Here is a 906009-nt window from a genome sequence, read left to right as displayed (position 1 = left end):
GGCTTCTGCATTGAGCTCGACGGTATGCGGCGAGAAGGTTAGCATCCGACGGGTTTCGCCGTATCTCAGGTCGATGATCGTCGCAAAGATGTCGAGTGCGCTGCCGCCACTTTCCCGGATCTTCTGGCCGGCCTCGAGTGCCTGCGCTATCGCGACTTCATTGCGATGGCCGATCGAGGCACGAAATGCCTCTTCCTTGTTGCTGAAATAGTAATAGAGCGCGCGCTGCGTGAAGCCGCACTCTCTCGCGAGACCGACCATCGACAGGCCGGCATAGCCGTGGTCGAGAAATGCCTTGTTGACCCGAAGCAGCAACTCGTGCCCGGGCGTAATCATCTTCTTTGCCATTGGTCGTCAGGTATCCAGTCGTAGCGGGCTTCGGGCGGGTGATTAAAACTGCCTGAAATCTTACAGTCTAAAAAATCCCATCCCCAGATCGCCAGCTACGGAGGAACGCAAAGTTCCTGAGGCGCGTTTCCTGACATTGGTTGCCTGTAGCAGGAGCCGGTTTTAGCAATTGCTCCCCGGATTGGCTCCGGACCTGATGAATTGTCACATAGCACATGTCGGGGCAATCATGTCGATGATTGGCCGCGTAACCCTTATCCACAGGACTTCGCGACATGTGGTACCTCATCACCCCTGATCGAGGGCGCACGCCGAGCCGTCCGGAAGTCGACTTATTCCGGCGCGCGTGAGAGGGATACCGCAGGCTGACTATTTGCCGTAAGTGCCCAGCTGCATCCCGAGATTCTGCATCACGAAAGCATTCATGCGCAGATGCACCTCGCTGCCGCTCTGTAGACGGGCATCGACCTCATACGTCGCCGGATCGACCTGGCGGATCCCGATGATCTGGTTGATATCCAGCACTTCCGGGGTGGTCTGTGCAGGCTTGGCGGCTACCGGGGCGCGCTTCGGTTTGGCGGCGGCAGCCGGCGGTTTCGCCGCGGTAGCGGGAGCCGCATCCTGCGCGAGTGCCATGGTGGGAAGCAACAGCGCGGCTGCGAGGACGAGTGATTTCACAACGATCTCCTGACTCTGATTGGGGCTCGGGCTAGCGGAGATTAAGGCGGAAAATGTGGCAGCGGGGCTGCAATCGGCGGGCAGATGATCGGCCTGAGCAGGCAGGACAAAATGGGTGGTAACGGCTAGACCCCGGTTTGAACCGGCCGCAGTTCTGCCTCGACCAAGGCAGACAATGACGCGGTCGAGCCACACGGATACATGTGCTGGCGGGGCGGGGATAGAACAATGCGACGGCTTTTGATTCTGCTGGCAGCGCTGGCAGCGGCGGTACTTTCGACAGCGCCGGCTTTTGCTGCAAAACGCGTGGCGCTGGTCATCGGCAATAACGACTATCGCAATGTGCCGAAACTGCAGAAGGCCGTGAATGACGCCCGCAGCATAGGGGACGCACTGAAGAATCTCGGCTTCAGTGTCATGGTGGCCGAGAACCAGACCCGGCAGGCCTTCAGTCAGTCGTTGCTCGCTTTCGATTCGACGATTGAAAAAGGCGACACGGCCTTTTTCTTTTTTGCAGGGCACGGCTTCGAGATCGCCGGCCAGAACTTCCTGCTGCCGACGGATGTCCCTGCCGCCACGGAAGGGCAGGAAGAGCTGGTGCGCGACTCAGCGATTCTCGCCGACCGGATTGTAACGCGGCTGCAGATGCGCGGCGCGCGGACGTCGATTCTGGTGTTCGACGCCTGTCGCAACAATCCGTTCGAGCGCGCTGGCACCCGCGCTGTGGCCGGCAGCGGTGGTCTCGCTCCGATGACGACGCTCCCGGAAGGCGTGTTTTCGATCTTCTCGGCCGGGCCGCGGCAGACCGCGCTGGATCGTTTGTCGAACAACGACACCGATCCGAATTCGGTTTTCACGCGCGCCTTCATCAAGGAGCTGCAGGAGCCATCGCTGAACCTCGTGCAGGTCGCGCAGCGCACCCGGCGGACCGTCAGCGAGATGGCAGAGACCGTGAAGCACCGTCAGGTGCCGGTGTATTTCGACCAGATGGTCGATGACGTCTTTCTCAATGGTGTGGCGCTCAAGCAGGCCGATGCGCGGCCGGCCGAACCGCTGCAGCAGGTCGCTGCGCTGCCGCCCGTCAACGTTCCGCAACTACCGCCGGCCAACGATGCGGTGAACGCACCGATCGCCAGCTTCTCGCGCCACAATGGCGGCTGGACCGTGATGTTCTCGATCGCCGATCCGACACTGGGTATCTCCTGGCGGATGGGCGAGGGAGGTAATTTCCGCGAGACCGGCTTCATGGACACGCTCGATCCGCGCACGCGCAAGCGAATGCCGAATCCGGCGATCCAGCTCGACGCCGATGCAGCGGCGACGACGATCTATCTGCGTTACGTCGACGCGAACGGCGAGATGCAGGGCCCGTTTCCGATCCGCTTCGATCCCGAGGCGGCGCTGGTTCGCGACCAGCGCAAGATCCTCGATATGACCGCTGGAAGCTGGCTTGCCTTCGGTGGCTACAACACGCCCCTGATGTATTATACGCATCTGATGTCGTATCGCTGTGCCATTCGCGAGGCCCGCGTCGGGATCGATAGCGCCGTGCCGGACAAGCTGCTGAAATTCCCGCCCTGCGACCTGCGCGACCCCATTGCGACGCCGTCGGATGCCGAGACCTACATCAAAATCCCGGCCTCGACGAAGTTCGTGTCGGTCGAATTGACGTTCCGGGACGGCAGCATCTCCGAAACCAAGAGCTTCCGACGTTCGGGAAATCGATGAGCATGATCGACACCGCCCTGCGAACCACGGCATTGCGACTATCGCAAGCTCGCATTCCTTGATCAAGAAATTCGACTCGCCGGAGGAGTAGCGAATGGCTGCAGGCGCGAACGAGAACTCGCTGACCGCGCGCTGCTGCATCGTTGGCGGTGGCCCTGCCGGAATGATGCTCGGCTATCTGCTCGGCCGCGCCGGCGTCGATACGATCGTTATCGAGAAACACGCCGACTTCTTCCGCGATTTTCGCGGCGACACCGTGCATCCATCGACGCTGCAGGTGATGGACGAGCTTGGCCTGATCGACGACTTCCTGAAGATCAAGCACGATCGTATCCAGAAGATGGATGGCTTCTTCGGAACGCATAAGCTGCGCATCGCGGATATCAGCCGCACCAGCGCGAAGTATCCGTTTATCGCCTTCATGCCGCAGTGGGATTTCCTCAATTTCCTGCGCGACAAAGCGCAGCGCTATCCGCATCTCAAGGTGATGATGAACACCGAGGCGACCGATCTCATCTGGTCGGGCGAGCAAGTAGTCGGCGTCAAGGCCATCACGCAGCAGGGGCCGGTCGAGATCCATGCCGATCTGACAGTGGCCTGCGATGGCCGGCATTCGATCGTGCGGCCGGCGGCGAAGCTGGAGGTCGAAGACATCGGAGCGCCCATGGACATCTTGTGGTTTCGCGTTGCCAAGGGCGCGGAGACCGAGAGCGTGTTCGCGCGGCTCGAGCCCGGCAAGATGATGGTGACCATCGATCGCGGGGACTACTGGCAATGCGCTTATGTGATCGCCAAGGGGCACTATGAGGAGATCAAGGTGCGCGGCCTTGAGGCTTTCCGTGCCGAAACGTCACGTCTGGCGCCGATCCTGAGCGCGCATATCGAAGAGCTGAAGAGCTGGGACGACCTCAAACTACTGACCGTCGCGATCAATCGGCTCAAGCGCTGGACTCGGCCGGGGCTGTTGTGCATCGGCGACGCCGCGCATGCGATGTCCCCGGTTGGCGGCGTCGGTGTGAATATCGCGGTGCAGGACGCCGTCGCGACCGCTAACCTGCTGGCGGCGAAGCTGACGAAGGGACCGGTGACCGAGGACGACCTCGGCGCGGTGCGTCGCCGCCGCGAATTCCCGATGCGCGCAACACAGGGCATGCAGGTCGTGATGCAAAACAACATCATCAGCCGTGCACTGGCCACGGGCGGCGAGCCGCTGACGCCGCCGCTGATCATGCGCCTGGTCAGCGCGTTTCCGCTGCTGCAGGGACTAACCGCGCGCTTCCTGGCCATTGGCGTACGACCGGAGCACGTGGAGTCGCCAGAAGCCTAAGACAGACTATCCCTGCACCGAGAAGCCGCCGTCGACGGGGATTGCCGTTCCGGTGACGAAGTCCGACGCGCGCGACGACAGGAACACGGCAATGCCCGCGAAATCTCCGGACGCGCCCCAGCGGCCGGCGGGCGTTCGTGCCAGTACTTTGTCATGCAGGCCGTCGATTTCACGGCGCGCATTCTGTGTCAGTTCGGTATCGATCCAACCCGGCAGAACGGCGTTGCATTGGATGTTGTGCGGCGCCCACGCGACCGCGCAGGAGCGGGTGAACTGCACGATGCCGCCTTTGCTGGCGGCATAGGCTGGCGCGAAAGACGCGCCGAAGATCGACAGCATCGACCCGATATTGATGATCTTGCCACCGCCCGCGGCCTTCATCGCCGGATGCGCCGCCTGCGAACATACAAAGGCGCTGGTGAGATTGGTCTTGATGACGCTGTCCCATTCGTCGAGTGCGATCTCGTGCGGCGGCTTGCGGATGTTGATCCCGGCATTGTTGATGAGGATATCGATGCGGCCGAGTTCTTTCAGCACGCGTGCGATCATTCCATCGACAGCGGTCTTGTCGGTCACATCGGCCGCAATGGCGACCGCCCTGGCGCCGCTCTCGGTCAATTCCGCGACAGCATCCTTGGATTTCGTCTGGTTGCGTCCCACCACGGCGATGGCGGCACCAGCCTGCGCCAGACCCCGCGCCATGCCGAGCCCGATGCCGCCATTGCCGCCGGTGACGATGGCCACTTTGCCGGAGAGATTGAACAGTCCTGCAGTCATGGTGTTGTCCTCATTGCATCAGCCTTGAATTGAAAAGCCACCATCGACCGTGAGCGCGGCACCGTTGACGAAGTTGGAAGCCCCGCTGGCCAAGAACACGGCCGCGCCCGCAAGATCATCAGGCCTGCCCCAGCGCTGCGCCGGTACACGCCCGAGAATGCGACCGTGCAGTTCGGGTCGGATTTCCTTGGCGCGCTTGGTCAGGTCGGTGTCGATCCAGCCGGGCAGAATGGCGTTGGACTGGATATTGTCCGCAGCCCAGGCAGTCGCCAGCGCGCGGGTGAATTGCAGGATGCCACCTTTGCTTGATGCGTAGTTCGCCGCGCCGCCGGCGCCGAGCGTGGCCAACACCGAGGCGATATTGATGATCTTGCCGCGGCCTGCGGCTTTCATCATTGGGTAGACAGCCTGTGCGCAGATGAAGGGCGCGGTCATGTTGACGTCGATGACCTTCTGCCAGTCGGCCAGCGCCATTTCTTCGATCGGCGCGGAGATGCTGATGCCGGCATTGTTGACGAGGATATCGATGCGGCCGAACGCACCCAATGTCGCGACGACCATCTGTGCGACAGACTTGGTGTCGGTGACGTCAGTCGTCAGCGCGAGTACGGAATGTCCGAACTTCTCGAGTTCGACTTTTGCCTGAGCGGCATTATCGCTGTTGCGATCGGCGATCGCGAGGGTGGCACCGGCATTCGCGAGCCCACGCGCCATGCCGAGGCCAATTCCGGTGTTGCCGCCGGTGACGATGGCGACCCTGCCGGTGAGGTCGAAGAGATTGCTGGTCAAAGATGTTCGTCCCGCATTGCGTTGTATCCGACGCGTTCTTGGCGCGTCTGGGACGGATCATCGCAAGACTGGCGGGAAGATGGAAGAGGGCGTCAGCGCCGCGCGAGCGCCAATCCCATCAGGCCGACGCCAAGCGCTGCGAGGGCAGCGCCATAATAGGCCCACTGCATCTGGCTGATCATGAAGCTGGACTTTGGCCAGTTCACGAGGCCGGTGCCCTGACCGATCCAGAGCGTACCGATCAGGAAAGCGAGAATGCCGAGAGTGAGCAATGGTGCGCGCATGGGATAGATACGATGAACGGAGCCAAGGGTTTCAAGCGCCAGCTATGGCGGTGACGAACCAACTGTTTGGTTCATCACCGCAGTTTCATTTCGGCAGGGCGATCAGAAGCGCTCGCCAACCATTTCCTCACTCTTGGCCCATAGCGCCTTGGCGCGTTCGGCATCGAGCGCGTAAGCGCGCACGCCTTCGCTGGCCGGATTGATCAGCCCGTCGACGATCTCCGAGACGTGACAGTTCTCGCAATAGCGGCCGCCGATCTCGTCCGCGCTGGCGACCACGCCGGCCCACACCGAAGTTGCAGCGCCTTGCGGTATGGTCTTCCATTGAAACAGCGGTTTACCCTCGGCAGCGAGCTCGGCATTGATGCCGTCGAGCATGGCATCGATCGTTGCTTCGCCGATATGGCGGCCGAGTTCTGTCTTGATGCCGCCGGGATGCAGCGCGGTGGCGCGCACGCCACGTGCCCGATGCCGCCGGTCGAACTCGACGGCGAACAGTATGTTGGCGGTCTTCGAGCGGCCATAGCCGATGACCGGCTCATAGGACCCCTTGGTGAAATTGGGATCTTCGAGATCCACGTCGGCGAAGCGATGGCCGGACGAGGCGACGTTGACCAGCCGCGCGGTAGGCGACAGCAGTGACGCGATACGGTTGACCAATACGAAGTGACCGAGATGGTTCGTGCCGAACTGGGTCTCGAAGCCGTCTACAGTGAGGCCGAACGGCGGCGCCATCACACCGGCATTGGCGATCACCAGGTCGAATGGGCGGCCCGCCGCGACCAGCGCATCGGCGCAGGCGCGGACACTGGCCAGCGAGCCGAGATCGAGTGCAATCAGTTCGAGGCCACCGCCGCCAGTGGCATCGGCGCGCACTTGCGCGGTCGCCGCTTCCGCCTTGGCGAGATCACGGGCGGCACCGACCACCTGCGCGCCCCGGGCGGCCAGGCTGCGCGCCGTCTCGACGCCGAGCCCGGCTGAGACGCCGGTGACCAGAATGCGCTTGCCGCGGAGGTCGACGCCAGCGAGCACGTCGTCGGTGGTGGAAGTGGCACTGAAAGGTCCTGCCATGATAGCTCCTTGTGTTTGGCACGACGCGCCTCCGAGCTGATCGAGCTTTGTCGAACGGCGCTTTGAGGGTATAAATGGAGGCCGTCTCCGTTTAAATACGGAGGCTCCCTCCGTTTATCAAGAGGTGACCCGTAAAATGGCACAGGAGGCCAAGCCGAAGGCCGTTCGCGGACCACGGATCGATGCGCAGCGCAATCGTCAGCGGCTGTTGGAAACGGCAAAGGCGACATTCGCCGAAAAGGGCGAGGCGGCCGGTCTTGAGGAGATCGCGCGGCTCGCGGGCGTCGGAATCGGGACGCTATATCGCCACTTCCCCACCCGCGACGCATTGGTCGAGGCGGTCTATCGCAACGAGACACAGCAGCTTGCCGAGGCCGCTGCGGAACTTGCGACCACACATGCCCCGGTGGAGGCCTTGCGCGCCTGGATGCGAATCTTCGTCGATCACATTGCGACGAAGCAACTGATGGCGGGTGTGCTGGGTTCGATTGTTGGCGACTGTTCGGACCTCTATGCCGATGCTGGCACGCAGATCAAAACTGCGATGGCAATGCTGGTCGACCGCGCCGTTGCCAATGGCGACATCCGCCTCGATCTCGATCCGCTCGACATGTTGCGCGCACTGGCCGGCGTGGCCAGTGTCAGCGCAGGTCCGAATTGGGAAGCCAGCGCCAAGCGGCTCGTCGATATCCTGATCGCCGGCGTTCGCACGCCGGGCGGCGAGGGGCAATGACTAAATAGGGAATAAAAGATTGCTCCCGGCACGCGCCCGATGATTTCTGAAGCGTGAGCGCGTCCGAGAAACGAGCTTTTAAACGTCCAGCAATTCCTCGTTGGCGAATTCCGCCTTGTCCGAGATGAACGCAAACCGCGCTTCGGCCTTGGTGCCCATCAGGCGCTCAACGGAGTCAGCAGTGCCGTCGCGGTCTTCCGGCAGTAGCTGCACGCGCAGCAAGGTGCGGCGCGCCGGGTCCATGGTGGTTTCCTTCAGCTGCGCCGGCATCATTTCGCCGAGGCCTTTGAAGCGACCGACATCGACCTTGGCATTGGCGTTGAATTCGCTCTTCAGCAACGCGTCCTTGTGCGCATCGTCGCGCGCATAGACCGTCTTGCTGCCATGGGTCAGGCGGTAGAGTGGGGGGACTGCGAGATAGAGATGCCCTTCATCGATCATCTTTGGCATCTGCCGGTAGAAGAAGGTGATCAGCAATGACGCGATGTGGGCGCCGTCGACATCGGCGTCGGTCATGATGATGATGCGTGAATAGCGCAGGTCTTCTTCGCGGTAATGCGCGCCGGTGCCGGCGCCGATCGCCTGCATGAGGTCTGATATCTGCGCGTTGGCCGTCAGCTTTTCCTTGGTCGCCGAGGCGACGTTGAGGATCTTGCCGCGCAGCGGCAGGATGGCCTGGGTCTTGCGATCGCGCGCCTGCTTGGCGCTGCCGCCTGCCGAATCGCCCTCGACGATGAACAGTTCGGAGCCTTCGGTCGCGGTATTGGTGCAGTCGGCCAGCTTGCCGGGCAGGCGCAGCTTCTTCACCGCGGTCTTGCGCGAAGTCTCCTTTTCGGCGCGGCGGCGCAGACGCTCGTCGGCGCGCTCGAGCACGAATTCGAGCAGCTTGTTGGCCTGGACGGGATTGCCGGACAGCCAGTGGTCGAACGGATCCTTGATGGCCTGTTCGACGATCTTCTGGGCTTCGGCGGTCGCGAGACGATCCTTGGTCTGGCCCTGGAATTCCGGCTCGCGCACGAATACCGAGAGCATCACGGCGGCGCCGACCATCACGTCTTCCGAAGTGATGGTGCCAGAGCGCTTGCCCTGGCCGACGCGTTCGGCGTGGTCCTTCAACCCGCGCAGCATGGCGCTGCGCATGCCGGCTTCATGGGTGCCGCCGTCTGGCGTCGGCACGGTGTTGGTATAGGACGACATGAAGCCGTCGGCATCCGCGGTCCAGGCGACAGCCCATTCGCAGGCGCCATGGGCGCCATTGCGGCCGGATTTGCCGGAGAATATCTCCGGATGCACCAGCGTATCGGCATGGATCGCCGCGGCGAGATAGTCCTTGAGGCCGCCGGGGAAGTGGAATTCGTCCTCGGCCGGAGTGTCCTCGAGGCCCTTGAGCAGTTCCGGATCGCACTTCCAGCGGATCTTCACGCCGCCAAACAGATAGGCCTTGGAGCGCGCCATCTTGAACAGACGCTGCGGCTTGAAGGCTGCCTTGGCGCCGAAGATGTCGGTATCCGGCTTGAAGCGCACGCGGGTGCCGCGGCGGTTATGAACCTTGCCGAGATCCTCAAGCTTGCCTTGGGGAATGCCGCGGGCGAACGTCATCTTGTAGAGCTGTTGGTTACGCGCGACCTCGACCTCGAGCAGCGAGGAGAGGGCGTTGACCACGGAGACACCGACACCGTGCAGACCGCCCGAAGTCTCGTAGACCTTGGAGTCGAATTTGCCGCCGGCATGCAGCGTGCACATGATGACTTCGAGGGCGGATTTCTTCGGATGTTTCGGATGCGGGTCGACCGGGATGCCGCGGCCGTTGTCCGACACCGACAGGAAGCCGTCGGCGGTGAGTTCCACCTCGATGAAGGTCGCATGGCCAGCCAGCGCCTCGTCCATCGAGTTGTCGATCACTTCGGCGAACAGGTGATGCAGCGCCTTTTCATCGGTGCCACCGATATACATGCCCGGGCGACGCCGGACCGGCTCGAGGCCTTCGAGGACCTCGATGTCCGCGGCCGTATAGCCGTCTTCGGCATTGGCGGAGCGGGTGGACGCCTTCGGTGCCGCAGCCGATTTTGGCGCGCTGGCGCCACCAAAAAGATCAGCTTTCGCGTTTGATTTCTGTGCCTTGGCCATATGTCTTAAAGTTTTGTCTCGGTTGGCGCCGCGCGAGGCGCGGCGAATCGTTGCTGTGACTATGCCACGTTCAGGTTGGCAATGTGGCTGTGACCTCGGGGCTCATGCGGCGGTGCCAGAGCGCTCGGTGCGTAGCACAATCACAACGAAGAGGGCCATGGCCGCGAGCATGATCAGTGAACCGATGATCGGAATGGCCATATAGGCGTGGTTGGCGAGCAGGGTGATGCCGATGCCGACAGGGAACATGATGCCGCCGACGATGTGCATCGTGCCCTGGACCTTGGCCAGTAGCGAGCGTCCGGCCAGGGGAATCAGGCGGTAATACAACCCGAACAGGAACAGCAGCACGCCGCCGACGAGGTTGAGATGCGCATGCGCGGGGCTCAGCAGGAAGTCCTGGCGTATGCCCATCACGATGCCGGCGACCATGCCGATCAGCAATACCAGCGCACTCACGCACATCATCAGCGATCCGATCATCTTCAGTCCTTTGTGTTCTTGATTTTTGACAGCCGGGCGGGAAGTCAGCCCAACGGCGGTACAGAGTTGCCATTGGGTAAGCCGGTCTCTGACCTTGGACGCAGAAGCCGGGAAAAGGTTCAAATTTACCGGTGGGCACCCGCACCGCGGCTATCGGCCCTCAGATGTTGTGACTTGATGTGATCGGTGCCGCCGGATTACCTGTCGCGGGCGTTTGAAGGTTAAAGCGGTTCGCGGCCAGTCAGGCCGGGCCAGAGCCGTAAAGGGACACTCTCCATATGGAAGGCTGGATGCACGGGCTGATCGAATTCGTGCGCCAGAACCAGGTCTGGGCGGCGCCGATCGTTCTGCTGCTGGCCTTCGGGGAATCGCTCGCTTTCATCTCCCTGCTGCTGCCGGCCTGGGGCGCGCTGGTGGCAATCGGCGCACTGGTCGGCGCGAGCGGGATCAGCTTTTGGCCGGTGTTGATTGCTGGCGCTCTCGGCGCGGCGCTCGGCGACTGGCTCTCCTATTGGTTCGGCTTCAGATACAAGGACCAGGTGGCGCAGATCTGGCCGCTGTCCAAATTTCCCGACCTGCTTCCGCGCGGCGAAGCCTTCGTCAAGAAATGGGGCGTGCCCAGCATTTACATCGGCCGCTTCTTCGGCCCATTGCGGGCCTCGGTGCCGCTGGCCGCCGGCATTTTCGAAATGCCCTATTGGCGCTTTCAGGTCGCCAACTTCACTTCGGCCTTTATCTGGGCGGGCGTGCTTCTGCTATTCGGCGACGGCCTGTCCGTCGCTGTCGAATGGCTCTGGAAGCTGAAGTAGTCCGGCGGGGAATAACCGCTGCGCCCGGGTGTTCAACGGGCTGACATGTCGCGGTGTCTGAATGCCGCGGCATCTCGCAGAAGTCATCGAACGCTGGTAGATAGTTCCGCCAGCCACCCCGGAGAACATCATGGACTTGTCACGCCGCCACGCCCTTGCCGGAGCCGCCGCGCTCGCCGCATCTCCATTGCTCACCGCAGGCTCTGCCAAGGCGTCTGCTCCACCCGCCGACAAGCAGGCGCCGAGCTTCTACCGCTACAAGGTCGGCGATGCGCAGGTGAATGCGATCTCCGACGGCGCCAACACTTTCCCGCTGGCCGACACCTTCGTGCTCAACGCCAAGAAGGATGAGGTCAACGCGGCGCTCGACAAGGCCTTCCTGCCGAAGGACAAGATGACCATCCACTTTGCGCCGCTGGTCATCAACACTGGCGGCAAGTTGGTGGTGATCGATACGGGCAACGGCCCCGGAGCCCTCGCGGCGACCAAGGGCAATGTCGGCCAGTTCGCCAACAACATGGCCGCCGCTGGTATCGACGCCAAGAACGTCGACATGGTCGTGATCTCGCATTTCCACGGCGATCACGTGAACGGGCTTCTGGCCGCCGATGGCACGCCGGCTTTTCCGAATGCCGAAGTCCTCGTCCCGGCCGCCGAGTGGAAGTACTGGAACGACGATGGCGAACTGGCCAAGGCCGCCAATGATCGCATGAAGGGTCTGTTCGCCAGCAACCGCAAGCTCTTCAACGACGGGTTGAAGAAGAAGGTTACGCCCTATGAGTGGGGCAAGGACGTCGCGCCGGGCCTGCTCGCCGTGGAGTCGGTCGGCCATACGCCTGGCCACACCTCGTTCGTGCTGTCGTCCGGCAGCGACAAGCTGTTCATTCAGTCCGACGTCACCAACCATCCGTCGCTGTTCGTCACCAATCCCGGCTGGCATCTGATGTTCGACCAGGATCCGGCACAGGCGGAAACGACGCGCCGCAAGGTCTATGACATGCTGGTGGCCGAGAAGATGCGGGTGCAGGGCTTCCACTATCCATTCCCGGCCAACGGTTTCGTCGAGAAGGATGGCAGTGGTTATCGGCTGGTGCCGGCCCCATGGAGCCCGGTGATCTAAACGAAGCCTGGCAAATTTCCCGGCCTGCGCTGCAGTGCAGGCCGGCTGGCCTCGCAAACACCCATCGCCTCCGTCGGTGCGTCGTGCCAGTCTCTGCGCCGGAGTCGCGCCAACAGCGACCATGCAAAGCAAGGGGAGAAGACTTCATGGATCTGTCACGACGACACGCACTGGCGGGTGCCGCCGCGCTCGCAGCGACGCCACTGCTTTCATCGGCTCCGGCAAAGGCATCCGCACCGCCGGCCGACAAGCAGGCGCCGAGTTTCTATCGCTACAAGGTCGGCGATATCCAGGTGAACGCCATTTCCGATGGTGCCGCGACGTTTCCGCTGGCCGATACCTATATCTCCAACGCCAAACGCGATGATATCAATGCCGTGCTCGCCAGGGCATTTCTGCCGAAAGATCAGATCACCAACTTCTATGCGCCACTGGTGATCAACACCGGTGGCAAGCTGGTGGTGATCGACACCGGCAACGGGCCGGGCGCCTATGCCAGTAGCAAGGGCAATGTCGGTCAGTTCATTACCAACATGACGGCGGCAGGGATCGATCCAAAGATGATCGACATGGTCGTGATCTCGCACTTCCATGGCGATCATGTGAACGGCCTGCTGACGGCGGACGGCGTGCTGGCGTTTCCCAATGCCGAAGTGCTGGTGCCGGCAGTAGAGTGGAAGTTCTGGATGGACGACGGCGAGATGAGCCGTGCCACCGGCGATCGCATGACCGGTCTGTTCAAGAACAATCGGCGGGTGTTCGAGGCCGGGTTGAAGAAGAAGGTTACGCCCTATGAATGGGGCAAGGACGTCGCGCCCGGGCTGCTGGCTGTCGCCTCGATCGGGCACACGCCGGGCCACACGTCCTATGTGCTGTCGTCCGGATCGGACAAGGTCTTCATCCAGTCGGACGTCACCAACCTTCCGGCGCTATTCGCCGCCAATCCCGGCTGGCACGTGAATTTCGACCAGGATCCGGTGCAGGCCGAAGCCACCCGCCGCAAGGTCTATGACATGCTGGTCGCCGACAGGATGCGGGTGCAAGGCTTCCACTATCCGTTCCCGGCCAACGGTTTCGTTGAGAAGGATGGCAACGGCTACCGCGTCGTGCCGGCGCCGTGGAGCCCAGTTCTCTGAGGTCTGCGCTCTGGTGATCTTGACGGATCGCGGGCGCGGCCCTATGACCGCGCCCATGATCAACCTTGCGACCAGCATCATCGCCCGCCGCCGCCGCATTCTCGCGGCAGGTGGAGATATGCGCGCATAAGCGTTTCGATCTCTCACTGCCGCCGGATATGGTCCGCGGCAGTCTTTCTCCCAAATAGCAGCGCGACCCATCCGGCGGCCTTCACTCAGGAAGGAGCCCGTCATGTATACGCCGCCCAAATTTCAGACCGACCGGACTGACGCACTTGCGTTTGCGGACGCGCGCGGCTTCGGCACGGTCTGCGCCTTCGATGGCAGGAAGCCGATCGCCTCCGCGGTGCCTTTCTGCCTCGACTACGGCAATGACGGCACGCCGCGTCTGGCCTTTCACCTTGCGCGACAAAATCCGCTGCTCAAGCTTGCAGACGGCGTGACGCCATGGGCCATGGCCATCCTGGGCGCTGATGCCTATGTGTCGGCCGACTGGTACGTATCGCCCGATCAGGTGCCGACCTGGCTCTATCAGGCGGTCCATCTCACCGGACCGGTGCGCATCCTGTCGGGTGGTGAACTGGGCCCGCATCTTGACGCGCTGAGCGCAAGGTTCGAAACACGGCTGGCGCCGAAGAAGCCTTGGACCTCCGATAAGATGGCGGCGGGGCGGCTTGAGGCGATGAAGAAGGCGATCGTCGGTGTGGTGATGACAGTGGACGAGGTGGAGGGTAGCTCCAAGCTCAACCAGCACACGTCAGATGCCGATCATCTGGCTGTCATGAGCGCACTGGCGCTGCGGCCGGAGCCTGCCGCGTTCGAGATTTCAAATGCGATGCGCAAATTGCGGCCGCATTTGTTTGCGGAAGAGACGACACAATTGACTGCTATGGCTGAGGCCGAAGGATTTATGGGATGAGCACGAAGAAGAAAATCGGCATTCTCGGTGCGTCCGGTTACACCGGAGCCGAACTAGTGCGGCTGCTGCTGCGCCATCCCAAGGTCGAGCTCGTGCTGCTGACGGCCGACCGGCGCGCCGGGCAGGCGATGGGCGATGTGTTCCCGCAATTCGCACCCTATGAACTGCCGACGCTCGTAAGCATCGACTCCGTCGACTGGACGACCATTGGCCTCGATCTGGTGTTCTGCGCGCTGCCGCATGCGACCACGCAGAAGGTGCTGCAGGATTTGCTGGCCAAGGCGCCGGAGACGAAGGTGGTGGATCTGTCGGCCGACTTCCGGCTCGAGGACGCAGCCGCCTATGCGAAGTGGTATGGCCACGAACATCATGCGCTGGAGCTGCAGAAGGAAGCCGTCTACGGCCTCGTCGAGCTCTATCGGCGCGACATCAAGAAGGCGCGGCTCATCGCCAATCCCGGCTGCTACACCTCATGCGCGATCCTGCCTTTGGTGCCGCTGTTGAAGGCGCGCGCCATCGAGACCGATGAGATCGTCATCGATGCCAAGTCCGGCATGACGGGCGCAGGGCGTTCGGCCAAGGAAGAGATGCTGTTCTCCGAAGTGTCCGAAGGCTTCAACGCCTATGGTGTCGGCCATCACCGGCACATGGCGGAGCTCGATCAGGAGTTCTCCAAGGCTGCCGGCAAGGAGGTTGTTGTTAGCTTCACGCCGCATCTCTTGCCGCAGAACCGCGGCATTCTCTCGACCATTTATGTGCGTGGCCGGCGGGGCAAGACGGCGCAGGATCTCCACGAGGTGCTGGTGAAGCAGTATGAGAAAGAGCCGTTCGTGCACATCCTGCCATTCGGCAAGACGCCGCATTCGCGGCATGTGCGCGGCTCCAACATGACCTTCATCGGCGTTGCCGCTGACCGTATCCCGGGCCGTGCGATCATCGTCTCGACCTTGGACAACCTCACCAAGGGCGCATCGGGGCAGGCGGTGCAGAACATGAATCTGGTGCTTGGCTTTGCCGAGACGCTGGGCATCGATCAGCCCGCGATGTTCCCGTAGAGAGCGCGCATACACCTTGGCCCGCATTGCAGGCCGGGTGACGACAGCGAGAGACAACAGAAAAGGCTCGAATTTGCGTTCGGGCCTTTTTTCTATGCTCTTGTCACTTCGCCGCTCCCGGCTTCGGTGCGCGCTCCTTGAACAGTTCACTCAGTGTCTGCGCCGCCTCAATGGCGCGCGGGAAACCGGCATGGACGGTCGTCAGATAGACGATCTCCTTCAGCTCTTCCTCTTTCACGCCGGCGTTGAGCGCGTAGTTCGCATGGATCTTCATGAACGGCCGATGCCCCAGCGCCGCGAAAGCGGCGACGGCTGCTAGCTGTCGCGTGCGCGCGTCGAGAACCGGCCGGGCCCAGACGTCGCCGAGTGCGTAGCCCGTGATCGCATCGGCGAGAAAGGGAAACTCGGCGCGCAGGCCTTCGAGGGTCGGCTGGCTGCTGCCGGCATTGAGCGATCGAACAACCTCGTCGCCGCGTCGCAGGCGTTCTTCCGTCGTCTCCGCGCGAAGACTTGCTGCAGATGCCAGCATGCAGAATGCCGCAACGAAAGCGGTCGTTCTATATGACATGATCGCTTCTCCCAGTTTTCTCGCCGCATCAACGTCGCGAATGTTGCGACAGCGGACAGGCATTGGGGCATGTCGCGCGCTCGGCGTTAGACCGATCCCGCCGATCTCTTGTCCAATCCTCTAAGGCGGTGAAAGGACGCAGGGGCGAAACAAAACGGCCCGAACTTGCGTTCGGGCCGTTCATATTTGATCTGAAGTCAGACGCTTACGCGGCAGCCGACTTGGCGGTCGGGACTTCCGAGATGGTCTTCAGGATCTGCGAAGCGATCTGGTAGGGGTCGCCCTGGGAGTTCGGACGACGGTCTTCCAGATAGCCCTTGTACTCATTCTTGACGAAGGAGTGCGGGACGCGGATCGAGGCGCCGCGGTCCGCGATGCCGTAGCTGAACTTGTTCCACGGAGCCGTTTCGTGCTTGCCGGTCAGACGCTTGTCGTTGTCCGGGCCGTAGACGTTGATGTGGTCCATCAGGTTCTTGTCGAACTGGGCCATCAAAGCTTCGAAGTAAGCCTTGCCGCCGACCGTACGCATATATTCGGTCGAGAAGTTGGCGTGCATGCCCGAGCCATTCCAGTCGGTATCGCCGAGCGGCTTGCAGTGGAATTCGATGTCGATGCCGTACTTCTCCGTCAGGCGGAGCAGCAGGTAACGCGCGATCCACATTTCGTCAGCGGCTTTCTTGGAGCCCTTGCCGAAGATCTGGAATTCCCACTGGCCCTTCGCCACTTCGGCGTTGATGCCTTCGTGGTTGATGCCGGCTTCGAGGCAGAGGTCGAGATGTTCTTCGACGATCTCGCGGGCAATTGAGCCGACATTCTTGAAGCCGACGCCGGTGTAGTAGGGGCCCTGCGGTGCGGGATAGCCATCCTCGGGGAAACCGAGCGGACGGCCGTTCTCGTAGAAGAAGTATTCCTGTTCGAAGCCGAACCAGGCGCCGGCATCGTCGAGAATGGTGGCGCGCTTGTTGGTCGAATGCGGGGTGACGCCATCCGGCATCATGACTTCGCACATCACCAGGGCGCCGTTCTCACGGGCCGCATCCGGATAGATCGCAACCGGCTTCAGCACACAATCGGAGCTGTGGCCTTCGGCCTGCATGGTCGACGAACCGTCGAAGCCCCACAGCGGGAGCTGTTCGAGGGTCGGGAAATCTTCGAATTCCTTGATCTGCGTCTTGCCACGCAGGTTCGGAACCGGCGTGTAACCGTCGAGCCAAATATACTCGAGCTTATACTTTGTCATGCGGGTCTCTCATGAGTTGGCGATGCGTAGGGCGTGAGCCCTGAGCTTGCCGGCGGGCGGACGCAAAATCCGCCCCCAGCGGCGCTGCATATAAAGCACGTAGTATGCCAACTTGCCGCGGTGCAACGTTTTTGTGACGAAAAGTGCGGGCGTCCCCAACGGGGCTGTCATTCGCTGTCGGAAGAGGGCATCGGAGGCCGGGAATTGGTCCAGATTCGCGAATTTTTCAGAGGAATTCGCCGCGCGCGAAAATACCGGCTGCCCAATTCCCTTGCAGGCTATTTTTGAGCGGAACTTTTCTGCCTTTCAGACGCTCAAATGAGAGGTCAGGCGCTGCGTAGGCGGCTTCAAAACCTGCGTGCCCAAAGCGCATGTCCATCGAGTGCGCATATTGTAGCCATTTGGATGCTTCTTACGAGGCAGTCGGCACAAAAGAAGGGCGCCTCTGTTACAATGATGATCCGAAAGGAAAAAACAGATCAGAGGAAGGAAGAGAAGCGATGCCGACGTCTCAAACGCATCACCCCCATACCGCTAAAATCTACCAATTCCCGGTTGGCGGCCGTGCATCGGTCGGCCCGCGGGGACGGCTCAGCAAGCCGCTGGACCTGCGTGCCTCGACCGTGAAAACCGTAGCCGACTATGACAGCTGGTACCACGAGGCTGCCATCCAGGAAGCCAACCGGACCTACGAACATTGATGGTGCCTGGCCGGACGCAAGGTTCACCGCCCCGGGCGCGGTTTATCGACGACGATCAAGGGCTGAAACAGCGATGTTTCAGCCCTTTTTCATGACCGGAAACCGGGGTGGCGTTAGACGCCGAAGATCGACCAGCCGAGCCGCTTCGTGAGCGCTTCGAGCGCAATGCGGCCGAGATGCGAATTGCCGTGCTTGTCGAGACCCGGCGCCCAGACTGCGATCGACGCCTTGCCGGGCGCGACCGCGATAATGCCGCCGCCGACACCGCTTTTGCCGGGCAGGCCGACGCGATAGGCGAACTCACCCGAACCGTCATAATGCCCGCACATCAGCATCAACGCGTTGATACGGCGCGCGCGCTCTGACGACACCACCGAGAGTCCGGTCGACGGATTGCGGCCGGAATAAGCGAGATAGCGCGTGGCCATTGCCAGTTGGCGGCACGACATCGCGATGGCGCAGTGATGGAAATAGACGCCGAGCGTGAAGTCGACGGGGTTTTCGACCACGCCGAACGACTTCATGTAATTGGCCAGCGCGGTGTTGCGAAAGCCGGTGCGTTTCTCGGACGCGGCGACCGTCTCATCGATCACGATGGAGCTGTCGCCGGACAGAAACTGCATGAAACGCAGGATTTCGCCGATCGCCTCGCGCGGCTGATGGCCGGACAGGATGACATCGGTGACGGCGATGGCGCCGGCATTGATGAAGGGGTTACGCGGCACGCCGCGCTCCCGTTCGAGCTGGACGATGGAGTTGAACGGGTTACCCGATGGCTCGCGGCCGACATGTTTCCAGAGCCGGTCGCCGACCATGCCGAGCGCCAGCGTCAGCGTGAAGACTTTCGAGATGCTCTGGATCGAGAACGGCACATCGGCGTCGCCGGCGGCTGCGACGTGGCCGTCGGCATCGATGACCACAAGACCGAACTGGTTGGGATCGACACCCGCCAGTTCCGGAATATAGCTCGCGACGTCGCCGCGGTCCGTTCGCTGCGCCATCTCGTCGGCAATTTCCTTGACGACGAGATCGAGGCTTGGGGCAGCGTGGTTCATTGCAGATCAATCTGGCGAGAAGAAGCGTTAGTACGGAATCCGCAGGATCGCGATGGCGAGGACCGCCTGGGCGATGAAGCCGACCACGAAGGCCAGCGTGCGGAAAATCGGCAGGCCGAGTGTGTAGACGATCAGATGCACTACGCGCGACCAAAAATAGACCGCGCAGGCCAGAACAGTAGTCGGGGTCGAAACGTCCGCAGCATTCAGGATCAGCACCAGCGGCGCGAAGATGATGAGATTCTCGACGGCATTGTCATGGGCGAACATCATCCGGTTGGCCCATTCGGCCTGCGGCCTGTCGGTGCGCGTCGGGTTGGCCATGACGCCGGTGACACCGCGGACCATGATGCGGTTCAGCATATAAGGCACCCAGAGCAGGCCTGTGAGAATCACGGTCAGCGTCAGCCAGAACAATTCGCGCGTCATCCGGGTATCCTTTCAGTCGAAATTCCCGCGGAAAACGCGGAGATGGTCATGCAAAACACACGCGCCGCAAGCGGATGCGACGCGTCCTTGCTGAAATCATAGACGTTTGCTGTGACGACGCCAAGCAAGCGCGGAGGAGGCGGGCCGTTACGCCCGCACCCGCACATAACTGCCCGGGGCGTCTTCCAGTGCGGGGAATGCGTCGGTGCCGACATGGCGGGCAGGAACTTCCTCACCATCGATGCCGGAGAGCCACTCCCGCCAGTTCGGCCACCACGAGCCAGCATGTTCCTGCGCGGTCTTCATCCAGTCGGCAAGATCGGTGGCGTGGGCGTTGTCGTTGGTCCAGTACTGGTACTTGCCGGAGGCTGGCGGATTGACCACGCCAGCGATATGGCCGGAGCCGGACAACACGTATTTCACCGGACCGCCGAAGAATTGCGAGCCGTACAGCACCGATTGCGCCGGCGCGATGTGGTCCTCGCGGGTGGCGAGATTGTAGACAGGCACCTTGACCTTGGAGAGATCAAGTCGGGTGTTGTCGAGGATCATGTTGCCGGTCGAGAGCTTGTTCTCGAGATAGCAGTTGCGCAGATAGAACGAGTGGTTTGCCGCCGGCATCCGCGTCGCATCCGAATTCCAGTGCAGCAGATCGAAGGCCGAAGGCGGCTTGCCCTTGAGGTAGTTGTTGACCACGTAGGACCAGATCAGGTCGTTCGAGCGCAGCATGTTGAAGGCCATGGCCATCTTGCTGCCTTCCAGCACGCCTGCCGCCTGCATGTCCTTTTCCAGCGCCGAGATCTGATCCTCGTCGACGAACACCATGAGGTCGCCGGCATGGGTGAAGTCGACTTGCGCGGCCAGGAATGTTGCCGATGCCACGCGAACGCGGCGCTTCTCGGCGAGCCAGGCCAGCGTCGAGGCGAGCAGGGTGCCGCCGACGCAATAGCCGATGGTATGCATAGTCATCTCGCCGGTGACCTGCTCGATGACGTCCATCGCGGTCAGCGGGCCTTCCTTCATATAGTCGTCGAAGGTCTTGGCGCCGAGGCGCTTGTCGGGGTTGACCCAGGAGATCACGAACACCGAGACGCCCTGATCGACAGCCCACTTGATGAAGGATTTCTCGGGCTTGAGATCGAGGATGTAGAACTTGTTGATCCAGGGCGGCACGATCAGGAGCGGCGTGCGCAGCACGTTCTCGGTTGCCGGCTGATACTGGATCAGCTGCATCACCTCGTTCTGGAAGATCACCTTGCCTGGCGTCGTCGCCATGTTGACGCCGACTTCGAGGTTTTTCGGATCGGATTGGCGGATGCGGATCGACCCGTGGCCGGCCTCGATATCTTCGGCCAGCATGGTCATGCCGCGCATCAGGTTGCTGCCGTTCGACATCACGGTCTCGCGCAGCACTTCCGGATTGGTCAGCACGAAATTCGACGGCGCCATCGCGTTGGTGATCTGCTGGACATAGAATTCCGCTTTCTTGCGGGTATGCGCATCCAGACCTTCGGCATTCTTGACGAGGTCGTGGGCCCATTGCGTGGTCAGCAGATAGGCCTGCATGACGAAGTCGAAGAACTGGTTCGATTTCCACTCGGGATCGCTGAAGCGCTTGTCGCGCGGCGCTGCCTCGATGGCGGGCGAGCCGGCTTCGCCGACCATCCGGCGCATCGCCGAGCCCCAGAGGTCGAGATAGGCCTTGCCGAGCTTCATCTGCAATTCGGCGGCGCGCTTGTCGTCGGACAGCCAGTAATTGGCGACGATGCTGAATGTCTTGATCAGCTCCGTCAGCTCGTTCGGCGGCTTGTCGACGGTCTCGCCGGTCTGGCGTGGCTGCAGATAGGCGGCCAGCGCCTTGCCGCCATTCTCCATCGCCTTGGCCATGTTGAGCGCAAAAGCTTCGGGATTGAACGGTTTGGCGGACGCGTCGCCCGAGATTTTATCGTTAGCAGCTTTGGCGTCGGCGGCAACTTCGGTCATGGCGCAACAACAGCTTCATTCCAGTCGGGCAACGGTACGTCGCCACGCAAATCGATGATGGCACAGTTCGCGGATTGCCGCAGGATTCGATGTGCTGCACCGCGTCATATAGTCGGCGTTGGGTCTTGCTTCCGTCATATTGAAGCTCCAAGCCTTTAGCGTCTTCTCCCGGCATTAATCGTTTGTGACCAGATTGGCTTGATGGTGCGCTGCGATAGGGATGAAATCGATTCTAATGCGATGTAGGGTTGTGGCGTGACGCGTAGAGGCACATTCAGGGCAATTGGTGGTCGCAGCGGGCGGGCGGCGACAGCGGCCGCCTTGCTGGTGCTGGGGCTTGGCTTGCCTCTGGGCGGCTGCGCCTCGACCATCGCCGACATGCCCATGGTGGGGACGCCGGCGGGCGCTCCGGCGCGTCCGGCCGAGGTGGGCACCTATCTGCCGGTTCATGATCTGCCGACCACCCGCGAAGGCACCGCCATGGCGCCGGCGGATCAGGCCAAGATGCAGGCCGAACTGACTGCCGCCCGCGATCGTCAGGCCGTCGTGCTGCCGGCCAAACCGGCGGCCAAATAGTCAAAACTGCCCGTCGTGACTGGTGTCACCGGGCTTCCGTGATAAAAAGAAGCGATTCAACCGCATGATGAAGCGGTTCTGGAGCCCGATCCCATGGAAGAATTCTACCGCATCCGCCGATTGCCGCCCTATGTGTTCGAACAGGTCAACCGGGCCAAGGCCGCCGCGCGAAACGCTGGCGCCGATATCATCGACCTCGGCATGGGCAATCCGGATCTTGCGACCCCGCCGCATGTGATCGAGAAGCTCAAGGAGACCCTGGGCAAGCCGCGCACCGATCGTTACTCGGCCTCGAAGGGCATTACCGGCCTGCGCAAGGCCCAGGCCGGCTATTACGAGCGCCGCTTTGGCGTGAAGCTCAATCCCGACACCCAGGTGGTGGCGACGCTGGGCTCCAAGGAAGGCTTCGCCAACGTCGCTCAGGCGATCACCGCGCCTGGCGATGTCGTGCTGTGCCCGAATCCGAGCTACCCGATCCATGCCTTCGGCTTCCTGATGGCTGGCGGCGTGATCCGTTCGGTGCCGTCCGAGCCGACGCCGGATTTCTTTGCGGCCGTCGAGCGCGCCATCATCCATTCGATCCCGAAGCCGATCGCGCTGATCGTCTGCTATCCGTCGAATCCGACGGCGCAGGTGGCGAGCCTCGACTTCTACAAGGACCTCGTGGCCTTCGCGAAGAAGCATGAGATCTACATTCTTTCGGACCTCGCTTATGCCGAGGTCTATTTCGACGACAAGAACCCGCCACCCTCGGTGCTGCAGGTACCGGGCGCGATGGACGTCACCGTCGAATTCACCTCGATGTCGAAGACATTCTCGATGGCCGGCTGGCGCATGGGCTTTGCGGTCGGCAACGAGCGCATCATTGCCGCGCTGACGCGGGTGAAATCCTATCTCGACTACGGCGCGTTTACGCCCGTGCAGGTCGCGGCGACTGCTGCGCTGAACGGCCCCGACGACTGCATCCGCGAGATGCGCGACACCTATCGCAAGCGCCGCGACGCTATGGTGGAGTCTTTCGGCCGGGCCGGCTGGGACATTCCGCCGCCATCGGCGTCGATGTTCGCCTGGGCGCCGTTGCCGGAGAAATTCCGCGAAGTCGGCAGCATGCAGTTTGCAACGCTTCTCGTTGAAAAGTCCGGCGTGGTTGTATCTCCCGGCGTCGCCTTCGGCGAGCATGGCGAAGGTTACGTCCGCATCGCGATGGTCGAGAATGAACAGCGCATTCGCCAAGCTGCCCGCGGCATTCGCCGCTTCCTTGAAAGCGGTCTCGAAACGTTGCACAACGTGGTTCCTCTCGCCAACCGGCGATAGGCGTGATCCCCGAAAACCGGCAACCGGTTTTCGGACCGGTCATCGCTCAACAAGAATTCCGACAGGTCTGAAGCTTAATGGTCGCACCCCTCAAAGTGGGTATCGCGGGACTCGGCACCGTTGGTGCCGAAGTTGTCCGTCTCATCGAACAGCAGAACTCGATTTTGGCCGCGCGCTGCGGTCGTGGCGTCAAGGTGATTGCTGTCACCGCGCGCTCCAAGACCAAGAAGCGCGGCGTCGATCTGCGCGGCATCGACTGGATGAAGGATCCGCTCGCGGTTGCGCAGCATCCCGATGTCGAGTGCTTTGTCGAATTGATGGGCGGTGTCGGCGATCCCGCGCTGTCGTCGATCGAGGCGGCGCTGCGCGCCGGCAAGTCGGTCGTGACCGCGAACAAGGCACTGATCGCCAAGCATGGTCTGAAGCTCGCCGCATCGGCTGAGAAGCATGGCGGCGCTCTGAACTACGAGGCCGCCGTCGCTGGCGCCATTCCGATCATCAAGACCATCCGAGAAGGTCTCGTCGGCACCGATATCAATCGCGTCTACGGTATTCTCAACGGCACCTGCAACTACATCCTGTCGCGGATGGAGCTGGAGGGCCTGTCCTTCGAGGAATGCCTTAAAGACGCGCAGCGGCTTGGCTACGCCGAGGCCGAGCCGTCCTTCGACGTCGATGGTCACGATACCGCGCAGAAGCTGGCTATTCTCGCCAGCCTCGCATTCGGCACCAAGGTCGCGCAGAGCGCAGTGTCAGTCGAGGGCATTTCGTCAATCGCGGCTGAAGATCTGCGTGCTGCTGCAGAGCTTGGCTATCGTGTGAAGCTGCTGGGCGTTGCCATGCGCACCGCAACTGGCATCGAACAACGCGTGCATCCGACCATGGTGCCGCTGTCGTCCTCCATTGCGCAGGTCATGGGCGTCACCAACGCCGTCACGGTTGATGGCGCAGGCATTGCGCCGATTACGCTGGTCGGTCCCGGCGCTGGCGGCGCCGCGACGGCGTCTGCGGTTCTTGCCGATATCGCCGATGTCGCACGCAATGTGCGCGCGCTGCCGTTTGGTCGGCCGGTTGAGAAGCTCAAGACCACCACCAAGGCGCCGATGGAACGACATGAAGGTGGTTATTACATCCGCCTGATGGCGCGCGATCTTGCCGGCACGGCGGCGCGCATCGCAACGCGTCTGGCCGAGCAGAAGATTTCGCTGGAGTCGATCGTGCAGCGCCATCCGAATGGCGGCATCGAGCCGGTCTGCAAGAGCACGAAATCGTCACCGGTGCCTGTTATCCTGATCACCTACGCCACCACCGAGGACGCGATGCGTCGCGCCCTGCAGGCCGTGCAAAGCGACAAGGTGATATCAGGCAAGCCGCAGGTTATTCGCATCGAGAAGAACTAAATCCACGCGTTGAGAGTTGTACGGGGACATTCGTCCCACCGTAGAAGGAGCCCGCCAATGTCGACCCATATTACCGTCCCGCCGCAGCAACTGCTCGAGCGCATTCTGACGCTGGAGATCGTTCGCGTGACCGAGCGCGCGGCAGTGTCGGCTGCGCGGCTGCGCGGTCATGGGCAGGAGAAGGCGGCGGATCAGGCAGCGGTCGATGCGATGCGCCGCGAGCTCAACAAGATGCCGATCGATGGCACCATCGTGATCGGCGAGGGCGAGCGCGACGAAGCGCCGATGCTCTATATCGGCGAAAAGGTCGGCATCAATGCCGGCCCGAAGGTCGATATTGCCGTCGATCCGCTCGAAGGCACAACACTGTGTGCCAAGGACATGCCGGGCTCGATCGCCACCATGGCGATGGCCGACGGCGGCACGCTGCTGCACGCGCCCGACGTCTATATGGACAAGATCGCGATTGGTCCGGGCTACGCCAAGAACGTGATCGACATCGACGCATCGCCGGAAGAGAACATCAGGCGCCTCGCCAAGGCCAAGGGTGTGCCGGTGTCGGCGATCACCGCCCTCGTGCTTGAGCGGCCGCGGCACGAAGCACTGATCGCAGCGATCCGCTCGACCGGGGCGGCGCTGCGTCTCATTCCGGACGGCGACGTCGCCGGCGTCATCCACACCACCGATCCCGCCAAATCTGGCATCGACATCTATCTTGGCATTGGCGGCGCACCGGAAGGCGTGCTGGCAGCTGCAGCACTGCGCTGCATCGGCGGCCAGATGCAGACCCGATTGATCCTCGATACCGACGAGAAGCGCGAGCGTGCGCTGAAGATGGGTGTCACCGATCCGAAGATGATCTATGGCATCGAGGACATGGCGAAGGGCGACTGCCTGTTTGCCGCCACCGGTGTTACCGACGGCGCATTGCTGTCGGGCGTTAAGTTCCGTGGCGACGTCATTGAGACCGAGACCATCGTGATGCGTTCGGTGACCGGCACCGTGCGCATCATCAAAGGCGAGCATCGCCAGCTCGAAAAATTCCACCTGGATTGAGTTCGGTCACATGGCGAAGGCGAATGTTGACATCTGCCCGGTCGGCCCCGATGAGCGGGCTGCCTGGGAGCCGCTGTGGCAGGGCTATCTGACGTTCTACAAGGCGACGCTGCCACAGGCCGCGACCGATACGGCGTGGAAGCGTTTCCACGACGCCAATGAGCAGATGTTCCTGCTCGGCGCCTATGTGGACGGCAAGCTCACCGGCATCGTGCAGTTCCTGTATCACCGCTCATCCTGGACGCCCGGCAACTACTGCTATCTGCAGGATCTGTTCGTCGACAACAACGCGCGTGGGCTCGGCGTCGGTCGCGCTCTGATCGAGGCGGTCTATGCGAAGGCCAAGGCCGATGGCTGCAGCCGCGTGCATTGGCTGACACAGAACGAGAATGCGCAGGCGCGCATTCTGTATGATCAGGTCGCGGACAATTCCGGATTTATGCAATATCGGAAGATACTCTAATTAAAAGGCAATCCGAGCGCGCCAATATGCGCTCGGATTAATCGAACTAAAAACCAAAAAACAAAATGGGGATGAGACCATGAGCGAGACCGATAACGTCAAGGCTCTGGTGTTCGACGTGTTCGGCACCGTGGTTGATTGGCGTTCCAGCCTGATTGCTGACTGTACCGCGTTCGGCAAAGCGCGCGGCATCACGGCTGACTGGACCGCGCTCGTCGATGCCTGGCGGCAGGCCTATATGCCGTCGATGGATGTCGTGCGCCATCATCCCGAGCGCGGCTTCGTCAAGCTCGACACGCTGCATCGGCAGTCACTCGATGTGTTGGTCGCCAAGTTCGGCATCAACGGGCTCTCGGACAACGATCTGCATCACATGACACTCGGCTGGCACCGGCTGCATCCGTGGGCGGATTCGGTGAGCGGTCTGACGCGCTTGAAGACCAAATACGTCATCAGCCCGTTGTCGAACGGCAATGTCGCGCTGCTGACCAACATGGCGAAATTCGCCGGCCTGCCATGGGACCTGATCATGAGCGCGGAACTGTTCGAACACTACAAGCCCGATCCGCAGGCCTATCTCGGCGCCGCCGCACTGCTCAATCTGAGGCCTGCGGAAGTCATGATGGTCGCCGCCCATAACAGCGATCTCGATGCCGCACACAAACTCGGCCTCAAGACCGCCTTCGTGCCGCGCGTCACTGAATATGGCCCGCACCAGAACCGCGATTTCAAGGCCGAGGGCCCGTGGGACGTGGTGGCCGACGACTTCAACGATCTGGCGAAGCGGATGGGTTGCTGACCGGCTTGGGATTTGCCGAAAGCGGCTGCGCGGCCTATTGCTGATGCCATGACGCCACCGACCATCATTCCCGTCGAATCCCAGCAGGCCTTCCTTGGCGTTACCGAATCCGCCACCGGGCGGATCTGGCGCGACCGGGTGGATCAGCGCGGCGCGGGGCGGGCGCTGGCCATGGTGCAGCGTTTCCAATTGCCGGAGATGCTGGCGCGGGTCATCGCCGGCCGCAATATCGAACTCGACGCGGTCGAAGACTTCCTCGATCCCACCATCCGCAAGCTGATGCCGGACCCGTTCACCATCACGCAGATGGAAGCAGCGGCGAAGCGCATCGCGGATGCCGCACAGCGCCGGGAGAAAGTGGCAATCTTCGGCGACTACGACGTCGACGGCGCGACGTCGTCGGCGCTGCTGGCTTGGCACCTCCGCCATTGCGGGCTCGATCCGCAGATCCACATTCCCGATCGCATCTTCGAGGGCTACGGCCCCAATGTGGATGCCATCAGGATGCTGGCCGGCAAGGGCGCGACGCTGCTCGTGACTGTCGATTGCGGCACGACCAGTTTTGAGCCGCTGGCTGAGGCCAAGAAGCTCGGCATGTCCGTGGTCGTCATCGATCACCATCAGACCGGCGAGGAACTACCTGACGTCGATGCCGTGGTGAATCCCAACCGGCTCGACGATATTTCCGGTCTCGGTCATCTCGCCGCCGTGGGCCTCGTGCTGATCACGCTGGTCGCCGTCAATCGCGAATTGCGCAAGCGCGGCTTCTGGACCGCCGAGATGCCGGAGCCGGATCTGCTCGGCATGCTGCATCACGTGGCCCTGGGTACCGTGGCCGATGTCGCCCCGCTGATCGGCCTGAACCGCGCTTTCGTCGCCAAGGGTCTCATCGCATTGCGCCGCCGCGATCACATCGGGCACACCGCGCTGATGGATGTGGCGCGTTTGAACGGTCCGCCGGAAGCATGGCATCTCGGCTTCATGCTGGGACCGCGCATCAATGCCGGCGGCCGGATCGGGCGCGCAGACCTGGGCGTGCGGCTGCTGCTCGAAGGCGATATTTCCGAGGCTGCGAAGATCGCTGCCGAACTTGATCGGCTGAACATCGAACGACGCGTGATCGAGCAGGCCGCGGAAGCGCAGGCCGAAGCGGAGGCGCTGGCGTCACTCGGGCTGGAAGACAAAGGCTCGGTGATCGTGACGGCCAGCGAAGGCTGGCATCCGGGCGTGGTCGGGCTCGTCGCATCCCGGCTCAAAGAGAAATTTGCGCGGCCTGCTTTTGCCATCGCGCTGGAGCCTGGCGGAATTGGCACGGGGTCTGGCCGCTCGATCTCCGGCGTCGATCTCGGTAAAGCCGTGCGGCAAGCTGTTGCCGATGGGCTTCTGATGAAAGGTGGCGGCCACGCCATGGCCGCGGGCATCACGCTACGCAAGGAACGGCTCGGCGAATTCCGCGCCTATATCGAAAGCGCGCTGGCTGCGGATGTCGGCAAGTCCCGCAACGAGAAAGAACTCTTCATCGATGGCGCTATCACTGCGCGCGGTGTGACGACGGATCTCGTGAATACGCTCAATCGCGCCGGGCCGTTCGGGCAGGCCAATCCCGAGCCGGTGATTGCGCTGCCGGCGCATCAGCTCGTTTATGTCGATGAAGTTGGGCAGGCGCATCTGCGGCTGCGCTTCAAGGCGTCGGACGGCGCTATGGTCAACGGTATCGCGTTTCGTTCAGTGGGGCAGAAACTTGGCAACGCGTTGCAGGAGCTGCGCGGTCAGCCCGTCCATGTGGCGGGCTCGCTGACCGTCGATCGCTGGCAGGGTGCCGAGCGCGTGCAGATGCGCGTGATCGATGTGGCGGCGCCGGATCCCGGGCCGAAGATGATCAGATAATATCAATCTCAGTCTGTCGGCTCCCGGCTTGACCGGCGCACTCATCCACTTATGTCTTGCCGGCGGAGCAGTCTGGTCGAGTATCGATAGCGGTCTGCCGGATGAATGCTGAGCGAGACCTCAGCCAGCTCGTTTGACGCGAACAGATACTGCCGCCGGATCGATAGCGCATGCGCGCCAGCCGTTGCCTTCAGTGGCTCCGCCATCGCGTCCGACACGCCAACCGCAGAAATGTCCTGCCGGATCTCGACAAAGCGTCGTCCCGAGATTTTCTCGACCAGCGTGCCGAAGATCTCATGATGCCCAGCCATTTTCGTGCGTACCTCGTCGGCGAAGGCGCCGTCGATATAGACATCGGTCCAGCAGATCGGCGTCTGTGTGACGTCGCCGGGAATTGTGCGCAGACTTGAGATGCACAGCCAGCGGCGACCCGGCCGGCATCCGATCTGGCTGGCCAACTCGCTGTCCGCGACAATGTCGGCGACACGCTGCACGTGGCGCTCCGTCTCGGTGCCGAACTGCTGCACCGCCTCGATCGTATTGAGTGCCTGCGTAAAGCCATCACCGCCCTTGGCCGGAGAGGTCGCCTCGACACGCGTCCCGGCATTGCGCTTCCGGCTGACCAAGCCGGACGCCTGCAGCTCCTGCATCGCCGCGCGCACGGTTGATCGGCTCACGGCGAACTGGTCCGCCAGCTCAAACTCTGTCGGCAGCACAGACCCGACCGGATGCCGTCCGTCTGCGATGGCCTCGGTCAGTGCTCGGGCCACGAACGCGTAACGCTTTTCCACCGTCGTCCCTCGACCCCTAAGTCCCTGATCGCAAGATGGAAGCCTGATTGGCGACCATCTCGTCAAGAAAGGAGATTGACACACGGTTTATGTTCGTACAATTTAATATGTACGAACATAATAAGAGGAAGCGGTATGGGCAGCACGGTTTTCGATTCGGTCCTGTTTCGGGACATGTTCGGCACCGCGGAAATGCGGGCGGTCTTCGCCGACGAAGCCCTGGTCGGCCGCTACATCGAGGCCGAAGTCGCGCTGGCCCGCGCCCAGGCCCGTCTCGGCGTTGTGCCGAAGGAAGCCGCGCAGGCCATCGAGGCTGCCGCCAAATCGATCCGGATCGATTTCGACAAGCTCCGTGCTGAAACCGAAATCGTCGGCTACCCGATCCTGCCGCTGGTCCATCAGCTATCCGAGGCCGCCGGAGAGGCGGGCCGCTACGTCCACTGGGGCGCGACCACCCAGGACATCATGGATACCGCCAACGTCTTGCAGATCCGCGCGGCCTTGCAGATCGTTGCGCGCGATCTGCGCGAGGTCCGCGACATCCTCGCTACCATGGCGAAAAAATATCGCGACACGCCGATGGCCGGGCGCACCCATCTGCAGCAGGCGTTGCCGGTGACCTTCGGCTACAAGGCCGCCGTCTGGCTGTCCTCCATCGATCGGCACATTGAGCGCGTCGATCAGGCATTGCCGCGCATCCTGCTCGGCGAGTTCTCCGGCGCCGCGGGGACGCTCGCGTCCGTGGGCGAGGGCGGCCTGGAGATGCAGAAGCTGTTCTGCGAGGAGCTCGGCCTGCATCAGCCCTCGATCACCTGGCATGTTGCCCGCGACGGCATCGCCGAAGCGGTCACACTGCTCGGTCTGATCACCGGCACGCTCGGCAAGATCGCCACCGACGTGATGCTGTTGTCATCGTCCGAATTCGGCGAAGTGTCTGAGCCTTTCGTGCCCGGTCGCGGCGCGTCATCGACGATGCCGCAAAAGCGTAACGCGATTTCAAGCGAGCTGATGCTCGCCGCTGCCAAGGCGGTGCGCCAGCATGTCGCGACCATGCTCGACGGCATGATCCATGACCTGGAACGTGCAACGGGGCCGTGGCACCTCGAATGGGTGTCGTTGCCGGAGAGTTTTTTGCTCACCGCTTCGTCGCTGGCCAATGCAAAGTTCATGCTGGCCGGCCTTGTCGTCCACGAGAAGCGCATGCTGGACAATCTCGATCTGACACGCGGCCTTATCGTCGCCGAAGCGGTGATGATGGCAGCGGCGCCAAAACTCGGCCGCCAGCACGCGCATGACGTCGTCTACGACGCTTGCCGCAAGGCCATCGAAGGCGGCGGCAAGCTCGCCGACATTCTAGCCGAGGTCCCGGAAATCACCGAAGCGCTTGGTGGCAAGGAGGCCATCCGTCGTCACTGCGACCCGGCTAACTATCTCGGCCTGTGCGGTCCAATGGTCGATCGTGTGCTGAGCATGAGCGGACACTGAAACAACACACACAACAGGGGAGGAATTTCGATGACGAAGAACATTTTGACGACTGCATTCGTGCTCGCCGGTGCACTGCTGTCTGGCCCAAGTCTGGCGCAGGATTATCCGACTCGTACCATCACCATGAACATGCCGTATTCGGCAGGTGGCCCCGGCGACACCATCGCGCGGCTGCTGGCGCAGGGCATGAGCGGTCCGCTGAAGCAGCAGGTGATCGTCGAGAACACGACGGGCGCCGGCGGCTCCATCGGCAGCGCCAAGGTCGCCGCCTCGGCGCCGGACGGCTACAATCTGCTGCTGATCCATATCAGCCACGCGACCAATCCCGCGCTGTATCCCAAGCTCAAATACCATCCGATCAAGGACTATGAGCCGATCGGCCTCGCTGTCGATCTGCCGTCGGTGTTCGTGGCACGCAAGGATCTCCCGGCCGCCAATCTCGCCGAGCTGATCGCCTGGATGAAGACGAATAAGGAGAAAGTGAACTACGCGCATGCCGGCATCGGATCGGCCTCGCATCTGTGCGGCCTGCTGCTCAATACAGCGACCGGTACGCAGCCGACCCAGATCGCCTATCGCGGCGCTGGTCCGGCGATGAACGACATGATGAGCGGGCAGGTCGACGTCATGTGCGACCAGATCGTCAACGTGGTCGGCAATGTCGATGGCGGCACGATCAAGGGCTACGCCGTCACCAGCACCGAGAAGGCGCCGGCGCTGCCAAAACTGCCCACGACAGCCGAAGCCGGTCTGCCGGGCTTCACCTACACGGTCTGGTACGGCCTGTTCGCGCCGAAGGGCACGCCCAAGCCGATCATCGACAAACTCGTTGCCGCACTGAACGTGGCGCTGAAGGACGAGACCGTGAAGAGCCGGCTTGCCGGGCTCGGCGTGCAGCCAGTGGCGCCGGAACGGGCGACGCCCGATGCGCTGGCCGCGCATCTGAAATCCGAGATCGACAAGTGGACGCCGATCATCAAGGCAGCGGGCGTTGTCGGCGCGCAGTGAGCGAGACTCGTGAGTGACGTTCGCACGGAACATGACGCCTTCGGTGCTATCGCGGTGCCGAAGGATCGCTATTGGGGCGCGCAGACCCAACGCGCGCTTGAGGTCTTCCAGGTTAGCGATGAGCGTTTCCCGGTCGCGCTGATCCGTGCATTCGCCCTGCAGAAGATCGCGGCCGTTCGCGCCAATCTGCAACTCGGGACGATCGCGCCGGAGATCGCAGCGCCGATCGAAGCAGCGGCACTCGAACTTCAGCAAGGCCGTTTCGACGATCATTTCCCGTTGCCGATCTGGCAGACTGGCTCCGGCACCCAGACCAACATGAACGCCAATGAGGTGATCGCAAACCGCGCCAATGAATTGCTGGGCCAGCCGCTTGGGACCAAATCACCCGTTCATCCCAACGATCACGTCAATTGCTCACAGTCATCGAACGACAGCTTTCCGACCGTGATGCATGTGGCAACGGCGCTGGAGTTGCGCGGGCGTTTGCTCCCGGCCTTAAAGACGCTACGCGATGATCTTCGCGCCAAGGCGGACGCGTTCTCCGACGTCGTGAAGATAGGGCGCACGCATCTGATGGATGCCGTGCCGATGACCATGGGGCAGGCATTCGATGCCTTCGCCCGCCAGATCGGCCATGCGATTGACCGCATCGAAGCAGTGTTTCCGCGTCTGCTGATGCTGCCCCAGGGCGGCACGGCCGTCGGCTCGGGGCTCAATGCGCCAAAGGGATTCGACAGCGCCTTTTGCGAGCACCTGAACGCACTGACCGGCGTTACGTTCGTCCCGAACCCGAGCAAGTTCGAAGGCATGGGCGCGCATGACGCGCTTGTCGAAGTGTCCGGCGCGCTCAATGGCCTTGCCGTCACGCTGCTGAAGATCGCGAACGACGTGCGCTTCCTCGGTTCGGGTCCGCGCTGCGGGCTTGGTGAGCTCGTCATCCCGCATGACGGGCTGACGTCGTCGATCATGCCAGGCAAACGCAATCCCACCATCGCTGAGATGCTTGCGCAGGTGTGTTTTCAGGTGACGGGTAACAACGCCGTCGTCACCTCAGCCAGCGCATCCGGCAATTTCGAGCTCAACGTTGCCAAGCCGGTGATCATCTACAACGTCTTGCAGTCGATCCGCATCCTCGCCGATGGCGTCGATGTCTTTACGTCCCGATTGATCCGCGATCTCGACGTCGATCGGCGACAGCTCGCCGCGAATGTCGCCAACGCGCCGCTGCTCGCGACAGCGCTCAATCCGGTGATCGGCTACGACAAGGTCGCGCTCATCACAGCCAAGGCGCTGGACGAGTCCATCACACCGCGCGAAGCAGCGATCACGCTAGGACTGCTCTCGGGTGAAGACTACGATCGTTACGTCGATCCGCAGCGGATGGCGGGCATTTGACAGAACGGCTCAGCCGCCTTGCCGCAACCGCGCGAGCACCTTCAGCCCGCCATAGCCATCCGCCGGCAGCAGACCCATCTTCGTTTGATAGTCCTTCACCGCTTTCATCGTGTCGTTGCCGACGCGGCCATCGGTGCCGCCGGTGTCGAAGCCGGCGCGGGTGAGGCGAGTTTGTACTTCCTGCACTTCGGCGAGTGTGAGCGCGCGTTCCGAGCCGGGGAACGGCTGGATGAAAGGCGGCGCGCCGAGAATGCGATCGCCGAGATGGCAGATCGCCAGCGCATAATTCATCGACGGGTTATAGCTGCGCACGGCGTAGAAGCCCTGGCCGAGCAGGAAGGCCGGACCGCCCTGCACAGGCACCCAGAGCTTGGCATTTGCAGTGGCCTGCGGGAACGGCTGTCCATCGGCGCGCGTAACGCCGGCTGCGGACCATGCTGCAAAACTGCGATTGCTATCCGATGAGCCGGCGCCATTGGCGCGGACTTCATAGCCCCAGTGTTCGCCGCGCGGATATTTGCCGCGATTGACGAGGAAGCGTGCGCTTGAGCCCAGCGCATCGTCAGGCTTGCCGAACGGCGAGACGCGGCCGTCGCGGTCATAGTCGATGCCGACATTGAGCCAGACTTCCGGCATCCATTGCGTGTGGCCCATTGCACCGGCCCAGGAGCCGCGCATCTCGTCGGGCGTGCCCCAGCCCTTATCGACGATCTTCAGCGCGTTGATGAGTTCGGTTTCCCAATAGGCGCGGCGGCGCGGCTCGTTCCATGCGAGCGCCGCGAGTGAGGGAAACACCGGGCGCATGTGGTTCTGCTGCACGATGGGATCGCCATAGGCGGACTCGACGCCCCACAGCGCCAGCAATGTGCCCCGCTCGACGCCGAAGTCGCGCTCGATACGGTCGAACACGCCGTCATACTTGCGCAGCGCTTCCTTGCCGGCGGCGATGCGCCAGTCGGAGGCGCGGCGGTTGATGTATTGCCAGAGCTGCTCGTGAAATTCCGGCTGCTTCTGCATCTTGGTGAACACGGACATGTCCGGCTCGATACGGCCCATCACGCGCGAATAGGTCGCGTCGGAGACGCCTTTGGCAATTGCCTTTGCACGAAAGCCGTCGCGCCACGCGTCGAAGCCCGGAGGCGCCGCAAAGGCGGTCCCGGGTAGGGCCAGCAGCGCGCCGGCACCCAGGCCGGAGCGGAGCAGGCTGCGTCGGTCGATCAGGGAATCGCGTGCGGTCATGCGCCACTGTAGCCGCATGATTTGCGCCATGGCAGGGGCAATGCGTCGCGGCGCGTCAACGCAATCAACGGATTGATATCATGTATAAAAAAGACCGCCGGAAGCCATTTTCGGGCGTCCGGCGGTCTTGCGAAAAACTTGCGGCAGTCTTGCGACAGCCGGGATCCTTTAGTCCTTGGCGCGCTCGATGTACGAGCCGTCCTCGATCAGCACCACGATGCGTGTGCCGGTGCCGACATGCGGCGGCACGTTGGTGCGGACGCCGTTGGACAGCATCGCAGGCTTGTAGGACGACGATGCGGTCTGGCCCTTGGTGACCGGTTCGGTATCGACGACTTCGAGGGTCGCGCGCTGCGGCATCTGGATCGCCACCGGAACCAGACCATGCAGCGACAGCTTTACGGTCATGTTCTCCTGCAGATAGGGCTCGGCATCGCCGATGACGTCCTTCTGCACCTGAACCTGGTCGTAATTGTCGTTGTTCATGAAATGGAAGCCGTCGGCATCCTTGTAGAGGTAATTGAAGTTTTGGTCTTCAATCGTCGCCTTTTCCACCTGGTCAGTGGTCTTGTAGCGCTCCGAGATCTTCACACCGTCGCTGATTCGGCGCATTTCGATCTGGCTGACCGGGGTTCCCTTGCCGGGGTGGATGTTCTCCGCGGACAGAACCACGTAGAGCTTGCCTTCCTGCTCGATGACGTTGCCCTTGCGAATAGAACTGGCGATGACTTTCACAGATATGTTTCCTAGATTTCAGGCCCGGGACCGATCCGGACGTGTGTGTCCTGTGGCCAGCGAAGCGGTTTCGGGGGGCAACATACTGATTTCACGCGGCGATGCCAGCGTTTTGCAACCCAAAAGGGCTGTTTGCCGATGACTGGAACCGACCGTCCGTCGCCCTGGTGGAGCCCGGCGCGACATCAGGACCGCCGGGGCTTCCTGCTGGCGCGGGGAGCGATCACGAAGGGTATCCGGACGTGGTTCGAGGCTCAGGGCTTCCTGGAGGTCGAGACTGGCGTCCTGCAGGTCTCACCGGGCAATGAGACCCACCTGCATGCGCCAAAGACGACATTGATCGACCGCGATGGCGAGCGGTTCTCGCGGTATTTACGAACATCGCCGGAATTCGCCTGCAAGAAGCTGCTGGCGGCGGGGGAGACGATGATCTTCGAATTCGCCCGGGTGTTTCGCGACCGTGAGCGCGGCGACAAGCACCTGCCTGAATTCACGATGCTCGAATGGTATCGTGCCGAGGAGAGCTACGAGGCTGTGATTGCCGATTGCGTGGCGATCATTGCACGCGCCGCGCAGGCGACGGGCATCAAGCAGTTCACGTTTCGCGGTCAGGTTGCCGATCCGTTCGCCGAGCCGGAGATGTTGACCGTGGCAGCGGCGTTCACGCGTTTTGCGGATATAGATTTGCTTGCGAGCATCGATGGCGCCGAGGGCGATCGCGCTAAGCTGGCGGCTGCTGCAACTGGCAAGGTACGGATCAGCGATGACGATACCTGGTCGGATATTTTCAGCAAGATTCTGGTCGAGTATGTCGAGCCGCATCTCGGGCAGGGACGGATGACTGTGCTGTTCGAATATCCGGCGCCGGAGGCCGCATTGGCGCGCACCAAAGAAGGCGACCGACGCGTGGCTGAGCGGTTTGAGGTCTATGCGTGCAGTGTAGAACTCGCCAACGGTTTCGGCGAGTTGACCGACGCTGACGAACAGCGCCGCCGCTTCACGGAAGCGATGGACGAAAAAGAGCGTCGCTATGGCGAGCGCTATCCGCTCGATGAGGAGTTTCTTGAGGCCGTCGCAACGATGCCGCCTGCATCCGGCGTTGCACTCGGCTTCGACCGGCTGGTGATGCTGGCCTCGGGCGCGACGCGGATCGATCAGGTGGTGTGGACGCCGCCGGCAGGTGTGTCATGAACCGTCACGTGAAAGTTGCGACGACCCTGCGGCAAGCCAGCGACCTCATCGAAAACGGTCTCGCGCCAGCCTCGACGCTGGCCGATCTGGAGAAAGTCGCCGCGCGTTATGCGGTCGCGGTGACGCCGGCCGTAGCCGCACTGATCGACAGCAGCGATCCTGACGATCCGATCGCGCGCCAGTACATTCCGAGTGTGGATGAACTGAACGCGCAGCCCGAAGAGAACGCTGATCCGATCGGTGATCACGCCCACGCGCCCATCGACGGCATCGTGCATCGTTATCCCGACCGTGTGCTGTTCAAGCTGGTACATGTCTGCGCGGTGTATTGCCGGTTCTGTTTCCGCCGCGAGATGGTGGGGCCGGGCAAGGAGACCGCGCTGTCGCGTGAGGCTTATGCAGCGGCGCTGGATTACATCCGCAGTCATGACGAGATCTGGGAGGTAATCCTCACCGGCGGCGATCCCCTGATGCTGTCGCCGCGGCGATTGAGCGAGATCATGGCGGATCTCGCTGATATCCCGCATGTAAAGATCATTCGATTGCATACGCGGGTCCCCGTGGCTGATCCCGGCCGCGTGAGTGCGGAAATGGTGGAGGCATTGAAAGTCACGGGTGCCAGCACATGGGTGGCGCTGCATGCCAATCATCCGCGCGAGCTGACGGATGCTGCACGTGCGGCCTGCGCGCTTATGGTGGATGCCGGCATTCCCATGGTGAGCCAGTCGGTATTGCTGCGCGGCGTCAATGACGATGCGGCGACGCTGACGGCACTGATGCGCGGTTTCGTCGAGTGCCGCATCAAGCCCTATTATCTGCATCACGGCGACCTCGCGCCTGGCACCGCACATTTGCGCACCAGCATCGCGGAGGGACAGGCCTTGATGCGCGCCATTCGAGGCAATGTTTCCGGATTGTGCCAGCCGGATTATGTGCTCGATATTCCCGGCGGTTATGGCAAGGCGCCGATCGGTCCCGAATATTTGTCCGAGAATTCTTCAGTCAACCTCAAGCCTGACGGTGAAGCTTCTGCGGAATCGGTCTATCGTGTGGTGGATTACTGCGGCGACGTTCATATCTATCCACCGAAGCCGTAGCGATCGGCTTACACGCGCCACCTGGTGTCGGAGACAAAAAATGAAAACATTGTTCGTGATGACGGCAGGCCTGTTCGTTCTCGGCCATTCGCTGGCTCTGGCGCAGGATTCGTCCCGCAACCTGCCACCCAAGGGCCTGCGCTCGCAGCCGACCACACAGACCAACAGCGGCGGTGCTCTGCCAGAGGCTCCCGTCGGCCATCGCCAGCCGCGCCCAGGCGATTTGCCGCCGGAGACCGGCAAGAACGATCCGTCCCGCATCGACGCGCAGGATCGCGAGCTTGATCGCATGATCAAGAATATCTGCAAGGGCTGCTGAGTCCCTGCAGACAGTTGGCGGGGTCAGGCCTTCTTGCGGGCGGCCATCGCCAAGCCGATCAGCGAAGCGCCGCCGATCACCAGATTTATGCCGACCATCAAGCCGATGGCCCAGGCTGCCGTGCCGGGCAGGCCCGAGATGATGATGAAGGCGATCACGATATCGATCAGACCGGAGAAGGCCATCCAGCTCCAGCGCTCGGACAGCTCCTTGCGATGCTGGAGCGCGTACATGATGGTCGCTACGCCCTCGGCGAGGAAATAGACGCCAACCACGAATGTCAGTGTCAGCGTGCTTTCGGCCGGGCGCGTAAGCAGAATGATGCCGGCGCCGATGCCGAGGATTGCTGAAATCAGCGACCAGATGAATCCTGGTGTCTGACGGGCCCAGAAGGTCATCAGCAGCGCTGCAACGCCCGAGATGAAGAACATCCAGCCCAGCATGACGGTGACGGCGATGCTGGCCACCTGCGGCACGATCATCGCGGCGAAGCCGAGGATCACCAGCACGATGCCCTCGATCAGAAATGCCTTCCAATGCGCGCGCACGGCGTCGCTCATCTTCGATTGCAGCTCGGCGAGGTTGGGCGGCATGGTCATGGCGGCATGTCCTGATCTGGCCGGCAGCATGCTGGCCGTACCTTGCATTTATCCGCTCACACGCGGAAGCGTGCAAGTTTGTTGATCGGGAATAGCTCGAATGTCGCGTGAGGTCTTGAACGTTACGACTGCGCGGTCATGGCCGGTGCGGCCGTGCGCATGCGGTTGCGCCCGAGAATATAGGCTGTCGTCGTCAGCACCAGCAGCACGGCGCCGATGGCGATCGATGCCAGACCGAGCGGGATCAGCACCATGGTGACGTTGCGCGCCGGGTTCGTAAACCAGTGATGAATCGAAGTCAGCAAAAAGGCCGTGCCGGCAAAGCCCGCACCGCCGCCGGCAACCAGCAGTGCCCACATGCCGCGCAACTGGCTGAGCCTCTCGCGTGACACCTCCGTATGCGGTGCATGATGCGCGCCGATCCGCCGGACCAGCCGCGCCGCCAGCGCAATGGTGCCGAAGCCGATCACCACGCCGGCAGCTTCCAGCACGCGGCGCATCACGCCGACGATTTCCGGATGACGCTGCAGCGTCAGCAAAGGAAGATCGAAACAGGCATGCAGCGTCACCGGCGCGAGAACAATGAGCATGGGCGTGCGAATAAAAGCCCAGCCGTCGCGGCGATGGGCGCCGAGCGCGCGGCCGGAACGGGTGATGGCGATGTAAGCGCCGGCGATGACGCCGAGCGCGCCGTGAAATGGCACGGTCAGCACGCTGCGCAGCACCGCGAGCGTCCGCCACATGTCGGGATATTGCAGGAGATAGACGAGATTCTCGTAGGCTGCGAAGCCGAGGCCGGCGGCGGCGCCGTAAACCACCGTGTCCATCGGATCGGCCGTCCGGGCGCGCTGGGTGGACACCGCGATGATGACGAAGATCTTCACGATCTCCTCCGGCGCGGCGACGCCAAACACGGCGTGGAGCACCATGGCCAGGGTCGGGTTGTCCGTAAGGCCCGGAATTGCCGCGAACAGCGCGCGGGCATAGCCGAGCAGGGAGATGCTGGCGGCCCCCAGCAGGAATGACGCCCAGACCAACCCGGGCGGTCCCGGCCGTTCATCGGCAGCAATCACCAGCCACAGCAACAGCAAAGCTGGTGCCACGGCGGCGATACCGATCACGGTGGGGAGCGATTCGAGCAGGTTCATGGAACTTAATTATAGACGGCCGGGCAGACCGGAAAGAGTGACTCTTGCGGGAGCCGCCTGCGACAAAAGAGAAGCGAGCGGGCCCGGGCCAGGGCCGGAACCAATCAGTGTTCGGTCGATTGGGCTGACACAGCTCATACTGCACGGGAAATGACCATGGCCGACGACGCAAAGACACCCCCCTACATCTACGAAGGCGTCGAGCCCGTGCCTGAGGCCAGGTCGACAATCACAGAAACGATCACGGATGTGAAAGAGGCGGTGACCGAGACCGCGCACCGCATCGGCGGTGCCATCGAGTCCGGCAAGAAGCCAGGGATGCCGTTGAGCATCCTGGCCAATGTGGCGCGGGAAGCGCCGCTGGGGTCGCTGCTGGTTGCTTTTCTGCTGGGCGTCGCCGTGGCGCGCCGGCGCTAGGCGTCAGCGAATCCGGGCCGGCACCAGATTGACCGGCTTCGAGGTCCGCAGCGATGCTGGCTGGTAGGCCGAAGCGGGTGCGAACACCGACTTGCAGCCGTCGCTAAGCTGAGACTTGTTGCGGATCATGCAAGCCGTGACGCGATCGACATCCGGGATCTCCGAACTACAGAGACGCATCGCATCGCCCGTGCAAAGCTGTTCCTGCTCGGCGCTGTAGGCGTGGCAGACGGTGGTCAGCATGCCGAATGCAAGAACGGTGGCGGCGGCGAGCTTCGCGGTGGTGAATGTCATCGTGTGTCCCTCGATCTTGTGTCCATCCGTGCGCCGATCGGCGCGTCGTTGGAGTGATGGGATAGAGGGCGTTCGCTTCAGGCGGTTTGCGCGGAGGCGAGGAAACGGTTTCTTCGACCGCGGTTTTGTTTCATTGCTGGTGATGGACGAAACACAGCCTGAACACAGCGTGCCGGTCGGAATCCCACCCTGATGGACATTATTCAGAAAATCTCGGCGCTGATCGCGGCGCAAGCCGATTTGGCTGGACCGCTCGGTTTCGTCATCGCCTTCTTCGGATGTCTAGTCGGCTCCAGTTTCGTCGTTCCGGCTGCGGCCATCGTGACGGCGACGGGGGTGCTGATCGGCGCCGGCGTGGTGTCCTGGACTTTCGTCCTTTGGGCCATCGGCGGCGCGGTGCTCGGCATGAGCGTGTCCTATGAGCTCGGCAAGCGGTGCGGGCCGCGACTGCTGGAGATGCGGATGCTCCAATCGCGTCAGCAACTGGTGGCGCGGGTACGCGGGCTATTCGAGCGCTACGGCATCGCGGCGATCATGGTCGGCTACCATATCGGGCCGGCGCGCGCACTGGTCACCAGCGTCGCGGGCATCGCCGGCATGCCGCGTCTGAAGTTCGAAACTGCCAGTATCGTGTCAGCAATGGTCTGGATCGTCGATCACGCCTTGATCGGCGTCATCCCCGGCACACTCATCGACGCCGACAGTCCATGGTTGCTCCCGGTGACATTCGGAGCACCGGTCGTCGTGATCGTGCTGACCGTGATGTTGCTGCGCAAGGCGTTGTAGCCCCAGCGCCAACGTCTCGCATCACGCGGCCTTCGAGATCTTCTTCTTGAGATGCCCGGTGTCGTGATCGCGGCGGAGCTGACTGAGCGACGTGTCGTTGAGCTTCGGCAGCACTTCGCTGAGTGTGAGCGTGTCGGGATGCCCGGCTGCGAAAAACTTGCCGTAGATCTTGCGGAGTGTTGCCAGTGTGGTGTTGCCGTATTTCTCGGTCATCGCGCTGTCGTGCGCGTGAAGGTGATCGCCGCCGTCATGCTTCATGTCTCGCTCCCTGCCGGTATCGCATGATCTCGCACCTTGAGCAGTGCAGATTGCGTTCGGCCAGACAGACTAGGCGCGGTGCTGTGGAGAGTACAAGCAGTTCAGGTGTGCTCGGAAGCAATCGCGCGGGATGGCTTAGCCGCGCGCCCCGGGGCGCTTGCGCTGCACAACGATCTTCATCTTCTGACGGCCCTTGCTTGCCGCGGCGCGGGAGCGTGAGCGGCGCGGCTGCTCTCGCGCGGCAGGCTTGTCGTCAGTCGCCGAGGTGCTGGCAAAAGACTGCCGGAGAGTGTCGAGCGTGGAGGTGAGGGCGCCAACCTGCTCGTTGAGCTTGCGCGCTTCGTTCTGCTGCGCTGTCATCAGACGCTGCATGGTCTGCAACTGATCCTGCACGACCTGAAGCTGATCGATCGACTGCTGCTGCGTGGCCTCGATGCCTTTGGTCTTTTCGATCAGCTGTTCGGACGCCTGCGCCACACGGGCCTGTTGCAGGCGCGATGCGGTGAGCCGCTCCGGCTCCGGCGTTGCGCCGCTGTAGCTGCGCCACGTGAAGATGCCGCCGATGCCGATCACGACCAGAAACAGGGCCGCAGCCGCAACCATGATCGGCTGTTGGCTAATGCGCCAGGTGTGACTGGGTTCGGACGCGTAACTGTGCTGGGAAGCGCTCGGCATGATTTCGACCATGAAGCTCGAAGTCCTATGGCGTGTGATCGTTCCAATCCGCGACAAAACCATCCAGAACGCGTGAATTTCGGGAGGTTCGCGGCCAAGTTCAACGAAAATAAGGCTCGGGTGGCAATAACGTGGCCTAACCCAGGGCAGTGCGCGAATGGCGCTCCCTAGCGGAATCGAACCGCTCTCTCCACCGTGAAAGGGTGGCGTCCTAACCGATAGACGAAGGGAGCAAAAAACCCCGGCCGATCCAGCGGCCCGAAATCAGGCCAAGGATACCGCGGTTCTGCACGGCTATTTCTAAAATCGCCGCAACATCAAAGCTTTAGGGCTGATCTATCGCGGGCGGCACCGACCGAAAGCAAATCAGTTTGGTGCCAGCGGCCGAACGTATAGTGACGTTTGTTCAGGTCGGCAAGTGGGCGGTGAGGGATCAGGTGGATGATCCCCATGCGCGGCGCACGGACCTTGTGCACAGGACATTTCGAACTCTTCTGCACCTCTCAACGGTTCTTAAAGCATGCGGGCTTAAGGCTCTCTCCCGGGGGCGTGGAGTGATGCGATGGCAGTGACGAAAAAACGCGACACACGCCGGTCCGTACACCAGGCCGCATGGATCACGCTGGACGGTGGATTCGCGGCCCGGCAATGCAATGTGCTGGATCTCTCGGCCTCCGGCGCGAAAGTCGTCGTCGACGATCCCACGTCGGTCCCCAACAAGATGAAGCTGGCCTTCTCGCGCGACGCACGCACCGGGCGTACGTGTGAAGTGGTCTGGCGCCGCGGCAAGACGCTGGGCGTTCGCTTCATCGCGTAGGGCTCCACCATCGTGCGCCCCGATATCGTCATTCCCGTATTGATGGGCTGCGCGCTGCTGTGGTGGATCGGCCGTGGCATGAACTGGACCATGCGCCTGGTCGTGGCCGGGATCACGCTGGTGTTGATCATGGGCATCCTGCTGCTCGAACGTTCGTTGAACTAACGTTCAAGCGAACGCCTGCGCTCAGGAGAGCGGCGGCGCGACATAGGTCTGGAAGCCAGGCCGTGCCGAGATCACCTGATACCAATGTTGCAGATGCGGAAGTGCAGGGCGCGTGACACCCTCGACGCCGAACCAGCGCCGCGCGTAGCAACCGATGGCGATATCGGCGAGGCTGAAATCGTCGCCTTCCATCCAGGTCTGACGGGAGAGCTGCCGGTCGACCATCTCCCACAGCGCCGCATTGGCGTCCGCGGCTTTCTGCAGCGCGGCCATGTCGCGGTCGGCGACGGGCGTCCGCACCAGTCCCCAGAACAACGGGCGCTCGGCCGGCTGCAATGTCGTCAGCGTCCAATCGAGCCAGCGCTCCATCCCGGCGCGCACCTTGGGGGCGGATGGATAGAGCGTTGATGTAGCGCCATAGGCCAGGGCGACATAGCGCATGATGGAATTGGATTCCCACAGCACGAAATCGCCTTGCACCAAGGTGGGCACGCGGCCGTTGGGATTCATCGCCAGATAGTCGACCTCGCTGTTGCGGCCAAATTGCATGCCGGCATCGATGCGCTCATAGGCGACGTCGAGTTCATGGCAGCACCACAGAACCTTTTGCACATTGACCGAATTGGCGCGGCCCCAGATCTGCAGGGATGGAGTGGGAGTCTGTGACACGATGAACCTCGCTGGCGAATAAGCGCCGCAGGTTTAGCCAGCAACGCGCCGCCATCGCAAGGCCGGTCTCGTGCTGACCTCTCACAAAGGAGCGAGCCCGCAAACGAAACAGGCCCCGCGTGAGCGAGGCCTGTTCATGGGTTCAGCTTGGGAGGCGTCAGCGACCGAAGAAGAGCCACAGCAGAATGATCACCGGAATCGGTACACCCAGCAGCCAGAGCAGAATTCCACGTCCCATTGTCTCAGCCTCCATGAAATCAGTATCGCATCAACAACGCGGCACTGCTCATGGCGTTCCACCGCTGCACCTGCAGCGATGCGTTTTGTGAGTTACCAATGTCCGGTGTTGGGCATTGACGACCATGGCTCCTGCGGCGGCAGTGCGTCGCCTTTCTGCAGAAGCTCGATGGAATGCAGATCGGGCGATCGCACGAAGGCCATCTGGCCATCGCGCGGCGGACGATTGATGGTGATGCCGAGCTTCATCAACCGGTCGCAGGTCGCATAGATGTCGTCGACCTCATAAGCGAGATGACCGAAATAGCGATCCTCGCCATATTTCTCTTCGTCCCAGTTGTAAGTGAGTTCGACCAGCGGCGCGCCTCGTCCCTTGGTCTTGGCAAGTAACGCCTCGTCTTCGGCGGCGCACAAGAACACCAGAGTGAATTTCGCCTTGTCGTTGTCGACCCGGCGGACTTCCTTGAGCTTGAGCGCATCGGCATAGAATTTCAGGGCCGCATCCAGATTGCGGACGCGCAGCATGGTGTGAAGGTAGCGCATTGGGATTGTCTCCATGGGATCGACACAAGCGTGCAACCACTAGGGCAGCGGCGCTTGCCATAGCAGCTAAACAAGACAAATGGCAGATGTCGTCTTGAGAAAGAGGGCGCACCATCTGAATTGTGAAGAGCGTTCCCTCAGGCGCTGACATCCACGATGGCGGGCGTATCGATTTCCCGCTTGTGCCAGACGGTCAAATCCTTGCGCGGCTTCTCCCACGCATATTCGTCACCGTTTTTTTGCAAATGCTGAATGGCCGCCACATGGGCGTCATCGGCGCTCTTGGCCTCCACGACGATCTCCACGGATTCCTCGACGGAGCGAACGACGACGACGCTAAAAAATTTCCTTGCCATGCGGGCATAACCGGCAGCGCAAGACTACGTTCCCGGCGACGATGTATTAAGCCGTGACCGCAGCATTTTATCGGCAACGCTGTCGTAAAGGGCAATCTCGAACCGTACGGGACTAGGTCGGGACGATGCTGAAATGATGGTCATCGATCTTCTCCCGCGTAATGTCGACGATGGCGCCGGGAAACCGAACCGCCTTGCCCGACGAATCGAGCGTGCACTTGCCGCGCGCATAGACCCAATGCGTGTCGCCGTGAGAGACGACGCGATATTCACGGGAGAACACCTGACCGGTCGTCAGTGAGCGATTGATAGCGGCGGCGACATCATCGATGTCGTCCGGATGAATGGCATCCAGCCAGTCTTGTAATGGCGTGCCCCGCGAGGCCAAATCCGCATTGACGCCGAACAGACGGGCGAATTTGCTGTCTGCATAGACGCGGTCATTGGCGATGTCCCAGTCCCACGTGCCGACCAATCGATCCTGGATACTGGAATCGCCTTCATGATGACGCACGCCGCTCTGGGCGGCTTCGAGCGAAGCCATCCGCAGGATCTGCGCGAGAACTGTCTGATGGCTCGCCTGCGCCGAGATGGCGAGCTCCCTGCAGATCTCCGAGATGGGCCGACCGACAATCATCACCGCTCCCGGAACTTATTGGCCAACTGATCGTAATATTGCGTATATTGATGGGCATTCAATTCAACGTACAGGGAAAGGTTCCGAAACCTTTCTGTACAACTTGGGAGTGTTACTCGTGTGGCGGTTTGGAAGGGCTTCGGACGAGGAGGCCTTAAAAATGGTTGTGACTTACCTCACCATTAACGAGCCGGAGCGCCGTCGCGAAATATTCGAACTCGCTGAGAAGTATGCGAAGGAGACCTGCGCTCCCCCGATCTCGCAGGACAACGTCGATAAGAAGTAACACGCCGAGGAAGTAACGAACCAGGCAGGAGCGCTTCACGATGCGGCCTGTAGTTTAGTTTGATCGCGGGAGCGCCGGAAATTAACAGTCCACAACGGCTTCGTTAAAATCCGATCGGCCAAGTAACCTTCATCGGTTAGGTTAAAACCAGAGTATGATTGCGCGGAAATAAGAGTGAGCTATTCATTTCCCATCGAGGGAGTGACCATGTCCGCTTCGTTTCACAATGCCGACAAGCCGACGCATCGACGGGTGATGCTGGTGGGATTTCTGTTCTGCACAGCCTTTGTCGCGGTGAGCTTCTTCGCCCGGCCGCAGCCGGCAACGGACCATGTCCTGCTGAAAGCCGACAAGCTCACTCGTACCGCCGGCCAGCCTGTGGCTGCCAACTAGCCAAGCAAGGCGTCAACGCTGGCTTGGCGTGGTGTTCGGGCTAAAGGGCATGATCACGCGCACCGGCTCTTGCGACACAGGTCGCTCATAGGCGACACGCTGGGTGTTTTTGCTTGCAACAGCGGGGGTCGGCTCGAGGACCCACGGTACGAAGGCGATCATTCCGCAGACAAGCGCGACCGCGCTGAGCAGCAATACACCATTATCTTCTTCTCTCGGTCCCATGCCATGGAAACACCGCACTGCGGCATTCGTTCCAATGAGCTATGCGACCGCATACAAGCGGCGAGGGAAGACCATGAGAATTATCGTTGTTGGACTGCTGATCGCTGTCATCCCGCTGCAGGCCTTCGCTGCGGCGTCGAAGAAGCCAGTGGCAACGAAGCAGAGCATGACGCCGGCACCACGAAAACCAGATCCGTGTAAGCAATACGGCGCGGGCTTCGTCCAGGTTGAGGGGACGTCGACCTGCATCAGGGTCGGCGGGAGCGTCGGCATTGGTGGGGGCGTTTCGCAATAGAGCGTGGATCGCCGGCGGGACTGGTGGCTAACCTCAGACCTTCTTGTCGAGCTCGACCGGCGCCTCCGGCGGCTCGTGATGGTCGTCATAGGCCCGTTTCGCCTGCAACTGGTCCCATGCCCCCTTGCGCAATGACAGCCGACCGTAAGGCGGCGGGTTCGGCCTCAGTTCGACGGTTTGAACGACAAGGGCTGTGGACATCATCTCCCATAATGCCGCGGGTGCGATTGGGTTCTCCGAGCTCTGGAAGTGCAGTTAAAGCCGGGTTGGCGGAATCTCCGGCATTTGAACGATTACTTGTGTGGCAGGTGAGCGGCGCCCGGAACAAGTCACAGTCGTGCATGTTTTGCACTCACCAAACGGCATATGGGACACCTTGCGTGGACGAAGATTTCAATGACGCCGGCGAGCAGCTCGCCATTTATATCAACCAGTTAATTGAAGAGGCCGACGACGATGGACGACCGGAAGAACAAGGGTCAGCCGGATCGCAGCAAGATCAACATGCACGAGGCGCATGAGGTGAAATACTGGACCCATCAGCTCGGTGTGTCCCGCGAGAAGCTGCAGGCGGCGGTGGAGAAAGTCGGCAATGCGGCTGCGGCAGTGCGCAAGGAACTGGCGCACTAGAGTGCCGATGCATCGGACTGGGTGAACAAACAAGAACGGCACCCGATCGGGTGCCGTTCTGCTGTGTGGTATATCCCGGGCGTCAGATGCCCATGGGAACGCCGTAGTAATCGTTCACCGCGCGGGCCCGCGATGTGTCAGCCCAATTCCAACTATTGTCGTTGCCGTATTTGGGAGCGTTCTCCAGCTGCTGCTGCGTTACGCCAGTGCGATAACCGCCCAGTGCGGTATCATATTTCAGCGACTGCCAGGGCAGGGGATAGTGATCGTCGCCGATGCCGAGAAAGCCGCCAAAGCTGAGCACAGCGTAGGAAACCCGGCCACTCTTCTTGTCGATCATCACGCGCTCGATTGAACCGATCTTCTGGTCGTCAGCGCCGAACACTGCGGTGCCTTCGACCTTGTCGCTGCCAATCAGGTTACCTTGTTCACTTGCTTCGATGGGCATGTAGAGCCTCCCTTTTGGTTGTGTCTGGCCAACAGGTAAAAGGGAGAAACGTTCCTACGTCGTTGCCCTGCAAATGTTTTGGGAAGCCCAGCGTCGTCAGCGACTGGCCACGAGACGCAGGCGCGGCTTCAACGTATTTTGCAAGTCGTCGGCAAGCTTGAGGACCCGCGGATCGCTGGAGCGGGCTGCGCAGGTTGAGAACTGATTGACGGAGCGGACAAGAGCCTCGCGTTCTTCGCGCGTGCGTGTGACATGCGGACTCGACAGGCGCAGCACCATCTGGCCGAGGCCGACGAGCAATTCGTCGAGCGCTTTGTCGATCTTTGCGATCTGTTCAATCATCGCCATTACTCCACTGCTCGCACGCGTGTCCGTGCGACACCGCGTACATTCATGGAGAGGAAAGCGTCGGCTTTGCGAGCCGTTCCGATAACCGCCCCCTCATGGTGAATGAAACGTGAAGGCGGTATGGGGCGCGTTAAGGCTTCACCCCGAGCTAATCGGCGCCTTGTCGCGGGGGAGCGCAGCCAAGCGACGCGTATAGGGTGACGGCTTCATTTTGCGATGCGTCACGGGAATCATCTTGTCGCGTCCGTTGTGTTCGTCGAAAGCGCGAAGCCGCTCTCGGATGAATTCGGGGTGCGCCGCGTGAAAGGCCTGAAGCTGGCGTGCGAGCTGCGCACGGCGATAGCGAATGGGCATCATGACGCACCTCCGGTCTGGAACCCGAGCGGTGAAATCTTACAGGCCCTGAAACCAACAAAAAAGCTTGGCGTTATTTGGCCGGTGGTGAACAGAAAGGGTATCACATGAAAAAGGCAGCATTGATCCTGGCCACTGTCGCAGCCATCGGCACGACCGCCATGACGGCGCCTGCTGAAGCGCGCGGATGGGGTAGAGGTTGGGGACCGGGTCCCGCAATCGGCTTTGGTATTGCCGCAGGTGCGCTGGCCGCGGGGGCCTATGGTGCGTACGGACCGTACGGATACGGATATGGCCCACGCTATTATGGCTACGGTCCCGGCTACGGCTATTACCGACCGCGCTATTACCGTCCGGCTTACTATGGCGGTTATTATGGTCCCGGCCCCTATGCCTATGGCCCGCGTTACTATCGCAGCTATGGTTATTGGTAGGGGCTGAACAACATCAAGGTCCGGAGCATTGCTTCGGGCCTATTGCGCTGCACGCGCGTGACGCGCATTCAATAAAAAGCCCGCCAGAAATGGCGGGCTTTTTATTGGTCGCTGCTGCGAGCAGATCGTAGCTAGTGCCGCACGCGGCGCTCCTGACGGGGTGTCACGAACTCGTTCCAGTCGGTGGCCCGTACCTTTTCGATCGTGGTCTCGTAATAGTCTTCACGTTCGCGCTGGAACTTCGCCTGTTTCTCGCGAAATTCTGCCACCCGGCGTTCCATGTCGGCGCGTGCCGCTGAAATTCTTTCTTCGTTCATTCTCTTCTCTTCGTTTCGCTCCCCAAGGAGAGCATCGATGCCGAATGCGGCATCAATCCGATCTTTGCAAGGCGACCGGTGGATAAGTCGCAGCGCGCGACGCTCACGCAAGCTGAGATCTCCCGCACCGAATCACCGGCAAAACAAAACCTCGCATCACCGCTGTGAAGCGAGGTTGGAGGTTCCAGCGCAGACGTAACGCCGCCGATGCCAAAGGGTTCCGTTATTCAGCACTCTCCAACGCAAGCGCCTGTTCGAAATCCCGCATCCGCGCATTGACCCAGTCTTCGTCCTGACAACTCAACAGCAGCATTTCTCGTTCTGCCTTGCGGCAGAATTCCGGATCCGGATCGATGCTTTTCCAAAGGTCGATACGTGCCTGCAAATCCATGTCAGTCTCCCTGTTTTCCAGCCGCGTATGCCCCGCCAACCCGGCGATTCCTGTGACGTCCCGATAAAACATTGGCGAATGATGTTCTCTATTTGTTCTACTTCAGGTCAGCCATTCTGTCCATCGGGATCTCGCTGCGGCACATTGGAATGCACGGAAATTCTGCAGGGAATGGTGCGATCCGGGGTCCCGATTTTGATCGCGATGGAGAGTGTCATCGTCATCGGCTATAAGGCCGCTCGCTCGGGGCCTTTTGCTTCGGCGTCTGTCAGGAGAGCTGCATGAGCAAGCAGGCAATGCGCGAAGAGGCCGAGCGTCTGATCCGCGAGACTATGGAGCGCAAGGCGCTGGTGGTGAAGCAGGGCGACACACGGATTATGACGACCTGCGGCAAGTGCGGCGCGGCGAACAAGGTCTCGGCGCCAAAGGGTGTCGCGCGGGTGTCTTTCACCTGCAAGGAGTGCGGTCACGAGCAGGTCACGCTCTGACCCTATGCTGAGACCGGAAATCGGCGCGAAAATTGCTTTGTGTTTCGCGGTGGTCCGGGGCAATAATTGCGGTAACGGCTCGGGCAGAGCTGACTGCAAAAATTGAAGGGCGTGAACGATTACCCTTGGACCGGTGCGTATTGCTGTGTTGGGGACGACCATGCGTTTTTGGGTTTTGGGGACTTTCGGAATTTCTCTGGTGGCGTTGGCCACACCTTCCGCCGCTCAGTCCATTCGGACAGCTGAACCGCTCATCCTGGCGCCTTATGAGAGCGCGCTGGTCCAGGACGGGTCATGTGCGGCCGGCAAGATCTTAAAGGTCACCGGCGCCATTCGCGGCCTGCGCCGCAAAAAGCTTTGCATCCCGCTCAATGAGATCCAGGCCTCGCTGGGCTCGGTGGTTCAGTAGCCGCTCGCGGCAAGGCTTGCTTTGGCTGGACGACTTTCCGAGATCGCATCAATCGCCTGTTAACGTTGGAGCGAGCGCTCGCTTGGGCTGTACGGGCGACGTGTTACCCTGCCGGCATGATCAGTCTCGTCCCAGTCGCTGTCGTCCTGGCGTCCGAACGCGGCGTCCGGCCGGCGCCGGTGATCGATTCCAGTGACGCTACCCAGCGCGACTATTGGGCCTATCGGCTAAGCGTCTCGCCGACCGAATTGAACGCCGCGATCGAAAAGGTCGGCTCTTCGGTTGCCGCCGTGCGGCGACACCTCGGCAAATAGCCAGGACCAACGGACCTCCCTTCGAGTTGAAGCTCCAGCAAGCCGAAGCCCGCAAGGCGAAAGCCCCGCCGGGGGAGGACGGGGCTTTCTGAAAACAGAGCATAGGGGAAACTGCTCCGGCTTTACAACCGGTCGCGCCCGGAATCGTTCCGCAGCGTTGTTCGGATACGCGTCTGCATGGCTTCGTAGTAGACGTCGCGCTCGTGGATCATCTGGGCCTGGCGAGCCTTGAACGAAGCAACGCGCTTGAGGATCTCGGCCCGCTCAGATGGGCCCGAATAAAGCGGATCTCTCTGGGCAGGAGATGGCACGTTGGTAGGAACTGCAACAGGAATGTCCTGCGAACTACGCTCCGAGGTTTCAATTGCCGCGTTCGCCGCATGTACAATCAGAGCAGGAGCCATCAAACGATCTGCGTCCACGGTGGCAGGCGAGGTGACGGTTTCCGTTGAATCGGACGCGTGCGACGGCGCGTGGCTCGGCGGTTGCCAGATGTTCAGTCGCTGGGCCGCGACCGGATGCGCGGCGGCGACCTCCTGTACGAATGCGAGCGTCTGCGCGACCAGTCGGTCACGCTCTTCTTTCCAAGATGCCATGACGCGTTTCCCCAATCCCGCATCCATTCTCTGCGAAGCGTGAGCTCGACGTCAATTGAATTGCATCCATCATGATGTCTTCGGTGGATGATCGTGCTGCCGCGCTTGCGGCGCATGGATGTTACCGCTAGTTCGGAACAAACGGAGATTTCCATGGCCAAGATCGATCTGGACTCACTGAGCATCGAGGAACTTGCGGCACTGCGCGATCATGCATCCGACAAGCTGGCGGAAAAAGTTGCTGCGCGTCAGTCTGAGCTCGAAGCCGAGTTGGATAAGCTCGCGCAGTACGGCAAGTCCGTGAAGAAGTCTCAGGCAACGCCGGTGGCAAAGCCGAAGAAGGACGATCTGCCGAAGAGCGAGCTCTCCGCCGATGTCTCGCGGGCTGCATAAAGATTTCGCAAATCGGTATTTGACTACTTAAGGGCGGAGCTCATTTCAGCTTCGCCCCGATATTTGATTTTGATGTGGTGTTTTGACACCGCCCGCATTTCATTTAATTGACGCACGCTGGCGCGTATTTTGCGCGCCTTGGGAAGGAGTGCGGACGCATTTGATCGGAGCTTGTTTATGCCGGCCCTTGATATCAAGTCTCTTTCGGTTCCCGAACTCCTCGCATTGCGGGAGGATATCGACAAGCAACTGCAAGCCCACCGTGCCGAATTGCAGGCGCAACTCGCACAGATCAGAAGCGTCGATGGCAAAACCAGCCGTGTCAAAGGCATCAAGGTTCCGGCGAAGTATCGCCATCCCAAGACGGGAGAGACTTGGACCGGGCGCGGCGGTGTAGCGGGCTGGCTCGCGAAGGAGATCGCCGCCGGTCGCAAGCGGGAAGACTTTTTGATCGACAAGCCCGCAAGGAATGGACGCGCCAAAGCGAAATAGATCCAGGAAACGTGGCGACGAAGCGAAACATGCGTTGATCCCGGCATGGCACCGGATCCCGGTCTGCGGCATTGTCGTCGGATCACTTCCTCTCGGACCTTCCAATGATTGCAACCGACCTTCGCACTGGCGTGGATCGTCTTGGCGAGATGATCGCCGAAGCCAGAACCATCGTGCCGTTCACCGGCGCGGGGATCTCGACCGAAACGGGCATTCCCGATTTCCGTTCGCCTGGTGGTTTGTGGACCCGTAACCGGCCAATTCCGTTCGACGAGTTCGTCGCCAGTCAGGATGCGCGCGATGAAGCCTGGCGCCGGCGCTTTGCGATGGAAGAGACATTCGCTGCCGCCAAGCCTGGTCGCGGGCATCGCGCGCTCGCCTCGCTCTACAAGGCCGGCAAGATTCCCGCTGTGATCACCCAAAACATCGACAACCTGCATCAAGCGTCCGGCTTCAAGGCTGATGCTGTGATCGAGCTGCACGGCAATACGACCTATGCGCGCTGCATCGGTTGCGCGAGGCGCTATGAGCTCGATTGGGTGAAGAGCAGATTCGATTCTGAAAGCCAGGCGCCAGACTGCACGGTATGCGGCGAGCCCGTGAAGGCTGCGACGATCTCATTCGGTCAGGCGATGCCTGAAGATGAGATGCGTCGCGCAGCTGAGCTATCGCAGCACTGCGATCTGTTCATTGCGATTGGATCGTCGCTCGTCGTGTGGCCCGCGGCGGGATTCCCGATGATGGCGAAACATGCCGGTGCACGCCTTGTTATCATCAACAATGAGGCGACCGAGCAGGACGATCACGCTGACCTTGTCATTCGCCATGATATCGGCGAAACGCTCGGACCATTCGTCGGAAATTGATGCGCATCTGATTCGTTTGAGCGCAAGCTGTTCATAGCTGTCACTGTGTTCGTTTTTTGTCTTTGCTGATCAGGCGACAGTGTTATCTTCGAATCGAAAGATTCGCACCGCGCCATCGTGAATTAGCTTCGATGGGGCATGTGAGATGGCGCTGACAGGGCTGACAGCGCAAATGATAGTGGGATCCGGGGCCATGGGGTCGGACGCATTTGAGTCCAAGCGGTTGGGGGGACTGATTCCCGGAGCGGGTGGTCCGCGACCAGGGAATGAGCTTTCAGGCAACGCAAGCCGCGACGCACTCGACCCCTTTGCGGGCGTCGGCGAAGGCAACGCCGTCGATCTCGTCGAGATCAGCGGTGTTATCAAGTGGTTCGATGCTTCCAAGGGTTATGGCTTCATCATTCCTGACAATGGCGCAGCCGACGTGCTCCTGCATGTGACCGTGCTTCGCCGCGACGGCTACCAGACGGCCTATGAAGGTGCCCGTGTGGTCGTTGAATGCACCCAGCGGTCCAAGGGCTATCAGGCTTTCCGCGTTGTCTCGATGGACGAGTCGACTGCCATCCATCCCGCGCAGATGTTGCCGCCGCGCACTCATGTCAGCGTGACGCCTACCAGTGGCCTCGAGCGGGCGCAGGTGAAGTGGTTCAACCGGCTGCGTGGCTTCGGCTTCCTCAGCTGCGGCGAAGGCACGCCGGATATCTTCGTCCACATGGAAACCCTGCGCCGCTTCGGCATGACCGAGCTGCGTCCCGGCCAGTATGTGCTGGTGCGCTTTGGGCCCGGCTCCAAGGGCATGATGGCTGCCGAGATCCAGCCCGAAGGCGGTACGCCGGGTCTTTCGTCGCACTAAGCCGTCTACGGTTTTCCAAGTTTCTTGCGGGTTTCCTGCCAGCCTTACCGTCCGAGGGCTATCACGCGGCTGTGCATCACGACCGTCTGGCGCTGGCACGCGTCGTCAGGCTAGGGTCGCGCCGCCCGGCGTCCTGACCGGGCTCTTTGCTTGGATTGCCCTTCATGAGTCTGTTTCGCTTCGCCGCCCGCTGCCGCCTCTCGATGCTGGCGGTGATCGCCGCTCTGGCCCTTGTCGGCCCTTATAAGCCAGCCGCAGCCGCCGAATTCCAGCCGCTCGAAATCGTCACCAAGTCAGGTGTGCGGATGTTCTCCGTCGAAATCGCCAAGACCGACGAGGAGCGGGCGACCGGTCTGATGTATCGCAAGGAGCTCGCGGATGGCCGCGGTATGCTGTTCGACTTCACGCCGGAGCAGCAGGTCTCCATGTGGATGAAGAACACCTTCGTTTCGCTCGACATGGTCTTCATCAGCGGCGACGGCCGGGTGCTCCGGATCGCGGAGAATACCGAGCCACAATCCCTCAAGATCATTTCATCGGGAGGCCCGGCACGGGCTGTTCTCGAAGTGGTCGCTGGTACCGCCAGAAAATATGGAATCGCGCCCGGGGACCAGGTGGTCCATCCGCTGTTCAAGAAGCGCTAAGTCATTGAATATAATGGGGGATGGTCGGGGCACTAGGATTCGAACCTAGGACCTGCGGTACCCAAAACCGCCGCGCTACCAGGCTGCGCTATACCCCGACGATGCGGTGTCGATACACGCTTAGGCCGGGGGCAGCAAGGCATCTGCCGGCGATTTCTCGCCTGTCCCGCACCATGTTCGACAACGGGTCTATTCTGCGGCTTTCGACGGCGATGCCTGCTGTTCTGACGTTGCGGGAGCTGCCGGCTTCGGCAACGGCTTGTCCTGCTTCTTCGACCACGAGATGTAATAGGCCACGCCGGTCATGATTCCGATGCCGGCGGCGCTGACGAATATTTGCGCCAGCAGCGAGCCCGACGACATCATCAGCTGGAAGTGGCCGACGAAGGACAGGAACACGCCGACGCAGAATACGGCGAGCGACTGCTGGCCGCATTTGATGAGCGGCTGAAACACCGGCCACTCCAGGCCTTTCCATTCCTTCGGCACGAAGCGGGTGACGAAGAAGGCGATGATCACGAAATGCAGCACGCGATAGGGCGCGAGGTTGGTCTTGTCGTTTGGATTGAACGCGTCGAACAACCAGTCCGGCATGATCATGTGGCCGGTGTCCGGGAAGCGACCGGCCATGGTCATGACAAGCGAGAACAAGAGATAGGCGATGCCAAAATACAGCAGCACCTTGGAGCGGATCACCGAGCGTGACTCGAGCGCGCCGCCGAGCGCGAACCAGGCGCCGAACACAAACAGTAATTGCCAGGTGAACGGGTTGAAGTACCAGACGCCGTAGGGATAGGCGGGCAGATTCCAGCCGAACTGGCGTGCCGCGAAATACAGCGCCAGCGACGCCAGCATCGTCAGATCCGGCTTGCGCAGCATCATCCACAGCACCGGCGGGAACAGGCCCATCAGCACAATATAGAGTGGCAGCACGTCGAGATTGAGCGGCTTGAACTTGAGCAGCAGACCTTGCGTCAGCGTCTGGATCGGATTGTCGACCAGACCGGCAACGTTGAACTCGTTGATGATGTCGGGGTCGTTATAGCGCTGCGCCACATAGCCGATGGCGGCGATGTAGATCACGAACAGGATAACGTGGGCGACATAGAGCTGCCAGACCCGCTTGGTGAGGCGCGTAGCGCCGACGATGAAGCCCCGCTCCAGCATCATCTTGGCGTAGACGAAGGACGCCGTGTAGCCGGAAATGAAGACGAACAGGTCGGCCGCGTCGGAGAAGCCATAGTTCCGGGTGGTGACCCAGTTCACCACATTGTCGGGGATGTGATCGAGGTAGATCGCCCAGTTGGCGATACCGCGGAACAGGTCCAGCCGAAGGTCTCGGCCTTTGGGGGGAAGGATGGCGTGAATATCCATGGGTGCCGCTTCAGGAGCCCTTCGTGATGCCGAATTGCGAGATCAGATAGACCGCTTCGTGCCCCGATTGTCACGACGCCGTGGAACGAATATACACAATAACGAAGCCGCCAAACGACGGAATCACGGATCAAATTCGTGACAATTGGATATACCAGCCCCGCCGTTTTCACCAATTTGTCGCAGTGTCGCAGCTGACCAAGGCCGATCCCGAGACGCTAATCCCGAGACGAAGGCCCATCCTTAAAAGGCTATCGCATTCCATGACCGCACGTATCTTCAAAGCCCCCAAGAACGCCATGCAGGCCGGCCTCGCCAAGACCAAGGACTGGCAGCTCGATTACGAGCCGGAGCAGGCGCGGGTGATCGAGCCCCTGATGGGCTGGACGTCGTCCGGTGACATGAAGCAGCAGCTGTCCATCCACTTCGACAGCAAGGAAGAGGCGGTCGCCTACTGCGAACGCGAAGGCATTGCCTATCAGGTGATCGAGCCCAAGGTGCGTGCGCCCCGGACCATCGCCTATGCCGACAATTTTGCGTTCCGCCGCTCGGAGCCATGGTCGCACTGACGACCGGTTTGCGGGCAAATCAGCCTCCGTAACGCTCCAAATCTCACCCTGACCAGCACCGAAAGTTAGGGTTGCGTCCCGCCACGACGGGGTGACACCATCATGGCAGGCCCGTTGCCGGGCCGCCGTGCAAACAAGAAACAGACCCTGCAGGAAACGGAAGCCGATGTCGCTTCGCTCCACGATCGATCCCACCTCGGCCGAGTTCAAACGCAATGTCGATGTGATGAAGGCGCAGGTTGCCGAGCTCAAGGACAAGCTCGGTGCGGTCGCCGGGGGCGGCGGCAAGGCGTCCCGCGCCAAGCACACCGCGCGGGGCAAGATGCTGGCCCGCGAGCGTGTCGATCTGATGATCGATCCCGGCACGGCCTTCCTCGAACTCTCGCCATTGGCCGCCAACGGCCTCTATGGCGGCGATGTCCATTCCGCCAGCGTCATCACTGGCGTCGGCCGGGTGTCGGGCAGGGAGTGCATGATCGTCGCCAATGATGCGACCATCAAGGGCGGCACTTACTATCCGATGACGGTGAAGAAGCATTTGCGGGCGCAGGACATCGCGCGGCAGAACAATCTACCTTGCATCTATATGGTGGACTCCGGCGGCGCGTTTCTGCCGCAGCAGGACGACATCTTTCCGGATGAGCGCCATTTCGGCCGCATCTTCTACAATCAGGCGCAGATGTCGGCGCAGGGCATTCCGCAGATTGCTGTCGTGATGGGCTCGTGCACTGCCGGCGGCGCCTATATGCCGGCGATGTCCGACGAGAGCATCATCGTGCGCAATCAGGGCACGATCTTCCTCGGCGGTCCGCCGCTGGTGAAGGCCGCAACCGGCGAGGTTGTCACCGCCGAAGAACTTGGCGGCGCGGATGTGCATTCGCGGCAGTCTGGCGTCACCGATCACTACGCACAGAACGATGGTCACGCCATCGGCATCGCGCGAAAAATCGTCGCGACGCTGAAACCACCACAGCGGGCCACACTGAACATGCAGGCGCCCCGCGATCCCGTATACGCGGCTGAAGAACTCTACGGTGTCATTCCTGCCGACGCGCGCAAGCCGTTCGACATGCACGACATCATCGCGCGCATTGTCGACGGCTCCGAATTCGACGAGTTCAAGAAGCTCTACGGCACGACACTGATCTGCGGCTTCGCGCATATCTGGGGTTTCCCGGTCGGCATCATCGCCAACAACGGAATCCTGTTCAGCGAGAGCTCGCTGAAGGGCGCGCATTTCATCGAGCTCTGCTGCCAGCGCAACATCCCGCTGGTGTTCCTGCAGAACATCACCGGCTTCATGGTCGGCAAGAAATACGAAGCCGGCGGCATTGCGCGCGATGGCGCCAAGCTGGTGACAGCTGTCGCCACGGCCAACGTCCCGAAATTCACAGTGGTGGTCGGCGGCTCCTACGGCGCCGGCAATTACGGCATGTGCGGCCGCGCCTACAGCCCGCGCTTTCTGTGGATGTGGCCCAATGCCCGTATCTCGGTGATGGGCGGTGAGCAGGCAGCGATGGTGCTGAGTCAGCTGCGCCGCGACAATATCGAAGCCAAGGGCGGCACCTGGTCGACCGAAGAGGAGGAAGCGTTTCGCAAGCCGACACGCGACCAATTCGAGACCCAGGGCAGCCCGTATTATGCGACGGCGCGCCTCTGGGATGACGGCGTGATTGATCCCGCAGATACGCGCCTGGTGCTCGGACTTGGTTTGTCAGCGTCGGCCAATGCGCCGATCGAGCCGACGCGCTTCGGCCTGTTCAGGATGTGATGATGGCCAAAGCCGAAATCTCAAAAGCTTTATATCGCCGCTTTCGCACGCTCCTGATCGCCAATCGCGGCGAGATAGCCTGCCGCGTCATCCGTACCGCGCGGGCCATGGGCTTGCGCACCGTCGCGGTCTATTCCGAGGCAGATGCCAATGCGCTGCATGTCGCGGAAGCCGACGAGGCCGTGTTGATCGGCCCGGCGCGTGCGCGCGACAGCTATCTCAATATCGAGCGCATTCTCGAAGCTGCAAAGAAGACCGGCGCCGAGGCGATCCATCCCGGCTACGGCTTTCTCTCCGAGAGCGCCGAGTTCGCGCAGGCTTGTGCCGATGCCGGCCTGATCTTCGTTGGACCTACTGCGGAGATGATCACTGCGATGGGCTCGAAGTCGGGCTCCAAGGCGCTGATGGAGAAGGCTGGCGTGCCGCTGGTGCCGGGCTTCCATGGCGAAGCGCAGGACGACGCGACATTGGCCAAGGCAGCCGACAAGATCGGCTTCCCGGTTCTGGTGAAGGCCTCAGCGGGCGGCGGCGGGCGTGGCATGCGCGTGGTGCGCTCGGCTGTTGAACTGGCTCCGGCCATCGTCAGCGCCAAGCGCGAAGCCAAAGCAGCGTTCGGCGACGACCGCATGCTGATCGAGAAGTATGTCGACAATCCCCGCCACATCGAGGTGCAGATCGTCGGCGACAGCCACGGCAATCTGGTCTCGCTGTTCGAGCGCGAATGTACGTTGCAGCGACGGCATCAGAAGGTGATCGAAGAGGCGCCGTCGCCAACGTTGAACGGCGCGCAGCGTGAGGCGGTTTGCGCGGCTGCACGCAAGGCCGCAGGCGCGGTGAACTATGTCGGCGCCGGCACTATCGAATTCGTCTCTGACGGAAAGGACGTGTTCTTCATTGAGATGAACACGCGCCTGCAGGTCGAGCATCCCGTCACTGAACTGATCACCGGCGTTGATCTGGTCGAATGGCAGCTCCGCGTGGCGTTCGGCGAAAAGCTGCCGCTGTCGCAGGACCAGATCAAAATCAACGGCCACGCCATCGAGGCGCGGGTGTACGCCGAGAACCCGCACAAGAATTTCATGCCGTCGGTGGGCAGGATCCGCACTTGGCGCACGCCCGCTGAGACGAACGGCTTGCGCATTGATGCTGGCTATCGCGAGGGCGATGCGGTGTCGCCGAACTACGACGCCATGCTCGCCAAGGTGATCGCCTGGGCGCCGACGCGCGATGCGGCGATCAACCGGCTCAATCGTGGGCTGGAAGAAACCGATATTCGCGGCATCGTCACCAACACGCCGTTCCTGTCGGCGCTTGTGACGCATCCGGATGTGCGTGCCAACACCATCGACACCGGCTTTATCGAGCGTGAATTAAAAGTGTTGACGCCGGACTCGGCGGCGCCTGGCGATCTCGAACTATGCGCGGCCGTCGCCGCCATCGTCTCGACCGAAGCGCAGGCAGCACGGGCCGCCGGTACCTCGCCCTGGCAGACGGCTGGTTGGATGCCGGTCGGGCGTCGCCAGCGGGTGTTCAAATTCAAGCATGGTTCGGACGAGCAGCGCGTGACGTTGAATTACGGCAGCGGTCCTGCGACGATTTCGATCGGCACTCGCGAGCTGGGGTTTGAGACGGCTGCGGCCGATGACGGGCATTTCGATCTGACACTGGACGGAGCACGCTCGCACATCGTTTCGGTGATCGAGGGCCACGAACTCTACCTGCGTACGCGTCACGGCCGTTTCGACATGCATTGGGTCGATCCGTTCGGCGGCGACGATGAAGAGCAAGTCGGCGAGGACAAGATCGTTGCGCCGTTGCCCGGCACCGTGGTGGCGCTGCTGGCCGAGGAGGGCGCGACCCTTGAGAAGGGCGCGGCCATCCTGACCTTGGAAGTCATGAAGATGGAGCAGACGTTGCGTGCGCCGTTTGCCGGCGTGCTCAAGCGCATCAAGTGCAAGGTTGGCGATATTGTTGGAGAAGGCGTCGAGCTTGCGGAAGTCGAGCCGAGCGCCTGATCTTCTGAAAGACACGTGAGATTGAAACAAGCATGAGTGATCAGGTTCGTATCGTCGAGGTCGGCCCGCGCGACGGTTTGCAGAATGAAAAGACGCCGGTGTCGGTCGAAGACCGCATCGCCTTCGTGAAGGCGTTGGTCGGGGCTGGCCTGCATACGGTCGAGGTCGGCTCGTTCGTGTCGCCCAAGGCGATCCCCAAAATGATGGGTTCGGATCAGGTATTTCTCGGCGTGCGCGATTTGCCCGGTGAATTCCATGTGCTGGTGCCGAACGAGAAGGGCTATGAGGGCGCGAAGGCGGTCGGCGCGAAAGTCGTCGCGGTGTTCGCCTCGGCATCGGAAGGCTTTTCGCGTGCGAACATCAATTGCTCGGTTGCCGAATCCATCGAGCGCTTCAAGCCGGTGATCGAGCGCGCCAGGGCTGACGGAATCCGCGTGCGCGGTTACGTATCCTGCGTTCTCGGTTGTCCCTATGATGGCGACGTCGCGCCGCAGGCGGTCGTCGATGTCTCAAAGACGCTGTTTGATCTCGGCTGCTACGAAGTCTCGCTTGGCGACACGATCGGTGTCGGGACGCCGTCGAAAGCACGCCAGATGCTGCGTGCCGTTGCTGGCTCGGTTCCCATGCCGAAGCTCGCGATGCACTTCCATGACACTTATGGTCAGGCGCTGGCCAATCTCTATGCCGGGATGGAAGAAGGCTGTCGCGTTGTCGACAGCGCTGCCGGCGGTCTCGGCGGCTGCCCCTATGCGCCCGGTGCGACCGGCAATGTCGGCACCGAAGATGTGGTCTACATGCTGGAAGGCATGGGGATTGCGACGGGCGTCGACATGAACAAGCTGCTCGCTGCAACCAACACCATCAGTGCTCTGATCGGCCGCTCGCCGGTCAGCCGTGTCGCTTCGGCACTCAACGCGAAGACGCGCTGAGTGCCAGCTGGCGGACGACAGGATAGGTCAGGCCGGGACGTCCAGCGCGAGCTTGAGGAGGTTCGCGGTGAGCGGCGTCTTGGCGACATAGTCCTTCCACGCCGTGTCGCGCGCGATATCGCGCCACTTGCCGACGGTCGCAGCGTCGAGCGCGCTGACCTTGGCACCGGCCTTCTCATAGACCCTGGACACTTCGACATCGTCCTGCTGCGCGCCGGCCTTGCCGAAGGCTTCCATCTCGGCGCCGACCGAGACCAGAATATCCTGGTGTGCTTTCGGCAACTTGTCGAACACAGCCTTGGACATCATCAGAGGCTCAAGCATGAACCAGTAGGACGCACCCGCGCCGGAGGTCAGATGCTTGGCGACTTCGCTCAGCTTGAATGAGATGAGGCTGGTCGATGACGTGATGCCGGCATCGCAGGCGCCGCTCTTCATTGCTGCGTAAATTTCGTTAGACGGCATTGAGAGCACGCGTGCGCCGGCAGTCTGCAGCATCATGTTCATCTCGCGCGAACCGCCGCGTACCGTGAGCCCCTTGGCGTCCTCAGGCACAACGAGCGGGCGTGAGCGGCTAGCCACGCCGCCGGCCTGCCAGACCCAGGTCAGCAGCATGATGCCCTTGTCGGCGAGAATGTCGCTCAGTGCCTTGCCGATCGGCAGGTTTTTCCAGCGAAGGCCCTGATCGTAGGTCGAGACCAGACCGGGCATCAGGCCGATATTCGCTTCCGGCAATTCATTGCCGGCATAAGGCAAGGGATAAAGGCTGAGATCGAGAGTCCCTTTGCGCATGGCGGAAAATTGCGCATCTGCCTTGATCAGCGACGAATCCGGATAAACCTCGGCAACGAGGTCGCCGCCACTCTGCTTGGCAATGGCGGCGGCGAAAGTCCGGACCAGACGGTCGCGGAAGTCGCCGTTGTCGATGGTGCCGCCGGGAAACTGGTGCGAGATCTTCAGTGTAGTCGCTGCCTGCGCCGTACCGACACCGCAACGGAGGATCGCAGGCACGGCGAGGGCCGATCCAAGGATGTGGCGGCGAGTCAGCATGCGTAACTCCTGAAAGTGTTCGTCTGGTGCCGGGCGGGACAAAATGCGCCCGCGTCCTGTTGCTCCGTCACCGCGCGTCCCTTCGTTTATACAATCCGAACCGGCGGGCAAGTGATGTTGCGTCGCACGCAATGGCTATCGGATGCATCATCAAGACTTTTTTGATGCGACGTAACAAACCGCGACCTCCGTACGTCTGGTTCATAGCGACAGACGTCGCGCTTCAGAAATGGATCCGAGGAAAAACATCATGACCATCTCCACCAGGTTCGCGCTCGGTGTGTCGACCGCTATCGTTTCGCTCAGCCTCGCGCTGGCACCTGCCGCCTTTGCTCAGGACAAGATGAGCAAGGATGACGGCATGAAGAAGGACACCATGTCGAAGGGCGATGGAATGAAGAAGGATGCCATGTCCCACGACGGTATGAAGAAGGACGATGGCATGAGAAAAGACGGCATGATGAAGAAGGAAGACGGAATGATGAAGAAGTAACGTCTTCATTTGCATCGTTGTGACGGGCCCGTCCGCGCGACGGGCTTGTCATGTTGCGCTGCTCGTTGCTGGACCTGAAAACTCGGCATAGCCTCCGCGCACAAGAAAACGCCTGGGGAGGCCATGATGAAAAAAGAACGACGCGTCGTCGTTGCGGCGACTTGTCTGATCGCAGCAACAGTGTTTCCAAGCGTGACGACATGGAGCGCCACCGATGAGATGGGCTTCGTGCGCATCAATCAGGGCGAGGAAGTCTGGAAGAATCCGTTCGGCGTTGGCGTCGAAGTCGCGACACTTTACGGAGATCCCTCAAAGCAAGGCATCTATGTTCTGCGGATCAAGTGGCCGCCCGGTATCATGAGCAAGCCGCACAAGCATCCGGAAGATCGTCACGTCGTTGTGCTGTCGGGCACCTGGTACACCGGCACGGGCGAAGCCTTCGTGCCCGAGAAATCGATCCCGATGAAGACCGGCGGCTACATGGTGCATCCCGCTGGCGCGGTGCATTGGGACGGCACACGGGAAGAGGGCGCGGTGATCCAGATCACCGGTTACGGCCCGAGCGGCAACAATTTCGTCAAACCCGACGAGCCGCAATTCGGCAAAACGAACTGACCTCGGACAATCAATTCAGGCAGCGTGCCATCGGATGATGGCACGCTGATCTCGTGCTTATTTACGCTTCTTGCGGGCGGCGTAGCGGGCGTCGCGGGCAGCTTTCTGCTGGGCTTCCAGCGCGGCCTGGGCAAGCGCGGCTTCTTCCTTCTCGCGCGCAGCCTGGACTAGAGCAGCGGCGGCTTCCTCGGCTTCGCGGGCCTTCTGGACGGCCTTCTCAGCGTCGCGGATGGCCTTGGCTTCCGCGCGTGCGACGGCAGCGGCTTCGCGCTCGGCGGCGCGCGCCTTCACGGCAGGATCATCGGGCCCCGGTGCTGCCTTGAATTTGTTCAGAATGTTCTTCTTGGCTTCGATCGCAGCCTTCTGGCGATCCGCGAAGCTGGGTTCCTTAAATGACATGAACGAGGCCTTGTCGCTTTCTTTGGTTTGGGGTGGGTCATTGTCGGGTGCGGCAGCCGGGCAAACACCCAGGCAATGGCCGAAACTCCGCTGCGGTTTACAGCCGACAGCGCGGCAACGCATCAACTATCTGCGATTTACGGCAATCTTACGCATGATTTGCCGGCAAGGAGGCCTGCGCGAGGCTGGGGCGGAGCTTGCGCCGGGGTGATCCGCGTATATCCGCAAATCCTGGGAATCGGGCATGTTTTGGTCATCCGGCGATTTGGAGCGCGCGGAGCAGGCCGCCTGCGCGGCGCGAGGACCTATATGGATGCCCAGAAGACAGCCGTCGATGCCGTGGTCATTCTGACCGGCTGTGATCGCGACATGGTGACCCACTTCATTCGCGGCCTGTATCTGGCGGGCGTTCGCGACCCCAAGCGACTGACTTTCAAAGGGCTGCAATTCGCAGCAGAAGCATGCGCTTAGCAACATTTGTAGCCAAAATGGCCATGTTGCGGCTTTGCAGCGGCCGTGGTGCTGCCTTGAACCTGCGGTGCCCTCCGGCTGACTGATCAGGAACTTTCCGCGAAATGCGGAGTTCCTGTCGCCATCGGGAGTTATCCATGCAAGCAGCCATCGATCGCGTCATCCGCTCGTTCAGCTTCAAACATCCGGCCTCGCTCGCAGAGCCGATGTCCGACAGTCGCTCGATCCAGGCAAGCGATGAGGCGACAGAGTTGGCGACCCGGTTGCTTGAAAATTACAAGGGTCAGCTGGCCCGACGCAGCTCCAAGCCTGACTGAGGACCGATTCAAGCATCCTCATTGACCGATCTTCATGGATCGCGGCTTCGGGATTCGGCATTGCCAGGACTTGCGTTGCGGTGCGATGACGGGGCATGACTGCGCCGCTCGCAGACCCAACCATCCAGGAGACATGATGCGAAACTCCCAGCGTGCCGTCAGAGCCACGGCCGTCGCGCTCAGTGCGGCCATGATCGTGGCCGTGTCCGACGTCTCCCTTTCTTCCGCCATGGCGCAAGCGCCTCAAAAACAAGCGCCGCAGAAAATGGCGCCAGCCGCAGGAAAAACCATGACCACAGCTTCAGGCCTCCAGATCGAAGACACCACCGTTGGCACCGGCGCCACGCCGGCCAAGGGACAGACCTGCGTGATGCATTACACCGGCTGGCTCTATGAGAACGGCGTCAAGGGCAAGAAATTCGACTCGTCGGTCGATCGCAACGAGCCGTTCGAATTCCCGATCGGTATGTCGCGGGTCATCAAGGGCTGGGACGAAGGCGTCGCCACCATGAAGGTGGGCGGCAAGCGCACGCTGATCATTCCGCCGGATCTCGGCTATGGCGCGCGTGGTGCTGGCGGCGTGATCCCGCCCAATGCGACGTTGATCTTCGACGTCGAACTGCTCGGCGTCAAATAAGCCCGATCAAACGACCTATGCCTGCGCGATCCTGCGCAGCAACGTCCGTGACGCTTCCTCGCCGGCATAGATGTCGGCGAGGGGCGCTGCCTTCGCGATGAAGGGGGCCTTGTCCGGCTTGACGAATGTCACGCCCATCGCCTCGACCTGCAGGCGCGTTTGCGTCTCGAATGCGGTCCACAGCTTGTTCATGTGATGATACGACAGGGCGGCGGCTTCCCGGATGATCTCCCGCTGTTTCGCCGTCATGCTGTTGAGCCGGCCGGCGCCTACCAGCAGTACATCCGGGATCATGGTGTGTTCGTCGAACGAGTAGTGCGTTGCGACTTCAGCATGTTTCCCGACGATCAGCGCCACCACGCTGTTCTCTGCACCATCGACCAATCCCGACTTCAGCGCGACATAGACATTGCTCCATGACAGTTCGATGCCTTCGGCACCGAACAGCTGCATCAGCTTGACCATCGTCTCAGACGGCTGGATGCGGATCTTCATGCCCTTGAGATCGTCGGGATGCAGAATCGGTTTTCGGCCATAGAAGCTGCGTGCGCCGGCATCGTAGAAGGTCAGGCCGGTGAGCCCCGCCGATGTGGTTGAGGCCAGAACGTCGCTGCCGATCTCGTTGCTCGTCACTTTCAGCCAATGGGAGCGATCGCGGAACGTGAAAGGCAGGTTGAGAACCTTGTAGGCCGGATGGACGCGTTCGAGCACGCTGGCGCTGACTTTCAGAAAATCCAGCTTGCCGGCCTGCACCTGCGACAGCAGGTCGACTTCCTGACCGAGCTGCCCGTCCGCAAACAGCGCGATGTCAAGTTCGCCCTGCGAACGCTCACGCGCCAGGTCGGCAAAGTGCTGCATGGCCGGGTGGACGGGATGGGTGGTCGGCAGGCTATGGGCGAGGCGCATCTTCAGCGGCTCGGCGCGCAGGACTGCAGGGCAGGCGATCGCCATTCCCGCAGTCAGCAAAAGTCGGCGCCGAGAAAGCATTGTCTGCCCCGTGTCCTGGCTGGAATCTGATGCAAGCGTCGGCGCGTCCCCTGCGCCGGACACCATGTTACGTCGGAACCGGAGAAGTTTAAAGTCTGCCGCCAGCTACTTTGGGGCGATTGGCCTGGAGCAGGGCGACATAGCGGTTCTTGGCATCGGGCGTGACCGCTCCGCGGCTGGCGAGATGATGCACGCAATTCAGCGCCAGATCGAACGAGGCGTAGCAATGATGCGCGATCAGTGCGAGGTGCTTGAGCTGCTCGCTATCCATCGCCTCGGCCTGGATGAAATCCCGGACATAGACGACATCGGCCTCGACGAGTTGATTGATGGCAGCAGCAGGGTTGGGGCCCATCATCGGCGCGATCATCTTCTTGTTGATGGCCGCGAACATGTGCGGAATGAAGCCGAGGCTGCGCAGTTCGAGATCGATTTCGCCGAACACCGGCTGCTTCTCATAGAGCGGCACGAAGGAGACTTCAGTCTGAATGGCGACGGCCTTTGCCAGTTTGCTGCGACCGTTCCTGAACACCGACAGTTCGCCACCCTGAATGTCGATCTTCAAGAGATCGATGTGCTCGATCTCCGTGATATCGTCAAGCCGCCGTGTATCGAGCGGGAGCCTGTCGACGACACGTCCGAGCTCTGTGAAGTTCGGAAAGTGCGTGAGTGTCTTCGGCTCAGGCTGCAGCAGGCTGGCAAAGCCGATGCCGCGGCAGATCTTCAGCGTATGGCTGCCGCCATCGCCGACGGCATAGGGCAGGTAGGTTTCCAGCGCGCTCTTGCGCTGCTGCAATTTCAGTAGTGCCTGCGGATGCGGATCGAAACCGGTAACGCGGCAAAGTCCGCTTTGCAGCATCGGCTTATAGGGCGGATCGCCATCGATGGGATTCGCGCCAATGTCGACGACATCGGTCATCCGTGCCGGCTGGAGCAGCGCGGATAAACCATCATCGTTGCGTCGAATCGCGCCGTGCATGCGTACCTTTCCTGCGAATGGTGCGACAATGCGTGCTTCGGCGGGCGCGATCTGTGTGTCAGAACGTCGCGCGACAATTCGGACAGGGCGCTTGCGCCGGAAATGGGGGACGGAATGAAGCACGAACAGAGAGACGACGCCGCGCGCCGCCCCATCCATCATTCGCCGCTGTTCTGGATCGGCGTGGTTCTGTGCCTGTCAGCCATCGTCATCTATGTGATGTCTTACGACCTGTCATGGCCGGTCGCTAAATAACGACGCTCACGCTTTCTTTGGCTTCTTCTTTGTCGAGGTGTTCAGCGCCACCGCAGCGCGAATGAGCGCCTTCAGCGCCTTTTCGTCCAGCTTATCGCCCTCGTGAATATCGATAGCCCGCCGGGTGTTGCCGTCGAGGCTGGAATTGAAAAGGCCTGACGGGTCATCGAGCGATGCGCCCTTCGCAAAGGTCATCTTCACGACCGCCTTGTAGGTCTCGCCGGTGCAGATGATGCCGGCATGTTCCCAGACCGGAACGCCGCGCCACTTCCATTCCTCGACCACCTCCGGGACAGCCTGCTTGATGACCTTTCGGACGCGAGCGAGCATCTCGCCGCGCCAGTCACCGAGCTCCCCGATCTTCGCGTCGATCAGTTCGGAGGGAGAGGTTGCTTCGCTGACCTTCGTCGATTTGACAGACGTCTTTTTTGACATGCGCTCCCTCTCGGTGGCCCGGAGCTATACAGCCCTGTTGATGGTGCTTATTTACGCGTCGTGAAAATAACCCCGGCCTGTTTCCGACGTCCAGCCTTCCACCACAGGCGGACGAGAAATCGCTGCGTATTGCGTATTCCGGATCGCGAACCAATTCCGGTGTCACGAAATTGCGTATAGCCTTGAGCCACCGGCGCTTTGCGTGATTCGTAGCGTTTTTCTTATCCAATTCAGTCGCGTTCGAGAGCATTCCGTCCGTCACGGCGAGTTTGCTTTCATCAACTATGTCGCGACCATTTCTGCCGAATGGAAAGGCAGATTTTTAAGATGTGCTGCGTTAGTCGTGACAGTAGCAATCGCCAAGATGACTCGGAGGAGTCCGGATATGACGTATCGCCACGCTGTCGCTCTTGCAGCTGTCCTGTTGGGGGGCGCCGCCCATGCCCAGACCCTGCCATCCTACATGGCGCCGATTTCCGGGCTCACCGCGACGACGCCTGCCGAGACCGCCACCAAGGACATGCTCGCGCTCAACACCGGCATGTTCGAGCTCTACGGCGACGCAGCCAAAGTCTTCCGCGCCAATATCCTCGCCAAACATCCCGTGATCCTCGGTCTGTTCTCCGGCGCCGGCGGCAAATTCACGCTGTACCAGCCTGGCAAACCGCCGCTCGACGCGCCCTCGGTGCCAATGGTCTATCAGCTGCTCAAGTCGGTCGGCCACAGCACCATGGCACTGGCCGAGGTGGTTGGCCCCTACGTCAACAATCCCGATAACAAATCCTGGCTCGGCTCGATGAAAGCCTATCGCAGCCGCATGCAGTCGGCGCTGGATGGCCTCGATCTCACGCCGATGCAGGCCGACTGGCGCGACAACAACCGTACCATCCTGCAGAACAACCTGGCTTTCATGGACGAGTGCATCGCCAAGGGCGTCATCCCCTTCGATGTGCTGGAGACATTTGGCAAGAAACAGGCGCCGTTCCTTGCGAAGAACGTGACTTGGGCCGCGCAAACCCAGGTCAATCACTGGATGACCGTGCTGGGCGACTGGAAGAAGATGCTGGGTCCCGATTGGGACAAGGCCTATGCCGCGAGCAACACGATTTACGTGGCACGGCAGAACAACGTGCTGTTCAGCGTGCTGGCACAGTTCTTCCCGCCGGAAGCCATCAATGATCGCCTGCTGCTGATCGAGACGGTGTCGTTCACCACCACGCAGGCCGATATGCTGGAGTCGCTGACGCGCATCATCGCGGATCGCTCCGTGGGGTCGCTGTTCTTCGGCAATTATCACCTGATGGATTATGAATTGATGGGGGGCGACGCCCGCGCTGCCATCATCGCCGAGAGCGCCAAGCGCGGCATGACGCCGTTCCTGCCGCCCGTGGTGCCGTTCGGCTCCAACCAGTGGCCGACACTGATCACCACTGGACCGGGGCCGGCCACCATCGCCGATCTCAAGTAATCGGCGCGGCGGCGGACGACTGTCGATCAGGGGTGGAAGCATGCGGACTTCGCGTCGCGAGTTTATGAAGTGGGTATCGGCTGGCGGTATTTCGCTCAGCCTGTCGCATCTAGCTGCGGCGGAGCCGGTGGCGTTCCCGGCACGCGAGACACTGCCGGGGCGGGGCAAGCTCAATCCCGCTATCGGCGGTGCCGGTCGCGTCGATGGCGTTGCCAAGGTCACCGGCTCGAAACTCTATGCGTCGGATTTCCGGGCGAATGACCTGCCGGGCTGGCCGGAAAAGACTTCGCACGCGATTTTGGTGCGCGCGCCTGATGCCACTCATGTCTATCTTGGCATGGACCTCGCGCGGCTGAGCGGGGCGCTGAAGCCTACGGTGATCGTCACCGCGGCGGATCTCGCCAGGATCAACGCCCGCGTTCCCGCCTACTATGAAGGCGATCTGTTCTGTCCCGTCGGCAAGACGCCGCTCTATATGGGCCAGCCCGTTGCGCTGCTGATCTTTGAGCAGTTCGACACCTATGACCGCGCGCGGATCGCCTTGCGCGACGGCACCTTCGTGCAGTTTGGCGAGGAGACCGGCCCGATCGTAATGCCGAATTATGCGGCGTATCGTTTCACCCGCGTTGCCGGCGCCACGCCCGATGCGCCAGATGTCTACTCGCCGGTCCTTGCCGGCTGGGTCACGCCCGGCCGTACCCAGGCGTCCGCGCTGCCGGTATGGTCCTCAACCGCGCACAAGAACGAGGCCGGTTACGAGAAGGCTGCGGTCTATGGCGACCAGATCCGTGCCGAGATCGCCGCCAGCGAGTCTTCGGCTCTGGTGCTGGACCGCACCTTCGATACCCAGTCTGTCGATCCGATGTTTATGGAGCCGGAATGCGGACTGGGCTGGTACAGCGCAAAAGACAAGGCGCTCGAACTGGTGCTGGGCGTGCAGTCGCCGTATGAAGCGGCGGAATCAATCGCGTTTCTGCTTGGCGAAACCAAGGCGCCGTTCAAGCCGAGTGCGATCAACGCGCAATTCGCCTATGTGGGGGGCGGTTTCGGCGGCCGCGACCATACGCCATTCATTTTCTATGTGACGCTGGCGGCGATATTCTTTCCGGACCGTCCGGTGCGGCTGGCGCACGATCGGTATCAGCAATTTCAGGCTGGCATCAAACGCCACGCCATCAAGATGCGCTCGCGCATGTCGGTCGATCGGGCCTCCGGCAAGATCACGGCCTTCGCCGCCGATCACGTGCTTGATGGCGGCGGTCTCGCCAATTTCTCGGCCAATGTCGCCACCTGCGCCGCAACGGCCGCGATTGGTATCTATGACGTGCCGAAGGTCGATGTGACGACCGTGGCAGAGCATACCCGCGGCGTGACCGCGGGCTCGATGCGCGGCTACGGTTCGCTGCAGACCATGACCGCGCTGGAAGTTCTGATCGACGAGGCGGCGCTTGCGCTGAAGCTCGATCCCATCGACTTCCGGCGACGCAATGCCCTGAAGCAGGATGGCCGCACCATGACCGGCAATCCCTATATCGTCTCGGTGCGGAGCTTAGAGGTTCTCGACAAGCTCGAGCAGCACGCGATCTGGAAGCAACGAGCTGCAGAGAAGGCGCGCGCGACCAGTGGCATACTGGTCGGCACCGGCGTCGCCTGTGTGACCAAGGACTACGGCACCGGCGGCGATAGTTCTAACGGTCGCGTTGAACTCAGCCCCGACGGCAGGATCGCGATTTTCTGCGACCATGTCGAGATGGGCAACGGCATCGGCACGGCGCTGGCCAATCGCGTGGCATTGCATCTCGGCAGCATCGCTGACGAGGTGGCTGTGTCGCAGGTCGGCGTGTTCGACGCGATGGAGCTGGTGACCTCCGGCGATTGCTACACCATGGATCAGAAGACTCAGGACAAGGCCGAGAAGGATCCGCGCTGGGTGCCGTCGATCAGTTCGGCCACGTCAGCCTCCATCGGCGCCCATGTCGGTACCCATGCCGCGGCGGAAGCTGCGCGGGTGATCTTCCGCTTCGGTGTGTGGCCGGCGGCGCTGGCGCTATGGAATATCGGCCCGCGCGATCCACGCGCCAAGGATTTCGCCAAGGCGCAGTGGAAGGACGGGCAGCTCACAATGGTGGGCTTGCCGTCGCTGCCGCTGGCGAAACTCGCCGCGACCGCCCATGCACGCAATCTGGTCACCGGCGCCGTGGCGCACGGGTTCTCGCGCTGGTCATGGGCACGCGCACGTTTCCCCATTAACGGCGAGCAGTATCGCGCCGAGATCGACGGGCTCGCGCTGCGTCGTGGCGCCGGCAAATTCACGCGCATCAACCGTGCCAGCGTGTTGTTCCCGCCAACCGATAACAACCGGATGGGCACGGCCTATACAGCGGCATGCGGTGCAACAGTCCGGGTCGAGATCGAGAAAGCGACCGGCATGCTGCGCATCGCCAAAGCCTATACCGCATTCGAATGCGGGCAGGCGCTGGTGCCGGAGGTCGTGATTGGCCAGGCACAAGGCGGCTTCGCCATGGGCGTCGGTTACGCACTTTTGGAAACGCTGCCGCCGTTTGAGGGCGGACCCGGCAACGGGCAATGGAACCTCGGTCAATATCTGGTGGCCAGGGGATCAGACCTGTCGCTGCGCGACGTCGAGATTGAGCTGATGCCGCCGCTGACACCGGACGAATTGCCGAAGGGCATGGCCGAGGTGGTGATGATTCCCATCGTACCGGCATTGCTCAACGCCATCCATGACGCCATCGGTCACCGCTTCGCGGCGCTGCCGGTGACACAGGCCATGCTCAAGGGAGCGCTCGCGTGACGACACTGGGCATCACCATCAACGGACAGGTCCACGCGCCCACGGAGGTCCGCGACGATCTCTCCATGAACGACTTCCTGCGCGAATATCTGGGCATGACCGGCACCAAGTTCGGCTGCGGCGCCGCGCAGTGCCTGAGCTGTGTCGTGATCGTCGACGAGCCCGACGGCACCTGCCACACCAATCCGACCTGCGTGACCTCGGCGGCAAGCTTCCACGGCAAGACCATCCGCACGGTCGAGGGCCACGCCAAGAACGGCGAGCTGTCGCCGTTGCAGAAGGCCTTCATCAGGCATTTCGCGTTCCAGTGCGGTTACTGTACCGCCGGTTTTCTCAATGAAGGGCAGGTGCTGCTCGAGCAACTGGCCAGGACGCCCGTGCCGCGCGCGGGCCTTGAAGAGAGGATCGCCGAGGCGCTTGAAGGGCATCTGTGTCGCTGCACCGGCTACTTCAAGTATCATGAGGCCGTGCTCGATGTGATCCTCAGCGACGCGAAGCGCTATCTCATTCAGGAGCCGCGCGGATGAGAGCCGAGACGCGCATCAAAATACTGGTTGTCGTCGCGACGCTTGGGATGAGCATGCTCACGGCCTATGCGGCCGGGCAGGGCGCATCGAAAGGGCTGGCGAGCCCGGAGAGTTTCAATGGCATCGCCGATACCAGTGCGCGCTCCGCGGCGATCTTTACCGAACTCGGCAAGGTGTTGACGCATCCGCGCTGCGTGAACTGCCATCCCGCCGGCGACATGCCGCGGCAGGGCGATGCGCGCCGTTTGCATCAGCCGCCGGTGACGCGTGGGTCCGATGGCCACGGCACCGCGGCGATGCGCTGCAACTCCTGTCACAAGGATGCCAATTTCGAACCCGGCCGCATCCCCGGTCATCACGAATGGCACCTCGCGCCGCGCGAGATGGCATGGGAAGGCAAGACCGTCGCCGAGATCTGCGCGCAGATCAAAGACCCCGCGCGTAATGGCGGCCGCAAGGTCGAGGATCTCATCGACCACATCGGCAAGGATACGCTGGTCGGCTGGGCCTGGGCGCCGGGGTACGGACGTGCGTCCGCGCCGGGCACACAGGCGGAGGCGGGCGCACTCGTGGAAGCCTGGGCGAAGACCGGCGCGGCGTGTCCGGGCTGAGACAATCGGGAGCTGCGTGTTCGCAAATGACGTCGCAATGATGATCATGCGCACTGCCATTTTGTCGCAGGCGTAAAATAGTTTTGATAGTTAGCATTATTCCAAATCTAAGTCGGTTTGTGGAATTTCTCCAATGCGAGAGCTGAAGCGTCTCGGCGTGTAGACGCGCGTTGTTCCGTGCTGCAGAGACGACGTGATCGCGATTACGCGTCTTGGAAAGATCATGGACCAGCAAGCAGACCTTCGCCACCAGCTCTTGGCGCCACCCCTCAACGTGTTCAGCCGCCTGCCATTGCTTGGCCGCATCATGATCGCGGTACGCGACGATGACGTGGTGCTCGAACGCATCGGTGTCGTGCAGAAACTCGAACGTGACGGCACCATGATGTTCTGCGTCGGTCCTGCACATGACAGCGAAATCAACCTGAACAACTTGTCGCAGGTCGTCGTCGACTATTCGAGCAAGATGAAGGACAAAGTCCTGCCGCGGATAGAATTTCAGGAACCGACCGGCAAGATCGTGTTCAGCGTAGTGGGCCTCGAAGGCGTCGAGCCGTTCGATACCGCACTCAAGGCTTTCGAAGGCGTTGCCATCGAACGGCTGGTGAAGCCGGCGCTGGAGTCTGCGCCTGCGACACTGGATGCGGATGATGTTGGCCTGCAACCGCTCAAGGCCGCGCGCGCGGCCGAAGCCGAGATCACGATCGAGATGCGTCGGCCGGGCGTGACGCAGCGCTGGCACGGGCTCGTTCCCGAGATCAATCCGGCCATGGGCTACGTCAACATCATCACATCGGACTTCCATCTCCATTTACGCGGCGGCGGCGTCACGGCGTGGAAGCGAAGTGATGTCGCCGCTGACGGTACTGTCGAACTCGTGGCGATCGGCCCCGGCGACAAATCGCTCGGCCTGTTCCTGCGGAGTCCCGCCACGGCATTCGGAGCTGCGTGATGCGCGATCACCCGCGCGCGACCTGGCTCGATCCGACCAGTGGCGAGCATCTCGACGAGCGCGCGCTGCTCGCCGAGATGGCAACGCGGCAGGTGGTGCTTCTCGGCGAGACTCACACGGTTGCAGAAATCCATCGCTGGCAACTGCACGTCGCCACGGTGCTGCGTTTTCTCCGCCCGAATATCGCCGTCGGCTTCGAGATGTTTCCGCGCCGCGTACAGGCCGTGCTCGACGAATGGGTCGATGGAGAGCTCGGCACGGACGCGTTTCTCGACAAGGTCGAGTGGGGCACCGTTTGGGGCTTTGACGCGCAGCTCTATCTGCCGCTGTTTCACTTCTGCCGGCAGCATCGCGTGAAGATGCTGGCGCTAAACTGTCATCGCCCGCTGGTGACGCGCGTCGGTAAGGAAGGGTGGGAAGCTATCCCCGAAAACGAGCGCGATGGCCTGACGCCATCGGCGGAAGCAACGCCTGCCTATCGGCAGTATCTCGCCAATCTCGGTCTCGGTCGTGGCCCCGTCGCCGACGGCGCTGCCGCGCCGCCATCGTCAGCAACGGATCGTTTCGTTCGCGCGCAGCAGACTTGGGACCGTGCCTTCGCCTGCAGCATTGCGCGGGCATTGCAGCAGCCGGAGCCGCCACTGGTGATCGGCATCATCGGGCGCGGCCATCTCGAATATGGCCACGGTACGCCATATCAGCTCGCTGATCTCGGTGTGACGTCGACGGGTGTGCTGTTGCCGACGACGTCCGCACAAATCGACGTCTCACATGCATCAGGAATTTCCGACGCAGTATTCCGGCTCGATGAACCGGATCCCGAAGCGCCGATGCCGGCGAAAATGCTGAAGGCCATTGAAGAGCACAAGGCCAGAGTAGCAGCAGAGGCGAAAGTAGAATTACAATAATTAAAAGTAATATCGATGTTCTTAAATGTATTCTTTCTTCAAGGAGGCAATTTTAGGGCTTTATTGAGGCGATATAATTGACTCGAATACATTAAGAAACGAAACGGTCCTCAGCGATTACATGAAAATGCTAGGGACACTATGACCGGGACTATCCGCCGAAGGGCGACCGCCGCGCGCAGCACGACCATGCTCGCACTTGCACTTCCCATCGTGCTCACGGGCGCAGCTCATGGCCAGACCGCCGACGAGAAAAAGCGTCTGGAAGCCGCGGATCGGATTGCTGCCAGCTACGGTGTGTCGCTCGATCCGATCAGCGTCTATGCCGATCGTAACGCACGGAACGTCTTGAACCTGGCTCAGAGCGTCACGGTGATCGGACGCAAGGAGCTCGACGATCGCATGGTCCGCGACGTGCAGGACCTGGTTCGTTACGAACCAGGCATTTCGGTCGCCAAAGTGACCTCATCAACCGATCCATTCGGCAATCTCGCCGGCTTCACGATACGTGGCGTCTCGAACAACCGCGTTCAAATGCTCGTTGACGGCACACGTGTCATCGAGAGCATCGTCGACGGTAACCGCGACTTCATCGATATGTCGAACTTGAAGGCCGTAGAAATCATGCGCGGTCCGGCCGGCGTGATGTGGGGCGCGGACGCGCTGGGCGGCGTGGTGGCCTTCGTCACCAAGGACCCCGAGGACTACCTGAAGGGCCGCAATTTTGGTGGTCAGCTCGATACGAATTACGATTCATACGACAAGAGCTGGGTGAAGACAGGCACGACCGCGTTTCGTTTCGGCGACTTCGCTGCCATGATCAGCGCCTCGCAGCGCAGCTATAGCGAGGGCACGCTCTCCAAGGCACGCGCCGATGGCGGCATCTATGGCTGCCCGCGTCCGGCGCAGGCTATTCGCTGTAATCAGCTGAACCCGCTGGATGGCGACGATGTGAGCGTGCTCAACAAACTGGTCTGGACACCCGACAATCAGAACGAAGTGAAGTTTACGGCAGATTTCCTCAGGAAGAGTGCCACCGTCGATCAACGGCTGGATCTCGGGCTGCAGTCGACCGGCATCGCCAATCTGAGTTACATCCGAAACCAGATCCAGAGCCGCGAGCGCTATACGCTCGCGCACAAGTACACCCCGAACGCAGGTTGGATCGACCAGATTAAATGGCAGGTCTCGCATTCGGATCAGGAGCGCGACTTCACTGGCGTTCGCCGGCGCCGTCTCGCCAACGGCCAGCTAGATCGGCTGGACTTCCTGTTGGACTACAAGGAGCAGTTCACCGAGGGCGATATCCAGTTCAATTCGTCCTTCAACACGCCATGGGCGCGTCACGCTTTCACTTATGGCGTCTATGCCAGCGTTGCCGAGACCGATTACCAACGACGTGACACGACAACGAACCTGACCACCAACATAACTACCGTTGCGAACGCCGGAGGCTTCAATTTCGCCGATGCGACCACGACCCGCGTCGATGGCTTCATCCAGGACGAAATATCGCTGCTCAACAATCGCTGGATCCTGACACCCGGCGTCCGTTACGCCACTTACGAGCTCGATCCGCGGCCAAATCCGTTCTATCGCGCGGTGGCGGGTAAGGAACCACGCGACGTCCAGAGTGAAAAGCTGGTGAAGCAGTTCGGCTCGGTGTTCAAGCTGGATGAGAACTTCTCGCTGGTCGGTCGCTATGCCGAGGGTTTCAAGATGCCGACGTCGCAGCAGTTGTATACGTCGCTGCCTGGTGGTGCCGGCACCAATATGGATCTGGTTCCGAATCCCGGTTTGCGTCCCGAGGAGGTCAAGAGTTACGAGATTGGTCTGCGCGGCCAGTTCACGCAGGGCTATTTCACGGCCACGGTGTTCAAGTCAGACTACACGGATTTCATCCAGAATTTCGTCAATACGCCGAGTACTAACTTCCCCGGCCTGTTCGATCTGACCTATGCCAACCTTTCGAAGGTGAATCTGCTGGGCTTCGAATTCGCGACCGAATATCACTTCACCGACTACTGGAGTGCGAACCTTTCGGTCGCCTATACCCAAGGCACACAGAAGGCGACTGCCACCAGCGCAGAAACTGCGTTCGATGGTACCACGCCGTTCTCCGGCGTGATGGGTTTGCGCTATAATGATCGGCCGAACGGCTTCGATGCACAGCTGATCTCGACCTGGTCCGCCGGTGCGTTGTCACGCAGCGATCCGACCTACTACCGGCCCGACAGCTACATCGTGTTCGATGCGATCATTGGTTACAAGCCGCAGATCGCACCAGGCCTGACGCTGCGCGCATCGGTGCTGAATATCGGCGACGCCCGTTATTTCCCTTCGCTTGCGGGAACGACCACTTATACCAACACGGCAACCGCTGCCGTGGCGATGGCCAATCCGATCGAACTGCGGACCGCACCGGGGCGGACTTTTAAAGTCGGCGCCAGCTACGCGTTCTGATCGCGTCGGGCACATGAAATCAGCCGGAGCCCGGCGCGAGTTCGGCTCCGGCTTCTGCTGTTGAACAGAGATAACGACAGGCCATCATCATGCGCGCAATCATCCATCAGATCTGGCGGTTCGTCTGGATCGCGGCGACCGGGCCGGGGAGTGGCTTCAGCCTGATGTTGCTGGTAGTCATCGTCGCCTGCCAGCTTGCGATCATTCAAGTCACGTTGCGGCAGGTGCAGTGGAGCGCCGACTTCTTCAATGCGCTGCAGAAGATAGATGCGCAGGCTGCGATCACCCAGATCGGTGTCTTCGCCGTTCTCGTCGGAATTTCTGCCAGCCTCTATCTCATCGCCAAATACTGCAAGCGGCGGCTGCAGTTTCGCTGGCGGCAAAGGCTGTCCGACACGCTGCTGGAGCGTTGGACGACCAACAAGGCGCATTGGTTTCTGCATCCGAGCCTCGGCGGTCATGCCAAGGTCGACAATCCGGATCAGCGCATTGCCGAAGATTGCAATATGTTCGCCGAGGCGATCCTCGGCAGCAAGGACGATATCCGTGCCGGTGTCCTGGATTTCATCATGAGCCTGATCGGGCTCGTGTCCTACGTCATGCTGCTCTGGCAGTTGTCGACCTTTGCGCTGCAGTTTTCGCTATGGGGCGTCGGAATCGAAATCCCGCGCTACATGGTCTGGGCCGCGCCGATCTACGTGGCACTGGCGACCACGTTGACCCATGTTCTCGGGCGGCAACTGCCTGGTTTGCTGATGAATGAGCAGCGGCGAGAGGCCGATTTTCGTTTTGCGCTCGTCCATATGCGCGAGAACGCATCGGCCATTGCACTCTCAGACGGCGAGACGGCGGAGCGACGCATGCTCGCCGACAGGTTCAACGACGTGGTGAGTGTCTGGCATCAGGTGATCCGTCGCGAGTTCATCTACGGCCTGTTTACGCGGCCTTATTTCCAGAGTGTGCTGCGGATTCCGACGTTTCTAGCGTTGCCGGCCTTTCTGGCTGGCAAGATCACGTTGGGAGGGCTGACCCAACTCGCTGCCGCCTTCACCAACGTCGTCACGACGCTGTCCTGGTTCATCTTCAGTTATAAGTTTATCTCCGACCTGGTGGCAACGACGCGGCGTCTACAGGGCTTCATGGATGCCATGGACGGCGTAGCGCCGGAGGCCCATGCGCTGCGCCGCGAGCAACCCGGCGATAGCAACTTGCAGATCCGCGGTCTCGGTATCCGCGCCCCGGACGGCCGTATGCTGGTTGAGCTGCCGAGCCTCTCGGTCGCGCGCGGGGAGACAGTCTGGCTCAGCGGTGCCTCAGGTCTTGGCAAGAGTACGCTGATCAAGGCGCTGGCCGGGCTGTGGCCGCATGCGGAAGGACAGGTGACGTTGCCGTCGGGCCAACTCGCCTTCATGCCGCAGCAGGTCTACATGCCGCTGTGTTCCCTGATGGATGCCGCGGTCTATCCCGCCGATCCTGGCAGCGTGCCGCGTGAGACCGTGGAGCGGCTGCTGCGCGGGGTAGGCCTCGGTCCGCGTCTCGACGCCGGGGACGACAGTGCCAGCGGCCTGTCGGTCGGGGAGCAACAGCGTCTGGCGCTGGTGCGCGTGATGGTCAGCAAGCCCGACTGGATCTTTGCCGACGAGGCGACGAGTGCGCTGGATGCGGAATCCGAACGCATCGTCATGGCGCTGCTGCGCAGTGAATTGCCGGACGCCACACTCGTGGTGGTGGCCCATCGTGAGCCGCACGGCTTTGCAAGCATCCGGCGCGTCGTGCTCGACACTCGTTCTGACGAGGGCGCTATGGGGCCGAATAGCGGTGCTTTGCGACTGGCTTGACCGTCACCCAGTCCCGTTTGTCTCTGTAGACCGGTCCGGCGCCAACAGATTGTATGTTCGTTACGCGGGAACTCTCTGAACAGAAATCCATTATCCGGTCTGAAAAAACCGGAGGTGTGTCATGAAGCAAGTGCCCGACGCTGAAGAAAACCGCCGGCTGGGGAAAATCCAGTCTGACAAGGCCGGCAAGCTCCCCGAGGGCGATGCCAAGCAGGCTCACTTGAAGAAAGCTCGAGACTACGAAGCGGATGCTCGTTCGAGGGCTTGGCGGGACTCCAATCTCAAGTCTCCGAAGTAATGATCGGGAACGATTGTACGCTAACTAACTTAGGAGGAGTGCCATGTTGGCTCTCGAGGTTTCCGAATGCCGACAGTGCTGGTTGTTGAGGATGAACCCCTCATTCGGGATTTGATCAGCGAAGAATTGGTCGAATCAGGCTTCGATGTTTTGCAGGTCGGCGACGCCAATCAGGCAATTGCCGTCCTAGAGGCCCGCCAGGATATCCACCTCGTATTCACGGATATCGATATGCCCGGCTCCATGGATGGCCTCAAGCTAGCTGCTGCTGTTCGTGACAGGTGGCCACCGATCCACATCATTATCACAACCGGGAAAGCGAGGCCCATGACGATTCCGGCCAACGCGCTTTTCATTCCGAAGCCCTACCTGACCACGGCGGTGATATCTGCCATGCGGACGTTCGAGAACATGCGCTAGGTGGTTGGCGTCGGCAATTTCGATTCCGGTACCGCAGCGTCTGCTGCGCTGGTGGAAGCCTCTGCCTAGATCATACGGATAACCTTCTCGGCATCCGTATAAGCCTCTTCTTCTGATGGGAAATCCTCAGACGTGACAACGCTTTTCAATGCAACGCCATTCATGGTCAGGACGGCTCCATCTTTGCGGGAAATAGCTGCACGCCAGAATCCTGGCCGTCGCTGGTAAGCGAGAATGGAGAACTGAGCTTTATTTGCCATTGCAATGTTCGGCGCCTCAAAGGCGGCCGTGTCAAGGCCGGCAAATTTGGCGAAGTCGCGCGCGCCGCAGCTGGGCTTGATGTGAGCTAAGTGAACTCTCCTAAGGGCATACGATCGTGCGGAAAAGCGACGCATCTGGCGCGTCGCCTCAGGCTCTTTATCAAGAAGGTACGCGCGGCCTCAGTTTCCGAGCGAGTTCGGAACTTGGCGTCATCGGGCCGGTTAAGGCAAAGGCCGGCATCCTCGCGAGGGCGTGGCTATGCCGGCTTACCCAAGGGAGAGGCAGATGAAAGTAACACGCCAAGTTGTACTAGTTTGTGCAGCCACGCTGGGTCGTGTCGGTCCAAGCGGGTCCATGCAACACCAGCAAAACGACTGAAATGCGCGACGCTGGTTCGGGCCCGACTCCAGGCAACACCGGCTCGACTGTCGGTGCAAATTCCAAAACTGATCAGCACCCGCCGACGAGCGCCATGAACCAGCAGTCCGGGAATATTCCTGCTTCATCTGAGGACGCCCAGAAGCAAATGCAAGGGAAGCCAACTGCGGCGCAGCAGGCCGACGGGGCGAAGGCTCAAGGGAGCGACTGCTGATCTTCATGACGAACCGGCCTTCAGCACGCGGGACATTCATCGCTTAGGCTGTCGAGGACGTTCTACTCTTGCCTAAGAACGTGCGGTGTTCCGCGAGCGACAGAGCGTAATCTACTGCATGGTGCTGTATCGCGGCCGCGTATAACCGGCTCGTCGCATGGCGCGATCGCTTGGGCTTCCATCAGTAAATCGGCGGCCGGCATTCCAGGCCATGGTCAGACCTTCTTAGCGCGCTTTGGCTTCGGAGCAAGCGCCGCAGGCGTTGATCGAAATATCACATCGCCGATGACGCGCCTGAAACTTATCCGCTCGAGGGCTCGTCGGGATCCCCTCCGTTCAAGTGCAGTCCAGCGCGTTCCTCAACCTGCCAAGCTTCTTCCTGGTATTTCGCCGCCAAAGCATTCAGCCGATCTGATACTGACCGAAATCCGACGAATTTGGCGAACTCTTTGCACCTTCGAGACATGGCCCTCAGTTGAACTGCTGTTGCGATCGCTTTTCGTTGGAGCTTTGTGGGAGCCATCGACGTCCTAGGTTTCACCGCGCGACAAACACTCCACCATTTCGCAAAACAGCGGGCGCGTTGAACCAACGACAAGAAGATGAGTGTAGTTCCACGAGACAAAGTATCGCAAGGCCGGCGAAGAGCGGGCCTATCGATATCGGGCCATCAGCTTTCGCGTGCTAGTTCGAAAGATGCGGCGCAGCTCGCATCGCGAATAAAAGTTCCAGCGTTGCCGAAATGAAAGACCTAGCGTGACGCGTGAATGTGAGAAGGTTCAGCAGCATCTGGCAGAGTTGGCTGGTTACAGTCAACGTGATGGTCGCTGATCAAATCAAGCGCCCGATGCTTCCACCTTTCGGCTTCGGCTAGAAATTTCCAACTTTCCTCGGGAAAAAACGAGGCGCGCTGTCGACACATGCTCTCCATTGCTCGTGCATGTAGAAGCTCTTTCATCGCTTCCTCCCCACTTCAGAACAGACCTCATTCTGCGCTCAACAAATCAGACGTAAAGAGCCTCGGAGAAATAAATCGCCCGAAATACCGTAGGGATCTGCATCGGGAGCGCTGCTTCCGTGCGGGTATGCGATCAATCTCAGTAATCGAATATCGTTCCGAGCCGAATCCGGCGCCAGAGGTCGCTCTGCGGCGCAACAAATTCGCGGTTGTGAAGGTGGTCACCTCCGAAACCGGTTTGGCACAGAAAGCGGTGCCAGAGCCGGCCCGACCGGCGCGCTTCAGGATGGATGGTCAGAGGATGCTGTCAAGCGACACTGCTGCGAGCGGTCTCTAATGCATTGCTGAGCTCGTGAAGCTCATAGGGTTTGCGCAATAGCAGAAACTCTGAACCTGATTTCCGGGAGGCGTCACTATAGCCCGTCGCAAGCACCACCGGCATGTGCGGGTGACTCCGTCTGAGATTGCGAGCGAGGCCGAGACCATCCAACTTTCCGGGCATCACAATATCACTAAATACAATGTCGATGCCGTCGCGTTCAATCTCGCGCATTGCGGATTCTGCGTCCGTTACCCATTTCACGCGATATCCCAGCTCTTCCAAAAGAACGGTGCTGGAGGTTGCGACATCTGGATTGTCTTCAACGAGAAGAACGGTGCCGGCACCTTCGGCCAGAACCTCTGCTTCATGCACGCCAGCATGGCCCTCTCCGCGCGGGAGCCGAATGACGATTTCCGTGCCTGCGCCGAGCTTGCTTTTGATTTCTACACTGCCGCCAGCCTGGTTGACAAAGCCATGGACTTGCGAGAGCCCCAATCCCGTTCCCTTGCCGACAGGCTTGGTCGTGAAAAAGGGATCGAACACCTTCGCAATGACATCCTCAGGAATACCAGCGCCGGTATCGATCACTTTGATATTCACATGCTCGCCTATATCTTCTCCGTCCGCGACACGATGATTTTCTGCTGTGATCGTCAACGTGCCCCCGTCGGGCATGGCATCACGAGAGTTGATGCCGAGATTGATGATTGCGGTCTCGAGCTCGGTTGGATCCGCGAAGACCGGCCAGACTCCGGCGGGTACGGAGATTTCGAGCTTTATCGCGCTGCCTAGGACTGTGGCCAAGACTTCGCGTACAGCTTGCACAGTCTCTCCAACGTCAAGCAGCACCGGGTCGACTTGTTGGCGCCGCGCAAAAGTCAGCAGTTGGCGTGTCAGTGCCGCCCCGCGGCGAACGCTTGCCTCAATCGCTTCTGCTGCCTTGACCACGCGAGGGTCAATGGCGTGGCGCTTGATAAGCCGAGCGTTACCGGTAACCGCCATAAGCAGGTTATTAAAGTCATGTGCCACTCCACCGGTCAGCTGACCGAGCGCATCCATCTTCTGTGATTCAGCCAGCTGCCTTTGCATATTTTCAAGTTGCTGCACCGCCAGGCGTCGTTCTGTGATGTCGCGCGTAATCTTGGCAAAGCCGATCAACTCGCCTGCATCATTGCGGACGGGATCGATGACCACACTCGCCCAGAAAAACGTGCCGTCTTTGCGAACGCGTAAGCCTTCCTCCTCGTAACGGCCGTTCTTACGGGCAGTCTCCAGAGCACGCGCCGGCTTTCCCGCTTCGCGATCACCAGGGGTGTAAAATCGCGAGAAGTGCTGTCCGATAATTTCTTCGGGCAGATAGCCCTTGATTCGCTGGCCACCCAAGTTCCAGCTGGTGATCCGACCTTCCGGATCAAGCATATACAAAGCGTAGTCGGTGACATTTCCCACCAGCAGGCGAAAATGGTTCTCGCTCTCGTTTAATGCGAAGCGCGCCTGCATCCGCTCGGTGATGTCCCGCGTGATTTTCGCGAAACCGACAAGCACACCATCTTCATAAATGGCATCAATGACGACGGAAGCGAAAAATCGCGAACCGTCCTTACGCATCCGCCAGCCCTCCGCTTCGAAGCGCTTGTCCCGCCGCGCGGCCTCTAGCGCAGCAGCGGGAAGTCCGGCTTCGCGATCCTCCGGGGGGTAGAAAACCGAAAAATGCTGACCCACGATTTCATCTGCGGAATATCCTTTGATCTTCTCGGCGCCTGTATTCCAATTTGATACAATGCCGTTCAGGTCCAGCAGATAGATCGCATAATCTGTGACGCCTTGAACGAGGAGCCGAAAGGCGCGCTCGCTTTCGAAAAGACCGCGTCCAGCGTTATTTGTCTCTGCCATCGTTCACTTCCCGCGAAACTACTAACGCGTGTCCAGTTTGGCGGTGCCCACAAGGCTGCACCGCTGTCGGCACGGCGACGGAGAGATCCGCAAGGTCTCCAGCGTAAGCCGTCATGCGCGGGACACAAGAAGACAGTTTTTGGCGGAGGCGGAACTAACGAAGTGCCAAGGAGTTAAGCGTTGTTTAGGCGAAGTCGACGCGGCGCCGAAGAAGGCCGCCGCAGCTTTGAAAAATTCGTCGCGATCTGTCCAATCCACGATCCGTATATGATCAGTGCGATCACAACCGCCAATCCTGCAAAGACCCACGACTGCGTCTCTGATTGAGGCACGTTGACCGTGAAAAAAGTTACCGCGTTATAATGTACGGCAAGTCATTGAAAGTATTGGAATCGGAAAATGACGTGGCGATCCCAGCAGGATTCGAACCTGCAACCCACGGAGTAGAAATCCGTTACTCTATCCAGTTGAGCTATGGGACCGGCGCGTCGTCATATCATCGTCGGTATGGCTTGGACAGACCGGGTAAATTGGCCGGATTCGGACACGGTTTTCAAGCGTTTGGGCGGTCGGTGAGCTGGCCTTTCTCTTGCTGATTGAGCGGTGAACCCGCGATTTCAGCCAGAAAGTGTGCCGACTTGATCCGCTTTTCGTCCCAAAACCGAACGTCCGTCTGTGCCTTTGACGTCGCTTCGATTCCTGTCCCGTTCGGGGATCGTCTCGCAGAGTCGGCGTCCGCAGACTGGCGGACCCTAAGGCTCCGACGGCGGGGGCCGCGATGGTGGCTTGCCGTCCTTGCCATTGTCACTGGAGATGCCGCGCTGGCCGGTCTCGCCTGGCTCGCCGTCGACGTCATCCTCAAATAGTTGCTCCGGGAAGCCGTATTGCCTGGTTACGAAACGGCCGGCAATATAGGAGATCTGACACGCGATCAGACATCCCGTCGTGACCGCGACGCCGCCCAGCGCCGAAAATCCCTGGCCCCATGTCACGGCGGCGGACAGGACAGCGACCAGCACGGTCGTCACGACAATGACCCATACGGGGCCGACGAGTCCGACCGCGAGGCCCGCCAGTGAACTTGTCGCCAACAGAAGTTCGATCATGATGCGATGCGCCCAGAACGACCGAACGGTCGGGCGATCGCCGTGATCGTCCGATGCCGCAAGGCGCACCCATCTGACCGCAGCTGGAAGACTTGGGTACCCGTGATCTCCGGTCGTCCCCAACAGGCTGCTTTTAGTCTTAACGTGTCGCGTTTGATTAAAACGCGTAGGGGGCGATCGCGGGCCGGGCCGGCCGTTCATGCGCGTATGACCCGTTGTAAAACTGTCACCAAAATCGTCGGCGCGTGCTCGAACCGTTTCCTACACAGGCGCGACCAATCGGCGGTGACGTGGCTTTGCTTTCGGCAGGGCCCGCCGCCATGATGCCCGCGGCTTGCGCGTGGGGCTGCGATTTGAGTTACCCGGGTTCGTCACATGATGTTGCCAGCAATCGTCGTGTCTCGCGTTGCGCCGGTCGAGAGACTCGCGAACAAGCTGGCCATGAGTCCGTCACCGTTTTTACGCACATTTGAATCCAGGCGGCATTCGTCCGTGCAGGGGAGTTGTCCATGATTGGTCTGGTTCGCGCCGTCACTGTCTGCGCCACACTGGCGTTCGGCCTCGTCTCGGCTCACGCGGCCGACAAGGCTTTCCGACGGGATGAGCTCGCGGATTCCGCGATCAAGCTCGAGGCGCAGATCAAGAACGAGGCGGGGCCAGTCGCCAAGAGCGCGGCAACTTTGCGCACCGACGCGGACGCGGCCTTCAAACGCTCCGATTTCCGGGCCGGTCTGCAGACGCTGGGCCAGATCGTGGCGATTGCGCCCGATGACAGCGCCAACTGGCTGCGGCTCGCCAAGACGATCTTCCAGATCCGCCCGGCAACCTCGTCCGAAACCACCTTCCTGCGCGAGCGCGCGGCGACCGCCGCCTATATCGCCTATCAGCGCGCCGGCAATGCCGGCGAGGAGGCCGAAGCGCTGGCCGTGCTCGGCCGGGCCATGGAAGAACGCAAGCTGTGGCGCCCGGCGCTGGACGCGCTGCGCCTGTCGCTCGAGATGCGCGAGGTCGCCGACGTCCGCGGTCAATACGAGAAGCTGCGCGACGATCACGGCTTCCGGCTGCTCGATTACACAGTGGACTCGGATTCCGCCTCGCCGCGCGCCTGTTTCCAGTTCTCGGAAGAACTCGCCAAGCGGGTCGATTTCGCGCCGTTCCTGGCGCTCGCCGGCAGTGACAAGCCGGCACTGACCTCCGAGGAGAAGCAGCTCTGCGTCGAGGGCCTCAAGCATGGCGAGCGCTACAATATCAACCTGCGCGCCGGTCTGCCATCGACGGTGAAGGAGAGCCTGCCGAAATCGGCCGAGTTCAACATCTATGTGCGCGACCGCAAGCCGTTCGTGCGTTTCACCGGCCGCGCCTATGTGCTGCCGCGCACCGGCCAGCAGGGCATCCCCGTGGTCTCGGTCAATACCCAGGCGGTCACCGTCAATGTGTTCCGGATCGGCGACCGCAATCTGATCAACACCGTCATCGGCAGCGACTTCCAGACGGCACTGAGCAAGTACCAGCTTGAGAGCCTCGGCGACGAGCGCGGCATGAAGGTCTGGACCGGCGAGCTGGCCACGGCGTCGACGCTCAATGCCGACGTCACCACGGCATTCCCTGTCGATCAGGCCATCGGCGAGTTGCAGCCAGGCGTCTATGTGATGACCGCGGCGGCCAAGGGGCCGGGCTCAGGCGGTGGCGATGACGACGGCTCGCTGGCGACCCAGTGGTTCATCGTGTCGGATCTTGGTCTCACGGCTTTCTCGGGCAATGACGGCATCCACGTCTTCGTCAATTCGCTCGCTTCGACCGATCCGATGGCCAAGGCCGATGTCCGGCTGGTCGCGCGCAACAACGAGATTCTTGCGACTAGGAAGACCGACGACTCCGGCCATGTACTGTTCGAGGCGGGGCTCGCCAAGGGCGAGGGCGGTCTGTCGCCAGCATTGCTGACGGTGACATCAGACAAGAACGACTATGCGTTCCTGAGTCTCAAATCGAACGCCTTCGATCTCAGCGATCGTGGCGTCTCGGGCCGTGCGGTTCCTGCCGGTGCCGATGCCTTCGTCTATGCCGAGCGCGGCGTCTATCGCTCCGGTGAGACGGTCTATCTCACCGCGCTGCTGCGCGACGGGCAGGGCAATGCCGTGACCTCCGGCCCGATGACCCTCGTCGTCGAACGCCCGGATGGCGTCGAGTTCCGTCGAATGGTGTTGCAGGACCAAGGCGCAGGCGGTCGCAGCCTGACGCTGCCGCTGAACTCTGCGGTCCCAACCGGCACCTGGCGTGTCCGCGCCTTCACCGATCCGAAGGCGCCATCGGTCGGTGAGACTACTTTCATGGTCGAGGATTACGTCCCGGACCGGATTGAATTCGATATATCTTCCAAGGATAAGCTGATCAAAGCTGATGCTCCTGTAGAACTTAAGGTGGATGGTCGCTTCCTCTATGGTGCGCCCGCGTCGGAGCTGCAGCTCGAAGGCGATCTGCTTGTCAGCCCTGCCGCGAATCGCCCAGGATTCGCCGGCTACCAGTTCGGCGTTGCCGACGAGGAAAGCGCCAGCAACGAACGCACGCCTATCGAGGGGCTGCCCGAAGCTGACGCTAATGGCGTCGCCACGTTCCCGGTCAGCCTTGCCAAGCCGCCGTCTTCGACCCGGCCGCAGGAAGCGCAGATCTTCATCCGTATGACGGAAGCCGGCGGTCGTGCCGTCGAGCGCAAGTTCGTACTGCCGGTTGCGCCCAACGCGCCGATGATCGGCGTGAAGCCGTTGTTCAAGGATAAGAACGTCGCCGAGGGAGATAACGCGGCTTTCGACGTCGTGGTCGTGTCGCCGGAAGGAACCTCGCTGGCCCGCAGCGGGCTGCGTTACGAATTGCTCAAGATGGAATCCCGCTATCAGTGGTACCGGCAGAATTCGTCCTGGGACTATGAACCGGTCAAATCGACGAAGCGCGTCGCCGATGGCGATCTCACCGTTGCCGCCAATGCTCCGGCCCGTATCTCGCTGCAGCCGCAGCCCGGCCGCTATCGGCTCGACGTGAAATCGAATGAAGCCGACGGTCCGATCACCTCGGTGCAGTTCGATGTCGGCTGGTATTCCGACGGCAGCGCCGACACGCCGGACCTGCTGGAGACATCGATCGACAAGCCGGAATATCTGTCGGGCGACATCATGATCGTTTCGGTCAATGCCCGCACAGCCGGCCTTCTGACAATCAATGTGCTCGGCGACCGCCTGCTGACGACCCAGAGCATTCAGGTCAAGGAAGGCCAGTCGCAGATCAAGATCCCGGTCGGCAAGGACTGGGGCACGGGTGCCTATGTGGTGGCCACGCTGCGCCGACCTCTCGATGCCGCCGCCAAGCGGATGCCCGGCCGCGCCATCGGGTTGAAGTGGTTCGGTATCGACAAAAAAGCACGCACGCTCGACGTTGCACTGTCGCCGCCCGCGCTGATCCGGCCCAGCACGACGCTGAAGCTGCCGGTGAAACTCGGCGGGCTCAATCCCGGTGAGGACGCCAAGATCGTCGTTGCCGCGGTCGATGTCGGTATTCTCAACCTGACCAATTACAAGCCACCGGCGCCGGATGACTATTATCTCGGCCAGCGCCGCATGACGTCGGAAATTCGCGACATCTATGGGCAGTTGATCGACGGCATGCAGGGTACCCGCGGCCAGTTGCGCACTGGCGGTGATAGTGCCGGCGCGCAGATCGAGGGCTCGCCGCCGACCCAGAAGCCGATGGCGCTCTATTCCGGCATCGTCACCGTGGTCGCCGACGGCACTGCGCAGATCGAGTTCGAGATTCCCGAATTCGCCGGCACTGCCCGCGTGATGGCCGTAGCCTGGACCGCGACCAAACTCGGCCGCGCCACCGTGGACGTCACGGTGCGCGATCCCGTGGTGCTCACTGCGACGCTGCCGCGGTTCCTGCTGTCCGGCGACAAGGGCACCATGAGCTTTGACCTCGACAATGTCGAAGGCACCCCCGGTGACTATACCATCGCTGTAAAGACCTCCGGCCCCGTCAAGGTGACCGGCAATCCGGCGACGACGATCAAGCTCGCGGCCAAACAGCGGACCTCGATGGCGCTGGCCATCGATGCATCCGGTGCGGGCACGGCCCAGTTCGATGTCGATATCAAGGGACCGAACGGGCTGACGCTGGCACGGCACTATGTGCTCGACGTCAAGGCAGCCACGCAGGTTCTGGCGCGTCGCTCGATCCGCACGCTGGCCAAGGGCGAAAGCCTGACGCTGACTTCGGACATGTTCTCCGACCTCGTCCAAGGCACCGGCGGCGTCTCGCTGTCGGTCAGCCTGTCCACGGCGCTCGATGCAGCGACCATCCTGAAGGCGCTGGATCGCTATCCCTATGGCTGCTCCGAGCAGATCACCAGCCGCGCGATGCCGCTCCTCTATGTGAACGATCTCGCGGCCGGCGCGCATCTGGCGATGGATACCGGTGTCGATCAGCGCATCAAGGACTCGATCGAAAGACTGCTTGCGCGTCAGGGCTCGAACGGCTCGTTCGGCCTGTGGTCGGCGGGCGGCGACGATGCCTGGCTCGACGCTTACGTGACGGACTTCCTGACCCGCGCCCGCGAAAAAGGTTTTGTGGTGCCGGACGTGCTGTTCCGTGCCGCGCTCGACCGCGTGCGCAATTCGGTCGTCAACGCTGACGAACCGGAGAAGGATGGCGGCCGCGATCTTGCTTACGGGCTTTACGTGCTGGCCAAGAACGGCACTGCGCCAATCGGCGATCTGCGCTATCTCGCCGACACCAAGCTGAAGAACCTGGCGACGCCCATCGCCAAGTCACAGCTGGCGGCGGCGCTGGCGCTGGTCGGTGACCGTGCCCGTGCAGAACGCGTCTACGCGGCAGCGGTTGAGAGCCTCGCGCCGAAGCCGATCATCGAGTTCGGCCGCGTCGACTACGGCTCCGCGCTGCGCGATGCTGCGGCGCTGGTCTCGCTTGCCAGCGAAGGCAATGCGCCGCGTGCAACGCTGACGCAGGCGGTCCAGCGTGTCGAGGCCGCGCGCGGCCTGACGCCCTTCACCTCGACGCAGGAGAATGCGTGGCTGGTGCTGGCGTCGCGTGCGCTGGCCAAGGAAGCCAACACGCTGGCGCTCGACGTCAACGGCTCGGCTGTGAAGACCGCGCTCTATCGCAGCTACAAGGCGGCGGAGATGTCCGGGCAGCCGATCAAGATCACAAACACCGGCGACACACCGGTGCAGGCGGTCGTCTCGGTGTCCGGTTCGCCGATCACGCCAGAGCCGGCGGCATCCAACGGCTTCAAGATCGAGCGCAATTACTTCACGCTCGACGGCAAGCCTGCCGACGTCACCAAGGCCAAGCAGAACGATCGCTTTGCCGTGGTGCTGAAGATCACCGAGGCCAAGCCGGAATACGGGCACATCATGGTGGCCGACTATCTGCCGGCTGGTTTCGAGATCGACAATCCGCATCTGGTGTCGTCGGGCGACAGCGGCACGCTGGACTGGATCGAGGATGGCGAAGAACCTGAGAACACCGAATTCCGCGATGACCGCTTCACAGCGGCGATCGACCGGAAGAGCGACGACAAGGCGGTGTTCACCGTCGCTTACATCGTCCGCGCAGTGTCGCCCGGAAAGTACGTGCTGCCGCAGGCCTATGTGGAGGACATGTATAACCCGTCGCGCTACGGGCGGACGGGGACGGGCAGTGTCGAGGTCGCGAAGGCGAAATGAACTTGGTGACGTCCACACCACACACTCCGTCATCCCCGGGCTTGTCCCGGGGATCCATGTATTCTTGTGTGGATCGTGGGCAAGACGTGGATGGCCGGGACAAGCCCGGCCACGACGTGAGGAGAGGCTGGTGGCTTATCCGAAAGGCTGTCGCCGCTGCCACCGTAGTTGTGGTCCTGACTGGTGCAGCGACCGCCGCGTGGGTGGCTTCCCTCGGCCCTTTGCCGCTCGACCAGGCCCGCAAAATCTCCACCACCGTTATCGATCGCAACGGCAAGCTCCTGCGCGCCTATGCCATGACCGACGGACGCTGGCGGCTGCCGGTCGACGCGAAGACATCCGTTGACCCCGGTTATCTCAACATACTGCTCGGCTATGAGGACAAACGCTTCTACAGCCATCATGGCGTCGATCCACTGGCGCTTGGCCGCGCCGCGCTTCAACTCGTGACGCGCGGCGAGATCGTGTCGGGTGGCTCGACCATCACCATGCAACTTGCACGGCTGATCGAGCCGCGGCAGCAACGCTCGATATCGGCGAAGATCAGACAGGCCGTCCGTGCGCTGCAGATCGAGCGGCAGATGAGCAAGGATCAGATCCTCGATCTCTATCTGGCGCTGGCGCCGTTCGGTGGCAATCTCGAAGGTCTTCGCGCCGCGTCGATCGCCTATTTCGGCAAGGAGCCCAAACGGCTGTCGCTGGCGGAATCTGCATTGCTCGTAGCGCTGCCGCAATCGCCGGAACACCGCCGGCTTGATCGCCATCCCGGCAATGCCCGCGTGGCGCGCGACCGCGTGCTCGAACGCATGGTCGGCGAGGGCAGGGTGTCGGCTGCCGATGCCATGCAGGCGAAATCCGTCAGCGTGCCAAAGCTGCGCAAGCCGATGCCGATCCTGGCGCCGCATTCGGCGGATCAGGCGATGTCACTGCACAAGGATCGCCCCATCATCAAGCTGGCGCTCGATGCCGGCATCCAGCGGGCGCTTGAAGGCCTCGCACGTGATCGCGCCGCGGCGCTGGGCAACAATATCTCCATCGGCCTGATCGCAGTCGACAACGAGAGCGGCGACGTGCTCGCCCATGTCGGTTCGCCCGACTATTTCGATGATCGCCGCGCCGGGCAGGTCGATATGACCCGCGCGGTGCGTTCTCCGGGCTCGACGCTGAAGCCATTCATCTATGGCCTCGCCTTTGAAGATGGCTTCGTGCATCCGGAAAGCCTGATCGAGGATCGGCCGGTGCGCTTCGGCAGCTACGCGCCGGAGAATTTCGACATGAGCTTTCAGGGCACCGTGCCGGTGCGCAAGGCGCTGCAGCTCTCACTGAATGTGCCGGCTATTGCGCTGCTGGATCGTGTTGGCGCGTCGCGGTTGTCGTCACGGCTCAAACAGGCGGGCGGCAATCTGGTGCTGCCGCCGGGTGAGGCGCCCGGTCTGGCCATGGGTCTCGGCGGCGTCGGCATTACGCTGCAGGACCTCGTCCAGCTTTATACGGGCGTGGCGCGGCTCGGCAGTTCGAAGCCGCTGCGGGAGATCATGCAGGCCAATGGCGGCGACGATCGCGAGCCCTTGCGGCTGATGGACCCGGTTGCAGCCTGGCAGGTCGGCAATGTTCTGATCGGCACACCGCCGCCGGAGAATGCCGCGCATAACCGGATCGCCTTCAAGACCGGCACCAGCTACGGCTATCGCGACGCCTGGTCGGTCGGTTTCGACGGACGGATGACCATCGGCGTCTGGGTCGGCCGGCCCGATGGCGCGCCGGTGCCCGGCCTGGTCGGTCGCACGGCCGCGGCTCCGATCCTGTTCGATGCCTTTGCCCGCACCGGCAAGTTGCCGGCTCCGTTGCCGAAGGCGCCCAAGGGCGTGCTGATCGCCAGTAATGCAAAATTGCCGCTGCCGCTGCGTCGGTTCCGCCCGGTCGGCGAGTTGATCCGTACTGGCAGCGATCAGGCCCTGCACATCCAGTTCCCGCTAAACGGTTCCCGGATCGATGCCAGTGGCGGCGAGGGGCAGCTTTCGGCAGTCCCGGTCAAGGTTGCCGGCGGGGTGCTGCCCATGACCGTCCTGGTCAATGGCATGGCCGCCGGGGAACTCGACAGCCGGCGCCAGCGGCTGGTCGATCCGCCTGGTCCGGGTTTCGTCCGGCTGACGGTCATGGACGCCATGGGCACCGCAGACACAGTTGTGGTCAGAATCCAATAAGCACGGGCTAACTGGTTGTCCGGTCGGCGGTTTCAGCGTATGCGACAGGCATGGCCGAGACCTATCCAAGACCCCGATTTGGCGCCCCGCGCGAGCCGAAAACCCGTGTCGATCCAGGCAGCAGACTGGTGCGCGTGCTCGATTTCGTCAGCTCCGGCCATGCCCGCGCAGTCGCGTTCCTGACGATTTGCGGGTTCCTGTTCTTCCTGCCGGGCTTCTTCACCATCCCGCCGATCGACCGCGACGAAGCGCGTTTTGCGCAGGCGACCAAGCAGATGGTCGAGACCGGCGATTTCGTCGACATCCGGTTCCAGGACGAGGTCCGCTACAAGAAGCCGGTCGGCATCTACTGGATGCAGGCGGCCGTGGTCGAGACCGCTGAGGCGCTGGGCTTGCAGAACGCCGAAGTCCGCATCTGGCTCTATCGGGTGCCATCGCTGATCGGCGCCATTGGTGCAGTGCTGCTGACCTATTGGACCGCGCTGGCCTTCCTGGCGCGGCGCGGCGCCGTGCTAGCTGCGTTGATCATGTGCAGTTCGGTCTTGCTCAACGTCGAGGCCCGGCTCGCCAAGACCGACGCCATGCTGCTGCTGACGGTCATTGCCGTGATGGGCGCGATGGCGCGAATTTACCTGGCGTGGCAGCGCGGCGAGGAGGCCGACAAGTCGCGCTGGCAGGAGCCGGCGGTGTTCTGGACGGCTATGGCGATCAGCATTCTGGTCAAGGGCCCGCTGATCCTGATGTTCGTCGGGCTGACGATCATTGCGCTAGCGATCATGGATCGCTCGGTCGCATGGCTGTGGCGATTACGGCCGCTGGTCGGCGTCATCTGGATGCTGTTCCTGGTGCTGCCGTGGTTCGTCGCGATCTTCCTGAAGTCGGGGCAAGCGTTCTTCTCCAATTCGCTCGGTGGCGACATGCTGAGCAAACTGGCTGCACAAGAATCCCACGGCGCGCCTCCGGGCATGTATTTCCTGCTGTTCTGGATTACCTTCTGGCCCGGGGCACCGCTGGCCGGTATGGCCACGCCGGCGATCTGGCGCGCGCGACGCGAGCCTGGCGCACAATATCTGCTGGCCTGGTTGATCCCATCCTGGATCGTGTTCGAAGTCGTGATGACCAAGCTGCCGCATTACGTGCTGCCGCTCTATCCGGCGATCGCCATCCTCGTCATCGGCGCGCTTGAACGCCAGGTGCTGGCGCGCAATTGGCTGGCGCGCGGCGCGGCTTGGTGGTTCGCGATCCCGGCGCTAACCGCTGTGGTCGCCGAGATCGGTGCCGTCGCGATCGTCCGCCACCCGGTGTTTCTGGCCTGGCCATTTGCCGCCGCAGCACTGGTGTTCGGCCTGTTTGCCTGGTGGCTGTATGATAACGCCCGCGCAGAACGCTCGTTGCTGAATGCGGTTGTGGCCTCATTGTTCATGAGCGCCGCCTTTTATGGCGTGCTGCTGCCGTCGCTCCGACCGCTGTTTCCGAGTGTGCAGATCGCACGTGCACTGCGTAACGTGGTTTGCGTCGGTCCCAAGGCTGCGGCAGCGGGATATCACGAGCCGAGCCTGGTGTTCATGACCGGCACATCCACACAACTCACTGATGGTGCCGGCGCGGCGGATTTCCTCGGGCAGGGCAGCTGTCGCTTCGCGCTTGTCGAATTGCGTTCAGAACGCCAGTTCGCGATGCGCGCCGAGGCCATCGGCTTGCGTTACAACATGGCAACCCGCATCGACGGCTATAACTTCTCGCAGGGTAAAGCGATTTCGGTGGCCATCTATCGCTCCGAAGGGACCGAGTAATGGCCGCCCCGGACAAGTCGCAGCCACAGACCTATCTGTCGCAACTCGTTGCGCTTGTCTGGCAGTCATTCGCACAGCTTGTTCGCGCACCGTCGCATTCGCGGCGTGCCGAAGCTGCTCGTTATTGGGCGCGCCGTTCGCTGGCACTTGGCGCCGTGACAGCCGTGATCATCATCGCGCTGATGTTCATCGTCGATGCCACCGAGATCGGACTGATGCCGGCGCGGGGCACGGTCGGCCTGTGGCCGCTGCGTATCTTCACTGACTTCGGCAAGGACGAATATGTCCTGCTGGCGTTGTTCGCGTTTATGATCGTTCTGGCCCTGCTGGCGCCGCTGCGGCACGGCACGTCGCGCGCCGTACTTGTCAGCTTCGGCACGCGCATTCAGTACATCTTCCTGTCGGTCGCGCTGTCGGTCTTCGTGGCTGAAATCATCAAAGGCATGCTCGGCCGTGGCCGACCTTTCGTCAGTGGCGCGGCAGACCCCTTTCACTTTTCGCATTTCGCCTGGACGCCAGCCTATGCCAGTTTCCCGTCGGGCCATGCGACCACGAGTTTCGCATTGGCCTTCGCGGTCGCCGCGCTTTGGCCGCGGCTGCGCACGGTGATGATCGTCTACGCCGTCGCCATCTGTGCCAGTCGGCTCGTCCTGCTGGCGCATCATGCCAGTGACGTGGTCGGCGGCGGGCTGGTCGGCTGGATTGGCGCCATGACGGTGCGATACTGGTTTGCGGCCCGGCATCTGGCTTTCACCATCCACCAGGACGGCACGATCGACCCGCTGCCAGGGCCGTCCGCAGGCCATCTCAAAAGGGTTGCCCGCGGGACCGCGGCCCCATAATAAGCGGTCTTCGCCGGGCCGGCTGCGACAAGTTCCCGCAGGACCGCCCTCCAACCATGAGCTCCGATTTGTCCGCTCCCGAAGCTGCCCCCGTCGACGTCTCCATTGTCGTGCCCGTGCGCAACGAGCAGGACAATGTCGCGCCTTTGATCGCCGAGATCACCGCCGCGCTCGACGGCCGCTGGCCCTATGAGATCATCTACGTCAATGACGGCTCCACCGACGCGACGCCAGCACGGCTCGCCGAGTTGATGCAAACGCGCGCCAACCTGCGTCGCATCGACCACGCTGCGTCATCGGGCCAGTCGGCCGCCGTGCGAACCGGCGTGCGCAACGCCCGCGGCGCCATCGTGGCCACGCTGGACGGCGATGGCCAGAACAATCCGGCATTCCTGCCCAACCTGATTTTGGCCATTCAGGATGGCGGCGGCCGCGTTGGTCTCGCCGCCGGGCAGCGCGTTGGTCGCAAGGATACCGGCTTCAAGAAAGCCCAATCGAAGATCGCCAATGCCGTACGCAATGCGATCCTCAAGGACGGTACCCGCGATACCGGCTGCGGTCTGAAGGCGTTCCGCCGTGATGTGTTCTTGTCGATGCCTTATTTCGATGGTCTGCATCGCTTCCTCCCGGCGCTGGTGCGTCGTGAGGGCTTCGACATCGCCTATGTCGATGTCACCGATCGGCCGCGCCATTCCGGTGTGTCCAATTATGGTTTTTTCGATCGGCTCTGGATCGGCATCATGGATCTCGCTGGCGTCTGGTGGCTGATCCGCCGCAAGCGTACGACGCCGGTCGCAACCGAGTTCAAATAAATGCTGATTCAATACGGTCAGGCGCTTGGCGACTATATCTACGACGTATTCGTCGCGAAGTTCGATTTCTGGCTCGCCTTTGGTTTGATCGCGCAACTGCTGTTTACCGCGCGCTTTCTCGTGCAGTGGATTTCCAGCGAACGCGCCGGACAGAGCGTGGTGCCGATGGCCTTCTGGTTCTTCTCCATGGCCGGCGGGTTCATGACGTTGATCTACGGCATCGCCAAGCGCGAGCCGGTGATCATCCTCGGCCAGGCTTTTGCCACCGTAATCTATGTCCGCAACATCATGCTGATCATCAAGAACCGCGGCAGCGGATCGAAGACGCTCGATAGCTGAGCGTCTTCGTCTGGCGTCCTCGCCGATCAAAGCGCCGCGTTGAACGCCGCCAGGCCGCGCTCCAGATCAGCCTTCAGATCATCCACGCTTTCCAGGCCGATATGAAACCGCAGCGCCGGACCGCCGGGCGCCCAGGTCGTCGCGCTGCGATAATCCGAGCAGTCGAACGGGATCACGAGGCTCTCGAAGCCGCCCCAGGAATAGCCCATGCCGAACAGCTTGACGGTGTCGAGCAGGGCATCGACGGCCTTTTGCGGCGACGGCTTCAGGATGATGCTGAACAGGCCGGATGCGCCTGTAAAGTCGCGCTTCCAGATGGCGTGGCCTGGATGGCTGGGCAAAGCGGGATGCAGCACCTTCAGCACTTCGGGGCGGGTCTCCAGCCACCGGGCCATCTCCAGCGCCGAGCGCTGATGATGCGCGAGGCGCACCGACATCGTGCGTAGTCCGCGCAGCGCGAGGAAGACGTCGTCCGGGCCTGCACATGTCCCGAGCAGCCTGATGCCTTCGCTGATCAGCGGCCACGCTGCGTCATTGGCGGAGATGGTGCCGAACATGATGTCCGAGTGGCCGCCGATATATTTGGTCGCCGCCTGGATACTGATATCGACGCCCTGTTCGAGCGAGCGATGATAGAGCGGCGTGGCCCAGGTGTTGTCGTCGAGCACCAGCGCGCCGCGCGCATGCGCAATGCCGGCAATGAGAGGCACATCCGGCATTTCGAAGGATTGTGAGCCCGGCGCTTCGACCAGGACGGCGCGGGTATTCGATTTGAACAGCGCTTCAATGCCGGCGCCGATCAGCGGATCGAAATAGGTGGTCTCGATGCCGTAGCGTGCCAGCATGCCGTTGCAGAAATTGCGTGTCGGCCGATAGGCGCTGTCGCTGACGAGGAGATGATCGCCGGCCTTGAGCACCGAGAGCAGGGCGGTCGAGATCGCGGCGAGGCCCGATGGCACGAGCCCCACGCCGGCACATTTCGGGCCTTCCAGCGCCATCAACGCTTCCTGCAATGCCTTGGTGGTCGGCGTGCCGTGGCGGCCATACTGAAACTCGCCGCGATGCGCGTGGAGGTCGTCGGCGGTCGGATACAACACCGTAGAGCCACGCACGACCGGCGGATTGACGAAGCCCCGCTGCGATTTGGTGTCGCGGCCGGCGGTGACGATCACGGTGTCCGTGTCGAGCGAGGTGGTGCCGTGATTATCGTTCGAAGCTGTCATAATGGGGCCGCCGGTCTGCAGGTGTTGCAAGGCCACTGGCATCTGGGTTGCCGAATGGCTGGTTCCGTCACTAAGAGGACACGGCGGATGGCCGTCAACCCCTTGACCCGGCTGGCTGATCGTTCTCTGTTGCGGACCTCGCGATCCCCCGCGGCACGTTGAGGGGCCTGCCGCGAAATCTGCGATTTCCTGCTGATTCGTGCGGTCTTTTTAGATCGTCTCTGCTGTCGTTCGCCTTTCCGGTCGGGCCATTCACGGCTATGGAACTGATCCGTAGGCTCGTCATTCAATTCTTTGCGTCGACCGAGCGTCCTGACGTCCCCAAAGAGGCCTTACATGAAACGCGCAACCTTGATGTTCTCTCTCGCTCTTGCCGCCAGTCTGACCGCGCAAGGCGCATCTGCGCAGACGCTCAAGACCGTGAAGGACCGCGGCATGCTGTCCTGCGGCGTCACCCAGGGCTTGCCTGGTTTCTCGGCGCCGGATGACAAGGGCAACTGGGTCGGCTTCGATGTCGACCTGTGCCGCGGCATCGCGGCCGCGATCTTCAACGATGCCACCAAGGTGAAATATGTGCCGCTCTCGGCGAAGGATCGCTTTACTGCCTTGCAGTCCGGCGAGATCGACGTGCTGTCGCGCAATACGACCTGGACCCTGTCGCGCGATACGTCGCTTGGCGTGAACTTCGCCGGTATCAACTACTATGACGGCCAGGGTTTTCTGGTTCGCAAGGCGCTCAAGGTGAACTCGGCACTCGAGCTCAACAGCGCCTCGATCTGCCTGCAAACCGGCACCACCAACGAGCAGAATGTTGCCGACTATTTCAAGGGCAACAACATGAAGTATGAAGTGATCGCGTTCTCGACCGCCGACGAGACTATCAAAGCCTATGAGTCCGGTCGCTGTGACGTCTTCACCGCTGATCTCTCGCAACTTTATGCGGAACGCCTGAAGCTTACCGTGCCTGCCGATCACGCAGTGTTACCTGAAGTGATCTCCAAGGAGCCGCTCGGCCCGCTGGTACGCCATGGCGATGATCAGTGGCTGGATGTGGTGCGCTGGACGCTGTTCGCCATGATCAATGCGGAGGAGCTCGGCATCACGCAGAAGAACGTCGATGATCAGGCAAAATCCGACAAGCCGGAGCTGAAGCGTATCTTTGGCACCGACGGCAATCTCGGTGAAACGCTGGGCCTCACCAAGGACTGGTTTGCGCGCATCATCAAGGCGACCGGCAATTACGGCGAGGTGTTCGACCGTAATGTCGGCGCAGGCTCGAAGCTAGGGATCTCGCGCGGACTGAACCAGCTCTGGAACAAGGGCGGCATCCAATACGCACCGCCGATCCGCTGAGCGCATCATCGCCCGTGGCGACATCGACCGAAGCCAGAAAACCGCCGCTGCAACTCGCTGCAAAACTGCGACGTGTGCTGGGCGGGCAGGCGGGCTGGAGCGGCTTTGTGCTCCAGGTCGTGTTTGTCGCGGCGCTGGTCTGGATCGGCTATGAGATCGTCGAGAATGCACGCTCCAATCTGGCCGCGCAGAAGATCGCATCCGGCTTCGGATTCCTGTCAAACACCGCGGGCTTTGCGGTCAGTCAGGCGCTGATCCCGTATTCGGAATCCGACACCTATCTGCAGGTGTTCTTTGTCGGCCTCGTGAACACGCTGGTCGTGTCGCTGATTGGCATATTCTTTGCGACCATCATCGGCTTCATCGTCGGGCTCGGCCGGATGTCGCCGAACTGGCTGCTGGCGCGGATCGCAGGCGGTTATGTCGAACTGATCCGTAACCTGCCGCTGCTGTTCCAGATCCTCTTCTGGTATCTCGCCGTGCTCGCGACACTGCCGCAGCCGCGGCAGAGCATCTCGTTGCTGGACAGTTTTTTTCTCAGCAATCGCGGCTTTGGATTGCCAAAGCCGATCGGGACGGAGGCTTTCACGGCGTTCGCGGTCGCTGTGATCGTTGCGATCATCGCCGCGCTGGTGTTGCGCGTTTATGCGCGACAGCAGCTCTTCGCCAAGGGGCGTGTAATAGCCGTCTGGTCGATGACCTTGGGCTTGCTGGTCGGCTTGCCATTGCTGACGGTGCTCGTACTCGGCAAACCTGTGACGTTTGAGTATCCGGTACTGAGAGGCTTCAATTTCTCAGGCGGCCTGCGCGTACTTCCCGAATTCGTCGCGCTGACACTGGCGCTCTCGACCTACACCGCCGCCTTCATCGCCGAGATCGTGCGCGCGGGAGTCCAGTCGGTGCATAAAGGACAGACCGAAGCGGGCGCATCGCTTGGACTTAGCCGGGGTGCAACGCTGCGGCTGATCGTGGTGCCGCAGGCGATGCGCGTGATCCTGCCGCCGCTGACCAACCAGTATCTTAACCTCACCAAGAATTCGTCGCTGGCTGTTGCCATCGGCTATCCCGATCTGGTCTCGGTCTTTGCCGGGACGACCATGAGCCAGACCGGGCAGGCCATCGAGATTATCGCCATCACAATGGCGGTCTATCTCGTGATTTCACTGGTCACTAGCGCCATCATGAGCGCCTATGGCTGGCGGATCTCGCGGAGCATGGGCGCATGAGCGACACCAGCTTCGTTGCAAAAGAACTGGTTACAGAGCGCGCCGCTCCAGTGCGGAGCACGGGTTTCGTCGGCTTTGTGCAGACACGGTTGCTGAATTCACCGACCAATATTCTGCTGACTGTCGTCAGCCTGTTGCTGCTGTGGTTCACCATTGCCCCCACGGTCAAATTCCTGCTGATCGACGCCGTCTGGCAGGGGCAAGACCGCACAGCGTGCCTACCGGAAAATACTGGCCACGCCGTCGGCGCCTGCTGGCCATTCGTACAGGCCAAATTCACGCAGTTTATCTACGGCTTTTATCCTGAGTCGGAACGCTGGCGCGTCAATCTCACTTTCCTGCTCGGCGCGCTATTGCTGTTGCCGCTGCTGATCCCGCGTCTGCCCGCGAAGAGCGTGAATGCCGGACTGTTCTTCCTTGCCTTCCCTGTCGTGGCGTTCTTCCTGCTGTATGGCGGTGGCATCAATGGCTTCGGAATCAGTTGGGCCGCGGATTTTCTGTCGACCGTCGCGGTCCACATCACGGATGTGGGTCGCCGGCTCAGGGGCATGGGCCTTCTGTCCGATATAGCTGTCATCGGTTATCCGCTGACGCTGATAGGCGACGGCGTCGTAGCATTCGGCGACGGCCTGCAACTCGTCGCGCTGCCGTTTGAGTGGTTACGCAACGAAGGCGTCAATCATGGCAAACCTGTCTGGTTCGAACTGACGACAACCGCCATCATTGTCTCGCTACTTATCTTCTTGTTGAACGGCCACTTCCGCAGCGGCTGGCGTGCGCTGGCCAATAGTATCTCCGTCTGCGCTGGCATCGCCGTCGTCATCGCATTGCTGAGGCTCGATCGCGGCGGATTGCCGATCGTCGATACGCGGCTCTGGGGCGGACTGCTGGTGACGCTGGTGGTGTCGATCACCGGCATCGTCACGTCGATGCCGGTTGGCATGGCGCTGGCGCTGGGGCGACGCTCGACCATACCGCTGATCCGTCTCTTCTCAATCGCCTTCATCGAGTCCTGGCGCGGAGTGCCGCTGATCACCGTATTGTTCTTTGCGACTTATATGCTGCCGCTGTTCCTGCCGGGCAATTTCACTGTCGATGGCCTGGTGCGTGCGCTGATCGGCATCGCGCTGTTTGCCGGTGCCTATAATGCCGAGGTGATCCGCGGCGGGTTGCAGGCGATCCCGCGCGGTCAGGCGGAGGCGGCGAGTGCGCTCGGCCTGTCTTGGTGGAAGACGACACGGCTGGTGGTGATGCCGCAGGCGCTGCGCCATGTCATTCCCGGCCTCGTCAACAGCTTCATCGCGCTGCTGAAGGATACGTCACTGGTGTCGATCGTGGCGCTGTTCGATTTGCTCGGCCAACTCCGCGCGGCGTTCGCAGATCCGAATTGGTCGACGCCGACGACCCTGTTCACCGGTTTTGCCTTTACCGGCATCATGTATTTCGTGATGTGCTTTGGCATCTCGCGCTATTCGTTGTTCGTCGAGCGTCGGCTGAGTGCGCATCGGCGGAGTTGAGGTGATATGTCCGTATCCGTAAATCCCATCGTCTCGATTGCCGGCCTCAACAAATGGTTCGGCGATTTCCACGTACTGCGCGACATTGATCTTGCGGTCGGCCGCGGCGAGCGCATCGTGATCTGCGGTCCGTCAGGGTCGGGCAAATCGACGCTGATCCGCTGCATCAATGCGCTGGAGGAGTTTCAGGAAGGTCGCATCGCGGTCGACGGCATCGAACTCGGCCCTAACCTGCGCCGCGTCGACGATATCAGATGCGATGTCGGGATGGTGTTCCAGAGCTTCAATCTGTTTCCGCATCTGACCGTGCTTGAGAACTGCACGTTGGCGCCGATCTGGGTACGGCATATGCCGAAGAGGGACGCCGATGCTGCGGCGATGAAGTATCTGGAGCGGGTGCGCATTCCAGACAAGGCCAATGCCTATCCCGGTCAGCTCTCCGGCGGCCAGCAGCAGCGTGTGGCGATCGCCCGGGCGCTGACGATGACGCCGAAGGTGATGCTGTTCGACGAGCCGACATCGGCGCTGGACCCGGAAATGGTCAAGGAAGTGCTCGACACCATGGTCGATCTTGCCGGCGAGGGCATGACCATGCTTGTGGTCACGCACGAGATGGGCTTTGCCAGGGAAGTCGCCAGCCGCGTCGTATTCATGGATGCCGGGCAAATCATCGAGGCGAATACACCGGACAAGTTCTTCGCCAATCCGCAGCATGCGCGGACGAAGCTGTTTCTGAGCCAGATTCTCCGCTGAGGCTTTGCCTCAGACTTTCTCGAACGGCACCGAGATATTGTTCTTCGTCTCCAGCCATGCCGGCACCGGCAGGTTCTTGCTGCGCATGAAGTCGGGATTGAACAGCTTCGACTGATAGCGGCCGCCGGAGTCGCAGAGAAGGGTGACGATGGTCTTGCCTGGGCCCAACTCCTTCGCGAGACGGATCGCGCCGGCGATGTTAATTCCGGTCGAGCCGCCGAGACAGAGGCCTTCGTGCTGGAGCAGGTCGTAGATGACGGCGACGGCTTCCTCGTCTGGGATCAAGAAGGCGGTATCGACCTTCGCGGTCTCGATGATCGGCGTCACGCGGCCAATCCCGATGCCTTCCGTGATGGAATCGCCGGGTGTGGACTTGGCTTCGCCATGCTTGAACCAGTTATACATCGCAAAGCCATTTGGATCGGCGCAGGCCGTAACAATGTTGTTGTTCTTTTCCTTCAGGTAGCGGGTCGTGCCGGCTAGCGTGCCGCCGGTACCGACTGCCGAAATGAAGCCGTCCACCTTGCCGGCAGTCTGCTCCCAGATCTCGGGGCCCGTCGATTCATAATGGGCTTTGGCATTGTCGAGATTGTTCCACTGGTCGGCAAACAGAACGCCGTTCGGTTCGGTCTTGCGCAGCTGATCTGCGAGCCGTCGTCCGACATGTTGATAGTTGTTCGGATTGGCGAACGGCAGCGCGGGGACTTCGATCAGCTCGGCGCCGTTGAGCCGCAGCATATCTTTCTTTTCCTGGCTCTGCGTCTCCGGGATCACGATCAGCGTGCGATAACCGCGCGCGCTCGCCACCACGGCGAGACCGATACCGGTATTGCCCGCAGTCGCCTCGACAATGAGACCGCCGGGCTTCAGATCGCCGCGCTTCTCGGCTTCAAGGATCATCCATTTGCCCGCGCGGTCCTTCACCGACTGGCCGGGATTCATGAATTCGGCCTTGCCGAGAATGGTGCAGCCGGTCAGTTCGGATGCGCGCTTCAGCTTGATCAGAGGCGTGTTGCCGATCGCCTCGACGACGTCTTTGTTGAAGGTCATGGTGCTGAAATTCTTCGCTCGGGTTGTCGATCTCGCGGCGACCCTAGTGGAGGCCGCCGGGCCAGACAAGGGAAGGGTCTGGCCTCAAGATCTGGTGCCGCAGTGCGGAAAGTCCAGAGCGCGGACTATGGGGCTTTTGCGAATACGACCTGGCGAACGTCGATATTCCCCGACAGGAAACCGGCCTCGCAATAGGCCAGGTAGTATTCCCAGAGCCGCCGGAACCGGTCGTCGAAACCGAGCGGCGTCAGGCTTGGCCAGGCCGCGCGGAAACTATCTCTCCAGGTCGCCAGCGTCTTGGCATAATCCAGTCCGAATATGCGTTCCTTGATGACAGGAACGCCGTATCTGGCCCCGAGGGATTTCAGGATTTCCGGCGACGGCAGCATGCCGCCGGGAAAGACGTAGCGCTGAATGAAGTCGACCTCGCGCCGATAGGTCTGGAAGAACTTGTCTTGGATCGTGATGGCCTGGATACCGATCAATCCGCCGGGCAGCAGCCGGTCGCGCAATTGTGAGAAATACTGCGGCCAGAACTGTTCGCCGACGGCCTCGATCATCTCGATCGAAGCGATGCGGTCATACTGTCCACGTTCGTCGCGATAGTCCTGAAACTTGATCTCGACCTTGTCGCCAAGGCCCGCGTCCTGCATCCGCTTACGTGCGAAATCGCGCTGCTCGGTCGAGATGGTGAGACCGGTGACATGCGCGCCGTAGTTCTTCGCGGCATATTCGGCAAAGCCACCCCAGCCGCAGCCGATCTCCAACACCTTCTGGCCGGGCTTGAGATCGATTGCTTCTGCAAGCCGGCGATATTTGTTGTTTTGCGCGGCGGTGAGATCCTGCGTACCGTCTTCGAAAATCGCGGACGAATAGGTCATGCTCGGATCGAGCCACGCAGAATAGAACGCGTTGCCGATGTCGTAGTGCGCGTAGATGTTCTTGCGAGCCTGCCGCTTGGTGTTGCGATTGAACCAGTGACGAACGATCTGCACGAAGCGCATCAGCGGATTGTTGCCGAGCATCACCTGAATGAGATCGTGATTGACGCAGAACAGATACAGGAATTGCGTGAGATCCGGCGTGTCCCATTCGCGGTGTAGATAGGCTTCCGCGATGCCGATATCGCCGCCATTCACAAGACGCGACGCGAAAGCGTAACTGCTGATCGTCATCTCTGCGGCGGGACCGGGCTCCATGCCGCCCAGCCGGACACGCCGGCCATCGGGAAGTGTCACGTCGAGCGTGCCGCGGCGCAGACGTGAGCCGAAGCCCAATGCCAGCCGGACGATGCGCGGCAGATCCGGCAGCGCCTTGTCGACATTTTCCGGAGTGAGAACGATCAGATCAGACATGTGCAGATCCAGGGGAGTTCGTGGTTCTGTGCCCGAATTCAAGTCGCATGGAAGGATGTGGCCGCCGCTCTTCTGTCGCACAGGATCATCTTTGTGCGCTGCGAAATCCGGTCAACGCGCAGACGATTTTGCAGGAGTATAAGCGCGGCCTTGTTTGCTCGCCAAGCGGGTATTTCTTGCATGGCTTGCTTCACGCGGCACGATTGACGCCGAACGGCGGTGGCATCCGGTCCGCATCGTCAAGCCGATCGATATCGATCAAGAGCTCGTCACGCGGCAGCTAAAGCGATGGCCCAAGGGCTTGAGCCGCGCACATGCATCACGTCCCGGCGGGGTTCAAAAATGGTGCCGACGGCACAGGGGAACGCAATCCGGGCGTCAGCAACAAATGAACACATGAAATCTTCGTAAGCCCAATCTGCCGGCGCCTCTGTCAGGGACCAAAAAGCCCCACAAAATCGGGGGAATCTGTGCAAATCCGCTCATTCGCCGGCGTCTATCATCCGTGCCGCTTGCACGTTGCGACACGTAAGAACACTGTCCGCAGGATGATTGGGCCGCTAGAATGCGGGCTCGCTTCATTGACCAGCATCACCCGGTGAACGTGTCTCAGGCTGCATACTCCAACGCCCCGAATCTCGGCGCAAAGCGCGCGCGGCGGAGCCTTGTCCGGATGTTCGTGCGGTGAATCTCGTGTTCGCGAAAAAGATCGGGCGTTCGGTCGTCGCCTTTGCCGTTGTTGCCAGTTCGGCAGGCTGCATTTTGACCAAGGATCTGCCTGATCCGGCCCTCGATATTCCCGAGGGCTATAAGGCGGCACGGCTGGCCAATCCGAACGGCGCCACGCCGACACTGGACTGGTGGCGGGGTTTTCGCTCCAAGGAACTGACGCAGCTGATGGAGGAGGCCCAGACGGTCAACCTCGATATCGCTGCGGCAACATCGCGAATCATGCAGGCCGATGCGCAGGCACGAATCACCGGCGCAGCGCTGCTGCCCAGCGTGAGCGGCGGCGGGCAGGAGACCTATTCGCGGACCTCGGGCTCCAGTTCCAGCGGTCTGACCAACGGCGGCCGCGAGGTGGTGACCTATTCGGCCTCGCTCTCGGCCAGCTACGAGATCGATTTCTGGGGCAAGAACCGCGACGCGGCGCTGGCTGCGGAAGAAACCTCGACGGCCAATCGTTTCGACCGCGACGTGGTGGCGCTGACCACCATGGCGGCGGTCGCCAATGCCTATTTCCAGGTGCTGACATCGCAGGACCGCATTCGCACGGCGGAGCGCAACATCGCCAGCGCGCAGCGTATCCTTGATGCGATCAAACAGCGCTTCAGTGCCGGCACCGGCACCGATCTCGATGTCGCGCAGCAGGAAAGCGTGCTGGCCAATCAGCGCGCTGCGGTGCCGCCGCTGCGGACCACGCTGGCGCAGAACGTCAATGCGCTCGCGACGCTAGTGTCCCGCCCCCCTGAAAGCGTGCGCGTGGCCGGCGGGTCGCTGAACAATATCGCAGCCCCGCGCGTCACGCCCGGCCTGCCGTCAGAGCTGTTAACCCAGCGGCCGGATATCCGCCGGCAGGAGGCGCAATTGGCCTCGGCCACGGCCAATGTCGGCAGCGCCCGGGCGCAGTTCTTTCCGAGTATCCAGTTGACCGGCTCGGGCGGTTATCAGAGCGCAGCGCTGGCCTCGCTGTTCCAACCCAACGCCGCCTTCTTCAGCCTCGTCGGCGGCCTGACACAGCCGATCTTCGATGGCGGGCGCATCCAGGGCAATTTCGAGCTGACCCAGGCGCGGCAGGACGAGCTCCTGCAGACCTATCGCAAGACGGTCGTGCAGTCCTTTGCCGACGTGGACAACGCGCTGGTCGCGATCCGCCAGACCACAGAGCGGCTGCGGCTGCAGCGCGAGGTGGTCCGGGCGTCCCGGCGGGCCTTCGAACTGTCCGAGCAGCAATTGCGGGCTGGAACCGCTGACATCGTAACTGTGCTAAACACCCAGCTGACGCTGTTCCAGGCGGAAGATGTCCTGTCGCAGGCGCAACTGGCGCGGCTGCAGGCTATCGTCAGCCTCTATCAGGCGCTGGGGGGCGGCTGGGAGCCGAAAATGGAAAGACCGGTCAATGCTCTTTAAGCCGGAGTTGAAAGAGGCCGCGAAAGCGACGGGCGATGGTGTCGCCAAGGTCGCCGGCAAGGCGCGCCGACGCACGGTGTCGATCGCCGTGACGCTGCTGATCCTCGGCGGGCTCGGCTATATCGGCTGGAACGCCTTCCAGCAGCGTCAGACCGCCAACCGCGGCGGTTTCCGACCGGACATGATGACGGTGCCGGTGCTTGCGGCGACGCCGAAGATCCAGGACGTGCCGGTCTATCTCGATGGCGTCGGCTCGGTGAAGGCCTTGAACAACGTCACCGTGCGCGCACAGGTCGACGGCAAACTGATCAAGGTCAATTTCAAGGAAGGCCAGGACGTCAAGGCGGGCGATGTGCTCGGCGAGATTGACCCGGTCCTCTACAAGGCGCTGTACGATCAGGCTGTTGCCAAAAAGGCGCAGGACGAAGCGACGCTGGCCAATGCGCGGCTCGACCTGATCCGTTACCAGCAGCTTGCAACGTCAAACGCCGGTTCCAAGCAGCAGGCCGACACCCAGAAGTCTCTCGTTGCCCAGCAGGAGGCGCTGGTGAATGCCGATCAGGCTGCCATCGACAATGCTGCCGCGACGCTGAGCTACACCAAGATCATCGCGCCGCTCGCTGGCCGTGCCGGCCTGCGTCAGGTCGATCAGGGCAACATCATCCACGCGTCCGATACCACGGGCCTCGTGGTGATCACGCAGCTGCAGCCCATCGCCGTGCTGTTCAGCCTGCCACAGCAGCAAATCGTTCGCGCCAATGCCGCTGCTGCCAAGGGCACGCTGATGGTCGATGTGTTCGGCAATGACGGCGTAACCGTCATCGACACCGGTACGCTTACCGGCATCGACAATCAGGTCGATACCACCACCGGCACGGTGAAGCTGAAGGCCGAATTCCCGAACCCGAATTATCAGCTCTGGCCCGGTCAGTTCGTCAATGTCCGGCTGAAAGTCGAGACCCTGAAGGATGCCATGGTGGTGCCGACCTCGGCTGTGCAGCGCGGTCCCGCCGGTACATTCAGTTATGTGATCGAGGAGGGCGACATCGTCAAGGCGGTGCCGGTCACCGTGACGCAGCAGAACGAGACCACGGCCGTCATCGCCAAGGGCCTGTCGGCGACCGAGCGTGTTGTCACCACGGGTTTTGCCAATCTCGCAGAAGGATCGAAGGTGTCTGTCGGCACCAACGATCAGGAACCGACCGCCGACTTGGCACCCCGCAAGCGTGGCGGGGGCAAGGGCAATGATGCCGGCGAACGTCGTGGCAAGCGTGGCCAGAATTCGGGTGGCGCGGGCGGCCAGGGCAATCCGCAGGCACCGATTGGCCAGACGCCGCCTCCGGCCAGCCCGAGCGCTGCGCCATCGGGAGCGAAGTAGCCATGATGTTCGCACGATCGATCGCCTGAGTTGATGACTTCTATACCAAAGAGCGCACAGTCATGAGCGTCTCGGAACCCTTCATCCGCCGGCCCATCGCGACGTCGTTGCTCGGCATCGCGTTGTTGATCGGTGGTGCGCTTGGCTACTTCGGGCTTCCGGTATCGGCGCTGCCGCAGGTCGATTTCCCGACCGTGCAGGTTTCGACGCAATTGCCGGGCGCGAGCCCCGAAGTGACAGCGTCGCTGATCACCGCGCCTCTGGAGCGCCAGCTCGGACAGATTCCGTCGCTGTCATCGATGACCTCGACGAGCTCGTTCGGCGTCAGCCAGATCTCGCTGCAATTCGATCTCAACCGCGATATCGATGGCGCGACCCAGGACGTGCAGGCGGCTATCAATGCTGCCGCCGGCGTGCTGCCGAAGAACCTGCCATACCCGCCGGTCTATGCGAAGGTCAATCCGGCCGACGCGCCGGTGATGACATTGGCGTTGACCTCGGACACCATCTCGCTGCGATCGATGAGCGACCTGTCCGACACATTGCTGGCGCAGCGGCTCAGCCAGATTTCGGGTGTCGGCAAGGTTGCCGTGCTTGGCGGCTTGAAGCCGGCGGTGCGTGTGCAGGCGGATCTGGCGCGGCTCGCTGCCTATGGCATCGCGATGGAAGACCTCCGTACGGCGATTGCCGGTGCCAATGTATCGGGGCCCAAGGGCTCGCTCGATGGCGCGCAGCAAGCTTACACCATTGCCGCGAACGACCAGATTGCGGCGGCGGATCAGTATCGGCCGATCATTATCGCTTATCGCAACGGATCCCCTGTCACCATCGGCGACATCGCCCAGATTGTCGACGGCCTGGAAAACGACCGCACGGGCGGTTGGTATCAAGGCACGCCCGCCGTCATTATCGAGATCCAGCGTCAGCCCGGTGCAAATGTCATCGAGGTCGTCCGTCAGATACGCGAGGAAATTCCGAAGGTGCAGCGCTCGATGCCGGCCGGTGTAAAGCTGACCATCGTGAGCGACCGCACCGTGACCATTCGCGCCTCGGTCCATGACGTGCAATTCACGCTGGTGCTGTCCGTCATCCTCGTGACGCTGGTGGTGCTGCTGTTCCTGCGGTCGCTGCGTGCAACGCTGATTGCCGGTGTGGCGCTGCCGCTGTCGCTGATCACGTCCTTCGGCGTGATGTATTTCGCCGGCTTCAGCCTCGACAATCTCAGCCTGATGGCGCTGACCATCGGCACCGGCTTCGTGGTCGACGACGCGATCGTGATGATCGAGAACATCGTCCGTCACATGGAAGAGGGCGAGAGCCCGATGCAGGCAGCTTTGGCTGGCGCCAGCGAAATCGGCTTTACGGTCATCTCGCTGACGGTGTCGCTGATCGCTGTCTTCATCCCGCTGCTGTTCATGTCCGGCCTCGTGGGCCGCATGTTCCGCGAGTTTGCGATGACGCTGACCATTGCCGTCGTGATGTCCGCCGTGGTCTCGCTGACGCTGACGCCGATGATGTGCTCGCGGCTTTTGAAGCACACCAAGGATGAATGGCAGGTGCCGGGTCTGGGCGCCGTGAGCCGCTTCATCGACCGGATGGTGGCGTTCTATCACCGCACGCTGCTGTGGGTGTTGCAGCATCAGCCAGCGACGCTGGTCGTCACGTTCCTGACCATCGTCGCAACACTGGGCCTCTATGTCATCGCCCCCAAAGGCTTCCTGCCGCTGCAGGACACCGCCTCGATCACGGCTGTGACGGAGGCTGGTGCCGATGTGTCCTTCGCAGAAATGCAGAGCCGACAGGGCGCGGCAGCCGCAGCGATCCAGGCCGATCCGGATGTGACGGGAATCATCTCGGTGATCGGCGGCGGCTCGGTCAATCCGACCACCAATGTCGGTCGGCTGGTGATGACCCTGAAGCCGCGCGGCGAGCGCAAGGACGACATGAACGCCGTGATCGCGCGGCTCAAGGATCGCGTCGCGGCGATCCCGGGCATGACCGTGTATTTCCAGCCCGTGCAGGATATCCAGATCAGCACGCAGGCAAGCCGTTCGCAGTATCAATATACGCTGACCGGGACTGATGCGGCGCAGGTGACCGAGTGGTCGCAGAAACTGGTCGCCGAATTACGCCGCGATCCGATGTTCCGCGATGTGTCCTCGGAAGCGCAGACGGGCGGATTGCGGGCCTCGCTTGATATCAACCGGCAGCGCGCCGGTCAGCTCGGCGTCAATTTACAGGGCGTCACCGACACGCTGAATGACGCCTTCGCGCAGCGCCAGATTTCGACCATCTACGGACAGGCCAATCAGTACCGCGTTGTGCTGGAGGCATTGCCGTCACAGCAGCGCGATCCCGATGTGCTGTCGAAACTGTATCTGCCGGGTGTGGCGGGCGCGCAGGTGCCGCTGTCTGCCGTAGCCACATTGACGCGTACCACGGCGCCACTGGCGATCTCGCATCAAGCGCAATTCCCCGCGATCTCGCTCAGCTTCAACCTCGGGCCTAACGAGGCGCTCGGCGATGCGGTCGACGAAGTGACGAAGATCGAGACCCGGATCGGCATGCCGACCAGCATTGTCGGGATGTTCTCCGGCGACGCCGCGGAATTCTCCAAGTCGCTGTCAGGGCAACCATGGCTGATCCTCGCGGCGCTGGTGACGATCTATATCGTGCTGGGTGTGCTCTATGAGAGCTACATCCATCCGATCACCATTCTCTCGACGCTGCCGTCTGCCGGTGTCGGTGCGATCCTGGCCCTGATGCTGACCGGGCAGGACCTATCGGTGATCGGCCTGATCGGCATCATCCTCTTGATGGGCATAGTCAAGAAGAACGCGATCATGATGATCGACTTCGCGCTGGATGCAGAGCGCAATCGCGGCATGGCACCGGAAGCGGCGATCGTCGAAGCCTGTCTACTGCGGTTCCGGCCCATCATGATGACGACGCTGGCGGCATTGTTTGGTGCGTTGCCGCTGGCGATCGAAAGTGGCACCGGCGCAGAGCTGCGCTTCCCGCTCGGTGTGTCGATCATCGGCGGTCTGCTGCTCAGCCAGATCCTGACGCTCTACACCACGCCGGTGATCTATCTGGCGCTGGATCGCATCAACCGCCGGTTCGAGAAGAGTGCGCCGCCCGTTGCGGGTGCAGCCGGAACGGCGGGAGCAGGGGGGCCGCCCTAGTGGCTTCCATCTCCATCTCAGCGCCATTCATCATGCGGCCGGTCGGCACTACGTTGCTGGCGATCGGACTGTTTCTTCTCGGCGTCGTCGCCTATCACTTCCTGCCGGTCGCTGCGACGCCCAATGTCGATTTCCCGATGATCCGCGTGCAGGCGTCGCGTCCCGGCGCTGATCCGTCGATCATGGCTGCGACCGTTGCTGCGCCGCTGGAACGACGTCTGGGCATCATTGCCGGCCTCGATCAGATCACATCGACGAGTTCGCTGGGCTCGACGAGCATTCAGCTGCAATTCGCCATCGGCCGCGACGTCGATCGCGCCGCGCGTGACGTCCAGGCTGCCATCAATGCGTCCATGGCGGATCTGCCGACCGATCTTCCGACGCTACCCACGTTCCGCAAGGCCAACCCGTCCGCCGCACCTGTCTTCATTCTCGCTTTGACGTCGCCAACGATGTCGGCGTCCGCGATCTACGACGTCGCCGACACCGTGATCGTACAGCGGCTGTCGCAGGTGCCGGGGGTCGGCGAAGTCACTGCCAGCGGCGCCGATCAGCCCGCTGTGCGCATCCAGCTCAATCCGGTCGCGCTGTCGAATGCCGGGATTGCCACCGACGACGTGCGCACTGCCATCGTCAATGCCAATCCGCTTGGTCCTGTCGGCATCTTCCAGGGATCGCGGCAGAGCGAGACGATCTCGATGAATCCGCAGATGCGCACGGCGGAAGAGTTTCGCGAGATCATCGTCAAGAGTTCAAACGGTAATTATCTGCGGCTGTCTGATGTCGCCGATGTTCAGGATGCGACGCGCAACAGTCGCTCGGTTGCCTGGTTCAACAAGCAGCCGGCGGTGCTCATCCAGATCACCAAACAGGGCGACGCCAATGTCATCGACACCGTCGATCGCGTGAAAGCGCTGATCCCCGATTTGAAACAATGGATTCCTGCCGGAATCGAGATTTCGGTTCTGACCGACCGCACCGGTACGATTCGCGCCTCGGTCGAGGACATGGAGTGGACGCTGTTTGCCACGGCCGTACTGGTGATGGCCGTGGTGTTCCTGTTCCTGCGTCGTGGCACCCCCACCATCGCAGCCGGCGTCTCGGTGCCGCTGGCGCTGGCCGGCACCTGCGTCGGCATGTGGCTGGCCGGCTTCTCGATCAACAACCTGTCGCTGATGGCGCTGGCGATCTCTGTCGGCTTCGTGGTCGACGACGCCATCGTCATGATCGAGAACATGTACCGCAATCTCGAAGAGGGCATGGCGCCGATGCAGGCGGCGCTCGCCGGCGCCAGACAGATCGGCTTCACGGTGCTGTCGATCAGCCTGTCGTTGATTGCTGCCTTCATCCCGCTGATCTTCATGGACGGTCTGGTCGGCCGATTGCTGCGCGAATTCTCGTTGACGCTGACATTCTCGATTGTCGTCTCGACGCTGGTGTCGCTGACGGTGACACCGATGATCTGCGCGCAATATATCAAGAGCGGTCTGTCGAGTACGGAGACCCGTTTTGACCGTATTGTTGAAGGCACGCTGTCACGCGTCGTGGCGTTTTATGAGCGCACGCTGCATGTGGTGCTGGGTTTTCCACTCCTGACGCTGCTGGTGTTCTTCGCCACCATCGCGCTGACGGTCACGCTCTACATCAAGACGCCGAAAGGTTTTTTCCCGAACGACGACAGTGGCTTCGTGATCGGTGCAACGCGCGCATCGGCCGATGTCTCGTTTCAGGCGATGCTCGGATTGCAGCAGCATATGGCTGATCTCGTGCTGAGCGATCCCGGCGTGGCCAGTATCGGTTCGTCGCTTGGCGGCACGGGCGGGCCGGGCGGCGGCGGCGCCAACCGGGGCACCATGTTTATCGCCTTGAAACCACCAGAGGAGCGCAACGGAGCGTCGACTGAAGACGTCATCAATCGGTTGCGTCCGAAGCTCAGCGCGGTTCCGGGTATCCGTCTCTTCATGTTTGCCGCGCAGGATCTGCGCGCCGGCGGACGCCAGAGTGACTCCAACTATCAATACACGCTGACCTCGACCAATCTCGATCTCCTACAGAAATGGGCACCGCTGGTCGGCAAACGGCTGGAGAGCGTCGAGGGCATCACTGACGTGTCGAGCGACCGCGATCCCGGCGGATTGCAATTGACGCTGACCATCGACCGCAAGATGGCATCGAGCCTCGGCGTCAAGGTGCAGGACATCGATAACGCGCTTAACAACGCCTTCTCGCAACGGCAGATTTCGACGATCTACACCCAGCGCAACCAGTACAAGGTGGTGCTGGAAATCGATCCGAAATTCCAGAATGATCCGTCCGATCTCGATCGTATCTATGTCGCGGGCCTGAATGGGTCGCAGGTGCCGCTGTCGGCGGTTGTGCGCATGTCGCGCACGTTGTCGGCGCTGGCGGTGTTCCACTCGCAGGGGTTCCCGTCGACCACGGTGTCGTTCAACACGCTACCCGGCGTGCAGCTCGATGCCGTGACAGGCAACATCCAGCGCGCGGTCGACGAACTGCATATGCCCGAAGGAATCCGGGGAGGATTCGACGGCAATGCCGGTGACTTCAGCAAGACGACGGGGCGGCAGCCACTACTGATCCTCGGCGCGCTGATCGCGATGTATATCGTGCTGGGCGTGCTCTATGAGAGCCTGGTGCACCCTCTGACCATCATCTCGACGCTGCCCTCGGCGGGACTCGGTGCGTTGTTGGCGTTGCAGATCACCAACACGCCGCTGACCGTGATCGCCTTCGTCGGGATCATTCTCCTCATCGGCATCGTCAAGAAGAACGGAATCATGATGGTCGATTTCGCCATCGAGGCGGAGCGGCATCGCGGACTGTCGCCCGCCGAGGCGATCTTCGAGGCCTGCACCGTGCGCTTCCGCCCGATCCTGATGACCTCGCTGGCGGCGGTATTCGCGGCGATCCCGCTGGTCGTCGCGACCGGGCCGGGCACCGAGCTGCGCCGCCCGCTGGGGATCACCATCATTGGCGGGCTATTCGTCTCGCAAGTGTTGACGCTCTACACCACGCCGGTGATCTATCTCCTGATCGACCGGCTGCGTAACCGCTTCCGCCCGGCGCCGCTGCCTGCGCCTGCCGAATAGCAAAAATCCGGGCGTCACGGCGGTTGAAGCCTCGGGCGGCGCGGCGTATAGCGGGCAATGTCCAAGAAATCAGATCTGCAAGCCGCTGAGATCGCTGAAGCGATCCCGGAATGTCCGCATTGCCACAAGCCGATGCCGCTGTGCATCTGCGATAGCATTACGCCCATCGACAACAAGATCGAGCTCCTGATCCTGCAGCATCCGCAGGAACAGGACAGGGCGCTGGGCACCGCCCGCGTCGCCGCGCTTCATTTCAAGAAGGCCACGGTCAAAATCGGCTTGTCCTGGCCGAGCCTCGCCAAGGCGCTGGGCAAGCCGGTCGCCGATCCCGCCCGCTGGGCGATCCTCTACCTTGGCTCGGCGAAGGTCACCGATTACGAGACAGATCGCGACATCCTGGCCATCGATCGCAAGGGTCAGGCTGAGGAAAACCAGCGCGCCTTGCTGAAGGACATCCAGGGCATAGTGCTGCTCGACGGCACCTGGAGCCAGGCCAAGGCGCTGTGGTGGCGCAATGCCTGGATGCTGAAATGCCAGCGCGTGATCCTCGGACCGGCGAAACCGTCGCTTTACGGCAAGCTGCGCCGCGAACCGCGCAAGGACGGCCTGTCGACCATCGAAGCCGCGGGGATGCTGCTGGCCAGCCTCGAACGGAAACCGGATATCGAAGCGACACTGAACGAGGCCTTCGAGCGGATGCTGGCGAAATATCGCGAAGCCCAGACCGTCATGCCGGAACTGGCGCCAAAGCCCAAACCCAAGCGCGACTGGCGGCGTAAGAAGCACGCCTGATCGCGTTCGGTTTTGATTGATCCCGGCCTATCGGCTGCTGGGCGGCGGACCGACGCCGGCTTCACGCTCGTCACTCGATGATGACGGTCTGACGAGCGACGAAAACGGATTGCGGAACAGTCCGCCGCGAGCTTCTTCCACGACGGGTGCGGGAGGCGGTGCCGGGGCTGCAGCCTGCGGCGGCACCACCGGAACCGGCAGCTTCTCGCACTTCAGGGAATAGACCAGCTGGCCGTCGGCGGTCCGGCCAATCGGCGCACAGGGATCGGTGCGAACCGGAACGGGCGGTTTGGCCTGGGCCCAGCCTGGCGAGGTCATCAGCAATGTGGCGATCAAGACCCGGATGTTCATCGTGCCCCCTGGGGTTGGCAGGATGCTACGATGAATACTCCAATCTTGCCAAGCGAAGTGTTGCAGCGCACCACTCATAGCAGTCGCGCCCCGATCGCGGGTCCGGCAGGCTAAGTTATTGATTGGATTGATGGAGGCCACGTCGGGAATCGAACCCGAATAAACGGTTTTGCAGACCGGCGCGTAACCATTCCGCCACATGGCCCCATAGCGGGTTAGTTACAGACCGTTCGCCATTTAGGCAATGCCCGGCTGAAATCTTTCATGGGGTCCGACATACCGACAAAAGATCAGCAGGAGGCCTGCCAGCCATCCGGAAACGGAATCAGCGGCCAGGGGCCGTCATTGTCGTTCGCAGCGGTCGGAATCGGGGCGAAGAACATTTCCTGGCTGCGCAGATCGTCCCGCACATCGGCCTCGATTTCGGCCCGGACTGTCTCCAGCAGATAATCAAATTCGGCTTCGCTCATCTTCTAGCTCCCTGTCTTGGGAGCAATCTGACGCAAAGCCTTTGTTGGGCTGTTGAATGGATCGTTCAAATTGTACCGATCCACACGCGAGGCCCGTCATGGTTACCGGGACGTTTACCTCACTGGATCAATGGCGTGGCTCGGGAACGCCGATCACGCATCGTCGACGGTAACATTAAACTGTCTGGGCTGTAACGGGTGTGTCTGTCTCCAGCAGTGTATCCAGCATCTTGCGGCCCCTGGTGCTGGCCTGCATCAGGGAATCCGCCTTGAAGGTCGACTTCAGGAAGCTCGACACCGCGCGGATGCGCGGCACGAATTGCAGATCGTTATGGACGTTGATCCACAGCTCGCGCGTGGTCGACAACTTGTCGTGCAGCACCGGGATCAGGTCGGGGCGACGCGCCGTTGCAAAACTTGGCAGCAGTACAAGCCCAATGCCGCCGGCCGCAGCGTTCATCTGCGCGCACATGCTGTTGGAATGGAACGAGACCGGCGGGCTCTTGATGATGTCATCGAGCCAGCGCACGGAGTCGAGCTGGATCTGGTCGTCGATATAGGTGACGAAGCTGTGCTTTGTGAGTTCGGATGGGCTCTTCGGCACGCCATGCGCGTCGAGATACTCTTGCGACGCATAGAGCCCGAGCTGAAAGCAGCCGATCCGCTCGGACACCATGCCCTGACCGGTCGGGCGGAAGAAGCTCAGAAACAGATCAGCCTCGCGCCGGTTCACCGAGACGCTCTGCGGTGACGTCAGCAGCTCGACGGTCAGGTCGGGATGCTGTTTGCGCAATTCGACGAAGCGGTAGGCGAGGTAGAGCGAGGCGATGCCTTCCATCGTGGCAAGACGGACCCGGCCAGCCATACGGCTGCCGCCGCATTGCACGTCTTCCCGCATGGCGATCACGGCGCTCTCGATCCGCTCGGCATGGCAGAGCAGGCGGTCGCCGGTCTCATTGACCTTCAGTCCGGACGGCAATCGCTCGAACAACGCCACGCCCAGGGTGCTCTCAAGATGCGCGATGCGGCGACTGATGGTGGATTGATCAACCCGGAGGCGCTTGGCCGCACTGCCAAGGCTGCCGCCGCGGGCTGCGTGAATGAAGACCTTGAGGTCATCCCAATCGAGCGATTTGAAATTGTCCATGCGGGAGTAACAGCAAGAGCTGTGCCAGCGCGCGTCGCTGGGACGCCATGTCGCGGTGGAAAAGCCAGTCTGCAAGGCCCTTTGCAGGATTGTCTATACCCCGTGCGATCCGAAGCAACCTAGCCTGACGGGAACAAAGAACGATCCGTTCTCTCTCACTTTGCGGACGCGACGCTGCCGGTATTTCGGGTTCAGCGAGTGACCATGAATGAGGCTCCTGCGATGATCTCGCAGGCACCGCGAGAGCCACGGCGGCATCCCGTTCAAGAAACTCAACTTCGCCGGGGCCAGCCCCCATCGCAGCTCACCGGCCAATGGCGGCGGTGATCGAACCAGAAGGGTGTGTCATGCAGTTTGACCGTCGACAGCTTTTGCTCGGAGGAGTCGGCACTGCCGCTGGCCTTATGCTTCCAGGCAGCGCGTTCGCACAATCGCCGGCCACTATCGGTACTTTCCCGGAAGGCGTCACGGCGGATTCTGTGTTCGTCGGTCTGACCATCCCGCTCACCGGCGTCTTTTCGGGTGACGGCGGCGACCTCAAGCTCGGCTATGAACTGGCCATCGCGCAAATCAATGCCGGCGGTGATATCGCGCAGAAGTGGGGCCTCAAGGGCAAGGGCGTGCTCGGACGGCAGATCAAGTACAAGGTCTCCGACACCGAAGGTAAACCCAACCTCGACGTGCAGAGCGCCACCCAGTTCATCCAGCGCGACAAGGCGATCATGGTGTCGGGCTCGGTGTCATCAGCCAGCGCCATTGCGCTCGAAGAACTCGGATCGCGCGAGAAGGTGCTGTACATGGTCGGCATCGCCGGCTCCAACGACATCACCGGCAAGAACTGCCAGCGCTACGGTTTCCGCTCGCAGCAGAACGCCTACATGGCCGCCAAGGCGATGGCGCCCGTCGTTGCCAAGGCACTCGGCAAGAACGTGAAGTCGGCCTTCCTGGTGCCCGACTACACCTATGGCCACACCGTCTATGATAGCTTCGCCAAGTTCTCGGCGGAGCAGGGCTGGAAGCAGGTCGCCAAGGAAGTCGTGCCGCTCGGGACCACCGATTATTCGTCGGCACTCCTGAACATCGCCAACAGCGGCGCGGACGTATTCGTCAACATCGCCTTCGGCGGCGATGCGGTCGCTTCGACCAAGCAGGCCGAACAGTTCGGCGTGCTGAAGCGCATGAAGCTCGTGGTGCCGAACCTGTCCTCGTTCCAGGACAAGGAGCTCGGCGCAGAACTGATGCAGGGCGTCTATGGCAGCTGCGATTTCTGGTGGGGCCTGCAGGACACCTATCCGCTCGCCAAGACCTTCGTCGAAAGCTTCGTGGCGCAGAACAAGTACTATCCGCGCTGGGGCGCGCATATCGGCTACATGCAGACCTATCTGTGGGCGATGTCGGTGGAGCGCGCCGGCACGTTCAATCCGGTCGATGTGATCAAGGCGATGGAGAGCTCCAAGGCGCAGCCTTACGAGACGACCATCGGCAAGGTCTATTTCCGTGCCGAAGATCATCAGATGGTGCGGCCGATCCCGATCCTGCGCGGCAAGAAGCCGTCCGAGATGAAGAACAAGGAAGACTTCTACGAGATCGTCGATATTGCGGATGGCGAGAGCGTGATGAACGCGCCGGACTTCTTCGGCTGCAAGCTCGGCCCCTACACCTAAGGATCACCATGCCAAGCTGGCCCGTCCTCATCTCGCAGGCCTTCAACGGCCTGGCCCTCGGCACATTGCTGGCCCTCGTCAGCAGTGGTCTGACGATCATCCTGGGCACGCTTGGGGTCCTCAATTTCGCTCACGGCGCGCTGTTCGCCGTGGGTGCCTATGCCGCTTTCGTGCTGCTGCAATATACCTCGTCCTTCGTGCTCGCGATCGTCGTTGGCTGCGGTTTCATGCTGGCACTCGGCTTCCTGCTCGAACGCATCATCATCCGTTATTTTTACGACCGGCCGCATGAAGACCAGATCCTCGTCACCTACGGTGTCGGGATCGTTCTCGTCGAATGCGTGCGTGCAGCCTTCGGAGGCAATGCGCAGCGTGTGCCGGTGCCGTCCTGGGGGCAGGGCGCGACCCAGATGGGCTTCCTGATCTATCCGACCTATCGCCTGCAATTGATCGCGATCATCGCGGGTCTGCTGCTCAGTCTCTATCTCGTTCTCTACCGCACCTCGATGGGCCTTGTGGTGCGTGCCGGCATCGAGAATCCCGGCATGGTCGGCATTCTCGGCATCAATGTGCGCCGCGCCTTCCTGCTGGTGTTTGCCATCGGCGTCGTCGCGGTCGGTCTTGCCGGCATGCTCTATGCGCCGGTCGTCGCGGTGACGCCGGATATGGGCGCCAACTTCATGGCGCAGTCCTTCGTGGTCATCGTGCTGGGCGGCCTTGGCTCGTTCCCGGGTGCCGTCATCGGCGGCCTGATCGCGGGCGAGATCATCAGCCTGACCAGTGCTTTTAACTCGTCTTATTCGGAAGTGATGCTCTACGCGCTGATGGCGGTGCTGCTGATCATGCGCCCGCAAGGCCTGTTCGGTTCGGAAGGCCGCGCATGATGCGTCATCGTTCCGGCGGCTTGCGGGGCTGGCTTCCCGAACTCGCGGTGCTGTGCACGCTGATCGTGGCGCCCATCATATTCCCGCATCTCGGTTTCTCGACAGATCTGCTGACACGTGTGTTGAACTGGGGCCTGATCGGCCTCGGCTTCGATATCCTGTTCGGCCTCACCGGCCTGCTGTCATTCGGGCAGGCGGCATTCTTCGGCGTCGGCGGTTTTGTCAGCGCCTATCTGCTGGTGTCCCACACCATCGACAGCGTCTGGCTGGCTCTGGCGATCGGTACGGTCGCAGCCGGCCTGTTCGGCCTCCTGGTCGGCTGGTTCGCCGTGCGCAGGGTCGGCATCTATTTCACGATGATCACGCTGGCCTTCGGCCAGATGGCCTATTTCATCGAGAATTCCCCGCTGTCGGACTACACCGGCGGCGAGAACGGCATCCCCGGTGTGCCGGTGCCGGTGCTCGGCTTCGGCGCCAGTGCGATCCGCATCAGTGCGGGCATGCCGATGTATGTCCTGTTCGCGGTGATCTTCTTCCTCGGCTATGTGCTGGCGCGCCGCATCGTCGGCTCGCCGGTCGGCGCGATCCTGCTGGCGATCAAGGAGAACACCGGCCGCGTCGCGATGCTTGGCCATAACGTGCCGGCCTACAAGCTGACGGCCTTTGTCATCGCCGCGCTCTATGCCGGTCTTGCCGGCGGTCTGCTCGGCTCGTTCCAGAGCTACATGCCGCCGGATGCGTTCTCGCTGGAGACGTCGGGACAACTCGTAGTTCAGACCATCGTCGGCGGCGCCGGCACGCTGATCGGTCCGCTGGTCGGCGCCGCCGTCTGGCTGTGGCTTCGCGACAATCTGCAGCTCATTCCGGGCTTTGCGATCCTGTGGAAGCTGGTGCTCGGCATCGCTTTCATCATTCTGGTGATCGGCCTGCGCCGCGGCATCTGCGGCGAGATCGCCCATTGGTGGAACGAACGCCGTAACCTAGCTGCCGCACGAGCCGCCGAGGCCCAAACCGAAGCCATCGAGGCGCACAACATCGATGCGGCAATCAACCCCGTCGCGCCGCTCATGGAGGTCAGGCTGACCCTTGCCGAGCCCATGACAGGTGATAGCGACATTGCACTCGAAGCCCGATCTCTGGCGCGGCATTATGGTGGCATCAAAGCCGTCGATGGCGTCTCCTTCAAGGTCCGCCGTGGCTCGATCCATGCGGTGATCGGCCCGAATGGCGCCGGCAAGAGCACGCTGTTCAAGATGCTGCTCGACGAAGTCAGCCCGTCTTCCGGCGAAGTCCTGCTGTTCGGCGAGAAGGTCACGGGTGTCGGCGTCAGCCGCGCGGCGCAGCTCGGTATCGCCAAAAGCAACCAGCTCAATCAGCTGTTTCCCAACCTGTCGGTGCGCAAGAACCTGCGGATCGCGGCGCTGGCGCGCCGTCGCGGCCCGATGCGCTTCGATCTGTTGCGCAGCGCCGGCAGCATTCCCGACGTCGAGGAGCAGATCGCCTCGATCCTCGGCCTGCTCAATCTCGTCGAACGCGCCGACACGCCGGCGCATATTCTGGCCTACGGCGAAAAGCGCCGGCTCGAAATCGGGATGGCGCTGGCGACCAGCCCGAACGTATTGCTGCTCGACGAACCCTTAGCCGGCATGAGCCCGGCAGAACGCATCGCGACCTGCGCCTTCATTCGCGACATCGGGCGCTCGCGAACCGTGGTCATCGTCGAGCACGATCTCGACGCCATCTTCGAACTCGCCGAGCGCATCACCGTGCTCTATGAGGGCCGGCTGCTGGCGGATGGCACCGCCGACGAGATCCGGCGCAATCCGGCTGTGCAAGACGCCTATCTGGGAGGGCTGCACGCGCATGAGCCTGCTTGAAGTCGACAAGATCAATACGCTGTATGGCGATTCCCACGTGCTGTTCGACCTGTCGATCCGGGTCGAGCAGGGCGAGGTGGTCGCGCTGCTCGGCCGTAACGGCGCCGGCAAGACCACGACGCTGCGCTCGATCATGGGCGTGCTGTCACCGCGCAGCGGCCATATCCGTCTCGACGGCAAATCCATCGAGGGCCTGCCGCCCTCGGCCATCGCCGGCATGGGCGTCCAACTGGTGCCGGAAGAGCGCGCCATCTTTGGCGGCCTGACGGTCGAGGAAAACCTGCGCATCGCGGCGCTGACCGCGCCGAATGCCTGGTCCTACGATCGAATCTACGACGTGTTTCCGCGCCTCAAGGAGCGCCGCAAATCCGCCGGGCGCACACTGTCCGGCGGCGAACAGCAGATGTTGGCCATCGCCCGCGCGCTGATCCGCGATGCCCGTATCATCCTGCTGGACGAGCCGTTCGAAGGCCTCGCGCCGCTGATCGTGCGCGATCTGGTCGAGGTCTCACGCAATCTCGCCGCCGAGGGCCGCACCATGATTGTGGTCGAACAGAACGTTGCGGCGGCATTGAGTTTCGCCAATCGCGTCTATGGGCTCAATAACGGCCACGTGGTGTTCGAAGGCACGCCGGCCGATCTCAACGACAGCCCCGACCTGATGCGGGACTTCCTCGGCGTCGGGATTTGATTCCCGGGACGTAATCCCGGAGACAATGGCCCCGGGCAACGTGATTCCCTAGATTTCGATCGGCACCGCGAGGCGCCCGATCAGAAGCGCCACCTCATCGAGGTGATCGCTGTCATGCGCCTCGACGGCTTCGGCGAGCCGGGTGACGCATTCGTCATCACTGATAAAGGGCAGGGAGTTGAGGTCGGTAGGAAGCGCGCGGTCGGTGTGCGTGGCTGGCATCGGTCACCTCGTTCGATTCGGAACTTGTTCAACGTCGCAACGGGCAGTCTTGCGGTGCAATAAGACTAAATAGCGACACGGTTGGAAAGATTATTCTTCGCCCGCATGCGACATGGGCCCGGCGAGAACGGGTCAAGCATCAAGAAAATCCCGTAACATAAGGCTTTTTCGGAGTTTTCCCCGATTGGCGGCCTCTATGGGAAGAGGTGCATTTCCTGCTTTCCAAGCGCGGATCGCTTTGTTATACGCTGCGGCCTGCGAACAAGCTTCGCACGTTCCCTGGTAGCTCAGCGGTAGAGCATTCGACTGTTAATCGAATGGTCGCTGGTTCGAATCCAGCCCGGGGAGCCAAACATCCTTCCGCAAAAATGGCTGCCAGAAACCGCGCTCGCGACCGCCTCGATAGCGCGTTGGCTGCTGTGTTTTTACGAACCTTGCATCCCGCTGTGCGCTGCCGTAATTCGTGCAAAAGGAACTTCCAGCCGTTTGCAAGGGATTGCTCATGTCCGACTTTTCGACCGCACGCCAGAAGATGGTTGATGGTCAGGTGCGTCCCAGCGACGTCACCGATTTGCGCATCATTGACGCCATGCTTGCGGTGCCGCGCGAGGAGTTCGTTCCTGCCAGCCAGCGCGCCATGGCCTATCTGGACCTCGACCTGGAAGTCGCCCCGAATCGCTTTCTGATCAAGCCGGTGGTGCTGGCGCGGATGCTGCAGGCCTCCGACGTAAAGGCGACCGACAAGGTTCTGGTGGTTGGTTGCCCCACGGGCTATGCGGCCGCCGTGATCGCCCAGTTTGCCGGGCAGGTCACCAGCGCGGCCGGCATGGCGGCTGATGGCGATGCCGCGAACGGCCCCTATGATCTGATCGTTCTGGCCGGCGCGACGGAAATCGTCCCGACGGGGCTCTACAAGCAGCTGGCCCCCGGCGGGCAACTCGTGGGCGTGTTCGCCCTGACCAAGCCCGCTCGCGCCGTGATCGTGACCCATTCCCACGAGGATTTTGGCTCCCGCCCCCTGTTCGATGCTACCGCACCGGTTCTGCCGGGCATGGAAAAACTCCCGGCATTCGTTTTCTAGGGCTGACTGTCCGCCTTATTGGGCATTGGGGCACCGCTAATATCGCCAGCGGTAATTACAAGTGTGGCTTGGATGTCCCATTCGCCAAGTTTTCACTGTCAAGTTTCCACGAGAGGTTCCGTCTCGCCGATGCGCGGAATATGGTGAGTGGAGACTCGCTAACGGACATCATCTGTTCGGTCGCCACAAGTGTGCGCCCGGATCAGTGAACGGCATGAATGGATTACCAAGAATGGGCGGCGTAAAAGCTCTCACCGGTGCTGCAGCTGCGGCCCTTTTGCTGGCATTTGCCGGAGCGTCACCCGTTCTGGCTGACACGATCGAAGCGGCGTTGGTTCGCGCTTATCAGAACAATCCTCAATTGAATGCCCAGCGCGCTTCGGTGCGCGTCACTGACGAGAACGTGCCGCAGGCTTTGTCGGGTTATCGACCCAGGGTCGCGATCACCGCGAGCGGCGGCTATCAGTACACGGACGCGGTCAACAGCATTGCAGGTACTGCGACCGCGATTCACGGCGTGCAGGTTCCCCGCGCCGTTGGCGCGACCATCACTCAGAATGTGTACAACGGCCAGCAGACTGCAAACCGTACCCGAGCTGCCGAAAGCCAGGTATCGTCCGCACGCGAAGGCCTGCGCGTGCTAGAACAGTCAGTGTTGCTTTCCGCCGCGACTATCTACATGGATTACCTGCGCGACGCGGCCACCGTCGAGGTTCAGCGCAGCAACGTGCGTGTGCTCGAGCAGACGCTGAAGCAGACCCGCGACCGGTTCAATGTCGGCGAAGTCACGCGCACCGACGTGGCGCAGTCCGAGGCGCAGCTCGCCGCCGGCCGTACGCAGTTGCTGAGCGCCGAATCGACGCTGACGACCACGCGCTCGAATTTCCGCCGCATTATCGGCAACGAGCCGGTGGCTTTGCAGGCAGGTTCGCCAGTCGACCGCTTTCTGCCCGCCACGCTACCTGCCGCTATCGAGCTCGGCCTCACTGAAAATCCGAGCGTGACCGCAGCAATGTTCGGGGTCGACATCAGTTTCCTGAACACCAAGGTCAACGAAGGCGCACTGTTTCCAACAGTGACGCTGACGGCCAACATCCAGCAGGGTTGGGAACAGTCGATCTCGCAGCCGCGCGGTCTGACGGCATCAGGCATCGCCCAGGTGTCGGTCCCGGTTTACCAGGGCGGCGGCGAATATTCGCTGATCCGTCAGTCCAAGGAAACGCTCGCGCAGCAACGCCTCGCTCTCGACCAGACGCGCGATCAGGCGCGCGCGAGCGTCGTGCAGGCTTGGGGGCAGTTGCTGGCGGGCAGGGCGCAGGTCTCGTCCGCACAGGCACAGGTGCAGGCTTCCGAAATTGCGCTGAACGGCGTTCGCGAAGAAGCCAAGGCCGGCCAGCGCACCACACTCGACGTGTTGAATGCCCAGCAGGCGCTGGTGAACGCGCGCGTCGCGCTTGTCACGGCGCAGCATGATCGTGTGGTGGCATCATACTCGGTGCTCAACGCAGTTGGCCGTCTGTCACCGATGGTGATGAAGCTGAACACCAATGTGTATGACCCCAGCGTGCACTATCATCAGGTGCGCGATAGCTGGGTCGGCGTGCGTACGCCCGACGGACGCTAACGCGCTCGGATATCACCTGATATCGTATCGAAAGGGCCGCTTGTGCGGCCCTTTGCTTGCAATCAATTTGTCCGATGACGTACCGTTTGCATTGCTGGCTTAGCGATTCGGAATGCCTCTCCTAGTTCCTTGGGCATTTCCCGCGCGACAGTTGGTGGTCAGGCGTCGCTTGATCTTGGGGACAAGTCAGGCTTGCGCGCTGAATCGAACGGTCGTCAAAACGACAACCCGCAAATTCAGCCTCGTCTGGTGTAAAATATTGACGAGAGCGTTGATGATGCGGAGTCGGACATGACGCAACCTGCAAAGGTCCAGGAGCCCTCGATGGAGGAGATTCTGGCGTCGATCCGACGTATCATCGCCGACGACGAAGCGAAGCCGGCCGTCGCCGAAGTTGCTCCTCCGCCGCCGCCCAAGCCGGCTCCTGCAGCCAAGCCTGCTGCGATGACAGACATCCCGCCGTCGGCGATTCCTGCCGCGCAGGCTGCTGCCGCCAAAGCACCGCCGCCAGCCCCGAAGCCCGCGCCACCGCCGCCGGAGCCTGCTGCCTCCAACAGCCAGGACGACATCGACGCGATGTTGGCCAGTCTGGAAGCCGCGACCACCGAGGAAGAGGTGCGCCCGGCGCAGCCCGACGGTGATGTGTTCGAACTGACCGACGAGATGGTGGTCGCCGACCCCGAGCCGGAACCCGCATTCCAGCATGTCGAGCCCGATGACGACCTCGAATTCGCCGAAGCTGTCGCCGCCAGTAGCCAACGACCCGCACCGCGCTTCGACCCGCCGTCCTATGATCCGCCCCCGGTCGCACCGCAGCAGCAGATTCTGTCACACAGCACCGTGTCGTCCGTGGAGTCGGCCTTCAATGCGCTGGCAAATACGGTCCTGAGCAACAACGCGCGGACCCTTGAGGATCTCGTCAAGGAGATGCTGCGTCCGATGCTGAAGTCCTGGCTGGACGACAACCTGCCGGGCCTCGTCGAGCGCATCGTCAAGGCTGAGATCGAGCGCGTCTCACGCGGCGGCGGCCGCTAGGCCCGCGAGACAAGCAACGACGGCCTTTCGGGGCCTTCGTTTGGCCCTCCGGGATGGCTAAACAGCCCTATATGTTGACTTGAGCCGCGCTGGCGGGTTTCTAGCGCCATCGGCTTCCTGCGTTCGCTCCAGGCCTCAAAACCGTGGCCAAAAACCCCTGATTTGATTGAATTGTCATGATCGAAAAGACCTATCAGCCCGCCGATATCGAGACCCGCATCGCCGCTGCCTGGGAAGCCGAACGCGCGTTCAAGGCGGGCCGCGCGGACCGGGTGGATGCCGAGCCCTATACGATCGTGATCCCGCCGCCGAACGTCACCGGTTCGCTGCATATGGGCCACGCCCTCAACAACACTTTGCAGGACGTGCTCTGTCGTTTCGAGCGCATGCGCGGCCGCGACGTGCTGTGGCAGCCCGGCACCGACCATGCGGGCATCGCGACCCAGATGGTGGTCGAGCGCCAGTTGATGGAGCGCCAGGAGCCCGGTCGCCGCGACATGGGACGCGAGGCATTTCTCGAACGCGTCTGGAAGTGGAAGGCCGAGAGCGGCGGCGTCATCGTCAATCAGTTGAAGCGCCTTGGCGCCTCCTGCGACTGGTCGCGCGAGCGCTTCACCATGGACGAGGGCCTGTCCGAGGCCGTCATCAAGGTGTTCGTGCAGCTGCACCGCGAGGGCCTGATCTACAAGGACAAGCGCCTTGTGAACTGGGATCCGAAGCTGCTGACGGCGATTTCCGATCTCGAAGTCCAGCAGGTCGAGGTCAAGGGTAACCTCTGGCATCTGCGCTATCCGCTCGAAGGCAAGAACTTCGATCCGGAAGATCCGACCTCGTTCATCACCGTTGCGACCACGCGTCCCGAGACGATGCTCGGCGACAGCGGCGTCGCCGTGAATCCGGATGACGAGCGCTACACGCATCTGATCGGCAAGAACGTGGTTCTGCCGCTGGTCGGCCGCCTGATCCCGATCGTCGCAGATGAATATTCGGACCCGGAGAAGGGCTCCGGCGCGGTGAAGATCACGCCGGCGCACGACTTCAACGACTTCGAAGTCGGCAACCGCCACGGCCTTGCACGCATCAGCATCCTCGATATCGAAGGCAAGCTCGCTCTCGCCGACAACGAGGACTATCTGCGCGGCCTGCCGGTCGCAGCGTCAGAGCTGGTCGAAGAATTGCATGGCATGGAGCGCTTCAAGGCGCGCAAGACCATCGTGCAGCGGCTGGAAGATTTCGGCTTCCTGGAGAAGATCGAGCCCAACACGCATATGGTGCCGCATGGCGATCGCTCCGGCGTCGTCATCGAGCCCTATCTGACCGACCAGTGGTACGTGGACGCCAAGACCATGGCGCAGCCGGCGATCGCCGCTGTGCGTACCGGCGCGACCGAGTTCGTGCCGAAGAACTGGGAAAAGACCTATTACGAATGGATGGAGAACATCCAGCCGTGGTGCATCTCGCGCCAGCTGTGGTGGGGCCATCAGATCCCGGCCTGGTACGGTCCGGACGGCAAGGTGTTCGTCGCCGAGACCGAGGAAGAAGCGGTCGGCAACGCGCTCGGCTATTATGTCGAGCAGGAAGTGATCACGGAAGAGCAGGGCCACGATATGGCGCTCGATCCGGCGAAGCGCGAGGGCTTCATCACGCGCGATGAAGACGTGCTCGACACCTGGTTCTCGTCGGCGCTGTGGCCGTTCTCGACTCTGGGCTGGCCGCAGAGCTCGGTTGATGTGGATCGCTACTATCCCACCAATGTGCTGGTCACCGGCTTCGACATCATCTTCTTCTGGGTCGCCCGGATGATGATGATGGGCATGCACTTCAAGAAGGACGTGCCGTTCCCGACCGTCTACATCCACGCCCTCGTCCGCGACGAGAAGGGCGCCAAGATGTCGAAGTCGAAGGGCAACGTCATCGATCCCCTGAACCTGATCGACCAGTACGGCGCCGATGCGCTGCGTTTCACGCTGGCTGCGATGGCCGCACAGGGCCGCGACATCAAGCTCGCAACCCAGCGCGTCGAGGGCTATCGCAATTTCGCGACCAAGCTCTGGAATGCCTGCCGCTTCGCCGAAATGAACGAGTGTGTGCTGCCGGCCGGCTTCGATCCGACCAAGGCCAAGGAAGTGCTCAACCGCTGGATCGCGCATGAGACCGTCAAGGCGACGCGCGAAGTCACCGAGGCCATCGAAGCCTATCGCTTCAACGATGCCGCGGGCGCGGCCTATCGCTTCGTCTGGAACGTGTATTGCGACTGGTATCTCGAACTCGCCAAGCCCTTCATGATGGGCGAGGACGGTCCGGCCAAGACCGAAACCCGCGCGATGGTCGCCTGGGCCCGCGACGAGATCCTGAAGCTGCTGCACCCGTTCATGCCGTTCATCACGGAAGAACTCTGGGCCGTCACGGCGCCGCGCGACGGTCTGCTGGCACTCGCGCCGTGGTCACGCAAGGCGAGCGGCCTGACGCGCGAGCAGGAAGCGCTGATCATCGCAACCGCCGCGAGCGATCCGATCGTCGCGCCGATCCTGATGGGAGATCCCGAACCGGTCGCCGATTTCAAGGATGACGCCGCCGAAGCCGAAATCGGCTGGGTCATCGACCTGGTGACGGAGGTTCGTTCGGTGCGTGCCGAGATGAACATCGTGCCGGCAACATTGACGCCACTGGTGCTGGCCGGCGCTTCTGCGGAAACTCAAGCCCGTGCCCAGCGCTGGAGCGATGTCGTCAAGCGCCTCGCTCGTCTCGGCGACATATCCTTCGCCGATGTCGCGCCGCAGGGCGCCGTGCAGCTCCTGATCCGCGGCGAGGTCGCAGCGCTGCCGTTGAAGGGCGTGATCGATCTCGGCGCCGAGAAGACGCGTCTCGACAAGGAACTGGTGAAAGCCGAAGCCGACATCAAGCGCGCCGACGCCAAACTCTCCAACGAGAAATTCGTTGCCAACGCCGCGGAAGAGATCGTCGAGGAAGAGCGCGAGAAGCGCGAGGCAGCCGAGGCCCGCAAGGCCAAGACGCTGGAAGCGCTGGAGCGGCTCAAGAACGCGGTATGAGTTTGATCGTAGGATGGGTTTCGCGAAGACGCTCTACCCAGCCTACCGCTCACACCTTCGGAAACGGTTTGCTGAGATAACGCGAGCCGCGCACCCCATAGCGCCACGGCAGCTCGACTGCCTTGGTAATGCCGATGCGGATGCCAGCGACGATGTCCGGTACTTCGGTGCGGGCATGAATCGCGATCGGCGGCTTATCCAAAGCCAGCCCGTTATGCGCGATACTGATGCCCAGCGCCTGGCAGACCTTGCCGGGTCCGGAGCACAGCATGCGCTCATCCTGCAGCCCGCGTCGCAGCTGCATCTCGCCAATCCCGAAGGTCGGTTGCAGTGCGCGGATCAGCACCGCGCTGGCCGAATCCTCGGCCTCGCAGACGAAGTTCACGCACCAGTGGATGCCGTAGGAGCGGTAGACATAGGCAAAGCCGGGCGGCCCGAACATGATCTGGTTGCGCGGCGTCTGCCCGTTGAAGGAATGGGCCGCGGGCTCGGTGTGATGATAGGCCTCGACCTCGACGATCTCGCCACCGACGCCATCCACCAGGAGCGTTGCACCGATCAGTTCGGGAGCCACATCGTGCACGCTGCGGGCGAAAAAGCTGCGTTTGAGTGCCTTGCCGAGCTTTTGGGGGATTTGGTGAGGTTTTGGAGCCATTCTGCCTGCTATGTTACGATGCAGGGCCTGGCAAGGCGAGGGCGGGTTGCAGGACAGGGCCCGGCGGATTACCTAAGGCTTCACTCAGAACGGACAGTTCATGGTCGTCGTCCTCGATACCGTATCCACCACGCAGCTCCGCCCACGTCACCCTGAAAAAGTGAATCGGCCGGATTCGTTCTCGCCGCCGAAGCCGGACTGGATCCGGGTCCGTGCGCCAACCAGCCGTGGCTATGGCGACACCCGCAAGATCGTCAAGGAAAACGGCCTTGTTACCGTGTGCGAGGAAGCTGGCTGCCCGAATATCGGCGAGTGCTGGCAGAAGAAGCACGCCACCTTCATGATCATGGGTGACACCTGCACCCGCGCCTGTGCGTTCTGCAACGTCAAGACGGGCATGCCCAACGCGCTCGACGGCATGGAGCCTGAGCATGTCGCCGAAGCCGTCCGCAAGCTCGGCCTGCATCATGTGGTCATCACCTCGGTGGACCGCGACGATCTCGCCGATGGCGGTGCCGAACATTTTGCGCAGACGATTCGTGCGATCCGCGTGGCATGTCCCACGACCACCATCGAAATCCTGACGCCTGACTTCCTGCGCAAGCCGGGCGCCCTCGAAGTCGTCGTCGCGGCGAAGCCCGACGTGTTCAATCACAATCTCGAAACCGTGCCGTCGCGCTATCTGACGGTGCGACCGGGCGCGCGTTATTTCCATTCGCTGCGCCTGCTGCAGAAGGTCAAGGAACTCGACCCGACCATCTTCACCAAGTCCGGCATCATGGTTGGCCTCGGCGAGGAGCGCCACGAGGTGCTGCAGGTGATGGACGACATGCGTTCCGCCGATATCGACTTCCTCACGATCGGCCAGTATCTGCAGCCGACGCGCAAGCATCACGTGGTGTCGCGCTATGTCACGCCGGATGAATTCGCAGGCTATGAGAAGGTCGCCTACACCAAGGGCTTCCTGATGGTGTCGGCGAGCCCGCTGACGCGCTCGTCGCATCATGCCGGCGAGGATTTCGCCAAGCTGCAGGCTGCGCGCGCCGCTCTCGCGCGCTGAGAACGCGACAATGCCGAGATTTGCCAACAAGCGTCGCGTGCGCCACAGCGCCTCCCAGATGTTCGATCTGGTTGCCGATGTCGAGCGCTATCCGGAATTCGTGCCGTTGTGCAAGTCGTTGAAGATTCGCCAGCGCACGCCGCAGGAGAATGGCATCGAGGTCATCGTTGCCGACATGACTGTGTCGTTCAAGCTGGTCCAGGAATCCTTCACCAGCCGCGTGACGCTGGATCGGCCGAACCTGAAGATCATGGTCGAATATCTGCGTGGTCCGTTCAGCAATCTCGAAAACCGCTGGACCTTTGAGCCGAAGGCTGAAGGTCAGGAATGCGACGTCGGCTTCTTCATTGCCTATGAGTTCAAGAGCCGCATGCTGGCGATGCTGATGGGCACGATGTTCGATGCTGCATTCCAGCGCTTTGCCGTAGCCTTCGAGAAGCGCGCGGACGAAGTTTATCGCAGCCCGCGCGTCTCGAGCGTTCCGTCTACTTCTTAGTCGTCGGCTTTTTTAGTGGCGCGGTCGGCCTGCGTCGTTTGACGGCGGTCCGTCGCGGCGAACGCGCCACGCGCGGGCGCGCCAGACTCGCTGCTTCGCGCTTCTTGGCCGGCGGCTGTGGCCCACGTGCCAATTCCATCAGCATCCGCAGAGCTTCAAGCACGGAGCGCTGACGCACCGCGCTGCGGCCGATGGCGCCGAAGCGGCATTCCTTGTTGACGATGCGGCCGTCACGCGACGCCACAGCAAAATGCACGAGGCCGACCGGCTTGCCCGGCGTTGCGCCTCCGGGGCCTGCGATCCCGGTGATCGAGACCGCGAGATCGACATCCGCTTCTTCGAGCGCACCGACCGCCATCTGGATCGCGGTCTCCTTGCTGACCGCACCAAAGCTGTCGAGCGTCGCCGTCTTGACGCCGAGCATCGCGTGTTTGGCCGCATTGGAATAGGTGACGAAGCCGCGATCGATCACGTCGGACGAGCCGGGAATTTCGGTCAGCGCGCCAGCGACGAGGCCGCCGGTGCAGGACTCAGCGGTCGCGATCGTCAGCTTGCGGCTGCGGCAGAGATCGAGCAGCGCGCGGGAGAGGGCTCGTGCGTCGCTCGCTGCCATGTCAGTCCATCCAGGGAAGGCGAATGGTAGCAGCCGCAGTCGCGGCGATACCTTCTTCACGGCCGGTGAAGCCGAGACGTTCGCTGGTGGTCGCCTTCACCGCGACGCGTGACAATGCCACACCGGAGATCTCGCTGATCTTCGCGCGCATCGCATCGCGCAGCGGACCGATTTTGGGTCGCTCGCAGATCAACGTCACTTCAAGATTGGCTATACGGCCGCCACGTGCGGTCACGCGCTCCACGGCGTATTTCAGGAACTTGTCCGACGCGGCGCCCTTCCATTTGTCATCACTCGGCGGGAAGTGCGAACCGATATCGCCATCGGCCAGCGCGCCCAGGATCGCATCGACCAGCGCATGTAGACCGACGTCGCCATCGGAATGCGCTAGAAAGCCCCGCGTATGCGGCACGCGCACGCCGCAGATCATCAGGTGATCGCCATCGCCGAAGGCGTGGACATCATAGCCCGTGCCCATGCGGATATCGCCGAGCGAGGCTGCGAGACGCGCTTCTTCGCGAATGAAATCTTCGGGAGTCGTGAGCTTCATATTTGCAAGATCGCCTTCAAAGGTTGCCACGGTCAATCCCGCCCATTCGGCGAGCGCGGCATCGTCGGTGAAATCATCGCGGCCTTCCTTTGCAGCACGACGATGCGCTTCAAGGATGACATCAAAACGAAATGCCTGTGGCGTTTGCGCGCTGCGCAAGCGTGCACGGTCCGGCGTCGCTTGCACGTGTCCGGCCTCGTTGACCTGTTTGATCGTATCGGTAACGGCGACGCCGGGCACCGCAGCGCCGGTGATCTGTGCCGCGGCGATCGCGCGCTCGATCAAAGCAGGGGTCACGAACGGGCGGGCTGCATCGTGAATCAGCACGATGTCCGGCGCGTGATCTGCCAGTGCTTCGAGTCCAGCATGCACCGACGCCTGACGCGTCGCACCGCCGTTGGCAGGAACATGATACCTCAAATCGCTGACCGCCTCGTTGAACACAGCGATATCGTCGGGATTGGTGATCGGCTGGACCGCAAAGACCTGGGGATGGTTGCAAAACGGCTCCATAGCCCGCGAAATAACGCTGCGGCCTCCGATCATGCGATATTGCTTCGGTCCACCGGCGCCGGCACGGAGGCCGCGGCCGGCGGCAACGATAATGGCGGCTGTCTTCAAACCGGCAGGATTAGGTGATTTTGTCATCAGGGTCAGGTGATTAAGGGGTAAGCGGTGATCGCACAGCCCTTAGCACGGCCGCACGCAAAAACAGTATGATTACATTCTCGTGGCTGCATAAGAGTGCATTGCTGCACTGCACTTGCAAAATGAGCGCATCTGTCTAATGTGTAGGCATGACGGTTGACTGCACAACAAATGTGCGCATTATGCGCCCTATGCCCGCAATGCAGCGGACGAGACAACGACGAGCAGGTCTGTGACCACCCCGGACTCAGTATACAGCAAGCCGTTACAAATCGGTGGCATCGAGATCGCCAACCGGGTCGTTCTGGCGCCGATGTCGGGTATCACCGATGCGCCGTTCCGGCGGCTCACCGCCGAACTCGGGGCCGGCCTCGTCGTGTCAGAAATGACCGCCAGCGACGATCTCGTCAATGGTCGTCCCATGTCGGTATTGCGCTGCGAAGCGACCGGGATCGGTCCGCATGTGGTCCAGCTGGCCGGCTGCGAGACCCACTGGATGGCCGAGGGGGCCCGTGTGGCCGAAGCCGCCGGCGCCGACATCATCGATATCAATATGGGCTGCCCGGCGCGGCATGTGACTGGTGGTCAGTCCGGCTCCGCGCTGATGCGCGACCTCGATCATGCGTTGAAGCTGATCGAGGCGACCATCGCTGCCGTGAAAGTGCCTGTGACTCTCAAGATGCGCCTGGGCTGGGACGATCGCATGCTGAACGCGCCTGAGCTTGCGCAGCGCGCAGAGCAGGCGGGCGTCCAGCTCATCACCGTGCATGGCCGCACGCGATGCCAATTCTACAAGGGCGAAGCCGACTGGAGCGCCGTGCGCCCGGTGAAGGACGCGGTGAGCATCCCAGTGATCGTCAATGGTGACATCACCTCCTACGACAAGGCGGTGAGTGCGCTGAAGATGTCCGGCGCCGATGCCGTGATGGTGGGGCGGGGCGCGCAGGGTATGCCGTGGCTGCCCGGCCAGATCGGCCGACGTCTTGAAACCGGCATCGCGGAAGCCGTGCCGTCGCTGCAGCAGCAACTCGCTTATATCTGCGCCCTCTACGACGACGTGGTCCGACACTACGGCCTGCGCATCGGTCTGCGCCACGCGCGCAAACATCTCGGCTGGGCGCTCGATGCGGCCGCGGCTACGAGCTGCGCGCCGACCGAGACCCTGAAGACCTGGCGACAGAAGATCCTTACATCCGAAGATCCCTCCGGTGTGCAGCGGTCTCTGAATGACGCTTTTGATGATTTCGCATGGAGTGCTGCCGCATGAACGCCGCAGAGCACCGTCGCCCTGTCCCGACCGACAGTGAGGCCATTCTCAACGCGCTACCTAATCCGGTGATCCTGATCGCGCCCGATGGCAAGATTGTCGACGCCAATATGGCTGCGGAATCCTTTTTCGAGATTTCTACGCAGTTCCTGCGCAGGCAGTCTCTGAAAGAACTGGTGCCATTCGGCAGTCCGCTGCTGGCGCTGATCGATCAGGTTCGCGCCGCCGGTTCGCCGGTTAACGAATACAAGGTGGATCTGGGCACACCGCGCATCGGCGGCGATCGTCAGGTCGATCTGCATGTCGCGCCGCTCACCGAGCGTCCGGGCCATATTGTGGTGATGCTCCAGGAGCGCACCATCGCCGACAAGATGGATCGACAGCTCACCCATCGCAGCGCGGCCCGATCCGTGATCGCGCTGGCGGCCATGCTGGCGCATGAAATCAAGAACCCGCTGTCGGGCATTCGCGGAGCCGCTCAGCTACTTGAGCAGTCGGCATCGTCGGAAGACCGCATGCTGACACGCCTGATCATGGACGAAGCCGATCGCATCGTGACGCTGGTCGATCGCATGGAAGTGTTCGGCGACGACCGCCCGGTGGCGCGTGGCCCGGTCAACATTCACTCCGTCCTCGATCACGTGAAGCGCCTCGCGCAGTCCGGCTTCGCCCGCAACATCCGCTTCATCGAGGATTACGACCCGTCGCTGCCGCCGGTGCTCGCCAATCAGGACCAGCTCATCCAGGTGTTCCTGAATCTGGTGAAGAACGCTGCCGAAGCCATCGTCGATCTCGGCTCCGATGGTGAAATCCAGCTCACCACCGCGTTCCGGCCGGGCGTCCGCCTGTCAGTGCCGGGCAAGAAATCGCGCGTCTCGCTGCCGCTGGAGTTTTGCGTCAAGGACAACGGCCCTGGCGTTCCCGAAGATCTTCTGCCCAACCTGTTCGATCCCTTCGTCACCACCAAGCCCACCGGAAGCGGCCTGGGTCTTGCATTGGTTGCGAAGATTGTCGGCGATCACGGTGGGATCATCGAATGTGAATCGCAGCCACGAAAGACGACTTTTCGCGTGCTGTTGCCGATGTTCAACCCCGCCAAGAAATTGGACGACAAGACCCTTGATCCGAGCAGCGCCGATGCCCCCGCGGCACCGACGCACACCTCACAGACGTAAGACGAGGACTAACGATGGCTGCAGGTAGCATTCTGGTTGCGGACGATGATACGGCGATCCGCACCGTCCTCAATCAGGCGCTATCGCGCGCCGGATATGAGGTTCGCCTGACCGGGAACGCAGCCACGTTGTGGCGCTGGGTCAGTCAGGGCGAGGGCGACCTTGTGATCACCGACGTGGTGATGCCTGACGAGAACGCGTTCGATCTGCTGCCGCGTATCAAGAAGATGCGGCCCAATCTGCCGGTTATCGTGATGAGCGCGCAGAACACCTTCATGACCGCGATCCGCGCCTCCGAGCGCGGTGCCTATGAATATCTGCCGAAGCCGTTCGATCTGAAGGAATTGATCGCCATCGTCGGTCGCGCGCTGTCCGAGCCGAAGGAGCGTGTCGCAAGCCACGCCGATGACGGCGAGTTCGACTCGATCCCGCTGGTCGGCCGTTCGCCGGCGATGCAGGAAATCTACCGCGTCCTCGCCCGCCTGATGCAGACCGATCTGACGGTGATGATCTCCGGCGAGTCCGGCACCGGCAAGGAACTGGTGGCCCGCGCGCTGCACGACTACGGCAAGCGCCGCAATGGCCCGTTCGTTGCGGTCAACATGGCGGCGATCCCGCGCGATCTCATCGAGTCCGAATTGTTCGGCCACGAGCGCGGTGCGTTCACCGGCGCCAATGCCCGCGCCACCGGCCGTTTCGAGCAGGCTGAAGGGGGCACGCTGTTCCTGGACGAAATCGGCGACATGCCGATGGAAGCCCAGACCCGTTTGCTGCGCGTGTTGCAGCAGGGCGAATACACGACGGTTGGCGGCCGCACGCCGATCAAGACCGACGTGCGTATCGTCGCCGCCTCCAACAAGGATCTGCGTATCCTGATCCAGCAGGGCCTGTTCCGCGAGGATCTGTTCTTCCGCCTCAACGTCGTGCCGCTGCGTCTGCCGCCGCTGCGTGAGCGCATCGAGGATCTGCCCGATCTGATCCGCCACTTCTTTGCACTCGCGGAGAAGGACGGCCTGCCACCGAAGAAGCTCGACGCCTTGGCGCTTGAGCGCATGAAGCAGCATCGCTGGCCAGGCAACGTTCGCGAACTGGAAAACCTCGCGCGCCGTCTGGCAGCCCTCTATCCGCAGGATGTCATTACCGGTTCGGTGATCGATGGCGAACTGGCGCCGCCCGCTGTGGCCTCGGGTGGTAGCGCGCCGACCGGCGTGGATAATCTCGGTGGTGCCGTCGAGGTCTATCTGTCCTCGCACTTCTCCGGCTTCCCGAACGGCGTGCCGCCGCCGGGCCTCTATCACCGCATTCTCCGCGAGATCGAGGTACCGCTGCTGACCGCAGCACTGGCCGCGACCCGAGGCAACCAGATCCGCGCTGCGGATCTGCTCGGCCTCAACCGCAACACCCTGCGGAAGAAGATTCGCGATCTCGACATTCAGGTCTATCGAACTGGCGGCTGATCTCGGCGGTGAGATCGAGCAATTCCAGGGTTTGAGACGCAAAAACAAACGAAAACGCAGGGTATGCGTTTTCGTTAGCTAGTCTGCGCCGTGGATTTGTCGTAATTGGGCAACATTGTTGTATGATTGCATCAGTGCGGTCCGGGCTGTCTCCGGCAGCCGCACGGCGTCCACGCTCACCACATTGTCGGAATGACCAGCGCAGACACGTCGGCTACAGCCTATGAACCGTCGATGGCGGAGCCGCGCAGGTGGACCCTGCGGCGGCTGTTTGTGCCATTGGCTGTCGGCCTGGCACTCCTGTCGTCATGCCTGACCTTCCTCGTCCTGAACGGCCTCACGCCGATCGCACCGACCCATCAGGTCGTTGTTACCTTCCTGCTGATCAATGCCGCCAGCGTCCTCCTGCTGGTCCTGATCATTGCGCGGGAGATCTGGAAGGTTGTCCAGGCGCGTCGCAGGGGCAGGGCGGCGGCCCGGCTACATGTGCAGATCGTCAGCCTGTTCTCGGTGATCGCCGTGCTTCCGGCGGTACTCGTTTCGATCGTCGCCAATGTGACCCTCGACCGCGGCCTCGATCGGCTGTTCTCCGGCCCAACCAAGGCGGTCATCAACAATTCGCTCGTGATTGCCAGCGCCTATCTGCACGAGCACGGCCAATTGATTGGCGGTGATATCCTCGGCATGGCCGACGATCTCGCGCGCATCCAGCCGCTTTTCTATCAGGACCGCGGTACGTTCCGTTCGTTGATGATGGCAAATGCAACCGCGCGCAATCTGCCGGGCGCCATGTTGATCGACAAGGATCGCAACGTCATCGAACCCGACCAACCCGGCATCAAACAGGAATTCTCACCGCCGCCGGCAGACTTCCTCGTCAATGTCAGCGCGTCCGAGCCGGCCATCGCCGTGATCCCCGAGGGAAATTACGTCGCCGCCGTGATCCGATTGCGAGCGTTCGACAACATGTTCCTCTATGTCGCCCGCAAGCTCGATCCGCGCGTGGTCGCGCAGATGAATCAGAGCCAGGCCGGCGCGGCCGAATATGCCGAACTGGAATCGCGCAGGCTCGGCATTCAGGTCGCCTTCGCGCTGATGTTCACCGTGATCGCACTGACTGTGCTGATGTCCGCTGTGCTGATCGGCCTGAATTTCGCCAACTGGCTGGTGGCGCCGATCCGCCGCCTGATGGGCGCTGCGAACATGGTCTCGACCGGTGATCTTCATGTCCAGGTGCCGGTGATCCAGTCGGAGGGCGATCTCGCCCATCTCGGCGAGACGTTCAACAAGATGACGCAGGAGCTGCGCACCCAGCGCGACGAACTGGTCAGCGCCAGCGACGTCATCGACAGTCGCCGCCGTTTCATCGAGGCCGTGTTGTCATCGGCCAGCGCCGGCATCATCGGCGTCGATGGCTCGAACATGATCGGCATTCTCAACCGCTCGGCCGAGAAGCTGGTCGGACATTCGGAGTCCGAGACGCTGGGCCACCCGCTGCACGAGATCATTCCCGAGCTCGATGAATTGATGCAGACCGCACGCGAGGGATCGCAGCGGCTGGTGCAGGGACAGGTGACGATCACCCGCGACGGGCAGGAGCGCAATCTGTCGGTGCGCGTCAGCGCCGAACAGACCAGCCAGTCGCGCGACAGCTACATCATCACCCTCGACGACATCACCGAACTCGTCTCGGCACAGCGCACCTCGGCCTGGGCCGACGTGGCGCGCCGCATCGCGCATGAGATCAAAAATCCGCTGACACCGATCCAGCTCTCCGCCGAGCGCATCAAGCGCAAGTTCGGCAAGGTGATCGTCGACGACAAGGCGATCTTCGAACAATGCACCGACACCATCGTCCGGCAGGTCGATGACATCAGGCGCATGGTCGACGAATTTTCGCGCTTTGCGCGCATGCCCAAACCCGTGATCGAAGGTGAGGACGTCGCCGACACTGTGCGTCAGGCCGTATTCCTGATGCGGGTCGGTCATCCCGACCTCGACATCTCCGCCGAGATCAAGGAAGAGCCGATGCGCGCGCGCTTCGACCGCCGGCTGATCTCGCAGGCACTCACCAATATCATCAAGAATGCGACAGAGGCGATCGAGGCCGTGCCGCCAGAAGAACTCGGCAAAGGTCGTATTGATGTCACAGCGTCGCGCGAGAACGACATGATCTTGATCGACGTGATCGACAACGGCATCGGTCTGCCGACCGTCAACAGGTCGCGTTTGCTCGAACCCTATGTCACGACTCGCGAGAAGGGCACTGGCCTCGGCCTCGCGATCGTCGGCAAGGTGCTCGAGGATCATGGTGGAGGCATCGAACTTGGCGACGCATCGAGTGTACGTCCAGGACAGCGCGGGGCCTGGATGCGGCTGCGGTTTTCTATCTCCGGTCAGAAGGCTGACGCGGACAAGAGTGAACCGGAAGCCCCGCCCGATGACGAACCGAAGATCAAGACTGCTACCGGCAACTGACAAGAATAAACGTGACCAGGATATTTTGACCCATGGCAAATGACATTCTGATCGTCGACGACGAAGCCGATATTCGCGATCTTGTTGCGGGCATTCTGGACGATGAGGGCTTCACCACCCGCACCGCACGAGACAGCGATTCCGCGCTCGCGGAAATCGCCAATCGCCGCCCCAACATGGTGTTTCTCGACATCTGGCTGCAGGGCAGCAAGCTCGACGGCCTGCAACTGCTCGAGCAGGTCAAACGCGACAATCCCGAATTGCCTGTGGTGATGATCTCAGGCCACGGCAATATCGAAACCGCCGTCGCGGCAATCAAGCGCGGCGCCTATGACTTCATCGAGAAGCCGTTCAAGGCTGACCGGCTGATCCTTGTCGCGACGCGCGCGCTCGAAACCTCGCGCCTGAAACGCGAAGTCAAGGAACTGAAGCAACTCGCGCCGGTCGCCAATTCGCTGACGGGGCGCTCGGCCGCAATGAACCAGCTGCGCCAGACCATCGATCGCGCCGCCAAGGCCAATAGCCGCATTCTGATCGTCGGCCCGTCGGGCGCCGGCAAGGAGCTCGCCGCGCGCACGCTGCACACGGCCTCTGCCCGCTCCACGGGGCCGTTCGTCGTCATCAACGCAGCAGCGATTACGCCGGAGCGCATGGAAGTCGAACTGTTCGGCATCGAACAGTCCAATGGCGAACAGGCGCGCAAGGCTGGCGCTCTGGAAGAAGCCCATGGCGGCACGCTGTTCATCGACGAGATCGGCGATCTGCCGCGCGAGACCCAGAACAAGATCCTGCGCGTGCTGGTCGACCAGACCTTCATGCGGGCAGGGGGCACCACCAAGGTCAATGTCGACGTCCGCATCATCTCGTCGACCGCGCGTAATCTCGAAGAGGAAATCGCCGAAGGTCGTTTCCGTGAGGATCTTTATCATCGCCTCTCGGTGGTGCCGATCCGCGTGCCGCCGCTGTCCGAGCATCGCGAGGATATTCCGGAGCTCATCGAATATTTCATGGAGCAGATCTCCATCGCGACGGGCCTGCCGAAGCGACAGATCGGCGAAGACGCCATGGCGGTCCTGCAGTCGCACGTCTGGCCAGGCAATATCCGCCAGCTTCGCAACAACGTCGAACGCGTCATGATCCTGGCCGGCGGCGGGCCGGAAGTGATCATCACCGCCGACATGCTACCACAGGACGTGGGCTCAATGGTGCCGTCGATGCCCACCAGCAACAATGGCGAGCACATCATGGGCCTGCCGCTGCGCGAAGCCCGCGAAGTGTTCGAACGCGATTATCTGATTGCGCAGATCAGCCGTTTTTCGGGTAATATCTCGCGCACCGCCGAATTCGTCGGCATGGAGCGCTCCGCCTTGCATCGCAAGCTCAAGGCGCTCGGCGTCGGCTAAATCACTCACCTCACCTCAAGCTTCAACTCAAGCCTCGGAACGAACATGTCGCGCATCGCCTATGTGAATGGTCAATACGTCAACCTGCGCGATGCCGCCGTGAACGTCGAGGACCGCGGCTATCAGTTCGCCGATGGCATTTACGAGGTCTGCGAGATCATCGGCGGCAAGATGGTCGACTTTCCTCGCCATATTGCGCGCATGCAGCGCTCGTTGCGGGAGCTGCGCATCGCCGAGGCCATGCCGCTGACATCGCTCAAGGTGGTGATGCAGGAAGTCATTCGCCGCAACCGCATCAATTACGGCATCGTCTATCTGCAGATCAGCCGCGGCGTCGCCCATCGCGATCACGGATTTCCGTCGCCGGACGTGAAACCCAGCGTGGTCGTGACGGCGAAATCGCTCAACTTCGCCAAGAACCAGGCGACTGCTGCCAAGGGCGTGAAGGTCATCACCACGGCGGAGAATCGCTGGCCGCGCGTCGACATCAAGACCGTCGGCCTGCTGCCCAATGTGCTGGCGCGACAGGAAGCCCGCGACAAGGGCGCCTATGAAGCCTGGTATGTCGACGCCGACGGTTTCGTCACGGAGGGCGCGTCGTGCAACGCCTGGATCGTCACCAAGGACGGCAAGGTGGTGACGCGCACGGCCGCGTCAGGCATTCTCGCAGGCATCACCCGGGCCGTACTGATCGAGGTTCTGGCTTCGATGCAGCTCAAGCTGGAAGAGCGGAACTTCACACCGGCAGAGGCTTATGACGCCGCAGAAGCCTTCGTCTCGTCGGCGAGTCAGATCGTGATGCCGGTCATCAATATCGATGGCAAACCGATCGGCGACGGCAAGCCTGGTGGTATCGCGACGCGCCTGAGGCAGGAATTCCATAAATTCGCAGCGATTTCATAAAATTTGCCGGGCTTTTAGGCACCAATTCCGCGTTCCGGCTTGCCTAAAAAGCGCGCCTGCCGTCTAATCAGGTCGTCGCGCTCCCGGAGGGGGATCTCAGGGGAAAGTGCGGCAGCTTGGTAAGGCCCCGGAGAGGGCTGCGCCGGGTTCAAAAAAAGCAACAAAACAGACTGCGGGATTAAAAAAAATGGCGGCAGACCGCGCACAGAATCTACAGGACACCTTCCTCAACCACGTACGCAAGACCAAGACTCCGCTCACGATCTTTCTGGTGAACGGCGTCAAATTGCAGGGCATTGTCACCTGGTTCGATAATTTCTGTCTTCTGCTCCGGCGCGACGGACACTCGCAGCTGGTGTATAAGCATGCGATCTCGACCATCATGCCGGGCGCACCGATTCAGCTTTTTGAGGGTGGCGAGGATCCGGCTTGAGCGAACTCCTGAGAGACGCTTGATTGGAATTTCGTAGCTTCGAAGGCAATGCTGCTGACCGGCCCTCGGCCAGCAGCGAATCGACCGGCCGCGTCCTCGTGGTCGGTCCTTACCTGCGCGAACGGCGGGGCGACGCCGACGCGCAAGCCTATTCTCATGTCCGCGATACGGAAGCCCGGCTCGAAGAGGCGGTCGGTCTCGCACGCGCCATCGACCTCACCGTGGTCGAGGCCGTCGCCGCGCCGCTGAGCCAGATCCGCCCGGCCACCTATCTCGGCAAGGGCAAGGTCGAGGAGATCGCCGGCCTGATCGCGGCGAACGAGATCGGGATCGTGGTGATGGACTGCGCGCTGTCGCCGATCCAGCAGCGCAATCTCGAAAAGGAATTGAAGGCCAAGGTGCTCGACCGTACCGGTCTCATCCTTGAAATCTTCGGCCGCCGTGCCAAGACCAAGGAAGGCACGCTGCAGGTCGAGCTCGCGCATCTCAATTATCAGCGCAGCCGTCTCGTCCGTTCATGGACCCATCTGGAACGCCAGCGCGGCGGTTTCGGCTTCATGGGCGGCCCCGGCGAAACCCAGATCGAGGCGGATCGCCGCATGATCGGCGACCGCATCGCGCGGCTCGAAGCCGATCTGAAGAAGGTCCAGGCGACGCGGCGCCTGCATCGCGCCGGCCGCCAGCGCGTGCCGTATCGCGTTGTTGCGCTGGTCGGTTACACCAATGCCGGCAAGTCGACGCTGTTCAATCGCCTGACGCGCGCCGACGTGCAGGCCGAGGACATGCTGTTCGCGACCCTCGATCCGACGCTGCGTGCGCTGACGCTGCCGCATGGCGGCAAGGCCATGCTGTCGGACACGGTGGGTTTCATCTCCAACCTGCCGACCCAGCTCGTAGCCGCGTTTCGCGCGACGCTGGAAGAGGTACTGGAAGCCGACATCATTCTCCATGTCCGCGACATCTCGCATGAGGATGCGGAAGCGCAGCAAAGCGACGTCGACAACGTGCTGCGCAAGCTCGGCATCGATACCGATGCAACAGCGCGCATTCTCGAAGTCTGGAACAAGATCGATCGTTTCCCTCCGGAGGAGCGCGAGAACCTCGCCAATATCGCGGCGCGGCGGCCGCTGGACAAGCCGTGCTTCATGGTCTCAGCCGAAACCGGCGAGGGCATCGACGATCTGCTCGCTGCCATCGAAACACGGCTCGCCGCCAGCCGCATCACGCTGGATCTGTCGATCGACGCTGCGGACGGTGCTGGCGTGAGCTGGCTGCATCGCAATGCGGAAGTACTGGTGAAAGAATTGCACGACGGCCATTTCGACATGGTGGTGCGTGTCGATGAGACCAAACGCGATATCGTCATGAGTCGGTTCAGTGCGGTGCTGCATCCGGTCGTGGATCTGAGTGCCTGACGAAACTCCGTTGTTGTTCAGGTTGCAGCTTTAAACGCCATGAACACTGCCATGCCGGCGATGACAGCGATGAGTGTCATCCGCAAAGCTCTCTGACTCATGCGATTCGCCAGCCGTGATCCAAGACCGCTACCGATCCACAGCCCAATGATCAGACTTGCAATCGTGAGCCACGGCAGCTCTGTGCCCTGCTGCACATAGAGCAGGGCGGCCGGTAAAGTGACGGGTAGTGCTGTGACGGCAAGGCTAAGGGCCTGGGATTGATGCTGGGACACCTTCAGCAGGCCCGTCATCAAGGCGGTGATCGCAAGCCCGCCGCCGATCCCCAGAAATCCCGACGACCAGCCCGCGACCGCGCCGATGGCGACGAGCGCTGACCCGCGTAACGGCACCTCTTTCGCTTCGTCTGCAGTGCCTTCGAGCTTGGGATGTGACGGCCGACGGATGACGATCACTTCGAGAACCAGCAGATAGCCGACAAAAGTCCATTGCAGCGCGCGAGCAGAAACGGTTGTTGCGAGCAAGGCGCCAACGCACCCGCCCACTGCAAATCCGATGGCCAGCCAGGCAAGCCAACGCGGTGGCACGTGATGGCCGCTGCGTTGATAGTTGCGGACGCCGGAAAGACTGGTGGGCACGACCTGCACGACGAGAGAGACGCCCTGGGCCACGTGCTGATCTTTGCTAAGCAGGAGCACCAGCAGCGGGACGAGGATTCCGCCACTGGTAATACCGAGCAAGCCGGACGCCATGCCGCCGACACCGCCCGCCAGAAGACCGCCGAGGACGTCAGTCAGTGTCATCGTCGGTTGTTCCCTAGCGGTTGCGAGTCATTCAATCCGCGATTTCGTTACCCTTCGCCTCATTCCACAGCGCATCCATCTCCTCGAGCGACGCCTCCTGCAGGCTCCGTCCCTTCGCCGCCAGCGCCTGTTCGATATAGCCAAAACGTCGCTGGAACTTCACGTTGGTGCCGCGTAGTGCGAGTTCGGGATCGGCGTCCACATGGCGCGCCAGATTGACCAGCGCGAACATCAGGTCGCCGGTCTCGGCCGCCACCTCGGCGCGGTCGCCGCGATCGAGTGCCGCTTCGATCTCGTCGGCTTCCTCGCGGATTTTCGCGAGCACCGCGCGCGGATCATTCCAGTCGAAGCCGACGCTGGAGGCTTTTGTCTGCAGCTCCATGGCCTGGCCCAATGCGGGTTGCCCGGCCTTGACGCTGGCAAGGAACGAGGAGGGCGGCGTGGCCTCAACGCCGCGCCGTGCGGCGCGTTCAGCCTTTTCCTCGGCCTTGATACGCCCCCACGTCCCCTTCACATCCGTCGGTGCGATCTTGCCATCCTTGCCGGGAAACACATGCGGATGCCGGCGGATCATCTTGCGGGTGATCGCCTCCACGACGTCGCCGAACGCGAATGCGTTCTGCTCTTCGGCCATCCGGGCGTGGAACACCACCTGCAGCAGGAGATCGCCGAGTTCGTCGCAGAGGTCGTGGAGATCGTGCCTAACGATGGCATCGGCGACCTCGTAGGCCTCCTCGATCGTATAGGGCGCGATACTCGCGAAATCCTGCTCCAGATCCCATGGGCACCCCGTCACGGGCGTGCGCAACTGGGCCATGATCTCGATCAGGCCGACGATATCGCGAGAAGGGGTCATGAGGCACCACGGTTCACAGCAGGAGCCTTTGCTATGCCGCAGGACGGCGGCGTGGCCCAGCGGAAATGCCCGGTTTTGCCTGTCTTTCACACAGGGCTGCAGAGTGCTATCTGCAGCCGATGAGCGACACTTTCCCAGATCAAACCGCGCTGGTGCTGTTCTCCGGCGGCCAGGATTCCGCGACCTGCCTGGCCTGGGCACTGGCGCGCTTCAAGCGCGTCGAGATGCTCGGCTTCGCTTACGGCCAGCGCCATGCCATCGAGCTCGATAGCCGCGACAAGCTGCTGGCGGGCGTGAAGGCCTTGAATACCGACTGGGCCGCCAAACTCGGCGACAGCCACACGCTGGATATCCCGACGCTATCAGCGATCTCCGACACCGCGCTGACGCGTGACGTCGCCATCGAGATGGGGGCCGACGGCCTGCCCAATACGTTTGTGCCCGGCCGCAATCTGGTGTTCCTGACATTCGCCGCAGCGCTGGCCTATCGACGCGGCATCACCCACATCATCGGCGGCATGTGCGAGACGGATTACTCCGGCTATCCCGATTGTCGCGACGACACCATCAAGGCGCTGCAGCAGGCGCTCAATCTCGGCATGGCCAGGAATTTCACGCTGCACACGCCGCTGATGTGGCGCGACAAGGCGGCGACCTGGGCGCTGGCGCATGAGCTCGGCGGGCAGGGCCTCGTCGACCTGATCCGCGAACACTCGCACACCTGCTATCTCGGTGAGCGCGGCGCGTTACACGACTGGGGCTATGGCTGCGGTAAGTGCCCGGCCTGCGAACTACGCGCCAAAGGCTGGCGCGCGTTCGCAGCCACAGCTGTCTAGACGGACAGCGACTCGCGGACCTTGGCCGCTTCAGTAGCGCTGAGGCCCGTCAGCGGCGGACGCACCCGCAGCCAATTGTCATTGTTGTCGCGCTTCGCCAGCAGCACCTTCAGCGAGGGAAGCTGCGCATAGCTGGACACCGCATTGCGCGCCGCGACGATACGCTCCTGCGCAGTCGCAACCTCGGCCGCCTTGGCCGGATCCTTGTAACCATTGAACACGGTAGCGAGCTCGCGGCTCACGAGGTTGGAGGTCGCCGTGATGCAGCCGGCGCCGCCCATCGGCAGCAGCTTCAGCATCAGGGGATCGGCGCCGACCAGCACCGAGAATCCCGGGAAGCGATCGACGATGGCGCTCATATTGGCGAACTCGCCCGCGGAATCCTTGATGCCGACCACGATCTCCGGGAAGCGCTTGCGCAACCGATCGATGACGTCGAGTGAGATCGGCACCGCCGACATCTGCGGGATGTGATAGAGCACGACGCGCAGGCGCGGATCGGCGACGCGCTCGATCACTGCCGTATAAGCATCGACGATGCCATCATCAGACACGCCCTTATAGTAGAACGGCGGCAGCATCACGACGGCACCGACGCCATTGGCGACCGCGTGCTTCGTGAGTTCAACCGTTTCCATGATCGACGCAACGCCGGTGCCCGGCAACAGCTTCGACGGCGCGATCCCGGATTTCACCACGGCTTCCAGCAGCGCCATGCGCTCGCGTGATGACAGCGAATTGGCTTCGCCTGTCGTGCCGAGCATGGCGATGCCGGTGCAGCCGTCATCGAGCAGGCGCTGGCAATGCGAGGTGAACAGGCCCTGATCCACCGACAGGTCGGCGTTGAAGGGGGTGGTCGCGGCGCAGTAGACGCCGGTCGGGAAGGGGGCTGTCATCGTTGTGCTCTTTCGGGTGCGTGTTGCAGGAGTTCTTCTAACGAAGCGCTTGTTTCTGACCTCTCCCCCTCTAGCGAAGCTTCGCGCGAGGGAGAGGTGAAAAGGTCACGGCATGATCTGGCCGCCATTCACCTCGATGACCTGGCCGGTAATGTAGCTGCTCATGGTTTCGTCGGCGAGGAACTGATAGGCGCCGACGCAATCCTCGGGCGTGCCGATCCGGCCCAGCGGGATGCCCTGGCGGGCGCCTTCAAGCTGCTCCGCGGTCGAATAGCGCTGGTGGAACGGCGTCATGATCACACCCGGTGCCACCGCATTGGCGCGCACGTTAAACGGAGCCAGTTCCTTTGCCAGCACACGCGTGATGGTCGAGACAAAACCCTTGGCCGAACCATAGAGGCCGGCACCGCCGCTGCCGCCATTGCGGGCCGCAACCGACGTCGTGTTGATGATCGAGCCTGAACGCTGCGCCTCCATGATCTTCGCGGCCTTGCGGCAGGCGAAGAACACCGAGCCGATGTTGAGATCGACCACGTCGTCATACTGTTCGTCGGTGGCATTGGCGATCGAGGTGCGGCCGAACATGGCGCCGGCATTGTTGATCAGCACGTCGATCCGGCCGAGCTTGGCATGGGCTTCATCGATCACACGCGCCGCTTCGGCGCGCTCCGACACGTCGCCGCGCACAAGGTCGGCGGTGCCACCACTCGCGCGGATATTCGCGACCACTTCCTCGGCGCCTTCCGGATTGCCGTTGTAGTGCACGATCAGCCTGGCACCGAGGGCGCCGAATTTCTTCGCCACGGCAGCGCCGATGCCGGAGCTTGCGCCGATGATCACGATAGCCTTGCCGTTCAGTCCGTTGGTCACGCCTGGTCCTTTCCGATTGAGCGAGCGTTCGACCACGATTTCAGCAGCCTGACAAGTTACCAGCATTTGTGCGATGCAGCACGGTATTTGATCGGATCAAGCGATTTAAATGTTATATATCAATGCTATACGACACTGGGAGCTCATCCGCACAGCATTGACATGTTGACAAGTTTGCCTCCGCCTCTCATGGTCGCCGAAATTTTTGGGCGAGGAAGTGTTTCCATGCGACGGCGCTCCCGGGCGATCGGACCGTCACACGAAACCTCCGCCGCCATCCCTGTGAGCCGCGGTTTGACTGATCATGAAGCCGATTGACCTCTCTGAATTGCCTGAAGCGCCGCGTCCGCGCGGTGCCGCTGGTTCGCTGGTCGACAAGGTTTATGGCGAACTCGCGCAGCGCATCGCCAATGGCGACTACGCGCCGGACCAGAAGCTACCCGGCGAGCACGAACTTTCCGATATGTTCGACGTCTCTCGCCCGGTGCTGCGCGAAGCGCTCGGCCGGTTGCGCGAAGACGGCCTGATCACGTCGCGACAGGGCGCAGGTAGTTTCGTCCAGATGCGTGCGCAGCCACAGCCACTCGGCTTCGCGCGGGTGGAGACCATCGCGGACATCCAGCGTTGCTTCGAATTCCGCATCACCATGGAAGCCGATGCCGCGCATTTTGCAGCGCTCCGACGCAGCGACGACAATCTCGGCAAGATGGAAGCCGCGCTCGGCCTGCTGCGCGAGGCGACCAAGAAGCGCAAGCATCGCGAAGACGCCGACTACGCCTTCCATCTCGCTGTCTCCGAGGCGACCAACAACCACTATTTCGCGACCTCGCTGAACGCCCTCAAGGACCATGTCGCTGTCGGCATGAAGCTGCACGGCCTGTCGCTGATGGGGCCGCGGCCCGGCCTCGAGCAGGTGTTCGAGGAACACAGCAGTATTTTTGAAGCGATCCGTGACCGCGATGCCGAGGCAGCGCGCACGGCCATGCGTCTCCATCTCGAAACGTCGCGCGACCGCCTGTTCGAAGGCCGTCTGCTCGACCTCGCGTTCCGGTGACGGGGAGAGTGAATTGACTGACCATACCGCATTTCTTGCAACGCTGGCCGGCATCGTCGGCGACCGACACCTGATCGGTCCCGGCGGCGATTTCGAACCCTATGTGGTCGACTGGCGCGGCCGCTATCACGGCAAGGCGCTGGCCGTGGTCAAGCCTGGCTCGACGCAGGAAGTCTCTGATGTCGTGAAGGCCTGTGCGGCTGCCGGCATCGCGATTGTCCCGCAGGGCGGCAACACCGGCATGTGTGGCGCTGCGACTCCGCTCGGCGAGCGCACCATGATCGTGCTGCGCCTCGATCGCCTGAACCGCATTCGCAGCGTCAGCCGTCTCGGCGACTCCATCGCCGTCGATGCCGGCTGCATCCTCGCCGACATCCAGAAGTCAGCGGATGATATCGACCGCCTGTTTCCGCTCAGCCTGGGAGCCGAAGGCTCCTGCCAGATCGGCGGCAATCTCTCCACCAATGCCGGTGGCACCGCGGTGCTGCGCTACGGCACCACGCGCGAGCTCACGCTCGGCCTCGAAGTCGTGCTGCCCGATGGCGAGATCCTCGACGACATGACGGCGCTGCGCAAGGACTCCACAGGCTTTGACACCAAGCAGCTCTTCATCGGCGCCGAAGGTACGCTCGGCATCATCACTGGTGCTGTACTGAAGCTGTTTCCGAAGCCAAGGGCGAGGGCAGTGTCCTTCGCCAAGTTGAACAGCATCGACGCGGTACTCGACCTGCTCGCGCAGGCACGTACCGAACTCGGTGACCGCATCGGCGCCTTCGAGGTGATGTCGCGCGGCCAGATCGAGGTGATCGCCGAGAACCTGCCGCTGGTGAACATCCCGTTCGAGCTGGATACGCCCTGGTACGTGCTGATCGAGCTCGTCGACACGCTGGTGTCGGTCGATCTGAATGCAGCGCTCGAAGCGTTGCTCAGTAACGCCTATGAGCGCGAGCTGGTCACCGATGCGCTGGTGGCCTCCAGCGAGACCCAGGCTGCGGCGTTCTGGAAGATCCGCCACAGCGTGTCGGAAGGCAGCAAGAAGGCCGGTTACGTCATCTCGCATGACAGCGCCGTGCCCTTGTCGCAGCAGGCGACCTTCGTCACGCAGGTGGAGAAGCGCATCGCTGCCTATCGGCCCGACGCACGCATCGTGATGCACGGCCATATCGGCGACGGCAACATCCACATCCTCGCGATCATTCCAGGCCTCGAGCAGAACCAGAAGGATCAGATCCAGGACACGATCCGCGGCATCAACAGCATCGTCGATGAAGAGACCGTCGCGCTCGGCGGCAGCATCAGTGCCGAGCACGGCATCGGCATCGTCAATCGCGAGCGGCTCGCGCGCGTCACCAAGCCGACCGAGCTGCGGCTGCTGCGTAGCGTCAAGCAGATGCTCGATCCGAACGACATCATGAATCCCGGAAAAGTGCTGCCTGCGCAATAGGCGAGGCGGCCGCAAGCATTCATCAGAACACTCATTCGAGAAGAGGAACACGCATGAAGATCAAATCCATCCTGATGGCGGCCTGTGTCGCCGTGGGCGCCGTCGGGCAGGCGAGTGCGCAGGACGCAAAATATCCGACCAAGCCGATCACCATCGTCGTGCCCTTCGCGGCCGGCGGCACCGTGGACATCATCGCGCGCATGGTGTCGGAGAACCTGCAGAAGAAGCTCGGCGCCACCGTGCTGGTCGAAAATATGGGCGGCGCCGGCGGCAATATCGGCGTCAACCGTGTCGCCAAGGCGCAGCCCGATGGCTACACGATCGGCCTCGCCAGCACCTCGCCGCTGGCGATTGCGCCCTCGCTCTACGGAAGCAAGCTTCAGTTCCAGCCGGATAAGGATCTGGTGGCCTTCGCGCAAGTGAGCATCGTGCCTAACGTGCTGGTGGTGAATCCCGATCGCATCAAGGCCCGCACGGTGCCGGAGTTGATCGAATACATGAAGGCCAATCCAGACAAGGTGACGTTCGGCTCGGCCGGACCGGGCACGTCGCAGCATCTTGCCGGCGAGCTGTTCCAGCAGATGACCGGCACCAAGATGGTTCACGTGCCCTACAAGGGTTCGAGCCAGATGGTCACCGACCTGATCTCGGGTCAGATCGACATCGCTTTCGACAATGTCCCGCTGCTGCTGCCGCATGTGGCCGGCGGCAAGCTGGCGATGCTCGCCACGGCAACGCCGAAGCGCGCCGAGTTCGATGCGAATGTCCCGGCCGTCGCCGAATTCCTGCCGGGCTTCGAGGCTGTAGCCTGGCACGGCTTCATCGCGCCGGCGGCAACGCCGAAGCCGATCGTCGACAAGCTGTCGGCGGAAATCCGCGACTTCATGAGCCTGCCGGAGACGAAGAAGAAGATGGCTGAACTCGGCGCAGTCGCCGTGGCGATCCCGCAGGATGAGTTCACCAAATACATCGCCAGCGAGACCTTGCGCTGGAAGGGTGTGATGGAGAAGGCCAACGTCACGATGAACTAGGCGACCGCGCAGGTGGTGACGACGTCATGTTCGTCACCACCTGCGATATCGAGCGTCCACCAAAGGACGCCGACGATCAAAATAGAAAAACACATGGAGGAATGTTCAATGAGACTTCGGTCAATCCTGATGGCTGCCTGCCTGACGCTCGGCACGCTCACGCAAGCGACGGCCCAGGACGCGAATTACCCGAGCCGCCCGATCACCAGCATCGTTCCGTTTGCCGCCGGCGGCACTGCCGATATCTTTGCGCGCATGGTGTCGGAGCATCTGCAGAAGAAGATGGGCGCGACGGTCATCATCGAGAACGTCGGCGGCGCCGGCAGCATCATCGGCGTCACCCGCGTCGCACGCGCTACGCCTGATGGCTACACGATCGGCCTTGCCAGCACCTCGGCGCTGTCGATCAATCCGACGCTGTATGGCGCAAAACTGTCCTACAATCCCGAAAAGGATCTCGTGCCGATCGCGCAGATCAGCATGGTGCCGAATGTCCTGGTGGTGAACCCGACCAGGATCGCGGCGCGCACGGTGCCGGACCTGATCGCCTATATCAAAGCCAATTCCGACAAGGTGACATTCGGTTCGGCCGGCGTCGGAACAACGCAGCATCTTGCCGGCGAACTGTTCCAGCAGATGACCGGCACCAAGATGGTCCACGTGCCCTATAAGGGCTCGAGCCAGATGGTTACGGACTTGCTGAGCGGCCAGATCGATATCGCCTTCGACAACGTACCACTGCTGCTGCCGCACGCCGCGGCCGGCAAACTCGCGATGCTGGCAACGGCCTCGCCGAAACGCGCCGAGTTCGATCCGAACCTGCCGGCGGTGTCGGAATTCCTTCCGGGTTTTGAGGCCGTCGCCTGGCACGGCTTCATGGCACCGGCCGGAACGCCGAAAGCCATCACCGACAGACTGTCGGTCTCGATCCGCGAATTCATGCAGCAGCCGGAGACAAAGAAGAAGATGTCCGAGCTCGGCGCCGTCGCCGTGGCGGTCCCGCCGGATGAGTTCGCCAAATACATCGCCAGCGAAACGCAGCGCTGGAAGGGCGTGATCGAGAAGGCCAACATCACGATGAACTGAGCTGTGCCGTAGGGTGGGTCAGCTTCGCTCATTCACCCTACGGCTGCGTCTCCTTCACCGATGCCAGATAGCGCGACAACCGATCCGCATCGGGCGTGTGGTGGCTATGGCGGTCGCGAAGTTCGGCCGGGGCGCTCCAGCCGGGCTCGATCCCGGACATGTCAGGCAATTCATGCGCGATGCCTTTGTGGCAATCGATACAGGTGCGCTCGCCGGTGACGAGGAACTTGGCATGGATCGCCGCCGCGCGGGGCGCCTGTTTGGTGAAATCCATTGCGATCGCCGAGTGGCAGTTGCGGCACTCCAGCGAGTCATTGGCCTTCAGGCGCGCCCATTCATGTTTGGCAAGCTCCAGACGCATGTCGAGGAACTTCTCGCGCGTCGAGATCGTGCCGAAAATCTTGCCCCACACTTCCTTCGACGCCTGCATCTTGCGCGCGATCTTGTCGGTCCAGTTATGCGGCACATGGCAATCCGGACAGGTGGCACGCACGCCGGATCGATTGGCGAAATGCGGCGTTCGCTGCAGCTCCTGATACACGTTGTCGCGCATCTCATGACAGCCGGTGCAGAATTTCTCGGTATTGGTGACTTCCAGCGCCGTATTGAAACCGCCCCAGAAGATCACGCCACCGAGGAAGCCGCCCAGCGCCAGCACGCCGAGACTGATATGCGTGGCCGGTCGGCTGGCGATGCGCCAGAACCACAGAAACTTGGATATCAACCATTTCATGGCGCTCACCTGCCGGATGCCTTCATGTCGGTGAAGGTGTTCGGCACCAGCGGACGCGCATCGGTTTGCGGCACGTGGCAGGCCGTGCAGAAATAGCGTCGCGGTGTCACATCGGCGAGCATCTGGCCATCGCGATCCATGAAATGCGTAATGCTGATCATCGGCGCACCCGAGCCTTCGGTATATTCGCGGCGATGGCATTCAAGACAGCGATTGGCCCGCAGCGTGAGCTGATAGTTTTCGATCGAATGCGGAATGACCGGCGGCTGCTCCGGATAGTTCCGCATCACGCGCTTGTCGTCGGTGACGGGCCGCGGGAAGGGCGGCGCAGGAACGTCGCCCATCGGCTGCGCTGCGCCGGTGACGCGCGGCACGATCCGTGGCGTTGTCTGGACAGACTGCGCATAGATCGCACCGGACACCAGCACCATGGTGCCGGCGATGATTGCCGCGATGACCGTCTTCATCGCACTTAAACGGAAACGATCTTGACCGCGCATTTCTTGAAGTCCGCCTGTTTGGAGATCGGGTCGGTTGCATCCAGCGTGACCTTGTTGATCAGCTGGCTGGCATCGAACCACGGCACGAACACCACGCCGCGGGGCATGCGGTTACGTCCGGTCGTGTCAACGCGCGTGCGGATCTCACCGCGCCGCGACATCAGCCGGATTTCGGCGCCCTGGTTCAAGCCGCGTGCGCGCGCGTCTTCGGCATGCATGAAGCAGCGCGCGCCGGGAAACGCCTTGTAGAGTTCAGGGACGCGCATGGTCATCGAACCGGAGTGCCAGTGCTCCAGCACACGGCCGGTCACCAGCCAGAGATCGAACTCAGCATCGGGCGACTCGGCCGGCGGCTCATAGGGCACCGCGATGATGCGCGCGCGTCCATCCGGGTTGCCGTAGAATTCGATCTTCTTGCCCGGTTTGACGTAGGGATCGAGACCTTCGCGGTAGCGCCACTTGGTCTCCTTGCCATTGACCACCGGCCAACGCAGTCCGCGCACATCATGATAGGTGTCCCAAGGGGCGAGGTCGTGGCCATGGCCGCGGCCGAACGTGGCATATTCCTCGAACAGCCCCTTCTGCACATAGAAACCGAAGTCCTTGGACTCGTGGTTTTCATAGTCAGCGGGGATTTCGCCGACGGGAAATTTGTCGACCTCGCCGTTGCGATACAGCACGTCGAACAACGTCTTGCCCTTGTAGTTCGGATTGGCGTCGAGGAGGGCGGCGGGCCACACTTCGTCCGTCGTGAACCGCTTCGAGAACTCCATCAGCTGCCAGAGATCCGAGCGCGCCTGGCCGGGCGCATCGACCAGCTGGCGCCAGACATGAGTGCGTCGTTCGGCATTGCCGTAGGCGCCTTCCTTCTCGACCCACATCGCCGCCGGCAGCACGCAATCGGCGGACATCGCCGTCACCGTCGGATAGGCATCCGACACGACGATAAAGTTGGCAGGGTTGCGGTAGCCCGGATAGGTCTCGCCCGAACTGTTGGGCGCCGCCTGCACATTGTTGTTCACTTGAACCCAATAGAAGTTCAGCTTGCCGTCATGCAACATGCGGTCCTGCTCGACGGCGTGATAACCGATCTTGTCGGGCAGGAGGCCATGCGGCACGCGCCAGATTTCTTCAGCGTGCTTGCGGTGCTCCGGATTGGTCACCACCATGTCGGCGGGGAGACGGTGCGCGAAGGTGCCGACCTCGCGCGCCGTGCCGCAGGCCGATGGTTGGCCCGTCAGCGAGAACGGCGAGTTGCCCGGCTCGGAGATTTTTCCGGTCAGCAGATGGATGTTGTAGACGAGCTGATTGGCCCAGACGCCGCGGACGTGCTGGTTGAAACCCATGGTCCAGAGCGACATCACCTTGCGCTTCGGATCGGCATAGAGCTCGGCGAGCTCCAGCAGAAAGCCGGGCTCGACACCGGTCAGCTTCGACACCTTCTCGAGCGAATAGTCCTTCACGAATTCGGCGTAGCCCGCGAAATCGATTGGCGTCGTCGCTGCGGCCGTGGCTGCGCCCTTGGCTTTCTTCTCCAGTGGATGTTCGGGACGCAACCCGTAGCCGATATCCGTCGTGCCCTTCACGAACGTCGTATGGTTGTTGACGAATTCGGTGTTCACGCGACCAGTCGAGATAATGTGGTTGGCGATGAAGTTGAGAATGGCAAGATCAGTGCCCGGCTTGAACACGATCGGGATGTCGGCAAGGTCAGAGCTGCGATGCGTGAAGGTCGAGAGCACCGCGACTTTCACATGCGGATGACCAAGGCGGCGATCGGTGAGGCGCGTCCACAGGATCGGATGCATCTCGGCCATGTTCGAGCCCCACAGCACGAAGGCATCGGCGGCCTCGAAGTCATCATAGCATCCCATCGGCTCGTCCATGCCGAAGGTGCGCATGAAAGCCACGGCCGCAGACGCCATGCAATGCCGTGCATTGGGATCGAGATTGTTGGAGCGGAAACCCGCGCGCATCAGCTTGGTCGCGGCATAACCTTCGAGGATTGTCCACTGGCCAGATCCGAACATACCGATCGCAGTCGGTCCTTTTTCTTTCAGCGTCGCTTTGGCGCGCTGCGCCATGGTGTCGAATGCTTCGTCCCAGCTCACCGGCGTGAGTTCGCCATTCTTGTCGAACACGCCGTTCTTCTTGCGGAGGAGGGGCGTGGTCAGGCGGTCGGCGCCGTACATGATCTTGGAGAGGAAGTAGCCCTTGATGCAGTTCAGGCCGCGGTTTACTTCCGCCAGCGTGTCGCCATGGGTGGCGACGACCTTGTTGTCCTTGACGCCGACCATGACGCCACAACCGGTGCCGCAGAACCGGCACGGCGCCTTCGACCATTTGATGGACAGCGACCCGACGCCGCCGGCAATCGACTGAGCCGCCGCCGGAACGTTGATGCCAGCCGCCGCTGCAGCGATGGCTGCTGCCTGAGCCTTGAGTAGATCACGCCGCGAAAGGGGCATTTCGTCGTTCTCCTAGTCGAGACGCTGTTCGAAGACCATGTTGGCCGAGAGCACGCCCGGCCATGATGAGATGTCTGCGAGCATCGCACCTAGTGCGCCGCTGCCTGGCCCTTCGAGGACCGCCACGAGTTTGGAGGCCGTGCGGTGATGTATCTCGACACCGGGAAGGCTCGACAACCGCGCAGATACCGCGTCGATATGGGCCGGAAGCACCGACACGACGGCGCTGGAGATGTGCTCATTGTCGTGCGCGGACGCGCCGGCGGTCGCGCCGGTCAACAGAGCGCGTCTGGTGAGTTTGTCTGTCATGTGAAAGTCCTAGTGAAGCAGAGGCGGGCCGGGCGGCCCGAAAATCATCTGGGTCATCCAGACCAGAAAGCCGTAACCGCCGACCACGCCCACCGCGACGACGGGCCAGATGAGAACGACGATCGTGAGAAAGACGAGCAACTCCGACATGCGGCTGTTGCGTCTTTGAGCCTCTGCGGGCTGAGCAATATTCTGGTCCGTCACCATACGCTCCCCCTTCGGTTTGCGGCCATATGCCTGGAGAAGAGGCGAGATTCGCCTAGAGCGAGGGCAATATGCCTGCTGCAGCGCCCACCTTCTTTGCGCTGGATCAAACAACAAACTCTGCGGAGGATTTATTTGATATCGTTGTTCTGATCGCGATGTCGTCGTGCGGAGCCGCTCGTATCAGAATCTTTGATGACAGTTTTATTTGATTGCGACAGCTGCTCGGCGAAATCGCTCGTTCCGGAAGGCGAGCAATGGATCGTGAGATGTGCAATTCGTTTGGTCAAACGCCGCTTTTTGCGGGCCTGGACGAGGGCGCACGCGGCATCGTCATCGAAGCTGGCAGAAAGCACGTTCTGGATTGCGGCTGTTCGCTCTGGCAACAGGGCGACGTACCGGCGATAATCGCTGTGGTCATCGATGGTCAGCTCAAGAAGACAATGATCGATGCGCATGGCGCGCAGAAAACGCTGCAATTCATGCGACGCGGCGATCTCGCCGGAGCCGCATCGATGTTCGGCAATTTTTCTCGCCCGACAACCCTGCGCGCGACAGTCGCGACCGAACTGCTGTGCTGGTCCGCCGATCGCTTCAGCGGACTGATGCATGTTGTCCCGCAGCTCGCGATCAATGTCCTCGGTATCGTCGGACGGCAAACCGATCATCTGCTGCGCCGTCTTCACGAGGCAACGAGTGAGAATGCCGATCGACGTATCGCACGGATCGTTCTGCGCCTGGTGCGGGAAGGAGATCCGGATGGTGAGTGCGTTCCGATCGAACTGAGGATCTCGCGCCAGGAACTGGCCGAACTCAGCGACACCACGCTGTTCACGGTCAGCCGCACCGTTTCGGCCTGGAACCGGATGCTGATCCTGAAAGCCGGTCGCGGCCGCTTGACGGTCATCGATCCCGCCAGACTCGCGGGCCTGGCGGGCGACGTGCGGGCGCACTGAGGCAATTACGCCGGGTCGAGATATGGCTCGAACGCCTCGACCGACACTTTCAGCGTCGGATCGCCATCGGGTCCCCACAGTTCGGCGCCGTCGAACACGACAGTGTAAAGCCACTGCGGATTTTCGCCCAGCTCATGCGCCGCCGTGTCGGGATAGACATGCGCGCCGTGTATCCGCTCGATCACGCCGACATGACCGCGGACATAGCGCGGCAGCCGCGTATGCGTTGTCGGATGGATGTTCTTCATCCGCACGCGATCGCCGATCGCGAATGCGGCAGGCGCCGAAGCAGGGCGCGTGAATGAACCGCGGGTCAGCACGCGCTCGACACTATCAACGGTGAAGTTGCCGCGCTTCAGCGGCTTCGGCGGCACGGATGCGTGGCCGGCCTTGACCTCGTCTGCGGCGATGAAGCCACGCTCGACCAGCATATCCTCAAGGCCGAGAAACCATTTCTTGTAGTAGCTGCTGGAGAGATAGACCTCCGGCGGCAGCGTCTCGCGATAGAAGCGCGAGGCGTCGATGTTGAAGGCGCCCGTCGCGCCCATGGCACGCACCATGGCCAGCACGCGGGATTCCCACTCCGCATGAAACATCGGCTCGTTCGGTTCCGGCTCGACCTTGCCGAAACCGTCCATGCCGCCCATGTCGTGGACGCCGTTCATGACGGCGCCCCCGGCGTTTGGACGAGACCAGTGCCAATCATCGAGTCGCGCGTGACGATTTCGGCCAATTGCGCCTCGCTCCAGCCCTCGGTGCCGGCAGGTCGCATCGGCAACACCAGGAAACGCGTTTCAGCTGTCGAGTCCCAGACGCGGATTTCGGTGTCATTCGGGATCGTGAAGCCGAAGTCTGCCAGCACGCCGCGCGGATCCTTGACGGCGCGGGAGCGATAGGGCGCCGCCTTGTACCAGACCGGGGGCAGGCCGAGCATTTCCCAGGGGTAACAGGAGCACAGCGTGCACACGACCATGTTGTGGCGCTCGGGCGTGTTCTCGACCACGACGAGATGATCGCCGGTGCGGCTGACATGGCCGAGGGTGCCGACCGCCGCAGACCCATCCGCCAGCAGCGCCGCCTTGAAGGCCGGATCGGTCCAGGCTTTCGCAACCACCAGGGCGCCGTTGTGCGGGCCGATCTTGGTCTCATAGGCCTGGATCATCGCGTCCAGCGCCGCTGGATCGATATAGCCTTTTTCGGTCAGGATGGTCTCAAGTGCACGGACGCGCAGCTCGGTCTCCGACAATTCGGAATGATCGTGATCGTGGTCATGATGGTGTTCGCTCATACCCTCAGGATAAGCGAGACGCGATTGTTCTGTCGAGGATTTCGGGACTCAGCTAGGTCTACAGCATGGCTGCTCCTCGTTATCGCGCGCTGACGCTGTTCGGCTTCGTTCTGGTCGCGCTGCTGATGGCTTCGGGCCATGCGGAGGCGGCCAATGGCGCCTATGCGGTCGATGCGGCGGATATTTCGGACCTCGGCTCCTGCAAGGTCGAGAGCTGGTATTCGATGGCCACCAATAGCGACTTTGCGGCGGTGGCCAATCCGTCCTGCGTGGTGGAGATCACGCGTCCGGTTGAACTCAGCGTGCTAACCAATCACAGCCGCTCCGATGGCGAGTTCAGCACCACACTGGCGCCGAAAGCGAAGATCAATCTCGAGCCGACCGGCATCGGAAAATTCGGCGTATCGGCGCTGGCCAGCGGCACATTCGACGCCATGACCGGCCAGAACACCGCCGTCTTCGCCGAGATTCCGGCGACCTATCGCTTCAACGAAACCATGCGCATCAATCTCAATGCCGGCTGGCTGTGGGATCGCACCGTCGATCGCCACTACTTCACCTATGGCGTCGGCTTCGACTGGAAATTCACCGACGTGCTGCAATACACAGTGGAACTGTACGGGCAGGCGGGCCGCGCCGAATTCGCCAGCGTGATCCAGCCGCGCGTCCAGACCGGCGTGCGCTATCGGCCCAACGACATTTTCTCGGTCGACGTGATCTATGGCCGCAACATCACCGGGGAGAATTCCAACTGGATCACTTTGGGCACCACGATCCGGTTTCCGCCGCCCGGAAGCGTGAGCAAACCCGACGCGCATTTGTGATTCACCTGGGGCCGGCAATCGCTGTAAAACCGCGATATCGGCAAATTGCGTGATTTTCCGACAAGCATCTGAAATATCTCGATGTTAACGTCCGGCCGTGTTCAAGCCGGCTTGCGGAAATCCAGTGTCAATCTTGCGACGATCTTGCGACTTCCTATCCGTCCTCACCATCGCCGCAGCGCTGGTCACGCCCGCATTGGCAGGCACCAGCCTGCTGACCGACAAGCCTGATCTCAGCAGCTTTTCCCAGGACGACCTGAACCGCGTCACCGAAATGCTCGACCGCGAAGTCGGCCAGGGCCATCTCGCCGGCGCGATCATGCTGATCCAGCACCGCGGCAAACCGGTCTATTACGAGGCCTTCGGCGTTCGCGATCCCGCGACCATGGCGCCGATGACGACGGATACGATCTTCCGGCTCTATTCGATGTCGAAGCCTGTGACATCGGTCGCGGCGATGATTTTGGTGGAGCAGGGTAAGCTCAGGCTCGACGATCCCATCGCCAAATTCATTCCGTCTTTCGCCCATCCGCAGGTCGCGACCGAACGCACGAATGCCGGCGGGAAATCCTATCTGGACTTTGCGCCGGCCGAGAAACCGATCACCGTGCTCGACCTGATGCGGCAGTCGTCCGGCATCAGTTCGGCTTTCACCAATCTCGGTCTGATTACGCAGCTTTATCTCGATGCCGGCCTGTTCGACGGCGATTTCGACAATGCCGATTTCGCAGCAAGACTTGCGAAACTGCCGCTGGCCTATCAGCCAGCCACAGTCTGGGACTACGGCCATTCGACCGATCTTCTCGGCCGCGTCATCGAGATCGCCTCGGGCCAGTCGCTGTACGATTTCCAGAGGCGATATCTGTTCGATCCGCTGGGCATGACCGACACCGGCTACTACGTGCTCGATCCCGCCAAGGCGCCGCGCATTGCGCAGCCAATGCCAACTGACCGCATCATCGGCAACGAGACCATCAGCGATCCCACGGTGAAGCGAAGATGGGAGTCAGGAGGAGGCGGCCTCGTCTCCACCACGGGCGAATACGCGCGCTTCCTGCAGATGCTGATCAATGGCGGCACGCTTGACGGCGTCCAAATCCTGAAGCCCGAGTCGGTCCAACTGATGCGCCAGAACCAGGTCGCGCCGGCCAGCGATGTGAAGCCCTGGGCCTATTACTATCCCGGCGCTGGTTTCGGTTACGGCCTCGGCTTCGGCGTCCGCACCGGACCCGGCGAAGACGGCGTACCGGGTTTCGTCGGCGAGATGGCCTGGGGCGGCGCCGCCGGGACTTACTTCTGGACCTATCCGGATCAGGACATGGTGATGATCCTGATGGTGCAGACGCCGACCCAGCGCGGCCGCATCCAGCCGATCCTGAAGACGCTGGTCTACGACGCGATCAGGAAATAGCGGGAGCGTGGCCTGGGTGCGGCTTTAAGAGAACTGAAACTGGGACCACACGCTAATATCTCGGATTCGCATAAGGTATATTATGGAATATATTATCTCACAGCGATCCCAGAGACTTAGCTCAAATTGTTGCGATATCCGGTTGATCGGGCTGTCATTCGAGCCGGTTTGTACTCCCGCATCATTGCATCTTCAGTTGCCGAAGTATCTGACGTGATCGAGGTCCGGGATCAATCCTGACTGGGTCGGTCGCCACCCCAACTGCTGTTGTGTCCAGTCGCTGGATGCCGGCGCATCCATCGAGGCGAAGCCTGCGAACCAGCCGAAGTGATCGGCGGCTTCAGCCGGCGACTTGGATACGACTGGCAGGTTCAGGTGCCGACCGATGACCTCGGCAATCTCACGGAATGCGACGCCTTGTTCGGCGCTGGCGTGATAGCGAATGTCGGCGGAACCGTGCTCGAGGATGAGCCTGTAGAGCCGGGCGACGTCCAGCCGATGTGCGGCGGGCCAGCGGTTGAGACCGTCGCCGAAGTAGGCCGAGGCGCCCTTCTCCCGCGCGATATTGATCAGCATCGGCACGAAGCCATGGTCGCCATCGCCATGGACCGATGGCGGCAGCCGGACCGACGAACTACGCACGCCGCGTGCCGCCAGACGTTCGGCGACCTGCTCCGATACGCGCGGGCTTGGCGACGCGCTTGACGGGCCCATGTCTTCGGTCGCCAGACGTCCGGGCGCGATGAAGGCCATACCGGAGGTCACGATCAAGGGCCGCTCGGAGCCTACCAGCACGTCGCCAAGCGTCTCGATGGCACGCGCGTCGATCGCGCAGTTTTCCTTGAATTTCGAGAAGTCGTGGATGAAGGCCGTATGGATCACGCCGTCTGAATTGGCAGCCCCGGACCGCAGGCTGTCCAGATCTTCCAGATCGCCGCGATGGATCTGCGCACCAGCGTCGGCCAGCGCCTTGGCAGATGCTTCCGAGCGCGCGAGACCGAGCACCTGATGACCGGCGCCGATCAATTCCTGAACCACCGCAGATCCGACAAAGCCCGAAGCACCGGTAACGAAGACACGCATGTGATATTCCTCTCGTGAATGCGTGGATGTATCGGTCCTGCGGTACAGTGCGTGAAGCCGTGACGTTATACGGGTATGGCGACTAACAGGCTGAGCATGACGGTCACCGAAACAACTTCCGGCGCTGGCTCCAATCCGCTGGGCGCTTATCTCAGGGATCGCCGCGCCAGGCTGGATCCCGTGGCATTCGGCTTCTCGTCGGAGCGCCGCCGCACGCCGGGCCTGCGGCGCGAGGAAGTCGCGCAGCGCGCCAATGTCAGCGCCACCTGGTACACTTGGTTGGAACAAGGCCGCGGCGGCGCGCCATCGGCCGATGTGCTGAACCGCATCTCACGCGCGCTGGAACTGTCGGCAGTCGAGCGCGAGCATCTGTTTTTGCTGGCGCAGCACCGGCTGCCGGAGGTTCGCTTCGAACCTTCGGATATCGTATCGCCAACACTGCAACGGGTGCTGGATGCGATGGAGTTCAGCGCTGCCGTCGTGAGAAATGCGACCTGGGATATAGTCGCCTGGAATCGTGCGGCACTGGCCGTGCTTGGCGACTATCCGAACATCGCGCCCGAAGACCGCAACGTCCTGCGAATCCTGTTCTGCCGGCCAAATGTCCGCGCCAAGATGCCGGACTGGGAGAATGATGCACGTTTCGCCGTGGCGGCATTTCGTGCGGATATCACACGCAGCGGCGCATCAGAACGCGCCCAGACATTGATCGATGAATTGTGCCGGATCAGCCCTGACTTCGCAGCCATGTGGCATGACAACGACGTCAGCAGCTACGGTGAAGGCAAGAAGCATGTGAACCATCCCGAGGTCGGGCCATTCACGATGAGCTATTCGACATTTTCGGTCGATGGTCAGCCGAATTTGGGCATGGTGGTCTATACGCCGGAGACGGCTGCAGATGCCGAGCGGATGAAGGCGCTGATAGCGGCGAAGGGCCCATAACTCGTCGTTCCGGGGCGCATGCGGCGACAGCCGCGGGCGAACCCGGAACCTCGAAGTGTGACTCACAATGAGATTCCGGGTTCGCGTGCGCGAAAGGGCGCCCACACCCCGGAATGACGAGTTTCTTGCTACGGATATTTCGGCAGCAGTCCATGCGCGGCGAAGCCGCCATCGACATTGAGAATGTGGCCGGTGACGAAGCTCGACTTGCTGTCATCCAGCAGGAACATCGCGGCACCAGCGACCTCCTCCGGTTCGGCATAACGCCGCTGCGGCACCACCTGCATCCAGCCTTCCCGCGTCGCCACCGTATGCATCTCCTGCACCATGGGCGTCTCGAACGGGCCCGGCGCAATGGCGTTGACGCGGATCTTCAATGGCGCCAGTTCGCAGGCCATCACCTGGGTCAGCGTGACGACGCCGCCTTTGGATGCGCCATAGGCCGAGCGCTCGATATTGCCGCGCAGCCCCGACACCGACGCCACATTCACGATGGCGCCGCCGCCATGCGCCTTCATCAGCCGCGCAGCTTCCTTGGCAACGGCAAAGGTGCCGACCAGATTGATGTCGAGGATCTCGCGAAACAGTTTCACCGAGGTCTCGAAGAACGGCACCTGACGGCCGATACCCGCAGAATTCACCAGACCGCGCACCGGGCCGAAACCGGCTTCGCAGTCCTTCAGGCCGGCAATCACGGCGTCTTCATTGGCCACATCCATGACAACGGTTTTGGTCACACCGGCTTTGATGGCGTCGACCTGGGCCTTGGCGGCATCCAGAGCAGGCTGGGTGAGATCGGCAAGCAGCACTTTCCAGCCCTCACCCACGGCCGCCTTGGCGATTGCCAAACCGATTCCCGATGCGCCGCCGGTGATGATCGCTACGCCGTGATCCCTATTCATATGCTGTCCTTGCGTTTCCTCCACCGGTCCTGGCTGCCGGCGGCTTCAGTCGCGCGATGCTTCCCACAAATTCGCGCGGCGCAAAAGCCGTGCGCGGGCGCCCTCTATTGGGCCTTGGCCTTTGGTCGCACGGCGAAAAGGCTTGACCGGGCAGCCCGGGCATGATGACCAGACGGCAAGGGCCCTTGGGCTCACAAAGGCAAACAAAGAAGTGGTTGGGAGAAACAAAATGACGATTTCACGCCGGACATTGTTGAAGGCATCGGCCGCCGCGACCGCATTTGGCGGCGTCAGCATGCCGTTCATCGCGCGCGCGCAGCAGGCGGAATACGTCTACAAATACGCGAATAACCTGCCCGATACGCATCCGATGAACATCCGCGCCCGCGAGATGTCGGCGGCGATCAAGACCGAGACCAACGGCAAGGTCGACCTGCAGGTATTCCCCAACAACCAGCTCGGCTCCGACACCGACATGTTGAGCCAGATCCGCTCCGGCGGCGTCGAGTTCTTCACGCTGTCCGGCCTGATCCTGGCCACTTTGGTGCCGGCCGCCTCGATCAACGGCATCGGCTTCGCTTTCCCGAATTACGACACGGTCTGGAAGGCCATGGACGGCGATCTCGGCGCCTATATCCGCAAGGAGATCACCAAGGCCAATCTCGTGGTCATGGACAAGATCTGGGACAACGGTTTTCGCGAAATCACCTCGTCCACGAAGCCGATCAAGAGCCCCGACGATCTGAAGGGTTTCAAGATCCGCGTGCCGGTGTCGCCGCTGTGGACCTCGATGTTCAAGGCGTTCGACAGTGCGCCCGCCTCGATCAATATCAGCGAAGTCTATTCGGCGATGCAGACCAAGGTCGTCGAAGGCCAGGAAAACCCGCTGGCGATCATCTCGACGGCGAAGTTCTACGAAGTGCAGAAGTTCTGCTCGCTGACCAACCACATGTGGGACGGCTACTGGTTCCTGGCCAACCGCCGCGCCTGGGAGAAGCTGCCGGCCGATCTGCGCGACATCGTCGCCAAGAACATCAATGCCGCCGGCATGAAGGAGCGCGAGGACGTCGCCAAACTCAACGCCAATCTGCGCGGCGAACTGGAATCAAAGGGCCTCGCCTTCAATGAGCTCGAGCCCGGCCCGTTCCGCGACAAGTTGAAGTCGGCCGGCTTCTACAAGGAATGGCAGGGCAAATATGGCGACGAAGCCTGGGCCATCCTTGAGAAGGCCGTCGGCAAGCTCGGCTGATCGGAACCATTATGGCCGTGCATGACATCTCCGCCCTTGAAAGCGGGGCGTCCAGCGTGGAGAGGGCGCCCCTCTCCCGCCGCGACGCCATCCTGACCTCCATCGACCGCGCGCTCGGCCATCTGGTCGAGATTCCCGCGGCGCTGCTGGTGGTGGCGGAGGTGATCATCCTGTTCATTGGCGTGGTCGCCCGTTACGGTTTCCACCGTCCGCTGATCTGGTCGGACGAACTGTCCTCGATCCTGTTCCTGTGGCTCGCCATGCTCGGTTCCGCCGTTGCGTTCCGGCGCGGCGAGCATATGCGGATGACCGCGCTTGTGGCGTCGGTCGGTCCCCGAATGTGGGCGTTTCTCGACGTCGTCGGGACCTGCGCCGCACTCGCCTTCCTCTTGATGATCGTCGCGCCGTCCTTCGAATACGCCTATGAGGAAAGCTACATCACCACGCCGGCGCTGCAGATCGCCAACAGCTTTCGCGCGGCGGCGCTGCCAGTCGGCATCTCGCTGATGATCGTCTTCGCGCTGCTGCGGCTGGTGCGCTACGGCCAGGTTCGCACCGTGCTGACGGCGCTCGGCACCGTCGTGGCGATCATCGGCCTGTTCTGGCTTGCCGAGCCCCTGCTGCGGACCCTCGGCAATCTCAACCTGATCATCTTCTTCGTCGGCGTCGTGGCGCTGTGCGTGTTCGCCGGCGTGCCCATTGCCTTCGGTTTTGGCCTCGCGATCTTCGGCTATATGGCACTGACCACGCGCACGCCGATGATGGTGCTGGTCGGCCGCATGGACGAGGGCATGAGCCATCTCATCCTGCTGTCGGTGCCGCTGTTCGTGTTCCTGGGCTTGCTGATCGAGATGACCGGCATGGCCCGCGCCATGGTGGCGTTCCTCGCCAGCCTGCTCGGCCATGTCCGCGGCGGCCTGCATTATGTCCTGATCGGCGCCATGTATCTCGTTTCCGGCATTTCCGGCTCCAAGGCCGCCGACATGGCGGCGGTAGCGCCGGTGCTGTTCCCTGAAATGAAGGCGCGCGGCGCCAAGCCGGGCGATCTCGTCGCCCTGCTCTCGGCGACCGGCGCGCAGACCGAAACCATTCCGCCAAGCCTCGTGCTGATCACCATCGGCTCGGTCACCGGCGTCTCGATCTCGGCGCTGTTCACCGGCGGCTTACTGCCGGGCGTCGTGCTGGCGATCACACTCGGCGCATTGGTGTGGTGGCGCTATCGCGGCGAGGACCTCAGCCACGTCAAACGCGCGTCCGGGCGCGACATCTTCAAGGCCTTCATTATCTCGGTGCCGGCCATCGCACTGCCCTTCGTGATCCGCACTGCCGTGGTCGAGGGTGTGGCGACCGCAACGGAAGTCTCCACCATCGGCATCGTCTATGCCGTGCTGGCGGGCCTTCTGATCTATCGCCAGTTCGACTGGAACCGGCTGAAGCCGATGCTGGTCGATACGGCCTGCCTCTCCGGTGCGATCCTGCTGATCATCGGAACCGCGACCGGCATGGCCTGGGGCCTGACCCAGTCCGGCTTCTCGCGCTCGCTGGCTGCCGCCATGACGGGCCTGCCCGGCGGCGGCGCCACCTTCATCGCGGTCTCCATCGTGGCCTTCGTGATCCTCGGCAGCGTGCTGGAGGGCATCCCCGCCATCGTGCTGTTCGGGCCGCTGCTATTCCCGATCGCGCGGCTGGTCGGCGTCCACGAGGTCCACTATGCGATGGTCGTGATCCTCGCCATGGGCATCGGATTGTTCGCGCCGCCCTTCGGCGTGGGCTACTATGCCGCCTGCGCTATCGGCCGTGTCGATCCCGCGGAAGGCATCCGGCCGATCCTTGGCTATCTTCTGGCGCTGCTGATTGGCCTGATCATCGTCGCGATCTTCCCGTGGATATCGATCGGATTCCTTTAAGATGCTTTATTTCAGTAGGTTATGATCATTACCTCGTGTAATTTTAGAAGATCATTTCTACGATAATCTGATAGATGAGATATCCGATATAACTCACTGAACTAAATATAGGAGTCTCAAAAATGATCCCAGATCAGGGCGCCTATAGCATCGGCCTCGACCAGACTCCGGCCAACTTCGTGCCGCTGTCGCCGCTGAGCTTTCTCAAACGCAGCGCGGCGGTTTATCCAGACCTCACCAGCACCGTCTATGAGGGACGTCGTTTCACCTGGGCGCAGACCTATGAACGGTGCCGGCGCTTCGCCTCGTTCCTGACGGGGCGCGGCATCGGACGGGGCGACACCGTCGCGGCGATGCTACCGAACCTGCCGGCAATGAACGAAGCACACTTCGCGGTGCCGATGGCCGGTGCCGTCCTCAACGCCCTGAATATCCGGCTCGACGCCGCGGCCATCGCGTTCCAGCTCGACCACGGCGGCGCCAGGCTGCTGCTGGTCGATCCGGAATTCTCCGGCGTGATCACCGAGGCCCTCGGCCTCATGACCGGGCCGAAGCCGACCGTGATCGATGTCGACGACGTCTCCTTCGCCGGCGGCCAGCGGATCGGCGAACTCGAATATGAAGCCGCCCTCGCCGAAGGCAGTCCCGATTTCTCCAGCGCCTTCCCGCTCGACGAATGGGACGCCATCGCGCTCGGCTACACCTCGGGGACCACGGGTAATCCGAAAGGCGTCGTGACCCATCACCGCGGCGCCTACCTCAACGCAGTCTCCAACATTCTCGCGGCCGGTCTCGGCCAGCATCCGGTCTATCTGTGGACCCTGCCGATGTTCCACTGCAACGGCTGGTGCTTCCCCTGGACCGTGGCGGCGAGCGCCGGCGTCAATGTCTGCCTGCGCAAGGTCGATCCCACCAAGATCTTCGCGCTGATGCGCGAGCACGGCGTCACTCATATGTCCGGCGCGCCGATCGTCTACAACACGCTGATCAATGCGCCCGATGCACCGGTCTATTCGGGCGGGCCTCTCGTGCAGGGCTCGATCGCAGGTGCACCGCCGCCGATGGCGGTCCTGTCGGGTGCCGAGAAAATCGGCATCAAGCTCACCCATGTCTACGGCCTGACCGAAGTCTATGGCCCCGCCTCGGTCTGCGCAGAACAGCCCGGTTGGGATGCCCTGCCCGCCGACGAGCGCGCCAACCTGAAGCGCCGCCAGGGCGTGCCCTATCACCTGCAGGAAGCCGTGACGGTGATCGATCCCGAAACGATGCTGGAAGTGCCGCGCGACGGCGAGACCATTGGCGAGGTCATGTTCCGGGGCAATATCGTGATGAAGGGCTATCTGAAGAACGAGAAGGCCACCAAGGAGGCCTTCGAAGGCGGCTGGTTCCACACCGGCGATCTCGGCGTGCTCGACGCTGCCGGCTACGTGACCATCAAGGACCGCTCCAAGGACATCATCATCTCCGGCGGCGAGAACATCTCCTCGGTGGAGGTCGAGGACGTGCTCTACAAACACCCGGCCGTCCTGTTCGCCGCCGTGGTTGCCAAGCCCGATGCCAAATGGGGCGAAGTGCCATGCGCCTTCGTCGAGCTGAAGGCAAATGCCGAGGCGACCGAAACCGACATCATCGCGTTCTGCCGCGGGCAGATGCCCGGCTTCAAGACGCCGAAGGCAGTGGTGTTCGGCGTGATCCCGAAAACGTCGACAGGCAAGATCCAGAAGTTCCTGCTGCGGGATCAGGTGAAGTCGACGGGGTCGTTCAGTAGCTGATTGCAGCAAACTCGTCATTCCGGGGCGGGGTCTCGGCGAAGCCGAGAGCACGAGCCCGGAATCCCGTTATGTTCAAAACACTTCTGGATTCCGGGTTCGCCCGCGCAAGATGCGCGAGCGCCCCGGAATGACGAGATTGGTGTAAGGGTCTCGTCGTCCCCTTGCCGACGCAGAGGTCCCACATATGACGCAGAACTTCGCCGCAATCATTCTCGGCGGGACCGGCCAAGTCGGCAGTGCAGCCGTCGCGGAGCTGCTGGCAATTCCCCAATGCCGGGAAGTGGTGATGATCACCAGGAAGCCCATTGCCGCGCGATCACGCGTGCGCAACGTCGTGCTCGATACCGGCGCTCCAGACTTTGCCAAGCACACGGCCGTGCTTGCTCGCGACGTCCTGAGCCAAGGGCCCGTCAGCGCTGTGAGCTGTGTGGGTGTCGGTTCCGGCTCGATGCGGTGGAGCGAAGAGGAACTGAAGCGCCTTGAACTCGGCGTTGTCGGCGCCTTCGCGCGTGGCTGCCGTGACGCCGGCATCGCCCAGTTCTGCCTGCTGTCTGCAGTAGGAAGCACAGCCCAAAGCCGGTTTCGCTATGTCCGCGTCATGGGTATGAAGGAAGACAATGTGCGCAACGTCGGTTTTACTCGCCTCGCGATCTTCCAGCCCGGCATTATTGTCGGCAACGCGCATACCCCGGCCTGGGTCGGTTGGCTGGGACGTCTCGTGCCTGGTCGGTTTGGCAATGTCGATCAGCGCGAGATCGGTCGCTCAATTGCTGTTGAGATAGCTTTGCATAGTCGAGAGGCCGGCGAAGTGACCTTTGAAAATGCAGCAATGAGAAAACTCGCTGCTCAAGTTACTCCACCGTCAGTCTGATCCCGTCATAGGCGGGGACCACACCCTCCGGCAGAATCGCCTTTACCGCCTCGTAATCCACATCCGCCGTCATATTGGTGATTACCGTCCGCTTCGGCTTGAAGCGGTCGCGCCAGCGCAGCGCATCACTGATGCTGAAATGGCTGGGATGCTGCGTATAGCGCAGCCCATCGACGATCCAGAGATCGAGCCCTGCGAGCGCCGGCCAGCTCTCTTCCGGGATGTCGTTGAGATCAGGCGTATAGGCGGTGTTGCCGATCCGGTAGCCCAGCGCCGGGATGTTGCCATGTTGGACCAGGAACGGCGTCAGCGTCAGATCACCGCCCTTCCCCGTGATGGTTCGGCTCTCGCCGGCCTCGATGCTGAGGCGATCGAGGATCGGCGGATAGTCGCTGCCGGCGGGCGACTGAAAGCAATAGCCGAAGCGCAGCATGATATCCGTCGCCGTCGAGGCGTTCATATGGACCGGGATACGCTTGCGGCGTTTCAGCACCACTGAGCGGAGGTCGTCCATGCCGTGGGTCTGGTCCGCATGCTCATGCGTCAGGAAGACCGCATCGATGTCATCGACATTAGCGTCGATCAATTGCTCGCGCAGGTCCGGCGAGGTGTCGATCACCACACGCGTGACGCCCTCGGGCCCGATCCGCTCCGCCATCATCGAACACCGACGGCGACGATTCCTGGGATTGGCGGGATCGCAGGCGCCCCAGCCAAGCGCCGGGCGCGGCACACCCGCCGAGGATCCGCAGCCGAGAATGGTGAGCACCAGCGTCATGCCGGCACGCCAGTGCCAGGCCCGCTCCCGGCGGACGCCTTGCTGAACAGGCGAAAGAAGTTCTCTGTGGTCTGCCGCGACAGTTCTTCGAGCGACACGCCTCGCGTTTCCGCGAGCACCTTCGCCGTCTCGACCACATAGGATGGCTCGTTGCGCTTGCCGCGCCATTTGCCGGGCGCCAGATACGGCGCGTCGGTTTCGACCATGATGCGGTCGGCGGGAAGCTCGGCCGCGAGATCGCGCAGCTCCTGTGACTTCTTGAAGGTGATGATGCCCGTGAAGGAGATCGATAGGCCCATGTCGATGGCCTTCATCGCCAGCTCCCGTCCGCCGGTGTAGCAATGCAGCACGGCCTTGAACGCGCCCTTCGCCATCTCGTCTGCGAGAATGGTACCGCACTGCTCGTCCGCTTCGCGCGTGTGGATCACCAGAGGCAATCCGGTCGCGCGGGCTGCAGCGATATGGGCGCGAAAACCGCGCTCCTGAGCGCCGGACGATTCATGCTCGTAGAAATTATCGAGCCCGGCTTCGCCGAGAGCAATGACCTTCGGATGTTTCGTCAGTTCGATCAGTTCTTCCGCGGTGATGCCGTCTTCCTCGTCCGCATTGTGCGGATGGGTGCCGACCGAGCAATAGACATTCGGAAAGCGCTCCGCGATCGCGAGCAGCGCCGGCAGGCGGCGCACCCGCGTCGAGATGGTCACGAGCTTGCCGACGCCTGCGGCTTCCGCACGCGCGACGATACCGTCGAGATCTTCGGCGAAATCGGGAAAATCGAGATGACAGTGACTATCGACAAGCATCACGTCAACTCAGCTCGCCGCCGGCGGCTCGACATAGCGCGGGAACACGCCGGTCGGCGTCGGCAGTTGCGTGCCAGCCTTGATGCGGGTCGCAATCGCCGTGAAGTCGCGCTCGCTTTCGGGGATGCCGAGCACGTCGAGCAGCTTGGCGCAGGACGCGGGCATCACCGGCTGCGCCAGGATGGCGACCTGCCGCACGACTTCGGCGGTCACGTAGAGCACGGTCGCCTGTTTCTTAGGATCAGTCTTGGCGAGCGCCCACGGCGCCTCGCCCGCGAAATAGCGGTTGGCTTCGGCAACCACGGCCCAGACCGCATTCAGCGCCTGATGGATCTGCTGCGTCGCCATGGCGGTGCGCGCGAGCTCCAGCATGCCGTCCGCCTGCGTCAGGATCGCCTTGTCGTTCTCGCTGTAATCACCGGGCTCCGGCAACACGCCGCCATATTGCTTGGCGATCATCGACAGCGAACGTTGCGCGAGATTGCCGAGATCGTTGGCGAGGTCCGCATTGGTCCGATTGACGATGGCTTCGTGATTGTAGCTGCCGTCCTGCCCGAACGAGACTTCGCGCATGAAGAAATATCGCATCTGATCGACGCCATATTGCTGGGCCATGCCGATCGGATCGACCACGTTGCCGACCGACTTCGACATCTTCTCACCACGGTTGAGCAGGAAGCCGTGACTGAAGACGCGATGCGGGACGTCGACGCCAGCAGCCATCAGGAATGCAGGCCAGTACACCGCGTGAAAGCGAACGATATCCTTGCCGATCACATGCAGATTGGCAGGCCAATAGCGTTTGAAGTCGTCGCCATCGACATCCGGATAGCCGGCTGCCGTGATGTAGTTGGTCAGCGCATCGATCCAGACATACATCACATGGCCGGGCGCACCCGGCACCTTGATGCCCCAATCAAACGTAGTCCGCGAAATCGACAGATCCTGCAGGCCGCCCTTGACGAAACTCGTCACTTCGTTGAGGCGCTCGCGCGGCAACACGAAGTCCGGAACACGCGCATACAGATCGAGCAGCTTGTCCTGGTAGGCGGACAGACGGAAGAAATAGGTTTCCTCTTCGGTCCACTCGACCGGCGAGCCCAGCGGCTCGCGCCGCACGCCATCGTCGCCGAGCGTCGTTTCCGCTTCGTCGAAATAGGCTTCCTGGCGCACCGAGTACCAGCCGGCATATTTGTCGAGATAGATGGCGCCGGCCTTCTCGAGCGCGACCCACAGCGCCTGAACGGAGCGCTCATGGCGCTTCTCGGTGGTGCGAATGTAGTCGTCATAGGAAATGTTGAGCGCGACATCCATCTCGCGAAAACGCGCCGAATTCCGGTCAGCCAGTTCGAGCGGTGTCAGGCCTTCCTTGACGGCGGTCTGCTGCATCTTGAGACCATGCTCATCTGTCCCGGTCAGGAAACGAACGTCGTAGCCGTCGAGCCTCTGGAAGCGGGCAATCGTGTCGGTCGCCATGACCGTATAGGCATGACCGATATGCGGCACGCCATTGGGATAGAAGATCGGCGTTGTCAGAAAATACGCCGGTCGGGTTGCATCGGTTGCAGATGTCATGGCTGACTTTACGGACCTTGAATAAGACGATCTTGGTGAAGCGCGGATCGGCTGAAACCAGTCTCGCAGCGATCAGCGCGTTGCTTCCGCGAGCAGTCCAAACACCGAGAAAACCAGCGGTTTTCGCTCGAGATTGTAGGATTCGGTCTCGCGCGCGGCTCGGTTGATCTTTTCCCATACCTCCGCCAGCCGCGCAAGGCGGGGCAGATTGGCGTTGGCATTGGCGTCGTCGGCCCGCATGCGCTCGCCGATCCAGCGGTCGACACTGTCGACAAAGGCGCCGAGCGCGACACGGTCGCTGGTCCCCAGCGCATCCCCCAGCGCATGCAACTCGCGCGGATCGACATGGGGCAGCGTGTTCAGGAGCGAGGCGGTGCGCTGGTGCAGTTTCAGCGCGCCGCCGCCCAGCAGATTCAGAGCGCGCGACACACTGCCTTCGGAGGCTTCAGCGACCTCTTTGAGCAAGGGATCGCTGGTTTCGATCTCGGCGGCCTGCGACGTGGCGCGGGTCACGTCGGCAACGGAAAGCGGACGCAGCGCCAGCTTGCGACAGCGCGACTGGATGGTCGGCAACACGCGTGCCTGCGCATGTGTCACCAGCAGGAATAGCGAACGCAACGGCGGCTCTTCAAGCACCTTCAGCAGCGCGTTGGCGGCGTTGGCGTTCAGCTCATCGACGGTGTCGACGATGCAGACGCGCCAGCCGTCGACAGCGGCGGTCGAGCCGAAGAAGGACACGGTCTGCCGGGTCTCATCGACGGTGATGACCGTGCGCATCACGCCCTTGTCGTTGAGCGAACGTTCCAGCGTCAGCAGCCCGCCATGGGATTCGGCGGCGACTTGGCGCACGATCGGATGCATCGGATCGAGACCGAGTGATGTTGCGGATTGCACTTGCGGTGATGCGGGATCGCGATGCGCCAGTACGAAACGCGCCATGCGATAGGCCAAAGTCGCCTTGCCGATGCCCTGCGGGCCGCCGATCAGCCAGGCATGCGGAATGCGGCCGCCGCGATAGGCGTTGAGCAGCGTGGCCTCGGCATCCTGATGACCGAACAGCGCGGTCGTCTCGCGCGGATGCGGAACCGAGATCGTTTGCTCGGACGACTTTGCGCTCATGCCGAAGTGACCTCGTGGTTCGACGGCGTTAGAAGGCGTCGGCGCAACACGCCCCAGATATTGTTCGATACGATCTTTGAATCTGCATTGGCGTCGATCAGTACGCAGCGTTGCGGTTCATCGGCTGCGATCTGCCGGAACGCGTCACGCAGCCCCTGATGAAAGGCGATGCCCTCGGCCTCAAACCTGTCGGGCACATCATTGCCGCGTCGCGCTGCTGCGCGCCGCATGCCGATCGAGACCGGGATATCGAGAATGACGGTAAGATCCGGTTTGAGCCGTCCGATGGTGACGCGCTCCATCGCATTGAGCAGTTCCGGCGAGACATGCCCGAGCCGGCCCTGATACGCCCGCGTCGAATCCGAGAAGCGATCACACAGCACCCAGATGCCCTGCTCCAGCGCCGGCGCAATCACCGCATGGACATGGTCGTCGCGCGCCGCGGCAAACAGCAGCGTCTCGGCTTCGGGGCCGAGCAGTTTGCCCATGCCCGACAGCACCACATGGCGGATGATCTCGGCACCGGGCGAACCGCCGGGTTCGCGGGTGACGATGACGCGCTTGCCTTCGGCCTCCAGCCGGTCGGCCAGAATCTTGATCTGGGTCGATTTGCCGGCGCCCTCGCCGCCCTCGAAACTGACGAAGCGACCGCGCGGCGGCGGTGTCGTGGGCGTGTCCGTCATGTCAGAGCTTCTCGGCGCCGGCGCGGAACAGTCCGATCACCAGCTCACCGGCGCCGTCGACGGCGCGCCGCATGGTCGATCCCGTGCCGACGGCGGCCGCCGTATAGAGCGGCGTCTCGATGGCGATATTGGCGCCGCGCCAGACCTTGATCACGCCGACCGGCTGACCGGGCTCGATGGGTGCACGCACGGGGCCTTTATAGACGACGCGAGCGATCAGCTTGTCGGTGCCGTTCTTCTGCACCATCACCTTCACTGGCTCCTTGGCCGAGAGCGCGACCGAGCGGCTCTCGCCCCCGAACACCTTGGCGAAGCCGACGGTCTGGTCGGCTGCGAACAGCGTGCGGGCCTCGAAATTCTTGAAGCCCCATTCCAGCAGCTTCTTCGCCTCGGTCGCACGATCGTCCGGATCGTCCAGACCGTTGATCACCACGATCAGCCGCATGCCGTCGCGGATGGCCGAGCCGACCATGCCGTAGCCGCCGTCCTTGGTGTAGCCGGTCTTGAAACCGTCAGCCCCGTCCAGCGTCGCCAGCAGCGGATTGCGGTTCTGCTGGCGGATCTTGTTCCAGGTGAATTCGCGCTCGCCGAACAGCTTGTAGAATTCCGGATAGGTGCGAACGATGTGGCGGGCGAGAACACCCAACTCGCGCACCGTCATCTTGTTGCCGGGGTCCGGCAAACCGTTGGAATTGGCGAAGGTGGATTTCGGCATGCCCAGCGCACGCGCGCGTGCCGTCATCTTCTCGGCAAAGGCCGCCTCGCCGCCTGCGATGCCCTCCGCCAGGATCATGCAGGAGTCGTTGCCGCTCTGGATGATGGCGCCGCGCAAGAGATCAGCGACCGGCACACGGCTGTTGATGGCAGCGAACATGGTCGATGCGCCGGCCGGCGCGCCGCCCTTGCGCCAGGAATTCTCGCTGACGCGATATTCATCTGTGAGCTTGATGTCGCCGCGGGTCAGCGCGTCGAACACCAGTTCGACGGTCATCAGCTTCATCATGCTGGAGGGCGCGCGGAGCTCATCCGCATTCTTCTCGAACAGCACGCTGCCGGAGCCGGCCTCGATCAGGATCGCGGTCGGCGCATCGGTGTCGTAACCGCCGTCCTCGACGACCTTCTTGGCGCCCTGCACGCTCTGGTTCGCAGCCTGCGCTGTTGGGCCGAGGACGACGCCAAACGTCACCAGGGCAGCCAGCAGCGTTCGCCAGCTCCGCGCGGCGAATTGCGGTCGTTTCAAGGGGATAGAGCCAGATGCCATGTGCCGTCCTGAGTGCTCAGGTCTTAACAGGATCGCCGATGGCAAACAACGCGGCAAGGTGCAACGCGGATCAGGGCGCTATGCTGCGCCCGTCTGGTGTCGGTCGTGAACGACGAACCGGCTTAGTAGAGACCGCGACCGGACAGGATCGCCTGGGCGCCGCGCGCATCGACCGTGCCGTCATCCGGCTCGGCAGGCGCAGCATAAGCGGCGTTGCTCTCATAGGACACCGCGCGGTGGTTCTCGGTCATGCGCGGCGCCGACGCCGTGCGCATGCGGCTCGATGCCGACATTTCCGACGTCGAACGGATTGAGGCCACATCGGCCGAAGTATTGCCGAGCGAATACGGGCGGCCCTCCGGCAGAGGAACATCGCGCGAGACAACACGACCGCCCTGCATGTCGGGCACGAAGGAGCGCGCCGAGGCGACACGCACCAGCGATGGCGACGGTGCCGGTTCACCGGTGCGCAGCGTGGCAACGAGCTGGCGATCGTCCGACCCTTCCAGCGGCGCGCGGCCGACATATTCGACGCGAACCTTGGCGGTGCCGTTACCCTTGAACTCGAGCAGTTCGGCGGCCTTGTTCGAGACGTCGATCAGGCGGTTGCCGTGATACGGGCCGCGATCGTTGACGCGAACGATCAGCGACTTGCCGTTATAGACGTTGGTGACGCGGGCATAGCTCGGGATCGGCAGCGTCGGATGGGCCGCGGTGAGCGAGGCCATGTCGAACACTTCGCCATTGGCTGTCAGACGGCCATGAAACGCGTCGCCATACCAGGAGGCGATGCCTTCAGCGCGGTAATTGATGTTTTCTTCCGGCACATAGAGCTTGCCGGCGACGGTGTAGGGCTTGCCGACACGGTAGGTGCCGCCGCCCTTGGGAACCGGCTCGCCCATCCCGACGACCCGAGGACTGCTCGAGACGCCATATTTCGGATCGAGGCGGCTGAAGCTGGTGGTGGAGGAGGAACAATTGGCCAGCGCCAGACAGGCGCTGATGGCCGCTGCTGCCTGAACAGCCTGGCCGAGTCGGTTTGACCCACGAATCCCCATACGCCCCAATACCATTCCAGCGGCCGCCTGCCCATCTCCGGCATCCCCACGGCCAAAATCCCGATGCAACCCACTTCCGCATCAAGTGGTGAATATATCGCAGCCGGATCGCGGCGGAAATGGGGAGAGCCCCGGTATGGTAAACAGAGGATGTGGGTTTTCAGCCCGCACGCCGGGTGTCGCTCGCACCGCACACGTCGCGCTAGAAGTTCCTCTTGCGATCGGTGAGATGGCACCGTGATTGTGTTCAACCACTTCAGAACACGCGCATTTTTTCCGGGATCGACGCTTACATATTTACCCCGGATTCAGACGAGCTTCGTAGCGTGCACCACTATGAAAAACCTCATCAAGCGATTTATCGCAGACGAAACCGGCGCCACGGCCATCGAATATGGACTGATTGCTGCCGGCATTGCCCTCGCCATCATTGCCGTCATCAACGGTATGGGCACCAAGCTCAATGGCAAGTTTACATCGATCAACTCGTCACTGAAGTGACGACCTGACGATCCATTATCACTCCCCGCGCCGCTACGGCGCGCGGAGTTCTCCCTCAAGTTACGTCTCGCACGATCAATCGTACCACTCGCGGCGGATATACGGGCCGTACAGCACGTCCTGACGCCAGCGATAGACCTGCACCAGCAGGCCGCCGACACCGGCAACGACACTCAGCAACAACAAGGTCTCGATCACCACAAAGCCCCCGGCATTCTCGTTGGGCCCAGCAATACATGATGATTTTTAAGATCCCCGCTGCGGTTTGTTTTGAATTTGCGGCCCGCCGCTAACGGAGATTAATTTCCGCAACTCGCTCCCCGTCCGTTTCAACTATTTGTTAGTTGAACGATCGCGCATGATTTGGATTTGATAGCGGAACGCGCTGACGCGATTCCTGGCGGGACTCTTGCGGCGGGATGTTGGGGATGGAGATGGACGTTTCAAGGACGGATTGCGGCGGAATAACCGGTGCGGGAGAGTACAGGTTTCGCGATGGCCACCTGATCGTGACGCTCTACCAAATCGCCATCTGGGCCGAACACCCAGAAGCGATCTTCACCGCCGTCACGTCGCGCTTCCAGAACAGCATGAAGCTCTATGTGCTCGGGTCGTGGCGCCTGCCGCATGCTGCAGCGTCGAGTGAGCAGCCACCTGCTCCCGCTAGTGCGGAAGGAATGTCGCTGCATTGATCACGGTGACGACCGCGAAAGCCATCACCCATAGCGGCCAGACGGACGCCTGCGCCCGCGGGCGGAACTGTCGGGGAACGCCGAAATTGCGTGCCATTGCCTACTCCATTGCATCGACCGAACGACACTGAATGTGAGCATGCATTCTGTTAAAATTGCGTCGTGGCTTCGGCTATAATTTGTGCGCCCACGGCAAGCATAGCCTCGGCGCGCGGCGCTTCGTAATGACGCGGAGTGAGCTGGCAGCAAAGCGGGGCACCATCGCATCGTGACGATGGATGCCTACCGACATCAGACGCACATGCTGCCGGTAAGGTTGATTGGTTAGGTTAAACCGGTAATTGCATTGACCGCACCTGCAGCCTTGCTCAATTGCCGGCATGATCGACGATGACGACAGCTATGAGTTGAATGACAAGGGCATCCGGGTGCTGATCGGGCTGACCGTGGAAGAGACTGCGGAATTCACCCGCCTTGACGGCACCATCGGTCACGGCCGCCCGCCTGGGATCTCGCTCGAACAATGGGCCCATGCCGAAGACCGGCGCTGGCTCGAACTCTATCAGAAACACGAAAATGCGCGGCAGCCGTTCTTGCAGACAGGCAAGACCAGGCACTGAGCGCACGGAAGCGCCATTCTCCGACACCGCAAACTAGAAGCCTAGGCAAATTAAAAGCCGCGCCAACCCGAAGGTTGACGCGGCCATGGCCGTTCTGTTGCAAGGTGGACCTACCCCGAACGGTTACGCCGCGAGGCGCACTTCGTTCATGCGAACGTTATCGTTTGCATTTAGGTTTTGACCCGATAACGGCGGTATCATGCCGAGCACAATTCACAACTTCTTCGCGGCCATCGATCCTGTTTCGCCCCCGCCTGAGCAGCCCGTGCATTTCACCATCCGGCGAAATCGACCTCACCTGGATGAGATCGCGAGCTGCTAAGGTGGAGGCGCCGGGTACTGCCCCCGGGTCTGCCCGCAGTCCATTGAGAGGTTCAGCGCCATCGTCTTGCGACGAACCAGATATAGGCGCGATCTCAGGCGAAATCTAGGCTCGGTCCGCCCTGCTTTCCGGGCGGAATGCCGCTGGCCGCTACCCCTTCTTGGCGGAACTCTTTTTTGTGGCCGTCTTTTTGGCAGCGCGCTTGGCCGCCTCTGCCTTGGCCGGCTTTTCTTTAGGTGCCTTGATCTTTGCGGGTTTGGCTTCGGCAATCGGAGCTTCGACCGGCGGCACGTCCGCAGCCTGAGGCCCTGAACCCTGCGTCTCGACCGCCAGAACCTCGACAGCCGGCTCCCCGGCAGGCTTCGCGGCAGCCACCTTCTTCGCCGCAGGCGCGGGCTTGCTCTCCGCGGGCGCGGCGGCTTTGCCGGCCTCCTTGATCAGCCGCTGCGCGGCTTCGAATTTGGCCTCGCGCATCGCACGCAAGGCGTCGGCGCGCGGTGTCGGGTTTGCCATGTTGGTCTCCGTCCTCAGAATCGTCAGGCTTTGCTTAGCACGCCCGGCGCCCGGCACCGACCGGCCCAAGGGAATCCCCGTGCCGATGATTTCAGCCCCGGACAGCCGCCCCGGCGCAATCCTCTCTTTCCCTCGGCAGGCCGCTTTGCTAAGCGCTGTCCCACGACGGAAAGGTGGCCGAGTGGTTTAAGGCAGCGGTCTTGAAAACCGCCGTGCCTGCAAGGGTACCGTGGGTTCGAATCCCACCCTTTCCGCCATTCTACGCCATGATGCGCAGAAACTCGCCAATGCGCTACGGCCTTCGCCATCAACGCCTGCCATTCGAGCGGCTAATTTGCATTAGCCGAAGCCATTAGCCGCCGGTCTGCATTTGGGCGGATCAACTGCCCGAGCGTCGCGGAATTGGTCTTATCGTTACTGGACCGGCGGCAAGGAGCGATGGCAGGGGTTCCCTATGTCGTACAAAGCCCGCATCCTGTCGTCGAATATCTTGCATGATGGAGACAATCCGCTCTCGATCGAGGCCACCACAATCGACAAGTCTTTTGCATCGTAGCCCAGCTTTTCGACCAGGATGGCGTCGTAGCCCAATCCCCGCGCTCTGCTGACGACGTCGGCCGCGCCGACAGCAAACGAATTGCTCAGCACTCTAAAGGCATCCTGCCGATCTGACAGGCCATAGCTCCACTTTGTCGGGCTATCAGCTCGATCGAACAAGAAGCCATAGCGCATTGGATAAAAATCATAGTCCGGCCGAAATGCAGCCTCTGGCCAGTTGGTGACTGGCAACTGCAATATGGCAGTCGACTCTGCGCGGTCCTTTGCAGCGAGCATATTCTTCACGCTGGCAATAAGCGCCTTAGTGTTCGGATCCGCCATCCATCCCTGCCTCGATGAGAGCGTGGAACGGACGTGCCAACTGCCGGCGAGCAGCCCTAGCACCAATAAAACTGCGGTGCCACGCGTCACCAGGAGATGTCTTTGCCAGAACCATTCAATGAGGCTGAGTGTCGCAAAGATCGCCATGAACATCAGCAGCGGCATGATGCGTGACTGGCCACGAAGAGAGGGCGATATGATTTGGTTGAACAAATATCCGAGGCCTCCGCGACTGGCGAATATCAGCCCGAAGCACATCAGCGCCGACGCGCAAACGATCCCCTTCCATCGGCGGTCACTGGGTGTATGGCCCGCAAAGGCCAGCACGACAATCGGGCTGACCAGCATCGAAACTGACAAGATGATACCCGGCCATTCGTGATGCCCCTCCCCCACCAGCGTCACGGGTCTTGTGATGTCGTACTTGCCTATATGCTCTCGCCCCCACGAGAACCAATCCAGCGTGTAGAGTGCATCGGAAATAGAAAGCCCATGCCAGAACTGCTCGACTGGGCCACGCTTAGGTGCTCCAGAAAGCGCGAGCGAAAAATTCGGACCGAGCGCTATGGCAAGCATCGCGGCTACGATGATCGCACACATCACCGCGAATGCTCCTAACGCCCGGAACTGGCATGTACGAACAGTTAGCCCGGTCAGGGCAACGCCGACCATCAACATCGAGAAGACCGCATAGTAGAAGCCGCCAGTGCAGGCGATGAGTATCCCAGCGATAAAGAATGGTTTGCGAACAAGCGCGAAGAACTCAGACTGCCGATCCATCATGGCAATGTGGATTGCGAGCGCGGCACCGAAGGCCGCCGACACGTAGATTGCCAGCATGTCATGGTTTGTCGCCCGTACTTGAAAGTAAGGCGACACAGCAAAGACGATCCCGCCAAGAGCAGCGAGCGGCGGGATGATTTTAAGGAAACGAAGACAAGCATAGGCGGAGGCGCCAAGCGCACCGATGCCGATTATGTAGAAGACCTTCGCTGCAGTGAAGACGTCGAACCCAAAACTGACGATCGCCAGCATGAGCAATCGGAGCAGCGGCTCGAACGTCGGAAAGTACGCGTTCACCTGACCGAACGGGAAGCCCGTCACGCTGCTCGACCAGAAACCCTGATGCATGATCAGTTGCTTCAGATCGGCGAGGAAGAAAGCATGGTCACCGGCCAACCAGATGATCGGCCCAGACCAAATTTTGAGCCCGCCCTGCAAAATCACGGGCGCGCCCGCTGCAACCGTGCCCCAGAATACGCCCAGCAGCTTCTTGCTTTTCATATTCTGAGGCCGCCGGTTACCGAGAATATCCGAACAGCCTAGGGTTGCACTGATGTGAAATCAACCAGGGCGGGTAGTGTGTGATTACCTCAACACCTTTTTGTTGACTGGAGCCTGCGCTCGCCCAATGCAGGCATTGCAGAGCCGTCAGGATAAGGCCCCGAGGGTCGGACAGTGCACACCCGACCGTACATCTCGGCACAGGAAAGGCCGCAAAGTCCCGGCATCCGCCGCTGGTGAAATCAAGTTAGCCGCTTCAGCACATCCCGGAGTTCGTCTTGGATTTCCGCTCTGCCTACGTAGTAGCCGAGGTGGAGCCCCGCAAAGGCACCAACTATCAAGCAAGCAAGGCACGCTGCTAATGTGATCCACATAATACAGCCCTCATGCGTTGTCAGTTCGTCCCAAGAAAATCTCTGCAGGCGGTTATTCTCCGACATCGCGCCCCTAATTCAGCAATCCAACCTCAACCTAGAGTCGAGAGCAAGGAAGATGTCACCGTTCCGGCCACCACACCGAGCGCGTGTGCCGCGCTGATCGTCGACCCGAAAAGTCGCTCGCGTGACCTGGTACCCATACCGGCAAAAGGGGACGGTCAGACGGACAGCCGCTAGGGCTTGGGCCTGCTGCAATGAAGCGCCCTACGGGGCGGTCAAGCATCCGACAGGTGATAGCGTTGGAAACGGAAAGGACTGCCGGCGGTGCCGGCAGTCCTTTCATAAGGGGATCGGGGAAAGCTTATTTGTTGCGGCCGAACATAACGGTCCGAGGCTTCAATATAAATCTTTGGAGCGACGTTTAGAGACCCTTCGCAATAGTTGAAGGTACGGGCACATGTCGAAGTTTTCTGCCGGCATGCGCATCATGCTTGCGTTACTATTCCTGCTCGTCAATGTGCGTCCATCCGTGGCCGCTCCCGACGAAGACATCCTGGGCAAGGCCAACGGCTACCAAGTCATTGTCGGTCTTCAAACGTGCTTAGCATAAAATATTTCTGTTTCGTGAGCGCGGCGTCGTCGTTGCCGCGATCGTCTTGCTATCCTGACGCATCGCCCTATGAACGGCGAGTTCGCGGGCTTAAAACCAGAAGGCTTATCGTTCCTCGCCGCAGCGTTTCTCAGATGCCCTCAGCCGACCCACCACAAATACCGTCCTCAGCCGCTTTCCAGCCGCCGCGCTGCGCGATGTGCCGGGCGCGAATGGCGTTGCTGCGAAGCGAGCCGGATCCCGGCGGCGGCGACAAGTGCACCTTCGCCTGCCCGAAATGCGAATTCGTGAAGGCCAAGATCGTCGGCGGCCCGCCCGATCTCAGCCGCCACAGGCCGCCCAAAAAAACACGACGGCCCCAGACGCGTTAGGCCGCCTGAGGGATTACCGCGGCGGCTGTGCTGCCGCCGGGAGCGGAGCGCCGCCGACCGAGATGGCACCGGCGGGACGATCGGCGGGTCGCTTGCGCGGCGCCGTGGGTGCCGGGCGCGCGGCCACTGGCGCAGCCGGAGCTGCGGCCATGGGCGCTGGCGCCGCAGCGGCTGGAGCCGGCGGGGCGAGAACGCCCCTGCCCTGCAGCGTATCGATCTTGGCGGTTAGTCCGACGACCTGGGTCGTGAGGCCCTGGATCTGATCGGACAGGCGCTTCAACTCTGTCTGCTGCGCCGTCAGCAGTTCGGTAGCAGCCTGGATCGAGCTTCCGGTCTGCTGCTGGAACGCCGCGAAATCAGTCGCGCTGACGCTGCCCTCTGCCGCGCTCGCCAACACCGGGGCGCTCTCTCTGGGACCAGTGCTTCCTGTCACTGCCTGTGCCATGTCGGTCAGTGCGTCATGGTAGTTCAGCCAGAGATATCCACCGCCGCCAGCGAGGATCAACAGCACGACGATAACTCCGAACGGGCCGAACGACCTGCGCTTGCGCAGCGGCACAGGGGGCGGCCCGACATTGATCTCGTTATTGAAAGTATCGGCCACTGGAGATCCTCACTTGCGACGTCCGATCCTGCGGCTCGGGGAGCGAGACAACCGGCGCGATTCCTTGAAGCGTATGTAAGCAAAAAATCCACTGAGGTGAACTGCTGCGACTCGGTCATCCCCCATGTCGCCTCATCATGCCCGCGCTGATACGCCTTCAGCGCCCGTTAACCCTGCGCCGGGCTGGCGTCGCCTCGCCGGCGCCGCATTGTCATCGCCGTTGCGCCGCGATCGCTCCTCGCAACCGCGTAAAATGTTGCAACGACGCATCACTGCAGCTCCGAATGAAAAGCGGACCGCGAATCTCTTTGACTGTGCGGCCCCCCGTGCCGTCTGTAGTTCGCGGGGGAATAAGGACCACCACGATGATTGAGACCGTCACTGCACTCTTCGGATTTCTCAGCGCCGGCATTCTGGCCGCTCACGCTTATGACGGTTACCGCGCCCGCTTCTAAGCGCGGGACGATTTCGCGACACCGCCGCTCAGTCATCTCGCAACTCAGCTAGTTGGTGCGCCTGCAGCCACTGCGCTGCCCTGATCGGGAGACCCGGCTTCGATGAAGCTGTCTCCGACGAAACAAGACTGAAACACGATTCTCCAGAACCGCTTTGAACGCGCCCGACGAGGGTAGCGACTGATGGGCAGGGACACAGCAAAGCGCTCGCGCGCCCACCCAATGGAGAAGATCTATGTTTCGCAAAGTAACCCTCGGACTGATCGCTGCAGCCTCGCTCGGTGCAGCCGCCCTCGCCCCCAGCGCTGCATCGGCCCATGGCTGGCATGTCGGTGGCTGGCACGGTGGATGGGGTGGCTACGGTCACCACGCCTTCTACGGCGGCCCGACCTTCTATGTCGGCGGCCTGACCGATGGCTGCCTGCAGCGCCGCGTGGTGGAAACCCGCCGTGGGCCGCGCGTCCGGACGGTCAACGTCTGCGCCTACTGATCCCACAAAGTTACGGAAAGCCCGGCCGCCCAACGGCCGGGCTTTTTGCTGCCGTACTCAGGTATTGTTCTGCTTCTGTTGCCCACCGGTGACAGCCAAGGTCAGCGTTTCCAGCTAAAGCTTGTGTCGAATTCGCTCAATATCTTCAGAGCGATGGAAGGTCCTGGATGCGAACGCTTTGGCTGGCCGCGATCATCGCAGCGTCGGGCGCGGTGAATGCCGCTGCCGCCGACCTGCAGTCGCGCGTCTGGACCAAGACGCCCGGGGCGACCGAGGCAGGTTATAGCTGGGGCGGCTGGTATGTCGGCGGCAACGCCGGCGGTTCCTGGGGCCAGAGCAACGTCTCCAATGCTTTCGTCAATGGCACCGCGCCGATCGCAAACCAGCAGGCGATTGCGGCTGCCTCGCCGCGGCTCAATCCCGATGGCTTCACTGGCGGCGGTCAGGTCGGCTACAATCATCAGGTGGACCGCTGGTTGTTTGGCGTCGAGGCCGACGCGAACTATTTCGGCCTGAAGCAGTCGCGCGGTTTCACCGCGCCCTTCCCGGCTGGCGGTTCGTTCACCACCACAAATTCCGTAACGAGTGATTGGCTGGTCACGCTGCGCCCGCGCGTCGGCTACACGGTCGATCGTACGCTTTTCTACGCAACTGGCGGCCTCGCGCTCACCGAGTTGAATTTCGCCTCCTCGCTAACCGACACGACTGGCCAGAACGAAACCGCGTCACTGTCAAAGACCGTGGCAGGTTGGACCATCGGCGCCGGCATCGAACACGCGTTCACCAAAAACTGGTCGGCGAAGGTCGAATATCTCCATACCGATTTCGGCAAGCAATCGGTCTCGGCTCCGACCTTCACGGGACCAGGCGCTGCAACCGGTATCATCGCCCATGATATCGACCTGAAGACCAATACGGTACGCGGCGGACTGAACTATCATTTCGGCGGCCCGTCGGTCGCGCGCTACTGATCGCTGCAGAGATCTCCAAACAAAAGGCCCTCGCTAGCGAGGGCCTTTTGTTTGGAGATGCATGCGCCGGTCAGCCGGTCATCGCCAAAACGCGGCTTTCGACCGGATACGGCTCCACAGTGATCGTCCAGCGCAGTGGCCAGCAGGTCAGATCCGGACGAACGGCGTGAACATAGCCGTTGACGAAAACGCTGTCGGCATCGTCGCTGAATCGCTCGTCGATCAACTCGCCATGGAGATGCGCCATCCGGCAACGGCGCATCTGCGCGTACTTCGTCGTTTCGTATTTGGCCAAATCGGGCCTCCCCAACGTCGCAATGTCCCCATCGGGAACTCTGGGCGACTCGCGGTTAACAAAGCCTCAAGCGGATCCGCGACGGTATCGGGCTGGAGTGCGCGTATTAAAAATGCGCAAAGCCCCCGACTTTCGTCGATTCGATTCACGGCTGCTTCAAGAATGCAGAACAGTGTGGCGCCAATATTATTGGAGCGTCCCATGTTCATGATCGCGAGCATTCTGACGGTCGCTGCCGGTGTCTTTTACGCAGCGAGTATCAACAACAGCGGATGGGCGATGCAGGTGTGCCGCTATGGCGACATATTCTGCATGAACCCGTCATGGCTTGTCATCGCCGCCGTCCTGTCCATCATCTGGGCATTCTTTTTGCGCGTCGATCGACTGTAGTCGTTCGATCAGCAGACGACCTGGTCCGCAACGAGTTCAGCGGGCTTGAGGTGTTGCCGGCGTGGCGCCAAACGCAGCGATTTCGACGCGGCACAATGTGGACAGCCAAAGGTGCGAATTTCACCGCCCTCGTCGTCCGTCTCGATCTTGATCAGATAAACTTGGGTCCTGCAGCCCGAACATTTCAGATGTTCGGTTCGAATGTTATCGTTCAGATGAACTCTGCGGGTGCCGGACATCTGCAGTCTCCGAAAACCGATGACAGCCTGCCCAGACTATCGCGTTTTCACGCATGCCGAGCGCCGAAATAGACAACCTGTAATTGCTTAAAAGAAGTTCTGCGCCCTTAAGGAATCGCCGCCGTATTGAGCTACCTTGTTCCGGCAGGATTATCCAGATTGCGGGTTCCACGCGATACGTCTTTTCACGCAGTTTAGAGTATATCTAAATTCTTCGATTGCGGTTCATCATCACACAACTATAGATGTTGATGGATCGATCTGCTCGACGACCCTGGAATGTCGCAATGCACAAGCGATATCAGCCGCTCAATATCCCCATCGAGATCGTTCGCACCGTGGTGGCGATCGCGGAAACCGGCAGCCTGACCAAGGCCGCCGAACGGCTGGGCCTGAGCCAACCCGCCGTCAGTTCCCAGATCAAGCGCATTCAGACCATGGTGGGAGGCAACCTCTTCACCAAAACGGTCAACGGCACGACGGCTACCCAGCTCGGCAAGCTGGTGCTGCATCAGGCCAGACGGATTCTGGAAGCCAACGACCAGATGTTACGGATTGGCGGCGTGGCCAATCTTCCGCAGCCTATCCGGTTTGGATTGAGCACACTGTTCGTGCAGGATTTCTTCAGCCATCAGACCTCCCAAAGCCTGGCCGATCTGGTCATTCACACTGACAACTCGGTGGGCATCACCAAAGGCCTGATCGACGGCTATATCGATATCGCGTACATTCTCGAAAATCCGGAAATGAGCAGCGAGATATCGCACCTGATCGTCAACGAAGCCGATGAGGAGTTCGTGTGGGTGCGCGCAAAGGACTTCGTCCTCAGTCCGGGCGCACCGATCCCGATTCTGACCTGGCCGGGCGACGATCTGATGATCCGGACGCTGACGCGCCACGGCCTGTCCTACAAGATCGTATTCAACAGTCCCGATTATCACGCCAAGCTGGCAGCTGTTGAAAGCGGCATCGGCTTCACCGCGATTCCGAAGCGGATGATCCCGCCTGCACTTGTCTGGGCGCAGGAATATTACCTGCCGCACCTGCCGCCCGTCAAAGCGTTGCTGTGTGCGCGCTCGAACCTGGAAACAATGCAGAGCACAGAATTGCTCAACGCGATCTCGTCACGCTTTTTCAAATCGCCGGCCATGTTGAACCTGTAGCTCAGCCATGATCTTGAGCCCGGCCGTAGTCCCCATCGGCAGTCAGCGTGGCACGAGATAATGTTCGTCCCATTCGCTACGCGGCACCTCGGTGCCAAGCTGATAGGCAAAGGATTTGACGTCGAGCCCGTCAGGCGTGGTCTCGCAGACATAGGACAGCCTGTACCACTTGCCCCCGCTGCGGATGGCACCGCCCGGTGCTTTGATCTGGTTGCCTCGAATGACCGGATCGGCAAATGCGTAGGCCACGAACTCGTCCGGCTTGTATCCCTTGTGCTCACGGCCCACGGAGCCCATTGCACGCGCATCGCAACGCTGCTCCAGACGGGTTTCCGGCGACAGCTTGAGCATCTGATCGGTCCGGGACGACGCTGCATGTAGGGGAGATTGGGCAGCGATGCCGATAAAGGCAACAACTGCGAACACTAGTTTTCTCATTGCCTTAGGCCAATTACCTTATTTGACTTGCGAGGATTTTGTGGCGCGAACCTACCATGTTCGCACATGCAAAAAACCCCGCTCGTGTTACCGGCGGGGTTTCAAATTCGGGACCGTCAGCCGATCCGTTTGAATGTCAGCAACTGATGAAATTCCGAGGGCGAGAACCGGCGGCCGCCGAGACCGGAGATACTGACCCGCCAACCCGCATCATTGAGCGTCCGGGCCTGCGCGACGGCGACGTCCGGAATGATCCGGTGCGTCACCATGCTCTGATCATTGCGCGTCGCGTGGATGGTGAAGATATCGCCCCGCCGTGAAGCCGCAGGGATATCGGCTGCTTCAAGATCACTGTCAGAGAACACGGTCGCCAACGCCAGCCTCCATCATCAGTCAAAGCCCGATGTGATTGTGCAGCGCACGTGGTTAACTAATTATTACAGCAACGCGCGCGCCGTCAGGATTTGAAGACACCCGTGATCTTGTTCCAGAGCGATGAGCCGTCGTCGTTATCGTGTTTCGACCGGTCCGGCTGCGTCACACTCACAGGATCCGAAGCCGGGAAACTGTCCTTCAGGCCGGTCTTGAGTTCCTCAGACGTTTTGCGATCAGCACGCGCTGCCTCCTTCACGCCAACAGCGTATTTGTCGTGGGGTGCGGGATCGAATTTCTCAGCCATGATCGTCTCCTTCATCTGATGAAGGAAAAACGTCCCCGTGGCCAAGAGGTTCCTCTCTGCGGCGATTAGTCGAGACCGCGCTCGCGGCTGAGGCCGACCATCTCCTGGATGAACAGCGCCTTCTGCTTGTCATCCAGCGTAGCGAATAGCGGCTCCGCGGCATCGGCAACGGCGCGCTGATCGACGGCCCGGTCGTTGAGGAACTGAGCCTCGTTGCGCATCTGCTCGATGATGTCATCCGGCGGATCGCGCTTGGCGCGGGCGATACGCAGTTTCAGACGCTCCGCGCCGTTATTGCCGAGCGTATGCATGGCGTTGCTAAAACCGGCCCAGTTCTTTTCCTGCTCCGGCGTCAGGTTGAGCGACGTCTTGATACGGCTAGTGTTGGCGTCGCTACTCGCGACGATCTGCTCGGCGGTGAGTTCCGGCTCCGCCGCGGGTTGAGCGCCCTTCTTGCCCTTCTTGGCGGCCTTGGTTTGTTTGGCGCTCGACTGCCCGCCCACGGGACCGCGAACATTGCTGTTCGAGGGCACGCCCAGTACGCCGCCGACAACGCCCACGACGCCGCCGATCGCTCCGCCGAGAACGCCCCCGATCGGCCCAGCCGCACGATTGCCGTCTCTTGCGCCCTGCTGCACGCCCTGCACCAGTCCCTGCGCGTGGACCGCTGCGGAATTTCCGAGCAGCATAACGGCGGCGACGCACAGCACATGGCGCAATGGTCGATGCGTGCGCTTGGGCAAATTCATTCTGGTCATCATCGTCTCCTCACCGCAATTTCGCGGCGCAGCAAATCACTTGTGATCATCAGCGACCATAGTGGCTTCAACACGGCCAAGTCCACACGCCACGTCTCCGCCAATGGTAGACCTCATCGAGCCAAGCCTGTTAGATAACGCCCGCGCGGCCATTGGCAGGTGCGCAACAACGTAGAATGCTTCAAGGGGTGGAAATGGCGACCAACAAGAAGAAACTTCTGATCACCGAGTCGATGTCGACCCAGGGAATGGACCTGTTCAATGCACGCGATGACATCGAAGTGGTCAAGTTCAGCAATCTGATTTCCGCTGCCGACTACATCAAGCTGATTGAGCAACACGCACCGGTGCACGGCACCGCGCTCGGCGCCACGCGGTTCGGCGAGTCCGAACTCGAAGCCTGCAAGGACATGAAGGTGGTGGCGCGCATCGGCGTCGGCTACGACGCGGTCGATGTGCCGGCGCTGTCCAAGCGCAAGGTGCCGCTGATGATTGCTGGCACAGCCAACTCGCCTTCGGTTGCGGAACAGGCGCTGTTCATGATGTTGACGCTCGCCAAGCGCGCAGTCGAGCTGCACGCCATGGTCAAGGAAGGCAAATGGGCGTCGCGCTTCGGAGCGCTACCATTCGACCTGTTCGGCAAGACTGTGCTGGTGGTCGGCTTCGGCCGCATCGGCACCCGCACCGCCAAGCGCTGCCAGGCGATGGAAATGAACGTGCTGGTCTATGACCCCTATGTCTCAGCCGATACAATCAAGGCTGCCGGCTGCGAGCCTATCAGCGATCTCGACGCGGCCCTGCCCCGTGCGGACTTTGTCAGCCTGCATTGCCCGAAGACTCCGGAGACGACTGGCCTGTTCAACGCTGCACGGATCGCCCGCATGAAGCCGTCGGCCTATCTCATCAACACCGCGCGTGGCGGCATCATCGTCGAGGCCGCGCTGCATGACGCGCTGGTCTCGGGCAAGCTCGCCGGTGCCGGCCTCGACGTGTTCGAGGCCGAACCGCCGCCGCTCGGTCATGCGCTGTTCGAACTGCCGAACGTGATCATCGCGCCGCATGTCGCCGGCGTGACGCGTGAAGCACTCGACCGCATGGGCGCGCAAACCGCGCGCAACATGCTCAGCGTGCTCGACGGCGAGCCGATCAAGCAAAATGCCGTCAACGCGGACGTGTTCGGCTGAACCGTCGATTGCTGGCGCGGATGATTGATCCGCGCTAGCACTGCCGCAGTCCTCACCAGAGTACCCCGCGATGGCATTCAAGGAATACGGCGATCACGACGCGCTCGGCCTTGCCGGGCTGGTGCGCAGCAAGCAGGTCAGCCCGCGCGAACTGCTCGATGAGGCGGTGGCGCGCACCGAGCGCGTCAATCCCCGGATCAACGCTGTCGTGGTGCGCCATGAGGACTATGCGCAGCGCCAGATCGACGAGGGGTTGCCCGACGGGCCGTTCACCGGCGTGCCATTCCTGCTGAAGGATCTCGAACTCCTCGACGGCACGCGCACGACCTTCGGGGCCAGCCTCTACAAGGACTTCGTCGCCGATCACACCGGCACCCTCGCCCAGCGCTTCCTCAAGGCCGGCCTGACGATATTCGGCAAGAGCGCGAGCCCCGAATTCGGGCTGATGCCGACGACCGAATGCCGGCTGCACGGGCCGACGCGCAATCCGTGGAATACCGATCATGCATCGGGCGGCTCGTCCGGGGGCGCAGCCGCTGCCGTCGCTGCGCGGATCCTGCCGGTCGCCCATGCCAGCGACGGCGGAGGTTCGATCCGTATTCCAGCCTCGGCCTGCGGCGTGTTCGGTCTGAAGCCGACCCGCGCTCGCAATCCGACGGGTCCTGACAAAGCCGAAGGCTGGGGTGGCTTTTCCTGCGGCCACGTCGTCAGCATCAGCGTGCGCGACAGCGCCGCGATGCTCGATGCTGTTCACGGACCCGAACTGACCAGCCCCTATATGGCGCCCGCACCGGAACGTCCCTTCCTCGATGAAGTCAGTCGTGGTCCCGGCAGGCTGCGCATCTTCTTCACCGACAAGTCGCCCTATGGCGATGCGATCGATCCAGAAGTCGCCGCTGCCGTCCGCGATGTCGCCAGATTACTCGAAGCACAGGGGCATCATGTCGAAGAACGCGCGCCGGTGTTGCCGCTGGACCCTGCGCAAGTGATTGCGGCGATCGTGTCGGCCAATACGGCGGTGACCGTGCAGTTCGCGGAGAAGAAGTTCGGCCGCCCGATGACCTCGGATGATTTCGAGAAACTCACACTCGGCAGCGCACACAATGCCCGCAAGGCAAGCGCAGTCGACTACGTGACAGCACTGCAGAACGCATTCCAGATCTCCCGCAGCGTCACCGAATTCTTTGTGGGCTGCGATATCTTCCTGTCGCCGACGCTCTGCACGCCGCCGATCAGGATCGGTGAGATCGACACGATGTCAGACGATCTCAGCCATGTCGCGCCTTTGCTGCGCCGCTACATGCCAGGCACCAGTATGGCCAACATGACCGGCCAGCCGTCCATGTCGGTGCCCCTGGCCTGGAGCAGCAAAGGCCTGCCGATCGGTATGATGTTCACGGCGCATTTCGGCGACGAGGCCATGCTGTTCCGTCTGGCCGGGCAACTCGAGCAGATCCGGCCCTGGAAAGACAGGCGTCCGCCGATCTCTGCCTAAAAACAGCCACAGCGATTACCAAAATGAAACCACAGCCGATTAGATTATCGGCGGTATGTGGACGTTGCGTAATTACGGGGAGGCGCATTTCAATGACCCAGAACGATCCGACCGATCACGCCCTCGCGGCCATTGCGAGCATTCTCGACCGCAAGGAAGCGGAATCGCAAGTGGCCGAACACGGCGACGCCGAGCCCGCTTCGATTACCGTCGTCACTGAAACCGTGGTCACCGAGACTGTATCTCTCATGGTCGCCGCCGAGCCCGAAGCGCCGCTCGTCGAACACGAGTCGCCCTCCACGGTTCCAGAGGCCCTCGAGGTCGATGGTTACTCTCGTCTCGGTCCGGGTCCGCTCGATGCCATCCGCTTTCGCTGGACCGCACGCCGCGACGACGACGGCCAGTATTTCGTCGATGAAACCATCGGCAGTTCACGGCCGATTTCGTCAGGCCCGATGCCGCGTGACGAAATCATCGATTTCATCGATGGGCGCGAGCGCGCCGCTCGCAGTCGTTTCGAGACGCTGAAGAGCCAAATGACCGTGGGCAGCAGCGCCTCGCGTTACAGCGACTACTGACGAAAGCCAGGCTTCAGGCGACGCCGCCGTCCAGTGGCGGCGTTAGCGCCTGTCACGCTGCCTCAAACAGCATATGTCCGGCGCATGATTGAACCACTTCTTCAGTCGGCGCCACACACCAAAGCAATTGCAATTCCCCATGAGTGACGCGGATCAAGCGTTCGGGCGCATCCGCGGCTCGGTTCAGGGTCAGGATTTCAACCGCTTTGGAGGACACATGAAGCCGCTCTTCGCCCTCGCCGCCATCCTGCTGACCAGCACCGCCGCTCAGGCTGGCGACAGCTACTCGTTCGACATCGGTGGCCGCACCATTACCATCGAAGCGCCAAGCGACTGCAATTCGACGGACTGCATCTCGGTTTCCATTCCCGGCGTCTACGAATATGGCACCAAGCGCAGCAAGCGCGAGCGTGACCGCGAGACGCGCGAGCAGGCCCCCAACACTCCGCGATCCGAACAGACGGCCAAGCCTGTGGAGACGCAGAAGCCCGTTGTCGCCCCAAAGGAGGCGGCAGCTCCGGCGACACCTGTCACGCCATCCGTCGCGGTGGTCCCGCAGCCTGCCCCGGCTCCCGCGCCTGCCGAGAAATCTGCGCCCCCTACGGTCATCGCCAACGCACCGCCCACAGATCCAGTCAACAAGCAGGATGCGCCCGCACCGGTTACGTCTGCCGCCGCGGCAACGCCGCTCGGCATCTGGATGACCGAGAAGAAGGAAGGCAAGGTTCGCATCGAACAATGCGGCGCCAATCTGTGCGGCTATTCGATGAATGCCAAGACCGAGGCCAATGGGGAGAAGGTGCTGATCAACATGAAGCCCGGCAACAACAAATGGGCGGGAAAGATCTTCGATCCGAACAGCGGCAGCACCTACGAATCGACCATCGCCCTGAAGGGCAGTGACACGCTGCGTGTTCAGGGCTGTGCCTTCGGTGGCATGTTCTGCGGCGGACAGACCTGGACGCGGGTGAACTGATCCCAGCAGACGCGCTCGTCGATTGAAAGGTCCGACATCCCCTGTAAGCTGATCGTAACGCGGTGCGCCCCTGAACGGTGAGCTCCGCGATACAAACGGGGGAGACGTCATGATCCGGATCATCGCCGCCTGGCTGGCGGCCTGTCTGCTGCTTGCCGCGCCCTTGCAGGCACAGACGCCGACCCCTGCGCCCTCACCGTCCCGCCTCGACGATATCATTGCCCGGGGGACGCTGCGTATTGGATTGACCGGCGACTACATGCCGTTCAGCGCGTTCGATCCTGTCACGACATCGTTCAAGGGCTTCGACGTCGAGATGGCGGAGGCGCTCGGAAAAGCACTCGGCGTCAAGGTCGACTATGTGAAGACCAGCTGGCCAAAACTGTCAGCGGACTTTGCGGCAGACCAGTTCGATGTGGTGATGGGCGGCGTGTCGATCACCCTGGACCGGCAGAAGAAGGGCATGTTCTCGATACCCATCATGCGCGAGGGCAAGACGCCGATCGCGCGCTGCGCCGATGCAGGGAAATTCGGCACGCTCGCGGAGATAGATCGGCCAGGTATCAAGGTGATCGTGAATCCAGGCGGCACCAATGAGCGCTTTGCACGGACGCATATCAAATCAGCCGAGATCACCGTCTTCAACGACAATACCCGCATCTTCGACGAGATCGCACAGGGCCGTGCTGACCTGATGATGACCGATGCGTCAGAGACCCGCTATCAGCAGAAGCTGCATCACGGTGTACTCTGCGCCGTGCATCCCGACACGCCGTTCGATTTCGCCGAGAAGGCCTATTGGCTGCAGCGCGATGTGGCGCTGAAGGCCTTCGTCGATCAGTGGCTGCACATCATGCAGGAAGACGGCAGTTTCCGTGCGACCGTCAACCGCTGGTTCGAGTGACCGGAGGCAATCGGCGCGCCGGACGCAAAGCCGGCGCACGCGATGTGACGGCACTATCCATTACGGAACGCGTAGCCATATCCATTCAGCGCCGGCGCGCCGCCGAGATGTGCATAGAGCACCTTGGATCCTTCAGGGAAGTACCCCTTCTGCACGAGGTCGATCATCCCCTGCATCGATTTCCCCTCATAGACAGGGTCGGTGATCATCCCCTCGAGGCGCGCGCAGAGACGGATGGCGTCCTTGGTTTCTTCCGATGGCACGCCATAGACGGGATAGGCGTAGTCCTCGATCAGCACCACATCATCCGCGACCAAGTCTTTGCCGAGCTTGACGAGCTTGGCCGTGTCCTGCGCGATCTGCAGAACCTGCGCCTTGGTCTGGACCGGCGTGAAAGAGGCGTCGATACCAATGACCCTGCGCTGGCGGTCGTCCTTCGCAAAGCCCACCAGCATGCCGGCATGGGTCGAGCCGGTCACGGTGCAGACGACAATGTAATCGAACGCAAAGCCGAGCTCCTTCTCCTGCGCCCGGACTTCTTCGGCAAAGCCGACATAGCCGAGACCGCCGAATTTGTGCACGGAGGCACCGGCCGGAATGGCGTAGGGTTTGCCGCCCTTGGCCTTCACATCTTCGATCGCCTCTTCCCAGCTATGGCGGATGCCGATGTCAAAGCCTTCGTCGACGAGCTGCACATCCGCGCCCATGATCCGGCTGAGCATGATATTGCCGACACGGTCGTAGACGGCGTCCTCATGCGGCACCCAGCTCTCCTGCACCAGCCGGCACTTCATGCCGATCTTGGCTGCAACGGCCGCAACCATGCGTGTATGATTGGACTGTACGCCGCCGATCGATACCAGCGTATCGGCGTTCGACGCGATGGCATCGGGGATAATGTATTCGAGCTTGCGCAGCTTGTTGCCGCCATAGGCTAGCCCGGAATTGCAGTCCTCGCGCTTGGCGTAGAGTTCGACCTTACCGCCGAGATGGGCCGAGAGCTTCTCCAGCTTCTCGATATAGGTGGGTCCAAAGGTGAGCGGATAGCGTTCGAAGCCTTCGAGCATGTGACACCTGTTGTCGTGAAAACTGGTGGTACAGCTAGCATTTCCGGTGCGGAAGGTGCTTTCAAAGATATGGCTGTGCTCTGTTATGTATCGTACCATATCAATCAAAACTGGAAGTAAAACGCATTAAGTTCCAAAAATTCGGAAGATTCTTTCATGGCAGAAAATCTGGATAAGATCGGACTTCGCATGCTGCATTTGCTGCAGAAAGACGGGCGTCTGAGCAATGCCGATCTGGCCGCGAAGGTAAATGTCAGTCCCGCCACCTGTCATCGCCGCACGCAGCAGCTGTTTGACGAAGGCTATATCAGGAACACACGTGCCATCATTGCGCCCGAGAAGGTCAACCGCGGCGCGCTGGTCATGGTCGGTGTCGTGCTCGATCGCTCGACGCCGGAAAGCTTTGCAGTGTTTGAAAAGGCGGTGGCCAAACTGAAATTCGTTCTCGATTGCCACCTGGTCGCCGGCGACTTCGACTACTTCCTGAAAATCCGCGTCGGCGACATGGCCGATTTCAATCGTATCCACGGCACGCAGCTCATCGCACTGCCGGGCGTCCGTCAGACCCGCACCTTCTTCGTCATGAAAGAGGTGGTGGACAATGCGCCGCTAGACTTTTGAACCCAGCGCTCGCCCCCGTACCCGGCAATGCCTGGCCGTCCTAGCCGACCGGCTTCGCATATTGTTCGTCGCTGACCTTTTCCATCCAATCCGCGGTCTTGCCGTCGAGCGCTTCCTGCATGGCGATATGGGTCATGCCGGTGGTCGGCGCCGCGCCGTGCCAGTGTTTCTCGCCCGGTGGAATCCAGACGGTGTCGCCCGGCTTGATCTCAACGACTGACTGACCTTCGGTCTGAAAGCGCCCGACGCCCGCGATGACATAGAGCGTCTGCCCGAACGGATGGGTGTGCCAGGCGGTGCGTGCGCCGGGCTCAAAGCTGACGCGGAATGTCACCAGCCGCGCCGGCGCTTCCGCGACAATGACCGGGTCCTGCCAGACCGTGCCCGTGAAGTATTCCTCTGGCGCCCTTTTGGTCGGGCGCGAACCTGCGGGGAAAAGCTTCATGGCACGGTCTCCAATCTCTGGCCCTCATGGTGAGGAGGCGCGCAGCGCCGTCTCGAACCATGAGGGATGAACACTCCCTCGCCCTTCGAGACGCGGCCAAGCGGCCGCTCCTCAGGATGAGGGTATTGAGTTGGTTGATTACTTCTTCGACGCGGCGTAACGCGCCTTGGTCTCGGCATTCATCGGATACAGGCCGGGCAGCGTGGCGCCGTTATTCACCTCGTTGACGATCCAGGCTTCCATGCGCTCCTGCTCTGCGCCTTCGGCGAGGATGAGATCGAGGAAGGCCTTCGGGATCACGACAGCGCCGTCCTGGTCGGCGACGATGACGTCGTCCGGGAAAATGGCAACGCCGCCGCAGCCGATCGGTTCACCCCAGCCGACAAAGGTCAGGCCGGCAACTGACGGCGGAGCGGCATAGCCGTCGCACCAGACCGGCAGATTGGTGCCGAGCACGCCTTCGATGTCACGCACCACGCCGTCGGTGATCAGTGCAGCGACGCCGCGCTTCTGCATACGGGCGCAGAGGATGTCGCCGAAGATGCCGGCATCGGTGATGCCCATGGCGTCGACCACGGCGATACAGCCTTCCGGCATCGCTTCGATGGCGGTGCGGGTCGAGATCGGCGACGACCACGATTCCGGGGTGGCGAGATCCTCGCGCGCCGGCACAAAACGGAGGGTAAAGGCCGGACCGACGAGACGGGGCTGACCGGGGCGCAGCGGCTTGGCGCCGCGCAGCCAGACATTGCGCAGGCCCTTCTTCAGGAGAACGGTGGTGATGGTCGCGGTGGTGACCTTCGACAGGGTGGCAATGGCTTCGGGTGTCAGGGACATACGCAGGGCTCTTCAGGTCAGAGGGTGCAGGACGTTGGACTTACGGCGGCGCATCTTGCGGTGGAATGCCAGCGCGTCAAGGGCTGCCGTCTCAAAGCGCCATGCAATGTGATAAAACCTCTGCGATCAGTACGGCTTATCGCCAACATGCGTATTAATTTATTGAAGATGCACGGCTATTTTCAGATTGCGAATTCCACTCGCTGGTAAAACGCGCTATGCATGATTGTCCAATACTGACGTTGTGAGGCCATGGTCGCAGCTCTCTCCCCGCCCCGCATCCTCGCCAGTGGCGATGCTGCCATCACCGTCGAATTCAGCCGCACCATCGACGAGGAAGCCAACCGCCGGGTGCTGGCGCTCGACAAACTCGTCGCGTCGGCCGGCCTTGCTGCCGTCACCGAAACGGTCCCGACCTATCGTTCGCTGCTGGTGCATTACGATCCCTTGCAGATCGGCTTCGATGCTTTGGGTGAGAAACTGACCGAATTGGCACTCCAGCCGCTCCCCGAAGCCAAGGCGGCCCGGCGCTGGAGCATCCCCGTCGCCTATGGTGGCGAGAATGGCATTGATCTCGAGGACGTCGCGAAGGCGCTCAACATCACGCCGGACGAAGTCGTCGCACGCCATGTGGGCGGCGACTACAAAGTGGCGATGATCGGCTTCACGCCGGGCTGGTCCTATCTCAGCGGGCTGCCGAGTTCGATGCAGATGTCGCGCCGGCAGAATCCCCGACTGCTGACACCGCCCGGCACGATTTCCATCGGCGGCATCCAGACCGGCGTGCAATGCCTTGCCGGCCCCAGCGGCTGGCATCTGCTCGGACGGACCGCCGTGCGCACCTATCAGCTCGGCCGCGATCCCATCTTCCTGCTTGAACCCGGCGACGCCATCACCTTCGCGGCTGTCGATGAGAAGACCTTTGCCGAACAGGACCGCGCGGCCGAAGCCGGTGCATTCGTCGCGGAGCTGATCGCATCATGAGCAAGCTCATCGTCACTTCCGTGAGCCCCGGCACGTCAGTGCAGGATGTCGGCCGCTTCGGCGCACAGCGCTATGGCCTGGTGCCATCGGGCGCCGTCGATCGACTGGCGATGGCCGCCGCCAATGCCCTGCTCGGCAACACGCTGTTCGCAGCGACCATTGAACTCGGCCCGCTCAATTCAGTCTTCACCGCCAAAGGCGGCGCCGTGCGTGTGTCGCTGACCGGCGCGACACGGCCGGCCGATATCGCGGGCACCCCCTTCAACGTCAATACATCCGTCACGCTGGCCGACGGCGAGAGCCTCAATCTCGGCGTCGCCCGCGCCGGCACCTTTGGCTATCTCGCCATCGAAGGCGGCGTACGCGGCGAGCCGATGTTCGGCAGCCTGGCCGTGAACGCCCGCGCCGGTCTCGGCAGTCCCTATCCGCGCCCGCTGCAGGCCGGTGACGAATTGCTGGTGGCGGCTGCAAGCAGCGCCAACGAGAAGCGCATCGATTTGCCTGCGCCAGCTGAAGGTCCGATCCGCGTGGTGCTTGGACCGCAGGACGATGAATTCGGTGACGCCAAAGAATTGTTCCTCAGCAGCGAGTGGAAGATCTCGGCGACCAGCGACCGCATGGGCTATCGCCTTGAAGGCCCCGTCATCAAACATCTGCACGGCCACAACATCGTTTCCGACGGCACCGTGAACGGCTCGATCCAGGTACCCGGCAACGGCCAGCCCATCGTGCTGATGCCCGACCGTGGCACATCAGGCGGCTATCCGAAAATCGCGACCGTGATCTCAACGGATCTCGGCCGGTTCGGCCAGACCCAGCCGGGCCGCGCTTTCCGCTTTAAAGCCATCACCATGGCCGAGGCGCAGGCGGAATATCGCGCCTTCGCCGAACTGTTGCAGAGCCTGCCCGGTCGTGTCCATGATTCCAACATCCTGATGTTGGACATCAAGGCGCTGCTGTCGTCCAATGTCGCTGGTGCCGCCGTCAGTGCAACCGATGACAATACGTGGCAGGCACCGCAGACGGCAGACGCGCAAGACTGATTTCGAATCCTACTCACGAAAGAGCACGACTATGGCGACCATCGATCTGAACTGCGACCTCGGCGAAAGCTTTGGCATGTGGGAGATGGGCAACGACGCCGCGATGATCGAACTCGCAAGTTCGGTGAACATCGCCTGCGGTTATCACGCGGGCGATGCCGACGTGATGCGCAAGACGGTGCAGCTTGCGAAGGCGCGCAATGTCAGGATCGGTGCCCATCCCGGCTATCGCGATCTGCACGGTTTCGGCCGCCGCCCCATCGTCGGTCTCACCGCACTCGAGATCGAGAACCTGATCGCGTACCAGATCGGCGCCTTGCAGGCGATCGCCGCTATGGAAGGCTACAAGGTCACCCATGTGAAAGCTCACGGCGCGATCTCCAACGTCGCTTGCGAGGACGACATGACCGCCCGCGCCATCGCCGCCGGCATCAAAGCCGTCGACCGCAATCTGACCTTCGTGGTGCTGGCGAATTCCAAACTTGTAACTGCCGGCGAAGCCGCCGGACTCCCGTTGGCACATGAAGTGTTCGCCGACCGCGCCTATGAGGACAACGGCAATCTCGTCTCGCGCGAGAAGCCCGGTGCGGTGCTGCATGATCCGGTGATGGTTGCTGATCGTGTGGTGAAGATGGCACAGACCGGGGAAGTCATCTCGATCACTGGCAAGGTGATCAAGATGAAGATGGACACCGTGTGTATTCACGGCGATACGCCCGGCGCGGTGGAGCTTGGACGTCACGTGCGCGATGGGTTGAAGGCGGCGGGGATCGATGTGGCGCCGTTCAAGACGGCGCTTTAGAACTCCATCGTCATTCCGGGGCGCGTGCGACTTCGCACGCGAACCCGGAATCTCGAGATGAGGCCGCCTCTCGGCCGCACGCTACATCGAGCCGATGAACATATCGAGATTCCGGGTTCGCATGCGCAAAGATGCGCACGCGCCCCGGAATGACAGTGAATTCATCACCGATCGTTCAACATCCCCTCATGCGGCAGTCCCTCGATCGGGCATTCCTCGACACCGACCGTCGTCCGCGTGAAGGCCTCGACATTCTCGCGCGCCTTGTCGGGATTGTTGACCCAGTTCGCATAGAAATCGAACGGGCACGCCGCGACGCCCTTGTTGCTTTCGCCGGAATTGATGGTGCCGGTGTAGCCGCGATGCAGCAGCTTGAAGAGATGGTTCTCCGACTGCCCGGTGCGTCGCGCGTCGCGGATCAGTGATTTCGACAGTGCCGCATATTGAATGCCGTAATCTTCCTCGCCGCATTCGCCGAGCGTGCGGCCATCGAAACCGATGATCGCCGAATGGCCGAAATACGAATAGACGCCGTCGAAGCCTGAGGCATTGGCAACGGCAACATAAGTATTGTTGGCCCAGGCCATCGCCTTGGCCATCAGCACCTGCTGGTCCTTGGCGGGATACATGTAGCCCTGGCAGCGCACGATCAGTTCGGCGCCCTTCATGGCGCAGTCGCGCCAGATTTCGGGATAGTTGCCGTCGTCGCAGATGATCAGCGAGATCTTCAGGCCCTTCGGCCCCTCGGAGACATAAGTGCAATTGCCGGGATACCAGCCTTCGATGGGCACCCATGGCATGATCTTGCGATATTTCTGAACGATCTCGCCCTTGTCGTTCATCAGGATCAGCGTGTTGTACGGCGCCTTGTGCGGATGCTGCTCGTGCCGCTCGCCGGTCAGCGAGAACACGCCCCAGACCTTGGCCTTGCGGCAGGCCTCCGCGAAAATCTCGGTTTCCTCGCCGGGTACGATCGAGGCGGTCTCGTACATTTCCTTGGAGTCGTACATGATGCCCTGGGTCGAATATTCCGGGAACACCACCAGATCCATGCCCGGCAGACCGATCTTCATGCCGACGATCATGTCGGCGATCTTCTGCGCATTGGCCAGCACCTCGGCCTTCGTGTGAAGCCGCGGCATCTTGTAATTCACGACGGCGACGCCGACCGCGTCCTTGCTGGATGAAATATCGCCGTGATGCATCTGCGCTGGTCTCCGTTGCCGGGCGATGGTGGGCCGACGGAGGGAGACCGGGAATACGTGGATTTACGGATGCGGGTGGTGCGGCAATCTCCGCCTGTCGTCCCCGCGAAGGCGGGGACCCATAGACACCACTGTCGCGATCGGAACACTGCGGAGAATGCCAGCTTAAGCTACGGACTCGGAGGCTATGGGTCCCCGCCTTCGCGGGGACGACGGTCAAGAGTGCAGAGGGATGCTACAGGCCCGCACCCTTCCCGATGGCATCGTTGAACGATCGATCCACGATCGCATTGGCATCGAGCTTCTGCTTGATCAGTCCGCTGCGCAGATAGAGATCGATCGTCTTCTGCTCATCCGCGGCGACGCCATCGTCGATCGGTGCAATGCGGATTTTTGCGCGTGTCAGCCAGTTCAGCGGCACCGACGGCGCCACGTTCATCAGCTTGCCCCAGGTCTGCGCATAGGCGTCCGCGTTGTTCAGCGCCCAGGCGCGAGCCGCAGTGAGGCGGCGGAGATAGTCCTCGAGCTCGGCATGCTTGTCGCGGATCGCATTCGGCGTCGCCACGACAAAGCTCAGCCCCGATGTCAGGCCCTCGGCATTGAGCAGGACGCGCGACTGGAACAGCACCTCTTCCTGACTCACATAAGGCTCCCAGGTCGACCACGCATCGACTGAGCCGCGGGTATAAGCGACCTTGGCGTCCGACGGAGCGAGGAACACGATCTGCACATCGCTCGCCGTCCAGCCCTTTTGTTCCAGCGCGGCGAGAATGAGCTGATGCCCGATCGAGCCGCGGCCGGTGGCGATCTTCTTGCCCTTCAAATCGTCGAAGCTCTTGATCGTCGAGTCCTTCGGCACCAGCACGGCGAGGCCGTCGCCGGTCTGCCGGATCGCACCGATTGCCTTGACCGGCACATTGGCCGCTGCGGCAAAGGTGAAGGGCGCATCGCCGACCAGCCCGCTATCGAGTGCGCCGGCACCGAGCGCTTCCAGCAGCGGCGCTGCCGCGGCGAATTCCTTCCACTCGATCTTGTAAGGCACGTCTTTCAGCACGCCGGATGCTTCCATCACGGCGCGCGCATTGCCTTTCTGGTCGCCGACGATCAGCGTCGTCGCGGCATGCGCCGAAGATGCGAAGGCCGCGAGGATCAGGCAGGCGGCGAGGATGAGCCGTTTCATGCTGCGACAACTCCCTTGGCGGCATCACGCGCCGCAATCAGTTCGCGGGTGCGCGGGATCAGTTCGCGGCCGTAATCGATGGCGTCGATCAGGGGATCGAAGCCGCGGATCAGGAAATGGCTGACGCCGAGATCGTAGTAGTCGGCGAACACTTCGGCGACCTGCTCGGGCGTGCCGACCAGCGCGGTGGTGTTGCTGTTGGCGCCGGTGAGCGCCGCCATCTCGGTCCACAACCGCTTGTCGATGCGGGTGCCCTCCTCGGCCAGAGCCAGCAGGCGCTTGGCGCCGGCAGTGGCGTGGCCATCGGCAGGCTTGCGATAGCCGGTCTTGTCCTGCAGCGCGGTGGCGCGGGCGAGAATGTCATCGGCCTTGGCCCAGGCTTTCTCCTCGGTCTCGGCAATGATCGGGCGCACCGACAGGCTGAAACGCGGCGCCGGACGGCCATACTTGGCAGCAGCGGCCCGCACGCGGCCGGTGACGTCGCGCACCTGCGCATAGGATTCACCCCACAGCGCGAACGTATCGGCATGTTTGCCCGACACGTCGATGGCCGCATCTGACGCGCCGCCGACGAAGACATGGATCGGCACGATCGGCTTCACCTGCGAGAAGCCGCCCTCGACCTGATAATACTTGCCGGCATAGTCGAATGGTTTCTCGCTCGTCCATTCCTGCTTGATGATGTCGAGCCATTCGCCGGTGCGCGCGTAACGCTCGTCCTTGTCGTCGAGCGTATTGCCGTCCTGCCGCAGCTCCTTGGCATTGCCGCCGGTGATGACGTGCAGCGAGACGCGGCCATGGTGGAAATTCTCGATGGTGGCGAGCTGGCGCGCCAGCACCGTCGGCGCGGTGAAACCCGGACGCTGCGCGATCATCACCTTCAGCTTTTCGGTGACGCCGAGCGCATGCTGGGCGACCTGCAGGCCGTCCGGCGAGGTCGAATGGAAGGCGAGCAGCGCGCGGTCGAACCCGGCGAGCTCGTGCGCCTTCGCTACGGTTTCGATATAGCTGGGATCGAGCACCGGGCCGGAGCGCACGCGGGTCTCAGATGCGTCATTGTTGGTGATGAAGCCGATGAATTCGACGGACATGGTTGTCTCCACTTCCTGCTGTTGTTCAGATGCCGAGCGCGATGCGTCCGGCGGAAATCCTGGTGCTGTCGTCCTGCGGCGTGTGCACGCGGCCACACAGCACGTCGCGATAATGCCGCTCCAGCGGATTGGCACGGGTCAGTCCGTGATTGCTGGTCAGCGACAGCGCGTCCTCGACAGCGGCCACGGCATTGTTGGTCACTGTGAGTTTGAGGATGTTCGCCTCGACCGACGTCAGTGCGACACCCTCATCGATGTCGCGTGCAAACGTATCGAGCAGCCGCGCATTCACCGCGAGCTTCACCTCGATACCGCCGACAATCTCCTGCGCCCGCGGCAGCGTCGCCAGCGGCGCGCCGAGGCTCGATGGCGTGCGGGTCTTGAGAAAGTCGATCAGCCAGTCGCGAGCAGCGCGTGCAACGCCGTCATAGACGGCGCCCACCAGCACAGCCTGGATGGTCGCCTGCGATACATCCGGCGCGCCCCACTCGCTGGGACGGCGCAGATCCACCTCGTTGTCGAGCGGAATGAGCACATCGTCGAACACGACGTCATGGCTGCCGCTGGCGCGCAGACCGAGATGATCCCAGGTCTCGACGATCTCGGTGCCTGGCAGACCCGCCGGCACCAGAAACACGCCGACCCGCACGTCGGGCTCGTCCGTCTTGGCCCAAACAGTGTACCATTTGAGGATCGGCGCACCGGTCGAATAGATCTTGCGGCCGGTCATGCGCCAGCCTTCGGCCGTGCGCTTCGCTGTGGTTTGAGGCAGACCGCCCCGCGATGGCGATCCCTGATCGGGCTCGACGCGCAACGCGTTGATCAGCGCAGGGCCATTCACGGCGTCGCGCGACACGCGCTGCGCCAGATGCGCAGGCCAGTTGCCGTTCCGCGTGATGACCAGATGGTGGATATAGTGCATCGCCAATACAAGCGCGGTCGCGGCATCGGCCTTGCCGACCGAGTTCACAACGCGCGCAGCCTCGCGCGCCCCGGCACCCGTACCGCCCAAGGCCTTTGGCACTGGCAGCGCCAGAAGGCCCGCCTCGGACAGTTCCTGAAAATTCTCGAATGGAAAACTTGCCGCGCGATCATGCGATGGCGCACGTTCCGCAAAGCCCGGAACGAGCAAATTGACTCTGTCGATAATGCTGGGAACTGCGTCCATATCGTGCTGCTTTCGGCTTCTCTAACCCTAGAGAATGCCGTTCGGCAGGCGTTACAAGCGGTACCCGGAAATAACGACAGCGGGACTGATGGGCCTCAGACCCGCAGGTGAAAATTCTCCCCGGTGACCTCAGGCGAGAATTTTATTCGCGCGATTTTGAAGCCTGATTCAGGAATCTGCCGCCTTGCCCCGACTGCCGGCGATATGACTGGTGAGCTTCTGTGTGACCTCACGCCGCAACGCATTGAATTCGGGCGATGCGACATCGCGCGGGCGCGGAAGGTCGACCTCGATTTCGCAATCGATCCGGCCAGGCCCGGCCGACATCACGATAACGCGATCCGCCAGCATCACGGCTTCCTCGACCGAATGCGTCACGAAAATCACCGTGAGACCGGTGGTGCGCCAGATCTCGACGAGTTCCTCCTGCAGCTTGCTGCGCGTCAGCGCATCTAGCGCGCCGAACGGTTCGTCCATCAGCAGCACATCGGTGTCGTTGCTCAGCACGCGCGCGATGGCGACGCGTTGCTTCATGCCGCCGGAAAGCTGGTGCGGATAGCGATCGGCAAAGGCCGTCAATCCCACCATGGCCATGAACTTGTCGGTGAGTTCGTCCACGACCTTGCTCGCGACACGGCGATGTTTGGGGCCGAAGCCGATATTGTCGCGCACGGTCAGCCACGGAAACAGCGCATAATCCTGAAACACCATGCCGCGATCCGGGCCCGGCTTGTCGACGGGAAAGCCGTACATGGTCACCGAGCCCTGAGAAGCTTTCTCGAAACCGGCGACGATGCGCAGCAAGGTGGACTTGCCGCAGCCCGACGCTCCGAGCAGACAGACGAACTCGCCCTTGCGGATGGTGAGGTTGACGCCGCGCAGTGCTTCGACCGGGCCGTTGGAAGCCTGGTAGAATTTCTGCACGTTGCTCACTTCGAGGATATCAGGCGCAATTGTGGTCGGTCGATCAAGCATGATGCTGTGGGCTCCAGCGAAGGAAGTAGTTGCTGAGCATCAGCAGGATGCGATCCGACACGAAGCCGGTCATGCCGATGATGATCATGCCGGTGATCACGAGATCGGTGCGCGACAGTGTGCGGCCATCCATGATGACGGCGCCGAGGCCTTCGGGCACGCCGGTCATCTCGCCGACCACGATCAGGATCCATGCGAAGCCTGCGCCGAGACGAAGCCCGTTGAAAATGCTCGGCAACGCTGCCGGTAAGACGACGGAGCGGAACTGCTGCGCGCCGCTGCAGCCGAGCATCTCCGCCGCTTCGAACAACCTGATATCGACGGAGCGCACGCCGAACACCGTATTGAGCAGGATCGGAAAGAACGCGCCGAGGAACACCAGGAAGATCGCCGCGCGCGGGCCGAGACCAAAGAAGATCATCGACAACGGCAGCCATGCCGTCACCGGGATCGGCCGTAGCAGCGACAGCGTCGGATCAAGCAATTTGCGCAGCAACGGCATGCGCCCGATCATCAGGCCAAGCGGAATGCCGATCGCCGCCGCACAGAGAAAGCCGCCATAGACGCGCTGCACGCTCTTCCAGAAATGGATCGGCAGGCTGGCGCTGTAGGCGTCGTCATAAATTCCGCCGAAAGCGAAATCCCACATCATCACGGCGACGCCATAGGGCGACGGCACCAGTCGCGTGCCGGTCCAGCGCACCATGACGTCCCAAATCACCATCAGGCAGACCGGCACGATCAGCGCGAGCGCAACTGTGCGCGCCCGCTGCACACCCTGCCCGCGCTTGCCGGCCGCAGGCACCGGGGTTTCCGCTGCCGGCGCAAGCTGTACCCTGTTGGACGTATCGTCCATCATGCTTTGCAGGCTCACGATGCGCTCACGTGGCCGCCAGCGCCTTCACGAAGCTCGCATCGATGAAGGTCTTGTAGTCCGGTAACTGCCGTATCTGCTTCTTGGACAGCATCTGGCCGCCGTAATATTCTGCCTGCTTCATGAACTGGTCGTCGATATTCCAGGTCAGCTCCACATTGGGCGCGGCCTTCTCGATCGACGGCTTCTGCTGGCCGAGCTTCTGCATGGCGATGGCGATGAAGGCCTCGCGGTCCTTCATGGCATATTCGCTGGCCAGGCGGTGGGTCTTGAGCAGCGCCTTGATCAGTTCCGGATCTTTCTCGATCAGTTCGCGGCGCGTGGCGAGCACCATGTTCAGCGAACCGGTCGGCGTGGTGTAGGGATATTCGACGATCTGGCCGACGCCATTGGCGAGGCTAATGCCTGGCCCGGGCTCGGCGCCCACATAGGCGTCGATGTCGCCGCGGGCGAGCGCCGGCGCCATGTCGCTGAACGACAGACGCACGGACTCGACGTCCTTCACCGTCATGCCTTCGGCGGAGAGGCGATCGAGGATCACGACTTCCTGGGTCGAGCCCGGCAGGATCGCGACTTTCTTGCCCTTGAGGTCCTTGATCGTATTGATCCCGGAATCCTTCTTGGCGACGACCGCCATGCCGCGATTGCAGGCAGATGCGATGACGACGACTGGCTCACCATTGGCGCCGCCGAGCGTCGCCGCGGCAAAACCGAAGATGCCGAAATCGACAGTGCCGGTCACGACGGCGTTCTTGCCGTCGGTCGGGGTTTCGAACGGGATCACCTCGAACTTGACGCCATCAGGCGCGAATTTCTCGTAGAAATACGGCGTGACGCCGTGAATGAGCTTCAGCGTTCCGATCTTGACCACGCGGTCGGCAGCGAAGGCCTTGATGCTGGTCGTGGACAGCGCCGCAGCAATGGCCGTCAGGCGGATGAAATCACGTCGGTTGGTGCTGTACATGTCATTCCCTTGGGCTGAACCGTGTGTCAGCCCAAAAGGAATGCAATAACCATGCCTCGTATACAGCTATCGGTGGAGCATGCCCTCGCCCGCAACGGACCATAGTCGGGAGGAGCTCACCACGTCGCGTCCAGCCCGAGCAGCCCCAGGATCTGTCGTCGCAGCTCGGCCAGATGTGGATCGCCACGGTGGCGCGGATAGGGCCGGTCCACCGTGATATCCGCCGTCACCCGCGCCGGACGATCGCTGAACACGATGACGCGATTGGCGAGGAACAGCGCCTCCTCCACGTCATGGGTCACCAGCAGTGCCGTGAAGCCGTTGCGCTGCCACAGCGACACCAGTTCGGCCTGCATGGTGATGCGTGTCAGCGAATCCAGTTTGCCGAGCGGCTCGTCGAGCACGAGGATGCGCGGATCGTTCACCAGCGCCCGCGCCAATGCCACGCGCTGTGCCATGCCGCCCGAGAGCTGATGCGGATAGGCCTTCCGGAAGGCTCCGAGGCCGACGAGATCGATCGCCGCATCGACGCGGTGACGCTGCGTCTTGAGTACGCCCTGCGCTTCCAGCCCGAGCGCAACATTGTCCCACACCGTCCGCCACGGAAACAGCGTCGGGTCCTGAAACACGACAACGCGGGACGGGTAAGGGCCGGTGATGGCGACGCCATCCTCATCCAGCGTGCCGGCACGCGGCGGCTCGAGACCCGCCACCAACCGCAGGAGGGTAGACTTGCCGCAGCCGGAGGGACCGAGCAGCGCAACGAATTCGCCGGGTGCGACGGATATGCTGACATCGTCGAGCACCGGCAACACGCTGCCATCGATATCGAAGGCGTGGCTGACGCCCTTGACCTCCAGCGACGCGCCGGTCGCCGCTGGCTTGAATGCTGTCGCGAGCGCTACCATTTGACGACACCCTTCTGCCAGACCAGCAGGCGGTCGCGCACCTTGAACAGCAGCGTGATGGCGCCCGAGCAGAGCAGCGACATCACGATCAGCGCCGCATACATGTTGTTGTAGGACGCCCAGCCCTGCGCCCATTGCAGATAGAAGCCAAGCCCGGCCTTCACACCGATCATCTCGGCCACGACCAGTACCGCGAAGGACGCGCCGAGCCCCATGAACAGGCCGACAAACACATGCGGCAGCGCCGCCGGGATCGCGACCTTGGTCACCAGAAACGACGGCTTGGCACCGAGCGTTCGTGCGACGTCGTAATAGGCGGTGCTGACGCTGGCTACGCCCGACCAGGTCAGCACCGTCACCGGAAAGGCGGTGGCAAGCGCGATAAGGAACGTGCTGGCGCTCCAGGCGGATGGGAACGTGAAGAACGCAATCGGCAACCAGGCCGTCGCCGGCAACGGTCCGATGAAGCGCAGGATCGGATGCACCCAGTAGCCCGCGAGCCGCGACCAGCCGATGGAGACGCCGGTGAGGAAGCCTACGACCGCGCCGATGAAGTAGCCGCCAAGCTGCAGCTTCACCGAGGCGAAGGCGCTATCGAGCAGCTTCGGCAGGTCGTCGGTATAGACCTCGACGATCGACTGCGGTGGCGGAAAGAACGGCAGCGGCAGCCAGCCGAATTTCGCCGTCGCAAGCTCCCACAGCGTCAGGAACGCTCCCAAGGCAAACAGCCAGGGCGCGCGTCGCTGCACGCCGTCGCCGAACTTGCCGAGCGCTGCCTGCGCCGTGGTCGCAATCGCGATGCCGCCAGCAATCGCGAATGCCGTATAGGCCACTGCTTCGGTGCGTGGCCAGTCGCCGATATCTGGCCATCGCAGGCACGACAGGCCGAAAGCCAGCCAGGCGAGCCCTGCCCCGATCCCCGTAATGCTAAAACGAAGCTTGCTGACGAATTGAAGTCCGCCATCGCCAGCAATGAGCGCGGTCTCGCGGTCACCGCCAAGCGGTGCGATCTCAGACGCGGAATACGTCGGCATAGATGCGCTCCGCGAATTTGGTGGTGTCGGTGCTCGGTTTGAACACCGAAACCGTCTTGAGATCGTCGGCGTAGGATTTCAGCTCGCGCTTCAGCGCATCGCCCACGGGGTGATGATGATGGGTGTGATACTTCACCATGCCCAGCAGATCTTCGACGGTGGCATTCTTCGGCGCATAGGGCTGGAACGACTTCGCGGCCTTCTCCGGATTTTGCGATGCGAACATCGCAGCATCGAGCAGTGCCTGCGTCAGGCCGCGCGCGACCAGAGGATCGTCACGCAGCAGGCTGCCGCGCACGCCGACGATGCAGCAGCTGATATCCTTGTAGAGGCCATCGAGATTGGAGCCGACTTCCTTCAGCTCGCCATCCTTGAGCCAGAGATAGGCCAGCGGATCGGATGCCAGCCCGATCTGCGCCTCGCCCTTCTCCACGGCGAGCCGCACGAGGTTGCCGGGATATTGCCGCCACTCGACGTCCTTGTCCGGGTTGAGGCCGGCCTTGGCGAGCTGGATCGAGAAAAAGTTCTTGTCGGGCCCGGCCATATCGCCGACGGCGATGGTCTTGCCCTTGAAATCCGCGACGCTCTTCACTTCCGATTTCGCCGGCGCCAGCGCGCGCAGGCAGCCGCCATGGGTCCCGGCGACGATCTTGACGTCGAAGCCCTGCTCCAGCGGCTTCAGCCAGCGCAGCGCCATACCCAGGCCCGCATCGGATTTCCCCGTGGCGATGGCTTCGAGAAGCTGGTCCGTCGAGCCGCTGTAATTGACCAGCTCGACATCGAGGTTCTGCTTCTGGAAGAAGCCATGATCGATGGCGACCGGCAGCGGCGCAAGGCAGACCGCGCCGGCATTCCAGGAAAGCTTCAATTTGCGCGGTGCACCGGTGAGCGCGGGCGCCTCCGATGCGGTCCTGCAGATCGGAAACTCGGAAAAATCGATGGGTGACGCCTGCCGGAACGGAAACGCCTGCGCGCCCCATACGCCGAGTGGTGCGGCCAATGCGGCTGCAGCGCCGCCGCGCAACAGCGACCGGCGATCCATCAGCGGCTTGCGGTTGTGATCATCGTTCGACATCTGGTCTCCTTGCGATCGGCACAGCGCTGCCCATGGCCACAACACATGGTGTTGCGGCTCGCGCTGATGCGATGGTCAATGTGTTAAGTGGAAGCTCAGCCGTGAGAGTCCGTCGACTCCCGCCCCTGTGATTTCGATGGTACGAGGATGCGCAGCGCGGCGGCTTCGGTCAATAAAATGGAATTTTGAATGTCGCGCAGGATGGAGAGATTATCTCCAATGAGAGCAGCGCCGGGAGAGAACGCAATTTATCGCTGAGGAAGCGTTCTACTGATGACGCAGTTGAAGCAAAACAGTTCTCTCGCAAACGCGCGCTCCCCTCATGGTGAGGAGGCGCGAAGCGCCGTCTCGAACCATGAGATGCCGGCGCTCCGAGTCTGCGGCCATCCTTCGAGACGCCCGCTAATGGCGGGCTCCTCAGGATGAGGGGTAGAGATATCAATATACGTCGAGCTGAAAACGTCCCTTCTTCTTCAGCTCGCTGACAAACATTACTGCCTCGTCGGTCGAACGCGCGCCATGCTGGGCGGCGATATCGACCAGAGCCCGCTCCACATCCTTCGCCATGCGCTTGGCATCGCCGCAGACATAGACATGGGCGCCTTCGGCGAGCCAAGTCCAGACGTCGCGGCCGACCTCGCGCATGCGATCCTGCACGTAGAACTTCTCGCCGGCGTCACGCGACCAGGCGAGCGACAACCGTGTGAGGAAGCCTTCGGTCTTCATGCCATTGAGTTCGTCGGCATAGAAGAAATCCGAGGCGCTGCGCTGATGGCCGAAGAACAGCCAGTTCTTGCCCGGCGCCCTGGTGGCCTTGCGGTCGTGCAGGAACGCCCTGAACGGCGCGATGCCGGTGCCCGGCCCGACCATGATGATCGGCGTCTCCGGATTTTCCGGCAGCGCAAAGCCATGCGCCTTCTGGACATAGACCTTGAGCTCGTCGCCGGGCTGGATGCGATCGGCGAGGAAGCTCGAGGCCAGACCATGGCGCTTACGCTTGCCGACCATATAGCGAACGATATCGACGGTGAGCGACAACCGGCCCGGCGTCGCATTGTGCGATGACGAGATCGAGTAGAGCCGCGGCTGCAGCGGTTCCAGCGCTTCGATGAAAGCTTCCGGATGCGGACGCACGCCGGAGAATTTCTGCAGCGCAGCCATCACGTCGAGCGTTGCCGCATCGCCATCGGGGTCTTCCCCCTGCGCCAATGCGCGTGCCTTGGCGCGCTGTGCCCCGCCGGTGAGATAGGACATCAGCTCGAACAGGCCGTCCGGTGCCGGGGCCAGCGAGACGTCGTCTTGTAGCACTTCACGCAGCGTCTTGCCACGCACTTCCGTCATATGCGACGCGCCGAGCAGAGCGATGATCTGGTCGACGTGACCGAGATCGTTCGATGCAAAGATGCCGAAACTGTCGCCGACGACGTAATCGAGCCCGCAGCCCGACAGATCGAAATCGATATGCCAGGTCTCCTTCTCGGAGCCTTTGCCGTTGAGCAGGCGGCGGCCGAGAAACACCGCGGGTGCGGGATTGTCGCGCGAGCGTCCGAGCGTCGACGGATCCGGCACAGCAACTTCGGCCGGCTCCGCAGCAGTCGTCGCTGCTGCCGCGGGCGCAGCACCGGCCGGTGCTTTGTCGAGCTCTTCATAGAGCGACTTCAGCATCCGCGCGGTTTCCTTGCCGCCCGGCACGCACAGGTTCAGCCGCGCCTCGGCTTTCGAGGCAATCGCGTCGGAATAGTCGTTGCAGTTATAGCCGCACTGGCCGCAGTCCTGCTGCGCCATCGCCGCCATCATCTTGCGACGAACCGGCTTGCCTTCGGCGAGCTTCATGCGATCGGCGATCGGCATGGTCTGGTCATGCCACGGCGCGCCGTCGTCTTCCTCCATGATCGCGGCGCCCTGCTCGGCAGAGAGCGGCGTCGCCGGCGCATCGGACAGCAGGCCGGCGAAGAAGCCGTTCAGCCAGGAGCGTTGCGCTTCCGAGAACGGCGCAGACGCAGGAATGATCTCGAGTTTGGGCGGCGGCGTCATCTGGTTCATGCGGACACCTGTTCATCAGCGAGCTTACGCAACGAAGCCGCGTCGTGACGGCGCGAGAAAGTGAGGAACGTCTCGTCCGGCGACGCGCGGTGGGCGAGATAGGCTTTCAGCAGCCGCTCGACGACGACAGGCGCGTCCTCGGACTTCACGTTCTGATAGACCTCCTGCCCGACATCGGCCTGCGGGCCGAAGCCGCCGCCGGTGAAGATATGGAAGCCATCCACGGTGTCGTCGCTATCGTCCAGCGCCACGCGCGCGCCGATCATGCCGATGTCGCTGATGTAATGCTGCGCGCAGGAATGATGGCAGCCGGTGAGATGGATGTTGATCGGCGTATCGACCTCGACGCGGGTATCACACCATTCGGCGATGTTTGTTGCCGTGCGTTTGGTATCCGCATTGCCGAACTTGCAACCGGCGCGACCGGTACAGGCGATCAGGCCGGCGCGGATCTCGGTGGTCTTGATGGCAAGGCCAAGGGCTTCGATGGCCGCAGTCGCCAGCGCAACATTCGCGTCTTTCACACCGGGGATCAGCAGATTCTGCCACACCGTGAGGCGGATATCGCCGTCGCCGAGATCGGCCGCAATCTTCGAAAGCCCTCGCATCTGATCGCAGGTCACTTTGCCAAGTGGCAACACGACGCCGATCCAGTTCAACCCGTCCTGCTTCTGCCTGTGCACGCCAATATGCGCCGTGCGGTCGAATTCCGGCCGCGGCATCAGCGCCTCTGCAGAAATGCGCGTGAATGGCTGGCCGAGCTTCTCTTCAACGAGGGTGAGGAACTTCTCCATGCCCATGCCGTCGATGACGTATTTCAGCCGCGCTTTAAGCCGGTTGGTGCGGTCGCCGAGATCGATGAAAACGCGCACGATAGCGTCGGAGACCTTGGTGGAGTCCTCCGGTCTCACGATGATGCCGGTATCGGTGGCGAAATCCTTGTGGCCAGTGATGCCGCCGATGCCGAGCTTGAACCAGACGCCGGGCGCGGCGCCGAAACCATCTTTCACTTCGACTGCCTGGAAGGCGATGTCGTTGGTGTCCTCCAGCACGGCGATCTTGCCGGCGCCGTCGAAGGCAACGTTGAACTTGCGCGGCAGGCCGGTGAGCGTGCGGTCATTGAGGATGTGATAGTGCCACTCGCGCGCATAGGGGCGCGTGTCCAGCAGTTCCTGCGGATCGATGCCCGCGGTCGGCGTGCCCGTGACGTTGCGGATGTTGTCGGCCCCGGAGCCGCGTGAGCACAGACCGAGATCCTGGATACCCTCGATCAGTTTCACCGCATTTTTCGGCGGAATCTCGCGCACCTGCAGATTGGCGCGCGTGGTCACATGCGAGAACGGACCGCACAACTCGTCACTAAGATCGGCAAGACCCGCAAGCTGCCAGTGCTTCATGATGCCGTTCGGGATCCGAAGCCGGCACATATAGGAGTCCTGCGTCGGACCCACATAGAAGATGCCGTAATAGCGCCACCGAAAATTGTCGGCCGGCGATGGCCGCGCATCGATCGCGGCCTGATCGCGCAGCCGCGGATAGGCGTCGAACGGATGTTCCTCGCGCTTCCATTTCTCCTGCTCAACCAGCTTCTTGCCCGATGCAATCGTGCGATCCTGCGCCTTGATATGCGGCGCATCCGGTCCGGTCGGCTCCGCATTGGCTTTGGCTGACGCGCCGCCGCCGAGACCCTTGCCGACACGGTTGATCTGCAGCCCCGTCGAGAAGCCTTCGAGGTAGCGCTTCTGTTCGTCAGTAAAGTCGATGGAGAGCGTTTCAATTTTCATGCGGGACGAAGCTCCTGCGGGCCACAGCGTGGCTTCAACGGGGATAAGGATCGCGGACCGCACAGGCTCAGGTCAGCGCGTCGCGCCGGCTTGAATTCTGGAAGCGATCCGATCAGCCTCGTTGCTGCGGAAATCCATCTGAACTGGCCGGCGGGCATCAGCGAACGCCGGTTGACTAGAGACATTCAAGTCTCGTGCCAGACCGTCATCGACGGAAAAACGTCAAGAAATCAGGGGATTGAGGTCGAGATCGGGCCGAACCCGGCCGTTCGGTGCCAGCGTTTGTGCACCGCACGCTCAATAATTAGACGGTGGGAACGTCAATGGCAGCTATCGTTGCGAAGGCCCCGCGCGACGAAGCGATCCAGCATGGGCTCGTGGCCATTCGGATTGCCGCCTCGGTAAGAGGAAAGCTGGCGAACCAGCTTTCCTTGACCTCATCATGAGGTGCAAAAGTGAGGGCGGGCCTAAGCCGTTAGACCGCCTCGAACGCCGCCGGATCAGCGGCTCCGTCGTCCAGCACTTGCGTCTGCCGCAGCATGTCCTCGATGCCATCTATCGCGCGACCCACATCGACCGTCGACGTGTCGATCCGCAGCTCGACCGTCTCCGGCGCCTGATAGTCGTTGGCGATACCGGTGAAGCCCGGCAGGTCGCCGGCGCGGGCCTTGGCGTAATGCCCCTTGGGATCGCGCTGCTCGCAGATCTCTGCCGGAGTCGCGACATAGATCTCGCGAAATGCAGTATCGACCGCGCTGCGGGCCTCGGCGCGGTCGCCGCGCGAGGGTGAGACAGCCGCGACGATGGCGATATGACCGTTGCGGGCGAGATGGCCGGCCATCTCCGCCAGCCGCCGGACATTCTCGCTGCGATCGGCGGCGGAGAAGCCGAGGTCGCGATTGAGTCCGGCGCGCAGCGTGTCGCCGTCGAGCAGGATCGGCGAACCGCCTTTGGCGAACAGACGGTGCTCTAGCGCCCGCGCCAGCGTCGACTTGCCCGATCCCGGCAATCCCGTGAACCACACAACCGCGCCTTGATGGCGGTAGCGCGCCGAACGTTCCTCAGGATGCAGTGCCGACTGCACCGGCACGATGTCCGACGACACCGCGCGTTGGGCAGTATCAAAGGAGAGCACGAGACCGCCACCGGCGATCCGGCCACCGACCTCGATCACGAGACGTCCGGTGCGCGGATTGTCGATGTAGCGATCAGCGGCGACCGGTTGTGCCAGTGCGATCTCGATTTCGCCGACGTGATTGCGGGCGATCTGTTTGGTCTCGACACTGGCCAGTTCGCCGGGATCGATCGCCTTCTCGATCGCGATCACACGGCCGCGCACTTCGCGCACGCCGAGCCGCACCAGGATCGACGATCCCGCTGTCAGCGGCTGATCGTGCAGCCAGAAGATCCGCGCCCGCAGCCGTCGTGTATCCGATGGCACCGCGCCAGCATGCGCGATCACGTCGCCGCGCTCGACGAACAGTTCGCGGTCGAGCGTGATACCGACGGATCGCCCTGCCCCGTGCTCGCCTTCCAGCGGCGTCGCCGACCAGCGCTCCACGCTCTTGATCTTCGCTCGCTTGCCGGCGGGCATGATCACCACGTCGTCGCCGACAGCCAGATGACCGGCCTCGATACGCCCGGCCACGATACGCCGGTCGTCAAACTTGTAGATCGCCTGTACCGGTAGCCGCAGCGGCAATTCATCAAGCGCGAGTGCCGGCTTCAACGCATCGAGCGCCCCTACGACCGTCGGCCCGCGATACCAGCCGATACGGTCGGTATGGGTGGCGACGCCATCGCCATCCCGCGCCGAAATCGGAATCACCGCGGCGGGCGTGACGCCGAGTTCAATGAGATGCGCCGAAATTTCGTCGCTGATCGCCTGAAAGCGCTCGGCGCTGAAATCGACGCGGTCCATCTTGTTGACGACGACGGCCACCTGCTTCACGCCCAGCAGATGCAGCAGATAGGCATGGCGCCGGGTCTGATCGCGAACGCCTTCCAGCGCATCGACGATCAGCACGGCGCCATCGGCCTGCGATGCACCGGTGATCATGTTACGCAGAAACTCGGCGTGGCCGGGCGCGTCGATCAGAATGACGTCGCGCAATTTGGTGCGGAAGCGGATCTGCGTGGTATCGATGGTGATGCCCTGGTCACGCTCGGTCTGCAGCGCATCGAGCAGGAACGACCATTCGAACGGCATGCCGCGCCGGGCGCTCACCGCTTTCAGCATCTCCAGCTTGCCATCCGGCAAGCCGCCGGTCTCGTGCAGCAGACGACCGACCAGCGTCGACTTGCCGTGATCCACATGGCCGACGATGACGATGCGCAGTTGCGGGCGCGTGGTGCCGTTGGGCATTCCGAGCGAGGTCGGATTGACGGGTTTGGTCATGGCATCACCTCTACAGATAGCCGGCGACGCGCAGTCGCTCGAAGGCATCTTCGGTTTCGTGATCGAGTGCGCGGCCGGCGCGCTCGGGAATCGTGGTGCCATCGAGCTCGACCAGGATTTCGGCAATCGTGCTGGCGGTGGATGCGACGGGATTGGTGATGTCGGCATCGCCCAGCGAGCGGTAGCGCTTGCCGTCCTTGGCCAGATAGAGCGGGATGATCGGGATATTTTCGCGCGCCGTGTAGGCCCAGATGTCCGCTTCGGTCCAATGCAGGATCGGATGAATGCGCAGATGCGCACCGGGCGGCGGCGAGGCGTTGAACTGATCCCAGAATTCCGGCGGCTGGTCGCGCACGTCCCATCCGCCCTCGACGCCGCGCGGCGAGAACACGCGCTCCTTGGCACGGGTCGCCTCTTCGTCCCGCCGAATGCCGGCGATCAATCCGTCGAAGCCGTGCTTCGCCAGCGCAAGCTTGAGACCTTCGGTCTTGCGCGCTGCGGAGCGCGCCGCCGGCGGCAGTGTCGGATCGACACTATCGATCGACGGGCAATATTCGACGGTGAGGTCGAGTCCCCACTCCTTCGAATAATGATCGCGAAAGGCGTACATCTCCGGAAACTTCTTGCCGGTATCGACATGCAGCGCGGGGAACGGCACGTGGCCGAAGAACGCCTTGCGCGCCAGCCAGATCATGACGTTGGAGTCCTTGCCGAGCGACCACAGCAAGGCCAGCTTCTTCAGCCGGGCGAAGCCCTCGCGCAGGATGTAGATGCTCTGCGCTTCCAGTTGATCGAGGTGGTCCATCGATACCACGTCCGATCGGACGCGTTCGAGATTGGTCGACGTCATACGCCTTCTCCAGGTCCTCAAAACCGCCGTGAGATTCGCCGTTGCTCACGAAGCGGATACGCTCGGAGAAAGTGCATCTCTGGAACTCGATTTATGGGGTCAAAAAATCTAAACTGCGCTTCCCAAATAGAAAGAATATTTTTCTATTAAATGGCGATAAGCAACTGATATATAGAATCTTATTCCAGTCAAGCTGGATGTGTTGAGGAGTTCGAGATGCTGTCGCCCGGAGCCGTCGCAAGTGCTGTCCAATACGATCAAGCGCTGCAATCCGCCTCGCCCGCCGAGGTGATCGCTGCGGCTCTCGATGTCGTGGGCCGCGATGGACTCGCGCTGGTATCGTCGTTTGGCACGGAGTCTGCGGCGTTGCTGAAGGTGATGGCCGATGTCGATCCCGCCATCCCCGTGCTGTTTCTCGACACCGGCTGGATGTTCGAGGAGACACTCGCCTATCGCGATCAACTGATCCTGACACTGGGCCTGCGCGACGTGCGAACGATCCGCCCGGCAGCGGATGCGCTTGCCGCTCACGACAGCGATGGGGATTTGTGGTCGTCCGATCCCGACACCTGCTGCCGGATCCGGAAGGTCGAGCCGCTGGCGCAGGCACTGACGCCGTTCAGCGCGTGGATCAACGGCCGCAAACGATTTCAGGGCGCATCGCGCGCCGTCATTCCCGTCGTCGAGGACGATGGTTCAAAATTGAAATTCAATCCATTCGCCAATGTCACGCCGGACGAGATCGGGCTGATCTACGCGTCGGCGAAGCTGCCGCCGCATCCGCTCGTGGCCTCAGGCTTTGCGTCGGTCGGCTGTATGCCCTGCACGTCCCGCACCGCGCCTGGCGAGGACCCCCGCGCCGGCCGCTGGCGCGGCCGCGCTAAAACGGAATGCGGCATCCACACATCGGCGAACTGACGCCGCCGCTACGACTTCATATGCGCGATCTCGAACGCAGCGAGATGGGCAGCGATGTTGCTCGGATCGAATGGCGGCCCAGCGAAGGCGCCAACCGCGTCGGGCACATCAGTCAAAGCGCTCCCGGTGATACCAAGCGCGGCATCGTAGAGGTCGGGGCGGAACACACCCTGTGCGATCTTCAGCGCCTCGGGGCTGATCGCGGCCTGTCCCCAGCGCACCATCTGGGCATAGAGCCAGGCGGCCTGAACGGGATCAGGACGCCCGGCTCCTTCGCGGCCGACCAGCAGATAGCGCCCGCTCTCGCGCATGGTGCCATCCGGTGAAATCTTCAGCCGGCCATCCAGCGTCCGCAGCAGGACCTCCGGCGAGACGCCGATATATTGGGGCTTGGCGAGAATCGCGGCAATCTCATTGCGGTTCTCCGGCGCCTCGATGAAGGCAGCCGCGCTCACATGCGCCCGCGTGAGCGCCGCCACGATGTCCGGGTTCTTCTCCGCCCAGCTCTGCCTCATCGCCAGCACCTTTTCGGCAGCGCGCAGCAGGATGTCGGAGACGAAATGCAGGATATGGCCGACGCCGAGATCGACCGCGACAGAATTCCAGGGCGCGCCGACACAGAACGCATCGACGTGACCGTTGGCGAGGCTGTCGACCATGTAAGGCGGCGGCAGCACCACGAGGCGGACGTCCTCATCGGGATCGACACCGCCGGCGGCCATCCAGAAACGGAGCTGGTAATTATGCGTCGAGAACGGAAACGTCATGCCGAAGGTCAAGGGATCGGCGCCGGCACGGGCACGGGCGACGACCACGCGGCGCAGCGCCTGCGCGGTGGCCATCGGATCGGTCGGGTCACCGTCGAGTTCCGACATCAGCGCTGCATGCAGCGCCGGCGAGACGGTGATGGCATTGCCGTTGATGCCCAGATTAAACGACGCCACGATCGGCACTTTCACGTGCCCGAGCCCGAGGCTGGACGCGATGGCAACGGGCGCCAGCAGATGCGCCGCTTCGAACAGGCCGATATTCAGCTTATCGCGGACATTCGACCACGACACTTCCCGGACCAATTCGACATTCAGCCCCTCGGCTTTCGTGAACCCCTTGTCGACCGCGACAATCAGGGCGGCGGCGTCGGCCAGCGGAATGAAGCCGATGCGAAGCGGGTGGTCGATCATTTCAGCAACTCCGCTGCGGTGATGATCGACTGCGCGATCTCGCCGATTTTCTTCTTTTCACGCATCGCCGTGGATCGCAGCAATACGTAAGCCTCTTCTTCATTGAGGCCCTTGAGCTTCATCACGATGCCCTTGGCGCGGTCGATGATCTTGCGCTCCTCCAGCGCCGACTTGGTGCGCTCGAGCTCGTCCTGCAGTTTGGAGAAGGCGTTGAAACGGGAGATGCAGAGATCGAGGATCGGCTTGATCCGCTCCTTCTTCAGCCCGTCCACGATGTAAGAGGATACCCCCGCCTCGACCGACGCCCGTGCCGACTCGGCGTCGCTCTGGTCGACGAACATGGCGACTGGCCGGCGCACCGCGCGGGACACCTGGAACATTTGTTCCAGCACGTCGCGGCTGGGGTTTTCGAGGTCGATGACGATGACGTCAGGGTCCAGGGCGTAGATCCGGGCCAGCAGGTTATGCATCTCCCGGATATGCTGGACGTCCACATAGCCAGCCTCCCGCAGCCCTTCCTCAAGGATCGCGGCCCGGATCGGGCTTTCGTCGACAATGACAATTTTGGGCGACTGGTCGGCAGGCATCGGGCACTCACATGGATGCAGCATACCCATAGCACGCCCGCGCACGGCTTAAAGCCTTGTAATTATGGGCAAATGGGACTACCTGCTGCCTCTCAATCAGGCAGATCGAACATGCAACAGGCCGCCGCGCCGAAAATCTCCTTTGTGTCACTGGGATGCCCCAAGGCCCTGGTGGATTCCGAGCGCATCATCACGCGCCTGCGGGCCGAAGGTTACGAACTCGCCCGCAAACACGACGGCGCCGACATCGTCATCGTCAACACCTGCGGTTTCCTCGACAGCGCCAAGGCGGAGTCGCTGGGCGCCATCGGCGAAGCTATGGCACAGAACGGCAAGGTCATCGTCACCGGCTGCATGGGCGCCGAGCCCGAGCAGATCGAAGCCGCCTATCCCAACCTGCTGTCGATCACCGGGCCACAGCAATACGAAAGCGTGCTCGACGCCGTGCATCGTGCGCTGCCGCCGGTGCACAATCCGCACATCGATCTGGTACCCCCGCAGGGCATCAAGCTGACGCCGCGGCACTACGCCTATCTGAAAATTTCCGAAGGCTGCAACAACCGCTGCACCTTCTGCATCATTCCAAAGCTGCGCGGCGATCTGGTCTCGCGTCCGGCCAACGAAGTGCTGCTCGAAGCCGAGAAGCTGGTGAAAGCCGGCGTTAAGGAATTGCTGGTCGTGTCGCAGGACACCTCGGCTTACGGCGTCGACATCAAATACGCTACCAGTCCATGGAAGGACCGTGAGGTCCGCGCCAAGTTCTACGATCTCGCCAAGGAGCTCGGCGAACTCGGCGCCTGGGTGCGGCTGCAATATGTTTACCCGTATCCGCATGTCGACGAAGTCATCGGCTTGATGAATGCCAACAAGAATGTGCTGCCCTATCTCGATATCCCGTTCCAGCATGCCGCTCCGGACGTGCTCAAGGCGATGAAGCGCCCGGCGGCGCAGGACAAGACGCTCGCCCGCATCAAGAAGTGGCGCGAGGAATGCCCCGATCTGACATTGCGCTCGACCTTCATCGTCGGCTTCCCCGGCGAGACCGAGAGCGATTTCCAGTATCTGCTCGACTGGCTGGAAGAGGCGCAGATCGACCGCGTCGGCGCGTTCAAATACGAGTCCGTAGCGGGCGCGACTTCGAACGCCATCGCCAATGCGGTGCCTGAAGAAATCAAGCAGCAGCGCTGGAATGCGTTGATGGAGCGCCAGCAGAAAATCTCGGCGCGCCGCTTGAAGCGCAAGGTCGGCACCCGGCAGCAGGTCATCATCGACGAGGTCGGCCCGACTGTGTCGAAGGGCCGCTCGAAGGCGGACGCGCCTGACATCGACGGATCGGTCTATATCACCGCACGCCGGCCGCTGAAGGTCGGCGAGATCGTCACGGCGAAGATCGAGCGCGCGGATGCGTATGATCTGCACGGGACGGTGGCGGGGTTTTAAGCGCAACCCTCACAATTTCTCCGTTCGATCGACGCATGTTTTGAACTGGCATGACTTCATACATTGAGAGATACGGTTGTTGAAACCGGGGTATCAAACACTTTAAATACCCCGCTTCAAATCTCCCACCGATGAGATATGATCGCGAGCGTCTTTGAAACGTTCCGTTGTATTCGCATGGGTCAGTCATGGAAGAGAAATCAAAGTCTAAGCCGACGCTTCGCGCTCGGGCGGACAAGATCAAAGACTTCAGGTGCAAAAACCTGATTGCCGTCATTGAGAATCCCACGGACGTAAGAAACATTGGCACAATTATTAGAAATGTTAACGCACTCGGCGTCGAGAAAGCTTACGTCATAACGGACCAGAATTCGTTGCCTGATGAATGGGAAGAGATGCGCGAAAAGCGGAAGCTGAGTGCAATTTCCGCATCTGCCATCAAATGGAGCTTTGTCAAGAAGTTCAAAGACACGGACAGCTGCATGGATCACTTGAACAAAAATGGCTTTGTTTCGGTTGTTACGTCGCCCCATGTGAAAGGACGCAAGAACGTTGTGCTTCACGAGCACGACTACACGTCATACAAAAAACTTGCTGTCTGGTTCGGAAATGAAGGAACGGGAATTAGCGAGACTGCTATCAAACGGAGCGATCTCTGCATCAACATTCCCATGTATGGGATTATTGAAAGCCTCAATTTGGGTACCTCGTCTGGCATTGTGTTGTATGAGGTCACCAAGCAAAGGCGCGCATTCCAATTCAACTTAAAAAAGAAGATCGATACAAAAAAGAGCGGCAAGCCTGTCCGACCGGACAGTTCATCAGATCTAAGCCCCGTCTAATTTTCTGCCCGCGACCCGTTGAAGGTCGGCGAGATCGTCACTGCGAAGATCGAGCGCGCGGATGCGTATGATCTGCACGGGACCGTGGCGGGATTTTAATAGAAACGCCGGCGGAAGTAGTTTCCCTCCCCCAAGCGTAACGCAGTGGGGAGGCTCGACCGAGCGAAGCGGGGGTCGGGGTGGGGTGTCTCCGCGAGAATACGGCCCCTGTGGCGCCACCCCCCCGTCTCGACCGCCCGCGCGAAGCAAAGCTTCGCTAGAGCGGTCGATCCACCCATGGCTGCCGACTTCGTCCGCCAGACACCGGTGCGCGGCTTCGCCGCTTGAGGGAGGGAGAAGAAAGAACCTCACACCTTCAAAATCACCGCGCCTGTGGTCTTGCGTGCTTCCAGGTCCACATGCGCCTTGGCCGCATCCTTCAGCGCATAAGCGTGATTGATCGGCACATGCAGCTTGCCGTCGATCACAGCCGAGAACAGCGTGTCGGCGCCCTCCAGCAATTCCGATCGCTTGGCGACATAGTCGTTCAGCTTCGGGCGCGTAGCGAACAGCGAGCCGTGATTGTTGAGTTCGGCGATGGCGAATGGCGGCACCGGGCCTGAAGCATTGCCGAACGACACCCACATGCCACGCGGCTTCAGGCATGACAGCGAGCCCGGATAGGTGGTCTTGCCAACGCCGTCATAGACGACATCGCAGAGTTCGTTACGGCTGATCTGCTTCACGCGATCGACGAAGTTCTCTTCGTTGTAATAGATGACGTGATCGCAGCCATTGGCCAGCGCCAACTCGCCCTTCTCTTTCGAACCGACGGTGCCGATCACATGCGCACCCATGGCCTTGGCCCACTGGCAGGCGAGCAGACCGATGCCGCCCGCTGCGGCGTGGATCAGCACGCGGTGATGCGGCTCGACCTTGAAAGTCTTGTGCAGCAGATACCAGACCGTGAGGCCCTTGAGCATCAGCACGGCACCCTGCTCGTGGGTGATGCGATCGGGCAGCTTCACCAGCCGGTCGGCGGCAAACACGCGCTCGGTGGCATAGCTGCCGAGGGCCGAATAATAGGCGACGCGGTCGCCGGGATGAAAGCCGGTGACGCCCGGACCGACCTCGATCACTTCGCCCGAGGCCTCATTACCGGCAATGAACGGCAGCTGCGGCGCCTTGTAGAGGCCGCTGCGGAAGTATGTATCGATAAAATTGACACCGATGGCATGCTGGCGGATGCGCACCTCGCCCGCAGCCGGTGCCGGGACCTGCACGTCTTCATAAGTGAGGACTTCGGGTCCACCGATCTCATGGACGCGGACGGCTTTGGTCATCGTTCAATCTCCCTGAGTGACTTTGGTCTCAAGCGATAACCGACAGCCGCGTGATGTCAACCTGTGCCCGGCTGGGCCCGCTTTCGGCGGTTGCGCTTCGCCAGCACGTTGAACAACTCGACCGCCGCCGAGAACAGGATGGCGAAATAGATGTAACCGCGCGGGATGTGGAATTTGAATCCATCCGCCATCAGCGAGACACCGATCAGCACCAGGAAGGCCAGCGCCAACATCTTGGTAGTCGGATATTGCGCCACGAAGCGTGCCACGGGTCCGGACGATACATACATCACCGCACAGGCGATGATGACGGCGGCAACCATGATCTCGATGTCCTGTGCCATGCCGATCGCAGTGATGATGGAGTCGAGCGAGAACACGAGATCAACGACGATAACCTGCAGGATCACCCAGGCAAAGGCGTTCGGTGCCGGCTTCTCGTTGCCGGGTCCCTCGCGCGCCTCGACCTCGGCATGAATCTCGTGCGTTGCCTTGGCGATCAGGAACAGACCGCCACCGATCAGGATCAGATCGCGCCAGGAGAATGCGAGGCCTCTCACCGTGATGACGGGTTCGGTCAGGCCGATCAGCCAGACGAGGACACTCAGCAGGATGATGCGGAACACCAGCGCCAGCGCGAGACCGATCTGGCGTGCGCGGGTGGCCTGCGGCTCCGGCAGCCGCGACACCAGCACTGACAGGAAAATCACATTGTCGATACCAAGTACGATTTCGAGCGCGGTCAGCGTCAAGAGCGCGGCCCAGGCTTCGGGGCTGGAAAACAGTTCGATCATGATTTGGAGGGCCTCATGAGGCGGATGACGGCGTCACCGCAGACAATGTAAAAAGCGATCGCGCAGAGCGCTACCGTAATAGGCAAAGCAACAGCGAAGTTCTGTATCAGCGTGATGACGGCCAGCACAGCCCATATCGCCATCAGCGACAGGTTCAACCGGCGCAGACGCGTCACGCGAACGGGATGCAGCACATGCACCGGCACAAAGGTCAGGACAATCAGCGCCAGCATCGCAAGGCTGGCTATGACGGGTGATGGTTGCAGCAGGAACAGATAGAACGCCGCCCCATTCCACAGTGCCGGAAAACCGCGAAAGTGGTTGTCGTCGGTCTTCATGCGCTTGTCGGCAAAATATAGTGCGCTGGTGATGACGATCCCGGCACCGAGCAACACCGCCGTCCACGGCACCAACAGACCGGAGGCCGCGATCGCATAGGCCGGCACGAACACGTAAGTGAGGAAGTCGACCACGAAATCGAGCGCATCGCCCGACCAATCCGGCAACACGCGGCCGACGTCGAAGTGTCGGGCGATCGGGCCATCGAGCCCGTCAATGATCAGCGCCAAACCGAGCCAGCCGAACATCACAGCCCATTCGCCGCGCACGGCGCTCATCATGGCAATGAGTGCCACGCCGGCACCGAGCGCAGTAAAGATGTGAACCGAGAACGCCGCCGCGCGCGCGGATCGTGATGACGACGGGAGTTGGTCCGGACTCGAAGCGGTCATGTGCCAGGAATTGCTAGCAGGAATCCGCCCGATTTGCACAGGCACCGATGCGGCACTCGGCCGCCCGATCACGCGGGAACGATTCCGCGGCGCGTAACGGCTTGAAAATACCGGGCCAAAGGCCGATGGTCCGGCCATGACCGAGACCCCTGTTTCCACCTCCATCTATGATGTCGCCGTTGTCGGCGGCGGTCCTGCCGGCCTTGCTGCAGCCCTCGCGCTGGCCGAGACCGGCGCCCGTACCGCCCTCGTCGCCCGCCGCGTCCCCTATGGCGACAACCGCACCACCGCGCTGCTGGGCGGCTCCGTCGCGTTTCTGGAAAGCCTCGATGTCTGGTGCCGCTGCGCCGACAAGGCCGCCGCGCTGACGACCATGCGGCTGGTGGACGACACGGGCCGGCTGATCCGTGCCCCCGAAGTCAAATTCGTCTGCAGCGAGATCGGCCTCGAGACCTTCGGCTACAATATCGAGAACCGCGAATTGATGATCGCGCTCGAAGCGCGCGCCGCGGAATTGACCAATCTCATTCGCATCGATGACGAAGCCGATACGGTCTCGCCGGACGAGATGCAGGTTCAGGTCCGCACGCGACAAGGCAAGGTCCTGGTGGCGCGGCTGATCGTCGGCGCCGATGGCCGCCAGTCCCTGTGCCGCGAGGCAGCGGGCATTTCAGTCAAGCGACGCGCGCTTGACCAGACCGCGCTGACCTTCAACATCACGCATAGCCGGCCGCACAAGAACATGTCGACGGAGTTTCACACCCCCGCCGGTCCCTGTGTGTTCGTGCCCCTGCCCGGCAATCGCTCCAGCGTCGTCTGGGTCAACAAGCCCCGGGATGCCGAGCGCCTGATGGCATTGAGCAACGAGGCATTGTCGGACGCCGCCGAGAAACAATCGCATTCGATCCTCGGCCGGGTTCAGGTCGAGCCGGGTCGACACACGTTCCCGCTGGCAATCGAGCAGCCCGCACAGCTAGCAAAGAACCGCATCGTACTGGTCGGCGAAGCCGCGCATGTGGTGCCGCCGATCGGTGCGCAGGGTCTCAATCTTGGCCTGCGCGATGCCGGCGATATCGCTGACGTCGTTCGCGATGCCGGCATGAATGGCGCGGATATCGGGGCAGCGCCGGTGCTGGCGCGTTTCGAGCAGATACGCCGCAGCGATATCTCCTCGCGTACCTTCGCTATCGATATGGCTAACCGCTCGCTGCTGAGCGATCTCCTACCGATGCAGGTGATCCGCGCGGCCGGCATGCATGCGATGGGGTCTATAGGCCCGTTGCGCCGCCTTGCGATGCGCGAGGGCCTGTCGCCATCGTGGCGCAAGAGTGCTTCCTAGAGATCTCGCGCGTCCTAAGGAAACGCGATCTGGCCGGTCTTCAGGAAATACATCACCGAGGTCAGCGTCAGCACGGACACGAAGGTGCCGAGCAGCACCGCGACCGATGCAGGCTCGATCCAGCTGTCATATTGCCGCGCGATCACGAACACGTTCAGCGCCGGCGGCAAGGAGGCGAGCAGCACGGCCGTCGCGGCCCATACCGGCGGGAACGGCCCGAGCAGCAACATCAGGCCGAACACGATTAGCGGATGGATGAGCAGCTTGATGAAGATCAGACCAGGCACCTCCCACGGCACGCGCCCCAGCGGCCGCAAGGCAACCGTCACACCGAGCGCGAATAGCGCAACGGGCGCAGCAGAATTCTGCAGGAACAGCAGCATGCCGTCGATGGCGACCGGCATCTGGATGTGAAACGCCGCGACGAAGGCGCCGAGATAGGCTGCGACGATCAGCGGATGCAGCACGATGTGCTTGATGACGATGCCGATGGTCGGCAGCAGCGGACGCTTATCGCCTGAGGTCAGCGCCATCATCAGCGGCGCGATCGAGAACAGGAAGATGCTGTCGAAACAGAACACCAAAGCGGTCGGCACCGCCGCTTTCGGCCCGAGCACCGCCAGCGCGAGCCCCGGTCCCATATAGCCGATATTGCCGTAGCCGCCGGCGAGCCCGGCCATCCCGGCCTCGCGCATGGTCAGCCGGCCCAGGAATTTACCGGTGCCGACCGACAGAAAGAACGCCGTCGCAGTCGCCAGCGTGGTCCCGATCACAAAGGGCAGATTGTTGAGTTCCTCGAACGGCGTCTTGGCCATGATCCGGAAGAACAGTGCCGGCAGCGACACATACAGAAGGAAAAAATTCATCCAGGCGAGGCCTGTTTCGGGCAGGTTCTTCACCTTGCCGCAGGCGAAGCCGATGAAGATCAGCCCGAAATACGGCAGTGCAAGATTGAGGACGTCCATCATGTCGAGCTTGTTTTTCTTGGTTCTTGACCCGGCGGGCGGGATAGCGGGGAGCGGCTTCCGGCTGTCTTAATTCCGTCGTTTGCCTCTAGCATCGGCCACAATCCTGGTCTATTCGACCAGAATGATTAAAGCGCGGACCGCCAAATTCCAGATTGGACAGATCGTCCGCCACCGGATCTTTTCGTTCCGGGGGGTGGTGTTCGACATCGATCCGGAATTCAACAACACCGAAGAATGGTGGCTGTCGATCCCCGAAGACGTTCGTCCGAACAAGGACCAGCCATTTTACCATCTGCTGGCCGAGAATTCTGAGTCGGAATACGTCGCTTATGTCTCCGAGCAGAACCTGCTTCCCGATGAATCCGGCGAGCCGATCCGGCACTCCCAGGTCGCCGAGATCTTCATCAAGGACAAGTCCGGCAGCTACCGGCCGCGCAATCCGTCGCTGAATTAGCCCGCTTAACGTTTCACGCCTCTCCCTCGTCCGTTATTGCGAGGAGCACTTGCGACGAAGCAATCCAGCTTTTGGCTTGCTGGATTGCTTCGCTGCGCTCGCAATGACGTGGATGGGTCAACACCTCAACCCAACAAAAAAGGCGCTCATTTCGGAGCGCCTTTTCGTTTGTCTGTTGAACCAGCTTACTTGGCGGCTGGATTGGCCGGAGCCGCCGGTGCTGCACCAGCTGCCGGCTGCTGGGCTTCGAGCTTGGCGCGGGCTTCCGCAGCGCGCTTCTGCAGCTCTTCCTGCAGCTTCTTCTGGGTTTCTTCGAACACCTTCGGATCGGTCGGCGGGCCGTCATAGGCCTTGGCGAATTCGGCCAGCGGCAGCGGCAGCGTCAGCGGTGCGCCGTTGGAGTTGATCGCCTGCACGATCAGGTTCTGGCCCTTCTTCAGATTGGCCAGGAGCTCCGGGGTGACTTCGTAATCGGACATGCAGCCGTTGGCGAAGCAGATCACATAGGGGCTCTGTGCCGGGGCATTGCTGTCCACGATCACGCGGGTGCCGTGCACGAGCTGCATGCCGAGCGGCAGCGTCACGCGCAGGATCTTCTTCGGTTCGCCTTCCGGCTCGATGATGACGGCGGCGATGACGGGCTGGCCCGACTCGATGCGGCCGTCCTTGCCGGTGAAGCAGACCTGCTTGGCATTAGCGTCCTGGCCCTTGAGGCAGAACTTGGTCCAGGGCGCATAAATCAGCTGAACCTGCTGATCGGCCGGGGGCGCGCCTGCGGCCGGCGCCTGGGCGGCGGGAGCGGCCGGAGCAGCAGCCTTCGGAGCGGCCTTCGGGGCAGCCTTAGGCGCAGCAGCCTTCGGCGCCGCGGCCGGCGGCGCAGCAGGCGCGGGAGCCTGCGCATGCGCAACCGGAGCGATCAACGTGGCGGTCAAGGCCGTCGCCGCCAGAAGCGCGAAGCCCCGCCCGCGCGGCAGAACCGACGCAGCCAAGAGACGGAAATTCATTTCGGAAAACCCTTTCTGAACGGAGGCGCTCATATCCCGGAGGCGGCGCTGACAGTCACCCGTTGGCGGGTGTCTCGGTGCCAATTAAGGCCGTTACGTGACAGGCCGCGCCGTCCTCGTCAATTGTCCGCTTTCAATACAGCGGCCGACGAAAAGATCAATGGCGCCAGCCCTATTTGATGCATGGCACAGGTTCGGGGCGGGCGGCCATGGTAAAGTTCCTCTGTGAAATCAACCGAATCAAATTGCACACATGCACAGGGTCTTTCGACCCTGTCCAAGGTGATCGCGGCGCTGGCCTGCTGGACGGCTCTGGCTGGCCCAGTGGTGGATTCCGCACAGGCCGATTCCAGCCACGCGATCGCCATGCACGGCGCCCCGGCCCTGCCACCCGATTTCAGGCAGATGCCCTATGCCAATCCCGACGCGCCGAAAGGCGGCCGCATGGTCCAGGGCGTTCTCGGCACCTTCGACAGCCTCAATCCCTTCATCGTCCGGGGCATCGCGGTGCCGCAGATGCGCGGCTATGTCATCGAAAGCCTGATGACCCGCGGCCAGGACGAAGCCTTTACGCTCTACGGCCTGCTCGCCGAGAGCGTCGAAACCGACGATACCAGAAGCTTCGTCACCTTCCGGATCAATGCCAGGGCCCAATTCTCCGACGGCAAGCCCGTCCTCGCTGCGGACGTGCTGTTCTCCTGGCAGTTGCTGCGCGACAAGGGCCGGCCCAATCACCGGCAGTATTATTCGAAAGTCGCCAAGGCCGAGGCGCTGAATGAGCGCACGGTGCGCTTCGACTTCGGCGGCCAGGCTGATCGCGAATTGCCGCTGATCCTCGGCCTGATGCCGGTGCTGCCGAAACACGCCGTCAATCCCGACACGTTCGAGGAAACCTCGATGGCGCCGCCGCTGGGCTCCGGGCCCTATACGGTGACAACCGTGAAACCCGGCGCGGCGGTGACCCTCACCCGCAATCCCGCTTATTGGGGCCACGATCTTGCGATCAATCGTGGGCTGTGGAACTTCGACGAGATCCGCCTCGACTACTATCGCGAGGCCAACACCCATTTCGAAGCTTTCAAGCGCGGCCTCTACGACTTCCGCGTCGAGAACGAACCGCTGCGCTGGCACGACGGCTACACATTCCCCGCCGCCACGTCCGGCGAGGTGATCCGCGACAGCATCAAGACCGGCCTGCCGAAACCGTCGGAATTTCTGGTGTTCAACACGCGGCGGCCGATGTTCGCCGATATCCGCGTACGACAGGCGTTGACGCTGCTGTTCGATTTCGAATGGATCAACCGCACCTATTTCTTCGGCCTCTATGCCCGTTCGGCCGGCTTCTTCGCGGGCTCGGATCTCTCCGCTTATATGCGCGCCGCGGATGATCGCGAACGGACACTGCTGCAGCCCTACGCCTCACATATAGCCGCTAACATTCTGGATGGCAGCTATCGCCTGCCGGTCAGCGACGGCTCGGGCCGTGATCGTCCCGCGCTGCGCACTGCGCTGGCGCTGCTCAAAGACGCGGGCTACGAACTTGTAAACAACGTGCTGCGGCGGCAGTCGGACAAAACGCCCCTCGCCTTCGAGATCCTCGTCACCACCCGCGATCAGGAACGCATCGCGCTGGCCTATGCGCGCGATCTCAAGCGCGCGGGCATATCAGCCACTATCCGTTCCATCGATGCCGTGCAGTTCGACCAGCGCCGCATCAATTTCGAATTCGACATGATCCAGAACCGCTGGGATCAGTCGCTGTCGCCGGGCAACGAGCAGTCGTTCTACTGGGGTTCGGAAGCCGCCGACAATCCCGGCACCCGCAACTATATGGGCGCGAAGAATCCCGCGGTCGACGCCATGATCTCCGCCATGCTGGAGGCCCGCGACCACGGCCCCTTCGTCGATGCCGTCCGCGCCATGGACCGCGCACTGATCGCAGGTTTCTACGCTATCCCGCTCTACTATGTCGGCGAGCAATGGATTGCGCGATGGAATCGGATAGAACGACCTTCGACCATCGCTCTCGCCGGCTATTTGCCGGAGACTTGGTGGGCCAGAACGCTGCCAGCTTCGCCGCCGAACCGGAAGTGACACCGTGACCTCACCCACGCCGAATGCCTCGCCCACCCTCGACGGCCTGTTTCGTCGCATCCTCAGCCGGCAGCCGCAGGCGCTGGCGCTGGTCGACCCCGCCGACAAGCTGCGCATCACCGCAACCGAGCCGCAGCGGCTGACCTTTGCGGACGCCGACCGGGCGATCTCGGCGCTGACGGCGCATTTCATGGAGGCCGGCCTCCCCGCCAATTCGGTCATCGCCGTCCAGCTGCCGAACACCGTTGAATTCGTGCTGACCGTGCTGGCTGCACATCGCGCCGGCCTCGTCGTCGCGCTGCTGCCGCAGCTCTGGCGCCAGGCCGACCTGACCATGGCCCTGAATCGCTGCAGCGCGCGTGCGCTGGTGACGTCGAGCAAGATCGACGGCGTCAGCCATGCCGACCTGATCATGAACGCTGCGGCTGAAGCCTTCTCGATCCGCTATGTCGGCGGCTTCGGCAGCGACCTGCCGGAAGGCATGACCCCGCTCGACGCCGTATTGACCGGCGAATTCGCCGAACCCACCCCGGTGACGCAGGACGCCCGCCGCGCGGCCATCGTCTCCTTCGATGTCACGTCCGATGGCTTCCGCGCGGTGCCGCGCACCCATCTCAACCTGATCTCGGGCGGCCTTGCCGTGTTCCTGGAAAGCGGCATGCCACAGGGCGCCACGATCATGTCGGCGATGGTGCCGTCGTCTTTCGCCAGTATCGCCTCGTCGCTGGTGACCTGGCTGCTCTCTGGCGGCGTGCTAGCCCTGCATCATCCGTTCGACAATGCGGTGCTGGAACGTAGCATCGCTGCCAATGCCTGCGACGTGCTGGTGGCGCCCGCGCCGCTGGCGCAGCGTCTCGCCGATAGTGGGTTGCTGGATCGCTCGCCGGTGCTGCGTTATGTGCTCGGCCTGTGGCGTGCGCCTGAACAGGTCGCCGCCTCGCCTGCGTGGCCGGGCTCGCAGGCATCGTTCACCGACGTCTATCTGTTCGGCGAAGCCGGCCTGTTCGGCGCCGTCCGCGGCGACGACGGCTTGCCCGTCGCCATTATGCCCGGCCCGCACGGCGCTCCGCGCGCCCAGCAAGGCTCCTCCATTGCCGGCGATATCATGCTGACGCCCAGGGGAACGCTGGGCCTCCGCGGCCCGATGGTACCGGTGCTGGCCTATACGGCCCAGGCCGACGCCAGCAACGCGCTGATCCCCGCCCAGCCGCTCGATTATGTCGATACCGGCTATATGGCCCGGCTCGACCGCGCGACGGGCGCGATCAATATCACCGCGCCGCCCTCGGGCATCATGGCCGTCGGCGGCTATCGCTTCCTGGCGCAGGACCTCAACGAATGGGCCAAGCGTCTCGGCGAGAATGCGATGCTGACGGCGCTACCAGATCGTCTCAGCGGCTACCGCCTTGCCGGCCGCGCCAGCAATAACGGCCGCGCCCGCGACGCCCTCACCGAACTCGGCCTCAATCCGCTGATGGTCGAAGCCTTCCGCGACCGTGCCGCAGCCGACTGAGCGAGCAAAAGCGATCCTGAAAATGCGAGCGATCTCATTGACTCTGCATTAAGGACGTCGGGCTAGCCTGCCGCGATCAGTTTCGCGTAGAGGTTCAGCTCAAGCATGTCCGACCAGGCCACGATCGTCGCCGTCTCCAACCAGCAGCCGGCCGCGTTTGCGACAGCCCTGGCGGAGAGCAACATCTTCCCGGTGGTCGATGCGACATGGGCCGAAGCGCTGGACGCCGTGGCGCGGGTGCAGCCGGCCGCCGTGGTCGTGTCTGCTTCCGCTGACGACATGCCGACCTTCCAGGCGCTGGCGAAGCGCCTTGGCGCCAAGCAACCTTACGTGCCGCTGATTGCGATCGATCCCGCCACGGACTTGCCGGGCCATGCCATCCCGCTCACGCAAACCGACGGCAATTTCGACCGGCTCAGCGCGCGGCTGCGCAACGCGCTGCGTGTGCGCACGCTGCACGCCACGGTCATGCGACGCCTGACCGCCGAAAACCTGCATCGCATGTCCCTGCAGTCGGACCCGCTCGACGATGCGACGGTGATGCTGATCGGCCGCGGCGGGGGTTATGCCGCGCTGTCGGTTGCGCTCGGCGAACGCGTCGGCGTGGTCGGCGCGCTCAGCATCGAGGCTGCCGCCAAGCATCTCAATGCGCGCGACCTCGACGGCATCGTCATCGGCGAGGGCTTCAGCACGCGCGTCGTTGATGCGTTTCTCACTGTCCTCACCGAGGACGCACGCTTCCGCAATCTGCCCGTTGTCGTCACCGTGCCCGGCCTGACGCCGAGCTACGATCTCGCCAATCTCGAAATGGTCGCCGGAGACGCCGACACCGTCGCGGCCACGGCGCTGCCGCTACTGCGCCAACACGCCTTCGAAGCGCGTCTCGGCCGCACCTTGAAGTCGATCGAATCCGACGGGCTGCTCGATCCCGCCACCGGCCTGCTGACGACTGCAGCCTTCGAACGCGACATCGCGACCGCCGTCTACCACACGCAAACCCGCGGCGGCGGATTGTCGATGGCCAGGTTCTCATTCGACAATATCCCGCTGCGCGCACAGCGCGACGCTGCGCGGATCATCAGCCGGCTGATGCGGCGGATGGACTTCGGCACGCTGCAGAACGACGGCTCCATCGTGGTCGCTTTCGCCGAAACCGACCAACGCAACGCCCATATGATCGCCAGGCGGCTCTCCAGCGTGATGAAGCACACCATGCACGGACCCAAGCGCGATGCGCGCAACGATCCCCATGTCACGGTGATCACGATGGAGCCAACGGATACCGCGAAGTCACTGCTGGCGCGCCTGCATGGCGAGGATGCGCAGCGCGCAGCGTCTTAGTTCCAGAAATAAAATCAGGAACGAAGTATCGATCGTCGCATTGTAGGTGCATCTGCAATGGAGACAACGATAATGAAAAAGCTTGCACTGATCACCGCTTCCCTCGCCCTTCTCGCCACGCCGGTTCTGGCGCAGTCGGCAGTCACGACAGGCGCTGCACCCGCCGAGGCAAAGTTCTCGACCGTCTCCAAGGAGGAGATGTTCTCGTCCAAGCTCAAGGGCCTGAACATCACCAACCAGAAGGATGAGACGATCGGCGAGATCAGCGATCTCGCAATCAAGAACAATCAGGTCGACGCGCTGATCCTGTCGGTCGGCGGCTTCCTGGGCATGGGCGAACACTACGTCGCAGTCTCGCCAGCTTCGGTGAAGGTGAGCCTGAACAAGGACAACAAGTGGGTGGCGTCGATGAACACCACCAAGGAGGCCCTGAAGGCCGCTCCGGAATTCAAGTATCCGAAGTAAGCGTCGCGTAGTTCAACGAACGGCCGTCGGCAGTAATGCCGGCGGCCGGTTGTCGTTAAGCCGCCTTCTTGCTCTCCGCGAGCCCCGCCAGCGCGCGCAGGATTTCTGTTGCGCCTTCGAGACGTTCTTCCGGTGTTCCCCAATCCTGCAGGAACACCACCTTCATGTCCGGGCGCACCTTCGCGGCCTGGCCATACTGCTTGATGAAGAATACCAGCCTGTCCGGCTGCGCGAACGAGTTGTCGCGGAACGAGATGACAACGCCCTTCGGACCGGCATCGACCTTCTCGACATTGGCGCGGCGGCAATAGGCCTTGATGGCCGCGATCTTGAACAGATAACGGACCTCGTCGGGCAGCACGCCGAAACGGTCGCGCAGTTCGGCCGCGAAGGCTGCAATCTCATCATCGGTTTCGAGATCGGCCAGCCGGCGATACAGCGACAGGCGGACCGCAAGATCGGCGACGAAATCGTCGGGGATCATCACCGGCATGCCGAGCGTGATGGTCGGCGACCACCTGTCGGCGATCGGCTCGGAGATGCCTGACTTGAGCGCGAGGATCGCCTCTTCCAGCATCGACTGATACAGCTCGAAACCGACTTCCTTGATGTGGCCGGACTGTTCTTCGCCGAGCAGATTGCCGGCGCCGCGGATATCCAGATCGTGCGAGGCGAGCTGGAAGCCGGCGCCGAGGTTCTCCAGCGACTGCAGCACTTTCAAACGGCGCTCCGCCTGCCCGGTGATCTTGTGGGTCGACGGCAGCGTGAACAGCGCATAGGCGCGCAGCTTCGAGCGACCAACGCGACCACGGAGCTGATAGAGCTGCGCGAGGCCGAACATGTCGGCACGGTGAATGATCAGCGTGTTGGCGTTGGGAATATCCAGACCAGATTCCACGATCGTGGTGGACAGCAGGATGTCGTATTTGCCGTCATAGAAGGCCGACATGATATCCTCGATGACCGTCGGCGCCATCTGGCCGTGGGCCACAGCGACCTTCATCTCCGGCACATGCTTGTCGAGGAAGTCCTTCACCTCGGCGAGATCGTCGATGCGCGGCACCACATAGAACGCCTGCCCGCCACGATAGCGCTCACGCAGCAGCGCTTCGCGGATCATCAAGGGATCATGCGGAGCCACGAAAGTGCGCACCGCCAGACGATCGACCGGCGCCGAGGCGATGATCGACAGGTCACGTACGCCGGTCAGCGCGAGCTGCAGCGTGCGCGGGATCGGCGTTGCCGACAGCGTCAGCACATGGACATTGGCGCGGAGCTGCTTCAGCCGCTCCTTATGCGTCACGCCGAAGTGCTGCTCCTCGTCGACCACGACGAGACCGAGGTCCTTGAACTTGATCGACTTGCCGAGCAGCGCATGGGTGCCGACGACGATGTCGATGGAGCCATCCGCAAGGCCCTTCTTCGTCGCCGTCAGCTCTTTCGGCGCGACCAGCCTTGAGGCCTGCGCGACATTCACCGGAAAGCCCTTGAAGCGCTCGGTGAAGTTCTTGGCGTGCTGGCGCGCCAGCAGCGTGGTCGGCACCACGATGGCGACCTGCTTGCCTTCCATGGCGACGGCGAAGGTGGCGCGCATGGCCACTTCCGTTTTGCCGAAGCCGACATCGCCGCAGATCAAGCGATCCATCGGCTTGCCATGTTCGAGATCATGCAGCGCGGCGTTGATCGCGGTCTGCTGGTCCTCGGTTTCCTCATAGGGGAAGCGCGCGCAGAATTCGTCATACTGCTCGCGCGGTACGACGATCCGCTCGGTCTCGCGCAGATGCCGCTCGGCAGCGATCTTGATGAGTTCGCCGGCAATTTCCTGGATGCGGTTCTTGAGCTTGGCCTTGCGGGCCTGCCAGCCGGAGCCGCCGAGCTTGTCGAGCTCGACATTGGTCGCGTCGGAGCCGTAGCGCGACAGCAGTTCGATATTCTCGACGGGGAGAAACAGCTTGGTCTCGTTGGCGTAGCGCAATTCGAGACAGTCATGCGGCGCGCCGCCGACCTGCAACGTCTGCAGCCCGACGAAACGGCCGATGCCGTGCTCCACATGAACGACGATGTCGCCGGCAGCGAGACTCGTGACCTCCGAGATGAAATTGTCGAGCTTGCGGCTCGCCTTGCGCGGCCGTACCAGGCGGTCGCCAAGGATGTCCTGTTCGCTGATGACAGCGATCTGGTCGGTCTCGAAACCGCTCTCCATGCCGACCACGGCCAGCATGGTCTCGTTGCGCGGCGTCGCCTGCACCGCGCGCCAGGAATTCACCATCTGCTGGTTCAGCAGCTTGTGGTCCTTCAGCATGCTGGCCATGCGGTCGCGCGAGCCCTCGCTCCACAGCGCGACGACGACCTTCTTGCGCTCCGCCTGCAGCGCCTGGATATGAGCCACCACGCGCTCGAACACATTCACATTGGCGTCGGCGCGCTCCGGCGCGAAATTGCGGCCTGCCCGTGCACCCGCGTCGACCACGCCCGGCGTGCCGTCCGGCACGGCGAACGGCGACAACCGCGCCATTGCGAGATCTTCCAACCGTTTGTGCCACTCGCTGTCGGTCAGATAGAGCCGGTCCGGCGGCAGCGGCTTATAGATCGCACCGCCGCCCGGCGTGCCCATGACCTCGCGGCGCGCCTCGTAATAATCGCCGATCTGCTTGAAGCGTTCGGTGGCGGCATCTTCGCCCTGCGGCTCGATGGCAACCGGCGTGCCCGGCAGATAATCGAACAGCGTCTCCATCCGGTCCTGGAACAGCGGCAGCCAGTGTTCCATGCCGGGATGACGGCGGCCTTCGCTGACCGCTTCATAAAGCTGGTCGTCGCGCTCCGGCGCGCCGAACTGCGCGACATAGCCCATGCGGAAGCGGCGGATAGTTTCGGTGATGAGCTGGAATTCAGACACCGGCACCAGATCCAGCGCGCGCATATCCATCAGCGTGCGTTGCGTCTCGGCATCGAAGGCCCGGATCGATTCCAGACTGTCGCCGAAGAAGTCGAACCGCACGGGCTGGTCGAGGCCCGCCGGAAACAGATCGAGGATGCCGCCGCGCACGGCATATTCGCCGGGCTCCCGCACCGTACCGGAGCGGGTGTAGCCGTTGTGTTCGAGCCAGGCGACGATGGAGTCCATCGGCACCACATGGCCGGGCGCGACCGACAGCGCCTGCGCCGCCACGATCTCGCGGGCCGGCACGCGCTGCACGACGGCGTTGACCGTGGTCAGCACGATCATCGGCTTGTCGCTGCCGGTGAGGCGCGACAGCCGCGCCAGCGTGGTCATGCGATGCGCGAGAATGCCGCCATGGGGCGAGACGCGGTCGTAAGGCTGGCAGTCCCAGGCCGGGAATTGCAGCACCGGCAAATCCGGCGCGAAGAATTCCAGCGCGCGCGCGAGCTGCTGCATCCGCGGCCCGTCACGGCAGATCACGGTGAGGCTCACCGCCGGCGGTTTCGGCTTGGCCGCAACTGCGCGTGCCAGATCGGCAACGATCAGGCCTTCGGCACCCTCGGCGACATTGGCAAAGGTCAGCGCACGGCCGGGCGCAAGCTGCGCGGCCGGCGAGGCAACGGGGGATTTCATAGAGGCTTGTCCAGATTCCGGAACAGCTTGATGCGCTCGAACAGCGGCGTGCGGTACTGCTCGTCCAATTGGGTATCACCGACAAAGGCCGGATAAAGCTCGGGGTCTTCGAGGCCGATCAGGTCTTCGAGCTGCTTGAGTTCGAGGTCCGCCAGAATGCCGATCTCGGCATCTGCAAAGCGGCCTAGAATGAGATCCATCTCGCGCGTGCCGCGGTGCCAGCAGCGGAACAGCAGCCGCTTGCGGCGGTCATCCAGGCCGTTGCTCGATCGTGTCGTTCCCGTCATCTGTCCATCCCGCCCAAAGCCCGCAAACGCAGAAAGCCCGGACGTGCCGGGCAGGCTCATATAGCCTCCGCTTCCGCCCCTGTCAGCACCTCATAACGCATTGCTTTCGCCTTGAAATGCATCCAAGTCTCGCAAATACCGTAGCTCTCTCGCCGTGCTGGCCACCTGAGTCGTCCTGATGCGCCCTGAAGTGCTCAATCCCCTGTTCGTCCCGGTCACCAGCATGTCGGGCATCGGGCCGAAGCAGGACAAGCTGCTGCGCTTCCTGCTGGACCGCGCCGAGACGCCGCGCATCGTCGATCTGCTGCTGCATCTGCCGGTGAGCGTGATCGACCGCCGCGACAGGCCGAAGATCAACGAGGCCGAGATCGGCGCCATGGTGACCCTCGAAGTCATTGTCGATCGCCATCGCGAGCCGCCGCCCGGCCGCTCCCGCGCGCCGCATCTGGTCTATGCCCACGACGACACCGGCACGGTGATCCTGACCTATTTTCGGACGTATCCGGGCCAGATCGAAAAGCTGCTGCCGGTCGGCGAGAAGCGCTACGTCTCCGGCACAACGCAGCTGTTCGACGGCATGCTGCAGATCACCCATCCCGACCGCGTGGTCGACGAGGAAGGCTTCGCCAAGCTCACGGGCATCGACGCGGTCTATCCGCTGACCCAGGGCCTCGCGATCACTTCGCTGCGCAAGGCCATCGCGCAGGCGCTGACCAAGCTGCCGGCGCTGCCGGAATGGATCAGCCCGGAAGTGATCCGGCGTTGCAAGTTCCCAACGCTGGCGGAGGCGTTGCAGCGCGTCCATGTGCCGGTCGAGATCACCGACGTCCTGCCGGAAGGGCCGTTCTGGTCGCGTCTCGCTTTCGATGAATTGCTCGCCGGCCAACTGGCACTAGCGCTGGTGCGCGCGCAGCTCCGTCGTCCCGCCGGCGATCGCAATGCTGGCGATGGCCACATCCGCCGCAAGATCATCGACGCCCTGCCCTATGCGCTGACGCAATCGCAGCAGCAGGCGACCGCGGCCATCGCCGATGATCTCACCAAGCCGCTGCGCATGCTGCGGCTGCTGCAGGGCGATGTCGGCTCGGGCAAGACCGTCGTGGCGCTGCTGGCGGCCGCGGCAGTTGCTGAAGTCGGCAAGCAGGCCGCATTGATGGCCCCCACCGAAATCCTCGCGCGCCAGCACATCAAGACCATCGCGCCGCTGGCCGAGCGCGCGGGCCTGCGCGTCGCCATCCTCACCGGCCGTGAGAAAGGCCGCGAACGCAAGGATATCCTCGCGCGGCTTGCCGCCGGCGAGATCGACTTCATCGTCGGCACGCATGCGCTCATTCAGGACGATGTGGAATTCAAGGCGCTCGCACTGGCTGTGGTCGACGAGCAGCACCGCTTCGGCGTCCGCGAACGTCTCACGCTGACCAACAAGGGGAGCGCGGTCGATGTGCTGGTGCTGTCGGCAACGCCGATCCCGCGCACGCTAGTGCTGACCTATTTCGGCGACATGGACATCTCGGAGCTGCGCGAAAAGCCCGCGGGCCGCCAGCCGATCGAGACCCGCACCATGTCGGCGAGCCGGCTGCAGGACGTCATCGACGGCATCGGTCGCGCGGTGGACAACGGCAAGCTGATCTACTGGATCGTGCCGCTGGTGGAAGAGTCCGAAATGGACGGCCCGAAACTCACCAATGCGGAAGAGCGCTTCGAGAGCCTGCAGCAGCGGTTCGGCGACAAAGTTGGAATCGTGCATGGCCGGATGAAAGGTGCCGAAAAAGATGCGGCGATGGCGCGCTTCGCTGCCGGCGAGACGCAGATACTGGTCGCCACGACCGTCGTCGAAGTCGGCGTCGACGTGCCTGCCGCGACCATCATGGTGATCGAGAATGCCGAGCGCTTCGGTCTTGCCCAGTTGCACCAGCTCCGCGGCCGTATCGGGCGCGGCTCGGAGGCGTCCACATGCCTCCTGCTCTATCGCGAACCGCTCGGCGAGATCGCCACCAAACGCCTGAAGGTGATCAAGGACTCCACTGACGGTTTTCGCATTGCCGAGGAAGACCTCAAGCTGCGCGGCGAAGGCGACGTATTGGGAACGCGTCAGAGCGGCATGCCCGGCTTCCGCATCGCGCGGTCGGAGGTTCACGCACAGCTGATCACGCAGGCGCGCGACGAAGCGCTGCGGATCCTGCAGGACAATCCGAAACTCACGGGCGAGCGCGGCGAGGCGCTGCGCTGCCTGCTGTATCTCTATGAGCGCGACGAAGCGATCCCGCTGATCGGTGCAGGATAGTCGCTCCGATCAGCTTCGTAACGTTGACGCAATGTTCCCCACCTAGGTTCGACGCTTGGCTTGAGGCGAAAGGGTAGTTGTGTGCGCGTGCTTCTCGTCGAGGATGAACCGGAAATGGCAGCGGCGCTCGCGGCCGCGCTCAAGGGCTACGATATGGTGGTCGACCGCGTGGCGACGATCGGCATGGCCGAGGAGGCTCTGCTCACCAACAGCTATGGAGCCATCCTGCTCGATCGCCAGTTGCCCGACGGCGACGGGCTCACGCTGATACCCAAATTAAGAGCGAGTGGCGTGCAGGCGCCCATCATCGTGTTGACGGCGCGGGGCGACCTCGCCGATCGCGTGGCCGGGTTGGATACCGGCGCCGACGACTATCTCGGCAAGCCATTTGCAATCGAGGAACTATTGGCGCGGCTGCGCGCCGTGCTGCGCCGGCCAAGCGATATGCCGGCCGAAGTCCTCCAACTCGGTCGCCTCGCCTACAGTGCCGAGCACCGCCAGGCGAGCGTCGCCGGTGTCGCCCTCACCTTGCCGCGTCGTGAGTTGCTGGTGCTCGAAACGCTGCTGCGGCGCTCCGGCCGAACCGTCCCGCGGTCCGCGCTCGAAGAAGCGGTCTACGGCTTCGACGACGAAATCCAGTCCAACGCCCTCGACACCCATGTCTCGCGCCTTCGCCGCAAACTGGCCGATGCCAGCGCGGATGTAGAAATTCACGCCATTCGTGGCATCGGCTACCTGATCAAGCGCACACCATGAACCGAATTCGCGGCAAGTCATTGCGATGGTTGTTGGTCAGCCGACTCGTCGGCCTGCAGGCGTTGATGCTGACCGGACTGGTGTTGACGATCGTGGGTGTGTTGTGGGGCGGCGGCTATATCGTCTCACTGGAGCCCGAAGACGAGACCATCAATGTGATCGAAAACGCCATCGCGCGTGACCAGGCCGGCGCCATGATCCTGCGCGACACGCCCGCGCTGGCGCGGCAGCGCGCCAGGATGCCCGAGCTGTGGTTTCTCGTCAGGGACAAGGACGGCCATCGTGTCTCGCAAGGCAATGTACCGCCCGAATTCGCGCGCATAGGCGATGCGCTCGATGACGTCGGCCAGGCCCGTCTCGGCTGGAATATCGGCGATGCCCCGCGCGCAACGGCACGCATGCGCTGGGTCGGCAGCGCCGCAGGCCGCGTTCAAATTCTCACCGGCTCCGGAGGCACCGTGCCCTGGCACCGCGTCGCCGCCGCCATCGCAACGCTGTTTCTCAGCGTGGTACTGCCGATTCTCGCCGTGATGGCCCTGACGACTCTCGTTGCCACGCCCATCGTGGTCAGACGCGCGCTGCTCGGTCTCGGCCACGCGGCAGCGCAGGCCAAACGGATCGACACCGACAAACGCGGCGCGCGCCTCACGCTGGACCAGGTGCCCAACGAGATCGTTCCGCTGGTCGTGGCCATCAACGATGCGCTGCGCCGCCTCGACGAAGGCTTCGATCGTCGCCAGCGCTTTCTGGTCGATGCCGCCCACGAATTGCGAACGCCGATTGCCATTCTGCAAACCCGGATCGAGTCGACCGAACCCGGACCGCATACGACGCGTTTGATCGAGGATGTCCGCCGTCTGTCGACGCTCGCCGACCAGCTGCTGGACACCGAACGGTTGAAGCAGACAGCCGCGCCGCAGTCGGATATCGACCTCGTCGAGGTCGCGCAGCATGTGACGTCGGATCTTGCGCCGCTCGCCATCGCGGCAGGATACGAGATCGCCTTCGAGAGCAGCGTGAAGCAGGCCCCCTTGTCAGGAGATCAGGGGGCACTGGAGCGCGCACTCGCGAACCTGATTCACAATGCGATCGAATACGGTGGACGTCGCGGAAAAATCGTTGTCAGCGTCACTGCGTCTTCGGTCTCGGTGACCGATGAAGGCCCCGGCATCCCGCTGAACGATCGCGAACGCGTCTTCGAGCCGTTCTACCGGCTCAATAGCGGCTCGCGCGGCGCCGGCCTCGGACTCAATCTGGTTCGCGAGATCGTTCGGCTCCATGACGGCATGATCGATATTCAGGACGGCCCGAACGGTGGCACGCGCGTCACCATGGCCTTCGGCAGGCGGCATGCCCAACGCTAGCAGCGATGCACGTTGAATATCGCCGCCGCTTTATTGCAGCGTCAAAGACATCACGTCATGTTCTCTCAATCTCCACTGCACATACCCATGACACTGCCGACGACCGTCGGTGTCGATGCATTTGCAATGGATAGTTCACATGACTGCAAACGGCCTCCTGCTCTTCTTCCGATCGCTCGCCTCAGCCCCCCGAACCGTCGGGGCAATTGCGCCGTCGGGGTCTGCCCTCGCCAACATGATCACCCGCGATATCAACGGCGCGACCGGCAAGGTGCTCGAACTCGGCCCCGGCACCGGCGTCTTTACGAAAGCACTGCTGAAGCAAGGTGTGAAGGAAGGCGATTTGACGCTCATCGAATATGGCTCCGACTTCATGCGGCTGTTGCAGCAGCGATTTCCGCGTGCGCGCGTGCTATGGATGGACGCTTCATGGATCGCGCCGCAAAAGGTGTTCGAACCCGCGACGTTCGGCGCCGTCGTCAGCGGACTTCCGTTGCTGAACATGGCACAAAACAAGGTCGACGCGATCCTGGCCGGTGTTTTCAACAGCCTCCGCTCCGACGGCGTAATGTATCAGTTCACCTACGGCGTCCGCTGTCCGATCAGTCATCTGCAACTCCAAAAATTCGGCCTCGAGGCGTCCTGTGTCGGTCGCGTTCTGATGAACGTTCCGCCAGCCTCGGTCTATCGCATCACGCGGCGCCAGTCCGCCGTCCAGGTGGCAGAATGAGCGTGATGGCCACAGAACTATCCGATCTTCTGATTAACTGCGTTCATGTCGGCCCAATCGGGATCATCGGGCTTGGCATCGCCGAGAAGCTGTTTCCGTTCGTGCCGTCTTACGTCGCGTTCGTGGTCATCGGCATCGTCGTCGCTGCAAAGCAGAGCGATCTCGCTTCAGCCATCCTGGCGCTCGCGATCGGCTCGACGGCCGGTTCGCTGTGCTGGTATGGCGCTGGCCTGATCCTGGGAGAACGACGCAGCGCGACATTCGTGAGACGCTTCGGTCCCTATATCGGACTGACCTCTGCGCGCTACCAGCGCGCAGCGGGTGCATTTCAACGAAACCTGTTCGTGATCCTCGCGGTCGGCCAGACGCTGCCCGTGATCCGAGTCTATATGGCGATCCCCGCCGGGGTGCTCGGCGTATCCCTCCCGCAATTTCTGCTGGGAACGTTTATCGGCAGTCTCGCATGGGCCGGGCCACTGCTCGCCCTCGGCTTCTGGATCGGGGACACCAGTTCGGACCCGGCATCTGCGGCGCTGATCGTCGTGGCGACATTGATCGGACTGGAAGCGCTGATCGTATGGGGCTGGCGCCGCTTCAACCGGCGCACATCACGACGCCGTCCGGCAGCCAGCTAGAACTATGTCATGGCCAAAACGGCCGTCCGAAGCGGGCTGGACTGAGCCCGGAATCTCGATCCAAGCTCGTCATTCCGGGGCGCGGCCGGCACTTGCCGGTCGCGAACCCGGAATCCCGGAGTGTCTGGCTCTACGGTGACTCCCATGTCGGGATTCCGGGTTCGGTCCCGTCGCCTTCGGCGCCGCTCCCGCCCCGGAATGACGAGCGTGGAGCTGGAAGACGTCAAACATTTTTTCCTATCTTCCGTTGACAACATCCCTATCAGGTTTATATTCCCCTTCGTCCTGCCCCACCGAGAGGGGCGATCGCGATCGTCACGTTCGCGGGGTGGGATGCGGTGGACGCCGGAGATGCGGCGTCACGCGGTTCATGGGGGAACGTCTGTCTTCGGGCAGGACGGATCTGCGCCAGCACTGCCACTGGCAAGGAGACGTTTGGCCTTGGGATGGAAAGACTCCGGGACAGTGTGACGGACGACCAAATCGAAACGCGTTCGGCCAAGTGCTTTGCGGCTACCCTGTCCCTCCGCCCTGGGACATTAATTTTGGTGACGGGACCGTTCGCCATGGCAGATGTGCAAGCAACCGAAAAAACACCGCATGCGGAACGCCGGGCAATCGCTCGGCGCCTCCGAAAGTCCTGATGCACACTAACCTGCGGAAGACCGCATTCGCATCAGGCCCAAGGGTGCAACGGGCACCCGGCGTTCCGCACGCCCTCTCACAGGGGGGCGGGAATGCAAGAGACGACGGCGCCCCCGCGCCGCAAACAATGGGGGCGATGACGCATGTCTCAAATGGAGTGGCTGTTTGACATTCGAAGAAGCTGAGACGCGCAGGCGGTCGCGATATCCCTCCCCCAAGCAGCGAAGCTGCGCAGTGGGGAGGGTCGGCCGATAGGCCGGGGTGGGGTCTCTCCCCATGCGAGGACAGCGTTCGTGGCACCACCCCACCCGTCTCGACCGCTCCGCGGTCGATCCACCCTCCCCACTGCGCGGCTTCGCCGCTTGAGGGAGGGAAAGAAAGCTCTACGACCTAATCCACCTGTGCTGGCCGCTTCGCTGGCGGAGCATTCGCGATACCCGCTGCCGTTGCCATCTGCGCCAATGCCGCGATCTTCTTCTGCGAATCGGAGCCCGGCTGGACGACGCCCGCTGACATGATCAGCGTGGCGGCATCCTCGGCGGACATGTCGATGTCGATGATCTTGCTCTTCGGCACATAGAAGAAGAATCCCGTCGTCGGATTCGGCGCGCAGGGCAGGAACACCGAGATGTGTTCCTCCTGCCCCGGCAGGCTCTTCGCCACTTCGGTGCTCGGCGGCTGCGAGATCAGCACGATCGACCACATGCCCGGCGACGGGAATTCGACGAGACCGACTTTACGGAAACTCGATCCCGAACCCGAGAACAGCGTCTCGAACACCTGCTTCAGCCCGCGATAGATCGCGCGCACCACCGGCATGCGGCCAAGCAGGTTCTCGCCGAGATCGACCAGCGAGCGGCCGATCAGGTTGGCGGTGAGGAAACCCAGCAGGGTCAGCGCCACGAAAACGACAATCAGGCCGGAGCCCGGAATACCGTAAGGCAGATACTGTTCGGGCCGATAGGCCTCCGGTACCAGCGGCCGCACGATTGCATCGACCCAGGTGACGAACCACCAGGTCAGGTAAAAGGTAATCGCGACCGGACCGGCGACGATCAGACCGGTGAGGAAATAGTTGCGGATCCGGGCCATGAAGCCGCGCGGCGCCTCGGGCGGCGGGTCGCCAACGGGCGGGGTCAACGGCAAATCGGGGCGTTCCATCAGCGTTTCAAATCCATCTGGCGCGGCGCGCGAAACCGCGCCGTCAGTCCTTATGGGTATCCTAGCAGGATTTCGCCAGTGCGGGGGAAGCCACTTGGCGGCGCCAGGCGGCCAAACCGGCCGCCTGCGACAATCTTGCCGCTTCGCCGGCCTATTCCACCGTGACCGACTTCGCCAGATTACGGGGCTGGTCGACGTCAGTGCCCATCACCACGGCTGTGTGATAGGCGAGCAACTGCACCGGCACGGCATAGACCAGCGGCGTGAATGCTGCGTCCATGTCCGGCATCACAATGGTCACCATGGAGTCCACGGTGGCCTCCTCGGCGCCCTTGGCATCGGTCATCAGAATGATGTTGCCGCCGCGCGCTGCGACCTCCTGCATGTTCGACACGGTCTTGTCGAACACCCGGTCATAAGGCGCGATCACGACCACCGGCATGGTCTCGTCGATCAGCGCGATCGGACCATGCTTGAGTTCGCCGGCCGCATAGCCCTCGGCGTGGATGTAGGAGATTTCCTTCAGCTTCAGCGCGCCCTCCAGCGCCAGCGGATAGCTGGTGCCGCGGCCGAGATAAAGCACGTCCTTCGACTTGGCGATGTCGCGCGCCAGCTTCTCGATCGCAGCTTCGTGCGTCAGCGCGTCGGTCATCAGACGGGGGACCTTGACAAGACCGTGAACCAGTTTGGCTTCGTCGGCGTCGGACAGCTCGCCGCGGGCCTTGCCGGCTGCGATCGCAAGCGTCGCCAGCGCCATCAGCTGGCAGGTGAAAGCCTTGGTCGAGGCCACGCCGATTTCCGGACCAGCCAGCGTCGGCATCACGGTCTCGCTCTCGCGCGCGATCGTCGAGGTCGTGACGTTGACGACAGCGAGCGTGTGCATGCCCTGCTCTTTGGCGTAACGCAGCGCTGCCAGCGTATCGGCCGTCTCGCCGGACTGTGAGATGAAGATCGCCAGATCGCCCTTGCGTACTGGGGCTTCGCGATAGCGGAATTCAGATGCCACATCGACTTCGACCGGCACGCGCGCAAAACGTTCGAACCAGTATTTAGCGATGAAACCCGCGTAGCTCGCAGTGCCGCAGGCGGTGATCGAAATGCGCTGGATATCCTTGAAGTCGAACGGCAGCGTCATCGGCAGCGCAACGCGCTCGTTCGCCAGATCGACATAACGCGCCAGCGTGTGACCAACGACTTCGGGTTGCTCGTGAATTTCCTTGGCCATGAAGTGGCGATAGTTGGCCTTATCGACCATGAAAGCCGACGCGCCGGATTTCAGCACGTCGCGCTTCACGACCTTGCCGGATTCATCGTGGATCTCGCAGCCCTTGCGGGTCAGCACCACCCAGTCGCCGTCTTCGAGATAGCTGATGTCGTCGGTGAACGGCGCCAGCGCAATCGCGTCGGAGCCAAGATACATCTCGCCGTCACCATAGCCGACTGCAAGCGGCGACCCCTTGCGGGCACCGATCATCAGGTTGTCGTGATCCTTGAACACGAAAGCCAATGCGAACGCGCCCTTGAGCCGTGGCAGCGCCTGCTTCACGGCATCGACCGGCGATGCACCCTTCTGCAGATAGGAACTGACGAGATGCGCGACGACTTCGGTGTCGGTCTCGCTGGCGAATTTGGCGCCGCTCTTTTCGAGCTCGAGACGCAATTCGCGGAAATTCTCGATGATGCCGTTGTGCACGACCGCGACGCCTTCGGCGGCGTGCGGATGCGCGTTGGCTTCGGTCGGCTTGCCATGCGTCGCCCAGCGCGTGTGACCGATGCCGATATGACCTGCCAGCGGCGACTTGCCGAGCTTGGCTTCGAGATTCTTCAGCTTGCCTTCGGCGCGGCGGCGATCGATATGCGCGCCTTCCAGCGTGGCAACGCCGGCAGAATCGTAGCCGCGATATTCGAGGCGCTTCAGCGAGTCCACGATCTGGTCAGCAACCGGACCACGTCCCAAAATTCCGACGATGCCGCACATGCGGGGTTATCTCTCCAAGTGGTATCAAATTGCCCAGAAATACTGGAACTCTCTTAGCGAGAATCGCAAATCGACTGTTACTCAATAATTATTGCCGATTGAGACAAGTTACCGCGGTTGTAGGGGCATTTTGCGCGACGCGTTTAACAAACCATCAACGTGTTTGCGAAAGCATCTACGCCTGACCGGAGTAGACGTCCATGTGGGAGGAGCGAGACCCGAGAGCCCCCCGATCGATCGCCGGATCACGGCTGCGACATGTCGAGATGTCGCAGAGCAAACTGGCGCATTGGCCGCCGCCGCAGCGCGATATTGCGGTCAAACCGCATGTCGCCGAGCCCCATACGCCGCAGGAAGAAATTGTCGCCAAGCGTCCGATCCGTCGTGGCTGGCATCTGAAGACCCCGGTGACCTGACGTCATCGCGAACACCGTGCGCGCTCACTTCGGCTTCTTGTTCGCCGCGTTCTTGTCGCGGAAGCGCTTGCCCCAACCTTCCTTCATCGACACCTCGTTGCGCTCTACCGCAAGCGCATCGTCCGGCACATCGCGGGTGATCACCGAACCCGAACCGATATAAGCGCCGGCCCCGATCTTCACCGGTGCGACCAGCGACGAATTCGAACCGACAAAGGCGCCGGCACCGATGATCGTCTTGCTCTTGTTGAAGCCATCGTAATTGCAGGTGATGGTGCCCGCGCCGATATTGGCGCCGGCACCGATATGCGTGTCGCCGACATAGGTCAGGTGGTTGACCTTCACGCCCGCTTCCAGAATGGCCGCCTTGGCTTCAACGAAGTTGCCGATGCGCGCGCCCTCGCCGACCGACGTTCCCGGCCGGATGCGTGCGTAAGGACCGATCGAGGCCTTCTTGCCGATGGCCGCCTGCACGATGTGCGAGAAGGCGTGAATGACAGCGCCGTCGGCGATACTGACGCCGGGCCCGATCACGACATACTGCTCGATGGTGACGTCGTTGCCGAACGTCGTATCGGCCGCAAGATGCACGGTCTCCGGCGCGACGATGGTCACGCCCGCGTCGAGCGCGGCCTTGCGCAGCCTTGCCTGCATGATCGCTTCGGCTTCCGCGAGCTGCGCCTTGGTGTTGATGCCGCGGACTTCATCCTCACTGGTCTCGATCACGCTCGCCCGCAAGCCCATGCTCCGCACGATCTCGACGGCATCGGTGAGATAGTATTCGCCCTTGCTGTTGGACGTGCCGATCTTCTCGATGATTGTGAGCGCGGTCTTGCCGGCGAAAGCCATCACTCCGGCATTGCAGAGATCGACCGCACGCTCGGCCGCTGTAGCATCCGCATGTTCACGGATCGCAACGAGCTGATCGCCTTCGACCAGAAGTCGGCCATAACCAGTCGGGTCGGCCGCACGAAAGCCGAGTACGGTCAGCGCGGCACCTGCCTTCAAGGGCGCACGCAAACGCTCGAACGTCTCGGCCGAAATCAGCGGCGTGTCGCCGAAGGCGATCAGCAGATCGTCCGCGCCTTTTGCAATAGCGTCCTTTGCCGCCAGCACGGCATGGGCGGTGCCGAGACGCTCGCGCTGAACGAATGTTGCGGCATCGGGCCGCACTCGCCTGGCTTCATCCGCCACGTCCTGACGATCGGGACCGACAACGACGGCCAGCGCAGAGCCTGCGCCATGAGGCGCCGCCGCGAGCACATGGCCCAGCAGCGACTGGCTGGCGACCTGATGCAGCACTTTCGGCGTCGAGGACCGCATCCGCGTTCCCTCGCCGGCCGCGAGCACGATGGTGAGGCTGGTTCTGCCCGTCATCCGAATCCCCGTTGTGGCGACGCTCATGCGCCGCGGCCGTCTTAAATGGTTTTGGGCCAATCTGGAAACCGGTTTGGTTCGCCGTGTGGCCCGACAACCTCAGGTTCCCGCCGGTTTCCTGATAATGTTGAACTGTGATTCGCAGGGGCGATGGGGCGACGCAGACGTCGAATGGCGGATAAGCACGACAAGTGGGCCGATACTCTCTCAGCCGAGCATAGCGGCTGGCTGACCGGATTTCTGGCTGAGGAAGACAAGGTCGACCGCCGCATGATGTGGCGGCTGGGCTCATGGGGCGTTGCCGCCGTGGGCGCGGTGGTGGTTGCCATTCTGGCCAGCCAGTCGCAGGTCCAGTTGCGCCGCGATCAGGTCGCCACATCCGATACCTTCGCGCGGCAGGCCCAGCAGATCCAGCTCGTCGCCAAAGAGACCCAGGCCGAGGCCCGGCGCCTGACGCTGGCCATCGAGACGCTCAACAGCGATCGCGACCGGCTGTATGCTCGCGTCACCTCGGTCGAGCAGGGCCTGGATTCAGTCACCGGATCGATCAAGCGCCAGACCATTCCGGCACCGACAGCCGCCACAATGACGCCGGCACCAGCACCGCAGGTCCTTGCCCCGCCGGCAGCCACCGAGCCAAAGCCGGTGGCAGAGCTTCCAAGCATTCCGTCGACGCCGGTCATCGGTCCCGTGGCTGCCATCGCGCCGCCTGCTGAAATGACACCCGCCAAACCGGCGCAAACAGCGGCTTCATCGATAATCAATCCACCAGCCTCTGCGCCGCTCGTTGCATTGAAATCGATGACGGCGCCGCCCGACGCTGCGGCCGCCAAATTGAGCGAACCGGCGCCGACCATCGAAGCTCCTCCGGCCGCTCCGGAGACAACGGCATCGGTCCAACCGGCCGCGACCGAGCCCACCCCCACAGCCGTCGAAGCCGTGGCGACGCCGGTCGCGCGCACGGAGTTCGGCGTTGATATCGGCGGCGCCAATTCGGTGGACGGCCTGCGCGCGATCTGGCGCGGCATGTCCAAGTCTCGCGCGCTGAACGGACTGCGCCCGATCATGATGGTGAAGGAACGCCCGACCGGACTTGGCATGCAACTGCGCCTGGTCGCCGGCCCGCTCACCGACGCGGCTGCCGCTGCGAAGATCTGCGCCGCACTGACCGAAAGCAGCCGGCCCTGCGAGACGTCGATCTTCGATGGTCAGCGCCTTGCTATGAAGGCCGAGACGGCGCCCGCGGAAGTTGCGCCTGCACCAGCCAGACCGGCGCCACGCAGGCGCGCCGCGCCGAAGCCACAGGAACGCACCGAACAAGCGCCGCCGCCCAAGCCTGTTGAAGAAGTTGCGCCGCCGAAGCCGCAATCGTCGCTGACCTCGTTCCTGGGCTTGCGTTAAGGATCAAAAGATCAGATTTTCAATCTCTTGGCGCCCTCGGCTAAAGTGTTATCTAGGTCCAATCTCTCACCGCGACCGCATGCCGGGTTGTTCCGCACCGCGTTTTGAACCATGGTTTCCGCATGAAAAAAGATCCGTTCAAGCTCACCGCCCGTCAGGTGCAATGGCTTCTCATCGTCGGCTTCCTGTCGGTCGGCTACGCCATCTATCTGCGTTATCTGGCCATCGAATTGTCGACGACGGCGCTCGCCTGCGACGCCGGCCTGCAGAGCACCCTGTGCAAGAGCCGGCTGGTGATGACCTATCTGTTCAAGAATTCGGTGTTCGGCATCGCCGCGGTCGTCATTGCGACGCTTAATCTGCTGCGGCCGTCGATCGTGCTGATCACCGTCGCACTGATCGCAGCCGGTTTCGGGATCGTGCTCTACAACGTTGCCCTGTCGGGCATCGCGATCGGCCTGCTTATTCTGGGCTTTGCACGGCCCGCGCCTGCCACAGCGTGATGCCGAACAGCAGATAGATCGCGCAGGTCCACAGCGACTGCCAGTTATCCGGCCCTTCGTTGAAGCCGATATACAGGGCCGACAGCACGAGCACTCCGGCAAACACCGACTCGGCGATCGGCCGCACACCTTCCTGCGGACGGTTGACAGCCATCAGTCCGGCGAACGGCACCACCGCCATGGTCAGCGCCGCGAACGGAAAGTCGCGGTAACGCGGATCGAACACGAAACCGAGCGCGGTCTCAGCGCCGATCAGCGCCGCCACAGCCAGGGTCATCCCGAGCAGGACGGTCGACCACGAACGGGCCAGGAACCGGCTCGGCCCGACCAGTTGGAGGAAGGTCGGTATCGAGCGGCCGGACATCGTCGCATAGGCGCACAGCAGCGGCGACGCGACACCGGCAGCCAGCAGCGCGCTCCACTGGATCCAGCGGCCGACGCCATAGCTTTCATAGATCAGCTTGTCTGCGGCAACGCCCAGCAGGATGCCGGCCACCGTGGCCGATACTGCAACGGTCAGCCAGGCCGACAGACGCGGCGACCATGGCCGTCGACGAAGCGTCAACATGCCGGTCACGAAAACCAGGAAGCTCAGGCCCATGCCGAGCCCCATCTGCAGCTTCCACGACGGATAATTGGTGATCGGAACGCCCGGTGGATACTTCAATTCGCGCGGCTCATCGTAGATCAGGCCCCAATAGCCGCCGACTGTACCTTCAAGGTCGCGCTTCCACGGCTGGTCATAGGCTTCGATCAGATTGACACGGAACCCCTCGCGCTTGGCCAGATCGAGGATTTCGGACACGACCCGTGCCTGGTTGGTGCGCGACGGCAACGCGCCATCACGCATCCGCCCGGCACTCGGCCAACCTGTTTCGCCGATCAGGATTTCCTTGGATGGAAACGCCACGGCGAGACGCTTGCGGATCGAGTCCACATGGGCGGCGGCGCTCTTCGCGCGAATCGGGAAGTCCTCCCAATAGGGCAGGATGTGGATCGTGACGAAATCGACCGCGTCATAGATCTCGCGATTCTTCAGCCAGAACTCCCAGACATCGGCATAGGTCACGGGGATCTTGCCGACCTGCGCCTTCACCGACCGGATGTTGCCGACGAGATCGGCCGCCGTCATTTCGCCGCGCAACAACACCTCGTTGCCGACGACCACGCTGCTGATCACGTTCGGAAAGCGCTTGGTGAGATCCACGACGCCGGCGATCTGCGCCAGGTTCTTGAGCCGGTTGCTGCCGAGCCAGACGCCCTGAATGACCTTCAGTCCGACCTTGCCGGCCAGTTCCGGCACCTGATCAAGGCCGTTATCGATCGAATAGGTCCGCACGCATTTGGTGATCTGCGCCAGCTGCGCCATGTCAGCGGCAATCTGGCTCGCCGGAATAATGGCGGTCGAGTTCAGCGGCGTCTGCTCACCACGGAACGGCGCATAGGAGACGCATTCCAGTTTGGCGGCGGGATCGATCGGCGCGCGCACCAGCGTGACCGGCGTGGCGAGCCACCACCAAACCGCTGCGATCGTACCAAGGGAAAGGATGAGAAGCGCCAGCGGCGTGCGGGTGGAAATCGGTTCCGTCCTCCAAAGTCGTCCGTCGATTAGCCGGTCATCACCAATCTGCCAAGTGCATCATGCCGGCAATCACGGACTTGTCGGCCCGACCCGCCACGAAAATCAGACAAACTTCCGGCGTTGCTGGACAAAATCAAAAATGTCCGTCATGGGATTCAGCCGTGGTCGCCGCCGTATTGGGGGCCCATTTGAACGGCATCTGGCGAGGGCGTCAGAACTGCCTGGCAGCCAACTTATCGGGGACTTTATGCGTCGACTGGTGTTCGGGTTCCAATCTGCGGTTCTGCGTTGTCTCGCCGTTCCAGGCCTTGCTCTGCTGCTGGGTGTTGGCTGCGCGTTGGCCCAGAGCGGCCCAGTTCGCGCACAGGATCAGAAGCCTGCGGCAAATGCGCCCGTGACGCCTGCCGACGTTGCCCGTGAGAGCCAGAAGAAATCCGACGAATTCGTCGAGGCGACCCAGGCGATCAATGGTCCTGCTGGCAATCCCGAATGCGTCTGGCTTGGCCGCCGCGTCGTGGTGCTGATGTGGCGCGACGATCTCGACACCGCGTTCCGTCACCTAGATCTCTACGACCGATTCGGTTGCCCCGGCGGCCATGTGCAGGCAACGTTCCGCTGCCTGGTCAAATTCGGCCCGCTCATTGATCCGAAAATTGCGGACAGTCTCAACAGCCGCGTCCATGGCTGCTGGATCAATCCGAATGCGCAGCCGCAGCCTGCCGCGCTGAGCCAGCCCGCAACGCCAGCGCCTGCCGGTGGGGGCGCAGCAGCGCCGGCGGCCGCTCCGCAGCCGGACGCCAAACCGCCTGCTGAAGCGCCGAAGTAATGTGGCGCGCCCTGTTCAGGTGGCATTCAGCTGGCGGCGCCTAATCGCATTTGAATAATGGTGCCGCCCTCAAAAGGCCACGGCAGCGTATGAGTTGTTAATTCGTGTGGCGGATATAGTCTCCGTTACCGTTGTACTGGTCGGACCTCGGGGACGGGTCCGCTTCCCGGCCACGCTCGCCCCGTTATGGTTCAGTTGCGATGCGCGCTGTCGTCGCCGTTTTATTGTTCGTGACCGCCGTTCATGCCGCCCTATGGGGCGTATTGCGCGAGAAGCAGGAAGCTCCCGATTTCAAGGGCATGATTCCCAGCCTCTCCTATGCGCCGTTCGAGGGTACAGCGCATCCCGACGTGGACAACATTCCGACCGTCGAGAAGATTCGCGCCGACCTCAAGAGGCTGTCGACCATCACCCGTGCCATCCGTCTGTATTCGTCGACCGGCGGCGTGGAAATGGTACCCGCCATCGCCAACGAGTTCGGCCTCAAGGTCACCGTCGGCGCCTGGATCGACAAGAACGCGGATCGCAACGAGCGTGAAATTGCCTCCGCCGTTGAGCTTGCGAAGAAGAACCCGAATGTCATCGGTATCGTCGTCGGCAACGAAACGCTGTATCGCGATGAACTCAAGCTCGAGGACCTCGTCGAATATATCCGCCGGGTAAAGCGCCAGGTCACGGTTCCCGTCACGACCGGTGAAATCTGGAACATCTGGCGCGACAATCCGCAGCTCGCCTCGTCGGTGGACTTCATCGCCGCGCACATCCTGCCCTATTGGGAAAACTTCACCGACACCCAGGCCGTCGACCAGGCCGTTCATCTCTACGGCGTGCTGCGCGAGACCTTTCCCGGCAAGCGTATCGTGATCGCGGAATTCGGCTGGCCGAGCGAAGGCTACAATCTGCGCAGGGCCGTGCCCGGCCCATTCAAGCAGGCCGTCGTGCTGCGCAACTTCGTGACCCGCGCCGAAGCGATCGGCATGGACTACAACATCGTCGAAGCCATCGATCAGCCCTGGAAATTCTTCGAAGGCGGCGTCGGCCCCTATTGGGGCGTTCTCAACGCCTCGCGGGAACCGAAATTCCCATGGACCGGTCCGGTCGTGGATCCGGACCACTGGAAGAACGCCAGTATTGCGCTTCTGGTTGGCATCCTGCTGTCGCTGCCGATCCTGCAGATCGTTGGCGCGACAGCGATGCAGGCTCTCGTGCTCTCGACCGCAGCCAATGCCGTTGGCGCCTGGGCGGCAACCATCTTCGCTTATCAGCAGACCCACTATTTCGTCTGGGGATCGGCCTTCGCCCTCACACTCGGCTGCATCCTGCTGATCCCGCTGCTCCTCATCGCACTGGCGCGCATTGAGGAGATTGCAGCCATCGCTTTCGGCAGGAAGCCATTGCGGCTGCTGACAGCCGAACGCAGCGAAAAGCTGCGTGCCGCTGCCGACGCCGAGCAGAAATACCCGAAGGTGTCGATCCACATTCCGGCCTATCGGGAACAGCCCGACATGCTGAAGCTGACATTGGACGCGGTCGCCCGGCTCGACTATCCGAATTTCGAATGCGTGGTGATCATCAACAACACGCCGGATCCGGCCTATTGGCAGCCGATCCAGGATCATTGCCGCATGCTCGGCGAGCGGTTCATCTTCATCAATGCGGAGAAGGTCGAAGGCTTCAAGGCCGGCGCGCTGCGCATCGCCATGGACCGCACCGCGGCGGATGCCGAGGTGATCGGCATCATCGACGCCGACTATGTGGTGGAGCCGAACTGGCTGAAGGATCTCGTCCCAGCCTTCAACGATCCGCGCGTCGGCCTCGTGCAGGCGCCGCAGGACCACCGCGACGGCGACCGTTCATTGATGCACTACATCATGAACGGCGAATATGCCGGGTTCTTCGACATCGGCATGGTCCAGCGCAATGAGGCCAATGCGATCATTGTCCATGGCACCATGTGTCTCATTCGTCGCTCCGCGATGGACATGGCGGGCGGCTGGGCTGGCGACACCATCTGCGAGGACTCGGATCTCGGCCTCGCCATCATGCAGCATGGCTGGCTGACGCATTACACGAAGGAACGTTACGGCTACGGCGTGCTGCCGGACACCTATGAGGCGTTCAAGAAACAGCGTCATCGCTGGGCCTATGGCGGCTTCCAGATCATCAAGAAGCACTGGCGCCGTTTCATGCCCGGCGCGAGCCGCATGACCCAGGATCAGAAGCGCGAATTCGGTATGGGTTGGCTGAACTGGCTCGGCGCCGAAAGCCTCGGCGTCGTGGTGGCGATCCTCAACATCATCTGGGTGCCGATCATCGCCTTCGCCGATATCGCCATCCCCGACAAGATCCTGACGCTGCCGATCATCGCGTCATTCGTGGTGTCGCTGGCGCACTTCATCGTCTTGTATCGGCTGCGCGTGAAGATCGGCCTGTGGCAGATGCTGGGCGCGATGATCGCCGCCATGTCGGTGCAGTGGACCGTGTCGCGCGCCGTCGCCGATGGCCTGATCAAGGATCACCTGCCCTTCACCGTGACCTCCAAGGGCGGCAAGTCGACCATGTCGATCGAATTCCAGGCCTTCTGGGAAGCTGTGATCGGAGTGCTTCTGCTGATCAGCTGCGGCGTGCTGGTGTTCTCCAACAACTCCAAGCAGGTCACCGAGATCTACATCTTCGCCGGCGTGCTGGTGCTGCAGAGCCTGCCGTTCCTGTCGGCGGTGATGATTGCCATCCTGGAGAATTCGCGCGCCAATGACTTCCAGTGGTGGCGCAACACGACGGTTCGCACGGCCGAGCTGATCGGCCTTCGCCCGGTGGCGATGCCGCCGATCGACGTGTCCCGTCCCGAGGCCCAGCGCGAAGCAAGCTGAACCGCGCCAATGGGGCGCGGTTCATGTCCATAACATCAAGCCCTGCCCTTGACCCCGGCGGACCCGCCTTTTACACAGCCGGTCACGCGATACGCTGCATTGCGGGCGCCATCGCGGCCGTGGCTGATCGGCCTCACCGCCCCCCCGCAAGGGTCGGTTTCCTCCGTTTAGCTTCGTCAATACGGCACTTTAGGGCGGGTAGCTCAGTGGTAGAGCATTCGACTTTTAATCGACTGGTCGAGGGTTCGATCCCCTCCCCGCCCACCATCACCGCGATGAGCCACGCCGGAACTTCCGGTTTTCAAACCATCCTCAGCCTCTGAACACCGGACAATCGAACATGCGGATTACCCTCGTCGGCTCCAAACACTTCGGCGTCACGACCCTCGATATGCTGAAGACTCACAACGTCGAGATCGCGTCCGTGGTGGTTGCAGATGCCGAGGACCGTCTCGCCGCAGCCGCCAAGGCTGTCGGCATCCCGGTAACAGTCCAGGCCAATCCGAAGCTCGTCGTGGCCTCCGAGATCGCCGAGGGCACCGAGCTGATTATCACGGCGCACAGCCACGCCCGCATCGGCAAGGATGCGCTCGCCGCAGCCAGCCTTGGCGGCATTGGCTACCATCCGTCACTGTTGCCCCGTCACCGTGGCATCGCTGCCGTGGAATGGACCATCAAGGAAGGCGATCCGATCGCCGGCGGCACCATCTATCACCTTGCCGATGTCATGGACGGTGGCGCCATCGCCGCGCAGGAATGGTGCTTCGTGAAAAAAGGCGAAACTGCTCGCGAACTTTGGGAGCGCGCGTTGGCGCCGCTGGGCCTCAAGCTGCTCGGCGAGGTCGTGGACTTCGCGACTGTCCACAAGCGTTTGCCCGCAACCTACCAGGACGAGCAATTCGCGACCAATGCGCCAAAACTGGCCTAGAAGCCTCCAAACTGGTTAAAAAGGCGCCGGAACCCGCCCGAATCAACCAAATCTGTCAATAAAGGGAACCAATTTGCCCGTCGCGGCTTGCATCCCGTGAGTTGTTTTGGGTCTATGCGGCAACGCAGCAAATTTTGGACACATTACCCCCCAATAAGGTGGCCATCACAACATCGAGGATTTGATTCAATGCGTTTTGACCGCATCCGTTCCGCCTTGTCCGTTTCGCTGATTGCCAGCGCAGCGTTGATTTCGGCTCCTTCGTTCGCAGCCGACAATGCCTATGACGGGCTCTGGAATGTGACCATCGTTACCAAGACCGGCAGCTGCGAGCCGACGGCTCGCTATCCGTTGACCGTCACCGAAGGCCGCATCACTGCGCCCGGCGCCGACGTCAACGGCAAGGTTGGCCGCGAAGGCACCGTACGCGTATCGATCGGACCTGCTTTCGCCAACGGCCAACTGTCCGGCAACACCGGATCGGGCAAGTGGAACGGCGCCTCGGGCGGCGTCCCCTGCAGCGGTCGGTGGGAAGCTTCGCGTCAGTAATCCCCAACCAGGAATGCTCCCCATGATGCCTACCTCGACCTCTCCGCGTTCGCTCGTTCGGACCGCGGTGCTCTGCGCGGCGCTCGGTCTGACGTCCGCGTCGGCATATGCCCAGTCAGCGCCGTTCGCCGGTATGGCCGGTGTATGGTCGGGTAACGGGACGATCTCGCTCGAGGACGGCTCCAAGGAGCGCATTCGCTGCAAGGCGACCTATGCCGTGAGCGGCGACGGCGCGGGACTGAACCAGTCCCTGCTCTGCGCCAGCGACAGCTACAAGTTCGAGCTGAAAAGCGACGTGAAGGCCAGAGGCGGCGAGCTGTCTGGCAGCTGGGCTGAGACGACCCGCGGCGTGACAGGGTCGCTTGAGGGCCGGGCAACCGCCGGCAAGTTCAATGTTGACGTTTCATCGCCAGCCTTCAGCGCGAAGCTGATCCTGACGACGACCGGCAACAAGCAGCAGGTCTCGATCACCTCCGAAGGCCAGTTCAGGGGCGCCAGCATTTCGCTCAGCCGCAGCTGATCGTTCCGCACGTTTGGAATTCGAACCCCGGTTGTTTCAAACAGCCGGGGTTTTGTTTTGCCTGTATATCCTCTGACTGAGAGCGTCCGGACGATCTGCCGCAACGCAGCCCCACCGGATTCGTCCGTTGCAAAGCCCGGCGATGTCGCCGATAGAGCCTGTCCGTAAAGCTACACCGCTGCGTGAATCATTGCAGCGCAAGAAACTGGTTCTCAGGGATTATGGATCGCCCCCCGTCGAAGGCCCGCGCCGCGCTGTGGATGTCCGGCTGGCTGCTTCTGATGCTGTTCGTCGCCATCGGCGGTCGCGAGACGCTGCGCGAACTCAATGTCTTCCAGGTGATGGAGATCCGATCCGTCTTCGGCTTCGTCATGCTGTTGCCGATCCTGTATTACAACGGCGGCTTTCGCGCCATGAAGACCACGCGGCCGCTGGCGCATGTGTCGCGCAACCTCGTGCATTACGGCGCGCAGCTCGGCTGGTTCTACGCACTTACGCTCATTCCCCTGAGCCAGCTCGTCTCGATCGAGTTCACCATGCCGATCTGGATCGCGATCATGGCGGCGTTCTTTCTCGGCGAGCGCATGACACTCTGGAAGATCGTCGCCATCGTGCTCGGCCTGATCGGCGTGATCGTCATCGTTCGCCCGACCACGGGCGTCGTCAATCCCGGTCAGCTGATTGCGCTAGCCGCCGCATTCGGCTTCGGCATCTCGATCACATTGATCAAGTCACTGACGCGCACGGACAGCGCGCTGAAGATCATCTTCTGGATGATCGTGGTGCAGTCGGTGGCCGGCGTTTTCCCCGCGCTATACTCCTGGCAGTGGCCATCGGCCTATGTCTGGGGCTGGCTTGTCGTGGTCGCCTTCTGCGGGACGTTTTCTCACTTCTGCATGGCGCGCGCGATGCTCTATGCCGATGCGACGGTGGTCGTGCCGATGGACTTTCTGCGCGTACCACTCAGTGCCACCATCGGATGGTTACTATACTCTGAACGGCTCGACATGTTCACACTGCTCGGCGCAGCTCTCATTCTCGCTGGCAACACGCTGAACCTGCTCAGTACCGATCGACCGCCTATCCGTGCGACTGCCTGACGCATCGGGTTCCCCTTTTTCGATTTTATTCTCCGAGTGCGTGTCTCGACATTTTGGCGCACGCCCGCAATTGGTACTTTTCCCAATGTGTCTAGGGTCGAATGACCGGATTCGTGGGGGAGATCGTATCGTGCGCCATTTCGCTTTTGCCCTGTCTGCGCTGTCCATCCTGTTCAGCGCGGATGTAGCGCTTGCCGACAAGCGCGTCGCTTTCGTCGTTGGCAATGGCAGCTACAAGAATGTCGATCCGTTGCCGAACCCGCCGATCGACGCGAAGGCCATGGCCAGCGCGCTGCGCAATGTCGGCTTCGACGTCATCGAAGGATCGAACCTGACGCGCGACGGCATGACCGAAAAGCTGCTCGACTTCGGCCGCAAGGCGCAGGGCGCCGATGTCGCCGTGTTCTTCTATGCCGGCCACGGTATCTCGGTGAACAACATCAACTACCTTTTGCCGATTGATGCCAATCTGAAGTCGGAGATGGACGTCAAGCTCGGCGCAGCGATCAATGTCGAGACCACCCTCGACCAGACCATGGGCGATGCCAAGGTGAAGCTGGTATTCCTCGATGCCTGCCGCGACAATCCGTTTGCCGCCAAGATCCGCTCCAGCGGATCTGCCACGCGCAGCGTCGCGGTGTCGTCCGGCCTTGCGGAGATGAAATCCGGCGAAGGCACGCTGATCGCATTCGCCACCAGCCCCGGCCAGACCGCCCTCGACGGCAAGAGTGGAAGCAACAGCCCGTTTACCCGCGCGCTGCTCAACAACATCACCACGCCCGGCGCCGAGATCCAGCAGGCGATGACGAAAGTGCGCGCGCAGGTGCAGGACGAAACCAACAAGGGCCAGTTGCCCTGGGGCCATACCAATCTGATCGGTGCGGTCTATCTCAATCCGGACGTGCAGGCGCAGGTCGCCGTCGCCGCGGCCAGCCCCACCGCCACCATGCCCGCGGCGGCCACCGCCGGCTCCGATGTCGAGCTTGAGTTCTGGCGCTCGATCAAGGACTCCAACCGGCCGGAGGAACTGAACGCCTACATCTCGATGTATCCGAACGGCCAGTTCAAGCCGCTCGCCCTCGCCCGTATCGCCGCGCTACAGGAAGCCGCCACCGCGCCGCGTACCGCTGCGCCGGGCGTCGACAAGGCGGTGTTTACCGAGGAAGCCAACCAGCTCACCGAGGACAAGATCGGTCTCGACAAGGTCAAGCGCCGCGACGTGCAGCGCCGCCTCAACGGCCTTGGCTTCGACACCCAGGCGACCGGCAGCTTCGATGCCGGGACCCGTGGCGTGATCACGCGGTGGCAGGCGGCACGCGGTTACCCGACGTCGGGCTATCTCAACAAGGTGCAGCATGCCGCACTGCTCACCGAGGTCGTCGCGCTGAAAGAGGAGCCGGCGCCCGCACCGAAGCCGGTGCGCCGCCAGGTGCAACAGCAGACCTATGAGGAAGCGCCCGTGGTCCGGCGCCAGGCTGCGCCCGCCCCCGCCCCGGCCATCGATCCCGCGGGTCCCGGCCGGTTCATCGGCGGCGTGGTTGGCGGCTTCCTCAACCGCTAGCCCGCTACCTGGAACGGCAGCCTACTTGCCGGCTGCCTTGCGCAGCGCGTCGTTCATGCGGTCCTGCCAGCCCGGCCCGTCCTGCTGAAAATATTGCAGCACGTCCTGATCGATCCGTAGCGACACCAGTTCGCGCACGCCGGGAACGGCGGCCTTGGCGACCGGTGCCTCAACCGGTTTGGTGGTCGTCTTCTTGAACGCCGCCTCCGCCTCGGTGCGGGCATCCTGGAGCGTGCGCGGGCGTCGCGGGGGCTGTGCCATCTCGGTCAGATTCCTTCCAACATTGCCGTCGAGAGATAGCGCCCGCTGAGCGGCTGCACAATCGCTTCCACGGTCTCGCCGAAGATGCGTCCACACAAAGGCGCGATGTGACAGCTACTCGCCTCTGCTGCACGACCGGCAATGTCAGCAAATTTTACAAATGTCATTCATCGTAACAGGCGCTTTCTTCGTGACGCACGTGGCATCGCACAAAGGTGACCGCGCTGCGGCGCAAACATGCGCTGACTTAAAAAACTTCAAAGCAACGCATTTGTGTTGCGACACGGTCAAACAAATCGGATTAGGATCGTGTCATGTCCGATGAGACGACGAAGGAGGTCACGATGTCAGCATCAGCTGAAGTCCGTACGACCAAAACGTCCCATCCCGCGCCGCGTGGCAGTGATCTTCCGACCTGCCCGGTTTGTGCGGACTCGATGATTGCTGCCGAGGCGTCAGCCTTTCTCACCGACGACGTCGTCAGCTATCTCTGGACCTGCGATACATGCGGCTATGGCTTTGTGACCAAGCATGCATTTCGCCGGACGGTCTGCAACTGTTGAGACCTGACTAGTGTGTCCATCCCGCAGGTTTTTTTGTCCGCGAAATCACATCTGGGATGTCCATTGGATCGCTAGCGCGCTGTTCTCCGGAAAACAGCGCGAAATTTCGTAGGCAGGCTGCGGAAAGTGAAACCCGCACATCGGCGGGTTTCAGGGTCCTAAGAGTTCATCGTGAACGCGGATGTTCGTCCGATTTCGGCGGCCCTGTCCCGGCACCGCCCCCTCCAATGTGCCGCCAGAACGTCGTTGGTGGGCGATAGCTGGTCGAGAATTCTTTCGGGGCAATAATCGACCATCGGCCCCTCGATCTCGGCCATGTCCTTGATGCGATACTGGTCCGAACCGGCTTCCAGATCGTGCTGCAACAGCAGGACGACGGCGTCCACAGCGCCCGTCTCCGCGTTCTCGACTGCGGCGTAACCGACGGCGGCAAAATTGTCTTCGTTGATGCCGCCCAGCTCGATATCGACGACTTTGCCGTATCGGCTATCGACCCATGCTTCCATCGCCTCGGTCAGCGAACCTTCAATCCTGATATCTTCGTAGCTCATGTTGTCCTCCCATTGCTGGGATCATGATTGCCGCCAGTCGAGCAAGTCACTACATTACGACGAACGCCTGAGCGATCCACCTCGAAATTGCAGAAACTGAGCGCTAAATTCTTGCGACATTTGAGGCAATTCCTCCCGTTCCGCGTGGCAGTCCATTGATCACAGCGGCGCCGGGCGAGGCCGCGACAGTGCAGAATTTGAGGCTTGGATGGCGACGCTCGACCTCAGCGAACTTGGCAGTAAGTCTGCGGGCGAGAACCTTGAAGGCCTCGTCCGACTGATCGGAGAGCCCAGCCACTAGCTCAAATGTGGAATCGTCTTTGCGGCGATTGTTTTCAACGACATCTTGTGAGCTGCTTGGTGCCTTTTGAGCGCTGCGCAGCATAATAAACGTGTATTCTGGTCTATCGAGTGCTGGGACACGGACACGACAGATGAACTTTTGACGGCAAAGTTAAGAGAGCTGGTCGAGCAGAAGGACAAGCTTAACTCCGACAGCCTCCAGATTCCTCCATGGGCCAGAAAGATGGCCGAGGAGCGTATTCGAAAGGGAGAAACCGATTTCGCGGTCGATAAAAAGCCCGGTTCACCGGCCATTGCACCGGCTCCGGCGCCGACCTCCCTCCCGGTTCCTCACGGCGAAGAACACTCCTAATTGTCGAACCTCATGTGCGGCGGCCGCATGACTGGACCCACACGATCTTTGGTACTCAGGATGAGGACATCGGCTGAGGGACCGTCTCCTTGGCTGTTGCAGCTCCCTTTCGCTGCCGCGATAGGAAAAGGAGGGCGAGAAGCGCGGCGATGCTGAGCCCGGATGAAACGATCAAAACACCCCCACCCATGATGCCGATCAACACGCCGAAGCCGAGTGGCGCCATCGCCTGACAAATTCGGGACGGTGCGCCTAGAAGACCGAGACGATATCCGTAATTCTCAGACCCGAAGACCGATAGGGGAAGAGTGCCGCGCGCGATTGTCAGGATGCCGTTCCCTGCTCCATGCAGCAGTGCGAATGCCGCGGCCGCGCCTCCCCCGAACAAGGCGATGACGCCCGCGCCGATAGGATGCGTGAGGCATGCCAGACTGGTTGAGAACAAGGGGTGGTAGCGGTTCAGTAGCCCTGCCTCGACGATACGCGCCGCCACTTGGGCCGGGCCGATCATCATGCCCGCGAAGACCGCTTGAGCGGGTGTTGCACCGAAACTCTCCACGATCCGCGGAAGATGAGCCGCCATCGCCGACGTTACGGTCCATGCTGCAGCGAACGCGAAAGACAGCAGCACCATCATCCTGTCCATCGGGATGTGCGGCTTTGCAACGGGGCCTTCGCTTCGGACGACAATCTCCGTCTTCGGAAGGAAGAACAGGTTGAGGGACAATCCAATAACGATATGCGCCGCCGCCCATGCATAGCATGTGCCGCGCCAACCGATCGTATCGACGCCCAGTGAACTCAGTGGCCATCCGATCGTGCTGGCGAAGCCCGCCAAAAGCGTGATGCCGGTGATTGGACGCCTTGCCTGATCGCCGAATATTCGGCCAAGGGCGCCGAATGCCGCGTCGTAAAGACCCAACCCCATGCCGATGCCGAGCAAAAGCCAAGCAAGACTCAGCATCCACAACGAAGACGTCAGCCCGAGCAGAGCAAGGCCGCCGGCGAACAGCAGGTTAGATGCACACAGAACCTGGCGACCGCCAACGCGGTCTATCTGACGGCCGACGCGCGGACCAAGCAGTCCGGAGATCACCAATGACGCCGAGAATGCGGCGAAGAACCAATTGGTCGAAATGCCGAGGTCTCGCGAAATCGGATCCGCGAGTATTGCCGGAAGATAGTAGCTGGAGGCCCATGCGAGCGTCTGCGTCGTTCCGAGAGCAAGAATGATGGGAAGTTGACGCTGTGTCATGCCTGCCTGCGCATTCAGATAGCGGCTTGATTTGAAGTTTTGGGTTGCGACCACATCAGGGCGAGTGGGCCGAGCACGATGCCTGCCGCTAGAACCCCGAAGGCGGGAAGCCAGGCGGAAGCTGCATACGGTCCACCGAAGGCGTCGAGTGTCGCGCCGACGCACCAGGCACCGAGAGCGCTGAAGCCGAATCCGACCGTCGAATGGATGGCCATTGTTGCACCACGGTTCTCGGGATTGGCCGACATCGCCATACCAGCAGTCAGCGCGCCGGAGTCGGCGGGGACGGTGATCGCATAGAGCAATATCAGCGGCAGCAGCAGCCAAGGAGAACCGTCCGCGCAAATACCTATCAGGAGCGCAACTGCGGCCGATGCGAACATGATGGTCGTGAGGGCGCGGCGACGACCGACGCGCAAGGCGACTTCGTTGCCCAAGACGCTGGACGGCATCGCCAATATCGAGAATGCGAAGCTGATGGCGATCGGGGTGAGCAGCGTACCGCCTCCCCCCTTGGCCGCAACGAACGTCCAGAAAGCAACGAGCCAGGTCCTGATGCCGTAGAGCTCGAAGCAATGGGCGCCGTAACCAAGTATGAAACCCATGGCAGACCTGTTCCGGAAGACGGGTCCGAAATTCAGTAAACGTCCTTTGCTGGGCGTCGGAGCCATCGGCTTCAGGAGCAGACAGACAAACATCATCGCCAACGGACCGGCCGCCGTAACGTAAAACGCCGCCCGCCAGCCGAAGCTTTCAGCCACAAGCTGGGAGACCAGAAAGGAAAGCCCAACGCCGAGCGAGAAGCTCGACGTGTAGAACGTCGCAGCGCGGGACGAGTCGCCCGGATCCAGTCTGTCGGTCAGCGCTTTGAGGCCCGGCATGTAGGCACCCGCAAAGCCGATGCCTGCCAACGCCCAAAGCGCGGCACCCGACCACAGCCCCTCCGCGAACAATCCGAACATCAGCGTCGCGAAGGCACTTAAAGCCGAACCGGCAATCAGAACGATGCGGGCATCGATCCTGTCCGTCAGCGTAGCCAGGAACGGGACCGCGAGCATGTAGCCCGCGGCGTAGCTGCCCGCCAACAATCCGGCGTTCGCCCCGGTCAATCGCCACTCGGGAATCAAGAACTGCGCAAGGATGGAAGGCACCACGACGTGCGGCAGCAAACTTCCGAGCTGCCCCAGGCACATTGCGATGATGGCGGGACGCCCCCGCAAGTTGCCGAGACGGATCACTCCCTGCGATCCACAAACAATGGGCGCGTCCCGCGCGGCAGGCCGTGAACGCGCCCGATAACGATCATGAACATCCGCACCCCGATTTGACGTCCTGTTTCGCGACGGCATCGGCGACGCAGCAAGCATTGTCTACGGCTGGTGCGGGCCCGCCGCAACACGTGGTCACGTCTGCCGACGAACGTGAACACACACCGGTTTCCGGAAGGACCAGTTCGACCCGTGCAGCGGCGTCATGGTCCCCCGCAATCTCCGCTGCGATCGAACGGACTTGTTCGTAGCCGGTGATCATCAAGAACGTCGGCGCGCGCCCGTAGCTTTTGATGCCGGCAAAGTAGAAGCCTGGCTCGTCCTGCGCCAACTCGCGTGCCCCATGAGGACGAACGGTGCCGCAACTATGTTCGTTCGGATCGATCAGTGGCGCCAGGGCGATCGGACATTCGATGGCGGGGTCGAGTTGGATGCGCAACTCGCCCACAAAAGCCAAGTCGGGACGGAAGCCTGTGGCCACGATGAGCTCGTCAGCGATAATCTTACGCCCGCAGCACGCCGATCCGGCTGCGATCCGGAGGCTCCCGTTGTCCAGGCTTATATGGGTCGTCTGGAAGGCTGGCTCGACTTTGATGTCGCCCGCCGCGACCAACGCCGCAAACGTGGCTCCCAATTCTCCACGGGCCGCGAGCTTATCATTGGCGCCGCCGCCGAAGGCCTTAGCGGGGTCGGTACCACGCAGGAGCCAAATGACTTCCGTCCCCGGTGCCTCAGCTTTCAGACGCGCGAGGTCCGTCAGGGTGCCGATCGCGGAGTGGCCCGCCCCCAGGACAGCGACCGTCTTGCCTGCATATCGGGCTCGTTCCGCCCCAAGCACGTCGGGCATCGCATACGCGATCTTGCTGACTGCTTCCTTTTCGCCGATGGCAGGGAGACCATTGGCGCCTGCCGGATTCGGCGAGGCCCACGTTCCGGAAGCGTCGATCACGGCGTCGGCCCGGGCGACCCGCTCTCCCAGCCCTTCCGGATATCCAGTGTTCTGATAGTGGATCTCGAATGGCGCCAGGTCGCGGCCCTTGGTCTTGAGCTTGTCGAAGCCCTGGCGGCTGATATCGGTGACTTTGCTCGACTTCAGAATATGCGACTTCAACGGTGTCTTTGTCGCCAAAGGCTCAAGGTACCGCTCAACCAGTTCGGATCCCGTTGGATATTGATCGGGAGCCGGCGAATTCCACCCGGTTGCCTCAAGCAGACGTCCTGCAGCGCGATCGACGTTGTACTCCCACGGCGAGAACAATTGCACGTGGCCCCATTGCCGGATCGCATGGCCCACCTCAGCGCCTGCTTCGAACACGATCGGCGTCATGCCTCGTTCCAGTACATGAGCGGCAGCGGCAAGCCCAACCGGACCTGCTCCGATGACCGCGACAGTCTTTGGTTCAGTCATTCATTCCTCCCATAATACCAGAATTATCGAATTAAAGGTCTTTGATAGATCAAGCGGCGTCTTTTGCATCCTTGCATTCGACGGCGTCGGCGCAGCACTCGGCAACGAGAAAATCCACCAAGCCGCGCATCACGTCGTAGTTTGCATGACAAACGAGCGTCGTCGCCTCCCGGACCTGGGTGATCAGCCCGGCAGCCACCAGCGTCTTGATGTGATGCGACAGCGTCGAAGGCGCTACCTTCAGCTTGTCTTGAAGGCGACCGACCGGCAAGCCGACCTCGCCCGCTCTAACCAGCGCGCGATAGATCTTTAACCGGGTGGGGTTGCCCAGCGCCTCAAGGCGATTTGTAGCATCATCAATTTTCATCTGACAAATGTCAGCCTTTTCCGAACCGCAGTCAACTGTTATTCTAGAATGATAGAAATTATAACGAAGTGCTTTTAACCGCCCGGGCCAGAATTCCGGCTTACGGCTCCTCGCGTCGAGATGCCGTAATGGACGCCGCGCCGTGGCTGTTTTATTGCCCGACGTCACTGTACTATCTTCCCATGGAAAAACATCTCACCAAAGAAGAGTTGTTCAGGCGACGGGCGATTTACCGGGAGCTCGCGGCTGAGTTTCCAGACGGCCCCACGGCAAAAAACATCAGAGAACTCATCGAAGAGATCGAGCAACAGCTTCGCAATTTGCCGAATGACGGGCTGAAGTCCGGATAGGGATTGCTGGCCTGGCTAAGCGACGCTGTGCCGATGGCACTTTCCTGTCGAGCAACGGGAACGCCGAGGCCACCACCCCGACGCATGCAGAATGCCGCGGCGCCGCCCCGCATGCTGCCGGTCCCGCCAACGCCCTCCCCGATGATACTGGCGCGATCCTGGAGGACCCCGAAGCCCGTACGGGACCGGGCGTCACGATCCAGAACCGCGCCCCGTGCTGCGGGTGTTGCGCCGCCGGTGCGATCCCATCGCCGCGATCGAGGCGGTAGACTCTACGGCGAGCTTGCGATCTGGAAGGACGTCGGAATGAAGCTCCTCGACAAAGGATGCCAGCAGCGTATCGGAAGTAATGAGGACGATGGCTGCTGACCAGCATTCGACGCTAGGCCCGTGGAGCGAACAGGATCACAGCCGCACCAACGAGACAGATCGCAGCGCCGGTCAGGTCCCAATGGTCGGGGCGCGGACCTTCGACCAGCCAGCGCCACAGCACCGATGCCACAATGTAGTCGCCGCAGTACGTCGCGGTGCGTCCAAACCAAATCTTCCTTCATGGTTCGCGCACACGAACGAGAGCAAATGTCCCCAGTCCCATGAACAGTGCAGCGGCACCAAAGCTCAGGACCGGTGAAAGAGCCGTCCACAGCACTCCTACGGCGGCGCTGGAGACGAACTTGGCCATGCCGTTGACCGTCCCGAGCGCACCGACGCACATCGCCAACCGATCCTCGCTGACCATTTCGGCGGTCACTGTGGACTCAAGGGCTTCCTGCACGGCGACGTACAGACCGGCGACAAGGAAAATGACGCCGAGCAGGATGACGCTGTCGATGGCGAACCAGAACGCCGCCCCCGTCAGCACCGCCGTGAGCGTGCCGAGCGCGTAGCCGGCGACAAGCACCGGCAAGTGTCCGACGCGGTCCGCGAGCACACCTATGGGATAGGAGGCCACGACCTGCACGACGTTGCGCCAGACGTACAGCAGGCCCGCCACCTGAGCGGCATGAACGACGCCCATCGACCCGGTGAGCAACTGCGTGGCCGCCAGGATCAACAGGCTATGCGAGAAGTCGCCGACGCCGAATAGGCCGACCGCTCCGAGGTAGCTTTTGAACCGGCTGGGAAGACCGCGCAGCGTGCTGAAGAACTTGAGCTTCGGATTGGGCGAATGCGCGGGGTCCTGCACCAGGGTCAGGAAGGCTACCACCGCCAGAACGCCGGGAATGACGGAGAGCCACAGGACCCACCGAAAGGACCCGGCGGCGTCGGCTCCTGGCAGCGACTGCGCCCATCCCAATAGGGCGACGCCCAGCAACGGACCGAGCACGGCACCGATGGTGTCGGCGGCGCGGTGAAAGCCGAAGGCCCGGCCACGGGTCTCCGGGCTGACCGCTTGGATCACGATGGCATCGCGCAGCGGGCCACGAAGGCCCTTTCCGAACCAGGACACGATGCGCCCGAGCAACAACATGGGCCAGCCCAGCGCCACGGCGAGCAAAATCTGTCCCAGCGGCGTCAGGGCGTAGCCCACCAGCACCAACAATTTGCGGTGCCCGAGTTTGTCGGCGACGTAGCCGGAGAACATCTTGGTGAAACTGGCGACCGCATCGGCAATGCCTTCGATGGTGCCCAGCACGGCCGCAGGCAGGCCGAGCACCGCCAGGAAGCCTGGCAGGATCACCGTGGTGGTTTCGTAGCAAAAATCGCCCAACGCGCTTGTCAGGCCCGCGCCCGCCACAGTCCGATTGAGCCATTGCTTTCGGCCGGGCTGAGGCTCCGCCACTGCGGTTTCTTGATCAAGCATTCGACTCACCCTCCAGCTCGTGCTCATCCCGCAGCAGGCCGGACGGCCCACATGCCGACGAACAAGCCGAGCAACGACAGTATAACGGAAGCGGCGACGTACGCCGCTGCGGTACCGGGGGGTCCTCGTCCTCAGCCTGTCTGGTCAGCGGCAAGTCCCTCCAACCCGTGAAGATGTTCTGCTGTTGCCTTCGCTCTGGCCGAACGGGGGAGCACCAGCAGTCGGGGACCGGCGGAGAATGACATCACGCGACCTCCTTCCTACTGGCGAGCTTCTGGTCCCGGCACTGCCGCATCCAGCCCAGAACGTCGGCCGGCTTCCCTCGCAGGACGCGGAGCGACTTGCTGCCGCGCTGCTCGGCCTTGGCGTCGCGGAACTGCCAGCGTTCACTGACGATGACGACATGCCAGCGCTGGCGGGCTTGTGCTTCAAAGCGCAGGTCCAGAACCTCGAACGAAAACGAGTAGGACTGGCCGTCAAAGCGGTGCCGGTCGCGCGAGCATTTCACGCCATGGGCCTGCCAAGCCGTGACATCGCTGCCCAGGCTCGGTGGCTCGATGACGTATTCGATATCCGCGATGGTCCGCGCGTTGCCGATGCGTGCCATCAGTCCGCCGCGTGCGACAGGTTCGGACGGGAGGCGACCCGGTCGAACGTCCTGTCCATGGCCGCCGTCCGGCTCGTCAGCCAGGGAAAGTGCCCGTAGCGGAAGGATAGCTGCTCAGATGCCTCCTGCGCGGGCCGCTTGGCCACCAGCAACTTGTACAGCGCCGACGCCACGCCGCTCCGGTCCGCGCCGGCCTCGCAGTGGATCAGGACCGGCCGCGGCGAATCCCGTAGCAGCCCCGTCAGTTGCGTCACCTGGTCGTCCGTAAGCTCCCGGCCGGCGGATAGCGGAAAATCGACATGATGCACACCGGCCGCCTTGCTGGCCTGCATCTCGGCGTCATACCAGGGCTGCCCCGTGTTATCGCCGCGCAGGTTGATGATGGTGCGGATTCCGTTTTCCTCGATGCGTTCCGAGAACTGGGGGCCGCTGAGTTGTCCGGAGCGGTAGATCACCCCCGGCTCAATCGGGTGGAAATTGCCGGTCAGGCGCAGATAACCCGCCCACCCGCCGGCGCCGGCGGCGATGATGCCAACCGTCAGTCCGAACCGTCTCAGCCAGAGCATGGCAATGCTTTTCACTTGGGATTTCCTTTGTCGTTACGCGCTCGCATCGTGGTCTCGGCGAATGCCGTCGCGACGCCCACGATGAGGATGGTGATGATCAGGTCGGCCTCGGCGCCAAGGCCGAACGCCAGAACGGCCGCCGCGAGCACGGCGGCGAGCAGGCAGATCGCGAAGGTGTCGCTCGCAATCGTCGCGGCCAGATCTCGCAACCATGTCGTAGCTTTCATGATGTCCCCCTAGGCCCGGTAGGCGACGAGCACGGCGCCGCAAGCGATCAGGATCACGCCGAGCCAGTTCGGCAGCGCGAGCTTTTCGCCCAGAAAGAGCGCCGCGAAGACGGCAACGAACACCACGCTGAGCTTGTCGATCGGGGCGACGCGGGCGGCGTCCCCCAACTTCAGCGCGCGGAAATAGCAGATCCAGGAAGCGCCGGTCGCAAGCCCGGACAGCAAAAGGAACAACCATGTTTTGCCGGAGACGCTGGACGGCTGCTGCCAGTTGCCTGTCGCATAGACGATCAGTCCTGCCGCCAGCAGGATGACGATGGTGCGGATGAAGGTGGCAAAGTCAGAATTGACGTTCTCGATGCCGATCTTCGCGAAGATCGCGGTCAGTGCCGCAAAGCCGGCGGAGAGCAGCGCCCAGAAGACCCAGGAGCCCAGCAGGTTCTTCATGCCCGCCCGACCACCTTGGGCTTCAGGGCGTCGTCTGCGGTAACCGCATCGCCGACCAGATCCCAATGCTCGATGTGCTTATAGATGATGACCTTGCGCTTCAGCAGATCGCCGTGCGTCCGGCAGAAGTCTTCAAGTTCTTCGCGCGGCGCAATCAGTTCGACGCACATCGTCAGGTCGGCGTTGGATAGCTCGAAGCCTTCGTCTTCCAGCTTCCCGCTGTTGCTGTAGCCGAAATGCGTGTGGTGGGCCGTCGCGTTTATGATTCCGGCAGCCTTCGCCTGCAGCACCAATTCGCGATAAAGCGGCTTGCCACCAAACAGGCGGTTGCCGGTGCCAACGGCCTTTTCTCGCGGCTTCATGTAGATCCTGACCATGCCGATTTCCTTGAGCGCAAGCGTATGACGGGCCATGAATTCAACTTTCTGTTTGGGAAGGGAGGAGTTGGCGGTGCGGAGACGGACCCGGCCGACGAAGTCGCCGAAGGCCTGGACGTTAAGATCGCGGACCTGCCGGACGGACATGTCCGGCGGAATATGGGCGGAAGCAGTCTTCGGGGTGCCGAGGCGCTGCGACATGTAGATGCTGGAGTGGCCGCTGCAGAGGTAGGCCAGGAAGCAGGCGACGGCGATGTAGACGGCGTGCAGCGAGCCGAACAACTCGATGCCCATGATCATGCAGGCCAGCGGCGTGTTGGTCGCGCCGGCGAACAACGCCACGAAGCCTAGGCCGGCGAACAGATCGGAAGGCGCGCCTAGCACATACGCCAGGGCGTTGCCGAGCGCCGCGCCGATGAAGAACAGCGGCGTGACCTCGCCGCCCTTGAAGCCGCTGCTGAGCGTGACGACCGTGAAGATCGTCTTCCACAGCCAACTCCACTGATCGACATGGCCGGGATGGAAAAAACCGGCAATGGTCGCGTCGGCGGGATTGGGCGACCAGACGCCGAGGCCGAGATATTCACGGGTGCCAAGCGCGTACACCAGCCCGATGAGGATGGCGCTGGCGATCACCGGGCGCAGAGGCGCGTACGGGCAGACCATCTTGAAGGCCGCGCTCACCAGGTGGGAGAACTCGCTGAAGAACCGTGCGGCCAGGCCGAAGGCGACGCCCGCGATGCCAACCTTCAGGAGCAGCAACGCGTTCAGGTGGAAGCCGGTGTTCTCACCGGCATTGGCCAGATAATTGATGGCGTAATGGGTGTGCTCGATGCCCCAGGCGTGGCAACTCCAGTCTCCCGCAATCGCCGCCATCAGGCACGGCAGCAGAGCTTCGTACTGCATGCGGCCGATGGTCAGCACTTCCAGCGCGAAGATGGCCCCGGCGATGGGGGTGCCGAACACCGCGCCAAATCCGGCCGCGATCCCCGCCATCAGCAGTATCCGCACGTCGACGGGTGAAAGGTTGAAGGTTCTGCCGAAGGCGCTGGCGATGCTCCCGCCGAGTTGCACGGCGGTGCCCTCGCGGCCGGCTGAGCCGCCGACCAGGTGGGTCAGCACTGTGGTGATCAGGATGAACGGCGCCATGCGCAGCGGCACGCCGCCGCCGGGTTCGTGGATCTGCTCGACGATGAGGTTGTTGCCACCCTCTGCCGAGCGTCCGAAATGCTGGTAGGCCAGCACCATTAGGAACCCGGCCACCGGCATGCCGTAGATCAGCCAGGGATATTCGAAGCGCGCCTGCGTTGCGCGGTCCAGGCCCCACAGGAACAGCGCGCAGAGCGAGCCCACGATGCAGGCCATCGGGACGACGATACCCACCCACTTGACGAGGCTACGGATCTGCCCAACGCGCAGACCGAGGAAACCGATGGGAGACATCATTCCGCGCTACCCGCAGAGAGGGCGGGTTGCAACACGGTGGATAGGGGCACGAAATAGGGATACGGCGGACGCACTACTCTACTCCTCCGCCCCGAAGGGCGAGTTGAGTAGGAGTCATCAGCTTCTCTCGGAAGCGGTTCGGCCACGATGGCCCGGCAGAATCCATTGCCTGTCGTGGTCTTACAGATAGGGCAGCGGCCCTGTCAATCTTTCAGGCTGAATTGGTGCGATAGGCTGCGGCTTTAATCGACAACTACCCCGCTCGACTGAATGCGTCGTACCGATCCTACGGTCCAAGCTCTTCCTCGATCTCCCGCGCCGTCTGGCGCGCTCCGCGCATTACTCCAATGAGGGTAGCCGAGGCGAAGCCGGTCCACTCCCCGTAGCCGACGAGCCACAGGCGCGGCTCGGAGATCGATCGCGTCCCCTTTACAGCAACCTTGCCGTCGCTTCCAACGATGTTCAGGGGACGGAGGTGTCCGAGCGCCGGCGCAAAGCCCGTGCACCAGATCACAGCATCGACGTGGCTTTCAGTACCGTCGTTCCAAACCACACCCGACGCGGTGAAGCGGACAAACGGTCTCACCGAGATCAAGACTCCCCTCGCCCTGGCCTTCTTCACAGCCGGGATCATAACGATGTCGCCGAGGCCGCCGGTCGGAGCCACGGTCGCCCCGTCGCCTTGCAATGCCGCCCATTTGGCGGTGGCCCGCTCGAAGAGAGCCCGTCCATCGACGTCGTCCGAAAGAAACGTCGGCTCTCGGAGAGTGACCCAGGTCGTCCTCGCCACCTGAGAGACCTCTGCGAGTAACTGGGCTCCGCTGTTGCCTCCGCCGACGATCAGGACGCTTTGACCGGCGAACTCCTCCGGTCCTTTGTAGTTAGCGGAATGGAGCTGAGACCCCTGGAATCGCGTCCGGTCGGGATAGTCCGGCACGACCGGTGCCCGCCAGGTACCCGTCGCGCTGACCACGGCTCGCGCCGTCCATTCCCCGCGGTCGGTGACTGCGGTCAGGTGGTCTGGCGCAGAAAGCACGGCCTTCACCCGGACTGGGCGCTCGACGGGCAACTTGTAGCGCTCTTCGTATTGCGAGAGGTACCGAACTACTTCGCCCCGCCCGGGATAGGTCTGATCCCCCACGGGCATCGGCCAGCCGGGCAGCGAACTCCACTGCGCCGGAGAGAACAGCGTCAGCGATGGCCAGGCATGCGTCCACGCTCCACCAGGCTCGGTCTCGCCGTCGAGGATCGAAAACGACAGGCCGCTGCGCCGGAGGAAGTATCCCACCGCGAGACCCGACTGGCCGCCGCCGATGATGAGTACGTCCCGCATCTGGCCTTCCAGCCCTTGGGTCTCCAACCCGGAACTCCCGTCTGGTCTCGGATTATATTGCAGCAAGACCGAACATTGCTGCTAGATTTAGAACCACAATAAAGAAGAAAAACGGGGAGGTTCATGGATCAACATCCGGAACGTCGTTTTGGCAGGCGAGAAATGCTTCTTGCCTCCGCCGGCATGCTCTTGGGAGCCGTGACGAGCTCCGCCGCCGAAAGCCGATCGCGGGCATCTATCCGATTCGGCCTCACCCCGGTCTTCCTCACCTCGGACCTCGAGTTGTTGGGACGCCTCCAGTCTTATCTGCAGCAGGCGACCGGTTACCCCGTCGACTTGGTCATGCGGCGGACCTATCAGGAAATAACAGCGCTGCTGACGTCGGGGCAACTCGACGCCGCGTGGATCTGCGGCTTCCCCTTCGTCATGCATCGCAGCGAACTTCAACTGGTCGCGGTGCCGCTCTGGCAGGAGAAGCCGCTCTATCAATCGTACCTGATAGTCGACCGCGACCGGCAGGCCGAGGGCCTGTCAGACCTTCGCGGGGACGTACACGCATTTTCCGATCCAGACTCCAATTCCGGGTTTCTGGTGACGCGCGCGGCGCTCGCAGAGCAACGCGTTCGGCCTGAGGCGTTCTTCTCGAAGGCCATGTTCACCTACGGGCACCGCGACGTTATCCGCGCCGTTGCTTCCGGTCTGGCCGGTTCGGGATCGGTCGATGGCTATGTCTACGATGTAGTCGCTCAGATGGAGCCGGAGCTCACCGCGGGAACGCGTGTTTTGAAGGCTTCAGAGTGGCTGGGCTTTCCGCCGATTGCGGCGCCCAGACTCCCCATCGACGCCGACCGCCTTAAAGAACTGACGCGGGCCCTGCATCGCATGCGTCAGGACCCCGAGGGCCGGGCCGTGCTTGGACTGCTGAAACTCGATGGCTTCGAAGCCCAAGAAGCCAAACTCTATGACCCGATCGCCGCCAAGGCAGCCTTGATAGCGGAGGCAGGTTAGCCATGCTGAGGCTGCGGCCCTCCTTGCCGATCACGTTGAAAGTGCCGCTTGCGGTAGCAGCACTGATGATGCTGGTCGGTGCGGTCATCTCCGAGCAAGTTCTTTCCAGGCTCGCGGAGACACAGGAACGCCATCTGGCCGAGCTCTCGCAGAGCTATCTCGACGGACTGTCTTCTGCGATTGCTCCCTCCATTCTGCGCGAAGACAATTGGGAAGTGTTCGACGCCATCGAACGTACCCAGGCGGTCAACAAAAGCTTGCACCCCAAAGAGACGATCGTCACCAACGCCGATGGGGCGGTGATCGCTGCTTCGAACCCGAAGGTTCATCCCATCGGCACAGTTATCCCAGTGTGGCGCGCACGGGATGCGAGCAACGAAAGCTTCAGCTTCAGGGCGGGCGCCGACGACGCCAAAGCCGTCCGGACCCTTTCCTACCCTGGACGGGTCGCCGGTATCATCTACGCGACATTCGACACACGCCACCTCGCCTCCGAACGGCGAGACGTCGTGCTAGCGCTTTTGCTGACAAACGGGATTCTGACATCGCTACTGGCTGCGGCCGGCTGGCTTCTCGTCACGCGGATGATGCGGCCTGTTCGTGTGTTGTCCGAACACCTGGGCGTCGCGCATGCGACGTCCGCGTTGCCTATTTCGGAGGAGATCGTCGCCAAAACGCGAGGCGAATTCGGCCACCTCTTCCACGCATACAACTCACTTGTGCGCTCCATGAAGGAGAAAGAAGAACTGGCCAAGCGGCTCTCCGAGGAAAAACGCCTCAACAGCCTGGGACGGCTTGCGTCGGCGGTGGCGCATGAGATCAACAATCCTCTTGGCGGGATGTTCAACGCGCTGTCCACGCTGAAAGCCCATGGCCACCTGAAGAATGTCCGCGACGTCAGCCTGGGACTCCTGAACCGCGGCCTTGTGGGAATTCGCGACGTCGTCCGGACCACGCTCACCGTCTACCGCTCCGACGGCGCGACCCGCGACCTCCAACCTGCGGACATCGACGACCTCGGCCTGCTCATCGGTCCGGAAGCGCGACGAAAGTCCGTCGAGATCGTCATCGCAAATTCGTTGAACGGCGGAATGCCGCTGCCCAGCACGCCAATACGGCAGATCGTGCTCAATCTCGTTCTGAATGCTGTCGCTGCTGCGCCCGCAGGGTCGGGCGTGAATGTGGCCGCGGCGGCCGATGACACGGGCCTGTCGATCGTCGTGACGGACCGCGGCCCCGGGATGCCTCGGGAAGCCGCCGATATCCTTCTGAGCAGTTCAGGGTCACCGCCGCCTTACGACGGTGGCGGGCTGGGTCTGTGGACGATCAGCAGGCTGATCGCGGATCTGGGGGGGACCGCCGTCGTGCAGAATCCAGCGATCGGCGGCACTATGGTTTCCGTGAACATCCCGACGGCAACGGCGGAGTTATCCAATGTCGCTTGAAACACGCATGGTCGGGCTGGTCGAGGACGATCAGATCATGGGCGAGAGCATCGTCCAGCGGCTTTCCCTCGAAGGCGTGACCGTAAAATGGTGGCAGCGCGGCAAGGACGCGGTGCGGGAGATGCCCGACAGCAAGCTGGAAGCCGTGATCTGCGACATCAGGCTGCCGGATCTGAATGGTGAGGACGTCTTCCGCGCGGCTGCCCGGTCGTCACACGTGCCGCCATTCCTGTTCATCACGGGCTATGGCGACATCGATCAGGCGGTCAGGTTGATGCGCGCAGGCGCCGCGGACTATTTCATGAAGCCCTTCGAAATGGATGACTTCCTCGTCCGGATCGGGGAATTGATGGGTCCGAGCGAAGTTGCGGGCGCGAACGTTCTGGGCGTGTCCCCCAAGATGAAGGATCTCGAACGACTGTTAGCCCGCGTCGCCAAACTCAGGTCGACGGTACTGATCTCAGGGGAAACCGGGAGCGGCAAGGAAATCTCCGCCAGATTCCTCCACGCGATGTCTGGAGTTGAAGGCCTACCTTTCATGGCGGTGAACTGTGCGGCCATTCCTGCGGACCTTCTCGAAAGCGAATTGCTCGGTCACGAAAAGGGCGCGTTCACCGGCGCCTCGCAGCGGCACCTCGGATACGCCGAACGCGCCGCCGAAGGCGTATTATTTCTCGACGAAATCGGAGAACTGCGACCGGAGTTGCAGGCAAAACTGCTGCGGCTGATCGAACAGAAAACTTTCTTCCGCGTCGGAGGCGAGAAGCCCGTCCCGTTTTCCGGCCGCCTCATCGTCGCGACGAACGCAGACCTGTCGAAAATGGTGAAGGATGGTCGGTTTCGCGAGGACCTCTATTACAGGATCAACGTGGTGTCGGTGAAGATTCCGTCGCTGCGGGAGCGGCCCGAGGACATACCGTGGTTGATGGATCTCTTTTTCTCGGAATTTGCGAACCGGATGGAAACGCCCCTGAAGGGCATTAGCAGTTTGGCAGAAGAAGCGGCGCTCTCCTATGACTGGCCGGGCAACGTTCGAGAACTGCGCAACCGGATGGAGCGCGCGGTCGGCCTCGCACTCGGGCAATGGGTCATGCCAGGAGACATGTTTCCGGAGCACGGCATCGACTTTGCAGGCGAAGAAAGGCAGATGGGATCTCTGGAAGACATCCGGTCCAACGCCGAAAAGCGCCATATCATTCGCGCGCTGTCGGCCACCGGTGGCGAGGTTGGCGCGGCTTCGCGGCTCCTCGGCATCGGCCGCACGACGCTTTGGGAAAAGATGCGGCGACTTGGTTTGAATGGCAACAATCTCGACGTCACCTTGTGACAAAGGACGCGATGGGAGTGAATCTTCACGCAACGTCGAATTTCATATACGGTGTGTGACAGACCGTGGGAGTTGAACATGCAAGATCGTGCCCAAGTCTCAATGACTCCGCGCGAGCGTTTCATGCGAATGGCTCAGGATGAAATGTTGGCGTTCGAGAAGCGCGAAGGCGCGCTTCGTAAAAAGGACCGCGAAGAACGCGCGGCCCAACTGAAACTCCCTCTCGACGTAGACGATTTGCATTAGGCGTCAGAGGCCTCCTCAGTGGGCGGTTTTCGTGTTTTGAAAGGTCCACCGAGACAGTACCGACAATTACGCTGAACGGGTGTTGCGCAGTGTCACGGTGCCACGCTCAGCCTGATAGCCAGTGCCGCAAGCGTCACCAGCAAGACGGGAAGCGTCAGCAACACTCCTACCTTGAAATAGTAACCCCATCCGATCTTGATGCCCTTCTTCGCAAGGACGTGAAGCCATAGCAGCGTCGCAAGCGAACCTATCGGCGTGATCTTGGGTCCGAGATCGCTTCCTATCACGTTGGCATAGATCATCGCCTCCTTCACCATGCCAGTCGCTTTCGACGCATCGATCGAAAGAGCCCCGACGAGCACGGTCGGCATGTTGTTCATGACCGAGGAAAGCAAGGCTGTCAGGATGCCTGTGCCGAACGCGGCGCCCCATACACCTCCGTCCGCAAACCGATCCAGGATGCCAGCGATGTACGCCGTCAATCCGGCGTTGCGGAGTCCGTAGACGACGAGATACATGCCGAGCGAAAAGATAACGACCTGCCACGGAGCATCGCGGAGGACCTTTTTCGTGCTGATGACGTGGCCACGGGCGGCGATCGCCAGGAGCAAGATTGCACCGGCCGCCGCCACCGCGCTCACGGGTACCCCTAGCGGCTCAAGTCCGAAGAAACCCAATAGCAGAAGTGCGAGCACGACCCAGCCCGCCCGGAAGGTCGCTCGGTCGCGGACCGCGTCCGCGGGCTTTCTAAGTTGAGCGACATCGTAACCGGCAGGGATGTCTCGCCCGAAGAACAATAGCAGCACAGCCAAGGTGGCAGCGATGGACGCGATATCGACCGGCACCATCACCGCTGCATAGCGGCCAAAACCGACCTTGAAGAAGTCGGCCGAGACGATGTTGACCAGATTGGAAACCACCAATGGAAGGCTCGCAGTATCGGCGATAAATCCGGCCGCCATCACGAAGGCCAAGGTGGCTTTGTCACTATACCCGAGAGCAAGCAGCATCGCGATCACGATCGGGGTCAGGATCAACGCTGCCCCGTCGTTCGCGAACAGAGCGGACACGGCAGCACCGAGCAGCACGAAGAGGATGAAGAGCTTGCGGCCGCGTCCGCCGCCCCACCGCGCGACATGAAGGGCAGCCCACTCGAAGAACCCGGCCTCATCCAGAAGGAGACTGATGATGATGATCGCGACAAAGGCCGCAGTCGCGTTCCAGACGATGTGCCAGACCACAGGAATATCGCCTAAGGATACGACGCCGGTCAGCAACGCGACCGCCGCTCCGGCCGCCGCGCTCCAGCCGATGCCTAATCCTCTGGGCTGCCAGATCACCAGAGCGATGGTCGCGAGGAAGATGAGAAGAGCAGCGATCATCGGGTAGCCGCGACGTTAGGAACCCGGAGCACGCCGAGGAAGTGTCGCAATGGCCCCAAGGCGGCGACATTGAGCGAATAGCACACCCTGGGCCGCTCGATCTCACCGACGATGATGCCCGCGGCCTTGAGGATTCTCAGGTGTTCAGACGTGGTTGACTGCGCCAGCCCAATTTCTTCGACGATATCGCAGCCGACGCAGGTGTCGCGTCGGGCCAGCAATTGCAGAATAGCGATGCGTGCAGGATGAGAAAGTGCCTTCGCCACGGCGGCGATCACTGCGTTTTCATCAGTTTCCGGTTCGCTCCGGGCCCGCGCGGCGGTCATCATGTGGTCGCTCCAATCGTCAATCGTCGATCAACGATATAAATCAGGTTTCTGTATTTGCAAGCGCGATAGCGCCCTCGCCTCGCCGTCGGAATCGCGAACGGACGGCGCCGCACCATGTTCGGATTTCGGAACGTCTAACAGCGCTGTTTCACGTCGTGCGTCGGCGGGGCCGTTGAAATGATGCACGTTTCGCCACTGGCCCGTGGCGTGCAGTAGCGAGGATGTCCGACCGGATAAAAGATCATCGGGAGAAAACAAATGAAAAGGTGCGACAACCTTGTGGATGCGGGCCGCCGCCGGTTCTTGAGCGGCGCCGGCGCTGCGACAGCCACGGTGGCGGTGACGTCGCTGGTCGCCTCCAAGGCTGAGGCCGACACTCCTTCGGCTCTCGTCAAATATCCAGCCAACCGCTTGGCGAACGTCAAAGATCTCAAGCTCAACGAACCGCTCGACGTCGCTTACCCCGACGAAAATGCGCCAGGCGTTTTGCTGAAGATCGGCCAGCGCGTCCAGGGCGGTGTCGGCCCCGACGGCGACATCGTCGGCTTCACGACGCTCTGTCCCCACAAGGGCTACCCGCTCACATTCAACGGCGCCGACAAGACGTTGAACTGTCCCGGCCACTACTCGCGCTTCGACTGTGAAAAGGGAGGCCAGCAAGTCTGGGGACACGCGACCCAAAACCTGCCGCAGTACGCACTCCGCGTCGACGAAAAAGGCGACGTCTACGCCGAAGGCGTGGACGAACTGATCTATGGCCGACTTTCGAACACCCTCTGAAGGAGAGCAGACATGAGCTACAAGCGCCAGATCGGCCGCCTGCCCATCGTTCCCGCCGACGCCAAGGAACACAACGTCGTCTGCCACTACTGCATCGTGGGGTGCGGCTATAAGGCCTATTCCTGGGACGCCCGGTACGAAGGCGGGAGCAAACCCGACCAGAACAAATTCGGCGTCGATCTCTCGAAGCAGCAGGAGGCCGACACGCCAGCGTGGTATTCGCCGTCGATGTACAACGTCGTCAAGCAGGACGGCCGGGACGTGCATATCGTCATCAAGCCCGACAAGGAGTGCGTCGTAAATTCCGGACTCGGCTCGGCGCGTGGCTCCCGGATCGCCGAGATGAGCCATTCCCGCCAACGCAATACCCAGCTCCAACGACTGACGGATCCGCTTGTCTGGCGCTACGGTCAAATGCAGCCCACCAGTTGGGATGATGCGCTTGATCTGGTCGCGCGCGTCACCGCCGCGGTGATCGCCGATCAAGGCGAGGACGGCCTGATCGTTTCGGCGTTCGATCATGGCGGCGCCGGCGGCGGCTATGAAAACACTTGGGGGACCGGCAAGCTCTACTTCGGCGCGATGAAGGTCAAGAACATCCGCATCCACAACCGGCCTGCGTACAATTCGGAGGTTCACGGCTCCCGTGACATGGGTGTCGGCGAACTCAACAATTGCTACGAAGACGCCGAACTCGCCGACACCATTCTCGCGGTCGGAACGAACGCTCTCGAAACCCAGACGAACTACTTCCTGAATCACTGGGTGCCCAACCTGCGCGGCACCTCTATCGACAAGAAGAAAGCTGAGTTCGGAACGGAGCCCGTGGACAAGGCACGTATCGTGATTGTCGATCCGCGGCGGACCGTGACCGTCAACGCGTGCGAGGTCGAGGCTGGCAAGGACAACGTGCTGCATCTGGCGATCAACTCCGGCACGGACCTCATCCTGTTCAACGCCTGGCTTACCTACGCCGTCGACAAGGGCTGGATCGACAAGCCTTTCATCGCCGCGTCCACGAAGGACTTCGACAAAGCCATTGCAGCCAACAAGGTCTCGGTGGCCGATGCCGCCAAAACCACCGGCCTCAGCGAGGCAGAGATCATCAAGGCGATCACATGGATGGCGGAACCAAAGGCTGGGGGCGCCCGACGCCGTACCATGTTTGCCTATGAGAAGGGGCTGATCTGGGGCAACGACAATTACCGGACCAACCAGTCGCTGGTGAACCTCGCGCTGGCGACCGGCAATATCGGCCGCCCCGGCGGCGGCTGTGTCCGGATGGGCGGCCACCAAGAGGGCTATTCCAGACCCTCGGACGCCCATGTGGGCAAGCCCGCCGCGTATGTCGATCAGTTGCTGATCAACGGCAAGGGAGGTGTCCATCACATCTGGGGGTGCGACCACTACAAGACGACCCTGAACGCGATGGAATTCAAGCGGGTCTACAAAAAACGCACCGACATCGTGAAGGATGCGATGAATGCCGTTCCTTACGGAGACCGCCCGGCCATGGTGAAGGCGATTGCCGATGCCATCAAAAACGGCGGTTTGTTCGCGGTCGATGTCGATATCGTCCCGACGAAGATCGGCGAGGCATGTCATGTGATGCTGCCCGCCGCGACGTCAGGCGAAATGAACCTGACCTCGATGAATGGTGAGCGCCGTATGAGGCTCACGGAGCGCTACATGGACCCGCCGGGCAACGCCGTGCCGGACTGCCTGATCGCGGCGCGCATCGCCAACAACATGGAGCGCGTGTGGCGCGAATTGGGTAAGAGCTACATCGCCGACAAGTTCAAGGGCTTCGACTGGAAGACAGAAGAAGACGCCTTCATGGACGGCTATGCCAAGAACGAAAAGGGCGGCGAGTTTGTAACCTACGCGCGACTGCGGGCCATGGGCACTAACGGCTTCCAGGAACCCGCCGTGCGCGTGGATTCAAGCGACGGGAAAGAAAAGATCGTCGGAACAAAGCGCCTTTTTGCAGATGGCAAGTTCAACTCGAAGGACGGGAAAGCCACGTTCGCTTCGGCTCAGTGGCGCGGACTTCAGGCTTCCGGAAAGCAGGCCGAGAAGGACAAGTTCGCCTTCCTGATCAACAACGGACGCGCGAACCTTATCTGGCAGAGCGCCTATCTGGACAAGGAAAATGAATTCGTGATGGACCGCTGGCCATATCCATTCATCGAGATGAACCCTCAAGACATGTCGGATCTCAAGCTCAAGAACGGAGACCTGGTGGAAGTGTTCAACGACAACGGCTCGACCCAGGCAATGGCCTATCCGACCCCAACTGCCAAGCGGAAGCAGGCCTTCATGCTGTTCGGATTTCCGACCGGCGTCCAAGGTAACGTGGTGTCGAAGGGCGTGAACGAACTCGTTATTCCAAACTACAAGCAGACCTGGGGCAACATCCGGAAGATCTCGGATGCTCCGGAAGGAGTCCGGCATCTGACATTCAAGTCGAAGGAGTATTCGGTCTGACAGCAAGGCGGGGTCTCCGGACCCCGCCTTGCCTTTGGACTCCAATCCATGATTGCTCAAATTCACAATACATCCCGCCGCGCTTCAGAAGATTGTCTCGCCGAACTGAGCGCCCTGCTCTCGCCGTCGGAAGCATTGGAGAACATTCTCGCTGGCTTGCGTCCGATACACGGTGACGAAATCGTCCTAACGTCGCAGGCGACGGGTAGGATTGTCGCTGTCGATGTCGTCTCCGACATCGCGCTACCTCGTTTCGACAATTCCGCGGTCGATGGCTTCGGTGTCCATGCTGCAGATCTCGACCGTGACGGAGGCCTATCGTTACGGCTGGATGGAGCGGTTCATGCAGGCCGCACTGGACCTGCTGTTCTCGTTCCGGGAAGAACCATCCGGGTCCTGACGGGAGCCGAGGTGCCGCCAGGTGTCGCCGCCATCGCCATGGAAGAGCACACCCACCACCACGGAACCGCGATCGCGTTCGATGCCGCTCCAGAGATCGGCAGCAATATCCGCCGTGCGGGCGAGGACGTAGCGGCGGGCACGATCGTGCTGCGCCGCGGATCGATCGTCGATTCTCGGCATCTGGCCATGCTCGCCGCCTGCGGCGTGCGGCAGGTTCGCGTGCTTCGCCGCTTGCGAGTCGGCGTCATGTCTACCGGAAACGAACTCGTCGAACCCGGACCTGGAATTGCCCCAGGTCTGATCACCGACAGCAATCGCCCGATGTTGCTCTCCCTGCTTTCCAGCCCCGCCATGGACGTCGCCGATCTCGGCATCGCGGCCGACGATCCCGACCGTTTATCGGGCGAACTAACCCGAGCAAGCGCCCGTTTCGATCTGCTCATCTCAACTGGCGGTGTGTCCGGCAGCGAGGCCGATTACATGCATCCCGCCCTCCTCTCTGCTGGTGGGCGCTGCAGGGCCATGCGCCTTGCGTTGCGGCCGGGAAAACCGATCTCGGCAGGATCCTTGGGAGCGATGCGCGTGATCTGCCTGCCCGGAAATCCAGTGGCTGCGCTTGTCGGCTATCTTCTCTTCGTACGCCCTCTCGTTCGCAGACTAATCGGAGCGCCACCTGGAGCCCCGTCGCCGCCGGCGCGAACGGCAGAGACGTTCTTTCACAAGGTGGGGCGCACGGAATTCGTGCCGGTTTCCGTGGTCGGATACGCTGACGACGGAATGCCCCTCTTGCGAAAGCTAGGACGCGGAGGATCCGCTCGTTTACTTCCGATCGTTCAGTCAGACGGATTCGCCCAGATAGCCGCCGACGTCGGTCACGTTCCGGAAGGCGGACTGGTGATCTACCATCGCTTCGACTCCATCCTTCAACTCTGAGAAATCAACATGATAAGGAGCGTTGCGATGGCGACCGTCAGGCACCAAAGTCGCTCTTCAGATACTTTCCGATCCTGTCGATGAGACTTGCTGGAAGCGGCACGTAGTTCAGAGCCGCGGCTTCGGCACCACCGTTCTCAAGAGACCACCTGAAGAAGTCGATCGCTACCTTGGATCTGACATGCTCCTTCGGCTGCTTCGGCAACAGGATGAAGGATGTCGCCGTGATCGGATAGGCATTGTCGCCGGGTGCGTCGGTCATGATCTGATAGAAGTCCTTTGCACTTCCCCAATCCGCGCTGTCCGCAGCGGCTTGGAACGACTGAGCATCCGGCTGCACGAAACGTCCGGCACGATTCTGGACGAGACCGTAGGCGAGCTTGTTCCGTACGGCGTACGCATACTCGACGTAGCTGATGGTGTTCTTGGACAGGCCGACGTAAGCCGCAACCCCCTCGTTTCCCTTGCCACCGACTCCTACGGGCCAATCGAGAGCGACACCTTGGCCTACGGTGGCCTTCCATTCCGGACTTACCTTGGAGAGGTAGTTAGCGAAATTGAAGGTCGTGCCGGATCCATCGGTTCTGTGGACCACCGTGATCGCCGAGGTCGGTAGTTGCAGATTAGGATTGAGGGCCTTCAACGCCGGATCGTTCCAGTTCTTGATCTTGCCCATGAAGATGTCGGCCAGAACGCTTCCCGTGAAATGCATCGCGCCCGGCGCAACGCCTTCGAGATTCACGACCGGGACCACCGCACCTATCACCAGCGGAAATTGGCCAAGGCCAGCCTTCGCCAGTTCATCTGGCTGCAGCGGCATGTCGGAGGCTCCGAAATCCACCGTACCGGCCTTTACCTGCTGCAATCCCGCGCCCGAACCGTTGGAGACGTAGTTGATCTTGTTGCCGGTCTTCGCCTGATACTCCGAGGCCCACTTTGCGAGGATCGGATACACGAACGTCGATCCGGATCCGTTGCTTTCCGCCGCGAGGGCAGCACTTCCCGAGTGGACAAGGACTGCGCCGACAGCCATGGCCCGAAACAGCTTGATCATGAGACGATCCTCCCTTATATGTCGATATGTCTCGACATATATACACATCATGACAACCCTTTGACAATCGGAGTCTGAACGGTGGCGATACTGGAGCCCGATCCAAGCGAAGTCGCCGTGGAACGCTTCGCGTCGATCGCTCAGCCGACTAGGTTGCAGGCGCTCCGGCTGCTGCTTTCGGTTTATCCGGAAAGCCTCGGCGCGGGCGAAGTCGCCAGGCGTTGCGAGGTGCCGCACAATACGATGTCGACCCATCTTGCGACGCTGATGCGCGCCGGAATGATCGAGGCGGCCAAGGACGGCCGGGCGATGAACTATCGCGCCGACCTGACCGGCTATCGCGGCCTCATCGATTATCTCACCCGAGACTGCTGCGGCGGACATCCAGAACTTTGCGCCCCGACGGCACCGCCGTTCGAAGAAACCCCTACACCTGACGTCCTTACGCCTGCCTTCAACGTCCTTTTTCTCTGCACCCATAACTCCGCGCGGTCGATCATCGCTGAAGCGGTCCTCGAACGTATGGGCAAGGGCAAATTCAGGGCCTATTCCGCGGGATCGGACCCCGGAAAGGCGCCTCTTCCGGAAGTGATCGAACGGCTTCGCCAGTTAGGCCACGATGTTGGCGGGCTCCACTGCAAATCGCTCGACGATTTCTCGGGCCCGGATGCGCCGAGGATGGATTTCGTCATCGCCCTCTGCGACACGCCGGAGGGTCAGTTCTGTCCGGACATCGACAGCCGGTTCGTGACGGGCGCATGGCCCCTTCCGGACCCCGCGCGCTTCGACGGCTCTCCCGTCGAGAAGACCACCCTCCTCAACGAACTGTACGCGATGATCCGCCGTCGCATCGAAATCTTCGTGAGCCTTCCGTTCGCCGCCCTCGACCGCATGGCGCTCAAGGCGCGCTTGGACGAGATCGGCGATAGCACACGCATATCAATCTAGAAGGCATCGAAATGAAAATCGGCATCAACGGAATGGGCCGGATCGGCCGCCTTGCTCTGCGGGCGGGGCTTGGCGGCATGTATCGCCCCGATGGCGATCCACACCGTTCCAACCGGCTGGACGTCGTTCACGTCAATGAACTCAAGGGTGGCATCGAGGCGACAGCCCATCTACTGGAATTCGACAGCGTCCATGGCAGGTGGCATGGCGAGATTGGCGTACACGGCGGCCGGTCGATCGGCGTGGCCGACAGGCGTATCAGCTTCTCCGAAGCGGCTGCTCCGGGCGATGTGCCTTGGGGCGACCTCGGATGCGACGTCGTACTCGAATGCACCGGCAAATTCCTGAAGCCGGACCAGTTGCAGGGGTACTTCGATCGTGGCGTCAAACGCGTCATCGTTGCAGCACCGGTCAAGGATGACGCGGCTTTGAACGTCGTGGTCGGCGTAAATCACAAGACCTACGACCCGGCACGTCATCGGCTCCTCACCGCCGCATCCTGCACAACCAACTGTCTCGCCCCGGTCGTCAAGGTCATCCACGAAGCCATCGGTATACGTCACGGGCAGATTACGACGATCCATAACCCCACCAATACCAACGTCGTCGTCGACGCGCCCCACAAGGACCTTCGCCGGGCCAGGTCGTCAATGCTGTCGATGCAGCCGACCACGACGGGTAGTGCAACCGCGATATCGCTCATCTACCCCGACCTAAAGGGCAAGTTGAACGGTCACGCCGTCCGCGTTCCTGTCCTCAACGCCAGCCTAACCGATTGCGTGTTCGAAATGGCGCGGGAGACAACGTCCGTTGAAGTCAATACGCTCTTCGAGGGGGCCGCGAAGACCGTACTCGCAGGCATCTTAGGCATCGAACACCGCCCTCTTGTCTCCGCAGACTACACAAACGATACGCGCAGTTCGATCGTCGATGCCCAGAGCACGCTGGTCACCGACGGGACCCTGCTGAAGATCTACGCCTGGTATGACAACGAGGTCGGCTACGCCTGCCGCATGGTCGATCTCGCCAACATCTTGCGGAAGGCAGGATTCTGATCATGGTGCGCAACTACATCATAGTCACCGCTTCGTATTGGGGATTTACCCTCGTCGATGGCGCGTTGCGCATGCTCGTCCTGTTTCATTTCTTCAGGCTTGGATATACGCCATTTACCCTCGCGTTCCTGTTCCTGCTCTATGAAGCCGCCGGCATAGCCGCCAATCTTGCTGGCGGCTATTTTGCTTCCCGCTTCGGCATTCCGCGCATGCTGGCAATCGGACAAGGACTGCAGATCGCCGGGCTCCTCATGTTGTCGGCTCTTGATCCCGGTTGGGGCGCAGTCGCGTCCGTCGCGTGGGTCGTCGTCGCACAGGGCATCGCCGGCGTCGCAAAGGACCTGACGAAGACCGCCTCGAAGTCCGCCATCAAGGCCACTTCCGCTGAAGGTAGCGGCCAGCTTTTCAGATGGGTGGCCTGGTTCACGGGTTCGAAGAACGCGATGAAGGGCATCGGCTTCTTCGTCGGCGGCCTGCTGCTCGATCTTGTCGGCTTTTCGCATTCGCTGTGGTTGATGGCCGGTCTTCTCGCCATCATCTTCGTTGCAGGCCTGCTTCTGCTGCCTTCCGAACTCGGCAAAGCCAAGTCATCCAAGACAATCCGTGAGCTCTTCGGCAAGTCCAGGGGCGTCAACCTCCTGGCTGCTGCACGAATCTTCATGTTCGGCGCGAGAGACGTGTGGTTCGTGGTCGGACTACCCGTTTTCCTTTACGCTAACGGATGGAAATTTCTGCAGGTCGGCGGCTTTCTCGCGGCCTGGACCGTCGCTTACGGCTTCGTGCAGGCCGTCGCGCCATCACTGGTGACCCGGAGTTCCGACGGCCTGAGCCGCGAAGTGCCGTCCGCGCGATTGTGGTCCGCGATTCTTGCGGCCGTCCCCATCGTGCTTGCGGTCATCATGAACTCGACCGACATCGCGAGGCCGGATCTCATTCTTGTAGTCGGACTCGCGCTGTTCGGGATTCCGTTTGCGGTCAACTCGTCGCTTCATTCCTACCTCATCCTGGCCTATGCCGGATCGGAGAAGGCGGCGGAAGATGTCGGCTTCTACTACGCCGCGAACGCGGCTGGCCGCCTGCTCGGCATCACGCTGTCAGGCGTCCTCTATCAGGCTGGCGGCATTACTGGATGCCTCGTCGGATCGGCGATCATGCTGCTGCTTTGTTGCTTCATCACCTTCCTCATCCCGCTGAATCCAGTTCCTCTCGCCGAGCGCGCCGCGGCGACGAAGGACGGTGGACTGCCCACATCTTCAGCTTCATAACGACGGTCCCGTCATCTGCTCGTCACCAAAGTTGTCGATAATTCTAGACAACTTGAACAGGAGCAGAAAATGAACATGCGTCTCGCTTTGTCTGCAGTCAGCATCGGTGTTTGCCTGGCGACCTTTCCTGCGATGGCCGCGTCGTGGAAGGACAAGTACCCGGAGATCGTGCTGGCCATGGTGCCGAATGAGAATGCCACCGGCAAGAATGACCGGGTCACGGCGTTCGCGGACTATCTCTCGAAAGAACTCGGCGTAAAAGTCGTGCTGCGCATCGCCAACGATTACACGGCCGTGATCGAAGGCCAGAAGAACAGGCAGATCCACATCGGGCTTTACGGCCCCGGCTCCTATGCCCGTGCCAACACGGTCTCCGGCGGCAACGTGGTTCCGTTCGTCACCACCCGAAACGCGGATCAATCCATCGGCTACTATTCGGTGATGTACGTGCGCGCGGACTCGCCCTACAAAACGGTGGAAGACCTCAAGGGTAAGGTCCTTGGCACCGTAGACGTAGAATCCACCTCCGGCTTCAAGGCTCCGAACTACTTCCTGACCGAACAAGGCTTTCCGATCGACAAGCACTTCAAGCTCGCACAGACCACAGGCAGTCACGAAAACGCGGTTCTGGCGCTTGCGTCGGGTACGGTCGATGCAGCCGTCAATTGGTGGAATTCCGACGACGACTCCAATCTGACGCGCATGCTCAACAAGGGCATGGTCAAGAAGCTGGACGGCTCCCCCATGAAGAAGGAGGACTTCCGCTTGCTCTGGAAGTCTCCGCTGCTCCCCGGCCCGCCCTACGCATATCTGGCTGACATGCCCGACGACATGAAGAAGGCGATCGCGAAGGCCTTCCTGGATGCCCCGACCAAGGACAAGGAAGCATTCTCCAAGCTTTCGGACGGTAAGGACATCGAGTTCGTGCCGGTGACCACCAAGGACTACGAAGAGTCGGTGAAGATGAACCTTTGGCTCGACGCTCAGCGGAAAAAGAAGACCTGATCTCGATCCACTCGTCGAACGAGGCCATTCGGTGACCGTAGACACCGCAGACGTCACGCGGCAGCGAGCCATCTTGCTGCTGCGTGACTACAAGGCTGCCGTCCGTAGCAAGCGCATCCGCGCGGCGCTGCTCGCCGCCGCTGTGCTGATCTGCGCTGTGGCTGCCGCCTGGTCTGGAGAAGTCGACGTAAAGAAATTCGTCGAAGGTCTCCCCCGCTTCGGGTCCTATTTCCGCGACATCATGCCGACCTTGCGTCCAGCGACCTTCTGGTCGGACGTCGCCGAATGGTATTGGAATTTTTCGACCTGGATCGAGCTCCTGCTGGAAACCTTGCTGGTTGCGTACGTCGGCACGTTGACAGGCGCGACCGTCGGCTTTGCTTTGTGTTTCCTGACCAGCGCGAACATCTTCAGGAACCACGCCGTTTCCTTCGTCGTGAAGCGCACCCTGGAATTCTGCCGCACGGTTCCGGATATCGTCTTCGCGCTGCTGTTCGTTTACGCGATCGGGTTGGGACCCGTTCCAGGGGTCCTGGCAATCGCCATTCACACTGTCGGCGCCTTGGGCAAACAATTCGCCGAAGTCGTCGAGAATATCGATCTCAAGCCAGTCGAGGGGCTCCGCTCCACAGGCGCGAATTGGGTTGAACAAATACGGTTTGCAGTTCTGCCCCAGGTCATGTCGAACTTCGTCAGCTACGTCCTGTTGCGGTTCGAGATCAACGTCCGGGGCGCGACGGTGATGGGCTTCGTCGGCGCCGGAGGGATCGGCAAGGAACTCCTGAGCTCGATTCGACAATTCTACTATTCGGACGTGAGCGCGATCCTCCTGATGGTCATCGCGACGGTCTTTGTGATCGACCTGCTGACCGAACGCCTGCGGCATCGGCTTCTCGGACTGACGGGACACTGAGCGGATGCGCTTGCAGAACATCGATGGTCTGGAGCGCGAACGCATCCTGGCATCCTACCCGGAGGTGTTCGCCCCCGACTACGGGCGGCGGGCGGCGACGATTCTCACTACGGCAGGCATCGTCGGCCTTTTCGTCTTCGGGCTCGTTTGGCTCGGGTTTTCGCCTGGCGCGCTGCTCCGCGGCGTCTCGAGGCTCGGCATCATCCTGCAAGCGATGTTTCCGCCGACGGCAGGGCAGCAGTTGCCGGTCTATATCACTGCGCTCGGCCAGACCCTTTCGATCGCATTCCTGGGGACGATGCTGGCGGCGGCGTTGGCGTTCCCCCTGGCCTTCTTCGCTGCCAAAAACGTAGCTGGCATGTGGGTCGTCCGTTTCCTGACCAAGCGCAGCTTCGACGTCATGCGCGGCATCGACACGCTGATCTGGGCGCTGATCTTCATCAACGTGGTGGGCCTTGGTCCGTTTTCCGGCATCCTGGCGGTCGCCATGTCGGACCTGGGATCTTTCGGAAAATTGTTCTCGGAGGCCATCGAGACCGCGAGCCGGAAGCAAGTGGAGGGCGTCCTATCGACCGGCGCATCCAAAGTGCAAGAAGTCCGCTTCGCCATCATTCCCCAGGTCCTTCCGATTTTTCTCAGTCAGGTCCTGTACTATTTCGAATCCAACGTGCGGTCGGCGACCGTGATCGGCATCGTCGGCGCTGGCGGCATCGGGCTCTATCTCTCCAACGAGATCAGTCAGCAAAGCTGGGATCACGTGTCGTTTATCATCCTGATGATCCTGGGAACGGTCGCCGCCATCGATTTCGTGTCGGCACGGGTTCGGCGGTCCATCATTGGCACGCCGGTCCGGGCCTGAACTACCAAACGACGGGAATGCTGAAGTCGCGACACGGACTTGACAGCCGTCGAAGAAATCCATAATTCCGGATGTATGGAATATGATGGTGCACTTCTCGCTTTTGCCGCCTTGTCGCAGGGGACGCGCCTCGACACGTTCCGGCTGCTTGTGAGCAATGAGCCCGACGGTATCGCTGCGGGAGACCTCGCGCGAAAGGTCGGTGTTCCCCAGAATACGATGTCATCGCATCTGGCGATACTTTCTCGCGCCGGACTGATCGTAGGCGAACGACAGAGCCGTTCGATCGTCTACCGCGCGAATCTTGGAACCTTCCAGGCGTTGACCATCTTCATGGTCCAGGACTGCTGCGGCGGACGGCGCGAATTCTGCGAGCCGCTTCTTGAGAGCCTCACGCACCGTCCTGCCAAGTCCCGAAAGAGCAAGACACGTGCCTGACCGCAATTGCATTTCAACATCCCCCGCCTTGGAGTTCCGCCCGTGACCGTCACCATCTATCACAACCCCGACTGCGGCACCTCCCGGAACACGCTCGCCATGATCCGCCAGAGCGGCGTCGAGCCCGAGGTGATCGAGTATCTCAAGAACCCGCCGTCCCGCGGCAAGCTCGTCGAATTGATCGCCGCCATGGGTATCTCTGTGCGCGACGTCCTGCGCGAGAAGGGCACCCCGTATCAGGATCTCGGCTTGGCCGATCCGAAATGGACCGAAGACGAGCTGATCGATTTCATGCTGGCCCATCCGATCCTGATCAACCGGCCGATCGTGGTGACCGACAAGGGCGTGAAACTCTGCCGTCCATCGGAGGCTGTTCTCGATATTCTGCCGAACCCGCATATTGGCCGATACGTGAAAGAAGACGGTGAGGTTATCGATGCTGGCTGATCTCCCGAACATCGACCCTGCCGCCTTCCAGCTTCCGGATGCGACCCTCCTGCAGCATGGCCCGCTCGTCGGTCACCGGCCCCGTATCCTGCTGCTATACGGCTCATTGCGCGAACGTTCGTTCAGCCGCTTCGCTGTCGAAGAAACGGGGCGATTGCTGACGGCGTTCGGCGCGGAGCCACGCATATTCGATCCAACCGGACTGCCACTTCCGGACGCTGCGCCAGCGACGCACCCCAAGGTCGAGGAATTGCGCGAACTATCAGCCTGGTCCGAAGGACAGGTCTGGTGCAGCCCGGAGCGTCATGGTGCCATGACCGGTATCATGAAGGCGCAAATAGACTGGATCCCACTGTCTCTGGGTGCCGTCCGGCCGACGCAGGGCAAGACGCTGGCAGTCATGCAGGTGAGCGGCGGGTCGCAGTCCTTCAATGCCGTGAACCAGCTTCGCGTGTTGGGACGTTGGATGAGGATGATCACGATCCCCAATCAGTCCTCCGTCGCCAAAGCGTACGAGCAGTTTGACGAGGCCGGGCGGATGAAACCCTCGCCGTATTATGATCGCATCGTGGATGTCGCGGAGGAGTTGGTAAAGTTCACACTGCTCACTCGGGGTATCTCGGCGCATCTGACCGACCGCTACAGCGAAAGGAAGGAAGCCGCGATCGAGGTCTCAAGTCGGCTGAACCTGGAGAAAGCGGTCTGATGCTCGCCATGTTCAACCAGCGGGATTTACATGGAGAGAAATGGAACGGGGTGTTGCGAGATATAACGAGAGCGAGCGCTTTCTTGGCACGACTGATACCGACAAAGAACACACGTCGCTTGTATAGGCTGTTCGAAAACGATTGCTCGTCGCATAGCATCATCAGCGCATGGTGACATTCCAGCCCTTTGAAATTTGTGGACTTTACTGAGGCTTCGTGTTGCCGGTTTCCGATGTGTGAACGAGCGGCTGCGCGAGACCTCTGCAAACCCCTCGTCTGCATTTAAAAAGCGCCCTATCTGGATTGCTTCGCGGATTTCGCTCTTGAGATCCAGCGCGACATCCGCGAAGCCCTCTTCCTTCGCCCGAACGAGCTCGGTCAGTTTAAGGAGGACCTTCGCTAGGCACGAACAGAACTGCGAGATTACTTGAGTCCGGCACCATTTAGCATCGAGACGGGGGCGCATCGGACATGCACTATCATCTTTTCTTCAATACGTTCCTCGCGAGCGTGAGGCACTCCTCGAATGTGGCCTTCGCCGTCCTCACCCGAGATTGCGGAGACCATTCGACATCGACCAACCCTTGTCAGTTCGCAATCGATTTGAACCCATCCAGCTTCCGGTTCCAGCCTAGACTCAGTCGGGCTGCGCCCCTAAAACGGTATCCCATTAAGGGAAAACCGCGGAATGTCATTACATGTTCGCGCAACCGATTGAAATTACAGAGAAAATACTGGCGTCCTATGAGCTTCAAAAACAATCCGACGACAAGCGAAAAAGCCTTGAACCCACTACGGGTTTCCCGTAGTTTTAACTCCATGCAGACGGTCATCCGGACACCAACATTTCTATCGGACGCCAAAGCTGCGGGACTTTCCGAGGACGAACAGTGTGAAATCGTCTCGGAAATTTCGAAGAATCCCACCGCTGGCGCCAGGATGGAGGGCACCGGCGGTTGTTTCAAGCTTCGCTTTGCCGGTAGAGGCAAAGGCAAGAGCGGCGGGTATCGCACTGTACACTATTTTGCTGGTGATGACGTTCCGGTCTTACTGTTGGCGCTGATCGACAAAGGCGAAGACGAAAATCTGACCCAGGCAGAACGGAATGAGTTGCGTGTGGAGTTGGCGGGTTACGCCGAGGACTATCGGAGAGGCGTTCTTGAAAAGATCGCCTCTTTGAACAGATAGAAGAGGAGAGCAAAATGAGCAGCTTGGGAAAACGACTGATCCAGTCCGCGAAGGAAGGTCGCGCTATTGCCCGTGGTGAAGCTGACGCCACGACATACAAGATCTTCGTACCAGCAACTATCGATGTTAAAGCCATTCGCGGACGCCGTGGGCTGACGCAGGAAGAGTTCTGCATCAAATATGCTCTCAGCGTAGCGAGCTTGCGAGACTGGGAGCAAGGTCGCTTCTCTCCAGATCCCACCGCTCGTGCGTATCTGACGATCATCGATCGAGACCCAGAGGCTGTCGAAAAGGCTCTACAACAGCGCGTGGCAGCTTGATTACTGCATGACCCTAGGCGAGGAACAGTACAGCGTCGCTAAAGGATACGTGCAGTCAATATACCTGATGATGGCAAATTCTCATCGGAAACAGGTGTCCGATGACAGGTCATTTTAACTGGCTTTTTGTTTGCTCGCCCGCTTTGCCGTCGAGTTCTACTTCAATGCGTTTCTAACCCACAAAGGCCATAGCGGAGCTAGCCTGCAGAATGCTGTCGTTGGGGACAAGACGTCAGTGAACCCGCTCCGCATCTCGCGTACCCATCGTCCGAGACGTTGTTCACACGGGCGGGGCGAAGCTCGCCAACCAGTCCGTAAAATAGTCGGAGAATCCGACCTGAGCGTCCTTGAGATAGGAACAGGTTGCCGCTATTCACGAGTACAATCTTAACGCAGGTCGCAGAGCTATCTTCGACGCAATCCCGGAGAGACGCCTTGCCCGCGATGACCGATCCCACGCATTCCTTGAATGGCTTCCAGAAAGCCCTCGACGAGGGTGAACTGCGTCTCCAATGCGGAGAGCTCGACACCGAACTCTCCGTCCTATCGGATAGACCGCAAGGCGCAATGAGGATGACCTACGCACGCATCCAGGATCAAACGGTGACCGCAATAGCCGTATTCGTTTTGACGGAGCCGATCGAGGGGCTTCCGTGCTTCCAACTCGGGATCGCAGTTCCAGAGCCCCATCGCCGCCAGGGGCGCGCCAAGTCTATCGTGGAGGCGGCGATCGCCGAGATGGAAAACGGCTTCTCCAGAAACAAAATTCCTGCGTTCTACGTCGAAGCGATCGTCGGTGCCGACAATGTCGCATCCCAGCGTGTCGCCGCTGCGACGCTGTCTGACGCTCCCAAGGCGGTGACGGACCAGTTCTCAGGAATACCTGCGCTGCAATACCTACGCAAGGTTGGTTAGAGACCGTTCCAAGAATGGATGCGGCACAAGCTAGAATACAAGATCTTCCTTCGCTTCTCCCGTTGCGACCTCCACCGGGCCGTCTTCAACTCTGACCATCCTCATGTGTTCGTCTCGCGCCGCCAAGCGCCTCATCCGCAAGAGGCGCATCCAGCAAGGCTGGAACACCCTTCGTCGCGCCCTCTATGCCTCGGCCGAGCAGGATTGGTACCACCACGATGTGCATGTGATCGACGAGCCCGGCGGCAAGAAGCGCGATTAACACCACGACGGCCGTGGCGATATCCGCTGACCTCAGCGCCGCCGTGCGAACAGCATGCCACCGATGAAGGCCACTGCCAGCATGCCAAGCGGTGCCGCCTTGGTCATGTCCTTCAGCATCTCGACGTAGGTCTGCGGCCGCTTGGCCGCCTCGACCTTGTCCTTGAGATGCTGCCCCACCTTATCGACCTGCTCCGCCGCGGCATTCACTGCGTCCTTCGCTGCATCCAAGCCTCTCTCACCGAGAGATCCAATGCCGTCATTCTCGCTATCGTTCATATCGAGCGGCTCCTGCGTTTGAGACTATGCGGCCAAGCCCAGCGGCACCATTCCGTTCCAACAGGGCCGGTCCCAATCCGCCCGCTGTCTACAGTCGGCCCGCGTCACCGTGCCTTCCGACGCGCTCGAGGCGCAGCGGCGGTGCAGTTCGGCCTTTAACCTTCAAGCTGTCCCGTTCGATTCGATCCTCCGATGGTTCAGCTTGATCTCCGTCCGCAAAAGCGATGGTTCCGCAGAGGTCATGAGTACGAACTTGCGCTACCCACCGTAATAATGCCGAGCGCACGTGAATCCATGAATTGCAAAGCAGCACTTGAGGCCGGTTGGTCCCCATGGAAGGTCGTAACCTTCACGACGTCGATCACCGCGTCGAACCGTTATCTCGCTCTGTCCCGACAGCCTCGCTCCGAGCGTCGGCACCGCGGCCTTCGGTGATCTTCTTAGATGCTATCGTTCACATGCTCACCGCTTTCCATCACTCCCGGCCAGGTGGCTGATCGTCCAGATTACCGGGCCGCGGTGATCGCTCGCCAGCGGAAAAGCTTTGGAACCGCCGTCTTGGCGATTCCACCTTTGAGCTCTTGTCTGGATTGCATGGGCCTTCTTAGCTGCACTTGGGGCTTAGATCGATGGCACGCCGTAGTAGTCGTTCACGGACCGAGTGCGATTTGCGTCGCCCCAACTCCAATCGTCATCCGACGCATATTTGGGTGCGCCCTTTAGTTGGTCTTCCGTAACGCCGGTACGATAGCCACCAAGGTTGGTATCATACTTCAGCGACTGCCACGGCAGGGGATAATGCTCATGGCCGAGACCCAGAAAGCCGCCAAAAGCCAACACGGCGTAGGACACCCTCCCGCTCGTCTTATCAATCATCACCCGCTCGATGGAGCCAATCTTCTCGTCGTTTGCACCGTAGACCGCAGTGCCCTCGACTTTGTCGCTGCCGATGAGGTTACCCTGTTCTTTATTTTCCATGATCATTCCTCCAGGTGGGTATGAAAAACGATATGGAGGCCGGTGTGTTCCACCGAATATGATCAGCCAAATGACTACCGTGGACCGGCTTTGGTTGCTGCTTTATGTTTGCCGACGACCCGCTGATAATATCGCATGGAACGGCAAATTGACGCTGGCGCTCGGGTTGGGAAGATTGATCCGGAACGGTTGGTGCCGTCCTCTCGGACTCTGAGACGGCGCTGATAGCCTGGCGAAGCCATGTCGTTCAGGACCGTCGAGACGTCGCGGGAAATGGCTGGAGATCGCGACAACGGCGGCTGAACGCGAGAACTGGATGCGAGGCAAAACACGCTTCTGGCCTGAAGGGCTGTCCGTCAAGTATCCAGAGACACCGCCGACGCCGATCCCGCCGGCTTCACAACCGCCGTCCTGAGCGGTGAGAAGCACAGGATGCCCTGCTCCGCTTCGTCGGCGAGAAGTCGCAGAATGCGGGCCTTTTCCGGAGCGTGCTCCGCAAGCGCTAGACGGCGATAACGAACAACGCGGGAGTCGGTCATGCCGTCCTCGCTTTCAAATGTTCCGGGCCTGCTAGGTTGAAACTCCCAGGCAACTGGCAGCGGATTCAAGACGGAAGCGACCGGTTCGTTCCGCGGATCTCTACGCTGCCGCGCGGGGGGCCGGTCTGGGTTGAGGCCATCGTCCGAAGGCTCCCCAACCGATCCCGGTCGTCGAATCCGCTAAATCGATCGGAGAAGAAGCAGACACATGTCGGAGCCTGCGCGCCGCCCATCCGTGGGCGTATCAGCGGGCGCAGATCCTACCGAGGCAATCTGTCCGCAACCCGCTCGGCACCCAGTCTGGCCGAGTTCCTGAACCGGTGCAGCGGGCATCTGCCGGTGCTGCGGCATTCCGATGAAGATCGGTTATTAGCCGGTCGCGTCATCCTTGCCGACCGCTTTCGCGCGCTGCTCGAATTCCGCCGCGGCCGCCAGAAGACGCTGGCGGGTGATGTCGTCGCTGACGCCATCGGCCAGACGGCGCACGCGTGCAGCGAGCGCGCGGAGCTTTTCAGGGTCATCTTCCATTGTCTCTTCAATGGTAGACGCTGGAAGTCGTTCCGATCGCCCGTTACAAGATACCATCCTGTCCGCCGTTTTCGAGGATGAAAACCAAGGCGTAAATCAGCCGTAGCTACATCATGGGACCCGTTCATCCAACGCGGAGTTCCGTCCTGCGGTCCGGTATCGTCTCAACAAAAAACCGGGACCGCTTGGAATACGGAGTGGACGTCATGACCCTGTACGAATTCGACATCGAGGACGGCGTCGTGGTCAATGGAGCCAGTTGCGAGTGCGCTAGCATGGCTGAAGCCCACGCGCTCGCACTTCGCCTTGCGTTTCAATTGGCGCGCGAAGAACCTGAAATGATCGGCCGAGGGTGCGCGATTTCGGTCAAATCTGAAGACGGCCTCGAGCGTCGGCGCGTCGAGATCGACGATATCAACCGCCGCTATCTCGCGCATTAAATCCTGCGGGATCAGTTATCAGATCTGAAGTACGCACACATGACCCATTCAAGAGCCAACATCGGAGGCTTCTTTGGTCTGGCCGTCGATGCCCGACCGCTCCAACATCAAACGCCCGGTCATCGCGGCATTTCGAAGTCGACCGGCCCTCTTCAGGGCCTCGGTCCTCTGCAGTCCGGGCGGCATGGCACGGGCTGCGTCAAGCGCCCGGTCGGCGTCCTGCTGGGCTTCAAAATCATGGGATCGCCGCGCTTTCCAGGGCGTCATGTCTCCCCCTCTAGGTCGGCGCGCGGAGGTCGCTGGAAAGCCAACCTCTGGCTTCGGGCGTCATCGGATCGACCTGCACCTGCGCTTCATGGATGTGGCCGCAGCTGGTGCATCTCAGCGTCCAGTATTCATAGCCCTTCCGTCCGGCGGTCGATCGCTGGACACGCGCCACGGCCTGGCACTGCGGACAGCGGGGTCGCGCGATCATGCGGGGAGCAAGTTCTGATGTTTCGATTTCGGTCATGGCCGTAACCTGTGGATCAGGCGGGAGTACGACACTCTCTGTCACCGGTGGAAGCCGAGAAGCTGACGGTGATAAAGCAACTAAACGCCACTTAAATCCGTGAGTCGACTCATGAATCGTAGCCTTTCATAGCGACCTTTCCTGATCACGATGAGGGACGGTTCGCCTTCCTTCACGCTGGCGTCAATCCCGAAAGACCCATTGACAATCAAGAGCGCTCTGACTGCCTTTCAATCCGGAAACCATTTCTCGAATACTCGGAGCACTTGTCCCATATCGTCGTACATGGACACACCATCACGGACACGCGACGTTGTTCTGCACCGTGCGCCTTCATGCCGAATTCTAGAGCCGGGCCTCCTTGCACCTTCAACGGTATCTTCAAGCCCCCGGACAGCAACCTTACACGTTGCAGGACGTTGGAGAAGCCCAAGCATCAGGAGGCTCAAAAATGGTCGATCATTCGGAAATCAAGGAACACATGGACGTCATCTCGTCCGACAAGAAGGTCGTCGGAAAGGTGGATCATCTGGAAGGCACAGACAAGATCAAGCTGACGAAACAGAGCTCACCCGACGGACAGCATCATCATTTCATCCCCATCGAGTGGGTGGATCACGTCGATGAGCACGTCCACCTCACCAAATCGGGTGACGACGTCACGGCGCATTGGCAGCACGGGCAGAGTTAGATTCCTGGACGAAATGCGCGCTGCGGCGAGGGCTCCGGGCCTTCGTCGCAGCGTCGCAGTGCGGGCTTACGCTGGCGTCCGCAATTGACTCCTCGTTTTCTACCAGTTGGATCCTGGAAAGGGCTTGCTGGACGCGGCGAAGGGCGTCCTTATCCGCGCCCTTGGGACGGCAGCGCATCGCCGTCAGACATGCAGGATGGGCTCCGCATTCCTGAGCGTCTCGTCTTCGACCTGAATCGTGACGTGATCGATCCCGAAATTGTCCTTCATGACGCGGCGGGCCTCCTGGAGAGCTTTCCTGCCGTTCGAGAGGTCCTCCACCACCAAGTGACAGCTCATCGCGTCGAAGCCGGACGTCACGGTCCATACGTGGAGGTCATGCACCGCTGTCACGCCTGGGATGGCCTTCAATTTTACTTCCAGCGTTCCCAAATCGACGTTCGCCGGAGTGCCTTCCATCAGTATGTGCGTCACCTGCCTGAGCAGACCGAGGGTCCGGGGCACGATGAACAGCCCGATGCCCGCGCCGATGATAGGATCGGCGAGGACCCACCCCTTCCACATCATGAGGAGGGCGGCGACGATGACGCCGATGGATCCGAGCATGTCGCCCAGCACTTCGAGGTAGGCGCCCCTTACGTTCAGGCTCTCGGACGATCCGCCGGTCAGGAGCTTCATGCTGATGAGATTCACGATCAGACCGATCGTCGCCACGATCAGCATGGGGCCGCCGAGGACCTCGGGCGGTGCCAGAAACCTCTGATAAGCTTCGTACAAGATGTACGCCGTCAAGAGGAGCAGGACAACGGCGTTGGCCAGCGCGGACAGCACCTCCATCCGCAAGTAGCCGTATGTCCGCTGCGGGGTCGCCTCCTTCGCGGCGAAACGGATGGCAAGCAGCGCGAGCGCAAGCCCGCCGACGTCCGTCAACATGTGCGCAGCGTCAGCCAGCAAAGCGAGACTTCCGGTAACGAGCCCGCCGACGACCTCGGCGACCATGTAGGCGGTCGTCAAACCCAGAGCCCAAGCGAGCCGGTCGGCGTGTTGAGCCGCCGCCGTTCCTGTCGATCCGCCGCCGTGCATGTTCAAGCCTCCGAATGTGAGTGGGATAGCGGCGAAACGACCTCATCGAGGGACCTCCGCAGATGGGCTTCGAGTTCGTCCAAAAGGAAAAAGCTGACGTCGTCAAGCGAGCCGTGCCCCTTTGCGAAGGGTTGCTCGAGCAGCCTTATGAGATAGAGGGCATAGACGAACATGTAGGAGATGAAACCGAACATGATCGCCGATGCAGGATCGCCTTCGGTCTTTAGAAACAGCATCATGAGGACGATCGCGAGGACAAGCGTCTGAACGAGGACATGAACCGAGGGCACGAATTCCACGCGCTGTATCTGGTATATCCTCAGCATGCACCTGCGCAGCAAGTCCTGGGTCGCCCTGAGCCTGACGACGAAGTTAGCCGCCATACCCATGCTCTCGAGACGACCCAGGATCGGAGTGAGCTTCGCTATTTCGGCCAGCACCGGCGGAATGTTCTTGTGCTCGTTCGCGTGGCTGAGACCGGAGCGAAGCTTGTCAAGAATCGAAATCAGTATCCGGCGGGAGGCGGCCAGATCGAATTCCGGATTGACGGCCGAGAAGGATTCCAGGTCGCCGTCGATCGCCTCGATGGACATGCGCAGATCCGCAGGGATTCGTTCCGCCTCCTTGTAGTCGGCGAGGATGCTCGACAGCAGGAAGCCGATGATGAAGATCGCGCCGCCGATTCCGCTGGTCAGTAAAGCGTTCAGTTCGAGGAATTCCATGCCGAAATAATGCACGGCCGTCTTGACGCATCCGAGCAGAAGCACAACGGCGGCGACGGCAAAAAACAGCCGAAATTTCTTGCGGTAGCTTAGGTTTGCGCCTCCGACGTGAAGATGCTGCAGTATCGAAGAGGGCATTTTCAGTATCCGTTTCTCGTTTTCACCGGCACGAAACCTCGTCCATCCCAACGCAGATTGTACCGCTTCCCGCCGTGCGAGACCTCGAGGCCTACGACGCCTCCCTCGTTGGTCATCTTGACGTCGTTCACGTAGTTGCTGAAAACAACCCGGTGCCGACCGCCTGACTCGGCGAAGATTTCATGGAGACAGGCGTCCCCGCGGCATACCTGAGCGCGGTTGGCGCATGAAAAGTTCTCGAAATGCAGCGATATGAACCGCTGCCCGTGCCCCTCGATCGAAACCGCGAAGTAGTGTCCGGCGAGCGCGTTGCTTCCGCAGACGCGCTCGCGCCGCGTTACCTGGCGGCGGATGTCCGGAGGCAGTTTGTCGATGTGTTCTGCCGCCCACGGATTTTCCGTCGCGAAGCTCGCCGCGGCCCCGGCCGGAACCATGATACCAAGGGTCGCTGCGACGAGACACACGGCGCCGACGTTGCCGATAAGCTGTAGCTTCATGCCATCCTCCTCCGCGCAGCGGCACCCCTAATCCACGCTCTTCTCCGCCTTCTCTCCGAGCTCCACGATGTCGCCTTTCTTGAACAGGATGCCTTGGAGCTCCTTCCTCCAGTCGTCCTTCTTGCGCAGCAGAAACTCGAGATTCATGCCGAAATGCTTGAACTCCTCCTTCTGGGCGTTCGCCATGATCGCTTTCGCGTCCTTGTCTTGCTCGACGGACATCCGCTGTTCGTACCAACTGATGGCTTCCGCCTCCTCGATCAGAGACGTGATCATGCGCGCGAACGTGCGCGTCTCCTGTGAGAGTTCGTCCGGCGGCTCATGATACTGATCGAAACCCATGTCTTTCTCCTCCTTGAAACGATTTCATCCTGTGCGGGCTAGGTCCTGGACGGCTTTAGCAATCGAAGAGCATTCATCGTCACCAGGACGGTCGCCCCGGTGTCTGCGAGGATGGCAGGCCACAACCCGGTCAGGCCGATCACTGTGGTGACGAGAAAGACGGCCTTGAGGCCGAGCGCGACAGTGATGTTCTGCTTGATGTTGAGCATCGTGCGTTTCGACAGATCGACCATGGCCGCGACGTCGGCGACACGGCCATGGAGCACCGCCGCGTCCGCGGTCTCGAGCGCGACGTCTGTGCCGCCGCCCATCGCGATACCAACGTCGGCCGCTGCGAGCGCGGGCGCGTCGTTGATGCCGTCGCCGATCTTGGCAACCGAGTAGCCCTGCGCCTGGTATTCGCCGACGATCCGCTGCTTGTCCTGAGGCAACAGCCCCGCTTGGACCTCGATCCCGAGCGATCTGCCGATGGCCTTGGCGGTGCGGCGATTGTCTCCCGTCAGCATGACCGTCCGGATACCGGCGTCGGTGAGGAGTTTCAGTCCCTGGGCCGCGTCCGGACGCGGTTCGTCGCGCATGGCGATGGCACCTGCCGCCGTTCCCTCGATCACCAGGACCGAGACCGTCTTGCCCTCGTCGTTGAGGGCAGAGATGCGACCTTGATGTTCGAGGTGGAGTACGGCCAATTCCATGGCGGCCTGGGGCGACCCGAGAAAGACGCGCTGGCCGTCGACGGTCGCGCTGACGCCCTTTCCTCCAATCGCCTGCGACCCCGAGGTGGGCGGCACAGAGATGCCGCGCTTTGATGCCTCGGCGAGGATCGCAATGGCCAGCGGGTGGCTCGACCCGGTCTCTAGCGCGGCTGCGAGGCGCAAGACGTCCTCTTCCAGAGATCCGAACGACAGGACATCGGTCACCACCGGCTTCCCGGCCGTCAGCGTGCCGGTCTTGTCGAAACACGCGACGGTGATCTTCCCGATCTGCTCCAGGACGGCCCCACCCTTGAGCAGAAGTCCCCGCCGTGCACCCGCCGACAGACTCGCCGCGATGGCCGCCGGCGTGGAGATCACAAGAGCGCAAGGACACCCGATCAGGAGGATGGCCAGCCCCTTGTAGACCCACTCGCTCCAAACGCCGCCGAACAGCAACGGCGGAATGATGGCTACGACAGTGGCGACAACGACGACGCCGGGCGTGTAATAGCGGGAGAAGCGGTCGATGAAGCGCTCCGTGGGGGCCTTGGACTCCTGCGCCTCTTCAACCAGGCGCACGACACGCGCGATGGTGTTGTCCGCAGCGGCGGCGGTCACGCGCACGCTGAGCAGGCCGTCGCCGTTGATCGTGCCCGCAAACAGATTCTGCTCGGGCCCTTTCCGGACGGGCGTGCTTTCGCCGGTCACGGGGGCCTCGTCGATCGAACTCTCACCGGCCACGATCGTGCCGTCCGCAGGAATTCGATCGCCTGGGCGGACCTGGATCATGGACCCCACCACCAGCGTGTCCGCCTGGACCTCGCTGACTTGGCCGTTCTCCTCAAGCCGCGCGGTCTTCGGGACCAGCTTGGTCAGGTCCTGAATGCTCGCCCGTGCCCGGCTGGCGGCGACGCCTTCGAGCAGTTCGCCAATAAGGAAAAGGAAGACGACAGTAGCCGCTTCCTCCGACGCGCCGATGAACACGGCGCCGACCGCGGCGATCGTCATCAGCATCTCTATCGAGAACGGAGTGCCCGAAAGCGCTGCGGCGAATGCACGCCGCCCGATCGGTATCAATCCGACCATCATGGCGACGAGAAACGCCCACTTCTCCGTCGCCGGAACGAGCTTCCCGATCAGAAATGCCGCACCCAACGCTGTTCCGGAAGCGATCGTCAAAATCCCTTTGGACGTTCGCCACCAGGACCCGTCGGTGGGACCATGGTCGTGGCCGTGCGAATCCCCGGGGTCATGGTCGTGGGACGCGCCGCCTTGCCCTTGAGCTGCCCGGATACCCTTCTCGTCGGCTGGCGTGACCTTGTAGCCCAGTCCGGTGATCCGGGCGCCCAATGCGTCAATATCCGCCCCGTCATGTCTGACGGTCACCGTTCCGGCCGCTACCGAGACATTGACTTCCGTCACCTGCGGGACGCGGAGCAACGCGTTCTCGATCTTGGCGGCACAGGATGCGCAATCCATGCCGCCGACGCGCATCCGGGTCTCGCTGGCGCTCTTTAGCTCGGTCATCGTCGTCTCCAGAAGTTTGTTCAATCCGTTACCTGTCGCCGGGCGCACAGATGCCCATCCGGATGCTCCCGATGCCGTTCGAACGGCTTCGACTGGTCAGCGCCCTCGTTCAGGAAGCCGCAAATCAACCCGGCCTCGCTGTGGAAGAGTCCCGTCAGCGCGCCGGACTCGCACCTCGCGAAATCATACGCCATGTGATCCCAGACTCCCCATCCGTTCGCCGTGCGACGCGTTTCGAACCTCGCACGCCGTTTTTTGTCCTGGCGCTTCATAGCCTCATCCTGCCCGCAACGGCCGCGACTGGCTTTCCCTTGCCCAACTCGTGAAGTAGGCCACTGCGACCATCGCCGCGATCCCGGCCACGCTGACGAATATCTGGGACGTGATAGAACCATCGATCAGGTCGAGCGCGAAATAGCCTACGGCCGCCAGGAAAGTGCCGGTGCAGAATACTTCGAGCGAGCGTTGACCGCAGACAATCAACGGCTGCCAGACGGGCCAGTTCAACGCCGGGGCATCCCTCGGAACGAGACGCGCCACGATGATCGCCAATGCGAGGAAGTGGGCGATGCGATACGGGGCCAGGTTCGTCTTGTCGTTCAGCGAGAAGATCAGCCGCAGCGTTTCGGGCAGCAGCCAGTCGTTTCCGGTGCGCAGCGCGACCATGACGACCGCCGAGAATGCAACGATCCCGATGGCCAACGGCATGATGATGCCCGACCGAAGAATATTCTGAAGGGTGATCCGATCGACGATGGCGGTCCAGGCGCCGATCACGAACAGAAGCTGCCAGGCGAACGGGTTGAAGTACCAGGAGCCCGAGGGATAGCCCGGAAGATTCCAGCCGAGCCATCTGGCGGCGATATAGAGGATCAAAGATCCGGCCAAAGTAGCACTAGGCGCCTTCGTCAGCAGCCAGAGTACAGGGGGAAAGGGAGCCATAAGTACGATGTAGAGCGGCAGGACGTCGAGATTCAGGGGCCGATACTCGAGCAACAGGCCGTGCTTCAGGAACTCGACCGGCTCCGCGACGAGCCTGCGGATGTTGTACTCGTCAAGGAGGTGGGCATGGCCATAACGCTGCGCCACGTAGCCGACGGCGACCACGTAGAATACGAACAGAAGCACATATGCGACGTAGATTTGCCAGACCCGGCCCAAGATGCCTGCGGTCGCGGCGAGTAGACCCTTGACGCGCATCATCCGCGCATAGACGAACGCAACCGTGAATCCGGACACATAGACGAAAAGCTCCGCCGCGTCGCTGAACCCGTAGTTCCGCATCGTCAGCCATGCGACGACGTTGTTCGGGATGTGATCGAGAAAGATCGCCCAATTGGCCATGCCTCGAAAGAGGTCGAGCCTCAGATCGCGTCCCCTCCCGCTGGATTTCGTTTCTTCACTCATGATGTCCATTCGGGAACGCCGCGATGCGGCGCTCCAGAGAGTTTCGTTTCGATTTAGGCTCAATTCTTGAATTTGGCCTGGCCGGACTTGCCGTCGGCGGCCTTCAGAGTGACGGTGACCGCGGATCCGGGCGCGATGTCCTTCTTCGCGTCGGCCTTGAGTGCATTGCCTTCCGCCACGAGCGTGAGCACTTCGCGGTCGCTTCCGGCTGTCAACAGGGCGGTCCCCGAGAATCCCGCGGTCGATACGGGCTTCTTGGCTTCGTCGAAAACGTTGAACGTGATCGTCTTGCCCTTGGCGATCATCTCGACGTCGACGCCGGCGACATCCTCCATCGGGCCGCCGTTCGGGCCCTTTTCATGTGCGTGCTGCGCCAGTGCGGGAACGGTAAACAGCAGCGCGGACGCGACGAGCAGTATCTTTTTCATTAATGGTCTCCGTTGGTGGCGTGGACAGGCATCGCCTCAACTTGGGCAGGCGACGATTCCCGGCGGAACAAGATGTAGAGCGCCGGAAGAACGAGAAGCGTCAGGATGGTGGAAGAGATGATTCCGCCGATGACGACGGTCGCCAGCGGCCGCTGCACCTCGGCTCCGGCGCCGGTGGCGATCGCCATCGGAACGAAACCGAGAGAAGCGACCAGCGCCGTCATCAGGACCGGTCGCAAGCGGGTCAGCGCTCCTTCGTGGACGGCCTCCATGATCGTCTTGCCCTCATGGCGCAGCCGCTCGATGAAGGTGATGATCACCAGACCGTTCAACACAGCGACCCCCGAAAGGGCGATGAAACCGATGCCCGCGCTGATCGAAAGGGGAATTCCCCTCAGCACCAAGGCGAAGATGCCACCTGTCAACGCCAGCGGCACGCCGCTGAAGACGAGCACCGCGTCGGCGACGGATCCCAGACTGATGAACAGCAGCAACAGGATAAGAAACAGCGCGATCGGGACCACGATCATCAGGCGCTGCGTCGCTGAAACGAGCTGCTCGAACTGCCCGCCCCACCCGATCCAGTAACCCGCAGGCAACTTCACCTTCTGAGCGATTTGGCTCTGGGCGTCGGTCACGAACGAGCCGAGATCCCGGCCGCGGACGTTGGCGGAGACGACGATGCGCCGTTTGCCGTCCTCGCGGCTGATCTGGTTCGGACCAGGTGCCACGGAGATCTCGGCAAGCTCCGACAGAGGCGCGTAACGCATCTGGTTCAGCGGCGAAGCGCCCAAAACAGCCGGCTGGGCCTTGGCCTGGCCGTCGAGGGGCGGCAGTGGGATCGGCAGCGACTTCATCGCTTCGATGTCCGACCGCCTATCCTCCGGCAACCGCACGACTAGATCGAACCGACGGTCGCCTTCGAAGACGAGACCGGCACTCTTTCCGCCGACCGCGATCTCGACCAGATTCTGTACGTCGGCGACGCTGATGCCGAGACGGGACAGGACCTTGCGGTCGAGCTTGACGGTCAGCACCGGCAGACCGGCGATCTGCTCGGTCTTCACGTCCGCGGCCCCCGGCACGGCCTGGAGCACGGTCTGCACCTGGCCAGCGACCTGCGCCAGCACCTCCAGATCGTCCCCGAAGATTTTCACGCCGACGTCGCTCCGAACGCCGGAGATCAGCTCGTTGAAGCGCAACTGGATCGGCTGGGACAATTCGTAGCTGCTGCCCGCGACCTCCTCGGACGCCTCCTCGATTGCCTTCACGACTTCAGACTTTGGTTTCTTGGGGTCTGGCCACTGGTCACGCGGTTTAAGCATCACGTAACCGTCAGAGATCGACGGAGGCATGGGATCGGTGGCGACCTCTGCGGTACCGGTGCGCGCGAAGGTCTCCTTCACCTCCGGAATCGTCAGCAGGCGCTTCTCCAAAGCCTGCTGCATCTCTAGCGACTGGGTCAGGCTCGTCCCGGGTATGCGGATCGCCTGGATGGCGACGTCGCCTTCGTCCAGGCTCGGAATGAACTCGCCGCCCATTTGCGACGCTACGTAGCCGCTGACGACCATCAGGACGATGGCTGTCATCGCAACCACTCCGCGGAAGCGGATGGCGAGGTCCAACGCTGGCACGTAGGACCTATGGGCCAGCCGCATGAACCAGTTCTCCTTCTCCGATACTCTTCCGGTCACGAAGATGGCGACGGCGGCGGGAACGAACGTCATCGAGAGGATGCTCGCCCCCAGAAGCGCGATCAGCACGGTCAGCGCCATCGGCGTGAACATCTTGCCCTCGACACCTGTCAGCGTCAGGACCGGCAGATAGACGACGGCGATAATCAGGGTACCGAACAGGCTCGGTTTGATCACCTCCCGCGAGCCAGCGATGATCGTCTCGAAGCGCTCCTCGCGCGTCAGTATCCGCCCGCGTTTCGCCTGTTCATGGGCGAGCAGACGCAGGCAGTTCTCGACGATGATGACGGCGCCGTCGATGATTATGCCGAAGTCGATCGCGCCGAGGCTCATCAGGTTGGCGCTGACTTTGTTCTCGAACATACCGGTGATCGTGAACAGCATGGCCAACGGAATAACCAAGGCCGTTGCGATCGCTGCTTTGAAGTTGCCTAGGATGAGAAAGAGGATGACGATAACCAGCAGAGCGCCTTCGACGAGGTTCTTCTCGACGGTCGCGATGGTCGCATCGACCAGATGCGTCCGGTCGTAGATCGCCCGGACGGTCACGCCGTCGGGAAGCGACTTGCCGATCTGCTCCAGCTTGGCGGCCACGCGCTGCGCGACCGTCCGGCTATTCTCGCCGATCAGAAGCATCGCGGTTCCCATGACCATTTCGTTGCCGTTGAGCGTGGCCGCGCCGGTGCGGAGGTCCTTTCCCTCCTTCACTTCGGCAACGTCGAAGATCCTCACGGGAACGCCGCTACGGGACCCGATCACGATCTGCCTGATTTCTTCGAGGTTCGCGACCTGGCCGGGCGTACGGACGAGGTACTGCTCGCCGTTCTTCTCGATGTAGCCCGCGCCCACGTTCGCGTTGTTCGCCGCAAGCGCGGTCATCACGTCGCGGAAGCTGAGGCGGTACGCCATTAGCTTGCGGGGGTCCGGAAGCACGTGAAATTGTTTTTCGAAGCCGCCGATCGTGTTGACCTCGTTCACGCCGGTGACGTTCCGAAGCTGCGGTTTGATGATCCAGTCCTGAACCGTCCGCAGGTCCGTTGGGCTGAACGGCTGGCCCTCGGCGTTCTTCGTGCCCGGCTTCGCCTCTACCGTGTAGAGATAGATCTCGCCGAGGCCGGTCGAAACCGGACCCATCGCGGTCTCGATGCCGGTCGGGAGCGTGTCCTTCACCCGCTGTACGCGCTCATTGACGAGCTGCCGCGCGAAATAGATGTCGATTCCATCCTTGAAGACGATCGTGACCTGGCTAAGACCATAGCGAGACAGCGAACGGGTGTTGACCAAGTTCGGCAAGCCGCCCATCGCGGTCTCGATAGGAAATGTGATGCGCTGCTCTACTTCGAGCGGCGAGTAACCCGGCGCGTTCGTGTTGATCTGCACCTGCACGTTCGTGATGTCGGGAACAGCGTCGATTGGGAGCCTGCTGAAATTCCAGGCGCCGAATGCGGCCATGAGCAGGACGCCGATCATCACCAGCCAACGCTGGCGGACCGAAAAGGCGAGGACGGCGTCGATCATAGCGAAGCTCCGAAAACGAAGTCGTGCGGTCGGTCCCCGGGAGCGGAGAGCGAACGGTGCTGGAATGCGAGGTCGCGTGCCGACGAAGCGCGAGGGCGGTGGTTAGTGCTCATGACCAGCACTGCCCTTCCCGAGTTCCGCTTTCACGATGAAGCTGTTCTTGCCCGCGTACTTGTCGCCCTCGACAAGACCGAACACGATCTCCACGTTCTCCGGATCGCGCGCGCCGATTTCGACGTCGCGCATTTCGAATTTCGTGCCGTTCCGGACGAAGACGACGTTCCGGTTTTCCACGGACTGGATCGCGACGGCCTTCACAGCCACCGGCACCTTCTTCGCGGACAGGATCAGACGCGCCGACACGAACAGGCCCGTGCGCAGGCGCAGGCCCTCGTTCCGGACGACAGCGCGCACCAGAGCGCTCTGCGTGTCGCTGCTGCCGACCGGCGAGACGTAGGAGATCTTCGCCTCGATCGGCTTGCCCCCGTCGCCGACGTCGATGCTGAGGCCGTCACCGACCTTCACCCGCGGCAGGTCGCGCCGGTAGACCGACAGATCGACCCAGACGGTTGATAAATCGGCGACGATGAAGGCGGGTTTCTGCTCCGAAGCATATTCGCCGAGCGAGATCTGCCGGTCGATTACGGTTCCGGAGATCGGCGCGCGCATTTCATACGTGGTGAGGCTCTGGTTGCTCTCGACCTTCGCGAGGAGCTCGCCCTGCACGACCGGATCGCCGATACGCTTCTTGATTTCGCGGACGACTCCGGGAAAACGTGGCGTAACCTGCACCAACGCCTCCTGGTTCGGCTGGATGATGCCGTTCAGAACCAGCGAGTCGTGCAGCGTCTCTTCCGCAGCCTGAACGATCTCGATCCCGGATGAGGCGACCTTGGCATCGCTCATCTCGACGACGCCCTCTTCCTCACGGCCTTTTTCCTCCTGCTTGGCTTCCTTCGCAGGCGGCTCGGACGATTTGCTCGGCGCGGCGGCGTACACGCCGGCGCCGATTGCGAAAACGGCGAGTGCGCCGATCATGACGACGATAGGCTTCTTCATCGTGCGCTCCCCCGAGCCAGTGCAAACGGATTGCCGACAAGCCCCTCGATGGTGGCGACGGCGACGTGGAAATTCTGCTGGGCTTCCTGTTCGCGGAGACGCGCCTGGGCGACGCTCGCCTGCGCGTCGAGCACTTCCAGGAGCGAATAGCGTCCCTGCCCGTAGCCCTCGAAGATCGCATCGACGGCGTCCTTCGATTTCGGGATCGCGGTCTCACGGAGGATCGCGAGCTCGCGCAGTGATCCCTGCAGCGTGTCGTAGGCGCGCCCCGCCACGACGATCAGCGTATTTCGGTTGGCCTTTCGCTCGGCTGCCGTCTTTGCGAGGCTCTCCTGCGCCGAGAAGATGTTGCCCTGGTTCTGATCGAACACCGGTATCGGAACCGAGACGGCTAGACGTATCGCGCTGTCGCCGGTGTCGTTATAGCGCCGCCATCCCGCCGAAACCGTCACATCGGGATAGGGCTTCAGGCGAGCGAGTATCAGTTGAGCGTTCCGCTGCGCGTAGACCGCAGTCCAGCGCACCAGTTGCGGATTGGCGTCGATGGCCGCGACCACGGCCTGGAACGCCGGCGGGCGTCCGGTCGCGTCGAGGCGTCCGGAGACGACTCCGAATTTCGGCGTGATGTCTCCCATGAGAACCGCAAGCTCACGCCGCGCCGTCGCGAGCGAAGATTTCGTGCGCTCGCGGTCGGCCTTGACGAGAGCGGACGCCACTTCCGCGCGCCCCGTCTCGGCCACGGAGGACGCACCGGCCTCGACGCGGCGCTGCAGCAGCGGCGTGATCTTGTCGATGGATTCGACCTGCTCATCGAGTATCTGGATCCTGCGCTGCAGACCGAGCACGTTGAGGAACGCGATCGCGGTCTCGCCCAGCACTTCGAGCCGCACGGCCTGCCGTTCTATCGACGCCTGATCGAGACCCGCCTGCCCGGCCGCGATGCGCGCGTCGCGCTTGCCCCATAGCTCGAACATCTGGCTGATCTGCAGCGTCGATTCCGCCGATCGGGTTCCGCGATAGGCACCCGAGCCGAAGGAATTATCCTGTTCGTACGATATCTCCGGATTGATCAGCGCGCCGGACTGGATTCGCTGACCGGTGGCGATGCCGATGTCGCGCTCGGCGGCGGTTAGACGTGGATTGGTCGCGAGCGCACGCTGAAGCGCGGCCCCCATGGAGAGGGTCTGCGAATGCGCGGCGCCTGCCAGCAACGGACCGGCGAGCAACGCAGTCGCGCACGCAAGACGCGTGGCGTATTTCGAGATCATGATGGAACCTGACGAACGACGGATTCAGGGCGCGATGCGCCCGGCGATTACGTTCAGGTCAGGAATTTTGGTGGGGGCGAGTCGAGCCATGCGTGGTCGGCCGCGGAGAACGAAGCCACCAAGATGGTCGTCGAAGCAGGAAGACCGCACGGAGCAGCTTCCATCACGGGCGCCGGCATCACGGCAGGTGCGCATGTGGGGCAATGATCGCAGAGCGCAAGTTCCGACGGCGAGCCGCCATCGTACGGGACGTCCGCAACTTTTTCGATACCGAAGGTGGAGGCAACGGCCTGATCGAAGCAGGAAATCTGATGGGCGACGCCTACGAAAAGGTAAACGAAAGCAAGGACCATCAGCAGCCCGCGACGGAATCCGCGCGCTTGCTTTTTCGATGGGTCGATCTGGATCCGATGTTCCATTGGGTCCGAATAGCAAATCCGCCGGGCGAACACTATCACATTTCGGCAACCGCTTGCGAAATTCGGGCCAGCCTCCGCGTCGGATTGCCTCACAAAAGTGACCGCGTTCAAAAAATATCCGTTCGAGGCGGGGCACGCATGCGGAATGCGGATCGAATGAGAAATTGTGTCACGTCGATGACTGACCTCAACCCCGAGCTATTCCGCGATTCGCAGGGTCTGCCCCTCGCGCGTTCCTGTCATGGCCGTTTCGACGGTATGGCGTCGATTTCGAGAGCCAGATGAACGACGTCTACGCTATATGCGGGACTCCCCTCTTCCGCCTCGAGAGCGAAGCTGTGTTTTGATACCTGATGGTCGGCCGTCCCTATTTTGCGAGAGTACGTGCGCCCCTCGCCCACGGCGGACGCAACTTTCTCGGCAATCTCTTTGCTCCAGGTTTCAGCATCACTATCGACGACATACGCTACCATACCGCCGAAAGGAGAAACGGTGTACGGATTTTTGCCATCCTCGAACCTGAGCATTCCGTCCGCTCCGACGTATTTCCTCAGGTCGGCCTTCGAGACGATCGTCTTCGCCTCAATCCGCAGATCGAGCTCCCCGTCCTTGAACATCGATATCGCAATGTCAGTGGGCTTTGCCTCATCGCTGATCCCCGGATCGAACGGACGTGGAAGCTCGCACTCGATCGAGATGTGGCGCAGATCGAGCACGTGGGCGCCCGACCCCGAAATCGCCTGCTTTGCCCTGATCTCCTTGAACTGATCCGCCAACGCGCGGGTCACGGAATTCTCGCGTGGAATGCCCGTCTTCTTGCTGCGAAACCAATCGGTCTTCTTCTCGTACTTGGCGCGCTTCTTCCTCAATTCCTCAGACGCGATCCGGAGGCCGCCGATCGCGTTCGCCAGAAACGTGGTCCATTCATCCTCCTCCGGAGAAACGGTGGTCGCGGGCACGTCCTGCTTCATGCTTGGTTGCCTCTCATCTCGCGCCCAAGCGCAGCCGCATCGGCCACCGCCTGGTCGATGGTCCATGCGCTTCTCGACGGCGTCTTCACGATCACCGAGGTCTCCCTCTTGCGATCGAAGGTGACGATCGAATTTCCAAGGAACTGCCCTTCGAGGCCGCGAAGATCAATCTCCTCTCCATCGTGCGCGCCGATCGCCACGATCACGTAGGCACGATCGTCGCCGATGTGTGACGCGGTCGCACGAACTTTGCGTTTTCGGTCGAACGATGACTGGAGTTCGGCGACGAGCCTGGAAACGTAGGCCTTCACCGCCTCGGCAGACGGCCGCAGCAAGCTGTCTTTCGGGGTCTGCGCGTTGGCGAAATGACGTCGGAACGTCGCGAACTCCTTGAACGCCTTTCTGAAGTCTCCGCCCGCCTCCATCGCGTCCAGGATCGCCCCATCGATATCCTCAGCCTTGCCCAGCTTTAGAAGGGCCCGGTCCTTCGGACCCTCGAACGGACACGGCATGGAGCGCAGGTCATTTTTCTCCAATCTGGCCTGGTCCATGAAAAAGCTCGCCCCGAACAGCGAGGCGAAGTACTTCATCACCGTCGAGTTCAGATAGGCCAGTAGTCCTTCCACGAACCTTGGGTCGAACTTCTCCGCCTGCGCTTTCCGCCGCGTCGATTTCTTCAGTTGTTCGTACTGGCTCACGGGGATGAGCCCATTGAACGTCGACGGATAAGCGACCGGATCAGCCCAGTAGGTCGCATCGTTCATGCTGCGCGGAATGAGAATGACGTTCCCGGCGAAGAAGCCTCGATACTCGGCGGATACCTTGGCAAGTTCGGAGACCGTCAACGGGTGCAATTGCGCGGTGCCGTTGGCCCGTTCAGGTCGTGCGACGCCGGTTTCGGCCGGACTTCCGCCCTTGCTGAGCAAGAGCCCGGACCGATCCACGAAATCGCCGAACGTTCTTTCGTCCGCGGTCGCCCAGGTGGAGAGCGCATCGCGCATGCGGCGGTCGAACTGGCTCAACATTGTCTGGGTGAACCATCCGTTCGGACCTCTCTGAAGATCTTGCGAACGCTGGATTTGGATGTCCGCCTGCGACGCCAGAAGACTCCAGATCTCCCTTTTGCGGCCTGTCGGAAGCGAAGACAGCAATGGACGATAGACTGCGACGCGGTCCGCACCAGTCGGCACCTTGTTGATGGCCACGAAGACGAACGCGGAAGCTTCCACTCCGACGAACAGTTTGCGCCGCAGATGCGAGAGGTTTCCAGTCCACCGCACCGTGGCATGGGTCGCCAAGCAATGCGAAAAGTTGTTCGCATGACGGCCGATGACGGATTTCGCGTTGATCACGAACGCTACGGCACCCCCACGTTCTACGAGCCTGAGCAGCGCCAGCCAGGTGAACAAATCGCAAAGCCGATCGTGCGCGAAGGAGATCTTTCGCTCCTTGAGCTCGGCCTTGAAGGCTTCGATGGCCGGGGTCGTTTCCTTCTTTCCCCTGCTCCGATTGGATCGGTCTTTCTGGCCTCCGGACATGGACCAGGGCGGATTCCCGACGACATGCGTGAACATGCCGCCTCCCGCCTGCGTGGCGAACGCGTCCGCGGATATGATATTCCTCGACAGATCAGGAAGAAACTTCTCGGAGCCGGCAGCCTCGACAAGTTCGTCGATGGTCGCGCGACCCACATACTCCAGGAGCGTCAGGTAGAGACTAAAACGACAGACATTCGCCGCCTGCGGATGCTTCTCCATTCCATGGATGGAGTTCAGGAGAAGACGCTTCGCCACGTCGATGTGGCCCGGCGTCCAACCACCCTGGGGTACATAAGACTCCATCAGACGCCGATAGGCTCCGACGAGAAAGATGCCCGAGCCCGCCGCAGGATCCACGATCCGGGATGTTGGGGTGATGGGACTGACCGATTCCAACCGATCAAGAACATGGTCGGCGAGATGGGGTGGCGTGTAGAACACGCCGTCATCCTTCTTCTTCGCCGCGTCTTCGATGCTCACGAAACGTTCGTAGATCGCCGAGATGGTTTCGGTCCGAAGTACGTCGAAGGACACGTTAAAGAAACCGGGTTGGCTCGAGTCCGCGTGCAGCATCTCGCCACCGCGCACGACACGGTGGATGAGATGGCAAAGCCCGTCGGGAATGCGCGCCTTCTGTTCGTCCGAGAGCAGGAATACCGAACCGTTGATCGCATCGTCGACGACGTCGAAGGCGGCCAATGCCGAGGTCGCCGTCCACGTCAACGACTGCGCATGAACCGCATCCCCGAAGACGGCGTCGATGAACTGCTGACCTGAACGAAGCGCAGCGCCCGTCAGCTTGCGGGATAGCCAGGTCGGCGTCAGGATCGACCGATCGATCAGGACGTAGATGTAGATGAACTTCCCGATCAGTGCATTAATCAGGTCCCTGTCGTTCTCGAACTCGGGAAAGTCGGAGCGTGCGCGATGGTTCAACGCCTCGATCGCATTGACGAGAACATTGTCGACGCTCGAGTCCCTGTGGAGCTCGAAATTGCCCCAGGTTACGCTCGACGAGATGCGGCGGCTCGAAAAGTCCGTGAGCTCCCCCGGAAGGTCGTCCGACGCCGGATCGAAGACGACCTTGGTGCTGGCCACGCTGGGCGGCTCAAACCCATTGCAAATCTCCACGGTGTCCGCCGTCACGATGATCAGGAATGGGGCGACGCCCTGACTCCAGACACTCCTGCGGATTTCGAGACACTCTTGCGCATCTGCTGCAGTCGCCAGATAGACGACCGGCTTCAGGCTCGACGGCAAAAAACCGTCTTCGAGCGAGAGGACGCCGTAAATGCTCATCGTCGTCAGCGCCTGTCTGATGACGTGACCGACCCGCGTCTTTCCGATCGATTCCGCCGTAACAAAGGTCGTGCACCCGGCATAGCCGAGGCGTGCTGCTAGCGCAGCTACGCGGCGACCAAGCGGTCCATCCTTCTTGCTATCGCGGCGACGGCGTCCCAAGATATTCCTCCCGCCGCACCATACATTCCGGCCCGGCATCGAACAACAATAACCTTCTGATTCCATTAAGAGAATCGAAGTTTTGAAAAGCTCAGCGCCGTCAAACAGTTAACTGATACCCGCCCGATTCCAAGTCCACTCAGTACATGAGTCGAACGTCGAAACGTGTGGCCGCCCCTTGGCTCGACCAAGCCGCTGTCGATGAGTGAGGTCAGTGGGTAACGGTGCGGCTGAGGATCGGTCAGGCGTTGGACCCAACGAGGCTTCACTTCGCTTACCGACGACGTGCATGAAAGCCTACGCCCCCTCATCTAAATCAGTACCTCGACTTCGACAGTAAGGCTCACAAAAAAACGGACGGGGTCATCGACAACGTAGGCCGAAGAGCATTGATTGAAAAATGACTCCCATGCGATCGTCAAGCCGGACTTTTGTTCGGTTCTGAAGCCAGTGACAAACTGCCCGAGACCCGGTCCTCGCGACTTTTGAGATTCCGCTATGAGCGATTTTTCTGATGCCAAGCAGGGCACGCCGCATTCAGATGCATCCTCGACGAGCGTCGAGAGACAGAGCTGGCTGAACCGCACCGTTGTCGGCGCGGGTCTCACCAGCGCTCTCGGTGATTTTTGTTACGAGACCACAACTGTCATTCTTCCAGGCTTTCTGGCGGTGCTCGGCATTCCGGCCGCAGTGCTTGGTATCATCGAAGGCGTAGCCGACGCAGTCGCGAGCTTTACAAAGATGGTGGCCGGTTACATTGCCGATAAATTTGGCCATCGCAAAATGCTCGTATTGTTCGGCTACGGTTTGACACCGATCGGTCAGGCGCTCATCGCAATCGCCCTTGGTTGGCCAATGATCCTGCTGGGCCGTATCGTGTCCTGGTTTGGAAAAGGTCTGCGTGGCCCCTTGCGCGACGCCATCCTCGTTCAAGCCATCACACCTGAAACGCGTGGCCGCGCCTTCGGCTTTCACCGCGCCATGGATTCTATCGGCGCCGTTGTCGGTCCTCTGCTCGGCGTCGCATTGCTTGGATGGGCACAAAATCTCTCATGGGGGACAACGGCCGGGCCGTTCCGGATGGTGTTCTGGCTCACCCTGGTGCCTGGGCTCTTAGCGGTCGTGGCCTTTCTCACGATGGTGAAGGACCCGGAACACTCGCCGAATCCGGCATTGAAGTTTTTCTCTACGCTGCGCGGCCTTCCAGCCAGCTTCAAACGTTACCTTGGGGCTGTTGGCATTTTCGGCATTGGCGATTTCTCACATAGCCTTCTGATCCTGGCAGCAACGCAACTGCTCACGCCGTCAATGGGCGTCCTGCAGGCAGCCCAAATCGCAGGGCTGCTCTATGTGTGGCGAAACGTCGTACAGGTCGTCTTCTCTTACCCCATCGGCATCTTGGCGGACCGGTTCGGTTCGCTGCCGGTTCTGCGCTTCGGGTATGCGCTCGGCGCCTTGACCGCCGTTCTGACCGGCCTCGCCTTCTGGCTCAAAATCGACAGCATCGCGGCGCTCGCGGGAATCTTCTTCACTGGAGGACTCTATGTCGCGGCACAAGACTCGCTCGAATCCACCGTCACCGCAGATATGGTGAACCCAGAAACCCTAGCCATCAGTTACGGCGCACTCGGTACTGTGAACGGCCTTGCGAAATTTGTATCCAGCGCGAGTGTCGGCGTGTTGTGGACTGTGGTTTCACCAATATTCAGTTTCGGACTGGCGGCTATGTTTATGGCCACCGGAACGTGGGCGCTATGCCGAACGTCAGGACGGTGAACGAGGCCAAGCCCCAGGCTACCGCCGCGTTCTTAATGAAACGCAATGCCGAGCGAGAAGGTGAACAGCGCCGTGAAACCGATTGTCCCATCGTGTCGAGCATCAAGGCGTCTGTGAAAGCCCCTCTGGATTGATCGGCCGTTCGCGTTCCTCGCGCACGCGCATGTGCACGGCTAGCCCTAAAGAACGATCGATCGGGCGGCCTTCCCGTTCAGCGTTGATCGGCGGCGCCGGATCGCCTGTCAGCGAGCGGCAGCGTCACGCGGACCGTGAGGCCCCTCCCCGCGTTGCCGTCCACGCTATGGAGATCGATGGTGCCGTCGTAACGATCGACGATGCGCCGGACGATCGACAGACCCAATCCGGTTCCGTCACCGCGGGGCCGGACTCCGCGGAAGAACGGCTCGAAGATGCGTTCCATGTCCTGCCCCGGAATACCGGGCCCGCTGTCTTGGATCTGAAGCACCGCCGCGCCATCCCTGTTGTGCAGGCTCACGTCGATGGTGCCGCCCTCCGGCGTGTACCTGATGGCATTGTCGATGAGATTGCGCGCCAGCAGGGCAAGCGCGAGCGGTTCGGCCCGCAGCGCCGCGGCATCGACGTGGGCGAATCCGAGGTCGATCCCGGAATGCCGTGCTTCCGGAAGCAGATCCGCGACCACCTCCTTGACGATGCGGTCAAAGGCCTCTTCCGCCAGCGCGGCGGACGGCGCCTGGTCGTATCTGGCGAACGCGAGGAGTTGTTCCAGCAGGTGCGCGGTCCGGCGGATCCCGGTTCGGAGCGAATCCATCCGTTGCCGGGCGTCGTCCGACAGCGCAAACCGGTCGAGGTTGTCGGCCTGCAGCGACAAAGCGGTGATCGGACTGCGCAGTTCATGGGCCGCGTCGGCGACGAACCGTCTTTGTCGGTCAAACATGGTCGCGATGCGGTCGAGCAGGCGGTTGATGGAGTCGACGAAGGGAAGCAGCTCCTTCGGAATTCCTTCGGTCGGCAGCCGTTCGAGATGATCGGTCTGTTTGGCATCGAGTGCCTCCGCCAGGCGCGATAACGGGCGCAGGCTCCGATCCACGACGATGCCGATCAGCAGCATCAGTCCGGGCGTCAGAAGACCCAGGGGCACGATCGTCCGAAGCGCGCTGTCCTGGGCGACTTCGTCGCGGCTGGCCGTGGGTTGGCCGACGGCAACGCGGGTGCCGTCGCTCCGCGTCCGGACGAAGACGCGCCACTGCTCTCCCGCCCGCGTGACGGTCTGAAGGCCGTCGGATAGGTCAGGCCGCAGTGGACGCCTCGCGCTCGACACCGCACCGTCGGCACGGGACGTCAATTCCTCGACAACAAGCCTCGCCTCTTCGTCGATGCCCGGGTCGACGGGCTGATCGGTCAAGCGGCTCTTCGCCGCCAGCGACGCGACCTGCAGCAGCACTGAATCCTGAAGCTCGATCGCTTCGTTGAACGCCCATCGGAAGGCGAGATAGCCCGCCGCCAGGCCGGTTCCTACAATGAAGACTGTCAGTCCCGCAAAGAGGCGGCCACGCAGCGAAGACATCAACATGGCCGGTCCACCATCCATCCAACGCCGCGAACGTTCCTGATGGCCGCCGCTCCGATCTTCTTGCGTATGGCATGGATCAGGAATTCGACGGCATTGCTCTCGACCTCTTCGTTCCAACCGTAGATATGCCGCTCGAGGTCGATGCGCGACAGGATGGTGCCCGGACGCAGCAGGAGGGCTTGCAGCAACGCGAATTCCCGTGCAGTTAGCCGCGATATCTCGCCCGCGTGCGCCACTTCGTGGGTCGCGGGATCCAGGCTGATCGCACCGTTGCTCAAGACTGCGGATCCGCCGCTTCCCTGCCGTCTCAGGATCGCCCGCATGCGCGCGAGCAACTCTCGCATCTCGAACGGCTTGACGATGTAGTCGTCCGCCCCGAGGTCCAGCCCCTGGATCCGGTCGTCGATCGCGTCGCGCGCCGTCACGATGATCACGGGCAACCGATGTCCCGTCTTTCGGAACTGCCTCAATACCTCGGTCCCGTCCGGTGTCGGCAGCCCCAGGTCCAACAGCGCGAGGTCGTAGGTCTCGGCGCTCGCAGCTTCGATGCCGCTCCCGCCGTCCGTAACCCAGTCGACGGCGTATGAGGCGTCTCTGAGCGCCTGGACGACGGCCGCGCCGATCATCCGGTCGTCCTCGATCAAAAGAATTCGCATGTCCGGCCTTCGAGGCGACCGACGGCGGATACCGCCGCCGGTCTCGGTTGCAAACTAACGGCGTTCAATCTGCCTTGTCACCTTCGTCGTCGGAATCCGCCGCATCCTTCGTCGATGCGATCACCGAGCCCGCGTCCGCATCGATCTTCACGTCGAACACGTCGGCGCCGCCGGCGATTTCGACATCGTAGGTCCACCGCCCGTCCTTGCCCTTTTCGTATTCCGCCCGGACCGCCTTTCCGCCCGCATGTTTTTCGGCGGCCGCGACCGCGGCTCCCATCGATGTCCTGGCTTGTGCCACGTTACCCACCTCGTGGGACGCCGTCTTGGCGTCGTCAGCAAGAGCGGCCGCGGAAGTCATGACGGCAGCGGCGCAAACGATGATCTTCAGCTTTTTCATTTCATCTACTCCAAAAAGCCCCTCGCTCCGTCTGACCCAAGTCACTTAGCGGCATCTTAGCCCTTTTCGGCCTGACGAGCGCGCACGACCGTTCACAGGCAGATCTCCTTCTAAGTCGTCGCTAAGTCGGCAGTCCTAACGACGAGGAAGGGCGCACGAACATCGACGGCGCCGCAAAGGGGAACGAGCCGCAAAGGGGAACGACATGAATGTCGCCGAACAACAAACTGCCCGGTTTCGAAACAAGGTTCCGCAGGTAACGCTCGTTTTCTGGGCGATCAAGATCATGTCCACGACGGTCGGCGAGACCGGCGCCGACTATCTGGCGGTACACGCCGGTTTGGGCACTGCCGTGACGGACGGCATCACGCTGACGTTGTTGGTCGCTGCATTGACGCTTCAGATGCGAATGTCGCGCTACGTCCCCTGGATCTACTGGCTGACCGTGGTGCTGGTCAGCGTCGTCGGCACTCAGATCACCGACGCGCTCACCGACGAGATGGGCGTGAGTCTTTACGTCAGCACGCCGATATTCGCGGCGGCGTTGGCCGCGACGTTCGCGCTCTGGTTCGCCGCGGAGCGCACGCTCTCGATCCACACGATCGTCACGTCACGGCGCGAACTCTTCTACTGGACCGCCATCCTTTTTACGTTCGCCCTGGGTACGGCGGCGGGCGATCTTGCGACCGAGGCCGTGGGTCTCGGTTTCAATCTGGGCGTCGTCGTCTTCGGCGCGATGATCGCCGTCGTCACGGCGGCGTATTACCTCGGCGCGAACGCCGTGTCGTGCTTCTGGGTCGGCTACATCCTGACAAGACCTCTCGGAGCTTCGCTCGGCGACCTGCTTTCTCAATCGCGCGAATATGGCGGGCTTGGTCTCGGCTCGGTCTACACCAGCCTCGGCTTTCTCACCGTCATCATCGCGCTTGTCGCGTTCCTCACTCTGCACCGTTCGATGACCATGAACGAGCGAGCATGAGCCTATCAAAACAAACCCATCGAAAATGGAGATCGAACATGTCTATTCGAAAGACCTGTCTTAGGATTGTCGTGTCGTTGCTGCTTGGTGCGAGTCCGCTGTCCGGCGCGCTTCTTTCGGCGCCGTTCGTCGTCGGGGCCGCCCAGGCGGAGGCGCCGAAATTGGGAAACCTCGCATCGTTCCGGACCATCGTGGCGGACAGCAAGGCTTTGCTGGACAAGAACGATCTCTCCGGCGCGAAGGCGCGCCTAAAGGATCTCGAGACGGCTTGGGACGAGGCGGAAGCCGGATTGAAGCCGCGCGCTGCCGCGGATTGGCACACACTCGACAAGGCGATCGACCGCGCACTCACCGCGGTCAGGGCCGCGTCGCCGGATCTCGTTGCGTGCAGGTCCGCGGTCGACGACGTCGTCGCCACGATCGATCGGTTCGCAGGCAAACCCTAACCAAAGCCGCTTCTCAGACGCTTCATCGAAACAGGAAGACACTCCATGCAATACCGTTCGAAGGACAGCACGAACAAGCTACCCGCCGTTACCCTGGGCTTCTGGGTCATCAAGATCGCAGCGACCACGCTGGGAGAAACCGGAGGCGATGCCGTCACGATGTCGATGCATCTGGGTTATCTCGTCGGAACGGCGATCTTCGCGACGCTCTTCATCGTCGCCGTAGCCGCCCAGATCAGCGTCCGGAGATTCCATCCATTCCTCTACTGGGCGGTCATCGTGGCGACGACGACGGCGGGCACGACGCTCGCCGACTTTGTGGACCGGTCTCTCGGCATAGGATATCTCGGCGGTAGTTCGCTGCTTCTCGTTCTCCTGCTGCTGTCGCTCGCGATCTGGTACCGCGCGCTAGGTACCGTGTCGGTGAGAAGCGTCGTCACGCCGAAGGCGGAAGTGTTCTACTGGACGACAATCATGTTCTCGCAGACCCTGGGTACCGCACTCGGCGACTGGATGGCTGATTCCACGGGACTGGGCTACGGCGGCGGGGCACTGGTCTTCGGAGCGGCATTGGCCGTCGTCGTAGCGGCCTACTACTGGACGGATGTCTCCCGCACGGTTCTGTTCTGGGCAGCCTTCATCCTCACACGTCCGCTGGGCGCCACGGTCGGCGACTTCCTGGACAAGCCCCTCGCCGACGGCGGCCTCGCCCTGAGTCGATACGCCGCCACCGCGGTGCTCGCTGCATTCATCGTCGCCTGCATCGCCTTGATTCAGCAGCGGGCGGGACGGCATCCGGCTTGAACGTCCGACGTGCTGCCGCTCGGCCCGTACGATGCATCTGCCCCCGGGACGCCAGCTTTGGCGAGGCATTTCGCCTGCCGTAGGCCTCCCTGCGAGGGTGTCCGCCACATCGGTTCAGTTCGTGAACCCGTCGGACAAAAAGAACGACGGCGCCGTCGCGCGCTGGGCCATCGACGTACAGGGGCGCCTTGCGGAGAAATTGCAGTCCCGCTTCGGGATGGTTGCGATCACCTCGAAGGTCCATGCGGCGCTACCGACGACGACGAGAATCCATGCACATGCAAAGCCGTTCAGCAGCATCCTGTGAGCGTAGTCGTCTTCGCCAGCCTGTACCGGCTTGCGGGGAAACGGAATGACGTTGTTCGGTTGGTGCATGGCTTATCGATCCGCTCCGGCAAGGATATCCTTCGGAATGCGTTCGCGGCAACCGGAATCCGGGATTGGAAGCGGTGTCTCGAGTTTTTTTGTCGTTCGTTCCGCCCCGACGGATAACCATCTTGGATGGCGCGGAAAGGCGTCCTTCACCGCAGGAGACGATTTCTCATCCCCAGAGCCCCATTCCGCAGCCACCAACGCTCCGGAGCATCAAGCCGCCACCGTGCGCGCGAATTGAGCTCGGCAATCCTGGCATTCGAACCGCTGCACTTCGAAGTGGGTATACTTCGGATGGGGCCCTGTCCTGTAAAGGACCATCTCGCCACCGCAACGCTTGCAAGCCCGGTGGTCGTTGCCGTCCGCCGCCGCTTTCTTTCGCGGGCTCGACGCATCTTTCTCCACCTTCCTCATTGTCCCGCCGGGGTCCGCAGCCCATGCCATGCATCGCGCACCTGCTGGTAATGCACCTCCGGCAGATAGTCCGGTGTCTTCAATCCCAGCGTCTGCCCGTCCAGTTTTCCCACCGTGCGCAGGAGGGAATACGACGCGATCACGCGGTCGCGCTGCGCGCCGATCAGGCGCGCTTTTGCGTTGACGAGGTCCTGCTGTGCATTCAACAGATCGACGGTGGTACGCTGGCCGCCTGCGGCCTCGCGTTGCACGCCCTGACTCACCGCTTCGCTCCTCCGAGTTTGCTGTACAGCGCCGGCAGAAGGACGAGCGTCAGAAGCGTCGCCGTGATGAGTCCGCCGATGACCACGGTCGCGAGCGGCCGCTGCACTTCGGCACCAGTGCCGGTGGCCAGTGCCATCGGCACGAAGCCGAGCGAAGCGACAAGCGCAGTCATCACGACCGGCCTGAACCGGGTCATCGCTCCATTCCTCACGGCTTCGAAGACGGGCACGCCCTCGCCGATCAATTGTCTGATCTGCGTCAGCATCACCAGACCGTTCAGAACGGCGACGCCCGACAGCGCGATGAATCCGACGGCGGCGGATATCGAGAATGGCATCCCGCGCAGCCATAATGCCGCGATGCCGCCCGTCAGCGCCAACGGCACCGCGCTGAAGACGAGCAAGGCGTCCCTGAACGAGCCAAGCGCGCCGAACAGAAGAAGATAGATCAAGGCGAAGCAGCCGGGCACGACGAGCGCCAGACGCTGCCGCGCAACGGAGAAATTCTCGAACTGACCGCCCCAGACCAGATAGCTTCCCGGCGGCAACTTGACCTGCTCCTCGACCTTGGCCTGCACCTCTGCGACCAGCGAACCGATGTCGCGACCGCGCACCTCGGCGGTCGCCACGACGCGCCGTTTGCCGTTCTCGCGGCTGATCTGGTTGACGCCGTCCGTCTGTTCCAGCGTCGCGATCGCGCTCAGGGGCACCGAGGCCGTCGACGCGTTGTCGCCGATGCGGGGCAACGGCACCGGCAGGTTCCGGATGGCTTCGACATCGTTGCGCAGCGTATCGTTCAGACGCACGACGATCTGAAAACGCCGATCTCCCTCGAAGACCAGGCCGGCAGTCCGGCCACCGACGGCGGTCTCGATGAGGTCCTGGACATCCTTCAAATTCAACCCGCGCCGTGCGATTTCGCTTTTGTCGATTCTGATCTCGAGGAACGGCAGACCCGCGGTCTCCTCGACCTTCACGCTTTCCGCGCCGTCGATCTTTCGAAGCACGTCGGAAATCTGGGATGCGGCCGTCTGCATCGCGTCGAAATCGTCGCCGAACACCTTGACCCCGAGATCCTCCCGGACGCCCGCGATGAGCTCGTTGAACCGCATCTGGATGGGCTGCGAGAAGCCGAGCTTGTTTCCAGGCAGCTTGCTTGCTTCGGCCTCGATCTTTCCGATCAGATCCTGCTTCGTCATCGAAGGATCGGGCCACTCGTCCTGCGGTTTCACGATGATGTAGGTGTCGGACGCGTTGGGCGGCATGGGATCGGCCGCGAGATCCGGTGTGCCCGTCCGTGAGAACGTGAAGGCCACTTCGGGAATCTTGCTGATCATCTTCTCGATCTGGAGTTGCATCGCCTGGGACTGGGTAATCGACGAACTCGGCACGCGCTTCACTTCCATGACGATGTTCTTCTCGTCGAGCGTCGGCGTGAATTCCTGGCCAAGCGTCGAGAAGAGGACGAGCGAGCCGACGAACAGGAGGGTCGCCACGACCGTGACCGGTACCGGTCGGACCATGACCCGCGACAGCAGCGGGACATAGGCCGATTTCAGGCCGTGAACGATGAAGTTCTCCTTCTCGCGCACCGACTTCGTGATTGTAATCGCGATGGCAGCCGGAACGAACGTCAAGGAAACCACAAATGCCACGGCGAGCGCGATCATCACGGTCAACGCCATCGGCTCGAAGGTCTTTCCTTCGACCCCCGTGAAGGCGAGCAGCGGAGCATAGACGAGGATGATGATGGCCTGCCCGTAGACTGTCGGGCGGATCATCTCGATCGTCGATGCGGAGACGGTCTTCAACTGCTCCTCGCGGTTCAACGGCCGACCGAGCTCGATTTGGCGCTCCGCGAAATGCCGCAGGCTGTTCTCGGCGATGATTACCGCCCCATCGACGATGAGGCCGAAGTCCAGGGCACCGAGGCTCATGAGGTTGGCGCTGATCCGCCCGCCGAGCATGCCCGTGGCCGTGATCATCATGGTGATCGGGATGACGCATGCCGTGACCAAGGCGGCGCGGAAGTTGCCTAGCATCAGGAACAGCACGGCGACGACGAGCAGAGCGCCTTCGGCGAGATTGGTCGCGACCGTCCGAATCGTCGCATCGACCAGTTCGGTGCGGTTCAGTACAGTACGCGCGTAGATGCCGGGCGGTAGAGTTTTGTTGATCTCGTTGATCTTCGTGTTCGCCGCTGCCGCCACCGTCCGGCTGTTTTCCCCGACGAGCATCAGCGCCGTTCCGAGGACGACCTCGCGTCCGTTCGAGCTGGCGCTGCCTGTCCGCAATTCCTTGCCGATAAGAACCTCGGCGACATCCTTGACGCGCACCGGAACGCCGCCGCGCGTACTGACGACGATCTGGGCGATGTCGTCCGCATTCTCGACGCGTCCCGCGGCACGCACCACAAGGCCCTCGCCGTTCTGCTCGATGTAGTTGGCGCCGCGGCTCGCGTTGTTCTTTTCGATCGCAGTGATGATCTGGTCGAGCGTGACGCCGAGTCCGATCAGCTTCTGGGGATTCGGCTGGACCTGGAACTGCTTGACGAATCCACCGATGGCGTCGGCGCCGGCGACGCCGCGCACGCTCCTCATCTGCGGCCGGATGATCCAGTCCTGCACGGTGCGAAGGTAGACCGTCCGATTGAAGTCGTCGGTGAGCCGCTCTCCCTCGGGCGTGAGATAGCTGCCGTCGCTCTGCCAGCCCGGCGCGCCATCCCGGATTGGCGCCGTCGCACCCGGCTTCTCATATTCCACGGCCCACCAGTAGATCTCACCAAGGCCGGTCGAAACCGGTCCCAGGCGGACATCGACATTGGGTGGCAGAAGAGACTTGGCATCGTTTATGCGCTCGGTCACCATTTGCCGTGCGAAATAGATGTTGGTGCGATCCGCGAAGACCACGGTGATCTGCGCGAAGCCGTTGCGCGAGAACGATCGCGTCGCTTCCATGCCGGGAATTCCGGCCAGCGCCGTCTCCAGCGCGACCGTGACCTGCTTTTCGATCTCGAGCGGCGTCAGTGCGGGCGCCACGGCGTTCACCTGGACCTGGACGTTGGTGACGTCCGGCACGGCATCGATAGGCAGCCGGGTCAGAGACCACATCCCCGACAGCGTGGCCGCGAGTACCAAGAAAAGGACCAGCCAACGGCGGCGGACCGAGAACTCTACAATGCGTTCAATCAGCATCAGTCCTCGTCCGTCGGCTTGGAAAGCTCAGCCTTGAGCGAAAATGTGTTGGAGCTCGCGATACGCTCGCCCGCTTTCAAGCCGGACGTGGCCTCGATCGACGTACCGTCGCGCTGACCGAGAACGACGTCGCGCTTCCGGAAGCCGTCCGCTGTCCGGACGAAGACCGCCTTGCGGCCCGCGACGGTCTGTATGGCGGTGATCGGGATCACCACCGGCACTTCCCGCTCGTCGACGGCGATTGCCGCCGTGACGAAAGCGCCCGGCCGCCAGGTGCGGTCGGCATTGTCGAGTTCTGCCACGACCCGTGCGGACCGGGTTTCCTTGTCCAACACCGGATTCACGAACCTGACCTTCGCCGTCCCGACGGCGGCGTCGCCGGCGACGGAGATGCGGACGCTTTGCCCTTCACGAACGTTCGCGAGGTCGTTCGAGCTCACAGTCATTTCGACCCAGACCTTGCTGAGATCGACCAGGACGAACAATTCGGGCGACTGGCTGTCGCGTCCGACGGCTGTACCGATCTCGACCTTGCGCTCGACCACGCGACCCGAAATCGGCGCACGGACGGCCTGAAGCCGCAACGTGCCCTCCGGCGCGTTCGGGGTCGCTCCAACCTCGGCTTCCTCCAGTCCGAGAGCGAGAAGCTTCTGGCGCGCAATGTCGAAACGCATGTGGCTTTGCGCCGCCGCGCTGCGCGATTTGATGTATTGCTGTTCGGGGATGGCGCGGCCTTCGGATAGCCCCTTGTCGCGGCCCGTGAGCTCCTGCTGAAGCTCGTCCGATAGTTTCGACGCGAGATATTCGCTCCTGGCCTCTGCGACCTCCCGGCTTTCGATGATGCCAAGAAGGTCGCCGCGCTTGACCTCGTCGCCGATGTTCTTGCGCAACTCCGAGACCGTGCCGGCCAATTTGACCGTCACGCGTGCGACACGGTCGGAATCCGGAATGAGTATGCCGGGCACGACCAACCTTTTCGCTACGGTGCCCGGACCCGTCTCGCTCAATCCGATCTCGGCGGCCTGAATCCGTTCGTCGTCCATCGGAATGTCCGTCTTACTGGAAGACGGCGCCAGCTTGGTCTCGGTCTTCGCGGCGACGGAGCCTGCCGATTTTCCCGCGCCTCCTTGCCCGCGCTGCGCCAGCGTCGCGACCGCGACCCCGGCAGCGAACACCAAGGCGAAAATGCCGAACCTGTAGAGCTTGCTTGTCATCGAAATTTCCCCGGATCCCGCTTCAGAGGTAGCGCGAGATCGATTTGAACTCTGCGAGTGTCGCCTTCGTCGGCGCGCCGCCGCCGTTCGTCGCAGCGTCCAGGCAATGGTCGATGTGATCGTGGATCAGCGTCCGCTTTGCCTCGCTGATCGCCTTTTCGACCGCGTGAAGCTGCTGAGCGAGATCGACGCAGGGGCGCCCCTCGTCGAACATTTCGATAACGCGACGCAGATGTCCCTCCGCGCGTTTCAGCCGCTTGACGATGTTCGGATGACTTTCGTGCAGATGCTTCTCGCTCATTTCCAAACATTCCTCCGATCCGGAGGGCTCCTGTGCGGCAAAAATCAAATCACCGAGAATGATGCGTACGGGTTTGACCCCTATAAGGGGACCCCCTATATTAAGGTTTGTGTCGCACGGCCGATCTAACGAGTCAAAGATCATTGGGCACACTCGTCGATGATCGGGACAACGTGTCGCGGTGGGGCGAACTCTCGAGAGGAATGTGAGTTCGAACCAGACAACCAGGTCGATTGGGGCCGCCGAAAGTACGGGCGGTGCTCGATCGTATTCAAAGCCTACGGAGGTAAATGCCTCCGCATGGCACCGTGTGCCGATGCCCGATCGACCGCTCGAAATTCGGTAATGGATGAACACCATGCTGCGCGTACTTGCGAACCGGACCTATCGCCACCTCTTCGCCGCCCAAGTGATCGCCCTGATCGGCACCGGGCTTGCCACCGTTGCGCTCGGACTGCTGGCCTATGATCTCGCCGGCGCCAACGCCGGTGCAGTGCTCGGGACTGCGCTTGCCATCAAGATGATCGCGTATGTCGGCGTCTCGCCAATCGCCGCCGCTTTCGCCGAACGGTTTCCGCGTCGGACGATGCTCGTCGCGCTCGATCTCGTCAGGGCGGTTGTCGCCTTGGCGCTGCCCTTCGTCGATCAGATCTGGCAGGTCTACGTGCTGATCTTCGTCCTGCAATCGGCATCCGCCTCGTTCACGCCGACGTTCCAGGCCACGATTCCCGATGTCCTTCCGGACGAACGCGACTATACCCGCGCCCTTTCGCTTTCCCGCCTCGCTTATGATCTCGAGAGCGTCGTCAGCCCGATGCTGGCCGCTGCGCTGCTGACCATCATCGGCTTCCACACGCTGTTCGCGGGCACCGTCGTCGGCTTCCTCGCCTCGGCAGCGCTGGTCGTCTCCGTGGTGCTTCCCAGCCCGAAACCCACCGAGCGTCGCGGCATCTACGACCGGACCACGCGCGGGCTGCGCATCTACCTGGCCACGCCGCGGCTCCGGGGTCTGCTCGCGCTCAACCTCGCCGCTGCCGCTGCCAGCTCCATGGTGATCGTCAACACAGTGGTTCTCGTCCAGTCCGGCTTCGGCATGACGCAGCGCGCCACCGCGCTGGCTCTGGCCGCCTTCGGCGGCGGGTCGATGGTCGCGGCATTCGTCTTGCCGCGTCTTCTGGACAGCATATCGGACCGCCGCGCCATGACGGTCGGCGCCGGCGCGCTGGTTCTTTGTCTTCTCGCCGGAAGCTTGCTGCCCAGCTACGCGTTGCTTCTTCCGCTCTGGTTCGTGCTCGGCCTCAGCTATTCGTTGACCCAGACACCGTCCGGCCGGCTCCTGCGCCGGTCCTCGCAACCGGAAGACCGCCCCGCGCTGTTCGCCGCCCAGTTCGCTCTCTCCCACGCATGCTGGTTGATTACCTATCCCGTCGCCGGCTGGGTCGGAGCGAAGGCCGGCATGCCGGTCGCCTTTCTGGTTCTGACAGCCATCGCGGCCGCTGCCGTGGTCGTGGCGGCGGCCGTCTGGCCTGCTGGGGATCCGGACGAGGTGGAGCACGTCCACGACGGGTTGGCCGACGACCATCCCCATCTGGCGAATGCCCAGCCCATCGCCGGTGGCTATCGGCATGCGCATGCGTTCGTCATCGACAACTACCACCCAGAATGGCCGCGCCCGGCCTGATCGATCGCAGGACCTTCCGTGCGGGGGCATCTTCAACTTCCGGCGCGAGATCTATCTCGCGATCTCGCAGCAGCTCGACCAATCTGTCGCAGCCAAGGGATCATCCACATGGGTTCCGACACCGATCAACCCTGTGGTCTGATGCCTAACTGACTGGCATGATGTCGCAGAAAAAATCGCATGAAAGCGAAGCATACCTCTCCAACCGTCCCCCCCAGAATACACCGGCCGCCACCGTGCGGCCCTCGCCGTCAACAGCGAAATGATCCTGCTGTACTGGCGGGATTGGACGAGAAATTATCGAGCGGCAGGTTGCTCATGGGTGGGGTGCCCTAGTCATTGACCGACTTGCCGCGGATCTCCATTCGAGGTTCCCGGACGTCAGAGGTTTTTCGTCTAGAAAACTGAAATTTATGGGAAATTCGCCGCAACGTTGCCGGAGAAGCAAATTGTGCAAGGCATCCTTGCACAATTGCCCTGGTATCAGAACCTGGCCCTCCTGGATAAAGTTCGGGTCTGCAAGCGACTTGGGAGCAATGACGCCAGTTTAGTGGTCTTTGCTACCTAAAGCCGGTTCGTACCACAGGCCATGCAGTCTCGCATTTTTCCGGACCGGGCCCACGCTCATGACCGTTCCATCGCCTTCATCTTCCGATCGATTGCCTTCGCTTCGCGACGTCTGCGGTCGGACAGGATCGACCGGCGCTTGTGATCCGTCATTTTTTTCCACTGTCGGATCTCTTCGGTCGTCCGGAAGCAGCCGACGCACATGTCGGCTTTCCGGTCGTACGTGCAAGCATCGAGACAGGGCGATGGAACGGTCATGTACGAACGGTCTCTCGATCGGTGCCCGCAGTCCCGGCCGCGATCGTCTTCTCGGGCGGCGGTAGCAATCTGGCCGAGTTGAGAATGAAGGCGAGCTCGGAGACGACGTGGATTCCGGCCGCGAGGAGCGGGTTCAGGAAGCCCATGGCGGCGAGCGCGATGCCGAACGTATCGACGCCGATGGTGCCGGCGAAATTCTGGAAGATGATCCACCGGGTACGGCGCGCCACGGCCAGCGTTTCCACGAAACGGGCGAGGTCGTTGCCGAGCAGGACGATGTCCGCGCTCTCCTGAGCGACGTCGGTACCCGACCCCATAGCGACGCCGACATTGGCTTCGGCGAGAGCCGGGGCATCGTTGACGCCGTCGCCGACCATGGCAACCGTATGCCCGGCCGAGACGAGCGCCCTGACCAGAGCCAGTTTCTGTTCGGGAAGCACCTGCGCCTTGACGTCGGTGATGCCGAGCGCGGTCGCCACGCCCTCGGCGACGCGCAGCGCGTCTCCCGTCAGCAACACTGTCCGGATTCCCATGCCTTGCAGCGCTTGTATGGCCCCCTTCGCTTCCGGACGGATCGTATCGGCGACGGCGATCGTGCCGAGGAAACGGCCCTCCCGCGCGACGAATACCTCGGACGACATACCGTCGTCCGGGCCGACCTCCGGTACCGCGACGCCGTTCTCGACCATCCACGCCCTGTTGCCGACCAGCGATCTGCCGTCGGCCGCCTCGGTGGCGACGCCGCGCCCGGGGGTGTAGGCGAAGGTGGTCGGCTCGGCAACCGCACGGCCCATCTTGCGGGCGTAGTCGACGACGGCCTTGCCGAGCGGGTGCTCCGACCGCGATTCGGCGGCAGCCGCCGCGTCGAGAAGTTCGTCGGAGGTCGTGCCGGGCGCAGGATGGAGCCGCTGCACTTCGGGGCGGCCGAAGGTCAGCGTTCCGGTCTTGTCGAGCACGACCGTGTCGACGCGTCCCAGCGTCTCCAGATGGACGCCGCCCTTGACGATCGCCCCCAGCCGCGCCGAACGACCGATGCCGCCCAGGATGGCCAACGGCGTACCCGCGGCGATGCCGCAGGCGCCGGCGACAATGATCACCGAGATCGTCGCATAGATGTCCCGCGTGATTACATAGGTGAGGATGGCCGCCCCGAGAGCGAAGTAGACCAGGTATCCCGCGAGACGATCCGCGAGCCGCTGCACGGGTGCCCGCGACTTCTCGGCCCGCTCCACCGCCTCGATGATCTTGCCGTAGCTGGTGTCGCGCCCAATCCGCTCGGCCGCGACTTCCAGCGCTCCCGACTGATTGATCGTGCCCGCGAAGACGCGGTTGCCTGACGTCTTCTCGACCGGCATGGACTCGCCCGTGATGCGGGATTCATCGACGAACGAATGTCCGGATAGCACCGACCCGTCGACCGGAATCCGGCCGCCCGGTGCGACGAGAATGGCGTCGCCGACGGCCAATGCCTCCGCCGGCACCGTCTGGACACCCCCGACCCGGCGGACCGAGACCTCGCGCGGCAGGAATTCGAGGAGGTCGCGGATCGCCTTGCGACCCCGCCCGACCGTGAGGCCTTCCAGAACCTCGGCCACCAGCACGAACAACGTGATGATCAAGGCAGTCACGAACTCGCCGATGGCCGCCGCCGCGACGATGGCGATCGTCATCGATAATTCCATCGTCATCCGGCGCTCAAGGATGTTCTCGAACGCTTCCTTGAGGATCGGCCATCCGCCGATGAGCAGTCCTACGACGCCGATCACGCTGACCGCGGACAACGGCTCCCAGATCCGAAGCCAGACCGCCGCCGCAGCAACCGCGACGGCGCCGATCCGCGCCATCTCCGTCCAATCAAAGGCATGGTCGTGATCGCGGTCGTGGTGATCGTCGTCATGGTCGTGGTCATGGTGGCCTCGCGTCCCGCCAGGCGCCGCCGCGGGCGCGGTGGTCCGCTCTTCGGCGGCGTCCGCGAGCGTCGTGGAGCGTGACTGTTCGATGGCTGACATGGTCGATCTCCGTCGAACCCTCGCCCAACTGCAGACGAGCTTCGTTGACCGGACTTGTAATATAACCCCCTACCCTATATCAAGCAGAAAACGCCCGCCGAGGCGAGACATGCTACAATTGATTGTAGGGTACGGACCTACCTTAACGGAGTTTGACGGCATCCATGCATACGATTAAGGACAAAAACAAACTCATCGCGCGGTTACGCCGGATCAAGGGCCAGGCCGAGGCGGTCGAACGGGCGCTTGAGGCCGAACTGGGCTGTGCGGATATCCTGATGCTCGTCGCCTCTATGAGGGGCGCGGTCAACGGCCTCACCGCAGAGGTCATGGAGGATCATATCCGCCACCACATCGTCGATCCCGACACCGAACCCAACTCCAAGAGAGGCAAAGGCGCGGGCGAGCTGATCGAAGTACTGCGCACTTACATCAAATGACCACAAAAAATAATACTGAAATCACGTCAGTGCGGGGATCATCCAATGATAGTCCGTGTCATGTTGTTGGTCGCTATCGCGCTGCTTTGGAGCGAGCTTCCAGCCACTTCGAGGGGCGCTGGTGTTAGGGACGAGCCATGGAACCCTCACCACTTAGACAATCTGCCGAGCGAAATCCGCCAATACATTTCTAAGATTTGTCGTGGACCAGCCCGGGCTCAGCACGATTTCGCGACATTCTCCCCGCGCGAAAGTCGCTGGCGAATAAATCTCGAATATCTTCAGTGTGATGGATTGTTCGAATTTCGGCGAGATCACAAGTGTTTGGACGTTGACTTCGTTTCCGTCGACTCGCGATTTCGCTTGGCACGGAAACACTATGCGGATTGTGGCTACTGACTGTCTACGATGCCACCACTGACTGTCTACGATGCCACCACTGGCGTGTTCGGACATGCGCCTTCAGCAGCCGATAGACCGAAGCCTCTGAGAGACAAAATACTTCTGCTCGTCGGTGAACCGCACGGCCAACTCCCGCGGTGATAGCTCGGGAGCCTGCAGCGCCAGATCGATGATCTGGCTTCGGATATTGTCCGGAATGCGATTCCAGGCGCGATCCGGCCAGGAGCGATGGTCGGCCAGCGCCTCGATCCCGCCTTCACGTTAGCGATCATACCAGCGGTAGACCGTGGCCCGCGGGATGCCGAGCTGGTCCAGTGTGCGCTTGACTGGCAGATGCGACAGCTCGACCAGCTCAATAATTTCAGCCTTCTCGGACGCGGGATATCTCATGCCTCGTCCTCCCCATCCCCATTCAAACTTTTTTTGAGTTGGCGATTTCCTGTGTGAGGTCGGCGACCACCTCCTTCAGTCCGATGCTTCACGACGTAGGTCCTTTACTTCGCCGGAGGTCACTGCGCGCGCCGTATCGCCGGCCAGCCGACGCTTGCCGGGCCTCCAGGAACTCCTTGGACCAGCCGCAATACATCAAGGCGGCGATGCCCTCGCGGCAGCAAAGCTCGGAGATACTCTCCTCGCCGCCCAGTCCTTCCAGGACGATGCGGAACTTCTCGTCCGCCGACTACTGGCGGAGCGTCTGATGCCGAAGGTCCTTGAGTACTTGTTCTGCCGGCGCTTTGTCCGGCCCGGATTTCTGTTTCATCTTCGCTCCTTGCGACTACGATGAACCGGAAATCCTCCGTTCGGAAAGTCCCTCAATTTGTCTCAAGGGGGCTGACGAAAACAATGGTTTCGAATTTCGGATTAGAGTGGCCATTCTCCAACACGGAGACTTGCCTGGGCGCAAGTCCGACGAGGCTCCCGAAATCTACTTGGCTCATCCCCAGCGACTTGCGGATTTCGGCGCTTCGGGAAAGAACAGCTTCCCATTTCGCGCCTTCTCGCCAACCGCTCTGACGCGTTCGGCCAACTGCTCGGGGCTAAGGATCTTCATTCTTGGCATGTCGGGTTTCTACGAAGTAGATCTCAAGGATTCGATAATCGGCTTGGTTCATTTTGACGACATCGCGCGGCATGGCCATTACGCACTTCGATCTGAACGCAGACAAGCTTGCGCGATGCAAGGATCGGCGGAGATCATCCTCTTCAAGGCCTCGAGGATGAGCACTATGGACACTATAGATCTGCAACTTCCGGCATCACGCCGCAAATCTACCAACTGGAATCAGCAGCCGATCTATTTCAAAGGATTTATGGGATTTACTGGTTCGCGTGAGGTTGGATTCAACTTGCTTGTCTGGGACCTCCCGGCGCCGCGTGTGAAGCGGGTCGAATTGTGTCGCCTCACCGAAGAGACCACAGTTACGCTTTTGTTGGAGGATGAATGCTCTCGAGCTTATCTCGGACAGCAAGCATGTCAGATTTTTAAAGGTCTCAAACGGCTTCGTCTTGCTACGATCCGGATTTATCTCGGACGCAAAGTTGTTGAAGAATATTGCGTGGAAGCGAAGTTAGCCAAATATTGATTTTCGTTCCATACGTGTGCGCCATGGAGGGCAGCCATGGCCAAAGGAATGAAAATGTATCGAGCCCGCGGCGCGTCGGGACAAACCTTTTCGATCTCAAAGGAGATGGCGAGAAAAGACTTGTTCTGCGACGGCTGTGGACCTCATCGCCTTTTCGTCCGTCAAGAGAGTTGATTGAAAACAAGGTCCAACACACCATGTTGCTCCACATTTCGAAGAAGCGAAGAGAGTCTTGGAAAGAAGCTGGAAGAGCTGAAACTATCTTTTTCCTTGGAGCCGTTCAATGACCCGCGTAGCGCCAGCGCAGAGATCATGACCAGAACCGATGCAATTGCGAGTGCTTCTCATAGAAGAGAAAACGCCTCCGGCCGGGCATGGCCGAAGGCGCCTTGGAGGTCCACAAAGGCTTGACGAGAGCCCGGTGAACATCTCACCCGCGCGGGAACTTCAGGCGCGGGAGAGAATCTCTTGGCGATTAGAACGAGCGCAGGATCTGCACCGATCCATCGAACAGGTTCTGATCGCGCGTCGCGAACGACGAGCCAGCGGCGACTGCCACGCATCGCCCCTTGCAACGCGATCTCATCGCGCCGGCGTGACTTGCACTTCGTTCGTCGCATTCGAGTCCTTTTGATTTGTGAACTGTGCTGAAGCTTCGGGAGCTGGTTGGGGCCGTCAACGAGCGACGACGTGAAACCTCTGCGCAAGTCCACGCGGCAAGCGCCCTGTCGAATCTATCGTTCTACCGTCGCGAAGGATGCGCTGAAATTCGATCTCCGACGCCGGATCAGCGCGGCCCCTTCTCCGGGTTGAACATCAACGGCCTTTCGGGCCACCCTGATAGCGCCAGGATGATGGGGCGCGGTCCGCTGTTGGCTCTCGCTGCGAACTGGATCGTGCGCCGTCATACGCGAACGCGGAACCAAGATCGCGCTGCGTGGCGACCATCCGGGATTGAGCGCTCTGGTGTGCTTCATTCGGCCAATAGCTCTTGTCCGTGATCGTCGAGCCTGCGTAAGCCGCCGCGGACATCGCGGCGAGCGGCAGCACGAGTGAAATCGTGAGGATGCTTTTCTTCAACATTGTCCAACTCCGTCATATGATCGAAGCACTTCGAATGCGCTTCTGATGATGAGTTCGGAGATGATCCTCGGCCGGTTACAGCTTCACGCTGACGTGAAGAAATGATGCATCACCAACGCAACAGCCGCGGTCCCAATGCTGCGCCTGCGAGAGTGCATAGAGCAATCGTGCCGCCGTACCACACCGCGACGAATGGTAATGAATCGTCCGTGCAATGAAGAGCGTAAGCCATCGCGCTCACCCCGCCTGCAACGAGGCCCGCGACGGCCCCCGTTCGTGCGAGATCTGTCGGCGCGCCTCTTCGCACCGCCCAGATGGATATCGCGAAAGGAACGATCGCAATGATCGGAATGGAGAGAAGGCATTCCAGCCACTCGTCGCCTAGTATCATCGCGTCCCAATGCGACCGGGGCGCAAGTCCGAGGCTGACCGCGGCAAGGGCGATGATCGCCAGGAACGGTAACGCGACCATGAAGGACTGTATCCTTCGTTCGCCGCCCGGACGCGCGAGCTTCGTCAGATAGACCAAAGCCAGACCGACGATTCCGACCGTGAAAGCGAGCTTCACGAAGAGAAAACTTAACGCACGTGTCTCCATCAAGTCGGCGCGCACGCCGAACACCAGGCATGCGATGACCAGCGCTGCGATCCCGCTTGCCGCACCGGCCAAGCTCAGCGTGCGAACGAGCGTGGCGCGTTCGACCGGCTTTGCGCTGATGCTCAGCATCTCCACCAATTCGTCGGTCTTCATGCTCTCGTTTCCTTGGCGATCAGGGCCGCCAGCGTTTTAAGTCCACGGTGAATGTTCACCTTTACCCCGGACTCTGAGATGCCGCACCGTTCCGCGGCCTCGGCAACGCTCTGTCCGTCCAGTTTCACAGCCACGATGGAACATCGCATCTTCTCGGGCAGCCGTTGCATGAGCCGTTTGAGATCAAAGCTGCTTTCGGCGCTCAGAGTATCGTCGTGTGCCATGACGTCGTCCGCTTCATCGATCGGAACGTCGGTCAGCGAAGTGCGTGTCCTTCGCAGGAAGTCGATCAACTTGTAGCGGGCGATCGCATGCACCCAGGGCGTCAGCGGCTCGACGGGGTCATAGGTGTGCCTCTTGAAGTGGATCGCCAATACCGCCTCCTGGACGAGATCCTCCGCCTCCGCAGCACCCCTCCCTATTCTGGCGAGCTTGCCCTTGTAGTACCCGCGCAGATGGCGACTCAACCGGTCGAGCAGCACGCGATGCGCGGCCGCGTCGCCGTTCAGGCCAGCCAGCATAAGGACTTTGAGCTCGATTTCAGGGCTCGTCATGAGCGCGCCTTCATCATGAGTTCGCAGCGCCGACGACGCCGGTTACAGGCGACGGCGTAGAAACCGAAAAAATTGTACCGGAGCGAATCCGAGTTCGGCCGGGGTGGTTTCCCGTTCATTCTGCTGCCTGCGGGCGGTGCAATTCGTCCGCTCGGGTACCATCATGCAGGGCTTCCGGAACCTCGGCGCCCGGGCCACGGGGCAGCCTGAATCCCTTGATCAAGGCATAGACGGCCGGGATCACGATGAGCGTCAGGATGGTCGACGAGATCATGCCGCCGATCATCGGCACCGCGATGCGCTGCATGACCTCCGACCCGGTGCCGGTGCTCCACAAGATCGGGATCAGGCCTGCCATGATGGCGACGACGGTCATCATTTTCGGGCGGACCCGTTCGACCGCACCCAGCATGATCGCTGCATTCAGGTCGGAACGCGTGAACGGTTTGCTTTCCGCGGCCCGCGCAGCCTGAATCTCCTTCATCGCATGATCGAGATAGATCAGCATGATGACGCCGGTCTCTGCCGCAACACCGGCCAGCGCGATAAAGCCGACGGCGACGGCGACGGAGAAATTGAAGCCGAGCCACCACATCAGCCAGAGGCCGCCGACGAGCGCGAACGGCAGTGACAGCATCACGATCAGCGTCTCGGTCAGGCGGCGGAAGTTCAGGTAGAGCAGCAGGAAAATGATCAGCAGCGTCACGGGCACCACGATCTTCAGCCGCGCCGTCGCGCGCTCCAGATACTCAAACTGGCCGCTCCAGACGACGTAATTTCCGGGCGGAAACTGCACGCTGGCGGCCACGGCCGCCTTGGCGTCGGCCACGTAACCTCCGAGATCGCGGTCGCGGATATCGACGAAGATGTAGACCGCGAGCTGACCATTCTCGGTCCGGATCGATGTGGGTCCACGCATCAGCTTGATCGCGGCGACTTCGCCCAGGGGAACGGTCCCCCCACCCGGCATCGCCACTAATACGTCGCGGGCGATCGATTGCGGATCGCTGCGCAGATCGCGTGGATATCGCAGATTGACGCCATAACGCTCGCGGCCTTCCACGGTGGTGGTGATGGTTTCGCCGCCCAAGGCGGACGACACCGTGTCCTGCACATCACTGATCATGAGTCCGTAGCGTGCGAGCGCTTCACGATCAGGAACGACGTCAAGGTAATAGCCACCGATCACCCGTTCGGCGTAGGCGCTCGACGTACCCGGAACGGTTTTCACGACAGTTTCGATCTGCCGCGCGAGCTTTTCCATTTCAACGAGATCGGTGCCGAGAACTTTGATTCCGACCGGCGTGCGAATCCCGGTCGCGAGCATGTCGGTGCGGGCCTTGATCGGCATGGTCCAGGCATTGGAGACGCCGGGAAACTGCAAAGCCTTGTCCAGTTCGGCAACGAGGCCATCGACGGTCAGACCAGGACGCCATTGTTCCTTCGGCTTGAGATTGACGATCGTCTCGAACATCTCAGTCGGAGCCGGATCTGTCGCGGTCTCGGCCCGGCCTGCCTTGCCATAGACCGAAGCCACTTCCGGAAACGTCTTAATGATCTTGTTCTGGGTCTGCAGGATTTCCGCCGCCTTGGTCACCGAGAGACCCGGCAACGTCGTCGGCATGTACATCAGCGTGCCCTCGTTCAGGCTCGGCATGAATTCAGTCCCGAGCTGCCGCGCTGGCCAGAGGCTCACCGCCAGGGTGACAAGCGCCAGAACGATCGTCAGAGTCTTGGCCTTCAGCACGCCGCGGATCAGCGGACGGTACACCCAGATCAGGAAACGATTGATCGGGTTCTTGTGTTCCGGAATGATCTTGCCGCGCACGAACAGCACCATGAGGGCCGGCACCAAGGTGATCGACAGGATCGCAGCCGCCGCCATCGAGAAGGTCTTTGTGAACGCCAGCGGGCTGAACAGACGCCCCTCCTGAGATTCCATGGTGAAGATCGGCAGGAACGACACCGTGATGATCAGCAGGCTGAAAAATAAGGCGGGCCCGACTTCGCTCGCCGCCTCGATCAGGACCTCCAGGCGCGGCTTATCGGGTGGGGCCCGTTCGAGATGCTTGTGGGCATTCTCGATCATGACGATGGCGCCATCGATCATGGCGCCGATCGCAATCGCAATTCCCCCGAGGCTCATGATGTTCGAGCCGATGCCGAGCACCTTCATGGCACCGAACGCCATCAGGATCCCGACCGGCAGCATGACGATGGCGACGAGCGCGCTGCGCACGTGCAGCAGGAAGACGATGCAGACCAGCGCCACGACGATGCTTTCCTCCGTGAGGGTCCGCTTCAGCGTCTCAATCGCGCTGTGGATGAGGTTGGAGCGATCATAGACCGGTATGATCTCGACGCCCTTCGGCAGCGCCGACGCCATCTCGGCCAGGCGCGCTTTCACGTTGTCGATAACGTCCAGTGCGTTCTGCCCAAAGCGTTGCAGGGCGATTCCGCTGGCGACCTCTCCCTCGCCGTTGAGTTCGGTGATGCCGCGGCGCTCGTCCGGACCAAGCTCGATCCGCGCCACGTCTTTCAGCAGCACCGGCGTGCCCTTTTCGACCTTCAGCACGATGTTGGATAGGTCGGCGAGGCTTTTGACGTAGCCCCTGCCCCGCACGACGAATTCGAACTCCGACAGCTCAACGGTGCGTCCGCCCACGTCCATGTTGCTGCCGCGGACCGCATCGCGCACCTTCGCGAGCGGGATGCCGAGCGACCTTAGCCGGTTCGGATCGACGATGATGTTGTATTGCTTGACGAAGCCGCCGACGCTGGCGACCTCCGCGACGCCCTCGGCCTTGGAAATGCCATAGCGGATGGTCCAGTCCTGGATGGACCGCAGGTCGGCCAGCGACTTGTCCTTAGACTGCAATGCGTACTGATAGACCCACCCGACACCTGTGGCGTCGGGTCCCAACGTCGGCGTCACGCCAGCGGGCAGCTTGCGCGCCGCGGCGTTGAGGTATTCGAGGACACGCGAGCGCGCCCAGTAGATGTCCGTTCCGTCTTCAAAAATGATGTAGACGAAGGAAACACCGAAGAACGAAAATCCACGGACCACCTTCGATTTCGGCACCGTCAGCATCGCCGTCGTCAACGGATAGGTGACCTGGTCTTCGATGACCTGCGGTGCCTGACCTTTGTACTCGGTGTAGACGATCACTTGAGTGTCGGAGAGGTCGGGGATCGCATCGAGTGCCGAGTGCTGCAGGGCGTAGATGCCGCCTGCCACGGCGAAGACTGTACCGATCAGGATCAGCATCAGGTTGCGGGCCGACCAGTCGATGAGGCGCGCGATCATTGCGGTTTCTCCCCGGCATCGAGGCCCTTGAGCGCGGCCTTAAGATTGCTTTCGGCATCGATCAGGAAGTTCGCGGAGACGACCACCTTGTCGTTTTCGGCGAGCCCTTCCTTGATCTCCACCCGCCCGTCCCCGCGACGACCGAGCTTCACGGTGCGCGGTTCAAATCGGCCATCGCCCTTGTCGAGAAGGACGAGCTGTCGCTCGCCGCTGTCGATGACGGCGCTGCTGGACACGGTCACGACAGGAGTTTCCGACCCCGTGGCAATTTCGACGTCCGCGTACATGTCCGGCCGCAACACCTCGTCCGGATTAAGAAGTTCAATTCGGATCCGCGCGGTACGCGTCTCCGCCTTGAGACGCGGATAGATCACGGTGACCTTGCCGATGAAGGGGCGATCTGGATATGCGCGCGGACGCACGATGACCTTTTGTCCGACCTTGATGAGAGCCAGATCACGTTCGGCGACATCGGCCATCACCCAGACGACGTTATGATCGGCAATCCGGAACAGAACCTCGCCCGGTGCGGCTCGCATGCCGTTAACCGCAGTGCGCTCCACGATCTCGCCGTCTTGCGGTGCAGGCCAGCTCACATAGACGGGCACTTCGCGCGTACGCTCTATGTCAGCAATAAAGGTTTCCGGCGCACCGAGATTCTCAAGACGACGACGCGCACCCTTGAGTGCCTGGATTGGAAGTGCACCGGTCGCCCGCCCATCGAGCGCTGACAAATATTCGGCGGCGGCGCTTGACAGGTTGGGACCATAAATCCGCATCAATGGCTGGCCCTTGTGAACGTGAGTGCCAGTGGTGACGTTCTCGACGGTGTCGATAAAACCCTCGAATCGCAGCGACACCACCGATTTGCGGCGCTCGTCTTCTTCGACCGTGCCAGGTGCCCGGACCATCGTGTTCAAGGTGCGGCGTTCCGCGACCTCGGTCTGGACGCCTGCCTTCTGCAGCTTGCCTGCACTGACCTTGACCGACGAGTCATCATCCTGCTCGCCCTCGTAGACAGGCAGGTAATCCATCCCCATAGAATCTTTCTTCGGGATCGGCGACGTATCCGGAAGGCCCATCGGATTGCGGTAGAAACGGATGCGTCCTGGTTCGCCGCCTTTCGCGGTCGTCTCCTCCGGAGCCTTCTCCTCGAAGCTCACCTCTTCGCTGCTGCGGACAGGAGAATAGTCTTTGCCGGAAGACGTTTTCTTCGGCACTGGCGAATAATCCGGCAAGCCGTCCGGATCGCGGTAGTAGATGATCGGTCCTGTCGCCTCCATGTGCACGGGACTTGATCTGGCCGCGAGGGGCAGCATTCCGGATAGCCACGAAGGAAGCGGACGATTCGACCGCCCGACGACAACCCCGGCTACTCCGGCTGCCAGCACCGCCGATACGATCAAGAAGGCACTTACTGGGCGTCTCATTCCGGACTCGCGGATCACGGCGTGGCCTTGAGGACGAGCTTGCTTTCGACCGTCCCGGTCTCGCCCTGCACCTTGGCGCCCAAGGACAGTTGCCACCCGCCTTCCATCGTCACGGCGGCCTTGAACTTGTAAACGCCGGGCTCGGTGCTCGGCATTGCGTCGATCGTGGTCTTCATCGACTCCATGCCGTCCGGCGCCATGTCCAGCCGCTTGGCGAAGATCACGGCGTTAGAGACCGGCTTGCCGTCCGACTTATGGACGAGCCGCACCGAAATGACCGCCTCGCCTTTTTTGACCGTCTTGTCGATGAGCTGGAATTCATAGTCTTTGATATCGGCGCGAGCGGCCGTTGCCGAAGCGGTTATGGCGACGCCGATCAACGCGGCCCGGAAGGCGCGCGCGCAAGTGCATCTCTTCATTTTGAAATCCTCGATATCCTGATGTACCGCGAAGGCGGCATGCATGTTTATCCGCGCGGCTTAAGGCCGACGCGGCAGCAGGCGGCGTGGTGACGCCGAGTCAGATCGAGATTCGAGGGGGATGGTCTGGAGGGTCGCCGATGAGTCCGTCAGCCGCGACATCATCGAGTGCGAACGTCAGCCGCCGCGCCTGAAAAGAGATCCCGGCACCCTGGAACGCGGCGGGCTCGGCTTGGGCGACCGTCAGCATGCACATCGCGAGCAAGGGGCAGTCCTTGCAGCCATCGGTCTTCTGTTCATCCGGACAGCAAGGCATATCTGCCGACATGGCCGACATACCGGTCATCTCTGCCGAGGCCAAGCGTTTCGCCGCCGCCGGAGTGACCAACGGCGCAAACGCCAGCCCAGCGATCACGAAGACCGCGAGGAATCGACCGATGATGCGGCGAAGCTTCATGTCGAGACCATCACACGGACGCCGGAGCCAAGGAAGCGCCTTCTATTCACATGTTCGCCAGTCAGCGGGAAAAGCCCGGCTCTGGTTAACCGTACCGGCCTCAGCCCACGATCCGCGTGCCCAAGAAGCGCATGAACGGCCGCTGACCGTCCGTTGCGAAGAGCGTCACGTCGTACAGCTTCGGGGTACCGCCCTCCATGCCTGGCGATCCGGCAGGCATCCCGGGAACGGCAAGTCCCAGCGCCGCGGGGCGCGTCTCGAGAAGTCGCAGGATGGCCACCGCCGGTACATGACCTTCGATGACGTAGCCGGAGACCTCCGCCGTATGGCAGGAGGACAACGATTGCGGAACGCGGAGGCGCGCACGGATAGGCCGCAGATCGGCTGCTTCCTCGACGGTCACCACGAAACCGGCTCCCTGCAGATGTTTCACCCAGCCCGTGCAGCAGCCGCAGTCGGGATCCTTGTGGACGAGCACGGTGGTCGTCTCGGCCCGTGCGTCACGCAGCGGCATAGCCAAGCCCGCCGCAAGCATCGCCAGCGCGTTTCGGCGCGTCATGTGTGAGTTTTGCAGCATCTGTATCCTCCGAGAAGTTGGATTGGAACGTTGTTTGTCGTCGCGTTCGAAGGCGCGGCATCCGCTGATTTCCTCCGCTGTTCGCTTGCTTTGTGAAGGGAAGGCCCACAAGGGCCTCCCCTTCATCTCAGGCCGCCATCGCGCGGCAGCTCTCGGCGCAGGCCTTGCAGGCCTTCACGCAGTCCTCCATGCCACCGACGCGTTCGCAGTCCGTGGCGCATTCGGTGCAGATCTCGGAGCATTCTCGGCACACGTGCTTGTGGTGCGGCGAGTTCATCAACATAAAATGCGCCGAAGTCCGGCAGATCTCGGAGCACGCCGTCATCAGCCTGAAGTGCGCGGGCTCGACGTGCTTCCCTCCGCTCTCAAGGCAATGCGTCATCGCCATGCCGAAGCATGTCTGATAGCAGCGCAAGCAGTCGTCGATGCATTTCTGCATGTGTGCGTCCATCTTCATGGCATTCCTCCTGTCTAGCCGTCCGCCGGAATGGCGGCCGTTATCGCCGGTCATTGTCCGATCGCCGGCCGGATCGTTCCCAGGACGCCCACGCACAGCAGCACCAGGAGACCCAGCCCCTGTTCACTGAGGACGTGGGTCCGCAATTTGCTCCGCCAGACGTCGATGCCGCCGGAGCCGCCGCGCCCGGCGGCTTCCAACGCCGGCACCAGCCAGAAGCGGTTGGCGGCGGCGAGAGCCAGCATCCCCGCGAAGAACGCCAGCTTCGCGACCAGGATCTGCCCGTACGTGCTGTTCAGCAGGCTGGACACTGATCCGACGAGAAGCCAGCTATTGACCAGGCCGGTGCCAACCAGCGTCGCCACAGCGGCGTAGCCCATTCCGGAAAAGCGCATCAGGACTCCGTCCACGTCGACGCCGTCGCGGCCCGTCCTTCCGGCATAGCCGAGCAGGATGAAGCCGAGCGGAGCCAATCCTCCGAGCCAAGCTCCCGCGGCGAGCAGATGCGCCGCGTCCGCAGACACGTGCATCACGCCCGCCCAGCCTTCCTCGATCTGCGCATGTCCGGCGCCGGCGAGCGAGGCCAGCAGTGCCGCCGCGAGGAACGACATTAGCAGGTCCTGTCCCACCGTCGAACGGGACGAGTGCAGAAGCGCGGCGGCGACGACCGCGACGACCGCGAGGATCATCCGCGCCGTCCAGACGACGCCGAAGCCGGTATCGCGCAGCACCGACGCGAGGACTTCCGGATCCGCGACGTCGGCGAGCGCGCCGCTCATGTTGGCCACGGAGAAGACGAACCAGGCCAGACCGCTGATCAGGGCGAGGACCGCCGACCACAGCATGAGCCTGCTTCGCCAGCGCGCGAGCGCCCCGGGCTCGTCGCCGGCATGAGCGTACAGGGGGAAGAACGCCACGCCAGCCAGCGTGGTGGACGCCGCGTAGTGCAGGAAGCGTGCGACGACGAGCCCGAGATCGATCATCAGCGCGTCACGCCGAAGGAGTACGTGCCCTTCACCTTGTGCGTATCGTCGGACACCGCGTGCCATTCGACCTTGTAGTCGCCCGGCGCCAACTGGTCCTTGAGCGGAACGATCATGAGCTTCTTGTTGGTCGGATCGGTCGTCGCCTTGCCGGTCGCCACTGTCTTGCCGGACTGATCCTTCAGCTCGATTCCGGAGAATTGGGGAATGACGCTCTCGTTGAACAGGATGCGGATCTGCTTGGGGGCCGCCGACGACTTTCCGGCCGGAGGTTCGGCCGACTGGAATTCCGGATGAGCGAGCGCGGCTCCGGAGGCGAGCATCGCCGCGACGAGAGCGATGGTTGGCGAGGTTTTCTTGAACATGGTCTTTCCTTTGGTGATGCGGATCTTCGTGTGGTTTCAGTGGACGTCCAGAACGAGCATGAGGCCTCCGCCGCCCTTTTCTTCGACGTTGTTGTTGGCCGTGTGGTGGGGGATGTGGCAGTGGACGAGCCACTTTCCGGGCTTCCGCGCGGTCCAGACGACGTCGTAGCGTTGACCCGGACCGACGTTGACGGTGTCCGCCTGGTATTTCGCGCTTTCGTTCAGCGTCACCCCGTCCACGGCCACGACCTGAAACGGGCCGCCGTGGACGTGCATCGGATGCACAAAGTTGTTGTTGGTGCCGATGAAGCGGATCTTGATCGTCTGGCCGACGTTCATCGGCACGGTGTCGGTCGAGGGATACGCCTTGCCGTTGATGGTGAAGTAGTTCGGGAGCGCGCCTTCCATCAGCATGGCGGGATATGTCCGCCACTCCCGCTTCAGCCATTCCTGGAGCTGGATCGTGTAGTCGATGTCGGCCTTCGCCTCCATCGACGGGTCCTTGGGCGCGATCAGCAGGGCTCCGTAGAGCCCAAGCGCCTGCTGGCGGTCGGGATGGTCGTGACTGTGATAGAAGTACGTGCCGCTCTGGGCGACGTCGAATTCGTAGACGTAGATGCCGCCCGGCGGCACCGGGTCCTGGGTGACCTTCGCCGGGCCGTCCATCTCGTTGGGCACGACGAGCCCGTGCCAATGCACCGTCGTGCTTTCCGGAAGAGCGTTGCGGAAGTTGATCCGGACATGGTCGCCCTCCGTCAGCTCAAGCCGCGGCCCGGGCACCTGGCGGTTGTATGCATAGGCTTCGACCGCGACGTCCGGAAGGATATTCCAGCGGATGATCGAAGCTTCGATGTCGAACACCTTGATGCCGTTCTCCATCCGGGGCTGCAGCACCTGGTCGCCCTTCGCGTCCGCCGGCGCGCTGTACGTGACCTGTCGCGGTTTCACCGCCGCCATGTCTTTCATCGCCTCGCCCGGCAGGTCGAACGTGTTGATCATACCCGGAGGCATGATGGCGCCGTCGACGTCGCGGGCGCTGAGGCCGAGGTTCACCGAGAAGCCCGGAATGACCATCCCGGATATCAGCAGGAAGCCGGTCACGCCGGCGAGCGCGGCGAGTTGCGGACGCGTCGCGTCGCCGCCCATCCGATGACCGCCGCCGTGTGCCATTCCGCCGTGATCCATCTTCGCCGAAGCGGAGCGGGAATCCGGCTTGTCCGCCTCCTGGACGCCGTGATCCGAATGGGCCGACGCATCGCCGCCGCGCATGGTCATCAGACCGTGCTTGATCTTCTTCTTCACCATCCAGACGTTGAACGGATACGCCGTCGCAAATCCGACCATCACGCCGAGCGACATCACGCCCCAGAACGCGAACTCGAGCGGGTCCATCGCCCGCATGTCGCGTCCCATCATCAGCAGGCTCATGGTCGGCGCCATGCCGGCCATCATCGCATTCATGCTGATGAACTCCGGCATGAAGCTCTTGCGCACGTTCTCCCAATAGGTTCCGCCCATCATCTTCTTCATGAACAGCGACTGGAAGATGAAGAGGCCGAACGAAAATCCGGCGACGTATTCGACGATCAGGTCGATCCACATCGGAAGCCCGAGAGAAGCGGTCACCACCGCCGCGAGGATGATTCCCGTGGCGTCGCCGGCGACGCAGTGGATCGTGCTCCCGACGCCCTGCTTCCACAGCGGCGACGTGAACTCTTCATGTTCGCCCGGCCGGGGCTCCTTGTCGGCGAGGACGTACAGCAGCAACCCGAAAGGACCCATGTAGAGCGTGACGAGGATGAAGCCCCACTTCATCACCGTCGGCTCGGGGTTGCCGTTGAACTGGTCGTAGGCGACGTACGCCGTCGATCCGGCTGCGAGGACGAACCATGCGATCAGATAGTAGTCGTAGGGGAGTGCGATCATGGCGTCCTCGCGGGTTGCGGCGGCAGTCGGCTTCGGATCAGTGCTTGCTGATCCACTCCTCGAGCATCTTCTGCTCTTCGGTCTGCTCCTTGATGCCCTTCTCGGCCATCTGACGGATCATCGGATCCTTGGTCTCCTTCAGGACGATCTTCGACATGTCGATCGCGCCCTGATGGTGCGCGACCATCATTTTCGCCCAGGCCTTCGTCGGGTCCGTATCCATTCCCTTCATCATCGCGGCATTCATCTTCTCCATGGACGCCTTGTATTCCTTGTCGGCGCCCTCGGCCCGAACGATACCGGGCGCGGCCAGAACGAAGAGAAGGATGGCGGCAGAAGCGCAGGTACGAAGTGTAGTTCGTGCAGTTCTCATCATGACATTTCTCCATTGTTGCAAACGACGCCTGCCGAAACGGCAGCGGGAGATGGTTGTTCCGCGTCGTGTCCGACAAACTCTCCCGTCCATTCTCCTGCGTTTGAAACAAATGGGTCCGTCGCGCGGTGCGGCGCGCGTGCTTGCGGATGGACGGAAAACGTAGACCCGTGGGCTTTCAGTATCTCCAATGATCGGAAGCGGATTCGACGACAGAACGGGGTGGACGCACCGCCCGGATCGCGGCGCGCAGGTCCTTTCTGACACGCGACACGCGTCGCGGCGGGGCAAGGTTTCGCTTCGACCCGTTCACGACCGCCCTCCCCTGATGCGTTCGAGTTTCTCCCCCCAAAGGGGGCTCGCGGTGGCGAAGACGTTGTAGCCCACCCACGCGTACCGCTTGATGCGATCTAGAACGGACAGATTCCGCACGCGGACGAAGCCCGATGCCGCGGCGTCGAAGACGTAGAGGCGAAGCGACATCGCGTCCATCAGATACCGCGACACCGAATGTTTACGATCGGCGCCGTGCTCCTCGCATATGAAGATCGCGTCGCGCGCTAGAAGGCTCTCGCCCCCCTGCAGCGCCTCGATCTCGACGCCCTCCACGTCGAGCTTCACGACGATCGGACGACTTACGTCGATCCCGCCTTCCGCCATCAGACCGTCGAGCGAGACCGTTCGGACGGCGCAGTGCTCGTCGGCGCCTGCGCGCGCCGTGCCGAAGACTTCGTGACGATCGCCCGTGATGCGGACGTAGCCGCCGGAAGCGCCGCCGATCGCCGCGTGGATACAGCGGAATCGATTACCGTTGAGCCGGGAGTTGAGTTCGAGACGCGACATGTTCAGTGCGGATGCCTCGATCGCGAGCGCATCGTGCGCGCCGAAGGGCTTGCTTGACGCGAGCACGGACCAGTATCCGAAGTTGGCGCCGCCATCGACGAAGACGTAGTCGACGTCGGACGCCACTTGCAGGAAGGCCTCGATCTCCTCTTCGTAGTCGTATCGCCTGTTGAGCAGCCTGCTCCAGTATCCATCCGCAAACGGTACGGAAAACACGGCGTCGGTATTGAGCCGGACGACGATTTCACCGGGAGCGAATGCCGACGACACGACCTTGCAGCCGAGACGATACCCACGATGTCCGAACGGCGCCGTGGCGGTCGATCCCGCCTGCAGCGCGAGCACGGCCAGTCTCCGCACGAGGCCCGCGCCGCTCAGCCGTCCGGTTCCGCGATCGTACGCGAGCGTCCGTCCTGCGGAGGCGGGTCCTTCGTGGCCCAGAGATGCGTCCATGCCGTTTCCTTTGCGGGCGTCGACCATGACTTCCGCCGCCGGCCGGTTCGCCGGGCAGCGGAAGTCGTCCTTCGGGCCTACTTGCCCTTCTGGATCTTGGTGATGGCGATGCCGTCGTCGCCGCGCTCGGCCGTGAACTGGACCTTGTCGCCGACCTTCACCTGCTTGAGCATCGCGGGGTCTTTGACCTTGAAGACCATCGTCATGCCGTCGTCGTCCATGCCGAGGTTCTTGATCGGCCCATGCTTGAGAGTGATCTTCTTGGCGGTCTCATCGACTTTCTTCACTTCGCCGTTGACCATCGCGTCCTGGGCAGAGGCGACGGACGAGGCGAGTAGTGAGACTGCGAGGGCGGCTGCTGCGAGTTTGGAGTTGGTCATTTTCTTTCCTTTCGGGGTTTGGACTACTTGACGACGACGGTGCCGATCATTCCCGCTTCGCGGTGACCGGGTATCAGGCAGGAGTATTCGAACTCCCCCGCCTTGCTGAACTTCCAGACGATCTCACCCGTCTTCTTCGGGGCCAGCATCCTGCCGTTGGGATCGTCGTGCTCCATGTCGGGGTTCTTCCTCATGGAATCTGCGTGCTTGAGATTCTCCTCGGTCGTGGCGAGGACGAATTCGTGGTCGAGCTCGCCGCTGTTGCGCAGCACGAACCTGACCTGCTCGTCCTTGCGGACCTCGACTTTGGCCGGCGTGAACAGCATCTTGCCGCCCGCTTCCATCATGGTGACCTGGACGACCCGGGCGGGCTTCTTAGTGTCGCCCGGTTCGCCCGCCGAGAAGGTCTCGTCGTGGCCGTGGCTACCGTGAGCGGGCTCCGCCAGCACGGGCGTGGACGCGAGCAGCGCCGCAAGCGCCGCGGCTTGCGCGATCGGTGTCTTCTTCATCGTGATCTCCTTCATATTTTGTCCGCCTGTTCGCCGTTCGCGAGCGCCTACATTCCCTTCATTCCCTTCATCCCCTTCATGTTCATTCCCTTCATGGGTTGGGGGTCCGCCGCCTTGGTTTTCGTCTTTTCATTGACCTGCCGAGGCGCGTCCTTCTGCGGCGCCTCGACTTCGTAGGCAACCGTTCCGGGAGGATGCTTGTACGGACCCGGATCCTTGTAGTCGTCGCGCGCGAGGCCTTCGCGGATCTTCATGACGGTGAACATGCCGCCCATCTCGATCGGTCCGAACTGCCCGGTGCCGGTCATCATCGGCAGCGTGTTGTCCGGCATCGGCATCTCCATCTCGCCCATGGCGCCGCCGGTCGATCCCATCACCATCGCATCCGGCGCCAGCTTGCCGACGGCCTTCGCGAGGTCCTTCTTGTTCACCCCGATCAGCGTGCGCATGTCGTGACCCATGGCGTTCATCGTGTGATGCGACTTGTGGCAGTGGAACGCCCAGTCGCCCGGATTGTCGGCGGTGAAGTCGAACGCACGTATCGCACCCACCGGTATGTCCGCGGTCACCTCCGGCCACTGGGCGCTCTCGGGCACCCAGCCGCCGTCGGTGCAACTGACGGCGAAATTGTGCCCATGCAGGTGGATCGGATGGTTGGTCATGGTGAGATTACCGACGCGGACGCGGACGCGGTCGCCCAGTCGGACGGGCATGGGATCGATGCCGGGAAACACGCGGCTGTTGAACGCCCACAGATTGAAGTCGGTCATCTCGGTGACCTTCGGCAGGTAGGTGCCGGGGTCGATGAGATAGCTGCTCATGATGAAAACGAAATCGCGGTCAACCGGACGGAAGGCCCTGTCGCGCGGATGGACGACGATCATCCCCATCATGCCCATCGCCATCTGCACCATCTCGTCCGAATGCGGGTGGTACATGAAGGTCCCGCTATGCTTCATCTCGAATTCGTAGACGAAGGTCTTGCCGGGCGGGATGTGGGGCTGACTGAGCCCGCCGACGCCGTCCATGCCCGCCGGCAGGATCACGCCGTGCCAATGCACCGTGGTGTGCTCGGGCAGCTTGTTGGTGACGAAGATGCGGACCTTGTCGCCCTCCACGGTCTCGATGGTCGGACCCGGCGACTGGCCGTTGTAGCCCCACAGATGCGCCTTCATGCCCTCGGCGAACTCGCGTTCGACCGGCTCGGCGACGAGATGGAATTCCTTCCAGTCGCCGTTCATGCGCCACGGCAAAGTCCAGCCATTCAGGGTGACGACGGGATTGTAGTCAGGACCGCTGGTCGGATGCAGCGGCGGCTGCATCGTGACCTTTTTCATGGTCGGGGCTTCCGGAATGGTCGCCGCCTGGGCGCGACCGGTGATGGCGGCCGCGCTCGCGAGCGCCGTTGCGGTGCCGAGGAAGTTTCTTCGCGACAGCATGGGTCTCTCCATCTCAATGTCCTCCGCCGCCGGACGCCTGGGCGGTCGTCGTCGTCGATTTCGTTCCGGAAGCTGCGTCTCCGCCGCCTCCTCCGTTGACCGCCGTCTGCAGTTCGGATTGTGCGAGCCAGAAGTCGCGCTTCGCCTCGATGGCGGCCCGCAGCGCGGCGATGCGCTGCCGGGCTTCGGTCAGGAGCGCGAACACATCGACCTGCATGCTCGAGAAGCGCAGTTGCATCTCTTCCGAGATGATCTTGCGCAGCGGCAGAACTTCGCGCTGGTAGTGGCCCGCGATGTCGTAGGTCGAGCGGTAGACGCGGAAGGCATCGCGCGCTTCCGAGCGGACGTTCACGGCCCTCTCGGTCAGCAGGTTGAACGACTGGTTGTAGGTCTCGGCGGCCTGCCGAACCCGGATCTCGCCGCCGTCGTAGATCGGAATCTGGAACTGGATGTCAAAACCGCGTTCGCGGAATGGCGGCCCCTCCGGATCGCGGGTCTTGCGGTCGATGCCGGCGACGTCGAGCATCGTCACGAACCGGCTGGCCTGGGTGAGGTTCAACGACTTCTCAAGCGCGGCCAACTCGATGCGGGCGATCTGCAGGTCGATACGATGTGTCACGGCATCAACCTCGATGCGCGGAAGCGAAAGCGGCCGACGCGGCAGGACGGGCAGCCGCTGCGGCAACTTGATGCCGACGTCTCCGTCCCAGAGGCCGAGCAGCCGGATCAGACGCTCGCGCGAGCTCGTCGCGTCCTGGCGCAGCGTTGCGAGATCGGCGGTCGTCTCCGCGTAGAACACCTGCTCGCGGGCCTGGTCGAGCTTGTTGAGCGACCCGGTCTCGCCGAGCTTCTGCGCAAGCTGGGCGGTGGACTCGGCCGTCGACTTGGCATCGGTCAGGAGCATAACCAGTTCGTTGGCGGCGACCGCCCTGTAGTAGGAACGGCGCACGTCGGCGGCGAGCCGCAGCGTCTCCTCGGCAGCGCGCAACTGGGCCTTCTGGAAACGCTGACGGGCGATCTCCGAGCGGAACGGGAGGGTCGCGAGCGCCAGGATGTCGCCGACGATCTGACGCTCGATCTCCACCGCCCCGCTTCCGGATATACGGGATACAGAGAAGGTCGGGTTGGGCGGAAGGCTGTCCGCGACGAGGTCGGTTTCGGCGAGCGCCAGTTCGTTGTAGGCGGCCTGGAGGCCCCGATTGCTTAGCAGCGCTACCTGCACCGCGCTGTCCACGGTGAGCGTCCGGCGAAGGATCTCCTTCACGGCGCCGTCGGCCCGCAGCGCGTCGGCCTGCGTCTTGATCGAGATGACGTCCTTCTTGATCGTCTCGCCAGCGACGCCGGCGACCACCCCCATGCCGGCATCGGGGGAGAAGGTCGCGCATCCGGACAGGAAGAGCGACGAAAGCAGGACTGCGGCCGCTGCCGGCCGGGTGCCCCGGCGGTCGGTTGGACGACGGGAGATGTGATGCGAATTGGACATGTCCGCTCCTACCGGCCGGATTTCGGAGCGGGAGCGGCGCGGTCGTTCTGCTCCCTCCATGAGGACGGAGCGACCGGACGGAGACCGGTATAGGGGGCGACGGTCGAGCGGTAGCCGACAGCCGCCACTCTCGACGCGGGATCGGCCGGATCGGCCCCGGCCAAGGGTGCCGTCGCCGCCAGGCAGCCCCCTAGTGTGAGGGCGACTACGGATGCCGCGGCGAGTGCCGCGTTTCGTCGATCAAATAGTGTCGCGGCCACCGAACGAACGGCGGCGAACTTCGCCCCAAACTGCGCAAACATGTTCTCTTCCTGAAATGACAATGGACCACAGGCGCACGCATCCCTTCCGGGCACGGCACCGCGTCTAGCAAGTCAGATCAGGCGATGGGGGGACGGTAGTGCTCGGGGGGCGCGTTGTCGGCAGCGACGCGATAGCTTGCCGCAATGCGGACGACGCTCGGTACCGCCGGTGCCGAAACCTCGAACAGAGGAGCCGGCATCATAGAGACGCACATCAGCGCGCAGCACTGCCCGCTGGTCGTGTGCGGGCCTTTCTTCGCAGGCACGTCAACGTCGTCCATGGCGCCCGACATCGACATCCGATCGTCTTGATCGGACATCGCCATCGGCTGCGCCGAAGAATGCTCGTGTGCGGCACCGTCGAGGTAAGCATGAACGGGCTGGAGAACCTCATCGTGCATGTGCATCGAGCCGGACATCACGCCTTCCATGGTCATGCATGGGACGACGGCGTGCTCTCCGGGCATGGCGTAGGACAGCGGTGGTGCCAGAATACACAGCAGATAGACCAAGGTGACGATCCACCCTGCCTTCATCCGCTGTTTCCTGGCGAGCCTAACGAGCATGTACTACTCAGATGCCTACGATTGTTCGAGTCGATCTGCGGACCTTAGCCGCGATAGTTCTAAGCGCCAAGCCTGAAAGCGCACCGCCGGTCATCGTTTGGCCCGACGACCGCCTTCAGCTCGGCGATCTTCCGGCGCTGGGCGACCTTGTCGCCGCTCGCACTGGCGTGCTCGACGCAGTGCGAGACGTGGTCCTTCAGCACTTCCTCCTCGACGCGGCGGAGGGCGGCGCGGACGGCGGAGATCTGCGTGACGACGTCGATGCAGCACCGGTCCTCCACGACCGTCTGCGAGAGTCCGCGCACCTGCCCCTCGATCCTGCCGAGCCGTTTCTTCACGGATGTCTTGATTACTCAGAATTTTTCGCTGGCGGGTCGCAGATCGATTTCGTGCGTCCAGGCGCTACGCTCCTGCCGATGAAGCTGGTAGAAAGCTTCGGCGATTGCGGTTGGCGCCAGATGTGTCTCCGATGCCGCCTCGCCTTCCTGGTCTATCATGCCATCGATAAGGACGTGGGCGACGTGGACCCCCTTTGGACCCAGTTCGCGGGCCATGCTCTGAGCCAGTGCGCGGAGGCCGAATTTGGGGACTGCGAAGGCCGCAAACCCGGCGCCGCCGCGGATCGAACCGGTCGCGCCCGTGAATATGATGGTGCCTCGGCCTTGCGGCAACATAGCAGCCGCCGCGGCTCGGCCGACGAGAAATCCACCGAAGCAGCCGGTGCGCCAGGCCTGCTCGAACAGCTCGTCCGAGATCTCTAGAATGCCCGCGCGATCCCAGGTTCCGACATTGAACACCACCAGATCGGGCGGGCCGAGCTCTTTTTCTACCCGCTCGAACATCGCTTTTACCTGGTCACCCATCGTGGCATCGCAGGCGTAGCCACGGACAAGATCGCGGTGCTCATCCGCCTCGGGTGCGCGTTCCTTCCGGGAGACCGCGGCCACGCTCATGCCTGCCGCGGCGAAACGCCGGACCAACGCATTTCCAAGGCCTGCGCCAGCGCCGACTACAACGGCGACTTTCTTTTCGGTCATCAATCCATTCCTCTTGGCCGCAAGAGCCTGATCGTTTGCGAGATGTGATATAGCGAACTAATCCGGCGACACGACATCGTCAGCGATAAGCCATGCTGCTGCGCCGCTGAACCATAACTGTCTTGGGAGTCCGCCAGTCGCGCTTGCATGCCTGCGACAATGGGAGCGTCGCCGTCAACGCGGGTATCAATCATTGCTGAGAGTTCGACAATCCCTCGATGATTGGGCAGTCGGGGCGACTATCGCCACGGCAACTGCGGACAAGGCGGCGTAAGGTGTCTCGAAGCTCATTGAGCTCGATTAGCTTCTTGTCGATTTCCTTGAGCTTCGTATTTGCTAAGGCTTTGACATCCGCGCTCTGGCGTTCCTTGTCGTTGTAAAGCGAAAGCAGTTGTCGGCATTCCTCAACCGAAAAGCCCAGGCTGCGCGAGCGTTGGATGAAGCGCATGCGATGCACGTCAGCTATCGAATAATCGCGATAGCCGTTGCTGGCGCGGTCAGCCGTCAGCAGGCCGATATCCTCGTAATAGCGAATGGTCTTGGCCGGTAGTCTCGATTTTTCTGATGCGGCGCCAATATTCATCTGGCTCTCCCTGGAGTGAGTGGGACATCATATAATGCTTCCAGTTACTGGAAGCTCAAGTGCCTTCGTTCGCCAGGACAAACCGAAAAGATGGCCGGTTCCTTGCCTCTGCGACGGCCAGATCGCAGGTCGGAGTGGAATAGATTTCAATGCGATGTTCGCTCGACATGGCGATCCTCAAAACAAAAGTGGGATTGAGAGAGGGGCGGCCCGCCTCAATGGCGGGCCGGATGCGTTCACTCGGCTGGAACGAATGAAACCGCAGCGCTGTCGCCAGTTTCCCGGACAGGTGCCTGGAAGCGCTTCAGGCGCATCGCGTTGCCGAGCACGAAAACACTCGATAGTGCCATCGCGCCGGCCGCCAGCATCGGCGACAACAGCGTGCCGCTGACGGGATAAAGTGCTCCAGCCGCGACCGGGATAAGGGCCGCGTTGTAGGCGAAGGCCCAGAACAGGTTCTGATGGATGTTGCGGATGGTCGCCTTCGACAAAGCGATCGCGTTGGTGACACCGAGCAGATCGCCTGACATCAACACCACATCGGCGCTTTCGATCGCAACGTCCGTGCCGGTGCCGATCGCCATGCCGACATCAGCCTCGGCCAGTGCGGGCGCATCGTTGATGCCGTCGCCGACGAAAGTTACGGTGCGGCCGCCGGCCCGCAGGCGCTTGATCGCGTCGACCTTGCCGTCGGGCAACACTTCGGCAACGACCTCATCAATGCCGAGTTGGGATGCGATCGCTTCTGCGGTGCGACGATTGTCGCCGGTGATCATCGCGACCTTCAAACCCATGGCCTGCAGGGCGCGAATGGCTTGCGGGGTCGAACGCTTGATCGGATCGGAAACCGCGATCACGGCAGCGAGCTTGCCGTCGACAGCCGCATAGAGCGGCGTCTTGGCCTGCTTGCCCATGCGGCGTGCGGTGTCGGCGAAGGTGTCCACCGCAATGCCGAGCTTGGTCATATAGCGGTCGGCGCCAACAGCAACCTGGTGCTGACCCACCTTTGCGCTGACACCGAAGCCGGGCACCGCTTCGAAAGCGTTGACCTCCCCCAATGAAGAGCCTTCATCCTTAGCGGCAGCCACGATGGCGGCGGCAACGGGGTGTTCGGACTGAGCCTCAACCGAAGCAATGAGTGCCAGAACCTTCGCACGCTCGAAACCGCTGGTGACGACGAGATCGGTCATCACCGGCTTGCCGGCGGTAAGCGTACCGGTCTTGTCGAGGGCCACGACCTGCGTCGACTTCAGAGATTGCAGTGCCTCTCCATTCCGGAACAGCACGCCTAGTTCGGCCGCGCGGCCCGTGCCGACCATGATCGAGGTCGGGGTGGCGAGACCCATGGCGCAGGGGCAAGCGATGATCAGCACCGCGACCGCATTGACCAGCGCGAAGCTGACGGCCGGTTCCGGGCCGAAGAACAGCCAGACCAGGAAGGTGAGCGCGGCGGCCGCCATAACGGCAGGTACGAACCAGGCCGTCACCTTGTCGACGACGGCCTGGATCGGCAGCTTTGACCCCTGCGCGGATTCGACCATGCGGATGATCTGGGCGAGCAGCGTATCGGCGCCGACCTTGGTTGCGTGATAGGTGAAGCTGCCGGTCTTGTTGATCGTGCCGCCAACGACCTCTGCGCCTTCTCCCTTGCTGACCGGGATCGGCTCGCCGGAGATCATCGACTCGTCCACGAACGACGAACCCGACAACACGACACCATCGACCGGCAGCTTGTCGCCCGGACGCACCTGGACGACATCGCCTGCGATCACCTCATCGAGCGGGGTCTCGACGAACTCGCCGTTGCGCTCGACGCGCGCCGACTTCGCCTGCAGGCCCATCAGCCGCTTGATCGCTTCGCTGGTGCGGCCCTTGGCCTTAGCTTCAAGCACGCGGCCAAGCAGGATCAGCGTGACGATGACCGCCGAGGCCTCGAAATAGACATTGGCCGTGCCGTCCGGCAGCACGCCCGGCGCGAAGGTCGCAACGACGGAATAGGCCCAGGCTGCGGTCGAGCCGACGACGACCAGGGAGTTCATGTCCGGGGCGACGCGCATAAGCGCCGGCACGCCCTTCCTGTAGAAGCGCAGGCCAGGGCCGAACTGGACGATGGTCGCGAGAACAAAGAAGGCGATGTAGCGCGGCTGATCACCGACATTCGCCATCAGCCAATGGTGCAGCAACGGGAACACGTGGGAGCCCATTTCGAGCACGAAGATCGGCAGTGTCAGCACAGCGGCGATACCGAAGTCGCGCTTGAGGTCGGAGAACTCGCGGTTGCGGGCATCCTCGCGGCTGTCGCCCTCGGTCTCCGCCTTTTCGCTGCGGCGCGGCTCGTAGCCGGCCTTGCGGATGGCGGCGTCGATCGCGGCGCGTGGCGTGGAACCCGCAAGCAGCTCGACGGTCGCGCGTTCGGTGGCGAGATTGACCGAGGCGGATTTTACGCCTGGAACCGCGGCAATCGCCTTTTCGACACGGTTCACACAGGACGCGCAGGTCATGCCCTCGATGTCGACTTCAATTTTCTCGACGGGCACGTCGTAGCCGGCACCGCGGATCGCGGCGATGATCCCGTCGGAATCGATGGCGCCACTGAAGGCGACGTCGGCGCTTTCCGTGGCGAGATTGACGGCAGCCGCGGTCACGCCCGGTACCTTGGTGATCGCGACTTCGACGCGGCGCACACAGGATGCGCAGGTCATGCCCTCGATCGGGAAGTTTTGTCTGGCAATTGCGGATAGAATTTGCGGCGAGGCATTCATCATTCCTGTCCTCTGTTCGAATGAGTTGAACAAAGGCTAATTCTTCCAGTGACAGGAAGGTCAACACGCATTTCTGAGCGACGCAAACTTCAAAGCTACAAGAGAACCTGCTTGACGTTCCACTGGCGGGAACCCGCAGCTTCAGGAAACGGCGCTTGTGCCGGTGCTAATTTAGGAGTCTCCAATGCTGAAGTTGAACGTACCCGATATGACCTGCGGCCGTTGCGCTGGGGTCGTCACCAAGGCAATTCAGAGCGTCGACGCAGGCGCCAAAGTCGGTGTCGATCTCAAGACCCGGATCGTAACCATCGACGCCAACTCTGACGGCGCCGCTTTCACACAAGCACTTGAGGTGGCGGGCTATCCCGCCACTGTCAGCGCCGCGCAGTAACGACTTACTACCGGGGCGGAGCTTCATCTCCGTCCCCCAAGCAGCGCATACCTCTGGAGCTCTCCCAGAGATGCTCTTGCTCGACTACCGCGCTGAAATGAGCCCTGAGCAGGCATAAGGGCATCGAACTCAGAAGAGCACGGATGCCCTCTTAAGGCACCAACATTGGCTCAGGGCCGCCGACGTAAATGTCCTCGTCGTCGATCGGTCTCTTAAAGTGACGTTGAAACTTATATCGGAGTGTCTCGGAGTCTTCGATGAATGAATCGGCCGACGAGATGTATCCTTGAGCATCCGTTCCATTCGTGGCCTCGGAAGCCAATCGAAGGAATTCTCTCCACGTCCGCTTCATCTCTGCATATTGGTTACGTGCTTCGTCTTCATCCATCGGCAGATCTTTCCTCGACTCAGAGCCTGCTGACTAGAAGAAATTCATCAAGGATTCGCTAATCGAACCACTATCTTATTCTGAGCCAAGATTTCTTTGTTGAAGTCGACGACGAAACGCACCAATGCGTTGTAGGCATCGAGCCGCCTCGCTCGTCGTGCGTCAGGCGAAAATGTCCCAGGCGCAGCGCAAAATGGCTCTATGAACTCGCGCGATCCGATGCGGGCTGTCGTTACAGCAGCGTGGCCTAAACATTCGCGGGCAAATTCTGTTTTCACAAAGTCCGATGCGATTGGAAGCCAAGCGCGTTCCTCCCGCCCGTGTGACAAAAAGGCGTCGAGACATACCAGTACGCCGTCCTTGACCTCCGATAATGAGTTTTGACCTCCCTCGCCAGACAACGTCTGTTCCTTGAGATCCATCCATGCCTCGATCGAGGTGCGAAGTTCGCGCCCAAATGGCTTCAATTCTTCCAAAAATGAAGAACGCTCGTCAGCAACTACACATCTTTCGGCGGGGTTCATAAAACGACGCTGAGCAACTTCAAAGTTCATGCAAGACACCCGCGATCCGAGTTTCGGTATATTCTCTCAATGATGTGGCGATCCTTTGAACGGTGCAACCACCATGTCTCGCCGAAAACCAAATCGGCCGAGCCTCGCCACCTCGGTACGTTGAGGAATGGGAACGCCTCGTCGATCCGAGGACAGGCGAGCGCGTGACCCGCTTCGGCGTCACGAATAAAATCGTCCTGAACCGATCCTACGATGGCATTCCAAATCGGAAGCATTTCCCGAGCAACCTGAGTGCTCGAATCTGAAGCGCTGGGGACTCGGGACGTTCCATGGCTTCCGGGAGAAGCACCTCGACGCGTATCTCCATGAATTCGAGTTTCGTTGGAACCGCCGACGCCGTTTCCGGTCGACGCTTGATACGCTGCTCGGCATCGGACAATCGCTGCCGCGGACGACCTATCGCGACATCGTAGACGACACCAGCGAGTGGCGGCAGGCCCACAAGAAGCGGATTCTGGCGATGGTCTTTCCGGAGCGGCGCGAAGCCGCCCAGCATCTCGCCAAGGCGAAGAAGATCGACATTCTCGATGCGCTCGATCTTGTCGGTCCCGCCCGGTCGGCGCGACCGTAAGTGAAGCGCCCGCCGGAACGCTCGGTGTTGGCCCCGCGCAGGACCGGCGAGGAACGGTTCACCGCACGCTACCGACATCCGCCGCGGCCGCCGATGATCGAGACGGTGCATTCTAACGAGCGCACGCCTGAGCCTCTCCCAAATTCCTCTATTGTATCCTGCCTGCGATTGTAATACGGTGTATTACAAAATGGAGAGCGTTGATGAGTAAGACCCCATTGTCCGAGCCTTTGACGCTTCGACTTCCCCTCGACGTCCAGGAGGACATCGAGAAAATTGCGGTCGCGTCTGATCGCAATAGGAGTTGGGTAATCGTGCGGGCGCTGAAAGCTTATCTCGCGGGCGAAGGTGCCGACATTCTCGCGATTATCAAAGGACGCGAACAGATCGCAACCGGCGATGTTCACGACATGGACGATGTGATCCGTGAAATCGAAGCTATCGTGAAATCGAAGGCAGCTTGATGAAGGTCAGGCTTTCTGGAGCGGCTCGCACGTACCTTCTGCACGAAGCCAACTATCTCACCGAAAGAAGCCCTGTAGCAGGTGCCGCCTTTCTGAGGGATATCCGTTCGGCTCAACAGCGCATTGGCAACTATCCTGAAATCGGCTTCAAGCCTTTCCTGGTAAGGGAGAGCCGACGTCTCGTCGTGGGTGACTATTTGATCGACTACGAACCTGGGCCAGAGGGTATCGAAATCACCTCGATCCGCCACAGTCGTCAGTCTGATGTCGCGCTCAATCTCGACGACGATTTTGACTACGAAGTCGATGACGACGAAACCAACGATCCCAAGCCATAATCGCCAGCAGTTTCCGTCACTGCCCTGAACGGCGGCCTATGTCCCAAAGCCGATCCGTTGCGGTCGCATTTCGTTGTGCATAAGCCAATCCATCCCTCGCCGCGGCAGGACGCGCCTTCACGAAGCTTACAAGCTACGCCCCCTTGGGGAGGGGATGGCATCGTCAAGCACTATGTGTGGTGTGCCCCTGAGTAAACGGTTCACCGCACGCTATCGACATCCGCCTCGGCCGCCGATCATCGAGATCGCGCACGCCTAGCGCACGCGCGCTTCGGCGCATTCCTCCGATCATTGTGCACAGGGGCGCGCGTTTCGCCGTCACCGACTACGTGATCGAATTCGTCGTCGGGCGCGCGCATGATATCCAACTGGCGGCTATGTAACGGGACGGGTGATATCGATCACCTCTCCTCCCGGGCCCCTAGTCAATTACGTAATCGACCATGAGCCAAAAAGGGGCTTCCCCAGATCGCAAGAATCGAAATTTAGAGAGCACTGATGCCCTTGCCGACCATGCCGACGAATTCAAAGCGGATACCTGCAGCCTCAAATGTTCGCTGAAGAGCGACAAGCGTGTCCGTATAAGGCACCGACTTGCCCAGTTCATAACGGGCGATCGAGCGCTTCGATATTCCTGCTCGTGCCGAGAGATCATCTTGGCTCCATCCGAGCCAAGCGCGGGCAGCCCTTATCTGAGCAGGCGTTACCATCGCGGCCGCATTAACCATAACGGAACCCTATCGATGACAACTTCATCGCCCCGTGGTATAGTTAAGACACGATTAACCAGCACTTGTGCGCGCAGCACGGGATCGCTCCGTTCAGCAACGCCGACAGATCGTACCGCTAAAACCTTGCCAAGGATTTAGTGGCGGACGAATCCTGTCCGCCGGGCTCAAAAAGCCGGATTCGCAAACGTGAATCCTAACCATCGTTTTCGCATCGCCTGAAATCCGTTCAATCCTACCGAACATCTCGTGAGGGACAACGCATGCTGTCGATCAAGCTGAAGACCGCCTCCATAGGAAGCATTCACTGGCAACCGGGCGGATCGGAGGGAAGACCACCGATTACTTCACTGCCGCACGCAGCCGCGAATTCGCCTGTCAGGTGGTGGCGCACACGCGAGCCGCTTTCATTCTCGCGCAAGGATCTTGCTCCGCTAAGAAGATGCCTGATCAGAACGACGATTATCGCCGAACCAGAATGGATCGAGGCAGCCACGGGCGACGCGGTCTCCGCAATCGCCGTTGGCATTAGGCTGCTCAATAGCCACGTCATCGGCGCCGCAGAAATCGATCTCGCGCTTTCTGCCGTACTTGCGTGCGCTATAGAGGGCGACGCCACCTCACCTGTAGTGATTTCGTCGGCCTTACGGCGGCGATCAAAAATCGATCCGGCATGTCGTTGCCTCAGCGAGCTTTGGCTGGATGCAAGGTTCTGACGACTACCGCGTCCGATAGTTGCGCTGCTGATACCGATTAAAGGCCGACTGAAAATCGGTTGGGCGGATTTCACAGCGCGTTTTCAAGTTTGACCTCCACTCATTTTAATCGTTCCCGGTGCAGCGGCATTTGTGCCCGCGGCTCGCTCTACCAAAATCCACAGATTGTCCCTGGTTCCGGAATGATGCGGGACCGCAAGTGGCGGAGCTATGTCATGGCTAGTCTCATTAAAGATCGTTCTCCTGGCCCCCAACTTGATCGCGAGATCAATCTCCTGCGCGAATTACTGCGCGATCTTGAGCGCGTTCGGGTTGGGCAACACCCAGGTCGGCGAATACTCGACGACGCACCCGTCCTGGAGAACTGGGAGGTGACGGTACGCACGGAACCATGTCTCAAGGGCATCGTCCACGGCCATCCGCGGATCCAGGACCGACGAATGACCATCACTTCACAGCTTTGGCTGCTGGCGCCAGCGCTTGGATATGCGCGAACGCTGTCCCGGGTTTATGCCTTGGGCGAGCCTGCCGTCGGGCCAGAGGACCGTCACTGACCGTCGCCCCATTTAATCGTTTGTCCGATGCTCCGGAGTTGTCCATGAACAGGCAGAAGTTCGCAGAACGGTCGCGGCGTCATGTCAGAATTCGCCCCCAGAACGCCGCCGCACTGATCGCACGCAACCTCATCGTTCGCGCGCTGCGTCAGCATGATCTTCATCATGTCTTGCGCGGAAGGCCAGCGTTCGTCGGTTTCGTCGTCCATCGCGCGGAAGATATCGAAGTATTCGCCAACGAAAGCCTATTACTTTTGCGCGAAACTACGGAGAAGAAAGCGATCTATGACGTAATGGCGTGGCTCAAGGAGAATGCACGAAAGGTCACGAATGCAACCGATACAATTCAAACGCTATCGGACAAGCGCATCGTGTTCGGATTTGCTTCGGACCGAATGGACATGCCAGACGCATTCAGGAGCCTCGCGGACGGGATCGTCATACTCGACCCGGTCGATGAACGCGCACTGGCCGCAACATTTCAAACGCTCTTCCATCGCACACCGTCCACCAGCATCCTCTCCGCGGCAGCCACCATCCCGATCGATGTACTGAACATCTGCTTGCAGCGAGGGCTTACTTTGCGGCAAGCCGCTGGTCGGATCCAGAGATACCTGTCTGCCTCCAGGGAGCCGCAGATCGCCGTCGCGTCCAACCACCCTCGCCTCGAGAATCTGGCCGGACTCGGAGAAGTGGCGGATTGGGGAAAGTCGCTGGCAAGAGACATTCTGGACTATCGCGAGCGTCGCATCCCGTGGACCGACGTCGATCGCGGAGTCCTGGTCAGCGGTGCTTCCGGAACCGGGAAAACGATGTTTGTAAGGTCTTTAGGCACCACTTGCGGCGTTCCCGTGCATGTCCATTCCCTTGCGAGGTGGCAAGCCCGAGGGCATCTCGGCGACCTGCTGAAAGCGATGCGCAGCGCCTTCGATGAAGCCATTAAATCAGCACCAAGCATCCTGTTCATCGATGAGATCGACGCCGTGGGCAATCGCCGAGATCTCCGCGGGCCAAATGAGAAATACTCTCGGGAAGTCGTGAACGCCCTATTGGAATGTCTTGACGGCGCGGAAGCGCGGCAAGGCGTCGTCGTGGTTGCGGCGACAAACTACCCTGAAAAGATTGATCCGGCGCTTCTCAGACCAGGACGCCTCGACAGGCACCTCCGGATTCCTCTACCGGATTGCCAGGCGCGTCTCACTATTCTGCGCTATCACCTAGGTCATGATCTGCCGGCTGTCGATCTAGCCGATATCGCAACCCACCTTGATGGCGCGACCGGCGCAATCATCGAACAGGTGGTCCGTGACGCACGCAGGCGCGCGCGACATGCACGCCGGCCGATGACGACCGCCGATCTCGAGCATGGCCTTCCTTCTCGCATCCGTCTGTCGGAGGCCGCCCTTCGACGCCTGTGTGTTCACGAAGCCGGGCATGCCTTTGTCGGCAGCCTGTTGAGCGCTGAATCCGGAAGCACCCTAATCGACGTTCGGGTGATGCAAGAGATCACGCAACAGAACACGGGAGGACAGACGACGTTTCGCCGAACACCTGGCTTTGATCGCTCGAGAACAAGCTATCTCGCCGAGATCACCACCCTGCTCGCCGGTCTCGCTGCGGAAGACGTCGTTCTGGGTGGCCACGCAGACGGTGGCGGAGGAGAGGAAAACTCAGACATTCACCTCGCCACAATCCTGGCGGCACGGATGGACGCATCGCTTGGACTGGGCGGAAGTCTTGTCTACCTGACTTCGGACGACCCCGCGGAAATCCTCGCACAAGTGCGTCGCGATAGTCACCTCCGTCGTCAGGTGCACGCTAGGCTGAAGGCGTGCGCGCATCGCGCCCGAACGATCATTAGTCAGAACACAGGGGCACTTGAACTGCTCGAGACCTCTCTTGCGCATCGGAGACACCTGACTGCTGCGGATATTTCCGCCCTGCTCCGCGAAATTAATCCGGATAAGTTTTCATCGAATTGCGATCTCCCAAATAGTGAGAAAGTAACCCAAACCCCAGTGGATTGAACATCGGCCTCCCGAGATCTTGTGCGGAATACCGTTGCCGTCGTATTGGAACGCCACCGACGAACTTGTTCTTGTGCAAACACTTACTCGCGCAAGCAAGAGAACCGCAGCCGATCACCAATTTCAGTGATCATGACCAGAGGAGGCACAATATGTTCAACGCATTCATTCGCGCCTCCATCTGTGGCTCGTTCCACGTCAAATCGGCGTTCCTCAACATATCGGCCTGACGGTCTGGCGGCTTGCCGCCAGCATTGTCGAATGAAGGCTATCCGGCGCTCCCTGCGGCCGGACGAGGAGATATCGCCGTGATCAACAGCATCCATCTTTTTGACGACCTCATAGCCCGCTGACGTCGCGGCCAAACTCCGCGACGTCACGGCGTCTTCGATCAACTCACCAAAATCGAAATCAGCACTCATGTCGGGCGGGAATGGATTCCCGGAACGCTTGAGGTCCGTCTGGAGGTCACTGTGAACTACGATAACCCGCCCGCCCGTTCCCTCGCATCTCGCTTCCCTGCACTGAAGTCGCGCGAGACCTGTCGCGGCTTCGCCATCTTCCAGAACCGCATCGTCCACTTCGAGAGCCATCTCGAACTGATCGTCCTGTTCATGCTGGCGCTGCGTCCGGAGACCGCAAAGATCATCGAGCAGCCCACGGCTATCACCTATCGTGATGGCGACGTCCTGCGCCGTCACACGTTCGACTTCCTCGTGATCACCCGCGACGGACGCCACGTCTATGTGGCGGTGAAGCCTGCCGCACGCGTCGAGCGTTCCCGGATCAAGCGCACGCTCGGCCTCATCGTCGCGCAGTTGCCGCCCAACTCGAACGTTTCGGTTCACTTGGTGACGGATGCCGATTTCACCTACGCGGATCGCTACAACGCAACCCAGGCTTTCGACTTCTGCCGCTTCCCGACCAAGGAACACGACGAAAAGATGGCGACGATCGTTGCAGAGATCGTAGGTTCTGCACGCATCGCGGATCTGGTGGCGTTCAGCGGCCTCGGCGCTATGGGCTTCCGTTCGATCGTTCGCCTCATCGTGAACGGTCAGTTGGCAGCAGTGCATCCCCGTGAGCGCATTACTTACGCTTCGCTCGTTCGTTCGGCGCCTGCAGTGGCGCCCTCCGAAAGCTAACTACCCTCAAGCTCGTCCGATCACCAACAACATGCGTCTGCCCATCGGCTGACGCATCGGCCCCCTGTGTCATTTTTTTTGGAGACGACCGTCATGAAGATCATCATCAACCCCCACGACCGCATCATCCTGAAGAACAGCGAGCGCCGCGTCGTTGAGCAGAACCCGCTCGGCTACATTCTTGTTCGTGCTCACGAGAAGGCAGAGCTGCGCGAGGAGCTCACGCACAAGCAGATCAAGGAGCTGATCGATGCCGGAGAGATGAGCATCGACAGGAACTGGTACGAGTCCGGCCGCGCGAACGCGCGTCTTCTCGCGGGCGTTAACACCCTGTCTGACCTTCCCGCCGCGGAAGTCTTCGAGATGCGCCGCCGCGAATACTTCGTCACGAACTTCCTCAAGCGCGAGGCCGCCGACAAGGCCGTCAAGCGCACGGACGAGTGCATCAAGGATGCGATCGCGAAGATCGAGGAAGCCCGACCCAAGCTGGAGGCCCATTGCAATCGTCCCAATCCGGATGAATGGCCGAAGCGGCCTTCCGCGCGCTCGCTCCGTCGCTGGCTGAAGCAGTACGAAAACCACGGTGCGAGTACCCTTGCGCTGCGCAACAAGTATCGCTTCTGCGGCAACCGAATCTCCAACATGGACCCGGAGATGCTCCGTGTGCTGATCAAGCACGCCGTCTCGTATTGCAGCCTGGAGCGGCCGGGCGTCAACCTTATCTACAAGACGATGCAGGCGGAGATCGCGGCACTCAATGTCGAGCGTGAGGCAAACGGCCTGCCCCGCTACGCGTGCCCCGGAAAGGAAACTCTTTCCCGGAAGATCAAGAGCCTCAACGCGTTCGAGGTTTACGCCAGCCGCAACGGGATTGCGGACGCCCGGACCAAGTTCGCCATGGTCAGCGGCGGCCTCGACGTCACCCGGCCCCTCCAGCACGTGCAGATCGACGAATGGACGATCCAACTGCACACGATCGCGAGCGCCCTTGGGCTCGATGAGCTCCTGACGGAAGAAGACCGCAAGTACCTGCAGACCCAGCGCCTGAAGGTGTGCCTCATTCTCGACGTCGCAACGCGCTGTGTTCTCGGCTTTCGCATTTCTTCCCGCTCGGACCACCAGACCGCCATCGCCACGTTGGCCATGGCCGTCACCGATAAAAATTCGATCGCAGCGGCGGCCGGTTGCAAGTCCGATTGGCCGATGCAGGGACCGCCGAGCCTTGCCTCGCCCGACGCCGGTTCGATGTTCTTGCATGAGGCATTCCACAACGTGCTCGCAACCTGCGGCATCGTCTATGAAAACGCGCCCGCCGGACTTTCCCACCTCCGCGGGCATGTGGAGCGGGTGTTCGGTACCATGCACACCAGCCTGATGCCGCACTTCACCGGACGCTCGTTCAGCAACGTCGTTGATAAGGGCGAGTACAAGGCCGAAGAACGGGCGTCCATCTTTTCCGCACAACTGCCCCAGATTTTCACCCGCTGGGTGGTCGATGTCTATCATCACACTCCCCACTCGGGACTGGAAGGCAAAACGCCTTACAACGCCTGGAAGGATCTCGTCGAAGAATTCGGTGTGAACGCCTGCCCGACCCCGCACCAGCGCCGCAACATCTTCGGCGTCGAACTGGACCGTGTCCTCGACCAGAGCGGCGTCGTCATGGCTGGCAACCAGTACCATTCCAAGGAGCTCCACGCTTGGTACGAGCAGGTCGGCTCCTGCGAACTTAAAGTCCGCTTCGACGCATCGGACATCGGCCATGTCTCGGTCTGGTTCGGAAACGGCTGGAATGCAGTTCCGTCCGTGCGCGAGGGGCTTCGTGGCATGGACCTGCACACGTGGACGGAGATCGTCACGGATCTCAAGCGTCGTCACCAGGCAGGTGCTCGCGTGAACGAACATATCGTCCACGCCGCAATCCGCGACATTGCCAAGATGGCCAAGCATGCCATGCACGTCACTGCAATCTCCGCGGATCGCCCGACCAAGGAAGAGCTGAACCACGTCGAGGCCACCCTGGCTCTCGGGTTCAAGATCGTCAGCGATCAGGCATCCTCCACGAAGCCCGCGGGCGACATTCTCGGATCCGCCTTCCCCGCGGCGCACGACGACGATCAGCCTAACACTTCCGCCGTTGTCACTGCCGACGCGACCGCTCCGACTCCGCTGCCTTCTATCACTCCCCCTGGCGCCGATGACCCGGCGGACGAGGCTTGGGGCGATCTCGAAGACTAACCAACCTTTTCTCGCCGACCCGCCGTGCAACCGCGCGGCGGGACCCAACCAAGGACTGGATGACCATGACCACCCACGTTTCGCCGCCCGCCCGCACCGATTCCGTCGCGCTTCTCTACGCCGATGCCGCAAGCACCCAGAACTTCACCGTCATGGAGACTATCCGTGCGAAGTTCCTGAAGACCGCCCGTGACGCCCATCTGGCAACTGCCATGGGGACGCTGATTGCCAACGCCGTGCAGCGGGAGAACACCAATCTCCCGCCCTCTTTCGAGAATCGCGGCCGCGGCAGCGGTCTCGTACTCGTCGGCCCGACCGGTGTCGGTAAGTCCAAGTCGCTCGAGCGCTATTTCAACACGCATCCGGTGCTGGCCGGTTACGCCGATCCCGCTTCCGCCTCGCCGCTGGTGAGTGTTTCCGTCCCCAGCCCGTGTACCTCGATGCAGCTCGCTCGCGCGCTCCTGAGGGCGACCGGATACGCGCTCGAGCGTGACATGGCTGCCCATCGCCTGTGGGAAAAGGCGTTTGATCGACTGCAGGCCATGCGCAAGTTCATCGTCCATTTCGACGAGATCCAGCACGTCGTCCACAACATGCCGGAGAAGGACCTCCAGCAGATGGCCGACACGCTCAAGAACGCGATGTACAATCGTCGGATCACTTTGATCCTGTCCGGCGTCGCTACTCTCGTGCCGTTCGTCCAGCACGATGCGCAGCTCTTTCGCCGCTTGGCGATCCTGCCTTTCGAGGGCATTACCCCCGAAAAACACGACGACATCCGCCGGATGGTCGGCACCTATGTGAACGCCGCCGGTCTCGCGGACTTCCGCAAATCCGAAATCGACAGCGCCGACTTCATCGCCCGCCTTTCCCACGCGGCGTTGAACGCCTACGGCTACTCGATCGTGCTGACCCAGTTGGCAATCGAGAATGCCCTCGAAAACGGCTCCAATCGTCTCACCAACGAGAACTTCGCAACCGTGTTGGCTAAGAAGACGTCGTTCAGCGCAGATCGCAACCCTTTCCTTGCGATGAACTGGCACACGATCGACTGCGCCAAGATGTTCGAGAAGGTCGTCGACGCTCCCCCGCCCGGCCCGGTCACCCGCAAGCGGAAGGCGAAGTCGCAATGACTCTCCCTCTCGCTTTGACGGTTCCTCTCATGGACGATGAGCCGACGATCTACTTTGCCTCGCGTCTGGCTGCGCGCAACTTCCAAGATGGCCGCAAGCTTGGCTCCGACATGGCTTTTCGGTTCATCGCCTTGGAGCGCGGGTGTCACAAGGCGATCGCCCAACTCGCCGAAGTCAGCGGAGCCGATTTCGATCGGCTCCTCCGGAATTCACCGAAACCGATGGGCGGGAATCTCGATCTCGGCGGACAGGAATTGGGCGTAAAGTCCCGGCATCTGTCTCGTCTCTTCATTTGTCCGGCATGTCTGCAGGCAGATGTTGATCGCGGAGACCTGGACCCCACGGTCGCCATCCGCAGTCGTATTCAATGGACGTTGCGAGCCATCGGGACCTGTATTGACCACGGAATCGCGCTGATCCCAGTGGCGGAAGAAAAGAACCAGCATATCCGCCACGATTGGACGAAGCTCGTTGCTCCGATCCTGAAGGATCTACCTGCGCTCACGGACCGCGCGATCCGTCGGCCTGCATCGAAGCTTGAGCTTTACCTTGTCGACCGTTTGAAAAACGGCACTGCTGGTTCTTGGCTCGACCGCCTTCCCTTCTTTGCCGCTGAACAGACCGCTCATTTGTTCGGATGCGCGGCGCTTTTTGGAAACGCCGCAGTTCGCGACCTCAACGATGAACAGAAGTACGCCGCCGGCGACGCCGGTTTCGAAATCGTCCGAAACGGCTCGGTCGGAATTGAAGATTTCCTTTCCAAGCTGCACGCCAAGTTTGTTCCGAATAACAAAAACTTCTCCCCTTATCGTGCGTATGGTCGTGTTTACACACGCTTGTCTCTTCTTGCGGACGATCCGGCCTTTCGAGAAGTCCGTGACATCGTCGTGGAACATGCGCCGTCCAAGTTTCCTCTCGGGCCGGGTGACGAGATTATGGGAGTGGGCATCAACGCACGACAATTTCATTCAGTGTGGTCGCTCGCCAAACAGTTCCGATGCTCGTTGAAGCGCATCGAGCACATCATGATTGCGGCTGGCTATTCCGTGAACCGGCAACCCAACGGCCAGGAAGCTATGTTTGAGGCGAGCCAAGCCGAAGGTACGGTCGAGCGCGCAATGCAATCCGTCTCGTTGCTGGAAGCGCAAGAGCGACTGGGCGCATCTGAAAGCATCATGAAGGTTGTCCTCGATAATGGCTTCCTGGAGCGTCATCGGGTCGACAAAGGATATCATGGACTGCGGTTTCAAAGTGATGATCTCGACAAATTTCTGAGAAGTGTAACGGAGCATGCAGAACCTGTGATTCATCCAACTCCAGAGATGATCAACCTCAGGTCCGCCACAGCTCGAACGCGCTGTAAGATCGCCAAGATCATCCAGATGATCATCGACAGAAAGCTCCCCTGGGTCGGCCGGAACGTAGGTCTCGCGGGATTGGCCTCTATCTTGGTCTATCCTGCGGATGTGATGTCGGCACTTCGACCGCAAAGGACGCCGCCAGAAGACTTGTCGGCATCCGATGCAAGTCGAAAATTGCAGATCCCTGTGAGCACATTCCGAGCGTTGGCTAGTCGCAAAATTGTCATCGGGCGGGAATTCCGCGAACCATTGAGCGGTCTCATCCGGCTACGATTTTCTATCGCCGAACTGGATCGCTTCGACTTCAACTTTGTGTCTCTTTACAATCTGAGCAAAGACCTTCGCCGAAAGACCACTCGAGTGCGGCGCGAGTTGGGATCTCATGGCATCTTGCCGATCCCGGGAATGGACGTTCGGCACACCGCTTTTTACCGTCGGGCTGACGTCGAATTCTATCGCTGACTTCCATCTTCTCCAATCCAAGCTCCCGTTCCGGGAGCCTTTTTTTTTGTGCCCTTCCCTTTGGATGGTCGCACTTGTCTAGGACTGGTGGACAAACTCCTGGGTCATCGAGAAATGCCGCTGTTGAGAAATCAATGACTTACGAGCGTTTTGATGGACACACTAGGCTGGCGCGCACAGCAACTAGCGCTGTTCGCGTGGACCCGCGTGAACCGATCTTGGATTGCTCCGCGATCCGAGGGAGACGCCGATTGTGATTATCACATTCTCCGTGCCTCTGCTTGCCCGCCGAGGGCTGCTTTCCACGCGGATGGCACAACCAAAACGCCTAGTAAGGCGAACGCTGCCAGCATCGCCCATGCGTCATTGACGCTCCAAACAAAAGCAACCGCTCGCGCCGAGGCTCAGCATATCGTCACGACCGGCGTCTACGTCGGCGCAGCATCGGCACGCGTCAAGGTCAGCGATCTGCGCAAACGATTTGCACCGTCACGCGTGTACCAGGTAATGACCACGCCGCAGTCACACCTTCGCCATTTCTGATGTTCCCAAGCCGTGCTAACCAGCTGTCGGGTCTACAGCGGAGAAGCCGTCTCTCGGGTCGAGGGGATACCCGCACTGGAGTCGGTCATGACCGGTCAAATTCCCTTCTTCGTGCCTAAGCGCACGATCACTGCAAGTGAGGTCGCGGGCATCGCGGGCTTACTTTTTGTTACAAAAGATTTCCTCATTTCGGCTGGTGCAGCGCTAGAGACAGCGCGGCGCGGCGAGCTGAGCTATATGGACAATCACAAGTATCTTGAGGCCTTGAGGCAGACGAATGCAGGCGCTTGTCTTGTCTCCCCGCGCTTCAGCGCGTCCGTTCCAAAGGAGACCTACTCTTTTGTGACACCTCAGCCGTATTTGATTTACTCAAGGATCCTCGCGTTGCTCTATCCAGGAGCGGCTATCCCGGGGTCACTTTTCGAGACCGACGGCATTTCTCCAAACGCCACGATTCATGCTTCGGCCATCATCGATTGCGGGGCTACCATCGATCCCGGCGCAGTAATCGGTCCCCGGGCCAGGATCGGTGAACACACTTATATCGGGTCAAACGTCGTGATCGGCCCGGACGTCACCATCGGGAGCCATAGCTCAGTCGGCGCCGGCGCTATCATTGCGCACGCAACTGTCGGCAATCACGTCATTGTCCATCCAGGCGTATCGATCGGTCAGGACGGCTTCGGATTCGTGCCCGACAAAGGCGGACATATAAAAATTCTCCAGGTCGGAGGCGTCATTATTGAGGACTGCGTCGAAATAGGCGCAAACACGACCATCGATCGCGGGTCGACCCGTAACACGTTTATCGGCGAAGGGACGAAGCTCGATAACCTCGTACAAGTCGCCCACAACGTGACGATTGGCAGGCACTGCCTCATCGCCGCGCAAGTGGGAATTGCCGGGTCCGCAACTCTCGGGAGTTTTGTTGCAATAGGCGGCCAGACTGGAATTGCTCCTCATCTGACGATCGGCGACGGCGCACAGATAGCCGGTGCAAGCGGCGTCACGCGCGACGTCCCCGCAGGAGAGCGATGGGCAGGATTCCCAGCTCGCCCGAGCCGCAGGTTTTTCCGGCAATACAAGGCCATGGAAATACTTGCGGCCGGTGACCGCGAGACAAACGATTGATGAACCTGCAAACCGCCGGATCTGGTTTTTAGCCGAACAGGTGATCAACCGCATCACGCGCAGTTACCGCGGCGGAATGTCGCCGCGCGCCCAGCCCTCGCGCGTATGCGCCCGAAACTCTTCAAACGTTCCAGCCTCGATGGCCGCGCGGATGCCCTGCATCAGGCTCTGGTAATAGGCGATGTTGATTTCAGACAGCAGCATCGCGCCGAGGGTTTCGCCGGAGCGCACGAGATGATGCAGATAGGCGCGCGAGTAATCGCGTGCGGCCGGCCAGGTGCTCTCTTCATCCAGCGGACGCGGATCGTCCTGATGCCGCGCATTGCGCATGTTGATCTGGCCGTGGCGCGTGAAGGCCATGCCGTGGCGGCCATTACGGGTCGGCATCACGCAGTCGAACATGTCGACGCCGCGCGCCACCGCTTCCAGCATATCATCCGGCGTGCCGACGCCCATCAGATAGCGCGGCCGCTCCGAGGGGAGGATCGGAACCACCTCCTCGATCATCGCCAGCATCACGGCCTGCGGCTCGCCGACAGCGAGGCCGCCGATCGCGTATCCATGAAAGCCGATATCGATCAGCCCCTGCGCACTGGCCCGGCGCAATTCCGGCACGTCGCCGCCCTGCGCGATGCCGAACAGCATGTAACCGTCAGGCGCCGTCTCGAAGGCGCGCTTGCAGCGTTCGGCCCAGCGCAACGACAGCTGCATCGCGCGGTCGATATCGGCATGTTCGGCAGGCAGCCGCACGCATTCGTCGAGCTGCATCGCGATGTCCGAATTCAGCAGCCGCTGGATCTCGATGGCGCGCTCCGGGGTCAGTTCGAACTTCGCACCGTCGATATGTGAGCGGAACGTGACGCCCTGCTCCGTCACCTTGCGCAGCTGCGCCAGCGACATCACCTGGAAGCCGCCGGAGTCGGTCAGCATCGGACCGTTCCAGGTGGTGAATTTCTGCAGGCCGCCGAACGAGGCGACGCGTTCTGCGCCGGGGCGCAGCATCAAATGGTAGGTATTGCCGAGCACGATATCCGCACCGGCATCGCGCACGTCGCGCCAGTGCAAGCTCTTCATCGCACCGAGGGTACCGACCGGCATGAAGGCCGGTGTGCGCACCACGCCATGCGGCGTTGTCAGCTGGCCCCTGCGTGCCGTGCCGTCAGTGCGCAGCAGTTCAAAATGATTGGCGACGGTCATTGATTGCGTGTGTCCCGAAACAGCAGACTGGCGTCGCCGTATGAATAGAAACGATAGCCGGTCGCGATGGCATGGGCATAGGCCTGCTTCATCGTATCCATGCCGGCGAAGGCTGAGACCAGCATGAACAGCGTCGAACGCGGCAGATGGAAATTCGTGAGCATGATATCGACGGCGCGGAAGCGATAGCCGGGCGTGATGAAGATCGCAGTCTCGTCGGCGAACGGATGAATAACGCCATCCTCAGACGTCGCGCTTTCCAGCAAACGCATCGAGGTCGTGCCGACGGCAACAACGCGTCCGCCGGCCGCATGCGCTGCGTTCAGCGCATCCGCCGTTGCGCGCGAGATCGTACCCCATTCGGAATGCATCTTGTGCTCGGCGGTGTCGTCGACCTTCACCGGCAGGAAGGTCCCGGCTCCGACATGCAGCGTGATGCGATGCAGGCCGACGCCGCGCGCTTTCAGAGCGGCTTCCAGTGCCGGCGTGAAATGCAGTCCCGCCGTCGGTGCGGCGACGGCGCCGTCATTGGCGGCGAACATGGTTTGATAATCGGCCGTGTCACGCTCGTCCGGAGCGCGTTTTCCGGCGATGTAAGGCGGCAGCGGCGGCGCGCCGAGTTCAGCGATCGCCTGATCCAGCGCCGGGCCGTGAAACGAGAAAGAGAAGATGATTTCGCCGGCATCACCCTTGTGCTCGACTTGAGCGTCGAGATGTCCGAGCAGGCAGACGCGGCCTTCATTGCCGAAGCGCACCGTATCGCCTTCGACGAGCTTCTTTGCAGGCCGTACCAGCGCCTGCCAGCGCGAATTGTCGAGGCGCTTGATCAGCGTCGCATCGATCTTCGGTTCGGTCTCGCGGCCAATACGACGGCCGGTGAGTTGCGCCGAGATAACCCTGGTGTCGTTGACGACCAGCTGATCGCCGGGCTTCAGCCAGGTCGGCAGATCCGATACGACATGATCCTGCACGCCGATACCCGGCTGAACGACAAGTAGCCGCGCGGCGTCGCGCGGGCTGGCAGGCCGCAGCGCGATGTTCTCGGCGGGAAGTTCGAAATCGAAGATATCGGTACGCATGGGTTTGTAGTTATTCCCACTCCGTCATGGCCGGGCTTGTCCCGGCCATCCACGTCTTGGTGTTGATGCCTATAAAACGTGGATGCCCGGGACAACTAGCGAAGTTCGCTTCGCGCTGCCCGGGCATGACGAACGTGAGGGAGGAGCTTAACTTAGGCAGCCGCGTCGGCGGCCATATGTGCCTTGACGATCTTGTCCGGGTTCTGCACCGGCTCGCCGCGCTTGATCTTGTCGACGTTCTCCATGCCTTCGGTGACCTTGCCCCAGACAGTGTACTGCTTGTTGAGGAACGACGCGTCGTCGAAGCAGATGAAGAACTGGCTGTCGCCGGAATCCGGGCTGGCCGCGCGGGCCATCGACAGCGTGCCACGCACATGCGGCTCGTTATTGAATTCGGCCTTCAGCTTCTTGCCCGAACCGCCGGTGCCGGTGCCCTGCGGACAGCCGGTCTGCGCCATGAAGCCGTCAATGACACGGTGGAAGACGATACCGTCGTAGAAGCCTTCGCGCACGAGCTCCTTGATACGGGCGACATGGCCCGGTGCCAGATCCGGGCGCATCTCGATGGTGACGGGACCCTGGGTGGTTTCAAGGATCAAAGTATTCTCGGTAACAGCCATGCTCGTCTCTCTACTGGTTTGGGTTGGTTTCGGCGGTCGTCAAACCGCACTCGGAAGGGGCGTCCAGCGACCGCGTCGCCCAGGCCCCCGGTAAATGGCATCGGCGTGCAATGTTGCAATGTCTCCATCACAGCCGTTCGGTAAGCGACGCTGTCGGCCTCGGAGGCATCCGGCGTCTCGAAGGTAATTCGCGGCCTTCCGAGAAGTTCACCGGATCGTTTGAAGCTGAACAGCACCGTGATCTCCATGCCCGGATGGCCGCGCGGCAAGGCAGGCGGATGCCAGCACGCTTTCAGCCTTCCGAACATGCCCTCCAGCGTGCTCACGGCTTCAGACTGAGCCAATGCCGGATGCGCCTGAAGGACGCCAGACAGTAATAATGCCGCGAGCAGAGCAATCACCCTGCATCGCGGCATTATGATGCTCACTTGATGTCGGCAGCGACCTGCACCTTGACCATCTTGTCAGGGTCGGTCACGGCACCACTGGCCGAGCCGGGAGGCGCCTTCTTGAGCTTGTCCACCACGTCCATGCCGGCGACGACATCACCAACCACGGTGTACTTGCCGTTCAGCGACGAGCCCTCGGCGAACATGATGAAGAACTGCGAATTGGCCGAATCCGGATCGCCGGCACGTGCCATGCCAACAACGCCGCGCTTGTACGGCACCTGCGAGAATTCGGCCTTCAGGTTCGGATACTTCGATCCGCCGGTGCCGTTGAAGTTCTTGCCGTCGCCGGTCTGCGCCATGAAGCCGTCCATCACGCGGTGGAACGGTACGTTGTTGTAGTAGCCTTCGCGGGCGAGCAGCTTGATGCGCTCGGCGTGCTGTGGGGCGATATCGGTGCGCAGCTTGATGATGATCCGGCCCTTGGTTGTATCGATCACGACCGAATTGGCCTTGTCGAGGCCAGCCGGAAGGGCTGCCGGAGCCTGCGCGAAAGCGGGAGCCGCGAACATCAACGCGGCAGCAAGTGCGACTATACGGATCATGGAAACTCCGGATCAGAGAAAGCCGGTCAGCCGGCGTTTGATTAAGCGGCGAATTTGGACTTGAGGCTCTTGGCGACCGCGTCCGGGACGAAAGCCGAAACGTCGCCGCCCATGGCGGCGATTTGCCGGACCAGTGTGGCGGTGATCGGGCGGACGCTCACCGAGGCCGGAAGAAATACCGTCTGCACATCCGGCGCCATGGTCTCGTTCATGCCGACGATCTGCATCTCGTAATCGAGATCGGTGCCGTCGCGCAGCCCGCGGATCATGATGGTCGCACCGATCTGCTGCGCCAGTGTGGTCGTGAGATTGTCATAGGTCGTGCAGTCGAATTCGCAGCCGGCGGCCGAGGCCAGCGGTCCGAACACCTGCTTCACCATCTCCAGCCGCTCGTCCGTCGAGAACAACGGCTTCTTGCCGGGATGCACGCCGATCGCGACCACGAGCTTGTCGCACAGGCCAACGGCATGGCGGACCACATCGAGATGGCCATTGGTGACGGGATCGAATGAACCGGGATAAAGCGCGATACGGGGCATTCCCCCTCCTACCCCGCCCCCGTTCGAGCCGCAAGCCGACTTGGTTCCGCCCGCTGGGGCCGAATGGCCGATGTTTATTTTCGGACAGGGCTCGAACCGGATGCCGGGTCAGCGCGTCTACTGGGTACGCAGCAACGATATTGAAAACATTGGGCTTTCGAGCCTTATGTGTCGTCATGCGCGTACGCACGAAACACAAACCGGGCCGGATGAAACCACTTTGCCCGGACACGACAACTTCCTGAAACCGGGCCTGATTAATCAGGCAAGCACAGGAAGCGACAAACAAACCGGGCCAAAACGGCCCGAATGACAGGGGACCGTCATGATCAAGACTCTCTCAGCAGTTGCCGTCGCAGCTTTCATCGCAGCCGCCCTCACCGTTCTGCCGGGCTTTGCCCCGAAGGTCGAGGCGTCGGTGCCGGTAGCCCTCGCCAAGGCCGACCGTCTGGACATCCACACGGTAGGTCGCAACTGCTCCGAGCAGGCCTGGCCGAACTTCGAGGCCTCCTGCCTGCGTAACGCAGCCAGCAAGACGATCACTGTCCGCGAAGTCCGCCTCGTGACCACCGAGCGTCGCTAGGCGGCAAAGGATACCGCACCCCGGTCAGAGCCGGGGTGTACTGATACTTAATCCGGGCAATCGAACTACACTCCCCCAACGCGCGCGATGCATAGTTCAGTGAAATTCTCGCGACACCTGCTTCAACTAATTTCATAGCAATTCGCGACGCAACGTCGCAGACTGCTGGTTAAGCGCGATCGTGAAAGCGCGAGTCCCGTGAGGGCTGCCAGTGACCGCCATCCCAGCCGCATCGCCAGGCCACTCTGGCGGACTTCCTCTCACGGCAACGATCGGCGCGCTCGGCGTCGTCTATGGCGATATCGGCACCAGCCCCCTTTACGCATTGAAGGAAGCCGTGAAGGCAGCGGCCCATGGCGGGCCCCTCACGTCCGAAGCAACGCTCGGCGTAGTGTCGCTGATCCTCTGGGCGTTGATCCTCATTATCTCCCTGAAATACGCACTTCTAATTCTGCGCGCCGACAATCGCGGCGAAGGCGGTATCGTCGCCCTGCTGGCACTGCTCCACGCGCGTAACGCAGAACCGGGTACATGGCGCATACATCTGCTGGTCGTCGGCCTCGTTGGTGCCGCCCTGCTCTATGGCGATGGCGCCATCACGCCGGCGATCTCGGTACTATCAGCCATTGAAGGCCTCAAGGTCGATGCACCGTCGCTGGCGCCAGCCGTGGTGCCGCTCACCGTCATCATTCTGATCGGGCTGTTTCTGATGCAGAGCAAGGGCACCGGTTTCATCGGCGGCATCTTCGGGCCAGTGATGCTGGGCTGGTTTGCCGTGCTCGCGCTGCTCGGCATCCATGGCATCGTGCAATCGCCCGGCGTGCTCGCTGCCGTCAGTCCGCTCTATGCCTTCGAATTCCTGATCCATCAGGACTTCCACATCAGCTTTGCCATTCTCGGCGCTGCCTTCCTTGCGGTGACCGGCGGCGAAGCGATGTATGCCGATATGGGCCATTTCGGACGGATGCCGATCCGGCTCGCCTGGTTTGCCATCGCCCTGCCGGCGCTGGTGCTGAACTATTTCGGCCAGGCGGGACTGCTGATCGCCGACCCCACCGCCGTCAACAACCCGTTCTATCAACTGGCGCCGGACTGGCTGCACTACCCGCTGGTGGCCTTTGCCACTGTCGCGACGGTGATCGCCTCGCAGGCCATCATCTCCGGTGTGTTCTCGCTGACGCAGCAATCGATCCAGCTCGGCTTCCTGCCGCGGATGCAGATCCGGCACACCACCAGCCACGCCATGGGCCAGATCTATGTGCCGCTGGTGAACTGGCTGCTGGCGGCGGCGACGTTGGCCGCCGTGCTCAGCTTCGGCACATCGGACGCGCTGGCAGGCGCCTATGGCATCGCCGTATCGCTGTTGATGGCGATCACCACGCTGCTCGCGGCATTGGTCGCGCTGCAATGGGGCTATCCGCCGCTTCTCGTCGTGTCGGTGAATGGCTTCTTCTTCATCATCGATTGCATCTTCTTCGCCGCCAATTCCACGAAGCTGTTCGAAGGCGGCTGGTTTCCGCTGTTCTTGGCGGCTGCTGTGGCGTTCCTGATGCTGACATGGCGCAGCGGCGTCAAACTCGTCGAAAGCGCCCGCGCCAAACTGCGTCAACCCGAAGAGGACCTGATCGAGACGGCCGTCAGTCGCTGCCATGCGCGCCTCAATGGCACCGCGGTGTTCCTGGCATCCATGCCGAATGGCGTGCCGCTGGCACTGACGCAATTCGTCAAGCACAACCACGTCCTACATGAGCGCGTCATTCTGGTGACTGTGCTGATCTCCGAAGTGCCGCGCGTCCCGGATGCCGATCGCGCCGAGATTATCGAAGTCATTGAAGGGATCACGCGCGTCATCCTGCATTACGGCTTTATGCAGTATCCAACGATTTCGGACGGGCTCGGCCTGGCTTCCGAACAGGGCAAGCTGCCCGGCATCGACCTTGCCGAGATCACCTATTACATCGGCCGGGAGACCATCATTCCCAGCGACAAGGTCGCGGGCATGGCGGTGTGGCGCGAAACCGTATTCGCGTTCCTGCAACGTAACGCCGAACGCTCCGCAGCGTTCTTCGGCGTGCCGACCAAGCAGGTCGTCGAGTTCGGCACCGAAATCGAGATTTAAGCCTCGCGCGACTTAAGCCTCGCCCGGTCCCTGCGCACCATCCGTTTGGTTCGTGCGTTAGTGACCGACACCCGCAGGGCGCGGGGCCTTTTCAAAACACGCGATCAGCATTTCGGTAAGAACCCGCACTTTCCGTGCAGGATGCTGACTTGGCGGGCGGACCACATAAACGCCTGCCTGTGGCGGCGGATAACGTGTCATGACCGGAACTAGCGCGCCAGAGGCGACATCGTCATGGGTGATGCCATCGGGGAGCCAGGCGATGCCGAGTCCTGCCAATGCGGCGGCGCGGAGCGCCGTGCCGTTGTCAGCTTTAAAGCGCCCTTGCGGATGCACCCTGATCGTCTTGTCGCCATCCATGAATTGCCAGGCTTCGGTGCCCTGCATGAGAGCCTGATGCGCTACGAGTTCGTCCGGCGTCTCGGGGGAACCATGCGCTTCGATGTAGTCCGGGCTCGCGACCAATTTTGCATAAATAGGCCCGACGTGTCGCGCGATCAGGTTGGAGTCCGGAAGATAGCCAACCCGGATCGCGCAATCGAAACCTTCGGCGATGAGATCGACGAAGCGATCACTGTAGACGGTATGGACGTGGAGCTGCGGGTGCCGTCGCGCCATGTCCGCAAGCACGGGAGCCAAGTGCGTTGGGCCGAAAGTAAGCGGCACGGCAATACGCAGTCGCCCGCAAAGCTCACCGTCAGGCTGGATCAATTCCCGGGCTGCGTCGATCTCGCCGCAGGCGCGCGCCGCATGATCGCGAAACGTGATGCCGGCTTCCGTGAGCGCGGCGCCGCGCGTGGTGCGCGCCAGAAGCTGAACGCCGAGTTCCGCTTCGAGGCGGGCGAGCTGCCGACTGACAATGGACTTGGAGACGCCGAGCCGGCGCGCGGCGGATGACACGCCCCCGGCGTCGGCGACTTCCACGAACGTCCTGAGATCTTCGATATCCAATTCGGCGTTCCCCGTTCTGCGACACAGCTTGGCACGAGCGGTCACTATCGCATTACCGACAAGAACGGCAATACGCCCTCAGACAACGTCGCCGTTGGCGCATGTCTCCCGATCCGTCTCACTTAACAACGGCAGCAGAGGATATATTCATGACCTTTCGTAATGGCCTTGCGTCGCTTCTTCGTCCCGAAGACTCGGTTCTCGTTCTGATCGACCACCAGCCGTTCCAGATGGCCAACCTGAACAGCCACGAAACGCAGATGGTGATCAACAACACGGTGGGTCTGGCCAAGGCCGCCAAGGTGTTCGGCGTCCCCACGATTCTGACGAGCGTGCTCGTTGACCGTGGCGGTATCCTGTTTCCGCAGATCACCGATGTCTTCCCCGGACAGGAGGTGATCGACCGGACCTGGGTCAACACCTGGCAAGATCCAAAGGTGGTGGACGCGGTGAAGGCGACGGGCCGCAAGCAACTGATCATCGCTGGCCTGTGGACCGAAGTCTGCGTCGCGATGCCCACGATCCAGGCGCTCGGCGAAGGCTGGGACGTCACGGTCGTCACCGACGCATCCGGCGGCATATCGGTCGAGGCCCACGAGGTCGCGATCCAGCGCATGATCCGGGCCGGCGCCAACATGATGACCTGGTTCGCGGTGGCCGCTGAATGGCAGCGCGACTGGGCCCGGCTGGACACGGTGCCCGGATTGACGGAGCTCATGATACAGCACGCCGGCGGCACCGGCATCGCCTATGTGTGGGAGCAGCAGCTGCTCAATACGCCGGTGCCGAAGAGCTAACTGAGACAAGGGACGGCGCAACCGTGCCAGCATCGATCGCTCGTCGCGGTCTCGCCGTCCCCCCTCAGCGCAAAGCAACGGCGCACGCTTGGCGCGGAACGAGCTGTCCTGCCCACAGATCCGACTGCTCTGGTCGATGAAAACGCCTGATGATCAAATTGAGCTTCGTTCTTGCGGCGACGGTCGCCATGACGACAGTCGTGCAGGCACAAGTCGGCACCGACGTCGAGCGCGCGCCGACGCTGACGAACGAGCGATATCGCGAAGACTGGTCCTATCTCGCCAATCCATCGAAGCGGACCGGGCACTGGACTGAGCCGTTCAAATACATCCCATTGCGCGAGGATGGATCGGTTTACCTCACAACAGGCATGGAGGCCCGCTCGCGCTATGAGGGCTACACTAACGTCAATTGGGGAGCAGCGCCAAATGACAGTTACATCTGGCACCGGTTCATGCCCTATGCCGACCTTCACGCAGGCAAGGTGCGGTTTTTCACCCAACCCATCTTTTCGGCGATCACCGGCACCAGCCGTCCCGAGCGTCCGGTCGATACGACCGGCGCCGATATGCTTCAGGCATTCGGCGAGACCGAAATGGATGTCGGAGACCGCAGCACGCTGCGCACGTCTGCCGGGCGCAAGCTGATGTCATTGGGCGCGGGCCGTTTCATCGACACACGCTACGGTCCTAATATCCCGCAGGCCTTTGACGGTCTCGATGCAGTCGTGACGAGTGCTGATCGGCAAGTGACGCTGCTATACGCGCGTCCCGTCGACAACCTTCCCGGCGATTTCGATGATCGCACATCCCGCCAAAAGTCCGTCTGGGGCGCCTATGCAACACAGTGGCTGCGAGAAAACCGGTCGATCGGTGTCGATGTCTACTATCTCGGTCTCTTGGACCGCGATGCGGTTTTCGACCAGGGCCGCGGCAGGGAACTCGCGCATACGTTCGGCACGAGACTCTTCGGCGACACGGGCGCGTGGTTCTGGAATTTCGAAGGTGCCCTGCAGCGCGGGACTTTCGGAACGCAACGCGTGGAAGCATGGGGTATTGGTGGTGAATTCGGCTATCGCTTCCTCCAGACGCCACTTCAACCCGAACTCCGGTTCATGTCCGATGTCATTTCGGGAGACGGCAACCCGGACGATTCAAAGCTCGGGACGTTCAATCCTCTATTTCCGAGGGGCAAATATTTCGGTGCTCTGTCTCCGGTCGGCCCGCGCAACCTCATTCAGGTCCGGCCGTCGATCACCGTCTATCCGCGCAAAGATGTCGCAGTCTCGCTCACCGGAGCGACCTATTGGCGACAGAGCACGGCCGACGGGATCTACGGGGTCCCCGGAAATCTCGTGAGAAGCGGCAAAGGCAGCGATGCGCGCTACATCGGGCATCAGGTCGAGCTGTCCGTAGCATGGCAGGCTACGGCCGAGCTCAATCTGTCTGCATCGTTGAGTGCCTTCGAAGCCGGGCGTTTCATATCGGACACCGGACCCGCACAGACCATCACCCTGATCAGCGTGATGGCGAACTTCCGGTTCTAGCTGTGACACGACCTGATCGACGAATTGAACAAGGAGTTCTCATGGAAATCGGCATCGACAGTTTTGCAGCCATCCTTCCCGATCCAGCGACGGGCAAGCTGCCTTCAGCGACCGATCGCATGGCGGACCTCCTTGATGAGGTCGAGGTCGCCGACCGGGTTGGGCTCGATGTCTTCGGCATCGGTGAGCATCACCGCGCCGAATTCCTCGATTCCGCGCCCGCGATCATCCTGGCCGCGGCAGCAGCGCGCACCGGCCAGATTCGTTTGACCAGCGCCGTAACAGTGCTGAGCGCCGCTGATCCCGTGCGCGTGTTTCAGGAATTCGCGACTCTCGATCTCATCTCGAAAGGCCGTGCGGAACTCGTCGTTGGTCGAGGCTCGTTTGGCGAAGCCTATCCGCTGTTTGGCATGGACCCGCAGGACTATGACGAACTCTTTGCCGAGAAGCTCGCGCTGTTCTTGAAGCTTGGCGAGACCAAACATCCGATCTGGAAAGGTCGCTTTCGTTCGGCGCTCGAGGGCCAGGGTGTCTATCCGCGTCCGCATCAAGCCCGGCTGCCGGTCTGGATCGGCGTCGGCGGCACGCCGGAATCCTTCGCGCGCGCCGGCACGCTGGGCCTGCCCCTGATGGTCGCGATCATCGGCGGCACATTCGAACGTTTTCGTCCGCTCGTCGATCTCTATCGCGACGCCGGCAGCCGCGCCGGGCACAGTCCCGACAAACTCAAAGTGGGTGTGCACGCGATGGGTTTTGTCGGCGAGACCACCGCAGCCGCCAAAGACGCCTTCTTCCCCGGCTGGGCGCATCTGACGGCTAGAATCGGCCGCGAACGTGGCTGGTCACCACCGTCGCGCCAGCAATTTGACGCCATGGCCGGCCCGGAAGGCGCGTTCCTTGTCGGCGATCCCGCAACGGTCGCAGCGAAGATGCGCCATGCCGATGAGGCTCTCGGCGGCGTCTCGCGCATCACCTTCCAGATGAGCACGGCTTCCCTCGAAACCGCCGCGATGAAGCGTTCGATCGAGCTTCTCGGCACTGACGTCGCGCCGATCATCCGGGCGGCGCAAGCACGGACATGAGAAGCACTGCATGTCTCTCATGCAGCGTATGACGGTTCTCTTCACGACGTGAACCTGACGCGCTGAATTGCCGCACGCGTGGCGGCATCGGACAAAGCCGCCAAAGTCATCTACTCTGCTCGCGACGCACTGTGCGAACATATAAGGCACGCCGGATTGAGACATCCGGCAGATCAACGAAAGAGGTGAAATGGCGGACGCTTCCGGTTTTAGTTTGGGACACGCAATTGTCCTGCTGGGTGCGGCCACCGTTGCAGTGCCACTGTTCAAGCGATTGGGCCTCGGCTCCGTCCTCGGTTATCTCATCGCCGGCTTGGCCGTCGGGCCGTTCGGCCTTGGCCTGTTCAACGATCCCGAGACGCTGCTGCATACGGCCGAGCTCGGCGTCGTCATGTTTCTGTTCATCATCGGGCTGGAAATGCGCCCGTCAAAGCTGTGGAAGCTGCGCCGGCAGATCTTTGGCCTTGGCGCAGCGCAGGTCATCACCTGCGGCTTCCTGCTCACGCTGGTCGGGATGGCCGCGGGCCTCAGCTTTCCCGTCGCCATGATCGGCGCCATGGGCTTTGTGCTGTCCTCCACCGCCGTCATCATGCAGCTGCTGGAGGAACAGGACGAGACCACATCGCCAGAAGGCCAGCGCGCCATCGCGATCCTGTTGCTGGAGGATCTTGCCATCGTTCCGCTGCTGGCGCTGGTCGCTATCTGGGGCGCCGCCGATGCGCCGGCCGCCGCGAACGCAAAACCGATGTGGCAGAGCGCCGCCATCGCCCTCGCCGGCCTCGCCGCGCTGCTAGCGGCGGGCCGCTGGCTGCTCGACCCGTTCTTCCGCATCATTGCTCGGGCCGGCGCGCGCGAAGTGTTGACCGCCGCAGCGCTGCTCGTCGTGCTCGGCTCCGCCGTGTTCATGCAGAGCGTCGGCCTGTCGATGGCGATGGGCGCCTTCCTCGCCGGCGTGCTGCTCTCGGAATCGAACTTCCGGCATCAGCTCGAGGCCGACATCGAACCGTTCCGCGGCATCCTGCTCGGCCTGTTCTTCCTCAGCGTCGGCATGTCGCTGAATCTGCGCATCGTCGCCAGTGAATGGATCATGGTGCTGGGCGGCGTCGTGGCCTTCATGATCGTCAAGGCGATCGGCATCTATGTGATCGCGCGCCTCGCAAAGTCTGATCACGCCGCCGCCACCCACCGCGCCGCGCTGTTCGCGCAAGGCGGCGAATTCGCCTTCGTCCTCTATGCGGCTGCCGGCACCGCTGGCATCTTCGACACCCGCGTCTCCGCGGTCATGAGCGCGATCGTCATCCTGTCGATGGCACTGACGCCCATCGTGCTGCTGATCCACGCGCAGATGCGGCAGAGCACGCCGGTCTCCATGGACGGCATCGACAAAGCCGACGGCCTGCGCGGGAAAGTGCTGTTCATCGGCTTCGGCCGCTTCGCGCAGGTGGCGAGCCAGGCCCTGCTGGCGCGCAACATCGAACTTTCGCTGATCGAAACCGATGTGGACATGATCCGCGCCGCCGGCAATTTCGGCTTCAAGATCCACTATGGCGACGGCACCCGCCTTGACGTGCTGCACGCTTCCGGCGCTGGCACCGCTGAAGCGATCCTGATCTGTGTCGACAAACCGGAGGCAGCAGATCACATCGTCGAACTGTGCCGCTCGGAATTCCCGCTGGCCAAACTCTATGTCCGCTCCTACGACCGCGGCCATTCGCTGCGCCTCATTCATGCCGGCGTCGATTTCCAGATCCGCGAAACCTTCGAATCCGCACTGCTGTTCAGCGAAGCCGTCCTGACCGGCCTCGGCCTCGACGAAGACGAGGCCCGCGAAGCCATCGCCGATGTCCGCGACCGCGACGCGCAACGCGTCGAGCTGGAAGTCATCGGCGGCCTGGAAGCCGGCCGCAAGCTGCTCCGCGGCAATGCCGAAACGCCGGAGCCGAGCCCGTTCTTCAAGACACGGCCAGCGAGTGCGGAGTAGGGGTTCCACGAACGATGTCGAAAATTGGGATGTGAGGTCCGAGACCCGCCGACGACGCCGACGATTGTCTCTGCAAGCAAAAAGCCCGCGGCATAACCGCGGGCTTTTTTGATCGACTTGTCGAAGGCGGATGCGGAGAGCCTCAGCCCTCCGCCACCGGCGCACCGTTGCCATTCTCGCCCTCTTCGCCCTCGCCCGCCTCGCCGATATGCTCGACCGACACGACGTGCTCGTCGTCAGCCGTGTTGAACACGATGACGCCCTGGGTCGAACGGCCGGCAATGCGGATACCTTCCACCGGGCAGCGGATGAGCTGGCCCTTGTCGGTGACAAGCATGATCTGGTCGCTGTCCTCGACCGGGAACGAAGCGATCAGCTTGCCATTACGGTTGTTGACCGACATGGCGACGATGCCCTTACCGCCGCGGCCGGTGGTGCGGTACTCGAACGACGAGGTCCGCTTGCCGTAGCCGTTCTCGCTGATGGTCAGCACGAACTGCTCGGATGCCGACATCTCGACATAGCGCTGCTCGCCGAGTTCGATGGCTCCCGTCGCCTCTTCGGTCTCCACGGCAGCCGCCGCTTCGTCCGCAACATCGGCACGCTCCTCGGCGCCGCCGCGACGTACCGCATTGGCACGACGCAGATAGGCCGCACGTTCGTCGGAATTGGCCTCGAGGTGGCGCAGGATGGTGAGCGAGATGAGCTTGTCGCCGTCCGCCAGAGAGATACCGCGAACGCCCATGGAGCTGCGGCCCTGGAACACACGGACGTCAGTCACCGGGAAACGGATGCACTGGCCGCCGGCAGCGGTCAGCAGCACGTCGTCATGTTCGGTGGCGATCTGCACATCGACGATCGCTTCGCCCTCATCGAGCTTCATGGCGATGATGCCCGAACGCCTGACATCGACGAAGTCCGACAACTTGTTGCGGCGAACATTGCCGCCGGTGGTCGCGAACATCACGTCGAGGGTTTCCCACGTCGCCTCGTCCTCGGGCAGCGGCATGATCGTGGTGATGCGCTCACCCTGCTCAAGCGGCAGGATGTTGATCATCGCCTTGCCGCGGCCATTTGGCGGCGCGATCGGCAGACGCCAGACCTTTTCCTTATAGACCTGGCCACGCGACGAGAAGAACAGCACCGGCGTATGGGTTGAGGCCACGAACAGACGCGAGACGAAATCCTCGTCGCGCGTCGCCATGCCGGAGCGGCCCTTGCCGCCGCGGCGCTGCGCCCGATAGGTCGAGAGCGGCACGCGCTTGACGTAGCCATGATGCGACACCGTCACCACCATGTCTTCGCGCTGGATGAGGTCTTCGTCTTCGACCTCACCCTCTTGCTCCATGATGACGGTCTTGCGCGGCGTCGCGAATTCCAACTTCACCGCGCCGAGCTCGTCCTTGATGATGCCCTGGACGCGCGCGCGCGAACGCAGGATCTCCAGATAGTCGGCGATTTCGACGGCGAGCTTGTCCAGCTCGTCGGAAATTTCCTCGCGGCCCAGAGCTGTTAAACGTGCGAGGCGCAGATCGAGAATGGCCTTGGCCTGTTCGAAGGACAGCCGCGCGGTGCCATCTTCCTCGAGGCGATGACGCGGATCGTCGATCAGCATCATCATCGTCGCCACGTCCTGCGCGGGCCAATGACGCTCCATCAGGATGTCACGTGCGGTGGCCGGATCCGGCGAGGTACGAATGACACGAATGACCTCGTCGATATTCGCCACTGCAATCGCGAGGCCGACGAGGATATGCGCGCGATCGCGCGCCTTGTTGAGCAGGAACTTGGTACGGCGCGTGACGACCTGTTCGCGGAACGCGACGAAGATCGTCAGCAGATCCTTCAGGTTCATCAGCAACGGACGGCCGGTGTCGAGCGCCACCATGTTGGCGCCGAAATTGGTCTGCAGCGGCGTGAACTTGTAAAGCTGGTTGAGCACCACCTCCGGCACCGCGTCTCGCTTCAACTCGACGACGACGCGAAAACCGTCGCGGTCGGATTCGTCGCGCAGATCGGAGATGCCTTCGATCTTCTTGTCGCGCACCAGTTCGGCGATGCGCTCCACCATGGTGGCCTTGTTCACCTGGTAGGGAATTTCCGAGACGATGATCGCTTCGCGGTCCTTGCGCGTCGGCTCGATCGAGACTTTGCCGCGCATCACGATGGAGCCGCGGCCGGTGTGATAGGCCGTACGAATCCCCGCGCGGCCGAGGATGATGCCACCCGTCGGGAAATCCGGACCGGGGATGATCTTGTTCAGATCGTCAATGGTGAGTGACGGATCATCGATCAGCGCGACGCAGGCGTCGATGACTTCGCCCAGATTGTGCGGCGGGATGTTGGTGGCCATGCCCACGGCGATACCGCCGCCGCCATTGACCAGCAGATTGGGAAACTTGGCCGGCAGCACGCGTGGCTCACGGAAAGAGCCATCATAGTTGTCCTGATAGTCGACCGTGTCCTTGTCGAGATCGTCGAGCAGCGACTGCGCGATCTTGGTCAGGCGCGATTCAGTGTATCGCATCGCGGCGGCCTGATCGCCATCCACCGACCCGAAATTGCCCTGACCGTCGATCAACGGCACGCGCATCGAGAAGTCCTGCGCCATGCGGACCATGGCGTCATAGACCGACTGATCGCCATGCGGATGATATTTACCGATGACGTCGCCGACGGTTCGCGCCGACTTGCGATATGGCTTGTTCCATTCGAAGCCGTTCTCATACATCGCGTAGAGAATGCGCCGATGCACAGGCTTCAAGCCGTCGCGCGCATCCGGCAACGCACGCGCCACGATCACGCTCATGGCGTAATCGAGATACGAACGCTTCATCTCATCGAGGATGGATACGGGACGAATATCCGAGGGGGCCGGTGGCTCCCCAGGCTTCTGGTCTTCAGTGTCGGACAAGGATGATTTCCGGTCAGGTTTTGCTGGGAATCATATAGCGCATCGCGCGGCTTCAAGCCACCCCGCAGACAACGCCCGCGGCTCTATTTTCCTGCTGATTTTTCAAATGCTTACGGGAGCTGTACAGGGCTTGTGAAGTGGCCCCGAATAAGCCAGCCCGAACCCGCCGAATCTTGCGAAAATCATGCGGCCGTCTTGCAGCAATCTAGCGACCGAAGACTACGGTGTGCATGACCCGGCCGGGCACGAGCGTGAACACGCCGGCGATCACCAGGGCGCCGGCGAAGATCGAAATCATGGTGATGGCATGCGCCCTGACGCGGTGCCGGCGTGCGGCGACCACTCCGACCACCAGCATCACCGGCGCGATGATCGACAGCAGGTGGATCGGGCTCCAGTCTCGCCAGAGCCGGTAGCTATGGCCGTGGATCCCAAACGAACTGATCGCAACGGTGGCGAGCAACGCCACCCAGATCCAGCCGAGCGTCTTGTGTGGCAGCGTGCCCTTGGGCGCGATCAATTGAACGACACCGAGCACGAATGCGGCCATGGCCGCAAAAGCATGCAGCGGGATCGGGGCAACGGCATCAAGCAACGGCTGCAGCGACATGGTGGCCCTCGCATTCAGCAGGCAGAGTCAGCTCACCATCGCAGAAATCTTTCCATTGTAAAGATCATATTGCCGCCACGTTGCCGCAGCTAACCGTCCCCTCAAAAAAGCAAAACGCGCTGCGAGCAATCAGCTCACAGCGCGCGATGCAGAAGTTCAGGACGTCCTGACAGCAGATCAGAAGGGTTATATGTGGTTATGGACGTGATGCGTGAGGCGGTCGAGGAGCGCGCCGGTGACCGAGGCTGGATTCCGGGATATCTCCAGGTCGCGCCTGGCGGACGGCTGCACCTTGTTTCGTGCGCGCCTCACGGGCTGATCGTGGCTGAATGGTTGGTTTCGGACGCAAGGCTCTCCGAGACAGGGGACCGCACTAGTCGAGGCGACCCAAAGTATCCATGCCTCGCTCCGGGCGGACCGGGGCTCGACCACGCAATGATTCAAATCGTGAGCGAGCGTCAGATGCTGCCACCAGGCCCCCGTGCGAAATGTTGAGATCCATCAAGTTCACAGTTGCCAGCTAATCCAGTGGTTTGGCTTTTATCGCCTTGGTCACCCAGGACGGTCTCATTGATATGCTCTCCCAGGACTCGCGTGATGACCTTATCGAAATTGAGGGGGTCGGCACCGTTGACTTGTATCAAGGACCATCCGTCCCGGCGCAAGCACTCGCCGATCTCCCTTGAGATATTGGCCTGCTTCAAGCCCCTGTCCACGCCGAGTTCGAACAGGAGGACTTCGATGAGCGGCTGGTGCGCATGCCGATCCGTAAGACGGCGGCGCAACGTTTCCTGCGGCGCATCGAGCTGGACAAGCAGGTCCGGTCGCGGCAGGAACGCTAGGCAGTCACGAACCACGTCAATGCTTGGAGTTCGCGCCAGCAAAACTAGCGCACACAATGCCTGGATCAGGCCTTCTTCAAAAATGAAGTAACCTTCCGATTCCTGCGCTTTACGCCAAGATTCGCACAGTAGAGCGATGTCGACCTTCATGCGCCATGACCATGTGCGGCTTCGTAGCGGGATTGATGCTAGAAGCCGCGCCGCGACACCGTCCTTCGGCAGGGTCGATAGCAAGACAGGACCGGAGGTGGCAATCTTTCTGCCAATACGCCCAATGCCATGGCGCGTCTCCGGGCCGTCATCCTGGGCCGACGCATATTCAATCAGGCGATAACCGTTCACTGTCTTCAGGTTGATGCCTTCTTGCGCCAGCCCCCGGCAGAGGCCGCGAAGAAGTGTGGTCTTGCCTGCACCAGGCGGCCCAAATAACTCGATGATCATGGTGGAATGCCCAGCGCCTCGGAACAAGCTGTCATTTACCTGCAGGTCAGAGCTTAGCCGGATTACAAACCACACCAACGTTCATTTGAATGACTGTTCGGATCCGCGGACTGCCGCCCGTCGACTAGTCGGATCACGCCTGCCGCTCCGTTCCGGCATCGTGCGAATGCATGAAGACGTCGTCCCGACATCGAGGTTAGCGTCGGCGGACTCGAGGGACATATCCTTATGCTCAACGGAGACACGTTCAGCTATCGCGCGAGCCACCAGTCGGTTGATGTCGTTGCCGACTACGTCAGCACCTTCGAGGTGGGCCATTGCGCGGCATTGTGGCGGGACGTCGAACAGCCCTTGCTCGAAAGCATTCTGCGCCGGCTCGGAGGGCCACAGCGAACAAGCCTCGACTTCGCCTGCGGAACCGGACGCATTGCGAAGGTCGCCGCTCGGTTGTTCGGCTCGGTTGTCGGGGTCGATGTGTCAGAAGCGATGCTTTCGGCAGCTTCGGTGCCAGACAACGTGACGCTGCTATGCGTCGACGTCACCAAGGTTCCTCTCGAACAGACATTTGACGTTGCCACCGCATTTCGGTTCTTCTTGAATGCAGAAGACACGCTTAGGCGCGACGCATTGCGGGCGATCTATCGGCATCTTCGCAACGACGGCGTATTGGTGTGCAATATCCAGCTCAATGCAACGTCACCCATCGGGTCGTTCAGTCGTGTCCTGAACTGGGCATATCCGAGCAGACCTCGACACACCCTGACTTTGTATCAATTTTCAAGCCTGCTGTCGGATGAGGGATTTGAGGTCGTGGAGAGCACGTATTACGGCTATCTCCCGCGACCGGGCCGGTTGTTTCCACATCTCTGCGAGGCGCTGATCGAGCCATTCGAAAAGGCGTGCCGGAGGCTCAAGGTGCCGGGATTATTGGCGGAGAGTTTTATTGTCGCGGCGCGAAAGCGGGAACGCCTGTTTCCTCAGGTGCAGGACCCTCGGCGAATCGTGCAGGCACCAAAAACCTCTTGAGGTTCGGGAGCATGATCATCGAGTTCTTTGGCCCGGCAGCCGCAGGAAAGACCACCTTCGCCCACGCGCTGTGCAAGCGGCTCAACGAGCGCGGCCATCATGCGAATGTTGTGCTCAGCTAGCCCAAGGGTCCGGCAGCCCGCTCTCCCTGTCCAAGAGAAGCCCAAACCTCTCGCCGCCCTCCATTACAACGGGCTTTACGCGAAATCGGCTGGCAATGCGTTGATTTATCAAACGAAAGCCCCCCTTGTTTACACAAGCGGGCCCCACAGAATCTGATTCGAGTCTCGTCGGCAATCCGGAAGCTGAAAAACGCTAAGTCATTGAAGAAGCGACGAAAGCGTTTTTTAGTTTACACACAGCTCCAACCAACAGTCAGAACGGGATGTCGTCATCCATGTCGCTGCCGCGGCCACCACCGCCGGCCGGTGCGGCCACGCGGCGCTGCGGCGGAGCGCTCGACTGGCCGCCGCCGAAGCTGTCGCCCATGTCATCGCCGCCGTAACCGCCGCCACCACCCGCGCCGCCGCCCTTGCCGTCGAGCATGGTCAGCGTCGAGTTGAAGCCCTGCAGCACGATCTCGGTGGAGTATTTCTCGACCCCCTGCGGATCAGTCCATTTGCGGGTCTGCAGCGCGCCTTCGATATAAACCTTGGCGCCCTTCTTCAGATACTGCTCGGCGACCTTGGCGAGACCTTCGCTGAAAATCACGACGCGGTGCCACTCGGTCTTTTCCTTGCGCTCGCCGGTGCCCTTGTCGCGCCAGGTATCCGAGGTCGCGACGGTCAGGTTGACGACCGGGTTGCCGTTCTGCATCCGGCGGACTTCTGGATCCTTGCCGAGATTGCCGACCAAAATCACCTTGTTGACGCTACCCGCCATGCCACTCTCCTACTCTCGAATCTGAATTGCTGATTGGGCGCCGGCGCAGGCCCTGGCCCGCGCGCAAACGCCGCTGATGATGGGACCCTATACGGTCCGCGCTCCCGCGCAGGCCCCCGTGACCGGGTTATCCACGATCTCTTATATGATCGTCCTCCCATATAGCATGTTCCATTTTTGTTCTCAAGGACACCCCTTGGCGAATTGTTGGGCGATGACGAAGTGCCGAGTCGTCGCTGTCGCGTCTGAGTCGAGCAATAGTGGAACCCGAAGGGAACCGCGCCCGGCCAAAATTCATATACCTTTCATTAACTTAGAAACGGCCAAACATCGAAGACGAGTGTGCTATTTGGGTGACGGACTTTTTGGCAGACTTGCGTATATTTCGATCACTGAATTGCATTTGGCGCTTGCGCCGGGACACGAGGCTTCGCCGACGCGAAGCAATTTTGGGGAGAATTCACATGAAGAAGTTTCTGTTGGGCACGGTTGCTCTGATCGCTCTGGGCGCTTCGGTTCCGGCAATGGCCGCTGACCTGGCCGCTCGTCCCTACACCAAGGCTCCGGCCTATGTTCCGGCCCCGATCTACAACTGGACCGGTTTTTACATCGGCGGTCACGTCGGCGGCGCCTTCAACGGCTCGAACGGCTTCGGCGGCACTTCCGACAATTCGGACGGCCGTTTCCTCGGCGGCGTGCAGATCGGCTATGACTACCAGTTCGCTCCGAACTGGGTGTTCGGCATCGAAGGTCAGTACAGCTGGGTTGGTTCGAACAACACCAATGTCGCTTTCGTTCCGGCTGGCGTCACCTACAATCTGAACCAGAAGGGCCTCGCCTCGGTCACCGGTCGCATCGGTTACACCTGGGGTCCGGCACTGCTCTACGTGAAGGGCGGCTACGCTTACTCCGACTACAGCGAATCGCTGGTCACGACCGTTGGCGCCGTTCCGGTGGCCTTCGCAGCTGGCACCAAGCATGACGGTTACACCGTCGGCGCTGGCCTCGAATACCTGTTCACCCAGAACTGGTCGGGCAAGGTTGAGTACCAGTACTACGACTTCGGCAAGACCACTTTCGCTGCTCCGTCGCCGGTTGGCATCGTCGGCCTGTCGTCCCGCAACGACGAGCACACCGTCAAGGCTGGCCTGAACTACCGCTTCAACTGGGGTGGCCCGGTTGTCGCCAAGTACTGAGCTTTAAAAGTACTGAGCTTCGCGCCTGATTTCAGGCTCGTGACTACGGAAAGGCCGGCGGAAACGCCGGCCTTTTTCGTTTGGCTGGAAGCCCGGATTCCGGAGAGATTGAGAGCTAACCCATCGCCTGCGGTCGAATACTACCCACGACTGTAGCGCGCGAATTTTCACGCAACTATTGCGTTTGTTTTTCTCCGTTGCAAGGAAGGCACAGCCTGATCGCCTGAATCGCGCTAGAGTTGAAACACTCACAAGGGGAGCATGCCATGAAGAAAATTCTGCTCGCATCCGCCGCCCTCGCTGTTCTCGGCTCGGCAACGTCCGCTTCTGCGGCCGATCTCGCGGCACGGCCCTACACCAAGGCGCCTCCGATGATCGCCGTCGTCTATGACTGGACCGGTTTCTATATCGGCGGCAACGGCGGTTGGGGAACGAGCCGCAAATGCTGGGACACGACCCAGGTTCTCGGTGCCGCACTGGCCTTCAGCGAGGGATGCCATGACGCAAGCGGCGGCACGGCTGGCGGTCAGATCGGCTATCGCTGGCAGAGCGCTGCTTGGGTGTTCGGTCTGGAAGCACAGGGCAACTGGGCAGACTTCAAGGGCTCGAATGTCAGCCAGCTCGTACTCGGTACGACCGGTAACCGGTCCAAGATCGAAGCCTTCGGCCTGTTCACCGGCCAGATCGGTTACGCCTGGAACAACACCCTTCTTTACGTGAAGGGCGGCGCTGCCGTGACGAGCGACAAGTATCAGGGCTACACCGTGGGAACCAATGTCGTATTCGACAACGCCAAGGAAACCCGCTGGGGCGGTACGGTTGGCGTTGGCCTGGAATATGGCTTCACGCCAAACTGGTCCTTCGCGGTCGAATACGACCATCTGTTCATGGAGACCAGCAGCAACAGCTTCACCGCTGTGACACTTCCTGTGACCTCGCGTATCGATCGCATCAGCCAGGACGTCGACGTCATCACCGCCCGCATCAACTACAAGTGGGGCGGCCCTGTCATCGCCAAGTACTGAGAACTGCGACCGCCTTCCCTCATTCCGACAAACTTAGCCCGGCCTCGCGCCGGGCTTTTTGCTGGCACCGGCACCTCGCTCAGACCTGACGCGCTCCCGATTGGCAGTCCGCTGGCATGAGCCCGATACCGGAAGACGTGCCCTGCGCAGGCCGTCGATTTGCAGCCTTGCCTCGCAACCCCTCCGCCAACAAACCGTTGATCGTTGCTGCGGAGCACTGGAAATCCGTCCTCGTTCTTCCTATGTTCCGATGACAATCAATCGGCGTTGATCCCGGCCCGGCCGGCGGTGCGCGCCCGGATGAGCGCGCCTCGCGCGCTGGGGAATTGCCTGTTATGGACGAGATCATCAAGGCGAAGCGGCAGCAGGCCGCCGCGAACATGCGCAGCATCACCATCCGCGGCGCCCGCGAGCACAATCTCAAGAATGTCGACCTGACGATCCCGCGCGACAAGCTGGTGGTGTTCACCGGCCTGTCCGGCTCCGGCAAGTCGTCCCTCGCCTTCGATACGATCTATGCCGAAGGCCAGCGCCGCTACGTGGAGTCGCTGTCGGCTTACGCCCGGCAATTCCTCGAGATGATGCAGAAGCCGGATGTCGACCAGATCGACGGCCTGTCGCCGGCCATCTCCATCGAGCAGAAGACCACCTCGAAGAACCCACGCTCGACCGTCGGCACCGTCACCGAGATCTACGATTACATGCGCTTGCTGTGGGCGCGCGTCGGCATTCCCTATTCGCCGGCGACCGGCCTGCCGATCGAAAGCCAGACCGTGTCGATGATGGTCGACCGCGTGCTGGCGCTGCCGGAAGGCACGCGGTTGTATCTGCTGGCGCCGGTGGTGCGCGGCCGCAAGGGCGAGTATCGCAAGGAACTGGCCGAATATCTCAAGAAGGGTTTTCAGCGCGTCAAGATCGACGGCACCTTCCATGAACTCGCCGAAGCGCCCGTACTCGACAAGAAGTTTCCGCATGACATCGACGTCGTCGTCGATCGCATCGTTGTCAGGCCGGATATCGGCCAGCGCCTCGCGGAAAGTTTCGAGACCGCACTGAAGCTCGCCGAAGGTCTTGCGGTCATCGAATATGCCGACGCGCCTGCCGCTCCCGCGGACGACAAGAAATCCGACAAGAAGGTCGCGAAGATTCACGACAAGACAGGTGCCGAGCGCATCCTGTTTTCCGAGAAGTTCGCCTGCCCGGTCTCCGGCTTCACTATCCCCGAGATCGAACCGCGCCTGTTCTCTTTCAACAACCCCTATGGCGCCTGTCCGAAATGCGGTGGCCTCGGTGTCGAGCAGACCATCGATGCTGATCTGGTCATTCCCGACAAGGAGCTGACACTGCGCAAGGGCGCCATCGCGCCCTGGGCTAAGTCGTCGTCTCCCTATTACGTGCAGACGCTGACGGCACTCGGCAAGTTCTACAAGTTCACGCTCGACACCAAATGGAAGGACCTGCCGAAGAAGACGCAGAACGCCATCCTGCACGGCTCCGGCGATGACGAGATCAAGTTCTCCTATGAAGACGGCGTGCGCTCCTACGACACCAAAAAGCCGTTCGAGGGCGTCGTCACCAATATCGACCGCCGCTTCCGCGAGACCGAAAGCGAATGGGCGCGCGAAGAACTCGGCAAGTATTTTTCCGACGTGCCCTGCGATGCCTGCGAGGGTTATCGGCTGAAGCCCGAAGCGCTCAGTGTGAAGATCGGCGGCAAGCATATCGGCAACATCTCGGAAATGTCGGTGCGCAAGGCCGGCGACTGGTTTGAGACCGTGCCGGATCTGCTCAACAAGCAGCAGAACGAGATCGCCGTCCGCATCCTCAAGGAGATCCGCGAGCGCCTCTCCTTCCTGCTCGATGTCGGTCTCAACTATCTCACGCTGGCGCGCTCATCCGGCACGCTGTCGGGCGGCGAGAGCCAGCGTATTCGCCTGGCGTCCCAGATCGGCTCGGGCCTGACCGGCGTGCTCTATGTGCTCGACGAGCCCTCGATCGGTCTGCATCAGCGCGACAATGCGCGGCTGCTCGACACGCTGCGGCGGCTGCGCGATCTCGGCAATACCGTGATCGTGGTCGAGCATGACGAGGACGCGGTGATCGCCGCCGATTACGTGGTCGATGTCGGCCCCGGCGCCGGCACCCATGGCGGCAATATCGTCGCCCAGGGCACGCCCCAGGAGGTGATGAAGAATCCGAAGTCGCTGACCGGCAAATATCTCACCGGCGAAATGTCGGTGCCGGTGCCGGAGCGTCGTACGCCGAACCATCGCCGCACCATCAAGGTGATCAATGCGCGTGGCAACAATCTCAAGAATGTCTCGGCGGAAGTCCCGCTCGGGCTGTTCACCGCAGTCACCGGCGTCTCCGGCGGCGGCAAGTCGACGCTGCTGATCGACACGCTCTACAAGGCCATCGCGCGCAAGCTCAACGGCGCCAGCGAAGGCGCCGCGCCGCATGACCGCATCGAGGGCCTGGAGCATATCGACAAGATCATCGAGATCGACCAGTCGCCGATCGGCCGCACCCCGCGTTCCAATCCGGCGACCTATACCGGCGCCTTCACGCCGATCCGCGAATGGTTTGCCGGCCTGCCGGAATCCAAGGCGCGCGGCTACGAGGCCGGCCGCTTCTCGTTCAACGTCAAGGGCGGCCGCTGCGAGGCCTGCCAGGGCGACGGCGTCATCAAGATCGAGATGCACTTCCTGCCCGACGTCTATGTCACCTGCGATACCTGCAAGGGCAAGCGCTACAACCGCGAGACGCTGGAAGTCCTGTTCAAGGGCAAGTCGATCGCCGACGTACTCGACATGACCGTGGAAGAAGCCGCCGACTTCTTCAAGGCGGTGCCGCGCGTGCGCGAGACTTTTAAAACCCTGCACCGCGTTGGATTGGATTACATCCATGTCGGCCAGCAGGCGACGACGCTATCCGGCGGCGAAGCGCAGCGCGTGAAGCTCGCCAAGGAGCTGAGCAAGCGCGCGACCGGTCGCACACTTTACATTCTCGACGAGCCGACCACGGGACTCCACTTCCACGACGTCGCCAAACTGCTGGAAGTGCTGCATGAGCTGGTGGCGCAGGGCAACACGGTGGTGGTGATCGAGCACAATCTCGAAGTCATCAAGACCGCCGACTGGGTCATCGACCTCGGCCCCGAAGGCGGCGACGGCGGCGGCGAGATTGTCGCCTGGGGCCCGCCGGAAGATATCGTCAAGGCACCGCGCAGCTATACGGGGAAGTTTTTGAAACCGGTGCTGGAGAAGGCGGGGAAGCCGAAGAAGCGGAAGCAGGCGAGCGAGGCGGCGGAGTAGAAGAGTGCGTTTACGCGCGTCCGCAGGACGTGAATGGCCGGGACACGCCCGGCCATGACGTAATGTAAGTCATCTGCTTTAAAGTGTAGAGCATTCCATCATGGATGCCTCAGACCGGCTCGATGCTGCACTGAAGAGGATTGGTGTCCGGGTTGAGGCTGTACGTAAAGTATGTATTGCCGGGATAGATGCCGAGCCTGTGGTCCGGCATATCCATGGGGACTAGAAGACCATCGTCCTTCAACTGCCATCTAACAGCTGATGCCCGATACCTGGCTTGAACGGGGAGCCCAGACGGCAATGCTCCTCCGCCCCTGACCCAAGACAACCATGACCACGCGGCCCAATCGCCGAACCATGTTTTGAGATAGCCGTTCTTCTGATTGGGGTCCCAATCATGTAACTGCCATTGGGTCGCCTGGGATTTGTCCTGTACGAGCGGCATGCCGCCTCCGGACGGCCATTGCGAGCCACCATAAAAATGGACGAAGCCAGAGCCACCCGACCAACTGGCCTTAATGAGAACGGCGTCATCAACGATAGGGCTTGGACTCAATGTCGGTGCCACGGTCGCGCTGGCGAATGATCCGGGCAAGGCTAGACCTGCTGGAATGTCGTCCATACTGTACTCCCCAAATTGCTGGATGGAAACGAGCCGTCCGAGACCGTTTCACAATCACAACTACAAGGCGAGTCTTTGTTGATGATCAAAGACGCACTGTGCTCAAACGCAGCAAGCGTAGGTCGCGCGAACGAGTAGATTTTTTTGCGTTTCAATCACACTTTCACAAGATGTGGCTACGCGTGACAGACGCTTCGCGAATACAAACATGAACGCACAAGAAATGAGGATCGATTGGCATTCACCGCAGATCAGTCATTTCCAGGACCCTAATGTATCATTGCAATAGAGGTAGCGCTGCTCCTCACCTCAGCCCCGTCCCGTGACACCTCTGGCACTTCACCACCTTCTCGCCCTTCTTCAGCAGGCCCTTGCCTTCGCAATTCTTGCACTTCTGCTTCTTCTTGGTGTTGGGGCCTTTCTGGTTCGGTCTATCGTCTGCCATGAGGGCCTCCTGCGGGTGATATGAAACGGCAATGACGGACTTAGCACGCTTGCGTGCGGCTCGTGCATCGTTTCGCCGCGCGGATGCGGGTTGAAAACCGGGTCTGATGGGATCATCCTTGCGACGGGTCGCATATCGGCCACGACTCAGACGAGAACCAGCCCGTGACCGCCACTGCCAAACATCCAGCCGAGACCGAGACCCCGGCCACCTCCCCGCCTGCCAGCCATGCCCTATAAGCTCGCCATCTTCGATTTCGACGGGACCCTGTCCGACAGCTTTTCGTGGTTCCTCAGCGTCATCAATTCCGTCGCCGACAAGCACAAGTTTCAGCGCGTCGAACGCGACCGCATCGACGAGTTGCGGAGCGTCGGCGCCGGTGAGCTGATCCGGCTGCTCGGTGTCGCCAAATGGCGGATCCCGTTGATTGCGCGCGACATGCGCAAGCGCAAGGCGCAGCAGATCGACCGCATTTCGCTGTTCCCCGGCGTCGACCGCATGTTCTGTGAATTGAAGGCGCGTGGCATGACGATTGCGATCGTCAGCTCCGACAGCGAGGACAATGTCCGACACGTGCTCGGCGATCTCGATCAGCACGTCGCCTATTTCGCCTGCGGCGCCGGCCTGTTCGGCAAGACGGCGAAATTCCAGCGCATCCTTGAGCTCACCGGCATCTCTGTCGATGACACGATCAGCATCGGCGACGAGATCCGCGATATCGACGCTGCACGCGAGGCCGGAATCGATTTCGGTGCGGTGACGTGGGGCTATACCAGCGGAGCGGCCCTGAAAGCGCGCACGCCGAATTATGTGTTTTCCCGGATCGACGAAGTCATCGCGACGCTGGCTGTGCCAGGACGCTAACGGCCGGCCACAGACAGACGAAACCCGCCGGCCTCACGACAAGACCGGCGGGCCTGATCGCTTGTTGTCACTGCCCGTGCTGGGCCATTTCCCCATCGCTCAAATCCCAGTCTTGCCACAACTGCAGTGCTGCCAGCAGCACCACGAGACCGCCGAGGCAGGTATGGATGAATCTGAGCATGCCGTCGCCGGAATAACCAAAGAAAAGTGGCGAGGCGATCAGCCACAGACCGAGAATGATCGCGGCCACCTCCTCCCAGCGTTGCAGCGCGACATACTCAAGCTGTGCAAGGCCAAATACCAGGACGCCAACTGCCACCGTGTTAATGATTATGGCGCTGGGGGTCCCCCCGGTATATTGATGACCGTTCTGCGTAGGAAACCAGGGCGAGAGCGCAATCAGAACGCCAAGCGCCATGCCAAACCAGTCTTCCCACGTGCGATGCGTACCGAGAAACCGAGAGTCTGACATCGTGACCTCCTCCAAAAGAGGCATACGTCAGCGGCCGTTGGCATGACACTCCAACTGTCAAACGACCGATCCGGCCGCTTCGGGGCGTATGTCTACAATTGACGTAGGAACCCGCTTTGCCTTTGCAAGGCCACGCCAAAGCCATTTTTCACAGCGCGCAGAACGGCAAAGAGCCCCGCGCGACGACACGGATTTCCCCTATCAGATGAAGCATGCGGCGGCTGCATTGCACCCGTTTAGAAATGACTGTTACCTTCTCCCGGACACCTGTGGATGGAATGAGAATGAGCAACGCGGTTTATAACAATACTTCGCTTCACCGTTTCGAACTTGCCGTCGACGGCCATATCGCTTTTTCCGAATATACCCGGACGTCCGATACCATCACCTTCGTCCACACCGTCGTGCCGCAGGAATTGGGCGGCAGAGGTATCGGCTCACAGCTTGCCCGCGGCGCGCTCGATGCCGTCCGCGCACAGGGATTGAAGGTCGTGGCGCAGTGCCCCTTCATCGCGGCATATATCGCGAAGCATGCGGACTATCAGGATTTGCTGAAAGACGCGGCATGACCGGCGTTCGCAACAACAAGGCGCTCAATCGCTTCGAGCTGGATGTCGGCGACTCCGTCGCCTTTGCGAATTATCGCCGTGCCGGCGATCGCGTCATCATCACGCATACCGAGACGCCGCCTGCCCTGCGCGGCCGCGGCATCGCGTCAGAACTGGTCAAGGGCGCGCTCGGATTGATCCGTGCGGATGGGCTGAAGGTCGTGGCGGGTTGTTCGTTCGTGGTGGATTATCTGCGCCAGCATCCGGACTATGCGGACCTGGTCGGCTAGCCGCACACACGTCTTTCCGGGGCGCGAGCGCGACTTGGCGATCGCGAACCCGGAATCTGGAAATGTTTTGAGTTCTCATTGCATCGGGATTCCGGGTCTGCGCTTTAGTCGGCTCTGCCGACTTGCGCGCATCCCGGAATGACAAGTGTGTGGCAAAACCTCAAACGACCTTGATCGACATGTCCGGCAAGCCCTGGATCTTGCAAAGCAGCACGTCGCCTTTCACGACCGGGCCAACATTCTCCGGTGTGCCGGAATAGATGATGTCGCCGGCCTTCAGCTCGAAGGCGTCCGAGAGTTTCGATATCTGCTCGGCGACACTCCAGATCATCTTGTCGAGGTCGGAGGTCTGTTTCACGGTGCCATTGACCGCGAGCGAGATCGGACCCTTCGTCATGTGTCCGGTCTTGGCGACCGGATGGATCGGGCCGATGACTGCGGCGTGGTCAAAACTCTTGCCGATCTCCCATGGCTTCTTCTCGTCGCCCATGGCGCGCTGCAGATCGCGGCGCGTCATGTCGAGTCCGACAGCATAGCCATAGACATGGTCGAGCGCCTTATCGACGGGGATATTGGTGCCGCCGGATTTCAGCGCGGCGACGAGTTCGACCTCGTAATGATAGTTCTTGGTGAGCGACGGATACGGGTGATCGGCGACCTCGCCGATCTTGACGTTCTGGATCGCATCGGTCGGCTTCTGGAAGAAGAACGGCGGCTCGCGCGTCGGGTCCGATCCCATCTCGCGGGAATGCGCCGCGTAGTTGCGACCGATACAATAGATGCGGCGCACCGGAAACACGTCGGTCTCACCGACGATGGGGATCGTCACCGTCGCGACCGAGAATATGCCCTTGGGACCGGCCTGCGCCTGCGCGGCCTCGCCCGCCAATGCGCTGCCAGCCAGGGCAACGGCACCGGTGGTCAGAATCGTTCTGCGGTTGATGGGGTCCATGGCGTTTCTCCTCGTATGTTTTGTTGTTTTCTGGTCTTGTATTTATGCGTGCTGGTATACCACAGCAAAAAGGCCCGCGCGAGCGCGGGCCTTCAGCTCCGTCACAAACGGAAAGCTTAGTGCTTGATGTCGGCCGGCAGCTTGCCGCCATTGGCAGCGAGCTTGGTCATCATCTGCTTGTGCAGCCAGATGTTCATGCTGGCGGAATCGCTGGTGTCGCCGGTGTAACCGAGCTCCTTGGCGAGATCCTTGCGAGCCGACAGGCTGGAGTCGATGTCGAGCGCCTTCATCAGGTCGACGATCGAGGTCTTCCATTCCAGCTTTTCGCCCTTGGCCGCCACGGCCTTGTCGAGGATCGCGGCAACGTCAACACTGTCCATCGGCGCGGCGCCTGCGGGAGCCGAACCGCCGGCGGCCGGCGCGGCATCAGGGGATGCTGCACTGGCGCTGGTGCCGAAAATCGCGCCCATGATCTTTCCGAAAATGCTCATATGTCGCTCCCAATAGCTTTCGTGACAGATTGAAGAATTCGTGCCGTGTTTGGTTCCGGCAGCACCAGCCGGTTCATACTTGTATCCGCCCACCACTCGCTTGCCAATGCGACGCGATAGACTGCGGGGAAGAGTCGTTCCAAGCCAACTGCCCAAACCAACCGTCCAAGCCAGTTGGCAAAGTCATCGACAGACAGTTTGACGTCGGTAGCAAGGTCCGACTGAATTGAGGCGAAAGCCCGGCCGCTGCATTGCAGCGCTGTGAATGTCGGACGACATTTTCACCGAAGCGTGAGCCACGGCGTCAGGTGCTGACCACGCCGCAAGGCTGGCAGCTCATCATCTTCAATGGCGCAGCGACGAGTAATGTGGACCCGATAGTCTGATCTCGCCCAATGACGGCCTCTCGCAGAATTGCGCGAGAGGCCGTCATGCCGTTCTGATATCACTGCGCAAGCCTTGTTTTGGCCGTGGTTCACCGGAAGGCTCATCGCGCAATATCGTCGCGACATTATTCACGATCGAATGAGAGCCTTGAGACCATGCGCGCCCTGCTTTGTACGTTCCTGCTTGGTACAGTCCTGATCTCGCCGCTAGCGCCGGCCGTTGCTGCGCCCTCCTGCGGCACAGGCAGTTTCGATGGTTGGCTCGCCGCCTTCAAGACGGAAGCCGTCGGTAAGGGCATTTCGCAGAAGACCGTCGATGCAGCATTGACCGGCGTCACCCTCGACAACAGCGTATTATCGCGCGATCGCGGCCAGCAGGTCTTCAAACAAAGCTTCGAGGAATTCTCCGGACGCATGGTGCCGCCAAGGCTGCGTCGTGGCAGCGACATGCTGAAGCGTTACGGCTCGGTGCTCGGACGCATCGAACAGCAATATGGCGTGCCCGGTCCGGTGCTGGTGGCGATCTGGGGGTTAGAGACCGACTATGGCGTAAACGTCGGCAAATTCCCGACCATCCGCGCCATCGCGTCGCTCGCATATGATTGTCGACGCGCCGAGATGTTTCGCGGTGAATTGCTCGATGCCCTGCGCATCGTCGACCGCGGCGATCTCGCGCCTGCCGAGATGCATGGCGCCTGGGCCGGCGAAATCGGCCAGACGCAATTCATGCCATCGTCCTACCTGAAATTCGCTGTCGACTTCGACGGCAATGGCCATCGCGACCTGCTGCGCAGCGCGCCCGATGTACTGGCCTCAACGGCAAACTACCTCGCCAGCTATGGCTGGAAACGCGATCAGGATTTTGCGCCCGGCACCGCAAACTTCGCGGTCATTCAGCAGTGGAACAAGAGCGAGGTCTATTCAAAGACCATCGCCACTTTCGCCAGTCAGCTCGCTAAGGAGCCATAAGCCTGCAGACAATAATGGAAGGGCCGTCCGCTCCTCAGCAAGCGGCCCCTCCCGTGATCTCTTACTTCGTCATGCCGACATGCATGGCCCTGGTCAGATGGACAGCACACACGCCCATCTTGTTGTCGAGCAACGCGGTCTGCGCATCCGTCATTTCCTTGAACGCAACCCACTTCGCATCGCCGTCCGGCATCGCTTCGACGGCGGTTTCGGTTTTCAGCAGGTTGCTGCCGCTGCAGCCTTCCATACGTGCAGCCGAAGCCGGCACCGTAGCGAACACAACAGCAGCCATGGCGGCCGCTCCCAGTAATCTTGTGATCATCTTGTTTGTCCTTCGCAACAGAACCGACGCCATTGCCGGATTCTGTAGAAGGAATTGATACGTCCCGCTGCGATCCAGGAAATAACAGCCGCAGTGAATTGAATGTGAGCCGGTTGTGATCGCCACCAAGAACACTCAGCTTTTTGGCGATTCAGACATCACGAGCAACAAACTTACACAAATGTAATTCGCGCGATTTCACTGACGTCGCAGCATCGGCCTTTTGATTTGCTTCCGGAGGCCAGCAGCAACCGCGTTTCGCGCAGGACCTCGAGTTGTATATGTATTTGCCTTCACGCATGCAGTTTAGAGAAAAGTCGCCTCGCAAGCCTCACGTAAGGATGATTTACTGTTCACTCCTAATGCTCGTATGCGAATCGCGCATAGCGCCACCGGACAGGAACTTACCAGGAACCGCCGAGCACGCTGGCTGATTGAGGCCAGAAAGGTCTTATGGGGACGGTTCTGCTTCCGGCATCCATTTGAGCCCTGGAACATCTTCAAACGCATGATTTAACTGACTAATTAATGCCTAGAGCCCCGACTAAAGGTGCCTCAATACGCACTGTGCCCGCAAAATCACCTCCGAGCGCCGAGAGGTTAATCATTCCTTGCGCGAGCTATGCAGTTCTTGATTAGCTGCATCGCAACATCTCGACTGCTGCACTGCGATATTGTCACCTATATTCACTTCAACAGCGAAGCACCTCGCAAGAGATGAATCGCTTAACGAAGGAGAACTCAAATGCTGCTTTCATTCATCCGCATGATCCAGGCGTTCCGCGACTATCAGCGCAACGTTGCCGAACTCTCCCAGCTCAGCGATCGCGAGCTTTCCGACATCGGTCTCGACCGTTCGGACATTCCGCGCGTTGCTTCTGGCGCCTATAACGGTTGATCCGTCAGGACGTTCTATCTGTCCTGCCTGACGTTTCACGGATTGCGCCCGCCTCGCGCGGGCGCAATCGTGGTTCCCTGAAGACACCGTCTTCGGAGCCAGACGCGTTCGAACCAAAGCGTCTTCAAAGCTTTGGCTAACCGGCCGAATTTCCGCGAAGCGAATTCCACTTCGCGCCGAAACGCGCTACATGCGGGGCCATGACAACAGCCCCAAACCCAGACGACTGCGTCCATGTGATCGGCGCGGGCCTCGCCGGCTCGGAAGCCGCCTGGCAGGTCGCCAATGCCGGCATCCCCGTGATCTTGCACGAGATGCGGCCGCACCAGATGACCGATGCCCATCGCACCGATGGCCTCGCCGAACTGGTCTGCTCCAATTCCTTCCGTTCTGACGACGCGCTCAATAACGCGGTCGGCCTGCTCCACGCCGAGATGCGCAAGCTGGGCTCGCTGATCATGCGCTGCGCCGACGCCAACCAGGTGCCCGCCGGTGGCGCACTGGCCGTCGACCGCGACGGCTTCTCCGATGCCGTGACCAACGCGCTGAACGACCACCCGCTCATCACCATCGACCGCGCCGAAGTCGCCGGCCTGCCGCCTTCCAACTGGCGCAATGTCATCGTCGCGACAGGGCCGCTGACCTCCGCAGCGCTCGCGGACGGCATTCGTGGGCTGACCGACGAGAACGCGCTGGCCTTCTTCGATGCCATCGCACCGATCGTTCATAAAGATTCGATCGACATGGAGATCGCCTGGTTCCAGTCGCGCTACGACAAGGTGGGACCCGGCGGCACCGGCGCCGACTACATCAACTGCCCGATGACCCACGAGCAGTATGACGCCTTCATCGACGCACTGTTGGCGGGCGAAAAGACCGACTTCAAGGAATGGGAAACCAACACGCCCTATTTCGACGGCTGCCTGCCCATCGAAGTGATGGCCGAGCGCGGCCGCGAAACGCTGCGTCACGGCCCGATGAAGCCTGTGGGTCTGACCAACCCACGCGATCCCCTCGTGAAGCCCTATGCCATCGTGCAGCTGCGCCAGGACAACAAGCTCGGCACGCTCTACAACATTGTCGGCTTCCAGACGAAGCTGAAATACGGCCCGCAGCAGCAGGCGCTGCGCATGATCCCCGGCCTGCAGAATGCCGAATTCGCACGGCTTGGCGGCCTGCATCGCAACACCTTCCTGAATTCGCCAAAGCTGCTCGACGAGCAACTCCGCCTGAAGGCGCAACCGCGCCTGCGTTTCGCCGGCCAGATGACCGGCTGCGAAGGCTATGTGGAGTCCGCCAGCGTCGGCCTGATCGCCGGCCTCTATGCCGCGGCCGATGCCAAGCGCCAGTCGCTGGCGCCCCCGCCCGTGACGACGGCGCTGGGCTCGTTGCTCGGCCATATCACCGGCGGCCACATCGAAACCGTCGATGCAGGCCCGCGCTCGTTCCAGCCGATGAATATCAATTTCGGCCTGTTCCCGCCGCTGGCTCAGGCGCCGACCAAAAAGCCCGACGGCTCGCGGCTGCGCGGCAATGAGAAGACCGTTGCCAAGAAGCAGGCGATGAGCGTGCGGGCGCTGGCCGACATGGATGACTGGATTGCCGCCAGCCTGCCCGTTGCAGCCGCGGCATGACGCCGGCGATTTGAATTTCAGGATTGTTCGATGAGTTTGCCGCCACAGGACGCCGCTGCGCTGTCCAAGACCTGGACCGAAGGCGTGTTGCTGAAACGCGACGTGTTCTCGACCGTCGAGCGCGGCCGCTATCGCACGTCATCGGGCGAAGTCGATGCGGTGCTGCGCCGGCTCGATCAAGTGCCGTGGTGGTCATATCTGCTGGCGCTGCATCTGTTCACGCGGGAACGCCGCGCACTGACGCTGGCGCGCGATCTGCGCGTCGGGCCTGAATTGCTGTGGGCCGGCGACCGCGCGCTGGTGCGGGGCTTCATCGACGGCGTCGCACTGCATCTCGCCAAGCCGCATCACGATGCGCGCTATTTCAAATCCGCGAAGCTGGCGCTGCGCAAGCTGCATCGCATGGGCGTGTGCCATAACGATCTCGCCAAGGAGCAGAACTGGCTGCGCGGCAGCGATGGCCTTGCCTACGTCACCGACTTCCAGCTCGCGGTCTGTTTCAAGTCCCGCAGCCAGCTGTTTCGCATCGCCGCCTATGAAGATCTGCGTCATCTCCTGAAGCACAAGCGTACTTACGCGCCAGAACTGCTGACGCCGAAGGAAAAGGCGATCCTGGCGAAGAAGTCGCTGCCGGCGCGGATCTGGCTGATGACCGGCAAGAAGGTCTATCGCGCCATCACACGCGGCATCTTCAACTTCACGGACCGCGAGGGCGGCGGCAAGCGTCTGGTCAACGACGCGCCCCCTCTGCTCAAGATCATCAAGCAGAACCTGGCGGTGCGCGACGCGTCGATCGTCGCCTTTGCCGACCGGCGCACCGGCGTCGGCCTCTATGCATTCGTGGAAGCCGATGATGTCGCGCTGGAAGCGAAGCTGCAGGGTGAACTGGCTGCCGCAAAGGCTGCGAAGCCGCCGGAGCATCTGCAGGTCGTCGCAGCCCTGCCCCGCGACGCCTCAGGCCGCATTCGCACCGAGGTACTGCAGCTCGTCGCGATGAACCAAGTCGATCTGCTGGAGCCGCTGATGACCAGCGACGCCGACCGCGCATTCCTGAAGGGCATTCTGGAGTCGCGGAAGAACCTGCGCGACCGTTTCAACTTCGAGACGACAGACCAGAAGCTGACGTCACACTGAGCGCGAGGCGCGCCAGAGCGTCCACAGGGTCCGCAGCCGCGATCTGACATGGAGCTCGAACGGATCGTGATCCGCTCGGGCCATTTGCGCCAGATCGTGCTTCACCAGCGCCATGGGCAGGAACGCCGCGCGCGCCGCCGGCGACACATCGGCGAGCATTCCCTGCGCTGTCGCGAGCTGCTCCTGCGCGCCTGATATCAGCCGATCCAGCGTTGTACGGATGCCCGGTGTCATCTTGCCGGCAAAGATCTGATCGGCGCTGCTGCCGTTCTGCAGGAGCATGTCCTGCGGAATGAACAACTGCCGCCGCATCGTGTCATAGGGCAGACGCGTAATGATCCACGCGACGCCTTGGGCCAGCCCGGCATGCTCGGCGACATGAGCACTGGCCTCAGACCCGTCGCCAAGGATCTTGGCCGATGAGAACAACAGTGTCCCGAGCGTGTCGCGAAAGTGGCTCTCGAGCAGCGCGAGATCCGGCATCGGGTCGTTGTAGAGATCGAAGATGTGCACATCGATCAGCTTGGACAGCCTGTCGACGGAAAGATCGTGCGCGCGGATCGCCAGAAGTAATTCGGCAGCAACGGGGTTCTGTTCGACATCGCCATGACCTGCGCCGGCCAGCATATCGGTCCACCATTGCAACCGGATCTCGCCAGGCAATGGCTGTTTCACGAGCTCGCGGACGCGGGTAATTTCCGTATTGAACGCATAGAGCGCAAGCAGCGAACGGCGCTTGTCGGCAGGCACGAATAAGGTCGCCGCGTAGCGGTCAAAGTCGTGGCTGCGCACCAACTCCGCGCAGAAAGCCGCGGAGCTCTGATCAGCACCACTCATGGCACCGCGATCAGCGCAGCGGCAACGCGGCGGCGCTCGCCCAACATGACATTATAGGTGCGGATCGCCGGGCCGGTTTGCATCGCGTCGATCACCACGTGAAGATTGCGCAAGGCGTTGCGAAGATCGTTCGGGACGATCCAGACCTCGTTGCCGGTGCCGATGATCAGCGTGTCGATGCCTGCCGCGCCTTCGAACACGCGCCGCAGCGAATGGCGGTCAATGTCACTGGCCTTGGTGACCGACCACGCCCACACCGCATCGGGCAGGCACAGCAGCGAGCCCTGATGCGACATGGTGTCAAAGTGGAAGCCGCCCTTGCCGTAAGCTTCGATGGCGGCCGAGCGCGGAAGGTGCGGCGCTTCGGGATCGACCGGCATCTCAGGGCTTCGGCTTCGCGGCTGGCTTGTCGGCGTCTTCGCGGTGTTCGCCGACGCCGAGATAGATCAGCAGCGGCGCCGCGATGAAGATCGAGGTGTAGGTGCCGACCAGCACGACGCCGAAGATCATGACCGCCGTGAAGGAGTGGATCGCCTGGCCGCCAAACGCGTAGAGCGCCAGCAGCGCCAGCGTCACGGTGACGTGGGTGATGATCGAACGCGACAGCGTCGAATTGATCGACTCGTTCAGCAGCTCCGGCATCGGCATCTTCTTGTAGCGACGCAGAATCTCGCGAATACGATCGTAGATGACCACGGTGTCATTCAGCGAATAACCGAGAATGGTCAGCAGCGCCGCAATACTGGTGAGATCGAAGTCGACCTGCGTGATCGACATGAAGCCGATCGTCAGCACGATATCGTGGACGTTGGCGATCATGGCGCCCAAGGCGAACTGCCATTCGAAGCGGAACCAGAGATAGATCAGGATGCCCATGATCGCGACGATCAGGCCGAGCATGCCGTAAGCCAGCAATTCGCCGGAGACGCGCGGACCCACCACTTCGACGCGGCGATATTCGACGCTGTCACCGAGGGCTGCACGAACCTTCTGAACGGCGGCCTGCTGCGCGGCATCGCCACCCGGCTGTTCGGCGAGACGGATCAGCACGTCGGCCGCGCCGCCGAACTGCTGCAGCTGCACGTCGCCGAGTTGCAGGGCGGCGAGCGTCGAGCGCATCGCGCTGATATCGGCCGTACCGGATTTGGCCTGGACTTCGAGCAGCGTGCCACCCTTGAAGTCGATGCCGAAATTCAGTCCGTGCGTGAAGAACAGCACGATGGCGAGGATCGACAGCAGCGCCGAGATCGGGAACGAGATGCGGCGGAAGCGCGTGAAATCGAACTTCGTATCGTCGGGGACGATGCGGAGCGACGGCAACAGATCGAAGATCGCCACGATCGACAGAATGACGATCAGCGCGCCCAGACCTGCCAGAACCATTTGTGTCGTTGTCAAAATCTGCTCCGTAAACTCAAATCGGCACGCTGGTCGGCCGCTTCCACCTGACCCAGCCGGCGACGATCAGACGGGTCACGGTGAAGGCCGTGAAAACCGTTGTGATGATGCCAATGCCAAAGGTCACGGCGAAGCCGCGGACCGGTCCGGTGCCGATGTAAAACAGCACCGCAGCGGCGATGAAGGTCGTAATGTTGGAATCCAGAATGGTCGCCAGCGCGCGCTTGAAGCCGGCATCGATCGCCGAAATGGCGGTGCGGCCGGCGCGCAACTCCTCGCGGATGCGCTCATAGATCAGCACGTTCGAGTCCACGGCGATGCCGACCGTTAGCACGATGCCAGCGATGCCGGGCAGCGTCAGCGTGGCGTTGAGCAGCGACAGGATACCGAAAATCATCAGAACGTTGATGGTCACCGCGATATTGGCGAACAGGCCGAACAGGCGGTAGGTCAGCAGCATGAAGACGATGACGAGGATCGACCCGACATAGGCCGCAAGCTCGCCTTTGGCGATCGAGTCGGCGCCGAGGCCGGGGCCAACGGTACGCTCCTCGATGATGCTGAGCGGCGCAGGCAGCGCGCCGGCACGCAGCAGGATCGCGAGATCATTGGCGCCCTGCACCGTGAAGCTGCCGGAGATCTGGCCGGAGCCGCCGGTGATCGGCTCGCGAATGACCGGGGCGGAGACCACTTCGTTATCGAGCACAATGGCGAAGGGCAGATTGACGTTCTTCACCGTGGCATCGGCGAATTTGCGGGCGCCGGACGTGTTGAAGCGGAACGAGACGATCGGCTCGTTGGTGCGCTGATCGAAGCCCGGCTGCGCATCGGTCAGGTCAGCGCCCGAGACCAGCACTTCCTTCTTCACGAGATACGGCGTCTTCGGAGACTGCGAGCTCATCAAGAGTTCGGAGTCCGGCGGCACCCTGCCTTGTGCCTGCTCGGCCGGGAGCGAGGTGTCGACCATGCGGAAGTCGAGCTTCGCGGTCTTGCCCAGCAATTCCTTGAGGCGGGTCGGGTCCTGTAGGCCCGGCACCTGCACCAGGATGCGATCGAGGCCCTGACGCTGGATCAGCGGTTCGACGGTGCCGAGTTCGTTGACGCGGCGCTCGACGATCTGGATCGATTGCTCGACCGACTGGCGGATGCGGTCATTGATCGCTGCCGGCGGCACCGAAAGACGGATCAGGCCGTTGCCTGCGTCCGAGACTTCCAGGCTGCGCTGGCCGCTTTGCCCCATCAAGCCGCCGAGCGGCTGTGACAGTTCACGCAGCTTGCTGAGTGCGGTCTGATACTCGGTGTCCTTGGTGATACGGACTTCGACATTGTCGCCGCGAACGCCAAGGCCGGTATAGACGATCTTGGCATCACGCAGTGTGCGGCGGACGTCGTCGCGCACCTGATCAAGCTTGTCCTTCTTGACGGAATTGGCATCGACTTCGAGCAGGATGTGCGAGCCGCCCTGCAAGTCGAGGCCCAGCACCAGATGGCGCTGCGCCCATTTCGGCCAGGTTTTCACGGTGGCTTCGGGGAAGAAATTCGGAACCGCGCACAGGCAGACCACGAGCGCCGTCAGAATGACCGCCAGCGCCTTCCACCGCGTGAAATACAACATCGAGATGATCCGTCAGATTCTTGAAATGGCGACGCGCAAACGCATCAGCTCGCGGCCGCGTCGTCCTTGGCATCAGCCTTGTCCGCCTTCTCCTTGGCGGGCTCACCCTTGGTGCGCACGCCCGAGATCATCGTGCGGAGCTGACGTACGCGAACGCCTTCGGCGAGTTCGAACTCAACCTGCTCGTCATCGACCACCTTGGTGACCTTGCCGACGAGACCGCCCGACGTGACGATGGTGTCGCCACGACGGATGTTCTTCACCATCTCGGCGTGGTCCTTCACCTTCTTCTGCTGCGGACGCAGGATCAGGAAATACATGATCACGAAGATCAGCGCGAAAGGCAGCAGCGACATCAGCATGCTGTTGGTATCGCCGCCGGCTGCAGCCTGGGCAAACGCAGGGGTAATGAACATCGGGAAGTCCTCGTAAACGCTGGGGAATAAACCGGCGACGCGTCGGCGTTCGGCCGGTTTGGGTAAATTCGCGCGGACTATAGCGGCCGGCGTCCCAATTGCAACGCCGGTAAACCCTCTGATTTGTCTGCGATTTGTACCGCTTGCGGATGTGTTCCGGGCTCGATATGGGTGCGCGCCGAGGAAAGTCAAAAATGTCAAAAAAGCCCAATAAAACAAGCCGCCGCCCTACCAAAAAGGCTCCCGCGACCCGCTCGTCAAAGACCGTCCGCACGACCGCGGCAAAACGTCCGCGACCAGCCGCCGCCCCCCTGATCGACGAACGGATCGCACTCGCCCTTGAGGCCATTGCCGCCGGCATGGCCGCCGCGGCGCCGAAGCGCTCCAATGCCGATTCTCTGGCCCAGGCCGACGCCTTCATCTGGCATCCCGACGGCCGTCTGGCCCCAGTCCCCAAAGTCAGCCGGGTCGATATTGGCCTGCTGCAGGGCATCAATCAGCAGGTCGACACCCTGATCGAGAACACCCGGCGCTTCGCCAACGGCCTGCCGGCCAACAACGCGCTGCTCTGGGGCGCGCGCGGCATGGGCAAGTCATCGCTGGTCAAGGCCGCGCATGCCTCGGTCAATGCCAGCAAGTCCGTCGCCGGCCGCCTCAAGCTGGTCGAGATCCATCGCGAGGATATTGAAAGTCTGCCCGCCCTGATGGAACAGATCCGCGCCTCGGATTTCTATTTCATCGTGTTCTGCGATGATCTTTCTTTCGACGGCAACGATGCGTCCTACAAATCGCTGAAAGCCGTATTGGAAGGCGGCATCGAAGGCCGGCCGGACAACGTGATCCTCTATGCGACCTCGAACCGCCGCCATCTGCTGGCGCGCGAGATGATCGAGAACGAACGCTCGACCGCGATCAATCCCGGCGAAGCGGTCGAAGAGAAGGTGTCGCTGTCGGATCGTTTCGGCCTCTGGCTCGGCTTCCACAAATGCAGCCAGGACGAATATCTCGACATGGTGCGCGGCTATTGCAGCCACTACGGCCTCAAGACCGACGCCGAGCTCGAGCGAGACGCATTGGAATGGTCGACCACCCGTGGCTCCCGCTCAGGTCGCGTGGCCTGGCAGTTCGTGCAGGAGCTCGCAGGACGCCTGGGCGTGAAGCTGGCCCCAAAGTAAAGACAAGTGCCGCCCCGTCATGACAACGGGACGGCATTCGACTCGCCCTAGGCGAGGCTTCGCAACTCACGTGCCGCCGCGACCATATTCACGAGCGCAGGCCGCACCTCCTCCCATTTGCGGGTCTTCAGCCCGCAATCGGGATTGATCCAGAGCTGGGAGTCCGCCAGCCGCTGCCGTGCAAGCTTGAGCAGATCGACCATATCGCGCGTTTCAGGCACCCGCGGCGAGTGGATGTCGTAAACGCCCGGACCTATCTCGTTCGGGTACTTGTAGGTCCTGAATGCATCGAGCAGTTCCATCTTCGACCGTGACGTTTCGATGGAGATCACGTCGGCGTCCATGGCACCGATCGCATCGATGATGTCGTTGAACTCCGAATAGCACATGTGCGTATGGATCTGTGTGTCATCCCGCACGCCTGACGAACAGATGCGGAAGCTCTCCACGGCCCAATCGAGATAGGACTTCCATTCCGATTTGCGCAGCGGAAGCCCTTCACGGAGTGCCGCTTCGTCGATCTGGATCATACCGGCGCCAGCCTTTTCCAGATCGAGCACCTCATCGCGTATCGCGAGCGCGATCTGGCGACACGCGACTTCGCGGGGAATGTCGTCACGCACGAATGACCAGTTCAGAATCGTGACGGGCCCTGTCAGCATCGCCTTCATCGGCCGCTCGGTGAGCGACTGCGAGTACTGCCACCATTCGACTGTCATCGGATGCGGCCGGGACACGTCGCCGAACAGCACAGGTGGCCGCACGCAGCGGGAACCGTAGGACTGCACCCAGCCGTATTTGGTGAAGGCGAAGCCGGCGAGCTGTTCGCCAAAATACTGCACCATGTCGTTGCGCTCGAACTCGCCATGCACCAGCACGTCGAGACCGATGTTCTCCTGCCAGCGCACTGCCCTCGCCGTTTGGTTCTGCAGGAACGTCTTGTAGGCGGCATCGCTGAGCGTGCCCCTAACATGGGCCCCGCGAGCGTTTCTCACTTCCGCGGTCTGCGGAAACGAGCCGATGGTCGTGGTCGGAAATGCCGGCAGCTTGAAGCGCCGATGCTGCTCGCTCGTGCGCGTGGCAAAATCGCTGCTGCGACGACGCATAGTCGCATCAACAGAAGCGACGCGTTTGGTGACAGCAAGATCGTGGATCTTCGACGATGCGACCCGCGCGGCTGCCGCCGCATCCGACGCAGCGAGCTTTGCGGCGACATCCGCGCGACTGCCAGCCAAGGCGGATCCGAGCGCCGCCAGTTCCTCCATTTTCTGGACTGAAAAGGCCAGCCAGCTTTTGACGTCCGGATCGAGATCAGTCTCAAGGCTGAGATCGATCGGCACATGTAGCAGCGAGCAGGACGGCGCGAGCTCAACGCGATCCCTCCCCAGGAGATCGACCATGGGCTCCAACCCATCGAGCAGACTGGACAAATCGGACCGCCAGATATTGCGGCCATCGATCACGCCCAGCGAGAGGATCATGTCCTTCCGCGCCTTCGCAGCGACTTCATCGAACTGGTCCTGCGCGCGGACCAGATCGAGATGAAGCCCGGCGACGGGAAGCGACAGGGCCAGATCGAGGTTGTCGCCCAGCTCACCAAAATACGTGTTCAGCATGATCCTGAGTTGCGGAACCGCTTCGGCAAAAGCCGCATAAGTCTTTTGCAGCGCCTGCCGGGCGGGCGCGTCGAGATCGAGCACCAGACACGGCTCATCCAGTTGCACCCATTCGGCGCCGCTGTCGGCTAATTCCCCGAGCACCTCGACATAGACGGGCAGCAATCGATCGAGCAGCGTCACCGGGTCGAATGACGCATCCGCGCTCTTGGCCAGTTTGAGATAGGTCACGGGCCCAACCAGCACAGGTCGTGTCTGATAACCCAGCGATCTCGCCTCCTCGTACTCCTTGATCGGCTTGCGCGATGCGAGACTGAAGGTCTGATCCTGCGCCAGTTCAGGCACCATGAAATGGTAGTTGGTATCAAACCATTTGGTCATCTCCTGTGCTGGTACGCCTTGCGACGTATCATGCGTATGAGAGCCGTGCGTGCAGGCCTCGTCATGCGCATCGCCTTGTGATCCACGCGCCATGGCAAAGTAGGTCGCGAAGGAAACGTCTCCTCCCTTCCAGCCATAGACCTTCGGAATGGCGCCTACCATGACGCTGGTATCGAGTACCTGATCGTAGAATGAGAAGTCGTTCGACGGCATAACCGTGATCCCGAGCGACTTCTGACGTGCCCAGTTTGCGGCACGCAGCCCGACGCCGACATCGATCAGCGCATTCTCGTCGATTGCACCGGACCAATAGCTTTCCAGCGCCATCTTGAGCTCACGCCGCGGACCGATCCGTGGCGTTCCCAACGTAGCAACAGGAAGCGAGGACGTAGATTTGGCAGAAGACTTGGAAGAAGTAGACTTTGACACAGTAGACATGGCTTAACCCCAATGATTGGGGGCAAAAGGCCAAAGTGACACGTCTGGATTCCACGACGGCAGTCGCGGAATCGCAACCGCACCACCGGGACACCCCGCCCGAGGACGTTTATGTTGTCGAGGCAGGTCTCCTGGCTTGCGGGTCAATGCTGCCGTCCGGCCTTCCCAAAACCTTTGCGGGTCTCAGTGACTTTAATGGACAGCGGCTCACCGCTTACAGTTGCGGGGGCAGCTCCGGCCTTGGCTTAACGCCTCACCGGCTTCCCTCTTAGCTTCGGGCAAACCTTCCCGAAGAACCACGACATGTCCACATATGGGCAACATCGCGCGGCAGTCAACCGAGCTTGCGCGCGCAAGCTGCCCACTCGCAGCAGCGCGTTGAAGACTCCGGAGCTGGAGTGGGCCGTAGCCCCGAGATCAAACGCATCAAGCCCGGCACGAGGCCGGGCTTGCTTAAATGCGAACTACACTTCGTGGATTGCGCTTACGCCCCGTTGAGGAACTGCAGCGGATCGACCGGCGACGAGCCCTTGCGGATCTCGAAGTGAAGCTGCGGCGAAGTAACCTCACCGGACTGGCCGGACTTGCCGATCACCTGACCGCGCTTGATGGTCTCGCCACGCTTCACCATCAGCTCACTCGCATGGGCATATGCGGTGACGTAGCCGTTGGAGTGACGAACGAGGACCAGATTGCCGTAACCCTTCAGCTCGTTGCCGGAATAGGCAACGACGCCATCTTCGGCAGCCTTGATCGGCGTGCCTTCCGGCACGGCGACGTTGATGCCGTCGTTGGACTTGCCATTGGTCTTGGCGCCGTAGCCTGTGACCACGCGGCCGCGCACCGGCCAACGGAACGTCGGCAAAGCGCCGGTTGCGTCAGCGGCTTTAGTCGGCGATTCCGGCGCGGTTTCTTCAGGCGTCGTCGTGGCACTTGCCAGGCGGGCCTTCTGTGCGGGTTCGGCAGACGCAACACGGGCCACGGCAGCGGACGTGACCGCGCCAGCCGGAGCGGCCGTCACGGCTGCGACGGGCGCAGCGAGCGGCGCGGCTACAGGAGCTGCGTTGGCCGTACGCGCACCGGGTACCGTGATCTTGGAGCCGAGCTTCAATTGGGCAGTCGGCGCCAGACCATTGGCGCGCGCGAGTTCGGCGACCGACACGTTGTTCCGACGCGAGATGCTCATCAGCGTATCGCCGCGATTGACGAAATGCGTGGTCGATGTGCCGACGGCAGGTTTGCTCGGAGCAGCAGCAACGGCCGGAGTTGCCGCGGCGCCCTGACGCGGAATGATCAGCGACTGGCCGGGCGACAGCGCGCGCGGCCCCTTGTAGCCATTGGCCTGCAGGATCGCAGCCGACGAGACGTTGTAGCGTTTCGCCAGACCATCGAGCGTATCGCTGGTGCCGACGATGATCGAGGTGCCGCCATCACGGGCAAGGCCGTTGGTCGCTGCAACCGAGCGCGGTGCCGTGGAGCCGGTGGTTTCGATCGGCGCACGTGCGGGCGGCGGCGTATACATACCGTTGCCGCCCCCGCTGACGGGAGCAGCCGATGCAACCGGACGGGCTGTCGGATAGGACTGCGGCGCCGAGATCGGCGGCGGCAAAGGCTGGGATTGATACTGCGGCTGCGGATTATAGGCCGGGCGCTGATACTGCGGCAGCTCCTGGCGCTCGACCGGCGCGCGCGGTGCTCGCTGCGGCACCGAGCCGGTGGTTTCGCCTTGCCAGCCAAAGCCACGGGACTGACCTGAGTCAAAATTTGGATTCTGAGATAGCCGTGTCTGCATGTCGGCGCTGCAGCCGGCAAAACCGATAGACATCAGCGCCAGCACCGCGACCTGCGGAGCGCGGCGCGAGTAAAGCAACTCGACAACGCTGGACATTGGTTACTCACTCATACGCAACAAACAACTGAATTGAGTAAACACCGTCTCCGTTACCAAGCCTTTAACCTTGCGACCAACACGTGACAGCCGTTCACGAACTTTTTTCAGAGTTCGCGCGCGATGCCCGGAAGTGCAGGCACGAAACGTACATCCACGAGCTCCTTTCGCTCCAATCCATCCCCGGTTTTGCGAATCCGGACCAGGGTCTGGACGCCATTATGAGGACCAACCGGCGCAAGCAGAATACCCCCCTCCTCAAGCCGATCGGTTAGCGCCACTGGCACCTCCTCCACTGCCGCGGTCACGACGATCCGGTCGAACGATCCCAAATTGGCAGCCGGATTGAGGCCATCGCCGAGCATGACCTCGATATTGTGGAGGCCGAGTGCCTCCAACCGGGTCCGGGCGGCATCTGCCAGCGTGCGGTAACGCTCGATGCTGAGCACGTCGCGGACGAGCTTTGACAGGATCGCGGCCTGGTAGCCCGATCCCGTGCCGACCTCGAGCACACGGTGACCGGCATTCAATTGTAGCTGTTCGGTCATATAGGCCACCACGAAGGGCTGGCTGATGGTCTGACCGCAGGCTATGGCCAAGGCCGTATCCCGCCAGGCATGGGCGCGATCGTTCGGCTCGACGAAGCAATCACGCGGAATATCCTCCATTGCGCGCAGCACCAGCCGATCGCTGATCCCACGGCGCCGCAGACCAAGCTGAAAGGTCATCTGTTCAGGCGGCTGTCCGACGGTAATCATGGAAATGCCTCACGCAGCACAGGTTAGAAACACTCTCGATCTAGCAAAGATAGATTGATGTATTTCTGCGATCGGAACCGGGATAGCCTAACGACAACTTTTATTGTTCCGCGCGCGGAACCAGCAACATACCAGCCTGTTATGGGCGGGGCGCTGAAATCCTGATCTTGCTCTATCTGGTACCGAACACGCGACATGCGTCTTTGGGTCACGAAAATGGCAATGCGTCGAGATTGCGTTCAACCCGGGAATTTGCGATTTTGTTCAGAGGATTGGGGCAAGGAAACCGGCCATGACTGCAACGAACCCGCCGGGCGGCTCCGTCTTCCTGGTCGAAGACGAGGTCATGATCCGCATGATGGTCGCCGATATGCTCGAGGAACTCGGCTATAGCGTAGCCGCCGAAGCCGGTGACATCAACGAAGCGATCAAGCTGGCTGGGTCTGCCAAGTTCGACATTGCGATCCTCGACGTCAACGTCAACGGCAAGGTGATTTCGCCGGTCGCGGAAGTGATCGCATCGCGCAACCGCCCGTTCATCTTCGCGACTGGCTACGGCGCGCAAGGCCTGCCGGAAGAATTTCGTGACCGCCCCACGCTGCAGAAGCCGTTCCAGATGGAAACGCTGGCGCAGGTGCTGTCAACGACGCTCAAGGGCGTCGCGGTCTAGGCGAGCCCACTCGCCTATTTCGAACTCTCAGCCAAGCGCCTTGGTCAGCGCTTCGGAGAATACATCATCCGTGCGATCGAGACGCAGCGGCGTGACCGAGACATAGCGCGCAGCAAGCGCTGCGAGATCGGTACCCTCCAGCGGGGCTTCCGCGGCGACGATGCGCTCGAAACCGATCCAGAAATACGGATTGTTGCGGCCATCGCGCCGCTCATCGACGCGCAGAAAGCCCTGATTGCGCTTGCCCTGCCGGGTGACAACGACACCTTTCACCTCGTCGGCCGCGCAGGCCGGGAAGTTGACGTTGATGACCGTGTTCTTCGGCACGCTCGCCTTGATGACCTTGCGCAGCACGTCCGGCCCATATTTCAACGCGGTCTCCCATTGCGGGTTGTGACGCGTTTCCATCGAGAATTCCTGGCTCAACGCCACCGACGGAATGCCGAGAATGGTGCCCTCGAGCGCACCGGCGATGGTACCGGAATAGACCACGTCCTCGGCGACGTTGCGGCCCTTGTTGACGCCGGACAATACGAGATCCGGCTGCTTGTCCTTCAGGATATGACGCGCGCCCATGATGACACAGTCGGTCGGCGTGCCACGCACGGCATAGTGCCGGGGGCCGACTTCGCGCAGCCGCAACGGATCGTTCAGCGACAATGAATGCGACACACCGGACTGATCGAGTTCGGGCGCCACCACCCAGACATCATCGGACAATTCCTTGGCGATCTGCTCGATGATCTTCAGGCCAGGGGCGTGAATGCCGTCGTCATTGGTGCAGAGAATGCGCATTCGTGAGGTGCCTTTTCGATCGGGAGGGCCGCGGCCAGCACCGGTTTTTGCCAGCATGTGCCCGCTTTTGCCACCCCCATTTTGGGCGCTGCTCGTGCGCTGCTGAGGCTGTCTCGAAGGCGATTTTTCCCGCAAGCCGGAACATTTCGGCGTCGCCGCGATTTCTTATCTAGGTAGGTGAGTGCCAGTTGCGTCTGAAGCATGCGCGCTCGACCCGGATGGCCTTGGTCGCAGCGCCCCACAGGGCGACGGAGATGGCGAAACAGCTCGAACGGGTGTTGATCATCGGATTGCCGGCGATCGTGGTTGTCGCCCTGACGGGATGGCTGCTGCTTCCCAGATTGGCCGAGACCAAGCCCGATCTCACCCTCAATACGGCAGTAGTGGCAACTATGCCCGACGAGTTGAGTGAGGAGGACTTTGCCAAACCCACTCCTTCGCAACTCGTCAGCGTCCCCGACGCCGCGGAGCTCACCCGTCTCAGCCTCTCCCGCCAATCGTTTCGCCGCGGCGGCCTCGGTTCCAGGGCGCTGATGACGTTCACCGTGCGCAACGCCAACGACTATCCGGTCAAGGACCTCGAAATCGCCTGTGCCTTCCGCAGCCGGGATGGGCGTTATGTGACGGAGCGTCGCCGCGTCATCGCGGAGACCGTCAGCACGAAAAGCCGCAAGGCGTTTCCGATGACGCATATGGGCTTTGTCAACATAAAAGCCGAGAAAGCCAAATGTGCGCTGGTGACGGCCAGCCGCGCGTGAGCGGCTGGCGCGCGACGACGCCTAGCCGGCCTGGACGACTTTAAGCCCGCCCATATAAGGCTGCAGCACATCCGGCACGGCAATCGAGCCATCTTCCTGCTGATAGTTTTCCATCACGGCGATCAGCGCGCGACCGACGGCGGTGCCCGAACCATTCAGAGTGTGCACGAAGCGCGGTTTGCCATCCGGCCCGCGCGAGCGCGCATCCATGCGACGCGCCTGGAAATCGCCGCAGACCGAACAGGACGAAATCTCGCGGTAAGCACCGCCGTCGCCCTGGCCCGGCATCCAGACCTCGATGTCGTAGGTCTTCTGCGCAGCAAAACCCATGTCGCCAGTACACAGCGTCATCACGCGGTAATGCAGGCCAAGCCGGCGCAGCACTTCCTCGGCGCAGGACAGCATGCGCTCATGCTCGTTCTTGCTTTCCTCAGGCGTGGTGATCGAAACCAGTTCGACCTTGGTGAACTGGTGCTGGCGGATCATGCCACGCGTATCGCGGCCGGCAGCACCAGCCTCGGCGCGGAAGCACGGCGTCAGCGCCGTCATCCGCAGCGGCAGCTCCTTTTCGTCGACGATGGATTCGCGCACGAGATTGGTGAGCGGGACTTCGGCGGTGGGGATGAGCCAATAGCCCTGTCCCTCATTGCCGATCGCACCGGCGGCGAATTGATCATCGCGAAACTTCGGAAGCTGCGCAGTGCCAAACATCGCATCGTCGCGAACCAAGAGCGGTGGGTTCACTTCCGTGTAGCCATGCTCATTCGCATGCAGATCGAGCATGAACTGCCCGATGGCACGCTCCAGCCGTGCAAGGCCTTTCTTAAGCACGACGAAGCGTGCGCCCGAGAGTTTGGCCGCGGCCTCGAAATCCATGAAGCCCAAGGCTTCGCCGATATCGTAATGAGCTTTCGGCGTGAACGCGTAGTTGCGCCTAGCGCCGAAGTGATGACGCTCGACATTGCCGTGTTCGTCGAAACCCTCAGGCACGTCGTCGAGCGGCAGGTTCGGGATTTCGGCAAGCGCGACCTTGAGCTTATCCTCGGCGTTCTTCACCGCGGCTTCCATCGCCGGCATCGTGGTCTTGAGCTCGGTGACCTCAGCCATCAGCGCATTGGCGCGCGCCTCGTCCTTGGTCTTCTTGGCTTCGCCGATTTCCTTCGAGGCTGCGTTGCGCCGGGCTTGCGCCTGCTCGGACGCCAGGATCGCCGTGCGGCGGCTCTCATCGATCGCCAGCAGCGATGCCGACAGTGGCGCCAGCCCCCGCCGCTTCAGCGCAGCGTCGAAAGCTTCGGGATTGTCGCGGATCGATTTAATGTCGTGCATGACGGGATTCCTGAGCGAAAGCGGCTCTGAGTACCCCGAATAGCTGACATTTGGAACATGAAATGGACCAGCGGCCCGTTAATGCATGCGCTGGAGAGCCGCCAATATACCGATGCCAACCGCGACGATGCCGCCAAGACATAACGTCATCTGCAGTGAAGATTTCTCGATAGCGGCCTGCAAATCATTCCGTGTGGCAAGCAATCTAGACTCCAGGTCCAACTTCACTCCAAGCAAGTCAGATTTCGTCACGAGCTCGGTCATGATGAAAATCCCGTGCCGCTTCGGCGTGTGCCTCGGCCTGCTTATCCGCGATCCCCGCTTCGCGGAGACGCTTCGAATAGCCGAGTGTATCAAATGCAAAGGCCACAATCACCTCCCCAGCACAAGACCAAACACAGCCCAAAGTAGATTGCTGAGGTTGTGATTGCAAGGAGGCGACGCCCCTACTCCGCCGGCGTCACGTCCGTGCCGGTCCCTGCCGCAGCCTTGGCAGCAGCGGCCTTGGCGGCGTTCTTCTCGACCATGCTGACCGCGATGATCGAACCTTCGTAGAGGATCAGCAGCGGGATCGCCAGGGAGGCCTGGCTGATCACATCGGGCGGCGTCAGCACGGCCGCGATAACGAAAGCGATGACGATGAAGTAGCGGCGCTTTTCGCGCAGCTGCTTCGACGTGAGGATGCCGATGCGGCCAAGCAGTGTCAGGATGACGGGGAGCTGGAAGGCGATTCCGAAGGCGAAGATCAGCGACATCATCAGTGAGAGATATTCGCCTACCTTGGGCAGCAGCGCGATCTGCGCGGTATCGGAGCTTCCGGTCTGCTGCATGCCCAGCGAGAACCGGATCAGCATCGGCAGCACGAGGAAATAGACCAGCAGCGAGCCCAGCGCGAAGAAGAACGGCGTCGCAATCAGGTAAGGCAGAAACGCGCCCTTCTCGTGCTTGTAGAGGCCGGGCGCCACGAACATGTAGATTTGCGCGGCAATTACCGGAAACGAGATGAATCCGGCGCCAAACATCGCGAGTTTGAGCTGGGTCAGGAAGTATTCCAGCAGCGCCGTGTAAATGAATTTCGAATTTTCGGGGCCGGCGACCCAGACGAACGGCCAGACCAGCACGTTGTAGATCTGCTTGGCGAAGAAGAAGCAGAAGATAAAGGCGACAGCGAATGCGAGGAGCGCCTTGATCAGCCGCGACCGCAGCTCGATCAGGTGGTCCATCAAGGGAGCCTTGGAGGCTTCGATATCTTCGGCACTCATGACGCTTTGGCGTCCTTCAGAACGTCGGGATTGGCCGCGTCGGGGGCTGCCGCGCCATCATTAGCAGGAGCGTGGGTTTCGACCGGCGACGGCTGCACTTCCCGGGTAATGGCCAGCGGCTCGTTTATGGCAGCAGTTTCCTGCGCATGCGTCTCGGCCTCAACGAAGGTCTCCGGTGTCGGCGGCTCGGGCGTGGTGGGCACGGCCGGAGGCGTATCGAGATTGTCGGCCTTGTCGATGGCCATGGCGTCGCTGACGTCCTTAGTCAGCGAGGTCATGATATTATTGGTGGTGAAGCCGGAGGCGACATCCTTCACGTCGTCGAAGGCCTTCTTGACGTCGGCCATTTCGGCCTCACGCATCGCCTCGTTGAACTGGCCCTGGAATTCCGAGGCCATCTTGCGGGCCTTGCCCATCCACTGCCCGACCATGCGCAGCACGCCGGGCAATTCCTTCGGGCCGATGGCAATCAGCGCGACGACCGCGATGACGACCAGTTCACTCCACCCGATATCGAACATGAAAAAATCCGCTCACGCGGGGCTGGATGTGCCCGCGTCTCCTTCAATGGCCGCCGCGATCCCCAAGGACAATCCCTTCGGAACCTCAGACAACCTTGCTGCCGACGTCCGTACGGTTGGCGGTCGGCGCCGGCGGGGTCTGGTCGATGGTGCGAACCGGCTCGGTCGGCTTGTCTGCCGGCTTGTCTGCCGGCTTGTCGTCGTCCGCCATGCCCTTCTTGAACGCCTTGATACCCTGCGCAACGTCGCCCATCAGGTCGGAAATCTTGCCGCGCCCGAACAACAGCAGGACCACTCCGATCACGACGATCCAGTGCCAAATGCTGAGTGAACCCATCCTGCTAACCCTCCAAACACGCGGCCAGTCGCCCGGCCTGATCTGACCGGAACGTAGGCTGCGGGGGTGTCAAAAACAAGGACTTAACCCTCGTGGAATCGCGGATGTCGCGGCGCAATGCCGCGAGCGTTAATGCCGCGATCAGTGCTTGCGGTCGTTGTCCCGGTCGGTTGCGTCCGGCTCAGCGTCATCCGGCCCATCTTCGTCCTGATCGTCCTCGTCAAGCTCGTCGTCTTCCGCGTCGTCGGAATCGTCTTCATCGTCGTCGAGTTCGGCCGTTTCGGGCTCAGCGGTCTCGTCTTCATCCGACTCGGGCTCTGCGACTTCAGCCGCTTCGGCCTCGCCTTGCTCGGGCTCGATCACGTCGAGATCACGCGCTTCAAGTTCCGCGACCTCGGCCGCTTCGCTCTCTGGCTCCACGACATCTGCCGTTTCAGTGAATTCGGCCTTGGCCTCGGCAAATGCCTGGGCCTCACCAGCGTATCCGACAGTCCCGGCTTCGGGTTCCTTGAGCTGCAGTTCGGGGAATTCCGGATCGGGTGCCGACAGCGCCAGTTCCAGTTCGCCGCCCTCCAGCGGATCCTCGTCCTCGCGGAGCGTTGGATCGTCGGACGGATTGGGCACGCTGAAGCCGGACGGCAGCCGCGAATCCAAGAGACCAGTGCCCTTGAGTTCCTCAAGACCCGGCAGATCGCCGAGTGCCTCCAGGCTGAACTGCGACAAGAAGCTCTCGGTGGTGCCGAAAGTCAGCGGCCGGCCCGGCGTCTTGCGACGGCCACGCGGCTTGATCCAGCCGGTTTCCAGCAGCACGTCGAGCGTGCCCTTGGAGGTGATGACGCCGCGAATGTCTTCGATTTCGGCGCGGGTCACCGGCTGGTGATAGGCAACGATGGCGAGCACTTCGATCGCCGCACGCGACAGCTTGCGGGTTTCGGTGGTCTCGCGCGTCATCAGCCAGGACAGGTCACCGGCGGTGCGGAATGTCCACTTGTTGGCGACGCGAACCAGATTGACGCCGCGCATGGCGTAATCGGCCTGCAACTGGGCCAGCGCCGCCTTGATATCGACGCCATCCGGCATGCGCTTGGCCAGCGCGGACTGATCGAGCGGCTCGGTGGACGCGAACAGCAGCGCTTCGAGCAGGCGCAATTCTTCGGGGCGCGCCTCCGACTGGACCTCGGATTGTCCCTCGGTGTGCACGATCTGATCCTCGACATCGTCGATGCGTTTCTCGGCGAGGCTTGCCATGTCTGGATCTCCTTCTTCCACTTACTCGGCCGGAACTTCCGGCTCCACCTGCACAGGCTGGGCGATGTGCTTGCGGAAATACAAAGGCGCGAATGCTTCTTTCTGGCTGAGGTCGAGCGTGCCCTCACGGACCAGTTCAAGCGCAGCTGCAAAACTCGAGGCCATCACCGTCGCGCGCTGCGCGGGGTCGGCGACATAGGCCAGCAGATATTCATCGAGACGGCTCCAGTCCTCTGCCATGCCGACCAACCGTTCCAGCGAGGCGCGCGCTTCGCTCAGCGACCAGACGGTGCGCTTCGCGAGATGGACGCGCGTCAGCACGCGAGCCTGGCGCTGGGTCGCGTAGGCCGACAGCAGGTCGTAAAGCGTCGCCGTGAAGCGCGGATGCTTCACTTCGGCGATCGACTCGGGAACGCCGCGCGGAAAGATGTCGCGGTTGAGCTGCGGCCGGGTCATCAGCCTGTTCGAGGCTTCGCGGATGGCCTCGAGGCGGCGCAGCCGGTTGGCCAGCGCGGTCGCCATATCCTCGGCGCTCGGGCCTTCGCCCGGCACGGTCGTATCCGGTAGCAGCAGGCGCGACTTCAGGAATGCCAGCCACGCCGCCATCACCAGATAGTCGGCCGCCAGTTCCAGACGGATCTTCCGCGCGGCTTCGATGAACAGCAGATACTGGTCAGCCAGCGCGAGGATCGAAATCTTGTGCAGGTCGACCTTTTGTTGCCGCGCAAGCGCGAGCAGCAGGTCGAGCGGGCCTTCGTAACCTTCGACGTCGACGACCAGCGCCGGCTCGTCGTCGGGAACGACCTCGGCCGGCAGTCCGGTTTCAAACGACAAAATCTCAGCGCTCATGCACTTGCTCCTGCTCCTGCTCGAGCGATCAAGGCGTCCAGTTCCGCGCGTCCGGCGGCGCGGTCGAACGGCTGCGGCTGACGGCGGGCGGCGACCGCCGCCCTGGCGCGCTCAAGCGCCTTCCCGGCCAGAACCGGGGTCTCGCTGACGACGTCGCGCATCTCGTCCAGCTTGCCGTTGCAATGCAGGACCATGTCGCATCCGGCACTGACGATCGCGCGCGTTCGTTCCGCGATTGATCCCGCCAGAGCATTCATGGACACGTCATCACTCATCAACAAACCCTGGAACCCGATACTGCCGCGAATCACCTGTTCGATGATTGTCGCAGAAGTCGTGGCCGGTTGGATGGCGTCTAGCGCGCTAAACACAACATGTGCAGTCATCGCCATCGGCAGATCTGCCAGCGGACGAAATGCTTCGAAATCAGAAGCTTCGAGCTCACTCTTCGTGTTGTCTACGATCGGCAATTTGAAATGGGTGTCGGCCGTGGCCCGACCATGGCCGGGAATGTGTTTGAGGACCGGTAGAATGCCACCTTGCGACAGGCCTTCGGTGACGGCGCGGGCAATAATCGCGACCTTGCCGGGCTCGGTACCGTAGGCGCGATTGCCGATCACGGCATCAGCGCCTTCCACCGGGACGTCTGCCAGCGGCAGGCAGTCCACGGTGATACCGAGGTCCACAAGGTCACTCGCTATGAGCCGTGAGCTGAGCCAAGCCGCCCTGAGACCTGCTTCCGGGTCGGCATCGTAGAGAACACTGAACACGGCGCCGGGCGGATAGACCGGCCAATGCGGTGGCCCCAGGCGCTGGACCCGACCGCCTTCCTGATCGATCAGGACCGGCGCATCGAGATCACCGGTCGTGTTGCGCAATTCTTCTACAAGTCGAGCAACTTGGGCAGGACTATCGATATTACGCTTGAAGAGAATGAAGCCCCACGGCCGTTCCGCGCGCAGAAATGCGCGCTCTTCAGCGGTCAGCTCCAGCCCAGATACACCGGTGATGAATGCGCGTGTGCTCATGGGGCCGATTAGCCCCCATCAACGCCCAGGGTCAAGGAAACGGCCGTTAATTCCTTTGGACGACGCACTGTCCGCCGGCAGATTTCAGGTTCCCGCAGACCTGTGAGGCTTCTTCCTGCGAGCCGAACGGTCCGACCATGGCCCGATAATAGGTCCCCTTGTCGCCAAGGTCAGCCTTCTTGATCAACGGCGCACGCGATCCCAGCACCGAGGGGAACTTGGTCTGAAGGGCACGGAACGACGCCTGCGCATCGCCCTCCGACCGCTGGGACGATACTTGGACCACATAGCCGCCGCCAGACGCTGCCGGGGCCGCCTGCTGGATCGGGTTGGTCGAAGCCATACGTGAGGGCGCCGGAGGAGCGGCTGCAGCCGGAGGCGTGGCCTGCGGCGACAGCGACATCGGGGCATTGGCCGATGCGTTGGCATTGGCATTGGTCGCGCGCGGTGCCGCAGCGGGCGCGGCTGCAGGAACCGCGGCCGGTGCGGCGATGCGGGCCGGCGCCTGACGCGCGGCCGGTGTGGCCCCGGCGTCGGACTGGTCACCCTTGACGGCAAAAGTACGGATCTTGCGAGGCTCATCGCCCTGCATCGCGCCATTGCCCACCATCGGCTTGTTGGATGGCGAGACGCTGGCTGTCGATGGCGGGTTGGCGTTCTGGTTCAGCGGCGGGAATACCACGCGCGGACCCGCCTTGGTGGCGTCCTGCACGTTGACGGGCTGCTCTTCGCGCGACACCAGCCGCTCGGGGGCTGTGCCGCCGAGACGATCCTGGATCGGCTTGCCGTCGGCCGCGGCTGTCGCCGACGGCGGGACGATCTTGTTCGGACCGGGCTCAGCCTTGATCACCGGCGGTTCGCCGGTGCGCGCCGACCCCATAAATGTACGATAGGCGAAGGCAGCACCGGTACCCACTACGGCCAGCGCCAGCACGATGGCGACGGTCGCCATGCCACCGCGACGCTTCGGCGCCTCTTCCTGCTCGGCATAGCCGTCCTGATAGGCGTAAGGATCGTCCTGGTACTGATCGTCGTGCGGATGCTGGGCCTGTGTGCCATCGGCGTGGCCATACAGCGCATCGTCATAACGATTGGGATCATGCGGCGCGTGAGCCTGGTCGTACTGGCCCTGATAATCCTGCGCCTGATGATCCGTATGCGCGGCAAATGCCGGCGCCTGATGATAATCGGCCTCCGGTTGCAGGTGCTGCGGCTCCTGATGCTGAGCGCCGTAACGCTGCACCGGATGAAGATTCTCGAATTCCTGCTGCTGCGGCTCATGGGCTGCCGCACGCTGCATCCATGGCGGCGGGCCGGGCTGCGCGGGTTCTTCCTCATATTCCGGCTCGTCCTGATAGGCCGGTTCAGCCTGGCGCGGCGCGGGCGCCGGGCGGCTGTTGCTCGCGAACGGGTCGGTTTGCCCGATCAGCCGCGCGAGTTCGGCGAGCGGATCGCCCTCGCCCTTCGTCCGCAACTGAGCGTCGCGGCCGTAATCGTCATCCGCTGGGAAAGGTCGGTTCTGGTATCGATTAGCCATTGTGATGTCGCATCCCCTTCGGGAAAGCCGCCAACCCGCTTTTCAAACGAAACAGCTGCTATCAAGAACCACCCACAGATCCCCATGTGAGCGGCCGTCCCCTGTCTACCGCATCTCGTCCGGTGCGGTGACGCCGAGAACGGCGAGGCCCGAAGCCAGGACTGAGACGACGCTCTGGACGAGTGCCAATCGCGCTTTGGTAAGTTCTGCATCATTAGTGATAATGAAGCGTAAATGAGGCATATCGCGTCCGCGCGTCCAGAGCGCATGAAATTCGCTGGCGAGATCATACAGATAGAAAGCGATGCGGTGCGGCTCGTGCGCCGTGGCCGCAGATTCTATCATCCGTGGGTACAATGCTAACTGCCGCATCAGGCCCAGCTCGGCGATATCGTCGAGCCGCTCCATCACCGCGTCTTTTAGATAGGCAATGCGCGCCTCGGTTTCCAGAGGCAGGTCGGCCAGCATCTCCCGCGCATTGCGGAAGATCGAATGGCCGCGGGCATGCCCGTACTGGACATAGAAAACCGGATTGTCCTTGGACTGCTCGATCACCTTAGCGAGGTCAAAATCCAGCACCGCGTCGTTCTTCCGGAACAGCATCATGAAGCGCACGGCGTCGGAGCCGACCTCGTCGACCACTTCGCGCAGGGTGACGAAATCGCCGGAGCGCTTCGACATCTTCACCGGCTCGCCATTGCGCAACAGCTTCACAAGCTGCACGATCTTGACGTCGAGTTCGGCCTTCCCTGCCGTTACCGCCTTGATCGCCGCCTGCACACGCTTGATGTAGCCGCCGTGATCGGCGCCCCAGACGTCGACCATGTTGAGGAAGCCGCGGTCGAACTTGGTCTTGTGATAGGCGATATCGGACGCAAAATACGTGTAGCCGCCGTCCGACTTCAGAAGCGGGCGATCGACGTCGTCACCATAGGCGGTGGCGCGGAACAGGGTCTGCTCGCGGTCTTCGTAGTCGTCGATCGGTTTCCCCTTCGGCGGCGGCAGCCGGCCGATATAGACGTCACCCTTGCCGCGCAGGAATTCGATCGTTGCGCCGACCATGTCGGTACCGCCATCGATCAGCGAACGCTCGGAGAAGAACACTTCGTGGGAGATGTTCAGTGCGGCGAGATCGCCCTTGATCATCTCCATCATCATGGAAATGGCCTTGGCGCGCGTGATCGGCAGCCACTTGTCCTCGGGCATCTGGTTCAGCGCAGCGCCGTACTCAGCCACGAGCGCCTGCCCCACCGGCACCAGATAGTCGCCGGGATACAAGCCTTCCGGAATATCGCCGATGGCTTCGCCGAGCGCCTCGCGGTAACGCAAATGCGCGGAGCGCGCGAGTACGTCGACCTGCGCACCGGCGTCGTTGATGTAGTATTCGCGGGTAACGTCATAACCGGCGCAATCGAGCAGACTCGCCAGCGCATCGCCGAATACGGCGCCGCGGCAATGGCCAACATGCATCGGTCCCGTCGGATTGGCCGACACGTATTCGACATTGACCTTCTCACCGGCTCCGACGGCACTCCGGCCATACGAGGCACCGTCGCGCAGCACCGCGCGCAGCGCATCGGCCCAGGCCGACGACTTCAGCGTGAGATTGATGAAGCCGGGTCCGGCGACATCCACCGACGTCACCAGATCGTCATCGCGCAGCTTCGCAGCGATAGCGTCAGCCAGATCACGCGGCTTGGCTTTCGCCTCTTTCGCCAGCACCATCGCGGCATTGCTCGCCATGTCGCCATGGGATGCATCCTTGGTCGGCTCGACGACGACGCGCGACAGATCGATGCCTGCGGGCAGCACGCCTTCGCCGACGAGGGCGTTGCAGATCGCATGAACACGCGCGAGCACGTTGGCGAACAGATGCGGGGTCGGAACAGTCGAGGCCATGGCGATACGGGAACCAGCTTGCGCCGGAGGATTCCGGCAGGATTGCATCAGGATGGAATAGCGGTTTAGGGGGCGTTCCGCCAATTCTTTGACGGCCGATCCGCCAAGTGGGCAAAGATCGAAATCTGCAGCCCCGAAAGGCACTTAGAGGCTTTCGCCTAACGCAATTCGGGGGTCGAGTCAAAGAGCCGGATATGTTCGGTGATGGCAAAACGGTCGGTCATCCCGGCAATGAAATTGCCGATCCGGCGCGCCTGTTCGCCCTCCGATTCCGGCTCGGCGCCTTCAGGGGGCTGCCATTCGGGCGGTAGATCCTCGGGCGCGCGCTGATAGCGTGCGAACAGGTCGGTAACCAGACATTCCGCCTCGACCATCACCCGCATGACACGCTCATGGCGATACATGTGCTGCCAGAGGAAGGCCTTGATCCCAGCCTCGGCTTCTGCCGCGTCAGCACGAAACGCGACGAGCTTGCGCCCGCAGCGGCGAATGTCCTCCGCGGACTTCGGCAGCACCGCGCCGAGTCGTTGCTCCGTCTCACCGACGACTGCGCCAATCAGATAGGAAATCAACTCGCGCACCAGTTCGGCGCCGCGGCGGCTCTCGTCGAGACCGGGATAGCGCCCATCGATCTCTGTGATCATGCCTTGCGTCAGCGGAATCGCTTTGAGGTCATCGACGGTGAACAGCCCTGCGCGCAGTCCGTCATCGATGTCATGAGCGTTGTAAGCGATATCATCGGCAATCGCCGCGACCTGAGCTTCCAGCGAAGCGAAGCTCGACAGCTCCAGATCAAAGGTGCGGTCATATTCGCTGATCCCGAACGGCACGCCATGGGTGGCATAACGTCCCACAGGGGCGCCTAACGCGTCCGTCAGCGGCCCGTTGTGCTTAACGATGCCTTCGAGGGTTTCCCAGGTCAGATTGAGGCCATCGAACTCGGGATACCGATGTTCCAGTGACGTGACGAGGCGCAGAGTCTGAGCGTTATGATCGAAGCCGCCGTGGGCCTCGAGACAGGCGTCCAGCGCCCGCTCGCCGGCATGACCGAATGGCGGATGGCCGATGTCATGGGCCAGCGCCAGTGTCTCGGTCAGGTCCTCGTCGAGGCCCAGTTGCCGGGCCACGGCGCGGGCAATCTGCGCCACTTCCAACGTGTGGGTGAGTCGGGTGCGGTAATGATCGCCCTCATGGAACACAAAGACCTGGGTCTTGTGCTTGAGGCGGCGAAACGCGGTCGAATGGATGACCCGGTCGCAATCCCGGCGAAACGCGCTGCGGGTCCGGCTCGGAGCCTCAGAAAACAGCCGTCCGCGGCTGCGATCAGGGTCGCAGGCATAGGGTGCGCGGGGAGCAGCCATTCCGACCGACACGGCGTGTTTATCCTTGATCCAATTGATTCCTGAGCCTGCCGCACTTAACTATGGGGAGCGGCAGATTCAAATGGTTCGAATCCTGCCCGGAGAGCCAGATATGACCGACACTGCAATCACCGAGGCCCCCCTCACCGTCAGCGCGCGTGCTGCGCGCCGGATCGGCGAGATCCTCAAGACCGAAGGCAACGGCGCCATGCTCCGCGTGTCGGTCGAAGGCGGCGGCTGCTCCGGCTTCCAGTACAAGTTCGACGTCGAGCGCGCCAAGGCGGACGACGACATCCTGATCGAACGTGACAGCGCCGTGGTGCTGGTCGACCCCTCCTCAGCACCGTTCCTGGCCGGCTCCGAACTCGACTTCGTCGATGACCTGATCGGCGCCTCGTTCCGCGTCGTCAATCCGAACGCGACGGCGTCCTGCGGCTGCGGGACCAGCTTCTCGATCTGACCTCTATTCGGCTCTTTTAGATCGGTCTATTTCTCGGCGAACAGCGCCCGCGCATTGCCGTGCGCGATCTGTTTAGCGACCGCCGGCGGCAGTTGCGCCAGCCATGCGCGATAGCCATCCATGATATCGCCATAGCTCGCCCAGCGTTCCGGCACCCAGGTGTCGGAGCCCAGCAGGAAGCGATCGGGGTAGCGCTCGAACAGCACGCGCCATTGCGGCGTCAGTTTGCCTGATCCGTCCACGATGCCGCTGCGGTAAGACAATTCACCCCACAGTTTCGGGTATTTTATCAGCATAGCTGCGACACGGTCCGGCGCGAGGCTGAAGCCGGTATGCGCCCAGATAATCTGCGCACGCGGATTGTGCCGCATCAGAATCTCGACCGCTTCGTCGTCGGCATGGGCGTGCAAATAGAGATTGTTGGCGACGGCAAAGTCGACGGTCTTCTTGACCATCTCGGTATCGGCCGCCTTGCCGGTCAGATGGAATTCTCCGACACCGCGATAGTAGCCGCGCTTGAACTCCTCCTGCACGAGATCGAAGATCACAGGATCGTTGAACCAGCTGCCGATATCGGCGCGCACGCGATACGGCCGAATGAACGGCACGACCTGCAGATCACCCGCCTTGCCCTTCGCCTTGTCGCCCATCAGCACATGCGTGCCGGTGTTCGGGCGGCTGGTGGCGAGAATGCCGGTGACGCGATTCTTCCTGAAAACCTCTAGCACTTCGTCGGGCTGGTAATACGGCTTCGGCTCCCAGTTGTAATGCAAATGGGCGTCGAAGATTTCGATCCGATCGTCGGCACGAACCGGCGCGACAACGAGTGCGGCCAGCAAGGCGGCCGCAGTGAGTGTTGTCACCGGCATTGAAGACATCCCTATTCCGCAGCCACGACGCGCGGACGATCGTCGTGGTCTTCTTCCTCGAGCTGCGGCTGCAGCTTGCGCTTCAGCTTGCGGTCGATGCGGTCGAGATAGATGTAGATGACCGGCGTGATGAACAGCGTCAGCAATTGCGAGACACACAGACCGCCGACCACGGCAACACCAAGCGGCTGACGCAGTTCGGCGCCGGCACCGGCACCGAGCGCGATCGGCAGCGTGCCGAAGATGGCCGCGAAAGTGGTCATCATGATCGGGCGGAAACGCAGCAGCGCGGCTTCGCGGATCGCGTGTTCGGCCGACAGGCCGACGCGGCGACGCTCGAGTGCGAAGTCGACCATCATGATGGCGTTCTTCTTGACGATGCCGACCAGCATGACGATGCCGATCATGGCAATGACCGACATCTCCATCTTGAACAGCATCAGCGTCAGGATCGCGCCGATACCCGCGGATGGCAGACCGGAGATGATTGTGATCGGGTGGATGAAGCTCTCATAGAGGATGCCGAGGATCACGAAGGCCGCGAACACGGCAGCCAGGATCAGCACGCCCTGCCCGCGCAACGAATCCTGGAACACCTGCGCCGTGCCTGAGAAGCCGGTGGCGATGGTCACCGGCAGTTTGGAATCCGCCTCGATTTGCGTGATCTGGTCTACCGCATAGCCCAGCGAATAGCCGGGCACCAAGTTGAACGAGATCGTCACCGCCGGCTGCTGACCCTGATGGTTGATCTGCAGCGGCCCGACCGTTGGCACCAGACGCGCGACCGCGCTCAGCGGAATGGTCTGATTGTTCGACGTCTTCATATAGAGCTTGGAGAGGTCGCTCGGATCGATCCGGAACTGCGGCTGCGCTTCCAGGATGATCTGATAATCGTTGGTCGGCATGTAGATGGTGCCGACCTGACGCGAGCCGAACGCATTATAGAGCTGGTTACGAACCTGATCGACGGTGACGCCGTAAACCGCCGCCTTTTCGCGGTCGATATCGACCGTCATCTGCGGGTTCTTGATGTAGAGGTCGGTGGTCACATCGAGCAGGCCCGGCACCTTGGCGATGCGGTCGCGCATCTCCGGCGATACGCGATACAGCGTGTCGGTGTCGCTGCCCTGAAGCACGTATTGATACTGGCTCTTCGACGGTCGGCCGCCGATGTTCAGATTCTGGATGCTCTGGAAGAAGGCCTGCAAGCCAGGAACGGCCAACGACTTCTGGCGCAGCCGCGTCATCACCACCTGTGCGGGATCACGATCCTGGCGCGGTTTCAGCGCAACGAACAGACGACCGTAATTCGCCGTCGCATTCGGGCCGCCGGAGCCCACGGTGCTGTTGATGTATTCGACGGCAGGATCGGATTTCAGCAGATCAGCAAGCGCCTGCTGCCGCGCACTCATCGCTTCGAAGGACGTATCGGTTGCGGCTTCGGTCGTACCGGTCAGGAACCCGGTATCCTCCTGCGGGAAGAAGCCCTTTGGTACGATGTTGTAGAGATAAACGGTGCCGCCGAGGGTCGCGAGCGTCACCACCAGCATGATGCCCTTGTGTGCGAGCACGCGATCGAGCGCCCATTCGTAACCGCGCAGCCAGGCCGCAAATATGCGCTCGAAACCGCGCAGAATGAAATTTTCCTTGTGCTCGGGATTGTGCGCCTTGAGCACACGCGCGCAGAGCATGGGCGTTAGCGTCAGCGACACGAAGCCGGAGACGATGATAGCCACCGCGATCGTCACCGCGAATTCACGGAACACGCGGCCGACAATTCCGCCCATCAGCAGCACGGGAATGAACACCGCGATCAGCGAGAAGGTGATCGAGACGATGGTGAAACCGATTTCGCGTGCGCCCTTCAGCGCCGCGTCGAACGGCTTCATGCCGAGCTCGATGTGTCGGACGATATTCTCCAGCATGACGATGGCGTCGTCGACAACGAAGCCGACGGACAGTGTCAACGCCAGCAGCGTCATGTTGTTGATGGAGTAGTCCAGCATGTACATCGCGGCGCATGTGCCGAAGATCGAGATCGGCACCGCCAGCGCGGGAATCAAGGTCGCTGAGGCTGAGCGCAGGAACAGGAAGATCACGAAGATCACCAGCACCACGGCGATCAGCAATGTCTCCTCGACGTCGGCGACGGCTTCGCGGACCGAGATCGAGCGGTCCATCATCATATTGACTTCGACCGATGGCGGCAATTGCGCGCGCAGCGACGGCAGCTTGGCGCGGACGCCGTCGACCACAGCGACCGTGTTGGCGTCGGGCTGCTTCTGGATCGCCAGCACGATGGCGCGCTCGCCATTCAACCAGGTCGCGACCTTGTCGTTTTCGACAGCGTCATAGATCTTGGCGACTTCGTTCAGCTTGACCGGCGAGCCGTTGCGCCAGGCGACAACGACCTGGCCATAGTCGGCGGCCTTGGACATCTGTCCGGATGCCTGCAGCGAGATGTCCTGCTTCGGTCCGTTCAGAGTTCCGACCGGCGTCGAGGAGTTCGCGCGCGACACCGCCGTACGGATATCTTCAAGCGACAACCCGCGAGCCGCCGCAGCTTCGGGATCGGCCTGGACGCGAATGGCGAATTTCTGCGTGCCATAGATCAGCACCTGCGCCACGCCGGGGATCTGCGACAGCGCCTGTCCGATGGTGATATCGCCGAATTCATTAACGGCCGAGAGCGGCAGCGTCGATGAACTCAGCGCAATGAACAGCACCGGGAAATCGCCGGGGTTCACCTTGCGGAAACTCGGCGGGATCGTCATTTCGATCGGCAACCGGCGCTGTGCGATCGTCAGCGCAGTCTGCACGTCCAGCGCCGCCGCATCGATATTGCGGTTAAGATCGAACTGAATGATGATCTGGGTCGTTCCCTGCGACGAGCTCGACGACATCGAAGAGATACCAGCGATGGTCGAGAGCTGACGCTCGATGATGCCGGCGACCGAGGCCGCCATCGTATCGGCGCTGGCGCCCGGCAGCGTCGCCGTCACCGCGATGGTCGGAAAGTCCACTTTCGGAAGCGCCGACACCGGCAGCAGCCGGAAACCGAAAATGCCAAACGCGATGATCGTCGCCGTGATGAGCGTGGTCATCACAGGGCGACGGATGCAGAGCTCCGAGAGGGTCATGTTTTATGCCCCGGCCTTGCGGGCCCGGGCTTCGACCCGTGTGCCTTGTGTCAGCAAGAGCTGGCCGTCGACGACGACGTCCTCATCCCCTCTTAAACCCGACGAGATCACCGAAATCCCCTGGAAGGTGCGATCGACTTCGACAGGTTGAACACGGGCGACGCCGTCCTTCACCATGAAGACGAAGTTCCCAGTCTGGCTGCGCTGCACGGCCACGGTGGGCACAACAACGCCGTCCTCGGTGCGCACGATCAACTTGGTCTGTACCAAAATGCCCGGCCACAGGGTTTCGTTCGGATTGCTCATGATGCCGCGCACAGTGACCATGCCGGTGGTGGAATCCACAGTGTTTTCCACCATCGCCACCTTGCCGGTTTCAGAACGGCCGCTGTTCGGGATGGTCGCAATGACCGAGGTCGATCCCGCCGCCATCGCTTCGCGCAGATCGCCAAGCACACGCTGCGGAATGGCGAAGGACACATAGACCGGAGCCATCTGATTGATGGTGGCGAGCGGCGCCGTATCGGCCGGGCGCACGAAATTGCCGACCTTCACATTGGCTGCACTGATCCGGCCGGAGAACGGCGCGCGGATGATGGTGTAGCTCTTCTGGACCTTGAGATTGTCGAGCGCCGACTGATCGGCCCGGATGGTTCCGGCCAGGATGTCGGATTGGGTCTTGGCATTGTCGACGCTGACCTGCGTAGTCGCGCCCTTGCCGATCAGATCCGTAAAGCGCCGCACGTCGCGTTCCGCACCGGCCAGTTGGGCCTGATCGCGGGCCAGCGTGCCTTCGGCCTGCTCGATCTGGGCATCAATCTGCCGCGAATCGAGGGTGAACAGCAGATCGCCTTCCTTGACCTTGGCGCCGTCTTCAAAATGCACCGAGGTGATGGTGGTTTCCACCCGCGACTTGAGCGCGACACTCGAAATCGGCGTTACTGTACCGATCGAATCGACATCGACCGGAACCGGTTTGCGTTCCGCCTTGGCAATCTCGACCGCAACGATCCGCGCGCGCTGCGGGGCCTGTGCATTGGTGTTGCCACCGGTCCACGAGGAGCGCGTCGTGTAGGCCGCAACCGCGGCAGCGCCGACGAGAACGAGTAGAGCGATCGATGTGCGTTTCTTCATATGGTCCATGTCACCTGGTACAGAAGATCGGGTCGCCCCCGTTTCCCGCCCATGGCAGCTTTAAAGACAGCGTCTGTGCGCTTTAGGCTTAAAGCTTATCATGTTGGCAGGGATGATGGTATGCCACGTTGACGTATTTTTGCCATTGTTGTTACCGGAATCCCGTCAGATGAGAATTGCCACCTGGAATGTGAATTCTGTCCGCCAGCGACTGGACCATCTGGTGACGTGGCTGCGCGACTGCTCACCGGACATCGTCTGCCTGCAGGAGATCAAATGCCTCGATGAGGCGTTTCCGCGCGAGCCCATCGAGGCGCTCGGCTACAATGTAGTCACCCACGGCCAGAAGACCTTCAACGGCGTCGCCCTGCTCTCGAAATATCCGCTGGAGGAAGCCACGCCCCGGCTGGCGGGCGATGACGAGGATCTTCATGCCCGCTTCATCGAAGGCGTCGTGTCGCTGAAATCCGGGGTGGTCAGGGTGGCCTGCCTGTATCTGCCGAACGGCAATCCAGTCGACACCGAGAAGTATCCCTACAAACTGAAATGGATGTCCCGGCTACAGGAGTTCACCCGACTACGGCTGAAGACCGAGGAGCCGTTGATTCTCGCCGGCGACTTCAACGTCATCCCGGCGGCGGCCGACGCCTATAATCCGGCGGCCTGGATCAACGACGCGCTGTTCAAGCCGGAAACCCGTGCCAGCTTCCAGACCCTGCTCGGCTTGGGCATGACCGACGCCCTGCGCGCCGTCACCGACGAGCCCGGCCAGTACACGTTCTGGGACTATCAGGCCGGCGCCTGGCAGAAGAACTGGGGCATCCGCATCGACCATCTGCTTCTGTCACCACAGGCCAGCGACAAGCTCATCGACGTCGGGATCGACAAGTATGTGCGCGCCTGGGAGAAGCCGAGCGATCACGTGCCGGTGTGGGTCGATCTGGATCTTGAAGCGGCGTAAAGGCCGGTCGCCAAGCGCTCCCCAAACACAAATTGTCATCGCCCAGCTTGACCGGGCGATCCAGCAAACGCCCGGGGCAACGTTCCGAGACGGCGCCTGACGCGAGCACTCGTTGATAATAATGAAGGCTGGCGATTACTGGGTCACCCGGTCAAGCTGGGTGACGACTGTCGAGTGTGAGGTAATCGCGCTCGGAAACGGTCGCTTAGTCCGGGACAACCCTCAGTCCCGTTTGCCGGACACCCAGTGCTCGAGCATCTGCAGCGCCATGGCGCGGTCGTCTTCGGAGGCCTTGGCGATGGCCTTGTTGTAGCTGTCGCGAATCCAGGTGTCGTCCGGGCCGGCATTGTCGCGGGCCAGCGTCAGCCACATCAGGCCGCGCGCCATCTGCCGTGGCAGCGATTCACCGTTGAACAGCATCTGGCCAAGCAACGCCTGCGCCTGGTGCTGGCCCTTCTGCGCAGCAAGGCCCAGCCAGCGGGCGCCATATTTGGTGTCGCGCGGGGTACCGATGCCCTTCAGATACAGCCGGGCCAGATCGTATTGTGCGTCGGCATTGCCGAAATAGGACGCAGCGTAGGAGAACATCTCGCGCGCGCGTTCGGTGTCGGCCTTGATCTTCGAATTCGGAATGCCGTCGAGGTAATAGCGACCGAGCGCCACGAAGGCGTTGGCGACGATGGTGGCCTGCGGCGCGGACGGCGAGTCCTCGGCGTGGGCATTGGCGATACGGCTGAAATATTCGAAGGCGCGCAGGTCGTCCTGTGCCACACCGTTACCGTCGGCATACATCCGGCCGAGCTTCCACTGGGCGATCGGATGACCGCCTTCGGCGGCATATTGGAGCGCGGTCAGCGAGGTATCGGGCTTGGCGGACTTCTTCAAGACCGGCGCAGCACCGGGAATGGTCGTTACAACCGGCAGGGCTGCGTCGCTGCTGCCAACGGGCGCACCATCAAAGGCAAACGCCGGCGCGGCCACTGACGCGGCACCCAAAGCAAACGCTACAAAAATGGTACGCTCAACTATCCGCATAACAGTATTTCTCGTGGGCCCGGCCGGTTTGGGTCACGGCGCAACCAATGGCCGATCCAACCTGCTGGGCATATGTCCACAGCGTCCCTGACATATGGTTAGTCGCGCGACGCTTCCGTTTGGTCGGGTGCGCGGCCAATTCTTTGTCGGTCAATTTTACGTTAAGGCAGCCCTCACCGGTTTCGCGCCCGATGGTGCTACCGCCCATCGATTCGAAGGTGTCAGGAGCCAGAGTCCCCTTCGATCCAACAAGGTCACCAATAACGGCGATCAGCTTGTCGGCAGAACAAATGACGTCCTGATGGGAATTCCGCGTCACGGGCTTCATTTTCTCCGCGATCACCTGCCCGGTCGCAGTGAGGCACGCTCCCTGCGACCGGCTGTGATCGAGCAATGTCGTCTTCAGCAACAGTATGTCGGCAACTTCCAATATGTCTTTGGCGACATAACGGCTCACCCGCTTCAAATCGGTGCCATATGGTGTCTTTTTGAAGATTTCGACGGTGCGAGATTCTTGCGCGCGCAGCACTTGGCCGGCGATGAACCGTTCGCGCCGCAGCGTCGCCAGACTCATCGCGCAGGGGAGCGCGCCACGCGACGCCTGCTCCCGGCCCTCCGTCATAAGACGGCTAGGCAAACGCGACTTGATGTTCGTCTTGGCGTCCATCGCGAACCTGGTTTCTCAGGCCGCTTCGGCGATCCGGGACAATCCCACTGACATCCCGCCGATCAACAAAGCGCTCCAGCCTTCTGGCTGGTGAGAAATGATTTCACGAAGGCGTGTGGCCAAATAGCGGCGGTTACAATACCCACAGCACGACAGGGTTAAATCTTGGGGGACTGTGGCAACCAAGCAACATTTGTGGCGCACCGGCAACCCTTTTTAGCGAGGCTAAAATCGCTGCCGCGTTACCGGAAAGTCGGCGCAAGGCCGACCTTTCCATTCGTTGCCGATCTCAACGTCCGGCGGGCGCGGAGGTGGCACCACCGTAGACCAGCCCGGGATAAACACCGCGGACGAGCACGGGATCACGGCCCCAGCCCGGGTAATAGGCAAAGGCATCGCGTGAGTCGCCATCGGTTGTGACGGCCTGCGGTTGAGCATGCCGGTGTGCAGAGCGCTGCTCTGACGCAGTGGCGACACCGGACACTATCAGAGCAATGAGGGCCGAAGCCGCGGCAGTGGTGATCGTTGTTTTCATGAAAAGCTCCCTGAATTTAGCGTCACTCGGAAATGACAGCACTTTCGCCTTGGACGCATTCGCGTCTGACCTTGACGGCAGATAACGTCGGGAGACCGTAACGTAAGCCCGCCGCAACTTCACGATGCGGCGATCAAAATTATCGATCGGAAATGCTTCCGACTACGTATTCAGCACGCGCCCATAGGCGTCGAGCACGGCTTCCTTCATCGTCTCCGAGATGGTCGGATGCGGGAAGATGGTGTGGAAGAGTTCCTCTTCCGTGGTCTCCAGATTCATAGCGACCACAAAGCCCTGGATCATCTCGACGACCTCAGCGCCGACCATATGGGCGCCGAGCAGCTGGCCAGTCTTCTTGTCGAAGATCACCTTCACCATGCCCTGGTCCTCGCCCTGGGCGATCGCCTTGCCATTGGCGACGAAGGGGAAGCGGCCGACGCGGATGTCCTTGCCGGCTTCCTTGGCTTTGGCTTCGGTGAGACCGACCGAGGCCACCTGCGGGTGACAATAGGTACAGCCCGGGATCAGCGACTTGTCCATTGCATGCGGGTTCATCCCCTTGATCGCCTCGACGCAGATCACGCCCTCATGCTCGGCCTTGTGGGCCAGCATCGGCGGACCGGCGACGTCGCCGATGGCATAGATGCCGGGCACGTTGGTCTTGCCGTATTTGTCGATCACGATACAGCCGCGCTCGGTCTTCACGCCGAGCTTCTCGAGGCCAAAGCCTTCGATATTGCCGACCACGCCGACCGCCGAGATGACGCGGTCGACGGTGAGTTGCTGGGTAGCCCCCTTGCCATCTTCGATGGTCACGGTGACCGAATCCGACTTCTTGTCGAGTTTGGTCACCTTCGCGCCGGACATGATCTTGATGCCCTGCTTCTCGAACTGTTTGCGGGCGAAACCGGCGATCTCGGCGTCTTCGACCGGCAGGATCTGCGGCAGCACCTCGACCACAGTCACGTCGGCGCCCATGGTCTTGTAGAACGACGCGAATTCGATGCCGATGGCGCCGGAGCCGACCACCAGCAGCGACTTCGGCATCTTGTCGGGGTTCATGGCCTCGAAATAGGTCCAGACCAGCTTCTTGTCGGGCTCGAGACCCGGCAGCACGCGCGGCCGGGCGCCGGTGGCGACGATGATATGCTTGGCAGTATAGCTGCCTGCCCCGAGCGCGCCCTTGGGTGCTGCGGCTTCCGTCTTCTTGACAGTGAACTTGCCCGGCGCATCCAGGGTCGCTTCACCCCAGATGATCGAGATCTTGTTCTTGTTCATCAGATATTCGACGCCGCCGCTGAGGCGCTTCACGACGCCACGCGAGCGCGCGATCACGGCCTTGATGTCGAACGTCACATTGTCCGCCGACAGGCCATAATCCTTGGCATGCTGCATGTAGTGATAGATTTCCGCCGAGCGCAGCAGCGCCTTGGTCGGGATACAGCCCCAGTTATTGCAGATGCCGCCGAGATAGGCCTTCTCGACGATCGCCGTCTTGAAGCCGAGCTGTGCGGCCCGAATGGCCGTCACATAGCCGCCGGGACCGGAGCCGATGACGACGACGTCGAAGGAATTATCAGCCATGGGTCACTCCACTCGCCAATCGGCGCTGTCTTGAAATCAGAAATTTTCGGATGCCGAATTCGATCAATCCCAGCGCCGCAAGGATGCCCAGCACGCAATAGACCAAAAACTGTCCCAGGCTGCGCGCCAGTTGTTCACCTGAATGAAACGCGTTGTCGATGATCCCATATCCAACCGGATTCAGCGCAGCGACGGCGGCGGTCAATAGCGAGATCCAGGGCCATGATGTTTTGACTTTCATGAGCCACCGGACCTGAGCCTTACACCACCATCATCACGGGATTTTCGATCAGCTTCTTGAATGCCGTGATCAGTTCGGCGCCGAGCGCGCCATCGATGGCGCGGTGATCGCAGGAAAGTGTCACGCTCATGATGGTTGCAGCGACGATCTGGCCATTGCGCACCACGGCCCGTTCCTCGCCCGTGCCAACCGCAAGGATCGACGACTGCGGCGGATTGATCACCGCCGTGAAGTCCTTGATGCCGAACATGCCGAGGTTGGACACGGATGACGCGCCGCCCTGGTATTCGTTGGGCTTGAGCTTCTTGGCCTTGGCGCGCGCGGCAAGTTCCTTCATCTCGTTGGAGATTGCCGAAATGGACTTGATCTCGGCCTGGCGGATGATCGGCGTGATCAGGCCGAACGGCAGCGCCACCGCTACGCCGATGTCGGAATGCTTATGACGGAGCATCGCTGCTTCCGTCCACGACACGTTCGCTTCCGGAATCTTCTGCAGCGCGATGGCCATCGCCTTGATGACGAAATCGTTGACCGAGAGCTTGTAGAGCGGCTTGCCGTCCTTGTCCTTGCCGGCCGCAGCGTTGATCTCCTCGCGCGCGGAGGAGAGCTTGCCGAGATCGCAATCGACCGTGAGATAGAAGGTCGGCATCGAGTTGGTCGCGGCGGTGAGACGCTGCGCAATCGTGCGGCGCATCGAGTCATGCGGCACGCTCTCGTAAGCGCCCTGCTCGTACAGCCCGAGAATCTGCTGATCGGACATTGCAGGCGCACCGATCGCTCCAGTCGCACCTGCGGGAGCGCCGGCAGCCGCGGCTGCTGGTTTGAGGCCCTGACCGGACTTCGCCTTTTCGACATCCGCGGCGACCACACGGCCATGTGGACCCGATCCGTTGATACGACCGAGTTCGATGCCGGCGTCCTTGGCGAGACGACGCGCCAGCGGTGATGAGAATACGCGCGCGCCATTGCTCTGTGCGGCGGCCGGCTGCGGAGCTGGCGCAGCGGCCGGTGCCGGTGCCTTCGCTGCGGAAGCAGCAGCCGGCGCAGGTGCAGCAGCTGCAGGCTTCGGCGCGGGAGCTTCGGCAGCAGGCGCGGGCTTCGGCTTGTCAGCCCCTGCCCCCGAACTCGCGGCCTTCACGTCCTCGCCGTCGGCGGCGAGCACCGCGATCACGGCGTTCACAGCAACATCCTGCGTACCTTCCGCCACCAGGATCTTAGCGATGGTGCCTTCGTCGACGGCTTCGACTTCCATCGTCGCCTTGTCGGTCTCGATCTCCGCGATCACGTCGCCGGACTTGACCTTGTCGCCCTCTTTCTTGAGCCACTTGGCAAGGTTGCCCTTTTCCATGGTGGGCGACAGCGCAGGCATCAGAATGTTGATTGGCATTGTCAGTGACCTTGTTGCGACCGCGGCGTGGTGTTGCCCATGTCAGTCGGACGCGCGATTTCAGCTTCGAACATTTCGACGATGCGGTTCAGCGCCTCGTCTTCGGAATAGTTGGCCTCACGCGCATAGGCGCGTGCGGCATGGCGCGCGATGTCGACCAGCAGGAGCCCCCACATGTCGGGCTCCTCGAAGGCGCGCATGAAGGCGATGGACAGCCCGCCGTCGAGCACGAACGCGCGCAACACCTCGGTGGCGTCCTCGCGATCCATGACATCCGGCGGCAGTGGCTGTTCCTTCGGACCTGCCATGGTTCACCGATAGCAAACGGCTTTGGCCGCAGCCACGACGTCGGCCACCGACGGCAGCGCCAGCTTTTCAAGATTGGCGGCGTAAGGCATCGGCACGTCCTTGCCCGACACGCGCGCGACCGGCGCATCGAGATAGTCGAACGCGTGCTCCATGATCCGTGCGGCGATTTCGGCGCCCACACCCGACTGTTGCCAGCCTTCTTCCACCGTCACGGCGCGCGAGGTTTTCTTCACGGACTCGATGATGGTGTCGGTGTCGAGCGGACGCAGCGTGCGCAGGTCGATGACCTCCGCCTGGATGCCTTCCTTGGCGAGTTCTTCGGCGGCCTTCAGCGCATAGGTCATGCCGTTCGACCACGAGATCAGCGTCACATCCTTGCCGGCACGGGCGACCTTGGCCTTGCCGATCGGCACGATGTAGTCGTCGAGCTTCGGCACCTCGCCGGAATGCCCGTAGAGCATTTCGTTTTCGAGGAAGATCACCGGGTTCGGATCGCGGATCGCGGATTTGAGCAGGCCCTTATAGTCGGCGGCGCTATAGGGCGCGACGACCTTGAGGCCCGGGATCTGCGAGTACCAGGCCGAATAGTCCTGGCTGTGCTGGGCGCCGACGCGCGCCGCAGCGCCGTTCGGACCGCGAAATACGATCTGACAGGTCATCTGGCCGCCGGACATGTAGAGCGTCTTGGCAGCGGAGTTGATGATCTGGTCGATCGCCTGCATGGCGAAGTTGAAGGTCATGAATTCGACGATCGGCTTCAGGCCGGACATCGCCGCGCCGACGCCGACACCCGCAAAGCCGTGTTCGGTGATCGGCGTATCGATCACCCGGCGGGCGCCGAATTCCTGCAGCAGGTTCTGGGTCACTTTGTAGGCGCCCTGATATTCGGCGACTTCCTCACCCATAATGAAGACGTCTTCATCCCTGCGCATTTCCTCTGCCATCGCGTCACGCAGCGCTTCGCGGATGGTGATGGTCACCATCTCGGTGCCTTCAGGAATTTCAGGATCGGGCTGGATCGAAGCCGTCGGAGCTGCTGGTGCTGTAGCCTCTTCCTTCGGAGCCGGAGCGGATTTCGCTTCCGCGGCAGGCGGCGCGGATTCTGCGGCCTTCTCCTGCTTCGCCGGGGCCGGTGCGCTCGCCGCAGCAGATGCGTCTTCGCCGTCAGCGAGGATGGTTGCTATCGGCGTGTTGACCGCGACATCGTTGGTCCCTTCCGGGATCAGGATCTTGCCGAGCGTCCCTTCATCGGTCGCTTCGACTTCCATCGTCGCTTTGTCGGTTTCGATTTCGGCGATCACATCGCCGGACTTGATCGTGTCGCCTTCCTTCTTGAGCCATTTGGAGAGGTTGCCTTTCTCCATGGTCGGGGACAGCGCGGGCATCAGAACTTGAATGGCCATTATAACTCCAGATCGGTCTTTAAGCCGCGCGCTTAGCGGTACACATCGGTGTAAAGTTCGGATGCATCGGGCTCAGGGTCCTGCTGCGCGAAATCCGCCGATGCGTTGACGATGTCACGCACCTCGGCATCGATCGCCTTGAGGTCCTGCTCGGTCACGTCAGCGGCCAGCAGACGGTTGCGCACCTGCTCGATCGGGTCCTGATCGTGGCGGACCTTGTCCACCTCCTCGCGGGTCCGGTACTTGGCCGGATCCGACATCGAGTGGCCGCGATAGCGATAGGTCTGCATTTCCAGAATGAACGGACCCTTGCCGGCGCGGCACCAAGCGACCGCACGGTCACCGGCGGCCTTCACGGCGCGGACGTCCATACCGTCGACCTGCTCGCCCGGAATGTTGAAGGAGATGCCGCGCTTGGAGAAGTCGGTCTGCGCCGAAGAGCGCGTCACCGAGGTACCCATGGCATAGCGGTTGTTCTCGATGATGTAGATCACCGGGAGCTTCCACAGCTCCGCCATGTTGAAGCTCTCATAGACCTGCCCCTGGTTCGACGCGCCATCGCCGAAGTAAGCGAGGCTGACCAGATCATTGCCGCGATAACGGTTGGCGAAAGCGAGACCTGTTCCGAGCGACACCTGCGCGCCGACGATGCCATGACCGCCGTAGAAGTTCTTCTCGCGGCTGAACATGTGCATGGAGCCACCCTTGCCCTTGGAGTAGCCGCCCTTGCGCCCCGTCAGCTCAGCCATGACGCCCTTGGCGTCCATGCCACAGGCCAGCATGTGACCGTGGTCGCGATAGCCGGTGATGACCTGATCGCCGTCCTTCAATGCCATCTGCATGCCGACGACGATGGCTTCCTGGCCGATATAGAGATGGCAGAAACCGCCAATCGCGCCCATGCCATAGAGCTGGCCAGCCTTCTCCTCGAAACGCCGGATCAGAAGCATGTCGCGAAGCGCGTGCATCTCCTGATCGCGGGTGAAATCTGGCGGCGATGACGGGGTTGCGCCATTGCTCGTTGCCTGCCCTGCGGGAGCGACGCTTTTCTTCGGTGCGGCCATGAAAATTCCGGATGCGAGAGTGAATGGCCCTTCCTACTCCAAGTGCTTGCGGCTTGAAAGGGATTGCGTCGCGCGGAATGCCACACGGTTGTTTCGCACTGCAGCGAAGGCGCGAAACTTTCGAAATCGAATTGGATCGGTTTTGTAATTTGAGGAATGAAAGCGCTTGTCGTGGTCACGTTGCCGTCACGATGAGCAGGCGCGAGCGATCCATAGCTTTGATGCAAAGCTGTGTTGCTTCATGCGAGGACGACTCGCCGCCGAAGAGAGAATCTTAGTTTGGCTTGATGACCTTCACGAGGTCGCGCGGATACGCGTAGTCGAGCTGGTAGCGCGCGCGCTCGTCGAGCATGTCGGGATCGAGTCCACCAGATCGCAGGAGCGCCACGCGCTGCTCGGCCTTGGTGCGTTCCTTCTTCAATTGCACCAGTTCGGAGGTCAGCGCGACGATCTCCTGGTCGAGCTCCTGACGTGCGTTGAGGCCGTATTTACCGGTATAGGCATTGACCCCGAAATAGCTGATCATCATCGCCGCCAGTGCATAGAGCACGAGCCCGGTGAGGATCGATTTGAGGCGGGTATGCTTGACCATTCCCGAAAATGCGACGGCCCGGTTAAGGCGAACCTAACAACCGGGCCGCAACCTGAATTTGCGCGGCTTATTTCTTCAGCTTGTCGACCCAGGCGGCGAAGGCGTCGATATAAGCCTGCAGCACCGGCCGGATCGATTCCTTGACGATCTCGCCCTGTTCGCTGAACGCGTCGCCGACGGCATTCAGATAGATTTCAGGCTGTTGCATGATGGGACCGACAATCCCCGGCAGGGTTTGGCGCAAGCTAAGGGCAGCACCCAGGCCACCGATCGGACCGGGCGAGCTAACCACGATGCCGGTGGGCTTGCCGAGGAACGAGCTCTTGCCATAGGGCCGCGAACCGACGTCGATGGCGTTTTTCAGAACACCCGAAACTGAGCGGTTATATTCCGGAGAGACGAACAGTACCGCATCCGAGGCCTGGATCGCTTCGCGGAACTTGACCCAGTCGGCCGGCGGCGCGGCTTCCAGGTCCTGATTGAAGAATGACAGCTCGTTCAGCGTGATGACGTTCAGCTTCAGCGACGGCGGCGCCAGCTGGGCGAGTGCATTCGCAACCTTGAGCGAGAATGACTGTTTGCGGAGGCTGCCGACAATGACGGCAACGCTGTAGGTGGCCATGAGATATCCCCTGAATAACTGCTTCCAAAAAGCGCGGAGCGCATCTGGAACCTGTCACCTATCCCGGCAAAAGATGCAAGTGCATGGATTGTATTTGACTGCCGCAATCGGGCCTAACCGGCACGTCCGCCTCGCCCGCCCAAACACATCTTCGTTATGCTGATATCGCTCAAATGGATGACGCCCGGAGCGCCGCTGTGATCGAACCTTCGGAGAGTGCTGCGCGACAAACCACGTAAGACAAACCACGCACGCCAGTCCCGACTGATCTGCGACGTCTGGCCAGGCTGCTCGAATTCGACCGTCGCAATTTGCGGGGCTTCCGATGCGCAACCTTGGTCTTGTGGCTTCCGTCGTCTTCGCCTTGAGCTTGCTCAGTCAGTCGGCCTTCGCCGACAAACGCGTCGCGCTGGTGATCGGCAACTCGGCCTACCAGAACGTCGTCAAGCTCGCCAATCCGGCCAACGACGCCGCGGCGATGACCGAGACCTTGAAGACCGCTAATTTCGACATTGTCGAAGCCCGACGGGATCTAAAGGCGACCGAGATGCGCCGGGCCTTGCGCGATTTCGCGGACAAGGCGCGCGATGCGGACGTTGCTCTGGTCTATTTCGCCGGCCACGGCATCGAGGTCGATGGCACCAACTACCTGATTCCGACCGACGCACTGCTGGAACGCGACACCGACGTCTATGACGAGGCGTTCTCGCTGGAGCGCATCCTCGTGACCATCGAGCCGGCCAGGAAGCTGCGGCTGGTGATCCTCGATGCCTGCCGCGACAACCCCTTCGTCAAGAACATGAAGCGCACCACGGCATCCCGGGCGATCACCCGCGGCCTCGCCAAGGTGGAGCCGGCCAGCCCCAACACACTGATCGCCTATTCGGCCAAGGCCGGCTCGACGGCGCTGGATGGCGACAGCAAGAACAGCCCCTTCACGGCCGCGCTGGTCCGCCATATCGCGACGCCCGGCCTCGACCTGCGCAAGGCCTTTGGCTTCGTCCGCGATGACGTCATGAAGACCACCAGCAACCGCCAGGAACCGTATGTCTACGGTTCGCTCGGCGGCGACGACGTGCCTCTGGTCCCGGTGGCTGCCGTCGCCACGTCGCCCGCCGTCAGTGTCCAGGCCGAAACCCGCCGCGACTACGAGCTGGCTTTGCAGTTGGCGACCAGAGACGGCTGGAACGCGTTCCTGACCCAGCACCCCGACGGCTTCTATGCGTCGCTGGCCAAATCCCAACTAGCGAAGCTCGCAGCCGAGGACGCCCATACCGCTGCTGCGGAGAAAGCCCGCCTCGCCGTTGAAGAGAAAGCCCGTCTGGCTGCCGAAGGCGCCAGGAAGGCCGAACAGACCAAGGCAGCGGCCGATGCCAAGACCGCCGAGGATGCCCGGATTGCTGCCGAGAAACTCAAGACCGCCGAGCAGGAACGCGCCGCCGCCGGCGAGCGCGCCCGCGCGGCAGCGGAAGCCAGGGTCGATGCCGGCAAGCCGGACACGCCTGCCGCCGGACCGCAGCTGGCGACACTCCCTGCCCCCACGGCCGATGTGTCCCGAACACCCGCGCCAGCCGATCTACCCCGTCAGGTCCAGGTCGAGCTTCAGCGGGTGGGCTGCCTGCAGGGATCAGTCGACAACTCATGGACTGTGGCTTCCCGCAAGTCGCTTGAGCGCTTCAATCGCTACGCCTCGACCAAGTTCGATGCCAAGGCGGCCAGCACCGATGCGCTCGAGGCGATCAAGGCCAAGTCTGCACGGGTCTGCCCGCTGGTCTGTGCGCATGGTTCAGAGGCGGACGGCGACCGCTGCGTGAAAATCGTATGCCGCGCCGGCACCTTCCTGAACGATGACAACGAATGCGAGAAGAAGCGCAGCCGCACAGAGGCCAAACGAAACGTGCCGCGCCGGGAGCGCGATGAGCTTGATCGCCCGCAGGTTCAGGCCCGCACGCCGCGTGCGCAACCGTCCGGCCAGATCGTCTGTGACAATGCCGGCTGCCGTCCAGTGCGTCCCGGCTGCCGCTTGGTGTCGCGCGACATGCGGATCGGCCTCACCAATGTCGAGGTGTGCAACTGACGACGTGCTTGCCTGACAGGATCGCAAGCGACATTCTGACGATCCAAGTTTGCAAGCCGGAGCCATCATCGTGACCATCGAATTTCTCATCACCTCGCTGATCGTGGTGGCGTCGCCGGGCACCGGCGCCCTTTACACACTGGCAACTGGTTTCTCGCGCGGAGGCCGCAGCAGCGTCGTCGCCGCGTTCGGTTGCATGCTCGGCATCGTGCCGCATATGGCCGCTGCTATCCTCGGCCTCGCCGCGCTCTTACACACCAGCGCGCTGGCGTTTCAGGTGTTCAAATATGTCGGCGTCGCCTACCTGCTCTATATGGCCTGGAAGACGCTGCAGGAGCATGGCGCGCTGAAGGTGGAAGCCGACAACAGCGCGCAGTCCACGCTGCAGGTGATAACCACAGCGATCCTGATCAACATCCTCAATCCGAAACTGTCGATCTTCTTCCTCGCCTTCCTGCCCCAGTTCATCAGTGCTGACGAAGCGCATCCGCTGTCGCAGATGCTGCTGCTTGGCGCGGTATTTATGCTGATGACCTTCGTGGTGTTCGCGCTCTACGGCCTGTTCGCCGCGTCGATCCGCAACCACGTCATCACACGGCCACGGGTGCTGACCTGGATGCGACGCACCTTTGCCGGCGCGTTTGCCGCGCTCGGTGCCAAGCTGGCCTTCGCCGAGCGCTGACGCGCCTATTCCAGCCGCTCCACATTGCGCAGCGTCGGAAACAGCCGCATCCACAGCAACGCGATGGCAACGGTCCCGAGGCCGCCGATCAGTGCGGCAGGGACAGTGCCGAACAGCGCCGCGGTGACGCCGCTCTCGAACTGGCCGAGCTGGTTCGAGGTGTTGATGAAGAGGTAGTTCACTGCGCCGACCCGGCCGCGCATGTCGTCCGGGGTCGCGAGCTGCACCAGCGAGAAACGGATCACCACGCTGACTGTATCGGCCGCGCCGAGTACCGCGAGCGCGGCGACCGACAACCACAGCCATTGCGACACCGCGAACACTGCTGTCGCAAGGCCGAAGATAATGACGGCCTGGAACATCCGCATGCCCACCCGGCGGTTGATCGAGTAGCGCGTGAGCACCACAGTCGTCAGCAGCGCGCCGACTGCCGGCGCCGCGCGCATGAGGCCGAGGCCCCACGGGCCGGTCTGCAGGATGTCGCGCGCGTAGATCGGCAGCAGCGCGGTGGCGCCGCCGAGCAGCACCGCGAACAGATCGAGCGAAATGGTGCCGAGGATCGCCGGATTGCTGCGCACGAAGCCCACGCCGGCAAACAAAGTCCGCAGCGACGGCGGATCTTTCACCGCCACCTCGCGCGCCAATTTGATGGCGCTGTTGAGCGCGCCGCCGATTAGCCAGAATGCCGCCATCAGCACATAGGGCGTCGACGGAGATAGCGCATAGGCAATACCGCCGAGCGCCGGGCCGCAGATCATCGCAACCTGAAACACGCCGGTGGAAAGTGCCGTCGCTTTTTGCAGGCGCCCCTCCGGTACGACGCCGGGCAGCAGTGCCGAGCCGGCCGGCGCCTCGAAGGCCGTGGCAGCGCCGATCACCACCAACGCCACGAATATCAGCGGCACGGTGATCCAGCCGGCATAAGTGCCCCAGGCGAGCAGGATCGCCGTCAGCCCCTGCAGCATCTGGCAGATCTGCACCACGCGGCGGCGGTCGTAGCGGTCGGCGATATGGCCGGCGATGAAGACCAGCGCCAGCATCGGCACGAATTGCGCGAGGCCGACCATGCCGAGCTGGAACGCGCTGCCGGTCAGATCATAGATCTGCCAACCGACCGCGACAGCGGCAATCTGCGACGCGAAGCGCGAGAAGCTGCGCGACACCATATAGTACAGATACGGCGGATGGCGCAGCAAAAGCCGCGCCCCATCCGTAACCACGCCGGCAGACTGATCGGCGAGTGTCATCCCGGCATGTTCGGATTGATCAGATACTTCTCGCCGGTGGCGCGCTTCGCATAGGCCCGGAGATTGTCGAGCTGCAAGACGCCTTCGAGCGAAATCACCTTGGTGTAGTGACTGGCGAAGGTGGTCTTGAGTTCGGCGACCACGCGGGCACGGAGCTTCGCGGCATCAGCCGCGCCGATCTTCTGCAGGAACGGAAACAGCAGCCAGCCGCCCATGCCCCAGGCCATGCCTGCCGGGACGAATTCGATCGGGCGCAGATCCAGCCGACCATAGACGTAGACCTGCTTGTGGGTCGTCGAACCATAGCGGCTGTAGACCTTCATCGCCTTGACGGCGGCGACTTCCATCGCCTGCAGTATCTGGCCCTGCAGCTTGCCGCCACCGGTGGCATCGAAGGCTAGCGTGGCATTGGTGGCAATCAAAGCGGCTGTCAGATCTTCCATGAAGGTCGGCGACGTCGAGTTGCAGACATATTTCGCGCCGATGCCGCGCAGCAGTTTCTCCTGCTCCTCGCTGCGAACGATGTTGACGAGATCGATGCCGTCCTTCTGGCAGATCTTGTTGAGCATCTGGCCGAGATTGGACGCGGCGGCCGTATGCACCAGCGCCGTGTGCCCTTCCCGCTTCATGGTCTCGACCATGCCGAGCGAGGTCAGCGGATTGACGAAGCAGGATGCGCCCTCGGTGGCCGTCGTGCCCTCGGGCAGCGGCAGGCATTCCTTGGCCTTGATGACGCGATACTGCGCATACATCGCGCCGCCGATCAGCGCGACGGTCTTGCCGAGCAGCGCCTGCGCGGCCTCAGACGATCCGGCCTTCACCACCGTGCCGGCGCCTTCATTGCCGACCGCCATCGACTCGTCGAGACGGCCGCCCATCGCCTTCATGTTGGCCTGCGGGACGGTCGCGGTAACCACCGAGGACGCGCCAGAGCCTGAAATTTTCGCACTCGCCGGATCGGCGGCGCCGAGCAGGAGACCGAGATCCGACGGGTTGATCGGCGCGGCCTCGATGCGCACGACGACCTCGTCGGGGCCCGGCGCCGGGATTGCCACCTGCTGCAGCGAGATTTCCAGTTCTCCGCTGCTTTTGATGAGCGAGCGCAGTTCAAGTCCGGATGTGATGTCAGTCATGGTCGGTCCCCCTCAATCTGTCCGGCGGTCTGGTGCCGCGTCAGTAGATGCCCGGAATGATACGCTTGGTTTCACGCATATAGGCCCGGTAGTCGTCGCCGAATGCCTCGATCAGCATCCGCTCTTCATAGTCGATGCGGGTGAAGAACAGGATCGCGATCGCGACCAGCCCGCCCAGCGCGGCCATGGCATTCGGCAGCAGGAATGCCTGCGCCAGTGCCCACAACCAGAACGAGGCATACATCGGATGGCGTATGCTGCGATAGACGCCGGCACGCACGATCTGGTGAGCCTCGCGGATTTCCAGACTGGCCGACCACTGCCGGCCGAGATCCTTGTGTGAGCGGCGAAACAGCCAGAGCGACAGCACATAGAGTGCGCCGCCGATCACGACCGCCACATAATTCAGCTGATAGTTCAGCGCGGCCGGCCAGCCGGTCACCAGCCAGATCAGCGGTACCACGAATAGGCCGATGGTGGCGATCGCCAGCAGGATGCGTTCACGGCTCCAGCCGACCGCACGCAGCGTCGCCGTGCGGCGGGCCTTGCGCGCATAAGGATAGCGAATGATGAACCAGGCGATCAGACCGATCGCCCAGACATATGTTCCAAGAAGTGACGCGGTCATTGTCGTCCGATCAGGCCATCATGCGGCATTCACGGATGCCCCGGCTTGCGATTGAGAGGATGTGATCTTGGACAGCGGCATGTCCAGCAGCGCGCCATCCGCACCGAAGCGTTTGAGGCCGCCTTCGCCCGCGGTGATCTCGTCAAACGGCAGAGGACCGCAGATCACCATGCAATAGTCGTAGGGCGCGCGGCACTGGTTGCCCATCACCATCTGATAGTGAATGCGCATGAAGTTGAAGCGATAGCGCTTGAACTGTTCCATGCCCATCATGGCATGCATCTGGACGCGCCGGATGTTCGGCCTGCCCTCGTCGCGATCGCGACTGCGGCGTTTCAAGGTCACCGGATCGAAGCGGTAGAAACTGATGACGTCGTCGCGGGCGTGATATTCGGTCCAGCGGATCGCCGGCGTGTCGGCGACGAGACGCGTTGCTGCGCGTACGCTCTTTCCGGCCGGATGCAACGCGAATTTCGGGATGGTCGCGCTCACCGTCATCACGCAGATGGTCGGGCCATGTTTCGTCAGATCCGGGTCGAGCGCGAGTGCGCGGGCCACCGCCTCCATCACCAATGCCGCACCAAGGCAATGCCCGACGATGACGATCTCGTCGACATCGGCCTTCTGCGCGCGGGCCACGATCACCCCCGCGAATTCATCGACGCGCGCCGTCATCTTCGGGCGCTGGCCATGAACATATTGCCGCGAGAAAATCCAATCGTCGAACACATGATTGATCGGCTTCCGCCAGCCGTAATGATGCAACAGCGCCGTGAAGACAGCAGCAGCGACAATCGCGCCGGCGCTCCATGCGGCGGCGCCATTCATGCCAAGCAGCCAGGTCAGCCCATAGCCCACCGCTGCGCCAGATGCAGCAAAGCCCGCGATCCACAAATAGGAGAACAGGAAGAAGCCGGCATATTTCCAGCTCGCATAGAAGAAGCGGAACAGGGTTCCCGTCACCAGCCAGTCGCCCAGCGTAACAAAGGCGGCACCCAATCGCGACAGCATGCTTCGGGTGTGATCCTGCAGGATCAGGTCATCCCAGCGCAGCATCTCGTAGGTGGTTTCTGTCTTCCAGTTCGGCCCGGAGGTCTCGGCCCGCCAGGAGGCGCTCACTTCCGTAGCGTCAAGCAGCCCAGAGGCTTTCGCAGACACGCTCCACGTCTTCTCGAAACTCGACAGCGAACGGCGGAACCGCTCAAGCTGCGTGTCCGGCAGAATCGGGTCGTAGCCGCCAATGTGAAAGACATGTCGCCGCGCGATCATCGTCCGTTCGCTCCCGAGTGCATCACGCACCGTTCTGATCCGGTGCATAGCAAATTCGCCCGCGCCGACAAACCTGCCCCATGCCCAAAACGGAAGCGTCCGGCAGGATTTTGTCGCCCTCAGGTCACACAGCCGCTCTTTCGCAACCCCCTTCATCACAATTCCGGGAATCGAGGCAGGACTGTGATTGACGGCAGGGCCTTATGTCTGAACATGTCGCGGGTTTTTTCGAAGAAAGAAAGCACTATGTCGATTGCTCTCAAGGGCTTCAAACGGCCGTCGTGGACCTCTCCGGCGGCCGTTTTGCTGATTCTGTCGTCGCTCTTTGTGGCCTCACTCGCGAGTTCCGGGGATGCCGATGCGGCGCCCGGCCGTCGCCCCGGCCATGTCTATCTCTATCGTGGCCTCATGAACGTGTTCTCGCTCGGCATGGATCAGATCGCCTACAAGCTCGAAGCCGCCGGCGTCGCCTCCTCGGTCAGCAATCACACGCTGTGGAGCGGCCAGGCAGACGACATGATCGCCCGGTACAAGGCCGGTAACCGCGAACCGATCATCCTGATGGGCCACTCGGCCGGTGCCGACGTGACCATCTCGATTGCCCGCAAGCTCGCGCAGTACAACATCCCGGTGGCGCTGATCGTGAACTTCGATCCGGTGGCGCCCGATGCCGTCCCTAACAATGTGAAGCAGATCGTGAACTATTACGTACCCGCCGGTTGGGGGCGCGCGGTGTCTGCGGATCCTCGCTTCAAGGGCAAGCTTGCGAACGTCAACGAGAACGCCACCACCAACCACTTCTCGATCGACAAGGACGACAGCCTGCAGCGTCAGGCCATTGCCCGTGTCATGGCCGTGACCGGCGGCGGTATTCGCCGCAAGCCGGCGGCGCCGAAGCCTGCACAGGTCTCGGCTGCTCCGCAATAACACGCAGCCAATATCGAAACGAATTCAGCCGAGGTGATCATCACCTCGGCTGAATTGTTTTGGCCATCCGAAATCCTCAGACGATCAGCACGTCATGATGCGATGGAGGCGTCGCCGGCACGAGCGCGGCATCATGAGCGCCGAGCGCGTCGTCCAGCGCCGGCGCGGCCACGACGGAATGGCTGGACGCCGTCAGGACCTGAGCAAGAGCGACTTCCGCAGCGCCCTCCCCCTGCGCACTATTCTGCACCTCCGTGTGGGCGGACGTCGTGTGGCCGGACGTCAGACTGAAAGCAAAGTTCTCGCTGCCAGTGCTGCTTGCAAATGCTTGGCCGAGCGTATCGACGGCAATACTGGCATTTGCGAATTTCAGAAATTCCGTATTGGTGAGATAGTCAGTGCCGTCGCGGCCAGCGACGCTGTCAGTGACGATCGTCTGAACGCCACTGCGAGTGATGCTGTAGTCGGCCACATTGCCGGAGAATACCGCGGTGTCGGTGCCATTGCCGCCATTGATGATGTCGTTGCCGATCCCGCCAGCAATGTAGTCATCGCCATCTCCACCGCGGACGACATCGTTGTCACTTGAGGCACCGAAGAACCAGTCCTGATGCTTGGCCGTGTCGAATTGGATGCTGCGGACATAGAGATCGAACGAGCCGGGTGAACTGGCATTGGTGCCGTCGGCCGGCACCAGATCGACGCCATTGATGGCAATGTCCTTGAAATGCAGCGCGCGCCCGGGCTCGGAATTTGCGAGATTGATCGCGACACTGGAGATGCTGGCGGGATTGTCGAAAGTGACCGTGTAGGTCTGGTAGCCCGACGGATCGCTCGCGGGCGTGAATTCAAGCACGCCCGAAACCGGCTGGCCATTGACCAGAACCTGCGCCTGCGCGCCGATTCCGTTCACGACGGAGCCATAACCCGTCAGCGTGATGGTGGTCGTGGCGAGCTTGCCCGCTACGCTTGGGCCGGCGACAATCGTATCGTTCCCGGCACCGCCATAGATCTCGTCATGACCGAGCCCGCCAAAGATGACGTCGTTGCCGCCTCCGAGATCAATCGTGTCGCCGATCGACGAGCCCGTAACGGTGATACCCGGCGTCGCCCCGTTTCCCTGGAAATACTGCGCCACCACATCCTGCGCCGGCTTGTCCATAACGGAATAGCCGGTCTCCGAATAGAAGTTGTTGAGGTCCCACTGCCAGAACTCGGCGCCTTTCAGCCAGCTGCCGCCATGCGCGCTCCAGACCTGAAAGAACGCATTATAGGCATCGGCCTGCTCGGCAAGATCCGCGGGCGCCTTGGATGATCCGCCGCCCGGATTGATCGCCGTGCCGTCGATACTGCGATAGCCGACCTCGGTCATCAGCACCGGCTTGCCGTAATCCATCGACAGCGAATGAAAGAAATCGACGGGCGACTGATAGCCGAATGCTTTCGCGTAATACGGATTGTACGGCACCTCATTCCAGGCGTGTACGAGATCGTCCACCGTCGGCGTGGTGCTAGCCGTCAAGGGTGGATAGGCGTTGATGCCGATCGTATCGACCTGGTCCCAGAAGCTGACCTTGGATGCTTCGTCGGTTGCCGCCGCGTAAGTGACTTCGCCATGATAGACGCCGCGCACGGCCGAGATGATATCGACCCAGTAGCTTCGATAGGCATCGCCCGAAAGGCTGCTCATCTCATTGCCGATGGCGAAACTGGCGACATCGCCCTGCTCTGCAATTTCAGCCAGGTGAACGATCTCGGCCTTGTAGGACGCGAAGAAGGCATCGACGTCCGACGGCGCCAGACTATGCGAGATCGTGCCGTCGAGACCTGTAATGCCCGGCTTGAAGACAACATCCAGCCCGGCGGCATGGGCCTTCTGAAAACCGGCCAGCAGGCTTGCGTCGCTTTCGGTCTTGGCCGGCACGGCGAGCACGTCATTGCCCGTACGGCTATCGGTCCATATCCGCGTCGTCAGCGCGATCGAATTCGATCCGAGGGACGCCATGGCCTGAAACGCCTGATCGGCCGACGCACTGGAGAACTGTCCATTCCACTCCGACAGTGCACCGAAACCTTGGACCTTAAAGATGTTGGGCATTCGCGCTCTCCATCGGCATTGTCTGGAGAAGGCTGAACCCGCAACGTGATACCTTCGCGACCGCAATGGGGTATCATGATGACGTCTACAAATTGAACCTCGTTGTAGGCTTACGCGGTCAGGGTCATTCAATGAAAAACGCCGCCCGCTATTTCAGCGAACGGCGTTGATCGCGTAGTTTCTTGCTCGGCCGAAGGCCGCGCTTGCGCTTTACGCGAGAGCTTTCAGTGCGGCCTTGCCGGCATATTTCGCCTGGGTGCCGAGCTGCTGCTCGATGCGCAGCAACTGATTGTACTTGGCGGTACGATCCGCGCGTGCCAGCGAGCCGGTCTTGATCTGTCCGCAATTGGTGGCGACGGCGAGATCCGCGATCGTGGAATCTTCAGTCTCACCCGAACGGTGCGACATCACCGCGGTATAACCCGCCTTGTAGGCCATCTCGACAGCGCTCAGCGTTTCGGTCAGCGAGCCGATCTGGTTGACCTTGATCAGGATCGAATTGGCGCGGCCGTTCTTGATGCCATCGGCAAGACGCGTGACGTTAGTAACGAACAGATCGTCGCCGACCAGCTGGCACTTCGAACCGATCAGGTCGGTGAGCTGCTTCCAGCCGTCCATATCGTCTTCCGACATGCCGTCCTCGATGGAGACGATCGGATAGTTGGCGACGAGCTGGGCGAGATACTTGGCCTGTTCGGAGATGTTGCGGGTCTTGTTCTCGCCGCCATAGACGTAAGCGCCGTCCTTGAAGAATTCGGTGGCGGCGCAATCCATCGCCAGCATCACGTCCTTGCCGGCGCTGTAGCCAGCCTTGGTGATGGCGGCCATCACAAAGTCCAGCGCCGCTTCGGCCGAACCGATATTGGGTGCGAAGCCGCCTTCGTCGCCCACATTGGTATTGTGGCCGGCCTTCTTCAGCTCGCCCTTCAGCGTGTGGAAGATCTCGGCGCCGCAGCGCAGGCCTTCGGCGAAGGAGGAGGCGCCGACCGGCATGATCATGAATTCCTGGAAGTCGATCGGATTGTCGGCATGCATGCCGCCATTGATGATGTTCATCATCGGCACCGGCAGCGTGCGGGCCGAGGTCCCGCCGACATAGCGATACAGCGGCATATCGAAGGATTCCGCAGCCGCCTTGGCGGCGGCCAGCGAGACGCCGAGGATCGCATTGGCGCCGAGGCGCGACTTGTTCGGGGTGCCGTCGAGCTCGATCATGATCTCGTCGAGCTGGACCTGGTTCTCCACGTCCATGCCGCCGATGGCGTCGAAGATCTCGCCATTGATGGCATCGACCGCCTTCTGCACGCCCTTGCCGAGATAGCGGGACTTGTCGCCGTCGCGCAGCTCGACCGCCTCATGGGCGCCGGTGGAGGCACCCGACGGAACCGCGGCGCGGCCCATCGACCCGTCTTCGAGGACGACGTCGACTTCAACCGTGGGATTGCCGCGGCTATCGAGAATTTCGCGGCCGATGATGTCGACGATGGCGGTCATGAATGCCCTCTTTGTGCTGGGGGTGGGTCGTTGGCGCCGCTTCTACAGCAAGCCTCCCGGCGGGAAAACCCCGCCTGACGTGACGACTGGCCCGGGATTGGCTATGAACCGCCATAACGGAGATATTTATGTCAAAAACACCCCGCAAATCCCCGAAATTGCCTGACGACTTGCAGCTCGGCCGCGCCGTGGAATGGCCGACCTCCCCGGAGCAGGCCAAACTCGACCGGGTGCCGAACCCGCAGAAGGACACCAATTACGTGGTGCGCTTCACGGCGCCGGAATTCACCTCGCTGTGCCCGATCACCGGCCAGCCGGATTTCGCCCATCTGATGATCGACTATGTGCCCGGCCAGTGGCTGGTCGAGTCGAAGTCGCTCAAGCTGTATCTCGCCTCGTTCCGCAATCACGGTGCCTTCCACGAGGATTGCACCGTGGAGATCGGCAAGCGCGTCGCCTCCACCATCAAGCCGAAATGGCTGCGCATCGGCGGTTACTGGTATCCGCGCGGCGGCATCCCCATCGACGTGTTCTGGCAGACCGGAACACTGCCCAAGGGCGTCTGGGTGCCCGAGCAAGGTGTCGCGCCGTATCGTGGGCGGGGCTAGGCCTTCGCGTCCGTGGGCTTCATCGGCCTCAGCAGTTTTGCGGCGGCGAAACCGAGCGCAAAGACAATCGCGGCGCTGATCAGCAGCGTCGGCATCTTGCCCGCGTGCGCCAGACCGAAACCATAGGCGATCGGGCCGACCGACTGGCCCATGAAGAAGCAGAAGGCGTGCAGCGACATGGCGCTGGCGCGGGCTTCCTGTGACAGCTCAGTGGAGAATATCTGCAACGAGCCGTGCAGCATGTAGAAGCCCCAGCCCATCAGCAGCAGGCTCAGCGCCTGGATCTGCCAGTTCGGGCTGAAGGCGGTCGCGGCGAGCTGGATCGCGATCACGATGCCGCCATAGATCATCATGCCGTTGATGCCGAGCCGCGCCAGCATGCGCGACACGGTCGCTGTGTAGAACAGGCCGCCGACGGCAAAGCAGGCGATCACGAGGCCGGCGATCGAGAGGCTTGTGACGCCGCGGTCGAACAGGAATGACGAGATATAGGGAAACAGGCCGAGGATGCAGCAGCCTTCGATGAACACCGCGCTGTAGACGATCAGCGTGTTCGGGTTGCGGAAAATGACCTTGTAGCCTTGGGCAAGCTTGCCGAAGTCGGCTTTCACAGTCGGCTTGATGATCGCGGCGCCCTTGAAGCCGTACGCCACAGCGACGGAAGCGACGATCGCAAGACCGCCGAGGATGACCAGCACGCCGCGCCAGCCGAAGAAATCACCGATCACGCCGGACGCCGTCGAGCCTAGCAGATTGCCGGTCATGGCGCCGGCCATCACGCGGCTCAGCGCGACCTGACGCAGCTTCGGCCCGACCAGATCGCTGGTCAGGCTGAGCGTCACCGGAAACACCCCGCCTGCCCCGATGCCGGCCAGCACGCGCGTCGCCAGCAGCAGCGGATAGTCGGTGGTGATCGCGCCGAGAATATTGGCGATGCCGAGCAGAACCAGACAGACGATCATCAGGCGCGGCTTGCCGAACAGGTCGGCGGCAGCACCGAGCGCCGGCTGCACAATGGCGAAGGTAAAGGCCAGTGCGGATGCCAGACCGGCGGCAATTGCCACCGTGATGGACAAATCGTCGGCGACATGCGGCAGCACCGGGTCCAGCGCGCGCATGGACAGCGCGGCGGCGAAGGACGCCAGTGCGATGATGTTGAGGACCGGAGGCATCAGTACGCTGCCAGCGCCGCGAACCGGGATTGCATGTTACGCTTTCGCCGCCGTCTCTTTGGCCAGCGCATCGAACGCCATCAGGTTCTTCACCAGCGCTTCGAAGTCACGCAACGGCACCATGTTCGGTCCGTCGGACGGCGCGTTGTCCGGATCGGGATGGGTCTCGATAAAGACACCGGCCACACCGACCGCAACAGCCGCACGCGCCAGCACCGGCACGAATTCGCGCTCGCCACCCGACGACGTGCCCTTGCCGCCCGGCTGCTGCACCGAATGGGTGGCGTCGAAGATCACCGGCGCGCCGGTGGTCCGCGCCAGGATCGGCAGCGCCCGCATGTCGGACACCAGCGTGTTGTAACCGAAGGACGCACCGCGCTCGGTGACGAGGACCTTGTCATTGCCCGACGATGTCAGCTTGCTGACGACATTGGCCATGTCCCAGGGCGCGAGAAACTGGCCCTTCTTCACATTGACCACCTTGCCGGTCGCGGCCGCGGCCAGCAGCAAATCGGTCTGCCGGCACAGAAAGGCCGGGATCTGCAGCACGTCCACCGCCTCGGCGGCACGGGCACATTGATCGTTCTCGTGTACGTCTGTCAGCACCGGCAGGCCGAGCGTCTCGCGGATCTCGGCAAAGATCGGCAGAGCATCATCGAGGCCGATGCCGCGCGCGGCGGAGGCGCTGGTGCGGTTGGCCTTGTCGAACGAGGTCTTGAAGACGAGGCCGATCTTGAGCCGGGTCGCGATCTCCTTCAGCGCCGATGCCACTTCGAGCGCATGCGCCCGGCTTTCGAGCTGGCATGGCCCGGCGATCACCGAGATCGGCAGAGCATTGCCGAAGCGGACGGTGCCGAGTGCTACGACGGGCGCGGCTGTGGACGATGCGGTCAAAATGGTCTCCTTTTCGCGCGAGACCATGACCGCAGGACCGGGCGGGATGCAAGCCGGATCAGGCCCATCCCGCCGGTCGGAATATCAGGGTTGCGGCGGGAGCCGCCTCCAACCCGACCAAGACGGCCTCAGCACCGGGCGAACCGGCCTGCCCCCGGGACCAGGCTTACTTCAGCGCCGAGAAGGCAGTCGGCGCCAGCAGCTGGCTGACGATATTGCCGACGATCTGGCCATCCTCTTCGGACTTGGCGCGCGCCGACATCCATTCCGGGTCGGACATGAAGGCGGTCCACACCTTCTCGCGCTCGGCGAGCGATTCCCATTTGAGGATGTAGGTCAGTTCCTGATTGGATTCGCCGATCACCGTGGTGAAGAAACCTGACTGCCGGATGCCGTGCTTCTCCCAGAGCTTCAATGTGACAGATTCAAATCGCTTGATCAGCGCCGGCAAACGTCCCGGCAAACAGCGATAGACGCGTAATTCATAGATCATCGGCTTTGGTTCCTTCCCTTTTTGTCAGCCTTGAAAGACTCTAACGCATGGCTTGTTGCGGCATCGTCCCTTGCCTGCGCAACGTCAGGCTTACATCATGCCGCCTGTGACGCAACCGACTTGGATCCACGATGCAAAAGCCCCTTCTGTCGCTAGTCGCCCTGATGACACTGACCGTGTCTGCCACCGCTCAACAGCCCGGCAAGATCACGTCGGGCGCCACCGGCGTGATGGTCGATGGCAAGCCGGCGGCACGCGTTGGTGACACCACCACCGACGGTAAGATCATCGAGGGTGCGAAGGGTGTCTACATTAACGGCAAGCCTGCGGCCGTCGTCGGCGGCAGCACCGAGTGCGGCGGCAAGACCATCTCGGGCAGCACTGGCGTGTTCATCAACGGCAAGCCGATGGCCCGTGCCGGCGACAGCACATCGGGCTGCAAGTAAGACCGGCCGGACATGTCCTTGTCATCCCGGGCGCAATGGGCCGCCGGCGTTGCCGCTCGGCTTGCTATCGCCATCGCCAGTGGCCTCATCCTATTGCCGGCTTTCACCCCCGTCGCCCAAGCGCAGAACAGCCGCGCACCCAGCGAGCGCGAGCTCACAGCCAAGATTCAGGATGCGTTAAATGCGTTACGCGCCAGCAATGATGGCAGCGGCCGCGATCGACTGAAGAACGCACTGCGCGAGGTTACGCAGAGCAACTATCACCGGCTTACGATTTCGGCCTATCTGAATGCCGCAGGCTCGTTCGAGCGGCGCCGCGACAACGGCACGGCATCCGAGTTTTTTGCTGATGCAGCCAAGACCCGTGCCGCGCGCGACGGTGGCAACGATGCGGTCACGTTCTGGTTCGAATATGCACGCTTCCTCGAACGCAGCAATCAATACGATCTCGGCATCCCCGTCGCCACCGAAGCGCGCAAGCGCATGCGCGCGGCCTACGGGCCGAATTCGGCGCAGGACATCGCCGGTGGCGACATCCTCGCAACATTGCTGACCAATAACGGTGCCGTCGCATCCGGCCTCAACCTCTCCGAAGAAACCTATCTGAATGCGCGAAAGGCGCTCGGCGACCGCGAACCGCTGACCTGGCGCACCGAGAATAACTATGCCGAGGCGCTGCGCATGGTCGGGCATCCCGATGTCGCCGCCGCGATCGACGAACCGCTGCTCCGCAAGCGCATCGCGCATTACGGTTATGGCAGCATCCAGGCGCTGGTGAGCGCCAGCAATCTCGCGCTCAACCATCTGGCCATGGGCAACGAAGCCGAAACGCTCCGCACGCTCGACTTGCAAAAGCGCTGCGCGACCGAACTCGCCGATCCCCGCTCCGAACATGTCCAGCAGGCCAATGTCTGGATCGCCTATACAAAAGCCTATTTCCATCCCGACCAGCAGATGAGCCGCCCTGATCTGGAAGCCATGGCCAAGGTCAAGGACTGGAACGGCGCACCGGATCTCCTGCGCATCAAGGCGGCACAACTCGCTGCCGATCAGTATGAGACACGTGGCGAGACCGACCGCGCGCTGGCGCTGCGGATCGACGCCTATCACCGTTCGCAGACGACCATTGCGCGTCAGCATCCGATCACGTTCGATGCCTTGCTCGGTGTCGCGATGACTCGAATGAAGCGCGGCGACAGGGACACGCTGGCGACCTTCAAGGATGTCGAGCAGCAGGCGTTCCGCTGGATGCTGCGCGAGGTCGGCACCGCCGGTAACCGCTACGTCGCCGAGACCATGCGCAAGCTGGCCGATGATATCCTGTATGAGTTCGGCCGCTACGCACTGGTCGAACCAGCCGCGGCCATCGCCTATGCCGACGCGGTGTCGCGCTGGAAGACGATGGAAGACGGCGAGCGCACATTGCTGCGCCTGACGGCCGACCGGCTGCCTGACGACGCCACCAAGGCACTGGCACAGACCGTGCTGCGACTGTCCGGCCAGCAGCAGGAGTTGCTGTCGTCGGGCAAGATCGATGACGACGCACGCGACGTGCTCAGGCAGTTGCAGGACGCGCGGCAGGCGCTTGCGGCAAAGATGGGTGGCAAGGCGCCAACCGATCTCCAGCTCCCATCCATCGAGGAAAGGCTCGAACGATCAGACGCGCTGGTCGACTTCTTCGTCAGCGGCCGCCGTAACCGCGTCAATCCGATCGCGTCAAAACCGGAGATGCGGCTGCAGGCCGTGATCCGCCGCCACGACACCGCGCCAGCACTGGTCGATCTCGGCCCGCTCGACAGCTTCCTCGCAGTCGATGCGACGTCGCCGGATCATGCACAGCTCTTCCGTCGCCTCCATGACGCGCTGCTCGGACCGCTGAAGCCGCAGCTCGCCGACGTGAAACGACTGTTTCTTGTCCCCGATGCCGAACTCTACAGCCTGCCCTTCGCGATGCTGCAGGATGCGGGCGGCCGCTATCTCGACGAGATTTACGACACCCGGATCATGACGCGCGCCGACGCGCTGTTCTTTGCGAACAACGACAACAGGCTTGCATCGGGCGACAAGGCGCTGTTGGTCGGCGGGCTCGACTATGCCGGCGCCGCCAATGAGCTACCCTCGACGAAGACTGAAGTTGATACGGTCAGCGCCGATCTGAAGAAGCGCAACCTTGTCGTTACCATCCTCTCGGGCAGCGACAGCGGCGAAGCGACGATCCGCGCCGACGCCAAAGGCGCGTCCCTGATCCATCTCGCCACCCACGGCTTCTACAAGACCGCCTCCAACCGCACCGACGCGCTCTGGCGCAGCGGCCTCGTTGCCTCGCGCCCCAATCTCAGCCGCCCGCCGCAGCGCGACGACAATGACGGCGTACTTTATGCGCACGAGTTGATGAACTGGGATTTGTCGTCGGCCAACCTTGTCGTGTTGTCCGCCTGCCAGACCGCGCTCGGCGATCCCAGCCGGATTGGCAGCGTGCGCGGCTTGCCCACCGCCCTTGCCATCGCCGGCGCTCGGCGTTCGCTGCTGACATTGTGGGAGGTCGCAGACGAAGGCACCGCCAACTTCATGGCGCGGTTCTATCAGGTGCTGGCCGACGAGAAACTCGATTACGCCAGCGCCCTCCGGAAGGTCCGCATCGAAGCGATCCAGGGCAAGATCACGGCCGCCAAAGACCCGTCGGTCTGGGCGGCGTTTGTATTCTTCGAGAGCTGAAACCTGTGGCTGAGCCGTAGGATGAAGCGTAATCCGCCCTACGCGATCCCATCCGAACTACGCTTGCCTGAAGCCAGTCAGGAAGGAATCGAGGCAGTCCTGGATTGCATCGATGCCGTATCCGCCCTCCTGAACGATGAGCGTCGGCAGACCCAGCGATTGCATCTTGGTGCCGACGCTCCCGAAGTCCTTGGCGTCAAGCTTCAGGATGCCGATCGGATCATCGCGATGGGCATCAAAGCCGAGCGCCACGACAAGGGCATCGGCGCCAAATGCGCGAACGCGTTCGATCGCCGTGTCGAGCGCTGCATTCATCTCAGCGCCACCGGCACCGGGCGGTAAGGGTAGATTGAGATCGAAGCCCTCGCCGGCACCATGGCCGGTCTCGCTTGCATAGCCCGTATAGAACGGCACGAAATTCGTGGGGTCGCCGTGGATCGAGATCGTCAGCACATCTGGACGATTATAGAAAATCTGCTGCGTGCCATCGCCGTGATGAACATCGACATCGATGATCGCCACCTTTCCAAAGCGACTGCGCAATCGCTGCGCGGCAATCGCGCTGTTATTCAGGTAGCAGAAGCCGGTGCCGCGATCGGCGCGTGCGTGATGGCCCGACGGCCGGCACAGCGCATAGGCAGCGCGGTCCCCGCCGACGATAGCGTCTGCGCCAGTGACCGCTGTTTCCGACGAGCGCAGGATGGAACGCCAGCTATCGGGGCCCATCGGCACCGACAGATCGCCGAGATACCAGCCCACCTGAGCGATAAATCCGGTTGCCGGGCAATCCCGCCGTGCAGCCTCTTCCGGGCGTCCGCTCCAATACGGGAAATATTGCGGCCACACTTCCGGTCCGTGGTCAGGCAGTTGCGCCCAATTATCCCACGCGGTTTCCAAGAAGCGTACGTAAGCCGGCGTATGCACCGTCAGCGCGGGCGCAGTGCCGTACTCCGCCGGCTTTTCAGGCGTGATCTCGTGCCGCGCCAAAGCGCCGATCAGTCGTTCGGTGCGAACCGGCGAATCCTTGATGGGCACGAAGCGGCCGTAACGCATGAATTGCTGCGGCGAATGAATTGCCTGATCCGGGTGATAGAAAGCGCGCATGGATCATCCCTTTGTCCGTTCGGCCGATCAGAAGACCGACGCCTCAGGGATCATTCGCATGATTGGTTTCTGCCGATCAATCGGCAGTCTGCGCAGCCCTTATGAGCGCAGCGACATGGGCAACTCGGTCGTAGGGCGGATTGATGAAGCGTGATCCGCCATCCTTCCGTCCCACACACGCCGACGGCGGATTACAGATTCGCCAAATCCGCTCCTCCGGTCTCACACCAGCCGGCTCTGCGCCGCCGCAGCCTTGATGAAGGACGCAAACAGCGGGTGCGGTTCGAACGGGCGCGACTTCAGCTCGGGATGATACTGCACGCCGATGAACCACGGATGGTTCTCGTATTCGACGATCTCCGGCAGCACGCCATCCGGCGACAGGCCGGAGAACTTCAACCCATGCTTTTCGAGACGGTCTTTGTAGGCCGTGTTGACCTCGTAGCGATGGCGATGGCGCTCGGAGATTTCGGTGGCGCCGCCATAGACGTCCGAGACCTTGCTGCCCTTGGTCAGCGTCGCCGGATAGGCGCCGAGCCGCATGGTGCCACCGAGATCGCCGGCATTGTGGCGCTTCTCGAGTTCGTTGCCGCGCAGCCATTCGGTCATCAGACCGACCACCGGCTCCTTGGTCTCACCGAACTCCGTGGAGTTGGCGTCCTTGATGCCGCCAAGGTTTCGCGCGGCTTCGATGACCGCCATTTGCATGCCGAAGCAAATTCCGAAGTAAGGCACGTTACGCTCGCGCGCGAACTGCGCCGCGCGGATCTTGCCTTCGGCGCCGCGCTGGCCGAAGCCGCCGGGCACGAGAATGCCGTTGACGTGTTCGAGGAACGGCGCCGGATCTTCGTTCTCGAAGACTTCGCTTTCGATCCAGTCGAGATTGACCTTCACCTTGTTGGCGATACCGCCATGGGACAGCGCTTCGGTCAGCGACTTATAGGCGTCCTTCATGCCGGTATATTTGCCGACGATCGCGATGGTCACCGCGCCTTCCGGATGGCGGATACGCTCGTTGATGGTGTTCCAGGTCTTCAGCTCGGGCAGCGCCTTCGGCGTCATGCCGAAGGCCGCCAGCACTTCGTCGTCGAGGCCGGCGACGTGATAGGCTTCCGGCACCGCATAAATGTTGTCGACGTCACGGGCTTCGATCACGGCGCTTTCGCGGACGTTACAGAACAGCCCCAGTTTACGGCGCTCTTCCTTGGGAATATCTCGATCGCAGCGGCACAGCAGAATGTCGGGCTGGATACCGATCGAGCGCAGCTCCTTGACGGAGTGCTGGGTCGGCTTGGTCTTCAGCTCGCCGGCGCTCGGGATGTAAGGAAGCAACGTCAGATGCACGAACACGGTGTCGCCGCGCGGCAGATCATTGCGCAACTGGCGGATCGCTTCGAAGAACGGCAGGCCCTCGATGTCGCCGACAGTGCCGCCGATCTCGACCAGCACGAAGTCGTAGCCGTCATTGTCCGACAGGACGAAGTCCTTGATGGCGTTGGTAACGTGCGGGATCACCTGGATCGTGGCGCCGAGATAGTCGCCGCGACGTTCCTTGGTGAGGATGTCCTGGTAGATTCGCCCGGTGGTGATGTTGTCCTGCTTGGTGGCAGGCCGTCCGGTGAAACGCTCGTAATGGCCGAGATCGAGATCGGTCTCGGCGCCATCATCGGTCACGAACACTTCACCGTGCTGATACGGCGACATCGTCCCGGGATCGAGGTTGAGATAGGGGTCGAGCTTGCGAAGCCGGACCTTGTAGCCACGCGCCTGCAACAGCGCGCCTAACGCCGCTGAAGCCAGACCTTTACCGAGCGAGGAAACCACGCCGCCGGTGATGAAAATGTACCGCGCCATGGGACTTAACCTTTAAGGCTCCGAAACCGATTCGCCAAAACGAATCGCAGCCGTCAGCCGAGAATCGGTGAGGCTGTGGGTGACTTGAAAAACGAAATGATTGCAGCCCCTTGATGGGATCTGCTGATGCAGGACGGTAGTCCCCGTCCTGCATGGCGCCTCTGCTTTATTGCGAGCGTGGCGGTGCCGGGGCTGCAGGAGCCTGCTGCTCGTCGGATTTCTTCAGCGTATCCAGGAGACCGCCCGAGGTCGGCGGAGCCAGCGGCGAGCCCGGCTGCGAGACCGGCGCGGTGTTGCCCGGCAGGATCGAGGTCGGCTTGCGCTCATAGGTCGCGAGCCACGACAGGAACAGGCTGGTCAGGAAGAAGCCCACCGCAAGAACGCCGGTGGTGCGTGTCAGAAGGTTCGCCGTGCCGCGGCTGGACATGAAGCCGCCACCGCCGCCGCCACCGACGCCCAAGCCGCCGCCTTCGGATTTCTGCAGCAGCACCGTCCCGATCAGGGCCGCGACGATCATGAGGTGGATAACGATAATGACGCTTTGCATCGTGTCCTTCCATCGCAAGCACGCAGCGCCGATCGCCGGCTGCAGTCATGGCTTGCGGGGTTTGAATCCAGCGGTGTCTACACGATCGACCGGGGGATTGTCACCCCCGCGCCGACCGGTCTGGACCGCAAATTCCAGCATTCCGTGAGAGTTAGGGACAGCCCGCCGCGATCGCAAGGAAATCGGCCGCCTTCAGGCTGGCGCCGCCCACCAGCGCACCGTTCACATGAGGAACCGCCATCAACTCCCTGGCGTTGGATGGCTTGACCGAACCGCCATAGAGAATCCGGATCGAGGCCCCCTCGTTCTTAAAGCGTTCAGTCAAACGATCCCGGATAAACTTATGAACTTGCTCAACATCCTGGGCTGTCGGCGTCAATCCTGTGCCGATCGCCCAGACCGGTTCATAGGCCACGATCAGGTTGCCCGAGGTGGCATCATCCGGCAGCGAGCCTTTCAGCTGGATGCCGCAGACGTCGAGGGTCTTGCCGGCATCACGTTCGGCCTGGGTCTCGCCGATACAGACGATCGCCGTGAGCCCGGCGCGCCAGACGGCCAGCGCCTTTTCGCGAACCACGGCATCGGTCTCGCCATGATCGGCGCGACGTTCGGAATGTCCAATAATAACAGCGGTCGCGCCGGCATCAGCCAGCATTTCGGGCGCGATATCGCCGGTATGCGCGCCTGAGACGTTCTTGTGACAATCCTGCGCCCCGACTGAGACGACGTGGCGGCCCTCCTGCCCGAAGCTCGATGCCTTCGACGCGAAACTCGCCAGCAGCGTGACCGGGGGACAGACCAGCAGGTCGACCTTGTCCAGCACATCCGGCGCGCCGCGCAGCATCGCTTCAAACTCGGTCATCGACGCCTTGAGGCCGTTCATTTTCCAGTTGCCGGCGATCAGCGGCCGAACGGCATCAGTCATGAGGATATCCTGTCATTTGAAAGAGGTTATCTGAGCTAACAGAGGCGATCCGTCAGCTCAAGCCGACGTGGTGCCGCGCAGCCCACGTTCGCGCTTGATCTCTTCGGCAGTAAGGTCGGGTGCCGAGGGATCGAACTTGCTCCAGCCCGAGGACGCGAGGTCGCTGCGGCGCTTGGCGATATCGACCGAGGATGGGTGCAGCAACGCCTCGAGGCGGTCCTTGTCGGCCGCCTCGACCTTGGCACTGACGAGGCTACCGCCGCGGCGGATACTCTCGGCATAGACCTCGGCATCGTTCACGGCGACTCCGGCTTCGGCCAGCATCCCGATCACGCCACCAGCGGCGCCCGCGGCCACGGCGCCCGCTGCGGCCGCTGCCAGCCATCCGGCAGCCACGACCGGTCCGAGTCCGGGAATCGCCAGCAGGCCGAGGCCAGCCAATAATCCGCCGACCCCGCCAAAACCGGCACCGATCGCGGCGCCCTTGCCGGCGCCCGCGGCATAGTCGGGCGCGTACCATTTGTCGGCATTGTTGGCGATGATGCTGATGTCGTCCTCGGCCACGCCGGCCTCACGAAGGTTGATAACGGCCTTCTGCGCGTCGGCGTAATCGTCGAACAACCGGGAGATCGTCACCTTGCTCATCGCGCTATCCCCACGGTCATTCCGGATTCGCCGAGACGTTGCCCTTGTAGTCGACGCTGACATGGACCTTCTTGGATCCGCTCATCGCAGTGCCGCGCCAGATCCCCTGGCTGTCGTTCACCAGCGGCGACACGTCGACATAACCTTGTGACTCCAACGACTTGCGAGCCTGACCTTCGGTGAAACTATTGGCGCCGGGAAGTGGCGGCGTTTCTGTTTTCGGCTGCGAATTCGTCGACTTCGTCACCGTGGGATTCTGCATCGCCGGATTTGGCTGCGCGCCTGCCGGCGTCAGCGCCATCCAGATGCCGCAGGCGGCAACTCCCGATCGCCAACCGATGCGCATGATGTCTCCCGGCAGGCCTGAACGCCCGCTCAACAAAGCAGCAGCGGGCCGGAAAGTTCCATAGGCCGCTAATGCCTCGCGGTAGCGCCGGAAACCGCTTCAATCCGCCCCGCCCCAGCCGGTTGCGACCGGGCTTTTGCCACTTTATGATGCGCCTCCTATTTGGCGACGCCCTCCGGCCCCATGGGCTGCTGGTGCGAGCCGATTCCCCTCCTGACAGATAAGAAGACCCTATGCTTCGAGGAATGCGCAAAGCCTCATCCAACTGGATTGGCAAGACGATTATGGCCGTCGTGATGGGCGTGCTGATTGTCAGCTTCGGCATCTGGGGTATCGCCGACGCGTTCAAGGGCTATGGGCAATCCAAGCTCGCCACCATCGGCTCGACCGAGATCACGACCGAGCAGTTCCGCCAGCTCTATAACGACAAGCTGCAGCAGATTGGCCGCCAGTTCGGCCGCCCGCTGACCTCGGATCAGGCCCGTGCTTTCGGGCTCGACCGCCAGGTTCTGCAGCAGGTCGTCGCCGAAGCCGCCCTCGACGAGGACGCGCGTCGCAAGGGCCTCGGTGTCGGCGACGCCGAGGTGATGCGGCAGATCATTGCGGATCCGAACTTCCAGAGCCCGACCGGCGGCTTCGATGCGCCGCGCTTCCAGCAGTTGATCCGATCGCTGGGCTTCACCGAACAGCGCTACATCGCCGAACAGCGCAAGGTCTCTCTGCGCCGCCAGATCGCCGGCACGGTCACGTCAGGCGTCGAGCCGCCGAAAACGATGATCGAGGCACTGAGCCGCTATCAGAACGAGACCCGCACCATCGACTACGTGAAGCTCGATGCTGCGCAGGCCGGGACCATTGAGGCGCCCTCGCCCGAAGCCCTCGCCGCCTATTTCGACGAGCGCAAGACCCAGTTCCGCGCCCCCGAATATCGCAAGATTGCCTTCCTCGCCTTGACGCCCGACGAGATGGCGAAGTGGTCGACGGTGTCGGACGACGACGCCAGGAAAGTGTTCGAGGAGCGCAAGGACAAGCTCTCCACGCCGGAGCAGCGCCAGATCTCGCAGATCGTCTTCCCGAACGCGGCGGACGCTGAAGCCGGCCGCGCCAAGCTGAACGATACGTTCAAGTTCGAGGACCTCGCCAAGGAACGCGGCCTGTCCGCCTCCGACATCGATCTCGGCATGGTTGCCAAAGCGGGCATCATCGATCCCTCCGTCGCCAATGCCGCCTTCTCGCTGGCACCCGACGGTATCAGCCAGCCGATCACCGGACGGTTCGGCGTAACGCTGGTTAAGGTCGGCAAGGTTCAGGCCGGCACGACGCCGAGCTATGACAGCGTTGCCGCCAACCTGAAGCGCGATATCGCCATCGAGCGCGCCCGCGCCGTCGTGTCCGACATGCATAACAAGATCGAAGACGAACGCGGTGGCGGAGCCAATGTCGTCGATACCGCCAAAAAGCTCGGCCTCACCGCCGTCACCATCGAGGCCGTCGATCGCTCCGGCCGTACGCCGGACGGCCAGCCCGTTGCCGGCCTACCCACGGGTGTGGACGTCGTGACCCAGGCCTTCAACAGCGATGTCGGTGTCGACAACGACGCATTGCAGGCCGGCGGCGGTTACATCTGGTACGACGTGCTCGGCGTCACGCCGGCGCGCGACCGTACGCTCGACGAAGTGAAGCCGCAGGTCGAGGCACGCTGGCGCGAAGAGCAGATCACCACCCGCCTGCGCGACAAGGCTGTCGACATGGCGAAGAAGCTCGAAAGCGGCGCCAAGCTCGCCGACGAAGCCGCCGCAGCCGGACTCAAGGTCGTGACCTCCGCGCCATTCAAGCGCGACGCGAGCGACCCTGCCCTGTCGGCCGGCGTGATCCAGTCCGTATTCCGCGGCGTCAAGGATTCGGCCGGACAGGCGCAGGGTGCCACGCCGTCGGAATGGATCGTCTACCGGATCACCGATGTCACCGCGCCTGCGGTTGATATGGCCTCCGAAGACGCCAAGAAGCTCAAGGAGACGCTGCAGCGCGGGCTGACCGACGAACAGGTCGCGCAGTATGTCACCAGGCTCGAGACGCAGATCGGCACCAAGATCAACGCGGAAGCCGTTGCAATCGCCACTGGTGCCGCGAACAGCAACACCAATTAGGAAACCCACGTCGTCATTGCGGGCGCAGCGAAGCCATCCAGAAGCAACAAGCAAAGGCTGGATGGCTTCGTCGCAGATGTCGCCTGCAATGACATGTGCATCACTCTGAAAGCATCCGATGGACAATCTCAGGGCAATCATTGCCAAGGTCGCGACCGGCGCCTCCCTCTCGCGTGAGGAAGCCTCGGCGGCCTTCGACAGCATGATGTCGGGCGAAGCCACGCCTTCGCAAATGGGCGGCCTGTTGATGGCGCTGCGCGTGCGCGGCGAGACCGTGGACGAGATCACCGGCGCGGTTGAGGTGATGCGCGCCAAGATGCTGCGGGTCGACGCACCGGCCGGCGCTGTCGACGTGGTCGGTACCGGCGGCGATGGCTCCGGCTCCGTGAATGTCTCGACCTGCGCCTCGTTCATCGTCGCCGGCTGCGGTGTGCCGGTGGCCAAGCACGGCAATCGTGCGCTGTCGTCGCGCTCCGGCGCGGCCGACGTGCTGGCGGCCCTCGGCGTCAGGATCGATCTCACGCCCGACGACGTCAGCCGCTGCCTTAGAGAGACAGGCATCGGCTTCATGTTCGCGCCGGCGCATCATCCGGCCATGAAGAATGTCGGCCCGACCCGCGTCGAACTTGCCACCCGCACGATTTTCAATCTGCTGGGACCGCTTTCCAATCCGGCGGGAGTCACCCGGCAGATGGTCGGCGTGTTCTCGCGGCAATGGGTGCTGCCGCTGGCACAGGTGCTGAAGAATCTCGGCTCCGAATCCGCCTGGGTGGTGCACGGCTCCGACGGCCTCGATGAGATCACCCTCACCGGCCCGACCTTTGTGGCAGCGCTGGAGAACGGCAATATCCGCAGCTTCGAGATTTCGCCCGAGGACGCGGGCCTGCCGCGCACCGGTCCGGATTCCCTGAAGGGCGGCGACGCCCAGGAGAACGCCGCCTCACTGCAGGCCGTGCTCGATGGCAAGCCGAGCGCCTTCCGTGACGTCGCGCTGCTCAATGCAGCCGCGGCCCTGATCGTGGCCGGCAAGGTCAAGGACGTGAAGGAAGGCGTGGCACTCGGTCAGAAGTCGCTCGACAGCGGCGCGGCGCTGGAGAAGCTGAAGCGACTGGTCGCCGTCTCCAACGCCAACCTGTGAGACGACCATGTCCGACATCCTGACCAAGATCGAAGCTTACAAGCGCGAGGAAATCGCGGCGGCGAAACGCGCCCATCCGCTCGCATCCATCGAAGCGCTGGCCAAGGCTGCGCCCGCACCGCGCGGCTTCATGACCGCGATCCACAGGAAGCTCGACAAGAACGAGTTTGCGCTGATTGCCGAAATCAAGAAGGCGTCGCCGTCCAAGGGACTCATTCGCGAGGACTTCGACCCGCCGACGCTGGCCAGAGCCTATGAGGCCGGCGGCGCCGCGTGTCTCTCGGTCCTGACCGATACGCCGTCCTTTGAAGGGCATCTCGACTTCATGGTCGCGGCGCGCGCCGCGACCAAACTGCCGGTGCTGCGCAAGGACTTCATGTTCGACACCTATCAGGTGGTCGAGGCCCGCGCCCATGGCGCCGATTGCATCCTGATCATCATGGCTGCACTCGACGATGCGCAGGCGCGTGACATCGAAGACGCCGCCATCGACCAGGGCATGGATGTGCTGATCGAAATCCACGACCAGCCGGAGCTGGAACGCGCGCTGAACCTGCGCTCGCCGATGATCGGCATCAACAACCGCAACCTGCGCACCTTCGAGACCACGCTGACCGCCAGCGAAACGCTGGCGCCGATGATCCCCAAGGATCGTCTCAAGGTCGGCGAAAGCGGCATCTTCACGCCAGACGACCTCGCACGCCTCGAGTGCGTCGGCATCTCCACCTTCCTGGTCGGCGAAAGCCTGATGCGGCAGGCGGACGTGACGGCTGCAACGCAGACGCTACTCAAGCGCGCGAACGGAACGCATTGATCATGGCCGGCAAGACGAAAAAATCGAAGCAGGCCCCGGCCCTCACCCACATCGATTCCTCGGGCGAAGCCCGCATGGTCGATGTGTCGGAGAAACCGGCGACCGAACGCATCGCGGTGGCCGAAGGTCTGGTGGTCATGAGCAAGGCGACGCTCGACATGATCGTCTCCGGCAATGCCAAAAAGGGCGACGTGCTCGGCACGGCGCGTATCGCCGGCATCATGGCGGCAAAGCGCACATCGGATCTGATCCCGCTGTGCCATCCGCTGGCGCTATGCAAAGTCACGCTGGACATCACGCCCGACAAGAAACTGCCGGGCTGCCGCGTACGTGCGTCGGTCAAGGTCACGGGCCCCACGGGCGTCGAGATGGAAGCGCTGACGGCCGTCTCCGTCGCATGCCTGACAATCTACGACATGATCAAGGCCGTCGAGCGCGGTGTCCGCATCGAGGGCATCCACCTCGTCGAGAAAAAGGGTGGCAAGTCCGGGCACTATCTGGTCACGGACAACGCCGCGAATTGAATACTCCGCGGTCGCCCGGCGTCAGCCGCAGACATACACGCGCCGCCATCGCCAACCGTGATAAGTCCGCACCCGTATAACGTCATAGCAGTTGTCGTAATACGGATAGCCCGCATAGGCGTAGGACGAACCGAATCCGATCACAAACGGGGCGAAATTCCGGAAGTGGCGATTATGGTGGCCGAAGTGATGGAAGCCTCGATTGGACATTCCGGCGAAGCGTGCTCCGCCGGGCATGGCGGCGAAACGAGTTGCACCGAACCCGCCGCCGCGCAGGCCGCCCATGGCCATACCGCCGCCGCGGAAGCCACCTCCGTGGAAGGCACCTCCGTGAAAACCGCCACCACCGTGGAAACCACCCCCGTGCCCGCCACCACCGCCGTGGCCGCCCCCGCCGCGCGCCGAAGCATCCATCGGCACGGACGTCATGCCGATGGCCGCAATTGTGGCAAGTCCGATCAACATTTTCCTGAGCATGGCACACTCCCGTCGCAGGTGTGGGCCCCCATCCTCAGAACACCGGTTGCCGCAAATAATTCCCGATGATCGCCAGCGACATCGAACAAGTGGCCGTCACTTGATCATCGGACAACCGCCCTCGGCCATCGACCGCAATGCTGCGACAGCACGCTTCGACGAAATCGCGAACTGTTCGAGATCGCGCAGGCGCTCATCGAGCTGCTGTCGCCGCGCAACCATCTTTGCGGCCAGCACGACGCGCAATTTCTCATGAAGGTCCCAGAGCGCGTCATCACTGCGAAATCGCGATCCTGCGCCGTCATCGATCTTGTTTACGAACAATAACCGGGACCGCGCGCGACATGGGGGGTGTTTGGCGGCGGTCCCGGGCCAGATCAAGCGACCAACCGGACGGATGAGACATCCAGGCTGGTGCTCGTGGCGGGATCAGCACTACCAAGCAGGACAAGGCCAAGTGTGAATGCGCACTACTTAGTTACGCGCGCGCGTTGTAAGTTTTGCGGTAACCTGAATAGGGGCGGATTTCAGCGATCGCTGTCATCACGGTGCTCGCGCACGAGACGCTGCCGGCTGCGCTGCGGCTTCATCTCACTGACGATCCACGGCCCGATCTGCGCATCGAGATGACGCTCATATCGTTTGACCAGCAACCACGCAGCAGGTGGCAGCAGCAAGGCCATCAATCCAACCATAATCGACATTCCAAATCCTTTAAATCAAAGGGTTTCGATGTCATTAGGTACGTGGAATAGCCTTTTAGGTTTGAAATTGCCCGCATGTATTTTCTGCGGAGCAGCAAGTTACCTACCGATCCGCCAATTCCCGCAACTGGCCCCACATCGATACCGGGAACGACTGATGTTGCCGGTATCGATGCGCGACAGGCTACTTGATCATCGGACAACCACCCTCGGCCATCGGCCGGAACGCCTTTTCGGCAGGGATGGTCGAGAGCAGCTTGTAATAGTCATACGGCCCCTTCGACTCTGCCGGCTTCTTGATCTCGAACAGGTAGATCGGGTGAATGACACGGCCATCGGCGCGGATTGTGACCTCACCGAACAGCTTGTCCTTGCCCTTGAAGGTCTTCATCTGCGGTACGACGACACTGGCATCGTCGCTGCCCTTGGCGGCCACGGCATTGAGATAGGCCAGCGTGGAGGCATAGACACCCGCCTGATTGGCGCTCGGCATCTTGCCGTTCATGCCCGGCCGCGCCGCAAAGCGTTTGCCAAAGGCGCGGGTGTCGTCATCCATGTCCCAGTAGAAGGATTCCGTCAGCAACAGGCCCTGCGCGGTCTTCAGGCCCATGCCGTGAACGTCGTTGATGAAGATCAGGAATGCGACCAGCTTCTGCGGGCCATCCTGCATGCCAAACTCACCAGCTTGCTTGACCGCATTGATAGCATCCGCGCCGGCATTAGCCAGGCCGATCACCTTGGCCTTGGAGCTCTGCGCCTGCAGCAATAGCGAGGCGAAATCGGAGGTGCCGAGCGGGTGCTTCGATGACCCCAGCACCTTGCCGCCGTTCTTCGTGATGTAATTGGTGGCTTCGGCCTCGATGCCCTGCCCCAGCGCGTAATTCACCGTGAGAAAGTACCAGTCGTCACCGCCCCGCTGCATCATCGCCGCTGCGGTGGTGTTGCCGGTGGCCCATGCGTCATTGACCCACTGGATGGTGTTCGGCGAACAGTCCTTGCCGGTCAGGTCCGAGGTCGCTGTCGACGAGGCCAGGAACGTCATCCTGGTGTTGCGGGCGATATTGTTGATGGCGAGACCCACCGATGAATTCGGCACGTCGACGATGGCATCGACCTTCTCGACATCAAGCCATTTGCGCGCGATGGCGGAGCCGACATCCGCCTTGTTCTGATGGTCGGCATAGACGATCTCGACCTTGATGTTCTTGCCGCCGCCGTTGAAATCCTCGGCCGCCATCCGCGCGGCTTCCACCGAGCCCATGCCGTTGGTATCCTGAAACACGCCGGAAATATCGTTGAGCACGCCGACCCGCACCACATCGTCGGACACCTGCGCCTGCACTGCCGTCGCCATCACGCAGGATGCCGCAGCAGCCAAAACTGTCTTGAAGCCCTTCATTGTCGTCTCTCCCCTCTACCTTGATTGCGCGGGTCCGGACGTTGCCGGTCGCGGTCTTGCTTGCGAGTTATACCTGTCGCTCCGGCAGCCGGAGCACGAGGCCATCGAGCGCCTCGGTGATCTTGATCTGGCACGACAGCCGGCTGTTCGGCAGCCGCTCGCTGGCGACACCTTCCAGCAACTCATCCTCGTCGGCACCGACTGCGCCAACTTTGCCCAGCCAGTTGTCGTCGACATAGACGTGGCAGGTGGCGCAGACCGCGCCGCCGCCGCATTCGCCCGTAATGCCGTCGATGCCATGCAGCAGCGCCGTATACATGGCGCTATCGCCATCATTGGCGCGGACTGTCTCGGCACGGGTGTCGTGATGAATGAACGTAATGCTCGGCATAGGATCCTCAGGCAGGCGTGAAGGTAACCGGCAGGCTCTCCAGCCCGCGCAGCGTGTTGTTGTAGCGGCGCTTGACCTCGCCGGTGATCTCGATCGATGCGACCTTGCGCGCCAATGCGGACAGCATCACCTCACCCTCCAAACGTGCCACGAGCTGGCCGACGCACATGTGGATGCCGGAGCCGAATCCGACATGGCCGGACGTCTTGCGGGTGATGTCGTAGCGTTCGGGATCGGCCCACCGGCGCGGATCGCGGTTGGCGGCGGCCAGGAACATCAGCACCTTCTCGCCCTCACCGACACGACAACCACTGATCTCGACGTCGCGCGTCGTGGTGCGGAAGAAGGTCTGCACGGGGCTTTCGTAACGCACGGCCTCCTCGAAAGCATTGCGCGCCAGCGACAGGTCGTTGCGCAGCCGCGCGAATTCTTGCGGGTAGCGCGCCAGGCAATAAACGGCAGCGCCGATACCGTTCACCGTCGTGTCCAGCCCTGCTGACAGCAATGAGCGCACCAGCAGCGGCGCCTCGTCGGCGGTGATATCGCCGGTGTCGACCCGCGCATGGATGCAGGCGCCGAAACCGCCGGGCGCGAGATTGTCGCGCTGGCATTGCGCGGCGACATAGGCCTGATGCGGCGCCGAGCGTTCGATCGCGTCCTGGCGCAGCTGGTTCGGCGGACCGAAGGCATTGAAGACAAGACCGGCATAAGGCAGCAGGTTTTCGCGGCCCTCCTTCTGCAGTCCCATCGCATCGGGGAACACCGAGAGTGGATAGGCTTCGGCAAGATCCGCGACCGCGTCGAAACTGCGCCGCTCCAGCAGTTCGTCGACCTTGGCATCGGCGGCCGCGGCAAAGCCATCGCGCAGTTGCTTCATTACCGCGGGCGACAGGACCTTGTTGAGTACCGCGCGCGTGCGCGTATGCGCCGGCGGGTCGGCTTCGAGGATGAGGCTCTGCGGGCGCCACGGCTTCTCCCTGGCAAAGTCGCTGAGGCCCACGCCGCGGCTCGAGCAGAACGTCGCGGGATCGTTCAGGACTGCATGAACTTCGGCATAGCGCGCGACCGCGTAGACGTTCCATTTGTCGAGATACACCACGGGCCCGGCTTCACGCAGCACCTCGTGGGTGGGGTGAGGATCGGCGAAGAAGTCCATGGCGAAGGGATCGACGTCGAGGTGGACGACGGGCTGAGACGATGCGTCGTTCGGCAGGGCTCCGCCAAAGGACAGCACCGGCGGGGTGTGGGGCGATGCCGTCGTGACCGTGGCAACCATGTGAATCTCCCATATTTTCTTGTTGGCAATTGCGGCTGCGTGTCTCTATTCCTCAGGACCACGTGATCTCGTCGATTTCGACGACGTCATGCTGGCAGGCAGGATCGTGGTGCATGAGCAAGAATGGATCGGGGAAAACGGTTCGAAAGCCCGCCAAGGCGAAAGCGACAAAGGTCAATGTCAGGACTGTCGCCGCGAGAGCGCCCGCTTCCAAAGGCGGGCAGTTGCTCGATCTCGAGCGCTATGTGCCGGCCTTCATCACCTTCATTGCGAACAAGCTGTCGCGCAACGCGACCGCGCTCTATCAGAAGCGCTTTGGCGTGAATGTCACCGAGTGGCGCATCATGTCGCTGCTGGCCATCGAGCCCGGCATTCCCGCCTCGCGCATCTGCCACGTCATCGGCTTCGACAAGGGACCGGTCAGCCGCACGCTTGCCATGCTGGAAGAGCGCGGCCTGGTCGCCATCAACGCCGACCCGGACGACGCACGCACCCATTCGATTACGCTGACCACGAAGGGTCGCACGACCCATGACGCCGTCATCGTGACCGCGCTGGAACGCGAGCGAAAGCTGCTGTCCTGTCTGGATGAAAGCGAACGCGAAGTGCTGATCGACTTGCTGCGACGCATTCACGGCAATCTCGGCGCGGTAACCGGCTAGACCACCACGCGTTACTCGCGCGTCATCAATCGCCGTCCCGCACAAGCGGTCCACCATCGTTTCTCTCCCTGCAGGGCCCGGCAGTTGACTGCTCTAAGTAGCGCCCTCTTTGGAAAGGCTCTCACGAATTAGTTGCCTAGGCAACAGAAATATCGGGGCGGTTTGTCACGCGGAGGCAAGGATTTTCTGCCACCATCCGCTAACCTGCGCCGCACATGTTCAATCGTTGAGCCAAAAGATACAGATGACGATGTCGCTTACGCCAAATTCCGCAGACGCCCTGCTGTTTGATCTCGGCCGCGTCGTGCTGGATATCGATTTCACGCGCGTGCTGAAGGTCTGGTCGGACTACGCGCAGTGTACACCGGACGACATCGTGAGCCGGTTTGCGCGCGGCGACGTCTATATGCGACACGAGCGCGGCGAGATTTCCGACGACGCATTCTTTGCGCATCTGCACGACACGCTCGGTATCGATCTGACGCCGGCACAATTTCTCGAAGGCTGGAATGCGATCTTCGTCGGGGAGATGCCGGGCATCGCCGAACTCCTCGCGCATGCCTCGAAGCGCTGGCCGCTCTACGCGTTCTCAAACACCAATGTCGCGCATGTCACGCATTTCTCGGAACACCATGCCGATCTGCTCAGTCACTTCCGCACGGTGTTTCTGTCGTCCTCGATCGGGCTTCGCAAGCCCGATGCAAAATCCTATGAGCACGTCATCGCGGAAATCGGCATCCCCGCCGACCGCATCGTGTTCTTCGACGATCTTGCCGATAATATCGAAGCCGCTCGCGCTTGCGGATTGCAGGCCGTCCACGTCACCTCGCCGACATCGGTCGCCGAGGCGCTCAAGGCACTCGGGCTTTAGGTCCGCGAGATGCGCTGGAAGGCGATGCTGGTGAGGACGCCGAGCAGTGCCCAGAACAGCAGGCTGGTCAGGACCGCTGCAACGACGAAACTGTGCGACAGCGTTTCGGGGACATCCGTATGGCCAGCCGGCGCCAGCGGTGCGCCGATCAGGTGCGGCAGGACGATCAGGCCAAGGCCGAGAATGGCGGCCCATGACGCCTTGCGGAAGACCAGCAGGGCGAGCCCCGCCGCAGTGGCGCAGGCAGTGCCGATCCACCAGGTCTGGCGCAGTGTGAGGTCGGCGACAGGCATTCCAGGCAGCTCCGGCGGCAGGCCGAGGCCGGGCGCCGCCGTGAAGACGACGAAACCGCCGAGACCCCAGAACAGCCCTTCCCGCCAGCTCACGGCCCGGCCACGCAGCGCGAAGATGCCGGCCAGTAGCAACGCGAAGCCGATGGCCGTCAGGATATTGGCGCCGGTGGTGAAGGCATTGCGTTGCAAGCCCTCGGTGGGCTCCCATTCGGCCTCATGGCTATGGGCGGCGGCGCCATGGTCGTGCGTATGGGCGGGCTGCGCGGCAGCCGTCGGCGCAACAGCAGCCGGAGCTTCCGCCTTGCGCTCATAAACTTCGCTTTTCTGGATCAGGGGAATGGTCCCGACCATCTGGGCGCCGGTGATGGCAGCGCCAGTGATCACGCCAGCCAGCGCTGCCGAGAAAACGATCGACCTGAAGACGGACATGTCTCAGTGGCAGGGGAATGCGTTGGCGTGGCGCGTGTCGTGGGCCGCATTATGGACCGCGCTGATATGCGAGAAACCGACCACCCCGACGATAAACAGACCGAGCGCCATGGCCAGAACGGCCTGCACGACGACATTAACGTCAGTGGTGACGGCGGAGATCTGGGCGGTCTGGGTCTGTTGCATCGGAATCCTCGCGAAATAGAGGGCCAATTTAGCCGAGTTGCTCCGGCGGCGCGACCGTTAATTTTACATCGCGCGGGCGAGATCGCGGCTGGTCAGATGAAAGTTCGCATCTGCCGCTACCGACGCACGCACGAGCTTGGCGCTAGCCGCCGCCTGGAACACCGCTCTGTGGTCTTGAAAATAGGCCGCGCAGTCCTCCGGCGACGGGTAGCGCCGGAGCAGCGTCCGGAACGCATGACGGTGCACCATGCATAGCCCGCGATGGCCGGACGGCCGGAACGCCAGCGCATCGACATCTGCCCGCCAGACAGGCGCTTCATCGGCGGTTGCGGCGTGGTTGTCGGTCATGATCGCCGATGTCTACCGTGTTTCCCTGCCCTGCCAAAGCGCCAGTGGTTTTGCGTCCGCTCCCGCTCTCCGCTATGACGGGCGCCCACACTGCCGGAGATCCCCGCGATGGCCCTGATGCCGGTTACCGATGCCATGGCCGCGATTCTCGCAGGCGCCGATGCGCTGCCTGAGGAGATGGTGCCGCTGGAAGACGCGTTCCACCGCGTGCTCGCCCGCGACATCGCTTCGCTGCGCACGCAGCCACCGGAGCCCATGTCAGCGATGGACGGCTATGCCGTGCGCGCCGCCGATGCGACACTGGGCGCCAAGCTCCGCGTCATCGGCGAGATCGCCGCAGGCAAGCCGTTCGACCGCCCGCTGCAGACCGGCGAAGCCCTGCGAATCTTCACCGGCGGCGTGCTGCCCGCTGGCGCCGACGCCGTGGTGATCCAGGAAGACACAACGCGCGAAGGTGACGTCGTCGGGATCAACGAAGCTGCGATTTCCGGCAAGCATATCCGCCCGGCCGGCGTCGATTTCAATGAAGGCGATGTGCTGCTGCGCGCCGGCACCCGCCTCACCGACCGCGATCTGGCGCTTGCCGCCGGGATGAACCATCCGTCACTGCCCGTGCGGCGACGGCCGGTCGTTGCCGTGCTCGCCACCGGCGACGAACTGGTCATGCCCGGTGCGGTCCCCGGCCCCGGCCAGATCGTGCTCTCCAATGGCTTCGCGCTGCGTGCGCTGGCCCGCGCTGAAGGCGCCGAGGTGGTCGATCTCGGCATCGCCGTCGACACGTTGGAGGCGACCACATCGGCCATTCAGCGCGCGATCGATCTGAAGGCCGACGTGCTGATCACCACCGGCGGCGCGTCGGTCGGCGACCACGACCTCGTGCAGCAATCCCTGATCAATGCCGGCGTCGAGATGGCGTTCTGGCGCATCGCCATGCGGCCCGGCAAGCCGATGATGCACGGACGCCGCCAGGGCATGCGCGTGATCGGCCTGCCCGGCAATCCCGTCTCGTCCTATGTCTGCGGCTTCCTGTTCATGGTGCCGCTGCTGCGCGCGCTGTCCGGCCGAAACGAGGTCGCTCACGCGCTCGAACCCGCGGTGCTCGGCCGCGACCTCGCCGCCAACGACCAGCGCGAGGACTATCTGCGCACGCGTGTGGAAACCCGCGCCGACGGCACCGTGGTGGCGACGCCGGTGATGAAACAGGACTCGTCGCTGCTAGGAAATCTGGCTGTTGCCGAAGGACTTCTGATCCGCAAGCCATTCGCTCTCGCCGCCGCCGCTGGTGATTCCTGCGCGATCATGCGACTGCCTGTTTAAAGGCCGAGATGCGCGATGGGATGCCGGGCCACCGGAACTTCCGCCGCGCGGCATGTTCTCTGAGCTTTTTTCTGACTGAGATACCTTAACGCGGCTTCAGTCACTGAATTGTCACGTAACGCAGCGAGACATCGCTGCGAAACAAGATCGGTGCACAAATGGACTATTTCAAACGCTTCAATTTCCTGTTTGCGATGCCAACATTCGACGCCGACGATCTCGAGGGCATTCGGCTCAATCAGATCGTCGATGAGATCGAGCGTTCCGGCTTCGAGGTCGTCAAGGCACGCAAGCTCGAAGACGCCACGATCGCAGTCCAGACCGACGCGGCCATCGGCTGCATGGTGGTCGACTGGGGCAAGAAGGGCCTCGAAGGCAAGACCGCGGCGCTGATCAACCTGATGCGCAAACGGGGCCTCGACTTTCCGATCATCCTGCTGATCCGCCGCAAGCGGTTTGAAGACGTCCCGGTCGAGGTGCTCGATTTCATCGACGGCTATGTCTTCCTGTCCGAGGAAACCCCGCCGTTCATCGCCAAGAACCTGATCAGCCGGTTGAAGCAATATGCCGAGACACTGAAGACGCCGTTCTTCGGCGCTTTGGTCGACTATGCCGAGGAAGGCAACCAGCTCTGGACCTGCCCGGGCCACAATGGCGGCGTGTTCTACAGCCGCAGCCCGATCGGCCGCGTGTTCATGGAACATCTCGGCGAAGCCGTGTTTCGCGACGACCTCGACAATTCGGTGCTCGATCTCGGCGATCTGCTGACCCATGAGGGCCCTGCTTTGCAGGCGCAGAAGGAAGCCGCGCAGATCTTCGGGGCGGAGAAAACCTATTTCGTGCTCAACGGCACCTCGACCTCCAACAAGGTCGCGCTATCGGCTCTGGTCACCGATGGTGACCTCGTGCTGTTCGACCGCAACAACCACAAGGCGGCCTTGCACGGCGCATTGATGATTTCAGGCGGTGTGCCGATCTATGTGCCAACGACGCGCAATCCCTGGGGCCTGATCGGCCCGATGAACTGGGACGCGCTCGACGAGGACGCGCTGCGCGAGCGCATCCGTATCAATCCGTTGGTCACGGATCCCGAGGCCTGGAAGCGTCCACGCCCGTTCCGCGTCGCCGTGGTCGAACAGTGCACCTATGACGGCACCATCTACAGCGCCGAGATGATCATCGCGCGCATCGGCCATCTCTGCGATTACATCCTGTTCGACGAAGCCTGGGCGGGCTTCATGAAATTCCACCCGCTCTATGCCGGTCGCTTCGCCATGGGGCTCAAGGAGCTTGGTCCGGATTCCCCGGGTATCATCGCGACGCAGTCGACCCATAAGCAGCTCGCGAGCTTCTCGCAGGCGTCGCAGATCCACATGAAGGATCGCCACATCCGCGGGCAGAAGCGCCGCGTCGAGCACCGGCGCTTCAACGAAAGCTTCATGCAGCACGCCTCGACCTCGCCATTCTATCCACTGTTCGCATCATTGGATGTCGGCGCGCAGATGATGAAGGGCCGCTCGGGCGAAGTGTTGTGGGACGATACGATCCGCCTCGGCATCGAACTGCGCAAGAAGATGCGCGCGGTGCGCCGCGAATTCGAGGAGAAGGAAACCCGCACCGAGCGCCGCTGGTTCTTCGAACCCTTCGTGCCCGAGCGCGTCGCGATTCCCGACGCAGCCAGCGAAGGCGCTGTTCACAATGTGCCCTGGGAAAGCATCGGCACTGACCAGCTGGCCACCAATCCGGCTTATTGGCAGCTCGCGCCTGACGCCGCTTGGCATGGCTTCCCCGGCATGGAAGCCGGTTTCACCATGACCGATCCCAACAAGCTGACGGTACTGACACCCGGCTTCGACCGCACCACCGGCGGCTATGCGGAACACGGCATCCCCGCGCCCGTGGTCGCGCAGTTCCTGCGCGAAAATCGCATCGTGCCGGAGAAGAACGATCTCAACTCGCTGCTCTTCCTGCTGACGCCCGGCGTGGAGGCCAGCAAGGCCGGCACGCTGATATCTGGCCTTGTCGCCTTCAAGAAGTTTCATGACGACAACGCCCTGCTCGAAGACGTCATCCCGGAATTCGCCAGGCGCAGGCCGGCGCGTTATGCGGGCATACGCCTGCGGGATCTGTGCGGCGACATGCACCGGTTCTTTCGCGAGGCCAATGTGAGCGAGCTCCAGACCAGGCAATTCTCCGCCGACCATCTGCCGGAGATTGCCATGTCACCCCATGATGCCGCGCGCTGTCTGGTGCGCAACGACGTCGATTACCTCCCGATCGACGAGATCTTCGGGCGCGTCGCGACGACGCCGTTCGTGGTCTACCCGCCCGGCATCGCCACGATCGTACCCGGAGAACGGCTCACCGAACGGTCAAAGCCGATGATCGATTATCTCAGGATGTTCGAGACCTGCTTCAACACGTTCCCGGGCTTCGACGTCGAGATCCAGGGCATCTACCGCAAGGTCGACGCCAATGGCCGGATCCGGCTTTACACTTACGTGGTCTCCGAATAGGGAGCACGTAAGGAGCCAGATTTGCCAACGGAACTCGAACAGCCGGTCGTCATCCGACCATCACGCGACACCGACGTCGATGCCATGCTGGCGATCTATCGCCGGCACATCCGGCAAGGCGTCGAGGAAGGCGTCAGCGACGCCGACACGCCGCAGCCCGATGATCTCAGAGACCGGCGCAAGAACCTGCGCAGCAAGCGGTTCCCCCACCTCGTCGCCACGCAAGGCGGCGAGGTCGTCGGCTATGCCTATGTGGTGCTGTTCCGCAAGCGACCGGCCTATCGCTACACGGTCAAGCATTCGATCTATATCCACCACGGACATGTCGGCCGGGGCATCGGCCGCCTGTTGATGCGCGAACTGATCGACGTGTGCGCGGCGGCCGGCTTTCGGCAGATCATCGGCTATATCGATGCCGACAACACGGCCTCCCTCGGCCTTCATGAAAGCTTCGGCTTCGCCCGCGTCGGCTTGCTGCCCGGCGTCGCTTATCGCTCCGGCCGCTGGGCCGACACGATCATGGTTCAGCGCTCGCTGGCCACCGGCTCCACGACTCCGCCGCCGCCCATTGGGCGCATGACGTCCGCGTAGCCCAGGCGACCGCGGAAGCATTTTCCATCTCCGCCGCGGTCGACGGCAGGTGAGGAACAGCCTCCTCAAACCTCGCTCAACGTGCATTCTGTTGACGGCAAATTAAGCATTGCAGAACACATATGGAACATATAGTGTTCGTTCATGATTTGTTTCGAGATTCTGTGGCTTTGAGTAGTTTGAGAGTGCCCGAACTCGCGCAACCGATCTTCGAACGATCGTCTCTGGATTGAGGCTCACCGTTCGAAGGCCCTTTGAAACGCACGCGGCGGCCGACACCGTCAACTGAGGATGGCTTCAGATGCTCACGCGCAAACAATACGAACTCCTGCGATTCATCGATCAACGGTTGAAGGAAGCCGGCGTCCCGCCCTCCTTCGACGAGATGAAGGATGCGCTCGACCTGCGCTCGAAGTCCGGCATCCATCGTCTGATCACCGCGCTGGAAGAACGCGGCTTCATACGCCGTCTGCCCAATCGCGCCCGTGCCATCGAAGTCATCAAGCTGCCAGAGCTCGGCGCGCCGGTCACCGGCGGTACCGGCCGCCGCGGCTTCACGCCCAGCGTCATCGAAGGCACGCTTGGCAAGGTGCGTTCGGCCGCCAGCATCGCCAGCAACAGCGGCGATGATGACAATGGCCGCACAGTTGCCATCCCGGTGATGGGCCGGATCGCGGCAGGTACGCCGATCGAGGCGCTGCAGACCCGCAGCCACACCATCAGCATGCCCGCAGACATGCTCGGTTCCGGCGAACATTACGCGCTCGAAGTGCGCGGCGATTCCATGCAGGACGCCGGCATTCTCGACGGAGACACCGTGCTGATCCAGCGCAACGAGAGCGCCGACACCGGCGACATCGTGGTGGCCCTGATCGACGACGAGGAAGCCACGTTGAAGCGCTTCCGCCGCCGCGGCGCGTCGATCGCGCTGGAGCCTGCGAATGACGCCTACGAGGTCCGTATCCTGCCACCCAACCGGGTGCGCATTCAGGGCAAGCTGATCGGCCTGTATCGCCGCTACTGAGATTTGCGCCTCGGCGGATTACTGATCTTCGGGTTGAAGATCGGTTTCCGCCGGCGTCGCATCCACCGGCCGGTTTTGCGGTGGACGACTGTTCTGGATCAGATCTTGCTGGGGCTCATCGGGAATTGCGCGCGACCACGGACGGTCCAGGCCACGCGGTCGCACGGCATCCATCGTAAAGCCATTCGCGGTTCGGTGCAGGCCCACCGCACCATTTCGTTGCAGGCGATCCTGATCGATCACCAGCGCCCTGCAATCTCTCGGCGATTGTCGCGCCGTGACGATGAGCGCCGCTTTCTCGCAATCATCTGTGAAGGCATCCGGCTGTAAAACCAGCGCCACCAAAGCGCCATCGGCCAGTGCCGTGATGCACCCGTCGCGGTCGCAGGACACACCGTGGCTGAGGGAGGCATCCGTTGGCAGCCGTGCGTCGGCATCACCGGCAAGCCACTCCTTCGCGAGAAACGCATCCTTGGCGCTGCGCATCATATGCAGGCGCCCCTCCCTGCCCCGTACCGCAACGCTGTGACCGTCACCCGAAATCAGGACATCCGGCTGCTTGACCAGCAACGCCCAGACAATCGAGAGCGCAAGCACACCAAGCCCTGCGAGGCGCAACGGCGTGCGCAGCAATCCCAGCACGATGATGCCGATACTGGCTGATATCAGCGGTCCCGTCCCGAAGGCCGGCATCCGGCCGATGGCGCCGGGCAAGGCTGCCACCCATTGCGTGACGACAATCATCCACTGGATGCCGACATCCATCAGCCGCCAGAACACACCGTCAAAGCCAAACGGCATGGCCACCAAACCGAGAATGCCCGCCGGCATAACCAGTGCCGAGACCACCGGCATCGCCAGGAGATTGGCGACGACGCCATAAGGCGTGACGCGATGGAAATGAAACGCGGCATAGGGCGTGGTGGCGAGGCCCGCGACCAGCGAGGCCAGCACGAGCATCGCGATCTCGCGTCCGCCCCATAGCGCCACGCGCGCCGTCGCGGAATGATCGGGCGAGGCAAACAGCGCGGGCATGCCGATCTGCACCAATGCGACCAGCCCCAGCGTCGCCGCGAATGACATCTGAAAACTCGGATGCACCAACGCTTCCGGCGCCACGATCAGCACAACCATTGCTGCCACCGCCAGCGTACGGAACGTCACCGCCCGGCGATCGACCATGACTGCAATCAGCACAACGGCCGTCATGAAAAAGGATCTCTGTGTCGCGACTTCGGCACCTGACAGCAGCAAATAGAACAGTGCTGCGAATAACGCCGCAGCCGCTGCGACTTTCTTGATCGGGAATGTCACGGTCAGGACAGGGATCAGTGCCAGCAGTGCGCGTATCGCAAAGAACACCACGCCGGCGACAACGGCCATGTGATAGCCAGAAATCGACAACACATGACCGAGGCCGGAGATGAACATCGCATCATTGACGTCAGCCGAAATCGCATCGCGGCGGCCCGTGAGCAGCGCCGTAGCAATGGCGCGGCTATCGCCCGAGAGCACTGTGCGGATCCGCGCGTCGATGGCGTCGCGTAGCCCCTGCATGGTCGCCGAATAGCGTAGCGCCACACTCGGCTGTATCGGCGGATCGACTGCCTTGATGCCGCCCATCACGAAGCCGGATGCGCCGATCCCTTGAAAATACAGATCGCGTCCGAAGTCGTAGCTGCCCGGCCGGAGCGGCGACAGCGGCGGCTGCAGCCTTGCCTTCAATTCGACGAAGCTGCCGACGGCAGGCGCCGTGCCCTTCTTCACCGACAGCCGCACACGAGTGAGCTTCGGTGCGGCGCGCGGGCTGTCCATCGTGGCAACGCGCAGCACGAAGCGATCCGTGCGCTCCCGTTCCTCGTGCGTTTCGACGAAGCCGGTAATCGCGACGGAATAGAGCGGCTTCGCCAGAACCTCATGAGCCACACGCGCGGTTTTCATGGCAGCCATCGCGAAGCCCGCCGCGATGGCCGCAATGAGCAAGATCAAGGGAAACCATCGCTGCCGCCGCAGCAAAAACGCAGCCACGCAAAGAAGGCCTGCCGTCGCAGCGGCAATCCAGGCCACCGGCTCATGCTCAGCGGCAAAATACAGCGCGATGCCGGTGCCGAAAGCGATCGGCACCCAAGGCAGCAAGCGACCGGGACCAGCTTCGGCCCGCACCCACGTCGAGAGCATCCCGAAGCGCGACGTTGACGACGTCGCTGACGGGACAGCGACGCCTGCCGTGGCCGGCGGCGGCCATGTGGTCGCTGTACCGGATCGGCCCCGCCGCTGTTGCTGATCCCCGCCCCGCGCCATCCAACGCCCGCACGCCACGCTTGCCCTTTCGAATGCTATCGGAAGGGCAAGCGGCGACTAGCGGAACGGATGCAGAATACGAAAACTAATCCCTGAGGTTGCTCAGGCGAGCTTGGCGTAGCTATCGCGCAGACCGACGGTGCGGTTGAAGACCAGCTTGCCGGGCGCTGAGTCCTTGTCGCGACAGAAATAGCCCTGACGCTCGAACTGCACGACATCGCTTGTGTTATCGCTCGCCAGCGCCGGCTCCAGCATGGCGCCGGTCAGCGTCTCCAGCGAGTCCGGATTGAGCTGCGATGCGAACTCGGTCGCATTGGGCTGCGGATCGGCGAACAGCTGATTGTAGACGCGTACTTCCGCCTGCACGGCATCTGCGGCGCTCACCCAATGGATCGTCGCCTTGACCTTGCGGCCGTCCGGCGCATTGCCGCCCCGGGTTTCCGGATCATAGGTGCAGCGCAGTTCGACCACCTCGCCAGCGGCATTCTTGATGACGTCCTTGCAGGTGATGAAGTAGCCATAACGCAAGCGGACCTCGCGGCCTGGCGCCATGCGGAAGAACTTCTTCGGCGGCTCTTCCATGAAGTCGTCATGCTCGATGTAAAGCTCGCGGCCGAATGAAATCTGCCGGTTGCCGAGCGACGCATCATCGGGATGGTTGATGGCTTCGAGCTGCTCGGTCTGTCCTTCCGGGTAGTTCTCGATCACCACCTTCAGCGGCTTCAGCACCGCCATGCGGCGCTGCGCCGTGCGATTCAGTGTCTCGCGCACGGCGAAATCGAACATCGAGATATCGACGGTCGAGTTGGCCTTGGCGACGCCGATGCGCTTGACGAATTCGCGCAGTGCTTCGGCGGGAATGCCGCGGCGCTGCAGGCCTGCGAGCGTCGGCATCCGTGGATCGTCCCAGCCGGTGACATGGCTGCCGCGGACCAGTTCGGTCAGCACGCGCTTCGACAGCAGCGTGTAGGTCATGTTGAGGCGCGCGAATTCATACTGATGCGGCCGCGACGGCACCGGCAGGTTTTCCAGGCACCAGTCGTACAGCGGCCGGTGATCCTCGAATTCGAGCGTGCAGATCGAATGCGTCACGTGTTCGATGGCATCCGACTGACCGTGCGCGAAGTCGTAGCTCGGATAGATGCTCCAGGCGGTGCCCGTGCGCGGATGATGCGCATGCAGGATGCGATAGATCACGGGATCGCGCAGGTTGATGTTGCCCGACGACATGTCGATCTTGGCGCGCAGCACGCGGGCGCCGTTCGGGAATTCGCCGGCGCGCATCCGCGCGAACAGATCGAGGTTCTCATCGACCGAACGGTCGCGGAACGGGCTGTTCTGGCCGGGCTCCGTCAGGGTGCCACGCTTAAAGCGGATTTCTTCCTGCGACTGGTCATCGACATAGGCCTTGCCGGCGCGGATCAGGTGTACCGCCCAGTCATAGAGCTGCTCGAAATAGTCCGAGGCGTAATGCAGGTTGCCCTCGCCCCAGTCGAAGCCGAGCCAGCGGACGTCGCGCTGGATGGCGTCGATATATTCCTGCTCTTCCTTGGTCGGATTGGTGTCGTCGAAACGCAGGTTGCAGTGGCCGCCGAATTCCTCGGCGACGCCGAAATTCAGGCAGATCGACTTGGCATGGCCGAGATGCAGGTAGCCGTTGGGCTCCGGCGGAAAGCGCGTCACCACGCTCTTGTGTTTGCCGGATTGCAGGTCCGCCGCAACGATGTCGCGGATGAAGTCACGGCCTGCGTCGGATACCGATTCGTCTGTCATTTGCTGCCTTTCAAGCTGCGCCCTATGTGCCAAATCCGGAAGGCCGCGCCAAGGCCGGATCAGGGGCCGGGTCCCGCGAAAGGGCCTTTTCCGATGCGGTTCCGACCCCAAATCCGCGTTTATTCGCCGTGAGACAGCGCCCTGTCGTTGTGATAAACGCCCGCCAACACTCACACCGAAATCGATCGAACCCGCTGATATGACCGCTCCCGTCGTTACCCGTTTCGCCCCCTCGCCGACCGGCTTCCTCCATATCGGCGGTGGACGCACCGCGCTGTTCAACTGGCTCTATGCCAAGAAGACCGGCGGCAAGATGCTGCTGCGGATCGAGGATACGGATCGCGAGCGTTCAACGGGTGCCGCGATCGACGCCATTATCGACGGGTTGAAGTGGCTGGGCATCGAGTGGGACGGCGACACCGTCTTCCAGTTTGCCCGTGCCGGCCGGCACCGCGAAGTCGCCGAACAGCTGCTGGCCGAGGGCAAGGCGTACTACTGCTATGCCAGCGCCGAGGAGCTGCAGCAGATGCGCGAGGCAGCCCGCGCCGAGGGCAAGTCCAAGCTCTATAACGGGTTGTGGCGCGACCGTGATCCGTCGGATCCGCGCCCCGACGTCAAACCGACGATCCGCCTGAAGGCGCCGCTCACCGGCGAGACCGTGATCGAGGATCAGGTGCAGGGCCGTGTGGTCTGGCAGAACGAGAACCTCGACGACCTCGTGCTGCTGCGCGGCGACGGCAATCCGACCTACATGCTGGCCGTGGTGGTGGACGACCATGATATGGGCGTGACGCATGTGATCCGCGGCGACGACCATCTGATCAACGCTGCCCGCCAGAAGCAGATCTACGACGCGCTCGGCTGGACCGTGCCCAGCATGTCGCATATTCCGCTGATCCACGGACCCGATGGCTCGAAACTCTCGAAGCGCCACGGCGCGCTCGGCGTCGAAGCCTATCGCGCGCTGGGCTATGTGCCGGCCGCTCTACGGAATTACCTGGTGCGGCTCGGCTGGAGCCATGGCGATCAGGAAATCTTCTCGACCCAGGAGATGATCGACGCCTTCGACCTGTCGGGAATCGGCCGTTCCGCCGCGCGCTTCGATTTCGCCAAGCTCGAAAATCTCAACGGTCACTACATCCGCCACACCGACGATCAATCCCTCGTGACCATGTTCGAGGACGTGCTGAATTACGTGCCCGGCGGTGCCGAACTGAAGGCGAAGCTCAACGACACCACGCGCGCCCAGCTGTTGCGCGCCATGCCCGGCCTGAAGGAACGCGCCAAGACGCTGATCGAGCTGATCGACGGCGCCAACTTCATCTTTGCCGATCGCCCACTGGCGATGGAGCCGAAGGCGCAGGCCGCGCTGACGCCGGAAACCCGTGTGCTGATCGGCAAGTTGCGCACGGCACTGGAAGCCGTCACCGACTGGACCGCAGCAAATGCCGAAGCCGCTACCCGCGCCTTTGCCGAGGAAGCTGGCATCAAGCTTGGCGGGGTTGCGCAACCGCTTCGCGTGGCGCTGACCGGCAAGACCACATCGCCCGGCATTTTCGATGTTCTGGCGGTATTGGGACGGCAGGAATGCCTGGACCGGCTCGCCGATCAGGCATCTATTTAGCATAGCTGTAGGCTGCTTTTGCCCGCCTTGCAGCGCACACAGCAATACGCTACGCATTCTGGCGAATGCTCTGGAATTCCCGGCTAGCCTCCCCATTTCTCCTGAAATGTCGGTGGCTTGCCGGCCCCTCAACGATCTCATCGGGGACCACGCGATGGACGCAAAAACCAATACCAAATCCGCAACGCTGACAGTCGACGGCAAGAGCTTCGAACTGCCGATCCACAGCGGGACCGTCGGCCCTGATGTCATCGACATCGGCAAGCTCTACGCCCAGTCCGGGATGTTCACCTACGATCCCGGCTTCACCTCGACGGGCAGCTGCCAGTCCAAGATCACCTATATCGATGGCGATGCCGGTATCCTCGAATACCGCGGCTATCCCATCGAGCAGCTCGCCGAGAAGGGGGACTTCCTCGAGACCTGCTATCTGCTGCTGTACGGGGAACTCCCGACCAAGGCGCAGAAGGCAAAGTTCGACGCATTGGTCACGAACCACACCATGGTTCACGACCAGATGAGCCGCTTTTTCCAGGGCTTCCGCCGCGACGCGCATCCGATGGCCGTGATGGTCGCGTCGGTTGGCGCCCTCGCCGCTTTCTACCACGACTCAACTGATATCAACGATCCGAAGCAGCGCGACATCGCGTCGATCCGCATGATCGCCAAGATCCCGACGCTCGCGGCGATGGCCTACAAGTACACGATCGGCCAGCCCTTCGTGTATCCGACCAACTCGCTCGATTTCGCGGCGAACTTCATGAAGATGTGCTTTGCCGTGCCGTGCGAGGAGTACAAGGTCAATCCGGTGCTCGCCAAGGCGCTGGACAAGATCTTCACGCTGCACGCCGACCACGAGCAGAACGCATCGACCTCAACGGTCCGCATCGCCGGCTCGTCGGGCGCCAATCCGTTCGCCTGCATCGCCGCCGGCATCGCCTGCCTGTGGGGACCGGCGCATGGCGGTGCCAACGAAGCTGCATTGCAGATGCTCGCCGAGATCGGCACTGTCGACAAGATTCCGGAATTCATCGCCAAGGTGAAGGACAAGAATTCCAGCGTCCGCCTGATGGGCTTCGGTCATCGCGTCTACAAGAACTACGATCCGCGTGCCAAGCTGATGCAGCAGGCCTGCCACGAAGTTCTCAAGGAAACCGGTCACGGTGGCGACGAGATGCTCGCCGTTGCCATGGAGCTCGAGAAGATCGCGCTGTCGGACCAGTACTTCATCGACCGCAAGCTGTATCCGAATGTCGATTTCTATTCGGGCATCACGCTGAAGGCGATGGGCTTCCCGACCTCGATGTTCACTGTGCTGTTCGCGGTCGCCCGCACCGTTGGCTGGATCAGCCAGTGGAGCGAGATGATCGGCGATCCGCAGCAGAAGATCGGCCGTCCGCGGCAGCTCTATACGGGTGCTGCCCGCCGCGACTACGTGGATATCGCCAAGCGCGCCTAAGACCTCGTTTCGCAGAGTGCGAAAATGAAAACGGCGGATCGCAAGATCCGCCGTTTTTTTTTTTGTTACGCTGCAATCTCTTGAATGAAGGCCTTCAACTCTTCCGCATCGTGGCCAGCACGACATTGGCCGCACCGACGCTCGGCGACGCTTCGCCGGTCGCCATGATCCCGTCGAGCCGCGCCAGGGCTTCAATCTGACGGCGCCGCATCGGTGTGTCTGCCATCACCTCTTGCAACGACGCCGCGAGCTTCTCCGGCGTGCAGTCTTCCTGGATGAACTCCGGAATGACGTTCTCGCCGATCACCAGATTGGCGAGGATCACCGACGATGATGTGATGCGGCGGCGGATGATCCAGGCCTCGACACTGCCGGCCTTGTAGGCTGTGACCATCGGCACGCCTGACAATGCAAGCTCCAGCGTCACCGTCCCCGATTTGGCAAAGGCCGCATGCGCGATGCGGAACGCGGCGCGCTTCTCGGTTTCGCCCACAACGATCCGTGGCTGCACCGGCCACGCCTTGAGCGCTTCGGCGATAACCTCGACGAGATGTGGCATAGTTGGCAGGATCAGTTCGAATTGCGTGCCCTGCTTTTGCAGCAGATCGAGCGTCGCGCCGAACGTTGCCATGTGATGACGGATCTCGCTGCGACGGCTACCCGGCAGCACCAGCAATACCGGCGGCTTCGTTTCGCGACGCGCCTGCTCGTCCGCATTGGGACGCAGCGCATCGATCTGCTCGATCAGGGGATGACCGACATAGGTACATGGCGGTCCGCCGAGCCGCCGATGCGCCTCCGGCTCGAACGGCAGCAGCGCCAGCACATGGTCGACATAAGCGCGCATCGCCTTCGCGCGCCCCGGTCGCCACGCCCACACCGTTGGCGACACATAGTTGACGACGGGAATGGAGGGATCGCGCTGGCGCACACGCTTGGCGACGCGATGGGTGAAGTCCGGGCTATCGATGATCACCAGCACATCAGGCCTGGCGCGCAGGACATCCTCGGTCGCGCGCGTGATAAGTCTCAGGATCGACGGCAGCTTCCGGACGACGGCAGCTAGGCCGATAATGGAAAGCTCCTCGATGGGAAACAGCGACTGCAGACCTTCGCGCGCCATCGACGAACCGCCGACGCCTTCGAAGCGCACATCATCGCCCAGTCGCTGGCGCAGCACCTTCATCAGCGCGGAGCCGAGACGGTCGCCGGATTCTTCGGTGGCGATGAGATAGATCGTCTTCGTCACGTAGGAAGTCCCGTCACGAAAAGACCTGCGGCATCGGCGGCGACAATCATCTGCTGCGGTTCGGCGACGATCGTATTGCCTGCGACAATGGCGATGCCGGCGAGCTTCGCGGCCGCAGCGCGCTCGATGGTCCGCGGCCCCAATGTCGGCAGATCGAAACGCAGATCCTGACCGCTCTTCGGCGCCTTCACCAGTACACCCCGCCCTGCCTTGGCGCGAATACGTCCCTGTTCACGCAGAAGCGCCACGCGGGCCAGCAATCCATCGGTGCCTTCGATATCCTCGATCCCCACCACATGGCCGTCGATCACCACGGTCGCCTGGCCGATATCGAACGGGCTCAAGGCGCGCAGGACTTCACGCCCACGCGCGATATCGGCTTCAGCGTCTTGATCCGGTACGGCACGTGTCACGCTGCCTGCTGGCATCAGCACATCCGGTGCGACGTCCTTGATCCCCAGCAGACGAAAACCTTCATGCTCGAACAGGCGGCTGATACTTGTCAGCAAATGATCGTCACCACCGCGAAACGCGCGAAACACTTTCGGCATCACGCGAAGCGTTGCCCAGTCTAGCCTGATCTCGGAGATTGCCGGCCGTACCAGCGTGCCAATGAAGGTGAGATCCCGGCAATTTTCGCTGCGCATCAGCTTCAGTAAACGGCCGAACTGACCGATAGGAATCCAGTGGTGCTGAAATCGCGCCACCAGCGCCGGATCGCAGAACCCCTTCAGCGCGAACACGACAGGCTTGATGCCGCGCGCCTGCAGCGAGTCCGCGACGGCGAAGGGCAGCGAGCCGCCGCCGGCGATAATCCCGAACGGCGAGCCTATCGGAGGATATGCTTGCGGGTGCTGTATTTGAGCCTGGTCAGTCATGCTTCGCCCCGCGATACCCGAATTCAGGAACTGCTCTTGCTATCCTCGGGCAGGCACAGCGCGCGATGTTTGGCGCCGGCGATGAATGTCAGGATTTCTGCAATCGCCGGATCGTCCTTCGCCAAAGGCTGCACGCGCTCGAGCCGCTCGGCAAAGACGCCGGGGCCATGGAACAGCTTTTGATAGAACGAGCGCACGGCGGCGACGCGCTCCTTGGTGAATTTGCGGCGCTTCATGCCGATGATGTTGAGGCCTTCCAGCGCCGCATACTGACCATTCACAAGCCCGAACGGGATGATGTCGCCGCGCACACCGCAGATGCCGCCGACCATGACCTGCGAGCCGATGCGGGTGAACTGGTGTACGGCCGACAGCCCGCCCATGAAAACGAAATCGCCGATCTCGCAATGACCGCCCAAGGTTGCCGAGGTTGCGAAGATCACGTCGTTGCCGACATGGCAGTCATGGCCGACATGGGCGCAATTCATGAAGTAGCCGCGATCGCCCACCGACGTGATGCCGCCGCCGGCGACAGTACCCGCATTCATGGTCACGGACTCGCGGATGGTACAGCCATTGCCGATGGTCAGCCGGGTCAGTTCGCCCTTGTAGCTGAGCGACTGCGGGGGCGTGCCCAATGAGGCGAACGGATAGATTGTGCAGTTCTCGCCGATAGTCGTCTGCGCCGTCACGTTGACATGCGACAGCAGCTTCGTGCCTGCACCGATCGTGACATGCGGTCCGATAATGCAGAAGGGTCCGATTTCGGCGCCCTCGCCAATGACAGCACCATCCTCGATCCGCGCCGTCGGGTCGATCTTGCTCATCGAAACAGTCCAATCCCAGCCATCAAGCTGCCTACAAATATCTAGGTTTTTCCGTTGGTTAACGTGGGTTCCCGAGCCTGTCCAGTGACGTCTGATTGCGATCTGTTACGACACGTCTCATACCATGACTTACAAACGCATGATGCCATCGAGGTCTTCGATGGCATCATGCGCGTTCAGGTAGGTGCGCCTCAGTCTGTCAGCATTGCACCGACATCGGCCTCGGCGACGACCTTGCCATTAACCTTGGCGTCGCCATGGAACCACCACATCGCCTTTTTCCGGCCGATCAGGTGCAGATGATATTCGATCGTATCGCCAGGCATCACCGGCTTACGAAACTTGCACTTGTCGATGGTGAGGAAATACACCGCACGCGGCTTCTCGGTGCCTTCGACGGACGAGATGCCGATCACGCCCGCTGTCTGAGCCATGCCTTCGATCATCAACACGCCGGGATAGACCGGGCGATCAGGGAAATGCCCGAGGAATGCCGGCTCGTTGATCGTGACGTTCTTGATACCAATGCCGCTGAAGTCCTTGCGGATGTTGACGACACGATCGATCAGAAGAAACGGATAGCGATGCGGAAGGGTCTTGAGGATGGTGTTGATGTCGACCGTCTCGATGATGATCGGCGATGCGCCATCGCTTGGTAAATCCTGGCTCATTCCCGCCCCTCGTCTTTCGTATCCTGCGTCGTCGCATCCGTTCCCGGCATGCTCTCGCGGGCGAGTTTCTCAACCGCGAGGATCTCGCGGAACCATTGCTTGGTCGGCCGGGCAAAGATGCCACCCCACCGCGCGCGCGGCGGAATGCTGTCTTTCACTCCGGCCATTGCCGCGACCTGCGCGCCATCGCCAATCGTAATGTGATTGTTGAGGCCCACCATGGCGCCCAGCGCGACGTTGTCGCCGATGGTCAGGCTGCCCGCAAGGCCACATTTCGCAGCGATCACACAGTGCCGTCCAATTGTCACATTGTGGCCGATCTGGACCTGATTGTCGATTTTGGTCCCCTCGCCAATCACGGTATCGCGCAGGCTGCCGCGGTCGATGGTGGTGCCGGCGCCGATCTCGACGTCGTTCTGGATCAGGACACGGCCGGTCTGCGGCACCTTGATGTGCTTGTCCCGGCCGAACACGAAGCCGAAGCCGTCCTGGCCGAACTTGCAGCCGGGATGAACGAGTACGTTGTTGCCTATCAGTGTGAACTGCAGCGTGCTGCCAGCGCCGATATTGCAGTCGCGGCCGATCTTGACCCCGGCGGCGATCACCGCGCCAGAGCCGATGATGGTGCCGGAACCGATCTCCACATCCGGGCCGATCACGGCCAGCGGATCCACCGTAACATCATCCTCGAGCTGAGCAGAGGGATGGATGACGGCGGATGCGGCGATGCCGGTAATGTCAAAGCCGGAGACCGGACGCAGCGTATCCGCGTGCAGCTCGCGCGCCAATTCCACGAAGGCCGCAAATGGCCGCTTGGCGCGCAGCACCGTTACGTGAGCCGGAATATCGCCCTTGAAGCTCTCGCTCACCAGGCAGGCTCCGGCCTTGGTGTGGGTGAGCTGGTCGATATAGCGGAGATTTTCGAAGAAAGTCAGGTGATGGGGACCGGCCTCGTCGAGCGAGGCTACGCCAGTCACGACCTGGTCGGCCCGCGTCGGGTCGACCAGTCGCGCCTTCGTTGACGCGGCTATTTCAGCCAGCGTCAACGACGGCGATTGCTTGAAGAACGTCGGCAGAACCATTCCACCCGTCGCGGTCCGGCCGGAGATCAAACTCAGAACGAAGTTCCGCCGCCGAACTTGAACTGCTGCACGCGATCATAGGCGCCCTTGGTGATCGGCACTGCGTAATCGAAGCGCAGCGGACCAAACGGCGACTGCCAGATCAGGCCCACACCGACCGACGACCGAACAACATTGCCGTCGTCATAGGTCATGCCGGCGCAGTTACCGACCGAAGTCCGGCTCGCAGGCACACAGCCGGCGGCATTGATTTCGCCAGTCTGAGCCCAGCTGGTCGGTCCCTTATAATCCCAGAGACCGCCGGCATCGGCATAAACCGCGCCCTTGATGCCAACTTCCTTCGGCAGGAACCAGAATGGCATCTGCAATTCGGCCGAAGCGCCCCAATACTTGGTGCCGCCGAGCGCGTCACCGTAGGATCCCAGCGCAACGTAGCTGATGTCACGCGGACCGATACCGTTCTGTGCGAAACCACGCACCAGGTTCGGACCCATCTGGAAGTGATCCAGCATGCGGATGTCTTCGCCGACCTTGTTCAGCATACCACCCTGGACACGCAGCAAACCAACGATGTCGGCCACCAGCGGGGTGTAGTACTTCGCATCGATCGTGGTCTTGAGGTAGGTCACGTCGCCACCGACGCCGGCGTAGTCCTGCTTGAACTCCAGGAACAGACCATCGGTCGGGTTCTTGTTATTGTCGAGCGTGTTGTAGTTCAGCGTGTAGCCGAGCGCCGAGGTCAGCGTCTTGCCGCTGGCCAGTTCGCGGCGAACTGGCAGAGACGACTCGCCATCGGCGTAACAGCCCCATGTGTTGGCGTCGGCGGGATTAACCGAGCCGGGGAACAGCGAATTCAAATAACCGGGAGTGTTGGTCGCAGTTGGGCTACCTGGCAGGTTGTTACAGTTGCTCAACGTCGCCGGGAGCGAAATCTGCTGCTGATAGACGGAATAGCGCAGCTGCAGCGCGAGATCTTCACGCAGCTGGAAACCGAGGCGCGGGCTGAAGCCGAGCGTCTTGGTGTTGTACGAGATGTAGCTGTTGGACAGCTGCTCGCGCTGATAGAAATCGAGGCCGAGCGCCACGCGGTAGTCGAGCAGGTAAGGCTCAACGAAGGACAGCGAGTAGCCACGGGCATACTGGCCGTACTGAACCGACGCCTTCGCAAACAGACCGCGACCGAGGAAGTTACGTTCCGAGACGCTGACTTCGCCGAGCGCACCGTCGGTGGTCGAGTAGCCGCCCGAGACCGAGAAGTCGCCGGTGGATTTTTCTTCCAGATCGACCACCAGGATCACGCGATCGCTGGACGAGCCGGGCTCGGTCGTCACCTTCACGCTCTTGAAGAAGTCGAGGTTCTTCAGGCGGCGTTCGGCACGATCAACCAGCGCGCGGTTGTAAGCGTCGCCTTCGGCGAGATCGAATTCGCGGCGAATGACATAGTCACGGGTACGCGTGTTGCCGCGCACATTGATACGCTCGATGTAGACGCGCGGGCCCTCTTCCACCGTAAAACCGATGGTGACGGTGTGAGATTCGAAATTGCGATCACCACGCGGACGCACAACGGCAAAGGCGTAGCCGCGGCGGGACATTTCGATCTGCATTTCCTCGACGGACTTCTCCAGCGCTTCCGCATTGTAGAGCGAGCCGACGCCAACGCGCGAGAAGCTGCGCAGCGAGTTCGGATCGAACTGCGGAATGGTGGACGAGAAGTCGACCGACGACACGCGGTACTGCTGGCCTTCTTCGATCTTGAAGGTGACCAGGAAGCCTTTCTGGTTCGGATCGTATTCGGTGAGCGCGGCGACGACCTGAACGTCGGCGAAGCCGTTCTTCAGGTAATAGCGGCGGATCAGGTCGCGATCGGCTTCGATGCGGTCCGGATCATAGATATCGCCCGAAGCCAGGAAGCTCAGGAGATTCGATTCACGGGTCTTGATGACGTCCTTGAGGCGGTAGGACGAGTAATAGTTGTTGCCGATGAACTGAATCGACTTCACGCCGGTCTTCGCGCCTTCGTTGATCGTGAAGATGAGGTCGACGCGGTTGTTCGGCTGCTCGATGAATTCCGGAACGACGCTGACGTCATAACGGCCAGAGCGACGATAGATTTCGGAGATGCGCTGCGCGTCTGCCTGCACCATCGGGCGCGACAGCGTCCCGCGCGGCTTCGACTGCACTTCGGCGTTCAGCTGGTCGTCCTTGACCTTCTTGTTACCTTCGAAGGCGATACGGCCAATGACCGGGTTTTCGACGACGCTGACGACCAGACGGCCACCGGCCTGATTGATCTTCACGTCCTGGAACAGGCCGGTCTCGATGAGCGACTTGAGGCCGTCATCAATGGTGCCCTGATCCAGCCGGCCACTCGGGCCGGGACGGAAATAGGAGCGGATGGTCTCCACATCCACGCGACGATTGCCTTCAACAACAATCGAAGCGGCGGTCTGAGCCACGGCAGTCGAAGAAACGAGCGCAGCAGTCGCTGTAACGGCGACCGGCATGGCGACCAAGATCGAAGCAGCAAGAAGGCCGCCCCGGAAACCCCGCAAACCAAAAATCATGCGCAAAGCGCCCTTATCATTCCATCGCCAGCCCGCACCCCTACGGTCTGACAGAATCCCTTTAGTGGCCCAGCTTGTAGCCAATTTTACCTGACTGGCAAACGACCTTTCGCGCTGCAATTCTAATTTCATTCCAAGACGTTGCCCATCGGCCACGTTACCCCCAGCCTCGATCATGACGAAGCCAGGTGAAGAATGTCGTTATAGGTCGCAAATACCATCAACATCAGCACTAAACCGAGGCCAATGCGGAAGCCCATCTCCTGCGCGCGCTCCGACAGCGGGCGCCCACGAACGGCTTCGACGGCATAGAACAAAAGATGACCGCCATCGAGAAGCGGCACCGGAAACAGGTTGAGAAGGCCGATCGAGATCGACAGTACCGCCGCCAGGTGAATCAGGGCGGTCAGGCCTATTGTCGCCACCTGCCCCGAGATCTGGGCGATTCGCATCGGACCGCCGATCTGGTCGGCCGCCTCGCGTCCGGTGAATACACCGCCGATATAGGCGATGGTACGGTCCACGACGAACCAGGTTTCCTTGACGCCCAGCACGAAAGCGGTCGCCGGATTGACCCGCTCGGTGGTCGCTTCGCCAACCGCTGTCGCGCGGGTAATGCCGAGGACGCCGAGACGATGGACGTTACCGAAGCTGTCTTTGACTTCGCGAAGTTCTGGCGTGCCCTTCAGCTCAACTGTGGCTTCGCCGCGCTTGACGCTGAAGGCCAGCTGCTCGCCGGCCTTGGTGCCGACGATGCGCTGCATGTCGGAGAAACTGCCAATGACCTTACCGTCGATGGCCTTGATGATGTCGCCCGACTGGAACCCGGCCTTCTCGGCCGCGCTGCCAGCCTGAATGCTGTCGACTTTGGCGGTCGTGCTCGGCTTGCCAAAGAACGTGAACAGGCAGGTGAAAATGACGATCGCGAGGATGAAATTGGCGATCGGACCAGCAGCCACGATGGCCGCACGCTGGCCAACCCGCTTGTGATGGAAGCTGCCCTTGCGCTCATCCGCCGTCATGCCTTCCAGCGCGGCGCTTGAGGGGGTCGAGGCTTCGCTCTCGTCACCGAAGAACTTCACGTAGCCGCCAAGCGGAATCGCGGAAATCTTCCAGCGCGTGCCATGGCGATCGTTGAAGCCGGCGAGTTCAGGACCGAAGCCGAGCGAGAACGTCAGGACCTTAACGCCGTTCCAGCGGGCGACCAGGAAGTGGCCGAGTTCGTGGAAGAACACCACGATCGTCAGGACAAACAGAAAGGGGATGATATAGCCGATAAAGCCGTGGCTTAACGTATTGAAACTATGTTGGAAAAACTCAAGCATCCCGATCCCCTAACGCGAGGCCAAAGGCCCCGTCCCCAATGCTCTAGGATGCCTTTGCGGCAATTTGAGGCAAGAGGGTGGCAGCCATTTTTCTCGCTTTATGGTCAACAGCGATGGCGTCATCCGCCGATGACAACGGCGCCAAATTCCCTGCCCGCACCCATTCATTCATGGTGGCTTCGACCAGCCGTGCAATGGCGCCAAAGCGGATCTTCTGGGCGGTGAAGGCAGCCACGGCGATCTCGTTGGCCGCGTTGTAGACGGTGGTCGCGCCGCTGCCGGTGCGCAGCGCGTCATAGGCCAGCTTCAGGCCAGGAAACCGCGCGTAATCCGGTGCCTCGAAGGTCAGCGACCCGATCTTGGCAAGGTCGAGCGGCGCCGCCCGGCCCGGGATGCGGTCCGGCCAACCCAGGCAATGCGCGATCGGCGTGCGCATGTCGGGCGAACCGAGCTGCGCCATGACAGAATAATCGCGGAACTCGACCATGCCGTGGATGATCGACTGCGGATGTACCAATACGTCGATCTCGTCCGGCGCCAGTGCGAACAGATAGGACGCCTCGATCACTTCGAGACCCTTGTTCATCATCGATGCGGAGTCGATGGTAATCTTCTGCCCCATCGACCAGTTCGGATGTTTCAGTGCTTGCGCCAGCGTCGCCTGCTCGATATCGGCGGCAGCCCAGGTACGGAACGGTCCGCCCGAGGCGGTGATGATGACGCGGGTCAGTTCCTCGCGGCTGCCGGAGGCCAGCGCCTGGAACAGCGCATTGTGCTCGCTGTCCGCCGGCAGGATGCAGGCGCCCCCCTTGGCGGCGCGATCCATGAAGAAATCGCCGGCGCAAACGAGGCATTCCTTGTTGGCCAGTGCAACGGTGGCGCCGCGGTCGACGGCGGCGAGCGCAGGCTTCAAGCCGGCGGCGCCTGATACGGCGGCCATCAGCCAGTCGGCCGGACGCTCTGCAGCCTCGACGATGGCGCTATCCCCTGCCCCGCTGGCGATGCCGGTGCCGGCGAGTGCCGCGCGGAGTTCGTCCAGCTTGGATTCATCAGCGACGGCCACAAAGCGCGCGTTGAATTCCTTGGCCAGCTTGACCACGCCCTCAACGTTCCCGTTGGCCGTGAGTGCCTCCACCTGGTACCGCTCGGGCGAGGCTCGCAGCAGATCCATGGTGCTATCGCCGATCGAACCGGTTGCACCGAGGACAGTGATGCTGCGCAGACTGGACGCGGCGGGCTTGTTATTTCGCAGGGGAACAGCGCTCATCAAATCACCAAACCATAAGACCGCGGCCGACGCCATCTGCGCCGCCGCGTAAAAGACCGATCACCGCGGCAGCAACCACCGCGAACACGTAGCCGTCGAGGCGATCCAGCAGACCGCCATGACCAGGAATGATCTGGCCGGAATCCTTGACGCCGAATTTGCGCTTCACTGCGGACTCGAAGAGATCACCGAGTTGCGACAGCACCGTCAGCACGGTTGCGACCATGAGCAGCGGCAGCAGCCTGCCCAAACCATTCATGGCAAAACCGGCAGCGACAGCGAGGCTGAGAACAAAACCGCCGATAGCACCGGCCCATGTCTTCTTCGGACTGACGCGCGGCCACAGTTTCGGGCCGCCGATGCCGCGCCCGGCGAAATAGCCGCCGATATCGGTCATCCAGACCACCAACAGAATGAACATCAGGGCCGAGAAGCCCCAGACGGGATCGAGGCGCACGACAATGGACGCCGCAAACGCAGCCAAGGCATAGACGACGCCGAGCCCGATCCAGCCGACATGATTGCCGACAATGGCCCGCCATTCCAGGAAGAGACCAACCGACACCAGCATCACGAGGCCGAACCACAGCCAGCCACCGGTATAAGCGGCGAGAATCGCGACGGGGATCAGTACCAGCGCGGCCAGAACACGCATCAGCAGATTGCGCAGCCCCCGGTCATCCGCCTGCTTCGGCGTACTGTCGTTCTGGGTCACGCCGGTCACGAACCGGTTTTCGCGGCGAGACCACCGAAGCGCCGCTCGCGGCGGGCATATTCGGCAATGGCGCTTTCCAGCGCGGCCTTGTCGAAATCCGGCCAGTGGATCGGCACGAATACGAACTCGCTATAGGCAGCCTGCCACATCAGGAAGTTCGATAGACGTTGTTCACCCGACGTGCGGATGATCAGGTCCGGGTCCGGAATATCAGGCGCGTCGAGATACTGGCCGAGCGTATCGACATTGATGCTTTCGGGCGTCCGCTTGCCCTCGGCAACCTCGCGCGCAAGGCGCTGCGCTGCCGTGGCGATCTCGTGCCGCGAGCCGTAGTTGAAGGCGACCACGAGATTGAGCTGGGTGTTGCCCCGCGTCAGGTCCTCGGCCTCTTTCAGCAATGACGCGATATCGGAATCGAGGCCCTGGCGCTCTCCGATCACGCGTACGCGCACGCCGTCACGATGCAGCGTGGCAAGATCGTTGCGGATGAAGCGACGCAGCAGGCCGAACAGATCGCTGATCTCGGATGCGGGCCGCGACCAGTTCTCGGAGCTGAACGAGAAGATCGTCAAATATTGGATGCCGAGTTCGTTGGATGCCCGCACCACACGGCGAAGTGCCTCGACGCCGCGGCGATGGCCCTCGGCGCGCGGAAGCCCCCGCGCTGCAGCCCAGCGCCCATTGCCGTCCATGATGATCGCGACATGCAAAGGCGTGGATCGGTCCGATCCATCATTTGCGGGCGCGGCGGCATTCGACATCGATTAAAATCCCCAGCCTATGGTCCGGCACATATGTGACCAATTTGCGGACCATACGCTTTTCAACAGCTTAAAAGCGGCTTCTGACGCTTAAACCGTCATGATTTCCTTTTCCTTAGCCGCCAGCAACTGATCGATTTCAGCGATTATGCTGTCCGTGACCTTCTGCACTTCGGTATCGTGGCGCTTCTGGTCGTCCTCGGAAATCTCGTGAGCCTTCTCGAGCTTCTTGATGATGTCGAGACCGTCGCGGCGGACGTGGCGCACGGCGACCTTGGCTGCCTCGGCATATTTATGCGCGACCTTCACGAGTTCCTTGCGGCGCTCGGTGTTCAATTCGGGAATGCGTAGCCGCAAAATCTGGCCTTCGGTTGCCGGGCTGAGGCCGAGATTGGAATCGACGATCGCCTTTTCCACCGCCTTGACCATCGACTTGTCCCAAACCTGCACCGACAGCAGGCGCGGCTCGGGAACGCTGACGGTCGCAACCTGATTCAGCGGCATGTGGCTGCCATAGGCTTCCACCTGGACCGGCTCCAGCATCGAGGCTGCCGCACGTCCGGTGCGCAAGCCGCCAAGCTCATGCTTCAGCGACTGGGTCGAGCCCTGCATACGGCGCTTGAGGTCGTTGATGTCGAATGGGGCCATGGTGGCCATGCAGCTCTCCCTTGTATCCTGCTGGTGCGAAGCGGATATGGCGCTCCGAACCCGTCTAAAATCAGCCCGCGACGATGGTGCCGCGGCCAGTACCAGTCAAAATGGCGCCGATCGAACCCGGTTCGGCGATCGAGAACACGATGATAGGCAGCGAGGTCTCGCGGGCAAGCGCGAAAGCCGTCGCATCCATGACTTTGTAGTTCCCCTCCACGGCCTGCGAATGGCTGAGACGCTCGAAGCGCGTCGCGTTCGGATCCTTCTTTGGATCGGCGCTGTAGACGCCGTCCACATTGGTCGCCTTCAGCACGGCCGATGCGCCGATCTCGGCAGCGCGCAACACTGCGGTCGTGTCGGTGGTGAAGAACGGATTGCCGGTACCGCCGGCCAGCAGCACGATCCGGCCCTCGGACAGGTACTTGTGTGCGGCAGCACGTGTGAAGAGTTCACAGACCTGCGGCATCACCATCGCCGACAGCGTGCGGGCCGGCACGGCGTGGCGCTCGATCGCAGCTTCCAGTGCCAGGCAGTTCATAACGGTAGCGAGCATGCCCATGCTATCGCCGGTCGGGCGCGACACACCACGCGAGGAGACTTCGACGCCGCGAAAGATATTGCCGCCGCCGACGACGACTGCGACTTCGACACCAAGTTTCTGGGCTGCAATGAGATCGACGGCGATGCGGTCGATGGTCGGCTGATCGATACCGAATGACTGGCCTCCGGCGAAAGACTCACCCGAGACCTTGATCACGACGCGACGATAGAGCGGCTCACCCATGATGCGATCGCTTCCTTTCGAGGCGGCAGCTCCCGGCGTAGATCGCCGGGAGGTCTTCCAATTCGTCTTACTTCTGGCCGCTGGCGGCGGCAACTTCGGCAGCGAAGTCCGAAGTCTGCTTCTCGATGCCTTCGCCGAGCGCGTAGCGCACAAAGCCAGCGAGCTTGATCGGCGCGCCAACCTTGCCTTCGGCTTCCTTGACGGCCTGCGCCACCGACTTACCGGTGTCGTGGATGAAGGCCTGATCCAGCAGGCAGACTTCCTTGTAATAGGTCTTCAGGCCGTTCTCGACGATCTTCTCAATCATCGCATCCGGCTTGCCCTGCTGGCGATACTTGTCCGCCATCACTTCCTTCTCGCGAGCAACGACGGCCGGATCGAGGCCGGCGGAGTCCAGCGCCTGCGGATTGGCAGCAGCGACATGCATCGCGATCTGTTTGCCGAGGGTGGCGAGCTCGTCAGCCTTGCCGGTGGATTCCAGCGCGACGATGATGCCCATCTTGCCGAGACCTTCGATCACGGCGTTATGCACGTAGCTCGACACGACGCCGGCCGAGACTTCCAGCGTCGCGGCGCGGCGCAGGGTCATGTTTTCGCCGATGGTGGCGATGGCCTCGGTGATCGCGGTCTCGACAGTGACGTCGCCAACCTTGTGCGCCTTGATGGCCTCAACATCGGAGCCGACCTTGAGCGCGACCTGGGCGATCATCTTGACCAGGCCCTGGAACTGATCGTTGCGCGCGACGAAGTCGGTCTCGGAATTGACTTCGACCACGACGCCCTTGTTGCCGGCAGTGAGAACGCCGATCAGGCCTTCGGCCGCGACGCGGTCAGCCTTCTTGGCGGCCTTGGACAGGCCCTTCGCGCGCAGCCAGTCGATTGACGCCTGCATGTCGCCGTCATTGGCAGCCAGTGCGTTCTTGCAATCCATCATGCCGACGCCGGTGGTTTCGCGGAGGTCCTTGACCATCGCTGCAGTAATCGTTGCCATCGTTGAACCCTTTGCCTGTCAGGGCGCCTGCGAGCCAGCCGGTGCTGGTCAATCGCGTTACGCCGCAGGAACTATCATCGAGAGAAGTGTAGAGATGGAAAGTGCGGCCGGGATGACGGCCGCACAATAGTTTCTTGGCTGTCGCATCGGCATGATTTTGTCCGGAACCGGGACACCGGTTCCGGGATCACGCCTGCGCGTTACTCGGCTTCCGCCGTCAGACCCTTGGCCTGGGCGACCCAGCCGTCGGCACGGGCCGGAAGACCAACTTCTTCGCCAATCTTGTGGGCGGTGTCGTGATCGAGTTCGGCCAGCTGCCAGTAGTGGAAGATGCCGAGGTCGTTGAACTTCTTCTCGATCGCACCGGATACGCCGGTGAGCTTCTTGAGATCGTCGGCGGTGCCGCGCGGACCGGCCAGGCCCTGGAAGCCTGCTTCCGGAGCCGGAATGGCTTCAGCCACCGGAGCAGCCGATGCGCCGATATCGAAGCCCGAGTCGCCCTGGGCACGCGAGATGCCGTCGATGACAGCGCGTGCGATCAGGTCGCAATACAGCGACAGCGCACGGCCGGCGTCGTCGTTGCCCGGGACCACATAGGTGATGCCCTTCGGATCCGAGTTGGTGTCGACGATCGCCGCGACAGGGATACCCAGACGCTGAGCTTCCTGAATCGCGATGTCTTCCTTGTTGGTGTCGATCACGAAGATCAGGTCGGGCAGACCGCCCATGTCCTTGATGCCGCCCAGCGAGCGATCGAGCTTGTCGCGCTCGCGCTGCAGCGTCAGACGCTCCTTCTTGGTGTAGGCCGACGCGTCGCCGGAGTTCAGCACTTCGTCGAGGTGACGCAGACGCTTGATCGAACCGGAGATGGTCTTCCAGTTGGTCAGGGTGCCACCGAGCCAGCGCGAATTGACGAAGTACATCGCCGAGCGCTTCGCAGCTTCGGCAACGACGTCCTGCGCCTGGCGCTTGGTGCCGACGAACAGGATGCGGCCGCCCTTGGCGACGGTGTCGCTCACAGCCTTCAGCGCGGTGTGCAGCAACGGCACGGTCTGCGCGAGGTCGATGATGTGGATGTTGTTGCGTGCGCCGAAGATGTAATTCGCCATCTTCGGATTCCAGCGATGCGACTGGTGGCCAAAGTGGACGCCAGCTTCGAGCAGTTGACGCATAGAAAATTCGGGTAGTGCCATAGTATCAATTCTCCGGTTGTTTCCTCCGGAAGCGTGTGAGCAAACGAGCGTTCGGGCAGAGGATTCTGCCGTGCAGCCCGGATGCCACCGGACGGCGATTAAGCCATGCTTCCGTGTGAGATGGGCCGGCTTATAGCCGGATTCCCGGGATAAGCAAGGAAATCCGGTGGCTTCGGCCGGTTTACCGCGCGGGTTGCCAGCTCAAAGCGTTTCGACCATTTCCACCCCGGAAACCGCCTTGATGGCTCCGGCGATCTGCGGGGACACCTGGAACCGGCCTTCGAGCTTGAATTCGACCTCGGTTTGCAGGTCGAGGCGCAGGATCAGCGAGACGTCGCCTCCACCGGCGGCATTGCTCGGCTGCGGTTGGAGGCGTTTTACCAGCGAATCCAGTGCCTTGGTGTCCTTCATGGTCACCCTGAGCCCCTTCTGGGTCTTGGCAGCGGCGGCATCCAGAGGCTCCGCGTGGAGAACCCGGGCCCGAACGTCCTCGCCCTGGAGTTCGGCACCGAGTTGCAGCAGCACCGCGGTACCCGGTTCCAGCACGTCGCGGTATTGGGCAAGCCCTTCGGAGAACAGCACCGCCTCGAAATGGCCGGTCGGGTCGGATAGACCCATGATGCCCATCTTGTTGCCGGTCTTGGTCCTCCGCTCCATGCGGGACACGACGGTAGCCGCCACCCTGCCCGCCGTAGCGCCGGTTTTGACCGCGCGGCAGAACTCGGCCCAGCTCTGCACCCGCAGTCGCTTCAGGGCGGTCGCATAGTCATCGAGCGGATGGCCGGACAGGAAGAAGCCAATAGCGTCGTATTCCTTGCGCAGCTTCTCCGCCGCCAGCCAGTTGTCGATCTGCGGCAACATGATGGTCGGCGCATCGGCCGCGCCGCCAAACATGTTTCCCTGACCGATTGTCGTATCCACGTGGGCGCTCTGGCAGGCGGCCAAAATAGCATCCGCGCCGCCATGCACGCGGGCACGATGTGGATCGAGCGTATCGAAGGCGCCGGCCGCAGCGAGTGTTTCGATGATGCGTTTGTTGACGGCGCGTGGGCTCACGCGCGACGCAAAGTCGGCAAGCGACGTGAACAAACCATTCTTGTTGCGCTCGGCGACGATCAGCTCGACGGCGCCAGCGCCGACGCCTTTCAACGCGGCCAGCGCATAATAGATCGTGTTGTCGCTGACCTCGAAGGTGACGCCCGAACGATTGATGTTCGGCGCCTCGACCTTGATACCGAGCCGCTGCGCCTCGGCGCGAAATTCCGACAGTTTGTCGGTGTTGCCCATGTCGAGCGTCATCGACGCCGCAATGAACTCCACCGGATAATGCGCCTTCATATAGGCGGTGTGATACGACACCAGCGCATAGGCCGCCGCGTGACTCTTGTTGAAACCGTAGTCGGCGAATTTTGCGAGCAGATCGAAGATCGTATCGGCCTGCCCCTTCGGCACGCCGTTCTTGACGGAGCCCGCGACGAAGATCTCGCGCTGTTTTTCCATTTCGGCGCGGATCTTCTTGCCCATCGCGCGGCGCAGCAGGTCGGCGTCACCGAGCGAATAGCCGGCCATGACCTGCGCGATCTGCATCACCTGTTCCTGATAGATGATGACGCCGAAGGTTTCCTTCAGGATCGGCTCGATGATCGGATGCAGATATTCCGGCTCTTCATCGCCATGCTTGCGCGCGCAATAGGTCGGGATGTTCGCCATCGGGCCCGGACGATACAACGCGACCAGCGCGATGATGTCCTCGAAACGGTCGGGGCGCATGTCCACGAGCGCGCGCCGCATGCCCTGGCTTTCCACCTGGAACACGCCGACCACTTCACCGCGCGCCAGCATCTCGTAGCTCTTGGCGTCGGTAATCGGCGTGGTCGCAAGATTGACGTCAATATTGCGCTGTTTGAGCAGCTTCACGGCGACATCGAGCACCGTCAGCGTCTTCAGGCCGAGGAAGTCGAACTTCACGAGACCTGCTGGCTCAACCCATTTCATGTTGAACTGGGTGACCGGCATGTCCGATTTCGGATCGCGATACATCGGCACGAGCTGCGACAGCGGCCGGTCACCAATCACGATGCCTGCGGCGTGGGTCGAAGCGTGGCGTGTCAGGCCCTCGAGGCGCTGCGCGATATCGAAGGCTTTGGCGACGATCGGATCCTCGTCGCGGAGCGCCTGGAGTTTCGGCTCGCCCTCGATCGCGGCTGCAAGTGTCACCGGTGCGGCCGGATTTTGCGGCACCAGCTTGGTCAGCTTGTCGACTTGGCCATAGGGCATCTGCAGCACACGGCCGACGTCGCGCAACACGCCGCGCGCCTGCAGCGTGCCGAAGGTGATGATCTGCGCGACCTGATCGCGGCCGTAGCGCTGCTGCACATAGGAGATCACCTCACCGCGGCGATCCTGGCAGAAGTCGATATCGAAGTCGGGCATCGAGACGCGTTCCGGATTGAGGAAGCGCTCGAACAGCAGGTTGAACTGCAGGGGATCGAGGTCGGTGATGGTCAAGACCCAGGCGACCAGCGAGCCCGCGCCCGAACCGCGACCCGGCCCCACCGGAATGCCCTGTGCCTTCGCCCATTTGATGAAGTCGGACACGATCAGGAAGTAACCCGCATAGTTCATGCGGGAGATGACGTTAAGTTCGAAGTCGAGCCGAGCGTGGTATTCCTCCTCACTCTTGCCCTGTGACACGCCGTGGATCTCGAGACGTTTGCGCAGGCCCTCCTCGGCCTGACGGCGCAACTCGTCGGATTCCTCCTGGGCCGCACCTTCGGCGTTACTGCCGGCGCCCACCGTGAAGCGCGGCAGGATCGGCTTGCGCGTCTTTGGCCGGAACGAGCAGCGCTCGGCGATTTCGACGGTTGATGCCAATGCCTCGGGAATGTCGGCAAACAGAACCGCCATTTCGGCGCGTGTCTTGAAACGATGATCGGTGGTGAGCTGCTCGCGGTCCGTTTCGGCAATGATCCTGCCGCCGGCAATGCACAGCAGTGCGTCATGGGCCTCGTAGTCATCCGCGGCGGCAAAATACGGCTCATTCGTTGCCACCAACGGCAGCCCCTTGGCGTAAGCCAAGTCTATCAAACCGGCTTCGGCGCGGCGCTCCTTCTCGGCGCCATGACGCTGCAGTTCGATATAGAGCCGATCGCCGAATAGCGACGCGAGCCGGTCGCAACGCGCAGCGGCAAGCGCGGATTGATCGGCGAGCAGCGCCTGATTGATCGGACCGTCAGGACCGCCACTCAACGCGATCAGGTCTTCTGTTTCCTCCAGCAGCCATTCCAGCTTGATGTGGGGCGCATGATTGACCGGGGTTTCCAGAAACGCGCGCGAGTTGAGTTTCATCAGGCTCTGATAGCCGCGCTCCTTGGCGGCCAGCAGCACAATGCGCGGCATCACGGCGTTCAGCGCGTTACGGGCGTTGGGATCTTGGTCGCCGAAATCGATCGCGACCTCGCAGCCGGTGATCGGCTGGATGCCGTAGCCCACCAGCTTCTCGGAGAATTCCAGCGCGCCAAACATGTTGTCGCTGTCGGTCAGCGCCAGCGCCGGCTGGTGGTCGGCCTTCGCCAGTTCCGCCAGTTTCTGGATCTTGATCGAGCCCTTCAGCAGCGAATAGGCCGAATGCACGTGCAGATGGACAAATCCGGCATTCGACGCGGCGGCGGGCTTCTGACTCATGGCGTGGGGCGTTCCGGACTTTGCAGCGCCCGATCTGGGCAGTCATCGACACTGGGGATCGCGGCAGCCTGTTCAGACCGACTCGCTGCCCCATGGTGATGCCTGCCCCCGGCCAAGTCCATGTGAAACCCGCTCGGCCCCGGAAGCGTCCCCGCATTCCCTAGGGAATGCCTGTCATTCCCTAGGGAATGCTTGTCATTCCCCGGGAGCGTTCCCGTATCCGCTGGAGAGTGCTTCCCCGGTGTTCCGGCGCCAGCTTCGCAGCCAGCGTCCGGGAGCAGGATCACAGCTGGGGGATCAGTTGCGCCCAAACCGCAATCATGCCGACGAACAGGACGATCGATGCCAGTGCAGCGGCTTCTTCAACAAAGGTCTTCAACATGGTGGCCTCCGTGATCTCTGGAACATATGAAGAACATTGTTCTCATTCTGTTCCTGAGTCAAGCAGCCGATCCGGGCGCGTCGCGCCTCATATTCGGGATGGTTAAAATGGCAGGCCGGCACGCTTTACGCCCAGCCAGCCAAGGCCATCCCTCGCCGGCGATCACCTACGCCGTATTGCGTCGCCTGTGCCGAACAAGCCCTGTTACGGCATGTTTCCGGCGCCAGATGCGGAGCGGAATCCGGCTTTGTGAGTTGACGAATACCTCTCTGACCGGCTTTGTGCCGATCAGAGATCACACGCAGCCGGCCATCTGAGTCGGCAGGAGAATTCGATGCGCGCAGCCCTGCTTGCTCTGGTCGCCTTCGGCGCCCTCTCGGCCCTCACCGTCACGCCCGCCGCAGCACAGCGCACCGATCCCGGCCCGTTCTCGTTCAACACGCCGAGCGGTTATCCGTTCTGCATGCGCTCGCTCTATGACGACGACGACTGCAGCTACCGCACCTATGCGCAGTGCGCCGCGACGGCATCGGGCATCGGCCTGACCTGCTTCGCCAATCCGGCGCTGGCCTATGCGCAGACCTACGCGCCGCAGCAGCCGCGCGTGAAGCGCAAGCGTAAGAGCAGCTACTGAGCGACGGCGCCGTCCGCGGCGCCTCACTTTTTCTCTCTCAAATGAAACGAGTGGCGGGGTCAGTCGAGTTCGACGACCTTGCCGTTTTCCAGCGACACCCGCCGATCCATGCGGCCAGCCAGTTCCATGTTGTGGGTCGCGATCAGCATCGCCACCTTGGTCGCCTTCACCAGCTGCATCAGCGCCCTGAAGACATGATCCGCGGTGTGCGGATCGAGATTGCCCGTCGGCTCATCGGCAAACAACACGCGCGGTGCATTGGCTACCGCGCGGGCAATAGCAACGCGCTGCTGCTCGCCGCCCGACAACTCCGCCGGGCGATGGGTGATGCGTTCGGCCAGACCCAGATAGGCCAGGATTTCCTTGGCGCGGGCAACCGTCTCGGAGCGCTTCAGGCCGCGGATCATCTGCGGCAGCATGACGTTCTCTAGCGCGGTGAATTCCGGCAGCAGCCGATGTGACTGGTAGACGAAGCCGATATCGGTGCGGCGGATCTGGGTGCGCTCGGTGTCCGACAGGCCCGAGGTCGCGGTGCCGCCGACATAGACCTCGCCGTCATCCGGGCTCTCGAGCAGGCCGGCAATATGCAGCAGCGTCGACTTGCCCGAGCCGGACGGCGCCACCAGCGCGACCGACTGCCCCGCCCACAATGCCAGTTTGGCATTGTCGAGAATGGTCAGAACGCTTTCGCCCTGGGTGTATTGCCGCTTGATGTCGTGGAGATAGACCACCGGTACATCATCTGCCCCTTGCGCCATATCAGTCACTCACTCGTATCTTAGCGCATCGACGGGATCGAGGCGCGCGGCGCGCCACGACGGGTAGAGGGTCGCCAGGAACGACAGCGTCAGCGCCATGATCACGACCGCGCTGGTCTCGCCGACGTCGACCTCGGCCGGCAGCTTGGACAGGAAATACAGTTCCGGCGAGAACAGCTCCGTGGATGTCATCCACGAGATGAATTGCCGGATCGTCTCGATGTTGAAGCAGACCAGTAGTCCAACGAAGAATCCGACCAGCGTGCCGACCACGCCGATCGCAGCACCCGTGATCAGGAACACCCGCATGATCGAGCCTTGAGAGGCGCCCATGGTGCGCAGGATCGCGATGTCGCTGCCCTTGTCCTTCACCAGCATGATCAGGCCGGAGACGATGTTCAGCGCCGCCACCAGCACGATCAGCGTCAGGATCAGGAACATGACGTTGCGCTCGACCTGCAGCGCATTGAAGAAGGTCGAGTTGCGCTGCCGCCAATCGACGATGAAGATCGGCCGCCCGGCCGCCTCGGTCACGAGCTTGCGATACTCGTCGATCCTGTCGGGATTGTTGGTGTAGACCTCGATGGAGGTTACGTCAGAGGGGCGATTGAAGTAAGTCTGCGCCTCGGCCAATGGCATGAACACGAAGGTCGAGTCATATTCCGACATGCCGATCTCGAAGACGGCAGCAACCTTGTAGGGCTTGATGCGCGGCGTCGTGCCCATCGGGGTCACCGCCCCCTTCGGCGAGATCAACGTGATCATGTCGCCGGCGTGGATCGAGAGTTGATCTGCCAGCCGCCGACCGATCGCCACACCCTGCCCATCATCGAAGCCTTCGAGCGTGCCCTGCTTGATGTTCTTGGCGATCGACGTGAGGTTATTGAGATCGCCAGAGCGGATACCGCGGATAAAGATGCCGGCAGCACCGAACGCGGATGATCCCAGCCCCTGGCCATCCACGACCGGCGCCGCGAGACGAATGCCATTCACGCCGCTGATGCGGTCGGCGACATCCTTCCAGTCGGTCAGCGGGCTTTCCAGCGGCTGCACCAGCAGATGCCCGTTGAGGCCGAGGATCTTGTCGAGCAGTTCCTTGCGGAAGCCGTTCATCACGGCCATCACGATGATCAGCGTGGCAACGCCGAGCATGATGCCGAGGAACGAGAAACCGGCAATGACGGAGATGAATCCCTCTTTGCGGCGCGCACGGAGATAGCGTCCGGACAGCAGCCATTCGAAGGCGGCGAAGGGTGGGGTTCGAACTGGCTCGCTCATGGCATCATCCATCGCCCGACTCCCATACGAATCGGGCTTATTCTAGCCGCATCGTGAGTGATGCGGCGACCACACAGTGGATAAGTCGTCAGGACGTCAGCTTTGCGACGACCTCAGCGGCACTGATATTCTCACGCGAACCGTCATCGCGCCGCTTCAGCTCGACCTTGCCTTCGGCGAGCCCCTTCGGGCCGACGAGTATCTGCCAGGGCACACCGATCAGGTCAGCGGTGGCAAACTTGCCGCCGGCGCGCTGGTCGGTGTCGTCATAGAGCACATCGACGCCCTTGGCCGAGAGCTCCTTGTAGAGCGCCTCGCAGGCCGCATCCGTATCGGGCGAGCCCTGCTTCAGGTTGAGGATCGCAGCACGGAACGGCGCCACTTCCTCGGGCCACTTGATGCCGTTCTCGTCGTGGCAGGCCTCGATGATCGCGCCCAGCAGCCGCGACACGCCGACGCCATAGGAGCCGCCATGGATCGGCGTCTCCGCGCCATCGGCGCCCGCAACGGTTGCCTTCATCGCGTCGGAATATTTGGTGCCGAAATAGAAGATCTGGCCGACTTCGATACCGCGGGTGTTGAGCCGCCGCTCGGCCGGCACTTCGCTCTCGAACCGCGCGGCGTCGTGGACGTCTTCGGTTGCCGCATAGATCGAGGTCCACTGATTGATGATGCCCGTGAGATCACCGCTATAGTCGACATCGGCCGGCGGGATCGGCAGATCGAGCACGTTCTTGTCGCAGAATACGCCGGACTCGCCGGTTTCGGCGAGCACGATGAATTCGTGGGAGTGATCGCCGCCGATCGGTCCGGTCTCGGCGCGCATCGGGATCGCCTTGAGGCCCATGCGCGCGAAGGTGCGCAGATAAGCGACGAACATCTGATTGTAGGAATGTTTCGCCGCGGCTTCGTCGATGTCGAACGAATAGCCATCCTTCATCAGGAATTCGCGGCCGCGCATCACGCCGAAACGCGGACGCTGCTCGTCGCGGAACTTCCACTGGATGTGGTACAGGTTCAGCGGCAGGCTCTTGTAGGACTTCACATAGCCGCGGAAGATCTCGGTGATCATTTCCTCGTTGGTCGGCCCGTAGAGAAGCTCCCGCTTGTGGCGGTCGACGATGCGCAGCATCTCCGGCCCATAGGCGTCGTAGCGCCCACTTTCGCGCCAGAGATCGGCGAGCTGCAATGTCGGCATCAGGAGCTCGATGGCGCCCGCCCGGTTCTGCTCCTCGCGGACGATCGCCTCGATCTTCTTCAGCACCCGCAGGCCCAGCGGCAACCAGGCATAGATGCCGGCGGCCTCCTGCCGGATCATGCCCGCGCGCAGCATCAGCCGGTGCGAGACGATCTCGGCTTCCTTCGGCGTTTCCTTGAGAATGGGCAGAAAATAGCGCGACAATCGCATGGTTAGGCCTGGGAATCGGAGGGACACGGGAGAACGCGAGTGAAACCGGATCGGCCGCCAAAATACAAGGGCGACGGGTCGGACGCCGGGCAGTCTAGGACATGGAGCTGGCAATCGGGGCTTAATTCCGTTCGCCTGGCGAATTGCTTCGCAGGCTGTCAAATATCTCCATTTCCGATGTCGGCCACAGCGACCCCAGCGTGACCGGAAATCGCGTAAAAGGTCGCGATTCTACCCTTGGCCTAAATTTTGAACACACATTGCCGAAATTGGTGACAAACAAAAAAAGTTAAGCTACGACTCACAGCTCAGGCGGTTCGTAAGGACAGAGTCTGGTGGTCCAAGTCTCGGGAGGAGCCCTGACGCGCTCAAGCAGCGTCAACCCGCTAAGCAAGGATAAAATCCAAAGTTTGGGGTAATAGGGTCGACACAATTTTCCGAGCAGGGCTGCGGCCCTGCTCTTTTTTTTCGGCAGATTCCCGACAACGATAGCGACGCTTCATATCGTCCGAGACGCAAAAAAGGCCGGCATCCATGCCGGCCTTTTTTCGGAGATGCAAAGCGCCGCGTATTACAGCGCACCACCCTTCGGCTTGATGCCCGACAGCCACGAACAGACCAGGCCCTGTACCGCGCCGACGATCCCGAATGTAAGAATCTGACGCAGCGGAATCGACACCGACGTCCAGATCAACATCATCCCGATACTCACGACATAGCCAGTAAGCGCCGAGGTCAGCACCTTCGGCCACAGCTGCATCTTGTCTTCAAGGAACCAGTCCTCAAGCCACATCACCAGCGACGGGATCAGCCCGAACCAGTAGGCAAAGGGCAATCCCATAATGAAGCCGGGAAAGCCGCCGATGATCCTGCCGCTGGCAATTTCGCGCAGCTCGAAAACCGCGAAACCGACAGCCGGCCCAAGCAACAGAAAAAGCAGAAAGCGCTTCATGCGTCAGCTCCGTATCGACACCTGAAAGGACAGACTCCGCAGGTTAAAGATCGCTCTCAGATCGGCACGCCCATCAACTTCGAGAGCCTCTCGATGTTGAAGTAGCCCATGCGATACGCATACATGCCGGCCGCGAACAGCACCGCGGAAATCACCGTGGTCCAGATCAGCTTGCGCCCCATCCGGGCCAGCACAGGCGCACCGGGATCGGTGCCGTCGGTGCCCTTGCCATCCTCATGCTGGCTGCGGACGCCGAACGGCAGCGTCAGGAACAGCGTGATCCACCAGATGACGAAATAGACCGCGAGCGACGTCGAGATCGTATAGGCCATCGCGTCCTCAGGACTGTTCGATTTCGGAAGCTTGTTCGATCTCTACCAGCGCGCCCGAGAAATCCTTGGGATGCAGGAACAGCACAGGCTTGCCGTGGGCGCCGATCTTCGGCTGGCCGTCGCCAAGCACGCGCGCGCCTTCCTTGATCAGGTTGTCGCGTGCCGCGATGATATCCGGCACTTCGTAACAGATGTGATGAATGCCGCCGTCAGGATTACGCTCGACGAATTTGGCGATCGGCGAGTCCGCGCCGAGCGGCTGGATGAATTCGATCTTGGTATTCGGCAGCGTCGCGAACACCGTGATCACGCCATGCTCCGGGAGCGGCACGGTCGCGGAAATCTCGGCACCGAAGGCGGTGCCGTAGATCTTCGCAGCTTTCTCCGCATCGGCGACGGCAATCGCCACATGATTGAGCCGGCCCAGCATGGTGTCCTCCGTAGTCTTTGTTTCTTTGCTTTTAGTCTTCGACCTGCAGGATGTGAACGTAGCACATCGTCTTCTTGCCCCATTGATCGGCGAGTGACGAGCGGACAGCGCGTCGCACCGACTCCGCCATCGCATCCGGATCGCGCTTGCGCGCCTTGGGCAGGTTCTCGACGATGTTGACGACGATGTCGAACACGACATCCTCCATCACCTCGCCCTTGAGGTTCTTTTCGGGAATGCCGATCAGGTCGACCGCAGGGTCGTCGACCAGTTCGCCCTTCATTGTCACGGCCAGTGCCACAAAAGCGCAGCCGGCAAAGGACAGCCGGCGTCGCTCGCTTACGGCGCGGGACTTGGAATCCTCGAGAATGAGACCGTCCTTGAACATGCGGCCCGACGGCAATTCGTCGATGACGGCAGCATCGCCGGGCGCCAGGCGCACGAGGTCGCCGTTCTTGACGATCATGGTCCGAGGCACGCCGCAGGCGCGCGCGAGCTTGGCATGCTCATGCAGATGCAGCGCCTCGCCATGGACGGGGATCAGCAATTGCGGACGAACCCAGGAAATCATGTCGCGCAATTCGTCGCGGCGCGGATGGCCCGACACATGCACCAGCGCATCGCGATCGGTGATCACCTCGATGCCCTGCGTGACAAGACCGTTGATGATGGTGCCGACCGCCTTCTCGTTGCCCGGAATGGTCCGCGACGAGAAGATCACCGTATCACCCTTGTTGAGGGTCACCATCGGATGATCGTCGCTGGCGATACGCGCCAGCGCCGCGCGCGCTTCACCCTGACTGCCCGTGCACAGCGCCACCACCTTGTCCGGCGGGAAATGGCCGTAATAGTCGGCGTTACGGAACGCCGGCAGTCCATCGAGATAGCCGCATTCGCGGGCCACCTGCACGACGCGCTCCATAGCGCGGCCGACCAGCACCACTTCGCGGCCCGCGGCCTGCGCCGCTTCGGCAACGGCCCGCAACCGGGCCACGTTCGATGCGAAGGTCGTAACGGCGACGCGGCCCTTGGCAGCCTTCACCAGTTTGGTGAGCGTGGCGGCAACCTCCGTTTCGGACGGTGAGCGGCCATCGCGCACCGCATTCGTGGAGTCGCCGATGATGGCCAGTACGCCGGCGTCACCGAGTTCGCGCAGCCGCTTTTCGTCGGTTGGCAGGCCGATGATCGGCGTCGGATCGATCTTCCAGTCACCGGTATGCAGCACGGTGCCGAGCGGCGTGTGCAGCGCGATCGCATGGGATTCCGGAATCGAATGCGCAACCGGAATGAACTCGATATCGAACGGGCCGAGATTGATGCGGCCGCCCGATGGCACCACGGTGACGGGGATCTTCGGCGGATTGCGCTCGCTGGCGCATTTGGCTTCGAACAATGCGGCGCTGAACTGTGTCGCATAGATCGGGCATTTCAGCTTGGGCCACAGGTCGATGATGGCGCCGAAATGGTCCTCATGGGCGTGGGTGAGCACGAGACCAACGAGATTCTTCTTTTCCTTTTCCAGGAAGCGCACGTCGGGCATCACCAGATCGATGCCTGGCAGATGTTCCTCGTCGCCGAAGTAGACGCCGAGGTCGATCGCCAGCCACTTCCCGGCCAGGCCATAGATCGACAGGTTCATGCCAATCTGGCCGACGCCTCCCAGCGGTGCGAAGGTCAATTCGTTGGGTCGCGTCATTTGCGTGCTGTCCTTGTCGACGCGGCCGATCCGAAATGAACGTCGCCGGCGGTAATAGGGATTCGCCGGCGATCCGCTGTCGCGACAATCATACAACCGGCCTCATCAATGGTGTCGAAAATTCCCGAAATCGTCTGTACCCCGTTGTCCACGGACACCGGCTGACCGATCCCTGCTGCACGCTCCAGCCACTGTCGCCGGATCTCGGCAAACCCGCGGCCGGAATCCCAGATGCCGCGCATCTCCTGCCAGGTGTCCGAAAGCGCCGCAAACAGGTCTTCGGCGCTGGCGCTGACGCCCATCGCATGCAGGCAAGCAACCGGATAAGGCATATTGTCGGGGGCCGCCACCACATTGGTGCCGATGCCGACGACAACAGCAAGCTGGCCGTTCGGCGCTGCCTCCGCCTCCAGATTCATTCCGACAAGCTTGTGCCCGCCCGCCAGAACGTCGTTCGGCCATTTCAGCCGATAGTCATTCGCGGCCGACTGCGGCGCCCGCATCGCGGCTTCGACGCTGATCTGTCGGAGCGCCTTCTCAACGGCAACGCCGGCGGCGAAGCCCAGTGTCGCCGCAACTGAGGGCGTCACATCAAGAACTTCGAGAACCGAACTGGCGAGGTTCCCGCGGGGAGCGACCCACGGCCGATGCCGTCGCCCACGTCCCGCGGTCTGTTCCGTTGTGACAAACCACATCGGACCGCGCTCGCCTGCGCGCGCGCGGTCCATGGCTTCCGTATTGGTCGAACCGGCTGTGTCGAATGCGGCGAGCTTCGTGCCCGCCGCGAGGGCTCGGGGACCGAGCGAAAATACCATCTAGAACAGCGACTTCGCTGCGAATGCCGCCGCGCTGACCAGAGGCGCCGGATAGACGAAGAACAACACGTTGAAGAGACCCGCCACAGCCAGCACCGTGCGCAGTTCAACGCGCATCGGATCGAGCTTCCCGACCGGCTCGTCGAAATACATGAGCTTCACGATGGACAGGTAGTAGAACGCGCCCACCACGCTGGCCAACACACCGACCACGGCCAGTACGAACAGGCCCGACTTGATGGCAGCCATGAAGACGTAGAACTTGCCGAAGAAGCCGGCCAGCGGCGGCACGCCTGCCAGCGAGAACAGGAACATCGCGAAGAAGAAGGCGATGATCGGATTGGTGCGCGACAGGCCGGCGAAATCCTTGATCGTCTCAACGGGCTGGCCATTGCGCTTCATGGTCAGGATGATGGCGAAGGTACCGAGGGTCATCGCGACATAGATCGCGATATAGACCAGCACGCCCTGCGCGCCCTCCTGCGTGCCGGCGGCAAGACCGACCAGCGCGAAGCCCATGTGGCCGATCGACGAATAGGCCATCAGGCGCTTGATGTTGGTCTGGCCGATGGCGGCGAACGAGCCCAGTACCATCGAGGCCAGCGACACGAACACCACGACCTGCTGCCATTGCACGACAATGCCCGGGAACGCCGTCAGCGTGACGCGGGTGAACACGGCGAGTGCTGCAACCTTCGGGGCCGAGGCGAAGAAGGCGGTGACGGGCGTCGGTGCGCCTTCGTAGACATCGGGCGTCCACATGTGGAACGGCACGGCCGAAACCTTGAAACAGAGGCCGGCGAGCAGAAACACCAGCCCGAACACCAGGCCGATATTGCCGGTCTTGGCTTCGGCGGCGATGCCGGCGAAGGACACCGTGCCGGTAAAGCCGTAGATCATAGAAGCGCCGTAGAGCAGCATGCCGGACGACAGCGCACCCAGCACGAAATACTTGAGGCCGGCTTCGGTCGACTTTGCATTATCGCGGTTAGAGGCTGCGACGACATAGAGCGCAAGGCTCATCAATTCGAGGCCGAGATACAGCATGATCAAGTCGCCGGCCGAGATCAGCACCATCATGCCGAGCGTCGAGAGCAGCACCAGGATGGCGTATTCGAAAATACGACGGGACTGGTCCGCGAGGAATTCACGCGACAGGATCAGCGTCACGGCCGACGCGATAATCGCCAGCACCTTCAGGAAGCGCGCATAATCGTCGACGATGAAGCTGCCGCCGAAGGTGACATGCTTGCCCGCAGGCAGCATGATTTCAGCCGCGCCGACCACCACCAGCAGACAGACGGCGAGCGTGGTGACCATGCCCGTGACCTTCGGTCCGTTGAAGGCACCGATCATCAGCAGCACCATGGCGCCAACCGCGAGCATCAGCTCCGGCAGTACGGGCAGCAGGGAATATCCGGCGGTCGTAATCGTCATTGCGCGTTATCCTGATCTGCTGCGGTCATTGCAGCAGCGCGGCTGCCTTCACGGCAGACGTTGCAGCAGCGTAATTGTTAACGAGGAGCTGGATCGAAGCCGCCGACATGTCGAGCACCGGCTTCGGATAGACTCCGAACAGAATGGTGAGAATGACCAGCGGCACCAGCACCAGGCCTTCCCGGAACGTGATGTCCTTGATGCCCTGCAACGCAGGCTTGGTCAGTTCACCGAACACGACCTTGCGGTACAGCCACAGTGCATAGGCCGCCGACAGGATCACGCCGATGCTGGCGAATGTCGCCGTCGGGATCGAGACCTTGAAGGTGCCGATGAGCGTCAGGAATTCACCGACGAAGCCGGAGGTGCCGGGCAGACCGACATTGGCCATGGTGAAGACCATGAACAGCGCCGCATAGATCGGCATCCGGTTGACGAGGCCACCATAGGCCGCGATCTCGCGGGTATGCAGCCGGTCGTAGACGACGCCGACGCAGAGGAACAGCGCGCCCGACACGATGCCATGCGACACCATCTGGAACACCGCGCCGGAGACGCCCTGCGTCGTGCCGGCGAAGATACCCATAGTGACGTAGCCCATATGCGCGACCGACGAGTAGGCGATCAGCTTCTTGATGTCTTCCTGCATCAGCGCGACCAGCGACGTGTAGACGATCGCGATCACGGAGAGCGTCCAGACCATCGGCGCGAAATAGAGAGAGGCATCCGGGAACATCGGCAGCGAGAAGCGCAGGAAGCCGTAACCGCCCATCTTCAGCATGATCGCGGCCAGCACGACCGAACCTGCCGTCGGCGCTTCCACGTGTGCGTCAGGCAGCCAGGTGTGTACCGGCCACATCGGCATCTTGACCGCGAAGGATGCGAAGAATGCCAACCACGCCCATGTCTGCAGGCTGCGCGGCACGGCCGTGTGCATCAGCGTCGGAATGTCGGTCGTGCCCGCATTCCAGTACAGCGCCATGATGGCCAGCAGCATCAGTACCGAGCCGAGGAACGTGTAGAGGAAGAACTTGAACGAGGCGTAGACGCGGCGCGGGCCGCCCCAGATGCCGATGATCAGAAACATCGGGATCAGGCCGCCTTCGAAGAACAGATAGAACAGCACCAGATCCAGCGCCGAGAAGGTGCCGATCATCAGCGTTTCCAGGAACAGGAACGCGATCATGTATTCGCGAACGCGCTTGGTGACCGACTTCCAGCTGCACAGGATGCAGAACGGCATCAGGGCTGTTGTCAAGATCACGAAGGGCAGCGAAATGCCGTCCACGCCCATGTGGTAGTTGATGGTCGCGGCCAGCCACGGCGCCTTTTCGACGAACTGAAAGTCGCCGTTCGACGGGTCGAAGCGCATCACCAGGATCAGCGAGACCGCAAAAGTGATCAGCGTGGTCCAGAGCGCGATCCAGCGCGCATTGCCCTGCGCAGCCTCGTCGTCGCCGCGGCTGAGGTAAATCAGGATCGCGCCGACGATCGGCAGGAAGGTGACGACCGAAAGAACCGGCCATGTCATGACGGACGCCATTGTTACTGGCCCCCCAGGCCGAAGATGAACCAGGTGATCAACCCGGCGACGCCGATCAGCATCGCGAAGGCATAGTGATAGAGGTAGCCGGTCTGCAGCTTGACCACGCCGCGCGTGATATTGAGCACGCGGGCCGAGACACCATCAGGCCCGAGGCCGTCGATGATCATGCCGTCGCCCTTCTTCCACAGGAAGTGGCCGATCCACTTGGCCGGACGAACGAAGATGATCTCGTAGAGCTCGTCGAAGTACCACTTGTTGAGCAGGAACTTGTAGAGCAGCGGATGCTGGTTCGCGAGTTCGACAGGCAAATACGGCTTGCGAACATAGAACAGGTACGAAATCAGGAAACCGAGCACCATCATCACGGTCGGCACATAGGGCACCCAGCCCGGGATGTGATGCATCTCCTCGATGATGTGCGGGTTCATCTTCAGCGATTCCCGGAAGAACTCGCCGACGTGATGACCGGCAAAGAGCTCCTTGAACGGGAAGCCTGCGGCGAACGATCCGATGCCCAGCACGGCCAGCGGGACCAGCATCCACAGCGGCGCTTCATGCGCTGCATCGTAATGCTTCTTGTCGTGCGGCTCGCCGTGGAACGTCTTGAACACCAGACGCCACGAATAGAACGAAGTCAGCAAGGCAGCGACCACGGTCATCAGGAAGCCGTAGAAGGCGAACTGGGTGTGCGAGGCGTAAGCCGCTTCGATGATCGCGTCCTTCGAGAAGTAGCCGGCCGTGAACGGGAAGCCGGTCAGCGCCAGCGTACCGATGGTCATCATCGCGTAAGTGAACGGGATCTTGTTCCACAGGCCACCCATCTTCCGGATGTCCTGTTCGTGATGCATCGCGTAGATCACCGAGCCCGAGCCCAGGAACAGCAGCGCCTTGAAGAAGGCGTGCGTGAACAGGTGGAACATGGCGACCGAGTAAGCCCCCGTCCCCAGCGCCACGAACATGTAACCGAGCTGCGAACAGGTCGAGTAAGCGACAATGCGCTTGATGTCGTTCTGCACCAGACCGATGGTCGCAGCGAAGAATGCAGTGGTCGCGCCAACCAGCATCACGACGGCCTGTGCATTCGGTGCGAGTTCGAACAGCGGCGACATGCGCGCCACCATGAACACACCCGCGGTGACCATGGTCGCCGCATGGATCAGCGCCGACACAGGCGTCGGGCCTTCCATCGCGTCCGGCAACCAGGTGTGCAGCAGAAACTGGGCTGACTTGCCCATCGCGCCGACGAACAGCAGCAGACAGGTCAGTGTCAGCGCATCGGCGTGCCAGCCGAAGAAGTTGATCGTCTTGCCGGTCAGTCCGGGCGCGCTGGCGAAGATGGTGTCGAGATCGGTCGAGCCGACCAGCATGAACAGCGCGAAGATGCCGAGCAGGAAGCCGAAGTCGCCGACGCGGTTGACCACGAAGGCCTTGATCGCCGCCGCATTGGCCGAGGGCTTCTTGAACCAGAAACCGATCAGCAGGTAGCTGGCCAGACCCACGCCTTCCCAGCCGAAGAACAGCTGCAGCAGGTTATCCGCCGTCACCAGCATCAGCATCATGAAAGTGAACAGCGACAGATACGCCATGAAGCGCGGCCGGTTCGGATCATCTTCCATATAGCCGAGCGAATAGATGTGCACGAGCGACGACACCGTGGTGACGACGACCAGCATCACGGCGGTCAGCGTATCGACGCGCAGCGTCCAGGACAGCTGCAGATCGCCTGAATTGATCCAGTTCAGCAGCACGACGCGGGCATCGTGATGCATGAAGGCGACATCGACGAAGGTCATCCAGGACAGCACCGCCGACACCACCAGAAGACCGGCGGTGATCAGCTCGGCTGCACGCGAGCCGAGCGCGGCCGGCTCGGCAACGTGGTGATGGTCGTCGTGATCATCGTGACCATGATCGTCATGCCCATGCGCAGCATGTGCATGCGCGCTGGCATCGCCGTGACCGTGGTCGTCATGCGCATGGTCCATCTCGTCGCCGCTCGGGTTACGCCCATGCGCACCCAGAATGGCGATGAAGCCTGCGATCAGCGCGCCGATCAGCGGCAGGAATACAAGAGCCTGGATCATAACTGGCTCAGCCCTTCATCAGATTGACGTCTTCAACCGCGATCGAGCCGCGGTTGCGGAAATAGACCACCAGCACGGCGAGACCGATCGCTGCTTCCGCAGCGGCCACGGTCAGCACAAGCAGCGCGAACACCTGCCCGACGATGTCGCCGAGGAAAGTCGAGAACGCCACCATGTTGATGTTGACGGCGAGCAGGATCAGCTCGATCGACATCAGGATGACGATGATGTTCTTGCGGTTCAGGAAGATGCCGAGAATGCCCAGCGTGAACAGGATCGCTGCGACCGCCAGATAGTGTCCGAGACCGATCGTCATTTGACCCAGCTCCCCGCGTCAGCGTCCTGCAGGCCCTGCCCGGTCGCGACCTTGCGCACTTCCATCGCCAGTTCCGGATTGCGCGCGTTCTGAACATTGATGTCCTGGCGCCGCACTTTGACCTTGTGACGCAGCGTCAGCACGATCGCGCCGATCATCGCCACCAGCAGCACCATGCCGGCCAGCTGGAAGTAATGGATGTACTTCGTATAGAGCACGAGGCCGAGCGCCTCGGTATTGCTCACATTCGTCGGGATGGCCGCCGTGATCGACTTGGTGACGTTCGGGTTCATTACCCAACCACCTGCGACCAGCAGCAATTCGGCGAGGAAGATCGCGCCGATCACGAGACCAAACGGCAGATACTGAATGAAGCCTTCACGCAGCTGCGTGAAGTCCACGTCGAGCATCATGATGACGAACAGGAACAGCACCGCGACGGCGCCGACATAGACGACGATCAGCAGCATTGCCAGGAATTCGGCGCCCATCAGCACGAACAGGCCCGAGGCGTTGACGAAGGCCAGGATCAGGAACAGCACGGAATGCACGGGATTGCGCGAGGCAATCACCATGACCGCGGAAGCCACGCAGATGCTGGCGAACAGATAGAAGAACAGTGCGGGAAGGATCATCTGGTCACCTTACCGGTACGGCGCGTCGAGTTCGATTGACTTCGCAATCTCGCGCTCCCAGCGGTCGCCGTTGGCGAGCAATTTCGCCTTGTCATAATAGAGTTCCTCACGCGTCTCGGTGGCGAACTCGAAGTTCGGTCCCTCGACGATCGCATCCACCGGACAGGCCTCCTGGCACAGTCCGCAATAGATGCATTTCACCATGTCGATGTCGTAGCGCACGGTGCGGCGCGTCCCATCGTTGCGGCGCGGACCGGCTTCGATGGTGATCGCCTGTGCCGGACACACCGCTTCACAGAGCTTGCAGGCGATACAGCGCTCTTCGCCGTTCGGATAGCGGCGCAGCGCATGCTCACCGCGGAAACGCGGCGAGATCGGCCCCTTCTCGAACGGATAATTCAGCGTCGGCTTCGGCTTGAAGAAATACCGCATGGCGAGGACGAACGCCGAAACGAACTCCGCCAGCAGAAGCGAGTGAGCTGTTGCCCTGATATTCATAGTGACCTCATTTCGGAGCAAGGCCCCCGAATTGCAGCACGGCAGCGACGATGATGACGTACGCCAACGACAGCGGCAGAAAGACCTTCCAGCCCAGACGCATCAGCTGGTCGTAGCGGTAGCGCGGCACGATCGCCTTCGCCATCGCAATCAGGAAGAACATGAACATCACCTTGATGGCGAACCAGATGATGCCTGGCACCCAGGTGAACGGCGCGAACGGGATCGGCGACAGCCAACCGCCGAGAAACAGGATCGTTGCCAGTGCGCACATGGTGACGATGGCGACGTATTCGCCGAGCATGAACAGCAGATACGGGGTCGAGCCGTATTCGGTCATGAAGCCCGCGACCAGTTCCGATTCCGCTTCGACGAGGTCGAAGGGCGGACGGTTGGTTTCAGCCAGCGCCGAGACGTAAAAGATCACGAACATCGGGAACAGCGGGATCCAGTACCAGCCGAGAATGCCCCACTTCGAATCCTGCGCGGCGACGATGGCCGTCAGGTTCAGCGAGCCGACGCAGAGCAAGACGGTGATGATGACGAAGCCGATCGAAACTTCGTAGGACACCATCTGCGCCGCGGCGCGCAGCGCCGACAGGAACGGATATTTCGAATTCGACGACCAGCCGGCCATGATGATGCCGTAGACCGACAGCGACGAAATCGCGAAGATATAGAGCACGCCGACATTGATGTCGGAAATAACCCAGCCGAGATCCATCGGGATCACCGCCCAGGCCGCCAGCGCGAGCACGCAGGACACCAGCGGCGCCAGCAGGAACACGCCCTTGTTGGAGCTGGAAGGAACCACCGGCTCCTTCAACACGAATTTCAGCAAGTCCGCGAAGGATTGCAGCAGGCCGAATGGCCCGACCACGTTGGGGCCACGGCGGATCTGTACCGCCGCCCAGATCTTGCGGTCAGCCAGCAGGATGTAGGCAATCGCAATCAAGAGCACCACGAGCACAAGGAGGCTCTGCGCGACCATGATGATCAGCGGCCACAGGGTGCTAGTCCAGAATTCAGCCATCGGTTTACTCCGCCGCCGTCAGCATCTGGCCGGAGGCCAGGCGGGAGCATTCCGCCATGATGGCTGACGCACGCGCGATCGGGTTGGTCAGGTAGAAGTCCTCAACTGAGGCCTTGAACGGTGTCTTGTCGACGGTGCCGCCCTTGCCCGCAAGGGTCTTGATCGCACCGGCATCGCCGGCCTCGATCTGATCGATGCGCATCAGGTGCGGGGCAGCTTTGAAGATCGCTTGCCGCAAGGCAGCCAGCGAGTCGTAAGGCAGCTTGTGGCCGAGCACGTCGGACAATGCGCGGATCACCGCCCAGTCCTCGCGGGCATCGCCCGGCGGGAAACCGGCGCGTTCCGCCATCTGCACGCGGCCTTCGGTGTTGACGAAGATGCCGGACTTTTCGGTATAGGCCGCACCCGGCAGGATCACGTCGGCGCGATGCGCACCGCGGTCACCATGGGTGCCGATGTAGACGACGAAAGTGCCGTCAGCGACTTTCACGTCGTCGGCGCCGAGCGAGAACAGCACGTCGAGCGAACCGGCCGACGTCATCTGCGCGAGGCTCAGGCTGCCCGAGGTCGGCGCGAAGCCGATATCGAGCGCGCCGACCGTCGAGGCCGCCGTCTGCAGCACCGCAAAACCGTTCCAGCCGTCCTTGATAACACCGAAGTCCGAAGCGAGTTTGGCAGCCGCCGCCAGTACCGCAGCGCCATCGGCACGTGCGGCCACGCCGGCGCCAACCAGCACGATCGGGTGCTTGGCGTTCTTCAGCACATCGGCGAAAGCGTTCTTGCCGGCGGCGAGTTCGGCCAGCGAGTCCGTGCCGGCGCCGAGATAGTCGTAGCGATAGGTCAGATCGGCCTTCTCGCCGATCACGCCGACCTTCAATGCACCGGTGCGCCATGCCTTGCGGATGCGCGCGTTGAGAACGGCGGCTTCCTTGCGCGGATTGGCGCCCACGATCAGCAGCGCGTCGGCCTGCTCGATGCCGGCGATGGTCGGGTTGAAAATGTAGGACGCGCGGCCAGTGGCCGCATCGAAAGCGCCCGCGCTCTGGGTCGCCAGATTGGCCGACCCCATGCTTGCGAGCAGTTGCTTCAGTGCGAACATTTCCTCGACGGCGGCGAGATCGCCAGCGATGGCGCCGATCTTCTTGGTGCCGGCAACCTTCGCAGCGATGGCACTGAACGCTTCAGCCCAGGTCGCAGCGCGCAGCTTGCCGTTGTCGCGGATATAAGGACGATCGAGGCGCTGCGTGCGCAGGCCGTCGACGATGTGGCGCGTCTTGTCGGAAATCCATTCCTCGTTCACCGCCTCGTTGACCCGCGGCAAGATGCGCATCACTTCGCGGCCACGGGTATCGACGCGGATCGCCGAACCGACGGCATCCATGACATCGATGGACTGGGTCTTGCCGAGCTCCCAAGGACGCGCGGCGAAAGCGTAAGGCTTCGAGGTCAGCGCACCGACCGGGCAGATATCGACCAGGTTGCCCTGCAGTTCCGAGGTCAGCGCCGTTTCGAGGAACGAGGTGATTTCCATGTCCTCGCCGCGACCCGTGGCGCCCATTTCCGGCACGCCGCAGATCTCGGCGGCAAATCGGACGCAGCGCGTGCACTGGATGCAGCGGTTCATCGAGGTCTTGACCAGTGCGCCGAGATACTTGTCCTCGACGGCGCGCTTGTTTTCGGCAAAGCGCGACGTGTCGACGCCATAGCCCATCGCCTGATCCTGCAGATCGCACTCGCCGCCCTGATCGCAGATCGGGCAATCCAGCGGGTGGTTGATCAGCAGGAATTCCATCACGCCTTCGCGTGCCTTCTTGACCATCGGCGAACGGGTCGAGATCTCCGGCGGTTCTCCCTTGGGACCAGGCCGGCAATCGCGCACGCCCCAGGCGCAGCTCGCGACCGGCTTCGGTCCGCCCTTCACTTCCACCAGACACATGCGGCAGTTACCGGCGATCGACAGGCGCTCGTGGTAGCAGAAGCGCGGGATTTCGGCGCCGGCGGCTTCACACGCCTGCAGCAGCGTGTATTCCGCGAGGACCTCGATCTCTTTGCCGTCGATGATCAGTTTCGTCATAGCCATGCGCCCTACTCCGCCGCGACCAGATGCGCGGGATCGAGGATGCCCTGATCGTCGAGCGTCGCCTTGCGGCTGAACTCTTCGATGCGGCGTTCGATCTCCGGGCGGAAGGCGCGGATCAGGCCCTGCACCGGCCACGCGGCGGCATCGCCGAGTGCGCAGATGGTGTGGCCTTCAACCTGCTTGGTGACTTCGAGCAGCATGTCGATCTCGCGCTTGTGAGCGCGGCCTTCGACCATGCGACTCAGCACGCGCCACATCCAGCCGGTGCCTTCACGGCACGGCGTGCACTGGCCGCAGCTCTCATGCTTGAAGAAGTAGCTGATGCGGGCAATCGCTGCGACGACATCGGTGGACTTGTCCATGACGATGACGCCGGCGGTGCCGAATGACGACTTCACCGCGCGTGTGCCGTCGAAATCCATGATGAGTTCTTCGCAATCCGCAGCCGGGATCAACGGGCACGATGCACCGCCCGGAATGATCGCAAGCAGATTGTCCCAACCGCCGCGAATGCCGCCGCCGTGTTTCTCGATCAGTTCACGGAACGGAATGCTCATCGCGTCCTCGACGACGCAGGGCGTGTTGACGTGGCCGGAGATGCCGTAAAGCTTGGTGCCGACATTGTTCGGACGGCCGATCGAGGCGAACCATGCCGCGCCGCGGCGCAGGATGTCCGGCGCAACAGCGATCGACTCGACGTTGTTCACCGTGGTCGGGCAGCCGTAGAGACCGACGTTGGCCGGGAATGGCGGCTTCAGGCGCGGCTGGCCCTTCTTGCCTTCAAGGCTTTCGAGCAGTGCAGTCTCTTCGCCGCAGATATAGGCGCCGGCACCGTGCGCGACATAGAGGTCGAACGGGAAGCCGTGGATGTTGTTCTTGCCGATCAAATTGGCCTCATAGGCCTGATCGATCGCCGCCTGCAGGTGCTCGCGCTCGCGGATGAATTCACCGCGCACATAGATGTAACCGACATGGGCGCCCATCGCGCAGCCGGCGATCAGGCAGCCTTCGACCAGCGTATGCGGATCGTGCCGCATGATCTCGCGATCCTTGCAGGTGCCGGGCTCGGACTCGTCGGCATTGACGACGAGATAGCTCGGGCGGCCGTCAGCATTGTCCTTCGGCATAAAGGACCACTTCATGCCCGTCGGGAAACCTGCACCGCCACGGCCACGGAGGCCCGACGCCTTCATCTCGTTGACGATCCAGTCGCGGCCCTTGTCGATGATGGCCTTCGTGCCATCCCAGCCGCCGCGACGGCGTGCGCCGGCGAGGCCCCAGTCGTCGAGGCCGTAGAGATTGCGGAAGATGCGGTCGTTGTCGTCGAGCATGGCTTCCTCGATCAGCGATTGGATTGCTTGTAGGCGAGCATCGCGGCGCAACCGCCGAACACAACGGCCCACAACAGACTGGATTCAAGCGTGGCGTTCAAAAAGAAGCGCTGCAGCGAGAAAATGAACGCAGCTGCGACCATCGTATGCAGTGCGATGTAGAGCCACTTGTTCATTGCCGCGTCCCCCGACAGCGTTGCAAATTTCATCGACAGCACGCGCGTCATTTCTTCGGCTCCTTGGGAGTCTTCGGCTCCTTAGAAGCGCCACCCTTCGGCGGATTGGTCTTGGTCGCGTCGGCCGCCGGCGGCTTCGGCGCCGGGCGCTCCTGCACATTGGCCGACTCGGTCTGCTTCTTCGGCTCGGCATCGGCGAGCGCGGGTTCCTTCGGCATATCCAGAACCTTCGTGTAAGTGGCGGCGCCACCGCTCGTCATCACGCGCGCGCCGCCTTCGGGCGCAGCAAACTGACGGCCGATCTGCGAACCCGGCTTCGGCGGCGTGCCGGCAGCGAAACCGTCGATCAGCTTGTTCATGCTCTCTTTGGTGAGGTCTTCGTAAGTGTCGCTCCAGATCATCGCCATCGGGGCGTTGACGCAGGCGCCGAGGCACTCGACCTCCTCCCAGCTGAAGTCGCCATCTGCGGACAGATGGAACGGGTCGTGATGGATGCGATGCTGACAGACGTCGATCAGATCGCCGGCGCCGCGCAGCATGCAAGGCGTGGTACCGCAGACCTGAATGTGAGCCTTCTTGCCGACCGGCTGCAACTGGAACTGGGTATAGAAGGTCGCGACTTCGAGCACGCGGATATAGGGCATTTCCAGCATGTCGGCGACGACGCGGATAGCTGCTTCCGACACCCAGCCGGCCTGCTGCTCCTGTGCGCGCCACAGGATCGCGATCACGGCCGATGCCTGACGGCCGGGCGGATAATGCGTGATCTGCTCTTTCGCCCACGCCAGATTCTCGGGCGTGAATTCAAACGAAGCGGGCTGAACTTCTTTCGGAGCCAAACGGCGGACGGACATGTCTAGTCTCTCAATGAGTGCGGCGCGCCGCGCTCGCATTCAGGCTGTTGATGCGGTCGAGCCAGAACGCACTCGATGTGCCAAACACGTTGTAGCCAACATGTGTGGACACCTTGATGCGATCGAGGATCGACAACTCGGTCACGGTTTCGAAACGGTTGGTGGCGGGATCATGCACGATCAGCTTGAGCGGCGTTTGATCCAGGATAAAGCGTGAGACGGTGTGATGCGGGTCATTGCCGTGCTCTTCGCACATGATGACCGAGTCGCCCTGCAGCAATCGTGCGCCGCCCTTGATGGCCTCGATCTCGACGCCTTCGACGTCGAGCTTGATCAGATATTTACCCGACATCGACACCTTGCCGTCGTCGAGCAGATTGTCGAGCGCGATCACCGGCACTTCCTCGCCGCCGGCATTGGGATCGCCGGCGATGCTGAAAGCTTCGTGCTTGGTGCCCGACAGATGTGCCGTGCCACGCTGCGAGCCGATCGCGCATTTGATGACGTCGAACCGGTCGCCATTGATCCTGGCGTTATTGGCGAGCTTGGCGAAATTGTCGAACGACGGCTCGATGGCGATCGCCTTGTGCGAGCCGAACGGTCCGCTCGACACCAGCACCGACCAGTATCCGTAATTCGCGCCGCAATCGAGCAGCGTGTAATCGACATCGATCGAGTTCCGGAACAACACCTCAAGCTCGTCTTCATAGGAGAAGGTGCGGTTGAGCAACTTGCTCCAGTAGCCGTCGCCGAACGGGAACGCGAACAGCGCATCCGCATTCAGCTTCACCACGAGATCGCGCGCCGGCAGCACAGTCCTGCGCATCAGATTGGCGCACATGTTGTAGCCGCGATGCGAGAACGACGACGAGATCTTCGAGCCAACCACCAGCGCACAGGCCATCGCACGTTCCCAGAGATTCACGCTCTGGAGAACGCCGGACGCCCGGTCAAACTGTATGGGAGGCGTCAGCGTCACCGATCGACCTCTCCGAACACGATGTCGAGCGAACCGAGAATGGCGGAGACGTCGGCGAGCAGATGGCCGCGGCACATGAAATCCATGGCCTGCAGATGAGCAAAGCCCGGCGCGCGGATCTTGCACTTGTACGGCTTGTTGCTGCCGTCGGAGACGAGATAGACGCCGAACTCGCCCTTCGGCGCTTCGACGGCAGCGTAGACTTCGCCTTCCGGCACGCGGAAGCCCTCAGTGTAGAGCTTGAAGTGATGGATCAGCGATTCCATCGAGCGCTTCATCTCGCCGCGACGCGGCGGGAAAATCTTGTTGTCTTCGACCGCAACGGCGCCCTGCCCGTCCGGCGCGCGCATCTTGGCGATGCACTGCTTCATGATCTTGGTCGACTGCCGCATCTCTTCGACGCGGATACAGTAACGATCGTAGCAGTCACCGTTCTTGCCGATCGGAACGTCGAAGTCCATTTCGGCGTAGCATTCATAAGGCTGCGACTTGCGCAAATCCCATGCAGCGCCCGAGCCGCGCACCATCACGCCGGAGAAGCCCCACTTCCAGGCGTCTTCCAGCGACACCACGCCGATATCGACGTTACGCTGTTTGAAAATACGATTGCCGGTGAGCAGCGTTTCGAGATCGTCGAGCACCTGCGGGAAGGCATCGCACCAGGCATCGATATCGTTGATCAGCTTGGGCGGCAGGTCCTGATGTACGCCGCCAATGCGGAAGAACGCGGCATGCATGCGCGAGCCCGAGGCGCGCTCATAGAACACCATCAGTTTTTCGCGCTCTTCGAAGCCCCACAGCGGCGGGGTCAGCGCGCCGACGTCCATCGCCTGCGTGGTGATGTTGAGAAGATGCGACAGGATGCGGCCGATTTCGGAATACAGCACGCGGATCAACTGGCCGCGGCGCGGCACGGTGACGCCGAGCAGCTTTTCGGCGGCCAGACAGAATGCGTGTTCCTGGTTCATCGGCGCGACGTAATCGAGCCGGTCGAAATACGGGATCGCCTGCAGATAGGTCTTCTGCTCGATCAGCTTCTCGGTGCCGCGGTGAAGCAGGCCGATATGCGGATCGACGCGCTCGACGACTTCACCGTCGAGCTCCAGCACCAGGCGGAGCACGCCGTGCGCGGCCGGATGCTGCGGTCCGAAATTGATCGTGAAATTGCGAACGTTGGGTTGTTCGGTCATGGCTTGACCTCTGCCTTCTCGTCACCGGGCAACACGGGATAATCCGCGCCTTCCCAGGGCGAGAGGAAATCGAATTTGCGGAATTCCTGGTTGAGCCGAACCGGCTCGTAAACCACCCGCTTCTCCTGGTCGTCGTAACGAACCTCGACGAAGCCTGTGAGCGGGAAGTCCTTGCGCAGCGGATGGCCGTCGAACCCGTAATCGGTCAGCAGACGGCGCATGTCGGGATGGCCGACAAAGATCACGCCATAGAGGTCATAGGCTTCGCGCTCGAACCAGTCTGCGCCGGGAAACACCGAAATGATCGACGGCACCTGCGTCGTCTCGGAGGCCAGAGCCTTGAGGCGAATGCGGGTGTTCAATGTCGGCGACATCAGATGATAGACGACATCGAAGCGCTTCTCGCGCCCCGGGTAATCGACAGCCGTCGCATCGGTGAAATTGACGAAGCGGCAGCGCGGATCGTCACGCAGGAACTGCGCGACCTCGACGATCTTCGATGTTTCCACCGCAATCGTCAGCTGGCCGAACGCCACCTCATGCGCGAGTGCGGCACCCGGCAGGGCGCCGACAATCGTCTGACCCAGTGTGTCGAGCCTCACATCGTCCATGACAAAGCCTTAAGCGTTCGCGAGTCTTAGCGTTCAATCGTGCCGGTGCGGCGGATCTTCTTCTGCAGCAGCAGCACGCCGTAGAGAAGCGCTTCTGCGGTGGGCGGGCAGCCCGGGACATAGATGTCGATCGGCACGATACGGTCGCAGCCCCGAACCACCGAATACGAGTAGTGATAGTAGCCGCCGCCATTGGCGCAGGAGCCCATCGAGATGACGTAACGCGGCTCCGGCATCTGGTCATAGACCTTGCGCAGCGCCGGGGCCATCTTGTTGGTCAGCGTGCCGGCGACGATCATCACGTCGGACTGACGCGGCGAGGCGCGCGGCGCGAAGCCGAAGCGTTCGACGTCGTAACGCGGCATCGACACCTGCATCATCTCGACCGCGCAGCAGGCGAGACCGAAGGTCATCCACATCAGCGAGCCGGTGCGCGCCCAGGTGATCAGATCGTCGGTCGCGGCGACGAAGAAGCCCTTGTCGGACAGCTCGGCATTGACCTCGAGAAAATACGGATCGTTCGCGCCGACCGGCTTGCCGGTGGACGGATCGATGATGCCTTTCGGCGCCTGCGCGATCGCGGGAGCCGAGGCTATGACTGGGCTCAATCCCATTCGAGCGCGCCTTTCTTCCATTCGTAGGCGAAACCGATGGTGAGCACGCCAAGAAACACGATCATCGACCAGAAGCCGGTTGCGCCAAGCTTGCCGAAGGCCACTGCCCACGGAAACAGAAAGGCGACTTCCAGATCGAAGATGATGAAGAGAATCGCCACCAGATAGAACCGCACATCGAACTTCATGCGCGCATCGTCAAAAGCGTTGAATCCGCATTCATAGGCGGACAGCTTTTCCGGATCTGGCTGCTGGTAGGCGACGAGAAATGGCGCGATCAGCAAGGCCAGACCGATGACGGATGCGATGCCGATAAAGACCACAAGTGGGAGATAATTATGCAAGATGCCGTTCATCGGCGAGCCTTACTCCTGCGGCCCTGACTTTGCCACAGATTCGAACATTGGAATGGTTCTGAGGCTTAGCGCAGCGCAACAAGCCATGCAAGACAAGGGATGTTGACAGTTTCATGCTCTGCCATGCGCGGCGCGACGATTGAAACGCAACCTTGCCGATGCATCGCCGGCTGCGACAAACTTCCACAGATTCTCAAACATCCGGCATGACTTCTCAACCGCCGGGACCGTCAAACCTCGCCCGTCGGCGGGTCGGACCTGACGTTCCTTCCCTGCCACAACATGCCATCCAGTTCGGCGCGTTTCCGTACCAACAGCAACTCCGCGGCGGCGTTGTCCATGCCCGCCTGTCGCAACAGGCGGATCGCCGCGCCGAGCTCGGCGATCTGCGCCCGCAATGTGATGATCCTGAGTTGCGGCGGTTCGCTCACGCCAGACATGCCAGCGCCTCACGCTCCGCAATGAGCACCAGCAGGTCGGCCTGCATCCGCCGCAGGCGCGTGGAGGCATTGGCACAGTCCAGCCCGGCATTGGTCAGCAGCCGGATATCCGACTGCCCCCCTTTCATCTGGTAGCGCAGCCGGGCGATTCTGAAATTCAGGTTGGCGAGCTTGGTCATTTGCGCTATAGAACAAAAAGAGAACAAATTGACAAGCCATTGTTTCGACCCAGATCGGATTTTTGGAGGTTCCCATGACCCTTGCTTTGAAGGCCCTGGCTTTGAAGACCCCGGCTTTGAACACCCGCGGTGAGATCGTCGTCCCCGCGGGTGCCCCATCGGTATCGTCGTATGAGAGCCTGCCGGATCGCCTCTCCGGCCCGATGACCCGCGGCCAGGCGCTGACGCTGAAATCGCTGGCGATCGAGGCCTATCAGCCCAAACAATTCGAAAAGGACCTGACGCGCGCTGAAGCCGCGCGGCGAATCGAGGCGCTGAAGCAGGAAATCGCGCTCGCAGATTCGTTCTGAGCGCCGGCACGTCAAATGCCGCGCGAGACGTCTGCAACTCTATAGTTCTCTTGAGGAAACTTGTGGGGACGACCGCGGATGGACCTGAATCCCGCCATTCCCGATGGAATGGCGCGAGAGACGGGACTCGAACCCGCGACCTCTGCCGTGACAGGGCAGCGCTCTAACCAACTGAGCTACTCCCGCGTGGATCGTCTGCAATCCCGCAGTGGGGCTGGACATAAAGGGACGTCCTTTTGAAGTCAAGGACGTTGCAGAACCATTCCCGGGGACATCACAAGAAGGCGTCACTGCAGGCTTTGCGAGAAGGCCGTTTTAAGGCCGGAAATGCAAATAAGCCCCTGTTTGCAGGCAAAACAGCGGGGCGGCATCGCTCCGAATCGTTTAAGCCCTGCTGCGTCACAGGTTTAAGACAGACCACCAACGAGAAGGGCCAGATTCATGGCAAAAGCTGCAACCACCACCGCCGCGAAAGCGGCCACTCCTCCCACCATCACGCTGAAGCATCTCGCCGCGGCCCTGGCTGAAGATCACGAGCTGTCGAAGAAGAAGGCCGAAGAAATCCTCGGTGACATGGTGGAGCGCATCACCAACCATCTCAAGAATGGCGAGCGTATCCGCATCGTCGGCCTTGGCATCCTTCAGGTCCGCAAGCGCGCCGCCCGCATGGGTCGCAACCCGGCGACCGGCGAGCAGATCGAGATCGCGGCCAGCAAGAAGGTCGCGTTCCGGCCGGCCAAGGAACTCAAGGAAGCCGTCTGATCGACCGCTTGAACTTCTCATTCCGGGCCGCGTCCTCGTGACGGCCCGGAATGAAACTTCTAAGCTGTGAGGACTTCTGCAATCAGATGGTGCCCTTTGACAGCAACTCCCCCCTTCGATTTCGCCCATGATGTGACTGCGTGCTTCCTGCGCTATGTGGTGATCGACACCCAGTCCGACCCCGCCTCCCCCACCTGCCCATCGACCGAAAAGCAGAAGGATCTCGGCCGCGTACTCGCGCAGGAGCTGCGGGACCTGGGGCTCAGGGACGCGCATCTCGACGAGCATGGCTATGTCTATGCGACGATCCCCGCGACATCGGACAAGAAAGTGCCGGTGATATGCTTCTGCTCGCATATGGACACTTCGCCCGACTGCAGTGGCAAGGACGTCAAACCACAGATCGTCAAGAACTATCGGGGCGGCGATATCGTGCTGCCGGTGGACACAACGCAGGTCATCCGCGTCGCCGACAATCCGGCGCTGAAGGACCAGATCGGCCATGACATCATCACCACCGACGGCACCACTTTGCTGGGCGCCGACAACAAGGCCGGCCTTGCCGAGATCATGGATGCGGCACGTTTCCTGGTTGCCAATCCACAGATCAGGCACGGCACCATCAAGATCCTCTTCACGCCCGATGAAGAGATCGGCCGCGGCGTCGACAAGGTCGACCTGACAAAGCTGGGCGCCGACTTCGCCTACACCATGGATGGCGAGACCGCCGGCTATGTCGAAGACGAGACTTTCTCGGCCGACGGTGCCGTCATCACCATCGAAGGCGTCAGCGCGCATCCCGGCTTTGCCAAGGGCAAGATGGAGCACGCCATCAAGATCGCCGCCGCAATCGTCGAGCGACTGCCGAAAGACACCTGTTCGCCTGAGACCACCGACGGCAAGCAAGGCTTCCTGCATCCGATCGGCATTTCTGGCGCGCTTGAAAAAGCGACGCTCAGTCTGATCGTGCGCGACTTCACAGATGACGGCCTTGCCGAGAAGGAAGCGCTGCTGCAATCCATCGTCGACGACGTGATGACGGCCTATCCGCATTCGACGGCAACGCTCGAGATCAAGCAGCAATACCGCAACATGAAGCAGGTGATCGACCGCTATCCGCAGATGGTCGAATACGCCGTGGAAGCGATCCAGCGCGCCGGGCTCAAACCCGTCCGCAGCAGCATCCGCGGCGGCACCGACGGATCGCGGCTGTCCTTCATGGGCCTGCCCTGCCCCAATATCTTCGCCGGCGAACACGCCTTCCATGGCCGTACCGAATGGGTCAGCGTTCAGGACATGGAAAAAGCCGTGCAGACCATCGTGCATCTCGCGATAATCTGGGAAGAAAAAGCGTGATGATGGCGCGTCTCTGTCCCGCCAGTTCGTCGTCACTGATCGTGCGCTAAACCATGCGCGCTCCGCTCGACGTCGCGATCATCGGTGCGGGCGTCGCGGGACTTGCGGCCGCGACGCTGCTGACGCGTGCCGGTCATCGCGTGGTCGTTCATGAGCGCTTCGAGACGTCGCGGCCGCTCGGTTCGGGCCTGATGCTGCAGCCAACCGGTCTGGCGGCTCTGGACCGGCTCGGACTTCGCGGTTCGATCGAGGCGCTAGGCGCGCGCATCGGGCGCCTACACGGCATCACCGAACGCGGTGGCACGATCTTCGATCTGCTCTATGCCGACCTTGCGCCGGAATTCTACGCAATCGGCATTCACCGTGCCGCGCTGCACGGTGAATTGTGGGCTGCCTTCGCGCGATCGGGCGCGGCGCTGGAAACCGGCAGGCTTATCGTCGATATCGAGGCGCGCGCCGACGGGCGCTCGTCGCTACAAGACGAAGATGGCCGCAGCGGACCAGGCTTCGATCTTGTCATCGACGCATCAGGGGCGCGGTCGCGTTTCCGTCCGCTGGTGTCGCAAGCGGCCGCGCAGGATTTCAGCTACGGCGCTGTATGGGCTGCAGTCCCCGATATCGGCATCGCCGACGGCCAACTGGCGCAGCGTTACGTCGCTGCACGGATCATGATCGGCTATCTGCCGGTCGGCCGCGCGTTGCCCGGTGGGCCGCCGCTGGCGGCATTGTTCTGGAGCCTAAAACTCGGAGATTATCCGCAATGGCGCGATGGTTTCGAACCATGGCGCGAACAGATCGTAAAATTGTGGCCTGCGCTTGCGCCGGTCGTTGCCGGCTTAACCAGTCCAGATGACCTCACGCTGGCGACTTATGTGCACTACACGGCACGAAAGCCGTTCAAGGGCGCGCTGGCCCTGATCGGCGATTCAGCGCACGCCACGTCGCCGCAACTCGGCCAGGGCGCCAACAACGCATTGCTCGACGCACTGGCGCTGGCCGATGCGCTTGCGTCTTGCACCGATGTGCCATCGGCACTCGCGCGTTACGCACAGGTTCGACGCGCTCATGTCCGTTTCTATCAGCTGGCGAGCCGAGTGATGACACCGTTCTTTCAATCGGATTCCGGCACGCTGGCTTTGGTGCGTGACCTCACCTTTGATCGCGCCGCGAAGTCGCCTTATCTACGCCGACACATGCTGCACACACTTGCGGGTCTCAAGACCGGTATTTTAACGCACCGCTTACCCAGTGATCTGGCCGGCGATTCCGCTGTCGGCTTCGACCAGGCTGCCAATGCAGCCATTTGAACGCAGCGTGTTGCTGGTCGGAGCCACAGGCGCTTTCGGCGAGCGGCTTGCGGCAGGTCTCATCCGGTCCGGCATCGCCGTGATCGCGGTCGCGCGCAACACCGCGCGGTTGGAAAAACTCGCTCAGCAGCTCGGCACGCAAATATCAATCGAGGCCTGCGAGCGCAGCCGCATCGACACGCCGTTCTTGAATGCCCTCCGTAGCCGCTATCCCGGTGTCTATGCCGTCGCAGACTCGTCCGGCCCGTTTCAGGCCAGCGACGATCGCTTGCCTCGCGCGGCCATCGGTGCCGGCCTTCACTATGTCGACCTTGCTGATGCCCGCGATTTCGTAGGCCATATCGGCAACCTCGACCAGGATGCCCGCTCGGCGGGGGTTGCCGTATTGTCAGGCGCAAGTTCGACGCCCGCACTGTCGCATGCGGCCCTCGACAGGTTGTTGGCCGACGCGCGCGCGGTCATCTCGATCGACGTCAGCATTGCGCCGGGCAACCGGGCTCCACGCGGGCTGAGCGTGGTCAAGGCCATCCTCTCCACGGTAGGCCAACCGGTCCGCGTGTTTCGCAGCGGTCGCTGGAGTGAATATGCCGGCTGGAGCCTTGGCAAAAAGGTGACGTTGCCTGGCATTGGCAGTCGTCCTGTCGCATTATGCGAAACGCCTGATCTCGATCTCCTCGTCTCGCGCTATCATCCCAAGGCAGATGCCATCTTTCGCGCCGGTCTTGAACTCGGTCTATTGCACTACGGCGTTGCCGCTCTCGGACTGTTCGTCCGTCTCGGCCTTATCAAGACGCTCACCCCATTGGCACGACCGCTGCGCGCTATCGCCGATCTTCTAAAGCCCTTCGGCTCCGACCGCGGCGGCATGCGGATCGATGCACTCCTCATCAACGACAAAGGCGATCTTGCACGTCGGGTCTGGACGCTATCGGCAAATGCAGGCGTCGGCCCCTATATCCCGACGTTACCGGCGCTCGCGGCGCTGAAGATGCTCGCTGATAACAGTCTATCGTGGCGCGGCGCTGCGGCATGTGCCGGCATCATTCCGTACGACGTCATTGCTGCTGAGTTTGCCCATCACGGCATCACGGCAGAGCAATCCGAGACGGCGGCGCCACCGCCTCTAATGAAACGACTGCTCGGCGCCGACTATGACACTTTGCCTGCCGCCATCCGCGATAGCCACGACGTGAGTGGCGTTCTCGTGCTCGAAGGCCGTGCCGATGCGACCAGTCCTGATGGGATCATCACTGCTATGTTTTCACGTGTATTTCGCTTTCCGCGCGGCGGCACGAACATGCCGCTGCGCGTAGAAATGCGCAGCGAGAACGACGGGTCGGAAACCTGGACCCGGATCTATCCCGATGTGACGATGCGCTCGAACTTGCGCAACGTCGATCCGTTCACGCATTGTCTGGACGAGGTGTTCGGGCCAGTCGCCATCAGACTGGAATGGAAAGCGACGGATTCGAATCTGACGCTGCACATCGTCGGTGCACGGCTTCTCGGACTTCCCTTGCCGTCCATCCTGCAACCCCGCTCCAGCGCCCGCGAAAGCGTGGACAACAACGGCCGTTTCCATTTCGATGTGGATATCGCGATGCCATTGGTTGGCTCGATCGTCAGATACAAAGGGTATTTGACCCCCCGCTGCGCTAAGCTAGGTAGCCTTTCCGGTAACTGGGAACCACTAAACATAACTATCATGAGGCCGCCCAAGCCGCATCATTCGTGACGGAACGGTGTATAGTTGTGGTGTCAATCGAATGGCGAATTGCGCGCCGTGACGGCGACGATATCCTCCCCAGTACATATTATAAATTATAACAAGAATAATTTCCCAAAAACATAGCTCCATTTCAGCTGATATGCAGGCGCGCCATGGGGTCATTCAAAGGCAAGCATTTTCAGACCGCTTTATCGGCCATCGAAAGCATTGCCAATGCCGCCTCCATGTCTGCGGTTGGCGATGTCGTGGCCGCTACGGCCAAATCGTTCGGCTACAACCACATCTGCTTTCTGGCCTCGACCGGCGTCAACCAACCGTTCGAAGATCGCGTGTTGCTGAAAGTATGGCCCAAGCCATGGGCCGAACAATATAGCGCGTCCAATTTCTATGCCTCGGATCCCGTTGCGCCGCGGATCCGCCGGCAACCCGAGCTGTTCACCTGGTCCGACATCCGGCTCGATGAGGTCAGCCCGACATCACGGACCATCATGGAGATCGCGTCTGTCGATTACGGATTGAAGTTCGGCCTCTGCGCACCGGTGCACGGCATGAACGGCTATCAGGCCGGCCTCTCGCTGGCAGGCTACGAAGTCGAAAATACCGAGGACGCGCACGGCGCCATCGAGCTCGTCACGATGTATGCGTTCAACCGCTTTGCAACGCTTCGCTCTCATCAGCGTGCGAAGTTGATCGCCCTCACCTTGCGGGAGCGCGAGGTCGTCAGCTGGGTCGCTGCCGGAAAGACCGCCTGGGATACGAGCGTCATTCTCGGTATCTCCGAGGATACGGTGAACAAGACTGTCACCGCTGCCATGCACAAGTTGAATGCGCATACGCGCGCGCAGGCCGTGGCCGAGGCGATCACACAAGGACTGATCGCTTTCTGAATTGTCAATCCCCTGCCCACGGAATATCGCGACCAAACTCATCATGAGAACCCTCCACGCAGACGAGCGTGGAGAGCTTTTTATGATCGAGGTCATTCACAGCGGTAATGCTGGGCAGTTCGGCGATCTCCTGGACAAGCAATTTCGGTTACGGCACGAGGTCTTTGTCGGAGAGCGCGGCTGGACCGCCTTCGATGTCGATGGCGAGCACGAGAAAGACCAGTATGACGATGATGCAGCCGTCTATCTGGTCGCGGCCGACGACGCAGGCACTGTCGCAGGCGGCTTCCGGCTCTATCCAACCGTCTTGCCTCACATGCTCAGCGAGAATTTTGCGCAGCTTGTCGATGGCGCGCTGATCCAGCGCCGCGATGTGTTCGAGCTGACACGCTTTGCCATGCGCAAATCCGAACGCCGCAGCCATCACTATTTCGAACTGCTGCTCGCGATTCAGGAATATGGCCTGATGGAAGGCCTGTCCGGTTTCACCTCGGTCATCAATCCCTTGCGCATCCCGATTCTTCAGGGCTTCGGACTGGAGATCGAGCCGCTGGGATTGCCAGCCATGATCGATGGCGAGGCCACCATCGCCGTGCTGTTTCATGTCAGCGAAAAGTGTCTCGCCCGCGTCAGCAAGAGTGTCGCCATCAAAGACAGCGTCTTTGCACTGCCTCAGACATCCCGGCGGATCGCCTGATGCCGATGTCCCCCAATCAGTTCCAGGTCATTCAGGGCGGCAAGGACAGCGACGAACTGATCGTCACGATGCTGCAAGCTTTGCGGCTGGCAAACGCATGCGGGTCCGAGACGACCTATGATCTGCTGCGCATGGCGCTGTTGAACGAAGGCGTTCAACTCGCCAAGGTGCTGGCGGCGCGCTAGGCGAAACACCTGAGGGCGAGATCGGAATATCCGCGCGGGAACGCCTTGCCGCGACGGAGTGCTGGCGTTAAAGAGAGGCCGTGAGGGTGATTGCCCGAGGGCGGCTAGCTCAGCTGGTTAGAGCATCTCGTTTACACCGAGAGGGTCGGGAGTTCGAATCTCTCGCCGCCTACCACCACCTCCCTGGGCCGCTATGGATCGTTCGATCCCTTCGGCCGCGCTGGCAGTTCCGCAAGATCATGAATCCAGGGCGCGGCTGACCGGCACCAGATCTGACGTCGTGGCGGCAGCTCGGCGCGCTGGCGGATACTACCCCAGCGAATACCCCACTCGTTATCCTCAGCCGCCTCGCCACTGGCGAATATCGGCGAGCCGCAGTCTCCGCAAAAGTGCTGGAGACGGTTGAGACCGTTGTCGCCGCGTTTGACGTAGACCTTCGGTGCACCGCCCGTCATCTCGATCGTGTCGGCCGGCGTCAGCACCGTGACGCGATAGGCCGAGCCGGTCATGGTCTGGCAATCCGTGCAATGGCAGATCGACACCCGCTGCGGATCGATTGTCGCGCGATAGCTGATGAAGCCGCAGTGGCACTGGCCGTCGATCTGCATCACGCCGTCTCCCGAACGATCTCCGAGCAACTGCGATCTTGCCATAAAAAAACGGCGCCCCGAAGGGCGCCGCTGATTGTTATCGAGGATGTCGACCTTAGTGGGCTGTCAGGCCGCTGCCAGCCTCTTCCGCGCCGTCGGCTTTCACCGGCAGCTTGGTGTCCTCTTCCCAGACGATCGCCTTGGGCGCCCGCACCAGGGCGTTGGCGATCACCTCGTCCATCCGGGCGACCGGGATGATATTCAGCCCGCCCTTGATGGCGTCGGAAATCTCGGTGAGATCCTTGGCATTGTCCTCGGGGATCAGCACCGTCTTGATGCCGCCGCGGGCCGCTGCCAACAACTTCTCCTTCAGACCACCGATCGGCAGGATCCTGCCGCGCAGCGTGATCTCGCCGGTCATGGCGACATCGTGCCGGATCGGAATGCCCGTGAGCACGGACACGATCGTCGTCGCCATCGCCACGCCTGCGGACGGACCGTCCTTCGGCGTTGCACCCTCGGGCACGTGGACGTGGATGTCGCGCCGCTCGAACAACGGCGGCTCGATCCCGAAGTTGATCGCACGCGAGCGGACGTAGGATGCCGCCGCCGAGATCGATTCCTTCATCACGTCGCGCAGGTTGCCGGTGACGGTCATGCGGCCCTTGCCGGGCATCATGACGCCTTCAATGGTGAGCAGCTCACCACCGACATCCGTCCAGGCCAGACCGGTGACGACACCGACCTGATCGTCGCTCTCGATCTCGCCGTAGCGATACTTCGCAACGCCCAGGAACTCTTCGAGATTCTTCTCGGTGACCTTCACCACCTTCTTCTTCGAGAGCATCAGCTCCTTCACAGCCTTGCGGGCCAGTGTGGAGAGCTCGCGCTCCAGATTACGCACGCCCGCTTCGCGGGTGTAGCGGCGGATCATCAAGAGCAAGGCGTCGTCGTCGATCGACCATTCCTTCGCATCCAGACCGTGCTTCGAGAGCGCGATCGGAATGAGATGCTTGCGGGCGATCTCGACCTTCTCGTTCTCCGTGTAGCCGGCGATCCGGATGATCTCCATACGATCCATCAGCGGGCCCGGAATATTCAGGGTGTTCGCCGTGGTGATGAACATCACGTTCGACAGATCGTAGTCGACCTCCAGATAGTGATCGGCGAAGGTGCCGTTCTGCTCGGGGTCGAGGACCTCAAGCAGAGCCGACGACGGATCGCCGCGGAAGTCAGCGCCCATCTTGTCGATCTCGTCCAGTAGGAACAGCGGATTCGTCGTCTTGGCCTTGCGCATCGACTGGATGATCTTGCCGGGCATCGAACCGATATAGGTCCGGCGATGTCCGCGGATCTCCGCCTCGTCACGCACGCCGCCGAGCGACACGCGCACGAACTCACGTCCGGTCGCCTTGGCGATCGACTTGCCGAGCGAGGTCTTCCCGACGCCGGGAGGACCGACGAGGCACAGGATCGGCCCGCTCAGCTTGTTGGCGCGCGTCTGCACCGCGAGATACTCGACGATGCGGTCCTTGACCTTCTCGAGCCCGTAGTGATCGTCATCCAGCACGGCCTGCGCCGCCGCGAGGTCCTTCTTGACCTTGGACTTCTTGCCCCACGGAATCGACAGCAGCCAGTCGAGATAGTTGCGCACGACGGTCGCTTCCGCGGACATCGGCGACATCTGGCGCAGCTTCTTCAGCTCATGCTGCGCCTTCTCGCGGGCTTCCTTCGACAGCTTGGTCTTGGCGATCTTCTCTTCGATGTCGGCCAGCTCGTCACGACCTTCGTCGTCGCCGAGCTCCTTCTGGATCGCCTTCATCTGCTCGTTGAGATAGTACTCGCGCTGGGTCTTCTCCATCTGGCGCTTGACGCGCGAGCGGATGCGCTTCTCGACCTGCAGCACCGAGATCTCGCTCTCCATCAGGCCGAGCACCTTCTCCAGGCGCGCTGTGACGGACAGCGTTTCCAGGATGCCCTGGCGATCCGCGATCTTGACGGCGAGATGCGACGCAACGGTGTCGCCGAGCTTGGCGAAATCAGTGATCGCCTGCACGACGCCGACGACTTCGGCGGAGATCTTCTTGTTGAGCTTCACATAGCTCTCGAAGTCCGAGACCACCGAACGCGACAGAGCTTCCGCCTCGACGCTCTTCGCATCGGTATCGGCCAGCGCGACTGCGGTCGCTTCGTAATATTCGGTGCGATCGGAATACTTCTCGACCTTGGCGCGCTCGAGCCCTTCCACCAGCACCTTCACGGTGCCGTCGGGAAGCTTCAAAAGCTGCAGCACGCTGGCGAGCGTACCGATCTCGTAAATCGAGTCCGGCGATGGATCATCGTCCGACGCATTCTTCTGCGTGGCGAGCATGATGAGCGCATCATTCTTCATCACCTCTTCGAGCGCGCGGATCGATTTCTCGCGGCCAACGAAGAGAGGCACGATCATGTGCGGGAAGACGACAATGTCGCGCAGCGGCAACACCGGATAGGAGTGGCTTTCGCCGTGAACAATGGTTGGCCGGGGTTTGGAGGCAGTCATGGCCCATTCCTTTTGCTGTGCCCCCTTGCAAGCAGTCCGCCCGATGGCGCAACCGCACAAGGTGCCGATTTTCCGTCTTTGCTCGGCCGTCTCAGGCTCTACGTGTCCGGATCGTTATGGCGAATCTTGAGGGAGATTTTGTGTTCGCCGAGAGCATTAGGTGGCTATGGGCCGGGGGGGTGTCAAGTCGCGGAAATACCCATGAACAAGGGCGGTATACAGAGCGTAGCTGCAACAAAATAGGCGGCTGCCGATCACCGGCAACCGCCTATTGAACTTAAGTCGATGGGCCCGAAAGCCGCGTGGATCAGGCGCTTGCGCTGCTCTCCGCGGTCCGGTCCGAACGGTCGGCATAGATGTAGAGCGGGCGAGCCGTCCCATCCACAACCTCCTTGGAGATGACGACTTCCTCGACACCTTCCAGACCGGGCAGATCGAACATGGTTTCGAGCAGAATGCTCTCCAGGATCGACCGCAGACCACGTGCACCGGTCTTGCGTTCGATAGCCCGGCGGGCCACCGCACCCAGCGCCTCGTCGGCGAAGGTCAGCTCGATGTTCTCCATCTCGAACAGGCGCTGGTACTGCTTGACCAGCGCGTTCTTCGGCTCGATCAGAATCTTCTTCAGCGAGGTCTCGTCGAGATCCTCGAGTGTCGCGACCACTGGCAGACGGCCGACGAATTCGGGGATCAGGCCGTACTTCAGCAGATCTTCCGGCTCGACATGGCGGAAGATTTCACCGGTGCGGCGATCTTCCGGCGCGAGAACCTGAGCGGCGAAGCCGATCGACGTGGTCCGTCCGCGCGACGAGATGATCTTCTCGAGGCCCGAGAACGCACCGCCGCAGATGAACAGGATGTTCGTCGTATCCACCTGCAGGAATTCCTGCTGCGGATGCTTGCGGCCGCCCTGCGGAGGCACGGAGGCAACGGTGCCTTCCATGATCTTCAACAGTGCCTGCTGCACGCCCTCACCCGACACGTCACGGGTGATCGACGGATTGTCCGACTTGCGCGAGATCTTGTCGATTTCGTCGATATAGACGATGCCGCGCTGCGCACGCTCGACATTGTAATCGGCCGCCTGCAGCAGCTTGAGGATGATGTTCTCGACATCCTCACCAACATAACCGGCTTCGGTCAGCGTCGTCGCATCGGCCATCGTGAACGGCACATCCAGAATGCGTGCAAGCGTCTGCGCGAGCAGCGTCTTGCCCGAACCGGTCGGACCGATCAGCAGGATATTCGACTTCGCGAGTTCGACGTCGTTGTGCTTGGTCTGGTGGTTGAGGCGCTTGTAGTGGTTATGCACCGCGACCGAGAGAACCTTCTTCGCATGGAACTGACCGATGACATAGTCATCGAGCACCTTGCAGATTTCCTTCGGCGTCGGAATGCCGTCGCGCGACTTGACCAGCGAAGACTTGTTCTCCTCGCGGATGATGTCCATGCAGAGTTCAACGCATTCGTCGCAGATGAAGACGGTAGGACCCGCGATCAGTTTGCGAACTTCGTGCTGGCTCTTGCCGCAGAACGAACAATACAGCGTGTTCTTGGAGTCGCTGGTACCGACCTTACTCATTCCTATCTCCGTCCGCCGTTCGATCTTTGTCTGCCGGTCGCCCAGTTACGGGACATATCCCGTAGATAGAGCAAAATCCGTACCAAAAAAGACCTCGTTCCAGAATGCCGCTCGAATCACGGCTCACTCGAATCCCCGCGATACTAACCGATCCGCATCAGCGAACCATGCTGACAGCCGATGATCAAGAATTCGCTAATCGGCTCCATCGCCTGGAGCGTGACAATAGCGTGATTTGCGGCATTTGCGCGGGAGAACCCCGAAAATTGGGGAACGTTGCGTGAATGACACCACCCGACCAGCACGAAAGCGGAACTCTCGCGTCTGCTGGCGTCGGCACATAGTACCAATTCGGGAATAACTTGATCGATATGGCTGGCTTGGGACAGGCGGCACGCGGGCGCCGTCTGTCTCTGTCTCGATATGTTCGCCGAAACGGCGTCGTTTAGGCCGGCTTCGCCGGGGTCGATTCTTCAGCGCGCTTGTCGATGACCTTGTCGATCAGCCCGAAATCCTTCGCCTGATCCGCCGTCATGAAGTTATCGCGCTCGAGCGCGTTGTGAATGTCCTCGTAAGCACGTCCCGTGTGCTTCACATAGATCTCGTTGAGCCGGCGCTTCAGGCTCTCGACTTCCTTGGCATGGATCAGGATGTCGGTGGCCTGGCCCTGGAAGCCGCCTGACGGCTGATGAACCATGATGCGGGCGTTCGGCAGCGCAAAGCGCATGTCCTTTGCGCCAGCCGTCAGCAACAGCGAACCCATCGACGCGGCCTGACCGACGCACAGCGTCGACACCGGCGGACGGATGAACTGCATCGTGTCGTAGATCGCCAGACCCGACGTCACCACGCCACCGGGCGAGTTGATGTACATCGAGATTTCCTTCTTCGGATTCTCAGCTTCGAGAAACAGAAGCTGGGCAACGGTCAGCGTCGACATGCCATCCTCGACCGGACCGGTCACGAAGATGATGCGCTCCTTCAGAAGGCGCGAAAAGATATCGTAAGCCCGTTCACCGCGGTTGGTCTGTTCGACCACCATCGGGACGAGGTTCATGTAGGTTTCTACCGGATCGCGCATTGATCACCCGAAAGGTTGGAGGAGACACACGTCCATCGGCAAGACTGGAACCGGTTACGGTTTGCCGGGAGAGGACGAACGTCCCGTGATGCAGGAACAATAAACAGAGCCCACAGATATGGACCAATCGAGCGGCAACAAGACCACCGATCCACATGCCGCCCTGAACCTCAGTTCAAGCCGATTCGGACGGCCACCGCAAAGCGCTGGAGCCCTTTTGGAACCTGTTTCGAGCGGTATCCTTAACGTCAAAACGCCGGCTGGAGGACCCGGCCGGCGTTTCTTTTAACGTCTTCTAAGAAGCTGCGGCTCAGGCCGCAGTCTTCTCGTCCTCGTCCTTGTAGAGGTCGTCCTTGGACACCTTCTTCTCGGTCACATTGGCCAGTTCGAGGATGAAGTCGACGACCTTGTCCTCGTAGATCGGTGCACGAAGCTGGGCCAGCGCGTTGGGATTGCTGCGGTAAAAGTCCCACACTTCCTTCTCGCGGCCCGGCATCGAGCGGGCGCGCTCGATCACGGCACGGCTGACCTCGTCATCGCTGACGGTGATCTTGTTCTTCTCGCCGATCTCCGAGAGCACGAGACCGAGGCGCACGCGGCGGTCGGCGATCTTGCGGTACTCTTCCTGAGCGGCTTCTTCGGTGGTGTCCTCGTCGGCGAAGGTCTTGCCCGACGATGCCATCTCCTGCTGGATCGAATTCCACATCAGCTTGAACTCTTCGTCGACCAGCGACGGAGGCGCATCGAATTTGTGGGTCTCGTCGAGACGGTCGAGCAGCAGGCGCTTGACGCGCTGGCGGGTCGCACCGGCGAATTCGGCAACCAGACGCTCGCGTGCAGCTTCCTTGAGCTTGTCGAGGGACTCGAGGCCGAGGGTCTTGGCGAACTCGTCGTCGATCACGGTGTCGACCGGCGATTCCACCTTGGCCGCAGTGGTCTCGAACTCGGCAGCCTTACCGGCCAGCGTCTCGCTCGCATAGTTGACCGGGAACGACACCTTGAGGGTGCGGGTCTCGCCGGCGGCGATGCCGATCAGCTGATCCTCGAAGCCCGGGATGAAGGTGTTGGAGCCGATCGCAACCGGGATCTCCTCGCCGGTGCCGCCCTCGAAGGCGACGCCGTCGATGGTGCCCTTGAAATTGACCGTAACGCGGTCGCCTGACTCGGCCTTGCCGGTCTTCTCGGTGAACGAACGGTTCTGGTCGGCGACGCGCTTGATCGCTTCATCGACGTCCGCATCGGTCACTTCGGCCACCGGCTTCTCGACGGTGAAGCTCTTGAAGTCGGCGAGCGCGATCGGCGGCACGACTTCGATGGCGACGGTGTAATTAAGGTCCGACTTGCCCGACAGGATGTCTTCGACTTCCTTCTGCTCGGTCGGCATCGTGATCTTCGGCTCGGAAGCGAGCTTGAAGCCACGCTCGGTGAAGATCTGCGTGTTGGTGTCGCGGATCAATTCATCGACGGTCTCGGCGGCAACCGAGCGACCATAGAGACGCTTCAGGTGACCGACGGGAACCTTGCCCGGGCGGAAGCCGTTGAGCTTGACTTTGCCCTTCATGTCATCGAGGCGCGCATCGACCTTGGCTTCGATGTCGGCAGCCGGCACGTTGACCGAGAACTCGCGCTTCAATCCCTCGGAGAGGGTTTCATTCACCTGCATGGCGTCAATCTTCTTCCCGCTTGGTCCGGCCCAATGGCCCGGACATTGTAAATCTGTGCGGCATCAGGCCAGAGCCTGCGCCGGTGGTGCGAACTGTCTCTGCAAGGCCAACCTTGCGGAAACACGTCCGAAAATCGTCATGGTCAAACGCTATGTGCGCTTGGTGCGGGCGGAGGGACTCGAACCCCCACAACTTTCGTCACTGGAACCTAAATCCAGCGCGTCTACCAATTCCGCCACGCCCGCGAAAAACATCATGTCCGGCCGCGATGTCGCGAGCGGCGGGCTTATAACATGGGGACCGTGGTTCGCAGCAAAAAAATGGTCACATAGCGGCTTACTTGCCGCAGCCCCGGCAACTGGACTTTGGCGCGGCAAAATGGTCGGGATTTGGGCATGACGAACCGCTTTCTCCCCCTTACGCGCCGGACCCTGCTTGCAGGCGCCGGGAGCGCGTTGATCGCCCCGATTCTGTCCCGGGTCAGCCTCGCGCAAGCCGTCGCCGCGCTGGAGCTACAGGCCAAGGCTGATCCCTTCCCGGTGAAGCCCGGCGCCTCCGCTGAGGCCTGGACCCTCCATTCGCCCCAGAAGGGTCCGCTGCGCTTCAACCGCGGCGACGAGATCACAGTTCAACTCGCCAATCAGCTGCCTATCTCTATCGTCTTGAACTGCCGAGGCATTAACGGCTCGTCCGGGATCGGGCCGCTGCTCGACCGCAAGCCGGTCGCGGCCGGGGCCAAGGACGCGTTCAAGCTTCAGATGCGCAGCGCCGGAACGTCGTATCTGGACATGCGCCTGCTCGGCGACGGTCAGGCGCTGCCGTCCCAGGTTCGCAGCCTGGTCGTCCAGGAGAGCGATCCGGTCGAGGTGGACCGCGACGAGGTGCTGCTGATCGAGGACTTCCGCCTCAGGCCGGACGGCAGTCTACTCGCCCCCGCCAGTGATCCGAAAGACGCCGCCGCGCTGTTCCTGATCAACCGGAAATCCACGCTGGAGCTGTCGGCCCGGGTCAACGAACGGCTCAGACTCCGTCTTATCAATGGCTGCCAACGCAATGTGGTTGCTCTGAAATTCGACGATCACGAGGTCCGTGTGATGGCCATCGACGGTCAGCCCTCGGAGCCATTCCCTGCCCGTAATAATCAGGTGGTGCTGGCGCCCGGAACGCGGGTTGACGTCTTCCTCGACGCCGTCAGGCCGGCGGGATCGACCTCGGCGATCCTGCTCCATGACGGCAAGACAGCCCGGCCGATCGGCCAGATCCAAATGTCCAACGATCCACCGCTACGGGCCACGCCCCTGCCGGCCGCCGCGCCGCTGCCCTCCAACGGTTTGCCAGCTCAGCTCGATCTCAAGGGCGCGCTGCGCGTCGATATGGCCCTGAGCGCCGTCAGTCCCGAATGGGTGAAGCCGGTCGATTTGTCCGCCAGCACACCGCCGGCATTCCGAACCAAGCCCGGCCGCACCGTGGTACTTGCGCTGACCAACCGGGCCACCACCCCGATGGTGTTCCAGATCCACGGCCATCACGTCCGCCTGCTCGACAGGCTCGATGACGGCTGGAAGCCGTTCTGGCTCGACACCCTGGCGCTGGACGTCGGCCAGACCCAGCGCATCGCCTTTGCCGCCAACAATGTCGGGCGCTGGCTAATGGAGGCCTTCGTCGCTGACTGGGCCGCCCCGCGGCAGGTCCGCTGGTACGGCGTCGACTGAGAGGTCGTCAGTACTGGATACCGAGCTGGTCGTAGAGCCGACGGAACACCGCCGGCAGCACCTCGGTCAGATCCTCGGCGATCAGCCCGGGGCCGGCCTCGCTGCCCGCCTCGCCATGCATCCAGACGCCGATACAGGCGGCCTCATAGGCCGGAACGCCTTGCGCCAGCAGCGCGCCGATGATGCCGGCCAGCACATCGCCGGAACCGGCAGTCGCCAGCCATGGCGGCGCGTTGGCAACGATGGCGGCTCGGCCATCAGGCGATGCCACGACCGTATCCGGTCCCTTCAACAGCACGATAGCGCCTGACTCCTGCGCCGCCAGACGAACCCGCTCCAGTTTAGATAACGCTGGATGTTCCCCGTCCAATTTACTGAATATGCGCGAAAATTCACCTTCGTGAGGCGTCAACACGACACCGGATTCCGGGCTGGCCTTGATTAGACCGAACAGCCGTTCGGGCGCCTCCGCGAAGCTGGTCAGCGCATCCGCGTCGAGCACCGTATGCCGCTTCGTGGCCAGGATGGCCTCCACGAACATGCGTGTCCGTTCGCCAACACCGGCCCCCGGCCCGATCACGCAGGCTGACACCTTGCCGCCGATCAGCGCGGCGAACTCCGCCGACGTATCCACCGGCCGCACCATCACCGCGGTCAGCGCGGCTGCATTGACCGCCAGCGCATCGCGCGGCGACGCTACCGTCACCAGCCCGGCCCCACCTCGCAAGGCGGCGCGGGCGGACAGCCGGGCAGCGCCCGTGGCGGCGATGTCGCCGGAGACAACCACGGCATGGCCGCGCGAGAATTTGTGGCTGTTGATTTTCGGCACCGGAAACGCGTCGGCCCACAGGTCCGGATTGTTCTCGAAGGTCTGCGGGCGGATTTCCGCCAGCACATCCTCGTCGATGCCGATGTCGATCACCCGCAGCCGGCCACAATGCACCCGGCCCGGCACCAGCAGATGGCCCGGCTTGGGCCTGAAGAACGTCACGGTCTCGGTCGCCCTGATAGCGCCGCCCATCACGGCTCCTGAATCGCCGTTGATACCGCTCGGCAGATCGACAGCCAGCACGGGCACGCCGGCCGCATTGATGGCGTCGATCATGATCAGCGGATCGCCCTTGACCGGACGATTGAGCCCGGCGCCGAACAACGCATCGATGATCAAAGCCGGCTGCCCGATCAGCGAGGGATCACAGGGCAGCACCTCACCCTTCCATCCCTTGGCAGCCAGCGCCGCATCGCCCTTCAGCGTTGCCCGGTCGCAGAGCAGGATCACCGAAACGTCACGCCCCTGCGCCGCGAGCTCGGCCGCCGCGACGAAGCCATCGCCGCCATTGTTGCCACGACCGGCAACGACCAGGATCACCCCCTCCTCGGCCAGTTCGCCCGCCACATCCGCGACCGCCCGTCCGGCGGCGCGCATGAGTTTGAAGCCTGGCGTGCCCGCCGCAATCGTGAGTTGATCGGCGCGCGCCATCTCGTCGGTCGTTAGAATATCCATTTCGCTTCTCACTACGCCTTTTTGGAAGGCACTCGCGTCACACGCGAACGCAGCAGAGTAAAATTGCACATCACACGATCACTTTGATCGCTATGTAGGCAAAAGTAATCGAATACTCTTGATGCGAACCTCGTCAGGTGCGATGTAATAACCTGATAATGCTTCAAAAATAGCCGAGGAGTGAACTTGGCACGGACCCTGCTTTTAGGGAAGCCAGCTTCGGGTCCGTCGCGCTCACCGGCAAATGTTGAAAGACACCTGTTTAAGAGACAGGGGTGGCCGACCGTCTACCGCATCGGGCGAGATTTCGTCTGTGCGGCGTGGCGGCAGCGTAATAACGCCCGAAATTGGGTATCGAACAGTGTGCGCAAAACGCGCAATGGTCAAAGCTACTTGAGGCAAATAACTTGCGGCCTGATTGGAAGTGCCGGGGAGACGTTCAGTGAAAAAGATCGAAGCCATCATCAAGCCCTTCAAGCTGGACGAGGTGAAAGAGGCTCTTCAGGAAGTCGGGTTGCAAGGCATTACCGTCACGGAAGCCAAGGGCTTCGGCCGTCAGAAGGGCCACGCCGAACTTTATCGCGGCGCTGAATACATCGTCGACTTTCTACCCAAGGTGAAGATCGAGATCGTGATTGGCGACGACCTCGTCGAAAAGGCGATCGATGCCATCCGTCGCGCCGCACAAACCGGCCGCATTGGTGACGGCAAGATCTTTGTGTCGAACATCGAGGAAGCCGTGCGCATCCGTACCGGCGAGTCTGGACTCGACGCGATCTGACGGACTGGACGCTCTCCAAGCCGGGTGCTATCCGACATTCAACGCTTCAAGGCGTCACCAAAAAGGCTGCTTCGGCAGCCTTCTGTTGTTGACGGTTTGTCTTGTTGAAAACATGCCGTTGTGACCTGATCGTCACGACAGATTGTTACGTCCCGGAAATCGGCCCGCAAATAAAGGTAGGGAGCCCCATGACGACCGCCAAAGAAGTCCTGCAGTCCATCAAGGACAATGACGTCAAATACGTCGACCTGCGTTTCACCGATCCCCGCGGCAAGTGGCAGCACGTGACCTTCGACGTCTCGATGGTCGATGAAGAGATGTTTGCCGAAGGCACCATGTTCGACGGTTCCTCGATCGCCGGCTGGAAGGCGATCAACGAGTCCGACATGATGCTGATGCTGGATCCGGCAACGGCGACGATCGATCCGTTCTTCGCAGAGACCACCATGGTCATCACCTGCGACATTCTCGAGCCCTCCACCGGCGAGCCCTATAACCGCGACCCGCGCGGCATCGCCAAGAAGGCCGAAGCCATGGTCAAGTCCATGGGCATCGGCGACACCGTGTTCGTCGGTCCGGAAGCCGAATTCTTCGTGTTCGACGACGTCCGCTTTTCGAGCGACCCCTACAACACCGGCTTCAAGCTCGACTCGTCCGAATTGCCGACCAACTCCGGCACCGAATATGAAGGCGGCAATCTCGGCCACCGCATCCGCACCAAGGGCGGTTACTTCCCCGTTCCGCCGCAGGACTCGGTGCAGGACATGCGCTCGGAAATGCTCGGCGCCATGGCGCGCATGGGCGTCAAGGTCGAGAAGCATCACCACGAAGTGGCGTCCGCCCAGCACGAACTCGGTATGAAGTTCGACACGCTGACCTACATGGCCGACCAGATGCAGATCTATAAGTATTGCATCCATCAGGTCGCGCACATCTACGGCAAGACCGCCACCTTCATGCCGAAGCCCGTCTTCGGCGACAACGGCTCGGGCATGCATGTGCACCAGTCGATCTGGAAGGACGGCAAGCCGACCTTCGCCGGCAACAAATATGCCGACCTCTCCGAAACCTGCCTCCACTACATCGGCGGCATCATCAAGCACGCCAAGGCTATCAACGCCTTCACCAATCCGTCGACCAACTCCTACAAGCGTCTGGTCCCCGGCTACGAAGCCCCGGTGCTGCTCGCCTACTCCGCGCGCAACCGTTCGGCCTCCTGCCGCATCCCCTACACCACCAACCCGAAGGCCAAGCGCGTCGAAGTCCGCTTCCCGGATCCGATGGCCAATCCGTATCTCGCTTTCGCCGCGATGCTGATGGCCGGTCTCGACGGCATCAAGAACAAGATCGATCCGGGTCCGGCCATGGACAAGGACCTCTACGATCTGCCGAAGGAAGAGCTGAAGTCGATCCCGACGGTGTGCGGTTCGCTCCGCGAAGCCCTCGAGAACCTCGACAAGGATCGCGGCTTCCTCAAGAACGGCGGCGTGTTCGATGACGACTTCATCGACTCCTATATCGAACTGAAGATGACCGAAGTGATGCGTTACGAAATGACGCCGCACCCGGTCGAATTCGACATGTACTACTCGCTGTAATTCCCTTCCGGGATTACATCGAAACGATCGAGGCGCTCCGGAAACGGGGCGCCTTTTTCGTTGCGCCTCTCCTGGCGCTATTTCCGGGCGAGAGCCATCGCCGGTTCAGGCGTGTTCGGGAAGCCTATCGCCGCAAGCGCCCTAGCTGCCTCCGCTTCGCTGGCCGCCCACGGCAGTCTCGTGGTGAGGCCGCGCGTAACGGGCTCGCCGAGACTCCCGCCGAAATCGAACGGCCACAGACCATTCGGCACCGCCTCCACCGTGACGCCGCGCAGACGCGTGCCAACACCGAGGGGCGACAGATCATCCGGCTGCAGTCGTCGCGCCGTCGATGCATCCCGGGGGTCTGTGAAACTGGCCAGCACCGGCATTAATTCGCCGGTGACCGGAACGGCGCCGGTCTGGCTGCTGACGTCGCGAAAGGCGATCTTGCGCCCGGCCGCCTGATAGGCGCGCATCGCCACGAAATTGGCGCCGTCGAAATCCGCGCTGCCCTTGTCGTCATGCAACATCAGCGCGGCAAGGTTCCTGCCGCCGCCGAGATCGAGCACCACCGCATCGCCCCGTGACGTTACCTTGCCGGCAGGTTGGTAGCCCCGATAGGGATGCACGGAGACGACATTCGAGGCCGACTTCACGCCATCTGGCGTCTCGACCTCCATGGTCAGCCGATATTTATGTGCGGGCCGGTTGATCCGGATCTGGTCCCCGATCACCAGGGCTGCGAGCAGTCCGAGCGGACCGATCCATTTCAGCATGTTCATTATTATTGGCCTCCCCCATCGGCCATGCACGATCGCGACGGAGACGTCAAAGCGGCGATATGTCTTGATCCCCGATGCAATTGACGGAACAGTGAAAGTCCAATCAATGCGAAGGATCCACCGTGCCCGCAGAAGCCAATGTCCAGACGCGTAGTGACCTTGCCTGGGCGATCACGGCGGGCGGCATCGCTACGGTGTCCTTCGCGATCCTCATAGGCTTCGCCTGGTACTTCTCGGGAACGCTATTCCTGATCTTCGCAGGCATCCTGCTCGGCGTGGCGCTCAATGCGCTGACGGAATTATCCGGGCGCTTCATGGGCGGCCCGCATCCAATGCGGCTCGTCATGATCTGCATTGTGCTCGCCGCGATGCTGGTGGGCGTGATGTATCTGGGCGGGTCGACCATCGCCAATCAGGCCAAGACGCTGTCCGGCACCCTCAAGTCACAGGTCGTCAACGTAAAGACCTATCTTGAGCAGCACGGCGTCGACACCAGCTATTTCGATTTCAACAGCATCACGTCGGATACGCCCGCCGAGCCCGGCACGTCGCCCGCCACCTCAACGCCGAAGTCGGGTAGTGGCCTGCCGAGCGCCGGCACCATCGCATCATCAGGCGGCGCCATTGTCAGCCAGACACTGAAGATCCTGCTCGGCACCGTCGGCGCGGTCGGCAACTTCTTCATCGTGCTGTTTCTGGGCCTGTCCTTTGCCGCACAGCCCAGCGTCTATCGCAAAGGGCTGTTGCATCTCACGCCGGCGAAGCATCGCGCGCCGATGACGGTCATCGTCGATCGCATCAGCGACACGCTGCAGCGCTGGCTGATCGCGCAGATGCTCACCATGGTGGTGGTCGGCGCCATTACCTGGATCGGGCTGAAGCTGATCGGGATTCCCAGCGCCTTCATTCTCGGCGTTCAGGCCGGCCTGCTCGCCTTCATTCCCACCGTTGGCGCCCTGCTCGGCGGGTTGATCGTCGTGCTCGCCAGCCTCGCCTCGGGCTGGGTCGCCGCCGCGTCAGCCTTCGCGCTGTTCATGGGCGTGCATGCGTTGGAGAGCTACATCCTGACCCCGATCCTGCAGCGGCAGGCGCTGGACATTCCGCCCGCCACGCTGTTCGCGTTCCAGATCCTGCTCGGCGTGGTGTTCGGCGTCTGGGGCCTCGCACTGGCGCTGCCGGTGCTGGCGATCGTCAAGGTCGTCATCGACTTCATGCGCGAAGAGGACGAAGCCTCTGCGCAGGATAAGGCGATGGCGGCGTAACCTGATCCCTCATCCTGAGGAGCGCGCCGAAGGCGCGCGTCTCGAAGGATGGCCACAGGCTTCGAGCCAAGTCAGCTCATGGTTCGAGACGGCGCTGAAGAAGCGCCTCCTCACCATGAGGGACTGAGTTTGGGTTACCCCTACGTGGCCAGCACAGTCTCGGTGTGCTCGACATAAGGCGGCGTTTCGAAATACGGGCCGACCAGCGCGCGCCATTCGGCGAAATCGGGCGAACCACGGAAATCGACGGTGTGGTTTTCGAGGGTTTCCCACTTGGCGACGAGACGGTAGCGCGAGGGCATCTCGACCGACTTGTGCAGCTCAAAACCCTTGCCACCCTTGGCGCGGAGGAACAGCGGCTTCGCCTTGGCGACGGCCGCCTCGAAATCCTTCTCGGTGCCCGGCTTGACGTCGATCTGTGCGATTTCAGTGATCATGGTTTCCCGACCCTTTGTTTTGCGGTCGGTGTCTTTACCGCAAAGTCGGGGTTCGGTGAAGGCGGCGCGGAAACGCGATCAGGCGAACAGCAGAACCGTGCCGACGACCATGACGCAGCAGCCGATGAAAGCGATGACCGGCAGTTTGCCTTGCTGCGCGCCGTAGCGCCCCTGCGCACGACGTTCGGTAATCAACGCGGTCTCGTATTCGTCGGAGCTCGAGAACATGCAGGCAAAGCCGGCACGGGCCGAAGCGGCAGCCGCTTCAAGCGACATCAAAGCAGTATTGGAGGTCGAGTCAGGCGAGGTCATCATGCGATGACCATAGGGATCGAATGGTAAACGGATCCTTTATCGCACGCCGCTTGCCGTCATCGTGACCGCAGCCCGCACGACGCTCGGCTTCGCCGCTTGCCCGATCGCCGCAGCGCGGCGCCCCTGCTCCAGCGACAGCGGTTCTTCTTCCGCCGCCTGCACGCGGTTACGTCCGCTGCGCTTGGCCTGGTAGAGCGCGGTGTCCGCAGCAGCCAGCAGGACATCGAGTTCAGTGCCGGCCGGTCCGCCGGCCACGCCGATACTCACGGTGGTCGCGACCGGCGCCTCGTCGACCTGGATGCCGCAGGTCGCAAACGCCTCGCGCACGCGCTCGGCCGCCTGCATCGCCTCGTCCAGGCTGCACGGCAGCATCGCCGCAAATTCCTCGCCGCCGATGCGGCCCGACAGATCGGTGATCCGCAGCGTATGCGTGATGACCGTGGCGAACAGTTTCAGCACCTCGTCACCGGCGGGATGGCCGAAGCGATCATTGATCGACTTGAAGTGATCGATGTCGAAGATCATGACTGTGACCGGGCGGCCGGCTTTCGCCTCGCGCTCGATCATCCGCGCCGTAGCCTCGGAGAAGCCGCGGCGGTTAAACAGGCCGGTGAGCGGATCGCAGGATGCCGCGACCTTGTGCGCGGTGACCGCGCGCTCGGACACCAGCATGAAGATCAGGAACACCGTGCCGACCGCATAGAGCACGAGCTCGATGGCAAAGGCCGTGACCCAGATGCTGCTGCCGAAATTGCTATGATCGCCATGCAGCAGGTCGCCGAGCAGGATCGGCAGCATCAGCACGAAACCATGCAGCATCGGCACCAAAATGGTCGGCCAGCGCCGTTGCACCGCCTTGCGGCGCTCGTTCCACAATTCATGGGCCGTCAACATCGCATAAAGCGCGACGATGCCGGCGCCGATGGTCATGCGCAGCGACGCGGCCTCAGCCGGCAGGGCGAAGATGACCGCGATCCAGGCGATGGCGCCGAGAAACAGGCCAGCCCAGCTCGGGCTACGGCCATGGAACACGCGCGCAGCGTTCCACACCATGCCGCAGGCCACGAAGCCCACGGCATTGAATGCCAAAGACAGCACGTCACCCAGGAGCGATGCGGCAAGTGTCCACAATGCGACCGATACGGCGCCGAGCAGGTAAGCCAGCCCCCACCAGTTGAGGGCCGCGATCTTTTCCTGTCGTCCGAAGAACAGCAGCATCCCGCCCAACATCGCCGCAACCAGGGTTGCCACCAAATAGAGCGTGGAAGAATCGAGCGACATATTTGAGCACCGGCAATTGTTGCGAGATTTCCAAACCATCATGATTCGGACTGGCCTCTTCGCCATCATCGAACATACGAGTGTACCGATTGGAAATCCGTTTGCGCGCCTGCACAAGTTTTCACGAAAAACTGCATCAATCTGTCGGTATCTGGAATATCCCGGAACGCAAAAAGGGCGCCCGAAGGCGCCCTTTTCAAAATTGTATTCACCGCATTTGCAGCAAATTTTATCGAAGCAGAAATTAGCGCTTCGAGAACTGGAAGGACTTGCGGGCTTTCGCCTTGCCGTACTTCTTGCGCTCGACGACACGCGAGTCACGGGTCAGGAAGCCGCCCTTCTTGAGGACGCCGCGCAGATCCGGCTCGAAGCAGGTGAGAGCCTTGGAGATACCGTGGCGCACGGCACCAGCCTGGCCCGACAGACCGCCACCGGCAACGGTGCAGATCACGTCGTACTGGCCAGCGCGGGCTGCAGCGACCAGCGGCTGCTGGATGAGCATGCGCAGCACCGGACGAGCGAAGTACACTTCGACTTCACGGGTGTTGACGACAACCTTGCCGGCGCCCGGCTTGATCCAGACACGAGCGACAGCGTCCTTACGCTTGCCAGTTGCATAGGCGCGGCCCTGCTTGTCGACCTTCTTGACGTACTTCGGGGCATCCGGAGCGGACACCTTCAGCGACGCCAGCTGATCGAGAGACTGCATGGTATCCGACATTATGCGGCCCTCTTGTTCTTGCGGTTCAAAGCGCCGACATCGAATGCTTCCGGCTGCTGGGCCTCGTGCGGGTGCTCTGCACCGGCATAAACACGCAGATTGCCGAACTGGACGCGACCGAGCGGGCCGCGCGGTATCATGCGCTCAACAGCCTTCTCGACAACGCGCTCCGGGAAACGACCTTCGAGGATCGACTTTGCAGTGCGCTCCTTGATGCCGCCGATGAAGCCGGTGTGGTGATAGTAGACCTTGTCGTCACGCTTGCGGCCGGTGAAAACAACCTTGTCCGCGTTGACGATGATGACATGGTCGCCGCAATCAACATGCGGGGTGTAGGTCGGGAGGTGCTTGCCGCGCAGCCGCATTGCGACCAGCGTGGCCAGCCGGCCCACCACGAGACCAGTGGCGTCGATGACGATCCACTTCTTCGTGATCTCGGCGGGCTTTGCCGAAAACGTCTTCATTGTGAATATCCATGAAAAGGGGATATCGGCGGTGATCCGCCGAACTGAGCGCGTTTCTAGATAGACAACCGGATTCCGTCAATGCCAAATATGGCAGAATTCGCCAGTTAAATCATTACGTTATAATTATGGTTCTATAATACCTTATAAATTACCCAACGTTCGGAATGGAATAGGTCGACGTCACATGGGCGATCGGATCTGCCGAAGTGCCTGATAACAGGGTCACTTCGCCCACGGCGAGGCGTTTTCCGAGCTTCAGCAGCTTGGCGGCAGCCAGCACATCCTGCCCCGGCAGGCCCTTGCGCAGGAAATTGATGTTCAGGCTGGTGGTCACTGCGAGGCCCACAGGGCCGATCGCCGACAACAGCACGACGTACATGGCAAAATCGGCCAGGGCCATCAGTGTCGGACCCGATACCGTGCCGCCCGGCCGCAGCATGCGTTCGCCATAGGTCTGGCGCAGCAGGCAAGTGGTACCATCAGCGCTTTCAATCGCGATATCGCCGGCGCCAAAGGCCTGCGGGAACTCGCGCTTCAGAAACGCCTCGAGTTCAGCCACGCTCATTTTCGCAGTCGTCATGTCTCCACCCTGCTCTCGCTTGTGCCGTCCTGTTACAATATGGTGACGGTCCTGCCCAGCGATGGAATCTCAAGTCATGGTTCAACCAGCACGCGCGGAAACAGCGCGGCCATCCATTCTTCTGCGTGAAACGGTCGGCAGCATCGGCGTGTTGACGCTGAATCGTCCGGCTGCCCGCAACAGCCTCTCCGAAGGACTGATCGGCGAATTGCACGCCGTCCTCGATGACATGGCCAGCGACAAGACCGTGCGCGCCGTGGTGATCGCCGCCAACGGCTCGGTCTTCTCCGCCGGACACGACCTGAAAGAACTTACCGCGCGACGTACAGACACCGATCGCGGCCGCGCCTATTTCGCGCATATGATGACGATCTGCAGCGCCATGATGCAGGCCATCGTGCGTCTGCCGAAGCCGGTGATCGCAGCGGTGCACGGCGTCGCCACTGCCGCGGGCTGTCAGTTGGTCGCGAGCTGCGATCTCGCTATCGCCTCCGAACACGCAAAATTTGCGACGCCCGGCATCGATATCGGCCTGTTCTGTTCGACGCCCATGGTGGCGCTGTCGCGCAACGTACCGCGCAAGCAGGCGATGGAAATGCTGCTGACCGGCGAGCCCATCTCCGCCGACCGCGCGCGCGAGATCGGCCTGGTCAACCGCGTGGTGCCCGCCGGCACCGAACGCGATGCGGCGATCGCGCTGGCAGAACAAGTGGCGCACAAGTCGGCGCATACGGTGAAGATCGGCAAGGAAGCTTTCTATCGCCAGGCCGAGATGAATCTCGAGGATGCCTATCGCTTCGCCGCTGAAGTGATGACCGAGAATATGATGGCCCGCGATGCCGAGGAAGGCATCGGCGCGTTCATCGCAAAGCGCGAGCCGAAGTGGGAAGACCGGTAATTGAAATGAACCACGACAGCTATAACGACGCCTATATCCGCGAGATCCTCAACACCGTCAAAACCGTCGCGATGGTCGGCGCCTCCCCGCAAAACGTGCGGCCGAGCTATTTCGTGTTCAAGTATCTCGCCGAACGCGGCTACGACATGATCCCGATCAATCCCGGCCAGGTCGGCAAGAGCCTGCTGGGCAAGCCGTTCGTCGCCTCGCTGCAGGAGATCGGTCGCCCCATCGACATGATCGACATCTTCCGGAGCGCCGAGCATGTCATGCCGATCGTCGAACTCGCACTGACGCTCGATCCGCTGCCCAAGGTGGTGTGGATGCAGCTTGGCGTGCGCCATGATGAGGCCGCCGCCAAGCTTGAAGCCGCAGGCATCAAGGTGGTGATGAACCGCTGCCCCAAGATCGAATATGGCCGGCTGTCGTCGGAGATCCAGTGGATGGGTGTCAATTCGCGCACACTCAGCTCCAAGCGCGCACCGATCCCGACCCAGGGCATGCGGCTGTCGCTGAATCGCAGCAGCCTTGGCGGTGGCAGCACCGCTGCGGCCGATCGCGTTGCGCAGCAAAATAACAAGGACAAGAACGACACCGCCTGACGGTGCGTTTCGCGATTTTATTTCCTTTGAAATGACACAGCGCAGCACGACTGTTGCGAAGTCAGGGCAAAATGCCGCCTCGCCTTGACGGCAGCGCTGCGCCCGATCAGGTTGGCGCCAACAAACCACTATTCGACAGGGAGTGATGATGAACGATCGTATTCCAGGCTTCGGCACCCTCGCCGTCCATGCCGGCGCGCAGCCCGACCCGACCACCGGCGCGCGCGCGACGCCGATCTATCAGACCACTTCGTTCGTCTTCAACGACGCGGATCACGCCGCCTCGTTGTTCGGCCTGCAATCCTTCGGCAACATCTATACGCGCATCACCAATCCGACCACGGCTGTCCTCGAGGAACGCGTCGCTGCACTGGAAGGCGGCACGGCCGCCCTCGCCGTCGCGTCCGGCCACGCCGCGCAGCTCGTGGTGTTTCAGCAGCTGCTGCAGCCCGGCGACGAATTCATCGCCTCGCGCAAACTCTATGGCGGTTCGATCAACCAGTTCAGCCACGCTTTCAAGAGCTTTGGCTGGAACGTGGTGTGGGCCGATCCCGATGACGTCCCCTCGTTCGAGCGCGCGGTGACCGACAAGACCAAGGCGATCTTCATCGAGTCCATCGCCAATCCTGCCGGCTCGATCACCGATATCGAGGCGGTCGCGGCCGTGGCCCGCAAGGCCGGCGTTCCGTTGATCGTCGACAACACGCTGGCGACGCCCTATTTGATCAAGCCGATCGACCACGGCGCCGACATTGTCGTGCATTCGCTGACCAAGTTTCTCGGCGGCCACGGCAATTCGCTCGGCGGCATCATCGTGGATGCGGGCACCTTCGACTGGTCGAAAGGCAACAAATATCCGGTGCTGTCAGAACCGCGTCCGGAATATCATGGCATCAAGCTGCAGGAGACCTTCGGCAACTTCGCTTTCGCCATCGCTTGCCGCGTGCTCGGCCTGCGCGATCTCGGCCCGGCGCTGTCGCCATTCAACGCGTTCCTGATCCAGACCGGCATCGAAACGCTGCCGCTGCGCATGCAGCGCCACAGCGACAATGCTAAGGCGGTCGCCGAATGGCTGTCGGCACATCCGAAAGTGGCGGCGGTGAATTATTCGGGATTGTCGGATAACCGCTATCACACCCTCGCACGCAAATATGCACCGAAGGGCGCGGGCGCCGTGTTCACCTTCAGCCTGAAGGGCGGCTATGACGCCGGCGTGAGTCTCGTGTCGAACCTGAAACTGTTCTCGCATCTGGCCAATGTCGGCGACACCCGCTCGCTGGTGATCCACCCGGCGTCGACCACCCACAGCCAGCTCGACGACGAAGCCAAGACGCGCTCCGGCGCCGGACCCGACGTTGTCAGGCTGTCTGTCGGCATCGAAGACAAGGAAGATCTGATCGCGGATCTCGAACAGGCGCTGAACGCTTAAGTTCTTTCCTCGCCCCGCCAGGCGAAGCAAAGCTTCGCTGGGCGGGGAGAGGGTGGCGCGGACGCAGTCCCCCTCACCCGGATTACTCGCTTCGCTCCTAATCCGACCTCTCCCCGCAAGCGGGGCGAGGTTAAGAAGCGCTAGGCCTGACCGCGCATCGCCTTGTCTTCCCGCACCAGCCGCGCATTGCGCTGGAACACCGAATAGGTCGCCAGCGCAAACAGCACCACCAGCAACTGGATCGACAGTGCTTCCAGCGTCGGATTGAAACCGATCGCCGTGAGGAACGCCGAGCCCGGCGCGTCGGTCACCCCGATCATCGCCTGTTCCTGGAATTCCTGGATTGCTTCGCCGATGAACTTGATGCCCATCACGAACAGGAAGGCCGAGGTGATGATGAACAGCGGCCGCAGCGGGATGCGCTGGGCGATCATGTTGATGAAGTAAAACAGCACGACGAGACCGGCCGTCGCGGCTGCCAGACCGCCGAACAGTCCGACGCTCCAGCCGCCTTCGGTGGTCGCGAGCGTGTTGATGAACAACACCGTCTCGGCGCCCTCACGAAACACCGCGAGAAATGCCAGCATCGCGACGGCCAGACCCGTATCCTGCGCGAGCGCCTGATCCGCTTTCGCCGCCAGATAATCCTGCCAGCCGCGCGGATCCTGCTTCACCATCAGCCAGCCGCTGACATAGAGCATCAGGCCCGCCGCAAACAGGATGACGATGGCCTCGAAGACATCGCTGTGATCGCCGGAATTGAACACTGCGAACGCCCATGCTGCGACCAGGCTGGCGAGGATTGCCGCCAGCGCGCCCAGATAGAGCGCGGTCACGCGATGGCTGCCGCCGGATTTCCTGAGATAGCCGGCCAACGCCGCGATCACGAGCATGGCCTCGAGACCCTCGCGCAGCAGAATGACGGCAGCCTGAATGAATGCGGAGGACATGACCCAATCCCGTGTGGTGGTGCGTCGTATCTATTGCGCACTGCGCGTGAGCGAAAGCCGCACAGCCACACGACTGCGTCAACTCCGTTACAATCGTTCTAGTCGGTAACGCGCAACAGCTAGGCGGCCTTGCCAACCGCGAGGTCGAGCTGACGGTCCGTCAACGCCGCCCCGCGCGGCTTCATCCGCTCCACCTGCAGGATCGCCAGCGACAAAACCACGATCGCGACCGCCTGATGGGTCAGCGCCAGATCGATCGGCACCTGATGCAGCAGCGTGAGAATGCCAAGCGCAGCCTGCACCGCGATCGATGCCGCCAGCCACAGCGCGCCATTGACAACCGGTGCCCCTGCCCGCGCGCGGATCGCATCGATCACATGCCAGATCGCAAGTGCGAACAACACATAGGCGGTCATGCGATGCTGGAACTGAACCGTCAGCGTGTTGTCGAACATGTTGCGCCACCACGGTTCCTCGAAGAACAGCCGCGACGCCGACGGGATCAGCGCGCCGTCTATCTCCGGCCAGGTGTTGAAGACGCGACCGGCGCGCAGACCCGCGACCAGCGCACCGAAATAGATCTGCAGGAAGGTCAGCCCCAGCAACACCCAGCTCGTCACGCGCAAGCGACTTGCCGCCAGCAACGGCGCATGATCGTTCAACCGCCGCAGCGTCCAGACGATGGCAGCGAAGATGATCAGTGCCAGCATCAGATGCACCGCCAGCCGATATTGCGAGACTTCCACGCGCTTGGTCAGGCCCGATGCCACCATCCACCAGCCCACCGCGCCCTGCAGACCGCCGAGGCCGAAGATCACCCACAGCCGCTTCTTCAATTCGGACGTCAGCACGCCGCGCCACAGGAACCAGAGGAATGGCAGCAGGAACACCACGCCGATGACACGGCCGAGCAGACGATGGCTCCATTCCCACCAGAAGATGGTCTTGAACTCATGGAGCGTCATGCCGGCATTCAGTTCGCGATATTGCGGGATCTGCTTGTAGGCCTCGAAGGCGGCGATCCAGTGCGATTCATCGAGCGGCGGAATGGCGCCGGTCACCGGCTTCCATTCGACAATCGACAGGCCGGATTCGGTGAGCCGCGTCGCGCCGCCGACCAGCACCATCGCCACGATCATCGCGGCGACGGCAATCAGCCACCAGCGCACCGGGCGTAATTCCTTGTGGCGGGTTTGGGACAAAGCGGTCATCGCAGGGGTCTCGGGAACAGCCGCAAAATCAGCGACAAAATCAGCGCCAAAAACCCAGCGCCTTGAATGAAATTTCGAGCCCCTTATAGTCCGCCCGCGAAGGCCTGCAAAGTTGGGCACTTTGCCTACCCCGATCTCAGGCCGACTTTGGACCGCACATTTCTGTCATGACCATCCGCACCCGCAAATTCTTCGGAACCATCTTTCTGCTGATCCTCGTGGTGGTGTGGTCGCTGCTCGGCATGACCATCGCGCAGACCCCCTGGCTGGCCAATAACGGCTGGCTGCAGGCAGCCTTCTATGTCATCGCCGGCCTCGGCTGGGTGCTCCCGGCGATGCCGATCATCAGCTGGATGGGCAAGGCCGATCCTGTGGATCCCGAGGTCGGCTAGCGCTGCGCGCCCGCACCAAGCATCACGCCGGATACCATCACCCGCAAGGCACGCAACGATTGCCGCCGGCCGTCCCAGGCCAGCCGCGGCAGCGCATGTAGATCCGATCCACCATTGGCCTCGATGACACCGGGGAGCGATGTCACGGCACTGGCAAACCCGGCCTGCGTCACCATCGCGACGTGACGCCTGTCGAATGAGGCCTTATCGCCGAACGGATAGGCGAAATGTCGCGGCTCATAGGGCAGCGCGGCTTGCGCCACGGCCCGCCCCATGGCGATCTCGCGCGACGCCGCGCTATCACCGAGATTGGCGAGCGCCGGATAGTTGACCGTGCTGCTGCCGATGGTCGCCCGCGGATTCCCCGCAAACGTGGCCACATCGTCCCAATGCGTCGCAGCATGATGTGACAGGGTCGCACTATCGACCGAATAGCGTTTGCAGAGATCGTCCGCCGCAACGGCCAGTTCGTGCGGCGGCAACGTCCGCAGCCAGCTATCGAGATAGTAATAGGCGCGATATTTGTCGGCGGTCGTGGCGGTTTCGAAATGCCGCTGCCGGTGATCGATGATCAGGCTGATGCGGTCATGCGTTGCAATCGCCTGCTCCAGCGCCAGCCACCACATGGCACCGAGCCCGTCGGCAAAGGCGCTCGGCAGATAGAGCGTGAACGGCACCTCATGCGCCGCCAGTAGCGGATAGGCGAAATCGACGAAGTCGCGGGTGCCGCCATCGAAGGTCAGCGCAACGAAGCGCCGTCCCGCACGCGGCGCGCTGGCGCGGCGACACACCTCGTCCATGCCGACGATATCGACGGGCCAGCGCTTCAGCGCGCGGATCGTGCGATCGAGAAACCACGGTGTGATCTCGTGGGCTTTCAGCGGCTGGAATGCATCCTGCCGGGGCGGTCGCACGCGTTCGAATTTGAGGATGATACCGGCACCACCCCGGCTGCGTTCCAGCAGACGGTGCATGCCGCTGAGATAAGTCAGCTCGAAGCCGAGCGCCAACAGCCAACCGGTCTTGTATGACACCGCAGATTCCCCCAAGCGGCGTCATGCCTCTCGCCAGTCGGCTATTGTCATTACTGTTTGTTGACATTTCTTTGCAAAGGTCGCCCCAAACCTAAAAATCTAAACAAAATCTGAAACAGGCTCGCGATGACCATGGCTGCTGTGATGGAAACACCTGTGGCGATGGCAACTGCGAGCCGCATCGCGCGCGTCGATGTGATCAGCGATTTCAGCGCCGCCGAAGCCGTCTGGCGCAGCCTTGAGACGTCCGAACAGCTTTCCACGCCCTATCAGCGCTTCGACTTCCAGTCGGCCTGGCAGACCCATATCGGCGTCCAGGAAGGCTTGAAGCCCTTCATCATCATCGCCTATGACGCCGCACATCAGCCGCTGATGTTGTTGCCGCTCGCCGTGAGCCGCGAAAACGGCATGCGCGTCGCCGGCTATCTCGGCGGCAAGCACGTCACCTTCAACATGCCGCTGTTCCGGCGCGACTTCGCGGCGCAGGCGACAAAGGCCGATATCAACGCGCTGCTGCACGGCATCCAGCAGCACAGCGAAACCGTCGACGTCCTCGCACTGGTCCGTCAGCCCAAAAGCTGGATCGGCATCGACAATCCGCTCGCGCTGCTGCCGAGCCAGGCCTCGACCAATGATTGTCCGGTGCTGAAGATGGTGCCCGGCGAAGCCGCGACAGATCGGATCAGCAATTCGTTCCGCAAGCGCCTCAAGACCAAGGAAGGCAAGTACCGAAATCTTGCCGGCTATCGCTACATGCACGCGAGGACGGAGGCCGAGGTCACACGCGTGCTCGATGCCTTCTTCGCCATCAAGCCGCTGCGCATGGCCGAGCAGAACCTGCCCAATGTGTTCGCCGAACCTGGCGTCGAGGCCTTCATCCGCCAGGCCTGCGCGACGCCGCGGGCGGATGGCTACACCATCGATATCCACGCGCTCGCATGCGACGACGAAATGATCGCGATGTTCGCAGGCGTTGCCGACGACAACCGCTTCTCGATGATGTTCAACACCTACACCATGTCGGAGAATGCCAAATACAGCCCCGGCCTGATCCTGATGCGCACCATCATCGACGCCTATGCCGAGCGCGGCGTGACCTCGCTGGATCTCGGCATCGGCGGCGACGACTACAAGCGGATGTTCTGCAAGGATGACGAGCCAATCTTCGACAGTTTCGTGCCGCTCACCACGCGCGGCAGGCTCGGTGCCATGGGCCTGTCATCCTTCGCCCATGCCAAGCGGATCGTGAAGCAGACACCTGCCCTGCTGCAGATGGCGCAAATGCTGCGCCACGCGTTTCAGCGGTAACGAATGCCTTCAATTGGCAATTGAAACGACGTCAAGCCCGGGCCATGACGAGGGTTCGTCGACTACGCCGCAAACACGCGGCCGCCCGGTCCGACCGGGTCGTTGGCCGGCGGCGCTGAGCGCAACATTTTCACATCGGCGAAGCCCACGGCCTTGAGCTGTTCGGCCATCAGCTGGCGCGCATCCATGCTCATGGTCACTTCCGGCACCACCACGGCACGGGCCTGATCGGTCAGAAGTCCCGCCGGGAGATCGGCCGCGGTGCCGGCGTCCAGCAGCACGTGATCATAGACGCGCAGCAGCGCATCGAGCGCCATGGTCAGGCGCGGCGACTGCAGCAGCGAGCGATCGGCACCGGCGCGGCCGGCCGCCACCATATGCAGGCCCGACATCCGGTCCTTGGTGATGACCTGGCCGAATGTCGCCTCGCCCAGCATCAGCTCCGCCAGTCCGGGCGCACGCGGATCGTTCGACACAGCTTCCAGCGTCGGCGACGACGAGGCCAGATCGACCAGAACGACTTTCGCGTCACGCGACAGGATGCGCGACAGCGTCAGCGCGGTGAGCGCGATGTTGTCGTTGTGGCCGGTGCCGAGGATCGTGATCTTCCGCGCCGATTTCCCGGCGGCGCGAAACTCCTGCGCAAGCTGTTCGATTTCGCTGACGCCGGCGGCCAGTTCGGGATGGGTATCGCGCACCACGGGTTGCGGCGCGGCAACGGGAGCCGGCTCGGGCACGATGCCCGGCGCAACGACAGTTTCCGGCTCACGCACGGCAACAGGCACCTGATCCACGAACGGCTTGAACGCCGTCTCGGTGACGCGGGCCTGCGCGACCGGCACCATCGGCGCAGCGCCGCGCGGCGCGGTCATGCGCAGCAGCTCGCTGGTCACGATGCCACCGGCGGTCAGCATCAGCGTCGCCAGTGTTGCGATCAGCACGATCGGCAGCTTCTTCGGATAGGCCGGCGTATTGGACACGATGGCCCGAGAGATGATGCGACCATCGGTCGGTGCCGCCTCGATATTCTCACGCGTGGACGCCTCGCGGTATTTCGCCAGATAGGATTCGAGCAGATCGCGCTGCGCCCTCGCCTCACGCTCCAGCGCCCGCAACTGCACATCCTGGCCGTTGCTGGATGTCGCCTGACGCTTCAGCTGTTCGAGATTGTTGGTGAGGCCATCGACGCGGCCGCTGGCGATGCGCGCATCGTTTTCGAAGATGCGCGACAGTTTCGCGGCTTCGTCGCGCAATTGCTTGTCGAGATCGCCAAGCTGGGCCCGCAGCTCCTTGATGCGCGGATGCGCGTCGAGCAGCGTCGAGGACTGTTCGGCGAGCTGCGCACGCAGCGTCACGCGCTGCTCGGACAGGCGGCGGATCAGGTCGGAATTCAGCACTTCCGAGAATTCGATCGGCTTGCCGGTCTGCAGCATGTCCTTGATGAGCCGCGCCTTCGATTCGGCGTCGGACTTCAGCGAGCGCGCATTGTTGAGCTGGCTGTTGATCTCGCCGAGCTGCTGGTTGGAGAGCGACGTATTGTTGGTGCCGATGAACAGGCTGGACTTGGAGCGGAATTCCTCCGCGCGCGCTTCCGCCTCGACGACCTTCTTGCGCAGGTCATCGATCTCGCCGGACAGCCATTGCCCGGCCGATCGCGCCTGGTTCTGCCGCGCGTTCTGCTGCATCACTAGGTAGCCGTCGGCAATCGAATTGGCGACGCGCGCGGCGAGTTCAGGATCGCGCGACTGGAATTCGACGACCATGACGCGCGACTTGTCGACCGCATAGGCCGTCAGGCGCTCGTAATACGCATCGAGCACGCGCTCTTCGGGCGTCATCGAGAACGGATCGCGGCCAATGCCCATCAGGCCGAGCAACGACCGCCATGGCTGCGCGCCCTGCAGCACCGGATCGAATTCCGGGCGCTCCGCGAGCTTGTTCTTCTTGATGATCTCCCGGGCAAGATCGCGCGACAGCAACAGCTGCACCTGGCTGGTCACGGCTTCTGCGTCGAGAGAGGTACGCTCTTCGTTGCGCTCGCCGCTGGGTCGCAGGAAAACGTTTTCACGCCCGTCGATCAGAATGCGTGCTTCCGACTTGAAGCGCGGCGTGATCATGTTGACGATGACGAGCGAGCCGACAAGTGCCAGCAGCGTCGGAACGAGGATCCACATCTTGCGGCGGATGAGCGCCTGCCACAGCGCGCGCAGATCGAGGTCGCCGAGATCGGGCGCCGGCGCAGCGATCACGCGCTCTGCTTTCTTCTCCGGATTTTTGCGAGAAACCGGGTTTGGCATGGTTGGCGCCTTGATGGCCCGTTCGACCGACGCATCGCCCTTGCCTGCACGCCAGAATGCCAAACGCATCGCCTACCCCACCCAAACGCCACTGCGTCTACTCAACGGAATCGATTAAAGACGATTAAGGTTGCCGCGCGGTTAATTGGCAGGCTGATACCGGGACGTTGCAGCGGAAGCCTGAATCCACACGGTTTTTTAACGACGAAGGCTCTTATTGGATTCAATTGCTTCAGGGATTTTTCCGATGTGCGTCCCAGCTCCCGGCGACGCCCTCCTCGTCAGTGAATGCCGATTCTGATCATGAGCGCACCTTCGGACACGCCGCTTCGCATCCTGCACGCTGTCCGCGCGCCGGTCGGCGGCATCTTTCGCCACATCATCGATGTCGCCAACGGCCAGGCCGATCGCGGCCATGAAGTCGGCATCGTCGCCGACAGTCTGACCGGCGGCGACCGCGCCCGCGATGCACTGGCCGAGATCGCCCCACGCCTGAAACTGGGCACCTATCGCCTGCCGATCCACCGCGAGCCACATCCGGGCGACGTTCTGGTCTGGATGCAGTTCATGCGCCTCGTCAGCCGGCTGAAACCAGACGTGCTGCATGGCCACGGCGCCAAGGCCGGCGCCTTCGTGCGCCTGAAGGCAAAGTCGAACAGCGTCATCCGCATCTACACGCCGCATGGCGGTTCGCTGCATTATCCGCAAAATACGGCGAAAGGCGCCTTCTACAGCCGCCTCGAACGCGCGCTGATGAACCGCACCGAACTGTTCCTGTTCGAGAGCGCATTCGCCCGCGACACCTATCAGCGCATGATCGGCACACCGTCAGGCCTCGTGAAATGCGTGTTCAACGGCGTAACATCTGGCGAATTCGACCCCGTCGAGCCCGCCGATGACGCCACCGATATCTGCTATGTCGGCGAGTTCCGCCGCATCAAGGGCGCGGATCTGCTGGTCGATGCCGTCGCGCGCCTGCGTGCCGACGGCCAGCCCGTCACCTTGACGCTGGGCGGCGACGGCGAAGAGACCAACGCATTGAAGGCTCAGATAACGCGCCTCGGTCTCACCGACGCCGTCCACTTCATCGGCCATGTCAAACCGCGTTACGGCTTTTCGAAAGGACGCCTGCTGGTGGTTCCATCGCGCGGCGACTCGATGCCCTATGTCGTGATCGAGGCCGCCGCTGCGGGCATTCCGATGATCGCCGCCAATGTGGGCGGCATTCCGGAAATCTTCGGATCGCACACCTCCGCTCTGTTCCAGTCGAACAATGTCGACGCCATGGCCGCGGCGATCAAAACTGCTCTCGATGACATCGCCGCTGCGCGCGCCCGTGCACAATTGCTCCGTGAGCGCATCGCGGAACATTTCTCGCAGGACGCAATGGTCGAGGGTGTCATCGAAGGCTATCGCAGCGCATTTGCGAAACGTTAACTCTCCTTAACCTGTAACCAAATCTTCCGATTTGTCCGGTAATTCTCACGAAAAGCGGTAGGCTTGACGTGCGACATCGCATGCCAGCGCAACAACGGACATTTCACCTTGGACCCGATCAACGCACGTTCAATGATCGACGCGGCCGCGACGGACGCGCCCGGCGAACGCCGGTTCGAACGTCGTCGCAGACTGACGCCCGCGGCTCTCGCCGTCGCCGATCAGAAGGTGCGCGCCGCCTACTCGCCCGTCGTCATCACCGGCGTCGTACGCGTGGTCGATTTCCTGATGCTCAGCATCATCGGCATTGCGCTCAACCTGCTCTATGTCGCGCCAGAAGCTGGCTTCAGATGGGAATACTTCGCTGCGATCGTCGCGATGGCGGCTGCTGCTGTGGTGTGTTTCCAGTCTGCCGATATCTATCAGGTGCAGGTGTTCCGCGGCCACATCAAGCAGCTCACGCGCATGATGTCGGCATGGGCCTTCGTGTTCCTGCTGTTCATCGGCGTCTCGTTCTTCGCCAAGGTCGGCGGCGCGGTGTCGCGTGTCTGGCTCTCCTCGTTCTTCTTCGTTGGTCTCGTCGCCCTGATCGCGGAACGTGCCGTCGTGCGTGCGCTGATCAAGCGCTGGGCGCATCAGGGCCGTCTCGACCGCCGTACCATCATCGTCGGCGCCGATTCCAATGGCGAGACGCTGATCAGAGACCTCAATGCACAAGAAGATTCCGACATCCAGATCCTTGGCGTGTTCGACGACCGCAACGACAAGCGCTCGATGGACACGATCTCCGGCGCGCCGAAGCTCGGCAAGGTCGATGACATCATCGAATTCGCGCGGCGCACCCGCGTCGATCTCGTGCTGTTCGCGCTGCCGATCTCGGCCGAGACGCGCATTCTGGAAATGCTGAAAAAGCTGTGGGTGCTGCCGGTGGATATCCGCCTGTCCGCGCATACCAACAAGCTGCGCTTCCGCCCGCGCTCCTACTCCTATCTCGGCAAGGTACCGACCCTCGACGTGTTCGAGGCGCCGATCACCGACTGGGATCTGGTGATGAAATGGCTGTTCGACCATATCGTCGGCGGGTTGATCCTGATCGCCGCACTGCCCTTCATGGCGCTGGTGGCGATCGCCATCAAGCTCGACAGCCCTGGCCCGGTGCTGTTCCGGCAGAAGCGTTTCGGCTTCAACAACGAGCGCATCGACGTGTTCAAGTTCCGCTCGCTCTATCACGACCAGGCCGACCCGCTGGCCAAGACCGTCGTGACAAAGGGCGACAAGCGCGTCACGCGCGTCGGCCGCTTCATCCGCAAATCCTCCATCGACGAATTGCCGCAGCTGTTCAATGTGGTGTTCAAGAACAACCTGTCGCTGGTCGGCCCCCGCCCCCACGCCGTTCAGCAGAGGGTGCAGAGCCAGCTGCTGGACGAGGCCGTCGACGGCTATTTCGCTCGCCACCGCGTCAAGCCCGGCATCACCGGCTGGGCGCAGGTCAATGGCTGGCGCGGCGAAGTCGACAGCGAGGAGAAACTGCAGAAGCGCGTCGAGTTCGATCTCTACTACATCGAGAACTGGTCAGTGCTGTTCGACGTCTACATCATGCTGAAAACGCCGGTTTCAATGCTGACGAAGAACGAGAACGCGTATTGAGGCAGGCCTCAGCCTCTGCCTTACACCACTCGTCAACCCTGCCTGCGTAGAGTGATGCCGCCATGAGCACTCACGCGACTGCCGATCACTACATCGCCTCGCCCGCGGCGCCTCCCGCCGTGGTGACGCTGCAGCGCGCACTGCTGTGGGCGATGGGCTTTGGCGGCGCCATCGTCTTCATCGAGCCGAGCCCCTTCGAGATTGCCACGCTCACGGCGATGGTGGTGTTCTTCGCGTCGGGCCTGCGCATGCGGCTGGTGTTCATGCCGCTGCTGCTCATGCTGTTCCTGGTCAATCTCGGCTACACGATCTGCGCGGCCTATCTGCTCGACAAGGCGCCAATCGTGAACTGGATCCTGACCTCCTGGTACATGGCCATCATGGCGATCTTCGTCGCGCTTGTGATGTCCGAGGACACGCTGACGCGCATCGATCTGTTGCGCCGCGGCCTGATCGTCGGCGCACTGGTGGCATCGCTGGCCGGCATCCTGGGCTATCTGCATCTGATCCCCGGCGCGGAGATGTTCACGCTCTACGGCCGCGCCGCCGGCACCTTCAAGGATCCCAACGTGCTGGGTGCGTTTCTGGTCCTGCCGGCGCTGTTCTGCCTGCAGAGCGTCGTCAGCGACGGTTTCAGCCGCTCGCTTCGCAGCGCCATTGCACTCGGAATCATTGCGCTCGCCGTCCTGCTCGCCTTCTCCCGCGCCGCCTGGGGCCTGCTGGCGATCACCTCGGCCTTCATGCTGATGCTGATGGTGCTGACCAGCCAGTCCAACAAACAGCGCTCGCGCATCGTCATCATGGCGCTGGCGGCCGTCGCCGTCGTGGCGCTGGTGATCGTGATCCTGCTGCAGTTCGACTTCATCGCCGACATGTTCAAGCAGCGCGCCTCGTTCGATCAGAAATATGACGAAGGCCGCTTCGGGCGTTTCGGCCGGCATGTGCTCGGCGCGCAAATGGCGCTCGATCTGCCATTCGGCATCGGCCCGCTGCAATTCACGCGCTTCTTTCCGGAAGACACCCACAACTCTTATCTCAACGCCTTCATGTCCGGCGGCTGGATCTCCGGCGTGTGCTATCCCGCGCTGGTGTTCATCACCGCTTTGCTCGGCTTTCGCTACATCTTCGTGCGCGTGCCATGGCAGCGCGCCTATCTCGCGGTGTTCGCAGCCTATCTCGGCACGGTCGGCGAGGCCTTCATCATCGACACCGACCACTGGCGCCACTTCTGGATGATGCTCGGCATCATGTGGGGCATGTTCGTCGCCACGCAGCAATACATGGCCACGGCGCAATTGCGTACGGCATCCGGACAGCCAGGCAGCGTCTGACAAGCTCACAAACGAAAACAGCCCCGCTTGCGCGAGGCTGCCTCGTTAAGACGACCGATTGCTGTTAGCGAACGATCACAGTCTTGGTGCGCGAACCGCGGCGATCCCAGCCATGATGGCGGTGACCGTAGTCGCGGCGCACATAGGCGCGGCTCTGGCGATAGCCATGGCCGCGATGATAGCCACGATCCTGATGGTGATAACCACCGCCGCCGATCTGCACATTGATGCCCTGCGCAGACGCGGGGCCTGCAGGTGCTGCGACATAGAGAACGGCCGCAGCCGCCAGCAAAGCCAGTTTCTTGATCATGACAATTTATTCCTTCCTTTAAAAGTATCGCGGGACAAGCCATTACCGCCCGGAAGGTTCCGCACGAAATGAAGCACATCGACAAAGGACCCGCGCATGTTCGAGCCGTGCCCGATTCTCTTGTGATTTGCGATGGACATCCATCATCAAAGGGAACATGCGAGGAACTGAGCTGTTCTCTTCGCATGACACAGCAAGCAAAGAACCGCGCCATCGACAAACAGCCGAAGCCCGATCAGAAAATTCCGCCGGCCGGCCCGCATGACAAGCCGGAACTGACCGACGAGACCAAGACGCCGGGCAGCGGCATCTTGCCTGACAAGGATCACAAGGAAGTCGAAGGCCCGACGGGATGAGCGCGATCGGTCATCATGTCGTCACGCATCACCGTTAGACATTTATTAACCTTCTCGACTCACTGTGGAGTCAAGGAAGCGCAGACCGGATGTACGTCTGCGTTTGATGGCTCGGAGTTCGCTCCGGGCCATTATCTTTTCTGGACCGTGATCTTTTCTGGATCATGAGCTGCGAGATGATCGACGCTGCACGCGCATCTCGCTTTCGGTTGCAACGCGTAACGCGCAACACCGCTCGCTGATCACGCGATATTATTCGTTCCCCCGTCGCGGCAAAATTTGTGGTCGATATGCCATGAATTGGAACTGAACCTTCAAAACACCGACACGTTGACTTCTCGATACGAAGGAGAAGCAGCATGAAGAAGACAGCACTTATTCTTGCCACCGTCGCTGCCGTCGGCGCGGCGTCGATCGCATCGAAACCGGCAGAGGCCCGTGGCGGCCGCGGCGCCGCGATCGGACTCGGCATTGCAGCCGGCGCATTGGCGGCCGGTGCCTATGGCGCTTACGGCCCCGGTTACGGATATGGCTATGGTCCGCGCCATTACGGCCCGCGTTATGCCTATGGTCCGCGCTACGGTTACGGCGACGGCTACTATGGCGGTCCCCGCTACTATCGCAGCTACGGCTACTACTAACCGCGGCTGATTGAATTGACGAAGGCCCGGAGCAAATGCTCCGGGCCTTTTTTCGTCACCATTATCCAGCGCTTACGCGCATCGCTGCTGCGTTGTCGCAAGAGCTTCAGTTACGCGTGGCCTAGATACCAAACAGCCAAACAGCCGTGATGGTCGCAACCACCGCTAACCCGCTGATGGTCCAGCCACCGTAGTAGCCGATATCATCGTCATGCCGGATCTCCGACGGGCCATCTGCGGTATGCCAGTGACTTGCCATGCGAGCCTCCTGTTTTCAGGATAATCGGCCCGATGACCAAGAGTTCCATTGGCGCAAAAAAGACATGTCGGCGCCACCCGCCTGGCCGCCCTTAGGCGACATCGGATTCGTGGTCACCGGCATCTGTGGCCAAAGGGTCACGACGGCAAGGATTCATTAAGGAGTGCGGCCGGGGCAATTGACGGAACCCGGAGCCGGGAGAAGTCTAATGTTTTCAGCGTAGAGTAGATATTATGTTAGAGATTATTGTCCTCGGCTTCCTTATTTGTGCAGCGGCCTATGTCGGGCTTCTCTGGTTCGCCGGACGGAAAGACGACGTGATTCACGGTGATTTCGTCGAACCGAAATCGTAAGGCTGGCGTCGCGGGCGCTTGATCGAGGCCACCCTATTCAGGCGGCACCGCTCGCGTGCGAGACTACTAATGTCTTGAAATGATTTGGAAAAATGGTCGGAGCGAGAGGATTCGAACCTCCGACCCCTAGTCTCCCAGACTAGTGCGCTAACCGGGCTGCGCTACGCTCCGATGGGGCATCGTGTAGCTTCGATCCGTCCGAGGCGCAAGAAGGCTGAGCGGATTGAACCGGATTGGTTGTGGGACGGTGGCTAGCCGTCCTTCATCGCCGTATCGAGCGCCCGGCGCGCCGCCAGCAGCTCCTCGAGCACGGCTTCGAGCCGTTCGCGCTCGAGCCGGCGCTGCGGGTTCGGCCTTGGGCTCGGGACCGCAGCCGGTCTTGCGCTCTGCGTCGGAGCCGGCATCACCGGTTCGGGTCGCGCCGCAACAGGATTTGCCAATACGGGATTTGCCCGCGACGGCGGCCGCTGCAGCTGTGGATCCACGCGCGGCGACGTCGATGTCATAGGAGGTTCGCGGCGGGCGGCGACGGGAGCGGCAGCAGCTTCCTCCTCGTCTTCTTCCTCAGCCTCTTCGTCCTCACCCTCTTCGCCGTCGTCTTCGTCGCCCTCTTCTTCCTCGTCCTCGGTGCCTTCGGCGTCAGCTTCGTCTTCGGCTTCTTCCTCGATCTCCTCGTCGCGTTCAGCCTCGTCCTCGGCCTCTTCTTCCTCGTGATCCTCTTCGATCACGGGACGCTTCGCCTGGACGCGCGGCGCGATGGCGGCAGAGGTCGGCGCAAAGCTCGGCGCAGCGTGGCCGTCGACCAGCCCCTGCACCGACTTGATGCCGTTCTCTTTCAGAATTCGTTGCACACCGCGGATGGTATAACCTTCGCCGTAGAGCAACCGGCGGATGCCGCGCAGCAGATCGACATCGTCCGGACGATAATATCGCCGGCCGCCGGATCGCTTCATCGGTTTGATTTGAGTGAACCGCGTTTCCCAGAACCGCAGAACATGCTGCGGTATATCGAGATCGTCAGCGACCTCGCTTATGGTTCGAAACGCATCCGGCGCTTTGTCCAAGTGCAGGATCCCTGTGGTTCGCCAAGTCTTTATTTAAGCGTGTGTCTCTAGCTACTCGTCGTGATCTTTACCGTTGCCAACTGCGGTACTGTCGCCATTGATCCGCTGTTTCAGGATCGCCGACGGCTTGAATACCATCACCCGCCGCGGCGAGATCGGTACTTCTGTGCCGGTCTTCGGATTGCGGCCGATGCGCTCGCCTTTTTTGCGCACCATGAAGGAGCCGAACGACGACAGCTTCACTGTCTCGCCCTTCTCCAGACAATCCGTAATTTCTTTCAAAACCAGTTCAACAAACGCGGACGACTCCGTGCGCGAGAGACCTACCTTTTGGTAGACCGCTTCGCACAGATCAACGCGTGTGACTGTTTTTCCCGTGCCCGTCATCGCCTGCCCCAACTACTCTCGGCGAACCAAATTCGCGTCAGAAATTAGGAGGTTAACGCGCTCCGGTCAACAGTCACCATCGATGCAAAGGCATGGAAAATCATGACAATTTGAGATGTTGTCGATCTGCATCATCACCAGCGCATCACCAGCGAATGAGTGCAGACCCCCAGGTGAAGCCGCCGCCCATGGCTTCGAGCAAGACGAGGTCGCCCTTCTTGATGCGGCCGTCGTTGACCGCCACCGATAATGCGAGCGGAATCGACGCCGCCGACGTGTTGCCGTGAAGATCCACGGTCAGCACGACCTTTTGCGGTGCAATATGCAGTTTATGCGCCGACGCATCGATAATGCGCTTGTTGGCCTGATGCGGCACGAACCAGTCGATGGTTTCGGCGCTGGCGCCGGTAGCTTTGAATGCATCGACGATCACGTCGGTGATCATACCCACCGCATGTTTGAAAACCTCGCGGCCTTCCATGCGCAGGTAACCCACTGTCTGCGTCGAGGACGGGCCGCCATCGACGAACAGCTTTTCCTTGTGCCGGCCATCCGAGCGCAGATGCGTGGTCAGCACGCCGCGATCGCTGGCTGCGCCGGGCTGGGTCTGTGCTTCCAGCACCACCGCACCGGCACCATCACCGAACAGCACGCAGGTTCCGCGATCGGTCCAGTCGAGAATGCGCGAGAACGTCTCCGCGCCGATCACCAGCGCACGCTTGCCGGCGCCGGTGCGCAGCAGGCTGTCGGCGGTCGTCAGCCCAAAGATGAAGCCGGAACACACCGCCTGCAGGTCGAAGGCCGCGCCATGGGTAATGCCGAGCGCGTTCTGCACCGCAACGGCTGTCGCCGGGAACGTATTGTCCGGAGTCGAGGTTGCCAGCACGATCAGGTCGATGGACTGCGCGTCGACGCCGGCATTGGCCAGCGCCGCCTGCGCGGCCTTGATCGCCAGATGCGAGGTGAACTCGCCGTCAGCAGCGATGTGGCGCTGCTTGATACCGGTGCGCTGGACGATCCACTCGTCCGATGTGTCAACCTTGGATGCCAGTTCGGCATTGGTCAGGATCCGCTCCGGCAGGTAAGAGCCGCAGCCGAGCACGACCGAACGTATCGCAGTCACGAGACAGCCTCCTGCGCAGCCGGGCTCGCAGGGAGCGCTTGGCCGTCGCGGTTGAGCATTTGATTGATCTTGGTGAGAAGGTCGTAGCGGACCATGTCGTAACCGACATCCACCGCGTAGGCGAAACCGTCGGCATTGGTGCCACCGTGGCTCTTCACCACGATGCCGCGCAGGCCGAGAAACACCGCGCCGTTGGACTTGTTCGGATCGACCTTGTCGCGCACCGCCTTGAAGGCGTTCTTGGCGAACAGGTAGCCAATGCGCGAGCGCCAGGTACGCGCCATGGCATTGCGCAGATATTCGGCGAACTGGCGCGCGGTGCCCTCGGCCGCCTTGAGCGCGATATTGCCGCTGAAACCTTCGGTGACGATCACGTCGGCATCGCCGCGGCCGATGCCGTCGCCCTCGACGAAACCGATGAATTCGAGCTGCGGCAGATTGGCGGTGCGCAGCAGTTCGGCGGCATCGCGGATTTCGTCGCCGCCCTTGATTTCCTCGACGCCGATATTGAGCAGGCCGACCGTCGGCCGGGCCAGATCGAACAGCGCGCTGGCCATGGCGCTGCCCATGACAGCGAGAGTCTTCAGGTGGTTGGCGTCGCCGCCGATGGTGGCGCCGAGATCGAGCACGACGGAATCGCCCCGCGTGGTCGGCCAGATCGCGGCCAGGCCGGGACGCTCGATACCGTCGAGCATGCGCAGGCAAAAGCGCGCCATCGCCATCAGCGCGCCAGTATTGCCGGCGGAGATCGCGACATCGGCCTCGCCCTTCTTCACCGCCTCGATCGCCAGCCACATCGACGAGACCTTGCGGCCACGGCGCAGCGCCTGGCTCGGCTTGTCATGCATGCTGACGGCAACGTCGGTATGGATCACCTTAGATACGGCCTTCAGTGCCGGATGATTGGCGAGTTCTTTCTCGATCAGCGCGCTGTCACCGAACAGCAGGAACTCGCTGTCGGGATGCCGGGTCAACGAAATCGCGGCGCCGGGAATGACCACCGATGCGCCGATGTCGCCACCCATGGCGTCTAGCGCGATGCGAACCTTTTTCGGCATGGACGTTCCGGAAACCTGTCTCTTGCGGCCTGTGACGCTCGTGGCCGCGGACGAAGTCTGCCGCATTTGGCAGCAGACGGCGAAGTTATGGCATTAACCCGATTTCGGCCGGGGACAATAGCGTTTCCGTGACCCGATACAACATCTTGACCGGGCGCTTTTGTCCCGCCAGCCGCACGGGGCTTGGAATCGGACCCCGGTCTCAGCCCTTCCCGGGCTTTTTGGATTTGGGCGTCTCAGGGGCGGTTTTCAGCGCTTTCAAGGCCGCAAACGGGTGCTCTTCCGGGTCCGGAACCTCGACCACCGGCTCGAACACGGCATCCGGCTTACGGGGATACGGGTCCAGCCCCAGAAACAGCGCGTCGGTCGCCAGTTTGCCGAGATCGATGAAGCCGTTTTCGATCGGCTCCGGCGGATCCGGGGTCTCCTCGTCGCTCTCGACGTCCTCGTCCACCGATTCGGCGAGTTCGCGAATCTGCGATGGCGGCGCGAAAATCACGTCGATCTCTTCCTCGAAATCGGCAGCCAGCGGGTCCAGCGTCACCACGCAGGTCTGCTCGACCTTGCCCCAGATACGACCGGTCACATGCACCGTACCGCCCTTCACGGGGCTCAGCAGGAGTTCGCCTTTCACGGCGCCCACGCTGACGAGGCCGCCGAGTTCGGCGATCCGCTTGCGCTCCTCGGGCGTGGCCTCGATGTCGCGCGCCAGCCCCGTTTCCGGGATCTGGATCACGGCGATGGGCACGCTCCAGGGCGGCGTGAGATCCACGGTGCGGTCGGGTTTGTTCATGTCGTTACCAAGGTCTCCGCAGGCGACGGGAAATGCCACGCGCCTGATGTCAGTGTCGTTGCATCCAGCGTGCCCAGACGGGCATTCGCCGCTTCGACATAAACAGCGAGACGCCGGGCGTTCTCGATGTCCATGCCATAATAGATATTCTTCGACAGCGCCGCCGCCAGAGGCTCCCTGCCCGCGCCAAGCGCTGCGTCATAGGCGCCTGTCCGGCCGTAAAACGCATCGCCGAACTCCCGCATTTTCTTCGGCACCTTCATGTCGCTGGTGCCGAGTTCGCGCAGGTTATCGTCCATATCGCCGCAGAACCTGTCGAAAAGTCCCTGCGACAACTCATCCTTGGGACTCATCCGGCGCAGCACCAGCCACATGTGAAGCAGCAACATATCGAAACGCCCGTTTACCGTATCCGGTGCTCCCAAGTCCCGATAAAACAAGGGTTCTCGCGCCTGCGCCACGATCATGCCATAGATGGCTTCAATGGTGCCGCGCAACGGCGCCGGGGGCTTTCTGAAGTGACTGAACGGCCAGACCATCTTGGGTTCCTCAGGCGGGCCCCTCGGGCACGCGCATGTTGCATTCAGAGGTTCTGCCCGGTACGTCAACGCCTTCCGGGATGCAAGTCTTTCGGAAGCAAGGCCTTCCCGAGAATCAAGAGGATGGGACCCCCTCCGCTATGACAATTTCGACCTCCATCAGCGCGAAGGCGCGGCTGACACGTGGCTGGCGCGGCATGCGCGCCGTACTCGCGGTCGCGGCCCTCTGCGTCACGCTGGGCGCCTGCGCCGAGCAATTCCAGAAGGGCTACATCCTGCCCCCCGGTGCGCTGGAGCAGATCCCGATCGGCGCCAGCCAGGATCAGGTCCTGATCGTGATGGGCACGCCCTCCACCGTCGCCACGCTATCGGGCGAAGTGTTCTATTACATCTCGCAGCGCGCCGAACGCGCCGTGGCGTTCATGCCGCAGAAGGTCACCGACCAGCGCGTCATCGCGATCTATTTCGACAAGAACCGCAAAGTGATCCGGCTCGCCAATTACGGCCTGCAGGACGGCAAGATCTTCGACTTCATCAGCCGCACCACGCCGACCTCCGGCCAGGAGATGAGCTATCTCACGCCGCTGTTCAAGCTGATCAGCTTCCGCTAGGCGGAACTATCAAATCGCTGAATTGCAAAAGCCCCGCAGCACACGCTGCGGGGCTTTTCTTTACGCTGTGGCCAAGGTCGGCTTGCCCGCCACCATCTGCCTCACTACGATTTCAGCAAGATCAAAAACCAAAACGACACCATCGAGGGAAGAAGCTATGACCAATCTGGTTACCCGTCGCCGTGTACTCACCGGCGCCGCCGCGATCACCAGCGCCGCGATCCTGCCGCGCGCGAGTCTCGGCGCCGGCGAATGGAAGCCCACCGAAACCGTCCGCGTCATCGTGCCCGCCGCAGCCGGCGGCTCCACCGACGTGATGGGCCGTATGCTCGCTGCGCATCTGCAGCCGGTCTGGGGCCAGTCGGTGGTGGTGGAAAATCGCTCGGGCGGCGGCGGCACCATCGGCACCGCCGAAGTCGCACGCCTCAAGGGCGATGGCCACACCATCCTGGTCGGCAATCCCGGCCCCAACGCCATCGCCTACAGCATCTTCAAGAACCTGACCTACAAGAGCGATCAGTTGCAGGCGGTCTCCAACATGATCAAGATTCCGAACATCGTCTGCGCGCATCCGAGCGTGCCGATCAAGACGATCCCGGAGCTGATCGCCTATATCAAGGCCAATCCGGACAAGCTGAACTATGGCTCGTCGGGCGTCGGCCAGAGCCCGCATCTCACCGGCGCATGGTGGCTGCAGCTCACCGGATTGAAGATGCAGCACGTGCCGTTCCGCGGTGCGGGCCCTGCGCTGCAGGCGGCCCTCGCCGGCGACATCCAGATCCTGTTCGACAATCTCTATCCGTCACTGCCGCAGGTGCTCGATGGCAAGCTCACCGGCCTTGCCGTCACCACGCAGCAGCGCAACGCGCAGGCGCCGAACGTCCCGGCGATGCGCGAGACCGCGCCCGAGCTGGAGAAGTTCGACGTCGCGTCATGGTTCGGCGTGTTCTATCCGAAGAGCACACCGACCGAAGCCGTGACCTCGCTCAATGAGCAGATCAAGGTTCTGCTCGGCACCGACGCGACCAAGAAGACCATCGCAGCCATGGGCGCCGTGTCGGACTACGGCACACCTCAGCAATTCCAGACCTTCGTCGAGGCCGAGACGGCCAAGTTCAAGACCATCATCGACAAGGAAGGCCTGCAGATGGAGGTGAAGTGAATTCAGCTCGCTTCGTCTCCACAAACACCTTCTACAAATTCCGTCATGCCCGGGCTTGTCCCGGGCATCCACGTCTTGGTAGCGAGTGAGAAGGCGTGGATGCCCGGGACAAGCCCGGGCACGACGAGTTTTAGCTGCTAGCGCCGTTACTTCTCTTCTTCCATGGCAAAGGCGACGTCGCCATTAGCCGAGAGCCGCACCTTGTCGCCCTCAACCTCGGCGACCAGACCGCCATCGATAAAGTGATGATGACCCTTGTGGCTGCCCTCGCCGCTGTCCTTCTTGGTCAGCTTGATGCGGTTGCCCTCGACCTTGTCGACCGTGCCGACATGAACGCCGTCGGCGCCGATGACTTCCATATGTTCCTTGATCTTGCTGAGCGCGCTCATGTCGTATCCTCTTATGTGGGGAATACTGAACGTGCGGCTGGGCAATAGGTTCAATTCGGGCCGCGGCCGGCCGATAGATAAGCAACAGACACGTCATCGACCGTCGTTTCGTTCCGAAAAACCCGATCGGTCTTCGGAAGATCGACTTCGAGCGCTCTTTCTCCGATCCACCGGATCGCCAGCGCGTGCTGTCCGCCGATAGACAGAAACGACGGATAACGCCTCGGCGAGAAACTCTGCCCTTTAGGCACCAGACTGACCTGCGTGTTGAACGGCGTTGTTGCACCGCATTCGCGCTCGAAAATCACGGCAGTCCTAGTCGCTTCCGGGGACGGCACCGCGCGCTTGATCGTCGTGGCGCAAGCAATTCCGGAATATTCAAGAATGTCATCACGAAAGAAAGCTCCGCCGACAACCAGCGCTGCAATGACGGCGACGGGAGCGATCCACTTTCTCACTGTTGTGCGGCTCGCCCGATCCTACCCGCCCTTGTTCATCTTCTTGATCTTGGCGTCCTGCGCCTCGATCGCCAGTGTCAATTCCATGATCGCCTTGGACAAAAGCTCGGTGGCCTCCTTCTGGTCCTGCGACTTGGCGGCACGCAGCGCGTAGTTCTTGGCGGATGACAGCGACATTTGACGTTCCTCGTGATGATCCCGGGGGCGAATTAGCCGAAGGCGTCATTCGCTGCAATCGGGTCGAAATGGAGAGATTACGCAGCAGTCAACGGCGCTCCGCATTTGCGCTGATAACCGCGAATATCTCGTCGGCGGATGCCGGCGGCGTGACGCCAAAGGTCTCGTCGAGAACCTGCTGCAACTCCGCAGCGCTGCCGAGCACGCGTTCAGACACCGGTTCGCCGTCACGTCCCTCGGTCGTCAGGTGGCGATTGACCAGTTTATGACGCCGGCCGTTGCTGACGCGCTCCATCACCAGCGTCGAGGTGAAGGGCACGAAGGGACTGGTCGATGTGTACCAGTTGCCGAGCTCGTAATCCGACGGCAGTTGCGGTGTGAGATCGAACACGTACATCGTCCGCCAGCCGTCCGCCCGCTTCGCGCTCAGCGACAACAGGCCATCGGCCTCGGTCAGCCGATAGGTCCCCATCGCCGTTTGCTGATCGATACCCGCGAGGAGCCGCAGGGGTGCATCGAGTACGCAGGCGCCAAAGCCGGTATCGGCGAGATAGGGTCCATCCGGAAGATCGACCTTCAGGAGCATATGCGTTCTGGGGCCAAGTGGACTGTCCGGCGGCGCATTCCAGCGCACGCGGGCGCCGAGGCCAGTGACCTTGAAGCCGATCGTCTCGAGCGCGGCCCGCAGCATCGCGTTCAGCTCATAGCAATAGCCACCGCGTCGGCCATCGATGAGTTTCTGCTGCAATGACGCCATGTCCAGTTTGACCGGCAGATGAAGAAACGGATTGAGACCCTCGAAAGGCAGCGCATTGATGTGAGCGACATGAATGGTTGTCAGTGTCGCCAGATCCGGCGCAACCGATCCGTCAAAGCCGATCCGCGCGAGATAGCGATCCAGCCGAAAAACATCCGTCATCATGGTTGCCTCTTCATCATCTCGCTCTGACATAGCCCATCCGACAGCAGCGGGCGACAACGTACCGCCCAAGCTGTCATTCCGGGGCAGGACGGACCGCGCAGCGGGCCGGACTGAGCCCGGAATCTCGAAGTGTTTTGCGCTGTCGGAGACTCCCATGTCGAGATGCCGGGTTCGCGTGCGCGAAGGTGCGCCCGCGCCCTCAGGCAAACCAATCGGTTTGCCGGGGAATGACAGTGTGGGGCGGGAAGACAGCGCCAAGACATTTTTTCCTATCTCCCGTTGACAACATCCCTATCAGGTTTATATTCCCCTTCGTCCTGCCCCATCGAGAGGGGCGATCGCGATCGTCACGTTCGCGGGGTGGGATGCGGTGGACGCCGGAGATGCGGCGTCACGCGGTTCATGGGTGACGTCTGTCTTCGGGCAGGACGGATTTGCGCCAGCACTGCCACTGGCAAGGACACGGCCGACCTTGAGATGGACAGAGCCCTGGACAGTGTGACGGACGACCAAATCGAAACGCGTTCGGCCAAGTGCTTTGCGGCTACCCTGTCCCTCCGCCCTGGGACATTAATTTTGGTGATGGGACCGTTCGCCATGGCAGATGTGCAGGCAACCGAAAAAACACCGCAGGCGGAACGCCGGGCAATCGCTCGGCGCCTCCGAAAGTCCTGATGCACTCTAAATTGCGGAAGACCGCATTCGCATCAGGCCCAAGGGTGCAACGGGCACCCGGCGTTCCGCACGCCCTCTCACAAGAGGGCGGGAATGCAAGAGACGACGGCGCCCCCGCGCCGCAAACAATGGGGGCGATGACGCATGTCTGAAGAGCAGTGGCTGTTTGACAGTTGAATCTGCGATGGCGCTCTGGCCGCCAAAGAATCCCTCCCCCTTGCGGGGAGGGTCGGCCGATAGGCCGGGGTGGGGTCTCTCCCCACGTGAGAGCGGCGCCTGTTGCGCGACCCCACCCGTCACGTTTGTTCGCTCCGCTCTTAAACGCGCCACCCTCCCCGCTCGCTACGCTCGGGGAGGGAAAAGGAAGAGCGCCGCTGCTCTACAACATCATGCCGCCACGACCTCACGCGGCTGAGTGATCGCGATATGCTGGCAATGCGCCACGGGTGTCGTGCCATTGGCCACGATAATCGCATCGAGTTCGACGAACCGATGCCCCTTCTTCTCGTAATTGGCGGTCACCTTCGCCCGCGCGATCAGTTCATCATCGGTATTCGCGGTCGCCAACAACTGCATCCTGCTGCCAACGTGAATCCACGGCCCGAGCAGCACATTGTCCACCAGCACCTTGTTCATGATCCGCTGCAGCACGCCGGGATGCACGATGCCCTCGCGCAAATACCGATCGTCGGCCTCGCGCACCTCACCCAGATATTCGGCAAGTCCATCCTCCGGCCAGACCCGCGGCGCGGTCCCGAGCCACTTGTCCAACGCGTAGGAATTGGCATCCACCGGCAGCCGCTTCGACACAGCCGCCGTATCCGGGAATTCATCCAGCGATGGCACCACCGGGAAGGCCGTCAGCGATGCGGTCCCGGCCGCACGAATCTCGCCGCCGCCCTCAACGCTCAGCGCGAGCCCCTCGCCGGCTTCCTCGGCGATTACCTCGACTGTCTCGCCGTCATAGACCGGCTTGGTGAAACGGGCCTCGATCAGGCCACGCTCCAGAAAATCCCGTCCCCAGTGCTGCACCGGCGGATGGATCATATAGGCCAGCACGTCGACGCCAGGCACCAACCCGCCGCTGAAACCGAATTTCCGGGCGACAGAATCGTCATGCATCTTGTTTTCGGACTGTTTGGCGGTGTTAAACGCCTCAACACGGTACGGTTCGAGCCGTTTGGTCATGATTCCTCCCGAAAACTGCGCGAAATTGAGTGTTCGCCTTGGCAGGAGATGATACCCGTCACCATGTTCGAGGCAAGGCGACGGGCGGGGAACTGTCCCGCGTCAGCGCCACATCGCCCACCCGCAAATGACTGCCTTTTCGTGGAACTTGTGCTCCCTTGACCACACGCATCTATATCGACGCCGACGCCTGCCCGGTCAAAGACGAGATTTACCGCGTCGCCGCCCGCTTCAGCCTGCCCGTCAGCGTGGTCGCCGGAAACTTCATCCGAGTGCCTGACGATCCCCTGATCGAGCGGATTGCCGCAGGTTCGGGCATGGATGCGGCCGATGACTGGATTGCGGAACGCGCCCAGAAGGGCGATATCGTGATCACGGCAGACGTTCCGCTGGCCAGCCGCTGCGTCAAGGCGGGCGCCGCGGTAATTGCCCCTAACGGCAAGCCGTTCACAGAACAATCCATCGGGATGACGCTCGCAGTACGCAACCTGATGACCGATTTGCGGTCGTCAGGCGAAATCACCGGTGGTCCCAAATCATTCGCGCCGCGCGATCGCTCGGCGTTCCTGTCGGCCTTGGATCAAACCATCCGCCGCATCCAGCGCGACCCGGCCTTTGCGCCCGCGCCGAAACAAAGTTGACCTGACCTTATGGCTCCTCCGCTTATCCAGCTGAAAGACATCTTCCTGACCTTCGGCGGCACGCCGCTGCTCAACGGCGTCGAACTGTCGGTGTCGCAGGGCGAGCGCGTCTGCCTGATCGGCCGCAACGGCTCCGGCAAGTCGACGCTCCTCAAGATCGTGGCGGGGATCGTTGAAAACGACAAAGGCAGCCGCTTCGTGCAGCCCGGTGCCACCGTCCAGTATCTGCCGCAGGAGCCGGACTTCTCCGGCTATGCGACGACGCTCGCTTATGTCGAGGCCGGCATGGGCGACGGCCACAACATCTATCAGGCGCAGTATCTGCTCGAACAGCTCGGCCTCACCGGCCACGAGGATCCAAACAACCTCTCCGGCGGCGAAGCGCGCCGCACGGCGCTGGCCCGCGTGCTGGCGCCCGAGCCGGATATCCTGCTGCTCGACGAGCCCACCAACCATCTCGATCTCACGACGATCGAATGGCTCGAAGGCGAACTGGCCAGCCGGCGCTGCGCGCTGGTGCTGATCAGCCATGACCGCCGCTTTCTCACCAATCTGTCGCGCGCCACCGCCTGGCTCGATCGCGGCCAGATCCGCCAGATCGATCGCGGCTTCTCGGCCTTCGAACAGTGGCGTGATGACGTGCTCGCGGAAGAAGAGCGCGACCAGCACAAGCTCGACCGCAAGATCGTCAATGAAGAACATTGGCTGCGTCATGGCGTCTCCGGCCGCCGCAAGCGCAACGTCAAGCGCCTCGCCGGCCTGCATGAACTGCGCGCGCAGCGCCAGGACTATCGCGGCGCCGCGGGCAACGCGACGCTCGCTGCTGCCGAGGCGGAAAAGTCCGGCAAGCTGATCTTCGAAGCGAAGAACATCTGCCGCACCTATGGTGACCGCAAGATCGTCGACGATTTCTCGATCCGCGTGCAGCGTGGCGATCGCATTGGTGTGGTCGGTCCGAACGGTGCGGGCAAGACCACGATGATCAATATGCTGACCGGCACCGAGCCGCCGGATTCAGGCACCATCCGGTTCGGCGCCAATATCGAAATGGCGACGCTGGACCAGCATCGCGAAAGCCTCAACCCGAAGACCACGCTGGCGGAAGCCCTCACCGGCGGCCGCGGCGACCACGTGATGGTCAACGGCCAGCCCAAGCATGTGGTCAGCTACATGAAGGACTTCCTGTTCTCGCAGGAGCAGATGCGCACGCCCCTCGAAGTGCTCTCCGGCGGTGAACGCGGCCGGCTGATGCTGGCCCGCGCATTGGCCAAACCATCCAACGTGCTGGTGCTGGACGAACCGACCAACGACCTCGATCTCGAAACCCTCGACGTGCTCGAGGAAATGCTCGGTGATTACGAAGGCACCGTCATCCTGATCAGCCATGACCGCGACTTCCTCGATCGCGTCGTCACCTCGGTGATCGTGCCGGAAGGCAACGGCAAGTGGATGGAATATGCCGGCGGCTATACCGACATGCTGGCGCAGCGCGGCGCCGACCTGAAGCGCGAGGCCAAGACCGAAGCCGTGGCGGCCAAGAGCAACGGCAGCAAGTCGGACTCGTCCAAGCCTGCTGCGAAGCGCAAGCTGAACTTCAAGGACAAGCACGCGCTGGAAACCCTGCCGAAGGCGATGGACAACCTGCGCTCCGAAATCGCCAAGCAGCAGCGCCATCTCGACGATCCCAACCTCTACAAGAAGGATCGCAAGAAGTTCGACACCGCGACCGCTGCGCTCTCAAAGGCGCAGAAGGAATTGCAGGATTCGGAAGAGCAATGGCTGGAGCTGGAAATGCTCCGCGAAGAAATCGAGAACGCGTAATTGTCAGTCGTCATTGCGAGCGAAGCGAAGCAATCCAGAGGCAACAAGCGAAGACTGGATTGCGTCGTCGCTTCGCTCCTCGCAATGACGGTGGAAATGCCGGAGACGACACAATGACCACCACACTCGCCGCCAAAATCTCCCGCGACTACGGCACACCTGCCCTCGTCATCGACATGGATCGCGTCGAGCGCAATATCGCGCGCATCCAGAAGGTTTGCGATGATGCCGGCATCGCCAACCGGCCGCATATCAAGACGCACAAGAGTCCGGTCATCGCGAAGATGCAGATCGAAGCCGGTGCCAAGGGCATCACCTGCCAGAAGCTCGGCGAAGCCGAGATCATGGCCGATGCCGGGATCGACGACATCCTGATCAGCTACAACCTGCTCGGCGACGAGAAGATGGCACGGCTTGGCGCGCTGCAGGCCAAGGCAAACGTCACCGTGGCCGCCGACAATTCGGTCGTCATCGGCGACCTGCCGAAAGCCGCCGCGATTTCGGGTCGCAACCTCAACGTCGTCGTCGAATGCGACACCGGCCGCAAGCGCGCCGGCGTCGAGACGCCCGCGGAGGCGATTGCACTCGCCAAGGAGATCGCCGCCTCGAAGGGTCTGACCTTCGCCGGCTTCATGCTGTACCCAACCGAGACCGGCTGGCCCGACGCACAGAAATTCTACGACGAAGCGCTGGCCGGCGTTCGCGCACTCGGTCTGGAGCCCACGATCGTCTCGACCGGCGGCACGCCAAACCTGACGAATGTCGGCAAGCTCAAGGGCGCCACCGAACATCGCTTCGGCACCTATATCTACAACGACCGCATGCAGGTCGCGGCTGGTTCGGCCACCTGGGACGATTGCGCGCTGAATGTCTATTCGACCGTGGTCAGCCGCGCCGGCCCGGAACGCGGCATCCTCGATGCCGGGTCCAAGACGCTGACGCCCGACACCGGCGGTCTCGACGGCTACGGCCTGATCCTCGAACATCCCGAAGCCAAGATCGCCCGCTTCGCCGAGGAACACGGCTTCCTCGATCTCGGCCGCAGCAACACCCGTCCCAATGTCGGCGACGTCGTCCGCATCGTGCCGAACCACGTCTGTGTTGTCGTCAACATGTTCGATGAAGTGGTGATGGTGCGCGGTGACGAGATTATCGGCACGCTGCCGGTGGCCGCGCGTGGGAAGCTGCGCTGACGCGACAGCGCTTACACTCGGGACCTCATCCTAAGGAGGCGCCGCTTGGCGCCGTCTCGAAGGATGGACACACATTCATGGTTCGAGACGCGCGCAAGAGCGCGCTCCTCACCATGAGGTCGGCGTTCTATCGGGGCGAAAAAGCCAGCCACCTCAAAACGCCCTCGCCCGCTGCAGCGCCTGTCGCAAACGACGCCTGCAGCAGGTAACCGCCGGTCGGCGCTTCCCAATCGAGCATCTCGCCGGCGACGAATGTGCCCGGCATACGCTTCAGCATGAAGGCGTCATCGATCTCATCGAACGAGACGCCACCCGCCGTCGAAATAGCACGCGCGATCGGCGCGACGCCATTGAGCGTCACCGGCACGGCGTTGATCAAGGCAGCCAACTTCTCCGGCGGCAATGACGCCAGTTGAATGCCCTCTGGGACAGCGATTTCCTGCAGCAGCCCAATGGCCACCGGCGACAGATGGATCGCCTTGCGCAGGAAATTGGAGAACGACTGCTTGCCACGCGATGCTGCCAGCTTCGTGGTCAGCTCCTTCGCATCGAGGTCCGGTCTAAGAGCAACGCGCAGCGTCGCCTTGCCGTCCGCGATGACCGCTTCGCGCAACAGAGACGACAGCGCATAAATGCCACCGCCTTCGATACCGCCACGCGTGACCATCGCCTCGCCGCGCACGCTGTGTGCACCGAACGACAGCGCAACACCCTTCAGCGGCTGACCTTCGAAACGGTCCTTGAAGATCTCCGACCACGCGACCGTAAAACCGGAATTAGCCGGGCGCAGCGGTGCGATACTCACGCCCTTCGCAGCCAGCACACCGGCCCATGCGCCGTCCGAGCCAAGCCGAGGCCAGCTTGCACCGCCGAGCGCAAGAACCGCGCTCTTGCAGGCGATCGCCCTCGAGCCGTCCGGCGTTTGGAATATCAAACGCCCATCGCCGTCCCATCCTGTCCAGCGGTGACGAAAGGCAAACCGCACGCCGCTCTCGTCCAGCCGCCGCAGCCACGCGCGCAGCAATGGCGATGCCTTGAAGGCCTGCGGAAACACCCGGCCGCTGGAGCCGACAAAGGTCGGCTGCCCCAGCGCCTCGCTCCAGTCGCGTAGCGCGGTCGGCGTGAAAGCCGAGATCGACGGCGCAAGCTGCGCCTCCGCCGCGCCATAGCGTTTGAGGAATTCCGGCAGCGGCTCACTATGAGTGAGATTGAGTCCGCCGCGTCCGGCCATCAGAAACTTGCGACCAGCCGATGGCATCGCGTCATAGACCGTGACGGCAGCGCCGCCACGACTCAGAACCTCGGCCGCCATCAGCCCGGCAGGGCCGGCACCGATCACCGCAACTTGGTTCTTCACAGGCTCAGTCAAGGTCACACGATCCGGCGAAGCCGCCGATCAGGCTTTTACGCCCAAGCGAATGGCGGCCTGCTCGACATACTTCTGGGTCTGATGGAAAGCGCCTTCCAGCGCCTTGGCCTTGGACATATCACTAATGTCCGCGAAATGCGCGGCAATCGTATCCGGGCTCCAGTCAGCTTCGGCGAAATTGACACCTTCGCTTTCCAGAATCTTGATCACCGCGAAAGAGCCTGCTCCAGCACCCATGATGGTCTTGGTCGGCGCATTCTCGCTCAGCAGATATTCAACTGCCGGCGTGATCGCTTCCGGCTTCATCAGTTGCAGCGCCTGCGCGGGCAGCAGTTCCTCGGTCATCCGCGTGGCGGCCGTCGGTGACACGATGTTGACGCGGATGTCCGTCTTGCGGCCTTCCTCGGCGAGCACATTCATCAGGCCGACCATGCCAGTCTTGGCAGCACCGTAATTGGCCTGACCGAAATTGCCATACAGACCAGACGACGAGGTGGTGAGCACAATGCGCCCGTAGTTGCGCGCGCGCATACCTTCCCACACCGCCTTGCAGCAATAGAAGGTGCCTGTGAGATGCACGTCCAGCACCTTGGCGAAGTCGGCGAGCTCCATCTTGGCGAAGGATTTGTCGCGGAGGATACCCGCATTGGCGCACATCAGGTCGACGCTGCCCCAGTCCTTGGTGGCCTTGTCGACCATCGCGCTGACCTGCTCGAAGTTGGAGACATCAGCGCCATCGGGCATCGCCGTGCCACCGGCTGCGCGGATTTCCTCGACCACGGTTTCCGCCGCCGTCAGCGAACCGCCGGTACCGTCGCGCGCGCCGCCGAAATCGTTGACCACGACCTTGGCGCCGAGCTTCGCAAGGCCCAGCGCATGGGCGCGGCCCAATCCATTGCCGGCGCCGGTGACGATGGCGACGCGGCCGTCAAATCGAATGGTCATTTGGAACTCTCCTCAATTGAAATAGACAAGGCCGAGCCAGTCGGCGACCAGCGCCGGCTTGTCCTCGCCTTCGATTTCGACACTCACGCTGGTGCGCGTGAACAATTCCTTCGGCTTGCGCAACGTCGCCTCGGTCAGCGTGAAGCGGCCGCGGATGCGCGATCCTGCTTTGACCGGCGACACGAAGCGCACTTTGTCGGTACCGTAATTGACGCCCATGGCGACATCGGCGAGTTGCGGCAGCGCCTCATAGGAAAACACCGAGAGCATCGACATGGTCAGGAAGCCATGAGCGATCGTCGTGCCGAACGGCGTTTCGCGCGCACGCGCGGGATCGACATGGATGAACTGAAAATCCTCCGTCGCCGCGGCGAACGCATCGATGCGCTTCTGGTCCATGACATGCCAGGGCGACACGCCGACTTCCTTGCCTACCATGGCGATATAGGCATCACGTTCAATCATCGCGCTCATTCAGTCTCAGTCCTCAAAATCCAGTTGCGTTGCGGGCGCAGATTCCACAGCGCACACCCTGACGCCAAGCGAAATTGTGCGCTGCAGCCATGCAAAGCGCGACAAATTACCGCTCGCCCTCTTGCGATCCTGCCGCGCGGAGTGCCTGCAATTCGGGGAAATCCTCTTCGCGAAACTCGACGCCGCGGAGAGGGTCGCTGCGATCGTCGGCGTGTTCGAGCCGACGCAGATGCACCCTGCGAATCTTGCCCGAAATCGTCTTCGGCAGCTCGGTCACGAACTCGATCCGACGTATACGTTTGAACGGCGCCAGACGCACATGCAGATGCTGATAGATCGACAGCGCCGTTGCCTTGGACGGCGCGGTATCGCCGATCAGCAATACATAGGCCTTGGGGATGGCGAGTCGGATCGGATCGGGGCTCGGTACAATGGCGGCCTCAGCCACGGCATCGTGTTCGAGCAGGATACTCTCCAGTTCGAACGGACTAATGCGATAGTCCGAGGATTTGAACACATCGTCGGAGCGACCGACGAAAGTGAGATAGCCATCGTCATCGGAAAATACGACGTCGCCGCTGCGATAGATCTCACCGCTCGCACCGCTGACACTACCGTCTTCGGCTTGATAGCCCTGCATCAATCCTGCCGGGCGATCGACGCCAAGCACGAGACTGACCTCGCCCTCCTTCGCCGGATTGCCGTCGGCATCGACAACGCGAACCTTCCAGCCCGGCAGCGGACGGCCCATGGAGCCCACCTTGACGGTCTGGCCCGGCGAATTGCCGGCCAGCGCGGTGGTCTCGGTCTGGCCGTAGCCGTCGCGAATGGTGAGGCCCCAGGCCGCCTTGACCTGATCGATCACTTCCGGATTGAGCGGCTCACCGGCGCCACAGACTTCGCGCAGCGCGACCTTGAAGGTGGCAAGCTTCTCCTGAATGAACAGCCGCCACACGGTGGGCGGTGCGCAGAGCGTCGTCACGCCGCAGCGGCCGATGGTGGCGAGCAGGCCCTTGGCATCGAAGCGCGGCTGGTTGACCACGAACACGGTCGCGCCGGCATTCCATGGCGCGAAGAAGCAGCTCCAGGCATGCTTGGCCCAGCCCGGTGAAGAAATGTTGAGATGCACGTCGCCCGGCTGCAGGCCGATCCAAAACATCGTCGAGAGTCCGCCGACGGGATAGCTGCGCTGGCTGTGCCGCACGAGCTTCGGCTTCGCCGTGGTGCCCGAGGTGAAATAGAGCAGCATCGGGTCGTCCGCTCTGGTCGGGCCATCCGGCGTGAATGTGTCGGGGAATTCAGCTGAGGTCTCAAAAGCCAGCCAGCCGTCGTGAGGCGACGTGGCGTTGACGACGATCTGACCAATGCCCGCGGTCTTCAGGCTGCCGAACTTGGCCACCTGGTCCTCTGCCGCCACCACAAGCTTGGCACGTCCGCGGTCGAGCCGGTCCTGCAATTCATCCGGGGTCAGCAGCGTGGTTGCAGGAATGATGACGACGCCGAGCTTGATCGCCGCCAGCATGGTCTCCCACAGCGGCACCACATTGCCGAGCAGCAGCAACAGATGATCGCCGCGCTTCAGCCCCTGCGCGCGCAGGAAATTGGCAACCTGATTTGAGCGCCGCGACAGCACCTCGAACGACAACTTCGTCTCGCGGCTGGCGGCCGCATCGACGATCCAGAGCGCCGTCCGGTCCTTGCTGACGGGATCATGGGCGAGTTCGGCATCGAACCAGTCGAGCGCCCAGTTGAAGTCGACCGGATCGGGCCAGCGAAAGCCGGCAACGGCGGTGGCGTAGTCGGTGCGGTGTTCGAGGAGGAAGGCGCGGGCCTGCTTGAACGTGGTCATGCCGACGCGCTCCGCTATTTCGGCATCAAATGCCTAAGGTGATGAATGATCCCCGAGAAGTCATCACCGCCGTGACCTTCCTTCTCATAGGTCTCATAGATGCTCTCGGCATGAGCGCCGAGCGGCGTCCTGGCGCCGGCGGCCTTGGCGGCCTCCTGCGACAGCCTGAGATCCTTGAGCATCAGTGCTGCGGCAAAACCCGGCTTGTATTCATTGTTGGCCGGCGATGTCGGCACCGGTCCCGGCACCGGGCAATAGGTGGTCAGCGACCAGCACTGGCCCGACGAGGTCGAGGCCACATCGAACAGCGCCTGATGCGACAGGCCGAGTTTCTCGGCGAGCACGAAGGCTTCGCTGACGCCGATCATGGAAATGCCGAGGATCATGTTGTTGCAGATCTTGGCCGCCTGCCCCGCACCGGCATCGCCGCAATGGACAATCTTCTTGCCCATCGCTTCGAGGACCGGCTTGGCCGACGCGAACGCCTTGGCATCGCCGCCAGCCATGAAGGTCAGCGTCGCGCCCTTGGCGCCGCCAGTGCCACCGGAGACCGGCGCATCGACCGACGGCAGCTTCTGCGCAGCCGCCAGTTCATGCGCCTTGCGTGCGCTTTCCACGTCGATGGTCGAGCAATCGATCATCAGCGCCCCCTTGGCGGCAACGGGAATGACCTCGCTCCAGACCGACACCACGTGTTTGCCGGCCGGCAGCATGGTGATGATGACCTCGGCGCCCTTCACGGCATCGACCGCCTTGTCAGCAATGGTCACGCCATCCGCCCTCGCCTGCGCGCGGGACGCCTCGACGAGATCGAAGCCCGTCACCTTGTGGCCCGCCTTGACCAGGTTGGCGGCCATCGGGCCACCCATATTGCCGAGACCGATGAATGCAATGCTGGTCATGTCCTGCCCTCGTGATCGTTTGTTTGTTTTTAAAGCCTGATGAAAACGGCGAAATCCAACTTTCGTTCAGAACGCTCGACCTTCAGAAGGTCAGCTCAACATCGCGTTTGGCCAGATAGCGCGCGACAATCTCCGGTGTCACGCCCTCGAGATCCGGTGGCTGCCATTTCGGATTGCGATCCTTGTCGATGATGGCCGCACGCACGCCCTCAACGAAATCTGCGCTATCAAACACCTCCAGCGCCGCGAGATATTCGCGCGACAGACATTCCTCGAGCGAATTCGACGCGCGCGCTAGCCGCAACAGCTTCAGGGTAACCTTGAGCCCCCGCGGTGATTTGTCGGACATGGCCTTGATCGTCACCAGCGCGAAATCTGAACCGTCCTGCTCAAGCGCAGCCACGATCTCCTCGACGCTGTCATGGGCGAAAGCGCGATCGATCAGCGCACGCTGCGCCGTGACTGGACCGGTTTGTTCCGGGGCTGCAAACTTCTTGAGTGTCGTCATCACCAACGCTGCATCGGCACCTGACGACAGCTTTGTCAGCGCTTCGCGCAATGCCGGCCAATTGACGGTGTCGATCAGGACGTCCGCCATATGTGCAGCAAGCGCATCGGCACCATTTGCCGTCAGTCCGGTCAGACCGAAATACGTCCCGAGTTCGCCCGGCGCACGCGACAACAGCCAGGTGCCGCCAACATCGGGGAAGAAGCCAAGGCCGACTTCCGGCATCGCCATCCTGGTCTTCTCGGTGACGATGCGATGGCTGGCATGGCCGGCCAGACCGACGCCGCCGCCCATCACGAAGCCATCCATGTAAGCGACATAGGGCTTTAGAAACTTCGCGATACGCGCGTTGACAATGTACTCCTCGCGCCAAAAGATCTTGCCGAGATCGCCTTTGACCTTGGCGCTCTCATAGAGACCGCGAATGTCGCCACCAGCGCACAGCCCGCGCTCGCCTGCTCCTTCGAGAATGATGAGCGCAACCTTCGGATCGGCCTCAAACATATCGAGCGCCGTCGCGATCTCGCGGGTCATCTCCAGCGTCAGGGCATTCAACGCCTTCGGCCTGTTGAGGCGGATCACACCAGCCGCGCCTTCGCGCGCGACGATCAGTTCGCCGGCCTCGGTCGCTACGTCCGAACTCATCGCGCGCCCTCGATCAATTTGCGCGACACAATCAGCCGCATGATTTCATTGGTGCCTTCGAGGATCTGGTGCACGCGCAAATCGCGCACGATCTTCTCGATCCCGTATTCGGCGAGATAGCCATAGCCGCCATGCAGCTGCAGCGCATCGTTGGCGACCTCGAAACCGATATCAGTGCCGAAGCGCTTGGCCATCGCGCAGAGCATGCCGGCATCGGCATCCTTGCGGTCCAGCGCCGCCGCCGCCCGCCACAGAAACGTGCGCGCGGCTTCCAATTCGGTCGCCATATCGGCGACGCGGAACTGGAGTGCCTGGAATTCGTCGAGTCGCTTGCCGAACGCCTTCCGCTCTTTCATGTAGCTCAACGACTTGTCGAGCGCCGACTGCGCGCCACCAAGCGAACACGCGGCGATGTTGAGACGACCACCGTCGAGGCCGGCCATGGCGATCTTGAAGCCGATGCCCTCGTCACCGAGCCGGTTGGCGATCGGCACGCGGCAATTTTCGAAGATCACGGCGCGTGTCGATTGCGCGTTCCAGCCCATCTTGCGTTCGTTGTTGCCGAACGACAGACCGGGCGTACCGGCCTCCACCACGATGGTCGAGACGCCGCTGGCGCCCTCGCCGCCCGTACGGACCATCACGACATAGACGTCGGTATCGCCGGCCCCGGAGATGAATTGCTTCTGGCCGTTGAGCACATAGTGGTCGCCGTCGACGACGGCGCGGGTGCGCAGCGCCGCTGCATCCGATCCCGAGCCGGGCTCAGTCAGGCAGTAGCTCGCCAGCAGCTCCATAGTGCAAAGTCGCGGCAGCCACTTCTGGCGCTGCGCTTCGCTGCCATAGGAATCAATCATCCACGACGCCATGTTGTGGATCGAAATGAAGGCCGAGGTGGTCGGACAGCCGGTCGCCAGCGCCTCGAAAATCAGCGCGGCGTCGAAACGCGTCAGTGCGGAGCCGCCGACATCATCACGAATGTAGATGCCGCCCATACCGAGCAGCGCCGCCTCGCGCATCACCTCTTTGGGGAAATGCTTGTCCTCGTCCCATTGGAGCGCAAAGGGAGCGATCTTTTCCGCAGCAAATTCGCGCGCCATGTCGCGAACGGCGGTCTGTTCCTCATCGAGAGCGAATTGCATCACGCCCTTCTTGTTGATTGTTGATCAGCCGGGAAAATGAAACGGCCCGGTGCACCACCTTTGGGAGCGCCGGGCCGCTTGCGTGTTCTTACTTCATCAACGGGATCGAGAACTCGGCGCCTTCCTTGACACCCGATGGCCAGCGCGCGGTGACCGTCTTGGTCTTGGTGTAGAAGCGGATCGAATCCGGACCATGCTGGTTGAGATCGCCGAAGCCGGACTTCTTCCAGCCACCGAAGGTGTAATAGGCGATCGGCACCGGGATCGGCACGTTGATGCCAACCATGCCGACATTGACCTTGGCGGCGAAGTCGCGCGCAGCATCACCGTCACGGGTGAAGATCGCAACGCCGTTGCCGTAGTCATGATCCGACGGCAGCGCGAGAGCTTCTTCGTAATCGTGGGCACGCACCACCGACAGCACGGGCCCGAAGATCTCTTCCTTGTAGATGCGCATGTCCTTGGTGACGTTGTCGAACAGACAGCCACCCATATAGAAGCCGTTCTCGTAGCCCTGCATCTTGAAGCCACGGCCATCGACGGCGAGCGTGGCGCCTTCCTTGATGCCGATATCGACATAGTTCTTGACGCGGTCGACGGCTTCCTTGGTCACCAGCGGACCGAAGTCGGCGGACGGATCCACGGAGGTGCCGATCTTCAGACTCTCGACGCGCGGGATGAGCTTTTCCATCAGACGGTCGGCCGTGGTCTTGCCAACAGGCACGGCCACCGAGATCGCCATGCAGCGCTCGCCAGCGGAGCCGTAGCCGGCGCCGATCAACGCATCGACGGTCTGGTCCATATCCGCATCGGGCATGATGATGGCGTGGTTCTTCGCGCCGCCGAAGCACTGGGCGCGCTTGCCGGTCGCCGCAGCGCGCTCGTAAATATACTGGGCGATCGGCGACGAGCCGACGAAGCCGACAGCCTTGATGTCTTCGTCGTCGAGAATGGCGTCGACGGCTTCCTTGTCGCCATTGACGACGTTCAGAATGCCCGGCGGCAGACCAGCTTCGATCATCAATGCGGCGAGCATCATCGGCACGCCGGGATCGCGCTCGGACGGCTTGAGAATGAACGCGTTGCCGCAAGCGATTGCCGGGCCGAATTTCCACATCGGGATCATCGCCGGGAAGTTGAACGGCGTGATGCCGGCGACGACGCCGAGCGCCTGGCGCATCGAATAGATGTCGATGCCGGGACCAGCGCCTTCGGTATATTCGCCCTTCATGAGATGCGGAATGCCGCAGGCGAATTCGATCACTTCCAGGCCGCGCTGGATATCGCCCTTGGCGTCCGGCACGGTCTTGCCATGCTCACGCGCCAGGCAATCGGCCAGCTTGTCGTAATCGCGGTTGGCGAGTTCGAGGAACTTCATCAGCACGCGGGCGCGGCGCTGCGGATTGGTGTTGCCCCAAGCGACCTGCGCCTCGGCGGCATTGAGAACCGCGGCGCGCATTTCGGCCTTGGAGGCCAGCGCAACCTTGGCCTGAACTTCGCCAGTCATCGGCTCGAAAACGTCGGCGAAACGCCCCGACTTGCCCTCGACCTCACGGCCGCCGATGAAATGTCCAATCGTGCGCATGCGTTTCCTCCTGGGAGCCAAATTTGGCCCGATGTTGATCAGGCTTTATGGCGTTTGGAAAGGCCCTGCACGCGCGGCGGATTTGCGAAATTGCAGGCTCGCTGCAGTTTGGCCCTGTCAGAATGTCACCGCCGCGACAATGTCGCAGGCAGTGCGCCGATTATCAATTCTTGGCGGCAGATACGGCCTTGGTTGCCGCCTTCTTTGCAGTCGGCTTTCTAGCCCCGCTCTTGGGAGCCTCAGCCTTGGACGCTGTCGGCTTCGGCGCTGCAGCACGGCCCAGCACGGCCTCGCGGCCAGCACTCAAAAGCTCCTCGGACAACTCGCCATTGCCGGCGGCGCGGGCGAGCACGATGGTGCCCATCATGGTGGCAAGCGCCGCCATCGCCTGTCTGCGCGCCGATTTGCTCGGTCCGCCATGAAACTGCTCGGACATCATCTCGATCATCTGATCGAGCTTGGCGGCAAACACCTTGCGCGTCTTGGGGCTTTCGCGCGCGATCTCAGCGCCCAGCGCCGGGACGGCGCAACCATGGCCCGGATTGTCGCGGTGCTGCGGCGACAGGTAAGAATCCACGATCGTGGCCAGGCGCTGATCCGGCGCCGCCTGCCCAGCCAACTGACGCCAGCGATCGGTCGATCGGTCCATTGCATAGGCAAAGGCTTCAATCACCAGCGCCTCGCGCGAATCGAAATGCGCGTAGAAGCCGCCATGGGTGAGACCCGCATCCTTCATGAGGTCGGCCACGCCGATGCCATGCGCGCCCTTTTCGCGCAGACGCACGGAAGCCTTCTTCACGATCCGCGCGTGAGTTTCGAGCTTATGTTCCTTCGAATAGCGCATCGGCGGTCCATTCAAGACAAATAGATGATGTCAATCATATTACCCGTACCGCCTCGCGCACGCAACGCGCTCCTGGCCGCAGGCCTTGACAACAACGCAGTTTGACGCGGAATTGATAGGACAAGACCGGCGATCCGCGCCGGCCCAAGGGAATGCCAAGGGACGAGACGATTTCATGCATATGCTCAATCCCCACTGCGGTGTCGAACGCGACCCGCGAGGTATAGTTCGGCTGACGATCTGCAATGCCGGCTCACTCAATATTCTGAATTCAGCCGCAATCAAGGGCGTTCGCGAGGGCATCGAGGTATTGGCCACGGAACGCGCCATTCGCGCGCTTGTTATCGCCGGCCAGAGCGAAAAGAGCATGATCGGTGGCGCCGACATCAAGGAAATGGCGACGCTGGATCAGGCCTCCGCCGAGAAGTTCATTTCCGGCTTGCGCGATCTCTGCGAGGCTGCGCGCGCATTTCCTGCGCCCGTAATTGCCCGCATCCCGGGCTGGTGCCTTGGCGGCGGCCTCGAATTTGCTGCCGCCTGCGATTTCCGTATCGCTTCGCACGATTCCAAATACGCCATGCCTGAGGTCAGGGTCGGTATCCCCTCGGTGATTCACGCTGCCCTCTTGCCGCGCCTGATCGGTTGGGGCCGTGCACGCTGGCTGATCATGACTGCCGCCACTATCGATGCACCGACCGCGCTGAATTGGGGTCTGATCGACGTGGTTGCGGCCGAAGGCGCGCTGGATGCCGAAGTTGAAAAGACGATCGAAGCCATACTCGAGTGTGGACCCGAAGCCATGCGCTCGCAAAAAGCCCTGCTGAAACAGTGGGAAGAGCTGCCGCTGAAAGAATCCGTCAATCTCAGCGTCGGCGTGTTCGGCGAGGCCTATCTGACCGGCGAACCACAGCGGCTGATGCAGGGTTTCATAAACCGCAAACGCTAGCGGCTCGACCTCACGAGAATTTTGCCAAGATAAATTTAGGCTTCCCGGCATTGCGTATCCTGCAGCGCATCATATGATGAGTGTCATCCAAATGACCCGCGCTTGCGCGAAGGAGCCTCCATCATGTCCGCAGCCTCAGATCCGGTCGTCATCGTCTCAGCCACCCGCACACCCCTCGGCCGCTTCCAGGGCGAACTGTCGCCCTTCTCCGGGCACAAGCTCGGCAGCCACGTCATCGGTGCCGCCGTGGCACGCGCGAAACTGACACCCGAGCGCATCGACGAAGTCTTCATGGGCTGCGTGCTTCCTGCAGGCCAGGGTCAAGCACCCGCCCGCCAGGCCGCCCGAGGCGCCAAGCTGCCAGACGCCACCGGGGCCACGACGATCAACAAGGTCTGCGGTTCCGGCATGAAGGCGACCATGCTTGCCCACGACATCATCCATGCAGGCTCGGCGGAGATCGTCGTCTCCGGCGGTATGGAGAGCATGACCAATGCGCCCTATTTGCTGCAGAAGGCACGCGGCGGTTACCGCGTCGGCCATGATCGCATCATCGATCACATGTTGATGGATGGGCTTGAGGATGCCTATGAGGTCGGTCGCTCGATGGGTGACTTCGGCGAAGCCACCGCTGAGGCCTATCAGTTCACGCGTGGAGATCAGGACGCCTATGCGATCGAGACGCTGACCCGCGCGCGCAAGGCGGTGGAGAGCGGCGCCTTCAAGGCGGAGATCACGCCACTGACCGTCGTCGAGAAGTCCGGAGCTCGCGAGATCGCCAATGACGAACATCCGCTGAAGGTCGATCCCGCCAAGATCCCGAACCTCAAACCAGCCTTCCGCAGCAACGGCACTATCACGCCCGCTGCTTCGTCCGCCAATGCCGATGGCGCTGCTGCCCTGGTGCTCGCCAAGCGTTCCCTCGTGGATCGTGAGGGCCTGCCCGCGCTGGCCGTGATCCATGGCCACGCCACGCACAGCCAGGAACCGCAATGGTTCACGACTGCGCCCATTCCGGCAATCCGCAAACTGCTCGACAAGGTCGGCTGGAGCGTCGGCGATGTTGATCTGTTCGAGATCAATGAGGCCTTCGCCGTGGTGCCAATGGCCGCGCAACGCGACCTTGGCATCCCTCGCGAGAAGCTCAACGTCAACGGCGGCGCCTGCGCGCTGGGCCATCCCATCGGCGCCACCGGCGCGCGGCTGATCGTGACGCTGCTGCACGCGCTGGAAGCCAGAGGCCTGAAACGCGGCGTCGCGGCACTGTGCATCGGCGGCGGCGAAGCCACCGCGATTGCCATCGAACGCATCGTTCGCTGAACCGCCTTTCCCAGATATGATCGTCGCGGTGGTCGTCGTCGCGACGCCACTTCTCATTGATTGCAGGAAACCCGATGATTTCCGGATGGCTCTCCACTGCCCTCGCCCGCCGCAACATTCACTATGGATGGGCGATGATCGCCGTGACCTTCGTGACGGCGCTGGTCAGCGCTGCAGCGGTTGGCGCGCCCGGCGTCTTCATCGTGCCGCTGCAGAAGGAGTTCGGCTGGAGCACCGCCGAGATTTCCTCCGCCATGTCGATCCGCTTCGTGTTGTTCGGCCTGATGGCGCCGTTCGCCGCGGCGCTGATGAACCGTTATGGGTTGCGCAACGTCACGCTGATCGCCCTGCTCGTCGTTGCTGCAAGCCTCATCTTGTCGCTCGGAATGACGCAGGTCTGGCAGCTCATGGCGCTCTGGGGCGTCGCCGTTGGTATTGGCACTGGGATGACGGCGCTGGTGCTCGGCGCCACCGTCGCAGCGCGCTGGTTCAGCGCACGCCGTGGTCTCGTCGTGGGTATCCTCACCGCGAGCGCGGCCACCGGCCAGTTGATCTTCCTGCCGATCCTCGCCAGCATCACCGAGCACAGCAACTGGCGCTGGGCACTGGCGCTGATGTGCGTGATGCTGGCCATAGCCGCGCTCGGGGTGCTGCTGGTGATGCGGGACCGTCCCAGCGACATCGGCATTCGCCCCTATGGCGACACCAGCACCGAACCGCTGGCCGCGCCGCCACCGAACACCTCGCCGATCATGGCGGCAGCGCTCGGTGCCCTGCGTGATGCTGCCCAGACCAAGGTGTTCTGGATCCTGTTCGCCACGTTCTTCATCTGCGGCGCCAGCACCAACGGGCTCGTGCAGGTGCACCTGATCCCGATGTGCCTCGACTTCGGCATCCCGCAGATTCAGGCGGCCGGACTGCTTGCGGCAATGGGCGTGTTCGATTTCGTCGGTACCATCGCGTCAGGCTGGCTGTCCGATCGCTACGACAACCGCTACCTGCTGTTCTGGTATTACGGCCTGCGTGGCCTCTCGCTGCTGGCGTTGCCGTTCACCGACTTCTCGTTCTACGGTCTGTCGCTGTTCGCGCTGTTCTATGGCCTAGACTGGATCGCCACCGTGCCGCCCACCGTGCGGCTTACAGCGTCGAAGTTTGGACCTGAACGCGCGGGTCTGGTGTTCGGCTGGATCTTCGCCGGCCATCAGTTAGGTGCAGCAACGGCGGCATTCGGCGCTGGTCTGTCGCGCACGGTACTGCTCAGCTATCTGCCTGCCTTTTTCGCGGCAGGTGCGCTATGTATTATTGCAGCGCTGATCGTGCTGGCGATTTCAAAAGACAAGAAGGTCGCGACCGCCTGATCCCCCTAGGATTCAGGCTGCTCGCCACTCATATCAGAACGGGAATACATCATGCGCCGCGTTGTAATTACGGGGATGGGAGCGGTGTCGCCGCTCGGTTGCGGCGTCGAGATCAACTGGTCCCGGTTGCTCGCCGGTCAATCCGGTATTCGTCTATTGCCGGAAGCCATGACCACTGATCTCGCCGCCAAGGTCGGCGGCCAGGTGCCCGACATCGCGAACGATCCGGAAGGCGGTTTCGATCCTGACAAGGCGGCGGCGCGCAAGGACCAGAAGAAGATGGATCGCTTCATCCTGTTTGCGCTGATGGCTGCCGATGAAGCCATCGCGCAAGCCGGCTGGCAGCCGAAGGATGCGCGAGACCGCCAGCGCACGGCGACGATCATCGCCTCCGGAATCGGCGGCTTTCCGGCAATTGCCGACGCGGTCCGCACGACAGATACCAAGGGCATCCGCCGGCTGTCGCCGTTCACCGTGCCATCGTTCCTGGTCAATCTCGCCGCTGGCCACATCTCGATCCGTTACGGCTTCGAGGGCGCGCTCGGCGCACCCGTGACAGCCTGCGCTGCCGGCGTGCAGGCGATCGGCGACGCTACACGTCTCATTCGCTCCGGCGAAGCGGATGTCGCCATCGCCGGGGGGGCCGAAGCCTGTATCGACCGCGTCAGCCTCGGCGGCTTCGCCGCCGCTCGCGCGCTCTCCACCGACTTCGTCGCCAATCCGGAGCGCGCCTCGCGCCCGTTCGATCGCGACCGCGACGGCTTTGTCATGGGCGAAGGCGCCGGCGTCGTGGTGCTTGAGGAACTGGATCATGCCTTGGCGCGTGGCGCGAAGCCGATCGCCGAACTGATCGGCTACGGCACGACGTCCGATGCGTTCCATATGACAGCCGGTCGTGAGGACGGCGACGGCGCCAGGCGCGCGATGGATATCGCTCTGGCACAGGCCAACATCACGCCTGCCGATGTCCAGCATCTGAACGCCCATGCCACATCGACGCCGGTCGGCGATCACGGCGAGCTCGAAGCGATCAAGTCGATCTTCGGGACAAACGGCAGCGTCGCTGTGAGTTCAACCAAATCCGCGACGGGCCACCTGCTCGGTGCAGCCGGAGGGCTTGAGGCGGTCTACGCAATCCTCGCGCTGCGTGATCAGATCGCTCCGGCCACGCTCAATCTCGAAAATCCCGATCCGTCTGCCGATGGCATCGATCTGATCCGCGGCAAGGCGCGGCCGATGGCCATTGAGCACGTGCTCTCGAATGGCTTCGGCTTCGGCGGCGTCAATGCCAGCGTGCTACTGCGGCGAGTATAGCTTACGGCCGCATCGCGAGCCGTGACGGGCCTGCCGTGCGGAGCGGTTCGGCAAGACGTGCAAACTCACACAGCAGCGAGCGCGTCTTCGTGGGGTTGATGACTTCCTCGACCCAGAACTTCTCGGCCGAACGGAATGGCGAGCGCAGCTTGTTGAGGCGCTCCTCGATTTCCTGCTGCTTGAGCTTTGGATCGTCCGCCGCGTCGATCTCGGCGCGATAGGCCGCCTCGATGCCGCCTTCCAGCGGCAGCGAGCCCCAATAGGCCGAAGGCCATGCGTAACGCATCGAGAACCGGTTGGCCGGCTGATGCACCACGCCAGCGACGCCGAACGCATTGCGGATGATGATCGTGCACCACGGCACCGTGGTCTGATTGACCGCGGCCATGGCGCGCACGCCGTGACGGATAGTCGCTGCCTTCTCCGCATCGAGCCCGATCATGAAACCCGGGCAATCCATGAGATAGACGACCGGCAGATGGAACGTCTCAGCGAGGTCGACGAAGCGCACGACCTTCTGGCAGGCTTCCGCGGTCCACGAGCCGCCATAGTGGAACGGATCGCTGGCAAGCAGCAGTACCGCACGGCCTTCGAGACGCGCAAAACCGGTGATGATCGGCCGGCCGAAATTCGCCGCCATCTCGAAAAACGAGCCTTTGTCGACGACGGCGTCGATGATTGGGCGCATCTTGTAGACCTGCCGACGATTGCGCGGCACGGCCTTCAGCAGAGATTCTTCCGCACGTTCGGGATCGTCATTGCAGGCGATCGTGGGCGACAGGTCATAGACGGACGATGGCAGATAGGACAGGAAGCGCCGCGCGCAGGCGAAGGCCTCCTCTTCTGTTTCCACGGCATGATCGACGCCGCCAGCGCGCGTCTGGATATCGGCGCCGCCGAGTTCCTTCTTCTCAAGCGACTGGCCGAGGCGCGCGACAACGGGAGGCCCGGCGACGAACATCGCGGAATTCTTCGTCATCACCGAATAATGGCTGGCTGCGAGCCGCGCAGCGCCGAGGCCGGCGACTGAACCAAGGCCAAGGCCAACGACCGGCACCTGCGCCAGATTGGACGTCGTGTACCAGTACCAGCGCGTGCCGCCGACACCGCCCGGCAGATTGGCCGCGCCCCTGGTCTCGATGGTCTTGACCGAACCGCCGCCGCCAGAACCTTCGATCACGCGAATGATCGGCAGCCGGAAGTCGTGCGCCATTTCCTCGGCCATCAGCGGCTTGGCCGAGATCGACGCATCAGCCGAACCGCCGCGCACGGTGAAGTCATCGCCAACAACGACGACAGGCCGGCCGTCGATCTTGCCACGACCGAACACGCAATTCGCCGGCGTCAGATGCTTCAGCTCGCCAGACGCATCGTATTCACCGATGCCGGAGACTGCCCCGACTTCGTGAAAGCTTTTTGCATCTATCAGTCTGTCGATACGTTCACGAACTGTGAGCCGGCCTTGGTCATGCTGCCGCTTGACCTTGTCAGCGCCCCCCATCTCCCGCGCGAAGGCTTCGCGCCGGGCGAGGTCGTCGAGTTCCGGCTTCCAGTTCATTCATTCCCTCCGGGAGTATTTTTTTCTGAGCTGTTGGCGCGGGAGGCGCATCTGGAACGGGCGCACTGGTCAGGCCGCTATCTGCATTCTGAACCATCATGCTGATCGTGCCGCTGAGCTGACGCAGGATCGGAGCGATCTCGTCCTGCAGGCGCTGCTCGTCATACATGGCGGCAAGTAGACCGATGGTGACGACCACATAGGTTTGATACTGCGGCGACCAGATCGGCGTCGCAATGCCGGTGATATGCGGTGACCAAAGGCCACCTGCGAGAACGTAGCCGTTGTCACGCAGACATTCGCGGTTCCCAGCGATCTTGCCGCGCAGAATCTTGGCGTCCTCGGGCATTTCGCGCGCAATATCGTTGATCAGGGCATTACCGACGTCTTCGTCGAGCGCTGCGGTGTAGGCGTGGCCGGCTGCAGTCCGGCCCATGGCAATGCGGCTGCCGGTGGTCGAATGCAATCCGAGCGCGTGATCGGCGCGGGCATATTCGAGATAGACCATGTGGAAACGATCGGGGATCGTGAAGCCGATCGTGCCAGGTACCTGCTCCGCCACTTCCTGCAAACGCAGGCGGATCAGGTTGCGCACCTGAAGTCCCCGCATCATCGAAGCACTCATCGCGACCGCACTCGATCCGATGCGGTACTTCTGATCTGCAGGCAGATAGGCGAGCTGGCCCATGCGCGTCAGCGTATGCGTCAGGCGCGATACGGTGGAGCGTGGCAGGCCGCAGCGATTGGAGATTTCGAGATTACCAAGCCGGGCATCATGGCCCTCGAAGCAGCGAAGAATATCAAAGGCGCGCGAGACCACCTGGATCACATCGCCGTCGCCTGCCAGATCGCTGGCGAGCATGCCTTGTTTGCTGAGCCGTTCCGAACGTCGTCCCATGATGCGTTTCCCTTAAAACGACGCATCTCGCGGGGAGCCAATCCGTTGGATTGCCCCGATGTGCGCCGCCGTCCCGTTCCACTGTGCGGAATTATATTCCACTTGCGGGCTACGCTACCTCAGGCAATCTGCGGCGACAACACCAAGCTGCTCGTTTCTTCTCATTCTTAGGAATTGTCCGGTCGCGTCGGCGCTACACCTATAGCGAGCAGCCGCCCGCGTGATCGCGGAGAACACCATGCCCGAGATCAAGATCCTCAGCGAAGTCGCCGGCCGCATCTGCTCACTGCCGCTCGCAACCGGCGATTCCGTGAATGAAGGAGACGAAGTGGCATTTGTCGAAGCCATGAAGATGGAAATTCCGGTCGCCTCTCCTGCCGCAGGTAAAATCAAATCGATGATCGTCGCGGTCGACGACGTGGTCGCGGAAGGACAGTTGCTCGGCACAGTCGAGACGTGAGCAGACATGCAGTGGCGGCCTCGACTGCCGTACCAATGTGCTGCGGCATTCTGTCTGAGATGGTGACCGCTCCCATCATGCAGCGAACGGCCTCAGGACATTGCCAGCGCCTGACGGCGATGACATGATCGCCGAACAATAAAAAGCAATTCGCAAAGCGAATGCATCTGGAGGGGAAAATGCTTCACCGGCTCATCGCGCTGGCGTCCGTTGCCGTGCTCAGTACGACCGGCGCTGTATGCGCACAGGATATCAAGCTTCCACCGACCATGGCGGTCACCGCCTATGACACCGGCACTGCCGGCTTCAACATCGCCGTCGCCGTCGGCAAGATGATGAAGGACAAATATTCCACCGATGTGCGTGTGCTGCCTGCCGGCAATGATGTCGCGCGGCTGGCGCCATTGCGCGCCGGTCGCGCAACGATCGCCTGGATGGGCTCGGGCATCTACTTCGCACAGGAAGGCGTGTTCGAATTCGGCGTCAAGGAATGGGGTCCACAGCCAGCGCAGGTCACGCTGTCGACCATCGACTGTAATGGCGCCTCGCTCGGCGTCGCTCGTGATATCGGCGTGAAGGAGATCAAGGATCTACGCGGCAAACGCGTCGGCTTCGTCGTCGGCTCACCTGCCCTGAACCAAAACTCGCTTGCGATCATGGCGTTCGGCGGTCTCACCAAGGCAGACATCAAGCCGATCGAGTTCGCAAGCTACGGTGCAATGTGGAAAGGCATGGTGAACAACGACGTCGATGCAGCCTTTGCTACCACCATCACTGGCCCGGCCAAGGAAGTCGAGACATCGCCGCGCGGCATCATCTGGCCGCCCCTCCCCGCGGAAGACAAAGCCGGCTGGGAGCGCGTCAAGCGTGTGGCACCGTTTTTCAATCCACATGTCGCGACCTGCGGCGCGGGCATCACGGCATCAGCGCCCGTCAACATGAGCACCTACCCCTACCCCGTCGCGACCGTCTACGGCTTGCAGGCGGAAGATCAGATCTACGCGATCACCAAGGCGATGATCGTCAACTTTGACGCCTACAAGGACAACGCACCAGGCGCGTTAGGCCTCGCCGTAAAAGCGCAGTCCATGAAATGGGTCGTTCCGTTTCATCCCGGTGCCGTAAAAGCCCTCAAGGAAGCCGGCAACTGGACGCCAGAAGACCAGACACACAATGACGGACTGCTGAAGCGGCAGGACGTCTTGAAGGCCGCATGGAGCGAATACGCCAAGGCCAGTGCATCAGCCGGTGAAAAGGAGTTTCTCGACGGCTGGATGACGGCCCGCGCGGCGGCGCTGAAGAAGGCCGGCATGCCGAACGGCTTCGAATAACGTCGTTATTTTTAGCTGTAACCGCGAACAATAATCGGGGCCATTATGTCAATTTCGTCACCCGATCATGCGCGGCCCGCATCCGACATACCCGTAAAAATGGAACTCGACGATCCCCATGGAGTCGCCGACCTCCAGGAGTCCGAGGTCTCGCGCGTTCGCGCCTTGCACGGCGTGTGGCGCTGGGCGCTGATACTGGCCACCCTCGCAACCATCCTGCTCTGCATCAACCAGCAATTTTCGCTGCGCTTCTTTGTCGATGTCACGCAACTCAACACCGAATATTTCTATCTGCTGATCGCGTTGATGCTGCCGTTCACGTTCCTGATCTTTCCGGGAACGTCAAAGGCCGATCTCGACCGAGTGCCGTGGTACGACGTCGTGCTGTTCATCGCGACCTTCGCGGCCGCGATCTTCCTGATGATGAACATCCGCAAGGCCGCGCAATTTGGCTGGGAATTCGACGGCGCACCTAAACCCGTGATCGCCGCAGGTCTCGTGATGTGGTTCGTGCTGATGGAGGCGCTGCGCCGCACCGGCGGCTGGAGCCTGTTGCTCAGCGTCTTCCCCTTCACGCTGTATCCACTGTTTGCCGACGCCAAATGGCTCGGACCGTTCCGCGGCACCCAGTCGACGCTGGAGCAAACCACGGCCTATCACGTGCTGTCGGGCGAAAGCCTGCTCGGCATTCCGATCCAGGCATTTGCCGACACCGTGATCGGCTTCCTGGTGTTCGGCACGGCGCTGATGATGACAGGTGCCGGCAAGTTCTTCATCAACATTGCCTTCGCGATGTGCGGTACCTTCCGTGGTGGCGCGGCAAAGGTGTGCATCTTTGCATCCGGCCTGCTCGGCACCGTAGGCGGCAGCATCGTGTCCAATGTGCTCACCGCTGGAACGATGACGATCCCCGCGATGAAGAAAACCGGCTTCACGCCGTCCTATTCAGGAGCGATCGAAGCCTGCGCATCCACCGGCGCCGTGCTGGCGCCACCGGTGCTGGGCGCGACGGCCTTCGTCATGGCGCAATTCATGAACACGAGCTATGCCGACGTCGCACTCGCTGCCACGATTCCATCGATCCTGTATTACTTCGGCCTGTTCGCGCAGGTCGATAGCTACGCCGCGCGCCACAAGCTCGAAGGCATCCCGCGCGAGGAACTGCCCCGCTTCATGGATGCGCTCAAGGAGGGCTGGTACTATCTCTTTGTCATCGCGATCCTTGTCGTGATGCTGCTGTACTTCAAACGCGAGAGCCATGCGCCGTTCTACGCCACCGCTTTGCTGGTCATCCTGCATCAATGGTCAGGCCCGGCACCGTGGAAGAAGGGCAACACCGCCGTCCTGACGCTCTCGATTGTGCTGACCGGATTGATGGTCTGGCTCGATCTGCAGAACGCCTATCTATGGGGGATGTGCATCCTCGCAGCGCTCAATGAATTCCTCCCCGGCAAGAACTGGGGCGGCGCACGATGGATCCACTTCCTCGAACTCAACGGCAAGACCTTCGTCGAACTGATCGCGATCCTCGCCGGCTGCGGGTTGCTGATCGGCGCGTTCTCGCTCACCGGCGTAATCTCGAGCCTGGCCAACGACCTTCTGGCGATCGCCGGCGGCAACGTCTTCCTGCTGCTGATCATGTGTGCCTTCACCAGCCTGATCCTCGGCCTCGGCCTGACGACGACGTCCTGCTACATCTTCCTCGCTATCCTTGTCGCACCGGCACTGGAGAAGCTCGGCCTCAACAAGATGGCCGTGCACATGTTCATCTTCTATTGGGGCATGCTGTCGTCGATCACGCCACCGGTCGCCATCGCATCCTTTGCCGCCGCCGGCATCGCCGGCGCGCCGGCGATGAAGACCGGCTGGGAGTCGATGTGGGTCGGCAGCATCATCTATTTCATCCCGTTCTTCTTCGTGCTGAATCCAACGCTGCTATTGCAGGGCGACAGCCCCTACCTCGAAGCGTTCGGCCTCACCGGCCTTGCCTGTCTCGGCATTGTCTTCATCTGCGGCGGCATTCAGGGCTATCAAGCCTATGTCGGCGATCTCCGCCGTGCGGGCGCGATGGAATGGCCACTACGTGTGCTGCTGGTGATCGGTGGCTTCGTGATGGCGACACCCGGCGGCGGCATCAATCCGCTGTCGCAGTGGCAGATCGTCGCCCTCGCCGCCTGCATTCTCGCGCCGACGGTGCTGATCGCGCTGGCGCTGATCAGGCGCGGCGATGCCCGGCTCGCGGTGTCATGACCGCGAAGGCATTCAGGTCGATTGAAGATTGAAAGCTAGAAAAACTCTTCCGGGCAGGGATCGACGATCTTCCAGAGATCCATGCCGTTCTTGATCTTTTTCATTTCCGGCGTGAGACCGCCGTTGCGCGCTAGCCAGTCTTTCACCGGCGGCGGATAATAGGCCATCAGGTCCGAGGTGCCCTCGTAGCTGATCACCTTCATGCCGAAGGTGAAAGCCTTGTCGTAATAGGCCTGATGGAAGCCCAAGCTGGCGCGCGGAGTCACGCAGACCTTGTTCATCGGCACGATGCCGAACACCAGGGTGCAGGCCGAATTGCAGATGCCGTCGATGATCACCCGCTCCTTGCGGTCGCGGATGCGCTCATACTTAGCCTTGTATTCCTCGACATAGCCGCCGTGGTCGCGGGTGATGCGCAAATCTGCCTTGGCCGGAGCCACGGACAGCACCAGCAGGGACATCAGGACAGGCAGCAGCGAAACGCGCATCGCGTGATGAAACCGGTAAGGGACCCCAAGCCAACGCCCTTTTCCGGCATCAGCACACCGCCCGACTCTGGCCGGACAGTGCTAGTATTCCGTTAAGCATCGCCTTTGAGCGAAAAAAAGGCAGAAATCGGCCCTGCCTCACTCTCTGCCCACCCGGCCTAGCCGTTCAGGAACATCCGGTAGACCGGATTTTGCGTTTCGTCCTCATAGGGATAGCCGAGCGAGGTCAGCCGCTGCGTCAGGGTCGGCCGGTCGGCCTGCGGGACTTCAATCCCAACCAGTACCCGGCCGTAATCCGCACCGTGGTTACGGTAGTGGAACAGCGTGATGTTCCAGTCCGCGCCCATCTGGTCGAGGAATTTCAGCAAGGCGCCTGGACGCTCCGGGAACTCGAAGCGCAGGATAACCTCGTCCTGCAAAGCCGGCGGTGCTCGCCCGCCAACCATATAGCGGATGTGCAGCTTGGCGGTTTCGTCCGCGCTGATGTCCAGCACCTTGTAGCCGAGCGCCTGCAACTGCCCGATCAGCTCGCCCTTGTCGTTCTTGGCGCCACTCAGCTTCAGGCCGACAAAGACATTGGCTTCCTTGGCATCGGCATAGCGATAGTTGAACTCGGTGATGTTGTGATTGCCGATGGTCTGAATAAAGCGGCGATAGCTGCCGGGCTGCTCCGGAATGGTCACGCCCAGCAGGATCTCACGCGCTTCACCGACCTCGGCACGCTCTGCGACGTGCCGCAGGCGATCGAAGTTCATGTTGGCGCCGCTGTTGATGGCAACCAGCGCGCCGGTGCGCGTGGGATTGTTCGCGGCATAGCTCTTCAATCCTGCCAGCGCCAAGGCGCCTGCCGGCTCCGCGATCACGCGCATATCCTCGAAAATATCCTTGATGGCAGCGCACATCTCGTCGGTGTCGGCCGTGATCACATCATCGAGCAATTCGCGGCAGAGACGGAATGTTTCGACGCCGGCCTGGCGCACGGCCACGCCGTCGGCAAACAGACCGACGCGATTGAGGACTACGCGCTCGCCAGCATCTATCGCGGCTTTCATCGATGCGGCATCGACGGGCTCGACACCGATGACCTTGGTCTCCGGGCGCAGGAATTTGATGAAGGAGGCAACACCAGCCGCAAGGCCGCCGCCGCCGATCGGCACGAACACCGCCTCGATGGGATCGGGATGCTGCTGCAGGATTTCCATGCCGATGGTGCCCTGCCCCGCGATCACGTCGGGATCGTCATAGGGATGCACGAAGGTCAGCTTCTGCTCGGCCTCGAGCTTGCGCGCATGCGCCGCTGCTTCGTCGAACGTGTCGCCGAACAGCACGGCATTGCCGCCCCAATATCTGACAGCATCGATCTTGATCGGCGGCGTGGTCACCGGCATCACGATGGTTGCCTTGATCCCGAGCCGCTGCGCCGACAGCGCCACGCCCTGCGCATGATTGCCAGCCGACGCGCAAATCACGCCGGCCGCGCGCTGCTCCGCAGACAGCCCCGCAATACGGTTGTACGCGCCACGAATCTTAAACGAGAACACCGGCTGCAAATCCTCGCGCTTGAGCAGCACGGGGCTCCCCATGCGCGCGGTCAGCCGAACCATCGGGTCCAGCGGCGTCTGGATTGCGACGTCGTAGACGCGGCTGTCCAGGATTTTGCGAACGTAGTCAGTCACAGGTAGTCCTCGAACATGTGGCAGAGACCGAACTGGCCACAGAACGGCTTGCCGACAGCTTGTCGGCGCAGATGGGCACCGAAATGGCCGATAAATCAAGCCTGTTTTCCAGAAAAGCACCTATGAACGCCCGACCGCCATTTCATGGATCGGCGTTAACGATGGTGTACGGCTCTCGGCGTATGTTGTCTTGCTGATCCAGATATTCAGAACCAGCGATGTCCTACGATGCAACTATCGCCAGCCGAAGATGCAGAAGCACCAAGATCTCAGACCGATCGCACGCGTCAGGTCTGGATTGATTTTGCACGCGGTATAGGCGTCATTCTCGTGGTCTATGGCCACGTACTCGGCGGTCTGATACCGCCACATCTGTTTCCTGACGGACCGGTCGCGCAGTGGATGAGCTATACGCTCTACACGTTCCACATGCCGCTGTTCTTCTTTCTCGCGGGCCTGAACGTACAGCACAGCCTCACACGCGGCGTTCGGCCGTTCCTCGCCAGCAAGGCATGGACGATCGCCTATCCCTATGTGCTTTGGTCGCTGATCCAGGGCAGCGTGATCATGCTGATATCAAGCAATGCGAATATTCCGATCACCACCAGCGACCTCGCGGCGATCTGGTATCGGCCGATGGCGCAATTCTGGTTTCTATATGCGCTGATGATCTGCCACGTACTGGCCGTGCTCATTCCCAATCGCATCATCATGATTGCCGTCGCGCTCGCTGGCCTGATCGTATTCATGCTGTTGCCGATCCGCCCCGATCTTGCGCTCACCATGCATCACCTGCCGTTCTACGTCGCAGGTCTCTATGCAACCCGCATCGTGATGGCGTGGCAGCCTCGTGGGAGAACGGGCTGGACCATGTTGACCGTGATCGCCACCGCTTTCACTGCGGCGGTTGCCGTTGGAGGACAGCTCTCCGGCTTCGACGCAAATGGCATAGCATCGCTTCCGGCATGTATCCTCGGCATCACCAGCGTGGTGCTGCTTTGCAAATTACTCGACGAAACAAGGCACCGCTGGCTGGCGCTGGTCGGCGTGATGTCCATGACGATCTATGTGCTGCACATCATGGCGGGATCCGGAACACGGATCATCATGCAGATGCTGCACGTACCGCCAATGCCGTGGATCTATCTCCTCGCAGGCACCGCTGCCGGCGTGATCTTGCCCATGATAGCCCATGTCGTGCTGCAGCGGCTGAACCTGCTGGCACCACTCGGGCTGGCGTCACTGCCGAGGCGCAAACCTGCACCCGCTCCGCTTGTCAGCCAGGCGGCCCGATCGGACTAAACTCTGCCGGTCCGCGCCTGCTCCAGGGGCATCGCAGCATCCTCGGCAGATCTGACAGTCTGGTCGTGCGGACAGGCCATCGCGAAGATCATCCAGAACAGAGCGGATATCTCACCTGACGAGATACTGGTCAGGGGCAAGTGAATCAGAATGCCGCCGAGCGACAGAGCACCGAGCACCACGCCTTCTTTGGTCGGCATCCGCCATGCCGCAGACGTGCTCCAGACCCCGACCCAGATATAGGCTGCCAGACAGAGCAGTCCGACGGGAATGCCAAGCGTGAGCCAGCTCGCAATGATCTGGCCATCGACCGGCATGGTGCCCGCAACACCGATATCGGTGAAGCTGAAGCCAGATCCCACCACCATGCTGTCAGGCGTATTCCACAGCGTCACGAATTCTTCGAGACGCTCGTTGCCGCTGCCATCCTCGGAACCGCTGCCGAGCGACTGCAGCCGCTCGGTGATCACATCGCCGAAGGGCGTGAACAGGACCGCCGCCATGGCTGCGCCGACGATGCCAAGTCCGGTCGCAAGCGCCCGCCGCCGTGTGGATTGAAACACCATGCAGAACACCACGGCCAGCGCGAGCGCGATCCAGCCGGTCCGATACAGCGACAGCAACAGGCCCAGTGCCGCGGGCGCCAGGGCAATCAGAGACTGCCAGCCGGGTCTCAGAAAGCCCAGCAACAGCAGTCCCGTTGCGGTGAAGGTCGCGTAAGTGGCGGGCCCGTTCATCGTGCTGAAGACGCGCACCATATAGGGCAGCGGATACCCTGCCGACAGAATCGAGGCGTAGTTCATCCAGAACCGATCCCAACTCGGCGGATCGACATATTGCCAGATGCCGTAGAGACCCGTCAGCGGCAGCACCACCAGAAAGATACGCGCCATGGCATTGACGAGTTCGCCATCGGACTTTGCGCGCTGCTGCAGAGCGATGCCGTAAAGCACGGGCGCCGCCCACTTCAACGCACCTGTCGCAGCGCTCATCCAGTCATTCTGAAAAACCGACAGCATGGCACCGTAAGCGATGCAGGCCAGCACGATAGCCGGCGCGATCAGCCAGGGATCGCGCAACTGCTCGCGGGACGACAGCAGCGTCCACAGGCTCGGTAACGGCGTCAGGATGAACAACAGCGGCCCGATCAGCATAATGCTGGCCGCGTCGTAGCCGACCGACACATCGACCACGCGCCGCACGAATGGTGCGAAGGCAAACAGCAGGATGGCCGACTGGATATGGGCCGCGGTGCTGCGTTGCCAGGCCAGCCAGCCAGCAGCGGCGCAGCCGACCACGAAGAGCGGACGCGACAATCCGCCCAGCGCGGGACCGACCACTAAGGTCACGATCAGAAGCAGCGCAGTCGGTAGCCACCCGGACAGGACGAAATCCACCGGACCGGATTTGAGTCGGCCTTGATTCATGAAGGCAGACTATAGCGAGCAGCCTCCCCGACGTTAGGCAAAACCGCTGCGCTCCCCATCGCGGGGCTAGCTTTTGCGACTTTCGCCGCTATGGTGCCGCCGTCGCACTCGTAGCTCAGCTGGATAGAGCATCGGATTTCGATTCCGAGGGTCGGGCGTTCGAATCGCTCCGAGTGCACCATCACAGGTGCCCTTAAACGCCTGTGTCCATTCGGCTTTTCCAGAGACTAGGCGCTCGCTTCGCGCTCGATCGTCCGCAGCCGCACGAATGCCGCCCAAGCTTGGGGGAACTCGGCACTCTTGGCATCGATGGCCATCAAAGCCCGGAGGACTTCCCGAATTTCGTCCGGCGAAGGTCGCTGAGATGAGGTTCCCGCTTTGGACTTCGCCCAGAGATCTTCAACCGATTTTGCCAGCACCAACGCCTCGGCATTCGTCCGTTTCTGCACAGGCTTTGCCAACACGTGGTCCGGCGGAAAGACTGGCCACGCGGTCGGCGGCTTGTCGGCACGCCAGTTGGATTCGGGGCCGGGCGTGGTTTTGAATGTCTGATTTCCCGATTGCTGCCCACCCGAGCCGGGTTGGCCTGCCAGACGTCCGAGTTGCTGCTCGGTCGTCCCGGCCGGTCCACTGCCCGCAGGTGATAGTTGCGACGCCATATCCGTAAGCACTGACGGATCGGCTGTCGGCAGCGTCTTTTGAACCAGCTTGATCGCCTGGAGCGCACTGGGTGATATGCCGATCTTCTGTTGAGCCAGCTTCTCTTCTTCTTCAGAGACCGGGCAGGCCTTGTACGCATCGTGCCGTTGCGCGATCTCTCCATCGTCGTCGATACGCGCAAAGTCGATAGCGACCGTGTAAACGAAAGCTCGATGCCCGGTGTAAGCTCCCGATTTGTCCTTGGCGTTCACGCTGCCGCAAACATATTTCCTGTTATCGACCTGGACCGACCGCAAGCCATCGAATTGCGCAGATGACGGATTGAGCAAGAGTCGCGTGACTGCAGCACGCGCCTTCGAGTTATTGGTTGTCAGGATGGCATCCAGCGCATAGTCGGGCCGAATGAAGGACGGCTGATAATAGAACACGGATGCGGCCGCAAAAAACGCTGCACCCACGCCGGCAGATATCAGGGCAGCTGGCGTGTTCATGCAGTAACGTGCTCCGCCGAGGCCCTTCAACAAGCCATGGATTCCACTTTACATTGCACCAGCTTGTAACCATTCCGTTAACGCGCACCTCCACAACCACCGCGTCTGAAACCCGTCGTTGCGGTTGCGCGATTCAACCGAATAAGGCTGTGCGCCGCGGCGCTCATTCAAAACAGCATCTCGATGGCGTGCTGAACCGCAAAGCCTGCCGTCAGCGGCATTTACCAGCCGTTACCACCATCCAATTTAAAATCCCCGGCGCCAAGGAAGCGTCGATGACCCCTGAAAAACCAAATGCTGGCCGCGTCGCGTTCGAGCGCGGTTTCCCTGTCTGGCTCATGGCCATTGACGGCACATGGCGCCGCAGTTGCCGCATCATGGACGTGTCCGAGACGGGCGCACGCCTTATCGTCGAGAGTTCGATTGAGGGCATCAATCTCAAGGAATTCTTCCTGCTGCTGTCGTCCACAGGACTGGCGTTCCGTCGCTGCGAGCTAGCCTGGGTCAATGGCGAGGAAATCGGCGCGACATTTCTGCGACAGGGCGCCAAGAAGAAAGCCGCTCGGCCGGCTGACACCGAATCCTGACATCCCTGCGACCGTTTCCGGAACCTGGCACCCGACACGCAGCGCTGACGCCCCTCCACGGATCTGCCCAACTTTGCGGCAGGAACATTCGCGCGCCCGAACTCTTGTTGTCCCGTGAACAGTTGGGTGCGTTTATCCGTTTGAACCCGGGAGCCACCGTGAAGAATTTTTCCCATGCCGCGTTTCCGCCAGACACAATCTCAGTGATGAAACAAGCGCTGGACGGGGCTGTTTCAACGCTGCCGCATCCCGTCAACTCCGCTCACGTGCAATCCATCGCCGAAAGCATCCTGCGCACCACAAGCGAGGGTGAACGCGATCCCACGATGCTCCAGACCATGGCGCTGCTGGAATTGCGGATTACCCAGCGGGACTGACGGCCGACCGATCATCACGACCTCGTGGGCAACGAAAGTGGGGCTTGCTGCAGCGCAACCAGATGCCATATTCCGCGTTATCGCCTCATCACGGAGGTTGCCGCATGCCCTACGCGCTGTTTTCAAATTCGGTCAAAGTCAGTAAGGCCTTCCCCAACAAATCCGATGTCTGGCGGCACGCCGTCGAGAGTGGCTTGGTGACGGAGGTCGGCCTGGGCGAGGAAGATCCGCCGCGTCGTCTTCTCGATATCGGCTATGCGATCCACGCATGTGCTGCCGATCCAGTCGAGAAATCGGCCGCTACAGGCAAGAGCGAGCACGACATCAGCCAGATGATTGCCGCCTGTCAGCTCAATCAGCGGTCCGCAGCCGCCGCATCGTAAATTCAATGTCGCCGTCTGGCAGCTCGCGCCAGCGCTCAACTTCGCTCATGTAGGCTTGCTTCGGGAACCGATCCAGAAACGCCCGCGCCGTCTTGCGGGCGTTTTCGCGTGGCTGTGTGAAGCTCTCGCGCACATAGCCGTCATCAAGGGCACGCCGCTGCTGGCGCGCGGCCATTCTCTCCGCCAGATCGCGCGGTGTTCCCGGCATTGCTGCTACTCCGGACACAAGCAACGTCTAATAGATTGTCACGGATGACCAGCAGATCAAGCGTCATGTTTCACGGCGCGACAGGTTTGCGCTCAGAAGAAAGGGCGCACCGATCACTCGGCGCGCCCCTTCCCTGTTCTCGCTGAACCAGGCGCCGAGACGCCCTTCCGAAGCTCAAAGAGTGAGCTTAGCGGGCGGCCTCAGCGAGGTGACAGCGCTTGGAATTAGACACTGGACCACCTCCTTTCATTGTTCGTGACAGCCTGAGTATAGGAAAGATTCGCGCCGTGTTAAGGGGCGCGATCCAGACGAGCCATGCAATCTCGCACAGGGCGCGCGAGCCAGCCGCCGTTGTGAAGGCTTGGCCATGCATGCATCATCTTTCTCTGCTGTTGCTCCGCGCATCACCTGAGCAAGCATTGGACAGCGGTAAAATCAATCAAGGACGGAAGCGACCATTGGGCTTGCCCCACCTTGTCCATTAGGTCTCTTCCCCGATGTCCAGCAATCTCGACGCCCGGCCGAAAGGCGTGATGACGCGTCGCGCTGCCATTATTTTTCAGATCGCAACGCTCGGCACTGTCGCCATGTTCGCCAGCGCACCGACACCACTCTACCGGATCTATCAGGACCACTGGCACCTCTCGCCGGTCATGGTTACGACGGTGTTCTCCGCCTATGCGCTCAGTCTGCTGGTGGCACTGCTGACGGTCGGGGGATTGTCGGATTATATCGGCCGCCGGCCCGTGATGTTCTCGGCGCTGATCCTGAATGTCGTGGCACTCCTGGTTTTCATTACCGCAGATTCCGTCGTGGCACTGATCACTGCCCGCACCATTCAGGGATTTGCGACCGGCATTGCCTTCGGCACCATCGGTGCTGCCATGCTCGATCTGAATCGTGCGCACGGATCGTTGATGAACAGCCTGACGCCCGTAACGGGCACAGGGATCGGCGCGTTGCTATCCGGTGTGCTCGTCAGCTACGCGCCAATGCCGACCCAACTGGTCTATCTGCTGCTCCTCGCAGTAACGCTCATACAAGCCATTCTGCTGTGGTGGATGCCGGAAACGGTCGCCCGTCGATCCGGTGCATGGGCATCACTCCGACCGATCGTGACCGTACCGCCTCACGTGCGACAACCCTTGACCCTGGTCTCGCCGGGCAACATTGCCGTCTGGGCGTTGGGCGGGTTCTATCTATCGCTGATGCCCTCGCTGCTCCGGCTCATCACGGGATCGAATTCGCCTCTCCTTGGTGGACTCGCCGTGACGGCGCTGACCTTGAGCGGTGCCGCCTCGATGCTGGTGGCGCGCAAATGGCCTGGCACCACCATTCTGATCCGCAGCATGGCGTGTCTCATTCTCGGCGTGCTGATCACGCTGGACGGGGTCTACACACAAAGCGTCCCACAACTATTGGTCGGCACGGTCATCGCCGGCTTTGGCTTCGGCGCCGGATTCTTCGGTAGCATCCGGACCGTTGTGCCGCTTGTCCCCGCGCATGAACGCGCTGGATTGCTCTCCGTAATTTTCATTATCTGCTATCTCGCCTTCAGCCTGCCGACTATCGTCGCAGGCTTGGCGATCCCGACGCTCGGCCTGCCGCTCACGCTCGATATCTATGGCGCCGCGGTCATTGTCCTCGCGGCGATCTCGCTGATCGCCGCGCTCGCATCGGTCCGCCGGGCGTTGTGACCAGCTACGTCATACTTCCTGGCATGAAACAACGGATCACTGTGCCGGACGAACCCTGTATCGGCCACACCATGGTGCGACCCACGCGGTTCGGCACCGTGATGACAGCCTCATCGGGCACGTCGAGCCATGCCCCGTCGATCCGCACCTTGTAGTGCCCGCTGTTGGATTCCCAATCCACATCGCTGACCGCACTGCCATCGGCATCGGAACAACACGGCCCCTTGCCGCTGCGCAGACTATCGAACCACGCCTTCAGATCGGGGCTGGTGTTGGCGAATTGTCCGCGATCGCGCGCAGCGACCGATTGCATCAGCGGCACTGATAACAGAGCCGCAACACACAAGGTCGGCGCTCCCAGCTTCAGCCAGCCTGCACGACGCCGGACGCGTCGATCGTGAGAGATAGTAGTTGGCGAACACGGCGCGTCGGCGCCGGAAGTCATCCAGTCGCTCATTTGCTTGCTCCAGCCCCCGGCCGGCACAATGATGTTCAGGTTTGTCGCGGGCAAAGTACCCGCCTCTTCCGTAGTCACTCACGCAAAGCGCATCATACGACTATCGAAGAACGGCTGCGCTTCAACTTCGCGACAGACGCCCAATCAAACGATAGGCGATTCTCCATTAGCACCGGCAGGCTCTCTTCGCACTGCAGCGAATTTGTGGTGATAACTTCAATGGCAGAGGTATTTAAGAACGCCCTCGTCGCGAAGTGCCAAGGCGGCAAGCGAGCGCACCTGCGTCACTCGGTCTTTCGCTCGTGCACCAACAGCGCCCGCGAATGCGTTGACGTTGGTATACGGTCTTTGCAATACTTCTGATTGCGCAACCAAGGGACGGGTTTGCGCCATCGGGCTATTATGAAGAATGGACTCTACTCGATCCATGTCGAGCTTCTCGACGGGCGTTCAGGCAAGGGCAGCGGTGTTGTAACCTTTCGCGAAGGCGAACTGCTCGGCGGCGACGCGTACCTGTTCTACGTCGGCACCTATGTTCTCAACAAGGAAGCCGGCACCTTCAAGGGCGAAGTTTCCGTCATGCAGCACACGCCCAGCCCTGACATGAGTCCACTGTTCGGTGGCCAGAGCCAACCGGTCGGCATCGGTCTGTCGGGTACTTTCACGGATACGTCGGCGACGATGAACGGCACAGCGCTCGTCGGCAAGCACAGCCAGATATTCCGCGCGACACTGCGCAAGCTTGCGGAATTTCAGCAGTAGCAGCGTCCGCTATTCCGCAGCCATCTCCAGCGGCGCGACGCGCGGCAGGATGATCTGGATGCGCGTTCCCTGCCCCGGATCGGACTGCAGATGCAGACGACCACCGAGGCGGCTGGTGACGATGCTGTAGACGATGTGCAGGCCCAGGCCTGTGCCACCCTGATCCCGGCGCGTCGTGAAGAACGGGTCGAAAGCACGCCGCCGGACCTCAGGGCTCATGCCGACGCCGTTATCCGCGAAAAGAATTTCCACATGATCGTTGCCGGCTTCCTGCACCTTGATCTCGACCGAGCCACCATTGCCATCGGGAAATGCATGAGCGACGGAATTGAGGAACAGATTGGTCAGCACCTGACCATACGGACCCGGATAGCTGTTCATCGTCAATCCCGGCTTGCAGTCGACCGAAAGCGCCAGCTTCTGTTTCCGTAATCCTGGCTTCAAACTCATCACCACCTGCTCGGTGAGATCGGCGAGATCAAAGACGCGCTGGTCCGAGTAATTGCGGTCAGCGGAAACCTGCTTGAACGACTGGATCAACTCAGCCGCGCGATTGAGATTGGCGACCAATTGTGCCGCCGCGTCGCGGTTGGACTCGATGAATTCAGTCAGGGTCGAGCGGCGCAGCTCGCCGCGCGCAACCTCCTCGCCGAACAGCGCGATCTTGCGTTCCAGCGATGACGCCACGGTCAGGCTGATGCCCACTGGATTGTTGACCTCATGGGCCACGCCGGCAACCAGCCGCCCAAGCGCCGCGAGCTTCTCCGCCTCGATCAGCGAATTCTGCGTCTCACGCAGATTGCGTAGCGCCGTTTCGGCGGCGTCCTTGGCCTTGAGCATCTCCTGCTCGCTGCGCTTGCGCTGGCCGATATCGAGCGCCACGGTCACGATGTTCTGGATATCACCATCGGTCGTCAGCAAAGGCAGCTTGTTGACCAGCCACTGCCGCATCACACCGACAGCGTCCTTGTACTCTTCCTCGTAGAAACCAAGGCCCTTCCTGGTCGCCAGCACCATCTTGTCAGGCGAGTCGGTCTTCGACGCGCCAAAGCGCAGCATCAACTCGCCAGTGGTTTTCCCAATCGCCTCACCGGGCTCGATGCCGAAAATCCCCGCCATATACCGGTTCATCAAGACGTATCGCAGATCGGTGTCTTTTACGTTGATGACGGCAGGAACGGTATCGATGACCTGCTGCAGCAACCTGCGACCTTCCCTGATCGCGGCTTCGGCATGTTTCTGGTTGGTGATGTCGCGAACTGTTCCCTCATAGCGCACAACCTCGCCATTCTCGTCGCGGACCGCCGTGGCGCTGTCGGACAGCCAGAGGACCGTGTCGTGCCGTTGACGGACCTGATACTCGAATTCGCGCACCATTCCGTCGCTTGCCATGCGCTGCTGATACTCGGCGCGCGCCGCGGGATCGACATAGATGTTGCGCGAGATATCCAGCGTGGCGCGGATCAGGTCTTCCGGTGAATCATACCCCATCATCCGCGCCAGTGCCGGATTGGCATTGAGCAGCGCACCTGCCGGCGTCGTCACATAGATGCCGTCGACGGATCCTTCAAACAGCTTGCGATAACTCTCTTCCGCCAGCCTCTGCTCGGCCAACGCATGCAAGGCCGCCTCGCGCGCGGCATCGGCATCGACCAGCGTCTTGCGGAACACCTCCGCGGCGCGCGCGATGTCACCGATTTCATTCTCCAGATCCATGGCTGGGATCGGCGTGTGCTTGGCGCCACCAGCTAGCGCACGGATCGACTTGGCAATCGCCTTCAGCGGCTTCACGATCCGCCGCACGACGAACAGTGCCGCGAGCAGCCCAACCAGAACGCCCGCCGTGCCAAGGATGATGCTTTGCCATCTTGCCTCAGTCAGCGTGCGCGCGAACTCACGCGACAGCACCCGGCCACGGCGGGCGCTAAGCTCGCGCAACAATTCGGTCACCCGCCCGATTAATCGGCCTTCGGCGCCAAGCACATCCCTGTCGAGATCGGCGATCTCGCTCTCGGTTTCCGAGATCGAAATGATTGCATCGGTGTAGGCATCGGCGGCCGCACGAAGCGCGGGCGTGCTGATCGGCAGCGCACGCATGCGCTGGGCGGCCTGCTCGGCTCCGATCGGATCGCGCGCCAGCAAAGCCGCCGCGATCTCGTTCTGCGCCCGGAACATGGCTTTGGCGGCATTTGAATTCGTCACATCCGGAACGGCGTTCTCGAATTGCTCGCGGAGCGGCGGGAGCGTCGCCAGCATAGCGGAGCGACGTGCGATCAGCGATGAGACGCGCTCAATCCCTTCGCGGTACTTGGTCAACCGCGCGTCGACACCGTCGATCATGTCGCGCTGCTCGGGCGCAAGCTCGATCCGGGTCTTCTTCAGGAGATCGCCGAGCGCCGTGGCAGCCTGCGAGACCTTTTCCGGCTGTGCGTCGGGATCGGTGACGAAATCGCGTGCTGCCAGCCGCAGGCTGATCAGGCGGCGGTCGATGTTTTCGGCCAGATCGCCGACGCTCTGCAGCCGCTCAAGCTCGGCGAAGGTATTGTCAATATGACGGATCGCAACCACGCTGGCGATGCTGGTGATCAGGATCACCGTCAACACCAGCAGGAACCCGCTGAAAGTCAGCTGGCCGATCGAGAGCGAGGACGATCGGACCCGCTGAAAGAATGCCGCAATGGCAGAGGACATGGTTGTGGGACCGGACTTCAGAGCGTCCCAATATATCCCGACTTCAGCCGCCGGGGGAACATGCTGGACGGCCCGATCGGGCCGAACCGTCCAGCATGGTGTTTATTTCGGCCTAATCGCGTCGGCCGTGCCCTGGATGAAGGCCTGGATCTTGACCACATCCGCTTCGGTGAGCTTGCCGGTAAAATCAGGCATGCCCTTGTCCTTGAATGGCCCGTTGAACACGATGTCCTTCAGGTTGGTGATGGTCTCGGTAGGGACATAGCCCAGGTTGGGCACATTGCCGCCCTTATCCACGCCGGGCACGCCGTGGCAGGTCGCACAGGCATTAACGTAGATCGAAGTCCCCTCCGGCACGTGAGCGGGATCGTATTTGACCCCGGTCAGCAGATTGCCGATCTGGTACTTGGTAAAGGCTGGCAACGGCGCCTTGCCGCCAATGGCAAAGGTGTAGACCGTGCCGGGCGCCTCACGATCCGTCGCGCGCTGGGTGATCCCGAATACGCCGCCCCATCCAACCGCCACCGAGACGTATTGCACGCCATCGACCATATAGGTCGCAGGTGCAGCCACCACGCCGGTGCCAACCGGCGTTTCCCAGAGCTTCTCGCCGGTCTTGGCATTGTAGGCGATGAACCGGCCGTCCGCGGTCCCTTGGAACACGAGATTGCCGGCCGTCGTGAGCGTACCGCCATTCCAGGGCGCGATGTATTCAGCGCGCCATACTTCTTTCTGCTTCACCGGATCCCACGCGATCAGGCGACCGAATGGCGGGTTCTTCGGCGGCTCGGCATTGAGCGAGAAACCGACATTCCAGCCCGTGGTGCCGCCAAACTTGTTCGAGCCCTGCGCATTCTGCACCAGTGTCTTCTCGCCCGTGAGGTTCAAAGGCACGCCCTGCGCCGGCAGATAGACCAGACCGGTTTGTGGATTGAACGACATCGGATGCCAGTTATGGGCACCGAACGGTCCGGGAATGCTGTCGAAGGATTTGTCCGGCGAGCGGGCTTCCGGCACCTCGATCGGTCTTCCGCTGGCGTCGTAGCCGGTGGCCCAGTTTACATCGACAAAGTTCTTGGCAGAGATGAACTTGCCGTTGGTGCGATCGATGACGAAGAAGAAGCCATTCTTCGGCGCGTGCAGCACCACCTTGCGCGGTGCGCCGTCGATGGTGAGATCGGCCAGGATCATCGGCTGCGTCGAGGTATAGTCCCAGTTATCGCCGGGCGTTTCCTGATAGTGCCAGAGATATTTCCCGGTATCGGCATTCAGCGCGACGATGGAGCCGAGATAGAGATTATCGCCGCCTCCCGGACTGCGCAGATTACGATTCCAGGGCGAGCCGTTGCCGGTGCCGATATAGACCATGTTCAGGTCGGGATCGAAGGTGATCGTATCCCAGGCCGATCCACCGCCGCCATTGACCCAGTATTTGCCGGCAGGATCCCAGGTCTTCGCCGCGGCAGCCATCGAGTCGTCCTCGAATGGTTTGGCCGGATCGCCGGGCACCGTAAACCAGCGCCATGCCTGATTGCCGGTTTCAGCGTCATAGGCCGTGACATAGCCGCGCACGCCATATTCGGCGCCCCCATTGCCGATCACGACCTTGCCGTTGAACACGCGCGGCGCGCCGGTGATCGTATAGGACATCTTGCGGTCGATGACCGTGTCCTTCTCCCAGACCTTCGTGCCGGTCGCGGCATCCAGTGCGACCAGCCGGCCGTCATAAGCCCCCACGAACACCTTGCCCTTGTAGAGCGCGACGCCGCGATTCACGACATCGCAGCAGCCACGATAGCCCTTCTCGCGATCTACGCCGGGATCGAAGGTCCATAGCCGCTTGCCGGTCCGGGTATCGACGGCATGCACCACGCTCCATGGCGCCGACACATACATGATGCCGTCCACCACAAGCGGCGTCGCTTCGACGCCGCGGATGGATTCCAGATTGTAGGTCCACATCAGGCCGATATCTTTGACGTTCTCGGCCGTGATCTGATTGAGCTTGCTGAAGCGCGTCTCGGCATAATCGAGGCCGTAAGTCGGCCAATCCTTGGACGTCGCCGTATTGGCCGTGATCGATGCACTATCGATTGCCGATGTAACCGCTTTGATATGATCCGGTGTGCCCTTCGTCTGTGCGTTGGCGGCACCGCCTAACAACGTCGCGCCAAGCGCTGCTGCGATGGATGTTCGGAGCCAACGGTGCAGTATTGTATGTGAGTTGAGTGTCCCGTTGAAAAATGGACGCGAAGACGCGCCCCGACGAGCAAGCTGTCTCATGCATTTCACTCCCAATGGCCTCTGGCGGGCCTGTCGCGATGTTACGCGCAGGAGTTGAATCGTCAACAGATGAGAACAGTTCCAGATTTTTCTCTGACGTGTTTTGCATCGCAAAGATCGCGGAGATCCTTTGAACCATCTGGTGAGATATAAGCGATCAACCGCGCTTGCCCGCCCCTCACCTATCGTTATGATCGCACGACAGAGATGCGCACAGCATCCGCAGTATCGAGGGGAAACGCCATGAACATCACGCAGGGCTTGCGCCGTGCGCTGCAAACCAGCCCGCAGACAATAGCTACTGTCGACGGCGATCGCCGCCGGACATGGCGCGAGGTTGGAGACCGCGTCGCGCGGCTCGCCGGTGCGCTGCAAAAGCTTGGCGTCAAGCATGGCGACCGCGTGGCGGTGCTGATGCTGAACTCCGACCGCTATCTCGAACTCTATCTGGGTATCGCTTGGGCCGGCGCTGTGATCGTGCCGACCAATGTGCGCTGGAGCCAGGCCGAAATTCTCGACTCCCTGCTCGACTGCCGTGCCACGGCGCTTGTCGTCGACAGCGTCTTCGCCGCCATGGGCGTCGAACTCGCCAAGGCCATGCCGCTCACGCTGGTCTATGCGGACGACGAAAAAGGTCCCGCGGAAGCGCACAACTACGATGAGCTGGTCCAATCGACAGAGCCCGTGCTGGATGCGATGCGGACACGCGAGGATCTCGCGGGTATCTTTTACACTGGCGGCACCACAGGCCGTTCCAAAGGCGTGATGCTGAGCCACGGCAATATCATGAGCAACTCGCTGCACATGATGAGCGAAGGCCTGCTGCCTTACGGCTCGGTCTATCTCAACGCCGCACCGATGTTTCACGTCGCCAATGGCGGCGTGATGTTCACCTCGCTGGCCTCTGGCGGCACCAATGTCATCGTCCGGATGTTCAATCCGGAGTTGGTGATGCAGACCATCGCCCGCGAGAAAGTATCGGCGACGTTGATCGTCCCGACCATGATCCAGATGCTGGTCGATCACCCCGCATTCCAGACTGCCGATCTTTCATCTCTGAAGCTCATGATGTATGGCGCCTCGCCCATCAACGATGCGCTCCTGAAGCGCGCGATGGCCGGCATGCCCGGGACCGAATTCCATCAGCTCTATGGCATGACCGAACTGTCACCGCTGGCGACGCACCTGCCGTGGGATCAACATTTCGGCGAGGAAGCTGCGGCGAAAAACCGTCAACGCGCCTGCGGCCGCGCTGCCATCGGCTGCGAGGCGCGCATCGTCGACGCCAATCGCAATCCTGTGCCGAATGGCGAGGTCGGCGAAGTCGCCGTCCGCGGTCAGAACGTCATGATGGGCTATTGGGAACGCCCCGAAGAAACCGCGAAGGCCGTGATCGATGGCTGGATGCACACAGGCGACGGCGGCTACATGGACGACGAAGGCTATATTTATCTGGTCGACCGGATGAAGGACATGATCATCTCCGGCGGCGAGAACGTCTACTCCACCGAGGTCGAGAACGTCGTCGCACAACATCCGGCCGTGGCGCAATGCGCCGTGATCGGCATTCCCGACCCGCAATGGGGCGAGACCGTGCATGCCTTCGTCATTCCGAAACCCGGTGCGGGTGTCAATGCCGCCGAGATCATCGCCTTCTGCAAGGAGAAGATCGCCGGCTACAAGTGCCCGCGCAGCGTGGACGTGCGCAGCGAACCGTTCCCGCTGTCGGGTGCGGGTAAGGTGCTGAAACGCGAGTTGCGGCGGCCATTCTGGGAGAATCCCGCAGCGGCGCCGCAAGCCAAAGCGGGATAGACCAGCGCGCTATGGCGCGCCGGTGAGTTCGAACACCTCGCCGTCGTAGCCCGCCTCAAGCGGGATTCGCAGCTGGCGCTTGTCACCATCCTTGGTGACGATTGGCGTCACGCTGACGATGGTGCTGCGGTTGGCATCGTCGAGTGCCCCCGCGACGCTGGGTTGCTTGCCGAGCTTGATCAGATTGCGCGTGGTCGGGAACGGCAAGGTGAAACGGCCGGACGCCCCGCCCTCCAATGCTTCGCGCGGCGACAGCCAGATCGAGTCCGTGGACTCCTTGCCGTCATGCATGCCGACCTGTTCAGGCGGCGCCTCGGCGAGGAAGAACCAGGTGTCGAACCGCTTCTTCATGCCCTCCGGCGTGATCCAGTGCGCATAGGGCACGAGCAGATCGAGCGCGAGTTCGAGATCGTTCTCGGCGATGATATCGGCGAATTTGACCTTGCCCTCGTTCAGCGCGTCGCGATGCTGATCGGCGATGGCGCTCGCCTTCATCGCGGCGATCAGGTCGTTAGAGCCGCGCGGTCGCGCCAGCAGGATGCGGCTTTCCTCGAAAGTCTCGCGGATCGCGGCGATCTTGAAAGCCAGCGCATCGGGATCGAGGCCGTCACCGCCGCTATAGAGTTCGGGCCGTGTGCCGATCTCGCGATCTCCGGCATCGACGCTGCCGCCTGGAAACACCAGCGCACCAGATGCGAATTCGATCTGATAGTGCCGCACCATCATGAAGACGTCGATGGCGTCGGTTGCACCCTTGCGCAGCAGGAGGATGGTGGAAGCAGGACGCACAACGCCGGGCTCGCTTGGCATTCAGTTTCTCCCTGATCGGCATTCTGTGATGCCTGTTGTGCCGGCGATCGCCGACCTCTCGTTTGTCATGCCCGGACTTGATCCGGGCATCCATCTTTTACTTGGCAACCCTGAAGATGGATGGCCGGGTCAAGCCCGGCCATGACACCTCTGGGGAGTTATTAACCCGCAGCGCTCGACTGCGGTGCGATGTTCGCGCGCTTATCATAGCGAGCCACGCGCGACAGGAGATAATCGACCTCCGCCTTCGCCTGCGCCGTGATCGCTACACCCGGCTTGCGCTGCGCGCTTGATGCAATAACGCCGCGCTTCTGCAGCACGTATTTCCGGACCGCGAGGCCGATGCCGAGCTGCTGCTCGTAGCGGATCAGTGGCAGATGCGCGTCGAACAAGTCATGCGCCTTGTCGCGTTCACCCTTCTTCGAGAGGTTGACCACGTCGATCAGCAGTTCAGGGAAGGCATAACCGGTCATCGCGCCATCGGCGCCGCGTTCCATTTCGAAATCAAGGAACACGCCGCCATTGCCGGTGAGAATCGAGGTTTCGCGCAAGCTGCCGTCCTTCTGGAAGTTGCGCAGCGCGGTGATCTTCTCCAGGCCCGGCCAGTCCTCGTGCTTCAGCATCACGCAGGACTTGGAGTCCATGATGATCTTGCGGATCACGGCGGGGGTCATCACCACGGTCAATGTCAGCGGATAATCCTGCAGCACCCACGGAACGTCGTCGCCGATGGCCTCGACAGCGCCCTTGAAATAGTTGGTGATCTGATCGTCGGTGCGCAGATGCGGCGGCGGGGCGATCATAACGCCGGCAGCGCCGGCATCCATCGACTTCAGCGCCAGCGAGCGCATGGCGGCAAAGCCCGGCGCGGAAACGCCGACGATGATCTGCATCTTGTCGCCAGCACGCTTGATGAAGCGGGTTGCCACGGCCTCGGACTCGGCCCCCTCCAGCTTCGGCGCCTCGCCCATGATGCCGAGCACGGTCACACCGTTGCAGCCGACCTCCGCATAGAAATCCGTCAGGCCGTCGATCGATTTGTCGTCGATGCGGCCGTCGTCGAGGAACGGGGTCGGTGCGATGGCGAAGGTGCCTGCGGCTTTGGACGTCAGTTTCATCATGGGCCTCTGTGAATGGATGCCGGCATTCTACCGGGAAATATCCGGTCTGTCCGCCCGAACCGGGCCCAACTGCCCCTCAAAAACGCCGTGCCCCGTGCTGGCTCGCCTCCTCCGAGAAGAAGATCTCGCCGGCATGGGTCACCACGTCCTGCGCAGACCAGCCGTCATGGGGTGGCTTCCAGCCTTCCATTTCCATCATCTTCATCTCGCGGACGCCGCGCGGGCCGGACACGCCGAGCACCTTGCCGGTCTGGCTGCCGGAGAGATCGCTGACCATATAGAGCACCGCCGGCGCGATGCCGCCCGGTCCCAGCGCCGCGCCGGGATTTTCGATATAGCGCGGCAAGTCGGCGGTCATGCGGGTTAGCGCGCCCGGCGCCAGCGTCCAGACGCGGATATTGTATTTGCGGCCCTCGATGGCCAGCACATTGGACAGGCCCCAGATGCCGCCTTTGGCCGCGCCGTAATTGCTTTGGCCGAAGTTGCCGATCAGGCCGGAAGTCGAGGACGTGTTGACGATGACGCCGCCGCCGTTCTCCTTCATCCATTTGAAGACCGGCTGGGTGACGCAGAACGTGCCTTTGAGATGCACCTTCATGACCTTGTCCCACGCCGCCTCGGATGCCTTGGCGAAGGTCTGGTCGAGCAGGATGCCGGCATTGTTGACGAGGATGTCGACCTTGCCGAAGGCCTTGATGGCGGCGTCGAACACCGACTGGCCGCCGGCCATGGTCGAAATGTCGGCGCCATTGGCGACGGCCTTGCCGCCTTCCTTCTTGATGGCGTCGACGACCTGCTGCGCCATGGAGAGATCGGAGCCGGAGCCGTCGCGCGGGCCGCCAAGGTCGTTGACCACGACGGATGCGCCTTCGCGTGCGAACAGTTTAGCGTAGGCTTCACCGAGGCCGCCGCCGGCGCCTGTGATGATGGCAACCTTGCCGTCGAGAAGACCCATGACGTTCTCCCTGTATTTTTATGATTTTGTTTTTTGTTTTGCTCCGTCATGGCCGGGCTTGACCCGGCCATCCACGTCTTACGTCTTGAGGATTGAGTTCTAAGCCAGCACCGTCTTGCCGCTCTTGATCACGGTGACGCCGCGTTCCTTCACCTTGGCTTCAAAACTCACGACGTTGCCGTCCTTCCACAAATCCATGCTGACGGTCTCGCCGGGAAACACCGGCGACGAGAACCGCACCGCATGCTGCTTGAAGGCCGATGGATCGTAGTCGGCATAGGTCTGCAACACGCCGCGGCAGGTGATGCCGTAGGTGCACATGCCATGCAGGATCGGACGCGGGAAGCCGGCGCGCTTGGCGAATTCGGGGTCCGAATGCAGCGGGTTGCGGTCGCCGCAGAGGCGATAGATCAGCGCCTGATCGGGCCGCGTGGTGATATCGACGGTTTTGTCCGGCGCGCGCTTCGGCATCGCATGCGGCTCGGGCTGGCCCTCGGACTTGCCGCCGAAGCCGCCATCGCCGCGGGCGAAACGTGAGGCTACCAAAGTCGCCAGCGCTTCACCGGCTTCATCGCGCAGGATTGTCTGATGCAGGATCACGGCGCCCTTGTCGGCGCCCTTGTCGAACACGCCGAGCACACTGCTATCGGCGGTGATCTTGGCCGCGACCGGCAGCGGCTTGTGGAAGGTGATGTCGCGCTCACCATCGACAACGAGCAGCTTGTTGAGACCCATCTCGCCCGGGCCCGAGCCCCATGCGGCAACCGATGCATAGGTCGGAACGACTTTCAGCGGACGCGGCGTATAGGTGCCTTCATTGACGAAAGCGAGTTCACGCTCGTCCATCGGATCGGCGCCCATGCCGATGCCATAGGCGTAGAGCATCACTTCGCGATCGGTCCAGGCATACTTCTGGCCGATGTTCTTCATCGCCATCAGGGCTTCGTAGTTGATAGGCATTGGTGGATGACTCCCTTGTTCTTGTTGTTTCGGGCGCTAGTCGCAGCGCCCTCTCCCCTTGTGGGAGAGGGCTGCACAACAGCCCGCTCCAAACTCGTTTGGGAGAGGGGTAGCGGCAAGCACCGCCCTCTCCCGCGGCGCACAGCTTCGCTGCGCTGGGGGAGAGGGGAAGAAAGCGAGCGCTACGCCGGCGTGAAGAACGGCAGCGGCGCGCCGTCGGTGGGCTTCCACACCAGTTTCACCTTCTGGCCGATCTTCAGCTTGTCCGGCTCACAGTCGACGATGTTGGTCTGCACCGAGGGGCCTTCCTTCAACGTCACATAGGCGATGACGTAGGGACCGGTCGCCGATTTGCGCATGTGGCTGTAGGTGTAGATCTCGCCCTCGCCCGAGCTCTGTTCCCACTCGGTCTTGTCGGAGAAGCAGAACGGGCAGATCGCACGCGGGAAGAAATGCGCTTCGCCGCAGGTCGTACAGCGCTTGATCATGAACTTGCCATCCTTGGCCGCATCCCAGAACGGCTGCGATTCAGGATTGCCGGCGGGCATCGGATACTTCTTGGCTTCAGTCATTACACGCGCTCCAGAATAGCGGTCGATGCGGCGTGACGCACGCCGAGCAGGCCTCCGGTGCCATGCGCGATCGCCAGATCGCAATTCGGCACCTGCACCTTGGGATGGGCTTCGCCGCGCAGCTGGCGCACGGCCTCTAAGATCTTGGTCATGCCGCCGCGATTGACGGGATGATTGCTGCAGAGGCCGCCGCCATCGGTGTTGAACGGCAGTTTGCCGACGCCCGAGATCAGGTTGCCGTCGGACACGAACTTGCCGCCGTCGCCCTTCTTGCAGAAGCCCAAGTCTTCGAGCTGCATCAGCACGGTGATGGTGAAGCTATCGTAGATCGACGCATACTTCATGTCCTGCGGCGTCACGCCCGCTTCCTCGAAAGCACGCGGACCGGACCACACACCGGCCGAGTAAGTGAGGTCGAGATCCTTGCCGCCGCGCGGACCCTTCATCGCCTCGCCATGGCCGATCAGCCGCACCAGCGGCTTCTTCAGGCTCTTCGCAATCTCGGGCGTGGTCACGATCATCGCGCCACCGCCGTCCGAGACGACACAGCAATCCATGCGATGCAGCGGATCGGAGATCATCGGCGAGTTCAGCACGTCCTCGACGGTGACGACGTCCTTGAGCATCGCATGCGGGTTGTACTGCGCGTGATGCGAGGCTGCGACCTTGATCCAGGCGAGTTGTTCGCTGGTCGTCCCGTAGTCGTGCATATGACGCATGGCACACATGCCATAGGCATTGTGCGTGGTCGCGCCGTAAGCGGTCTCGAAATCGGCTTCGGCGCCCTGCAGACGCGGCGGCATCACACCGGTGCGCGGTTTGCCGGCCAGTGTGACGAGTGCGATCGAGCACTTGCCTGCAGCAATCGCCTGCGCGGCATGGCCGAGATGGATGATGTAGGAGCAGCCGCCGGTCTCGGTGGAGTCGACGTGACGCGGCTTGAGGCCGAGATAGTCGACCATCGGCCACAGGCCCCCCTGTGCATCGCCCGCGCAGAAATAGCCGTCGACGTCCTTGTGTGTCAGGCCCGCATCCTCGAGCGCGCCCTTGGCGACTTCGGCATGCAACTGCGCGATGGATTTATCCGGCGCATGCCGGGTCGGGTGTTCGTAGATGCCGGCGATATATGCCTTGCCCTTGATGCTCAAACGTCTCTCCGATTGGTGTTTCGTCCCAGTTCAGTTTTTTGTGACCTTTCACGGCAGCCTTGGCAAGCGACAACATTTCACGCTGCGGACGTGAATTTCACAAAGCGGAATGGATGCAACGCAGCCGGGAGCTTTTTCGCCAGTGATTAAGCTGTTTACCAATCTGGTCAGCGAGCTCTCACAAAAGCGGAGGTCAGGATTTCCGGAAGTGGTGGGCTGGACGGTGCCGACGACAGCGCGCGTTACGCGCAGGCCGCGACGTTCGATGCGGATTCAACTGTCGAACAGCCACTGCTCTTCAGACATGCGTCATCACCCCCATTGTTTGCGGCGCGGGGGCGCCGTCGTGGTTTGCATTCCCGCCCCCTTTGTGAGAGGGCGTGCGGAACGCCGGGTGCCCGTTGCACCCTTGGGCCTGATGCGATGCGGTCTTCCGCAATTGAGAGTGCATCAGGACTTTCGGAGGCGCCGAGCAAGTGCCCGGCGTTCCGCCTGCGGTGTTTTTTCGGTTGCTTGCACATCTGCCATGGCGAACGGTCCCATCACCAAAATTAATGTCCCAGGGCGGAGGGACAGGGTAGCCGCAAAGCACTTGGTCGAACGCGTTTCGATTTGGTCGTCCGTCACACTGTCCAGGGTCTGTCCATCCCAAGGTCGGCCGTGTCCTTGCCAGTGGCAGTGCTGGCGCAGATCCGTCCTGCCCGAAGACAGACGTCACCCGTGAACCGCGTGACGCCGCATCTCCGGCGTCCACCGCATCCCACCCCGCGAACGTGACGATCGCGATCGCCCCTCTCGGTGGGGCAGGACAAAGGGGAATATAAACCTGATGGGGATGCTGTCAACGGGAGATAGGAAAAAATGTTCGGAGCGCCCCAAACTGTCATTCCGGGGCGGGACCGGCGCCGCAGGCGACGGGACCGAGCCCGGAATCTCGGCATGTTCAGCGGAAAACACACCGGGATTCCGGGTTCGCGCTCTGCCGGCTGCGCCGGCGACGCACGCCCCGGAATGACGAGTATGGGCGGAATGACGAGCGAGCCCTGCCCTACAGCAGCCCCAGTTCCCGCAGCTCGCGCCGCATCGGCTCCGGCATTGCCTCGATACTCGCGGCAGCCTTGCCGAGATCCGGCGGGGCGTCCTTGTCGGTGAGGTAGCGCCAGCCCTGGAATGGGCGCAGCGGGCGCGGCGCGACCGTGACCGGCTTTGGCTGCATCACCAGCCGACAGCGATTGATGCCGTCGCTGTCGCGGAACGGTTCGATCGCAAGAATCTTTTCGCGCAGCGCGATCTCGCCCTTGATCACCCAGTAGAGCGAACCGCCGTCGAGCAGTTCGGCATCGCGTTTCGGCACCATGCGGGTGATGTGGATGTGATGCTGAGGTGCGCCGCGCGCTTTTGCTGCGCGCATCCGTTCAGAGAGATAGCTCTTGAAATCCGCGATGGATTCGCAGCCGACGGCGAGCTTGATGAGATGCAGGGGCATGGGTCAGAAATCGGCAGTGCGACGCGGTTTTACAAGGCGTTATCCACCGCTCAGTTATCGGCCGGCGGAGCTTCCGGCGCAAGCTGCACGGGCGCTGGGGCGGCAGGCGCCTGTGGACGAGTGGCGGTCTTCGGTGCGGGTTGCTTCTTCGCAGCAGCAGGTGGCGGCGTTGTCGACGCGGCGCGCGGCGGAGGCGCCTGCGCATTGGCGGCCGCCGGTGGCTTCACGGGCGTTTCGGTCATGATCGAGATCGGCGGAATCGAGGACGAGGACGGGAAATCGGCCGTGGTCGGCTTGCCGGTCGGAACCGACGCCGGCAATCCGGCCAGCGCGCCCGTCGCAGCGGCTGCAGCCGCAGGCGGTGCGTTCCAGCCGGGCGCATAGCGCGTCACGAGACCCTCATAGGTCCGCTCTTCCATATTCGCGGCAATCCGCTTGTGATCGGTCAGCGCGGCATAGGCCGCGCAGCTCTCCGGCATGCAGCGATCGCGCGATTGCAGCACATAGGCAATCAGGCCGTAGCGATCGCGCTCGATCGCGCGGCGCAGCCCCGCCAGTTCAGGCGTCATGGATTTATTCGCTGCGGCGACATCGCCATACGACGTCAAACGATTGATCTGCGCAGCCGAGGCCGATACGGCAGCCGCCACCGAATCCGCCGAGCCGAACAGCACCTTCTCGCAGCCCGCGAGCACCATATCGCCGGCGAGATCGTCGAGGCAGGACAGCGCCGGCAACGAGGCATTCACCTGAGGCACTGCAACGACGGCGTGCGAGACGTCCTGCCCTGCGGTTTCGGATTTGCGCAGCGTCGCCGCAGCAGCAACGCCGATCGCCAGCAGCGTGATCACGGTCAGCGCACCATTGGCGACAGACTTCTCGGCGCGCAGCAGCGTTGCCAGCACGATCAGGGCGAAGAAGATGGAGGCAGCCAGCGCGAGCCACATCGGAAGCGTCGGCGCGCGCCAGATTTGATCGAGCGAATTCGCCCATACCCCGTTCATCGAGTCGTCCCCGCATGTGTGGAAGCCATTTTTCCAAAGAAAGCCCTGCTTCCGAAGAAAATGCTTCCAAAGAAAGTCCGGCTGCCATGAACCCGCAATATGCGGTTGTTATGGCACGGCCCCGGTCATGACGAAATCGTGGCGGCGCGGGCCTGGATTCTGATGAAATCAGAACCTTGGCCCGATCTTTTATTTTGACGCGTTTTCTGGACGCGAACCGGGGTCCACTTCGCTCGAAAACGCTTTAGTCATCCTCGAAGCGCGGAATGACGATGGTCTCGGCGAGGCCCTCGTCGGTCCATTGCCGAAACGCCGGCAGCGCCTGCATCACATCCATATACGCACGGGCTTCCGGCGTGACATCGATGTCGTAGGTCAGGAACCGGTGCACCACCGGCGCATACATGGCATCCGCGCCGCTGAAGGCGCCGAACAGATACGGTCCATACTTGCCGTAACGCGCGCGGCAATCGGCCCAGATCTGCTGGATGCGCCGGATATTGGCCTTGGCATCGTCGGACAGCGCCTTCGCCCGGACCGGCCGGTGCAGATTCATGCCGCATTCGTTGCGCAGCGGCATGAAGCCGGAATGCATCTCGGCGGACACCGAACGCGCATGGGCGCGCGCGGCCCGGTCTTCCGGCCACAGCTTTGCATCCGGAAAACGCTCCGCGGCATATTCGATGATCGCCAGCGAATCCCACACCGTGATCTCGCCATCGACGAGCGCCGGCACCTTACCTGACGGGGTCACATCGAGAATGCGCTGCTTGTCGGCGGCATCCGTGTACAGCGGGACAAACACCTCCGCGAAGGGGATGCCGCAGGCCTTCAGCGCAACCCATGGCCGCATCGACCACGACGAATAATTCTTGTTTCCGATCACCAGCGACAGCGACATCAACCACTCCTTGCGACACCGGTAAATTGCCACGCATACGCCTCTGCAAGCAAGCCGCGTACACAGGCTTGTTGCTGCATCACGGCATGCGTGGCAGAAGTGCCAACTGATACAATAGGTGCTTCATGATCAACTATTCCTGGGTCGACGTCTTCGCGCTGGGCTTCTTCATCCTGGAGTGGACGACCTATGCGATCACGCTGGAGCACACCAAATACGGCCGCGACAGCCTGTCGGCACGCATGCACGCCTATCGTGAGGTCTGGATGCGCCGTCTGCTGGAACGCGAGGCGCGCATCGTCGATACCCATATCATGACATCGCTGCAGAACGGCACCGCGTGGTTCGCCTCGACCACGCTGATCGCCATCGGCGGCTCGCTGGCGCTGCTACGCGCCACCAACGAAGTAATGCCGATGATGCAGAACCTGCCGCTCGGCTTCAACACCACGCCCGGCATGTGGGAGATCAAGTGCTTCGGGCTGATTCTGATTTTCGTCTACGCGTTCTTCAAATTCGCCTGGTCGTACCGGCTGTTCAACTACGTCGCGATCCTGATCGGTGCGATGCCGCTGGCCTCGAAGCGCGACACGCCGGAGGCCGAAGCGCATGTGGTGCGCACAACCAGGATGTTTGGCGCAGCGGCCCGGCACTTCAACCGTGGGCAGCGCGCCTTCTTCTTCGCGCTCGGCTATCTCGGCTGGTTCGTCAGCCCCTGGGTGTTTCTGGTCTCGACGGCAGCCGTGGTGATCGTGACCTGGCGCCGGCAGTTCGCCTCCAATGCCTGGCAGGCCATGGCACCAGATGCCGAAATAAGGGTTACCCCGCGAAATCCTGCGGCGTAAAATCGAGATCGAGCACTTTCCACTCGTCGTATTTGTCGGCTGGCAGCATCGCATAAGGCTGGCAGGCTTCCAGCGCCTGTTTGGCCGCCTGCATCAGCAGCGCGGCTTTGGCCGGCCGCCGCACCTCGATCACCGTGGGCTCGGCGACCAGCCGGCCATCCGGCGAGAACACGGCGCGCAGCTTGACCTTGGCGTCATCGCCGCGCGCGACGGTGGTGGGCAATTTCGAACAGGTTTTGAGATGCCGCCGAAAAGCGGCGATATCGAGCTTGGACAGGTCCGCCTGCTCCGATGCGCCGCCGCCGAAGCCTTCAGGCAAGCCTAGCATGACGCCGTATTTCACCGTGATATCGGCCTCGGGCTGCGGCGGCACCTGCTGTGGGCCCGGTTGCGGCGCCGGCGGCTGAGCCTGCAGCGCAGCCTGCTGCTGCAACGGCGGCTGCGTAGCGGAAGGCGCTGACGGAGGCGGCGTTGCGGGAGTGGCCTGCGGCTGTTGCTGGGCTTGCTGCTGAGGTGGCGGCGGTTGCTGGGCGGCCTGCTGCTGCGGTGACGGCGCGGGTTGCTGCGGCGACGTCTTCTGCGGTTGTGGCGGGGTGTTCTGCGCCGATGACTGCGGTTTGGCGGCGACGGCCTGGGTCTTCTGCTCTTCCAGGGTCGGCTTGTTGGTCAAATCAGGCAGCCGAAATTCCGGCTCCGGCTTCTTCTCTGGCTTTTTCTCGGGCTCCGGCGGCGTCTCCTCGGCCTTCTTTTCGGCCTCTGCGAGCTGCTGCGGCGTCACCAGATCGACGGCAACGCTCTCCTCGTGCTGCTCCATCGGACGTGCATCGGCGAAATAGACCCCGGCCGCCAAAGCAACGTGGCCGACCACCGAGACGGCGATCGCTGCGCGGATGAGGTGCCTTGGTTCCATGGGGCTATTGAGACTTCTGTACGCCGACTAGCCCGATCATAGCGTCGTGCCCTCCCCCGCGCCATGTCCGCCAAGCCACAGCTTGCGTCGTGCTGCCTGATCGGTCATGGCAGTGCATGGCCAAATCCCCTCCGAAGACCCCGAAGCCGTCAGCCGCCAAGCTGGCCCCGAAACCGAAGCCCTTGCCGCTCGACGAGGCGATCCTTGACGCGCTCACCCGCAACGGCGCGGGCACGCTGAGCCCTCCTGAGATTGCGCATGTGATCGAGCCCGAGGGCGATTGGCACGCGCTCTTGATGCCGATCCGCCGCGCCGCCGTGACGCTAGCGCTCGCCGACCGCCTGGTGATCTATCGCAAGGGCAAGCCGGTCGAAGATCCCAACGACTTCCGCGGCGTGTATCGGCTGGGGTTGCCGAAGGCGGAGTGACGCATCACCGCTTCTTCGGCCCCGGCAGCAATTCGCTGCTGCGGCCGGCGAGCCAATAGGTGATCAGCCCGACCCATTCGTGAACCGCGATATCGCTCCGGCCAAGGCCAGCGCTAGCGGAATCGAAGGTCTCGGTAGCGTCGATCCAGCCGCGCGTGCGCCAGTCCACCGGATAGGCGTCGACATCGAATCCGACCCTGCGGAACGCGCCGATCGCGCGCGGCATATGCCAAGCGGACGTCACCAGCAGCCAGCGCTCGCCGGGCTTCGGCGACACCAGGCCTGCGGTGAAGGCGGCATTTTCGTCGGTGGTGCGGGAAGCGGTTTCCAGCGTGACGCGTTCGGGGGCCACGCCGAAACGCTGCAGCAGCTCGCCGGCAACGGGCGCTTCGGACAGCGACTTTTCAATCAGGCTACCGGCGCCGCCGGTGAAGACGATGCGCGCCTGCGGATAGCGGCGCGCCAGCTCCAGCATCGCCGTTATCCGCTCGCCGGCCGAATTGATCTCCAGCGAGCCGCGGGCCGCGGACGAATCCGAATCGATGGCGCCGCCGAGCACGATGATGCCGTCGGGTGCACGGCCATCGTCCTGCCATTTCGGAAAACGCTCGGTCAGCGACAGCATGAGCACATTGCCAACAGGCGAATAGCCGAACAGCAGCAGCAACAGGATGCCAAAGGTGACCAGCAATGTGCCGACACGCTGGCGCTGCAGCAGCACCAGCACAATGCCGATCACGCAGATGATGGCGATCGCATTAGACGGCTCCGTGAAGAAGCCGAGCATCTTGGAGAACGTGAAAAACATGAGGCCCTTGGCTTGCCGGACGGTGTCACTGCATGAGCCATCCCGTCCACAAGATCAATGCGGCAAATGCCGGCTGGCCTGATGGATCAATCCCATTTCGGTGCGAAGCCGTAGTCAGTCAGCCGCCCCTTCGGATGCGCCAGATGCGAAATCCGGGACATCTCGGTTTCGGACAGCATGAAATCGAACACGTCGATATTCTCCGACAGACGCTCGACCTTGGAGGTGCGCGGGATCGCCACCGCGCCCTGCTGGACCAGCCAGCGCAGGCACACCTGTGCTGCGCTCTTGCCATGCGCCTTGCCGATCTCGGCAAGCGTTTCATCGCCGCGGACATTGCCCTGGGCGATGGGGCTGTAGGCGACCATGGCCAGACCATTCTGCCGGCAGGCGCCCTGCACCTTTACCTGGTCAAGATAGGGATGATACTCGACCTGATCGCAGACCAGCGGCGCGGGACATGCGGCCACAGCCTGTTCGATCAGCGCCACGGTGAAATTCGACAGGCCTATATGTCTGGTCAGGCCCATCTGCTTGGCATGCGCCAGCGCGCCGAGCGTTTCCTCCAGCGGCACCTGCGGGTTCGGCCAGTGCAGCAACAGCAGATCGACCTCGGTCATGCGCAGCCGCGTCAGGCTTTCCTTCACGGAGCGTTCGAGATTGTGAGGCGCGAAATGTGTGGTCCAGACCTTGGTCGTCACGAACATCTCGTCACGGCGAATATGCGACGCGTGGATGCCCTCGCCGACATCGCGCTCGTTCTCATAGACCTGTGCGGTGTCGATGTGGCGATAGCCGAGCCGGATCGCCTGCTCGACGACGCGTGCACAAATGCGACCGCGCAACTCCCATGTCCCGAGGCCAATGGCCGGGATGCGGGCGCCGTTTGCTTCCACGAACTGCATCATCTTCTCCTCGGACGGAGCAACGATACGAACGCCGACAAGCTTTTCCAGGACATGGCCGGCGCGTCAGCGCAGGCGATGATCCACAGTGATCGTTCAGGCGTCCGCGGCAACCGGCGCGAGCGCCGCGAACACCGTGTCCGGTGCATGTGCGATCACCGCCAGCAAGGCACGGGCCGGACCGCGCGGCATGCGCTTGCCCTGCTCCCAATTGCGGATCGTCTCGACGGGAACGCCAAGACGCGCGGCAAATTCCATCTGGGTCAGCTGCGCACGGCGGCGCAGATCGCGCACTTCGACTTCGCCGGATCGCACCGCGACCGGCTCCGGCACGACAGGCATATCGGGAACCAGCGGCACCTCGTGCCCGTCCCGCAATTCGACGATCCGTCCGTCAGCCTTCAACCGCAAGCGCATGTTCGACCTCATTGCGCGTGATGGTCGTCGATTACCGTTAAGGAGCCGTGAAGACAAGTGAGCCGGCGATCCCGGTGTTGGCGATCGTCGGCCCCAAGAGATGCGGGATGGCCGGGCACCCTTGTTGCTGAAACCGCGTGAAACATGCTTCGGCGAGCGAGGCCGCTTTGAACCATGAGCCGCCATCCGGGCATCGATAGGCATTCGGCTCGGGTATGTGATGCAGGTCATGCGGGAGCGGGCATGGCTCGCTCCCATCCGTCGCAAAGCGCGAACGCTGCTCGCAGCCACTTCAATTCGTTGTGGTCTTGCCGCCGCGCATGGACACAAGCTTGTTTTCACGAAATCGGAGAATGAGCCAAGCGGTCTCATCGAAACCGTCTGCGAGCTTTCCCTCGTGCGAATACACGATCTGAGCAGCTTCCGACTTCGACGGCGGTCCCAACGCCGTGATTACCTCCTGACGCGACATACCTAAATGCAGCTCGCCGTCGAAGATGACGGGCGAGAATTTTTCCGGGATAATGCCGCAATCGGTCGAAGCCCCGGCGTCTTTCTCGGTGAGCTCTTCAACGATTTCCGTGACGAGATGATCCGGGCCGCCTATCTCCCCGCCGGACACGACCCACAATCGATGCTGCGCGCGCCGATAACACAGCCAATAGATACTATCTCCAGCGTCGCCTCGGTGTTGGATGGTCCCTTCGCCCAGGGCTTCGCGAACCGCGTCGAGCCGCGTCTCCTCGAAGCGGCCCGCAAATGAGCCTAGCGAAAAGCGGGTCGCCAACCTCGTTACGACTGTCGGCGGCACGCGCTCGAACGCACGAGCGTTGATTGGGGGCGGCGGTGTCTGCGCGGAGCAGTCATCCGAGGGGATCGCAAATAAAAGCAGGAGCAAGAAGAGCGACTTTCGACCATCAACTCCGTATTGGCTTACATTAGAAATTGAGCGCATCTGCAATAGCATCTCTCGTTTAACAAAGATGGTCGAACCAAATAAAATTGTGACGAAAGAGGAATACTTCAGGTTTTGTTCGAAGGGCTGTCACGTCGTTTGCAAAAACAGCGGAAAGCTCTCGCGCTCTGCCCCCACATCGACGATACGCCCATGCGGGAGACAATCGAGAGTGGGACCAAGAGGTCTCAGTGCTCGTTGACCGCAGCGCCGAGCTTGATCAAGCTCAGCGCGCGGTTCGCGGTCTCGCGCAGGCGGCAGTAGTTCGCGTCGCCCCGGTACATGCCGGGCTCGACTTTGTCGAAGACCACGCAGAAGCGATCACGCGACGCGACGAAGGTTGTCTGCGCGTCCTTGACCGCCTTGATCTTGTCGGCGAACCCGCCGGCCTCAACCTTCTTTAGCGCCTCATTGGTTTTCTGCGTCCAAATGGCGAGTTCGCGCGCCGCGCAGGCTTTCCATTTGGCGACATCGTCATTCACGCCCTCCGCCTTTTTGATGCAGGGGTCGGCGACGAGCCCGACACACGCGCCGCCGAAACCGCCGGTTTCCTCCGCGGTCTTCAGGCAAGCATTGATCACTGCAACGTCGGCGGGCGCGGTGCCCTGGGCGAAAGCTATCGATGAGAGCGGGAGGCTTGCGGCGAGCAGCGCGGCGGAAAATTTGAGCTTCATTTGAGATCTCCGTTCGGCGCATCGAAAATATGGAACGCAATGCCACTGTGAGCAAATGAAGCCCCGCGAGCCGGTACACCGGCGGGTGGGGCGGAAGGGCCGGACGTCGAGTGGGAAAGCGAAACGAGCGGGTACGCGGCTTTCGCTACGCTCTCTTCAATCAATGCCTTTGAATATGCCTTGACCTGGCTCACGAGATTTTCAGACAATAAGTGACGCATGCAACTTTGGTCATCGAAGGCCCAGCATTGGTTCATCTGAATGTGGAATAGGAGCGCCGACGTGGCGACTCTGAAGATCGCAATTCAAGTTGTATGGACGATATCTGTAGTTGGAGCGGCCACATTTTTCAGTGCTCCTTATGGCTGGCAGCAGCACGGATTTGTTGGCGCTCTCGCCCTAGGCTCTGTCGGCTTCGCTTTGAGTGCCGTTGTCGCCGCAAGCCCGGCCTTGGTGCTGCAATTGTTGCGTTGAGCACGCTGCTACGTTGACGGATAACGACGGCAGGACCGGTTTGGGGCACCCACCGGCTACGCCGCTGGCAACACTATGAGACTTCAAAATTGAACAAGATCGCCACGAAGACTGACGAAGGTGGCATGAAACGCTTTCTGATTTTCCCGGCTCTCTTTCCGCCTCTTGCGTTGGTCGTATTCACGGCGCCTGATGGGTTTAAGAATCTTCTCGATTGGATGGTTGAGTCCTACGCAATCGCGGTTATCCCGGCCTTGCTGCTGGCTTGGGTCGATTGGATGCTTTCTGCAAAGCCACTCCGAGTTATGGGAACGGCGGTGACGGCAGCACTCCCTGCAGTCTTGATCATGCTTTTCATGTGGGGAGGATCAAACGACTTATGGCCAATCTTGATGGTTGGGCTCGTCGGAGGACTACCAGCCGCGGTGTGTTCGTGGCTATCCGATGGCCGAACGTTAAGCATGAACGCGCGAGCGAACAGCTAAAGTTTAATTGGCTCTCCGACCGACTTGCGGTCGGTCGGAGATGAGAGCGAATACAGGTGTGACGCCATCGATCGCCTGCCCCGACCGGCCTAGACGATGCCCTTCGTCCTCAGCGCGGCGATCCGTTCGCCGTCGTAGCCGATGGTGGACAGGATTTCGTCCGTGTTGGAGCCGAGAAGTGGCGGCGCGTGATATTCGGTGATCGGCGTGCCCGAAAACATCAGCGGATTTCGTACGAGCGAAAGCGCCGGCTCGAAGGGATGGTTTGAGCTCACGCGCATACCGCGGGACTTCACATGAGGGTCCGCGAAAACCTGATCGAAGTCGTTGATCGGGCCGGACGGTACGCCGACCGCCTCCAGACGCTCCAGCCAGTAGGCGACGGGCTGCTTCAGGAAAAGACCGGCGAAGATGGCCATGATCTCCTTCCCATGAACGACACGGTCGTTGTTCTTCAGGAAGCGCGGATCCTTGGCCAGGTCCGGCTCTCCGAGCACTTCGCAGGTCCGCTGGAACTGGCCGTCATTGCCATTCACGAGCATCAACTCGCCATCGGTGCAACGGAAGACACCGGCAGGCATGCCGCCATTGCCCCAGGTTCCGCGCCGCGGCGGGACTTTTCCGCTGATGAGATAGGGTTGGAGCCAATGTGAAAGGGAGGCGATCACCGTATCGAACAGACAAGCATCGATTTGCTGTCCCTCGCCGCCGCCGGCATCGCGATGATAGAGCGCCGACATCACGCCGATGGTGGCATTCAAGCCGGTCATATAGTCCACGATCGAGGGACCGACCTTCATGGGGCCCTCGCCCGGCTCGCCATCGAGATGGCCCGTCACGCTCATGAGACCACCCATCGCCTGCAGGATCGCATCATAGCCGGCGCGTGTGGCGTAGGGACCGGTTTGTCCGAAGCCCGTCACCGAGCAGTAAACGATGCGTGGGTTGATGGCTTTGATCGCGTCGTAGTCGAGGCCATAACGCTTGAGGTCGCCGACCTTGTAGTTTTCCAACAACACGTCGGCGGTCTTGACGAGTTCGCGAATGATCTCCTGGCCTTCAGGCTTGGCCACATTGACCGTGACCGATTTCTTGTTGCGATTGGCGCAAAGATAGAAGGAGTTGTCTCGCCTGCTGCCGTCCGGGTCGTTCAGATAGGGAGGGCCGAATGCGCGGGAATCGTCGCCGGTTCCAGGGCGTTCGATCTTGATGACTTCGGCGCCGAAATCGCCAAGCATCTGACCCGCGATCGGGCCGGCAAGCACCCGCGTCATATCGATAACCTTGATGCCCGAGAGCGGCAGAGCCGGCATGTATTCCTCCTGTATGTTGGTTCGTCACGTCGGCCACGGAGAACGTGTGAAGCGAGCGCTTACAGGAAAATCACGCCGAGTGCACCGCTTTGTGAGCATGAGGGCTATCCCATTCAAGAGGGCACAGCTCGTGAAGCAGATAGAGGCTTATCTGGACATCGGGCTTGCGCAGCCCGATGGCACGGCAGTCTCAAAGGGCAATTGAGCATAAGAGGGATCAAGACGGCTGAAACGTCGCGAATGATCCCTACTTCAGACCGAACCACAGCGTCGCGATCCCCAAGAAAGCGAAGAAGCCAACCACGTCGGTCACGGTGGTCACGAATGTACCGGAGGCCACGGCCGGATCGGCCTTGACGCGTTCGAGCACCATCGGGATCAGGATGCCGCCGAGTGCGCCGGCGATCAGATTGCAGATCATTGCAAGGCCGATGACGATGCCGAGACCGGGCGTCCTGAACCAGGCATAGGCGGCGATGCCGGTGATCACGGCAAAGGCCAGACCATTGATCAGGCCGACAAGGCCTTCGCGGATCACGATCCGCATGGCGTTGTTGGGGTTGAGCTGCCGCGTCGCCAATGCGCGCACCGCGACCGTCATGGTCTGGGTTGCGGCATTGCCGCCCTGACTAGCGACAATGGGCGCCAGCACAGCTAGCGCCACCATCTGCTGCAGCTGGTCCTCGAACAGGCCCAGCACCGACGACGCGATGAAAGCGGTGGCGAGATTGATCAGCAGCCAGGTAAAGCGGCCCTTGGCGATGGTCCAGAAATTGTCCGACAGTTCTTCGTCCGACGTGACGCCGCCGAGCGCCTTGAGGTCCTCGTCGGCCTCCTCCTCGATGACGTCGACGACGTCGTCGATGGTGATGACGCCGACCAGCCGGTCATCGGTATCGACCACAGGCGCCGCGACAAGATTGTACTTGCCGAACATCCGCGCCACTTCCTCCTGATCGTCCAACACCGAGACGCGGCGGCGGTCCTCATCGATCAGATCAGCCAGCAGCACCGGACGGCGCGCGCGCAGCAGCGCGTCCAGCGACACTGCGCCCTGCCAGCGCTGATCGGCGCCGACGGAATAGATCTCGTAAAACCGGTCCGGCAGGTCCGGCGTTTCGCGCATATAGTCGATGACCTGACCGACATTCCAGTCCGGCGGGACCGCAATGAACTCGGTCTGCATCCGCCGGCCGGCGGAGTTTTCCGGGTAAGTGAGGCTGCGCTCCAGCGCCACGCGCTCGGACAGCGGCAACTTCTCGAGGATCTCGTCCTGGACCTCCTCGTCGACGCCTTCGAGCAGTTCGACGGCATCGTCGGAATCGAGTTCGCGAACGCCCTCGGCCACGGTCTCGGGCTCGAGTTCCTCGAGCAGTTCCTCGCGGACGGCGTCGTCGACTTCGTTGAGCGCCGAGAAGTCGAAATCGGCGCCGGTCAGTTCGATCAGGGGCGCGCGCTCGTCGGCATCGAGGGCTTCGATCAGGTCACCGAGATCGGCCTCGTGCAGCTCGCCGACGATCTCCTTGAGGAATGCGGTATCGGCAACCTGAACCGCGTGCGAGATCGCCTCGACAAATTCGGGGCGGATGTCGCCTTCGGCATCGCGCATCGGCATCTTGTCGAGCGCCGACAATTCCTCGGGAGCGACCGATTGGGCGAGATCGACGTCATCGGCCATGCCGCACCTCGCCTGCTTGTTTGGGGGGGACGGAGTTAGCGCTATCCTGTCGGAAATGCGCTAATCCATCTGTGAACGGAAGCTCGCATCAGGCATTACCCAATGCGCAATGCCTGATGCAATCGGAAAAATGCGGTGCGCGAAATCAGCGGCCGGGAAAGTGTCGTGATCGTGTTGAAGGCCGCCATTCTTGCCTTGATTGCATCGACCGTTGTCGCCCATGCCGAAGACTGCCCGCGCAAGGATACGCTCGGTACCGCACGCATTCTCACCGTGGATCCCAAGACCTATCCACGCGTCGGCACCCAGAGCTTTCCGGATACGCTGCCGCTGGAAGATCGCGAGGTTGTGCTGACCTTCGACGATGGCCCGCATGCGCCGACCACGACGAAAATTCTCACGGCGCTGTCGCGCGAATGTGTTCGCGCGACCTTCTTCCTGATCGGCAACAGCGCGACGGCCAATGCGGCGCTGGTGAAGCGCATGGCAGCCGAGGGCCATACCATCGGCCATCACACCCTCGCCCACGCCGACCTCAAGAAGATCAGCAATGCGGCTGCCGTCGAACAGATCGACCGGGGCATCAGCGCCGACGAAATGGCGCTGAACGGCGGCAAGGCCACCACCGTGCCGACCACGCCGTTCTTTCGCTTCCCCTATTTCGAATCGACACCGGCCCTGCTGGACATGCTGCAATCCCGCCGGATAGCGGTGTTCGGCGCGGATTTCTGGGCCAGCGACTGGAATCCCATGACCCCGCAGCAGCAACTGGAGCTGATTACCGGCAGGCTGAAGGCCGCCGGGCGGGGAATCATCCTGTTTCACGACACCAAGGCGCAGACTGCCGCGATGCTGCCCGATTTCCTGCGCTATCTCCGGGAGAACCGCTACCGGGTCGTGCATATCGTGCCGCCGGCCGCAGGGTCCTCTGCCCGCTCCAGTTCCCAGTAGAACGCGCGATCATCAGGATGCGGAAAATACCGTCGGCGGGCCGACATGATTAACATTGCGTTCACAGCCGCCCCGGTAACTTCACAGCCGACATCAAAGCGAGTGACGGATCGACCAATGAACAAGGCGACGACTGACCGGGCACGACGCCTTCTGTGCCTGAGCCTGCTCACCGGCCTGACCCTGTTCACCGCCGCCGCAGCCTCCACCACCAGCGCTCTGTCGGCCGAGGCGTGCCCGGGCAATCCCGGCGCGCTCGGCACCTCGCGCACCATCGTGGTCGATCCCCGCGAGCACCCCAAGATCGGCACCATGCAATATGCAGAGACGCTGCCGCTCCAAGACAAGGAGGTCGTGCTGACCTTCGACGACGGTCCGATCCCGAAACACTCGAACGCGATCCTCGATATCCTCGCCTCCGAATGCGTGAAGGCGACGTTCTTCATCATCGGCCGGATGGCGAAGGAACATCCCGAAGGCGTGCGCAAGCTGATCGCGCTCGGCCACACCGTCGGCACCCACAGCCAGAACCATCCGCTCAGCATGAACCGCATGCCGATCGAGAAGGCGCAGCAGGAGATCGAGGACGGCATCGCCAACACCACGGCGGCGCTCGGTGATCCCGCGCTGCTGTCGCCGTTCTTCCGGATTCCCGGCCTGCTGCGCGCCAGCGTCGTCGAGGACTATCTGGCCTCGCGGGGAATCCAGACCTGGAGCGCCGATTTCCCCGCCGACGACTGGCGCCATGTGTCCCCGCAGAAGGTCCATGACCTCGCGATCTCGCGCATCGCCGCCAAGGGCAAGGGCATCCTGTTGCTGCATGATATCCAGCCGCGCACCGTCGCCGCCCTGCCCGGCATCCTGCGCGACCTCAAGGCCGGCGGCTATCGCATCGTCCATGTCGAGGCGGCGACGCCCGACAAGCCCAAGACGCCCACGGAGCCGCAGCAGTGGCAGTTGCATCCGGTGTCGGAGACCGTGGCCGTCACGCGCTGGCACAAGGTGCCCACATTCGCCTTTGCCCATGACGACATGCTGCCCGCGCCGGCGATCTCGGCATCCGACCAGATGCTGTCGCTGAGCAGGAGTTTCGATCGGCGGCGAGGCGCCGTGCCATTGCCGGAACAGGCTCCGTGGCCGCGCGCCGCGGCGCTGCATGCGATGACCAGCAGTGCCTCGCTGCCGGTACCGGCACAGGACCTGTTCGAGCTCGCCGAACGTCACGGCAAGCCGATCAAGGCACTCGTGCAGCTACCACATCACGCTCAACAGACAGCGCCTGCCCGCGGCAGCGATTCAGATGCGATTGCGAAACTGATCTCGCTCGATGCCAGCGCTGCCAAACGCACCATCCCCGGCGCCATTCCGCCGGGCCTGCATCCGACGGCAGTTGCCGCCCCGCGCTGAGCGCGACGATATGGTTTCACGTTCCGATTACGATGCGGTGATCGGCCAATCGATATATCCCTTCGCACCGCCACCATAATATGCGTCTCGCGGCGCTTGAGCGAGCGCCGCATCATATTGCAGCCGCGCAACCAGATCGGGATTGGCGATGAAGGGACGGCCGAAGGCGACTGCGTCGACCTTGCCCGCCCTGCGGCGATCGATCGCGAGATCGAGATCGTAGCCGTTGTTACCGATATACGGCCCTTCGAACTGAGCCCGCAACGCATCGAGATCAATGCCCGCCGGAATTTCGCGCGTACCGCCGGTCGCGCCTTCGACGAAGTGAAGATAAACGAGATTGAAGCGATTGAGCGAGCGGATCAAATGGCCGTAGGTCGCCATCACATCGCTATCCATCGGCGTGTTGCCGGCGTCTGGTGTGGTCGGTGACAGGCGTATCCCGACGCGGCCCGCGCCCCATGCGGGCAGCACGGCCTCCACCACCTCCTGTGTCAGGCGTGTCCGGTTCTCGATCGAGCCGCCATAGCGATCGGTCCGCTTGTTGGTGCTGTCGCGGATAAACTGATCCAGTAGATAGCTGTTGGCCGAATGGACTTCGATCCCGTCGAATCCGGCGCGCTTGGCGTTATCTGCAGCACGAACATAGTCGGCGATCAGGCCGGGGATCTCGTCAGTCTCCAGCGCGCGCGGCATCGACACATCGACCATGCCGTCATTCGTGTAGGTCTGCCCCTCCGCCTTCACCGCGGAAGGCGCGACAGGCGCCTGTCCGTCCGGCTGGAGATCGACATGGCTGAAGCGGCCGACATGCCAGAGCTGCGAGACGATCTTGCCGCCGGCAGCATGGACGGCTTCGGTCACCTTCTTCCAGCCCGCGACCTGTTCGTCGCTCCAGATGCCGGGCGTCAGTGCATAGCCGCGCCCCTGCGGCGAGATGTTCGTCGCCTCGGCGATGATGAGGCCGGCGGTGGCGCGTTGCGCATAATAGGTGGCGTGCAGTTCGGTCGGTACGCCATCGTCACCCGCGCGGCTGCGGGTCAGCGGCGCCATGACGATGCGATTGGCAAGGTTGATGTCGCCCAGACTGACGGGCGAAAAAAGGTCGGTGCAGATCGAATTGTCGGTCATCGGTTTCATTTTCAAAATCTGGTTCAAGGCGGGTCAGGACATCAGTCAGCGTATGCGGCCACCGGCCGCGAATGATCTCAAGCTGTTCAGATCAATCGTGGCCGAGCCGGACGTCGAACGTGCAGTTCAGCGCATCAAGCTTCGCGGCGTGCCGGTGATCGGCACGAGGCTCACGGTGGGGTGACAATCGTCAATCGGCAGCGACGCCGCATCGATGATCAGCCCTCGTACTGGTGATAGACCTTCGCGACGATCTTCCAGCCGCCTGCATCCTTCAGCAGTGTATGGAAGTCGGTATAGTCGGCGCCAATCGCGTCCTTCTCCATGTCGACCCGGACGACCGCCGTAGTGGGCGTGATCGCCAGCACGTCGATCCGCGTCTTGATGTCTGGTGCTTTGCCGCTCTTGTCCACGAACTCGTAGAGATTGCGGATCGTGCCGGCCATCGGCGAACCATTGGTGAAGCCGTACATCACGGCATCTTCGTGAAACGCGCCACCGACATCCTTGGCGCTGCCGACGCGAAGACCGTCCACATAACTTTGCGCGACCGCAACAACGGCGTCGAAGTCGGCGGTTGGGACGGTCTTGATATTCCTGGTCATGACTGATCTCCTTTGAAAGCATTGATCTGCCGCGTAAAAATCACGTGACACTTACGGCAGACATATTGTAGTGATCGATACAAAACATATATGTAGCGATCGCTACGGAAAGTCAATCCGGATTCCGAAAAGATGCCTGCTTCCGATCCAGCTCCGAAAATCTCGCCGCACCGTACCAAGGGACGGCCGCGCAGCTTCGATCGCGAAGCCGCGCTGGAACAAGCGTTGAAAGTGTTCTGGGAAAAGGGTTTCGCACCAGCGTCGATCGCTGAGCTTTGTACGGCAATGGGGATCAACCCTCCCAGTCTGTACGCCGCTTTCGGTAACAAGGCCCAGCTCTTCCTGGAAGCTGTCGGCCATTACGAGCGGGTGTTCTGGGACGAGACGTGGGACGCGATGGACGGCGAACCCGACGTACGCCGGGCGATTACCACCTTCTTCGCAGAGGCCACCGCCATTCTAACCAAACCCGAGGCGCCGTGTGGCTGTATCGTGGTGCTGGGTGCAATCAACGTGCCGGCCGAGGCGCGTGACGTGGCCGACGCACTTAAGGCATTGCGGGATGAAGGGCGCCGGCTGTTCCTCGAGCGCCTGCGCCGCGGCGTCGTTGATGGTCAGTTGCCGGCAGACACCAACGTCGAAGCGGTTGCCAACACGCTCAACACGCTGTTGCAGGGCATGTCGATCGAGGCCAGCGACGGTGCTTCACGCGCGCAGCTCGATCAGGTAGCGGACTGCGCTACGGCCCTGCTGGCGAAGCGTTAGGTCGCCGTCACGGAAAAAGATCGCGTTAGTTCGCCACGATCTTGGCGATGCACAGCACCACGATGATGCCGAGGAACAGCAGGTCGATATAGGACTTCATCTCGCCGGCCTGGCGCTGCTCGACCACGTCCTTCACGACAGCCTTGCGCGACGACACGGCAGAAGGGCCTTCACCGGCCAATCCACCAAGCCGGCGTGCTTCGAGTTCGAGCTTCTCGATCGCCTTGAAGAAGACGAAGGAGCGCAGCGCCGAGATCGCCCGCATGCCGGCATAGGCCAGCACCAGCGCCGCCACGATGGCGCGCTGCTGATAGGCGCCGACGAAGTTCAGGCTGAAATAGACCAGCGCCAGAAAGGCAAAGTTGGAGATGAAACGGTAGGCATAGCTCAGATATTTCATGTCCGCTCCGGAAGATCGACGCTACCGGCCATGTCTAGCTGCCGGACGGCGGCGTTGCTACTGGCAAGTCGTTACCCGAGCGCTAAAGGATGATGACAACTGCAATGCATCTGGAGATTTACCCGCAACGCGCCAACGGACTTTTGTCAAACGACGGCGCGTGTCAATCAGCGCGGTACGGCCGGCCGAGGAGCGACTGGCATGCTCGGCCCGGCGCGATGATGTCTGCGGCGGCTTCGATAGCAAGATCACAGCGTCCCGCTCGGACACGGTGCGATAGCGCGACCGTGCGGCAGCGCTTCCCGCACTATACAACCTTGACAGAGGAACCTGCTTCGCCGTAACCAGCCGCTTGCAGGGTATCTCCCAGCCGTAAGCGTTAACGTCACTCAACGTGCTCAGCTCCGGACAGCCCCAATGTGGCTGGCCGCCTCGAAAGCACGTCGACATGAATCAGAACGCTCCCCCAAAATTCAAAACCGCGTCCAAACCTGCGCCGCTCAACCGCGACGACCGCAAGAGCCTGATCAAGCAGGTGCTGATCGTCTTTTTCGGCTTCCTCTCGGTCGGCTTGCCGCTGCCGCCGATCTCGCTCTACATCCATGACCAGCTCGGTTTCTCAGCCGGCGTGATCGGCTTCGCCATCGGCATCCAGTCGGTGGTGACCGTGCTCACCCGCCACCGCGCCGGCACGCTCAGCGACCATCACGGCGCGCGCTACGCGATCCGGCTCGGCCTGCCGCTATCGGCGCTGGCCGGCCTGTTCTATCTGCTTGCTGCCGCCCTGCCGCTGCCGAGCGAAGGCAAGCTCACGCTGCTGCTGATCGGCCGCGTCGCGCTCGGCTTCGGCGAAAGCCTGTTCATCACCGGCGCCATGAGCTGGTGCATCGGACGGCTCGGCCCGCACCGCACCGGTCTGGTGATGTCATGGCAGGGCATCGCCATGTATTCGGCGATTGGATTGGGCGCACCGATCGGCCTCGCGGTCTATGCATCGATCGGCTTTGCCGGCGTCGGCGTGCTGGCGGCGATCTCGCCACTGATCGCACTGGGGATCGCCTACGCCATCCCCGACGTGCCTGTGTCGGGCAGCACCGAACGCACGCCGTTCTACAAGGTGATCGGACTGATCTGGCGTTCCGGCACGGTCTTGTTTCTGGCCACCATCCCCTTCGCGGGGATCACCGGCTTTCTGGCGCTGACCTATGTCGAACGCGGCTGGTCCGGCGCCGGCATCGCCCTCGCCGCCTTCTCGACCGGATTCATCTTCGTGCGCCTGGTCGGCAGCCACCTGCCCGACCAGTTCGGCGGCGCGCGCGTCGCGATGACATCGCTGGCCATCGAGGCGCTGGGCCAGGCGCTGATCTGGCTGTCCACGAATCCGATGCTGGCGCTGCTCGGCGCGCTGGTCACCGGCATCGGATTCTCGCTGATCTTCCCGTCGATGGGTGTCGAGGCCACGCGCCGCGTGCCCATCGAACAGCGCGGCCGCGCGGTGGCGAATTTTATCGCCTTCTTCGATCTGGCGATCGGTCTCACCGCCCCCGCGGTCGGCTATGCGGCGGGCGTGTTCGGTTATGGCGCGACATTCGTGATCGGCGCTGTCGCAGCGATCTGCGCGCTGGTGCTGGCAGCGAGCGGCTGATCCAGCCGCTCCTCTGCCTCGCTTGAATGATGCCTGCGCCGCTGCACGGTTCATCGGAACATGATCCAGCGGCCGGCCATTGCCCAGATCGATTCAGGCGCCATCAACTCGATCAAATTGAAGTTAATTTTCTCGCTCATTTGAAACCCTGAGGGGCAAAAGGCGAACCCCGCCGCGCAAAATAATACCACCTATAAGCGAGCGGCTGTTACTTCGAATGTTCAGTTGTTGCTGAATGTTTCGGAGGCGGATGCGGTGAACGCACGCGGTGCTCATAACCTTAACTCGTCGCTTCGCTTCCTCGTCACCATCACCGCTCACGTCGCGCTTCTGGCGCGAGGCGGAGCAACAGCCAGCCGCCTCATGAAGCTGGCATGGTCCGTCATCATCGGTCTGGCGATCGTCGATCTGGTATGGATAGCCATGACGGACCTTCGGTTGGCTCCGTCCAGCTGGATAGCAATCGTGCGGGTGATCTCGTTCAGCCTGTTTGCTGCACTCCTGTGCGAACTGATCTCCCAAAGACTCCAAGGCAAAAACGATCCGATCGGGCGACTGCTCAAGCTTGTCGCAGATTACTTGGGGACGGTCACCGTCGCGATGGTCGCCTTCGCACTATTGGCCGCCGTCGTCATCATCTTTTGCTGCCTCGCAGCTGGCGCTGCGTTACCGTTGCAGGATCTGCGGCTTGCCGCACTGGATGCAAGTCTCGGCCTTGATTGGAAGTCATTCGTCGCTTTGGCCAACAGCAACGACTTGATCAGTCGCATCCTTCTCGTCGCCTATCAAAATACAGGCGGTGTCGTGTTCGCCACTATGCTTTGGCTGTGCCTTTCAAAGCGCCTGGAAAGACTCGCTGAATTCCTGACCATGCTGTGCCTGACGGCTATCGGCACCGCTGCGGGAATGTTGATCTTGCCGGCCGCGGGTGCCTACTCCCTGCACCAACCGGCACTGGACGCATTTGGCAATTTCGGCACCGATGCTGGCATGTGGCATCATAAGCTGCTCATGCAATTCCGATCCGCGCATCCGCCTCTGATCGATTTCGACACCCCCAACATCAACTGCCTGGTGACCTTTCCTTCCGGTCACACGATTCTCGGCCTGGTCACGACTTACGCCTTGCGAGATCGACTCTATACTTTCTTGCCTGCCCTGCTGATCAACGGCGTCATGATCATTTCGACATTACCGGTGGGAGGACACTATTTAGTAGACCTGATCGCAAGCGGTGCCGTGACCGCCTCGTCGATCACGTTCATCCGTTCGATGAAGAGAGTTCGTTCCAGGACGTCTCGATCTGACGACAATGTGCTGGCTGGTGCGACCTAGCGTCTGTCGGGCGGGTTTCGCCGTCATCAGCCGAGACCGGCTTCGCCCTTGTGCGGTTAGTCGACAGTCACCTGCCCGACCGATTTGGCGGCGCCCGCGTGGCGATGGCATCCGCGAGATGCGCGACGACGATGCGCGCGATCAGGACGGTCCGAAAATGACCCACAACACGAGCGTGATGAAGCCAGAGAGCGCTACCGCAACAATGGCCGCCAGCAACTCATTGTCGAACGCTTTCTGATTCCACTTTGGCATGCGCATGCGCCAACCCGAGGCCGGAATGATCGTTCCAGATGCCGTCATTTACGAGGACCAATATTCTCTAGCCTCTGTTCTTCGTGCGCACCGCAATGACAGAGAGGACATCCCAGTGAAGAAGATTTTGATCGCAGCCGCAGTCGTCGGTCTCACCGCAACCTCCGCCATTGCGCAGTCGGGCGCAAACCCGAGCGCGCCGCAGCCAGGTTCGACAGGAGCAGGCGTGAACCAGCCGGGAACGACCAGCACCGGCACCGCCGTCGATCGTCCCGACTCCATGAAGAAGGAGGGCATGTCGGGCACCAGCGGCATGAGCACCAACAAGATGAAGAAGGACAACATGGCCAAGGATGGAATGGCCAAGGACGGTATGAAGAAATAGGCCGCCAAGAACCGAAGCGCCGCGCTGCTGTCAGCGGCACGGCGCTTTTCTATTCTCAATCGTGCTAGGTCGGCGTCAGGGCGGACACGCACTCGTTCGATAATCCGGGCCCTGTAACCTGCCGGTATTTTGTCATTGTCGACAGCTCACGAGTCGGCTGCCGCCAACCGCCCCGCCGGTCCCTCCATGCACGGACGAGTGCCGTATCGTTGCGTGCCCATGGCTCGTCGCACCAGAGATACGACAGCGTATTGCAGTGAATAATCCAACAATTTCAATGATGAGGTGTGGTGCGCTCGGAGGGACTCGAACCCCCACCCTGTTACGGACTGCCACCTCAAGGCAGCGCGTCTACCAATTCCGCCACGAGCGCTAAAGAAATCCGGCGAGGGCAAATCGCCCGGCCGGATCAACCGGCGCCGATGTAACAAACCAATGATGGGGAGACAAGGCCTCTTGGCCTCTCCGGGTCACCTATCTGTGGTCAGGCGACCGGGGCAGCATCTGCTTGACCTCAACCGCAATTCGGTTGCGATCGACCATCACCACGCCTGACGCGACAGGCAGGTTGTTGGCAAGGATTTTGACCTCGTCCTGCTCTGTGGCATCCAGTTCGATGATAGCGCCGCGGCTCAGCCGCATCACCTGGTGAACGGGCATGGACGTGGTGCCGAGGACCACCATGATATCGACGGTAATTTTATCGAGGGTTGGCACGTCGGCCTCAAATTCCCAGATGCAGGATCGCACAGATGCAAGATTGCGGTGCCTGTGAGATCAACATGTTATGGTTAGCCAATGGTTAATGACCGCCAAACCCTCGATTTGACACCGTTTTCGCGAGGCCTCGCTGGCCGGCCGGTGGAATGGCGGGTATCCGATGCCCCGATTCCCTATCCGGACGCCGTGGCCGAGATGGAAGCCCGGGCGGCGGCCATTGCCGACGGCACCGCGCCGGAACTGGTCTGGCTGCTGGAACACCCCCCGCTCTATACGTCCGGCACGTCAGGCAAGTCGGACGACCTGCTCGATGCCCGATATCCGGTATTCGAGACCGGCCGCGGCGGCCAGGTGACCTATCACGGCCCCGGCCAGCGGGTGGCCTATGTGATGCTCGACCTCAAGGCGCGCCGGCCCGACGTTCGGGCCTATGTGGCGGCGCTGGAAGACCTGATCATCCGGACGCTGGACGCCTTCAACGTGAAGGGCGAGCGGCGCGAGGACCGCGTCGGCGTCTGGGTCGCCCGCCCCGACAAGGGCGCAGGATATGAGGACAAGATCGCGGCCATCGGCGTGCGGCTGCGGCGCTGGGTCTCGTTCCATGGCATCGCCATCAATGTGGAACCGGACCTCGCGCATTTCGACGCCATCGTGCCTTGCGGCGTGGTCGATCCGCGCTATGGCGTCACCAGCCTGGTCGATCTCGGCCTGCCCGTAGCGATGACCGATGTGGACGTGGCGCTGCGGCAGGCGTTCGGAGAGGTGTTCGGCGAGAGCGAGCAGTTCGCGGCGGAAACGACGGTCTGAGCGACACGATCCGAATTACAGCGTCGGCAATTGCGAGAAAACCTCGTTGTTAACGCGCAGGGCAAGCATGTCGGGCGTGGCTTCGCTCACCACGACGCTATCGACGCGCGCGGCCGTTGGACCACGGCGGCACGCCTCGATCATGTCAGTGACAAGATCGGCGGGTCCCGCAAACACAGCTTCCACGCTGTTATCGCGGCGGTTGCGCACCCAGCCTTCGAGGCCGAGCAACGAGGCTTGTTGGCCGGCCCAGTAGCGATAGCCAACGCCCTGCACGCGGCCGAAGATCATCACGTGACGGATCACGTCACTCATCTATTTCTTGAGCCCGAGAAAATCGATGCCGCGCTGTTTCACGACGGCACCGCGGGTGACGCTGTCCATCAACTCGCTTGAGGCAAGATTCTTCAGATCCTTCGGCCCCGGACCTTCGCGTACCGCTTTAAGAGTCGCATGGACGGCAGCGGTCGCTGCGGAGATCGGCGCATGGCCCTGAATGGCGATGCGGACGCGCTGGGCGCTGAGGAAATCCCAATCCATGTCGTCGGTGGGACTGCCGAGCACGATCGGTAGCGTCGTCGCAGCAGCTGCCGCCTGCAGTTCGGCGCGGCTCTTGAGGCCGGTGAACATCACTGCATCGACGCCGGCGGCTTCATAGGATTTGGCACGCGCAATCGCGTCATCCACGGAGGTGATGGACGCAGCGCCAGTACGCCCCACAATCACCAGCGCCGGATCCTGTCGCGCATTCAGTGCAGCCTTGACCTTGCCGAGCCCCTCTTCCGGAGAGATCAGCTGCGCCTTCGCTTCGCCAAAGGCGGCGGGCAGCAGCGTGTCCTCGATGGTCAGGCCGGCGGCGCCGGCGGCTTCCAGCTCTTCCACCGTACGGCGGACATTGAGCGCATTGCCATAGCCGTGATCGGCATCGACCAGCACCGGCAGCGAGCCGGCGCGCGACATCCGCCGCATCTGCTCGGTGAGTTCGGACAGCGTGATCAGCGCGATGTCAGGATCGCCGAGAATGGCGAGCGACGCCGCCGAGCCGCCGAACATGCCGACCTCGAAACCGAGGTCTTCGGCGATGCGCACCGATATCGCGTCGTAGACCGATCCCGGACGCATGCAGCGATCGCCGGACAGAAGCGCCCGGAGTCCGTAACGGCGTTGCCGGAAGGTCGTCACGCGAATTCAAGAATGAGCGCATCCACCGCCAGCGTTGCGCCAGCAGCGGCATGGATTTTCTTGACGGTGCCGTCGCGTTCGGCGCGGAGCACGTTCTGCATCTTCATCGCCTCCACAACGGCGAGGGTCTCGCCGGCCTTGACGTCCTGACCTTCGGTCACGGCAATCGAGACGACGAGGCCCGGCATCGGGCACAGCAGCTTCTTGCCGGTGTCGGCCTTGACGCCCACCGGCATCAGGCGCGCAGCGGTAGCCTCCGCCTCGGTGAAGACATTGACCGCGACTTCATAACCCTGATGCGCGATGCGGATGCCCGACGTCTGAGGGCGCACCTGCATGGCGACGTTATGGCCATCGATGGTGCCTTCCCAGACCGGCACGCCCGGCTTCCAGGACGACGAGAGCTTATGCGGCGCACCCGTCTTGCCGTCAGCACCGACGAAGGCCACCGTCACGACATCGCCGTCACGGGCCACGTCGAGTGCGATCTCCTCGCGCTCCAGCCACACGGCGCGGCGACCCGCACGGATCACCGGACGGCCGATCAACTGGCCGGAAATCTGCCGCTTGCGTTCGCCGTAGATGGAGTCGACGGCCGCGGCCACCGCGGCGATACGGCGGGCGACTTCGCCCTCCGGCGCCCTGGCGGCGAAGCCCTTCGGGAATTCCTCGGCGATGAAGCCGGTGGAGAGATTGCCCTCGCGCCAGCGCGGATGGCTCATCAGCGCCGACAGGAACGGAATGTTGTGGCGGATACCGTCGATATAGAAGGCGTCGAGCGCATGAGACTGCGCCTCGATGGCGGCGGCGCGCGACGGGGCGTGGGTGACAAGCTTGGCGATCATCGGATCGTAATAGATCGAGATCTCGCCGCCCTCCTGCACACCGGTGTCGTTGCGCACGGTGATGTTGTCGGACTTGCTCTCGGCCGGCGGACGATACTTCACGAGACGACCGATGGACGGCAGAAAGTTGCGGAACGGGTCTTCCGCATAGACGCGGGACTCCACAGCCCAGCCGGTCAGGGTGACGTCCTTCTGCGCAAGCTGCAGCTTCTCGCCGGCGGCAACGCGGATCATCTGCTCGACGAGGTCGACGCCGGTGACGAGTTCGGTCACGGGATGCTCGACCTGCAGACGGGTGTTCATTTCGAGGAAGTAGAAGCTCTTGTCCTGGCCCGCAACGAATTCCACCGTACCGGCAGAGTCGTAATTCACGGCCTTGGCGAGAGCCACGGCCTGCTCGCCCATCTTGCGACGGGTGGTCTCGTCGAGCAGCGGCGACGGCGCCTCCTCGATGACCTTCTGGTTGCGGCGCTGGATCGAACATTCGCGCTCGCCGAGATAGATCACGTTGCCGTGCTTGTCGCCGAGCACCTGGATTTCGATGTGGCGGGGATCGACGATGAACTTCTCGATAAAGACCCGGTCGTCGCCGAACGACGACTTCGCCTCGGCCTTGGCGAGGTTGAAACCCTCGACCACTTCCGAAGTCGAATGCGCGATGCGCATGCCCTTGCCGCCGCCGCCAGCGGACGCCTTGATCATCACGGGATAGCCGATCTCGTCGGCGATCTTCACGGCGTGCTTGTCGTCCTCGATGACGCCGAGATAGCCCGGCACTGTGGAGACGTTGGCCTTGGCTGCCGCCTTCTTGGATTCGATCTTGTCGCCCATGGCGGCGATGGCGCCGGGATTGGGGCCGATGAACACGATACCGGCGGCCTCCAGCGCGCGCGGGAAGGCCTCGCGCTCGGACAGGAAGCCGTAGCCGGGATGTACCGCTTCGGCGCCGGTCTTCTTGCAGGCCTCGACGATTTTCTCGATCAGGAGATAGCTCTCGGCCGCGGCCGGAGGTCCGATGAACACGGCCTCGTCGGCCATCTCGACATGTAGCGCATCGCGATCGGCTTCGGAATAGACGGCGACGGTCTTGATACCCATCTTGCGGGCGGACTTGATGACCCGGCAGGCGATCTCGCCGCGATTGGCGATCAGAATTTTTTTGAACATGAGCTGTCTTACTTGCAACCTTGAGGCGGGATCGGAAAGATGGGGTCGGCGGTACAATGTGGCATGGCGCCGCAGTCGTAACAATTCTGTCGCGGACAAAAACTAGAGAAGACGTCTGGACCGGATCGGCCGAGTTCTTTCGAAGCGAGGTTTTTCATGCGCTGCGCCACCATCCTCTCCCTCAGTCTTACTTTTATATCCGCAACAACGGCTTTCGCCCAAAACAGCCCTCCCCGCAACCTCATTTTGTTCGTACCTGATGGGCTCCGGGCGCTGAAAGTGACGCCGGAAGCGGCGCCTGCGATGTCCACAGTGCGGGATAAAGGCGTCAATTTCCGGAACTCGCATTCGCTGTTTCCGACTTTCACCATGGCCAATGCATCGGGCATGGCGTCCGGCCATTATCTCGGCGATACCGGCGTGTTCTCGAACTCGATCTATACCGGCCATCCGACCCCGGTGCAGAACAACAGCCCGATCCCCTTCATCGAACACGACCAGGTGCTCGGCGATCTCGACGAGCAGTTCAACGGCGACTACCTCAATGAGGAGACGCTGCTGAAGGCCGCGCGCAAGGCCGGCTATTCCACCGCCGCAATCGGCAAGGTCGGCCCGACGCTGATGTTCGATCACACCGAACGCACCGGCAAGGAGACGATCACCATCGACGACCAGACCGGCGGCATCGACAAAGCAGGCAAGCTGCTCGGCATTCCCCTGTCTGACGAGATGAAGGACGCTTTGGCCAAGGCAGGCCTGGCGGTGGAAACACCCGGCCGCGGCGACAACGGCAAGGCGGGCGACGCCAAGACGCCTGGCACCACGGAAGCCAATATCAAGCAGCAGGCCTATATGGCCGATGTCGCGAGCAAAGTGGTGCTGCCGATGTTCAAGGCACGCAACAAGCCGTTCGTGCTCATCTTCTGGTCGCGCGATCCCGACGGCACCCAGCACAATCAGGGTGACAGTCTCAACAAAGTGACGCCCGGCATCAACGGCCCCTCGTCACTCGCCTCGATCAAGAATGCCGACGATAATCTCGCGCAGCTGCGCAAGACCCTCGACGATCTCGGCCTCGCCGCCAATACCAACATCATGATCTCGGCGGATCACGGCTTCTCAACGATCTCCAAGGAGAGCAAGACCTCGGCGACCATCAAGGGCACCTATGCGGATACGCCGGAAGGCTTCCTGCCGCTGGGCTTCCTGGCCATCGATCTCGCCAAGTCGCTCGACCTGCCGCTGTTCGATCCCAACGACAAATTCGCCGCCGTTGCCGACAATGCGTATCCGAAGGCCGGCAACGCCTATATCGGCAAGGACAAGGACAAGCCCGAGCTGATCATCGCCACCAATGGCGGCTCTGACCTGATCTATCTGCCGACCGGCGACAAGGACCTCGCCGACCGCACCGTAAAGGCGCTGCTGAAACAGGATTACATCAGCGGCATCTTCGTTGAGGACTCGCTGGGCTCCTTCCCCGGCGCGCTGCCGCTGTCGTCGATCAATCTGTCCGGCAAAGCCGTCACGCCGCATCCCGCGATCGTCGTCTCGTTCCGCTCTTATTCGGAGGGCTGCGAAGAGCCGGCGGCGTGCCAGGTCGAGATCGCCGACACCGTGCTGCGTCAGGGACAGGGCATGCATGGTTCGTTCGGGCGCGGCGATACCCACAACTTCATGGCGGCGATCGGCCCGGACTTCAAAGCCGGCTTCGTCGATCCCCTGCCGGTCAGCAATGCCGATACCGGCATGACTGCCGCGCATCTGCTCGGCCTGAAGCGCGACGCCAAAGGCAGCCTGATCGGCCGCGTGATGAGTGAAGCGACGGTGACTGGCGAGACGCCGGCAGCAACGACCGACGTGATGCGTTCGGCGCCCGACGATCAGGGTCTGGTCACGGTGCTGCAATTGCAGAAGGTCGGCGAGCACAAGTATTTCGATGTCGCCGGTTTCCCGGGCCGAACTGTCGGTCTCGACGCGAAGTAAGCGACAGCCCCAACAAAAAACGGCGGAGCCACGCTCCGCCGTTTTCGTATTCTGACGATCCTCGACCGGCTTACATGCCGATGTCGAACACGTTCGGCAGTTGCAGCGTCGCGGCGCCGACCACGGTCGTGACCAGCGTCATGACGGCGGCATTGCTGACGCGCTTGGCGCGCATCTGCGACGCGATCCATTCGAGCACTTCGATATTCACGCCAACGGCCTTGGTCGGTGCCCAGGTCTCGATGGCAACATCGGGCGACAGCGCCACCGCACGCGGCGGCACCGGCAGGCCCGACGCGGACGCCGCGTGATGCACGACAGCCTTGGCGAACAGGTCGTCGAAACGTCCGTCATCGCTGCGCTCGGCCGCCGCTTCGTTGATCGCAAACAGTGCCTCGGCCTCGTCGCGGCTGACCGGCTGGCTGGCCAGTGCCGACGCACCCAGGATGCGCTCGCACCAGGCGGCGTCATCGGCATCGAGCGCACGGGAGAAATGGATACGGCCACGGGTGGTCGGGCCTTCGCCGGTGATGACGCCGTCGCGCACGATGGCGAGGGCCTGCGCCGCAGCGCGATGATCGTTGATGGAGGACGTTTCGATGGCGCCGAATACGTCGGCAGCGGCAGCGGATGACATTTCAAGCTCTTCTGTTTGCAGCATATTTCTCAACATAGCCCAGCAATTCCATGGGCGACTTAACGCTCGGTTAAGAGATCGACAGGAGTTCTTCTTATCCCTAACCGTTGCAGTTCAGTCGCGCCGAGACGCTGCTGGGTTCGATCAGATGTGGCGATGCGGTCAGGCGGGATTGCGCCGCGCGGGAGGCAACATCACGGCATCCGATAACATCATGTTGCGTGGGTATTTTGCCGCAGCCGCCTTGCGTGAAACTGAATGCCAGTGCGCGCCGAATTTGAAGAAAGTTCTTGTCCTTTTTGCCGGACAGTTCCATTTACCAGCGTGCGCCTTTATAATGGCCCACGAAATTCATCTGTAATCAGAATGACATGAGGTCCATCATGACGCTCCAGATCAACGCCGTCGCCCCCGATTTCGAGGCCGAAACCACGGCTGGCCGCATCAAGTTCCACGACTGGATCGGCGATAGCTGGGCTCTTTTGTTCTCGCATCCGAAGGACTTCACCCCGGTCTGCACCACCGAGCTCGGCGCGCTTGCCAAGCTGCAGCCGGAATTCGACAAGCGCGGCGTCAAGCTGATCGGCCTCAGCGTCGACCCCGTGCACAAGCACGCGCTGTGGGTCGACGATATTAACGAAACCCAGGGCGCCCGCCCGACCTTCCCGATGATCGGCGACACCGACCTCAAGGTCTCGAAGCTCTACAACATGCTTCCGGCCGACGTGGCGGGCGATGCCGACAGCCGCACCGCCGCGGACAACGCCACCGTGCGCAACGTCTTCATCATCGGGCCGGACAAGAAGATCAAACTGGTGCTGGTCTATCCGATGACCACCGGCCGCAACTTCCAGGAAATCCTGCGCGTCATCGATTCACTGCAGATGACCGCCAAGCATCGCGTCGCCACGCCGGCAGACTGGAAGCATGGCGAGGACGTCATCATCGCCGGCTCCGTCACCAACGACGAAGCCAAGACGATCTATCCGAATGGCTGGAAAGAACCGAAGCCTTATATCCGCATTGTGCCGCAGCCGAAGTAACGCTGCGACTGATTTGCAAGAACGAAAGAGGCGCCGCGAGAGATCGCGGCGCTTTTTTTGCGCGTCGTACCGATACGCCGACGCGTAGGATGGGTAGAGCGCAGCGAAACCCATCATGCTGAGCACGGCGGGTGATGGGTTTCGCTCCGGCGCGGTACGCCTCCGCTCTACCCATCCTACACTCAGCGCCAGCTGCGCGGCGTCAGCCAGTTGGCAATCACGAGACCCGGCGTTGATGCCGTCGCTGTGACGAAGATACCCCAGGCGATATCGACGACCACCACCGGCCAGGTCCAGTGCTTGAGCAGCGACAGCGAGGTCAGCTCGAAGGTCGCGTAGCGGAAGAAGCCGAACAGCGCGCTATAGAGCAAGGTCGAGCGCCAGCAGATCCAGCGGCAGCATGGCGGCGAACGTCGTCGCGTAGCGAATCGCTTCAAACCGCTTCCAGTACCAATTCGGTAATAAATATCCTGATACTAGGCGCCCATGAGCGCAGGGTTGCAGAGACTCTCGCGGTATTCGCGGCCGGATCAATCACCCGACATCCGCGTTGGATGAGTGATGACCGATCAATCTTCGACCTCAACACCGACGCAGGCACCTATCGTCGTCTGGTTTCGCGACGACCTTCGTCTGTCCGATCACCCTGCCCTTCATGCCGCAGCCAGGCGCAATGTGCCGGTGATCTGTCTCTACATCCTCGATGAACAGAGTAAGGCATTGAAGCCACCGCAGGCGCGGCCGATGGGCGGCGCGACGAGATGGTGGCTGGCGCAGTCGCTGCGCGCACTCAGCGCGAGCCTCGACGCCATCGGCGGCACGCTGGTGCTGCGCAAGGGCGCTGCGGCCGATGTCATCGTCGATGTGGCGCGCGCAGTCGATGCCAGCCACGTCTTCTGGAACGAGATCGCACAGGCGCCGCATCTCGCGGTCGCCGATGGCGTTACCGAAGCGCTCGCCGATCTCGATATCGGCACGCAGAGCTTTCCGGGTGACCTGCTGGCGCATCCTGCGACAATCCGCGCCAGGGAGACCAGCACCAAGGAGAGCCGCGGCCTGCGCGTGTTCACACCGTTCTGGCGGCGCGTTCAGGCGATGGGCGAACCGGCGAAGCCGCTTCCGGCGCCGAAGAAACTAATACCCGCACCGAAAGTGAAGAGCGACAAGCTAGCCGACTGGGCGCTAGAGCCATCGAAGCCCGACTGGGCCGGCGGTCTGCGCGAGAGGTGGACGCCGGGCGAAGCCGCCGCGCAGAAACATCTCAAGCGTTTCCTCAGGGAGATCGCGGGCTATAGCAGCGATCGCGATCGGCCTGACCGCGAGATCACGTCGCGCCTGTCGCCGCATCTACGCTTCGGCGAGATCACTCCGCGACAGATCTGGACTGCCACGCATTTCGCAGCTGCAGAACATCCGAAGCACAGCAGCGACATCGCAAAGTTCATGAGCGAAGTCGGCTGGCGCGAGTTCTGCCGCCATCTGCTGTTCGATGTTCCTGATTTGGCCACGCGCAATCTGCAATCATCCTTCGATGAGTTCCCATGGAAGACCGATCGCAAGGCGCTGCGCGCGTGGCAACGCGGTCTGACCGGCTATCCGATCGTCGATGCGGGCATGCGCGAGCTCTGGCACACCGGTGTGATGCACAATCGCGTACGCATGGTGGTCGCATCTTTCCTCGTCAAACATCTGCTCATCGACTGGCGCGAGGGCGAGAAGTGGTTCTGGGATACGCTTGTCGACGCGGATGCGGGCAGCAATCCCGCCAACTGGCAGTGGGTCGCAGGCTCCGGCGCGGATGCAGCACCCTACTTCCGCGTCTTCAATCCGATCCTGCAGGGTGAGAAGTTCGATCCCGGTGGTGTCTATGTCAGGCGCTGGATACCCGAACTGACAGAACTATCCACAAAACATATTCATCAGCCTTGGACAGCTTCACCGCTCGAACTCAAAAACGCGGGAATCACTTTAGGCAAAGACTATCCGTCGCCGATCGTCGATCACAAAATCGGTCGCGAGCGCGCATTAAAGGCGTACACAACGATACGAAATAGTTGACTGTCGATAACACACTCTTCAACACGCGCCCGAATCGGACTAACGTGAAAAAGTCGACAATGTTGGGGGATGCTATGAACGACGACACTCCAGTCCTGGAGCAAGTGACGGACGCGCTTAGCAGCGCAGCCGACGCGACTAAGGAAGTCGCCACCTCGGTGGCGAAGAAGGTCAAGAAGGCCGCAAAGAAAGTCGCAAAGAAAGTGACCCCGGCTAAGAAGACGAAGAAGTCCACCAAGAAAACTTCTGCGAAGAAATCTTCAAAGAAGAAAACCCAGAAAGCGAGACCAATGGCTAAGAAAGCAGTGAAGAAGACCGTCAAGAAGGCCGCCAAGAAGACCGTGAAGAAGGCTGCCAAGAAGACCGTGAAGAAGGCCGCCAAGAAGGCCGCTCCGAAGAAGGCCAAGAAGGCCAAGAAGGCTGCCAAGAAGAAGTAAGCTTCTTCGCAGATGTGAAAGCCTCCGGGTCCAAGCCCGGAGGCTTTTTCATGTCCGGGGTCTGGATTGACGCAGGATGGCGTCAGGCCCTGGCGCGATTGACCAGCAATACCGCAGCGCCGCAGGCAATCATGCCGATGATGGCAACGGCATCGAGCTTTTCACCAAACAGAACGAACGCCATCAGCGCCGTCACGGCCGGCACCAGATAGAACAGACTCGCCACCTGGCTCGAGGCCTGGCGCCGCAGCAGCCAGTAGAGCAGCCCGACGGTGCCGATCGACAGCACCACCGCGAGCCACACCACCGACAGCACGAACTCCGCCGACCAGTGGATCACATTGGTCTCAAGGGCCCACGCGCCGATGCCGAGCATGACCATTGCTGCGAGTTGCTGAATGAAGCTGCCCGTGCGCCAGTCGATGCCGCCGCAATAGCGCTTCTGATAGAGCGTGCCGACGGTGATCGTGATCAGCGAAATGGCGGACGCGAACCAGCCCCAGCCCGCCTCGCCCGTCATCGGCCGACCATGCAGGATCAGCAACACGCCGGCGAGACCGAGCGCCACCCCGCCCCATTGCAGCGGCGTGACGCGCTCACCGAGAAACCGACTGGCGAGGATCGAGGTGAGGATCGGCTGCAGACCCGGGATCAGCGCCGACAGACCGACCGGGACCTCGTGCGCGACCGCAAACACGGTACCGGCGAGATAAAGCCCCTGCACCAGCAGCCCGGCGACGATGCTGTGGCCGATGCCCGCGCGATCCGGCCACGCCGGTCGCACCCATGCGACGATCACCGCCATGATCGCGACCACCAGCATCATGCGCACGGTCAGATAGGTCAGAGGTTCAGCGCCGTTCAGCACATACTTGGTGCCGATGAAGCCGGTGCTCCACAGCAGCACGAAGACGATAGGTGCGGCGCGTCCGATCAGGATTTCAAGATCGCTTTTCTGAACCTGTTTCATGGGCTGCTCAGTGCCCCATCATGTGCTAAGCGGCAATGGCTGTTTGCGCGGACCTGCCGCCTGACATCACGACACCGAGACCATTATCGAAGGAATTTGCCATGGACGTTCGCGCCGCCGTTGCCATCAGTGCCGGAAAGCCGCTGGAGATCACCACCGTTCAGCTCGAAGGTCCGCGCGACGGCGAAGTGCTGATCGAGATCAAGGCCACCGGCATCTGCCACACCGACGAGTTCACTTTGTCGGGCGCCGATCCCGAAGGTCTGTTTCCGGCGATCCTCGGCCATGAAGGCGCCGGCGTCGTCGTCGATGTCGGCCGCGGCGTCACGTCGGTGAAGAAGGGTGATCATGTCATCCCGCTCTACACGCCAGAATGTCGCCAGTGCCCGTCATGTCTGTCGCGCAAGACCAATCTCTGCACGTCGATCCGCGCGACGCAGGGTCAGGGCCTGATGCCTGATGGCACCTCGCGCTTCTCGCTCGAGGGCAAGCCTGTTCACCACTATATGGGTACCTCGACCTTCGCCAATTACACCGTGCTGCCGGAGATCGCGGTGGCGAAAATCCGCGAGGACGCGCCGTTCGACAAGGTCTGCTATATCGGCTGCGGCGTCACCACCGGCATCGGCGCGGTGTTCAACACCGCCAAGGTCGAGCAAGGCGCCAAGGCCATCGTGTTCGGTCTCGGCGGCATCGGCCTCAACGTGCTGCAGGGTCTTCGTCTCGCCGGCGCTGACATGATCATCGGCGTCGACATCAATAATGACCGCAAGGCGTGGGGCGAGCGCTTCGGCATGACCCACTTCGTCAACCCGAAAGAGCTGGGCAAGGATCTGGTCCCGCATCTCATCGACATGACCAAACGCGGTGCAGACCAGATCGGCGGCGCCGATTACACCTTCGACTGCACCGGCAATGTCACTGTCATGCGTCAGGCGCTGGAAGCCTGCCACCGCGGCTGGGGCGAATCCATCGTGATCGGCGTGGCGCCTGCCGGCGCGGAGATTTCGACGCGTCCGTTCCAGCTGGTGACCGGCCGCGTCTGGCGCGGCTCGGCTTTCGGCGGCGCCCGCGGCCGTACCGATGTGCCGAAGATCGTCGACTGGTACATGCAGGGCAAGATCCAGATCGACCCGATGATCACCCACGTGATGCCGCTGAGCGACATCAACAAGGGGTTTGATCTGATGAAGCGCGGGGAGAGTATCCGCGGCGTAGTGACGTTTTAAGCGCGTCCGCCGCTCTGAATAAAGACGGCGCGCGAAGCCAACGAGCTTCGCGCGCCGTCATCAACCCAGCGAGCGACGCCTCACGTCGGCAGCATCGCGGCTTCGCCTTCGATACCCTGCTCAGCCCGGCGCCCCGCATAGCGCCGCGCAAGGATCGCACAGACGAACAATTGAGCCTGGTGAAACAGCATGATCGGCAGCACGATCAGGCCGAGGGCGTGACCCGGAAACAGGATCGCAGCCATCGGAATGCCACTGGCCATGCTCTTCTTTGATCCGCAGAAGACAATGGCGATCTCGTCCTCGGTCGAGAAGCCCATCCAGCGGCTAGCCAGCACGGTCGAGACGATGACGACTGCCAGCACCGCCAGATCGATGGCGAGAACCGCTGCGAGAGTGCCGACCGAGAGCTGGCCCCAGATTCCCTCGACCATGCCGGCGCTGAAGGCAGCGTAGACGATGAGCAGCACGGAGCCGCGATCGACCGCGGAGGTGAGACGCGAATGGGAGAGCAACCACGCACCGACCCAGGGGCGGATCAACTGCCCGACCACGAAGGGCGCGACGATCTGCGCGGCAATCTCCTCAAACGCCACGATAGAGAATCCGCTGCCTGCCGAAGACAGCAACAGCGCAACCAGGATCGGCGTGAGCACGACGCCGAGAAGATTGGAGACCGATGCGCTGCACAGCGCCGCCGGGACATTCCCGCGCGCGATCGCGGTGAAGGCGATAGATGATTGTACAGTGGACGGCAGCAGACACATGAAGAGAAGACCGGTGGCGAGGTCGGCCGGCAAATACGGACGCAGCGCGAGACTCGCCGCAACGCCGACGAGCGGAAACAGAAGATAGGTGCTGGAGAACACCATCGACTGCAGCCGCCAATGCAGCAGGCCCTCCTTCACCGCGGTCGGCGACAAGCGCGCACCATAGAGCAGGAAGAGGAGCGCCACAGCAGCGGTGACGGTGTGATCGACATAGACAGCGGCATCGCCGCGCGCGGGCAGGACAGCAGCCAGCGCGACTGTTGCTGTCAGCCACAACAGGAATTGATCGATCGGTAATTTGATATGGCGGCGTGCTGGAATGATCATAGCCATGAGCCTCTGTTTGATGGCCCAGATCTAATTTCTTCCGCCTTGATGCAAAATCCCCATAACAACGATATCAGTCATCATGTATTGTGATGACCATGGATTACGTGCCCGTCGATCTGCTGCAAACCTTCGTGGCGGTTACCGATGCCGGAAGCTTCACCGGTGCGGCCCGTTTGCTGGGCCTGCAGCAATCGACCGTCAGCCAGCACATTCGCCGTCTTGAAGAGCAGACCGGCCGCCGCCTGTTCGACCGCAGCACCCACCGGGTGGGCCTCACTCCGGATGGCGATGTTCTGCTCGATCATGCGCGCTCGATCCTGGAACGCTATGCCCATCTGCAGCAGTACCTGTCGGCTGCGCCGCTGCGCGGCCGGTTGCGGTTCGGCGCATCGGAAGATTTCGTGTTGTCGGCGTTGCCGAACGTGCTAGCCGCTTTCGCGCGCCGGCATCCAGAGCTTGATATCGAACTGCATTCGGGACTGAGCGAGGATCTGCGCACGTCATTCGATGCGGGTCGACTGGATCTCGCACTGGTGAAGCGGCGAGACGGCGACAGCCGGGGCAGGATTGCCTGGAAAGAGCCGATCGAATGGATGGCGCATCCCGAATTCCGGCTCGATCCCGACAGTCCCTTGCCGCTCATCCTCTACCCGCCGCCCAGCATCACGCGCGTCGGCGTGCTGGAAACTCTCGAAGCGGCGGGGCGACGATGGCGCATCGCATTCACGAGCGCCAACGTCTCCGGCCTGAGCGCTGCGGCGCGTGCCGGCATCGGCCTGTTGCCGCATTCAGTCCGGTTAATGCCGCCCGGTTTGACGATCCTGCCGTCTCGCGAAGGCCTTCCGAAACTGCCCGACATTCAGTTCGCGGTGATCTTACCGGACCACCCGCCACCTGCCGTCGAAGCGCTCGCTGCGACCATCATGAACTGGGCCGGTCCGCGCGATCGGCAGAGCTAACGGGACGGCCAAGACGTGGATGGCCGGGACAAGCCCGGCCATGACGGCGCTCTTGTTACTCCCCCTTGAACACCACCGCGTCCACCACGACACAGCCATCAGTATTCAGCACCACCGGATTGAGGTCGATGCTCATCACCTTGGCGGACGTATCCGCCATCAACTCTCCGATCTTCACCATCGCATCGACCAGCGCATCCACATCCATCGGCGGCTCACCGCGGACGCCTTCGAACAGTGGCGCGATGCGCAGCTTCGCCAGCGCGCGCTTGGCATCGTCCCTGGTGAAAGGCGGAAGCAACAGCGTGGTGTCCTTGAACACCTCGACATATTTGCCGCCGTCGCCCACCATGACCACCGGGCCGAAGACGGGATCGCGATGCGCGCCGATCACAATCTCGCGGCGGCCGCCGGCCATGGCGGCGATGATCACGCCGTCGAAGCGCGAGCCGTGCTTGCGGATGATCTCTTCCATCTCGGCATAGACCTCACCAACCGCCTCGCGCGAGGCGACGCCGAGCTTGACCAGTCCAAGTTCCGACTTGTGGGTGATGTCGGCCGAGCAGCCCTTCACCACCACTTTGCCGCCGATGGCATCGAATGCCGCCTCGGCTTCAGCGCGGGAATGCACGAGCCGATATGGCACCACCGGGATGCCGCGCGATGCCAGCAGAGCAAGGCTGTCGGCTTCATTCAGCATCACGGTCTTGTCAGCCGAGATCAACGCCGACGACGGACCACGCTTGCGCGCCTTCACGCGCGCCATCAGCTCATGATGCGACACATATTGATTGAGCGCGGTGACCGCCTCGACCTCGGTCGGGAATACCGAGACGCCCTGCGCCTGGAACTCCCTGGCGACGCTGGGCTGCGTTGCGGCGACCACCAGCGGCTTGCCGGTCTGCTCAGCGAAAGCGGCACTGTCGCGCGCGAAGGCCGGCACGTCGTAGCCCGGGCCGGCGACCGGCACGCCAATGACAAAAGCATCGGCCGCAGGATCTTCGGCGATCACCGGCAGGATGTCGCCGAACAGCCGGCTGTTCGACAGCAGCGCCGCGGTGAGATCGATCGGGTTCGTGGTGGTGGCGAAGCTCGGCAGGATGCCCTTCAGCTTCTTGTCGGTCTCGGGTGCCAGCTTGGCCATCGGCATGCCGACGGTCGAAGCAGCATCCGCGATCATCACGCAGACCGCGCCGGAATTACTGATCGCGACCAGGCGACGGCCCTGCGGCTTCCAGCCCTTGAGATAAAGCTCCGTGGCCTCGACGAGGCCGCGCATATCCGGCGCGCGCCAGATGCCGTGATGTTCGAGGAAGGCGTCGACGACGCGGTCTTCATTGGCGAGCGCGCCGGTATGTGACTGCGCCGCCGCCTTGCCGGCATCGGTGCGGCCGGATTTCAACGCGATGATCGGCAGGTTGCGATGGAGCGCGACTTCGGAGAGTTCCTCCAGATACTTCTTCTCCGGAATGCTCTCGAGATAGAGCAGCATCAGCTTCACTTCCGGATCCTCGGCCACCGCGATGGCGAGTTCGCCGACAGTGATGTCGCTATCATTGCCGGTGGCATGGCTGTGGCGCACGCCGACGCCCCGCGGATTGAGGAAGCCCACCGGCACGGTGGACAGCGCGCCGCTCTGGCTGAGCATGGCGACATGGCCTTCAACGCGCTCGAATTCCATGAACATGGTGGAGAACGACGCGATGGCGCCGGTGCCGAAGTTGGCGAGGCCCTGTGTATTCGGGCCAACGATGCGCATGCCGTGCTTATGCGCGATCTCGACCATGCGGCGCTCTTTCGCCTTGCCGGCGATCGCGTCGACTTCGCCAAAGCCCGAGGCCATCACCAGTGCGATCTTGACGCCGGCCTTGGCGCAATCCTCGACGGCGCCAATGGCATTGTCGCCGGCGATCGCGACAATCACCATTTCCGGCGCTTCCGGCAGATCGGCGAGGCTCTTGTAGCACTTCTCGCCCTGGATCTCCGTGCGCGACGGATTGATCGGGTAGATCTTGCCCTTGAAGCCGAACTTCTGGAGATAGTGGACCGGACGGCCGCCGACCTTGTTGGGATTTTCCGAGGCGCCGATGATGGCCACGGATTTCGGATCGAGGGCGAAGCGCAGACGGCTCATTGAGGAGTCTTTTCGAAGAACGGTACGAGGCGGCCGGTGAATCGCCGATAGCCGGCTTTTACCTTGTCGCCGATGACGAGATCGTTGGCGCCGTGGGCCATCATGCGGAAGCCTTCGGCGGTGTCGATGAGCAGAATATTGTAGGGCACATGCTCGCGCGCTTCCGGCGTGCCGGCGCGCAGCACGAGGGACGTCGCATAGACGGTGCCCTCGCCGCTCGCGATTTTGTCGTCGAGATCGGGCGACCCGCAGGCCGCGCAAAAGCTGCGGCGGAAATACTGGATCGATTTGCAGGCACGGCACGACTGATAGCCGATCGCTTCAGTGCCGGTGGTCCAGTCGGCAGCAGGCTTGAGCTCGCTCATGATACGCGCTCCAGGAACATGCTGACATGGGACGACAGCACACCGCCGTCACCGTGCAGCAGCGCGACGGAAGCATCCCTGACCTGACGGTTCTCGGCCCTGCCTGTCATCTGCAGATGTGTTTCGACGAGATGCGCCATGGCGCCACCGACGCCGCAATGACCGTAGCTCAGAAGACCGCCGTGGGTGTTGAGCGGCATCGCACCGTGCTGGCCGAAATGGCCGGCACGTACTTGCGCCGCTGCCTCGCCGCGGCCGGCGAGACCGAGATCTTCCAGCAGCATCGCCAGTGTGATGGTGAAGCTGTCATAGACCGCGGCATAACGGACGTCAGAGATTTCGATGCCCGTCGCCCTCTTCGCGCGCGCGATGGCGATCTCGGCGCCGAGTTCGGACAGCGCTGGCGCGGCGGTGATGTGCTGGTGGGTATGCGCCTGCGCAGCGCCGCGCACGCGGATTTTCGTTGGGCTGGTCGGCTCATAGCTGACAACGAAGGCCGCGCCGCCATCGGACACCGGGCAGCAGTCGAGCAGCTTCAGCGGCGTCGCGATGGTCTTCGAGGCCATCACGTCGGCAACGTTGATCGGGTCGTGAAACTGCGCACCGGGATGAGTCAGCGCATGCTGGCGCATCAGTACGGCGAATTCGGCAAGGTCTTCCTGCGTCACGCCGTATTCATGCATGTAGCGGTTGGCGACGAGGCCGTAATAGGCCGGGATGGTCGGGCCGAGCGGAACTTCGTAGATGGGGTGCCCCACCTGCGCCAGCGCCTGAATCGAAGCGTCACGGCTCTGGCCGGTCAGCCGGTTCTCGCCCCCGACCACCAGCACATGTTTGGCAACGCCGCCCTCGACCAGCTGATGCGCCAGCATCGCCATCGCCATCCCGGTGGCGCCGCCGACCTGGATCGCATGGGCATAGGATGGCGTGATGCCGAAGTGCTCGGCGAACACGGTCGCCAGCATGATATGCGGCATGGTGGTGGAATAGCCGCACAGGAAGCCGTCGATGTCGCCGCGCTTGAGGCCGGCGTCAGTGAGCGCCAGCTCGGCGGCGCGGGACATCAGGTCGATGGTCGATGAGCCCTCGTGCTTGCCGTAAGGGAGGAGACCGACGCCGGTGATGTAGCTCATGCGTCGCTCCAAACTCGATTGTCGTCCCCGCCTAGTGCGCCTTCGGCGCACGCGGGGCCGGGACCCATAGCCTCGGGAGACGAAATTAGAACACGGCCGCTGCCACAGTGCTTCACCATGAACTCGGAGGTTATGGGTCCCCGCCCCGCGCACGCCTTCGGCGTGCTAGGCGAGGACGACATGCTGAGTGTGTTGGCGCGATCACGCATCAATACGACTTCGGCAAACCGAGCGCCTTTTCGGCGATGAAGCTCAGGATCAGCTCGCGGCTGATCGGGGCGATGCGCGGGATCAGCGACTCCCTGAGATAACGCTCGACATGATATTCCTTGGCGTAACCAAAGCCACCATGGGTCATCACCGCCTGCTCGCAGGCGTGATAGCCAGCTTCGCCCGCGAGATACTTCGCCGAATTCGCGGCGGGGCCACAGGGCAGTCCCTGGTCATATTGCCAGCCGGCCGACAGCACCATCAGCCAGGCGGCTTCGAGCTCCATCCAGTTCTTCGCGAGGGGATGCTGGATCGCCTGGTTCTGGCCGATCGGGCGGTTGAATACGTTGCGCACCTTGGCGTAGTCGGCCGCCTTCCTCAGTGCAGCCTTGCCGAGACCGACGGCTTCCGCCGCGATCAGGATGCGCTCGGGGTTCATGCCGTGCAGGATATATTCGAAGCCGTGGCCCTCTTCGCCGATGCGATCCTCGACCGGAATTTCAAAATCGGCAATGAACAGCTCGTTGGAGTCGACGGCCTTGCGGCCGAGCTTTTCGATCTCGTGCACGGCGATCTTGGAGCGGTCGAGATCCGTGTAGAACAGGCTGAGGCCGTGGGTCGGGCTCTTGACGTCTTCCAGCGGCGTGGTGCGCGCCAGCAACAGGATTTTTTCGGCGACCTGCGCGGTGGAGATCCAGACCTTCTGGCCGTTGACGATGTAGCGATCGCCCTTGCGCACGGCGCGGGTCTTGAGCTGCGTGGTGTTGAGACCGGTATTGGGCTCGGTCACCGCGAAGCAGGATTTCTCGGTGCCGTCCACGATCGGCGGCAGCATGCGCGCGCACTGTTCGGGCGTGCCAAACACCACCACCGGATTGAGGCCGAACACATTCATATGCACGGCTGACGCACCCGACATGCCGGCGCCGGATTCCGAAATCGCCCGCATCATGATCGCTGCCTCGGTGATCCCCAATCCCGAGCCGCCATATTCCTCGGGTATACAGATGCCGAGCCAGCCGGCGTCAGCCATCGCCTTGTGGAAGTCGATGGGGAAACCACCCTCCTTGTCCTTCTTCAGCCAGTAGGCATCGTCGAAGCGCGCGCAGATCTTCTCGATAGCGTCGCGGATGGATTCCTGATTGGCGTCGAGGGCGAAATCCATGCGTTACAGCTCCGACGTATCTGGGATAGCGGCCTGTCGGAGCACGCCATCCTTGTGCATTTTCTCGATCTGCTCGGCCGTATAGCCGACCTCGGCCAGCACCTCGGCATTCTGTTCGCCGAGATGCGAGGCAAGGCGCGTCGGATTGACCGGGGTCTTCGACCAGGTCGCCGACACCTTCATGCTGCGGATCGCGCCTTCGGTCGGATGCTCGACCTGCTGGAAGAAGTCGGTCGCCAGCATATGCGGATCCTGCATCATGCTTTCGAGCGTGTGCATCGGGGTTGACGGCACGTCGGCGTCATCGAGCAGCTTCGCCCATTCCGCCGTCGTCCTGGTCTTGAAGATGCGCGACAGTTCGGCATTCACCGTATCGATATGCTGGATGCGCTGCGGGAAGGTCGCGAAGCGCGGATCGTCAAACAGCTCCTCGCGGCCGACATGCTTGAGGAAGCTCTTCCACTGCTTGTCGTTATAGACCATCGCGCAGATATAGCCGTCCGAAGTCTGGTACGGCCGGCGGTCCGGCGACAGGTGACGGCCGTAGCCGCCCTTGTCGAGCGGCGGATCGTAAGTGAGGCCGCCCATGTGGTCGCCCATCATGAAGCTCGCCATGGTCTCGAACATCGGGATGTCGACGCGCTGGCCCTCGCCGGTCTTGTCGCGATGTACGACACTGGCGAGAATGGCGCCCAGTGCAGTGAGACCGACGATGCGATCGACCAGCGCATTGGGCACATAGCGCGGCACACCGTCGCTGCTGATACGCGCATTCAGCGCCGGCAATGCAGTGGCACCCTGGATCAGGTCGTCATAAGCGGGCTTGGCGGCATAGGGGCCGGCCTGGCTGAAGCCGAATACGCCCGCGTAAATCAGCCGCGGATTGATCTTGGCCATGACGTCATAGCCGAGATTGAGCCGCGCCATCGCCGCCGGGCGGACATTGTAGACCAGCACATCGGCGGTCTCGACCAGTTTCAGGAGTGCCGCGCGCCCCTCTTCCTTCTTGAGGTCGATGCAGACGCAGCGCTTGCTGCGATTGGTATTCAGGAAAATCGGCCCCATGCCGGGATTGCGCATCGGTCCGATCGAGCGGACCACGTCGCCATCGGGGGCCTCCACCTTGATCACATCGGCGCCGTAGTCACCCAGCGTCTGGGTGCAATAAGGCCCCATCATCACCGAGGTCATGTCGATGATTTTGATCCCGTGAAGTGGTCCCGTCAAAGTCGTTTGCTCCCGAAAGCGTGTGGTCAGGCGCCAGTGCGCCCTGTTGCCTTCGTCTTAGCGGGAGGCGTTCGGCGGGCGCAAGGGCGCCAGACGCGGGGCCGTATGCGTGGGATGCCGGTACGCGTCAAAGTGGTAACGACTAGCCGGCCCCCGCTGACGCCGAAGCGCGCATCATCTCCCGCAGCTCGGTCTTCAGCACCTTGCCGTAATTGTTCTTCGGCAGCGCATCCAGATAGACGTAGCGCTTGGGCCGCTTGAAACGGGCGATATTGGCGAGACAATGCGCGTCGAGCGCAGCATCGTCGGCGGATGTGCCTGGCTCCAGCACCACACAGGCCACCACGACCTCGCCCCAGTCCGGCTCCGGCACGCCGATCGCCGACACTTCCCGCACGGCGGGATGCGTCAGCAGCGCCTCCTCCACCTCGCGCGGATAGATATTGGTACCGCCGGAGATGATGACGTCCTTGGAACGGTCGGACAGCGTGAGAAAGCCGTCTTCGTCGAGCCGGCCGACATCGCCGGTGCGGAGCCAGCCGTCCTTCAATGTCTCGGCATTGGCCTTGTCGTTGTTCCAGTAGCCGAGCATCACCGCCGGGCCCTTGGCCTCGACCTCGCCGGTCTCGCCGATGGAAAGCGGCTGACCGTCGGTATCGGTGATCCGCACCGACATCACGCTCTGCGCCAGACCGACAGAAGCCAGCCGTTCGAGATAGCGCGGGTGTTCGGTATCGGCATGGAAGGCGCGCGGCAGCGAGGTGATCGTCATCGGCGATTCACCCTGGCCATAGATCTGCACGAAGCGCTGCCCCATGGTGGCGATGGCGTCGCGGATGTCGGCAAGATACATCGGACCGCCGCCATAGACGATGGTGCGGATACCCTCGCCGCTCTCGCCGCGCTTCTTCGCCGCATCGACCAGCCGCCGCACCATGGTGGGTGCGGCAAACATCGCGACATCGCAAAGTTGCTTGCCGAGATCGAGCACTTCGTCCGGCTCGAAGCCCTGACTCTCCGGCACGACGTGGCGCGCGGCCATGCGGATATGGATAAAATTGTACAGGCCGGCGCCATGCGAGATCGGCGCGGCATAGAGGATCGCGTCTTCCTGATGGACCTGATCCACATCGGCGAGATAGCACATGGACATGGCCACCAGATTGCCGTGGCTGAGCATCACACCTTTGGGCCGGCCGGTGGTGCCGGAGGTGTAGAACAGCCAGGCAAGATCGTTGTCTTCGCGGGACAGCGGCACCGCGGAGACCGGCTCGCCATGCTGCAATTCGTGAAACGTTGCGCTGTCGATGGACAGCATCTGCATCCCGGTCAGCAGGTCTTCCTCGACCTGAACGAGCGCGCCACGGCTGTCGTCGTCGACAAAGGCCAGCCTCGCGCCAGCATTGTCGCAGATCCATGCCGCTTCGCGGCCATGCAGCTTGGCATTGATCGGGATCACCACCGCGCCGATCCACCACACCGCGTACATGCATTCGAGATATTCGGTGCAGTTCGACATGAACAGCGCGACGCGGTCGCCAGGCTGAATGCCGTAATCGCGTACGAGGCCAGCACCGATAGCCGCGGCGCGGCGCGCAAAGGTTTTGTAGTCAGCCTGAACCGTGATGCCGGTCAGCAGCGCCGGCGCCTGCGGATGCAAACGCGCCGACGATGCCAGCCATTGTGCGACATTCATGGTGTCGCCCTCGCTTGCGCGTTACTTCGCGGGCTCGAGGATCGAAACGTAGTTCGCCACCGCGGCGCCGCCCATATTGAAGATACCGGCCAGTTTGGCGTTCTTGATCTGCATGCCCTCTGGCGCCTGACCCAGCAATTGCATCGCGCTCAACACATGCATCGACACGCCGGTGGCGCCGATGGGGTGACCCTTGGCCTTGAGACCACCGGACGGATTGATCGGCAGCTTGCCGTCCTTCTGGGTCCAGCCTTCCTTGATGGCGCGCGCACCCTGCCCGCGCGGCGTCAGGCCCATGGCTTCGTATTCGATCAGCTCGGCGACGGTGAAGCAGTCATGGGTTTCGACGAAAGAGAGATCGCCGATCTCGACGCCGGCGGTCTTCAGCGCCTTCTGCCAAGCCACGGTGCAGCCCTCGAATTGAAGGATGTCGCGCTTCGACATCGGCAGGAAATCCTGCGCATGGCCGGTGGCCTTGATGTTGACCGCCTTGCCCATGGTCTTGGCGGTCTCGGAATCCGTCAGCACCAAGGCCGCGGCGCCGTCGGACACCAGCGAGCAGTCTGTGCGCTTCAAGGGGCCGGCGACGAACGGGTTCTTGTCGCTTTCGGAGCGACAGAATTCGAAGCCGACATCCTTGCGCATCTGCGCATAGGGATTGTGGACGCCATTGGCGTGGTTCTTGGCGGCGATCATCGCCAGCGCATCGGACTGGTCGCCGTATTTCTGGAAGTATTTTTGCGCGATCCCGCCGAACACGCCGGCGAAGCCTGCGGGCGTCTCGCCGTCTTCCGGCAAGTAAGAAGCACGCAGCAGGTTCTTGCCGATTTCAGGTCCGGGCGTGCGGGTCATCTGTTCGACACCGACCACGAGAACAATTTTAGCAGCGCCGGCGGCGATCGACTTGATGCCCTGATGCACAGCGGCCGAACCGGTGGCGCAGGCATTCTCGACGCGCGTGGCGGGCTTGAAGCGCAGTGCGGGATCGGCCTGCAACACCAGCGACGCGGTAAAATCCTGCGGCGAGAAGCCGGCGTTGAAATGACCGAGCACAATTTCATCGACGTCAGATGCGGAGATTCCGGCATCGGCCATGGCTTCGGTCGCAACGCGGACCACCATGCTCTCGACAGTCTCGGCGTCGAATTTTCCGAAAGGCATATGCGCCCAACCAACGATGCTGGCAGTCATGGTCGTCTCCCTGATCGATTTCAAATATTGCGCCCGTTATAGCCCGGCTTCATGGCGCTTGCAGGCTTTTCATGGTCCGCGCGCACATGGCCGTTATGCCTGCCCAATCGCCAGAACGTATCATTGACGACGGACAGATCCAGGACCCGCCCACCGCCAGAACCATCGGCTCGCTGAGCCAGCTCGCCGCATTGGCCTCGCCGATTCCGCCCGTAGGGCAAAACCTGACATCCGGAAACGGTCCCGCCCAAGCGCGCAGCATCGCGATGCCACCCGCCTGTTCTGCGGGGAAGAATTTCAGAGTTTCAAAGCCGCGCTCGCGCGCCTGCATCAGTTCCGATGCCGTCGCGACGCCCGGCAGGAACGGCAGATCGCTGGACGCTGCGATGTCCAGCAATTCGCGCGTCGCGCCGGGACTGACCGTGAAGCGCGCCCCGATGGCATAGGCCTTCTGGAAATCCGCCGGCGTGAGCACCGTGCCGATGCCGACGATGGCCTCCGGCACTTCGGCGATGACGGCCTTCGCCGCCTCCACCGCGGCATCGGTGCGCAAGGTGATCTCCAGCGTGCGGATACCGCCGGCGACCAGTGCCCGCGCCAGCGGTACGGCGTCGGCAACACGTTCGATCGTGAGCACGGGAACGACGAATGCTGCCTTCAGCAGCTTTCGCAGATGGTCCTGACGTTGACCGATATCGAGAGGCTTGTTCATGCGGATGGTCCTCTCATGAGGGTGTGTCGAACGCGATCATATCGGGCATCGCCTCGCGCGGGATGATCGCGCCGGGATGGCAGACGACCGTGCCGGCGAGATAGTGACCTGCCTGTGCTGCGGCGACAGGCTGAACGCCGCTCAGACGTGCATGCAGATAGGCAGCAGCGAAACTGTCGCCGGCCGCGGTGGTATCGACCACCGCGCCACTGACAGGGCTGGCCTCGACACGCTGCGGCTGGCCGTGATCCCGTATGATGCTCGCGGGGGTATCGAGCTTGAGCACCACTTCATCTGCTCCAACGCGCGACAGTAGCCTTTCCTCGATCTCGCCGGGATAGAGCGGCAACAAGTCCTCGACCGAGGCCAGCACGATGTCGGAGACCGCAAAAGCATCCTGAAACGCGGCGTGCGCCAGATCGAGATCGGGCCACCCCCTCGCGCGGAAATTGGTATCGAAGGCGACGCGGACGCCTGTGCCGCGCGCATGTTGAAGCGCCGCAATCAGGCGGTCACGGCCGGCGATGTCGAACAGCGACAGCGTGATGGCCGAGAGATAGATCAGATCATAGTCCGCAAGTGCTGCCAGAAGCGCATCGGTTTCCGGCAGGCTCATCAAGCCTCGCACAGCCGAGGCATCGCGCCAGTGATAGAAGCGGCGCTCGCCGGCCTCATTGGTCTCGATCATATACAAACCGGGCAGCTTGCCCTTGAGGCGCATCACCCGCTCAGTGCCGATGCCCTCGGCCTGCCAGCCAGCAATCATCTCGTCGCTGAGCGGATCGTCACCGAGCGCGGTGACGTAATCGACCTCCGCGCCAAGCCGGGCGAGGTAGACCGCAGTGTTCAGCGTATCGCCGCCAAAGGACCGCGTCAGGTGCCCACCCGGCATCTGACGCAGCTCGATCATGCATTCGCCGATGCTGGCGATCCGCATGGTGGCCTCAATCGACGAACTTGCCGCCGAGTTCATCCTCGATATGGATGCGGATGATGTCGTCGAAGGTTTTCTCGGCCGTGGTGAAGCCGAGCTTCAGCGCGCGTGCGGTGTCGAAATCACGCGGCCAGCCAGAGACGATGCCGGTGATGACCGGATCGGTTTCGCGCCTGATACGGGCGACGACGTTCTTGCCGGCAACGCGATCCAGTGCGGCGATCTGCTCGCCGACGGTGACCGACATGCCGGGCATGCTGAGATTACGCCGCGGGCCCATCGCCTGAAGATCCATGGTGCCAGCGTGGACAAGGAAGCCCACGGCGGAGCGCGGCGACGCGTGCCAGTGGCGGACATCCTCGGACACCGGCAGGATGGCTTCCTTGCCGGCCAGCGGTTCGCGGATGATGTTGGAGAAGAAACCGGAGGCGGCCTTGTTTGGTGCGCCCGGACGGACGCAGATGGTCGGCAGGCGGATGCCGATGCCGTCCAGGAAGCCCTTGCGGGTGTAGTCAGCGATCAGCATTTCGCAGATCGACTTCTGGGTGCCATAGGAGGTCAGCGGCGTGTGAATGAACTCATCACCGATCTTGTCGGGGAACGGCGCGCCGAACACGGCGATGGACGAGGTGAAGACCAGCCGCGGTTTGTAACCGCCGCCGATGGCGCGGATAGCGTCGATCAGGTAGCGGGTGCCGTCGAGATTGATGCGATACCCCTTGTCGAAATTGGCCTCCGCCTCCCCTGACACGATGGCAGCGAGATGGAAGATCACCTCCGGCTTGTGGGCGACCAGCGGCGCAGCCGTCTTTGGGTCGGCGAAGTCCGACGTCACCAGTTCGATCGGAATCGACGCACCCGCAGGCTTTGCCGGCGCCACCACGTCCTGCAGGGTCATGCGGGTAATGTCGCGATTGCCGAGACGGCCGTCGCGAACCAGTTTCTCTGTGAGCTTGCGGCCAACCATGCCGGCGGCGCCGAGGATGAGGATGTGCAAGGGAAAACTCCTTCTTCTTGTTCTTGGGTTCAACTCTGGCCCTCATGGTGAGGAGGCGCCTCTTTGGCGCCGTCTCGAACCATGAATGAGACTACGGCCATCCTTCGAGACGCGGTCGAAGACGACCGCTCCTCAGCATGAGGGCGGTACATTGGGTAAGCCGCCTACTCCTTCACCGCGCCCGTCATCGCCGACACATAGTGCTCGACGAAGAAAGCATACAGGATCACCAGCGGCAGCGAGCCAACCAGCGCGCCGGCCATCAGCGAGCCCCATTTGTAGATGTCGCCGTCGACGAATTCGTTGACGATGGCCACAGGCACGGTCTTGTTCTGGGTCGATTGCAGGAAGGTCAGCGCATAGATGAACTCGTTCCAGCACAAAGTGAACGAGAAGATGAAGGCCGAGATCAGGCCGGGCACCGCAAGCGGGATGATGATCTTGACCAGGATCTGCCAGCGCGAGGCGCCGTCGATGAGGGCGCATTCCTCGAGCTCAAACGGGATGGTCTTGAAATAGCCCATCAGGAGCCAGGTCGAGAACGGGATCAGCAGCGTCGGATAGACCAGGATCAGCGACAGCGGCGAGTCGAACAGGCCATAGGCCTGGATGACCGAGGCCAGCGGGATGAACAGGATCGACGGCGGCACCAGATAGGCCATGAAGATCAGCGCCCCGACCGTCTCGGCACCACGGAAGCGCAGCCGCACGATGGCATAGGCGGCGAGCACACTGGCAACGATCGACAAAAATGTCGAAGCCGCTGCCACATACATCGTATTCCACAGCCACTGCGGATAGTTGGTTTCGAACAGCAGCTTTTGAATGTGCTTGAAGGTCGGCTTGATCACCCAGAACGGATTGAACCGCTCCATGTCGATCAGTTGCTCGTCGGGTTTGATCGAGGTCAGCGCCATCCAGTAGAACGGGAACAGCAGGATCACCACGATGATGAACAACGGAATGTAGAGCGTGACGATGCGCCTCGGCAGCGACTCCAGATAGGCCATGCCCTCACTGTGATCGTCTTTCTCGACGGTCGGCGCGACGGCAGTACGGTGATCGACGGCGTGATCAGTCATTGTCAGTGCCTTGCTGCCACTTGCGGCGTTGCATGCCGAACCAGGAAATGGCGATGGCTGCCAGGAGGAACGGGATCATGGCGGTGGCGATGGCTGCGCCCTCGCCGAGCCGGCCCGAAAGAATGCCGCGCTGATAGCTCAGCGTCGCCATCAGATGCGTCGCATTCACCGGACCGCCGCGGGTCAGCGCCCAGATCAGCTGGAAGTCGGTAAACGTAAACAGCACCGAGAAGGTCATGACGACTGCGATGATCGGCGTCAGCAGCGGATAGGTGATAAAGCGGAAGCGCTGCCACGACGTGGCACCATCCAGCGTCGCCGCTTCATAGAGCGACGGTGACACCGTCTGCAGGCCCGCCAGCAGCGTAATCGCGACGAACGGCACGCCGCGCCAGATATTGGCGAAGATCACGCTCCCTCGTGCCCAGTTGCTGTCGCCCAGAAAGTTGATGTTGTGGTCGATCAGGCCCATTTTGATCAGCGACCACGAGATGATCGAGAACTGCGAGTCGTAGATCCACCAGAACGCGATGGCCGAGAGCACCGTCGGCACGATGAACGGGATCAGCACCGCGGCGCGGATCAGCGCCTTGAACGGCATGTGGCGGTTGAGCAGCAGCGCCAGATAGAGGCCGACGGCGAATTTGATGGCGCTGGCGACGATCGTATAGAGCAGCGTGTTGAACACCGAGAGCCAGAAGATGCTGTCGTCCTTCAGCCACTCGTAGTTCTCTAGTCCGACAAACACGCCGCCGCGACCGATGCGATCGTCGGTGAAGCTCATCCAGACGCCAAGGAACAGCGGGTAAGCGAGAAACAGCAGCAGGAATGCCGCGGCCGGCAACATGAACCACAATGCGAGCCAGTTGCGGTTGATCCGCAGCCGGTCCCAGGCCGAGGATCTGGGGATCACTTTCCCTGCCCCCGGCATCGATGTCTGGATCGTGGTCATTGCAAGATAGCTCCAGTCGGATGTCGGCTTCGGTCTGATGTCGTGCAGTCAGTCATGCGTCATGATCCGGTTACGGCAGGATCGCTTCGCCCTCGATCTCGACACGTGCGTGCGGATCGATCAGAGCGGAAACCTGAACCAGTGTCATTGCTGGAAAATGCTTACCGAGCGTCGCGCCCCAGGCTTCGCCAATGGCGGCGCCGGACGTCTTGAATGCGTTGATGTCGGTAACATAAGCGCGCAGCATCACGATTTGCTTGGGTTCGCCGCCCGCTGCCTTCAGCACGGTGACGAGATTCTCCATCGCGTAGCGCCACTGCGTCCCGAAGTCGGATCCCGCGGCGACTTCGCCCTGCCCGTTCTGCTTGCCGAGCTGACCGGAGATCCGGACGCTCCGCGTACCGCCGGCCACCACCGCATGCGCAAAACCGCGCGGCCGCGTCCAGCCTTCCGGGAGAACTGTCTTGTAGTCGGTCTCTGGCATTCCCATTCCCATCGTTCAGGCAGCCTTTTGTGAAACGAGATTCACGGCTGCTCCGGAGAGTTGCCGGCGCGGGTCGCTCCGCGCCGGCAAGGTCGTCCTCAGGCGCGGAAGATGCGCTTCGCCGCGCGCTCGGCAGACGACATCGCGGTCTTCACGTCCTCGCGGCCCGTGCAGTAATTGGCGTACATGTCGACGACCACGAAGTCGGCGATCGCCGCCGCCGCATTCTCGCTCATCTGCGCTTCGCCCGCCGGGGTCGTTGCCGTCGAAGCCACGTCGCGATATGGCGTGTTCTTCGGATCGGCGGTCCAGATCGGGTTCTTCTCGAAAGCAAGCTGGAACGGCGACAGATAGCCCTGGGCTGACTCGACCCACGGATTGAACTGCTCGGGCTCCATCATGAAGGCGGTGAACGCCTTGCAGGCCTGCGGGAACTTGGTGAAGGAGAAGATCAGGATCGGGAAACCGAGATGAAGCTCACGCCGCTTGCCGTCCAGACCGACGGGCAAATGCGCGTGGTTCATGTCTTCGGCAATCGCCGGGGCTTCCTTCTTTGCGGTCACATAGACCGAGATGCCGTTGGTCGTCAGATGCAGCTGGCCGGCCAGGAATGCCTTGTTGTTCGACGAGTCGTTCCAGGATGCGGTGCCGGGAATGAAGTTATCGTAGAGCGACTTGACGTATTCCAGGGACTTCGCGGTCTCCGGAGAATTGATCGTGACCTTGTTGTCCTTGTCGATCAGCTTGCCGCCATGGGCCCACAGCGCCCAGTGCACCCAGCCATTGGCATCGCCCGAAGCGTGGCCCAGCGCCATGCCGCCGGGGGTGCCGTTCTTGTTCATGCCCTTGAACAGATCCTGGAAGCCACCGAGATCGTTCGGGAACGTCTTGTGGCCGGCCTTTTCAGCGGCGGCGACGCGATAATTCACCAGACCGCCGGTCGCAGCGACCGGAACGCCGATCCACTTGCCGTTATGCATGCCGTACTGCTTGCCGGACTCGGCCCAGCCGCCGTTCTTCTTGCCGAGATAGTCGGCGACGTCGGAGACGTCCATGCACTTGGTCGGGAACAGGAACGGCAGGGAGTACAGGCCCCAGACCATGTCGAGGCCCTGCCCGGTATTCGCCGCGACCGAAGCCTTTGGCTGAATGTCGTCATAGGATTCGTTGGAGACGGTGATGGTGACGCCGGTCGCCTTCTGGAAGGCGTCGACGATCTTCATGAAGGCCACGTCTTCGGCTTCGACGAAGCGCTTCCAGCGCAGCAGGTTGATCTTGGCGCCAGCTTCCGGCTTCCACTGTGAGGCCTGCGCCCAGGCTTTTGCGTAGCCTAGCAATTGATCCGCGGACATGGTCGCCGCAGCAGCAAGCGTGATCGCGCCGCCCTTGAGCAGAGATCGGCGATCCGGTGTAAATCCAGTCATCTTTCGTCTTCTCCCTGTAATATTGGTTCGTTGATCGACCAATGTTTTGAAATTGATTTGGCGGAAAAGCGCGTCAGTTGACGCGCTTGCCGGTCTCCTTGTCGAACAGATGCGCCGAATTCGCGCGCGGCCTGAGATGGATCTTGTCGCCCGGCGCGACCGGACGACGATCGCGGAAGATCGCGATGATGTCCTGGGTGCCGATGCGCGCAACGACCTGGGTTTCCGACCCCATCGGCTCGACCACCACGACCTCGGCCTCGATGCCGTCATCGGCGAATTCGAGATGCTCGGGACGAATGCCGTAAGTGACAGCCTTGTCGTTCCCTGCCGCAGGCGCTGCCGTGATCGGCAGCTTCGCACCGTTTGCGGTCTCCACCCATGGCTGGCCGCCATTCACCTTCAGCGTGCCTTCGAGAAAATTCATCGCAGGCGACCCGATGAAGCCGGCAACGAACTTGTTCTCGGGGCGATCGTAGAGTTCCAATGGTGCGCCCATCTGCTCGACGATGCCGTCCTGCATCACCACGATCTTGTCGGCCATGGTCATGGCTTCGATCTGGTCATGGGTCACATAAACCGTCGTCGTCTTCAGGCGCTGATGCAGTTCCTTGATCTCGGCGCGCATGGCGACGCGCAGCTTGGCATCGAGATTCGACAGTGGCTCGTCGAACAAAAACACCTGCGGGTCACGCACAATGGCGCGGCCCATGGCCACGCGCTGGCGCTGACCGCCCGACAACTGCCGGGGAAAACGCTCGAGCAATCGCCTCAAATCGAGAATATCGGCGGCGCGATTGACCTTCTGATCGATCTCGCTTTTGTCGGCGCCGCGCAGCTTGAGCGAGAAGCCCATATTCTGGGCAACGGTCATATGCGGATACAGCGCGTAATTCTGGAACACCATGGCGATGTCGCGCTCTTTCGGCTGGACATCATTGACCACGCGGTCGCCGATCGAGATCGTGCCGGAGGTGATCTTCTCCAGGCCCGCCAACATGCGCAGCAATGTGGATTTTCCGCAGCCGGATGGCCCAACCAGAACCACGAACTGGCCATCCTCAATAGGGACCGACACGCCGTGGAGAACCTCAAAACCGCCAAAAGACTTACGAACGTCGTGAATCTGCACGGACGCCATACATTTCCCTCCCAAATGTCCCATTTTAGAGACTGCGTCCTCCGATTGCCGGAGCCGCCTGTTCTTACTTGTCTGACATCCTACCAGATTTTCTGGCGGCGTGTCGTTGGATCATAGTCGTAGAAAAACTTCGCAGATGCAAACGTTGCGAAGCAGCCAGTGGCGTGCAAACATTCGTGACCAATCAAAAGAGACGACGCACCAGAATATAAAGTGTGCGCTGCGGGAGAAATGATGACCAAGTCGACTTCGTCCACGCCGACTGCGGGGACCTCGCCTGCAAAGGCAACCAAGCGCAAACTTCGTTCGAGCGAATGGTTCAACGATCCCCACAATCCCGGAATGACTGCACTCTATCTTGAGCGCTATCTGAACTACGGCCTGACGCGTCACGAATTGCAGTCCGGCAAGCCGATCATCGGCATTGCGCAGACTGGCAACGACCTGTCGCCCTGCAATCGCCATCATCTCGAACTCGCCAAGCGCGTGCGCGAAGGCATTACCGCCGCCGGCGGTCTTGTGATGGAATTCCCGGTACATCCGATTCAGGAGACCGGTAAGCGGCCGACTGCGGCGCTTGATCGCAACCTTGCTTATCTCGGCCTTGTGGAAATCCTGTTCGGTTATCCGCTCGATGGCGTCGTGCTGACAACCGGCTGCGACAAAACCACGCCGGCCTGTTTGATGGCAGCAGCGACAGTCAATCTCCCCGCAATCGTGTTGTCCGGCGGTCCGATGTTGAACGGCTGGCACGAAGGCCAGCGTACCGGCTCCGGCACCGTGGTGTGGAAATCACGTGAACGCCTTGCCGCCGGCGAGATCGGCTACGAAGAATTCATGACGCTGGTCGCGTCCTCGGCGCCGTCGGTCGGCCATTGCAACACCATGGGCACCGCGTCGACGATGAACTCGCTGGCCGAAGCTTTGGGCATGTCACTGCCCGGCTGCGCTGCCATCCCCGCTCCCTATCGCGAGCGCGGCCAGATTGCCTATGAGACGGGCAGCCGTATCGTCGACATGGTGTGGGAGGACCTCAAGCCGTCCGACATCCTGACGCGCAAGGCGTTCGAGAACTGCATCGTGGTCAATTCCGCCATTGGGGGTTCGACCAACGCGCCCATTCATATCAACGCGCTGGCGCGTCATATCGGTGTCGAACTCGATATCGACGACTGGCAGAAATTCGGCCATGACGTACCGCTGCTGGTCAACATGCAGCCGGCCGGTTTCTATCTCGGCGAGGAATATCATCGCGCCGGTGGTGTGCCCTCGGTGGTCCGCGAGCTGATGAAGCACAAGCGCATCCATGAGGATGTGATCACGGTGAACGGCAAGACCATGGGGGAAAATTGCGCCGCCTCGCCCAAACCGGACAACGACGTCATCTGGTCCTATGACAAGCCGCTGGTGGCTGATGCCGGCTTCCTCGTGTTGCGCGGCAATCTGTTTGATTCCGCGATCATGAAGACCTCGGTGATCTCCAAGGAATTCCGCGATCGCTATCTGATCAATCCGAAGGATCCGAACGCATTTGAAGGCCGCGCCATCGTGTTCGAGGGGCCGGAGGATTATCACCATCGCATCGACGATGCCTCGCTCGATATTGACGAGCATTGCATCCTGTTCGTGCGCGGCACCGGCCCGATCGGCTATCCCGGCGGCGCGGAAGTCGTGAACATGCAGCCGCCGGCAGCGCTGATCAAACGCGGCATTCTATCGCTGCCCTGCATCGGCGATGGCCGGCAGTCGGGCACATCCGGCTCGCCGTCGATCCTCAACGCGACGCCTGAAGCGGCAGCCAATGGCGGCCTCGCAATCCTGAAAACGGGCGACAAGGTGCGCATCGATCTCAACAAGGGCTCGGCGAATATCCTGATCTCCGACGAGGAGCTGAAGCGGCGTCGCGCCGAACTGATGGCCAATGGCGGATTCAAATATCCGGCCAACCAGACGCCGTGGCAGGAGCTCTATCGCAACACCGTCGGCCAGCAGGCCACCGGCGCCTGTCTCGAACTGGCGACGCGATATCGCGATATCGCCGGCACGGTCGGGACGGCGCGGCATAATCACTAATCCCTCGGTCGTCATTGCGAGCGCAGCGAAGCAATCCAGTCTTTCTTCTTGGCTTCTGGATTGCTTCGTCGCTTCGCTCCTCGCAATGACGGCGGAGAGTGAATGAAAAATTTCAGGGAGATTTCACATGTCTGACCGCTTGAAAGGCAAACGCGCCTTCGTCACCGCGGGCGCTGTCGGTATCGGCCGCGCCTGTGCACTGGCCTTTGCGCGCGAAGGCGCAACGGTGTTCGCCACCGATATCGACGACAAGGGCGTGGCGCTGCTGACCAAGGATGGTATCGCCGAGACTGCACGGCTCGACGTGCGCGACACGGCTGCCGTCGAAGCGATGGCGAAGAAGGTCGGCGATATCGACATCCTGCTCAACGCCGCCGGCTTCGTGCATCACGGCGCAGCACTGGAATGCTCCGATTCCGACTGGGACTTCTCGTTCGACCTGAACGTCAAATCGATGCACCGGACCATCCGTGCGTTCCTGCCCGGCATGCTCGCGCGCGGCAATGGTGCGATCGTCAACATTTCCTCCGCCGCCGGTGTCTTCAAGGCAGCGCCTAACCGCTACGTCTATGGCGCAACCAAAGCCGCCGTCGCCGCCCTCACCCGTGCTGTGGCCGTCGACTACATCACCAAAGGCATTCGCTGCAATGCGATCTGCCCCGGCACGATCGAAACGCCGTCGATGCTCGACCGCGCCGCAGCCGCAGGCCCGAATGGCCGCGAGCTGTTCGTGAGCCGGCAGCCGATGGGCCGCCTCGGGACCGCCGAGGAAATCGCATCCCTCGCCGTCTATCTCGCCAGCGACGAGAGCGCCTTCACCACCGGCGTCGCACACATCATCGACGGCGGCTGGACGCTGTAACCGAGGACATCGCATCATGAACAAGATCGATCTGAACGGCCGCTACGCCGTGGTCACGGGCGGCGCCCAGGGCTTTGGCCGCGCGATCACCGAACGCTTCGTGGCTTCCGGCGCCAAGGTGGCGATCTGGGATCAGGATATTGACCTGGCCGTAAAAACGGCGAGCGAAATCGGCGACGACGTGATTGCCCTCAAAGTCGACGTCACGGACGTGGCTTCAATTGATGAAGCTCGCGCTGCGACGCTTCAAGAGTTCGGCAAGATCGATATCCTGGTCAACAATGCCGGCATCACTGGATTCAACAAGCCGGTGTGGGAGATCGATTACGACGACTGGCGCAAGGTGATGCGCATCAATCTCGACGGCCCGTTCCTGTGCTGCAAGGCCGTTGTACCGGTGATGCTGAAGCAGAATTACGGCCGTATCGTCAACATCGCCTCGATCGCCGGCAAGGAAGGCAATCCGAATGCCTCGCACTATTCGGCGTCGAAGGCCGGCCTGATCGCGCTGACCAAATCGCTCGGCAAGGAACTCGCCGGCCACGAGATCAACGTCAACGCCATCACGCCTGCTGCCGCGAAGACGGCGATCTTCGACCAGATGACGGAACAGCACATCAACTTCATGCTGTCGAAGATTCCGAAAGGACGTTTCGTACTGGTGCAGGAACTGGCCGCAATGGCTGCGTGGCTGGCCTCGGAAGACTGCGCCTTCTCGACCGGCGCGGTGTTCGATATTTCGGGCGGACGGGCGACCTACTAAGTCGCCCTTCTCCTCAGCCCTTGCCCTTGACGCGGAAGATCACCGGCACGGTGAAGCTCAGGCCGTCGTCGGCGATCAACGGCGGCGGCGCCGGCAGCGGGTCTGAGCGGCGCACCATGGCAACCGCGGCCTCGTCGAATGCGGCGTCGCCAGAGCCCTTCACCACCCGCACAGCCAGGACCTTGCCGACGCGGTCGATCTCGAAATTCACCGTCACTTCGGCGGTCTTCTGCTGGCGCTCCTGCGGATAGCGCTTGTTCTTTTCGAGATAGGCGCTGAGCTGTTTGGACCAGATTGTGGACAGGCGCTTCTTGTCGGTGCCGATGCCGCCCTGCTGCGCCTGTGCTTTCTCGCCAGCCTTGGAGTCATCGAGCTTCTGCTGTGCGGCGGCTTCCGACGCGACGGATTCCTGCGACGCCTGCTGCTGTTTTTGCGCCTTTTCGGGTGTCTCTTCTTCCGGCTTGGTCGCCTTGCTCTCGGTCACGACCTGATCGGGTTCTTCGCTCTCGTGCGGCGTCTCCTTGGGGAGATCGCTCTGCTTCTCGACGGCCTTCTGCTCCTGAACGGCCGGAGATGCGGTCGAGGCCTCCGAATCCGGACCCTGCGGAAGATCGGTTGGCTCGACGTCGGGCGACACCATTTCCATCCCGACTTCGATGGCATTGGCGCCGAGGCCGTCGTCGTCCTCTTCCTGCTGCATCTCGAACACAGCCGCAGCAATGCCGCCGACATGCAGCAGCACGGCGACAAGCGCCGCGATCAGCCACAGTCGCCAGGACGACTTTCTATCGAGCTCGGACATAGCGCTTCCGTAACGTCAGGGCTTCGGCGCGTCAGGTGCAGCGATCGGTGCCGGCGATGCCGCAGCGGCATCCGGAACACCTTCCAGTGCAACAAGCTTGGTCTTCTGATAGCCACCGGCACGCAGCCGTTCCATCACATCGAAGAATTCGCCATAGGGCACCGCGCGATCGACGCGCAGGAAGATGGGACGATCCTTGTTGCCGTCGCCCATCGCATCGAGCTGACGCACCAGATCGACGCGCTTGACCATGTTCTCGCCTATCGCGACAGCGAGATCCGGCTTGATGCTCACATAAGTCGGCTTGTCCGGCTTCTTCTGCGGCGTCACCGTGGAAGACGGGAGATTGATCGGCAGGTCCACCGTCGACAGCGGCGCGGCCACCATGAAGATGATCAGCAGAACCAGAATGACGTCGATGAAGGGCGTGACGTTGATTTCGTGATTCTCACCGAAATCATCATCGTCGTCTGCACCTTCGGAAAGCGACATACCCATGATTATTCAGCCGCTGCGCGTGCGTGTGAACTCGAATGCGTGCGATCAAGATCGCGTGACAGCAGACGACCGGCGGCGCCCTGCGCACGGCCGACGATTTCCATGTAGGCCTTCGTCACGCGCGAGAAGTGATTGTAGATGATGACCGCCGGGATCGCCGCGACGAGGCCGATGGCGGTGGCCAGCAGCGCTTCGGCGATACCGGGCGCGACGACGGCGAGATTCGTGGTCTGCGACTTCGAGATGCCGATGAAGCTGTTCATGATGCCCCACACGGTGCCGAATAGTCCGACAAACGGCGACGTTGCGCCGATGGTCGCGAGGATGCCCATACCGGTGCGCACCTTGCGGCCTTCCGCGCGAACGATTTCGCCGAAGCTCGACGCGGCGCGCTCCTTGATGCCTTCATCGCTCGAAATGCCAGCGGACATCCGCCCTTCCCGCATCGCCGCCGCCAACAGGCGCGACAGGATCGTGCCGCGCTCGCCGAGTGCCATCTGCGCCTCGGACAGCGAACGCGATTCACCGATCTTGCGGAGCGCGGCCTTCAGGCGGCGCATGGCCCAGGTCAGTTCCATCATCTTGAAGATGCCGACCGTCCAGGTGACGACCGATGCGAAAGCCAGACCCACCATCACCGCCTTGACGATGATGTCGGCGCCCATGAACATTTTCCAGGGCGACAGATCGTGCTCACCGGTCGCGACCATCGGCCTGGGCGCGGCCTCCACCACCGGGCTAGCAAGAGCTGTCGAAGCGGTCGGGCTCGCCGCTGGGCTGCTCGGCTGAGCAGTTACCGGGGCCGGCGCCGCAGCGGGAGCTGCCTGAGTAACCACCGGCGCCACGGGCTTTGCAGCCTGCTGCGCAATGATTGGCGAAGCAAACGCGACCATTGCCAGCACAGCCAGCGACTTAAGAACAGTTCTAAACAAGCTTATACCTCGGCCCAGTAGCGGATGAGATTATGATAGATGCCCGTTAATTTGACCGTTTCTGGGTCGTCTCTTCCGAGACGTTCAACTAGGCTCTGAATCGCGCTGTCGAGATCGAAGATCATGCTGCGCGCATGAGCATCACGTATCATGCTCTGTAGCCAGAAAAAAGACGCTACGCGCATACCTGCCCTTAGAGGCGTTACAAGGTGCAAGCTGGAAGCAGGATAAAGTACGAGATGGCCGGCCGGCAGCTTCACCTCGTGTGAGCCGTAATTGTCTTCAATAACAAGCTCACCGCCCTCATATTCTTCGGGCTCGGAGAGGAACAGCGTCACTGACAGGTCGGTGCGGATACGCATGCCCGTGAGATGATCGCCGCGCACTGCATTGTCGACGTGCACGCCGAAGTGATGTCCGTCCGACGAGACGTAACGATTGAACAACGGCGGGAATATCTGCAGCGGGATCGCCGCAGACAGAAACCGCGGGTTCGACGTCAGCGCCGAGATGATGCGATTGCCGAGCGCGCGGGCCACATCGCTGTCCGGCGGCAGTTGCTGATTTCGTTTGACCAGAGCCGATTGCGCACCGGCAGTCGAGCGACCGTCCTCCCAACCGGCCGCATCCATGATGCGGCGGAACTCCGCCACATCACTTTTGCTCAAGACGTCAGGGATGCAGATCAGCATCCCCTAGAACTTCCCACTGAGAACAAGTGTTCCCGACCGCCCTGGCGCCACGAGCACGAATGGTGCCGCACTGTTGTAGAAGCCGTCATAGTAGAGCTTGTTGGTCAGGTTGTTGACGAACAGCTTGAGGGTGATGTTCTGGTCGATCTTCTTCTCGACGAACATGTCGAAGCGCCAGAATTCCGGCAGGACCGTCGTGGTCGTCGTGTAAAGGATGCCACCGGTACGCTGCGACTGATAGGTCGCCTGCCCGCCCAGCTCCCAGCCATAGTCGAATTTGTACTTGGTCATCAGGTTGAACGACTGATGCGCGATGTTGGCGAGATCGCGCCCGATGAAAGCTGGCGTTGCCGAGTTCAGCACCTTTGATTCCATCAGAACCAGACCGCCGAACACGCTCCAGCGATCGGTAATCTTGCCGGCAACGCCGAGATCGATGCCGCGGATTCTGTATGACGCGCCAGCCACGACCTGCGTGGCACCGGCAACGGTCAGCTGCTCACGCGCATTGCTCTTGGTTGTCTCGAACAGAGCGCCGGTCAGCAACAGATGGCGATCGAACAGTTCCCACTTGGTACCGACTTCCGCCGACTTGTTCTTCTCTGGCGCGAATACCTGATTATAGGCGCCCGTGAGATTGAAACCGCCATAGCGTGCGTCGGTCCCGTCCAATTCGGCACCGACCGGATTGGTCGACGTCGCATAGGCCGCATAGACGCTGCCATAGGGTAGCGGCTTCAACGTCAGGCCGACATTCCAGTTTACATTGCCGCTATCGGCCTTCTGCGGGAACGTGGTGGTGGTCGCAAACGGCTTGCCTGCGCTGACGCTGTAGTCGTCATAGCGGATGCCGGTGTTCAGATAGACGAGGTCATTGTAGTTCGCCGTGTTGATGGCGTAGCCCGCATTGGTGTCGACCTTGATGACCGTTGGATTGTTGGCACGCGTGGGCTGCGCGAAAGCCGAATAGGTCAGATTCGGATTGTTGATCGGAACGATCACGGAGCCGATGCTCGTGCTGCCACCCGGCAGCGACTCTGTCGTCAGGCCCGTAAAGGTGTCGATATCGACCTTTTCGCGCGAGATTTCGGCGCCGACGATGGTCGTGTGCCTGATCGGACCGGTGTCGAACTTGAACTTGAAGTCCGACTGGTTGGCGATCGTGTCCGTGGTCTGATAGCGGCTGACGGCGTTGAGCTGCACCAGGCCGAAGCCGCCGGCAGCGTCGGAGACGTAGCCGGGAATGCCGACGCGGGGCGCTTCCGGCAAGGTGCCGACATAGGCCAGAGTCGAGCGTTCCAGCCGCATCTTGTTCGAGAAAGTGACGTCGGGCGTCAGTGCGACTTCGGTGTTCAGCGAGCCGATATCCTGACGGGCATGCTGGAAGTCGCGATTGGCGAAACCATAGTAGTTGTTGCGGTTGGCGATGCCGGTTTCCGTTGATGGCTTGTTGGCCGCGCGGTCCCATGGAATACCGAAATCCGGGATCGAATTGAGGTCGGTGTGAATGTAGTTCGCCGTCACCTTCACGGCATCGACCGGCGTCCACTTGATGGCCGCGAAGCCTCCCCAGCGATCGTCAGTCGTGGTGTTGCGGCCAGCAACATTGGCGTCCTGGAACAGGCCGCCGGCGCGCACCGACACCGTCGGGCTCAGCACCTGATTGGCGTCGATGGTTACGCGCTTGGTGGCATCGGTGCCGAAGATGGTGTCGACATTGGTGAAGTTCTTGTCGCCGGCCTGTTTGGTGACAATGTTGATCGCACCGCCCGCGGTGCCGCGTCCGGCGAATGACGATGCCGGACCGCGCAGGATCTCGACCTGTTCGGTGAAGAAGTTTTCACGAATGCTGACGGCCGGATCGCGGATACCGTCGACGAACACGTCATTGCGGGCATCGAAGCCGCGGATGAAGAAGCGATCGCCGAAAGCGTTGCCGCCCTCACCGGTTCCAAGCGTCACGCCGGCTGTCGAACGGACAGCATCGCGCAGCGACGTCGCGTTCTTGTCCTCGAGAACTTCCCTGGTGAGCACCGTGACGGTGCGCGGCGTATCCAGCAGCTTCTCGGTGAATTTTCCGCCCGCAAGCCGATCACCTTTATAGGGCGCGGCGGGATCAGCAAAAGGATCAGCGGCTAGTCCGCCGGCATTCGGAAACGGCACCGGCGCGACCGGCACCGGTTGAGCCCGGCGGGCGGCGCGGCGGAGCGCGGTGCGCGCGCGAATCTGGTCCGGAGTTGGCTTCGACGCCGCCGGCCGGGGCCGGGCAACCGGGGCATCCACTGTGACCGGCGGAAGGGTGGATTGCTGCGCTTCGGCACCGCTGAACGACGCAACCGCGATAAGACCCGCAACCGCCGTTACTTTTCGGCCAGAATGGGGATCGGCGCCCTCGCCGACACGAACCTCAGAAACAGCACGCAAAGATCGCGGCATTTTCGCCGTACCCATCGAATTCCCCCAAAACTGCGACGCTAGGACGCATCAAGTGCGATAATTTGTCCCATGGACGTAGTCGGCAGGAGAACGGGTGGTCAACGCAATTGGGCGAGAATGCAGGGTTCTTATGTTTGAATATGTCTAGATTGGTCGCGGCAGCTACCTAGAGGTAATATGAAACGGTCACCCTATTCACTGCTGGGCGGCTTCATCAGCGAGAACATCTCGTCGACGGTCTGAAGCGCCGACTGCCTCACCCGATCCGTATTCTCCATGCCGGCGATGTTGATGCCACGCACGACGGCTTTGATCTCGTCCCGATAGTCGGTCAGGAAGCGCAGCGGATCCGGCGAGTCATTGGCGACCCGCGCGATCAATCCGGTAATCAAAATCTGACAGGCGATCATTCGCCCATTCAACTCGTCCATGTCCCGCTCCGGATCGATTACATTTACAAGCCGCAATGTCGGCTTCGACGAGGCTATGGCGGATACGACGCGCAGTTACAACACTAGGCGCTTCTCACTGCGCCGATGGATTGTCCAAGACGCCGCATAAAACGAGGCGCAGTGTCCTGTTGGAACGATGCGAGAAATCACGCGTAAATCATAGTGAACATGAAGATTTGGCAATGAAGCACGCGTTCAAGCGGTCGTGTGTTTACAGCATTTGAGTCGCCACCTAGCTGATCAGGAGCCGCCCAAGCGGGCGCGCATTGGACGCGCATGTCTGCGTCAGTGGCTGCCAAGAGATTGATGAGATCACCATGACAACGCTTACCCGTTTTCGATGGACTGGGCTGATTGTTCTGGCGCTGCTTGCGGCCGGCGGAACTATCGCATGGCAGCATTACGGAGCTACCGGAGCACAGCAGGCGAATGCCGACAAACCGCGCGGCCCTGCCCCCGTCCCGGTGAAAATTGCATCTGTCGAAAAAGCTGATTTCCCCGTTTATCTCGGCGGTCTGGGCACCGTGCAGGGTTTTAATACCGTGGTCGTGCGGACCCGTGTCGATGGTCAGATCGACACGATCGCTTTCACCGAAGGACAGATCGTCAAGGAGGGTGACCTGCTCGCACAGATCGATCCGCGCCCGTTCCAGGCAGCGCTCGATCAGGCCAAGGCCAAGAAAGCGCAGGACGAAGCCAATCTCGCCAATGCCAATCTGGATTTGCAGCGCTTCACCAAACTCGGCGAATTCGCGACACGGCAACAGACAGACACACAACGCTCCACCGTGCAGCAATTGAGCGCGCAGATCGCTGCCGACGATGCCGCGATCTCGAATGCACAGACCCAACTCGCTTACACCACGATCAAGGCGCCGATCTCCGGCCGCGTCGGCTTTCGTCAGGTCGACCAAGGCAACATCGTCAATGCTGCGACCCAGACAGGCATCGTCACCATTGCGCAGATCGAGCCGATCGCCGTGATCTTCACCGCGCCTGAACAGAACCTGATCGACATCAGCCAGTCGCTCGCGGAACATCCGCTCAAGGTGATCGCGCTAACCACCGACGGAAAGCGGACGCTCTCGGAAGGCACGCTCGCGGTCATCAATAATCAGGTGGATACGACCAGCGGCACGATCAGGCTCAAGGCGGTATTCGATAACAAGGACCACGTGCTGTGGCCCGGCCTGTCGGTCTCGACGCGGCTGCTGGTGACCACGTTGAAGGATGCGACCGTCATTCCCGACGATGCCGTTCAGCATGGGGCCGACGGGCTCTATGCCTTTGCGGTCGGGGCAGACAACAAAGCCGAGCTGAAGAAAATCAAGGTCGGCCGTTCCATCGATGGCCGCACCGTGGTCGAGGACGGGCTGAGCGCCGGCGAGCGCGTTATCGTCGCCGGGCAATATAAAGTGCAGCCGGGCGCGCTGGTGGCGACGTCGGTCGCAACATCCGCAGCCACTCCGGCGAAAGGCGAATAGCCATGAACGGAGGAATTTCAGCACCGTTCATTCGCTATCCGATCGCAACATCATTGCTGATGGCCGGCATCCTGTTTGTCGGCCTGGTCTCCTATCCCCAGCTTCCCGTCGCGCCTTTGCCGCAGGTCGACTTCCCGACCATCCAGGTCGCCGCCACCCTGCCCGGCGCCAGCCCCGAGACCATGGCGTCCTCGGTGGCGCAGCCGCTGGAGCGACAGCTCGCGCAGATCCCCGGCGTGGCGCAGATGACCTCGACGAGTTCGCTCGGCACATCTGCAGTCACGATCCAGTTCGATCTCAACCGCTCGATCGACGGCGCCGCCAATGACGTGCAAGCTGCGATCAATGCCGCTGGCGGACAGTTGCCGAAGACGCTTCCGAGCCCGCCCACCTATCGCAAGGTCAACCCGGCCGACTCGCCGATCATGCTGCTGTCGGCGACATCGGACACGCTGCCCATTACGACGGTCAGCGACAGTGTCGATGCGCAACTGGCGCAGCAGATCAGCCAGATCTCCGGTGTCGCCCAGGTTACGATCGGCGGCCAGCAAAAGCCGGCGATCCGCATCCAGATTGATCCTGCCAAGCTGGTGGCCAAGGGGCTGCAGCTCGAAGACATCCGCAGCCAGATCGCGATCACCACTGTCGACAGCCCGAAAGGCAATATCGACGGCGCGACCCGCAGTTACACGATCTACGCCAACGACCAGTTGCCGGAGTCGAAAGACTGGAACGACGTCATCATCGCCTATCGCAATGGTGGTCCGCTGCGGGTCAGGGATATCGGCACGGCGGTGACAGGCCCGGAAGACGCCAAGCAGGCGGCTTGGGCCAATGGCAAGCGCGGCGTGTTTCTGGTGATCTTCAAGCAGCCCGGCGCCAACGTCATCGACACTGTCGACAAGATCAAGGCCGAGCTGCCGCGTCTGGTGGCCGCGATCCCGCCGACCGTGAAGATCGAGGTCCTCAGCGATCGGACGCAGACCATCCGCGCCGCCGTGCAGGATGTCCAGTTCACCCTGCTGCTGACCATCGCGCTCGTCGTAATGGTGATCTTCGTCTTCCTGCGCAGCGTCTGGGCCACCGTCATTCCCAGCGTGACCGTACCGCTCGCATTGCTCGGTGCCTGCGCGCTGATGTGGGTGTTCGGCTATACGCTCGACAACCTATCGCTGATGGCGCTGACCATCTCGGTCGGCTTCGTGGTCGACGACGCCATCGTGATGCTGGAGAACATCACTAGATATATCGAGGAAGGCGAAACACCGATGGCTGCCGCGCTGAAAGGCGCTGGTGAAATCGGCTTCACCATCGTCTCGATATCAGTCTCGCTGGTCGCGGTGCTGATCCCGCTGCTGCTGATGGGTGGCATTATCGGCCGCCTGTTCCGCGAATTCGCAGTCACATTGACCATGACAATCTTCGTCTCGCTGGTGGTGTCGCTGACGCTGACGCCCATGATGGCGTCGCGCTTCCTGCGCGAAGAGAAACACGCCAAGCATGGCCGGCTCTATCAGCTCAGCGAGAACGCCTTCGACGCTCTGCTGCGCGCCTATGAGCGCGGCCTCGACCTCGTGCTGCGCTGGCGCCTGACGACGCTGATGGTGTTCTTCGCCACGCTCGTCCTGTCGGTCTATCTGTTCATGATTATCCCGAAGGGCTTCTTCCCGCAGCAGGACACCGGCCTGATCACCGCTTCCTCCGAAGCGTCGCAGGATATTTCCTTTGCGGACATGAAGATCCACCAGGAAGAACTCGGCAAGATCGTGCAGGCCGATCCCGACGTCGCCAGCGTCGCCATGTCGATCGGCGGCAGCGGCGGCGCGCTCAATACCGGGCGCATGTTCATTACCTTGAAACCGCGGGACGAACGTTCCGCCAATGCGCAACAGATCATCACACGGCTGCGACCGAAGCTGGAGAAGGTTCAGGGCGCACGCCTGTTCATGCAGGCGGCACAGGATATCCGGCTCGGTGGCCGGGCTACCCGCACCCAGTTCGAATACACGCTGCAGGACGCCAATCTGGCCGAACTGAACGAGTGGGCGCCGAAGATTCTGGCCAAGATGCAGACGCTGCCGGGTCTACGCGACGTCGCCACCGACCAGCAGACCAAGGGCACGACGCTGACGCTGACCATCGATCGCGACAACGCTTCGCGCTACGGCATCCAGCCGCAACTGATCGACGACACGCTGTATGACGCGTTCGGCCAGCGTCAGGTCGCCCAGTATTTCACGCAGTTGAACAGCTATCACGTCATTCTCGAGATATTGCCCGAGATGCAGGGCAAGCTCGACTCACTCGACAAGATCTATATCAAGTCGCCGACGACAAGCGACATGGTGCCACTGTCGGCCTTTGCGAAATGGACGACGGTGCCGGTGCGGCCGCTTTCGATCAGCCATCAGGGCCAATTCCCGGCGATCACCATCAGCTTCAATCTGGCGCAGGGCGTTGCCCTCGGACAGGCGACCGATGCCGTACAGGCTGCCATGCAGGATATAGGCGCGCCTTCGACCTTGCGCGGCACCTTCCAGGGCACGGCGCAGGCGTTCCAGCAATCGCTATCGACGGTGCCACTGCTGATCCTCGCAGCACTGGTTGTGGTCTATCTGATCCTCGGCATTCTCTATGAGAGCTACATCCACCCCCTGACAATCCTGTCCACCCTGCCCTCGGCGGGCGTCGGTGCGCTGGCGATTCTGATGGCGTTCGGTTTCGATTTCAGTCTGATCGCGCTGATCGGCATCGTGCTGTTGATCGGCATCGTCAAGAAGAACGGCATCATGCTGGTGGACTTCGCAATTGCTGCCGAGCGCGACGAACATCTTGAACCGGAAGAAGCCATCCGCAAGGCCGCTATCCTGCGTTTCCGCCCGATCATGATGACGACCATGGCGGCGCTGCTTGGCGGCGTGCCGTTGATGCTCGGCACCGGCACCGGTTCGGAAATCCGCCAGCCACTCGGCTACGCGATGGTCGGCGGCCTCATCGTCAGCCAGGCGCTGACGCTGTTCACGACACCAGTGGTCTATGTCTATCTCGACAAGCTTTCCAATATCATGTCGAGCTGGGGACGATCGAAGCGCGACGACGATAACCGGTCGGACAAGCAGATGCTGGCGAAACAGGCCGCCGAATAGCGCAACGGCGCGCTATACAGCTTCTTCGATCCTGGTGCCGACATAGACGGTGTTGGACACTTCCTCGTCTGCGTTCAGATTGTCGAAGGCCACGACATGCGCGGTGACGGCGCCAAAGACACTCTCCATCACGGCCGTGAATGCAGCTTCTGGTGGGTCGTTCGACCACAGCGCAAACACGCCGCCGGGCTTGAGATGCTCCGACAGACGCTGCAGCCCGGCCGCCGTATAGAGCACGGCATGGCTCGGATGCAGCAGGTTGTCCGGCGCATGGTCGATATCGACCAGTATCGCATCGAAGCGATGACCGGGTTCGTCGGGATCGAGATGACCACCCGTCGAGGTCGCCATCTTGAAGAAATCGCCATGGACGAGACGGCAGCGCCCGTCCGCCGACAATTCGCGGCCGATCGGGATCAGGCCGGCCTGATGCCATTCGATCACTTCGGGCAGTGCATCAATGACGACCAGCGAACCGACCTTCTCATGCGCGAGAACGGCCTGCGCAGTGTAGCCCAGACCGAGACCGCCAACGACGACATCCAGCCCGCTGCCGGTTAGTGACGCCAGACCGATATCCGCCAGCGCGATCTCGGCAGCCGTGAATGCGCTCGACATCAGAAATTCGTCGCCGAGCTTGATCTCAAAGATATCGATGTCCGTGCCCGGCTTCCGCCGACGTCGCAGGGTCAGGACACCCATCGGCGTCGGGCGATAATCCAGTTCTTCGAACATCACGCTCATATCCAACCATGTACATGGCGCGTGCAACCCGGCAACAACGAAATGCCCCAAGTGTGCAAATCTGGACAGACACCTCCGGCGAAATGACTAAACACTTGGCGTCGTCGGCGATTCGTCGCGTCACGGTTGCGTGTTGCGTGGAGGGTGACTGCAGGCTCACTCCAGCGCGCGGGGGCGCCGCCGTGAAACGCATTCTGGTCGTCGACGACGACCCACTCGTGTCCATGTCCATTCGGCTGACGCTGGAACGCGAGGGCTTCGAAACCGCCTCGGCCGATGGTGGCGAGATCGGTCTATTCGTGTTGGAAGATACAAGCTTCGATGTGATGATCATCGATATCTTGATGCCGCATGATCAGGCGTCAGCCATATCGCCGTGATCGCTCTTTGCCGGCGATTTCTTCTTGCTACCTTTGGTGTTCAGGAAGCGAATATCGATCTGCGCACCGTTCACCTTGACCAGCTCGCAGCGGCGATAGGCAAGTCCGGTCGATGACAGCAGCAGGAAGAACTCTTTCAGATTGAGGCCCTCGATGGAGGTCTCGAGTATCAACTCGGCGTCGTGACTCGACACAGCCTTCAACACACAACTGCGCCGCCATGTGCCGTCGATGGCCATGATCCAGACATTGTAGCCACGCCCGAAAATGACGCGCCCGTTGGTTGCAACTTCTTCTGCCATGACCGCTCCTACGCTCGCATACTGGCGGGAGACGTCTTCAGTCCGGCACCCATGTCGGGCATGATCGATGGCGACGCCTGCGCGCTCACCGGCAGATACACACCGCGACGATTGGGGCAAACCCGATAGCGGTCGGTGAGACCGACCACGGTCTCGGCTGCGCCCAGAAACAGATAGCCGTCAGCCTCGCTGGCTTTTGCAAGCCTGCCGAAGATGTCGGTCTTGGCGGCCTGATCGAAATAGATCAGCACGTTGCGGCAGAAGATGACGTCGAACTTGCCAAGATGCGCGTAGTCCTGCAGCAGGTTGAACTGCTTGAACTGAACCATCGCGCGGATGTCGGCATTGAGCTGCCACGTCGTGCCGGTCTGCTTGAAGTGTTTCACCAGCAACTGGATCGGCAGGCCGCGCTGCACCTCGAACTGGGTGTAGACGCCAGTGCGTGATTTTTCGAGCACTTCGGGCGAGAGATCCGTGGCCACGATCTCGACGCGCCACCCCGTCAGCGCGGCGCCGAGTTCCTTCATGATCATGGCGAGCGAATATGGTTCCTGCCCGGTCGAGCCAGCCGCGCACCAGATCCGCAGACTGCGCTTGCCAGCGCGCGCCTTGATCAGGTCGGGAATGACCGTGTTCTGAAAATGCTCGAACGGTGTCTTGTCGCGAAAGAAGAAGGTCTCGTTGGTGGTCATGGCTTCGACCACATCCGAGATCATCGGCTCGGAACCGGCTTTCATCTTCTGAACGAGTTCGCTGATCCCGGCGACACCGGCCTTGCGCGCCAGCGGCATCAATCTGCTTTCGAGCAGGTACTTCTTGTCGGCCGATAGCACCAATCCGGAACGATCTTTCAGAATCTTCTGCAAATACTCATAATCGATAGGGGTCATGGTCTCTTTCTAAGACGCAACGCCGGTCCAAATAACTTGCAGCGACGACGGTATGCCGCTGCGTGCAAAAAGCGCGTAGTACACGATTGCAGCAAATGACTAAGAGATCGCCAAGACGCCGCAGGACGTTGCGCAGCGCCGGGCACAAAGTTGAGAAGCGCGACCACATAACCGTTGCACGCGGTAGCCCATAACCTGCGCAAACAGAACAGCGCACCAAGCGAATGGGTGGAAGCGGCATCAATTGACAATGAAAAGCCGGCGCTTTCGCGCCGGCTTCAATGTCTCGATATCTCGTAGCGTCAGGCTGCGCGTACGGCGTTCAGGAACTTGCTGACCTCGACCTTCAGACGCGTGCTGTCCGAGGACAGCGACTGCGCTGCAGAGAGCACCTGCGAGGATGCCGAGCCGGTCTCGCTGGCGCCACGCTGAACGTCGGTGATGTTCGACGAGACTTGCATGGTACCCTGCGCTGCCTGCTGGACGTTGCGGGAGATTTCCTGGGTCGCAGCGCCCTGCTCTTCCACCGCCGAGGCGATCGTCGAAGCGATCTCGGACATCCGGCCGATGGTGTCCCCGATCTCCTTGATCGCACCAACCGATTCCTGCGTCGCCGCCTGGATGCCGGAGATCTGCGTCGAGATCTCGCCGGTGGCTTTCGCCGTCTGCTCGGCCAGCGCCTTCACTTCCGATGCCACCACCGCGAAGCCACGACCGGCCTCGCCGGCACGCGCTGCTTCGATAGTTGCGTTGAGCGCCAGAAGATTGGTCTGGCCGGCGATGTTGTTGATCAGCTCGACGACGTCACCGATGCGAGCGGCCGCACTGGCAAGCGCGCTGACGCGATCGTTGGTCAGGCGGGCCTGATCGACGGCCTGATTGGCGATGCTGGCCGATTCCTGCACCTGACGGCTGATTTCGTTCACCGACGAGGCCATCTCCTCGGTCGCCGAAGCAACCGACTGCACATTGGTCGAGGCTTCCTCCGAAGCGGCTGCCACGGTCGTTGTCAGCTCCTGAGAACGTTCGGCGGTCGCGGTCAGCGTGCTGGCAGAGGCTTCCAGTTCGGTCGAAGCCGACGACACCGTCTCGACGATCTCGCCGATCATCGTTTCGAATTCGCGGGTGATGCTATCGACGCGGCGACCGCGCTCGATCTTGGCTTCCGCATCGGCTGCTGCTGCTTCGTCCGCCGCACGCTTGTCGATCAGCGCCTGCTTGAAGATCTGCAGCGCGTCTCCCATCGTGCCGATCTCAGTCTTCATGCCCTGATGCGGCACGACCGCGGTCAGATCGCCCTGGCCCAATGCCTGCATCGGCTTGACGATCGATGCGATACCGCTGGAGACGTCCCGCACGAGATAGATGCCAATGCCGATGCCGAGCAACGCCGACACGACGAGGATCGCGACAACCATCATGAAGGCTGCGTCGTAATTGGCCAGGGCGTCTGCACCGGCAGTGTCGGAGCCCTTGAGATTGAGCTCGATGTCCTTGTTCAGGATTTCGTCAGCTTTCAGGCCGATCGGATTCACAGTCTTCGTGTTCAACGCATTGGCTTCCTGCGGCATCTTGCCGGCGCTCTTGCGCGACAGATCCATCACATCGAGCGTGCCCTTCTTGTAGCTGTCCCAGAGCTTGCTCCATTCCTCGTAGAGCGCGCGCTCTTCCGGCGAGGTGATCAGCTTCTCATACTTCGCGCGGATGCCGTTGTTGCTCGTGACCACCGTCTCCAGGGTCTTCTCATTGGCCAGCTTTTCTTCCAGCGTCTCGGACAGCATGTGCTGACGGATCACGTTGCGATAGGTGATCGTGCCCGAGCGCAAATCACCGAGCAGACGAACGCTCGGCAGCCAGCTGGTCTGGATATCCACCGCATTGGCGTTGATCGCCTGCATCTTGCGAACCGCGATCAGGCCGAGACCCGTCATCGCAAGCAGCAAAAATGAAAGAACAATGGTGATCTTGGCGCGAATAGACAGGCTGGCGAGCATGACGAAGGGTCCCTCGGTTTTCGACCGTTGGTCCGCAATGTGCGGGGTGTCGTGGAAATGAAGCAGTCAGCAGAAGTGCAATGGCAGAGCGACGAACACGGGGTTCGATGACTTTCTTGTTATCAAGTCCCGTTCCTGCAATTTGTAGGTATTATGTAAACCGTTGGTAAAGGTGCGACATTCTGGCTGAACAAAATGAACCGCAGCTCTCTTTTTCGATGGCCTGCAATATCAGCCAGTTAGTAACAAGCATCTGAGGTTGATAACCACAAGTTCACTACTTGTGGACGCGCGCCGGCGTAGTGTGGCGACGACGTATGGTCTCCGAGCAAAGCAGCGAATCAAAATCGCAACTTTTGGTTCCAGCCGCCGACATACCGACCTGAAGTTTATCCGTCGCTCGACGCGGAGACGACGTGGCGTGTGCGAGCACGACTGAGCCTGCTGGCTAGAGAAGCAGGAGCAATCTGGTCCGGATATTTTCCAGTCAGACCCGCCCAACTGCATCTCAATCCGAAGATAGTAGCTGCGCCCCGTGCCGGTTGATTTGGTAGGTCTGGGACGACATGCAGCTGGGACACCGGAACGTCCTCCGATCGCCGGGCAGACTGGCTCTAGGCTGCGCCACAATCTTGATAAGAGTGCGTGCCCCCCCGCAACGGCGGCACAGCAACAGATCGACTGCTGGTAGTTTCGTTGCTCTCACATCGATACCTCCGCGGAGTGAAGTCATCGACTCAAGTCCGGTTGTCTTATTCCGTTCCACAACTTTTACTATGCGGTACTCCGTTGCAGCGCTCCTGATGATCGCCCGGCAGCTTTCAGAGAGTTCCTTCGCCTCAGCTTGGAGCGGGCCGGTCATGGTGAAGGTGCGGCCCTCAAGCACCTTTCTGAACATGTTCCGGACGACATACTGCACCCAGTCGTCATCACAGCGCTGGGCATTCATATCGAGCTGGTGTTCAGCGCAGCGCCTGGCCTGCTACTTTCCAGCAACACGGAACCAAGCCGCCTCGATCATCGCGTGCTCGTGAGAATGAGCAGCAATCCCGCCGTGCCCAAAGATGATCGCGGAAATCAATGAAGCTCAGCGGCAGCGCCGCCGCGACATAATGGCACACCGTTGTCCCATCTGTCGGCGACGTCCTTCAAACGCAGGATGTCGAAATTTCCATGCCCGGCGATAACAAGCTTTAGGCTCGGCAGGTGACCTATGGCTCGGACTTATCTCCAACCAGAAGTGGTGGAACGACCGGCCGACCCGTTCGTCAACCAGAGGCTGCGGCCCTCATGGGCGCAGGGACGCGAGCCGACGATCTATCAAATCGTGCGGGACGCCCAGTCCACGAGTTTCAACACTCCCAACATGCCTGGAACCTCGGAGGAAGCCGACGATTTATCAAGGCTGCAGCGGTGCATTCAGGAGATAGAGAGCGCCACCGGGCTGGAGCTCTCGGTCGCACACTTCGCGCTCGATATGACAGCCGCGGAGATGGTCACGGCGATTGTGTCCGGGAAGGCAACCGCCAAAGCCGTGGGCGTGCAAGCCGATCTGCGTCCCATCCTGTTCCTGTTGCCGGGGTCCCTCGGTTACGGTCCGAGCATGGCCGCTTTTGCAGCGGGGCTCGGCAAGATCGCCCGGGTCGTCCCGATCAAATACCCCGACCTGGGGAGCATCCTCGCCGGAAACAACACGGTCGCCTCTATGGCAGATGCCGCGGTGGAGCAAATCCGCCGGAGCCAACCCGTCGGACATGTTCGCCTTCTCGGCCATTCCCTTGGTGGTGTGGTGGCATTCGAAGTTGCGGCGCGGCTGCTGGAAGCACGGCGGTCCATCAAGTTCCTGGGGATTCTCGATACAGCGATTATCAACGAGGGCCGCGATTACCGGGAGACGCTCGCCCGAACGTTGCGGCGGCTCCGCGCCAATCGTGTGAACATTTCGCGGATAGCCTGCCGAGCACTCGCAAAGGTTACGGCAGCAATCGGTGGCGAGGCCCCCCTTACCTGGATGCTTCATCGCTATGCGCGAGGGAAGTTCAACGCCACCTGCTTCCGAATTAGGCTTGAGCTGCAAGAGGTGTTGCGGTCGCGAGCTTTCTACCAATGGCTGGCGTCGCCCAGGCCGTCTTTGCCAATCGGAGCTACACTGTTTCGCTGCAACCGAGATGGAGCGCCGCAATCGCTCGGCTGGGATTGCTCACTCGCAAGCCTGGACGTGATCCCCGTCGCAGGCACGCATATCGAGCTCGTCGTCGATCCCTACCTCGCCACCAACCTCCCCTTGGTCGAGAGTGCGGTCGTGCAAACCTACACGCCGGCCGAATTTTGCAAGCGGAAAGCGCTGTCATGACCCTTGCTGCGCACATTCCGGCTGCGCGGGAGTTTGGCAACAACGTATTGGCGCTCGATCCCGCTGCCGAAGTCGAGAAGATTGTCCAGACGCTACGCCAACAGGTCTTGAGTGTGTTGGGGCGCCGCGGCGCTGTCGTTGGTCTTTCCGGCGGCATCGACAGCTCCGTCGTCGCGGCGTTGTGCGTGCGTGCATTCGGCAACGACAAGGTCTTGGGTATCTTCATGCCCGAGCACCATTCTTCGGACGATTCGCTGAGGCTCGGCCGCAGTTGGGCGGCGCAGCTTGGCATCGATACTGTGTTGGAAGACATATCGCCCGCCCTCGAGGGGCTCGGCGCCTATCGCCGGCAGATCGAGGCAATCCGGACTGTCGTTCCCGAATATGACGACGGCTGGAAATGCAAGCTGGTGCTACCGTCGGTTTTCGCGAGCAACGGATTGAATATCACCCGTCTCACGGTTCAGAGCCGCGACGGCAGCACCCGCACCGTTCGTCTTTCGTCAAACGCCTATCTCCAGATCGTCGCCGCGACCAATTTCAAGCAGCGTGTCCGCAAGATGACGGAGTACTACCACGCCGACCGCCTCCGATACGCGGTCGCCGGCACACCGAACCGTCTCGAGCACGACCTGGGCTTTTTCGTCAAGCAGGGCGACGGAATTGCGGACGTGATGCCGATCGCTCATCTCTACAAGACACAGGTCTATCAGCTCGCGGAATATCTCGAGGTCGAGGAGGAGATCCAGCGCAGGCCACCGACCACGGATACGTTCTCGATGCCGCAGAGCCAGGAGGAGTTCTATTTTGCGCTACCTTATCACCAGATGGATCTGTGCCTTTACGCGGTGAATCACGGGATTCCGTCAGACGAAGTCGCAGAGGCTATCGGACTGACAGCAGCCCAGGTCGATTTGGTATTCAGGGATATTGACGCCAAGCGTCGTGTCACGCGCTACCTCCACGCACGACCCCTGCTCGTCACTCAAGTGTTCGAGGACTAACCTGCATGTGCGGTGTCGCGGGCATAGTGTCAGTAACCGCCGCCGCAGGGCCCCCCTCCCGCGAAGCCTTGATGCGCATGCTCGGCGCGCTCGCCCATCGCGGCCCGGACGAGCGCGGCCTATACCGGGACGAACGCGCGGGATTGGCACATGCCCGCTTGTCCATCATCGACATTTCGAGCGGTCAACAGCCTCTCGCGGACGCGAGCGGCACGACGTGGATCGTGTTCAACGGCGAAATCTTCAACTACGTTGAGTTGCGTGAGAAGCTGATCCTGCTTGGTTACAGGTTCCGGACCCGCAGCGACACGGAGGTTATCGTCAACGCCTATCGAGCCTGGGGCGAGGACGCCTTTGAGCGGATGACCGGACAGTGGGCGCTCGCGATCTGGGACTCGGTAGCCCGTCGTCTGGTGTTGGCGCGCGATCGCACCGGCATTTGCCCTTTGCATTTCTGCGAGCGCGAAGGTCGACTGTATTTCGCCAGCGAAGTGAAGGCCATCTTCGCGGCGGATGCAGCGATTCCCCGCACCTTCGATCCAGCCGGCATCGATCAGACATTCACTCTCTGGACCGTTGTGGCGCCGCAGAGCGTGTTTCAAGGGATCAAGGAGCTCGTCCCGGGACATTTCCGCATTTATGAAAACGGCAACGTTCGCGAGAAAGCGTTCTGGAAGCCGCGATATCCCCAATTGTCCAGTTCGCCCGACGGCCAGTTTGCCGGTTCACTCGACGATGCCGTGAAGCAGGTGCGCAGCGCTTTGGAATCCGCGACGTCGCTTCGAATGGTGCGCTCCGACGTAAGCGTCGGCAGCTATTTGTCCGGCGGGCTCGACAGTTCGCTTATTGCGGCAATGGGATGCCACTTTGCCGGCGAACGCTTCCAAACTTTCTCACTGCGTTTCGCTGACGCCGAATATGATGAGACCGACTTCCAGCGACTGGTTGCCCGTGTCACCGGGAGTGAGCACCATGAAGTGGTGGTCTCGCGCAGCGACATCGCCGAGATTTTTCCGCAGGTCATCTATCACACCGAGCGTCCGATCTTGAGAACGGCGCCGGCGCCGTTGTTCCTGCTGTCGCGCCTGGTGCGCGCCTGCGGCGTCAAGGTTGTGCTGTCCGGCGAAGGCGCCGACGAAATGTTTGCCGGCTACGATCTCTTTCGCGAAGGCAAGGTCCGCCGGTTCTGGGGTCGGCAACCTGCGTCGACACGCCGCGCGCGACTGCTTGAGCGTCTCTACCCTTATCTCACACGCTCGCCGGTACGGCAGCAGGCGATGGCCCGGCAGTTTTTCGGGCGCAATCTGTCGGAGCACGCCGCGCCGGGCTTCGCGCATGACACCCGCTGGCGAACGACCAGCGGCATCAAACGACTGTTCTCCAGCGACATGAGCGCGGAGTCGGCGAGGCACGATGCGGTTTCCGAGTTGATCGCCGGTCTACCTCCGGAATTCACGCAATGGAGCTCCCTTGCGCAGGATGAATATCTTGAAATCCAAACACTGCTGTCGGGATATCTCCTGTCCTCTCAGGGCGATCGAATGCTCATGGCTCATTCGGTTGAAGGTCGCTTTCCTTTCCTTGACGAGGACGTGGTCGCGCTGGCGAATTCGCTGCCGCCCACCTACAAGCTCCGCGTCCTTGACGAGAAGCACGTTCTGAAGCGCGTCGCAGAGCCGATCGTGCCGTCGGAGATCATCGCCCGCAAGAAGCAGCCATTCCGCGCGCCCGACGCTCTATGTTTCGTTGGCCGCGATACGCCCGCCTATATCGACGACGCGCTTTCGGAGGCGGCTATTCGCGAAGCAAATGTCTTCGATCCCGACGCGGTCGCGCGCCTGCGGACCAAGTGCCGGACACAGGCCGCAATCGGCAACGGCGATCTCTCGAACTCCGACAACATGGCGCTGGTCGGCGTGCTATCGACCCAGCTCCTGCACCAACAATTCATCGCAAGTCGTCCTGGTGGGCGCCACGCTCTGGAGCTGACCGTCGATATCGATCGCGAGCACCGGGTTGAGGGAGCCCTTTCCTGATGCATGGTCCTGTACCGCTCCTGCACGATTACCTCATCCACTCCGCCCGTCATCTCGGTGGAAAGGTGGCGCTGGTGTGCGGCAAGCATCGCGTCAGCTATGGTGAGATCGAGGCACGCTCCAACGCAATCGCGAATTATCTGGTCGCAAGCGGAGTCGAACGTGGCGATCGGGTGATTATCTTCGCCGACAACACTGTCGAGACCGTTGTCAGTTTCTGGGCCGTGCTGAAGGCGAATGCCGTGGTGTGCATCGTCAATCCACTCACCAAGCGCGACAAGCTTGGCTACCTGCTCAATGATTGCCAGCCGACGGCGCTTATCACCGACAAACATCTCTTGCCGATATTCAAGGAGCCCGCGCAGGCATGCCCGTCATTGCGCCGGGTGATCGTTTCCGGGGCGATCGACGATGCGGAACTGACGGAGCTGCCCCATGCGGTACGCTGGAGCGCGGCAGGCGCCGCCAGCCACGACATAGCTCCCGCGCGGAGCTGCATCGATATCGATCTCGCGGCCATCGTGTATACCTCCGGATCGTCAGGCGATCCCAAGGGCGTGATGCTGACGCACCGGAACATGCTGACCGCATGCACGTCGATCGCCTCATATCTCGCGCTATGCGAAGACGAGGTCATTTTGAATGTCCTGCCGCTCGCCTTCGATTACGGCCTGTATCAGATGATCATGGCGTTTCGCACGGGCGCGCGGCTGGTCCTCGAACGGTCGTTCGCTTTTCCGGCACAGATTCTCGGGCTCATCGCCGAGGAGCGGGTGACCGGCCTGCCCGGCGTGCCGACGATCTTCTCGACGCTTTCGGGGCTCAAGTCGATCAAGGAGCACGATCTCTCGAGTATCCGCTATGTCACGAACACCGGAGCTGCACTGCCGATGAAGCACATTCGTCTGCTGCAGGATCTATTCCCGGATGCCCGCATTTATTCCATGTACGGCCTCACTGAATGCAAGCGCTGCACCTTTCTGCCCCCGGAGGATATCGATCGAAAGCCGCTGAGCGTCGGGATCGCCATCCCGAATACCGAGATGTGGATTGTCGACGAGCGCGACAGACGCGTGGGCCCCGACGTGGTCGGCCAGCTTGTCATTCGCGGCGCGACGGTGATGCGAGGCTATTGGGGCAAGCCAGAGGCCACGGCCAGGAAACTCAAGGCCGGTCCGCTGCCAGGTGAGCAGGTTCTGTACACCGGTGACTACTGCCGGATGGACGCGGAAGGCTACCTCTACTTCGTTGGCCGCAGCGACGAGATCATAAAGTCACGAGGCGAGAAGATCGCCCCCAAGGAAGTGGAGAACGTGCTGATGGATATTCCGGGCGTAAGAGAAGCTGCGGTCATTGGCGTTCCCGACGAGCTCCTCGGGCAGGCGGTTAAAGCGTTTGTCGTTATCGAACAGGGAATAACACTGAGCGAGAAGCAGATTCAGAAAGAGTGCCAGCGACGCCTCGAAAGCTTCATGGTGCCGAAGTGTATTGTGATCGTGCCCAGCCTGCCGCGAACGAATACAGCAAAACTCAACAAGAGAGCACTGCAGGAGTCGATTTCCGAATGATCCGATCGTGACTTTTCTTTACGCATTGGAGTTGAAAAATGTTGCTAGTCAGGGAACCACTCGAGACCTATCGAAGGCAAGTTCGCGATTTCTTGCTGTCGAACTTCTACATTGCTGAAGCGAACTCGCTTGAGGTCGATACATCGCTGCTCGACCAGGGCATCATCGACTCGACCGGAGTGCTCGAGGTCATCGGATTCATCGAGGAGACCTTCGGCATCACGGTCGAAGACAGCGAGCTCTTGCCTGAGAACCTCGATTCCATCGAGGGAATTGCACGCTTCGTCATGAGCAAGATGAGCTGATGCTTGTCTGCAGCGTCCAGACCGCGTCACGAACGCCACCGTAGCGGTTCAGGTTGTTGCGCCTTTGCGGTATCCCATAACGACGCGGCCTTCGCCCGTTTCGTTCGTTACCACGCTGATGCTCTCGTAGCTCTTGTTGCGCTCAAGAAGGGTTGTCACCTGCCGCTCCTGACCGGAGCCGACCTCGAACAAGAGGATGCCGCCCGGCCGTAAATATCGGACTGCGTCCTTCGTAACCCGCATATGGATGCTAAGTCCGTAAGGACCGGCTGCGAATGCCTCACGCGGTTCGAGTTCGAGCAAGGGGGCCCGGTCGCCTCTGAGCCGCGTTTCCGAAATATAGGGTGGGTTGCAGACGATCAGGTCGATGGTCCCATCCAGCGACAGACCTGAAAAAGCGTCGAACAGATCGCCCTGAAACACCGACATGCGTTGCGTAAGTCCGTGATAGGCGACATTGCGACGCGCGACAGTGACACATCCATCGGTTAGATCGCTCGCCCAAACGCTCGCGTCGGGGATCTTGAGAGCGATGGCGCATGCCAGATTGCCTGCGCCGCAGCACATGTCGATCACCCGCGGCTCCGCCACGTCTAACTGACGCAGAGCATCGACAGCGCTCGCGCAAAGTAATTCGGTTTCCGGCCGGGGGACGAGCGCACCGGGTGCGACCAGCAGCTCTATTCCCATAAATAGAGTGCGTCCCTCATCGTAAGCTTTGGCGACGTTGATCACTTCGCTCATTGCGGTCACCCTGCCTGGACGTTGCGCGACAACTGTTGCATGCGGCGTGATCATGCACCGGACAGAACCATGCCCTGTCCATGTGGCAATGGCGGTAGTCACAATGAGGTAGATGGGCCGATAGCGGCAATGCAGTTGTTTTCGGCAGCGCACCGGCTGCATCGTCATCCGACGACGCAGACCTCGCTCTAACTTCGGCTACTTCGAGATTGAGTGGTATTTACCTGTTCCGCTTTTCGACTTCTCATGAACGGGGCCGCGGCGATCCGGCACCCTGTCCGGCGAGCTAACGATTCGTAGCGATGGCTTCGTTGGCCGTTTGCTGCTATGGCGCTCTTGGTATCAACGGGGCTGAGGCCTTAAATTGTTTTTCGTATTGTCCAAGACTCTTGGCAACGCGCTCGCGCCGGTCAATTTCCTGATCGGCCTCGGTGTGCTCGGCGCGGTCCTTTCGGCAACACGACTTTCTTCGCTTGGCCGCGGGCTTATGATCACGGCCGCCGTGCTGCTTGCGGTGGCCGCGTTTTCGCCGGCTGGAAGATTGCTGCTCTATCCGCTTGAATCGCGCTTCCCGCCCTGGGATCCGGGGCAGCGTGCGCCTGACGGCATCATCGTGCTCGGCGGCTCGATCGACGCCGATGTTTCACTTGCGCGCGACACGCCGGTCGTCCGTCGCTCGCCCGACCGCATCATCGCAGCCGCAGCGCTGGCGCGACAGTATCCGAATGCACGCGTGGTGTTCACCGGCGGCAGTCCGAGACTGGTGTCGGATGCCAGAGAGGCCGATTACGCCGCCGCAATCTTCGAAAGCCTTGGAGTCGATAGATCGCGATTGATCATGGAGCGGCAATCGCGCAACACGCATGAGAACGCCGAATTCACCAAAGCGCTCGTGGCGCCGAAGCCGGGCGAGCGCTGGGTTCTGGTGACATCAGCGTTCCATATGCCGCGATCGATTGGCTTATTTCGCAAAGCCGGATTTCCTGTCGAGGCTTATCCGGTCGACTGGCGGGTCGGCGGTCGGCGCGACGCACTTTCCTTCGCCACCCTCGCCCTTGACGGGCTGTCGCGGACCGACATTGCGGTGCGCGAATGGTTCGGGCTCATTGCCTATCGAGTCACGGGGCGGATCGATGACTTGCTGCCGGGGCCCGATGCACATTGATTCTCCAGGCCCGAGATAAGGCAAGCGCCGCAGGCCGTCGGAAGCCAAAAGCCATCTATGGCCACGCCGTCGCAGGTAACGCCCGGACGCCATTCGAGCCCGGTGTGGACCATTGTTGTGGACCACCGGATTTTCTCGAAAAGGCTGCGGGTTAGAAGTCTTTGATCTACGAAGGGAAATTCGAGTGTGGCTGGGGAACTAGGATTCGAACCTAGACAAACAGAGTCAGAGTCTGTTGTGCTACCGTTACACCATTCCCCAAACGATTCAGAGACTTACAGAAAAATCCAGTCTGGAATCGGTCGGAACAGAGATGCGCATCTCGTTCGGGCGCGTTCTAGCCCGTCCGCCGGACAAAGCGCAAGGCCTCTGGACGGAAATGACGGCTCATTGACATCACTGGCAATGGACAGGCCACGCCGAGCGCGGCCTGCCCGGTCGCCTCGCCCTATTCGCCCGGCCCACCGACCGGGATGGCCATCGGCTCCGGCGCCAGGCGCCTGCTGAGTGCCAGATAGACACCGCCGCCCACGACGATGCCCGCCAGCCAGCTCAGATCCGCGCCGCCGAGAAGGTTGATCGAGATCGGCCCCTGCAACGCGGGCACCAGGCCATCCTGGAACAGCCAGGTGGCGATCAGGCCGGCGAAGAACGCGATCATGCCGCTCCAGTTGATATCGCCATAGATGCTGGTCTCCGGCGACTTGTAGAGTTCGGCGATGTCGATCTGGCTCTTCCGCCTGACGAAGAAGTCGGCCAACACCACGCCGGCATAGGGGCTCATCCACATCAGCAGGCTGATCAGCCAGTTGTCGAAGGCCTTGGCAAAAGACGGCGCGAAGATGAAATACACCGTCACCGCATAGCCCGCGATGCCAACGATCAGCGCCAGCGCCGTGCGCGAGAAGCGGACACCCATGCTGAGCGCCGCCAGCGCCGACGAATAGACGTTGAGGATGTTGGTGGCGATCGGCCCGTGCAGCACCAGCAGCAGCACGAGAATACTGGCGATGCCACCGAACACGGCCGAGACCATCTTGGCCGGATCGGTATCGAGCGTCACCGACGCAATGGTGGCGCCGAGAATGGCCAGCCACACCGACGGCACGAACATGCCGACATAGCTGTACCAGAACACGGCTTTCGACGAGGTCGAGCGCGGCACGAAGCGCGAATAGTCCGACGCCCAGGTCACCCAGGAAATGCCCCAGCCAACGCCGACGGCAGTCATCAGCAGCGACAGCATCGCCAGATGCGACCCCGGCGGCAGCGACGTCGTGTGATTCCAGTTGACGACGCCGGGCTGGCTCCAGGCCAGCACGCTCATCAGCACCATGATCACCACCGTGACTGGCACGGTGTATTTCTCGAAGGTGCGGATCGCATAGAAACCGTAAGTGCCGATCACTACCTGCGTCACCATCACGATGGTGATCACCACGAGATTGGCGAACCAGCTATCCGCGATGCCGAACTGGCCGAGAATGGCCATCGAGATTTTGACCGGGAAATAGGTGTTCACGCCGATCCAGCCGAGCGTCATCAGGAACATCAGCAGGCTCGGCAGATAGGCGCCGCGGCGCCCGAAGGCCGAGCGCGCGAGTACCATCTGGTTGACGCCGGTCTTGTGGCCCATGACCGTGAAGGCCGCGAAGATCGCGGATCCCGCCGCATTGCCGATGACGATGACGGCGATGGTTTCCCACAAGCCCAGCTTGAGAATGATACCAAGCGCGCCGAGCGCCCAGTTCACCGGCGCGATATTGGCGCCGGCCCAGATCCACATCTGCTGCGGCCCGGTGGAATCCCGGTCGGCATCGGGGATCGGTTCGATACTGTGGATGTCTGCCCGCAACTCAGAGTTAGTCATGCTCGCCCCCACGTCAGAAACAACCTGAGGTCAACAAAGCAAGACGCGTACCAATCCCGGCAGCGCGGCTTGCTACTTGTGGGGCACCGGCGGCGTGCCGTGGGTGTGGAATGACTCGATGGTCTTGAGGCCCCAGGCCTGCCCCTTCTTGCGCTCCTCCTCGGTCCAGACGATGGGCTTCCAGTCCGGCGCCAGGATCAGCCGTGCGCCGGCATTCGCGACTTCGACGCGGTTGCCGCCGGGCTCATAGACATAGAGGAAGAAGGTCTGCTGGATCGCATGTTTGTGCGGTCCGGTCTCGATGAACACGCCATTTTCCAGGAAGATATCGGCCGCGCGCAGAATGTCTTCGCGGCTGTCCAGCGCGTAAGTGACGTGGTGGAAGCGCCCCTTGGTGCCGGAGTGATCGCGCGAATAGGCGAAGTCGTAGCTCTTGTTCGACATGGTCATCCACATCGCGGCTTCCGTGCCGTCATTGAGCACGATCTGCTCGGTCAGCCGGAGCCCCATATAGTGCTCGAAAAACTCGCGGTTGGCCTTGATATCGACAGCAAGGCAATTGAGGTGATCGAGCCGCCGCACGTTGATGCCCCGCGCCGGATAGCGCTGCGCCTGATTTTTAAGCGCCGGCTTGAGTTCCGGCGGCGCCTCGTACCATTCGGTCTCGTAATAGAGCTCGACGATATGCCCGTCGGGATCGCGGCAGCGAAATGCCGGCCCGTGGCCGAGGTCACCGTCGGTCCAGCCGATATCGTAGCCGGAGCCCTTCAGCGCTGCGGCGCGGCGCTCCAGCGCCTGCGGGCTACGCGCCCGCAGCGCCATGTGTTCCATACCTGACGTCTTCGACGCCGTCAGCTTCAGCGAATAGCGCTCATAGTCGTCCCAGCCGCGCAGATAGACCGACTCGCCTTGCCGGCCCGACACGGTCATGCCCATCACGTCGACGAAGAATTTCAGGCTCTCGTCCGGCTTCGGCGTCAGCAGTTCGAGATGGCCGAGATGGGCGAGATCGAAGATGGGTTCGGGAGTCATTGGTCGTTTCCTCCAGTATTCTAGTCGAGCTTACGCGATCCCCTCATGGTGAGGAGCGCGTCTTCGCGCGTCTCGAACCATGAGGAATTGGGCGCTCATCCTTCGAGACGCGGTCGAAGACGACCGCTCCTCAGGATGAGCGCGACGGCGCGCTATCGCAACGCGCGCGTCACGTCGTCGAACAGCTCATCAACGCTGAACCTGCGCGGGATCAGCCCCTGCTGCGCAGAATAGTCTGTAATGAGAGCCAGCGAACGATTCATGGCATCCGCATCGAAAGACAGGCTCTTGCCGGCTGCCGCCGCCATGCTCGCCTCCAGCATACGGTGGACTTCGCGCACCACATCGGGGCGCGTATCGGACAATTGCTTGCTGACCACCACCATGTGGTTGATCGGCACCACGCCATGCCTGGCAAGCCAGGCTTTCTCTGCAGCGGCCACGTCTGGGAACAACTGCGCCACCCGTGGATCGTCGCTCTTCTCGCCGAGCACGGCGTCCAGTTCGCCGTCGAACAACATCTGCATGATCGCCTTGCCGGCAGGCGCCTTGGTGGTGCTGTCGACATATTCGGCGACATGCGGCTCCTCGAAGGTGATCCATTCGATCGCATCGAGATTGACGCCGTAGTCATTGGCGAGCATGCCGCGCAGCCATGCGCCGGTCGTCGTCGTAAACGAACGAATACCGACGCGCTTGCCTTCCAGATCCCGCGGCTTGGCAATGCCGGCCGCCGGGCTCGTGACCGCAAAACCAAATTGATGCCGCGCCATCATCACATCAGGCAGCAGCACCATCGGCTTGTCGTAACTCCTAGCCATCAGATAGGTGACGATGGCCATTTCGGCGACGTCGAAAGCGCCGTCGCGCACCATGGGCTTGAAGCCCTTGTTGGTCGGCGTGTACACGGCAAAGTCCAGTTCGACGAGATCAGACGTGATCGCGCCGGATTTCAACGCAGCCGTATGCGGATGATCGCCGAGCAGAATACGGAGCCGCATGCCAGCCTCCTCGCCGCTCACGCCTGATCGGGATCGTCGACGTAAACCAGGCCCGCTTTGGCGAGCGGCTCCCGCATATTGTACATGTCGAGGCCGAGAATACCGGAAGCCAGCTTCTGCCGCTTGGCGTCTTCTTCGGCAAAACGCTTCTCGCCCTTCACCGCAACCTCCGCAGCATGTTTGCGCGGAATCACCACAACGCCGTCTTCGTCGGCGACGATGACGTCACCCGGCATCACCTGCGCGCCGGCGCAGACCACCGGGACATTCACCGCACCGAGCGTCGCCTTGACCGTCCCCTTCGCAGAAATCGCGCGTGACCACACCGGAAAGCCCATCTCGCGCAGCGTCTTGATATCGCGGCAGCCGGCATCGATGATCAGACCGACACCGCCGCGCGCCTTCAGCGACGTCGCGAGCAGATCGCCGAACATGCCGTCGGTATTGTCCGTCGTGCAGGCCACCACCAGCATGTCGCCGGGTTTGCACCGCTCGATGGCCACATGCAGCATCCAGTTGTCGCCGGGCTGCGCCAGCACCGTCACGGCGGTACCGGCCGCCTCTGCGCCGGACCACACCGGCCGCATATAGGTCTTCATCAGACCGAAGCGGTCATAGGCCTCGTGCACCGTGGATACGCCGAGCGCGCCGAGCCGCTGCACGACGTCGGCATCCGCGCGTTGAATATTCCTGACGACGACGGGTTTCATGCCAGTGTCTCCACGGTCATCGGGAACAGGCGCTGATAGGCCTCGCCATAGGTCATAGCCGCGCCGGTGTTGCGGCCACCCTGCATGCCGCGCTGCAAAGCGACGCGCTCGTAATAGGCCCAGAGGTGCTTTTGCGCAGCGAGAATTTCGAAGGTCTTGCGCTTGATGTCCCAGACCTCATCGATGTTGAGGATCACCTGCGGCTTGAAATTGCACATCTCCGGCTGATGCGGCTCGAACAGGAACACCGGCGGCGCAGAATAGCTGTATTCCGCTTCAGGCTTGTGCCCCATCGCCTGCGCGATGATGCGGGCCTCCTGTGCGGCGGCGGTCGCCGCGGGATGATCGACATTGTAGGGATCTTCGAGCGAATGCGTCAGCACGAAGCTTGGATTGAGCTCCCGATAGATATCGATCAGCCGCTCCTTGTGCGCTTCGGTCAGATGCAACGGATAGTCGCCGGCATCGAAAAATTCGATCTCGGCGCCGAGCGACGCCGCCGCGCGCTCGGCTTCGTCCTTGCGGCCAGCCTTGACCTTGTCGAGCGTCATACCCGCCTGCTTCCAGGCGAATTGCGACTCGCCGCGTTCGCCATATGCGAGACAGACGATCTTGACGCGATAGCCCTTCTTGGCATGCAGCGCGATGGCGCCGCCGGCGCGCCAGACGAAATCGCCGGGATGGGCTGAGACCACGAGGCCGGTCTTGGCTTTGGACATCGGATGTTCCTTCGGATTTTCGCGTCGCTTAGGTGTCGAATTCAAACAATCGCGCGGGATTGTCGACGAGGATCTTCTGCTGGATCACCGGATCCGGCGCGAAGAGCGGGATCAGATCGACCAGATCGCCATCATTGGGCATCGCCTTGACGTTGGGATGCGGCCAGTCGGTGCCCCAGATCACACGATCCGGCGCGGTCTCGCAGATCTTCTTGGCAAACGGCACGGCATCGGTGAAAGGCGGACCTATGGAGGTCACGCGCTCGCAGCCAGAGACCTTCACCCAGCATTTCTCGTCGCGCTTCATCAGGTCGATCAGGGTGCGGAACGGCTGCTGCTCCAGGCCATCAGCAGCCTTGACGCGGCCCATATGATCGATGGTGTAGATCACCGGCAGCTTCGCCAGCAGGTCGGCATAATCAGGCAGATCGACCGCATCGAAATGCAGATCGACGTGCCAATTCATCGGCGCGATCATGTCGATGATGCGGTGAAACACCTTCATGTCCGGCGTGCCGCCAAGATGCCGCACGAAGTTGAAGCGGCAACCACGGAAGCCACCTTCATGCAGTTCGCGCAGCCCCTTCTCCGTGATCGTGCCATCGATATTGGCCACCGCGCGGTAACGCCCGCCGCTCACCGCAATGGCATCGAGCGCCACGCGGTTGTCCGTGCCATGCACGCTGGCATTGACGATGACGGCGCGGCCGATGCCGAGCTTCTTGTGCAGCGCCTGGAAGTCCTCCAGCGGCGCGTCCGGCGGAATGTAGGAGCCGACATATGGGTACTTAGCGCCGGGGCCGAAGATATGCGTATGCGCGTCGCAGGCCAGCGGCGGCAGCTTGAACTTCGGCGTTTTAGTATGCGGATCGGGACCGGGAACGGTTGGCTTCGTCATTGTTTCGGAATTCCTGCCTTATCGATGACGGCGGTCCATTTCGCGATGTCGTCGACCAGCCGAGCCTTCAATTCCTCCGGCGAGCTGTCTTTCGCCTCGATGCCGAGATCGAGCAACTTTTGCTTCACATCGGGCATCGCCAATACTTCGCGCAGGCCCGCATTCAACCGCGCAATCGCTTCGGGCGGCGTACCTGACGGTGCGAATAGCGCATTCCATGACACGACGTCATAACCCTTCACGCCGCCCTCGATCATCGTCGGCACGTCCTTCAGGATCACCGAACGGGATTCGCCCGTGGTCCCGACGGGACGCATCTTGCCATCCTGTAGCGCGGATTTCATCCCGACATAATTGTCGATCATCACATCGATGTCTTCGCGCAGCAGCCCGACAATGACTTCTGGCGTTCCGCGATAGGGCACGATCTGGAAGTTGATCCCGGCGGTGGATTTGAGCAATTCGGCCGACAGGTTCTGGGTGCTGCCGACGCTGATGGTGCCGACATTCAATTTGCCCGGATTGTCGCGCGCGAACTTGATGACGTCGGCCAGCGTCTTGTGTTGCGAATTCGTATTGGTACCGACGATGAAATCGAAGAAGCCGATGCTGGAGATCGGCGCAAAGTTCTTCACGGGATCGAATGGCAGATTCTTGAACAGCGGCACGCTGACGGCGGTGCCGTTGCTGAGCAGCGCCAGCGTATAGCCATCCGGCTGCGACGACAGCACTGCGCGCGCCGCAACGACGCCGCCAGCGCCCGGCATGTTCTCGATCACGAGACGCTGGCCGAGATTGTCGCCGAGTTTTTCGGCCACGATCCGGATGGTGATGTCAGCGACACCGCCGGCCGCGAACGGCACGATCACGCGAATGGGCTTGGTCGGATAGCCGGACTGGGCCTGCGCCACAGGTACCGCGCTCGTGAGGAATATCGCACCGAACGCCAAATGCGCGGCGCTCAGCAGATGCTTGAGCCTGGTCGGGAAGCGGAGCGTCATGATGGATTGAAGACGCCTGATGCGTCCACCCTTGCCGTTTTTATGTCGGTACCCATGGCCGTCACGTCATCGCGACAAGGCTATGGACCGTTCTGCTCCCGCAGTAGCCAATTCTGATATATGAAACAAATGAGAAATCTGGGATAATCGTGCAGTTTCCTGCATATATCCTGCCGAGCGGATTATCCCGCAGCCTGGAAGTATTTCCGGGTCAGATCGATCAGCGCCTGCGCCGGCTTGCTTACGGGCTGTCCGCGCTTGACGATGATGCCGACCGTCCTGCTGACACTTGGATTGCGCAGCGGCACAGCGACCAGTCCAGCAGTTCCCTGCGTCGCCACCGCGATGCTGGGCACCACGGCGATGCCGAGCTTCTCGAACACCATGCCCACCGCCGTCTGCAGATGCTGCACCTCATAGCGCCAGTTCAGCTTATCGCGGCGATGGCCAAGCGCGTCGTCGATCAGGGCCCTATTGCCGGCCTGCGGGCTGATACGGATCAGCGGCATATCCTCAAGATGCGACCAGGCCACGAACTTGCGCTGCGCAAAGGCATGGTCCTTGGTGCACAGCAAGACAAAGCGCTCCTTGATCAGCGGGGTCACAGCCAGATCCCATATATTGGTCGCCGTGATCGTGATGCCGAACTCTGCCTGCCCGGACTGCACCAAAGTGGCAATCTCGCTGGCCGAATTGTCGTGGATCTTGATCGAAATCCCCGGATGCACCGCATTGAACTGCTTCAGCACCCGCGGCAGGTGATAGGCGGCGATGGTCGGCAGGCAGCCGAGCGCGATGTGCTCCTGCCGCTTGCGGCCCCGTGCCCGCAGCAGATCGATGGAATCGGACAACTCCCCGATCATCCGCCGCGCGGTCGGCAGCAGTTCCAGCCCGGCCGGGGTCAGTGCCACCTGTCGTGTGGTGCGGGCCAGCAGCTGAAAGCCGAGATCCTCTTCCAGTTTCTTGATCCGGTGGCTCAGCGCCGTCTGCGACAGATTGAGGTGCGCGGCCGCGCGCGAAAAGCTGCCCCGCTCCGCGATGCTCAGAAACGCCTGCAGGCCGGGAAAATCGATGCGCATGAGAGGTCCGTGCACGGCCGAAGGCGACCGCGCTGAGATAACGCGGCGACGAGGACCCATGCAAGGTCAGGACGCCAGCCTATGCCGACCTCGCGGGCTGGTTAAAACCGCGTAAAGCCAGATCGCCAGCCACAAGCGACAAGGTATCCAGTGCCGGAGTTTCCGCGTTCCAGTGCGGAGCTAATTCCGCAATGCAAGTTTGACGAGCAGAGCCCACCGATAGCCCGCGGACGCGCCTTAACAATTTGTCCAGTCCCTGACCTGCATAGTCGGCCCAACCGGGGCGTGAGACGCGAATTCATCAATGACCAGTTTAAACGCAGCGGCGTCGTTCGGGCGCATTATCTCAGTTCGCGGCTCGCTGGCCCGGGTCGGCTTGCTCGCCGTGAACCCGATGACACCCGCGGAGATGCGCGGCACCGTCGGCCGCTTCGTCAGCATCCGTTGCGCCTCCTCGACCATCATTGCCATGATCACGGAAGTGTCCGCCGAGAACATGCATGCATCTGACATGTATATCGCGAGTGCCTCGGTCGATCTGCTCGGCGAGATCATGGGGCACGGAGACAAGGCCAAATTCCAGCGCGGCGTCACCAACTATCCCACCATCGACGACATCGTTGATCTGATCAGCAATCACGATCTGCGCACGGTCTATGCGCCGTCCGGCTCCGAGCAGATCAACGTGGGCACGCTGCAGCAGGACAAGTCGGTCGCCGCTTATGTCGACGTCGAGGAAATGCTGAGCAAGCACTTCGCGGTGCTCGGCTCCACCGGTGTCGGTAAATCCACCGGCGTGTCGCTGCTGCTCAATGAAATCCTGAAGTCGCGCCCACATCTGCGCATCTTCCTGCTCGATGTGCATAACGAATATGGCCGCTGCTTCGGCGATAAGTCGCTGGTGCTGAACCCGCGTAATCTGAAACTGCCGTTCTGGCTGTTCAATTTCGAGGAAATCGTCGACGTGCTGTTCGCCGGTCGCCCCGGCGTGCCCGAAGAGCTCGAAATCCTCTCGGAAGTCATCCCGATCGCCAAGGGCGTCTACACGCAATACCAGAACGCCGACCGCATTGGCCTCAAGCGCATCGATCCCAAGACCATCGGCTACACCGTCGATACGCCGGTGCCTTATCGCCTGGTCGATCTAATCTCGCTGATTGACGAGCGCATGGGCAAGCTCGAGAACCGCTCGTCGCGCATCCAGTATCACAAGCTAATCTCGCGCATCGAAGCGGTGAAGAACGATCCGCGCTACGCCTTCATGTTCGACAACGCCAATGTCGGCGGCGACACCATGGCGGAAGTGATCAGCCATCTGTTCCGCCTGCCCGCCAATGGCAAACCGATGACCATCATGCAGCTCGCCGGCTTCCCCGCGGAAGTCGTTGATAGCGTGGTGTCGGTGCTGTGCCGGATGGCATTCGATTTCGGCTTGTGGAGCGACGGCGCCTCGCCGCTGCTGTTCGTCTGCGAGGAAGCGCATCGCTACGCCTCCGCCGACCGCAATATCGGCTTTGGCCCGACCCGCAAGGCAGTGTCGCGCATCGCCAAGGAAGGCCGCAAATATGGCGTCTATCTCGGCCTCGTGACGCAGCGTCCTGCAGAACTCGACGCCACCATCATTTCCCAGTGCAACACACTGTTCGCCATGCGCCTCGCCAACGAGCGCGACCAGGCGCTGCTGCGCTCCGCGGTGTCGGATGCTGCCGCCAACCTGCTCTCCTTCGTGCCGTCACTCGGCACGCGCGAAGTGCTCGCCTTCGGTGAAGGCGTCGCATTGCCGACCCGCCTGCGTTTCAAGGAAGTGCCGCCGCACCAGCTGCCGCGCTCGGAAGCCACCATCGCGACAGTGCCCTCGGTCGCCGCCGGTCACGACATGCAGTTCGTCAGCGCGGTGCTGGAACGCTGGCGCGGCGCCACATCGCATCGCGAGGTACCGAACGATCCCGGCTTCATCGAGCGGCCCCTGGCGACGCCGAGCCGCAGCGTCGAAGCCCCAATGCTGCAACCTTCGCTCGGCCTCGATCCGGATCGCTTCTCGCTGCTCAAGAAGCCGCTGCGCTAATCGCATCAGCATGCATTGCCGCAAGCGCTTTGCGGTGACGGCGTGATCGCCTATGGTCTCGTGAAACAGAAACGTTCACGGGAATGCCAGATGACCCAGCCGATTGCGCAACGCTTTCCGACACCCGCCCTCGACAAGCTGCCCGAGGACATCCGCACGCGCATTATGGGCGTGCAGGAAAAGTCCGGCTTCGTGCCAAACGTGTTCCTGTCGCTGGCCTATCGCCCCGACGAATTCCGCGCGTTCTTCGCCTATCACGACGCCCTGATGGAAAAGGACAGCGGGCTGACCAAGGCCGAGCGTGAGATGATCGTGGTCGCGACGTCAGCCGCCAACCAGTGCCATTATTGCGTCATCGCGCATGGTGCGATCCTGCGCATTCGCGCCAAGAACCCGACCATCGCCGACCAGATCGCCGTCAACTACCGCAAGGCCGACATCACGCCGAAGCAGCGTGCGATGCTGGATTTCGCCATGAAAGTGAGCCGGTCCGCCGAGACCATCGGCGAGCAGGATTTCGCCGAGGTCTCCGGCCACGGCTTCAGTGACGACGATATCTGGGACATCACCGCGATCTCGGCCTTCTTCGCGCTGTCGAACCGGATGGCCAATGTCACCAACATGAAGCCGAATGACGAATTCTATATGATGGGCCGGCTGCCGAAATAGTGGCACGGGTTTAGAAGGATCTCGCATTGCTCGACTGGACGGACATCATCCTACGTCTCGGCATCGCCGCCCTCGTCGGCGGCGCCATCGGCCTCAACCGCGATCTGCACGGCAAGCCCGTGGGCGTGCGCACGCTGGGGCTCGTCAGCCTGGCCACGGCCATGATCGTGGTGCTGGCCGATCCGCTCGGCAAAGGCGGCTTCACGGATGCCGGGAGCCGAGTCATTCAGGGCATACTCACAGGCGTTGGCTTCCTCGGTGCCGGCGTGATCTTTCATGCCGAGCGGCATTTCCGTGTCCGCGGCCTGACCAGCGCCGCCTGCGTCTGGCTGACCGCCTGTGTCGGCATCATGTGCGGCGCCGGCCATTGGCGCATCGTCACCGTCTCGGTGGTGATCGCCTTCCTCGTGCTGCTGCTCGGCGGAAGGATCGAACGCGCCCTGCATCGCGTGCTCGGCGGCAAAGGCGATCCCGCGTCGGTTCCGATGGATGCGCCTCAGTCGTCGGACGCCGGTCCGCACCAGCCCGGCAAATAGATCGCATCCTTGCTTTTGGCGATCGCCAGCGCTTTCTCCAATGCCTTGGCGAAATCGGCATCGATCTCCTTGGTGGAGAGCCGGCTGCGAAACAGGTCCGCCCACAGGAATTCGCTGAACGGCGTGGTGTCCTTGGCATAGCCGCCGGCGCGGCGAATTTCGCCGGCCAGGCTGCGGAACGGATCGTCCTTCAGGCCCGTCACCGATTTCGGAATGTCCTTGAAGTGTCGTCGCTCGCCCTTGGCGTCATAGGGATAGGCCCAGCGGCGGTGATCGAGCACACCCCAGAATGCTTTCATATCGACCATCGTGAGATCGGCGATCACGGTGACGAGCACATCCTTCACGCCTTCGTCATGCAACGCACGTGCGAGATGATGGTGGTCGACCACGTAGTGGCTCTGATCCGGCCCGAGCACCACGGGGATCATGTGCTGGCCGAGCAGTTCGGCCTGTTTGCGCTTGGACTTATGGGCGCGCCAGCGTTTGCGCTTCTCCTTCACCTCGCGCATGCCCACCGTCATCTGCGTTGGCCGCAGCGACAGGATCGGGACCGGATGCAGCAACGGTTCGCGTGTGTTCGGCATGTGGCCTCCCATATCTAACGTCTGTTCAGAACAAACTATGGCATGGCGGTCGCGCCGATGCCGATCAGTTCCACGTCATCTCTGCCGATCGCCGCATCCGTGCCATGCGGACTTTATCTGCGCGAAGCGGCCGCCTCGTGTTAGACTGCGACATTGCATGCGCAGACCCACGACGATGAAGACCCAGCAGCCGATTATCAGAGAGGATGACGAGCACCGCGTGCTTCGCTTCGTGCCGCGCACCTCCGACACGCTGCCACACCATCCCACCGCTCCCGCCGACCACCCCCGCCGCCGCCAAACCACCGGCGCCAGCGACCTGTCCCGCTATCAACAGGCACAGGACGACCCCGACGACTTCCGCCACCGGATGCTGGCCAATAGCGCAGCCTTCGGCTTCACGGTGATCCTCGTGGGTGTCGGGATCTGGCTCGCGGTCAGCATTGCCGATCTCCGCAAAACCCAGGATTGCGTGTTGATGGGCCGCCGGGACTGCGCCCATATTGTTGCGCCGCACGGCTGAGGCGCGCCAAACCCTCTTTCCACAGCCCACAGCGGCTGGTGAGCGGGCGCTCAACTGCATTGAACTGCCGCCCCCGCTCCGATATACGGGCAATCGACTCTATACGGCGGACTGGGACTGCCCCGGGGCGAAGCCCTGTCTTTGCGCGCGCCGATCGAACATTATCTTCAATATATCAAAGGCTTAGTAATGTCCTCCACATTCGATCAGGTCGCCACAATCATCGCCGAGACTTGCGACATTCCCCGCGACACGATCACGCCGGAAAGCCACGCCATCGACGATCTGGGGATCGACAGCCTCGACTTCCTGGATATCGCTTTTGCGATCGACAAGGCGTTCGGGATCAAGCTGCCGCTCGAAAAATGGACCCAGGAGGTCAATGACGGCAAGGCGACCACCGAGCAGTATTTCGTCCTGAAGAACCTCAGCGCGCGCATCGACGAATTGGTCGCGGCCAAGGGCGCGTAACGCCCCGCCATGAACCTCGAATATTTTCACCTGATCGACCGCATCACCGACCTCAATGTCGGCGAACGGACGATTACGGTCGAAGCCAACGTACCCGAGACCAGCACCATCTTTGAGGGCCACTTCCCGGGTTATCCGCTGATGCCCGGCGTGCTGCTGATCGAGTCGATGGCGCAGACTTCGGGCTGGCTGCTGATCGCGCTGATGAAGTTCAAGCGTATGCCCTTCCTCGCCGCGGTGAAGGAAGCCAAGATGCGCACCTTCATCACGCCCGGCACGAAGCTGGACATCAACGCCAGCGTGCTGCACGAAGGCGACGGCTTCTACATGACCACTGTCAAGATCAAGGTCGACGGCAAGCTGACCTGCAACGCGCAGCTCACCTTCAAGACCGTCCCGTTCCCCCATCCGGATCTGCGCGGTCACATGGACATCGTGGCCGAGCGCATCGGATTTCCCCTACAGGCGATCACCAATGGCTGAAACCCGACCGATGACATCCGAGCCGGTGGAAGCGTGGATCACCGGCATTGGCCTCGCCACGTCATTGGGCGAAGGCCCTGACGCACACTGGGATGCGCTCAACAACAAGCGCATCAATGTCGATGAAACCGGCTTCGCTCCGAACATCGTCCACCCCCTCGCGCCGGTCTCTTACGACGCGCAGATCCCCAAGAAGGGCGATCAGCGTCAGATGGAAGCCTGGCAGCGGATCGGCACCTACGCCGCCGGCCTCGCGCTGGATTCGGCTGGCGTCAAAGGCAACAAGGACATCCTGTCGAGGATGGACATGATCGTTGCCGCCGGTGGCGGTGAGCGCGACCTGGCCGTCGATTCGGGTATCCTGAATTCGGACGGCTACGGCGCTGCGACACCGGGCCTGCTCAACGAAAAACTGCTCAACGACCTCAGGCCGACTCTGTTTCTGGCGCAGCTCTCCAACCTGCTCGCCGGCAATATCGCCATCGTGCACGGCGTCACCGGTTCGTCCCGCACCTTCATGGGCGAGGAAGCGGCTGGCGTGGACGCCGCGCGCATCGCACTGGCCCGCATCGCTGACGGCCAGAGCGACATCGCACTGATCGGCGCCGCACATAATGGTGAGCGCAAGGACCTGCTGCTGCTGTACGAATTCGACGACTTCAACCTGAAGAACAAGTTCGAGACCGTCTGGGCGCGCGAGAAGAATTCCGGCTTTGCGCTCGGCTCGGCCGGCGCATTCCTCGTCATCGAATCCAGAGCGCATGCAGAAGCGCGCGGTGCCAAGCCTCTCGCACGTCTCAAGAGCGTGGTCGCCGATCATGCCCGTCGCAAGACTCCCGGCGAAGTCACCGCTTCGCTGCAGGGGTTGTGGTCGAAGCTCGCCGCGAAGAGCGACGCTGCGATCATCACCGGCGCGACCGGCGCGGAACCCGTGACATCGGAAGAGCGCGCCTTCCTGAAGGATCATGCGGATGTCGCCATCCGCGGCACCGGCACTCTCTTCGGTCATACGCTCGAAACCCAATTCCCGCTTGGCCTCGGCCTTGCGGCGTTGGCGATCTCGCGCGGCGCAATGTTTCCGCCGAACGATTCAACCGGCCTCGAGATTGAAAAGTCCGGCAAGCCCACCCAGATTGTGGTGATCGGCGCCGGCCACTGGCGCGGCGAAGGCATGGCGCTGGTTGAAGCCGTCTAGAACCCATCTGGGCTCTAGATTTTTCTTATGTTTGAGCAAGATCTTATCCGAAAACCGGCATCCACTTTTCGGGATCATGCTCAAGTTAAGCGGTCGACGCGGCCGACGGAGAGAGCATGACTGCAACGCGCGATAAATTCGGCCGACCGATCGTTGTCGTTACTGGCATGGGTGTTGCGACATCGCTCGGCGCCGGCAAAGAGGACAACTGGGCCAAGCTCACCGCTGGCGAGTCCGGCATTCGCACCATCACGCGTTTTCCCACCGACGGCATGAAGACGACGATGGCAGGCACGATCGATTTCGTGCCGGTCGAGCCGTTTTCCTCCACCGACCTCTCAGAGAAGCTCGGCGAGCTCGTCACCGAGGAAGCCATCGCGCAGGCCAATATCGGCAGCAAGGGCGACTTCCCAGGCCCGCTGTTCCTCGCGGTTGCGCCTGTCGAAGTCGAGTGGCCGCAGCGCCAGGTGCTGGCCAAGGCCGCCGGCGCCAATAGCGATATCAATTACGACACACTGCTGCGCGTCGCCGGCGGCGGCAAGTTCGTCCAGTATCACCGCCGCTTCCTGTTCGGCTCGGTCGCCGACCATCTCGCGGACACGTTCGGCACAAAAGGCTCGCCAATCTCGCTGTCGACCGCTTGTGCCTCCGGCGCTACTGCGATCCAGCTCGGCGTCGAGGCGATCCGCCGCGGCGAAGCCGATGCGGCGCTGTGCGTGGCCACGGACGGCTCGGTGAACCCGGAAGCGCTGATCCGCTTCTCGCTGCTATCGGCACTCTCGACCCATAACGACCCGCCGCAGAAAGCTGTCCGTCCCTTCGCCAAGAACCGCGATGGTTTCGTGATGGCCGAAGGCGCCGGTGCGCTGGTCCTGGAAAGCCTGGAAGCCGCCACGGCGCGCGGCGCCAAGATCCTCGGCATTGTCGCCGGTTGCGGCGAGCTCGCGGACTCCTTCCACCGCACCCGCTCCAGCCCGGACGGCAAGCCGATCATCGGCTGCGTGAATAACGCACTGGTCGATGCCGGCCTTACGTCGGACCAGATCGACTACATCAACGCCCACGGCACCGGCACGCCGGAAAACGACAAGATGGAGTATCTCGGCATTTCCAGCGTGTTCGGTGAGCGCGCCAAAGAAATTCCGGTCTCGTCGAACAAGTCCATGGTCGGCCACACGCTCTCCGCCGCCGGCGCAGTCGAGGCGGTGTTCTCGCTGCTCACCTTGGAACACCAGCGGATCCCGCCGACGATCAATTACGATGTTCCCGATCCGGCCATACCGTTCGACGTGGTTCCCAATACCGCCCGCGATGCACGCGTGACGGCCGTGATGTCGAATTCCTTCGGCTTTGGCGGCCAGAATGCCTCGCTGATCCTCACCGGCGAGCCCGTTTAAGGCTCCCCGGCCCCGTTGGCCGACCCTCGCCGGTTGACGTCATGACGTGAACCGGCGATACGCAGGCCATCCGAAATCAACCTTTCTTGCCGGAGACGCGGTTCATGCGTGCGCTCAATCTTGTTGCCGATCGTGAGCTCGTCGTCGTCGACGTGCCGCCGCCCCCGCCGCCTGGTGCCGGCGAAGTGCAGATCCGCGTCAAGGCTGTCGGCCTGAACCATATCGACGTCTGGGGCTTCCGCGGCATGGCCTTCGCCAAGCGCAAGCTGCCGCTGTCGATCGGCGCCGAAGCCTCGGGCGAAGTCGCTGCGGTCGGCGAAGGCGTCACCAATGTAAAGCCCGGCCAGAAAGTCGTGATGTATGGCGCTCTGACCTGCGGCCACTGCAAGGCCTGTCAGGAAGGCCGCGACAATTTCTGCGAGAACGTCGGCGGTCTCTATGGCTTCCACATCGACGGCTTCTCGCGCGAACTGATGAACATGCCGGCGCGCCTCGTGATCCCCGTCCCTGACGGCATCAGCTTCCGCGACGCCGCCTGCGCCCCGATCGCCTTCTCCACCGTGCAGCACATGCTGTTCGACAATGCCAAGCTGCAGCCCGGTGAGACCATTCTGGTCCATGCCGGCGGCTCCGGCATCGGCACCGTGGCCATCATGATGGCCAAGAAGATCGGTTGCACCGTGATCACCACCGTGGGCGACGATTCCAAGATCGAGGGCGTGAAGGCCCTCGGTGCGGATCACGTCATCAACTATCGCAAGGATCGCTTCGAGGGCGAGACGCGCAAGATCACCAAGAAGAAGGGCGTCGATGTCGTGTTCGAACACGTCGGTGCCGATACCTTCAACGGCTCGCTGCTGGTGATGAAGCGCGGCGGCCGTCTGGTCACCTGCGGTTCGACCTCGGGCCCGACCACGACGATCAACCTGATGCAGCTGTTCCAACAGCAATACCGCATCTTCGGATCGTTCGGCGCCACCATGAAGAACATTGCCGAGAGCCTCGACAAGATGGCCGACGGCATGCTGCCGGTGATCGATACCGAAGTGCCGATCAGCGACGTCGAGACCGCGCTGAAGCGGATGGAAACCCGCCAGGTGTTCGGCAAGATCATCGTTCACTTCTGATGCTCCGCCTGCTGCTTCGCACCAAGGCCCGCATTCGCGATGCCCTGAAGCCTGCAGGCGACGCTGCTGTCGGCGCACTGACGATCGGCATCCTGCGGACCACGCGCTATTTCGATCCGGTCAAGACCGCCAATCGGTTCGGCAAGATCACCCAGCGCATCGGCCCGCTGTTTCGCGAAGACAAGATCGGCCGCGCCAATCTCACCGCCGCCTTCCCTGAGAAATCACCGGAAGAAATCGAGAAGATCCTCGCGGGTGTCTGGGACAATATGGGGCGCATCGGTGCGGAATTCGCCCATCTCGACAAGATCTGGGACTACGACCCCGCCAATCCGACCAAGCCGAGCAATGTCGAATTCTCTGCGCGCACCGGCGAGATTTTCGATCAGTTGCGCGACGACGGCAAACCGGCGTTGATTTTCGCCAGCCATCTCGGCAATTGGGAAATTCCTGCGCTCGCCGCCGTCGCCCACGGCCTCGACGCCGCCGTGCTCTATCGCCGGCCGAACAGCGCCGCCGCTGACCGCGCCATTCACCAGACGCGCGCGATCAACATGGGCAACCTCATTCCGGCCAGCCACGACGCGCCGCTCAAGCTCGCGCACGCGCTGAACGAGGGCAAGCACGTCGCCATGCTGGTGGATCAATGGTTCACCAATGGCGTCCCGGTGGATTTCTTCGGCCGCAAGACCAACGCCAATCCGATGCTGGCGCGGCTGTTGCGTCAGGTCGATTGCCCGATCCACGGTGTTCGTATCATCCGCCTCCCCGATCATCGCTTCCGCATCGAAGTCTCCGAAGAGGTAAAGCCGGTGCGCGATGCCAATGGCAAGGTCGACGTTCAGGGCACGATGCAGGCGGTAACGTCAGTGCTGGAAGGCTGGATCCGGGAATATCCCGAGCAGTGGCTGTGGCTGCATCGGCGCTGGCGATAACGCTCAGCGTCCCGTCTTCACCTTCGTCCATAAGCGGTTGATCACGCGCTGTGTCGCCGGATCGCGCGCCGTAATGACGAACAGCTTCTGCAGCATCGCCTCATCCGGATAGATCGTCTTGTCGTTCAGGATCTTCGGATCGATCAGCTTCTGGCTAGCGAGATTGCCATTGGCATAGCCGAGGAAATCCGAATTCTTCGCTGCAACGTCGGGCCGGTAGAGGTAGTTGATCAGCTCATAGGCTTCATTGACGTTCTTTGCATCGGTCGGGATCGCCAGATTGTCGAAGAACATCTGCGCGCCCTCCTTCGGCACCGCATAGCCGATCTCGACGCCGTTCTTCGCTTCATCCGCCCGCGCGCGGGCCTGGATGATATCGCCCGACCAGCCGACCACGAGACAGATCTCGCCGGTCGCCAGCGCGCTCAGATATTCCGACGAGTGAAACTTGCGAACATTGCCTCTGATCTTGCCGACGAGATCGGCCGCCTTTTCGAGGTCCGGCTGTTTGGTCGAGTTCGGATCAAGGCCCAGCGCATTCAGCGCCGCCGGCAGAATGTCGTCGGCGGAATCCAGCATATGGACACCGCAATCCTTGAACTTCGCAAGGTTCTCCGGCTTGAAGACGATGTCCCAGCTATCAATCTTCGCGTCAGGCCCGAGGATTTTCGCGACCTGCTTGACGTTGTAGCCGATGCCGGTGGTGCCCCACATGTAGTTCGCGGCAAACTGATTGCCGGGATCGTAGATCGCAAGACGCTTGGTCACCTCCGGCCAGGCATTGGCGAGGTTCGGCAGCTTCGCCTTGTCGAGCTTCTGGAACACCTTTGCGGTAATCTGGCGCTGCAGGAAATAAGCTGTCGGCACCACGACATCGTAGCCGGATTTGCCGGCCAGGAGACGCGTCTCCAGCGTCTCGTTGGCATCGAAGGTGTCATAGACGACCTTGATGCCGGTCTCCCTGGTGAAGGCCTCCAGCACACCGGGCGCCATGTAGTTCGACCAGTTGTAGAAGTTGACGACGCGCTCCGGTTTCTGGTCTTGCTTTTGTTCTTGCGCCTGCACGGGCATGGACCGCAGCAGCGCCACTCCGACGACCCACGCGATCTCCTGCTTGCCCATGCGTATCGACTTCCCTAGCGGCGATGAACGGCGTTGTGCAGGCGCTCGAGCGCGGTATCGAGCGTCGCGTCATTCTTGGCAAAACAGAACCGCACCACGGATGTCACCTTGTCCTGCTCATAGAATGCCGACACCGGAATGGCCGCAACCTTGTAGTCGTAGACGAGACGCCGGCAAAATTCCTCATCGGTCTCGTTCAGCCCCAGCGGCGACAGATCGACGGTGAGGAAGTATGTGCCCTGCGACTTGATGACGGGAAAGCCGATGCTCTCCAGACCCGCGGCAAGACGATCACGGCTACGCGCGAGATCGGCACGCATGGTCTTGAAGTAATCGTCGGACTTGCCGAGGCCATAAGCGACAGCAACTTGCAGGTTGGGTGCGGTCGTGAAGGTCAGGAACTGATGCACCTTGGCGCAGACGCGGAGCAGATGCGGCGGGGCGCAGACAAAGCCGATCTTCCAGCCTGTCAGCGAGAAGATCTTGCCGGCGGAGCCAACCTTGATGGTGCGGTCGCGCATGCCGGGAATGGTGATCAGCGGGATATGGTTGTGGCCGTCGAAGGTCACATGTTCCCAGACTTCGTCGCAGATCGCGATCGTATCGAATTCCTGACAGAACTTCGCCAGCAGTTCGAGATCCTCGCGCGGCGACACCACTGCAGCCGGATTGAGCGGGCTGTTGAACAGCACGGCCTTGGTCTTGTGATTGAAGACCGCGCGCAGGTCTTCCTCCGTGAGGCGCCAGTGCGGCGGCTTGAGGCTGACCAGACGCGGAATGCCGCCGGCCTGCCGGATGATCGGCAAATAAGAATCGTAGACCGGCTGGAAGCACACGACTTCGTCGCCGGGCTCCACCACCGCAAGGATCGACGAGGTCAGCGCCTCGGTACCGCCGGAGGTCACCATTACCTCGGTCATCGGATCGAGCGAGAGCTTGTGCCAGTGCTGGTAATGCGTGGCGATCGCCTGACGCAGCTCCGGGATGCCCATCATCGACGGATACTGGTTATAGCCGTTCAGCACCGCATCGGCGGCCGCCTGACGGATATCGTCGGGACCGGGATGATCGGGAAAGCCCTGCCCGAGATTGATGGCGTTGTGATCGCGCGCAAGCTGCGACATCGCCTCGAACACCGTGACGGGCAGCTCAGAGAAGATCTTGTTCATAGAGGGATCAGCCAGCCTTGGTCGGCAGGCCTGCAGCCTTCCATCCCAGAATCCCGCCGGCGAGGTGCTTATCATAGGCAAAGCCATCGGCCTGCGCGGCCAGCGAGGCCGTCACCGAGCGCTTGCCGGAGCGACATGCGAAGACGATCTGCTTGCCCGCAGGATCGGGCAGATCGGCGCTATCGAAGCCCGACAGCGGCACCACGACGGCATCCGGATAGGCCTCGACCGCGACCTCGTTGGGTTCGCGCACGTCAACCAGCAAATACTTGCCTTCAGTGATCCCCTTGGACACTTCCTCGGGCGTCAAATCGTGAACGGTATGAGCTTCGCCTGCCACCACAACCTCCTGCCGCCCCGGTATCCGGAGCGAATGCGAAGGGGCGGAAACGCCCCTGTTTTCGGGCGCCAACGTCGCCTCTCGCGCGGCGAAAATCAAGCGCCGGAAGAGCTTATTGTCGGGCCTGATCTTGCCCGAAAACCGCAAGCCCACTTTTCGGGATCAGGCCTAGATAGTCACCTGCGTACCCACCTCGACCACCCTCCCCGTGGGGATCTGGAAATAGTCGGTCGCGTCATTGGCAGTGCGGCTGAGCGCGATGAACAGATGGTCCTGCCAGCGTGGCATGCCGGAATGCGCGGCCGGTTTCAGCGCCCTGCGCGACAGGAAGAACGACGTCGACATGATGTCGAACTGCCAGCCGGTCTTGCGCGCGATCGCCAGGGATTTCGGCACATTCGGCGATTCCATGAAACCGAAGCGCAGCGTCACTTTCGAGAAGGTCGCGCTGATCTCTTCCATACGCACCCGCTCACTGGGATCGATGCGCGGCGTCGGCGCCGTCTCGATGGTGAGAATAACATTCTTCTCGTGAAGCACTTTATAGTGTTTCAGACTATGCATCAGCGCCGTCGGCGCACTCTGCGGATCGCTGGTGAGAAATACCGCCGTGCCGGCCACGCGCTGCGGCGGACGTTTCTCCAACATGGCCACGAGATCGGCCAGCGGAAACTCCAGCTTGCGCGACTTCTCGAACAGCAGGCGGCTGCCGCGCCGCCACGTATACATCATGAGAATGATCACGCCGCCCATCACCAGCGGCACCCAGCCGCCGTCGAACACCTTCAAGAGGTTCGCGGTGAGGAACGTGACGTCGATCACCAGAAACGGCACGATCAGCGCCGCAGCCGCGATCGGCGACCACTTCCAGCCGCGCCAGATCACCACAAAGCCCATCATCGCAGTGACGACCATGGTGCCGGTGACCGAGATACCATAGGCCGAGGCCAGCGAGCTCGATGACTTGAACAGCACGACAAGCACGATCACTGCGATGAACAGCAGCATATTGACGCGCGGAATGTAGATCTGGCCGGAATGCGACTCCGATGTGTGCCGGATTTCGAAACGCGGCAGCAGGCCAAGCTGGATCGCCTGCTGGGTCAGCGAATAGGCGCCGGTGATCACGGCCTGACTTGCAATCACGGTGGCAGTCGCCGCGAGGATCACCATGGGGATCAGCGCCCAGTCGGGAAACATCAGATAGAACGGATTTTCCAGCGCGGTGGGATCATGCATCACCAGCGCGGCCTGGCCGAAATAGTTGATGGCCAGTGACGGCAGCACGAGAAACAGCCAGGCCAGCTGGATCGGCTTTTTGCCGAAATGGCCGAGATCGGCATAGAGCGCTTCGGCGCCGGTCACGGCGAGAAACACTGCGCCCAACGTCACGAAGGCGATGATGCCGTGATGAAACATGAAGTAGATCGCATGCACTGGATTGAGTGCCGCGAGCACTTCAGGATGCTTCACGATCTGCGGAATGGCCGCTACCGCGATCACGATGAACCATAGGCACATGATCGGTCCGAAGAACGTCGCGACCTTCGCAGTGCCACGCGATTGCACGGCGAAAAGCGCCACAAGGATCACGATGGTGAGCGGTACAACATAGGGATCGAAGGCGGTGGTGACGAGCTTGACGCCCTCGATCGCCGAGAGCACGGACAGCGCCGGCGTGATCACCGCGTCCCCATAGAACAACGCCGCGGCGATGATGCCGAGCATCACCACCACCGGCCCGCTCGATCCGATCGCGCGCTGAGCCAGCGCCATCAGGGCCAGCGGGCCACCCTCGCCGTTATTGTCGGCGCGCAGCAGCAGCACGACATATTTGAGCGTCACGACGATGATCAGGGCCCACAGGATCAGCGAGAGGACGCCCAGGATTGCTTCATTGTCGATGCCGGGCGCCTTGTGGCCCCCGGCCGCGACCAGCGCCTCACGGAGCGCGTAAAGCGGGCTGGTGCCGATGTCGCCATAGACGACACCGATACTGCCCATGACGAGCGAGCCGAAGCTGGCCGTCGAGTGCCCATGGGTAGGGTCCGCCGGGGATGCCGCGGCGGGAGATGCGCTATCGATGGTCATGGAAACGGCCTCGAAGACTTCTGAATCGCAGGTCTCTGAACAGCGGGGCAGCGAGGCCGTTCCCGGCCCCGATGATCACACTCGTTATAGCGCAAATCGGGGAACCGGACATGACAAAAGATGCTTAGATCGTCACCTGAGTACCGACCTCCACCACGCGTCCGGTGGGGATCTGGAAATAGTCGGTGGCGTCGTTCGCCGAACGGCTGAGCGCGATGAACAGATGGTCCTGCCACAGCGGCATGCCCGATTGCGCCGATGGCTTCAGTGAGCGCCGCGACACGAAGAACGACGTCGCCATGATGTCGAACTGCCAGCCGAGTTTACGTGCGACGACGAGCGCCTTGGGGACGTTCGGCGATTCCATGAAGCCGAAACGCAGCTTCACCATCGAGAATTTGTCGCTGATATTCTCCATGCGAACGCGTTCGGCCAGATCGACCTTCGGCGTCTGCGCGGTCTCGATGGTCAGGATCACATTGTGTTCGTGCAGAACCTTGTTGTGCTTCAGATTATGCAGCAGCGCCGTCGGCACGAATTCGGGATCGCTGGTGAGAAACACCGCGGTGCCCTTCACGATATGCGGGGGGCGCTTTTCCAGACTCTTGATGAGATCGCGCAGCGGCACTTCGATACGGCGCGTCTTGGTGATCAGGATCGCCGCGCCGCGGCGCCAGGTCCAGATCATGCCGGCCATCAGCACGCCGAACAGCAGCGGCACCCAGGCGCCTTCCAGCAGTTTCAGGAGATTGGCACTGAGGAAGGCCAGATCGACGAACACCAGCGGCGCGATGATCGCAGCGGCAGTCGCGGCCTTCCAGTTCCATAGCTTCCAGATCACCACGAAGCCCATGATGCCATCGGCGACCATGGTGGTGGAGACCGCGATGCCATAGGCCGAGGCCAGACCGCTCGACGATTTGAACAGCAGCACCAGCAGCAGCACGCCGATCAGCAGCAGACGATTGACCCGAGGCAAATAGATCTGGCCAGCATGGGTCTCGGAGGTGAAGCGCACTTCGAAACGCGGCAGCAGGCCAAGCTGCACCGCCTGACGCACCAGTGAATAGGCACCGGTGATCACCGCCTGGCTCGCGATCACGGTGGCAGCCGTCGCCAGCGCGATCAGCGGCAACAGCATCGATTCCGGTGCCATCCGATAGAACGGATTTTCGATCGCGGCCGGGTTCGACAGCACGAGCGCGCCCTGCCCGAAATAATTGATCATCAACGCCGGCAACACGAAGAAGAACCAGCCGTACTGAATTGGCCTGCGACCGAAATGGCCAAGATCAGCATAGAGCGCCTCGCCGCCGGTCACGGCCAGGAAGACTGCGCCCAGGGTCACCAGACCGATGGTCCCGTGGGTCAGCATGAACTGCACGGCATAGTACGGATTGATCGCCTTCAGCACCGTCGGATCATCGAAGATGTGCGAGGCGCCCATCAGCGCGAGCGCCGTGAACCAGATGATCATCACCGGACCGAAGGCGGAGGCCACCTTGGCGGTGCCAATCCGCTGCACCGAGAACAGCACGACGAGAATCGCGACCGTGACCGGCACGACATAAGGTTCGAGCGCAGGTGCCTTGAGCTTGAGGCCTTCCACCGCCGAGAGCACCGAGATCGCCGGAGTGATCATGGAATCGCCGATGAACATCGAGGCGCCGATCACGCCCAGTACCATCAGCGGCAAGCTCCGCCGACCCAAGGCACGCTGGCCGAGCGCCATCAGCGACAGTGTTCCACCCTCGCCATTGTTATCGGCGCGCAGCAGGAACAGCACGTATTTCGCTGTCACGACGATGAACAGCGCCCACAGGATCAGCGAGAGCACGCCGAGCACGATGACGGGCGTCACCGGCGCGCCATGCGTTGCGCCATGTACCGCCTCGCGGAACGCGTAAAGTGGCGACGTTCCGATGTCGCCGAACACGACGCCGATACTGCCGACCGTGAGCGACCAGAACCCGGTATGAACCGGAACTTCGATCGGTCCCTCGCCTGTTGTTTCCGTAACGGCCATTCTGCTCGTAACGCCTCTGGACAATCCGGACCCGGCTATGGCGCGCCGGGCAATGCCAGTCAACCGGGACACTAGCCTATACTGCCGCAGATCGCTTATCGGGAGCGCAGCAAAAATCGGCCTTGCCCAGCAAAAAAAGAGGCTGGAGCAGTAAAAAAGGAATTGACTGTTTTACGGCTTGAGGTTTGGCGGCAGCGGAGGGTCTTCCCGCATCAGCGTAATGGTCACCCGCCGGTTGGCGGCCATGGTCGGATCATCGGGGAATAGCGGCTGGCTGTCTGCCTTGCCCGACACCGAGAAGATATGGGACGACGGCAGGCCTTCGCGTTCCAGAATCTGCCGAACGACATTGGCGCGATCGGCCGACAGATCGAATGCATCGTATTCACTGCGCGCCGGCACGAAGCCCGCGGCGGTGTGACCGACGATAGCCACGCGCAGCGGCGTTGCCTTCAGCGGTCCGGCGAGTTTCTGCAGCAACAGGCGGGTGCGCTCATAGGGAACCTTGGATCCGTCAGCAAACATCGAGCGGCCGTTCTGGTCGATGATTTCCAGATTGAGGCCCTGCTTGGTTTCCTCGAACATGATGTTCTTGGAGATCTCGTTGATCTCCGGCATGTCCTGTAGCGCCTGCCGCAATGACGCCGAGGCGAGCGCGAATTCGCGGTCCATCTTCAGCTTGGCGCCGGCCGGACGACCGCCCTTCTCGCTCGGACTGGTGACGTTAGACGCATCGTCCGGCGACACATGGTCCTTGTTCTTCGTCTGACCGCGCGTCGGCAGACCATCGGATTCGATCACACCTGAATAACGCGCATCGGATTGCACGCCGAATGCTTCGCGAACCGAGCCGGCAACGATCTTGAGTTTGGCGCCATCAGGGCTGGAGAATGCCACCAGCATGACGAAGTAGCTGAGCAGCAGCGCCATCAGGTCGGCGAAGGTCACGAACCAGCCATGGCCGCCGTGTGCTTCTCCGCGTTTTTTCTTCGCCATCGGACGTGCTCCGAGCCTGCCTCCAGTGTGTTACGCTGGGACCGGCTCACTTTCGTCATGGCGGTGCTTCTCGGGCAGATAGGCCAGCAGCATTTCGCGGACCAGCGCCGGGCTCTTCGAGTCGCGGATCATCAGGATGCCGTCGATGATGAGCGTGCGGTTGGTCTCCTCATCGAGCACCTTGACGTGCAGCTTGTCGGCAATGGGCAGACAGATCAGGTTGCCGACGATAGCGCCGTACAATGTAGCGAGCAGCGCGACGGCCATGAACGGGCCGAGCTTGGACGGATCGGACATGTTCGAGAACATCTGCACCATGCCAAGCAGCGTGCCGATCATGCCGAAGGCCGGCGCGCAATCGCCGATGGCGCGGTAGATCTTCGAGCCTTCGTCGAGATGCATGAGGAAATTGTCGCGGTCGCGCTCAAGATTGTCGCGGATGAATTCGAGGTCGTAACCGTCGGCAACGAAGCGGATTCCCTTGGCGAGGAATGCGTCATCAGTTTCGACTTTTTCGAGTCCGACCGGTCCCTGCTTCCTCGCGATTTCCGCGATGCGTGCGAGTTCGTCAACGAGATCACGAGCGTTCAGGCGGCTCAGCGTGAACGCAAATTTGGCGCCGAGCGGAATGCCATGAAGGATGGACGAGAGCGGAAAGCGGATCAGAGTCGCAGCAAACGAACCGCCGAAAATGATGATGACGGCGTGGATGTCGTAGAACATCCCGAAGCTGCCGCCCATGAGGACCAGGGTACACAGCACAATGATGCCAGCGACAAAACCGACGAGTGTTGTGATATCCATGTCAACTCCGACGCTATACACGTATCGAACGACGCCCGTCCTGGACGGCGGCACGCCTCGAGATCAGGCCGCGCGAAGGTACCTTAGCGATACTGCGATTAAGGACGCGTTACCGCTTCACGGTTCATTAACGACAGATTAATGACGTGCGAGCACGCGTGGAACGATACGGAAAGTTCGTTCAGCAGACCGATTGAGGATGATTGTGCTGCGTCAAACAGCGCGCTGGACGACCACGAAGGTACGTGACCCCGGCGCGTGGGTCGGGTCATCGAGAAACTCGATCGGCTTGAGGCCGGCGGCCACGCAGAAGTCGGCGATCGTATTCTTCGGCAACGGCTTTGCACCGCGCCACGACGTATCCGCCGTCAGCGGATCCTTGCCGAGCAGCGCCTTGATCCTCTGGATGACAGGTGTCGGGACGAACTTGGCGATATGCCAGAGGATCGTCGGATATTCGTGCGCCGTTCGGAAGTGAATGAGTCCAAGCGCGGATGGACGCAGGATGCGGGCAACCTCGACCAGATTGGCCTTCACGACGTCATGCGACGGCATGTGCTGAAAGACCTCATATGACCACACGAAATCCGCAGTTTCGGAGGCTAAGGGAAACACGACGCCATTGCCGGCGACGAAGTCGAGATTGCTGAACGCCGCTGCCGCCGCCTTGGCCTTTTCCACCATGACGTCGGACACATCAATGCCAACAGCCCTGGTGAAACGCCGGCCAAGTGCCTGCGTGAAACGTCCGACACCGCAGCCGATATCGACCGCCGTCTTGCCGACGGGATCAACTGCATATTTTGCGAGAACAGGGTCGATCAGCAGCGTCGCGCGTTCGCGACCGAGTGCGAAGAATTTTTCGGGATCGTGATCCCACAGCTCGGTCTCGACGTAAAAGAACGGGTCACGATTTGCACGCTCATTCCAGGCTTTCTTCATATCCTTGGTCTGAGGCAATACCGTCTCCAATGTCCGTTTTAACGGCGGAACCGGCAGTTAGCCCGAAGCCCTCCGGCCGCGCAAGCAACCGGAGCTGGTTCGGGTTGATCGGCATCTAACCTTTATCGTTAGTCTTAATAGCTCCGAATTTCAGTGTATTTCCGACGAGCGCGCCATCGCCTCTTTCAGCTTCTCAAGCGTGAATGACGGGCTGCGCGCGATATCGAGAATGGGTGTCTCCCGCCGCCCGCACAGCTCTGCCGCTTCCGGCAGTTTCGCGGCGACATCGAGCGGGATCACAACCGCGCCGTGCTGATCGGCATGGATCAGATCGTCCGAACGGACACTCATGCCAGCCACGCGGACCTCATGACCAAACTCGCTCACATGCACATGTGCATGCGACGGACCGATCGTGCCGGCGAGCGCCTGAAAGTCCGGTGCCCATTGCGGGATATCGCGGATCGAGCCATCGGTGACCACACCGAGGCAACCGAGCGCCCTGTGGACGGCGCTGTTCACCTCGCCCCAGAACGCGCCATAGCCCGCGTCGGGCCCGTCGATATCCTGGATCACGCTGATGCGCGGACCGATGCCCGTGCCGACATAGTCGTAGTAAGCGAGCCGCCGCGCCTTCTGCTCCGCGGCAGGCAGGCCGGAGGCTATGGTCGCGCGAATGGTCGCGGTGCGCGCATAGCCGACGATGGGCGGCAGATTGGGAAACGGACAAACCAGCGGACGCGTGGTGTAACCGATCAACCGGCGCTCAGGGGCGACGATCTCCATCGCATTGCAGATGGTCGGCGTGTCGTAGCGGCCCAGTGCTTCCAGAACGGATGCGGGCAGCGGACCGGTCGCGGAATTCGTCACGGCGTTTCTCCTGTGGGTGATTATCGCATCCCGTCTTCGCGGGACGTCGTCGTCGCTGAGTGACCCCGGATATAGCCGACTTCACTGCATGCCCAAAACGAAATGCAGCCGCTTTCGTCGGGGCTGCTATCGCAGGGGAAAGCGGCTGCATGAATTGTTCGCGAGATGGACAATCAGTTCAGGCGTGCGGGCCGATCATCCGGTGCGATCTCGGGTGCACCCGGCGTATAGGGCGGCGATGCATGGGGCGCCGCCGGATCGACAGGGACCACCGACTGCGCGGTCAGCGCACGTTCCTGATCGCGATACGATTTCCAGCCCAGCGGAAGGCTCAGTAGATACATGATCGAGAGCGCCGACAGGATGTGCCAGGGGTAACCGATCAGCAGCGCGATGAAGAGCACGACGCCGACGAACACTGGCAGCACCAGCTCGCGGGGCACCCGCATGTTCACGGCTTTGCCGGAGAACACCGGCAGCCGCGACACCATCAGGAAGCCAACCAGCAGCGTGTAGAGGGTCGTCAGGATGGCCGGCGGCATCGGCATGCCCAGGAAGCCCAGATAGATCGGCAGCATCACGGTGAGTGCGCCCAGCGGCGCCGGCATGCCCGTGAAAAAGTTCGCGGCAAAGGCCGGCTTGTCCGGATCGTCCATGGTGGCGTTGAAACGCGCCAGCCGCAGACTGCCGGCGATGGCGAACACCATCGCGGCGATCCAGCCGGCATTGCTGAGATCGTGGAGCTGCCAGAAATACAGGATCAGGCCGGGTGCCACGCCGAAATTGACGAAGTCAGCCAGGCTGTCGAGTTCGGCGCCGAATTTGGACTGGCCCTTGATCATGCGGGCGACACGGCCGTCGACACCATCGAGCACGGCGGCGAACACGATGGCCGCCACGGCCAGTTCCATCCGCCCCTCGGTGGACAGGCGGATCGCCGTCAGGCCGGCGCAGATCGCCAGCAGCGTGATCATGTTCGGCACCAGCATCCGGATCGGAATGGTCCGGAACCGGCGGCGGCGCGTCTCGGGAGACTGGTCAGGAGGCATTTGCATGGCGTGATCCTAGCAAATCCCACCCTGCTCCGCCATTGTGGCGTCCTGCCGCCCAAACCGGCAGGAAATCGGGGTTAATCGACGCGGTAGGTGCGGCCGCCGTCACCGATCCTGAAATCGGCCAGCACGGTCTCGCCGGCAATCGCGGTCTGCCCCACGGCCACCAGCGCCTTGCTGCCTTCCGGCAGGTAGATATCCAGCCGGGAGCCGAAACGGATCAGGCCAAAGCGCTCGCCGGCGCTCAGGGTCTGGCCCTCGCGCACGAAGGACACGATCCGGCGCGCCACAAGCCCGGCGATCTGCACCACACCGATCCGGCCGCCGGGGGTCGAAATAACCAGCGAATTGCGCTCATTGTCCTCGCTGGCCTTGTCCAGCTCAGCATTGATGAACTTGCCCGGCCGATAGGCAATGCGCTCGATCCGGCCAGCCACCGGGCTGCGGTTCACGTGGACGTTGAAGACGCTCATGAACACCGAGATGCGCAGCAGCGGCTGGTCGCCGAGGCCGAGTTCGGCCGGCGGCAGCACCGGTTGCACCATCGACACTTTCCCGTCGGCGGGCGACACCACGACGCCCTCGCGGGTCGGGGTTACGCGCACCGGATCGCGGAAGAACAGCGCACACCAGACCGTCAGGACCGTGCCGATCCATCCGAGCGGCGTCCAGATCCAGAACAGCACCAGGCTCGCCAGCGCAAAAGCGCCAATGAACGGATAGCCTTCCTTGTGGATCGGCGGGATCTGACCACGGATGGAATTTGCGATGGACATTTAAGCTCTATCTTTCTTCCCCTCTCCCCCAAGCAGCGAAGCTGCGCAGGCGGGAGAGGGTGGCGCGACGCGTAGCGGCGTGCCGGGAGAGGGGGCTGGCGCGGAATGGCCAAGATGTTCAACGATCACCTCAAGCACTCCATCCGTGTTGTTGAACACCTCATTATTCCAGAACCGCAGAACGCGAAACCCTTGTTGTTGAAGCCATTGGTCTCGGGTTTGATCCGGTTTGCTGTCAGCATGCTGCCCGCCATCGACCTCAATGACGAGGCGCCGTTCAAGGCAGACGAAATCAACGATGTATCGCCCAATCGGCACCTGACGCTTGAATTTGAAGCTCTGAAATCGGTGGGCGCGCAGCCGATACCAAAGCTGCCGCTCGGCATCCGTCATATTGGCGCGCAAAGCTTTGGCCTGATCCCTCGCCATGCCCCCCTCTCCCGTCTCGCCCGCTAACGCGGGCGATCCACCCTCTCCCGCCAAGCGCAGCTTCGCCGCGCTCGGGGGCGAGGGAAAGAGAAAGAATCACTCCGCCGCGTCAGGCGTCATCAGGCGATCGTCATCGACCGGCGGCGGGGTGCGATTGGGGGCGATGGCATCGTCGCCGATCTGGGCCAGCCGTTCACGGGCCTCCTGGGCCTCGCGCTGCCGGTTCCACATGCTGGCATAGAGACCGCCCGCGGCCAGCAACTGGCCATGGGTGCCGCGCTCGGCGATCCGGCCCTGGTCAAGCACAATGATCTCGTCGGCGCCGACAATGGTGGACAGCCGATGTGCGATCACCAGCGAGGTGCGGCCCTGCGAGACCTTCTCCAGCGCGTCCTGGATCTCCTGCTCGGTATGGCTATCGAGCGCCGACGTCGCTTCGTCGAGCAGCAGGATCGGCGGCGCCTTGAGCACGGTCCGCGCAATGGCCACGCGCTGCTTCTCGCCGCCGGAGAGTTTCAGGCCGCGTTCGCCGACCTCGGTCTCGTAGCCCTTCGGCGACATCCGGATGAACGGGTCGATCTGCGCCATGCGGGCGGCTTCCTCGACCTCTTCGTCCGTCGCGTCCCAGCGGCCATAGCGGATGTTGTAGCGGATGGTGTCGTTGAACAGCACGGTGTCCTGCGGGACCATGCCGATCGACTGGCGCAACGAGGCCTGCGTGACATTGCGGATGTTCTGGCCATCGATGGAGATTGTGCCGCCCGACACATCGTATAGCCGGAATAGCAGCCGCGAGATCGTCGACTTGCCGGCGCCCGACGGGCCGACGATGGCGACGGTCTTGCCGGCCGGCACCTCGAAGGAGAGCCCCTTCAGGATCGGCCGCTCCGGGTCATAGGCGAAACGCACGTCGTCGAAGCGCACAGCGCCTGATGTCACCAGCAGCGGCTTGGCGCCGGAGATATCCTTCACCTCCGGATTGCGGTTCAGGACACCGAACATCTTCTCGATGTCGATGATCGCCTGCTTGATCTCGCGATACACCATGCCCATGAAATTCAGCGGCTGGTAGAGCTGGATCATCATGGCGTTGATCATGACGAAATCACCCACCGTGTGGGTGCCGTTGCGCACGCCGACCGCGCACATCAGCATCGTCGATGTCAAACCGAGCGTGAAGATGATTGCCTGCCCGGTATTGAGCACAGCCAGCGACGTATAGGTCTTGACGCTGGCGCGCTCGAAGCGTTCGACCGTCTTGTCGTAGCGTTCGGCCTCGCGCGTTTCGGCGCTGAAATATTTGACCGTCTCATAGTTCAGCAGCGAGTCGATCGCCTTGGTATTCGCCTCGGTATCGGACTCGTTCATGTTGCGGCGGATAGCGATGCGCCACTCGGTCGCGAGATAGGTGTAGTACATGTAGACGACCACGGTGATCGCCACGACCAGCACATAGCGCCAGTCGAACTGCCACAGCAGCACGCCCATCACCAGCAACAGCTCGACGATGGTCGGCACCAGTTGCAGGATCACCATGCGCACGATGACTTCGATGCCCGCGCGGCCGCGTTCGAGCACACGCGTCAGGCCACCGGTCTTGCGCTCCAGATGAAAGCGCAGCGACAGTTCGTGCATATGGACGAAGGTGAGATAGGCCAGCTTGCGCACTGCATGCATCGCCACTTTGGCAAAGATACCGTCGCGCCACTGCGTGAAGATCGCCATCAGCACGCGGATCGCGCCGTAGCTGACGGTCATGGCGACCGGCGATGCGATCAGCCACAGCGTCCAGTTCGAGGACTGGACCGGAGCCGTATCGGCACCGGTCAGCGCATCGATCGCCCACTTGAAGGTGAACGGCACTGTCAGTGTGGCCGCCTTGGCGACCAGTAGCAGCAGCATCGACCAGACGACGCGCATCTTCAGGTCGTCGCGGTCGCCCGGCCAGATATAGGGCCACAAATGGGCGAGCGTTCCGAACAGCGTGCCGCGTTCGATATGGGCCGGGTTAGGAACTGTCTCGTCGTTCAGCGCGGGATCGGAATCAGACATGCACGGCGCCTGGAACGAACGGAGCTGCGGCCCGGGGCCGGCTCAAAATGGAGGTCGATTTCATTAGAATGCATATAGGCGCTTTGCCGAAACGTCGCACCCTCGCGGAGCATTCTTTTCCCTGCGGAGAGGTGTCCCGGGCAGGAATTTCCCGTATCACGTTCATTCCGTGTCTTGACGCTGTTATCCCGCAGTGCCACATGGAATCTATGAGCACAATTAAAACGATCTGCGTCTATTGCGGCTCCGGCCCCGGTACCAATCCCAGTTTCGTCGAATCAGCGGTCGCGCTCGGCAAGATCATGGCCGAGCAAGGCATCGGCCTGGTCTATGGCGGCGGCTCCATCGGCCTGATGGGCGCGGTCGCCAAGTCCGTGCTGGACAATGGCGGCCGGGTCACCGGCATCATCCCGGAATTCCTGACCAAGCGCGAAAACGCGCTGACCGCCGCCCAGGAACTGATCGTTACCCACGACATGCATGAGCGCAAACGGCTGATGTTCGAGCGATCGGACGCCTTTGTCGCCCTGCCCGGCGGCATCGGCACGTTGGAAGAGCTGGTCGAACAGCTCACCTGGCAGCAGCTCGGCCGCCACAGCAAGCCGATCCTGATGGCCAATATCGATAACTTCTGGGAGCCGCTGCTCGAGCTGCTCAAACACATGCGCTCGACCGCCTTCATCCGGCCGACACTGCCGCTGGACGTGCTGACGGCCGACCGTGCCGAAGACATCCTGCCCCGGCTCCGCACCGCTGCGGCGCTGGCCTCCGACGAAGCCAAGAAGCTGGCTCCGGACGTCGCGACGCGGCTCTAAGGCCTTCTACGACGTGGTGGCGTCGTCTTTCGGGAACGTCACCACCTCGATACGATTGCCATCGGCATCGGCGATGAAAGTCGCATAGTAGCGGACGCGATCATGCGGCCGGAGCGAGGGCGCGCTTTCCGAGACGCCGCCTGCGGCGATTGCTGCCGCATAAAACGCATCAACCTCATCCGTCGTCTTCGCGCGAAGGCAAAGATGCACACCGCTATCAAGCGGTAGCGGTGCCATGCCTGCACGCAGATTAATCCAGACTTCCGGATAGGTCTTGCCGAACCCAACCATCGCCGGCCGTGTTACCAGCCGGGTCATGCCAAGCGGCGCGAAACTACGCTCGTAGAAGGGCACGGCACGTTCGAGATTGCTGACCGCGATAGAGATGTGATCGATCATCGGTCTTCCCCCAGCCTTCTTCGATTTAGGCGGCCCCGGATTCGCCCAGCGTCTTCTGCATCGTGGTGTTGGCAAGCCACTCATCATTCAGCGGCACGCTGTTGCGCTGTGTCGGGATATACCCCCGCTTCTTGAAGAAGGGCTCAGCGGTGTCGCTGGCATCCACGGTCAGCAACTTGGCGCCGCGCGCACCAGAGAGCCTCTCGATCGCATCGATCAGCAGTGATGCAACACCGCGCAAGGCGGCATTCGGATGCACGTAAAGCAGGTCGATGTGGTTGGCGCCTTTCAGCGATGCAAAGCCGACCGGCACGCCGTCCAATGTCGCAATCAGCGTAAGTTGCGACGCCAGCCGCTTCCCGAAGGCCACCTCGTCGTCGACTGTGGCGGCCCAGGCTTCCTGCTGCGCTTCGCTGTAGTCGTCGCCCGTCAATTCCTCGATACTGGCCACATAGATCGCAGCCGCAATCGCGGTGTCATCCGGTAGGAACGGCCGCAGTGCCGGTTTCGCCTCGCCCATCGCGCTCACCAGAAATCCACCAGCTTCAGCGCCAGCGCGATCGCGCCGATGATCAGCGCCCATTTCAGCGCGATGTAATATTTCCAGTGCTTTGGAAACGGTGTGTCGGGTCGGCTCATCGCACGATCTCCCAAGTGGTACCTTCCTTCGAGTCCTTGATGACGACGCCCATGGCGGCAAGTTCGTCGCGGATACGATCCGACTCCTTGAAGTCCTTGCGAGCCCGCGCGGCTGTACGATCCGCAATCAAACCATCGACCTTTGCTGCATCGATCCCGCTGGCCTGTTGCTTGCGTCCATTCCATGCAGCAGCCGTTTCCGACAGGAAACCGAGCGCACGTAACGACGCTGCAAACTGGCTGCGATCGCCGTCATTGCCTGCTGCCGCACTGTTGCGAAGACCGTGTAACGCCGCAACAGCCAGCGACGTATTCAGATCGTCGAACATTGGCTCCATCACCTTGTCGGAGACGTCGCCACCTGTTGCATCCGCTGCGACCCAATACCAGTCATCGAGCGTCTTGGCGCTTTCTTCCAAACCTTTCACGGTCCAGTCGATCGGCGAGCGATAGTGTGTCTTCAGCATGTTCAGGCGTAGCACTTCGCCCGGCCAATCGTTCAGCAATTCCCGGATAGTGAAGAAGTTGCCGAGGCTCTTCGACATCTTCTCGCCTTCAACCTGCAGGAAGCCGTTGTGCATCCAGTAATTCGCCATCGCATGCGTGCCATGGGCGCAGCGCGATTGGGCGATTTCGTTTTCATGATGCGGGAAGATCAGGTCGAGGCCGCCGCCATGAATGTCGAAGATCGTGCCGAGATAGGCCTCCGCCATCGCCGAGCACTCGATGTGCCAGCCCGGACGGCCCCTGCCCCACGGGCTATCCCAGCCGGGCTCTTCCGCGGATGACTGCTTCCACAACACGAAGTCGGTCGGATGCTTCTTGTGCGCATCGACGGCGACGCGCGCACCGGCCTGCTGGTCTTCCAGTTTGCGGCCGGAGAGTGCGCCATAGTCGGCCATCGACTGGGTGTCGAACAACACTTCGCCCGCAGCCTCATAGGCGTGGCCGCGCGCAATCAATTCCCTGATCAGCGTCACCATGTCGGTCTTGCCGTCGGGCCGCGGCAGCACAAAGTCCGTCGCGCGTGGCTGATGGGTCGGCGGCAGGCAGCCCAGCGCATGAACGTCAGTCTCGAACTGATTGAACGTGGTCTCAGTGACGCGGCGGATGGCCTCGTTCAGCGGCAGGCCGGGAAAGTCGCGTAGCGCGCGGTCGTTGATCTTGTCATCGACGTCGGTGATGTTGCGGACATAGGTGACTTTGTCGACTCCGTAGACGTATCGCAGCAGCCGGTACAGCACGTCGAACACGATGACCGGGCGCGCATTGCCGATATGGGCGAAGTCGTAGACCGTCGGCCCGCAGACATACATCCGGACGTTGTCGGCATCGATCGGCGTGAAGACGCGCTTCTCGCGGGTCAGGGTGTCGTAAAGGCGCAGTTCCATGGATGTCCGTCCCTAGCGGCCGGGCGTCCTCTCATCCCTCTTGAGATTGATCTCGTGTGAGAAAAGACGGCCTCAGCCAGCGAATCGCTAGCTCTTAATCTCGCGGCAAATGCCACAAATGGCGAGAGAACCGTTCATCGGGGCACCATGGGGCAACCCCAGGTGGCCCGTCAAGGGTGTGGAACTATGCCGCAAAGGGCTGATTTCGGCCTCAATCCATCGCTACCCCGCCCATGGTTAATGATTGTTAATCTTTGGGGCGTATCGAATGAGGGCGAATTTCCTCATTCATTCGGTGAGTTATGAAATCCATTTCAGTCGTTCTGACGGCGGCATTTGTTCTGGCCGCTTCCTCGGCCTTTGCCGATTCCCGCGTCTTCATCATCGCCAACCAGTCTGACGGTTACGGTATCGACCAGTGCCTCGCCCGCGGCGAGAAGTGCGGCGCGCATGCCGCCCTGTCCTATTGCAAATCACGCGCCTTCGACCAGGCGGTGGCCTATCGCCGCGTCGATCCCGATGAAGTGACCGGCTCGGTCCCGACGTCAGGCAGCGCCTGCCATCACGGCAAATGCGACGAATTCGTTGCGATTACCTGCCAGCGCTGACATCCCGCGGCCTGCGACTTTCACGCGTCGCGCTTGCGGCCACAGTGAGGCCCCGGAAACGACGTGACCCTGCCGCGAGAAGCAGCTATGGAAAGCCGCGTTCGCCGCCGCATTTTCATCGCGCGCGTCTGGCAGCGTCAGCGAGAGGTTGGCGGCGGTATCGACGCGCGATGCCGCACTACCCCGCTTGTTTCTGTCTCGCTCGCTTCTGACTCGCGCATTGGCCGGATATGTCTGACACTGTGACTGCTTCCCTTTCTCGCTGGGCTTTCGTTGGTGCCGCACTGGTTGGTGCGCTGTCGCTGGGCACTCCTGCATCGGCGCAGAACGGACCGCCCCCGGCCTATCCCGCGCAGCAGGTCTATCCGCCGAGTCAGGCGCAGCAGCAGGGCTCCGCCAATCCGATGTGCGGGCGCCTCGAGGCGCAGCTTGCGACCATCGATCGCGGCAACGGCCTCGATCCCGCGCGCGCCGAGCAGCTTCGCCGCTATGAGGACGCAGCGTCCAAGCAGCAGAGCGAGCTCGACCGCGTCTCGGCGCAGGCCAAGCGGATGGGCTGCGACAGTTCCGGCTTCTTCTCGCTGTTCAATGGCCAGTCGCAGCAGTGCGGCCCGGTCAACAACCAGATCCAGCAGATGCGCGGCAATCTGGATCAGATCACCAGCAATCTCGAACGCCTGCGTGTCGGCACGCCCGGCAGTTCGGACCGTGATACCCAGCGCCGCTCGGTGCTGCTGGCCCTCGCGCAGAACAATTGTGGCCCGCAATACGCCGCCGCTGCGCAGCGCGCCGCGCCGCAGAACTCAGGCCCCGGCGGTTTCCTGAGCAACCTGTTCGGCAACAACGAGCCAAGCCCCGGCGCGGCGCCGCTGGACGGCAATATGTCGCCCGTTCCGTCCGGCACCTATCGGACCGTCTGCGTGCGCACCTGCGATGGCTTCTATTTCCCGATCTCGTTCGCGACGATCCCGGCGCGTTTCGGCGATGACGAGCGAACCTGCAAGAATCTCTGCCCGGCCTCCGACGCCAACCTGTTCACCTATCGCAATCCCGGCGAAGACATGAACTCGGCCGTCTCGGTTTCGGGGCAGCCCTATTCGTCGTCGCCGAACGCTTTCAAGTATCGCACCGAATTCAATCCGTCGTGCTCCTGCAAAGCGCAGGGCCAGACATGGTCCGAGGCGTTGAAGAATGTCGACGACAAATCGGCAGCGGAGAATGGCGACATCATCGTCACCGAGGAACGTGCCAAGCGGATGTCGCAACCGCAAAAGGGCACGCCTGCCGCCTTGAAGAAGGGCGCAGCACCGGAGGCGCCTGCAGCAGCAGTTCCCGCGCAACCGGCGACACCGTCCGCTCCTGGCCAGATCCGGACCGTCGGCCCGCAATTCCTGCCGAACAACGCGCCGCGTTAAGCCTCGTGTCCTCGCCCGGCCAAGCCGGGGCGACGACGGCACAACCCTTGCGTCCAGCTTCGGACAACCTCCGAACGGTAGGCTCACGCCAAACCGCGAGGGTGTTCGGATGGTCTCGACTTATCTCAACTATAATATCGTCTCCCGCAATCTCACCCAATCGCTGACGCGGATCTCGCAACAAGCCACCGTCTCGCGGGATACGGCCTATTACAAGGAGAACATCGGCAAGGTGAAAACCGTCGATGATCTCCTGAACGACTATCGGCTCTATACCTATGCAACGACGGCCTATGGTCTGGAGGACATGGCCTATGCCAAGGCCTTCCTGCGCAAGGTGCTGGAAAGCGATCTCTCCGACGCCAACAGTTTTGCCAACAAGCTGAGCGACAAGCGCTACCGGGATTTCGCAGCGGCCTTCCCCTTCGGGACCACCAGCAGCAGCACCAACACCGCCCAATCCGAGAACCAGGCCGACGACATGATCGGTCTGTACACGGCCGTAGCGCAGCGCGGGGTCGATGGCATCGACGCGAACAAGAACTACTACAATCTCACGATCGGAAAGATTACCAACGTCAATGGCCTGCTCGCCGACGACAAGCTGCGGGATTATGTTTTCTCGGCCTTCGGCATCGACAAGAATCGCTGGTCCCACGACACGATCAGCAAGGTGCTGAGCAGCGACCCGTCCGATCCGAACAGCTATGTCAATTCCGTTTGGGTGTCGCAGAAAGCCGACATCAATGCGAATATCACCAAGGCCCAGGCAGCGATGCTCGATGCCGCCAGCAAGATCGACACATATATGGCGGCATTGAAACAGCCGGGCGCCGATATGGCCGATCTGCGCCAGAAGATCGAGCTGGAGCGCGCGCGCGGATCGATGAATGAGGTCAGCATCCTCAGCTATAAGGATGCACTCGAGACGATCGACAGCTATGTGGCGCTTGCCGGCGCTTTCGAGTTCTCGCCCGACGGCACATTGCCCACCGGAACGTCGGCCCAGACAGCCACGCAGCTGAGCGACACCCATGCCAAATATGTCAACAGCCAGGGCGCGACCTATCTTGCAGCGGACGAAAAGTACGCGGCATCGCTGATCAAGCAGTATCGCGCCGGTCTCGCCAAGGTGACCACGGTCGATGCCTTTCTCAAGACGCCAAACGTCTATAATTTTGCTCTGAAATCATTTGGCCTCGATCCCGAAGAGGTTTCGCCGACGATCATCAAAAACGTGCTCAAAAGCGATCCGGATGATCCGAAGAGCTACGTGAACAAGCTGCACGACGAGCGATACGTTCAGCTCGCTCGAGCATTCAATTTCGACAGCAGCGGAAATATCACGACGCCTGTGGTGGCGCAGGACGCGGCGGAAGTCACCCAGGTGATGAAGGATTACATCATCGCCAAGACACGCTTCACGAAGGACAAGGAACAAGCCGAGTTGCGCAAGGCGGCCGACAAGGACGCGGTCTATTATCAGAAGAACATCGCCAATATCGAGAGCGTGAAGGATCTGCTTGCCGACAGGAAGCTCATCGACATCGCGCTCGTCGCCAAGGACCTCGACCCCGCCAAGGTGACCACCGCCGATCTGCGCAAGATGTTCGATTCCGACCTGAACGACCCCAAGAGCTTCGTCAACACGCAGAAGGATCCGCGTTTCGCGGAGCTGGTGGCCTCGTTCAATTTCGACGACGACGGCGAGATCACGCGACTACCGAAATTCGGGCCGCAGACCCGCGACCAGTTCATGGAAATCCAGCACAAATATCTGCAGCAGACGCTGGAGACGCAGCAGGGCGAAAGCAATCCCGGCGTGCGGCTCGCGCTCTACTTCGAGCGCAAGGCGCCGAGCATCACCTCGGCCTATGACCTGCTTGCGGACAAGGCGCTGGCGGAAGTGTTCCGCACCATCTTCAGCCTGCCGGACGAGGTCGGCGCGATGGATATCGATCAGCAGGCCAAGGTGGTGGAGAAACACCTCAATCTGAAGGACCTCGCCGATCCCGCCAAGCTGGCTAAACTGCTGAACCGTTTCTCGGCGCTGTATGACATCAAGAACAGCACCAGCGCCGCATCCTCACCCGTCGTCACCCTGTTTCAGGGCGGTGGCGTCCTGAGCGATTCAACCTTTGCGGCGGTGGCCAAAACGGCGCGGTGACAGGATCACGCGCTGATACACGACGGGTTTGTAGGGCGTCATTCGCCCTACAGCTTCATTCAAACGCTTCGCTGATGCCCTTGCCGGGCCGCGTCACCAAGTCCTCATCGGGCTTCGGCAACGGATTGGCCAAATCGCGAAACTTGTTGGTGATCGGATAGCGGCGATCCCTGCCAAAGTTCTTCCGCGTCACTTTCACGCCCGGTGCCGCCTGCCGGCGCTTGTATTCGGCGATATTGAGCAGCCGATCGATGCGCGTCACAACGTCTTTCTCGTAACCGGCCGCGACAATCTCCGACAGCGGCTCTTCGCGTTCGACGAGGCGTTCGAGAATACCATCGAGAATATCGTAGGGGGGTAGCGAGTCTTGGTCGGTCTGGTTTTCGCGCAATTCGGCCGTGGGCGGACGGATAATGATGTTGTTGGGGATCACTTCGCCATCGGGACCGAGCGCGCCTTCGGGCTTCCATGAATTGCGCAAGGTCGAGATACGGAACACCTGGGTCTTGTAGAGATCCTTGATCGGATTGAATCCGCCATTCATGTCGCCATAGAGCGTGGCATAGCCGACCGACATTTCCGACTTGTTACCTGTCGTGACGACCATCGCGCCGGTCTTGTTGGAGACGGCCATCAACAGCGTACCACGGGTGCGCGCCTGCAGGTTCTCTTCAGTGATGTCGCGCGCGAGACCCTTGAAGGTATCGGCAAGGATCTTCTCGAAGCCGTTGACCGCATCGGCGATGGGCAGGATCTCGTAACGGAAACCCAGCGCCTTCGCGAGCTTGTCGGCATCGTCGAGCGACACCTGCGCGGTGTAGCGGAATGGCAGCATGATGCCGCGCACGCGGTCGGCGCCGAGCGCATCCACGGCGATCGCGGCGCAAAGCGCAGAGTCGATACCGCCGGAGATGCCCATCAGCACGCCGGGGAAGCCGTTCTTGTTGACGTAATCGCGCAAGCCAAGCACACAGGCGGCGTAGTCGCCCTCGTCGCCTTCCGGTACCGGTGCGATCGGTCCGTCGCAGCGCCAGTGGCCGTCGATCTTCTCGAATGTCAGCGTCGTGATGCTCTCGGTGAAGGACGGCAATTGCGCACCCAGCGAGCGGTCAGCATTGAGCACAAAGCTCGCGCCGTCGAACACCAGTTCGTCCTGACCGCCGACCTGATTAAGGTAGATCATCGGCAGATGGCTCTCGGTAACGCGGGCGACCTGCACAGACAAGCGCAGATCCGTCTTGCCGCGGGCATATGGCGAACCGTTCGGCACGATCAGGATTTCGGCGCCGGTCTCGGTCAGCGTCTCGACCACGTCTTCGTAGTCGGCGGACTCTTCCATCCAGGTATCTTCGCAGATCGGCACGCCGACGCGCAGGCCGCGGATGGTGACGGGTCCCGAGACCGAGCCGCGCGCGAAGACGCGTTTTTCGTCGAACACACCGTAATTCGGCAGATTAACCTTGAAACGGATCGCGGCAATGCGGCCTTCGTCGAGCAGCGCGCAGGCATTGTAGAGCTTGCCGCCATCGACCCAGGGCGAACCGATCAGCACGGCCGGACCCCCGTCCGCGGTCTCGCGCGCCAGCTCCTCGATGGCCGCGCGGCAGGCCGCCTGAAAGGCCGGCTTCAGCACCAGATCTTCCGGCGGATAGCCGGCAATGAACAATTCAGGAAACACGATCAGCGTCGCGCCGTCGGCTTTGGCCTGCGCCCGCGCAGCGCGCGCCTTGGCGGCATTGCCGGTGATATCACCGACGATGGGATTGAGCTGGGCGAGTGTGACGGTGAAGCGCGTCAATTCTGTCATGGAAACATCCAAGCCTACCGGCTCATCCTTCGCAACTGCAGGATTAGAAGATGCCTATGCGCTCACCGAGCGCATACAGCCAGGTCATGCCGGCGATCACCAGCGCGACGCCGACGGCCGCCGATCCCATGTCCTTCACACGCCCGATCTGCGGATCGTGTTCGGTAGTGAGCCGGTCGGCCAGTTTCTCGATGGCAGTGTTGAGCAGTTCGACGGTGAGCAGCAGCAAAACCACCGCCACCAACTCGAGCCGACGCGCTGCGGTGGTGCCGATGAGAAACGACAAAGGCACCGCGAGGAGCAGTGCAAACAGCTCCTCGCGAATGGCCTGCTCCGATCGCGTCGCGAAGGTCAGGCCATTCCAGGTGTTGATGCAGGCCCGCCAGAGGCGCGACAAGTTTAGAGACCCGATGCCACCGGCAGCGGCTCCGCCCTGTCGACGCGGGACGTCTTCAGCAATTCGGCGATCAGGAACGCCATGTCGATGGATTGCTCGGCATTCAGACGCGGATCGCAGACCGTGTGGTAGCGGTCGTTGAGGTCCTCATCCGAAATGGCGCGGGCGCCACCGGTGCATTCCGTCACGTTCTGGCCGGTCATCTCCAGATGCACGCCGCCCGGATGGGTGCCTTCGGCGGCATGGATCTGGAAGAACGACTTCACCTCGGACAGGATACGATCGAATGGACGGGTCTTGTAGCCGGAATTCGACGTGATGGTGTTGCCGTGCATCGGATCGCACGACCATACCACCGAGCGCCCTTCCTTCTGCACCGCGCGGATGAAGCCCGGCAGATGCTCCCCAACCTTCTCGTGGCCGAAGCGGTTGATCAGCGTCAAACGGCCGGGCTCATTGTCCGGATTGAGGACGTCGATCAGCTTCAGCAGTTCATCCGGCTTCAGCGACGGGCCGCACTTCAGGCCGATCGGATTCTTGATGCCGCGGAAGTATTCGACATGGGCATGATCGAGCTGCCGCGTACGGTCGCCGATCCAGATCATATGGCCCGAGGTCGCGTACCAGTCGCCGGTCGTGGAATCGACGCGGGTGAAGGCCTGCTCATAGCCGAGCAACAGCGCTTCGTGGCTGGTGTAGAAATCCGTCGACCGCAGTTCCGGGTGGCTTTCCAGATTGAGGCCGCAGGCGCGCATGAAGTTCAGCGCGTCCGAGATGCGGTCGGCCAGTTCCTTGTAACGGCGCGACTGCTGCGAATCCTTCAGGAAGCCGAGCATCCACTGGTGCACGCTGCCGAGATTGGCGAAGCCGCCGGTTGCGAAAGCGCGCAGCAGATTCAGCGTCGCCGCCGACTGGCGATAGGCCATCAGCTGGCGCTGCGGATCGGGCACGCGCGATTCTGGCGTGAAGGCGATGTCATTGATGATGTCGCCGCGATAGCTCGGCAGTTCGACGCCGTTGAGCTTCTCCATCGGCGACGACCGCGGCTTGGCGAACTGACCGGCGATACGGCCGATCTTCACCACGGGCAGCGCGCCGGCATAGGTCAGCACCACCGACATCTGCAGGAAGGCGCGGAAGAAATCGCGTATATTGTTAGCGCCATGCTCAGCAAAGCTCTCGGCGCAATCGCCGCCCTGCAGCAGGAAGGCTTCGCCGGCAGCCACGCGGGCGAGCGACTTCTTCAGATTGCGGGCTTCGCCTGCAAAAACCAGCGGCGGAAACGTGGCAAGCTGCGCCTCGACATCGCCAAGGGCCTTGAGATCCGGGTATTCCGGCATTTGCAGCACGGGCTTGCCGCGCCAGCTATCGGGCGTCCACCGCTCGGACATCACTTCTCTCCTGAAAACCGCGCTTTATGGCTGCGGAGGCCGCGTTATACACAGCGTAGATGGGGATCGCTAGTTCGAAATCCACATTGCGCCCCAAGCCCTTGCAGCCAAAGCCGAATTCGCATTTGCTAGGCCCGGGTAAGGAACATATGGGACACCATGGGAGAAACTGCGGTGTCGGAGGCTGCACTGGACGACGCTTTTGCCGATGACATCACCTTCCAGGCGACCGACGGCTATTCGTTGGGCGCGACGCTGTACCTGCCCCGCGGTGCCCGCACCCACGCGGTTCTGATCAATTCCGCAACCGCCGTTCCCCGCAAAATCTACAGAGGCTTCGCCAGCTACCTCGCAAGCCGTGGCTGCGCCGTGCTGACCTATGACTACCGCGGCACCGGGGATTCGCGGCCCAAGGCCGATCCCCTGTCCGGCCGGTCGAACGCGCTGGTGGGCTTCAAGGCGTCCATGACCGACTGGGCTGCGCTCGATGTTACCGCCGCGGTGACCTGGATGCGCGAGCGCTACAAGGCAATGCCACTTGCCTTTGTAGGGCATTCCTTCGGCGGTCAGGCGCTCGGCCTGATCCCCAACAATTCCGAAGTGTCGCGCGCCCTGCTCATCGCGGCACAGGCCGGCACTTGGCGACTGATGACGCCGCCTGAGGGCTACCGCATCTATGCGCTCATGAAATTCGTCGGCGCACCGCTGGCGCGCGTCATCGGCTATGCACCCGGCAGGATCGGCCTCGGCTACGATCTGCCACGCGACGTGTTTCTGGAATGGGCGGGCTGGGTCACCAGCGATCGCTACTTCTTCGACGACAGCAAACTGCGGGCACTGGCGAACTTTCCGCGCTACCGCGGCGAGCTGCGGGCCCTGAGCTTCTCGGACGATCCGTGGGCGACACGCGCCGCCGTCGAAATGCTCTGTGCCGGCTTCACGTCGATCAAGCCGGAAATCGACAGTATCCGCCCCATCGAGGCCGGCTCGAAAAAGGTCGGCCATTTCGGCTTCTTCCGGCCGGAGCACCGCGACACGCTGTGGCGCGGCGCCGCCGAATGGATCCAGATGGAAGATTAGGGGCACATCATTGAAGCCGCAGATCATCGATCCGCCCTCATCCTGAGGAGCGGTCGTCTTCGACCGCGTCTCGAAGGATGGCCACAAACACCGATACGTTGCATCTCATGGTTCGAGACGCGCGCAAGGGCGCGCTCCTCACCATGAGGGCTGGTGTTACTCCGCGGCTTCGCGCACGTAGCGTGCGGTCGGCGTGCGCATCGTCACCAGTTCCTCGGCCGCACTCGGATGCACAGCCACTGTGGCGTCGAAGTCAGCCTTGGTGGCCTTCAGCTTCACGCAGATGCCCAGCACCTGGATGAGTTCGGCCGCTTCCGGTCCGACGATATGGGCGCCGACCACGATATCCGTCGCGCCGTCGACCACCAGCTTCATCAGCACGCGGCTTTCGCTGCCGGAGATGGTCGACTTGATCGACCGGAAATTGGTCTTGTAGATATCGACGTGGCTGAAGGTGGCGCGCGCCTCTTCTTCGCTCATGCCGACAGTGCCGACCTCCGGCTGGGTGAACACCGCGGTCGGGATATTGCTGTGATCGACCTTCACGGTCTTCTTGCCGAACACCGTATCGGCAAAGGCATGGCCTTCGCGGATCGCCACCGGCGTCAGGTTGACGCGGTTGGTGACGTCACCGACCGCGTAGATATGCGGCACATTGGTTTGCGAGAACTCGTTGACGATGATGCCGCCATGGGCGGGCTTGAGCGCAACGCCAGCCTTCTCGAGGCCGAGATTGGCGGTGTTCGGATTGCGCCCGATCGCGAACAACACCTGATCGGACGCGATGCTTGCGCCGCTGGACAGATGCGTCGTGAATTCGTGCCGGTGTTTCTCGACCTTGGTCACCGTGCAGCCGGTCAGGATGGTGATGCCATCCTTTTCCATCTCGCTGCGGACATGGGCGCGCACGTCTTCATCGAAGCCGCGCAGGATGTTGTCGCCGCGATAGATCACCGTCACGTCGGAGCCCAATCCTGCAAAGATGCAGGCAAATTCGAGCGCGATATAGCCGGCGCCCTGGATCACGATGCGCCTCGGCAGTTCAGGCAGATGAAACACCTCGTTGGAGGAAATCACATGCTCGATGCCGGGAATCGCCGGCCCATGATTGGGCGCGCCGCCGGTCGCAATCAGGATATGCTTGGCGTTCACCGTCTCGCCGGTGCCGAGGCGCAGCGTGTGCGGATCCTCGAACACTGCGCGGGTCTTGACGGTCGTCGCGCCGGTCTTCTCCACATTGGACTGATAGATGCCCTCGAGCCGGGCGATCTCCTTGTCCTTGTTGGCGATGAAGGTCGACCAGTCGAACGTCGCCGTCGGAATGGTCCATCCAAAGCCGGCGGCATCGTCGATCTCGCGCTGGACGTGCGAGGCATAGACCATCAGCTTCTTCGGCACGCAGCCGCGGATCACGCAGGTGCCGCCGAACCGATATTCCTCGGCCACCATGACCTTCGCGCCGTAGCCGGCGGCGATACGGGCGGCGCGCACGCCGCCAGAACCACCACCAATGACAAACAGATCGACGTCGACGTCAGCCATGATCGCTCCGAACTGGGGGCTGAGACCCGGGATGACGGGCCTCAGCTTACGCCCTTAGATTTCCTTGCCGCGCTTGCGCATTTCAGCGCGGAACAGGCCGTTGACCTGCTCCGAAAACTGCTGCGCCCACTGCTGCATATAGGTCATGCTGGCGGAAATCGACTGGGGCTCCTGCACCAGAAGTTTCTGGCCGAGCGGCGACTTGTAGAAAGTCGCAAGGTCCTTCAACTCCGCCTCGGTGAAGTCGCTGGCATAGATCTTCGCCATCTGCTCGGTGATCTCCTTGTCGCGCCCGGCCATCGTCTGCGCGATGGTGACAGCGACCTCATTGAGATCCTTCTGATAGTTCAGATTGCTCTGCAGCAGCGAATCCTTGACGCGCTGAACCATGTTCGGCACGGCATTGGCATACATCGCGCTGGCGTTCTTCATTGCCAGAATTTCCTTGGCGTAAGCGATCGCAGCTGGCGATGCCGGCTTGATCGGACGAGCCTGTCCTTCCGGAGATGCCTGCTGCGCGGAGACCGGCAGCGCGATCACTGCAACGCTGAGCGCTAGACCGGCGGACAGCAGCATGTGCGAGAGCTTCTTCATTCCAATTCTCCTTGATTGCGCCGTTACGGACGCTCGAAAACGCGAATTCCCTGCGATCCTGCCAGCATGGCGGTGCTTGCCAGACCGATAAACAAACCGTGCTCGACCACGCCCGGAATGGCGCCGAGCAGCCCAGCCAGTCGGGGCGCATCGGTGATGGTCCCGAGCCGGGCGTCGATGATCCAGTGGCCGCCATCGGTGACGAAAGCATGACCGTCCTTGCCGCTGCGAATGGCCATGTCGCCGTGCAACCCGCACTTGGCGAACACATCGGCAATCGCGCGGCGCGTGGCCGACAGGCCGAACGGGATCACTTCCACAGGCAGCGGGAAGCGGCCGAGGGTCGGCACCCATTTGGAATCGTCGGCGATGACAATCATGCGGTCGGACGCCGCCGCCACGATCTTCTCGCGGAGCAATGCGCCGCCGCCGCCCTTGATGAGATTCAGCGCCGGATCGACTTCGTCGGCACCGTCGACCGTGAGATCGAGCCGATCGACCTCGTCGAGTGTGGTCAGCGGCACGCCGCAACGCTGCGCATCGGCCCGCGTGGCCTCAGACGTCGGAACGCCAATAACCTTGAGACCGCCCGCCACGCGTTCACCGAGCAGTTCGACGAAGTGCTTCGCTGTCGATCCCGTGCCGAGTCCGAGCTTCATGCCATCACGCACATGTTCGAGCGCCTTGGCGGCAGCCTGTCGTTTCAGCTCGTCCATATTCATCGGCGCAGCGGTCCTTGCGGTTCACAATCGGTCCCGCGGACGGGATGCGCCGCATATCTAGCGACGTTTGGGGGCAAGGAACAGGGCGAAGGGCGTGCTTTCCCGGGGAATGCAGGCCTGCATTCCCAGGGGGATGCTGGGCTACGTCCGCCCCCCTTGCGGGATCGGCCGCGGACCGGTAGCGATCCGCTCATGACCCAAGCTCCCCTCGTCGTTTTCGACCTCGACGGTACCCTCGTCGATACCGCCCCTGATCTCATCAGCGCGCTGAATCATGTGCTTCATCAGGAGGGGTTGGCCCCCGTCCCGCTGGAATCCGCGCGGAAAATGATCGGCCAGGGCGCCCGGCGCCTGATCGAACGCGGGCTCGAGCTTGAGGGGCGGGAAATGACCCCGGACGAGGTCACACGCCTGACCGAGGATTTCATCGCTTATTACGCGGAGCATATCGCGGACGAGTCGCGCCCCTTCGAGGGCCTGATTGCGGCGCTGGACGAAATGGCGGGGCGTGGCTACCGCTTCGCGGTTTGCACCAACAAGCTGGAATGGCTGTCGAAGCTGCTGCTCGACAAGCTGGAGCTGACCAACCGATTTGCGGCGATCTGCGGCGCCGACACCTTCGGCGTCGCGAAGCCCGATCCCGTCATCCTGCAGCAGACGGTAGCGCGTGCCGGTGGCGTGATGTCGTCCGTTGTCATGGTCGGCGATGCCGGCCCCGATGTCGGTGTGGCGCGGCGGGCCAATGTCCCGGTGATCGGCGTTACATTCGGCTATACCGATGTCCCGATTGTCGAGCTCAAGCCCGACATCGTGATCGACCATTTCCGCGATCTACCGGCGACTGTCGACCGTCTGTTGCCCCGCCGCCCCGCCTAGCCTGTTCAGATAATTGAGTTTCTCAGGTTGTTCGGCGACTTCGTTAACCATCAATTAACTATAAGCGGCCTGCGTGTTGCGTCATATGTGCGACGCTCCTATGGTTGCCAGGGGATGGCGGCTAGCCGCAAAACGTGACGGATATACCCATGCGTAGAGTAATAGTTTTGGCAGCGGCAGGCCTGAGCCTGGCCGGTTGCACGTCGTTCTCCATGGACGCATTCAAGTCGGCACCGGAACCGGTTACCGTGCAGTTCGACTCGGTTCCGCCCGGCGCAGAGGTGGTCACGTCGATTGGCCCGAGCTGCAAGACCCCGTGCTCGCTGCCCCTGGCAACGGAAACCGGGTTCAGCGCAACCTTTACCCTCGCAAAATTTCAGCCGATGACAGTTCCGGTGACCATTACCCGCGTTCCCGGGGACTTCACCTCGCCGGCACGGACCACGGTCGATCCGAGCCCGGTCGTCGCCGAGTTGCAGCCTGCGACACCGCCACGCCGCGCCCGCAAGGCTGCCAAGCGCGCAGCAGCGCCTGCCGCGGCCCCGGCGGCCGCCGCATCTGCGGCGGGCTCGCCGTTCCCCGCGCCTCGCTGATCCACCAAACATATACGTTGGCGTGATTGTGCCAGCTGCAACCCGTGACTAGATTGAACGAGCGGCGTTTTTCGCCGCGCGAGCAATTCATGTTTTGCAGTCAGGCATCTGAATGACCGTCTCCGAGTTGAGCTCCGCCCTGGCCTCCTCTGCCATGACCGACCCGTTCGGCCGGCGGATCAACTATTTGCGTGTCTCGGTGACGGACCGCTGCGATCTGCGCTGCTTCTACTGCATGTCGGAAGACATGACCTTCCTGCCCAAGGCCGACCTGCTGACGCTGGAAGAGCTCGACCGGCTCTGTTCCGCATTCATCGCCAAGGGCGTTACCAAGCTGCGGCTGACCGGCGGCGAGCCACTGGTCCGGCGCAATGTGATGGGTCTGGTGCGTTCGCTGTCGCGCCACCTCAAGACCGGCGCGCTGAAAGAGCTGACGCTGACCACCAACGGCTCGTTGCTCGCCAAGTATGCCGATGAACTGGCCGATTGCGGCGTGAGGCGCATCAACGTCTCCCTGGACACGCTCGATCCCGTAAAATTCCGCGCCATTACGCGCTGGGGCGACCTCAACAAGGTGCTGGCCGGTATCGACGCGGCGCAGGCTGCGGGTCTGGCCGTGAAGATCAATGCCGTCGCCTTGAAGAACATGAATGAGGACGAGATCCCCTCATTGATCGAATGGGCCCACGGCCGCGATATGGCGCTGACGCTGATCGAAGTGATGCCGATGGGCGATATCGGCGAAGGTCGCATCGACCAGTATGTACCGCTGTCTATGCTGCGCGCACGCCTGGCCGGTCAGTTCACGATGACCGATCTGCCCGACGATACCGGCGGTCCTGCCCGCTATGTTCGCGTCGCCGAGACCGGCGGCAAGATCGGCTTCATCACGCCGATGACCCACAATTTCTGCGAGTCGTGCAATCGTGTCCGCATTACCTGCACCGGCACGATCCATACCTGCCTGGGCCACGAGGATGCATCCGACCTGCGCAAGCCGCTGCGGGCTTCCGCCGACAACGACCTCCTGAACGCCACGATCGACCGCGCCATCGGCCTGAAGCCGAAGGGGCACGATTTCATCATCGATCGCCGCCACAACCGGCCGAGCGTCAGCCGGCATATGAGCGTGACCGGGGGGTAACCCACCGGCGGTGCTCCGTCCTTCCCCTCGACCAATGGCCTGCGACAAACCGTCAATTTCCGATTGACGATTGCATGACGCGCTGAAATGGTGCCGCCGAATTCTTTCGCCCAGCGGAAAAAGCTACGCTTTCTCAGTGAGAAAGACGTGATGAGCGGACAGCGGGGCGACTTTCGGGGGAAACTGTGGACGTACTCAAATTCACACGTGCGATCGATGCACTGAGCGATGTGTTCGGCTTCATCGCCAAGTGGCTCGTGCTGCTCGCCTGCCTCGTCAGCGCCGGCAACGCCACGATCCGTTATCTCTTCAACTATTCGTCGAACGGCTGGCTCGAAATCCAGTGGTACATGTTCGCGGGCATCGTGTTTTTCGGCGCGGCGCAGACACTGCGCCTCAATGAGCATGTGCGCGTCGATCTGCTCTATTCGGCCGTCTCCGATCGCGCGCGGCTGTGGATCGACATCATCGGCCTCTGCATCTTCCTGCTGCCGGCGATGACATACCTCACTTACATGACGTTCCCGTTTTTCCTGAATTCCTGGAATTCGCAGGAGGTCTCCAGCAATGCGGGCGGCCTGATCCTGTGGCCGGTGAAGCTGGTGCTGCCGCTCGGCTTTGGTCTGCTGCTACTGCAGGGTGTGGCCGAACTCGCCAAGCGCATCGCCGCGCTCGCCGGCGTCGTCAAGATCGACACCCATTACGAAGCGCCGCTGCAATAGCGGCGTTCGCTTTTTCAGCCTCTCGCATTTCGACCAATCCGTTCGATAGAACCAGTTCGATAGTCAGGACCACCGATGTTTTCCTACGGCGTGTTCCCCCCGCTGATGTTCGGCACCATGATCTGCTTCATGGTGTTCGGCTTCCCGGTCGCCTTCTCACTGGCCGCGGTCGGCCTGTTCTTCGGCATTCTCGGCATCTTCACCGGTCACTTCGATCCGTCCTTCCTGCAGGCGCTGCCGTTCCGCTTCTACGGCACGATCTCGAACGACCTGCTGCTGTCGATCCCGTTCTTCACTTTCATGGGCGCGATCCTCGAGCGCTGCGGCCTTGCTGAAGACCTGCTCGAAGGCACCGGCCAGCTGTTCGGCAAGATCCCCGGCGGCCTCGCTTATGCGGTGATCCTCGTCGGCGCCGTGCTCGGCGCCATCACCGGCACCGTTGCTGCTTCGGTCATCGCCATGGGCGTGATCTCGCTGCCGATCATGATGCGCTACGGCTACGACATGAAGCTCGCCACCGGCGTCATCGCCGCATCGGGCACCATCACGCAGCTCATCCCCCCGTCGCTGGTGCTGATCGTACTCGCCGACCAGCTCGGCCGTTCGGTCGGCGACATGTATCTCGGCGCCATCGGCCCCTCGATCATCCAGGTCGTGATCTTCATTCTCTACATCGTCGTATTGTCGATCCTGAAGCCGAGCGCGATGCCGCCGATCCCGGAACATGCGCGCGAGCCCATGAACTGGAAGCTCATCAGCCGTGTGCTGTGGGGCATGATCCCCTCGATCGTGCTGATCTTCCTCGTGCTCGGCACCATTGGCCTCGGCCTCGCGACGCCCACCGAAGCCGGCGCCATGGGCGCGGTCGGCGCCATGGTGCTCGCCGCACTGCATCGCCGCCTGACCTGGCCGCTGATCGACCAGGCGATGACATCGACCATGCGCCTGACCTCGATGGTGGTGTTCATCCTGATCGGCTCGACCTGCTTCAGCCTCGTCTTCCAGGGCATGGATGGTGCGCGCTGGATCGAGCATCTGCTCACCGGCCTGCCCGGCGGCGCGATCGGCTTCCTGATCTTCGTGAACATCTTCGTGTTCTTCCTGGCGTTCTTTCTCGACTTCTTCGAGATCGCCTTCATCATCATCCCGTTGCTGGCGCCGGTCGCGGCCAAGCTCGGCATCGATCTCGTCTGGTTCGGCGTGCTGCTCTGCGTGAACATGCAGACGTCATTCATGCATCCGCCGTTCGGCTTCGCACTGTTCTATCTGCGCGGCATTGCACCGCCCGAAGTGAAGAGCCGCGATATCTATCTCGGCGCACTGCCATGGGTCGGGATGCAAATCATCCTGGTGATCATCGTGATCTACTGGCCCGGTCTCGTGACCTACTGGATCGACAACACGGCTGTGGATACGTCCAACGTGAAGATCGAGATTCCGCAGATCGAGATGCCGGCGATGCCGGACTTCGGGCCAGCAAAATAGCGAATGACGTTACTATCGCGCTTTACGATCAGGGGATAACCGATGCTGCATGAAGGAAGTTGCCATTGCGGCAACATCGCCTTTGAAGTCGAGGGCGATTTCAATTCGGCCATCGACTGCAACTGTTCGATGTGCCGGCGGCGCGGCGGCCTGCTCGCTTTCGTTCCACGCGACAAACTGGTGCTGAAGACCGCGAAAGAAAGCCTGTCGACCTATACGTTCAATCACCACGCCATTCAGCATCACTTCTGCAGCACTTGCGGCATTGCCCCGTTCGGCGAAGGAAAAGCGCCCAACGGAATGATGATGGCATCGGTCAATGTGCGCTGCTTGCCTGCGGTCGATCTGAGCGCTCTGGATATCCAGCAGTTCGATGGCAAGGATCGCTAACGCGATCAGCCGACAAACCTTATCTCGGCCTCGCCGAGCTTTTCAAATCGCACAACACAGTGATCGCCGGGCCTCAGGAACGGCATGCCGGTCCAGCTGCCTGTCGTGACGACATGCCCAGCTTTCAAGCCTCCGGCATCTCGCCACATATTGGCCAGCGCGATTGCAGCGGCAAGCGGATCATCGGTCGGATGGCCGCCATTGCGCTCCAGCACCGTCTCGCCGTTCACAACAAACGTGATGTGCAGGTTAGGCAAATCGAGATGTGACCAGTCGGTCATCTCACGCCCGAGCACCAGCCCACCATTGATCCCGCAATCGGCAAGCTGCTCCAACCGCGGCCGGCTCGTCGGCTCTCGAAACCGGCTGGAGACCACCTCGATGGCCGGCAGCACGGACACGGATTGCGCAATCTCTTCGCGCGTATAAGGCGCGGCGCGCGCCGGCATATCGCGGGTAAAGCGGAAGGCGACCTCGCCTTCGACGCCGAGATGCGGGACTTCGGCCACCGACATATGCGCCGGACTGGTGCGAACCATGCGCGCCTCGATTAGTCCGCGGGTCGGCTCCCCGTCGGGCGGCGCACCGGCCTTGAAGGCACCGATGGGCTCTCCGACCAGCGCAGCAACCCGATCCTGAATCTCATGCGCCTCCGCAACCGAAGATGGCGTGACGGGCAGCGCTTCGATCTGCGTTCCGCTGCGGCGCGCCTCGGCAAGAATGTCGGCGGCCGTTTCGATTTCAGATTCGGTCATGGCAAATTCGGCTCCCTCCAGGAACAGAACACTTAGCGGATTCGCTGTCCGCGCACCGGCTAAGGGAGACCGCTTCAACAAGAAGCCTGGCCTTCTCACGAAGGCCGGGCTCCTTTTTCCGAAACAGTCTTCGATCAGCTGCGCGTGCGCGAGCGGATCATGAAACTGTCGAAGCTGTACTCGGCGACCTGCCACCAAGTGTACTGGTCGCCGCGGAAGGCCACCATGCTGTCATAGACTTTCTTGAACGCCGCATTGCTGGCCGAGGTCTCGGCATAAACCTCGTTGGCAGCCTTCAGCGACGCATCCATGATGGATGCGGGGAACGGCCGCAGCTGCGTACCACCGGCCACCAGGCGCTTCAGCGCCGGTGGATTGTAGGCGTCGTAGCGTGCCTGCATGGTTTCGTTGGCGAGCGACGAGGCGGTCTTGATGATCGACTTGTAGCTGGCAGGAAGCTGCTCCCACTTAGCGAGGTTGACCATGTTGTGCAGTGTCGGACCGCCCTCCCAGAAGCCGGGATAGTAGTAATATTTGGCGACCTTCTGGAAACCGAGCTTTTCATCATCGTAAGGTCCGACCCATTCGGCGGCGTCGATGGTGCCCTTTTCCAGCGACGGGTAGATATCGCCGGCGGCCACCTGTTGCGGAACGAGCCCGAGCCTGGTGAGCACACGGCCGGCGAAGCCGCCGATGCGCATTTTGAGACCACTGAGGTCGGATGGCTCCTTCAGCTCCTTGCGAAACCAACCGCCCATCTGGCAGCCGGTGTTGCCGGCCGCGAATCCGATGACGTTGTAGCCTTTGAGAAATTCATTGAAGAGTTCGGCGCCACCGCCTACCTGCAACCACGAGGTCTGCATCCGGCTGTTGAGTCCGAACGGAACCGCCGTACCGAACGCGAAGGTTGGATCCTTGCCTACATAATAGTAGGCTGCCGTGTGGCACATCTCCACGGTGCCGTTGGAGGCCGCATCCAGCGCCTGCAGACCGGGCACGATCTCACCTGCGGCAAACACCTGGATCTGGAATTTGTTGTCGGTGGCCTCGGCAACGGCCTTGGCGAATACCTCGCTGGCGCCATAGATCGTATCGAGCGATTTCGGAAAGCTCGACGTTAACCGCCATTTGATCTCCGGCGAAGATTGCGCGATGGCCGGCGCGGCAATGGCCGCACCGGCAGCCCCCAGACCGGCAGCCTTGATGAACTCACGACGCTTCATGATGTGCTCCCTGGATGTGAATGTGTCAGCGCCCTTCTTGGCGAGGGCGTTGGGGAGCAGCATGGGCCAGGTTCCAGCGAGAAGCCACGGCGATTTGAGCGACGCAATGCAAAAAGCCCGACCTTCTCGCGAAGGCCGGGCTTTATGTTTGATCGAGGCTTAAGATCAGCCGCGGGTACGCGAGCGGATCATGAAGCTGTCGAAGGTGTATTCGGCGACCTGCCACCACAGATATTCGTCCGAACGATAGGCCTGCATCGCGTCGATCGACTTCTTGAAGTCGGCGTTCTTCGCGGAGATTTCAGCCCAGAGTTCGTTGGTGGCCTTGAGGCAGGCGTCCAGAACTTCATTGGTGAACGGACGCAACTGCGTGCCACCCGCGACGAGCTGCTTCAACGCCGCCGGGTTCTGCATGTCGTAACGAGCGGCCATCCAGCTGTTGGCATTGGCGCAGGCATTGGTGAGGATCGCCTGATAGCTCTTCGGCAGCGCGTTGTACTTCTCGAGGTTGGTGAAGGCGTGGACCGTCGGGCCACCTTCCCAGAAACCTGGATAGTAGTAGTACTTCGCGACCTTCTGGAAGCCGAGCTTCTGATCGTCATAGGGGCCGACCCACTCGGCAGCGTCGATGGTGCCTTTTTCCAGCGACGGATAGATGTCGCCACCGGCAAGCTGCTGCGGCACGACGCCGACCTTCTGCAGCACCTGACCGGCGATGCCGCCGATGCGCATCTTGAGGCCGGAGAGATCGGCAACGGTCTTGATCTCCTTGCGGAACCAACCGCCCATCTGCGTGCCCGTATTGCCGCAAGGGTGACCGATGACGCCAAATTTCTTGAAGAACTCGTTGCCGAGCTGCTCGCCGCCGCCCTGGTACCACCAGGAATTCTGCTGACGTGCGTTCAGGCCAAACGGCACCGACGCATAGATCGCGAAGGTCGGATCCTTGCCGACATAGTAGTAGGACACAGTGTGGCACATTTCGACGGTGCCGTTCGAGGTCGCATCGAGCGCCTGCAGACCGGGGACCAGTTCTCCGGCCGCGAAGACCTGGATCTGGAATTTGTTGTCAGTCATTTCGGCGACCTGCTTCGCCATCATCTCGGCGCCGCCATAGATGGTGTCGAGCGACTTCGGGAAGCTCGATGCGAGGCGCCATTTGACCTCGGGCGCGGACTGCGCGATCGCCGGCGAGGCAACGGCGGCCACCGCGGCGCCGGCCGTCGAAACCTTCAAAAACTCACGACGCTTCATTCAAGCTCTCCTTTTGCGGGCGTTTTCCCTAGAATTCCTTTGAGCATATTCAGCGGCAAATCGTTGCGCGATTCAACCGAAGACGCTCTGGTGCAGAGGCTGTCTAACACGGTTATTCGACCGCGGAAAACACGACGAACGTCGTTGCCAGCCCAATTGAACGAAAGTTCTATGCGACATCTCGGCCCCGGCCACCGGCCGGGTTACGCTGCCGCAATAACGCCCTGCAACCGGTCGCGGATCTGCGTGCCGATGGCCCGATAGATCGCGGCGTGCGGGCCGTCGGGCTCGCTCACGACCACCGGCGTGCCGGCATCCGACATGGCGCGGATGGACATATGCAGCGGCACTTCGCCGAGGAACGGCACCTTGAGCCGCTCGGCCTCATGACGGGCGCCGCCATGGCCGAAAATGTCGGAGCGCGTGCCGCATTCCGGGCACTGGAAATAACTCATATTCTCGATGATGCCGAGCACGGGCACATTGACCTTGGTAAACATCGCAAGGCCGCGCCTCGCATCGATCAGCGCCAGATCCTGCGGCGTCGAGACAATCACAGCGCCCTTCAGGGGCACGTTCTGCGCCAGCGTGAGCTGTGCATCTCCGGTGCCGGGGGGCATGTCGACGATAAGGACGTCGAGCGTACCCCAGGCGACATCGCGCAACATCTGGGTGATCGCCGACATCACCATCGGCCCGCGCCAGATCATCGCGGTCTCTTCCTCGACCAGGAAGCCGATCGACATGATCGACAGGCCAAAGCGCTCGATCGGGATCATCTTCCTGTTGTCGTCGAGAACAGGCTTTTCATTGATGCCGGTCAGCCGCGGCACCGAAGGACCATAGATATCTGCGTCGAGCAGACCGACCTTCAGGCCGAGATCGCGCAGGCCCAGCGCCAGATTGAGCGCCGTCGTGGACTTGCCGACACCGCCCTTCCCCGAGGCCACCGCGATGATCGCGGCAACGCCAGGAATTTCAGCCTGTTTTGACATTGGCGAGTTGGCCGGGTTCGCATGCGGGCGATGCGCCGAGACCGGCTGTACGCCGCCGGACTGCGGACCATGCGAATGCCCACCGGGACCATGGGAATGTCCTGCGTGGTCGTGGCGCTGCGGCGCAGGCGGTGCGCTGCCCGGCTTGCGCTCGGCGGTCAGCGCGACCATTGCACCGGTGACACCAGGGATCGCCCGCACCGCGGCTTCCGCCTGCGCGCGCACGCTTTCCCAGGCCCGCGCTTCAGCGGCGTCCACATTGATCGAAAACAGCACCTTGCCGTCGGTTACGACGATCTCGGACAAAACATCCGCATGGATCAGCGGCACGCCGCGCGGCGATGTCACCTTGGCCAGACCATCCAGAACCTGCTGCTGCGAAACGCTCAATGCGTGTCTCCCGATCGACGGACAAACTAGACCGCACAGATAGAGAACTTCCGCCCTAAGTCCATGCCGTTTCTAGGCTATGTTGAGAATTCCGAGATTGCTCTGGCACAAGACCGGCACCAGATTTTCTTTTGCAGCGCACCATAAGCGGCTGCAGCCATGAGCGGTAACGGGGGCTTTGCCGCGTCCTGTGCAGCGACTATGCTGGCGCTCCTCATCACCAGCGATCTCGCCGCCACCAACCAGGGCGGCGCCTCACTTCCCAACAGTCGACGTTCGGCAGCAAAGCCGACAGCATCCAAAGGGTACGGACATGGCCAAAGTTGCATTTATCGGTCTCGGCGTCATGGGTTTCCCCATGGCCGGTCACCTTGCCACCAAGGGCGGCCACGAGGTCACCGTCTACAACCGCAACGCAGCCAAGGCCAAAGCATGGGTGGAGAAGTTCGGCGGCAAGTCCGCAGCAACCCCGAAAGCGGCTGCCGAAGGCCAGGACTTCGTGATGTGCTGCGTCGGCAATGACGACGACCTGCGCTCGGTCACCATCGGCGCTGACGGCGCATTCAGCGGCATGACCAAGGGCGCGATCTTCGTCGATCACACCACCGCCTCCGCCGAAGTGGCCCGCGAGCTCGATGCGGCTGCGACCAAGGCCGGCTTCCAGTTCATCGACGCGCCAGTGTCGGGCGGCCAAGCTGGCGCAGAGAACGGCGCCCTGACCGTAATGTGCGGCGGCACCCAAGCTGCCTATGCCAAGGTCGAACCGGTGATCACCGCCTACGCCAAGATGCAGAAGCTGCTCGGTCCCGCAGGCTCCGGCCAGCTCACCAAGATGGTCAACCAGATCTGCATCGCCGGCCTCGTCGAGGCACTGTCCGAAGGCATTCACTTCGCCAAGAAGGCCGGTCTCGACGTCAATGCGGTGGTCGAGGTGATCTCCAAGGGCGCCGCGCAGTCGTGGCAGATGGAGAACCGCCACAAGACCATGAATGACGGAAAATTCGACTTCGGCTTCGCCGTCGAATGGATGCGCAAGGACCTCTCGATCTGTCTCGCCGAGGCCCGCCGCAACGGCGCCAGCCTGCCGGTCACGGCCACTGTCGATCAGTTCTACGGCGAGGTCGAAGCACTCGGTGGCAAGCGGTGGGACACTTCAAGCCTCTTGGCAAGATTGCCCCGGTAACCATCTAGGTTTACTGAACAAATCACGGCGGAGCGGCGCCCGACAGGCGCCCTCCGTCGATACCATTTTTATTGAATATTAACCGGATTACTTCGTTCTTTAAGGCACCTCTTAATGATTGTGCGGCACAGATAGGGTCTGTGAAAAACCGCGCGCGTTTGCGTGCAGGATTTGTGTACGAGTGATGAGTGAGCCCGCCGCCAGGCCCGAGGTCGTCCAGCTTCCGGCTGAAACGCCCGTCGCTGTTCCGCCGCGCAATCGCCGGGCGGCACAACAGCGGGTGCGCGAAGCGCGCGACCGGCTGACCTCGACTTCAGGAACACGCCCCGCATTCGATCGCGAACTGCTCCGCCAATACGCCCAGACCCGCCTCTCCGCCTCGCTCGTCATCACGCTGCTGGTGGTCGGCACAGGCATCCTGTTCGGGTTCTGGATGCAGCCGCTGCCGGCCGCCGCATGGTCATGCGGAATGCTGTGCATTCACGCGGTGATCCTGCGCGCCTGCAATCGCTATCTGGCGGAAACACCGACACCCAACAGCACGCATAAATGGCGGCTGCGCTTTATCTTTTTGGACCTGCTCTACGGCCTGTCGTGGACGGTGATCCTGGTGCATCCGACCGGCGTCGACGTCGTCTCCAATTCGCTGATGATGTTCCTGATGCTGCTGGTGGTCGCGGTCTCCAGCATGCTCGCCGCGAGCCTGCCGATTGCCGCCTTTGCCGCCACGGCGCCAGTGACCCTCGGCGTCGCGCTGAGCTTCATCCTGCGCGGCACCTTCGACAACTACGTGCTGGCCGTTCTGGCTGTCGCAGCCGAAGGCTATTTCGCGCTTCTGGCGCAGCGCCTGCACTCGACAACGCTCGCGACACTGGAAGCCCGTGCCGAGAAAGATGCCCTGATCGGCGAGCTCGAACAGGCCAAGGCCATCTCCGACGAAGCGCGCCACCGCGCCGAAGCCGCCAATGTCGCCAAGTCGCGCTTCCTCGCGCAGATGAGCCATGAATTGCGCACGCCGCTGAACGCCATTCTCGGCTTCTCCGAAGTGATGAAGAGCGAGATCTTCGGTGGCCATGCCGTGCCGGTCTACAAGGACTACTCGGCCGACATCCATAATTCCGGCGTGCACCTTCTGAATCTCATCAACGAGATCCTCGACCTGTCGCGCATCGAAGCCGGCCGCTACGAACTCAACGAAGAAGCCGTCTCGCTCGTGCATGTCGTCGCGGACTGCCATCACCTGTTGAAGCTGCGCGCATCGAGCCGCGGCATCACCATCCACGAAGTGTTCGAACACGGCATGCCGCGGGTCTGGGGCGACGAGCGCGCTTGTCGGCAGATCGTGCTGAACCTGCTGTCGAATTCGATCAAGTTCACGCCGCAGGGCGGGGAGATCTGGCTCAAGGTCGGCTGGACCGCCTCCGGCGGTCAGTATCTAAGCTGCAGGGACACCGGTTCGGGCATCGCCGAAGACGAGATCCCGATCGTGCTGGCCTCCTTCGGCCAGGGATCGAACTCGATCAAATCGGCTGAACAGGGTGCCGGTCTCGGTCTCCCGATCGCCAAGAGCCTGATCGACATGCATGGCGGCACCTTCACACTGAAATCGAAACTGCGGATCGGCACCGAGGTGATCATCACTTTCCCGCCGGAGCGTGTGATGTCCGCGCTTGCGCCGATGGCGCCCGATGGGCCACCGCTGCAGCCCGATTACGAGATGAACGTCGCCGACGAAAAACGCCGAGCCCGTAACAAACCCATCATGAATGCAGGAACCGGGCTGTGATTTCGACGCTTGCGCAAGCGAGCGGATCCGCTTCAATATTACTGGATGAGCAAAGAAACGCCGTGCATCGCAGTCTGCTTCATCGACCCCAAGACCAAGCTCTGCCTCGGCTGCGGACGCACGCTGCCGGAGATCGCGCGCTGGGGAAAAATGGACAGCGCGGAGCGTCTGGACACGATGGCGCTGCTGCCGGCCCGCATGGCCGAGGCGGGGCTGGAGCCTTCGTCGACATACGCAGCGAAGAGGACATCCGCGGCCACCTGAGAGGCTCGCCATGAGCCGGGTTTTTCTTCTCGTCATCGTCATTGTCGCGACGGCAGGCGCCGCCCTCGCCTATGGCGATCCCAAGCAGATCTCCAAGGCCGGCAATCTCGTCACAGAAATTTTGCGCAAGCAGAGCCCGCCGCCACTGCGGCTGGTCGACGTCCCGCGCGGCAACACTGGCGAGTTCGGGCTTCAGGCCAAGATCAACGGCGTCCAGACGGCGATGGTGATCGATACCGGCGCAACCTCGGTGGTGCTGACTTATGAAACCGCAAAGGCCGCGGGCCTGCCGCTCGAATTGCTCGACTACAATGTCGACGTCGAGACTGCGGGCGGCCGCACCAAGGCGGCGCGATTGACGCTGGATCGCCTCGCTGTTGGCAAGCTGGTCGAGCGATCCGTCCCGGCACTGGTGGTGCCGCGCGGACAGATGAAGACCAATCTGCTTGGCATGAGCTTTCTCGATCGCCTGGAAAGCTGGGAAGTCCGCGCCGACAGACTGATGCTGCGCGGCTATCCGTAACTAAGCCGCGACCGACTCCGCAGGCTCGTCCTCGACCTGCGCAATGGCTTCTCGGAGCACATTGATGCTCGCACCATGCTTGACGCCATTCTCCGCCAGATAACGCCGGAAGGCGCGTGCGCCGCGCACGCCGTGGAATGCGCCGACAAAATGCCGGGTGATCGAATGCAGCCGCGTGCCCTGCGCGAGTTGATCCTCTATATAGGGCATCATCGCCGCGAAGGCGTCTTTCATCGTCGCATGCGGCGCGGGCTCGCCGAACAATTCGGGATCCACCGACAGCAGCCGCCACGGCTCCTGATAGGCCGCGCGGCCGAGCATCGCGCCATCCACATGCGCGAGATGAGCAGCGGCTTCAGTGATGCCGATGATGCCGCCATTGATGACGATCGGCACGTCGGGCATCGCCGCCTTGAGCCGATAGACGCGGTCGTAGTTCAGCGGCGGAATGTTGCGGTTCTCTTTCGGCGACAGGCCGTTGAGCCACGCCTTGCGCGCATGCACGATCAGGCCGTCGGCGCCGGCGGCGACCACCGCGCGTGCCAGCGTATCGAGTGCGACTTCGGGATCCTGATCATCAATGCCGATGCGGCACTTGACGGTGACCGGCACATCGACAGCCTGCTTCATCGCGGCCACACCGCGCGCTACCAGATCCGGCTCGGCCATCAGGCAAGCACCGAAGCGGCCGTCCTTCACTCGATCCGAGGGGCAGCCGACATTGATGTTGATTTCGTCATAGCCGAAATCCGCGCCGATCTTCGCAGCCTCTGCGAGGTGCGCCGGCTCCGAACCACCAAGCTGCAGCGCCACCGGATGTTCGCTGACGTCAAAGCCAAGCAACCGCGCGCGGTCGCCATGGATCACGGCGCCCGTCGTCAGCATCTCCGTATAGAGCCGCGCCCGTCGCGACAGCAGACGATGGAAGACGCGGCAATGCCGGTCGGTCCAGTCCATCATCGGGGCAATGGAGAAACGGATGTCCTCGTGCTTCAAGCGTCTATTCCATGTCGTTCGTTGAGCAGAACCAGGGCTCAGTCCTTGTATTCATACAACAAGCGGGCGCGGATCGTACCTTCCAGCGCCCGAATATCCGCCAGCACCCGCTCGCTATCCGCCGCCGATGCATCGGCATCGAGAACGACATAGCCGATGTCGTTGTTGGTCTCGTAATATTGCGCGGCAATGTTGACCGCATGGCGCGCCAGCACCTCGTTCAGCCGTCCCAGCATGCCCGGAACGTTGCGCTGGACCTGGATGAACCGGGTACCTGACGGGCGTGCCGGCAGTTGTACCTGCGGGAAGTTCACCGTGCCCATAGTCGACCCGCTGTCGCTGTAGTCGATCAGTTTGCGTGCGACTTCCGCGCCGATGCGCTCCTGAGCCTCCTCGGTGGAGCCGCCGACATGCGGCGTCAGGATGACGTTCTCCAGACCCTGCAGCGGGGTAACGAAACGCTCCTGATTGGAGCTGGGCTCGACGGGGAATACGTCGACGGCCGCACCGCGCAGTTTGCCCTGGCGCAGTGCATCGGCGAGCGCATCGAGATCAACCACCGTGCCGCGGCTGTTGTTGATGAAATAGGCGCCGTCCTTCATGGCGGTGAACTCGTCGCGACCGATCATCCCCTGCGTGGCCGGTGTCTCCGGCACATGCATGCTGACCACATCGCTCTGCGCCAGCAGTTCCTGCAGGCTTCCGACAGGTTCGGTGTTGCCGTGACGCAATCGATCGGTGTGATCGTAGAAGATCACGCGCATGCCCAGCGCTTCCGCCAGGTTCGAGAGCTGCGAGCCAATGCTGCCGTAGCCAACGATACCAAGCGTCTTGCCGCGCACCTCATAGCTGTTATTGGCGGATTTCTCCCAACCGCCTTCATGCGCCAGATTGGAGCGCGAGATGATCCGGCGGAACAGCATGACGATCTCGCCGATCACCAGTTCGGCAACCGAGCGCGTATTCGAGAACGGCGCATTGAACACCGGAATGCCACTACGGCGCGCCGCGTCGATATCCACCTGATTGGTGCCGACGCTGAAGCAACCGATCGCGATCAGCCGGTCCGCGGCATCGAGCACGTCCTGGGTGATCTGCGTGCGCGACCGGATACCGAGAATGTGTACGCCCTTGAGCGCTTCCTTCAGCTCATTGCCACCGAGCGCCTTGGAGAGCCGCGTCACGCTCGAATAGCCCGCCGCCTCGATCAGCTCGACCGCGCTGTCGTTCACGCCTTCGAGCAGAAGGATTTTGATCTTGTCTTTCGGGAGGGAAAGCTGCGGCAAAGGCAGGCTGTTCATGGTCACGGTCGCGGCGTCCTTTGAGCAATGAATGAGATAGAAACCACGCTGGAGCGGTAAAGCCCCGGTTGGTCCGGCTCACATCGTCTGGTTTGGTTTGGCGCCTGTTTAACGTCACCGCGCCGATCTTGCTACGGGTATCTAACCCATTGAAATCACTTATCTCTGATCCAAGGTCATAGAGAAGCCGGCTCGGGACCGCGCTGTGGCCTGCGAGAATCTGGAGCAGCCTGCGCGCCCGCGCGCTCCCTCGGGGAACGGAACAGGGCCCGGGAAATTGTCACGTGACTTCAGTACGAGGCGCGGACAGCGCCTTCCTTCCCCAGCCTCATGGTGCCCCATTTCCGATCTCGATCCCGATACCACCGAGCATGCTGATTTGCGCGGCGGACATTCGCCGTGGTTTGCCGGCCTGCAGCGTGCCCCCCGTCGGCCCCTTACCGAAGACATCACATGCGAGGCCCTGATCGTCGGCGGCGGTATCACCGGCGCCTTGATGGCCGAGCAACTGACGCGGCAGGGACTGGATGTGGTGATCGTCGATCGCGAATTGCCTGGGCGCGGCAGTACAGTAGCGAGCACGTCGATGCTGCTGTGGGAGATCGATCGTTCGCTGGAGGAGCTGACACATCTCTATGGCTATGAGCGCGCCGCGCGTGCCTATCGCGCCAGCTATGACGCGATCCATGGATTGAAGGCGCTGGTCCGGACGCTCGACCTGCGATGCGACATGCGCGCGAAGGACTCGCTCTATCTTGCCGCAGGCGAGAGTGCCAAAGGGCTGATCGAGGAACACGCGCTTCGCGCGCGCGCCGGCCTGCCCGGCACACTCCTCGATCACAAGACCCTCCTGTCCCAATACGACATTGCCCGGGCGGGTGCCATCATCTCGCCCGACTCGGCAGATTCCGATCCGTTGCAACTGGCAGTGGGGCTGCTGAATGTCGCGACGGCGCGCGGCGCGCGATTATTCGAGGCGGAGACGGCCGCGTTCGACTCCGCAGGCCACGCCGTCGGCGTTCAATTGACTGACGGCCACACCATCGAGGCCCGCCACGTCGTGCTGGCCACCGGCTATGTGATGCCCGATATCGTGCACACAACGGTACAGAAACCCTCTTCAAGCTGGGCGATCGCGACGAAGCCGCAGCCGGACAGACTCTGGCGCGCCGGCGTACTGATCTGGGAAGACAGCAAGGATTATCTCTACGCCCGAACCACCGCATCCGGCCGCATCATCATCGGCGGCGAAGACAGCGACGAGATCATCGATCCCGATGCTCGCGATGCCCTGATCCCTGCCAAGGCACGTGCGCTGAAGGAGAAGCTCGCATCACTCTGGCCACGCGCCGAACTTGCCATCGACTATCGCTGGGCCGGCACTTTCGACACCACGCGCGATGGCCTGCCGCTGATCGGCCCTGTCCCCGGCCATCCGCATCTCTATGCCGCCTATGGTTATGGCGGGAACGGCATCACCTTCAGCTATCTCGCAGCGCAACTGATCGGCGGGATGATCGCGGGCAAACGCTCGCCATTGCTGGACGACTTCGCGCTGCAGCGCGATATCGCCTGAAACTTAGCGCGCTCGACTCGGCGAATTCAGCTATCCCCATTCTACTGTCACCACGTGATCAAAACGCAGGCGGCGAACGCCCCGTTTTGCGTCAGCGACACTGATTGACTTCCAAAAGACGATTGTTAGCATACAAGTGAATTTTGGCCCTCCTGCCCGGGGTTTTTCCATATGAAGCCGGCGCCGTTCACGCGACACGTCCCACGCACCGTGGATGAAGTTGTGAGTGCATTGGCCGAGTTTGCGCCGCTCGATGGCCGCATTCTGGCGGGCGGCCAGAGCCTGGTGCCGATCATGGCGTTCCGTATGGCGCGGCCAGCACACTTGATCGATATCAATGAGGTCGAAGGGCTCGACCGCCTCGCTGTCGACGGCGACTATCTCTCGATTGGCGCGCGGGTGCGCCACGGCGCATTCCACAAGCCTGTCATCGACGGTCCGCTTGGTAAGCTCCTCGCTTTCGTCGTCAGCCACATCGCGCATTATCCGATCCGGATGCGCGGCACGTTTTGCGGCAGCCTCGCCCATGCCGACCCTGCATCGGAATGGTGCCTCGTCGCGGCAACGCTGGACGCCCAACTGGTCGTGAAGAGCGTGCGTGGCGAACGCATCGTTAATGTCACGGATTTCCTCGAAGGCATCATGTCGACATCGCTGGCTGAGGATGAGTTCCTCGCCGAAGCGCGCTTGCCGCTGCTACCCGACGATACCAAGTTCGGCTTCTACGAGTTCAGCCGCCGTGCAGGCGATTTTGCGATGTCTGCCGCGCTCGTTACCTATCGTCTTGTCGATGGCGTAATCGCCGAGGCCCATGTCGGCATCGGCGGTGCCGAGGATCGCGCGCGGCGCATTCTCGAGGCCGAAGATGTTTTGAACGGTCAGGCTCCTTCGCCGGACCTGTTCGTCGCCGCCGGTGAAGCCGCGGCCAATGCGATCGAGCCGCTGGAGGATATCCAGACCACTGCGGAATATCGCTGCGATCTGGTCCGCGCCGTGACGCGGCGCGCACTGGAGCGGTCGGCACAATGACGGTCCACACCAAGGGCACCGGCACGACCTGGGTCGGGCGTTCGATCCGCCGGCTCGAGGATCCCGCCCTCGTCACCGGTCGCGGCCGCTTCACGGCGGATATGCCCGCCACACACTGGGTGCGCTTCGTCCGCAGCAGCGTGGCTGCCGGAACGATCGAGAACATCACGGCACCGGAGGGCGCAGGCATCGTCACGGCCAAGGACCTCGCAAAGCTGAAGCCGATCCGGCCGATGCTGAGCAAGTTCAATTATGTCGCGGTCGGTCAGCCGATCCTTGCCGATGGCGTGGTGCGGTTCACAGGTGAGTCCATCGCGGCCGTCTACGCGTCGAGCAAGGATCAGGCGGAGGACATCGCCGATCAGGTCGAGGTCGAGATATCCCAAGGCGCACCGCTGATCGACGCGATGGATGCGCTCGCCGAGGACGCTCCGCTGGTTCACGCCGACACCAAGCACAACGTGATCGTCGAGGGTCGCATCGCGACACCCGGCTTCGAGGATGTTTGGAAGACCGCACACAAGGTGCTGCATGTTGAAGCGCGCTCGCACCGTCAGAATGCGACGCCGATGGAGGCCCGCGCAGGTCATGCCTCCTATGACGCATCGACCGGTCGCGTGACACTGACCTGCACCACACAGATGCCGCATCTGACGCGCACGGCGGTGTGCGACATCCTCGGCATTCCGGAATCGGATCTGCGTGTCATCGCGCCTGACGTCGGCGGCGGCTTCGGCCAAAAGATGTCGCTGGCGCCGGAATATGTGCTGCTGGTCTGGCTGGCGCGCAAATTGCGCAGCTCCGTGGCCTGGACCGAGGATCGCCGCGAAAACCTGATTGCGAGCTTTCACAGCCGCGATCAACACGTCCAGCTCGAAGGCGCATTCGACAAGAGCGGAAAGCTGCTCGCTTTGCGCGGCGACATTGTCGCCAATATCGGCGCCTATTCCTGTTTCCCGACGACCTGCGGCGTCGAGCCCTTGATGGCACTGGCCGAGCTCCCCGGCCCCTATGACGTCCGCGCTTATGACTGTCGCTCGCGCGGCGTGATGACCAATACCTGTCCGATGGCGCCCTATCGCGGCGTCTCGCGGCCGGTCATCACCTTCGTGCTCGAACGCTTGATGGACAAGGCTGCCGCAGCCTTCGGCATAGAGCCGACCGAACTACGCCGCCGCAATCTGATCGACAAGTTCCCCTACACGTCGGCGACCGGGCTCGTCTTCGATGACGGTAGCTACAAGGAAACCATGGAGATGGCCATCAAGGCCATCGACCTCGACGCATTCCGCAAGCGCCAGAAGATCGCGCGCGATGCCGGCCGCCATCTCGGTATCGGCTTTGCAACCTTCTCCGAGCGTACTGGCTATGGCAGCCCGGCTTTCGCGGCACGCGGGATGGAGATCACTCCGGGCTTCGAGACCGTGTATCTGACCATCGATCCCTCGGGCTTCGTCGAAGCGCGGATCGGCTCGTCGCCGCATGGCCAGGGACTGCGCACATCACTGGCGCAGATCATCGCCGACGAGATCGGCATCGATCCGGAATTCATCAAGGTGGTTCACGGCGACACAGACCGCTCGCCCTATGGCTGGGGCACATTCGCCAGCCGCTCGCTGGTGCTGTCGGGCGGCGCCAGCCTGCTCGCCGCGCAAAAGATCCGCGCCAAACTGCTGAAGATGGCGAGCCATCTGCTGGAAGCCGCGCCCGAGGACATCACGCTGCAATCCGGATCGGCGCATGTCATCGGCACCGATCGCTCCGTCACCATCGCGTCGATGGCGCGTGCGGCCTATCACCAGACCCACATCTTCAAGGGCGAGATCGAACCGGGTCTCACCGAGACCGGCACTTATGATCCATCCGGAACCTTCTCCAATGCCTGCCATGTCGCCATCGTCGAGGTCGATATCGAGACCGGCCGTGTCGAGATGGAGAAATTTCTGGTCGCCGAGGATGCCGGGCTGATCATCAATCCGATGATCGCCGACGGCCAGGTCCATGGCGGGGTCGCTCAAGGCATCGGCAACGCGCTGCTGGAAGAGATCATCTATGACGAGACCGGCAACATCCTGACCAGCACGCTGGCGGATTTTCTGCCGCCGACGACGCACGAAATTCCCGAGATTGAGCTGCATCACATCGAGACTCTCACCGGTAATTCGATCACCAAGGCCAAGGGCCTCGGCGAAGGCGGCGCCATCGGCGCGCCGGCCGCCGTGATCTCCGCGATCAACGACGCGTTGTCCTGCTTCGGAATCTCCATCGACGAAATGCCGGCAACGCCGCAGCGCATTCGTGCGGCGCTGCGCGCAAGCGGAAAATTGCCAAGCAACGGAAAACTTGCATGAGCGACAAGACCGATATCACCCTCATCATCAACGGTCACTCCCACGCCATTCGCGTGGAGTCGCGCCGGACCCTCGCCGACGCGATCCGCGAGGACTGTGGCCAGACCGGCACGCATATCGGTTGCGAGCACGGCGTCTGCGGCGCGTGCACCGTGCTCGTGAATGGCGAGCCCGTGCGCTCGTGCCTGATGTTCGCGCAGCAGGCGGACGGCAAGCAGATCCGCACCGTCGAAGGCCTCGCCGATGGCGACGAGATGCACCCGATGCAGCGCGCCTTCATGGAGAACCACGGCCTGCAATGCGGTTTCTGCACACCCGGCTTCCTGATGCTCGCCGTCGGCGTGCTGGAGCGCGAGCCGGATATTTCCGACCACGATCTGGTGGACGTGCTGTCGTCGAACCTGTGCCGCTGCACCGGCTATCAGAACATCATCAAGGCGGTCCGCGCCGCCGCGGTGGAGATGCGCCAGTCGTGACTGCTGCCGCCAAACCGGGACTGGTTGGCCAATCCGTCACTCGCAAGGAAGACGGCCCGCTGCTGCGCGGCCAGGGCAAGTTTGCCGCCGATATCAATTTCCCGAACCAACTCCATATGCGTGTGGTGCGCTCGACCTACGCCCACGGCAATATCGTCTCGGTCGATCTCGCGCCGGCTCTGGCGATTCCGGGCGTGGTCGCCGCCTGGAGCTTTGCCGATGTCTCCGAGATTCCGCCGATTGATTTCCGTCTGACGCGGCTGGAGCAACTCGCCGTCTATCGCCAGACCATTCTGGCCAAGGACAAGGTGCGCTATGTCGGCGATCCCGTCGCCGTCGTGTTCGCCGAAGATCCCTATCTTGCCGAAGATGCCGCCGAGCAAGTCGAGGTCGAGATAGAAGAACTGCCGGTGATCCTGCAGGCCGATGGCGAGGTCGGCGAGTTCCGCGACGGACTACCGACCGAGACCGCACTGATCGAGAAAGGTTATGGCGACGTCGATGGAGCGTTCGCCAAAGCGCATGCCGTAGTCAGCCTTTCGCTCTCCATCGGCCGTCATTCCGGCGTTCCCCTGGAGACGCGCGGGGCCATTGGCCGTTACATCGCCGAGACAGACATGCTGGAAATGTACGGCGCTGCGAAAGTGCCGCACTGGAATCGCGACCAGCTTGCGAAAATGTTTGGCCGCACCGCTGCCAACACCAATCTGTTCGAAGGCCATGTCGGCGGCGGCTTCGGCATTCGCGGCGAGATGTATCCCGAAGACGTACTGGTCTGTCTGGCCGCGCTGCGCCTCGGCCGCCCCGTGAAATGGATCGAGGATCGCCGCGAGCATCTGATCGCGGCCAATCACTCGCGGCAGCAGACCCATCACATCCGCGCGGCGATCGATCGCGACGGCAATATTCTGGCCATCGACAACGAGTTCTTCCACGATCAGGGCGGCTATATGCGCACGCATGCCGCCACCGTGCCCGACCTCGCCGCTGCGATGCTGCCCGGCCCCTATCGCATTCCCGCCTATCGCGTGCTCGGCCATATCCGCCTGACCAACAAGACGCCTGGCGGCACCTATCGCGCGCCCGGCCGCTATGAGAGCACTTTCGTGCGCGAACGCTTGCTGGATGCGGTCGCGGCCAGAGTGGGGATCAGCGGCGTCGAGGTCCGTCGCCGCAACCTCATCGCGACCAGCGAGATGCCGGTCACGCGTGCATTGGAAACGCTCGGCACCGACATCGTGCTGGATTCAGGCGACTACCCGAAGCTGCTGGACAAGGCGCTGAATGGCATCGGCTGGGACGACCTGCAGACGCAGATTACGTCACGTCGCAAGGCGGGCGAACTGGTCGGCTCCGGTGTCGCCATGTTCGTCGAGAAAAGCGGTCTTGGCCCGTTCGACGATGTGCGGATCAATGTCGGGACCGACGGGCTCGTGGAAGTCGTCACCGGCGCCGCTTCGGTCGGCCAGGGCGTCGAAACGGTCATCGCTCAGATTTGCGCAGAGAAACTCGGCGCCAGCTATGACAATGTCAGCGTGATCCACGGCCAGACCAACCGTATCGCCAGAGGCCTCGGCGCCTTCGCCTCACGCGTCTCCGTGATGACGGGCGAAGCGACGCGGCAAGCCGCGCTGAAGCTGCGCGACAAGGCTCTCGCGGCCGCAGCTGAATTGATGCAGTTGACGGCCGATCAACTCGATATCGTCGATGGCGAGATTGTCCGCCTCGATGGCGGTACCGGCCCATCGATGACGCTCGGCGAGATCGCAAAGGCGCTCGAACCGGGAGGCAATCTGGTCGGTGATAGCGAACCTGGCCTGTTCGCCGAAGCGTCGTTCGAATCCAAGCATATGACCTACCCATACGGCGTCCATGTCGCGGTCGTGTCGCTCGCCCGCGACACTGGCGGCATCAGCGTCGAGCGGTATCTTGTCGCCTATGACATCGGCAAAGCGATCAACCCGATGCTGGTCGATGGCCAAATCGTTGGCGGCGTGGCCCAAGGCATCGGTGGTGCGCTTTATGAAGAGTTCACCTATGACGACCGCGGCGAACCGCTGGCGGTAACCTTCGCCGACTATTTGATGCCGACGGCCCGCGAAGTACCTGATGTCGAAGTGATCATTTCCGAGGATGCGCCGAGCCCGCTCAACCCGATGGGGCTCAAGGGCGCCGGCGAAGGCGGCACCAATGCCGTCGGCGCGGCGATTGCAGCGGCCATCGACGACGCGCTCGGCCAGCCCGGCGCCATCACGCAGCTGCCGGTCTCGCCTCAACGGATCAAGGCGCTGCTCAATAGCAAAATGTGATCAGGTAATCTTCTTCAGCAACCGCGTCAGTGTGCGTTGCTCTTCGGCCGTCAACGGTCGCAGCGTCTTGGCGCTGACCTCCGCTGCAACGCGGATTGCCGCATCGACCACACGGGCGCCCTTCTCGGTCAGCGACACCGCACGGCGACGGCGATCCGTAGGGTCACTACCGGTGGTGATGAAGCCGCGCAGACCCAGCCGATCCACAACCCCCTTGATGGTCGCGGCATCGAGATAGACCAGCCGCCCCAGATGGTTCTGTGAACTCGGGCCGACCTCATGCAGCTTCGCCAGCACGGCGAATTGCGTCTGGGTCAGATCCTCGATCATGTTGGACATGAAGATGGAGGTGTGGCGCTGCATCGCCACGCGCATCAGGAAGCCGACCTGGGAGTCGAGGACATAGTCCGGCGGCGTCTCCGCGGCCGGAAGGGCCTTCAGCTTGGTCGGTTTCTGCGCCATGTCGTCCCCGATGATCTCCTGCTAGTTATGAACGATCTTCGGTTGCCGCGACAGTTGAAGTTTTGGTCGTTACACCGTCAAATAAGCGCGTTGAATGTCAATATTCTCCGCCAGCTCGGTCATGGTGCCGTTCCATTGGATCTGGCCCTTTTCGAGGACGTAGGCCCTGTCCGAGACCAGTTCGGCGAAATGCACGTTCTGCTCCGACAGCAGGATCGACACTCCAGCCTTTTTCAGTTCGAGAATGGTATTGGCCATCAGTTCGACGATCAGCGGGGCGACCCCTTCGGACGGTTCATCAAGCAGGATCAGCAGCGGATTGCCCATCAGCGTCCGCGCCACGGTGAGCATCTGCTGCTCGCCGCCGCTCATCCGGCCGCCCGGACGGTTCGGCATTTCACCGAGATTGGGAAACAGCGCCAGTAGCTTCTCTTCGGTCCAGACCGGCGCCGGCACGCCGTCGCTGAACTTGCGTGGCGGCTGGCGGCCGATATCGAGATTTTCCAGCACCGTCAGATCGGAGAAGATGCGGCGGTCCTCCGGCGTGAAACCGAGGCCGAGCCGCGCGATCTCGTAAGGCTGCCGGCCGGAGATATCGTGGCCATCGAACCGGATCTTGCCGGTAGACTGCGCCATCAGGCCCATGATGGCCTTCATGGTCGTGGTCTTGCCAGCGCCATTGCGGCCCATCAGTGCAACGACTTCGCCGCGCCCGACCTGCAGGCTGAGGTCGTAAAGGATCTGCGCGGCTCCGTAGGACGCACCGAGATTTTCGACCGAGAGCATCGGGGCGCTCATCAATGTGCCTCCGATTTCTGGAATGTCTTGCCGGTGCCGAAATACACTTCCCTCACCTGCGGATTGTCGCGGATCGACTTGGCATCGCCGTCGGCGATCAGCCGGCCCCGCGCCAACACGATGATGCGATCAGCGAAGGCAAACACCACATCCATCGAATGTTCGGTGAACAGCACGGAGATGCCCTTCTCGATCACCAGACGCTTCACCAGCGCGATCAGATCGTTGCGCTCCTTGGGCGCCATGCCGGCAGTCGGCTCGTCCATGAGCAGCAGCCGTGGATCGTTGGCGAGCGCAATCGCCAGTTCGACGCGCTTAACGTCGCCATAAGCCAGCTCGCGGCTCGGCCGATCGGCGGCATCCTGCATGCCGACCTGGGCCAGCAGCTCCAGCGCGCGCTCGCGGTGGAGCGACGATGCCGGCTTCCACAGCCGGTAGACCTGATTGGCGTGGGAGATCAGCGCCATCTGCACATTCTCGACGACCGTCATCGAGTTGAAGGTGGCGGCGACCTGAAAGGTACGACCAATACCAAGGCGCCAGATATCGCGCGGTTTCCTGCCGTTGAGCTTCGCCCCCTCGAACCAGATCTCGCCGGAATCCGGCGGCAGCTGGCCGTTGATCATGTTGAAGCAGGTCGACTTACCGGCGCCATTCGGGCCGATCAGCGCAAGAAACTCGCCGCGCTTGATGTCAAACGAAACCTCGTTGACGGCACGCACACCACCGAAGGATTTCGAGAGCGAACGAATGGCGAGGTCGCTCATGATGCGGCCTTCGATGTTGTCTTTCGTCGCGAGATCAGCTTGACGAAGCCGCCGACGATGCCACTCGGGAACGCAAGCACCAGCAGCAGAATGATGCCGCCGAGCAAGGCCCGCCAGTATTCCGTCGAACGCATCATGAAATCCTGCAGCACCGCATAGACCGACGCACCGACAATCGGGCCGGTCAGCGTCTGGATGCCGCCGAGAAGAACCATGACGAGACCATCAATGGAGCGGCTGACGCCGATGGTCTCCGGCGAGATCGAGCCCTTGGCAAAGGCGAACAGCCCACCGGCAATGCCGCAGACTGCACCGGCAATGGCGAAAGCGAGCCAGTGTACGCGCTTGACATCAAGACCGATCGCTTCGGCGCGCAAGGGAGAGTCACGCCCTGCCCGCATCGCGTAACCAAATGGCGCGAACAGGAATTTGCGGAGCAGCAACACGCCGAGTGCGGCGAGTGCGAGTGTCAGGAAATAGAATGCCCCACGGCTGTCGAATGGCGTCGACGGCCACACCCCGAGCACGCCGTTGGAGCCGCCTGTGAGTGTTTCCCATTGGAACACGGCCGCCCATACGATCTGGGCAAAGGCGAGTGTGAGCATCGCCAGATAGACACCGGACAGTCGCACAGCGAACCAGCCGAACAGCAGCGCGCCGACCAGCGCCAGCACTGGTGCGGCTGCCAGTGCGAGTCCCATCGGCGCCGCAAACCATTTCACCAGCAGCGCTGCGCCGTAAGCACCCAAGCCAAAATAGGCCGCGTGGCCGAACGAATGCATGCCACCCGGCCCCATGATGAAATGCAGGCTCGTTGCAAACAGCACGGCAATCAACACGTCGATGCCGAGCACGAGCGTATAGGGCGAGCTCTTGGCGATCAGCGGCAGGCACACGAGGACAACGAGAAGAATGAGGCCCGCGATCTTCGTGGCCGGTGTCGCAGGACGCAGCGGCTCTTCGGGCTCAGCCACGCTGCGCACAGCCACCTGCTCCCGACCGAGCAAGCCGTAGGGCCGTGCGATCAACACCGCGGCCATCACGAGAAATTCGGCAACCAGCGTCATCTTGGAGAAATTGACCGTGAAGCCGCCAAAATTCACGACGCCAAGGCCGATGCACAACGCCTTCACCTCGGCGATGATGACCGCCGCAAGATAGGCGCCGGAGATCGAGCCCATGCCGCCGACCACAACGACGACGAAGGCGTCGCCGATCACGATCAGGTCGGTCGCCAGCGTCGCCGGCTCGCGCGCAATCTGCAGCGCGCCGCCAAGACCTGCGAGCAAAGCGCCCAGCGCGAACACGCCCGTGAACAGCATGGCCTGGTTGACGCCGAGCGCGCCCACCATCTCACGGTCCTGCGTCGCCGCGCGCATCAAGCGACCGAAGCGGGTCTTGGCCAGCGCGAGATGCAGCATCCACAGCACGAACGGGCCGACGAAGATCAGAAAGATATCATAGGTGGGCAACCGACGGCCGAGCACCTCGACGGAGCCGGTCAAACCAGGTGCGCGCGGTCCGAGCAGATCCTCAGGACCCCAGATCCACAGCGTCGCGTCGTTGATAACGAGCACGAGCGCGAAAGTGGCGAGCAATTGAAACAACTCAGGTGCGCGATAGATCCTCCGCAGCAGAAGGATCTCGATCGCAGCGCCGATCAGGGCCACCAGCAACGCGGTCAGAACAATGCCGCCCCAGAAGCCGACGGCACCGCCGACCTTGGTGGCGATGCTGTAGGCGATATAGGTCCCGATCATATAGAGGGACCCGTGAGCGATATTGACGATCCGGGTGACGCCGAAAATCAGCGACAACCCGGCAGCCACGAAGAACAGGCCGGAGGCGGCCGACAGGCCGTTCAGTGCCTGAAACAGAAACGCGTTGAAACTCATCGGAGGAATCCCCCTCCCCGCGTTGAACGTGCGGGGAGAGTATCAACGGCGATCATCGTCGTGCTTCCTGTTACTCGGTCGCGGGACGGAGCTTCTTCACTTCTGCGTCGCTGGGCAGCACAGATGCACCATCGACATATTTGAAGTCGCTCATGGTGCCTTTGCCGCCTTCAAGCGCGATCTTGCCGACATAGGCTCCCATGGTCGCCTGGTGATCGCTGGCGCGATACATGAACGGACCGAACGGGCTGTCGAGCTTCAGACCTTCAAAGGCCGTAATCAGTTTGTCAGTGTCCGTCGAACCTGCCTTGGCGATACCGGCAGCCAGAGAAGTCATCGTGACATAGCCGACGATCGACCCGAGACGCGGATAGTCGTTGTACTTCTTCTGATAGGCCGTCAGGAACGCCAGGTATTCTGGGGTCTTGATCTTATCCCAGGGATAGCCGGTAACGATCCAGCCGACCGGCGCTTCTTCCTTCACCGGATCGAGATATTCCGGCTCTCCCGACAGCAGGCTCACGACGGTGCGATCCTTGAACACGCCGCGTGTGGTGCCCTCGCGCACCAGCTTGGAGAAGTCCGCGCCGAACAGCACGTTGAAGATCGCGTCCGGCTTGGCATCGTCGATGGCCTGCACCACGGCGCCAGCATCGACCTTGCCGAGCGGCGGTGCCTGCTCGGTGACGAATTCGATGTCAGGCTGCTTCGCCTTCATCATTTCCTTGAAGGTCGCGACCGCCGCCTGACCGTATTCGAAGTTCGGATAGACCAGCGCCCAGCGCTTCTTCTTGGCAGCCAGCGCATCCGGCAGCAGCATTGCGACCTGCATATAGGTCGTGGCACGCAGGCGGAACGTATACTTGTTGCCGTTCTGCCAGGTGATCTTGTCGGTCAGCGGTTCTGCAGCGAGGAAGAACACTTTCTTCTTGCCGGCGAATTCGGTCACCGCGAGACCGATATGCGAAAGGAACGTGCCGGCGATAATGTTGACGCCTTCGCGCGTCACCAGCTCATCGGCCACGCGCACGGCATCGCCCGGCGTCGAGCCATCATCGCGAGAGATCACTTCAAGCTTCTTGCCAAGCACGCCGCCCTTGGCATTGATCTGTTCGATCGCGAGCTCCCAGCCCTTCTTGTAGGGATCGAGGAATGCGGTCTGTGTCTTGTAGCTGTTGAGCTCACCGATCTTGATCGTGTCCTGCGCGAGAACCGCGTGACCGAACGACAATGTCAGTGCGCCGGCCATTGTGCCGGCAATCGCGAGTGAGTGAAGGGAACGAGCCGTCATCATGATCGAACTCCGTTGTGATCGACGTTTGCGATAGAAGTGATTCTCGCCGAAGCCTTCGCAAGAAACGGATCGACCGTTCGCCCTTGCGTCGCTTGCAGCCCCATGTTTGCAACGCGAATTAGTTTGTACGCAAATAGTCCGGCGCACCCTCTTCGTTGTCAAGACCGGTCTTGGTGCAACATGCCTAGCACATCGCCGAAGTTTTGATCATCCGATGTCGGCCGATGCGCGCGCATCTGCGACCGAATTTCGCAGAGCTGCGCGGCAGCGATATTCCGCCGCCGCGCGTCGTGTTTTGACGACTACCGATCGCGGAAACGGTCCATCAGCGCCTTGTCCTGACCGCCATCGATTTCGATCATGGTGCCGTTCGCCATCTGCACGAGTGGCGATGCGAGCATGACAACGAGGTTTGCAACTTCCTCGACTTCGGCGATACGGCCGAGCGGGATCGAGGCCGGCGCCAGCTTGTCGGCTTCCTCGTAGGAGATCTTCATGTCGCGCGACATGGCGTTGACGAGGCCGGCCCAGCGCTCGGTACGAACCGGGCCCGGATTGACGGCGCAGAACGAGATGTTGTGACGGCCGTACTGACCTGCGAGCGACAGGGTCATGTTCTGACCAGCAGCGTTCGCAGCACCCGGTGCGATTTCCCAATAGGATGGCTTGACGCCGTCATTGCCGATCAGATTGACCACGCGGCCACCACCCTGCTTGACCATGATTGGCAGCGCGTAGCGCAGGCAGCGCACATAGCCCATGAATTTGAGCTGCAGCGCCTGTTCCCAGTCGGCTTCGGTGAGCGTCTCGATCACGCCGCCCGGTGCCGAACCGGCATTGTTGATCATCAGATCGATGCTGCCGAGTTCCTTGGCGGCCTTCTCGACGAAAGCCTTGGCATCCGCATCCTTGGTGAGGTCGGCGGTAATCGCGACCACCGTCACCCCGTAGGCGTTGCGGATTTCTTCAGCCGTTTTCTCCAGCGGCTCCATGCGACGGGCGCAGATGGCGACATTGACGCCCTCCTTTGCCAGCGTCATAGCAATCGCCTTGCCGATACCTTCGCTGCCGCCGGTGACGAGAGCGCATTTGCCTTTGAGTTGGAGATCCATGTGCGTGTCCTTCTTGGGTTGGCAGAAATGGAAATGATAAGTTCAGCTTCCCGTAAAACGCGGGGGTCGTTTCTCGGCAAAGGCCTTGCGGCCTTCGGCGTAGTCGGCGCTGGCGTCGGCCGCAGCATAGAACTGCTCGGCTTCAGCCAGGAGTTCGGCATTGTCCGTGCTCAGCGCACGAATGGCAGCCTTGGCCGCCTTGATCGTCAGCGGCGCATTGCCGGCGATCTTCCGGGCAAGCTCGCTGGCCAATGATCCAACGTCAGCCTTCGGTGCGATGACATGTACCGCGCCCAGCGCATGAGCGCGGGTGGCAGGCAGACGATCGGCCGTAAACAGAACTTGTCGCGTCGCACCGGCGCCGAACACGCGGATAAAGCGCGCGATACCGCGCGGATCGTAGCCCAGACCAAGCTTGGCGGCGGGGACTGCGAAGAAGGCATCATCCGCAGCAACGCGCATGTCGCAACTCGCAGCAACGGATGACCCGGCGCCCATGCAGCCCCCATAGATCAGGCCGATGGTCGGCTGCGGGATCGCCTCGATGGCCAGGCAGGTATTCTCGACCAGATCGTCATAGGCCCGGGCATTGCCCTCGCCTGATCGAGCCGTGGCAAAGTCGGAAATGTCTGCGCCGGCGGAAAACATCAAGTCGCCATCGCCGCGGATGACCACGACACGGATATCCTTGCGGGTGGCGACGTCGCCGGCAAAGGCGGCGATCTTGTTCCACATCGCCGTGGAGATCGCGTTACGTCGTGCTGGATTGGCCAGACACAGCGTCGCGATGCCGTCCGCAATATCAATGACGATATCGCCGGGCGTGCTCATCGCTCAGGCCGCCGGCTTGTGCGACATCCAGCGACCGGACTCGGCCGCCGGGAAGAGCTCAGCCAGCGCCGCATTGAATGCCGCCGGCTCTTCGCTGGTGATGGTATGGCCGGCACGCGGCAATACCAGAAGACCTGCTGTCGGCACCGTACGCTTGAGAAAGATGCTGGGATCGAGGCACCAATCGTCCTCGTCGCCAACGATGATCAGCAGTGGCGGCGTGAATGTCTCGAGTTGCGGCTTCATCTCCCACAGCATCGGCCGCTTGGCCTGCAGCTCGCGCATGGTCAGCGCGTGCCCGACCGGAGAATGATCCGCCAGCATGCGCGCAAACTCGGCGAAACCACGCGGGTCCTTGTTCTTGTGCGTCTGACGCGTTGCACCATCGGCATAGCGCGCTGCAGCGGTCGGAAAATCGACCGTCTCGAACATTTTTGCGGTTTCGCGCGAGGCTGCACGGCCCTGCTCCACAAAGGCAGGATCGGGACTGGAGCCGTAACCGCAGCTTGCAGCGGTTACCGACAAACAGCGATCCGGATAGTGAATGCCAACATGCAGCGCCGTCGATGCGCCCATGGAATGACCGACGATATGCGCCTTGTCGATTTTCAGTGCATCCATCAATGCGATGACGTCATCGCGTGCAATATCCTGGCCGTAACGCGCTGGATCGGTCGGTACATCCGATGGCGGATAACCGCGCTGGCTGTAGGTGACGCAACGATAGGAGCGCGAGAAGTAACGAAGCTGGGGCTCCCAGGTGCGGTAATCCCCCGCATACTCATGGACGAAAACCACAGGACTCCCGGTGCCGACTTCCTCATAATAGAGTTGCGTCCCGTCGGGCGTCGTCACGTGCGGCATCATCGCCTCCTGCAGTCAGAGCAGATTTCATTTGCACACAAACGAAATGCTAGTAGCGTTATTTCACGACTGCAAGAGGATTTAGTGGATTCAATTTTGGCATATCATTTGCTTACAAACAAATATCGCAACGCCGCATAAACCGATCGAAAAGCCACGCGCCACAACGTTTCTTGAGGAGATGTCATGACCGGTCTTTCGCGACGCGCCTTCACAATGGGCACGGCTGCTACGCTGATGAGCAACGCGCTCGCAACAAATTCGCAGGCGCAGGCGCCGACAAAAATCCGCGTGGGTAGCCTGACACTTCCCGTCTTCGCGCCGATCATCATCAACATCATGAAGGCGCAGAAGTTCGATACCAAGAACGGTTTCGAGGCCGAAGTTCAGGTCTACCCTTCCTTCTCCTCTTATTATGCGGGCCTCGCCACCGGCGAAATCGACACGCTGATCGGCGGGCCCACCTACTTCCAGAAGCTGCGCCTCGAAGGCGTGCCGCTGCAAATCGTCGCAACAGGTGCCACGCTCGCCGATCTCGTCATCATCACCAGGGACCCGGCCATCAAGTCGCTCGCCGACCTGAAAGGCAAGCAACTCGCCGCCGATATGGGCAGCGGGCAATTCCAGATCCTGTCGATCTACGCGAAATCCAAAAAGATGGACCTGGCCAAGGACATGACATTGGTCAACGCGAACTTTGCTGTAGCGCGTGCGCAGCTTGCCGCCGGCCGCGTCGACGCCGCGATGATCATCGAGCCGATCGCCACCATGATGATGAAGGACGATCCGTCGCTGAAGATCATCTTCAACGCCAATGACGGATGGAAGGAGATTGCGGGCACCACCGGCTGGGAGCTGGTCTACGCCATGCGCGAGGATACCATCAAGAAAGCCCCGGATGCGCCCAAGAAATTCGTCGCGGCGCTTGCGGACGTCACCAAATATCTGCGCAGCGATCCGGACGGTGCCGACAAGATCGCAGTCGAGACCGTGAAGCTGCCGCCCGGCATCCTGAAGGAAGCCGTGCTCGCCAAGCGCTGGGACTTCGACGCCAAGCCAGCCTGGGACGCCACCGAACGCAAGAGCATCTGGGATACGTTCGAGCGCGCCGTCGCCGCCGGCTTCCATCCAAAGCTGCCTGACGAAGCGATCATCTATGCCCCCTGACGAGCCGAGACCTGCCACGCCATTCGAGGAACCGATCTTCGAAAGGTCACCGCGAAGCCTGATGATCTCCAGCCTGCCGCGCGAGACGATCATATCGATCGTGCTCTTCGCAGCGGTCTGGCAGGTCATGTCCTATCTGGCGCCGACGTTGGGCATTCCTGCTTTCGCAATCCCGGGCCTTGGCCGTATTGCCGAAAGCCTGGACAAGATCACCCCGCTCGACGTCGCGGTGACGCTCGGCCGTGTGTTGCTGTCACTGGTCGTTTCCTTCGTCATCGGACTGCTGGTGGCGGTGCTGATGTATCTGTCCGAAAGCATCGAGAAATATCTGCGGCCGATGGTGCGGATCCTGATGGCGGTACCGGTCGTCTCCTGGATCCTGTTCGCGGTGCTGTGGTTCAAGGGCGTCGAATTCCGCATCGTCTTCGTGCTGGTTGTGGTCTGCGCGCCGGTCTTCACAGTCGACGCCCTCGACAACATGCGCGAGGTGTCGCGCGACCTGAAACAAATGATCCGCTCCTTCCGGCCCACGCCGCTGCAGTTCTTCCACAAGCTGATGCTCCCGGCGATCACGCCGGGGATCATCACGAGCTGGAAGATCACCCTCAGCCTGGCCATTCGCGTCGTCACCATCGCTGAACTCGTCGGCGCAGTGACCGGCATCGGGCATCAGCTCTCGGTCGCCCAGGAATTGTTCTCGGTGGCTGACGTGTTTGCCTGGACGCTCGTGCTGGTCGTGCTGCTGTTCTTCCTTGAAGCGTTGCTCGTCAGGCTCGAAACACATGTATTGCGGTGGCGGGCATGACGGCAGCTTCAGCGCCCATCGAGATCGCGCAGTTGCGCAAGGTGTTTCGCCAGACCACATCCGGCCAGTCGATCACAGCCATCGATCAGTTGTCGCTGCGGATCGAGCCCGGCGAACTCATCGCCATCGTGGGCAAGACCGGTTGTGGAAAATCGACCCTGTTCGATCTGTTGATCGGGCTAGAACATCCCACCGCCGGCAGCATCACTATCGGCGGCAAGACGCCCTATGACGACTTCAACGCCTTCCGCGGCAAGATCGCGACGATCTTCCAGCAGGACCGGCTGTTTCCGTGGCGCTCCGCACTCGACAACGTCAAGCTTCCGCTCGAACTGACCGGCATCGCCGAAGATGTTCAGCAGGAGCGCGCTCTGACGTGGCTGAAACGGCTGGGATTGGAAAAATTCGCCAATGCCTATCCGCGCGAACTTTCCGGCGGCATGCGCCAGCGTGTTGCGATTGCGCGCGCCTTTGCCGTACAGCCGGAGATCCTGCTGGCGGATGAGTCCTTCAGCGCGTTGGATGAAGTCACCGCCAACGAGCTCCGCAAGACCTTCGTCGATCTGGCTCGCGAGTTCAAATCGACCGCGATCCTGATCACGCATCAACTCGAAGAAGCCATGGCCGTGGGTGACCGCATTGTTGTGTTCGGCAAGTCGGCGACGCTTTTGGCGGACGTGCGAATGTCGGACTGGGATCGTGCGGACTATCCCCTGCTCCGCGAGGCGATTCAGAATACGCTGCAGGCAAACGTGCCAGATGCGAGACTGAGGCGCTAGACAACGATCCACCGACCTTTCCACGTCTTGCCCGGGCTTGTCCCGGGCATCCACGACTTGACCGCTAGTCCAGACGGACGTGGATGGCCGGGACAAGCCCGGCCATGACGGTGTGGACCTAAACTACATCACCCCATGATCGCCTTCGCCGCGTTCCCCATGGCTTCCACCGAGGCATCGCCCGTATCCGTGAAGCACAGGATACGACACGGGCATGACTCCAGCCCGTCATAGCGCCATGGGAAGGCGCCGATCAGGCAACGCTGGTTCAGCATCAGCTCGATGTCGCCGCCGATATTCTCCGCATGCAACAAGCCTTCCTGGAACGCGTAATTGTGGAACGGAAACATGTCGGCAGTCACGTGGCGGCCCGAGAGCTTGTGATTATACTCAAACGTGCCGAAAAACTCGGCCGGCGTCTTGCCGTGCTTCTTGGTGAATTGCGCCGCTATGTCCGGCCGCATGTTGCGGATCGAGGTGTTCATCGAGTGGTCGCAGGAACCAGTGTCCATGCCGAACCACTTGATCTTCTTCTCCAGCATCCAGTGCAGCGTGTCGAGGTTCGGACCGGGGTGATAGCAGAAGTATTTCACCAGATCCTGCTGCGCCTGACCTTCGTAATATTTGTGCCAGCCGGTGTGCAGGATCAGAATGTCACCTTCGCGAATATCTGCCCCTGACTTTTCGAGCATCTCCGGCGTGATCACCGCCCAGTCATGCATCTGGCTTGAGATGTCGACCACCACGCCGCGATTGAACAGGTAGTCCAGCGGCAGCGAGGCCATGTCGCCCTTGCGCCCGTCGGTGGCGTGCATCGCGCCGTCGAAATGGGTGCCGGCATGCAGCGCCGTCTCGATCCGCTGCGCCACGATCATCTGCGTCTGCAGGTTCTGCGCATAATACATCTTGTTGCCGGCATAGCCGACCCAGCCGGGCGTGTGGATGTTCATGACGTGGGAGAGATCGACGACTTTCATGGTGCTGTCCTTCATCGTTTCGGGGCGCCCACCGGCAGGTGGAAATCGTAAGCATGCAAACAATTCTGCGCAATGCCCGCAGATGCAGGATCAAGGCCAAAAACAGATGGACAAACGCTGGGCTGCCACGACAATCCTCGATTGTGAAAGCGCGGTTCAGCGCTTGCGTTGACATCGATAAACCCGGCGGATACGCCAATTTAATGAACTGCTGCAAAGACAGCGTCAGCGATGCGGCCACTGCCGTTTCGGTGCAGGTGCCACGATCAGGCACGTTACCAGGAGTGGCGTTGCCATGATGGATTTCGCCACCCGGGTCCACAATCACAACTACCGGCTTGATCCGATCATCCGGTCGCTGCTGGACACCGACTTCTACAAATTCCTGATGCATCAATTCATCTGGATGCTTTATCCGAAGGTGCCTGTGACCTTCGGCCTGATCAATCGGACCAAAACCGTCCGCCTTGCCGAGATCATTCCGGAAGCGGTGCTGCGCGCGCAGCTCGATCATGCCCGCACGCTCTCATTCCGCGAGAACGAACTGATCTGGCTGGCCGGCAACCGCTTCTATGGCCGCCGCGACATTTTCCGTCCTGAATATATCGAATATCTGCGCAGCTTCAGGTTGCCTGACTACAAGCTTGAGACCATCGATGGTCAATATGTCCTCACCTTCGAAGGTGACTGGGCTGAAGTCACGATGTGGGAGATCTACGCCCTCGCCATCGTCAGCGAATTGCGATCGCGGATCGCCATGGCCACGCTGGACAAGTTCGAGCTGGATATTCTCTACGCCCAGACCAAGACCAAGATCTGGAACAAGATCAAGAAGCTGAAATCCTATCCGGACATGCGGCTCGCCGAATTCGGCACCCGTCGCCGCCACGGCTTCCTGTGGCAGGAATGGGTGACGGACGCGATGGCCAACGAGCTTGGCCGCAGCTTCGTCGGAACGTCAAACGCCCTGCTCGCCTTCAAGCATTCATTCGAAGCCATCGGCACCAATTCGCACGAACTGCCGATGGTGTTCGCCTGCCTCGCTGAAAACGACGACCAGCTGAAGACCGCGCAATATGACGTGCTGGCGAAATGGCAGGAGGTCTATGACGGCGAATTGCTGATCATTCTGCCCGATACGTTCGGCATGACGCAGTTCCTGCGCGACGCACCGCCCTGGGCCTCACAATGGACCGGCATGCGCATGGACAGCAAGGAGCCGGTTGCGGCGGGCGAAGAGATGATCGCCTGGTACGCCATGCGTGGCGAGGATCCGCGCAAGAAGCGCGCGATGTTCAGCGACGGTCTCGAAGTCGATCTGATGATCGATCTGCATCAGCGTTTCCGTGGGCGCATCCGCGAGAGCTTCGGCTGGGGCACCATGGCCACCAACGACTTCCGCGGCGCGCATCCGCGCGGGCTCGATTCACTCGACCCGATCAGCCTGGTCTGCAAGGTCACCTATGCCAACGGCCGCTCGGCCGTGAAGCTGTCGGACAATCCCGCCAAGACCACCGGCAGCAGCCCTGCAGAGATCGAACGCTATCTGCGCATCTTCGGCCGCGAGGGCGTCGCCGAACAGCCGGTGATCGTCTAGCCAGAACCGCAAACGCAAAAAAGCGCCGCCCGGTTTCCCGGACGGCGCTTTGTTTTTGTGTATAGATCGAAGCTGCTTACAGCAGGCCCGCTCCGCGTGCCCACTTGTACTTGGCACCAAGCACCTCGACCGGGAGTTCGGTCGAATAAGCGTAAGCCGGAATGCCGTTCTGGTAGAGATATTCGGCGGCTTCCTCGACTTCCACGTCGCCCGCGAGCGAAGCCACCATCGGCTTCTCGATGCCCTTGGCCTTCATCTCGTTCTTGATCTCGACCATGTTGCGCGCGAACACCATTGGCGGCGTCACGATCGTGTGCCAGTAGCCGAGGATCAGCGAGTGGATGCGATCATCGGTGAGGCCCAGCTTCACGGTGTTGACGTAAGTGATCGGCGGTTCGCCACCGGTAATGTCGACCGGGTTGCCGGCGGCGCCGAATGGCGGGATGAACTTACGGAACGCCGCATCCAGATCCGGCGGCATTGCCATCAGCGACATGCCGTTATCGACCACCGCATCAGAGAGCAGCACGCCCGAACCACCGGCACCGGTGATGATCAGCACGTTCTCGCCCTTCGGCGTCGGCAGCACGGGAATGCCACGGGCGAATTCGAGCAGCTGGCGCAGCGAGCGGGCGCGAATGACCCCCGACTGCTTCAGCACGTCCTCATAGATCTTGTCGTTGCCGGCAAGTGCGCCGGTATGCGACGAGGCCGCCTTGGCGCCGGCCGAGGTGCGGCCGGCCTTCAGTACGACAACCGGCTTGATCTTGGAGACGCGCTTGGCGGCTTCGGCGAAGGCACGACCATCCTTTAGATCCTCGCAGTGCTGCGCGATGATCGTGGTGTTGGGATCCTGCTCGAAGAACGCCAGCAGATCATCCTCATCGATATCCGACTTGTTGCCGAGGCCGACGATCGCCGACACGCCCATCTTGGCGGAGCGCGAGAAGCCGATGATCGCCATACCGATGCCGCCGGACTGCGACGACAATGCCGCCGAACCCTTCACGTCATAGGCTGTACAGAAAGTCGCGCAGAGATTGGCCGGCGTATAATAGAAGCCATAGATATTCGGCCCCATCAGACGGACGTCATATTTCTTGCCGATTTCGACAATCTCTTCCTGCAGCGCAGGCTCGTTGGCTTCGGCAAAGCCCGACGGAATCAGCACCGCGCCCGGAATTTTCTTCTCGCCGCACTCGATCAGCGCGCCGGCCACGAACTTGGCGGGAATCGCGAATACCGCCGTGTCGATCACGCCCGGAACATCCTTGACGCTCTTATAAGCCTTGCGGCCCATGATCTCTTCGGCCTTCGGATGGATCGGGTAGATGTCGCCCTTGTAGCCGCCGTTGATGAGGTTCTTCATCACCGAATTGCCGATCTTGCCATCTTCGGCGGAAGCGCCGATCACGGCGACGGCCTTCGGCATCATGATGCGGTTCATCGCCGTGACGATTTCGGCGTTGGAGCGCGGCGCGGGGCGCGGTTTGTAGTCGAAGTCGACGACGATGCGCACGTCGGCGGCAATCGCGTCTTTCTTGGTGGCGAAGACCGGGTTGAGATCGAGTTCGACCATTTCCGGGAAATCGCTGACGAGCTGCGATACCTTGACGATGATGTCGGCCAGCGCCTCGCGGTTGGCGGGATCGCCGCCGCGCACGCCGTGCAACATCTCTGCGGCCTGAATGCCATCGAGCATCGACAGCGCGTCATCATTGGTCGCGGGCGCGAGACGGAAAGTGACGTCCTTCAGCACTTCCACGAGCACACCGCCGAGGCCGAAGGCCACCAGCTTGCCGAACGAACCATCGGTGATCGAACCGATGATCACTTCGGTGCCGCCCATCAGCATCTGCTGAACCTGGATACCTTCTATCTTGGCATCGGCCTTGTACTTCTTGGCATTGGCCAGAATGGTGTCGTAAGCTTTCTGCGCGTCTTCGGCGGTCTTGACGCCGACAATGACACCGCCCGCTTCGGTCTTGTGGAGAATGTCCGGCGAGACGATCTTCATCACGACCGGGAAGCCCATGCCGCTTGCCATCTTGGCAGCGTCAGCGGCTGAGGTGGCCACGCCTTCTTTCGGCACGGGAATGCCGTATGCGTCACACACAAGCTTGCCCTCGGGGGCGGTCAGGCTGGTGCGCTTGTCGGCTTTGACCGCATCGAGAACTTTGCGGACGGCCTGTTTCGCCGATGGTGTTGCTTCTTTGACGGCAAGATTCGATTGGGACATGGCTTCCTCCTTCACGTCTTTTCCAATAGACGGATTGATGGCATTTGGTATGCCAGAAACTTGATTGTCAAGGCGCGTTGCAGCGCAAAATTGCTGAAATAGCTGTCATCTTGACATCCTGGCATCTGGTATGCCAAAAATTCTTGACGTTATTTCTGTGGTAGGACATCTCGACTGGAGATGATTCATGCCCACGCGAAAACAAACCAAGGCGCCGTCCGTCATGTCTGAAGCCGATATTGCGATCGTTCGGATTGCACCGGAGACCAGCTTCAAGACCAAGGCCTATGAAGCCTTGAAAGAAGCCATTCTTAAGATGGACATCTACACCTCGCCCGATCCGGTGATGCTCGATGAGCGCGCTCTGTCGGAACGGCTCGGTGTCAGCCGCACACCTATCCGCGAAGCCATTGCGATGCTGGAGCAGGATGGCTTCGTAAAGACTGTGCCACGCCGCGGCATCGTCGTTGTCAGAAAGACCAAGGTCGAGATCGTCGACATGATCCGCGCCTGGGCGGCGCTGGAAAGCATGGCGGCACGTCTGATCACGACCACCGCGCGCAAGAAAGATATCTCGGCGCTGCGCGACTTCTTCAAGGACTTCAACAAGGACCGTCTGCCTCAGGACCACGTTGAGGAATATTCGAAAGCGAATATCGCTTTCCACCAGGCACTGATCTCGCTCAGCGAGTCGCCAGTGCTGGTCGATATGACCAACGATATTCTGCTGCATGTGCGTGGCTATCGTCAGCTGACGATCGGACGCACGGACCGTACCGCGACGTCCCTGCCCGAGCATCTGGCCATCATCGAAGCGCTCGAGGAGCGCAACACCGAGCTCGCCGAGAAGCGTGCGCGCGATCACACGCTCGGTCTGGCTTCTTATGTCGAAGCCCACGGCCAGGAATTGTTTACGTAAGCGCCGTCTCGCGACGGTTCACCACTCCGCACCACGTCCAATTGAGCAACGACCAACAGTCACAAGAAAAGTCAGGGAGAGCGGGATGTCCGCAGTAGTCCAGAGCATCGATACCAACGCAGCCGCCGAGCAGGAATTGACCGATGGCTTCCATCTGATCATCGATGCACTCAAGCTCAATGGCCTCAACACGATCTATGGCGTGCCGGGCATTCCGATTACCGACTTCGGCCGCATGGCGCAGGCCGAGGGGATCCGCGTGCTCTCGTTCCGCCACGAACAGGCCGCAGGCTATGCCGCATCGATCGCCGGCTATCTCACCAAGAAGCCCGGCGTCTGTTTGACCGTGTCGGCTCCCGGCTTCCTCAACGGCCTTACGGCGCTGGCTCACGCCACCACCAACTGCTTCCCGATGATCCTGATCTCGGGCTCGTCCGAGCGCGAGATCGTTGACCTGCAGCAGGGCGACTATGAGGAAATGGATCAGCTCGCGATCGCCAAGCCGCTATGTAAGGCCGCGTTTCGCGTGCTGCACGCGGCCGACATCGGCATCGGTCTCGCCCGCGCGATCCGCGCTGCAGTGTCCGGCCGTCCGGGCGGCGTCTATCTCGATCTGCCCGCCAAGCTGTTCGGTCAGGTGATGAATGCCGATGCGGGCAAGAAATCGCTGGTGAAGGTGATCGACGCCGCGCCGGCGCAGATCCCTGCCCCGGATTCGATCAAGCGCGCACTCGAGGTGCTGAAATCGGCGAAGAAGCCGCTGATCATTCTCGGCAAAGGCGCCGCTTATGCGCAGGCCGACGATGCCGTGAAGGCGCTGGTCGAAACCTCAGGCATTCCGTTCCTGCCCATGAGCATGGCCAAGGGCCTTCTGCCTGACACCCATCCGCAGTGTGCGGGTGCTGCACGTTCGACGGTCCTGAAAGACAGCGACGTCGTCATGCTGATCGGCGCACGCCTCAACTGGCTGCTGTCGCACGGCAAGGGCAAGGCCTGGGGCAGCGCACCTAAGAAGTTCATCCAGATCGATATCGAGCCGAAGGAAATGGATTCCAACGTCGAGATCGTCGCGCCCGTCGTTGGCGATATCGGCTCCTGCGTCACCGCCCTGCTCGATGGCATGGGCAAGAGCTGGCAGAAGGCATCGTCCGACTGGACATCAGCAGTCACCACGAAGCGCGACGAGAACGTCGCGAAGATGGCGCCGAAGCTGATGAACAACAACTCGCCGATGGATTACCACGGCGCGCTTGGTGTTCTGCGCACCATCATCGCCGAACGTCCCGACGCGATGCTCGTCAATGAAGGCGCCAACACGCTCGACCTTGCCCGCGGCATCGTCGACATGTATCAGCCGCGCAAGCGCATCGATGTCGGCACCTGGGGCATCATGGGCATCGGCATGGGTTATTGCATCGCTGCGGCCGTCGAGACCGGCAAGCCGGTCCTCGCGATCGAAGGCGACAGCGCATTCGGTTTCTCCGGCATGGAGGTGGAGACGATCTGCCGCTACAATCTGCCGGTCTGCATCGTCGTCTTCAACAATGACGGCATCTATCGCGGCACCGACGTCAATCCGACCGGCGGCTCCGACGTGGCGCCGACGGTCTTCGTCAAGGGCTCGCGCTACGACAAGATGATGGAAGCCTTCGGCGGCATCGGCGTGAACGCAACCTCGCCCGACGAACTCAAGCGCGCCGTGAATGCAGCGATGGATTCCGGCAAACCGACGCTCATCAACGCGGTGATCGATCCGGCGGCCGGCAGCGAGAGCGGCCGTATCGGCAACCTCAATCCGCAGAGCGTGCTCAGCAAGAAGAAATAACACATCAGGCGGGGTCGCGAGACCCCGTCTCCTTTTCTCATATGCCGAGGCGGCAAAACTAGTTTACGGGAGCAAAACAATGACACAGGCGCTCAAAGGCGTTCGCATTCTGGACTTCACCCACGTTCAATCTGGCCCGACCTGCACGCAGTTGCTGGCATGGTTCGGCGCCGATGTGATCAAGGTCGAACGCCCCGGCGTTGGCGACATCACCCGCGGCCAATTGCAGGACGTGCCGAATGTGGACAGCCTGTATTTCACCATGCTGAACCACAACAAGCGTTCGATCACCCTCGACACCAAGAACCCGAAGGGCAAGGAAGTCCTCACCGCGCTGATGAAAGAGTGCGATGTTCTCGTCGAGAACTTCGGACCCGGCGTGCTCGACCGCATGGGCTTCCCGTTCGAAAAGATTCAGCAGATCAACCCGAAGATGATCGTCGCCTCGATCAAGGGGTTTGGTCCTGGTCCCTATGAGGACTGCAAGGTCTACGAGAACGTCGCGCAGTGCACCGGCGGCGCAGCTTCCACCACCGGCTTCCGCGACGGCCTGCCACTCGTCACCGGCGCACAGATCGGCGATAGCGGCACTGGCCTGCATCTCGCCCTCGGCATCGTCACCGCGCTGTATCAGCGCACGCAGACCGGCAAGGGCCAGAAGGTCACCGCCGCGATGCAGGACGGCGTGCTGAATCTCGCGCGCGTCAAGCTGCGCGACCAGCAGCGCCTCGCCCATGGCCCGCTCAAGGAATACAGCCAGTTCGGCGAAGGCATTCCGTTCGGCGATGCCGTGCCGCGTGCCGGCAACGACAGCGGCGGTGGCCAGCCCGGTCGCATCCTGAAGTGCAAGGGCTGGGAAACCGACCCGAACGCTTACATCTACTTCATCACTCAGGCGCCGGTGTGGGAGAAGATCTGCGACGTGATCGGCGAACCGACCTGGAAGACCGACCCGGCCTATGCCAAGCCGGCGGTGCGCCTGCCCAAGCTCAACGCGATCTTCGCGCGCATCGAACAGTGGACGATGACCAAGACCAAGTTCGAGGCGATGGAAATCCTCAACAAGGATGACATCCCCTGCGGCCCGATCCTGTCCATGAAGGAATTGGCCGAAGACCAGTCGCTCCGCGCCACCGGCACCGTGGTCGAGGTCGATCACCCCGAGCGCGGCAAGTATCTGTCGGTTGGTAATCCGATTAAGCTATCGGCCAGCCCCACTGAAGTGACGCGCTCGCCGCTGCTCGGCGAACATACCGACGAAATCCTCAGGCAAGTGCTGGGCTTCAGCGATCATCAGGTGGCCGAAATCCACGACTCCGGCGCACTCGATCCGCCGCGGAAGGTCGCAGCTGAGTAATTTCGTCAGCGATTTCATATAATTAGATGCGAAAGGCCGCTGATTGGCGGCCTTTTTCATTTGTGGTGCCAAGGCGGAACTTTAATAAGAAAATCAAATCGATCTATATCGCACTGCAAAATCCTCATGCTGCCATGCAAACAAGACAATTGTCCTTGGCATCTGGTATACGTAAATTGATCCCAGATGATGAGCCGCCAAGACGGGGCGGCCTCCAGCAAAGGATCAAATCATGTCGAAGACTGCTTCCCTCGACCTCACCACGTCCACCAGCTTCTTCGCTCGCTTCATGGCCTCGCTCGATCGCGCGCTGATGGCCAGCGCACGCATCTCGGCCCGCAACGGCGACCTGCCCCGCTTCGGCCTGTAAGGCTGCAACTTCACTACTTTTGCGCGGCCAGCCCGCGCAAAATTCCCTGCGTTTCTCCCGACGACTGGCCCCGGATTTCCGGGGCCGTTTTTTTGTTTGTGTAGTTGCATCGCAGCGATGTCTCGCGCTCCCTGCGACATTTCAGCCTCCCCGGCTTTTAACGGCTCTAATCGCTTGCCGCTTGGCATATCGCATACCAAAATGCGTGAACGGTAATGCTTCACGTCTGAATAGAAAGCATACCTGGGGAGGACAAAGGCTGCGCTGCCTTCGCGGGCACGCGATACCGTATGCGCAATGACAGAGCGATCCAGACCCACTCATCCTTTTTGCAGGCGAGCCGCTTCGATGCTCGACAGTCTGACCTGCGCATATGGCGCATGCAAGGGCGCGTTTGAACACCTGCAGTCAGGACATTCGAAGGAAGACCCGACCACGCACTGACGATTTCAAAGTCGACGAACGATCGACGCTATCAAAACGAATGGGAGAGAAACAATGAAACGCCTAGGTTCATGTCTCACGCTGGCCGCCGCTGCATCCATTCTCTGCCTGGGAGCGTCTCTCCCGGCATCTGGTGCATGGGAGCCGACGCGCCCCGTCGAATTGATCGTTCCCGCAGGCACCGGCGGCGGCGCCGATCAGATGGCGCGCACCATTCAGGGCATCATCACCAAGCACAGTCTGATGAAGCAGCCGCTTGTCGTCATCAACAAGTCGGGTGGTGCCGGCGGTGAAGGTTTCCTCGACGTGAAGTCGGCGAACAACAATCCGCACAAGATCATCATCACGTTGTCGAACCTGTTCACGACACCGCTCGCCACCGGCATTCCCTTCAACTGGAAGGATCTCACCCCGGTCGCGATGCTGGCGCTCGACGAGTTCGTATTGTGGGTAAATGCCGACAAGCCCTACAAGACGGTAAAGGACTATATCGACGCCGTGAAGGCCGCACCGGCCGGCACGATCAAGATGGGCGGTACGGGCTCCAAGCAGGAAGACCAGATCATCACGGTCGCGGTCGAGAAAGCCATCGGCAGCAAGTTCACCTACATTCCCTACAAGGGCGGCGGTGAAGTCGCAGTGCAACTCGTCGGTCAGCACGTCGACTCAACTGTGAACAATCCGATCGAGGCAGTCGCGCAATGGCGCGGTGGCAAGGTGCGGCCGCTCTGCGTCTTCGACAGCAAGCCGATGGCCTATGACGAACAGGTCGCCGACGGCAAGGGCTGGAAGGACATTCCGACCTGCAAGTCGCAGGGGCTCGACATCGAATATGTGATGCTGCGCGGCATCTTCATGGGACCGAAAGCGACGAAGGATCAGATCGATTATTATGTCGAGCTGTTCAAGAAGGTCCGCGCGACGCCCGAGTGGCAGGACCTGATGAAGAGCGGCGCCTTCAACACGACCTTCATGACCGGCGGTGAATATGCCAGCTGGGTTGGCACCGAAGAGAAGCGCCACGAGACCCTGATGAAGGAAGCCGGCTTCCTCGCGCAAGGCAACTGACGCGGCACCATGACGCCGGACCTGATCGCACATCAGGTCCGGCGCATGCAACACGCTGATCGACGCTGATCTCTCACACAGAGTTGTCCATGACCACGCAGCAATCTCACAACGCAGGCCCGTCTCACAAATCGGTCGAAGCCGGCGTCACCGCCGTCATCGGCCTGTTCGGCGCCATTGTCGTCTATGGCAGCGTCAAGGCCGGCATCAACTGGGGCGCAGAGGGACCGAAAGCCGGATTCTTTCCGTTCTATATCGGGCTGTTCATTATCATCTCCAGCCTTGTCAATATTTGGAACACGCTGCGCGAGGACGACGGCAGCCTTTTCGCCGAATGGGGCCAGTTGCGCCAGGTTTTCAGCGTCGTCATTCCCACCGGCATCTATGTCGGCGTCCTGCCGTTCATCGGACTCTACGTGTCGTCGATGATCTTCATCGCATGGTTCATGCGCTGGCTCGGCAAATATGAGTGGCCAATCATCGCCGCTATCTCTCTTGGCATGCCTGTCGTTACCTACCTGATCTTCGAACGCTGGTTTCTCGTGCCGCTCCCCAAAGGACCGCTTGAGGATCTGCTCGGTCTCTGATTTCCGCGATCTTTAATTCCGTTGCGTCTGCCGGTCTCTTTCTGAGGACTACTCGAAATGGAAGAAATTGCTAATCTGTTCCAGGGCTTTGCGGTCGCGCTGCAGCCATTCAACATCGCGGTGATGGTGCTCGGCATCGTGCTTGGTGTCATCATCGGCGTGCTGCCCGGCCTTGGCGGCGCCAACGGCGTTGCGATCCTGCTGCCCCTCACCTTCAGCATGCCGCCGACATCGGCCATTATCATGCTGTCCTGCATCTATTGGGGCGCATTGTTCGGAGGTGCGATCACCTCGATCCTGTTCAACATTCCCGGCGAACCATGGTCGGTGGCCACGACATTCGACGGCTATCCGATGGCGCAGCAGGGCAAGGCTGCCGAAGCACTGACCGCCGCCTTCACCTCCTCTTTCGTTGGCGCACTGTTCGCTGTCGTCATGATCACCCTGGTCGCGCCGCTGGTCGCAGGCTTCGCCTTACGATTCGGGCCCGCGGAGAAATTCGCGGTCTATTTCCTGGCGTTCTGCAGTTTCGTCGGGCTGAGTAAGGAGCCACCTTTCAAGACCATTGCGGCGATGATGATCGGCTTCGCCCTCGCCGCCGTCGGCCTCGATTCCATCACGGGACAACTGCGACTCACGTTTGGCTCGACCGAACTCCTCAATGGCTTCGACTTCCTGATCGCAGTCATCGGCCTGTTCGGCCTCGGTGAAATTTTCCTCACCATGGAGGAAGGACTGCGCTTCCAGGGCGGCAAGGCGAAGATCGATCTTCGCGTCGTGCTCCGTACCTGGATGAGCTTGCCGCAATACTGGATGACGTCACTGCGCTCCTGCGTGATTGGTTGCTGGATGGGTGTTACGCCCGCAGGCGCGACACCCGCGTCCTTTATGAGTTACGGGATCGCCAAGCGCGTCTCCAAGAACGGCAACAATTTCGGCAAGGGCGAGATCGAAGGCGTCATCGCTCCGGAAACGGCCGCGCATGCCGCCGGTACCGCAGCCCTGCTTCCGATGCTCTCGCTCGGCGTCCCCGGTTCGCCAACTGCCGCTGTGCTTCTTGGTGGTCTGCTGATCTGGGGCCTACAGCCTGGCCCGATGCTATTCGTCGAGCAGAAGGAGTTCGTCTGGGGCTTGATCGCCTCGATGTATCTCGGCAACCTCGTCGGCCTGATCATCGTGCTGACCTGCGTACCGATCTTCGCAGCGATCCTGCGGGTTCCATTCAGCATCATCGCACCTCTTATCCTGGTGCTCTGTGCGATCGGAGCCTACTCCGTCCACAACTCGACCTTCGACGTGGTGATGATGCTGGTATTCGGAATCATCGGTTACGCACTGAAGAAGTGTAACTATCCCCTCGCCCCGCTGGTGCTGGCCATCGTGCTCGGCGACAAGGCCGAGGAAGCCTTCCGGCAGTCATTGCTGGGCTCACAGGGATCGCTTGGGATCTTCTTCTCGAACACACTGGTCAGCAGCATCATGATCCTCGGGCTAATCGCGCTGTTCTGGTCGGTGATCCAGAACGGCTTCACCCGGCTGCGTACTCGCACTGCAGCAGCGTAAGTAACGATACAAATAACTGTTCAAACCCAAAAGCCGGCGGTCTGGACCGCCGGCTTTGTGCTGTCTTGTAGTATCGCAGTACAGCATTCAGTCATGCGAAACTTGCAGCGGCAAATTGGCAAGATTTCGCTTGTTAGTTGGCATATCATATACCAAACTATCCTTCGCAGCTGTCGAGCTCTCAATAGAACAGCGCTTTAGGAGGAACTATGACTGATGCAGTTCACGGGGTGGCGCCAGCTGCCGCACGTGTCAGCGATGCCTACCGCTGGACACAACTTGCCATCGGCGTTGGCGCGATGGTGATGATCGCCAACTATCAATACGGCTGGACCTTCTTCGTCCCCGACATCCAGAAGAAGTTCGGCTGGGATCGTGCGTCGATCCAGTGGGCCTTCACCCTCTTCGTTCTGTTCGAGACCTGGCTGGTGCCGGTCGAAGGATGGTTCGTCGATAAATACGGCCCGAAGCTCGTCGTCCTTATCGGCGGCATCCTCTGCGGCATCGGCTGGGCGATCAATGCACAGGCGGAAACGCTCAACGGCTTCTATCTCGGCATGATCGTTGCGGGCATCGGCGCTGGCGGCGTCTACGGCACCTGCGTCGGCAATGCGCTGAAGTGGTTTCCTGACAAGCGCGGCCTCGCGGCTGGCATCACCGCCGCAGGCTTTGGTGCCGGCTCCGCCCTCACGGTCGCGCCGATCCAGGCCATGATCCAGGATTCCGGCTTCCAGACCGCATTTCTGTATTTCGGTCTCGGACAAGGCATCATCATCGTGATCCTCTCCTTCTTCCTGTTCGCGCCAAAGGCTGGACAGGTACCGGCGGTCACGCAGAACGCCAACGTTATCCAGACCCGCCGCAACTACGCGCCGACAGAAGTCATCCGCCATCCGATCTTCTGGCTGATGTACTTCATGTTCGTGATCGTCGGTGCCGGCGGCCTGATGGTGACGGCCAACCTGAAGCCGATTGCGGCCGACTGGAAGATCGACAACGTACCCGTCACGCTGATGGCCATGACGATGACGGCGGTCACCTTCGCAGCCACCATCGACCGCGTACTCAACGGCCTGACACGTCCGTTCTTCGGCTGGATCTCCGACATGATCGGCCGCGAGAACACGATGTTCATCGCCTTCGGCATGGAAGGCGTCGGCATCTGGGCGCTGTATATGTGGGGTCACGATCCGCTGTGGTTCGTGCTGTTGTCGGGCTTCGTGTTCTTCGCCTGGGGTGAGATCTATTCGCTCTTCCCATCGACCTGCACCGACACCTTCGGCTCCAAGTTCGCAACGACCAATGCCGGCCTGCTCTATACGGCAAAGGGGACGGCAGCACTTCTGGTGCCGGTCGCGAACTATATGCAGCAGTCGTCGGGCACGTGGGACAGCGTGTTCCTGATCGCCGCCGGTGCCAATATCCTGGCATCACTGCTCGCGATCGCGGTGCTGAAGCCTTGGCGTAAGGTCGTCGTCAGCAAGGCGCTGGCGACCTAAAAAACGCAAAAAGCCTCAAGAAAACAACGCGCTCAGCCCTGGCTGGGCGCGTTTTGCGTGGGCGATGCGCTGCTCGCCAAGGCGTGATCGCCTTCACGCAACAATCGGCCAAGACCACCTTGCATCGTGGAATATAATATACCAGTCTCCGACCAAGCGACGCCTGCGGCAATACGCCACAACCTTAGCGACACCACGCCGCAAGGGAAAAAGCGCGCATCGGAGGAAACACGATGGCTCAGCCAGACTTCACCACCGCGTCCAACCCACCCGGCAGCTTCCGCTGGATTCAACTCGTGATGGGCATCGTCTGCATGGCGATGATCGCCAATCTGCAATACGGATGGACGCTGTTCGTCGATCCCATCGACGCCAAGTATCACTGGGGTCGCGCCGCGATCCAGCTCGCCTTCACGCTGTTCGTCGTCGTCGAAACCTGGCTGGTGCCGGTCGAAGCGTGGTTCGTCGACAAATACGGTCCCCGCGTCGTCATCATGTTCGGCGGAGCCATGATCAGCCTCGCCTGGGTGCTGAACTCCTATGCGGACTCACTGGTGATGCTTTACGCCGGCGCCGTCGTCGGCGGCATCGGCGCCGGTTCGGTCTACGGCACCTGCGTCGGCAATGCTCTGAAGTGGTTTCCCGATCGCCGCGGCCTCGCTGCGGGCGCCACGGCGGCAGGCTTCGGCGCTGGCGCTGCGATCACCGTCGTGCCGATTGCGCATATGATAGCCGAGAGCGGCTATCAGCACGCCTTCTTCACCTTCGGCATCGGCCAGGGCGTGATCGTGTTCATGCTCGCCTTCTTCATGCGTCCGCCTGGGCAGGCCGTGCCGGTGACGAGGAAACAACTCAATCTGCCGCAGACAAAGACGGATTTCACGCCGCCGCAAGTGCTGCGCAGCCCGATCTTCTGGGTCATGTATCTTGTCTTCGTGATGGTCGCCGCCGGTGGCTTGATGACCGCAGCGCAGATCGCGCCCATCGCCCACGACTACAATATTGCGAATTCTCCGGTGACACTGGCCGGCTTCCAGATGGCAGCACTGACCTTCGCCATCTCGCTCGATCGCATCTTCGACGGGTTCGGCCGCCCGCTCTTCGGCTGGTTGTCCGATCAGATCGGTCGTGAACACACCATGTTCATCGCCTTCGGCACCGCCGCGCTGATGCTGCTGACGCTGTCGGCCTATGGCCACAACCCACTCGTCTTCGTACTGGCGACGGCGGTCTATTTCGGCGTCTTCGGTGAGATCTACAGTCTGTTTCCGGCGACGTCAGGCGATACGTTCGGCGCCAAATACGCCGCGACGAATAACGGCATGCTCTACACCGCAAAGGGCACGGCGGCATTGTTGGTACCACTCGCGAGCCTGATCGCAGCGAGCTATGGATGGCAGGCCGTGTTTGTGATCGCCGTTGCGCTCAATGCCACGGCTGCGTTGCTCGCTTTGTTCGTTATCAAGCCGATGCGACGTGCATTCATTCTGGGGAGCGAGCCTGCCGTACCGGAAGCCGCGGCGCACAGCGCCAAGACCGCCTGATCGATCGAAGCTTGTTCAAGATTTAAGGGGCGCACGCGAGCGCGCCCCTTTTTCCATGCCCAACTGGCATGCCAGACCTCCAACTGGATTCGCTGGTGCGATAGAAGCACGGCGAAAAACACACGCCACGCAGCAATAAACGTCAGAAACACTGACTTTCTTTCTTGACCACCGGGCTTCGATATCCTCGTTTCCGCGTTGACAACTGGCATACCGTATACCAATCTTGCGCCTACAAGATCGATCCTCAGCCGATCAGCCAAGGGAGGTTATTGCCATGCAAGTCGGAGATATCCTGCGTAGGAAGAGCACCCGTATCGCCACTGTCCGCATGAACGAGACCGTCGCCATCGCGGCGCAGTTGCTTCGGACGGGCAATATCAGCGCACTGGTCGTGAAGGACGTGTGCCGCACCGAGGGCAACACCGCGGTCGGCATGTTCTCGGAACGCGACGTGGTGCGCGCGATCGCCGAACACGGCGCCGCCGGCGTCAATCGCAAGGTCTCGGATATGATCTCGGTCCAGGAATTGATTTCCTGCCACTCGACCGACACGCTCGAACATGTGCGACACCTGATGAACAAGCATCACATTCGGCACGTCCCGGTCATCGACGATCACACGCTGATCGGCGTGATCAGCATCCGTGACATCAGCAGGGCGCTCGATCATGAGGATGTACCGCACGCAGCGGTCGCCTGAGGCCTAGCCTCAAGCTCACTTCGCGTTTCATACCGATATCGACACGGACCGCCAGCGGTCCGTGATGCCAGTTCTTTTGCCTTGTCGGCGCCCGTTGCCTTGGTGACATTTCATGAAGATCTGCATCTACGGCGCCGGCGCCATCGGCGGCTATCTCGGCGTTCAGCTCGCACGGGCTGGCGCCGATGTCAGCCTTGTCGCGCGCGGAGCGCATCTTGCGGCGATGCGCGCGCATGGACTGAAGCTGCTGATAGCAGGAGAAGAACGCGTCGTGCATATCCCCTGCACCGGCGATCCAGCAAAACTCGGCGAGCAGGATTATGTCATCATTTGCCTGAAGGCCCATTCGATCACCGGTGTGATCGAACAGATGCAGCTGCTCGGGCCAAGGACAGGCATTGTCACCGCGGTGAATCTCCCACGACATGACCCTGCTGCCGGGCGATCTGATCTGCTGCGGCACCTCTGTCGGCGTCGGCGTGATGAAGGAGCCAGTCAACACCGTGACCATCGCAATCGAAGGTATCGGCGAGTTGCATAACGAATTCCACCGATAGGAATTAGGCACCCGCCCCGCCAAATCCGCATGGCGCACCGCCGGCTGTCCGATGGACATTCCCCCGGTGCAACGGCATCCTCCGCCCCCGAAAGATCAACAAGCCTCATCGGGCCCACCCGATGCGTCTGCGAGGGAACCGAGGACCAATCATGATCAAGACGCGCTTCACCGAGCTCGTGGGTGTCGAACACCCGATCGTCCAGGGCGGCATGCAGTGGGTCGGCCGCGCCGAGCTCGTCGCCGCAGTGGCCAATGCCGGCGCGCTCGGCCTGATCACCGCACTGACCCAGCCGACGCCGGAAGACCTCACCAAGGAGATCGCGCGCTGCCGCGACATGACCGACAAGCCGTTCGGCGTGAACCTGACCATTCTGCCGACCATCAAGCCGCCGCCTTACGCCGAATATCGCCAGGCCATCATCGAGGCCGGCATCAAGGTGGTCGAGACTGCCGGCAACAAGCCGCAGGAACACGTCACCGAATTCAAGAAGCACGGCATCAAGGTCATCCATAAATGCACCAGCGTGCGCCACGGCCTCTCCGCCGAGCGCATGGGCGTCGATGCGATCTCGATCGACGGTTTCGAATGCGCCGGCCATCCCGGTGAGGATGACACCCCCGGCCTGATCCTGATTCCGGCCGCCGCCGACAAGATCAAGATCCCGATGATCGCCTCGGGCGGCTTCGGTGACGGCCGCGGCCTTGTCGCCGCGCTGGCGCTCGGTGCCGAGGGCATCAACATGGGCACTCGCTTCATGTGCACCAAGGAAAGCCCGATCCATCAGCTGGTGAAGGAGCGCATCGTCGCCAATGACGAGCGCGAGACCGACCTGATCTTCCGCACCATGCGCAACACCTCGCGCGTCGCCAGGAACGCGGTGAGCAAGCAGGTGGTCGCCATGGAGAAGGAAGGCGCCACTTTCGAGCAGATCAAGGAACTCGTCGCCGGTGCGCGCGGCAAGCTGGTTTATTCGCACGGCGATGCCGAAGATGGCATCTGGTCGGCCGGCCAGGTCCAGGGCCTGATCCACGACATCCCGAGCTGCCAGGAACTTGTGTCGCGCATCATGCATGATGCCGAGACGATTATCCGCGCACGCTTCGAAGCCATGCTTGATGGCAGCCAGCGCCAGGCCGCTGAATAGACGGAACGGAAAGCAGAGCCATGAAAGCTTATGTCTACGGCGCCAACGGCGCTGCGATCGGTGATGCCCCGAAACCCTCACCCACGGGCACGCAGGTGCTGGTCAAGGTGAAAGCCTGCGGCCTTAACCGCGCCGACCTCGGCATGACCAAAGGCCATGTCCACGGCGCTGCCGGCGGCGTCGGTACGGTGCTGGGAATGGAATGGGCCGGTGAGATCGCCGAACTCGGCCCGGAGGCCGAGGGCGTCAAGGTCGGGGATCGCGTGATGGGTTCCGGCGGTGCGGCCTTTGCCGAATTCGCCGTCACCGATCACGGCCGGCTGTTCCACATGCCAGCCAGCATGAGTTTCGAGGATGCCTGCACCCTGCCCGTCGCCATCACCACGATGCACAATGCACTGGTGACCAATGGCGGACTGCAGCCCGGCCAATCGGTCCTGATCCAGGGCGCCAGTTCCGGCGTCGGCCTGATGGCGCTGCAGATCGCCAGGCTCAAGGGCGCAAAGACGGTGATCGGTTCATCCACCGACGCCGCACGTCGCGCCCGGCTGAAGGACTTCGGCGCCGACCTCGCCATCGATTCGAAAGATGCCGGCTGGGTTGATCAGGTGCTCAAGGCCACGGACGGCGACGGCGTCGATCTGATCGTCGACCAGATCTCGGGGCCCGTCGCCAATCAGAACCTGAAAGCCACGAAGGTGATGGGACGCATCGTCAATGTCGGCCGCCTCGGCGGCACGCATGGCGATTTCAATTTCGATCTCCATGCCGCCCGCCGCATCACCTATATCGGCGTAACCTTCCGCACGCGATCGATGCAGGAGATTCGCGACATCTTCAGTGCGGTGCGTACGGACATCTGGCCCGCTATCGAAGCCGGCCAACTGAAACTGCCGATCGACAAGGTCTACACATTCGACGACATCGGAACGGCGTTCGACCACATGGAAGCCAACAAGCATCTCGGCAAGATCGTGGTCACGTTGTAACGCGCGTTCTGCGAGTCATTGATTTCAACGCCGCGCGTGATTCTCATGCGCGGCGTTCCTGTTTCGGACTCATGCAAGTACCGAACAGTGATGAAATTCTCCGGTGGATACGATTTATTTCACGTTAACGTTTCGTTGACTCTCGACAGCCCTGGCAAAGTGGATTCTTATTGGTCTTGCGATTCGAAGTGGCGGGGCAGTTGTTTCGAGCGACGCGGGCGAGATTCTTCGAGGGGGCTTAGGTATGGCGCGTGCGCATGCGGACAACGCATGCGTCCAATCCGATTCGATCAAAGGATTGGCGCAGTCTATCGCGAAGCCGGCCTATCACAGGCTGCTGATCGCAGAGCCGGCACTTCGCCGGGCCGTCCCCACACTCATCATCGCTTTTCTCATCACGATCTTCTTCGGCGCCTTCGTGCAGGTGGTCGATCAAAGCCGGCAGAAGCAGGCATCGATGAAGCGCGATCTCGCGGCGCTCGCCGATCTGCTCGCCGAACGTCTCGAACGCAACGGCACCATCCGTCAGGATCGTTCTGCTGCCGTCGAGCGCCTGCAGAGCCTGCTGCCCAGTCTGATTCCATCCTGGGGGATCGCTGGGGGACGCCACGTCATCGTGCTGGGCGCCGATCAGAGCATTCTCGCGCGCGTGCCGATCGACCTGCCGCCGGGCGACGCCAATCGCATCCTCGACGTCCTCAGCGCAACACAGACCATGGCTGCGCAGGGTCAACGCACCGACGTTGTCGATGTGAAACTGCCCGACAACAGCCATGCATTGGCCACCCGTCGCATCGTCAAGGCCCTGCCGGGTCAGGTAGTTGTCATTCAGGAGAACAACGAGCCGATCTGGCGCTCGGACTCCGCGCTGTCGATCACGCTCTCGGCCACCACCGGCTTCGTGGTGCTGATCCTCGGCTTCGCCTTCCACTGGCAATCGACCCGCGCCCGCGAAGGCGACGCGATCAACGACGCCGTACGCGGCCGCATCGACACCGCCCTCAATCGCGGCCGCTGCGGATTGTGGGACTGGGATCTGTCGCGCGGTCGCATCTTCTGGTCGCAGTCGATGTTCACCATGCTGGGCCTCGACAGCCGCAGCGACCTCCTGACCTTCGGCGAGGTCAACGCGCTGGTACAATCCGACGACATCAACCTGTTCGAGATCGCCGATCAGCTGATTTCGTTCAAGATCGATCACATCGACCAGACCTTCCGCATGCAGCACAGCAACGGCCACTGGATCTGGCTGCAATTGCGCTGCGAACTCGCGCAGGGCCAGAACGATGGCAGCCAGCATCTGATCGGCATCGCCATCGACGTCACCGAACAGAAGAGCCTCGCCGAGAAGACCGTCGAGGCCGACGTCCGGCTGCGCGACGCCATCGAGACCATTCCCGAAGCCTTCGTGCTGTGGGACGCGGAAGATCGCCTGGTGCTCTGCAACTCGCATTTCCAGCGCCTGCACAAGCTGCCGGACTCGGCGGTGTCGCCCGGGACGTCCTACGAGACCGTGCTCGAAGTCGGCAGCATGCCCGAGGTCCGCTCGCGTCTCGCGGAATCCGGCGCTGCGGCGCCCGGCGCGCGTACCTTCGAAGCGCAGATCGAGGACGGCAGCTGGCTGCATATCAGCGAACGCCGCACCAAGGACGGCGGCTACGTCTCCGTCGGCACCGACATCACCCGGATCAAGGAGCATGAGCACAAGCTGGTCGACAACGATCTGCGCCTTCGCGCCAGCGTCATCGATCTCAAGCACTCCCAGGCTGCGCTAGAGAAACAGGCGCTCGAACTTGCGGACCTCGCGCAGAAATACTCCGACGAGAAAAACCGCGCCGAGGAAGCCAACCAGACCAAGTCGAAATTCCTGGCCAATATGAGCCACGAACTGCGCACGCCGCTGAACGCGATTATCGGCTTCTCGGAAATCATGGGCAGCGGCATGTTCGGCAATCTCGGCTCCGACAAATATGCCGAATACTGCCACGACATTCTCACCAGCGGTCACTACCTGCTCGAAGTCATCAATGACATTCTCGATATGTCGAAGATCGAGGCGGGTCGTATGCAGCTGGACCTCGAGCCGCTCGATCTTGGACAGACGCTGTCCGAAGCGCTGCGTGTCGTCTCCGGCCGCGCCGACGACAAGAATCTGACACTCAGTGCCGACATCGCGGCTGATGCACCGGTGGTGGCCGACCGCCGCGCCATCAAGCAGATCCTGGTCAATCTGCTCTCGAATGCCGTGAAGTTCACACCCGATGGCGGCCGTGTCACCGTCCGCAGCCGCGTGCTGCGCGACTCCGTCGCTCTGATGATCGCCGATAGCGGCATCGGCATCGCCCCGCAGTCGCTGAAGCGTCTGGGACGCCCGTTCGAACAGGTCGAGAGCCAGCTCGCCAAGACCTATCACGGCTCGGGCCTCGGCCTCGCTATCGCCAAATCGCTGACCAACCTGCATGGCGGATCGATGAAGCTGCGCTCCAAGCTTGGCACCGGCACCGTGGTCTGCGTCACCATCCCGCTCCGCGGCAGACACAGGCCAGCGGAAATCTCCGAGGCCGCCTAGGCGTCGATTGCTTACCGTTGACCGGGCCGAGCCAACTCCCATGGCATGACACTCAAGCGTCAAATGGCCGCTTGGGAGGCCCCCGCCCACACCTATACTAAAGGTTGCAGGTCGCTATATTGGCGCGTCGGCACGGCCGGTCTGGACTGGGAGCGCTGTTCTTTCTCGTGTGACCTATCAATTTTCAAAGCCACCATCTGCGAAGTATTTGCCAACAAGACTGCAGCGGTTGCCGACTGAAGGGAGTTTATGAACTACGAACCACACTGCTCTTCAGCACATGGAGGAGCAGTCCAGACAAGAGCGACACGGAGATTGTCGCCTGTTCAATAAACAAAAGCATTCCATGGAGGAAACGACGATGAAACTGAGCCATCTCGCCGCGGCGGCATTCTGTCTGACAATGCCGGGCATGGCCATCGCGCAAGACTATCCATCGAAATCCGTCACGGTGATCGTGCCTTTCACTGCCGGTGGCGCCAGCGATACGACAGCGCGCATGACCACGCAGAAGATGCAGGAAAGCTTCGGGCAGTCCTTCATCATCGAGAACAAACCCGGCGCCAACGGCTCCATCGGCGCCACGCAACTCGCTCGCTCAAAGCCGGATGGCTACACACTGATGGTGGGCTCGATCGGGGTCATCGCGATCAATCCGGTGCTTTACAAGGACCCGGGCTATCACCCGCTCCAGAACTTCGATCTGCTCAGTGTCGCTGTGCGCAATCCCAACGTGCTGATCACGCGCCCCGATTTCCCGGCCAATACCGTCCAGGAACTCATCGACTATCTCAAGAAGAATCCCGACAAGGTCACGTTCGCCTCATCGGGCGTGGGCTCGTCCGACCATCTGACGGCGGTGTTGTTTTGGCAGAAGACGGGGACCACGGGTATCCATACGCCCTACAAGGGCGGCTCGCAGGCCCATACGGACCTGATGGGCGGACATGTCGACGTCTCCTTCCAGAATCTCGGCGCAGTCGCCAACTACATCCGAGGCGGCAAGATGAAAATTCTGGCCGTTACCAGTGACACGCGCTCCGATTCATTCCCGCAGACCCCAACGATGAAGGAAGTCGGCGTCGACGATCTCAATATCTATTCGTGGCAGGCCTTCGTCGCGCCCAAGGGCCTTCCGGCCGATGTGAAGACCAAGCTCGAGACCTCGATCACCACCGCCCTCACCTCGCCCGATCTCAAGAAGCGGCTGACCGATAGCGGCTTCGAGGTCGTCGCCAATACGAGTGCGGAATTTCAGAGCTTCCTGGAAAAAGAACTCACACGCTGGAAGACAGTTGTCGAGATCGGCAAGGTCAAGCCGGAGCAATGATAGCGCCGCGCTCGTCTCGACCGGACGGTCGATGCAACTGATCTCCTGGAAATTGCGGCTCGCCGAGCTTGAATTTCCAGGAGGAGGCTAACTTGCGCCTTCCACAACCAGGCGGAACACCTGGCGCACATCAGCCTGCGTCTCATGCACGCGTGCTTGCAGCGAAGAGAAGTCCGGCTCGTTGCTCACGCGTGCGAGTATGCGCAACAGATCGGTGCCTGCCGTCTCCGGCTTGAACTTGTCGCTCACACACAGCCGCAGCACCTGCGTGAGGTCGTGATAGAGCCGCACCGCCGGACGCAGCACATCGGCGGCGGCTGGCGACAGAATGCCCAGTCGCGCCGCATTCTCCAGCACCTGCTGTGTACTGATGCTGAGGATCTCGGGCTTCTCTGCCGCATGTACCAGCTGCAGATATTGCGCGATAAATTCGATATCGACCATGCCACCCGCGGCATGTTTCAGGTCCCAGATATCGTCTTCCCCCTTCTCCTCGGCGATGGCCTGACGCATCTCGGCAACGTCGTTGGCGATGATCGTGGTTTCACGCGGACGCGTCAGCACGTCGCGGATGACCAATTCGATCTTCTCGCGGAACGCGGGCGTCGCCGAAATCACCCGCGCGCGCGTCAGCGCCATGTGCTCCCAGGTCCAGGCCTCGGTCTCCTGATATTCAGCGAAGGAATCGATGCGCGACGCCAGCGGTCCTGCCCGGCCCGACGGGCGAAGCCGCATATCGACCTCGTAGAGCACGCCATAATTGGTGCGCGTGGTGAAGGCGCTGATCAGGCGCTGCGTCAGCCGCGCGAAATATTGCGCACCGTGCAGCGGGCGCGGTCCATCTGAGTCCGGCGCGTCGTGATCGAAGTCGTAAATCAAAATCAGATCGAGATCGGATGCCGCCGTCATCTCGCGGCTGCCGAGCTTGCCCATCGCCACGATCGCGGTCTGCTGATCCTTGATGCGGCCGTGCTGGGCGACGAACTGATCGAGCACGAGCCCATGCAGCGTATGCGCAATGCCTTCGGCGACGTCGGCGAATGCAATCCCGGCCTGCTGCGCCGACACCGTGCCCGACAGGATACGCGTGCCGATCAGGAACAGGCTTTCCTGTCCGAACAGCCTCAGACGATCGAGAAACTCTTCATAGGAATTGGCGTCTTCGAGCGTCGCCGCCAGCCGCGTCGACAATTCGCGCTGGTCCGGCATGGCGCCGAAGAAGCGCGGATCGATGAGCCCATCCATGATCTGCGGCTGCCGCGCCAGCATGTCACCCAGACGCGGCGCCGCGCCAAGTACAAGCGCCACCAGCGCGACGAGATCGCGGTTCTGGCTGAGCAGCGAGATCAGCCTGCCGCCGCGTTGCAATGCCTGCAGAAAGCGGTCGAACGCAACGACCGCAAGGTCGGGCTCTTCGGCATCGGCCAGCCCGACGATCAGCGAAGGCACGAATTCCATGAATGCCTGCCGCGTGCCCTCATATTTGAGCGCGCGATAGTCATCTGTCATCCAGTGCTGCACCGTCTCCGCCACCATGGCCGGCTTGCGGAAACCGAGCTTGGTGAAATGTTCGAGCAGCCGCTGGTCCGTCGCGCCCGCTTTATAGTCGACAGCCGGTAGATGGACGTTATCGGTGGGATCGCCCTCGAACAGGCGGCCATAATGCCCCTGCACGCAATTGAGATGCCCGAGCAGATCGCGGGCAAATGCCTCGCGGTTGTCATAACCGAAGAAGCGCGCAAAGCGCTCCATGGCGCCGACGTCATCGGGCAGCGAGTGAGTCTGCTCGTCGGCCACCATCTGCAGCCGATGCTCGACACGGCGCAGGAATTCATAGGCGAGCGTCAGTTCGTCGCGCGCCTCAAAGGTGATCCAGTTGCTGGCAGCGAGAATATTCAACGCCTCCAGCGTCGGCCGCACGCGCAATTCCGGATGGCGCCCGCCGGCAATCAACTGCTGGGTCTGGGCGAAGAACTCGATCTCGCGGATGCCGCCGCGCCCGACCTTGACATTGTGGCCCTCGACGGAGATTTCATTCTGCCCGCGAAACGTCTGCATCTGCCGTTTCATGTCATGAACATCGGCCAGTGCGGCGAAATCCAGATGCTTTCGCCAGACGAAAGGCGCGATCTCGGCCAGCAGCGCCTCACCGGCCTTGAAGTCACCGGCGCAAGGCAACGCCTTGATCATCGCCGCGCGCTCCCATGTGCGCCCTTCGCGCTCATAGTAATGCAGCGCTGATGCCGTCGAGACCGCGACCGGCGTCGAGGCGGGATCGGGTCGCAGCCGCAGATCGACGCGGAACACATAGCCGTCGCCGGTGCGCTGCTGCAGCAGCCGCGATACGCCCTGCGCGATGCGCACGAAGAATGAATTCGGCTCGATATCCTCGGCCAGCGTATGCGCTTCGAGATCGAAGAAAACGATTAGGTCTATGTCGCTGGAATAGTTCAGTTCGCCGGCGCCCATCTTGCCCATCGCCAGCACAATCAGGCCGCTGCCCCGCTCCGGATTCTCGGGATCCGGCGGCAGGATACGCTTGCGTGCCATGTCCTGGCGCAGCAGATAACGCACAGTCGTCTGGACGGAGGACACAGCGAGATCGGTCAGCGCCCGCGTGACGCGCATCACCGGCCAGACGCCGCCGATGTCGCACAGCGCAATCAACAAGGCCGCTTCGGATTTCATGCGTCGCAGCAGATGCATGACATCGGGATCGCCGCCGGCGGCAGCGACATTCGCGGAGGTCTCGGCGATCAGAGTGGTGAGCAGGCGCTCGGGGTCGCAATGCAGCAGACGCAAGGCACGCCCGGCATCGGCGCGGATCAGATCGAACAGATAGGGCGAGGCCTCGGCAATGCCGAGCAGGATCGCCCTGGCATGCGGAAATTGGTCGGTGATCGCGCGAAATGCGGCAGCATCGTCCGGCGCGATATCGGCGAGCCATTCGCCGAAGCGCTGCTCGGCATCGGCGGGGGCGAACAGCTGCGGTCCGCTGACGAATTGCGCGGCCAGCGGGAGCTGGCCCTCGCCTGTTGCGGCTGAGGTCATGCCGACTTCTGTGGCACATTCCCCGTTTGACCCGCAAGGCCTTCGGCTGCCACTGCCGGCAGCGCCAACGTGACCCGCAACCCTGGATGATTGTCGCCCAGCTGCAATTCACCGCCATGCAGCGTGGCCACGGCAGATGCAAGACTGAGACCGAGGCCGGAACCGGGCAATGTGCGGCTCGCTTCCAGCCGCACGAAGCGCTCCACCGCATGTTTCCGATCGGCATCGGGAATGCCTGGACCATGATCGGAGACGCTGAGCAGCACCTGATCGCCCTCGCGCCGCGCCTCGATCACGATGTCCTTGGCGGCCGCAGCGCCTGCGCTATCGGCATTCTCTTCCGTAATCGCAGGTTTGCCATATTTGATGGCGTTTTCGACGAGATTGGCGAGCGCCTGGCTGATCAGTTCGCGATTGCCACGCAGCGGCGCAGCCGCGGTCTTGACGGTCAGCGTAAGATCGCTGTCTTCAGCAAGCGGTTCATAGAGCTCGTGGATGCCCTCGGCCACTTCAGCAGCGTCGAAATTGTCCATATTGCCGCGCGCCTGCCCTGATTCCGCACGTGCGATCATCAGCAGCGCATTGAAGGTCCGGATCAGGCCATCGGATTCCTCGATGGTGCGTTCCAGCGCGGCACGATATTCGGCCTCGTTGCTGGATCGCGCCAGCGCCTCCTCCGCCCGATTGCGCAGCCGCGTGAGCGGCGTCTTGAGGTCATGGGCGATATTGTCCGAGACTTCCTTCAGTCCTGTCATCAGCGCTTCAATGCGCTCCAGCATGGCATTGAGATTTTCCGCGAGACGGTCGAGTTCGTCGCCACTGCGTCCGACCGGCAGACGGCCGGAGAGATCGCCCGCCATGATGCGCTGGGTGGTGCCGGTCATGGCGTCGATCCGCCGCAGCACGCGGCTGGCGACGAAAATCCCGCCGCCGAGTCCAAGAACAACGACGATCAGCACCGACCACTTTGCGGCATCGCCGACGATGTCGAACAGGCGCCGGCGTTCCTCGAGATCATGGCCGATCAGCAGCCGGAAGCCGCTGCTCAATTGCGTCACCTTCACCAGTGCGCGATGGTTGGACGAGTCGGGATCGTCGAGCCGGCGATAGGCGGTCTCGGACCAGCCCGTGGTCGCCATCACGCCGGGCGCCAGCGAGGACACGTTGCCGGCGATGGATTGACCCGCCGGTGTCGTGATCAGATAGAGGTTGGCGCCAGGACGCAGCGCCCGGTTCTCGATGGCGCCCACGATCCCCCGCAAGCCGCGCCGCCCGAACAGATCGCTCAGCTCGGTCATTTCGTCATCGACCGTGGTCGTAATCTGATCGTTGATCAGCCGGTGTGTATTCCAGGCGAAATAGCCGAGCAGCGATGCTGCAAACAGCGCGAACAGCAGCAGATAGGCCAACGTCAACCGGAAGGCCGTCGTGCGAAACAGTTTACCGATAGCCGTCACGGGTCACGCTCGGGACGTGCGGAAATGGAAGGTTCTGGAAGTCATCCCCTGTTCTAGCAGGCGCAAGCTGTAACAAACAGGGCGTGAATATGAGATGTTGGTAATGTCGCTCGACTGCAGGAATTTTATCTTTCAGCGCGGTTCACTCCGGAAGGCCGGCTTTTCGCAGGCCCTCCGATGCCAGTGCGAAGTCCTGCGGTCGCCGCACCAGCAGCCAGTCGTCAATATTGCTGAGCCGCAATGTGGGATCGAGCCGGCGCACATGGCCCATCGCCTCACGCGCCTCTTCCATTCGCCCCCCCAGAGCATGTGCAGCCGCCTGGAATGCAGCAACACGGAGAATGTTCGGCACCTCGCGCGACGCCTCCCGCAAGCAATCGAGCGCGGTATTAAAGCGTCGCGAATAGAGATGCGACATCGCGATTCCCGTATGCATCTGGAATGTCTCGGGATCGAGCGGACTGAGCCGCATGGCGCGTGAGAAATAAGCGATGGCCTCGTCGTGCTCGCCGAGCGAAACACGTTGATAGCCGCCGAGGTACCAGATCGTCGACAGATTGGGATTGAGCACTAGCGCACGATCGACATAGGCGACGCAGGCATGCAGGTCGCCGCCGAAATGCGGCCAGGCATGGCCGCCGCGTGTCAGCGCTACCGCGTCGTTCTTCCCGAGGGTGACGGCGCGCTCGGCAAGCCGCGCCGCTTCGCGCCCGTCAGCCACACGATCGGAAAGCCAGCGATTCATCTTGCGCCAGTAGAAGCATCCCGCAGCCATCCCATAGGCCGCAGCGAAGTCGGGATCAAGCTCGATGGCTTTGTAGAAATTCGCCAATGCCGCATCGATCCCATCGCGCGTCGACACATGAAAATTCGCCAGTCCGCGCAGGTAGTAATCATAGGCGTCGAGGCTTTCGGTCGGCTTCCGCTTGGCGCGTTCGATCTCCGCAAATTCAAGCTGCGGCGCGATGGCGCCCACGACGCTTTCCGTGACCTGGTCCTGCAGATCGAAGATGTCATCAACAACGCTCTCAAAGCGCTCGCCCCACAGATGCATGCCCGTGGTGGTATCGACGAGCTGTCCGGTAATGCGCACGCGGTTCGCTACACGGCGCACGCTGCCTTCCAGCACATAGCGCACGCCAAGTTCGCGCCCGACCTCGCGGACGTCCACGGCACGGCCTTTAAACGTGAAACTGGAATTGCGGGCGATGACGAACAGCCAGCGAAGCCGCGAAAGCGCGAGGATGATGTCCTCGACCATGCCATCGACGAAATAGTCCTGCTGCGGATCGCCGCTCAGATTGAGGAACGGCAGCACTGCGATCGACGGCCGATCGGGCAACGTCAGCGCGGCGTCCGGGTTCACCGTCGATGTGGCGTGATCGGCAACCGCTGCGTCAGACTGCGCCGGCATTGCCGTCTCGGTCACATCGCCGACGAAGCGAAAGCCCTTGCGCGCCACCGTCTTCAGCAGCCGCTGTTCGTCGCCGCTATCGCCCAGCGCCTTGCGTACCGCATTGATGTGACTGGCCAGCGTCGATTCGGACACGATCCGTCCCGCCCACACGGCATCGAGAAGGGCATCCTTGCTGACGACGTGGTCGCGGTTCTTCACCAGATGCAGCAGCAGGTCGAAAGCCTGCGGCGTGATCGCCACCTTGTCGCTGCCATGCGACAACTCTCTGCGGTCGGGATCGAGGACATAGCCTGCGAACAGATACGGCACTCGGCGCTCCATGACTGCCTGCGTTTTCGGCCGGCGGCAATGAACCGTCAAGACCTTCAGGAGGCAACAGAACCGACCCCACAACTGGCCTGTCGCGCGCCATCGGCGGTGACGTGCCAGCCGGCCCTTTCTGAACGAACATCCAAGCGAAACTCAAGAGAAAACGAAGATTGCGGCAAAGTCTTCCTGTGCGCCGCGGCGCATGGTCCGCCCACACGATCGTCACCGTGTGAAAGGGAGAAAATATCATGAAAATCGTCGTCATTGGAGGTAGCGGCCTCATCGGTACGCAGGTCGTGAGCGGCTTGAACAAACTGGGCCACAAGGTCTTCGCCGCCTCGCCGTCGACGGGCGTCAACACGCTGACGCGGGAAGGACTGGCCGAGGCCATGTCCGGGACAAACGTCGTCATCGACGTGGCGAATTCGCCATCATTCGAGGACGGGCCGGTGATGGACTTCTTTCAGACATCCAGTCGCAACCTGCTCGCGGCGGAAAAAGCCGCAGGTGTCCAGCATCATCTGGCCCTGTCTGTGGTCGGGACCGAGCGCCTTCTGGCCAGCGGCTATTTCCGCGCCAAGCTGGCCCAGGAGGATCTCATCAAGGCGTCCGGCATGCCCTACACGATCCTGCGGGCGACGCAGTTCTTCGAATTCATCCCCGCCATCGTGCAAGGCGGCGTGGACGGCGACGTGATTCGCCTGGCGCCGGCCCTGATCCAGCCCATCGCATCTGCGGACGTGGCAGCCGCCATGGTGGACCTGGCCCTGGGCACCCCGGTGAACGGCGTCGTCGAGGTGGCCGGGCCCGAACCGCTCCCGCTCGACGCACTCGGGCGCAAATATCTGACGGCAAAGCAGGACCCACGCCAGGTCATCGCCGACATCCACGTGGGTTATTTCGGCACGCCAATCAATGATCGCTCCCTGACGCCCGATGCCGGCGCGCGCATCGGAGCGATCCATCTCGACGACTGGCTCAAGGGCTGATCGACGCACGCTGCCTCTCCGCCAACCAAGGACCAGCCATGACCGACGACGTTCCGCGCTCGACACCCTCCCGCCGCGATCTGCTCGCAGCTGCCGCCATCACCGCGCTCACTGCCGGCTTGCCCTCGATCGCCGAGGGCAAGGCCGGCGACAAGCCAACCAAACCTCACGCTCACAAAGGACATCGTACCATGAGCACCATCACCACAAAGGACGGCACCGAAATCTATTACAAGGACTGGGGCAAGGGCCCGGTCGTTACCTTCTCCCATGGCTGGCCGCTCAACGCGGACGCGTGGGACGGCCAGATGCTGTTTCTCGCCCAGCATGGCTACCGTGTCATCGCCCATGACCGCCGCGGTCATGGCCGCTCCAGCCAGGCCTCGAACAACAATGACATGAACGGCTATGCCGACGATCTCGCCGCAGTCATCGAGACGCTCGATCTGAAGGACGCGACGCTGGTCGGCCATTCCACGGGCGGCGGCGAAGTCGCACGCTACATCGGCCGCCACGGCACCAAGCGTGTGAAGAAGGCGGTGCTGATCGCGGCGGTGCCACCGATCATGCTGAAGACACCAGCCAATCCGGAAGGATTGCCGATCGAGGTGTTCGACGGCATCCGCGCCGGCGTGGCCGGAGATCGGTCGCAATATTACAAGGATTTGGCGATCGCCTTCTACGGCGCCAACCGGCCCGGCGCGAAAGTCTCCCAGGGCACGCTGGATCAGTTCTGGCTGTGGAGCATGCAGGCCGGCGCGAAGAACGCCTATGAGAGCGTGAAGGCGTTCTCGGAGACGGATTTCACGGAAGACCTGAAGAAGTTCGACGTCCCTACCCTCGTCCTGCATGGCGAGGACGATCAGATCGTGCCCGTGAAGGACTCCGCGGTGAAATCAGCCAAGCTGATCAAGGGTGCCAAGGATGTCTATTATCCCGGCGCACCGCACGGCATCACGGCGACCCATGCGGATCAGGTCAATGCCGAGCTGCTGAAATTCCTGAAGAGCTAGCACAAGCAACCTTCACGGTCCGGTAGAGCGAGGCGATGAACATGCAACAGATCAATGACAGGCAACTGGCGGGAGTAACCGTCCCCGATACGGCCATCATCGCCAGCGCGATCGACCACGCCCGGAACAGTTGCGAACCGTACCTGTTCAACCATGTCGTTAGGTCATGGTTGTTTGCGGTGCGGCTCGCTCAACTGCAGAACATCGAGCACGACGGCGAGGTTCTCGCCGTCGCAGCACTGCTGCATGACATCACACTCAATGAACGCTTCGCCGGACCGCGTCGCTTCGAAGTAGAAGGCGCCGACCTCGCGCATCTCTTTGCACGGGAGCATGGCTTCGACCGAAGCCGTGCACAGTTGATCTGGGATAGCGTTGCGCTCAATTCCACGCCGTCGATTGGGCTGTTCAAGGAAGCCGAAGTCGCACTCTGCACCGCCGGCATCTGCTTCGATGTCGTCGGCCTGCAGTATGAGCTTATTCCACCGAGCGAAGTTGCGGCAATTGTCGCGGAATTTCCACGTTTGGGAATGAAGCAGAAAATGACTCGCTGCTTCTGCCATATCGCCCGGACCCAACCCGGCACCACTTACGACAACTTCATTCGCGATTTCGGCGAACGTTTCGTGGCGGGCTACAAGGCAAGCTCCGTCGTCGAACTGGTGATCAACGCGCCGTTCGACGAAGAACAGCCATAGACGGCGCGACGGGACCGCCGCCGCATCTTTATTAGAATCAGGTTCCGGAAGAATGTCACGACTGTCGTAAGGCAATCTCGCCAGCTGCCATAGTTTCGCCAGCGACCTGATCAAGCGCGAAAGTGTGGGAATCACGGGTAAACTTGCCTAGTCTCTTCAGTCACGGGTGAAGAGAATAAAGCTCCATGGATCTTACCAGATCCGATCGGCCGACGAGAACCAGAACGACATCGGCAACTCGGCCGATCAATCCTGCTAAATACTGCTGTCGGGCAGTAAACGAAGTAACCTGAGGGAGGAATTGAGGCTGATGCAGATGCTTGCTCGACGGTCGGACAGCCGGGGGCGGCTTTCTGTTTCCTTGATCGTGATCGGGTGCGTCTTTTTGGGCCTCTTGCTCCGCTTCCTCGCTCGGGAGCATGCCACCACCGACGCCGTTCAATACCACATCCCCTGGTACATATTCGCGCGCGACCGCGGTATTGGTGGGTTTGGCGAAGCCTTCACCAACTACACGCCGTTCTACAGCTACCTGTTGTTGATCATGGCGCAATTTGATGGGCTGGGCCAGCCTCTCACTCTGTTGAAGGCGATGTCGTTCGTATTCGAGTTCGGCAGCGCGATCGTGGTGGCTCTGATCGTGTGGTGGGCAAATAAGGCACCATCGCGCGCGTGCATTGCCTTTTGCTGTGTCTGGCTCGCGCCGACAGTGATCTTCAACGGCGCTCTGTGGGGACAGGCCGACTCGATCTGGACATTCTTCACGCTCGTTTCGATAGCGGCGTTCATGCAGCATCGGAACGGCATTTTGCCATTCGCAGTCGCGGTCGCGGTGAAGGCCCAAGGCGTATTCCTGGGACCGTTTGTTCTGGGCATGATGTTGCGTGACAAGATTCACTGGACATGGCTGGCCGCCGTCCCCGTGGTCTACGCAGCCCTCGCTATTCCTGTTGTTGTCGCCGGCAGATCTATCGCCTCGGTGTTCAGCATCTACATGGAACAAGCTGACATGTTTCACCGCCTCACCATGAACGCCGCGAATATCTGGGTGTTCGCAGGGAGTGTTCCCTACCAGATGGGTGTCGCCATCGGGCTCGCATTGGCGGTGCTCGGCGGGCTGGCGCTGGCAGCCTTGCTCGCGCGGTCCAAGCGAGAAGGCCCAGAGTTCATTTTGCTCGTCGCATGCGCATCTCTGATGATCATGCCCTACCTACTTCCGAAGATGCACGATCGTTACTTCTTTGCGTTCGAGGTCGCGTCCATCGGGCTGGCCTGTCTCAATCCGCGTTACCTGCCGTTCCCGGTGATCGCTCAGATCTCTGGCGTGCTGTCCTATCTCGGATTCGAACGCGAGATTGTGATGGGCCTGCTACCCGCGGCGCTGTGCAACACGTTGCTGGCCATATACCTGGTGCTCGACCTCTCGCGTGTTGAGAGCGGCTTCCGCTTTCCGAAACTTGCGTGGCTCGGCTACGCCGCATCGACTGCAGGACTGTTCGCTTATCTGCTGCTGGCAGATGCCGGGGAGAACATGTCTCTCACCTACCTGCTCTTCACGGGTCTCGTCGTGGGCACGGCGCTGATGGTCATTAAAGGCTCGCGCTGCGCGTCAGTTCCCGAACGGTCAGTCGCCGGGGCAGCCCCCGCGCACCCGCCCGTCAATTGAGATCAATCACTTTCGCAGTCCGGGACGATTGACGCGATGATGATCGGCAACGACCGCGTAAAGCGTCAATCTTTTGACTGAACCGAGATTTGGCTCACTTCATGCCGTCGCGGACCATATAGCCGGCGCCGCGAATGGTGTGCAGCAGCGGACGCTCAAAGCCCTTGTCGATCTTCGAGCGCAGGCGCGAGATATGGACGTCGATCACGTTGGTCTGCGGATCGAAATGATAGTCCCAGACGTTTTCCAGCAGCATGGTGCGGGTGACCACCTGCCCGGCATGTTTCATGAGATATTCGAGCAGCCGAAATTCGCGGGGCTGCAGGATCAGTTCCTGGCCACCGCGCGTCACGCCATGGGACAGCCGGTCGAGTTCGAGATCACCGACGCGATAGGTCGTTTCTTCGGCGGGACCACCCTGGCGGCGCGACAGCACTTCGACGCGCGCGAGCAGCTCGGCGAATGAATAAGGCTTCGGCAGATAATCGTCGCCGCCGGCGCGCAGGCCCTTGATGCGGTCGTCGACCTGGCCCAGCGCCGACAGGATCAGTGCCGGCGTCCGGTTACCCTTGTCGCGCAGGCCGCCGATGACGGAGAGTCCATCGCGCTTCGGCAACATGCGATCGACCACCAGCACGTCGTAATCGCCGGAATCGGCGAGCGCGAAACCTTCCTCGCCATCGCTGGCGTGATCGGCGACATGGCCGACCTCACGGAAAGCCTTGACCAGATAGTCGGCGGATTCGCGGTCGTCTTCGATGATGAGCAGACGCATCTGGGGATCGGATTCGCTGTGGATCTTGTGAGTCTCGGTCACCATGGCGCGCACCGGGCTTTCATGCAAGGCGGCGGAATGCCCGCCGGTCATCCTTCGGGGCAGAAAGAAGAATAGGCGGTGAAGCTGGGGGAAACTTCACCGCCCATTGGCCTTTCAACGGAGGGGGGCGTTTTCCATCGAAAGGAAGCAGCGGGAGCGAGTTTGTGGCTCGCCCCCTGGAAAGAGCCGTCAGCGGGGGCGACTATGCCGGCGACACTCTCCGTTCATGTGCGGTGATCAGCTCTTCGCCAGGGGAACGGCCACGAACTTCGATGAGCCGTTCGAGCGAACCCTGATCAGCACGCTGTTCTTGTTGTCGTTGTGCGCGGCGACAATCGCCTCGCGCACATCGCCGGGATTGGTCACGCTCTTGCCGGCGACTTCGAGAATGACGTCGCCTTCCTTGAAGCCACGCTCGGCAGCGGCACTCTTCGGATCGACGCCAGTCACGACCACGCCGTCCTTGCCGGCACCGGCGACACTGCTCGCGGGCGAAACCGTGAGGCCGAGCCGCGGGACGTCGCTGCCGCGCGATGACGATCCCTTGTCACCGCTATCGACATCGGCCTTCGCCTCTATCGTGTTCGGCAACTGGCCGAGGGTCATGGACAGAACCTTGTCCTCCCCCTTGTGCAGCACGTTGATCTTCACCGTGTTGCCCGGCGCGAAGCCGCCAATGGTGCGGGCGAGTTCGCGTGCATCCTTCACCGGCGTGCCATTCACCGCGGTGATGACGTCACCCGACTTGATGCCAGCCTTGGCTGCCGGACCATCGGCCTGCGGCTCGGCGACCAGCGCACCTTCCGCCTTCTTCAGGCCGAGACTGTCGGCGATATCCTGGGTCACCGGCTGAATCTGCACGCCGATCCAGCCACGCGAGACCGAACCCTTGTCCTTGAGCTGCGCCACCACCGTCTTCACAGTCGAGGCCGGGATCGAGAACGCGATGCCGACGCTGCCGCCCGAGGGCGAATAGATCGCGGTGTTGACGCCCATCACTTCGCCTGACGTATCGAAAGCCGGACCACCAGAATTGCCCTTGTTCACGGGCGCATCGATCTGGATGAAATCGTCATAGGGACCGCTGCCGATGTCGCGGCCCGAGGCCGAGACGATGCCTGCGGTCACGGTGCCGCCGAGGCCGAACGGGTTGCCGACTGCCAGCACCCAGTCGCCAATCCGCGGCTTGCCGTCAGCAAGCTTGGCGAACGGGAAATCGGTGCGGCCCTCGACCTTGATCAGCGCCAGATCGGTGCGCGGATCGGTGCCGATCACCTTGGCCGAATAGGTCTTGCCGTCGTCGGTCGAGACCTCGACCTTGTCGGCGCCATCGACCACGTGATTGTTGGTTACGGCGAAACCGTCAGCCGAGATGAAGAAGCCCGAGCCCTGACCGCTCACGACGCCACGGCCGCCGCCGCGCGGACCACCGCGCATGCCCGGGGGCACGCCGTCCTGGCCGAAGCGCTTGAAGAAGCGCTCCATCGGGGAGCCCGGCTGGAACGGCGAGTCGCCGTTGTTGTCGTCATCCTTCGATGCGACCTTTTCCTTCATGTTGACCTTGACCGAGATCACCGACGGCTTCACGCGCTCGACGATATCGGCAAAGCCGACCGGCTGCGCGGCCTGCGACTTGACCTGCTTGTCGACCTGCGCATGCGCAGTGGTGGTGAAGATGTCGACCGGACCGTTGGAGGGCGACAGGCCATAAGCGGCAACACCAAGGCCCGCAACCACCGACGCCATCAGCGCGAATTTACGCGCAGAGAACAGCGAGCGGCGGGGTGCCTTGTAGGACGGCAATTCGGAAAAATCGGTGGGGCGGTCGGACATCGAGAAAATCTCCAGAGCAACGGCGCGGGGGGCAAGGCGCCTTGTGTGATCTGAAGATGGAGGTTTCCACCTTACCGCGGGCTGGCAGGGGAATTAAGGTTTGGTAATCTGGGAGATGCAGGTGTGGCGGGGTGACGCAGGGAAAACCGCGCCTGAATCACCCCGATATCGGCAGATGCAACGGCGGTATCAGCCGCCGGTCTTTTGAGCCGTCTCCGGGAACAGACCGGCCAGGATTTCGCCGGCCATGTTGAAGGCTGCAACGCCGCGGAACAGCGCAGCGATTCCGGCGCTTGCGTGCAGTTCCTCAAGCGTGGCGCCGGCCTTGATCGCAGCCTTTGCGTGATTGGCAGCAGCTTCGGACGTCTGGACCAGCAGGATCGCGAACGACATCAATTGCACGGTCTTCTGATCCAGTGCCGTCGGCGTCAGCGCCGCAATCCGCCAGTCCTCCAGCGCCGTGACCAGAGCGGGATCGACGCGCATGCCCAGTTCCAGTCGCTTCGCGATCTTCGGCGGCGTGAACCCAATCATCCCCTCGTAGCGGGATTTCAATTCGTCGAGCTCAGCAATTTTCTTCGTCATATGGTTCCCGTTTTCAAATCGATTACGGTCCGAAGTCCTACTCGACCTTGGCGCCCGCTGTCTTGACCACTTGCCCCCACTTATCAGACTCCGTACGCAGAAACGCCGCGAACGCGTCGCCTGACAATGTGCCGGGCTCGGCGCCGACATCGGCGAGACGCTTCACCATATCGGGGTCCTTCAGCACCTTGGCCACGCCGTCGATCAGCACCTTCGTCACGTCCGGCGGCATCTTGGCCGGCGCGACGAGGCCAAACCATGACGACGCCTCGAAATTCGCGACACCCGCCTCCGCCATGGTCGGCAGCTCCGGGAACAGAGGCGAACGTGCTGCGCCGGCCACGGCAATCGCGCGGATCGTGCCGCCCTGAACCTGCGGACGAATGGCGGGCATGTTGTCGAACATCATCGGGATCTGACCGGCGATCAGGTCATTCATCGCCGGCGCCGCGCCGCGATACGGCACATGGACGATATCGATGCCGGCGCGCGCCTTCAGCAGCTCGCCGGCCAGATGATTGGTTGATCCCAGGCCGGACGAGCCGAAATTGAGTTTGCCCGGCGATGCCTTGGCGAGCGCGATCAGCTCCGCCACCGTCGTCGCCTTCACGCCCGGATTGACCGCCAGCACGATCGGAACCGACGCGATCAACGCTACCGGCGTGAAATCCTGCGCGGGATTGAAGGGGAGTTGCGCGTAGAGCGACTGATTGACCGCGAGCGGTCCGGGCGCCGTCAGCAGCAACGTATAGCCATCGGCGGGCGAGCGCACGACGGCATCCGCGCCAATGTTTCCGCCGCCGCCGGCACGGTTGTCGATCACCACCGGCTGTCCCCAGAGCTCCTGCAGTTTGGTGCCAAGCAAGCGGGCAACGACGTCGTTCGATCCGCCGGCGGGAAACGGCACCACGATCTTGATGCCGCGTTCGGGAAACCCTGCATGGGCAACCTGGCCGACCAGCGAAACCATGACCAGAGCCACCAGTGCAGAAACCACGTGCCGCATGCGAACCTCCAAATAATCGATTTTTCTTGCTTCGTCGATTTTATGTTGGCACTACTTAAGGCTGTCGTCAAATCGGCTGATTGCCACCGTTTATTTTCAGCGAACAAAGATCGCTTATTTGAAGGGAGTTGCCACGATGAGTGCGCATACGCCTGGCGCCCCACCGAAGCCCTGCCCCGGCCCCGATCGCCATCCGAAGCGGCCGGCATTCGTGATGCCGCGTGGTGCCTGCGATACCCATGTCCACGTCTTCGGCCCGCAGGTCGAATTTCCGTTCAGCGAACAGCGCAGCTACACGCCCGAAGACTGCACCTATGACGACCTGATGCAGCTCCACGAAACGCTCGGGATCGACCGCGCCGTCATCGTGCATGGCGGCGCTCATGGCACCGACAATAGTGCGACCCTCGCGGCCCTCGACCTCAATCCGCGACGACTGCGCGGGGTGGCCGTGATCCCGTCGGGCCTGCCGCAACAGGAGCTCGAAGACATGCACCTCCGCGGCATGCGCGGCTGCCGGATGTCCACCGTCGTCAGCGGCGGCGCATCCTTTGCGCATCTAGCGGGTCTCGCGAACGAGACCTTCGATTTCGGCTGGCATCTCGTGCTGCATTTCAACAGAGCGAGCGAACTGGTCGATGTCGCGCCGCAACTGATGCAGGTCCGCAGTCCGTTCGTGCTGGATCACCTCGCCCGGATCAGCGCTGCAGAAGGCGTCGACTCCGAACCGTTCCGAACCTTGCTGCGATTGCTCGACACCGACCGCTGCTGGATCAAGCTCGCCAGCCTGTACCGTCTCTCTGCAGAGCCCTATCCGCATCGCGACATGCTGCCGATGATCGCGCGCGTGGTCGAAGCACGTCCCGACCGTATCCTCTGGGGCAGCAACTGGCCACATCCGATCTGCCCGGTCGCGATGCCGAACGATGGCGACCTCGTCGATCTCATCCCGCTCTGGCTGCCGGATCCCAAAGCGCAGCAAATGGCACTGGTGGATAATCCGGCTTCGCTCTACGGTTTCGAGAGCATCGGATAAGCCATCATGAGCACCGCACGCACCACCACGGCCGGCGCGATCCCGACCACATTGTCCACCACGCTGGTCGCCCGTTTGCGGGACTCCATCATGCGCGGCGACCTACTGCCGGGCAGCAAACTCAATCTTGATCGCCTGCGCACCGCCTTCGGCGTCAGCCTCAGCCCGCTCCGCGAAGCGCTGTGTCGTCTGGAGAATGACGGACTCGTCGCGCTGATCGATCAGCGCGGCTATCGCGTCACGCCGGTCTCGGCGAGCAATCTCGCCGAGATCATCCGGCTACGCGTCGAGCTCGAAGGCCTCGCCGTCAAGGAAGCCATCGAACACGGCGATGTCGCCTGGGAAGGACGCGTGCTCGGCTCGCTGCATCAGCTCAGCCGCTGCAAGCGCGGCTCACGCTCGGCCGCTGAACAGGAAGCCTGGGAGATTGCGCATCGCGCCTTCCATGCCGAACTGATCTCGGCATGCCAGATGCCGCTGTTGCGGCAGTTCTGCGCGACGCTGCACGACCAGAGCGATCGCTATCGCCGCATCTTCCTGAAGAAACATCAGCCGGATCGCGATGTGCCTGCAGAACACACTGCCATGGCCCATGCGATGATCGAGCGCCGCACCCGCGATGCAACACGGATCCTGCGGGAGCATATCGAACGCACGGGTCGGAATATCCAGGCGGTGTTGCCCGCCGAATAGACGCCGGCCGCGGCAACAGCTGCACTAGTGGATTGACGCTTCTCCCGTTTGATAGCGACGAGGACGAGTTTGGGATTGGCCGTCCAGACAAAGGGCTTTGGATCGGCGTTGGTTTCGGTAACGAAGCGATCGATGGCGGCTTTGAGATCATCCACGGATCGGAACACGCCGCGTTTGAGGCGGCGTCTCGCAAGCTTTGCGAAGAAGCCTTCGACAGCGTTGAGCCATGATGCCGAGGTTGGTGTGAAGCGGAACGTCCAGCGGGATGCCGGGCCAACCATTCTTGCACCTTGGGATGTTTGCGGTTGGCGTAGTTGTCGATGATGGCGTGGATCGCCTTCGTGATTCAATGAGTCCTGAGCCTCAGCGACCATATGTAAAAATACGGCAACTCGCGTATTTTGTATTAAGGTCATCAGGCAAATGAATGCATGGATTCCAATCTTTGATTGGATCTGACTTATATCCTAGCGCCGTTGTAGCGGGGCGATGCATGAGCGGACTGCTGAGGACGATCATTGCTGACGATCATGCCTTCATTCGGGAAGGCCTGAAACAGCTTCTGTCGACCGTGGACAGGCTTACGGTCAGTGGAGAAGCGGCGGACGGTGAAGCCGTTCACCGGCTGCTGAACGAAAGCTCCGCCGATCTTCTCATACTCGATCTCGGCATGCCGGGTGTGAACGGGTTTCAATTCATAGCTAACCTGAGAACCGAATGGCCGGAGCTGCGAGTTCTTGTCGTGACCGCCAATGTTGAGCCACGTTCCATTCGGGCAGCGTTTTCTGCAGGCGCGAATGGCTATTTGACCAAGAGCGGCGATCCATCCGAACTCATCGCTGCAGTCGATGCCATCAGAAAAGGCAACGCCTATGTGGCGGAGGAGGTTCGTTTTGCGGTGGACCAGCATGACGGCCCGAACGACTCCCCGGAGCCCACGGCTGCGATCATATCTCCGGTCACGCTTACACGGCGCGAGCGGCAAATCCTGGGGATGATCCCTCACGGTGCCACCAGCCGCGACATCGCCAATCGGCTCGGCATTAGCCCGCTGACCGCCCGGAAACATCGCGAGAATCTGATGCGGAAGCTTGATCTGCACAGCGGTGCTGAATTGACAGCCTACGCAATTCGTCTCGGCCTTCCAGCGGGCTAGCGCAACGGCAACTCGCGAACGAAGCCGCCGCACCTACCGGCGCGCGAAGAGGTTTCGATGCAAGAAGACAAGATACGCGAGGCGCTCGTCGAGCTTTTGTATCGCAATTCCTACGGAGTGGTGGTCGCCAACATCCTCATCTCCCTGGCGGCAGCATACGTACTGAGGAGCGTCGTATCGGCGAGCTGGTTGATCGGATGGCTCGGCGCGTTGTATCTGCTCACTGCCATACGCGTTCTGGCGGCGCGCCGGTTCTTCAACCGAGATAGAGAGCCGACGTCCGCGTTGCGATGGGCCTGGCTCGCGGCTGCGTTTTCCTGCGTGTCAGGCCTGCTGTGGGGAATGCTCGGCTGGGTTGGGTTCCTTCCCGAGGCGCCCATTCCTTTTTCATTCACGGTCATCGTTTTGACCGGTCTGATCTGCGGCACCGTCCCGTCGCTCTCGGCCTTTCCGCCTGCTCTCGTCGGTTCGATCGTCGCAACGGTGCTGCCAATCACGGTACGCTCTATTACCAATGGAGGTGATATCTCCGGCGCATATCTCTCCCTGCTTGCGGGGCTTGTGGCCATCAATCTTTATTACTGCCGCACGACGTACCACATGCTGCGTGAGACCATCAGGTTGCGCCTGGAAAATGTCGAACTGGTGAGCCACCTGCAGGAAGAACGCGACCGCGCGCAAGCAGCCGATCGTGCGAAAACGCGTTTCCTTGCGGCCGCCAGTCATGACCTGCGCCAGCCGATCCATGCCTTGAGTCTACTGATCGCCACGCTCGCGGCGCTGGGTCACCGAGGCGCTGTTGCATCCGGCGATGCTCGCGATCTGGCCGGCAAGGCAAAATCCATTGTCGGCAATCTCAGCGCCCTCCTGAATGGACTGCTCGACATCTCCCGGCTCGATGCCGGCGTCGTCACTGTTGCGAAGGAGACGGTGAATTTGTCCCAACTTTTCAATCAACTCGGCAACGAATTCGCGCCCGTGGCGAAGGATCGCGGCCTTGATTGGCGTGTTGTTGAAAGCCGTCTGCTGGTGGACAGCGATCCCATGATGCTGAAACGGGTTTTGGACAACCTGCTGTCGAACGCTTTTCGATACACGAGATTCGGCGGCGTTCTGCTCGGCTGCCGTAGGCGCGACGCTTCGGTGGAAATCCAGATATGGGATACCGGCCCCGGCATCCCCGCAGATCAGCAAGCAATGGTGTTCGAGGAATTCGTACAATTGCAGAACCCGGCGAGGGATCGCGCGCTTGGCCTCGGCCTTGGCCTCGCCATCGTTCGCCGCACCGCCGTGCTGCTGCAACACCCGCTAAAGCTGGTCTCCGTCACCGGGCGCGGCTCGATGTTTTCCGTTACGGTTCCGATAGCCAGTGCGGTGGAAACTCCCTTGCCCGACAACAAGGCATCACCAGCCGGCATCGCCGTCGGCATCATGGTCGTGGAAGACGAGAGGGATGTTCTCGATATCATGGTCCAGTTGCTCACACTGCAGGGGCATCGCGTCTATGCCGGCCGATCTGCCGCCGAGGTGCAACAGATTCATGCCGAGGCGATCGAGGCCGGCAAGGCACCGGTCGATCTGATCATTGCCGACTACCGCCTCGGAGATGGAGCTACGGGCCTGGACGTAATCGAAGCTCTTTGCGCCCATATCGGCCGCTCGGTCCCTGCCGTTATCGTGACCGGCGATACCTCGCCGTCGCGGATCAAGGAAGCCATCGCCAGCGGTCATCGTATTCTGCACAAGCCGATCACCGGCGAGGAATTGCACGAAGCGATCGTTACAGCCTGTGTTGACGGCAAGGAATCAATCGATAGCGGTCGCTAAAGGCATATGTAGCTGCCCCGGATTGGCGATCACCCGGCCACGGTTGAGATCGCGTCTCCGCGCTGATCTCCCACGGCGCCACCGTCTGCAGCGGCGCAAAGCCTTTCGACACCAGAGCGTTTTCCAGCGAAGTGGACCCGATTCGCGTCAAGAAAACGTGTCAGAATAACGAATCTAGAGCCCCGTTTCGATTCTATCGAAACGGAAAAGGCTCTGGCCTCCTTACCGACGACGAAATACGGCATCTGCCGTATCGCTTGCGACTGAACCCAACGATATCTTTCGTGCCGACTGGGCACGCTAGAACAGCGGCAGATTCTGAATTCGGCAGTTGAGAGCAGAAGTGTGCCATCAACGGAGCTATCAAGACGAGCAGCTTCGCTTCGGGAAGTCTCGCACGACGACGGCGGCCTTCGAGGATGAGTTCTCCAACGTGACGCGCAGCTACGCAGGCGAAAGTGTCGCGCGGTACCAGTGGTGAGCAGGGAATGTCGAGTGAATGTCACACAGGAGATATCTGACATGTTCATGAAACAAATTGCCGTAGTTGGTGCCGTCTTGGTGTTGGGCGGCTACTTGGCGGCCTCAGATGGCGCGCTGGCCGAAGGTCAAGGCGGGCTTGGCCATCGCCCCTCGCAGACGGTCAAAAACGGCACGCCAAATCTCGCCGGTCCGCAGACCAAATCGCCCTCAAACTCCTTGTCCGGTTCGACGATCCGCAACGGTAACAGCGCTTCTGGCCCCTATAAACCTGTCTTGGGATACAAGTGGTGAGCGGCATGCCGGCGAGCGCGTTCCTCTAGCTATTATGAGGCAACGGCGACGTTTTGATTCCAAAGTCGGTCGCATGAGTGGCGAAGTGCACGTCAATCGATTGACCGCGAGGATGAGTGGATGTCACACAGGAGATATCTAACATGTTCATGAAACAAATTGCCGTAGTTGGCTCTGTCTTGGCGTCGGGTGGCTACTTGACCGCCTCAGACGACGCGCTCGCCCAAAGTCAGGGCGGGCTTGGCCAGCGACCGTCATACACGATGAAAAACGGCGCGCTAAATCTCTCGCAGACCAAACCGCCCTCAAACTACTTTTCCGGTTCGCCTTCCTCCGGCTCGACGATCCGCAACGGTAACAACACCAACTTCGGCCTCAACGGCCCCTATGTCGGTCTGAAGTATATCGGAAAACAATAACCGACCAAACCGCGGCTACGACCTGGTCGTTTCGGGGGCGCCTCCAGGCGGCCTTTTCTATACTAGCAAACAAAATACGGGCCGCCCTCGCCGCGGCTACTCCGTAACCGGTGCATCATTCCTCCACAGACCAGCCCTGTTTGGGGGAACATTACTGACTTTGAAATTTGTCCGTAATGCTGTGAAATGCGTTCTGGAATTTTGGGCGGCGGGGGTATTTTATGCGACTATTAATTCCCGGTGCGGTCGTGGTTGCGTGCGGAGGTGCTCCAGGTCAGGCGCTTGCAGCCGATATGCCGATAAAGGCCGTTGTGCAGTCGATCGATCAGTTGTGGAACATCAGCTACAACAGCGAAGTCCGCTATTTCAGTTGGCGGAATACCCGAGGCTTTCCGACCAATGCTGCCCCCCTGAACGGCGTCGGTCAGGGAACGCAACTTTACGCGCCGATGTCACTGTCGTTGACAGGCAATCCCAACCCCAATTGGAAACTCGAATTCGTGCTGCGGGGGGGCTTTGTCTCTTCGTCGCAATCAACATCCGGCGAACGCGGCTCGGTCGATACGCCGGTCGATACGCAGCTCTCGGGCACCGCCACTTACAATGGCTTCACCGGCTTCCAGCCCTTCGTCGCAATGCTGATCAACGCCCCGACCGGAACGTCCGCACTTTACGGTAACTCGCGCTTCGCGCGCATGGACGGCGATCTCGTCGACCAGGGCACCTATGGCGAAGGCTGGAATTTCGGACCGACTGCGGGCGTCAACATTCCGCTGTCGCAGGCGCTGATTTTGACCCTGTCGAGTGGCTATACCCAGCGCAACCCCTTCAACAAGGAAGCCCTCAACCCGATTACGGGCCTGACCACCGATACCATCAGTATCAAGAACGGCGACGAGGCAACCGTGACAGCCGCGCTTGGATATTCCAATGGGCCGCTCTCGCTGCAGGGCTCCGGGTCCTATTCCTGGGACGGCATCTCGCAATCCGGCCAGTTCGGCATGCTAGGCTACGACAAGTACAGGGTCGGGCCGCGCACGACGATTTCCGGCAGTGCATCTTATGCCTTTGATCAAAGGTGGTCGATCTACAGCGATGGTTTCTGGACCCATACCAACAAGAATGAGATTCTTGATCCTGGCGGGTTGGCCTTGATTCCGGAAGGGTTCAATTCCAACAGCAACCTGTATAGGGTCAATGCCGGATTGAACTACAGATTTGCCAATGGCTTCACCGTCGGCCCCACCGCGGGCTATCTCTATCGCGACCACGATGGTTATGATGCTGCGACGTTCAGCTTCGTGCCGGCCAAGACCCGCTGGGCGGTGGGCGGAGTCGCCAACTACAATGTCACCAACAAGATCAACATCAATGGCAGGATCGAGCGGGTCTGGATTCGGGAGAATGAAACTCCGGGACCGCCGGCCTTCGCGCCGTTAGTGCCATTCATGTCCGGCGACGCCTGGGTCGTCGCCGGCGGCGCAACCGTGAATTTTTGAGAGAGGCCGACATGTCAAAACGTTTCAACACCGGCCTTCTCGTCACGCTCGCTTTTGGAGCCAGCGTCCTTACCAGTTCGATTGCCGCGGCCCGATTCACATGCGCCCCCGGACTCGAGAATGTGGCAGGCACCTGCGTGACTGCCGGCCTTGCCGGATCGATGCGATTGCGCAGTGTCCTGATGAACCAATTGAAGATCGGCTATAACCTGCCGATACCGCCACAATTGGAAAACACCTATCCGAAGAATTTTGACGTCAACCGATTTGAATTTAGCCAGCGCGGCAACTTCAGAACCCGCGCGTCTCCCCTTTCGCCCTAGGTGTTCAGTCCCGAGGTGAAGTGGAACGGATTGAGCCGAAAGCGGTATGGCTCATTTGCCCAGGCCGTACAGATGGCTTCATGGGCAGTGAGGCCGCGTCTTCAGCCGCCTGGCGAAGTTGTAGCTGTTCAGGAAAGCCGCGAGCCGATGCTCGATGCCATGACCTCGACAGGTCCGGTCGAAGGGATGGCCGCGCCAACTGGCGGTTGGCCGCCCCTCACCAGCGACATCCGGCAGGCGGCTGATCCCGTGGCGCTAAGAAATAAACCAATGACGGTTGCTAAAAGGATGTGTAGCTGCCCACGGATTGGCGATCACCCGGCCACGGTTGAGATCGCGTCTCCGCGCTGATCTCCCACGGCGCCACCATCTGCAGCGGCGCAGGGCTTTTCGACATTAGCCTCCTTGCCGACGACGAAATACGACATCTGCCGTATCGCTCGCGTATGAACCCAGCGATATCGTTCGCCCCAACTGGACGCGCTTGAACAGCCGATCTTGAATTCGGCAGTTGGAAGCAGGAGCGCGCTTTCAAAGTGACAGTCGAATTTTCCGAACGCGTGCAAGAAGGAAATTTGGATATGGCAGTTACCAAGAGCTCCCACATCCGTCGACCAACGCCTCCTCCGTCTCCTCTCAAAGCGTGGGCAATCGCTGTCCTGGCTGGCTTCGGCATTTTGCACGTTGTCGGAGGATACATGCTGAACCACGTGTCGAGTATCCAACCTATCGAAACGGCAACAACGGCGATCCACGGCGACTAGATGGATTGGTTGTTGTCACTTGAGTGAGTTCGGACGCCCCAGCGGTCCCGCTATTGAAGACGATCACCGTTCCAAAGGAAGCGATGCCATGTCAGACATAGCGGCTTATTTGACGCTAAGCGGGGCGGTTTTTGCGGGCGCGTTCGTTTCCGGCCTTTCCGGGTTTGCGTTCTCGGCGGTCGCCGGCGCTGTCCTGCTACACGTTTTTCCGCCTATGGAAGCTGTGCCATTGATGATGGCTTGCAGCATCACTGTACAAGCGGCCACTCTGTTTGCGCTACGCAAGAGCATGCAATGGAAAACCAGCCTCGTTTTCATCGCGGGTGGATTGCTGGGCATTCCGATCGCGATCTATCTCCTGCAGAATGTAGGCACTGGAACTTTCAGACTGGGTTTTGGAGCTCTCGTATCGCTTTACGCGACATATGCCTTGTTCCGGCCAACGCCTGCCTATTCGCGTGAGATGGAGAGCCAGAGCAGAAACGCGCTGGTGGGGTTTGGTGGGGGACTGGTCGGCGGATTGACGGCGATGCCCGGCGCACTTCCTGCGATCTGGTGCGACATCCATGGTCTCCCGAAAAATCAGCAGCGCGGTCTGGTTCAACCCTACATCGGGGTGATGCAGCTTTTCGCCCTTGCTCTCATGCTTTCGCACCACAGCCTTTCGTTAAAGGTCTTGATCAACTTTGGCATGTCTCTACCCGCCTTGGCTGCTGGAACGGCTTTAGGCATCGTCCTGTTCGGACGGGTCAACGAAGCAGCCTTCAAACGAATTATCCTGGGCTTGTTGCTGTTCTCGGGACTTTGCCTTGTGATCTAGATGCGAGCTCTCAATAGTCGGCTGCTGGCCGGGGTCGGCGAACTAAACCGGCTTGTCCTGCACCGTTTCCTTGGCAATCAGCCGCTCGATCCGCGCTTCTTCCTCGGCGGTGAGCGTCATCACGGCATCATCATCGCCTGCAGCCCTGCCCCGCCGCCGGTTGTGCCACCATAGCGCAACGCCACCACCGATCAGCACCAGTGGCGTCAGCAGCCACAGCAGCAGCGTGTGCAGGTTGAGCCGCGGCTTCAGCAGCACGAATTCGCCATAGCGCGCCACCAGGAAATCCAGCACCTGCTTGTCGCTTTCGCCAGTGGCGATACGCTCGCGCACCAAGAGGCGCAGGTCGCGCGCCAGCGGTGCATCGGAATCGTCGATGGACTGGTTCTGACAGACCATGCAGCGCAGCTCCTTCGACAGGTTGCGCGCGCGGCCTTCCTGGGCCGGGTCCTTCATGATCTCGTCGGGCTGCACCGCATGCGCGAGCGGCGCAGCGAGCAGGAACATGACGGCGATGAGGCCTGCGACAAAGCGTGTCACGCCATCACTCCGCCGGCTGTAGTGCGCGCGATGCCTTTGCCGGCTTCGGCGCGCCGACGCGTAGCCGCCGGTCGGACAGCGACAGCAGCCCGCCAAAGGCCATCAGCACCGGCCCCCACCAGATCATCAGCACCAGCGGCTTGTGATACATCCGCACGGCAACTGCGCCGCCGGCGGCCTCCTCACCGAGCGAGATATAAAGCTGGCTGGCGCCGCGCGACAGCAGCGCGGCTTCCGTGGTGGAGGACTGCCGCGCGGTGAAGTTGCGTTTCGACGGCGTCATCTCGCCGATCTCGTCGCCGCCGCGCGTCACCTTGAAACGCGCGAGGCTCTCACGGAAATTCGGCCCCTGCCGCTGCGTGACGTCCTTGAGCGTGAGCTCATAGCCGGCAAGCTTCGCCACATCATTCGGCTGCATGGTGCCGATATATTCGGTATTCCAGGTGCTCTCGCAGACGATACCGATCAGCGCGACGCCGATGCCGGCATGGGCGAAGGCCGTGCCCCAGGCCGCGCGCGGCAATCCGCGCGCACGGCGGAACGCCGCACCGAACGGTAAACGAAACAGCATGGTGCGTTCGGCGATATCGACGATCGATCCGGCGATCACGAACACGCCGAGCCCGATCGCCAGCGGCGCCAGCGCCGCGCCGCCGGTCGTCCATGCCCAGACCAATGCCACCGCCAGCAGCGCGGCAATGCCGGCCGCCATCAGCCGCTGCGTGACGCCTCGGAGATCGCCGCGTTTCCACGCCAGCAGCGGCCCGAACGGCATCGCCAGCAGCAACGGCACGAATAGCGGGCCGAATGTGAGGTTGAAGAACGGCGCGCCGACAGAGATTTTCTCGCCGGTCAGCATTTCCAGCGCCAGCGGATACAACGTGCCGATGAACACCGTCGCGCAGGCCGTGGTGAGGAACAGGTTGTTCAGCACCAGCGCGCCCTCGCGCGAGATGGGCGCGAACAGTCCGCCCTGCTTCAGCGACGATGCACGCCACATATACAGCGTCAGGCTGCCGCCGATGAACACGCACAGGATCAGCAGGATGAACACGCCGCGCGTCGGGTCGGTCGCAAAGGCATGAACCGAGGTGAGGACGCCGGAGCGCACCAGGAAGGTGCCGAGCAGCGACAGCGAGAAGGTCAGGATCGCGAGAAGGATGGTCCAGACCTTCAGCGCGTTGCGTTTCTCCATCACCACCGCGGAGTGCAGCAACGCGGTGCCGGACAGCCATGGCATCAGCGAGGCGTTCTCGACGGGATCCCAGAACCACCAGCCACCCCAGCCGAGTTCATAATAGGCCCAATAGGAGCCCATCGCAATGCCGAGCGTGAGGAATATCCATGCCACCAGCGTCCATGGCCGCACCCAGCGCGCCCAGGCGGCATCGATGCGGCCCTCGATCAGCGCGGCGACAGCAAAGGAGAATGCGATAGAGAAGCCGACATAGCCGAGATAGAGCATCGGCGGATGCACCGCGAGGCCGATATCCTGCAGCACCGGATTGAGATCGCGGCCCTCGAGCGGCGGCTGCGCCAGCCGCAGGAACGGATTCGAGGTCATCAGGATGAACAGATAGAACGCCGCGGCGATCCAGCCCTGCACCGCCAGCACATGCGCGCGCAGCGACAGCGGCAGATTATTGCCGAAGGCAGCGACGAGCCCGCCGAACAGTGCGAGGATCGACACCCACAGCAGCATCGAGCCTTCGTGGTTCCCCCACACGCCGGTGATCTTGTAGAGCAGCGGTTTTGCGGAATGCGAATTCTCGAACACGTTGGCGACCGAGAAATCCGACGTGACATAGAGCGTCGTCAGCGCGAGAAACGACAGCCCCGCAAACAGCAACTGCGCCAGTGCCGTGGAGCGCGCGACATTCATCAATGCGGGATCGCGCAGGCGCGCACCGATGATCGGCACCGTCGACTGGATCAGCGCCAGCGCCAGCGCCAGCACCAGTGCGTAATGTCCGGCTTCGGCAATCACTGCAAAACACTCTGTTTTGCAGGCGTCACCATGGGCTTGGCGGCGCCCTGCGACATCACCGGCTTGCCGCCCTCGCCTTCCTGCCAGCGCCCCTGTTTCTTGAGCGCGTCAGCGACTTCCTTCGGCATGTAGTTCTCGTCATGCTTCGCCAGGACCGTATCGGCCTTGAACACGCCCGACGCATCCATCGCGCCTTCGGCAACGACGCCCTGCCCCTCACGGAACAGATCCGGCAGGATGCCCTTGTAGTTCACCGGCAGCGTCGCACCGCCATCGGAGACCTTGAAGCTCACGGCGAGATTATCCCCGCGCACCAGCGAGCCCTGCTCGACCATGCCGCCGAGGCGAAAGCGCTTGCCGACCGGGATCTGCTTTTCGGCAACCATCTGCGGCGTCGAGAAGAACACGATGGAGTCGCGCAGCGCGTTCAGTACAAGTCCGGCCGCGATGGCGAGCACCACCAGCGCTCCACCTATCATCGTCAATCTTCGCTGCTTGCGCGTCATTGGAAGTCACCCATCCAGCCCGGAGTCCTTCAGGCCATCGTTCAGCTTGCGCAGCCGCTCGGCATCCGTGCCGACCGCCTCCCGTGCATCCGCCAGCGCGCTCTTTGCCTTGTCGCGCTCACCGAGCACCATATAGGCACGCACCAGCCGCAACCATCCCTCGACATCGCTGCCATCCTGCTTCAGCCGCGTGGCAAGCCGGTCGACCATGCCATGGATCATCGCATTGCGGTCGCCTGCATTCATGCCCTGTACCGACGCGATCGTGTCTTCCGACAGTGCCGGCAGGTTCGGGCCTGACTTCGGAGCGCTGCCGCCGACACGCGCCAGGGCCGCCGTGACCACCGGACGCCACGGCGCATCCGCAGGTCCCTTTGCCAGCATGTCGCGCCAGATCACCGCCGCGTCGCTGCCACGCCCGTCCTGCTCGGCCGCGAGGCCCAGGAAGTAGCGTGCCTTCACCTCACCGGCGTCGAGCGCGACAGCCCGTTCGAATTCGGTCTTGGCATCCGCGGTGATGACACCATTGGCGGCCATCGCCATGGCCTCGCCGAGATCGGCGCGGCGCGCGGCCGTATCGCCGGCATAGGTGATCGCATTGCGGAACGCGCGCACCGCATCGTCGGTACGGCCGATCTTCGCCAGCACAGGCGCCAGCACGGTCCAGCCACGGCCGTCGGTCGGGTTTTTCTCGAGATGCTGCTCGACCTGTGCGACGAGATTGTCGAGCGGCTGGGTGGGACTGGGCGACTGGTTGCGCGCGGCGAGCGGAAAGTCCGGCATGGCAGGCGAGCCGAGCGGCAGATAGAAGCCGATGGCCAGCAGCGGCAGGCCGATCAGCGCCACCAGCGCCACCGCGCGGCGAAAGCCGGGACTGCTGCCTACGGACGCCGCGCCCTCGGCATCGACGGCTGCCAGCAGACGGCGGCTGATCTCGACACGCGCCGCTTCCGCCTCGGTCGGCCCGATCAGGCCGGCGGCGGTATCGCGGGTGATTTCAGCGAGCTGATCCCGGTAGACAGTGGCCTCGGTGCCCCCGGCATCGGAGCGGGTCCGGCCAAGCGGCCACAACACGGCGAAAGTCGCTGCGGCGGTCATCAAGGCGAACACAAACCATAAGGCCATCAATGGGTTCCGGCGTAGTCTTGAGTCGATCTAAACGACGTCTTTGCCGGGTTACACCATGGCCGCCGACGCCGCGCAATTGACTTTTATGCCATCGCGACGTCCAGCCGCTTGTTCTGGATCAAGGATTGCGGCGGCTGCGAGCCCGCTTTCCGAGTAATGCCCCCTCCGCGACGTGGATGCCCTCCGGGAAGACCCATCAACGCGATTGATGAAACCGCTATCGGGCCTGTCGCGCGCCGACAAAGGCCGCGGTTATTTCATCCGGCGCAATGATGAAGTGCGCAGAGCGTGCATTCTCGCGCGCCGGATCATGAAGCAACTTGCATTCGCTGAACGGGAATGGACCCGACCACGAATTCAGGATCACAATCATGAAGCTCTATCACCATCCACTGTCCGGCCACTCTCATCGCGCGCATCTGTTCGCTTCGCTCCTTGGCCTGCCCCACGAACTCATCGAGGTTGACCTGAAGTCGGGCGCGCACAAGACGCCGGATTTCCTTGCGCTCAATCCGTTCGGTCAGGTGCCGGTCCTCGATGACAGTGGCACCATTGTCTCCGACTCGAACGCGATACTCGTTTATCTCGCCAAGACATCCGGCCGAACCGAGTGGCTGCCCGATGATGCGAAGGGAAGCGCGGCGATCCAGCGCTGGCTGTCCGTCGCTGCCGGCCAACTGGCCTATGGTCCTGCCGCTGCACGGCTGATCACCGTTTTCGGCAGGAACTTCAATCCGGAGGAAGTCATCGAGCGCGCGCACGCCTTGTTGGCACTGGTCGAAGCGCATCTCGCCGATCGCGACTGGCTTGTCGGCAATGGTCCGACCATCGCGGATGTGGCGCTCTACAGCTACATCGCAAGCGCGCCGGAAGGAAATGTCGATCTGTCCGGCTATCCCAAGGTGACCGCCTTCTTGCGCCGCATCGAAGCGCTGCCCGGCTTCGTGCCTTTCGCCAAGACCCCCGTCGGCCTCGCCGCTGCGGCTTAACTGCGTGTGTCGGGCGTATCCAGGCATACGCCCGACACCGCCGACGAGAGAGCGGACCGATGACCGATATTATGTTGCTATCAAAACTAGACATCTGGCACGCCGGCGAGAAGGCGATCCAGGAAAAGGTCGGCGTTTCGGCTCACATGGACGAGCTCGGCAGGCGTATCGTGCGCGACTACATGCCGACGCAACACCGGGATTTCTACGCCCAGATTCCCTTCATAGCGCTCGGCAGCGTCGACGGCGCAGGTGACGCATGGGCCACATTTGTCACCGGCAAGCCCGGCTTCATCTCATCGCCAACAGCGCAATCACTCGATATCGATGTCGTCAGGGAGCCAAGCGATCCCGCCAGCGAAGGGATGCACGAGGGCGATGCAATCGGCCTGCTCGGCATCGAACTTCACACGCGCAGACGCAATCGCGTCAACGGCATCATCGGACCATCGGACAATAACGCGATCCACTTCGACGTCGATCAAAGCTTCGGCAATTGCCCGCGCTACATCCAGCTCCGCGATTATGAGTTCGTCCGCGATCCACGCGAACCGTTTACGGGAAATATCGAAGAGAAAGCCGAAATCGACGCAACGGCACGCCGCATGATCGAAGCCGCCGACATGTTCTTTGTCGCGTCCTATGTCGAGCGAGAATCCCGTCGACAGGTCGACGTCTCGAGCCGCGGTGGCAATCCCGGTTTCGTTCGCGTTGCCGACGACGGCACGCTCACAATCCCGGATTTCGCAGGCAATCTGTTCTTCGCCACGCTGGGCAACATCCTCATCAACAGCAAAGCCGGGCTCTTGTTCGTCGATTTCGAGACCGGCGACGTCTTGCAGATGACCGGTGACGCCCGGGTTGTACTGGACTCCCCGGAGATCGCCGCCTTCCAGGGTGCCGAGCGCCTCTGGCAATTCAACGCGCGGCGTGTCGTTCTTCGGCGCGGTGCCCTGCCCCTGCGCTGGTCGTTCCGACCGGACGGATGGGCGCCGAGCACACTCATGACAGGCAGTTGGGAGCAGGCAGCCGGTCGTCTGCGGGCTGCAGAACTTGCGACCAAATGGCGGCCATTCAAGGTCATCAACATCGTCGATGAGAGCGCAACGGTCAGGTCGTTCCATCTGGAGCCGACCGACGGCGCCGGTCTCCTGCCTCATCGCGCTGGGCAGTATCTCCCGATCAGACTGCCCATTGACGGCGCGGAGAAGACCACCATCCGAACCTATACGCTGTCGGTCGCGCCTTCGGATCACGTCTACCGCATCAGCGTCAAACGCGACGGACTGGTGTCGCAGCGGCTACACGACGGCATCAATATTGGCGACGTGATCGAAGCAAGGGCGCCCGCCGGTGAATTCACGATCGATGCCGCTGAGGCGCGACCAGCGGTGCTTCTGGCGGGCGGCATCGGCATCACGCCGATGCTCGCGATGCTGCGGCATGTGATTTACGAAGGGCTGCGGACGCTCAAGATTCGACCGACCGTGCTTTTTCAGGCAGCCCGTTCGAAGAACGAGCGTCCCTTCGGCAACGAATTGGATGAGCTTGCGGCCTCCGCTGGAGACGCAGTCCGGGTCATCCGAGTTCTCGGCGACATCACGGATGCCGAAGAAGGTCCCGACTACGACGCTGCGGGGCGTATCGACATGGCCCTGCTGTCACGGTTCATGCCGGTTGGCGACTACGATTACTATCTCTGCGGACCTTCCGGATTCATGCAGTCGATCTATGACGGTCTTCGTGCACTGAACATCGCTGACAACCGTATCCACGCCGAAGCATTCGGCCCCGCGTCACTGGTGCGAACCGTCGACAGCCCGGCGACAGCGCCGGCGCGCCAGCCATCGTCGTCGGCATCGGTGCATGTCGTGTTCACAGAGTCATTGAAGGAAGCGCGCTGGACACCAGAGTCGGGATCGTTGCTCGACCTCACGGAATCGCGCGGCCTGAGCCCCGATTTCAGTTGTCGGGAAGGACATTGCGGCACCTGCCGAACGAAGCTTCTGGCGGGAGTGGTGACCTACGTCAAAGAGCCAGCCGCTGCGGTGGCCGACGATGAAGTCCTGATCTGCTGTGCCGTTCCGGCCGCACAGAACGGCACCGAAGCCAATCGCATTCAATTGGCGCTCTGATCTTGGGATCAGGCGATGCGGATGTCACATCGCCGACGAGCCATTTCGCATCGCCTGGCCTAGCCGGCCCGCTTCGGCTTGCGCTCGACCACGACCATGGCCTGTTCGGCGGCGCGGCTCATCAGCGAGGCATATTCCTGGCCGAACAACACCTGGCAGAAGCGGATCGCGGCCTTGGCCTGCATCTGCCGGTAGCTACGGACGCGGGCATCGCCGGCGCGCAGCGACTGCACCAGCGACTCCGTGGACTTCTCGACATATTGCTGCAGGTCGGAATAGGTCCGCAGCGTCACCTCGTTGATGGCGAGTTCGCTGGCATAGGTCCGGCACACCGCGACGAAATTGATCAGCGCCACGGTCTCCTCGACCTCGGCGAAATCGATCGTCGCCGTCGCGGCAATATCCTTGTCAGGGCGCTGGCGCAGCAAACGCCGCACCCTGCCCGGCACGCTCTCGATCTCCGACTGCAGCGTCGAGGAAATCTCCACCCGGATCGACGCCATCTGGCGGCCCCAGGTACTATCGTTGCGCATGTCGAGTTCGGTGCGCAAGCCACGCACACCGTCATGGGCGACCTTGAGATGTTCGGGGGCGCTGTCGAACTTGCCGCGCCTGATATCGGAGCGCAGTTCGGCCGCGACGCGATTGAGATCGGACAGCGCCATGGTCACGGCGACACCATAGGGCGTGGCGGCCACGCGGATTTCATCGTCCGAGGCCGCGATCTTTACCGCCAGACGAATGATCTGCCATGGCGCCGCCAGCCGCTGCATCACCAGCGACAGTGCGAAAGGCAGCACCTGCGGCGTGGTCAGCGTCGGCACGTTCAGCGCGCTATTCACCGAGGCGATCTGGCTATCGCCGAAGCTGCGCAGCACGCTCGGCAGCTTGCCCGCAAAGCCGTCGAGTTGCTCGCGCGCCTTCAGCACCGCGCCGATGGACGGCAGGTCCTCGACCGCATGGGTCGGCCCGATGCGGGCCGCGCCGCGATTGCCCGATGTGGCAGTGGTAATGGCGGCTGCTGCCGCCTGCTGGAATTTCTTGACGGCGCGCTCGATGTCCGAAGCGCCCGGCTCGGGCGATACGGTGACGGCCGCCTCGAACTCGCGCACGGCGTCTGCGGCGTCGCGCTCCAGCCACTGCCAGATCGGCAGCAGCGAGGCGCGCCGGATCTGTCCGGGCCGGACATTGCCCACACCTTCGACAAGGAACGGCTCGAGCGATTTGAAGACGAGACGGGTAGGATCCTCGACGCGCGGGCGCACTGCATTCTCGTGGCCGCGAACCACGCCGCGCAGCAGGTCGAGCACGAAATTGGCGACCACGACGTCTTCGCCGCGCTCGATCGCGCGCTCATATTCGCGCATCAGCAGCATCTGCGACTGCTCGGGCAGTTGCGCCAAATACTCCCGCAAGCGATCGATCGAGGTTTTGTTCATGCAGCCTAGGAATCCGTGCTTTCCGGTCGATCTACAACCGAAAATCGCCACCGATTTTTGTAGCAGGCGCCGCGTTAAGAAGGCGTTGAGGAACCGGGATCAGGCCGCCGCCCAGGTGCCTTCGGGGCTGCGGCAGGCGGTACCGCGGGCGGTCTTGAGATCACCATTGACGGTGACCGTGTGGGAAAAACCGCGGCATTCCCGGCCCTTCTGGTTATAGGCCGGTCCGGCGACAATATTGCCATAGCGTCCCGACGTGGCGTTGCGCCAGGGCACCGGAGCGCCGGGTGCACCGCGGTCGAGGGCGGCGATCTGGGCCTCGTAGGCCAGCCGGCGGTCCTCGTCGTTGAGCTGGGCGCCGAGTTTGGCGCCGATCAGCCCGCCAAAGGCGGCATTGGTCACCGCGACTGCTGCGTTTTCCTCGGACAGGCCAACGGCCGACTTGGTGCTGCTATAGGCCCGGGCGATCGTATCGGTGCCGAGGCCCAGCCCGCCGTCCGACGTCGTCACGTCGCACCCACCCAGCGCCAGCGCAACAGCGACAACACAGAAAGCGTTGAACTTGACCATGGACCGCAGACCCCGAACGCAAACCGGAACACAGGAAACGTCAAAGACGTTACGAACGGGATAATTCGGGCGACAACGGGGCGCAACAAGGCCGGAACTCAGACACCCGGCAGTACCAGCTCCGCCCGCAGCCCGCCGATCGGCGCCTTGCCGAGCGTCAGGCTACCGCCATAGAGCGCGGCCAGATCGACCACGATGGACAGACCCAGACCTGACCCCGGCTTGGTCTCGTCGAGCCGCTGGCCGCGGCGCGCGACCTGGGCGCGCTCGGTATCGGACAGCCCGCGTCCGTCGTCATCGACGATGATCCGCAGCTTCGACGCCGGATCAGCACCGCCGGTGCGCTCGACCTGCACGCCGATGGTGACATGGGAGTCCGCCCATTTGCAGGCGTTGTCGACGAGATTACCGACCATCTCCTCGATGTCCTGTTTTTCGCCGCGGAATTTCGCCGCGGCATCGGCCTCAAGGTCGATGGTGATGCCGCGATCCCGGTGAATCTTCTGCATCGTCCGGCACAGCGCCTCCAGCGCCGGCGCGACATCGGTGACAGTGCCGACGATGGTGACGCGCGCCGCGATCCGCGCACGCTCCAGATGATGCGTCACCTGATCGCGCATCACATCGGCCTGCTCCAGCACCTTGCTCGCAAAGGGATCGACACCCCGGCTGTTCGCCTCGTTGACGATCACCGACAGCGGCGTCTTGATGGCATGGGCGAGATTACCGACATGGGTGCGCGCGCGCTCGACGATGGCGCGGTTTGCATCGAGCAGCGCGTTCATCTCGCCCGCCAGAGGTGAGATCTCGACAGGGAATGTGCCCTCCAGCCGCTCGGCACGGCCGGACCGGATATCGGCAATGGCATCCGACATGCGCTTCAGCGGCGCGAGGCCGAAGCGGACCTGGAAGATCGTGGTGAGCACGAGCACGATCGAGAGTGCAGCGAAAGTGCCGCCAAGATAATAGTCAAAGGTGCGGGTTTCCTCGAAAATCTCGGTGGCGTCGCCGGCAACGCTGATGCGGAATTTGCCGTCGGCGCCGAGATCGACGGGACGCTCCACCATGCGCAGGCGCTGGTCTTCCGGCCCGTCCACATAGCCCTGGCGGATGCCCGACGCCGTCAGCTCGACGCCCTGGTCTTCGAGCTTGGGCAGCTTCTTGTCCCACAGCGAGCGCGAGGCCCGCATCTCGGTCTTCGCGCCTTCGGTGGGTGCGATTTCCCAGTACCAGCCCGACAGCGGCAGTTCGAACAGCGGCTCGCCAAGCGATGGCGTATCGTGATCGGGCGCGTCCGGCGGATTGGCAACTTCGGCCACCAGGGTACGGAGATAGAGATTGAGGCGGCGATCGAAGGCGCGCTCGGTGGCGCTGCGATAGACCGAGGACAGGACGATGCCGGTGATCAAGAGGATCACCACCACCCAGGCCGTCGCCGACAGGAACAGCCGCGTTGCGAGCGAGCTGTTGCGCATCAGCGCATGATCCCGGAGATGATCACGGCTGCGGCGGCGTGAGCAGATAGCCGAGGCCGCGCACGGTCTGGATGATATCGACGTCGAGCTTCTTGCGGATACGGCCGACGAACACCTCGATGGTGTTGCTGTCGCGATCGAAATCCTGATCGTAGAGATGCTCGACCAGTTCGGTGCGCGAGATCACGCGGCCGGTATGGTGCATCAGATAGGACAGCAATCGGTATTCATGCGACGTCATCTTGATCGGATTGCCGGAGACGCTGACGCGGCCGGTGCGGGTATCCAGCGACACGGGTCCGCAAGTGAGTTCGGACTGGGCGTGGCCGGTGGAGCGGCGTAATAGCGCGCGGATGCGGGCCAGCACCTCTTCGAGGTGGAACGGTTTGGCGACATAATCGTCGGCGCCGGCATCGAAGCCCTGCACCTTGTCACTCCAGCGGTCGCGGGCGGTGAGGATCAGCACCGGCATGATGCGGTTGTTGCGGCGCCAGGCTTCCAGCACCGAGATGCCGTCCATCTTCGGCAGGCCGATATCGAGCACAACAGCGTCATAGGGCTCGCTGTCGCCGAGGAAATGCCCCTCCTCGCCATCGAAGGCGCGATCGACGACATAGCCGGCATCGGTCAGCGCCGTGGTGAGCTGACGGTTGAGATCGGGATCATCTTCGACAACAAGCAGGCGCAAGTGACTTCTCCGCGTTCACAATCCGAATTGATGCCCGGACGCGTGAACACTCCATGAATGGCGACGGCCGCCAACCTTACTTTTTCTTCACACCGTCTTTAACCGTCAGCGCCTTGACCAGCTTCTCGACCATGCCGGGCGAATCCTGCCCGGTCAGTGCACTGACCTTTTCGCGGGTGCGGCCGCTGATATAGACGCCTAGCACGCCGAACCGGAACCCCCAATAGGTCACCAGGAGCGCTGTGGCGTTGACCAGCGCGTTGATGGTCTGGATGTCCCCGGTCCAGAATTCGTGCATCAGCACACACCAGAGCGCGGCGCATTCTACCGTCAATTCCAGCGCATAGGCCGGCCGCCACCAGCGCTGCAGCGGATCGTCGCTGGCGATCTCGGCGCGGATCGTCGCCTGGGTCTCTGATATCGCCGCGCGCTGGGTCTCCGCCTCGGCGCGGATCATGTCAGCCCAATGCGCCTCGGCCTCCGCCAGCCTAGTCGGATCGGCCGCCGGCAGTGCCGCCTGCACCGCCGCCGGCGTCAGCGTCACCGAGCCCACCGCCTTGGCGAGGATCTCGCCGGCCACACCGCCGAGCGGACCGCCCAATGCCGTCCCCAGCATCGGCGCGCCCAACGCAATCACCTGTTTGGCAAGGTCACCCCAGTCCATGGTCATGTCCTCCGGAAGGCCGCGACAAGCGCGGCAATGAAAGTGGAAAGATTGGTAGGCTTATTGGTGGGTTTGGCTGCCGGCAGTTCGGGCACCAGCGGCGGCGATGCGATCACGGGCGGTAGCCCCACGGACGGCGCTGGCGCCAGCGACGCATCGCGCAGCGCAGCCTTCCATTTCGCCAGCCAGGCCTTGCGCTCGGCGAGACCCACGGCGCCGCCATTCAGCCGCCTTGTGACGCCGACGACATCGTCAGCTTTCGCAAATGGCAGGCAGCCGCAATTGATGAAATCCGACACAGCGCAAGTGAGGAAGTAACGCGGATCGATCAGGTAGTCGGGATGACTGACCACATCGATGCCCGTGGCCTTCCTGACCCGCTCATAGCCTTCGCGGCCCGTCGTCTGCGATCCGCCGCGCCCACGGAAATTCCAGCCGTCGTCGGAGCCGACGGCATTGCCCATGCGGCCGTTATAGACCTTGTTGGCGAGCGCCCGCGGATTGCCGGCATAAGGTGCGGCACTCGCCATGGTCGGAAAGCGCGACGGCCAGACCTGCATCATCCGCCCGGCGCTGTAGTTCATGTTCTCGACGACGTCGCGCCCTGCTCCGCATTCGTGGCTGATTTGCGCCATCACATGCGCGGCGAGCGAAGGCGTGGAGATGCCGTATGTCGCGAACGCACCGGGCGCGGTTGCGATGATGCCGGCCCTGAGCCCCGGCACCTTTTGATCGCCATTCGGCCATAGCCTATCGAGCGCCTGCTTCAACGCCTCCAGATCGGTCATTTTGGATTTTCCATTGTCATGAAATCAACAAGTCGCCCCAGGAGCGGGACGGCTTTGAACTTGTGCAGTGCGGCTGATTCAAAGGGATCGTGGCCCGCCAAGCATTGTCCGCCTCACATTAATGCGATAGCCAATGGCGTGGCCGACGCCGCCGCGTATGGCGAACGAACTAGCCGCCACTGCTATGCGCGCCGCCGCGCGCATGCTTGAGAGGAACGATGAAGTCAATTTTGCTTGGTTTGCGCGAACGTGCGCTTCACACCACCAAGATGCTCTCAATGCTGGAGCGCATTGCCAGCAAGGTCGGCGCCGATGGTGAGGGAACCACCGCAGCGGCCGGATCTCAGCCCAACTTTCCCGATATCAGTCACGTGCTGCACGACTCCCGCTCGGCATTCCTGCGCGCGATGCCGCGCGTGTCTGGAACCATCATGAGCGCGGGCTGTGCCGGCACCTGGTATTTCGACTGGGTGGCATCGCGAACGACGCATGCCGGGCGCCACATCGGCATCGAGTTCTACAGCCTCAAGCCTGATGACCTCCCCAAGAATGTCGACTGGATCGTGAACACGGTCGGCAACATGGAGGGCGTCAAGGATGAGGAATGCGAGCTCGTATTTTCGGGTGAGAACCTCGAGCATCTCTGGCCCGAAGACGTCATCGGCTTTTTCCTCGAAAGCTGGCGCGTGTTGAAGCCTGGCGCTGTTCTCGTGGTCGACAGCCCCAACCGTTTGGTGACCGAACCGCTGATCTGGAGCCATCCCGAACACACCATCGAGTTTACTCCCGATGAAGCGCGGCGACTTGCCGAACTGTCCGGCTTTGAAGTCACCGCCATGAAGGGCATCTGGATCGCCAGAGACCCGGACACAGGGCGCGTTCTGCCGCTCGCGCCCAATGACAGCCCGGAAGACTGGCCCGTCGTCGAGCGCATTGCCGCCGCGTCCATTCATCCGAACGACTCGCTGATCTGGTGGATGGAAGCCAGAAAGATTGGGACTCCCAAGCCCGACGAACTGAAAGCCTTCGTCGATGGAATCTTCGCGACCGCCTGGGTGGAACGATCCGGCAGATTCCAGACCCTGATCGGCACGCGCGCGGCGGGCAACAAGTCCGTCTCCTCTGCAGCCGGCGCCTCCGGCGTCCTTGTCTATGGCCCTTACATGCCATTGAAGGCGGGATCTCATTCGGCAAGCTTCAGCATCAAGGCCGAGGCAATCGCCGACAAGAACACGGTCGTTGTCCGCTGCGACGTCCTCGGCAACAAGGCGCAAGTCCTGGCCGTCAAAGAACTGACGGCTGACGATCTCGCCCGACAGAATGGCGAGGTGCGGCTTGAGTTTGACCTTCCCGAACTCGAATTCGGCATCCAGGCCCGATGCATATCCACCGGGGTAGCCGCTTTGGAATGCAGGCTTCCGGTGGTCATTCTTTAGTGAGCCAGCGACGCTTCGGGTGTAGGCGCTGTGACTCCAGCTTACTCCCTGAAGCGTTCATCTATGCATAGTTAGCCGGTCGCATAAGGCTGGCCGAAACTCGCATTGTCGCGTCAAGGGCAAAACGCCTTAAGCCGGAAGCCCTGCACCCACGCGACGATTCGTGACGCCATTTTCAGGCTTCTCAGACTGGATAATCCCCGCCTTGCATGTTTACGCAATAGGTGAGCGACTATAGGTTACTCGGCTAGAGGCAAGGGGCTGGGCGTGGGAACTTTACGTTTTGTATTGGCTATCGTTGTTGCGTTGTCACACACCGGCACGGTGTTCTTGGGCTACACACTGGCGTGGTTGCCGTCGTATCTTTCTTCATGATCAGCGGCTACGTGATGGCTCTGCTGATCGAGAAGCACTACGGTTCAGTTGGCCGCGTCGGACACTTTTATCTAGATCGCGCCGCTCGCCTCTTCCCTCAGTTTTGGTGGTACTGCCTCCTTGGAGGATTGGTGCTTTGGTGGACCGGCCACAGGGACGTGTTCTCAAGTGGTTGCACCGGAGGCAAGGTCGCTCTTAACGCACTCGCTATTCCACTCAATTTCTTTCAGTTCGGGAACCTCGAGAGCTGCATGCTCATTCCACCAGCCTGGAGTCTCGGGCTTGAGATCACCTTTTATCTTGTTGCTCCATTTTTTCTTCTCTCACCCAAAACGCGATGGATATCGCTGCCCGCATCGCTGCTTGTTTTTGGAGCGGCCTACGTCGGTGCGATTGACTCCGACATGTTCGGCTATCGACTACTTCCGGGCGTGCTGTTCATTTTCTTAACGGGCGCTGCATTTTCCGGACGCGACCGCTTATCGAAAATCATACCCGTTACGGTGTGGGCATTGGCTGCTTTATCTGCAGTATTCTTTCCACCGAACGACACGACCTCACCAATGATAAAAGAGGTTCTTTTGGGTGTGGTTTTTGCTGTTCCCGCGCTTGCGATCACACGACGACTACCTCACTCCAAAATTGACGACATGCTCGGAAATCTAAGCTATGGGATTTTTCTCAACCACTTCCTGATCATATGGGCACTTCGACATTTTGGCTACGAGGTGGGCTGGGCGTATTTCCTCATCCTGTTTTTTTTTCCTCAGCCACACTCGCGACGATTTCTTTTTACCTGATAGAAAGGCCCATAATCTATTGGAGGAGATTGTTGCGCGTGCGCAAAGACCTAAATCTCGACGCCGGCCTGAACCCAACCACAAGCGATGTTGAAATAGAGGGGCGATACGCCGCCGGACGCTAGCCTTGTAGAGCCGCTCAAGTTAGGCCAGAACTATCTCTAACTGACGCGGACGACGGCCGCTTTACGTGCTTGGGTTGTACAGATAGAATCCCATCACACGGAGCGCGATAATGTTCAATACAGGCCTACTGGCACCATTTCTGAAACGATCACGGCGCCCGCCGGAGCCTCAGCAAGTAGTGCATACTCCCGAGCCTGTGCAACCTCTGGCGCCATCGGCACCAGAAATGCGCAAGTTCTCATCGATTGAAGAGTTTGATGAGTTCGACCGTGAACTTCGCGCAACAGGCGATCGTGACATGGTCCACATCCTGTCAAACAGCTATCTGATGCCGACCGAAATCAATCATTTTCCGAGTGACCCGTTTTCAGAGGAATACACACAAGCTGTTCTTGCACTTCACGCAAGGATATCAGGCCGATCGAATTACGACGCTCGGACAATGGAATTGTCCCCGATCAGCTTCGAAGAAATGATCGCAACGCCTTCCGCTTACCAAGGGTCCAGTGAATGGCTAGGAAACCACTTGGAGAGTTACGGGCACGTCGTCAAAAAACTCGACGTCAAGCCAGGCATGTCAGTAGTCGAGTTTGGGTGCGGGGATGCCGAAATATCACTGCATCTTGCGCGCCTTGGATGTTCCGTGACCGTCGTCGATATCGAGAAGACTTGCATCGATGTCGTGCGGGAAAAGTCTCAAAGAATGAAGCTCAACGTCGAAGCAATCCATGGCGGCTTTGACGCTGACCTCGGTGACCAGAAATTCGATCGCGCCTTCTTCTATCAATCCTACCACCACGCGATACGGCATCGTGAATTGCTGGGCCACATTGCATCGATGTTGAAGCCGGACGGATTCATCGTATTCGGCCCTGAACCGATTGTCGCCTCGGACGGGCCGTGGAGAAACGCCGTCCCTTATCCATGGGGGCCGCGTTTTGACGGATTGTCTCTGAGGGCTATGCGGTCCTATGGATGGATGGAATTAGGTTTCCAGGAAACGTACTTTGAGGAAATGCTGCGGAGAGCCGGCTGGTCATATGATCTGCAAAAATCAGAAACCAACGGCCTCGTTTTCAGCGTAGTTGCGAAGCGAATTTCCGCCACACTTTGCTAGAGACTCTGAAAACATCAGAATTGTTGCCGATCATCGCACACCAACGTCCGGACGTTAAGAGCCATCGCAACGTCTCCTCCAGCTGCATATTGGTGACGCCGAAGCTGTCGTTGCCGCAATGCATCGAAGCCTATCAGGCCAAATTCTGCATGATCGGAATTTTCGTCGCACCTCCAAGCTACCAGATGATCAAATTGGGCGGTGCGATTTCACGTTGGAACGCAACTATATCTCCGCGTTCAATATTATCCGAGCAATAGCGGCGCCGTTGGCTTGCAGGTTTCCAGCTTGCCCCGCCGTAGCGCCGGAGACGGTGAGCGCTATTTGGATAGCGACCTCTGAGCTCGTAGCAGTGGAGATTGCGGATCCTGGAAACAGGCCTGCGGCAGTTGCCGCAATGTAGTTTGCAGCGGCTTGAAATGTTGGAATCGGAACTGATCGCATCCGCGGAAATAGATAATTTGCATAAAACAACGTAGGTGATGAAACATAGCCGGCGGCGACCAAGTCGTAAGACACCACTCCTTTCGAACCTAGTGAGCGGCAATAGTACTCGCATAAGCGAACCTCCCGCTCGTACATCTGCTGGTCATACGTCGTCGCGACCCCGCCCTCCTCCAACTGCACGTTGGTGACGCCGAAATTATCCGAGGCTGTGTACGACTTGTCATCGTTCCAGATCATGACGGCGATATTGTTGAATGACGATCCGAGCGTCACCGTTGCGGAATACTGGGCCGATGATGTCGTGACGCCAAGGTTCACGGGTGCGTTCCTGAACGCCCAGTTAGCCGCGAGGGTTGGCGTGACGCCGTCCGCGCCCCAGGACGCGACGGGATCGCCGGACGTGGCGTCTTCCGCGCCGGTCCATTCCAGTATCCCTATTTTCATATTGCCCAGACGCATACTGCTGACTTGCATCAGCATCGACAGCGTCACGGCCTTGCCCCGCAAATCCTTACAATTGCGCCCCTCGATGATCTGGAAGAACCCGCCCTTGTCCGTCGTGCCCGAGAACTGGAAGACCGCGCCGGGAACGTTGCCGCCCGCCGCATTGAAATTGTCGGCGAAGATGGTGGCCGACGTGAACTCGCCGATCATGCGCCACCGGTCGGCACTATAGGCGTTGTCGGTCACGCCGCCTCCTGCGCCGCGCTGATTGATGGCGAACTGGCCGTTGAGGATGCGATTGCGGCCGAGCACGCCGGCATTGGCGCGCGCCTGCGCCTGCTGCGCGGCCGTGAGGGACTGGGCGCTGTCGGCACGGATGCTGGTGCCGCCGGAGATCGATTGCCAGCGGGCGGCGGTGCCGTTGTAGCGCAACAGGGCGCCCTGCTTCGCCATCAGCGTGAGATGGCCGCCGAACGCGAACCTGTTGGCCGCTGCGGATGCGGCGCTATCATCCAGCAGGGTGATCGGCTGGCCGCCGACATTGATGAGGCTGACGATGCGCCCCTCGCTGCCACCGGCCAGCCCCGAGACGCTGCGCGCCGCATCGGCTGACAGCTGCAGCACCGCAGCACCGGCGACGCCCGCCGGGCTGTAATCATTCACATTCGCAGTGATCTCGGCCGGCGCCACCACGCCGGTCAGCAGCAGCCCGCGCGGCAGCGTGGCATTGCCGCTCGCCGGATCAACCACCAGGGCCTCGACCCAGCCCGATCCGTCCGGCGAGACCTTCAGCTTGAACGCATCGGAGCCGATCAGGCCGAATTCCGCGCGGCCGGAATAGGCATCCGAGAACACCACCGAAGCCGCGCGCGCAGCACTGTCCTTCGAGACCTGCACCCGCATGTCGCCGGTGCCGGCATCGGCCGCGCCGATCGCTGCAAACAATGCGGCATTGGATTTGACGCTGAGCAGATTGCTGCTGTCGGCGGAGATATTGATGCCGAGATGCGGCACGCTGTCCAGCGAGGGTGAGCCCACTGCACGCCACAGCGCACCATCGAACACCATCATCACGTCATCGGCCACCGACCAGACGCACCAGCCGGCTTTCGGCACGAGGAAAGCCCAGGTACCGTCCTGCCACGTGGCGATGGCCAGCGCATGGCCGCTCCAGGCCCCTGACGCCCCGGCCGCCACGATATGCCGTGCGCCCTCGCCCGGCGATGCCGGCGGAACGGTTCGCGTCACATCGAGTACCGAGATCTGGATCGCCGCGTCGAGAATGCGCAGCGCTTCGTTATGGGTGACGTGTTTCTGCGCCTGCCCGCTCTCGATGAAGGGCAGCTTGAGATTTGGCGTGTCGGTCATGTCGGCCTCAGAGTGTCAGTGTCAGTTCCGTGGAATGACCCGCTCCGACAGTGCCGGAGAGCTGTGCGACGCGCAGATGCAGGCTCGGCTGCGGCGCGCCGAAATCGGCGACCTCGTCGGCCACCGCATAAAGCGCCTGCAATGTGGTGCAGGCGATGCTGCGCATGACCGACGTGCCGGACAGAATCTCGAGCCGGTACGCCTCGCCGTCTTCGCCAAGCGGCACTTCGGCATTCCAGCCATCGCCATCGAGACGCGTGCGCCTGATCCATGAGATCTGGATGCCATCGGGCTTGCGCACGGCTTTCACATGCACGGGCGCCAGCGGCAGCAGCGCGCTGCGATCGGGCGTCAGCGTCAGCGCGACGGCCGAGGCATCGTCATGGCTGCGGCCGTTGCCGACGATACGCAGCGACAATGGCCGTTCGAGTGCGTCCAGTCCCCTTGCGATCGGCACCAGGCTTCTGTCGAGCATCACGAATGGCGCGCCAACCGGCAATAGCGCTGCCATCGCGGATTCCGAACCCGCCTGCCCGCGCAACAGCCGCGACAGCTTGTACGTGTTGGCCTCGACCAGTTCGGCATCGGCAAACTGGATGATCTCCCAAACGCCATCCGCATTCCGCAGTGCTGCGGAATTGCTGCCGCCAAGCACCCGCGCGTCCGACAGCGACGCCAGCGCGCCGCCATGAAGCCGCACGCGACATGTACTGGCATTGTCCCATCGTGCTATCGGCCCGACCGGCAGCGCATCCAGCGTCTCGCCGATGACCGCAGGTGTTGCCGCCACCGCGGCCACCTGGAAACTCGCGCCGTCCTTCGATTGCCAGATCACCACCGAGCCCGGCCATGGATTGGCGAAGACAGCGAGCCGCGTCAGCACGTCGGTATTGCCACTGTCGATGACAGGCAGATTCAGCGCGAGTACCTGTACCGGCCCGAGCGCCGCCGGCGCCGGCGGCAGCTTGATCTCGGGCGCCAGCAGCGGCACGGCAAACACGTCGGGATCGATACTGCGCGCCGTCACCTGCCGCGCCTGCGTATCGACGAGTCCGCTGATCTCGAACAGCCGTCGCCTTTCGTTGAGCGTCAGCGCGATCACGTCGCCCGGCGCCAGTGCGAGCGCAGTCATGCCGACGGCGAACTCCGCGCGCTCACGCCCGGCCCACAGATCCTGCAGCCAGACCTCGGCGCGCTGCGTCGCTGCCGTATCGCTGGTGATGACGGCAAGGTCCGCATGCAGCATCCTGCTGGCGCCGCCGGTGAGTTTGCGCGAGGACACCGCCGAGCGCCGGTAGTCCGTCAGCGCATCGCTGAAGCCGATGCTGACCTGACGGGGCAATTCGGTCTCCTGCGCGCGCACCAGCCGCGCCAGCGCGCCGTCATCCGGCGCCACCAGATCGTCTTCGGTGAATTCTGCCACCGGCAGCCCGCCGCGCGGGATGAAGCGGAGCGCGCCATCCCCCGCCGTCGCGTCGAAGGCATAGGCCACCGACAGCGGCTCGATCATCGCCCGCGGCGCCATCGGCCGGTCCACGACATAACCATCGCAGCTACCCGACAATGCCGAGGCATCAATCCCCGTCACGCCGGCATCAACAGCAAGCCTGTCGACCAATGCATCCAGCGGCGCGCCGCCGAGCCGGCCGGTCAGCCAGTGGCCAGTATGCCAGTTGGCGCCATCGCCCCAGATGTCATCGGCCGCGGGAAAGATCGGATAAGGCCGCGAGTCCCAGGTCCAGACATGAATGGCCGAGACATCGATCATCCGCCCGCCATAAACAGGCGACACCGGATTCTCGGCATCGCTGGCGCCGAAGGCCGGATCGAACGCAGAGATGAGCGCTTCCAGATGGCGCCGCTGCAGGTCGTCGCGCGCGCCGCTGGAGAAATACGGCGCAAAGTTCTCCGACGATTTCGGATCGGGAAACACGCTTGGCTGATTGGCGCCCTTGTCGACGGCGGGACAGCCGACCTCGGTCAGCCAGATCGGCTTGCTGCGCGGGACCCATGCCGTCGAACTACCGAGCTCCGCATGACCGACGCGCTCGTGATGGGCATTGCCCCACCAATTCCAGAGATCCTTGACGCGATGGATCCACGGCTTGCCAAGCCCATCTGATATCGCGACGCGCGCCTGCGCATCGCGCGCGTTATCATCCGGATAGTACCAGTCATAGGCCTCGCCGCCCGCCACATTGCTGCGCAGATAGGCGCGATCATAGATCGTGTCGGAGAGATCACGATCGAGATGATCGGCTTCATCGCGCCAGTCGGACAGCGGCGCATAGTAATCGATCCCGACTGCGTCGATCGCAGCCGAGGCCCAGAGCGGATCGAGCGGAAACCTGATCTCAGACGCATCCGCGCCAACAACATGCGCGCCATATTCGGTCCAGTCCGCGCCATAGGTCACCACCGTACCGCCCCCGACGATCGTCTTCACGTCGGCTGCGAGCGCGATCAGTTGAGCGACAGCGGGATAGTTGCCCGACGCCGAGCGCACGCGCGTCAGCCCGGGCAATTCCGAGCCGATCAGAAAGCCATCGACGCCGCCGGCAAGCGATACGAGCTGCGCATAGTGCAGCACCATATGGCGATAGTTCCAGACACCTCCGGCGAAGAAGTTGTCGATCTGCGCGCCCGCGGTTGCAGTGCCGTCGGGAGAGCCAGGTTGTCCCGGTGCGGGATCGCAGGTGATGCGGCCGCGCCAGGGATAGGCCGGTTGCGCGCCCGCCCCGCTCCACGGATCTGGCAGGCCGTTGCCATCAGGCACATCCATCATCACGAACGGATAGAATGTGATCTTCAGCCCGCGCGCCTTCAGCTCGCCGATCAGATGCACGACGCTCTCATCGGACGGCGTACCGCCGAACGCCGCACGTCCGTCGATTTGCGACACCACATAGGCGGAGGGGCGCGTGACGCCAGCCACCGACCACGACAGCGGGCTGGTTGTCTTGGCGGGATTGTCGATGCCCGGCCGCACCAGGCAGTAATCGGCGCGCAGATCCGAACCGAACCACGCCACGACAATGGCGACACGTTGCAGGTTCGGGCACAGGCCCTGCAGATCGTCCAGCGCCGCCACCACATCGGACCGCGCGGAGCCGTGATGGCGGTTCTCCGGGGCGGATTGTCCGGGGCCGAGCAGTTGCACCACCGTGGACGGTTCATAGCCGAATTCGGTGGTGCCGGGGATCAGCGTCACCGCGCGCACCATCGCTTCGAGCAGGCCGATCGGCCGGATGATCTCAAAGGACAGTTGCGGAATCCGGTTGCCGAAATTCGCCAGCGGCAGCCGCTCGAACACGACATAAGCCAGCCCGCGATAGGCCGGCGCGTTACCCGCGCCTTCCTTTGCGACGATCAGCCCGTCGGGCATCTGGTCTTCGGTGCCGCGATAGACGCGAAAATTGATCCCATCGAGATCGAGCGGCTTGCCGTCAGCCCAGATCCGCCCGACGCGGCCGATCACACCGTCGCACAGCCCCACGGCAAAATTCGCGAAGTAACTATAGGTCGTCGTCGTTGTAGTGGGGCCACCGCCGAGCCCCTTGCCGCCATCGGTCGGCACCGTATCCGACGTTGCGACCTCCTCCAGCGGTGTCGCCCAGATCACTTGGCCGCTCAGCCGCGCACGGCCATAGACGCGCGGGATCGGCGCGCCCTCGGTGGACGCCATCACATCGAGATCGGCCAGTTGCGGCCCGCTTGTGGCCTGATCGTTTGAGCCGAATAGCGCGCTATCGATCGCACCACCCAGCGCCGCACCGGCGAGCTGGCCCGCAATCGCGCCGATCGGGCCGAACATCCCGCCAATGGCGCCGCCGGCCGTGGAGAGAACCAGTTGCGACATCAGCTCACTCCGGGAAAGCGAAACGCATAGGCCAGACGACGACGCCACCAGGGTGTCAGGGCGACCTCGCAGACGGCCGCGCCGTCATGGGCGTGGATCATCGTGCCCTCGCCGCTCGCGATCGCCGCGTGTTTGGCCACATAACCGTCGCGCCAGCGAAACAGTAGGACATGGCCGGCACCGCATTCATCCAGCGCGACAGGCACGAGATGACGCAACGCCGCCTGCGCGAGCGACTCCTCAGCCCGCGCCTCGGCCCAGTCCGGCGCATAAGGCGGCGGCGCTTCCGGCTCGTCGCCGATGCAGTTGCGCCAGACGCCGCGCACGAGACCGAGGCAATCGCATCCGACGCCCTTGAGCGACGCCTGGTGCTGATAGCGCGTGCCGATCCAGCTCCGCGCCTCGGAAACGAGGACCATAGGCGTGAGCGTTTCGATCATCACGTGAACTCCATCGCGTCAGCGATTGCGCGACGCGCCACATCGTCATTCGGCACGCGTATTGCATCGACACATCTTGTGATGCTGGCTCATCCGATCGCATGACGCTCCGCTTTGCGCGTCCCTGCTAGCAGAACGCTCGACGCCCCCGGCTTCGCCGCGGGACACAATGCACGAGCAAGAGGAAACGAGATCAATGACACATGTTGGGAAGTGCTTCTGCGGCGCAGTTGAACTGGAAGCGGATGGTGCCCCGGAAGCGATGGGCTATTGCCACTGCAGTTCATGCCGTTCGTGGTCCGGCGGGCCGGTCAATGCCTTCAGCCTGTGGAAGCCGAACGCCGTGCGGATCACTGCAGGCGCCAAACATGTTGCAAGCTTCCAGAAGACGCCGCTCAGCCAGCGCCAGTATTGTGAAAAATGCGGCGGACACCTGCTGACCAATCATCCGACACTCGGCCTGGTCGATGTCTTTGCGGCGACCATCCCGACACTTCGCTTCGAACCCGGTGTCCACGTCAATTATGCCGAGACCGTGCTGCCGATGAAAGACGGCCTGCCGAAGTTGAAGGACTTTCCGGCGGAGCTCGGCGGCTCCGGCGAGGCCGTCGCTGAATAGACATCACGCGCGAGGTCCCATGAACGATCACATGAATTGCAAAGTGAAGTGCAGACTGTTCGGGGCGGCGCTCATCGCCGCCCTCGCCGCGCTGACGCATGCGGCTGCGGCTCAGGTGCCGTCCGAGATTGCCGAGCCGGATGCCACGATCGTCGCGATCTATCACGCGGAGGGAGCGCAGGTGTATGAGTGCATGGCCGCCTCCGACGGCAAGCTCTCCTGGAGCTTCCGCGAGCCGATCGCCACGCTGCTGTCCGATGGACTCACCGTAGGCCGCCACTATGCGGGCCCGCATTGGCAACTCACCGATGGCAGCACGCTGGGCGGCAAAGCGGTTGGCCGCGCACCAGGTAAAACCGCGAGCGATATCCCGTGGCTCAAATTGACGGTGACTGACCGGCATGGCGACGGCAAGCTCGCAATGGTCGACGTGATCCAGCGCATCAACACCAAAGGCGGCGTCGCCGCCGGTTCATGCGACGATGCCGGCCAGTTTCTCAGCGTCCCCTATTCGGCGGACTACGCATTCCTGCACAAGGATTGAGTGTTCCGCATCGGTTGAGTTTGGTTCAAATGACGGCGCCGCAAGCGCCGTCATTTTGCTATCAAAAGACCTATCGACGCACGTCCGCGATTTTCGATTTATTCCGCGCATCATCCGGAAATATTTCGCACGCTGAAACACAGCTTCTGCGCGTTCGGCAACGACATCGCCGCCGGAACCACATAGCTTTCCAATCACGCATCGTCGGCGTGCCGGCATAGGCACGCATGCAAAGGTGCATGCCCACCTTCCCGAGAGATAGTTGCAAATGACGTCAGTGACTCCGCTCTGGCCGATGGCCGCCCGGCTCGCATCGCCTGATCTCGCAGAAGGCGCAGAACAGCTCAGCGACCTGATCGGCTGCATCTACGACACCGTCCTCGACTCGTCGTCCTGGACGAATGCGATCGAGCGCGCGATGCAATTCGTCGGCGGCGTCGGCGCCAGCCTCTATACCAAGAATGCAGCCATGCCGTCGGGGCATATTCTCCACGTGGTCGGCATTTCCTCGGACTATCAAAGCTCCTATTTCGACAAATATGTTGCGCTCGATCCTACCACCACCGTGCAGTTCTTCGCGGAGCTCGATGAACCGATCGGGATCGAGGACATCCTGCCTTACGCGGAGTTCAGGGAAACCCGCTTCTACAAGGAATGGGTGCAGCCGCAGGGACTGGCGGATTGCATCAATTCGGTGCTCGACAAGTCGATCACCAATGTCGCCATGTTCGGCGTGTTCCGGCATGAGCGTGACGGCGTGGCCGATGAGCGCGCACGTCACCGGATGCGGCTGATCGCGCCGCATATCCGCCGCGCCGTGATGATCGGACGCATGTTCGATCTGAAAGCCGCCGAGGCCGCGACGCTGGCGGATACGCTGGACGGGCTGAGCGTCGGCCTGTTCCTCGTCGATTCCGCTGCGCGCATCGTTCATGCCAACTTTGCCGGCCATGCCATGCTCGATGCAGCGGATGTGCTGCGCGCTTCCTCCGGCCGCCTCAGTGCTCGCGACAGCCAGGCCGATCGCGCCTTGCGGGACGCCCTCGCCGTCGCCGGTGAAGGCGACAGCGCGCTCGGCGCGCGCGGAATCGCCATGCCGCTCGTCGGCAGCACTGGCGAACGATACGTCGCGCATCTCCTGCCGCTGACATCGGGAGCACGGCGACAGGCCGGTCTGGTCTATTCGGCCACGGCGGCCTTGTTCGTGCGCAAGGCGGATATCGACGCCACCTCGCCGCCCGAACTCATTGGCAAGACTTTCCAGCTCACACCGTCAGAGCTTCGCGTCCTGCTGGCGATCGTCCAGGTCGGCGGCGTGCCGGAGGTCGCTGCAGCGCTCGGCGTCGCCGAAACGACGATCAAGACGCATCTCAGCCGCCTGTTCTACAAAACCGGAACCCGGCGGCAGGCGGATCTGGTCAAGTTGTTCGCCGGCTATGCGACGCGCGTGGTCGGGTAGACGCCAGATAGTTTGCCGCGAGTATGTCGTATCGGGTCGCTCACCAGACGATGCGGAAGCCGCCAGTGCCCTTGTAGCTGCGGTTCGCCGCCGCGTCCTCGAGGCTCGCGCTATAGGAGACCTCGCCGAACACGGCGTAGCGGCCGTTGGCCCAGCTATAGGTGCCGCCGCCGCCGATGCTGCCCCACAGCCGGTCTTGCGCGCTGGCGAAGCCGGTGCCGGCGACATCGACACGGGTGCCGTCGAGGAACTCGTAGCGCAGGTTGCCGATGCCGTAGATATCCGAGCGCACGATGCCTGCGCCGTCGTTCCAGGTCTTCTGGTGGTTGAGCGCAAGTCCGGCGCGGCCGAGCAGGCTGTCGCCGTCGCGCAGCGACACCGGGGCGCCGAACCGATCGGTGAAGCGATCGAACTCGGCCTTCGAATAGGACAGCTGCGCCTGCGGCGTCAGCGACCAGCCGTTGCCGACAAAGAACCGCTTGCCGGTTTCAGCGCTGAAGGCATAGCCAACGCCTTCGTTGCCATGCGTCATGGCTCCGGCCAGCACCGAGGAGAGATCGCTGCGGTAGAACATCGATTGCGCCTGGCCGTCGACATAGAAGCCGTTGTCGCCGAACCATGTCAGCGTGCCGCCGACACCCGAACCTTCGACGCGGATCCGGCCATTGCCGAAGGCCGATGCGATATTGGCGGTTGTCAGGCCATATTGCCCGGTGAGACCGACGATCAGCCTTCCGCGCTCGTTCTCCATCAGGAGACCGTCGAGGCCCGCCTGCACTTTCAACTGGTCGGCTTTGGTGGTGGAGCCTGTCGTGGTCGAGGGCTGCAAATCGGATTGGCCGCCTTCGATGCGGCCCCAGAACGCCGTTGGCGTCTGCGATACCTCGCCTGGCGCCAGCGCGACACCGGCGCGCGCCATGGCATCGCTGCCGCCCCAATAGCGATTGCCGACGCGCTGCTGCATGGTCGGCAGCTCGTTCATGCCGAGCAGCACCTGCGCATAGTTTTCGTACAGCGGAACGCCGGGCTGATAGAGGGGACCAGCCGGTGCAGCCGGCGGGGGATTGATCAGGCTGGAGCGCAGATACCAGTCGCCATCGGTCGGCGTGCTGACGCCGTTCTTCTGCAGCGTATAGGCATAGGCGCCGCCGACCACCGCCTGCTGACCCTGGATCACATAATCGCCAAGCAGCGAGAACGCGCCGTTCGACGCGCCGCCGACATCGATGATCTTGATGCCTTCGACGGTCTGCGCGCCGCCGCCGCCGACATTGATCACCCGCACATTGGTGCTGCCCGCGGTGTTGCCGGTGACGACAAGCCGGTCGGTCGGCGAGGCGTCGCCCCCGAGCACCGTCTCGATCTGCAACGTTCCGCCATTGCCGGTGTAGTTGCCGGCGACAGTGAGCGTTCCGATGGAGTTACCGGGCGCGACGATACCCGCGTTCGACGTGTCGCAGACCGTGCCGGTGCCTTGCAGCGTGCCGCCGGCCAACACAGTCATGGCGCCGCAGACGCTGCCGTTGACGCTGAGCGTGCCGCCGCTCACCGTAGTGCCACCGGTATAGGTGTTGACGCCGGAAAGGGTCTGCTTGCCGCCGCTGACCGTCAGCCCACCGGTGCCGGAGATGATACCGGAGAACAGGTCGTTCGCATTGGTGATGGTCAGGTTGTTTGCGCCGAGCGCGACGGCCCCGCTTCCCGCCAGGCTCTGTATGCTTGTGCCGGCCGCCGTGATACCCGAGACATTGAAGGCGCCGTCAGCGATGACCCGGCTGGAATTGGCGATGGCGCCGGCGCCCGACAAAGCGAGGCCGCTGCCGGCCTGAATCCACGTTTGGCCGGCATAGGGGCTGTTGGCCAGCAGGCTGAATACGCTGCCGCCGGTCACGGTCAATCCGCCGATGCCGGTGAGGGCTGATGTCGCGTCGGTGCCCACGGCGAAGCCGTTGGTATCGATGGTCAGCCCGCCGGCGAGAAGGTTGAGCTTGGTGCCCGAAAATCCATTGATGAAGGTCGCGCTGCTGGCGCTGGCGCGCAGAATGCCGTTGTCGAAATTGGCCTGGCTCGCGCCGGGGCCTCCGCGCAGGGTTAGAGCCTGCAACGTGCCGCCGCTACCAATGTTGAGCGTGCCGGAAGCCGAGGCGCTACCGCCAAGGATCGTGTTGCTTCCCGCGACGACTGCTCCGCCGTTCTGAATGTTGAGCGTGCCGGTGCCCGAAAAGCCAATATAAAAAGTCTGGATGGGGATGTTCCATCGCGACCCGGGTCCGGTAACGGTAACGACGCCGGCGCTTCCGGGCGCAATTGCGATTCGCGAGGTAGCAGTGCTTGTCAGCGTACTGCCGTTCTGGATCGTCAGATTGCCGAACGGTCCATTGATGGTGCCGATGGACGTCGCGCCTACCGAGACGCTCACCGGCCCGTTAACGCCGAGGATGGTCGCATTTGGCGACACAACATCAATGTTGACGCCTTGACCCGGGATGGGGGGGGGCTCCGCCCGTCCAGTTGCTCCCGACCGTCCAGTCATTGCTGGTCGCGCCGGTCCATATGTTTTGAGCGGAGGCAGACTCAGTGCACAAGGCCATCAGCGCCGTTGCCGACGCGCTCGTCAGCAGCAAGCGAAGCAATTGGGTGCGTTTGCGCGCGGCGGGGAGCCGAGCCCGTTCCGCACTCACGCGCCGCATGTCATCTGGTTGTCGTCGGATTGCTACTTCAACCACGCATTCGCGCATGATGCTCGTTCCAGTTTCGCTCGGGTCCGCACGGTTCGAGGATGCGAATCTTGAGGCGTGCAATCCGCGAAGAATAGTTGCGACGGTAAATGAGCTAACTCAATCCGACAATAAACTGGAGCGTGTTCTAACTAACAAACATGCGGCGTGTGTCGCTCGCGCAACGAAAGACGCTTAACAAAGCCTTTCGAGACCGGCACGCGAAGCCGGTGATATCACCGATTGGCACATTGCATCATTCGCTGCGGAGCAGAATTTCATTACTACCGAAGCACAGCGGACATTGGTCACGCCCGCACCGATCAAGTTCAATCTATGGGTGCGCGCCATGGTTCGATGTCTCTCACGTCGAAACATGGCAACGCGCGCAACAGATGAATGTGAACGCGCATCCGTCATTCGTAGGACGCTTGATATCACGGCTTCATCGATGATGGGTCCACGACAGGCGCGTCTCTCATCCGGACGGATCATCGATGGTGTTGCTCGAACGTTTGCTCTATGCCGCCGCGATCGCCTGTTTCGTGATCGTGCACTATATCGCCCTGCAGCGGATCGATGCCGCCGCATCACATGCAACCCACGCACCATCCGTCACCCTGCAGGGAACGGATTGATCGCGCTCATCCGCCGGATCCTCGCGCCTTGCCCCGGCGGTTCATGACAGCGACGGTGTTATCGACGCGAGTGCGTTTTCGAGCGAAGTGGAGACCGGTTCGCGTCAAGAAAACGCGTCAAACCAAAAAGCTGGAGCCTGGTTCTGATTCAATCAGAACCAATAAGGCTCTAGCTGCGGACGAGATCGCGGCCTTGTTGCTCGAGCCAGTCGCAGAACACGGCGATATGCGGATCGGTCCGTCGCGCGTCCGGCAGATAGGCGAAGTAGCTTCGCGCCGAGAGACTGATGTCCGGAAACGGCGTCATCAATCGCCCGGCCGCGAGATCATCGGCGACCAATGCGGTCGGACCCATCGCCACGCCGAGTCCGTCGATCGCGGCCTGTATGGTCAGATAGAAATGATCGAAGGTCAGGGATGCCTCCGGGCGAAGGGCGGGCTCTCCGGCCTCGGCCAGCCAGTCGCGCCATAGCCGCGCCATCGACGAGACGTGAAGCAGCGTGTGGCGCGACAGGTCGCCGATATCGGTCAGCGGCGCCCGGTCCAGGATGGTCGGACTGCACACCGGCAGCCGCCGCTCCCCGAACAGGAAACGCGAGGTGTAACCGGGGAAAGTATCCGGGCCACCTCTGATCACGACATCGAACGGCTCTGCCAGCGCGTCGATCGTCTCATTCGACGTGCTCAGGCGGACCTCGATGTCGGGATGCTCGCTCCGAAAAGCGCCCATGCGTCGCAACAGCCATCGCAGACTGAAAGTTGCGAGCGCGTTCACATGCAGCACGATGGATGGCGCGTCATGCCGTCTGGTTCGATGCTGCTGCACGGCAGCCGAAATACGATCGAGCGCCGGCCCGAATTCGGTAAGCAGCGCTGCGCCGGCAGGCGTCAGCACGACCCGGCGGACCGAACGCCGAAACAGCGCCGGAGCACCCAGCCAGTCTTCCAGGAGCCGGATCTGCTGACTGACAGCGCCGTGGGTCACGCTGAGCTCAACGGCCGCCTCCTTCAGACTGCCGAGGCGGGCGGCGGCTTCGAAGGCGCGGACCGCATTCAGCGGCGGCAGGCTACGGCGCGGGACAAAGGTGGACATGCTTGAGAATTTCTAACCCACGACCTGAGTATTACTGATTTGTGACGGCCTGAAGTCTCGTTCAGAGTGACTTTAGCAGCGCTTTGCACGCCAGACACCAGCTCTGGCGCATCAATCTTCAGATTTTCTGCGAATGCAGCGCGTACGCCGGAAGACCCAAGAAACAGCACATGACCCACCACGAGACCACGACCACTAAGGCTCCTGCGAACCGGACACGCGCCGCACGAACGCTTGCGCTGACCGGGCTCAACCACGCTTTGCACGACGGCTTCACGGACGCGATCTATGTATTGCTGCCGATCTGGCAGACCGAGTTTGCGCTGAGCTATAGCGTCCTTGCGATCTTTCGCGGTCTTTATTCCGGCACCATGGCATGTCTGCAGATTCCGGCAGGGCATCTGGCGGAGCGGATCGATGCCAAACTCATTCTCTGCTGCGGCACGGCGCTGTCGGCGTTGGGCTACGCTCTCGCGGGCATCTCCGGTGGCATCGTCGGACTGAGCTTTGCGCTCGCATTGGCAGGCGCAGGCTCGAGCACCCAACACCCTTTGGCGTCCGCCGCCGTTTCACGGGCTTATGGGCGTGCTGCGCGCAGGCCGCTCGGCATCTACAATTTCACAGGCGATCTCGGAAAGGCGGCCATCCCGGCGCTCATGTCTCTGCTGCTTGTCACCATCGCCTGGCGCCATGCCGTATTTACGCTCGCTATCGCCGGCATCGCCGTGTCTGTCGCCATGGCGGTGTGGATGCCGGCCGTGGGCATCGGGCATGCAGCAGATGCGAAGGAACGATCCAGCAAGAGCGGTCGAAGTCGGGGCGGATTCTATTGGCTCCTGGCGATCGGAATGCTCGATAGCGCCGTCCGAATGGGCTTTCTCACCTTTCTGCCATTTCTCCTGATTGAAAAAGGAGCCTCGCTTCCCACCAGCGGTTTTGCTCTGGCACTTCTCTTCATCGGCGGAGCCGCCGGCAAGTTCGCTTGCGGCTGGCTCGGCGACAGGATCGGCACCCGGCGCACCGTTCTCTTCACCGAAGTTGCCACTGCGCTGCTGATCCTCGGCGTTCTGGTGCTGCCGCTCATCCCGGTTATCGTCGTTCTGCCGGCGCTGGGTGTGATGCTCAACGGCACGTCATCGGTGCTGTATGGAACGGTCCCCGAAATAACTCCAGCCGATCGCACGGAGCGTGCATTCGCTTTGTTTTATACCGGCACCATCGGCGCGGGCGCCAGTGCCCCGGTTCTCTATGGTTTTCTGGGCGACGCGTTCGGACCTGCAATGGCAACGGCCGCGACCGCAATGACGGCGCTGGCGATCTGCCCGTTCATGATCGCACTCTCAAAGCATCTGAGCGATGACGTCGAAATCGGTCTGGCATCGCACTCATCCGGACAGCCCTAGATTATTATTTCACCATCACATGAAGGTTCGTTAGATGGATACAGTCTCGCAGACGCCGCTCATTCTGATAACGGGTGGAAGTCGTGGCGTAGGCGCCGCGACGGCGCGGCTTGCTGCCGCGCAAGGTTACGATGTCGCGATCAGCTTCGTCTCCAACGAGTCTGCCGCCCTTGCGGTGGCGGCTGATGTCGAAACTGCAGGGCGCCGGGCTTTGACGGTCCGCGCAGATAGCGCAGATCCAGAGCAGGTCGCTCAATTATTCGCCGCGATCGACCGAAAGTTCGGCCGGATCGACGTGCTGGTCAACAACGCCGCGATGCTTGCGCGGCAGTCCCGGCTGGAAGATCTCGGATTCGAGCGGATGCAGCGCATCTTCGCGGTCAATGCGATCGGTCCTATCCTCTGTGCACAGCAAGCCGCAAAGCGAATGTCGTATCGCCACAACGGGCGGGGCGGCTCCGTGATCAACATCTCGTCGGCTTCGGCCCGGCTCGGCAGCCCCGGCGAATATGTCGACTACGCTGCATCGAAGGGCGCCGTCGAGACATTCACGACCGGCTTCGCCAAGGAAGTCGCGCGGGATGGGATACGCGTCAACTGCGTTCGCCCGGGGCACATCTACACTGACATGCATGCCAGCGGCGGAGAGCCGGGACGAGTGGATCGCGTCAAGGACTCGATCCCGATGGGTAGAGGCGGTCAGCCTGAAGAGGTTGCGCGGGCGATCCTGTGGCTGGCAAGCGCCGAGGCGTCCTTCGTCACCGGCACGTTCCTCGATGTCACTGGCGGCAAGTGAGCAACAATGTATGGCGCCGGGCCCTGCCCGAAACGCCCTCCTGATCGAAACCGAAACTTTCTCCAGAATAATTGCAGGCGACATTCGCGTGAGCTCGCGCATATCGGCCACTCGCTCACCCACTCATCCCCCACCCATCCCGGGCGTCGGATAGCTCATGACGAAGTCGTTGCCGGGAATGTCAGGGAAGCCGCGAAAATTATCGACATTGCCGAAGCGATCGCGGCACGTCGCCAGCGTCTTGTCGCAGCCGGCGGTGACGGTGAATGCATCACCGGCTGCAACCGGCTCCGCCATAGCCTGCCACAGCGACAGTCGCACATGGCCCGGCGTGACGCGGTGCTGCTTTACTTCCATGGCGAGCCCGGCATTGCCGCCGCTCGTCCATGTCAGACGCCCCGCGGTGAACAGATCATCTGCGAAGGCACCGAGGCCACTCGCGGAAAACATCGACACGCCCTCGAGCGCCTCGACCGCACCAGTGCCCCGCCAGCCTGCGAGATTGATGCGGCATTTTCCGTCGCCGAGATCGGCACCGCACCGCGCCGTATAAAGCCGCCCGCTCTCCTGCGACAGCAGCGCCGCCAGCCCGCGCAATTCGGCGATGAATGCGCTCCCCTCACGTTTCACTTCGCCCAGGGTGCCGCGTGCCGTGAGCACGCGGAGTGATGTGTCGCTCCAGTCCACCAGCCAGGTCTCCACCTGCGCAGCATCGTAGCGCCCCGCCGCGAGATCGGCGTCGGTGAGAATGTCGTCGTCCAGTGCACCGGCGATATCGCCGCCGTCCACCGACAGATCGAAGCGGCTCGTGGCTTCCGACGCGGCGAGCCCGGTGCCCGCGCGATAAGTGACGCCATCCATGACGAGATCGCAGTCATGATCGGTGAAGCCCGCAACGACGCCATCGCGCCGCGTCAGTTTCCAGACCTGCGCCAGCGTGGTGACGCCGGAATCGAGTTTGGTCTGCAGGGACGCCGGGATGCTGCGCATGGTTGAATCCTGAAACGTCGTCGTTGCGCGCGACCATCCTTCGCGCTCTAATTGTTCTCACAGTACCGGCATGCAACAAGCCGGGCACAGGGAGCGGACGGATGCTGCGACAACGCCTTGCCGGGATCGCCGTGCTCGCGGCAATCGTCACACTGATCGTTACTCCCGCGACCGTCATTCGCGCAGCAGGTGCGCCGGACGAAACGCCGGCGACGCCGCCGCCATGGCCGACCAAGGGCTGGCAGGTCGCAACGCCGGAATCGCAAGGGATGGATTCCGGCAGGCTCGCCCAATTGATCGATACCGTCGGCGCACGCCAGCAGGACAGCCTGTTGATCGTCCGCCATGGCAAGCTGGTCGCCGATGCCTATTACGCGCCTTATGTCGCCGGCCTGCGCCACGATCTACGCTCGGTGACCAAGAGCGTCACCGGGACGCTGATCGCCATCGCATTGAGAAACGGGATACTCGACAGTGTCGATCACCCGGTCGTCGATCTGTTCACCGACAACCAGATCGACAAACTGGATTATCGCAAGAAGGCCATTACGATCCAGCATCTGCTCGACATGACTTCCGGCATCGCCTGGAAGGAGGAAGCCTATACATCCGACGAAACGCTTGACCGGATGTATCGCAGCAAAAATCCGACCGAATTCGTGCTCGGCCAGGAGATGAGCCGCGCGCCGGGCGAGCGGTTCTATTACAACAGCGGCAATCCCTATCTGCTCTCCGCGCTGATCAACAAGAAGACGGGACAGAACGCGCTCGAATTCGCCAAGCGCGAATTGTTCGGACCGCTGGGCATTACCGACATCGACTGGGGCCGCCCCGACGCACAGGGCGTGACCGATGGCGAAGCCGGGCTCTATATCCCGCCGCATGACATGGCAAAGATCGGCTATCTCTATCTGCAAAACGGTGTCTGGGAAGGCCGCGAGATCGTTCCGCCGTCATGGGTCGATCGCGCGGCCGAGGGCAAGATCGTCGCAACTGCCGACAATCATTACGCCAATCTGTGGTGGTCGATCCCTGAGAAAGGCGCCTATATGGCGCGTGGTCTGCACTCGCAGCTGATCATGGTTTTGCCGAAACTCGATATTGTCGCCGTGTTGACCGGCAGCATGCGCAAGGATGAATTCTATCCGACCCGCCGTCTGATCGACGACATCGCCGGCGCGGTGAAATCCGAGAGCGCCCTGCCCGACGATCCCGTTGCGCAGGCCCTGCTGGCCGCATCGATCCGCAACGCGGCAACGTCGCGGCCGTCACCGCTCGGCCTGACGCCGGATCTGGCCAAAGACGTCTCCGGCAAGACCTACCGCTTCACCAACAATGCAATCCGGGTCGGGACGTTCAGCCTGACCCTGGTCGGCGACAGCCCGTCATGGGAGATCACCACCGTCACCGGCAAGCCCGAGCAGACCCGCCGCTTCACCGGTCCACTTGGACTTGACGGCAACTTCCGGACCGGTTCTCCCGTCAGCTACGGTGTCGATGCGGTCCGCGGACGATGGACGAACGCCAATACTTTTGTCGTCGAGCGCCGTATTCTCGGCCACAGCGAAATGCAGTCCTGGACGCTGGCTTTCGAGGGCAAGAAGGTCACGGTCAATTTCGAGAACACCGACAGCTACAAACTCGAACTGCACGGCGAGACCACCGACTGATAGTCCGCCCCCCTCACGACCGATGCGCCCGCTAAATCCTGATCTCCACCAGCGGAATTTTCGGGATTGCGCCGGCGGCGAAGGCCGACAGATCGACTTCGAGATAGTCGGTATCGAAACGCACGGGCACATCGAACTGGAAGCCGGCCGTGATCGCGGCACCCGCCCCAGGAATATGCCCGCTGGCGAATGTCACGAGCCCCGTCGTCACATCGCAGCTGAAGGCACTGCTCGCGATCTCGTCGCCGGCAACAGCAATGCGCACGCTGCCGTCGACGGGCTTGGTGATCGGCCGCTGATATGGCGCAAAACTGCTGCCATAGGTCTTCATCAATTGAAACGAGGCGGTCGCACCGTCGCCGATCCCGATGCCTTGATCCAACGGCGAAATCGCTTCGCCTGATATGTTCGAGGTCTGATCGAGCCGGTCGCGCCAGCGAAAGCCGTGCAGTCGTCCTCGCCGCTCCTCGAAGAACGCCACGACACTCTGCAGCGCCGCCAGCGTCCTGATGCCGTAGCCTGCATCGTAGCGGCGGCGCGAATGCGCCCAGCGTGCGTTGCGCTCCTCTCGGCCTGAGCCGAACGACACGATCTCCGTGCGCCGCTCCGGTCCGCCTGCGCTTTTCAGCGCGATATCGAGCGGAAACAGGGTGTCGTGAAAGACTGTCATGAGACTCTTCCTTCACCCTCCCCTGGAGGGGGAGGGTCGACGATCGGCGCGCGAAGCGCGATGAGAGACGGGGTGGGGTAAAGCCACAAGTACCGTCGATGAACAGTCACCCCACCCCGTCACGCGCTGCGCACGTGACGACCCTCCCCCTCCAGGGGAGGGTAAGCAGATCGCACGCTATCCATCACAGACTGCGCTGCCCGCGCGCGACCGCACGGGCGATCTGGCCGGTGACGTAGCTCTCCGAACGACGGAAGCCGTCGAGATCCGGCGTCGCGATCTGCACATGGATGGTGTTGCCACCGCCCTGCGTGGCGACACCGAGGCTGCCGTCCGCGGCACGTTGCAGCGGCATGATCGCTTCCGGCCCGGACTCGCCGGCCAGACCGGTGCCGCCGCCAGGCATCGGGAAATAGCTGGGCGTGCCGATCACGCCGCCCGACGCGAACGCCTTCACCGGACTGCTGACACCAGCCTTGCCCGCGCCGCCGAACAGGCTCGAGACCAGCGAGGAAATGCTCGATGACATCGCGCCCGCGCTGGCCTGCAGCGCCGATTTCGCCGCCAGATCCGACATTTTCAGCGCCAGCGATTTCAGCACGTCGTCGAACTTCTGGCCCGATGCGACCGAGCTCGAAAATGCCTGGGTCATGACTTTGGAGAAAGTCGTCGCGGCCGATGTCAGACCGGCGGTCTTCACCGTCATACCGTCGAGCGTGCCGGACGCCGCGGAGAGGTCACTGGCGTCACTCATGCAAGGCCTCCCCGGAATCCGGAAACTGTTTCATCAGTGCGTCGAGCGCGCCGCGATCCATCGGCGTGGATACAGGGCCGCGCACCGCCGCGATGGCATGCGCCAGTTCACGCGGCGTCATCCGCCAGAACGCATCGGGCGACAGCCGCAGCACGCCGAAACCGAATTGCATCGCCTCGGCCCATGGAAAGGGCGCAGGCGGTGTCATCGCACGGCCTGCGGCGTATCGGTGAAGGTCGCTGATATCAATTCGGCGGCAATGCCGACAAAGCCTGCTGCCCCGCCCGGCACGGTCATGGCCGCGACCTCGTCGTCACTGAGCGCCTCGCCTGCCCCGCGCAATCCGGCGCCGATGATGCGGATGAGATCACGCGCCGACATCCGCCCGGAGCCGAAACGTTCGGCCAGTGCCGCGAGATCGTCGGCGCCGAATGCGCTTTCGAGCTCCGCCAGCGCGCCGAGCGTCAGCACCAGCGTATGGCTGCGGCCGCCGAGTTCGGCGGCGATCTCGCCGCGCAATCTGTTCGGCATGATGATCTCCGTTCTTACCCTCCCCTGAAGGGGGAGGGTCGGTGAGCAGCGCGCGAAGCGCAATGCGAGACGGGGTGGGGTGAAACCACAAGCACCGTCGATGAACATTCACCCCACCCCGCCACGTGCTACGCACGTGACGACCCTCCCCCCTCCAGAGGAGGGTAAGGGTCACACCGCGGCAAAGGTCAGCGCGCCCGCAGACTCGAGCGCGAGATCGAAGCTCACTTCGCCATTGTGCTCGCCGGCGAATTCGAGACTGGCGATCTGGAACAGCCCGGTGATGGTGCCGAAATCGGGCACCAGAACCTGGCAGTTATTGATGGTACCGTCGAAGAACGCCTGCCGCACCAGCGCATCGGAGGCGCCGTCCTTGAACAGGCCGCGGCCGGAAATCGACGCGCGCCGCACGCCGGCACCGGCCAACAGCTCGCGCCAGCGATCGACGGATTCCGCATGGGTGATGTCGACGATCTCCGCATTGAAGGCGATGCGCCGGCTGCGCAGCCCCGCCACCGTGACGAATGTCGTGCCGTTATGGATCTTGATCAGCAGATCCTTGCCCTTCTGTGCGCCCATCGCGTGCTCCCTTTATACAATAGCGTTTTCAAGCGAAGTGGATGCCGGTTCGCGTCAAGAAAACGCGTCAAGCAAAGATCACTGCGGTTCGGTGATCGCGCGAAACCGCACCACGGCGTGATAGGTCCGGCCATCGGCCTCGCGCCGGATATCGGCGATGGCAAAGCGCAGATTGACCAGCCGGTGGCCGTCCGGCGTCAGCGGCGCGTCGTCCAGCGCCTGCAGCAGCGCGCCGGTGATGACATGCGCCTCCTTGTGGCCGCCCTGCCGCGACCAGGCATGCAGCGTGAGCTGATGCTCCTGCACCTGGCCGTCATCGGCGGAGACATCGACGATGCGCGCATCGCCGAGCGTGACATAGGGAAACGCCACATTGGCCGGCGGTTCGTCATAGACGCGGTGACCGCCGAGCGCGAAACCCAGCGCGGGGTCGGCCTTGAGCGCATCGAAGATCGCCGCGCGCAAGGCGACGTGAGCTGTGGGCATGAGATGATCCTTCTGGCTTACCCTCCCCTGGAGGGGGAGGGTCGATGCGAAGCGTCAGCGAGCATCGGGGTGGGGTGAAGCCACAAGCATCGTCGATGAACATTCACCCCACCCCGCCACGCGCTACGCACGTGACGACCCTCCCCCTCCAGGGGAGGGTAAGGGTCAGTCGATGCGCCACTCGGCGTCGATCTCGACGAATCTGCGCTCGTCGATCTCGCGCAGCGCGGTGATGCGGTAGATCTTCGCGCCGTCGATGAAGCGATGCCGCAGGGTCAGCGCGAAGCCGCCGCGCAGGACGATGCGCAGATGCACCAGCGCGCCGTCGGCGTCGGCCTCGACCGCGCGCGTCATGCGCGCCGGCAGCACCGCGGCCCAGACGGTGGCGACGGCGCTGTAGCTGCGCGCGACGCCGCCCTGCCCGTCATCGGCCTCGATGGGCGCCTCGATCACCAGCCGCGTCTTCAACCGTCCGGGATCGATCATAGCGACAGCCCCCGATACGGCGCGATCAGCGCCTGCAGACCCGCAGGCTGCATCACGGCGGCGCCGCCGATCGCTGCGAGACCACGATTGTCATACCAATGCGCCAGCAGGATCTTCAGCGCATGAATGAGATCCGCCGGCACATCGCTCGCAAGCGCGCCGAAGCCGCAGATCACGTCGAGCTCGATGCCGGCGACACTGCAGCCCGGTGCGGGCAGCGCCCAGCACGGCGCCGCGATGACATTCGCAGCAGTGTCGACGACGAAACTCTCGACCTCCAGCGCATGGGCCGCGCCGGCCGCATCGAACACCCGCACCGCAAGCAGCGTCTGCAGCGGGCCAATGCGCGGGGCGATGCGCCCATCCGCCGGCCATGTATCCAGCACGAACCGCCAGGTCTGCGTCAGCAGCGCGCGGCGCGTGAGCGCTTCCACATGCGCGCGGGCGGCGGCGATCAGCGCGGTAATGACCGCATCATCGTCGGCGTGGTCGACACGCAGAAATTGTCTGGCCTCGGCAAGCGACAGCGGTTCGCTGGCCGGCGGCACCAGCAGAATGGCGGACATGGGGATTCTCCGTGAGGCGCGTGTGACCAATCAGTGCATTGACATCGCGGGTCCGCGGGGCTGACATCCCCGCCATGATTCAGACAGGTTCCCGCATGCCGCGGCGCTCACGCGCCGTCATTCGTTCTCTCGCCATTGCCAGCATTGCGCTTGCATCGCTCATCTCAATTCCCGCCTCTGCCCTGGTCGGCGGCGCCAGCGTGCGCGATGACGAGATCGGCCGCGCGGTGATCACCATTGTCGGCTCGCGCGGCAATTTCTGTTCCGGCGCACTGATCGCGCCGACCCTGGTGCTGTCGGCGGCGCATTGCGTGACGCCCGGCGCCAGTTACAAGATCGTGCTCTATGACGCCCAGCGGCAGCCGCAATTGCTCGCGGTGAAGCGCGTCGCCGATCATCCGCAGTTCAATGCGGAAGGCATCAGGGCGCATCGCGCCAGCGCCGATGTGGCGCTGCTGCAGCTTGCAGATCCCCTGCCCGGCAAGACCGCGCTGCCGCTCGGCGTGCCCACCGAGCCCTTCGCCGCCGGGCAGAATTATCTCGTGGCCGGCATCGGCGTTGCCGCGCGCGGCGACGGCAAGAGCGGCGGCACCGTGCGCGCCGCGCAGCTCACCTCCACCAGCCATCCCGGCAAATTGCAGATAAGACTGGTCGATCCCGCGACCGACAACACACGCGACGGCCTCGGCGCCTGCACCGGCGACAGCGGCGGGCCCGTGCTGCAACAGCAAAATGGCCGCAACATCGTGATCGGCGTGGTGTCGTGGTCCACCGGCGCCAAGAGCAGCGCCGGCTGCGGCGGCCTCACCGGCGTGACGCCGCTGACGCTGTATCGCGACTGGATCCTGCAGACGGCGCGCGCCTGGGGCACGCCGCTCTGATCGCAGGCGCCATTCAGGCAACGCTGCGCAAGGCAGGAGTCGTTAAGATCCGTGAAAGGTTCTCCGCTATGATCCGCGAATCATGGGGATCTCCGACATGCTGCGCCTGCTCACTCTTGCCGTTTCCGTGGCCATTTCAACCGCTGCCCTGATCGCGGGCGCGCAGGCCGCTGACATGGCCGGCCAGGGCCGCATCGGCCGCCTGTTCGACGAGCCGGTGGTGAAGAGCCGCCGCGTGGTGGTGGTCAAGGACGAACGACCGATGGAAGAGCCGATCGTGCAATATGCGCCGGAGGTGGATATCTCCTCCATCGTGCATGGCTATTACGGCAAGCCGAATTCCTATTATTACCGCAACTATTACGGCACCCCGTCCGAAACGATCTTCAGCCGCGCGCCCTATGGCTGTGGCTATTACGGTTATTGCTGAGCGCCGCGCGGAACAGGCGCGCCGGCCGCGAAGGCTTCAGACTGCGACAGCATTGTCATGCGACAGCATTGCCTGCGACATTGTGATAGTGGCGTCTCTCATTCTTGTGAACTGCATTTCCGAAACGCCTCCCTAGCTAGAGGGGTGCTTCAGAGCATCACGGGAAGCCGGTTATGGGAAAAGAAGAAAAGACCGAAGCCGAACTTGAGGAAATGATCGCCCAGCGCATTGTTGTCGGCGGCGTCTATGTATCGGTACGCAGGGATGCCCTGCTCGGCTGGCGGCCGATGGTGATCACCGCGCCGAAACACGCTACCTATGCCCAGCAGCTCGCCGACGAAGTGGCCGTGGAACTCCGCAAGAAGTTCGTGCTGAAGGATTGAACCTGCCCGCACCAGCAATTTCGGGCGCATGGTCCGATGCAGCCGCATCCCTGCGGCAGCAGCCCATGCGCCCGTATCGCCTAGTCCTTCTTCTCGGTCACATTGCTGATCGTCTTGACGCCATTGCTCTCGGTATAGGTCACCGTGACGCGCTCGCCGGCATGCAACGACTCCGGAACCGTGCGCAGCCTGAATTTCTCCACCGCGCCCGGCGTATTCGCGCCGACAGTCTCGCCAGCCGGCGCCTGCTTGATCACCACTTCGCTGGTGGTGCGATCGAGGATGGTGACGACCCCCGTGAAGGTCTGGTCAGCCTGGGCCGCCGATCCCGCAAAGGATCCCAGCACGGCAATCACGGCCGCACACGCGACGCGTTCGGTCAGTCTCATTGTCGTTCTCCCAAAGCTTGCGTGAATGGAGGTAACGACGGCAGCGGGGAAATGGTTCCGTGACTTCGCCCGATTGTCACAACAGCCGTATGCGCGGCCCGCCGCTGGTGAAATTGCTCATCAGCGAGGTGATGCCCCACACCATGGCGTCGAGTCTGTCAGGTGAACGCCCGCTCGACAGTCCCTCGACTCCGAAGTCGCACATCTCGTCTTCGAGATCGGGGAAACAGCCGACATGCTTCACCTTGCCCTGCTCATAGAGCGCCGCCACCGGCTCGGCGCGCAGATATTTACCGCGCGTTGCATGCACTTCCTTCAGTGGCACCGTGTGATCGACCTCGCGCAGCACCGCGCGCACCATCTCGCCGCCCATATTCACTTCGGCGACGATGTTGTTGGCATTGAGCCGGCGATACAGCGCCACAGCCTTGCTCGCCCAGGCGGATGGCGACATGCCGGCAGCAGACGCATCTTCCAGCACATAGAACCAGCCGCTCTCGGCGCGGCCGACCGCGACGATGCCGCAGGCATCCGCGCCCTTGCGCGAGGTGCCCGGTGGATCGATCGCCACCACGATTTTCGACAGCGCCGGCGGCTCCGTCACGCGGCACGCCTCGATCAGCGCCCGCGACCACAGCGCATCCGGCCGGTCCTCGATCAACTCGCCATCGAGCTCCTGCCGCCCCATCCGCGTGCCGGCATAGCGGCCGACCACCGCGTCGAGAAAGGCGGGCGACAGATAATCCTTGTTGGCCACCGTCGGCGCCCGCGTCACCCGCGTGCGCGGATCGACCAGCAGCCGCTTGATGACAGGCAGCGGACGCGGCGTCGTGGTGATCAATTGCCGTGGCCGCGCGCCGAGCCGCAATCCGAATTGCAGCGTATCGAATGCCGCTTCGGCATAGCGCCACTTCGCCAGTTCGTCGCACCACGCCGCCTCGAATTGTGGGCCGCGCAGGCTCTCCGGCTCGTCGGCAGAGAACACCTCGCCCACTGCGCCGTTCGGCCATTCGAGCCGCTTGCGCGTTGCGGTCCATGTCGGCCGCTCATTGCGCGGGCACACCCGCAGCAGACCGGACTCGCCCTCCACCATCACCTCGCGGGCAGCATGCGCAGTCTCGCCCACCAATGCGATGCGGCCATAGGCATGATCCGCATAAGGCCGCGTGCCATGCACCAGCGCCCGCACCCATTCGGCGCCGGTGCGCGTCTTGCCGGCACCGCGACCGCCCAGCATCAGCCAGGTCGTCCACGGCCCGCCATTGTTACCGGTCGCGCCGCATTCCTGATGCGGATGCGCGAAACATGCGAAATCATGATGCAGGCGCAGTTGCGTCTGCAGGCTCAGCCTCTGCAGGAAGCTCTCCGTCAGCCCGGCTGCGGACAAACGCCTCCATGCGCTGCGCAAGCGTGCAACGGAATCCATCGAGATCGGCTGGCATGTCGTCATCGGCAATGGCGCCCGCTTGGCCCGGCTCGCGGAGCCGGCGCACCTTGAACAGGGTTTCCGTGAGCGTGGCCAGCGTCCGCGCCGTCCGCTCGGCTTCGATGCTGCGATGCGCAGGATTGCCGAATTCATTGCGCAGGGCTTCGACCTTGCGCAATTCCTTCTCCACCGCCTGCTCCAGCCTCGCGGCAATATTTGGTGACACGGCTGCCTCGTCGGGCGTCGGCACCATCGCGGGATCGGGCGACGCTTCGCTGGCTGCAGCACCCACCGCCTGATCGGCCAACAGGTTCAGGCGGATGGCTTCGGGCAGATCGCGCGGCGGCCGATCCTTGCGCAGCTTCCAGCCCTGTTCGCGCGCCAGCGTCCGAAGCGTTTTGCTATGGATGCCGAAGTCTGCCGCAATGGACGCCTGCGTCTCGTCGGTGTCCTCGTAGCGTTGGCGCATATGCTCGATTGCTTCCGGAGAGAAGCCGCGCGCGGGGCGCTGGGCGAAGGGGGATGGAGACATCAGACCTCCAGACATTCGACGATGCCATTCAACGGCCAACGATGACGTTCTGACTGTGATCCGGGGACGATGCGGGCTACTTGTGCAACAGTGCGAATTCCCAACGTGGCGAACCCATCAAAATGCCGGTCATTGTCCTCATCGTCTTGCTGATCAGCTTTATTCCGACAATCGTCGCGCTCTGGACGGGACGTGGTCCGTGGATGCACGTGACCTGGGTCCTATCGACGATCACGACGCTCGTGTTTTTTCTTTGGCCCTCGTCCCGTACATTTTTCTTAGTCCCGCCCGTGGGGCCGTTTCTGGCGAGCTGGGGATTGTCTTGGGTGGCGGCGTGGCTTGCGATGCGATCGAAAATCAGAGCAAACTCAAAGCCAGCAAATAGCCTGTAGGGTGGATTAGCGCGCAGCGCGTAATCCACCGACTGCGACCTCGGATGGACGAATGGCGGGTTATGGCGAAGTGCGTCTAACCCACCCTACTGTTTTTCCCCCACCACGCCGCGAGCCGCCGCATGGTGCCGGCGGAAACGCCGACAGCGATGCCGATTGAGTTGATCGGCTCTCGGGTGTCGTTAGATCGAAATTCAGATCAAGTTTTGATGACAACATAGACATTCAGAACCAACTACTGCAATCTAAAATTGCTGCCCGCCCTCCTCAATAGGCAAAAAAACTCATGGCCGACCTCGCGTCACAACCAACTTCAATTCAAACCGTTTATGCGTGGTATCGGGAAAATAAGCTGTTTGTGAACCGTCGGTATCAACGGAAGCTTGTATGGACCTTAGAAGAAAAGCAGAAGCTCATTGAGTCTCTCCTAAAGAAATATCCAGTGCCCGCTATTTTGCTCGCCGAACGCGAGGGCGAGCCTGGCTCTTATGAAATAATCGACGGCCTTCAACGCCTGCACTCAATCGTCTCCTTTGTGGAAAACTCATTCGCGCTTCCCGACAGTCGCTACTTCAACGTCGATCTTTTTCCGACCGCAAAGACAGCGGCATCAGAGGGCGCTTTTGTAATTCCGAAAGACTCGGAGTTCATCAATGCCAAAGAGGTATCGACGATCTTGGATTATTCACTCGCTTTGTCGATTATGAGGAACACAACCGAAAGCGAGGTCAATGATGTCTTCGATAGAATCAATACTTACGGCCACCGACTGAGCGATCAAGAACGTCGACAATCTGGTGTTCAGAATGACTTTTCATCCGCGGTGAGAAATTTGTCGTGCTTGCTGCGTGGTGACGTTTCAAAAGACGTTCTTGCACTTCATGATATGCCATCAATCAGCATCGATCTTCCAATGTCGAACCACGGCTACGAAGTGAAGGCCGATGAGGTATTCTGGGTCGCTCATGGCATTCTGCGGTCCACGGATTTGCGTGACAGCCTCGATGAACAGTGCGTGGCGGACATACTAGCTTGTATCGTTGGAGCTGAATTGATTGAGCGATCTAAGGTCGCGCTGGACCAGCTTTACACTAAAGACGAACCAAGCTCACAGCGCATACTTGACGCGCTTGAAGTCTATGGCGCTCAGAAAGCCACTGATGAAATCAAATTTTGCATCGATGAGTTAATGAAGGTATGCGCCGTCGTCCCCGCTTCAAAGCTTCGTAACCTCATCTTTGACAAACCGAACAACAATGCCTTTCCGTCTGTTTTTGCGGCGATCTTAATCGCATTTCATGAAATAATGGTGGGTGGCGGGAACAAGTTGGCGGATTATTCTGGCGCAAAAGATGCGCTCAATAAAATCGCGACCAGGATTCAGACAGGTCAAAAGGGCACATCTCCCGAAGAGAGACGCAAGAACATCGACACCGTTAAGGGGGTTATTCAGTCCAAATTTGTCAAAGAGAAAGATCTCGCAAAGCTAATATATTCAGATCACACGGTCGTCGATATTGAAGCCGTAATCCGCAGGTCAGAGATTGAACTCGCGAATTATGAGCTCAAACAGGGATTATTGACGCTAGTTGAAAATGGCGGCGAAGACCCCGATATCGTGAGTAAGGTTCTGAAGACGATATGCGCGGTAGCAAACATCGGCCCTCGAGGTGTTGGAAAGATTTTAATCGGTGTAACGGATAAACCTGCGGACGCAGAGCGATGCAAAGCAATCGACAAAATCGATCCTAAGAAAATAGGTAAGCGCTACGTCGTTGGTGTCAACAGAGAAGCGACCCGGCTTGGCATCACTGTCGAGCAGTATTTCTCAAAGTGGAGGGACGGAATCAGAAAATCCGACCTCACATCTGGTCTTCGAGATAGCGTTCTTTCAAATATGGACTACAATTCTTTTTACGGACTAGGTTTGATAGTAATCACCGTACCCTCACAATCAAGTCTTTCTTATCTCGGCGAAGACCTTTACTGGAGGAACGGGGACACCACCGAACTTATAAAGAGCCCAAAGCAAGCGGCAGATTTAGCCGCTCGCTTTGCAAAGGGTGGAAGTGCAGCGGGTCAGGCATAGAACTAACTCACCGCAAACTTTAGAACCTTGATCGCGTCAAAATCCTGCACGCCACCGCCGACCCGCTTGGTCGTGTAGAACAGCACATAGGGCTTGGCGCTGGTGGGATCGCGCAGCACGCGCACGCCCTGGCGGTCCACGATCAGGTATCCCCTGTGGAAATCGCCGAAGGCGATGGAGAGCGAGCCTGCGGCGACATCCGGCATGTCTGCGATACACGCCGCGCACGTCAGATCAGCCTCACACAAGCTCTTTCTGGCAAACATCCATCGCACAACCATCGCCATCACTCTCGCGCAGTGACGCGCTGATCAGAAGGAATGCCCGTCGTGCTGCGCCAGCTCGCCTTCGCCTGCATCGCTGCTGCTGTGACGCTGCCGGCGGCAGCCGCCGATCTCTCGGGCACTTCGCGCTATGGCCATGGTCAGGTGGTAGAGCCGGCACCGCTCGCTGGCCGCGGGCGTTACCTTGCCGTCGAATCCCCGCCATTCGACAAGATCATCACCTATGCGCCCCAGGGCGCCGGTCCGCTTCAGGTTCACCGTTATTTCGGCCCGCCGCAGGTTTCCTATTACTACAGCCACTATGGCGCGCCGCCGGAGCTGCTTGTTGGCCGCCAGCAATTTGGCTGCAACTACCGCTATTGCTGAACCATAGAGCATGATCCCGAAAAGTGGCTTCCCGGTTTTCGCCGACAAACGAATTCGTTTGTCGAGGGATCATGCTCCAACAAAAGAGCAAGCGGCGGACGACGGCACGTCGCCCGCGCCAACCGCCCTGCGATTTCACCATAGGAAAATGGACGTGACCTTAAGACACACTTCCGAGTTCGGCGTTGAACCGCACGAGAAGAATCCGGCGTGCTTCCTATCGCGCTAAGGCGCTCTGTATCCCTCAAGTGGCAGCCGCTTGGTACCAATCGCGACCAAGGGCAGTGATCGACCCGGCTTTTGCTTCGCGGCCGCTTCGCATATGGCAGCGACCACCGCTTGTCCGACTTCAATACCAACGCCTACGCCTGGGGGTAAACCAGTGAGAGCAGTCACCGACTTTGTGACTAGATTCACTGTCGGAACCCATTTGCAGGTCCTTTGAGTCTGATCAATGATTTCGCCGGTGGTGCAGCCGCTCAACAGGACAGATACGGCGACAACACCAATTACCGATACAATCTTCATTTTCTTCCCCCCGCTATTGAGCAAAAGCGCTCGTTGGCACACCGCTGGCGATGAGCCAGTCCCTGACTTTCTTCGTCGTTAGCTTTACGTAAATGCCACCACTGCCACAGGCAGAGTCCGGTCTAATAGACCGAGACGTAACCGCCGCGAGATACAAATTCACACTCTCACCGAGAACGTATGTTGGGCCGCCACTATCGCCTTCGCAGGTGTCTCGATTCAGACCTGCAGCGTTCAGTTCGTCGCCTTCGGCACAACTGTAAGCGCCGGTGCGATACTGTGGCTCAGTGCAGTCATAGGAAGCAATTGGAATATCTATCGCAAACTTTACGCCGGCAGTGCCCGCTGCAATCCTTCCGAAGCCGACAGCTCTCACGAGTTTTGTGCGACGGATGAGTTCCTCGGTGGCGATCTTTCGTATCTTCACTCCATGGATCGGAGTCTTGAGTTTAAAGAGCGCCAGATCTCCCTTATTGAGGTTCACCAGCTGTTTGGATGCAGTATCCAAAAGGTTGCATGCTATATTTGTCTTCGACTTTGCTAAGTCGATTTGCGCGCTCTGCGATACGATCTCTAAGCTCAATCCAACCGTCACATCAGCACTTACTTTATCGCAATAACAGTGAGCAGCCGATAGAACATGGTTTGGAGTTATCAACGTTCCAGTGCAGATCCCTTCGCCGCGGATGAGTACCGCGTCCGGATAAATGTCTGGCCGATCAACCTTTTCTCCTCGCCAAATCCTTGCAAATCCATTTGATTTCTCGTTGGTCAGCGCCGCTCTGACATTCTCTCTGAATACGGGAGAATCTTCAGGCGCCAACTTGTCGAGGCCAACTGAATCGGACTTGGAAACTAATGGCTTCGCCAATGAGCTTGTAATCGGTCCCGTAGATGACCCCGTCACGAGGTCGCGAAATACTTTCGACCGAGGTTCCCCGGTAGATTTAGAAACGACCTTGGAGCGATCGTAGTCTTTTAGAACTCGCTCCAGCCGCAACCGTTTTATCTGGGCCTTCCTACCCTTGCCCAATCGAGTGAGGTAGGTGTTCGACAACTTATTGCTGGCAAGCTCGACTCGGCCTTTTGGCGCCGGCCTGGATTGGATATTTTGAGAGCTTGCCTGCGCTCCCCCAAAAGCACTGAAAAGAATAACCGCCATAATCAATCGTAGGGTCATCAAGCCCCCGGACTATCATTTCTAAAATATCGATGACCTTATAGCGACGGGGCAGATAAGCAATCAGTAGTTGCGCGAATGCCCAAAGTTTCTGAGATTAGCTTATTCGCCCCTCAACTCACCGCAAACTTGAGCAGCTTGATCGCGTCAAAATCCTGCACCCCGCCCCCTACCCGCTTGGTCGTGTAGAACAACACATAGGGCTTGGCGCTGTAGGGATCGCGCAGCACGCGCACGCCCTGGCGGTCCACGATCAGGTATCCCCGGCGGAAATCGCCGAAGGCGATGGAGAGCGAGCTTGCGGCGACATCGGGCATGTCCTCGGCTTCGAGCAGGGGAAAGCCGATGAGGCTTGATTTGCCGCCGGCCACCGCCGGAGGCTGCCACAGATAGACGCCGGTGGAATCCTTGAATTTGCGCACGGAGCTTTGCGTCTTCCGGTTCATCACGAAAGTCGCATTCTGGCGATAGCCGGAGCGCAGGGCGTAAATGAGATCCACCAGCACATCCGATGGATTCTCGCTCGGGAATGCGCCGGCCGCGCCGCTCGGCACATAGCCGATATTGCCCCAGCTCCAGGACGCGTTGGCAATTGTCGAGTACGCAAGGAAGCCTTTCGGCTTGTTGTTGCCGTCGCCGTTCACGAAGGCCGCCCCCTCCTGCATCGCGAAGACGAGTTCGACCTCGCCGGCCAGCCACTCGTCGATATTAACGGCGGAATCCTCAAGCAAGGTCGCAGTGGCTGCCGGCATGGCGTAAAGCTCCATCGCCGGGAATGCCAGTTCGTCGAGCACGGGCGACGTCGTCTGCGATCGTGCCGCCGTTTCACCGACCCAGCCGGTGGCCGGCCCCGCGGTTATGAACGGCTTGCGATAGATGCCGCCGGAGATCGA

The 906009-nt window shown here is 61.8% G+C and carries 870 protein-coding genes, 14 tRNA genes, 1 other RNA gene, 8 pseudogenes and 2 riboswitches (2 of these 895 running past the window's edge); of the genes and pseudogenes, 388 read left to right on the top strand and 505 right to left on the bottom strand.

The window, feature by feature from the left end; genetic code table 11:
• Both AB7783_RS08740 and AB7783_RS08735 read right to left on the bottom strand, forming a co-directional pair.
• On the bottom strand, positions 1-348 hold the 5' portion of the coding sequence (locus AB7783_RS08740) for a TetR/AcrR family transcriptional regulator (protein WP_441277395.1). Its footprint begins 267 nt before the window's first position; only the first 348 of its 615 coding nucleotides appear in the window; the start codon lies at positions 346-348; its stop codon lies beyond the left edge, outside the window.
• A gap of 369 nt (positions 349-717) precedes the next feature.
• On the bottom strand, positions 718-1026 hold the full coding sequence (locus AB7783_RS08735) for a hypothetical protein (protein WP_093758428.1): 309 nt from the start codon (positions 1024-1026) through the stop codon (positions 718-720).
• Between the two features lie 228 nt (positions 1027-1254).
• Here AB7783_RS08735 and AB7783_RS08730 point away from each other — a divergent pair, with 228 nt between their 5' ends.
• The gene (locus AB7783_RS08730; RefSeq protein WP_439058491.1) at positions 1255-2754 is read left to right on the top strand and encodes a caspase family protein; all 1500 of its coding nucleotides are present in this window, start codon (positions 1255-1257) and stop codon (positions 2752-2754) included.
• 94 nt (positions 2755-2848) lie between these two features.
• Positions 2849-4081: an FAD-dependent oxidoreductase gene (locus AB7783_RS08725; protein WP_441277394.1), complete on the top strand. Its 1233-nt coding sequence runs from the start codon at positions 2849-2851 to the stop codon at positions 4079-4081.
• A 6-nt stretch (positions 4082-4087) separates the two neighbouring features.
• On the opposite strand, the gene AB7783_RS08720 is transcribed toward AB7783_RS08725, so the two are convergent.
• The 4 genes from AB7783_RS08720 to AB7783_RS08705 form a co-directional block, all read right to left on the bottom strand.
• The gene (locus tag AB7783_RS08720; protein WP_441277393.1) at positions 4088-4858 is read right to left on the bottom strand and encodes an SDR family NAD(P)-dependent oxidoreductase; all 771 of its coding nucleotides are present in this window, start codon (positions 4856-4858) and stop codon (positions 4088-4090) included.
• A gap of 18 nt (positions 4859-4876) precedes the next feature.
• Complete coding sequence (locus AB7783_RS08715; RefSeq protein WP_441277392.1) at positions 4877-5647, bottom strand: SDR family NAD(P)-dependent oxidoreductase; 771 nt, start codon at positions 5645-5647, stop codon at positions 4877-4879.
• Positions 5648-5739: 92 nt separating this feature from the next.
• A complete protein-coding gene (locus AB7783_RS08710) occupies positions 5740-5931 on the bottom strand; it encodes a hypothetical protein (protein ID WP_068736598.1) in 192 nt (63 codons plus the stop codon).
• Between the two features lie 102 nt (positions 5932-6033).
• Positions 6034-7002, bottom strand: coding sequence for an SDR family NAD(P)-dependent oxidoreductase (locus AB7783_RS08705; RefSeq protein WP_441277391.1), 969 nt, complete (start codon positions 7000-7002; stop codon positions 6034-6036).
• Between the two features lie 136 nt (positions 7003-7138).
• Here AB7783_RS08705 and AB7783_RS08700 point away from each other — a divergent pair, with 136 nt between their 5' ends.
• Positions 7139-7735 carry a TetR/AcrR family transcriptional regulator gene (locus tag AB7783_RS08700; protein WP_089264157.1) on the top strand — a complete coding sequence of 199 codons (597 nt, stop codon included), beginning with the start codon at positions 7139-7141 and terminating at the stop codon, positions 7733-7735.
• A gap of 78 nt (positions 7736-7813) precedes the next feature.
• Here the strand turns inward: AB7783_RS08700 and parE are convergent, their stop codons facing one another.
• Together parE and AB7783_RS08690 are read right to left on the bottom strand one after the other, a co-directional pair.
• On the bottom strand, positions 7814-9862 hold the full coding sequence (gene parE, locus AB7783_RS08695; RefSeq protein WP_089264158.1) for a DNA topoisomerase IV subunit B: 2049 nt from the start codon (positions 9860-9862) through the stop codon (positions 7814-7816).
• A gap of 102 nt (positions 9863-9964) precedes the next feature.
• Positions 9965-10345, bottom strand: coding sequence for a hypothetical protein (locus tag AB7783_RS08690; RefSeq protein ID WP_175368921.1), 381 nt, complete (start codon positions 10343-10345; stop codon positions 9965-9967).
• 278 nt (positions 10346-10623) lie between these two features.
• Here AB7783_RS08690 and AB7783_RS08685 point away from each other — a divergent pair, with 278 nt between their 5' ends.
• The 5 genes from AB7783_RS08685 (at position 10624) to argC (ending at position 15384) form a co-directional block, all read left to right on the top strand.
• A complete protein-coding gene (locus AB7783_RS08685; RefSeq protein ID WP_093758436.1) occupies positions 10624-11154 on the top strand; it encodes a DedA family protein in 531 nt (176 codons plus the stop codon).
• 130 nt (positions 11155-11284) lie between these two features.
• Positions 11285-12274 (top strand): MBL fold metallo-hydrolase, encoded by a 990-nt coding sequence (locus tag AB7783_RS08680; protein WP_175368922.1) that lies wholly within the window; start codon positions 11285-11287, stop codon positions 12272-12274.
• 146 nt (positions 12275-12420) lie between these two features.
• Complete coding sequence (locus AB7783_RS08675) at positions 12421-13410, top strand: MBL fold metallo-hydrolase (protein ID WP_115028867.1); 990 nt, start codon at positions 12421-12423, stop codon at positions 13408-13410.
• A gap of 232 nt (positions 13411-13642) precedes the next feature.
• Positions 13643-14329, top strand: coding sequence for an FMN-binding negative transcriptional regulator (locus tag AB7783_RS08670; protein ID WP_441277390.1), 687 nt, complete (start codon positions 13643-13645; stop codon positions 14327-14329).
• Positions 14326-15384, top strand: a complete 1059-nt coding sequence (argC, locus tag AB7783_RS08665) for an N-acetyl-gamma-glutamyl-phosphate reductase (RefSeq protein ID WP_089264164.1) — start codon at positions 14326-14328, stop codon at positions 15382-15384. The genes AB7783_RS08670 and argC overlap by 4 nt, the downstream gene beginning before the upstream one ends.
• A gap of 103 nt (positions 15385-15487) precedes the next feature.
• On the opposite strand, the gene AB7783_RS08660 is transcribed toward argC, so the two are convergent.
• The 3 genes from AB7783_RS08660 to AB7783_RS08650 all read right to left on the bottom strand — a co-directional run bounded on the left by AB7783_RS08660 (position 15488) and on the right by AB7783_RS08650 (position 17571).
• The gene (locus tag AB7783_RS08660) at positions 15488-15952 is read right to left on the bottom strand and encodes a carboxymuconolactone decarboxylase family protein (protein ID WP_441277389.1); all 465 of its coding nucleotides are present in this window, start codon (positions 15950-15952) and stop codon (positions 15488-15490) included.
• A gap of 205 nt (positions 15953-16157) precedes the next feature.
• Entirely contained in the window at positions 16158-17192 is a 1035-nt protein-coding gene (locus tag AB7783_RS08655) for a glutamine synthetase beta-grasp domain-containing protein (RefSeq protein ID WP_089264165.1), read from the bottom strand.
• 226 nt (positions 17193-17418) lie between these two features.
• Positions 17419-17571, bottom strand: a complete 153-nt coding sequence (locus tag AB7783_RS08650; protein WP_441277388.1) for a hypothetical protein — start codon at positions 17569-17571, stop codon at positions 17419-17421.
• Between the two features lie 121 nt (positions 17572-17692).
• Between AB7783_RS08650 and AB7783_RS08645 the strand changes: the two genes are divergently transcribed.
• Positions 17693-17893 (top strand): DUF2735 domain-containing protein, encoded by a 201-nt coding sequence (locus tag AB7783_RS08645; protein ID WP_089264166.1) that lies wholly within the window; start codon positions 17693-17695, stop codon positions 17891-17893.
• A gap of 113 nt (positions 17894-18006) precedes the next feature.
• On the opposite strand, the gene AB7783_RS08640 is transcribed toward AB7783_RS08645, so the two are convergent.
• From AB7783_RS08640 to AB7783_RS08630, 3 genes are all read right to left on the bottom strand, one after another.
• The gene (locus AB7783_RS08640) at positions 18007-18948 is read right to left on the bottom strand and encodes a glutaminase (protein WP_175368928.1); all 942 of its coding nucleotides are present in this window, start codon (positions 18946-18948) and stop codon (positions 18007-18009) included.
• 27 nt (positions 18949-18975) lie between these two features.
• Positions 18976-19377, bottom strand: coding sequence for an MAPEG family protein (locus AB7783_RS08635; protein ID WP_089264168.1), 402 nt, complete (start codon positions 19375-19377; stop codon positions 18976-18978).
• 147 nt (positions 19378-19524) lie between these two features.
• Positions 19525-21264 carry a PHA/PHB synthase family protein gene (locus tag AB7783_RS08630; protein WP_441279666.1) on the bottom strand — a complete coding sequence of 580 codons (1740 nt, stop codon included), beginning with the start codon at positions 21262-21264 and terminating at the stop codon, positions 19525-19527.
• 351 nt (positions 21265-21615) lie between these two features.
• On the opposite strand from AB7783_RS08630, the gene AB7783_RS08625 reads away from it, so the two are divergent.
• The 7 genes from AB7783_RS08625 (at position 21616) to recJ (ending at position 28855) form a co-directional block, all read left to right on the top strand.
• Positions 21616-21936, top strand: coding sequence for a hypothetical protein (locus AB7783_RS08625; RefSeq protein WP_414716883.1), 321 nt, complete (start codon positions 21616-21618; stop codon positions 21934-21936).
• A 93-nt stretch (positions 21937-22029) separates the two neighbouring features.
• The gene (locus tag AB7783_RS08620; RefSeq protein ID WP_089264170.1) at positions 22030-23250 is read left to right on the top strand and encodes an LL-diaminopimelate aminotransferase; all 1221 of its coding nucleotides are present in this window, start codon (positions 22030-22032) and stop codon (positions 23248-23250) included.
• Between the two features lie 77 nt (positions 23251-23327).
• On the top strand, positions 23328-24650 hold the full coding sequence (locus AB7783_RS08615) for a homoserine dehydrogenase (protein ID WP_441277387.1): 1323 nt from the start codon (positions 23328-23330) through the stop codon (positions 24648-24650).
• Positions 24651-24707: 57 nt separating this feature from the next.
• Positions 24708-25706 (top strand): class II fructose-bisphosphatase, encoded by a 999-nt coding sequence (glpX, locus tag AB7783_RS08610; protein ID WP_441229741.1) that lies wholly within the window; start codon positions 24708-24710, stop codon positions 25704-25706.
• Positions 25707-25716: 10 nt separating this feature from the next.
• Positions 25717-26169 carry a GNAT family N-acetyltransferase gene (locus tag AB7783_RS08605; protein WP_441277386.1) on the top strand — a complete coding sequence of 151 codons (453 nt, stop codon included), beginning with the start codon at positions 25717-25719 and terminating at the stop codon, positions 26167-26169.
• A gap of 79 nt (positions 26170-26248) precedes the next feature.
• Complete coding sequence (locus AB7783_RS08600) at positions 26249-26968, top strand: haloacid dehalogenase type II (RefSeq protein ID WP_441277385.1); 720 nt, start codon at positions 26249-26251, stop codon at positions 26966-26968.
• Between the two features lie 48 nt (positions 26969-27016).
• Positions 27017-28855 (top strand): single-stranded-DNA-specific exonuclease RecJ, encoded by a 1839-nt coding sequence (recJ, locus tag AB7783_RS08595; protein ID WP_441277384.1) that lies wholly within the window; start codon positions 27017-27019, stop codon positions 28853-28855.
• Positions 28856-28896: 41 nt separating this feature from the next.
• Here recJ and AB7783_RS08590 read toward each other — a convergent pair whose 3' ends face one another.
• Complete coding sequence (locus AB7783_RS08590; protein WP_441277383.1) at positions 28897-29646, bottom strand: GntR family transcriptional regulator; 750 nt, start codon at positions 29644-29646, stop codon at positions 28897-28899.
• Between the two features lie 135 nt (positions 29647-29781).
• Here AB7783_RS08590 and AB7783_RS08585 point away from each other — a divergent pair, with 135 nt between their 5' ends.
• The 3 genes from AB7783_RS08585 to AB7783_RS08575 are packed head-to-tail and all read left to right on the top strand — an operon-like array spanning position 29782 to position 33540.
• The gene (locus AB7783_RS08585; RefSeq protein WP_441277382.1) at positions 29782-31131 is read left to right on the top strand and encodes a class-II fumarase/aspartase family protein; all 1350 of its coding nucleotides are present in this window, start codon (positions 29782-29784) and stop codon (positions 31129-31131) included.
• Between the two features lie 30 nt (positions 31132-31161).
• Positions 31162-32142 (top strand): tripartite tricarboxylate transporter substrate-binding protein, encoded by a 981-nt coding sequence (locus tag AB7783_RS08580; RefSeq protein ID WP_441277381.1) that lies wholly within the window; start codon positions 31162-31164, stop codon positions 32140-32142.
• Between the two features lie 9 nt (positions 32143-32151).
• Complete coding sequence (locus tag AB7783_RS08575; protein WP_441277380.1) at positions 32152-33540, top strand: class II fumarate hydratase; 1389 nt, start codon at positions 32152-32154, stop codon at positions 33538-33540.
• Between the two features lie 9 nt (positions 33541-33549).
• Here AB7783_RS08575 and AB7783_RS08570 read toward each other — a convergent pair whose 3' ends face one another.
• The gene (locus tag AB7783_RS08570; RefSeq protein ID WP_441277379.1) at positions 33550-34779 is read right to left on the bottom strand and encodes a lytic murein transglycosylase; all 1230 of its coding nucleotides are present in this window, start codon (positions 34777-34779) and stop codon (positions 33550-33552) included.
• 168 nt (positions 34780-34947) lie between these two features.
• A complete protein-coding gene (gene efp / locus AB7783_RS08565) occupies positions 34948-35514 on the bottom strand; it encodes an elongation factor P (protein WP_068736546.1) in 567 nt (188 codons plus the stop codon).
• Positions 35515-35652: 138 nt separating this feature from the next.
• Between efp and epmA the strand changes: the two genes are divergently transcribed.
• Genes epmA through AB7783_RS08550 form a run of 3 tightly spaced genes read left to right on the top strand, consistent with a single transcriptional unit; the run spans position 35653 to position 38121 of the window.
• Entirely contained in the window at positions 35653-36705 is a 1053-nt protein-coding gene (gene epmA, locus AB7783_RS08560; protein ID WP_441277378.1) for an EF-P lysine aminoacylase EpmA, read from the top strand.
• Positions 36702-37802 carry a lysine-2,3-aminomutase-like protein gene (locus tag AB7783_RS08555; protein ID WP_441277377.1) on the top strand — a complete coding sequence of 367 codons (1101 nt, stop codon included), beginning with the start codon at positions 36702-36704 and terminating at the stop codon, positions 37800-37802. Before epmA ends, AB7783_RS08555 begins: the two co-directional genes overlap by 4 nt.
• A 40-nt stretch (positions 37803-37842) precedes the next feature.
• Positions 37843-38121, top strand: coding sequence for a hypothetical protein (locus AB7783_RS08550; protein ID WP_081422013.1), 279 nt, complete (start codon positions 37843-37845; stop codon positions 38119-38121).
• Between the two features lie 23 nt (positions 38122-38144).
• Here AB7783_RS08550 and AB7783_RS08545 read toward each other — a convergent pair whose 3' ends face one another.
• Positions 38145-38720, bottom strand: a complete 576-nt coding sequence (locus tag AB7783_RS08545) for an HdeD family acid-resistance protein (protein ID WP_441277376.1) — start codon at positions 38718-38720, stop codon at positions 38145-38147.
• Between the two features lie 122 nt (positions 38721-38842).
• Entirely contained in the window at positions 38843-39868 is a 1026-nt protein-coding gene (locus AB7783_RS08540) for a PrsW family glutamic-type intramembrane protease (protein ID WP_120289484.1), read from the bottom strand.
• A 156-nt stretch (positions 39869-40024) separates the two neighbouring features.
• Here AB7783_RS08540 and AB7783_RS08535 point away from each other — a divergent pair, with 156 nt between their 5' ends.
• Positions 40025-40285: a hypothetical protein gene (locus tag AB7783_RS08535; protein ID WP_068736902.1), complete on the top strand. Its 261-nt coding sequence runs from the start codon at positions 40025-40027 to the stop codon at positions 40283-40285.
• A gap of 3 nt (positions 40286-40288) precedes the next feature.
• Here AB7783_RS08535 and AB7783_RS08530 read toward each other — a convergent pair whose 3' ends face one another.
• On the bottom strand, positions 40289-40579 hold the full coding sequence (locus AB7783_RS08530) for a hypothetical protein (protein WP_199712062.1): 291 nt from the start codon (positions 40577-40579) through the stop codon (positions 40289-40291).
• Between the two features lie 192 nt (positions 40580-40771).
• Between AB7783_RS08530 and AB7783_RS08525 the strand changes: the two genes are divergently transcribed.
• Complete coding sequence (locus AB7783_RS08525; protein WP_441229731.1) at positions 40772-41365, top strand: DedA family protein; 594 nt, start codon at positions 40772-40774, stop codon at positions 41363-41365.
• A gap of 21 nt (positions 41366-41386) precedes the next feature.
• Here AB7783_RS08525 and AB7783_RS08520 read toward each other — a convergent pair whose 3' ends face one another.
• The 3 genes from AB7783_RS08520 to AB7783_RS08510 form a co-directional block, all read right to left on the bottom strand.
• Positions 41387-41623 carry a hypothetical protein gene (locus AB7783_RS08520; RefSeq protein ID WP_441277375.1) on the bottom strand — a complete coding sequence of 79 codons (237 nt, stop codon included), beginning with the start codon at positions 41621-41623 and terminating at the stop codon, positions 41387-41389.
• A gap of 135 nt (positions 41624-41758) precedes the next feature.
• A complete protein-coding gene (locus tag AB7783_RS08515) occupies positions 41759-42298 on the bottom strand; it encodes a hypothetical protein (protein ID WP_120290300.1) in 540 nt (179 codons plus the stop codon).
• A 158-nt stretch (positions 42299-42456) separates the two neighbouring features.
• Positions 42457-42531: transfer RNA gene (locus AB7783_RS08510), tRNA-Glu, on the bottom strand.
• 329 nt (positions 42532-42860) lie between these two features.
• Between AB7783_RS08510 and AB7783_RS08505 the strand changes: the two genes are divergently transcribed.
• Positions 42861-43115, top strand: coding sequence for a PilZ domain-containing protein (locus AB7783_RS08505; RefSeq protein WP_175368958.1), 255 nt, complete (start codon positions 42861-42863; stop codon positions 43113-43115).
• 12 nt (positions 43116-43127) lie between these two features.
• Entirely contained in the window at positions 43128-43280 is a 153-nt protein-coding gene (locus AB7783_RS08500; protein WP_158596794.1) for a hypothetical protein, read from the top strand.
• 21 nt (positions 43281-43301) lie between these two features.
• Here AB7783_RS08500 and AB7783_RS08495 read toward each other — a convergent pair whose 3' ends face one another.
• The 4 genes from AB7783_RS08495 to AB7783_RS08480 all read right to left on the bottom strand — a co-directional run bounded on the left by AB7783_RS08495 (position 43302) and on the right by AB7783_RS08480 (position 45722).
• Positions 43302-43949: a glutathione S-transferase family protein gene (locus tag AB7783_RS08495; RefSeq protein WP_441277374.1), complete on the bottom strand. Its 648-nt coding sequence runs from the start codon at positions 43947-43949 to the stop codon at positions 43302-43304.
• A gap of 330 nt (positions 43950-44279) precedes the next feature.
• Positions 44280-44729, bottom strand: coding sequence for a VOC family protein (locus AB7783_RS08490; protein ID WP_441277373.1), 450 nt, complete (start codon positions 44727-44729; stop codon positions 44280-44282).
• Positions 44730-44866: 137 nt separating this feature from the next.
• Positions 44867-45034, bottom strand: a complete 168-nt coding sequence (locus AB7783_RS08485; protein ID WP_244558297.1) for a hypothetical protein — start codon at positions 45032-45034, stop codon at positions 44867-44869.
• 163 nt (positions 45035-45197) lie between these two features.
• Positions 45198-45722, bottom strand: a complete 525-nt coding sequence (locus AB7783_RS08480) for a PAS domain-containing protein (protein WP_439071778.1) — start codon at positions 45720-45722, stop codon at positions 45198-45200.
• A 160-nt stretch (positions 45723-45882) separates the two neighbouring features.
• Here AB7783_RS08480 and AB7783_RS08475 point away from each other — a divergent pair, with 160 nt between their 5' ends.
• The 3 genes from AB7783_RS08475 to AB7783_RS08465 all read left to right on the top strand — a co-directional run bounded on the left by AB7783_RS08475 (position 45883) and on the right by AB7783_RS08465 (position 46921).
• Positions 45883-46008 (top strand): hypothetical protein, encoded by a 126-nt coding sequence (locus tag AB7783_RS08475; protein WP_283805494.1) that lies wholly within the window; start codon positions 45883-45885, stop codon positions 46006-46008.
• 207 nt (positions 46009-46215) lie between these two features.
• On the top strand, positions 46216-46401 hold the full coding sequence (locus tag AB7783_RS08470) for a hypothetical protein (RefSeq protein WP_147421635.1): 186 nt from the start codon (positions 46216-46218) through the stop codon (positions 46399-46401).
• Positions 46402-46699: 298 nt separating this feature from the next.
• Entirely contained in the window at positions 46700-46921 is a 222-nt protein-coding gene (locus tag AB7783_RS08465) for a hypothetical protein (RefSeq protein ID WP_147421636.1), read from the top strand.
• A 33-nt stretch (positions 46922-46954) separates the two neighbouring features.
• Here AB7783_RS08465 and AB7783_RS08460 read toward each other — a convergent pair whose 3' ends face one another.
• Positions 46955-47122 (bottom strand): hypothetical protein, encoded by a 168-nt coding sequence (locus AB7783_RS08460; protein WP_158596795.1) that lies wholly within the window; start codon positions 47120-47122, stop codon positions 46955-46957.
• A gap of 255 nt (positions 47123-47377) precedes the next feature.
• Between AB7783_RS08460 and AB7783_RS08455 the strand changes: the two genes are divergently transcribed.
• Positions 47378-47551, top strand: a complete 174-nt coding sequence (locus AB7783_RS08455) for a DUF3606 domain-containing protein (protein WP_120289587.1) — start codon at positions 47378-47380, stop codon at positions 47549-47551.
• Positions 47552-47633: 82 nt separating this feature from the next.
• On the opposite strand, the gene AB7783_RS08450 is transcribed toward AB7783_RS08455, so the two are convergent.
• Together AB7783_RS08450 and AB7783_RS08445 are read right to left on the bottom strand one after the other, a co-directional pair.
• Positions 47634-47999 (bottom strand): PRC-barrel domain-containing protein, encoded by a 366-nt coding sequence (locus AB7783_RS08450; RefSeq protein ID WP_089264240.1) that lies wholly within the window; start codon positions 47997-47999, stop codon positions 47634-47636.
• A gap of 96 nt (positions 48000-48095) precedes the next feature.
• Positions 48096-48341, bottom strand: coding sequence for a hypothetical protein (locus AB7783_RS08445; protein ID WP_081422011.1), 246 nt, complete (start codon positions 48339-48341; stop codon positions 48096-48098).
• Positions 48342-48808: 467 nt separating this feature from the next.
• Here AB7783_RS08445 and AB7783_RS08440 point away from each other — a divergent pair, with 467 nt between their 5' ends.
• Positions 48809-49135, top strand: coding sequence for a hypothetical protein (locus AB7783_RS08440; protein ID WP_089264243.1), 327 nt, complete (start codon positions 48809-48811; stop codon positions 49133-49135).
• A gap of 131 nt (positions 49136-49266) precedes the next feature.
• Here the strand turns inward: AB7783_RS08440 and AB7783_RS08435 are convergent, their stop codons facing one another.
• The gene (locus AB7783_RS08435) at positions 49267-49452 is read right to left on the bottom strand and encodes a hypothetical protein (protein ID WP_139069921.1); all 186 of its coding nucleotides are present in this window, start codon (positions 49450-49452) and stop codon (positions 49267-49269) included.
• A gap of 223 nt (positions 49453-49675) precedes the next feature.
• Positions 49676-49843, bottom strand: a complete 168-nt coding sequence (locus AB7783_RS08430) for a hypothetical protein (RefSeq protein WP_158550333.1) — start codon at positions 49841-49843, stop codon at positions 49676-49678.
• A gap of 281 nt (positions 49844-50124) precedes the next feature.
• Here AB7783_RS08430 and AB7783_RS08425 point away from each other — a divergent pair, with 281 nt between their 5' ends.
• From AB7783_RS08425 to AB7783_RS08415, 3 genes are all read left to right on the top strand, one after another.
• Complete coding sequence (locus AB7783_RS08425) at positions 50125-50331, top strand: hypothetical protein (protein WP_089264246.1); 207 nt, start codon at positions 50125-50127, stop codon at positions 50329-50331.
• Between the two features lie 160 nt (positions 50332-50491).
• Positions 50492-50740 (top strand): DUF6719 family protein, encoded by a 249-nt coding sequence (locus AB7783_RS08420; protein ID WP_139212548.1) that lies wholly within the window; start codon positions 50492-50494, stop codon positions 50738-50740.
• 116 nt (positions 50741-50856) lie between these two features.
• Positions 50857-51054 (top strand): DUF3606 domain-containing protein, encoded by a 198-nt coding sequence (locus AB7783_RS08415; protein ID WP_089264248.1) that lies wholly within the window; start codon positions 50857-50859, stop codon positions 51052-51054.
• A 122-nt stretch (positions 51055-51176) separates the two neighbouring features.
• Here AB7783_RS08415 and AB7783_RS08410 read toward each other — a convergent pair whose 3' ends face one another.
• Positions 51177-51650, bottom strand: coding sequence for a hypothetical protein (locus tag AB7783_RS08410; protein ID WP_441277372.1), 474 nt, complete (start codon positions 51648-51650; stop codon positions 51177-51179).
• Between the two features lie 87 nt (positions 51651-51737).
• Between AB7783_RS08410 and AB7783_RS08405 the strand changes: the two genes are divergently transcribed.
• From AB7783_RS08405 to AB7783_RS08385, 5 genes are all read left to right on the top strand, one after another.
• Positions 51738-52043: a hypothetical protein gene (locus tag AB7783_RS08405; protein WP_441277371.1), complete on the top strand. Its 306-nt coding sequence runs from the start codon at positions 51738-51740 to the stop codon at positions 52041-52043.
• Between the two features lie 177 nt (positions 52044-52220).
• A complete protein-coding gene (locus AB7783_RS08400; protein ID WP_120289604.1) occupies positions 52221-52535 on the top strand; it encodes an H-NS histone family protein in 315 nt (104 codons plus the stop codon).
• Between the two features lie 104 nt (positions 52536-52639).
• Entirely contained in the window at positions 52640-53401 is a 762-nt protein-coding gene (locus AB7783_RS08395) for an SIR2 family NAD-dependent protein deacylase (protein ID WP_441277370.1), read from the top strand.
• A 193-nt stretch (positions 53402-53594) separates the two neighbouring features.
• The gene (locus AB7783_RS08390) at positions 53595-54254 is read left to right on the top strand and encodes a cold-shock protein (RefSeq protein WP_170849667.1); all 660 of its coding nucleotides are present in this window, start codon (positions 53595-53597) and stop codon (positions 54252-54254) included.
• Between the two features lie 164 nt (positions 54255-54418).
• Complete coding sequence (locus AB7783_RS08385) at positions 54419-54898, top strand: DUF192 domain-containing protein (protein ID WP_089264252.1); 480 nt, start codon at positions 54419-54421, stop codon at positions 54896-54898.
• 21 nt (positions 54899-54919) lie between these two features.
• Here the strand turns inward: AB7783_RS08385 and AB7783_RS08380 are convergent.
• A tRNA-Pro gene (locus tag AB7783_RS08380) sits at positions 54920-54996 on the bottom strand.
• A gap of 91 nt (positions 54997-55087) precedes the next feature.
• Positions 55088-56272, bottom strand: a complete 1185-nt coding sequence (locus AB7783_RS08375; protein WP_093758518.1) for an OpgC domain-containing protein — start codon at positions 56270-56272, stop codon at positions 55088-55090.
• 263 nt (positions 56273-56535) lie between these two features.
• On the opposite strand from AB7783_RS08375, the gene AB7783_RS08370 reads away from it, so the two are divergent.
• The 4 genes from AB7783_RS08370 (at position 56536) to AB7783_RS08355 (ending at position 61556) form a co-directional block, all read left to right on the top strand.
• A complete protein-coding gene (locus AB7783_RS08370) occupies positions 56536-56841 on the top strand; it encodes an ETC complex I subunit (protein WP_089264254.1) in 306 nt (101 codons plus the stop codon).
• A 166-nt stretch (positions 56842-57007) separates the two neighbouring features.
• On the top strand, positions 57008-58612 hold the full coding sequence (locus AB7783_RS08365; protein WP_089264255.1) for a carboxyl transferase domain-containing protein: 1605 nt from the start codon (positions 57008-57010) through the stop codon (positions 58610-58612).
• A 2-nt stretch (positions 58613-58614) separates the two neighbouring features.
• Positions 58615-60627, top strand: a complete 2013-nt coding sequence (locus tag AB7783_RS08360) for an acetyl/propionyl/methylcrotonyl-CoA carboxylase subunit alpha (RefSeq protein ID WP_441277369.1) — start codon at positions 58615-58617, stop codon at positions 60625-60627.
• 32 nt (positions 60628-60659) lie between these two features.
• Positions 60660-61556, top strand: a complete 897-nt coding sequence (locus AB7783_RS08355; RefSeq protein WP_441277368.1) for a hydroxymethylglutaryl-CoA lyase — start codon at positions 60660-60662, stop codon at positions 61554-61556.
• 27 nt (positions 61557-61583) lie between these two features.
• On the opposite strand, the gene dctP is transcribed toward AB7783_RS08355, so the two are convergent.
• Positions 61584-62606 (bottom strand): TRAP transporter substrate-binding protein DctP, encoded by a 1023-nt coding sequence (gene dctP, locus AB7783_RS08350; RefSeq protein WP_441277367.1) that lies wholly within the window; start codon positions 62604-62606, stop codon positions 61584-61586.
• A gap of 250 nt (positions 62607-62856) precedes the next feature.
• Here dctP and AB7783_RS08345 point away from each other — a divergent pair, with 250 nt between their 5' ends.
• The gene (locus AB7783_RS08345; RefSeq protein ID WP_441277366.1) at positions 62857-63099 is read left to right on the top strand and encodes a pentapeptide MXKDX repeat protein; all 243 of its coding nucleotides are present in this window, start codon (positions 62857-62859) and stop codon (positions 63097-63099) included.
• A 126-nt stretch (positions 63100-63225) separates the two neighbouring features.
• Positions 63226-63714: a cupin domain-containing protein gene (locus tag AB7783_RS08340; protein ID WP_441277365.1), complete on the top strand. Its 489-nt coding sequence runs from the start codon at positions 63226-63228 to the stop codon at positions 63712-63714.
• Between the two features lie 57 nt (positions 63715-63771).
• On the opposite strand, the gene AB7783_RS08335 is transcribed toward AB7783_RS08340, so the two are convergent.
• The gene (locus AB7783_RS08335; protein WP_093758522.1) at positions 63772-64113 is read right to left on the bottom strand and encodes a DUF6481 family protein; all 342 of its coding nucleotides are present in this window, start codon (positions 64111-64113) and stop codon (positions 63772-63774) included.
• Between the two features lie 75 nt (positions 64114-64188).
• On the opposite strand from AB7783_RS08335, the gene AB7783_RS08330 reads away from it, so the two are divergent.
• The 3 genes from AB7783_RS08330 (at position 64189) to AB7783_RS08320 (ending at position 65538) form a co-directional block, all read left to right on the top strand.
• The gene (locus AB7783_RS08330) at positions 64189-64584 is read left to right on the top strand and encodes a hypothetical protein (RefSeq protein ID WP_441279783.1); all 396 of its coding nucleotides are present in this window, start codon (positions 64189-64191) and stop codon (positions 64582-64584) included.
• 137 nt (positions 64585-64721) lie between these two features.
• Positions 64722-64901, top strand: coding sequence for a hypothetical protein (locus tag AB7783_RS08325; protein ID WP_089264262.1), 180 nt, complete (start codon positions 64722-64724; stop codon positions 64899-64901).
• A 136-nt stretch (positions 64902-65037) separates the two neighbouring features.
• A complete protein-coding gene (locus AB7783_RS08320; RefSeq protein ID WP_244558298.1) occupies positions 65038-65538 on the top strand; it encodes an FKBP-type peptidyl-prolyl cis-trans isomerase in 501 nt (166 codons plus the stop codon).
• 15 nt (positions 65539-65553) lie between these two features.
• Here the strand turns inward: AB7783_RS08320 and AB7783_RS08315 are convergent, their stop codons facing one another.
• Positions 65554-66489, bottom strand: a complete 936-nt coding sequence (locus AB7783_RS08315) for a TRAP transporter substrate-binding protein (RefSeq protein ID WP_441277364.1) — start codon at positions 66487-66489, stop codon at positions 65554-65556.
• Positions 66490-66613: 124 nt separating this feature from the next.
• Entirely contained in the window at positions 66614-67504 is an 891-nt protein-coding gene (locus tag AB7783_RS08310) for an FkbM family methyltransferase (RefSeq protein WP_441277363.1), read from the bottom strand.
• 114 nt (positions 67505-67618) lie between these two features.
• On the opposite strand from AB7783_RS08310, the gene AB7783_RS08305 reads away from it, so the two are divergent.
• Complete coding sequence (locus AB7783_RS08305; protein ID WP_441277362.1) at positions 67619-67759, top strand: hypothetical protein; 141 nt, start codon at positions 67619-67621, stop codon at positions 67757-67759.
• A 6-nt stretch (positions 67760-67765) separates the two neighbouring features.
• On the opposite strand, the gene AB7783_RS08300 is transcribed toward AB7783_RS08305, so the two are convergent.
• Positions 67766-68194, bottom strand: coding sequence for a DUF1801 domain-containing protein (locus AB7783_RS08300; RefSeq protein ID WP_441277361.1), 429 nt, complete (start codon positions 68192-68194; stop codon positions 67766-67768).
• 385 nt (positions 68195-68579) lie between these two features.
• On the opposite strand from AB7783_RS08300, the gene AB7783_RS08295 reads away from it, so the two are divergent.
• The 10 genes from AB7783_RS08295 to AB7783_RS08250 all read left to right on the top strand — a co-directional run bounded on the left by AB7783_RS08295 (position 68580) and on the right by AB7783_RS08250 (position 80494).
• Positions 68580-69662: a hypothetical protein gene (locus AB7783_RS08295; RefSeq protein ID WP_441277360.1), complete on the top strand. Its 1083-nt coding sequence runs from the start codon at positions 68580-68582 to the stop codon at positions 69660-69662.
• A 40-nt stretch (positions 69663-69702) separates the two neighbouring features.
• Positions 69703-72477: a xanthine dehydrogenase family protein molybdopterin-binding subunit gene (locus AB7783_RS08290; protein ID WP_441277359.1), complete on the top strand. Its 2775-nt coding sequence runs from the start codon at positions 69703-69705 to the stop codon at positions 72475-72477.
• Entirely contained in the window at positions 72474-73004 is a 531-nt protein-coding gene (locus AB7783_RS08285) for a (2Fe-2S)-binding protein (protein ID WP_441277358.1), read from the top strand. The genes AB7783_RS08290 and AB7783_RS08285 overlap by 4 nt, the downstream gene beginning before the upstream one ends.
• Positions 73001-73615 (top strand): Isoquinoline 1-oxidoreductase subunit, encoded by a 615-nt coding sequence (locus AB7783_RS08280; protein WP_441277357.1) that lies wholly within the window; start codon positions 73001-73003, stop codon positions 73613-73615. The genes AB7783_RS08285 and AB7783_RS08280 overlap by 4 nt, the downstream gene beginning before the upstream one ends.
• A 223-nt stretch (positions 73616-73838) precedes the next feature.
• Positions 73839-74567, top strand: a complete 729-nt coding sequence (locus AB7783_RS08275) for a hypothetical protein (protein ID WP_441277356.1) — start codon at positions 73839-73841, stop codon at positions 74565-74567.
• Positions 74567-75475: a ChaN family lipoprotein gene (locus AB7783_RS08270; RefSeq protein WP_439077176.1), complete on the top strand. Its 909-nt coding sequence runs from the start codon at positions 74567-74569 to the stop codon at positions 75473-75475. Before AB7783_RS08275 ends, AB7783_RS08270 begins: the two co-directional genes overlap by 1 nt.
• Before the next feature lie 189 nt (positions 75476-75664).
• On the top strand, positions 75665-77938 hold the full coding sequence (locus AB7783_RS08265; RefSeq protein ID WP_441277355.1) for a TonB-dependent hemoglobin/transferrin/lactoferrin family receptor: 2274 nt from the start codon (positions 75665-75667) through the stop codon (positions 77936-77938).
• An 89-nt stretch (positions 77939-78027) separates the two neighbouring features.
• The gene (locus AB7783_RS08260; protein WP_439077174.1) at positions 78028-79776 is read left to right on the top strand and encodes an ABC transporter ATP-binding protein/permease; all 1749 of its coding nucleotides are present in this window, start codon (positions 78028-78030) and stop codon (positions 79774-79776) included.
• 121 nt (positions 79777-79897) lie between these two features.
• On the top strand, positions 79898-80074 hold the full coding sequence (locus AB7783_RS08255) for a hypothetical protein (protein ID WP_170849671.1): 177 nt from the start codon (positions 79898-79900) through the stop codon (positions 80072-80074).
• Between the two features lie 66 nt (positions 80075-80140).
• Positions 80141-80494 carry a response regulator gene (locus AB7783_RS08250; protein ID WP_439077173.1) on the top strand — a complete coding sequence of 118 codons (354 nt, stop codon included), beginning with the start codon at positions 80141-80143 and terminating at the stop codon, positions 80492-80494.
• Positions 80495-80559: 65 nt separating this feature from the next.
• Here AB7783_RS08250 and AB7783_RS08245 read toward each other — a convergent pair whose 3' ends face one another.
• The 4 genes from AB7783_RS08245 to AB7783_RS08230 form a co-directional block, all read right to left on the bottom strand.
• On the bottom strand, positions 80560-80889 hold the full coding sequence (locus AB7783_RS08245; RefSeq protein ID WP_441277354.1) for a hypothetical protein: 330 nt from the start codon (positions 80887-80889) through the stop codon (positions 80560-80562).
• A gap of 1723 nt (positions 80890-82612) precedes the next feature.
• Positions 82613-84520 (bottom strand): hybrid sensor histidine kinase/response regulator, encoded by a 1908-nt coding sequence (locus AB7783_RS08240; RefSeq protein ID WP_175368983.1) that lies wholly within the window; start codon positions 84518-84520, stop codon positions 82613-82615.
• A gap of 405 nt (positions 84521-84925) precedes the next feature.
• Positions 84926-85002: transfer RNA gene (locus tag AB7783_RS08235), tRNA-Arg, on the bottom strand.
• Positions 85003-85272: 270 nt separating this feature from the next.
• Positions 85273-85695: a hypothetical protein gene (locus tag AB7783_RS08230; protein ID WP_441277353.1), complete on the bottom strand. Its 423-nt coding sequence runs from the start codon at positions 85693-85695 to the stop codon at positions 85273-85275.
• Between the two features lie 440 nt (positions 85696-86135).
• Between AB7783_RS08230 and AB7783_RS08225 the strand changes: the two genes are divergently transcribed.
• Genes AB7783_RS08225 through AB7783_RS08200 form a run of 6 tightly spaced genes read left to right on the top strand, consistent with a single transcriptional unit; the run spans position 86136 to position 97345 of the window.
• Positions 86136-91355, top strand: a complete 5220-nt coding sequence (locus tag AB7783_RS08225; protein WP_441277352.1) for an alpha-2-macroglobulin family protein — start codon at positions 86136-86138, stop codon at positions 91353-91355.
• A complete protein-coding gene (gene pbpC, locus AB7783_RS08220) occupies positions 91352-93559 on the top strand; it encodes a penicillin-binding protein 1C (protein ID WP_441277351.1) in 2208 nt (735 codons plus the stop codon). Before AB7783_RS08225 ends, pbpC begins: the two co-directional genes overlap by 4 nt.
• Before the next feature lie 50 nt (positions 93560-93609).
• Entirely contained in the window at positions 93610-95352 is a 1743-nt protein-coding gene (locus AB7783_RS08215) for an ArnT family glycosyltransferase (protein WP_120289647.1), read from the top strand.
• The gene (locus AB7783_RS08210) at positions 95352-96194 is read left to right on the top strand and encodes a phosphatase PAP2 family protein (protein WP_441277350.1); all 843 of its coding nucleotides are present in this window, start codon (positions 95352-95354) and stop codon (positions 96192-96194) included. Before AB7783_RS08215 ends, AB7783_RS08210 begins: the two co-directional genes overlap by 1 nt.
• A 56-nt stretch (positions 96195-96250) precedes the next feature.
• Positions 96251-97006 (top strand): glycosyltransferase family 2 protein, encoded by a 756-nt coding sequence (locus AB7783_RS08205; RefSeq protein WP_120289651.1) that lies wholly within the window; start codon positions 96251-96253, stop codon positions 97004-97006.
• On the top strand, positions 97007-97345 hold the full coding sequence (locus tag AB7783_RS08200) for a lipid-A-disaccharide synthase N-terminal domain-containing protein (RefSeq protein ID WP_068736456.1): 339 nt from the start codon (positions 97007-97009) through the stop codon (positions 97343-97345). It begins immediately after the preceding gene.
• A gap of 26 nt (positions 97346-97371) precedes the next feature.
• Here the strand turns inward: AB7783_RS08200 and metC are convergent, their stop codons facing one another.
• Positions 97372-98568, bottom strand: a complete 1197-nt coding sequence (gene metC, locus AB7783_RS08195) for a cystathionine beta-lyase (RefSeq protein WP_093759098.1) — start codon at positions 98566-98568, stop codon at positions 97372-97374.
• Positions 98569-98904: 336 nt separating this feature from the next.
• Here metC and AB7783_RS08190 point away from each other — a divergent pair, with 336 nt between their 5' ends.
• From AB7783_RS08190 to AB7783_RS08175, 4 genes are read left to right on the top strand one after another with little or no spacing between them, the layout of a single operon-like run.
• Positions 98905-99921 (top strand): amino acid ABC transporter substrate-binding protein, encoded by a 1017-nt coding sequence (locus tag AB7783_RS08190; protein WP_089264281.1) that lies wholly within the window; start codon positions 98905-98907, stop codon positions 99919-99921.
• A 14-nt stretch (positions 99922-99935) separates the two neighbouring features.
• Positions 99936-101147, top strand: a complete 1212-nt coding sequence (locus tag AB7783_RS08185) for an amino acid ABC transporter permease (RefSeq protein ID WP_441277349.1) — start codon at positions 99936-99938, stop codon at positions 101145-101147.
• Entirely contained in the window at positions 101144-102664 is a 1521-nt protein-coding gene (locus AB7783_RS08180; protein ID WP_441277348.1) for an amino acid ABC transporter permease, read from the top strand. The genes AB7783_RS08185 and AB7783_RS08180 overlap by 4 nt, the downstream gene beginning before the upstream one ends.
• Before the next feature lie 6 nt (positions 102665-102670).
• Positions 102671-103417 carry an amino acid ABC transporter ATP-binding protein gene (locus tag AB7783_RS08175; RefSeq protein ID WP_441277347.1) on the top strand — a complete coding sequence of 249 codons (747 nt, stop codon included), beginning with the start codon at positions 102671-102673 and terminating at the stop codon, positions 103415-103417.
• Positions 103418-103426: 9 nt separating this feature from the next.
• On the opposite strand, the gene AB7783_RS08170 is transcribed toward AB7783_RS08175, so the two are convergent.
• Positions 103427-104467 (bottom strand): cysteine synthase A, encoded by a 1041-nt coding sequence (locus AB7783_RS08170; protein ID WP_441277346.1) that lies wholly within the window; start codon positions 104465-104467, stop codon positions 103427-103429.
• A gap of 125 nt (positions 104468-104592) precedes the next feature.
• On the bottom strand, positions 104593-105822 hold the full coding sequence (locus tag AB7783_RS08165; RefSeq protein WP_441277345.1) for a class I SAM-dependent methyltransferase: 1230 nt from the start codon (positions 105820-105822) through the stop codon (positions 104593-104595).
• A 693-nt stretch (positions 105823-106515) separates the two neighbouring features.
• Between AB7783_RS08165 and AB7783_RS08160 the strand changes: the two genes are divergently transcribed.
• The 5 genes from AB7783_RS08160 to AB7783_RS08140 all read left to right on the top strand — a co-directional run bounded on the left by AB7783_RS08160 (position 106516) and on the right by AB7783_RS08140 (position 116417).
• Positions 106516-107952 (top strand): efflux transporter outer membrane subunit, encoded by a 1437-nt coding sequence (locus AB7783_RS08160; protein ID WP_441279665.1) that lies wholly within the window; start codon positions 106516-106518, stop codon positions 107950-107952.
• On the top strand, positions 107942-109330 hold the full coding sequence (locus AB7783_RS08155) for an efflux RND transporter periplasmic adaptor subunit (RefSeq protein WP_441277344.1): 1389 nt from the start codon (positions 107942-107944) through the stop codon (positions 109328-109330). Before AB7783_RS08160 ends, AB7783_RS08155 begins: the two co-directional genes overlap by 11 nt.
• A gap of 62 nt (positions 109331-109392) precedes the next feature.
• On the top strand, positions 109393-112515 hold the full coding sequence (locus tag AB7783_RS08150) for an efflux RND transporter permease subunit (RefSeq protein WP_441277343.1): 3123 nt from the start codon (positions 109393-109395) through the stop codon (positions 112513-112515).
• 32 nt (positions 112516-112547) lie between these two features.
• The gene (locus AB7783_RS08145; protein WP_441279664.1) at positions 112548-115625 is read left to right on the top strand and encodes an efflux RND transporter permease subunit; all 3078 of its coding nucleotides are present in this window, start codon (positions 112548-112550) and stop codon (positions 115623-115625) included.
• A gap of 57 nt (positions 115626-115682) precedes the next feature.
• On the top strand, positions 115683-116417 hold the full coding sequence (locus AB7783_RS08140; protein WP_441277342.1) for a tRNA-uridine aminocarboxypropyltransferase: 735 nt from the start codon (positions 115683-115685) through the stop codon (positions 116415-116417).
• 27 nt (positions 116418-116444) lie between these two features.
• Here AB7783_RS08140 and AB7783_RS08135 read toward each other — a convergent pair whose 3' ends face one another.
• From AB7783_RS08135 to AB7783_RS08120, 4 genes are all read right to left on the bottom strand, one after another.
• Positions 116445-116768, bottom strand: a complete 324-nt coding sequence (locus AB7783_RS08135; protein ID WP_231080662.1) for a hypothetical protein — start codon at positions 116766-116768, stop codon at positions 116445-116447.
• Between the two features lie 131 nt (positions 116769-116899).
• Positions 116900-116973 (bottom strand) — tRNA-Cys (locus tag AB7783_RS08130).
• Positions 116974-117058: 85 nt separating this feature from the next.
• Positions 117059-117238, bottom strand: coding sequence for a hypothetical protein (locus AB7783_RS08125; protein WP_068736432.1), 180 nt, complete (start codon positions 117236-117238; stop codon positions 117059-117061).
• A 175-nt stretch (positions 117239-117413) separates the two neighbouring features.
• The gene (locus AB7783_RS08120) at positions 117414-118385 is read right to left on the bottom strand and encodes a LysR family transcriptional regulator (protein ID WP_441277341.1); all 972 of its coding nucleotides are present in this window, start codon (positions 118383-118385) and stop codon (positions 117414-117416) included.
• A 347-nt stretch (positions 118386-118732) separates the two neighbouring features.
• Here AB7783_RS08120 and AB7783_RS08115 point away from each other — a divergent pair, with 347 nt between their 5' ends.
• From AB7783_RS08115 to AB7783_RS08100, 4 genes are read left to right on the top strand one after another with little or no spacing between them, the layout of a single operon-like run.
• The gene (locus tag AB7783_RS08115; protein ID WP_068736881.1) at positions 118733-120049 is read left to right on the top strand and encodes an ABC transporter substrate-binding protein; all 1317 of its coding nucleotides are present in this window, start codon (positions 118733-118735) and stop codon (positions 120047-120049) included.
• Positions 120050-120057: 8 nt separating this feature from the next.
• A complete protein-coding gene (locus AB7783_RS08110) occupies positions 120058-120933 on the top strand; it encodes a branched-chain amino acid ABC transporter permease (RefSeq protein ID WP_068736430.1) in 876 nt (291 codons plus the stop codon).
• On the top strand, positions 120930-122810 hold the full coding sequence (locus AB7783_RS08105) for a branched-chain amino acid ABC transporter ATP-binding protein/permease (RefSeq protein WP_441277340.1): 1881 nt from the start codon (positions 120930-120932) through the stop codon (positions 122808-122810). The genes AB7783_RS08110 and AB7783_RS08105 overlap by 4 nt, the downstream gene beginning before the upstream one ends.
• A complete protein-coding gene (locus AB7783_RS08100; protein ID WP_441277339.1) occupies positions 122797-123501 on the top strand; it encodes an ABC transporter ATP-binding protein in 705 nt (234 codons plus the stop codon). Before AB7783_RS08105 ends, AB7783_RS08100 begins: the two co-directional genes overlap by 14 nt.
• A gap of 48 nt (positions 123502-123549) precedes the next feature.
• On the opposite strand, the gene AB7783_RS08095 is transcribed toward AB7783_RS08100, so the two are convergent.
• Positions 123550-123723 carry a hypothetical protein gene (locus tag AB7783_RS08095; protein ID WP_170849674.1) on the bottom strand — a complete coding sequence of 58 codons (174 nt, stop codon included), beginning with the start codon at positions 123721-123723 and terminating at the stop codon, positions 123550-123552.
• 276 nt (positions 123724-123999) lie between these two features.
• Between AB7783_RS08095 and AB7783_RS08090 the strand changes: the two genes are divergently transcribed.
• From AB7783_RS08090 to AB7783_RS08070, 5 genes are all read left to right on the top strand, one after another.
• A tRNA-Asn gene (locus tag AB7783_RS08090) sits at positions 124000-124074 on the top strand.
• A gap of 151 nt (positions 124075-124225) precedes the next feature.
• Entirely contained in the window at positions 124226-124804 is a 579-nt protein-coding gene (locus AB7783_RS08085; protein ID WP_441277338.1) for a protein-L-isoaspartate O-methyltransferase family protein, read from the top strand.
• 232 nt (positions 124805-125036) lie between these two features.
• A complete protein-coding gene (locus tag AB7783_RS08080) occupies positions 125037-126428 on the top strand; it encodes a TolC family outer membrane protein (RefSeq protein WP_175369002.1) in 1392 nt (463 codons plus the stop codon).
• A 291-nt stretch (positions 126429-126719) separates the two neighbouring features.
• Positions 126720-127463, top strand: a complete 744-nt coding sequence (locus AB7783_RS08075) for a PopZ family protein (protein ID WP_089264298.1) — start codon at positions 126720-126722, stop codon at positions 127461-127463.
• Positions 127464-127639: 176 nt separating this feature from the next.
• Positions 127640-130513: a valine--tRNA ligase gene (locus tag AB7783_RS08070; RefSeq protein ID WP_441277337.1), complete on the top strand. Its 2874-nt coding sequence runs from the start codon at positions 127640-127642 to the stop codon at positions 130511-130513.
• 49 nt (positions 130514-130562) lie between these two features.
• Here the strand turns inward: AB7783_RS08070 and AB7783_RS08065 are convergent, their stop codons facing one another.
• Positions 130563-131168, bottom strand: a complete 606-nt coding sequence (locus AB7783_RS08065) for a DNA-3-methyladenine glycosylase (RefSeq protein WP_441277336.1) — start codon at positions 131166-131168, stop codon at positions 130563-130565.
• Positions 131169-131268: 100 nt separating this feature from the next.
• Between AB7783_RS08065 and lipA the strand changes: the two genes are divergently transcribed.
• On the top strand, positions 131269-132228 hold the full coding sequence (gene lipA / locus AB7783_RS08060) for a lipoyl synthase (protein ID WP_231080670.1): 960 nt from the start codon (positions 131269-131271) through the stop codon (positions 132226-132228).
• A 10-nt stretch (positions 132229-132238) separates the two neighbouring features.
• Complete coding sequence (locus tag AB7783_RS08055; RefSeq protein WP_309949035.1) at positions 132239-132724, top strand: type II toxin-antitoxin system RatA family toxin; 486 nt, start codon at positions 132239-132241, stop codon at positions 132722-132724.
• Here AB7783_RS08055 and AB7783_RS08050 read toward each other — a convergent pair.
• The gene (locus tag AB7783_RS08050) at positions 132714-133337 is read right to left on the bottom strand and encodes a CinA family protein (protein WP_093758557.1); all 624 of its coding nucleotides are present in this window, start codon (positions 133335-133337) and stop codon (positions 132714-132716) included. The two genes, AB7783_RS08055 and AB7783_RS08050, sit on opposite strands and share 11 nt — an antisense overlap.
• A 1-nt stretch (position 133338) precedes the next feature.
• Positions 133339-134535 carry a bifunctional 2-C-methyl-D-erythritol 4-phosphate cytidylyltransferase/2-C-methyl-D-erythritol 2,4-cyclodiphosphate synthase gene (locus AB7783_RS08045; RefSeq protein ID WP_441277335.1) on the bottom strand — a complete coding sequence of 399 codons (1197 nt, stop codon included), beginning with the start codon at positions 134533-134535 and terminating at the stop codon, positions 133339-133341.
• Positions 134536-134767: 232 nt separating this feature from the next.
• Between AB7783_RS08045 and dusB the strand changes: the two genes are divergently transcribed.
• From dusB to hflX, 8 genes are all read left to right on the top strand, one after another.
• Positions 134768-135802 (top strand): tRNA dihydrouridine synthase DusB, encoded by a 1035-nt coding sequence (gene dusB / locus AB7783_RS08040; RefSeq protein ID WP_441277334.1) that lies wholly within the window; start codon positions 134768-134770, stop codon positions 135800-135802.
• Complete coding sequence (locus tag AB7783_RS08035) at positions 135799-136977, top strand: two-component system sensor histidine kinase NtrB (protein ID WP_231080673.1); 1179 nt, start codon at positions 135799-135801, stop codon at positions 136975-136977. The genes dusB and AB7783_RS08035 overlap by 4 nt, the downstream gene beginning before the upstream one ends.
• Positions 136978-136991: 14 nt before the next feature.
• Complete coding sequence (gene ntrC, locus AB7783_RS08030) at positions 136992-138434, top strand: nitrogen regulation protein NR(I) (RefSeq protein ID WP_068731842.1); 1443 nt, start codon at positions 136992-136994, stop codon at positions 138432-138434.
• Between the two features lie 192 nt (positions 138435-138626).
• Positions 138627-140912 (top strand): sensor histidine kinase NtrY-like, encoded by a 2286-nt coding sequence (locus AB7783_RS08025; protein WP_184516689.1) that lies wholly within the window; start codon positions 138627-138629, stop codon positions 140910-140912.
• 32 nt (positions 140913-140944) lie between these two features.
• Positions 140945-142315 carry a nitrogen assimilation response regulator NtrX gene (ntrX, locus tag AB7783_RS08020; protein WP_089264305.1) on the top strand — a complete coding sequence of 457 codons (1371 nt, stop codon included), beginning with the start codon at positions 140945-140947 and terminating at the stop codon, positions 142313-142315.
• A gap of 45 nt (positions 142316-142360) precedes the next feature.
• Complete coding sequence (locus tag AB7783_RS08015; protein ID WP_089264306.1) at positions 142361-143218, top strand: D-amino-acid transaminase; 858 nt, start codon at positions 142361-142363, stop codon at positions 143216-143218.
• 187 nt (positions 143219-143405) lie between these two features.
• Positions 143406-143651: an RNA chaperone Hfq gene (hfq, locus tag AB7783_RS08010; protein WP_068731834.1), complete on the top strand. Its 246-nt coding sequence runs from the start codon at positions 143406-143408 to the stop codon at positions 143649-143651.
• A gap of 23 nt (positions 143652-143674) precedes the next feature.
• The gene (hflX, locus tag AB7783_RS08005) at positions 143675-145066 is read left to right on the top strand and encodes a GTPase HflX (protein ID WP_175369010.1); all 1392 of its coding nucleotides are present in this window, start codon (positions 143675-143677) and stop codon (positions 145064-145066) included.
• Positions 145067-145083: 17 nt separating this feature from the next.
• Here hflX and AB7783_RS08000 read toward each other — a convergent pair whose 3' ends face one another.
• The gene (locus AB7783_RS08000) at positions 145084-145869 is read right to left on the bottom strand and encodes a sulfite exporter TauE/SafE family protein (protein WP_441277333.1); all 786 of its coding nucleotides are present in this window, start codon (positions 145867-145869) and stop codon (positions 145084-145086) included.
• A 31-nt stretch (positions 145870-145900) separates the two neighbouring features.
• Entirely contained in the window at positions 145901-146725 is an 825-nt protein-coding gene (gene mazG, locus AB7783_RS07995; protein WP_441277332.1) for a nucleoside triphosphate pyrophosphohydrolase, read from the bottom strand.
• A gap of 119 nt (positions 146726-146844) precedes the next feature.
• Here mazG and queC point away from each other — a divergent pair, with 119 nt between their 5' ends.
• Positions 146845-147561 (top strand): 7-cyano-7-deazaguanine synthase QueC, encoded by a 717-nt coding sequence (queC, locus tag AB7783_RS07990; RefSeq protein WP_439058394.1) that lies wholly within the window; start codon positions 146845-146847, stop codon positions 147559-147561.
• On the opposite strand, the gene AB7783_RS07985 is transcribed toward queC, so the two are convergent.
• Entirely contained in the window at positions 147558-148457 is a 900-nt protein-coding gene (locus tag AB7783_RS07985) for a dihydrodipicolinate synthase family protein (RefSeq protein ID WP_441277331.1), read from the bottom strand. The genes queC and AB7783_RS07985 overlap by 4 nt on opposite strands.
• Positions 148458-148562: 105 nt before the next feature.
• Positions 148563-149327 carry an SDR family NAD(P)-dependent oxidoreductase gene (locus tag AB7783_RS07980; RefSeq protein ID WP_093759102.1) on the bottom strand — a complete coding sequence of 255 codons (765 nt, stop codon included), beginning with the start codon at positions 149325-149327 and terminating at the stop codon, positions 148563-148565.
• A 304-nt stretch (positions 149328-149631) separates the two neighbouring features.
• Between AB7783_RS07980 and AB7783_RS07975 the strand changes: the two genes are divergently transcribed.
• The 4 genes from AB7783_RS07975 to AB7783_RS07960 all read left to right on the top strand — a co-directional run bounded on the left by AB7783_RS07975 (position 149632) and on the right by AB7783_RS07960 (position 153942).
• Entirely contained in the window at positions 149632-150381 is a 750-nt protein-coding gene (locus AB7783_RS07975; RefSeq protein ID WP_441277330.1) for a FadR/GntR family transcriptional regulator, read from the top strand.
• A gap of 13 nt (positions 150382-150394) precedes the next feature.
• Positions 150395-151825, top strand: a complete 1431-nt coding sequence (locus AB7783_RS07970) for an FAD-binding oxidoreductase (protein WP_441277329.1) — start codon at positions 150395-150397, stop codon at positions 151823-151825.
• A 53-nt stretch (positions 151826-151878) separates the two neighbouring features.
• Complete coding sequence (locus tag AB7783_RS07965) at positions 151879-152856, top strand: Bug family tripartite tricarboxylate transporter substrate binding protein (RefSeq protein ID WP_441277328.1); 978 nt, start codon at positions 151879-151881, stop codon at positions 152854-152856.
• 108 nt (positions 152857-152964) lie between these two features.
• Positions 152965-153942 carry a Bug family tripartite tricarboxylate transporter substrate binding protein gene (locus AB7783_RS07960; RefSeq protein ID WP_441277327.1) on the top strand — a complete coding sequence of 326 codons (978 nt, stop codon included), beginning with the start codon at positions 152965-152967 and terminating at the stop codon, positions 153940-153942.
• Between the two features lie 37 nt (positions 153943-153979).
• Here AB7783_RS07960 and AB7783_RS07955 read toward each other — a convergent pair whose 3' ends face one another.
• Genes AB7783_RS07955 through AB7783_RS07935 form a run of 5 tightly spaced genes read right to left on the bottom strand, consistent with a single transcriptional unit; the run spans position 153980 to position 158159 of the window.
• The gene (locus AB7783_RS07955) at positions 153980-154675 is read right to left on the bottom strand and encodes a NapC/NirT family cytochrome c (RefSeq protein ID WP_089264317.1); all 696 of its coding nucleotides are present in this window, start codon (positions 154673-154675) and stop codon (positions 153980-153982) included.
• A 5-nt stretch (positions 154676-154680) separates the two neighbouring features.
• Complete coding sequence (locus AB7783_RS07950) at positions 154681-155175, bottom strand: nitrate reductase cytochrome c-type subunit (protein WP_120289709.1); 495 nt, start codon at positions 155173-155175, stop codon at positions 154681-154683.
• On the bottom strand, positions 155148-157643 hold the full coding sequence (gene napA / locus AB7783_RS07945; protein WP_441277326.1) for a periplasmic nitrate reductase subunit alpha: 2496 nt from the start codon (positions 157641-157643) through the stop codon (positions 155148-155150). Before napA ends, AB7783_RS07950 begins: the two co-directional genes overlap by 28 nt.
• Before the next feature lie 12 nt (positions 157644-157655).
• Positions 157656-157952 (bottom strand): chaperone NapD, encoded by a 297-nt coding sequence (locus AB7783_RS07940; RefSeq protein WP_120289713.1) that lies wholly within the window; start codon positions 157950-157952, stop codon positions 157656-157658.
• A 9-nt stretch (positions 157953-157961) separates the two neighbouring features.
• Positions 157962-158159 carry a nitrate reductase gene (locus AB7783_RS07935; protein ID WP_120289715.1) on the bottom strand — a complete coding sequence of 66 codons (198 nt, stop codon included), beginning with the start codon at positions 158157-158159 and terminating at the stop codon, positions 157962-157964.
• 254 nt (positions 158160-158413) lie between these two features.
• On the opposite strand from AB7783_RS07935, the gene AB7783_RS07930 reads away from it, so the two are divergent.
• Positions 158414-159112, top strand: coding sequence for a Crp/Fnr family transcriptional regulator (locus tag AB7783_RS07930; RefSeq protein ID WP_089264322.1), 699 nt, complete (start codon positions 158414-158416; stop codon positions 159110-159112).
• A gap of 5 nt (positions 159113-159117) precedes the next feature.
• Here the strand turns inward: AB7783_RS07930 and nthB are convergent, their stop codons facing one another.
• Positions 159118-159777, bottom strand: a complete 660-nt coding sequence (gene nthB, locus AB7783_RS07925) for a nitrile hydratase subunit beta (protein ID WP_441277325.1) — start codon at positions 159775-159777, stop codon at positions 159118-159120.
• The gene (gene nthA, locus AB7783_RS07920) at positions 159774-160400 is read right to left on the bottom strand and encodes a nitrile hydratase subunit alpha (RefSeq protein WP_441277324.1); all 627 of its coding nucleotides are present in this window, start codon (positions 160398-160400) and stop codon (positions 159774-159776) included. The genes nthB and nthA overlap by 4 nt, the downstream gene beginning before the upstream one ends.
• Positions 160401-160525: 125 nt before the next feature.
• On the opposite strand from nthA, the gene AB7783_RS07915 reads away from it, so the two are divergent.
• Both AB7783_RS07915 and AB7783_RS07910 read left to right on the top strand, forming a co-directional pair.
• A complete protein-coding gene (locus AB7783_RS07915; protein ID WP_441279663.1) occupies positions 160526-161224 on the top strand; it encodes a hypothetical protein in 699 nt (232 codons plus the stop codon).
• A gap of 124 nt (positions 161225-161348) precedes the next feature.
• Complete coding sequence (locus tag AB7783_RS07910) at positions 161349-162635, top strand: serine hydrolase domain-containing protein (RefSeq protein WP_441277323.1); 1287 nt, start codon at positions 161349-161351, stop codon at positions 162633-162635.
• A 192-nt stretch (positions 162636-162827) separates the two neighbouring features.
• On the opposite strand, the gene AB7783_RS07905 is transcribed toward AB7783_RS07910, so the two are convergent.
• Positions 162828-163718, bottom strand: coding sequence for an SDR family oxidoreductase (locus AB7783_RS07905; RefSeq protein ID WP_441277322.1), 891 nt, complete (start codon positions 163716-163718; stop codon positions 162828-162830).
• Positions 163719-163814: 96 nt separating this feature from the next.
• On the opposite strand from AB7783_RS07905, the gene AB7783_RS07900 reads away from it, so the two are divergent.
• Complete coding sequence (locus AB7783_RS07900) at positions 163815-164663, top strand: helix-turn-helix transcriptional regulator (protein WP_441277321.1); 849 nt, start codon at positions 163815-163817, stop codon at positions 164661-164663.
• Between the two features lie 128 nt (positions 164664-164791).
• On the opposite strand, the gene AB7783_RS07895 is transcribed toward AB7783_RS07900, so the two are convergent.
• Entirely contained in the window at positions 164792-165565 is a 774-nt protein-coding gene (locus tag AB7783_RS07895) for an SDR family NAD(P)-dependent oxidoreductase (RefSeq protein WP_231080687.1), read from the bottom strand.
• A gap of 229 nt (positions 165566-165794) precedes the next feature.
• Between AB7783_RS07895 and AB7783_RS07890 the strand changes: the two genes are divergently transcribed.
• The 4 genes from AB7783_RS07890 (at position 165795) to AB7783_RS07875 (ending at position 171364) form a co-directional block, all read left to right on the top strand.
• Entirely contained in the window at positions 165795-166814 is a 1020-nt protein-coding gene (locus AB7783_RS07890) for a TRAP transporter substrate-binding protein (RefSeq protein WP_175369049.1), read from the top strand.
• 11 nt (positions 166815-166825) lie between these two features.
• A complete protein-coding gene (locus AB7783_RS07885; RefSeq protein WP_441277320.1) occupies positions 166826-168721 on the top strand; it encodes a TRAP transporter large permease in 1896 nt (631 codons plus the stop codon).
• 122 nt (positions 168722-168843) lie between these two features.
• A complete protein-coding gene (locus AB7783_RS07880; protein WP_441277319.1) occupies positions 168844-170493 on the top strand; it encodes an acyl-CoA synthetase in 1650 nt (549 codons plus the stop codon).
• Between the two features lie 184 nt (positions 170494-170677).
• A complete protein-coding gene (locus tag AB7783_RS07875) occupies positions 170678-171364 on the top strand; it encodes a hypothetical protein (RefSeq protein WP_441277318.1) in 687 nt (228 codons plus the stop codon).
• Here AB7783_RS07875 and AB7783_RS07870 read toward each other — a convergent pair.
• From AB7783_RS07870 to AB7783_RS07840, 7 genes are all read right to left on the bottom strand, one after another.
• The gene (locus tag AB7783_RS07870) at positions 171345-172142 is read right to left on the bottom strand and encodes an MBL fold metallo-hydrolase (protein ID WP_441277317.1); all 798 of its coding nucleotides are present in this window, start codon (positions 172140-172142) and stop codon (positions 171345-171347) included. The genes AB7783_RS07875 and AB7783_RS07870 overlap by 20 nt on opposite strands.
• On the bottom strand, positions 172139-172945 hold the full coding sequence (locus AB7783_RS07865; RefSeq protein WP_441277316.1) for a TatD family hydrolase: 807 nt from the start codon (positions 172943-172945) through the stop codon (positions 172139-172141). Before AB7783_RS07865 ends, AB7783_RS07870 begins: the two co-directional genes overlap by 4 nt.
• 9 nt (positions 172946-172954) lie before the next feature.
• On the bottom strand, positions 172955-174520 hold the full coding sequence (gene metG, locus AB7783_RS07860) for a methionine--tRNA ligase (protein WP_441277315.1): 1566 nt from the start codon (positions 174518-174520) through the stop codon (positions 172955-172957).
• Between the two features lie 72 nt (positions 174521-174592).
• On the bottom strand, positions 174593-175639 hold the full coding sequence (locus tag AB7783_RS07855; RefSeq protein ID WP_115028791.1) for a DNA polymerase III subunit delta': 1047 nt from the start codon (positions 175637-175639) through the stop codon (positions 174593-174595).
• The gene (tmk, locus tag AB7783_RS07850; protein WP_092143015.1) at positions 175636-176322 is read right to left on the bottom strand and encodes a dTMP kinase; all 687 of its coding nucleotides are present in this window, start codon (positions 176320-176322) and stop codon (positions 175636-175638) included. The genes AB7783_RS07855 and tmk overlap by 4 nt, the downstream gene beginning before the upstream one ends.
• Position 176323: 1 nt before the next feature.
• Positions 176324-177583: a D-alanyl-D-alanine carboxypeptidase family protein gene (locus AB7783_RS07845; RefSeq protein ID WP_441277314.1), complete on the bottom strand. Its 1260-nt coding sequence runs from the start codon at positions 177581-177583 to the stop codon at positions 176324-176326.
• A gap of 122 nt (positions 177584-177705) precedes the next feature.
• The gene (locus tag AB7783_RS07840; protein WP_175369140.1) at positions 177706-178641 is read right to left on the bottom strand and encodes a septal ring lytic transglycosylase RlpA family protein; all 936 of its coding nucleotides are present in this window, start codon (positions 178639-178641) and stop codon (positions 177706-177708) included.
• Between the two features lie 336 nt (positions 178642-178977).
• On the opposite strand from AB7783_RS07840, the gene AB7783_RS07835 reads away from it, so the two are divergent.
• Positions 178978-179142, top strand: coding sequence for a Flp family type IVb pilin (locus AB7783_RS07835; RefSeq protein ID WP_089264337.1), 165 nt, complete (start codon positions 178978-178980; stop codon positions 179140-179142).
• 75 nt (positions 179143-179217) lie between these two features.
• Here AB7783_RS07835 and AB7783_RS07830 read toward each other — a convergent pair whose 3' ends face one another.
• On the bottom strand, positions 179218-179340 hold the full coding sequence (locus tag AB7783_RS07830; protein WP_276509758.1) for a hypothetical protein: 123 nt from the start codon (positions 179338-179340) through the stop codon (positions 179218-179220).
• A gap of 230 nt (positions 179341-179570) precedes the next feature.
• Between AB7783_RS07830 and AB7783_RS07825 the strand changes: the two genes are divergently transcribed.
• Both AB7783_RS07825 and AB7783_RS07820 read left to right on the top strand, forming a co-directional pair.
• The gene (locus AB7783_RS07825) at positions 179571-179834 is read left to right on the top strand and encodes a hypothetical protein (protein WP_441277313.1); all 264 of its coding nucleotides are present in this window, start codon (positions 179571-179573) and stop codon (positions 179832-179834) included.
• A gap of 380 nt (positions 179835-180214) precedes the next feature.
• Positions 180215-180454: a hypothetical protein gene (locus AB7783_RS07820; RefSeq protein WP_441277312.1), complete on the top strand. Its 240-nt coding sequence runs from the start codon at positions 180215-180217 to the stop codon at positions 180452-180454.
• Between the two features lie 81 nt (positions 180455-180535).
• Here the strand turns inward: AB7783_RS07820 and ssrA are convergent.
• Both ssrA and AB7783_RS07810 read right to left on the bottom strand, forming a co-directional pair.
• Positions 180536-180888: a transfer-messenger RNA gene (ssrA, locus tag AB7783_RS07815) on the bottom strand.
• A 38-nt stretch (positions 180889-180926) separates the two neighbouring features.
• Positions 180927-181289 carry a hypothetical protein gene (locus tag AB7783_RS07810; RefSeq protein WP_441277311.1) on the bottom strand — a complete coding sequence of 121 codons (363 nt, stop codon included), beginning with the start codon at positions 181287-181289 and terminating at the stop codon, positions 180927-180929.
• 167 nt (positions 181290-181456) lie between these two features.
• On the opposite strand from AB7783_RS07810, the gene AB7783_RS07805 reads away from it, so the two are divergent.
• A tRNA-Ser gene (locus AB7783_RS07805) sits at positions 181457-181546 on the top strand.
• 157 nt (positions 181547-181703) lie between these two features.
• Here the strand turns inward: AB7783_RS07805 and AB7783_RS07800 are convergent.
• On the bottom strand, positions 181704-183452 hold the full coding sequence (locus tag AB7783_RS07800; RefSeq protein ID WP_441277310.1) for a hypothetical protein: 1749 nt from the start codon (positions 183450-183452) through the stop codon (positions 181704-181706).
• A gap of 834 nt (positions 183453-184286) precedes the next feature.
• On the opposite strand from AB7783_RS07800, the gene AB7783_RS07795 reads away from it, so the two are divergent.
• Positions 184287-184439, top strand: coding sequence for a hypothetical protein (locus AB7783_RS07795; RefSeq protein WP_441277309.1), 153 nt, complete (start codon positions 184287-184289; stop codon positions 184437-184439).
• 384 nt (positions 184440-184823) lie between these two features.
• On the opposite strand, the gene AB7783_RS07790 is transcribed toward AB7783_RS07795, so the two are convergent.
• On the bottom strand, positions 184824-185414 hold the full coding sequence (locus AB7783_RS07790) for a hypothetical protein (protein ID WP_441277308.1): 591 nt from the start codon (positions 185412-185414) through the stop codon (positions 184824-184826).
• Positions 185415-186104: 690 nt separating this feature from the next.
• Between AB7783_RS07790 and AB7783_RS07785 the strand changes: the two genes are divergently transcribed.
• Positions 186105-186359: a hypothetical protein gene (locus AB7783_RS07785; RefSeq protein ID WP_175369082.1), complete on the top strand. Its 255-nt coding sequence runs from the start codon at positions 186105-186107 to the stop codon at positions 186357-186359.
• A gap of 167 nt (positions 186360-186526) precedes the next feature.
• Complete coding sequence (locus tag AB7783_RS07780; protein WP_184516512.1) at positions 186527-187330, top strand: outer membrane protein; 804 nt, start codon at positions 186527-186529, stop codon at positions 187328-187330.
• A gap of 70 nt (positions 187331-187400) precedes the next feature.
• On the opposite strand, the gene AB7783_RS07775 is transcribed toward AB7783_RS07780, so the two are convergent.
• Positions 187401-187625 carry a hypothetical protein gene (locus AB7783_RS07775; protein WP_068731744.1) on the bottom strand — a complete coding sequence of 75 codons (225 nt, stop codon included), beginning with the start codon at positions 187623-187625 and terminating at the stop codon, positions 187401-187403.
• Positions 187626-187826: 201 nt separating this feature from the next.
• On the opposite strand from AB7783_RS07775, the gene AB7783_RS07770 reads away from it, so the two are divergent.
• The gene (locus AB7783_RS07770; protein ID WP_089264349.1) at positions 187827-188015 is read left to right on the top strand and encodes a hypothetical protein; all 189 of its coding nucleotides are present in this window, start codon (positions 187827-187829) and stop codon (positions 188013-188015) included.
• Positions 188016-188023: 8 nt separating this feature from the next.
• On the opposite strand, the gene AB7783_RS07765 is transcribed toward AB7783_RS07770, so the two are convergent.
• Positions 188024-188254 carry a hypothetical protein gene (locus AB7783_RS07765; RefSeq protein WP_089264350.1) on the bottom strand — a complete coding sequence of 77 codons (231 nt, stop codon included), beginning with the start codon at positions 188252-188254 and terminating at the stop codon, positions 188024-188026.
• 287 nt (positions 188255-188541) lie between these two features.
• On the opposite strand from AB7783_RS07765, the gene AB7783_RS07760 reads away from it, so the two are divergent.
• On the top strand, positions 188542-189417 hold the full coding sequence (locus AB7783_RS07760; protein WP_439077122.1) for a LysR family transcriptional regulator: 876 nt from the start codon (positions 188542-188544) through the stop codon (positions 189415-189417).
• Positions 189418-189459: 42 nt separating this feature from the next.
• On the opposite strand, the gene AB7783_RS07755 is transcribed toward AB7783_RS07760, so the two are convergent.
• The 4 genes from AB7783_RS07755 to AB7783_RS07740 form a co-directional block, all read right to left on the bottom strand.
• A complete protein-coding gene (locus AB7783_RS07755; protein WP_244628510.1) occupies positions 189460-189843 on the bottom strand; it encodes a DUF930 domain-containing protein in 384 nt (127 codons plus the stop codon).
• Positions 189844-189971: 128 nt separating this feature from the next.
• A complete protein-coding gene (locus tag AB7783_RS07750) occupies positions 189972-190229 on the bottom strand; it encodes a hypothetical protein (protein ID WP_089264353.1) in 258 nt (85 codons plus the stop codon).
• Positions 190230-190312: 83 nt separating this feature from the next.
• Entirely contained in the window at positions 190313-190534 is a 222-nt protein-coding gene (locus tag AB7783_RS07745; RefSeq protein WP_089264703.1) for a hypothetical protein, read from the bottom strand.
• Positions 190535-190599: 65 nt separating this feature from the next.
• Positions 190600-191283: a Spy/CpxP family protein refolding chaperone gene (locus AB7783_RS07740; RefSeq protein WP_184519486.1), complete on the bottom strand. Its 684-nt coding sequence runs from the start codon at positions 191281-191283 to the stop codon at positions 190600-190602.
• A gap of 203 nt (positions 191284-191486) precedes the next feature.
• Between AB7783_RS07740 and AB7783_RS07735 the strand changes: the two genes are divergently transcribed.
• The 5 genes from AB7783_RS07735 to AB7783_RS07715 all read left to right on the top strand — a co-directional run bounded on the left by AB7783_RS07735 (position 191487) and on the right by AB7783_RS07715 (position 196429).
• Positions 191487-192476 carry a hydroxyacid dehydrogenase gene (locus AB7783_RS07735; protein ID WP_441277307.1) on the top strand — a complete coding sequence of 330 codons (990 nt, stop codon included), beginning with the start codon at positions 191487-191489 and terminating at the stop codon, positions 192474-192476.
• 70 nt (positions 192477-192546) lie between these two features.
• Positions 192547-193971: an amidase gene (locus AB7783_RS07730; RefSeq protein ID WP_441277306.1), complete on the top strand. Its 1425-nt coding sequence runs from the start codon at positions 192547-192549 to the stop codon at positions 193969-193971.
• A gap of 92 nt (positions 193972-194063) precedes the next feature.
• Entirely contained in the window at positions 194064-194549 is a 486-nt protein-coding gene (locus tag AB7783_RS07725; protein WP_441277305.1) for a hypothetical protein, read from the top strand.
• Between the two features lie 217 nt (positions 194550-194766).
• Positions 194767-195525: a DUF2147 domain-containing protein gene (locus tag AB7783_RS07720; protein ID WP_089264358.1), complete on the top strand. Its 759-nt coding sequence runs from the start codon at positions 194767-194769 to the stop codon at positions 195523-195525.
• 109 nt (positions 195526-195634) lie between these two features.
• The gene (locus AB7783_RS07715) at positions 195635-196429 is read left to right on the top strand and encodes a transporter substrate-binding domain-containing protein (protein WP_439083466.1); all 795 of its coding nucleotides are present in this window, start codon (positions 195635-195637) and stop codon (positions 196427-196429) included.
• A gap of 53 nt (positions 196430-196482) precedes the next feature.
• On the opposite strand, the gene AB7783_RS07710 is transcribed toward AB7783_RS07715, so the two are convergent.
• Complete coding sequence (locus AB7783_RS07710) at positions 196483-197496, bottom strand: 1-aminocyclopropane-1-carboxylate deaminase (protein ID WP_441277304.1); 1014 nt, start codon at positions 197494-197496, stop codon at positions 196483-196485.
• Positions 197497-197652: 156 nt separating this feature from the next.
• On the opposite strand from AB7783_RS07710, the gene AB7783_RS07705 reads away from it, so the two are divergent.
• Positions 197653-198117 (top strand): Lrp/AsnC family transcriptional regulator, encoded by a 465-nt coding sequence (locus AB7783_RS07705; RefSeq protein ID WP_089264361.1) that lies wholly within the window; start codon positions 197653-197655, stop codon positions 198115-198117.
• A gap of 40 nt (positions 198118-198157) precedes the next feature.
• Here the strand turns inward: AB7783_RS07705 and AB7783_RS07700 are convergent, their stop codons facing one another.
• Both AB7783_RS07700 and AB7783_RS07695 read right to left on the bottom strand, forming a co-directional pair.
• Entirely contained in the window at positions 198158-198562 is a 405-nt protein-coding gene (locus AB7783_RS07700; protein WP_120289781.1) for a (R)-mandelonitrile lyase, read from the bottom strand.
• Between the two features lie 138 nt (positions 198563-198700).
• Positions 198701-199399, bottom strand: a complete 699-nt coding sequence (locus AB7783_RS07695) for a ribonuclease activity regulator RraA (protein ID WP_089264363.1) — start codon at positions 199397-199399, stop codon at positions 198701-198703.
• Between the two features lie 252 nt (positions 199400-199651).
• Between AB7783_RS07695 and pxpB the strand changes: the two genes are divergently transcribed.
• Genes pxpB through AB7783_RS07680 form a run of 3 tightly spaced genes read left to right on the top strand, consistent with a single transcriptional unit; the run spans position 199652 to position 202228 of the window.
• Entirely contained in the window at positions 199652-200383 is a 732-nt protein-coding gene (gene pxpB / locus AB7783_RS07690; RefSeq protein ID WP_441277303.1) for a 5-oxoprolinase subunit PxpB, read from the top strand.
• Complete coding sequence (locus AB7783_RS07685; RefSeq protein ID WP_441277302.1) at positions 200380-201426, top strand: biotin-dependent carboxyltransferase family protein; 1047 nt, start codon at positions 200380-200382, stop codon at positions 201424-201426. Before pxpB ends, AB7783_RS07685 begins: the two co-directional genes overlap by 4 nt.
• Positions 201427-201457: 31 nt before the next feature.
• Positions 201458-202228, top strand: coding sequence for a LamB/YcsF family protein (locus AB7783_RS07680; RefSeq protein ID WP_441277301.1), 771 nt, complete (start codon positions 201458-201460; stop codon positions 202226-202228).
• Positions 202229-202392: 164 nt separating this feature from the next.
• On the opposite strand, the gene AB7783_RS07675 is transcribed toward AB7783_RS07680, so the two are convergent.
• The 14 genes from AB7783_RS07675 to cysD all read right to left on the bottom strand — a co-directional run bounded on the left by AB7783_RS07675 (position 202393) and on the right by cysD (position 219777).
• On the bottom strand, positions 202393-203433 hold the full coding sequence (locus AB7783_RS07675; RefSeq protein WP_149534101.1) for an aliphatic amidase: 1041 nt from the start codon (positions 203431-203433) through the stop codon (positions 202393-202395).
• Positions 203434-203668: 235 nt separating this feature from the next.
• On the bottom strand, positions 203669-204613 hold the full coding sequence (locus AB7783_RS07670; RefSeq protein ID WP_441277300.1) for an ABC transporter substrate-binding protein: 945 nt from the start codon (positions 204611-204613) through the stop codon (positions 203669-203671).
• On the bottom strand, positions 204610-205704 hold the full coding sequence (locus tag AB7783_RS07665) for an LLM class flavin-dependent oxidoreductase (RefSeq protein ID WP_441277299.1): 1095 nt from the start codon (positions 205702-205704) through the stop codon (positions 204610-204612). Before AB7783_RS07665 ends, AB7783_RS07670 begins: the two co-directional genes overlap by 4 nt.
• Positions 205705-205729: 25 nt before the next feature.
• Positions 205730-206872, bottom strand: a complete 1143-nt coding sequence (locus AB7783_RS07660; protein ID WP_441277298.1) for an acyl-CoA dehydrogenase family protein — start codon at positions 206870-206872, stop codon at positions 205730-205732.
• A 168-nt stretch (positions 206873-207040) separates the two neighbouring features.
• Complete coding sequence (locus tag AB7783_RS07655; protein ID WP_441277297.1) at positions 207041-207847, bottom strand: ABC transporter ATP-binding protein; 807 nt, start codon at positions 207845-207847, stop codon at positions 207041-207043.
• A complete protein-coding gene (locus tag AB7783_RS07650) occupies positions 207840-208703 on the bottom strand; it encodes an ABC transporter permease (RefSeq protein WP_441279662.1) in 864 nt (287 codons plus the stop codon). Before AB7783_RS07650 ends, AB7783_RS07655 begins: the two co-directional genes overlap by 8 nt.
• 25 nt (positions 208704-208728) lie before the next feature.
• On the bottom strand, positions 208729-209685 hold the full coding sequence (locus AB7783_RS07645) for an ABC transporter substrate-binding protein (protein ID WP_175369094.1): 957 nt from the start codon (positions 209683-209685) through the stop codon (positions 208729-208731).
• Between the two features lie 116 nt (positions 209686-209801).
• Complete coding sequence (locus AB7783_RS07640; RefSeq protein WP_441277296.1) at positions 209802-210593, bottom strand: ABC transporter ATP-binding protein; 792 nt, start codon at positions 210591-210593, stop codon at positions 209802-209804.
• On the bottom strand, positions 210587-211627 hold the full coding sequence (locus tag AB7783_RS07635) for an ABC transporter permease (protein ID WP_439058344.1): 1041 nt from the start codon (positions 211625-211627) through the stop codon (positions 210587-210589). The genes AB7783_RS07640 and AB7783_RS07635 overlap by 7 nt, the downstream gene beginning before the upstream one ends.
• The gene (locus tag AB7783_RS07630; protein WP_441277295.1) at positions 211605-212702 is read right to left on the bottom strand and encodes an ABC transporter substrate-binding protein; all 1098 of its coding nucleotides are present in this window, start codon (positions 212700-212702) and stop codon (positions 211605-211607) included. The genes AB7783_RS07635 and AB7783_RS07630 overlap by 23 nt, the downstream gene beginning before the upstream one ends.
• A gap of 438 nt (positions 212703-213140) precedes the next feature.
• On the bottom strand, positions 213141-214745 hold the full coding sequence (locus tag AB7783_RS07625; protein WP_441277294.1) for a sulfite reductase subunit alpha: 1605 nt from the start codon (positions 214743-214745) through the stop codon (positions 213141-213143).
• Positions 214742-216529: a NirA family protein gene (locus AB7783_RS07620; protein ID WP_441277293.1), complete on the bottom strand. Its 1788-nt coding sequence runs from the start codon at positions 216527-216529 to the stop codon at positions 214742-214744. The genes AB7783_RS07625 and AB7783_RS07620 overlap by 4 nt, the downstream gene beginning before the upstream one ends.
• Positions 216530-217004: 475 nt before the next feature.
• Positions 217005-218927: an adenylyl-sulfate kinase gene (gene cysC / locus AB7783_RS07615; RefSeq protein WP_441277292.1), complete on the bottom strand. Its 1923-nt coding sequence runs from the start codon at positions 218925-218927 to the stop codon at positions 217005-217007.
• 10 nt (positions 218928-218937) lie between these two features.
• Entirely contained in the window at positions 218938-219777 is an 840-nt protein-coding gene (cysD, locus tag AB7783_RS07610) for a sulfate adenylyltransferase subunit CysD (protein WP_068731681.1), read from the bottom strand.
• Between the two features lie 216 nt (positions 219778-219993).
• On the opposite strand from cysD, the gene AB7783_RS07605 reads away from it, so the two are divergent.
• Positions 219994-220695: a phosphoadenylyl-sulfate reductase gene (locus AB7783_RS07605; RefSeq protein ID WP_441277291.1), complete on the top strand. Its 702-nt coding sequence runs from the start codon at positions 219994-219996 to the stop codon at positions 220693-220695.
• Positions 220696-220703: 8 nt separating this feature from the next.
• Here the strand turns inward: AB7783_RS07605 and AB7783_RS07600 are convergent, their stop codons facing one another.
• Complete coding sequence (locus AB7783_RS07600; RefSeq protein ID WP_441279661.1) at positions 220704-221873, bottom strand: CmpA/NrtA family ABC transporter substrate-binding protein; 1170 nt, start codon at positions 221871-221873, stop codon at positions 220704-220706.
• Positions 221873-222463: an ANTAR domain-containing response regulator gene (locus tag AB7783_RS07595; RefSeq protein ID WP_089264382.1), complete on the bottom strand. Its 591-nt coding sequence runs from the start codon at positions 222461-222463 to the stop codon at positions 221873-221875. Before AB7783_RS07595 ends, AB7783_RS07600 begins: the two co-directional genes overlap by 1 nt.
• 111 nt (positions 222464-222574) lie before the next feature.
• Here AB7783_RS07595 and rimO point away from each other — a divergent pair, with 111 nt between their 5' ends.
• Positions 222575-223903 (top strand): 30S ribosomal protein S12 methylthiotransferase RimO, encoded by a 1329-nt coding sequence (gene rimO / locus AB7783_RS07590; protein WP_441277290.1) that lies wholly within the window; start codon positions 222575-222577, stop codon positions 223901-223903.
• A gap of 188 nt (positions 223904-224091) precedes the next feature.
• On the top strand, positions 224092-224745 hold the full coding sequence (locus AB7783_RS07585; protein ID WP_441277289.1) for a TrmH family RNA methyltransferase: 654 nt from the start codon (positions 224092-224094) through the stop codon (positions 224743-224745).
• A gap of 347 nt (positions 224746-225092) precedes the next feature.
• Here AB7783_RS07585 and AB7783_RS07580 read toward each other — a convergent pair whose 3' ends face one another.
• Genes AB7783_RS07580 through pcsA form a run of 3 tightly spaced genes read right to left on the bottom strand, consistent with a single transcriptional unit; the run spans position 225093 to position 227592 of the window.
• Entirely contained in the window at positions 225093-226067 is a 975-nt protein-coding gene (locus AB7783_RS07580; protein ID WP_068731670.1) for a quinone oxidoreductase family protein, read from the bottom strand.
• Between the two features lie 56 nt (positions 226068-226123).
• On the bottom strand, positions 226124-226861 hold the full coding sequence (locus AB7783_RS07575; RefSeq protein WP_089264384.1) for a TerC family protein: 738 nt from the start codon (positions 226859-226861) through the stop codon (positions 226124-226126).
• Positions 226858-227592 (bottom strand): phosphatidylcholine synthase, encoded by a 735-nt coding sequence (gene pcsA, locus AB7783_RS07570; protein ID WP_089264385.1) that lies wholly within the window; start codon positions 227590-227592, stop codon positions 226858-226860. Before pcsA ends, AB7783_RS07575 begins: the two co-directional genes overlap by 4 nt.
• Before the next feature lie 136 nt (positions 227593-227728).
• Here pcsA and AB7783_RS07565 point away from each other — a divergent pair, with 136 nt between their 5' ends.
• Complete coding sequence (locus tag AB7783_RS07565; protein WP_089264386.1) at positions 227729-228931, top strand: UbiH/UbiF family hydroxylase; 1203 nt, start codon at positions 227729-227731, stop codon at positions 228929-228931.
• 14 nt (positions 228932-228945) lie between these two features.
• Here AB7783_RS07565 and AB7783_RS07560 read toward each other — a convergent pair whose 3' ends face one another.
• Complete coding sequence (locus AB7783_RS07560) at positions 228946-229899, bottom strand: AEC family transporter (protein ID WP_089264387.1); 954 nt, start codon at positions 229897-229899, stop codon at positions 228946-228948.
• Positions 229900-230020: 121 nt separating this feature from the next.
• Between AB7783_RS07560 and hspQ the strand changes: the two genes are divergently transcribed.
• Entirely contained in the window at positions 230021-230353 is a 333-nt protein-coding gene (hspQ, locus tag AB7783_RS07555; protein ID WP_089264388.1) for a heat shock protein HspQ, read from the top strand.
• A 185-nt stretch (positions 230354-230538) separates the two neighbouring features.
• Here hspQ and AB7783_RS07550 read toward each other — a convergent pair whose 3' ends face one another.
• Entirely contained in the window at positions 230539-231357 is an 819-nt protein-coding gene (locus AB7783_RS07550; protein ID WP_068731658.1) for an invasion associated locus B family protein, read from the bottom strand.
• Positions 231358-231651: 294 nt separating this feature from the next.
• On the opposite strand from AB7783_RS07550, the gene AB7783_RS07545 reads away from it, so the two are divergent.
• The 4 genes from AB7783_RS07545 (at position 231652) to AB7783_RS07530 (ending at position 236770) form a co-directional block, all read left to right on the top strand.
• On the top strand, positions 231652-233451 hold the full coding sequence (locus tag AB7783_RS07545) for an extracellular solute-binding protein (protein ID WP_441279660.1): 1800 nt from the start codon (positions 231652-231654) through the stop codon (positions 233449-233451).
• A 4-nt stretch (positions 233452-233455) separates the two neighbouring features.
• Positions 233456-234964 carry an AMP-binding protein gene (locus tag AB7783_RS07540; RefSeq protein WP_441277288.1) on the top strand — a complete coding sequence of 503 codons (1509 nt, stop codon included), beginning with the start codon at positions 233456-233458 and terminating at the stop codon, positions 234962-234964.
• Between the two features lie 105 nt (positions 234965-235069).
• A complete protein-coding gene (locus AB7783_RS07535) occupies positions 235070-236305 on the top strand; it encodes a GGDEF domain-containing protein (protein WP_441277287.1) in 1236 nt (411 codons plus the stop codon).
• A gap of 72 nt (positions 236306-236377) precedes the next feature.
• On the top strand, positions 236378-236770 hold the full coding sequence (locus AB7783_RS07530) for a PRC-barrel domain-containing protein (RefSeq protein ID WP_089264391.1): 393 nt from the start codon (positions 236378-236380) through the stop codon (positions 236768-236770).
• Between the two features lie 55 nt (positions 236771-236825).
• Here AB7783_RS07530 and mfd read toward each other — a convergent pair whose 3' ends face one another.
• Both mfd and AB7783_RS07520 read right to left on the bottom strand, forming a co-directional pair.
• A complete protein-coding gene (gene mfd, locus AB7783_RS07525) occupies positions 236826-240344 on the bottom strand; it encodes a transcription-repair coupling factor (RefSeq protein ID WP_441277286.1) in 3519 nt (1172 codons plus the stop codon).
• The gene (locus tag AB7783_RS07520; protein ID WP_089264393.1) at positions 240341-240631 is read right to left on the bottom strand and encodes an FAD assembly factor SdhE; all 291 of its coding nucleotides are present in this window, start codon (positions 240629-240631) and stop codon (positions 240341-240343) included. The genes mfd and AB7783_RS07520 overlap by 4 nt, the downstream gene beginning before the upstream one ends.
• A gap of 178 nt (positions 240632-240809) precedes the next feature.
• Here AB7783_RS07520 and recG point away from each other — a divergent pair, with 178 nt between their 5' ends.
• The 5 genes from recG to AB7783_RS07495 all read left to right on the top strand — a co-directional run bounded on the left by recG (position 240810) and on the right by AB7783_RS07495 (position 246400).
• Positions 240810-242915, top strand: a complete 2106-nt coding sequence (gene recG, locus AB7783_RS07515; protein WP_441277285.1) for an ATP-dependent DNA helicase RecG — start codon at positions 240810-240812, stop codon at positions 242913-242915.
• An 81-nt stretch (positions 242916-242996) separates the two neighbouring features.
• Positions 242997-243671: a response regulator transcription factor gene (locus AB7783_RS07510; RefSeq protein WP_441277284.1), complete on the top strand. Its 675-nt coding sequence runs from the start codon at positions 242997-242999 to the stop codon at positions 243669-243671.
• A complete protein-coding gene (locus AB7783_RS07505) occupies positions 243668-245035 on the top strand; it encodes a sensor histidine kinase (protein WP_441277283.1) in 1368 nt (455 codons plus the stop codon). Before AB7783_RS07510 ends, AB7783_RS07505 begins: the two co-directional genes overlap by 4 nt.
• 139 nt (positions 245036-245174) lie before the next feature.
• The gene (locus AB7783_RS07500; RefSeq protein WP_441277282.1) at positions 245175-245765 is read left to right on the top strand and encodes a class I SAM-dependent methyltransferase; all 591 of its coding nucleotides are present in this window, start codon (positions 245175-245177) and stop codon (positions 245763-245765) included.
• 5 nt (positions 245766-245770) lie between these two features.
• The gene (locus AB7783_RS07495; protein WP_176454556.1) at positions 245771-246400 is read left to right on the top strand and encodes a DedA family protein; all 630 of its coding nucleotides are present in this window, start codon (positions 245771-245773) and stop codon (positions 246398-246400) included.
• A 1035-nt stretch (positions 246401-247435) separates the two neighbouring features.
• On the opposite strand, the gene AB7783_RS07490 is transcribed toward AB7783_RS07495, so the two are convergent.
• Together AB7783_RS07490 and glmS are read right to left on the bottom strand one after the other, a co-directional pair.
• A complete protein-coding gene (locus tag AB7783_RS07490; protein ID WP_441277281.1) occupies positions 247436-248206 on the bottom strand; it encodes a DUF502 domain-containing protein in 771 nt (256 codons plus the stop codon).
• Positions 248207-248357: 151 nt separating this feature from the next.
• Positions 248358-250184, bottom strand: a complete 1827-nt coding sequence (gene glmS / locus AB7783_RS07485) for a glutamine--fructose-6-phosphate transaminase (isomerizing) (RefSeq protein ID WP_441277280.1) — start codon at positions 250182-250184, stop codon at positions 248358-248360.
• Positions 250185-250450: 266 nt separating this feature from the next.
• Between glmS and AB7783_RS07480 the strand changes: the two genes are divergently transcribed.
• Positions 250451-250600 (top strand): hypothetical protein, encoded by a 150-nt coding sequence (locus AB7783_RS07480; RefSeq protein ID WP_158550328.1) that lies wholly within the window; start codon positions 250451-250453, stop codon positions 250598-250600.
• Positions 250601-250624: 24 nt separating this feature from the next.
• On the opposite strand, the gene glmU is transcribed toward AB7783_RS07480, so the two are convergent.
• Entirely contained in the window at positions 250625-251977 is a 1353-nt protein-coding gene (gene glmU, locus AB7783_RS07475; protein WP_441277279.1) for a bifunctional UDP-N-acetylglucosamine diphosphorylase/glucosamine-1-phosphate N-acetyltransferase GlmU, read from the bottom strand.
• A 171-nt stretch (positions 251978-252148) separates the two neighbouring features.
• On the opposite strand from glmU, the gene AB7783_RS07470 reads away from it, so the two are divergent.
• Both AB7783_RS07470 and AB7783_RS07465 read left to right on the top strand, forming a co-directional pair.
• Positions 252149-253378, top strand: coding sequence for a hypothetical protein (locus AB7783_RS07470; RefSeq protein WP_441277278.1), 1230 nt, complete (start codon positions 252149-252151; stop codon positions 253376-253378).
• Between the two features lie 122 nt (positions 253379-253500).
• Positions 253501-253881: a hypothetical protein gene (locus AB7783_RS07465; RefSeq protein ID WP_120289840.1), complete on the top strand. Its 381-nt coding sequence runs from the start codon at positions 253501-253503 to the stop codon at positions 253879-253881.
• On the opposite strand, the gene AB7783_RS07460 is transcribed toward AB7783_RS07465, so the two are convergent.
• The gene (locus tag AB7783_RS07460) at positions 253841-255508 is read right to left on the bottom strand and encodes a glycoside hydrolase family 17 protein (RefSeq protein WP_441279659.1); all 1668 of its coding nucleotides are present in this window, start codon (positions 255506-255508) and stop codon (positions 253841-253843) included. The genes AB7783_RS07465 and AB7783_RS07460 overlap by 41 nt on opposite strands.
• 202 nt (positions 255509-255710) lie before the next feature.
• Between AB7783_RS07460 and AB7783_RS07455 the strand changes: the two genes are divergently transcribed.
• The 8 genes from AB7783_RS07455 (at position 255711) to AB7783_RS07420 (ending at position 263817) form a co-directional block, all read left to right on the top strand.
• Positions 255711-256289: a beta-1-3, beta-1-6-glucan biosynthesis protein gene (locus AB7783_RS07455; RefSeq protein WP_371422180.1), complete on the top strand. Its 579-nt coding sequence runs from the start codon at positions 255711-255713 to the stop codon at positions 256287-256289.
• 200 nt (positions 256290-256489) lie between these two features.
• Positions 256490-259159 (top strand): glycosyltransferase, encoded by a 2670-nt coding sequence (locus AB7783_RS07450; protein ID WP_441277277.1) that lies wholly within the window; start codon positions 256490-256492, stop codon positions 259157-259159.
• Between the two features lie 192 nt (positions 259160-259351).
• Positions 259352-259426, top strand: a tRNA-Lys gene (locus tag AB7783_RS07445).
• Between the two features lie 73 nt (positions 259427-259499).
• Complete coding sequence (locus AB7783_RS07440; RefSeq protein ID WP_439071676.1) at positions 259500-260087, top strand: formyltransferase family protein; 588 nt, start codon at positions 259500-259502, stop codon at positions 260085-260087.
• Positions 260088-260276: 189 nt separating this feature from the next.
• Positions 260277-260636, top strand: coding sequence for a hypothetical protein (locus tag AB7783_RS07435; protein WP_068730757.1), 360 nt, complete (start codon positions 260277-260279; stop codon positions 260634-260636).
• A 22-nt stretch (positions 260637-260658) separates the two neighbouring features.
• The gene (locus AB7783_RS07430; protein WP_089264707.1) at positions 260659-261156 is read left to right on the top strand and encodes a hypothetical protein; all 498 of its coding nucleotides are present in this window, start codon (positions 260659-260661) and stop codon (positions 261154-261156) included.
• 221 nt (positions 261157-261377) lie between these two features.
• The gene (locus tag AB7783_RS07425) at positions 261378-262256 is read left to right on the top strand and encodes a DMT family transporter (protein ID WP_441277276.1); all 879 of its coding nucleotides are present in this window, start codon (positions 261378-261380) and stop codon (positions 262254-262256) included.
• 130 nt (positions 262257-262386) lie between these two features.
• A complete protein-coding gene (locus AB7783_RS07420; protein ID WP_439061585.1) occupies positions 262387-263817 on the top strand; it encodes a caspase family protein in 1431 nt (476 codons plus the stop codon).
• Positions 263818-263838: 21 nt separating this feature from the next.
• Here the strand turns inward: AB7783_RS07420 and AB7783_RS07415 are convergent, their stop codons facing one another.
• Positions 263839-264078: a BrnA antitoxin family protein gene (locus AB7783_RS07415; protein WP_441277275.1), complete on the bottom strand. Its 240-nt coding sequence runs from the start codon at positions 264076-264078 to the stop codon at positions 263839-263841.
• Between the two features lie 344 nt (positions 264079-264422).
• On the opposite strand from AB7783_RS07415, the gene AB7783_RS07410 reads away from it, so the two are divergent.
• Entirely contained in the window at positions 264423-264641 is a 219-nt protein-coding gene (locus tag AB7783_RS07410; protein ID WP_089264708.1) for a hypothetical protein, read from the top strand.
• Between the two features lie 158 nt (positions 264642-264799).
• On the opposite strand, the gene AB7783_RS07405 is transcribed toward AB7783_RS07410, so the two are convergent.
• From AB7783_RS07405 to AB7783_RS07385, 5 genes are all read right to left on the bottom strand, one after another.
• Entirely contained in the window at positions 264800-265192 is a 393-nt protein-coding gene (locus AB7783_RS07405; RefSeq protein WP_441277274.1) for a hypothetical protein, read from the bottom strand.
• A 710-nt stretch (positions 265193-265902) separates the two neighbouring features.
• Entirely contained in the window at positions 265903-267102 is a 1200-nt protein-coding gene (locus tag AB7783_RS07400) for an MFS transporter (protein ID WP_441279658.1), read from the bottom strand.
• Positions 267103-267116: 14 nt separating this feature from the next.
• Positions 267117-268295, bottom strand: coding sequence for an MFS transporter (locus AB7783_RS07395; protein ID WP_441279657.1), 1179 nt, complete (start codon positions 268293-268295; stop codon positions 267117-267119).
• A gap of 109 nt (positions 268296-268404) precedes the next feature.
• Positions 268405-269778 carry an NAD(P)-binding domain-containing protein gene (locus AB7783_RS07390; RefSeq protein WP_441277273.1) on the bottom strand — a complete coding sequence of 458 codons (1374 nt, stop codon included), beginning with the start codon at positions 269776-269778 and terminating at the stop codon, positions 268405-268407.
• 49 nt (positions 269779-269827) lie between these two features.
• Positions 269828-270145 (bottom strand): ArsR/SmtB family transcription factor, encoded by a 318-nt coding sequence (locus AB7783_RS07385; protein ID WP_441277272.1) that lies wholly within the window; start codon positions 270143-270145, stop codon positions 269828-269830.
• 128 nt (positions 270146-270273) lie between these two features.
• Here AB7783_RS07385 and AB7783_RS07380 point away from each other — a divergent pair, with 128 nt between their 5' ends.
• On the top strand, positions 270274-270495 hold the full coding sequence (locus tag AB7783_RS07380) for a hypothetical protein (protein WP_441277271.1): 222 nt from the start codon (positions 270274-270276) through the stop codon (positions 270493-270495).
• A 382-nt stretch (positions 270496-270877) separates the two neighbouring features.
• On the opposite strand, the gene AB7783_RS07375 is transcribed toward AB7783_RS07380, so the two are convergent.
• The 8 genes from AB7783_RS07375 to AB7783_RS07340 form a co-directional block, all read right to left on the bottom strand.
• Entirely contained in the window at positions 270878-271039 is a 162-nt protein-coding gene (locus AB7783_RS07375) for a hypothetical protein (protein WP_441279656.1), read from the bottom strand.
• A 6-nt stretch (positions 271040-271045) separates the two neighbouring features.
• Positions 271046-272299, bottom strand: a complete 1254-nt coding sequence (locus AB7783_RS07370; protein WP_441277270.1) for an MFS transporter — start codon at positions 272297-272299, stop codon at positions 271046-271048.
• Between the two features lie 244 nt (positions 272300-272543).
• Positions 272544-272906 carry a hypothetical protein gene (locus AB7783_RS07365; RefSeq protein WP_441277269.1) on the bottom strand — a complete coding sequence of 121 codons (363 nt, stop codon included), beginning with the start codon at positions 272904-272906 and terminating at the stop codon, positions 272544-272546.
• Positions 272906-273487: a dual specificity protein phosphatase family protein gene (locus AB7783_RS07360; protein WP_441277268.1), complete on the bottom strand. Its 582-nt coding sequence runs from the start codon at positions 273485-273487 to the stop codon at positions 272906-272908. Before AB7783_RS07360 ends, AB7783_RS07365 begins: the two co-directional genes overlap by 1 nt.
• Positions 273484-273699, bottom strand: coding sequence for a hypothetical protein (locus AB7783_RS07355; RefSeq protein WP_441277267.1), 216 nt, complete (start codon positions 273697-273699; stop codon positions 273484-273486). Before AB7783_RS07355 ends, AB7783_RS07360 begins: the two co-directional genes overlap by 4 nt.
• 9 nt (positions 273700-273708) lie before the next feature.
• On the bottom strand, positions 273709-274146 hold the full coding sequence (locus AB7783_RS07350; RefSeq protein ID WP_441277266.1) for an EamA family transporter: 438 nt from the start codon (positions 274144-274146) through the stop codon (positions 273709-273711).
• On the bottom strand, positions 274143-275969 hold the full coding sequence (locus tag AB7783_RS07345) for a DUF190 domain-containing protein (RefSeq protein ID WP_441277265.1): 1827 nt from the start codon (positions 275967-275969) through the stop codon (positions 274143-274145). The genes AB7783_RS07350 and AB7783_RS07345 overlap by 4 nt, the downstream gene beginning before the upstream one ends.
• Positions 275970-276070: 101 nt before the next feature.
• A riboswitch (Fluoride riboswitch) is annotated at positions 276071-276148 on the bottom strand.
• Between the two features lie 107 nt (positions 276149-276255).
• A complete protein-coding gene (locus tag AB7783_RS07340) occupies positions 276256-277329 on the bottom strand; it encodes an ArsO family NAD(P)H-dependent flavin-containing monooxygenase (protein ID WP_441277264.1) in 1074 nt (357 codons plus the stop codon).
• Positions 277330-277425: 96 nt separating this feature from the next.
• Here AB7783_RS07340 and AB7783_RS07335 point away from each other — a divergent pair, with 96 nt between their 5' ends.
• The 4 genes from AB7783_RS07335 to AB7783_RS07320 all read left to right on the top strand — a co-directional run bounded on the left by AB7783_RS07335 (position 277426) and on the right by AB7783_RS07320 (position 281328).
• The gene (locus AB7783_RS07335; protein WP_441277263.1) at positions 277426-278310 is read left to right on the top strand and encodes a substrate-binding domain-containing protein; all 885 of its coding nucleotides are present in this window, start codon (positions 277426-277428) and stop codon (positions 278308-278310) included.
• 2 nt (positions 278311-278312) lie between these two features.
• Entirely contained in the window at positions 278313-279755 is a 1443-nt protein-coding gene (locus AB7783_RS07330; protein WP_441277262.1) for a sensor histidine kinase, read from the top strand.
• On the top strand, positions 279745-281082 hold the full coding sequence (locus tag AB7783_RS07325) for a sigma-54-dependent transcriptional regulator (RefSeq protein ID WP_441277261.1): 1338 nt from the start codon (positions 279745-279747) through the stop codon (positions 281080-281082). The genes AB7783_RS07330 and AB7783_RS07325 overlap by 11 nt, the downstream gene beginning before the upstream one ends.
• 78 nt (positions 281083-281160) lie before the next feature.
• Positions 281161-281328: a hypothetical protein gene (locus AB7783_RS07320; RefSeq protein WP_441277260.1), complete on the top strand. Its 168-nt coding sequence runs from the start codon at positions 281161-281163 to the stop codon at positions 281326-281328.
• A gap of 92 nt (positions 281329-281420) precedes the next feature.
• Here the strand turns inward: AB7783_RS07320 and AB7783_RS07315 are convergent, their stop codons facing one another.
• Together AB7783_RS07315 and AB7783_RS07310 are read right to left on the bottom strand one after the other, a co-directional pair.
• Entirely contained in the window at positions 281421-282707 is a 1287-nt protein-coding gene (locus AB7783_RS07315; RefSeq protein ID WP_441279655.1) for an arsenic transporter, read from the bottom strand.
• Positions 282707-283039 carry an ArsR/SmtB family transcription factor gene (locus AB7783_RS07310; protein WP_068737286.1) on the bottom strand — a complete coding sequence of 111 codons (333 nt, stop codon included), beginning with the start codon at positions 283037-283039 and terminating at the stop codon, positions 282707-282709. The genes AB7783_RS07315 and AB7783_RS07310 overlap by 1 nt, the downstream gene beginning before the upstream one ends.
• Positions 283040-283297: 258 nt before the next feature.
• Between AB7783_RS07310 and AB7783_RS07305 the strand changes: the two genes are divergently transcribed.
• Genes AB7783_RS07305 through AB7783_RS07295 form a run of 3 tightly spaced genes read left to right on the top strand, consistent with a single transcriptional unit; the run spans position 283298 to position 287641 of the window.
• Complete coding sequence (locus tag AB7783_RS07305; protein WP_441277259.1) at positions 283298-283819, top strand: arsenate reductase (azurin) small subunit; 522 nt, start codon at positions 283298-283300, stop codon at positions 283817-283819.
• A gap of 12 nt (positions 283820-283831) precedes the next feature.
• On the top strand, positions 283832-286306 hold the full coding sequence (locus AB7783_RS07300) for an arsenate reductase (azurin) large subunit (RefSeq protein ID WP_441277258.1): 2475 nt from the start codon (positions 283832-283834) through the stop codon (positions 286304-286306).
• A gap of 48 nt (positions 286307-286354) precedes the next feature.
• On the top strand, positions 286355-287641 hold the full coding sequence (locus tag AB7783_RS07295; RefSeq protein WP_441277257.1) for a molybdopterin molybdotransferase MoeA: 1287 nt from the start codon (positions 286355-286357) through the stop codon (positions 287639-287641).
• Between the two features lie 37 nt (positions 287642-287678).
• Here the strand turns inward: AB7783_RS07295 and pstS are convergent, their stop codons facing one another.
• Positions 287679-288695, bottom strand: coding sequence for a phosphate ABC transporter substrate-binding protein PstS (pstS, locus tag AB7783_RS07290; RefSeq protein ID WP_068737295.1), 1017 nt, complete (start codon positions 288693-288695; stop codon positions 287679-287681).
• Between the two features lie 81 nt (positions 288696-288776).
• Between pstS and AB7783_RS07285 the strand changes: the two genes are divergently transcribed.
• From AB7783_RS07285 to AB7783_RS07225, 13 genes are all read left to right on the top strand, one after another.
• On the top strand, positions 288777-289643 hold the full coding sequence (locus tag AB7783_RS07285) for an arsenate reductase/protein-tyrosine-phosphatase family protein (protein ID WP_068737297.1): 867 nt from the start codon (positions 288777-288779) through the stop codon (positions 289641-289643).
• Between the two features lie 11 nt (positions 289644-289654).
• Entirely contained in the window at positions 289655-290698 is a 1044-nt protein-coding gene (locus AB7783_RS07280) for an ArsJ-associated glyceraldehyde-3-phosphate dehydrogenase (RefSeq protein WP_441277256.1), read from the top strand.
• Positions 290699-290700: 2 nt separating this feature from the next.
• Entirely contained in the window at positions 290701-291963 is a 1263-nt protein-coding gene (gene arsJ, locus AB7783_RS07275) for an organoarsenical effux MFS transporter ArsJ (RefSeq protein ID WP_441277255.1), read from the top strand.
• A 69-nt stretch (positions 291964-292032) separates the two neighbouring features.
• Positions 292033-292968, top strand: a complete 936-nt coding sequence (gene phnD, locus AB7783_RS07270; protein ID WP_441277254.1) for a phosphonate ABC transporter substrate-binding protein — start codon at positions 292033-292035, stop codon at positions 292966-292968.
• Between the two features lie 31 nt (positions 292969-292999).
• Positions 293000-293881 carry a phosphonate ABC transporter, permease protein PhnE gene (phnE, locus tag AB7783_RS07265; RefSeq protein ID WP_441277253.1) on the top strand — a complete coding sequence of 294 codons (882 nt, stop codon included), beginning with the start codon at positions 293000-293002 and terminating at the stop codon, positions 293879-293881.
• Between the two features lie 4 nt (positions 293882-293885).
• Positions 293886-294740, top strand: coding sequence for a phosphonate ABC transporter, permease protein PhnE (gene phnE, locus AB7783_RS07260; RefSeq protein WP_441277252.1), 855 nt, complete (start codon positions 293886-293888; stop codon positions 294738-294740).
• 75 nt (positions 294741-294815) lie between these two features.
• The gene (locus AB7783_RS07255) at positions 294816-295178 is read left to right on the top strand and encodes an ArsR/SmtB family transcription factor (protein WP_441279654.1); all 363 of its coding nucleotides are present in this window, start codon (positions 294816-294818) and stop codon (positions 295176-295178) included.
• Between the two features lie 42 nt (positions 295179-295220).
• Positions 295221-295625, top strand: a complete 405-nt coding sequence (arsC, locus tag AB7783_RS07250; RefSeq protein WP_441277251.1) for an arsenate reductase (glutaredoxin) — start codon at positions 295221-295223, stop codon at positions 295623-295625.
• Entirely contained in the window at positions 295615-296331 is a 717-nt protein-coding gene (arsH, locus tag AB7783_RS07245; RefSeq protein WP_441277250.1) for an arsenical resistance protein ArsH, read from the top strand. Before arsC ends, arsH begins: the two co-directional genes overlap by 11 nt.
• A gap of 745 nt (positions 296332-297076) precedes the next feature.
• Positions 297077-297520 carry a type II toxin-antitoxin system RelE/ParE family toxin gene (locus AB7783_RS07240; protein ID WP_441277249.1) on the top strand — a complete coding sequence of 148 codons (444 nt, stop codon included), beginning with the start codon at positions 297077-297079 and terminating at the stop codon, positions 297518-297520.
• 14 nt (positions 297521-297534) lie between these two features.
• Positions 297535-297840, top strand: a complete 306-nt coding sequence (locus AB7783_RS07235) for a helix-turn-helix domain-containing protein (RefSeq protein WP_441277248.1) — start codon at positions 297535-297537, stop codon at positions 297838-297840.
• Positions 297841-298275: 435 nt separating this feature from the next.
• Complete coding sequence (locus AB7783_RS07230; protein WP_441277247.1) at positions 298276-298755, top strand: hypothetical protein; 480 nt, start codon at positions 298276-298278, stop codon at positions 298753-298755.
• Between the two features lie 103 nt (positions 298756-298858).
• Positions 298859-299017: a hypothetical protein gene (locus AB7783_RS07225; protein WP_441277246.1), complete on the top strand. Its 159-nt coding sequence runs from the start codon at positions 298859-298861 to the stop codon at positions 299015-299017.
• A 32-nt stretch (positions 299018-299049) separates the two neighbouring features.
• Here the strand turns inward: AB7783_RS07225 and AB7783_RS07220 are convergent, their stop codons facing one another.
• From AB7783_RS07220 to AB7783_RS07205, 4 genes are all read right to left on the bottom strand, one after another.
• Positions 299050-299295, bottom strand: coding sequence for a hypothetical protein (locus AB7783_RS07220; RefSeq protein WP_441277245.1), 246 nt, complete (start codon positions 299293-299295; stop codon positions 299050-299052).
• 621 nt (positions 299296-299916) lie between these two features.
• A complete protein-coding gene (locus tag AB7783_RS07215) occupies positions 299917-300279 on the bottom strand; it encodes a PRC-barrel domain-containing protein (RefSeq protein ID WP_441277244.1) in 363 nt (120 codons plus the stop codon).
• A gap of 350 nt (positions 300280-300629) precedes the next feature.
• Positions 300630-300812 carry a hypothetical protein gene (locus AB7783_RS07210; protein WP_441277243.1) on the bottom strand — a complete coding sequence of 61 codons (183 nt, stop codon included), beginning with the start codon at positions 300810-300812 and terminating at the stop codon, positions 300630-300632.
• A 369-nt stretch (positions 300813-301181) separates the two neighbouring features.
• Positions 301182-301340 (bottom strand): hypothetical protein, encoded by a 159-nt coding sequence (locus AB7783_RS07205; RefSeq protein WP_441277242.1) that lies wholly within the window; start codon positions 301338-301340, stop codon positions 301182-301184.
• Between the two features lie 206 nt (positions 301341-301546).
• On the opposite strand from AB7783_RS07205, the gene AB7783_RS07200 reads away from it, so the two are divergent.
• Positions 301547-301780, top strand: coding sequence for a DUF6894 family protein (locus AB7783_RS07200; protein ID WP_441277241.1), 234 nt, complete (start codon positions 301547-301549; stop codon positions 301778-301780).
• Between the two features lie 48 nt (positions 301781-301828).
• Here the strand turns inward: AB7783_RS07200 and AB7783_RS07195 are convergent, their stop codons facing one another.
• A complete protein-coding gene (locus tag AB7783_RS07195; protein ID WP_441277240.1) occupies positions 301829-302047 on the bottom strand; it encodes a hypothetical protein in 219 nt (72 codons plus the stop codon).
• A 10-nt stretch (positions 302048-302057) separates the two neighbouring features.
• A complete protein-coding gene (locus AB7783_RS07190; protein WP_441277239.1) occupies positions 302058-302291 on the bottom strand; it encodes an MJ0042-type zinc finger domain-containing protein in 234 nt (77 codons plus the stop codon).
• A 451-nt stretch (positions 302292-302742) separates the two neighbouring features.
• Between AB7783_RS07190 and AB7783_RS07185 the strand changes: the two genes are divergently transcribed.
• Positions 302743-302982, top strand: coding sequence for a DUF2171 domain-containing protein (locus AB7783_RS07185; RefSeq protein ID WP_441277238.1), 240 nt, complete (start codon positions 302743-302745; stop codon positions 302980-302982).
• Positions 302983-303165: 183 nt separating this feature from the next.
• Here the strand turns inward: AB7783_RS07185 and AB7783_RS07180 are convergent, their stop codons facing one another.
• The 14 genes from AB7783_RS07180 to AB7783_RS07115 form a co-directional block, all read right to left on the bottom strand.
• Positions 303166-304065: a cation diffusion facilitator family transporter gene (locus AB7783_RS07180; RefSeq protein WP_441277237.1), complete on the bottom strand. Its 900-nt coding sequence runs from the start codon at positions 304063-304065 to the stop codon at positions 303166-303168.
• A gap of 2 nt (positions 304066-304067) precedes the next feature.
• The gene (locus tag AB7783_RS07175; RefSeq protein WP_441279653.1) at positions 304068-304925 is read right to left on the bottom strand and encodes a hypothetical protein; all 858 of its coding nucleotides are present in this window, start codon (positions 304923-304925) and stop codon (positions 304068-304070) included.
• A 2-nt stretch (positions 304926-304927) separates the two neighbouring features.
• Positions 304928-305422: a hypothetical protein gene (locus tag AB7783_RS07170; RefSeq protein WP_441277236.1), complete on the bottom strand. Its 495-nt coding sequence runs from the start codon at positions 305420-305422 to the stop codon at positions 304928-304930.
• Positions 305423-305449: 27 nt separating this feature from the next.
• On the bottom strand, positions 305450-305764 hold the full coding sequence (locus tag AB7783_RS07165) for a ferritin family protein (protein WP_441277235.1): 315 nt from the start codon (positions 305762-305764) through the stop codon (positions 305450-305452).
• 38 nt (positions 305765-305802) lie between these two features.
• A complete protein-coding gene (locus AB7783_RS07160) occupies positions 305803-307983 on the bottom strand; it encodes a heavy metal translocating P-type ATPase (RefSeq protein WP_441277234.1) in 2181 nt (726 codons plus the stop codon).
• A gap of 20 nt (positions 307984-308003) precedes the next feature.
• Positions 308004-308255, bottom strand: coding sequence for a hypothetical protein (locus AB7783_RS07155; protein ID WP_441277233.1), 252 nt, complete (start codon positions 308253-308255; stop codon positions 308004-308006).
• A 4-nt stretch (positions 308256-308259) separates the two neighbouring features.
• Positions 308260-309399 carry an OpgC family protein gene (locus AB7783_RS07150; protein ID WP_441277232.1) on the bottom strand — a complete coding sequence of 380 codons (1140 nt, stop codon included), beginning with the start codon at positions 309397-309399 and terminating at the stop codon, positions 308260-308262.
• Positions 309400-309449: 50 nt separating this feature from the next.
• Positions 309450-309818, bottom strand: a complete 369-nt coding sequence (locus AB7783_RS07145; protein WP_441277231.1) for a hypothetical protein — start codon at positions 309816-309818, stop codon at positions 309450-309452.
• The gene (locus AB7783_RS07140) at positions 309818-313030 is read right to left on the bottom strand and encodes an efflux RND transporter permease subunit (protein ID WP_441277230.1); all 3213 of its coding nucleotides are present in this window, start codon (positions 313028-313030) and stop codon (positions 309818-309820) included. Before AB7783_RS07140 ends, AB7783_RS07145 begins: the two co-directional genes overlap by 1 nt.
• A 102-nt stretch (positions 313031-313132) precedes the next feature.
• On the bottom strand, positions 313133-314089 hold the full coding sequence (ihpB, locus tag AB7783_RS07135) for a divalent metal ion exporter adaptor subunit IhpB (protein ID WP_441277229.1): 957 nt from the start codon (positions 314087-314089) through the stop codon (positions 313133-313135).
• The gene (gene ihpA / locus AB7783_RS07130) at positions 314086-315357 is read right to left on the bottom strand and encodes a divalent metal ion exporter subunit IhpA (RefSeq protein ID WP_441277228.1); all 1272 of its coding nucleotides are present in this window, start codon (positions 315355-315357) and stop codon (positions 314086-314088) included. The genes ihpB and ihpA overlap by 4 nt, the downstream gene beginning before the upstream one ends.
• Positions 315358-315410: 53 nt before the next feature.
• Positions 315411-315887, bottom strand: coding sequence for a hypothetical protein (locus tag AB7783_RS07125; RefSeq protein ID WP_441277227.1), 477 nt, complete (start codon positions 315885-315887; stop codon positions 315411-315413).
• 128 nt (positions 315888-316015) lie between these two features.
• Positions 316016-316747 carry a hypothetical protein gene (locus AB7783_RS07120; RefSeq protein WP_441277226.1) on the bottom strand — a complete coding sequence of 244 codons (732 nt, stop codon included), beginning with the start codon at positions 316745-316747 and terminating at the stop codon, positions 316016-316018.
• Positions 316744-319746: an N-6 DNA methylase gene (locus AB7783_RS07115; RefSeq protein ID WP_441277225.1), complete on the bottom strand. Its 3003-nt coding sequence runs from the start codon at positions 319744-319746 to the stop codon at positions 316744-316746. The genes AB7783_RS07120 and AB7783_RS07115 overlap by 4 nt, the downstream gene beginning before the upstream one ends.
• Positions 319747-320244: 498 nt before the next feature.
• On the opposite strand from AB7783_RS07115, the gene AB7783_RS07110 reads away from it, so the two are divergent.
• Positions 320245-321522, top strand: a complete 1278-nt coding sequence (locus AB7783_RS07110) for an MFS transporter (RefSeq protein WP_441277224.1) — start codon at positions 320245-320247, stop codon at positions 321520-321522.
• Between the two features lie 211 nt (positions 321523-321733).
• On the opposite strand, the gene AB7783_RS07105 is transcribed toward AB7783_RS07110, so the two are convergent.
• The 3 genes from AB7783_RS07105 to AB7783_RS07095 form a co-directional block, all read right to left on the bottom strand.
• Entirely contained in the window at positions 321734-323074 is a 1341-nt protein-coding gene (locus AB7783_RS07105) for an ATP-binding protein (RefSeq protein ID WP_441277223.1), read from the bottom strand.
• Positions 323068-323730: a response regulator transcription factor gene (locus AB7783_RS07100; RefSeq protein WP_441277222.1), complete on the bottom strand. Its 663-nt coding sequence runs from the start codon at positions 323728-323730 to the stop codon at positions 323068-323070. The genes AB7783_RS07105 and AB7783_RS07100 overlap by 7 nt, the downstream gene beginning before the upstream one ends.
• 64 nt (positions 323731-323794) lie before the next feature.
• Complete coding sequence (locus AB7783_RS07095; protein WP_441277221.1) at positions 323795-324130, bottom strand: PepSY domain-containing protein; 336 nt, start codon at positions 324128-324130, stop codon at positions 323795-323797.
• A 205-nt stretch (positions 324131-324335) separates the two neighbouring features.
• Between AB7783_RS07095 and AB7783_RS07090 the strand changes: the two genes are divergently transcribed.
• The 3 genes from AB7783_RS07090 to AB7783_RS07080 are packed head-to-tail and all read left to right on the top strand — an operon-like array spanning position 324336 to position 326359.
• The gene (locus tag AB7783_RS07090) at positions 324336-325109 is read left to right on the top strand and encodes a COG4705 family protein (protein WP_441277220.1); all 774 of its coding nucleotides are present in this window, start codon (positions 324336-324338) and stop codon (positions 325107-325109) included.
• Between the two features lie 38 nt (positions 325110-325147).
• The gene (locus AB7783_RS07085) at positions 325148-325555 is read left to right on the top strand and encodes a histidine kinase (RefSeq protein ID WP_441277219.1); all 408 of its coding nucleotides are present in this window, start codon (positions 325148-325150) and stop codon (positions 325553-325555) included.
• A gap of 45 nt (positions 325556-325600) precedes the next feature.
• Complete coding sequence (locus AB7783_RS07080) at positions 325601-326359, top strand: COG4705 family protein (protein ID WP_441277218.1); 759 nt, start codon at positions 325601-325603, stop codon at positions 326357-326359.
• A gap of 114 nt (positions 326360-326473) precedes the next feature.
• Here AB7783_RS07080 and AB7783_RS07075 read toward each other — a convergent pair whose 3' ends face one another.
• From AB7783_RS07075 to AB7783_RS07055, 5 genes and pseudogenes are all read right to left on the bottom strand, one after another.
• Complete coding sequence (locus AB7783_RS07075; protein WP_441277217.1) at positions 326474-326734, bottom strand: hypothetical protein; 261 nt, start codon at positions 326732-326734, stop codon at positions 326474-326476.
• A gap of 407 nt (positions 326735-327141) precedes the next feature.
• Positions 327142-327405 (bottom strand): annotated as a pseudogene (locus tag AB7783_RS07070) (TolC family protein); the annotation flags it as partial.
• Positions 327405-330599 (bottom strand): efflux RND transporter permease subunit, encoded by a 3195-nt coding sequence (locus AB7783_RS07065; RefSeq protein ID WP_441279652.1) that lies wholly within the window; start codon positions 330597-330599, stop codon positions 327405-327407. The gene AB7783_RS07065 and the pseudogene AB7783_RS07070, both read right to left, overlap by 1 nt.
• 2 nt (positions 330600-330601) lie before the next feature.
• A complete protein-coding gene (locus tag AB7783_RS07060) occupies positions 330602-331816 on the bottom strand; it encodes an efflux RND transporter periplasmic adaptor subunit (RefSeq protein WP_441277216.1) in 1215 nt (404 codons plus the stop codon).
• A 22-nt stretch (positions 331817-331838) separates the two neighbouring features.
• Positions 331839-332117, bottom strand: a complete 279-nt coding sequence (locus AB7783_RS07055) for a metal-sensing transcriptional repressor (protein WP_441279651.1) — start codon at positions 332115-332117, stop codon at positions 331839-331841.
• A gap of 358 nt (positions 332118-332475) precedes the next feature.
• Here AB7783_RS07055 and AB7783_RS07050 point away from each other — a divergent pair, with 358 nt between their 5' ends.
• The gene (locus tag AB7783_RS07050; protein ID WP_441277215.1) at positions 332476-333798 is read left to right on the top strand and encodes an MFS transporter; all 1323 of its coding nucleotides are present in this window, start codon (positions 332476-332478) and stop codon (positions 333796-333798) included.
• A 624-nt stretch (positions 333799-334422) separates the two neighbouring features.
• Here the strand turns inward: AB7783_RS07050 and AB7783_RS07045 are convergent.
• On the bottom strand, positions 334423-334623 hold the full coding sequence (locus tag AB7783_RS07045) for a DUF1289 domain-containing protein (RefSeq protein ID WP_441277214.1): 201 nt from the start codon (positions 334621-334623) through the stop codon (positions 334423-334425).
• On the bottom strand, positions 334620-336632 hold the full coding sequence (locus tag AB7783_RS07040) for a heavy metal translocating P-type ATPase (protein ID WP_441277213.1): 2013 nt from the start codon (positions 336630-336632) through the stop codon (positions 334620-334622). The genes AB7783_RS07045 and AB7783_RS07040 overlap by 4 nt, the downstream gene beginning before the upstream one ends.
• Before the next feature lie 164 nt (positions 336633-336796).
• Here AB7783_RS07040 and AB7783_RS07035 point away from each other — a divergent pair, with 164 nt between their 5' ends.
• A complete protein-coding gene (locus AB7783_RS07035) occupies positions 336797-337072 on the top strand; it encodes a metal/formaldehyde-sensitive transcriptional repressor (RefSeq protein ID WP_441277212.1) in 276 nt (91 codons plus the stop codon).
• A 454-nt stretch (positions 337073-337526) separates the two neighbouring features.
• Here AB7783_RS07035 and AB7783_RS07030 read toward each other — a convergent pair.
• Both AB7783_RS07030 and AB7783_RS07025 read right to left on the bottom strand, forming a co-directional pair.
• A pseudogene (locus AB7783_RS07030) lies at positions 337527-338234 on the bottom strand (helix-turn-helix domain-containing protein); the annotation flags it as partial.
• Between the two features lie 52 nt (positions 338235-338286).
• Positions 338287-338412, bottom strand: coding sequence for a helix-turn-helix domain-containing protein (locus AB7783_RS07025; protein WP_441277211.1), 126 nt, complete (start codon positions 338410-338412; stop codon positions 338287-338289).
• Here AB7783_RS07025 and AB7783_RS07020 point away from each other — a divergent pair.
• Positions 338404-339057 (top strand): hypothetical protein, encoded by a 654-nt coding sequence (locus AB7783_RS07020; RefSeq protein ID WP_441277210.1) that lies wholly within the window; start codon positions 338404-338406, stop codon positions 339055-339057. The genes AB7783_RS07025 and AB7783_RS07020 overlap by 9 nt on opposite strands.
• 816 nt (positions 339058-339873) lie before the next feature.
• Here the strand turns inward: AB7783_RS07020 and AB7783_RS07015 are convergent.
• From AB7783_RS07015 to AB7783_RS06905, 23 genes are all read right to left on the bottom strand, one after another.
• Positions 339874-340140 (bottom strand): hypothetical protein, encoded by a 267-nt coding sequence (locus tag AB7783_RS07015; protein WP_441277209.1) that lies wholly within the window; start codon positions 340138-340140, stop codon positions 339874-339876.
• Between the two features lie 109 nt (positions 340141-340249).
• Entirely contained in the window at positions 340250-340891 is a 642-nt protein-coding gene (locus AB7783_RS07010; protein WP_441277208.1) for a DUF1109 domain-containing protein, read from the bottom strand.
• A complete protein-coding gene (locus AB7783_RS07005; RefSeq protein WP_441277207.1) occupies positions 340888-341445 on the bottom strand; it encodes a sigma-70 family RNA polymerase sigma factor in 558 nt (185 codons plus the stop codon). Before AB7783_RS07005 ends, AB7783_RS07010 begins: the two co-directional genes overlap by 4 nt.
• Before the next feature lie 115 nt (positions 341446-341560).
• A complete protein-coding gene (locus AB7783_RS07000) occupies positions 341561-344752 on the bottom strand; it encodes an efflux RND transporter permease subunit (RefSeq protein WP_441277206.1) in 3192 nt (1063 codons plus the stop codon).
• Positions 344749-346182 (bottom strand): efflux RND transporter periplasmic adaptor subunit, encoded by a 1434-nt coding sequence (locus AB7783_RS06995; protein WP_441279650.1) that lies wholly within the window; start codon positions 346180-346182, stop codon positions 344749-344751. Before AB7783_RS06995 ends, AB7783_RS07000 begins: the two co-directional genes overlap by 4 nt.
• A gap of 14 nt (positions 346183-346196) precedes the next feature.
• Complete coding sequence (locus tag AB7783_RS06990; protein ID WP_441279649.1) at positions 346197-346601, bottom strand: FixH family protein; 405 nt, start codon at positions 346599-346601, stop codon at positions 346197-346199.
• 100 nt (positions 346602-346701) lie between these two features.
• On the bottom strand, positions 346702-347058 hold the full coding sequence (locus AB7783_RS06985; protein ID WP_441277205.1) for a hypothetical protein: 357 nt from the start codon (positions 347056-347058) through the stop codon (positions 346702-346704).
• A 100-nt stretch (positions 347059-347158) separates the two neighbouring features.
• The gene (locus AB7783_RS06980) at positions 347159-347635 is read right to left on the bottom strand and encodes a DUF411 domain-containing protein (RefSeq protein ID WP_441277204.1); all 477 of its coding nucleotides are present in this window, start codon (positions 347633-347635) and stop codon (positions 347159-347161) included.
• A gap of 127 nt (positions 347636-347762) precedes the next feature.
• A complete protein-coding gene (locus tag AB7783_RS06975; RefSeq protein WP_441277203.1) occupies positions 347763-348092 on the bottom strand; it encodes a four-helix bundle copper-binding protein in 330 nt (109 codons plus the stop codon).
• A 50-nt stretch (positions 348093-348142) separates the two neighbouring features.
• Complete coding sequence (gene copD, locus AB7783_RS06970) at positions 348143-349075, bottom strand: copper homeostasis membrane protein CopD (RefSeq protein WP_441277202.1); 933 nt, start codon at positions 349073-349075, stop codon at positions 348143-348145.
• A complete protein-coding gene (gene copC / locus AB7783_RS06965) occupies positions 349075-349440 on the bottom strand; it encodes a copper homeostasis periplasmic binding protein CopC (protein WP_441277201.1) in 366 nt (121 codons plus the stop codon). The genes copD and copC overlap by 1 nt, the downstream gene beginning before the upstream one ends.
• Before the next feature lie 36 nt (positions 349441-349476).
• Positions 349477-351366: a DUF4396 domain-containing protein gene (locus tag AB7783_RS06960; protein ID WP_441277200.1), complete on the bottom strand. Its 1890-nt coding sequence runs from the start codon at positions 351364-351366 to the stop codon at positions 349477-349479.
• 37 nt (positions 351367-351403) lie between these two features.
• Positions 351404-351742, bottom strand: a complete 339-nt coding sequence (locus tag AB7783_RS06955; RefSeq protein ID WP_441277199.1) for a DUF305 domain-containing protein — start codon at positions 351740-351742, stop codon at positions 351404-351406.
• A 306-nt stretch (positions 351743-352048) separates the two neighbouring features.
• Positions 352049-353035, bottom strand: coding sequence for an FkbM family methyltransferase (locus AB7783_RS06950; RefSeq protein ID WP_441277198.1), 987 nt, complete (start codon positions 353033-353035; stop codon positions 352049-352051).
• A 77-nt stretch (positions 353036-353112) separates the two neighbouring features.
• Positions 353113-353415 carry a copper-binding protein gene (locus AB7783_RS06945; RefSeq protein ID WP_441277197.1) on the bottom strand — a complete coding sequence of 101 codons (303 nt, stop codon included), beginning with the start codon at positions 353413-353415 and terminating at the stop codon, positions 353113-353115.
• Between the two features lie 23 nt (positions 353416-353438).
• Positions 353439-353924, bottom strand: a complete 486-nt coding sequence (locus AB7783_RS06940) for a cupredoxin domain-containing protein (protein WP_441277196.1) — start codon at positions 353922-353924, stop codon at positions 353439-353441.
• A gap of 47 nt (positions 353925-353971) precedes the next feature.
• On the bottom strand, positions 353972-355363 hold the full coding sequence (locus AB7783_RS06935; RefSeq protein WP_441277195.1) for a multicopper oxidase family protein: 1392 nt from the start codon (positions 355361-355363) through the stop codon (positions 353972-353974).
• Between the two features lie 13 nt (positions 355364-355376).
• Positions 355377-356846, bottom strand: coding sequence for a TolC family protein (locus AB7783_RS06930; RefSeq protein ID WP_441277194.1), 1470 nt, complete (start codon positions 356844-356846; stop codon positions 355377-355379).
• A 379-nt stretch (positions 356847-357225) separates the two neighbouring features.
• Positions 357226-357684, bottom strand: coding sequence for a hypothetical protein (locus AB7783_RS06925; protein ID WP_441277193.1), 459 nt, complete (start codon positions 357682-357684; stop codon positions 357226-357228).
• Positions 357685-357773: 89 nt separating this feature from the next.
• A complete protein-coding gene (locus AB7783_RS06920; RefSeq protein ID WP_441279648.1) occupies positions 357774-358064 on the bottom strand; it encodes a metal-sensitive transcriptional regulator in 291 nt (96 codons plus the stop codon).
• A 3-nt stretch (positions 358065-358067) separates the two neighbouring features.
• Positions 358068-358751, bottom strand: a complete 684-nt coding sequence (locus AB7783_RS06915) for an SDR family NAD(P)-dependent oxidoreductase (protein WP_441279647.1) — start codon at positions 358749-358751, stop codon at positions 358068-358070.
• A gap of 190 nt (positions 358752-358941) precedes the next feature.
• A complete protein-coding gene (gene cueR, locus AB7783_RS06910; protein ID WP_441277192.1) occupies positions 358942-359334 on the bottom strand; it encodes a Cu(I)-responsive transcriptional regulator in 393 nt (130 codons plus the stop codon).
• 236 nt (positions 359335-359570) lie between these two features.
• Positions 359571-362096, bottom strand: a complete 2526-nt coding sequence (locus AB7783_RS06905; RefSeq protein ID WP_441279646.1) for a heavy metal translocating P-type ATPase — start codon at positions 362094-362096, stop codon at positions 359571-359573.
• 184 nt (positions 362097-362280) lie between these two features.
• On the opposite strand from AB7783_RS06905, the gene AB7783_RS06900 reads away from it, so the two are divergent.
• Entirely contained in the window at positions 362281-362487 is a 207-nt protein-coding gene (locus AB7783_RS06900; protein ID WP_441277191.1) for a heavy-metal-associated domain-containing protein, read from the top strand.
• 435 nt (positions 362488-362922) lie between these two features.
• On the opposite strand, the gene AB7783_RS06895 is transcribed toward AB7783_RS06900, so the two are convergent.
• Positions 362923-363429: a hypothetical protein gene (locus tag AB7783_RS06895; protein ID WP_441277190.1), complete on the bottom strand. Its 507-nt coding sequence runs from the start codon at positions 363427-363429 to the stop codon at positions 362923-362925.
• A gap of 205 nt (positions 363430-363634) precedes the next feature.
• Here AB7783_RS06895 and AB7783_RS06890 point away from each other — a divergent pair.
• From AB7783_RS06890 to AB7783_RS06880, 3 genes and pseudogenes are all read left to right on the top strand, one after another.
• A pseudogene (locus AB7783_RS06890) lies at positions 363635-363766 on the top strand (transposase); the annotation flags it as partial.
• Between the two features lie 458 nt (positions 363767-364224).
• Positions 364225-364485 (top strand): CopG family ribbon-helix-helix protein, encoded by a 261-nt coding sequence (locus AB7783_RS06885; protein ID WP_441277189.1) that lies wholly within the window; start codon positions 364225-364227, stop codon positions 364483-364485.
• Positions 364485-364823 carry a type II toxin-antitoxin system RelE/ParE family toxin gene (locus tag AB7783_RS06880; protein WP_441277188.1) on the top strand — a complete coding sequence of 113 codons (339 nt, stop codon included), beginning with the start codon at positions 364485-364487 and terminating at the stop codon, positions 364821-364823. The genes AB7783_RS06885 and AB7783_RS06880 overlap by 1 nt, the downstream gene beginning before the upstream one ends.
• A 485-nt stretch (positions 364824-365308) precedes the next feature.
• On the opposite strand, the gene AB7783_RS06875 is transcribed toward AB7783_RS06880, so the two are convergent.
• Positions 365309-365551: a helix-turn-helix domain-containing protein gene (locus AB7783_RS06875; protein WP_441277187.1), complete on the bottom strand. Its 243-nt coding sequence runs from the start codon at positions 365549-365551 to the stop codon at positions 365309-365311.
• A gap of 263 nt (positions 365552-365814) precedes the next feature.
• Here AB7783_RS06875 and AB7783_RS06870 point away from each other — a divergent pair, with 263 nt between their 5' ends.
• The 3 genes from AB7783_RS06870 (at position 365815) to AB7783_RS06860 (ending at position 368848) form a co-directional block, all read left to right on the top strand.
• The gene (locus AB7783_RS06870; protein ID WP_441277186.1) at positions 365815-366267 is read left to right on the top strand and encodes a hypothetical protein; all 453 of its coding nucleotides are present in this window, start codon (positions 365815-365817) and stop codon (positions 366265-366267) included.
• 215 nt (positions 366268-366482) lie between these two features.
• Positions 366483-366821 carry a hypothetical protein gene (locus AB7783_RS06865; RefSeq protein WP_441277185.1) on the top strand — a complete coding sequence of 113 codons (339 nt, stop codon included), beginning with the start codon at positions 366483-366485 and terminating at the stop codon, positions 366819-366821.
• A gap of 44 nt (positions 366822-366865) precedes the next feature.
• A complete protein-coding gene (locus AB7783_RS06860) occupies positions 366866-368848 on the top strand; it encodes an AAA family ATPase (protein ID WP_441277184.1) in 1983 nt (660 codons plus the stop codon).
• 83 nt (positions 368849-368931) lie between these two features.
• On the opposite strand, the gene AB7783_RS06855 is transcribed toward AB7783_RS06860, so the two are convergent.
• A complete protein-coding gene (locus AB7783_RS06855; protein WP_441277183.1) occupies positions 368932-369270 on the bottom strand; it encodes a hypothetical protein in 339 nt (112 codons plus the stop codon).
• A 51-nt stretch (positions 369271-369321) separates the two neighbouring features.
• On the opposite strand from AB7783_RS06855, the gene AB7783_RS06850 reads away from it, so the two are divergent.
• The 5 genes from AB7783_RS06850 (at position 369322) to lpxD (AB7783_RS06830) (ending at position 376861) form a co-directional block, all read left to right on the top strand.
• Positions 369322-369993, top strand: coding sequence for a TnsA endonuclease N-terminal domain-containing protein (locus tag AB7783_RS06850; protein ID WP_441277182.1), 672 nt, complete (start codon positions 369322-369324; stop codon positions 369991-369993).
• Positions 369994-370086: 93 nt separating this feature from the next.
• Complete coding sequence (locus AB7783_RS06845) at positions 370087-372231, top strand: Mu transposase C-terminal domain-containing protein (protein ID WP_441277181.1); 2145 nt, start codon at positions 370087-370089, stop codon at positions 372229-372231.
• Positions 372232-372296: 65 nt separating this feature from the next.
• Complete coding sequence (locus tag AB7783_RS06840; RefSeq protein ID WP_441277180.1) at positions 372297-373364, top strand: TniB family NTP-binding protein; 1068 nt, start codon at positions 372297-372299, stop codon at positions 373362-373364.
• Between the two features lie 29 nt (positions 373365-373393).
• On the top strand, positions 373394-375187 hold the full coding sequence (locus tag AB7783_RS06835; protein WP_441277179.1) for a TniQ family protein: 1794 nt from the start codon (positions 373394-373396) through the stop codon (positions 375185-375187).
• A 630-nt stretch (positions 375188-375817) separates the two neighbouring features.
• Positions 375818-376861: a UDP-3-O-(3-hydroxymyristoyl)glucosamine N-acyltransferase gene (gene lpxD, locus AB7783_RS06830; protein WP_441277178.1), complete on the top strand. Its 1044-nt coding sequence runs from the start codon at positions 375818-375820 to the stop codon at positions 376859-376861.
• A 63-nt stretch (positions 376862-376924) separates the two neighbouring features.
• On the opposite strand, the gene tgt is transcribed toward lpxD (AB7783_RS06830), so the two are convergent.
• The 6 genes from tgt to coaD form a co-directional block, all read right to left on the bottom strand.
• Complete coding sequence (gene tgt, locus AB7783_RS06825; RefSeq protein ID WP_441277177.1) at positions 376925-378058, bottom strand: tRNA guanosine(34) transglycosylase Tgt; 1134 nt, start codon at positions 378056-378058, stop codon at positions 376925-376927.
• Positions 378055-379137 (bottom strand): tRNA preQ1(34) S-adenosylmethionine ribosyltransferase-isomerase QueA, encoded by a 1083-nt coding sequence (gene queA / locus AB7783_RS06820; RefSeq protein WP_439063823.1) that lies wholly within the window; start codon positions 379135-379137, stop codon positions 378055-378057. Before queA ends, tgt begins: the two co-directional genes overlap by 4 nt.
• A gap of 152 nt (positions 379138-379289) precedes the next feature.
• The gene (locus AB7783_RS06815; protein ID WP_089264447.1) at positions 379290-379757 is read right to left on the bottom strand and encodes a peptidylprolyl isomerase; all 468 of its coding nucleotides are present in this window, start codon (positions 379755-379757) and stop codon (positions 379290-379292) included.
• Positions 379733-380158, bottom strand: coding sequence for a hypothetical protein (locus tag AB7783_RS06810; RefSeq protein ID WP_441277176.1), 426 nt, complete (start codon positions 380156-380158; stop codon positions 379733-379735). The genes AB7783_RS06815 and AB7783_RS06810 overlap by 25 nt, the downstream gene beginning before the upstream one ends.
• A 23-nt stretch (positions 380159-380181) precedes the next feature.
• Positions 380182-380751, bottom strand: a complete 570-nt coding sequence (locus tag AB7783_RS06805; protein ID WP_441277175.1) for a peptidylprolyl isomerase — start codon at positions 380749-380751, stop codon at positions 380182-380184.
• A gap of 41 nt (positions 380752-380792) precedes the next feature.
• A complete protein-coding gene (gene coaD, locus AB7783_RS06800; protein WP_089264449.1) occupies positions 380793-381290 on the bottom strand; it encodes a pantetheine-phosphate adenylyltransferase in 498 nt (165 codons plus the stop codon).
• A 70-nt stretch (positions 381291-381360) separates the two neighbouring features.
• Between coaD and AB7783_RS06795 the strand changes: the two genes are divergently transcribed.
• The 3 genes from AB7783_RS06795 to AB7783_RS06785 all read left to right on the top strand — a co-directional run bounded on the left by AB7783_RS06795 (position 381361) and on the right by AB7783_RS06785 (position 383992).
• Positions 381361-381603 carry a hypothetical protein gene (locus AB7783_RS06795; RefSeq protein ID WP_441277174.1) on the top strand — a complete coding sequence of 81 codons (243 nt, stop codon included), beginning with the start codon at positions 381361-381363 and terminating at the stop codon, positions 381601-381603.
• 12 nt (positions 381604-381615) lie between these two features.
• On the top strand, positions 381616-381873 hold the full coding sequence (locus AB7783_RS06790; RefSeq protein ID WP_089264450.1) for a hypothetical protein: 258 nt from the start codon (positions 381616-381618) through the stop codon (positions 381871-381873).
• A 211-nt stretch (positions 381874-382084) separates the two neighbouring features.
• Positions 382085-383992 (top strand): potassium transporter Kup, encoded by a 1908-nt coding sequence (locus AB7783_RS06785; protein ID WP_441277173.1) that lies wholly within the window; start codon positions 382085-382087, stop codon positions 383990-383992.
• A 57-nt stretch (positions 383993-384049) separates the two neighbouring features.
• Here the strand turns inward: AB7783_RS06785 and AB7783_RS06780 are convergent, their stop codons facing one another.
• Positions 384050-384943: a LysR family transcriptional regulator gene (locus tag AB7783_RS06780; RefSeq protein ID WP_441277172.1), complete on the bottom strand. Its 894-nt coding sequence runs from the start codon at positions 384941-384943 to the stop codon at positions 384050-384052.
• 149 nt (positions 384944-385092) lie between these two features.
• Between AB7783_RS06780 and AB7783_RS06775 the strand changes: the two genes are divergently transcribed.
• The 4 genes from AB7783_RS06775 (at position 385093) to AB7783_RS06760 (ending at position 390350) form a co-directional block, all read left to right on the top strand.
• Complete coding sequence (locus tag AB7783_RS06775) at positions 385093-385740, top strand: hydrolase (protein WP_441277171.1); 648 nt, start codon at positions 385093-385095, stop codon at positions 385738-385740.
• 149 nt (positions 385741-385889) lie between these two features.
• A complete protein-coding gene (locus AB7783_RS06770) occupies positions 385890-387287 on the top strand; it encodes an alginate export family protein (RefSeq protein ID WP_441277170.1) in 1398 nt (465 codons plus the stop codon).
• A gap of 41 nt (positions 387288-387328) precedes the next feature.
• On the top strand, positions 387329-388369 hold the full coding sequence (locus AB7783_RS06765) for an LLM class flavin-dependent oxidoreductase (protein ID WP_441277169.1): 1041 nt from the start codon (positions 387329-387331) through the stop codon (positions 388367-388369).
• A 190-nt stretch (positions 388370-388559) separates the two neighbouring features.
• A complete protein-coding gene (locus AB7783_RS06760) occupies positions 388560-390350 on the top strand; it encodes a monovalent cation:proton antiporter-2 (CPA2) family protein (RefSeq protein WP_439071585.1) in 1791 nt (596 codons plus the stop codon).
• Between the two features lie 142 nt (positions 390351-390492).
• Here the strand turns inward: AB7783_RS06760 and gyrA are convergent, their stop codons facing one another.
• From gyrA to AB7783_RS06745, 3 genes are all read right to left on the bottom strand, one after another.
• The gene (gene gyrA, locus AB7783_RS06755; RefSeq protein ID WP_441277168.1) at positions 390493-393264 is read right to left on the bottom strand and encodes a DNA gyrase subunit A; all 2772 of its coding nucleotides are present in this window, start codon (positions 393262-393264) and stop codon (positions 390493-390495) included.
• 205 nt (positions 393265-393469) lie between these two features.
• Positions 393470-393874 carry a DUF2306 domain-containing protein gene (locus tag AB7783_RS06750; RefSeq protein ID WP_439088888.1) on the bottom strand — a complete coding sequence of 135 codons (405 nt, stop codon included), beginning with the start codon at positions 393872-393874 and terminating at the stop codon, positions 393470-393472.
• Positions 393875-394332: 458 nt separating this feature from the next.
• Entirely contained in the window at positions 394333-395157 is an 825-nt protein-coding gene (locus AB7783_RS06745) for a sulfate adenylyltransferase (RefSeq protein WP_244528261.1), read from the bottom strand.
• A gap of 228 nt (positions 395158-395385) precedes the next feature.
• On the opposite strand from AB7783_RS06745, the gene AB7783_RS06740 reads away from it, so the two are divergent.
• Entirely contained in the window at positions 395386-396183 is a 798-nt protein-coding gene (locus AB7783_RS06740; protein WP_441277167.1) for a class I SAM-dependent methyltransferase, read from the top strand.
• A 375-nt stretch (positions 396184-396558) separates the two neighbouring features.
• On the opposite strand, the gene AB7783_RS06735 is transcribed toward AB7783_RS06740, so the two are convergent.
• Positions 396559-397065, bottom strand: a complete 507-nt coding sequence (locus AB7783_RS06735) for a single-stranded DNA-binding protein (protein WP_089264456.1) — start codon at positions 397063-397065, stop codon at positions 396559-396561.
• Positions 397066-397529: 464 nt separating this feature from the next.
• On the opposite strand from AB7783_RS06735, the gene AB7783_RS06730 reads away from it, so the two are divergent.
• From AB7783_RS06730 to uvrA, 3 genes are all read left to right on the top strand, one after another.
• On the top strand, positions 397530-398261 hold the full coding sequence (locus AB7783_RS06730; protein ID WP_120289875.1) for an outer membrane protein: 732 nt from the start codon (positions 397530-397532) through the stop codon (positions 398259-398261).
• 266 nt (positions 398262-398527) lie between these two features.
• On the top strand, positions 398528-399286 hold the full coding sequence (locus AB7783_RS06725; RefSeq protein WP_441277166.1) for an outer membrane protein: 759 nt from the start codon (positions 398528-398530) through the stop codon (positions 399284-399286).
• A gap of 335 nt (positions 399287-399621) precedes the next feature.
• A complete protein-coding gene (uvrA, locus tag AB7783_RS06720) occupies positions 399622-402600 on the top strand; it encodes an excinuclease ABC subunit UvrA (RefSeq protein WP_441277165.1) in 2979 nt (992 codons plus the stop codon).
• Between the two features lie 109 nt (positions 402601-402709).
• Here uvrA and AB7783_RS06715 read toward each other — a convergent pair whose 3' ends face one another.
• Together AB7783_RS06715 and AB7783_RS06710 are read right to left on the bottom strand one after the other, a co-directional pair.
• Positions 402710-403222, bottom strand: a complete 513-nt coding sequence (locus tag AB7783_RS06715) for a hypothetical protein (protein ID WP_175367025.1) — start codon at positions 403220-403222, stop codon at positions 402710-402712.
• Positions 403223-403526: 304 nt separating this feature from the next.
• Positions 403527-403667, bottom strand: coding sequence for a hypothetical protein (locus AB7783_RS06710; RefSeq protein ID WP_165826921.1), 141 nt, complete (start codon positions 403665-403667; stop codon positions 403527-403529).
• 228 nt (positions 403668-403895) lie between these two features.
• Between AB7783_RS06710 and AB7783_RS06705 the strand changes: the two genes are divergently transcribed.
• Entirely contained in the window at positions 403896-404531 is a 636-nt protein-coding gene (locus AB7783_RS06705; protein WP_089264461.1) for an HAD-IA family hydrolase, read from the top strand.
• A gap of 67 nt (positions 404532-404598) precedes the next feature.
• On the opposite strand, the gene AB7783_RS06700 is transcribed toward AB7783_RS06705, so the two are convergent.
• Positions 404599-405003: an SPW repeat domain-containing protein gene (locus AB7783_RS06700; RefSeq protein WP_089264717.1), complete on the bottom strand. Its 405-nt coding sequence runs from the start codon at positions 405001-405003 to the stop codon at positions 404599-404601.
• 284 nt (positions 405004-405287) lie between these two features.
• Here AB7783_RS06700 and AB7783_RS06695 point away from each other — a divergent pair, with 284 nt between their 5' ends.
• Together AB7783_RS06695 and AB7783_RS06690 are read left to right on the top strand one after the other, a co-directional pair.
• Positions 405288-405572 carry a GNAT family N-acetyltransferase gene (locus AB7783_RS06695; protein ID WP_120289883.1) on the top strand — a complete coding sequence of 95 codons (285 nt, stop codon included), beginning with the start codon at positions 405288-405290 and terminating at the stop codon, positions 405570-405572.
• Positions 405569-405841 carry a GNAT family N-acetyltransferase gene (locus AB7783_RS06690; protein WP_441277164.1) on the top strand — a complete coding sequence of 91 codons (273 nt, stop codon included), beginning with the start codon at positions 405569-405571 and terminating at the stop codon, positions 405839-405841. The genes AB7783_RS06695 and AB7783_RS06690 overlap by 4 nt, the downstream gene beginning before the upstream one ends.
• Before the next feature lie 160 nt (positions 405842-406001).
• Here the strand turns inward: AB7783_RS06690 and AB7783_RS06685 are convergent, their stop codons facing one another.
• Both AB7783_RS06685 and AB7783_RS06680 read right to left on the bottom strand, forming a co-directional pair.
• Positions 406002-406793, bottom strand: a complete 792-nt coding sequence (locus AB7783_RS06685; RefSeq protein WP_441229522.1) for a fumarylacetoacetate hydrolase family protein — start codon at positions 406791-406793, stop codon at positions 406002-406004.
• Positions 406794-406909: 116 nt separating this feature from the next.
• On the bottom strand, positions 406910-407284 hold the full coding sequence (locus AB7783_RS06680; protein ID WP_089264465.1) for a DUF3597 domain-containing protein: 375 nt from the start codon (positions 407282-407284) through the stop codon (positions 406910-406912).
• A 542-nt stretch (positions 407285-407826) separates the two neighbouring features.
• Between AB7783_RS06680 and AB7783_RS06675 the strand changes: the two genes are divergently transcribed.
• Positions 407827-408639 carry a lytic murein transglycosylase gene (locus AB7783_RS06675; RefSeq protein ID WP_175367032.1) on the top strand — a complete coding sequence of 271 codons (813 nt, stop codon included), beginning with the start codon at positions 407827-407829 and terminating at the stop codon, positions 408637-408639.
• 61 nt (positions 408640-408700) lie between these two features.
• Here AB7783_RS06675 and AB7783_RS06670 read toward each other — a convergent pair whose 3' ends face one another.
• Positions 408701-408931 carry a hypothetical protein gene (locus AB7783_RS06670; protein WP_320444061.1) on the bottom strand — a complete coding sequence of 77 codons (231 nt, stop codon included), beginning with the start codon at positions 408929-408931 and terminating at the stop codon, positions 408701-408703.
• 775 nt (positions 408932-409706) lie between these two features.
• Here AB7783_RS06670 and AB7783_RS06665 point away from each other — a divergent pair.
• From AB7783_RS06665 to AB7783_RS06655, 3 genes are all read left to right on the top strand, one after another.
• Positions 409707-409859 (top strand): DUF1127 domain-containing protein, encoded by a 153-nt coding sequence (locus AB7783_RS06665; RefSeq protein ID WP_081421766.1) that lies wholly within the window; start codon positions 409707-409709, stop codon positions 409857-409859.
• 200 nt (positions 409860-410059) lie between these two features.
• On the top strand, positions 410060-411493 hold the full coding sequence (gene trmFO, locus AB7783_RS06660; RefSeq protein ID WP_441277163.1) for a methylenetetrahydrofolate--tRNA-(uracil(54)-C(5))-methyltransferase (FADH(2)-oxidizing) TrmFO: 1434 nt from the start codon (positions 410060-410062) through the stop codon (positions 411491-411493).
• A 30-nt stretch (positions 411494-411523) separates the two neighbouring features.
• Positions 411524-412627: a serine/threonine protein kinase gene (locus AB7783_RS06655; RefSeq protein WP_441277162.1), complete on the top strand. Its 1104-nt coding sequence runs from the start codon at positions 411524-411526 to the stop codon at positions 412625-412627.
• On the opposite strand, the gene AB7783_RS06650 is transcribed toward AB7783_RS06655, so the two are convergent.
• The 5 genes from AB7783_RS06650 to yajC are packed head-to-tail and all read right to left on the bottom strand — an operon-like array spanning position 412619 to position 416893.
• Positions 412619-413464, bottom strand: a complete 846-nt coding sequence (locus AB7783_RS06650; RefSeq protein WP_441277161.1) for a phytoene/squalene synthase family protein — start codon at positions 413462-413464, stop codon at positions 412619-412621. The two genes, AB7783_RS06655 and AB7783_RS06650, sit on opposite strands and share 9 nt — an antisense overlap.
• Positions 413461-413844, bottom strand: a complete 384-nt coding sequence (locus tag AB7783_RS06645; RefSeq protein WP_089264470.1) for an Mth938-like domain-containing protein — start codon at positions 413842-413844, stop codon at positions 413461-413463. Before AB7783_RS06645 ends, AB7783_RS06650 begins: the two co-directional genes overlap by 4 nt.
• 1 nt (position 413845) lies before the next feature.
• A complete protein-coding gene (gene secF, locus AB7783_RS06640; RefSeq protein ID WP_170849718.1) occupies positions 413846-414847 on the bottom strand; it encodes a protein translocase subunit SecF in 1002 nt (333 codons plus the stop codon).
• Positions 414848-414878: 31 nt separating this feature from the next.
• A complete protein-coding gene (gene secD, locus AB7783_RS06635; RefSeq protein ID WP_231080757.1) occupies positions 414879-416477 on the bottom strand; it encodes a protein translocase subunit SecD in 1599 nt (532 codons plus the stop codon).
• A 44-nt stretch (positions 416478-416521) separates the two neighbouring features.
• Entirely contained in the window at positions 416522-416893 is a 372-nt protein-coding gene (gene yajC / locus AB7783_RS06630; protein WP_093758697.1) for a preprotein translocase subunit YajC, read from the bottom strand.
• Between the two features lie 194 nt (positions 416894-417087).
• On the opposite strand from yajC, the gene AB7783_RS06625 reads away from it, so the two are divergent.
• Positions 417088-418068 (top strand): ATP-binding protein, encoded by a 981-nt coding sequence (locus AB7783_RS06625; protein ID WP_441277160.1) that lies wholly within the window; start codon positions 417088-417090, stop codon positions 418066-418068.
• A gap of 47 nt (positions 418069-418115) precedes the next feature.
• Here AB7783_RS06625 and metE read toward each other — a convergent pair whose 3' ends face one another.
• From metE to AB7783_RS06610, 3 genes are all read right to left on the bottom strand, one after another.
• On the bottom strand, positions 418116-420503 hold the full coding sequence (gene metE, locus AB7783_RS06620; protein WP_441277159.1) for a 5-methyltetrahydropteroyltriglutamate--homocysteine S-methyltransferase: 2388 nt from the start codon (positions 420501-420503) through the stop codon (positions 418116-418118).
• Between the two features lie 104 nt (positions 420504-420607).
• Positions 420608-420819: riboswitch (cobalamin riboswitch) on the bottom strand.
• A 168-nt stretch (positions 420820-420987) separates the two neighbouring features.
• Positions 420988-422391, bottom strand: a complete 1404-nt coding sequence (locus AB7783_RS06615) for a peptidoglycan DD-metalloendopeptidase family protein (protein WP_441277158.1) — start codon at positions 422389-422391, stop codon at positions 420988-420990.
• 107 nt (positions 422392-422498) lie between these two features.
• Positions 422499-423149: a protein-L-isoaspartate(D-aspartate) O-methyltransferase gene (locus AB7783_RS06610; RefSeq protein WP_441277157.1), complete on the bottom strand. Its 651-nt coding sequence runs from the start codon at positions 423147-423149 to the stop codon at positions 422499-422501.
• Positions 423150-423441: 292 nt separating this feature from the next.
• On the opposite strand from AB7783_RS06610, the gene AB7783_RS06605 reads away from it, so the two are divergent.
• On the top strand, positions 423442-423819 hold the full coding sequence (locus tag AB7783_RS06605) for a response regulator (RefSeq protein ID WP_120289904.1): 378 nt from the start codon (positions 423442-423444) through the stop codon (positions 423817-423819).
• 27 nt (positions 423820-423846) lie between these two features.
• On the opposite strand, the gene surE is transcribed toward AB7783_RS06605, so the two are convergent.
• Positions 423847-424614: a 5'/3'-nucleotidase SurE gene (gene surE / locus AB7783_RS06600; RefSeq protein WP_175367039.1), complete on the bottom strand. Its 768-nt coding sequence runs from the start codon at positions 424612-424614 to the stop codon at positions 423847-423849.
• A gap of 254 nt (positions 424615-424868) precedes the next feature.
• Between surE and AB7783_RS06595 the strand changes: the two genes are divergently transcribed.
• Positions 424869-425372, top strand: a complete 504-nt coding sequence (locus AB7783_RS06595; RefSeq protein WP_441277156.1) for a hypothetical protein — start codon at positions 424869-424871, stop codon at positions 425370-425372.
• A gap of 21 nt (positions 425373-425393) precedes the next feature.
• Here the strand turns inward: AB7783_RS06595 and serS are convergent, their stop codons facing one another.
• The 11 genes from serS to AB7783_RS06540 form a co-directional block, all read right to left on the bottom strand.
• Positions 425394-426698: a serine--tRNA ligase gene (gene serS, locus AB7783_RS06590; RefSeq protein ID WP_441277155.1), complete on the bottom strand. Its 1305-nt coding sequence runs from the start codon at positions 426696-426698 to the stop codon at positions 425394-425396.
• 78 nt (positions 426699-426776) lie between these two features.
• A complete protein-coding gene (locus AB7783_RS06585) occupies positions 426777-426962 on the bottom strand; it encodes a hypothetical protein (protein WP_441277154.1) in 186 nt (61 codons plus the stop codon).
• A gap of 182 nt (positions 426963-427144) precedes the next feature.
• Positions 427145-427960, bottom strand: a complete 816-nt coding sequence (gene tatC / locus AB7783_RS06580; RefSeq protein ID WP_089264481.1) for a twin-arginine translocase subunit TatC — start codon at positions 427958-427960, stop codon at positions 427145-427147.
• The gene (tatB, locus tag AB7783_RS06575; RefSeq protein ID WP_184516312.1) at positions 427957-428481 is read right to left on the bottom strand and encodes a Sec-independent protein translocase protein TatB; all 525 of its coding nucleotides are present in this window, start codon (positions 428479-428481) and stop codon (positions 427957-427959) included. The genes tatC and tatB overlap by 4 nt, the downstream gene beginning before the upstream one ends.
• A gap of 85 nt (positions 428482-428566) precedes the next feature.
• Positions 428567-428818, bottom strand: a complete 252-nt coding sequence (locus AB7783_RS06570; protein ID WP_441277153.1) for a twin-arginine translocase TatA/TatE family subunit — start codon at positions 428816-428818, stop codon at positions 428567-428569.
• A 141-nt stretch (positions 428819-428959) separates the two neighbouring features.
• Positions 428960-430066 carry an SMC-Scp complex subunit ScpB gene (gene scpB / locus AB7783_RS06565; RefSeq protein WP_441277152.1) on the bottom strand — a complete coding sequence of 369 codons (1107 nt, stop codon included), beginning with the start codon at positions 430064-430066 and terminating at the stop codon, positions 428960-428962.
• 21 nt (positions 430067-430087) lie between these two features.
• Positions 430088-430915, bottom strand: a complete 828-nt coding sequence (locus tag AB7783_RS06560; RefSeq protein ID WP_089264484.1) for a segregation and condensation protein A — start codon at positions 430913-430915, stop codon at positions 430088-430090.
• Complete coding sequence (nagZ, locus tag AB7783_RS06555) at positions 430912-431943, bottom strand: beta-N-acetylhexosaminidase (protein ID WP_441277151.1); 1032 nt, start codon at positions 431941-431943, stop codon at positions 430912-430914. The genes AB7783_RS06560 and nagZ overlap by 4 nt, the downstream gene beginning before the upstream one ends.
• Before the next feature lie 46 nt (positions 431944-431989).
• Positions 431990-433480, bottom strand: a complete 1491-nt coding sequence (locus AB7783_RS06550; RefSeq protein ID WP_441277150.1) for an SPOR domain-containing protein — start codon at positions 433478-433480, stop codon at positions 431990-431992.
• A 105-nt stretch (positions 433481-433585) separates the two neighbouring features.
• Positions 433586-435379 carry an arginine--tRNA ligase gene (argS, locus tag AB7783_RS06545; protein ID WP_120289920.1) on the bottom strand — a complete coding sequence of 598 codons (1794 nt, stop codon included), beginning with the start codon at positions 435377-435379 and terminating at the stop codon, positions 433586-433588.
• A gap of 158 nt (positions 435380-435537) precedes the next feature.
• Positions 435538-436752 (bottom strand): deoxyguanosinetriphosphate triphosphohydrolase, encoded by a 1215-nt coding sequence (locus AB7783_RS06540; RefSeq protein WP_441277149.1) that lies wholly within the window; start codon positions 436750-436752, stop codon positions 435538-435540.
• 100 nt (positions 436753-436852) lie between these two features.
• Here AB7783_RS06540 and erpA point away from each other — a divergent pair, with 100 nt between their 5' ends.
• Complete coding sequence (erpA, locus tag AB7783_RS06535; RefSeq protein ID WP_441277148.1) at positions 436853-437200, top strand: iron-sulfur cluster insertion protein ErpA; 348 nt, start codon at positions 436853-436855, stop codon at positions 437198-437200.
• Positions 437201-437226: 26 nt separating this feature from the next.
• Here erpA and AB7783_RS06530 read toward each other — a convergent pair whose 3' ends face one another.
• From AB7783_RS06530 to AB7783_RS06520, 3 genes are read right to left on the bottom strand one after another with little or no spacing between them, the layout of a single operon-like run.
• Positions 437227-438069, bottom strand: coding sequence for an amidohydrolase family protein (locus tag AB7783_RS06530; protein WP_441277147.1), 843 nt, complete (start codon positions 438067-438069; stop codon positions 437227-437229).
• Between the two features lie 11 nt (positions 438070-438080).
• Positions 438081-441209 carry an efflux RND transporter permease subunit gene (locus tag AB7783_RS06525; RefSeq protein WP_231080773.1) on the bottom strand — a complete coding sequence of 1043 codons (3129 nt, stop codon included), beginning with the start codon at positions 441207-441209 and terminating at the stop codon, positions 438081-438083.
• Between the two features lie 3 nt (positions 441210-441212).
• Entirely contained in the window at positions 441213-442343 is a 1131-nt protein-coding gene (locus AB7783_RS06520; RefSeq protein ID WP_441277146.1) for an efflux RND transporter periplasmic adaptor subunit, read from the bottom strand.
• A 169-nt stretch (positions 442344-442512) separates the two neighbouring features.
• Between AB7783_RS06520 and xth the strand changes: the two genes are divergently transcribed.
• Positions 442513-443304, top strand: a complete 792-nt coding sequence (xth, locus tag AB7783_RS06515; protein WP_120289926.1) for an exodeoxyribonuclease III — start codon at positions 442513-442515, stop codon at positions 443302-443304.
• A 222-nt stretch (positions 443305-443526) separates the two neighbouring features.
• On the opposite strand, the gene AB7783_RS06510 is transcribed toward xth, so the two are convergent.
• From AB7783_RS06510 to AB7783_RS06460, 11 genes are all read right to left on the bottom strand, one after another.
• Positions 443527-444339 (bottom strand): tetratricopeptide repeat protein, encoded by an 813-nt coding sequence (locus tag AB7783_RS06510; RefSeq protein WP_093758718.1) that lies wholly within the window; start codon positions 444337-444339, stop codon positions 443527-443529.
• The gene (locus AB7783_RS06505; RefSeq protein WP_441277145.1) at positions 444326-445006 is read right to left on the bottom strand and encodes a hypothetical protein; all 681 of its coding nucleotides are present in this window, start codon (positions 445004-445006) and stop codon (positions 444326-444328) included. Before AB7783_RS06505 ends, AB7783_RS06510 begins: the two co-directional genes overlap by 14 nt.
• A gap of 289 nt (positions 445007-445295) precedes the next feature.
• On the bottom strand, positions 445296-445541 hold the full coding sequence (locus AB7783_RS06500; protein ID WP_441277144.1) for a hypothetical protein: 246 nt from the start codon (positions 445539-445541) through the stop codon (positions 445296-445298).
• A gap of 162 nt (positions 445542-445703) precedes the next feature.
• Entirely contained in the window at positions 445704-447125 is a 1422-nt protein-coding gene (gene lpdA / locus AB7783_RS06495) for a dihydrolipoyl dehydrogenase (RefSeq protein ID WP_441277143.1), read from the bottom strand.
• Positions 447118-447366 carry a hypothetical protein gene (locus AB7783_RS06490; RefSeq protein ID WP_441277142.1) on the bottom strand — a complete coding sequence of 83 codons (249 nt, stop codon included), beginning with the start codon at positions 447364-447366 and terminating at the stop codon, positions 447118-447120. The genes lpdA and AB7783_RS06490 overlap by 8 nt, the downstream gene beginning before the upstream one ends.
• Positions 447367-447385: 19 nt before the next feature.
• The gene (locus AB7783_RS06485; protein ID WP_441277141.1) at positions 447386-448753 is read right to left on the bottom strand and encodes a pyruvate dehydrogenase complex dihydrolipoamide acetyltransferase; all 1368 of its coding nucleotides are present in this window, start codon (positions 448751-448753) and stop codon (positions 447386-447388) included.
• Between the two features lie 2 nt (positions 448754-448755).
• On the bottom strand, positions 448756-449061 hold the full coding sequence (locus AB7783_RS06480) for a DUF5076 domain-containing protein (protein ID WP_068730814.1): 306 nt from the start codon (positions 449059-449061) through the stop codon (positions 448756-448758).
• Positions 449062-449064: 3 nt separating this feature from the next.
• A complete protein-coding gene (locus AB7783_RS06475; protein ID WP_441277140.1) occupies positions 449065-450465 on the bottom strand; it encodes a pyruvate dehydrogenase complex E1 component subunit beta in 1401 nt (466 codons plus the stop codon).
• A 32-nt stretch (positions 450466-450497) separates the two neighbouring features.
• Entirely contained in the window at positions 450498-451529 is a 1032-nt protein-coding gene (gene pdhA / locus AB7783_RS06470) for a pyruvate dehydrogenase (acetyl-transferring) E1 component subunit alpha (RefSeq protein ID WP_068730816.1), read from the bottom strand.
• A 274-nt stretch (positions 451530-451803) separates the two neighbouring features.
• On the bottom strand, positions 451804-452121 hold the full coding sequence (locus AB7783_RS06465; protein ID WP_441277139.1) for an FtsB family cell division protein: 318 nt from the start codon (positions 452119-452121) through the stop codon (positions 451804-451806).
• A 67-nt stretch (positions 452122-452188) separates the two neighbouring features.
• Positions 452189-452743 carry an NADPH-dependent FMN reductase gene (locus tag AB7783_RS06460; protein WP_089264500.1) on the bottom strand — a complete coding sequence of 185 codons (555 nt, stop codon included), beginning with the start codon at positions 452741-452743 and terminating at the stop codon, positions 452189-452191.
• A gap of 325 nt (positions 452744-453068) precedes the next feature.
• On the opposite strand from AB7783_RS06460, the gene AB7783_RS06455 reads away from it, so the two are divergent.
• Together AB7783_RS06455 and AB7783_RS06450 are read left to right on the top strand one after the other, a co-directional pair.
• Positions 453069-454820, top strand: coding sequence for a caspase family protein (locus AB7783_RS06455; RefSeq protein WP_441277138.1), 1752 nt, complete (start codon positions 453069-453071; stop codon positions 454818-454820).
• Between the two features lie 70 nt (positions 454821-454890).
• Positions 454891-455502: a LysE family translocator gene (locus tag AB7783_RS06450; RefSeq protein WP_441277137.1), complete on the top strand. Its 612-nt coding sequence runs from the start codon at positions 454891-454893 to the stop codon at positions 455500-455502.
• A gap of 5 nt (positions 455503-455507) precedes the next feature.
• Here the strand turns inward: AB7783_RS06450 and AB7783_RS06445 are convergent, their stop codons facing one another.
• Genes AB7783_RS06445 through AB7783_RS06430 form a run of 4 tightly spaced genes read right to left on the bottom strand, consistent with a single transcriptional unit; the run spans position 455508 to position 459809 of the window.
• Positions 455508-456749, bottom strand: coding sequence for an MFS transporter (locus AB7783_RS06445; RefSeq protein WP_441277136.1), 1242 nt, complete (start codon positions 456747-456749; stop codon positions 455508-455510).
• Positions 456746-457882: a zinc-binding dehydrogenase gene (locus AB7783_RS06440; RefSeq protein ID WP_441277135.1), complete on the bottom strand. Its 1137-nt coding sequence runs from the start codon at positions 457880-457882 to the stop codon at positions 456746-456748. The genes AB7783_RS06445 and AB7783_RS06440 overlap by 4 nt, the downstream gene beginning before the upstream one ends.
• 40 nt (positions 457883-457922) lie before the next feature.
• Entirely contained in the window at positions 457923-458510 is a 588-nt protein-coding gene (locus AB7783_RS06435; protein ID WP_439058250.1) for a protein-S-isoprenylcysteine O-methyltransferase, read from the bottom strand.
• 18 nt (positions 458511-458528) lie between these two features.
• Complete coding sequence (locus AB7783_RS06430; protein WP_441277134.1) at positions 458529-459809, bottom strand: hypothetical protein; 1281 nt, start codon at positions 459807-459809, stop codon at positions 458529-458531.
• Positions 459810-460025: 216 nt separating this feature from the next.
• Here AB7783_RS06430 and AB7783_RS06425 point away from each other — a divergent pair, with 216 nt between their 5' ends.
• On the top strand, positions 460026-460706 hold the full coding sequence (locus AB7783_RS06425) for a hypothetical protein (protein WP_089264505.1): 681 nt from the start codon (positions 460026-460028) through the stop codon (positions 460704-460706).
• A 76-nt stretch (positions 460707-460782) separates the two neighbouring features.
• Here AB7783_RS06425 and AB7783_RS06420 read toward each other — a convergent pair whose 3' ends face one another.
• Together AB7783_RS06420 and eno are read right to left on the bottom strand one after the other, a co-directional pair.
• On the bottom strand, positions 460783-462804 hold the full coding sequence (locus tag AB7783_RS06420; RefSeq protein WP_441277133.1) for a glycoside hydrolase family 113: 2022 nt from the start codon (positions 462802-462804) through the stop codon (positions 460783-460785).
• A 210-nt stretch (positions 462805-463014) separates the two neighbouring features.
• The gene (gene eno / locus AB7783_RS06415; protein ID WP_175367062.1) at positions 463015-464298 is read right to left on the bottom strand and encodes a phosphopyruvate hydratase; all 1284 of its coding nucleotides are present in this window, start codon (positions 464296-464298) and stop codon (positions 463015-463017) included.
• Between the two features lie 128 nt (positions 464299-464426).
• Between eno and queF the strand changes: the two genes are divergently transcribed.
• A complete protein-coding gene (gene queF / locus AB7783_RS06410) occupies positions 464427-464906 on the top strand; it encodes a preQ(1) synthase (RefSeq protein ID WP_439058247.1) in 480 nt (159 codons plus the stop codon).
• Here queF and AB7783_RS06405 read toward each other — a convergent pair.
• From AB7783_RS06405 to AB7783_RS06395, 3 genes are all read right to left on the bottom strand, one after another.
• Complete coding sequence (locus AB7783_RS06405) at positions 464903-466078, bottom strand: MFS transporter (protein WP_441277132.1); 1176 nt, start codon at positions 466076-466078, stop codon at positions 464903-464905. The genes queF and AB7783_RS06405 overlap by 4 nt on opposite strands.
• A 36-nt stretch (positions 466079-466114) precedes the next feature.
• Positions 466115-466999, bottom strand: a complete 885-nt coding sequence (gene kdsA / locus AB7783_RS06400; protein WP_441277131.1) for a 3-deoxy-8-phosphooctulonate synthase — start codon at positions 466997-466999, stop codon at positions 466115-466117.
• A gap of 139 nt (positions 467000-467138) precedes the next feature.
• The gene (locus tag AB7783_RS06395) at positions 467139-467465 is read right to left on the bottom strand and encodes an NIPSNAP family protein (protein ID WP_089264511.1); all 327 of its coding nucleotides are present in this window, start codon (positions 467463-467465) and stop codon (positions 467139-467141) included.
• A 131-nt stretch (positions 467466-467596) separates the two neighbouring features.
• On the opposite strand from AB7783_RS06395, the gene AB7783_RS06390 reads away from it, so the two are divergent.
• Both AB7783_RS06390 and AB7783_RS06385 read left to right on the top strand, forming a co-directional pair.
• Positions 467597-467911, top strand: a complete 315-nt coding sequence (locus AB7783_RS06390) for a PAAR domain-containing protein (protein WP_068730830.1) — start codon at positions 467597-467599, stop codon at positions 467909-467911.
• Positions 467912-467923: 12 nt separating this feature from the next.
• Positions 467924-470626 (top strand): CHAT domain-containing protein, encoded by a 2703-nt coding sequence (locus AB7783_RS06385; RefSeq protein ID WP_441277130.1) that lies wholly within the window; start codon positions 467924-467926, stop codon positions 470624-470626.
• 57 nt (positions 470627-470683) lie between these two features.
• On the opposite strand, the gene AB7783_RS06380 is transcribed toward AB7783_RS06385, so the two are convergent.
• Entirely contained in the window at positions 470684-471730 is a 1047-nt protein-coding gene (locus AB7783_RS06380) for a histone deacetylase family protein (RefSeq protein WP_175367068.1), read from the bottom strand.
• On the opposite strand from AB7783_RS06380, the gene AB7783_RS06375 reads away from it, so the two are divergent.
• On the top strand, positions 471729-471884 hold the full coding sequence (locus AB7783_RS06375) for a hypothetical protein (protein ID WP_441277129.1): 156 nt from the start codon (positions 471729-471731) through the stop codon (positions 471882-471884). The genes AB7783_RS06380 and AB7783_RS06375 overlap by 2 nt on opposite strands.
• A gap of 68 nt (positions 471885-471952) precedes the next feature.
• Here the strand turns inward: AB7783_RS06375 and AB7783_RS06370 are convergent, their stop codons facing one another.
• The 5 genes from AB7783_RS06370 to AB7783_RS06350 form a co-directional block, all read right to left on the bottom strand.
• On the bottom strand, positions 471953-473584 hold the full coding sequence (locus AB7783_RS06370) for a CTP synthase (RefSeq protein ID WP_068730833.1): 1632 nt from the start codon (positions 473582-473584) through the stop codon (positions 471953-471955).
• A 166-nt stretch (positions 473585-473750) separates the two neighbouring features.
• Positions 473751-474131 carry a preprotein translocase subunit SecG gene (secG, locus tag AB7783_RS06365; RefSeq protein ID WP_068730834.1) on the bottom strand — a complete coding sequence of 127 codons (381 nt, stop codon included), beginning with the start codon at positions 474129-474131 and terminating at the stop codon, positions 473751-473753.
• Between the two features lie 151 nt (positions 474132-474282).
• A complete protein-coding gene (tpiA, locus tag AB7783_RS06360; protein WP_441229492.1) occupies positions 474283-475056 on the bottom strand; it encodes a triose-phosphate isomerase in 774 nt (257 codons plus the stop codon).
• 57 nt (positions 475057-475113) lie between these two features.
• Positions 475114-475701 (bottom strand): general stress protein, encoded by a 588-nt coding sequence (locus AB7783_RS06355; RefSeq protein WP_441229491.1) that lies wholly within the window; start codon positions 475699-475701, stop codon positions 475114-475116.
• A 16-nt stretch (positions 475702-475717) separates the two neighbouring features.
• Complete coding sequence (locus AB7783_RS06350; RefSeq protein WP_441229490.1) at positions 475718-476047, bottom strand: hypothetical protein; 330 nt, start codon at positions 476045-476047, stop codon at positions 475718-475720.
• A gap of 233 nt (positions 476048-476280) precedes the next feature.
• Between AB7783_RS06350 and AB7783_RS06345 the strand changes: the two genes are divergently transcribed.
• The 4 genes from AB7783_RS06345 to moaC all read left to right on the top strand — a co-directional run bounded on the left by AB7783_RS06345 (position 476281) and on the right by moaC (position 480670).
• Positions 476281-478194: a peptidylprolyl isomerase gene (locus AB7783_RS06345; RefSeq protein WP_089264519.1), complete on the top strand. Its 1914-nt coding sequence runs from the start codon at positions 476281-476283 to the stop codon at positions 478192-478194.
• 118 nt (positions 478195-478312) lie between these two features.
• Complete coding sequence (trpD, locus tag AB7783_RS06340) at positions 478313-479332, top strand: anthranilate phosphoribosyltransferase (protein ID WP_120289973.1); 1020 nt, start codon at positions 478313-478315, stop codon at positions 479330-479332.
• A gap of 7 nt (positions 479333-479339) precedes the next feature.
• Positions 479340-480146 carry an indole-3-glycerol phosphate synthase TrpC gene (trpC, locus tag AB7783_RS06335; RefSeq protein ID WP_441229489.1) on the top strand — a complete coding sequence of 269 codons (807 nt, stop codon included), beginning with the start codon at positions 479340-479342 and terminating at the stop codon, positions 480144-480146.
• A gap of 2 nt (positions 480147-480148) precedes the next feature.
• Entirely contained in the window at positions 480149-480670 is a 522-nt protein-coding gene (gene moaC, locus AB7783_RS06330; RefSeq protein ID WP_441277128.1) for a cyclic pyranopterin monophosphate synthase MoaC, read from the top strand.
• 21 nt (positions 480671-480691) lie between these two features.
• Here the strand turns inward: moaC and AB7783_RS06325 are convergent, their stop codons facing one another.
• The 6 genes from AB7783_RS06325 to AB7783_RS06300 form a co-directional block, all read right to left on the bottom strand.
• The gene (locus tag AB7783_RS06325; RefSeq protein ID WP_441229487.1) at positions 480692-481147 is read right to left on the bottom strand and encodes a hypothetical protein; all 456 of its coding nucleotides are present in this window, start codon (positions 481145-481147) and stop codon (positions 480692-480694) included.
• 96 nt (positions 481148-481243) lie between these two features.
• Positions 481244-481471 (bottom strand): hypothetical protein, encoded by a 228-nt coding sequence (locus AB7783_RS06320; RefSeq protein WP_184516217.1) that lies wholly within the window; start codon positions 481469-481471, stop codon positions 481244-481246.
• A gap of 203 nt (positions 481472-481674) precedes the next feature.
• Positions 481675-481851, bottom strand: coding sequence for a hypothetical protein (locus AB7783_RS06315; protein ID WP_439071537.1), 177 nt, complete (start codon positions 481849-481851; stop codon positions 481675-481677).
• Between the two features lie 184 nt (positions 481852-482035).
• Positions 482036-483250 (bottom strand): ABC transporter substrate-binding protein, encoded by a 1215-nt coding sequence (locus tag AB7783_RS06310; protein WP_441229486.1) that lies wholly within the window; start codon positions 483248-483250, stop codon positions 482036-482038.
• A gap of 67 nt (positions 483251-483317) precedes the next feature.
• Positions 483318-483641 (bottom strand): 2Fe-2S iron-sulfur cluster-binding protein, encoded by a 324-nt coding sequence (locus AB7783_RS06305; protein WP_231080802.1) that lies wholly within the window; start codon positions 483639-483641, stop codon positions 483318-483320.
• Between the two features lie 7 nt (positions 483642-483648).
• Complete coding sequence (locus tag AB7783_RS06300; RefSeq protein ID WP_441232194.1) at positions 483649-484797, bottom strand: cytochrome P450; 1149 nt, start codon at positions 484795-484797, stop codon at positions 483649-483651.
• Between the two features lie 233 nt (positions 484798-485030).
• Here AB7783_RS06300 and AB7783_RS06295 point away from each other — a divergent pair, with 233 nt between their 5' ends.
• Both AB7783_RS06295 and AB7783_RS06290 read left to right on the top strand, forming a co-directional pair.
• Entirely contained in the window at positions 485031-485579 is a 549-nt protein-coding gene (locus AB7783_RS06295) for a MarR family winged helix-turn-helix transcriptional regulator (protein WP_439063775.1), read from the top strand.
• Between the two features lie 244 nt (positions 485580-485823).
• Positions 485824-486450: an HAD-IA family hydrolase gene (locus AB7783_RS06290; RefSeq protein WP_439063774.1), complete on the top strand. Its 627-nt coding sequence runs from the start codon at positions 485824-485826 to the stop codon at positions 486448-486450.
• Here the strand turns inward: AB7783_RS06290 and AB7783_RS06285 are convergent.
• The 3 genes from AB7783_RS06285 to AB7783_RS06275 form a co-directional block, all read right to left on the bottom strand.
• A complete protein-coding gene (locus AB7783_RS06285; protein WP_441229485.1) occupies positions 486447-487172 on the bottom strand; it encodes a CbtA family protein in 726 nt (241 codons plus the stop codon). The genes AB7783_RS06290 and AB7783_RS06285 overlap by 4 nt on opposite strands.
• A gap of 3 nt (positions 487173-487175) precedes the next feature.
• The gene (locus tag AB7783_RS06280; protein ID WP_089264725.1) at positions 487176-487358 is read right to left on the bottom strand and encodes a CbtB domain-containing protein; all 183 of its coding nucleotides are present in this window, start codon (positions 487356-487358) and stop codon (positions 487176-487178) included.
• 63 nt (positions 487359-487421) lie between these two features.
• Complete coding sequence (locus tag AB7783_RS06275) at positions 487422-487706, bottom strand: hypothetical protein (RefSeq protein WP_439058230.1); 285 nt, start codon at positions 487704-487706, stop codon at positions 487422-487424.
• 108 nt (positions 487707-487814) lie between these two features.
• Between AB7783_RS06275 and AB7783_RS06270 the strand changes: the two genes are divergently transcribed.
• From AB7783_RS06270 to lexA, 4 genes are all read left to right on the top strand, one after another.
• Entirely contained in the window at positions 487815-489023 is a 1209-nt protein-coding gene (locus tag AB7783_RS06270) for a molybdopterin molybdotransferase MoeA (RefSeq protein ID WP_441277127.1), read from the top strand.
• A 158-nt stretch (positions 489024-489181) separates the two neighbouring features.
• Positions 489182-491539, top strand: coding sequence for an Orn/Lys/Arg decarboxylase N-terminal domain-containing protein (locus AB7783_RS06265; RefSeq protein ID WP_441277126.1), 2358 nt, complete (start codon positions 489182-489184; stop codon positions 491537-491539).
• A gap of 21 nt (positions 491540-491560) precedes the next feature.
• The gene (locus AB7783_RS06260; RefSeq protein ID WP_276509735.1) at positions 491561-492130 is read left to right on the top strand and encodes a GNAT family N-acetyltransferase; all 570 of its coding nucleotides are present in this window, start codon (positions 491561-491563) and stop codon (positions 492128-492130) included.
• A 301-nt stretch (positions 492131-492431) separates the two neighbouring features.
• Positions 492432-493154 carry a transcriptional repressor LexA gene (lexA, locus tag AB7783_RS06255; protein WP_068730850.1) on the top strand — a complete coding sequence of 241 codons (723 nt, stop codon included), beginning with the start codon at positions 492432-492434 and terminating at the stop codon, positions 493152-493154.
• Between the two features lie 18 nt (positions 493155-493172).
• Here lexA and AB7783_RS06250 read toward each other — a convergent pair whose 3' ends face one another.
• Complete coding sequence (locus AB7783_RS06250; RefSeq protein WP_441277125.1) at positions 493173-495455, bottom strand: ComEC/Rec2 family competence protein; 2283 nt, start codon at positions 495453-495455, stop codon at positions 493173-493175.
• Positions 495456-495557: 102 nt separating this feature from the next.
• Positions 495558-497228 (bottom strand): glutamine--tRNA ligase/YqeY domain fusion protein, encoded by a 1671-nt coding sequence (locus AB7783_RS06245; protein WP_441277124.1) that lies wholly within the window; start codon positions 497226-497228, stop codon positions 495558-495560.
• Between the two features lie 199 nt (positions 497229-497427).
• Here AB7783_RS06245 and gltX point away from each other — a divergent pair, with 199 nt between their 5' ends.
• Entirely contained in the window at positions 497428-498852 is a 1425-nt protein-coding gene (gltX, locus tag AB7783_RS06240) for a glutamate--tRNA ligase (RefSeq protein ID WP_441277123.1), read from the top strand.
• 154 nt (positions 498853-499006) lie between these two features.
• Positions 499007-500311 carry a citrate synthase gene (gltA, locus tag AB7783_RS06235; RefSeq protein WP_089264726.1) on the top strand — a complete coding sequence of 435 codons (1305 nt, stop codon included), beginning with the start codon at positions 499007-499009 and terminating at the stop codon, positions 500309-500311.
• Between the two features lie 94 nt (positions 500312-500405).
• Here gltA and lpxB read toward each other — a convergent pair whose 3' ends face one another.
• The 15 genes from lpxB to dnaE all read right to left on the bottom strand — a co-directional run bounded on the left by lpxB (position 500406) and on the right by dnaE (position 518956).
• On the bottom strand, positions 500406-501560 hold the full coding sequence (lpxB, locus tag AB7783_RS06230) for a lipid-A-disaccharide synthase (protein WP_441277122.1): 1155 nt from the start codon (positions 501558-501560) through the stop codon (positions 500406-500408).
• Entirely contained in the window at positions 501557-502438 is an 882-nt protein-coding gene (locus AB7783_RS06225) for an LpxI family protein (RefSeq protein WP_441277121.1), read from the bottom strand. Before AB7783_RS06225 ends, lpxB begins: the two co-directional genes overlap by 4 nt.
• Positions 502439-502461: 23 nt before the next feature.
• Complete coding sequence (lpxA, locus tag AB7783_RS06220; RefSeq protein ID WP_441277120.1) at positions 502462-503265, bottom strand: acyl-ACP--UDP-N-acetylglucosamine O-acyltransferase; 804 nt, start codon at positions 503263-503265, stop codon at positions 502462-502464.
• A gap of 191 nt (positions 503266-503456) precedes the next feature.
• Positions 503457-503936 (bottom strand): 3-hydroxyacyl-ACP dehydratase FabZ, encoded by a 480-nt coding sequence (gene fabZ / locus AB7783_RS06215; protein WP_068730861.1) that lies wholly within the window; start codon positions 503934-503936, stop codon positions 503457-503459.
• Positions 503933-505018 carry a UDP-3-O-(3-hydroxymyristoyl)glucosamine N-acyltransferase gene (lpxD, locus tag AB7783_RS06210; RefSeq protein WP_089264543.1) on the bottom strand — a complete coding sequence of 362 codons (1086 nt, stop codon included), beginning with the start codon at positions 505016-505018 and terminating at the stop codon, positions 503933-503935. Before lpxD (AB7783_RS06210) ends, fabZ begins: the two co-directional genes overlap by 4 nt.
• A 32-nt stretch (positions 505019-505050) precedes the next feature.
• Positions 505051-507585, bottom strand: a complete 2535-nt coding sequence (gene bamA, locus AB7783_RS06205) for an outer membrane protein assembly factor BamA (protein ID WP_089264544.1) — start codon at positions 507583-507585, stop codon at positions 505051-505053.
• 173 nt (positions 507586-507758) lie between these two features.
• The gene (gene rseP / locus AB7783_RS06200) at positions 507759-508910 is read right to left on the bottom strand and encodes an RIP metalloprotease RseP (RefSeq protein WP_089264545.1); all 1152 of its coding nucleotides are present in this window, start codon (positions 508908-508910) and stop codon (positions 507759-507761) included.
• A 43-nt stretch (positions 508911-508953) separates the two neighbouring features.
• Positions 508954-510177 carry a 1-deoxy-D-xylulose-5-phosphate reductoisomerase gene (gene dxr, locus AB7783_RS06195; RefSeq protein ID WP_441277119.1) on the bottom strand — a complete coding sequence of 408 codons (1224 nt, stop codon included), beginning with the start codon at positions 510175-510177 and terminating at the stop codon, positions 508954-508956.
• 4 nt (positions 510178-510181) lie between these two features.
• Complete coding sequence (locus tag AB7783_RS06190) at positions 510182-510892, bottom strand: phosphatidate cytidylyltransferase (protein WP_441279645.1); 711 nt, start codon at positions 510890-510892, stop codon at positions 510182-510184.
• A gap of 5 nt (positions 510893-510897) precedes the next feature.
• On the bottom strand, positions 510898-511653 hold the full coding sequence (locus tag AB7783_RS06185; protein WP_068730865.1) for an isoprenyl transferase: 756 nt from the start codon (positions 511651-511653) through the stop codon (positions 510898-510900).
• A 90-nt stretch (positions 511654-511743) separates the two neighbouring features.
• Positions 511744-512301 carry a ribosome recycling factor gene (gene frr, locus AB7783_RS06180; RefSeq protein ID WP_374725665.1) on the bottom strand — a complete coding sequence of 186 codons (558 nt, stop codon included), beginning with the start codon at positions 512299-512301 and terminating at the stop codon, positions 511744-511746.
• 70 nt (positions 512302-512371) lie between these two features.
• Complete coding sequence (gene pyrH, locus AB7783_RS06175) at positions 512372-513088, bottom strand: UMP kinase (RefSeq protein ID WP_068730867.1); 717 nt, start codon at positions 513086-513088, stop codon at positions 512372-512374.
• A gap of 67 nt (positions 513089-513155) precedes the next feature.
• Positions 513156-514079, bottom strand: coding sequence for a translation elongation factor Ts (tsf, locus tag AB7783_RS06170; protein WP_093758766.1), 924 nt, complete (start codon positions 514077-514079; stop codon positions 513156-513158).
• Positions 514080-514279: 200 nt separating this feature from the next.
• A complete protein-coding gene (locus tag AB7783_RS06165; RefSeq protein ID WP_068730869.1) occupies positions 514280-515272 on the bottom strand; it encodes a 30S ribosomal protein S2 in 993 nt (330 codons plus the stop codon).
• Between the two features lie 201 nt (positions 515273-515473).
• On the bottom strand, positions 515474-518956 hold the full coding sequence (gene dnaE / locus AB7783_RS06160; protein WP_089264548.1) for a DNA polymerase III subunit alpha: 3483 nt from the start codon (positions 518954-518956) through the stop codon (positions 515474-515476).
• 716 nt (positions 518957-519672) lie between these two features.
• On the opposite strand from dnaE, the gene AB7783_RS06155 reads away from it, so the two are divergent.
• Positions 519673-519972: a DUF3551 domain-containing protein gene (locus tag AB7783_RS06155; protein WP_089264549.1), complete on the top strand. Its 300-nt coding sequence runs from the start codon at positions 519673-519675 to the stop codon at positions 519970-519972.
• A gap of 59 nt (positions 519973-520031) precedes the next feature.
• On the opposite strand, the gene AB7783_RS06150 is transcribed toward AB7783_RS06155, so the two are convergent.
• The 26 genes from AB7783_RS06150 to AB7783_RS06025 form a co-directional block, all read right to left on the bottom strand.
• A complete protein-coding gene (locus tag AB7783_RS06150; RefSeq protein WP_441277118.1) occupies positions 520032-520730 on the bottom strand; it encodes an ABC transporter ATP-binding protein in 699 nt (232 codons plus the stop codon).
• A 9-nt stretch (positions 520731-520739) separates the two neighbouring features.
• On the bottom strand, positions 520740-522020 hold the full coding sequence (locus AB7783_RS06145; RefSeq protein ID WP_068730873.1) for a lipoprotein-releasing ABC transporter permease subunit: 1281 nt from the start codon (positions 522018-522020) through the stop codon (positions 520740-520742).
• Positions 522021-522096: 76 nt separating this feature from the next.
• Positions 522097-523416 carry a proline--tRNA ligase gene (gene proS / locus AB7783_RS06140; RefSeq protein ID WP_089264550.1) on the bottom strand — a complete coding sequence of 440 codons (1320 nt, stop codon included), beginning with the start codon at positions 523414-523416 and terminating at the stop codon, positions 522097-522099.
• Positions 523417-523987: 571 nt separating this feature from the next.
• Complete coding sequence (locus AB7783_RS06135; protein ID WP_089264551.1) at positions 523988-524368, bottom strand: hypothetical protein; 381 nt, start codon at positions 524366-524368, stop codon at positions 523988-523990.
• Between the two features lie 56 nt (positions 524369-524424).
• Complete coding sequence (locus tag AB7783_RS06130; protein WP_068730876.1) at positions 524425-524700, bottom strand: DUF1467 family protein; 276 nt, start codon at positions 524698-524700, stop codon at positions 524425-524427.
• Between the two features lie 7 nt (positions 524701-524707).
• Positions 524708-525130, bottom strand: coding sequence for a methylmalonyl-CoA epimerase (mce, locus tag AB7783_RS06125; RefSeq protein ID WP_068730877.1), 423 nt, complete (start codon positions 525128-525130; stop codon positions 524708-524710).
• A 31-nt stretch (positions 525131-525161) separates the two neighbouring features.
• Positions 525162-526826, bottom strand: coding sequence for a ribonuclease J (locus tag AB7783_RS06120; RefSeq protein ID WP_089264553.1), 1665 nt, complete (start codon positions 526824-526826; stop codon positions 525162-525164).
• Positions 526823-527641, bottom strand: coding sequence for a biotin--[acetyl-CoA-carboxylase] ligase (locus AB7783_RS06115; RefSeq protein ID WP_441277117.1), 819 nt, complete (start codon positions 527639-527641; stop codon positions 526823-526825). Before AB7783_RS06115 ends, AB7783_RS06120 begins: the two co-directional genes overlap by 4 nt.
• Positions 527642-529078 carry an NADH-quinone oxidoreductase subunit NuoN gene (nuoN, locus tag AB7783_RS06110; protein WP_441277116.1) on the bottom strand — a complete coding sequence of 479 codons (1437 nt, stop codon included), beginning with the start codon at positions 529076-529078 and terminating at the stop codon, positions 527642-527644.
• Positions 529079-529103: 25 nt separating this feature from the next.
• Positions 529104-530609, bottom strand: a complete 1506-nt coding sequence (locus tag AB7783_RS06105; protein WP_414716891.1) for an NADH-quinone oxidoreductase subunit M — start codon at positions 530607-530609, stop codon at positions 529104-529106.
• Positions 530610-530623: 14 nt separating this feature from the next.
• Positions 530624-532708 (bottom strand): NADH-quinone oxidoreductase subunit L, encoded by a 2085-nt coding sequence (nuoL, locus tag AB7783_RS06100; protein WP_439077027.1) that lies wholly within the window; start codon positions 532706-532708, stop codon positions 530624-530626.
• Positions 532709-532715: 7 nt separating this feature from the next.
• On the bottom strand, positions 532716-533024 hold the full coding sequence (gene nuoK, locus AB7783_RS06095; protein WP_068730883.1) for an NADH-quinone oxidoreductase subunit NuoK: 309 nt from the start codon (positions 533022-533024) through the stop codon (positions 532716-532718).
• Positions 533021-533659: an NADH-quinone oxidoreductase subunit J gene (locus AB7783_RS06090; protein WP_068730884.1), complete on the bottom strand. Its 639-nt coding sequence runs from the start codon at positions 533657-533659 to the stop codon at positions 533021-533023. Before AB7783_RS06090 ends, nuoK begins: the two co-directional genes overlap by 4 nt.
• Positions 533660-533668: 9 nt before the next feature.
• A complete protein-coding gene (gene nuoI / locus AB7783_RS06085) occupies positions 533669-534157 on the bottom strand; it encodes an NADH-quinone oxidoreductase subunit NuoI (RefSeq protein ID WP_089264557.1) in 489 nt (162 codons plus the stop codon).
• Between the two features lie 7 nt (positions 534158-534164).
• On the bottom strand, positions 534165-535190 hold the full coding sequence (gene nuoH, locus AB7783_RS06080) for an NADH-quinone oxidoreductase subunit NuoH (protein WP_089264558.1): 1026 nt from the start codon (positions 535188-535190) through the stop codon (positions 534165-534167).
• Between the two features lie 4 nt (positions 535191-535194).
• On the bottom strand, positions 535195-537264 hold the full coding sequence (nuoG, locus tag AB7783_RS06075; RefSeq protein ID WP_441279644.1) for an NADH-quinone oxidoreductase subunit NuoG: 2070 nt from the start codon (positions 537262-537264) through the stop codon (positions 535195-535197).
• A gap of 11 nt (positions 537265-537275) precedes the next feature.
• Positions 537276-538601, bottom strand: a complete 1326-nt coding sequence (nuoF, locus tag AB7783_RS06070) for an NADH-quinone oxidoreductase subunit NuoF (RefSeq protein WP_068730888.1) — start codon at positions 538599-538601, stop codon at positions 537276-537278.
• 11 nt (positions 538602-538612) lie between these two features.
• Positions 538613-538828, bottom strand: coding sequence for a hypothetical protein (locus AB7783_RS06065; RefSeq protein WP_089264560.1), 216 nt, complete (start codon positions 538826-538828; stop codon positions 538613-538615).
• Positions 538825-539631, bottom strand: a complete 807-nt coding sequence (nuoE, locus tag AB7783_RS06060; RefSeq protein ID WP_120290027.1) for an NADH-quinone oxidoreductase subunit NuoE — start codon at positions 539629-539631, stop codon at positions 538825-538827. The genes AB7783_RS06065 and nuoE overlap by 4 nt, the downstream gene beginning before the upstream one ends.
• Positions 539632-539641: 10 nt before the next feature.
• A complete protein-coding gene (locus tag AB7783_RS06055; RefSeq protein WP_439071511.1) occupies positions 539642-540610 on the bottom strand; it encodes an FkbM family methyltransferase in 969 nt (322 codons plus the stop codon).
• Positions 540607-541800, bottom strand: coding sequence for an NADH-quinone oxidoreductase subunit D (locus AB7783_RS06050; RefSeq protein WP_089264562.1), 1194 nt, complete (start codon positions 541798-541800; stop codon positions 540607-540609). Before AB7783_RS06050 ends, AB7783_RS06055 begins: the two co-directional genes overlap by 4 nt.
• Complete coding sequence (locus AB7783_RS06045; RefSeq protein WP_115028617.1) at positions 541797-542411, bottom strand: NADH-quinone oxidoreductase subunit C; 615 nt, start codon at positions 542409-542411, stop codon at positions 541797-541799. Before AB7783_RS06045 ends, AB7783_RS06050 begins: the two co-directional genes overlap by 4 nt.
• Positions 542412-542437: 26 nt before the next feature.
• Positions 542438-543025, bottom strand: a complete 588-nt coding sequence (locus AB7783_RS06040; protein ID WP_089264564.1) for a NuoB/complex I 20 kDa subunit family protein — start codon at positions 543023-543025, stop codon at positions 542438-542440.
• Positions 543016-543381, bottom strand: coding sequence for an NADH-quinone oxidoreductase subunit A (locus tag AB7783_RS06035; RefSeq protein WP_068730894.1), 366 nt, complete (start codon positions 543379-543381; stop codon positions 543016-543018). The genes AB7783_RS06040 and AB7783_RS06035 overlap by 10 nt, the downstream gene beginning before the upstream one ends.
• A gap of 230 nt (positions 543382-543611) precedes the next feature.
• Positions 543612-543821: a hypothetical protein gene (locus tag AB7783_RS06030; protein WP_089264565.1), complete on the bottom strand. Its 210-nt coding sequence runs from the start codon at positions 543819-543821 to the stop codon at positions 543612-543614.
• Positions 543809-544000 (bottom strand): hypothetical protein, encoded by a 192-nt coding sequence (locus AB7783_RS06025; RefSeq protein ID WP_441277115.1) that lies wholly within the window; start codon positions 543998-544000, stop codon positions 543809-543811. Before AB7783_RS06025 ends, AB7783_RS06030 begins: the two co-directional genes overlap by 13 nt.
• A 74-nt stretch (positions 544001-544074) precedes the next feature.
• Here AB7783_RS06025 and AB7783_RS06020 point away from each other — a divergent pair, with 74 nt between their 5' ends.
• Entirely contained in the window at positions 544075-544350 is a 276-nt protein-coding gene (locus AB7783_RS06020; RefSeq protein WP_441277114.1) for a DUF3072 domain-containing protein, read from the top strand.
• 109 nt (positions 544351-544459) lie between these two features.
• Here AB7783_RS06020 and AB7783_RS06015 read toward each other — a convergent pair.
• Positions 544460-544536: transfer RNA gene (locus tag AB7783_RS06015), tRNA-Asp, on the bottom strand.
• 255 nt (positions 544537-544791) lie between these two features.
• On the opposite strand from AB7783_RS06015, the gene AB7783_RS06010 reads away from it, so the two are divergent.
• The 8 genes from AB7783_RS06010 (at position 544792) to AB7783_RS05975 (ending at position 551448) form a co-directional block, all read left to right on the top strand.
• The gene (locus tag AB7783_RS06010; RefSeq protein ID WP_068730898.1) at positions 544792-545112 is read left to right on the top strand and encodes an HU family DNA-binding protein; all 321 of its coding nucleotides are present in this window, start codon (positions 544792-544794) and stop codon (positions 545110-545112) included.
• Between the two features lie 96 nt (positions 545113-545208).
• The gene (gene pepT / locus AB7783_RS06005) at positions 545209-546468 is read left to right on the top strand and encodes a peptidase T (protein ID WP_441277113.1); all 1260 of its coding nucleotides are present in this window, start codon (positions 545209-545211) and stop codon (positions 546466-546468) included.
• Between the two features lie 53 nt (positions 546469-546521).
• Complete coding sequence (locus tag AB7783_RS06000) at positions 546522-547775, top strand: FAD-dependent oxidoreductase (RefSeq protein ID WP_441277112.1); 1254 nt, start codon at positions 546522-546524, stop codon at positions 547773-547775.
• A gap of 79 nt (positions 547776-547854) precedes the next feature.
• Positions 547855-549510: a DUF4166 domain-containing protein gene (locus AB7783_RS05995; protein WP_441277111.1), complete on the top strand. Its 1656-nt coding sequence runs from the start codon at positions 547855-547857 to the stop codon at positions 549508-549510.
• 146 nt (positions 549511-549656) lie between these two features.
• Complete coding sequence (locus AB7783_RS05990) at positions 549657-550391, top strand: helix-turn-helix transcriptional regulator (protein WP_441277110.1); 735 nt, start codon at positions 549657-549659, stop codon at positions 550389-550391.
• Between the two features lie 82 nt (positions 550392-550473).
• Positions 550474-551088: an acyl-homoserine-lactone synthase gene (locus AB7783_RS05985; RefSeq protein ID WP_158596803.1), complete on the top strand. Its 615-nt coding sequence runs from the start codon at positions 550474-550476 to the stop codon at positions 551086-551088.
• A complete protein-coding gene (locus AB7783_RS05980; protein WP_089264572.1) occupies positions 551088-551273 on the top strand; it encodes a hypothetical protein in 186 nt (61 codons plus the stop codon). Before AB7783_RS05985 ends, AB7783_RS05980 begins: the two co-directional genes overlap by 1 nt.
• A gap of 98 nt (positions 551274-551371) precedes the next feature.
• Positions 551372-551448 (top strand) — tRNA-Val (locus tag AB7783_RS05975).
• Between the two features lie 16 nt (positions 551449-551464).
• Here the strand turns inward: AB7783_RS05975 and AB7783_RS05970 are convergent.
• The 6 genes from AB7783_RS05970 to AB7783_RS05945 all read right to left on the bottom strand — a co-directional run bounded on the left by AB7783_RS05970 (position 551465) and on the right by AB7783_RS05945 (position 558977).
• The gene (locus AB7783_RS05970; RefSeq protein WP_441279643.1) at positions 551465-551881 is read right to left on the bottom strand and encodes a GFA family protein; all 417 of its coding nucleotides are present in this window, start codon (positions 551879-551881) and stop codon (positions 551465-551467) included.
• Between the two features lie 97 nt (positions 551882-551978).
• The gene (lon, locus tag AB7783_RS05965; protein ID WP_441277109.1) at positions 551979-554405 is read right to left on the bottom strand and encodes an endopeptidase La; all 2427 of its coding nucleotides are present in this window, start codon (positions 554403-554405) and stop codon (positions 551979-551981) included.
• A 307-nt stretch (positions 554406-554712) separates the two neighbouring features.
• Positions 554713-555987 carry an ATP-dependent Clp protease ATP-binding subunit ClpX gene (clpX, locus tag AB7783_RS05960; protein WP_089264575.1) on the bottom strand — a complete coding sequence of 425 codons (1275 nt, stop codon included), beginning with the start codon at positions 555985-555987 and terminating at the stop codon, positions 554713-554715.
• A gap of 445 nt (positions 555988-556432) precedes the next feature.
• Positions 556433-557068 carry an ATP-dependent Clp protease proteolytic subunit gene (locus AB7783_RS05955; protein WP_089264576.1) on the bottom strand — a complete coding sequence of 212 codons (636 nt, stop codon included), beginning with the start codon at positions 557066-557068 and terminating at the stop codon, positions 556433-556435.
• 310 nt (positions 557069-557378) lie between these two features.
• Entirely contained in the window at positions 557379-558731 is a 1353-nt protein-coding gene (tig, locus tag AB7783_RS05950; RefSeq protein ID WP_093758783.1) for a trigger factor, read from the bottom strand.
• A 161-nt stretch (positions 558732-558892) separates the two neighbouring features.
• Positions 558893-558977 (bottom strand) — tRNA-Leu (locus AB7783_RS05945).
• A 150-nt stretch (positions 558978-559127) separates the two neighbouring features.
• Here AB7783_RS05945 and AB7783_RS05940 point away from each other — a divergent pair.
• Entirely contained in the window at positions 559128-560444 is a 1317-nt protein-coding gene (locus AB7783_RS05940) for a multicopper oxidase family protein (protein ID WP_441277108.1), read from the top strand.
• Between the two features lie 7 nt (positions 560445-560451).
• Here AB7783_RS05940 and AB7783_RS05935 read toward each other — a convergent pair whose 3' ends face one another.
• Positions 560452-561948, bottom strand: a complete 1497-nt coding sequence (locus AB7783_RS05935) for an NAD(P)H-hydrate dehydratase (protein ID WP_441277107.1) — start codon at positions 561946-561948, stop codon at positions 560452-560454.
• Between the two features lie 442 nt (positions 561949-562390).
• Here AB7783_RS05935 and AB7783_RS05930 point away from each other — a divergent pair, with 442 nt between their 5' ends.
• Both AB7783_RS05930 and glnA read left to right on the top strand, forming a co-directional pair.
• On the top strand, positions 562391-562729 hold the full coding sequence (locus AB7783_RS05930; protein WP_068730910.1) for a P-II family nitrogen regulator: 339 nt from the start codon (positions 562391-562393) through the stop codon (positions 562727-562729).
• A gap of 188 nt (positions 562730-562917) precedes the next feature.
• Positions 562918-564327, top strand: a complete 1410-nt coding sequence (gene glnA / locus AB7783_RS05925) for a type I glutamate--ammonia ligase (protein WP_068730911.1) — start codon at positions 562918-562920, stop codon at positions 564325-564327.
• A gap of 77 nt (positions 564328-564404) precedes the next feature.
• On the opposite strand, the gene AB7783_RS05920 is transcribed toward glnA, so the two are convergent.
• The gene (locus AB7783_RS05920) at positions 564405-565091 is read right to left on the bottom strand and encodes a hypothetical protein (protein ID WP_441277106.1); all 687 of its coding nucleotides are present in this window, start codon (positions 565089-565091) and stop codon (positions 564405-564407) included.
• A gap of 122 nt (positions 565092-565213) precedes the next feature.
• On the opposite strand from AB7783_RS05920, the gene AB7783_RS05915 reads away from it, so the two are divergent.
• Positions 565214-566353, top strand: coding sequence for an AI-2E family transporter (locus tag AB7783_RS05915; protein WP_439071501.1), 1140 nt, complete (start codon positions 565214-565216; stop codon positions 566351-566353).
• Positions 566354-566493: 140 nt separating this feature from the next.
• On the opposite strand, the gene AB7783_RS05910 is transcribed toward AB7783_RS05915, so the two are convergent.
• From AB7783_RS05910 to AB7783_RS05885, 6 genes are all read right to left on the bottom strand, one after another.
• Positions 566494-566790 carry an antibiotic biosynthesis monooxygenase family protein gene (locus AB7783_RS05910; RefSeq protein WP_089264582.1) on the bottom strand — a complete coding sequence of 99 codons (297 nt, stop codon included), beginning with the start codon at positions 566788-566790 and terminating at the stop codon, positions 566494-566496.
• A gap of 78 nt (positions 566791-566868) precedes the next feature.
• Positions 566869-567105 carry a hypothetical protein gene (locus AB7783_RS05905; protein WP_439071500.1) on the bottom strand — a complete coding sequence of 79 codons (237 nt, stop codon included), beginning with the start codon at positions 567103-567105 and terminating at the stop codon, positions 566869-566871.
• A 36-nt stretch (positions 567106-567141) separates the two neighbouring features.
• Entirely contained in the window at positions 567142-568386 is a 1245-nt protein-coding gene (locus AB7783_RS05900; protein ID WP_441277105.1) for a diguanylate cyclase, read from the bottom strand.
• Between the two features lie 244 nt (positions 568387-568630).
• The gene (rpsI, locus tag AB7783_RS05895; RefSeq protein ID WP_089264585.1) at positions 568631-569107 is read right to left on the bottom strand and encodes a 30S ribosomal protein S9; all 477 of its coding nucleotides are present in this window, start codon (positions 569105-569107) and stop codon (positions 568631-568633) included.
• Positions 569107-569571: a 50S ribosomal protein L13 gene (rplM, locus tag AB7783_RS05890; protein ID WP_089264586.1), complete on the bottom strand. Its 465-nt coding sequence runs from the start codon at positions 569569-569571 to the stop codon at positions 569107-569109. The genes rpsI and rplM overlap by 1 nt, the downstream gene beginning before the upstream one ends.
• A gap of 151 nt (positions 569572-569722) precedes the next feature.
• Positions 569723-570154, bottom strand: a complete 432-nt coding sequence (locus AB7783_RS05885) for a PaaI family thioesterase (RefSeq protein ID WP_093758792.1) — start codon at positions 570152-570154, stop codon at positions 569723-569725.
• Positions 570155-570230: 76 nt separating this feature from the next.
• On the opposite strand from AB7783_RS05885, the gene AB7783_RS05880 reads away from it, so the two are divergent.
• The 3 genes from AB7783_RS05880 (at position 570231) to AB7783_RS05870 (ending at position 573083) form a co-directional block, all read left to right on the top strand.
• Positions 570231-571052 (top strand): enoyl-CoA hydratase, encoded by an 822-nt coding sequence (locus tag AB7783_RS05880; protein ID WP_441277104.1) that lies wholly within the window; start codon positions 570231-570233, stop codon positions 571050-571052.
• 5 nt (positions 571053-571057) lie between these two features.
• The gene (locus AB7783_RS05875) at positions 571058-571654 is read left to right on the top strand and encodes a CoA-binding protein (protein ID WP_441277103.1); all 597 of its coding nucleotides are present in this window, start codon (positions 571058-571060) and stop codon (positions 571652-571654) included.
• 148 nt (positions 571655-571802) lie between these two features.
• Positions 571803-573083, top strand: coding sequence for an O-acetylhomoserine aminocarboxypropyltransferase (locus AB7783_RS05870; RefSeq protein ID WP_068730964.1), 1281 nt, complete (start codon positions 571803-571805; stop codon positions 573081-573083).
• A 140-nt stretch (positions 573084-573223) separates the two neighbouring features.
• Here AB7783_RS05870 and AB7783_RS05865 read toward each other — a convergent pair whose 3' ends face one another.
• Both AB7783_RS05865 and AB7783_RS05860 read right to left on the bottom strand, forming a co-directional pair.
• Positions 573224-574033, bottom strand: coding sequence for an FTR1 family iron permease (locus AB7783_RS05865; RefSeq protein WP_441277102.1), 810 nt, complete (start codon positions 574031-574033; stop codon positions 573224-573226).
• Positions 574034-574152: 119 nt separating this feature from the next.
• Positions 574153-575244: a COX15/CtaA family protein gene (locus AB7783_RS05860; RefSeq protein ID WP_441277101.1), complete on the bottom strand. Its 1092-nt coding sequence runs from the start codon at positions 575242-575244 to the stop codon at positions 574153-574155.
• A 167-nt stretch (positions 575245-575411) separates the two neighbouring features.
• On the opposite strand from AB7783_RS05860, the gene AB7783_RS05855 reads away from it, so the two are divergent.
• Complete coding sequence (locus AB7783_RS05855) at positions 575412-575636, top strand: DUF2842 domain-containing protein (RefSeq protein WP_175367111.1); 225 nt, start codon at positions 575412-575414, stop codon at positions 575634-575636.
• Here the strand turns inward: AB7783_RS05855 and AB7783_RS05850 are convergent.
• A complete protein-coding gene (locus tag AB7783_RS05850) occupies positions 575633-576670 on the bottom strand; it encodes a polysaccharide deacetylase family protein (protein ID WP_441277100.1) in 1038 nt (345 codons plus the stop codon). The genes AB7783_RS05855 and AB7783_RS05850 overlap by 4 nt on opposite strands.
• Before the next feature lie 126 nt (positions 576671-576796).
• On the opposite strand from AB7783_RS05850, the gene AB7783_RS05845 reads away from it, so the two are divergent.
• Positions 576797-577978 carry a GNAT family N-acetyltransferase gene (locus AB7783_RS05845; RefSeq protein WP_441277099.1) on the top strand — a complete coding sequence of 394 codons (1182 nt, stop codon included), beginning with the start codon at positions 576797-576799 and terminating at the stop codon, positions 577976-577978.
• Between the two features lie 62 nt (positions 577979-578040).
• Here AB7783_RS05845 and AB7783_RS05840 read toward each other — a convergent pair whose 3' ends face one another.
• The gene (locus AB7783_RS05840; RefSeq protein ID WP_441277098.1) at positions 578041-580344 is read right to left on the bottom strand and encodes a GumC family protein; all 2304 of its coding nucleotides are present in this window, start codon (positions 580342-580344) and stop codon (positions 578041-578043) included.
• Between the two features lie 234 nt (positions 580345-580578).
• Here AB7783_RS05840 and AB7783_RS05835 point away from each other — a divergent pair, with 234 nt between their 5' ends.
• From AB7783_RS05835 to AB7783_RS05825, 3 genes are all read left to right on the top strand, one after another.
• The gene (locus AB7783_RS05835; protein WP_439063742.1) at positions 580579-581712 is read left to right on the top strand and encodes a glycosyltransferase family 4 protein; all 1134 of its coding nucleotides are present in this window, start codon (positions 580579-580581) and stop codon (positions 581710-581712) included.
• Positions 581713-581820: 108 nt separating this feature from the next.
• The gene (locus AB7783_RS05830; protein WP_068730966.1) at positions 581821-583359 is read left to right on the top strand and encodes an undecaprenyl-phosphate glucose phosphotransferase; all 1539 of its coding nucleotides are present in this window, start codon (positions 581821-581823) and stop codon (positions 583357-583359) included.
• Positions 583360-583421: 62 nt separating this feature from the next.
• Complete coding sequence (locus AB7783_RS05825; RefSeq protein ID WP_441277097.1) at positions 583422-584690, top strand: O-antigen ligase family protein; 1269 nt, start codon at positions 583422-583424, stop codon at positions 584688-584690.
• 64 nt (positions 584691-584754) lie between these two features.
• On the opposite strand, the gene AB7783_RS05820 is transcribed toward AB7783_RS05825, so the two are convergent.
• Positions 584755-585000, bottom strand: a complete 246-nt coding sequence (locus AB7783_RS05820) for a hypothetical protein (protein WP_089264595.1) — start codon at positions 584998-585000, stop codon at positions 584755-584757.
• 185 nt (positions 585001-585185) lie between these two features.
• On the opposite strand from AB7783_RS05820, the gene AB7783_RS05815 reads away from it, so the two are divergent.
• Together AB7783_RS05815 and AB7783_RS05810 are read left to right on the top strand one after the other, a co-directional pair.
• Positions 585186-585356 (top strand): hypothetical protein, encoded by a 171-nt coding sequence (locus AB7783_RS05815; RefSeq protein WP_441277096.1) that lies wholly within the window; start codon positions 585186-585188, stop codon positions 585354-585356.
• Positions 585357-585715: 359 nt separating this feature from the next.
• Complete coding sequence (locus AB7783_RS05810; protein WP_184516113.1) at positions 585716-585997, top strand: hypothetical protein; 282 nt, start codon at positions 585716-585718, stop codon at positions 585995-585997.
• 121 nt (positions 585998-586118) lie between these two features.
• Here AB7783_RS05810 and AB7783_RS05805 read toward each other — a convergent pair whose 3' ends face one another.
• From AB7783_RS05805 to AB7783_RS05770, 8 genes are all read right to left on the bottom strand, one after another.
• A complete protein-coding gene (locus AB7783_RS05805) occupies positions 586119-586256 on the bottom strand; it encodes a hypothetical protein (protein WP_165826964.1) in 138 nt (45 codons plus the stop codon).
• A gap of 446 nt (positions 586257-586702) precedes the next feature.
• Positions 586703-586780 (bottom strand) — tRNA-Pro (locus AB7783_RS05800).
• Between the two features lie 80 nt (positions 586781-586860).
• Complete coding sequence (locus tag AB7783_RS05795; RefSeq protein ID WP_441277095.1) at positions 586861-587673, bottom strand: MerR family transcriptional regulator; 813 nt, start codon at positions 587671-587673, stop codon at positions 586861-586863.
• Between the two features lie 51 nt (positions 587674-587724).
• Positions 587725-588060 carry an integration host factor subunit alpha gene (locus AB7783_RS05790; protein WP_120290178.1) on the bottom strand — a complete coding sequence of 112 codons (336 nt, stop codon included), beginning with the start codon at positions 588058-588060 and terminating at the stop codon, positions 587725-587727.
• A gap of 145 nt (positions 588061-588205) precedes the next feature.
• Positions 588206-589183, bottom strand: a complete 978-nt coding sequence (locus AB7783_RS05785; protein ID WP_184516108.1) for a beta-ketoacyl-ACP synthase III — start codon at positions 589181-589183, stop codon at positions 588206-588208.
• Positions 589180-590241 carry a phosphate acyltransferase PlsX gene (gene plsX, locus AB7783_RS05780; RefSeq protein WP_093759130.1) on the bottom strand — a complete coding sequence of 354 codons (1062 nt, stop codon included), beginning with the start codon at positions 590239-590241 and terminating at the stop codon, positions 589180-589182. Before plsX ends, AB7783_RS05785 begins: the two co-directional genes overlap by 4 nt.
• A 202-nt stretch (positions 590242-590443) precedes the next feature.
• Positions 590444-591034, bottom strand: coding sequence for a YceD family protein (locus AB7783_RS05775; RefSeq protein WP_093758804.1), 591 nt, complete (start codon positions 591032-591034; stop codon positions 590444-590446).
• On the bottom strand, positions 591031-591573 hold the full coding sequence (locus tag AB7783_RS05770; RefSeq protein ID WP_441277094.1) for a ubiquinol-cytochrome C chaperone family protein: 543 nt from the start codon (positions 591571-591573) through the stop codon (positions 591031-591033). Before AB7783_RS05770 ends, AB7783_RS05775 begins: the two co-directional genes overlap by 4 nt.
• A 140-nt stretch (positions 591574-591713) precedes the next feature.
• Between AB7783_RS05770 and AB7783_RS05765 the strand changes: the two genes are divergently transcribed.
• Positions 591714-592184: an outer membrane protein assembly factor BamE gene (locus AB7783_RS05765; RefSeq protein WP_170849688.1), complete on the top strand. Its 471-nt coding sequence runs from the start codon at positions 591714-591716 to the stop codon at positions 592182-592184.
• Positions 592185-592341: 157 nt separating this feature from the next.
• Complete coding sequence (locus AB7783_RS05760) at positions 592342-593346, top strand: Bug family tripartite tricarboxylate transporter substrate binding protein (RefSeq protein WP_175367122.1); 1005 nt, start codon at positions 592342-592344, stop codon at positions 593344-593346.
• Positions 593347-593492: 146 nt separating this feature from the next.
• Here the strand turns inward: AB7783_RS05760 and AB7783_RS05755 are convergent, their stop codons facing one another.
• The 5 genes from AB7783_RS05755 to AB7783_RS05735 form a co-directional block, all read right to left on the bottom strand.
• Positions 593493-593735 (bottom strand): DUF2171 domain-containing protein, encoded by a 243-nt coding sequence (locus AB7783_RS05755; protein WP_089264607.1) that lies wholly within the window; start codon positions 593733-593735, stop codon positions 593493-593495.
• A 50-nt stretch (positions 593736-593785) separates the two neighbouring features.
• Positions 593786-594043 (bottom strand): hypothetical protein, encoded by a 258-nt coding sequence (locus AB7783_RS05750; RefSeq protein WP_231080841.1) that lies wholly within the window; start codon positions 594041-594043, stop codon positions 593786-593788.
• 171 nt (positions 594044-594214) lie between these two features.
• Positions 594215-594370: a hypothetical protein gene (locus AB7783_RS05745; RefSeq protein WP_184516099.1), complete on the bottom strand. Its 156-nt coding sequence runs from the start codon at positions 594368-594370 to the stop codon at positions 594215-594217.
• A gap of 88 nt (positions 594371-594458) precedes the next feature.
• Positions 594459-595292 (bottom strand): arylamine N-acetyltransferase family protein, encoded by an 834-nt coding sequence (locus AB7783_RS05740; RefSeq protein WP_441277093.1) that lies wholly within the window; start codon positions 595290-595292, stop codon positions 594459-594461.
• Positions 595293-596354: 1062 nt separating this feature from the next.
• Complete coding sequence (locus AB7783_RS05735) at positions 596355-597155, bottom strand: hypothetical protein (RefSeq protein ID WP_441277092.1); 801 nt, start codon at positions 597153-597155, stop codon at positions 596355-596357.
• 158 nt (positions 597156-597313) lie between these two features.
• Here AB7783_RS05735 and AB7783_RS05730 point away from each other — a divergent pair, with 158 nt between their 5' ends.
• From AB7783_RS05730 to AB7783_RS05720, 3 genes are all read left to right on the top strand, one after another.
• Complete coding sequence (locus tag AB7783_RS05730) at positions 597314-597796, top strand: YaiI/YqxD family protein (RefSeq protein WP_093758808.1); 483 nt, start codon at positions 597314-597316, stop codon at positions 597794-597796.
• A 9-nt stretch (positions 597797-597805) separates the two neighbouring features.
• A complete protein-coding gene (locus tag AB7783_RS05725; RefSeq protein WP_441277091.1) occupies positions 597806-599617 on the top strand; it encodes an ABC-F family ATP-binding cassette domain-containing protein in 1812 nt (603 codons plus the stop codon).
• 113 nt (positions 599618-599730) lie between these two features.
• Entirely contained in the window at positions 599731-600810 is a 1080-nt protein-coding gene (locus AB7783_RS05720) for a D-TA family PLP-dependent enzyme (RefSeq protein ID WP_441277090.1), read from the top strand.
• 127 nt (positions 600811-600937) lie between these two features.
• Here AB7783_RS05720 and AB7783_RS05715 read toward each other — a convergent pair whose 3' ends face one another.
• The 9 genes from AB7783_RS05715 to AB7783_RS05675 form a co-directional block, all read right to left on the bottom strand.
• Positions 600938-602122, bottom strand: a complete 1185-nt coding sequence (locus tag AB7783_RS05715; protein WP_441279642.1) for an NAD(P)/FAD-dependent oxidoreductase — start codon at positions 602120-602122, stop codon at positions 600938-600940.
• 84 nt (positions 602123-602206) lie between these two features.
• On the bottom strand, positions 602207-603124 hold the full coding sequence (locus AB7783_RS05710) for an SDR family NAD(P)-dependent oxidoreductase (protein ID WP_441277089.1): 918 nt from the start codon (positions 603122-603124) through the stop codon (positions 602207-602209).
• Positions 603125-603136: 12 nt separating this feature from the next.
• Positions 603137-603598, bottom strand: a complete 462-nt coding sequence (locus AB7783_RS05705) for a MaoC family dehydratase (RefSeq protein ID WP_441277088.1) — start codon at positions 603596-603598, stop codon at positions 603137-603139.
• 106 nt (positions 603599-603704) lie between these two features.
• Positions 603705-605447: an AMP-binding protein gene (locus AB7783_RS05700; protein WP_441277087.1), complete on the bottom strand. Its 1743-nt coding sequence runs from the start codon at positions 605445-605447 to the stop codon at positions 603705-603707.
• A 14-nt stretch (positions 605448-605461) separates the two neighbouring features.
• The gene (mmsB, locus tag AB7783_RS05695; RefSeq protein ID WP_089267276.1) at positions 605462-606349 is read right to left on the bottom strand and encodes a 3-hydroxyisobutyrate dehydrogenase; all 888 of its coding nucleotides are present in this window, start codon (positions 606347-606349) and stop codon (positions 605462-605464) included.
• Between the two features lie 82 nt (positions 606350-606431).
• On the bottom strand, positions 606432-607502 hold the full coding sequence (locus AB7783_RS05690) for an enoyl-CoA hydratase/isomerase family protein (protein ID WP_441277086.1): 1071 nt from the start codon (positions 607500-607502) through the stop codon (positions 606432-606434).
• A complete protein-coding gene (locus tag AB7783_RS05685; RefSeq protein ID WP_441277085.1) occupies positions 607499-608644 on the bottom strand; it encodes an isobutyryl-CoA dehydrogenase in 1146 nt (381 codons plus the stop codon). Before AB7783_RS05685 ends, AB7783_RS05690 begins: the two co-directional genes overlap by 4 nt.
• An 88-nt stretch (positions 608645-608732) precedes the next feature.
• Positions 608733-610229 carry a CoA-acylating methylmalonate-semialdehyde dehydrogenase gene (locus AB7783_RS05680; protein ID WP_068730703.1) on the bottom strand — a complete coding sequence of 499 codons (1497 nt, stop codon included), beginning with the start codon at positions 610227-610229 and terminating at the stop codon, positions 608733-608735.
• Between the two features lie 163 nt (positions 610230-610392).
• Complete coding sequence (locus tag AB7783_RS05675) at positions 610393-611073, bottom strand: TetR family transcriptional regulator (protein ID WP_441277084.1); 681 nt, start codon at positions 611071-611073, stop codon at positions 610393-610395.
• Positions 611074-611248: 175 nt separating this feature from the next.
• Between AB7783_RS05675 and AB7783_RS05670 the strand changes: the two genes are divergently transcribed.
• The 4 genes from AB7783_RS05670 to fabF all read left to right on the top strand — a co-directional run bounded on the left by AB7783_RS05670 (position 611249) and on the right by fabF (position 616011).
• Positions 611249-612019: an enoyl-CoA hydratase gene (locus AB7783_RS05670; protein WP_441277083.1), complete on the top strand. Its 771-nt coding sequence runs from the start codon at positions 611249-611251 to the stop codon at positions 612017-612019.
• Positions 612020-612142: 123 nt separating this feature from the next.
• On the top strand, positions 612143-613339 hold the full coding sequence (locus AB7783_RS05665) for an acetyl-CoA C-acyltransferase (RefSeq protein ID WP_093759132.1): 1197 nt from the start codon (positions 612143-612145) through the stop codon (positions 613337-613339).
• Positions 613340-613413: 74 nt separating this feature from the next.
• A complete protein-coding gene (locus tag AB7783_RS05660) occupies positions 613414-614697 on the top strand; it encodes an MFS transporter (protein ID WP_439058180.1) in 1284 nt (427 codons plus the stop codon).
• Positions 614698-614748: 51 nt separating this feature from the next.
• Positions 614749-616011, top strand: a complete 1263-nt coding sequence (gene fabF / locus AB7783_RS05655) for a beta-ketoacyl-ACP synthase II (protein WP_441277082.1) — start codon at positions 614749-614751, stop codon at positions 616009-616011.
• Position 616012: 1 nt separating this feature from the next.
• On the opposite strand, the gene AB7783_RS05650 is transcribed toward fabF, so the two are convergent.
• Positions 616013-617569, bottom strand: a complete 1557-nt coding sequence (locus tag AB7783_RS05650; RefSeq protein ID WP_441277081.1) for an acyl-CoA carboxylase subunit beta — start codon at positions 617567-617569, stop codon at positions 616013-616015.
• Positions 617499-618467, bottom strand: coding sequence for an IclR family transcriptional regulator (locus AB7783_RS05645; protein ID WP_441277080.1), 969 nt, complete (start codon positions 618465-618467; stop codon positions 617499-617501). The genes AB7783_RS05650 and AB7783_RS05645 overlap by 71 nt, the downstream gene beginning before the upstream one ends.
• 238 nt (positions 618468-618705) lie before the next feature.
• On the opposite strand from AB7783_RS05645, the gene AB7783_RS05640 reads away from it, so the two are divergent.
• From AB7783_RS05640 to AB7783_RS05630, 3 genes are all read left to right on the top strand, one after another.
• A complete protein-coding gene (locus tag AB7783_RS05640) occupies positions 618706-618927 on the top strand; it encodes an acetyl-CoA carboxylase biotin carboxyl carrier protein subunit (protein WP_068730696.1) in 222 nt (73 codons plus the stop codon).
• A 179-nt stretch (positions 618928-619106) separates the two neighbouring features.
• On the top strand, positions 619107-620258 hold the full coding sequence (locus AB7783_RS05635; RefSeq protein ID WP_441277079.1) for a TAXI family TRAP transporter solute-binding subunit: 1152 nt from the start codon (positions 619107-619109) through the stop codon (positions 620256-620258).
• A 45-nt stretch (positions 620259-620303) separates the two neighbouring features.
• On the top strand, positions 620304-622508 hold the full coding sequence (locus AB7783_RS05630; protein ID WP_441277078.1) for a TRAP transporter permease: 2205 nt from the start codon (positions 620304-620306) through the stop codon (positions 622506-622508).
• 35 nt (positions 622509-622543) lie between these two features.
• Here the strand turns inward: AB7783_RS05630 and AB7783_RS05625 are convergent, their stop codons facing one another.
• Entirely contained in the window at positions 622544-622996 is a 453-nt protein-coding gene (locus AB7783_RS05625; protein WP_441277077.1) for a hypothetical protein, read from the bottom strand.
• Positions 622997-623154: 158 nt separating this feature from the next.
• A complete protein-coding gene (gene ilvA, locus AB7783_RS05620; protein WP_441277076.1) occupies positions 623155-624672 on the bottom strand; it encodes a threonine ammonia-lyase, biosynthetic in 1518 nt (505 codons plus the stop codon).
• A 228-nt stretch (positions 624673-624900) separates the two neighbouring features.
• Between ilvA and AB7783_RS05615 the strand changes: the two genes are divergently transcribed.
• Complete coding sequence (locus AB7783_RS05615) at positions 624901-625974, top strand: acyltransferase family protein (RefSeq protein WP_441277075.1); 1074 nt, start codon at positions 624901-624903, stop codon at positions 625972-625974.
• On the opposite strand, the gene AB7783_RS05610 is transcribed toward AB7783_RS05615, so the two are convergent.
• A complete protein-coding gene (locus AB7783_RS05610) occupies positions 625971-627401 on the bottom strand; it encodes an O-antigen ligase family protein (protein WP_199712069.1) in 1431 nt (476 codons plus the stop codon). The two genes, AB7783_RS05615 and AB7783_RS05610, sit on opposite strands and share 4 nt — an antisense overlap.
• A 104-nt stretch (positions 627402-627505) precedes the next feature.
• Between AB7783_RS05610 and AB7783_RS05605 the strand changes: the two genes are divergently transcribed.
• A tRNA-Arg gene (locus AB7783_RS05605) sits at positions 627506-627582 on the top strand.
• Positions 627583-627628: 46 nt separating this feature from the next.
• Here AB7783_RS05605 and AB7783_RS05600 read toward each other — a convergent pair.
• Positions 627629-628552 carry a hypothetical protein gene (locus AB7783_RS05600; RefSeq protein ID WP_441277074.1) on the bottom strand — a complete coding sequence of 308 codons (924 nt, stop codon included), beginning with the start codon at positions 628550-628552 and terminating at the stop codon, positions 627629-627631.
• A 275-nt stretch (positions 628553-628827) separates the two neighbouring features.
• Here AB7783_RS05600 and AB7783_RS05595 point away from each other — a divergent pair, with 275 nt between their 5' ends.
• From AB7783_RS05595 to AB7783_RS05585, 3 genes are all read left to right on the top strand, one after another.
• Positions 628828-629139, top strand: a complete 312-nt coding sequence (locus AB7783_RS05595) for a pilus assembly protein PilZ (protein WP_089267262.1) — start codon at positions 628828-628830, stop codon at positions 629137-629139.
• 158 nt (positions 629140-629297) lie between these two features.
• The gene (locus AB7783_RS05590) at positions 629298-629516 is read left to right on the top strand and encodes a hypothetical protein (protein WP_093759133.1); all 219 of its coding nucleotides are present in this window, start codon (positions 629298-629300) and stop codon (positions 629514-629516) included.
• A 104-nt stretch (positions 629517-629620) separates the two neighbouring features.
• The gene (locus tag AB7783_RS05585) at positions 629621-629899 is read left to right on the top strand and encodes a hypothetical protein (protein WP_441277073.1); all 279 of its coding nucleotides are present in this window, start codon (positions 629621-629623) and stop codon (positions 629897-629899) included.
• Here the strand turns inward: AB7783_RS05585 and AB7783_RS05580 are convergent.
• A complete protein-coding gene (locus AB7783_RS05580; protein ID WP_441277072.1) occupies positions 629868-630107 on the bottom strand; it encodes a hypothetical protein in 240 nt (79 codons plus the stop codon). The genes AB7783_RS05585 and AB7783_RS05580 overlap by 32 nt on opposite strands.
• Positions 630108-630604: 497 nt before the next feature.
• Here AB7783_RS05580 and AB7783_RS05575 point away from each other — a divergent pair, with 497 nt between their 5' ends.
• A complete protein-coding gene (locus AB7783_RS05575; RefSeq protein ID WP_441277071.1) occupies positions 630605-631804 on the top strand; it encodes an MFS transporter in 1200 nt (399 codons plus the stop codon).
• A gap of 4 nt (positions 631805-631808) precedes the next feature.
• Here the strand turns inward: AB7783_RS05575 and AB7783_RS05570 are convergent, their stop codons facing one another.
• Complete coding sequence (locus AB7783_RS05570; protein WP_441277070.1) at positions 631809-632261, bottom strand: hypothetical protein; 453 nt, start codon at positions 632259-632261, stop codon at positions 631809-631811.
• A 402-nt stretch (positions 632262-632663) separates the two neighbouring features.
• Between AB7783_RS05570 and AB7783_RS05565 the strand changes: the two genes are divergently transcribed.
• A complete protein-coding gene (locus AB7783_RS05565; RefSeq protein ID WP_089267259.1) occupies positions 632664-633023 on the top strand; it encodes a GrlR family regulatory protein in 360 nt (119 codons plus the stop codon).
• 9 nt (positions 633024-633032) lie between these two features.
• On the opposite strand, the gene AB7783_RS05560 is transcribed toward AB7783_RS05565, so the two are convergent.
• Positions 633033-635714: a PAS domain S-box protein gene (locus AB7783_RS05560; protein ID WP_441277069.1), complete on the bottom strand. Its 2682-nt coding sequence runs from the start codon at positions 635712-635714 to the stop codon at positions 633033-633035.
• A gap of 102 nt (positions 635715-635816) precedes the next feature.
• Positions 635817-637997, bottom strand: coding sequence for a PQQ-dependent dehydrogenase, methanol/ethanol family (locus tag AB7783_RS05555; protein ID WP_441277068.1), 2181 nt, complete (start codon positions 637995-637997; stop codon positions 635817-635819).
• 243 nt (positions 637998-638240) lie between these two features.
• Between AB7783_RS05555 and AB7783_RS05550 the strand changes: the two genes are divergently transcribed.
• Positions 638241-639809: a long-chain-fatty-acid--CoA ligase gene (locus AB7783_RS05550; protein ID WP_441277067.1), complete on the top strand. Its 1569-nt coding sequence runs from the start codon at positions 638241-638243 to the stop codon at positions 639807-639809.
• A 9-nt stretch (positions 639810-639818) separates the two neighbouring features.
• Here AB7783_RS05550 and AB7783_RS05545 read toward each other — a convergent pair whose 3' ends face one another.
• The 9 genes from AB7783_RS05545 to AB7783_RS05505 all read right to left on the bottom strand — a co-directional run bounded on the left by AB7783_RS05545 (position 639819) and on the right by AB7783_RS05505 (position 648766).
• Complete coding sequence (locus AB7783_RS05545; protein WP_441277066.1) at positions 639819-640619, bottom strand: NUDIX hydrolase; 801 nt, start codon at positions 640617-640619, stop codon at positions 639819-639821.
• A 161-nt stretch (positions 640620-640780) separates the two neighbouring features.
• Positions 640781-641737: a dihydrodipicolinate synthase family protein gene (locus AB7783_RS05540; RefSeq protein WP_441277065.1), complete on the bottom strand. Its 957-nt coding sequence runs from the start codon at positions 641735-641737 to the stop codon at positions 640781-640783.
• A 79-nt stretch (positions 641738-641816) separates the two neighbouring features.
• Entirely contained in the window at positions 641817-642695 is an 879-nt protein-coding gene (locus tag AB7783_RS05535; RefSeq protein WP_441277064.1) for an SDR family oxidoreductase, read from the bottom strand.
• Between the two features lie 99 nt (positions 642696-642794).
• Positions 642795-643655, bottom strand: a complete 861-nt coding sequence (locus AB7783_RS05530; RefSeq protein WP_315841733.1) for a MaoC family dehydratase — start codon at positions 643653-643655, stop codon at positions 642795-642797.
• A gap of 182 nt (positions 643656-643837) precedes the next feature.
• Positions 643838-644227: a Zn-ribbon domain-containing OB-fold protein gene (locus AB7783_RS05525; RefSeq protein WP_441277063.1), complete on the bottom strand. Its 390-nt coding sequence runs from the start codon at positions 644225-644227 to the stop codon at positions 643838-643840.
• Entirely contained in the window at positions 644227-645375 is a 1149-nt protein-coding gene (locus AB7783_RS05520; protein WP_068730675.1) for a thiolase domain-containing protein, read from the bottom strand. Before AB7783_RS05520 ends, AB7783_RS05525 begins: the two co-directional genes overlap by 1 nt.
• A gap of 1048 nt (positions 645376-646423) precedes the next feature.
• Positions 646424-646861, bottom strand: a complete 438-nt coding sequence (locus tag AB7783_RS05515; RefSeq protein WP_116664113.1) for a DUF1489 family protein — start codon at positions 646859-646861, stop codon at positions 646424-646426.
• 50 nt (positions 646862-646911) lie between these two features.
• Positions 646912-647865, bottom strand: coding sequence for a hypothetical protein (locus AB7783_RS05510; protein WP_441277062.1), 954 nt, complete (start codon positions 647863-647865; stop codon positions 646912-646914).
• 244 nt (positions 647866-648109) lie between these two features.
• A complete protein-coding gene (locus AB7783_RS05505) occupies positions 648110-648766 on the bottom strand; it encodes a glutathione S-transferase family protein (RefSeq protein ID WP_441277061.1) in 657 nt (218 codons plus the stop codon).
• A gap of 128 nt (positions 648767-648894) precedes the next feature.
• Between AB7783_RS05505 and AB7783_RS05500 the strand changes: the two genes are divergently transcribed.
• Positions 648895-649611 (top strand): DUF599 domain-containing protein, encoded by a 717-nt coding sequence (locus tag AB7783_RS05500; RefSeq protein WP_081421764.1) that lies wholly within the window; start codon positions 648895-648897, stop codon positions 649609-649611.
• On the opposite strand, the gene AB7783_RS05495 is transcribed toward AB7783_RS05500, so the two are convergent.
• Positions 649586-650521, bottom strand: a complete 936-nt coding sequence (locus AB7783_RS05495; protein WP_441277060.1) for a hypothetical protein — start codon at positions 650519-650521, stop codon at positions 649586-649588. The two genes, AB7783_RS05500 and AB7783_RS05495, sit on opposite strands and share 26 nt — an antisense overlap.
• Positions 650522-650637: 116 nt before the next feature.
• Between AB7783_RS05495 and AB7783_RS05490 the strand changes: the two genes are divergently transcribed.
• The gene (locus tag AB7783_RS05490) at positions 650638-650949 is read left to right on the top strand and encodes a DUF3253 domain-containing protein (protein ID WP_175367311.1); all 312 of its coding nucleotides are present in this window, start codon (positions 650638-650640) and stop codon (positions 650947-650949) included.
• Between the two features lie 4 nt (positions 650950-650953).
• Here AB7783_RS05490 and AB7783_RS05485 read toward each other — a convergent pair whose 3' ends face one another.
• The 5 genes from AB7783_RS05485 to AB7783_RS05465 all read right to left on the bottom strand — a co-directional run bounded on the left by AB7783_RS05485 (position 650954) and on the right by AB7783_RS05465 (position 654708).
• Positions 650954-651757 (bottom strand): YdcF family protein, encoded by an 804-nt coding sequence (locus AB7783_RS05485; protein WP_441277059.1) that lies wholly within the window; start codon positions 651755-651757, stop codon positions 650954-650956.
• 86 nt (positions 651758-651843) lie between these two features.
• The gene (locus AB7783_RS05480; RefSeq protein ID WP_441277058.1) at positions 651844-652662 is read right to left on the bottom strand and encodes an aldo/keto reductase; all 819 of its coding nucleotides are present in this window, start codon (positions 652660-652662) and stop codon (positions 651844-651846) included.
• A 96-nt stretch (positions 652663-652758) separates the two neighbouring features.
• Complete coding sequence (locus AB7783_RS05475; RefSeq protein WP_441277057.1) at positions 652759-653079, bottom strand: helix-turn-helix domain-containing protein; 321 nt, start codon at positions 653077-653079, stop codon at positions 652759-652761.
• A 292-nt stretch (positions 653080-653371) separates the two neighbouring features.
• Positions 653372-654040: a hypothetical protein gene (locus AB7783_RS05470; protein WP_441277056.1), complete on the bottom strand. Its 669-nt coding sequence runs from the start codon at positions 654038-654040 to the stop codon at positions 653372-653374.
• A gap of 182 nt (positions 654041-654222) precedes the next feature.
• Positions 654223-654708: a lysozyme inhibitor LprI family protein gene (locus AB7783_RS05465; protein WP_441277055.1), complete on the bottom strand. Its 486-nt coding sequence runs from the start codon at positions 654706-654708 to the stop codon at positions 654223-654225.
• Positions 654709-654990: 282 nt separating this feature from the next.
• Here AB7783_RS05465 and AB7783_RS05460 point away from each other — a divergent pair, with 282 nt between their 5' ends.
• Together AB7783_RS05460 and AB7783_RS05455 are read left to right on the top strand one after the other, a co-directional pair.
• Positions 654991-655182, top strand: a complete 192-nt coding sequence (locus tag AB7783_RS05460) for a hypothetical protein (protein ID WP_441277054.1) — start codon at positions 654991-654993, stop codon at positions 655180-655182.
• Positions 655183-655271: 89 nt separating this feature from the next.
• Complete coding sequence (locus AB7783_RS05455; protein WP_089267240.1) at positions 655272-655667, top strand: hypothetical protein; 396 nt, start codon at positions 655272-655274, stop codon at positions 655665-655667.
• Positions 655668-655756: 89 nt separating this feature from the next.
• Here AB7783_RS05455 and AB7783_RS05450 read toward each other — a convergent pair whose 3' ends face one another.
• Both AB7783_RS05450 and mgtE read right to left on the bottom strand, forming a co-directional pair.
• Positions 655757-656980 carry a CaiB/BaiF CoA transferase family protein gene (locus AB7783_RS05450; protein WP_184515922.1) on the bottom strand — a complete coding sequence of 408 codons (1224 nt, stop codon included), beginning with the start codon at positions 656978-656980 and terminating at the stop codon, positions 655757-655759.
• A 247-nt stretch (positions 656981-657227) separates the two neighbouring features.
• A complete protein-coding gene (gene mgtE, locus AB7783_RS05445) occupies positions 657228-658658 on the bottom strand; it encodes a magnesium transporter (protein ID WP_175367319.1) in 1431 nt (476 codons plus the stop codon).
• A 135-nt stretch (positions 658659-658793) separates the two neighbouring features.
• Here mgtE and AB7783_RS05440 point away from each other — a divergent pair, with 135 nt between their 5' ends.
• Positions 658794-659609, top strand: coding sequence for a polysaccharide deacetylase family protein (locus AB7783_RS05440; protein ID WP_441277053.1), 816 nt, complete (start codon positions 658794-658796; stop codon positions 659607-659609).
• 117 nt (positions 659610-659726) lie between these two features.
• Positions 659727-661016 carry a polysaccharide deacetylase family protein gene (locus AB7783_RS05435; protein WP_441277052.1) on the top strand — a complete coding sequence of 430 codons (1290 nt, stop codon included), beginning with the start codon at positions 659727-659729 and terminating at the stop codon, positions 661014-661016.
• A gap of 27 nt (positions 661017-661043) precedes the next feature.
• Here the strand turns inward: AB7783_RS05435 and AB7783_RS05430 are convergent, their stop codons facing one another.
• Complete coding sequence (locus tag AB7783_RS05430) at positions 661044-662147, bottom strand: alkene reductase (protein ID WP_441277051.1); 1104 nt, start codon at positions 662145-662147, stop codon at positions 661044-661046.
• On the opposite strand from AB7783_RS05430, the gene AB7783_RS05425 reads away from it, so the two are divergent.
• The gene (locus AB7783_RS05425) at positions 662125-662331 is read left to right on the top strand and encodes a hypothetical protein (RefSeq protein ID WP_441277050.1); all 207 of its coding nucleotides are present in this window, start codon (positions 662125-662127) and stop codon (positions 662329-662331) included. The two genes, AB7783_RS05430 and AB7783_RS05425, sit on opposite strands and share 23 nt — an antisense overlap.
• Positions 662332-662365: 34 nt before the next feature.
• Here the strand turns inward: AB7783_RS05425 and AB7783_RS05420 are convergent, their stop codons facing one another.
• Entirely contained in the window at positions 662366-662752 is a 387-nt protein-coding gene (locus AB7783_RS05420) for a nuclear transport factor 2 family protein (protein WP_175367321.1), read from the bottom strand.
• Between the two features lie 132 nt (positions 662753-662884).
• Here AB7783_RS05420 and AB7783_RS05415 point away from each other — a divergent pair, with 132 nt between their 5' ends.
• On the top strand, positions 662885-663517 hold the full coding sequence (locus AB7783_RS05415; protein ID WP_175367322.1) for a TetR/AcrR family transcriptional regulator: 633 nt from the start codon (positions 662885-662887) through the stop codon (positions 663515-663517).
• Between the two features lie 25 nt (positions 663518-663542).
• On the opposite strand, the gene AB7783_RS05410 is transcribed toward AB7783_RS05415, so the two are convergent.
• Positions 663543-663917 carry a hypothetical protein gene (locus tag AB7783_RS05410; RefSeq protein ID WP_175367323.1) on the bottom strand — a complete coding sequence of 125 codons (375 nt, stop codon included), beginning with the start codon at positions 663915-663917 and terminating at the stop codon, positions 663543-663545.
• A gap of 448 nt (positions 663918-664365) precedes the next feature.
• Here AB7783_RS05410 and AB7783_RS05405 point away from each other — a divergent pair, with 448 nt between their 5' ends.
• The 3 genes from AB7783_RS05405 (at position 664366) to AB7783_RS05395 (ending at position 667537) form a co-directional block, all read left to right on the top strand.
• Positions 664366-665562 (top strand): MFS transporter, encoded by a 1197-nt coding sequence (locus tag AB7783_RS05405; protein ID WP_441277049.1) that lies wholly within the window; start codon positions 664366-664368, stop codon positions 665560-665562.
• Between the two features lie 225 nt (positions 665563-665787).
• The gene (locus AB7783_RS05400; protein ID WP_441277048.1) at positions 665788-666897 is read left to right on the top strand and encodes a phosphatase PAP2 family protein; all 1110 of its coding nucleotides are present in this window, start codon (positions 665788-665790) and stop codon (positions 666895-666897) included.
• Positions 666898-667267: 370 nt separating this feature from the next.
• Positions 667268-667537, top strand: coding sequence for a hypothetical protein (locus AB7783_RS05395; RefSeq protein WP_441277047.1), 270 nt, complete (start codon positions 667268-667270; stop codon positions 667535-667537).
• A 288-nt stretch (positions 667538-667825) separates the two neighbouring features.
• Here the strand turns inward: AB7783_RS05395 and AB7783_RS05390 are convergent.
• Together AB7783_RS05390 and AB7783_RS05385 are read right to left on the bottom strand one after the other, a co-directional pair.
• Positions 667826-667910, bottom strand: a tRNA-Leu gene (locus AB7783_RS05390).
• 101 nt (positions 667911-668011) lie between these two features.
• Positions 668012-668254 carry a FliM/FliN family flagellar motor switch protein gene (locus AB7783_RS05385; RefSeq protein WP_068730739.1) on the bottom strand — a complete coding sequence of 81 codons (243 nt, stop codon included), beginning with the start codon at positions 668252-668254 and terminating at the stop codon, positions 668012-668014.
• 81 nt (positions 668255-668335) lie between these two features.
• On the opposite strand from AB7783_RS05385, the gene lipB reads away from it, so the two are divergent.
• The gene (lipB, locus tag AB7783_RS05380; RefSeq protein ID WP_441277046.1) at positions 668336-669064 is read left to right on the top strand and encodes a lipoyl(octanoyl) transferase LipB; all 729 of its coding nucleotides are present in this window, start codon (positions 668336-668338) and stop codon (positions 669062-669064) included.
• 15 nt (positions 669065-669079) lie between these two features.
• Here lipB and AB7783_RS05375 read toward each other — a convergent pair whose 3' ends face one another.
• The 3 genes from AB7783_RS05375 to AB7783_RS05365 are packed head-to-tail and all read right to left on the bottom strand — an operon-like array spanning position 669080 to position 672258.
• Complete coding sequence (locus AB7783_RS05375) at positions 669080-669379, bottom strand: acylphosphatase (RefSeq protein WP_441277045.1); 300 nt, start codon at positions 669377-669379, stop codon at positions 669080-669082.
• The gene (locus AB7783_RS05370; protein ID WP_441277044.1) at positions 669380-670246 is read right to left on the bottom strand and encodes an isocitrate lyase/PEP mutase family protein; all 867 of its coding nucleotides are present in this window, start codon (positions 670244-670246) and stop codon (positions 669380-669382) included. It lies immediately after the preceding gene.
• Positions 670243-672258 carry an acetyl/propionyl/methylcrotonyl-CoA carboxylase subunit alpha gene (locus AB7783_RS05365; RefSeq protein ID WP_309944376.1) on the bottom strand — a complete coding sequence of 672 codons (2016 nt, stop codon included), beginning with the start codon at positions 672256-672258 and terminating at the stop codon, positions 670243-670245. The genes AB7783_RS05370 and AB7783_RS05365 overlap by 4 nt, the downstream gene beginning before the upstream one ends.
• Before the next feature lie 156 nt (positions 672259-672414).
• On the opposite strand from AB7783_RS05365, the gene AB7783_RS05360 reads away from it, so the two are divergent.
• Positions 672415-674244 carry an alkaline phosphatase family protein gene (locus AB7783_RS05360; protein WP_441277043.1) on the top strand — a complete coding sequence of 610 codons (1830 nt, stop codon included), beginning with the start codon at positions 672415-672417 and terminating at the stop codon, positions 674242-674244.
• A 70-nt stretch (positions 674245-674314) separates the two neighbouring features.
• Here AB7783_RS05360 and AB7783_RS05355 read toward each other — a convergent pair whose 3' ends face one another.
• The gene (locus tag AB7783_RS05355; protein ID WP_441277042.1) at positions 674315-674881 is read right to left on the bottom strand and encodes a hypothetical protein; all 567 of its coding nucleotides are present in this window, start codon (positions 674879-674881) and stop codon (positions 674315-674317) included.
• Positions 674882-674981: 100 nt separating this feature from the next.
• Complete coding sequence (locus AB7783_RS05350) at positions 674982-675197, bottom strand: hypothetical protein (protein ID WP_089267221.1); 216 nt, start codon at positions 675195-675197, stop codon at positions 674982-674984.
• 67 nt (positions 675198-675264) lie between these two features.
• Here AB7783_RS05350 and AB7783_RS05345 point away from each other — a divergent pair, with 67 nt between their 5' ends.
• Complete coding sequence (locus AB7783_RS05345) at positions 675265-675924, top strand: peroxiredoxin (protein ID WP_089267220.1); 660 nt, start codon at positions 675265-675267, stop codon at positions 675922-675924.
• A gap of 182 nt (positions 675925-676106) precedes the next feature.
• On the opposite strand, the pseudogene AB7783_RS05340 reads toward AB7783_RS05345, so the two are convergent.
• Positions 676107-676307, bottom strand: a pseudogene (locus AB7783_RS05340) (DUF2177 family protein); the annotation flags it as partial.
• A 178-nt stretch (positions 676308-676485) separates the two neighbouring features.
• Here AB7783_RS05340 and AB7783_RS05335 point away from each other — a divergent pair.
• Together AB7783_RS05335 and AB7783_RS05330 are read left to right on the top strand one after the other, a co-directional pair.
• Entirely contained in the window at positions 676486-677982 is a 1497-nt protein-coding gene (locus AB7783_RS05335) for a cryptochrome/photolyase family protein (protein WP_441277041.1), read from the top strand.
• A gap of 74 nt (positions 677983-678056) precedes the next feature.
• A complete protein-coding gene (locus AB7783_RS05330; RefSeq protein ID WP_068730647.1) occupies positions 678057-678419 on the top strand; it encodes a hypothetical protein in 363 nt (120 codons plus the stop codon).
• 82 nt (positions 678420-678501) lie between these two features.
• Here the strand turns inward: AB7783_RS05330 and AB7783_RS05325 are convergent, their stop codons facing one another.
• Positions 678502-679389 carry a DMT family transporter gene (locus AB7783_RS05325; protein WP_441229358.1) on the bottom strand — a complete coding sequence of 296 codons (888 nt, stop codon included), beginning with the start codon at positions 679387-679389 and terminating at the stop codon, positions 678502-678504.
• Positions 679390-679490: 101 nt separating this feature from the next.
• Here AB7783_RS05325 and AB7783_RS05320 point away from each other — a divergent pair, with 101 nt between their 5' ends.
• The gene (locus AB7783_RS05320) at positions 679491-680618 is read left to right on the top strand and encodes an S-(hydroxymethyl)glutathione dehydrogenase/class III alcohol dehydrogenase (RefSeq protein ID WP_120291114.1); all 1128 of its coding nucleotides are present in this window, start codon (positions 679491-679493) and stop codon (positions 680616-680618) included.
• Positions 680619-680698: 80 nt separating this feature from the next.
• Here the strand turns inward: AB7783_RS05320 and AB7783_RS05315 are convergent, their stop codons facing one another.
• A complete protein-coding gene (locus AB7783_RS05315) occupies positions 680699-681721 on the bottom strand; it encodes a bile acid:sodium symporter family protein (RefSeq protein WP_441277040.1) in 1023 nt (340 codons plus the stop codon).
• Positions 681722-681813: 92 nt separating this feature from the next.
• Here AB7783_RS05315 and AB7783_RS05310 point away from each other — a divergent pair, with 92 nt between their 5' ends.
• Positions 681814-682677 carry a LysR substrate-binding domain-containing protein gene (locus tag AB7783_RS05310; RefSeq protein WP_210269177.1) on the top strand — a complete coding sequence of 288 codons (864 nt, stop codon included), beginning with the start codon at positions 681814-681816 and terminating at the stop codon, positions 682675-682677.
• Positions 682678-682732: 55 nt separating this feature from the next.
• Here AB7783_RS05310 and AB7783_RS05305 read toward each other — a convergent pair whose 3' ends face one another.
• From AB7783_RS05305 to AB7783_RS05235, 15 genes are all read right to left on the bottom strand, one after another.
• The gene (locus tag AB7783_RS05305) at positions 682733-684811 is read right to left on the bottom strand and encodes an acetate--CoA ligase family protein (RefSeq protein WP_441277039.1); all 2079 of its coding nucleotides are present in this window, start codon (positions 684809-684811) and stop codon (positions 682733-682735) included.
• On the bottom strand, positions 684808-685176 hold the full coding sequence (locus AB7783_RS05300) for a Zn-ribbon domain-containing OB-fold protein (RefSeq protein WP_441277038.1): 369 nt from the start codon (positions 685174-685176) through the stop codon (positions 684808-684810). Before AB7783_RS05300 ends, AB7783_RS05305 begins: the two co-directional genes overlap by 4 nt.
• On the bottom strand, positions 685173-686309 hold the full coding sequence (locus tag AB7783_RS05295; RefSeq protein WP_441277037.1) for a thiolase family protein: 1137 nt from the start codon (positions 686307-686309) through the stop codon (positions 685173-685175). The genes AB7783_RS05300 and AB7783_RS05295 overlap by 4 nt, the downstream gene beginning before the upstream one ends.
• Positions 686310-686517: 208 nt before the next feature.
• Complete coding sequence (locus AB7783_RS05290) at positions 686518-687684, bottom strand: acyl-CoA dehydrogenase family protein (RefSeq protein WP_175367338.1); 1167 nt, start codon at positions 687682-687684, stop codon at positions 686518-686520.
• A 3-nt stretch (positions 687685-687687) separates the two neighbouring features.
• On the bottom strand, positions 687688-688911 hold the full coding sequence (locus tag AB7783_RS05285) for a CaiB/BaiF CoA transferase family protein (protein ID WP_441277036.1): 1224 nt from the start codon (positions 688909-688911) through the stop codon (positions 687688-687690).
• Between the two features lie 142 nt (positions 688912-689053).
• Positions 689054-690607: an AMP-binding protein gene (locus tag AB7783_RS05280; protein ID WP_441277035.1), complete on the bottom strand. Its 1554-nt coding sequence runs from the start codon at positions 690605-690607 to the stop codon at positions 689054-689056.
• A gap of 21 nt (positions 690608-690628) precedes the next feature.
• A complete protein-coding gene (locus AB7783_RS05275; RefSeq protein ID WP_175367341.1) occupies positions 690629-691798 on the bottom strand; it encodes an acetyl-CoA acetyltransferase in 1170 nt (389 codons plus the stop codon).
• A gap of 49 nt (positions 691799-691847) precedes the next feature.
• Positions 691848-692510, bottom strand: a complete 663-nt coding sequence (gene eda, locus AB7783_RS05270) for a bifunctional 4-hydroxy-2-oxoglutarate aldolase/2-dehydro-3-deoxy-phosphogluconate aldolase (protein ID WP_441277034.1) — start codon at positions 692508-692510, stop codon at positions 691848-691850.
• 13 nt (positions 692511-692523) lie between these two features.
• Entirely contained in the window at positions 692524-693447 is a 924-nt protein-coding gene (locus AB7783_RS05265) for a sugar kinase (protein ID WP_175367343.1), read from the bottom strand.
• 7 nt (positions 693448-693454) lie between these two features.
• Positions 693455-694441: a D-erythronate dehydrogenase gene (gene denD, locus AB7783_RS05260; protein ID WP_441277033.1), complete on the bottom strand. Its 987-nt coding sequence runs from the start codon at positions 694439-694441 to the stop codon at positions 693455-693457.
• Positions 694442-694605: 164 nt separating this feature from the next.
• A complete protein-coding gene (locus AB7783_RS05255; protein ID WP_089267203.1) occupies positions 694606-695523 on the bottom strand; it encodes a carbohydrate ABC transporter permease in 918 nt (305 codons plus the stop codon).
• Complete coding sequence (locus tag AB7783_RS05250; protein WP_120291092.1) at positions 695516-696475, bottom strand: carbohydrate ABC transporter permease; 960 nt, start codon at positions 696473-696475, stop codon at positions 695516-695518. The genes AB7783_RS05255 and AB7783_RS05250 overlap by 8 nt, the downstream gene beginning before the upstream one ends.
• 70 nt (positions 696476-696545) lie before the next feature.
• Positions 696546-696959: a RidA family protein gene (locus AB7783_RS05245; RefSeq protein WP_158596833.1), complete on the bottom strand. Its 414-nt coding sequence runs from the start codon at positions 696957-696959 to the stop codon at positions 696546-696548.
• 98 nt (positions 696960-697057) lie between these two features.
• Positions 697058-698383 (bottom strand): ABC transporter substrate-binding protein, encoded by a 1326-nt coding sequence (locus AB7783_RS05240; RefSeq protein ID WP_175367345.1) that lies wholly within the window; start codon positions 698381-698383, stop codon positions 697058-697060.
• A gap of 73 nt (positions 698384-698456) precedes the next feature.
• Positions 698457-699524, bottom strand: a complete 1068-nt coding sequence (locus AB7783_RS05235) for an ABC transporter ATP-binding protein (protein ID WP_089267200.1) — start codon at positions 699522-699524, stop codon at positions 698457-698459.
• A gap of 234 nt (positions 699525-699758) precedes the next feature.
• Between AB7783_RS05235 and AB7783_RS05230 the strand changes: the two genes are divergently transcribed.
• From AB7783_RS05230 to AB7783_RS05220, 3 genes are all read left to right on the top strand, one after another.
• Positions 699759-701597, top strand: a complete 1839-nt coding sequence (locus AB7783_RS05230) for an IlvD/Edd family dehydratase (RefSeq protein ID WP_439063638.1) — start codon at positions 699759-699761, stop codon at positions 701595-701597.
• Between the two features lie 127 nt (positions 701598-701724).
• On the top strand, positions 701725-702459 hold the full coding sequence (locus AB7783_RS05225; RefSeq protein WP_068730627.1) for an SDR family oxidoreductase: 735 nt from the start codon (positions 701725-701727) through the stop codon (positions 702457-702459).
• A 16-nt stretch (positions 702460-702475) separates the two neighbouring features.
• A complete protein-coding gene (locus AB7783_RS05220; protein ID WP_309944422.1) occupies positions 702476-703222 on the top strand; it encodes an SDR family NAD(P)-dependent oxidoreductase in 747 nt (248 codons plus the stop codon).
• Positions 703223-703235: 13 nt separating this feature from the next.
• Here AB7783_RS05220 and AB7783_RS05215 read toward each other — a convergent pair whose 3' ends face one another.
• The 6 genes from AB7783_RS05215 to AB7783_RS05190 all read right to left on the bottom strand — a co-directional run bounded on the left by AB7783_RS05215 (position 703236) and on the right by AB7783_RS05190 (position 709013).
• The gene (locus tag AB7783_RS05215; RefSeq protein WP_089267197.1) at positions 703236-704024 is read right to left on the bottom strand and encodes an energy transducer TonB family protein; all 789 of its coding nucleotides are present in this window, start codon (positions 704022-704024) and stop codon (positions 703236-703238) included.
• A gap of 15 nt (positions 704025-704039) precedes the next feature.
• Positions 704040-704522, bottom strand: coding sequence for a TonB system transport protein ExbD (gene exbD, locus AB7783_RS05210; protein ID WP_093758879.1), 483 nt, complete (start codon positions 704520-704522; stop codon positions 704040-704042).
• A 2-nt stretch (positions 704523-704524) separates the two neighbouring features.
• Positions 704525-705415: a tonB-system energizer ExbB gene (gene exbB / locus AB7783_RS05205; RefSeq protein WP_441279641.1), complete on the bottom strand. Its 891-nt coding sequence runs from the start codon at positions 705413-705415 to the stop codon at positions 704525-704527.
• A gap of 41 nt (positions 705416-705456) precedes the next feature.
• Entirely contained in the window at positions 705457-706146 is a 690-nt protein-coding gene (locus AB7783_RS05200) for a Fe2+-dependent dioxygenase (RefSeq protein WP_441277032.1), read from the bottom strand.
• Positions 706147-706149: 3 nt separating this feature from the next.
• Positions 706150-708597, bottom strand: a complete 2448-nt coding sequence (locus AB7783_RS05195; protein ID WP_441277031.1) for a TonB-dependent receptor — start codon at positions 708595-708597, stop codon at positions 706150-706152.
• Positions 708598-708773: 176 nt separating this feature from the next.
• On the bottom strand, positions 708774-709013 hold the full coding sequence (locus tag AB7783_RS05190; protein WP_089267192.1) for a hypothetical protein: 240 nt from the start codon (positions 709011-709013) through the stop codon (positions 708774-708776).
• Between the two features lie 338 nt (positions 709014-709351).
• On the opposite strand from AB7783_RS05190, the gene AB7783_RS05185 reads away from it, so the two are divergent.
• Positions 709352-710518: an efflux RND transporter periplasmic adaptor subunit gene (locus AB7783_RS05185; RefSeq protein WP_120291076.1), complete on the top strand. Its 1167-nt coding sequence runs from the start codon at positions 709352-709354 to the stop codon at positions 710516-710518.
• Positions 710519-710520: 2 nt separating this feature from the next.
• Entirely contained in the window at positions 710521-713664 is a 3144-nt protein-coding gene (locus AB7783_RS05180) for a multidrug efflux RND transporter permease subunit (protein ID WP_231080913.1), read from the top strand.
• Positions 713665-713676: 12 nt separating this feature from the next.
• Here the strand turns inward: AB7783_RS05180 and AB7783_RS05175 are convergent, their stop codons facing one another.
• On the bottom strand, positions 713677-714399 hold the full coding sequence (locus tag AB7783_RS05175; RefSeq protein ID WP_441279640.1) for a spermidine synthase: 723 nt from the start codon (positions 714397-714399) through the stop codon (positions 713677-713679).
• 191 nt (positions 714400-714590) lie between these two features.
• On the opposite strand from AB7783_RS05175, the gene AB7783_RS05170 reads away from it, so the two are divergent.
• Positions 714591-714788, top strand: a complete 198-nt coding sequence (locus AB7783_RS05170; protein WP_441277030.1) for a response regulator — start codon at positions 714591-714593, stop codon at positions 714786-714788.
• On the opposite strand, the gene AB7783_RS05165 is transcribed toward AB7783_RS05170, so the two are convergent.
• The 3 genes from AB7783_RS05165 to AB7783_RS05155 all read right to left on the bottom strand — a co-directional run bounded on the left by AB7783_RS05165 (position 714764) and on the right by AB7783_RS05155 (position 717974).
• Positions 714764-715090 (bottom strand): pilus assembly protein PilZ, encoded by a 327-nt coding sequence (locus AB7783_RS05165; RefSeq protein WP_068730616.1) that lies wholly within the window; start codon positions 715088-715090, stop codon positions 714764-714766. The two genes, AB7783_RS05170 and AB7783_RS05165, sit on opposite strands and share 25 nt — an antisense overlap.
• Before the next feature lie 8 nt (positions 715091-715098).
• Positions 715099-715980 carry a CheR family methyltransferase gene (locus tag AB7783_RS05160; RefSeq protein WP_441277029.1) on the bottom strand — a complete coding sequence of 294 codons (882 nt, stop codon included), beginning with the start codon at positions 715978-715980 and terminating at the stop codon, positions 715099-715101.
• A 302-nt stretch (positions 715981-716282) separates the two neighbouring features.
• Entirely contained in the window at positions 716283-717974 is a 1692-nt protein-coding gene (locus AB7783_RS05155) for a methyl-accepting chemotaxis protein (RefSeq protein WP_441277028.1), read from the bottom strand.
• Between the two features lie 1213 nt (positions 717975-719187).
• Between AB7783_RS05155 and AB7783_RS05150 the strand changes: the two genes are divergently transcribed.
• The 5 genes from AB7783_RS05150 to AB7783_RS05130 are packed head-to-tail and all read left to right on the top strand — an operon-like array spanning position 719188 to position 725240.
• Complete coding sequence (locus AB7783_RS05150; protein ID WP_441277027.1) at positions 719188-720327, top strand: thioesterase domain-containing protein; 1140 nt, start codon at positions 719188-719190, stop codon at positions 720325-720327.
• A complete protein-coding gene (gene nadE / locus AB7783_RS05145) occupies positions 720324-721331 on the top strand; it encodes an NAD(+) synthase (protein ID WP_439063627.1) in 1008 nt (335 codons plus the stop codon). Before AB7783_RS05150 ends, nadE begins: the two co-directional genes overlap by 4 nt.
• A gap of 5 nt (positions 721332-721336) precedes the next feature.
• Positions 721337-723367 carry an asparagine synthase (glutamine-hydrolyzing) gene (asnB, locus tag AB7783_RS05140; protein ID WP_441277026.1) on the top strand — a complete coding sequence of 677 codons (2031 nt, stop codon included), beginning with the start codon at positions 721337-721339 and terminating at the stop codon, positions 723365-723367.
• The gene (locus AB7783_RS05135) at positions 723367-724935 is read left to right on the top strand and encodes a class I adenylate-forming enzyme family protein (protein WP_441277025.1); all 1569 of its coding nucleotides are present in this window, start codon (positions 723367-723369) and stop codon (positions 724933-724935) included. Before asnB ends, AB7783_RS05135 begins: the two co-directional genes overlap by 1 nt.
• A 38-nt stretch (positions 724936-724973) precedes the next feature.
• Positions 724974-725240: an acyl carrier protein gene (locus AB7783_RS05130; protein ID WP_441277024.1), complete on the top strand. Its 267-nt coding sequence runs from the start codon at positions 724974-724976 to the stop codon at positions 725238-725240.
• Between the two features lie 48 nt (positions 725241-725288).
• On the opposite strand, the gene AB7783_RS05125 is transcribed toward AB7783_RS05130, so the two are convergent.
• A complete protein-coding gene (locus AB7783_RS05125; RefSeq protein ID WP_441277023.1) occupies positions 725289-725984 on the bottom strand; it encodes a N5-glutamine methyltransferase family protein in 696 nt (231 codons plus the stop codon).
• Positions 725985-726348: 364 nt separating this feature from the next.
• Between AB7783_RS05125 and AB7783_RS05120 the strand changes: the two genes are divergently transcribed.
• Positions 726349-727149, top strand: coding sequence for a YdcF family protein (locus AB7783_RS05120; protein WP_441277022.1), 801 nt, complete (start codon positions 726349-726351; stop codon positions 727147-727149).
• A gap of 187 nt (positions 727150-727336) precedes the next feature.
• Here AB7783_RS05120 and AB7783_RS05115 read toward each other — a convergent pair.
• The 9 genes from AB7783_RS05115 to AB7783_RS05075 form a co-directional block, all read right to left on the bottom strand.
• Positions 727337-727410 (bottom strand) — tRNA-Gln (locus AB7783_RS05115).
• Between the two features lie 187 nt (positions 727411-727597).
• Positions 727598-729019, bottom strand: a complete 1422-nt coding sequence (locus AB7783_RS05110) for a cytosine permease (protein WP_441277021.1) — start codon at positions 729017-729019, stop codon at positions 727598-727600.
• Between the two features lie 72 nt (positions 729020-729091).
• Positions 729092-730051 (bottom strand): catechol 2,3-dioxygenase, encoded by a 960-nt coding sequence (locus AB7783_RS05105; RefSeq protein WP_441277020.1) that lies wholly within the window; start codon positions 730049-730051, stop codon positions 729092-729094.
• A 152-nt stretch (positions 730052-730203) separates the two neighbouring features.
• Positions 730204-731052 (bottom strand): ABC transporter substrate-binding protein, encoded by an 849-nt coding sequence (locus AB7783_RS05100; RefSeq protein ID WP_441277019.1) that lies wholly within the window; start codon positions 731050-731052, stop codon positions 730204-730206.
• A gap of 17 nt (positions 731053-731069) precedes the next feature.
• Positions 731070-731762, bottom strand: a complete 693-nt coding sequence (locus AB7783_RS05095; RefSeq protein ID WP_441277018.1) for a 4-carboxy-4-hydroxy-2-oxoadipate aldolase/oxaloacetate decarboxylase — start codon at positions 731760-731762, stop codon at positions 731070-731072.
• Positions 731759-732481, bottom strand: coding sequence for a PIG-L deacetylase family protein (locus tag AB7783_RS05090; RefSeq protein ID WP_089267177.1), 723 nt, complete (start codon positions 732479-732481; stop codon positions 731759-731761). The genes AB7783_RS05095 and AB7783_RS05090 overlap by 4 nt, the downstream gene beginning before the upstream one ends.
• Before the next feature lie 28 nt (positions 732482-732509).
• Entirely contained in the window at positions 732510-733379 is an 870-nt protein-coding gene (locus AB7783_RS05085) for an amidohydrolase family protein (RefSeq protein WP_439063618.1), read from the bottom strand.
• Positions 733376-734380, bottom strand: coding sequence for a Bug family tripartite tricarboxylate transporter substrate binding protein (locus AB7783_RS05080; protein ID WP_441277017.1), 1005 nt, complete (start codon positions 734378-734380; stop codon positions 733376-733378). The genes AB7783_RS05085 and AB7783_RS05080 overlap by 4 nt, the downstream gene beginning before the upstream one ends.
• Before the next feature lie 182 nt (positions 734381-734562).
• The gene (locus tag AB7783_RS05075; RefSeq protein WP_068730595.1) at positions 734563-735459 is read right to left on the bottom strand and encodes a LysR family transcriptional regulator; all 897 of its coding nucleotides are present in this window, start codon (positions 735457-735459) and stop codon (positions 734563-734565) included.
• A 304-nt stretch (positions 735460-735763) separates the two neighbouring features.
• Between AB7783_RS05075 and AB7783_RS05070 the strand changes: the two genes are divergently transcribed.
• The 3 genes from AB7783_RS05070 (at position 735764) to AB7783_RS05060 (ending at position 738729) form a co-directional block, all read left to right on the top strand.
• Positions 735764-737524 carry an ATP-binding protein gene (locus tag AB7783_RS05070; RefSeq protein WP_441277016.1) on the top strand — a complete coding sequence of 587 codons (1761 nt, stop codon included), beginning with the start codon at positions 735764-735766 and terminating at the stop codon, positions 737522-737524.
• Positions 737525-737614: 90 nt separating this feature from the next.
• Positions 737615-738193 carry a peroxidase-related enzyme gene (locus AB7783_RS05065; RefSeq protein ID WP_089267324.1) on the top strand — a complete coding sequence of 193 codons (579 nt, stop codon included), beginning with the start codon at positions 737615-737617 and terminating at the stop codon, positions 738191-738193.
• A 26-nt stretch (positions 738194-738219) separates the two neighbouring features.
• Positions 738220-738729: an MgtC/SapB family protein gene (locus AB7783_RS05060; RefSeq protein ID WP_175367366.1), complete on the top strand. Its 510-nt coding sequence runs from the start codon at positions 738220-738222 to the stop codon at positions 738727-738729.
• Here the strand turns inward: AB7783_RS05060 and AB7783_RS05055 are convergent.
• Positions 738690-739316: a ParB-like protein gene (locus AB7783_RS05055; RefSeq protein ID WP_441277015.1), complete on the bottom strand. Its 627-nt coding sequence runs from the start codon at positions 739314-739316 to the stop codon at positions 738690-738692. The genes AB7783_RS05060 and AB7783_RS05055 overlap by 40 nt on opposite strands.
• Before the next feature lie 175 nt (positions 739317-739491).
• Between AB7783_RS05055 and AB7783_RS05050 the strand changes: the two genes are divergently transcribed.
• The 7 genes from AB7783_RS05050 (at position 739492) to AB7783_RS05020 (ending at position 745447) form a co-directional block, all read left to right on the top strand.
• Complete coding sequence (locus AB7783_RS05050; RefSeq protein ID WP_068730592.1) at positions 739492-739839, top strand: hypothetical protein; 348 nt, start codon at positions 739492-739494, stop codon at positions 739837-739839.
• 189 nt (positions 739840-740028) lie between these two features.
• Entirely contained in the window at positions 740029-740310 is a 282-nt protein-coding gene (locus tag AB7783_RS05045; protein ID WP_002711294.1) for an acyl carrier protein, read from the top strand.
• Positions 740311-740319: 9 nt separating this feature from the next.
• On the top strand, positions 740320-740793 hold the full coding sequence (locus tag AB7783_RS05040) for a 3-hydroxyacyl-ACP dehydratase FabZ family protein (protein WP_068730591.1): 474 nt from the start codon (positions 740320-740322) through the stop codon (positions 740791-740793).
• Entirely contained in the window at positions 740786-741988 is a 1203-nt protein-coding gene (locus tag AB7783_RS05035; protein ID WP_441277014.1) for a beta-ketoacyl-ACP synthase, read from the top strand. The genes AB7783_RS05040 and AB7783_RS05035 overlap by 8 nt, the downstream gene beginning before the upstream one ends.
• Before the next feature lie 116 nt (positions 741989-742104).
• The gene (locus tag AB7783_RS05030; protein WP_089267167.1) at positions 742105-743385 is read left to right on the top strand and encodes a beta-ketoacyl-ACP synthase; all 1281 of its coding nucleotides are present in this window, start codon (positions 742105-742107) and stop codon (positions 743383-743385) included.
• A 104-nt stretch (positions 743386-743489) separates the two neighbouring features.
• A complete protein-coding gene (locus AB7783_RS05025; RefSeq protein ID WP_441277013.1) occupies positions 743490-744512 on the top strand; it encodes a zinc-binding dehydrogenase in 1023 nt (340 codons plus the stop codon).
• Positions 744512-745447, top strand: a complete 936-nt coding sequence (locus AB7783_RS05020; protein WP_089267165.1) for a lipid A biosynthesis lauroyl acyltransferase — start codon at positions 744512-744514, stop codon at positions 745445-745447. Before AB7783_RS05025 ends, AB7783_RS05020 begins: the two co-directional genes overlap by 1 nt.
• A 3-nt stretch (positions 745448-745450) precedes the next feature.
• Here the strand turns inward: AB7783_RS05020 and AB7783_RS05015 are convergent, their stop codons facing one another.
• The 13 genes from AB7783_RS05015 to AB7783_RS04955 all read right to left on the bottom strand — a co-directional run bounded on the left by AB7783_RS05015 (position 745451) and on the right by AB7783_RS04955 (position 760116).
• Positions 745451-746518 (bottom strand): polyamine ABC transporter substrate-binding protein, encoded by a 1068-nt coding sequence (locus AB7783_RS05015; RefSeq protein WP_441279639.1) that lies wholly within the window; start codon positions 746516-746518, stop codon positions 745451-745453.
• A gap of 65 nt (positions 746519-746583) precedes the next feature.
• Positions 746584-747738, bottom strand: coding sequence for an aminotransferase (locus tag AB7783_RS05010; RefSeq protein ID WP_441277012.1), 1155 nt, complete (start codon positions 747736-747738; stop codon positions 746584-746586).
• Between the two features lie 7 nt (positions 747739-747745).
• Positions 747746-748078 carry a rhodanese-like domain-containing protein gene (locus tag AB7783_RS05005; RefSeq protein ID WP_089267322.1) on the bottom strand — a complete coding sequence of 111 codons (333 nt, stop codon included), beginning with the start codon at positions 748076-748078 and terminating at the stop codon, positions 747746-747748.
• Between the two features lie 168 nt (positions 748079-748246).
• The gene (locus AB7783_RS05000; protein WP_089267163.1) at positions 748247-750169 is read right to left on the bottom strand and encodes a potassium transporter Kup; all 1923 of its coding nucleotides are present in this window, start codon (positions 750167-750169) and stop codon (positions 748247-748249) included.
• Positions 750170-750293: 124 nt separating this feature from the next.
• On the bottom strand, positions 750294-752195 hold the full coding sequence (locus AB7783_RS04995) for a potassium transporter Kup (RefSeq protein WP_089267162.1): 1902 nt from the start codon (positions 752193-752195) through the stop codon (positions 750294-750296).
• A gap of 171 nt (positions 752196-752366) precedes the next feature.
• A complete protein-coding gene (locus tag AB7783_RS04990; RefSeq protein ID WP_315841660.1) occupies positions 752367-753191 on the bottom strand; it encodes an OmpA/MotB family protein in 825 nt (274 codons plus the stop codon).
• Positions 753192-753221: 30 nt separating this feature from the next.
• Positions 753222-753995, bottom strand: a complete 774-nt coding sequence (locus tag AB7783_RS04985; RefSeq protein ID WP_068730581.1) for a motility protein A — start codon at positions 753993-753995, stop codon at positions 753222-753224.
• Positions 753996-754208: 213 nt separating this feature from the next.
• Positions 754209-754955: a class I SAM-dependent methyltransferase gene (locus tag AB7783_RS04980; RefSeq protein ID WP_175367373.1), complete on the bottom strand. Its 747-nt coding sequence runs from the start codon at positions 754953-754955 to the stop codon at positions 754209-754211.
• Between the two features lie 132 nt (positions 754956-755087).
• Complete coding sequence (locus AB7783_RS04975; protein WP_175367374.1) at positions 755088-755807, bottom strand: RraA family protein; 720 nt, start codon at positions 755805-755807, stop codon at positions 755088-755090.
• Between the two features lie 173 nt (positions 755808-755980).
• Positions 755981-756856, bottom strand: a complete 876-nt coding sequence (gene pssA / locus AB7783_RS04970; protein WP_175367517.1) for a CDP-diacylglycerol--serine O-phosphatidyltransferase — start codon at positions 756854-756856, stop codon at positions 755981-755983.
• Positions 756857-756936: 80 nt separating this feature from the next.
• Complete coding sequence (locus AB7783_RS04965) at positions 756937-757635, bottom strand: phosphatidylserine decarboxylase (protein WP_068730577.1); 699 nt, start codon at positions 757633-757635, stop codon at positions 756937-756939.
• Entirely contained in the window at positions 757636-758028 is a 393-nt protein-coding gene (locus AB7783_RS04960; protein WP_349636631.1) for an endonuclease domain-containing protein, read from the bottom strand.
• Between the two features lie 132 nt (positions 758029-758160).
• Positions 758161-760116, bottom strand: coding sequence for an ABCB family ABC transporter ATP-binding protein/permease (locus tag AB7783_RS04955; protein ID WP_441277011.1), 1956 nt, complete (start codon positions 760114-760116; stop codon positions 758161-758163).
• Positions 760117-760325: 209 nt separating this feature from the next.
• On the opposite strand from AB7783_RS04955, the gene AB7783_RS04950 reads away from it, so the two are divergent.
• Complete coding sequence (locus tag AB7783_RS04950) at positions 760326-760931, top strand: TIGR00730 family Rossman fold protein (protein ID WP_089267321.1); 606 nt, start codon at positions 760326-760328, stop codon at positions 760929-760931.
• Positions 760932-760937: 6 nt separating this feature from the next.
• Here the strand turns inward: AB7783_RS04950 and AB7783_RS04945 are convergent, their stop codons facing one another.
• The 3 genes from AB7783_RS04945 to cysS form a co-directional block, all read right to left on the bottom strand.
• Complete coding sequence (locus AB7783_RS04945; protein ID WP_089267156.1) at positions 760938-761330, bottom strand: VOC family protein; 393 nt, start codon at positions 761328-761330, stop codon at positions 760938-760940.
• A gap of 25 nt (positions 761331-761355) precedes the next feature.
• Entirely contained in the window at positions 761356-761850 is a 495-nt protein-coding gene (locus AB7783_RS04940; RefSeq protein ID WP_089267320.1) for a GNAT family N-acetyltransferase, read from the bottom strand.
• 115 nt (positions 761851-761965) lie between these two features.
• Positions 761966-763360 carry a cysteine--tRNA ligase gene (cysS, locus tag AB7783_RS04935; RefSeq protein ID WP_441277010.1) on the bottom strand — a complete coding sequence of 465 codons (1395 nt, stop codon included), beginning with the start codon at positions 763358-763360 and terminating at the stop codon, positions 761966-761968.
• A gap of 302 nt (positions 763361-763662) precedes the next feature.
• Here cysS and AB7783_RS04930 point away from each other — a divergent pair, with 302 nt between their 5' ends.
• The 3 genes from AB7783_RS04930 (at position 763663) to AB7783_RS04920 (ending at position 767550) form a co-directional block, all read left to right on the top strand.
• Positions 763663-763968 carry a hypothetical protein gene (locus tag AB7783_RS04930; RefSeq protein WP_089267154.1) on the top strand — a complete coding sequence of 102 codons (306 nt, stop codon included), beginning with the start codon at positions 763663-763665 and terminating at the stop codon, positions 763966-763968.
• Positions 763969-764198: 230 nt separating this feature from the next.
• On the top strand, positions 764199-765383 hold the full coding sequence (locus tag AB7783_RS04925; RefSeq protein WP_441277009.1) for a DUF2865 domain-containing protein: 1185 nt from the start codon (positions 764199-764201) through the stop codon (positions 765381-765383).
• Positions 765384-765492: 109 nt separating this feature from the next.
• Positions 765493-767550 (top strand): DUF1217 domain-containing protein, encoded by a 2058-nt coding sequence (locus AB7783_RS04920; RefSeq protein WP_441277008.1) that lies wholly within the window; start codon positions 765493-765495, stop codon positions 767548-767550.
• Between the two features lie 55 nt (positions 767551-767605).
• Here the strand turns inward: AB7783_RS04920 and AB7783_RS04915 are convergent, their stop codons facing one another.
• Genes AB7783_RS04915 through AB7783_RS04905 form a run of 3 tightly spaced genes read right to left on the bottom strand, consistent with a single transcriptional unit; the run spans position 767606 to position 771145 of the window.
• Positions 767606-769357 (bottom strand): NAD+ synthase, encoded by a 1752-nt coding sequence (locus AB7783_RS04915; RefSeq protein ID WP_439063596.1) that lies wholly within the window; start codon positions 769355-769357, stop codon positions 767606-767608.
• A 43-nt stretch (positions 769358-769400) separates the two neighbouring features.
• Complete coding sequence (locus tag AB7783_RS04910; protein ID WP_120291006.1) at positions 769401-769754, bottom strand: diacylglycerol kinase; 354 nt, start codon at positions 769752-769754, stop codon at positions 769401-769403.
• A 2-nt stretch (positions 769755-769756) separates the two neighbouring features.
• Positions 769757-771145, bottom strand: a complete 1389-nt coding sequence (locus tag AB7783_RS04905) for a class II 3-deoxy-7-phosphoheptulonate synthase (protein WP_120291004.1) — start codon at positions 771143-771145, stop codon at positions 769757-769759.
• 159 nt (positions 771146-771304) lie between these two features.
• Here AB7783_RS04905 and AB7783_RS04900 point away from each other — a divergent pair, with 159 nt between their 5' ends.
• A complete protein-coding gene (locus tag AB7783_RS04900; RefSeq protein ID WP_441277007.1) occupies positions 771305-772225 on the top strand; it encodes an alpha/beta hydrolase family protein in 921 nt (306 codons plus the stop codon).
• A gap of 156 nt (positions 772226-772381) precedes the next feature.
• Here the strand turns inward: AB7783_RS04900 and gor are convergent, their stop codons facing one another.
• From gor to rpiA, 3 genes are read right to left on the bottom strand one after another with little or no spacing between them, the layout of a single operon-like run.
• Positions 772382-773767 carry a glutathione-disulfide reductase gene (gene gor, locus AB7783_RS04895; RefSeq protein WP_441277006.1) on the bottom strand — a complete coding sequence of 462 codons (1386 nt, stop codon included), beginning with the start codon at positions 773765-773767 and terminating at the stop codon, positions 772382-772384.
• 54 nt (positions 773768-773821) lie between these two features.
• Complete coding sequence (locus AB7783_RS04890; RefSeq protein ID WP_441277005.1) at positions 773822-774361, bottom strand: DUF2059 domain-containing protein; 540 nt, start codon at positions 774359-774361, stop codon at positions 773822-773824.
• A 23-nt stretch (positions 774362-774384) separates the two neighbouring features.
• Positions 774385-775083: a ribose-5-phosphate isomerase RpiA gene (gene rpiA / locus AB7783_RS04885; protein ID WP_441277004.1), complete on the bottom strand. Its 699-nt coding sequence runs from the start codon at positions 775081-775083 to the stop codon at positions 774385-774387.
• Between the two features lie 192 nt (positions 775084-775275).
• On the opposite strand from rpiA, the gene AB7783_RS04880 reads away from it, so the two are divergent.
• From AB7783_RS04880 to AB7783_RS04855, 6 genes are all read left to right on the top strand, one after another.
• Positions 775276-775959, top strand: coding sequence for an HAD family hydrolase (locus AB7783_RS04880; protein WP_441277003.1), 684 nt, complete (start codon positions 775276-775278; stop codon positions 775957-775959).
• 149 nt (positions 775960-776108) lie between these two features.
• On the top strand, positions 776109-776552 hold the full coding sequence (locus AB7783_RS04875) for a hypothetical protein (protein WP_068730561.1): 444 nt from the start codon (positions 776109-776111) through the stop codon (positions 776550-776552).
• 112 nt (positions 776553-776664) lie between these two features.
• Positions 776665-777696 carry a GTP 3',8-cyclase MoaA gene (gene moaA, locus AB7783_RS04870; RefSeq protein ID WP_441277002.1) on the top strand — a complete coding sequence of 344 codons (1032 nt, stop codon included), beginning with the start codon at positions 776665-776667 and terminating at the stop codon, positions 777694-777696.
• Positions 777697-777881: 185 nt separating this feature from the next.
• Positions 777882-778418: a TRAP transporter small permease subunit gene (locus tag AB7783_RS04865; RefSeq protein WP_089267141.1), complete on the top strand. Its 537-nt coding sequence runs from the start codon at positions 777882-777884 to the stop codon at positions 778416-778418.
• A 75-nt stretch (positions 778419-778493) separates the two neighbouring features.
• Positions 778494-779903, top strand: a complete 1410-nt coding sequence (locus AB7783_RS04860) for a TRAP transporter large permease (RefSeq protein ID WP_120290994.1) — start codon at positions 778494-778496, stop codon at positions 779901-779903.
• A gap of 42 nt (positions 779904-779945) precedes the next feature.
• Complete coding sequence (locus tag AB7783_RS04855) at positions 779946-780293, top strand: GFA family protein (RefSeq protein WP_120290992.1); 348 nt, start codon at positions 779946-779948, stop codon at positions 780291-780293.
• A 5-nt stretch (positions 780294-780298) separates the two neighbouring features.
• Here AB7783_RS04855 and AB7783_RS04850 read toward each other — a convergent pair whose 3' ends face one another.
• The 4 genes from AB7783_RS04850 to apbC form a co-directional block, all read right to left on the bottom strand.
• On the bottom strand, positions 780299-781048 hold the full coding sequence (locus AB7783_RS04850) for a 2-keto-4-pentenoate hydratase (RefSeq protein WP_441277001.1): 750 nt from the start codon (positions 781046-781048) through the stop codon (positions 780299-780301).
• 134 nt (positions 781049-781182) lie between these two features.
• Positions 781183-782271, bottom strand: coding sequence for a TRAP transporter substrate-binding protein (locus AB7783_RS04845; RefSeq protein WP_175367519.1), 1089 nt, complete (start codon positions 782269-782271; stop codon positions 781183-781185).
• 165 nt (positions 782272-782436) lie between these two features.
• Complete coding sequence (locus AB7783_RS04840) at positions 782437-783525, bottom strand: TRAP transporter substrate-binding protein (protein ID WP_089267138.1); 1089 nt, start codon at positions 783523-783525, stop codon at positions 782437-782439.
• Positions 783526-783728: 203 nt separating this feature from the next.
• Positions 783729-784910 carry an iron-sulfur cluster carrier protein ApbC gene (apbC, locus tag AB7783_RS04835; protein ID WP_439076780.1) on the bottom strand — a complete coding sequence of 394 codons (1182 nt, stop codon included), beginning with the start codon at positions 784908-784910 and terminating at the stop codon, positions 783729-783731.
• Between the two features lie 313 nt (positions 784911-785223).
• Here apbC and AB7783_RS04830 point away from each other — a divergent pair, with 313 nt between their 5' ends.
• The 4 genes from AB7783_RS04830 (at position 785224) to AB7783_RS04815 (ending at position 788666) form a co-directional block, all read left to right on the top strand.
• A complete protein-coding gene (locus AB7783_RS04830) occupies positions 785224-786093 on the top strand; it encodes an NAD(P)-dependent oxidoreductase (protein WP_439076778.1) in 870 nt (289 codons plus the stop codon).
• Between the two features lie 184 nt (positions 786094-786277).
• A complete protein-coding gene (locus tag AB7783_RS04825) occupies positions 786278-787879 on the top strand; it encodes a sensor histidine kinase (RefSeq protein WP_439071241.1) in 1602 nt (533 codons plus the stop codon).
• Positions 787880-787924: 45 nt separating this feature from the next.
• Positions 787925-788143, top strand: coding sequence for a DUF1289 domain-containing protein (locus AB7783_RS04820; RefSeq protein ID WP_068730727.1), 219 nt, complete (start codon positions 787925-787927; stop codon positions 788141-788143).
• Between the two features lie 10 nt (positions 788144-788153).
• Positions 788154-788666 carry a TIGR02281 family clan AA aspartic protease gene (locus AB7783_RS04815; protein WP_439076777.1) on the top strand — a complete coding sequence of 171 codons (513 nt, stop codon included), beginning with the start codon at positions 788154-788156 and terminating at the stop codon, positions 788664-788666.
• Here AB7783_RS04815 and dusA read toward each other — a convergent pair whose 3' ends face one another.
• Both dusA and serA read right to left on the bottom strand, forming a co-directional pair.
• A complete protein-coding gene (gene dusA, locus AB7783_RS04810) occupies positions 788667-789662 on the bottom strand; it encodes a tRNA dihydrouridine(20/20a) synthase DusA (protein WP_439076776.1) in 996 nt (331 codons plus the stop codon).
• A 38-nt stretch (positions 789663-789700) separates the two neighbouring features.
• Entirely contained in the window at positions 789701-790963 is a 1263-nt protein-coding gene (serA, locus tag AB7783_RS04805; RefSeq protein ID WP_439079910.1) for a phosphoglycerate dehydrogenase, read from the bottom strand.
• A 379-nt stretch (positions 790964-791342) separates the two neighbouring features.
• On the opposite strand from serA, the gene AB7783_RS04800 reads away from it, so the two are divergent.
• The 5 genes from AB7783_RS04800 to AB7783_RS04780 all read left to right on the top strand — a co-directional run bounded on the left by AB7783_RS04800 (position 791343) and on the right by AB7783_RS04780 (position 798704).
• A complete protein-coding gene (locus AB7783_RS04800) occupies positions 791343-792539 on the top strand; it encodes an NAD(P)/FAD-dependent oxidoreductase (protein ID WP_441277000.1) in 1197 nt (398 codons plus the stop codon).
• A gap of 171 nt (positions 792540-792710) precedes the next feature.
• Positions 792711-793568, top strand: a complete 858-nt coding sequence (locus AB7783_RS04795) for an FAD binding domain-containing protein (protein WP_441276999.1) — start codon at positions 792711-792713, stop codon at positions 793566-793568.
• Complete coding sequence (locus AB7783_RS04790; protein WP_441276998.1) at positions 793565-795919, top strand: xanthine dehydrogenase family protein molybdopterin-binding subunit; 2355 nt, start codon at positions 793565-793567, stop codon at positions 795917-795919. Before AB7783_RS04795 ends, AB7783_RS04790 begins: the two co-directional genes overlap by 4 nt.
• Positions 795916-796395, top strand: coding sequence for a (2Fe-2S)-binding protein (locus AB7783_RS04785; RefSeq protein ID WP_441276997.1), 480 nt, complete (start codon positions 795916-795918; stop codon positions 796393-796395). Before AB7783_RS04790 ends, AB7783_RS04785 begins: the two co-directional genes overlap by 4 nt.
• Positions 796392-798704, top strand: a complete 2313-nt coding sequence (locus tag AB7783_RS04780) for a xanthine dehydrogenase family protein molybdopterin-binding subunit (RefSeq protein ID WP_441276996.1) — start codon at positions 796392-796394, stop codon at positions 798702-798704. Before AB7783_RS04785 ends, AB7783_RS04780 begins: the two co-directional genes overlap by 4 nt.
• Here the strand turns inward: AB7783_RS04780 and AB7783_RS04775 are convergent, their stop codons facing one another.
• The 8 genes from AB7783_RS04775 to AB7783_RS04740 form a co-directional block, all read right to left on the bottom strand.
• Positions 798705-799166: a MarR family winged helix-turn-helix transcriptional regulator gene (locus AB7783_RS04775; protein ID WP_231080959.1), complete on the bottom strand. Its 462-nt coding sequence runs from the start codon at positions 799164-799166 to the stop codon at positions 798705-798707.
• 69 nt (positions 799167-799235) lie between these two features.
• Entirely contained in the window at positions 799236-799964 is a 729-nt protein-coding gene (locus tag AB7783_RS04770; RefSeq protein ID WP_231080960.1) for an ABC transporter ATP-binding protein, read from the bottom strand.
• Positions 799964-800731 carry an ABC transporter ATP-binding protein gene (locus AB7783_RS04765; protein WP_231080961.1) on the bottom strand — a complete coding sequence of 256 codons (768 nt, stop codon included), beginning with the start codon at positions 800729-800731 and terminating at the stop codon, positions 799964-799966. The genes AB7783_RS04770 and AB7783_RS04765 overlap by 1 nt, the downstream gene beginning before the upstream one ends.
• Complete coding sequence (locus AB7783_RS04760) at positions 800728-802626, bottom strand: ABC transporter permease (RefSeq protein ID WP_441276995.1); 1899 nt, start codon at positions 802624-802626, stop codon at positions 800728-800730. The genes AB7783_RS04765 and AB7783_RS04760 overlap by 4 nt, the downstream gene beginning before the upstream one ends.
• Positions 802627-802696: 70 nt before the next feature.
• Positions 802697-803917, bottom strand: coding sequence for an ABC transporter substrate-binding protein (locus tag AB7783_RS04755; RefSeq protein ID WP_089267318.1), 1221 nt, complete (start codon positions 803915-803917; stop codon positions 802697-802699).
• 305 nt (positions 803918-804222) lie between these two features.
• Complete coding sequence (locus AB7783_RS04750) at positions 804223-805032, bottom strand: SDR family NAD(P)-dependent oxidoreductase (protein ID WP_089267123.1); 810 nt, start codon at positions 805030-805032, stop codon at positions 804223-804225.
• Positions 805033-805074: 42 nt separating this feature from the next.
• Entirely contained in the window at positions 805075-805863 is a 789-nt protein-coding gene (locus AB7783_RS04745; protein WP_441276994.1) for an enoyl-CoA hydratase-related protein, read from the bottom strand.
• Between the two features lie 3 nt (positions 805864-805866).
• The gene (locus AB7783_RS04740) at positions 805867-806727 is read right to left on the bottom strand and encodes an alpha/beta fold hydrolase (RefSeq protein WP_089267317.1); all 861 of its coding nucleotides are present in this window, start codon (positions 806725-806727) and stop codon (positions 805867-805869) included.
• Between the two features lie 186 nt (positions 806728-806913).
• On the opposite strand from AB7783_RS04740, the gene AB7783_RS04735 reads away from it, so the two are divergent.
• The 3 genes from AB7783_RS04735 to AB7783_RS04725 all read left to right on the top strand — a co-directional run bounded on the left by AB7783_RS04735 (position 806914) and on the right by AB7783_RS04725 (position 809478).
• Complete coding sequence (locus AB7783_RS04735) at positions 806914-807894, top strand: ABC transporter substrate-binding protein (RefSeq protein WP_441276993.1); 981 nt, start codon at positions 806914-806916, stop codon at positions 807892-807894.
• Positions 807895-807955: 61 nt separating this feature from the next.
• A complete protein-coding gene (locus AB7783_RS04730) occupies positions 807956-808699 on the top strand; it encodes an ABC transporter permease (RefSeq protein WP_441276992.1) in 744 nt (247 codons plus the stop codon).
• Complete coding sequence (locus AB7783_RS04725; protein WP_441276991.1) at positions 808696-809478, top strand: ABC transporter ATP-binding protein; 783 nt, start codon at positions 808696-808698, stop codon at positions 809476-809478. Before AB7783_RS04730 ends, AB7783_RS04725 begins: the two co-directional genes overlap by 4 nt.
• Before the next feature lie 128 nt (positions 809479-809606).
• Here AB7783_RS04725 and AB7783_RS04720 read toward each other — a convergent pair whose 3' ends face one another.
• Positions 809607-810455: a cyclase family protein gene (locus AB7783_RS04720; protein WP_170849696.1), complete on the bottom strand. Its 849-nt coding sequence runs from the start codon at positions 810453-810455 to the stop codon at positions 809607-809609.
• Between the two features lie 295 nt (positions 810456-810750).
• On the opposite strand from AB7783_RS04720, the gene pncB reads away from it, so the two are divergent.
• Positions 810751-812052, top strand: a complete 1302-nt coding sequence (gene pncB, locus AB7783_RS04715; RefSeq protein WP_089267118.1) for a nicotinate phosphoribosyltransferase — start codon at positions 810751-810753, stop codon at positions 812050-812052.
• Positions 812053-812128: 76 nt separating this feature from the next.
• On the opposite strand, the gene AB7783_RS04710 is transcribed toward pncB, so the two are convergent.
• Positions 812129-814291 carry an acetate--CoA ligase family protein gene (locus AB7783_RS04710; protein ID WP_093759141.1) on the bottom strand — a complete coding sequence of 721 codons (2163 nt, stop codon included), beginning with the start codon at positions 814289-814291 and terminating at the stop codon, positions 812129-812131.
• Between the two features lie 187 nt (positions 814292-814478).
• On the opposite strand from AB7783_RS04710, the gene AB7783_RS04705 reads away from it, so the two are divergent.
• From AB7783_RS04705 to AB7783_RS04630, 16 genes and pseudogenes are all read left to right on the top strand, one after another.
• Positions 814479-815210, top strand: a complete 732-nt coding sequence (locus AB7783_RS04705) for a GntR family transcriptional regulator (RefSeq protein ID WP_068730533.1) — start codon at positions 814479-814481, stop codon at positions 815208-815210.
• 85 nt (positions 815211-815295) lie between these two features.
• Positions 815296-817035 carry an oxalyl-CoA decarboxylase gene (oxc, locus tag AB7783_RS04700; protein WP_089267117.1) on the top strand — a complete coding sequence of 580 codons (1740 nt, stop codon included), beginning with the start codon at positions 815296-815298 and terminating at the stop codon, positions 817033-817035.
• 79 nt (positions 817036-817114) lie between these two features.
• Positions 817115-818392, top strand: coding sequence for a formyl-CoA transferase (gene frc, locus AB7783_RS04695; protein ID WP_068730531.1), 1278 nt, complete (start codon positions 817115-817117; stop codon positions 818390-818392).
• Positions 818393-818624: 232 nt separating this feature from the next.
• Positions 818625-818762 carry a hypothetical protein gene (locus AB7783_RS04690; RefSeq protein WP_170849697.1) on the top strand — a complete coding sequence of 46 codons (138 nt, stop codon included), beginning with the start codon at positions 818625-818627 and terminating at the stop codon, positions 818760-818762.
• Between the two features lie 498 nt (positions 818763-819260).
• Positions 819261-820274 carry a Bug family tripartite tricarboxylate transporter substrate binding protein gene (locus tag AB7783_RS04685; RefSeq protein WP_441276990.1) on the top strand — a complete coding sequence of 338 codons (1014 nt, stop codon included), beginning with the start codon at positions 819261-819263 and terminating at the stop codon, positions 820272-820274.
• A gap of 89 nt (positions 820275-820363) precedes the next feature.
• Positions 820364-820861: a tripartite tricarboxylate transporter TctB family protein gene (locus AB7783_RS04680; RefSeq protein WP_441276989.1), complete on the top strand. Its 498-nt coding sequence runs from the start codon at positions 820364-820366 to the stop codon at positions 820859-820861.
• A 57-nt stretch (positions 820862-820918) separates the two neighbouring features.
• The gene (locus AB7783_RS04675; protein ID WP_089267113.1) at positions 820919-822424 is read left to right on the top strand and encodes a tripartite tricarboxylate transporter permease; all 1506 of its coding nucleotides are present in this window, start codon (positions 820919-820921) and stop codon (positions 822422-822424) included.
• Between the two features lie 209 nt (positions 822425-822633).
• Positions 822634-823923, top strand: coding sequence for an oxalate/formate MFS antiporter (gene oxlT / locus AB7783_RS04670; RefSeq protein WP_089267112.1), 1290 nt, complete (start codon positions 822634-822636; stop codon positions 823921-823923).
• A 233-nt stretch (positions 823924-824156) separates the two neighbouring features.
• A complete protein-coding gene (oxlT, locus tag AB7783_RS04665) occupies positions 824157-825467 on the top strand; it encodes an oxalate/formate MFS antiporter (RefSeq protein WP_175367408.1) in 1311 nt (436 codons plus the stop codon).
• A gap of 277 nt (positions 825468-825744) precedes the next feature.
• The gene (locus AB7783_RS04660) at positions 825745-826170 is read left to right on the top strand and encodes a CBS domain-containing protein (protein ID WP_441276988.1); all 426 of its coding nucleotides are present in this window, start codon (positions 825745-825747) and stop codon (positions 826168-826170) included.
• A gap of 112 nt (positions 826171-826282) precedes the next feature.
• Positions 826283-826585 (top strand): annotated as a pseudogene (locus AB7783_RS04655) (2-dehydropantoate 2-reductase N-terminal domain-containing protein); the annotation flags it as partial.
• A pseudogene (locus AB7783_RS04650) lies at positions 826584-826727 on the top strand (fumarylacetoacetate hydrolase family protein); the annotation flags it as partial. The pseudogenes AB7783_RS04655 and AB7783_RS04650, both read left to right, overlap by 2 nt.
• A 151-nt stretch (positions 826728-826878) precedes the next feature.
• A complete protein-coding gene (locus AB7783_RS04645; RefSeq protein WP_089267106.1) occupies positions 826879-827874 on the top strand; it encodes an NAD(P)H-dependent flavin oxidoreductase in 996 nt (331 codons plus the stop codon).
• A 20-nt stretch (positions 827875-827894) separates the two neighbouring features.
• The gene (locus AB7783_RS04640; RefSeq protein ID WP_441276987.1) at positions 827895-828863 is read left to right on the top strand and encodes a zinc-binding dehydrogenase; all 969 of its coding nucleotides are present in this window, start codon (positions 827895-827897) and stop codon (positions 828861-828863) included.
• Between the two features lie 244 nt (positions 828864-829107).
• The gene (locus tag AB7783_RS04635; protein WP_093758955.1) at positions 829108-831432 is read left to right on the top strand and encodes a PAS domain-containing sensor histidine kinase; all 2325 of its coding nucleotides are present in this window, start codon (positions 829108-829110) and stop codon (positions 831430-831432) included.
• A 361-nt stretch (positions 831433-831793) separates the two neighbouring features.
• Positions 831794-832762 (top strand): Bug family tripartite tricarboxylate transporter substrate binding protein, encoded by a 969-nt coding sequence (locus AB7783_RS04630; protein WP_441276986.1) that lies wholly within the window; start codon positions 831794-831796, stop codon positions 832760-832762.
• An 87-nt stretch (positions 832763-832849) separates the two neighbouring features.
• Here the strand turns inward: AB7783_RS04630 and AB7783_RS04625 are convergent, their stop codons facing one another.
• The 3 genes from AB7783_RS04625 to AB7783_RS04615 all read right to left on the bottom strand — a co-directional run bounded on the left by AB7783_RS04625 (position 832850) and on the right by AB7783_RS04615 (position 838996).
• Positions 832850-835813, bottom strand: coding sequence for a bifunctional [glutamine synthetase] adenylyltransferase/[glutamine synthetase]-adenylyl-L-tyrosine phosphorylase (locus AB7783_RS04625; protein WP_441276985.1), 2964 nt, complete (start codon positions 835811-835813; stop codon positions 832850-832852).
• Positions 835810-837270, bottom strand: coding sequence for a sensor histidine kinase (locus tag AB7783_RS04620; protein WP_441276984.1), 1461 nt, complete (start codon positions 837268-837270; stop codon positions 835810-835812). The genes AB7783_RS04625 and AB7783_RS04620 overlap by 4 nt, the downstream gene beginning before the upstream one ends.
• A 142-nt stretch (positions 837271-837412) precedes the next feature.
• The gene (locus tag AB7783_RS04615; RefSeq protein ID WP_441276983.1) at positions 837413-838996 is read right to left on the bottom strand and encodes a winged helix-turn-helix domain-containing tetratricopeptide repeat protein; all 1584 of its coding nucleotides are present in this window, start codon (positions 838994-838996) and stop codon (positions 837413-837415) included.
• Between the two features lie 248 nt (positions 838997-839244).
• Here AB7783_RS04615 and AB7783_RS04610 point away from each other — a divergent pair, with 248 nt between their 5' ends.
• From AB7783_RS04610 to AB7783_RS04595, 4 genes are all read left to right on the top strand, one after another.
• Complete coding sequence (locus tag AB7783_RS04610; RefSeq protein ID WP_441276982.1) at positions 839245-839985, top strand: SDR family oxidoreductase; 741 nt, start codon at positions 839245-839247, stop codon at positions 839983-839985.
• A 38-nt stretch (positions 839986-840023) separates the two neighbouring features.
• On the top strand, positions 840024-840998 hold the full coding sequence (locus tag AB7783_RS04605) for an alpha/beta fold hydrolase (protein ID WP_441276981.1): 975 nt from the start codon (positions 840024-840026) through the stop codon (positions 840996-840998).
• Between the two features lie 41 nt (positions 840999-841039).
• On the top strand, positions 841040-841696 hold the full coding sequence (locus AB7783_RS04600) for an HD domain-containing protein (RefSeq protein WP_441276980.1): 657 nt from the start codon (positions 841040-841042) through the stop codon (positions 841694-841696).
• 310 nt (positions 841697-842006) lie between these two features.
• Positions 842007-843362 carry a hypothetical protein gene (locus AB7783_RS04595; RefSeq protein WP_441276979.1) on the top strand — a complete coding sequence of 452 codons (1356 nt, stop codon included), beginning with the start codon at positions 842007-842009 and terminating at the stop codon, positions 843360-843362.
• 94 nt (positions 843363-843456) lie between these two features.
• Here AB7783_RS04595 and AB7783_RS04590 read toward each other — a convergent pair whose 3' ends face one another.
• The 4 genes from AB7783_RS04590 to AB7783_RS04575 form a co-directional block, all read right to left on the bottom strand.
• Positions 843457-844137, bottom strand: a complete 681-nt coding sequence (locus AB7783_RS04590) for a response regulator transcription factor (RefSeq protein ID WP_068730718.1) — start codon at positions 844135-844137, stop codon at positions 843457-843459.
• Between the two features lie 279 nt (positions 844138-844416).
• Positions 844417-846012, bottom strand: a complete 1596-nt coding sequence (locus AB7783_RS04585) for a Do family serine endopeptidase (RefSeq protein WP_175367418.1) — start codon at positions 846010-846012, stop codon at positions 844417-844419.
• Positions 846013-846201: 189 nt separating this feature from the next.
• On the bottom strand, positions 846202-846597 hold the full coding sequence (locus AB7783_RS04580; protein WP_170849698.1) for a carboxymuconolactone decarboxylase family protein: 396 nt from the start codon (positions 846595-846597) through the stop codon (positions 846202-846204).
• Between the two features lie 37 nt (positions 846598-846634).
• Positions 846635-847603 (bottom strand): Bug family tripartite tricarboxylate transporter substrate binding protein, encoded by a 969-nt coding sequence (locus AB7783_RS04575; RefSeq protein ID WP_184515583.1) that lies wholly within the window; start codon positions 847601-847603, stop codon positions 846635-846637.
• Between the two features lie 136 nt (positions 847604-847739).
• Here AB7783_RS04575 and AB7783_RS04570 point away from each other — a divergent pair, with 136 nt between their 5' ends.
• Both AB7783_RS04570 and AB7783_RS04565 read left to right on the top strand, forming a co-directional pair.
• A complete protein-coding gene (locus AB7783_RS04570; protein WP_441229295.1) occupies positions 847740-848639 on the top strand; it encodes an amidohydrolase family protein in 900 nt (299 codons plus the stop codon).
• A gap of 6 nt (positions 848640-848645) precedes the next feature.
• A complete protein-coding gene (locus AB7783_RS04565; protein WP_068730513.1) occupies positions 848646-849332 on the top strand; it encodes a GntR family transcriptional regulator in 687 nt (228 codons plus the stop codon).
• A gap of 44 nt (positions 849333-849376) precedes the next feature.
• On the opposite strand, the pseudogene AB7783_RS04560 reads toward AB7783_RS04565, so the two are convergent.
• A pseudogene (locus AB7783_RS04560) lies at positions 849377-849672 on the bottom strand (transposase); the annotation flags it as partial.
• Positions 849673-849825: 153 nt separating this feature from the next.
• On the opposite strand from AB7783_RS04560, the gene AB7783_RS04555 reads away from it, so the two are divergent.
• The 6 genes from AB7783_RS04555 to AB7783_RS04530 all read left to right on the top strand — a co-directional run bounded on the left by AB7783_RS04555 (position 849826) and on the right by AB7783_RS04530 (position 855330).
• Positions 849826-850488 carry a response regulator gene (locus AB7783_RS04555; protein WP_441229294.1) on the top strand — a complete coding sequence of 221 codons (663 nt, stop codon included), beginning with the start codon at positions 849826-849828 and terminating at the stop codon, positions 850486-850488.
• 57 nt (positions 850489-850545) lie between these two features.
• Entirely contained in the window at positions 850546-852315 is a 1770-nt protein-coding gene (locus tag AB7783_RS04550; protein WP_441276978.1) for a hybrid sensor histidine kinase/response regulator, read from the top strand.
• 522 nt (positions 852316-852837) lie between these two features.
• Positions 852838-853089 carry a hypothetical protein gene (locus tag AB7783_RS04545; RefSeq protein WP_309944641.1) on the top strand — a complete coding sequence of 84 codons (252 nt, stop codon included), beginning with the start codon at positions 852838-852840 and terminating at the stop codon, positions 853087-853089.
• Positions 853090-853232: 143 nt separating this feature from the next.
• Positions 853233-853508 (top strand): hypothetical protein, encoded by a 276-nt coding sequence (locus tag AB7783_RS04540; RefSeq protein ID WP_441276977.1) that lies wholly within the window; start codon positions 853233-853235, stop codon positions 853506-853508.
• A gap of 293 nt (positions 853509-853801) precedes the next feature.
• Positions 853802-855007: an outer membrane beta-barrel protein gene (locus AB7783_RS04535; protein ID WP_441276976.1), complete on the top strand. Its 1206-nt coding sequence runs from the start codon at positions 853802-853804 to the stop codon at positions 855005-855007.
• Positions 855008-855018: 11 nt separating this feature from the next.
• Complete coding sequence (locus AB7783_RS04530; protein ID WP_120290907.1) at positions 855019-855330, top strand: hypothetical protein; 312 nt, start codon at positions 855019-855021, stop codon at positions 855328-855330.
• 314 nt (positions 855331-855644) lie between these two features.
• Here AB7783_RS04530 and AB7783_RS04525 read toward each other — a convergent pair whose 3' ends face one another.
• Entirely contained in the window at positions 855645-856040 is a 396-nt protein-coding gene (locus AB7783_RS04525; protein ID WP_441276975.1) for a hypothetical protein, read from the bottom strand.
• A 142-nt stretch (positions 856041-856182) separates the two neighbouring features.
• On the opposite strand from AB7783_RS04525, the gene AB7783_RS04520 reads away from it, so the two are divergent.
• A complete protein-coding gene (locus AB7783_RS04520; protein WP_439058053.1) occupies positions 856183-856914 on the top strand; it encodes a sulfite exporter TauE/SafE family protein in 732 nt (243 codons plus the stop codon).
• Between the two features lie 42 nt (positions 856915-856956).
• Here the strand turns inward: AB7783_RS04520 and AB7783_RS04515 are convergent, their stop codons facing one another.
• From AB7783_RS04515 to ccmI, 4 genes are read right to left on the bottom strand one after another with little or no spacing between them, the layout of a single operon-like run.
• Entirely contained in the window at positions 856957-857421 is a 465-nt protein-coding gene (locus AB7783_RS04515) for a cytochrome c-type biogenesis protein (protein WP_441279638.1), read from the bottom strand.
• A gap of 37 nt (positions 857422-857458) precedes the next feature.
• Entirely contained in the window at positions 857459-859441 is a 1983-nt protein-coding gene (locus AB7783_RS04510; RefSeq protein WP_441276974.1) for a heme lyase CcmF/NrfE family subunit, read from the bottom strand.
• On the bottom strand, positions 859438-859947 hold the full coding sequence (gene ccmE, locus AB7783_RS04505) for a cytochrome c maturation protein CcmE (RefSeq protein WP_309944653.1): 510 nt from the start codon (positions 859945-859947) through the stop codon (positions 859438-859440). Before ccmE ends, AB7783_RS04510 begins: the two co-directional genes overlap by 4 nt.
• 6 nt (positions 859948-859953) lie before the next feature.
• Positions 859954-861072: a c-type cytochrome biogenesis protein CcmI gene (gene ccmI, locus AB7783_RS04500; protein ID WP_441276973.1), complete on the bottom strand. Its 1119-nt coding sequence runs from the start codon at positions 861070-861072 to the stop codon at positions 859954-859956.
• A gap of 374 nt (positions 861073-861446) precedes the next feature.
• Between ccmI and AB7783_RS04495 the strand changes: the two genes are divergently transcribed.
• Both AB7783_RS04495 and AB7783_RS04490 read left to right on the top strand, forming a co-directional pair.
• A complete protein-coding gene (locus AB7783_RS04495; protein WP_184515565.1) occupies positions 861447-862064 on the top strand; it encodes a glutathione S-transferase family protein in 618 nt (205 codons plus the stop codon).
• Positions 862065-862123: 59 nt separating this feature from the next.
• On the top strand, positions 862124-864199 hold the full coding sequence (locus AB7783_RS04490) for an FAD-binding oxidoreductase (RefSeq protein WP_441276972.1): 2076 nt from the start codon (positions 862124-862126) through the stop codon (positions 864197-864199).
• Between the two features lie 59 nt (positions 864200-864258).
• Here the strand turns inward: AB7783_RS04490 and AB7783_RS04485 are convergent, their stop codons facing one another.
• The 6 genes from AB7783_RS04485 to AB7783_RS04460 form a co-directional block, all read right to left on the bottom strand.
• On the bottom strand, positions 864259-865638 hold the full coding sequence (locus tag AB7783_RS04485) for a hypothetical protein (RefSeq protein WP_120290892.1): 1380 nt from the start codon (positions 865636-865638) through the stop codon (positions 864259-864261).
• Between the two features lie 99 nt (positions 865639-865737).
• Positions 865738-866208, bottom strand: coding sequence for an RT0821/Lpp0805 family surface protein (locus AB7783_RS04480; RefSeq protein WP_441276971.1), 471 nt, complete (start codon positions 866206-866208; stop codon positions 865738-865740).
• Positions 866209-866306: 98 nt separating this feature from the next.
• Positions 866307-867683, bottom strand: coding sequence for a sensor histidine kinase (locus AB7783_RS04475; RefSeq protein WP_175367435.1), 1377 nt, complete (start codon positions 867681-867683; stop codon positions 866307-866309).
• Positions 867684-867705: 22 nt separating this feature from the next.
• Positions 867706-868371, bottom strand: coding sequence for a response regulator transcription factor (locus AB7783_RS04470; RefSeq protein WP_089267078.1), 666 nt, complete (start codon positions 868369-868371; stop codon positions 867706-867708).
• Positions 868372-868447: 76 nt separating this feature from the next.
• The gene (locus AB7783_RS04465; RefSeq protein WP_093758977.1) at positions 868448-869035 is read right to left on the bottom strand and encodes a 3TM-type holin; all 588 of its coding nucleotides are present in this window, start codon (positions 869033-869035) and stop codon (positions 868448-868450) included.
• Positions 869036-869037: 2 nt separating this feature from the next.
• Complete coding sequence (locus AB7783_RS04460) at positions 869038-869823, bottom strand: glycoside hydrolase family 19 protein (protein ID WP_441276970.1); 786 nt, start codon at positions 869821-869823, stop codon at positions 869038-869040.
• Positions 869824-870101: 278 nt separating this feature from the next.
• Here AB7783_RS04460 and AB7783_RS04455 point away from each other — a divergent pair, with 278 nt between their 5' ends.
• The 3 genes from AB7783_RS04455 to AB7783_RS04445 all read left to right on the top strand — a co-directional run bounded on the left by AB7783_RS04455 (position 870102) and on the right by AB7783_RS04445 (position 873677).
• A complete protein-coding gene (locus AB7783_RS04455; protein WP_441276969.1) occupies positions 870102-871259 on the top strand; it encodes a methyltransferase domain-containing protein in 1158 nt (385 codons plus the stop codon).
• Positions 871260-871606: 347 nt separating this feature from the next.
• Positions 871607-872434 carry an acyltransferase family protein gene (locus tag AB7783_RS04450; protein ID WP_441276968.1) on the top strand — a complete coding sequence of 276 codons (828 nt, stop codon included), beginning with the start codon at positions 871607-871609 and terminating at the stop codon, positions 872432-872434.
• Between the two features lie 235 nt (positions 872435-872669).
• The gene (locus AB7783_RS04445) at positions 872670-873677 is read left to right on the top strand and encodes a class I SAM-dependent methyltransferase (RefSeq protein ID WP_441276967.1); all 1008 of its coding nucleotides are present in this window, start codon (positions 872670-872672) and stop codon (positions 873675-873677) included.
• A 225-nt stretch (positions 873678-873902) separates the two neighbouring features.
• Here AB7783_RS04445 and AB7783_RS04440 read toward each other — a convergent pair whose 3' ends face one another.
• From AB7783_RS04440 to AB7783_RS04430, 3 genes are read right to left on the bottom strand one after another with little or no spacing between them, the layout of a single operon-like run.
• The gene (locus AB7783_RS04440) at positions 873903-875936 is read right to left on the bottom strand and encodes a DUF2793 domain-containing protein (protein WP_441276966.1); all 2034 of its coding nucleotides are present in this window, start codon (positions 875934-875936) and stop codon (positions 873903-873905) included.
• A gap of 7 nt (positions 875937-875943) precedes the next feature.
• Positions 875944-879795 carry a baseplate multidomain protein megatron gene (locus AB7783_RS04435; protein WP_441276965.1) on the bottom strand — a complete coding sequence of 1284 codons (3852 nt, stop codon included), beginning with the start codon at positions 879793-879795 and terminating at the stop codon, positions 875944-875946.
• On the bottom strand, positions 879795-880235 hold the full coding sequence (locus tag AB7783_RS04430) for an NlpC/P60 family protein (protein ID WP_441276964.1): 441 nt from the start codon (positions 880233-880235) through the stop codon (positions 879795-879797). The genes AB7783_RS04435 and AB7783_RS04430 overlap by 1 nt, the downstream gene beginning before the upstream one ends.
• Before the next feature lie 196 nt (positions 880236-880431).
• Here AB7783_RS04430 and AB7783_RS04425 point away from each other — a divergent pair, with 196 nt between their 5' ends.
• The 3 genes from AB7783_RS04425 (at position 880432) to AB7783_RS04415 (ending at position 882857) form a co-directional block, all read left to right on the top strand.
• Complete coding sequence (locus tag AB7783_RS04425; RefSeq protein WP_441276963.1) at positions 880432-880854, top strand: GFA family protein; 423 nt, start codon at positions 880432-880434, stop codon at positions 880852-880854.
• A gap of 19 nt (positions 880855-880873) precedes the next feature.
• Complete coding sequence (locus AB7783_RS04420) at positions 880874-881398, top strand: DUF3455 domain-containing protein (RefSeq protein WP_441276962.1); 525 nt, start codon at positions 880874-880876, stop codon at positions 881396-881398.
• A 268-nt stretch (positions 881399-881666) separates the two neighbouring features.
• Positions 881667-882857, top strand: a complete 1191-nt coding sequence (locus tag AB7783_RS04415) for a helix-turn-helix transcriptional regulator (RefSeq protein WP_441276961.1) — start codon at positions 881667-881669, stop codon at positions 882855-882857.
• Positions 882858-882897: 40 nt separating this feature from the next.
• Here the strand turns inward: AB7783_RS04415 and AB7783_RS04410 are convergent, their stop codons facing one another.
• Positions 882898-885276, bottom strand: a complete 2379-nt coding sequence (locus AB7783_RS04410; RefSeq protein WP_441276960.1) for an autotransporter family protein — start codon at positions 885274-885276, stop codon at positions 882898-882900.
• A gap of 795 nt (positions 885277-886071) precedes the next feature.
• Between AB7783_RS04410 and AB7783_RS04405 the strand changes: the two genes are divergently transcribed.
• Positions 886072-886212, top strand: a complete 141-nt coding sequence (locus AB7783_RS04405; protein ID WP_441276959.1) for a hypothetical protein — start codon at positions 886072-886074, stop codon at positions 886210-886212.
• Between the two features lie 169 nt (positions 886213-886381).
• Here AB7783_RS04405 and AB7783_RS04400 read toward each other — a convergent pair whose 3' ends face one another.
• Positions 886382-887305: a LysR substrate-binding domain-containing protein gene (locus AB7783_RS04400; RefSeq protein WP_441276958.1), complete on the bottom strand. Its 924-nt coding sequence runs from the start codon at positions 887303-887305 to the stop codon at positions 886382-886384.
• A gap of 170 nt (positions 887306-887475) precedes the next feature.
• On the opposite strand from AB7783_RS04400, the gene AB7783_RS04395 reads away from it, so the two are divergent.
• A complete protein-coding gene (locus AB7783_RS04395; protein ID WP_441276957.1) occupies positions 887476-888708 on the top strand; it encodes an MFS transporter in 1233 nt (410 codons plus the stop codon).
• 34 nt (positions 888709-888742) lie between these two features.
• Positions 888743-889504, top strand: a complete 762-nt coding sequence (locus AB7783_RS04390) for an SDR family oxidoreductase (RefSeq protein WP_441276956.1) — start codon at positions 888743-888745, stop codon at positions 889502-889504.
• Positions 889505-889627: 123 nt separating this feature from the next.
• Here the strand turns inward: AB7783_RS04390 and AB7783_RS04385 are convergent, their stop codons facing one another.
• A complete protein-coding gene (locus AB7783_RS04385; protein WP_441276955.1) occupies positions 889628-890494 on the bottom strand; it encodes a DUF2163 domain-containing protein in 867 nt (288 codons plus the stop codon).
• Positions 890495-890595: 101 nt separating this feature from the next.
• Here AB7783_RS04385 and AB7783_RS04380 point away from each other — a divergent pair, with 101 nt between their 5' ends.
• Complete coding sequence (locus AB7783_RS04380) at positions 890596-892164, top strand: serine hydrolase domain-containing protein (RefSeq protein ID WP_441276954.1); 1569 nt, start codon at positions 890596-890598, stop codon at positions 892162-892164.
• Positions 892165-892195: 31 nt separating this feature from the next.
• On the opposite strand, the gene AB7783_RS04375 is transcribed toward AB7783_RS04380, so the two are convergent.
• From AB7783_RS04375 to AB7783_RS04340, 8 genes are all read right to left on the bottom strand, one after another.
• Positions 892196-892834, bottom strand: coding sequence for a phage distal tail protein, Rcc01695 family (locus tag AB7783_RS04375; RefSeq protein ID WP_441276953.1), 639 nt, complete (start codon positions 892832-892834; stop codon positions 892196-892198).
• A gap of 184 nt (positions 892835-893018) precedes the next feature.
• Positions 893019-893588 (bottom strand): phage tail tape measure protein, encoded by a 570-nt coding sequence (locus AB7783_RS04370; RefSeq protein ID WP_441276952.1) that lies wholly within the window; start codon positions 893586-893588, stop codon positions 893019-893021.
• Positions 893581-893796, bottom strand: a complete 216-nt coding sequence (locus AB7783_RS04365) for a rcc01693 family protein (protein ID WP_441276951.1) — start codon at positions 893794-893796, stop codon at positions 893581-893583. Before AB7783_RS04365 ends, AB7783_RS04370 begins: the two co-directional genes overlap by 8 nt.
• Positions 893793-894119, bottom strand: a complete 327-nt coding sequence (locus tag AB7783_RS04360; RefSeq protein WP_441276950.1) for a gene transfer agent family protein — start codon at positions 894117-894119, stop codon at positions 893793-893795. Before AB7783_RS04360 ends, AB7783_RS04365 begins: the two co-directional genes overlap by 4 nt.
• Before the next feature lie 171 nt (positions 894120-894290).
• Entirely contained in the window at positions 894291-894698 is a 408-nt protein-coding gene (locus AB7783_RS04355; RefSeq protein ID WP_089267052.1) for a phage major tail protein, TP901-1 family, read from the bottom strand.
• Between the two features lie 78 nt (positions 894699-894776).
• Positions 894777-895184 carry a DUF3168 domain-containing protein gene (locus AB7783_RS04350; protein ID WP_441276949.1) on the bottom strand — a complete coding sequence of 136 codons (408 nt, stop codon included), beginning with the start codon at positions 895182-895184 and terminating at the stop codon, positions 894777-894779.
• A gap of 165 nt (positions 895185-895349) precedes the next feature.
• Entirely contained in the window at positions 895350-895670 is a 321-nt protein-coding gene (locus AB7783_RS04345) for a head-tail adaptor protein (protein WP_441276948.1), read from the bottom strand.
• Positions 895667-896236 carry a head-tail connector protein gene (locus AB7783_RS04340; RefSeq protein WP_441276947.1) on the bottom strand — a complete coding sequence of 190 codons (570 nt, stop codon included), beginning with the start codon at positions 896234-896236 and terminating at the stop codon, positions 895667-895669. The genes AB7783_RS04345 and AB7783_RS04340 overlap by 4 nt, the downstream gene beginning before the upstream one ends.
• A 95-nt stretch (positions 896237-896331) precedes the next feature.
• Here AB7783_RS04340 and AB7783_RS04335 point away from each other — a divergent pair, with 95 nt between their 5' ends.
• The 3 genes from AB7783_RS04335 (at position 896332) to AB7783_RS04325 (ending at position 897930) form a co-directional block, all read left to right on the top strand.
• Positions 896332-897117, top strand: coding sequence for a S1 family peptidase (locus AB7783_RS04335; RefSeq protein WP_441276946.1), 786 nt, complete (start codon positions 896332-896334; stop codon positions 897115-897117).
• Positions 897118-897199: 82 nt separating this feature from the next.
• On the top strand, positions 897200-897547 hold the full coding sequence (locus AB7783_RS04330) for a hypothetical protein (protein WP_441276945.1): 348 nt from the start codon (positions 897200-897202) through the stop codon (positions 897545-897547).
• A 173-nt stretch (positions 897548-897720) separates the two neighbouring features.
• Positions 897721-897930, top strand: a complete 210-nt coding sequence (locus AB7783_RS04325; RefSeq protein WP_089267048.1) for a hypothetical protein — start codon at positions 897721-897723, stop codon at positions 897928-897930.
• Between the two features lie 80 nt (positions 897931-898010).
• Here AB7783_RS04325 and AB7783_RS04320 read toward each other — a convergent pair whose 3' ends face one another.
• From AB7783_RS04320 to AB7783_RS04305, 4 genes are all read right to left on the bottom strand, one after another.
• Entirely contained in the window at positions 898011-898319 is a 309-nt protein-coding gene (locus tag AB7783_RS04320; RefSeq protein ID WP_184515533.1) for a hypothetical protein, read from the bottom strand.
• 76 nt (positions 898320-898395) lie between these two features.
• Positions 898396-899745 (bottom strand): DNA-packaging protein, encoded by a 1350-nt coding sequence (locus AB7783_RS04315; RefSeq protein ID WP_441276944.1) that lies wholly within the window; start codon positions 899743-899745, stop codon positions 898396-898398.
• Positions 899633-900277: a hypothetical protein gene (locus AB7783_RS04310; RefSeq protein WP_441276943.1), complete on the bottom strand. Its 645-nt coding sequence runs from the start codon at positions 900275-900277 to the stop codon at positions 899633-899635. Before AB7783_RS04310 ends, AB7783_RS04315 begins: the two co-directional genes overlap by 113 nt.
• A 76-nt stretch (positions 900278-900353) precedes the next feature.
• Entirely contained in the window at positions 900354-900698 is a 345-nt protein-coding gene (locus AB7783_RS04305; RefSeq protein WP_441276942.1) for a hypothetical protein, read from the bottom strand.
• A 257-nt stretch (positions 900699-900955) separates the two neighbouring features.
• Here AB7783_RS04305 and AB7783_RS04300 point away from each other — a divergent pair, with 257 nt between their 5' ends.
• Entirely contained in the window at positions 900956-902758 is a 1803-nt protein-coding gene (locus AB7783_RS04300; RefSeq protein ID WP_441276941.1) for a DUF262 domain-containing protein, read from the top strand.
• Positions 902759-902760: 2 nt separating this feature from the next.
• Here AB7783_RS04300 and AB7783_RS04295 read toward each other — a convergent pair.
• Positions 902761-902967, bottom strand: a pseudogene (locus AB7783_RS04295) (phage major capsid protein); the annotation flags it as partial.
• A 120-nt stretch (positions 902968-903087) separates the two neighbouring features.
• Between AB7783_RS04295 and AB7783_RS04290 the strand changes: the two are divergent.
• A complete protein-coding gene (locus tag AB7783_RS04290) occupies positions 903088-903408 on the top strand; it encodes a hypothetical protein (protein WP_441276940.1) in 321 nt (106 codons plus the stop codon).
• A gap of 541 nt (positions 903409-903949) precedes the next feature.
• On the opposite strand, the gene AB7783_RS04285 is transcribed toward AB7783_RS04290, so the two are convergent.
• Together AB7783_RS04285 and AB7783_RS04280 are read right to left on the bottom strand one after the other, a co-directional pair.
• Positions 903950-905116 (bottom strand): trypsin-like serine protease, encoded by a 1167-nt coding sequence (locus AB7783_RS04285; RefSeq protein WP_441276939.1) that lies wholly within the window; start codon positions 905114-905116, stop codon positions 903950-903952.
• Positions 905117-905229: 113 nt separating this feature from the next.
• Positions 905230-906009: the 3' portion of a phage major capsid protein gene (locus AB7783_RS04280; RefSeq protein WP_441276938.1), read on the bottom strand. It continues 477 nt past the right edge of the window; only the last 780 of its 1257 coding nucleotides appear in the window; the start codon falls outside the window, past its right edge; the stop codon is at positions 905230-905232.

Source organism: Tardiphaga sp. 172_B4_N1_3 (assembly GCF_052076035.1).
GTDB classification, from domain to species: Bacteria; Pseudomonadota; Alphaproteobacteria; order Rhizobiales; family Xanthobacteraceae; genus Tardiphaga; species Tardiphaga robiniae.
This window is presented reverse-complemented; position numbering and strand designations above follow the sequence as displayed.

What these genes read in the sequence shown, in the direction of transcription:
- AB7783_RS04475 (WP_175367435.1), bottom strand. Translation starts at nt 867,683, where the DNA reads ATGCGCAACAGCTCGCTCGCAACGCGGCTGTTCCTGTCGGCGACGGCC.
- AB7783_RS06905 (WP_441279646.1), bottom strand. Translation starts at nt 362,096, where the DNA reads ATGAATGCCTCGCCGCAAATTCTATCCGCAATTGCCAGACAAAACTTC.
- nuoN (WP_441277116.1), bottom strand. Translation starts at nt 529,078, where the DNA reads ATGACGATTACGACCGCCGGATATTCCCTGCTGCCCGTACTGCCGGAG.
- mce (WP_068730877.1), bottom strand. Translation starts at nt 525,130, where the DNA reads ATGCTGGGCCGGCTCAATCATGTGGCGATTGCCGTCGCCGATGCGGAG.
- AB7783_RS04845 (WP_175367519.1), bottom strand. Translation starts at nt 782,271, where the DNA reads ATGAAGCGTCGTGAGTTCATCAAGGCTGCCGGTCTGGGGGCTGCCGGT.
- AB7783_RS05125 (WP_441277023.1), bottom strand. Translation starts at nt 725,984, where the DNA reads ATGAGCGAAGTGATCAACGTCGCCAAAGCTTACGATGAGGGACGCACT.
- pbpC (WP_441277351.1), top strand. Translation starts at nt 91,352, where the DNA reads ATGAACTTGGTGACGTCCACACCACACACTCCGTCATCCCCGGGCTTG.
- AB7783_RS07535 (WP_441277287.1), top strand. Translation starts at nt 235,070, where the DNA reads ATGTCCGACCAGGCCACGATCGTCGCCGTCTCCAACCAGCAGCCGGCC.
- AB7783_RS06685 (WP_441229522.1), bottom strand. Translation starts at nt 406,793, where the DNA reads ATGGACCCCATCAACCGCAGAACGATTCTGACCACCGGTGCCGTTGCC.
- trmFO (WP_441277163.1), top strand. Translation starts at nt 410,060, where the DNA reads ATGACAACAGCCCCAAACCCAGACGACTGCGTCCATGTGATCGGCGCG.
- AB7783_RS07215 (WP_441277244.1), bottom strand. Translation starts at nt 300,279, where the DNA reads ATGATCATGGAAAATAAAGAACAGGGTAACCTCATCGGCAGCGACAAA.
- AB7783_RS05485 (WP_441277059.1), bottom strand. Translation starts at nt 651,757, where the DNA reads ATGTTTTTCACGTTCTCCAAGATGCTCGGCTTCTTCACGGAGCCGTCT.
- AB7783_RS06670 (WP_320444061.1), bottom strand. Translation starts at nt 408,931, where the DNA reads ATGGCTGCTGTTGTGTTCGCTACGGTGCCGGCTTCGGCTGCACGTATG.
- AB7783_RS08045 (WP_441277335.1), bottom strand. Translation starts at nt 134,535, where the DNA reads ATGACAAAATCACCTAATCCTGCCGGTTTGAAGACAGCCGCCATTATC.
- AB7783_RS05545 (WP_441277066.1), bottom strand. Translation starts at nt 640,619, where the DNA reads ATGCCAAGCGAGCCCGGCGTTGTGCGTCCTGCTTCCACCATCCTCCTG.
- AB7783_RS04790 (WP_441276998.1), top strand. Translation starts at nt 793,565, where the DNA reads ATGACGGTCCACACCAAGGGCACCGGCACGACCTGGGTCGGGCGTTCG.
- AB7783_RS04375 (WP_441276953.1), bottom strand. Translation starts at nt 892,834, where the DNA reads ATGACAGTCTTTCACGACACCCTGTTTCCGCTCGATATCGCGCTGAAA.
- AB7783_RS07520 (WP_089264393.1), bottom strand. Translation starts at nt 240,631, where the DNA reads ATGACGGGAACGACACGATCGAGCAACGGCCTGGATGACCGCCGCAAG.
- AB7783_RS06765 (WP_441277169.1), top strand. Translation starts at nt 387,329, where the DNA reads ATGGAAATCGGCATCGACAGTTTTGCAGCCATCCTTCCCGATCCAGCG.
- serS (WP_441277155.1), bottom strand. Translation starts at nt 426,698, where the DNA reads ATGCACGACATTAAATCGATCCGCGACAATCCCGAAGCTTTCGACGCT.
- AB7783_RS06480 (WP_068730814.1), bottom strand. Translation starts at nt 449,061, where the DNA reads ATGGCAGGTCCGAAGGAACAGCCACTGCCGCCGGATGTCATGGATCGC.
- AB7783_RS04775 (WP_231080959.1), bottom strand. Translation starts at nt 799,166, where the DNA reads ATGGCGCAGAAACCGACCAAGCTGAAGGCCCTTCCGGCCGCGGAGACG.
- AB7783_RS04355 (WP_089267052.1), bottom strand. Translation starts at nt 894,698, where the DNA reads ATGGGCGCACAGAAGGGCAAGGATCTGCTGATCAAGATCCATAACGGC.
- copC (WP_441277201.1), bottom strand. Translation starts at nt 349,440, where the DNA reads ATGTTCAAGAAAACCTCGCCAACCATCGCTCTCGTCGCGGCGATGCTC.
- AB7783_RS07100 (WP_441277222.1), bottom strand. Translation starts at nt 323,730, where the DNA reads ATGCGAATTCTTTTGATCGAGGACGACCGGATGATCGGCGCGGCCGTC.
- AB7783_RS08460 (WP_158596795.1), bottom strand. Translation starts at nt 47,122, where the DNA reads ATGTCCACAGCCCTTGTCGTTCAAACCGTCGAACTGAGGCCGAACCCG.
- AB7783_RS08670 (WP_441277390.1), top strand. Translation starts at nt 13,643, where the DNA reads ATGTATACGCCGCCCAAATTTCAGACCGACCGGACTGACGCACTTGCG.
- AB7783_RS06845 (WP_441277181.1), top strand. Translation starts at nt 370,087, where the DNA reads ATGAAGATCATCATCAACCCCCACGACCGCATCATCCTGAAGAACAGC.
- AB7783_RS05100 (WP_441277019.1), bottom strand. Translation starts at nt 731,052, where the DNA reads ATGCGGCTCCGTATTCTGCTCGGCGATCATCCGCATACGGCTGCGTTG.
- AB7783_RS07785 (WP_175369082.1), top strand. Translation starts at nt 186,105, where the DNA reads ATGTTTCGCAAAGTAACCCTCGGACTGATCGCTGCAGCCTCGCTCGGT.
- AB7783_RS05775 (WP_093758804.1), bottom strand. Translation starts at nt 591,034, where the DNA reads ATGAACAAACCCGACCGCACCGTGGATCTCACGCCGCCCTGGAGCGTG.
- AB7783_RS08545 (WP_441277376.1), bottom strand. Translation starts at nt 38,720, where the DNA reads ATGACCATGCCGCCCAACCTCGCCGAGCTGCAATCGAAGATGAGCGAC.
- AB7783_RS08525 (WP_441229731.1), top strand. Translation starts at nt 40,772, where the DNA reads ATGGACATTATTCAGAAAATCTCGGCGCTGATCGCGGCGCAAGCCGAT.
- AB7783_RS05675 (WP_441277084.1), bottom strand. Translation starts at nt 611,073, where the DNA reads ATGCGCTATTCGAAGGAACATAAGCTCGAAACTCACGCGCGGATCGTG.
- AB7783_RS06975 (WP_441277203.1), bottom strand. Translation starts at nt 348,092, where the DNA reads ATGAAGATGGACGCACACATGCAGAAATGCATCGACGACTGCTTGCGC.
- AB7783_RS05580 (WP_441277072.1), bottom strand. Translation starts at nt 630,107, where the DNA reads ATGCCGGGAACACCGCGCGATCTGGCGGAGAGAATGGCCGCGCGCCAG.
- AB7783_RS04860 (WP_120290994.1), top strand. Translation starts at nt 778,494, where the DNA reads ATGTTTTCCTACGGCGTGTTCCCCCCGCTGATGTTCGGCACCATGATC.
- AB7783_RS06500 (WP_441277144.1), bottom strand. Translation starts at nt 445,541, where the DNA reads ATGAAAACAACGATCACCACTGCCGCGGCTTCGGCCCTCATTGCTCTG.
- AB7783_RS07960 (WP_441277327.1), top strand. Translation starts at nt 152,965, where the DNA reads ATGAGACTTCGGTCAATCCTGATGGCTGCCTGCCTGACGCTCGGCACG.
- AB7783_RS04460 (WP_441276970.1), bottom strand. Translation starts at nt 869,823, where the DNA reads ATGACCGATCTGGAGGCGTTGAAGCAGGCGCTCGATAGGCTATGGCCG.
- AB7783_RS05535 (WP_441277064.1), bottom strand. Translation starts at nt 642,695, where the DNA reads ATGGGTCTTCTCGACGGCAAGGTTGCCATCATCACAGGCGCCGGCGGC.
- AB7783_RS05690 (WP_441277086.1), bottom strand. Translation starts at nt 607,502, where the DNA reads ATGAGTTCGGACGTAGCGACCGAGGCCGGCGAACTGATCGTCGCGCGC.
- AB7783_RS05030 (WP_089267167.1), top strand. Translation starts at nt 742,105, where the DNA reads ATGACTGCAACGCGCGATAAATTCGGCCGACCGATCGTTGTCGTTACT.
- AB7783_RS07385 (WP_441277272.1), bottom strand. Translation starts at nt 270,145, where the DNA reads ATGAAAATTGATGATGCTACAAATCGCCTTGAGGCGCTGGGCAACCCC.
- AB7783_RS07720 (WP_089264358.1), top strand. Translation starts at nt 194,767, where the DNA reads ATGAAGCCGCTCTTCGCCCTCGCCGCCATCCTGCTGACCAGCACCGCC.
- AB7783_RS08615 (WP_441277387.1), top strand. Translation starts at nt 23,328, where the DNA reads ATGGTCGCACCCCTCAAAGTGGGTATCGCGGGACTCGGCACCGTTGGT.
- parE (WP_089264158.1), bottom strand. Translation starts at nt 9,862, where the DNA reads ATGGCCAAGGCACAGAAATCAAACGCGAAAGCTGATCTTTTTGGTGGC.
- nuoF (WP_068730888.1), bottom strand. Translation starts at nt 538,601, where the DNA reads ATGCTCGACGACAACGACCGCATCTTCCGCAATCTCTACGGCCTCGAC.
- AB7783_RS06960 (WP_441277200.1), bottom strand. Translation starts at nt 351,366, where the DNA reads ATGATCGCACTCCCCTACGACTACTATCTGATCGCATGGTTCGTCCTC.
- AB7783_RS07400 (WP_441279658.1), bottom strand. Translation starts at nt 267,102, where the DNA reads ATGACACAGCGTCAACTTCCCATCATTCTTGCTCTCGGAACGACGCAG.
- AB7783_RS05220 (WP_309944422.1), top strand. Translation starts at nt 702,476, where the DNA reads ATGAACAAGATCGATCTGAACGGCCGCTACGCCGTGGTCACGGGCGGC.
- AB7783_RS07890 (WP_175369049.1), top strand. Translation starts at nt 165,795, where the DNA reads ATGACGATTTCACGCCGGACATTGTTGAAGGCATCGGCCGCCGCGACC.
- nuoE (WP_120290027.1), bottom strand. Translation starts at nt 539,631, where the DNA reads ATGTCCGTCCGCCGTTTGGCTCCGAAAGAAGTTCAGCCCGCTTCGTTT.
- AB7783_RS05955 (WP_089264576.1), bottom strand. Translation starts at nt 557,068, where the DNA reads ATGCGCGATCCGGTAGAAACCTACATGAACCTCGTCCCGATGGTGGTC.
- tmk (WP_092143015.1), bottom strand. Translation starts at nt 176,322, where the DNA reads ATGACGGACACGCCCACGACACCGCCGCCGCGCGGTCGCTTCGTCAGT.
- AB7783_RS05150 (WP_441277027.1), top strand. Translation starts at nt 719,188, where the DNA reads ATGGCTCGGACTTATCTCCAACCAGAAGTGGTGGAACGACCGGCCGAC.
- exbD (WP_093758879.1), bottom strand. Translation starts at nt 704,522, where the DNA reads ATGGGTATGTCGCTTTCCGAAGGTGCAGACGACGATGATGATTTCGGT.
- AB7783_RS06420 (WP_441277133.1), bottom strand. Translation starts at nt 462,804, where the DNA reads ATGCCCAACATCTTTAAGGTCCAAGGTTTCGGTGCACTGTCGGAGTGG.
- AB7783_RS04820 (WP_068730727.1), top strand. Translation starts at nt 787,925, where the DNA reads ATGAGCAAAGAAACGCCGTGCATCGCAGTCTGCTTCATCGACCCCAAG.
- AB7783_RS07110 (WP_441277224.1), top strand. Translation starts at nt 320,245, where the DNA reads ATGAGCGATTTTTCTGATGCCAAGCAGGGCACGCCGCATTCAGATGCA.
- AB7783_RS05710 (WP_441277089.1), bottom strand. Translation starts at nt 603,124, where the DNA reads ATGACCATTCGATTTGACGGCCGCGTCGCCATCGTCACCGGCGCCGGC.
- AB7783_RS07840 (WP_175369140.1), bottom strand. Translation starts at nt 178,641, where the DNA reads ATGGGGATTCGTGGGTCAAACCGACTCGGCCAGGCTGTTCAGGCAGCA.
- AB7783_RS08335 (WP_093758522.1), bottom strand. Translation starts at nt 64,113, where the DNA reads ATGTCATTTAAGGAACCCAGCTTCGCGGATCGCCAGAAGGCTGCGATC.
- cysC (WP_441277292.1), bottom strand. Translation starts at nt 218,927, where the DNA reads ATGACCAAACCCGTCAATCCGACCTCGCTCGGAATGCCCAACGGCACC.
- AB7783_RS08685 (WP_093758436.1), top strand. Translation starts at nt 10,624, where the DNA reads ATGGAAGGCTGGATGCACGGGCTGATCGAATTCGTGCGCCAGAACCAG.
- AB7783_RS05905 (WP_439071500.1), bottom strand. Translation starts at nt 567,105, where the DNA reads ATGATGACCTCGCCTGACTCGACCTCCAATACTGCTTTGATGTCGCTT.
- AB7783_RS05735 (WP_441277092.1), bottom strand. Translation starts at nt 597,155, where the DNA reads ATGACCAAACGGCTCGAACCGTACCGTGTTGAGGCGTTTAACACCGCC.
- AB7783_RS08175 (WP_441277347.1), top strand. Translation starts at nt 102,671, where the DNA reads ATGTCCGTATCCGTAAATCCCATCGTCTCGATTGCCGGCCTCAACAAA.
- AB7783_RS08370 (WP_089264254.1), top strand. Translation starts at nt 56,536, where the DNA reads ATGACCGCACGTATCTTCAAAGCCCCCAAGAACGCCATGCAGGCCGGC.
- AB7783_RS05240 (WP_175367345.1), bottom strand. Translation starts at nt 698,383, where the DNA reads ATGACTGGATTTACACCGGATCGCCGATCTCTGCTCAAGGGCGGCGCG.
- AB7783_RS05215 (WP_089267197.1), bottom strand. Translation starts at nt 704,024, where the DNA reads ATGTCCGAGCTCGATAGAAAGTCGTCCTGGCGACTGTGGCTGATCGCG.
- gor (WP_441277006.1), bottom strand. Translation starts at nt 773,767, where the DNA reads ATGGCTGACGTCGACGTCGATCTGTTTGTCATTGGTGGTGGTTCTGGC.
- AB7783_RS06290 (WP_439063774.1), top strand. Translation starts at nt 485,824, where the DNA reads ATGACGATGTCGCTTACGCCAAATTCCGCAGACGCCCTGCTGTTTGAT.
- AB7783_RS08480 (WP_439071778.1), bottom strand. Translation starts at nt 45,722, where the DNA reads ATGATTGTCGGTCGGCCCATCTCGGAGATCTGCAGGGAGCTCGCCATC.
- AB7783_RS07035 (WP_441277212.1), top strand. Translation starts at nt 336,797, where the DNA reads ATGCATACGATTAAGGACAAAAACAAACTCATCGCGCGGTTACGCCGG.
- AB7783_RS04965 (WP_068730577.1), bottom strand. Translation starts at nt 757,635, where the DNA reads ATGTCCATCGCAAATTCCATCCGTGGTCAGATCCCGCCGATCCACAAG.
- AB7783_RS06185 (WP_068730865.1), bottom strand. Translation starts at nt 511,653, where the DNA reads ATGTCGAATGCCGCCGCGCCCGCAAATGATGGATCGGACCGATCCACG.
- AB7783_RS06505 (WP_441277145.1), bottom strand. Translation starts at nt 445,006, where the DNA reads ATGGACGCCAAGACGAACATCAAGTCGCGTTTGCCTAGCCGTCTTATG.
- AB7783_RS08260 (WP_439077174.1), top strand. Translation starts at nt 78,028, where the DNA reads ATGCGCGCAATCATCCATCAGATCTGGCGGTTCGTCTGGATCGCGGCG.
- AB7783_RS08635 (WP_089264168.1), bottom strand. Translation starts at nt 19,377, where the DNA reads ATGACGCGCGAATTGTTCTGGCTGACGCTGACCGTGATTCTCACAGGC.
- AB7783_RS05055 (WP_441277015.1), bottom strand. Translation starts at nt 739,316, where the DNA reads ATGCCGAACACACGCGAACCGTTGCTGCATCCGGTCCCGATCCTGTCG.
- AB7783_RS06025 (WP_441277115.1), bottom strand. Translation starts at nt 544,000, where the DNA reads ATGACCAAGCTCGCCAACCTGAATTTCAGAATCGCCCGGCTGCGCTAC.
- scpB (WP_441277152.1), bottom strand. Translation starts at nt 430,066, where the DNA reads ATGGCAAGCCTCGCCGAGAAACGCATCGACGATGTCGAGGATCAGATC.
- AB7783_RS08580 (WP_441277381.1), top strand. Translation starts at nt 31,162, where the DNA reads ATGACGAAGAACATTTTGACGACTGCATTCGTGCTCGCCGGTGCACTG.
- gltA (WP_089264726.1), top strand. Translation starts at nt 499,007, where the DNA reads ATGGACGCAAAAACCAATACCAAATCCGCAACGCTGACAGTCGACGGC.
- AB7783_RS07320 (WP_441277260.1), top strand. Translation starts at nt 281,161, where the DNA reads ATGCAAGATCGTGCCCAAGTCTCAATGACTCCGCGCGAGCGTTTCATG.
- AB7783_RS05575 (WP_441277071.1), top strand. Translation starts at nt 630,605, where the DNA reads ATGTCCAGCAATCTCGACGCCCGGCCGAAAGGCGTGATGACGCGTCGC.
- AB7783_RS06610 (WP_441277157.1), bottom strand. Translation starts at nt 423,149, where the DNA reads ATGATTACCGTCGGACAGCCGCCTGAACAGATGACCTTTCAGCTTGGT.
- AB7783_RS05810 (WP_184516113.1), top strand. Translation starts at nt 585,716, where the DNA reads ATGAAGAAGACAGCACTTATTCTTGCCACCGTCGCTGCCGTCGGCGCG.
- AB7783_RS08275 (WP_441277356.1), top strand. Translation starts at nt 73,839, where the DNA reads ATGGACCAGCAAGCAGACCTTCGCCACCAGCTCTTGGCGCCACCCCTC.
- AB7783_RS05365 (WP_309944376.1), bottom strand. Translation starts at nt 672,258, where the DNA reads ATGTTCAAAAAAATTCTGATCGCCAATCGCGGCGAGATCGCCTGCCGG.
- AB7783_RS04750 (WP_089267123.1), bottom strand. Translation starts at nt 805,032, where the DNA reads ATGGATCTCCAACTCAAAGGCAAATGCGCTCTCGTCACCGGCGGCAGC.
- AB7783_RS05615 (WP_441277075.1), top strand. Translation starts at nt 624,901, where the DNA reads ATGCAACTATCGCCAGCCGAAGATGCAGAAGCACCAAGATCTCAGACC.
- AB7783_RS04915 (WP_439063596.1), bottom strand. Translation starts at nt 769,357, where the DNA reads ATGACAGAATTGACGCGCTTCACCGTCACACTCGCCCAGCTCAATCCC.
- AB7783_RS07675 (WP_149534101.1), bottom strand. Translation starts at nt 203,433, where the DNA reads ATGCATCACGGCGATATTTCATCCAGCAAGGACGCGGTCGGCGTCGCC.
- napA (WP_441277326.1), bottom strand. Translation starts at nt 157,643, where the DNA reads ATGCCCCTTTCGCGGCGTGATCTACTCAAGGCTCAGGCAGCAGCCATC.
- AB7783_RS07820 (WP_441277312.1), top strand. Translation starts at nt 180,215, where the DNA reads ATGATCGACGATGACGACAGCTATGAGTTGAATGACAAGGGCATCCGG.
- AB7783_RS08730 (WP_439058491.1), top strand. Translation starts at nt 1,255, where the DNA reads ATGCGACGGCTTTTGATTCTGCTGGCAGCGCTGGCAGCGGCGGTACTT.
- AB7783_RS05680 (WP_068730703.1), bottom strand. Translation starts at nt 610,229, where the DNA reads ATGCGCACGATTGGACATTTCATCGGCGGCCGTGAGGTCGAGGGCAAG.
- AB7783_RS08640 (WP_175368928.1), bottom strand. Translation starts at nt 18,948, where the DNA reads ATGAACCACGCTGCCCCAAGCCTCGATCTCGTCGTCAAGGAAATTGCC.
- AB7783_RS06270 (WP_441277127.1), top strand. Translation starts at nt 487,815, where the DNA reads ATGGCCCTGATGCCGGTTACCGATGCCATGGCCGCGATTCTCGCAGGC.
- queF (WP_439058247.1), top strand. Translation starts at nt 464,427, where the DNA reads ATGTCAAAAACACCCCGCAAATCCCCGAAATTGCCTGACGACTTGCAG.
- AB7783_RS05495 (WP_441277060.1), bottom strand. Translation starts at nt 650,521, where the DNA reads ATGGAACCAAGGCACCTCATCCGCGCAGCGATCGCCGTCTCGGTGGTC.
- AB7783_RS07530 (WP_089264391.1), top strand. Translation starts at nt 236,378, where the DNA reads ATGAAAAAGCTTGCACTGATCACCGCTTCCCTCGCCCTTCTCGCCACG.
- glmU (WP_441277279.1), bottom strand. Translation starts at nt 251,977, where the DNA reads ATGACGGGCAGAACCAGCCTCACCATCGTGCTCGCGGCCGGCGAGGGA.
- AB7783_RS05075 (WP_068730595.1), bottom strand. Translation starts at nt 735,459, where the DNA reads ATGCGCATCGATTTTCCCGGCCTGCAGGCGTTTCTGAGCATCGCGGAG.
- pncB (WP_089267118.1), top strand. Translation starts at nt 810,751, where the DNA reads ATGATGGATTTCGCCACCCGGGTCCACAATCACAACTACCGGCTTGAT.
- AB7783_RS07465 (WP_120289840.1), top strand. Translation starts at nt 253,501, where the DNA reads ATGAAAAAAGATCCGTTCAAGCTCACCGCCCGTCAGGTGCAATGGCTT.
- AB7783_RS04610 (WP_441276982.1), top strand. Translation starts at nt 839,245, where the DNA reads ATGAAAATCGTCGTCATTGGAGGTAGCGGCCTCATCGGTACGCAGGTC.
- AB7783_RS05355 (WP_441277042.1), bottom strand. Translation starts at nt 674,881, where the DNA reads ATGTCATCCGCTGCCGCTGCCGACGTATTCGGCGCCATCGAAACGTCC.
- AB7783_RS08445 (WP_081422011.1), bottom strand. Translation starts at nt 48,341, where the DNA reads ATGATTGAACAGATCGCAAAGATCGACAAAGCGCTCGACGAATTGCTC.
- AB7783_RS08280 (WP_441277357.1), top strand. Translation starts at nt 73,001, where the DNA reads ATGAGAGCCGAGACGCGCATCAAAATACTGGTTGTCGTCGCGACGCTT.
- bamA (WP_089264544.1), bottom strand. Translation starts at nt 507,585, where the DNA reads ATGATTTTTGGTTTGCGGGGTTTCCGGGGCGGCCTTCTTGCTGCTTCG.
- AB7783_RS08650 (WP_441277388.1), bottom strand. Translation starts at nt 17,571, where the DNA reads ATGGACATGCGCTTTGGGCACGCAGGTTTTGAAGCCGCCTACGCAGCG.
- phnD (WP_441277254.1), top strand. Translation starts at nt 292,033, where the DNA reads ATGAACATGCGTCTCGCTTTGTCTGCAGTCAGCATCGGTGTTTGCCTG.
- AB7783_RS06045 (WP_115028617.1), bottom strand. Translation starts at nt 542,411, where the DNA reads ATGGACGATGTGAGGCTCGACACACTGGGTCAGACGATTGTCGGCGCC.
- AB7783_RS05345 (WP_089267220.1), top strand. Translation starts at nt 675,265, where the DNA reads ATGACGCTCCAGATCAACGCCGTCGCCCCCGATTTCGAGGCCGAAACC.
- erpA (WP_441277148.1), top strand. Translation starts at nt 436,853, where the DNA reads ATGACCGACACTGCAATCACCGAGGCCCCCCTCACCGTCAGCGCGCGT.
- AB7783_RS05515 (WP_116664113.1), bottom strand. Translation starts at nt 646,861, where the DNA reads ATGCCCCTGCATCTCATCAAGCTCGCCGTCGGCTGCGAATCCATCGCG.
- AB7783_RS07025 (WP_441277211.1), bottom strand. Translation starts at nt 338,412, where the DNA reads ATGAGCCAAGTAGATTTCGGGAGCCTCGTCGGACTTGCGCCCAGGCAA.
- AB7783_RS08470 (WP_147421635.1), top strand. Translation starts at nt 46,216, where the DNA reads ATGTCCGCTTCGTTTCACAATGCCGACAAGCCGACGCATCGACGGGTG.
- AB7783_RS04435 (WP_441276965.1), bottom strand. Translation starts at nt 879,795, where the DNA reads ATGTCGCAACTGGTTCTCTCCACGGCCGGCGGCGCCATTGGCGGGATG.
- AB7783_RS08365 (WP_089264255.1), top strand. Translation starts at nt 57,008, where the DNA reads ATGTCGCTTCGCTCCACGATCGATCCCACCTCGGCCGAGTTCAAACGC.
- AB7783_RS05010 (WP_441277012.1), bottom strand. Translation starts at nt 747,738, where the DNA reads ATGAACAAGATCTTCTCTGAGCTGCCCGTCACGGTGTTCGAGGCGATG.
- AB7783_RS06870 (WP_441277186.1), top strand. Translation starts at nt 365,815, where the DNA reads ATGCTGTCGATCAAGCTGAAGACCGCCTCCATAGGAAGCATTCACTGG.
- AB7783_RS05685 (WP_441277085.1), bottom strand. Translation starts at nt 608,644, where the DNA reads ATGCAATTCGCTCTCGATGAGGAACAGACCGCCGTTCGCGACATGGCG.
- AB7783_RS05315 (WP_441277040.1), bottom strand. Translation starts at nt 681,721, where the DNA reads ATGGCTATGATCATTCCAGCACGCCGCCATATCAAATTACCGATCGAT.
- AB7783_RS06915 (WP_441279647.1), bottom strand. Translation starts at nt 358,751, where the DNA reads ATGACCGAAAAGAAAGTCGCCGTTGTAGTCGGCGCTGGCGCAGGCCTT.
- AB7783_RS06710 (WP_165826921.1), bottom strand. Translation starts at nt 403,667, where the DNA reads ATGGCAGACGATAGACCGAACCAGAAAGGCCCCAACACCAAGAAGAAG.
- AB7783_RS05755 (WP_089264607.1), bottom strand. Translation starts at nt 593,735, where the DNA reads ATGAGCGCGCTCAGCAAGATCAAGGAACATATGGAAGTCATCGGCGCC.
- AB7783_RS04760 (WP_441276995.1), bottom strand. Translation starts at nt 802,626, where the DNA reads ATGAGTTTCAACGCGTTTCTGTTTCAGGCACTGAACGGCCTGTCGGCC.
- AB7783_RS05860 (WP_441277101.1), bottom strand. Translation starts at nt 575,244, where the DNA reads ATGACCGCTTTGTCCCAAACCCGCCACAAGGAATTACGCCCGGTGCGC.
- AB7783_RS06980 (WP_441277204.1), bottom strand. Translation starts at nt 347,635, where the DNA reads ATGCTGCAAAACTCACACATGACGCGCCGAAACGCGCTGGCGATGCTT.
- AB7783_RS05865 (WP_441277102.1), bottom strand. Translation starts at nt 574,033, where the DNA reads ATGTCCTCCGCATTCATTCAGGCTGCCGTCATTCTGCTGCGCGAGGGT.
- AB7783_RS05185 (WP_120291076.1), top strand. Translation starts at nt 709,352, where the DNA reads ATGACAACGCTTACCCGTTTTCGATGGACTGGGCTGATTGTTCTGGCG.
- AB7783_RS05570 (WP_441277070.1), bottom strand. Translation starts at nt 632,261, where the DNA reads ATGAGCGACTGGATGACTTCCGGCGCCGACGCGCCGTGTTCGCCAACT.
- AB7783_RS07240 (WP_441277249.1), top strand. Translation starts at nt 297,077, where the DNA reads ATGAGCTTCAAAAACAATCCGACGACAAGCGAAAAAGCCTTGAACCCA.
- AB7783_RS06745 (WP_244528261.1), bottom strand. Translation starts at nt 395,157, where the DNA reads ATGATCATCGAGTTATTTGGGCCGCCTGGTGCAGGCAAGACCACACTT.
- AB7783_RS04420 (WP_441276962.1), top strand. Translation starts at nt 880,874, where the DNA reads ATGAACGATCACATGAATTGCAAAGTGAAGTGCAGACTGTTCGGGGCG.
- AB7783_RS08025 (WP_184516689.1), top strand. Translation starts at nt 138,627, where the DNA reads ATGACCAGCGCAGACACGTCGGCTACAGCCTATGAACCGTCGATGGCG.
- AB7783_RS07665 (WP_441277299.1), bottom strand. Translation starts at nt 205,704, where the DNA reads ATGTCCGTCGAATTCATCGGCTTCATCACCAACAATGACGCATCTGAG.
- AB7783_RS05885 (WP_093758792.1), bottom strand. Translation starts at nt 570,154, where the DNA reads ATGACGACTGCGAAAATGAGCGTGGCTGAACTCGAGGCGTTTCTGAAG.
- tsf (WP_093758766.1), bottom strand. Translation starts at nt 514,079, where the DNA reads ATGGCAACGATTACTGCAGCGATGGTCAAGGACCTCCGCGAAACCACC.
- AB7783_RS04395 (WP_441276957.1), top strand. Translation starts at nt 887,476, where the DNA reads ATGACCCACCACGAGACCACGACCACTAAGGCTCCTGCGAACCGGACA.
- AB7783_RS06775 (WP_441277171.1), top strand. Translation starts at nt 385,093, where the DNA reads ATGACCTTTCGTAATGGCCTTGCGTCGCTTCTTCGTCCCGAAGACTCG.
- AB7783_RS07435 (WP_068730757.1), top strand. Translation starts at nt 260,277, where the DNA reads ATGCGTTTTGACCGCATCCGTTCCGCCTTGTCCGTTTCGCTGATTGCC.
- nthB (WP_441277325.1), bottom strand. Translation starts at nt 159,777, where the DNA reads ATGAACGGCGTCCACGACATGGGCGGCATGGACGGTTTCGGCAAGGTC.
- nuoI (WP_089264557.1), bottom strand. Translation starts at nt 534,157, where the DNA reads ATGAATATCAGGGCAACAGCTCACTCGCTTCTGCTGGCGGAGTTCGTT.
- pyrH (WP_068730867.1), bottom strand. Translation starts at nt 513,088, where the DNA reads ATGGGTGAGCCGCTCTATCGTCGCGTCGTGATCAAGGTCTCGGGTGAG.
- AB7783_RS08415 (WP_089264248.1), top strand. Translation starts at nt 50,857, where the DNA reads ATGATCAGTCTCGTCCCAGTCGCTGTCGTCCTGGCGTCCGAACGCGGC.
- lpxD (WP_089264543.1), bottom strand. Translation starts at nt 505,018, where the DNA reads ATGGTTCTGCCGACGTTCTTCAAGCAATCGCCGTCGTTGACGCTGGCT.
- AB7783_RS05255 (WP_089267203.1), bottom strand. Translation starts at nt 695,523, where the DNA reads ATGACTGATCACGCCGTCGATCACCGTACTGCCGTCGCGCCGACCGTC.
- AB7783_RS05715 (WP_441279642.1), bottom strand. Translation starts at nt 602,122, where the DNA reads ATGGCGGCCGAGGTTCTGAGTCGTGGCGGCGCTGCCGTCACGGTCTAT.
- AB7783_RS05110 (WP_441277021.1), bottom strand. Translation starts at nt 729,019, where the DNA reads ATGACTAACTCTGAGTTGCGGGCAGACATCCACAGTATCGAACCGATC.
- AB7783_RS08300 (WP_441277361.1), bottom strand. Translation starts at nt 68,194, where the DNA reads ATGTCAAAAAAGACGTCTGTCAAATCGACGAAGGTCAGCGAAGCAACC.
- AB7783_RS04490 (WP_441276972.1), top strand. Translation starts at nt 862,124, where the DNA reads ATGACCGATATTATGTTGCTATCAAAACTAGACATCTGGCACGCCGGC.
- AB7783_RS08620 (WP_089264170.1), top strand. Translation starts at nt 22,030, where the DNA reads ATGGAAGAATTCTACCGCATCCGCCGATTGCCGCCCTATGTGTTCGAA.
- AB7783_RS06880 (WP_441277188.1), top strand. Translation starts at nt 364,485, where the DNA reads ATGAAGGTCAGGCTTTCTGGAGCGGCTCGCACGTACCTTCTGCACGAA.
- AB7783_RS06815 (WP_089264447.1), bottom strand. Translation starts at nt 379,757, where the DNA reads ATGGCTGTTACCGAGAATACTTTGATCCTTGAAACCACCCAGGGTCCC.
- AB7783_RS04370 (WP_441276952.1), bottom strand. Translation starts at nt 893,588, where the DNA reads ATGAGTGACGCCAGTGACCTCTCCGCGGCGTCCGGCACGCTCGACGGT.
- AB7783_RS07150 (WP_441277232.1), bottom strand. Translation starts at nt 309,399, where the DNA reads ATGGACATCATGAGTGAAGAAACGAAATCCAGCGGGAGGGGACGCGAT.
- AB7783_RS07930 (WP_089264322.1), top strand. Translation starts at nt 158,414, where the DNA reads ATGGATCGTGAGATGTGCAATTCGTTTGGTCAAACGCCGCTTTTTGCG.
- AB7783_RS08170 (WP_441277346.1), bottom strand. Translation starts at nt 104,467, where the DNA reads ATGACCTTCAACAAAGACGTCGTCGAGGCGATCGGCAACACGCCTCTG.
- AB7783_RS05305 (WP_441277039.1), bottom strand. Translation starts at nt 684,811, where the DNA reads ATGAGCCGTCTGCGCTTCGCCCTCGATCCGAAATCCGTGGCCATCATC.
- AB7783_RS07210 (WP_441277243.1), bottom strand. Translation starts at nt 300,812, where the DNA reads ATGACCGACTCCCGCGTTGTTCGTTATCGCCGTCTAGCGCTTGCGGAG.
- AB7783_RS04575 (WP_184515583.1), bottom strand. Translation starts at nt 847,603, where the DNA reads ATGCGGCACGTGGTTTCTGCACTGGTGGCTCTGGTCATGGTTTCGCTG.
- AB7783_RS05935 (WP_441277107.1), bottom strand. Translation starts at nt 561,948, where the DNA reads ATGGATATTCTAACGACCGACGAGATGGCGCGCGCCGATCAACTCACG.
- AB7783_RS07355 (WP_441277267.1), bottom strand. Translation starts at nt 273,699, where the DNA reads ATGAAAGCTACGACATGGTTGCGAGATCTGGCCGCGACGATTGCGAGC.
- AB7783_RS05640 (WP_068730696.1), top strand. Translation starts at nt 618,706, where the DNA reads ATGCCCGAGATCAAGATCCTCAGCGAAGTCGCCGGCCGCATCTGCTCA.
- AB7783_RS05790 (WP_120290178.1), bottom strand. Translation starts at nt 588,060, where the DNA reads ATGACGGGCACGGGAAAAACAGTCACACGCGTTGATCTGTGCGAAGCG.
- argC (WP_089264164.1), top strand. Translation starts at nt 14,326, where the DNA reads ATGAGCACGAAGAAGAAAATCGGCATTCTCGGTGCGTCCGGTTACACC.
- AB7783_RS05595 (WP_089267262.1), top strand. Translation starts at nt 628,828, where the DNA reads ATGACCCCTGAAAAACCAAATGCTGGCCGCGTCGCGTTCGAGCGCGGT.
- AB7783_RS08015 (WP_089264306.1), top strand. Translation starts at nt 142,361, where the DNA reads ATGTCGCGCATCGCCTATGTGAATGGTCAATACGTCAACCTGCGCGAT.
- AB7783_RS05770 (WP_441277094.1), bottom strand. Translation starts at nt 591,573, where the DNA reads ATGGTCTGGCCGTTCAGTCACTTCAGAAAGCCCCCGGCGCCGTTGCGC.
- AB7783_RS07730 (WP_441277306.1), top strand. Translation starts at nt 192,547, where the DNA reads ATGGCATTCAAGGAATACGGCGATCACGACGCGCTCGGCCTTGCCGGG.
- AB7783_RS04685 (WP_441276990.1), top strand. Translation starts at nt 819,261, where the DNA reads ATGAAACGCCTAGGTTCATGTCTCACGCTGGCCGCCGCTGCATCCATT.
- AB7783_RS08700 (WP_089264157.1), top strand. Translation starts at nt 7,139, where the DNA reads ATGGCACAGGAGGCCAAGCCGAAGGCCGTTCGCGGACCACGGATCGAT.
- AB7783_RS04735 (WP_441276993.1), top strand. Translation starts at nt 806,914, where the DNA reads ATGACCGGTCTTTCGCGACGCGCCTTCACAATGGGCACGGCTGCTACG.
- glmS (WP_441277280.1), bottom strand. Translation starts at nt 250,184, where the DNA reads ATGTGCGGCATCGTCGGAATTTTGGGACGTGGTCCGGTTGCTGACCAG.
- AB7783_RS07180 (WP_441277237.1), bottom strand. Translation starts at nt 304,065, where the DNA reads ATGCACGGCGGCGGATCGACAGGAACGGCGGCGGCTCAACACGCCGAC.
- AB7783_RS07365 (WP_441277269.1), bottom strand. Translation starts at nt 272,906, where the DNA reads ATGGCACGCATCGGCAACGCGCGGACCATCGCGGATATCGAATACGTC.
- AB7783_RS08410 (WP_441277372.1), bottom strand. Translation starts at nt 51,650, where the DNA reads ATGGCATCTTGGAAAGAAGAGCGTGACCGACTGGTCGCGCAGACGCTC.
- AB7783_RS07640 (WP_441277296.1), bottom strand. Translation starts at nt 210,593, where the DNA reads ATGGTAGCGCTCGCGACAGCATTCAAGCCAGCGGCGACCGGCGCGTCG.
- AB7783_RS05880 (WP_441277104.1), top strand. Translation starts at nt 570,231, where the DNA reads ATGGTTCAACCAGCACGCGCGGAAACAGCGCGGCCATCCATTCTTCTG.
- AB7783_RS05670 (WP_441277083.1), top strand. Translation starts at nt 611,249, where the DNA reads ATGCATATGCTCAATCCCCACTGCGGTGTCGAACGCGACCCGCGAGGT.
- AB7783_RS06925 (WP_441277193.1), bottom strand. Translation starts at nt 357,684, where the DNA reads ATGAAGGCAGGGTGGATCGTCACCTTGGTCTATCTGCTGTGTATTCTG.
- AB7783_RS07895 (WP_231080687.1), bottom strand. Translation starts at nt 165,565, where the DNA reads ATGAATAGGGATCACGGCGTAGCGATCATCACCGGCGGCGCATCGGGA.
- AB7783_RS06885 (WP_441277189.1), top strand. Translation starts at nt 364,225, where the DNA reads ATGAGTAAGACCCCATTGTCCGAGCCTTTGACGCTTCGACTTCCCCTC.
- AB7783_RS08140 (WP_441277342.1), top strand. Translation starts at nt 115,683, where the DNA reads ATGTCCAAGAAATCAGATCTGCAAGCCGCTGAGATCGCTGAAGCGATC.
- hfq (WP_068731834.1), top strand. Translation starts at nt 143,406, where the DNA reads ATGGCGGCAGACCGCGCACAGAATCTACAGGACACCTTCCTCAACCAC.
- AB7783_RS06355 (WP_441229491.1), bottom strand. Translation starts at nt 475,701, where the DNA reads ATGAGCAAGGTGACGATCTCCCGGTTGTTCGACGATTACGCCGACGCG.
- AB7783_RS08690 (WP_175368921.1), bottom strand. Translation starts at nt 10,345, where the DNA reads ATGATCGGATCGCTGATGATGTGCGTGAGTGCGCTGGTATTGCTGATC.
- AB7783_RS05940 (WP_441277108.1), top strand. Translation starts at nt 559,128, where the DNA reads ATGACGAACCGCTTTCTCCCCCTTACGCGCCGGACCCTGCTTGCAGGC.
- AB7783_RS06525 (WP_231080773.1), bottom strand. Translation starts at nt 441,209, where the DNA reads ATGACCCTCTCGGAGCTCTGCATCCGTCGCCCTGTGATGACCACGCTC.
- AB7783_RS05630 (WP_441277078.1), top strand. Translation starts at nt 620,304, where the DNA reads ATGTCAATTTCGTCACCCGATCATGCGCGGCCCGCATCCGACATACCC.
- AB7783_RS08540 (WP_120289484.1), bottom strand. Translation starts at nt 39,868, where the DNA reads ATGAACCTGCTCGAATCGCTCCCCACCGTGATCGGTATCGCCGCCGTG.
- frc (WP_068730531.1), top strand. Translation starts at nt 817,115, where the DNA reads ATGACACAGGCGCTCAAAGGCGTTCGCATTCTGGACTTCACCCACGTT.
- AB7783_RS05235 (WP_089267200.1), bottom strand. Translation starts at nt 699,524, where the DNA reads ATGGCGTCCGTGCAGATTCACGACGTTCGTAAGTCTTTTGGCGGTTTT.
- AB7783_RS08710 (WP_068736598.1), bottom strand. Translation starts at nt 5,931, where the DNA reads ATGCGCGCACCATTGCTCACTCTCGGCATTCTCGCTTTCCTGATCGGT.
- AB7783_RS04345 (WP_441276948.1), bottom strand. Translation starts at nt 895,670, where the DNA reads ATGATCGATCCCGGACGGTTGAAGACGCGGCTGGTGATCGAGGCGCCC.
- AB7783_RS08180 (WP_441277348.1), top strand. Translation starts at nt 101,144, where the DNA reads ATGAGCGACACCAGCTTCGTTGCAAAAGAACTGGTTACAGAGCGCGCC.
- kdsA (WP_441277131.1), bottom strand. Translation starts at nt 466,999, where the DNA reads ATGGTCTCGCGCGAAAAGGAGACCATTTTGACCGCATCGTCCACAGCC.
- AB7783_RS07430 (WP_089264707.1), top strand. Translation starts at nt 260,659, where the DNA reads ATGATGCCTACCTCGACCTCTCCGCGTTCGCTCGTTCGGACCGCGGTG.
- AB7783_RS05540 (WP_441277065.1), bottom strand. Translation starts at nt 641,737, where the DNA reads ATGAAACTGACGTCCAAAGCCGCAGGCACCTTCGCCATCGCACCGACC.
- AB7783_RS05245 (WP_158596833.1), bottom strand. Translation starts at nt 696,959, where the DNA reads ATGCCAGAGACCGACTACAAGACAGTTCTCCCGGAAGGCTGGACGCGG.
- AB7783_RS05875 (WP_441277103.1), top strand. Translation starts at nt 571,058, where the DNA reads ATGAACCACGACAGCTATAACGACGCCTATATCCGCGAGATCCTCAAC.
- AB7783_RS05430 (WP_441277051.1), bottom strand. Translation starts at nt 662,147, where the DNA reads ATGACCGACAATTCGATCTGCACCGACCTTTTTTCGCCCGTCAGTCTG.
- AB7783_RS07015 (WP_441277209.1), bottom strand. Translation starts at nt 340,140, where the DNA reads ATGTTGAAGAAAAGCATCCTCACGATTTCACTCGTGCTGCCGCTCGCC.
- AB7783_RS08295 (WP_441277360.1), top strand. Translation starts at nt 68,580, where the DNA reads ATGACGTATCGCCACGCTGTCGCTCTTGCAGCTGTCCTGTTGGGGGGC.
- AB7783_RS08515 (WP_120290300.1), bottom strand. Translation starts at nt 42,298, where the DNA reads ATGCCGAGCGCTTCCCAGCACAGTTACGCGTCCGAACCCAGTCACACC.
- AB7783_RS05065 (WP_089267324.1), top strand. Translation starts at nt 737,615, where the DNA reads ATGACCCAGCCGATTGCGCAACGCTTTCCGACACCCGCCCTCGACAAG.
- AB7783_RS04380 (WP_441276954.1), top strand. Translation starts at nt 890,596, where the DNA reads ATGCTGCGACAACGCCTTGCCGGGATCGCCGTGCTCGCGGCAATCGTC.
- AB7783_RS08355 (WP_441277368.1), top strand. Translation starts at nt 60,660, where the DNA reads ATGAGTGATCAGGTTCGTATCGTCGAGGTCGGCCCGCGCGACGGTTTG.
- AB7783_RS05705 (WP_441277088.1), bottom strand. Translation starts at nt 603,598, where the DNA reads ATGAGCGCGATGATTGAACGTGATGCCTATATCGCCATGGTAGGCAAG.
- AB7783_RS08660 (WP_441277389.1), bottom strand. Translation starts at nt 15,952, where the DNA reads ATGTCATATAGAACGACCGCTTTCGTTGCGGCATTCTGCATGCTGGCA.
- AB7783_RS05040 (WP_068730591.1), top strand. Translation starts at nt 740,320, where the DNA reads ATGAACCTCGAATATTTTCACCTGATCGACCGCATCACCGACCTCAAT.
- AB7783_RS08320 (WP_244558298.1), top strand. Translation starts at nt 65,038, where the DNA reads ATGCGAAACTCCCAGCGTGCCGTCAGAGCCACGGCCGTCGCGCTCAGT.
- AB7783_RS05155 (WP_441277028.1), bottom strand. Translation starts at nt 717,974, where the DNA reads ATGCTCGCCAGCCTGTCTATTCGCGCCAAGATCACCATTGTTCTTTCA.
- AB7783_RS05045 (WP_002711294.1), top strand. Translation starts at nt 740,029, where the DNA reads ATGTCCTCCACATTCGATCAGGTCGCCACAATCATCGCCGAGACTTGC.
- AB7783_RS04425 (WP_441276963.1), top strand. Translation starts at nt 880,432, where the DNA reads ATGACACATGTTGGGAAGTGCTTCTGCGGCGCAGTTGAACTGGAAGCG.
- AB7783_RS04825 (WP_439071241.1), top strand. Translation starts at nt 786,278, where the DNA reads ATGAGTGAGCCCGCCGCCAGGCCCGAGGTCGTCCAGCTTCCGGCTGAA.
- dnaE (WP_089264548.1), bottom strand. Translation starts at nt 518,956, where the DNA reads ATGAGTCAGAAGCCCGCCGCCGCGTCGAATGCCGGATTTGTCCATCTG.
- AB7783_RS07875 (WP_441277318.1), top strand. Translation starts at nt 170,678, where the DNA reads ATGACGCAGAACTTCGCCGCAATCATTCTCGGCGGGACCGGCCAAGTC.
- AB7783_RS05985 (WP_158596803.1), top strand. Translation starts at nt 550,474, where the DNA reads ATGATCGAGGTCATTCACAGCGGTAATGCTGGGCAGTTCGGCGATCTC.
- AB7783_RS05130 (WP_441277024.1), top strand. Translation starts at nt 724,974, where the DNA reads ATGTTGCTAGTCAGGGAACCACTCGAGACCTATCGAAGGCAAGTTCGC.
- AB7783_RS08155 (WP_441277344.1), top strand. Translation starts at nt 107,942, where the DNA reads ATGCTCTTTAAGCCGGAGTTGAAAGAGGCCGCGAAAGCGACGGGCGAT.
- AB7783_RS08475 (WP_283805494.1), top strand. Translation starts at nt 45,883, where the DNA reads ATGGTTGTGACTTACCTCACCATTAACGAGCCGGAGCGCCGTCGCGAA.
- AB7783_RS06615 (WP_441277158.1), bottom strand. Translation starts at nt 422,391, where the DNA reads ATGTCCAGCGTTGTCGAGTTGCTTTACTCGCGCCGCGCTCCGCAGGTC.
- AB7783_RS04955 (WP_441277011.1), bottom strand. Translation starts at nt 760,116, where the DNA reads ATGTCTGATTCCGATCCCGCGCTGAACGACGAGACAGTTCCTAACCCG.
- AB7783_RS04645 (WP_089267106.1), top strand. Translation starts at nt 826,879, where the DNA reads ATGATCAAGACGCGCTTCACCGAGCTCGTGGGTGTCGAACACCCGATC.
- AB7783_RS04880 (WP_441277003.1), top strand. Translation starts at nt 775,276, where the DNA reads ATGACCCAAGCTCCCCTCGTCGTTTTCGACCTCGACGGTACCCTCGTC.
- nuoK (WP_068730883.1), bottom strand. Translation starts at nt 533,024, where the DNA reads ATGACGATCGGTCTCGGACACTATCTGGCGGTCGCAGCGATCCTGTTC.
- AB7783_RS07975 (WP_441277330.1), top strand. Translation starts at nt 149,632, where the DNA reads ATGAAGCCGATTGACCTCTCTGAATTGCCTGAAGCGCCGCGTCCGCGC.
- AB7783_RS07710 (WP_441277304.1), bottom strand. Translation starts at nt 197,496, where the DNA reads ATGCTCGAAGGCTTCGAACGCTATCCGCTCACCTTTGGACCCACCTAT.
- ihpB (WP_441277229.1), bottom strand. Translation starts at nt 314,089, where the DNA reads ATGAAGAAGCCTATCGTCGTCATGATCGGCGCACTCGCCGTTTTCGCA.
- AB7783_RS08000 (WP_441277333.1), bottom strand. Translation starts at nt 145,869, where the DNA reads ATGACACTGACTGACGTCCTCGGCGGTCTTCTGGCGGGCGGTGTCGGC.
- AB7783_RS06805 (WP_441277175.1), bottom strand. Translation starts at nt 380,751, where the DNA reads ATGATCCGTATAGTCGCACTTGCTGCCGCGTTGATGTTCGCGGCTCCC.
- ccmE (WP_309944653.1), bottom strand. Translation starts at nt 859,947, where the DNA reads ATGACGCGCAAGCAGCGAAGATTGACGATGATAGGTGGAGCGCTGGTG.
- AB7783_RS07075 (WP_441277217.1), bottom strand. Translation starts at nt 326,734, where the DNA reads ATGCACCAACCGAACAACGTCATTCCGTTTCCCCGCAAGCCGGTACAG.
- oxlT (WP_175367408.1), top strand. Translation starts at nt 824,157, where the DNA reads ATGGCTCAGCCAGACTTCACCACCGCGTCCAACCCACCCGGCAGCTTC.
- AB7783_RS06035 (WP_068730894.1), bottom strand. Translation starts at nt 543,381, where the DNA reads ATGAACGGCATCTTGCATAATTATCTCCCACTTGTGGTCTTTATCGGC.
- AB7783_RS07745 (WP_089264703.1), bottom strand. Translation starts at nt 190,534, where the DNA reads ATGGCTGAGAAATTCGATCCCGCACCCCACGACAAATACGCTGTTGGC.
- AB7783_RS05585 (WP_441277073.1), top strand. Translation starts at nt 629,621, where the DNA reads ATGCCCTACGCGCTGTTTTCAAATTCGGTCAAAGTCAGTAAGGCCTTC.
- recG (WP_441277285.1), top strand. Translation starts at nt 240,810, where the DNA reads ATGCGCCCTGAAGTGCTCAATCCCCTGTTCGTCCCGGTCACCAGCATG.
- AB7783_RS04335 (WP_441276946.1), top strand. Translation starts at nt 896,332, where the DNA reads ATGCCGCGGCGCTCACGCGCCGTCATTCGTTCTCTCGCCATTGCCAGC.
- AB7783_RS04565 (WP_068730513.1), top strand. Translation starts at nt 848,646, where the DNA reads ATGAGCACCGCACGCACCACCACGGCCGGCGCGATCCCGACCACATTG.
- AB7783_RS06010 (WP_068730898.1), top strand. Translation starts at nt 544,792, where the DNA reads ATGGCAAAAGCTGCAACCACCACCGCCGCGAAAGCGGCCACTCCTCCC.
- AB7783_RS05090 (WP_089267177.1), bottom strand. Translation starts at nt 732,481, where the DNA reads ATGTCCAAAGCCAAGACCGGCCTCGTGGTCTCAGCCCATCCCGGCGAT.
- AB7783_RS07450 (WP_441277277.1), top strand. Translation starts at nt 256,490, where the DNA reads ATGCGCGCTGTCGTCGCCGTTTTATTGTTCGTGACCGCCGTTCATGCC.
- AB7783_RS06120 (WP_089264553.1), bottom strand. Translation starts at nt 526,826, where the DNA reads ATGACGCGACCCAACGAATTGACCTTCGCACCGCTGGGAGGCGTCGGC.
- AB7783_RS08150 (WP_441277343.1), top strand. Translation starts at nt 109,393, where the DNA reads ATGAGCGTCTCGGAACCCTTCATCCGCCGGCCCATCGCGACGTCGTTG.
- AB7783_RS05070 (WP_441277016.1), top strand. Translation starts at nt 735,764, where the DNA reads ATGACCAGTTTAAACGCAGCGGCGTCGTTCGGGCGCATTATCTCAGTT.
- AB7783_RS06715 (WP_175367025.1), bottom strand. Translation starts at nt 403,222, where the DNA reads ATGGACGACATTCCAGCAGGTCTAGCCTTGCCCGGATCATTCGCCAGC.
- AB7783_RS06950 (WP_441277198.1), bottom strand. Translation starts at nt 353,035, where the DNA reads ATGGACGCATCTCTGGGCCACGAAGGACCCGCCTCCGCAGGACGGACG.
- AB7783_RS06875 (WP_441277187.1), bottom strand. Translation starts at nt 365,551, where the DNA reads ATGGTTAATGCGGCCGCGATGGTAACGCCTGCTCAGATAAGGGCTGCC.
- exbB (WP_441279641.1), bottom strand. Translation starts at nt 705,415, where the DNA reads ATGGTCGCGTTTGCTTCGCCAATCATTGCGCAGCAGGCTGCAAAGCCC.
- AB7783_RS06605 (WP_120289904.1), top strand. Translation starts at nt 423,442, where the DNA reads ATGACTGCAACGAACCCGCCGGGCGGCTCCGTCTTCCTGGTCGAAGAC.
- AB7783_RS04485 (WP_120290892.1), bottom strand. Translation starts at nt 865,638, where the DNA reads ATGAACAAAACCTCGATCGATCGCTTGCGGGAGTATTTGGCGCAACTG.
- glpX (WP_441229741.1), top strand. Translation starts at nt 24,708, where the DNA reads ATGTCGACCCATATTACCGTCCCGCCGCAGCAACTGCTCGAGCGCATT.
- AB7783_RS04660 (WP_441276988.1), top strand. Translation starts at nt 825,745, where the DNA reads ATGCAAGTCGGAGATATCCTGCGTAGGAAGAGCACCCGTATCGCCACT.
- trpD (WP_120289973.1), top strand. Translation starts at nt 478,313, where the DNA reads ATGGACAATCTCAGGGCAATCATTGCCAAGGTCGCGACCGGCGCCTCC.
- AB7783_RS05360 (WP_441277043.1), top strand. Translation starts at nt 672,415, where the DNA reads ATGCGCTGCGCCACCATCCTCTCCCTCAGTCTTACTTTTATATCCGCA.
- asnB (WP_441277026.1), top strand. Translation starts at nt 721,337, where the DNA reads ATGTGCGGTGTCGCGGGCATAGTGTCAGTAACCGCCGCCGCAGGGCCC.
- AB7783_RS06425 (WP_089264505.1), top strand. Translation starts at nt 460,026, where the DNA reads ATGTCGATTGCTCTCAAGGGCTTCAAACGGCCGTCGTGGACCTCTCCG.
- AB7783_RS04530 (WP_120290907.1), top strand. Translation starts at nt 855,019, where the DNA reads ATGTCAAAACGTTTCAACACCGGCCTTCTCGTCACGCTCGCTTTTGGA.
- AB7783_RS07350 (WP_441277266.1), bottom strand. Translation starts at nt 274,146, where the DNA reads ATGAAGAACCTGCTGGGCTCCTGGGTCTTCTGGGCGCTGCTCTCCGCC.
- AB7783_RS07955 (WP_089264317.1), bottom strand. Translation starts at nt 154,675, where the DNA reads ATGAAATGGTTGATATCCAAGTTTCTGTGGTTCTGGCGCATCGCCAGC.
- AB7783_RS05700 (WP_441277087.1), bottom strand. Translation starts at nt 605,447, where the DNA reads ATGACCACGTTCAAGCAGGCCCGCGCCTTCCTCCTCGAACACCGCACC.
- AB7783_RS07625 (WP_441277294.1), bottom strand. Translation starts at nt 214,745, where the DNA reads ATGAACCAGATGACGCCGCCGCCCAAACTCGAGATCATTCCTGCGTCT.
- queA (WP_439063823.1), bottom strand. Translation starts at nt 379,137, where the DNA reads ATGCGTACCGATATCTTCGATTTCGAACTTCCCGCCGAGAACATCGCG.
- arsJ (WP_441277255.1), top strand. Translation starts at nt 290,701, where the DNA reads ATGGTGCGCAACTACATCATAGTCACCGCTTCGTATTGGGGATTTACC.
- AB7783_RS06380 (WP_175367068.1), bottom strand. Translation starts at nt 471,730, where the DNA reads ATGCGCGCTTTCTATCACCCGGATCAGGCAATTCATTCGCCGCAGCAA.
- AB7783_RS04350 (WP_441276949.1), bottom strand. Translation starts at nt 895,184, where the DNA reads ATGCCCACAGCTCACGTCGCCTTGCGCGCGGCGATCTTCGATGCGCTC.
- AB7783_RS08250 (WP_439077173.1), top strand. Translation starts at nt 80,141, where the DNA reads ATGCCGACAGTGCTGGTTGTTGAGGATGAACCCCTCATTCGGGATTTG.
- AB7783_RS08400 (WP_120289604.1), top strand. Translation starts at nt 52,221, where the DNA reads ATGCCGGCCCTTGATATCAAGTCTCTTTCGGTTCCCGAACTCCTCGCA.
- AB7783_RS08605 (WP_441277386.1), top strand. Translation starts at nt 25,717, where the DNA reads ATGGCGAAGGCGAATGTTGACATCTGCCCGGTCGGCCCCGATGAGCGG.
- AB7783_RS07905 (WP_441277322.1), bottom strand. Translation starts at nt 163,718, where the DNA reads ATGCGTGTCTTCGTTACCGGTGCTTCGGGCTTTGTCGGATCTGCGGTG.
- eno (WP_175367062.1), bottom strand. Translation starts at nt 464,298, where the DNA reads ATGACCGCCATCGTCGACATCATCGGCCGCGAAATTCTCGATAGCCGC.
- AB7783_RS07405 (WP_441277274.1), bottom strand. Translation starts at nt 265,192, where the DNA reads ATGAGCTACGAAGATATCAGGATTGAAGGTTCGCTGACCGAGGCGATG.
- AB7783_RS07060 (WP_441277216.1), bottom strand. Translation starts at nt 331,816, where the DNA reads ATGACAAGCAAGCTCTACAGGTTCGGCATTTTCGCCTTGGTGTTCGCT.
- AB7783_RS07715 (WP_439083466.1), top strand. Translation starts at nt 195,635, where the DNA reads ATGATCCGGATCATCGCCGCCTGGCTGGCGGCCTGTCTGCTGCTTGCC.
- rpsI (WP_089264585.1), bottom strand. Translation starts at nt 569,107, where the DNA reads ATGTCGGATACCATGCAGTCTCTCGATCAGCTGGCGTCGCTGAAGGTG.
- AB7783_RS07175 (WP_441279653.1), bottom strand. Translation starts at nt 304,925, where the DNA reads ATGCCCTCTTCGATACTGCAGCATCTTCACGTCGGAGGCGCAAACCTA.
- tatB (WP_184516312.1), bottom strand. Translation starts at nt 428,481, where the DNA reads ATGTTCGATATCGGGTGGAGTGAACTGGTCGTCATCGCGGTCGTCGCG.
- AB7783_RS05840 (WP_441277098.1), bottom strand. Translation starts at nt 580,344, where the DNA reads ATGCGTTTGGCATTCTGGCGTGCAGGCAAGGGCGATGCGTCGGTCGAA.
- AB7783_RS08390 (WP_170849667.1), top strand. Translation starts at nt 53,595, where the DNA reads ATGGGGTCGGACGCATTTGAGTCCAAGCGGTTGGGGGGACTGATTCCC.
- AB7783_RS08165 (WP_441277345.1), bottom strand. Translation starts at nt 105,822, where the DNA reads ATGTCTGATCTGATCGTTCTCACTCCGGAAAATGTCGACAAGGCGCTG.
- AB7783_RS08675 (WP_115028867.1), top strand. Translation starts at nt 12,421, where the DNA reads ATGGATCTGTCACGACGACACGCACTGGCGGGTGCCGCCGCGCTCGCA.
- AB7783_RS08435 (WP_139069921.1), bottom strand. Translation starts at nt 49,452, where the DNA reads ATGAACGAAGAAAGAATTTCAGCGGCACGCGCCGACATGGAACGCCGG.
- AB7783_RS06550 (WP_441277150.1), bottom strand. Translation starts at nt 433,480, where the DNA reads ATGGCTAATCGATACCAGAACCGACCTTTCCCAGCGGATGACGATTAC.
- AB7783_RS05175 (WP_441279640.1), bottom strand. Translation starts at nt 714,399, where the DNA reads ATGTTCGAAGAACTGGATTATCGCCCGACGCCGATGGGTGTCCTGACC.
- AB7783_RS04710 (WP_093759141.1), bottom strand. Translation starts at nt 814,291, where the DNA reads ATGTCCCAATCGAATCTTGCCGTCAAAGAAGCAACACCATCGGCGAAA.
- AB7783_RS06405 (WP_441277132.1), bottom strand. Translation starts at nt 466,078, where the DNA reads ATGCCTCCGGTCCTCAACATCATCGCACTGGCGTCCTTCGCCGCCGCG.
- AB7783_RS04830 (WP_439076778.1), top strand. Translation starts at nt 785,224, where the DNA reads ATGGCCAAAGTTGCATTTATCGGTCTCGGCGTCATGGGTTTCCCCATG.
- AB7783_RS05910 (WP_089264582.1), bottom strand. Translation starts at nt 566,790, where the DNA reads ATGATCACTGAAATCGCACAGATCGACGTCAAGCCGGGCACCGAGAAG.
- argS (WP_120289920.1), bottom strand. Translation starts at nt 435,379, where the DNA reads ATGGCCTCGACTGTTCCGACCCCGCATCTGTTCGCCAACGTGCTCGCG.
- AB7783_RS08655 (WP_089264165.1), bottom strand. Translation starts at nt 17,192, where the DNA reads ATGACAAAGTATAAGCTCGAGTATATTTGGCTCGACGGTTACACGCCG.
- AB7783_RS05410 (WP_175367323.1), bottom strand. Translation starts at nt 663,917, where the DNA reads ATGAAATATCTGAGCTATGCCTACCGTTTCATCTCCAACTTTGCCTTT.
- AB7783_RS08035 (WP_231080673.1), top strand. Translation starts at nt 135,799, where the DNA reads ATGAACGCCGCAGAGCACCGTCGCCCTGTCCCGACCGACAGTGAGGCC.
- AB7783_RS06300 (WP_441232194.1), bottom strand. Translation starts at nt 484,797, where the DNA reads ATGGACTTCTTCGCCGATCCTCACCCCACCCACGAGGTGCTGCGTGAA.
- AB7783_RS06460 (WP_089264500.1), bottom strand. Translation starts at nt 452,743, where the DNA reads ATGGCCACCTACAGCGTTGCCGTCATTGTCGGCAGCCTCCGCAAACAG.
- AB7783_RS07160 (WP_441277234.1), bottom strand. Translation starts at nt 307,983, where the DNA reads ATGACCGAGCTAAAGAGCGCCAGCGAGACCCGGATGCGCGTCGGCGGC.
- AB7783_RS04310 (WP_441276943.1), bottom strand. Translation starts at nt 900,277, where the DNA reads ATGTCTCCATCCCCCTTCGCCCAGCGCCCCGCGCGCGGCTTCTCTCCG.
- AB7783_RS06530 (WP_441277147.1), bottom strand. Translation starts at nt 438,069, where the DNA reads ATGCCGGTGACAACACTCACTGCGGCCGCCTTGCTGGCCGCACTCGTT.
- mazG (WP_441277332.1), bottom strand. Translation starts at nt 146,725, where the DNA reads ATGACCCCTTCTCGCGATATCGTCGGCCTGATCGAGATCATGGCCCAG.
- AB7783_RS05405 (WP_441277049.1), top strand. Translation starts at nt 664,366, where the DNA reads ATGAATCAGAACGCTCCCCCAAAATTCAAAACCGCGTCCAAACCTGCG.
- AB7783_RS06310 (WP_441229486.1), bottom strand. Translation starts at nt 483,250, where the DNA reads ATGAAGGGCTTCAAGACAGTTTTGGCTGCTGCGGCATCCTGCGTGATG.
- AB7783_RS04850 (WP_441277001.1), bottom strand. Translation starts at nt 781,048, where the DNA reads ATGACCGAATCTGAAATCGAAACGGCCGCCGACATTCTTGCCGAGGCG.
- AB7783_RS06370 (WP_068730833.1), bottom strand. Translation starts at nt 473,584, where the DNA reads ATGGCGCGGTACATTTTCATCACCGGCGGCGTGGTTTCCTCGCTCGGT.
- AB7783_RS06455 (WP_441277138.1), top strand. Translation starts at nt 453,069, where the DNA reads ATGCGCAACCTTGGTCTTGTGGCTTCCGTCGTCTTCGCCTTGAGCTTG.
- AB7783_RS08125 (WP_068736432.1), bottom strand. Translation starts at nt 117,238, where the DNA reads ATGAGCGAAGCCGAATTTGATTATCTGCTGGAGACAGTCCGGGCCGAA.
- AB7783_RS08425 (WP_089264246.1), top strand. Translation starts at nt 50,125, where the DNA reads ATGAGCAAGCAGGCAATGCGCGAAGAGGCCGAGCGTCTGATCCGCGAG.
- AB7783_RS08720 (WP_441277393.1), bottom strand. Translation starts at nt 4,858, where the DNA reads ATGACTGCAGGACTGTTCAATCTCTCCGGCAAAGTGGCCATCGTCACC.
- AB7783_RS08115 (WP_068736881.1), top strand. Translation starts at nt 118,733, where the DNA reads ATGCAGTTTGACCGTCGACAGCTTTTGCTCGGAGGAGTCGGCACTGCC.
- AB7783_RS05805 (WP_165826964.1), bottom strand. Translation starts at nt 586,256, where the DNA reads ATGGCAAGTCACTGGCATACCGCAGATGGCCCGTCGGAGATCCGGCAT.
- AB7783_RS07650 (WP_441279662.1), bottom strand. Translation starts at nt 208,703, where the DNA reads ATGGACGATACGTCCAACAGGGTACAGCTTGCGCCGGCAGCGGAAACC.
- AB7783_RS04740 (WP_089267317.1), bottom strand. Translation starts at nt 806,727, where the DNA reads ATGCCGCACGTGACGACGCCCGACGGGACGCAACTCTATTATGAGGAA.
- AB7783_RS06665 (WP_081421766.1), top strand. Translation starts at nt 409,707, where the DNA reads ATGCTGCTTTCATTCATCCGCATGATCCAGGCGTTCCGCGACTATCAG.
- AB7783_RS07500 (WP_441277282.1), top strand. Translation starts at nt 245,175, where the DNA reads ATGACTGCAAACGGCCTCCTGCTCTTCTTCCGATCGCTCGCCTCAGCC.
- AB7783_RS08095 (WP_170849674.1), bottom strand. Translation starts at nt 123,723, where the DNA reads ATGCCAGCCACGCACACCGACCGCGCGCTTCCTACCGACCTCAACTCC.
- AB7783_RS06690 (WP_441277164.1), top strand. Translation starts at nt 405,569, where the DNA reads ATGACCGGCGTTCGCAACAACAAGGCGCTCAATCGCTTCGAGCTGGAT.
- AB7783_RS05990 (WP_441277110.1), top strand. Translation starts at nt 549,657, where the DNA reads ATGGGGTCATTCAAAGGCAAGCATTTTCAGACCGCTTTATCGGCCATC.
- AB7783_RS08630 (WP_441279666.1), bottom strand. Translation starts at nt 21,264, where the DNA reads ATGGCCAAGGCGATGGAGAATGGCGGCAAGGCGCTGGCCGCCTATCTG.
- AB7783_RS07670 (WP_441277300.1), bottom strand. Translation starts at nt 204,613, where the DNA reads ATGAAACGGCTCATCCTCGCCGCCTGCCTGATCCTCGCGGCCTTCGCA.
- AB7783_RS04765 (WP_231080961.1), bottom strand. Translation starts at nt 800,731, where the DNA reads ATGAGCGACCTCGCCATTCGTTCGCTCTCGAAATCCTTCGGTGGTGTG.
- arsH (WP_441277250.1), top strand. Translation starts at nt 295,615, where the DNA reads ATGCTGGCTGATCTCCCGAACATCGACCCTGCCGCCTTCCAGCTTCCG.
- AB7783_RS07010 (WP_441277208.1), bottom strand. Translation starts at nt 340,891, where the DNA reads ATGAAGACCGACGAATTGGTGGAGATGCTGAGCATCAGCGCAAAGCCG.
- AB7783_RS06680 (WP_089264465.1), bottom strand. Translation starts at nt 407,284, where the DNA reads ATGAGCATTTTCGGAAAGATCATGGGCGCGATTTTCGGCACCAGCGCC.
- moaA (WP_441277002.1), top strand. Translation starts at nt 776,665, where the DNA reads ATGACCGTCTCCGAGTTGAGCTCCGCCCTGGCCTCCTCTGCCATGACC.
- AB7783_RS07695 (WP_089264363.1), bottom strand. Translation starts at nt 199,399, where the DNA reads ATGTCCCTGACACCCGAAGCCATTGCCACCCTGTCGAAGGTCACCACC.
- eda (WP_441277034.1), bottom strand. Translation starts at nt 692,510, where the DNA reads ATGAACAAGCCTCTCGATATCGGTCAACGTCAGGACCATCTGCGAAAG.
- AB7783_RS06995 (WP_441279650.1), bottom strand. Translation starts at nt 346,182, where the DNA reads ATGAGACGCCCAGTAAGTGCCTTCTTGATCGTATCGGCGGTGCTGGCA.
- AB7783_RS04855 (WP_120290992.1), top strand. Translation starts at nt 779,946, where the DNA reads ATGCTGCATGAAGGAAGTTGCCATTGCGGCAACATCGCCTTTGAAGTC.
- AB7783_RS05180 (WP_231080913.1), top strand. Translation starts at nt 710,521, where the DNA reads ATGAACGGAGGAATTTCAGCACCGTTCATTCGCTATCCGATCGCAACA.
- AB7783_RS05295 (WP_441277037.1), bottom strand. Translation starts at nt 686,309, where the DNA reads ATGAGCTACATCACCGGCGTCGGTCTCCTCCCTTACGGCAAGCACGAG.
- AB7783_RS07185 (WP_441277238.1), top strand. Translation starts at nt 302,743, where the DNA reads ATGGTCGATCATTCGGAAATCAAGGAACACATGGACGTCATCTCGTCC.
- AB7783_RS07685 (WP_441277302.1), top strand. Translation starts at nt 200,380, where the DNA reads ATGAGCAAGCTCATCGTCACTTCCGTGAGCCCCGGCACGTCAGTGCAG.
- AB7783_RS07885 (WP_441277320.1), top strand. Translation starts at nt 166,826, where the DNA reads ATGGCCGTGCATGACATCTCCGCCCTTGAAAGCGGGGCGTCCAGCGTG.
- AB7783_RS05420 (WP_175367321.1), bottom strand. Translation starts at nt 662,752, where the DNA reads ATGACCAGGAATATCAAGACCGTCCCAACCGCCGACTTCGACGCCGTT.
- ntrX (WP_089264305.1), top strand. Translation starts at nt 140,945, where the DNA reads ATGGCAAATGACATTCTGATCGTCGACGACGAAGCCGATATTCGCGAT.
- AB7783_RS05560 (WP_441277069.1), bottom strand. Translation starts at nt 635,714, where the DNA reads ATGTCCTCTGCCATTGCGGCATTCTTTCAGCGGGTCCGATCGTCCTCG.
- AB7783_RS07940 (WP_120289713.1), bottom strand. Translation starts at nt 157,952, where the DNA reads ATGACAGACAAACTCACCAGACGCGCTCTGTTGACCGGCGCGACCGCC.
- AB7783_RS07680 (WP_441277301.1), top strand. Translation starts at nt 201,458, where the DNA reads ATGGCGACCATCGATCTGAACTGCGACCTCGGCGAAAGCTTTGGCATG.
- AB7783_RS04690 (WP_170849697.1), top strand. Translation starts at nt 818,625, where the DNA reads ATGTCGAAGACTGCTTCCCTCGACCTCACCACGTCCACCAGCTTCTTC.
- AB7783_RS06520 (WP_441277146.1), bottom strand. Translation starts at nt 442,343, where the DNA reads ATGAAGAAACGCACATCGATCGCTCTACTCGTTCTCGTCGGCGCTGCC.
- AB7783_RS05025 (WP_441277013.1), top strand. Translation starts at nt 743,490, where the DNA reads ATGCGTGCGCTCAATCTTGTTGCCGATCGTGAGCTCGTCGTCGTCGAC.
- AB7783_RS07425 (WP_441277276.1), top strand. Translation starts at nt 261,378, where the DNA reads ATGGATCGCCCCCCGTCGAAGGCCCGCGCCGCGCTGTGGATGTCCGGC.
- lpxA (WP_441277120.1), bottom strand. Translation starts at nt 503,265, where the DNA reads ATGAGCAAGATCGACCCGACGGCGCGGATCGAGGATGGTGCTGTCATT.
- AB7783_RS07735 (WP_441277307.1), top strand. Translation starts at nt 191,487, where the DNA reads ATGGCGACCAACAAGAAGAAACTTCTGATCACCGAGTCGATGTCGACC.
- AB7783_RS07335 (WP_441277263.1), top strand. Translation starts at nt 277,426, where the DNA reads ATGGATCAACATCCGGAACGTCGTTTTGGCAGGCGAGAAATGCTTCTT.
- AB7783_RS08325 (WP_089264262.1), top strand. Translation starts at nt 64,722, where the DNA reads ATGCAAGCAGCCATCGATCGCGTCATCCGCTCGTTCAGCTTCAAACAT.
- AB7783_RS06770 (WP_441277170.1), top strand. Translation starts at nt 385,890, where the DNA reads ATGATCAAATTGAGCTTCGTTCTTGCGGCGACGGTCGCCATGACGACA.
- AB7783_RS05450 (WP_184515922.1), bottom strand. Translation starts at nt 656,980, where the DNA reads ATGCCGGCTCTGCCGCTCTCGGGCATCAAGGTTATCGATATGACGCGG.
- AB7783_RS05510 (WP_441277062.1), bottom strand. Translation starts at nt 647,865, where the DNA reads ATGAACGGGGTATGGGCGAATTCGCTCGATCAAATCTGGCGCGCGCCG.
- AB7783_RS08215 (WP_120289647.1), top strand. Translation starts at nt 93,610, where the DNA reads ATGGCCGAGACCTATCCAAGACCCCGATTTGGCGCCCCGCGCGAGCCG.
- tig (WP_093758783.1), bottom strand. Translation starts at nt 558,731, where the DNA reads ATGCAGGTGAATGAAACCCTCTCCGAGGGATTGAAGCGCGAGTTCTCG.
- AB7783_RS06725 (WP_441277166.1), top strand. Translation starts at nt 398,528, where the DNA reads ATGAAGAAAATTCTGCTCGCATCCGCCGCCCTCGCTGTTCTCGGCTCG.
- serA (WP_439079910.1), bottom strand. Translation starts at nt 790,963, where the DNA reads ATGAACAGCCTGCCTTTGCCGCAGCTTTCCCTCCCGAAAGACAAGATC.
- AB7783_RS08570 (WP_441277379.1), bottom strand. Translation starts at nt 34,779, where the DNA reads ATGACCGCACGCGATTCCCTGATCGACCGACGCAGCCTGCTCCGCTCC.
- AB7783_RS05275 (WP_175367341.1), bottom strand. Translation starts at nt 691,798, where the DNA reads ATGACTGCCAGCATCGTTGGTTGGGCGCATATGCCTTTCGGAAAATTC.
- AB7783_RS05160 (WP_441277029.1), bottom strand. Translation starts at nt 715,980, where the DNA reads ATGACCCCTATCGATTATGAGTATTTGCAGAAGATTCTGAAAGATCGT.
- AB7783_RS07300 (WP_441277258.1), top strand. Translation starts at nt 283,832, where the DNA reads ATGAGCTACAAGCGCCAGATCGGCCGCCTGCCCATCGTTCCCGCCGAC.
- AB7783_RS04595 (WP_441276979.1), top strand. Translation starts at nt 842,007, where the DNA reads ATGCAGATGCTTGCTCGACGGTCGGACAGCCGGGGGCGGCTTTCTGTT.
- AB7783_RS04900 (WP_441277007.1), top strand. Translation starts at nt 771,305, where the DNA reads ATGGGAGAAACTGCGGTGTCGGAGGCTGCACTGGACGACGCTTTTGCC.
- AB7783_RS04455 (WP_441276969.1), top strand. Translation starts at nt 870,102, where the DNA reads ATGCTGGAGCGCATTGCCAGCAAGGTCGGCGCCGATGGTGAGGGAACC.
- AB7783_RS04995 (WP_089267162.1), bottom strand. Translation starts at nt 752,195, where the DNA reads ATGGCCGTTACGGAAACAACAGGCGAGGGACCGATCGAAGTTCCGGTT.
- AB7783_RS08440 (WP_089264243.1), top strand. Translation starts at nt 48,809, where the DNA reads ATGAAAAAGGCAGCATTGATCCTGGCCACTGTCGCAGCCATCGGCACG.
- trpC (WP_441229489.1), top strand. Translation starts at nt 479,340, where the DNA reads ATGTCCGACATCCTGACCAAGATCGAAGCTTACAAGCGCGAGGAAATC.
- AB7783_RS05015 (WP_441279639.1), bottom strand. Translation starts at nt 746,518, where the DNA reads ATGCCCGTGCAGGCGCAAGAACAAAAGCAAGACCAGAAACCGGAGCGC.
- AB7783_RS08725 (WP_441277394.1), top strand. Translation starts at nt 2,849, where the DNA reads ATGGCTGCAGGCGCGAACGAGAACTCGCTGACCGCGCGCTGCTGCATC.
- AB7783_RS05900 (WP_441277105.1), bottom strand. Translation starts at nt 568,386, where the DNA reads ATGTCGCTCGATTCTTCCACGCTCTATTTGGTGGCAACCCTGGTTGCG.
- AB7783_RS08600 (WP_441277385.1), top strand. Translation starts at nt 26,249, where the DNA reads ATGAGCGAGACCGATAACGTCAAGGCTCTGGTGTTCGACGTGTTCGGC.
- AB7783_RS05820 (WP_089264595.1), bottom strand. Translation starts at nt 585,000, where the DNA reads ATGATCAAGAAACTGGCTTTGCTGGCGGCTGCGGCCGTTCTCTATGTC.
- AB7783_RS06275 (WP_439058230.1), bottom strand. Translation starts at nt 487,706, where the DNA reads ATGACCGACAACCACGCCGCAACCGCCGATGAAGCGCCTGTCTGGCGG.
- hspQ (WP_089264388.1), top strand. Translation starts at nt 230,021, where the DNA reads ATGATTAAAGCGCGGACCGCCAAATTCCAGATTGGACAGATCGTCCGC.
- glnA (WP_068730911.1), top strand. Translation starts at nt 562,918, where the DNA reads ATGACGACCGCCAAAGAAGTCCTGCAGTCCATCAAGGACAATGACGTC.
- lpdA (WP_441277143.1), bottom strand. Translation starts at nt 447,125, where the DNA reads ATGGCTGATAATTCCTTCGACGTCGTCGTCATCGGCTCCGGTCCCGGC.
- AB7783_RS05650 (WP_441277081.1), bottom strand. Translation starts at nt 617,569, where the DNA reads ATGAACTGGAAGCCGGAACTCGACGACCTCGCCCGGCGCGAAGCCTTC.
- AB7783_RS06285 (WP_441229485.1), bottom strand. Translation starts at nt 487,172, where the DNA reads ATGTCCGTCTTCAGGTCGATCGTTTTCTCGGCAGCGCTGGCTGGCGTG.
- AB7783_RS07200 (WP_441277241.1), top strand. Translation starts at nt 301,547, where the DNA reads ATGACCCTGTACGAATTCGACATCGAGGACGGCGTCGTGGTCAATGGA.
- AB7783_RS07325 (WP_441277261.1), top strand. Translation starts at nt 279,745, where the DNA reads ATGTCGCTTGAAACACGCATGGTCGGGCTGGTCGAGGACGATCAGATC.
- AB7783_RS06305 (WP_231080802.1), bottom strand. Translation starts at nt 483,641, where the DNA reads ATGCCGAGCATTACGTTCATTCATCACGACACCCGTGCCGAGACAGTC.
- AB7783_RS05350 (WP_089267221.1), bottom strand. Translation starts at nt 675,197, where the DNA reads ATGGAACTGTCCGGCAAAAAGGACAAGAACTTTCTTCAAATTCGGCGC.
- AB7783_RS08315 (WP_441277364.1), bottom strand. Translation starts at nt 66,489, where the DNA reads ATGGCGATCGCCTGCCCTGCAGTCCTGCGCGCCGAGCCGCTGAAGATG.
- AB7783_RS07565 (WP_089264386.1), top strand. Translation starts at nt 227,729, where the DNA reads ATGACCGAGACCCCTGTTTCCACCTCCATCTATGATGTCGCCGTTGTC.
- queC (WP_439058394.1), top strand. Translation starts at nt 146,845, where the DNA reads ATGAGCGACACTTTCCCAGATCAAACCGCGCTGGTGCTGTTCTCCGGC.
- AB7783_RS04905 (WP_120291004.1), bottom strand. Translation starts at nt 771,145, where the DNA reads ATGTCCGAGCGGTGGACGCCCGATAGCTGGCGCGGCAAGCCCGTGCTG.
- AB7783_RS04840 (WP_089267138.1), bottom strand. Translation starts at nt 783,525, where the DNA reads ATGAAGCGTCGTGAGTTTTTGAAGGTTTCGACGGCCGGCGCCGCGGTG.
- AB7783_RS07470 (WP_441277278.1), top strand. Translation starts at nt 252,149, where the DNA reads ATGGCGGATAAGCACGACAAGTGGGCCGATACTCTCTCAGCCGAGCAT.
- AB7783_RS04720 (WP_170849696.1), bottom strand. Translation starts at nt 810,455, where the DNA reads ATGAAAGTCGTCGATCTCTCCCACGTCATGAACATCCACACGCCCGGC.
- AB7783_RS07505 (WP_441277283.1), top strand. Translation starts at nt 243,668, where the DNA reads ATGAACCGAATTCGCGGCAAGTCATTGCGATGGTTGTTGGTCAGCCGA.
- AB7783_RS05665 (WP_093759132.1), top strand. Translation starts at nt 612,143, where the DNA reads ATGTCCGCAGCCTCAGATCCGGTCGTCATCGTCTCAGCCACCCGCACA.
- AB7783_RS04940 (WP_089267320.1), bottom strand. Translation starts at nt 761,850, where the DNA reads ATGGGCGAGGCGAAACCGGCACTGCGGCCGTTCCTACCGGATGACACC.
- AB7783_RS08120 (WP_441277341.1), bottom strand. Translation starts at nt 118,385, where the DNA reads ATGGACAATTTCAAATCGCTCGATTGGGATGACCTCAAGGTCTTCATT.
- AB7783_RS06855 (WP_441277183.1), bottom strand. Translation starts at nt 369,270, where the DNA reads ATGAGTGCTGATTTCGATTTTGGTGAGTTGATCGAAGACGCCGTGACG.
- AB7783_RS06940 (WP_441277196.1), bottom strand. Translation starts at nt 353,924, where the DNA reads ATGAAGAAGACACCGATCGCGCAAGCCGCGGCGCTTGCGGCGCTGCTC.
- AB7783_RS05310 (WP_210269177.1), top strand. Translation starts at nt 681,814, where the DNA reads ATGGATTACGTGCCCGTCGATCTGCTGCAAACCTTCGTGGCGGTTACC.
- AB7783_RS06315 (WP_439071537.1), bottom strand. Translation starts at nt 481,851, where the DNA reads ATGTCGATTATGGTTGGATTGATGGCCTTGCTGCTGCCACCTGCTGCG.
- AB7783_RS05660 (WP_439058180.1), top strand. Translation starts at nt 613,414, where the DNA reads ATGATTTCCGGATGGCTCTCCACTGCCCTCGCCCGCCGCAACATTCAC.
- AB7783_RS04340 (WP_441276947.1), bottom strand. Translation starts at nt 896,236, where the DNA reads ATGTCCGCCATTCTGCTGGTGCCGCCGGCCAGCGAACCGCTGTCGCTT.
- epmA (WP_441277378.1), top strand. Translation starts at nt 35,653, where the DNA reads ATGACTGGAACCGACCGTCCGTCGCCCTGGTGGAGCCCGGCGCGACAT.
- AB7783_RS04545 (WP_309944641.1), top strand. Translation starts at nt 852,838, where the DNA reads ATGTTCATGAAACAAATTGCCGTAGTTGGTGCCGTCTTGGTGTTGGGC.
- AB7783_RS05980 (WP_089264572.1), top strand. Translation starts at nt 551,088, where the DNA reads ATGCCGATGTCCCCCAATCAGTTCCAGGTCATTCAGGGCGGCAAGGAC.
- AB7783_RS08055 (WP_309949035.1), top strand. Translation starts at nt 132,239, where the DNA reads ATGCCGAGATTTGCCAACAAGCGTCGCGTGCGCCACAGCGCCTCCCAG.
- fabZ (WP_068730861.1), bottom strand. Translation starts at nt 503,936, where the DNA reads ATGAGCCAGGATTTACCAAGCGATGGCGCATCGCCGATCATCATCGAG.
- AB7783_RS04950 (WP_089267321.1), top strand. Translation starts at nt 760,326, where the DNA reads ATGAGCACAATTAAAACGATCTGCGTCTATTGCGGCTCCGGCCCCGGT.
- rimO (WP_441277290.1), top strand. Translation starts at nt 222,575, where the DNA reads ATGCAACAGGCCGCCGCGCCGAAAATCTCCTTTGTGTCACTGGGATGC.
- AB7783_RS06900 (WP_441277191.1), top strand. Translation starts at nt 362,281, where the DNA reads ATGCTGAAGTTGAACGTACCCGATATGACCTGCGGCCGTTGCGCTGGG.
- pssA (WP_175367517.1), bottom strand. Translation starts at nt 756,856, where the DNA reads ATGCCTCCTGACCAGTCTCCCGAGACGCGCCGCCGCCGGTTCCGGACC.
- oxlT (WP_089267112.1), top strand. Translation starts at nt 822,634, where the DNA reads ATGACTGATGCAGTTCACGGGGTGGCGCCAGCTGCCGCACGTGTCAGC.
- AB7783_RS08330 (WP_441279783.1), top strand. Translation starts at nt 64,189, where the DNA reads ATGGCCGAAACTCCGCTGCGGTTTACAGCCGACAGCGCGGCAACGCAT.
- AB7783_RS05250 (WP_120291092.1), bottom strand. Translation starts at nt 696,475, where the DNA reads ATGACCACGATCCAGACATCGATGCCGGGGGCAGGGAAAGTGATCCCC.
- AB7783_RS06465 (WP_441277139.1), bottom strand. Translation starts at nt 452,121, where the DNA reads ATGGTCAAGCATACCCGCCTCAAATCGATCCTCACCGGGCTCGTGCTC.
- AB7783_RS07825 (WP_441277313.1), top strand. Translation starts at nt 179,571, where the DNA reads ATGGAGATGGACGTTTCAAGGACGGATTGCGGCGGAATAACCGGTGCG.
- AB7783_RS04285 (WP_441276939.1), bottom strand. Translation starts at nt 905,116, where the DNA reads ATGACCCTACGATTGATTATGGCGGTTATTCTTTTCAGTGCTTTTGGG.
- nagZ (WP_441277151.1), bottom strand. Translation starts at nt 431,943, where the DNA reads ATGAGCACACGCGCATTCATCACCGGTGTATCTGGGCTGGAGCTGACC.
- AB7783_RS05085 (WP_439063618.1), bottom strand. Translation starts at nt 733,379, where the DNA reads ATGACGAAGCCAACCGTTCCCGGTCCCGATCCGCATACTAAAACGCCG.
- AB7783_RS06090 (WP_068730884.1), bottom strand. Translation starts at nt 533,659, where the DNA reads ATGATCCTTCCCGCACTGTTCTTCTATCTGTTCGCCAGCATCTGCGTG.
- AB7783_RS08340 (WP_441277365.1), top strand. Translation starts at nt 63,226, where the DNA reads ATGAAAAAAGAACGACGCGTCGTCGTTGCGGCGACTTGTCTGATCGCA.
- AB7783_RS04330 (WP_441276945.1), top strand. Translation starts at nt 897,200, where the DNA reads ATGGGGATCTCCGACATGCTGCGCCTGCTCACTCTTGCCGTTTCCGTG.
- AB7783_RS06265 (WP_441277126.1), top strand. Translation starts at nt 489,182, where the DNA reads ATGGACTATTTCAAACGCTTCAATTTCCTGTTTGCGATGCCAACATTC.
- AB7783_RS08530 (WP_199712062.1), bottom strand. Translation starts at nt 40,579, where the DNA reads ATGACATTCACCACCGCGAAGCTCGCCGCCGCCACCGTTCTTGCATTC.
- AB7783_RS04580 (WP_170849698.1), bottom strand. Translation starts at nt 846,597, where the DNA reads ATGACGAAGAAAATTGCTGAGCTCGACGAATTGAAATCCCGCTACGAG.
- AB7783_RS05970 (WP_441279643.1), bottom strand. Translation starts at nt 551,881, where the DNA reads ATGCAGATCGACGGCCAGTGCCACTGCGGCTTCATCAGCTATCGCGCG.
- AB7783_RS07800 (WP_441277310.1), bottom strand. Translation starts at nt 183,452, where the DNA reads ATGAAAAGCAAGAAGCTGCTGGGCGTATTCTGGGGCACGGTTGCAGCG.
- AB7783_RS07045 (WP_441277214.1), bottom strand. Translation starts at nt 334,623, where the DNA reads ATGACCGTTCCATCGCCCTGTCTCGATGCTTGCACGTACGACCGGAAA.
- AB7783_RS08050 (WP_093758557.1), bottom strand. Translation starts at nt 133,337, where the DNA reads ATGGCAGCGAGCGACGCACGAGCCCTCTCCCGCGCGCTGCTCGATCTC.
- pstS (WP_068737295.1), bottom strand. Translation starts at nt 288,695, where the DNA reads ATGATCAAGCTGTTTCGGGCCATGGCTGTCGGCGCAGTCCTTGTCCAC.
- AB7783_RS04315 (WP_441276944.1), bottom strand. Translation starts at nt 899,745, where the DNA reads ATGGATTCCGTTGCACGCTTGCGCAGCGCATGGAGGCGTTTGTCCGCA.
- AB7783_RS08205 (WP_120289651.1), top strand. Translation starts at nt 96,251, where the DNA reads ATGAGCTCCGATTTGTCCGCTCCCGAAGCTGCCCCCGTCGACGTCTCC.
- AB7783_RS06040 (WP_089264564.1), bottom strand. Translation starts at nt 543,025, where the DNA reads ATGGGATTGAGCCCAGTCATAGCCTCGGCTCCCGCGATCGCGCAGGCG.
- AB7783_RS06895 (WP_441277190.1), bottom strand. Translation starts at nt 363,429, where the DNA reads ATGAACTTTGAAGTTGCTCAGCGTCGTTTTATGAACCCCGCCGAAAGA.
- AB7783_RS07170 (WP_441277236.1), bottom strand. Translation starts at nt 305,422, where the DNA reads ATGAAGCTACAGCTTATCGGCAACGTCGGCGCCGTGTGTCTCGTCGCA.
- AB7783_RS07395 (WP_441279657.1), bottom strand. Translation starts at nt 268,295, where the DNA reads ATGTGCCTGGGGCAGCTCGGAAGTTTGCTGCCGCACGTCGTGGTGCCT.
- AB7783_RS08265 (WP_441277355.1), top strand. Translation starts at nt 75,665, where the DNA reads ATGCTCGCACTTGCACTTCCCATCGTGCTCACGGGCGCAGCTCATGGC.
- AB7783_RS08255 (WP_170849671.1), top strand. Translation starts at nt 79,898, where the DNA reads ATGAAGCAAGTGCCCGACGCTGAAGAAAACCGCCGGCTGGGGAAAATC.
- AB7783_RS05505 (WP_441277061.1), bottom strand. Translation starts at nt 648,766, where the DNA reads ATGTCGCTGTCGCTGGTGATCGGAAACAAGAATTATTCGTCGTGGTCG.
- AB7783_RS06625 (WP_441277160.1), top strand. Translation starts at nt 417,088, where the DNA reads ATGTCAAAAAAGCCCAATAAAACAAGCCGCCGCCCTACCAAAAAGGCT.
- AB7783_RS07880 (WP_441277319.1), top strand. Translation starts at nt 168,844, where the DNA reads ATGATCCCAGATCAGGGCGCCTATAGCATCGGCCTCGACCAGACTCCG.
- AB7783_RS07740 (WP_184519486.1), bottom strand. Translation starts at nt 191,283, where the DNA reads ATGAATTTGCCCAAGCGCACGCATCGACCATTGCGCCATGTGCTGTGC.
- AB7783_RS06735 (WP_089264456.1), bottom strand. Translation starts at nt 397,065, where the DNA reads ATGGCGGGTAGCGTCAACAAGGTGATTTTGGTCGGCAATCTCGGCAAG.
- AB7783_RS06020 (WP_441277114.1), top strand. Translation starts at nt 544,075, where the DNA reads ATGACCCTTGCTTTGAAGGCCCTGGCTTTGAAGACCCCGGCTTTGAAC.
- AB7783_RS05555 (WP_441277068.1), bottom strand. Translation starts at nt 637,997, where the DNA reads ATGAGACAGCTTGCTCGTCGGGGCGCGTCTTCGCGTCCATTTTTCAAC.
- AB7783_RS04360 (WP_441276950.1), bottom strand. Translation starts at nt 894,119, where the DNA reads ATGCCGAACAGATTGCGCGGCGAGATCGCCGCCGAACTCGGCGGCCGC.
- AB7783_RS07190 (WP_441277239.1), bottom strand. Translation starts at nt 302,291, where the DNA reads ATGACCGAAATCGAAACATCAGAACTTGCTCCCCGCATGATCGCGCGA.
- AB7783_RS04570 (WP_441229295.1), top strand. Translation starts at nt 847,740, where the DNA reads ATGAGTGCGCATACGCCTGGCGCCCCACCGAAGCCCTGCCCCGGCCCC.
- AB7783_RS06115 (WP_441277117.1), bottom strand. Translation starts at nt 527,641, where the DNA reads ATGGTATTTTCGCTCGGTCCCCGAGCCCTCGCGGCGGGCACGAAGCTC.
- AB7783_RS08535 (WP_068736902.1), top strand. Translation starts at nt 40,025, where the DNA reads ATGGCCGACGACGCAAAGACACCCCCCTACATCTACGAAGGCGTCGAG.
- AB7783_RS05000 (WP_089267163.1), bottom strand. Translation starts at nt 750,169, where the DNA reads ATGACCATCGATAGCGCATCTCCCGCCGCGGCATCCCCGGCGGACCCT.
- AB7783_RS06475 (WP_441277140.1), bottom strand. Translation starts at nt 450,465, where the DNA reads ATGGCCATTCAAGTTCTGATGCCCGCGCTGTCCCCGACCATGGAGAAA.
- AB7783_RS08420 (WP_139212548.1), top strand. Translation starts at nt 50,492, where the DNA reads ATGCGTTTTTGGGTTTTGGGGACTTTCGGAATTTCTCTGGTGGCGTTG.
- pdhA (WP_068730816.1), bottom strand. Translation starts at nt 451,529, where the DNA reads ATGGCCGCACCGAAGAAAAGCGTCGCTCCCGCAGGGCAGGCAACGAGC.
- AB7783_RS07390 (WP_441277273.1), bottom strand. Translation starts at nt 269,778, where the DNA reads ATGACTGAACCAAAGACTGTCGCGGTCATCGGAGCAGGTCCGGTTGGG.
- AB7783_RS04385 (WP_441276955.1), bottom strand. Translation starts at nt 890,494, where the DNA reads ATGCGCAGCATCCCGGCGTCCCTGCAGACCAAACTCGATTCCGGCGTC.
- AB7783_RS04635 (WP_093758955.1), top strand. Translation starts at nt 829,108, where the DNA reads ATGGCGCGTGCGCATGCGGACAACGCATGCGTCCAATCCGATTCGATC.
- AB7783_RS04365 (WP_441276951.1), bottom strand. Translation starts at nt 893,796, where the DNA reads ATGACACCGCCTGCGCCCTTTCCATGGGCCGAGGCGATGCAATTCGGT.
- AB7783_RS08190 (WP_089264281.1), top strand. Translation starts at nt 98,905, where the DNA reads ATGAAACGCGCAACCTTGATGTTCTCTCTCGCTCTTGCCGCCAGTCTG.
- AB7783_RS04540 (WP_441276977.1), top strand. Translation starts at nt 853,233, where the DNA reads ATGTTCATGAAACAAATTGCCGTAGTTGGCTCTGTCTTGGCGTCGGGT.
- AB7783_RS04770 (WP_231080960.1), bottom strand. Translation starts at nt 799,964, where the DNA reads ATGAGCGCCCCGATGCTCTCGGTCGAAAATCTCGGTGCGTCCTACGGA.
- nuoH (WP_089264558.1), bottom strand. Translation starts at nt 535,190, where the DNA reads ATGGCTGAATTCTGGACTAGCACCCTGTGGCCGCTGATCATCATGGTC.
- AB7783_RS04555 (WP_441229294.1), top strand. Translation starts at nt 849,826, where the DNA reads ATGAGCGGACTGCTGAGGACGATCATTGCTGACGATCATGCCTTCATT.
- AB7783_RS05335 (WP_441277041.1), top strand. Translation starts at nt 676,486, where the DNA reads ATGACCGATCAATCTTCGACCTCAACACCGACGCAGGCACCTATCGTC.
- rplM (WP_089264586.1), bottom strand. Translation starts at nt 569,571, where the DNA reads ATGAAGACGTTTTCGGCAAAGCCCGCCGAGATCACGAAGAAGTGGATC.
- AB7783_RS07700 (WP_120289781.1), bottom strand. Translation starts at nt 198,562, where the DNA reads ATGAAGCTTTTCCCCGCAGGTTCGCGCCCGACCAAAAGGGCGCCAGAG.
- AB7783_RS06790 (WP_089264450.1), top strand. Translation starts at nt 381,616, where the DNA reads ATGATCAAGACTCTCTCAGCAGTTGCCGTCGCAGCTTTCATCGCAGCC.
- AB7783_RS08085 (WP_441277338.1), top strand. Translation starts at nt 124,226, where the DNA reads ATGTCCGACTTTTCGACCGCACGCCAGAAGATGGTTGATGGTCAGGTG.
- AB7783_RS04590 (WP_068730718.1), bottom strand. Translation starts at nt 844,137, where the DNA reads ATGCGTCTGCTCATCATCGAAGACGACCGCGAATCCGCCGACTATCTG.
- AB7783_RS05720 (WP_441277090.1), top strand. Translation starts at nt 599,731, where the DNA reads ATGACCACCACACTCGCCGCCAAAATCTCCCGCGACTACGGCACACCT.
- AB7783_RS04680 (WP_441276989.1), top strand. Translation starts at nt 820,364, where the DNA reads ATGACCACGCAGCAATCTCACAACGCAGGCCCGTCTCACAAATCGGTC.
- ihpA (WP_441277228.1), bottom strand. Translation starts at nt 315,357, where the DNA reads ATGATCTCGAAATACGCCACGCGTCTTGCGTGCGCGACTGCGTTGCTC.
- ntrC (WP_068731842.1), top strand. Translation starts at nt 136,992, where the DNA reads ATGGCTGCAGGTAGCATTCTGGTTGCGGACGATGATACGGCGATCCGC.
- proS (WP_089264550.1), bottom strand. Translation starts at nt 523,416, where the DNA reads ATGCGATTGTCGCGCTATTTTCTGCCCATTCTCAAGGAAACGCCGAAG.
- AB7783_RS05870 (WP_068730964.1), top strand. Translation starts at nt 571,803, where the DNA reads ATGAACGATCGTATTCCAGGCTTCGGCACCCTCGCCGTCCATGCCGGC.
- AB7783_RS04625 (WP_441276985.1), bottom strand. Translation starts at nt 835,813, where the DNA reads ATGACCTCAGCCGCAACAGGCGAGGGCCAGCTCCCGCTGGCCGCGCAA.
- AB7783_RS07055 (WP_441279651.1), bottom strand. Translation starts at nt 332,117, where the DNA reads ATGAGCGAGAAGCATCTGCACGAAAGTCATCCGAACATCGTCAAGCGG.
- AB7783_RS07415 (WP_441277275.1), bottom strand. Translation starts at nt 264,078, where the DNA reads ATGGCACAGCCCCCGCGACGCCCGCGCACGCTCCAGGATGCCCGCACC.
- AB7783_RS07330 (WP_441277262.1), top strand. Translation starts at nt 278,313, where the DNA reads ATGCTGAGGCTGCGGCCCTCCTTGCCGATCACGTTGAAAGTGCCGCTT.
- AB7783_RS07480 (WP_158550328.1), top strand. Translation starts at nt 250,451, where the DNA reads ATGTCGCAGAGCAAACTGGCGCATTGGCCGCCGCCGCAGCGCGATATT.
- yajC (WP_093758697.1), bottom strand. Translation starts at nt 416,893, where the DNA reads ATGTTCATTACCCCTGCGTTTGCCCAGGCTGCAGCCGGCGGCGATACC.
- pxpB (WP_441277303.1), top strand. Translation starts at nt 199,652, where the DNA reads ATGGTCGCAGCTCTCTCCCCGCCCCGCATCCTCGCCAGTGGCGATGCT.
- AB7783_RS06860 (WP_441277184.1), top strand. Translation starts at nt 366,866, where the DNA reads ATGAACAGGCAGAAGTTCGCAGAACGGTCGCGGCGTCATGTCAGAATT.
- AB7783_RS04585 (WP_175367418.1), bottom strand. Translation starts at nt 846,012, where the DNA reads ATGTCCGACCGCCCCACCGATTTTTCCGAATTGCCGTCCTACAAGGCA.
- AB7783_RS04550 (WP_441276978.1), top strand. Translation starts at nt 850,546, where the DNA reads ATGCAAGAAGACAAGATACGCGAGGCGCTCGTCGAGCTTTTGTATCGC.
- AB7783_RS07810 (WP_441277311.1), bottom strand. Translation starts at nt 181,289, where the DNA reads ATGGCAAACCCGACACCGCGCGCCGACGCCTTGCGTGCGATGCGCGAG.
- AB7783_RS05200 (WP_441277032.1), bottom strand. Translation starts at nt 706,146, where the DNA reads ATGCTGATCTGCATCCCTGACGTCTTGAGCAAAAGTGATGTGGCGGAG.
- AB7783_RS07380 (WP_441277271.1), top strand. Translation starts at nt 270,274, where the DNA reads ATGGACGCCGCGCCGTGGCTGTTTTATTGCCCGACGTCACTGTACTAT.
- AB7783_RS04990 (WP_315841660.1), bottom strand. Translation starts at nt 753,191, where the DNA reads ATGGCGAAGAAAAAACGCGGAGAAGCACACGGCGGCCATGGCTGGTTC.
- nadE (WP_439063627.1), top strand. Translation starts at nt 720,324, where the DNA reads ATGACCCTTGCTGCGCACATTCCGGCTGCGCGGGAGTTTGGCAACAAC.
- AB7783_RS04600 (WP_441276980.1), top strand. Translation starts at nt 841,040, where the DNA reads ATGCAACAGATCAATGACAGGCAACTGGCGGGAGTAACCGTCCCCGAT.
- AB7783_RS07550 (WP_068731658.1), bottom strand. Translation starts at nt 231,357, where the DNA reads ATGAATTTCCGTCTCTTGGCTGCGTCGGTTCTGCCGCGCGGGCGGGGC.
- fabF (WP_441277082.1), top strand. Translation starts at nt 614,749, where the DNA reads ATGCGCCGCGTTGTAATTACGGGGATGGGAGCGGTGTCGCCGCTCGGT.
- AB7783_RS05835 (WP_439063742.1), top strand. Translation starts at nt 580,579, where the DNA reads ATGAGCGCACCTTCGGACACGCCGCTTCGCATCCTGCACGCTGTCCGC.
- AB7783_RS06510 (WP_093758718.1), bottom strand. Translation starts at nt 444,339, where the DNA reads ATGCGGATAGTTGAGCGTACCATTTTTGTAGCGTTTGCTTTGGGTGCC.
- AB7783_RS06345 (WP_089264519.1), top strand. Translation starts at nt 476,281, where the DNA reads ATGCTTCGAGGAATGCGCAAAGCCTCATCCAACTGGATTGGCAAGACG.
- AB7783_RS07845 (WP_441277314.1), bottom strand. Translation starts at nt 177,583, where the DNA reads ATGGCATCTGGCTCTATCCCCTTGAAACGACCGCAATTCGCCGCGCGG.
- AB7783_RS04480 (WP_441276971.1), bottom strand. Translation starts at nt 866,208, where the DNA reads ATGGTCAAGTTCAACGCTTTCTGTGTTGTCGCTGTTGCGCTGGCGCTG.
- AB7783_RS07165 (WP_441277235.1), bottom strand. Translation starts at nt 305,764, where the DNA reads ATGGGTTTCGATCAGTATCATGAGCCGCCGGACGAACTCTCACAGGAG.
- nthA (WP_441277324.1), bottom strand. Translation starts at nt 160,400, where the DNA reads ATGAGCGAACACCATCATGACCACGATCACGATCATTCCGAATTGTCG.
- clpX (WP_089264575.1), bottom strand. Translation starts at nt 555,987, where the DNA reads ATGAGTAAGGTCGGTACCAGCGACTCCAAGAACACGCTGTATTGTTCG.
- secD (WP_231080757.1), bottom strand. Translation starts at nt 416,477, where the DNA reads ATGTTGTATTTCACGCGGTGGAAGGCGCTGGCGGTCATTCTGACGGCG.
- AB7783_RS04730 (WP_441276992.1), top strand. Translation starts at nt 807,956, where the DNA reads ATGATCTCCAGCCTGCCGCGCGAGACGATCATATCGATCGTGCTCTTC.
- AB7783_RS06930 (WP_441277194.1), bottom strand. Translation starts at nt 356,846, where the DNA reads ATGTCCAATTCGCATCACATCTCCCGTCGTCCAACCGACCGCCGGGGC.
- AB7783_RS07950 (WP_120289709.1), bottom strand. Translation starts at nt 155,175, where the DNA reads ATGCGCGGTCAAGATCGTTTCCGTTTAAGTGCGATGAAGACGGTCATC.
- AB7783_RS06955 (WP_441277199.1), bottom strand. Translation starts at nt 351,742, where the DNA reads ATGATGAGAACTGCACGAACTACACTTCGTACCTGCGCTTCTGCCGCC.
- AB7783_RS07305 (WP_441277259.1), top strand. Translation starts at nt 283,298, where the DNA reads ATGAAAAGGTGCGACAACCTTGTGGATGCGGGCCGCCGCCGGTTCTTG.
- frr (WP_374725665.1), bottom strand. Translation starts at nt 512,301, where the DNA reads ATGGCCCCATTCGACATCAACGACCTCAAGCGCCGTATGCAGGGCTCG.
- secF (WP_170849718.1), bottom strand. Translation starts at nt 414,847, where the DNA reads ATGGTTCTGGCAGGTCTGGGCGCGCTGATCGTCATTCTGTCGATCGTG.
- AB7783_RS06865 (WP_441277185.1), top strand. Translation starts at nt 366,483, where the DNA reads ATGGCTAGTCTCATTAAAGATCGTTCTCCTGGCCCCCAACTTGATCGC.
- metC (WP_093759098.1), bottom strand. Translation starts at nt 98,568, where the DNA reads ATGACAGCTTCGAACGATAATCACGGCACCACCTCGCTCGACACGGAC.
- AB7783_RS08550 (WP_081422013.1), top strand. Translation starts at nt 37,843, where the DNA reads ATGAAAACATTGTTCGTGATGACGGCAGGCCTGTTCGTTCTCGGCCAT.
- lipB (WP_441277046.1), top strand. Translation starts at nt 668,336, where the DNA reads ATGGTTAATGACCGCCAAACCCTCGATTTGACACCGTTTTCGCGAGGC.
- AB7783_RS07205 (WP_441277242.1), bottom strand. Translation starts at nt 301,340, where the DNA reads ATGGAAGATGACCCTGAAAAGCTCCGCGCGCTCGCTGCACGCGTGCGC.
- AB7783_RS07605 (WP_441277291.1), top strand. Translation starts at nt 219,994, where the DNA reads ATGCTGTCGCCCGGAGCCGTCGCAAGTGCTGTCCAATACGATCAAGCG.
- AB7783_RS06490 (WP_441277142.1), bottom strand. Translation starts at nt 447,366, where the DNA reads ATGAAAGTCAAAACATCATGGCCCTGGATCTCGCTATTGACCGCCGCC.
- secG (WP_068730834.1), bottom strand. Translation starts at nt 474,131, where the DNA reads ATGCAAAGCGTCATTATCGTTATCCACCTCATGATCGTCGCGGCCCTG.
- AB7783_RS06050 (WP_089264562.1), bottom strand. Translation starts at nt 541,800, where the DNA reads ATGACCGAACAACCCAACGTTCGCAATTTCACGATCAATTTCGGACCG.
- AB7783_RS05635 (WP_441277079.1), top strand. Translation starts at nt 619,107, where the DNA reads ATGCTTCACCGGCTCATCGCGCTGGCGTCCGTTGCCGTGCTCAGTACG.
- AB7783_RS07780 (WP_184516512.1), top strand. Translation starts at nt 186,527, where the DNA reads ATGCGAACGCTTTGGCTGGCCGCGATCATCGCAGCGTCGGGCGCGGTG.
- AB7783_RS06385 (WP_441277130.1), top strand. Translation starts at nt 467,924, where the DNA reads ATGTCCTTGTCATCCCGGGCGCAATGGGCCGCCGGCGTTGCCGCTCGG.
- AB7783_RS04430 (WP_441276964.1), bottom strand. Translation starts at nt 880,235, where the DNA reads ATGATCGAAACGCTCACGCCTATGGTCCTCGTTTCCGAGGCGCGGAGC.
- AB7783_RS07220 (WP_441277245.1), bottom strand. Translation starts at nt 299,295, where the DNA reads ATGAACGATAGCGAGAATGACGGCATTGGATCTCTCGGTGAGAGAGGC.
- AB7783_RS08290 (WP_441277359.1), top strand. Translation starts at nt 69,703, where the DNA reads ATGCGGACTTCGCGTCGCGAGTTTATGAAGTGGGTATCGGCTGGCGGT.
- AB7783_RS07495 (WP_176454556.1), top strand. Translation starts at nt 245,771, where the DNA reads ATGGCCACAGAACTATCCGATCTTCTGATTAACTGCGTTCATGTCGGC.
- AB7783_RS04495 (WP_184515565.1), top strand. Translation starts at nt 861,447, where the DNA reads ATGAAGCTCTATCACCATCCACTGTCCGGCCACTCTCATCGCGCGCAT.
- AB7783_RS05290 (WP_175367338.1), bottom strand. Translation starts at nt 687,684, where the DNA reads ATGGATTTCGCCCTCGACGCCAATCAGGAATCCATCCGCGACGCTATC.
- AB7783_RS05815 (WP_441277096.1), top strand. Translation starts at nt 585,186, where the DNA reads ATGACACAGCAAGCAAAGAACCGCGCCATCGACAAACAGCCGAAGCCC.
- AB7783_RS04400 (WP_441276958.1), bottom strand. Translation starts at nt 887,305, where the DNA reads ATGTCCACCTTTGTCCCGCGCCGTAGCCTGCCGCCGCTGAATGCGGTC.
- AB7783_RS06225 (WP_441277121.1), bottom strand. Translation starts at nt 502,438, where the DNA reads ATGACTGACCAGGCTCAAATACAGCACCCGCAAGCATATCCTCCGATA.
- AB7783_RS08680 (WP_175368922.1), top strand. Translation starts at nt 11,285, where the DNA reads ATGGACTTGTCACGCCGCCACGCCCTTGCCGGAGCCGCCGCGCTCGCC.
- AB7783_RS07865 (WP_441277316.1), bottom strand. Translation starts at nt 172,945, where the DNA reads ATGCTTGTCGATAGTCACTGTCATCTCGATTTTCCCGATTTCGCCGAA.
- AB7783_RS05415 (WP_175367322.1), top strand. Translation starts at nt 662,885, where the DNA reads ATGCCTGCTTCCGATCCAGCTCCGAAAATCTCGCCGCACCGTACCAAG.
- pcsA (WP_089264385.1), bottom strand. Translation starts at nt 227,592, where the DNA reads ATGACCGCTTCGAGTCCGGACCAACTCCCGTCGTCATCACGATCCGCG.
- AB7783_RS04960 (WP_349636631.1), bottom strand. Translation starts at nt 758,028, where the DNA reads ATGACGGATGCCGAGCGGCAGCTTTGGTATCGGCTGCGCGCCCACCGA.
- recJ (WP_441277384.1), top strand. Translation starts at nt 27,017, where the DNA reads ATGACGCCACCGACCATCATTCCCGTCGAATCCCAGCAGGCCTTCCTT.
- AB7783_RS06740 (WP_441277167.1), top strand. Translation starts at nt 395,386, where the DNA reads ATGCTCAACGGAGACACGTTCAGCTATCGCGCGAGCCACCAGTCGGTT.
- AB7783_RS05230 (WP_439063638.1), top strand. Translation starts at nt 699,759, where the DNA reads ATGACCAAGTCGACTTCGTCCACGCCGACTGCGGGGACCTCGCCTGCA.
- ccmI (WP_441276973.1), bottom strand. Translation starts at nt 861,072, where the DNA reads ATGGCCTTATGGTTTGTGTTCGCCTTGATGACCGCCGCAGCGACTTTC.
- AB7783_RS06435 (WP_439058250.1), bottom strand. Translation starts at nt 458,510, where the DNA reads ATGACCGCGTCACTTCTTGGAACATATGTCTGGGCGATCGGTCTGATC.
- metE (WP_441277159.1), bottom strand. Translation starts at nt 420,503, where the DNA reads ATGTCTACTGTGTCAAAGTCTACTTCTTCCAAGTCTTCTGCCAAATCT.
- AB7783_RS05725 (WP_441277091.1), top strand. Translation starts at nt 597,806, where the DNA reads ATGGCTCCTCCGCTTATCCAGCTGAAAGACATCTTCCTGACCTTCGGC.
- AB7783_RS07195 (WP_441277240.1), bottom strand. Translation starts at nt 302,047, where the DNA reads ATGACGCCCTGGAAAGCGCGGCGATCCCATGATTTTGAAGCCCAGCAG.
- AB7783_RS04725 (WP_441276991.1), top strand. Translation starts at nt 808,696, where the DNA reads ATGACGGCAGCTTCAGCGCCCATCGAGATCGCGCAGTTGCGCAAGGTG.
- AB7783_RS06145 (WP_068730873.1), bottom strand. Translation starts at nt 522,020, where the DNA reads ATGGATGATGCCATGAGCGAGCCAGTTCGAACCCCACCCTTCGCCGCC.
- AB7783_RS07490 (WP_441277281.1), bottom strand. Translation starts at nt 248,206, where the DNA reads ATGGAACGCCCCGATTTGCCGTTGACCCCGCCCGTTGGCGACCCGCCG.
- AB7783_RS07560 (WP_089264387.1), bottom strand. Translation starts at nt 229,899, where the DNA reads ATGATGGACGTCCTCAATCTTGCACTGCCGTATTTCGGGCTGATCTTC.
- dxr (WP_441277119.1), bottom strand. Translation starts at nt 510,177, where the DNA reads ATGAGCGCTGTTCCCCTGCGAAATAACAAGCCCGCCGCGTCCAGTCTG.
- AB7783_RS04930 (WP_089267154.1), top strand. Translation starts at nt 763,663, where the DNA reads ATGAAATCCATTTCAGTCGTTCTGACGGCGGCATTTGTTCTGGCCGCT.
- AB7783_RS08345 (WP_441277366.1), top strand. Translation starts at nt 62,857, where the DNA reads ATGACCATCTCCACCAGGTTCGCGCTCGGTGTGTCGACCGCTATCGTT.
- AB7783_RS05375 (WP_441277045.1), bottom strand. Translation starts at nt 669,379, where the DNA reads ATGAGTGACGTGATCCGTCACGTGATGATCTTCGGCCGCGTGCAGGGC.
- AB7783_RS07705 (WP_089264361.1), top strand. Translation starts at nt 197,653, where the DNA reads ATGGCAGAAAATCTGGATAAGATCGGACTTCGCATGCTGCATTTGCTG.
- AB7783_RS08405 (WP_441277371.1), top strand. Translation starts at nt 51,738, where the DNA reads ATGATCGTGCTGCCGCGCTTGCGGCGCATGGATGTTACCGCTAGTTCG.
- AB7783_RS07345 (WP_441277265.1), bottom strand. Translation starts at nt 275,969, where the DNA reads ATGATGTCTCCCATCGGTTTCCTCGGTCTGCGCGTTGGGCAGATCCGT.
- AB7783_RS06945 (WP_441277197.1), bottom strand. Translation starts at nt 353,415, where the DNA reads ATGACCAACTCCAAACTCGCAGCAGCCGCCCTCGCAGTCTCACTACTC.
- AB7783_RS05020 (WP_089267165.1), top strand. Translation starts at nt 744,512, where the DNA reads ATGCTCCGCCTGCTGCTTCGCACCAAGGCCCGCATTCGCGATGCCCTG.
- AB7783_RS08065 (WP_441277336.1), bottom strand. Translation starts at nt 131,168, where the DNA reads ATGGCTCCAAAACCTCACCAAATCCCCCAAAAGCTCGGCAAGGCACTC.
- uvrA (WP_441277165.1), top strand. Translation starts at nt 399,622, where the DNA reads ATGGACGAGATCATCAAGGCGAAGCGGCAGCAGGCCGCCGCGAACATG.
- AB7783_RS07310 (WP_068737286.1), bottom strand. Translation starts at nt 283,039, where the DNA reads ATGATGACCGCCGCGCGGGCCCGGAGCGAACCGGAAACTGATGAAAAC.
- AB7783_RS05855 (WP_175367111.1), top strand. Translation starts at nt 575,412, where the DNA reads ATGACCATCCGCACCCGCAAATTCTTCGGAACCATCTTTCTGCTGATC.
- AB7783_RS05765 (WP_170849688.1), top strand. Translation starts at nt 591,714, where the DNA reads ATGACAATTTCGACCTCCATCAGCGCGAAGGCGCGGCTGACACGTGGC.
- AB7783_RS07155 (WP_441277233.1), bottom strand. Translation starts at nt 308,255, where the DNA reads ATGAAGCGCCAGGACAAAAAACGGCGTGCGAGGTTCGAAACGCGTCGC.
- plsX (WP_093759130.1), bottom strand. Translation starts at nt 590,241, where the DNA reads ATGCCGAAAAAGGTTCGCATCGCGCTAGACGCCATGGGTGGCGACATC.
- AB7783_RS08305 (WP_441277362.1), top strand. Translation starts at nt 67,619, where the DNA reads ATGAAGCACGAACAGAGAGACGACGCCGCGCGCCGCCCCATCCATCAT.
- AB7783_RS04605 (WP_441276981.1), top strand. Translation starts at nt 840,024, where the DNA reads ATGACCGACGACGTTCCGCGCTCGACACCCTCCCGCCGCGATCTGCTC.
- tpiA (WP_441229492.1), bottom strand. Translation starts at nt 475,056, where the DNA reads ATGACTGATGCCGTTCGGCCGCTGATCGCCGGCAACTGGAAAATGAAC.
- AB7783_RS08080 (WP_175369002.1), top strand. Translation starts at nt 125,037, where the DNA reads ATGGGCGGCGTAAAAGCTCTCACCGGTGCTGCAGCTGCGGCCCTTTTG.
- AB7783_RS07255 (WP_441279654.1), top strand. Translation starts at nt 294,816, where the DNA reads ATGGAATATGATGGTGCACTTCTCGCTTTTGCCGCCTTGTCGCAGGGG.
- AB7783_RS06750 (WP_439088888.1), bottom strand. Translation starts at nt 393,874, where the DNA reads ATGTCGCTGCAGCCGTTGCTTGATGCCGTTGCCCCGATCCCGCTGCAT.
- AB7783_RS08375 (WP_093758518.1), bottom strand. Translation starts at nt 56,272, where the DNA reads ATGGATATTCACGCCATCCTTCCCCCCAAAGGCCGAGACCTTCGGCTG.
- AB7783_RS06990 (WP_441279649.1), bottom strand. Translation starts at nt 346,601, where the DNA reads ATGAAGAGATGCACTTGCGCGCGCGCCTTCCGGGCCGCGTTGATCGGC.
- AB7783_RS05740 (WP_441277093.1), bottom strand. Translation starts at nt 595,292, where the DNA reads ATGATGACGGATGTTTTTCGGCTGGATCGCTATCTCGCGCGGATCGGC.
- AB7783_RS08430 (WP_158550333.1), bottom strand. Translation starts at nt 49,843, where the DNA reads ATGGATTTGCAGGCACGTATCGACCTTTGGAAAAGCATCGATCCGGAT.
- AB7783_RS07795 (WP_441277309.1), top strand. Translation starts at nt 184,287, where the DNA reads ATGTCGAAGTTTTCTGCCGGCATGCGCATCATGCTTGCGTTACTATTC.
- surE (WP_175367039.1), bottom strand. Translation starts at nt 424,614, where the DNA reads ATGCGCATTCTCTGCACCAATGACGACGGCATTCACGCCCCTGGCCTG.
- AB7783_RS04985 (WP_068730581.1), bottom strand. Translation starts at nt 753,995, where the DNA reads ATGGATATCACAACACTCGTCGGTTTTGTCGCTGGCATCATTGTGCTG.
- AB7783_RS07575 (WP_089264384.1), bottom strand. Translation starts at nt 226,861, where the DNA reads ATGATCGAACTGTTTTCCAGCCCCGAAGCCTGGGCCGCGCTCTTGACG.
- AB7783_RS04390 (WP_441276956.1), top strand. Translation starts at nt 888,743, where the DNA reads ATGGATACAGTCTCGCAGACGCCGCTCATTCTGATAACGGGTGGAAGT.
- lexA (WP_068730850.1), top strand. Translation starts at nt 492,432, where the DNA reads ATGCTCACGCGCAAACAATACGAACTCCTGCGATTCATCGATCAACGG.
- AB7783_RS07090 (WP_441277220.1), top strand. Translation starts at nt 324,336, where the DNA reads ATGAATGTCGCCGAACAACAAACTGCCCGGTTTCGAAACAAGGTTCCG.
- AB7783_RS06130 (WP_068730876.1), bottom strand. Translation starts at nt 524,700, where the DNA reads ATGGCCTATACGATCTCGACGTCGCTCGCGGTCTATTTCGTCATCTGG.
- copD (WP_441277202.1), bottom strand. Translation starts at nt 349,075, where the DNA reads ATGATCGATCTCGGGCTCGTCGTCGCACGCTTCCTGCACTACGCGGCG.
- dctP (WP_441277367.1), bottom strand. Translation starts at nt 62,606, where the DNA reads ATGCTGACTCGCCGCCACATCCTTGGATCGGCCCTCGCCGTGCCTGCG.
- AB7783_RS04890 (WP_441277005.1), bottom strand. Translation starts at nt 774,361, where the DNA reads ATGAAGAAGCTCTCGCACATGCTGCTGTCCGCCGGTCTAGCGCTCAGC.
- AB7783_RS08360 (WP_441277369.1), top strand. Translation starts at nt 58,615, where the DNA reads ATGGCCAAAGCCGAAATCTCAAAAGCTTTATATCGCCGCTTTCGCACG.
- AB7783_RS08465 (WP_147421636.1), top strand. Translation starts at nt 46,700, where the DNA reads ATGAGAATTATCGTTGTTGGACTGCTGATCGCTGTCATCCCGCTGCAG.
- AB7783_RS08645 (WP_089264166.1), top strand. Translation starts at nt 17,693, where the DNA reads ATGCCGACGTCTCAAACGCATCACCCCCATACCGCTAAAATCTACCAA.
- nuoL (WP_439077027.1), bottom strand. Translation starts at nt 532,708, where the DNA reads ATGATCCAGGCTCTTGTATTCCTGCCGCTGATCGGCGCGCTGATCGCA.
- AB7783_RS07040 (WP_441277213.1), bottom strand. Translation starts at nt 336,632, where the DNA reads ATGTCAGCCATCGAACAGTCACGCTCCACGACGCTCGCGGACGCCGCC.
- AB7783_RS05530 (WP_315841733.1), bottom strand. Translation starts at nt 643,655, where the DNA reads ATGCCTATCAACTACGAAGCCCTGATGGCGATGAAGAACATCGGCCAG.
- AB7783_RS08135 (WP_231080662.1), bottom strand. Translation starts at nt 116,768, where the DNA reads ATGAACATCCGGGTCTTGATCGCCACATTGCTGATGACCTCGCCAGGC.
- AB7783_RS06560 (WP_089264484.1), bottom strand. Translation starts at nt 430,915, where the DNA reads ATGAGCGCTGAGATTTTGTCGTTTGAAACCGGACTGCCGGCCGAGGTC.
- AB7783_RS05465 (WP_441277055.1), bottom strand. Translation starts at nt 654,708, where the DNA reads ATGAAGCTCAAATTTTCCGCCGCGCTGCTCGCCGCAAGCCTCCCGCTC.
- AB7783_RS08520 (WP_441277375.1), bottom strand. Translation starts at nt 41,623, where the DNA reads ATGAAGCATGACGGCGGCGATCACCTTCACGCGCACGACAGCGCGATG.
- cueR (WP_441277192.1), bottom strand. Translation starts at nt 359,334, where the DNA reads ATGAATATTGGCGCCGCATCAGAAAAATCGAGACTACCGGCCAAGACC.
- AB7783_RS06650 (WP_441277161.1), bottom strand. Translation starts at nt 413,464, where the DNA reads ATGAGTGGTGCTGATCAGAGCTCCGCGGCTTTCTGCGCGGAGTTGGTG.
- AB7783_RS08100 (WP_441277339.1), top strand. Translation starts at nt 122,797, where the DNA reads ATGAGCCTGCTTGAAGTCGACAAGATCAATACGCTGTATGGCGATTCC.
- xth (WP_120289926.1), top strand. Translation starts at nt 442,513, where the DNA reads ATGAGAATTGCCACCTGGAATGTGAATTCTGTCCGCCAGCGACTGGAC.
- AB7783_RS07655 (WP_441277297.1), bottom strand. Translation starts at nt 207,847, where the DNA reads ATGCTTGATCGACCGACCACAATTGCGCCTGATATCCTCGAAGTGAGC.
- AB7783_RS07660 (WP_441277298.1), bottom strand. Translation starts at nt 206,872, where the DNA reads ATGGACGCAGTTCCCAGCATTATCGACAGAGTCAATTTGCTCGTTCCG.
- AB7783_RS05565 (WP_089267259.1), top strand. Translation starts at nt 632,664, where the DNA reads ATGAAGAATGGACTCTACTCGATCCATGTCGAGCTTCTCGACGGGCGT.
- AB7783_RS06440 (WP_441277135.1), bottom strand. Translation starts at nt 457,882, where the DNA reads ATGACTGACATCACATCCGGACTTGAACTGCGCTCGCTCATCAAAAGC.
- AB7783_RS06840 (WP_441277180.1), top strand. Translation starts at nt 372,297, where the DNA reads ATGACCACCCACGTTTCGCCGCCCGCCCGCACCGATTCCGTCGCGCTT.
- moaC (WP_441277128.1), top strand. Translation starts at nt 480,149, where the DNA reads ATGGCCGGCAAGACGAAAAAATCGAAGCAGGCCCCGGCCCTCACCCAC.
- AB7783_RS08395 (WP_441277370.1), top strand. Translation starts at nt 52,640, where the DNA reads ATGATTGCAACCGACCTTCGCACTGGCGTGGATCGTCTTGGCGAGATG.
- AB7783_RS05105 (WP_441277020.1), bottom strand. Translation starts at nt 730,051, where the DNA reads ATGACTCCCGAACCCATCTTCGATCTCGCCCATCTCGGCCATCTCGAA.
- AB7783_RS08585 (WP_441277382.1), top strand. Translation starts at nt 29,782, where the DNA reads ATGGGCAGCACGGTTTTCGATTCGGTCCTGTTTCGGGACATGTTCGGC.
- AB7783_RS06700 (WP_089264717.1), bottom strand. Translation starts at nt 405,003, where the DNA reads ATGTCAGACTCTCGGTTTCTCGGTACGCATCGCACGTGGGAAGACTGG.
- AB7783_RS05190 (WP_089267192.1), bottom strand. Translation starts at nt 709,013, where the DNA reads ATGGACGAGTTGAATGGGCGAATGATCGCCTGTCAGATTTTGATTACC.
- AB7783_RS06585 (WP_441277154.1), bottom strand. Translation starts at nt 426,962, where the DNA reads ATGACCGAGCTCGTGACGAAATCTGACTTGCTTGGAGTGAAGTTGGAC.
- AB7783_RS07050 (WP_441277215.1), top strand. Translation starts at nt 332,476, where the DNA reads ATGCTGCGCGTACTTGCGAACCGGACCTATCGCCACCTCTTCGCCGCC.
- AB7783_RS08210 (WP_441277350.1), top strand. Translation starts at nt 95,352, where the DNA reads ATGGCCGCCCCGGACAAGTCGCAGCCACAGACCTATCTGTCGCAACTC.
- AB7783_RS06985 (WP_441277205.1), bottom strand. Translation starts at nt 347,058, where the DNA reads ATGAAGCTTCGCCGCATCATCGGTCGATTCCTCGCGGTCTTCGTGATC.
- AB7783_RS07915 (WP_441279663.1), top strand. Translation starts at nt 160,526, where the DNA reads ATGGCTTCGGGCCATGCGGAGGCGGCCAATGGCGCCTATGCGGTCGAT.
- AB7783_RS06935 (WP_441277195.1), bottom strand. Translation starts at nt 355,363, where the DNA reads ATGCTGTCGCGAAGAAACTTCCTCGGCACCGCAACGGCGCTCGCGAGC.
- AB7783_RS07140 (WP_441277230.1), bottom strand. Translation starts at nt 313,030, where the DNA reads ATGATCGACGCCGTCCTCGCCTTTTCGGTCCGCCAGCGTTGGCTGGTG.
- AB7783_RS08245 (WP_441277354.1), bottom strand. Translation starts at nt 80,889, where the DNA reads ATGCGTCGCTTTTCCGCACGATCGTATGCCCTTAGGAGAGTTCACTTA.
- AB7783_RS06705 (WP_089264461.1), top strand. Translation starts at nt 403,896, where the DNA reads ATGCCCTATAAGCTCGCCATCTTCGATTTCGACGGGACCCTGTCCGAC.
- lpxD (WP_441277178.1), top strand. Translation starts at nt 375,818, where the DNA reads ATGACCGGTCAAATTCCCTTCTTCGTGCCTAAGCGCACGATCACTGCA.
- AB7783_RS07620 (WP_441277293.1), bottom strand. Translation starts at nt 216,529, where the DNA reads ATGAAAATTGAAACGCTCTCCATCGACTTTACTGACGAACAGAAGCGC.
- tatC (WP_089264481.1), bottom strand. Translation starts at nt 427,960, where the DNA reads ATGAGTGCCGAAGATATCGAAGCCTCCAAGGCTCCCTTGATGGACCAC.
- AB7783_RS05645 (WP_441277080.1), bottom strand. Translation starts at nt 618,467, where the DNA reads ATGGGACGACGTTCGGAACGGCTCAGCAAACAAGGCATGCTCGCCAGC.
- AB7783_RS05280 (WP_441277035.1), bottom strand. Translation starts at nt 690,607, where the DNA reads ATGAATGTCGCACAATGGCTGGCATCGTCGGCGCGTTTGCATCCGCAG.
- AB7783_RS04925 (WP_441277009.1), top strand. Translation starts at nt 764,199, where the DNA reads ATGTCTGACACTGTGACTGCTTCCCTTTCTCGCTGGGCTTTCGTTGGT.
- AB7783_RS06375 (WP_441277129.1), top strand. Translation starts at nt 471,729, where the DNA reads ATGGATCATCCCTTTGTCCGTTCGGCCGATCAGAAGACCGACGCCTCA.
- mmsB (WP_089267276.1), bottom strand. Translation starts at nt 606,349, where the DNA reads ATGACCAGCATTGCATTCATCGGTCTCGGCAATATGGGTGGCCCGATG.
- nuoG (WP_441279644.1), bottom strand. Translation starts at nt 537,264, where the DNA reads ATGACGAAACTGATCATCGACGGCAAAGAGATCGAGGTCCTCGCGGAA.
- AB7783_RS07370 (WP_441277270.1), bottom strand. Translation starts at nt 272,299, where the DNA reads ATGCTTGATCAAGAAACCGCAGTGGCGGAGCCTCAGCCCGGCCGAAAG.
- AB7783_RS05095 (WP_441277018.1), bottom strand. Translation starts at nt 731,762, where the DNA reads ATGAAACCCGTCGTCGTCAGGAATATTCAACGCGCGGATGCCGACGTC.
- AB7783_RS06595 (WP_441277156.1), top strand. Translation starts at nt 424,869, where the DNA reads ATGGCGAAACAGCTCGAACGGGTGTTGATCATCGGATTGCCGGCGATC.
- lipA (WP_231080670.1), top strand. Translation starts at nt 131,269, where the DNA reads ATGGTCGTCGTCCTCGATACCGTATCCACCACGCAGCTCCGCCCACGT.
- AB7783_RS07105 (WP_441277223.1), bottom strand. Translation starts at nt 323,074, where the DNA reads ATGTTGATGTCTTCGCTGCGTGGCCGCCTCTTTGCGGGACTGACAGTC.
- AB7783_RS04795 (WP_441276999.1), top strand. Translation starts at nt 792,711, where the DNA reads ATGAAGCCGGCGCCGTTCACGCGACACGTCCCACGCACCGTGGATGAA.
- AB7783_RS08270 (WP_439077176.1), top strand. Translation starts at nt 74,567, where the DNA reads ATGCGCGATCACCCGCGCGCGACCTGGCTCGATCCGACCAGTGGCGAG.
- AB7783_RS07630 (WP_441277295.1), bottom strand. Translation starts at nt 212,702, where the DNA reads ATGTCGAACGATGATCACAACCGCAAGCCGCTGATGGATCGCCGGTCG.
- AB7783_RS04705 (WP_068730533.1), top strand. Translation starts at nt 814,479, where the DNA reads ATGCCCACGCGAAAACAAACCAAGGCGCCGTCCGTCATGTCTGAAGCC.
- AB7783_RS04630 (WP_441276986.1), top strand. Translation starts at nt 831,794, where the DNA reads ATGAAACTGAGCCATCTCGCCGCGGCGGCATTCTGTCTGACAATGCCG.
- AB7783_RS08075 (WP_089264298.1), top strand. Translation starts at nt 126,720, where the DNA reads ATGACGCAACCTGCAAAGGTCCAGGAGCCCTCGATGGAGGAGATTCTG.
- AB7783_RS06695 (WP_120289883.1), top strand. Translation starts at nt 405,288, where the DNA reads ATGAGCAACGCGGTTTATAACAATACTTCGCTTCACCGTTTCGAACTT.
- AB7783_RS07635 (WP_439058344.1), bottom strand. Translation starts at nt 211,627, where the DNA reads ATGCCGACGTATTCCGCGTCTGAGATCGCACCGCTTGGCGGTGACCGC.
- AB7783_RS06485 (WP_441277141.1), bottom strand. Translation starts at nt 448,753, where the DNA reads ATGCCAATCAACATTCTGATGCCTGCGCTGTCGCCCACCATGGAAAAG.
- AB7783_RS04640 (WP_441276987.1), top strand. Translation starts at nt 827,895, where the DNA reads ATGAAAGCTTATGTCTACGGCGCCAACGGCGCTGCGATCGGTGATGCC.
- cysD (WP_068731681.1), bottom strand. Translation starts at nt 219,777, where the DNA reads ATGACGTCGACCAATCTCGAACGCGTCCGATCGGACGTGGTATCGATG.
- AB7783_RS05195 (WP_441277031.1), bottom strand. Translation starts at nt 708,597, where the DNA reads ATGGGTACGGCGAAAATGCCGCGATCTTTGCGTGCTGTTTCTGAGGTT.
- AB7783_RS05600 (WP_441277074.1), bottom strand. Translation starts at nt 628,552, where the DNA reads ATGAACACGCCAGCTGCCCTGATATCTGCCGGCGTGGGTGCAGCGTTT.
- AB7783_RS05080 (WP_441277017.1), bottom strand. Translation starts at nt 734,380, where the DNA reads ATGACGCTCCGCTTCCCGACCAGGCTCAAGCATCTGCTGAGCGCCGCG.
- AB7783_RS04320 (WP_184515533.1), bottom strand. Translation starts at nt 898,319, where the DNA reads ATGAGACTGACCGAACGCGTCGCGTGTGCGGCCGTGATTGCCGTGCTG.
- phnE (WP_441277252.1), top strand. Translation starts at nt 293,886, where the DNA reads ATGCGCTTGCAGAACATCGATGGTCTGGAGCGCGAACGCATCCTGGCA.
- AB7783_RS06570 (WP_441277153.1), bottom strand. Translation starts at nt 428,818, where the DNA reads ATGGGTTCACTCAGCATTTGGCACTGGATCGTCGTGATCGGAGTGGTC.
- AB7783_RS04515 (WP_441279638.1), bottom strand. Translation starts at nt 857,421, where the DNA reads ATGTTCCTGCTCGCTGCGCCGCTCGCGCATGCGGTGCAGCCCGACGAG.
- AB7783_RS07280 (WP_441277256.1), top strand. Translation starts at nt 289,655, where the DNA reads ATGAAAATCGGCATCAACGGAATGGGCCGGATCGGCCGCCTTGCTCTG.
- mgtE (WP_175367319.1), bottom strand. Translation starts at nt 658,658, where the DNA reads ATGGCCGATGACGTCGATCTCGCCCAATCGGTCGCTCCCGAGGAATTG.
- AB7783_RS07005 (WP_441277207.1), bottom strand. Translation starts at nt 341,445, where the DNA reads ATGACGAGCCCTGAAATCGAGCTCAAAGTCCTTATGCTGGCTGGCCTG.
- AB7783_RS04535 (WP_441276976.1), top strand. Translation starts at nt 853,802, where the DNA reads ATGCCGATAAAGGCCGTTGTGCAGTCGATCGATCAGTTGTGGAACATC.
- AB7783_RS05330 (WP_068730647.1), top strand. Translation starts at nt 678,057, where the DNA reads ATGAACGACGACACTCCAGTCCTGGAGCAAGTGACGGACGCGCTTAGC.
- AB7783_RS06065 (WP_089264560.1), bottom strand. Translation starts at nt 538,828, where the DNA reads ATGACGCGCGTGCTGTCGATGAAATTTGCAACGCTGTCGGGGGACGCG.
- AB7783_RS08110 (WP_068736430.1), top strand. Translation starts at nt 120,058, where the DNA reads ATGCCAAGCTGGCCCGTCCTCATCTCGCAGGCCTTCAACGGCCTGGCC.
- AB7783_RS07225 (WP_441277246.1), top strand. Translation starts at nt 298,859, where the DNA reads ATGTGTTCGTCTCGCGCCGCCAAGCGCCTCATCCGCAAGAGGCGCATC.
- AB7783_RS05050 (WP_068730592.1), top strand. Translation starts at nt 739,492, where the DNA reads ATGAAGACCCAGCAGCCGATTATCAGAGAGGATGACGAGCACCGCGTG.
- AB7783_RS06135 (WP_089264551.1), bottom strand. Translation starts at nt 524,368, where the DNA reads ATGAAGCGCTTTCTGCTTTTTCTGTTGCTTGGGCCGGCTGTCGGTTTC.
- AB7783_RS05745 (WP_184516099.1), bottom strand. Translation starts at nt 594,370, where the DNA reads ATGTCGCTGTCATCCGCCAAGAACTACGCGCTGCGTGCCGCCAAGTCG.
- AB7783_RS05135 (WP_441277025.1), top strand. Translation starts at nt 723,367, where the DNA reads ATGCATGGTCCTGTACCGCTCCTGCACGATTACCTCATCCACTCCGCC.
- AB7783_RS04875 (WP_068730561.1), top strand. Translation starts at nt 776,109, where the DNA reads ATGCGTAGAGTAATAGTTTTGGCAGCGGCAGGCCTGAGCCTGGCCGGT.
- AB7783_RS04675 (WP_089267113.1), top strand. Translation starts at nt 820,919, where the DNA reads ATGGAAGAAATTGCTAATCTGTTCCAGGGCTTTGCGGTCGCGCTGCAG.
- AB7783_RS06390 (WP_068730830.1), top strand. Translation starts at nt 467,597, where the DNA reads ATGCAAAAGCCCCTTCTGTCGCTAGTCGCCCTGATGACACTGACCGTG.
- AB7783_RS05480 (WP_441277058.1), bottom strand. Translation starts at nt 652,662, where the DNA reads ATGCAGTTCGTGGAAGCAAACGGCGCCCGCATCCCGGCCATTGGCCTC.
- AB7783_RS05035 (WP_441277014.1), top strand. Translation starts at nt 740,786, where the DNA reads ATGGCTGAAACCCGACCGATGACATCCGAGCCGGTGGAAGCGTGGATC.
- AB7783_RS07085 (WP_441277219.1), top strand. Translation starts at nt 325,148, where the DNA reads ATGTCTATTCGAAAGACCTGTCTTAGGATTGTCGTGTCGTTGCTGCTT.
- AB7783_RS08225 (WP_441277352.1), top strand. Translation starts at nt 86,136, where the DNA reads ATGATTGGTCTGGTTCGCGCCGTCACTGTCTGCGCCACACTGGCGTTC.
- AB7783_RS06155 (WP_089264549.1), top strand. Translation starts at nt 519,673, where the DNA reads ATGCGCGCAGCCCTGCTTGCTCTGGTCGCCTTCGGCGCCCTCTCGGCC.
- AB7783_RS06245 (WP_441277124.1), bottom strand. Translation starts at nt 497,228, where the DNA reads ATGACAGACGAATCGGTATCCGACGCAGGCCGTGACTTCATCCGCGAC.
- metG (WP_441277315.1), bottom strand. Translation starts at nt 174,520, where the DNA reads ATGACATCTGCAACCGATGCAACCCGACCGGCGTATTTTCTGACAACG.
- AB7783_RS07595 (WP_089264382.1), bottom strand. Translation starts at nt 222,463, where the DNA reads ATGCCTGCCGACCAGTCGCCCAAAATTGTCATTGTCGACGAAAGCCCG.
- AB7783_RS06280 (WP_089264725.1), bottom strand. Translation starts at nt 487,358, where the DNA reads ATGCAACAGACCCAGACCGCCCAGATCTCCGCCGTCACCACTGACGTT.
- mfd (WP_441277286.1), bottom strand. Translation starts at nt 240,344, where the DNA reads ATGAAATCCCCCGTTGCCTCGCCGGCCGCGCAGCTTGCGCCCGGCCGT.
- AB7783_RS06835 (WP_441277179.1), top strand. Translation starts at nt 373,394, where the DNA reads ATGGACGATGAGCCGACGATCTACTTTGCCTCGCGTCTGGCTGCGCGC.
- AB7783_RS04755 (WP_089267318.1), bottom strand. Translation starts at nt 803,917, where the DNA reads ATGACGGCTCGTTCCCTTCACTCACTCGCGATTGCCGGCACAATGGCC.
- AB7783_RS06000 (WP_441277112.1), top strand. Translation starts at nt 546,522, where the DNA reads ATGCGCGCTCCGCTCGACGTCGCGATCATCGGTGCGGGCGTCGCGGGA.
- AB7783_RS06395 (WP_089264511.1), bottom strand. Translation starts at nt 467,465, where the DNA reads ATGATCTATGAATTACGCGTCTATCGCTGTTTGCCGGGACGTTTGCCG.
- AB7783_RS08555 (WP_441277377.1), top strand. Translation starts at nt 36,702, where the DNA reads ATGAACCGTCACGTGAAAGTTGCGACGACCCTGCGGCAAGCCAGCGAC.
- tgt (WP_441277177.1), bottom strand. Translation starts at nt 378,058, where the DNA reads ATGACCGTCGCCAATCATTTTGAACTGCTGCGCACTGACGGCACGGCA.
- AB7783_RS07725 (WP_441277305.1), top strand. Translation starts at nt 194,064, where the DNA reads ATGACCCAGAACGATCCGACCGATCACGCCCTCGCGGCCATTGCGAGC.
- AB7783_RS05845 (WP_441277099.1), top strand. Translation starts at nt 576,797, where the DNA reads ATGACCATGGCTGCTGTGATGGAAACACCTGTGGCGATGGCAACTGCG.
- AB7783_RS06730 (WP_120289875.1), top strand. Translation starts at nt 397,530, where the DNA reads ATGAAGAAGTTTCTGTTGGGCACGGTTGCTCTGATCGCTCTGGGCGCT.
- AB7783_RS04440 (WP_441276966.1), bottom strand. Translation starts at nt 875,936, where the DNA reads ATGACCGACACGCCAAATCTCAAGCTGCCCTTCATCGAGAGCGGGCAG.
- AB7783_RS06105 (WP_414716891.1), bottom strand. Translation starts at nt 530,609, where the DNA reads ATGACATGGCCGGTTCTTTCGGTCGTCACCTTCCTGCCGATCGTCGGC.
- AB7783_RS07985 (WP_441277331.1), bottom strand. Translation starts at nt 148,457, where the DNA reads ATGACAGCCCCCTTCCCGACCGGCGTCTACTGCGCCGCGACCACCCCC.
- AB7783_RS08310 (WP_441277363.1), bottom strand. Translation starts at nt 67,504, where the DNA reads ATGCACGGCGCGATTCGACGCAACGATGATGGTTTATCCGCGCTGCTC.
- AB7783_RS06675 (WP_175367032.1), top strand. Translation starts at nt 407,827, where the DNA reads ATGCGCGCCCTGCTTTGTACGTTCCTGCTTGGTACAGTCCTGATCTCG.
- AB7783_RS07095 (WP_441277221.1), bottom strand. Translation starts at nt 324,130, where the DNA reads ATGAAAAAGCTGAAGATCATCGTTTGCGCCGCTGCCGTCATGACTTCC.
- AB7783_RS07760 (WP_439077122.1), top strand. Translation starts at nt 188,542, where the DNA reads ATGCACAAGCGATATCAGCCGCTCAATATCCCCATCGAGATCGTTCGC.
- AB7783_RS05760 (WP_175367122.1), top strand. Translation starts at nt 592,342, where the DNA reads ATGACCAATCTGGTTACCCGTCGCCGTGTACTCACCGGCGCCGCCGCG.
- AB7783_RS04785 (WP_441276997.1), top strand. Translation starts at nt 795,916, where the DNA reads ATGAGCGACAAGACCGATATCACCCTCATCATCAACGGTCACTCCCAC.
- AB7783_RS06150 (WP_441277118.1), bottom strand. Translation starts at nt 520,730, where the DNA reads ATGGCGCAAGGGGCAGATGATGTACCGGTGGTCTATCTCCACGACATC.
- AB7783_RS07835 (WP_089264337.1), top strand. Translation starts at nt 178,978, where the DNA reads ATGAAAAACCTCATCAAGCGATTTATCGCAGACGAAACCGGCGCCACG.
- AB7783_RS06165 (WP_068730869.1), bottom strand. Translation starts at nt 515,272, where the DNA reads ATGGCACTACCCGAATTTTCTATGCGTCAACTGCTCGAAGCTGGCGTC.
- AB7783_RS07965 (WP_441277328.1), top strand. Translation starts at nt 151,879, where the DNA reads ATGAAGATCAAATCCATCCTGATGGCGGCCTGTGTCGCCGTGGGCGCC.
- AB7783_RS07080 (WP_441277218.1), top strand. Translation starts at nt 325,601, where the DNA reads ATGCAATACCGTTCGAAGGACAGCACGAACAAGCTACCCGCCGTTACC.
- AB7783_RS04325 (WP_089267048.1), top strand. Translation starts at nt 897,721, where the DNA reads ATGGGAAAAGAAGAAAAGACCGAAGCCGAACTTGAGGAAATGATCGCC.
- AB7783_RS04445 (WP_441276967.1), top strand. Translation starts at nt 872,670, where the DNA reads ATGTTCAATACAGGCCTACTGGCACCATTTCTGAAACGATCACGGCGC.
- AB7783_RS06795 (WP_441277174.1), top strand. Translation starts at nt 381,361, where the DNA reads ATGTTTATTTTCGGACAGGGCTCGAACCGGATGCCGGGTCAGCGCGTC.
- AB7783_RS05435 (WP_441277052.1), top strand. Translation starts at nt 659,727, where the DNA reads ATGAACAAGGCGACGACTGACCGGGCACGACGCCTTCTGTGCCTGAGC.
- AB7783_RS06295 (WP_439063775.1), top strand. Translation starts at nt 485,031, where the DNA reads ATGAGCAAGAATGGATCGGGGAAAACGGTTCGAAAGCCCGCCAAGGCG.
- AB7783_RS07765 (WP_089264350.1), bottom strand. Translation starts at nt 188,254, where the DNA reads ATGTCCGGCACCCGCAGAGTTCATCTGAACGATAACATTCGAACCGAA.
- AB7783_RS06325 (WP_441229487.1), bottom strand. Translation starts at nt 481,147, where the DNA reads ATGCTCAGGAAAATGTTGATCGGACTTGCCACAATTGCGGCCATCGGC.
- AB7783_RS05525 (WP_441277063.1), bottom strand. Translation starts at nt 644,227, where the DNA reads ATGACTGAAGCCAAGAAGTATCCGATGCCCGCCGGCAATCCTGAATCG.
- AB7783_RS07580 (WP_068731670.1), bottom strand. Translation starts at nt 226,067, where the DNA reads ATGACCAAAGCCGTCCGCGTCCATGAGATCGGTGGACCCGAAGTCCTC.
- AB7783_RS07935 (WP_120289715.1), bottom strand. Translation starts at nt 158,159, where the DNA reads ATGGTGACGGACCAGAATATTGCTCAGCCCGCAGAGGCTCAAAGACGC.
- AB7783_RS07235 (WP_441277248.1), top strand. Translation starts at nt 297,535, where the DNA reads ATGAGCAGCTTGGGAAAACGACTGATCCAGTCCGCGAAGGAAGGTCGC.
- AB7783_RS04300 (WP_441276941.1), top strand. Translation starts at nt 900,956, where the DNA reads ATGGCCGACCTCGCGTCACAACCAACTTCAATTCAAACCGTTTATGCG.
- AB7783_RS05320 (WP_120291114.1), top strand. Translation starts at nt 679,491, where the DNA reads ATGGACGTTCGCGCCGCCGTTGCCATCAGTGCCGGAAAGCCGCTGGAG.
- AB7783_RS05920 (WP_441277106.1), bottom strand. Translation starts at nt 565,091, where the DNA reads ATGAACATGCTGAAATGGATCGGTCCGCTCGGACTGCTCGCAGCCCTG.
- oxc (WP_089267117.1), top strand. Translation starts at nt 815,296, where the DNA reads ATGTCCGCAGTAGTCCAGAGCATCGATACCAACGCAGCCGCCGAGCAG.
- AB7783_RS05475 (WP_441277057.1), bottom strand. Translation starts at nt 653,079, where the DNA reads ATGCGCTTGCGGTTGAAGGCTGACGGACGGATCGTCGAATTGCGGGAC.
- AB7783_RS07855 (WP_115028791.1), bottom strand. Translation starts at nt 175,639, where the DNA reads ATGAGCGCAAAGTCGTCCGAGCAAACGATCTCGGTTCCGCATCCGCGC.
- AB7783_RS04520 (WP_439058053.1), top strand. Translation starts at nt 856,183, where the DNA reads ATGTCAGACATAGCGGCTTATTTGACGCTAAGCGGGGCGGTTTTTGCG.
- AB7783_RS08490 (WP_441277373.1), bottom strand. Translation starts at nt 44,729, where the DNA reads ATGCGCTACCTTCACACCATGCTGCGCGTCCGCAATCTGGATGCGGCC.
- AB7783_RS07295 (WP_441277257.1), top strand. Translation starts at nt 286,355, where the DNA reads ATGATTGCTCAAATTCACAATACATCCCGCCGCGCTTCAGAAGATTGT.
- AB7783_RS08705 (WP_441277391.1), bottom strand. Translation starts at nt 7,002, where the DNA reads ATGGCAGGACCTTTCAGTGCCACTTCCACCACCGACGACGTGCTCGCT.
- AB7783_RS07900 (WP_441277321.1), top strand. Translation starts at nt 163,815, where the DNA reads ATGACGGTCACCGAAACAACTTCCGGCGCTGGCTCCAATCCGCTGGGC.
- AB7783_RS04945 (WP_089267156.1), bottom strand. Translation starts at nt 761,330, where the DNA reads ATGATCGATCACATCTCTATCGCGGTCAGCAATCTCGAACGTGCCGTG.
- AB7783_RS06445 (WP_441277136.1), bottom strand. Translation starts at nt 456,749, where the DNA reads ATGACACTCGCCGATCAGTCTGCCGGCGTGGTTACGGATGGGGCGCGG.
- AB7783_RS08105 (WP_441277340.1), top strand. Translation starts at nt 120,930, where the DNA reads ATGATGCGTCATCGTTCCGGCGGCTTGCGGGGCTGGCTTCCCGAACTC.
- AB7783_RS06030 (WP_089264565.1), bottom strand. Translation starts at nt 543,821, where the DNA reads ATGTCTGGCGTGAGCGAACCGCCGCAACTCAGGATCATCACATTGCGG.
- AB7783_RS05490 (WP_175367311.1), top strand. Translation starts at nt 650,638, where the DNA reads ATGGCCAAATCCCCTCCGAAGACCCCGAAGCCGTCAGCCGCCAAGCTG.
- AB7783_RS04405 (WP_441276959.1), top strand. Translation starts at nt 886,072, where the DNA reads ATGGTGTTGCTCGAACGTTTGCTCTATGCCGCCGCGATCGCCTGTTTC.
- AB7783_RS08505 (WP_175368958.1), top strand. Translation starts at nt 42,861, where the DNA reads ATGGCAGTGACGAAAAAACGCGACACACGCCGGTCCGTACACCAGGCC.
- AB7783_RS07410 (WP_089264708.1), top strand. Translation starts at nt 264,423, where the DNA reads ATGTCAGCATCAGCTGAAGTCCGTACGACCAAAACGTCCCATCCCGCG.
- AB7783_RS05225 (WP_068730627.1), top strand. Translation starts at nt 701,725, where the DNA reads ATGTCTGACCGCTTGAAAGGCAAACGCGCCTTCGTCACCGCGGGCGCT.
- AB7783_RS08450 (WP_089264240.1), bottom strand. Translation starts at nt 47,999, where the DNA reads ATGCCCATCGAAGCAAGTGAACAAGGTAACCTGATTGGCAGCGACAAG.
- AB7783_RS05265 (WP_175367343.1), bottom strand. Translation starts at nt 693,447, where the DNA reads ATGCGGATCGCCAGCATCGGCGAATGCATGATCGAGCTGCGTCAGATG.
- AB7783_RS05550 (WP_441277067.1), top strand. Translation starts at nt 638,241, where the DNA reads ATGAACATCACGCAGGGCTTGCGCCGTGCGCTGCAAACCAGCCCGCAG.
- AB7783_RS05610 (WP_199712069.1), bottom strand. Translation starts at nt 627,401, where the DNA reads ATGAATCAAGGCCGACTCAAATCCGGTCCGGTGGATTTCGTCCTGTCC.
- AB7783_RS07000 (WP_441277206.1), bottom strand. Translation starts at nt 344,752, where the DNA reads ATGATCGCGCGCCTCATCGACTGGTCGGCCCGCAACCTGATGCTGATC.
- rpiA (WP_441277004.1), bottom strand. Translation starts at nt 775,083, where the DNA reads ATGAATATGGACGAGCTGAAACGACAGGCTGCCGCCAAGGCGCTCGAA.
- AB7783_RS07770 (WP_089264349.1), top strand. Translation starts at nt 187,827, where the DNA reads ATGTTCATGATCGCGAGCATTCTGACGGTCGCTGCCGGTGTCTTTTAC.
- AB7783_RS07145 (WP_441277231.1), bottom strand. Translation starts at nt 309,818, where the DNA reads ATGAAAAAGATACTGCTCGTCGCGTCCGCGCTGCTGTTTACCGTTCCC.
- AB7783_RS06250 (WP_441277125.1), bottom strand. Translation starts at nt 495,455, where the DNA reads ATGGCGCGGGGCGGGGATCAGCAACAGCGGCGGGGCCGATCCGGTACA.
- AB7783_RS04815 (WP_439076777.1), top strand. Translation starts at nt 788,154, where the DNA reads ATGAGCCGGGTTTTTCTTCTCGTCATCGTCATTGTCGCGACGGCAGGC.
- AB7783_RS08455 (WP_120289587.1), top strand. Translation starts at nt 47,378, where the DNA reads ATGGACGACCGGAAGAACAAGGGTCAGCCGGATCGCAGCAAGATCAAC.
- coaD (WP_089264449.1), bottom strand. Translation starts at nt 381,290, where the DNA reads ATGCCCCGTATCGCGCTTTATCCCGGTTCATTCGATCCCGTCACCAAT.
- AB7783_RS07440 (WP_439071676.1), top strand. Translation starts at nt 259,500, where the DNA reads ATGCGGATTACCCTCGTCGGCTCCAAACACTTCGGCGTCACGACCCTC.
- AB7783_RS08240 (WP_175368983.1), bottom strand. Translation starts at nt 84,520, where the DNA reads ATGGCAGAGACAAATAACGCTGGACGCGGTCTTTTCGAAAGCGAGCGC.
- AB7783_RS07585 (WP_441277289.1), top strand. Translation starts at nt 224,092, where the DNA reads ATGGAAGAGAAATCAAAGTCTAAGCCGACGCTTCGCGCTCGGGCGGAC.
- AB7783_RS04415 (WP_441276961.1), top strand. Translation starts at nt 881,667, where the DNA reads ATGACGTCAGTGACTCCGCTCTGGCCGATGGCCGCCCGGCTCGCATCG.
- AB7783_RS05625 (WP_441277077.1), bottom strand. Translation starts at nt 622,996, where the DNA reads ATGCGCGTTTCGCTGCTGCCTGTCCTGATGTCCCTGCTGGTGCTGTCC.
- AB7783_RS05165 (WP_068730616.1), bottom strand. Translation starts at nt 715,090, where the DNA reads ATGGCAGAAGAAGTTGCAACCAACGGGCGCGTCATTTTCGGGCGTGGC.
- AB7783_RS04745 (WP_441276994.1), bottom strand. Translation starts at nt 805,863, where the DNA reads ATGAGCACGCCCGGCGATATCGTCATTGATATTGCGGACGGCATCGCG.
- cysS (WP_441277010.1), bottom strand. Translation starts at nt 763,360, where the DNA reads ATGGAACTGCGCCTTTACGACACCCTGACCCGCGAGAAGCGCGTCTTC.
- AB7783_RS05325 (WP_441229358.1), bottom strand. Translation starts at nt 679,389, where the DNA reads ATGAAACAGGTTCAGAAAAGCGATCTTGAAATCCTGATCGGACGCGCC.
- AB7783_RS08200 (WP_068736456.1), top strand. Translation starts at nt 97,007, where the DNA reads ATGCTGATTCAATACGGTCAGGCGCTTGGCGACTATATCTACGACGTA.
- lon (WP_441277109.1), bottom strand. Translation starts at nt 554,405, where the DNA reads ATGACTGCCTCCAAACCCCGGCCAACCATTGTTCACGGCGAAAGCCAC.
- AB7783_RS08070 (WP_441277337.1), top strand. Translation starts at nt 127,640, where the DNA reads ATGATCGAAAAGACCTATCAGCCCGCCGATATCGAGACCCGCATCGCC.
- AB7783_RS07120 (WP_441277226.1), bottom strand. Translation starts at nt 316,747, where the DNA reads ATGAAGCAGGACGTGCCCGCGACCACCGTTTCTCCGGAGGAGGATGAA.
- AB7783_RS04465 (WP_093758977.1), bottom strand. Translation starts at nt 869,035, where the DNA reads ATGGACTGGGGTGACCTTGCCAAACAGGTGATTGCGTTGGGCGCGCCG.
- AB7783_RS06350 (WP_441229490.1), bottom strand. Translation starts at nt 476,047, where the DNA reads ATGCGCATCGGTTGGCGATCGGGAGTTGCCGCCTGCGGCATCTGGATG.
- AB7783_RS08145 (WP_441279664.1), top strand. Translation starts at nt 112,548, where the DNA reads ATGCGGCCGGTCGGCACTACGTTGCTGGCGATCGGACTGTTTCTTCTC.
- AB7783_RS07645 (WP_175369094.1), bottom strand. Translation starts at nt 209,685, where the DNA reads ATGTACAGCACCAACCGACGTGATTTCATCCGCCTGACGGCCATTGCT.
- rseP (WP_089264545.1), bottom strand. Translation starts at nt 508,910, where the DNA reads ATGCTTGAGTTTTTCCAACATAGTTTCAATACGTTAAGCCACGGCTTT.
- AB7783_RS08385 (WP_089264252.1), top strand. Translation starts at nt 54,419, where the DNA reads ATGAGTCTGTTTCGCTTCGCCGCCCGCTGCCGCCTCTCGATGCTGGCG.
- AB7783_RS05300 (WP_441277038.1), bottom strand. Translation starts at nt 685,176, where the DNA reads ATGAGCGAGCTCAAGCCTGCTGCCGACTGGACCACCGGCACTGAAGCG.
- AB7783_RS06760 (WP_439071585.1), top strand. Translation starts at nt 388,560, where the DNA reads ATGGCGGACGCTTCCGGTTTTAGTTTGGGACACGCAATTGTCCTGCTG.
- AB7783_RS05825 (WP_441277097.1), top strand. Translation starts at nt 583,422, where the DNA reads ATGAGCACTCACGCGACTGCCGATCACTACATCGCCTCGCCCGCGGCG.
- AB7783_RS07455 (WP_371422180.1), top strand. Translation starts at nt 255,711, where the DNA reads ATGCGTCGACTGGTGTTCGGGTTCCAATCTGCGGTTCTGCGTTGTCTC.
- gltX (WP_441277123.1), top strand. Translation starts at nt 497,428, where the DNA reads ATGACCGCTCCCGTCGTTACCCGTTTCGCCCCCTCGCCGACCGGCTTC.
- AB7783_RS07870 (WP_441277317.1), bottom strand. Translation starts at nt 172,142, where the DNA reads ATGACGCTGGTGCTCACCATTCTCGGCTGCGGATCCTCGGCGGGTGTG.
- AB7783_RS06655 (WP_441277162.1), top strand. Translation starts at nt 411,524, where the DNA reads ATGAGTTTGCCGCCACAGGACGCCGCTGCGCTGTCCAAGACCTGGACC.
- AB7783_RS06645 (WP_089264470.1), bottom strand. Translation starts at nt 413,844, where the DNA reads ATGCCGGTCGATCCCGAAGCGCCGCACCTTCCGCGCTCGGCCGCCATC.
- AB7783_RS04920 (WP_441277008.1), top strand. Translation starts at nt 765,493, where the DNA reads ATGGTCTCGACTTATCTCAACTATAATATCGTCTCCCGCAATCTCACC.